General features: G+C 38.5%; 640 protein-coding genes, 5 tRNA genes, 1 other RNA gene, 10 pseudogenes and 1 riboswitch (1 of these 657 running past the window's edge). Of the genes and pseudogenes, 338 read left to right on the top strand and 318 right to left on the bottom strand.

Annotation, left to right across the window (positions count from 1 at the left end):
- Window positions 1–767, bottom strand: partial view of a dipeptidase gene (locus IPP32_06615; protein ID MBL0047752.1) — the 5' portion only. It extends 607 nt beyond the left edge of the window; only the first 767 of its 1,374 coding nucleotides appear in the window; the start codon lies at window positions 765–767; its stop codon lies off the left edge, out of view.
- Between the two features lie 177 nt (window positions 768–944).
- Between IPP32_06615 and rnpA the strand changes: the two genes are divergently transcribed.
- The 7 genes from rnpA to IPP32_06580 all read left to right on the top strand — a co-directional run bounded on the left by rnpA (window position 945) and on the right by IPP32_06580 (window position 8,765).
- Entirely contained in the window at window positions 945–1,334 is a 390-nt protein-coding gene (gene rnpA, locus IPP32_06610; GenBank protein ID MBL0047751.1) for a ribonuclease P protein component, read from the top strand.
- On the top strand, window positions 1,318–1,539 hold the full coding sequence (gene yidD, locus IPP32_06605) for a membrane protein insertion efficiency factor YidD (GenBank protein ID MBL0047750.1): 222 nt from the start codon (window positions 1,318–1,320) through the stop codon (window positions 1,537–1,539). Before rnpA ends, yidD begins: the two co-directional genes overlap by 17 nt.
- Window positions 1,540–1,592: 53 nt before the next feature.
- The gene (locus IPP32_06600) at window positions 1,593–3,290 is read left to right on the top strand and encodes a S41 family peptidase (GenBank protein MBL0047749.1); all 1,698 of its coding nucleotides are present in this window, start codon (window positions 1,593–1,595) and stop codon (window positions 3,288–3,290) included.
- Between the two features lie 55 nt (window positions 3,291–3,345).
- Window positions 3,346–4,911, top strand: a complete 1,566-nt coding sequence (locus IPP32_06595; protein ID MBL0047748.1) for an O-antigen ligase family protein — start codon at window positions 3,346–3,348, stop codon at window positions 4,909–4,911.
- A 163-nt stretch (window positions 4,912–5,074) separates the two neighbouring features.
- A complete protein-coding gene (locus IPP32_06590; GenBank protein MBL0047747.1) occupies window positions 5,075–5,563 on the top strand; it encodes a T9SS type A sorting domain-containing protein in 489 nt (162 codons plus the stop codon).
- Window positions 5,564–5,566: 3 nt separating this feature from the next.
- Complete coding sequence (locus IPP32_06585; protein ID MBL0047746.1) at window positions 5,567–7,045, top strand: tail fiber domain-containing protein; 1,479 nt, start codon at window positions 5,567–5,569, stop codon at window positions 7,043–7,045.
- A 91-nt stretch (window positions 7,046–7,136) separates the two neighbouring features.
- Window positions 7,137–8,765 carry a tail fiber domain-containing protein gene (locus tag IPP32_06580; GenBank protein ID MBL0047745.1) on the top strand — a complete coding sequence of 543 codons (1,629 nt, stop codon included), beginning with the start codon at window positions 7,137–7,139 and terminating at the stop codon, window positions 8,763–8,765.
- Window positions 8,766–8,839: 74 nt separating this feature from the next.
- On the opposite strand, the gene IPP32_06575 is transcribed toward IPP32_06580, so the two are convergent.
- Entirely contained in the window at window positions 8,840–10,534 is a 1,695-nt protein-coding gene (locus IPP32_06575; GenBank protein MBL0047744.1) for a mucoidy inhibitor MuiA family protein, read from the bottom strand.
- Window positions 10,535–10,666: 132 nt separating this feature from the next.
- On the opposite strand from IPP32_06575, the gene IPP32_06570 reads away from it, so the two are divergent.
- Window positions 10,667–11,257: a sigma-70 family RNA polymerase sigma factor gene (locus tag IPP32_06570; protein MBL0047743.1), complete on the top strand. Its 591-nt coding sequence runs from the start codon at window positions 10,667–10,669 to the stop codon at window positions 11,255–11,257.
- Entirely contained in the window at window positions 11,244–12,434 is a 1,191-nt protein-coding gene (locus IPP32_06565) for a zf-HC2 domain-containing protein (GenBank protein MBL0047742.1), read from the top strand. Before IPP32_06570 ends, IPP32_06565 begins: the two co-directional genes overlap by 14 nt.
- A 139-nt stretch (window positions 12,435–12,573) precedes the next feature.
- On the opposite strand, the gene IPP32_06560 is transcribed toward IPP32_06565, so the two are convergent.
- The 5 genes from IPP32_06560 to ffs form a co-directional block, all read right to left on the bottom strand.
- Complete coding sequence (locus tag IPP32_06560; GenBank protein MBL0047741.1) at window positions 12,574–13,143, bottom strand: nicotinamide mononucleotide transporter; 570 nt, start codon at window positions 13,141–13,143, stop codon at window positions 12,574–12,576.
- Window positions 13,144–13,539 carry an SRPBCC domain-containing protein gene (locus IPP32_06555; protein MBL0047740.1) on the bottom strand — a complete coding sequence of 132 codons (396 nt, stop codon included), beginning with the start codon at window positions 13,537–13,539 and terminating at the stop codon, window positions 13,144–13,146.
- Window positions 13,539–14,027: a YkgJ family cysteine cluster protein gene (locus IPP32_06550; protein ID MBL0047739.1), complete on the bottom strand. Its 489-nt coding sequence runs from the start codon at window positions 14,025–14,027 to the stop codon at window positions 13,539–13,541. Before IPP32_06550 ends, IPP32_06555 begins: the two co-directional genes overlap by 1 nt.
- A gap of 3 nt (window positions 14,028–14,030) precedes the next feature.
- Window positions 14,031–14,726, bottom strand: coding sequence for a hypothetical protein (locus tag IPP32_06545; GenBank protein ID MBL0047738.1), 696 nt, complete (start codon window positions 14,724–14,726; stop codon window positions 14,031–14,033).
- A gap of 90 nt (window positions 14,727–14,816) precedes the next feature.
- Window positions 14,817–14,915: signal recognition particle sRNA small type (ffs, locus tag IPP32_06540), an RNA gene on the bottom strand.
- Between the two features lie 103 nt (window positions 14,916–15,018).
- Between ffs and IPP32_06535 the strand changes: the two genes are divergently transcribed.
- From IPP32_06535 to IPP32_06510, 6 genes are read left to right on the top strand one after another with little or no spacing between them, the layout of a single operon-like run.
- Window positions 15,019–15,573 carry a DUF4199 domain-containing protein gene (locus IPP32_06535; GenBank protein MBL0047737.1) on the top strand — a complete coding sequence of 185 codons (555 nt, stop codon included), beginning with the start codon at window positions 15,019–15,021 and terminating at the stop codon, window positions 15,571–15,573.
- Complete coding sequence (locus IPP32_06530) at window positions 15,573–16,526, top strand: glycosyltransferase (protein MBL0047736.1); 954 nt, start codon at window positions 15,573–15,575, stop codon at window positions 16,524–16,526. Before IPP32_06535 ends, IPP32_06530 begins: the two co-directional genes overlap by 1 nt.
- A 9-nt stretch (window positions 16,527–16,535) precedes the next feature.
- Window positions 16,536–17,669 carry a glycosyltransferase gene (locus IPP32_06525; GenBank protein ID MBL0047735.1) on the top strand — a complete coding sequence of 378 codons (1,134 nt, stop codon included), beginning with the start codon at window positions 16,536–16,538 and terminating at the stop codon, window positions 17,667–17,669.
- 6 nt (window positions 17,670–17,675) lie between these two features.
- The gene (locus IPP32_06520) at window positions 17,676–18,698 is read left to right on the top strand and encodes a dehydrogenase (GenBank protein MBL0047734.1); all 1,023 of its coding nucleotides are present in this window, start codon (window positions 17,676–17,678) and stop codon (window positions 18,696–18,698) included.
- Between the two features lie 60 nt (window positions 18,699–18,758).
- Entirely contained in the window at window positions 18,759–19,469 is a 711-nt protein-coding gene (locus IPP32_06515) for a nucleotidyltransferase family protein (protein MBL0047733.1), read from the top strand.
- Window positions 19,444–19,998 (top strand): HAD family hydrolase, encoded by a 555-nt coding sequence (locus IPP32_06510; protein ID MBL0047732.1) that lies wholly within the window; start codon window positions 19,444–19,446, stop codon window positions 19,996–19,998. Before IPP32_06515 ends, IPP32_06510 begins: the two co-directional genes overlap by 26 nt.
- Before the next feature lie 558 nt (window positions 19,999–20,556).
- On the opposite strand, the gene IPP32_06505 is transcribed toward IPP32_06510, so the two are convergent.
- From IPP32_06505 to IPP32_06495, 3 genes are all read right to left on the bottom strand, one after another.
- Window positions 20,557–21,171, bottom strand: a complete 615-nt coding sequence (locus IPP32_06505; GenBank protein MBL0047731.1) for a deoxynucleoside kinase — start codon at window positions 21,169–21,171, stop codon at window positions 20,557–20,559.
- A 272-nt stretch (window positions 21,172–21,443) separates the two neighbouring features.
- Complete coding sequence (locus IPP32_06500) at window positions 21,444–22,256, bottom strand: hypothetical protein (GenBank protein ID MBL0047730.1); 813 nt, start codon at window positions 22,254–22,256, stop codon at window positions 21,444–21,446.
- Between the two features lie 4 nt (window positions 22,257–22,260).
- On the bottom strand, window positions 22,261–23,784 hold the full coding sequence (locus IPP32_06495; protein ID MBL0047729.1) for a GH3 auxin-responsive promoter family protein: 1,524 nt from the start codon (window positions 23,782–23,784) through the stop codon (window positions 22,261–22,263).
- Between the two features lie 544 nt (window positions 23,785–24,328).
- Here IPP32_06495 and IPP32_06490 point away from each other — a divergent pair.
- On the top strand, window positions 24,329–25,300 hold the full coding sequence (locus IPP32_06490) for a T9SS type A sorting domain-containing protein (GenBank protein MBL0047728.1): 972 nt from the start codon (window positions 24,329–24,331) through the stop codon (window positions 25,298–25,300).
- Window positions 25,301–25,492: 192 nt separating this feature from the next.
- Here the strand turns inward: IPP32_06490 and IPP32_06485 are convergent, their stop codons facing one another.
- The 13 genes from IPP32_06485 to IPP32_06425 all read right to left on the bottom strand — a co-directional run bounded on the left by IPP32_06485 (window position 25,493) and on the right by IPP32_06425 (window position 33,675).
- On the bottom strand, window positions 25,493–26,602 hold the full coding sequence (locus IPP32_06485; protein MBL0047727.1) for a beta-lactamase family protein: 1,110 nt from the start codon (window positions 26,600–26,602) through the stop codon (window positions 25,493–25,495).
- Between the two features lie 3 nt (window positions 26,603–26,605).
- The gene (locus IPP32_06480) at window positions 26,606–27,055 is read right to left on the bottom strand and encodes a DinB family protein (protein ID MBL0047726.1); all 450 of its coding nucleotides are present in this window, start codon (window positions 27,053–27,055) and stop codon (window positions 26,606–26,608) included.
- A 131-nt stretch (window positions 27,056–27,186) separates the two neighbouring features.
- Entirely contained in the window at window positions 27,187–27,642 is a 456-nt protein-coding gene (locus IPP32_06475) for a GNAT family N-acetyltransferase (GenBank protein MBL0047725.1), read from the bottom strand.
- Window positions 27,643–27,645: 3 nt separating this feature from the next.
- A complete protein-coding gene (locus IPP32_06470) occupies window positions 27,646–28,182 on the bottom strand; it encodes a GNAT family N-acetyltransferase (protein MBL0047724.1) in 537 nt (178 codons plus the stop codon).
- A gap of 12 nt (window positions 28,183–28,194) precedes the next feature.
- Window positions 28,195–28,485, bottom strand: coding sequence for a superoxide dismutase (locus tag IPP32_06465; GenBank protein ID MBL0047723.1), 291 nt, complete (start codon window positions 28,483–28,485; stop codon window positions 28,195–28,197).
- A 1-nt stretch (window position 28,486) separates the two neighbouring features.
- Window positions 28,487–29,278, bottom strand: coding sequence for a PhzF family phenazine biosynthesis protein (locus IPP32_06460; protein ID MBL0047722.1), 792 nt, complete (start codon window positions 29,276–29,278; stop codon window positions 28,487–28,489).
- Between the two features lie 24 nt (window positions 29,279–29,302).
- A complete protein-coding gene (locus IPP32_06455) occupies window positions 29,303–30,073 on the bottom strand; it encodes a methyltransferase domain-containing protein (GenBank protein ID MBL0047721.1) in 771 nt (256 codons plus the stop codon).
- Between the two features lie 4 nt (window positions 30,074–30,077).
- Window positions 30,078–30,557 (bottom strand): GNAT family N-acetyltransferase, encoded by a 480-nt coding sequence (locus tag IPP32_06450; protein ID MBL0047720.1) that lies wholly within the window; start codon window positions 30,555–30,557, stop codon window positions 30,078–30,080.
- Between the two features lie 13 nt (window positions 30,558–30,570).
- Window positions 30,571–31,206: an HAD hydrolase-like protein gene (locus IPP32_06445; GenBank protein MBL0047719.1), complete on the bottom strand. Its 636-nt coding sequence runs from the start codon at window positions 31,204–31,206 to the stop codon at window positions 30,571–30,573.
- Between the two features lie 12 nt (window positions 31,207–31,218).
- Complete coding sequence (locus IPP32_06440) at window positions 31,219–31,725, bottom strand: GNAT family N-acetyltransferase (protein MBL0047718.1); 507 nt, start codon at window positions 31,723–31,725, stop codon at window positions 31,219–31,221.
- Window positions 31,722–32,435 carry an amino acid racemase gene (locus IPP32_06435; protein MBL0047717.1) on the bottom strand — a complete coding sequence of 238 codons (714 nt, stop codon included), beginning with the start codon at window positions 32,433–32,435 and terminating at the stop codon, window positions 31,722–31,724. Before IPP32_06435 ends, IPP32_06440 begins: the two co-directional genes overlap by 4 nt.
- Complete coding sequence (locus IPP32_06430) at window positions 32,432–33,034, bottom strand: GNAT family N-acetyltransferase (GenBank protein MBL0047716.1); 603 nt, start codon at window positions 33,032–33,034, stop codon at window positions 32,432–32,434. The genes IPP32_06435 and IPP32_06430 overlap by 4 nt, the downstream gene beginning before the upstream one ends.
- The gene (locus IPP32_06425; protein ID MBL0047715.1) at window positions 33,031–33,675 is read right to left on the bottom strand and encodes a pyridoxamine 5'-phosphate oxidase family protein; all 645 of its coding nucleotides are present in this window, start codon (window positions 33,673–33,675) and stop codon (window positions 33,031–33,033) included. Before IPP32_06425 ends, IPP32_06430 begins: the two co-directional genes overlap by 4 nt.
- A 116-nt stretch (window positions 33,676–33,791) precedes the next feature.
- Here IPP32_06425 and IPP32_06420 point away from each other — a divergent pair, with 116 nt between their 5' ends.
- Window positions 33,792–35,204, top strand: coding sequence for a PLP-dependent aminotransferase family protein (locus IPP32_06420; GenBank protein ID MBL0047714.1), 1,413 nt, complete (start codon window positions 33,792–33,794; stop codon window positions 35,202–35,204).
- A gap of 144 nt (window positions 35,205–35,348) precedes the next feature.
- On the opposite strand, the gene IPP32_06415 is transcribed toward IPP32_06420, so the two are convergent.
- Window positions 35,349–35,534 carry a hypothetical protein gene (locus IPP32_06415; protein ID MBL0047713.1) on the bottom strand — a complete coding sequence of 62 codons (186 nt, stop codon included), beginning with the start codon at window positions 35,532–35,534 and terminating at the stop codon, window positions 35,349–35,351.
- Window positions 35,535–35,999: 465 nt separating this feature from the next.
- Between IPP32_06415 and gatB the strand changes: the two genes are divergently transcribed.
- From gatB to IPP32_06395, 4 genes are read left to right on the top strand one after another with little or no spacing between them, the layout of a single operon-like run.
- On the top strand, window positions 36,000–37,448 hold the full coding sequence (gene gatB, locus IPP32_06410) for an Asp-tRNA(Asn)/Glu-tRNA(Gln) amidotransferase subunit GatB (protein ID MBL0047712.1): 1,449 nt from the start codon (window positions 36,000–36,002) through the stop codon (window positions 37,446–37,448).
- A gap of 54 nt (window positions 37,449–37,502) precedes the next feature.
- Window positions 37,503–38,609 carry an AhpC/TSA family protein gene (locus tag IPP32_06405; protein MBL0047711.1) on the top strand — a complete coding sequence of 369 codons (1,107 nt, stop codon included), beginning with the start codon at window positions 37,503–37,505 and terminating at the stop codon, window positions 38,607–38,609.
- 12 nt (window positions 38,610–38,621) lie between these two features.
- Entirely contained in the window at window positions 38,622–41,630 is a 3,009-nt protein-coding gene (locus IPP32_06400; protein MBL0047710.1) for a M1 family metallopeptidase, read from the top strand.
- The gene (locus IPP32_06395; GenBank protein ID MBL0047709.1) at window positions 41,627–42,391 is read left to right on the top strand and encodes a UDP-2,3-diacylglucosamine diphosphatase; all 765 of its coding nucleotides are present in this window, start codon (window positions 41,627–41,629) and stop codon (window positions 42,389–42,391) included. The genes IPP32_06400 and IPP32_06395 overlap by 4 nt, the downstream gene beginning before the upstream one ends.
- Before the next feature lie 55 nt (window positions 42,392–42,446).
- On the opposite strand, the gene IPP32_06390 is transcribed toward IPP32_06395, so the two are convergent.
- Window positions 42,447–49,214 carry a T9SS type A sorting domain-containing protein gene (locus tag IPP32_06390; GenBank protein MBL0047708.1) on the bottom strand — a complete coding sequence of 2,256 codons (6,768 nt, stop codon included), beginning with the start codon at window positions 49,212–49,214 and terminating at the stop codon, window positions 42,447–42,449.
- A 297-nt stretch (window positions 49,215–49,511) separates the two neighbouring features.
- On the opposite strand from IPP32_06390, the gene IPP32_06385 reads away from it, so the two are divergent.
- The 3 genes and pseudogenes from IPP32_06385 (at window position 49,512) to IPP32_06375 (ending at window position 52,477) form a co-directional block, all read left to right on the top strand.
- Window positions 49,512–51,050, top strand: coding sequence for a YifB family Mg chelatase-like AAA ATPase (locus tag IPP32_06385; protein ID MBL0047707.1), 1,539 nt, complete (start codon window positions 49,512–49,514; stop codon window positions 51,048–51,050).
- Between the two features lie 510 nt (window positions 51,051–51,560).
- The gene (locus IPP32_06380) at window positions 51,561–51,905 is read left to right on the top strand and encodes a four helix bundle protein (GenBank protein ID MBL0047706.1); all 345 of its coding nucleotides are present in this window, start codon (window positions 51,561–51,563) and stop codon (window positions 51,903–51,905) included.
- A 33-nt stretch (window positions 51,906–51,938) separates the two neighbouring features.
- Window positions 51,939–52,477: pseudogene (locus IPP32_06375) on the top strand (transposase).
- Between the two features lie 128 nt (window positions 52,478–52,605).
- On the opposite strand, the gene IPP32_06370 reads toward IPP32_06375, so the two are convergent.
- The 3 genes and pseudogenes from IPP32_06370 to alaS all read right to left on the bottom strand — a co-directional run bounded on the left by IPP32_06370 (window position 52,606) and on the right by alaS (window position 57,115).
- Window positions 52,606–53,616: a T9SS type A sorting domain-containing protein gene (locus IPP32_06370; protein MBL0047705.1), complete on the bottom strand. Its 1,011-nt coding sequence runs from the start codon at window positions 53,614–53,616 to the stop codon at window positions 52,606–52,608.
- A 246-nt stretch (window positions 53,617–53,862) separates the two neighbouring features.
- Window positions 53,863–54,417 (bottom strand): hypothetical protein, encoded by a 555-nt coding sequence (locus IPP32_06365; protein ID MBL0047704.1) that lies wholly within the window; start codon window positions 54,415–54,417, stop codon window positions 53,863–53,865.
- 65 nt (window positions 54,418–54,482) lie between these two features.
- A pseudogene (alaS, locus tag IPP32_06360) lies at window positions 54,483–57,115 on the bottom strand (alanine--tRNA ligase).
- Between the two features lie 137 nt (window positions 57,116–57,252).
- Here alaS and IPP32_06355 point away from each other — a divergent pair.
- Both IPP32_06355 and IPP32_06350 read left to right on the top strand, forming a co-directional pair.
- Window positions 57,253–58,224 (top strand): peptidoglycan DD-metalloendopeptidase family protein, encoded by a 972-nt coding sequence (locus IPP32_06355; GenBank protein MBL0047703.1) that lies wholly within the window; start codon window positions 57,253–57,255, stop codon window positions 58,222–58,224.
- A gap of 57 nt (window positions 58,225–58,281) precedes the next feature.
- Complete coding sequence (locus IPP32_06350; protein ID MBL0047702.1) at window positions 58,282–58,623, top strand: MerR family transcriptional regulator; 342 nt, start codon at window positions 58,282–58,284, stop codon at window positions 58,621–58,623.
- Between the two features lie 156 nt (window positions 58,624–58,779).
- On the opposite strand, the gene rfaD is transcribed toward IPP32_06350, so the two are convergent.
- From rfaD to mqnB, 5 genes are all read right to left on the bottom strand, one after another.
- A complete protein-coding gene (rfaD, locus tag IPP32_06345; protein MBL0047701.1) occupies window positions 58,780–59,745 on the bottom strand; it encodes an ADP-glyceromanno-heptose 6-epimerase in 966 nt (321 codons plus the stop codon).
- A gap of 14 nt (window positions 59,746–59,759) precedes the next feature.
- Entirely contained in the window at window positions 59,760–60,215 is a 456-nt protein-coding gene (locus IPP32_06340; protein ID MBL0047700.1) for a DUF3368 domain-containing protein, read from the bottom strand.
- Entirely contained in the window at window positions 60,193–60,435 is a 243-nt protein-coding gene (locus tag IPP32_06335; protein MBL0047699.1) for a UPF0175 family protein, read from the bottom strand. The genes IPP32_06340 and IPP32_06335 overlap by 23 nt, the downstream gene beginning before the upstream one ends.
- Before the next feature lie 26 nt (window positions 60,436–60,461).
- Window positions 60,462–61,319 (bottom strand): 1,4-dihydroxy-6-naphthoate synthase, encoded by an 858-nt coding sequence (locus IPP32_06330; protein ID MBL0047698.1) that lies wholly within the window; start codon window positions 61,317–61,319, stop codon window positions 60,462–60,464.
- Between the two features lie 93 nt (window positions 61,320–61,412).
- Window positions 61,413–62,126, bottom strand: a complete 714-nt coding sequence (gene mqnB / locus IPP32_06325; GenBank protein MBL0047697.1) for a futalosine hydrolase — start codon at window positions 62,124–62,126, stop codon at window positions 61,413–61,415.
- Between the two features lie 340 nt (window positions 62,127–62,466).
- On the opposite strand from mqnB, the gene IPP32_06320 reads away from it, so the two are divergent.
- The 6 genes and pseudogenes from IPP32_06320 to IPP32_06295 all read left to right on the top strand — a co-directional run bounded on the left by IPP32_06320 (window position 62,467) and on the right by IPP32_06295 (window position 68,262).
- Window positions 62,467–62,880 carry a 6-carboxytetrahydropterin synthase gene (locus IPP32_06320; GenBank protein ID MBL0047696.1) on the top strand — a complete coding sequence of 138 codons (414 nt, stop codon included), beginning with the start codon at window positions 62,467–62,469 and terminating at the stop codon, window positions 62,878–62,880.
- Window positions 62,881–62,983: 103 nt separating this feature from the next.
- Entirely contained in the window at window positions 62,984–63,583 is a 600-nt protein-coding gene (gene folE / locus IPP32_06315; GenBank protein MBL0047695.1) for a GTP cyclohydrolase I FolE, read from the top strand.
- Between the two features lie 25 nt (window positions 63,584–63,608).
- A pseudogene (locus IPP32_06310) lies at window positions 63,609–64,327 on the top strand (Bax inhibitor-1/YccA family protein).
- A gap of 262 nt (window positions 64,328–64,589) precedes the next feature.
- Window positions 64,590–65,990 (top strand): T9SS type A sorting domain-containing protein, encoded by a 1,401-nt coding sequence (locus IPP32_06305; GenBank protein MBL0047694.1) that lies wholly within the window; start codon window positions 64,590–64,592, stop codon window positions 65,988–65,990.
- Between the two features lie 198 nt (window positions 65,991–66,188).
- The gene (locus IPP32_06300; GenBank protein ID MBL0047693.1) at window positions 66,189–66,935 is read left to right on the top strand and encodes an enoyl-CoA hydratase/isomerase family protein; all 747 of its coding nucleotides are present in this window, start codon (window positions 66,189–66,191) and stop codon (window positions 66,933–66,935) included.
- Window positions 66,936–66,957: 22 nt separating this feature from the next.
- Window positions 66,958–68,262 carry an MFS transporter gene (locus tag IPP32_06295; GenBank protein MBL0047692.1) on the top strand — a complete coding sequence of 435 codons (1,305 nt, stop codon included), beginning with the start codon at window positions 66,958–66,960 and terminating at the stop codon, window positions 68,260–68,262.
- 3 nt (window positions 68,263–68,265) lie between these two features.
- On the opposite strand, the gene IPP32_06290 is transcribed toward IPP32_06295, so the two are convergent.
- The 6 genes from IPP32_06290 to IPP32_06265 all read right to left on the bottom strand — a co-directional run bounded on the left by IPP32_06290 (window position 68,266) and on the right by IPP32_06265 (window position 76,865).
- Window positions 68,266–69,030: a response regulator transcription factor gene (locus IPP32_06290; GenBank protein ID MBL0047691.1), complete on the bottom strand. Its 765-nt coding sequence runs from the start codon at window positions 69,028–69,030 to the stop codon at window positions 68,266–68,268.
- A gap of 5 nt (window positions 69,031–69,035) precedes the next feature.
- Window positions 69,036–71,954, bottom strand: a complete 2,919-nt coding sequence (locus IPP32_06285) for a histidine kinase (protein MBL0047690.1) — start codon at window positions 71,952–71,954, stop codon at window positions 69,036–69,038.
- A 1-nt stretch (window position 71,955) separates the two neighbouring features.
- On the bottom strand, window positions 71,956–72,516 hold the full coding sequence (locus IPP32_06280) for a YceI family protein (GenBank protein ID MBL0047689.1): 561 nt from the start codon (window positions 72,514–72,516) through the stop codon (window positions 71,956–71,958).
- Between the two features lie 6 nt (window positions 72,517–72,522).
- Entirely contained in the window at window positions 72,523–74,064 is a 1,542-nt protein-coding gene (locus IPP32_06275) for an acyl-CoA carboxylase subunit beta (protein ID MBL0047688.1), read from the bottom strand.
- Window positions 74,065–74,262: 198 nt separating this feature from the next.
- Window positions 74,263–75,729: a DUF2807 domain-containing protein gene (locus IPP32_06270; GenBank protein ID MBL0047687.1), complete on the bottom strand. Its 1,467-nt coding sequence runs from the start codon at window positions 75,727–75,729 to the stop codon at window positions 74,263–74,265.
- 131 nt (window positions 75,730–75,860) lie between these two features.
- Entirely contained in the window at window positions 75,861–76,865 is a 1,005-nt protein-coding gene (locus tag IPP32_06265; protein MBL0047686.1) for an alkane 1-monooxygenase, read from the bottom strand.
- 68 nt (window positions 76,866–76,933) lie between these two features.
- Between IPP32_06265 and IPP32_06260 the strand changes: the two genes are divergently transcribed.
- Entirely contained in the window at window positions 76,934–77,545 is a 612-nt protein-coding gene (locus IPP32_06260) for a fumarylacetoacetate hydrolase family protein (protein ID MBL0047685.1), read from the top strand.
- Between the two features lie 12 nt (window positions 77,546–77,557).
- Window positions 77,558–78,076, top strand: coding sequence for a GNAT family N-acetyltransferase (locus IPP32_06255; protein MBL0047684.1), 519 nt, complete (start codon window positions 77,558–77,560; stop codon window positions 78,074–78,076).
- A gap of 57 nt (window positions 78,077–78,133) precedes the next feature.
- Here IPP32_06255 and IPP32_06250 read toward each other — a convergent pair whose 3' ends face one another.
- From IPP32_06250 to IPP32_06240, 3 genes are all read right to left on the bottom strand, one after another.
- Window positions 78,134–80,353 (bottom strand): TonB-dependent receptor, encoded by a 2,220-nt coding sequence (locus IPP32_06250; GenBank protein ID MBL0047683.1) that lies wholly within the window; start codon window positions 80,351–80,353, stop codon window positions 78,134–78,136.
- Between the two features lie 65 nt (window positions 80,354–80,418).
- Window positions 80,419–80,934 carry a hypothetical protein gene (locus tag IPP32_06245; GenBank protein MBL0047682.1) on the bottom strand — a complete coding sequence of 172 codons (516 nt, stop codon included), beginning with the start codon at window positions 80,932–80,934 and terminating at the stop codon, window positions 80,419–80,421.
- A 157-nt stretch (window positions 80,935–81,091) separates the two neighbouring features.
- Window positions 81,092–81,820, bottom strand: coding sequence for an outer membrane beta-barrel protein (locus tag IPP32_06240; GenBank protein ID MBL0047681.1), 729 nt, complete (start codon window positions 81,818–81,820; stop codon window positions 81,092–81,094).
- Window positions 81,821–82,047: 227 nt separating this feature from the next.
- Between IPP32_06240 and IPP32_06235 the strand changes: the two genes are divergently transcribed.
- From IPP32_06235 to vanZ, 5 genes are all read left to right on the top strand, one after another.
- The gene (locus IPP32_06235; protein ID MBL0047680.1) at window positions 82,048–84,339 is read left to right on the top strand and encodes an NADP-dependent malic enzyme; all 2,292 of its coding nucleotides are present in this window, start codon (window positions 82,048–82,050) and stop codon (window positions 84,337–84,339) included.
- Window positions 84,323–84,913, top strand: a complete 591-nt coding sequence (gene ruvA, locus IPP32_06230) for a Holliday junction branch migration protein RuvA (protein MBL0047679.1) — start codon at window positions 84,323–84,325, stop codon at window positions 84,911–84,913. The genes IPP32_06235 and ruvA overlap by 17 nt, the downstream gene beginning before the upstream one ends.
- 26 nt (window positions 84,914–84,939) lie before the next feature.
- A complete protein-coding gene (sprA, locus tag IPP32_06225) occupies window positions 84,940–92,325 on the top strand; it encodes a cell surface protein SprA (GenBank protein MBL0047678.1) in 7,386 nt (2,461 codons plus the stop codon).
- Between the two features lie 243 nt (window positions 92,326–92,568).
- On the top strand, window positions 92,569–92,949 hold the full coding sequence (gcvH, locus tag IPP32_06220; protein ID MBL0047677.1) for a glycine cleavage system protein GcvH: 381 nt from the start codon (window positions 92,569–92,571) through the stop codon (window positions 92,947–92,949).
- Between the two features lie 67 nt (window positions 92,950–93,016).
- Window positions 93,017–93,409, top strand: a complete 393-nt coding sequence (gene vanZ / locus IPP32_06215) for a VanZ family protein (protein ID MBL0047676.1) — start codon at window positions 93,017–93,019, stop codon at window positions 93,407–93,409.
- 32 nt (window positions 93,410–93,441) lie between these two features.
- Here the strand turns inward: vanZ and IPP32_06210 are convergent, their stop codons facing one another.
- Window positions 93,442–94,635: a phosphoglycerate kinase gene (locus tag IPP32_06210; GenBank protein MBL0047675.1), complete on the bottom strand. Its 1,194-nt coding sequence runs from the start codon at window positions 94,633–94,635 to the stop codon at window positions 93,442–93,444.
- An 87-nt stretch (window positions 94,636–94,722) separates the two neighbouring features.
- On the opposite strand from IPP32_06210, the gene IPP32_06205 reads away from it, so the two are divergent.
- Window positions 94,723–96,180 (top strand): T9SS type A sorting domain-containing protein, encoded by a 1,458-nt coding sequence (locus IPP32_06205; GenBank protein ID MBL0047674.1) that lies wholly within the window; start codon window positions 94,723–94,725, stop codon window positions 96,178–96,180.
- A gap of 45 nt (window positions 96,181–96,225) precedes the next feature.
- Here IPP32_06205 and IPP32_06200 read toward each other — a convergent pair whose 3' ends face one another.
- The 5 genes from IPP32_06200 to IPP32_06180 form a co-directional block, all read right to left on the bottom strand.
- A complete protein-coding gene (locus tag IPP32_06200; protein MBL0047673.1) occupies window positions 96,226–98,463 on the bottom strand; it encodes a transglycosylase domain-containing protein in 2,238 nt (745 codons plus the stop codon).
- 88 nt (window positions 98,464–98,551) lie between these two features.
- Entirely contained in the window at window positions 98,552–99,034 is a 483-nt protein-coding gene (locus tag IPP32_06195) for a gliding motility lipoprotein GldH (GenBank protein ID MBL0047672.1), read from the bottom strand.
- A 21-nt stretch (window positions 99,035–99,055) separates the two neighbouring features.
- The gene (locus IPP32_06190) at window positions 99,056–100,480 is read right to left on the bottom strand and encodes a hypothetical protein (GenBank protein ID MBL0047671.1); all 1,425 of its coding nucleotides are present in this window, start codon (window positions 100,478–100,480) and stop codon (window positions 99,056–99,058) included.
- A 168-nt stretch (window positions 100,481–100,648) separates the two neighbouring features.
- Entirely contained in the window at window positions 100,649–101,782 is a 1,134-nt protein-coding gene (locus IPP32_06185; protein MBL0047670.1) for a DNA polymerase III subunit delta, read from the bottom strand.
- Window positions 101,783–101,788: 6 nt separating this feature from the next.
- Window positions 101,789–104,005, bottom strand: a complete 2,217-nt coding sequence (locus IPP32_06180; protein MBL0047669.1) for a T9SS type A sorting domain-containing protein — start codon at window positions 104,003–104,005, stop codon at window positions 101,789–101,791.
- Window positions 104,006–104,208: 203 nt separating this feature from the next.
- On the opposite strand from IPP32_06180, the gene IPP32_06175 reads away from it, so the two are divergent.
- The 7 genes from IPP32_06175 to IPP32_06145 all read left to right on the top strand — a co-directional run bounded on the left by IPP32_06175 (window position 104,209) and on the right by IPP32_06145 (window position 118,316).
- Window positions 104,209–105,354, top strand: a complete 1,146-nt coding sequence (locus IPP32_06175) for a hypothetical protein (GenBank protein ID MBL0047668.1) — start codon at window positions 104,209–104,211, stop codon at window positions 105,352–105,354.
- Window positions 105,341–105,712, top strand: coding sequence for a DUF1987 domain-containing protein (locus IPP32_06170; protein ID MBL0047667.1), 372 nt, complete (start codon window positions 105,341–105,343; stop codon window positions 105,710–105,712). The genes IPP32_06175 and IPP32_06170 overlap by 14 nt, the downstream gene beginning before the upstream one ends.
- A gap of 60 nt (window positions 105,713–105,772) precedes the next feature.
- Complete coding sequence (locus IPP32_06165) at window positions 105,773–106,741, top strand: ABC transporter substrate-binding protein (protein ID MBL0047666.1); 969 nt, start codon at window positions 105,773–105,775, stop codon at window positions 106,739–106,741.
- Between the two features lie 21 nt (window positions 106,742–106,762).
- Window positions 106,763–107,629: an ABC transporter permease gene (locus tag IPP32_06160; protein MBL0047665.1), complete on the top strand. Its 867-nt coding sequence runs from the start codon at window positions 106,763–106,765 to the stop codon at window positions 107,627–107,629.
- A gap of 123 nt (window positions 107,630–107,752) precedes the next feature.
- Window positions 107,753–110,863, top strand: coding sequence for a CotH kinase family protein (locus IPP32_06155; protein MBL0047664.1), 3,111 nt, complete (start codon window positions 107,753–107,755; stop codon window positions 110,861–110,863).
- A 15-nt stretch (window positions 110,864–110,878) separates the two neighbouring features.
- Complete coding sequence (locus IPP32_06150; GenBank protein MBL0047663.1) at window positions 110,879–111,628, top strand: ATP-binding cassette domain-containing protein; 750 nt, start codon at window positions 110,879–110,881, stop codon at window positions 111,626–111,628.
- Between the two features lie 277 nt (window positions 111,629–111,905).
- On the top strand, window positions 111,906–118,316 hold the full coding sequence (locus IPP32_06145) for a T9SS type A sorting domain-containing protein (GenBank protein MBL0047662.1): 6,411 nt from the start codon (window positions 111,906–111,908) through the stop codon (window positions 118,314–118,316).
- 265 nt (window positions 118,317–118,581) lie between these two features.
- Here IPP32_06145 and IPP32_06140 read toward each other — a convergent pair whose 3' ends face one another.
- From IPP32_06140 to IPP32_06115, 6 genes and pseudogenes are all read right to left on the bottom strand, one after another.
- Window positions 118,582–119,871: a nucleotide sugar dehydrogenase gene (locus IPP32_06140; protein ID MBL0047661.1), complete on the bottom strand. Its 1,290-nt coding sequence runs from the start codon at window positions 119,869–119,871 to the stop codon at window positions 118,582–118,584.
- Between the two features lie 97 nt (window positions 119,872–119,968).
- Entirely contained in the window at window positions 119,969–120,982 is a 1,014-nt protein-coding gene (locus tag IPP32_06135) for a Gfo/Idh/MocA family oxidoreductase (protein MBL0047660.1), read from the bottom strand.
- Between the two features lie 38 nt (window positions 120,983–121,020).
- Window positions 121,021–121,602 (bottom strand): N-acetyltransferase, encoded by a 582-nt coding sequence (locus IPP32_06130; GenBank protein ID MBL0047659.1) that lies wholly within the window; start codon window positions 121,600–121,602, stop codon window positions 121,021–121,023.
- A 3-nt stretch (window positions 121,603–121,605) separates the two neighbouring features.
- Entirely contained in the window at window positions 121,606–122,577 is a 972-nt protein-coding gene (locus tag IPP32_06125; GenBank protein MBL0047658.1) for an SDR family oxidoreductase, read from the bottom strand.
- A gap of 87 nt (window positions 122,578–122,664) precedes the next feature.
- Window positions 122,665–124,006, bottom strand: a pseudogene (locus IPP32_06120) (UDP-glucose/GDP-mannose dehydrogenase family protein).
- A 75-nt stretch (window positions 124,007–124,081) separates the two neighbouring features.
- Window positions 124,082–125,208 (bottom strand): annotated as a pseudogene (locus IPP32_06115) (DegT/DnrJ/EryC1/StrS family aminotransferase).
- A 126-nt stretch (window positions 125,209–125,334) separates the two neighbouring features.
- Between IPP32_06115 and IPP32_06110 the strand changes: the two are divergent.
- From IPP32_06110 to IPP32_06090, 5 genes are all read left to right on the top strand, one after another.
- Entirely contained in the window at window positions 125,335–125,532 is a 198-nt protein-coding gene (locus IPP32_06110; GenBank protein ID MBL0047657.1) for a hypothetical protein, read from the top strand.
- 71 nt (window positions 125,533–125,603) lie between these two features.
- Window positions 125,604–126,098: a hypothetical protein gene (locus tag IPP32_06105; GenBank protein MBL0047656.1), complete on the top strand. Its 495-nt coding sequence runs from the start codon at window positions 125,604–125,606 to the stop codon at window positions 126,096–126,098.
- A gap of 46 nt (window positions 126,099–126,144) precedes the next feature.
- Window positions 126,145–126,474, top strand: a complete 330-nt coding sequence (locus IPP32_06100; GenBank protein ID MBL0047655.1) for a hypothetical protein — start codon at window positions 126,145–126,147, stop codon at window positions 126,472–126,474.
- 24 nt (window positions 126,475–126,498) lie between these two features.
- Window positions 126,499–126,606, top strand: coding sequence for a hypothetical protein (locus IPP32_06095; GenBank protein MBL0047654.1), 108 nt, complete (start codon window positions 126,499–126,501; stop codon window positions 126,604–126,606).
- 104 nt (window positions 126,607–126,710) lie between these two features.
- On the top strand, window positions 126,711–127,388 hold the full coding sequence (locus IPP32_06090) for a hypothetical protein (GenBank protein ID MBL0047653.1): 678 nt from the start codon (window positions 126,711–126,713) through the stop codon (window positions 127,386–127,388).
- Between the two features lie 10 nt (window positions 127,389–127,398).
- Here IPP32_06090 and IPP32_06085 read toward each other — a convergent pair whose 3' ends face one another.
- The 5 genes from IPP32_06085 to IPP32_06065 all read right to left on the bottom strand — a co-directional run bounded on the left by IPP32_06085 (window position 127,399) and on the right by IPP32_06065 (window position 135,384).
- On the bottom strand, window positions 127,399–128,175 hold the full coding sequence (locus IPP32_06085) for a DUF5011 domain-containing protein (GenBank protein ID MBL0047652.1): 777 nt from the start codon (window positions 128,173–128,175) through the stop codon (window positions 127,399–127,401).
- Between the two features lie 28 nt (window positions 128,176–128,203).
- Window positions 128,204–129,913, bottom strand: coding sequence for a T9SS type A sorting domain-containing protein (locus IPP32_06080; GenBank protein ID MBL0047651.1), 1,710 nt, complete (start codon window positions 129,911–129,913; stop codon window positions 128,204–128,206).
- 373 nt (window positions 129,914–130,286) lie between these two features.
- Complete coding sequence (locus IPP32_06075) at window positions 130,287–133,079, bottom strand: TonB-dependent receptor (protein ID MBL0047650.1); 2,793 nt, start codon at window positions 133,077–133,079, stop codon at window positions 130,287–130,289.
- A gap of 72 nt (window positions 133,080–133,151) precedes the next feature.
- Window positions 133,152–134,174 carry a T9SS type A sorting domain-containing protein gene (locus IPP32_06070; protein ID MBL0047649.1) on the bottom strand — a complete coding sequence of 341 codons (1,023 nt, stop codon included), beginning with the start codon at window positions 134,172–134,174 and terminating at the stop codon, window positions 133,152–133,154.
- Between the two features lie 265 nt (window positions 134,175–134,439).
- Window positions 134,440–135,384, bottom strand: a complete 945-nt coding sequence (locus IPP32_06065; protein MBL0047648.1) for an NAD-dependent epimerase/dehydratase family protein — start codon at window positions 135,382–135,384, stop codon at window positions 134,440–134,442.
- A gap of 220 nt (window positions 135,385–135,604) precedes the next feature.
- Here IPP32_06065 and IPP32_06060 point away from each other — a divergent pair.
- From IPP32_06060 to IPP32_06050, 3 genes and pseudogenes are all read left to right on the top strand, one after another.
- A pseudogene (locus tag IPP32_06060) lies at window positions 135,605–136,679 on the top strand (rhodanese-related sulfurtransferase).
- 61 nt (window positions 136,680–136,740) lie between these two features.
- Complete coding sequence (locus IPP32_06055; GenBank protein ID MBL0047647.1) at window positions 136,741–136,941, top strand: hypothetical protein; 201 nt, start codon at window positions 136,741–136,743, stop codon at window positions 136,939–136,941.
- A complete protein-coding gene (locus tag IPP32_06050) occupies window positions 136,938–137,270 on the top strand; it encodes a type II toxin-antitoxin system RelE/ParE family toxin (protein ID MBL0047646.1) in 333 nt (110 codons plus the stop codon). Before IPP32_06055 ends, IPP32_06050 begins: the two co-directional genes overlap by 4 nt.
- A gap of 21 nt (window positions 137,271–137,291) precedes the next feature.
- On the opposite strand, the gene IPP32_06045 is transcribed toward IPP32_06050, so the two are convergent.
- From IPP32_06045 to IPP32_06020, 6 genes are all read right to left on the bottom strand, one after another.
- Entirely contained in the window at window positions 137,292–137,657 is a 366-nt protein-coding gene (locus tag IPP32_06045; GenBank protein MBL0047645.1) for a T9SS type A sorting domain-containing protein, read from the bottom strand.
- 46 nt (window positions 137,658–137,703) lie between these two features.
- Complete coding sequence (locus tag IPP32_06040) at window positions 137,704–137,922, bottom strand: DUF11 domain-containing protein (GenBank protein ID MBL0047644.1); 219 nt, start codon at window positions 137,920–137,922, stop codon at window positions 137,704–137,706.
- A gap of 183 nt (window positions 137,923–138,105) precedes the next feature.
- On the bottom strand, window positions 138,106–138,333 hold the full coding sequence (locus tag IPP32_06035) for a hypothetical protein (GenBank protein ID MBL0047643.1): 228 nt from the start codon (window positions 138,331–138,333) through the stop codon (window positions 138,106–138,108).
- Between the two features lie 210 nt (window positions 138,334–138,543).
- Window positions 138,544–138,828 carry a hypothetical protein gene (locus IPP32_06030; GenBank protein MBL0047642.1) on the bottom strand — a complete coding sequence of 95 codons (285 nt, stop codon included), beginning with the start codon at window positions 138,826–138,828 and terminating at the stop codon, window positions 138,544–138,546.
- A 469-nt stretch (window positions 138,829–139,297) separates the two neighbouring features.
- Window positions 139,298–139,645, bottom strand: a complete 348-nt coding sequence (locus IPP32_06025; GenBank protein MBL0047641.1) for a leucine-rich repeat domain-containing protein — start codon at window positions 139,643–139,645, stop codon at window positions 139,298–139,300.
- A gap of 270 nt (window positions 139,646–139,915) precedes the next feature.
- Complete coding sequence (locus IPP32_06020; protein ID MBL0047640.1) at window positions 139,916–140,179, bottom strand: hypothetical protein; 264 nt, start codon at window positions 140,177–140,179, stop codon at window positions 139,916–139,918.
- 329 nt (window positions 140,180–140,508) lie between these two features.
- Between IPP32_06020 and IPP32_06015 the strand changes: the two are divergent.
- The 3 genes and pseudogenes from IPP32_06015 to hppD all read left to right on the top strand — a co-directional run bounded on the left by IPP32_06015 (window position 140,509) and on the right by hppD (window position 143,450).
- Window positions 140,509–141,665, top strand: a pseudogene (locus IPP32_06015) (homogentisate 1,2-dioxygenase).
- Between the two features lie 171 nt (window positions 141,666–141,836).
- Entirely contained in the window at window positions 141,837–142,193 is a 357-nt protein-coding gene (locus IPP32_06010) for a four helix bundle protein (GenBank protein ID MBL0047639.1), read from the top strand.
- A 103-nt stretch (window positions 142,194–142,296) separates the two neighbouring features.
- Window positions 142,297–143,450, top strand: a pseudogene (hppD, locus tag IPP32_06005) (4-hydroxyphenylpyruvate dioxygenase).
- Between the two features lie 65 nt (window positions 143,451–143,515).
- Here hppD and IPP32_06000 read toward each other — a convergent pair.
- From IPP32_06000 to aspS, 4 genes are all read right to left on the bottom strand, one after another.
- Complete coding sequence (locus IPP32_06000) at window positions 143,516–143,932, bottom strand: phosphoheptose isomerase (protein ID MBL0047638.1); 417 nt, start codon at window positions 143,930–143,932, stop codon at window positions 143,516–143,518.
- 249 nt (window positions 143,933–144,181) lie between these two features.
- On the bottom strand, window positions 144,182–144,505 hold the full coding sequence (locus IPP32_05995) for a type II toxin-antitoxin system PemK/MazF family toxin (protein MBL0047637.1): 324 nt from the start codon (window positions 144,503–144,505) through the stop codon (window positions 144,182–144,184).
- Complete coding sequence (locus tag IPP32_05990) at window positions 144,496–144,741, bottom strand: AbrB/MazE/SpoVT family DNA-binding domain-containing protein (GenBank protein MBL0047636.1); 246 nt, start codon at window positions 144,739–144,741, stop codon at window positions 144,496–144,498. The genes IPP32_05995 and IPP32_05990 overlap by 10 nt, the downstream gene beginning before the upstream one ends.
- 144 nt (window positions 144,742–144,885) lie before the next feature.
- Window positions 144,886–146,628 (bottom strand): aspartate--tRNA ligase, encoded by a 1,743-nt coding sequence (aspS, locus tag IPP32_05985; GenBank protein MBL0047635.1) that lies wholly within the window; start codon window positions 146,626–146,628, stop codon window positions 144,886–144,888.
- A gap of 118 nt (window positions 146,629–146,746) precedes the next feature.
- Here aspS and IPP32_05980 point away from each other — a divergent pair, with 118 nt between their 5' ends.
- Window positions 146,747–147,196, top strand: a complete 450-nt coding sequence (locus IPP32_05980; GenBank protein ID MBL0047634.1) for a nucleoside deaminase — start codon at window positions 146,747–146,749, stop codon at window positions 147,194–147,196.
- 5 nt (window positions 147,197–147,201) lie between these two features.
- Here the strand turns inward: IPP32_05980 and IPP32_05975 are convergent, their stop codons facing one another.
- From IPP32_05975 to IPP32_05960, 4 genes are all read right to left on the bottom strand, one after another.
- On the bottom strand, window positions 147,202–147,630 hold the full coding sequence (locus IPP32_05975; GenBank protein ID MBL0047633.1) for a hypothetical protein: 429 nt from the start codon (window positions 147,628–147,630) through the stop codon (window positions 147,202–147,204).
- Between the two features lie 37 nt (window positions 147,631–147,667).
- Window positions 147,668–151,246, bottom strand: a complete 3,579-nt coding sequence (locus tag IPP32_05970) for an ABC transporter permease (protein ID MBL0047632.1) — start codon at window positions 151,244–151,246, stop codon at window positions 147,668–147,670.
- A gap of 21 nt (window positions 151,247–151,267) precedes the next feature.
- The gene (locus tag IPP32_05965) at window positions 151,268–152,134 is read right to left on the bottom strand and encodes an ABC transporter ATP-binding protein (protein MBL0047631.1); all 867 of its coding nucleotides are present in this window, start codon (window positions 152,132–152,134) and stop codon (window positions 151,268–151,270) included.
- A gap of 118 nt (window positions 152,135–152,252) precedes the next feature.
- The gene (locus tag IPP32_05960) at window positions 152,253–155,504 is read right to left on the bottom strand and encodes a T9SS type A sorting domain-containing protein (GenBank protein ID MBL0047630.1); all 3,252 of its coding nucleotides are present in this window, start codon (window positions 155,502–155,504) and stop codon (window positions 152,253–152,255) included.
- Between the two features lie 126 nt (window positions 155,505–155,630).
- On the opposite strand from IPP32_05960, the gene IPP32_05955 reads away from it, so the two are divergent.
- The 3 genes from IPP32_05955 (at window position 155,631) to IPP32_05945 (ending at window position 166,432) form a co-directional block, all read left to right on the top strand.
- On the top strand, window positions 155,631–159,851 hold the full coding sequence (locus IPP32_05955; protein ID MBL0047629.1) for a T9SS type A sorting domain-containing protein: 4,221 nt from the start codon (window positions 155,631–155,633) through the stop codon (window positions 159,849–159,851).
- A gap of 17 nt (window positions 159,852–159,868) precedes the next feature.
- Window positions 159,869–163,069 (top strand): SBBP repeat-containing protein, encoded by a 3,201-nt coding sequence (locus IPP32_05950; protein MBL0047628.1) that lies wholly within the window; start codon window positions 159,869–159,871, stop codon window positions 163,067–163,069.
- Window positions 163,070–163,249: 180 nt separating this feature from the next.
- Window positions 163,250–166,432, top strand: a complete 3,183-nt coding sequence (locus IPP32_05945; GenBank protein MBL0047627.1) for a SpoIIE family protein phosphatase — start codon at window positions 163,250–163,252, stop codon at window positions 166,430–166,432.
- A gap of 23 nt (window positions 166,433–166,455) precedes the next feature.
- On the opposite strand, the gene IPP32_05940 is transcribed toward IPP32_05945, so the two are convergent.
- The 6 genes from IPP32_05940 to IPP32_05915 form a co-directional block, all read right to left on the bottom strand.
- Window positions 166,456–166,851 carry an HIT family protein gene (locus IPP32_05940; protein MBL0047626.1) on the bottom strand — a complete coding sequence of 132 codons (396 nt, stop codon included), beginning with the start codon at window positions 166,849–166,851 and terminating at the stop codon, window positions 166,456–166,458.
- A gap of 2 nt (window positions 166,852–166,853) precedes the next feature.
- Window positions 166,854–167,330 (bottom strand): transcription elongation factor GreA, encoded by a 477-nt coding sequence (gene greA / locus IPP32_05935; GenBank protein ID MBL0047625.1) that lies wholly within the window; start codon window positions 167,328–167,330, stop codon window positions 166,854–166,856.
- A 96-nt stretch (window positions 167,331–167,426) separates the two neighbouring features.
- Window positions 167,427–168,485: a PorV/PorQ family protein gene (locus IPP32_05930; GenBank protein ID MBL0047624.1), complete on the bottom strand. Its 1,059-nt coding sequence runs from the start codon at window positions 168,483–168,485 to the stop codon at window positions 167,427–167,429.
- Window positions 168,486–168,521: 36 nt separating this feature from the next.
- Window positions 168,522–172,520 (bottom strand): T9SS C-terminal target domain-containing protein, encoded by a 3,999-nt coding sequence (locus IPP32_05925; protein MBL0047623.1) that lies wholly within the window; start codon window positions 172,518–172,520, stop codon window positions 168,522–168,524.
- Between the two features lie 54 nt (window positions 172,521–172,574).
- On the bottom strand, window positions 172,575–176,339 hold the full coding sequence (locus IPP32_05920) for a TonB-dependent receptor (protein ID MBL0047622.1): 3,765 nt from the start codon (window positions 176,337–176,339) through the stop codon (window positions 172,575–172,577).
- A 190-nt stretch (window positions 176,340–176,529) separates the two neighbouring features.
- Window positions 176,530–176,826, bottom strand: a complete 297-nt coding sequence (locus IPP32_05915) for a hypothetical protein (protein ID MBL0047621.1) — start codon at window positions 176,824–176,826, stop codon at window positions 176,530–176,532.
- A gap of 73 nt (window positions 176,827–176,899) precedes the next feature.
- Between IPP32_05915 and IPP32_05910 the strand changes: the two genes are divergently transcribed.
- Window positions 176,900–177,349 (top strand): hypothetical protein, encoded by a 450-nt coding sequence (locus IPP32_05910; GenBank protein ID MBL0047620.1) that lies wholly within the window; start codon window positions 176,900–176,902, stop codon window positions 177,347–177,349.
- 246 nt (window positions 177,350–177,595) lie between these two features.
- Here IPP32_05910 and IPP32_05905 read toward each other — a convergent pair whose 3' ends face one another.
- Together IPP32_05905 and IPP32_05900 are read right to left on the bottom strand one after the other, a co-directional pair.
- Window positions 177,596–179,119 (bottom strand): SUMF1/EgtB/PvdO family nonheme iron enzyme, encoded by a 1,524-nt coding sequence (locus IPP32_05905; GenBank protein MBL0047619.1) that lies wholly within the window; start codon window positions 179,117–179,119, stop codon window positions 177,596–177,598.
- Between the two features lie 53 nt (window positions 179,120–179,172).
- Window positions 179,173–180,135: a type IX secretion system membrane protein PorP/SprF gene (locus IPP32_05900; protein MBL0047618.1), complete on the bottom strand. Its 963-nt coding sequence runs from the start codon at window positions 180,133–180,135 to the stop codon at window positions 179,173–179,175.
- A gap of 221 nt (window positions 180,136–180,356) precedes the next feature.
- Between IPP32_05900 and porU the strand changes: the two genes are divergently transcribed.
- The 3 genes from porU to IPP32_05885 all read left to right on the top strand — a co-directional run bounded on the left by porU (window position 180,357) and on the right by IPP32_05885 (window position 186,061).
- On the top strand, window positions 180,357–184,205 hold the full coding sequence (gene porU / locus IPP32_05895) for a type IX secretion system sortase PorU (protein ID MBL0047617.1): 3,849 nt from the start codon (window positions 180,357–180,359) through the stop codon (window positions 184,203–184,205).
- A gap of 51 nt (window positions 184,206–184,256) precedes the next feature.
- Complete coding sequence (gene porV, locus IPP32_05890) at window positions 184,257–185,501, top strand: type IX secretion system outer membrane channel protein PorV (protein ID MBL0047616.1); 1,245 nt, start codon at window positions 184,257–184,259, stop codon at window positions 185,499–185,501.
- 80 nt (window positions 185,502–185,581) lie between these two features.
- Window positions 185,582–186,061, top strand: coding sequence for a 2-C-methyl-D-erythritol 2,4-cyclodiphosphate synthase (locus tag IPP32_05885; protein MBL0047615.1), 480 nt, complete (start codon window positions 185,582–185,584; stop codon window positions 186,059–186,061).
- A 139-nt stretch (window positions 186,062–186,200) separates the two neighbouring features.
- On the opposite strand, the gene IPP32_05880 is transcribed toward IPP32_05885, so the two are convergent.
- From IPP32_05880 to IPP32_05835, 10 genes are all read right to left on the bottom strand, one after another.
- Complete coding sequence (locus IPP32_05880) at window positions 186,201–186,905, bottom strand: DUF2490 domain-containing protein (GenBank protein MBL0047614.1); 705 nt, start codon at window positions 186,903–186,905, stop codon at window positions 186,201–186,203.
- 5 nt (window positions 186,906–186,910) lie between these two features.
- The gene (locus tag IPP32_05875) at window positions 186,911–187,537 is read right to left on the bottom strand and encodes a DUF4956 domain-containing protein (GenBank protein MBL0047613.1); all 627 of its coding nucleotides are present in this window, start codon (window positions 187,535–187,537) and stop codon (window positions 186,911–186,913) included.
- Window positions 187,515–188,081, bottom strand: coding sequence for a hypothetical protein (locus tag IPP32_05870; protein MBL0047612.1), 567 nt, complete (start codon window positions 188,079–188,081; stop codon window positions 187,515–187,517). The genes IPP32_05875 and IPP32_05870 overlap by 23 nt, the downstream gene beginning before the upstream one ends.
- Window positions 188,020–188,283 (bottom strand): hypothetical protein, encoded by a 264-nt coding sequence (locus IPP32_05865; GenBank protein ID MBL0047611.1) that lies wholly within the window; start codon window positions 188,281–188,283, stop codon window positions 188,020–188,022. Before IPP32_05865 ends, IPP32_05870 begins: the two co-directional genes overlap by 62 nt.
- Complete coding sequence (locus tag IPP32_05860; protein MBL0047610.1) at window positions 188,284–188,874, bottom strand: hypothetical protein; 591 nt, start codon at window positions 188,872–188,874, stop codon at window positions 188,284–188,286.
- Between the two features lie 3 nt (window positions 188,875–188,877).
- Window positions 188,878–189,306 carry a hypothetical protein gene (locus IPP32_05855; protein ID MBL0047609.1) on the bottom strand — a complete coding sequence of 143 codons (429 nt, stop codon included), beginning with the start codon at window positions 189,304–189,306 and terminating at the stop codon, window positions 188,878–188,880.
- 2 nt (window positions 189,307–189,308) lie between these two features.
- Window positions 189,309–192,230, bottom strand: a complete 2,922-nt coding sequence (locus IPP32_05850) for an SBBP repeat-containing protein (GenBank protein ID MBL0047608.1) — start codon at window positions 192,228–192,230, stop codon at window positions 189,309–189,311.
- 81 nt (window positions 192,231–192,311) lie between these two features.
- Window positions 192,312–194,585, bottom strand: coding sequence for a CotH kinase family protein (locus IPP32_05845; protein ID MBL0047607.1), 2,274 nt, complete (start codon window positions 194,583–194,585; stop codon window positions 192,312–192,314).
- A 64-nt stretch (window positions 194,586–194,649) separates the two neighbouring features.
- Window positions 194,650–195,639 carry a T9SS type A sorting domain-containing protein gene (locus tag IPP32_05840; GenBank protein ID MBL0047606.1) on the bottom strand — a complete coding sequence of 330 codons (990 nt, stop codon included), beginning with the start codon at window positions 195,637–195,639 and terminating at the stop codon, window positions 194,650–194,652.
- Between the two features lie 12 nt (window positions 195,640–195,651).
- Window positions 195,652–197,340, bottom strand: a complete 1,689-nt coding sequence (locus tag IPP32_05835; protein ID MBL0047605.1) for an aryl-sulfate sulfotransferase — start codon at window positions 197,338–197,340, stop codon at window positions 195,652–195,654.
- A 165-nt stretch (window positions 197,341–197,505) separates the two neighbouring features.
- Here IPP32_05835 and cdd point away from each other — a divergent pair, with 165 nt between their 5' ends.
- The 4 genes from cdd (at window position 197,506) to IPP32_05815 (ending at window position 201,369) form a co-directional block, all read left to right on the top strand.
- Window positions 197,506–197,991, top strand: a complete 486-nt coding sequence (gene cdd, locus IPP32_05830; GenBank protein ID MBL0047604.1) for a cytidine deaminase — start codon at window positions 197,506–197,508, stop codon at window positions 197,989–197,991.
- Window positions 197,992–197,997: 6 nt separating this feature from the next.
- Window positions 197,998–198,840, top strand: coding sequence for a hypothetical protein (locus IPP32_05825; protein ID MBL0047603.1), 843 nt, complete (start codon window positions 197,998–198,000; stop codon window positions 198,838–198,840).
- Between the two features lie 126 nt (window positions 198,841–198,966).
- Window positions 198,967–199,992 (top strand): pyruvate dehydrogenase (acetyl-transferring) E1 component subunit alpha, encoded by a 1,026-nt coding sequence (gene pdhA, locus IPP32_05820; GenBank protein ID MBL0047602.1) that lies wholly within the window; start codon window positions 198,967–198,969, stop codon window positions 199,990–199,992.
- Window positions 199,993–200,091: 99 nt separating this feature from the next.
- Window positions 200,092–201,369, top strand: a complete 1,278-nt coding sequence (locus tag IPP32_05815; GenBank protein ID MBL0047601.1) for a pyruvate dehydrogenase complex dihydrolipoamide acetyltransferase — start codon at window positions 200,092–200,094, stop codon at window positions 201,367–201,369.
- Between the two features lie 63 nt (window positions 201,370–201,432).
- Here IPP32_05815 and IPP32_05810 read toward each other — a convergent pair whose 3' ends face one another.
- The 3 genes from IPP32_05810 to IPP32_05800 all read right to left on the bottom strand — a co-directional run bounded on the left by IPP32_05810 (window position 201,433) and on the right by IPP32_05800 (window position 204,219).
- Window positions 201,433–201,804, bottom strand: coding sequence for a hypothetical protein (locus IPP32_05810; GenBank protein MBL0047600.1), 372 nt, complete (start codon window positions 201,802–201,804; stop codon window positions 201,433–201,435).
- 138 nt (window positions 201,805–201,942) lie between these two features.
- Window positions 201,943–203,004, bottom strand: coding sequence for a response regulator (locus IPP32_05805; GenBank protein MBL0047599.1), 1,062 nt, complete (start codon window positions 203,002–203,004; stop codon window positions 201,943–201,945).
- Between the two features lie 33 nt (window positions 203,005–203,037).
- Complete coding sequence (locus tag IPP32_05800) at window positions 203,038–204,219, bottom strand: PAS domain S-box protein (protein ID MBL0047598.1); 1,182 nt, start codon at window positions 204,217–204,219, stop codon at window positions 203,038–203,040.
- Between the two features lie 466 nt (window positions 204,220–204,685).
- Between IPP32_05800 and IPP32_05795 the strand changes: the two genes are divergently transcribed.
- From IPP32_05795 to IPP32_05785, 3 genes are read left to right on the top strand one after another with little or no spacing between them, the layout of a single operon-like run.
- The gene (locus IPP32_05795; GenBank protein ID MBL0047597.1) at window positions 204,686–205,240 is read left to right on the top strand and encodes a hemerythrin domain-containing protein; all 555 of its coding nucleotides are present in this window, start codon (window positions 204,686–204,688) and stop codon (window positions 205,238–205,240) included.
- A gap of 56 nt (window positions 205,241–205,296) precedes the next feature.
- Window positions 205,297–206,124: a universal stress protein gene (locus IPP32_05790; GenBank protein MBL0047596.1), complete on the top strand. Its 828-nt coding sequence runs from the start codon at window positions 205,297–205,299 to the stop codon at window positions 206,122–206,124.
- 12 nt (window positions 206,125–206,136) lie between these two features.
- Window positions 206,137–207,078 (top strand): J domain-containing protein, encoded by a 942-nt coding sequence (locus tag IPP32_05785; GenBank protein MBL0047595.1) that lies wholly within the window; start codon window positions 206,137–206,139, stop codon window positions 207,076–207,078.
- A 41-nt stretch (window positions 207,079–207,119) separates the two neighbouring features.
- Here the strand turns inward: IPP32_05785 and IPP32_05780 are convergent, their stop codons facing one another.
- Window positions 207,120–207,482 (bottom strand): DUF1801 domain-containing protein, encoded by a 363-nt coding sequence (locus tag IPP32_05780; GenBank protein ID MBL0047594.1) that lies wholly within the window; start codon window positions 207,480–207,482, stop codon window positions 207,120–207,122.
- Between the two features lie 331 nt (window positions 207,483–207,813).
- Here IPP32_05780 and IPP32_05775 point away from each other — a divergent pair, with 331 nt between their 5' ends.
- The 11 genes from IPP32_05775 to kbl all read left to right on the top strand — a co-directional run bounded on the left by IPP32_05775 (window position 207,814) and on the right by kbl (window position 220,763).
- Entirely contained in the window at window positions 207,814–208,014 is a 201-nt protein-coding gene (locus IPP32_05775; GenBank protein MBL0047593.1) for a DUF2892 domain-containing protein, read from the top strand.
- Window positions 208,015–208,101: 87 nt separating this feature from the next.
- Window positions 208,102–210,504, top strand: a complete 2,403-nt coding sequence (locus IPP32_05770; GenBank protein ID MBL0047592.1) for a heavy metal translocating P-type ATPase metal-binding domain-containing protein — start codon at window positions 208,102–208,104, stop codon at window positions 210,502–210,504.
- Between the two features lie 97 nt (window positions 210,505–210,601).
- Window positions 210,602–210,832 (top strand): cbb3-type cytochrome oxidase assembly protein CcoS, encoded by a 231-nt coding sequence (ccoS, locus tag IPP32_05765; GenBank protein MBL0047591.1) that lies wholly within the window; start codon window positions 210,602–210,604, stop codon window positions 210,830–210,832.
- 3 nt (window positions 210,833–210,835) lie between these two features.
- The gene (ccoN, locus tag IPP32_05760; GenBank protein MBL0047590.1) at window positions 210,836–212,968 is read left to right on the top strand and encodes a cytochrome-c oxidase, cbb3-type subunit I; all 2,133 of its coding nucleotides are present in this window, start codon (window positions 210,836–210,838) and stop codon (window positions 212,966–212,968) included.
- A gap of 565 nt (window positions 212,969–213,533) precedes the next feature.
- Complete coding sequence (locus tag IPP32_05755; protein MBL0047589.1) at window positions 213,534–214,364, top strand: c-type cytochrome; 831 nt, start codon at window positions 213,534–213,536, stop codon at window positions 214,362–214,364.
- 2 nt (window positions 214,365–214,366) lie between these two features.
- The gene (gene ccoG, locus IPP32_05750) at window positions 214,367–215,770 is read left to right on the top strand and encodes a cytochrome c oxidase accessory protein CcoG (protein MBL0047588.1); all 1,404 of its coding nucleotides are present in this window, start codon (window positions 214,367–214,369) and stop codon (window positions 215,768–215,770) included.
- Between the two features lie 15 nt (window positions 215,771–215,785).
- Window positions 215,786–216,223: a FixH family protein gene (locus IPP32_05745; GenBank protein MBL0047587.1), complete on the top strand. Its 438-nt coding sequence runs from the start codon at window positions 215,786–215,788 to the stop codon at window positions 216,221–216,223.
- 1 nt (window position 216,224) lies between these two features.
- Window positions 216,225–216,938, top strand: coding sequence for a sulfite exporter TauE/SafE family protein (locus IPP32_05740; protein MBL0047586.1), 714 nt, complete (start codon window positions 216,225–216,227; stop codon window positions 216,936–216,938).
- Between the two features lie 69 nt (window positions 216,939–217,007).
- Window positions 217,008–218,558, top strand: coding sequence for a SulP family inorganic anion transporter (locus IPP32_05735; protein ID MBL0047585.1), 1,551 nt, complete (start codon window positions 217,008–217,010; stop codon window positions 218,556–218,558).
- Between the two features lie 108 nt (window positions 218,559–218,666).
- Window positions 218,667–219,566 carry a hypothetical protein gene (locus tag IPP32_05730; GenBank protein ID MBL0047584.1) on the top strand — a complete coding sequence of 300 codons (900 nt, stop codon included), beginning with the start codon at window positions 218,667–218,669 and terminating at the stop codon, window positions 219,564–219,566.
- A gap of 6 nt (window positions 219,567–219,572) precedes the next feature.
- Window positions 219,573–220,763 carry a glycine C-acetyltransferase gene (gene kbl, locus IPP32_05725; GenBank protein MBL0047583.1) on the top strand — a complete coding sequence of 397 codons (1,191 nt, stop codon included), beginning with the start codon at window positions 219,573–219,575 and terminating at the stop codon, window positions 220,761–220,763.
- Here kbl and IPP32_05720 read toward each other — a convergent pair whose 3' ends face one another.
- From IPP32_05720 to IPP32_05710, 3 genes are read right to left on the bottom strand one after another with little or no spacing between them, the layout of a single operon-like run.
- On the bottom strand, window positions 220,764–222,809 hold the full coding sequence (locus IPP32_05720; protein ID MBL0047582.1) for a tetratricopeptide repeat protein: 2,046 nt from the start codon (window positions 222,807–222,809) through the stop codon (window positions 220,764–220,766). It abuts the gene before it with no gap.
- A 16-nt stretch (window positions 222,810–222,825) separates the two neighbouring features.
- Window positions 222,826–223,221: a DUF1987 domain-containing protein gene (locus IPP32_05715; GenBank protein ID MBL0047581.1), complete on the bottom strand. Its 396-nt coding sequence runs from the start codon at window positions 223,219–223,221 to the stop codon at window positions 222,826–222,828.
- A 3-nt stretch (window positions 223,222–223,224) separates the two neighbouring features.
- Window positions 223,225–223,782 carry a hypothetical protein gene (locus IPP32_05710; GenBank protein MBL0047580.1) on the bottom strand — a complete coding sequence of 186 codons (558 nt, stop codon included), beginning with the start codon at window positions 223,780–223,782 and terminating at the stop codon, window positions 223,225–223,227.
- Window positions 223,783–224,019: 237 nt separating this feature from the next.
- Between IPP32_05710 and IPP32_05705 the strand changes: the two genes are divergently transcribed.
- From IPP32_05705 to IPP32_05680, 6 genes are all read left to right on the top strand, one after another.
- Complete coding sequence (locus IPP32_05705; protein ID MBL0047579.1) at window positions 224,020–226,452, top strand: choice-of-anchor L domain-containing protein; 2,433 nt, start codon at window positions 224,020–224,022, stop codon at window positions 226,450–226,452.
- 48 nt (window positions 226,453–226,500) lie between these two features.
- Entirely contained in the window at window positions 226,501–227,742 is a 1,242-nt protein-coding gene (locus tag IPP32_05700; GenBank protein MBL0047578.1) for an ABC transporter permease, read from the top strand.
- 377 nt (window positions 227,743–228,119) lie between these two features.
- On the top strand, window positions 228,120–229,157 hold the full coding sequence (gene galE, locus IPP32_05695; protein ID MBL0047577.1) for a UDP-glucose 4-epimerase GalE: 1,038 nt from the start codon (window positions 228,120–228,122) through the stop codon (window positions 229,155–229,157).
- A gap of 19 nt (window positions 229,158–229,176) precedes the next feature.
- Window positions 229,177–230,241, top strand: a complete 1,065-nt coding sequence (rfbB, locus tag IPP32_05690) for a dTDP-glucose 4,6-dehydratase (GenBank protein MBL0047576.1) — start codon at window positions 229,177–229,179, stop codon at window positions 230,239–230,241.
- A gap of 66 nt (window positions 230,242–230,307) precedes the next feature.
- Complete coding sequence (locus tag IPP32_05685) at window positions 230,308–231,297, top strand: SDR family oxidoreductase (protein MBL0047575.1); 990 nt, start codon at window positions 230,308–230,310, stop codon at window positions 231,295–231,297.
- Window positions 231,298–231,421: 124 nt separating this feature from the next.
- The gene (locus IPP32_05680; protein MBL0047574.1) at window positions 231,422–232,108 is read left to right on the top strand and encodes a capsular biosynthesis protein; all 687 of its coding nucleotides are present in this window, start codon (window positions 231,422–231,424) and stop codon (window positions 232,106–232,108) included.
- Between the two features lie 745 nt (window positions 232,109–232,853).
- Here IPP32_05680 and IPP32_05675 read toward each other — a convergent pair.
- Window positions 232,854–233,501, bottom strand: coding sequence for an outer membrane beta-barrel protein (locus IPP32_05675; protein ID MBL0047573.1), 648 nt, complete (start codon window positions 233,499–233,501; stop codon window positions 232,854–232,856).
- Window positions 233,502–233,590: 89 nt separating this feature from the next.
- Between IPP32_05675 and IPP32_05670 the strand changes: the two genes are divergently transcribed.
- The 4 genes from IPP32_05670 (at window position 233,591) to IPP32_05655 (ending at window position 238,471) form a co-directional block, all read left to right on the top strand.
- Window positions 233,591–234,097, top strand: coding sequence for a hypothetical protein (locus IPP32_05670; GenBank protein MBL0047572.1), 507 nt, complete (start codon window positions 233,591–233,593; stop codon window positions 234,095–234,097).
- Window positions 234,098–234,167: 70 nt separating this feature from the next.
- The gene (polA, locus tag IPP32_05665; protein ID MBL0047571.1) at window positions 234,168–237,026 is read left to right on the top strand and encodes a DNA polymerase I; all 2,859 of its coding nucleotides are present in this window, start codon (window positions 234,168–234,170) and stop codon (window positions 237,024–237,026) included.
- Window positions 237,027–237,114: 88 nt separating this feature from the next.
- On the top strand, window positions 237,115–238,014 hold the full coding sequence (locus tag IPP32_05660; GenBank protein ID MBL0047570.1) for a hypothetical protein: 900 nt from the start codon (window positions 237,115–237,117) through the stop codon (window positions 238,012–238,014).
- Window positions 238,015–238,024: 10 nt separating this feature from the next.
- Entirely contained in the window at window positions 238,025–238,471 is a 447-nt protein-coding gene (locus tag IPP32_05655; protein MBL0047569.1) for a hypothetical protein, read from the top strand.
- Between the two features lie 296 nt (window positions 238,472–238,767).
- Here IPP32_05655 and IPP32_05650 read toward each other — a convergent pair whose 3' ends face one another.
- Entirely contained in the window at window positions 238,768–239,214 is a 447-nt protein-coding gene (locus IPP32_05650; protein ID MBL0047568.1) for a TM2 domain-containing protein, read from the bottom strand.
- 14 nt (window positions 239,215–239,228) lie between these two features.
- A complete protein-coding gene (locus IPP32_05645) occupies window positions 239,229–239,834 on the bottom strand; it encodes a superoxide dismutase (GenBank protein MBL0047567.1) in 606 nt (201 codons plus the stop codon).
- A 155-nt stretch (window positions 239,835–239,989) separates the two neighbouring features.
- On the opposite strand from IPP32_05645, the gene IPP32_05640 reads away from it, so the two are divergent.
- Window positions 239,990–240,199: a hypothetical protein gene (locus IPP32_05640; GenBank protein ID MBL0047566.1), complete on the top strand. Its 210-nt coding sequence runs from the start codon at window positions 239,990–239,992 to the stop codon at window positions 240,197–240,199.
- 55 nt (window positions 240,200–240,254) lie between these two features.
- Here IPP32_05640 and IPP32_05635 read toward each other — a convergent pair whose 3' ends face one another.
- From IPP32_05635 to IPP32_05595, 9 genes are all read right to left on the bottom strand, one after another.
- Entirely contained in the window at window positions 240,255–241,868 is a 1,614-nt protein-coding gene (locus tag IPP32_05635) for a S41 family peptidase (protein MBL0047565.1), read from the bottom strand.
- A gap of 81 nt (window positions 241,869–241,949) precedes the next feature.
- Window positions 241,950–242,909 (bottom strand): nucleotidyltransferase domain-containing protein, encoded by a 960-nt coding sequence (locus IPP32_05630; GenBank protein MBL0047564.1) that lies wholly within the window; start codon window positions 242,907–242,909, stop codon window positions 241,950–241,952.
- Window positions 242,910–243,011: 102 nt separating this feature from the next.
- Window positions 243,012–243,689 carry a methyltransferase gene (locus IPP32_05625; protein MBL0047563.1) on the bottom strand — a complete coding sequence of 226 codons (678 nt, stop codon included), beginning with the start codon at window positions 243,687–243,689 and terminating at the stop codon, window positions 243,012–243,014.
- A gap of 12 nt (window positions 243,690–243,701) precedes the next feature.
- Complete coding sequence (locus IPP32_05620; protein MBL0047562.1) at window positions 243,702–245,201, bottom strand: B12-binding domain-containing radical SAM protein; 1,500 nt, start codon at window positions 245,199–245,201, stop codon at window positions 243,702–243,704.
- A 516-nt stretch (window positions 245,202–245,717) separates the two neighbouring features.
- The gene (locus IPP32_05615; protein MBL0047561.1) at window positions 245,718–247,241 is read right to left on the bottom strand and encodes a 2,3-bisphosphoglycerate-independent phosphoglycerate mutase; all 1,524 of its coding nucleotides are present in this window, start codon (window positions 247,239–247,241) and stop codon (window positions 245,718–245,720) included.
- A gap of 96 nt (window positions 247,242–247,337) precedes the next feature.
- Window positions 247,338–248,105, bottom strand: coding sequence for a toxin-antitoxin system YwqK family antitoxin (locus tag IPP32_05610; GenBank protein MBL0047560.1), 768 nt, complete (start codon window positions 248,103–248,105; stop codon window positions 247,338–247,340).
- 116 nt (window positions 248,106–248,221) lie between these two features.
- Window positions 248,222–249,301 (bottom strand): magnesium/cobalt transporter CorA, encoded by a 1,080-nt coding sequence (corA, locus tag IPP32_05605; protein ID MBL0047559.1) that lies wholly within the window; start codon window positions 249,299–249,301, stop codon window positions 248,222–248,224.
- A complete protein-coding gene (gene rsmI, locus IPP32_05600) occupies window positions 249,288–249,977 on the bottom strand; it encodes a 16S rRNA (cytidine(1402)-2'-O)-methyltransferase (protein ID MBL0047558.1) in 690 nt (229 codons plus the stop codon). The genes corA and rsmI overlap by 14 nt, the downstream gene beginning before the upstream one ends.
- 15 nt (window positions 249,978–249,992) lie before the next feature.
- Window positions 249,993–250,652, bottom strand: coding sequence for a hypothetical protein (locus IPP32_05595; GenBank protein MBL0047557.1), 660 nt, complete (start codon window positions 250,650–250,652; stop codon window positions 249,993–249,995).
- A 98-nt stretch (window positions 250,653–250,750) separates the two neighbouring features.
- Between IPP32_05595 and IPP32_05590 the strand changes: the two genes are divergently transcribed.
- Both IPP32_05590 and IPP32_05585 read left to right on the top strand, forming a co-directional pair.
- Complete coding sequence (locus IPP32_05590) at window positions 250,751–251,347, top strand: thymidine kinase (GenBank protein ID MBL0047556.1); 597 nt, start codon at window positions 250,751–250,753, stop codon at window positions 251,345–251,347.
- A 13-nt stretch (window positions 251,348–251,360) separates the two neighbouring features.
- On the top strand, window positions 251,361–253,838 hold the full coding sequence (locus tag IPP32_05585) for a bifunctional UDP-N-acetylmuramoyl-tripeptide:D-alanyl-D-alanine ligase/alanine racemase (protein ID MBL0047555.1): 2,478 nt from the start codon (window positions 251,361–251,363) through the stop codon (window positions 253,836–253,838).
- 1 nt (window position 253,839) lies between these two features.
- On the opposite strand, the gene IPP32_05580 is transcribed toward IPP32_05585, so the two are convergent.
- Both IPP32_05580 and meaB read right to left on the bottom strand, forming a co-directional pair.
- Window positions 253,840–255,927: a CotH kinase family protein gene (locus IPP32_05580; protein ID MBL0047554.1), complete on the bottom strand. Its 2,088-nt coding sequence runs from the start codon at window positions 255,925–255,927 to the stop codon at window positions 253,840–253,842.
- Entirely contained in the window at window positions 255,924–256,847 is a 924-nt protein-coding gene (meaB, locus tag IPP32_05575) for a methylmalonyl Co-A mutase-associated GTPase MeaB (protein ID MBL0047553.1), read from the bottom strand. The genes IPP32_05580 and meaB overlap by 4 nt, the downstream gene beginning before the upstream one ends.
- Before the next feature lie 133 nt (window positions 256,848–256,980).
- On the opposite strand from meaB, the gene IPP32_05570 reads away from it, so the two are divergent.
- The 13 genes from IPP32_05570 to IPP32_05510 all read left to right on the top strand — a co-directional run bounded on the left by IPP32_05570 (window position 256,981) and on the right by IPP32_05510 (window position 269,562).
- The gene (locus tag IPP32_05570; protein MBL0047552.1) at window positions 256,981–257,739 is read left to right on the top strand and encodes a glycosyltransferase family 2 protein; all 759 of its coding nucleotides are present in this window, start codon (window positions 256,981–256,983) and stop codon (window positions 257,737–257,739) included.
- Between the two features lie 2 nt (window positions 257,740–257,741).
- Window positions 257,742–257,948 (top strand): hypothetical protein, encoded by a 207-nt coding sequence (locus IPP32_05565; protein ID MBL0047551.1) that lies wholly within the window; start codon window positions 257,742–257,744, stop codon window positions 257,946–257,948.
- A gap of 282 nt (window positions 257,949–258,230) precedes the next feature.
- Window positions 258,231–258,557 carry a glycosyltransferase family 4 protein gene (locus IPP32_05560; GenBank protein ID MBL0047550.1) on the top strand — a complete coding sequence of 109 codons (327 nt, stop codon included), beginning with the start codon at window positions 258,231–258,233 and terminating at the stop codon, window positions 258,555–258,557.
- Window positions 258,558–258,565: 8 nt separating this feature from the next.
- Window positions 258,566–258,721 carry a glycosyltransferase gene (locus IPP32_05555; protein ID MBL0047549.1) on the top strand — a complete coding sequence of 52 codons (156 nt, stop codon included), beginning with the start codon at window positions 258,566–258,568 and terminating at the stop codon, window positions 258,719–258,721.
- Between the two features lie 52 nt (window positions 258,722–258,773).
- Window positions 258,774–258,974, top strand: coding sequence for a hypothetical protein (locus IPP32_05550; protein ID MBL0047548.1), 201 nt, complete (start codon window positions 258,774–258,776; stop codon window positions 258,972–258,974).
- Window positions 258,975–258,976: 2 nt separating this feature from the next.
- The gene (locus tag IPP32_05545; GenBank protein MBL0047547.1) at window positions 258,977–259,495 is read left to right on the top strand and encodes a hypothetical protein; all 519 of its coding nucleotides are present in this window, start codon (window positions 258,977–258,979) and stop codon (window positions 259,493–259,495) included.
- On the top strand, window positions 259,468–260,064 hold the full coding sequence (locus IPP32_05540; GenBank protein ID MBL0047546.1) for a glycosyltransferase family 4 protein: 597 nt from the start codon (window positions 259,468–259,470) through the stop codon (window positions 260,062–260,064). Before IPP32_05545 ends, IPP32_05540 begins: the two co-directional genes overlap by 28 nt.
- A gap of 204 nt (window positions 260,065–260,268) precedes the next feature.
- On the top strand, window positions 260,269–261,291 hold the full coding sequence (locus tag IPP32_05535) for a rod shape-determining protein (protein ID MBL0047545.1): 1,023 nt from the start codon (window positions 260,269–260,271) through the stop codon (window positions 261,289–261,291).
- A gap of 38 nt (window positions 261,292–261,329) precedes the next feature.
- Complete coding sequence (gene mreC, locus IPP32_05530) at window positions 261,330–262,163, top strand: rod shape-determining protein MreC (protein MBL0047544.1); 834 nt, start codon at window positions 261,330–261,332, stop codon at window positions 262,161–262,163.
- Window positions 262,153–262,671, top strand: a complete 519-nt coding sequence (locus IPP32_05525) for a rod shape-determining protein MreD (protein ID MBL0047543.1) — start codon at window positions 262,153–262,155, stop codon at window positions 262,669–262,671. The genes mreC and IPP32_05525 overlap by 11 nt, the downstream gene beginning before the upstream one ends.
- Window positions 262,668–264,494 carry a penicillin-binding protein 2 gene (mrdA, locus tag IPP32_05520; protein MBL0047542.1) on the top strand — a complete coding sequence of 609 codons (1,827 nt, stop codon included), beginning with the start codon at window positions 262,668–262,670 and terminating at the stop codon, window positions 264,492–264,494. The genes IPP32_05525 and mrdA overlap by 4 nt, the downstream gene beginning before the upstream one ends.
- A complete protein-coding gene (gene rodA, locus IPP32_05515; protein ID MBL0047541.1) occupies window positions 264,494–265,753 on the top strand; it encodes a rod shape-determining protein RodA in 1,260 nt (419 codons plus the stop codon). Before mrdA ends, rodA begins: the two co-directional genes overlap by 1 nt.
- Before the next feature lie 53 nt (window positions 265,754–265,806).
- On the top strand, window positions 265,807–269,562 hold the full coding sequence (locus IPP32_05510; GenBank protein MBL0047540.1) for a gliding motility-associated C-terminal domain-containing protein: 3,756 nt from the start codon (window positions 265,807–265,809) through the stop codon (window positions 269,560–269,562).
- A 46-nt stretch (window positions 269,563–269,608) separates the two neighbouring features.
- Here IPP32_05510 and dprA read toward each other — a convergent pair whose 3' ends face one another.
- The 5 genes from dprA to trpS form a co-directional block, all read right to left on the bottom strand.
- Window positions 269,609–270,706 carry a DNA-protecting protein DprA gene (dprA, locus tag IPP32_05505; protein ID MBL0047539.1) on the bottom strand — a complete coding sequence of 366 codons (1,098 nt, stop codon included), beginning with the start codon at window positions 270,704–270,706 and terminating at the stop codon, window positions 269,609–269,611.
- 3 nt (window positions 270,707–270,709) lie between these two features.
- On the bottom strand, window positions 270,710–271,576 hold the full coding sequence (locus IPP32_05500; GenBank protein ID MBL0047538.1) for a DUF1571 domain-containing protein: 867 nt from the start codon (window positions 271,574–271,576) through the stop codon (window positions 270,710–270,712).
- A gap of 110 nt (window positions 271,577–271,686) precedes the next feature.
- Window positions 271,687–272,838, bottom strand: a complete 1,152-nt coding sequence (gene hflX / locus IPP32_05495) for a GTPase HflX (GenBank protein ID MBL0047537.1) — start codon at window positions 272,836–272,838, stop codon at window positions 271,687–271,689.
- Window positions 272,839–272,892: 54 nt separating this feature from the next.
- Window positions 272,893–273,510 (bottom strand): cytochrome c, encoded by a 618-nt coding sequence (locus IPP32_05490; GenBank protein ID MBL0047536.1) that lies wholly within the window; start codon window positions 273,508–273,510, stop codon window positions 272,893–272,895.
- Between the two features lie 98 nt (window positions 273,511–273,608).
- Window positions 273,609–274,580, bottom strand: coding sequence for a tryptophan--tRNA ligase (gene trpS / locus IPP32_05485; protein MBL0047535.1), 972 nt, complete (start codon window positions 274,578–274,580; stop codon window positions 273,609–273,611).
- A gap of 270 nt (window positions 274,581–274,850) precedes the next feature.
- Between trpS and IPP32_05480 the strand changes: the two genes are divergently transcribed.
- A complete protein-coding gene (locus tag IPP32_05480; protein ID MBL0047534.1) occupies window positions 274,851–275,513 on the top strand; it encodes a hypothetical protein in 663 nt (220 codons plus the stop codon).
- A gap of 193 nt (window positions 275,514–275,706) precedes the next feature.
- On the opposite strand, the gene IPP32_05475 is transcribed toward IPP32_05480, so the two are convergent.
- Window positions 275,707–276,699, bottom strand: a complete 993-nt coding sequence (locus IPP32_05475) for an alpha/beta hydrolase (protein MBL0047533.1) — start codon at window positions 276,697–276,699, stop codon at window positions 275,707–275,709.
- A gap of 101 nt (window positions 276,700–276,800) precedes the next feature.
- Between IPP32_05475 and IPP32_05470 the strand changes: the two genes are divergently transcribed.
- The 4 genes from IPP32_05470 (at window position 276,801) to IPP32_05455 (ending at window position 283,409) form a co-directional block, all read left to right on the top strand.
- A complete protein-coding gene (locus IPP32_05470; GenBank protein ID MBL0047532.1) occupies window positions 276,801–277,415 on the top strand; it encodes a TetR/AcrR family transcriptional regulator in 615 nt (204 codons plus the stop codon).
- 18 nt (window positions 277,416–277,433) lie between these two features.
- Window positions 277,434–278,786, top strand: a complete 1,353-nt coding sequence (locus tag IPP32_05465; GenBank protein MBL0047531.1) for a TolC family protein — start codon at window positions 277,434–277,436, stop codon at window positions 278,784–278,786.
- A gap of 55 nt (window positions 278,787–278,841) precedes the next feature.
- Window positions 278,842–279,957 carry an efflux RND transporter periplasmic adaptor subunit gene (locus IPP32_05460; GenBank protein MBL0047530.1) on the top strand — a complete coding sequence of 372 codons (1,116 nt, stop codon included), beginning with the start codon at window positions 278,842–278,844 and terminating at the stop codon, window positions 279,955–279,957.
- A gap of 74 nt (window positions 279,958–280,031) precedes the next feature.
- On the top strand, window positions 280,032–283,409 hold the full coding sequence (locus tag IPP32_05455; GenBank protein ID MBL0047529.1) for an efflux RND transporter permease subunit: 3,378 nt from the start codon (window positions 280,032–280,034) through the stop codon (window positions 283,407–283,409).
- 536 nt (window positions 283,410–283,945) lie between these two features.
- Here IPP32_05455 and IPP32_05450 read toward each other — a convergent pair.
- Window positions 283,946–285,226 (bottom strand): alkaline phosphatase family protein, encoded by a 1,281-nt coding sequence (locus tag IPP32_05450; protein ID MBL0047528.1) that lies wholly within the window; start codon window positions 285,224–285,226, stop codon window positions 283,946–283,948.
- Window positions 285,227–285,360: 134 nt separating this feature from the next.
- Between IPP32_05450 and dnaG the strand changes: the two genes are divergently transcribed.
- Genes dnaG through IPP32_05425 form a run of 5 tightly spaced genes read left to right on the top strand, consistent with a single transcriptional unit; the run spans window position 285,361 to window position 290,297 of the window.
- The gene (gene dnaG / locus IPP32_05445) at window positions 285,361–287,373 is read left to right on the top strand and encodes a DNA primase (protein ID MBL0047527.1); all 2,013 of its coding nucleotides are present in this window, start codon (window positions 285,361–285,363) and stop codon (window positions 287,371–287,373) included.
- A gap of 56 nt (window positions 287,374–287,429) precedes the next feature.
- Window positions 287,430–287,621, top strand: coding sequence for a hypothetical protein (locus IPP32_05440; GenBank protein MBL0047526.1), 192 nt, complete (start codon window positions 287,430–287,432; stop codon window positions 287,619–287,621).
- The gene (locus IPP32_05435; GenBank protein ID MBL0047525.1) at window positions 287,609–287,914 is read left to right on the top strand and encodes a type II toxin-antitoxin system RelE/ParE family toxin; all 306 of its coding nucleotides are present in this window, start codon (window positions 287,609–287,611) and stop codon (window positions 287,912–287,914) included. The genes IPP32_05440 and IPP32_05435 overlap by 13 nt, the downstream gene beginning before the upstream one ends.
- Window positions 287,915–287,946: 32 nt before the next feature.
- Entirely contained in the window at window positions 287,947–288,657 is a 711-nt protein-coding gene (locus IPP32_05430; protein ID MBL0047524.1) for a YebC/PmpR family DNA-binding transcriptional regulator, read from the top strand.
- 38 nt (window positions 288,658–288,695) lie between these two features.
- A complete protein-coding gene (locus IPP32_05425; protein ID MBL0047523.1) occupies window positions 288,696–290,297 on the top strand; it encodes a hypothetical protein in 1,602 nt (533 codons plus the stop codon).
- 83 nt (window positions 290,298–290,380) lie between these two features.
- Here the strand turns inward: IPP32_05425 and IPP32_05420 are convergent, their stop codons facing one another.
- Window positions 290,381–293,665 (bottom strand): glycosyl hydrolase, encoded by a 3,285-nt coding sequence (locus IPP32_05420; GenBank protein MBL0047522.1) that lies wholly within the window; start codon window positions 293,663–293,665, stop codon window positions 290,381–290,383.
- 343 nt (window positions 293,666–294,008) lie between these two features.
- Between IPP32_05420 and IPP32_05415 the strand changes: the two genes are divergently transcribed.
- The gene (locus tag IPP32_05415) at window positions 294,009–294,893 is read left to right on the top strand and encodes a T9SS type A sorting domain-containing protein (GenBank protein ID MBL0047521.1); all 885 of its coding nucleotides are present in this window, start codon (window positions 294,009–294,011) and stop codon (window positions 294,891–294,893) included.
- Window positions 294,894–295,104: 211 nt separating this feature from the next.
- Complete coding sequence (locus IPP32_05410; GenBank protein MBL0047520.1) at window positions 295,105–295,689, top strand: hypothetical protein; 585 nt, start codon at window positions 295,105–295,107, stop codon at window positions 295,687–295,689.
- A 545-nt stretch (window positions 295,690–296,234) separates the two neighbouring features.
- Here the strand turns inward: IPP32_05410 and IPP32_05405 are convergent.
- The 5 genes and pseudogenes from IPP32_05405 to IPP32_05385 form a co-directional block, all read right to left on the bottom strand.
- Complete coding sequence (locus IPP32_05405) at window positions 296,235–296,564, bottom strand: hypothetical protein (GenBank protein MBL0047519.1); 330 nt, start codon at window positions 296,562–296,564, stop codon at window positions 296,235–296,237.
- Window positions 296,565–296,571: 7 nt separating this feature from the next.
- Window positions 296,572–297,291: a hypothetical protein gene (locus IPP32_05400; protein MBL0047518.1), complete on the bottom strand. Its 720-nt coding sequence runs from the start codon at window positions 297,289–297,291 to the stop codon at window positions 296,572–296,574.
- A 21-nt stretch (window positions 297,292–297,312) separates the two neighbouring features.
- Entirely contained in the window at window positions 297,313–297,786 is a 474-nt protein-coding gene (locus tag IPP32_05395; protein ID MBL0047517.1) for a DUF4065 domain-containing protein, read from the bottom strand.
- 125 nt (window positions 297,787–297,911) lie between these two features.
- Window positions 297,912–298,139 (bottom strand): annotated as a pseudogene (locus tag IPP32_05390) (transposase).
- A 159-nt stretch (window positions 298,140–298,298) separates the two neighbouring features.
- Complete coding sequence (locus tag IPP32_05385; GenBank protein MBL0047516.1) at window positions 298,299–298,535, bottom strand: hypothetical protein; 237 nt, start codon at window positions 298,533–298,535, stop codon at window positions 298,299–298,301.
- Between the two features lie 285 nt (window positions 298,536–298,820).
- Here IPP32_05385 and IPP32_05380 point away from each other — a divergent pair, with 285 nt between their 5' ends.
- From IPP32_05380 to IPP32_05340, 9 genes are all read left to right on the top strand, one after another.
- On the top strand, window positions 298,821–299,036 hold the full coding sequence (locus tag IPP32_05380) for a hypothetical protein (protein MBL0047515.1): 216 nt from the start codon (window positions 298,821–298,823) through the stop codon (window positions 299,034–299,036).
- Window positions 299,037–299,122: 86 nt separating this feature from the next.
- Complete coding sequence (locus tag IPP32_05375; GenBank protein ID MBL0047514.1) at window positions 299,123–299,812, top strand: hypothetical protein; 690 nt, start codon at window positions 299,123–299,125, stop codon at window positions 299,810–299,812.
- Window positions 299,813–300,048: 236 nt separating this feature from the next.
- The gene (locus tag IPP32_05370; protein ID MBL0047513.1) at window positions 300,049–303,648 is read left to right on the top strand and encodes a DEAD/DEAH box helicase family protein; all 3,600 of its coding nucleotides are present in this window, start codon (window positions 300,049–300,051) and stop codon (window positions 303,646–303,648) included.
- Window positions 303,645–307,007 carry an Eco57I restriction-modification methylase domain-containing protein gene (locus IPP32_05365; protein ID MBL0047512.1) on the top strand — a complete coding sequence of 1,121 codons (3,363 nt, stop codon included), beginning with the start codon at window positions 303,645–303,647 and terminating at the stop codon, window positions 307,005–307,007. The genes IPP32_05370 and IPP32_05365 overlap by 4 nt, the downstream gene beginning before the upstream one ends.
- Window positions 307,007–308,311, top strand: coding sequence for an AAA family ATPase (locus IPP32_05360; GenBank protein ID MBL0047511.1), 1,305 nt, complete (start codon window positions 307,007–307,009; stop codon window positions 308,309–308,311). The genes IPP32_05365 and IPP32_05360 overlap by 1 nt, the downstream gene beginning before the upstream one ends.
- 188 nt (window positions 308,312–308,499) lie before the next feature.
- Window positions 308,500–308,958, top strand: a complete 459-nt coding sequence (locus IPP32_05355) for a hypothetical protein (protein MBL0047510.1) — start codon at window positions 308,500–308,502, stop codon at window positions 308,956–308,958.
- Window positions 308,959–308,997: 39 nt separating this feature from the next.
- Window positions 308,998–309,465: a GIY-YIG nuclease family protein gene (locus IPP32_05350; protein MBL0047509.1), complete on the top strand. Its 468-nt coding sequence runs from the start codon at window positions 308,998–309,000 to the stop codon at window positions 309,463–309,465.
- Window positions 309,466–309,500: 35 nt separating this feature from the next.
- Complete coding sequence (locus tag IPP32_05345; GenBank protein MBL0047508.1) at window positions 309,501–311,003, top strand: SMEK domain-containing protein; 1,503 nt, start codon at window positions 309,501–309,503, stop codon at window positions 311,001–311,003.
- Window positions 311,003–312,454 carry a hypothetical protein gene (locus IPP32_05340; GenBank protein MBL0047507.1) on the top strand — a complete coding sequence of 484 codons (1,452 nt, stop codon included), beginning with the start codon at window positions 311,003–311,005 and terminating at the stop codon, window positions 312,452–312,454. Before IPP32_05345 ends, IPP32_05340 begins: the two co-directional genes overlap by 1 nt.
- A 292-nt stretch (window positions 312,455–312,746) precedes the next feature.
- On the opposite strand, the gene IPP32_05335 is transcribed toward IPP32_05340, so the two are convergent.
- The 9 genes from IPP32_05335 to IPP32_05295 all read right to left on the bottom strand — a co-directional run bounded on the left by IPP32_05335 (window position 312,747) and on the right by IPP32_05295 (window position 320,986).
- The gene (locus IPP32_05335) at window positions 312,747–312,944 is read right to left on the bottom strand and encodes a hypothetical protein (GenBank protein MBL0047506.1); all 198 of its coding nucleotides are present in this window, start codon (window positions 312,942–312,944) and stop codon (window positions 312,747–312,749) included.
- Window positions 312,945–313,107: 163 nt separating this feature from the next.
- Window positions 313,108–313,587, bottom strand: a complete 480-nt coding sequence (locus tag IPP32_05330; protein ID MBL0047505.1) for a hypothetical protein — start codon at window positions 313,585–313,587, stop codon at window positions 313,108–313,110.
- A 117-nt stretch (window positions 313,588–313,704) separates the two neighbouring features.
- The gene (locus IPP32_05325; protein ID MBL0047504.1) at window positions 313,705–314,697 is read right to left on the bottom strand and encodes an AAA family ATPase; all 993 of its coding nucleotides are present in this window, start codon (window positions 314,695–314,697) and stop codon (window positions 313,705–313,707) included.
- Between the two features lie 56 nt (window positions 314,698–314,753).
- Window positions 314,754–315,113, bottom strand: coding sequence for a hypothetical protein (locus IPP32_05320; protein MBL0047503.1), 360 nt, complete (start codon window positions 315,111–315,113; stop codon window positions 314,754–314,756).
- Window positions 315,100–315,387, bottom strand: coding sequence for a helix-turn-helix domain-containing protein (locus tag IPP32_05315; protein ID MBL0047502.1), 288 nt, complete (start codon window positions 315,385–315,387; stop codon window positions 315,100–315,102). Before IPP32_05315 ends, IPP32_05320 begins: the two co-directional genes overlap by 14 nt.
- Before the next feature lie 108 nt (window positions 315,388–315,495).
- Window positions 315,496–316,188, bottom strand: coding sequence for a hypothetical protein (locus IPP32_05310; GenBank protein ID MBL0047501.1), 693 nt, complete (start codon window positions 316,186–316,188; stop codon window positions 315,496–315,498).
- Window positions 316,185–317,369, bottom strand: a complete 1,185-nt coding sequence (locus IPP32_05305) for a site-specific integrase (protein ID MBL0047500.1) — start codon at window positions 317,367–317,369, stop codon at window positions 316,185–316,187. Before IPP32_05305 ends, IPP32_05310 begins: the two co-directional genes overlap by 4 nt.
- A gap of 155 nt (window positions 317,370–317,524) precedes the next feature.
- Window positions 317,525–317,597 (bottom strand) — tRNA-Gln (locus tag IPP32_05300).
- 89 nt (window positions 317,598–317,686) lie between these two features.
- Complete coding sequence (locus IPP32_05295) at window positions 317,687–320,986, bottom strand: T9SS type A sorting domain-containing protein (GenBank protein MBL0047499.1); 3,300 nt, start codon at window positions 320,984–320,986, stop codon at window positions 317,687–317,689.
- 177 nt (window positions 320,987–321,163) lie between these two features.
- Between IPP32_05295 and IPP32_05290 the strand changes: the two genes are divergently transcribed.
- A complete protein-coding gene (locus IPP32_05290; protein MBL0047498.1) occupies window positions 321,164–321,649 on the top strand; it encodes a hypothetical protein in 486 nt (161 codons plus the stop codon).
- Between the two features lie 223 nt (window positions 321,650–321,872).
- Here the strand turns inward: IPP32_05290 and IPP32_05285 are convergent, their stop codons facing one another.
- The gene (locus tag IPP32_05285) at window positions 321,873–323,102 is read right to left on the bottom strand and encodes a hypothetical protein (GenBank protein ID MBL0047497.1); all 1,230 of its coding nucleotides are present in this window, start codon (window positions 323,100–323,102) and stop codon (window positions 321,873–321,875) included.
- 106 nt (window positions 323,103–323,208) lie between these two features.
- Window positions 323,209–323,799 (bottom strand): Crp/Fnr family transcriptional regulator, encoded by a 591-nt coding sequence (locus IPP32_05280; protein MBL0047496.1) that lies wholly within the window; start codon window positions 323,797–323,799, stop codon window positions 323,209–323,211.
- A gap of 275 nt (window positions 323,800–324,074) precedes the next feature.
- On the opposite strand from IPP32_05280, the gene IPP32_05275 reads away from it, so the two are divergent.
- From IPP32_05275 to IPP32_05240, 8 genes are all read left to right on the top strand, one after another.
- The gene (locus IPP32_05275) at window positions 324,075–324,557 is read left to right on the top strand and encodes a cytochrome c (protein MBL0047495.1); all 483 of its coding nucleotides are present in this window, start codon (window positions 324,075–324,077) and stop codon (window positions 324,555–324,557) included.
- Window positions 324,558–324,580: 23 nt separating this feature from the next.
- Complete coding sequence (nosZ, locus tag IPP32_05270; GenBank protein ID MBL0047494.1) at window positions 324,581–326,575, top strand: Sec-dependent nitrous-oxide reductase; 1,995 nt, start codon at window positions 324,581–324,583, stop codon at window positions 326,573–326,575.
- A gap of 116 nt (window positions 326,576–326,691) precedes the next feature.
- A complete protein-coding gene (locus tag IPP32_05265; protein ID MBL0047493.1) occupies window positions 326,692–327,279 on the top strand; it encodes a hypothetical protein in 588 nt (195 codons plus the stop codon).
- Between the two features lie 215 nt (window positions 327,280–327,494).
- The gene (locus IPP32_05260; GenBank protein ID MBL0047492.1) at window positions 327,495–327,926 is read left to right on the top strand and encodes a nitrous oxide reductase accessory protein NosL; all 432 of its coding nucleotides are present in this window, start codon (window positions 327,495–327,497) and stop codon (window positions 327,924–327,926) included.
- Between the two features lie 6 nt (window positions 327,927–327,932).
- Window positions 327,933–329,180, top strand: coding sequence for a nitrous oxide reductase family maturation protein NosD (locus IPP32_05255; protein ID MBL0047491.1), 1,248 nt, complete (start codon window positions 327,933–327,935; stop codon window positions 329,178–329,180).
- Window positions 329,177–329,890: an ABC transporter ATP-binding protein gene (locus IPP32_05250; GenBank protein ID MBL0047490.1), complete on the top strand. Its 714-nt coding sequence runs from the start codon at window positions 329,177–329,179 to the stop codon at window positions 329,888–329,890. Before IPP32_05255 ends, IPP32_05250 begins: the two co-directional genes overlap by 4 nt.
- Window positions 329,887–330,654, top strand: coding sequence for an ABC transporter permease subunit (locus IPP32_05245; protein ID MBL0047489.1), 768 nt, complete (start codon window positions 329,887–329,889; stop codon window positions 330,652–330,654). Before IPP32_05250 ends, IPP32_05245 begins: the two co-directional genes overlap by 4 nt.
- 18 nt (window positions 330,655–330,672) lie before the next feature.
- Window positions 330,673–331,059 (top strand): group III truncated hemoglobin, encoded by a 387-nt coding sequence (locus IPP32_05240; GenBank protein ID MBL0047488.1) that lies wholly within the window; start codon window positions 330,673–330,675, stop codon window positions 331,057–331,059.
- 285 nt (window positions 331,060–331,344) lie between these two features.
- On the opposite strand, the gene IPP32_05235 is transcribed toward IPP32_05240, so the two are convergent.
- Complete coding sequence (locus IPP32_05235) at window positions 331,345–331,917, bottom strand: fasciclin domain-containing protein (protein MBL0047487.1); 573 nt, start codon at window positions 331,915–331,917, stop codon at window positions 331,345–331,347.
- Window positions 331,918–332,167: 250 nt separating this feature from the next.
- Here IPP32_05235 and IPP32_05230 point away from each other — a divergent pair, with 250 nt between their 5' ends.
- The gene (locus tag IPP32_05230; GenBank protein MBL0047486.1) at window positions 332,168–335,254 is read left to right on the top strand and encodes a DUF2723 domain-containing protein; all 3,087 of its coding nucleotides are present in this window, start codon (window positions 332,168–332,170) and stop codon (window positions 335,252–335,254) included.
- Between the two features lie 305 nt (window positions 335,255–335,559).
- Here IPP32_05230 and IPP32_05225 read toward each other — a convergent pair whose 3' ends face one another.
- From IPP32_05225 to IPP32_05175, 11 genes are all read right to left on the bottom strand, one after another.
- Window positions 335,560–335,970: a GxxExxY protein gene (locus tag IPP32_05225; protein MBL0047485.1), complete on the bottom strand. Its 411-nt coding sequence runs from the start codon at window positions 335,968–335,970 to the stop codon at window positions 335,560–335,562.
- A 214-nt stretch (window positions 335,971–336,184) separates the two neighbouring features.
- Window positions 336,185–337,015: a glutamate racemase gene (murI, locus tag IPP32_05220; protein ID MBL0047484.1), complete on the bottom strand. Its 831-nt coding sequence runs from the start codon at window positions 337,013–337,015 to the stop codon at window positions 336,185–336,187.
- 789 nt (window positions 337,016–337,804) lie between these two features.
- Window positions 337,805–338,383 carry an OmpH family outer membrane protein gene (locus IPP32_05215; protein MBL0047483.1) on the bottom strand — a complete coding sequence of 193 codons (579 nt, stop codon included), beginning with the start codon at window positions 338,381–338,383 and terminating at the stop codon, window positions 337,805–337,807.
- 29 nt (window positions 338,384–338,412) lie between these two features.
- Window positions 338,413–339,009 (bottom strand): OmpH family outer membrane protein, encoded by a 597-nt coding sequence (locus IPP32_05210; GenBank protein MBL0047482.1) that lies wholly within the window; start codon window positions 339,007–339,009, stop codon window positions 338,413–338,415.
- Between the two features lie 46 nt (window positions 339,010–339,055).
- On the bottom strand, window positions 339,056–341,581 hold the full coding sequence (gene bamA / locus IPP32_05205; GenBank protein MBL0047481.1) for an outer membrane protein assembly factor BamA: 2,526 nt from the start codon (window positions 341,579–341,581) through the stop codon (window positions 339,056–339,058).
- Window positions 341,582–341,589: 8 nt separating this feature from the next.
- Complete coding sequence (locus IPP32_05200; GenBank protein MBL0047480.1) at window positions 341,590–342,336, bottom strand: isoprenyl transferase; 747 nt, start codon at window positions 342,334–342,336, stop codon at window positions 341,590–341,592.
- 57 nt (window positions 342,337–342,393) lie between these two features.
- Window positions 342,394–343,227 carry a hypothetical protein gene (locus tag IPP32_05195; protein MBL0047479.1) on the bottom strand — a complete coding sequence of 278 codons (834 nt, stop codon included), beginning with the start codon at window positions 343,225–343,227 and terminating at the stop codon, window positions 342,394–342,396.
- Window positions 343,228–343,462: 235 nt separating this feature from the next.
- Window positions 343,463–344,722 carry an HlyC/CorC family transporter gene (locus IPP32_05190; GenBank protein ID MBL0047478.1) on the bottom strand — a complete coding sequence of 420 codons (1,260 nt, stop codon included), beginning with the start codon at window positions 344,720–344,722 and terminating at the stop codon, window positions 343,463–343,465.
- Between the two features lie 70 nt (window positions 344,723–344,792).
- Complete coding sequence (locus tag IPP32_05185; GenBank protein MBL0047477.1) at window positions 344,793–345,743, bottom strand: alpha/beta fold hydrolase; 951 nt, start codon at window positions 345,741–345,743, stop codon at window positions 344,793–344,795.
- Between the two features lie 342 nt (window positions 345,744–346,085).
- Window positions 346,086–346,529: a 6-carboxytetrahydropterin synthase gene (locus tag IPP32_05180; GenBank protein MBL0047476.1), complete on the bottom strand. Its 444-nt coding sequence runs from the start codon at window positions 346,527–346,529 to the stop codon at window positions 346,086–346,088.
- 175 nt (window positions 346,530–346,704) lie between these two features.
- Window positions 346,705–347,979: a T9SS type A sorting domain-containing protein gene (locus IPP32_05175; GenBank protein MBL0047475.1), complete on the bottom strand. Its 1,275-nt coding sequence runs from the start codon at window positions 347,977–347,979 to the stop codon at window positions 346,705–346,707.
- 106 nt (window positions 347,980–348,085) lie between these two features.
- On the opposite strand from IPP32_05175, the gene IPP32_05170 reads away from it, so the two are divergent.
- Both IPP32_05170 and IPP32_05165 read left to right on the top strand, forming a co-directional pair.
- The gene (locus IPP32_05170; protein MBL0047474.1) at window positions 348,086–348,751 is read left to right on the top strand and encodes a 2-C-methyl-D-erythritol 4-phosphate cytidylyltransferase; all 666 of its coding nucleotides are present in this window, start codon (window positions 348,086–348,088) and stop codon (window positions 348,749–348,751) included.
- A gap of 209 nt (window positions 348,752–348,960) precedes the next feature.
- A complete protein-coding gene (locus tag IPP32_05165) occupies window positions 348,961–349,791 on the top strand; it encodes a T9SS type A sorting domain-containing protein (protein MBL0047473.1) in 831 nt (276 codons plus the stop codon).
- Between the two features lie 268 nt (window positions 349,792–350,059).
- Here the strand turns inward: IPP32_05165 and IPP32_05160 are convergent, their stop codons facing one another.
- From IPP32_05160 to IPP32_05150, 3 genes are all read right to left on the bottom strand, one after another.
- Entirely contained in the window at window positions 350,060–350,998 is a 939-nt protein-coding gene (locus tag IPP32_05160) for an alpha/beta hydrolase (protein ID MBL0047472.1), read from the bottom strand.
- 61 nt (window positions 350,999–351,059) lie between these two features.
- Window positions 351,060–351,755 carry a helix-turn-helix transcriptional regulator gene (locus IPP32_05155; protein ID MBL0047471.1) on the bottom strand — a complete coding sequence of 232 codons (696 nt, stop codon included), beginning with the start codon at window positions 351,753–351,755 and terminating at the stop codon, window positions 351,060–351,062.
- A gap of 208 nt (window positions 351,756–351,963) precedes the next feature.
- Window positions 351,964–354,708 (bottom strand): leucine-rich repeat domain-containing protein, encoded by a 2,745-nt coding sequence (locus IPP32_05150; protein ID MBL0047470.1) that lies wholly within the window; start codon window positions 354,706–354,708, stop codon window positions 351,964–351,966.
- A gap of 416 nt (window positions 354,709–355,124) precedes the next feature.
- On the opposite strand from IPP32_05150, the gene IPP32_05145 reads away from it, so the two are divergent.
- From IPP32_05145 to IPP32_05135, 3 genes are all read left to right on the top strand, one after another.
- On the top strand, window positions 355,125–359,126 hold the full coding sequence (locus tag IPP32_05145; GenBank protein MBL0047469.1) for a hypothetical protein: 4,002 nt from the start codon (window positions 355,125–355,127) through the stop codon (window positions 359,124–359,126).
- A gap of 6 nt (window positions 359,127–359,132) precedes the next feature.
- The gene (locus tag IPP32_05140; protein MBL0047468.1) at window positions 359,133–360,035 is read left to right on the top strand and encodes a hypothetical protein; all 903 of its coding nucleotides are present in this window, start codon (window positions 359,133–359,135) and stop codon (window positions 360,033–360,035) included.
- A gap of 235 nt (window positions 360,036–360,270) precedes the next feature.
- Entirely contained in the window at window positions 360,271–364,119 is a 3,849-nt protein-coding gene (locus IPP32_05135) for an SBBP repeat-containing protein (GenBank protein MBL0047467.1), read from the top strand.
- Window positions 364,120–364,489: 370 nt separating this feature from the next.
- Here IPP32_05135 and IPP32_05130 read toward each other — a convergent pair whose 3' ends face one another.
- From IPP32_05130 to IPP32_05120, 3 genes are all read right to left on the bottom strand, one after another.
- Window positions 364,490–370,867, bottom strand: coding sequence for a hypothetical protein (locus IPP32_05130; protein ID MBL0047466.1), 6,378 nt, complete (start codon window positions 370,865–370,867; stop codon window positions 364,490–364,492).
- Between the two features lie 21 nt (window positions 370,868–370,888).
- Window positions 370,889–372,490, bottom strand: coding sequence for a T9SS type A sorting domain-containing protein (locus IPP32_05125; protein ID MBL0047465.1), 1,602 nt, complete (start codon window positions 372,488–372,490; stop codon window positions 370,889–370,891).
- Between the two features lie 468 nt (window positions 372,491–372,958).
- Window positions 372,959–374,068 (bottom strand): hypothetical protein, encoded by a 1,110-nt coding sequence (locus IPP32_05120; GenBank protein MBL0047464.1) that lies wholly within the window; start codon window positions 374,066–374,068, stop codon window positions 372,959–372,961.
- Window positions 374,069–374,161: 93 nt separating this feature from the next.
- Here IPP32_05120 and IPP32_05115 point away from each other — a divergent pair, with 93 nt between their 5' ends.
- From IPP32_05115 to IPP32_05100, 4 genes and pseudogenes are all read left to right on the top strand, one after another.
- Entirely contained in the window at window positions 374,162–375,073 is a 912-nt protein-coding gene (locus tag IPP32_05115; protein ID MBL0047463.1) for a hypothetical protein, read from the top strand.
- Between the two features lie 120 nt (window positions 375,074–375,193).
- Window positions 375,194–375,367 (top strand): hypothetical protein, encoded by a 174-nt coding sequence (locus IPP32_05110; GenBank protein MBL0047462.1) that lies wholly within the window; start codon window positions 375,194–375,196, stop codon window positions 375,365–375,367.
- Window positions 375,364–375,822 (top strand): annotated as a pseudogene (locus IPP32_05105) (recombinase family protein). The gene IPP32_05110 and the pseudogene IPP32_05105 overlap by 4 nt, the downstream one beginning before the upstream one ends.
- A gap of 219 nt (window positions 375,823–376,041) precedes the next feature.
- Window positions 376,042–376,923 (top strand): recombinase zinc beta ribbon domain-containing protein, encoded by an 882-nt coding sequence (locus IPP32_05100; protein ID MBL0047461.1) that lies wholly within the window; start codon window positions 376,042–376,044, stop codon window positions 376,921–376,923.
- On the opposite strand, the gene IPP32_05095 is transcribed toward IPP32_05100, so the two are convergent.
- From IPP32_05095 to IPP32_05070, 6 genes are all read right to left on the bottom strand, one after another.
- Window positions 376,886–376,957: transfer RNA gene (locus IPP32_05095), tRNA-Arg, on the bottom strand. The two genes, IPP32_05100 and IPP32_05095, sit on opposite strands and share 38 nt — an antisense overlap.
- Window positions 376,931–377,191, bottom strand: a complete 261-nt coding sequence (locus IPP32_05090) for a GIY-YIG nuclease family protein (GenBank protein ID MBL0047460.1) — start codon at window positions 377,189–377,191, stop codon at window positions 376,931–376,933. The genes IPP32_05095 and IPP32_05090 overlap by 27 nt, the downstream gene beginning before the upstream one ends.
- A gap of 284 nt (window positions 377,192–377,475) precedes the next feature.
- Window positions 377,476–379,566: a methionine--tRNA ligase gene (gene metG / locus IPP32_05085; GenBank protein ID MBL0047459.1), complete on the bottom strand. Its 2,091-nt coding sequence runs from the start codon at window positions 379,564–379,566 to the stop codon at window positions 377,476–377,478.
- An 86-nt stretch (window positions 379,567–379,652) separates the two neighbouring features.
- A complete protein-coding gene (locus IPP32_05080; GenBank protein ID MBL0047458.1) occupies window positions 379,653–380,408 on the bottom strand; it encodes a response regulator transcription factor in 756 nt (251 codons plus the stop codon).
- Window positions 380,409–381,437, bottom strand: a complete 1,029-nt coding sequence (locus IPP32_05075) for a histidine kinase (protein ID MBL0047457.1) — start codon at window positions 381,435–381,437, stop codon at window positions 380,409–380,411.
- Between the two features lie 216 nt (window positions 381,438–381,653).
- Window positions 381,654–384,017: a TonB-dependent receptor gene (locus tag IPP32_05070; protein MBL0047456.1), complete on the bottom strand. Its 2,364-nt coding sequence runs from the start codon at window positions 384,015–384,017 to the stop codon at window positions 381,654–381,656.
- 173 nt (window positions 384,018–384,190) lie between these two features.
- On the opposite strand from IPP32_05070, the gene IPP32_05065 reads away from it, so the two are divergent.
- Entirely contained in the window at window positions 384,191–385,111 is a 921-nt protein-coding gene (locus tag IPP32_05065; GenBank protein MBL0047455.1) for an LD-carboxypeptidase, read from the top strand.
- Entirely contained in the window at window positions 385,098–385,460 is a 363-nt protein-coding gene (locus IPP32_05060; GenBank protein ID MBL0047454.1) for a YraN family protein, read from the top strand. The genes IPP32_05065 and IPP32_05060 overlap by 14 nt, the downstream gene beginning before the upstream one ends.
- Before the next feature lie 2 nt (window positions 385,461–385,462).
- On the opposite strand, the gene IPP32_05055 is transcribed toward IPP32_05060, so the two are convergent.
- From IPP32_05055 to mfd, 8 genes are all read right to left on the bottom strand, one after another.
- Window positions 385,463–387,490, bottom strand: a complete 2,028-nt coding sequence (locus IPP32_05055; protein MBL0047453.1) for a thioredoxin domain-containing protein — start codon at window positions 387,488–387,490, stop codon at window positions 385,463–385,465.
- A gap of 116 nt (window positions 387,491–387,606) precedes the next feature.
- The gene (locus IPP32_05050) at window positions 387,607–388,083 is read right to left on the bottom strand and encodes a hypothetical protein (GenBank protein ID MBL0047452.1); all 477 of its coding nucleotides are present in this window, start codon (window positions 388,081–388,083) and stop codon (window positions 387,607–387,609) included.
- Window positions 388,084–388,095: 12 nt separating this feature from the next.
- Window positions 388,096–388,551 carry a hypothetical protein gene (locus IPP32_05045; GenBank protein ID MBL0047451.1) on the bottom strand — a complete coding sequence of 152 codons (456 nt, stop codon included), beginning with the start codon at window positions 388,549–388,551 and terminating at the stop codon, window positions 388,096–388,098.
- A 2-nt stretch (window positions 388,552–388,553) separates the two neighbouring features.
- Window positions 388,554–389,504, bottom strand: coding sequence for a hypothetical protein (locus tag IPP32_05040; GenBank protein MBL0047450.1), 951 nt, complete (start codon window positions 389,502–389,504; stop codon window positions 388,554–388,556).
- Window positions 389,505–390,821 (bottom strand): alkaline phosphatase family protein, encoded by a 1,317-nt coding sequence (locus IPP32_05035; GenBank protein ID MBL0047449.1) that lies wholly within the window; start codon window positions 390,819–390,821, stop codon window positions 389,505–389,507. It abuts the gene before it with no gap.
- Window positions 390,822–390,830: 9 nt separating this feature from the next.
- Entirely contained in the window at window positions 390,831–391,328 is a 498-nt protein-coding gene (locus IPP32_05030; protein ID MBL0047448.1) for a hypothetical protein, read from the bottom strand.
- A 9-nt stretch (window positions 391,329–391,337) separates the two neighbouring features.
- Window positions 391,338–392,213 (bottom strand): hypothetical protein, encoded by an 876-nt coding sequence (locus IPP32_05025; GenBank protein MBL0047447.1) that lies wholly within the window; start codon window positions 392,211–392,213, stop codon window positions 391,338–391,340.
- Window positions 392,214–392,312: 99 nt separating this feature from the next.
- Window positions 392,313–395,711, bottom strand: a complete 3,399-nt coding sequence (gene mfd / locus IPP32_05020; GenBank protein MBL0047446.1) for a transcription-repair coupling factor — start codon at window positions 395,709–395,711, stop codon at window positions 392,313–392,315.
- 251 nt (window positions 395,712–395,962) lie between these two features.
- On the opposite strand from mfd, the gene IPP32_05015 reads away from it, so the two are divergent.
- The gene (locus IPP32_05015) at window positions 395,963–396,145 is read left to right on the top strand and encodes a hypothetical protein (GenBank protein ID MBL0047445.1); all 183 of its coding nucleotides are present in this window, start codon (window positions 395,963–395,965) and stop codon (window positions 396,143–396,145) included.
- A gap of 68 nt (window positions 396,146–396,213) precedes the next feature.
- Here IPP32_05015 and IPP32_05010 read toward each other — a convergent pair whose 3' ends face one another.
- Window positions 396,214–396,900: a hypothetical protein gene (locus IPP32_05010; GenBank protein ID MBL0047444.1), complete on the bottom strand. Its 687-nt coding sequence runs from the start codon at window positions 396,898–396,900 to the stop codon at window positions 396,214–396,216.
- Between the two features lie 141 nt (window positions 396,901–397,041).
- Here IPP32_05010 and IPP32_05005 point away from each other — a divergent pair, with 141 nt between their 5' ends.
- Window positions 397,042–398,400, top strand: a complete 1,359-nt coding sequence (locus IPP32_05005) for a T9SS type A sorting domain-containing protein (GenBank protein MBL0047443.1) — start codon at window positions 397,042–397,044, stop codon at window positions 398,398–398,400.
- A gap of 13 nt (window positions 398,401–398,413) precedes the next feature.
- Here IPP32_05005 and IPP32_05000 read toward each other — a convergent pair whose 3' ends face one another.
- The 3 genes from IPP32_05000 to fbp are packed head-to-tail and all read right to left on the bottom strand — an operon-like array spanning window position 398,414 to window position 400,348.
- Window positions 398,414–398,794, bottom strand: coding sequence for an SRPBCC domain-containing protein (locus IPP32_05000; protein ID MBL0047442.1), 381 nt, complete (start codon window positions 398,792–398,794; stop codon window positions 398,414–398,416).
- Window positions 398,791–399,318 carry a DinB family protein gene (locus tag IPP32_04995; GenBank protein MBL0047441.1) on the bottom strand — a complete coding sequence of 176 codons (528 nt, stop codon included), beginning with the start codon at window positions 399,316–399,318 and terminating at the stop codon, window positions 398,791–398,793. Before IPP32_04995 ends, IPP32_05000 begins: the two co-directional genes overlap by 4 nt.
- A gap of 4 nt (window positions 399,319–399,322) precedes the next feature.
- On the bottom strand, window positions 399,323–400,348 hold the full coding sequence (gene fbp / locus IPP32_04990) for a class 1 fructose-bisphosphatase (GenBank protein MBL0047440.1): 1,026 nt from the start codon (window positions 400,346–400,348) through the stop codon (window positions 399,323–399,325).
- Between the two features lie 222 nt (window positions 400,349–400,570).
- Here fbp and IPP32_04985 point away from each other — a divergent pair, with 222 nt between their 5' ends.
- The 4 genes from IPP32_04985 to IPP32_04970 all read left to right on the top strand — a co-directional run bounded on the left by IPP32_04985 (window position 400,571) and on the right by IPP32_04970 (window position 404,630).
- Window positions 400,571–400,801 (top strand): ferrous iron transport protein A, encoded by a 231-nt coding sequence (locus IPP32_04985; protein ID MBL0047439.1) that lies wholly within the window; start codon window positions 400,571–400,573, stop codon window positions 400,799–400,801.
- 125 nt (window positions 400,802–400,926) lie between these two features.
- Entirely contained in the window at window positions 400,927–403,041 is a 2,115-nt protein-coding gene (feoB, locus tag IPP32_04980) for a ferrous iron transport protein B (protein MBL0047438.1), read from the top strand.
- Window positions 403,042–403,076: 35 nt separating this feature from the next.
- Window positions 403,077–403,730 carry a sprT domain-containing protein gene (locus tag IPP32_04975; GenBank protein MBL0047437.1) on the top strand — a complete coding sequence of 218 codons (654 nt, stop codon included), beginning with the start codon at window positions 403,077–403,079 and terminating at the stop codon, window positions 403,728–403,730.
- Between the two features lie 84 nt (window positions 403,731–403,814).
- The gene (locus IPP32_04970) at window positions 403,815–404,630 is read left to right on the top strand and encodes a hypothetical protein (protein ID MBL0047436.1); all 816 of its coding nucleotides are present in this window, start codon (window positions 403,815–403,817) and stop codon (window positions 404,628–404,630) included.
- Window positions 404,631–404,685: 55 nt separating this feature from the next.
- Here IPP32_04970 and infB read toward each other — a convergent pair whose 3' ends face one another.
- The 3 genes from infB to rimP all read right to left on the bottom strand — a co-directional run bounded on the left by infB (window position 404,686) and on the right by rimP (window position 409,441).
- Window positions 404,686–407,643 carry a translation initiation factor IF-2 gene (gene infB, locus IPP32_04965; GenBank protein ID MBL0047435.1) on the bottom strand — a complete coding sequence of 986 codons (2,958 nt, stop codon included), beginning with the start codon at window positions 407,641–407,643 and terminating at the stop codon, window positions 404,686–404,688.
- 73 nt (window positions 407,644–407,716) lie between these two features.
- Complete coding sequence (nusA, locus tag IPP32_04960; GenBank protein ID MBL0047434.1) at window positions 407,717–408,967, bottom strand: transcription termination/antitermination protein NusA; 1,251 nt, start codon at window positions 408,965–408,967, stop codon at window positions 407,717–407,719.
- Window positions 408,968–408,979: 12 nt separating this feature from the next.
- Window positions 408,980–409,441, bottom strand: coding sequence for a ribosome assembly cofactor RimP (gene rimP / locus IPP32_04955; protein MBL0047433.1), 462 nt, complete (start codon window positions 409,439–409,441; stop codon window positions 408,980–408,982).
- 212 nt (window positions 409,442–409,653) lie between these two features.
- Between rimP and IPP32_04950 the strand changes: the two genes are divergently transcribed.
- On the top strand, window positions 409,654–409,992 hold the full coding sequence (locus tag IPP32_04950) for a hypothetical protein (GenBank protein MBL0047432.1): 339 nt from the start codon (window positions 409,654–409,656) through the stop codon (window positions 409,990–409,992).
- Window positions 409,993–409,995: 3 nt separating this feature from the next.
- Here the strand turns inward: IPP32_04950 and IPP32_04945 are convergent, their stop codons facing one another.
- Window positions 409,996–411,699: a toxin-antitoxin system YwqK family antitoxin gene (locus IPP32_04945; protein MBL0047431.1), complete on the bottom strand. Its 1,704-nt coding sequence runs from the start codon at window positions 411,697–411,699 to the stop codon at window positions 409,996–409,998.
- Window positions 411,700–411,904: 205 nt separating this feature from the next.
- Between IPP32_04945 and IPP32_04940 the strand changes: the two genes are divergently transcribed.
- From IPP32_04940 to rnhA, 7 genes are all read left to right on the top strand, one after another.
- Window positions 411,905–412,138: a DUF465 domain-containing protein gene (locus IPP32_04940; GenBank protein ID MBL0047430.1), complete on the top strand. Its 234-nt coding sequence runs from the start codon at window positions 411,905–411,907 to the stop codon at window positions 412,136–412,138.
- 274 nt (window positions 412,139–412,412) lie between these two features.
- The gene (locus IPP32_04935) at window positions 412,413–413,051 is read left to right on the top strand and encodes a hypothetical protein (GenBank protein ID MBL0047429.1); all 639 of its coding nucleotides are present in this window, start codon (window positions 412,413–412,415) and stop codon (window positions 413,049–413,051) included.
- A complete protein-coding gene (locus tag IPP32_04930) occupies window positions 413,048–413,347 on the top strand; it encodes a transcriptional regulator (GenBank protein MBL0047428.1) in 300 nt (99 codons plus the stop codon). Before IPP32_04935 ends, IPP32_04930 begins: the two co-directional genes overlap by 4 nt.
- A gap of 56 nt (window positions 413,348–413,403) precedes the next feature.
- Window positions 413,404–413,925 (top strand): hypothetical protein, encoded by a 522-nt coding sequence (locus tag IPP32_04925; protein ID MBL0047427.1) that lies wholly within the window; start codon window positions 413,404–413,406, stop codon window positions 413,923–413,925.
- A gap of 54 nt (window positions 413,926–413,979) precedes the next feature.
- On the top strand, window positions 413,980–414,708 hold the full coding sequence (locus IPP32_04920) for a ferritin-like domain-containing protein (protein MBL0047426.1): 729 nt from the start codon (window positions 413,980–413,982) through the stop codon (window positions 414,706–414,708).
- A 10-nt stretch (window positions 414,709–414,718) separates the two neighbouring features.
- Window positions 414,719–415,438: a hypothetical protein gene (locus IPP32_04915; protein MBL0047425.1), complete on the top strand. Its 720-nt coding sequence runs from the start codon at window positions 414,719–414,721 to the stop codon at window positions 415,436–415,438.
- Window positions 415,439–415,537: 99 nt separating this feature from the next.
- Window positions 415,538–415,996 (top strand): ribonuclease HI, encoded by a 459-nt coding sequence (gene rnhA / locus IPP32_04910; GenBank protein MBL0047424.1) that lies wholly within the window; start codon window positions 415,538–415,540, stop codon window positions 415,994–415,996.
- A gap of 232 nt (window positions 415,997–416,228) precedes the next feature.
- On the opposite strand, the gene pdxA is transcribed toward rnhA, so the two are convergent.
- Window positions 416,229–417,293 (bottom strand): 4-hydroxythreonine-4-phosphate dehydrogenase PdxA, encoded by a 1,065-nt coding sequence (gene pdxA / locus IPP32_04905; GenBank protein MBL0047423.1) that lies wholly within the window; start codon window positions 417,291–417,293, stop codon window positions 416,229–416,231.
- Window positions 417,294–417,383: 90 nt separating this feature from the next.
- Window positions 417,384–419,156: a signal peptide peptidase SppA gene (gene sppA, locus IPP32_04900; GenBank protein MBL0047422.1), complete on the bottom strand. Its 1,773-nt coding sequence runs from the start codon at window positions 419,154–419,156 to the stop codon at window positions 417,384–417,386.
- Between the two features lie 181 nt (window positions 419,157–419,337).
- Between sppA and IPP32_04895 the strand changes: the two genes are divergently transcribed.
- Window positions 419,338–419,411: transfer RNA gene (locus IPP32_04895), tRNA-Ala, on the top strand.
- Window positions 419,412–419,772: 361 nt separating this feature from the next.
- On the top strand, window positions 419,773–422,679 hold the full coding sequence (locus tag IPP32_04890; protein MBL0047421.1) for a PKD domain-containing protein: 2,907 nt from the start codon (window positions 419,773–419,775) through the stop codon (window positions 422,677–422,679).
- Window positions 422,680–422,681: 2 nt separating this feature from the next.
- On the opposite strand, the gene IPP32_04885 is transcribed toward IPP32_04890, so the two are convergent.
- Both IPP32_04885 and IPP32_04880 read right to left on the bottom strand, forming a co-directional pair.
- On the bottom strand, window positions 422,682–425,798 hold the full coding sequence (locus IPP32_04885) for a glycosyl hydrolase (protein MBL0047420.1): 3,117 nt from the start codon (window positions 425,796–425,798) through the stop codon (window positions 422,682–422,684).
- Between the two features lie 5 nt (window positions 425,799–425,803).
- Window positions 425,804–428,671, bottom strand: coding sequence for an insulinase family protein (locus IPP32_04880; protein MBL0047419.1), 2,868 nt, complete (start codon window positions 428,669–428,671; stop codon window positions 425,804–425,806).
- A 297-nt stretch (window positions 428,672–428,968) separates the two neighbouring features.
- Between IPP32_04880 and IPP32_04875 the strand changes: the two genes are divergently transcribed.
- The 10 genes from IPP32_04875 to IPP32_04830 all read left to right on the top strand — a co-directional run bounded on the left by IPP32_04875 (window position 428,969) and on the right by IPP32_04830 (window position 445,354).
- The gene (locus IPP32_04875) at window positions 428,969–430,471 is read left to right on the top strand and encodes a HAMP domain-containing histidine kinase (GenBank protein ID MBL0047418.1); all 1,503 of its coding nucleotides are present in this window, start codon (window positions 428,969–428,971) and stop codon (window positions 430,469–430,471) included.
- Window positions 430,472–430,614: 143 nt separating this feature from the next.
- Window positions 430,615–431,505: a hypothetical protein gene (locus IPP32_04870; GenBank protein MBL0047417.1), complete on the top strand. Its 891-nt coding sequence runs from the start codon at window positions 430,615–430,617 to the stop codon at window positions 431,503–431,505.
- Window positions 431,506–431,733: 228 nt separating this feature from the next.
- The gene (locus IPP32_04865; GenBank protein MBL0047416.1) at window positions 431,734–432,069 is read left to right on the top strand and encodes a GIY-YIG nuclease family protein; all 336 of its coding nucleotides are present in this window, start codon (window positions 431,734–431,736) and stop codon (window positions 432,067–432,069) included.
- Between the two features lie 275 nt (window positions 432,070–432,344).
- The gene (locus tag IPP32_04860) at window positions 432,345–435,689 is read left to right on the top strand and encodes a hypothetical protein (protein ID MBL0047415.1); all 3,345 of its coding nucleotides are present in this window, start codon (window positions 432,345–432,347) and stop codon (window positions 435,687–435,689) included.
- A gap of 2 nt (window positions 435,690–435,691) precedes the next feature.
- Window positions 435,692–436,807 carry a hypothetical protein gene (locus IPP32_04855; protein MBL0047414.1) on the top strand — a complete coding sequence of 372 codons (1,116 nt, stop codon included), beginning with the start codon at window positions 435,692–435,694 and terminating at the stop codon, window positions 436,805–436,807.
- Window positions 436,804–438,039 (top strand): hypothetical protein, encoded by a 1,236-nt coding sequence (locus IPP32_04850; protein ID MBL0047413.1) that lies wholly within the window; start codon window positions 436,804–436,806, stop codon window positions 438,037–438,039. Before IPP32_04855 ends, IPP32_04850 begins: the two co-directional genes overlap by 4 nt.
- Window positions 438,040–438,209: 170 nt before the next feature.
- Entirely contained in the window at window positions 438,210–439,097 is an 888-nt protein-coding gene (locus tag IPP32_04845) for a hypothetical protein (protein MBL0047412.1), read from the top strand.
- A gap of 4 nt (window positions 439,098–439,101) precedes the next feature.
- Entirely contained in the window at window positions 439,102–443,169 is a 4,068-nt protein-coding gene (locus IPP32_04840; protein MBL0047411.1) for a hypothetical protein, read from the top strand.
- A 14-nt stretch (window positions 443,170–443,183) separates the two neighbouring features.
- Complete coding sequence (locus IPP32_04835; GenBank protein MBL0047410.1) at window positions 443,184–444,158, top strand: hypothetical protein; 975 nt, start codon at window positions 443,184–443,186, stop codon at window positions 444,156–444,158.
- Window positions 444,155–445,354 carry a SpoIIE family protein phosphatase gene (locus IPP32_04830; protein MBL0047409.1) on the top strand — a complete coding sequence of 400 codons (1,200 nt, stop codon included), beginning with the start codon at window positions 444,155–444,157 and terminating at the stop codon, window positions 445,352–445,354. The genes IPP32_04835 and IPP32_04830 overlap by 4 nt, the downstream gene beginning before the upstream one ends.
- A 40-nt stretch (window positions 445,355–445,394) precedes the next feature.
- Here the strand turns inward: IPP32_04830 and IPP32_04825 are convergent, their stop codons facing one another.
- The 3 genes from IPP32_04825 to IPP32_04815 form a co-directional block, all read right to left on the bottom strand.
- The gene (locus IPP32_04825) at window positions 445,395–448,448 is read right to left on the bottom strand and encodes an ATP-binding cassette domain-containing protein (GenBank protein ID MBL0047408.1); all 3,054 of its coding nucleotides are present in this window, start codon (window positions 448,446–448,448) and stop codon (window positions 445,395–445,397) included.
- Window positions 448,449–448,517: 69 nt separating this feature from the next.
- Window positions 448,518–449,369, bottom strand: coding sequence for a hypothetical protein (locus tag IPP32_04820; protein ID MBL0047407.1), 852 nt, complete (start codon window positions 449,367–449,369; stop codon window positions 448,518–448,520).
- A gap of 19 nt (window positions 449,370–449,388) precedes the next feature.
- Entirely contained in the window at window positions 449,389–449,769 is a 381-nt protein-coding gene (locus tag IPP32_04815; GenBank protein ID MBL0047406.1) for a DUF1987 domain-containing protein, read from the bottom strand.
- Between the two features lie 221 nt (window positions 449,770–449,990).
- Between IPP32_04815 and hemW the strand changes: the two genes are divergently transcribed.
- Together hemW and IPP32_04805 are read left to right on the top strand one after the other, a co-directional pair.
- Window positions 449,991–451,133: a radical SAM family heme chaperone HemW gene (gene hemW / locus IPP32_04810; GenBank protein MBL0047405.1), complete on the top strand. Its 1,143-nt coding sequence runs from the start codon at window positions 449,991–449,993 to the stop codon at window positions 451,131–451,133.
- A 300-nt stretch (window positions 451,134–451,433) separates the two neighbouring features.
- Complete coding sequence (locus tag IPP32_04805) at window positions 451,434–451,793, top strand: MmcQ/YjbR family DNA-binding protein (GenBank protein MBL0047404.1); 360 nt, start codon at window positions 451,434–451,436, stop codon at window positions 451,791–451,793.
- Between the two features lie 51 nt (window positions 451,794–451,844).
- Here the strand turns inward: IPP32_04805 and IPP32_04800 are convergent, their stop codons facing one another.
- The 4 genes from IPP32_04800 to IPP32_04785 form a co-directional block, all read right to left on the bottom strand.
- Complete coding sequence (locus tag IPP32_04800) at window positions 451,845–452,399, bottom strand: hypothetical protein (protein MBL0047403.1); 555 nt, start codon at window positions 452,397–452,399, stop codon at window positions 451,845–451,847.
- Window positions 452,400–452,679: 280 nt separating this feature from the next.
- Window positions 452,680–453,138: a hypothetical protein gene (locus IPP32_04795; GenBank protein ID MBL0047402.1), complete on the bottom strand. Its 459-nt coding sequence runs from the start codon at window positions 453,136–453,138 to the stop codon at window positions 452,680–452,682.
- A gap of 23 nt (window positions 453,139–453,161) precedes the next feature.
- Window positions 453,162–453,566 (bottom strand): hypothetical protein, encoded by a 405-nt coding sequence (locus IPP32_04790; GenBank protein MBL0047401.1) that lies wholly within the window; start codon window positions 453,564–453,566, stop codon window positions 453,162–453,164.
- Window positions 453,567–453,778: 212 nt separating this feature from the next.
- Complete coding sequence (locus IPP32_04785; protein ID MBL0047400.1) at window positions 453,779–454,513, bottom strand: TIGR00730 family Rossman fold protein; 735 nt, start codon at window positions 454,511–454,513, stop codon at window positions 453,779–453,781.
- 150 nt (window positions 454,514–454,663) lie between these two features.
- Between IPP32_04785 and IPP32_04780 the strand changes: the two genes are divergently transcribed.
- The 6 genes from IPP32_04780 (at window position 454,664) to IPP32_04755 (ending at window position 459,012) form a co-directional block, all read left to right on the top strand.
- Window positions 454,664–455,299 (top strand): hypothetical protein, encoded by a 636-nt coding sequence (locus IPP32_04780; GenBank protein ID MBL0047399.1) that lies wholly within the window; start codon window positions 454,664–454,666, stop codon window positions 455,297–455,299.
- Between the two features lie 198 nt (window positions 455,300–455,497).
- A complete protein-coding gene (locus IPP32_04775; protein ID MBL0047398.1) occupies window positions 455,498–455,989 on the top strand; it encodes a DUF1905 domain-containing protein in 492 nt (163 codons plus the stop codon).
- Window positions 455,990–456,047: 58 nt separating this feature from the next.
- Window positions 456,048–456,620: a DUF502 domain-containing protein gene (locus IPP32_04770; protein ID MBL0047397.1), complete on the top strand. Its 573-nt coding sequence runs from the start codon at window positions 456,048–456,050 to the stop codon at window positions 456,618–456,620.
- Between the two features lie 150 nt (window positions 456,621–456,770).
- On the top strand, window positions 456,771–457,439 hold the full coding sequence (locus IPP32_04765) for a hypothetical protein (GenBank protein ID MBL0047396.1): 669 nt from the start codon (window positions 456,771–456,773) through the stop codon (window positions 457,437–457,439).
- Window positions 457,440–457,508: 69 nt separating this feature from the next.
- Complete coding sequence (locus IPP32_04760; GenBank protein MBL0047395.1) at window positions 457,509–458,051, top strand: fasciclin domain-containing protein; 543 nt, start codon at window positions 457,509–457,511, stop codon at window positions 458,049–458,051.
- A gap of 127 nt (window positions 458,052–458,178) precedes the next feature.
- The gene (locus IPP32_04755; protein ID MBL0047394.1) at window positions 458,179–459,012 is read left to right on the top strand and encodes a universal stress protein; all 834 of its coding nucleotides are present in this window, start codon (window positions 458,179–458,181) and stop codon (window positions 459,010–459,012) included.
- A 70-nt stretch (window positions 459,013–459,082) separates the two neighbouring features.
- Here IPP32_04755 and IPP32_04750 read toward each other — a convergent pair whose 3' ends face one another.
- On the bottom strand, window positions 459,083–460,606 hold the full coding sequence (locus IPP32_04750; GenBank protein MBL0047393.1) for an HD domain-containing protein: 1,524 nt from the start codon (window positions 460,604–460,606) through the stop codon (window positions 459,083–459,085).
- 193 nt (window positions 460,607–460,799) lie between these two features.
- On the opposite strand from IPP32_04750, the gene IPP32_04745 reads away from it, so the two are divergent.
- The 6 genes from IPP32_04745 (at window position 460,800) to IPP32_04720 (ending at window position 468,619) form a co-directional block, all read left to right on the top strand.
- On the top strand, window positions 460,800–462,755 hold the full coding sequence (locus tag IPP32_04745; protein MBL0047392.1) for a KUP/HAK/KT family potassium transporter: 1,956 nt from the start codon (window positions 460,800–460,802) through the stop codon (window positions 462,753–462,755).
- A 71-nt stretch (window positions 462,756–462,826) separates the two neighbouring features.
- Window positions 462,827–464,773 carry a KUP/HAK/KT family potassium transporter gene (locus tag IPP32_04740; GenBank protein ID MBL0047391.1) on the top strand — a complete coding sequence of 649 codons (1,947 nt, stop codon included), beginning with the start codon at window positions 462,827–462,829 and terminating at the stop codon, window positions 464,771–464,773.
- A 227-nt stretch (window positions 464,774–465,000) separates the two neighbouring features.
- On the top strand, window positions 465,001–465,522 hold the full coding sequence (locus IPP32_04735) for a YfiR family protein (protein MBL0047390.1): 522 nt from the start codon (window positions 465,001–465,003) through the stop codon (window positions 465,520–465,522).
- A gap of 5 nt (window positions 465,523–465,527) precedes the next feature.
- Window positions 465,528–466,424, top strand: a complete 897-nt coding sequence (locus IPP32_04730; GenBank protein MBL0047389.1) for a hypothetical protein — start codon at window positions 465,528–465,530, stop codon at window positions 466,422–466,424.
- 25 nt (window positions 466,425–466,449) lie between these two features.
- Entirely contained in the window at window positions 466,450–468,243 is a 1,794-nt protein-coding gene (locus tag IPP32_04725; GenBank protein MBL0047388.1) for a SpoIIE family protein phosphatase, read from the top strand.
- Between the two features lie 31 nt (window positions 468,244–468,274).
- On the top strand, window positions 468,275–468,619 hold the full coding sequence (locus IPP32_04720) for a hypothetical protein (GenBank protein ID MBL0047387.1): 345 nt from the start codon (window positions 468,275–468,277) through the stop codon (window positions 468,617–468,619).
- On the opposite strand, the gene IPP32_04715 is transcribed toward IPP32_04720, so the two are convergent.
- Window positions 468,616–468,969, bottom strand: coding sequence for a hypothetical protein (locus IPP32_04715; protein MBL0047386.1), 354 nt, complete (start codon window positions 468,967–468,969; stop codon window positions 468,616–468,618). The genes IPP32_04720 and IPP32_04715 overlap by 4 nt on opposite strands.
- Before the next feature lie 142 nt (window positions 468,970–469,111).
- Between IPP32_04715 and IPP32_04710 the strand changes: the two genes are divergently transcribed.
- The 20 genes from IPP32_04710 to asnS all read left to right on the top strand — a co-directional run bounded on the left by IPP32_04710 (window position 469,112) and on the right by asnS (window position 492,511).
- Window positions 469,112–469,975: a peptidylprolyl isomerase gene (locus tag IPP32_04710; protein ID MBL0047385.1), complete on the top strand. Its 864-nt coding sequence runs from the start codon at window positions 469,112–469,114 to the stop codon at window positions 469,973–469,975.
- A 21-nt stretch (window positions 469,976–469,996) separates the two neighbouring features.
- Window positions 469,997–472,111 carry a S9 family peptidase gene (locus IPP32_04705; protein MBL0047384.1) on the top strand — a complete coding sequence of 705 codons (2,115 nt, stop codon included), beginning with the start codon at window positions 469,997–469,999 and terminating at the stop codon, window positions 472,109–472,111.
- A gap of 78 nt (window positions 472,112–472,189) precedes the next feature.
- A complete protein-coding gene (locus IPP32_04700) occupies window positions 472,190–472,561 on the top strand; it encodes an NADH-quinone oxidoreductase subunit A (protein ID MBL0047383.1) in 372 nt (123 codons plus the stop codon).
- 73 nt (window positions 472,562–472,634) lie between these two features.
- Window positions 472,635–473,180, top strand: coding sequence for an NADH-quinone oxidoreductase subunit B (locus tag IPP32_04695; protein ID MBL0047382.1), 546 nt, complete (start codon window positions 472,635–472,637; stop codon window positions 473,178–473,180).
- A gap of 110 nt (window positions 473,181–473,290) precedes the next feature.
- Window positions 473,291–473,794 carry an NADH-quinone oxidoreductase subunit C gene (locus IPP32_04690; protein ID MBL0047381.1) on the top strand — a complete coding sequence of 168 codons (504 nt, stop codon included), beginning with the start codon at window positions 473,291–473,293 and terminating at the stop codon, window positions 473,792–473,794.
- An 11-nt stretch (window positions 473,795–473,805) separates the two neighbouring features.
- On the top strand, window positions 473,806–475,023 hold the full coding sequence (locus tag IPP32_04685; GenBank protein MBL0047380.1) for an NADH-quinone oxidoreductase subunit D: 1,218 nt from the start codon (window positions 473,806–473,808) through the stop codon (window positions 475,021–475,023).
- A gap of 37 nt (window positions 475,024–475,060) precedes the next feature.
- Complete coding sequence (locus IPP32_04680) at window positions 475,061–475,375, top strand: nucleotidyltransferase domain-containing protein (GenBank protein ID MBL0047379.1); 315 nt, start codon at window positions 475,061–475,063, stop codon at window positions 475,373–475,375.
- A complete protein-coding gene (locus IPP32_04675; GenBank protein ID MBL0047378.1) occupies window positions 475,365–475,757 on the top strand; it encodes a HEPN domain-containing protein in 393 nt (130 codons plus the stop codon). The genes IPP32_04680 and IPP32_04675 overlap by 11 nt, the downstream gene beginning before the upstream one ends.
- Entirely contained in the window at window positions 475,758–476,291 is a 534-nt protein-coding gene (nuoE, locus tag IPP32_04670; GenBank protein ID MBL0047377.1) for an NADH-quinone oxidoreductase subunit NuoE, read from the top strand.
- Window positions 476,292–476,329: 38 nt separating this feature from the next.
- On the top strand, window positions 476,330–477,679 hold the full coding sequence (nuoF, locus tag IPP32_04665) for an NADH-quinone oxidoreductase subunit NuoF (protein MBL0047376.1): 1,350 nt from the start codon (window positions 476,330–476,332) through the stop codon (window positions 477,677–477,679).
- Window positions 477,680–477,687: 8 nt separating this feature from the next.
- The gene (locus IPP32_04660) at window positions 477,688–478,773 is read left to right on the top strand and encodes a (2Fe-2S)-binding protein (GenBank protein MBL0047375.1); all 1,086 of its coding nucleotides are present in this window, start codon (window positions 477,688–477,690) and stop codon (window positions 478,771–478,773) included.
- A 6-nt stretch (window positions 478,774–478,779) separates the two neighbouring features.
- Window positions 478,780–479,805, top strand: coding sequence for an NADH-quinone oxidoreductase subunit NuoH (nuoH, locus tag IPP32_04655; protein ID MBL0047374.1), 1,026 nt, complete (start codon window positions 478,780–478,782; stop codon window positions 479,803–479,805).
- A gap of 81 nt (window positions 479,806–479,886) precedes the next feature.
- On the top strand, window positions 479,887–480,453 hold the full coding sequence (locus IPP32_04650; protein MBL0047373.1) for an NADH-quinone oxidoreductase subunit I: 567 nt from the start codon (window positions 479,887–479,889) through the stop codon (window positions 480,451–480,453).
- A 3-nt stretch (window positions 480,454–480,456) separates the two neighbouring features.
- A complete protein-coding gene (locus tag IPP32_04645; protein MBL0047372.1) occupies window positions 480,457–480,954 on the top strand; it encodes an NADH-quinone oxidoreductase subunit J in 498 nt (165 codons plus the stop codon).
- Between the two features lie 39 nt (window positions 480,955–480,993).
- Entirely contained in the window at window positions 480,994–481,311 is a 318-nt protein-coding gene (gene nuoK / locus IPP32_04640; GenBank protein MBL0047371.1) for an NADH-quinone oxidoreductase subunit NuoK, read from the top strand.
- Window positions 481,312–481,356: 45 nt separating this feature from the next.
- Window positions 481,357–483,267, top strand: coding sequence for an NADH-quinone oxidoreductase subunit L (nuoL, locus tag IPP32_04635; protein MBL0047370.1), 1,911 nt, complete (start codon window positions 481,357–481,359; stop codon window positions 483,265–483,267).
- Between the two features lie 94 nt (window positions 483,268–483,361).
- The gene (locus tag IPP32_04630; protein MBL0047369.1) at window positions 483,362–484,816 is read left to right on the top strand and encodes an NADH-quinone oxidoreductase subunit M; all 1,455 of its coding nucleotides are present in this window, start codon (window positions 483,362–483,364) and stop codon (window positions 484,814–484,816) included.
- A 50-nt stretch (window positions 484,817–484,866) separates the two neighbouring features.
- On the top strand, window positions 484,867–486,240 hold the full coding sequence (locus tag IPP32_04625) for an NADH-quinone oxidoreductase subunit N (protein ID MBL0047368.1): 1,374 nt from the start codon (window positions 484,867–484,869) through the stop codon (window positions 486,238–486,240).
- A gap of 132 nt (window positions 486,241–486,372) precedes the next feature.
- Window positions 486,373–491,028, top strand: coding sequence for a T9SS type A sorting domain-containing protein (locus IPP32_04620; protein ID MBL0047367.1), 4,656 nt, complete (start codon window positions 486,373–486,375; stop codon window positions 491,026–491,028).
- Window positions 491,029–491,122: 94 nt separating this feature from the next.
- A complete protein-coding gene (gene asnS, locus IPP32_04615) occupies window positions 491,123–492,511 on the top strand; it encodes an asparagine--tRNA ligase (protein MBL0047366.1) in 1,389 nt (462 codons plus the stop codon).
- A gap of 24 nt (window positions 492,512–492,535) precedes the next feature.
- On the opposite strand, the gene IPP32_04610 is transcribed toward asnS, so the two are convergent.
- From IPP32_04610 to IPP32_04590, 5 genes are all read right to left on the bottom strand, one after another.
- Window positions 492,536–493,132 (bottom strand): hypothetical protein, encoded by a 597-nt coding sequence (locus tag IPP32_04610; GenBank protein ID MBL0047365.1) that lies wholly within the window; start codon window positions 493,130–493,132, stop codon window positions 492,536–492,538.
- A 142-nt stretch (window positions 493,133–493,274) separates the two neighbouring features.
- Window positions 493,275–494,987 carry a hypothetical protein gene (locus IPP32_04605; GenBank protein MBL0047364.1) on the bottom strand — a complete coding sequence of 571 codons (1,713 nt, stop codon included), beginning with the start codon at window positions 494,985–494,987 and terminating at the stop codon, window positions 493,275–493,277.
- 199 nt (window positions 494,988–495,186) lie between these two features.
- Complete coding sequence (locus tag IPP32_04600) at window positions 495,187–495,819, bottom strand: deoxynucleoside kinase (protein MBL0047363.1); 633 nt, start codon at window positions 495,817–495,819, stop codon at window positions 495,187–495,189.
- A gap of 117 nt (window positions 495,820–495,936) precedes the next feature.
- A complete protein-coding gene (gene folK, locus IPP32_04595; GenBank protein MBL0047362.1) occupies window positions 495,937–496,455 on the bottom strand; it encodes a 2-amino-4-hydroxy-6-hydroxymethyldihydropteridine diphosphokinase in 519 nt (172 codons plus the stop codon).
- Between the two features lie 144 nt (window positions 496,456–496,599).
- Window positions 496,600–496,788 (bottom strand): RNA-binding protein, encoded by a 189-nt coding sequence (locus IPP32_04590; GenBank protein MBL0047361.1) that lies wholly within the window; start codon window positions 496,786–496,788, stop codon window positions 496,600–496,602.
- Between the two features lie 208 nt (window positions 496,789–496,996).
- On the opposite strand from IPP32_04590, the gene IPP32_04585 reads away from it, so the two are divergent.
- The 7 genes from IPP32_04585 to IPP32_04555 all read left to right on the top strand — a co-directional run bounded on the left by IPP32_04585 (window position 496,997) and on the right by IPP32_04555 (window position 502,855).
- The gene (locus IPP32_04585; protein MBL0047360.1) at window positions 496,997–498,319 is read left to right on the top strand and encodes an anthranilate synthase component I family protein; all 1,323 of its coding nucleotides are present in this window, start codon (window positions 496,997–496,999) and stop codon (window positions 498,317–498,319) included.
- A gap of 141 nt (window positions 498,320–498,460) precedes the next feature.
- On the top strand, window positions 498,461–499,798 hold the full coding sequence (gene tilS, locus IPP32_04580) for a tRNA lysidine(34) synthetase TilS (GenBank protein ID MBL0047359.1): 1,338 nt from the start codon (window positions 498,461–498,463) through the stop codon (window positions 499,796–499,798).
- Window positions 499,799–499,830: 32 nt separating this feature from the next.
- Window positions 499,831–500,334 (top strand): hypothetical protein, encoded by a 504-nt coding sequence (locus IPP32_04575; GenBank protein ID MBL0047358.1) that lies wholly within the window; start codon window positions 499,831–499,833, stop codon window positions 500,332–500,334.
- A gap of 64 nt (window positions 500,335–500,398) precedes the next feature.
- Window positions 500,399–500,989: a LemA family protein gene (locus IPP32_04570; protein MBL0047357.1), complete on the top strand. Its 591-nt coding sequence runs from the start codon at window positions 500,399–500,401 to the stop codon at window positions 500,987–500,989.
- Between the two features lie 48 nt (window positions 500,990–501,037).
- Window positions 501,038–501,469 carry a TPM domain-containing protein gene (locus IPP32_04565; protein ID MBL0047356.1) on the top strand — a complete coding sequence of 144 codons (432 nt, stop codon included), beginning with the start codon at window positions 501,038–501,040 and terminating at the stop codon, window positions 501,467–501,469.
- 1 nt (window position 501,470) lies between these two features.
- Entirely contained in the window at window positions 501,471–502,250 is a 780-nt protein-coding gene (locus IPP32_04560) for a TPM domain-containing protein (protein MBL0047355.1), read from the top strand.
- Window positions 502,251–502,267: 17 nt separating this feature from the next.
- Window positions 502,268–502,855, top strand: a complete 588-nt coding sequence (locus tag IPP32_04555; GenBank protein ID MBL0047354.1) for a hypothetical protein — start codon at window positions 502,268–502,270, stop codon at window positions 502,853–502,855.
- Window position 502,856: 1 nt separating this feature from the next.
- Here the strand turns inward: IPP32_04555 and IPP32_04550 are convergent, their stop codons facing one another.
- Genes IPP32_04550 through IPP32_04535 form a run of 4 tightly spaced genes read right to left on the bottom strand, consistent with a single transcriptional unit; the run spans window position 502,857 to window position 508,638 of the window.
- Entirely contained in the window at window positions 502,857–505,337 is a 2,481-nt protein-coding gene (locus IPP32_04550) for an OmpA family protein (protein MBL0047353.1), read from the bottom strand.
- A gap of 7 nt (window positions 505,338–505,344) precedes the next feature.
- Window positions 505,345–506,277: a type IX secretion system membrane protein PorP/SprF gene (locus tag IPP32_04545; protein MBL0047352.1), complete on the bottom strand. Its 933-nt coding sequence runs from the start codon at window positions 506,275–506,277 to the stop codon at window positions 505,345–505,347.
- Between the two features lie 6 nt (window positions 506,278–506,283).
- Window positions 506,284–507,033, bottom strand: coding sequence for a gliding motility-associated C-terminal domain-containing protein (locus tag IPP32_04540; GenBank protein ID MBL0047351.1), 750 nt, complete (start codon window positions 507,031–507,033; stop codon window positions 506,284–506,286).
- 18 nt (window positions 507,034–507,051) lie between these two features.
- Window positions 507,052–508,638, bottom strand: coding sequence for a collagen-like protein (locus IPP32_04535; protein ID MBL0047350.1), 1,587 nt, complete (start codon window positions 508,636–508,638; stop codon window positions 507,052–507,054).
- A gap of 202 nt (window positions 508,639–508,840) precedes the next feature.
- Between IPP32_04535 and IPP32_04530 the strand changes: the two genes are divergently transcribed.
- Window positions 508,841–510,082: a sensor histidine kinase gene (locus tag IPP32_04530; protein MBL0047349.1), complete on the top strand. Its 1,242-nt coding sequence runs from the start codon at window positions 508,841–508,843 to the stop codon at window positions 510,080–510,082.
- Window positions 510,083–510,139: 57 nt separating this feature from the next.
- Window positions 510,140–510,694, top strand: a complete 555-nt coding sequence (locus IPP32_04525) for a polyketide cyclase (GenBank protein MBL0047348.1) — start codon at window positions 510,140–510,142, stop codon at window positions 510,692–510,694.
- A 1-nt stretch (window position 510,695) separates the two neighbouring features.
- On the opposite strand, the gene IPP32_04520 is transcribed toward IPP32_04525, so the two are convergent.
- The 6 genes from IPP32_04520 to IPP32_04495 all read right to left on the bottom strand — a co-directional run bounded on the left by IPP32_04520 (window position 510,696) and on the right by IPP32_04495 (window position 522,280).
- A complete protein-coding gene (locus tag IPP32_04520) occupies window positions 510,696–511,538 on the bottom strand; it encodes a PstS family phosphate ABC transporter substrate-binding protein (protein MBL0047347.1) in 843 nt (280 codons plus the stop codon).
- A 24-nt stretch (window positions 511,539–511,562) separates the two neighbouring features.
- Window positions 511,563–518,474 carry a tandem-95 repeat protein gene (locus tag IPP32_04515; protein ID MBL0047346.1) on the bottom strand — a complete coding sequence of 2,304 codons (6,912 nt, stop codon included), beginning with the start codon at window positions 518,472–518,474 and terminating at the stop codon, window positions 511,563–511,565.
- Window positions 518,475–518,628: 154 nt separating this feature from the next.
- Window positions 518,629–519,351, bottom strand: coding sequence for a hypothetical protein (locus tag IPP32_04510; protein ID MBL0047345.1), 723 nt, complete (start codon window positions 519,349–519,351; stop codon window positions 518,629–518,631).
- A gap of 5 nt (window positions 519,352–519,356) precedes the next feature.
- Entirely contained in the window at window positions 519,357–520,193 is an 837-nt protein-coding gene (locus IPP32_04505) for an ABC transporter permease subunit (GenBank protein MBL0047344.1), read from the bottom strand.
- Between the two features lies 1 nt (window position 520,194).
- Window positions 520,195–521,100: an ABC transporter ATP-binding protein gene (locus tag IPP32_04500; GenBank protein MBL0047343.1), complete on the bottom strand. Its 906-nt coding sequence runs from the start codon at window positions 521,098–521,100 to the stop codon at window positions 520,195–520,197.
- A 109-nt stretch (window positions 521,101–521,209) separates the two neighbouring features.
- Window positions 521,210–522,280: an acyl-CoA desaturase gene (locus IPP32_04495; GenBank protein MBL0047342.1), complete on the bottom strand. Its 1,071-nt coding sequence runs from the start codon at window positions 522,278–522,280 to the stop codon at window positions 521,210–521,212.
- A 215-nt stretch (window positions 522,281–522,495) separates the two neighbouring features.
- Here IPP32_04495 and IPP32_04490 point away from each other — a divergent pair, with 215 nt between their 5' ends.
- Together IPP32_04490 and IPP32_04485 are read left to right on the top strand one after the other, a co-directional pair.
- Window positions 522,496–523,620, top strand: a complete 1,125-nt coding sequence (locus IPP32_04490) for a bifunctional 3-deoxy-7-phosphoheptulonate synthase/chorismate mutase type II (protein MBL0047341.1) — start codon at window positions 522,496–522,498, stop codon at window positions 523,618–523,620.
- 39 nt (window positions 523,621–523,659) lie between these two features.
- Window positions 523,660–524,175: a gamma carbonic anhydrase family protein gene (locus IPP32_04485; GenBank protein MBL0047340.1), complete on the top strand. Its 516-nt coding sequence runs from the start codon at window positions 523,660–523,662 to the stop codon at window positions 524,173–524,175.
- On the opposite strand, the gene IPP32_04480 is transcribed toward IPP32_04485, so the two are convergent.
- From IPP32_04480 to IPP32_04460, 5 genes are all read right to left on the bottom strand, one after another.
- A complete protein-coding gene (locus IPP32_04480) occupies window positions 524,176–525,186 on the bottom strand; it encodes a DUF288 domain-containing protein (GenBank protein ID MBL0047339.1) in 1,011 nt (336 codons plus the stop codon).
- A 3-nt stretch (window positions 525,187–525,189) separates the two neighbouring features.
- Complete coding sequence (locus tag IPP32_04475; GenBank protein MBL0047338.1) at window positions 525,190–525,888, bottom strand: glycosyltransferase; 699 nt, start codon at window positions 525,886–525,888, stop codon at window positions 525,190–525,192.
- 41 nt (window positions 525,889–525,929) lie between these two features.
- Complete coding sequence (locus IPP32_04470) at window positions 525,930–527,996, bottom strand: hypothetical protein (GenBank protein MBL0047337.1); 2,067 nt, start codon at window positions 527,994–527,996, stop codon at window positions 525,930–525,932.
- A gap of 17 nt (window positions 527,997–528,013) precedes the next feature.
- Window positions 528,014–528,433, bottom strand: a complete 420-nt coding sequence (locus IPP32_04465; GenBank protein MBL0047336.1) for a hypothetical protein — start codon at window positions 528,431–528,433, stop codon at window positions 528,014–528,016.
- A 153-nt stretch (window positions 528,434–528,586) separates the two neighbouring features.
- Complete coding sequence (locus IPP32_04460) at window positions 528,587–529,159, bottom strand: hypothetical protein (GenBank protein MBL0047335.1); 573 nt, start codon at window positions 529,157–529,159, stop codon at window positions 528,587–528,589.
- A 389-nt stretch (window positions 529,160–529,548) separates the two neighbouring features.
- Here IPP32_04460 and IPP32_04455 point away from each other — a divergent pair, with 389 nt between their 5' ends.
- From IPP32_04455 to IPP32_04400, 12 genes are all read left to right on the top strand, one after another.
- Complete coding sequence (locus IPP32_04455) at window positions 529,549–531,516, top strand: hypothetical protein (GenBank protein ID MBL0047334.1); 1,968 nt, start codon at window positions 529,549–529,551, stop codon at window positions 531,514–531,516.
- Window positions 531,517–531,597: 81 nt separating this feature from the next.
- The gene (locus tag IPP32_04450; GenBank protein ID MBL0047333.1) at window positions 531,598–533,025 is read left to right on the top strand and encodes an MBOAT family protein; all 1,428 of its coding nucleotides are present in this window, start codon (window positions 531,598–531,600) and stop codon (window positions 533,023–533,025) included.
- Window positions 533,026–533,029: 4 nt separating this feature from the next.
- A complete protein-coding gene (locus IPP32_04445) occupies window positions 533,030–534,652 on the top strand; it encodes a hypothetical protein (GenBank protein MBL0047332.1) in 1,623 nt (540 codons plus the stop codon).
- 11 nt (window positions 534,653–534,663) lie between these two features.
- On the top strand, window positions 534,664–536,091 hold the full coding sequence (locus IPP32_04440) for an MBOAT family protein (GenBank protein MBL0047331.1): 1,428 nt from the start codon (window positions 534,664–534,666) through the stop codon (window positions 536,089–536,091).
- A gap of 3 nt (window positions 536,092–536,094) precedes the next feature.
- Window positions 536,095–536,640 (top strand): hypothetical protein, encoded by a 546-nt coding sequence (locus IPP32_04435; protein MBL0047330.1) that lies wholly within the window; start codon window positions 536,095–536,097, stop codon window positions 536,638–536,640.
- 187 nt (window positions 536,641–536,827) lie between these two features.
- Window positions 536,828–537,229, top strand: coding sequence for a hypothetical protein (locus IPP32_04430; GenBank protein ID MBL0047329.1), 402 nt, complete (start codon window positions 536,828–536,830; stop codon window positions 537,227–537,229).
- Window positions 537,230–537,243: 14 nt separating this feature from the next.
- Complete coding sequence (locus tag IPP32_04425; GenBank protein ID MBL0047328.1) at window positions 537,244–538,515, top strand: hypothetical protein; 1,272 nt, start codon at window positions 537,244–537,246, stop codon at window positions 538,513–538,515.
- A gap of 108 nt (window positions 538,516–538,623) precedes the next feature.
- Window positions 538,624–539,367 (top strand): glycosyltransferase family 2 protein, encoded by a 744-nt coding sequence (locus IPP32_04420; GenBank protein ID MBL0047327.1) that lies wholly within the window; start codon window positions 538,624–538,626, stop codon window positions 539,365–539,367.
- 21 nt (window positions 539,368–539,388) lie between these two features.
- The gene (locus IPP32_04415) at window positions 539,389–539,889 is read left to right on the top strand and encodes a hypothetical protein (GenBank protein MBL0047326.1); all 501 of its coding nucleotides are present in this window, start codon (window positions 539,389–539,391) and stop codon (window positions 539,887–539,889) included.
- Window positions 539,890–539,986: 97 nt separating this feature from the next.
- Window positions 539,987–541,024: a hypothetical protein gene (locus IPP32_04410; GenBank protein MBL0047325.1), complete on the top strand. Its 1,038-nt coding sequence runs from the start codon at window positions 539,987–539,989 to the stop codon at window positions 541,022–541,024.
- 109 nt (window positions 541,025–541,133) lie between these two features.
- On the top strand, window positions 541,134–542,609 hold the full coding sequence (locus IPP32_04405) for a glycosyltransferase family 39 protein (protein ID MBL0047324.1): 1,476 nt from the start codon (window positions 541,134–541,136) through the stop codon (window positions 542,607–542,609).
- 22 nt (window positions 542,610–542,631) lie between these two features.
- A complete protein-coding gene (locus IPP32_04400) occupies window positions 542,632–543,198 on the top strand; it encodes a hypothetical protein (protein ID MBL0047323.1) in 567 nt (188 codons plus the stop codon).
- A gap of 19 nt (window positions 543,199–543,217) precedes the next feature.
- Here the strand turns inward: IPP32_04400 and IPP32_04395 are convergent, their stop codons facing one another.
- From IPP32_04395 to rsgA, 3 genes are read right to left on the bottom strand one after another with little or no spacing between them, the layout of a single operon-like run.
- On the bottom strand, window positions 543,218–543,544 hold the full coding sequence (locus IPP32_04395) for a nucleotide pyrophosphohydrolase (protein MBL0047322.1): 327 nt from the start codon (window positions 543,542–543,544) through the stop codon (window positions 543,218–543,220).
- 1 nt (window position 543,545) lies between these two features.
- Window positions 543,546–543,998 (bottom strand): D-tyrosyl-tRNA(Tyr) deacylase, encoded by a 453-nt coding sequence (locus IPP32_04390; protein ID MBL0047321.1) that lies wholly within the window; start codon window positions 543,996–543,998, stop codon window positions 543,546–543,548.
- 5 nt (window positions 543,999–544,003) lie between these two features.
- Window positions 544,004–544,933, bottom strand: coding sequence for a ribosome small subunit-dependent GTPase A (rsgA, locus tag IPP32_04385; GenBank protein MBL0047320.1), 930 nt, complete (start codon window positions 544,931–544,933; stop codon window positions 544,004–544,006).
- A 187-nt stretch (window positions 544,934–545,120) separates the two neighbouring features.
- Here rsgA and gldA point away from each other — a divergent pair, with 187 nt between their 5' ends.
- The gene (gene gldA / locus IPP32_04380) at window positions 545,121–546,029 is read left to right on the top strand and encodes a gliding motility-associated ABC transporter ATP-binding subunit GldA (protein MBL0047319.1); all 909 of its coding nucleotides are present in this window, start codon (window positions 545,121–545,123) and stop codon (window positions 546,027–546,029) included.
- A gap of 25 nt (window positions 546,030–546,054) precedes the next feature.
- On the opposite strand, the gene IPP32_04375 is transcribed toward gldA, so the two are convergent.
- Complete coding sequence (locus IPP32_04375; GenBank protein ID MBL0047318.1) at window positions 546,055–547,464, bottom strand: inorganic phosphate transporter; 1,410 nt, start codon at window positions 547,462–547,464, stop codon at window positions 546,055–546,057.
- 9 nt (window positions 547,465–547,473) lie between these two features.
- Complete coding sequence (locus IPP32_04370) at window positions 547,474–548,121, bottom strand: DUF47 domain-containing protein (protein ID MBL0047317.1); 648 nt, start codon at window positions 548,119–548,121, stop codon at window positions 547,474–547,476.
- Window positions 548,122–548,379: 258 nt separating this feature from the next.
- Here IPP32_04370 and mqnC point away from each other — a divergent pair, with 258 nt between their 5' ends.
- From mqnC to IPP32_04355, 3 genes are read left to right on the top strand one after another with little or no spacing between them, the layout of a single operon-like run.
- Window positions 548,380–549,504 carry a dehypoxanthine futalosine cyclase gene (gene mqnC / locus IPP32_04365; GenBank protein MBL0047316.1) on the top strand — a complete coding sequence of 375 codons (1,125 nt, stop codon included), beginning with the start codon at window positions 548,380–548,382 and terminating at the stop codon, window positions 549,502–549,504.
- A 53-nt stretch (window positions 549,505–549,557) separates the two neighbouring features.
- A complete protein-coding gene (locus tag IPP32_04360; protein ID MBL0047315.1) occupies window positions 549,558–552,221 on the top strand; it encodes a gliding motility-associated C-terminal domain-containing protein in 2,664 nt (887 codons plus the stop codon).
- An 8-nt stretch (window positions 552,222–552,229) separates the two neighbouring features.
- The gene (locus IPP32_04355; protein MBL0047314.1) at window positions 552,230–552,817 is read left to right on the top strand and encodes a riboflavin synthase; all 588 of its coding nucleotides are present in this window, start codon (window positions 552,230–552,232) and stop codon (window positions 552,815–552,817) included.
- Here IPP32_04355 and metF read toward each other — a convergent pair.
- The 3 genes from metF to IPP32_04340 all read right to left on the bottom strand — a co-directional run bounded on the left by metF (window position 552,814) and on the right by IPP32_04340 (window position 555,888).
- Window positions 552,814–553,767, bottom strand: coding sequence for a methylenetetrahydrofolate reductase [NAD(P)H] (gene metF / locus IPP32_04350; protein MBL0047313.1), 954 nt, complete (start codon window positions 553,765–553,767; stop codon window positions 552,814–552,816). The genes IPP32_04355 and metF overlap by 4 nt on opposite strands.
- A gap of 83 nt (window positions 553,768–553,850) precedes the next feature.
- A complete protein-coding gene (locus IPP32_04345; protein MBL0047312.1) occupies window positions 553,851–554,855 on the bottom strand; it encodes a tryptophan 2,3-dioxygenase in 1,005 nt (334 codons plus the stop codon).
- A 241-nt stretch (window positions 554,856–555,096) separates the two neighbouring features.
- Window positions 555,097–555,888, bottom strand: coding sequence for a DUF3108 domain-containing protein (locus IPP32_04340; GenBank protein ID MBL0047311.1), 792 nt, complete (start codon window positions 555,886–555,888; stop codon window positions 555,097–555,099).
- A gap of 399 nt (window positions 555,889–556,287) precedes the next feature.
- Here IPP32_04340 and IPP32_04335 point away from each other — a divergent pair, with 399 nt between their 5' ends.
- Window positions 556,288–558,018, top strand: a complete 1,731-nt coding sequence (locus IPP32_04335; GenBank protein ID MBL0047310.1) for a T9SS type A sorting domain-containing protein — start codon at window positions 556,288–556,290, stop codon at window positions 558,016–558,018.
- Between the two features lie 7 nt (window positions 558,019–558,025).
- Window positions 558,026–559,474, top strand: a complete 1,449-nt coding sequence (locus tag IPP32_04330; protein MBL0047309.1) for a T9SS type A sorting domain-containing protein — start codon at window positions 558,026–558,028, stop codon at window positions 559,472–559,474.
- A 237-nt stretch (window positions 559,475–559,711) separates the two neighbouring features.
- On the opposite strand, the gene IPP32_04325 is transcribed toward IPP32_04330, so the two are convergent.
- A complete protein-coding gene (locus IPP32_04325; protein MBL0047308.1) occupies window positions 559,712–562,552 on the bottom strand; it encodes a leucine--tRNA ligase in 2,841 nt (946 codons plus the stop codon).
- A gap of 241 nt (window positions 562,553–562,793) precedes the next feature.
- On the opposite strand from IPP32_04325, the gene IPP32_04320 reads away from it, so the two are divergent.
- From IPP32_04320 to IPP32_04305, 4 genes are all read left to right on the top strand, one after another.
- Window positions 562,794–563,672: an ABC transporter permease gene (locus tag IPP32_04320; GenBank protein MBL0047307.1), complete on the top strand. Its 879-nt coding sequence runs from the start codon at window positions 562,794–562,796 to the stop codon at window positions 563,670–563,672.
- 10 nt (window positions 563,673–563,682) lie between these two features.
- A complete protein-coding gene (locus IPP32_04315) occupies window positions 563,683–563,958 on the top strand; it encodes a DUF3098 domain-containing protein (protein ID MBL0047306.1) in 276 nt (91 codons plus the stop codon).
- Window positions 563,959–564,071: 113 nt separating this feature from the next.
- Window positions 564,072–564,866 (top strand): undecaprenyl-diphosphate phosphatase, encoded by a 795-nt coding sequence (locus IPP32_04310; protein MBL0047305.1) that lies wholly within the window; start codon window positions 564,072–564,074, stop codon window positions 564,864–564,866.
- Between the two features lie 22 nt (window positions 564,867–564,888).
- A complete protein-coding gene (locus IPP32_04305; protein ID MBL0047304.1) occupies window positions 564,889–565,419 on the top strand; it encodes a TrmH family RNA methyltransferase in 531 nt (176 codons plus the stop codon).
- Between the two features lie 6 nt (window positions 565,420–565,425).
- On the opposite strand, the gene IPP32_04300 is transcribed toward IPP32_04305, so the two are convergent.
- The 5 genes from IPP32_04300 to IPP32_04280 form a co-directional block, all read right to left on the bottom strand.
- Window positions 565,426–567,486, bottom strand: a complete 2,061-nt coding sequence (locus IPP32_04300) for an OmpA family protein (GenBank protein ID MBL0047303.1) — start codon at window positions 567,484–567,486, stop codon at window positions 565,426–565,428.
- Window positions 567,487–567,519: 33 nt separating this feature from the next.
- Window positions 567,520–568,530 carry a type IX secretion system membrane protein PorP/SprF gene (locus IPP32_04295; protein MBL0047302.1) on the bottom strand — a complete coding sequence of 337 codons (1,011 nt, stop codon included), beginning with the start codon at window positions 568,528–568,530 and terminating at the stop codon, window positions 567,520–567,522.
- A 33-nt stretch (window positions 568,531–568,563) separates the two neighbouring features.
- The gene (locus IPP32_04290) at window positions 568,564–591,618 is read right to left on the bottom strand and encodes a tandem-95 repeat protein (GenBank protein MBL0047301.1); all 23,055 of its coding nucleotides are present in this window, start codon (window positions 591,616–591,618) and stop codon (window positions 568,564–568,566) included.
- The gene (locus IPP32_04285) at window positions 591,524–611,191 is read right to left on the bottom strand and encodes a hypothetical protein (protein ID MBL0047300.1); all 19,668 of its coding nucleotides are present in this window, start codon (window positions 611,189–611,191) and stop codon (window positions 591,524–591,526) included. Before IPP32_04285 ends, IPP32_04290 begins: the two co-directional genes overlap by 95 nt.
- A 410-nt stretch (window positions 611,192–611,601) precedes the next feature.
- Window positions 611,602–614,322: a T9SS type A sorting domain-containing protein gene (locus IPP32_04280; GenBank protein ID MBL0047299.1), complete on the bottom strand. Its 2,721-nt coding sequence runs from the start codon at window positions 614,320–614,322 to the stop codon at window positions 611,602–611,604.
- A gap of 197 nt (window positions 614,323–614,519) precedes the next feature.
- Here IPP32_04280 and IPP32_04275 point away from each other — a divergent pair, with 197 nt between their 5' ends.
- The 3 genes from IPP32_04275 to IPP32_04265 all read left to right on the top strand — a co-directional run bounded on the left by IPP32_04275 (window position 614,520) and on the right by IPP32_04265 (window position 618,386).
- Window positions 614,520–615,533, top strand: coding sequence for a PorP/SprF family type IX secretion system membrane protein (locus IPP32_04275; protein MBL0047298.1), 1,014 nt, complete (start codon window positions 614,520–614,522; stop codon window positions 615,531–615,533).
- Between the two features lie 16 nt (window positions 615,534–615,549).
- Window positions 615,550–617,508, top strand: a complete 1,959-nt coding sequence (locus tag IPP32_04270; GenBank protein MBL0047297.1) for a PD40 domain-containing protein — start codon at window positions 615,550–615,552, stop codon at window positions 617,506–617,508.
- 161 nt (window positions 617,509–617,669) lie between these two features.
- Window positions 617,670–618,386 carry a DUF4476 domain-containing protein gene (locus IPP32_04265; GenBank protein MBL0047296.1) on the top strand — a complete coding sequence of 239 codons (717 nt, stop codon included), beginning with the start codon at window positions 617,670–617,672 and terminating at the stop codon, window positions 618,384–618,386.
- Between the two features lie 72 nt (window positions 618,387–618,458).
- Here IPP32_04265 and IPP32_04260 read toward each other — a convergent pair whose 3' ends face one another.
- The gene (locus tag IPP32_04260; GenBank protein ID MBL0047295.1) at window positions 618,459–619,079 is read right to left on the bottom strand and encodes a T9SS type A sorting domain-containing protein; all 621 of its coding nucleotides are present in this window, start codon (window positions 619,077–619,079) and stop codon (window positions 618,459–618,461) included.
- A gap of 97 nt (window positions 619,080–619,176) precedes the next feature.
- Window positions 619,177–619,542: a MerR family transcriptional regulator gene (locus IPP32_04255; protein MBL0047294.1), complete on the bottom strand. Its 366-nt coding sequence runs from the start codon at window positions 619,540–619,542 to the stop codon at window positions 619,177–619,179.
- A 106-nt stretch (window positions 619,543–619,648) separates the two neighbouring features.
- On the opposite strand from IPP32_04255, the gene IPP32_04250 reads away from it, so the two are divergent.
- The 16 genes from IPP32_04250 to IPP32_04175 all read left to right on the top strand — a co-directional run bounded on the left by IPP32_04250 (window position 619,649) and on the right by IPP32_04175 (window position 645,867).
- Window positions 619,649–620,629, top strand: a complete 981-nt coding sequence (locus tag IPP32_04250) for an NAD-dependent epimerase/dehydratase family protein (GenBank protein ID MBL0047293.1) — start codon at window positions 619,649–619,651, stop codon at window positions 620,627–620,629.
- Window positions 620,626–621,108, top strand: a complete 483-nt coding sequence (locus IPP32_04245; GenBank protein ID MBL0047292.1) for a hypothetical protein — start codon at window positions 620,626–620,628, stop codon at window positions 621,106–621,108. Before IPP32_04250 ends, IPP32_04245 begins: the two co-directional genes overlap by 4 nt.
- A 107-nt stretch (window positions 621,109–621,215) precedes the next feature.
- On the top strand, window positions 621,216–622,940 hold the full coding sequence (locus IPP32_04240; GenBank protein ID MBL0047291.1) for a T9SS type A sorting domain-containing protein: 1,725 nt from the start codon (window positions 621,216–621,218) through the stop codon (window positions 622,938–622,940).
- Window positions 622,941–622,959: 19 nt separating this feature from the next.
- Complete coding sequence (locus IPP32_04235; protein MBL0047290.1) at window positions 622,960–624,411, top strand: T9SS type A sorting domain-containing protein; 1,452 nt, start codon at window positions 622,960–622,962, stop codon at window positions 624,409–624,411.
- A gap of 146 nt (window positions 624,412–624,557) precedes the next feature.
- A complete protein-coding gene (locus IPP32_04230) occupies window positions 624,558–625,493 on the top strand; it encodes a histidine kinase (protein ID MBL0047289.1) in 936 nt (311 codons plus the stop codon).
- 12 nt (window positions 625,494–625,505) lie between these two features.
- Window positions 625,506–626,270, top strand: a complete 765-nt coding sequence (locus tag IPP32_04225; protein MBL0047288.1) for a response regulator transcription factor — start codon at window positions 625,506–625,508, stop codon at window positions 626,268–626,270.
- Between the two features lie 186 nt (window positions 626,271–626,456).
- On the top strand, window positions 626,457–627,779 hold the full coding sequence (locus IPP32_04220; GenBank protein ID MBL0047287.1) for a TolC family protein: 1,323 nt from the start codon (window positions 626,457–626,459) through the stop codon (window positions 627,777–627,779).
- Complete coding sequence (locus IPP32_04215; protein MBL0047286.1) at window positions 627,776–628,867, top strand: HlyD family efflux transporter periplasmic adaptor subunit; 1,092 nt, start codon at window positions 627,776–627,778, stop codon at window positions 628,865–628,867. The genes IPP32_04220 and IPP32_04215 overlap by 4 nt, the downstream gene beginning before the upstream one ends.
- 6 nt (window positions 628,868–628,873) lie before the next feature.
- Complete coding sequence (locus tag IPP32_04210) at window positions 628,874–630,115, top strand: ABC transporter permease (GenBank protein ID MBL0047285.1); 1,242 nt, start codon at window positions 628,874–628,876, stop codon at window positions 630,113–630,115.
- On the top strand, window positions 630,115–630,804 hold the full coding sequence (locus tag IPP32_04205; protein ID MBL0047284.1) for an ABC transporter ATP-binding protein: 690 nt from the start codon (window positions 630,115–630,117) through the stop codon (window positions 630,802–630,804). The genes IPP32_04210 and IPP32_04205 overlap by 1 nt, the downstream gene beginning before the upstream one ends.
- A 37-nt stretch (window positions 630,805–630,841) precedes the next feature.
- Window positions 630,842–631,237: a DUF1801 domain-containing protein gene (locus tag IPP32_04200; protein ID MBL0047283.1), complete on the top strand. Its 396-nt coding sequence runs from the start codon at window positions 630,842–630,844 to the stop codon at window positions 631,235–631,237.
- 103 nt (window positions 631,238–631,340) lie between these two features.
- Complete coding sequence (locus IPP32_04195; protein MBL0047282.1) at window positions 631,341–633,239, top strand: class II glutamine amidotransferase; 1,899 nt, start codon at window positions 631,341–631,343, stop codon at window positions 633,237–633,239.
- 147 nt (window positions 633,240–633,386) lie between these two features.
- Window positions 633,387–637,457: a T9SS type A sorting domain-containing protein gene (locus IPP32_04190; protein ID MBL0047281.1), complete on the top strand. Its 4,071-nt coding sequence runs from the start codon at window positions 633,387–633,389 to the stop codon at window positions 637,455–637,457.
- 117 nt (window positions 637,458–637,574) lie between these two features.
- Complete coding sequence (locus IPP32_04185; GenBank protein MBL0047280.1) at window positions 637,575–641,708, top strand: T9SS type A sorting domain-containing protein; 4,134 nt, start codon at window positions 637,575–637,577, stop codon at window positions 641,706–641,708.
- A 79-nt stretch (window positions 641,709–641,787) separates the two neighbouring features.
- The gene (locus IPP32_04180; GenBank protein MBL0047279.1) at window positions 641,788–643,401 is read left to right on the top strand and encodes a T9SS type A sorting domain-containing protein; all 1,614 of its coding nucleotides are present in this window, start codon (window positions 641,788–641,790) and stop codon (window positions 643,399–643,401) included.
- A 135-nt stretch (window positions 643,402–643,536) separates the two neighbouring features.
- Window positions 643,537–645,867 (top strand): T9SS type A sorting domain-containing protein, encoded by a 2,331-nt coding sequence (locus IPP32_04175; protein MBL0047278.1) that lies wholly within the window; start codon window positions 643,537–643,539, stop codon window positions 645,865–645,867.
- Window positions 645,868–645,937: 70 nt separating this feature from the next.
- Here the strand turns inward: IPP32_04175 and IPP32_04170 are convergent, their stop codons facing one another.
- From IPP32_04170 to IPP32_04155, 4 genes are all read right to left on the bottom strand, one after another.
- The gene (locus IPP32_04170) at window positions 645,938–651,745 is read right to left on the bottom strand and encodes a proprotein convertase P-domain-containing protein (GenBank protein MBL0047277.1); all 5,808 of its coding nucleotides are present in this window, start codon (window positions 651,743–651,745) and stop codon (window positions 645,938–645,940) included.
- A gap of 358 nt (window positions 651,746–652,103) precedes the next feature.
- Window positions 652,104–652,508, bottom strand: a complete 405-nt coding sequence (locus IPP32_04165) for a hypothetical protein (GenBank protein MBL0047276.1) — start codon at window positions 652,506–652,508, stop codon at window positions 652,104–652,106.
- 15 nt (window positions 652,509–652,523) lie between these two features.
- Window positions 652,524–653,675 carry a serine hydrolase gene (locus IPP32_04160; GenBank protein ID MBL0047275.1) on the bottom strand — a complete coding sequence of 384 codons (1,152 nt, stop codon included), beginning with the start codon at window positions 653,673–653,675 and terminating at the stop codon, window positions 652,524–652,526.
- Between the two features lie 210 nt (window positions 653,676–653,885).
- Window positions 653,886–654,860 carry an aspartate-semialdehyde dehydrogenase gene (locus IPP32_04155; GenBank protein MBL0047274.1) on the bottom strand — a complete coding sequence of 325 codons (975 nt, stop codon included), beginning with the start codon at window positions 654,858–654,860 and terminating at the stop codon, window positions 653,886–653,888.
- A 157-nt stretch (window positions 654,861–655,017) separates the two neighbouring features.
- On the opposite strand from IPP32_04155, the gene IPP32_04150 reads away from it, so the two are divergent.
- From IPP32_04150 to IPP32_04135, 4 genes are read left to right on the top strand one after another with little or no spacing between them, the layout of a single operon-like run.
- Window positions 655,018–660,900, top strand: coding sequence for a lamin tail domain-containing protein (locus IPP32_04150; protein ID MBL0047273.1), 5,883 nt, complete (start codon window positions 655,018–655,020; stop codon window positions 660,898–660,900).
- 14 nt (window positions 660,901–660,914) lie between these two features.
- Window positions 660,915–661,139, top strand: a complete 225-nt coding sequence (locus IPP32_04145; GenBank protein MBL0047272.1) for a hypothetical protein — start codon at window positions 660,915–660,917, stop codon at window positions 661,137–661,139.
- Between the two features lie 3 nt (window positions 661,140–661,142).
- Complete coding sequence (locus tag IPP32_04140) at window positions 661,143–662,006, top strand: DUF3473 domain-containing protein (protein ID MBL0047271.1); 864 nt, start codon at window positions 661,143–661,145, stop codon at window positions 662,004–662,006.
- A complete protein-coding gene (locus IPP32_04135; protein MBL0047270.1) occupies window positions 661,966–663,054 on the top strand; it encodes a GNAT family N-acetyltransferase in 1,089 nt (362 codons plus the stop codon). The genes IPP32_04140 and IPP32_04135 overlap by 41 nt, the downstream gene beginning before the upstream one ends.
- A gap of 1 nt (window position 663,055) precedes the next feature.
- Here IPP32_04135 and IPP32_04130 read toward each other — a convergent pair whose 3' ends face one another.
- Window positions 663,056–663,445: a septal ring lytic transglycosylase RlpA family protein gene (locus tag IPP32_04130; GenBank protein ID MBL0047269.1), complete on the bottom strand. Its 390-nt coding sequence runs from the start codon at window positions 663,443–663,445 to the stop codon at window positions 663,056–663,058.
- Window positions 663,446–663,559: 114 nt separating this feature from the next.
- Here IPP32_04130 and ruvB point away from each other — a divergent pair, with 114 nt between their 5' ends.
- The 4 genes from ruvB to plsX all read left to right on the top strand — a co-directional run bounded on the left by ruvB (window position 663,560) and on the right by plsX (window position 666,501).
- Window positions 663,560–664,594 carry a Holliday junction branch migration DNA helicase RuvB gene (gene ruvB / locus IPP32_04125; GenBank protein MBL0047268.1) on the top strand — a complete coding sequence of 345 codons (1,035 nt, stop codon included), beginning with the start codon at window positions 663,560–663,562 and terminating at the stop codon, window positions 664,592–664,594.
- 113 nt (window positions 664,595–664,707) lie between these two features.
- Window positions 664,708–665,271, top strand: a complete 564-nt coding sequence (locus IPP32_04120) for a DUF177 domain-containing protein (protein ID MBL0047267.1) — start codon at window positions 664,708–664,710, stop codon at window positions 665,269–665,271.
- A 29-nt stretch (window positions 665,272–665,300) separates the two neighbouring features.
- The gene (rpmF, locus tag IPP32_04115) at window positions 665,301–665,486 is read left to right on the top strand and encodes a 50S ribosomal protein L32 (protein ID MBL0047266.1); all 186 of its coding nucleotides are present in this window, start codon (window positions 665,301–665,303) and stop codon (window positions 665,484–665,486) included.
- A 73-nt stretch (window positions 665,487–665,559) separates the two neighbouring features.
- Entirely contained in the window at window positions 665,560–666,501 is a 942-nt protein-coding gene (gene plsX / locus IPP32_04110; protein MBL0047265.1) for a phosphate acyltransferase PlsX, read from the top strand.
- An 18-nt stretch (window positions 666,502–666,519) separates the two neighbouring features.
- Here the strand turns inward: plsX and thiL are convergent, their stop codons facing one another.
- The gene (thiL, locus tag IPP32_04105) at window positions 666,520–667,566 is read right to left on the bottom strand and encodes a thiamine-phosphate kinase (GenBank protein MBL0047264.1); all 1,047 of its coding nucleotides are present in this window, start codon (window positions 667,564–667,566) and stop codon (window positions 666,520–666,522) included.
- 217 nt (window positions 667,567–667,783) lie between these two features.
- On the opposite strand from thiL, the gene IPP32_04100 reads away from it, so the two are divergent.
- The 12 genes from IPP32_04100 to IPP32_04045 all read left to right on the top strand — a co-directional run bounded on the left by IPP32_04100 (window position 667,784) and on the right by IPP32_04045 (window position 675,733).
- Entirely contained in the window at window positions 667,784–668,110 is a 327-nt protein-coding gene (locus tag IPP32_04100) for an iron-sulfur cluster assembly accessory protein (GenBank protein MBL0047263.1), read from the top strand.
- Entirely contained in the window at window positions 668,067–668,321 is a 255-nt protein-coding gene (locus IPP32_04095; protein MBL0047262.1) for a hypothetical protein, read from the top strand. Before IPP32_04100 ends, IPP32_04095 begins: the two co-directional genes overlap by 44 nt.
- Window positions 668,318–668,794 carry a hypothetical protein gene (locus tag IPP32_04090; protein ID MBL0047261.1) on the top strand — a complete coding sequence of 159 codons (477 nt, stop codon included), beginning with the start codon at window positions 668,318–668,320 and terminating at the stop codon, window positions 668,792–668,794. Before IPP32_04095 ends, IPP32_04090 begins: the two co-directional genes overlap by 4 nt.
- A gap of 71 nt (window positions 668,795–668,865) precedes the next feature.
- Window positions 668,866–670,305, top strand: coding sequence for a Fe-S cluster assembly protein SufB (gene sufB / locus IPP32_04085; GenBank protein MBL0047260.1), 1,440 nt, complete (start codon window positions 668,866–668,868; stop codon window positions 670,303–670,305).
- A 35-nt stretch (window positions 670,306–670,340) separates the two neighbouring features.
- A complete protein-coding gene (sufC, locus tag IPP32_04080; protein MBL0047259.1) occupies window positions 670,341–671,105 on the top strand; it encodes a Fe-S cluster assembly ATPase SufC in 765 nt (254 codons plus the stop codon).
- A 12-nt stretch (window positions 671,106–671,117) separates the two neighbouring features.
- Window positions 671,118–671,315, top strand: coding sequence for a hypothetical protein (locus tag IPP32_04075; protein ID MBL0047258.1), 198 nt, complete (start codon window positions 671,118–671,120; stop codon window positions 671,313–671,315).
- A gap of 1 nt (window position 671,316) precedes the next feature.
- The gene (locus IPP32_04070; GenBank protein ID MBL0047257.1) at window positions 671,317–671,781 is read left to right on the top strand and encodes a hypothetical protein; all 465 of its coding nucleotides are present in this window, start codon (window positions 671,317–671,319) and stop codon (window positions 671,779–671,781) included.
- Window positions 671,782–671,788: 7 nt separating this feature from the next.
- On the top strand, window positions 671,789–673,111 hold the full coding sequence (sufD, locus tag IPP32_04065) for a Fe-S cluster assembly protein SufD (protein MBL0047256.1): 1,323 nt from the start codon (window positions 671,789–671,791) through the stop codon (window positions 673,109–673,111).
- Window positions 673,112–673,123: 12 nt separating this feature from the next.
- On the top strand, window positions 673,124–674,371 hold the full coding sequence (locus IPP32_04060) for a cysteine desulfurase (protein MBL0047255.1): 1,248 nt from the start codon (window positions 673,124–673,126) through the stop codon (window positions 674,369–674,371).
- Complete coding sequence (locus IPP32_04055; protein ID MBL0047254.1) at window positions 674,368–674,787, top strand: SufE family protein; 420 nt, start codon at window positions 674,368–674,370, stop codon at window positions 674,785–674,787. Before IPP32_04060 ends, IPP32_04055 begins: the two co-directional genes overlap by 4 nt.
- Before the next feature lie 2 nt (window positions 674,788–674,789).
- On the top strand, window positions 674,790–675,119 hold the full coding sequence (locus tag IPP32_04050; protein ID MBL0047253.1) for a DUF59 domain-containing protein: 330 nt from the start codon (window positions 674,790–674,792) through the stop codon (window positions 675,117–675,119).
- A gap of 110 nt (window positions 675,120–675,229) precedes the next feature.
- Window positions 675,230–675,733, top strand: a complete 504-nt coding sequence (locus tag IPP32_04045) for a DUF2480 family protein (GenBank protein ID MBL0047252.1) — start codon at window positions 675,230–675,232, stop codon at window positions 675,731–675,733.
- A 4-nt stretch (window positions 675,734–675,737) separates the two neighbouring features.
- On the opposite strand, the gene IPP32_04040 is transcribed toward IPP32_04045, so the two are convergent.
- The 4 genes from IPP32_04040 to IPP32_04025 all read right to left on the bottom strand — a co-directional run bounded on the left by IPP32_04040 (window position 675,738) and on the right by IPP32_04025 (window position 680,083).
- Window positions 675,738–676,553 carry a hypothetical protein gene (locus tag IPP32_04040; protein ID MBL0047251.1) on the bottom strand — a complete coding sequence of 272 codons (816 nt, stop codon included), beginning with the start codon at window positions 676,551–676,553 and terminating at the stop codon, window positions 675,738–675,740.
- 58 nt (window positions 676,554–676,611) lie between these two features.
- Window positions 676,612–677,931 (bottom strand): RIP metalloprotease RseP, encoded by a 1,320-nt coding sequence (rseP, locus tag IPP32_04035; GenBank protein ID MBL0047250.1) that lies wholly within the window; start codon window positions 677,929–677,931, stop codon window positions 676,612–676,614.
- 102 nt (window positions 677,932–678,033) lie between these two features.
- Window positions 678,034–679,188 (bottom strand): 1-deoxy-D-xylulose-5-phosphate reductoisomerase, encoded by a 1,155-nt coding sequence (locus IPP32_04030; GenBank protein MBL0047249.1) that lies wholly within the window; start codon window positions 679,186–679,188, stop codon window positions 678,034–678,036.
- A 10-nt stretch (window positions 679,189–679,198) separates the two neighbouring features.
- Entirely contained in the window at window positions 679,199–680,083 is an 885-nt protein-coding gene (locus IPP32_04025) for a M23 family metallopeptidase (GenBank protein MBL0047248.1), read from the bottom strand.
- A 211-nt stretch (window positions 680,084–680,294) separates the two neighbouring features.
- Here IPP32_04025 and IPP32_04020 point away from each other — a divergent pair, with 211 nt between their 5' ends.
- The 5 genes from IPP32_04020 (at window position 680,295) to IPP32_04000 (ending at window position 686,832) form a co-directional block, all read left to right on the top strand.
- Window positions 680,295–682,979: a hypothetical protein gene (locus tag IPP32_04020; GenBank protein ID MBL0047247.1), complete on the top strand. Its 2,685-nt coding sequence runs from the start codon at window positions 680,295–680,297 to the stop codon at window positions 682,977–682,979.
- Window positions 682,980–683,038: 59 nt separating this feature from the next.
- A complete protein-coding gene (locus IPP32_04015; protein MBL0047246.1) occupies window positions 683,039–685,711 on the top strand; it encodes a T9SS type A sorting domain-containing protein in 2,673 nt (890 codons plus the stop codon).
- Window positions 685,712–685,835: 124 nt separating this feature from the next.
- Window positions 685,836–686,261, top strand: a complete 426-nt coding sequence (locus IPP32_04010; protein ID MBL0047245.1) for a polymer-forming cytoskeletal protein — start codon at window positions 685,836–685,838, stop codon at window positions 686,259–686,261.
- A complete protein-coding gene (locus IPP32_04005) occupies window positions 686,254–686,445 on the top strand; it encodes an AtpZ/AtpI family protein (GenBank protein MBL0047244.1) in 192 nt (63 codons plus the stop codon). Before IPP32_04010 ends, IPP32_04005 begins: the two co-directional genes overlap by 8 nt.
- 18 nt (window positions 686,446–686,463) lie before the next feature.
- A complete protein-coding gene (locus tag IPP32_04000; protein ID MBL0047243.1) occupies window positions 686,464–686,832 on the top strand; it encodes a hypothetical protein in 369 nt (122 codons plus the stop codon).
- A 2-nt stretch (window positions 686,833–686,834) separates the two neighbouring features.
- Here IPP32_04000 and IPP32_03995 read toward each other — a convergent pair whose 3' ends face one another.
- Window positions 686,835–687,896, bottom strand: a complete 1,062-nt coding sequence (locus IPP32_03995) for an FAD-dependent oxidoreductase (protein ID MBL0047242.1) — start codon at window positions 687,894–687,896, stop codon at window positions 686,835–686,837.
- A gap of 63 nt (window positions 687,897–687,959) precedes the next feature.
- Between IPP32_03995 and IPP32_03990 the strand changes: the two genes are divergently transcribed.
- Both IPP32_03990 and purH read left to right on the top strand, forming a co-directional pair.
- Window positions 687,960–689,636: an endonuclease gene (locus IPP32_03990; GenBank protein MBL0047241.1), complete on the top strand. Its 1,677-nt coding sequence runs from the start codon at window positions 687,960–687,962 to the stop codon at window positions 689,634–689,636.
- 51 nt (window positions 689,637–689,687) lie between these two features.
- A complete protein-coding gene (gene purH, locus IPP32_03985; protein MBL0047240.1) occupies window positions 689,688–691,211 on the top strand; it encodes a bifunctional phosphoribosylaminoimidazolecarboxamide formyltransferase/IMP cyclohydrolase in 1,524 nt (507 codons plus the stop codon).
- A 1-nt stretch (window position 691,212) separates the two neighbouring features.
- On the opposite strand, the gene IPP32_03980 is transcribed toward purH, so the two are convergent.
- A complete protein-coding gene (locus tag IPP32_03980) occupies window positions 691,213–693,321 on the bottom strand; it encodes a SpoIIE family protein phosphatase (GenBank protein ID MBL0047239.1) in 2,109 nt (702 codons plus the stop codon).
- A 177-nt stretch (window positions 693,322–693,498) separates the two neighbouring features.
- Between IPP32_03980 and IPP32_03975 the strand changes: the two genes are divergently transcribed.
- The gene (locus IPP32_03975; GenBank protein ID MBL0047238.1) at window positions 693,499–694,047 is read left to right on the top strand and encodes a DUF1003 domain-containing protein; all 549 of its coding nucleotides are present in this window, start codon (window positions 693,499–693,501) and stop codon (window positions 694,045–694,047) included.
- Between the two features lie 30 nt (window positions 694,048–694,077).
- Here IPP32_03975 and IPP32_03970 read toward each other — a convergent pair whose 3' ends face one another.
- Window positions 694,078–695,049, bottom strand: a complete 972-nt coding sequence (locus IPP32_03970; protein ID MBL0047237.1) for a polyprenyl synthetase family protein — start codon at window positions 695,047–695,049, stop codon at window positions 694,078–694,080.
- 187 nt (window positions 695,050–695,236) lie between these two features.
- Here IPP32_03970 and IPP32_03965 point away from each other — a divergent pair, with 187 nt between their 5' ends.
- Window positions 695,237–696,406, top strand: coding sequence for an amidohydrolase family protein (locus IPP32_03965; GenBank protein MBL0047236.1), 1,170 nt, complete (start codon window positions 695,237–695,239; stop codon window positions 696,404–696,406).
- Here IPP32_03965 and IPP32_03960 read toward each other — a convergent pair.
- From IPP32_03960 to IPP32_03950, 3 genes are all read right to left on the bottom strand, one after another.
- Window positions 696,403–696,897: an N-acetyltransferase gene (locus IPP32_03960; GenBank protein MBL0047235.1), complete on the bottom strand. Its 495-nt coding sequence runs from the start codon at window positions 696,895–696,897 to the stop codon at window positions 696,403–696,405. The two genes, IPP32_03965 and IPP32_03960, sit on opposite strands and share 4 nt — an antisense overlap.
- Window positions 696,898–696,901: 4 nt before the next feature.
- Window positions 696,902–697,306: a methylmalonyl-CoA epimerase gene (mce, locus tag IPP32_03955; protein ID MBL0047234.1), complete on the bottom strand. Its 405-nt coding sequence runs from the start codon at window positions 697,304–697,306 to the stop codon at window positions 696,902–696,904.
- A 63-nt stretch (window positions 697,307–697,369) separates the two neighbouring features.
- Window positions 697,370–698,164, bottom strand: a complete 795-nt coding sequence (locus IPP32_03950) for a hypothetical protein (protein ID MBL0047233.1) — start codon at window positions 698,162–698,164, stop codon at window positions 697,370–697,372.
- Between the two features lie 253 nt (window positions 698,165–698,417).
- Between IPP32_03950 and typA the strand changes: the two genes are divergently transcribed.
- Window positions 698,418–700,214: a translational GTPase TypA gene (typA, locus tag IPP32_03945; protein MBL0047232.1), complete on the top strand. Its 1,797-nt coding sequence runs from the start codon at window positions 698,418–698,420 to the stop codon at window positions 700,212–700,214.
- The gene (locus IPP32_03940; GenBank protein MBL0047231.1) at window positions 700,214–700,684 is read left to right on the top strand and encodes a redoxin domain-containing protein; all 471 of its coding nucleotides are present in this window, start codon (window positions 700,214–700,216) and stop codon (window positions 700,682–700,684) included. Before typA ends, IPP32_03940 begins: the two co-directional genes overlap by 1 nt.
- 10 nt (window positions 700,685–700,694) lie before the next feature.
- Here the strand turns inward: IPP32_03940 and IPP32_03935 are convergent, their stop codons facing one another.
- The 3 genes from IPP32_03935 to IPP32_03925 all read right to left on the bottom strand — a co-directional run bounded on the left by IPP32_03935 (window position 700,695) and on the right by IPP32_03925 (window position 705,788).
- Complete coding sequence (locus tag IPP32_03935) at window positions 700,695–701,882, bottom strand: hypothetical protein (GenBank protein ID MBL0047230.1); 1,188 nt, start codon at window positions 701,880–701,882, stop codon at window positions 700,695–700,697.
- A 191-nt stretch (window positions 701,883–702,073) separates the two neighbouring features.
- Window positions 702,074–702,832: a response regulator transcription factor gene (locus IPP32_03930; GenBank protein MBL0047229.1), complete on the bottom strand. Its 759-nt coding sequence runs from the start codon at window positions 702,830–702,832 to the stop codon at window positions 702,074–702,076.
- Window positions 702,819–705,788 carry a histidine kinase gene (locus IPP32_03925; protein MBL0047228.1) on the bottom strand — a complete coding sequence of 990 codons (2,970 nt, stop codon included), beginning with the start codon at window positions 705,786–705,788 and terminating at the stop codon, window positions 702,819–702,821. The genes IPP32_03930 and IPP32_03925 overlap by 14 nt, the downstream gene beginning before the upstream one ends.
- Before the next feature lie 131 nt (window positions 705,789–705,919).
- On the opposite strand from IPP32_03925, the gene IPP32_03920 reads away from it, so the two are divergent.
- From IPP32_03920 to IPP32_03905, 4 genes are all read left to right on the top strand, one after another.
- Entirely contained in the window at window positions 705,920–707,782 is a 1,863-nt protein-coding gene (locus tag IPP32_03920) for a T9SS type A sorting domain-containing protein (protein MBL0047227.1), read from the top strand.
- A gap of 17 nt (window positions 707,783–707,799) precedes the next feature.
- Entirely contained in the window at window positions 707,800–709,467 is a 1,668-nt protein-coding gene (locus IPP32_03915; GenBank protein ID MBL0047226.1) for a T9SS type A sorting domain-containing protein, read from the top strand.
- 5 nt (window positions 709,468–709,472) lie between these two features.
- Window positions 709,473–710,297: a T9SS type A sorting domain-containing protein gene (locus IPP32_03910; protein MBL0047225.1), complete on the top strand. Its 825-nt coding sequence runs from the start codon at window positions 709,473–709,475 to the stop codon at window positions 710,295–710,297.
- 387 nt (window positions 710,298–710,684) lie between these two features.
- Window positions 710,685–712,232, top strand: a complete 1,548-nt coding sequence (locus IPP32_03905; GenBank protein ID MBL0047224.1) for a glycine--tRNA ligase — start codon at window positions 710,685–710,687, stop codon at window positions 712,230–712,232.
- Window positions 712,233–712,322: 90 nt separating this feature from the next.
- On the opposite strand, the gene IPP32_03900 is transcribed toward IPP32_03905, so the two are convergent.
- Window positions 712,323–713,867 carry a hypothetical protein gene (locus tag IPP32_03900; GenBank protein MBL0047223.1) on the bottom strand — a complete coding sequence of 515 codons (1,545 nt, stop codon included), beginning with the start codon at window positions 713,865–713,867 and terminating at the stop codon, window positions 712,323–712,325.
- A gap of 385 nt (window positions 713,868–714,252) precedes the next feature.
- On the opposite strand from IPP32_03900, the gene IPP32_03895 reads away from it, so the two are divergent.
- A complete protein-coding gene (locus IPP32_03895; protein MBL0047222.1) occupies window positions 714,253–718,290 on the top strand; it encodes a T9SS C-terminal target domain-containing protein in 4,038 nt (1,345 codons plus the stop codon).
- Window positions 718,291–718,355: 65 nt separating this feature from the next.
- On the opposite strand, the gene IPP32_03890 is transcribed toward IPP32_03895, so the two are convergent.
- Window positions 718,356–719,357 carry an NAD-dependent epimerase/dehydratase family protein gene (locus IPP32_03890; protein MBL0047221.1) on the bottom strand — a complete coding sequence of 334 codons (1,002 nt, stop codon included), beginning with the start codon at window positions 719,355–719,357 and terminating at the stop codon, window positions 718,356–718,358.
- Window positions 719,358–719,443: 86 nt separating this feature from the next.
- Here IPP32_03890 and IPP32_03885 point away from each other — a divergent pair, with 86 nt between their 5' ends.
- The gene (locus IPP32_03885) at window positions 719,444–720,727 is read left to right on the top strand and encodes a tyrosine--tRNA ligase (GenBank protein ID MBL0047220.1); all 1,284 of its coding nucleotides are present in this window, start codon (window positions 719,444–719,446) and stop codon (window positions 720,725–720,727) included.
- Here IPP32_03885 and IPP32_03880 read toward each other — a convergent pair.
- The 10 genes from IPP32_03880 to IPP32_03835 form a co-directional block, all read right to left on the bottom strand.
- Window positions 720,720–721,154 (bottom strand): VOC family protein, encoded by a 435-nt coding sequence (locus tag IPP32_03880; protein ID MBL0047219.1) that lies wholly within the window; start codon window positions 721,152–721,154, stop codon window positions 720,720–720,722. The two genes, IPP32_03885 and IPP32_03880, sit on opposite strands and share 8 nt — an antisense overlap.
- Before the next feature lie 11 nt (window positions 721,155–721,165).
- Complete coding sequence (gene lipB / locus IPP32_03875) at window positions 721,166–721,867, bottom strand: lipoyl(octanoyl) transferase LipB (GenBank protein ID MBL0047218.1); 702 nt, start codon at window positions 721,865–721,867, stop codon at window positions 721,166–721,168.
- Between the two features lie 109 nt (window positions 721,868–721,976).
- Window positions 721,977–722,966, bottom strand: coding sequence for a bifunctional phosphoglucose/phosphomannose isomerase (locus IPP32_03870; GenBank protein MBL0047217.1), 990 nt, complete (start codon window positions 722,964–722,966; stop codon window positions 721,977–721,979).
- A 385-nt stretch (window positions 722,967–723,351) separates the two neighbouring features.
- The gene (locus IPP32_03865) at window positions 723,352–724,884 is read right to left on the bottom strand and encodes a PAS domain S-box protein (GenBank protein ID MBL0047216.1); all 1,533 of its coding nucleotides are present in this window, start codon (window positions 724,882–724,884) and stop codon (window positions 723,352–723,354) included.
- Window positions 724,885–724,979: 95 nt separating this feature from the next.
- Window positions 724,980–725,450, bottom strand: a complete 471-nt coding sequence (locus IPP32_03860; GenBank protein ID MBL0047215.1) for a WG repeat-containing protein — start codon at window positions 725,448–725,450, stop codon at window positions 724,980–724,982.
- 52 nt (window positions 725,451–725,502) lie between these two features.
- Window positions 725,503–726,171 carry a DUF2807 domain-containing protein gene (locus IPP32_03855; GenBank protein ID MBL0047214.1) on the bottom strand — a complete coding sequence of 223 codons (669 nt, stop codon included), beginning with the start codon at window positions 726,169–726,171 and terminating at the stop codon, window positions 725,503–725,505.
- A gap of 147 nt (window positions 726,172–726,318) precedes the next feature.
- Entirely contained in the window at window positions 726,319–727,005 is a 687-nt protein-coding gene (locus IPP32_03850; protein ID MBL0047213.1) for a lipoprotein signal peptidase, read from the bottom strand.
- A gap of 82 nt (window positions 727,006–727,087) precedes the next feature.
- Window positions 727,088–727,504, bottom strand: coding sequence for a TraR/DksA family transcriptional regulator (locus tag IPP32_03845; protein ID MBL0047212.1), 417 nt, complete (start codon window positions 727,502–727,504; stop codon window positions 727,088–727,090).
- Window positions 727,505–728,059: 555 nt separating this feature from the next.
- Entirely contained in the window at window positions 728,060–731,461 is a 3,402-nt protein-coding gene (locus IPP32_03840) for an isoleucine--tRNA ligase (protein MBL0047211.1), read from the bottom strand.
- A gap of 55 nt (window positions 731,462–731,516) precedes the next feature.
- Entirely contained in the window at window positions 731,517–731,933 is a 417-nt protein-coding gene (locus IPP32_03835; GenBank protein ID MBL0047210.1) for a RidA family protein, read from the bottom strand.
- 168 nt (window positions 731,934–732,101) lie between these two features.
- Here IPP32_03835 and IPP32_03830 point away from each other — a divergent pair, with 168 nt between their 5' ends.
- The 3 genes from IPP32_03830 to IPP32_03820 all read left to right on the top strand — a co-directional run bounded on the left by IPP32_03830 (window position 732,102) and on the right by IPP32_03820 (window position 733,839).
- Complete coding sequence (locus tag IPP32_03830; protein MBL0047209.1) at window positions 732,102–732,659, top strand: hypothetical protein; 558 nt, start codon at window positions 732,102–732,104, stop codon at window positions 732,657–732,659.
- Window positions 732,660–732,678: 19 nt separating this feature from the next.
- The gene (locus tag IPP32_03825) at window positions 732,679–733,338 is read left to right on the top strand and encodes a DUF2461 domain-containing protein (protein ID MBL0047208.1); all 660 of its coding nucleotides are present in this window, start codon (window positions 732,679–732,681) and stop codon (window positions 733,336–733,338) included.
- A gap of 69 nt (window positions 733,339–733,407) precedes the next feature.
- Complete coding sequence (locus IPP32_03820; GenBank protein ID MBL0047207.1) at window positions 733,408–733,839, top strand: hypothetical protein; 432 nt, start codon at window positions 733,408–733,410, stop codon at window positions 733,837–733,839.
- A 62-nt stretch (window positions 733,840–733,901) separates the two neighbouring features.
- Here IPP32_03820 and atpC read toward each other — a convergent pair whose 3' ends face one another.
- Window positions 733,902–734,138 carry an ATP synthase F1 subunit epsilon gene (gene atpC, locus IPP32_03815; protein ID MBL0047206.1) on the bottom strand — a complete coding sequence of 79 codons (237 nt, stop codon included), beginning with the start codon at window positions 734,136–734,138 and terminating at the stop codon, window positions 733,902–733,904.
- A gap of 75 nt (window positions 734,139–734,213) precedes the next feature.
- Window positions 734,214–735,731 carry a F0F1 ATP synthase subunit beta gene (locus tag IPP32_03810; GenBank protein ID MBL0047205.1) on the bottom strand — a complete coding sequence of 506 codons (1,518 nt, stop codon included), beginning with the start codon at window positions 735,729–735,731 and terminating at the stop codon, window positions 734,214–734,216.
- A 345-nt stretch (window positions 735,732–736,076) separates the two neighbouring features.
- Window positions 736,077–736,190, top strand: a riboswitch (SAM riboswitch).
- Between the two features lie 88 nt (window positions 736,191–736,278).
- Between IPP32_03810 and metH the strand changes: the two genes are divergently transcribed.
- Entirely contained in the window at window positions 736,279–739,920 is a 3,642-nt protein-coding gene (metH, locus tag IPP32_03805; protein MBL0047204.1) for a methionine synthase, read from the top strand.
- A gap of 121 nt (window positions 739,921–740,041) precedes the next feature.
- The gene (locus IPP32_03800; GenBank protein MBL0047203.1) at window positions 740,042–741,475 is read left to right on the top strand and encodes a spore maturation protein; all 1,434 of its coding nucleotides are present in this window, start codon (window positions 740,042–740,044) and stop codon (window positions 741,473–741,475) included.
- Window positions 741,476–741,480: 5 nt separating this feature from the next.
- On the opposite strand, the gene IPP32_03795 is transcribed toward IPP32_03800, so the two are convergent.
- Together IPP32_03795 and recQ are read right to left on the bottom strand one after the other, a co-directional pair.
- On the bottom strand, window positions 741,481–742,107 hold the full coding sequence (locus IPP32_03795; GenBank protein MBL0047202.1) for a YdeI/OmpD-associated family protein: 627 nt from the start codon (window positions 742,105–742,107) through the stop codon (window positions 741,481–741,483).
- 68 nt (window positions 742,108–742,175) lie between these two features.
- Window positions 742,176–744,557 carry a DNA helicase RecQ gene (gene recQ / locus IPP32_03790; protein MBL0047201.1) on the bottom strand — a complete coding sequence of 794 codons (2,382 nt, stop codon included), beginning with the start codon at window positions 744,555–744,557 and terminating at the stop codon, window positions 742,176–742,178.
- 253 nt (window positions 744,558–744,810) lie between these two features.
- Here recQ and IPP32_03785 point away from each other — a divergent pair, with 253 nt between their 5' ends.
- The 5 genes from IPP32_03785 to IPP32_03765 are packed head-to-tail and all read left to right on the top strand — an operon-like array spanning window position 744,811 to window position 749,049.
- Window positions 744,811–746,028, top strand: a complete 1,218-nt coding sequence (locus IPP32_03785) for a hypothetical protein (protein ID MBL0047200.1) — start codon at window positions 744,811–744,813, stop codon at window positions 746,026–746,028.
- Window positions 746,029–746,071: 43 nt separating this feature from the next.
- On the top strand, window positions 746,072–746,608 hold the full coding sequence (locus IPP32_03780) for a hypothetical protein (GenBank protein ID MBL0047199.1): 537 nt from the start codon (window positions 746,072–746,074) through the stop codon (window positions 746,606–746,608).
- Window positions 746,609–746,610: 2 nt separating this feature from the next.
- Window positions 746,611–747,111, top strand: a complete 501-nt coding sequence (locus IPP32_03775) for a hypothetical protein (GenBank protein MBL0047198.1) — start codon at window positions 746,611–746,613, stop codon at window positions 747,109–747,111.
- An 11-nt stretch (window positions 747,112–747,122) separates the two neighbouring features.
- Window positions 747,123–748,070, top strand: coding sequence for a hypothetical protein (locus IPP32_03770; protein ID MBL0047197.1), 948 nt, complete (start codon window positions 747,123–747,125; stop codon window positions 748,068–748,070).
- Between the two features lie 16 nt (window positions 748,071–748,086).
- Window positions 748,087–749,049, top strand: coding sequence for a hypothetical protein (locus tag IPP32_03765; protein MBL0047196.1), 963 nt, complete (start codon window positions 748,087–748,089; stop codon window positions 749,047–749,049).
- An 85-nt stretch (window positions 749,050–749,134) separates the two neighbouring features.
- On the opposite strand, the gene IPP32_03760 is transcribed toward IPP32_03765, so the two are convergent.
- From IPP32_03760 to IPP32_03715, 10 genes are all read right to left on the bottom strand, one after another.
- Complete coding sequence (locus IPP32_03760) at window positions 749,135–751,183, bottom strand: OmpA family protein (protein ID MBL0047195.1); 2,049 nt, start codon at window positions 751,181–751,183, stop codon at window positions 749,135–749,137.
- Between the two features lie 193 nt (window positions 751,184–751,376).
- A complete protein-coding gene (locus tag IPP32_03755; GenBank protein MBL0047194.1) occupies window positions 751,377–752,432 on the bottom strand; it encodes a tetratricopeptide repeat protein in 1,056 nt (351 codons plus the stop codon).
- 137 nt (window positions 752,433–752,569) lie between these two features.
- On the bottom strand, window positions 752,570–765,259 hold the full coding sequence (locus IPP32_03750) for a T9SS type A sorting domain-containing protein (GenBank protein MBL0047193.1): 12,690 nt from the start codon (window positions 765,257–765,259) through the stop codon (window positions 752,570–752,572).
- A gap of 385 nt (window positions 765,260–765,644) precedes the next feature.
- Entirely contained in the window at window positions 765,645–766,601 is a 957-nt protein-coding gene (locus IPP32_03745) for a succinylglutamate desuccinylase/aspartoacylase family protein (GenBank protein ID MBL0047192.1), read from the bottom strand.
- Window positions 766,598–767,497: a 30S ribosomal protein S6--L-glutamate ligase gene (gene rimK / locus IPP32_03740; protein ID MBL0047191.1), complete on the bottom strand. Its 900-nt coding sequence runs from the start codon at window positions 767,495–767,497 to the stop codon at window positions 766,598–766,600. Before rimK ends, IPP32_03745 begins: the two co-directional genes overlap by 4 nt.
- A 120-nt stretch (window positions 767,498–767,617) precedes the next feature.
- Window positions 767,618–768,067, bottom strand: a complete 450-nt coding sequence (locus tag IPP32_03735) for an ATP-dependent zinc protease (GenBank protein ID MBL0047190.1) — start codon at window positions 768,065–768,067, stop codon at window positions 767,618–767,620.
- A gap of 145 nt (window positions 768,068–768,212) precedes the next feature.
- Window positions 768,213–770,114, bottom strand: coding sequence for an OmpA family protein (locus IPP32_03730; protein MBL0047189.1), 1,902 nt, complete (start codon window positions 770,112–770,114; stop codon window positions 768,213–768,215).
- Between the two features lie 12 nt (window positions 770,115–770,126).
- Window positions 770,127–771,095, bottom strand: coding sequence for a type IX secretion system membrane protein PorP/SprF (locus IPP32_03725; protein ID MBL0047188.1), 969 nt, complete (start codon window positions 771,093–771,095; stop codon window positions 770,127–770,129).
- Between the two features lie 40 nt (window positions 771,096–771,135).
- On the bottom strand, window positions 771,136–780,930 hold the full coding sequence (locus tag IPP32_03720; protein MBL0047187.1) for a choice-of-anchor L domain-containing protein: 9,795 nt from the start codon (window positions 780,928–780,930) through the stop codon (window positions 771,136–771,138).
- Window positions 780,931–781,259: 329 nt separating this feature from the next.
- Complete coding sequence (locus tag IPP32_03715; GenBank protein MBL0047186.1) at window positions 781,260–789,284, bottom strand: PKD domain-containing protein; 8,025 nt, start codon at window positions 789,282–789,284, stop codon at window positions 781,260–781,262.
- Window positions 789,285–789,629: 345 nt separating this feature from the next.
- Between IPP32_03715 and IPP32_03710 the strand changes: the two genes are divergently transcribed.
- Window positions 789,630–790,256, top strand: coding sequence for a response regulator transcription factor (locus IPP32_03710; protein ID MBL0047185.1), 627 nt, complete (start codon window positions 789,630–789,632; stop codon window positions 790,254–790,256).
- A gap of 2 nt (window positions 790,257–790,258) precedes the next feature.
- Window positions 790,259–793,330, top strand: coding sequence for a hypothetical protein (locus tag IPP32_03705; protein ID MBL0047184.1), 3,072 nt, complete (start codon window positions 790,259–790,261; stop codon window positions 793,328–793,330).
- Here the strand turns inward: IPP32_03705 and IPP32_03700 are convergent.
- From IPP32_03700 to IPP32_03685, 4 genes are all read right to left on the bottom strand, one after another.
- Window positions 793,308–794,099, bottom strand: coding sequence for a hypothetical protein (locus IPP32_03700; GenBank protein MBL0047183.1), 792 nt, complete (start codon window positions 794,097–794,099; stop codon window positions 793,308–793,310). The two genes, IPP32_03705 and IPP32_03700, sit on opposite strands and share 23 nt — an antisense overlap.
- Window positions 794,100–794,180: 81 nt before the next feature.
- The gene (locus tag IPP32_03695; protein MBL0047182.1) at window positions 794,181–794,774 is read right to left on the bottom strand and encodes a hypothetical protein; all 594 of its coding nucleotides are present in this window, start codon (window positions 794,772–794,774) and stop codon (window positions 794,181–794,183) included.
- A 55-nt stretch (window positions 794,775–794,829) separates the two neighbouring features.
- Window positions 794,830–796,158, bottom strand: a complete 1,329-nt coding sequence (locus IPP32_03690) for a deoxyribodipyrimidine photo-lyase (protein MBL0047181.1) — start codon at window positions 796,156–796,158, stop codon at window positions 794,830–794,832.
- Window positions 796,159–796,209: 51 nt separating this feature from the next.
- Complete coding sequence (locus IPP32_03685; GenBank protein MBL0047180.1) at window positions 796,210–797,685, bottom strand: hypothetical protein; 1,476 nt, start codon at window positions 797,683–797,685, stop codon at window positions 796,210–796,212.
- An 86-nt stretch (window positions 797,686–797,771) separates the two neighbouring features.
- Here IPP32_03685 and IPP32_03680 point away from each other — a divergent pair, with 86 nt between their 5' ends.
- Together IPP32_03680 and IPP32_03675 are read left to right on the top strand one after the other, a co-directional pair.
- Window positions 797,772–798,461 (top strand): T9SS type A sorting domain-containing protein, encoded by a 690-nt coding sequence (locus IPP32_03680; GenBank protein ID MBL0047179.1) that lies wholly within the window; start codon window positions 797,772–797,774, stop codon window positions 798,459–798,461.
- 31 nt (window positions 798,462–798,492) lie between these two features.
- The gene (locus tag IPP32_03675) at window positions 798,493–799,188 is read left to right on the top strand and encodes a T9SS type A sorting domain-containing protein (GenBank protein ID MBL0047178.1); all 696 of its coding nucleotides are present in this window, start codon (window positions 798,493–798,495) and stop codon (window positions 799,186–799,188) included.
- 2 nt (window positions 799,189–799,190) lie between these two features.
- On the opposite strand, the gene IPP32_03670 is transcribed toward IPP32_03675, so the two are convergent.
- The 4 genes from IPP32_03670 to IPP32_03655 all read right to left on the bottom strand — a co-directional run bounded on the left by IPP32_03670 (window position 799,191) and on the right by IPP32_03655 (window position 803,074).
- Window positions 799,191–800,027 carry a squalene/phytoene synthase family protein gene (locus IPP32_03670; protein MBL0047177.1) on the bottom strand — a complete coding sequence of 279 codons (837 nt, stop codon included), beginning with the start codon at window positions 800,025–800,027 and terminating at the stop codon, window positions 799,191–799,193.
- A complete protein-coding gene (crtI, locus tag IPP32_03665; protein ID MBL0047176.1) occupies window positions 800,020–801,519 on the bottom strand; it encodes a phytoene desaturase in 1,500 nt (499 codons plus the stop codon). Before crtI ends, IPP32_03670 begins: the two co-directional genes overlap by 8 nt.
- A gap of 34 nt (window positions 801,520–801,553) precedes the next feature.
- Window positions 801,554–802,057: an RNA polymerase sigma factor gene (locus tag IPP32_03660; GenBank protein ID MBL0047175.1), complete on the bottom strand. Its 504-nt coding sequence runs from the start codon at window positions 802,055–802,057 to the stop codon at window positions 801,554–801,556.
- A 135-nt stretch (window positions 802,058–802,192) separates the two neighbouring features.
- The gene (locus tag IPP32_03655) at window positions 802,193–803,074 is read right to left on the bottom strand and encodes a MerR family transcriptional regulator (GenBank protein MBL0047174.1); all 882 of its coding nucleotides are present in this window, start codon (window positions 803,072–803,074) and stop codon (window positions 802,193–802,195) included.
- Window positions 803,075–803,241: 167 nt separating this feature from the next.
- Between IPP32_03655 and IPP32_03650 the strand changes: the two genes are divergently transcribed.
- The 4 genes from IPP32_03650 (at window position 803,242) to rnr (ending at window position 814,889) form a co-directional block, all read left to right on the top strand.
- Window positions 803,242–808,332 (top strand): T9SS type A sorting domain-containing protein, encoded by a 5,091-nt coding sequence (locus IPP32_03650; protein ID MBL0047173.1) that lies wholly within the window; start codon window positions 803,242–803,244, stop codon window positions 808,330–808,332.
- A gap of 199 nt (window positions 808,333–808,531) precedes the next feature.
- The gene (locus IPP32_03645) at window positions 808,532–811,474 is read left to right on the top strand and encodes a T9SS type A sorting domain-containing protein (protein MBL0047172.1); all 2,943 of its coding nucleotides are present in this window, start codon (window positions 808,532–808,534) and stop codon (window positions 811,472–811,474) included.
- 238 nt (window positions 811,475–811,712) lie between these two features.
- A complete protein-coding gene (locus tag IPP32_03640; GenBank protein ID MBL0047171.1) occupies window positions 811,713–812,504 on the top strand; it encodes a hypothetical protein in 792 nt (263 codons plus the stop codon).
- A 168-nt stretch (window positions 812,505–812,672) separates the two neighbouring features.
- Window positions 812,673–814,889 carry a ribonuclease R gene (rnr, locus tag IPP32_03635; GenBank protein ID MBL0047170.1) on the top strand — a complete coding sequence of 739 codons (2,217 nt, stop codon included), beginning with the start codon at window positions 812,673–812,675 and terminating at the stop codon, window positions 814,887–814,889.
- A gap of 5 nt (window positions 814,890–814,894) precedes the next feature.
- On the opposite strand, the gene IPP32_03630 is transcribed toward rnr, so the two are convergent.
- The 4 genes from IPP32_03630 to nadA form a co-directional block, all read right to left on the bottom strand.
- Entirely contained in the window at window positions 814,895–815,650 is a 756-nt protein-coding gene (locus tag IPP32_03630; GenBank protein MBL0047169.1) for a response regulator, read from the bottom strand.
- On the bottom strand, window positions 815,637–819,539 hold the full coding sequence (locus tag IPP32_03625) for a PAS domain S-box protein (GenBank protein MBL0047168.1): 3,903 nt from the start codon (window positions 819,537–819,539) through the stop codon (window positions 815,637–815,639). Before IPP32_03625 ends, IPP32_03630 begins: the two co-directional genes overlap by 14 nt.
- Before the next feature lie 86 nt (window positions 819,540–819,625).
- Window positions 819,626–821,227, bottom strand: coding sequence for a toxin-antitoxin system YwqK family antitoxin (locus IPP32_03620; protein MBL0047167.1), 1,602 nt, complete (start codon window positions 821,225–821,227; stop codon window positions 819,626–819,628).
- 45 nt (window positions 821,228–821,272) lie between these two features.
- A complete protein-coding gene (nadA, locus tag IPP32_03615; protein MBL0047166.1) occupies window positions 821,273–822,262 on the bottom strand; it encodes a quinolinate synthase NadA in 990 nt (329 codons plus the stop codon).
- Window positions 822,263–822,818: 556 nt separating this feature from the next.
- On the opposite strand from nadA, the gene rpiB reads away from it, so the two are divergent.
- Together rpiB and IPP32_03605 are read left to right on the top strand one after the other, a co-directional pair.
- Window positions 822,819–823,256: a ribose 5-phosphate isomerase B gene (gene rpiB / locus IPP32_03610; protein ID MBL0047165.1), complete on the top strand. Its 438-nt coding sequence runs from the start codon at window positions 822,819–822,821 to the stop codon at window positions 823,254–823,256.
- Between the two features lie 10 nt (window positions 823,257–823,266).
- Window positions 823,267–824,646: a lactate utilization protein gene (locus tag IPP32_03605; GenBank protein ID MBL0047164.1), complete on the top strand. Its 1,380-nt coding sequence runs from the start codon at window positions 823,267–823,269 to the stop codon at window positions 824,644–824,646.
- A 111-nt stretch (window positions 824,647–824,757) separates the two neighbouring features.
- Here IPP32_03605 and IPP32_03600 read toward each other — a convergent pair.
- The 3 genes from IPP32_03600 to IPP32_03590 all read right to left on the bottom strand — a co-directional run bounded on the left by IPP32_03600 (window position 824,758) and on the right by IPP32_03590 (window position 826,816).
- Window positions 824,758–824,828 (bottom strand) — tRNA-Cys (locus tag IPP32_03600).
- 88 nt (window positions 824,829–824,916) lie between these two features.
- Window positions 824,917–825,267 carry a dihydroneopterin aldolase gene (gene folB / locus IPP32_03595; GenBank protein ID MBL0047163.1) on the bottom strand — a complete coding sequence of 117 codons (351 nt, stop codon included), beginning with the start codon at window positions 825,265–825,267 and terminating at the stop codon, window positions 824,917–824,919.
- Window position 825,268: 1 nt separating this feature from the next.
- The gene (locus IPP32_03590) at window positions 825,269–826,816 is read right to left on the bottom strand and encodes a glutamate--tRNA ligase (GenBank protein ID MBL0047162.1); all 1,548 of its coding nucleotides are present in this window, start codon (window positions 826,814–826,816) and stop codon (window positions 825,269–825,271) included.
- Between the two features lie 155 nt (window positions 826,817–826,971).
- Here IPP32_03590 and IPP32_03585 point away from each other — a divergent pair, with 155 nt between their 5' ends.
- From IPP32_03585 to IPP32_03555, 7 genes are all read left to right on the top strand, one after another.
- Window positions 826,972–827,868, top strand: a complete 897-nt coding sequence (locus tag IPP32_03585) for a class I SAM-dependent methyltransferase (GenBank protein MBL0047161.1) — start codon at window positions 826,972–826,974, stop codon at window positions 827,866–827,868.
- A 135-nt stretch (window positions 827,869–828,003) separates the two neighbouring features.
- Entirely contained in the window at window positions 828,004–831,387 is a 3,384-nt protein-coding gene (locus IPP32_03580) for a DUF4175 domain-containing protein (GenBank protein MBL0047160.1), read from the top strand.
- Window positions 831,388–831,400: 13 nt separating this feature from the next.
- On the top strand, window positions 831,401–831,814 hold the full coding sequence (locus IPP32_03575; GenBank protein ID MBL0047159.1) for an ATP-binding protein: 414 nt from the start codon (window positions 831,401–831,403) through the stop codon (window positions 831,812–831,814).
- An 11-nt stretch (window positions 831,815–831,825) separates the two neighbouring features.
- A complete protein-coding gene (gene ybeY / locus IPP32_03570) occupies window positions 831,826–832,284 on the top strand; it encodes an rRNA maturation RNase YbeY (GenBank protein MBL0047158.1) in 459 nt (152 codons plus the stop codon).
- Window positions 832,285–832,418: 134 nt separating this feature from the next.
- Complete coding sequence (locus tag IPP32_03565) at window positions 832,419–834,773, top strand: TonB-dependent receptor (GenBank protein MBL0047157.1); 2,355 nt, start codon at window positions 832,419–832,421, stop codon at window positions 834,771–834,773.
- Between the two features lie 4 nt (window positions 834,774–834,777).
- The gene (locus IPP32_03560) at window positions 834,778–835,653 is read left to right on the top strand and encodes a DUF4249 domain-containing protein (GenBank protein ID MBL0047156.1); all 876 of its coding nucleotides are present in this window, start codon (window positions 834,778–834,780) and stop codon (window positions 835,651–835,653) included.
- A 229-nt stretch (window positions 835,654–835,882) separates the two neighbouring features.
- The gene (locus IPP32_03555; protein ID MBL0047155.1) at window positions 835,883–836,845 is read left to right on the top strand and encodes a hypothetical protein; all 963 of its coding nucleotides are present in this window, start codon (window positions 835,883–835,885) and stop codon (window positions 836,843–836,845) included.
- A 150-nt stretch (window positions 836,846–836,995) separates the two neighbouring features.
- Here the strand turns inward: IPP32_03555 and IPP32_03550 are convergent, their stop codons facing one another.
- From IPP32_03550 to IPP32_03535, 4 genes are all read right to left on the bottom strand, one after another.
- Complete coding sequence (locus IPP32_03550; protein MBL0047154.1) at window positions 836,996–837,886, bottom strand: class I SAM-dependent methyltransferase; 891 nt, start codon at window positions 837,884–837,886, stop codon at window positions 836,996–836,998.
- 67 nt (window positions 837,887–837,953) lie between these two features.
- Window positions 837,954–839,846 (bottom strand): tRNA uridine-5-carboxymethylaminomethyl(34) synthesis enzyme MnmG, encoded by a 1,893-nt coding sequence (gene mnmG / locus IPP32_03545; protein MBL0047153.1) that lies wholly within the window; start codon window positions 839,844–839,846, stop codon window positions 837,954–837,956.
- A 178-nt stretch (window positions 839,847–840,024) separates the two neighbouring features.
- Window positions 840,025–840,747 carry a PorT family protein gene (locus IPP32_03540; protein MBL0047152.1) on the bottom strand — a complete coding sequence of 241 codons (723 nt, stop codon included), beginning with the start codon at window positions 840,745–840,747 and terminating at the stop codon, window positions 840,025–840,027.
- A 64-nt stretch (window positions 840,748–840,811) separates the two neighbouring features.
- Window positions 840,812–843,358 carry a T9SS type A sorting domain-containing protein gene (locus tag IPP32_03535; GenBank protein ID MBL0047151.1) on the bottom strand — a complete coding sequence of 849 codons (2,547 nt, stop codon included), beginning with the start codon at window positions 843,356–843,358 and terminating at the stop codon, window positions 840,812–840,814.
- A 327-nt stretch (window positions 843,359–843,685) separates the two neighbouring features.
- On the opposite strand from IPP32_03535, the gene IPP32_03530 reads away from it, so the two are divergent.
- Window positions 843,686–856,594 carry a T9SS type A sorting domain-containing protein gene (locus IPP32_03530; protein MBL0047150.1) on the top strand — a complete coding sequence of 4,303 codons (12,909 nt, stop codon included), beginning with the start codon at window positions 843,686–843,688 and terminating at the stop codon, window positions 856,592–856,594.
- 230 nt (window positions 856,595–856,824) lie between these two features.
- Complete coding sequence (locus IPP32_03525) at window positions 856,825–858,741, top strand: tetratricopeptide repeat protein (GenBank protein ID MBL0047149.1); 1,917 nt, start codon at window positions 856,825–856,827, stop codon at window positions 858,739–858,741.
- Between the two features lie 6 nt (window positions 858,742–858,747).
- Here the strand turns inward: IPP32_03525 and IPP32_03520 are convergent, their stop codons facing one another.
- The 16 genes from IPP32_03520 to IPP32_03445 form a co-directional block, all read right to left on the bottom strand.
- Complete coding sequence (locus IPP32_03520) at window positions 858,748–861,168, bottom strand: PKD domain-containing protein (protein ID MBL0047148.1); 2,421 nt, start codon at window positions 861,166–861,168, stop codon at window positions 858,748–858,750.
- A gap of 33 nt (window positions 861,169–861,201) precedes the next feature.
- Window positions 861,202–862,140: a T9SS type A sorting domain-containing protein gene (locus IPP32_03515; GenBank protein ID MBL0047147.1), complete on the bottom strand. Its 939-nt coding sequence runs from the start codon at window positions 862,138–862,140 to the stop codon at window positions 861,202–861,204.
- Between the two features lie 11 nt (window positions 862,141–862,151).
- Window positions 862,152–862,835, bottom strand: a complete 684-nt coding sequence (locus IPP32_03510) for a methyltransferase domain-containing protein (protein ID MBL0047146.1) — start codon at window positions 862,833–862,835, stop codon at window positions 862,152–862,154.
- A 123-nt stretch (window positions 862,836–862,958) separates the two neighbouring features.
- Window positions 862,959–865,334 (bottom strand): PKD domain-containing protein, encoded by a 2,376-nt coding sequence (locus IPP32_03505; protein ID MBL0047145.1) that lies wholly within the window; start codon window positions 865,332–865,334, stop codon window positions 862,959–862,961.
- 1 nt (window position 865,335) lies between these two features.
- Window positions 865,336–866,223 (bottom strand): type IX secretion system membrane protein PorP/SprF, encoded by an 888-nt coding sequence (locus IPP32_03500; GenBank protein MBL0047144.1) that lies wholly within the window; start codon window positions 866,221–866,223, stop codon window positions 865,336–865,338.
- Window positions 866,220–879,344 (bottom strand): HYR domain-containing protein, encoded by a 13,125-nt coding sequence (locus IPP32_03495; GenBank protein MBL0047143.1) that lies wholly within the window; start codon window positions 879,342–879,344, stop codon window positions 866,220–866,222. Before IPP32_03495 ends, IPP32_03500 begins: the two co-directional genes overlap by 4 nt.
- Entirely contained in the window at window positions 879,319–881,529 is a 2,211-nt protein-coding gene (locus IPP32_03490; protein ID MBL0047142.1) for a DUF2341 domain-containing protein, read from the bottom strand. Before IPP32_03490 ends, IPP32_03495 begins: the two co-directional genes overlap by 26 nt.
- 82 nt (window positions 881,530–881,611) lie before the next feature.
- Entirely contained in the window at window positions 881,612–882,328 is a 717-nt protein-coding gene (locus tag IPP32_03485; GenBank protein ID MBL0047141.1) for a YdcF family protein, read from the bottom strand.
- A 10-nt stretch (window positions 882,329–882,338) separates the two neighbouring features.
- Window positions 882,339–883,412 carry a hypothetical protein gene (locus IPP32_03480; protein MBL0047140.1) on the bottom strand — a complete coding sequence of 358 codons (1,074 nt, stop codon included), beginning with the start codon at window positions 883,410–883,412 and terminating at the stop codon, window positions 882,339–882,341.
- 395 nt (window positions 883,413–883,807) lie between these two features.
- A tRNA-Arg gene (locus IPP32_03475) sits at window positions 883,808–883,881 on the bottom strand.
- A gap of 64 nt (window positions 883,882–883,945) precedes the next feature.
- Window positions 883,946–884,413 (bottom strand): DUF962 domain-containing protein, encoded by a 468-nt coding sequence (locus IPP32_03470; GenBank protein ID MBL0047139.1) that lies wholly within the window; start codon window positions 884,411–884,413, stop codon window positions 883,946–883,948.
- A 355-nt stretch (window positions 884,414–884,768) separates the two neighbouring features.
- A complete protein-coding gene (locus IPP32_03465; GenBank protein ID MBL0047138.1) occupies window positions 884,769–885,746 on the bottom strand; it encodes a hypothetical protein in 978 nt (325 codons plus the stop codon).
- Window positions 885,743–889,525: a hypothetical protein gene (locus IPP32_03460; GenBank protein ID MBL0047137.1), complete on the bottom strand. Its 3,783-nt coding sequence runs from the start codon at window positions 889,523–889,525 to the stop codon at window positions 885,743–885,745. The genes IPP32_03465 and IPP32_03460 overlap by 4 nt, the downstream gene beginning before the upstream one ends.
- A 345-nt stretch (window positions 889,526–889,870) precedes the next feature.
- Window positions 889,871–891,799 carry a 1-deoxy-D-xylulose-5-phosphate synthase gene (locus IPP32_03455; protein ID MBL0047136.1) on the bottom strand — a complete coding sequence of 643 codons (1,929 nt, stop codon included), beginning with the start codon at window positions 891,797–891,799 and terminating at the stop codon, window positions 889,871–889,873.
- A gap of 86 nt (window positions 891,800–891,885) precedes the next feature.
- On the bottom strand, window positions 891,886–892,398 hold the full coding sequence (locus IPP32_03450; GenBank protein ID MBL0047135.1) for an FKBP-type peptidyl-prolyl cis-trans isomerase: 513 nt from the start codon (window positions 892,396–892,398) through the stop codon (window positions 891,886–891,888).
- 148 nt (window positions 892,399–892,546) lie between these two features.
- Entirely contained in the window at window positions 892,547–895,930 is a 3,384-nt protein-coding gene (locus tag IPP32_03445) for a hypothetical protein (protein ID MBL0047134.1), read from the bottom strand.
- A gap of 177 nt (window positions 895,931–896,107) precedes the next feature.
- Here IPP32_03445 and IPP32_03440 point away from each other — a divergent pair, with 177 nt between their 5' ends.
- A complete protein-coding gene (locus IPP32_03440) occupies window positions 896,108–896,254 on the top strand; it encodes a hypothetical protein (GenBank protein ID MBL0047133.1) in 147 nt (48 codons plus the stop codon).
- On the opposite strand, the gene IPP32_03435 is transcribed toward IPP32_03440, so the two are convergent.
- Window positions 896,222–896,722 carry a hypothetical protein gene (locus IPP32_03435; GenBank protein MBL0047132.1) on the bottom strand — a complete coding sequence of 167 codons (501 nt, stop codon included), beginning with the start codon at window positions 896,720–896,722 and terminating at the stop codon, window positions 896,222–896,224. The genes IPP32_03440 and IPP32_03435 overlap by 33 nt on opposite strands.
- A gap of 76 nt (window positions 896,723–896,798) precedes the next feature.
- Here IPP32_03435 and IPP32_03430 point away from each other — a divergent pair, with 76 nt between their 5' ends.
- Entirely contained in the window at window positions 896,799–897,773 is a 975-nt protein-coding gene (locus tag IPP32_03430; protein ID MBL0047131.1) for a deoxyhypusine synthase family protein, read from the top strand.
- Here IPP32_03430 and IPP32_03425 read toward each other — a convergent pair.
- On the bottom strand, window positions 897,762–898,781 hold the full coding sequence (locus IPP32_03425; GenBank protein MBL0047130.1) for an amidohydrolase: 1,020 nt from the start codon (window positions 898,779–898,781) through the stop codon (window positions 897,762–897,764). The genes IPP32_03430 and IPP32_03425 overlap by 12 nt on opposite strands.
- 83 nt (window positions 898,782–898,864) lie before the next feature.
- Entirely contained in the window at window positions 898,865–899,392 is a 528-nt protein-coding gene (locus IPP32_03420) for a 3-hydroxyanthranilate 3,4-dioxygenase (protein ID MBL0047129.1), read from the bottom strand.
- A gap of 76 nt (window positions 899,393–899,468) precedes the next feature.
- Here IPP32_03420 and IPP32_03415 point away from each other — a divergent pair, with 76 nt between their 5' ends.
- Entirely contained in the window at window positions 899,469–900,260 is a 792-nt protein-coding gene (locus IPP32_03415) for an SDR family oxidoreductase (protein ID MBL0047128.1), read from the top strand.
- Between the two features lie 4 nt (window positions 900,261–900,264).
- On the opposite strand, the gene IPP32_03410 is transcribed toward IPP32_03415, so the two are convergent.
- From IPP32_03410 to IPP32_03395, 4 genes are read right to left on the bottom strand one after another with little or no spacing between them, the layout of a single operon-like run.
- Window positions 900,265–901,086: an anti-sigma factor gene (locus IPP32_03410; GenBank protein MBL0047127.1), complete on the bottom strand. Its 822-nt coding sequence runs from the start codon at window positions 901,084–901,086 to the stop codon at window positions 900,265–900,267.
- Window positions 901,083–901,646, bottom strand: coding sequence for a sigma-70 family RNA polymerase sigma factor (locus tag IPP32_03405; protein MBL0047126.1), 564 nt, complete (start codon window positions 901,644–901,646; stop codon window positions 901,083–901,085). The genes IPP32_03410 and IPP32_03405 overlap by 4 nt, the downstream gene beginning before the upstream one ends.
- A gap of 60 nt (window positions 901,647–901,706) precedes the next feature.
- Window positions 901,707–903,113, bottom strand: coding sequence for a radical SAM protein (locus IPP32_03400; protein MBL0047125.1), 1,407 nt, complete (start codon window positions 903,111–903,113; stop codon window positions 901,707–901,709).
- Between the two features lie 18 nt (window positions 903,114–903,131).
- A complete protein-coding gene (locus IPP32_03395; GenBank protein ID MBL0047124.1) occupies window positions 903,132–903,953 on the bottom strand; it encodes a methyltransferase domain-containing protein in 822 nt (273 codons plus the stop codon).
- Window positions 903,954–904,350: 397 nt separating this feature from the next.
- On the opposite strand from IPP32_03395, the gene secA reads away from it, so the two are divergent.
- The 3 genes from secA to IPP32_03380 all read left to right on the top strand — a co-directional run bounded on the left by secA (window position 904,351) and on the right by IPP32_03380 (window position 912,224).
- Window positions 904,351–907,674, top strand: a complete 3,324-nt coding sequence (gene secA / locus IPP32_03390) for a preprotein translocase subunit SecA (GenBank protein ID MBL0047123.1) — start codon at window positions 904,351–904,353, stop codon at window positions 907,672–907,674.
- Between the two features lie 138 nt (window positions 907,675–907,812).
- Window positions 907,813–910,605 (top strand): TonB-dependent receptor, encoded by a 2,793-nt coding sequence (locus IPP32_03385; protein MBL0047122.1) that lies wholly within the window; start codon window positions 907,813–907,815, stop codon window positions 910,603–910,605.
- 104 nt (window positions 910,606–910,709) lie between these two features.
- The gene (locus IPP32_03380) at window positions 910,710–912,224 is read left to right on the top strand and encodes a T9SS type A sorting domain-containing protein (protein ID MBL0047121.1); all 1,515 of its coding nucleotides are present in this window, start codon (window positions 910,710–910,712) and stop codon (window positions 912,222–912,224) included.
- A gap of 59 nt (window positions 912,225–912,283) precedes the next feature.
- On the opposite strand, the gene IPP32_03375 is transcribed toward IPP32_03380, so the two are convergent.
- Window positions 912,284–913,204 (bottom strand): sensor histidine kinase, encoded by a 921-nt coding sequence (locus tag IPP32_03375; protein MBL0047120.1) that lies wholly within the window; start codon window positions 913,202–913,204, stop codon window positions 912,284–912,286.
- Window positions 913,205–913,327: 123 nt separating this feature from the next.
- Window positions 913,328–914,008 (bottom strand): response regulator transcription factor, encoded by a 681-nt coding sequence (locus IPP32_03370; protein ID MBL0047119.1) that lies wholly within the window; start codon window positions 914,006–914,008, stop codon window positions 913,328–913,330.
- Between the two features lie 201 nt (window positions 914,009–914,209).
- On the opposite strand from IPP32_03370, the gene IPP32_03365 reads away from it, so the two are divergent.
- On the top strand, window positions 914,210–916,591 hold the full coding sequence (locus IPP32_03365; GenBank protein MBL0047118.1) for a T9SS type A sorting domain-containing protein: 2,382 nt from the start codon (window positions 914,210–914,212) through the stop codon (window positions 916,589–916,591).
- Between the two features lie 12 nt (window positions 916,592–916,603).
- A complete protein-coding gene (gene recO, locus IPP32_03360) occupies window positions 916,604–917,305 on the top strand; it encodes a DNA repair protein RecO (GenBank protein ID MBL0047117.1) in 702 nt (233 codons plus the stop codon).
- Window positions 917,306–917,329: 24 nt separating this feature from the next.
- Here recO and IPP32_03355 read toward each other — a convergent pair whose 3' ends face one another.
- The 4 genes from IPP32_03355 to IPP32_03340 form a co-directional block, all read right to left on the bottom strand.
- On the bottom strand, window positions 917,330–919,423 hold the full coding sequence (locus IPP32_03355; protein ID MBL0047116.1) for a T9SS type A sorting domain-containing protein: 2,094 nt from the start codon (window positions 919,421–919,423) through the stop codon (window positions 917,330–917,332).
- A 55-nt stretch (window positions 919,424–919,478) separates the two neighbouring features.
- Window positions 919,479–919,847, bottom strand: coding sequence for a heavy-metal-associated domain-containing protein (locus tag IPP32_03350; GenBank protein ID MBL0047115.1), 369 nt, complete (start codon window positions 919,845–919,847; stop codon window positions 919,479–919,481).
- A 15-nt stretch (window positions 919,848–919,862) separates the two neighbouring features.
- The gene (locus tag IPP32_03345; protein MBL0047114.1) at window positions 919,863–922,091 is read right to left on the bottom strand and encodes a TonB-dependent receptor; all 2,229 of its coding nucleotides are present in this window, start codon (window positions 922,089–922,091) and stop codon (window positions 919,863–919,865) included.
- Between the two features lie 135 nt (window positions 922,092–922,226).
- A complete protein-coding gene (locus IPP32_03340) occupies window positions 922,227–922,625 on the bottom strand; it encodes a hypothetical protein (protein MBL0047113.1) in 399 nt (132 codons plus the stop codon).
- Window positions 922,626–922,746 lie beyond the last annotated feature (121 nt).

The following is a 922,746-nucleotide window of genomic DNA, read 5'->3' as shown; positions in this document are numbered from 1 at the left end:
TCTGTACTTAATTCTTCTACATCATCATAAAAACCGGGAATAGTAATGTGTCCATTTGCATCAATCAATGATGAAATCATATCGCATAAAATATTAATAGGATTAGCTACTGCTCCACCGTAGAGGCCCGAATGTAAATCACGACCGGGGCCGGTAACTTCTACTTCATTGTAACTTAATCCGCGCAAGCCTACACAAATGCTAGGTGTATCATTAGCCAATATTCCGGTATCTGAAACTAAAACCACATCTGCTTTAAGCTTAGCTTTATTTGCAGTTAAAAACGGACCCAAATTAGTTGAGCCCACTTCCTCCTCCCCTTCAATCATAAACTTTACATTGCAGGCAAGGGTATTGGTTTTCATCATGAGTTCAAATGCTTTCACGTGCATGAACATTTGTCCCTTATCATCGCAAGCACCTCGTGCATAAATTTTTTCATCCTTTATTACCGGCTCAAAGGGTGGTGAAGTCCATAATTCCAATGGATCGGGAGGTTGCACATCATAATGTCCGTAAACTAATACAGTAGGTAATTTGGGGTCAATGATTTTTTCGCCATACACAATAGGATTACCGGCAGTTGAACATACCTCCACATTTTCGGCACCCGCAGCAATCAAACTTTGTTTTACCGATTCAGCCGTTTTTATAACATCCGCTTTATACTTGGGATCGGCGCTAATTGAGGGGATGCGCAAGAGGTCAAATAATTCGCTTAAAAATCGGTCTTTATTTGAATTGATATAGGTTTTTATTTGTTCCATTGTATTGATTTTTGCGAGCGAATTTACAATTTTGCTTGAGGAATAAAAGCGATTTGTGTGGTATTTGTTTTAATCTTTTTGAAACGATTGAAATTACTTCTCACATTATTTAACAAAAGCATATACCAATGAATTTTTTGTTTTAGTAGCTTTGAACAAAATACTTGAATTAGGAAGTTGAAATTAACATTTAAAAAGGAAGAAAGGCTTAGTAGTAGGAAGTTAATAGCCAGCTTGTATGAAAGCGGAAAATCTTTTAACAGTAAATGCTTCCGGCTTACCTGGATGCACTTTGAAGGCTTGGAAAAATTCCCAGCACAAGTTTTGATTTCAGTTTCGAAACGTAATTTTAAACGAGCTGTAGACAGGAATCGCATAAAACGTATGATACGTGAAGCCTATCGAAAAAATAAATTTGACACCTACACGTATTTAAATTCAAAAAACAAAAAAATTGTGTTTTCCTTGACTTATTTGGAAAAACAAGAATTGGCTTACGCCGAAATAGAAAACAAAATTATAGTAACTTTACAACGATTACAGGCAGAGCTTGAAAAAAATACTTAGTGCCCCTTTTATTTTTCTAATTTCAATTTATCAATATGCCATATCGCCGCTTTTGCCCAATGCATGCAGGTACTCACCAACCTGCTCGGAATATGGAAAAGAAGCAATCTTAAAATATGGAATTATGAAAGGTGGTTACTTAACTTTAAAACGAGTTCTCTCCTGCAACCCTTGGGGTGGCCATGGACATGACCCGGTTCCATAGTGAGTAACCAATTTTTATCTATTCATCAAATCAATAATTAAAATCCTAATTAAATGAAACCTGTGTTAAAAAAAATCAGAAATTATTTCTTTGTTCTTCTCTTTGCAGCAAGCATATTTGGCTCCTTCAGTTTTGTAGACAATTACTTTGAAGTATCTAAAAACCTGGACATTTTTGCTACACTTTTCCGTGAAGTAAATATGTATTACGTGGATGAAACCAAGCCCGGTGATTTAATGAAAAAAGGGATGGATGCGATGTTGGAATCATTGGATCCGTATACCAATTACATTCCTGAATCGGAAATTGAAGATTATCGTTTTATGACCACCGGACAGTACGGTGGGATTGGGTCTTTGATTAGAAAGCGAAAAGATCAAATTGTAATTTCTGAGCCATATGAAGGCTACCCTGCTTATAAAGCTGATTTGCGTGCAGGTGACATAATTTTAGAAATTGACGGAAAATCCATCAAAGGAAAAAACCAAGATGACATCAGCAAAGTATTGAAAGGGCAGCCCAATACAAGCGTTAAACTTTTGATACAGCGCGATGGTGAAAAAGCTCCTATTGAAAAAGTACTCACCCGCGAAGAAATTAAAGTAAAAAGTGTACCGTACTTTGGAATGGTAGACGATAATGTAGGATACATGCGCCTCACCAGCTTTACAGATGATGCATCGGCTGAAGTGAAAAAAGCATTTACAGAATTGAAAGATAAAAATCCGAGCTTAAAAGGAATTATTTTCGATTTGCGCGGGAACCCGGGTGGTTTGCTTAATGAAGCCATAAATATTTCGAATTTATTTGTGGATAAAGGGCAAGATATTGTAAGCACAAAAGGAAAAGTACAAGAGTGGAACAAATTGTATAAAGCTGTAAATAATCCTGTGGATGTAAATTTGCCGATCACACTTTTGGTAAATAGTGGCTCGGCGTCCGCCTCCGAAATTGTTTCGGGTGCATTGCAGGATTTAGACAGAGCGGTAATTGTTGGACAACGCACTTTTGGAAAAGGATTGGTGCAGGCCACGCATACACTAAGTTATAATGCCGCCTTAAAAGTTACTACAGCAAAATATTACATCCCTAGCGGACGCTGTATTCAGGCATTGGATTATTCCAATCGCAACGAAGATGGAAGTGTTGGAAAAGTTCCTGATTCGCTCATTACACTTTTCAAAACCAAAGGTGGCAGACCCGTATATGACGGAGGAGGAATTAAGCCTGACATCGCGATTACTCCAAAAAACTACAGTAAAATTGCCATCAGCTTAGAGAATAAAGCGCTCATTTTTGATTATGCCACCAAGTATCGAAGAGAGCATGCAAGCATTGCCCCTGCTAAGGTTTTTAGATTAACTGAAGCGGAATATGAAGAATTTATGGCCTTTATTTCTGATAAAGATTACGATTACACTACCCGCAGCGAAAAGCTTATAAAAGAGTTGAAAGAAACTGCAACGGAAGAGAAGTATTTTGATGTTGCGGAAAAAGAATTTGATGCATTAAAAGCAAAAATGATGCACCACAAAACCGAAGATTTAATGAATTTTAAAGCGGAGATAAAAGAGCTAATCGAAAATGAAATTGTTTCAAGGTACTATTTTCAAAAAGGAAAAATAGAAGCGAGTTTGGCAAATGATGAGGAAGTAAAAAAAGCTATTGAGGTAATAAAAGACCAAACGCTTTATGTTTCGGTATTAGCCGGGAAATACAAAGACCCTGAAATCACCAAGGAAAAAAAATAATTCGTCCGTGCAAGCTACTTCTTATTTAAAAGCAATAAGATTGATTTCATAAGGTATGAAGTTTTTAAAGAAGCATGCATTTTCGCTGTATTACTTTGGTTTAATTTTGATGGCGGTAGGTTTACCGCTTTCAAAATTTTTGACTGGTCTTTCTCTTTTTTTTATTGTGGGAGCTTGGATTGTTGGGGGTGATTTTAAACAAAAATTTCAACTTTTTTTCGACAATAAAATTGCACTGCTCTGGAGCTCTGTTTATGTATTGCATCTTCTTGGACTTTTCTATACCAGCGATTTTCAGTATGCCTTTAACGATTTGCGAATCAAGCTTCCGTTGCTTTTGTTTCCATTAATTTTTAGCAGCAGTAAACCCTTAAGTCAAACACAATTATTTACTTTATTAAAAATATTTGTTGCAGCTGTAATTCTTTCTACACTTGTTAGCTGTGCTGTTTTGCTTGGATTTATTCATCGTCCGGTAACCCAAACTCGCGACATCTCCATCCTTATTTCACACATTCGTTTAGCACTCTTAATATGCCTTTCGGTGTTTACACTCTTGTATTTTATAAAAAATGAAGGAGCTAAATTTTTTGTAAAAGGTATTCAGGTGTTGGCAATGGTTTGGTTGGTAATATTCCTTTTTATATTGGAATCGTTTACCGGAATTGTAGTGCTTTTTAGTTTAACATTTCTTTATTTTTCGTATCAACTTTTTCAAAAAGGAAATTATCTCATTCGGTTCATTTATGCTGCCTTACTCCTTGTTAGCGGCATTGCATTAAGTATTTTTTTGATTCAAAACTACATGGAGGTTACACAGGCAAAACCCATTGATTTAACACATCTTGAAAATCATACTTCGCTTGGGAATCCATATTTGCACCTACTTGATGACAAGGCCATGGAAAATGGGAATTATGTGTTTTTATATCTCTGCACAAGAGAATTAGACAGCGTATGGAATAAAAGAAGCAGCTTGGATATTGCAGGTTTAGATTTAAAAAAACAACCCTTACGTGTAACCGTGTTTCGTTTTCTAACTTCAAAAAATTTAAGGAAAGACGCGGCAGGTGTGAATGCATTGACTGAAGCTGAAATAAAGTCGATAGAAAATGGGATTCCCAATGTAAATTACCAAAACCTTTTGAGTGTAAAGGCGCGTGTGCAACAAATTTTTTGGGAACTGCATACCTATCGCAATTCCGGAAATCCAACAGGACACTCTGTCACGATGCGTTATGAATATTTAAAAACGGGATTACGCATTTATAAAGACCATCCAATAATTGGAGTTGGTACCGGAGATGTAAATCAGGTTTTTTTAAAAAAATACGAGGAAACCCAATCGCCAATTGCACTAAACTGGAGACTTAGAGCCCATAATCAATACCTCACATTTGCAGTAACCTTTGGCACAATTGGACTTATTTGGTTTTTGATTTCCATCTTTTATCCGTTAATGCGGGGTCTCAAAAGTTTAGATTATTTCTACTACATTTTTTTAGCCATTGCCTTACTTTCGATGCTAAACGATGACACACTTGAATCGCAAGCAGGTGTTACTTTTTATGCTTTTTTTAACGCATTGTTTTGGTTTAACAGGAAAGAGCCTTCCAACTAAACCATAAAAGTACTTTTCATTCGAATCAGTTGATCTCCTCTTAAAATCTGCTTAGTTTAGATTATTAGCACCTTTGTCTAACTTTTCATGACTTTCATCTTTATTTTGATTTGGTAATTAAAATTTAATTCACTTATTTTGAGATAAACTTAAACTACCTCATATGAAAAAATTAAAACGAGTCAATTTAATTTTATTGCTTTTGTTCAGCACCCTGCTAACAAAAGTTCAAGCGCAACAAGCAGCAACTGCTGCAGGAGGCACCGCAGCCGGAACGGGTGGCAGTGCAACGTATACCGCAGGCCAAGTGGCATATTCATTTTTGAGTAATGCAAACGGATCGGTAGGACAAGGAGTACAGCATGCTTATGAGTACTTAATTGGGGTAGATGAAATTCACCAAATAAGTGTATCGATGCAAGTATTTCCTAATCCGGTGAGTTCCATTTTAAATGTAAAAATCGAAAATGAAAACTGGAAAGATATGAGCTATGTATTGCTCGACATGACCGGCAGAGTGGTTCAGCAAAAAAGCATTAGCGGACCACTTACTTCCATTTCGATGGAAAACCTTGACAATGCGGATTACTTTTTAACTATTCGCACGAACAAAGAAAAAATTAAAACCTTTAAAATCATTAAAAACAATTAATCCATGAAAAATAGCTACCACACTTTAAAAACCGGCCTTACTCTATTAATAGCGCTAAGCCTTACTGCTTCCTCCCTTTTTGCACAAGCACCGCAAAAAATGAATTATCAATCAGTAGTGCGAAACAGCTCGGGTGTTTTAATCTCGAATGCAAATGTTGGCGTGCGAATTTCAATTCTTCAAAATTCCGCATCCGGCAGCGCAGTTTATGTTGAAACTCAAACTCAACCCACTAACACCAATGGCTTAATAACCTTGGAAATTGGAGCAGGAACAGTTGTATCGGGTTCTTTTTCAGGTATCAATTGGGAAACCGGCACTTATTACATTAAAACGCAAATTGATCCCACAGGCGGAACAAATTATAGCATTACCGGAACCAGTCAATTGTTGAGTGTTCCCTATGCCTTAAGTTCAGCAAATTCATTTTGGAAAAAGAATGGAAATGATATCAGTTTTTCGGGGGGCAATGTTGGTATTGGTACCACTACACCTGGACAAAATCTTACAGTTAATGGGGGTATGAATGTGGATGGTGCTGGATTAAACGATGGGACCTTGGGACAAACTGCTGCTAGTGCAGGCTTATCATTTGGACTCGCTTCAGGAGAAGGGATAGCCAGCAAACGTACTTCCAATGGCAATTTATTTGGGCTTGATTTTTACACCGCCTTTGTGAACCGAATGAGCATTACAAATACAGGGAATGTTGGGATTGCAAACTCCACCCCCCATGCATTATTACAATTTGACAATAGCTTAGCAAATCGCAAACTAGTTTTGTATGAAAGTGTTGATAACGATAATGAATTTTATGGCTTCGGAATAAATCCTAGCACATTGAGGTATCAAACATCTTCTCCTTCAAGCGACCATGTATTTTTTGCAGCTACGGGTGCAGGTGCCTCCAATGAATTAATGCGCATTAAAGGAAATGGCCTAGTATCAATCGGAAATGCTTCAGCTGTTTCCGATCTTCATATAAAACAATCCGGCGGAAGCGCTGCCAATCAGCAAACTGGAGGAATAAATTTAGAAAACAGTGGGAAACATTGGAGAATTTATAACAGCAATGATTTTATTCGCTTTAACTATTCAACGGATGGTGTTTCATATACTGCAAAATCATACATTTCCTCTACTGATGGAAGCTATAATGTTGTTTCTGATGCTCGATTAAAACGCGACTTCGAATCATTTGAGACTGTACTACCTAAAGTTTTGGCTTTAAAACCATTGAAATACCATTATCTCGACAACAAAGAAAATGCGATAAAAACAATGGGATTTCTTGCTCAAGACGTACAAAAAATATTTCCTGAAATTGTTTCACATGAGGAGGGAGAAGATTTGCTTGCTATTGATTACAGCAAATTTGCAATAGTTTCGATTAAAGCAATTCAAGAGCAACAAGCACAGATTGAAGCCTTGAAAAAGCAAGTAGCTGATTTGAGTGCAGCAGTGCAAAAACTAACTAAATAACAAATTAATTTTCCCAAAACGGAAAGCCTGAGAAATTATTTTTTCAGGCTTTTCATTTTTCTAATTTACTTAAAACTAAAATAAAAAACGCATGAAAACTACTCATACAAAATTCAAAATAGTAACACTTATTTGCCTTATTTTCTGTAACTCACTAAAATTAACCTTTGCAGAAGCACCTCAAAAAATGAACTATCAAACTGTTGTGCGTAATAGCGCCGGGGTGTTACTTTCAAATGCTTCCATTGGAATTCGTATCAGCATACTTCAGGGTTCAACAAGCGGAACAGCGGTGTATGTCGAAACACAAACCGCATCAACTAACACCAATGGATTGGCTACTATTGAAATTGGTGGAGGGAATGCTGTTACCGGAACCTTTGACGGAATTGACTGGTCGACAGGAACCTATTTTATAGAAACCGCCATTGATCCTACAGGCGGTTCAAATTATAGTATACTTGGTATTAGTCAATTGTTAAGTGTGCCATATGCGTTACATAGCACCTTATCGAGCTACGCCTTTCTTGCAGATACGGCCATTCTTGCTCAAAGCGCTGCATTTGCGAATAGTGCTATAATGGCAGATACCGCCCTTATTTCGAAAGATAATTATTGGAAAGCGAATGGAAATAATATCTACAAATCTGTATCAGGAAATGTTGGAATTGGAACTTCTACGCCTACATCATTCCTCCACCTCTCGCAAGCAGGAGGTATGAATTTCCAAATGGACAATACAGTAAATGGAGCTTCTGTCTTTTTATCTACCCCTTCCGGAAATGCAACCGGAGGAATTGGTACAGGTGGAAATTTCGATTTTCCTATTTTTACAAATGGCGGCGACCGCCTTACGGTTAAAGCAGATGGTAAAGTTGGAATTGGAACCACCACTCCAGGCGCATTATTAGACGTTATTGAAGATATTCGTATTCATGGATTGACAGCAGGGACAGGACTTAATACTAATCCTAATTGCACTGCATTTGGGAATATTGCCTTGGCTGCTAATGCAGGAAATACAAACTCCGCCTTTGGACATAAAACGCTTACACTAAACACCAGTGGTTATGATAATTCAGCTTTTGGTGCATTGGCATTACAAAGCAATACCACCGGAGCTGCCAATACCGGATTTGGCGCTGCAGCGCTTTCAACAAACATAAGCGGTTCGGGAAATACTGCAATTGGATATGGTGCAAGCACATCAAGTGCGAATTTGAGTAATGCAATAGCTATTGGAAACCTTTGTACATCCGATGCAAGCAACAAAGCACGTATTGGAAACTCATCCATTTCAAGTATTGGTGGACAAGTTTCCTGGACTAATTTTAGCGATGCCCGAATAAAAGATAACATTGAAGAGAATGTGATTGGGCTTGCTTTCATTAAAGCACTTCGTCCGGTTACCTATCACCTCAATGTGGACAAAGAAAACAAATTGTTAGAAGTAGAAAATTCGTTGAATTGGGATGGCAAATATGATATTGAAAAAATAAGCTTCAGTGGGTTTATTGCACAGGAGGTGGAACAAGCAGCTCAAAAATCAGGTTATGATTTTAGCGGTATAGATAAGTCCGGAAAGCTCTTGGGATTAAGGTATTCTGAATTTACTGTTCCATTGGTAAAAGCAGTTCAAGAACAGCAAGCACAAATTGAAAAGTTAGAACAAGTCATTCAACAAATGCAAGCTCGCTTAAATGTGCTTGAGAAAAACTAAAATTTAAAATTCATTTCATAAAAAATCCCGAACAGGAATAATAACTGTTCGGGATTTTTTTATTTCTATCGTTCTTACAATCCGGCAAGTTGTTTGTTTTTCGGATATTTCACCTCATAGGTAAACGAAAGTTTACGCACTTCTTTCGGTTTCAAATTTATATTCCATTTTAATTTTCCAGTGGCTTCATCCAACTCTGCATGCGTTGATTCGAGCAATGCCACATTTATTTCTTCATTTTGAGATACCGGAATTTGGTCTTCTATTTCTAATTTAATGCTTGCACTTTTTGTATTTCGCAAAGTTATTTCGTAGGTATAGGTAAGTACGCGGTCATTATTAAATGTTTTCTCTTTGCTTTTATCTTTCAGTTTTTTTCGCTCCATTAAGGTGCTTTTATCGCGCCCCATATTCAATTGCAAGGTATCCTCCATTTCTTGCGGATTGATGCTGGTTTCGCCAATATAGCCGCCGTCAAAATAAATACGCGCAGCGCCGGGTATCAAATTCATACTTTCCCAATCCGTTACTTTTGCGACTAAAAAAGCATTTGGGTCAAGCTTTGGAATGGCTGAATAAACGAACGAAGAGGGAACTTCCTTACTTTGCACCACCACCATGTGCGTTTTGCTATCGGACGGAATCGAGTATTTTAATTTTATCTCATAGTCTACACGAATGGGATTTTCTACTACAACTGTGTAGTCTGCTGTCGTTTTAGATTGCACCTCTTCACGATCGAGATATTTTGCATCGGCAGTCGATTTTATCGACATGGTATTCATTGAGGGTGCAGCGGTTGCTCCTGAATACGAATAGCTTCTTGCCACATAATAATTCAAGTAATTTGTATTCAACTCAGGCTTAGTATTTCCCTGATTGGGTGTTCCGGTCGATAGCGTGAGTGCTGCGTCGTTCCAATCGATTCCTGAATTTTGATACACACTTGCTTTGTGATCCAATTTTAAATTGGTGTTGGCCGATGTAGCACGCAAATCATAACTGGGTGTCCATCCTGCATTGCGCACAAAATAATTGATGTCGATGTTAACCGCCGCTGCAAATAAAGAGCTCACTGTAACTATAACTTGGTTTATGGCTCCCTTTTTTTGTTCGGGATTTTGTTCACCACTGCGTTGGTTTTCTGCATTCAATTCGGCAAGTCTTTCTTCGGTGCGAAGCTTGGCCGCTGTAACTTTAAATTCCTCACGTTTTAATTTTTGTAACTCTGTGTTGATATTATTTAATCGAAACCGCAAATATTCCAGTGCTTCTTTCAATAAAGCCAGCGAATCACGTTTTGTTTCCCCTTTAATTAATCGGTTGTTGAGTAAGGTATTCTTCTCGGTTGTTAAGGCCGTACGTTTATCCAACATATCTTCCAAGGTCCAACTAAATTCCTGAATGGAATCTTCCATCGCTTTTAGGATTCGGAAATTTTTAGGTTTTATTTTTTCATCCACTGCAATAACTTCCGGATACTTAATGTTGTGACGCACATCCAAAATAATAATATTTCCTGTGCCAATTGCTTGCAGGGTTTGTGCTTCAATAAATGGAGAAACTCCTTCAAATATTAAATCGCTTGTTCCCACACCAACATTAAAATCGGCAGAGCTAAAAAGTTGTGCTCCTTGCAAAAACACAATTGCCTTTTCGATTTTTGCGTTCACTTTTTTTTCAGTGGCGGCATTCACCAGATAGGAGTTAAAGACAACAAATACGATAAAGAGCATGTTAGTTTTAGAAATGATTTTTTTTGTGTTCATAATTTTGAGTTTTATTCTGCTGGAGGCAGATGGTTTATTTTGTTATTTGAGGATTAGATGCATGTGTTTTGAATTTTCCATAAACGATTAAAAAATAATTCAGGATTAAGCTTATTTTTGTAAAAAAACGATTTGAATTCCGCACAACCTTTCTTAAAAACCTTATCTGACCTTGAGTTGGTAGCACGTTATGCGCAAACCGATGAAAAAGCATGTGTAGGTGTTTTATTTGAAAGATATACCACTCTGGTGTATGCGGTGTGTTTAAAATACTTTCAAAACCGCGATGAAAGCAAGGATGCCGCCATGCAGGTTTTTGAAAAACTGTTGGTTGATTTAAAAAAGCATAGTATTACAAACTTTAAAAGTTGGTTGCACAGCGTGGCAAAAAATTATTGCCTCATGCAGCTGCGCAAAAACAAGCATTTTACCGAAATTGGTGGAGAGGCAGCAGAGTTGATTACACCGCTTATGGAATACCGCGATTTTTTGCATCAAGAAGAAGAAAATCAAAAAGAAATAAAACTCAGCGAGCTCGAAAATGCACTGCTTGAATTAAGCCAAGAACAAAAACTTTGCATTGAATTATTCTACCTGAAAGAGAAAAGTTACCAGGAAATTACGGATCTAACAGGCTTAAGCCTTAACAATGTGAAGAGCTTTATTCAGAACGGAAAACGAAATTTAAAAAATATACTAATTCAAAAAAATGTCACACCCTAGCACTGTTAGCAAAATGTTTAGTGCAAGTGTTTGTCCAAGCGACGAGCAATTGTGGGGCTATGTGCAGCAAAAGCTGAGCAAGGAGGAAATGCGCGCGATAGAATTACATTTGGCCGATTGTGAGTTGTGTAACGATATGGTGGAAGCCTACCGTATTGCAGGAACTCCGCAATCATTTACGCAAGATGTAACGGAAATTAACACGCGTATAGAAAAAAGAATTTCCCAACCTGAAACTGTTATTTTTTCAATTACCCGAAGGAACTATTTTGCTATTGCAGCAAGTATTCTTGTATTAGTAGGAGTAGGATTCCTATTCAATTATTTTGCAGGAGAATCAAAGAAAGATGCAGTAAGTGTGCTTGAAAAACCCAAAGAAAATGCGGAACCGCTAGCTCCAGCCGAAAGCAGTAATGAAGTAGCCCCTGAAAATAAAGACTTATCCGTTGCAGCGCATAAATCTGAAAAACAGGAAATAAAAAATATTCCTACAGAATTTTCGAGTAAATCCAACCCTATAACCACAACACAACCAAGCATTGAACCCAATTTAAATTCAGAATCGATAAAAAGCACAGATGCCAACCTAAGCTCCGGGAAAGCTGTTTTTGAAGCACCTGTGACTGCTGTTGAGGAAACACAAACCGTCGCTTTGGATGCTGCTAAAGATATGGAAGACGATGCAAAAACACGAAGTGAATCTGACGAAAAAGCCGGGACAACCTTTAGCGGAACAACAGCTCCGGCAGCCGCACAAGTTCAAAGCAGGGCATTAAGCAAAGAAAGTTCTGCAAAAAAGAGTGCATACACGATAAACACTAACTCAATTAATTTATTGGCAGATGCGAAAGCTGATTTTATGAGCGGAAATTATGCTGCTTCAAAAATAAAACTGCAAGAGGTATTAAAAGCGGAAGCAAAAAATGAAGAGGCCTTATTTTTTCTTGGGAAAACGGAACGCATGCTAAAGCAATACAAAGCTTCTAATGCCCAATTAAATTTAATTTTAAAACAAGCTAAATCACCTTACTACGAAGAAGCGGAATGGTTGAAAGCATTAAATTTAAAAGATGCAAACAATAAATCAGATGCGCTAAAACTGTTTTCAAAAATTGCTAAAGGAAAAGGAAAATATGCTTATCCGGCTGCGGAAATGAGAGATGAGTTAGGTGAATAAAATAGTTGAGAAGCGCTTTATAAATGAGTACAGACATTCCTTTCTAGTGGAAAAAGAATGTTATTGGATTTTAACTGTGATATTTTATTTTAACCGCAGAGGGCGCGGAGGAGGCGCAGAGGGCGCAGAGCTGATTTTTTTAAGAACTCTTTTTTACCTTGTAGGATTTCTTCCATTCCATAAATCCAAGAATGGCCAAACCGAGAAAAATAAAATATAAAATGGATGTTGCATAAAGTCCTTTGTAAAAATACATCCCCACATAAATTACATCTGCAATAATCCACAAAATCCAATTCTCAATAATTTTTTTTGTCATAAGCCATTGTGCAATTACACTCATGGCAGCAGTTGTTGCATCAATGTAAGGCAAGTCGGCATCGGTATATTTTTTCATTAACCATCCGAGAATCCCCGAAAAAAGAATCACTGAAATGCACCAAAAAACAATTTCCTTTTGCGATAAATATTTTACGACTAAAGTTTCATTATCGCGCTTTCCTTTTTGCCAATAATACCAACCATACACTTGCATTACAGCAAAAAATACTTGCAAGAGCATATCGGAATACAAGCGGGCTTCGTAAAAAATGTAGATATACATCAACACCATTACAATTCCTGTAGGCCAGCACCACATATTTTGTTTGGTAAGGAGCCAAACACTTGTCAGTCCCAACAAGCTCGCGATGATTTCGAAGTAAGACATTTATTCCTTTAAATAGGCTTTCATCGGCTCCCAATAATGTTCCACCCATCCCTTGTTGAAATCGCTTTTTACAGCATGGGGAATATCCTTATGGGTAAACTGTAATTCCGTTCTTTTTTCATTTTCAATAAATATAAATTCAATAATTGAATTCTCACCATCGGGCCACTCCTCCTCCATTGCACGCCAGGTTTGCACAATTTTTTTCCCTGGAATCAATTCGATGTTTTCACCTTCAATGTAACCATCATAGGCACTGTATTTTCCTCCAATTTGTTGACTAATTATTGCTTCCGCTCCGGTAAAAGCGCTGTGCTTTATGGGGTTCATGATCAAGTCATAAAGCACTTTGGGCTTTGCTTTAAATTGAATGCTGTGAAAAATATCTTTAGCCATTACATTACTTTTTTAAGTTTTTCAACTATGGCATAAGCAGCCGGACATACAGCAGTATTTCTTAAAGTAATATCCAGCACCTGATAAAAACGTTTTCTATCGGTATGCGGATATTCGCGGCAAGCGTTGGGACGGTGGTCGTAAACAGTACAATAATTATCCTCTCCTAAAAACGCACAAGGTGCCGAATTGAGCACATAATCGTTGTCTTCGTCCATGTGCAAATACTCTTGAATAAATTTTGCAGGACGCACTCGAAACAATTTGGATAAGCGCTCTATATCTTTTTGATAAAATATTGGACTGGTGGTTTTGCAGCAGTTGGCGCATTTGAGGCAATCGGTTGTGGCAAATACTTCCTCGTGAATGGCTTCAACAGTTGAATCCAACAATTTAGGCTGATTCTTTCTCAACTTATTAAAGAACTTTTCTGTATTGGTTTTGGCGTTTTTAGCCAGTTTCGGTAAATCTTCGAGTTTGGGTATCATGATTTATTTTTTCAATACACTATGCACCACCGGAAAAATGAGTGCTTCCCAGAGCGCATACTCTGCAGCTGAAGGATGCAATTCGTCGGAAGAAATTAATCTTGGATCATTTTTCATCAATTGAGTGGTGGGATAAATATCTACCACTTTTAAGTTTCTCTTTTTTGCTTCCTTTTCGATTATGGAATTAAAATCCGCAATACCTTTGGAAATATCACGCCCACCACTGTATTGGGCGCCTTTGGGTGTTACCCCAAAATCAGGGATGTTAATCAAAACCAAATTAGTTTTCACAGCAAGTTTAGCCTGCATTCTATCCAAAATCAACACCAGATTTTTATGAAACTGCTCTTCCGGAACTTTTTGAACCCAATCATTAACGCCAATAAGCAATGTCGCAAAATCAGGATTTGATTCGTCATACACAGGCAATTCCTTGTCAATTAAATCTTGTGTAGTCCAACCGGTAACCGAAGGATTTGCAATCAATGTAGTCGGAACCTGTGTTTCATTTAGGTGCTTGGTTAAGATAAAAGGCCAGGATTGTTCCCAATCCGCACCTTCACAAATAGTATAGGAATCGCCTAAAGCAACAAATCGGATCTTATTTTCAGCTGGATTCATGTATTTTTTTGTTAATGCAATCGCAAATAAAGTAACTGTACAAAGTAAAACAAAAAGGATGATTTTTAGTTTCATGGAGGAAAGGTAAGGAAACCCTTACAAATATGCTAAGGCACCGAAATTCAAGAGTTTGCGTCACATGAATTCAAAATAAAGTGCACAAAAAAAGGGTAAGCTACTCTTATCGCACCGCTCAACCATTTACCCTTGCTTTCTTCCGAACCTGGGGGAGTTCAACAGGAGCTGGTCGTAAGAGACTTACCCGGGCGCAAAAGTATAGTTTTTGGCGACATCCTACAATAAAACTGCAATAATTTTGTTTTATTAATTTCTATATTTGCCAACTGATAAGGGTTTACACCGAATTATGAGCGAAACAAAACTTAGTATTTCACGCAGTGCCATGAATTATGGCGGTATGACAGGTATAATGCTTTTTCTGGTTTTTATACTTTCGAGCATTTTAGGAACAAAATTTTCGGGGCTGATGCAAGTTATGGGCTATGCAGCGCTCGGTTTGGGTATTTTTATTGGATCCAAAAACTACCGCGATAAAGAATTAAATGGTGTGATTTCTTATGGGACTGCCTTTTATTCCGGCTTTTTGATTTCCTTTTTTGCCAGTGTAATTATTGCTTTCACGATATTTCTGTACATCAAATTTGTGGATTCAAGCATTATCGAAAAAATAATGGAGCAAACGGAGCAAAACATGCTGGATTCAGGGCGTTCGGATGAAGAAATAGAAAAGGCAATGGAAGCTTCACAATATTTTATGAATCCCACATCAATGGCATTCTTTTCAATTTTAGGTTATACTTTTGTAGGCACCATAATTTCGCTGGTAACAGCCGCTTTTATTAAGAAGGAGCATCCTAATTCAGGTGATTCTTTCAATAGTTTTATCCAACAAAATCAATAATGGATCTTTCTTTAGTAATTCCCCTTCTCAACGAAGAAGAATCGTTGCCAGAGCTAACCGATTGGATAGTGCGCGTTATGCTACTAAACGCTTACAGCTACGAAATTATTTATGTGGATGATGGAAGTAAAGACGGTAGTTGGAAAAAAATAGAGGAATTGATTGCTAAAAATCCCAATATTAAAGGCATTAAATTTCGCCGAAACTACGGCAAAAGTGCCGCATTAAATGTAGGATTTGAAGCGGCTCAAGGTAAAGTAGTCATTACCATGGATGCGGATTTGCAAGACAGCCCGGATGAAATTCCGGAATTGCGTAAAATGATTTTACAGGATGGCTATGATTTGGTTTCGGGATGGAAGAAAAAACGTTATGACCCGCTTACCAAAACCATTCCAACCAAATTATTTAATTATGCTACCCGAAAAATGAGTGGCATTAGTTTGCATGATTTTAATTGTGGATTAAAAGCATATAAAGCGGATGTAGTTAAGAGTATTGAGGTTTACGGTGAAATGCACCGCTATATTCCGGTAATTGCAAAATGGGCAGGATTCTCAAAAATTGGCGAAAAAGAAGTGCAACATCAGGAGCGCAAATACGGTTCCACTAAATTCGGATTGGAGCGTTTTATTAATGGGTTTCTGGATTTACTTTCCATTTCATTTGTTTCTAAATTTGGCAAGCGCCCCATGCATTTGTTCGGCTTCTTAGGAACCATAATGTTTTTGATTGGCTTTTGTGTGGCCTTTTATTTAGGCGCTAACAAGCTATACATGGTTTATTTGAATGAACCCGAAATATTAATTACACAGCGTCCCTCCTTTTACATTGCTTTAACTACAATGGTTTTAGGCACAATGCTTTTTCTCGCAGGATTTTTAGGGGAATTAATTTCTCGCAATTCCCCTACCCGTAATAGTTACCTAATTGAAAAAAAATCAGGTTTGTAAGTCCCAACTTTGAAAGTAACAATAATTGGTTCGGCGCATCCTTTAAGGGGTGGAGGTATATCCACCTTCAACGAGCGCCTCTGTTTAGCCTTTACGGAAAACGGGGATGATGCCGAAATTGTTACCTTTAGTTTACAATACCCCAATTTTTTATTTCCAGGGAAAACCCAGTTGAGCGACGAACCTGCACCGCTCGGAATAAAAATTTCGGTAGCCATAAATTCTATCAATCCATTTAATTGGATAAAGGTGGGACTGCGTATTCGAAAGCAAAAACCGGATCTTGTTGTAATTCGCTATTGGCTGCCATTTATGGCTCCTTGCTTAGGCACCATCGCACGCATCATTCGCGGAAATAGGCATACAAAAATCATCTCCATTACCGACAATATTATCCCACATGAAAAAAGATTTGCGGATCGCCTCTTGTCTTCCTATTATGTAAAATCGGTTGATGCGTTTATTACTATGTCGCAATCTGTGTTGAAAGATTTGGAATTGTTTGATTTAAAAAAACCAAAATTATATAGCCCGCATCCGCTCTACGACAATTTCGGAAAAGCCATTTCCAAAGACCTCGCATTGCAACGCCTTGAATTGAAACCAGACTTTTCTTACATCCTCTTTTTTGGATTTATTCGAGATTACAAGGGATTGGATTTATTGTTGGAAGCGATTTCGGACAAGCGATTTCAAGAATTAAATGTAAAATTAATTATTGCGGGAGAGTATTATTCTGATCCCAAACCTTATCGAGAAATCATTCAAAAACACAATTTAAAAAAGTGGGTGATTGAGAAAACAACATTTATTCCGAATACAGAAGTGGTGAATTATTTTTGTGCGGCCGATATTGTGGTACAACCTTACAAAAGTGCTACACAAAGCGGCGTTACCCAAATTGCCTATCATTTCGGAAAAGCTATGTTGGTGACCAATGTTGGCGGTTTACCCGAAATGATACCCGATGGTAAGGTGGGATATGTGGTAGCTCCCGACAGTAAAGCAATCGCTGCTGCCTTAGTGGATTTTTATGAAAACAAAAAAGAAAACTTCTTTGCTGCAAATGTGGAAGAAGAAAAGAAAAAATATTCGTGGCAACACTTGATTGATAGCATTAATAAATTAATTTCGGAGCTTTAAACAGCTATGATAATTAGAAGCAAAGCCCCTCTTCGACTAGGTTTGGCAGGTGGCGGAACAGATGTAAGTCCCTATTGCGATTTATTTGGCGGTGCCATTTTAAATGCAACCATAAATTTATATGCTTATGCATCCATAGAACCCTTGAACGATGGAAGCATTCAATTTGAATCCATTGATCGCAAAATAAATTTGCATTACCCGAGTGCTACTGAACTTCCACAAGATGGCAAATTAGATTTGATAAAGGAAGTGTACAATAAGGTAGTGAAGAAATTCACCAACAAAGCACTTTCGTTTCGTTTAAGCACTTTTTTGGATGCCCCCGCAGGTTCAGGACTGGGCGCATCTTCCACCTTAGTGGTAGCAGTATTAGGTGCCTTTACCGAATGGCTCAAATTGCCTTTAGGGGAATACGATATTGCACATTTAGCATACGAAATAGAGCGATTGGATTTAAAGATGGCGGGCGGGCGACAAGATCAATATTCGGCCACTTTTGGAGGTGTAAATTTTATGGAGTTTTATAAAGACGATAAAGTAATTGTAAACCCACTTAAAATTAAAGAACAGTATTTGGAGGAATTGGCACACAATTTAATTTTATATTATACCGAAACAAGTCGATTCAGTAGCGATATCATTGAATCGCAAATGAAAAACGTCCTCGACAAAAATCAACAATCCATTGAAGCTTCTCATCATTTAAAAGAACAAGCCGAAATGATGAAAGAAATACTGCTTCGTGGCGATATTAATGAAGTGGGAAGAATTTTGGATTTCGGCTGGCAAAATAAAAAACAACTGACACAAGGAATTACCAATCCGCTAATCGATGATATCTATCGTGTGGCCATTGAAAATGGAGCTACCGGCGGAAAAATATCGGGTGCCGGTGGAGGAGGATTTATGGTATTTTATTGTCCGGATAATACCCGTTACAAAGTATTGGATGCCCTCACCCATTTTGGTGGCTACGAAAAAAAATATTCTTTCACCAAAGAAGGCTTAACAAGTTGGACGATTTAACAAAACAAATCAAAGCGAAAGAACCAAGTATTTTATACATTCGCACTTCCATACAAGCAAATGATAAGAGAAGCGATAATATTAGCCGGAGGTTTTGGAACACGCTTGCAGCCTGCAATTGGCACTAATACAAAGCCAATGGCTGAAGTAAATGGGAAACCATTTCTTCATTATTTATTTAAGTATTTACGTTTTTATAATATTCCAAAGGTTGTTCTTTCCGTTTCACCACTTTCGCGCAGTATTGAGGAATATTTTGGTGCCGAGTACGAAGGAATGCAGTTGCTTTACGCCTACGAAAATGAGCCGCTTGGCACCGGAGGCGGGATTGTGAATGCTATGCAATTATGCAGCTCCGAAAATGTATTGGTGCTAAATGGTGATACCCTTTTTAGTGTGGATCTTTTTCAATTGAATGAATTTCACAAAAAAAATGCTGCCCAAATTACTTTAGCTTTAAAATACTACGATGAAGTAGGGAGGTTTGGAACAGTGAGTATCGACAACCGTTTTAGAATTACCGGTTTTGAAGAAAAAAAAGAAGATGGGCACAAAGATGGATGCATAAGCGGTGGTGTTTATTTATTTAACCGCGCACTTTTTACCTCCATTAACTTTCCAAAAACTTTTAGCATCGAAAAAGATTTTTTTGAGAAATACATCGAACACATCAATTTCAGCGGCTTTGTAAGCAATAAATATTTTATTGATATTGGTATTCCCGAAGATTACCTTCGTGCGCAACATGAATTTAAGTCCTACCACTTTTGATGCTTCTTGGACTTTGTTTCTGGATAGAGACGGAGTTATTAATCGTAAAATCGAGAACGATTACGTAAAAAAAACCGATAACTTTCATTTTATTGATGGGGTGACTGAGGCTATTAAATTATTCGCAAAAAAGTTTAATAGAATCGTAATTGTAACCAATCAACAAGGCATTGGAAAAGGTTTATTTACCGAGGCACAACTTGCTTCGGTGCATCAATACATGCTAACAGCAATAATGAATAATGGCGGCAGAATTGATCGCATTTATTTTTGTCCGGCTTTAGCTTCCGACAATTCTGATTTCAGAAAACCCAACACAGGCATGGCCTTGCAAGCTAAAAGAGATTTTCCGGAAATTGATTTTACAAAATCTCTGATGGTGGGCGACTCGATTTCAGATATGGAATTCGGAAAAAAATTAGGCATGAAAACTGTTTTTATATCAGCTGCAAAAACTAAAAACTCACAATCAAATATTATCGATTGGGAGTTAAAAAGTTTGGCTGAATTAGCTGCGCTTATTTCTTAAACCTTGTTGATTATTTACAAGTCTTCGTTTTAGATTTGCTTCTTTGCTGAAGTGATTTGCAATACATTCAATCGAAGTTAATCACCATCGCGAGATAAGAATTAAGAAATTACAAAGGGAATAATAAATCAACAAAAAATTATCTGAATATTCTAGAGCTTAATTAAAAAAGTGATGCTAGCTATATGCTATTAAGAACAGAAGATTTACACATAGCCCAACCCATGTAAAACCTATGTTTCCTATGATCCTATGTGTTTCAAAAAAAAATACCCTCATAAAATAAACCACATAGTCACATAGGCCAATCCTATACGAATCCTATGTTTCCTATGATCCTATGTGGTTCAAAAAAATACCCTTATAAAATAAACCACATAGTCACATAGTCACATAGCACACTCCTATATGAAAGCTATGTTTCCTATGATCCTATGTGTTTCAAAAAAAATACCGCGTAAAATAAACCGCATTATTGCATTACTGAAAAGAAAAACTCCCAACCTAACGAATAGATTGGGAGTTATAAAGTTTGTATAAACTGGCTCAGCTTATGGCTTAAAACAAGCCATTTATCTCAGCATCTATCTTGTTAAAAATAGTTCCTAAATCTTCCGGGTTTTCGGCAAAATTAATATTGTCGACTTCAATGATTAATAATTTTCCTTGATCATAAGTGCTAATCCATGCTTCGTAACGTTCATTCAATCTTTTTAAATAATCGATACGAATGGCATTTTCGTAATCGCGTCCACGTTTTTGAATTTGGTTTACAAGTGTGGGAACTGATGCCCTCAGGTAAATCATCAAATCAGGCGCCTTAATAAAGGTATTCATCAAATTAAACAGCGAAATGTAATTCTCAAAATCTCGTGTCGTCATTAATCCCATGGCGTGCAAGTTGGGCGCAAAAATGTAAGCATCTTCAAAAATGGTTCGGTCTTGAATAACCGTTTTACCGCTTTTGCGAATCTCCATAATTTGATTGAAACGACTGTTCAAAAAGTATATCTGAAGGTTAAAAGACCAGCGTTGCATGTCTTCATAAAAATCGTTCAAATACGGATTATCATCTGCATCCTCGAAGTGCGCCTTCCAACTGTAATGTTTTGATAAGAGTGTGGTGAGTGTAGTTTTTCCTGAGCCTATATTACCGGCAATTGCTATGTGCATAATTCAAGTCGAGATTAAATAGTGGTTACACAAAAGTATTTTTTTTTAATCAAAAAGCAAGTTTATTTAAGTGTAGGTTTTGGGAATTCTTACTGCTTTTATATAAGCCTGCATTTCAAGCTATTCACAATAAAAAAAACACCTATTTTCCTTATTTGTGCAAAACATTTCATTGCTACAACGCATATTTTGGATAGTTAATATCCTTTAGGCTTTTAGCTTCCTATGCCTGTTTGCAAATCCAAGCCTTTTCCAATTCATTATTCTATTTATTATTCCGTCTTCAACATATCAATTAACTCATCATTTTTAGCGTATATCATTCCCCTTTCAATTCTGATTTCCTTGTACTTTATATCAATTAAGGGCAATTCATTTTGCTCAGTTGTTTTAAGTGTGTAAGACATTGCTTTTGAATCGAGCGAATAAATGATGGCATCATTGTTCACCTGAAATTTTGTTAGGTTTTGCAATGGAATTGTTTTCACATAAGTACCAAAAATATCAAACACCAATATTCCTGTGGAAGGGTTATTTAAATACACTGAATTGTTGTATTCACACATAAAATTGGGGTTAATTTCGATGCCCAATAATTGATTTAAATTGCTGGTAGTTTGTGCCACAGCAAGCTTACTATCCAAGCGTACTAAAGCAAATTTTTGCTGGTCGTAAAACCAAATTCCATCGCTGTGCGACGCACACACTAATTTACTTTGCGTTAAATTTAATTCTTCCAAATCAATGGGATTTCCATTTAAACTCAAGGTATTATCCAAGTAAACCAATTTTGAAAAGTCTTTATAAAACACCATAATTTTCATGGGGTTTGTAGCATCCATACTCTCAATTGTACCAAATGCTTTTATGCTAAATTTATTAAAAACAGTTCCATTTCCGTCATACTTGGTAATCTCATCCTTATCCACCAAATAGCAATTCCCCAAATTATCGGTGGTAAAAAAATTGCCTTGTATGTATATGCGTTTATGTAAAATTAATTTATCGCCTTTAAAGGAAAAGATAAACATCAGCAACAAAAAAAGACAGCCGCCTTTTAAAAAATTGGGGATTAATTTTTTCATGTGCTTAGGATTTTAAAAGCGGGTTTAAGGCATAAAGTTCGTCAATATATTTTCGATCGTTGCTTAATCGCGGCACTTTATTTTGTCCGCCCAATTTATTTTTTGATTTCAACCAATGGTAAAAAGTAAAGGTGGGTACCGATTTAATTAACGGCTCTCGCAACAACATATTGTGGTAACGCTTTGCCTCATAATCGCTGTTGATGGCTTTTAGCGCATTATCAAAAAAATCGCTGAACACATTTAAATCGGTAGGCTCCTTCTCAAATTCAATTAACCATTCGTGTGCGCCATTTTTTGTTTCAGTAAAAAACACAGGCGCTGCGGTATATTCTTTAATTACCGAATTTGTTTTTTCGCAGGCAATAGCGAGCGCCTGTTCAGCATTCTCAATAATTAACTCTTCGCCAAATGCATTAATAAAATGGCGTGTACGACCACTTATGCGAATACGGTATGGCGCAAGCGAAGTAAATTTTATAGTATCCCCAATTTTATAACGCCACAATCCTCCATTGGTTGAAATGATTAAGGCATAATTCACATCTGTTTTTACTTCATCCAAACTCAATGTTCTGGGATTCTCCAGCAAAATATCTTCCATCGGTAAAAACTCATAATACACCCCGTAATCCAACATCAGCAGCAGCTCATCACTATTTGATTGATCTTGCATGCCAAAAAATCCTTCGCTCGCATTATAAGTTTCAAAATAATTCATGCGCGCACTCGGTATCAATTCCTTAAACTGCTCTCGGTAAGGCGTAAAACTCACCCCGCCGTGAAAAAACAGCTCGAGGTTGGGCCACACTTCCAGTAAATTTTGTTTGTTCGCTATTTTCAGAATGTGTTTCAACAACAACAAAGTCCATGAGGGCACGCCCGCCAAGCTGGTTACATTTTCATCCACTGTTGCGCGCGCCATCATTTCTATTTTACTTTCCCAATCGTCCATGAGCGCAATCGATAAATTTGGCGTGGTAACAAACTGTGCCCAAAAAGGTAAATTTTGCATTAAAATGGCCGACAAATCTCCTTGAAAGGAATTATTATTGAGCTGACCTATTTGATGACTCCCTCCTACTGTTAAGGATTTACCGCTGAAAAGTTGGCTGCTGGGATTATTGTTGCAGTATATCGAAAGCATGTCCTTACCCGCTTTAAAATGGCATTCTTCGAGCGACTCTTCACTCACCGGAATAAATTTGCTTTTACCTGCGGTAGTGCCACTCGATTTTGCAAACCACACAATGGGAGTATTCCAAAGTACATTTTGCTCACCGCTGCGCACTCGGTCAATAAAGGGTTTCAGACTATCGTAATTGCGAATTGGAACCCGCTCCTTAAATTGATTAACGGAACTTATACTTCCAAAATCATACAAACGGCCATATTCGGTATCTTTGGCACTAGCCACCAATTTACGAAACCAATCCTGCTGCACTTCATTGGGGTACTTCATAAAAAGTTCAATTTGATGAATCCGTTGCTTCATCACCCAACTCATTATCGAATGCAGAATGGCCATTACTTAAACTAATTTTATGCTTGGTGAATTTAAAAAGTTTTAAGTGTAAAACGGAATAATTTTTTTCAACCAACAAAGCGGGAGCCGGTTAAAATGTTTTGGGCATTCCCCTTCTGCGGCGGGTCGGGCTTTTGCCACTCGCTTTTTTTAGCACTCGCCCTTTGCTCGTGCCAAAAAAGAGCTCACACAATGGCGCAATCCCTAATGCAGCATAGCGTTTCATACATCACCCCAAAAATAATTTCGAAATTAACCTGCTCTTCACATCGTATTCACCTAAAGCTAGTCATTGCTACTCGGCTAAAAACAACATTTCAATCGCAAATTTTTTATACAGTGGTCCGACCACTATCTTTCTCCAAAATATCCAAATCAAAAAAAACAGTCAATTTTAATCAATTGAAGCGCAACAACAATGCTTACATTCACATGCAAAACCATTTTCAATAGCCACTCCTAGTGGTTTTTACTCCCTATTTTTTTGGGTTTACTATCTGCAAAAAAAAAAACAAATTTGCAACATAAACTCTTTCCCAAAAAAGCAATGAAAACAAAAAATCTACTACTCCTTACATCCATTTTGTCAATCACCATTTGCGTGACAACTTTTGCACAAGTACCAAGCTATGTTCCCACCAGTGGGCTCGATGCTTGGTTTGGATTTAACGGTGACGCAAACGATTTAAGTGGCAATGCCAACAATGCCACCAACAGCGGAGCAACATTTACCTCCGACAGAAATGGGAATGCCAATGCAGCAGCTAGCTTTAATGGCACTACCACCAACTACATGACCATTCCAACACCTAGCTTTACACACACGCCTAGCGGAGCATTCACCTATTCGTTTTGGATGAACAAGCAAACACAAACAACTGCAGCCGGAATTGTAATGATGAGTGGTACCGGTACATCGGGCGTATTTATTACTTTAATACAAGGAGCGTCCAATTTTACATTTGGTACTAACAAGCAACAATCAAGTTGGTTTTTTCTATCGTGTGCGCACACCCTCAATGTTTGGGACCATTACGTTACCACCTATAATGCCGGTATCATGAAAATTTACAAAAACGGAGTGGTACAAGGCACAATGACCTACACGCACACCGGTGCCACAAGCGCCAACATCCCATTTTATATCGGTAAAGGCATCGCATCAGGAAATAATTTCAAAGGCACATTAGACGATATCGGAATTTGGAACCGCGAGTTAAGTCAAACCGAAATCACCGCGTTGTTTACCGGCATCACCGGAGTAAAAGAAGTTAATGCATCAACCGAATTAACTGTGTATCCTAATCCTGCTGGCGATTATATTCAGTTCACTGTAAATCCGAATGCAGTAGGAACAAATTTCAGAATGCTTAATACCCAAGGAAAAATTATAGCCGAAGGAAAAATTAGCACCCTCACCACTCGTCTCGACATTCGTGGATTTGCAGCCGGATTGTATTTTATTGAACAAGGAGAGCGATACGAAAACCAATACAAATTTATAAAGCGCGAAGAATAGTTTTTTTCAGGTTGATTGTTTAGCCGGACTCTTAAGGAGTTCGGCTTTTTTGTTTTTGCCGATTATGCTAACGATTCCGCCAACTATTTATGACGCAAGTATTTCATAATTTAATCGCTGATGCAATTAATTCTACCCAATTTAAGCAAAATAAAAAGTGCTTCTACTCCACTTAATTATTAGGAGTGCCATTTAATCAAGCAGTTGAAGCATCCTGTTTCGCAATGATTTTAAATTTGATGTTTCGGAATTCGATAAAAAAATAAAAGTAATGTGCTTATCCAACAAGCGATACATTACATGGGAGTTCCCTGGATGTCCGCCACTGTGATAAACTAATTTTCCGGACGGAGTATTTTTCATAAACCAACCAAAGCCATAACTGATGTTAGGGTTTGTTCTTGCATAAATTGTTTTACCGTTAAAAGTGGGTTCGGTGATAGATTCGTTTTGAATTTCGCAGGGCAATAGTTTACATTCGTCAAGGGCTTTGTCCCAAATTGCTAAATCATTGGCAGTGCTTACTACAGAACCATCACCATAAAAATCGCCTAAGTACGAAACGAAATTATATTTCGATTCCAAGTGAGCATAAGAAAACTTTCCATTCTCAAATGTATGTCCGATGGCTAAGTTTTTGTTTTCAATTCTGCGAATGTCTGTAACCATGTATGCAAAAGTGCTTTTCATTTTTAATGGTTTAAAAATGTTTTGGTACATAAATTCTTGATAACTCAAACCCGAAATGTTCTCGATAATGCCGGCCAAAAAATCATACCCAATATCTGCATACTGAAATTTTGTGCCTGCTTCAAATTGCAAAGGAAGTTGCTGTTGAATTAAATATTCCAAAACTTCTTTGTTACCGTTTGATTTAGCAGTGTCCAGATTGGGTCTGATGCCCTCCCAAAAATTTGGCAGCCCTGATGTATGGGTTAGCAAGTGCCTTACTGTAATATTTTTGTATGGAAATGTTGGAATGTATTTGCAAACCAAACTATCGTAATCCAAAAAACCTTGGCGCTTCAAAATCATTATTCCGTAAGCAGTAAATTGTTTTGAAATGGATGCAACTTGAAATGAATTTTCTTTTGTCAATGGTATTTTATTTAGCGCATCAGCAAAACCGTAACTTTTTTCAAAAAGGATTTTGTTGTTTTTGGTGATTAAAACATTCCCAAAGAATGGCGAACTCGCATAAGTGCTGTCAAGAATATAACGAATACTGTCAATGTTTTGGGCATTGGAAATGGTCGCACCAAAAGCAACTGCCAACCAAAAAAAGATGACTTGCTTTTTCATTACTTAAAATTTGTAATCGACAATCTGTTTCAAATGATGTTCCAAATGGAGTAAATAATCATCCATCAAAAATTGAAGTGTTACATTAATTTCGTTGCCAACATTCAATTCCATACACAAGTTTTCTTCCGGTATTCTTTTCAATATTTCAAGTAAATGCTGATTGTAAATTGTCCAAAGCTGAATGATGTGTTTGCTTTCTAATTGCTGATAATGATTCAATTCATTCCATTTGTTTTGATCATATTTAATTGTCGGAATATTTTCAAACTGCCCACGTATAAAACGTTGATGGTTGTTTGCAGCACTGTCAATCAAGTGCCCAAGTATTTCTTTCTTACTCCATTTAGATGAATTTATTTTTATTGAAAATAAATCTTCAGAAATCTCTAACAGTAGTGTAGGAATGTTTTCGAGTAACACTTTTAATCGGTTTACAGAATTGCTATTCATTATAATTTGCAAATAGGATTACATTTCACTTCAAAATTTAATGTGTTGGAGGATTGCTGAAAATTCATTTGATGAAATTAATTCCTCCAATTTCCTTACTGTTGGTGGATTCGGTTTGTGGTCGTTCAACTTCAAATTAATCTCCATTTAATTTTTACCGCGCGTATCATTTCAGTTTCTAATCTCTCGCTAGCTAAAATTTCAAATCCATGTTTCAGATAGAAGGGCATGGGTGTTTGATAATATTCTCCATTATTCTTTAAATCATCATTATGGTCTATTACCCATCCATAAAACAACTCGTTTTCCGATTTTAATTTGTTTACTAATAAACTACCCCAACCCTTTCCTTTATAGTTCGAATGCACAATAATTGAAAACCGAATTTCATTCTCCTTTTCAAAATCAACTGCCCAAGCTATTATATTTTGTTCAGAATCTTCCATAATATAATGATGGTAATTTTCCACACCTTCCAATAAAATTGGAAATCTGTCTTTCAATTTTATTGGGTATTCATCATTCCACAATTTATTTATTTGTGAAAATTGCTCAGGTGTTAGCTTTCTTGTTTTGATGATTTGCATAATCTATCTATTAAACCATTCCTCCTTTGTGATCTTCAGCCAATCGCATTTAATATCTTTCCACATAAATTGTTCAACGAATTTTAATCCGCATTTTTCTAAAGCTTTCCTTGAAGCAATGTTTTCTTCGTTTGCCGTGCCAATTATTTCTTCTGCCTTCAATGTATTAAAGCCATATTCCAAAGCAGCCTTGGCAGCTTCGGTTGCATACCCTTTGCCCCAATATTTTGGCAGTAAACGATACCCTACATCATAAAAATTGATGTGATTGTTTTCGTATTCCTTAATAAATTTCAATCCACTCCAACCCATAAAATTGCCGGATGCCTTTTCAATCGTTGCCCATCTCCCTATGCCATTATTTATATATTGCTGACGGAGGATTTCAATAACTTTTCTTGCTTGTTCAATTGTTTTAATAGGATTATTCCCTAGGTATTTATGCACTTCATGATTTGAATCCAATTCGAACATTGCTTTGTCATCGCTTGCACGCATCTCTCTCAAAATTAATCTTTCCGTTTCGATGTAGAATTTCATAAAAATATTTTCTCAAAGTTGGTGCATTATTCTCTCCAATCCTGTATAAGGCTTTAACTCCAGTATCTCAAATTTAATCATTCCGGCCTTTACCAAAGGCAAGGAACTAAGTATTTTTAACGCTTCTTTCTTATCCTTTGTCTCCAAAATCAATAGTGCATTTTTGTGTTCAGTAAAATATATTTCTCTTATTTTATCTGCCAGATATAAATCATAAACATGTCGCACTTCTTCCTTTAATAATTCTCCTAAACTATTCCATATTACACCTTCCGTTTCCTTTTCGATGGCAAGTATTTTCATATCAATTTAATTCAATTTCTCCGGTTAAATACAGTTTGGATTGTCCACTTATCTCTACCCTGTCGTTCATATACTTACATTTTAAATATCCCTTCCTTTCAGAAAGTTGTATTGCTGTCAATTCGGCTTTATGAAGTTCTTTTGCCCAAAAAGGAGTCAATGTTGTATGAGCAGAACCGGTTACAGGGTCTTCCATTATTCCCACTTGCGGGGCAAAAAACCTAGATACAAAATCCACCTGATTTCCTTTGGCTGATATAATTACTCCACGACTATTCAATTTTGCAATTTTATTAAAATCCGGCTTCATGTTGGCGATATCAGCTTCGCTTTCATAGATAAAAAGATAATCTGTCTTTCCTTTGAAAGCCAACTTGGGCCGGAGGTCAAAGCAATTAAAAATTTCACTAGTCAATCTTACGGGTTCAAAAGTGTCGGTCGGGAAATTTAACGTTAAACGATCTCCGCTTTTAGTTACAGTTAGTTCTCCACTTCTTGGCGAAAAAAAATGAAGGATATTAGCAGCAGATTTTTCAAGATTGAACAAAACGAAAGCGGCTGCCAATGTAGCATGTCCGCAAAGGTCAACTTCCACTTTTGGAGTAAACCACCTTATCTGGATTTTGTAATCTGAAATTACAAAAAAAGCAGTTTCAGAAAGGTTATTTTCCGTTGCTATTTTTTGCAAGATGTCATCCTGTAACCATTTTTGAAGAGGGCAAACAGCTGCAGGGTTTCCTGAAAAAACCTCGTCGGTAAATGCATCAATATGATATATTTTTATTCTTTGCATTCCTGCGTTTTGTGTGAATGATTTTTATTGGCGTTTTTTTAAGTACTTAATCCAATTAGCAAAATGTACAATTTCTCGTTTATCTTCATTAGCGAAAAAGATAGAAAGTTCCTTATTAAGCCAAATATCCGCTTCAGTATAGCTAACTTGTTTCTTTTCAACTGCGGAAATAATATTGCTTTGCGTGGTGAAATAGAGACCCAACTCCTTTTTATTAAAAGAAATGGCATTGTTAAATTTTTGTTCATTCACAATGTCAAAATTCATTCGGTTTAACTTATCATTTGCCCAATTGTATTTGTCATTTCTTGCTGGTGCCGGAAACTCATTTAGATAAACGGCATTATACCAATTTTTAAATTCAGGATACCCGTCCATTTCACCAAGAAATAAATTATCGTAGAGCACCACAAATGAATTACTTTTCAGCAAGCGATTCGCTTCTAATAAAAATTTATCAATATCAAACCAATGAACACCTGAACATACGGTAATTAAATCAAAAAAATGGTCTGCAAAAGGCTGTTTTTCTGCTTGTGCTTCTTGGTAATTTATATTCTCCTTTTGCAATGCAACATCTAACATAACTTTAGAATTATCAGTGCCATAAACGTGGGTTGCTATGCTTAACAATGCTCGAGTTGAAAGCCCGGTTCCGCATGCAATGTCTAAAGCTGAATCGAATTTATTTTCAATTAATAAGTATTCCTTAATTCGATTTATGGTATTGGGATGGAAGTTGGGCCTTGCTTTTGAATACCTTTCGGCTGCCGTGTATTGCGTAAAATAATTCATACGTTTAACTATTTGAATTTATCCATTTCCTTAAGGTAGGTTCGTTGTGATAAATAAACCCTTCCTGTGTATAAACTTTTTCTCCCTCCTTCGTTGCATGTAACTCAAAAGCTGTTACTCCGCATTTCTTTCCTTCTTCCACTAATAGAGTTAGAATGCTTTTGCAAATACTCTTTCTTCTATATTGAGGGACAGTATACATATTCATTATGTAGCCCCATTTGCCGGATGGATTCTTAAAATTACCGGGCATGTCTCTTATGTGAACTGAACCTATTCCTGCAACAATTCCATTGCTTTTTGCTAGGATGGAAATGCAACTATTATCAGCCGTTGCTTTTGAAAAATAGGTGGTCATTTGACTTTTCAAATCTACTATTTTCTCCTGTGGCTGTTCGCCTCCTAATTCAAGCGCAAATAAAATTCTATTATCAACTAATGTTTGAATATCTGCTAGTGTGGCTCTATTGTAGGTTATATTCATTTTTCATTAGGCTTTAAATATTTATTAATGAACTTAGTTCTTCAAACGAATGGATAAAGTGTTTTGCATTATTCCCTCTTGTTACTCCGTTTCTAAGAATTTGAATGGTTATCATATTCAACTTGTTCCCTGCTGCTATTTCTGATGCTGAATTATCGCCAATTACAATAGTCTTTTCGGGTATCAGGTTATACTCATCCATCAACTCTTTGAAAATATCCAATTTTGTTTTGGCTTGTATGAATGTATCGTTAATTACAATTTTCTCAAAATCGTTTTCAATATTCAATGCTCTAATTTTAGCCTTTTGAAGGGAGGTTAGACTCGTTGTAACCAGAAATTTTGTTATGGAAAGTTCCTTAATAAATTGATAATCGGGATAGGTTGATATAGTTAATTTCAAGTCCAAATTATCAAGAACATCAATGGAACTAATGATAATCTCTTTGGGTATATTATACTTACTTATAACAAAATCCCATGCAGAGCTCCACAAATCATTAATAATGGCATCAATAGTCACTTGATTAAATTGCGATGACAAATTGAGGGATAGATGCTCAAAAAAATCGTTAAATACGTTTGCATCCATTGACTTAGTTTGGAAAATAGTATCGTCTAAATCTAAAATAATTGCTCTACATTTCATAAGCAAGCGATCCTATTTTAATTGTAAAGTATATAAATAATATTTTTTGCCAAAAATCAAGTCAAGATCTTTAATCTTAATAAAACCAAAGCTTTCGTAAATATGTCTTGCTGCATTATGGAATTCCGAAGTATGCAAGGTAATTACATTTTCACCCGTTTCAATTGCCCTTTCAATACATAATTGTGTTAGCTTTTTTCCTATTCCATTTCCTTCGTATTTTGGATGAACAGCTACCAACCTTATGAAGGAACATTCAGCATCAAACCACTTATAAGGATTCCCATGGGGAACCAAAAATGCAGAGCCTATAATGCTACTTTTATTCTCGCATACAAAACAGGTAGCGGTTTTGAAAAGTTCCGTGTAAGTATTTACACTGCCCAGGTTTTTATCCATTGCATCGACGTTCTCTTTTGTAAGCACATTTTGAAATTGCATGTAAGCAATTAAGGTTAAATCCTTAATCTGATTTAAGTCGTTTAAGTTTCCAATCCGGAATGTAAATTTTTCTGTCATTGATAAAGTTTTTGTCTTTGGATTTGAGTGGCAAAGTCAACCGCTGCTGAAACATGAATCTTAGTTGTATCAAATATTTTTAGATCACAATCGGATGGCGTTATAAAGATTCCAATCTCAGTACAACCAAATACTACCGCTTGAGCCCCCACTCCTTTTAAATTTTGAATGGCCAATAGAAGCAGTTCCTTCGACCGATTCGATAACACACCTTTTGACATCTCATCAAGAATAATGTCATGTATGTAGGATTGCTCCATGGTGTTTGGGATAATGGTTTCTATTCCTTCTTTAGAAAGCGCATCCATAAAAAATGGATTTTCCAGTATAAACTTAGTTCCAATTAATCCCACTTTATTATATTTTTTTCGTACAATTTCCCTTGCAGTTTCATTTGCAATATGCAGAAATGGAATATTAATTTTTTGGGATAGTTCTATAGCAATTAAATGTGCCGTATTGCAACAAAGCAGGATACAATCAGCACCTGCTTTCTCAAGGGTTATTGCAATTCTACTCAACATACTTTCAATTCCATTCCAATCATTTTTTGATTGAAGTGCTTTAAAGTCAGCATAATTTAAGGAATACAACATTATTTTTGCTGCTTGATTACCTCCTAATTTTTGATTCATTTGTTGATTAATTAAGTTGTAATAAACTGCAGTAGAATGATAACTTATACCACCTATTAGTCCTAACGTTTTCATGCTTTCATTTTATTTTGAACGAGCCCTTTTAATTTTTTTTTCGCATTCTCCCACTCTGTATAAATGATGCTGAAATAAAAAGAGTTTCTAATTGTTCCGTTATATCTTATCCAATCGTTCCGCAATATTCCTTCAAATTGCCCACCAATTTTTTTAATTGCTTTTTGCGAACGAATATTATTTTCATCCGTTTTTAATTGCACTCGAATGGCTTTTAATTCTTCAAAACAAAACGTCAGCAAGAGTAATTTACATTCCAAATTCACAGCTGTTGCCCAATAATCGGGGTGAAGCCATGTCCAGCCAATTTCCATTTTTTTATGTGCCGGATATATTTCCATTAGCCTTGTACTGCCAATTATTTTCTTCTCTTGCTTATTCCATATCACAAATGGAAGTTGAGTTCCCTTTTCTTTTTCAAGCATTGCAGTTGCAAAAGTTTGCAAACACTTTTCCTTGGTGCTCATATCAATTGGAATGAATTCCCAAATTCTCATTTCTCTTGCGATATGTTCTAATTCTACAAAGTGATTCTTTTTCAAAGGAATGAGTTCAACTAAATCTCCTTTTAAAATTGTATCTGAGTTAATCCAATTCATGATTGCTTATTCTTCTCATAATACATTTTAACACTATCACTCATTTCTAATGCAAGCCCAAACTTATTGTCTTGTATAGGCTGCAGAGCTTTCATGGCTATGGGAATGTGCCCACTCCATACTTCTTCTTTAATTTCATCATCCCCCAATGGACCTTCGTTTCTAATCTTTGCTGATGCCCTTTCAATTCTAAACTTGATTACCATGGTTGCTTTCAATTGTGATTCATTTCCCAACTCCACTTCATCCCATCTTCCTGGAACAATATTTTCTGTAATGATTTTCATTCCTTGGATTCTCTCGTTTTCATCTTCTAGCAAAAACGCTTTACCAAACAAAACAACAGAACGATAATTCACAGAAGTATGAAATAATGATTTTGCTAAAACAATTCCATCTAGGTGGGTAACCGAAATGCAAATGGTTTGTCCATCTACTATTTGATTTAGCATAAAGTTCTTTGTTGAGCCATGTAAATACAAACAATCTTCTTCTCTGCCATAAGCAGTAGGAATCATCATAGTTTGCCCTTGATGTTGAAATGCTACATGACACAAAAAACCAGCGTCTAAAATTGCATGAACACTTGTTACATCATTCATTGCTCTTTTTTCACCTCTTACGACTTTATTAAATTCCATTTGCTTTAATTTTTACTATTAAAATACTGAACAATCGAATGCAAAAATCAGTCAACAAATTCAATTAGTACAGATACAAATTTGTTTATTTTTACCAGTACAGTTACTTTTGGTGAATGAATAAAAAGGAACTTCTGTATTTACAGCTTGCAAACCATGTGGAGCATCAGATCAAGAGCGATGTACTTAAAGTTGGTGATAAATTGCCTTCTTTAAGAACACTATCAATAGAAAAGGGTGTTAGCATTACAACTGTTCAGCAATCCTATTTTGAATTGGAATGCCGCGGTTTAATTGAATCACGTCCGCAGTCGGGCTATTATGTTTCGTATGCCCACAAGTATTTTAAAAATGTGCCGCAAACCAGTCAGCCAATTATTGCCAAAATAGAAGATGATACGGAAGAAACGATTTTTACTGTTTCGCAAAACATAAGTAAAGCCAAAATAGAGTTATCAGCAGGCGTACCTTCGATTGAATTGCTTCCAGTTGCAAAAATGAATAAAGCAATAGTGAATGCTACCCGTGCATTACATGGTGGTGGATTAAACTATGACAAGTATGGCAATCAAAATTTAAAAAAGCAAATTGCGGTACGGTCATTAATGTGGGGCGGACAATTGAATGCAGAAGATATTATAACTACATCAGGAAGTATTGATGCTATTTCTTTTTGCATGCTCACTTTAGCGCAAAGAGGCGACACAATTGCTGTCGAAAGCCCTGTATATTTTGGTATTTTGCATTTAGCAAAAAATCTTGGTTTGAATGTTTTAGAGTTACCCACCAATCCATTTACTGGAATTGAAGTAGATGCTTTGAAAAAAGCATTGGAAAGAAAAAAAGTAAAATTGTGTTTATTGGTAAGTAACTTCAGCAATCCATTAGGAAGCTGTATGCCCGATGAAAATAAAAAAGCGGTTGTGGAACTTATGGAGAAACACAACGTTCCGCTAATTGAGGATGATATATTTGGCGATTTGTATTTTGGAAAACAGCGTCCTATTTGTTGCAAAACTTATGATGAAAGTGGTATTGTTTTATTATGCTGTTCATTCTCAAAAACATTAGCACCCGGTTATCGTGTGGGCTGGATGGCTCCGGGAAAGTTCAAAGAAAAAGTTGCCCGAACAAAATATTACCATTCGCTGTATACAACTTCCATTACTCATGAAGCAGTTGGAAAATTTTTGGAAAATGACAGATATGAAAATCATTTACGAAAACTTAGACATACCCTACATAGAAACTCACTGCAGTTTTTGCGTTGCATTAGTAAATATTTTCCTGATGATGCAAAAGTAACTATACCGCAAGGCGGTTTGCATTTGTGGGTTGAACTAAACAAAAAAACTGATACTCTTGAACTTTATAATACAGCAATGGCAAACAAAATAAGTATTGCTCCGGGCAGAATGTTTACCCTTCAAAATCAATACAATAATTGCTTAAAATTGAATTATGGATTGGTTTGGAATGAGCAAGTGGAAGGTGCTTTGAAACTACTTGGAAAGCTCGCTGCAAAATAAAAGTGAGGGAATAATTCTTACCTTCTTTCTAATTTTTTTAATCCATTTAAATTTATTGGATGCACCTTTATTAATTGATTAAGCGTTTGCGAAAGCAACCCTTCGACTTTGTTTTTAATTTGATTTTGCGCGTCTTTCAAGCTTTTAAATATTTTTATAAACATCGTTAAATGGTATTCTCATTCTGTCTCCCCAAACGCCTTTCTCAGCTCTTATTCCGCAAGAAATAACCATATTAATTTCAGCACCAAAAGGTAATTTTAAAATACGTTTTACTTTTCTACTATCAAATCCTTCCATCGGGCAAGTATCATATTTTTCATTGGCCATTGCTAACAAGTATTAAATTCCTTCCTGCAAAAAGAATATTGTCTTCTCTCATGGATAAAACTAAATGTTAATGAAAAGGATAGCTTGACTTTCCATTTTCTGCTTATAGACCTGCTTCAATAAAAAAAAAATGTCGCCTTGCAACTAATTCTGCTGAATGACTGAGAATGCGCTTCATTTTCCTGTCCCGCGTTAAGGATTACTCACAAATAGTTAATTTTTCGGGGTTCGTGATGCGCAAGGCTTAATTGCAGCGAAAATCCTTTGGCGCACTTTTTCGGTGCGGCAAAGATTGCAGCGGAAAGCCTGACCCGACGCAGGAGGGAAACGCCCAAAATGGTTGGATAAACAGAATGCTTTATATTGTGAATATGCCCTTTAAAACCGCGGTTGAGGCTGTTAGTTGAGCTAAACTCATTTTTTCTTACCTTTACGCTTCAAAATTTTTAAGCACATTTATTTCCTGTGGAAAAATACGAAGCTGTTATTGGATTAGAAGTTCACATTCAATTGCTCACGAAAAGTAAGGCTTATGCCAGCGACTCTACCGAGTATGGTACTTTGCCCAATACCAATGTGAGTGTGATTACTCTAGGGCATCCCGGAACTTTGCCTAAATCGAACAAAAAAGTAATTGAATTTGCGGTGAAGCTGGGATTGGCTTGCAAATGCGACATACAGGAAGAAAATCAGTATGCGCGCAAAAATTATTTTTATGCGGATTTACCCAAGGGCTATCAAATAACCCAAGATAAAACTCCTATTTGTACCAAGGGTTATATTACCATAAAGATGAAAGATGGTGGTACAAAACAAATTAACCTCACACGCATTCACATGGAGGAAGATGCCGGAAAAAGCATGCACGACCAAGATGCCTTTGATTCGCTTATTGATTTGAATAGAGCGGGCGTTGCGCTTTTGGAAATGGTGAGTGAACCGGAGTTGCGTTCGGGCGAAGAAGCTTATGCCTACCTCACCGAAGTGCGTAAACTCGTGCGTTACCTCGAAATTTGCGACGGAAATATGGAAGAAGGAAGTATGCGTTGCGATGCCAATATTTCGGTACGATTAAAAGGCGATTCAAAATTTGGCAAACGCGTGGAAGTAAAAAACATGAACTCCATTCGCAATGTGCAACGTGCTATCGAATTTGAAATTCAACGCCAAATTGCAGAAGTGGAAGTCGGCAATGAAATCAGTCAGGACACCCGCAGTTTTGAAGCCGAAAGCGGAACAACTTTTATACTTCGAAGTAAAGAAATGGCTAACGATTACCGTTACTTTCCTGAGCCGGATTTACAACCGGTTATTGTTTCGAAAGCCTATATTGAAGAAGTGCGCAAAATATTGCCACCTCTGCCAAATGATTTACATAAAAAATATGTTGCCGAATTTGGACTTTCGGAATACGATGCAACTGTGATCACCGATACGAAAGAAACAGCATTGTATTTTGAGGAGCTAACGGCTTCTACTAAAAACTACAAGGCGGCAGCGAATTGGTTGATGGGCCCCATTCGTTCGTACATCAACGAAAACGCATTTCATTTAAATCAGTTTCCGATTTCAGCTAAGCGCATTTGTGACCTCATTGAATTGATAGATTCAGGAAAAGTGAGTCATACTTTGGCCTTGCAGCAAGTGTTTCCTAAACTAATCGAAAACCCAAATAAATCGCCACTTTCGATTGCAGAAGAAAACAATTTGGTTTCGGTGAGCGATGAGAATTCCTTGACTGAATTTGTGAAATTAGCCATAGCAAAATATCCCGAAAAGGTAAAAGAATACAAAGCCGGAAAAGTAAATTTGGCGGCACTATTTATGGGCGAAGTAATGAAGCTTTCGAAAGGAAAGGCAGACCCGAAACTAGCCAGCAGCTTGGTAAGCAAAATGCTGGACGAAACGAATTAATGATACATACAAGCATTTACAAATTAAAATACCTAACTCATATACATACCTAAAATGAAAAAAATTTGCTTTCCTCTTTTTCTCCTTTCTATAATTTTTATTTCTTGCTCCAACACGCCACAAGGTGAAAACATTGTGGGTAAAATGAGTAACAGTAGCGGCGAAAAAATATTTATCGATGAACTTACTCCAATTAGCATTAACCCAAGAGATAGTGCAATTGTTGCTGCTGACGGCTCCTTTTCGTTTAAAATAAAAATTCCTGAATTGGGTTTTTATCGTTTACGCCTCGATAACAGCAATTTTGCATTACTGCTTTTGGATAGTAACGACCATATTGATTTTACAGCAGATGCGAAAAAATTTGCCGGCAGTTATCAAGTAAAAGGCTCTGCGAACAGCGAAAAAATTGCAACCGTAAACTATGTATTGCAACGCAATTTTTATATTGGTGATTCCCTTAAAAAAGTCTACGCCACGTATCAAGGAAGCCCTAAAATAGACAGTGTGGGTCGAGCTTTGGATATGCAATATAATCAGGTAAAAATGAATGAGTCGGTATTCCTTAAAAAGTTTATCAACGAAAATAGTTCATCCCTTGCATCGCTTGCTGTTATTGACCGCCTGAGTGCCGAGACAGATGTGGAATATTTTGTAAAATTGGATCAAGGATTGATGGCAAAATATCCCAACTCTACTTATGCCAAACTTTTTCATACACGTGTATCGGAGATGAATAAATTGGGTATTGGAAGTGTTGCACCCGATATTAAATTGGAAACACCCGAAGGGCAAACGGTTGCGCTTTCTTCTTACAAAGGAAAAGTGGTTTTGGTTGATTTTTGGGCTTCGTGGTGCAGGCCTTGTAGAGCAGAAAACCCAAATGTTGTAAAAGCGTATAAAGCTTTTCATGCAAAGGGTTTTGATGTGCTTGGCGTTTCCTTGGATAAAGATAAAGCTGCTTGGCAAAAAGCAATTGCCGATGATCATTTAACCTGGACACACATCAGTGATTTAGGCATGTGGAGTTCTTCGGTTGTTAAACTTTATAACATAAGTGGAATACCATTTAGTGTATTATTAGATAAAGAAGGAAAAATTGTTGCAAAGGGCTTGCGTGGTGAAGAATTAGAAAACGCCATTCGCAAACTGCTTCCATAATCACCATTTGGAATGATTCACGAAAGCCGGAGTGAGTCCGCACCCAGTAAACAAACAAGCTTTACAAAAGGAGTAGTATTCAGTTTAACTTTTGCTTTCCTTCTTTGCTTTCAATTGTGCTGTTTTTCACTTGCAGCGAAAACTTATTTTCAACAAGATGTTACGTATCGCATTCATGTTACTTTAAATGATGTAACCCATGAACTGAGCGCCGATGAGGAGATTGAGTACCGTAACAATTCAAACCAAACACTTCAGGAAATTTATATTCACCTTTGGCCAAATGCCTATAAAGATGATCAAACTGCGCTGGCTAAGCAATTGCTGGAGAATGGTGAAACTACTTTTTATTACTCGAAACCCGAATCACGTGGATACATTAATGGACTAAATTTTAAAGTAGATAACGAATCAGTTGAATTTATTTATGATTCCGTGCACCAAGATGAGGGAAGAATTGTATTAAAAAAAGCACTTGCTTCGGGCGAAAAAATTACCATCAGCACCACCTTTCATATTAAGTTACCAAGTGCTTCCATTTCGCGCTTGGGACATATAGGGCAGCAATATATGATATCGCAATGGTTCCCCAAACCGGCAGTTTTTGATGCCCAAGGATGGCATGCCTTTCCTTATCTTGATCAAGGTGAATTTTACAGTGAGTTTGGAAATTTTGATGTTTCAATAACCCTCCCTAAAAATTATGTTGTAGGCGCAAGCGGTGTATTGCAAGATTCAAGTGAAATTAGCTGGATGAATGAAAAGGCGAAAGAAGAATTTGTTGAATCCGATGATTTAAGTTTCCCCAATTCAGACACTGCGCTAAAAACCCTGCATTTCAAAGCCGAAAAGGTGCATGATTTTGCTTGGTTTGCCGATAAAAGGTATCATGTGTTGAATGCAGAAATTGAGTTGCCTGAATCCAAACGAAAAATTAGCACCTGGATGCTTTTTACAAATTCACAAAGCGCCTATTGGAAGCACTGTTCAGATTATGTGAAAGAAACGCTTGTAAATTATTCCAACTGGTTGGGTGACTATCCTTACTCACAAATTACGCTGGTTGATGGCACAATAGCTGCTGGAGGAGGAATGGAATATCCGATGATTGCAGTGTTGGGCGAAGCAATTACTTTAAAAGATTTTGAATATACTGTGGTGCATGAAGTGGGGCACAATTGGTTTTATGGAATACTTGGAAACAATGAACGCAATAATCCCTGGATGGATGAAGGGCTAAATACCTATTATAATTTACGGCTCATGGAACAGCTCTATCCAAAAGCTAGTTTTGTAGATGCATATATAAGTGAAAGTTATGTTCGTTTTGCGCACCTTGCGCAGTATTCTTCTAAAACACAATATGTGTTAGCTTATTTAAGCGCTGCCCGAAAAAATGTGGATCAAACAATTACGCTCCCTGCCACAAGCTTTACCGATGCAAACTATGGAAGCAGCGTGTATTCTAAAAGCGGTTTTATTTTTAATTACCTCGCCAACTATTTAGGTGAAACCCTTTTTGATTCCTTGATGCACAATTATTATGAAACATGGAAATTTAAGCATCCACAACCAAACGACTTGCGCGAAATATTTGAAAAAGGGAGCAGTAAAAATTTAGATTGGTTTTTTGCTGATTTACTTTCAAGCAAAAAAAAATTGGATTATAAAATTTCGGTCATCCATAAAACAGATTCCAATTTTGTGGTGAAAATAAAAAACAAAGCGGCGATTTCAGGCCCCTTTGCGCTAAGTGCAATTAAAATTAAAGAAGTTGTAAAAACAGTCTGGCTGGATGGTTTTGAAGGCACAAAACAAGTTGCTTTTCCAATAGGAGATTATTCCTTTTTAGAAATAGACAAGGCTTGGAACATGCCTGAAATAAGGCGTTCAAACAATGTAATTCGTACCCGTGGCATTTTTAAAAAGATAGAGCCTTTGCAATTGCAATTCATTGGGAGTATCGAAAACACTGAAAAAACAACAATTAATTATTTTCCGGTAGTGGGATATAATCAGTATAATAATTTTATGGCAGGCATGGCACTCTACAATCATGCCCTGATTCAGAAACGTTTTGAATATTTAGTTATGCCAATGTATGCTGTTGGCAGCAATGATTTAAATGGTTCGATTCAATTAACTTACCATTGGAACCCCAATGGTATTTTGCAAGCCATTGAACCACATGTAGTGTTTAAAAAATATAGTTATCGCAATCGTCCGGTGCAATTGGGATTTGTGCATGCCGCTGCCGGAATAGATTTCAATTTTAGAAAAAAAAATGTGCGTAGCCCTTTGTTTCAAAAAATAAAAATCAGAAACGCTAACATCTGGGAAGATACCGCACCATACAATTATGCTGAAAAACAGTACAAAAAAGATTCCTATGCAAACAACTATTTCATTAACAGCTTATTTTATTCACTCAAAAACAAGCGAACAATAAATCCATTTGAAATAGGAATAGGAATCGAGCAAGGCAATAATTATGCGAAATCCACGCTTGAAGCACTGTATCATTTTAGTTATGAGCATCGGCGCAAAGCGGCTGAAATTAGAGTATTTGGTGGAAAATTTATTTATGAAGCGAATGCAAGCGCACAATTTGGATTTACCATGAATGGAAATAACGATTATGCGTACGACAATATTTATTTGGGAAGAAATGATGTGGAGGGTATTTTTAATCAGCAATTTTATATGAAAGATGCCGGTTTTAAAAATCTGACCTTAACTCCAAATTCAATGGATTGGATGCTAGCCGCGAATATTTTTATACCGGCACCGGGTAAAATTCCATTCGCCTTTTACAGCGATATCGGAAAAGCGGCAAGTTCCGATAAGCTTGATTATGATTGGGGTGTAGCACTAGTAATTTACCGAAATATTTTTGAGATATATGCACCGATTCAACAATCAAGTGATTTAAATCAATTGAACTATTTTGAAAAAATTAGATTTGTACTTCATTTGAATGCTTTGAATCCAATAGAACAACTAAAAAATTATTTCAATTGAAATTAGCACAAGGAAAGAAAATTTATTTCGCATCCGATTTTCATTTAGGCGCACCCGATGCTGCCACAAGTTTGCAGCGCGAAAAACTTTTGGTAGAGTGGTTGGATGAAATAAAAAAAGATGCACAAGAGCTTTTCTTAGTAGGCGATGTGTTCGATTTTTGGTTTGAATATAAAACTGCTGTGCCAAAAGGTTTTGTGAGACTCCTCGGCAAATTAGCCGAAATTTCCGATTCAGGAATTCCTATTCACTATTTTACCGGAAACCATGATATGTGGGTGTTTGATTACTTGCCAAAAGAAATAGGACTGACTATTTACCGCGGCAATTTAGAACGTGAATTCAATGGAAAAAAGTTTTTAATTGGGCATGGTGATGGATTGGGACCCGGAGACCGTGGCTACAAATTCATAAAAAAAGTTTTTGCCAATCCGGTTTGTCAATGGCTATTTGCAAGGCTGCATCCCAATTTTGGAATTCGATTGGCGAATTTTTGGAGCGGTAAAAGCCGCATGCATACAGGCTCCAGCGATGAGCAATTTTTAGGAAACGATAAAGAATGGCTTGTTATTTATTGTCAAGAAATTTTACAAAAACAATCTTTCGATTACTTTATTTTTGGCCACCGTCATTTGCCATTGGATATTCAATTGAATAAAAATAGCAGGTATATCAATCTCGGTGAATGGATGAATTATCGCTCTTATGGTGTATTTAACGGCGAGGATATGGAACTGAAGTATTTCAAAAAAAATAACTAAAAATAAAAACCCCGCCATTTACTTTGACGGGGTTTTTAATTCTGGTGAACTTAATTTATTTCACCACAAATTTTACTCTATAAATAGTTCCATTGAGTTGAGCCTCGGCCATGTAAACCCCTGCAGCTAATTGCATTTCTGGTTTAATAGTTAAGGTTGCTTCCTCTTTGGTGATTATGTCAGCTCTGTAAACTCTGTCGCCAATCATGTTGTAAATAGCTACTTGAACTTTTTCATTAGCGGCTGTGATACCTTGTAACTCTAATGAATACTGCTCATTTATAGTTGCAGGATTTGGATACACACTTAAATTAAGTGCTCCTTCAGCTGCTTCTACACCTTCGCTAGCAAATGGTGAGTAACGAGGTACTGTTGCTCCTGTGGTGAAAGTACATGCAGGACCATAAGCACTCCATACACCCGCGTAGTATGCCACTTCAATGGTGTATGTTGCATTTGGTAACAAGTTTTGTTGGCCGCAACAAACCAAAGTACGAGATAAACTAAAGCTGGTGTTAGCATTGTAGTTGTATATTACTTTTGAGTATGCCACGCCACCCACATTGGTAATTCTATAAGAATACAAGCTGGCTCCCGGTACCGCAGTACAATTGATGATACTGCTAAATTGACCCGGAGAAAGAGTTGAACCACAGAATCCAACAGTTGAGATAGAAGTTGTTGGAGCAGCCGGTGTGGTTACTGTACAAGGTGCACCGTAACTTAACCAAACTCCACCTACATAAGCTTTCACACGAACAGTGTAAGTTGTTGCATAACGTGCACCTCCCGGTACAGATGGAGTAGTTGGAATCCAAATTAATCGGTAATCATTATTACCACTTCCACGATACACAACAGCAGTATATCCAGGTGCAGTAAATTCATACTCATAATTTGTAGCGCCCGTAACTGGAGTGGTAAAAATTTGATCGTTCAGTGAGCTTAAAGTAATACTACAGTTGGTTAAGGAGGTTGTTGGAGAAGTTGCAGATAAATCTAACTTACAAGTTGCTCCATATGGACCCCATTCTCCCGGACGGCTACCAAAAGCAACTCCGGTTTTACCAACTAAAGCACGTGTTTGAACATCGTAGCTATAACCAAATCGAACACGGTCAATTAGCGGAGATGATTGGTAAGCCCAAACTAAACGGAAGTCAAGGTTACCACTTTGACGTTGCCAAGTATGGTCATAATCATACGCGCCACCCGGTACATCTTCTACGATTTTGTACATGTAATCGTTCGCTCCTGATAATGAATCGGTCAAGATACGATCGTTTAAGTCAGAAATTACATAGTCGCAAGGACCAGCTACAGTTGCAGGATTGTTACGCAATTTGATAGCTGGGAATGCACCTAAAGAAACAGGGCATGTTGGTCCGTAAGGACTCCAAATACCATTTTTGTAATAGGCCACTTGCACGTTATACGTATATCCATAAATCACACCCGGAGCCCATTTTAAGCGATAATCGGGATTTGAATTGTTACGGTAGTGTTCGAAATTATAAGTTGATTGAGCACCGGTTCCCACAATTTTAAAGCGGTAGTTTGAAGCACCGGGAATAGGTTGCACAAAAATTTGATCGTACATACTTGGAATAGTAGTGCAGTAAGCAGGATTAATGGCAGTTACCGTTACCTCTTTCACTTTTATATCATCAATATAAAGGCTTGCCTGATTAGCAGCACTATTCGCATGAAATCCAAAATAATAGGTGGCAGAAAATGCAGGAATAAAATTCGATGCAGAATCAAGTATATAGGCTACATTTTGGATGTTATTATTGCTGTACATTGCAGCTCCAAAAAGCATTGTTGCAGCATCGGGCGACAAGCCTGAATAAACTTCAAGTTGCTCCGTTTTAGCTGCATTACTTCCTCGGTAGTTAAACAGAATTCGATACATTTTACCGGCTTGCAAATTTACCGGTGCAGTATAAAACCAATCGTCTTTTGCTGTTGTTCCATCCGCATTGGCATCTATTACCATGTGCTTAGTACCAGAGTTAGGCGCTAGTGTTGAAGTATGCCATTGCTCCAAATCAACCGGATTATTTTCATCTCCGATTACCATTCCACAAAATAAAGCTGGAGGAGTTGCATTTTCAAATCCATACAAATAAGACGCAGCAGCAGTAACATTAAACGGTGTGAGTGTTGCAGGCGTTACCGAAACTACAGTTGGGACAGATGTTGAACTACATGTGTTAGCTCCCGTAACCTCAACCGAATAACTATCTGAAGAAACAACAGCTATGGTTTGAGTAGTTTCGCCATTGGGTAACCACAAGTAACTTACACCCGCGGAAGCGGTTAACGTTAACAGACCTCCTTCACAAAAAGTGGTAGGCCCGTTTGCTGTAATGGTGGGGGTTGGAAAGGAATTCACTGTAATGTTTGCATTCCCTGTTTTATCCGCTACACCGGCTGTACAAAGCGCATCGGATAAAGTTGCGATAGTATAATTAAAACTAGAGCCAGGGCTAACAGAAACAGTAATTGGACTTGAACTTCCACTAAATGGCGTTGCTCCAATATCTGATAAAGTTCCACTCCATGGTCCTGTGCCGGTAACTGCTATACTTAAATTCGTACTGTTTCCAACACAAATGGTATTGTCACCACTGATTGCTCCGGTTGGTTTTGCATTAAATGTAACAACTACAGGTTTTACATCAAAGCATCCTGCAGCATTGGTTCCTTTAATATAATAAGTATTGGCAACCGAAATAGCAGCGGCGGCAAGATTGCTAATTGGGTTTGTGCTTGCTCCTGCATCTTCCCAATACGTAAAGGTAAGTCCTGCATCTGAACCAAGTGTTACCGCAGCAGCAGTTAAATCAATTGTTCCGGGTACGCATACAGCAGCCGGATTGGTTATAACAACCGTTGGAGTCAAGCATTCAGCAAGCGCAAATTCACTAAAAGAAGTGATGCCTGTACCTTGAGCGCTTGTGCCGGTAATTGTTCCCAAAGCAGGATACGACCATGTTCCATCATACTTTGCCACTTTTAAATTGGCAGCACTTGAACCGCCATCTAAATCGCCACCTACATAAGTAAAGGTCGCATCATACGTAGTAAAACTTGTACCTGTATTGGTAAGTGTCCAATAGCGGTTTACCGATTTAGCTGGATTCAAAAGTGAAGATCCTAATTGCCCTTGATCAGGTGTTGAAACAAATCCAATTACATCGCCCGCAATAGAAACAGATGCAAAATCTAAAGTTACCGGTGTATAGTTGCTAGCATCACCAATATCAAAAGTGCGTGAAACATTTGTACCGGTTGCAATATTTCTTTGTTCATTTCCATTGATATATGCACTACCTGTGCGCACCACTGAACCAGTGCTGCTAATGTTTACACGGTTAGCGCCGGTTGTAAGGTTCACCGTATTCGTACCGGTAAAAGTAAGACTTTGATTTACTGTCATATTATTGGCAAGGGTAAAACTTCCACCTGTTTTATCAATAAGCACGTAATCAAATCCGGTTGGTCCGGTCATGACTTGCGCATTTGAACCTTGAAAAAACACTGCTCGACTGTTTGGTGTAAACGTTCCGGTGCGTGTCCAGTTACCTTTTATAACGATATCCCCACCAACAGCACCAGAAGCGGCAAGACTACCATTTAGAACAAGTTCATTGTTAATGATTAGAGGAACTGTCATATTGTGTGCACTATAATCCATATATAATGCAGAATTAGCATCAATAGTTAAATTGTTTGCAACATTTAAGACAACAGCTGTTCTAAGCGTTCCTCCCGGATCAACCGTTGTAGCATTTGCAATTTGAACATTGTAAGGATAGCCGGCGCCACTTGCGCTTGCCCATTCAATACCTCTTACATAAGGTGTTGTTGCAGAATTGTATTTGAGCAATGAACCGCTGCCATAAATCGGAGCATTTACTGTAACAAATCCTCCGGCTGAAATTTGAAGAGTACCATTAATTGTTGTCAAACCACTTCCGCAATCTAATCCGGCTGTAAGGTCTACCAGCACATTTGCACCGGTTGACAAGGATCCACCTGATGCTGAGGTTACAAATTTATTGCCTTGAATGGAAAGCGTTCCGCTACCGGTTATACTTCGCGCTCCACCCGAAGTTTTTATATTTCCGCCATTTCCGCCCGATAAATACAAGGTGCGTCCGTTAAGGTTTAAGGCACCTGCGTTTAATAACTGAAGCGGATCACCTGTAATTCCATTAACCGCAACATCTGTTGAGGTGCCCAAACTTAAATTTCCGGAACTATTGTTCACCAATAGGTAATTAAATACTTCGGTACCTCCACCACTAATGGTAATTGTTTGTGCTGCTCCTCCGGAGAACCAAACTGCACGACCGTTGGGCGTAAAAGTTGCGCCTGCATTGGCACGCGTCCAGTTGCCATTTACGATTATATCGCCTCCTGACGAAGCTCCCAAGGTAAGTGTTCCGTTGATGTTCACATTCCCATTTACAGTCAAGGAACTTGCTGAAGGGCCATTTAAGGTAGAGCCATTATCGATAGTTAAATTACCTGCGCAATTAAAGGTATTATTTGGAAGAGTGAGTGTAGTATTTCCGCTCACTTGAACATTAGCCGGTCGCGCTAATCCAACCACACCAACCGTTCCGCCACTATTCCAAATCGAACTTGAAATTGTAAATGAAGTTCCTGTGTTTAATTTCAATGTTGATGCGGCGCCAAAGGTTACAACTTGATTTCCATACAATCCTCCCAAATCAAGTTGTAAAGTTCCATTCACAGTGTAAGTTCCACCGCCATTCACAAACAATTGTGCAGTATTTACAGCACTTCCAGCCACTCTAAAAGTTCCATCCACCGTGCGCGAAATACCGGCATTCATTTGAATAGAGTTACCGTTATTCACCGCTTGAAGGGTAACATTAAAAGGGCGAGAACCTGCAGCACTTGGCCAAAATATATTTGCACCTGCATCCAAATTATAGGTTGCATTGGAATTAAATAATAGTGTTCCTGTAGTTTGAGAATAAGTCCAGGTTCCAGTACCTGTAGCAACCGGTGAACCACCACCATTTAAGGTTCCTCCAATTCTAAATGTTCCGTTAATATTCACATTTCCATTGGTCACAAAAGCAGAAGTAGCTGCCAATGTTCCACCCAAATCCACCAAAGTTGTGGTACCCGCATTTCGGGTAATGCTGCTCGAAATAGTAATGGTTGCACCACTAACAATTTGCACATCGCTGGCTGCTGTTGGAGCAATGCCACCTACCCAAGATCCACCAACCGCCCAATCGCCACCTGTAGCTGTTGATACGATAGGTGTAAGTGTTACTGCGGTTATTACATTCGAATTTCCGGAACTTGTGTTTGTTCCAATTGCACGAACACGATAATAGTATGTTGTGCCCACCGACAAACCGGTAACAGATTGACTCACCGTGGCTCCCCCACTAACTAAAAGATCTTGATACCCGGGTAAAAAACTGCCAAATAAATTATCGGTACTCACATCCAAACGATAGGCCACTGCACCGGGAGCTTGTGACCAATTGGCGACAATACTTGTTGCACCTAATGTAGCAGCATTTGCTGTAGGTGCCGCAACTGCAGTTGTAGATTGACTTCCCGATAAGGGTGAAGTCATAAAATAAAGCGTACCAGCCCCACTTCCATTATAGCTATATATTTTTAAATTATATTGAGTGTTATCAATCAAATTAGAAAGTGCGGAGGTGGTGAGCGCTGTTCCCTGATAAGCAACTGTTGCATTTCCAATGGTGTTGCCAATGGAATAAAAAGTACCGTTTGATGGATCAGTATTGGGGGGAGTTGCGCCACTTGTTCGCAGCACAATATACCCGGTAGGAGCCGGTGACGCAGCTGTCCAATTTACAATCATACTACCTGCTGTAACACTTGCAAACTGAATATTGGTAGGTTGTGCTGTTGGAGCAACCGCAGCTACTGTGTAACTCCATATACTACCTGTTTCGCCCGATTGCGTTTGTATGCGTAGGGCTAAATAATCTGCATCAGCAGCAGCAGGTGCTGCAATCGTTGTGGTAAAAACATAATAAGAAACTGTAACTCCGGCTGTATTGAAAGCTCCGGGAATTGTTGCTGTTCCTATTCCCCCGGAAAATCCGGTAGCTTCCACCACATTAAAATTGGCTGCAAAATTATCGCTCGAATAACGCACAAAGACCCTTTCACCCGATTGAGGATTAGCAGAAAGTGTAACTGTTACAACCACATTATTCCCTGCATTAACAGAAGCGGCAACCGGCGATTGTGTTGGCAAAGCAGCAAAAGTAGTTGGATTAAAAGTTGTTTCTAAAATAGCAATGTTATTGGATGCGGCAATATTGTTACCAATCACAAATGTGTAGTAGTTTAATTGGGTTACAGCAAACTGAATATCACTCCCTCCATTAAGGATAGCTCCATTTGTAATTTTTACGTTTTTAGTAAACAAGGTCCCATTACTTGCCGTCCATTTGGGGTTATAATTAAACGTTGCATTGTTAAATAATAATGCTTTTTGAATGTTAGTACCCACCCCGGAATTCGTTTGATCACGATACATCAAAGTATTTCCCCTTCGAACTGACATAGTACCTAAATTGTTTACATAAAATCCCGTCTTCCATGCACCTTCCATACGAGAAGGTTGTGCTTTTGAAGTGTGTAATCCTGATAAAACAAAAATTAAAACAAGCGCAAAAAACTTCTTAAGCGACTGCAATTTTGGATGCAGAAAAACGAATTGAACTGTTTTTTGTGTAAGCAAAGTGCTTGCCCCTTCTGAACAAATTGGTACATTTTTTTTCATGATTAAGTGGATTTAGATTTAAAATTTAAGATGAAAAGATGATGGATAACATGCTATAAAATTCGTGATGAGCGATTTTCCTGTAAATTTAATTTTAATTTTTCACTTTTCAAATAATTTAAGGCGTCTATTTTATTGATTCATCTAAAAGTGAAAGTCCCTTTGTTCTGTTCGAACAATTTTCATAAATCATATTTATACTCCTTTTGGACGATTCAGATTTCGTCTCTTTTAAGTATTTACAAATTAATTTTTTGACAATACGTTTGAGCATCAATAATTAAGGCTTTAACAAAAATGCTAATCAAAACATTTGGAAGTGCCGTTTATGGGGTTAATGCCACCACTATAACTGTAGAAGTAAATACCAGCAAAGGCTTTAAGTTTTATTTGGTTGGATTACCGGACAATGCCGTGAAAGAAAGTCATCAGCGCATTGATGCCGCTTTAAAAAATACAGGTTACCGTTGGCCGGGATTTCGGATTATTGTGAATATGGCACCTGCTGATATTCGCAAGGAAGGATCGAGTTATGACTTAACCATCGCCATGGGAATACTAGCAGCCTCGCGACAAATTGATTGTATTGCATTTGATAAATATATCATAATGGGCGAGCTTTCGCTAGATGGAAGCGTACTTCCCATAAAAGGTGCATTGCCCATCGCCATTCAGGCACGTAAAGAGGGATTTAAGGGATTTATTTTACCCAAACAAAATGCACGGGAAGCCGCAATCGTAAGCGATTTAGAAGTTTATGGAGTGGAGAGTATTAAAGAAGTGATAGATTTTTTTGAAGGTAATGCAAATTTGACCCCAACACTTGTTAATACTAGAGATGAGTTTTATGCACAGTTGAATAATACAGAATATGATTTTAGCGATGTGAAGGGACAGGAAAATATAAAACGTGCTATGGAAATAGCTGCAGCGGGCGGCCACAATGTTATACTCATTGGTCCGCCCGGTGCGGGAAAAACCATGTTGGCAAAACGCTTGCCCACAATTCTTCCCCCTCTTACTATTCACGAAGCCTTAGAGACAACAAAAATTCACTCTGTTGCAGGAAAATTAGGAAAGAACACTTCTTTGGTTTCCATACGACCCTTTCGCTCTCCGCATCACACCATAAGCGATGTGGCACTTGTTGGCGGAGGCGGAATCCCACAACCCGGTGAAATTTCGTTAGCTCATAATGGCGTACTCTTTTTAGATGAGTTACCAGAATTTAAACGCACCGTTTTAGAAGTCATGCGACAACCCTTAGAAGATAGAACGATTACTGTTTCGCGCGCAAGATTTTCAGTGCAATATCCTGCCAGTTTTATGTTGGTAGCCTCTATGAACCCCTGCCCTTGCGGCTATTACAATCATCCCGAAAAGGAATGCGTATGCGGCCCGGGGGTGGTGCAAAAATATTTAAACAAAGTTTCAGGTCCTTTACTTGACCGTATTGATATTCACGTAGAAGTTACCCCTGTTGCTTTTTCGGAACTAACCGCTAAACGCATTTCCGAAAAAAGTGAACTGGTTCGAAATCGAGTTGTTAATGCGCGTGACATACAATTAAAAAGATTTGAAGAAATTGAAGAAGTGCATTGCAATGCGCAAATGTCGCCCAAAATGTTGCAACGTATTTGTACCATTAATGAAGCCGGCAGCACACTGCTCAAAAGGGCGATGGAGCGATTGGGATTATCGGCACGAGCTTATGACAGAATATTAAAAGTAGCAAGAACCATTGCTGATTTAGCCGGCAGTGAATCCATCGAAACAGAACATCTTGCGGAAGCAATACAATATAGAAGTTTGGATAGGGAGGGATGGGCTGGGTGATGAATCAGAGTGACAAACTGAATGAGAGCGAAGGTTTTTGCAGAGCGAGAAACAGAATGAGAGCGAAGGTTTTTGCAGAGTGAGAAACAGAAGCAGAGCGAGGGGATTTGCAGAGCGAGAAACAGCATGTGAGCGAAGGTTTTTGCAGAGTGAGAAACAGAATGAGAGCGAAGGTTTTTGCAGAGTGAGAAACAGAAGCAGAGCGAGGGGATTTGCAGAGCGAGAAACAGCATGTGAGCGAAGGTTTTTGCAGAGTGAGAAACAGAATGAGAGCGAAGGTTTTTGCAGAGTGAGAAACAGAAGCAGAGCGAGGGGATTTGCAGAGCGAGAAACAGCATGTGAGCGAAGGTTTTTGCAGAGCTAGAAACAGCAAGTGAGCGAGGGATTCTGTAGAGCGAGAAACAGAATGTTAGCGAAGGTTTTTCTAATTTGTTTTTTTCCTCATTCTCATTCTGTTTCTCTTTCTGAATTTATTCTCTTTCAGAATTTATTTATACACAACTGATCTATATGTTCGATTTCCAAAAACTTGAAGTCTATAAAAAAGCCAAATTGTTTCATCGTGCTTGTAAAAAGTTGATTTTGAAAAACAAAGTAGATAATTATGTGAAAGACCAATTAGGAAGAGCCTCCTTCAGCATTGTACTAAATATTGCAGAAGGATCCGGGAAATTTTCTAAAGCGGATAGAAGAAATTATTTTGTAATCTCGAGAGCATCATTGTTTGAATGCGTCAGCGCACTTGATGTTTTGCACGATGAAGAAATTGTAACTATTGAAGATTTTGAAAACTTTTTACAAATGGCGGATGAACTTTCAAGAATTTTATACGCGATGATTAAAAATTTGTCTTAAAGATTTTTAAATATGACTTCATACAAAATTTAAATGGGAAAAAGCTATCAAATAAGAAATCCACAAGGTTTGTATTTTCTAACATTCCAAGTAGTCGGATGGGCTGATATTTTGCAAGAAAAATATATACTGACCTCCTTATTGAAAGTCTTGTTTTTTGTCGAAAAAAGAAGGGATTGAAACTTCATGCTTATGTCATTATGAGCAATCATGTACATTGTATTTTAAGCACCGAAAATAATCTTTCTGATATAGTACGTGATTTTAAGAAACACACCTCCAAAACAATTTTAAAACAAATCGAAAATCCTAAAGAAAGCAGAAGGCAATGGCTAAAATTGGTTTTTAGATACCATGCAAAATTTAATTCATGAGTGAGATTAGTTCAGTTTTGGACGCACGAAAATCATGCAGTTGCGCTAAGTACAAATGAAATGATTGATAGCCGCTTAAATTACATTCATAAAAATCCTGTAAAAGCAGGAATAGTTGAAAATGAATTTGATTATTTGTATTCCAGCGCTAGGAACTTTACAGAACTTTTCTCAATGCTTGAAATTGATGAATTATAAATTGGATTTTTAAAAATAAAAAATCCAATTAGCTTAGTTACAAATTAATCTAATTATTTATTCTTTCCCGCTAACGAAAATTGGAACAGGTTAAAGGAATACTAAACAAAAGATGAACGTAAGTTCCGCTATTCTATAACAATCCTTCTTGTAGTAGATAAATCTCCGCAACTTACGAGTACCAGGTAAATACCTTTAGAATATTTTTCCACGTTAATGGTAATTTCATTTCTACTTCCGGGCTGCGTTGGTGACACAATTTCGGCTAATTTTTCACCCAGCACATTCATCAAACTAATACGAAGTGGTTCTTGCGTTTCTACCATTTGTTCAACAGTTAATAATGATGTTGCAGGATTCGGAAAAATGTTAAGATTGCTTTCGAATGCATTGGTTTCATCAATTCCAATTGTTGAAGTTATTAGATAGCTGCCACTAGTGGATGGGGTGCCGTTATTGACAAATGTAAATGTTGAAGCAAGAGGGTAATGGAATCCGTCTTTATACCAAAGAAATTCATCATTTGTATAATCTATAATATAGGGGCTTCCGCCTAAGTTTGTAGAGTCCTGATAATCTTGAAATATGCGCACACGCAATACGTTTGTAAATGTACCTGCCGGAGTGGTTAAAGTTCCTGAAGCGTCTGCTGTAACAGTTGTGGTGCCCCGTCTTGTATAAGAATAACCTCCGCTAGTAAAATTGGCCACAAAATTATCCACATAGGAATTCCCTAACGAGAATGGGAAATGCAACATTTCTTCCGGATTTGAATACACGATTTGTGTAGTAGAAACAGCATAGCCTCTGGTTTGCTGCGCAGAAGCTGAATTTGAATAATACAAATAGGCGGTCCCACTCCCTTGTTTTTCGGCAATGGTTGCACTTGGATAATAAGAAGCATAAGGCGTAGAAGCTACACTCACGGCAGTTAATTGCTGAGTAGTTCCTGTAAGGCTTGGATAGTTCCATACTTGGCCTGAACCGGACGAGCCTTCGTTAAAATGGGCAGTGGTTTTATAATTAAAAACATCTCCAATCACAGGGTTGATACCTCCCGCAGTAATTGTTTGCGAGAACGATTGTTGTGATAGAATTAAAAAAAAGATGGCAATCGAATTCACGTAATGTTTTTTCATATTGGAGATGTTGATTATGTATTGAGAGCTAATATAGATTAATTATTTTCAACAAAAAAAAATCGGTTAAAAGTTTGAATCATACCATCCATAATCACAATTAAGTAGCAATTCTTCTGATTTGAAACTAACTTGAAACGGAAATATTATGTAAAGGAGAACAACCTATTGAGTAAAAAGTCCACCAAAAAAAAAGCGCAGTCAAAAACCACGCTTTTCTATTAAAATACTATTCAAACCAAATTACTACAAAGGATCAATCTTAGCCTTTATACTAAAAATCAGTTTTACGTTTAGGGTGTCACGTTCTAAATTTGGTCCAGTGGTTACACCGCTTACTCTAAAGTTTACTTCCGACTTTTTCAAATATTCCACCAAATCAGCATTGTCTGAATTTAAGGTAATTTGCGTTACGTTTGAAGGAACCGGATCTAAATAAGCCACACGCGTTTCAGCAAGTCCGGTGGCCGACATGTAACCATACAATTTAGTAATGATATTAAAGTTTTGTGCTCCCGGATTTAGCATAGTGAGTTCAGCACTTCTCAAGGAAATAGACTCAATGTCATCCATGTTTGCATTGTTGTCATCCAAGGTTTTTTGCAGGTTGGATTGAAAGGTAGTGGTAGCCAAATTAACATTTCCAAATTGCGAAATGGTATCAATATACATCTTAGCGCTGGGCAAATTAAGATCAAATGATACATCCACTTTAACTTTATCTTTTGCTTTATCACAAGAACTTAACAAGAGTGCAGATCCAATTGTAATTGTAACCAAAATATGTTTTAATGTTTTCATTGTTTTTTTTATTTGTTATTCGAAAATAAGTAAAATTTTATTATTTCAATAATTTTATTCCTATTCTAATTCAAAAATTTCTTAACCATTTCTAGCGCGTCATTAATTCCTGAATTATTTGTACCACCGGCTGTTGCAAAATGCGGTTGACCACCACCACCTCCATTAATTTCTTTCGCAATTTCACGTATCATTACACTCGCATTAAGACCCTTTTCTTTCACTAAATTTTCAGCAATGCTAATGGTGAGCGTTGCTTTTCCATTTACTTCTGCACCAATTACCACCAGCAAGTTTTCACTTGATTTTTGTAAGTCAAATACTAAATCCTTTATCGCTTCCGCAGAATTGAGTTCAATTTTTTGAGCTAAATAATTTATCCCATTTACAGCCGTAATTTTGTGGACTAAATCCGCTTTAATTAAATTGGCTTTATCTTTCAGCATACTTTCCACTTGCTTGGATAAGGCACTATTCTCATCCAACACTTGTTGCACACTTTTGTGGAGGTCTTTGGGATTTTTCAACAATGCTTTTACTTCGTGCAAAAGTTTATTTTGACTTGTAAAAAATTCTTCCGCCTTAAGCGCTGTGATGGCTTCAATTCTTCTAACTCCTGCTGCAACTGCACTTTCAGAAATTATTTTAAACATTCCAATTTGCCCTGTAGCTGCCACGTGTGTACCTCCGCAAAGTTCTACCGAATAATTTTTATCAAATGTTACTACTCTAACTACATCGCCATATTTTTCTCCAAACAAAGCCATAGCGCCTAGCTTTCGCGCTTCATCAATAGGAAGCAACTGCGTATTCAAACGAATATTTTCTCTGATTTTTTGATTTACTAATTTTTCAATCGCAGCAATTTCTTCCTCGCTCACTTTTGCAAAGTGCGAAAAGTCAAATCGCATATAATCCGCATTAACCAACGAACCCTTTTGCTCTACATGTGTACCTAAAATAGCACGCAATGCAGCATGCATCAAGTGCGTGCCGGAGTGATTATTCTCAGTGAGTTTTCTTTTTTCAACATTTATTTTCGCCTGTACTTCTCCTTCAGGTTGTTTGGGTAATTTATCCGCAAAATGAATGATAATTCCATTTTCCTTTTTGGTATCGGTAATTGAAATTTTTTCACCTTCCACTTCCAACATTCCTGTATCCCCCACCTGTCCACCGCTCTCTGCATAAAATGGTGTTTTATCCAATACCAATTGATATTGCTCTTTGCCCTTAGCCTTTACTTTGCGGTATTGCGTAATTTCAGTTGTAATTTCACTCAAATCATATCCCACAAAAACATCCTCTTGCACTTTGGTTTGATTTGCATTCGAAGCATTTAAATACACCCAATCCTCAGTGTCCACAGCAGCAGCAGCACGGGAGCGATTTTTTTGCTCGGCCATGCAAGCATTAAATTCCTCCATATCTACCATCAGATTCTTTTCACGCGCCAACAATTGCGTAAGGTCAATTGGAAAACCATAGGTATCAAATAACTCAAATGCAAAATCTCCCTTTATCGTTTTTGATGTAAGGTTCTTACATTGATTCTCGAAACGCGTAATCCCATTCCCCAAAGTCTTTAAGAAGGAAGTTTCTTCTTCTTTTATCACTTTTTCAATGAGTGATTGTTGAGTTTTAATTTCGGGAAATGTATCACTCATCTGGGCAACCAGTACCTCCACCAAATTATACATAAAGGGTTGCTGAAAATTGAGGAAGGTATAACCATAACGCACCGCTCTGCGCAAAATTCTACGAATTACATAACCCGCCTTGTTGTTGCTTGGCAACTGACCATCTGCAATCGCAAAAGCAATGGTGCGGATATGATCGGCAATAACACGCAAGGCAATATCAGTTTTCTCATCAACCTTGTACTTCTTTCCTGATTCACGTTCTAAAAATTGAATTAAGGGTTGAAAAACATCTGTGTCGTAATTCGATTTTTTTCCTTGCAAGGCCATGCACAAACGCTCAAATCCCATTCCGGTATCCACATGTTGTTTCGGCAATTTTACAAGACTGCCATCCGCTTTGCGCTCAAATTCCATGAACACATTGTTCCAAATTTCAACTACTTGTGGATGGTCGTTATTGACTAATGTTTTACCATCTACTTTCTTCCTTTCGGCATCATCTCTTAAATCCACGTGAATTTCGGTACAAGGTCCACAAGGCCCGGTATCTCCCATCTCCCAAAAATTATCTTTTTTATTTCCTCTTAGGATTCGGTCTTCGGGGATTAGTTTTTTCCAGCAATCATATGCATCTTGATCAAAGGCTAATTTTTCTGCCGGGCTGCCTTCAAATACCGTCACATACATCCTGTCCGCATCCAGCTTATATACATCGTGCAATAATTCCCAAGCCCAGGCAATGGCTTCCTTTTTAAAATAATCGCCAAAGCTCCAATTGCCAAGCATTTCGAACATTGTATGGTGATATGTATCCACTCCAACTTCTTCTAGGTCATTGTGCTTTCCACTTACACGCAAACATTTTTGTGTATCCGCAATACGTGGAAATTTAATGGGTGCATTTCCTAAAAATAAATCCTTAAAAGGTGCCATACCGCTATTGTTGAACATTAAGGTAGGATCATTTTCACCACCATGGGCGCGCTGGGCACAATTTCGTGACCTTTTGACTTAAAGAAATCTAAAAATGTTTTTCTAATTTGATTTGCGTTCATGCTCTTCTATTAATTTCTATGCAAAGCCTCTGCATACTTGTATTTTTTACAATTTTTGGTGCTAAAGCCTCTTTTTTGCGTTGCAAATTTACTTTAATTAGCTAATTTCGCATACCTCCGTAAAAAAATTGAGGAACATGAGTAAGGTAAAGTTTTATTTTAATACCAAATCGTTAAAGTACGAGCGTGTGCAGCTTAAGGTATGGGATCGCCTCAAACGGTTTCTATCTTATGTTGCCTCAGGTTTAGTATTTGCTACAGTTACGATTTGGATTGCTTATACTTATTTTGATTCTCCTAAAGAAAAACAACTTAAGCGTGAGATTGTACAATTGCGCGACCAATACGACAATCTTGGTGAGCGCATGAGTCAGATGAATGCGGTATTGGAAGATATTCAAAACCGAGATGACAATATTTACCGTGTAATTTTTGAAGCAGAACCTATTCCCGACAATATTCGAAAAGCAGGATTTGGCGGGGTCGACCGTTACAAGCAATTGGAAGGATTCAACAATTCTGACTTGCTTATTGAAACCACAAAAAAGTTAGATTTTCTTGCTAAGCGGATGTATATTCAATCCAAGTCATTTGACGATGTCGCCAATTTGGCGAAAAACAAAGCTGTGCTATTGGCGTCAATACCTGCAATACAACCCATTGCAAATAAGGATCTCAGACGGATGGCTTCAGGATATGGTTTCCGCACCCATCCAATTTATAAAACCGAACATTTTCATACCGGAATTGATTTTAGTGCCAACATTGGTACCGAAATTTACGCAACAGGTGATGGTGTGGTTGAGCGTGCCGATGATCTTGCACAAGGTTATGGCAATCATGTGGTAATTAATCACGGGTATGGATACGAAACCTTATATGGCCACATGAGCAAGATTATTGCCCGCGTTGGTCAAAAAGTGAAACGAGGGGATGTAATTGGATTGGTGGGCAGCAGCGGAATGAGCACAGCTCCACACCTGCATTATGAGGTGATTAAAAATCAAGGTAAAATAAATCCGATTAACTTTTTCTTTAATGATTTAAGTGCTGCAGAATATGCTCAAATGCTTGATTTATCGAGCAAATCCAATCAGTCGTTTGACTGATTTCATTTTCCTACATCACTACGCAATAAATTTAATTCTTATCAACTGCCCGAAACAATGGCTTACAAGGAAACAGAAACAACTAAATTATACTACACCATGGGTGAAGTGTCTAAAATGTTTGATGTAAATCCTTCGCTGATTCGTTTTTGGGAAAAAGAATTTGACATCATCCAACCAAAGAAAAACAAAAAAGGGAATCGCTTATTTACCACCGAAGACCTTGAAAATTTCAGAACTATTTATTCACTTGTCAAACAAAAAGGATTTACCCTTCAAGGCGCTAAGGCAACTCTAAAAAAGGAAAGTACTATTGCTGTTGAACTCGATAAGGAACTGCTTTTGAGTAAACTCAAAAAAATTAAATCAGAACTATTACTTATACAGGAAGAGTTGTAGTTTATATTGAATTGTCTGCTCACTCAATAATCTTGAAATGGAACGCGGATAACGCGGATGCTGTTGATTTTCGCAGATTATTTTCCGACCATTTGTAATTTGGTTATTTGAGGAATAATTTTCTCTTTTTCCTTTGAATTTTATTCGGAATTAGAATTAATAATACTTCTTTCCGATTAAATAATTCTGAACGTAGTCTGTTACACCCTCTTCTAAAGTATAGAAATCTTGAGTGTATCCTATGGCTTTTAATTTCTCCATTTTAGCTTCCGTAAAATATTGGTACTTGTCGCGAATGTCTATCGGAGTATCAATATATTCAATATTCACCCCCTTGCCCATTGCCGAAAAAGTACTTTTTGCAAGGTCTAAAAAAGTTCGTGCGATGCCTGTTCCTAAATTATAAATGCCGGAATTTTTTTGATGCTGCATTAAATACACACACACATTCACTACATCTTTCACATACACGAAATCGCGCAATTGCCCACCATCTGTATATTCAGGCTTGTGCGAACGAAACAATTTCATGCCACCTTTCTCGCTAATTTGATTAAAGGCATGAAAAATAACGGATGCCATTCTTGCCTTATGGTATTCATTAGGACCGTAAACATTAAAGAACTTGAGTCCTGCCCAAAATGGGGGAGTTTGTGTTTGTTGGAGCACCCATTTATCAAAATCATTCTTCGAATCTCCGTAAGGATTTAAAGGTTTTAAATGTTCCACCACTTCATGGCTATCCTCATATCCCAATTCACCCAAACCGTATGTTGCGGCAGAGGAAGCATACACCAAAGGAATTCCAAAATCGGTGCAAGCCTTACACATTTCTTTGCTGTAATTCACATTTAGCTCATCAAATATCTTTACATCAAACTCTGTGGTATCGGTTCTTGCGCCCAAGTGAAAAACAAATTTCACTTGTGATTTATTTTCACGAAACCATTCAAAAAATAGAGCTCGCTCAACTTTAGCTTTGAAGTGTTTCCCTTGCAGATTAGGTACTTTTTCAAGTATGGAAAAATCATCCACAACAATGAGGTCGTTAATTCCTTCGCTGTTTAGTTTGCTCACCAAGCAACTTCCTATAAAACCTGCTGCACCTGTTATGACTATCATTTTAAAAAAATATTTTATTCGCCTGATTTTTCAATTATTTCTGCTTCTAATTCTTCGCTTAAATGAAAATTTGTGCGTTTAATTTTGGTTAGGATAGGCTTAATTGACTTGATGCATCCACTTTGTTTTGCCTCAATGAGTACGCCAATTGTTCCTGTATAATTCAATTTTAAACTAGTTGCCAATTTTCTTGCCTTTCTATCATCAAGAATTAGGAGAGAATCTGCCTTTTCAACTGCTAATGCTATTGCACTTGCTTCGCCATCGTCAACGTATTTAAGCAATAATTTTTGATAGCTTTTATTCTTTGGATTCTGAATTTTTATCCATTCAGGAATCGGCTGATTAAACTCCACTGCAATATTCCGAGTGATGTAAACTTTTCCAAAAAGAAGTTTAAGAATATTCAGCTCTTTTATTTTATCAAGCAGAATGAGACAACTTGTATCAGCTATGATGATTTTTTGCATGAGCTATATCGTGCGCTAAATCTTCGACAGGATAATTAAACACCGAAACACCAAAATTAGCCAGCGATTCCATGAATTTTCTTTTCGAAAGTCCTGCCAAATCAGCAGCCTGACCTAAGGATAGTTTACCAATATCATAAAGTTGAGCAGCTAAAGCATTTACAATTTCCTTTTCATCCATATCAAATGTGTCCGGAAAATTAAGAGTTAACTTTTTCATAGCTTAAAATTACAAATTAAAATCGCCTAATTCAAAAATATATCTTCGTCCAAATTTTTAATTACACCCACTTGCATTGCCATATCAAATAGCAATTTAACTGCCATACGTCCCTTATTACCCAAGTCGATCGAATACTCATTCACATACAAATTTATGTGTTTATTTCTTACTTCTAAACTCATTTCTTGTGCATGCTGTGCAACAAACTCCTCGCTCGAATCAGGGTTTTCGAAAGCAAATTCTACACTTTTACGAACTAAACGGTTCACTTTTTGTTTCAGTGCTTCAGGTAAATTTCGTTGAATCACAATGCCTCCAAGTGGTATAGGAAGTTGGGTTTGTGTTTCCCAATATTCCCCCAAATCCATTATTTTCTTTAAGCCTTTTGCTTCGTATGTAAAACGGTTTTCATGTATTATTAAACCGGCATTAAATTCCGAATTTAAAACAGCGTCTTCAATGGCTGAAAAAACCAGTTCCGTTTTATTCAAGGCTTTTGGAAAGGCCAATGAAAGCAAAAAGTTGGCGGTTGTATATTTTCCGGGAATCGCAATTTTCAGTGCGTCAACATCCGTGGCAGCGTAATTTTTTTTGGAAACAAGTAATGGACCACAATTATTACCCAAAGCACTACCTGCATCCAACAAAACATAGGGCTTTGTGAGATAGGCATAAGAATGATAGCTCAGTTTGGTAATGTGCAGCAAGGAGTTTTCCTTCTCGCTTAAAGCGGAAAAAGCCTTACGGTTCAAGCTTTCAACATCCTCCATTAGCACCTCAAATGTTAAGCCTTCTGTATCAATCTTGTGATGTATTAAGGCATCAAAAATGAAGCAATCGTTTGGGCAGGGTGAGAAACCTAGTTGCAGCGTTGTATTCAAAACTGTTTTCTAAATGAAACTTATTTTTAATTAGCTGATTAGCTAATTAGCTGATTAGCTAATTAAAATCAGTATCAGAAGGTGCACTATACCTTAGTTCTCATCTGCGTAAGAACTCATCACTTCCAGCACTTTCTCACAGCTATTCTTTATTGCAATATCCAACTTCCACGTATCGGTGTTTCTTTTTTCTACATAATTGGATATGGCACGCAACTGCACACATGGCACTTTTTCTTGAATACAAGCAAATAGAAATGCAGCTCCTTCCATGCTTTCGGTTACAACCGGCTTGCCATGCAGTGAATGGTAAAGCGCCATATCGCGATGTATACTTGCAGTATTTCCATGCACTTTATTCACGGTAATTCCATTTACCTTTTTAATGTTTGCCAGCGCCGGATTTTCGAAATCATAGGTGCTTTTAACTCCCAATGCGGTGTATGGAAAATCCTTTGCGTCGATGAGTTGCATGGCATCCAAAGAAATAAATTGAGCATCGTTTTCCGCTCCCATTTCAATTAAGTAATCCTCTGTAATATTCACTACTTCGCCCAAAGTGAGCGCATTGCTGAAACTTCCGGCAACCCCGCAATTTATGGCAAAATCGTAATTCCCATTACTCAAAATTTTTCCTAACCAAAAGGAACTGGGTAAAATGCCAACCCCGGTAATCAACACATCTACCGAATGATTTAAAAAATTATAACGCGTCAAGCGCGAAGGGATTATTTGTTGCTCCAAATTCATTCTCGCTACCACCGGCTCAATCTCTTTTCGGGTAGCACTCACTACTAATATATACATTGTTCAAATTTTTTGCAAAGATATTTTCTTTTATGACGTGAAGGTCGTTTTTACAAGAAACATTAATTTGATTAGCTGATTAGCCGATTAGCTGATTAGCCGATTAGCCGATTTGCTGATTAGCAGATTAGCCGATTAGTTGATTAGTTGATTTGCCGATTAGCTGATTTGTTAGAAAATTAACGAAATGTCCTCCTGAGCGGAGTCGAAGGATGGATTTGATGGATTGACTATTTTTGGGTTTGACTAATGATTGTTTCATAATTAGAGATGAGTCAATAAATGGGCTAAGTTACTTGCCAACAATTAACTTTATATTTGCAGTCTCAAATAGTAAGATATGGTATATATAACGCGAAAAGAGCACTTTAATGCAGCCCACAAATTGTGGAAGGCCGACTGGAGCGATGAAAAAAATTTGGAAGTGTTTGGAAAATGCGCCAATCCTAATTGGCATGGACATAATTACAATTTATATGTCACCGTGAAAGGCAATCCGAATCCTGACACCGGTTTTGTGGTGGATTTAAAAGCCCTAAGCACACTAATAAAAACATGCATCGTGGATCAACTCGACCATAAAAACATGAACCTTGATGTGCCATTTATGTCAGGAAAAATGGCCTCAACCGAAATTTTGACAGTAGAAATTTGGAAACAATTAGAATACAAAATCAGCGGCTTAGGCTGTAAACTCCACTCGATACGCGTGTTTGAGACCGAAAACAATTCGGCAGAGTATTTTGGGGAATAAGATTTGCAAGCGATACGACACATGCGATTTTTAGCCTTGACTAAACAACAAAAACAAATTCGTGTTTCGTTGGTTGGATAAGACAAACGAAACAAAAACGAACATGGCAGGATACAAAAAGATTGAAACATACGATGAAAAAACAACCAGCAGCCTAGCTAGCAGCTATAAGTTGGTACTTTCCGAAATTGGTGAAAATCCCAATCGTGAAGGCTTGCTTAAAACACCCGAAAGAGTGGCAAAAGCAATGCAATACCTCACACAAGGATACGAGCAAAATCCGGAAGAAATATTGCGCTCAGCCATGTTTGCAGAGCCTTATGACCAAATGGTGTTGGTAAAAGACATTGAAGTGTACAGCATGTGCGAACACCATCTTTTACCATTTTTTGGCAAAGCACATATCGCCTACATTCCTAGCGGACACATTGTAGGTTTAAGTAAATTACCGCGTGTAGTGGATGCTTTTGCACGCAGACTACAGGTTCAAGAACGATTAACAACCGAAATAAGGGATTGCATTCAGGATACTTTGAAACCAAAGGGTGTTGCAGTTGTAATAGAATGTTCGCACCTTTGTATGCAAATGCGCGGAATTCAAAAGCAAAATTCCATTACCACCACTTCAGCATTTACCGGTGAGTTTCTGGAAGCCCGCACCCGTTCTGAGTTTATGAAATTAATTACATCCAGTTTAACATAAAAAACAAAAACCAAAATCAATAAAAATGGAAAACAACAATTTTAATTTTGCGCAACAAAACACTTCTCAATCGGGAAGCATGGTGAAATCATTTATGGCAAATGTTTTTCATGGATGTTTGCAGGATTAGCCATTACCACAGTTGCAGCGTATTATTTTGCAAGCGACATGTCGCTTATGAGCACTCTTGCAAATGAAAAAGGACTTACAATTTTAGGATATGTAGTAATGTTTGCTCCTTTAATTTTTGTGCTTTTGATTGGCGCAGGTATGAATCGATTCTCTTATTCGGTAGTGCTTACTTTGTTTTTAGCGTTCGCCACGATAATGGGAATTAGTTTGAGCTTTGTGCTCTTGGCTTACACAGCCACTTCTATTTATACCACTTTTGCTTCGGCAGCAGTAATGTTTGGAGTGATGGCAGTTATGGGATATACTACATCAACCGATTTAACGCGAATGGGCAACATTTTAATGATGGCTCTAATAGGTATTGTTGTAGCAAGTTTGATTAACTTCTTTATGCAAAGCAGCACCATGAGTTATATCATTAGCTTTATTGGTGTAATAGTATTTACAGGGCTTACTGCATACGATGTTCAAAAACTAAAACGCATTGGCGAAGGTGCTGAATACGGTGCTGAATCCACTAAAAAATTAGTGATTATGGGCGCTTTAAATTTGTACCTTGATTTTATAAATCTTTTCCTTTCGCTCTTGCGTATTTTTGGAGATAGAAGATAAGCTCTAATTTTATAAAATTAAAAAGGCTGTTGCGTTAGTGTGGCAGCCTTTTTTGTTGCTTATAACTTTGATTAGCTAAATTTTTAACCACAAAGGACACAAAGGTTGCACAAAGGGCACAATCGTTTTTTTATTGTAAACACAGTGCCTTTCTTGTGTTGTTTCATTAAATAAAAAGTATCCCATAAAAACGCAAAACAAGGTTTTTATGAAAGTCCAACTACAAATCAATAAATTAGTACCTTTGAAAGTAGCTAACAGCATGAAAAGAATTTACTTCTGCTTTTTTCTTTTTTCTTTGATTTTAAGTTCCGCCCGGAGCCAAGGTGTTTCGAGTGGGTATATGATTGATTCGGTTGTCACAAAGGTTTATTATGATTGGATAAACGCCCCAACTTCATACAACCATTATACAACCATTGATTCATTCGATTTGAATGGACTCTTAATTTCATCCTATATATTTTATTCAGACAATCCTACCTATGACATTACAACTAATAAATATTCGCCAACTAAGAAAATACTTTCATCAGCCAACATCAACTTTAATCTAAATAAACTGAGAAAGAATTACGAAGAACTGTATTACTATGATACCCTCGATAGATTAATTAAACATTCTCGTGGAAGCTTTCACTATTCATCAAATTCAATAATTGACACACCAACTACATCAAACTTTGATAATTATTTTTATCAATATACGCCAAATGGGTTACAATCAATTCAGGAATATAATTACACCAGCAATGGAATTATTAAGTATGGTGGAAGGCAACGAATAGCTTATGATTCTGAGGGTAAAAAAACAGAAATAATTTACGAGCAGCTAAAGCAGGATTTATCATATAGCTTATATGAAACGACTGCATTTGAATATTATCCTAATGATTCTTTAAAAACAATATTTAAAAAAAACGTTGCCAATGTTAGTATAACTAACAAGAAAACCGAATACTTCTATGATTCAACTGCCTATTTAGAGCATACTGTTTTATCATTACTTGACACTTTAAACCAAACCTTTTTTGTATATCCATCTACTAATTATTTCCATGATTCGCTCCATTACAGGACTAAAATAGAGGTGCCCTTCGAATCAAGGAGAGTCTTTATTTTTGATTCAGAAAGAAATTTAGTTTATAATTTAAGCTATCAATATGATGAAGAAGATAGTATCTGGTATCATGGGGATTCCAGCTATTTCAATTACAATTCACAAAATCAACTAATCTATAAGTATTTTCTTCATTCTGGTGGTGGCGGTGGTTATCTATTATATAAATATGATTCAGCCGGTTTCAATTATTATATTGAAACGCAACATGATAATTCGATGGGCGACAATAGCGAGTACAAAGTATACATTTCTTACAAAAAACTCCTCCACCCCGATGCCATACCGGATGAAAATTCGTTTACACTTTTTCCGAATCCCAATGATGGTAATTTTAACCTTATTTATTTTTCCAGCATAGATGAACCCATAACTATAAAGGTTCACAATGCGCTTGGGCAAATGGTATTTCAAGAAACAGAAAACAAAACGGCCGGCTATTTTAGGATGAGTTTTACTTTGGAGAAAATCTCAAATGGAATTTATTTTCTAGAATTTACAAGCACTTCAAAGCGTACAACCAAGAAATTTTTGGTTAATTAATTTTATAAATAACTCATTATTTTACCTCAAAGTGCACAAGGAACACACAAAGTGCACAAGGAAAATTGGGGTAGTTCTTTCCAAGATATTTATTTCTAAACAATTTATTCAAAAGTATATCTTTGAAAGCAAAATCAAGATTTTGTTTATGTCTGATATCCCCGGGGCCATTCACCACTAACTAAAACGCCAAATAAGATTCTATTAAAAATCACCTTAAACCGTCCGGATAAATTCAACAGCTTTAATCGCGGGATGGCTTTGAGTTTGCAAGCTGCACTCGATGCAGCGGCCTTAGATAAAAATATCAGAGGAATTTTAATCACCGGCGAAGGCAAAGCATTTTGCGCCGGTCAGGATTTGAGCGAAGCCATCGACCCAAGTGGACCTGGCATTAAAAATATTGTAGAAGAACATTATAATCCTATCATCCAAAAAATCAGAAGCATCGAAAAACCCATTGTTTGCGCAGTGAATGGCGTGGCAGCCGGTGCAGGAGCAAATATTGCACTTTCCTGCGATGTGGTTATTGCAGCAAACAGTGCTTCCTTCTTACAAGCTTTTAGTAAAATAGCACTCATCCCGGATAGTGGAGGGACCTTTTTCTTACCACGCTTAATTGGTTTTGGAAAAGCCAGCGCACTCATGATGCTAGGCGATAAAGTGCCTGCTGCAGAAGCCGAGAAAATGGGCATGATTTATAAAGTATGTGACGATGCAAATCTGCAAATAGAAGCAATGACATTAGCCACAACACTTGCTGCGATGCCCACTGTAGGATTGGGACTTACCAAAAGATTGCTCAACCAATCCATGACAAATAACTTAACTCAACAACTAACTGCCGAAGGCAAAGAACAAGTAGTTGCTGCCTCCACCGCAGATTACAAGGAAGGCGTGAGTGCCTTTTTAGAAAAAAGAAAACCCATTTTTAAAGGCGAGTAAATTAAACCCCTAATCACTTCTCATGGAAAAAGGAAATAAAAAAGTAATCACCGCCTGGACATTTTATGACTGGGCCAATTCGGTGTATAACTTGGTTATTACGGCTACTATTCTGCCAATTTATTACAAAGCAGTAACCGTAACCAAAGATGTAGATGGAAAAGAAATAAGCGATGTTGTTACTTTTTTAGGAATGCAATTTAAGAACACCACCCTCTATGATTATTCCTTAGCCTTTGCTAATTTGGTGGTAGCGGCTGTAATTCCATTACTCTCAGGAATTGCCGATTATGGCGGAAGTAAAAAAAGATTTATGCAGTTTTTTTGTTACCTCGGTGCCATCTCCTGCAGCCTCATGTATTTTTTTACCCGCGACCATCTTGGATTAGGAATTATTTTAGTGGTTTTTGCCTGTATTGGTTTTTGGGGTAGTTTGGTTTTTTACAATGCCTTTTTACCCGAAATAGCTGAACCCAAGGATCAGGATAAAGTGAGTGCAAGAGGCTTTGCGATGGGCTATGTGGGAAGTTCGATATTGCTTATTTTTAATTTAATGCTGGTGCAAAAACCCGATTGGTTTGGCATTGCCGATGCAGGTATGGCCACACGTATTTCATTTCTTACCGTGGGCATTTGGTGGGTAGGCTTTGCTCAGATACCTTTTTATTATTTACCCGGCAGAACGCATCCTAAAAAAGCAAACGATAATTATTTTTTCAAAGGCTATCAAGAATTAAAAAAAGTGTGGGCAGATATGAAACATAACATTGTGCTGAAAAGATTTCTCATCGCATTTTTTGTATACAACATGGGTGTTCAAACGGTAATGCTAGTTGCTACATTATTTGGTGCAGCCGAAATTAAAATGGAAACCGGCCAACTCATTACCACCATTCTCATCATCCAATTTGTGGCCTTGTTTGGTGCCTATTTGTTTTCGTTCGTTTCCCGAAAAATTGGAAATATCAACACTTTAATGGTGGCGGTGTGTGTGTGGATTGGCGCTTGTGTTGGAACCTATTTTTTCTGCTATACGCCTACCGATTTTTTTATAGTGGCTGGATTTGTTGGGCTGGTGATGGGTGGCATTCAGTCGCTCTCACGCTCTACTTACAGTAAAATGCTTCCCGAAACAGAGGACCATGCCAGCTATTTCAGCTTTTATGATGTGACCGAAAAAGTATGCATTGTATTAGGAATGGCCACTTTTGGTATCATTAACGAAATGAGCACCAGCATGCGAAAGCCAATCATTATGCTAATTGTGTTTTTTGTTATTGGCCTATTATTGCTGATGCGCATTCCGAAAAAAAATGGGCACGCTTAGTACTTATTGCCCTGTAAGCCAATCTTTAAAATAAGAAGAGCGCTCTGTACTCACAATCGTTTCTATTTCGCAAGGTGGGTTAAGGGTTAGCTTAACGCGAGATTTAGAAACGGTAACCATTTTATCTATCGCTTTTATGTTGACGATAAATTGTCGGTTAATTCGAAAATATTCCTTTGGATTTAATATTTGTTCTAACTCATCCAAATTATGGTCAACAGAGAAGCGTTGGTTTTTGAAGGTGTACAAAAAGTTAATTTTTGATTCCGTGTAGAAGTAGGCAATATCAGCAATTTCAACCGTTTTAATAATTTCACCGTAGCGAATTACAATGCGTTTTTGAAACTCACCTTTGTTTTTATTCAAAGCGCTAAGCAGCACCGAATAATCAATTTCGGTTGATTTTTTTTCAGTGAAAAGTTTTTGATATTTATCCAATGCACTTTTCAACTCTTCGCTTTTTACCGGCTTGAGCAGGTAATCCACGCTATTCACTTTAAATGCTTGCAAGGCATATTGGTCGTATGCTGTGGTAAATATTACCGGACATTTTATTTCCACTTCATTAAAAATATCAAAACTCACCCCATCCGATAATTGTATGTCCATTATTATTAAATCGGGTTGATGATGCTGCGAGAGCCATTCAATAGCCGATTTTACACTCACTATGGTTTCTAAAATTTGGATTTCGGGATGCACGGCGTTCAATAATTTTTTTAAACGGGTAGATGCCGGTTCTTCGTCTTCAATCAGTAGTACATTCATGTTATTTAAATTAAAGGTATGGATACTATAAATTCATCTAAATTATTTTCAATGGTAACTTCTTCCTTGCTCAATAATTTGTAACGGTTCACAATATTAAGTAAACCGGTGCCCGTGCCCGGTTCTTGAGTTCTACGTTTGTTGATTTTATTTTTAACATATAAGCGTGATGAGGTAGAGTCTGAATAAATACTGACATTCAATGGTGTTTCAGCTGATACTGCGTTATGTTTTACGGCATTTTCAAGCAGGAGTTGCAAAACTAGGGGTGGAACCTTTGAATCCATGCTCTCTTCATTTACATCGATTTTGAGTGTAAAGTTTCTTCCGTATCTTTTCTTCTGTAAAAAGAAATAGGTGGAGGCTAACTCTAATTCCTTCCGCAAAGAAATTGTATCCTTATCCCGATACGTAACAATGTTACGAAAGAAATCCGAGAGCTTTTCAACATACTCAATTGCAACTTCCTTATCCTCTTCGATAATGGCTATCAAGGTATTAAAACTATTAAACAAAAAATGTGGATTCACCTGATTTTTCAAAGTCTCAAATTGAAACCCAATTTTTTCTTTTTCCAATCGCTCGAGGTTACGCACCCGCTCAAATCGCACTCTTAAAATCACTGCCGATACCAAAATCAAAGCAATAATAAAAACAATTCTAAACCACCACTGCTGGTACCATGGACGCTTTATTGTAAAACTAAAACTCGCTTCCGAGGCATTTTTAAAATTATTGTTTATAGAGGAACGCACCTTAAAAACATACTTTCCCGGAATAAGGTTAGGGAATATCAACTTTCTGTCTTTTGTATTTATCCATTGGTGTGTGTATCCCTGAAGCATGTACTGATAGCGGATTCTATCCGGATTGGTATACCACACACTAAAAAAATCGAAAGATATATTGTTTTGATCCGCTTGAAATAAGGGCAAATTGGTATTGGTTTCCTCATCGGTAAACAACAAGGGTTTATTTAAAATAGTTTTAGGTTTATTGGTGTAGTGATTGGCATCGTTATAAAAACGAATTATTCCCAGTTCAGTTCCCAACCAAATGTTTCCATCTTTATCTTTTGTGATAGAATTTAAATCAGAATTAATGTCCGATAAACCAACTTCACTTCCATAATAAAAAAACTTTCCTGTTTTGGTATCCAACACATCAATTCCCTGCTTGTGCATTATAATAATACTGCCACGACCATCCGAAATAATACTGCTGATCCCAAGGTTTCGGATGCCGTTTTTAATCGAATAATTTACAAACGTTTTTCCATCAAACTTGTAAATACCTGCATTCAAAGTACTAAACCAAATGTTACCCTTTTCATCCTCGGTAATAGAATAAATTACATCGCTCTTTAATCCTGATTTTGCATTGTAATTGGTGAAGTTTTCACCCTCTAAACAAGAAATCCCCTTACCATCGGTACCAAACCAAACCCGCTTTTTTGAGTCTACAAAAATGGAATACACATAATCATTGTTGATTACATTTTGTCCGCTGTAGTTTTTAAATACAACTTCCAAATTATCAGTATTTATATTTCGGGGCAATTCCATTTTAATTAAGCCGCTCAATGTTGCCAACCAAATGTTTTTTTGATATCCTCCAATAGCAATAACACTTGCCGAATTAAGTTGTGCATTTCCTGTAATTTTTTGCACCGCTCCTGAATTGGGATTCACCCTGAATAGCCCCTTCCCCATTGTTCCCACCCAAATATATCCCTCTCTGTCTTCAAATAAAGAAACAATATCAATAAGTTGAGAAGGAGGTGTAATGCTAATTTTTTTGTACTGTGAAAAAACGGTATCGTTTAAATTAATAGCAACCAATTCCTGATCCGGAGTAAACCAGAGTTTGTTCTTTTTATCACAAAGAATGCTGTGCACATAAGTTATTTTGAGATTCTTTATTTTATCCAACATCATAACATGATTTCCCATGCTTTGATAAATGGTAGAGTTAGCAATCATCCACACGTTGTTTTCATTGTCGGCACATACATTGCTTACGCGCACAAAATCTAGGTTGTTGAACTTTTTATAAATCTTTAAAAACGAATTGGGTTTCTCGTCGTAAAAAATAATCCCGCTCTCATCTGTTGCAATCCACCAACCCGATTTCTCTTTAGAAAGTGCATTAATTTGACCCAAACTCCAATTTTCAAATTGCTTGGGAACTGTAAACGTGCCATTGCTTAAGCTATATTTACAAATACCCCTGTCCTGCATCCCAATCCATAAAAACCCACTGTTGTCGTCGGTTATATTGCGCACAATTTTATCGGTGAGTCCGTTGCGGGAATCGAGGCGAGCGATAGAAACTTTTTCGTTTTGAAGGGTACATACTGCAATTCCATCATCCGTTCCTACATATATTTTTGTATCGCTGCAGTAGGTTACACAATAAGCATAGTCATTGTTCAATCCATCCTTAGCTCCGATATGATGCAGCTGATTATTGTTGTAATAAAACACTCCTTCACCGGCTGTACTGAACCAAACATTATGAGCAGAATCCTCTGCAATTCCGGTAATAGGATTTTTAGGAAAAGGACTATCTGTTATAATTAATTTTAATTCACGGTCGCGTACAGTTGCGATTCTTCCGTTTTTGAATCCCACCCAAATAGTGCCGGATACATCCATATAGATAGCCGAAACATTGTTGTCGAAATGCTTAATATCGATTAGGTAAGGCGTAGATTCAAGGCCATCAAATGCGTAAACTCCTTCGGTGGTACCAAACCAAAGCAATCCTTTGGTATCCTTATAAATGGTATTGATTTTTAAATTTGTATTCTCTTTATTAAGGTATATCTTTTTAAAAAAGGGAGTTTGAGAAGAGGCTGATACAAGGCCTATTCCAAGCAGAAAATAAAAGAGTAAAATAGATTTTACTACAAAATTTTTCATTTTACTTTTTTACTAAATCCAAGTTAACATGAATAACAATTTCGGGTGATATTTTCCCGTGTACAATACGTGGAATTCTTATTTCGTAATCGCTCAACAAAATCGAAAAAGTACTTTGAACACTAATACTATTGCCCTTTTTTTGGAGTGTAACTTTAATGATCCGCTCTTGTTCCTCACCATGAATTTTTAAAATTCCTTTAGCACGAACGGTTGCGGTACCATCCTTACTAAAATCAAAATCATCAATCAATTTTCCTTGAAAAGTAGCATTTGGAAAGTGCTCACTTTCGAGGTAATTTTCATTAAAGTGATCCTTTTGTAAGGTTGAATTGAATCCCTTAAATGAAACAATTCGCACAACAAAAGCAAAATTTGAATTGTTAGGGTTTAGAATTCCCTTTAGCTCGTCTGAACTTGCCTGTATTGTCTCGAGAGTACTTTCAGATTCAAAAAGAACCTTGCCCGTTGCTGTATGAAAGGAGAGTTCAATTTGTGAGAAAGAGCTAACTTCTATTCCGATAAGGAGTGTAACAAAAGCTAATATGTATTTATAATTCATTCCAAATTAGAGTGGAATATTTCCATGCTTTTTTCGAGGAAGTTTATCCACTTTGTTTTCTAACATTTTAAATGCTTTAATTAATTTTTCTCGGGTGTCCTCCGGTTTTATTACTTCATCCACATATCCCCTTTCGGCGGCACGATATGGGTTTGCAAAATGATTGATGTATTCCGCTTCTTTTTCTTTTAGCTTTTCAGCCGGATCTGCTGCTGCTGCAATTTCAGCTTTAAAAATAATTTCGGCAGCTCCTTTTGCTCCCATTACCGCTATTTCGGCACTTGGCCAGGCATAATTCATATCTGCACCAATGTGCTTGCTGTTCATAACATCATAGGCTCCACCATAGGCCTTTCTGGTTATTACGGTAATACGTGGAACAGTGGCTTCACTAAATGCATACAACAATTTTGCACCATTGGTGATAATCCCATTCCATTCCTGATCGGTACCTGGTAAAAAACCGGGAACATCTTCAAATACTAATAAGGGAATATTAAATGCATCACAAAAACGTACAAATCGTGCTGCTTTTGTAGAGCTGTTTATATCCAACACACCTGCTAAAAATGCCGGTTGGTTGGCCACAATACCAAGGCTTTTACCTGCGAGACGCGCAAATCCTACTACAATATTTTCGGCAAAGTTTTTATGCACTTCTAAAAAACTAGCTGCATCAATTACTCCGCTTATTACTTCTCTAATATCGTAAGGTTGGTTAGGATTAGCAGGAATAATAGTGTTTAATTCGGGACGCTTTTCATTTCCTTTTTCGTACTCCAATGAAGGCGCATCGTCTTCGCAATTTTGAGGCATGTAGCCGAGCAATGCTTTTATATTTTGAATACACTCAATTTCGTTTGCACAAGAAAAATGTGTTACTCCCGATTTGCTGGAGTGTGTAGAGGCCCCACCCAACTCCTCCGAGGTAACCTCTTCGTGTGTTACTGTTTTTACCACATTGGGACCTGTCACAAACATGTAGGAAGTATTCTCAACCATCATTATAAAATCGGTAATGGCAGGAGAATACACTGCACCCCCTGCACAAGGACCCATGATAGCCGAGAGTTGTGGAATTACTCCAGACGCTCTCACATTGCGGTAAAAAATATCGGCATATCCGCCCAGCGAAACTACACCCTCTTGAATACGTGCTCCACCACTATCGTTTAAGCCAATTAAGGGTGCGCCATTTTGCACGGCCAAATCCATAATTCTACAAATTTTTTCAGCATGTGTTTCCGAAAGTGAGCCCCCAAACACAGTGAAGTCTTGTGAAAAAACATAAATCAATCTGCCATTCACAGTACCAAAACCGGTTATTACTCCATCACCCAGGTATTTTTCACGCTCCAAACCAAACTCACTTGAGCGGTGGGTTACAAACATTCCAATTTCTTCGAAAGATCCCTCATCCAATAAAAAATGTAAGCGTTCGCGCGCGGTTAATTTTCCCTTTTTATGCTGCGAATCAATTCTTTTTTGCCCTCCACCCAATTGAGCTTCGGCAATCATGTTACTTAAATTATCCAGTTTGTTTTGCATACTATAATTGTACTTCTAGTGGAACTGTTAAAAAACAAAGTTAAACCCATTTTAGTCATTTTGAAATATTTTATGCTGAATTGGAAATAATGCACCTTTTTCCGGTGAAATTGGGGTCTGACAATTATTCCCAAAATCAAAATGCCCCATTCAGCAGTGCTAAATGAGGCATTTTTTTACTAAAACTAAACCAACAAACTAATCGAAGTGCACCAGGGTAACTCCCACTGTAAATGCTGTTAAATCGGGTGCAGCAGCTTTTTTCTGAAAGAAAGGCGTTAAACCATAGGTTGCAAATACATTAAATCGTCCATAGCCCGCACGAACAGTGGCTGCCAGTTTAAATGGATTCATATTGTAATCGTCTTTCACTTTATTTTTATATGTTTTATTATTTAACTCATACACCTGTTTTACTTTGGTAGCTAAATTATATCCACCAACTAAGCCGGCCGCTATGTGAAACGATTTTTTTTCCTTTGCATTGGTATTGAACTCCAGTAATAAAGGTACTGTAACATAACTTGCTTTGAGGCAATTTTTACGAAAATCGATACCACTTACATAACCGGATACAGTATCATTTAAGGGTTGCAAGGTGCTGTTGTTATCGAAAAAGTAACGATTAAACTCTAAGCCGGCACCGGTAGTTAAAGCGATATAATTTTTATACAGCTTAAAATTTTGCTCCCAAAAATTTACATTAATGCAGATTGATTTCTTGTAATTTAATTCTAAGAAATTATACTTTTTGGGGAAATCGGATGAGCCACCTGGAGTCAAATATCCATTCACTCCCACTTCAAAACCGGTCCAAATACTTTTTACCTTATCGGCTTTCTTTGTGGTGTCCTTTTTATTATCGTCTTCAAAAATCATAATTCTTGTGTCTCCCAATTTCAGACGGGTGGTATCGCCATCACTATGATTAATTCTTAAACTTTCGTTGATTTCCACTTCGTTTTCACCTTTGGCTTGTCTTACCGAACCTGCACCACTGATATCTACATTCCGGTTGGCGGGTTCACCTTTATAAATAACATTTCCTGCCCCCGAAACCTGCACATCGATTGACTTTACTGCATTAATCTTAGCATTTCCGGAACCCGAAACAACAAGCTTAACCGAATCACAATTCAAATTATATGCTTTTAATTCTCCGGCACCCGAAATGCGAGAAGTCATGGAATTGGCGCTACCGCTTAAGTTCACATTACCCGCTCCACTTACTTCAGCATCTATGCTATTTGCTTTCATTTTTAAATGGGCATTACCTGCGCCGGATGCTTGTACTTCGAGCTTATCGAGATTCATTTCTTCTTCCATTCTAACATCGCTTGCACCGCTCATTTCAAGGCTTTTTAAATCCTTAACCCGTACTTTAACTTTTAACTTATCGCCATCTTTCAAATTTCCTTTGGTTGCAATAACTAATACTCCATTTTCTAAACTGAGTTTGATTTTTGAGGTGTCTGAATCCTTGCCTTCTATACTAACATTGCAGGATTCACCTTGACTAATTTGTACGTTGGCAGCTCCACCCACGCGCACTGAAGTAAATTCACCAAAGTTGCGATCTTGTGCCTTAGTTATAGTATGCGCTAGAAATAATAATCCAAGAGCACCTGCGATTTTTCCGTATTGTAAAAATTTTGATTGTTTCATGTTTAAACTTTTTGCTTGTTTTATCATAGGACGCCGCATCACTTTTAAAAGTTACACCGCATTCAAAAAAAAATAAAACTTGGAAGAAGGTGCAGAAAAATTTGCAATAATCGCGGGAGAAAATTAAAACCTTAATGCATCTCATCCAGCAAAGGATGCACTCTTTTATACCACAGGGAGGGGATTAATACTATATAAAAAACTCCAAAATAACCCGAAGGCAGCACCGGACTTGAGGCGTGTGTGGCTAGTGTTTGATACGGTTTTGATGCTTTTAGATGATGATCGCTGTGGCGGGATAATTCAAATAAAGAAAAACGACTGATTACAATATCGGATTGCCAGGCGTGTGTGGCTTTGTATTTTTCGTTTTCATTTCTAACCAATCCATAATGTTCGATATAGTTCACATATTCGAGCAGCAGTACAGCAATTAAACTTTGGAATAAATACACCATCAGGATCTTTAGCCCAAATAAAAGTCCGATGCTTGCACACAGCAGCAGTTGTAAAACTGTTATGCGCACTACAAAATTACCCCAGCCCCTTTTATTTTTCCCTTCCTTTTGCAAGCGTTCACATTCTATTTTATAGGCACTTTTAAATTGTCCGGGAATGGTGCGCCACACAAATGCATAAATGGATTCACCTCTCAAAGCTGTTGCCGGATCCTTAATAGTTCCCACCCATTTGTGATGCCCCTTAATATGTTCAATAAAAAAATGTCCATAATTTACCCACACCAAATTCCAAATACCTATAATCCTCCAAATTGCTTGCTTTCGATGAATCATTTCGTGTGCGGATATAATGCCTGAGATACCTGAATTAATGGCGGTAGATAAAACAGCAACTGCAATAAAACCGCCGCTAATGATTCCTGAATACACACCATATAATAAAGTGAATACCGATATACTATGTACTAAAAAAGATAAGACCAAAATAAAATCCGGAACAAAATCACCCTCTTTACCTTGGGGAGTCTCCTTATTTTCTTTCGTAAGCCAATCCAATACCACCAAGCCAAACATGACATAAATAATATTCATCCAAACATAATAGCCACCAAGCAAATTGCCGACAATGGCCAGCATGCCGGGAAGTAAGGAAAGAAAATACCTGAAATTTTTCATTGTAAAATATCGGCTAAATTACAAAAGTGGATTCATTCAATTCTTTCTATTTTTGACAAAAAAAAGAAATGAAAATTATTTGCATAGGCAGAAATTACAGTGAGCATGCCAAGGAACTTAAAAATGATGTTCCCACTGAGCCGGTTTTCTTTATGAAACCGGATACGGCATTGCTAAAAAACGGTCAAGCATTTTACTTACCCGACTTTAGTAATGATATACACCATGAAGTTGAATTGGTTATTCAAATACAAAAAAACGGAAAGAATATTGCTGAAAAATTTGCCCCTTCTTATTATGATAAAATTGGTATAGGCATTGATTTTACTGCGCGTGACTTACAACAAAAATGCAAAGAAAAAGGCTTGCCTTGGGAAAAAGCAAAAGCATTCGATAACTCTGCGCCCTTGGGTGAATTTGAATTAAAATCCAGTTTTAAAAACATCGCTGACATTGATTTCCATTTAAACATCAACGGAGAGCTTCGTCAAAAAGGGAATTCGGCAGAGATGCTTTTTAGTTTTGATAAAATTATTGCCTATGTATCACAATACATTACATTAAAAACCGGAGACCTGATTTTTACAGGAACCCCATCCGGTGTAGGTGCAGTAAAGATTGGCGATAAACTGGATGCCTATATTGGAGAGAAGAAATTACTCAGTTTTGAGGTAAAATAAAATCAATTTAACATGATTGATTTTAAGATTGTTATTGCTGAACCCCATCATGCATCCGAATTGCGCGAAGTGTGCATGCGCTCCTTTTTCGATACCTTTAACGGTACATGCACTGAAAGTGATATGGAAATTTATTTAACAAAAACATTTCCACTGACACATATTCATCATGAAATTAGTTCGACCGATTGTATTATCTATCTGATTTTGCTCGAAGATAAAATTTGTGGTTATGCTAAATTGGCCTGGCAGCTCATTCCTGAGATGCAGCAGCGCCAAGCCATAGAGCTGGAACGCTTGTATGTTTTAAAGGAGTTTATCGGGAAAGGATTGGGAAATCGTTTGATGAAAAAATGCTTAGATACAGCAGCCGAAAAAAAAGCTGAAGTAATTTATTTGGGAGTATGGGAACACAATTACCGCGCACAAAAATTTTACAAAAACTATGGTTTTGAAATCTTTGGTGAACATCCCTTTCCAATAGAATCCACGCCCCAAACAGACTTGTGGATGAAGAAGGAATTGATGTAAGTAGGTAAAACTAATTCCCATTTCACTTACTAAAAATGGGAATTAGTTTTGTTTTCATTAATAATTAAAACGCAAGGCTCCAAATACATTTCTTCCGGGAGCGTTAATTCCGCTCGAAAAAGTGCGGTATTGGGTATCAAAAATATTATCCACCCCTGCCTGTACGGTGATGTATTTCCAAACTTTATAGGAAACCCTAAAATTGGCCGTAAACCAAGCCGGCATGCCATCAGCAGTTGCATATTGCTCATTGTCCTCACCATTCAAATAATAGTCCTTAATTCTTTTCCATCCATTGTAATTTACAAAAAAGGTGGAAGTGAATTTATTGTTTTCATAATTAAGCCCTACACGTGCCATCAGCGGTGGAATGTGATCAAGTGGCGCATCACTGCTGTCGGTTTTTATTCTTCCGTAAGTGTAATTTAACGAAGCATCGGTACTAAAATGCTCGGTACATTGTTTGCGCAAAATACTGCTAAAGCCATAAATATATGCCTTGCGCTTATTTTGGTTTGCTAACACTCTGCTTAAATTCCCATTGTAATTTACAGAATCCTTTCCATTGTATGTAAAATCATCCGTTACAATTGCATCCATAAATTGAGTGTAATAAACAGTGTTTTGCCAAGTGGTAGATGTACCATAATACTTAGTTATTCCAAGTTCAGTACTTACAGTTTTTTCCGGTTTTAAATCATTGTTTGGAACAATTACATTGCCCGCTGTAGATTCAAATACTTTTGCCAAATCATCCACATTGGGAGCACGATAGCCGGTTGAGAGCAGTAGCGAAAATCTTAAATCATCGCTTGGAGTATTAATTAAACCAATGCTACCCGAGTAAACCGGATTTGTTTGATTGGCATCTTTAAACGGCAAGGGGAAAAAAGTTGTGTCTTTAAAAGTTGATTTAAGCGACACAAAACCAGCTCGAATGGCATCATTCAGCACCAATTTATCGGTTAACTGCCACGTGTGTGAAATATAAACTCCCATGTTCATCATATTATTTGTACCATCCGGATAACGCGTATCCAATTTACTTGTAGTATCCGCAACAATGTCTTTTCTATTTGCCGTCGATTTTAAATCATTGTACTGGAAGTCAACACCAATGCGCACTTCATGTTTACCTGAGGTTCTTTGCGCATCAAAATTGGCACCCATTACCGAAACATTTTCAATGCGACTATCCAAATATTTATTATTGAATCGACGCGTTACTCGGCTCTCTTCAATATTTTGATAATTCAAATTAAGATGCATCAATTGAAAAAAGGAAACATCGTTTTTATGTGTGAGATCATAAGCAGTAAGGAGTCTTTGCTGAGGTCCATAATACCATTCCGCAAATCGAAGCCCTGTACCTGCAGGATCTGTGAGTCGATCATAGCGCGGAATATCTGATGAACTTGAATATTGCACGTTTAATTGATGCGATAGGTGTTCATTTTGTTGAAACAATATTTTTTCCAAAAAGTCGTACTGTGTGTATGCACTTTGCTTTTGCATGTATCGGTCGGCATTTTTTACCAATGAATCCTTTCCATTAAAACGTTCCACAAAATAAGGCCGTTCTCCGTAGGTTCCTTTATAAAAAGGGTTTTGGTTAGTACCACCTCTCAAATCTCCAAACTGCGAAAAAGTAAAAGAGGTGAGGGAAGCAATTTTTTTACCTCCAATATTAAAATCAACATGTCCAGCACTTTCGTTGTTTACATCGCCATAGCGATAAAAGGCATTCACTCCAATTTTTGTTTTTTCATCCACTGCGGCCAATTGGGGTTTTCGCGTGTAAAAACAAATGGCGCCTCCCAATGCATCGCTTCCATATATCGTAGAAGCCGGACCAAAAAGAATTTCAGCTCGGTCTAAAATAGCATTATCTAGGGTAATGATATTTTGTAAATGACCACCTCTGTAAATAATATTATTCATGCGTACCCCGTCTACCATCATCACAATGCGATTGGCTTCAAAACCTCTAATAACAGGGCTTCCGCCACCTTGTTGACTTTTTTGAACAGAAAGCAAACCGGTATTCGCCATTAAATCGGCTGTTGTTTGGGATTGTGAACTGGCAATTTGCTTAGCGCCTAACACTTCTATTTGCTGCGCAACATTTTTTCTTTTTTGTTCTACTTTGTTTGCAGATATAGTTACTTCATTCAACAAATAAGAAGTATCTGCATTGTTTTCTATAGTTTGAGATTTTACTAGCTTGCTACAAATTAAGCATAGCACTAGTAGCTTGAAATTGTTTTTTGTTTTCATATAAGAGATTTAGAATAATAACTAAGTAGACCACATTTGCAGTCTATCCATGTACTCGTAAAAATTTATGAAAACATTTTGGGAGGAGGAGCGCTTATTTCTTTTCGAAAAGTTTTGCTTACAAAACAATACAGGCTATTCACTGTTTCAGTTGTTGGGTGAACAGTAGAATGCTCGAAAGAACTGGGTTGCAAGTAAATTAAGGCTAACAATTGCGAAGCCATTGATGGTGCTTCCTTTTGTTTACGATTGCAGTTTTTGATAAATTTTGCCAACAAATAAAGTACTTGTTCTTCTTTAGTATCATTATACACCAGCAATCTTAATTGACTGTTTTCGGTTGTTTTTGAAATAACATCATATAGTTTTCCTTTCCAGCGGATTTCCTTTCCGTTTTCTAAAACAGCATCAGCATACTCTGAATAACTTAGATGAAGTACTTCAGCAGGTAGTTCTGTTTTATGCAGTTGTTCAGCAACTTCATACTGCACGTGAAATTGGCGCAGCTTAAGCCACCAAATCATTCCACCGGATTGAAGCAGCAATAGACTTAAAAAAACAAAAACTAAAATCCTTTTCATTTTGGGTAGTAAAAATATCAATTAAATTCGCAAAAAAACAAAAACCGACTTGCGACGGTTTTTGCATAATTCTTTGTTAAAGAAATTAGAACAGGAAAATTAACGTGACGGAGGGCGTTTGGGTTATACGCTTGCCACTTTTGGACAAAGAATTAATTTATTTTAAAAGTTCATTTAGGTTAAAACTTAAACTTATAGTATGTACCCAGTTTTTAACTATTAAACTAGTTGTATTCACACTTTTGGTTAAATCATAATCAGTTAAGACAGCAATCGAAATTTTATTATCTATTGTTAAACCGGCTCCGGCAATCAATCCGAGTGCAAGTCGATTAAAATTTTTATAGTCATAAAATTGATTTCCTTTGGTATGAAAAAGATCAGAACTTCCCATTCGTTTAGTCATTAAATAATTAATTCGAAGTCCAACCGCTGCATAAGGAACAACTAGCTTTTTACCCAAATTGTACTTCACCAAAGCATCAGTAGTGATATAATGAAATTTATTTTTAGACGCTGCAAAACTTGTTACAGGGCTATCAATCTTATTTCCGCTTTTGTAATTCAATACGGTTCCATCCGGTTGTAGAAATCCCTTTTGCTGATATCCCAATTTACCAACTAAAAATACGCGTTTGCCTTTTTGAAATTCAAGGTATGAATTCACACCCCAGCATTTTAAATAATCCCAGTTGTAGCTTTCGTTTACAATGTTCCTTGGATTGTATGCAATTTGATTCGCAAAATTTACATTCGCTTCAAGACCATAATTCCATACTGTTTTTTTTGCAAAAACAGCCGATATGCATAAAAAAATGAGTAGTAAAATTATTCCCTTTCTAAAGTGGAAAATTTTGGTGTGGAGTTCAAGGACGATTGTTCTCATGGTTTCAAATTTTTAGATTAATAATTTGTCTCATTTTGGGTAGTTTAACTACACAAAACAAATTGGGTTCGGCGAAACATTCTGAATGGGAATTTTCAAAAACTGAATTGGAATTCGATCGATTTGATTGATTCTCATACCAAATAAAAAACCTTTGCTAAATGCGAATTTGGAGCTAGGAATTCAATACCTAAAAATGCTATCTTCGCAGGTCGAAATAAAAAAAGATGGCTACAATAAAAAAACAGGATGCGCTTGACTATCACGCACAAGGACGTCCGGGAAAAATAGAAGTTATACCCACCAAACCATATCATTCACAGCGCGACCTTTCTTTGGCCTACTCGCCGGGAGTTGCCGAACCCTGTTTAGAAATAGCAAAAAACCCTGAAGACGTTTATAAATATACCGCCAAAGGAAACTTGGTTGCTGTAATTTCAAATGGAACCGCTGTGCTTGGGCTAGGAAACATTGGTGCCGAAGCATCTAAACCCGTAATGGAGGGTAAGGGATTGCTCTTTAAAATATTTGCGGACATTGATGTATTTGATATTGAAATTGATGCTACCGACATTGATGTATTTGTTCAAACCGTAAAAGCCATTGCTCCCACTTTCGGTGGAATTAATTTGGAAGACATTAAATCGCCTGAATGTTTTGAAATTGAGAGACGATTGAAAGCGGAACTCACTATACCACTCATGCATGACGATCAGCATGGGACAGCAATAATTTCTGGAGCAGCGCTCATCAACGCTTTGGAAATTGCAGGGAAGAAAATTGGTGAAGTACAAATTGTAGTGAATGGCGCCGGTGCTTCTGCTATTTCATGTTCTAAAATATACCTGGCTTTAGGTGCCAAACGCGAAAACCTAACCATGCTCGATAGCACGGGTGTATTGAGTTTAGACCGTAACGACCTCGATGAGAATAAAAAGCAATTTGCTAGAGATACAATGCTTAAAACCCTTGCAGAAGCTATAAAAGGGGCAGATGTTTTTGTTGGTTTGAGCAAAGGGAATGTGGTAAATCAAGATATGATTCGCAGTATGGCCGCCGATCCTATTGTGTTTGCTCTGGCCAATCCCAATCCCGAAATCTCCTACGAAGATGCAATTGCTGCACGTGAGGATATTATTATTGCTACCGGACGAAGCGATCATCCTAATCAGGTGAACAATGTACTTGGTTTCCCTTTTATTTTTAGAGGAGCTTTGGATGTGCGTGCAACCTGCATCAACGAAGAAATGAAATTGGCAGCCATTTATGCTTTAGCAGCCCTTGCTAAAGAACCGGTGCCGGAAGCGGTTAACTTGGCTTACAACGCACGCAACATCACATTTGGTAAAACATATATCATTCCTAAACCGGTTGATTCTCGCCTAATTTATACCGTTGCTCCTGCTGTTGCAAAAGCAGCCATTCAAAGTGGTGTGGCTAAAAATCCGATTAGCGATTGGGAAGCATATAGTCAGTCGTTGATTCACCGAATGGGCCTTGACCATAAATTAATGAAAAACATTACCCTTCGCGCCAAGCAAGACCCGCAGCGTGTTTTGTTTGCAGAAGCTGATCATTACAAAATTTTAAAAGCAGCCCAACAAGCCAGAGACGAAGGGGTTTGCACACCCGTATTCTTGGGCGATAGAGAAAAAATTAAAGCACTCATACTCGAAAATAACTTGGATCTCGAAAATGAAGAGATTATTGACCCAAGAAGTCCACAGGAAGATGCACGCCGAAAATATTTTGGGGATTTATTTTTTGAAAACCGCCAACGAAAAGGATTTACACTTTTTGAAGCCCGCAAAGTGATGCGCGAACGAAATCATTTTGGCGCCATGATGCTGCAAACCGGAGAAGTTGATGCATTGATATCAGGGCTTACCCGAAAATATCCCGATACCATTCGACCTGGATTACAAATTATTGGAACGCTTCCCGGCATCAACCGCGTGGCTGGAATGTACATCATCGTAAATAAAAAAGGTCCTTTCTTTTTTGCCGATACTACCATCAATATCAATCCTACGGCTGAAGAATTAGTCGACATTACATTACTTACAGCCAATGCCGTGAAAAAATTCGGGATCGTTCCTCGTGTTGCCATGCTCTCCTATTCCAACTTTGGCTCAAGCGATGGCGAAGAATCTAAAAAAATGAGAAAAGCAGTTTCTATTTTACATGAAAATTATCCCGATTTGGTGGTAGATGGAGAGATGCAGGCCAACTTTGCTTTAAATACGGAATTAATTGGGGAGCAATTTCCATTTTCTGAATTAGGCAAAACCTCTGCAAATACATTGATTTTTCCGAATTTATCTTCCGGCAATATTGCCTATAAACTCATGCAGGAAATGGGAGGTTCGGAGGCCATAGGGCCGGTATTATTAGGTTTAAATAAATCCATGCACATTTTGCAAATCGGTAGCAGTGTGCGCGAAATTATTAATATGATTGCCATTTCGGTGGTGGACGCTCAATCTAAAAAACAAGCAAGTTATGATTACGCACATTGATGGAAAATTGATTGAAAAAACACCTACCTACGCCATTATTGATTGTGGCGGTGTAGGCTATATGTTAAATATTTCGTTAACCACCTTTTCACAAATTGGGACTCAAGAACGTTGCAAACTCTTTGCACACACCACTGTGAACATGATGGACGGAACCCAAACCATGTATGGCTTTGCCGAAGAAAGTGAACGCACGATGTTTCGACTACTCATTTCCGTATCGGGAGTGGGCGCCGGAGCAGGTCGATTGCTTTTAAGCTCGTTTGGCCCAGCAGAATTGCAACAGGTAATTATTAACGGAAATATAACCGCGTTGCGCAGTGTAAAAGGAATTGGCGAAAAAACTGCCCAGCGCATAGTGCTCGACTTAAAAGACAAAGTGATGAAAGAGGAAATGCAGTCATCCATTTCTTTTGTCCCACACAATAATATCAAAGATGAGGCGTTAGCCGCTCTGGTAATGCTTGGATTTGTGCGTCATACTGCTGAAAAAGCAATCGACAAAGCGATAAAAGCAAACCCTGAGCAAATGACCGTAGAACAAACTATTAAACAGGCATTAAAGTTTTTGTAAATTCACGCCTCAATTTTTTTTGAATCTTGACTAAGAAACTACCAAGTATATCTTCCGCGCTCGCAATTTGTGGAATTATGATGGCTGCCTGGGGTACCAAAGCATTGGTAAGTCCCGCTAGATCTAAATTTACTGCTGCTGCGGATACTGCTATTTCATTATCTGATACAACAGAGCCCTTACCCTTTCCCTTTACCGATCAAAGTTTTGACCCAACGGATAAAGATGGAGTTGGCGGATTACATTTAAATAATCCTTCCAACGTTTCTGATTCGGTGAAATTTAATCCACGCACCAATGAGTATGAGTTTCATCAAACCATTGGAAAGCAAGATTACCGTTACCCATCCACCATGACGCTGGAGGAATACATGGATTACGACATGGAGAAAACCTTGCGTAAAAATTGGAAAGCGAGAAGTACCGCCGACAGTAAGAACAAGGTGGAAGATTTGAATAAACCTACTCCTAAATTACATTTTAAAGCAAAAGGTGAAATTTTTAACCGCATTTTTGGTGGTGATGCAGTGGATATCCGACCTCAAGGCTCCGCTGAATTAATTTTTGGATGGAATACCAACAAGAATAAAAATCCGAATATTTCGGTCGATAATCAAAAGAATTCTTACTTCGACTTTAGTCAAAAAATTCAACTGAATTTGTTAGGTAAAATTGGGGATAAAATGAAAATCACCACCAATTACAATACTGAGGCTACTTTCGATTTTGAGAACCAGGTAAAATTGGAATATACCGGTTACGAAGACGAAATCATTAAAAAAATTGAAGCGGGTAACGTAAGCCTTCCCTTAACCGGAACTTTAATTACCGGAAGTCAGAGTTTATTCGGAGTTAAAACCCAATTGCAATTTGGAAAACTTACCGCCACTGCAATTTTCTCCCAACAAAAAGGACAAAAGAAAGAAATCACCAGCAAAGGCGGGGCACAAACTACACCTTTCGAAATTAATGGCGATAACTACGAAGCGAACAAACACTTTTTCCTTTCGCAATATTTCCGCGATCAGTATGATATTGCGTTGGCTTCGCTTCCCTTAATTAATTCTAACATCAACATCACCCAAATTGAAGTTTGGGTTACCAATACCACCGGAAATTACGACCAGGCCCGCGATATTGTTGCTTTCGCAGATTTAGGTGAATCCAATAGAGCGGTTGGTGATAACAAAACCTGGTATGCACAAAGCTTTATACAAGGTCCCAATCCCGCTAACGCTTCGGGCGATTATCCCGACAATAGAGGATCAAATAACTTGTATGAAAAAGTTACAGCATTAAGTCAGTTACGTTCAATTGCTACTGCTTTAAATGCTTTGGCACCCTTTAATAATGGTGTAACAAAATATGCTCCGGTTCAAGATTATGAGAAGATAAACAATGCACGTAAATTATCGCCAAACGATTATACCTTCAACCCAAGATTGGGATACATTTCCTTGAATCAACCGCTTACAAACGGCGAAGTGCTTGGGGTTTCGTATCAATACACCATTGGAACAAAGACATATACCGTGGGTGAATTTTCGAATGAAGTATCCCGCCCTTCTACACTTTTTCTTAAAATGTTGAAAGCTTCTAACGTTCGTGTGAAGCTGCCTATTTGGGATTTGATGATGAAAAACGTTTACAGCATTGGAGGCTATGGCATTTCCCAAACCGATTTCAAACTCGATATCACCCACTCCAATTTAGAACGTGGTGTGGATTTAAATTTTATTCCGGAAGGCGCTGTGAACGGAAAAATTTTGTTGCAGGTAGTAGGTTTGGATAAAATTGACAATCAAAGTTTCCTGAATCCTGACGGTATTTTTGACTTTGTGCCCGACATCACCATTAGTGCTAAAAACGGAAGAATTTATTTTCCGGTTATTGAACCATTTGGGAAATACCTGCGCAAGCAATTTACTTTCGACCAACAAGGCATTGCCGATAAATATGTGTTTCAAGAATTGTACGATAGCACGAAAACCCAAGCACAGCAAATCCCAACCAAAAATCGATTTAAATTAAAAGGCTCTTACAAATCTACCTCCGGCTCCGAAATTTCGTTGAACTCGGTTAACATTCCTCAAGGTTCGGTTACTGTTACTGCCAACGGTGTGCCTTTGACCGAAAATGTGGATTATACCGTGGATTATGTGAGTGGTAAAGTAAAAGTAATAAACGATGCCTTACTTGTTTCGCAAACGCCTATTAAAGCATCCTTCGAAACCAATCAGTTGTTTAGTATTCAAACCAAATCCCTTTTTGGTACCCACCTCGAATATAAAGTGAATAAAGATTTTGTTTTGGGTGGAACCTTATTGCATTTAAAGGAACGTCCTATTACGCAAAAAATTAACGTGGGCGATGAACCTATCTCCAATACCATTTTTGGGTTTGATGGAACCTATCGTACCGAAGTTCCTTTTTTAACCCGTATGGTGGATCGTATCCCGCTCATCAATACCAAAGAAAAATCAAGCATTGCCATTGCCGGAGAATATGCTCAAATAGTGCCCGGACATTCCAAAGCCATTGGTAAAACCGGAACCTCTTATGTGGATGATTTTGAAGGAAGTCAGTCGGCGCTGGATTTTAAGAGTGTTTCGGCATGGAGCATCGCCAGCACCCCTCAAGGGCAAACCGAGACAGGTGCTTTTCCGGAAGGCGAAACGGTAGATTCTTCACTCAATGGTATTAATCGCGCCAAGCTGAGCTTTTATGTAATTGATCCCTTGTTTTTCCGCGACAGTCAGTTTACTCCCGCACACATTAAAAACAATCCTGGAGAACGCTCTGACCATCGGGTGCGCGAAGTGTTAGAAACTGAGATTTTTCCGAATAAGCAACCTATTAATAACCAAATTGTAAACCTACCTTTACTCGATTTGGCCTATTATCCAACGGAACGCGGGCCCTATAATTACGATGCGTCAAACACTACAGTTTCGGCCGGTTTAAATGCAGATGGCAGTCTAAAATCGCCTGAATCGCGCTGGGCGGGGATGATGCGTAAAATTGATAACAATGATTTTGAAAGTTCTAACATCGAGTTCATCCAATTTTGGATGATGGATCCTTTTAACGACGACAATACCACTCCAAATAGCACAGGTGATTTATATTTTAACTTAGGGGATATATCGGAAGACATTTTGCACGATGGTCAAAAAAGTTTTGAAAATGGTTTGCCTGCTGATGGAATCATTAATCCTTTGTTGATTGACAGTACCAGATTAGCCTTAGTTCCTTCACCAAGCAATCCTTCGGTTGTGAATGCATTCGATAATAATCCTACGGCTCGTGTGTTTCAGGATGTAGGATTGGATGGCTTAGGGGATATCGATGAACGCGGATTCTTTAGCAATTATTTGAATAAGGTTTCTACTTTATTTGGAGCTAGTTCCGGTGCTTTTATAAATGCCAATAATGACCCCTCAGCTGATGATTACAGTTATTTTAGAGGTCCTAATTTAGATGCCAATTCCACACCTATTTTGGAGCGTTACAAATTTTACAATGGATTGGAAGGCAACTCTACACTCACAACTTTAGATAATGGACCTACTTCTTCTACCAGCTTGCCCAACATCGAAGACATAAACCGTGACAACAACTTAATTCAGTTCGAAAATTATTTTCAATATCGCGTTAAGCTTACCCCAAGCAGCATGAATGTGGGACAAAACTACATTACCGATATGCGCACCTCTACGGTTACCACTAAAAACGGACTTTCCCGTTCGGTGAAATGGTATCAATTTAAAGTTCCGGTGCGTTCGCCAGAGCGTGTTATCGGTGAGCCGGATATTCGCAATATTCGCAGTGTGCGTATGTTTTTGAAAGGTTTTGATAAACCCATAGTGTGTCGTTTTGCTCGATTAGAATTCCTACGTGGCGATTGGAGAAAATACGATTTAGGAAAACTCTCAGGTGAATACGAACCGATAGATAATGGAAATGCACTCTTCAATATTTCTTCCGTTAACGTGGAAGAGAACAGTAATCGAATTCCAATTAATTACAAAATACCGCCTACCATTCAACGCGAAACGGATGTTACCACTACCAACAACCGTCAGTTAAATGAGCAATCATTGGTGCTGGATGTGTGTAACCTCGAAGACGGTAACTCTAAAGCTGCCTACAAAAATGTGGATTTGGATGTGCGTCAATACAAAAAAATGAAATTGTTTTTGCACGAAGAAGCCGGAAATTCATTTGAAGCATTAAACTATGGTGATTTGCATTTCTTTATTCGGTTAGGAACCGATTTTAACGATAACTATTATGAGTACGATGTGCCTATGACACCCACCGGTTGGGGCGATAACGATGAATACAACATCTGGCAAACCAGCAGTGATTTAAATGGGCCCAATGATGTTAACATTGATTTTTCAGCGCTTCAGGATGCAAAAAAATCTCGAAATTCGCTTATCAATTCGGGACAACTTGATCCATCTCTCAGCAAAATATTTTTTAGTACGGATGGGAACCGAACCATCTCCATTAAAGGAAATCCAAATTTAAGTGCGGTAAAAGTGATTATGATTGGTATCCGCAATCCCAAACATCAAACCCAAAATGATGGGGATGACGGACTGGCCAAGTGTGCTGAAATATGGGTAAACGAATTGCGCTTAACCGACTTTAACGAAAAAGGCGGCTGGGCTGCCAATGCACGCGTTACGGCTAAGCTTGCTGATTTTGCAAACGTTTCTGTAGCAGCCAGTAGGATGACAGAAGGTTTCGGAAATATTGAACAAAAACTAAATGAGCGCAGCCGCGAAAATACTTTTCAATACGATGCTTCCGCAGAAGTAAAACTCGATAAATTCATTCCTGAAAAAGTAGGATTAAGCATTCCAATGTATGTGGGCTATTCTCAAGCATTTATCAATCCGCAATACAATCCATTGGATCCGGATATTAAATTTAATGAATCGCTCGATACTTATCCAAAGGGCGATAAACGTGACTCAGTTAAGGAAATTACACGAGATTACACCCAACGCAGAAGTTTGAATTTTGCCAACATTAAAAAAGAACGCAAAGGCGGTGGAAAAGGCGGAAAACCTAAGAAACCAATGCCTTATGACATCGAAAATATTTCCTTGCGCTATTCTTATAACGATCAATTTAAAAGCGATATTCGAACGGAGAAAAATTTTAGCAGAAGCACCAATGGTGGTTTAACCTATGTGTATACCACCCAGCCCAAAAGCATTAAACCTTTTGCAAAATCCAATGCATTAAAATCAGATTATTTTAAATTGATAAAAGACTTTAATTTCAACTTAATTCCAAGCAGTTTTCAATTTACTACCGATTTAAAAAGAGATTATACCGAACAAAAATTAAGGGCTGTAAATCAGGCGTATGCTGCATTACCGGCTACTTATTTCAAAAAGTTTGGGTTCAATAGAGTGTACGCTTTAAAGTATGATTTGAGTAAATCAATCAGTATTGATTATTTGGCAAATAATATTGCACGGGTAGATGAACTTCCGGGACAAGCCTACAAAGAATACAACAAAGATACGGAACAGGCACAACGTGATTCCATTCGTAAACCTATTTTGGATAACTTAAAAAAATTAGGAACTACTACCAACTACAATCAAACTACAAAAGTAACTTGGCAGGTACCCATTAATAAATTTCCATTGCTCAATTGGACCACCGTTACGGCATCTTATACCGGTAATTACGATTGGATGATTGCACCTCCTTTTGCGAACGATACCTTAAACATTGGTAATACCATTAGCAATTCCAATCAAATTCAGATTAATGCAGATGCAAATATGGTAACGCTTTACAACAAGGTGCCGTATTTTAAAAAGATAAATAGCCCGCCGCCTAAAAAGGATAAAAAGAAAGAAGTGAAGCGCGAAAAGCCCGATGAAAAGGCGAAAGAAGCGCCCAAAGAAGGTGAAAAGGGTGCAACGCCAGATGCCGGAAACCAAGCGTCTGCTGATTCCAGTAAAAAGGAAAAAGGCCAATCGTTCGACCTCTTAAAAGCAGTTGCTAAAGTGGTGATGATGGTGAAAAAAGTATCGGGAACATACACCCAAACCAACGGAACCTTATTGCCCGGATATTTACCCAAAACTACTTTATTCGGATTGAGTGATCAATCGGAGTTTGGCTCCTATGAAGCGCCGGGAGTGGGATTTGTATTTGGTTTGCAAGACCCGAATTATGCCCTTAAAGCAGCCGATAAAGGTTGGTTGAGTAAATCGAAATACCTCAACTCCAACTATACACGCACCTATTCTGAAGTAATTAATTTTACTTCCAATGTGGAGCCTTTCAAAGACTTTAGAATTGTGTTAAATGCTACCCGAAACATTACGCGTTCCAATACAGCTATCGTGAAGTATGACTCCAGTTTGGTGAGCACTCAATCAAGTGGATTTTACCAGCAAAGTCCGCTTGAAACCGGAACCTTTAGTATATCCGTAAATAGTTTTGGAACGGCCTTTATAAAGAATAGAGCGAATTACAGTTCTCCGGTTTTTGATGAATTTTTGGCGAGCCGTAAGGAGTATTCCCAATCCGTAGCTCAGGGAACTTTTAGCAATGGAACTAATTCTGATGGCTATGCCGATGGTTACGGACAATACTCACAAGATGTGTTGATTCCGGCTTTTGTGCAAGCTTATACCAATTCAAATGCAAAAAATACCAACAAAGTATTTAAAGCAATTCCGCGTTTAAACTGGCGCGTGAATTACGATGGTCTATCAAAACTAGAAGTGGTGAAAAAATATTTCAAAACACTTTCACTCGGCCATACTTACCGCTCCACTTTAAATATTGGTTCATATACTTGGAATCCCTTGTTTTTGGATGAGGACGGCTTGGGGCACACCTCTGTGCGTAATATAGATGGTGACTTCCGTTCGCGTAAAGAAATTAATTCGATTACACTAAGCGAACAATTTAGTCCCTTAATTAGTGTGGATATGACTTGGAACAACAGCTTACTCACCAAAGCCGAAATTAAAAAAGACCGTTTGGTAACACTTACCATTAGCACCAAGCAAGTAACCGAAGTGAATGGAAATGAGTATATTTTTGGACTCGGCTATCGATTTAAAAATGTTGCCATTAACCTCAAGCAATTTAACATGAAATTTAAAAGCGATTTGGCTTTGCGCAGCGATGTTTCGTATCGTCGCAATCAAACTGCTTTGCGCTATGTGGATACCGGAGCAAGTATTTTAACCAGTGGACAAAAAGTGTGGTCGATTAAGAACAGTGCAGATTACATCATAAATGAAAAACTGAACATCCGATTTTTCTATGATCAAACCATCAATCGCCCTGTTGTTTCCACCTCCTTCCCTACTAGTAACCGCCAAATTGGGATTAGTTTAAGATTAACGATTGCGAATTGATTGGCATAAATTTAAACACATAGGCATATAGTGAACATAGGATTCACATAGGAGTTTGCTAAGTGCCTTTTATTGAGACTAATTTTTAAATCGCAAATTAAAATAGTTACCATTGGCACAGGGCTATGTGCCTATGTGTTAAAAAAAAATATTCCAATAAAGATTAATTTAAATACTTTCGTTCTCGCAGTAATTAAATAAATTTGCAGACAAGCATATTACATTTACACAAAAAAAAAGACAATGAATTTTCCTGAAAACTTAAAGTACACAAAAGACCACGAATGGATTAAATTAGAAGGTACGCTTGCTACAGTTGGTATTACCGAATTTGCACAAAGTGAATTGGGCGATATCGTATACGTAGAAATTGAAACCGAAGGCGAAACCCTTGCAAAAGAAGAAATTTTTGGAACCGTAGAAGCAGTTAAAACAGTATCGGATTTATTTATGCCGGTATCCGGTAAAGTGGTGGAATTTAACAAAGCCTTAGAAGCTGCTCCCGATAAAGTAAATACCGATCCTTATGGCGACGGTTGGATGATTAAAATTGAATTGAGTAATGCCGCTGAAGCAAGTGAATTGCTGGATGCTGCTGCATATAAACAATTAATAGGGCACTAATTTTTGTGCCGTGTAAAATGTTATTATTCCATTTTGCGCGGCTCTCTGAAGTTAAGCTGATACACAATTGACCTCCCTTTTCTCGTTTGTAAAGCGCTACATATATCCTCTAGCTTGGGCGCTGTTTATTGGAATCTTGTGTGGATTTCCCGGTAAGGACATACCCCATGTTTCCATTTTAGAACTGCTCGAATTTGATAAATGGATACATGCCGGAGTGTTTTTTATTTTGGTGTTTCTCCTTTCGCGCGCCTATCTAACCTCGCCCGTTGAGCTCTTTCGGCATCATGCCATTCTAATTGCTTTTTGCATCGCAGTTACCTATGGCGGATTACTCGAAATTTTACAAGCCACACTCTTTATAGACCGAAGCGCTGATGTTTATGATTTTATAGCCAATTCGTTCGGGGCGCTGGTGGCTGTGGGTTGGATAAAAAAAATCGGTCTTAAAAAATCATAAGCCTCCTAAATAATCAGCGTTCTATATTTCTATTAGCTATTAATAGCATCAATCCCCGGCAAGGATTTACCTTCGAAATATTCGAGCAGCGCACCACCTCCTGTAGAAACATAACTTACCTTATCCACCATATTAAACTTGGCCACCGCAGCAGCCGAATCGCCTCCACCGATTAATGAAAAAGCTCCGTGAGATGTAGCTTCGGCAATGGCTTCTGCTACTTTTTTTGTACCGTTTTCAAAATTTGGCATCTCGAAAACGCCCATCGGTCCGTTCCACAAAATGGTTTTGGATTGTTTTAAAATTTCACTGTAAACTTTCACTGCTTCCGGCCCAATATCTAAACCCATCCAACCTTCAGCAATCTCTGTACTTTTAGCAGTGGCAATTTTAGCATCGTTACTAAATGCATCTGCAGTAACCGAATCGGGTGGTAAATGCAATTTTACACCGCTTGTTTTTGCGCGTTCAATTATTTCTTTTGCTAAGTCAATCTTATCTTCTTCGCACAAAGAGGAGCCTATATTTCCCCCCATCGCTTTAATAAACGTATAGGTCATTCCCCCGCCTATAATAAGGTGGTCGACCTTTTTCATCAATTGTTCGATGATTAAAATTTTATCCGATACTTTGGCACCACCCATCACTGCTGTAAATGGACGTTCAGCTTTTAGCATCACCTTATCCGCATTCGCAATTTCGTTAGCCATTACATAACCAAAACATTTGGCATCGGGAAAAAATTTGGCAATTACTGCGGTGCTGGCATGCGCGCGATGTGCCGTTCCAAAGGCATCGTTTACATAAAAATTTCCCAGATCTGCCAACTTATGCGCAAATGCTTCATCTCCCTTTTCCTCTTCCTTGTAAAAACGCAAATTTTCTAGCAATAAAATTTCTCCACTTTTTAATTCTGATGCCAGCTTGCGGGCACTTTCACCGACGCAATCATCGGCAAACTTTACCGATGCTCCTGCCAGTTTACTAAGGGTTTCGAGCGTATGCTTCAAAGAATATTTATCTGCAGGACCTTCTTTAGGCCGCCCCAAATGCGACATTAAAACAACACTTCCGCCATCTTTCAGTATTTTTTTAATGGTAGGTATCGCAGCTCTTATGCGTGTATCATCCGTTACCGCAAGTGTTGCTTTATCCAAAGGAACATTAAAATCCACACGCACCAAAGCGCGCTTTCCAGAAAAATTATAGTTGTCGACTGTTTTCATTTTAATTCGTTTTACAGCACAAACTTAATTAATGTATTTGAAACAAATAGCAGTAAACAAGCATGCATTGAAATAATAAATACCTTTATGTCCATCAAATTACAAGATGTGAGACAAATCATTTTAATAGTGCTGAGTTGCTTATTTACCAATAGCTATGCACAATTTACGCTGAAACAATATGGCTTTAGTGTGGATAGTAATGTGGTGTACTCCACAGATACCAATTACTTGGGATATCCTGAAACCTGCTATTTACACCTCTATAAACCAAAGGCAGATGCGAATACCAAAAGGCCAATTTTAATATATGTGCATGGTGGTTCCTGGCTCGGTGGCTCTCCCAACGATTATTATCCCGCTCAAATTTGCAAAGAGTTTGTACAACGCGGATATGTTGTGGCCAGCATTCAATACCGAATGGGCATGCATACCAATCCTGCTATCATTCCCGGAATAAATTGTCCGCTTATTAGCGGTGCTGCACAGTGTGCCTATGTTTCGGATACCTCCGAAGTACTTCGCGCTGCATTTAGAGCCATGCAGGATACTAAATCGGCCATTCGATTTATGAAGGCCCGAAGCATCCTCGATTCGAGCTGTGCAGATGCGGTATTTTTGGCCGGAGAAAGTGCCGGAGCAATTACTGCACTGGGTGCCGCATTTATGGACCAAGCATCGGAACGCTTTAATGACTGCGGACCATTGCCAAATGCCCCTGCTACCAATGCCAACCTGAGTTTTTGTCAAAGTTTATTAAATCATTTACCGCAAGGACAATTGCCCAATTACACTCGACCCGATTTAGGAAGCATTGAAGGGAATAAAAATTTAAATGGGTATACTTCGCGGGTAAGGGCTGTGGCAGCATTTTACGGAGCCTTTTTCACAGAAGCACTTTCAAAAAACTGGTTGAATGGGGTGGATACTCCGGCAGTATATCTGTTTCATCAAGGCAATGATTTGGTGGTTGGCTGCGGAGCGGCACGCCCTATCATGGCTATTAATCAGTGTATACCCTTTGTAAATTTAGGATTTAACGATTGTGTGGGGTATAGCAATGTTCCTTGGGCCTATGGCTCCTGTGCCATCTCAAGCTATTTCCAAGCGCTGAATTTTACTTCTTACAAATTTGATTTTGTGAACAATTGGACCGGTAATGCCTTAGTAGATTGCGCCAATACCGCTCAAGCCGGACAAGGTCACAATATCGACAACATAGCTTTACGTTGTGACTCGGTGGCAAAAATGTTTTCACCGCTTGCACTAAACTCCATTCAAAATTGTATGTTTAATTCGACGCTTGAACACAAGCAAAACAACTTGCTTTTTTATCCCAATCCAACTAAGGAAAACCTCACTATTTTACTTGAAGATAATTCTACCATTCAAAAATTAACGGTTCGAAATAGTTTAGGTCAGGTGCAACATTCGGTGCTTTTTGCTACCCCTATTTTACATCTTAACGGACTTTCGAAAGGGGCGTATTTGCTAGAAGTGCAAACAAAAAACAACTGCTATATCAAGAAATTTATGGTGTTTTAGTTAAGTACTTAAAAAGACCATAAATACAAAGACGAATTAAATATTCTATTTAAACTCATCCCCAAACTCAATCGTTTCCTCCTCATCGTCCTTTTCATTGTATTTGGAACAATCGGTTTCCACTTTTAATTCCACTCCTTTCGGCTTTTCGAAATCGCCTTGCGAAATTTTAAGTGTTTTATCAGCATATACCTTTTGCATGTATAAGCCAAAAATAGGCAATGCCATGGATGCTCCCTGACCTAAATCGGTACTGCGAAAATGCACACTGCGGTCTTCGGCTCCCACCCATACGCCACTAACTAAATCGGGTGTAATACCCATAAACCAACCATCGGAATTATTTTGCGTGGTGCCTGTTTTTCCTGCAATAGGATTGCGCAAGCCATAGCGGAAACGCAAACGTGTACCGGTTCCAAAATCACACACCCCTTTCATTAAATTTAAAGTAAGGTAAGCGGTTTCCTGACTCAATGCTTCTACATGTTTAGGAATAAATTCTTGCAACACATTCCCGTTTTTATCTTCAATGCGGGTAATAAACATGGGCTCTATCCACTCACCTTGATTTGCGAAAGTGGCATTGGCACCCACCATTTCATACAAGGAAATATCACAGGTTCCCAAACAAAGGGAGGGCACTGCATCGAGGTGACTTTGTATGCCCATTTTATGCGCTAAATCTACGACTGCTTGAGGACCAAATTGTTTCATCACATAAGCTGTTATACTGTTGGTGGAAGTCGCTAATCCTTTGGTAAGCGTCATCATTCCTCCATATTTTCCATCGGAGTTTTTGGGGCTCCAGGTTCCGCCTTCCGGCAGATCGAAGGTTACCGGGATATTGGGCACTTGATAGCAAGGACTCCACCCTTCTTGCATGGCCAAAGCATACACAAACGGTTTAAACGTGGAACCTACCTGACGTTTACCCATTTTCACATGGTCGTATTTAAAGTGTGAATAATTGATTCCTCCCACCCAAGCCTTTATGTATCCCGTATGTGGGTCCATACTCATAAAACCGGATTGCAAAAAGTATTTGTAATAACGCATCGAATCCATTGGACTCATCACCGTATCAAACTCTCCCTTGTATGAAAAAACAGTCATTTCAATCGGCTTTTTAAACGCAAGCAAAATAGAATCTTCGCTGATGCCTTCTTTCTGCATCACGCGATAGCGTTCTGATCGACGCATCGAAGTAAGCATCAAATGATCAATATCTTTTTGATTCATGCGGTAAAAGGGCGCATTCTTTACCCCTTTCCAGTGCTTAAAAAATTTCTCCTGCAAATCCTTACCCAACCAATCGTTCACACTTTGCTCTGCATATTCCTGCATGCGCGAATTAATGGTGGTGTAAATTTTTAGACCGTCTTTGTATAAGTTATAACTGCTGCCATCCGGCTTCTTATTGGCTTTGCACCAATCCTTCATGTAATCACGCAAAAACTCGCGAAAATAGGTAGCCATTCCTTGGTTTTGATCCTCCGGATGGTAATTGATTTTGAGTTTTAGAACTTTTAAAGAATCATATTGTGTGCGCGTCAAGAAATCATTCTTATACATTTTATACAACACTTGATTGCGTCGTTCCAATGCATTCTTCGGCTTTCGAAGGGGATTAAACAAGGTTGGATTTTGCACCATTCCTACCAGTAAAGCCGCTTGCTCCAATTTTAGTGAGTCGGGTGTGGTGTTGAAATAGATGCGCGTGGCAGATTTTATTCCAACCGCATTATTGATGAAATCAAATTTGTTGAGGTACATCGCAATAATTTCATCTTTGGTATAGTTGCGTTCTAAGCGCACCGCAATAATCCACTCCTTAAACTTTCTGAAAATAGTTGCAATCAAACTTCTTTTCTCGCGCGGAAAAAGCATTTTGGCCAATTGCTGTGTGAGAGTACTTCCCCCTCCTGTTCCTTCTTTCATGGTAATAACTCCTGAAATGGAACGCGCCAATGCCTTTAAATCCACCCCGGAATGCTTGTAAAAACGAATGTCTTCGGAAGCCAATAATGAATTTACCAAGTTGGGCGATAAATTCTCAAAACTCACATTGGTACGGTTTTCGATATAGTATTTACCCATCACTTTTTGATCGGAAGAAATGATTTCAGAAGCCAAATTACTTTTTGGATTTTCCAATTCCTCCAGCGATGGTAAATCGGCAAACACGCTCAGGTAAATAAAAAATACTGCAACCGCTACCAATGGCATCAATGCCGCTATCCATAAGTACTTTACGTATTTTCCTGTATCCGTTTTTTTTGCCATTTTTTGTATGCTTCGCTGCTGCTGCTTATTTAAATTTTTTTGTGTCCCAACAAGAATGTATCTAGGACTTTCTCTGTGTTAGCTGCTTTTATTGCTTTTCGATGCGCATGCCCACATCCATAATCATGGGCAAATTTTGCACCCGCATAGCTTGTTCCATGGTAAATACATATTTACCCGCTTTGCGAAACCGAACTCCTTTTTTAAATAATATTTGATTGTCCCAAATGTCGCCACTTCCACTACCTAACCAACGTCCCGAATTATCGGCAAGAATGCATTCGATGGTATCGCGGGCATATACCTTATCGGGAAATTCGGTTTCTAAAAACAAATAAATATTGCTGTAAGGATATCCTCCGGCATTTCGCACATTGATGTAGAAGTTATGAGGCGTTAGGGTATCTGCAATCTGCACTTCAAAACGTGCTTTGTTTTTTGTGTTCCACACCCCATTGGGAATTTCAATATTTTGTTCATAAATACGTTTGGAATCACAACTTGCCAGTAACATGACCAAGAGCAGCAGCACTAAATAATTTTTAACAAGAGAGCGGATAAGGTGAAACATCAATGCTAAGTATTAAACGATTTAGTTTTCTGCTTTTGGCGGTTGAGTAGATGCCGGTCGCGGTGGACGACGCTTATTCCGATTACGGTTTTGACCTTGCGGTTTTGCTTCATTTCCGGCTGCTCCGGTATTTTGCTTCACTTGTGGGGCACCTGTTTGCTTTGCCGGAGCTGAATTGCCTTGCTTTGCTTGTGGTGGACGCGGATTTGATTTCGCAGGACGCGGATTGGCAGCTAGTACAAGCCTATTGGCAGATGTATTTGCAGCTGCATTTGGCTCAGCTCCTGCATTTGTTGGCGATGCAGTACCTGCCGCTTTTGGCTTTTTACGCTTGTTGCGATTGTTTGATTTTTTCTTTTGATCAAAACGGGTTAAGCTATCCTGCCCCACCACATTCTCGTAATCGGGTTTTTTCTCTACTACCGGAATGTCTTTAAATTCAACCAATTCATCCGGCTTCTCCTCGCGCTTGTTCATTTCCAGAATATGCTTTACGCGATCAACTGTCATCAATATAAAATTGCCGGGATCTTCGGTGTACGAATACCACATGCGGCGACTAAAAATATCGGTTTTTTGATGAAAAGCTTTTCCTCTTTTTGTTTCGAGTTTACTGGTTGTTTCCGGAAAATCCTTGATGGCATCCATGTAACTGTCTAACTCATAGTTGAGACAGCATTTTAATTTGCCGCATTGCCCGGCTAATTTTAAAGGATTTAAGGAAAGCTGCTGGTAACGGGCTGCACTGGTGCTTACCGAACGAAAATCGGTTAACCAAGTGGAGCAACACAATTCGCGACCGCAAGAACCAATTCCGCCTAAACGACCAGCCTCTTGACGTGCTCCAATTTGTTTCATTTCTACCCGCACGCGAAATTCATCGGCCATAACTTTTATCAGTTCACGAAAGTCAACGCGTTCCTCGGCAGTGTAATAAAATATAGCTTTTGTTTTATCGCCTTGATATTCCACATCGCTGATTTTCATCTTGAGTTTTAGCTCTAAGGCGATGGTACGGGCGCGGTACATGGTTGTGTTTTCGAGCTTTTGAGCTGCATGCCACTTTTCAATATCTGTCGGTTTTGCCTTTCGATAAATTTTACGAATTTCGGGTGAATCCATGCGCACGTTGCGCTTTTTCATTTGCAGTCGCACCAATTCACCTGTAAGGGAAACCACGCCAATGTCGTGCCCTGGTGACGCTTCAGTAGCAACGATATCGCCCGAAAAATATTCCTCGTTCGCTTCCTTTTTGAAGAACTCCTTGCGGCCATTCTTAAAGCGGACTTCCAATATATCAAAGGGAATTGAACCTTTGGGTAATTCCATGTTGGCCAACCAATCGAAAACAGTAAGTTTTCCACATCCTCCAACGCCACATGCCCCGTTATTTTTGCACCCGCCCGGTAATCCATTGGCACCGGTGCCACAACTTCCACAAGCCATTCTACAATCTATATTTTAAAGAAACCACGCTATTCGGTTTCTGTTGTGTGAAACAATAATTTTATGTCGCGCTGAAGCGAATTTTCAAAGGTACAAATTTATTTTTTGATGTGAGAATGCTGGAGGGAGTGGTCGGACCACTAGTGTCCGACCACTCCCTCTAAAAAATCAAGCCACCGCCCTTACCAATCCATACAAACGAAACGACAAATCCAAAAACAAAATTTTGGGCGCTGCGTTGCGCTCTATTTCGGCGTAAGCCTTATTTAATTCCTCAAACAGTTGAGCAGTATTTTGCGGATGGGTAAACTTCGAAAAATTGGAAACAAATTTTTGCTCTTCGGCTGTTAATTTTACCAAGGAAGTACTTCCTAAATTAGTGAGCAAACTTTCGCGGATGATGCGCAAGGAATAGCTTAAGAACTTTTTTTGTACTTCCCGCCCTAGTGGAACCATTGTATCCACCCACTTAATGGTATCGTTTAATTTACGGCCATAACACAATAACATCCAGGTGCGAAAGGTTTCGATGTAAAAACTATCGCTTTCGTCGGCGTGAATTAATTTTAGTGCCTCGTTGTAATTGCCATCTGCCAAGTGCGCTGTTTGCTTGGCCATGCTTTCGCTCAAGCCATGCTTCTCCATTAAGTGCCGGGTTAAATCGGCATCGTTAATTTTTTTCAACTTCACCAACTGGGTGCGCGACAAAACGGTGCGCAACAAGGCATCCTGACTTTCGGCAACTAAAATAAAAAGTGTTTTTTCAGGCGGTTCTTCCAAAATTTTCAAGAGCTTATTTGCAGCCGGACCATTCATTTTTTCAGGCATCCAAATAATCATCACCTTGTAATCGGCTTCGTAGGACTTTAAACTTAACTTTTTTAAAATCTCCGCACTTTCATCTACACTAATATTACCCTGCTTATTCTCGACTCCTAGTACCTGCAAAAAATCGAATAAATTCAGGAAAGGATTCGCAATTACCTCGGAGCGAAACTCGGTAATAAAATCATGGCTGAGTGCTTTGGAGGTAACGGTTTTAGTGGTTGCTACTGGAAACACATAATGCACATCGGGATGCGCCATTTTATTGTTTTTAACACAACTCGGACAAACGCCACAAGCATCCCCCTCAACTTTATTTACACACAAAATATATTGTGCATAAGCAAGCGCCATGGCCAATCCGCCACAACCTTCGGGACCTAAAAATAATTGCGCATGACTAATACGCCCATCGTTAGCGGTCGATACCAAACGCTCCTTTACTTCTTGTTGTCCTATTATATCCTTAAAAAGCATGCTTCCTTATTCCTTTACAAACAATAAATTGTGTTGCACGCCGCTTTTAGCTTGGTAGTTAAAGAGGTAAGTTCCAGAAGTCAAGCCATGAATATCCAAATTAATTTCATTTTCATTTATGGCTTGCCGCATCACTTCTCGTCCATCCACACTATAAATACGTACACTACCAAGTGCATCAGTTCCGGTTGCTAAGCGCACATGTAAGTTATTCTTAGCAGGATTAGGAAATAACTTAACTGCACTATTAGTGACATGTTCCTTTATACCCACAGAAATATCAACTGAGACATCCGTCATATTTGTTTCGAGTGGCGAATAATTATCAAAATACAAGGAAGCACTGTTTAAAACATGCGCTTGCTGCCCGGCCAAAGAAGTAGGTACATCCAAACTGTATTTCACATATCCGCGACTACCCAACTCATTCACTGAACTACTTGGAAGCGCGAGGGATGGGAAATAAAATTTTAGCACCCTAGTGCTGTCAATGCTGGTGATACAGCTGGCAGAAGATGCTAGGAAATGAAAGGTAGAAATATCCACATTGGGCGACAAGGTATCTACAATAGTTAAATAATAAGCAGTATCTGCTGTGGTGTTTTTAAAATTTATAGTGTAATAAATTGTATTGTCTATATCCACTAGCAGAGTACTTCCTACATTTCCCCAAGCATCGGCTGCGAATTTTTTAGTATCGTCGAACAAGGGAGCACCCACCGTAAGATTTAAAGTAGCTGTGTTATTTGCCATATTAATATCCGAACCGACATTTGATAGAATTGCAAAACTTTGCCAATAAGCTCCAACAGTTGCGCTCGGAGAGAGGGTAAAATTAATTTCAATAGCATTGGTAGCAGTAGTCGGATTAATGGCTCCCAAATTCCACATCAGCACAGCTGCACCAATGGAGTCGGGAGTTATACTCGCATTTTGAAATGAAACAGACGAACTAAAGTTATAATAGAGTTTGGCATTTGCCGATGGAGCCGAACCTAAATTGCTATACTCAACTTCTACCGAAAAATTTGATCCAGGGGTAAAAGCACCGGTGCCGGCTTGCACATACACTGCCGCATCGTTATCGGTAGTTGGTGCATGCGCAAAATTTACAGTTTCGGTTGCGTTTATATATGTCAACGAAAATGGGTTTACCGCACTCGCAGGACAAGTTTGAGTTGCCGGTGGATTCATCCATTCAATAGTATAACTTCCAAATGGTAGGGTTAAGGAATACGCACCGCTAGCATCACTCACCACATAATTGGAACCCGGCATTACTTTTAAAACCTGGTTGGCGATACCGCGTTCCATAACATCCGGAATACAATCAGTATTGCCATCTTCAAACACCATCCCTTTCACAGTAGCACAATTGTCGCCCAAATCGGGGATGTCGAATTCGAGTGTGTCGTCTTCACAATTAATATAAGCAGAAGAATAATAGCGGTCGAGGTAATAATGTCCGGCAGGTAAACCACCTGCTTCATACACGCCACTTAATGCAGTGGGCTGCAATTGCGTGAATCCGGTACTAGGTGAAAATACTTCATAACTCAAATTGCCGCTAAATCCGCCTGTTTCGTTTGGAATGCGAAATACGGCTGAGCCATACACACCATTGTTGCAGGCACCTTGCACACTAAGCACACGCATTTCGGGGCGCTGCGGACCATACAGCGGTTGCGAAAATAATCCTTGACAACCATTGGCATCAGAAATAGTAACCACAATGGTATCGCCGGTGCAATGTCCTAAAAAAGCAATTCCGTTTCCATTGGGCAACACTTGCTGTGTGCCCGTTGCAGCGGTGAAGGTATAGGGAGCTGTTCCATTCAATAAACTTTCAACCGCACGATACCCGCCATTGCACACACTGCGGCAGGAATAATAAAAATTTGTATTCGGATCAAAATCTAAAAAACCAAAAGAAGGATCAATAAAAGGATCGTTAAATACGCCAATGGGTAAAGAAGCCGTATCGCCAATGGCATCGCTTATAAAAACCTTATACACCCCTGCACTCAAATTCGAATTAATTGCCGTTGTGGCACCATTTGTCCATGAATAGGTATAGGGTGAAGTACCTCCGCCAACAAATAATTCAATGCTTCCGCCGGAATTTCCGCAGGCAGAATTTTTCACGATTGGAAAAATAAAAATTTGCGCTTCAGCAGCTAAAATGCACAAACTGAAACAACAGAGTAAGACAATTTTTTTCATTTTATTAAAATTATATAGGGGGCTAATTTACACTTCTTGCTGCCCTAAAGCAATAGTATATTTTGATTTTATGGTTACACACCTAAAAAGTTAATTCACAGCAATGCGTGTATCCATAAAACGGTAATCACTATTTTGATAAGGCTTCCGCTAAGCAACAGCAGATTACAATTATTTATATATTTGTGAATCTTCGCCCCAATATGCTAAAAGCTAGGAATACTGTTTTTTTTAACGAACTTTTCGGAAAACTGAATCAGCATCAATTGTGTTATGCCTATAGTGGAAATTTTACTGAAGACCTTACGCAGCATATATTATCACTTGCCGAAACAGGTTTAGAAGCAGAAAGCGAATCGGTTCAAACCAAAAAGAAAGTGTATTTTATTATGGTGGAATCGCTGCAAAATATTACCCAACACCAAGGCGATGCAAATGAGCGTTTGAAAGATGGATTTTTTTGCATCGATAAATATAAAGGAGGATATCAGGTAACCTCCGGAAACATTGTTGATGATTTACACATTGCCGAATTGCGTTTTAAACTGGATAAGGTAAACTCCTTGGATGGTGTGCAATTAAAAGCCTATTGCCAAGAAATATTAAGTGAAGGAAGTTTTTCAGATAAAGGTGGTGCGGGTCTCGGTTTAATTGAGATTGCCCGAAAATCAGGAAATAAACTCGTGTATGATTTTGTTCCCTTGAGTAAAGGCTTTTCCTATTTTTATTTTCAAAGCAATATTGCAGATAAAAATGCGCCACAACCCTTGGATTTATTGCTCGACTCAGCCGCAAATCTAGCCATAGCTAAGGATATACACACCGCCATAAGCGAAAACAATTTAAAGTTATTTTACCACGGTTTGTTTGGCCACGAAAACCTGAAAAGCTTATTAAAAATGACTGCCGGAAGCACTTTTGAAAACGAAAATGTTACCTTTAAAAAAACTTCCATGGCCTTGATGATTGAATTGCTTCAAAATATTTGCTTTCATGGGGTTTCAAAAAACAATAATTCGGATGAAAAACCGGGTATTTTTATGGTTGCAGATTCAGCTGAAAACTGTTCTTTACTTTCCGGAAACTATATTAAAAATTCCTGCGTCGAAAAAATTTCCAATCGCATTCAAGAGTTGAATGCAATGGGTTTAAAAGAACTCAACCGTCTTTTTTTAGATGTACTTTTAAAAGAAACACAAGAAAATACGCGCGGCGCCGGATTAGGTTTTATTGATGTGAGATTAAAAACCGGAAACCCAATTGAAATGGACATTACACCCTATTCGGAGGAACTTTCCTTTTTACTAATAAAAACGACAATTAATTACCAAAACAATGAAACAAATTAATCTGGTTCAAACAGAAGATACGCCCAAAGTTGTATTTGATGCACAAAATGGAGTATTTGAAATCTCTGGACGTTCCATGCCTGAAGATACCGCAAAATTTTACCTGCCGCTTATTGAATGGTTGATGGAATATAGCAAAGCTCCCTTAGAAATAAGTCATTTTAGTTTTCATTTCGAATTTATGAGCACCTCTACCACCAAGCAAATGATGAAAATATTTTTTGCGATTGAACAAATATCAAAAAACAAAAAAGTGGAGGTCATTTGGAACTACGATAAAGGAGATATTAATATGAAACGAAGCGGGGAACTGTTGCAAAAACTAGTGACTTTTAAAGTCGAATACAAAGCCGTTTAAACAAATCATTCTAATTTTAGTTTGATGTTTTTAGACACGCAAACTTTTATTTTGAATTTTATGAAAAAAAGCAAACTTTGGTTCTTTCTTCTTGTAAGCTACCTTACTGTTTTTCTGAGTTGCAATTCGGAGCACGCTAAAAACAAGGTAATTACAATTGGTTTTTTAGACGCATTTCAGGATGAAACACTTGCACAAGCTAAACAAGGATTTTTTGATGCCTTAAACGAAAACGGTTTTAGCGAGGAAAAAAAGAACATTAAAATTATTTACCGAAACGCTCAAGGCGATATTCCAACACTCACCCAAGCTTGCGATTACTTTGTTTCTGAACAGGTGGATTTAATTGCTACCAATACTACCATTAGCACCATCACCGCAGTGCAAAAAACCAAAAATATTCCCATTTGTATGATGGTGGCCCCTAGTCCCGAATTAGCAGGACTTTTAGACAAGCAAGGCAAGGCTCCAAAAAATCTTTTTGGCGTGTATGAAACGTTAAATTACATCGACACTTCCGTTGCGATAATTAAATTACTTTTTCAGCAAACACATAAACTCGGTTTAATATACAACCAGGCCGAACCCCAATCAGTATCCGCCTACGAGCATATTTTACAAGAGTGCAAACGCAACGGAATAGCACTGGAAGCGCAAGCTGTGAGTAATTCTTCCGAAACCCAATTAGTAGTGCAATCGCTTATAGCTAAAGGAATAGATGCATTTTTTGCCATGCCCGATAATACCGTTTTTGCTTCCTTCGAAACAATTGCAAAGACCTGTGCAGAGGCAAAAATTCCGGTTTTTACCAGTGAGGCGGGATTGGTAGCAAGAGGTGCAATTGCTGCGTTTGGAGCGGATATGTATCAATGGGGCCATCAAGCAGGGGTGCAAGCAACAATGTTTTTAAAAAACAAATCCGCCGCTCTGCCGCTTCCCGAACTCGTGACACTGCGCAAACGAATGCTGAATAAAAAAGTTGCTGAAAGCTTTTTCATTAAAGCAGATAGCTCATTCACACAAAATTAAATTTAGCCATTCCCTTTCGGTATGAACTTTTATGTTGCCGCATTATTATTGGGACTCTGCCTGGTAACACTTGGCTATGGCATATTTATATCGATGCGCATTTTTGCGATTCCGGATATTACTACTGATGGTTCCTACACATTAGGTGCTGCTATTACAGCACTTTTTATTACAAATCACATTTCACTTGCACTAACCTTACCTGCAGTTTTAGTGGCAGGAGCTTTGGCCGGAGCCTGCACAGGATTTATACATACGCGTTTAAAAGTAAATTCGCTCTTATCCGGAATTTTAGTGATGACCGCTTTGTATTCAGTTAACCTTATGATTATGGGCAGATCCAACATTCCCTTGATGGATGTGGATACGCTATTTACGCTAGTTGCCATTCCAGAACAAGAGCAACTTTCGCAGCTTGTTATTCTTTTGATTTTTGTAATCCTTTTTACGGTGTTATTAATCTGGCTTCTGAAAACCGATTTTGGAATTGCCATGCGCGCTACTGGCAATAATGAAACAATGGTGCGCGCGCAAGGTGTGAACTCCGAACGAATGAAAATTATTGGTTTGGCAATTTCTAATGCTTTGGTTGCCCTTAGCGGATTTTTGGTGGCGCAATTGCAGGGATTTGCGGATATTAACATGGGCATAGGAATCGTAATTCTGGGCTTAGGTGCGGTTATGATTGGTGATACCTTCATGAATTGGCTGGGCAAAAACTCCATTGCCTGGCGTATTATTGGTGTAATTGCCGGAACTATTTTGTTTCGGCTTATACTTGCCGGAAGTCTATCGCTAGGGCTAAATCCTAACTTATTAAAATTAATTACGGCGCTTTTTGTATTGGCTGTAGTTGCCTTGCCGGGACTTAAAAAGCAAAATCAATAATGTACTTGGTTTCGCCTCGCTATTTGTTCAAATTCTAACAATTTGTTTGTTCAAATTTTAACAAAGCAATTAGAGGATTCCCCAATAAATAAGGCTATTTTTGCAGTACTTAACACCACTCCAATGAAGTTTAAATTAATCGCTATTTTCTTTTTTCTTCAGCTTGCCACCCATGCACAATCCTTATTCATAAATGAGGCGCTGACTTTAAACACCTTTAGTGTCACCGATGAGGACAATGACTATAATGATTGGATAGAAATTTACAACAATGGTACCTCCGCTGTGCAACTTCAAGGAATGGCCTTGAGCAACGATTCCTTAAATTTAATGAAATGGACTTTTCCAAATCAAGTGCTCGATGCCAAATCCTTTCTGCTGGTATTTGCATCGGGTAAAAACCGCAAAATGGGACACTATTTGCACACCAATTTTGCGCTTAATGCAGCCGGAGCAAAAATATTTTTATCAGATCCTTCTGGAAACAAATTAGATAAATTTTACACTCCCTATCTTACACCCAACGTTTCGTATGGCCGCAAAAATGATGCTTCAACAGGGGTTGGCTATTTTGCCATACCTACGCCCGGAAAGACAAATAACAGCTCTAAATATTATGCACTCAATTTAGAAACACCTGATTTTTCAGCATCTGCAGGCTTTTATCCCGATACCGTTGAGTTGGTAATTTCACATCCCCTTTCGGGAGTAAGCATTCACTACACCTTGGATGGCTCAGAACCCACCCTTGCTTCGCCCGTTTACACCTCTTCATTAAAATTAAGCACACGTGCTAACGATCCCAATGGAATTTCTTTAATTCCTACCAATCCCGGATTAAATTTTCCCTATTATACTTTCGATACTTCAAAAGCAGATTCACGCGGATGGTTGCCTCCATATGGAAATGTGCAAAAAGTAAATGTTGTGCGGGCTAAGGCTTTCGCCGGAAATGCCATCCCCAGCGAAACTAAAACGAGGACTTATATAATTGATTCGCTTTTAAATGAACGCTATAAATTTCCCGTATTATCAATTAGCACCGATAAGGAAAATTTATTTAGTGAAGATTCCGGAATATATGTATACGGAAAACCGCGGCCTAATGATCCTTTGTTTGATGGTGATTACTCCTATTCCGGACCGGAATGGACAATTCCACTTTACCTCGAATTTTTTAATGAAGACGGTTCACTTGGATTTTCGCGCTATTCAAATGGCGAATTGAATGGCAATGGAGGAAGGCATGCTCCACAAAAATCCTTTCGCTTTTACAAAACAGGACAAAACGAAGTAGCTAATTTTAATTATAAATTTTTTGATGAAAAGGAAATCAGCGTTTTCGAAAAAATTCTGTTGCGCAATGGTGGTCACCGCCCCGATTGCTTTCCACGCGATAATATGGCCGACAAAATTTGTGATGGTTTGAATATGGAAGTTCCCAATTACAAAATGGTTGTAGTATTTATTAATGGCGAATATTGGGGCTTACAGTGCATTAAGGAGCGCTTCGACAATGCCTATTTTCAGCACAACTTCAACATAAAAAATGAAGATTTTACCATGCTCCAACTCAAAGGCGAACTTACCGAAGGAGTGGAAGGAGATGAACAGCATTACCTTAACCTCATTGATTTTGTAAGCAACAACGACCTTTCCATTACCGAAAATTACAACTATGTCAATACACAAATGGACATCGAAAACTACATCACTTTTCAGGTAAGTGAAATGTATATTGGAAATGGAGATTGGCCCAATAACAACACCCGCTTCTGGCGCAAAAAAACTGCCGACTACGAACCGGGTGCTGCCTATGGATTAGACGGACGATGGCGCTGGGTTTTTTACGATTTAGATGGAGGCTTTGGTGGTTCATGCCCTAATGTTACACCCACATTCAACAGCATTAAGAGAGCTACCAATGACGAGCCGCTATATGTAAACTATACCATACTCCTGCGGGCACTTTTAAAGAACAATGGATTTAAAAATGATTTATTAAGCCGTTATGCGGATTTGCTTAATAGCAATTATTCCTCTAAGGTAGTTTCCAAAAAAATTACTGCCGAAAAAAATTTGCTGGCTACCGACATCTTAGAACATGTGAATCGCTGGCGTTACCCATCGCTTGCTACAACACTTGTTGCGCGTAATACAGAAGTTCCGGGCTTAACACAATGGGATAATATTTTTAATAACCTTCTGGGCTTTGCATCCGAGCGTCCTGTAAATGACCGCAGGCGATTGATGGAATATTTTGGACTACAGGATACGCTTAAAATTACTTTGGATGTAAATGATAAAGCGCAAGGAGAAATAAAAATCAATACCATTCAGGTAAATTATAAATTACCCGGTGTTAAAACAAGTGTATATCCCTGGTCAGGAACTTACTTTAAAGGGGTTCCAGTAAATTTAACCGCTATTCCTAAACCGGGTTACAAGTTTTTATATTGGGCTGGCAGTAATACCAGCTCAAACGCAAAAATCACGGCAAGTCCTTTGGGAAATGCCTCCTACACTGCAGTGTTTGGCCCAGACCCTTCCTTTACTTATGTAAATTCTATTTTGATTAACGAAATAAATGCCACCAATAAAAACATTATCAAAGACCCTTATAACGAAAATGACGATTGGATTGAGTTATATAATCCATCAGATAATGCAGTAGATGTAGAAGGCTATTTTCTTTCGGATGATATTTCAAATCTAACAAAATATAAATTTCCAAAAGGAACGCCCGAAACAATTATTCCTCCCAAAGGATTTTTATTGATTTGGGCAGATCATCAAGAGGGACAAGGAAAGCTCCATACACCATTTAAATTAAGGGCTTCGGGAGAACGAATTGAACTAACAGCACCCGATAGCGTAACTATTATCGATTCGCTTTCATTTGGAAATATTGAAGCAGATAATTCTTATGGGCGCTATCCTAATGGCGCAAAAAATTTGGTTATTTTTAGTCAACCCACTCCCAGCGGATCTAATGCTTTAGATAAAATTTTCGAACCTAAAATTGTGTTGCACAATTTTGTTTTGTATCCCAATCCCGTTACCAATACAATGGTTCAGTTTACACGCATTGCAGATGTTAAAATTTATAATGCACAAGGTCAAATTGTGAAGGAAGCCATTGCGGTGAAGCAGTTGGATGTTTCGGATTTAACGCATGGAATCTATTATTTGCGCACCCTCGAAGGCCAAACAGCAAAATTGGTTAAACTTTAATTTACACGGCTGCGCATGATCCAAATTGTGAATGCTACTAAAAAGTTTAACCGTGGTACAGCAAATGAATTTACGGCATTAAATAACATTAATTTAAAAATAGCGGACGGCGAATTTGCAGTACTAATTGGTGCCAATGGAAGCGGAAAATCGAGCTTGTTAAATGCAGTAGCAGGCAGCCTATTTTTAGATACAGGTGAGATTTATATTGATTCGGAAAAGGTAAGTACCTGGAAAGATTTTGAAAGAAGTAAATACATTTCACGCATTTTTCAAAATCCCTTAAGCGGCACTGCTCCGGATTTGAGCATACTCGACAATTTTCGTTTAGCCGCATTGCGCACACAACCCAAATTGCTAAAACGTGGAATTAATGAAGCCTTTCGCGAAACTGTTAAAAGCAAAATTTCCTTTCTTGGAATGGGGCTCGAACATAAACTGGATCAAGCCATGGGTTTGCTGTCGGGAGGACAGCGCCAAGCACTCACCTTACTGATGGCGGTGATGGATACTACCAAAGTTATTTTATTGGATGAACCCACTGCTGCATTGGATCCTAAATCGAGCGAATTGGTAATTGAAAAAGCGAAAGAATTAGTGAATGCGTATAAATTAAGCGCCATCTTAGTAACGCATGAAATTAAGTATGCTCAACGCTATGGTTCCCGTGTAATTCAGCTTGCCGAAGGAGCTGTAATACGCGACAAAATCGGAGCCGAAAAGCAAGCGCTCTCTGTCCCTGAGCTTTTTGAATGGTTTGCTTGAGTTATGGCAATCTTAACGAATTGCTTGGCTGAAAACCCACAATCAATAATTAAATTCCATTCAACAAAAAGCGCTGTTAGCAAAAAGTGGATAACTTTTGCCGTTTAAAGCCACATCCTTGCCGATTAATTCGACTAGTTGCATTTGCATTATTCAATTATAAAATTATCTTTATAGAAATTTTGTTAATGATTTCTTAAAACGCATTACTACCTAATATCACATTAAAACATTCCTTTTGCACACAAACCACATACTAAAAATTAATACTTAAAACATGATGAAAAATCAACTCAAAAAATCGAATCGATTTCAGTATTCGGAATCATTAATCGCTCGAAGCAAAAAGCTATGGATTGCTATGCTACCCTTGCTACTATTTTTGGTAAGCAACATTTCATCAGCACAAACACCGGTTCCAATGTCATCTCAAATTGGATTAACTTATACTGAGAATTTTAATGACATTGCCTCTTGGACAAGTATTACCGGGCCAGTTGTAACACCAGGCAGATGGAACTCCTATCCAATTACTCCGGGGGGTTCAGCCAATGATGGTAAAAGAACTACTAAGTCTTCTGTTGCTTTTACAACAACAACCGGAGGTGGCGTGCAAAAAGGCACTAACAATTTGGTGTTTTTATCAACAGGCAGTGGGGCCACATCAGAGGCTGTGGCAGTTGATTTATTATTGGATTTTACCGGTGTAAATGCAGGAACATTAAGTTACAATTGGGCTGCAGTTGATAATTCATCCGGCACTCGACCAACCTCCTTGCGCATTTTTTGGAGTACCGACAACGTGACTTTCACTGAAATTGCAGCTGCACAAGTCTTAGATGTTCAAACTGTAAATTCAGGTTCCATTACTGCGGTGGCCTTACCAAGTGCTTTTAATAATGTTTCAACAGCTCGTCTTCGGTTTTACAACCATGCTGGAACTGTTACCGGTGCTGGAAGTAGAGATAAAATTTCGATTGATGACGTAACTGTTACGGCTACTGCCATGGTTGTAAATCCTACCAAACTTGCCATCACTTCCATCTCACCTGCCTCACCAACTGAGAATGCTAATTTTAGTGTTACCGTTCAAGCACAAGATGCAGGAAGTGTAGCCCGAAATGTTGTTGCATCAACCGATTTCACACTTTCTGTTGCAAGCGGAACAGGTGCTATTGGCGGAACTTTTTCAGGTACAATAGCTATAGGAACCAGTAGCATAACCTTAAACTCCGTAACATACAACACCGCTGAAGCTGGGGTAAGTCTTACCGCTACTCGAACTGCAGGCGATGTACTTACTTCTGGAACTAGTTCAACATTCACGGTAGCTGCTGCTGCAGCTCCCTTAATCACTATAACCGGCTCTCTAACACCTTTCTCTACTGTTGTAGGAACACCTAGCGCGGTGCAAAGTTATCAAGTAAGCGGTATTAACTTAGCCACTGATATTGTTATTGACCCACCAGCCGATTTTGAAATTCGAACCGGCGTAAATGCATTTTCTACAAGCAATATTAATTTGGCTGGTACTACTGTTCCTTTAACAACTATTGATGTTCGCTACAATCCCGCAAGTGCAGGTAGCATTGGCCCAGTAGACATAACTCACACTACTACAGGCGACCTTAAAAACCAATCTGTTTCGGGATCCTCAATTGCTACTGAACCTACCTCCTCTAGTGTAGTAACTTTTGGAACCATTACTTCATCTTCTATCCAAATTAATTTAACCGGTGGGAATGGTGCTAGAAGATTTGTAATAATAAAACCAAATAGTGCTGTAATTGTTTTTCCATCGGATGGAGGAACGCTTCCGGGAGGTATAGATGCAAGTTATACAACTGCAGCCGACCTGGGCTCTGGAGAAAAAATTATTTACGACGGAACTGGAACTACTGTAACAGTTACAGATCTTTCGGCTTTTACAACATATCATGTAGCAGTTTATGAATACAATGGAAATGGAGCTACTTCTAATTATAATACTACAACGCAAGGCATTAACAATACTAAAACACTACTTAATAATGCTGTTCCTGTTTCAATGGCAAGTTTATCCTATTCCGAAAACTTTGCCAATGTAGCTACTTGGTCAGCAAACTTTGCTTCAGGGGCAGGTGCTAGCCCATGGTCTTCTTATCCAATAACTCCAGGAGGCTCGTCCAATGATGGAATCAGAACAACAAAATCTTCCACTGCTTTTTCAACCAGCTTTTCAGGTGGTGTTCAAATTGGCACCGGAAACTTGGTGTTTTTATCAACAGGTAGCGGCGCCGTTCAAGAAGCAGTTGCCGTTGATTTTTTAATGGACTTTACAGGGGTAAATGCAGGTAACCTAAGTTTTGATTGGGCTGCCATCGACAACAGCTCAGGAACACGACCAACAACTTTACGCGTATATTGGAGTACCGACAATGTTACTTTTACAGAAATACCGGCTGCTCTAATTTTAGATGTTCAAAATACAAGTCCAATTAATTCAGGAACCATTTCAGTTCCATTACCAACTAACTTCACAAATTCACCTACAGCAAGATTAAGATTTTACAACCATGCGGGAGCAATTGTTGGTGGAGGAAACCGAGATAAAATTTCTATTGATAATTTATTGGTTACAGCAACCCTACCTACCAAATTGGCCGTTGTAAGCACTACCCCTGCCAACCCAATTCAAAATGCCAATTTTAGTGTAACGGTGCAAGCACAAGATGCAACTAACACTCCTCAAAATGTGTTAACGGCTACCGATTTCACAATATCGCTTGCAAGCGGAACCGGTGCACTTGGTGGCACATTAACAGGTCAGATTGCTGCAGGATCTAATCAGGCAACAATTACCGGCGTTACTTATAACGTAATTGAAACAATTACTATTACCGCAACCCGAACCGCCGGTGATGTTTTAACAGCCGGAACAAGTGGCAATATTACTATTGATGCTCCTGCTACACCTACCATTACCTTAAGTGGTTCACTTACATCCTTTTTGACTGGTGTTGGAACGCAAAGTACTCCATCACAAACTTATACTGTTGAAGGATCTGATTTAACTGCTGATTTGCAAATTGCTCCTCCTGTTAATTTTGAAGTTTCTTTAGATGAAATAACATGGGTGGCCAATCCAAATACTTTGGATATTACCCCAGTAGGTGTAACTGTAGCACCTACAACTATTTTTGTTCGATACGCGCCAGGTACACCTGGACCGCATAGCGCTAATATTGCACATACTAGTACCGGTGCAGTTACTAAAAATGAAGCTGTTTCAGGTACTACTTCCGCTGCTGAACCTACCATTTCGTCTGTTGTTAGCATTGCCAACCTTACTACCAGCACTGCAATAGTGAATTTTCTGGCGGGCAATGGTGCCAATAGAATTGTTGTGGCTCGTGAAGGTGCTGCTGTTTCATTTGTACCAACTGATGGTACAGCACCAAGTGGTGTGGACAGCGATTTTGGAAATGCTGTTGATCAAGGAAGTGGCAATAAGATAGTTTATGATGGCTCTGGTACAACTGTTACGGTTACCAACCTTACCAGCGGATCTACCTATCATTTTGCAGTTTACGAATACAATGGAACTGCCGGAACAGTTAATTACAGAGCAACTCCAGGAATCGCGAATGCAACCATTCCCGCTCCTATTCCATACAGTGGAGGTACCTATACTCAAAACTTTAATAGTTTACCTTTAGCTGGTTCAGCTGACTATACCGGAAAAGGCGTTGGTCCGTTTTTTACAGTTGCTCCTCCTTTAAGTGCAGGCTCAACCAACGGATGGCAGTTTGCTAAAGCCAATGGCGCCGGTTTAGATGCTAAATTTGCAATCGATAATGGAATTGGAACAACCGCCTCTGCTTATAGTTATGGAACTACCGCTTCTAACGATAGAGCACTCGGCTCATTAGCAGGTGGTCAGGTTATTTCTCGTTTAGGTGCTATTATTACAAATACTTCTGGTGGACCATTATCTGAAATTACAATTTCTTATACAGGCGAACAATGGAGAGACGGTGGAAGTACAAACCAAAATACCCTATCGTTCAGTTATCAAGTAGGAGGAACTGATATTTCGACCGGCTCCTTTACTGCAGTATCTGACCTTAATTTTAGTAATTTAGTTCATGGAGGTTTAGGAGCATCACTTGATGGAAATCAAGCTGCAAATCGTTCTGCAAAAACTGCTACTTTTTGTGTTGGTACCTGGGCTCCCGGCCAAACACTAGTTATTCGTTGGGACGATGCAGATGAGGTGGGAAGTGACGACGGTTTAGCTATTGATGATTTCTCTTTCTCTGCAGCGGGTGGTTTAGCACCTTCTTGTGTTACAGTTACTCCCAATAACACTGCATGTATCACGGCTACATCACTTTCTTGGAATACAGCCGGACCTTGTGCATCTTATAAAGTATATGTTGCCAAAGATAATCCAATGACGGATTTCATTGTATATGAGCCGGCAATTGGAAGCGCTTTAAGTTACACCTTGCCAACTTTGGACCCAAATATTCCATATTACTATCAGGTAATACCTTTTAATGATTTTGGCGATGCTGTTGGATGTACTATTGGTACATTTAATTCAGGACCATCACAATCGGTTACACCGGTGGTAGCTACAAATGTATTACCAGCGGTTACTTACACTTTGGGTGGCGAAGGAGTTATTGCTCCAGCTTTACCATGTGGTGTTACCGTTGAGAATGGTGATCAATTAGGAACAAGTCTTTGGTATACTTCAACTGCTGCACCAAGAACAGGTGCAAACCACATGCGCATTGATAAAAATCCTGACAATACCAATCCATTAGATGATTATTTCTTTACTGTTCCAATTAATGTAACAATTGGTAAAGTTTATCGCGCCAGCTGGTACGACAGAACTGCAACAGGTGCATTTACCGAGACTTATGAAATGCGCATTGCAACTTTACCGGATGCTTCTACTATGAGTGGTTCTTCTGCCGATTTGTTTTCTACCAACAGTATGGTGTATACTCAAAAAACCGGAACAGATTATCTTGCCCCTTTTACCGGTGTAATTTATTTTGGTTTCCGTGCAACTAGTCAGCCTAATCAAGGAAGTTTGTATATTGATGATGTTACTATCAGTGAGGTACCCGTACCACAAATTAATCCTGTATATTGTACTACTATACCAAGTATGTATGATCAAATTTTTGTTACTCCAATTGCAGGTGCTACCAATTACCGTTTTAAAATTGTAGGAACTGGCGGTCAAGCCGGATACAATTTCGAACACTATCGTAATAACTCAAACCCTGACTACCGCTTAAAATGGGCTCCGGGTGTGATTTATGGATACACTTATAATGTGCAAGTTGCTTCCTTCAAAAATGGTGTTTGGAGTCCTTATGGTCCTTCATGCCCGGTATCATTAGGTGCTTTCCCTACAATTAAATTACGTAACAATCCTGCAACTGTTGCAGGTCCTTGCGATTATGTAATCTCCGACCTTAATGATCGTATCTTAACAGATTCATTATCGGGTGCTAATGATTATATGTATCGCATTGTGGAAGATGTGCCGGGTGGTGCATATGACTATGATCACACTTGGCAACGTTCAAGTGGTAACCTCGACTTCCGTTTAGTTTGGGCATACCAATCATCGCCACTAGTTGACCGCGTACGTTTTGGATTCAGTTACGATGTTCAAACACGTGCTTTAGTTGGAAAAACTGGTGTTACTTATGGAAATCGTCCGGGAGAATGGGGTCCTTATGGTACTACTTGTAAGCTCGATTTAACCGCTGCAACTCCAACTACTACATTGACCAACTGTAACGTTTCTTTATCATCGCTCAACGATCAGTTTTTCATTGGCGGAGTTACCGGTGCTACGAATTATCAATATGAATTTAGTGCTCCAGGATTTACTACTGCTACTGTATATCGTGGCAATGGAAACCTCGATTTCAGAATGATTTGGCTTGCAGGCGTTAAATATGGTACTACTTTTTCAGTGCGTGTTAAAGCTTATGTAGGTGGAGTTTGGTTAAATTATGGAACTCCTTGTACTGTAATCACACCGGCTGCTCCATCAACCTCAGTGCTTGGCATCTGTGGAACTACGCTTAGTCCTGGGCAATTTAGCAGCACCATTTTCTGTACTGCAGTACCGGGAGCAAGTTTGTATTCCTACCGCATTACAAATGTAGGTGGAGTGCCTTACTCAAAAGTAGTATACAACTATAACTCAAACAACTCGTTCAGCTTATCACGTACTTTAGTGTGCTGTGGATATCAAAACATGTTGCCTAATGCAACTTATACTATCGAAGTAGCATACTATGCAGGAGAATGGAGTGCATACGGACCAGTTTGTACCTTTACAACAGGGGCAACTGTGCCACGTTACTCACCATTTGCCAGCGAAGGAGTTGAAGCTGTTGAAGGGGCACTTAATTTAAGTGTATATCCAAATCCTGCAACTGTAAATCAACAATTTGCCCTCGAATTACAAGGAATTACAGCTGCCAACGAAAAAGTTCAAGTAAGAATTTTCAACATGATTGGCGACAAAGTTTACAGTGCTGACGTTATCACCAAAGAAGAAGCTATCTTAACCATTAAACCTGAAATGCAATTAGCAGCAGGAGTTTACATGGCCGAAGCGCAAATCAATGGAAACGTTTACCGCGTGAAATTTGTAGTGAAATAAGGTAAAGTCATTTGTTTTAAAAAGAGTCTGTCTCCAATGAGACAGACTCTTTTTTTATGTATTAAATACCGAATTAATAATTTCTTGAAAACAGCAAGTCTCATAGTCGTTACATGCGATCCTACCACTTTTTGAACAAGAATTTGGTAGCAGGAAATACATTGAACAACATTAAAAATCGTTGTTGAACATTATAGTTAATGCAAAATAAAAAGCCGACTCAGAAAATCAATTCTGAGTCGGCTTTTAGATAAGTATTTATCTATTACAAGCTCCAGTAAGGAATGTTTTTAATTTTATTACGATACATCCCTTTGATGTCAACCAGCACCCCTCCATCAGATAAAATGGATTTGAAATAATTTTCATCATGCTTTTCATAATCTTTATGATTTACGGCAACTACAACTGCGTCATAGCCCTTGCCAATCTTCTCTTCTAAGCCAAAGCCATATTCGTGCTGAAGATCTTTTGAAGCTGCATAAGGATCAACCACCTCAACAGTTACACCAAATGATTTAAACTCCTTAATCACATCAGCAACTTTAGAGTTACGAATATCACTTACATTTTCTTTAAATGTAGCGCCCATTACCAATACAACTGATTTTGTAAGATCTTTACGCGCAGCAATAATTTTTTTAACGGTTGATTTAGCAATGTAAGCACCCATTGAATCGTTTACATAACGACCACTGTTAATAATGCGTGCGTGGTAACCCAATGCTTCTGCTTTATGCGTTAAGTAATACGGGTCCACACCAATACAATGGCCACCTACCAAGCCCGGCGAAAATTTTAAGAAATTCCATTTGGTTCCTGCTGCTTCCAATACCTCATAGGTATTGATTCCCATGCGGCTAAAAATGATTGAAAGCTCATTCATAAAAGCAATATTTAAATCGCGCTGAGAGTTTTCAATAATCTTTGCAGCTTCAGCCACTTTCATCGAAGAAGCACGGTGAACACCCGGCTCAATTATACTTTCGTAAACTTTAGAAACCTGATCCAATGATTCTTCATCACAACCAGATACTACTTTTAAAATTTTTGTAATGGTATGTTCCTTATCGCCCGGATTAATTCGCTCCGGAGAGTAACCTACTTTGAAATCGGTTTTAAATTTCAATCCCGAAAGTTGTTCCAACACAGGAATACAATCTTCTTCGGTACAACCCGGATACACAGTTGATTCATACACTACATAATCACCTTTCTTTAACACTTTTCCAACTGTTGTGGATGCGCCAATTAAGGGTTTCAAATCCGGCAAATTAGCGTCATCAATAGGAGTAGGCACAGCAACAATAAAAAAATTAGCTTGCTTTAAAACATCCAAAGAGGAGGTAAATTCAATATCACAACCTTCAAATGCTTCTGCCGGCAATTCTTCGCTTGGGTCAACTTTGTTTTTCATCATTTGAACTCGCGATTCATTGATGTCAAAACCGATTACTTTAAATTTTTTCGCAAATGCCAGAGCAATTGGCAATCCAACATAACCTAAACCAATTAATGCAAGTTTAGCTTCTTTTTTTACTAGTTTTTCGTGTATCATAATAGTGTTTAGAATTGAGATTTAATTGTGTTTGTTCTTTTTAATCGAGGTACTTTAACTGTGTTTTTTAGCAGAGGTTTCAAAAATATCAAAATTAATTACGCAAAGCATAAATTCTTTCTATTATATCAACCACTTTTAAACCTTCTAATGCATTGGTAGTGATGGTGGTTCTATCTTTTAAAGTGTCTACCACATTCTCAATAATAAAATGGTGATTCGCAGCCGAACCCTTATAAGTTCCATAATCGTTGGCCGGATTTGAAGGCGGAAGTTCCGGCATTGTATAGTCTTTGATGTGACAATACTCCACTTCATTCATATATTGCCCGCCAATTTTCACACTTCCGTTTTTTCCGATTACGGTCATACTGCTTTCCAAGTTAATATCCCAAATAGCGGTCGAATAACTAATGCTTCCCATGCCTCCATTCACAAAATTAAAATTCACCAAACCCGAATCTTCAAAATCAGTAGAATGCTTGTGTGTAAAATCATTGAATTTTGCTTGAATGTCTTTTATATCGCCAAACAGCCAATACATGATGTCGATAAAATGCGAAAACTGTGTAAACAAAGTTCCCCCATCAAGTTCATTATTCCCTTTCCAATTGCCGGCTTTGTAATAGCGATCATCGCGGTTCCAAAAACAATTTAGCTGCACCATAAACACTTCACCCAGTATGTTATTTTCAATTATTTCTTTAATCCAAACAGAGGGTGGTGAATACCTGTTTTGCATCACACAAAACAAATTTTTGTGCATTTGAAGCGCCTTGTAAATTAAGGCTTCACAATCGGATTTGTGCAATGCCATTGGCTTTTCACACACTACATGCATTTTATTTTCCAAGGCAAGCAATGAATGTTTCGCATGTAAGCCATTGGGAGTGCATACACTAATCACATCTATTTCGTGTCCGGCTGCTATCAAATCTTCAATTGAAGCATAAAAAGGAACCTCCAAATTAGCGAGCCCAAGGCTTTCTTTTGGAGCGGTGTCACAAACTGCAATTAATTGAGCTTCGGGATTTCTACGCACCATTTCAGCATGTCGTTTCCCAATGTGACCTTGCCCAACAATTGCAAATTTTATTTTTTTATCCACTATTAAATTTTCGCTAAAGAAATTTTATTTATTTGATTTCAATCTTCAGCCTTCGTAACGGCTTTATTTGAAAATACATATTTTTGCTTGGATTCCGGGCATACAGCAAATCCGGCGGCATCAAACTTTAAGCGATGCCCATATTCACTTATCCAACCCAATTGCTTTGCAGGGTTACCCACCCATAACGAAAAAGCAGGAACATGCTTGGTTACTACAGCACCGGCACCAATAAAAGCATACGCGCCAATGTTATGCCCACACACAATCGTTGCATTTGCCCCAATTGAAGCACCTCTTCCAACATGCGTTTTAGCATATTCACTCTTGCGGTTGATTGCACTGCGCGGATTAATCACATTGGTAAATACCATAGAAGGTCCTAGAAAAACATCATCCTCACAAGTAACGCCGGTATAAATGGAAACATTATTTTGAACCTTCACATTTTTGCCCAGCACCACTCCGGGTGAGATCACAACATTTTGTCCAATGTTACAATTTTCACCCAACACACAATTCGACATGATATGCGAAAAATGCCAAATTTTTGTTCCCCTTCCGATTCGGCAACCTTCGTCCACATAAGCAGATTCGTGCACTGAATACTCTTTTTCCATGGCTTAGTTAAAACTGCGGTGTTCTGTTTTGAATAATTCTTCTTTTGATAGGGATTTAAAATAATCGTAAGTAATTTTCAGGCCTTCTGCCCGACTTACCTTTGGCTCCCATCCTAAAATTTCGCGGGCTTTGCTAATATCCGGTTTACGCTGTTTTGGATCATCTTGCGGAAGTGGTTTGGATATCAGCTTTTGAGAAGTCCCTGTAAGCTTAATGATTTCTTCACCAAATTCTTTAATGGTGATTTCAGCAGGATTACCAATGTTTACGGGATAAACATAATCGCTTAACAACAATCGGTAAATGCCTTCTACCAAATCATCCACATAACAAAACGAGCGGGTTTGACTGCCATCGCCAAACATGGTTAAATCTTCACCACGCAAGGCTTGACCTATAAAAGCCGGTAACACACGTCCATCGTTTAAACGCATACGTGGACCATATGTATTGAAAATACGTACAATGCGTGTTTCCACTTTATGATAGGTGTGATATGCCATTGTAATGGCTTCTTGAAAGCGTTTTGCCTCATCGTATACACCGCGCGGACCTATTGGGTTAACATTGCCCCAATAATCTTCCGTTTGCGGATGAACCATGGGGTCTCCATACACTTCGCTGGTGGAAGCAATTAACATCCTCGCTCCTTTTGCTTTTGCTAAGCCCAACAAATTGTGTGTACCAAGTGAACCAACTTTTAAGGTTTGAATTGGGATTTTTAAATAATCGATAGGACTTGCCGGTGATGCAAAATGTAGGATATAGTGTAAATCACCGGGTACATGCACAAATTTTGAAACATCGTGATGATAGAACTCAAAGTTGGCAAGCTTAAACAAGTGCTCGATATTTCGCAAATCACCGGTTATCAAGTTATCCATGCCCACCACACTGTACCCTTCCTTTATAAATCGATCACACAAATGCGATCCTAAAAAACCTGCTGCTCCTGTAATTAATACTCTTTTCATAATTCTTATTTTAAATTCCAAATATGCATCGCGGATGGGCTTAACATTAAATTACTCTAAAATGTTATTCTTTCCTCACCCCTTTAACTAATTCACCAAAGCTCTTCCTACACTACAATAGTAATATCCCATTTCGCGCATTTGTGATAGACTGTATAAATTTCTACCATCAAAAATAACTTTTGATTTTAGCAGCTTATCCAATTGTTCAAAATCCGGAGTTCTAAAAATATTCCATTCGGTAGCAATCAATAAAGCATCTGCATTTTCTAATGCTTTGTAAGGGTCTTCTGCATACAAAATTTTATCTCCGATAAGGTTTTTTACATTGTTCATTGCCTCAGGGTCATAAGCAACAACACTTGCTCCTGCTTTAATTAACTCTTCAATCAGGTACAATGCAGGTGCTTCACGAATATCATCTGTATCCGGCTTAAAAGCCAAGCCCCCACAGCGCAATACGCTTGCCCTTTAAATCGTTCTTAAAATACTGCATCATTTTGGGAATGATGCTCGTTTTTTGACGCTCATTCACGTCCATTACGGCATTCAATATTTTAAAATCATATTTGCTGTCTTGCGCCGATTTTTCCAAAGCTTGCACATCTTTCGGAAAGCAACTTCCTCCGTATCCGATACCGGGAAATAAAAAGCGCTTGCCAATTCTGTCGTCTGAGCCAATACCAATTCGAACTGCATCCACATCTGCACCCAATTTTTCGCAGAGGTTAGCAATTTCATTCATGAAAGTAATCTTGGTTGCCAGAAATGCATTTGCGGCATATTTAGTCAACTCTGCTGATTTCTCGTCCATAAAAATAATGGGGTTTCCTTGTCGCACATAGGGTTTATACAAATCCTCCATCATGCGTTTTGCTTTCTCAGAGCCGGTGCCAATCACCACTCTATCCGGTTTCATAAAATCATCCACAGCAAAACCTTCACGCAAAAATTCGGGGTTCGAAACAATATCAAAAGATCCATCCCAAGCAGCACCAACATGCGTTGTAGTTTTAAGTGTAGATAAAACTGCTTCACGCACCTTATCCGCTGTACCCACCGGCACTGTACTTTTATCCACAATAATTTTATACTCTTGAATTAATTTACCTAAGTCTTTTGCAACGCCTAGAATATAACTTAAATCCGCACTGCCATCTTCTCCCGGAGGTGTTGGCAAGGCAAGAAATATAATTTTGGCTTTATCAATAGCCTCTTTTAAATTGGTTGTAAAATGCAGTCGCCCCTGTTTAATATTCCGTTCAAATAATGCATCCAAATGTGGCTCATAAATGGGAATTTCGCCTGCTTGCATTTTTTTTACTTTCACTTCATTAATGTCTACACAGGTAACATTGTTTCCTGTTTCGGCGAGGCAGGTGCCTGTCACTAAACCTACATATCCTGTTCCTACTACTGCTATATTCATGTTTGGGCTGTTTTTTATTGATTAGAGGTTTTGCGCATCTGAAGCTGCACTCAATTATTGGGTAAATGAATTTCCTTATTTTACAAATTCCAAAACAGTATCGCAGATATACTTTAAAGTTTCAACATCCAATTCAGTATGCATGGGCAGAGAGATAACACTCGCACAAAGTTTTTCGGTAACAGGAAAATCTCCGGTTTTGTAACGTGTATCGGTATAAGCCTTTTGCAAATGCAGGGGAACCGGATAATAAATCATAGCAGGTATATCTTTGCTTGCCAAATAATCCCTCAGTGCCATTCTATCAACACCGCTTAATTGCAGTGTGTATTGATGAAACACATGGTTTGAATTTTTGCTCTTGCGGGCGTTTTTAGTTTGGGATGATTTGCAAAAGCCTTGTCATAATAAGCGGCAGCAGCGTTTCGCGCCTTCGCATAATTGTCGAGTTCACGCAATTTAATTCTTAATACCGCCGCTTGAATGCTATCCAACCTGGAATTCACGCCAATACTATCGTGGTAATACAATACCGATTGCCCGTGATTGGCAATCATGCGAATAGATTTTGCCAAAGCATCATCATTGGTATAAATGGCACCACCATCCCCATAACAACCTAAATTCTTAGATGGAAAAAAGGAGGTACAGCCTACAGTTCCTATTGTTCCAGCTTTCTTTTTATCGCCATTCGCAAAAGTAAACTCTGCTCCTATCGCCTGCGCGGTATCTTCTATAACATACAAGTTGTGTTTTTTAGCCAATGTCATCAAACCCTCCATATCGGCACATTGTCCAAAGAGGTGAACCGGAACAATTGCTTTTGTTTTTGGGGTAATTGCTTTTTCCACCGCTTTTAAATCAATATCGAAAGTATCTGGCACCACATCTACTAAAACCGGTGTTAAACCAAGCAATGCAATAACTTCGGCTGTTGCAACATAGGTAAAATCAGCGGTAATTACTTCGTCGCCGGGTTTTAAACCTAGTGCCATCATTGCAATTTGCAAGGCATCGGTACCATTGGCACATGGGATTACATGTTTTACACTTAAATACGTTTCCAACTCTGCTTGAAACGCCTTCACCTCAGGACCGTTAATAAATGCTGTATTTTCCAACACATTCATGATGGCTGCATCAACTTCTGTTTTAATTTTTAAATATTGACTTTTGAGGTCAACCATTTGTATTTTTTTCATCACCTTTTCCATAACAATAGTTCTTTTAAAAGAGCTGCGAAGGTAAATAAATTTCATCTAACTGGGAAGGACTGAATTCATCGCAATTACCCATATAAAAGCTATATTCGCAGCAATTTTTATACAATGAAAATCAGTTTGATTTGTTCCGGGTTGATCCTGTTGTTTTTGACTCAATCCTCTTCGGTTAAAGCGCAAGCGCACGTAAAAGATTCACTCCTGCTGGCCCCATTGGTGGGAGTTAGCTACAGTTACCAGCTTTCGGGAGGCGATTTAAAAAACGATTCGGAAATAATTCAAATGTTGGGGCCATCTTTTACTTAAAAACTAAATCCAATTGGCTGGTAGGGGCAGATTACTCTTACCTTTTCGGATCGAAATTAAAAGAAACAGGAATGCTCGATAGCATTAAAACCACCACTGGTTATGTGATTGATGCAAACGGACAGTATGCCGAAACACGTATGTTTGAACTCGGATACACAGCATCCGTAAAATTTGGAAAATTGTTTCCCTACCTTTCTCCAAATAAAAATTCAGGCTTTTTTTGTGTGGCAAGCGTGGGTATGTTGCAACATAAAATTCGTATCGAAGATATTGGTAACCGCTCTCCTCAACTCACTAAAGAATACCGCAAAGGCTACGACCGCCTTACTAATGGAATGTCGATTGGTGAATTTGTTGGGTATTTGTATTTAAGTAATAATCGCTTAATTAATCTTTATGGAGGATTTGAGTTCACTCAAGCATTTACTCAAAATCGCCGCTCCTATAATTTTGATACGATGGAACGGGATACCAAAAAGAGGAATGATTATTTATCCGGTTTTCGATTAGGTATAATTCTACCTTTATACAAGCGGGGTCCAATGGATTTTTATTACGATTAAGCAATTTAAAATTCGTTTATAGCCCTATAGCGACACTCAAATCACTATGCGAATCATTTATTCCTTTTTTATATTTTGCTATAACCTCAGTATACGGATTGCTGCTTTGGGGAATTCAAAAGCAAAGCGCTGGGTGGATGGAAGAGAAAACATTTTCGAATTGCTGGATGCTGCATTTAAAAACACCTCTCCTCTTACAAAAATTATTTGGATGCATTGTGCATCACTTGGTGAATTTGAGCAGGGCCGTCCTGTGCTAGAAAGGTTTAAAAAACATGAACCTGACACTAAAATATTTCTCACTTTTTTTCTCCTTCCGGTTACGAAATCCGAAAAACTATGCCGGAGCCGATTGGGTTTTTTACCTTCCCATTGATTCGAGAAAAATGCTAAACGCTTTATCGAGCTTGTTAATCCAACTATAGCCATATTTGTAAAATATGAGTTTTGGTACAATTATCTGGAGGAATTGTATCAAAAAAATCCCTTGCTATTTCATTTCCGTTAACATTCGTGGTGACCATTATTTTTTGAAATGGTATGGAAGCTGGGCACTCAATCAATTAAAAAAGTAACCCATTTTTTGTTCAAAACCAAAGCTCGGTTAACCTAATGGCAAATGCGGGAATTAAGCACTGCACCCTTGCCGGAGATACCCGATTTGACCGTGTGATAGAAATTTCAAAGCAAGCAAAAACATATCCCGAAATAGCCCAATTTTGCGCAAACAAAATCGTGTTAGTAGCAGGAAGCACTTGGCCCGAAGATGAAAAATTAATTGCAGCATGCCTACAAGCCCAACTCACAAAAAACACCTCCTTAAGATTAATAATTGCACCACACGAAATTGACGAAAGCAGCCTTCGCGCTACTGAATCCCTTTTTAAGCACTTAAAACTTGCGCGTTATTCTAACTTGAAAAATGTAGCATCTGAAAATTTAGAAGTGCTGCTAATCGATAACATTGGCATGCTTTCATCGCTTTATAACTATTCGAACATTTGTTATATCGGTGGCGGCTTTGGGCATGGGATACACAATATTTTAGAAGCTGCAGTTTTTGGGAAGCCCATTCTCTTTGGCCCACATTTTCAAAAGTTTGAAGAAGCCATTGAACTCATAAAGCGAGGTGGTGCCACCAGTATTTCAACTTTTGATGAACTAAATTCCCATTTAGCAGAATTACTAAGCAATGAAAACAAATATCGCGAACAATGCTTGATTTCTCAAGAATTTGTTCGCGATAATGCGGGAGCGGTGGAGCGGATTGTTAGTTTTCTATCCGCTTAAAAATATACCTTTATTTCATTAAGGTTAATCGGTAATGCTTTTCCGTATACGTTATGGTTGTATCCTTAAAAATTGCAGTAGCTGTTGGCTTATATTGGTACTGATTTACTATCGAATCCTTAACGTTAATAAAACACTTATTGTTAGCATCAATGCTACCCTTACCATTAAAATAATGCCTTACTTGAATTCTATTGAAATTGTCTATTACAACTACTTCCAATCCAAATTTTTCAACAGATGCCGGGCTTTTAACAACACTAACTGTTCCATTTAATTTGTTAATATATGCTGACATTATATATTTAGTTTTATTTAGGTAATTATTTTTCAACCAAAAATTGCCAAATATCAAATTCCAATTGTAGATAGTTGATGCAGTCATTGTTTGCGTATAATCAAGGGAATCAATTCCATTACCTAATGAGTCGAGATTTACTTGATGCAATTGATATAAACCTGCCAAGCTTTTAGAAAAATTGTTCACCTTCACTTTTCTTATTATCGATGCTCTATTACCGGCATTATCATAAGCAGTATACTTTACTTCGTTGGAACCAACTTTAGTTAAGTAAATTGAATTGGTTATTAAAGGCACCAATTCACCATCTTCTTCATCATAAGCAGTAGCCCCAAATTCAACATAATAAGTTGAATCAAGTGTTATTAAAGAATCACCTATGAGGCTAAGAACGGGATCAATTCTGTCCTCCTTCTTTTTACATGATTGAAACATAAACAGTCCAATAATGAGAGCCGAAAGTACAATGATGTGCAATTTTTTCATTTTACGCTGTATAGGAAAATACAAATATTTATTCAATAACAAGTTTTTGATTTCTAACAACATTTCCTGCAGTAAGTTTTATAAAATAAATTCCCTTTGCAAGATTTGCTCCTTCAACTGTAAAATTATTAATACCAGATTTCCCTTTTGTGAAAGTTGAATAAACTTCCTTTCCAGCCAAATCAAAAAGTTGAATGTTGCAATCTGAATTATTATCCAAAGCATATAATAATTGAAATGAGCCGTTGCTTGGATTAGGATAAGCATTAAAAGGGATGGATGTGTTAGTAGCATTATTTATTGCAAGGATTAAACCGCCGTTCAAATTAAAACGCTTAACAAATTCTTGAAAATACAAATTCGCAATATTGGCATCATGCACGATTACAGTATTCTCATCATTTTTTTGATCGGCGCCATTGCTCCAGTTATGTGATCCCGTTAATACCAAAGGATCTGAGGCTAAATTTGATTGATCCACAATGGCATATTTACTGTGCATAATACCACCTTGATTGTATTTTTTAGCTTTTACACCAATGGCACCACGTACAATTTGCCATGATACATTTGGTTGGCCAGCGCTGCCAGTATCATTCGTAAGAAAATAACATCCAACACCGGCTTGATTTGCATTCGAAATTGCATACGCCAAATCGTTTCGTGTCATGATCATAATTTCCACTTCAATATCACTACTTGCAGAATTTAATGTTTTAATAATTTGAGAATTAGTTCCATCCGTTGGACTAAAATACTGCTCAACACGTTTACCTCCAATTAAAAACTCATGCACTGTATTGTCTGATTTAAAGGGTCCAAACTTAGCTGCACTTAAATTCGGTTGTAAACCTGTATCTCCAAACATTTCATTAAACTCTATTTTGTAAGAACGACAAAGTGTTTGATCTTGGAAGATGATAATATTTTGATTATCGGTATTAATTTGACCATCGGTCCAATTGCATGAACCAGTCCATAAGATACAATCATTCGGGTCAGCTGAATTACCATCAATAATCATAAATTTATTATGCATAATACCATAAGCTGAAGAGGTTGGACTAGAAATACGGCCAATGGCAGCATTAAGGTTATTAAATCCAAAATTATCTGCAGTTCCATCATAAATTCCACGAATCCTTACCCCTCTGTTGTAAGCGTTATTTAACGCAGTAGAAATATTTGAAATTCCATTATTGTTAAAGTTATAAATGGTGAAATCAATGGTGTATTTAGCTCTATCAATGTAAGCGATTAAGGTATCATCTGTCAAATTTGCTAATTGAATTGCATGATTCGTTGATGAATTTGCTTGCAAAGTGTCAACACTTCTATTAAAATATACTTTAATATCTCCTGTTGAATTTGATACGGTTCCAAATAATCGAATACCTGAATAGGCAGTATCAGTACCGTTTAAAGAAAAAGCTTGTGCATAATAGATCGTTCCTGGAGTAAGTCCAGTGGCAATAACAGTGTTTGCTGTACCGGCAAAAGTTCCAGAAATTGTTCCTAATTCAAGAGCACTGGTTAATCCATATTTAATATAGGATTGTGTTGGAGTAACATTGCTTGACCAATCAATTTGAAATCCACTAGTTGAGAGGTTGGAGGCACTTAACTGAGTTGTTACACTAATCCCATTGGCTGCTATTAAATCATTAAGATCACGCGGCAATAACTGATAACCTGTCAAGCATCCACTTGAAGTTATTGGAGGACAAAATTGCGACATTATACCTCTAATAGAAACAATTCCAGCAGGAATAAGTGTTCCTACTAATGGATTTCCTGTACCAACTCGAATAGCTCCCGTTTGACCACCGCTTGAATAGGTATAATTTGTATTACCCGCAAAAGAGGTTCCACCTGCAGCAAATGATGCATTGTCAATTTGGACTAACTCGCCTTCATAGGCTTCCGAAACTTGGCTAGGATTAATTATTGTTCATTAAGGACTCTTCCTGTAATTGTAACTGTACTACCAACTGGTGCAGTACGTGCAACAGAAATTTGTGCGAAAGTAACAGGTGCTGAACAAAGTAGTAAAGCCAAGCCTAAGATAATTTTTTTCATGTTGTATATATTAATTATTATTTATTTTAAAGTTAGAAAGACAATTTAATGGATGCCACATATTTTCGGCCTACGCCAAAAAACACTAATGCAGAATTGGCGTCGTACCCTAATCCATTTTGTGCATCACTAATATATTTTGTGTTCAAAACATTTGTTACACCTAAAGAAAACGAATAACGTATTGATTTTTGACCTTTAACTTCATAGCCAGTAAATGCATCAAATAAGCCATAATTTGGCATTTTCCAGGATTCCATATTAGCATGTGCTTCATCCAGCAAATCAGGTCTAAAGCTTGCATAATTTTTTCCAAAGAATGTAAATCGAGCTTTAACATACAAATCCTTAAAAAGTTGATATTTCAAACTTGTAGAATATTGAAGTTGCGCGGCATTTCCAACATGAACATTTTTTGAATAATAATAAATTGTTCTTAGTGCTCTTCCGGTGACTTCATCATAAATTGTCACGGAATCGTCTGATTTATAACGCCAATCACCAAGTGAGAATGCATTTTCCCAATCTAGTTTTTGAGGTATTATTTTAAAATTAGTTTCAAGTTCAATCCCTTTATGTAGTGCATTAATTTTATTCAATCGGTAATTAATCGTTTCCTCATCACTAATTGGAATTTGAACTGAAGCATCTGCCGGTTTATTCTTCCATTGTGTGCGATAGATATTTAAGATAGCCGAAAAGCTATTGTATTTTATTCCATATCCTAACTCAATACCTAAAACCTTTTGATCATCGGTGTTGTAAGCTATTCGATTGCCCGATGTTTCAAATACATTGTTAAATCGTGGCGCAATATTTAAATACCCCACATTTAAATACGCATTTTGGTGATCATTGAGATTATAATTCGCTCCCCCTTTAACAGTGTAATTATAAAATGTTTTTTCAGGTGTTTCAGAATACCTTGCTTCAGGTGAATCGATTGTATATGATTTTGCGCCTACAATATAGCTATCAGATAACCCAATAAAGGGAATATTATTTGTAATGTAGGTTGTATCATTTGAAGTGCGAATAATTGCTCCTTCTGTTGCTTTGGTGGATAATTCGCCGTTGTAAAAAAATGTTTCTCCATAACCAACCATTGTTGGAAATATCTGACCATCTATCACCAAATCTTTTCTTAAAAATTTATCTACTCTTTTGAATTTCGATTGTGAGCCAGATAGCGTAATAAATACTGATAATTTGTCTAATTTATATTCTACTTGTCCAAAAATTCCTTTCCATTTAACATGCCCTTCGTAATTGAAAGCTATTTTATCACCAACTACTTTTTGGTTATTCGCAATTGATTGATTCTGATCTGCACCATCAATAAAATAATTACCGCCAATTAAGTCATAAACCTTACGATAGTGGTAGCCTGTATAGTTTCTTAAGTCTATACCTAACATAATATTAATCTTGTCGTTGAGCTGGTAATTGGCAGTTGACAATAACCCATACCAATTGTGATTATTTGTATTGCTACCTAGTATTACCTTTGATTCCTTATTCAAATTTGAATTATAAATGGATTGAAAATTAATTTCACCATTAGGGGCATCATTGGTAATTCCACCCACATTAGAAGTTCCCCCACCTTTTCCAATAGATAAATAAGCGACAGTAGTAATATACAATCTTCGATTAACATTCCAAGAATCATTAATACTCATTAAGGGTTTGTGAAAATAATTTACACGCTCATTTTTAACTACATGGTTTAAATCCACATCATCATATTCGCCCCAATGTTGGTTGTATCTTAACCCTCTAGGAAATTTACCTAAGCTAGTTGGACTGTAAAATGAGTCAACATTACAGTTGAGCTTTTCAGCCGTTTCCTTATCATATTCTGCGATTGATAGTTTAAAGGAGCGCTGACCATGCTTTTGTGGAGCTCCGTTAATTCCTGCAGAAACCAAGTGCTTTCCTAGGCGCACCTGTCCTTTAAAAAAATAGCTATATGCTTCCGTCCAAGTTCCATCCACCCAACCATCTCCTTGCTTGGAAGATAATGCGAGCGTAAAACCAAATCTATTGTTAATTAATCCTGAATTGTAAGATAAAGCAGTCTTTCGGTAATTGTTGTTACCAAATTCCTGACGAAGGCTACCTTGCATTTTACCATCAATACCTCTTGTAATGGTATTCATTGTGCCACCCACTGAGGCTACAGCTAATTTTGATGCCCCCAATCCGCGCTGAACCTGAACACTTCTAGTGATATCACCTAAGCCATCCCAGTTGCTCCAAAAGACAGCCCCATTTTCCATATCATTTACCGGCACACCATCAACCAAAACAGCCATGTTTTCCTGACTGAATCCCCTTAGTGTTATCCTAGAATCACCACTACCCCCACCTTGTTCTGTGGCATACACACCTGGGGTTGAATTCAAAATCATCGGCAAATCTCTTGAACCTAACTCTTCCTGAAGTTTTATTGGATTAATTGTCGAAAATGCTACTGGCGTTTCGCGTGTTCGGGCTACATCTGCTTGTATTACAACCTCTTTTAGCACTCTTGTTTCCAAAGACGCATTTACTACAACTGAATTTCCTGCAATTTTTACTTTAAATTTTTGAGATTCAAAACCCACATAAGAGATTGTAACGGTATACTCTCCATCTTCAACACTTAGCGTATACTTTCCGTCTAAATCCGTTGTTACCCCTTTTCCTTCTCCAACCATAACACTCGCTCCAATAACTGTTTCACCGGTAGTGTTATCTTTTACAACACCTTTAATTGTTCCTTGAGCAAAAAGTTGTAAGGAAAAAAAAGTCAATAAAATGGAAAGAAAGTGCTTATTCATATAATTAGGTTCAAATAAAAATGCTAATGGGGCTTAGTAAGTCCATTAGCATTTCTAATTTTTATTAAATGATTATTGTATAGTTATTTTTTTCATTGATTTTGTGCCGTCTTTCATTCTCACAGCAACAAAATAAAGTCCTTTAGGATATGAAGAAGTATTAAGTGTAAATGTTTTATTCAAATCATTTCCAGCAAATTCAGCCACTTTTTTTCCTAATTCATTAAATAATTCTATTGTACTTATTGACTCCTTTGCTCTAATATATACTATTGAGTTTGTTGAAGGATTAGGATAAATACTAACAGAAGTATTTCCTTTTTTCATTTCATTTAATCCTAAAGTACAAAGGCAACTATGATGACCCAAACTATCGAAAGTGTTTTTTGGTAAAGTATCCCATTCAGCTAAAGCATAAAAAGTAGCAGTATCAGGATTAACAGAAACGCCTGATTGCACTCCGTAACTTCTTGTAAGCGTGCGATCCTTAGTTAGATAAGTACCAACTCCTGTATAATATGGTGGGGTATCAGTCCATGCTCCAGAACCTGCAATTCCATTACCATCCAAAGGACGTTCACCTCTACATCCAAAAATATCTACATCCTCCCAAACTCCTCCTGCACCGCTTTTCTGAAGAGATAATGCATCATCTCCATTAAAACTTACACATTTGGAACCTTGCACCGCTGCGTTATAAACTGGACTGTAAAATCCACCTTGACCCATAGTTTGTAAATTATTTGCAATTGTCAGTAAATTTGCAAAAAGAATGGTATCCACAGCTGGAGCACCAACTACTCTTCTATCTAAAAACACAGTGTAGGTTTCACCGGAAGCAATTGTTCCCGTAAGTGGTTGCACATAATCTCCGGTTGCAGGAACAACATCACTATTGGTTGAACCATTGCTCCATCTCACAATTCTATAATTACCGGTTAAAGTAATAGTACTTGGTGTTGGATTAAAAATTTCAAGAGCTTTATTATTGTAAGTTCCTTCTACATATTCAGAAAAGAACAACTCACTGCATTGCGCATTCGCTAGCGTTGCAAAAGCTCCAATTGTAAAAATTGTAAGTAAAAATTTTTTCATTTTTTTTTAATTTAGATATTTTATTTTGTTTGACTTTCTTGCTGAAAAAGCGGTTTTAAGATGCTAGGTAAACAGAATTAATTTACATAGTCTTTTAGGGTAATCACTTTCTTGATGTGTGCAAATGTATAATATTTTATACCTAAAACAAGCCATTCGGCTTTTTAACAATTTGTTCTTAGTTTAGAAACATTTTCCTTACAAATTGGCTGTTATAGCTCATTTTGATAAGCTAAATTTAACACTAAATGTGGACTTGCTGCATTTAAATATTATCCACCATTTCCTTCACCATTTTTGGCAAATCAAATTTTGGTGCCCAATTCCAATCCTTTCTAGCATAAGCATCGTCAATGCTTCCCGGCCAGCTATCTGCAATTGCCTGACGAAAATCCGGTGCATAATCAATGCTGAATTGAGGATAGTAATTCTTAAGCTCCGCTGCGATTTCCTTGGGTGTAAAATCCACACCACTAATGTTATAGCTTGAACGAATCTTAACCTTATCTGCATCTGCCAGCATAATATTTACAGTAGCATCAATGGCATCGGGCATATACATCATGGGCAATCGGGTTTCTTCCGAAAGAAAACAGGTGTACTTCCCTGCCTTTTTCGCTTCGTGAAAAATATGCACAGCATAATCTGTCGTACCTCCGCCCGGTGCGCTTTTCCAACCAATTAATCCCGGATAACGCAAACTGCGCACATCTACTCCATATTTTTGAAAATAATATTCGCACCAACGTTCTCCGGTTTGTTTGCTTATTCCATATACTGTATTCGGTTCCATTACAGTATATTGCGGGGTATTGAGCTTCGGGGTTGTTGGTCCAAATACAGCTATAGAACTTGGCCAATACACTTTTGAAATGTGCTTTTCCTTTGCTAAGTCTAAAACATTAAAAAGCCCGTTCATGTTAAGATCCCAGGCAAATTTTATGTTTTTTTCGGCAGTAGCGCTCAAGAGCGCGGCAAGTAAATATATTTGTGTGATTTTATATTGCTGCACCACTTCGAAGATGCGCTTGGCATTCAGTACATTCAGGGTTTCATAAGGTCCAAATTGACGTAAGGTTTCTTTGTCGGCATCTTTTATATCGGCTGCTATTACATTGCTGTGGCCATATATTTCGCGCAAGCGCATCACTAATTCCGTTCCGATTTGCCCGTTTGAGCCAATCACTAAAATTCTTTCCGTATCTGCCATTTGGGTTACTAAATTTTTGTCAAAAATATAAAAATTGAGCATCCCGAATTATTTATTCTTTAGCACACTGCCTTCAAACCTGGTTGCACAGAATAGCCCAATTGAGCCATTTTTAAATGGAGTGCCTTACCTTAAGAATGCGCCATTCCACGCTGACAAAATCATTTTTTCAAAAAGTTGAAAGCCCTATCTTTGCGCGCTAAACCAAGACGCATTCCAAATGATTTTGCACAACCGTGTAAATAAAAAAGAACTTAAAGAGCGCTTAATGAAGGAAACTATTAAGCGCATTACACTTTCCTTTTATCGCTATGTAAAGATTGAAAACCCTGAATTGCTTCGGGATGAAATGTTTAAACAATGGTCGGAATTAAAGGTGTTTGGTAGAATTTATTTTGCACACGAGGGGGTGAACGCTCAACTGAGCGTGCCGGAAAGCAATTTCGAGCAATTTAAAACACAGCTGTATGCCGATAAACGTTTTGAAAATGCTCCCTTTAAAATTGCGGTAGAAGACGACGGAAAATCTTTTACAAATTATCCGTAAAAGTACGCGAAAAATTGTTGCTGATGGTTTAAAAGACGATACGTTTGATGTGAGCAATGTAGGAAAACACCTCACTGCTAAAGAATTTAACGAAGCGCTCGAATTGCCCGAAACCATTGTGGTAGACATGCGCAACCACTACGAAAGTGAAATCGGCCATTTTGAAAAAGCCATTTGTCCGGATGTAGATACTTTTAGAGAAGAACTTCCCTTGGTGTTGGATATGTTGAAAGGAAAGGAAGACAAAAAATTATTACTGTATTGCACCGGTGGCATACGTTGTGAAAAAGCCAGTGCATTTTTTAAGCACCATGGTTTTGAGGATGTGAACCAATTGCACGGAGGTATTATAGATTATGCCCGACAAGTAAAAGCCGAAAACCTGGAAACCAAATTCCGTGGTAAAAATTTTGTGTTTGACGAACGCATGGGCGAAAAAATTGGCACCGAAATTATTTCCCACTGCCACCAGTGTGAAGCACTCTGCGATACACATGTAAATTGCGCTAACGACGATTGCCATTTACTTTTTTTACAATGCCCCGAATGTGCTAAAAAAATGAAAGGATGTTGCTCTGAAGCCTGCATGAAAATCATTGAACTCTCAGAAGAAGAACAGCGAAAAATCCGCAAAGGCCGTAAAAAAGAAGATTCTCTTTCAGTGTATAAAAGTCGATTACGTCCTAATTTAAAAGAGATGCTGAGTAATGGGAATGTTACTTATTTGCATAATTCGGATAGGCTATAAGTTCAGGAGGAATTGCTTATTTTTACAATCAACTTATAACCTATTACTGAAAAAGATAAATATGAGAGTTTTATTAGATATAAAAGACAATAAAGCAATGCATTTATTAGAAGTGCTTAAGGGCTTACCTTATGTAAAAACCACAACTATCAGTGAGGAAAAGGGGTTATTAATGGACGAGATAAAAGAAGCTGTCGAAAATCTGAAATTGGTTCGACAAGGAAAACTCAAAAGCAAGGCCTGCAAAAGATTTGCTGAATGACTTATAATATTTTTGCTTTACCTCCCTTTGAAAAGCAATTAAAACGCTTAGTTAAGAAGTATCCATCCTTAAAAAAAGAATACGCTGAACTCCTTGTCTCATTGGAAAAATCTCCGGAGCAAGGTACCAAATTGGGAAACAACTGCTATAAAATTAGAATTGCAATTGCTTCAAAAGGGCGTGGTAAATCTGGTGGAGCAAGGTTAATAACAACTCTTGTTATCAAAGACAAAATTGTGTATTTACTTGCCCTTTATGATAAATCGGAAATAGCAAGTATCAGTGATAGCGAGTTAAAAGCACTATTGAGTTTTATTCCAAAACAATGAGTTATAGCAATTGAAAGTTTGCTAAAGACATAAAACTACTGTTTCACAATTTTTCCTGCCAATTTTCTCCTTAAAAAGATATACCCCATCCGGCAATGATTCCACTTGCCAATCAAAAGTAGCACTAGAAATAGTTTTTGAATCAATAAGTTTCCCGTCTGAATTGAACAATTCAATTCTACCCAGCGGTTTTGCATTGCTACTTTTCAGTTGTACTGTTTGATGCACAGGATTAGGATACAGTTGCATTTTTTCATTTGCATGGATAGCATTAACTCCAACTGGAGTTACCGTTAAGATTACTGTATTGGTAACCACGGCAGTATTGTAATCGAAGTAAATATTCGCTGTATTAGATATTTGACTAAACATTATTAGATTGGGCATTTTGGCTTTATCTTGAATTTTACAAAACCATGTGAAGCCGCCTCATTCACATTGCTGTCGGGCAAAAGAATGTTGGCAAAATACCATTTAGCAATGCCATGTTCCACCCAAAAATTGCTGTATGGGAGGATGAAACTAATTGAATGCTTGCCACATCCAAGTCATTAGAAAGTGTATCTGTAACTAAAACCGAAAAAGCAGTATCTGTTCCTGTATTTTGAAAGCGAATTACATATTCTAAATATTCATTTTGGGTGGGAGCAATAAATTCCGGGACTTACTGATTTGTCGTTGGGATCGCCGGAACCCTCACAATTTCGTAAGAGATGCAATGATTATTTTGTGGAGTGGAATCTCCTACAAGTGGCATTATCCATGCTTCCGGATTTACAATTGTTCCACTATGGCCGTTGCTGAAACAGAATCTAAAACTGAAATAAAACCTCCCTCAAAAAGGGTTTAAAGTTCCGATATTCCAAAATAAGGTATCGCCATTTGTTCCGGTTGAAGCAGGAGTGGAAGTCAAATTTGATAATGAAGCAGGTTTCAGATATTTTATAATAACATTCGATAGCGTTTGTGTTCCAACATTTTCATAATGAATTGTGCTTGCGACTTTGAAACCTGAACGAAAACGATTATGGGGTGTGATATCGATTTTTAAATCCTTTGACATACAATTGGATTGAAGGCCAAAAAATATTGTATCCACATGATTAATCGTTATATGTGATGTTTGCTGAGATGGGGTAGTTGTGGAAAAATACTCGGGATGCTTACCTGAAATGTGACATTTCCTGTATCACATAAAGCTGTAAAAAACCATTACCATCACATTGTGCTGAGAAATTTTCAGAATATTTTATCTTAAGATTCATTCCCCTTTCTACACTATCCTTAATTCCATTTGCATTATTATCATTAAAAACAAAGCCCTGCATATATAAGGAAAATTACATGTTGTAAAGGATGAAGAGCAAGGTGGAATATTAAACGGAATGAAAGTGAGGTCCACCGGTATGTTAGGTAGACAAGTAACTAAAGTGTTTTTAAAAATAAAAGTGTTCATGTGTGCATCTGGCAGCAAAGGAAGGCAAGATATAGGATTATCAGAACAATCTAAAGTCCATAAATACATGGAGGAGGAAAGAGTTGGCAAACTTGTAATCATATTATGGTGACAATAAATCTCATTTGCGTATTGATTTAATGGAGGTAGTGATGTGATTGAATTATAATTGCAACTCAAGTATTCTAAATTTAGAGGAAAAGCAGGAATTGTTGAAAGTTGATTATTATCGCAAGCGAGAATATAAAGGCCGCTGGATAATGCGGGAAGGCTTGACAAATTATTATTCATGCAATATAAAGATCCTAAAGAATTAGGAAGCGAGGGTAAAACTGTAAGTTGATTAAAAGAACACTCTAGGCCATCCAATTTTTGTGGTAGATTGGGTAACCATGTCAGTTGGTTATATGCAAATGAGCAAATTCGCAATGAATCTGGAAGTGCTGGTAGTGAAATAAGTTGATTATTATCCGCAATAATAGTCCTTAAGAAATTTGGAAAGGGTGGAAATCCGTTAAGATTATTTCCGGTGCAATTAGGTAAATGAGTGAGTCTGGAAGCGCAGGTAAATTTAATAAATTGTTATTCGTACAATACAATTTTTTAGAGAATTAGGGAGGACTGGTAAATAAGTTAATTGATTTCTGCTACAGTTCAATTCCGTTAATGAACTTGGTAGAGGAGGCAGATATAATAACGAATCATTCTTACAAATTAGTTTTAACAATGAACTTGGCAATACAGGAAGATTCGCTAATGTATTGTTACTACAATCCATAATATTCAAAAAACCTGGTAATGCTGGAAGATTCGTAATTTGATTGCTTTGGCACCATAATTCTTTTAATGAATTTGGTAATGAAGGTAAACTGGTCAATTGATTACCACCACAATATATGATGGCTAATGAATTTGACAATGTTGAAAGGCTCGTTAAATGATTAGCTTCACAATATAGTTTTGTAAGTGAATTGGGTAATTGTGGAAGGATGGATAACGAATTGCTGCTGCAATTACACAACTAGTGAACTTGGAAATGTAATAGTTGTGAGTTGGGTATTTCTGCAATCAAGGTACTTTAATGAATCTGGAAGGTTGTTGATAGTTACTAATGGATTGTTCCTACAATCTAAATATTGCAATGAACTCGGAAGGAATGAAAGATCTGTCAAGGAATTATTCACGCAAATCAATCTTTTAAACTATCGGTTATTCCAAAGTAGTTTGTTATTGGGTTTCCGCTTATATTTAAGGTCCCAAGCGATTTAGCAAACTCAATTCCACTAATATCTTGGATATTTCGGTTGGAAATATCCAATGAAGTGTCGTACATCATCTGAATACATTGAGAACTTAAAGAATCGCCGGATTGAAAACAAAAGGGATAAAGCTGTTTTAATCTTACTCTAAAATTCGCATCCGGTACCCAAAAATTCTGAGCAATCAAATTCACTTAGCAAACAAAAAATAAATAGGGGAAGGATGGTTTTATTTTTCATGGGCTGCATTTGCACTAAAATTAGTCATTTAAATTATAACCCCTTAAAACACTTTTAGCAACCAAAAAAAGGCAAGTCAGTCTGAGCGGAGTCGAAGACCAAGTACTATGCATTTTCACATCGCGTATGGTCGCCCTTCGACTACGCTCAGGGTGACCGAACGAACATTCAGATTGACCGAATGTGTAATTCAGTGGATCTAAATTAGGATAATAAATCCCCAAATTTCATTGTTGCATCAAGCTATACAAAATTGTAACTTCGTGGCTTCAAACCACAGCCCATGCCAATCTATCACAAACTCGGAAATATTCCGCAAAGCGGCACACTCAATTTAAGAAAGCCGATGGAGGCTATTATTACGAACAACTTTTTGGTACCGAAGGGTTTAATGGGCACTCCTCCCTCCTGTATCAGGTGCATCGCCCCACGCAGGTAAAAGAAATTCTTAAATCGGTGAATGTTGCTCCTAAGATTGCCATCGATAAAAATATAAAAGCCTTACTTTTAAAAGGCTTTGATGTAAAACCAAAGGAAGATTTTTTAGACAGCCGCAAAGCCATGCTCGTGAATGCTGATTGCATTATAGGTTTGGCTGCACCTCAAAAATCTATGACTTCGTATTTTTATAAAAATGCAGATGCGGATGAACTGATTTTTGTGCACAAAGGAAAAGGAACGCTGCGTACTTTTATGGGGAATATTCCTTTTGAATATGGCGACTACCTTATCATTCCGCGCGGCATGATTTATCAAATGGAATTTGAAACAAGTGAAAATCGTTTATTTTATGTGGAGTCCCATGCGCCCTTTTATACGCCCAAACGTTACAAGAGCAGCTCCGGTCAATTGTTAGAACATTCTCCCTTTTGTGAGCGCGATTTTAAATTACCGCTGCAACTCGAGACATACAATCAAAAAGGTGACTTTTTAATTAAGATTAAAAAGGAAAATATGTTGCACGAAGTGGTGTATGCTACGCATCCCTTTGATGTGGTAGGTTGGGATGGCTATAATTTTCCTTTCGGTTTCAGCATACATAATTTTGAACCCTTAACTGGACGTGTTCACCTGCCGCCACCGGTGCATCAAACATTTGAAACTTCTACCTTTGTGGTATGTTCGTTTTGTCCGCGTTTGTATGATTATCATCCGCTAAGTGTTCCCGCACCTTACAACCACAGCAATATTGATAGCGATGAGGTATTATATTATGTGGATGGTGATTTTATGAGCCGCAACAACATTGAGCAAGGACATATTACCTTACATCCAAAAGGAATTCCCCACGGTCCGGCACCCGGCGCAATGGAAAGAAGTATTGGTCAAAAAGAAACGCAGGAGTTAGCAGTAATGGTAGATACTTTCAGACCTTTAATGGTAACGGAAGAAGCAATGGGAATTGATGACGGGAAATACTACAAATCCTGGCTGGAATGATTGGTTGATAAGCTGATTAGCCGATTAGCCGATGGGTGGATTTGTGGATTAGCTGATTGGCCGATGTTGGGATAAGTTGATTATTGGATATGATTATTGGATGATTTTGCGATTTTGATTGTAGTTGATTTGGGGGTTTTATTTTTATTTGAAAAAAAAATTGTCCTCAAAATGTCAGAGAATCCAAAATACAAGAACAATCTAATTGTTAAACTAACTTTTGATTTTTCAATTAACATAATTAGTTTTACTGAATACTTAGAAAATCTCAAAAAGTACAATTTAAGTAATCAACTTTTCAGATCAGGAACAAGTATCGGAGCAAATGTTAAAGAGGCGCAAAATGCTGAGAGCAAAGCAGATTTTATTCATAAATTAAAAATAGCAGCGAAAGAAGCTGATGAAACAGAATATTGGCTATTACTTTGCGAACATTCAAAATCATATCCTGATTCAGTAGAATTACAAGAGCAGTTAACGATTATCAGAAAAGTGTTAAATAAAATAATAGGATCATCAAAAAAATAAAATCATTAAGAATTAATACCGGCTAACAAATCAACAAACTAATTTTTCAACAAATTGGCTAATTGGCTAATAGGCTAATAGGCTAATCAACTAATCAAAAAACATGGAAATAAAAAATGTAGAATACGGTTTAGAAAAAATATTTGAAGGAGCACAAGATTTTCTTCCCTTATTAGGAACCGATTATGTGGAGTTTTATGTAGGAAATGCAAAGCAAGCAGCGCATTTTTACAAAACCGCTTTTGGCTTTCAATCCTTCGCATATAAAGGTTTGGAAACAGGAAGTAAAGAGTATGCTTCTTATGTGTTGGCACAAGATAAAATCCGCATTGTGCTTACTACTCCGCTTAATTCCAAGTCGCCCATTAATGCACATCTTGCCAAGCATGGCGATGGTGTGAAAGTAATTGCACTTTGGGTGGAAGATGCTACTAAATCATTTGAGGAAACCGTAAAGCGTGGAGCTAAACCCTTTATGGAACCAACTGTTGAAATGGATGAACACGGTGAAGTAGTACGTTCCGGAATTTACACCTATGGCGAAACCGTTCACATGTTTGTAGAACGTAAAAATTACAAGGGAGCTTTTCTTCCCGGATTTCAACCTTGGAAATCGGATTATAATCCTACTTCGGTTGGCCTAAAATTTATTGATCACATGGTTGGAAATGTAGGCTGGGGCGAGATGAACCAATGGGTTAAATGGTATGAAGAAGTAATGGGTTTTGTGAATTTTTTATCGTTCGACGACAAACAAATCACCACCGAATATTCCGCGTTGATGAGTAAGGTAATGAGCAATGGAAATGGCAGAATTAAGTTTCCTATAAATGAGCCGGCCAAAGGAAAAAAGAAATCGCAAATTGAAGAATACATCGATTTTTACGAAGGCCCTGGCGTGCAGCACATGGCTATTGCAACCGATGACATCATCAAAACTGTGATGGAATTAAGAGCACGTGGAGTTGAGTTTTTATCCGCTCCGCCACATGCCTATTACGAGGAAATTCAAAAAGATTAGGTAAGCACATGGACATGATGAAAGAAGATATGACCGTTATTGAAAAACTGGCTATTCTCGTAGATGCCGATGAAGACGGATATTTACTTCAAATTTTTACCAAGCCTCTGGAAGATAGACCTACCGTATTTTTTGAGATTATTCAGAGAATGGGAGCCAAAGGATTTGGTGCCGGAAATTTTAAAGCGCTATTTGAATCCATCGAAAGAGAGCAAGAAAAACGAGGAACTTTATAAAAGTTTTATCCACAAAAAAAGCCCGCAACGTATATACGTAGCGGGCTTTTTTTATATCTATTTGATTAATCCTCAAATACCCAAATCATTTTTTCTTTCTCTACCAGCTCAGTAAACTTTCCAAAGAAACGGGTAGCTTTCACACTGCGATCGTCAATCCAATGGTAGTTACCACCTCTTGGTTTTCCAAACATAATTCCATGGTATTTAAAACCATTGTCTTTTAACCATTGTTCAGTGTAGGCACGATGCGCTTCTAAACGCGAAGTAAAAAAAGTAATGATGTGGCCTTCGTTGTACCATTTATTAATTAATTCTTTTGCATCCGGGTAAACCGCTGCAGTAAGCATACGCTCCGGTTCTTCATTGGGGATATCGTCGCAAATAGTGCCGTCGATATCAATCAAATAATTCTTAACATTCTCGGGTAGCGTTGGACTAATTTTTTTACCGTCCTTGTCGAATGAGTCTTTTAATAGCATGTTGGTTTTTTGAAAAAAATAAGCTGCGAAGATACGAAAAAAAGAGTTTAAAATAAGGATTTATTAAACCTTCGGAACAGATATAATTTTAGCCATTTTGTACTTCATTAAATCTGTTGGAGTGAATGAAACACTTGGCAAGAGGTATTACATGCCATGAACCTTTTTTTACATAGCTCTGGTAGATTTAAAGAAAATAAAACTCCAATTCTAAAAGCAAAAGCCAAACACACAGACTTCGTGTATCAATTAATCAACATAAGTTTCTTTAATTACAGCTTTTATTTTTGAAATTTCCTTTTCCGTTAAGCTGTCATAGGTTTTTACAATTCTTATTCTGTCAACACCTCTAATTTGGTCTAAAACAACCCAACCTTTTGTCTTGTTATGTTTTACTTCTACTCGAGTTGGATAGGGTCGTGAACTGGTTGTCATTGGTGCCACAACAATTGTCTGCAAATACTTATTCATTTCGTTTGGAGAAATGATTACACAAGGTCGAGTTTTTTTCATTTCACTCCCTTGTGTTGGGTCTAAATTGATCAAAACAATTTGATATTGTCTTAATTCCATTCTTCAAGATTTTCGTCTTCAAAAATGTCGGCCATTAAAAGTTTGTCCTCTCCATTTTCGTGCATTTTTTTGAATGCTTTATCCCAACCCTTTCGTGGTGAACTTGTCGGTTTTATTATTATGTACCCTTTTTCTAAGATTAACTCAACTGCATCTTTGATATTATACTTTTCAAGTATTGCTTTGCCAAGCCTAATTCCTTTTGAGTTCCCAATTGGTATTACTGCTATATTCATTGTGTTTATAATGTAATTACAAAGTAAGCACATTAATTTTAGTTTTCCAAATTTTATTTCTATAATTCTAATTGTCTTGGACTGCTAAAATTATTATAAAAAATCACACAGGGTGGTTTTGCCGCTATCCAAGTGAAGTGAATACTATGCTAACTTTATGCTTAACTCCTTCAACTGCTCCTGAGCAATCACCGAAGGAGAATCAATCATCACATCACGCCCTGAATTATTTTTTGGGAAAGCAATAAAATCGCGAATGGAATCAGAACCTCCGAAAAGTGAGCAAAGACGGTCGAAACCGAAAGCTACTCCCCCATGTGGAGGCGCACCAAATTCAAATGCATTCATTAAGAAACCAAATTGTGCTTGCGCATCTTCCTTTGTAAAACCAAGCACTTCAAACATTTTGGCCTGTAATTCTTTGTTGTGAATGCGTATGGAGCCCCCTCCTACTTCTACTCCATTAATTACCATATCGTAAGCATTGGCGCGTACTTCCCCGGGATTATTTGCTAACATTTCAATATCTTCGGGCTTAGGTGAGGTAAAGGGATGGTGCATAGCATGCCAGCGTTTTGTATCTTCAGCCCACTCCAGCAATGGAAAATCAAGCACCCACAAGCAACGGTATTCATCCGTTTTACGCAGACCTAAGCGATTTCCCATTTCAAGTCGAAGTTCACTCATGGCCTTGCGGGTTTTATTTTTTTCACCTGCCAAAAGCAACATCAAATCACCGGGTTGTGCATCAAATGCAGTGACCCAATTTTTTAATTCTGCTTCAGAATAAAATTTATCTACCGATGATTTTACTGTTCCATCTGGATTGCAGCGCGCATAAATGAGTCCTGTTGCTCCAATTTGCGGGCGCTTTACAAATTCGGTTAATTCATCCAATTGCTTTCGAGTATACTCAGCAGCTCCTTTCGCACAAATTCCAACTATCGTCTCAGCATCATCAAACACTTTAAAATTCTTACCTTTTACAATTTCATTCAACTCCAAAAAGCGCATGTCAAAACGAATATCCGGCTTATCGTTGCCATAGTATTTCATCGCATCGGCATAGGTCATGCGCGGCATATCCGGAATATCAATTCCTTTTACAGATTTGAATAAATGCTTTACCATTCCTTCAAAAGTATTCAGAATATCTTCCTGTTCCACAAAGCTCATTTCACAATCAATTTGCGTAAATTCAGGTTGACGATCTGCGCGCAAATCCTCATCTCTAAAACATTTCACAATTTGATAATAGCGATCAAATCCACCCACCATTAAAAGCTGTTTAAAGGTTTGCGGGCTTTGCGGAAGTGCATAAAACTCACCCGGGTTCATGCGCGATGGTACTACAAAATCACGCGCTCCTTCAGGTGTCGATTTAATTAATACCGGTGTTTCCACTTCCAAAAAATTTTGTTTGTCTAAATACAAACGCGTTTCAATTGCCATACGGTGGCGGAGTTCCAAGTTTTTTCGAACTGCTTCCCTGCGCAAATCCAAGTAACGGTATTTCATGCGCAACTCATCTCCCCCGTCTGTATTTTCTTCGATGGTAAAGGGTGGAGTTTGAGAAGTTGTAAGAATGGTTAACTGCTCCACGATGATTTCAATTTCACCGGTATTCATCTTTAGATTTTTGTTGCTGCGTTCAGCAACTTTCCCAATTGCTTTTACCACAAACTCTCTGCCTAACTTACGTGCAGCCATACACAAGTCGGAATTGGTTTCAAGGTTAAACACCAACTGGGTGATTCCATATCTGTCGCGCAAATCCACAAAAGTCATTCCTCCTAAGTCACGCGATTTTTGCACCCATCCGCATAGGGTAACGGATTGATTAATATTGGCTGAAGTTAATTCCCCGCAAGTATGTGTTCGTAGCATTTTATTTATTGGAATTGTGTTATTTTGATTTTTTTATTCAAATCGCGAAAGTAATGAATTAGCTGATTACTTGTTTCGCTGATTTATTGAAATTATTGATAGTACCTTTACAAAAATTATGGAATTAGCTGTATTTTCAGACGAAGCTTTTATGAAGGAAGCGCTTAAAGAAGCCCGTAAAGCTTTTGAATTGAATGAAGTACCCATAGGTGCCGTCATTGTGAGTAACAATCAAATCATTGCCCGTGGGCATAACCTTACCGAGCGCTTAAACGATGTAACAGCACATGCCGAAATGCAGGCCTTTACCTCAGCGGCCAACTACATCAATGGGAAATATTTAAAAGACTGCACCTTGTATGTAACAGTAGAACCCTGTGTAATGTGCGCCGGTGCTGCATACTGGACTCAGATTACAAAAATTGTGTATGGGGCCAGTGATGAAAAAAGAGGCTATTCGAAGTTAAAATCCTCGGTATTACATCCCAAAACTATTGTAAAATCAGGCGTTATGGCCGATGAATGTGTTAAATTGATGCAGGATTTCTTTTCCTCCAAAAGAGACTGATAAAATTAATTTTTTACGGTTTTCACTAATTTACCGTCCTCATCATAGTATTTCCAGTCCCTTATTTTTTTTCCTTCTTTGTATAAGCCTTCATAACGCACTTTTCCACTTTCAAAATACGTTACGGATTTACCATCATTAATACCTTTGCTGTACTCTGCCTCACTCCACAAATTTCCGTTTTCATACCAGGCTTGCCACAATCCTTCGCGCTTTCCATCTTTTATGGTACCTTTCATTTTTTCTTTCCCATTTTCGTAATAATCCGTATTCACTCCTTCATCATTCATAGCAGCAGGCTGCTTGGTAGTGAGGGTTAATTTTATAACAGAGTCCTTTTTCTCCACAGTAATTTCCTTTTTATCTGTTTTTGCTTTACAAGAAAAAAGAAGATAAAAAACGGGACATACCAACAGAAGGAATAATTTTTTCATACATAAATTTTTAGGTCGACGAAAATAAGCAAAATACCTAGTCCACTTTTTTCAAATTATCATCCGTATCTCTATCAATAAGTTTGTTCATAGGATCAATCCCTGCCTTGGCGGGTTTTTGTGCAAGTGTAAACTCGAAGTCCATAGGTGATTTAGTAATCCTTACCCGTTTCGAATAAATTAATTTATCGTTTTCATCCACAGCGCCAATATCCACCCAATCGTTCATCTTCACCTTAGTTTCATTGCCCACACTATCCGCATAAAACTTTTGAGCCGTAACGGTAATCTTCACTTTGTAATCCTTAGCAGGCCCGCTCGAAACAGTTGCAGCAGTACATTCATTGCTGTAAAGTGTAATTTTCTTAAACAAATCATTTACAAAAGATTTTAAACTATCCGGCGTTTCGCGTTCAATAAATCCATAAAAATCAAGCGCTGTTGGGTAAGGAGGACCCTGAAATTTATATTTTTCAATGAATTTTTTCATGGCGGTATTCACATTTTTTTCGCCGATATAATCTTGTAGCGCATACATCACCACACTTCCTTTGCGGTAATGCAAATACTGTTGGTTTTGATTAAAAAGAAGTGGTTGCTCTTTTTCCTTTTCTCTTCCGCGAGAGCGCAAATAGTTACTGAGCTCATATTTTAAAAAGCGTTTCATCTCAGCCTTTCCATATTCTTTTTCCATCACCAAAAGGGCAGAATATTGCGCCATCGATTCACTGAAAGTTGTCATTCCATCCACCGGACAACCTACCACCTGATGGCCCCACCACTGATGCGCCATTTCGTGTGAAGTTACATAATACACCATATCGATTGCTTTTTCTTCGTCAATTTTCAAAATAAATCCAATTCCTTCGCTGTATGGAATAGTGTTGGGAAAAGATTGTGCAAAAGTTGCATACCTCGGAAATTCAATGATGCGTGCTTGTTTATGCTGATAAGGTCCAAAATTCTCTGTAAAATAATCCAGTGATTTTTTGATTGCCTTAACCATCACATCCAAATTATATTCATGTCCTTTGTGGTAATATATTTCAATATTCACTGGCTCTTGTTGCTGTTTTGGATCTTTCCATACATCGCGTTTTACTTCATAACGTGCGGATAAATAAGAATAAAAATTTACAATTTTAGAATCCATTTTATAATGGAAATAATTCCTACCCTGCTCTCTCCACTGTCTTTGAAGATACCCGGGAGCAATTGCCAATTGGTCGCCCGAAGTACTAACTGTTGTTTCAAAGGTGACAAAATCAGCGTCGTTATTGATATAATTATTGTTGTATTTGGTGCTATCGTAAATCGAATAGGAACGAGGTCGTTTAGGCAAATTATTTTTCTTACGATCATCCACATCGCTTATCTCGCCTTCCGGCTGATATCCAATCATTGGGAAAACAGCACTGTTGATAAAACTTCCATTTTCAACGATTCCGGTCCCGGAGTTGTCATTGGCAAAACCATGAAAAGCGATGCTGTATTCAAAACGCATGAGCATGCTATCGCCCGGTAGCATTGGTTTTTCTAATTTGCAAAGATAAAACCCCATGCTGTCATCACTCAAAATATTTTTAACCGGAACTGAAAATGAAATTTTTTTGTTTTCAATATGTCCTTGTTCGGTTAAATTATAGATGATTGTATCCACCGCTATTTTATTGATGTTGTGCATCCAATAGCTTCCATTAATAGTTACTTTTCGTTCCACAGGAAAAATATCCACATTATTGTTTATAGCATAAATCCTGGGCTGTGGTGTATTGCTATAGCGTTTGTATTTGCGCTCGGCATTGGCCTGCATTTTAAGCATCTCCTTAGGTCCAATAAAATGATTAAGCCTACTTGTATTGTAATAAATAAATCCACCGCAAAGGAAAAACAACAGCAAACAGGTGCTAATAAGCAATTTATTTTGAGCATTAAATCGGTTGCCTGCAATTTTAAATCTCGCTTTCCAACTACTCTCACTGCCACGAATCCACAATATGCTAGCGAATACAAGCAAAATACAGGCAAAGAAAAACCAGTAAATCGAAAACCATTTTACTGAAGTTAAGAAATGACCAAATCCATTCATATCGCTTAAAGTAAAACTTGGCGTGCGGTTAAAATAATAGAGGTTATTGGTAAAGCCATTCGCCTCCAAAGCAATATTGATGATGTAATATAAAATCACGAGCGCATGCCCCATAAATTTATTATTCACCAAGGTGTGCACAAAAAATGCAAGCATCACCAATAATATATATCCTTGGAAATTCACCACAAAAAGGTATTTCAAGTAGAGGGGAATTTCGAAATGTGTATAGCCCTTTATCACCTGCACCAACATGCTCGATAACATTACTACACAACTAATAATAACAAGCACCAGCAGCATTGCAATAAATTTACCAAACAGCAAGGTGTAGTTACCTATTGGCAAGCTGTCTGCAATTTGTTCCATTTTATTTCCACGCTCTCTCCACACCAATTCACCCACATAAAAAGTGATAATGATGATATAAAACAGAGCAAAGCTTTGCGTCGCTGCTTCGACCATTATACTGGTAACCGGGTATTGTGAAGTTCCCGGCAACTCATATTGATTGAGTAAATTACCGATCAAATTAAATACTCCAAAAATCATAATTACTAGAAAAGGAGCCGACTTTAAAATGAGCTTGCTTTCAAAACGGGCAATGCTGCGAAGCTGAGCCCATGCAGTTGCAAAAGTAAATTCGGGTTTAATGAGCGGAACAACGATTTTACCTGTCTTTAGACTTGTTTCTTCATTTGCTTTTTTTCGCTTAAAAAATGAAATCGGCTGTGCACTAAACGAAAACAATTTATATCCGATGGCAAAAATTATTGCACCGATACTTGACCATAAAATTCGATTGTAAAAAAGCGCTCCACTTAGCGGAACCATTAATGTGTTTTTCTCAGCCGGGGTCCAAAATTTAGTTAGGTCACGAGATGCTCCTACACCCATTGGGTCAATTAAAGCAGCAAGCATTTGATTATCGATATCCTTTGTAAAAGTTTGCGAGATTACCCACAAAATCAAAAACAAAATTCCCTGTACATAAATGGCAAATAAATTTCGGGTTAAAGAACCGATGCTAAAAAATATAGCGCCTGTAAATAGAATATTGGGAATGGAGATAGTGAGCAAGGGTTGCAAATAACTCATCAACTGAAATTTTGCAATTTGATCGGGCTCTTGAAAAGGCATTATGGAACCAATAAATATTCCCCACAACATTCCCGAAAACACAAACACTGTAATGATAAAGGATCCTACAAAACGCCCAAATAAATAATCGGATTTTTTTATAGGCGTTGTAAAATAAATCTCATGAAACTTATTATCAAAATCCCTGAAAACAGGAACCCCCATTAGTGCAGAACAAATCATAGTGGAAAATACACCTAGAATTAATACCGCTTGATTTATGGTAAAAGGTGAATTTCGAAATACATTTCCATTTCCTCCACCAATTTGCACTACATCGGTTGTAAGAAATAAAAACGCCATAAAAAACAAGATGGCAAAATAGATGTAAGTTGCCGGCCGCTTAAAGCGATACCGTAATTCAAATTTTAAGATTGTAAAAAACATAGTAGCTGGTTTTAAAATGAATTACCCGTTAATTTTCGAAAAATACACATCCTCCAATTGCGGTTCGCATAGCTCGAAACCATTGCCCGGAGCGGCATTGTTAAGAATGTGAATTTCCACTTTTCCGGCGGTAAGTTTGTTGGATATTACTTTATACTGTGCTACATTTTCTTCTAATTCTTCCTTACGGATAATTTTTTTCCAGATAGTATTTTTAAGTTCCTTAATTGCGGTTTCGGGATTTCCTTTGCTTATTACTTCGCCCTTATTGATGATGGCCATATTGTGGCATAGCTCCTTTACATCATCCACGATATGGGTAGAAAAAATAATTACAACTTGCTCACTTATCTCACTCAATAAATTTAAAAAACGGTTTCGCTCCGCTGGGTCAAGACCTGCTGTTGGTTCATCCACGATAATTACTTTTGGGCTTCCTATAAGAGCCTGAGCAATACCAAATCGCTGCTTCATCCCGCCGGAATATCCACCCACATTTTTCTTTCGCACATCATATAAGTTAGTTTGCGAGAGCAAGGCTTTTACCAATTCTGAACGTTCTGATTTTTTTGTAATTCCTTTCAATAAAGCCAAATGATCCAGCAAACTTTCGGCAGAAATATTGGGGTACACACCAAACTCCTGCGGCAAATAACCCAAGTGTTTTCGCATTTCATCTTTGTTTTCTAACACATTCAAATCATCTAAAAAAATGGTTCCTGTATCTGCATCCTGCAAGGTTGCAATGGTGCGCATGAGCGATGATTTTCCAGCACCATTTGGGCCAAGTAAACCAAATAAACCGGTTGGAATTTCGAGCGAAACATTTTTTAATGCTTGTGTTCCATTAGGGTATGTTTTTGAAAGATTTTTAATTGTCAGTTGCATGTGCTGAGATTTAGTTTTTATTGTGACGGATGAATACCTTAATTAGTTACTGGCAAAAATAAAAAGGGAGTGTATTTAATTTTCTACACTCCCCTTTTAACGTTTTAAATACTTTATTTTAACGTGTAATTACTATTTTTTTATTGATGCTACTATGCTCGGCAGTGCCTCTTAAATAATATACTCCTGGTTGAAGTTGTTCGTTAAATTCAGTTACTTTATTTTTTTCTAATTCAATACCTGCAACCAATTGATTCATTGAATTAAAAATAAGCACATGCGTTTTTTCAGGTGAAACTATTTTGAATGCGCCTTTACTTGGATTCGGGAATACTTCAACACTAAAATTTGCTTGAATTGAATTCACTCCAACTCCGAAAAGTGCAATATTCGTATTGCTTATCGTACATCCATTTGCATCTGTGACAACAACCCCATAAACTCCTGGCGCAAGATTAGAAACATCTTCACTCACAGCACCATTGCTCCAGCTATAGGCATAAGGAGAAACACCACCGCTTACACTTATATTTATTGTTCCATTATTTAATCCGCTGTTTGCACTGGTTACAACTGTATCCAGCTGTAACGCAAGGGGCTGAATTATTGTGACAGCGGTTGTGTAGCTGCAGGAGTTCGTATCGCTTAAATATAAATCGTATGTACCTGCCTGCAGGTTTAATGTGCTTGGGGTCAAATCACCGTTAGACCAAGAAAAAATATAAGACCCAACACCACCGGAAGCAATTGCTGTAATAAAACCATCAGCCAAACCATTACAACTTACATTTGTTTGATTTATTTGCGCAGTTAGAGCGGGCGGTTCTGATACGGTTACAGAATCTACTTTAGTGCACAAATTCGCATCGGTAACGGTAACCGAATAGGTTGAAGCACTAAGGTTAAAAATTGAAAATGAAGTACCAGCTCCATTTGACCAAACATAGGATAAAGCACCGGTACCGCCCGTCGTAATTGCCGCAGCAGAACCATCGGCTCCACCATTACAAGTTACATCTGTATGCACAAAAGAAATACTTATGGCATTAGGCTCCGCAATAGCAAATGGGCTGGAATAAGTACAAAGCGCTGCATCCGAAACTGTTAATAGATAGCTACCTGGACTTAAATTTGCATGAAAAGAGTTAGTACCTCCACCCGATGACCAAGCGTATGCATAAGGTGGGGTACCACCAAAAGTGTTTGCAGTTGCAGTACCGTCGTTACTACCATTGCACGTAACATCCGATGTTACCAAATTGCCGTTTAATATTGAAGGTTCATTAATAACTGTTTCATCGAAGAGGGTACATAAACTATCATCCGTAACGATAAGTGAATAGATTCCTGAACCTAAATTGGAATTACTTGCACTCGAACTTGCATTAGACCAAAGATAAGTATAACTACCTGAACCTCCTGATGCAGTTGCAATTGCGCTACCATTTGACTCTCCAAAACACTTTACATCTAAGCTCGATATAGAAAGTGAAAGTGCTAAGGGTTCAATGATGGTTGCACTAATTGTGTCTTTGCAGGTTTTCGAATCCGTTAAGATGAGTTGATAAGTACCTGCTGCAAGATTACTTAATGAAGTTGCGGTGGATGAGTTTGACCATGCATAACTGTATGGTGCAGTTCCGCTTGTTATATCCACATCAATACTTCCCGAATTATCGTTATTGCATTTTAAATTTCGAGCAGCAGTTACCGTTAAAGCCGGTTTAGGATTCACAACAACAAGCTTACCTACTGCAGCAGAATCAGAGCAACCATTAGTATTTGTTTTAGTCATATTATAAAGACCGGGAGAACTAACTGTTATGGTAGAAGTTGTTTGACCAACTATCGCAACCCCGTTTTTATACCATTGACTGGTACCTCCGCCACTGCCAGTTAATACAATACTGGAACCTGAACAAAATGAATTGGCCCCGGAGATTACTACTGAAGGCAATGCTTTTTCTTGAACGGTTAATGAAGCAGGCAAAGAATCTGTTCCACATAAATCACTAAACATGCAGTTGTAATTTCCGGGACTTGTAACTGTAATACTTGTATTTGTTTGTCCAGGCAATAAAACACCATCCTTATACCATTGGTAAGAAGAAGCACCGGGAGTAGCACTTAACACAGTAGAACTGCCGGCACAAAAACTTAAGTTACCAATAATGTTCCGAGTGCAGCTTAAAAATTCCATCCCTTTGAAGGCCTGCCCAATTATTTGCTTTAAAGTAAAAACTCCGTTAGTATCCACATAATAAGCATAGTTTGTACTGTTTTTATAACTGGATGCAATAAAGTTCTTACCTCCAATAAATAGCATGCTAAAAGTTTCCCCATCAAGTCCATTACTTGCTTGAGAAACCGGGAATACATCAAAATTAACTGTATCTATATATTCAAATACTTGGGTTCCTATTCCGGAACGATGGTATATTCTTCCATTCAAAGGACAATAACCTATAGATTCACCGCCACTGCCATTACCAAGTGCGCGAATAAATGTTGTTGCTCCGGAAGTGATATCAATCTCAAACAATGATTCAGGCGAAAAGGCACCTTCACCTGTTACACCAAACATTCTACCAGAAGGAAGAAAAACAATATTGGCAAACCGATCATTTAAATTTCCGATAACACTTACTGCGCCTGAATTAGGGTCAACTGTTGCTAACACACGATTTTCCAATGTTTGAAATCGAAGGATAACATAATACTTTCCGTTTGACGGATGACGTGTAAAACCTGTTGCACCAATAATTGCTGAATCTGCTATCATTTTCACTGCGCTTATATTTGCAAAATTGGATGAATCAATTACTTTCAAGGTGTCGTTCACATGTCCAACTACTAAATAACGGGCAACTGTTGAAGTTGCAGAAAAAAAGTTAGTTGCATTGGTAACGGTAACTCCACCAAAAATGCTTCCATCACTGTTATGTGCAGTGGGACTCGCACCCGACAAGTCAATAAAAATATCGGAATTATTCACATCCTTTCCTTCTAAGGTTCCCGTTTCATTTCGGAAAACTAAACCAATGCGCTTAATTGATGCACCAAGTACAGGACCATTAGTTGCCTGACTATAATAAGCTTTTGGATCGATACTAATACTCCAACGGTTGTTTCCTAAACTTTGCATCTTACCAATTCCGTCCTGCTGACCCCAATTTCCAACTACATATTTCCAACAAGATCCATCAAGAGTACCGGTAACATCATTTCCACCTGAATGCAGATATACTTGTGATGCACCTGCCAAGCCTGATACTCCCTGAGTGGCATCATAGGTTATGGTAATAACTGCTGCGTGTGTAATGGGCATCGAGCCCAGCAAAATCAAAAAAATGAGTAGATTCTTTTTCATAAGGTTTGGTTTAATTGTTTAAAACTTGGGGTAACCTTTAATTTAAATTGAAGTAAAAATAAAAATTATTATGAATAAACCTTACCAATACCACTTTTTTTGTAGTTTAGTATAAAAATTATTTCGATGAAAAAAATCTACCTAGCTAAAAGTAATCTTCTTCTTCTCACCCTTATTTGTTGCCTGTTTTACAGCAAACAATCCAAAGGAGCAACCGAAAAACCTACACTTTTTATGGAGAATAAAGGCCAAGTTATGGATGTTTCCGAAAAAAAACGGAGTGATATAAAATTCACTTATTGCGCAAATGGCACTAAATTGTTTATTGCCAACGACGGTATTTACTACCAATTTATGAATGCTAAAACAGCTCAATCAATAGATTTGCATCGCATTGACATGAAACTTGTAGGAGCATCCATTCCGTCAGAAGTAGTTAAAGGGCAAAAAAGTGAATACTTCGAAAATTATTATTTAGCAGGCAATGCAGCACTGAATGTGCATGGGTATGGAAAACTTACTTTTAAAAATATTTATCCTAAAATCGATTGGGTAATCTATACCAAAGAAGGTGTTTTGGAATATGATTTCATTGTGCATCCTGGAGGAAATCCCAATGTTATTAAAATCAATTATTCCTATGCCGATAAAATTGAATTAACAGCTAATGGAGAATTAGCCATAACTTCACGCCTAGGTAAATTAATTGAAGGCAAACCGCATTCCTTTTCAGCTTCAAGCAATGATGCTGTGCGTTCAAATTTTGTTTTACAACATAATACACTTTCCTTTGAACTGGGCGACTATGATAAAACACAATCCTTGGTAATTGACCCCACCTTGGTTTGGAGTCGTTATGCCGGTGGAAATCTTGCCGAATCAGTGAATAAAGTTACTGACAACATGGCTTTTGGTTCCACTTTAAGCACCTTTGGAATAGCCACAAATGGAGGGTTTCAAACCATTTTTGGTGGTGTTATGGATGCATTTTACAGCTATTTTGATAACAGTGGAACGATCACTTATTCAACCTATTTTGGAGGTAGTGGCTCCGATGAAGCATTATCCGGCTTGTTTGTTTCGGATGGAGCTACTTCTAAAGCTGTAATGGTTGGACAAACAACTAGTTTTTCCGGAATCGCACAAGCTGGATTAGTTTCTTACGCGAATTTAAATGGGACATCGGATGGTTTTGTGGCAGTTTTTTTAGAGAATGGGACTCTACAATTTAGCTCTTATTTTGGTGGAAATAGTGATGATTATATTAGCGATGTAAAGCAAATTGGTGCTCCTAATGATTATACAAAATTAATTATTAGTGGTGCAAGTTCAAGTTCCATAGGCTTTAATGCAACTAATTTTCATCAAGGAGGAACGGACGCTTTTATTGCAAAACTGGATATTACCGGAGGAAATATTGCAAATACGGGATTTACTTATCTCGGTGGAACTGCAAATGAAAATTCAAATACCTTAAGTTTAGGAAAAAACAATACTTATTTTCTATCCGGAAATACCGAAAGCAGCTCCGGCATTGCAACAGCTGGTGCCTTTGATGCAACATTGGGCGGTACAGATGATGATTTTATTGCACGATTTGATGCTAATTTAGCACTTAATTGGGCGAGTTATTATGGAGGAAATGCCAGTGAAAAAACAGGTTCAGGCACTAATGGTTCTTACTGTGCTGTTGATACTTCCGGATATGTATATCTGCTTGGAAATTCAACTTCAGGCGGTTTAAATACTCCCGGAGCATACGATAACAGTATTAACGGATTAGAAGATTTTTTTCTGGTTAAATTCGACTCATTAGGTAATCGTATATGGGCTACCTATTATGGCGGATTCTTAAGTGATATTGCCACATCCATTGCAATCAATAACAACAATCTAATTATACTTGGTGGCTATAGCAACAGCCCTTTCATGGATATTGACGGAATTAAATTCGTAGCTGCCAATCATAACAATAACGATATTGATGCACTTATTGTTGAGTTCAATACAAGTGGGCAATTCTTTTGGTCGTCACCTCTTGGAACATCGCAAGGGAACGAAGTTTTTAATTCACTCGCCTTCTCAAGCAACAATATTATTGCCGGTGGAAGCACAAACAGCGCTTTTGGAATTGCATACAATTCATCGAGCTCTTACTCCGGCGGCGTCGATGGATTAATTGCGCGCATCAACGATAGAGCCATTATCACAAATGCAATATCCAATTCCTCATTATGTCCGGGAGATAGTGTGATGGTTTCTTTCTCAACAATTGGAAACTTTCCGGCCAATACTATTTTCAGGGCTGAACTGTATACTAATTTTTCTACTACTAACCCTGTAATTCTTGGCACAAAATCAAATGGAAGTGGCACAATTCACGGGTATATACCAATTGCTACCGGAGCTGCATTTTCGGGAAATACAATTAAAGTAGTTACAAATTTACCCGCTAATCCTCCCATCGCATCCACAAGTCAAACCGTTGGTGCAATAGGCTCATTGCCCAATGCACATATTTATCCTTTAACCTCCACCACCATTTGTGATGGCAATTCGGTTGTATTAAAATCTCCATCTAATACAAATATTGTGTTTCGTCAGTGGCAGCAATTTAAAAATAGTGCTTGGGTAAATATTGCTGGTGCTAACTCCATTAGTTTTGCTGCTGATTCGGCAGGTGCTTATCGCGTTATCACAACCAGTGTTACAGGATGCGATTCAACGAGTAACAGCATAAATGTTATTGTTCAAGGAATACCCGCCGCGACTATCTCAAGTCCCGGTCAGCTCTTTTGCCTTGGAAACAAATTAGTTCTGAGTGCCAATACGGGCGCAGGATTAACGTATCTATGGTATAAAAACAATTTGCTTTTAAATGGCAGAACAAGCGATACATTAGAAGCTTCTGAAAGCGGAACATATAGTGTTAAAGTTACCAATGGTGCAGGATGTAGCACCACTAGTGCTGGATTTATTGTAACCGGATTAATTAAACCGCCGGCACATATCGCTGCGATTGGAAACACCGCAATATGCATAGGTCAAAATGTGGTGCTTAGTGCCAATAATTCTCCGGGCGTGAGTTATCAATGGTTCCGTAACGACACGCTTATTTCAGGTGCAACTTTGAGAACTTTTGCAGTAGTAACCACTGGCAATTATTTTGTAAAAGAACTGAATACTAATAATTGTGATAGTACGAGTAATACCCTTCATGTGGATGTTTATCCATACCCCAATGCACAAATTTCTTACAATGGAATTCCTTATACCTGCTTGGGTAACCAAATTGAACTTTCCTCTTTATCCAATGCAAATTACTCGTACCAATGGCTATTTAATGGCGCAGTGATTGCCGGAGCAATTGACACAAATTATTCTGCCGGTAATAGCGGTGATTATGCTTTAATCATTACCAATCATGGTGTGTGTAGCGATACAAGTGCTCCCACATCCATTAATCCGAATCCGATTGCTACTGATTTATGTTATGCATCTATTGATACCGCTTACGGTGGCAAAACAGTTGTAAAAGTATTTTGGCAAAAGCCGGCACAACCATATGTGAAAGGCTATATAGTATATCGAGAAAAATCTGGGCAGGGCTTCGTTGCTATCGATACTATTTCAAATGCTTTATACAGTTCCTATATCGACTCCTCAGCGCGTCCCGAAAGCACAGTGGAACGCTATAAAATTGCAACACTTGACAGTTGCGGAAACACGAGTGATATAAGTAATGGCACTATTCATCAAACCATGCTATTGCAAGGTGCGCTTGATCCAACAAATACATACATAGGTTGGGATTGGCAACCTTACTTGGGAATTTCAGATGCCGGTCGCTATTATCGTATTATGCGCGATAACAATGGAACAGGTGTGTGGGATTCTGTTAAAGCTACTCCTTGGTCGGTTACGACTTGGAACGATACTGCTATCGGCTATCCAAATGCAAGGTATGCAGTAGATTTGGTGTGGCCAAACAACAATACTTGCAACCCATCACAACGCATAATGGCAGGTTTAGTAAATACCCGTTCAAACATTAAGAACCGCGCAAATATTGGAGTTGGAATACGTTCACCAAAACAGGATGTAGCGATGAAACTTTTGCCCAACCCGGCTGAAAAGTTTGTACAAATAGAATTTATTGGAAACGGTTCGAATACCACCTTAAATATTTATGACAAATTAGGAAGATGCCAGTTAAATCAAGTATTTGAAAATGTTTCAGGTAAGAAAACGATTCAAATAGATTTAGAGGCATTTACTTCCGGTATTTATTCAGTTAATTTGAATAATAGTTTAAAAATTGAAACACAAAAACTTATCGTCAGATAAATACTTAAAACTTTCAGATGAAAAATTTTTTTAAGACTAAATTTTTTTATTTACTGCTTCTTCCATTTTACTCATTATTTGCCCGAAACGAAGAGCAAGCATTTCAATTTATTGAAAACAAGGGACAGGTAGCCGATTTCTCAGGGAAAGTAAATTCCGAAATTAAGTTTACTGCTAAGGACAAGAACACAAAACTTTTTTTTGGTTCAGATGGAATTCAATATCAGTTCGAAAAAAGTATTGAATCAGTTCAAAACACCATTGGTCCCAATCAACTTGCTGCTTCAATCACTGCCGCATCAAATGCCAAGCGAGAAATTACACGATTGGACATGAAATTGATTGGTGCCAATTCAAAGGCAATAATTAAAAAAGAGGGGAAAACTAATTATTATGAAAATTACTATCTCGCTCATTGCCCGCAAGGAATAACAGAAATTCATGCCTATACAAAAATTACATATGAAGAAATTTATCCTGGAATTGATTGGGTAATTTACAGTAAAGACAATCAGTTGGAATATGATTTTATCGTTCATCCCGGCGCCAACCCCGCATGCATAAAAATGCAATACCTATTTGCCAAAGAAGTTAAGCTTGAGCTAAATGGATCGGCAAACATCAGTACTAAACTTGGAGAGGTATTGGAAGCTGCACCGGTTTGTTTTATTTCAGAAACAGATAAAAAAGTTCAATCACATTTTACTTTGAAAAATAATTGTCTTGCTTTTAATATTGAAAACTACGACAAATCTCAAACACTAATTATTGATCCTGTGCTCTTGTGGAGTAGCTATTATGGTGGATCTTCAATTGATAAAATTTACTCTTGCAATGTGGATACTTCCGGGAATGTTGTTGTTGCCGGCATAACTGAAAGCAGCACAGGAATTGCATCCGTAGGAGGATTTCAAACTATTAAAGGAGGCTTAAACGACGGTTTTATTAGTAAGTTTGATGCTGCTGGAAATAGGTTGTGGGCCACTTATTTTGGTGCAGCAGATGATGATTTTATTCTTTCCACCGCATGCGATAAAGCCGGAAATATTTTTGCCGGTGGAATCACTAACAGCATTGCCGGAATTTCCTCAAACGGATTCCAAGCAAATTTTGGTGGAGGTGCTTACGATGGGTTCGTTGCAAAATTTAACCCGAACGGTACAAGAAATTGGTCAACTTTTTACGGTGGTCCTGATGATGATGCAGTATATGGTTGTGCCGTTGATGCAACTGGAAATTTTTACTTCACCGGTACCTCTTTAAGTAATACAGGTATTGCCTCTTCCGGTGTTGGAATTAATTCAATAAACGCTGGTGGTTATACCACCTTTTTAGCCAAATTTACAACTTCCGGCACGCGCACCTGGGCTACCTATTTTGGCGATGGGGGTGATGAATATGGTACCAGCTGTTCAATAGACAAGCTGGGAAATATCTATGTGGCAGGATATTGTTTTGGATCAATGTTTATGGGTATTGGCGGCTTTCAAGGTAGTTCGGGAGGGTCATTCGATGCTATTCTGGTGAAATTTAACAGTACAGGGCAGGTTTTATGGGCCACTTATTATGGCAACTTTGACAGTGAAGTGGGCCTTGCTTGTACTACCGATAATGCCAACAATATATACCTCGCCGGTCGCACAAGCAGCAGTTCCTCTATTGCCTCGGGTGGTGCGCAAAACACCTATGGCGGTGGTTTATCAGACGGCTTTTTGGTTAAATTTGATGAAAATGGAGGCCGAATATGGGCTACTTATGCTGGCAACTCTGGAGAGGATTTACTACAAGGTGTTGCAACCGACCGTTACAACAACGTTGTTGTTTGTGGTACAACTTCAGGAAACACTGGGATAGCTCTCAATGCTTTTCAGTCAATTTATGGAGGTGGCACACAAGATGGCTTTGTAATAAGTTATGGTGCTAACGGTACCAAAATATTTGGTTCATTTCTAGGAGGTTCATCCGAAGAATATGCCAACGCTTGCACTATTGACAAATCGAGTAACATATATATTGGCGGAGAAACAACCAGCAGCAATTTTCTTGTTGCAGGAAACATTCATCAAACCAGTATTGGCGGAACCAATGACGGCTTTTTAACAAAAATCGAAAATCCTTGTCTCAGTACAAATGCATCTTTTAGCTATACCGGAACCCCTTACGCATGTGCTACAAATAACTTGGTTTTAAATGCAACTACAGGATTAGGTTACAATTACCAATGGCTTTTTAATGGTGCTCCAATAAGCAATGCAACTACTGCATCATTTGCCGCATCAAATGGCGGCTACTATGCTGTTGTTGTCAATCAAAATGGTCTTTGTCAGGATACTAGTGCTGCACTGTTTGTCGACTCGCTTCCTCCTCAAGTTCCCATTTGCCTAGTTACAGTCGATAGTTTGTCGAAATTTAACCAGCTAATTTGGGAAAAACCAGTCTCTTCTATTATCGATAGTTTTAGAATCTACCGTGAAGATATTACTAATCTTTATAGCTATATAAAATCGATAAGTTACAATGCATATAGCGTGTTTGTCGATTCCAATTTACTCTACGCCAATCCAAATGTAACTTCAAAATTTTACAAAATTTCAACCGTTGATATTTGTGGAAATGAGGGTCTAAAAAGTGCATTTCACCATAGTATTAAATTAAACGATCAAGCGAACGGTAATTTTGATTGGAACTTTTATGAAGTGGAAGGCCAAACAACTCCGGTGCTACAATATTTGTTGCTTCGCGACAGTGCTTCATTAGGTATCTGGACAACAATTGCCATAACTTCCGGCAATGTAAATCAAGTAAGTGACCCTGATTATGGATTGTATCCGAATTCGCGTTACCGGGTTATAACTAATATGGGAGGGTTAAACTGTAATCCTACACAGCGAACTGCTGCAGGTATTGTGAATACACGTAGCAATATAAAAAACAAAAACATAAGTAGTGCTATTCTGGCAAATGATTATGATGCTGCCTCAATTCAGTTATCACCCAATCCGAGCAGCAAAAGCATTACACTAATTAACTCAAAATCTATCCCTGTGCAGGCAATAAAAATAATTGATTGCAGTGGTCGATTGATACGATACTACCCCATATCAAATGAAAATAAAAGAAGCCTAACCTTCGATATTTCTGATCTCGAACCAGCTATATACCAAGTAATCATTGAAGCGGGTGAATTTAGCAGTATTAAAAAACTAATGAAATTCTAAGCACTTTTATAATTTATTTACCGTTTAGATGCTCGGATTAATAGAATGCTGCTTGTTTCAATTGCCATCGCGCTCTTGGAGTTTCTTTGAATTTTGAAAGCCTTCTCCTAGACAATCGACTAGTTGAAACATCTGTTTCATGTGAAAGAATTTACATAGATTTGAAATTCCTTAATTCACATGAGTTTTATTCGTACAATTTTATTTTATTTTATTTTGCTATGGCAATTGCCATTGGTATATGCTCAGCATTTTAATTTCAAAAATTTTACCACCAAAAACGGTTTAGCAAATTCAATTGTTTTAAAAATTACACAAGACAATGAAGGCTATATTTGGTTGGCCACACAAGGTGGTTTGAGTCGTTTTGATGGAAAGAACTTCAAAAACTACAATTCGGTTAATGGTCTCCCTTCAAGTGACATTAGCTGTATACTCCAAGATTCCAAAGGAATTATTTGGATAGGTACAACAAAAGGATTATGCAAATTTAATGGTGTCAACTTCGAAAAGGTTAATACTCCGGAATTAAATACACTCATCTATTCCATTGTTGAAGATAAACAAAACCGGCTATGGATTGCGACTTGGGGTAAGGGATTAATCTGTATTAAGGATAATAAAATTATCCAATTTCAAAAAAAGGATGGCTTAGCAACTGATACACTTTTATCCGTTTACCTTGATAGTCATAATCAACTTTGGGTGGGGACTTACCATTTTGGTGCTTGCAAAATAAATCTCGATAATACACAGGAACGGCTTTCAACTCCTACCTATTACACCACTGCAAATGGGCTAAGCTCAAACAATATTTTTTGCTTTCTCGAAATTAATGAAACACAAACATGGATTGGGACTACTAATGGAGGAATTACTAGTATTGAGAAAAATCGAATTCACCAAATAGAAGTACCTGGTACCGAAAAAACCGATTACATATCCTCACTATACAAAGACAGTCGAGGAAACATATGGATTGGTACGTTAGAGCATGGATTGGTTAAATACGATCAAAAAAATTTCCTGGCTTATACCGAAAAAAATGGTCTTCTTTCTCATTTTATAAATTCCGTATTCGAAGACAATGAAGGCAATATATGGATAGGAACCGACTTGGGTGTTAATCAATTTCGCAACGATGCATTTATTGGTATCCGAGAATCCGATGGTTTACCTTCTAAGGTAGTTCAATGCTTTGCGCAACTTCCGAATGGTAATATCCTTTGTGGCACCGGTGCAGGAATTTGCCTGTGGAACGGTAAAAAAGTTCAACAATTAGAGGACGTGCCTGAGCTCAAATCTGCATCTATTCTTGCTATTGCATTGGATTCAGTCGGAAATTTTTGGATAGGTACCTTAGATGGAATTTACATCTGTACCTATGGCACCAAATTAAAACTTCAGAAAAAAATCACCGAATCGAATGGAAATTTTACTTTTCCTGTCACCAGTATTGTGCATACAAAAAACAAAAAAACTTTTGTTTCCACATTTGGATATGGGCTTTTTGAGTTCAATAATAAATCCATTATTCATTATGGGCAACAAGAAGGATTGTTAAACACAAGTATCAACTCAATTATTGAAGACAAAAACGGAAACATATGGCTGGCTACTTTACAAGGTGGAGCTTATAAATTTGACGGTAAAAATTTCCTCCAATTTACATCCCAAAACGGACTTCCAGACAACACAATTAACAGCATCGCCCAAGACCGTTATGGAAACCTCTTTTTTGCAACTGCCGAAGGTGGTTTGGGATGTTTTAATGGCAAAATTTTTTACACACTAAACGAGAATTTTGGCATTCTATCGAATATGATTTTTTGTATTAAAGTGGATGCCAAAAACAACTTATGGCTTGGAACAAACAAAGGCCTAAATAAACTTACGCTCACGGATCGTTTCGAACTTGAACACAACAAAACCTATAACGATCAAAATGGACTAGAAGGAAATGAATTTGGAACTAATTCATTGTTCATTGATTCAAAAGGAACTATCTGGGCCGGCACTACACAAGGTTTTTCAAAATTTAATGTAGACCTCGACTTTTCTATTTCCATGCCTCCTCGACTTGTATTGCAAGAAATAAGATTGGCATATCAAAAGGTAAATTGGAAAAATTACAATGCGCAGGTCGATCCAAAAACACTACTTCCGATAGATCTTAGCTTATCATACAAAAACAATCACCTCACTTTCGGATTTCAAGCGTTAACCACCGACAACAATGTAAAATACCGGTTCATGCTAGAAGGCCTCGAAAAAAACTGGTCTCCTACCACCGCTTCTACCGAAGCCATTTATGCCAATATCCCTGCCGGACGTGACTATATTTTTAGAGTGCAAGCTGTTAACAGTGATGGTGTTTGGAGTACAAAAAATATTGAATACCATTTCACCATTGAATCGCCGATTTGGCAACGTTGGTGGTTTTTATTATTAGTAGTTGCGGCAGTGGTAAGCGGATTATTTTTATTCATCAGTTACCGCACAAAACGACTTGCTCAAGAAAAGAAAATACTCGAAGATAAAGTGGAGGCGCGTACCGTGGAACTAAAAGACACCAATTCAAAGCTAAATGGGGCCTTTACTGACATCAAAGACAGCATTAACTATGCGCAACGCATTCAACACGCAATTCTGCCCGTAGAATCAAAAATAAAGGATGTGTTGCCTGAGTCCTTCATCCTCTTTAAACCGCGGGATGTGGTAAGTGGAGATTTTTATTGGTTTGGCTCGGTCGAAAAAAACAAAGAAACCCTTCATATTCTTGCTGCTGCTGATTGCACAGGCCATGGTGTCCCAGGCGCATTCATGAGCATGATTGGGAATACGATTTTGAATGAAATTGTGGTAACCAAAGAAATTACCGATCCATCCATCATTCTTTCCCAATTGCACAATGGTGTGCGCACTGCTTTAAAGCAAAATCAAAACTCAAGTCGAGATGGGATGGATATTTGCCTGTGTTGCATTAATTCGAATACCCGAGAAATAACCTATGCAGGTGCATTTAACCCGCTTTGGATTTTAAGAAACAACCGAACCGTTGAAGTCATCAAAGCCACTAAATCTGCCATCGGTGGCTTTACCGGCGAAAAACAACTATTTGAGTCACACAAAATTCAGCTGCAAAAAGGAGAATCGATCTATCTCTTTACGGATGGTTATGCCGATCAATTTGGAGGCGCTGATGGGAAAAAATTGACCACTAAAAAATTCCGAGATACAATTGTCGACTTGTACGACAAATCCATGAAGGAACAAGGTTTTTACCTCAATAACTTTATAGAAATTTGGAAGGGTGAAGAATTTCAGGTAGATGATATTCTTGTTATTGGTGTAAGACTTTAATTCGCTTTAAGAAGTAAATTAACCTAATCAAAAGCTTTCGAAATCAATAGCGCCATATCTTCCAGTTCTTTGGCCGGAATTTGCATCTTCGCTTTCGAGAAATTTATATCCCCAACCGTATTTATTGGCACCAAATGAACATGTGCGTGCGGCACCTCCAAACCAATTACCGCTACGCCAACTTTTTGACAAGGCACCACTTTTTTAATTGCAATGGCTACCCTCTGTGCAAATTCCATTAAGCCCAAATACAAGGGTGTTTCCATATCAAAAAGATAATCAATCTCCTTCTTTGGAACAACTAATACATGTCCTTTAGCCAATGGAAAAACATCCAAAAAAGCCAAATAATCGGCCGTCTCAGCCACCCGGTAACAAGGTATTTCTCCTGCTATTATTTTTGAAAAAATACTTGGCATTCTTACCTGGATATTTCTACAATTTCGAATTTCATTACGGCTCCTGAGGGTACAGTTATCTCGGCTACTTCTCCAAATTTTTTACCTAGTAATCCTTTTCCTATTGGAGAGTCTACAGAAATTTTACCGGACTTTAAATCAGCCTCATTTTCAGGTACCAAAGTATAGGTCATTAATGCATTATTAGCCTTATTCTTAAGCTTCACCTTTGAGAGGATTAACACTTTTGAACTATCTAATTTGCTTTCGTCAATGATACGTGCATTGGAAACAATTTCTTCGAGCTTCGAAATCTTTAACTCCAGTAAACCTTGCGCATCTTTTGCTGCATCATATTCTGCATTTTCAGATAAATCTCCTTTATCGCGCGCTTCAGCAATTTGATTTGATATAAAAGGTCGCTCAATTGTAGTTAGATGATGCAATTCGTCCTTTAGTTTTTTTAATCCTTCCTCCGTAAAATAACTTGTTTGTGCCATTGTGCTTTATAGTGTTATTCAATAATTAGATTTCCACAAAATCAAAGAATCCCGCTATTTGCGGGACTCTTTGATTAAATTTTAAGAGTTTATTTGCTATAGGTTGATTCTGAAACCTAAACTATGTGATCCTTGAAAAGGGTTGGAAGCTCGATAAGAATAATCAATTCCGAATGTTGAACCATTTTTATTTAAAGGAACTTCAAAAGTCACACCTGCAGTAGGGCCTGTAAGCGCTGTTGTTCTGAGTTTATCGTCAAGCAAATCTTGTTCATACACATAACCGCCCCGAAGCATAAACATTTTTCTAAAACTATACTCCAATCCAATACAATGTTGGTTGGAAGTAAAAGAGTTAGAAACAAAGGAATAAGCTAAGGTAATTTTATTTACTGAATCACTAGGAGCAGTATAAAAATCATAAGCTCCGGATACAATAATTAAAGATGGCATTTCAAATTTTGCAGCACGTTGTTCAACAGTATAAACATAACTTCCTGCATTATTTTTAACTGCAAATCCATCTCCCGAATATTTTAAGGGAGCACCAACATTTTTCAAAGATATACCAAAATGTACATTGTCTCTTTTTCCTGTTACATATTGAATACCAGCGTCAAATGCAACACCTGTGGCTTTTAAATCGGCAATTGATTCGGAAATAATTTTTACATTAATACCACCGTATATGCTATGTGAAAACTCTTTCGCATAAGACAAGCCAAGGTTTAAAAATCGTGGTGAAAAATTACCAATTTTCCCTTCAGGTTGTTCGGTAGTTGTAATTGGAATATCACCTAAGCTGGTTGCAACAACTCCTAAACCCATCACACCCGATTCACCTACGCGTTGTGTTAACCCAAAAGAATTAATACTAACTCCAGATCCTTTCAACCAATTGGTATGCGAAAAAAGCACTTCGGTCTTTTTGGTAAAGGCAGTCCCTGCAATATTTAAATAGGAAGCCTCCAAACCTCTAACCGATGAAGCATTCGCATTCCCAAATCCGGATGATCTTGACCATGGATTAATCAGCAGCTCAGATGCTCCAGCTTGACCCTTTCTATCTGGATTTCCCGCAAAACCATCCTCCACCGAAGTTAGGAATGAAATAAGAATAAAGCTGGAACAAATTAATTTAAAACTATTTCTCATATCCGTTTATGTTAATTGTGCTTAGGTTTTTTGATTTTAATAATTGTCCAAATCTAATGGTCGCAATGCTCCAAACCATTTTATTATTTTTTCGCCCACATTTGGTACGTCCACATGTATTATGTAAGCGCCACTGGCAATGGGAATACCAACCTGATTTTTCAAATCCCAGTTTAGGGAAGTTAACGTTTCATCCTTCGAAAACTCACGAATTAAAGTACCATTTAAGGTATATATTTTTATCGTACATTTTTGAGGTAAATTGGTAATTTTAATCTCATTATCTACACGATTTTGCTCATAGTTTGAAAAACCATAATACGGGTTTGGAACAACATTTATTAAATTAAGTGCATTCTCAGCTGTTGTCTTATCGTAAGTTTTAGGTGCAAAAGTAAATGTGTTAAAACTATACATCGGATAGTTATTGTTCTGAGCCGGATTTGCTCTTGGACCATCTGTGTTTATTGTCTTATCAATTCGATAACCATTGGCAGCATAATTATTTTCAAACGGTTTGGTTACTCTCAATTTAATACGCACATCACTTGACATAAATTGCTGATTAGGCGCAAGTAATGGAATTCCAGCCCACATAATATCTTTAAATACAGCACGTTTGGACGGCTCGTTTGGATGGAAATTGGTTGAACTCATTTTACCATACACAAATTTACAGGAATCATAAGCCGGAACATTGGTTTGATCCTCGCTTGTTCCAGTTTCAAATTGGGTAGTATTATGATTAAATATGTATACATAATGTCTACCTCCAAAAGCCGGATTAGGTACTGTTGAAAAAGCTCCTTGCAAATCTGCATTCGCAGTAGGATTCCAAATCATATCCGCTCCATTTTCGTTGGTCAATGAATTAACACCATCAAAATGAGAATCCTCACCAAAAGCCATATTTAAGCGTTCTCCGGTTTCGATGTTAATGGCATAGCCAGGAAACCAACTCATACCACGTGTACCGCTTGCATCCGGCAAACCATCTTTCCCAACAGATTGCGCATCACGTAAGTCGAATTTGCGGGTTGGCGCTTGCGATGGAAATTTAGTTGTATCGTCATTGGTTTCAAAAACAACGCAGCGTGTCCATTTGGATTGATCGCTGGTAATAACTACATCAACACTTGCAATCTTTTCAAAATTGGTAACATTACCCATTACCAATGAACCTTTCCATGCCACACCGGCAAATCCTCCACTCACAGTTGAACCAGGAACGCTTGCCAATTGAGTTGTGGCACAAAGTTGATACGGTGCCCAAGTTCCTCCTGAGCCATAACCAATATTTGCAGGGATGAGACTTTCATAAACAGAACCTTCATCTAATCCTGCATAATCATCATTCACTATATCTTGTGGTGTGTTCGAAACCGTTCCTGCTCTAATCCAATTTACAGGAAAAGGAAAATCTGCATCCGGAACTCCCGACAACCATCTTTTTGTATTATTGGAAAACGTAATAGAGCTTGAAATAAGGCCATTATTTATAGCATTGTCATCTCCCGGATTTACAGCTTGTTGCAGACTAACTGAAATACCCCAATCTGTAATTACCTCGGAACCAATATTAATTCCATTATCAGAATATGCCTTTTCACCTGTTTTATCATTAATTAGCACCCAAGTTGCCTTGTCTATTCCTTCCGGAGTATAAGCAACAGGAGTCAATTTTAAAGTAAAAGATGTAGGTTGAATACGCAAAGGATCAATAACTTTCACATTTATTGGACCTGCACCTGCTTGATAAGTAACCGTTTTAAAATTCGGGTTACCAATGATTGCGTTTTCTGAAGCTTCTGTAAGTTCCAAATAATTGCCCCCATTTCCTTGACCTTCAATTCGAGTTACCTCGGGTTGCATCCCATACTCAGAATTAGCATAAGTACCGCTGTTCTCTGGAGCAATTATATGTGGTATTACTGTATAAGGTTTACCTCCAACACCAACATTATTACGCCCTGCTTTGTAGGGGGCCTTTTGTCCATCAAACGAATTTGGATTTCCTTGATCGTATGTTTTGTAATTGTTATATGCATAAGCAAGCGCAAAATAATAATACGATTTATGGTTCACCATTCGCTTATCACCTGTGGCAAACATGTCCTGAGTTAATCGGAACGACTTTGTAATTCCATTATCTGCACCAACAACTTCAATTTGCGGTACATTCGCATTAATGCTTGCATCAAACTTAAAATTAGTGAGCTGCGTAACACCATCCTTAATATCGCATTGAGCCACCAATCGAGCCAAATCAGGGAAATAAATGTCGGCAATGGAAGATTCAGGATATCTCATTTGAAAAATTTGATAGCCTTGAAAACGATAATATGGATCATAAGGTGGAATTAAGCCGGGAGGTGAAGTAATTGTTGGATCAACTTCTAAATATTTATCTTGCGCATTATTTGAATTCGGCTTATTTTTAATGTAAACAATTATCTCTCGATCCAACTCTCTAAAGCTTAAATCTGGCGCATCCGGTCCATCCAAAACTTTAAAGCAATTGTCAAACAAACGTTGTGCCTTATCATCCGCTGCTTTCATTAAGTTAACAGATTCCATTGGTCCCCCGGAACTTGTTCTTGCCCAAACAGCACCAACAGTTACCAAATTCACAGCACCCGGCTGTAAGGTAAAAGGACCGGAAGAGTGCATAAAACGCCCATCATAAGCTGTTCCTGTTTGAAACCACGGTGTGCTATTATTTGGGTCGGTGTCGCCTGGATACATAAAATCACATAAAATTGTACTGCTTAAGTGTCCCGTTCCACCATAAGTTATAGGGTTATTGTCCTTCCATTTCCCTTGCAAGTAATTATAGTAGTGGATTTGTTGAGAAGGATTCCCCTCCAAAGAAAAGTCATTTCTGTAAAACATAAATTTCTCCATCCCCAAACGCTCATTATCCACTATGCCGTCTCCGTAACCTGTTCCGTTAAATGTAGAATCCGCAGGATTGTCAAGTTGATCAAAATCGGCAAGCGGCCCTTGAAAATAATCTACCCCAATAGCAGGAGGGTTCAAACCATAACTGTTTTCACCGTTACCATCATCATCGGCATCGCCATTATAACAGTATCCTAATCCTCTGGCAACATCGCAGCCAATAAAATCATCATTGGGGTTACCTAAATCCGGGTCAACCCACATTCCTAAGTAGCATTCTTGTAAATTATCGGTTGAACGATTGAATACTTGATACTGATAAAAGGTCATGTTGTTAATCTCATCATTGGTTTGGAAGGCAAATGCTTGAGCGTGTATTTCCAACCCGATTTGTGGTGTTTCTGATTCAGAATGCACATTTCCCTTATCGTTAAAAACCCACCACAAGGTACGGTCACCAAAAAGTTGCGCTTCGGTTTTACAATTTCCCATTTCATTGTTTAAGCTATATCCAGGGTAATCGCCACCATCGGAAGGATTGTACTCCCCGTTTTGATCCTTATCGTAAAAAGGAGCAAGAGGTTGAGTAATTCCGGCATTATTAAATCGATCAAATGCAGGCCATCCTTCAATTGAAGCGGGAACTCCAACGCCTGGCGACCAATTGCTAACAAATTCTTGCACTTCCTTTCGTGTAATCACAAAATGCTTATCGTATTGAGCACAAACCGTAGCGTCAACAGATGCAGTTCCATCCAAAGGTCCCGGCCAAAAATCATTTCCACTTTGACGGTACGTCATAGCAGCCACCTTAAGGTTACCATTCGTATATCCTCCAATCCATAGCGACCCGGCGAATAAAGAGTGCTTTTTTGAGTCTTTGGGTATTTCATATTTCACATCCTTTAAATCCCACCACATATCGCCACCACCCAATATCTTAGTGCGCACGTTATTCAAATCCAAATCGATTCGAGAACCACTTTGGGAACAAACAGTAGCCAACTTCATGGAGTTTTGTTGGGTAACTGATGTTTGCTTTGGAATTTGACCAACATTCTCTTTCGATTGAACAGTGTTGGTTACAAAATAAAAAGCAGTTGCTGCTAAAATTAACTTATTGATTCTTTTCATTGTCATATTCTTTCTATGTTCAAATAACTAAGTTCAAATCTCTTGATTTTTTAACTAAAAGGACAATTCAATACCCAATCGTATTCTACGTGGAATACTGTAATTACCCGGGTCATTTACCTTTAGCGTATACAAATCTCTGTATGCTTGCTCACTGGTTTGAGCAGCAATTGCTGTTTGTCCTTGAGGTGAGGTTAAGAATCCATCATCATCAGGATTACCGGTAGCTTTGTAAACACGGATAATATTTTTAGTGTTCAACAAATTGAGTACTTGCACATAAACGTTCAACACCGCATTTTTCTTGTTCTCGTCCTCGCCTTTACCAAATTTCACATTTACGTTTCTATCAAGTCTCAAATCCATTCTGTACTGCCATGGTAATCTGGAACCATTAATTGAACCCCTTAAGAAAGATGTTTGAGAAATACCAATACCCACATTTTGCAAATCGGCATCACCTTGTGTTATGTTTGATTGTTGACTATATGGTACACCTGAACCTGCACGGAAAGTTAAGTTTGCGCCGGTATTTGCGAAAATTTCTTTACCGAACCATCTTGGGCCATTGTATGCTGTTCCGGAACCGTAACGATAATCAAAATTAGTAACAATAGTATGTCTTTGATCAAAATCCAAAGGAATAGTTGTTCTTAAATTTGGTAAACCAGCACTCGTTAAATTGTTTGCCCCGGTTGCACTGGAACCAGTTCCATCTGCAAATTGCAAAGTATAACTTGCATTAATTTGTACGTTTCCAGTTCTTCTTAACTCGTAAATCATACTCAATCCTTTTACTGTTCCAAAATCCACATTTCCAAAAGTAGTGTAGGTTCTAGGAAAGGCCTTATTTACATTTATCTGTTGGATCATGTTTTTCATTTCTCGGTAAAAAGCAGAAATGGTAATGGCGGAGTTTCTGTTTTCATTTAATTCCTGACTGTATCCAAATTCATAATCAGTAGTTTTTTCAGGCTTCAAATTAGGGTTATTTGATACGGTTTGTCCAGAGGCTTCCATAAAGAAATAATCCAATGGATCCATTCTTAATCGAGCAGGCGGACGTTGTGTTAACACATCATAATGTGCAAAGAATTTTGCCACATCACTAATTGGAAACGAAAAGGCGATACGCGGCATAGCGGTAATTTGCGGCTCATAATCTTTGAAACTCTTATTGGGATCAAAAGATGCACTTTTAATTGCGTTTGATTCCCCTTCTTCAGGATTTACCAAATAAGGAGCAACACGACCACCCCCTGCATTTTCTAAAACTGTTGGATCTGGTTGCTCGGTTCCATCGGCATTAAACCAATCATCACCGTTTCTGTAACCAACAATTCGGGTAGGCGCTTTAATATTATCAACATACACCACGTAATCGTTACCAATATTATCCGGATGCGAAATAGCTTTTCCTTTAATTTCAGTTACATCACCAGCTTTACGGGTTTCAAAAAACACATAAGGATCCTTTAATACTGATTGATTGGCATCAAAACGGTCAATACGTAATCCCACGTTAAATTTTAAATCCTTAAAATCGAACTTATCCTGAATATATCCTGCCATATAAATGGGTTGAAATGAACCGATGTCTCGATTATAGTTTTCATCATTATCCTTTTGTCCGTTACCGTTTTTGTCGGTGAACTTGGTAAAGAAGTCCTTTAAACTTGTTTTATTCTTTAACTTATTTCCTTTGTAATCATAACCGTAATAGGTAACAAACAGTGATCCGTCATTTAATACTTCATCGGCGCTGAACATGTCGATTGAATAAAGACTTGGATCATACGAATCAATGTTAATCCAATCTCTACTGTCCTTTGCCATTCCTAATTTTTCTCTTAGGTTTCTGTCAAAGTTAGATTGCTCCGATTCTATATAAAGTACCGGGTGTCCATTATTACCATCGTCATTAATAATATTTGAATCCAAGTCAATTTGAAGAATATGTTTATTTGTTAAGTTTCGCATGTGCGTCCATAAACCCATTGGTACAACGCTGTAATAACTTTCGTTTCGTTGTTCATATTCAAAACCCAATTGGATGGAATGGTTCTTAACATCTGCGCTGAAATCCGCATTTAATCTAAACTGACGGTTATCTAACTTCTGGTATTGAGTAGATTGTCTACCGGTATTATGCCAAAGAGAATAAACATTATTAGGCAATGCTCCGTTCAATAATCCTCCACCGGCAGCAATGTTACCTAGTCCAATATTTTGGTCGGCGTTAATTCCCTTTAAATCTTTATATTGCGATGTATAATTCGCACCAATTGGGTTGCTCGATTCACTTGCATCAAAATCAGTTGTAAAATAGCTAAAACCGGTTTGTGACAAACCACCACTTTGGTCGGTCACATAAAATGGTGTTCTGTTAATTGTAAAATTACCGATATGTCCATAATCAAATAAGTTATCGCCATGGTCATCGTCTTCGGTTATGCGACCAAATTTTGAATACCCTGCTTGAATGGTATAATAGGCGTTTTTAATTAGAGCATTATCTTCTTTAGCATCCTTCGTTTCATTGTTTCCAAATTTTTGAGTAATTCTTCCCCACAATCTCCATGTATTGGTGGTGGTGCGGGCATTATTAGATGAGTTAAACAAGGAACCAACATAGCTGTAATCGAAGCCACGGTTGTAATCGTATGACCCACCCAATTTTACACCAAAGTTTTTGGTTGGTTGGTATTCGATTTTACCATTCGCAACGGCTCTTTTTTGTTGCACATTTTGACGGAATTTAGTTTTTTCTAAATCATTAAATGTGATAAACTCAGCATTTTGTATAGTACCAGCAGCACTATTTGGGTTTTCACGAATTGGATTTTGTTCCAAATCCTTTAACACGTCATCCTTCACCTTCCAAGCTCCCACAGCAGATGGATTAGCATCTTTTTCGGAGGTAAGTTCTCCACCAATACTAAATCCAAGTACAGAAGATTTTTGTTTAGCTGAATCTGTTTTCATGAGCAATGGACCACCTAAGGTTAAACCAATAAAGTTAAAACCATAAGCATCCGTTAATTGTGAACTAGATGCTTCAACACCACCATAATATTCACTGCGTGGACCGCGTGTTGTAATGTTGATAACACCAGCAGTTGCATCGCCATATTGAGCAGGAATACCGCCAATAAGTACCGAAATTTGTTCCACCTGATTTGTTGGCACGTTAGCCGAACCGATTACACGTTGACCATCAATAAAAACCTTAGTACTATTTTCTGTAGGTGTACCGTTTGCTCCACCACGCGCATCGTTATTATTTTTATCGGCTGATGACCTGCTTCCTCTCACACTCACAGCTCTTCCTTCATCTTGCTGATACACCCCTGCAGCTTGAGCTGCAACAGAGTTCACATTTCGGGTAGCCATTTGCTTGTAGGAGTCACGGTCAACCGTTTTTCCAATTGTAGTATTTGGGTCAATCAAAGGAACCACATATTCTACTTTGGTAAACTCCTTAATCTCTGTAATGGAAGACTCCATATTTACAGTAACATATTCTGTTTTATTGTCATTAATAATAACATTAGAAATCTGCATCGGACGGTATCCAACATAAGAAGCCTTCACGTTTGCTTTTCCCAATGGTAAAGGCTTTATCATCACTTCACCATCGAAATTCGTTTGCCCTGAACCTAAAATAGCTCCCGCGGCCTCCACAACCACACTGGCAAATGGAATTGCTTCTCCTGATTTGGAATCCTTCACGGTAATCTTTAAAGCTCCGGTTTGTGCGAAACTTACTGCACATCCAACAAGAAAAAGACTAATTGTAAGTTGTAATTTCTTTAACATATTTTATATTTTTAAAATAGAAACAAATAATATTTCTTACCAAAGTGGGTAAATTTATAAATAAAAAAAAATTAAAACCTAATTTGTGTTAACTAAAATTAACACAAAGTTAATTTTCAGCGAATTAATCTTCATTTGCCGCTTCATTTTCATGTCTGAAACATTGATTTATTCTGCTTGTTTGTCCGAATTAGTTCTTTTTGAAAATACGAAATAAAAAAAACGTTTCCTTGTGTTCATTATTCTTTCTGGCTTTTCTTCTTGACTGTTTCATCCGCTTTCGCACCTCCTTTGTTTGAATTTCCCGATAATGTTTCTTAGCGCGTTCTTCTGCTTTGTGTGCTTCTTTTAGTTCCTTTTCCTCTTTTTTTATTCGTTCCTTCTCAGCCTTGCTTATCTTTTTAGGCTGTGGTGCACTTGATTCTTGTGCAAATAAAAAAACCGGCAAACAAAAAGCCAACGCGAAAACTATACGTTTTAAATTCATTAAATAATGGTTGTAATATCAAGCGCAAATGAAACAATTAAATATTACAATATAAAATTACGATTTTTGTTGAATGAAATTTCAAAAAAAATTACGCCTGCTTTTCTTTGGATTAATCACATTAACTGTATTGACACTTTCTATTTCTTGCAAAAAGAAAAAAAACAGTGAATCCTTTGTACCTTATGTGTATGTTGATTTTTATATAACATTATCCAACCCTCAATTTATTAATTTAAGCGCAGTGGGTGGCTCGGTTTATGTTACCGGAGGCTCGCGTGGAATTATAATTTACAGAAAATCTAATGATGAGTTCCAAGCCTATGATAGACATTGCCCTTATAAACCTGAAAATTCATGCGGGTTATTAAGTGTATCAGGCTCTAGCACCACAGCCATAGATACTTGCTGTGGTTCCGAATTTTTGCTGGTGGATGGTTCTGTATTAAAGCAACCCTCCTCCTATCCAATGCTTCGCTATCAAACTATTTTCGACGGCAACCAAATTCATGTTTTTAATTGAGATACTTCAATTAATATTCGATATCAAAGCAATGAAATGCAGAAAAAAGACCTTACGCAATTTAAACCGAGGAGCTCGTTAAGAAGGTGCAAAGGGCGCACAACATATCTATTTAAAAAAGCTTAAAGGATTACTTTGATAAAAGGAGTTTAATTGATTTAAAAAAATACTCCCATTCTCAATTTTTACACAAAAAAAAGGCGTGCTACCTAATTGCAGCACGCCTTTTATAACTTGTTTGAGTATTTAAAATCCAACCGGACTTCCCACTCTTGTCATAGCACATCTAAAGCCAATAAAATCGGTAGATTGACGCTCATCCAAAAATCTTCTTGTTCCGGGATTCATCCAATAAACACGATCTTTCCAAGAGCCACCTTTGTATACATGACTTTTATCGTTAATCATAGAGGTTGCTGAAAACTCATACATACCTAAACTCTCCGCTCTTGATGAATCCTGTGGTTCAGACCAGTTAGCAAGTTGCGATTCGATATCCCCATCCAAAAAGTTAATGTTATCGGATCTACGGTAATTTCTTCGTTCTGCTAAATTATCCTTATCCAATTCTACGTTTCTGTATTTGATTTGACCGGGTAATCCATTGATGTTACCATTTGCATCCTTCACCACCGAATCCAGTTTGGTATCGGGTGTTCCACCAGTTTCACTGGAAGGGTCAAGTACTTTTGTTTTGAAAACATTTCCGCGGAAAGCTCTAAAATCTTGCTCATCTTCATTGGTCAATGGGCGATATACGTCCATTACCCACTCGCTAACATTGCCGGCCATATTAAACAAACCATAATCATTAGGCCAGTAAGAATACACTGGTGCTGTAATATCTGCATTATCGTTTAAAGCACCGGAAGTACCCATATTATCACCACGGCCGCGTTTAAAGTTAGCCATCATTTGACCCTTGTATTCTTCTTGGTCATTTCTTACGTAGTGACCATTCCAAGGATACAATTTACGGCTATTGATTCGCTCCATGTCGGTATTTCCAATAAGCGCATAGGCTGAAAATTCCCATTCTGCTTCAGTTGGGAGTCGGTAACGGGGAAGCAAAATTCCATCTTCCATGCGCACTTTACGCTCGCCTGTGCCTCTTGGGTTTGGATCCGGCAAGTTTACACGGATTTGACCTTCATACTGTCCGGCAAGGTATGCGTCGGTATTAAAATAGTTATCGTTTAACCAATTGGTAGGGTCGAATTCAAGTAAGCCTTCTCTAACCATAATATATTCGTTTACACGATCGGTTCTCCAAGAACAATAATCTGTAGCTTGAAGCCAGTTAACACCTACAACAGGATAATCCTGGTAAGCCGGGTGGCGCAAGTAATATTCCACATAAGGTTCATTGTAAGCAAGTTTTTCTCTCCAAACAAGGGTATCGGGCAATGCCTTTTTCAACACTTCTGGATAATCCTGACTAAATACGTTGCGGGTCCAATTTAAATATTCGAGGTAATCGATGTTTTTAATTTCAGTTTCATCCATATAAAAGGAGGAAACAGTTACTCTTCTTGGCACGTTATTCCAATCGTAGGTCACATCTTGTTCCGCTCTTCCCATGGTAAAGGTACCGCCTTCCACCAACACCAAGCCTGGACCTGTTTCTTGTTCCACATAGTCTATTTTTTCAAATCCGCCATTCTTCGGGTCATTATAATTCCACCCGGTAGTACTGCTCGATTCGCTGGTACAGGAGGATAACAATGCTGAAAAAACTATCAACGTTAGTACGGAGATTGAATTCTTCATGTGCTTCATTTTTGCTTTATTTAGTTAGACAAATGTAATTTTTTTACAAACAACTAGAAAACCGGACAACTTATTGTACGGAATTTTTTCTTTTTAGGTTTACAATCCAAGGTAATTGCCATTGAAATTTCATGCGAACCACCTGTTGAATTATTCAATTTTGAGATGGTAACATCGTAGCTATACCCGAATTTAAAAAACTTAGTTTGGATTCCTGCGAGGGCAATGAAAGCATCTTTATTTCGATACCAAAAGCCCACCACAAAAACACTTTTCTTTAAATATACCCCCAAATTTAATTGTTGAAAATTGGCTTGTTGCTGAAACATAATATTTGGGGATACCGACATTTCGCCATCTTCATTCAATGGAATAACAGCACCGGCATGGCCTGTAAATTTAATTGGAAGTTTGCTTGGACCTTTCACAAAAGCTTCATCAGGCTGATTTATATGATGCGCTGCAAAACCAAAAAAATATTTTTTGCTATATCCTAAAACACCTGCTGAAAAATCTACGCCACTGCGTTTTGTTTTGTCGGCTTGTTCTTGAGTAGGGTAAATAAATCCACTTCTATCGTTAATTTGATCCCCGAAGCGCAAATTACCGAATACTAAATTCTTTTGAAAATAAGTTGCTTGTAAAGCTGCTTTTAAAGAAAAGTGACGATTTACATTTAGCTGATAGGAGTAAATCCCACTGAAATTTGTTGTATTTAAGGTTCCATCCCCCGCCTGATCGCGCGTAATAAGCAATCCAAGTCCACCCGAAATGGGAGCAACATGTTGGTCATAGGATGCGCTGTATGAAACAAAAGCTTTGTTTAAAGCAGGCCATTCGTTTCGGTAATTTAAATTAAAACGAGGGCATTTAGCCGTTCCTGCAAAGGCAGGGTTTAAGTAAAGTGGATTGGCGTAGAACTGTGAAAATGTAATATCCTGGGCTTGCAGTATACCGAGCGAGCCGAATAAAAAAGAGAGTAAAACAATTGCCTTAAAAAAATAGTTTCTTTTCATAGACTTTACAAACACTTGGGTTAAAGAATTGTCAATCAATCTTTGCAATCAAAATCAAAAAACATTCGCGCACAATAATTGTTTTTGTTTTGAGTTATCGATTCAGATTTTAGATTTTTTATGACAATACATTCTTGCAAAAATAGTATTTTTTTTAAAATCTATAACTCAAACTCTTTAATTCAGTAATTTTTAATATTTTTGATAGCGTTAAAATCCTCATGAAAACAAAAATAATTGCTGCCATAGCCATTTGCTTTTTTACCAATTCATTAATCGCACAAAACTTGTATAATCGCAAGCTTATATGGGAAAGCAACAAATCAGAGCAGATTGGAACCAATGACCATGTATCGTTTATGTCCTTTGTTGGTGCCCAGTATACCGGTGATTTATTGCCCCAATTCAGCGAAATAGTTGATTTACCAAATGGAAGCACTTCGGTTAGTGTTGAATTATTGAATGCACAATTCGAAGCAATAGATGCATCCAACTTAAGCGATTTTAAAAATCTAGGCAAATTAGAGCCACAAGTTAAACTGGAGTACAGTATTGAATATGAGAAGAAATTGCCAAAAGCTGTTATTTCTTTGGTTCCGCTGCGACTTAATCCCGAAAATGGTCAAATTGAGCGATTAGTTTCGTTTACGCTTTCAGTTAGCCCTTTGTCAAGCAATTCCTCTTCAAAAAAGACAAGCTTTAGTTATGCTGCGAATTCGGTATTGGCAAGTGGTAATTGGTTTAAGTTTGGACTCACCCAAGACGGAGTTTATAAATTAAGCTATAGTTTCTTAAAGCAGCTGGGATTGCCAATTGATTCTATAAATCCTAAAAACATTCGTGTTTACGGAAATGGTGGCAAAATGCTTTCCTATTCCAATGCAGCATTTAGGTATGATGATTTGCAAGAAAATGCGGTTGAAGTAATTGGAGATTCAGATAACAGAATGGATACTGCTGATTATATTTTACTTTATGGACAAGGTACTTCACGCTGGAATTATACAGCTGCCGATCAGAAGTATCATCACCAATTGCATTTATTTTCGGATACCAATTACTACTTTATAACCTACGGCAATACTAGCGGCAAACGAATTCAAGTTCAACCCTCTGATCAGGCTCAAGCAACCGGAACAAGTGCATCCTTTGATGATTATGCTTTTCATGAAATTGAATCCGTGAACTTCATTAAAACAGGTCGAAATTGGTACGGTGAGAATTTTGGAATCGTAAATTATTATTCTTTTAATTTTTCGTTTCCGAATATTGATTTATCTAGCAATGTTTATTTGAAAGCGGATGTAATGGCCAAATCCGCCCCAGCCTCGAGTTTCAGTATTAATTGCCAAAATGGAAGCATTTTTTTACAACCGGCTGCAGAGATTCCTACTTGTTATTATTGCGACTATGCATTACCGGCAAGTGGAAGTACGGTATTTCAGCCCAATTCTGCCAACTTTGATGTGGGAGTTACTTTTAATAAATCGGCTGCTGCTTTATCTGCAAGTGGTTGGTTGAATTACCTTGAATTAAACGCAAGAAGATTTTTAACGATGACTGGAAACCAAATGCAGTTTAGGGATATGCAATCGGTGGGACCAGGAAAGGTTACTGATTTTACCTTGAGTAGTGCACCGTCAAATTTCAAGATATGGGATGTTAGCGATATAATTAATGTGAAACAACAGCAAACACTGGTGAGTGGTAATAATCAGACATTTAGATTGGAAACAGATGTCTTGAGAGAATTCATTGCCTTTAATGAATCATCCTTTCTCACACCAAGTGCCTTTGGAAAAATTGAGAATCAAAATTTGCATAATTTAAGTGCAGCCGATTTAATCATTATTACGCATCCATTGTTCCTGCCTGAAGCACAACAATTAGCTGATTTCCATAAAAATCATGATACGCTTTCCACTGTAGTGGTAACCCCGCAAGAAATTTACAATGAGTTTTCGAGTGGAATGCAGGACATTTCGGCATTAAAACATTTTGTAAAGATGTTTTATGATAAAGCTACTTCAGCAGTTGATATGCCGCAGTATTTATTGCTTTTTGGAGATGGATCTTATGATAACCGAACGCGTAATACTGTAACCAATACAAATTTTATCCCTACGTATGAATCAGATAATTCTACGGATCAAACAAAATCCTATGTATCGGATGACTTTTATGGCTTGTTGGATGATACAGAGAGTGATGGTTTGGCGCAGCTGATGGATGTTGGAATTGGCAGATTGCCTGCAAAAACGCGAGCAGAAGCTCAAGCCATGCTTAACAAAATAATAAACTATGAAAACGGAGCACCTACAAACTCCGAAGTCTCTACAAGTAATACAAATGCAGATTGGAAAAACGTGGTGTGTTTTGTTGCAGATGATGAAGATGGAAATACACATTTATCAGATGCTGAAACAATTTCCACTTATGTGGATACCAATTATCGAAATATTAATATTGATAAGATTTATTTTGACGCTTACAAACAGGTTTCAACTGCAGGTGGAGAGCGTTATCCGGAAGTAACTGCCGCTATAAATCAGCGGGTAGAAAGCGGTGCTTTAATTTTAAATTATACCGGTCATGGCGGAGAAACGGGTTGGGCACATGAACGTGTGCTTGACGTTTCAACAATAAATGCCTGGGACAATACTACTCGATTACCTTTATTTGTAACTGCTACTTGCGAATTCAGTCGTTTCGATGATCCTGCAAGAACTTCTGCCGGAGAGGATGTTTTATTGAATCCGGTTGGGGGTGGAATTGGATTGCTTACAACCACTCGATTGGTGTATTCGAATCCAAATTTTGTTTTAAACTACAATTTTTACAAAACGGTATTTAAGCCCGTTGCAGGAAAAATGCCCCATTTAGGTGATGTCATCAAAACAACTAAAAATTTAAGTGTTTCTGCAGCAAGTTCAAACCACAGAAATTTTACTTTGCTTGGCGATCCAGCTTTGCGGTTATCCTATCCGCATCAAAGTATTAAAACATCCACTTTAAATACTCAAACCATATCAGTAACTGCCGATACCATGAAAGCTTTATCAAAAGTTACCATAACCGGGCAAATGCAGGATAAATTGGGAAATAAATTGAGTAATTATAATGGTGTAATTTATCCTACTGTATTTGATAAATCTCGCGCCATTACTACACAATCAAACAACACTACGAGTCCAAAGAAAACTTTTTATTTACAGAAAAGTGTTGTTTACAAAGGAAAAGTAAGTGTTATTAACGGAGATTTTTCGTTTACATTTATTGTTCCCAAAGATATTGCATTTAATTATGGCCGTGGTCGTTTGAGCTATTATGCCGATAATGGAGTAACGGATGCCAGTGGGTATAACGAAGATTTTATAATAGGTGGAAATGCTTCAAATATTGAACCCGATAATGAAGGTCCGGCTGTTAGTTTGTTTATGAATAATGAGAAATTTGTATACGGTGGCATCACCAATGAAAATCCATTGCTTTTTGCTAAAGTGGAAGACAAGAACGGAATCAATACAGTTGGAAATGGTATAGGACATGATATTGTTTCGGTGCTGGATGAAAGCACAGACAAAGCAATTGTGTTGAACGATTATTATCAATCGGAGCTGGATAGCTACCAGAAAGGAACAGTGCGGTATCAGCTCAGTAATTTGGGTGAAGGCAATCACACGTTAACACTTAAGGTGTGGGATGTGTACAATAATTCATCTCTATCACGCACAGAGTTTACTGTTGCTAAATCAGCTAAATTAGCCCTTGAAAGGGTTTTCAATTATCCCAATCCATTTACAACCAGTACCAATTTTTATTTTCAGCACAATCAGGCAGATAATGGTATGAATGTTCAAATTCAAATTTTTACCGTTAGTGGCAAATGCATTAAAACAATTGAGCAATTTGTGCGCACCGAAGGGTTTTCCTCTGAGTCGATTCATTGGGATGGTTTAGATGATTTTGGTGACAAAATCGGGAAAGGAGTATATATTTATCGATTGAAAGCAATTGACTCCACAGGAGGGAAGGCCGACAAGTTCGAAAAGCTGGTAATTCTGAACTAAACGGTTTAGCTAAAAAACATATATTTGCACTCTTAATTTTTTTTACAAAAAATGAAACATCAAAAGATAACCGGGATTGTTTTATTGCTTAGCATGTGTTCGGGATTGAACTTGCTGGCGCAAAGCAATAAAATTAGCACAGATGAGCTTTCGGGAAAAGTCAATACAGTTACAACAGCCGTTCCATTTTTAATGATTGGTCCTGATTCGAGGGCAGGTGCTATGGGTGATGCAGGGGTGGCTACTTCACCAGATGCAAACTCAATACATTGGAATCCTTCCAAACTTGCATTTGTGGACAAAAAAATGGGACTTAGCTTATCCTATACACCATGGTTAAGGAATTTGGTTGGGGATATTAACTTAGCCTATTTAGCCGGTTATTATAAAGTAGGTAAAGATGCAACACTTGCTGCCTCATTAAAGTATTTTTCATTGGGAGACATTACCTTTACCGATATTGTTGGTGAAACCATAGGGAATTTCAAACCTCATGAATCCGCATTTGATTTAGCATACGCGCGAAAACTCTCTGATAATTTTTCAGGGGGCTTGGCCATTCGTTATATCTCTTCGGATTTAACCAACGGGATTACTTTAGCAAGCGGTGGATCAACAAAAGTGGGAAGAACTGTTGCTGCTGATATTTCGGGGTATTACAACAATGATAAAATTAAAATTGGTGAGAAAAAAGGAGTAGTGAATGTTGGGTTAAATATTTCGAACATCGGAGGAAAGATTTCATATACAGAAACGGCACAACGGGATTTTATTCCAATTAACATGCGACTTGGAGCCGGATTAAAAATTATTGCTGACGAATATAATACCATTGCATTTACCGTTGAAGCAGGCAAATTACTGACCCCAACCGCACCACTTTATGCGTATGATAGTACAGGTGCTTATATTTATGATTCGGATGGGAATAAAACCATTGAAAAGGGGCAAGATCCTAATCGACCAATTGTATCGGGAATGCTTGGTTCCTTTAATGATGCACCGGGTGGAGGAAAAGAAGAGTTAAAAGAAGTTACGCTTGCCGGTGGTTTAGAATACTGGTATGACAATTTGTTGGCAATTCGTGCGGGTTATTTTAATGAAGCTGCCACCAAAGGAAACCGTAAGTATTTCACCTTAGGTGTAGGTGTTAAATACAGTGCATTTGGGCTCGATTTTTCTTACTTAATTCCTACTGTTCAAAACAATCCGCTGCAAAACACATTACGTTTTACACTGCTATTCAACTTTGATAAAAAAGCAGTTAAGGATGTTCCTACAGAAGAAAGCAATTAATTTAATAAACATAAAATGGCAAAGCATATCCCGGATTTATTCGGGATTTTGTTTTTATACAAACAATAAAATTTAAGGAATTGAAGACAAGAGTAGGATTTGGATTTGATGTGCATCAATTGCGCGATGGACACGATTTTTGGTTGGGTGGAATTAAAATTGACCACAGCAAAGGTGCATTTGGACATTCGGATGCGGATGTGCTCATTCATGTAATTTGTGATGCACTTTTGGGGGCTGCCAACTTGCGTGATATTGGCTTCCATTTTCCGGACACATCAAAAGATTATAAAGGAATTGACAGTAAACTATTATTAAAAAAAGTGGTTGAACTTATTCGGGAAAAGGGATTTGAAATTGGGAATATTGACTCCACCATTTGTTTGCAACTTCCTAAGATAAATCCATTTATTCCGGAAATGAAAAAGGTTCTTGCCGGGGTAATGCAAGTGGAGGAAGACTGCCTCTCTATAAAAGCTACAACTACTGAGAAGCTTGGATATGTGGGTCGCGAAGAAGGGGTGAGTGCTTATGCGGTGGTATTAATTGAAAAACATTGATTTTATTAATTTGTTTTTAATTTTAATTGCGCCTAGTAGTTGGATGTGATTAAGCGCAATGGTTGGTGAAGAAGCTTAAAGTGCGCAAGAGAATTCGGCTTTAATTGCATATCTAAACTATAAAAATCAAGGCTTGTTCTTAAAATGAATAGGCATATTCCACACCAACAATGTAATTCCGTTCCGGATTATTTACGTTGAATTCCCGCTGGTGCATAAAGAAAAAATCGAAGGTTTTTGTTTCACTGTACTGATACTGAAAACCCACATAGTAGCGTCCACGATTGAATTTATTGTTCGCACTTTTGTTCCTATCATTTTTAAACTGATACCTAAATTCGGCAGCTAGGTAAGGACTAATAGCCTTATTTAATTCATAGCGCAAATCAAATTTATTTCGCCAGTAACGCTCCGGGATTTTACCGTCATAGCTGGTATAAAAATCTCGAACTTGGCTCTGTAAGCGAGCTCGGTAAATAAATGTGAAAGGATAGTACTTTTGTTTGAATTGCGCATCCACATAGAATCGATGCCGCCAACTTATGTAATTTTCATCGCGGTATTTTTGTAAAAAACGATATACTAGCGAAAATTTAACAGCCCTAGTAAGCTTATAACTTAAACCCACATTTGTGTAGGATAAATTATAGCGTTGCGCATTTTGAAATAATCGAAATTCTTCGGTAAGGTTTGCTGAAAATTTTCCGTTAATTTTTTTATCCAAACTAATTGTAGTCCATACCCCAAAATCATTTACTTGAGCAAACGACTTTACAGCTAACGCAGTTAGCATCAAAAAGCTAAGCGCATAAACACGAAATGGAGAAAAAGCTATGCTTGTCACCTGATTTAAGAAAGGTCGTAATAATAAACGGTAAGCTCAGCAGTATCCTTTAAAAAATCGATGTAGTTGATGCTTACTTTATGCACATTCAAGCCGGTTCTGGTTTTTAAATCGGCAATTAATTCCGCTTCTTTCTGAGGTTGAATTAAATCAATTTTTTCATATTGAATGAGTTGAGATTTTTCGTTTTTCACTAAGATGTTTCCATCTAAAAAATAGGCAAATAATATGATAATCACATTGATTATTATAGTTTCGAAATAGGTTCCCTTATTAACAGATGTGATTAATCCAACAGCAATGACTGTAAATAAATAAGTCATGTCTTTTGCCGAAATATTTTCGGTACGGTAACGTAACAATGAAAAAACTGCAAAAAGTCCAAATGCTGCCCCCATGGATAAATCCACTTTATTGAGCAAATAGGTAAGAATAAAAATTACGATGTTGAATAAAAAGAACGTAAAGAAGAAATCCTTTTTCTTATAAATTGGAAAGTAAACCATTCTTACCAATGCTGTTACTGAAAGCACATTGATAAGCAATCGAATAAAAAACTTTGGCCCCAATTTGTCAAAAAATTCGAAGGCCGATTTTGCGTCTGTTTCGTTAATTACTTGTTGTAGCAGCATTTATGATTTTATTTAAAGTTAGGATTTTGGGTTTAAAATTATTCTTTTTTACCTCAGGAAAAAGTTGCGTAACTCCAAAGCAATATTTACTCATTGAACTGGAGCGAAAGCGGTAGTGTTTCATTAATTTGTAAAAAGGGGAACGCACATTTACTTTGTTTTGCTTTAATTCAGCGATGACAAGTGGTTCATAATTTAACTCGCTTCCATTTCGAGTGAATTGTAGTTTAACATCTAACGTTAAACGCTCTTCCATTTGAGTATTTACAAGTGTTGCGCGTGAGCAGTTCACGAATAAAATCGGTTTTAATTCAGCAGCTTTGAATCCGGTAATACTCTCTAAAAGTTGTTGGGCATTATTTTTTATTTCTGTTTCAATTCGAGCTTCCTTTATTCTTTTTTTGATGGTGCGGCCCTTATTATTTTTGAATTTAATTTCAAAAAAATGCAGGTTGGAATTCACGTATTTTCGGTAGCGGATTTTATAACGATTTAATTTTTGATTGTGATGACGGATATATAATTCTAAGTCCAGGAGTATCATAATATAAAGTTTCATAAGGGCTCCAGCGTGTACCTTCCACTTCCAATGCTCGGTAATGTTTTGAAATATCAGAAAGCACTGCATCCAAATCCTGCACATGAAAAACGAATTTGGTATCGGTACGGTCCATCAATTTCACACTGTCCATTTCGGCAAGTGTAATGGGTTGGAAGGCGGATATGATTTGGTCGAGGGTTCTCAATTAATAGGTGTATTCGTATTTTTTGGTACTCTCCAGCACATTCTCAGCATTATAGTTTTTACGCTCCGATTTCAATCCTTTTGAATCGTAAGTATAAATCGATTTTTTGAGCACCTTTCCACTTGCATCCATTGTTACCTCAGCGCTTTTATCACCATTTCGATTGTAGGTGAACACCGTTCTGCGAAGGAGCTTTCCGTCTCCGTCATAAACGCTTTCTTCTGTTTTATCATTGGTAGCGTTGTATTTATATGTAACCTTTTTTGAATTAGATTCTTTACTCTCCTTTTCGCCTTTGTTTTCAAAACTGGATTCCTCGAGCAAATTGCCTTTAGCGTCGTACTTTGCTGTTTCTTTCTTTTTTACAGAACCATCCTTGTTATACTCTATTTTTTCGATTGTATTCCCGTCTTTATCAAAAGCAGTATATGTGTCTTTGCGTGGTTCGGGCTTATCCTCTCCGGTATTTATGGTTATCCACTCAGTTGTTGATTTAATTCTAAAGTTCTTAACCTTTTTACTACTTTGAGCTTGAGCCGAAAATATAAAAAGTGAAAAGACCAGACATACTAAAATTGTGTTTTTTTTCATATTTTATTTAAAAATATGGATATCCTCCACATTTAATTTTTGCTTTCGTTCAGTAATGCTTATTGATTTTATGACCGCTATATCCGGATTATATAAATAGTTGGAATTACCATTGGCTTGATCAACAGCTCTCCCGGTTGAATCTTTTGAATACACGAATATTTTATAGTCGCCTTTTTGAAGGTATTTAAATTCATAGGTACCGTCGTAGCTCGCTTTAATTCTATTTCCATAGGAAACATTATCGCCATAGATGATGTAAACATCTACATCGGGAGCATAACCGGAATCACCTTTAATGGTATAGGTTTTATCCCAGTATTCAGCATATACCTTACCTGTAATAGTTGCTCTTCCTCCCTCTCCTGCTTCTTTTTTGCAAGATGAAAATAGTACTGCAATGAGCAGCACAAACACCATGTTACTTTTCATTTTTATTGAATTGCTATTTTTCCGTAATCAATTGAAATACCATCTTGAAGTATTTGAAAGGAATAAATTCCAGCTTGGAAGTTATCGATTTGAATGCTTTGTTTTGCTTGGTCTTTGATTTCTATTCTTTTTACTTCTTCACCCAGTTGATTAAACAGTACAAAGAAAGTATTTTTTTTACTGAATGAAGCTTGCTTGGCACTTAGTACGAAAGAACCTGATGCAGGGTTTGGAAAAACGGTAAATCGTGTGCTCTTGTTTGATACTTGCTTTGTGCCCAAAGTAAAATCATCGTATTTTAAAAGAATCAAATCCTTTTGTGCTGAAGCATTTGAAAAGCTTTCGCCGCAAACAAATACATTGTCGTTTTTAATTGTTATGGAATTAGGTGAATCTTTACCATTACCGGTTCCATTGTAGGCGGCAGTGACCAAAGACAAGCCGGTAAAATCATATTTAATTGTAAAAACATCTAGGTTGGGAACTGAAGCCGTTCCATTATTAACTTCTCCTGTTATGTAGCTGGTTCCAACATTGTCAACTGCAATTGCTTTTGCGGCATCATTTAAATTGCTTGCACCATTGTAGATTCTTGTCCACAGTGAATCTCCATTAGAATTGTAGGCTATTGTAGCAAAATTAGCACTCTGGTTTAAGCCAATTGGATCGTCGTCACTCACACCTGTAACAAACACATTGGCGCTTTGGTCGATTGCTATTCCATTTGCTTCATCGTTAAGGTTATTTGGACCATTGTAGCGTTTCACCCAAAGAAGTGTTCCATTTGAATTAAATTTAGCAGTCGCATAATCCGAATAGAGGTTTCCGAGAGAGGAAGCACTTTTGCCTGTTATATAAACATTCTCAGCAGCATCGATAACCATCCCTGAAGGCACATCATCCCCAAAGGCACCATCGTAAACACCGCCACTTAAAGGGCTTCCACTAAGAGAATAGCTGCGAAATCCATAATCAAAATTAGTTCCGTTCCACACCTTCCCGCACACAAACACAAAATTTTGGCTTACCTTAATGGCAGTAGCCCGGTCTTCGCCATTACCGGTGCCGTTGTATTTTAATGCCCATTGTTGTATGCCGCTGGGGTCGTATTTAATCGTAAGAAAATCATCGGAAAGCGTGCCATTTGTAGTTTCGCTGTAGCCTGTTACATATACATTTCCAGAAGCATCTATATCTAATGCATTTGCTTTGTCGGAACCATTTACCAAAGCATTGTTGTATCTTTTTACCCACACAGAATCTCCTACTGAATTGTATTTAATGGTAACAAAATCATTGCTAGATCCTGCATTTTTAGCAGATCCGGTAACGAATACATTTCCTGCAGCATCTGATTTAATATCATTTGCCGCGTCAATACTAATGGATGATGTGCCATTATAATTGCGAACCCACTGTGTATCGCCCAATGCATTAACTTTAAGAGTGGTCATATTTCTATCTGTTTCTTCTGAGATAGAATAGCCTGCCAAATAAGAGTTCTCGGCTGCATCCACAAAAACCTTGTAAGCATTATCCGAATTATCACCGGATCCGGAATAGGAATTGTTCCAAAGTTCAACTCCAGCAGCATCGTAACAAATAGCAAAGGCATCCTTTTGAGTCAAAGTATTTTCAGAGCTTCCCACCACAACGGCAAACCCGGAATTATTCAGCATTAGCGCTTCAGCTCCTCCGGTTGACACCGCATTTCCTGAGAAGGTTTTAACCCATTGTTGTGTACCGCCACTGTTGTACTTCAAGGTTGTAAAAACATAATTCGTATTAATTGAATTTGGGTCCACATCACTTTGTCCAGCCACAAACACATCTCCCGCGGTATTCACACAAACTCCAATAGGAATATCAGGATTAGTAGCACTACTGTTATAGGTTCGCACCCATTGCTGCGTAGAGTTGGATGCATATTTCACGGTAACAAAATTCCAGTTTCTATTTACCGATGCATCGGCATCACTTTCGCCGGTAACATACACATTGGCACTTGCATCCACTGTAATCGCAATGCCTCGATCATCGTCCACATTGTTGTATACTTTTGTCCAAGCTAGTGTTCCTGCAGCAACCCCATATTTTAAGGTAACCATATCGTCATTGCTTCCATTATCACTTCTTCCGGTAACATAAACAAAGGCAAAAGCAGAGTCAATTGCCATATCAGCAGCTCTGTCACTACTACCGCCATCATAGGTTTTGAGCCATTGTTGAACCCCGGCAGCGGTATATTTTATTGTTGCAAAGTTATCGTCAATTCCGTTATAGATTCTCCCTGTTACATAACAGTTTCCTGCTCGGTCGCATACCACTTTTACCGCCTTATCGGTTCCGGTAATACCATATCTATTGGCCCAGAGCTGATTTCCGTTTGCATCGTATTTTAAGGTGATGTAATCAAAATTATCAATATTGGAGGCATTTCCATCACTTTCGCCACACACAAAAACATTCCCGGAAGTATCTACTGCAATTGAATTTCCGTTATCATCATCTTTGGCAGTATGGTTGTAAAACCTCTTCCATAAGGTATCTCCATTGGTGTTGAGCTTAATGGTTAAAATATCGTTTCCGGTTCCTTTGCCGTTTGCAAAACCGGTTACATATACATTGGCATTTTTATCTACCGCAATTGCTTTTACTTCATCTCCTGAATTATCGGTACCTCTAAAAATTCTAGTCCATAGGGTATCGCCAAACAAATTGAGTTTTGCAACCAAGTAATCTCGATTATTATCAATCGTAACAGTATAACCACCCACATAAAGATTACCGGATAAATCCTTAGCTACACAAGTATACTTGGCCGAATAATCGCCATAAGATGAATACTTTCTTGCCCATTGCTCGGTGATTTGCGCAAACGAAAATAAATGGAGGAACAGAAAGGGTAGAATTAATTTATTCATAAAAGGTGGCGATTTAACGGGATTTAATATTGGGTTAACATTAAGCTTACAAATGTAGCCATTTGAAAAAAAAGAATCGCATTACTTCTGGACGATAATTTTTTGCGCTTTTGAGCCGCATTTCAAGATGTAAATCCCGTTCTGCCAGGTTGAAACATCTATCAAAGCACTTGATTTAATTGGAATTGATAAAATGAGTTGACCAACAATTGTTTCAATTTTTAAAGTTTCCTCTTCTGACGGGTCTGACACTAAAATTGTTAATTCTTTTGATGCCGGGTTCGGAAATACAAGAACTTGCAAGGAATTTTCTTCAATCGTTTTATTGCCTAGTGTACAATTAGATGCATTAAAAGTGGTAGTATTAAGTGCAGAAAATGGTCCAAAACCATTAGGACAGCGGGCCATAGAAACATCCGCAAGTTGTGCACCAAAAGTAATACTATCGAGCACAAGTGAATCCTGATTGCTAAGCACTATTCTTTCTCCGTTTTGTGATAATTTAAAATTACAATGAAGTGCTGAAGTTCCTAATTTGTCGTCGGCCCAAATAATTAAATAGTCATTTGGATAAATTAATGTATTTAATGGAAAAGCAAATTTTTGAGGATTAGAATAACTGTCGGAAAGATACAATCCTGCTAATCCTAACGTATCGCCCGTGGTATTATACAATTCAATCCAATCGGAATGGTTACCGTTATCATCGACGGTATCTGATACATTATTGGCTAAAAATTCATTTAATCTAATTTGACCTAAGGCAGGCGTTTGCACTTGTGCTTGCAAGCTGTAGAACTCATGCTCTGCTCGTTCGGGCGAAAAAACACCAGCAGTTGCATTCTCCGCATAAATATAATATTGAAGTGAAACATTGGTCATTGTAAGCGCTGCTCCAAAAATGTTATCAGCAGCCACCCCGTCATTGTGCAAGCCATCGTCGAACATTTGCATTTGGCTGAATTTATCTGCATTGCTAAATCGATATCCGAGTAATACAGATGAGGCTAGTGCGTTTGTAACATTTGCAGAAATCCCAACCACTCCATTCAAATTTGGTGCGTTCGTATTGGATACAACTGCTGTGATACTTGGCGGAGTAGCCATAAATTCAGGAGTAGCTTGAAGGTAATTCACACGAGCTGTCATTAAATTACTAATCCCGGGAACGGTATAGCTTCCTACTGTATAGTTAGTAGTTAATCCATTTTGAAACTGTGTGTAACTATAAAATCCATTTGTATCGTTAAGTACTGCCGTATCAATACTTGCATGTAAATTGGCTGCAAGTGTTTGATACAGATTATTCGCAAATTGTTCGTTCACAAGAGTGCGCATGTGGGCTACATACATTTTTTTGTAGCTAGCACTTCCAACAATCGCATTAATCAGCGGCCAATAAGGGTCGGTGGCGTGCAAGGTTAAAGGCATTTGCTGCATATTTGTAACGGTGAGACCTGCAGTTCCAGTAGCTCCGGATCCGGCAAATGGAAAACCTCCAAACGACATGTTTAAATCCCAAACAATTGGATTGAAGTGTTGCGTATTGTCTTTATAGAGGTAGTAGTTTTGGCAAAAAACACCCGAATAGCTATCGAGGTTAACCAGCACATTGTTGAACGCCAGCATCCAAATAAATCTATCCACATCCAAAATAGAGCGAATGTTTGATGCATGATTTGTAAGCGAATCGCACAAGGCAACCAAATCATTCCAACCGAAATCAGATTTTACCTCATAAAAATTAAAATAAGCGGAACTATCTGCACCTGTTTTAAACTTTAGGTTGCTTTTGGTAGTTGGCCCGGGGAGCACAATTGGATTGCATTTTAAAAAGGTATTTGAGGAAGAATAAAAATGTTCGGAGCAAAAATCTTTATTAATATTTTCATCGTTAGAATACAATCCATGATACACCCCATTGATATACAATTGTGCAAAATTGGAACGTGGGCAATCCATATAGTTATTTAGAATTTGGTAGGAAAGCACCTCGCGAATTTGAGAAGGATCAGCATAGCCATTTCCTAATTTAATATCCGTGAATCCTTGATAGGCTTGGCCTTTAAATTCATCCAAAGCGATGTGAATTGGATTTTTTGTATAGGTAGAGTCATAGGAGCTGTTGCCTTTGTATTTCACACCCACACTATCATAGGTACTTCCATTAATACTTACAGTTGCCGCCATAATATAGCCTTCAGCACCCGCTTTGGCAGTATCCATCTGGTAGTCCCAGTTGCTTTGGGTAAAATTAATTTCAATTTGCTGAATGGTATTCAGGTCGTACAGTGCTGTTTGCGCGTAAATTAAATTGCAGATTAGTAACAAAACAAATGGTAACCTGTACTTCATTTTGCAGGAAGTGCGTAAACAGATAAACCCTAATTTAATTTGAATTTTCAAAATTGTAAAAATGTTACTGTAGTATTATTTTTTTTGCTGTTTTTTTCCCATCCCCATCTTGCAAAACAACAAAATAAATACCTGATGGAATATCATTTCTGTTGATTTGGATATTGGATTCAGGAGCAAACTTAAGCACTATGCGACCTGCTAAATCGGTTAGCTGAATGCTTTTTAAATTGCTGCTTTTGTAAAGATTAACTCGAATAAAATCCTTGGCCGGATTTGGAAAAATGCTAAATTCACTTTGGGCACTGACAACATGAACAGCAGTTGGATTGCAAACGGTACAACTTCCAAAACAAAAAGCTGAAAGCACAGTATCCTTAGCTACTGTAATGGAACGATTGCCATTAACATTGCAAGCCGATGGGATGGATTCATCAAAACCCCAAGCATTTCCATTCACAAATTTATATTGGTAGGTGCCACTGTCGACGTACGAAATTATTTCGAAAATGCTATCTCCAAAGCTATACAGACTTGTAGTCGCAGGATTCCAGTTTTGAAAATTACCGGCCACATGGGGGCGATTTGAAATCGCAGTTTGATTATTTAAATCGACCAAATAGCGCACTAAGTTTAAGCCAGCCGGAGCGTTGCCTGCAAATTTTATAGCCCCTACAAATGTTGTGTCGTTAGCAATTGAATCAACCCAAAGCCAACGATTATCATCAAAATCATAACCCACACGAGATTCAACAGGAACAAATTCCACTTCATAAAACTGATCCCCATTCACGAATTTATATTCATACTTCGCAAAGGCAGGAAGTTCAACAATTACACTATAAATAGTTGTTGAACCTTCTTGAATGCAAACGGTTTCATTGGAAGTCCAATCTCCACCAGGATAACCTGCAATGGCTTGAAAGTCGCCCGTAACATGAATTCCATTAGGGCTGATGGCAAAAGTATCCATGTCGACAGCAAATTTTACTTTTTTAGCAAAGCCATTTGTCACAGCTAACAGCAGGAAAGCTACAAAAACTAGTTTTTTCATTTTTTTTATGGATTACTTAATTAGTACAATTCGTTTATTAATTAGTCTCTTATTCTGTCTTTTTAAAGATAGATTATAAAGCCCACTTTCGAAATTTGAAAGATCAAGGAGCTTTGCATTGTTTTCCTGCAATAGGATGTTTCCCTGGGCGTCATAAAGTGAAACTTCAATTGATTCATTTTGGTAGTTACTCATATCGATGGTAATTAATCCGGAAGTAGGGTTAGGGAAAACTGTAAAAGCAGAATTTCGAGGCTGATCAAAAATTCCGGTAGCAACAAAATTAAATGAAAGGGAAGTGTCGGATTCGCACCCATTACTGTTTTTAATTCTTACCTGATACCAGCCATTTTGGGTAGGTTGAAAGGATTGTGCTGTTGCACCCAAAATTGCCTGACCAGCAAAATACCATTGGTAGCTTGATTCCAAACTAGCAAAAAGTGTATCCCCATTTTGAGTGATAGTAGGTGTAGCAGGTGGGCCGGTTATAAAACATTGTGCGTAGCGATGCGCCTGCGGTACAGAGCCTAAAATAGTTTTTGACCAAATTGTTACTCCCGAAGGATTTGTTTCATAAATCAATCCCGAGAGTGCCACACAAATAAGTGAATTTCCGTTAGGCAATTGATTAGAACTACCCATATTGCTTGTATAGCCATTACCCACTATACGGGAAGTATAGCTGGATGGTGAAAAAGCTGCTCCGGGATTGATAGTATAACTGTATCCATTGTAGGGTAAATCAATTTGATCGATACAGGATTTTTGATTAGGACTAGTTTGTCCTCCATTGTTAAAGCATGCCAGGCGTCCGGCATTTGGACTTCCTTTTGGAATCCAGTGTGCATCGTGCACTACCTTCAAAATTTGGGTTCCGGCTACACCATAGGCTTGTGGATTTCCCCATCGGTAAAGTAGGTCGCCGCCTTTGCCTGAATTTCCTCCACTGTGACTGGCGGCTTCAGCTGTGGTGGTACTGTGATCGATGATATACACTTCATTTAAATTATGGCAGCTAAATGCAATTTGATCAAGACTATCGTTATAATCGAGTCCGTTCATGTGCATCCAATCTTGTTTTGGGGTAAAATTGATGTTGAGTAGTTCGGGATGATTTACAATTGATGTTTGATAATTCGCAGCAGATGCATTCACATTTTGCACCAAATGATCCCAAGCGTGCCACTCCCACACAACTGTTCCGGTGGTTGCACCCGTAGGTTGAATTTCGACAATTTTATCGGGCCACATTTCTCCGGCAAATCCTGTGCACCCTGCGGCTGCGACTTGCGCGGCTGTTTTGCGTTCGTAGGCGATTACCAAAACATTTCCATTTGGCATAGGACAAATATCATGGTGGGTGCAGTAGTTAGTGGTAGAATATACATAATCCCAAAGCACATTTCCATTCCAATCCACTTTTTGAACTTCCCCACAAATAGGGCCACCGGAAAAAGAATTGCCGGCTCTTGAAATGGAGCGAAGAAGCACACCGCCTTCGAGCATGTAGGAAGAATAGCCTGTTTTTTTAGTCGTAGAAAAGGACCATGTTTTATAAATGGTTCCGTTAGTATCAATCAAATTTGCTGTTGTTCCACCCATGGTTGCGTACAAGGTGTATCCTGCGTATTGTTGAGCGTGCAAGCGATTGCTGCATAAAAAAAGGAGGATAAAAAATCCTTTTAAAATTTGGTTTTTCATTTTTATTTATTCTTGTGGTTACGTTTATGGGTTCAAAGAAAGGACATATTTTAACATCAATTTAACATTAAACTTACAAAAAGGGTGAAAGTTTAATTTTAGTAGGTGAAAGTTTGAAGCAACCGGAATTATTAAGGTAAAAGTTTTATTTCCTATTTTTAGCTCATGAAAACATTCAAAGTAGAAACAGAGGTGAAGGTTTATCCTTCAATAAAAGAGCTGAGTGCAGAAGATCAAAATTTAGTTCAGCAGGCACGAGAGGCCGCAAAAGGGGCTTATGCACCCTATTCGCATTTTAATGTTGGAGCAGCAGTATTGCTTGAGAATGGAGTAATTATTAAAGGCAATAATCAGGAGAATGCAGCTTATCCTTCGGGAATTTGTGCTGAACGAGTGGCAGTATTTGCAGCAGGTGCAAATTATCCTGGAGTAAAAATAAAAACAATGGCAGTTACCGCATTTTCTTTAAATGCAAGGATTGATTCGCCTATAACACCTTGTGGATCCTGTCGACAGGTAATGAGTGAATACGAAACAAAATCCAATTCCGACATCCGTTTAATTTTATGTGCGGATTGTGAGGAGATTTGGGTATTGGAAAGTGTGAAATCAACTCTTCCTTTGCTTTTTAGCTCCAAATCATTAAAATAAATTTCAATGGCACAGGCTACCAAAACAACCTTTGTTTTATTTTTTTTTGTATTCCTAAATGGTCTGAAAGGGCAAGAGGTTATTGCAGAAAAAAAATGGTCATGGTCAATTAGTGCAGGATATTTGAGCACAAAAATTAAGAACGAGAACTACGAAAAAGACGAAGCTTTAAAAACAAAGAATGAGTCGAATATTTGCGGAGAACTGCATGTTTTGTACCCTTTAAGCTCATCGGTTTATTTCTTAACAGGAATTAGTTACCTAAAGTATTCCACTTTATCGGAAAGCAATGGCTTTTTTAAGGCACTTTCGATGAAACAAGACATTGATGGCTATTCTTACTTTCCATTAGTGGAGAGCAAATTTAAAGACCATCGAAAAATCACCACTATTTCGGTGCCTATAGCTCTGCGAAAAAATTTTTCGCGTTCCATTGAACAGGGATGCTTCTCAGAGTTTGGTTTATTAGCGAATTATGTAGCTATTGCAGAAATTAAGGGAGAGGGCTCTTATGAAACCAAAGGAATGTATCCGGACGACAATTATTCAAATGTATATATCATTTTAGAAGATATTCCGCGTTTGGATTATAAGGAAATTAGAAAAGATAAAACTACCTATATCTCGACCAACCATATCACATTCAATTATTTTTTATCTTTAGGCTACTATATAATGGCAACGGATAATACTGAACTTTCGTTTAAGGGTTATTATACTGCAAGCATTTTTGATATTACAGAGAAAGCTGACAAGAAAAAAGATTATATTGAAATTGCCGGGGATTCAGACCCTTATAAAAAAACAACATTATCGGGCTTAGGAATTATATTAGGATTGAAATTTTAGATTCAAAGAAAATAAAACAATGCTTTAATAAATTTGGGATTAGACTAGCCGAATCATTTGCTTCCCTTATGTTATTTGATTTTATATTAAATTCGCACTCTTGTTATTCCGATAAAAAAGATAGAAATGGAAAAAACGATTACCAAAAAGACACCAAAAACAGTAGAAAAATACGGACGGGAGACTTACCTGATGTGGTATGAGAATATGCAACTTATGCGTAAATTCGAAGAAAAGGCAAGTCAACTATATATTCAGCAAAAGATAAAGGGATTTTGCCATTTGTACATTGGCCAAGAAGCGATTTTAGCCGGAGCGATGGCAATTATTAAGAAAGATGATAATATGATATCGGCCTACCGTGATCATGCGCATCCATTGGCAAAAGGAATGCATCCTAAATATGTGATGGCTGAATTAATGGCAAAAGCAACCGGTTGCAGTAAAGGCAAAGGTGGAAGCATGCACATGTTTAGTAAGGAGTTTCGCTTTTTTGGAGGACATGGTATTGTGGGGGGGCAAATTCCATTAGGTGCCGGGATTGCATTCGCAGAAAAATTTAATGGAACCAAAAATGTTACCTTGTGTTATATGGGCGATGGAGCCATTCGTCAAGGGGCTTTGCATGAAGCTTTCAACATGGCTATGTTGTGGAAATTGCCGGTAATTTTTGTGATTGAGAATAACCAATATGCCATGGGAACCTCTGTTGAACGTACCAGCAATGTGCATGATTTATATAAAATTGGTGCCGGCTATGAAATGCCTTCTTTTCCGGTAGATGGAATGAGTTGTGAAGCGGTTGCTGATGCTACTAAAGAAGCTTATGACCGTGCTGTTCGCGGAGATGGTCCAACTTTATTGGAAATGAAAACTTATCGCTATAAAGGTCATTCCATGAGTGATCCGGCTAATTATCGTTCGAAAGAAGAAGTTGAAGAATATAAATCGAAAGACCCAATTGAACAGGTGTTAGCTACAATTCAAAAAAATAAATGGGCAAGCGAATCCGAAATTGGAGCAATAGATGCTAAAATAAAGGGGCTTGTTGACGAATCAGTTCAGTTTGGAGAAGATTCACCTTATCCGGATATTTCTGAGCTGTATAAGGATGTTTATACCCAAGAAGATTATCCTTACATTATAGAATAAATACACCACTAAATAAGATATACGTTTTTATAGACTTTTCCGCACATATTTTTGTTGCCGGAATTTCTAAAATCAAAAATTAAAATTCCAAAATTAAAAATGGCTGAAGTAGTAAAGATGCCCAAATTGAGTGATACCATGACAGAGGGCGTGGTGAGCAAGTGGCACAAGAAAGTTGGTGATGTAGTAAAATCAGGTCAGTTGTTGGCAGATATTGAAACAGATAAAGCTACCATGGAATTTGAATCTTTTCAGGATGGTGTATTGCTTTATATTGGCGTGGAAGAAGGTAAAGGCGCACCGGTAGATTCTATTCTTGCCATCCTCGGTGAAAAAGGAGAAGATATAAAGGCATTGTTGGCAGGAGCACAAACAGCAGCACCTGCGGCAGAAAAAAGCACTGAAAAAATTGTTGAAAAAGTCGCACCAGCAAAAGCAACAGAAGTTACCAAACCTGAACCGGTTAAACCTTTAGCAGCAGCCGTTATTACAAAAACAACAGTTTCGGATGCGGCGGATGGTAGAACAAAAGTTTCTCCGCTTGCAAAAAAATTAGCGGAAGAAAAAGGGATTGATATTATGGGGGTGCGCGGAAGCGGTGACGAAGGAAGAATCGTGAAACGAGACATAGAGAATTACAATCCCGCATTAAATTATACCGGATCTTCAAATTCTAGTTCAGGATTTGTTGGTGTTGAAAGCTTTACAGAAGAAGCTGTATCCCAAATGCGAAAAACCATTGCGCGCAGATTGGCAGAAAGTAAATTTAGCGCACCGCATTTTTACCTCACCATGGAAATCAACATGGACAAAGCCATTGAGGCACGAAATGATATTAACGAAAGCTCTCCGGTAAAAATTTCTTTTAATGATTTTGTGATTAAAGCGGCAGCGCTGGCATTGCGGAAACATCCAAAAATAAATTCCTCTTGGCTGGGCGATAAAATTCGTTTTAATCAGCACATTCATATTGGAGTAGCGGTTGCGGTAGAAGATGGCTTGCTTGTTCCGGTTGTGCGCTTTGCAGATGGTATATCTTTGGCTCAACTCTCCGTGGAAGTAAAATCCTTGGGTCAAAAAGCAAAAGAAAAAAAGCTTCAGCCTGCGGAATGGGAAGGAAATACCTTTACGATTTCCAACTTAGGAATGTTTGGAATTGATGAATTTACAGCGATTATTAATCCACCAGACGCATGTATACTTGCAGTTGGTGGGATAAAACAAGGGGCAGTTGTGAAGAATGGGCAATTGGCTGTTGGAAACTTGATGAAAGTAACCTTAAGTTGTGATCACCGTGTTGTAGATGGTGCCAGTGGAGCTGCTTTTTTACAAACTTTAAAATCGTATTTAGAAAAGCCTATCAACCTGTTACTATAAAAAGTGCTTATGCTTTCGCCATGATTTTCTGTCAAAGTAAATCAAGCGAATTTCTCACTGCATTTAGGATTTCACGCTACTTAATTCTTCACCTTGACGATTTTGTTCTTCAAGGGTCCATCCATCTGTGACCGTTGTTTCCAGCCAAATTTTTCCGGATTTACGAAACACTTGAACGCCAAGCCCATAAATAGTATTAAAGCTCTGTTCCAAATCTGTAACAGTCATGTCAGGTGTAATCACAATTCGTCCTTTATTATGCAGCGTTCTGCACTCACCAAGGGTTTTGCTATTGTGACGCACAGTACGCTTTGGAGATGCTCCACCGGGTTTGTGTGGTTTCTCAAAAAACTCAAGTTTCAGGTAAGGAAAAGCAGCATTAAATTCTTCCTGAATTGCAGAAATTTTCCTGCTGTCGTTAATAGTTACCTTCATAATAATCGCGGGTTGATAGAGCAAAATAGTGAGCCTTTAGTTGAAACAATAATATGTATTAATGGTTCAAAATTAGCGTCAACACGCAGGTAATCAAATGACAGCTATCAGAAAGTAATATGACTTAAGTCAGTATAATTAGTTTTTCATTCGAGTGAGCTTTTCATAGTTCAAGATGGTAATTGAACCACCTTTAATATCGATTAAGCTTTCATCTTTAAAATCGCTCAAGGTTCGAATTACGGTTTCAGTAGCGGTACCCACTAAGTTTGCTAAATCTTCGCGAGAAACATTCATGCTAAACTTTTGGTCCATTTCCTTTTTATACTTATCGGAGAGTTTCACCAATGCCTCAGCCACTCTTTTACGAACTGAATTATAGGCAAGCTTGACTAATTCCTTTTCGTTTTCGAGTAAATTATTGGATAGAATTTCAATAAACTTTCGAGCAACCTCTGCATTTTTATAAAGCAGTGAAAAAAAGTCGTCTTTGGGAATAATAAATATTTCTGATTCTTCTAACGCAGTAGCGGTACTGGTGTATTTTTCATTTTGAAGCAGTGAAAGGTACCCGAAAAAATCACCCTCTTTGTGTAACTCTGTTATTAGTTCCTTTCCGGCTTCATTTGCCCTGTGTATTTTTATTTTTCCCTTATTCACAAAGTACACACCTTTAGGAAAGGTACCTTCCATGTAAATATCGTCCTTCTTTTTATACACTCTGATATCGCGCTCTTCAGAAAGTTTTTTGAGCGATTCAATACCTTTGGCTTCATTTATAAAATCGCTTAAACCGTCAATATTTTTAGTAAATTCCTTACGAAGAATATTGTTTTTTTTGAGTCGGCTTTCAATTGCATTTAGCAATTCCACATCGTCAAAAGGTTTGGTTAGGTAATCATCGGCACCTAATTCCATTCCTTTGCGAAGGTCGGTTCGTTCGGCCTTTGCGCTTAAAAATATGAAGGGGATGCTCGCTGTTTTTTCGTTTTTAGATAGCATGTGCAAGACACCATATCCATCGAGCACAGGCATCATGATGTCGCAAATAATTAAATCAGGTTGTTCTTTTTGGACCATTTCAACGCCTTCTTTTCCGTTTTTTGCGGTGTATACCTGATACTGTGCCAGTCCAAGAATTTCGGCCGTATTTTCGCGCACATCCTCATTATCTTCAATTAGGAGAATTTTTTTATTCATAGGTCAATTTTGATTGGGGATGATTGATTAATTTTATTGGGGAATTATTATAGTGAAGGTTGTTCCTTTATTTTCTTTGCTTTCAAAATCTATAGAGCCATTCATGAGTTCAGTATATTTAGTCACAATGTTTAATCCTAAACCGGTGCCTTGAATATGCGTTGCGTTGTGTCCTCTAAAAAAACGTTCAAACAAATGCTTTTGATCTTCTTTTGAAATACCTATTCCACTATCTTTCACACTAACTTTTATAGTTGAACTGTGCACGTGTGAGCTCACTTCAATAAGCCCACCATCGGGTGAGAATTTAATGGCATTTGAAATCAAATTAAACAAAATATTTTTCAATAATTTTTTATCAACTATCGCTTCTTCTTTTCCATTGTGCTTGTATTCCAATTTTTGCCCTTCGGTAACCATGAACTGCATTTCCGAAAGAATATCGCTTATGACATTTTTTAGGTTTATTGTTTCGGGAAGGTTTTCTAATTTTCCTTCTTCTAATTTACTTACCGATAAAAAATCATTCAAAATATCGGTAAGGTTATTTACCGATTTTTTAATGCGTGAAACGTGACGCATTTGATTATCCTTATCATTTTGCTCTCCATATTTGGTAACCAGCGAAAGGGATGATATAATTGCGGTTAAAGGGGTACGGAATTCGTGAGAAGCCATCGAGACAAAGCGTGATTTCAATTCGTTTAAATCCTTTTCCTTTTCTAAGGCATTTCGCAAATCTATCTTTGTTTTTTCGAGCTCTTCAATTGCTTCTTCTAAAATAAGTGTTCGGTTTTTAACTTGCTTTTCGAGTTCTGTAGAATAATTTTTCATTTTATCCTCCGCTTGCTTTCTGACAGTGATATCCACAATAAAGGCAATAACATAGTTACCGGTTGCACTCTTAAATGGACTCAAACTTATTTCAAGCGGGAACTCAGTACCATCTTTTCTCAACCCGAATAACTCCATACCGGAGCCCATGGAACGTGCGTGCGGATGATGGCTATAGTGATCGCGTTGGCCCACATGTTTGGCAGAAAGTCGCTTTGGGATAAGCGTTTCAATTTTTTTCTTTAATAACTCATCCTTTGCATAGCCAAATAGCTTTTCGGCGCTTGGATTGATACGAATAATCTCACCTCCTTCATTAACAACCAAAATCCCTTCCGTTGCAAATAGAAAAAGTGCACCAGAGCCCTCTTTGCTTTCCATTCTTTTTATTTCGCTATGTTCCACGGTCTTGTCGCTACTGTTTTAACCGGCGAAATTAATTTCTATCTAAATAAAAAAATATGACTTAGATCAGTTCTTTAATTTCGACTAAACTAGTGAGACAAGCGCATGCTAAAATAGGCAATGTTTCCGAACAAAAGGAAAGTAATTTATAGTACACTTTCTAATCCTGTTTTTTGGATATAATTTTTAGTCATCCAAGCCAAATAGACGGCATTCCTAGCATTAGAAATAAAATCCAATTAAATACTTAAAAGGGTGTTTTGATTTTACCTTTTGGGGAATTGGAATTTGGGAAATGCATGAATACACTCGTACCTTACCATTGGAAACATTCCGCATAACAATCTGAATGTCAAGTATGATGGTAATCATATAATTTATTGACTCGCATCATATTCAGTTTCTTGTGGTGGGCTTAATTTTGTGAAAAACAAATTTCACTATGGCAAACTATCCCCTCCTTATTTTTGATGAATTACAAGCCGATGAATTATGCGATTACATACAAAAAAAGCATCATTCCTTCGCACGTCATTCGATGGAAACGATCCATCAATATTTTGTTCAGATGCTTCATGAAGCAGGCAGTGAAACAAGTTTGGAAAACGAAATGCACTCCCATTTTTTAAATCTTCAAAACCACCTTGAACAACATTTGAAAAAAGAGGAAACGGTTCTCTTTCCTTTTATTCGGAAAATGATTCACTTAAAAAATGGAGATGGGCAAGGTTGCTTTCCACTTGGTGTACGCGTGGATAATCCGTTAAGAATAATGAGTCATGAACACGAGAAAATGATTCATGATTTGGAAAAGCTAAATATAGCTTGTTCAACTTTTGTGGCTACAAAGCTACATACCATCACTGCTAAACTTTGTTATGTGGAGCTTGTGGATTTAGAGGAAGATTTGAGAAAACATTTTTCATTAGAGGAGGAGATATTGCATCCCAAATTAATAGAATTGGGTAAACTGATTCAGGAAAATTTGGCGCATTAAAAATTGCGGAAATAGATTCAGCAAGAAAAAAAAGAGTACCTTTAATAAAACATGCAATGAAAACAATACTAATTCCAACCGACTTTAGCCTAGCCTCTATGGGAGCTGCGGTTTATGGTGCTGAACTGGCAAAGCTTTCTTCAGCCAATATTCTTTTGTTTCATGCGTACCATCCTCCACTCCCTACTGCCGCAAATGAGTTTATAGCCATGCCTGAATGGGATTTAGACCGAGAGAATTTGGTACTCTTAGAAAATTTTGCACGTGAGCTACGACAAAAAGTAGTCGGTAGTTATGAAATAACTTGTCGGGTTAAATTAGGATTTGCGGTAGAAGAAATAATTTGGGCTGGTGAGGATAATAATGTTGACCTAATCGTAATGGGGATCAGCGGAAGCGGACGTTTAAGTGAATTTTTGATGGGAAGTAATACTACCGGAGTAATTCAAAAAACAAACATTCCGGTGTTGATTATCCCGCCCAAGGCAAGCTTTAAAAAGATGAGCGATTTTGTTTTTGCTTATGATTACAAATCCGAAATAGCAAAAAATGTACTTCTTCAACTCAAGAAATTTATTCATGATTTTAAGGCAAATCTTAACATTTTGAATCTTGAAAAACCGGAAGAAGGAATTGGATTTGAAAAAGCAGTAAATGGAATGCTCTTAGAAAATGCATTAAGTGATGTTGTGCATACACTTCATTTTTTACCAAAAATTGCCGACATCGCTACCGAAATGAATGATTTTGTGGATACCCATGAATCGGATATTTTGATTGTGGTGCCGCATCGATACAATATTTTAAAAGGTATTTTTCACCAGAGTGTCACCAAGCACCTCGCTTTTCACTCGCATATTCCAATACTTGCCTTACACGACTAATTTTAAAATTGGATGGAGTATAAGGATTACTATAAAATTTTGGGTGTTTCAAAAAGCGCTAAAGCCGATGAAATAAAGAAGGCATTTCGCAAGCTTGCAGTAAAATTCCATCCCGATAAAAATCCCGGAAATAAAGCGGCTGAAGAAAAATTCAAGGAAGCCAATGAGGCAAATGAAGTATTGAGCGATCCAGAAAAAAGAAAGAAATACGATGAACTTGGAGAGTATTGGAACAAGCAGGCTCAAAGTAGAAATGGCAAAGAAGGATTTGATTGGAGCAAATGGCAAACACATGGCGATTCAAATTCATATGGTTATTCGGGAAACCAAGATTTTCAGGATAGCCATGCTAGTCAAACTGATTTTTCGGATTTTTTTGAATCGGTATTTGGGGGTAGGGCGTATGGAAGTCGCAGCGGAAACAGGCCTGTGAAAGGCGAAGATTATGCTGCAGAATCAACACTTTCGCTCGAAGAAGCTTATCTGGGTACAACCCGACAATTACAGCTTAACTCAAGTGTTTTTGAAATAAAAATAAAGCCTGGCGTGCGCGATGCACAAACGCTTCGTATGAAAGGAAAAGGAGGAAAAGGCAGAAATGGCGCAGCGGATGGCGATATTATAATAACCCTACACATCCCTGAACATCCTCATTTCAAAATCAAAGACAGTGATTTATATGCCGAAACTTTTGTAAACCTGTATACATTATTACTCGGTGGAAAAGCAATTGTTCGTACCTTAAAAGGAAGCATGAAAATTGACATACCCAAGGAAACCGAAAACGGTAAAACACTGCGCTTAAAAGGGCTGGGTATGCCTTTATTTGGTAAGGCAAATGAATTTGGAAACCTGTATTTAAAAGTGAATGCATTGTTACCCAAAAATTTGAGTGAAAAAGAAATCGCCTTACTCCAAGAATTGGAGGAAGTGCGAAAAGTGAATTTGGTTTAATCTTATTGAATCACTTATCAGTGCTACTACACAACTCTTTTCTACTTCGCTTTTAACTTTATTTTGGTGAGCGAAATTGCTTCCATTAATATTTCCCTGATTGCTTGAATGGGTATATCAGTATTGGGATTTACCAATAGAATTTTCATGCGTGATCTATTTTCTATTTTTAATTCGGGATGGTTAATGTGCTTCCCTTCCACAACTCCCAAATAAGGCATTTTAAGCTTTTTATGCAGCCAAATATAGCAGAGCATTTTATCCTTGTAACAGAAGAAAGGCATTCCGTATTTCCACTGAGCTTGAATATTATTGTCGAGCGATAAAACGATTTCCCTTAAAGCTAACATGCAACTTTGAACGGGTTCCTCTTGTTTTAAATAAAAGGTGTCTATTTCACTCATTAAACAAAACTAAAAAATATTAAACAATGGACTTAAAATCGGGATTGCTGAAATAGAACGCGTGCTAAACTATATTCCAAAAAATTTATACCCCATTCCTTTAACTTCAATCCCAATCATTTAATTCTGCATAATTCGCTAACTCAATGGCATTGTACTTCCCATTTATTGTAAACCCTGTACAAACAATTTTGAGAAAAAAAAGGAGGTAGTAAAAAATCCTGACAAAGGTCAGTTCAATTCGTGATAGCGGTCATGAAATTTCCCTTTTTACGCCTGTAATTTTGAGCCGTTAAACAAAAAATGATTCTTCCATAAACCACATATTAACATGAGAGAAAATTTAGGAAATACAGATAAAATTGTACGCATATTTTTGGGGCTTATCATTGTGCTAGCAGGCGTCGAATACGGAAGTTGGTGGGGCTTATTAGGCTTTATTTTTCCAATCACAGCTGTGATTAATTGGTGTCCAATTTATGCCTTTTTTGGGTTCAGATCAAATCACGGAGAACAAAAAAAAGTTCTTTAATCATAAAGAAAAAAAGCGCTTAGGCTCAGCATTCGAAAGGGGTGGTTTAATTTCATGTTGAGTCGGCGCTTTTATTATTCCCCCTAAATGGAACAAGTAAAAAATTCACTGAAGCTTTCCTGTTATCATTGTGGTGAAAACTGCAACGATACTTCTATTCATATTGCAGAAAAAGCATTTTGTTGCTCAGGTTGCAAAATGGTATATGAGATTTTAAACAAGAACGATTTATGCACCTATTACGATTTGTCTCAAAATCCGGGCATTACCCAAAAGACAAAAGTTCGTGCAAATAAATTTTCATTTTTGGAAGATGCACAAGTATTTGCCAAGTTAATTCAGTTTACCGATGGCAAGCAAACACGGGTAACATTTTATCTTCCACAAATGCACTGCAGTTCCTGCATTTGGCTCTTAGAAAACTTACACAAACTGAATCCCGAAATTATTGGCTCGTCTGTTGATTTTCCTAAAAAAGAAATCACAGTTGTGTACAACGAAACAAAATGTAAGTTAAGAGATGTTGCCGAATTACTTACCGCTATTGGTTATGAGCCACACATAAACTTAAGTGATATGGACGAAAAAGTGGTAAAAACAACCACCAAGGGTCGCCTATTTAAGTTAGGAATTGCGGGCTTTTGTTTCGGAAACATTATGATGCTAAGCTTTCCGGAATATTTTTCCTCCGGGATTTATTATGAAAAAGGAATGCGCGAATTATTTTCCTTTCTCATCCTTGCCTTATCCCTACCTGTTTTCTTTTATAGTGCATCTGAGTTTTATATCTCAGCTTGGAAAGGGCTCAAGCAAAAATTCTTGAACATTGATGCGCCTATTGTACTTGCTATTGTAATAACCTTTGGGCGCAGTGTGTATGAGATACTGACATCGAGTGGTTCCGGATATCTCGACTCGATGTCGGGTATTGTGTTCTTTATGCTTGCCGGGCGCATGTTTCAAGATAGGGTTTACAATTCTATTTCCTTTGAACGCGATTACAAATCCTATTTTCCGGTTGCTGTTGCTGTAAAAAAAGACAACAACGAGGAAAACATCCCTGTATCGAAGTTAAAAGTTGGAGATCGAATTGTGATTCGAAACAATGAATTAATCCCGGCTGATTCGATTTTATTTTATGGAAAGGCCAATATTGACTATAGTTTTGTTACAGGCGAATCGCTTCCAGTGGAGAAAGGAATTGGCGAAATTGTATACGCCGGTGGAAAACAAATTGGTGGTGCCATTGAGATGGAAGTAGTGAAAGAAGTTTCACAAAGTTACCTTACTCAATTGTGGAATAATGACGCTTTCTCACAAAGTGATGAAAAAGAAACTTCATTCATACATAAACTGAGCAGGCATTTCACCATTCTTTTGTTTTCAATAGCAACAATGGCAGGAGTTTATTGGGGGATTGTAGACAGTTCCAAACTATTAAATGCTTTAACGGCCGTTTTAATTGTTGCATGCCCATGCTCCCTGCTGCTTTCGGCCACATTTACAAATGGAAATATCATTCGGATATTCTCAAAAAACAAACTCTTTATTAAAAATGCCACAGTGATTGAATCTATGGCAAGTGTTACTCATATTGTGTTTGACAAAACCGGAACCCTTACACAAAATGAAAATGCCAAATTAATTTTTGATGGAGAAGCACTCAGTGACTTTGAACAACAATTGATTCGCACACTCGCAGCACAATCCTCCCATCCTTTAAGCAAGCATATTTATAATTTTTACCCTCAACATCAATTGTTGCAATGTGAATCTTTTGCTGAAAAAATAGGTCAAGGGATTGAAGGCAGCATTCTTGGAATTCAAATCCGCTTAGGCGCTGCACAATACATTTTAAACCGACTAGTTAAAGCTGAAAATGGGAGTAAAGTTTATGTAGAAATAAATGGATCTGAGAAAGGATCTTTTGTATTAAAAAACAACTACAGAGCAGGATTTGAAACACTCGTTCAACAGCTAAAAAAGGATTATACAGTTTCGCTTTTATCAGGCGATAATGATTCGGAAAAAAATTACTTGAGGAGTGTACTGGGAGAAAATGCAGAATTATTGTTCCACCAGTCGCCGGCAGAAAAACTCAACTATATAGCCACATTGCAAGCCAAAAACAAAAAAGTGTTAATGCTTGGTGATGGGTTAAATGATGCAGGAGCATTAAAGAAGAGCGATATAGGAATTGCGGTTAGCGACAGCATCAATAATTTTTCTCCAGCCTGCGATGCTGTGCTGGCAGGAAGCGAATTTAAGCTTTTAAAGAAATTGCTCGATTTTGCAAAAACCGGTAAAAACATCATTCTTGGAAGTTTTGTATTATCAATACTCTATAATATTGTTGGGATAGGTTTTGCCGTTCAAGGTACTTTATCTCCCATGATTGCAGCCATTCTGATGCCTGCCAGTTCACTTTCCATACTCCTTTTTACAGTTGGTTTAAGTAGTTTGATTGCGAAACGAAGAAATTTAATTTAAAAATGAACGCATGATTAAAGTCATCATTTTATCTGATTAGCATCATTCATCCGCTTTATCAGTCAAAGTAATTTTGAAACCTAAATAAACACCAAAAATGAGCGCAATCTTTATACTTATTGGAGCCAGTCTAGTAGTAGCAGTGGGCTTTTTGATTGCCTTCATTTGGTCGGTGAAAGATGGTCAATTTGAAGATGATTATACGCCAGCCATTCGCATGTTATTTGAAAATGGAATTGCACAAAAAAAAGACGCACCTGAAATTAGAAGTACCTTTGAAATAAAAAAAGTGAATACAAACAAACCAATAGTAAAAAAACAGAATTAGACTATGCAACTAGAAAAGTTTTCATACGACAACAAAATTGTAAAAATGTTTGCGTATGCCACCATGCTATGGGCGCTTGTTGGCATGCTGGCCGGGCTTTGGATAGCCTTCGCATTGGCATATCCTTCCTTAAATTTAGGAATACCCTACACTTCCTTTGGGCGATTACGGCCCTTGCACACGAATGCTGTAATTTTTGCATTTGTTGGAAACGGCATTTTTATGGGGGTGTATTATTCGCTCCAACGCTTGTGCAAAGCGAGGATGTTTAGCGATGCGCTAAGCAAAATTCACTTTTGGGGATGGCAATTAATTATTGTTTCGGCAGCGCTTACGCTTCCGTTCGGAATTACAACCGGAAAAGAATATGCCGAATTAGAGTGGCCTATTGATATTGCCATTGCTTTAATATGGGTAGTCTTTGGTTGGAATATGTTTGGAACCATTATCAAACGTAGAGAGCGCCATTTATACGTGGCCATTTGGTTTTACATCGCCACCTTTGTAACGGTAGCCATGTTGCACATTGTTAACTCTTTTGAACTTCCAATTTCTTTCTTAAAAAGTTACAGTTGGTATGCGGGTGTTCAGGATGCCCTGGTACAATGGTGGTATGGACACAATGCGGTTGCATTCTTTTTAACTACTCCTTATTTAGGTTTGATGTATTACTTTATTCCCAAAGTTGCTCAACGACCTGTTTATTCTTATCGACTTTCTATCATTCACTTTTGGGCACTTATCTTTTTATACATCTGGGCCGGGCCACACCACTTACTGTATACGGCTTTACCGGATTGGGCGCAATCTTTAGGAGTTGCATTTTCGGTAATGTTAATTGCTCCATCGTGGGGAGGTATGATAAACGGATTGCTCACCTTGCGCGGTGCATGGGATAAAGTACGTGAGGATGTAGTGTTGAAATTTATGGTAGTAGCTGTAACTGCTTACGGTATGGCAACCTTTGAAGGTCCAATGCTATCGTTGAAAAGTGTTAACGCAATTGCGCATTTTACCGATTGGATAGTAGCGCACGTTCACGTTGGCGCCTTAGGATGGAATGGATTCCTCACTTTCGGAATTTTATATTGGCTCATCCCCAAAATGTTTAGAACAGAATTGTTTTCTAAGAAAATGGCAAACTGGCATTTCTGGATTGGAACCTTAGGTATAGTATTTTATGCAGTGCCTATGTATTGGGCCGGATTTGAACAAAGTAAAATGTGGAAACAATTTACTCCGGAAGGTCAATTGCAATACCAGTTTTTAGAAACGGTTACTTACATGAAACCATTCTACATCATGCGTTCAATTGGAGGTACGTTGTATTTGCTTGGAGCGATAATTATGGTTTACAACTTAATTAAGACTATTAAAGCAGGTTCATTCCTCGCTAATGAAGAAGCAGAAGCTCCGGCTTTGGAGAAAGTATACACCAAACACAGTAGTGATCACTGGCACCGCATCATCGAACGTAAGCCTATTCAAATGCTTTTGGTGAGTTTAATTGTAGTGGTTATAGGCGGTGTAATTGAAATGGTACCTACATTTTTGGTTCAGTCCAATATCCCTACTATTTCTAGTGTGAAACCCTATACACCCTTAGAATTACAGGGAAGGGACATTTATATTCGGGAAGGATGTTATACCTGTCACTCTCAAATGGTACGCCCCTTCCGTTCAGAAACAGCACGCTACGGTGAGTATTCAAAAGCAGGTGAATTTGTGTATGATCATCCGTTCCAATGGGGTTCAAAACGAACCGGTCCGGATTTGGCGCGCATTGGCGGAAAATATCCAGACTCATGGCATTATAACCACATGCTGGATCCGAGATCAATGGAGCAACAATCGATTATGCCAAGCTATGAATGGATGCTGGATAATGAATTAGATACGAGTACAACAGGTGCAAAAATTAGAGCCATGATAACGCTAGGGGTTCCCTATGCAAATGGTTATGATAAGATTGCCAACCAAGATTTAATTAATCAGGAAAATAGCATCGTGGAGGGTTTGAAAAAAGACAAAATCGAAACACTTCCTAACAAGGAAATAGTTGCAATGATTGCTTATTTGCAACGCATCGGAAAGGATATTAAAGCACAACCCATAACTCCAACAAACGCAAAATGAAATTTATCAATTATCTCCAATCCATCGCAGGAGTAGAAATATTTCCAATGATATCGTTGATTATATTTTTTATCTTCTTTGTTGTACTTGCAGTGCTAGTATTCCGAATGCCTAAGCATCAAATTACAACATTCGAGAATATTCCTTTTGACAAAACAGATTCAACCCCTTCACTATAAATGCAATTTATATGAAAAATATTAAAAAATCAAACTTAAAAAAACCAAACGTGACTAAAAAACTCGCGCTGCTAGCAGCATTGCTACTAACAAATAGTGCTATTTTTTCACAAACAGCTGCACCTGCGGTAGGAGGAGAATCAACCAGCTTTTCGAATCCCCTTTTTATTGTGTTTTCGATTGTTATTATTTTCCTTATGATAATAATTATTATTCTGTCGGACGTGGTAAAGGGTTCTGCCAAAATAATGCTGGATAAACAGAAAGAAAAAAAGAACAAAGTAGGAATGGGAATTCTGGCTTTACTTTTGGTTTCCTCTTATTCTGTGTCTGCACAAGCTGTAGTTGCTGATGTTCCAACAAATTACGGAGGCTTAAGTGCCGGAATGTTTTACACACTTGCAACCGTAATTGTGTTTGAAGTTATCATCATTGCAGCTCTTATTTCTTTTATCAGAAGCTTCCTAGGAATAAATGAGATGAAGAAAGAAGAAGCTGCAAAAAGAGTTGAATCTAAAGTATACCAACCTTCCATCATGGAAAAACTCAATGCTTCCGTTCCACTCGAAAAAGAAGCCGATGTTTTGTTGGATCACAATTATGATGGTATTCAAGAATTAGATAACAATTTACCCCCTTGGTGGAAATATGGATTTTATTTAACCATTGTTTTTGCGGTTATTTATTTAGTGAATTACCATGTGCTTAAAACCGGCGATTTACAAGGAGCAGAATACACTAAAGAAGTAGCACAAGCAGCAATAGATATTGCTGAATTCCAAAAGAAATCTGCACTATCAGTTGACGAAAACACAGTGAAATTGCTAACAGATAACGAAAGCATAGCGAAAGGAAAAGAAATTTATATTGCCAATTGTGTTGCCTGTCATGGTAAATTTGGAGAAGGACAAGTTGGACCTAATTTTACAGATGATTATTGGATCCATGGCGGAAAAATCAATGATTTGTTTAAAACCATAAAATACGGGTTTCCGGAAAAAGGAATGAAATCCTGGAAAGAGGATTTATCCCCATCGCAAATTAGCTTTGTTGCTTCTTACATCAAAACATTACGTGGAACAAATCCACCAAATCAAAAAGAAAAACAAGGAGAACTTTACATTGAAGAAATTGCAAAAGACAGCAGTGCAACAGCAAAAATTAGTGCTGATACTACCAAAGCTGTAATCGATTCATTGGCGATGACGAAAAAATAAAAATGGAAAAAAAAACACCGGAGCACGATGAATCATTTCGTGATTCCATAGCCACCATAGGCAAAGACGGAAAGCGGGTTTGGATTTATGCTCAAAAGCCAAAAGGTAAATTATACAACTTACGCACCTATGCGAGTATTTTTTACTTGATTGTATTCTTTTCATTGCCCTTCATAAAAATTAACGGAGTTCCCCTCTTCATGTTCAATATCCTGGAGGGGAAATTCGTGCTCTTCACCATGATATTTTGGCCACACGATTTTTTCCTCTTTGGCTTGGGGATGATGATTTTTATTCTTTTTGTTGCCCTGTTTACTGTGGTTTTCGGAAGGGTATTTTGCGGCTGGGCTTGTCCGCAAACAGTTTTCATGGAAATGGTTTTTCGTAAAGTGGAATATTGGATTGAGGGAGATGCCAGCCATCAAAAAAGCCTAAACCATGGTCCTTGGACTCGCGAAAAAATCATAAAGAAAACGACAAAGAATATTGCCTTTTTTATCATCTCATTTATAATTGCCAATACATTTTTGTCCTATTTAATTGGGGTAGATAAGTTGTTTGAAATAATGAACGAGCCACTGCAAAAGCATTTTGGTGGCTTTATGTCTATACTCATTTTTACAGGTGTGTTTTACGGTGTGTATGTGCGCTTTCGCGAGCAAGTTTGTTTAGTTGTTTGCCCTTACGGAAGATTGCAAAGTGTTTTGTTAGATAAGGATTCCGTAGTGGTTGCTTATGATTATGTGCGTGGTGAACAAAGAGAAAAATTCCATAAAAATGAAGTCCGAAAAGCGGGCGATTGCATCGATTGTCATCAATGTGTAAAAGTTTGTCCAACCGGCATCGATATCCGCAACGGCACTCAACTCGAATGTGTTAACTGCACTGCTTGTATTGATGTGTGCAACCACATGATGGACAGTGTAGGTTTGCCCAAAGATTTGATTCGTTATTCATCTGAAAACGGTATCGCAAAAAATCAAAAACTTCGCTTAACCGGCAGAATGATTGCCTACTCAATTGTACTAACTGTCTTGATTGGGATAGAAGTGTTTTTGTTGGCAAGCAGAAGCGATGTAGATGCCACCATAATTAGAGCAAGAGGCATGTTGTATCAGGAACAACCCAACAATCAAATTAGTAACCTTTACAACATCGAATTGGAAAATAAAACCTACCGAGACATTCCTATTAATTTAAAATTAGAAGACACAAAGGGTGAAATAAAATTGATTGGAAAGGATCTTATGGTGAATGCTGAAGCGCAATCGGCTGGGGCATTTTTTATTTACTTAGATAAATCAACTATTTCACACCGCAAGACAGATATTAAAGTTGGACTTTATTCAAACGGTAAGAAAATTAAGACCATTAAAGTAAGTTTTTTAAGTCCTGTTTCACGTTAATAAAACCATAACAAAATGAATTGGGGAAAAAGAATAGCCATATTATACATCGGTTTTGTGCTGATGATTGTTTTTCTGGTACTAAAATCAAATCATGAAAACACCGATTTGGTTAGTGCTGATTATTATGCCCAAGAATTAAAATTTCAGGATAAAATTGATGGTCAGAACAATATGAATGCATTAAGTGGCCAGGTGCAATGTGAAGCCAGGAACAAAACAGTAAATCTTACTTTCCCGCAGGAAATGATTGGAAACAATGCCAGCGGCGAAATTCTCTTTTACCGCCCATCAGATGCAAGCCTTGATCTTTCCAACAAACTTGATATTGATGCGCAGGGCAATCAAGTCATTCACAACGAAAATTTTAAACGAGGAATTTATCGCATGCAGTTAAAATGTATGGTGAACAATAAGTCGTATTACTACGAACAACAAATTTTTATGAATTAAAATGGAACTGTTCCTTGCAGCCATATCGCTGGGATTTTTGGGAAGCTTTCACTGTGTTGGAATGTGCGGGCCCATTGCGCTTGCTTTACCATTAAACAAAAGCTCAAAATCCGCAAGGTTAGCCGGAGGTTTAATTTATAACCTCGGTAGAATTATTACCTATTCCTTATTGGGTGGATTGTTTGGGCTATTGGGAAAATCATTTATGATTGCCGGTTATCAGCAATCGCTTTCGATAGCATTGGGAATCTTAATTTTAATTATGGTATTCCTTCCCGAAAGTGCTATGAATCGCTTTCGCATTAGCTCCGAAATTTATTCCCTGATTGGAAAACTTAAATCAAAATTCACCGCCTTGTTTCAGAAAAAAAATTACAGTTCTCTTTTTTTTATCGGCTTATTAAATGGATTGTTACCTTGTGGTTTGGTGTATCTCGGAATTGTTGGTGCCATTGCCACCGGTGATGTTTTAAATGGAGCACTTTTTATGGCCTTCTTTGGTTTGGGAACTGCACCGGCAATGCTTAGTTTATCGCTAATCAGCAACAGCATTTCATTAAATTTTAGAAACAAAATTCGCAAAGCAGTCCCTGTTTTTGTAGTAACAATGGCACTTCTGTTAATTGTTCGCGGATTGAATTTAGGAATACCCTACCTTAGCCCACAAATGAGTAAAACAGATTGTACACAACACAGTTGCTGTCATAAAAAGTAAGCTGAAACCATTTCAGAAATCTTCTCATTCATCTTATCGAATCTTATATTTGTTTTTAAAAATTAACCAATGAAGCGTACCCTAAAATATTACCGACTCATTTGGTTAAAACACGATCTACCTGCAGGATTATCGGTTTTTTTGGTTGCCCTGCCGCTTTGTTTAGGAATTGCACTTGCATCGGGAGCTCCCTTAAATGCAGGACTTTTATCCGGAATAATTGGGGGCGTGGTAGTATCCCTAATTAGTAAATCTCAATTGGCCGTGTCGGGCCCCGCTGCCGGATTAACAACTTTAGTAGGTGCATCTATAATATCCTTAGGAGATTTCCGAATTTTTCTTTTGGCAGTCATGATTGCTGGTGCTTTCCAAGTGCTGCTTGGAGTGCTTAAATTAGGAGCAATTGCCAATTACTTTCCCAGTGCGGTAATAAAGGGCATGCTTGCGGCAATCGGCATTATTTTAATCTCAAAACAAATACCCTTAGCATTGGGTTATGACCAACCTGATTTTTGGACCAGTGGATTTATGCAGTTATTTTATTCAAAAAACTTTCTTGGAAATTTTCGCGATTTTAATCATCACATCACCAGAGGAGCTATTTTCATTACAGTTTTTTCACTGCTTATTCTGATAGCACTTCAACAAACTTTTGCAAAAAAGCTTAAAGTAATACCCGCGCCGCTATTAGTAGTACTGATTGGAATATTTGCAAACTTCTTTTTCACGCATGCACTCTCCTCTTACTCCTTGCGCCAAACGCAATTGGTTAATATACCGGCCAACATTTTTGGCACCATCTCCTTTCCTGATTTCTCCAAAATATTTAGTTCAATTGAAATTTGGAAAGACGGAATAATTATTGGCATGTTGGCTACTTTGGAAACCTTGCTTTGTATTGAAGCAGTTGATAAATTAGATAAACGCAATCGAATTACGCCTATGAACAGGGAACTCATTGCACAGGGCGTAGGAAATATTAGTTGTGGCCTCTTAGGAGCCATTCCGGTAACCGCAGTAGTGGTGAGGGGTGCAGCAAACGTAGATGCAGGGGCCAAAACCAAAATGTCGGCATTTACACATGGGCTTTTTTTATTGCTTGCCGTTTTGCTTATTCCCTCCTTTTTAAATAAAATACCTTATGCCTCGCTTGCATCAATATTACTGGTAACGGGTTATAACCTCACAAAACCAAAACTTTACAAAAACATGTTAAGCTTAGGTTGGAAACAATTTCTTCCCTTCCTTATTACTATAGTCGTAATCCTTACAACCGATTTACTAATTGGAGTGAGCATTGGGCTTTTGATATCGCTCTATTTTATTGTGCAAAACAATTTTAAAGCTGAGTATAAAATCACGAAGTCGATGAACCATGAAACAGAATTTTTTGAAATCAAATTGAACAGCAACGTAAGTTTCCTCAACAAAGTAAATCTCAGAAAAGCGCTCGACAGCATTCCCGAATACAGTGTACTTTCGATTGATGGAAGTGCATGTAATTTTATCGATTACGACATTTTAGAAATCATCAGTGAGTTTCAGAACAAAGCGCATGATCGACATATTGAATTGCATTTGAAAGAAATTCAAAAAGTTAATGTAACTGCCATACATTAATTTAATCAATACTCATAGGGTATTTAACTGTTAATACAAATGTTGGTATTTAAATTTTGATTTGAATGGAGAAGCTTCCAAAATCCTAATTTTGCAGGCAAATCTTTTATGCAGCGTTATCTCTTCCTGGTTATACTCCTACTAGCTACAAGCAGCAAAGCCCAGTTTTATAAACAAACAACTGCTATTTCACATCTCTATTCTGTTTCGGTTAACCCGGATTATGTGCGTGAGCAAAAAATTAAATCGCTACGCATTACTTATGCTTGGAAAGAAGATGGACAAAGAATTCAATCTAAAAATACTTCCAAGAAAATATACTTTAATACAAACGGCCTGCCCTTCCATGAACTAGATGTAGTGGAAAGCGACAGCAGCGAAACTTTTTATTACTATCACGGTGATACACTTGCCATAAAACGAAAATTCACGCTTAAGGAAATCCTGGCTGTTTATGTATCGTTTGGTGCGCAACATCAGCCAAGCCGTGAAGTGCGCTGTAAAGAATTCCCGGCCAATCCGGAGGAGAAATTTTTTAGCCGAGAATTTTTCAAACTCGGAAAACAAGAAGTGATTTGGACCGAAAGCTATTCCTACGAAAGCCTAAGTAAAAATCAAACCCGAAAAAAAACCTATAACGACAAAGAAATCGTATATAAAGAAGGGATTGTTTATACGGATGAGCACAATTTAACCAACAGCGAAATCTCACGTTTTACAGCCACTGGTGTGAGTGAAAACAACAGTTATATATACGATACAAAAAACCAACTGCTCGAAAAAACATTCTACACAGATGTAGCCGGAATATTAGAAGAAAAAACTATTTTTACTTACGATGCAAATGGGAATGTGAGTACCGAAAAGTTTTACCGAAACAGCATTTTACAAAAAGAGTTGATTTATTTTTATAGTACAAACGGTAAATATCCGGAAGCAATTCTCACAAAATATCCCAACCGCAAAACCATTGACATGCAAACGATACAAGTTGAATTTTATCCCTAATTTATCATGCAAAATAATTTTATCACTCACCTGCAAGCGGAACTTCAAGCTATTCAAGAAGCTGGATTATTTAAGAACGAACGCATTATTGTTAGCCCTCAAGGGGCAGATATAAAAGTTAACTCAGGAGCCGAAGTAATTAATTTTTGCGCCAACAACTACCTCGGCCTCTCTTCACATCCAAAAGTGATTGATGCTGCAAAAAAAGCATTGGATTCGCATGGGTTTGGGATGAGCAGTGTACGCTTTATATGCGGAACCCAAGACATCCACAAAACACTCGAACAAAAAATCTCCTCTTTTTTAGGAACAGAAGATACCATTCTATACGCAGCAGCTTTTGATGCAAACGGCGGCGTTTTTGAACCGCTTTTTGGAGAAGAAGATGCCATCATTTCGGATGCCCTTAATCATGCTTCCATTATTGATGGAGTGCGCTTGTGCAAAGCCAAACGTTACCGCTACGCAAACAGCGATATGCAAGACTTGGAAACACAATTAAAATTAGCGCAAGCACAACGTTTTCGCATCATTGTAACGGATGGTGTATTTAGTATGGATGGCTACATTGCAAAATTGGATGAAATTTGTGTATTGGCCGAAAAGTATAACGCCTTGGTTATGGTGGATGAATGCCATGCCTCCGGATTTATTGGTAAAACCGGAAGAGGTACCCATGAGCACAACAATGTAATGGGCAAAATTGATATTATTACCGGCACACTGGGAAAAGCACTGGGTGGTGCTATGGGTGGTTTTACTTCCGGTAAAAAAGAAGTCATTGCACTTTTGCGCCAACGCTCCCGACCTTATTTATTTTCAAATTCTTTAGCCCCGGCAATCGTAGGTGCATCTATTGCGGTGATGGATTTGCTAAGCGAAACAACTGCATTGCGCGATAAAGTAATGAGCAACGCTTTGTATTTTCGTGAGGGTATGACCAAAGCCGGTTTTGACATAAAACCCGGTATTCATCCCATTACTCCGGTAATGCTATACGATGCAAAATTAGCGCAAACATTTGCCGAAAAATTATTGGCCGAAGGAATTTATGTTATTGGATTTTTCTATCCTGTGGTTCCAAAAGATTTGGCGCGCATACGCGTTCAAATATCGGCAGCACATGAACTGCATCATCTCGATAAAGCGATTGCCGCATTTACAAAAGTGGGCAAAGAACTTGGCGTGCTAAAATAACTAAAGGCGAATACCCATAATCAACACATCATCCGTTTGATCTCGTGTTCCCTTCCATGCATGTAAAGTACTTTCTAAATAGGTTTTTTGCTGTTGCATGGGCAGTCCGGCAATTTTCAACAACAATTCCTTGAAGGGGCCATAGTAATACTTTTTTCGTTCCATTCCACCAATTTGATCCGGATATCCATCTGTAAATAAAAACAGAATATCGTCTTTTTGATAAAACACTTGATGGGTTGTAAATTCCTTTTCAGCTCCCGTGTATAAGGTACCCAAGGAAAATCTATCGCCTTTGTATTCGAGCAGTTCCCCTTTGCGCACCAGATACATGGGATGATGCGCACCTGAAAACAAAATTTCTCTACGCTTAGTATCAATCGAAATCAAAGAAACATCCATCCCATATTTTGAATTTTGATTTTCATTCTTTAAGGATACCGTGCTGAATATCTCATTATTCAAAGCTTTTAATACCAATCCAGGACTCATAATTTTTTGACTCTTTACCACATTCTCAAATAAATTGTATCCCAAAAAACTCATCATTGCACCCGGTATACCATGGCCGGTGCAATCGATTACTGCTATTAAAAGTTGATCCTGATCCTGATGCAACCAATAAAAATCTCCGCTCACGATGGACTTTGGTAAATAACTTACAAACGAATCGGGGAAAATTTTTTGAATTTCTCTTTCGCTCGGTAAAATCAAGCTTTGCACATTCTTTGCATAGTCAATGCTATCCGTTAAATCTCTGTTTTTTTGCTCAATAATATCTTTTTGCTTTCGCAATTCGCTTCGATTTTGGTCTATTAATTTATTTTTTTGAGTAAGCAGATTATTCGCTCTTTCCTTTACAAAATAACGGTTCAGCATAAAGCCCGATAAAATAATGGTAAAAAGAATTCCGCTAATAATAATGAGTCGTTGATTCTTCTCACGAGAGGCTGCAATTGCAGCATCCTTATTTAACAATGCAATTTCCTTTTCCTTTTTTTCAGCCTCGTATTTGGTGTGCATTTCGGTTTCATTTAAGGCAATGCTTTCGTTAAGCAATGAATCCTTCATAAGTGTAAACTCCTTATAATAAGCATATGCTTGCGCATTATCGCCTTTCAAATGATGCATCGCGGCAAGCGATTCGCAACACACTTTTATTATTTCCTTTAAGCGCAATTCGCGGGCAATAGCAAGACTTTTATCATAATAAGCAATAGCCTTGTCTATATCCATGTTGTTTTTGTTAGCCGCGCCTCTTTTAGCATACACATCACCAATGTTGTCGTAAGATGCAGCCATCCCATTTAAATCATTCAGTTCTTGTTTAATAGCTAACGATTGAAAAAGATAGTCTAATGATTTGTTTAAATTATTTTGCTCTGCATACACAATCGCCATATTATTAAGCGATTGAGCCGTACCAATTTTATCATTAAGAGATTTGCGTAGGCGCAATGAGTTTTCATAATTGACTAAGGCAAGTGAATCATTTCCTAAATCTTGATACGCGTTGCCCATGCTGTTGTATGAAATCGCCAAGCCTTTTTTATCGTTTAACGCGAGGCGCAATGCCAATGATTTTTGGTAATACTGCAATGCCAAACCCATTTGTTTTTGAATAGCATACACAATTCCAATATTTCCCAAAGAAGAAGCGATAGCCGACCTTTCACCAAGCACTTCACGAATTTTAAGCGCCTTTAGTCCATATTGAAGCGCCGCATCGTAATTTCCCAAACTATAATTTGCTAAACAACAATTGCTGCACGCTGTTGCAATTGCTTGTTGAATGCTGAGCTTTTGCGCCAATGCCAGTTCCTGATTGGCAATTTCCAAAGCGCGTTTCGGATTACTTCCCTTTACGGCAAGATATAAAGCATTGTATAAATTTAGTTTAATTGAGTCGTTTTTCTCTTCCGCGAGTTGATGTTGCAAGCTATCGGTGAGATATGATTCGGTTGAGGCATGCACCAAATGAGAACAAATCAAACCTAAAAACAAAAATAGAATCGACTGTAAATAGTGCCTAAAATTAAAAGTCATTCCAAATTGTTAAAAATTACAGTGTAACAAACTCGAAAGGCAAATCTACCAAGTGCGAAAATTCTTCACCCGATTCTCTCATGTCCTCATCGCGTGCATCATAATACCAACGTATACCAATTTTTAAATCCGAAATTAAGTGCACTAATTCATTTAGCTTTTGCAAAAAATCAAGAATAAATTTTGCGGAGGTGGAATTAAAATAGTCAAATCGAAACTCAAATATAAAATGCTTGGCTGGAGGGTTTGCACTTAAATCCATTTTCCATTGTTCTACCCAATGTATTAATTGTGCATAAAATTTCGAGGTATTTTCCGGACGTGATTCTCCTCTTATTTCGAATTTATTTTCAGTTGGATTAAAATAAATTTTAGGCGAGAATTCTGTGGCTTCTATGAGTAAGGCATCCATAAATTAATTCATGTTAACTTTAACGATTAATGTAAAGAAAGTAATACCTGCACTTGCTTCCCTAAATTGATATTCCAACTTATTCTCCGATTTTAATGCCATATCTATCAAGCCAATTCCGGCTACATTTTGTTGCATCCCATTTTCATCTACACTTTGTAAAAGCGCCGAACGGTATTTTTTGCGCATGTTTTCTTTGTCTAACGAATTCAGTTCATCAATGGTTTCCTTTATTCTATAGCCGGTTTCGTTGTAGACATAATTTCCCGAAATAATGTAATAATGCTCCGCATGTGCGCCAAAAAGAAATATGGAAGGGGCCGCTATCTTTTCCTTTACATCAAAATGCTTGTAAATATTTTCAAGCGACTCTACAATGATGTTGTAAATTTTCTTCTTAATGTGCACTTTCTCGTTGTACGGATTTTGCTCATTCTTTACCGATTTCAACACCGAATTGGTTAAATCGGGTGTCACTTCTCCTAGATAAGAAAGCAATACCTTTTCTCGTGAGAGTGTTTGGTAAATATCAAAAAGGTAATTTGTAGTTTGTTCAAGCATTTTTTTGGGGTTATTTAAGTGCTTTATGAAAAGAGCTTCAAATGTATAAGCATTTGTTATACAATTCCTACGTTTTACCGAAAAGATACTTAAAATTAGCCCAACATGGCTATTGCCAAGATTTACACTAATTTGCAAGCAACGAAAGTGGTAAATCTTACGCTTTATCGAATAGCTCTTAATTCACCCTTTTAGTTCTGCCTAGAATTCTTATTTTTGCTTCTCTTCAATTAACCCATGAAGCATTTTTACAGCGTTTCTGTATTTTTTCTACTTTCTGTCCTTGCAGGATTTGATGCCGCTGCACAATTAATTACGCAAAAGAAAACGCCCTACGACCTGGTTAAGAATACACTCTTAGGCACCGGAATCACTATCTCCAATGTAAAATTTAATGGCGTTAATTCCACCCAAACTTCCACCTTAAAATTCGATAACATTGGCTTTTTTAAAGGCACCACTAATTTGGGAATTGATAGCGGGATTATTATGACAACCGGAACTATTTTAAACACCAGTTCGGGTGGACTTCCGGAAGGCCCGCATGGTCCAAATAACTCTTCTAATGCGGGAGTTGACAATGGTCTACCCGGCGATAATGACCTCAATGCAATTGCAAGTTCTCCCGGGAATCCGCTTGCTACTTTTAATCGTGCCGTGCTTGAATTTGATTTTGTTCCCTCCTATGATACGGTTAAATTTCGCTATGTTTTTGGCTCCGAAGAATGGCCCGAAAATTCTGGCGGAAATGTGAACGATGCATTTGGATTCTTTATTCGTGGGCCGGGTATTAGTGGTTCCTTTTCTCTCAACTCTAAAAATATTGCACTTATTCCGAATACAAATGCATACATTACCATTAACACCGTAAATAATGGTCCTACCAACAATGGGCCTTGTCTCAATTGCGCATATTATGTCGATAATCAAAGCATTCCTGGTACTACTATTCAATATGATGCCTTTACTACTGTATTAACTGCAATAAGCCATGTTCAATGCGGGCAGACCTATCATCTAAAAATTGCGATTGCCGATGTGAACGATGGCATTTATGATTCAGGTGTATTTTTAGAAGCGCTTAGTTTTAGCAGTCCCGTAGTAACCATAAGCAGCGCCGTAGCGCTAGGTGGAGCAGGCCATAGCGGTGCTGCCGGTGATACAGTTTTGCTTGAGGGTTGTGGAAATGCAGTTCTTAATTTTCAACGTGGTGGAAATACTGCGGTGGCAGATACTATACATTTCACCGTAGCCGGCACAGCAGCCATGGGAGCCGATTTTTTAAACATCCCCGACAGTATTATTTTTCCAGCCGGTCAAAACCATGCCTTGCTCACTGTACAAGCAATTGAAGACAACCTAGTAGAAGGATTTGAAACGCTTATTTTTACACCTATTTCCAACAACCCGAGTTCCTGTGTGAGCAGTGGTGCTAAGCCTTTTAAACTTTATATTTCTGATGTAGTTCCGCTTACTGTTACCGCCAGTCCCGACTCCGCTATTATTTGTCCCAACCAACAATCTACTATTGATGCAACGGTTAGCGGCGGTTTGCCCGGATATGTGTATTCTTGGAATAATGGTATTGGTTTGGGTAAAAGACATAAGGTTGCTCCTGCTGTAACCACCACTTATACCGTGTTTGTAACAGATACTTGTGGCACACATTTCGGTCAAGACAGTGTAACCATTACAGTTAAAACCTATAGTCCGGTAGTAGCGCTTGCTTCAGCAGATGTGGATATTTATTGCCCGCTAACCAGCGCTTTTATTTCAGCGCAAGCCAGCGGTGGTGCAGGATACTATCATTACTTTTGGAATAACAATGCTGGAACAACCGCTGCCGTTACCGTTGCACCTACCACAACTACACCTTATTTTGTAACCATTACCGATACCTGTGGCAACAGCGCCCAGGATGGGGTTATCGTTAATTTAATTAATTATCCTCCCTTGTACATTAATGTTTTAAACGACACTACCGTTTGCAAAGGTGAACCGGTTACACTTGTTGCTGCCGGAGTTGGTGGACATGGGCCTTATAGCTATTCCTGGAGTAATGGTTCATGGCTCGATAGTGTATATGTTGTTCGTTCCAATTTTAATAAAAGCTATATCGTAAGTGTTACTGATCAATGTAATTATACCGTAAAAGATACTTCTGCGGTTTACATTTCAATTCCTGAGGCTAATTTTGGGTATCGTTTTGATTCCAATTTTTTGGTGCAATTGCTCGATAGCTCAGTTAAAAACATTGTGAGCTATGCATGGAAGTTTGGCGATAACAGCACCTCTACTGCTTATAATCCGCTACATGAATACAGCGAATTTGGTGCGCATGATGTGAGCTTAGTAGTTACCAATGATTTGGGATGCAAGGATTCCATTACACGCTCCATTTTTCCTCCCGTTGAAATTTACATTCCAACAGCTTTTACACCTAATGGAGATGGCAAAAACGAAAGTATTGAAGCCATTGGATTGGGTGTTGCTTCATTTGAACTTTTAATTTTTAACCGCTGGGGGCAGCTGGTTTATAAATCTACCGACATTCATCAAAAATGGAATGCAAGCGGATTGCCTGAAGGTGTGTATGTGTATCAAGTAAGAGCAAGAGGTATTGACTACAAAACAATTTCAAAAACAGGTACCATAACTCTTCTGCGCTAGGTGCTTTATTTTTAGCTAATTTTAGGCAGCCGTTTTGTGCAGGATAGTATGCTTTGGAAAAAAATAATTCTAGAAAGTTTTCGTTTCGCTTACCATGCATTGGTGAGCAATAAACTACGCACTTTCCTGTCCCTGCTGGGCATTACCATTGGAATTTTTGCCATCATTTCGGTGTTTACTGTTGTGGATTCTTTGGAAGCTAACGTGCGTAAAAGTGTGGCTTCACTGGGTAGCAATGTGGTGTTTGTGCAAAAATGGCCTTGGGCTTTTGGTGGCGATTATCCTTGGTGGAAATACCTCAACCGTCCCACTCCTCAATTAGATGAAGTGCCCGAAATACAGCACCGTAGCGACATGGCAGCTGCTGTTTGCTTTATTGTGAATGCGAACAAAACCGTTAAATACCACAACAACAGTGTCGAAAATGCTGATATCACAGGGGTTTCGCATGAGTATTATCAGGTTCAAAGTTTTGAACTGAGCGAAGGCAGGTACTTTACCGAAGCCGAAAGCAACAGCGGAAAACCTTATGCCCTTATTGGCGTAACATTGGCCGAAAGCCTTTTTGGTGAAAGCAATGCTCTGGGTAAACGCATAAAACTTTTTGGCCGAGAAGCCACTATTATTGGCCTATTTAAAAAAGAAGGCGAAAGCATGATGGGCAATTCTACCGATAACATGGTGCTCCTTCCCGTTCGCTACCTCAGCAATTTTGTGGACTTGCGCAGCGACCGGCTCGACCCCTTTATTATGGTAAAAGCAAAAGAGGGCATTGCTGTGGATGAACTTAAATTTGAATTAACCGGCATCATGCGTTCTATCCGAAAATTGAAGCCATTGGCGGATGATGATTTTGCGTTGAATGAAATCAGTTTACTCTCTTCCGGTTTTGATTCCATTTTTGCCGTAATCGGGATGGCGGGATGGATAATAGGTGGCTTTTCTATTATTGTTGGTGGCTTTGGAATTGCCAATATTATGTTTGTTTCGGTAAAAGAACGCACCAATTTAATTGGGATACAAAAATCGCTAGGCGCAAAAAATTATTTTATTTTGATACAATTTTTAATCGAAAGCGTGGTGCTTTGCCTCATTGGCGGAATTATTGGTTTATTGATTATATACGGTGGTACCTTACTTGTAAATAATTTAGCCGATATGGAAGTAGCGCTTACACGCTCCAATATTGTTTTAGGGCTAACCATTAGCGTGTTAATTGGAATAATATCCGGATTTATTCCGGCTTACTCTGCCTCACAGTTAGATCCTGTGGAGGCAATGCGTTCGTAATATTTTTAGGCTATTCTTAGTTTACGAATTGGATTTTGTTACTTGTTTTAAGTTTAGGGATTTACCTCTCCCTTGCCCTCTCCTGAGAGGGATAATTTTTGTATCCGGAATTTTTGTACCCTGCAATCCCGCCAAGTTGCGCTTTGTACAGCATTGATTTGCAACCTTTAATATGGAATATTTTATTCAATTATAAGTTATTATTAGCATTTTAAATTTCAATACCTATTTACACCAACAATTGGCATTTGGAACACTTTTCCAACAAAAGGTTACGGCTAGATTCCCATCGTCAATCATTTAGCATTTCTTATCGACCAGCTGCAAAAATAACAGCTGAAATACGCTATATTTGCGGCCGTTTTTGACACAACAAAATGACAGTTTTAGTAACAGGGGGTACAGGTTATATTGGTTCGCATACCGTGGTGGAATTGCAACAAAAAGGTTACGAGGTAATCATAATCGATAACTTAAGTAACTCCACCTTGGAAATGCTCGACGGCATTGAAAAAATAACGGGGATAAAACCACTTTACATAAACCTCGATTTATGTGATGCAGAAGGCGTATCCCGATTTTTTGAAACGCATAAAAACATCTCAGCCATTATTCATTTTGCTGCTTTTAAAGCAGTTGGTGAGTCGGTTGCTTTTCCGCTTAAATACTATTCTAATAATTTATTATCGCTTGTAAATGTGCTGCAAGGCGCCATGCAAGCCGGAGTGAATTTAAAAGGATTTGTATTCTCATCTTCCTGCACCGTATATGGTAGCCCTGATAGCTTGCCTGTTTCGGAAGCAGCACCCCTAAAACCAGCATCATCGCCTTACGGAAATACGAAACGCATTTGCGAAGAAATACTGCAAGACACTGTAAACCAAGCTAACTTTAAAGCTATAAGCTTGCGTTATTTTAATCCGGTGGGTGCTCACGACAGCGCAATTATTGGCGAATTACCCTTAGGAACACCCAATAATTTGGTTCCAATTATTACACAAACAGCCATCGGCAAAAGAAAAAAATCGGTCGAAATTTTTGGCAGCGATTACGCCACTCCCGACGGCACTTGTGTGCGCGATTACATACATGTTGTTGATTTGGCTCAAGCACATGTGATAGCCATTGAACGCATCTTAAATGGAAAATCAAAAAGCAATTGTGAAGTCTTTAACATCGGCACCGGAATCGGTTATTCGGTGTTGGAGATGGTACTTTTGTTTGAAAAAATATCCGGTTTAAAACTCGATTATAAAATGGCCAACCGCAGACCCGGCGACATCGAATCCATTTATGCCGACGTGAGCCTATCCAGCAAAGAATTGGGTTGGAAAGCGCAACGCAACCTCGAAAACATGCTTGCTACTTCTTGGAATTGGGAAAAAAAGTTGGCCCTTCAAAATCAAAAAACCTAACGATTAAATGCAAAACAACATGCAAACTAAAAAAATATTAATCACCGGAGGAGCCGGATTTATTGGCTCACACGTAGTGCGACTTTTTGTTACAAAATATCCGCATTACCACATCGTTAATTTGGATAAGCTCACCTATGCCGGAAATTTGGATAACCTTCGAGACATCGAAAACAAGCCTAACTATACTTTTGTGAAAGGTGACATTGTTGATATCGCTTTTGTGAACCAACTTTTTGCCGAATACCAATTTGAAGGCGTGGTTCATCTTGCTGCCGAAAGCCATGTAGACCGCAGCATAACCAATCCCACCGAATTTGTTATGACTAACGTGGTAGGTACGGTAAACCTTCTGAATGCAGCTAAAAACATCTGGGTAAACCAAGCCGACTATGCTAAAAAATTATTTTATCATGTGAGTACCGATGAAGTTTATGGCTCTTTAGGCGAGACCGGTTTTTTTACTGAAGAAACGGCTTATGACCCACACAGTCCTTACTCTGCCTCAAAAGCTAGCAGTGATCATTTTGTGCGTGCGTATTTTGATACTTATAAAATGCCGGTGGTGGTGAGCAATTGCTCCAACAATTACGGATCGTTTCATTTTCCCGAAAAATTAATTCCGCTTAGCATCAACAACATTAAAAACAACAAAGCTATTCCCATTTATGGAAAAGGCGAAAACGTGCGCGATTGGCTATTTGTAGAAGATCATGCACGCGCCATTGACGTGATTTTTCATACCGGAAAAGTGGGTGATACCTATAACATTGGCGGACACAATGAATGGACCAATATAGATTTGATAAAATTGTTGTGTCGCATCATGGACAAAAAATTAAATCGCCCGGAAGGGGAATCTGCTAAATTAATAACCTACGTGAAGGACCGCGCCGGCCACGATTTGCGCTATGCGATCGACTCTTCCAAATTACAAAAAGAATTAGGTTGGACACCCTCGCTTCAATTTGAAGAAGGCTTAGAAAAAACTGTGGATTGGTATTTAAGCCATGAAGACTGGCTGAAAAATGTGACTTCCGGAGAATACCAACACTTTTATGATAAACAATATGTAAAAAGATAAGGATATTTCTTTGGGACTACACTTCTACACTGTCCGAGAATAATGCCTTTGATTGATATTTTAACTATGTATACAACTACCTTTCACAACACCGATATTTCAAAACTTAATTTTTTAGTAACCGGTGGTGCCGGATTTATTGGCTCTAATTTGGTTGAATATTTATTAAAATTTAATGCCGGAAAAGTACGTGTGCTCGATAATTTAGCGACCGGGTTTGAACAAAATATTGAGGGCTTTAAAGCACTTAATAACTTTGAATTTCAACTGGGCGACATCTGCAACATTGCCGATTGTCATAAAGCAATGCACGGAATTGATTATGTATTTCACCAGGCTGCCTTGGGTTCGGTTCCGCGTTCGATCGAAAATCCCATTGCTACCAATAATGCTAATGTAAATGGCTTTTTAAATATTTTGATAGCAGCGCGTGATGCCAAAGTTAAACGTTTGGTATATGCCAGCTCGTCTTCGGTGTATGGCGATAGTCAAGCACTTCCCAAGGTAGAAGAAGTTATTGGCAAACCGCTTTCACCCTATGCAGTAAGCAAATTGGTGAATGAGCAATATGCCGATATTTTTGCGAAGACTTACGGAATGGAGATTGTGGGCTTGCGTTACTTTAATATTTTTGGACCTAAGCAAAATCCTAAAGGTGCGTATGCTGCTGCGATACCCTTGTTTATGGATGCTTTAATGAAAAATGTTTCACCTTTTATTAATGGCGATGGTGAGCAAACACGCGATTTTACCTTTGTGGAAAATGCTGTTCAAGCCAATGTGAAAGCCATGTTTTGCGAAGATAAATCGGTGAGTCCAGAGGTATTTAACATTGCAGTGGGTGAGCGGGTTTCGGTAAAACAACTGTATGAAATTTTGCGCCACATTGCCGGTTCTACCATTGCCGCAACACATCGGGAAGACCGTGCAGGTGATGTAAAAAATTCGCTTGCAGATATTAGCAAAGCGATTACAAAACTAAATTTTCAACCCACTGTTAAATGTGAGGCAGGATTAAAAATTACCTTTGAATGGTTTAAAAATAACATGAAATAAGCAGGTGAATCTGCTCTATATAGAAATGGGTTTTAGCAATTAAAAATATTTTAAACGTACCATGAGTTTTTTTTCACAATTTTTTCGCAAATCTACCCGTATCGATAAGAGTGCCGACCTCTCTATGATTGGGGTAGACATGCACTCCCACTTTATTCCGGGCATTGATGATGGAGCTCAAACACTAGAGGATTCGATAAATTTATTGCGCTGCATGAGTGAGTTTGGGTATCGTAAAGCCATTACCACCCCGCACATCATGAGCGACTTTTATCAGAACACTCCTGAAATAATTTTAGGTGGACTTGAAAAAGTGCGTGAAGCCATTAAAAAAGAAGGCATTCCAATTGAAGTAGCTGCTGCTGCCGAATATTATTTGGATTTTGATTTGGAAGCAAAAATTGACAAAGGCAACTTACTCACTTTTGGAAATAATTATTTGCTTTTTGAAGTGTCGTATATGAATCCGCCCGACATTATGAACCAGGTAATTTTTAAAATGGTTACGAGCGGCTATCGCCCTATTTTGGCACATCCCGAAAGGTATCCTTTTTGGCACGATGACTTTGAAAAATACGAAGAAATAAAAGATAAGGGAGCTTTGTTACAAGTTAATATCAATTCCTTAACGGGATATTATGGAGGTGGCGCGAAGAAAATTGCCGAGCGCTTAATCGAAAAAAATATGATTGATTTTATTGGTACTGATTGTCATCGTATGGATCATGTGCAGGTAATAAAAGATTGCTTGCGCGAAAAATACTTGCATCAATTAATTGATTCGGGAATGCTCAAAAACCAGAGTCTTTAAAATTACGTCCTCCTTCTGTTTTTTCCTTTTATAAAAACGGCAACTAAAAGCGAGAACCAGCCCGTTTCTCAAGATGTTCTTTGACTTTTTGCTTGATCAAAAAGTCAGCAAAAAATCAAGGCTGATGAGCAATTGACTAAAATTTAAATTCATTTTAGCACGCAACCCAAGCGCTCGATATGTTTGCGTTAATGAAAAAATTTAGTTTCTCGCTCGAGGATTGCTTACACAGGGCCCGCGCATAAAAATGAATTCAAATTTCTTAACGCCAATTTCTCATAGGCCGGTCCTTTTCGGTTTTTATTGATGTTATTTTGGGGTTTCGTTTTTTTGTATTTCAATAATTTATTCGAGTCTTCATGAATGTTCTCTGACCTTTTGCTTGATCAAAAAGTCAGCAAAAAATCAAGGCTGCTGATAAATTGGCTAAAATTCGAATTCATTTTTGCCGCGCAACCCAAGCGCTCGAAAGTGGTCAGTGCTAAGTAAAAAAATGTTTTCTCGCTCGAGGATTGCTTATACAGGCCCGCGCATAAAAATGACTTCAAATTTCTTAACGCCAATTTCTCATAGGCCGGTCCTTTTCGGTTTTTATTTAACAATAAATCTTCCTTGAGCATGGCTTCAGAATTAGAACAGGTTAAGAAATAATGGGGTAATCTATTCTCTTAATCCGAAAAGATTGCAATCGAGTAATATACATGAATCACTTAATTGATTCGGGTATGCTCAAAAACCAGAGACTTTAAAAGTTCCTTCCACCGCTGGGGCGCGGACAATCGGCCTTTCGCTTACGTTCATATTTAACACCCACTCTGATTTCCCAAGCATTTTGACGAATGCTAAAATCGGTAATTCTTAATGCCTTCATTGCATCGGGGTTGTATTGTATTTCTCCAAAAATAATCCAAGGTCGGGTGTATAAAAATTCCATTCCTATGCCGGCAGAAGCGGTTAAGTGAACCGTTCGCATGCTTGGGACATTGCTGTTTAGTAAGAATTCGAGCCGTGGTCCCGCTAAGGCATAAGGGGTAACATCGTATAACTCTTGACGGATTTTGAAAAAATTATTGAAGGATAAATAGTTTGCTTTGTATTTAAATCCCTTAAGTGTATCGATGGATTCGCGAGCCCCTTTCATGTTGAATTGGAGCTCAGATATCATGCGGTAATATTTGTGGTCGATGTATTCTACAAAAAGACTTCCATTGCCTCCGGCTTTGTATTTTTTCTTGGATAAAAAATCAGGATTGCTTCCCTCCCACTTCTGTTTGCTGAAAGTAGCACCCCCGGTAGCTCCAAAACCCTTTATAAATTGTGCTGAAGCGCTATCTGCCGCTAAGGATAAAAAAATAATTACTAAAATAGAGGCTATATAAGTTTTAAAATTCAATTGCATGTCTTATTACTTGATACAGGTGTTTTAAAAACTAACGCAAAATAAGCGTTTTAATTACCTTCGTTTGTGGATTTAAATAAAAGATGTTAACTTTAAAAAGTGGAAATACTCGTGCAAGCGGCACAGTTATTGAGTTTAGCATAAACAAAACATACAGCATGAAAAATCAAATACAAAAAATAGGTTCTATAAGCATACTACTTCTAATGCTTTTTATTGCATCTTGTACCACCAACGATTCTGATTTGCCAAGCCCAACTGATGCTCGTGATAAATATATTGGCACCTGGAGCTGTGCCGAAAATTCTTCAAAAAGTGGTGCTTCTACTTTTGATGTTGTACTCCGCAAAAATGTAAATGACGACAACCAAATTCTTATCGATAACTTTTACTTATTAGGTTCTACTCATTACGCGGTGGTTACCAAATCGGGAAACAGTTTAACCCTTAGCACCCAATCTATTTCAGGCAATACGGTTCAAGGTTCGGGAAGCATTGCGGGTGACACCAAAATAAATTTAAGTTACAGTGTGAATGATGGCAGTGGTGCTGCGGCTGATAATTGCACGGCAATACTTACCAAAAGGTAATTTTTATTCGGCTTACTTTTCTCCACAGTTTCTCCTTCAAATCAATACATTTGTTCCTCAATTTTTTAAAATGGAACAAGTAAAAAAGTTATTTCTATTAGATGCCTTTGCGCTCATTTACCGTGCGTATTTTGCTTTTGCAAATAACCAACGAGTTAATTCAAAGGGGCTAAACACCTCGGCTGTATTAGGTTTTACCAATACATTACTCGAGGTGATGAAAAAAGAAAAACCTACTCACCTCGCTGTGGTGTTTGATACTGCTGCTGCCACCACACGACATGAAGAGTTTAGTGAATACAAAGCCCATCGCGAAGAAATGCCGGCCGATTTGAGTTTAGCTATTCCCTATATTTATAAAGTAGTGGAAGCATTTAATATTCCGTCGCTTTTTTTGGATGGATATGAAGCCGATGATTTAATTGGGACACTTGCTAAGAAGGCCGAAAAGGAAGGATTTGTAACTTATATGATGACACCCGATAAAGATTATGGGCAATTGGTTTCCGAAAATATTTTCATGTTTAAACCCGCACGCTTAGGCAATGGCGCAGAAGTGTTGGGTATTGCTGAAATATGCAAACGCTGGGAAATAGAGCGCGTAGATCAAGTAATTGACATATTGGGTTTGATGGGTGATAAAGTGGATAATATTCCAGGTATCCCCGGAGTGGGTGAAAAGACCGCAATGCAATTAGTAAAAGATTTTGGAACCGTTGAAAATTTATTGCAAAACACAGATAAACTCAAGGGGAAATTAAAAGAAAAAGTGGAGGGCAATAAAGACAAGGCCATCTTGTCCAAAAAATTGGCCACTATTATTTGCGATGCACCAATTGAATTTGATGCGGCACAACTCTTACTGAAAGAGCCCAATAAAGAGGCTTTGCGCGAATTATTTACCGAACTGGAATTTAGAAGACTTGCCGAGCAAATATTGGGCGAAAAAATTGCGGCCGAGCCAAGTGAATCGCAAAAAAATAATACTGCTACTTCACAAGAGAAAAAAGCAAAAGCAGCCGGACAAACCAATATGTTTGCAGCAGATGAATCGGACGCTGAACAGGCTTCAACGCTATTTGCATCCAGCGAAAGCGATGCGGGTACAAAAAATTATGCAACACTCACTACAGTTGACCACACCTACAATTTAGCCGATACACCTGAAAAGCGAGCCGCTCTCATTCAATTGTTAGGTAACCAAAAGAGCTTTTGCTTTGATAGTGAAACTACTGGCTTAGATGTTTTTAATGTAGAAATTGTAGGTCTTTCTTTTTCAATTAAAAAAGGCGAAGCTTGGTATGTGCCGGTTGCGGCCGATCAAAAGGAAGCTCAAAACATTTTGAACGAATTTAAGGAGTTATTTGCAAATGCTGCGATAGAGAAAGTTGGGCAAAATATGAAATACGATATGTCAGTGCTCCGCAATTATGGTATTGCGGTGAATGGACCAAAATTCGATACTATGATTGCGCATTACATCCTTCAACCCGATATGCGCCACAGTATGGATGTGTTGGCAGAAACGTATTTGAATTATAGTCCGGTTTCGATTGAAACGCTTATTGGCCCTAAAGGCAAAAACCAGCAAAGTATGCGGGATGTAGCAGTGGAAGCAATAAAAGAATATGCTGCCGAAGATGCTGATGTAACTTTTCAATTGCGCACCGTTTTTGAACCTATGTTGGAAAAAGACAACACCAAAAAAATATTCGAAACCATTGAAATGCCTTTGATGCCGGTACTTGCAGACATGGAAGCGGAAGGAATAAATTTGGATACCGCTGCGCTAGGCATTTTCTCGCAGGAGTTAAAAGAAGAATTAATTAAAGTGCAAGAAGAAATTTATAAGCAAGCCGGAACTACTTTCAATATTGCCTCTCCAAAACAATTGGGAGAAATATTATTTGATCATTTAAAAATATCCGACAAGGCAAAGAAGACTAAAACCGGGCAATATGCCACGGGCGAAGACATACTCGAAAAGCTTGCTCCGGCCAATCCAATTGTAGAGCAAATTTTAATTTTTAGAGAATTGCAAAAATTAAAAAACACCTATGTAGATCCATTGCCTACCATGATAAATCCGCGTACCGGAAAAATTCATACCTCCTACAACCAAGTGGTGGCGGCTACCGGGCGCTTAAGTTCGGATAAACCCAATTTGCAAAACATACCCATCCGCACCGAAAAAGGAAGAGAAGTGCGCAAAGCATTTATTGCACGGAGCGAAGAGTTTTTAATTCTATCAGCCGATTACTCCCAAATTGAATTGCGCATTATTGCAGAATTGAGCAAGGATACCGGGATGTTTGAAGCATTTAAAAATGGAGTGGATATACATTCAGCAACAGCGTCAAAAGTTTTTGGAGTGAGCTTGGAGGCGGTCGATAAGGAAATGCGCAGAAAAGCCAAGGCTGTGAACTTTGGAATATCCTATGGCCAAACCGCATTTGGACTTTCGCAAACTTTAAACATTCCACGTAAGGAAGCCGCTGAAATTATTGATAATTATTTTGCCCAATATCCCAGCATTCGCGATTTGATGGATAGCAATATTGAGTTTGCGCGAAGCAATGGATACGTTGAAACCATGATGGGACGCAGAAGATACCTCCGCGACATCAACGATAAAAATCAGACAGTTCGTGCACAGGCCGAAAGAAACGCAATTAATGCGCCGATACAAGGCTCAGCTGCCGACATGATAAAAATTGCCATGATTAGCATTGACAAGGCTTTCAAGGAAAACAATTTTAAAAGCAAAATGTTACTTCAGGTACACGATGAATTGGTATTTGATGTATTTAAGCCGGAATTGGAAACGGTAAAGCCTGTAATTGCTGCCCACATGAAAAATGCAATAGCAATGCAGGTACCTATTGAAGTTGAAATAGGCACTGGAATCAACTGGTTGGCAGCGCATTAAATAAATTTCAAAAAATTTGGCTGAATAATTTGATTTTTCTTTTTATTCTATAACTTTGACTTCAATTATTTTTAAACCAACAAGTGATATGATAAAAACAGCATCAACTACAAAATTATTTCTCAGTATAGCAATGGCTACCCTATTTGCGTCCTGCGGTGGTGATGGAGCTGAAGGTGGAAGTAGTGCAAATCCTCAAGACTCTGCTGCTCAGAGCGAGATGACAAAAAAGGCAAAAAAAGTTTTTTATGCCATTCCATCTCCGGTAGAAACGGCTAACATGATTAAACAGAGTGGTGCCAATTACAATAAAGATTTGCTGAATCCAAAAGAAAATGTATCTAAATATACTACCAATACCAGCATGGCGCTAAACCTTGGGATATACGGTGCTGATTTGAGTTATACCAGTATTTTTGATCAAACACAACCCAGCATGCAATACATGGCTTGTTCAAAAAAACTAGCTGATGCCCTTGGAATTACAGGTGCTTTTACTCCTGAAACAGTTGACCGTTTAGAAAAAAATGTAAACAATAAAGATTCCTTGTTGCAAATTGTTTCGGATGCATACCTTACTACGGATGCTTATTTGAAAGAAAATGAAAGAGCGAGTACCTCTGCTTTAATTATTGCAGGTGGTTGGATTGAAGGACTTTATATTGCTACCAAAATTGCCGGTAAAGAAGCTAAAAACAACACGATTGTTACTCGAATTGCTGAACAAAAATCAGTATTAGAAAATTTAGTTTCGTTAATTGAATCGTATCCAAATGATCCTAGCTTAGCCGATGTATTAAATCAATTAAAAAGTTTGAACGATGTATATGCAAGTTTAGGTGGTGCAGCTACAAAAACAGATGCAACTACTGATGATGCTGCAAAACAAACCACTATTGGTAACGATGGAAATGCTTCCCTCACTCCTGAGCAGCTTGCAACAATTTCAGCAAAAGTAGACGCCATCCGAACCAGCATAATTAAATAATTATAGAGCGATGAGAAAAACAGTTTTGAAGTATTCTGTAGTGTTGTTGATGGTGGCTGTAGCATTTACAGTTACTAATGTTTCGGCGCAATGCAAAAATTTTACCATGAAAAAATGCATGCCGGGATTAGCTCCTTTCTTGCACAATGGCCAATTAAATAGCACCACGCTTTCACCCGGTGAATCAGCAGAAATGCAAATGACATTTTATTCGGGACAAGAATATCGCTTATTGATTTGCGGACAAGAAATACTTGGTACCATTTCTTTTAAAGTAACGGATATGGATAAAAAACCACTGTTTGATAGCCGTGAGCACAACAACGCTACTTCTTGGGATTTTAAAATGACAAGCACCCAGCAAATTGTAATAGAAGTAATTGTACCCAATGCAAAAAGCACAAACGATTTAAATCAAAGTGCTTGTGTTTCGATGCTGGTGGGATATAAAAAATAAACTTACCTATAACACAAAAAAAACTCACTGACAAACAGTGAGTTTTTTTTGTTTTTTATATTCTTGCAGTCGTTGCCATTTTTCTAGAATTTTGGAGCATTAAGTGCGCTTACATTTCTTGATTTTCAGCGATGGCAATCATAGAACCTTGATAAAAAAGGCTATGCCCTTTTCAGAGGATGGGGCACCCTTTTAGGGCTGGTTATAATTACATGTCGATGAAATTTATTTGCATTAAGGATATTGGGAGCATCGATAAGATTTAGTCGGGATGAGAAAAAATATTGGGCCTTCTGTTACTTCACCCACATCAGCACCTTATCGTTGTGCTCATACTGGCTGATATCTTTGCAAAACAAAATGACACCCAAATCAATAAGTGGAAGTATTAGAAACCCCCCTCCAAAGGTTAACAAATAAACGGCAGGTATCCATGGTTTGGTGCCTAAGTATAATCGATGCACACCTAACATTCCTAAAGCAAAGGTAAGCATGGCTGCTGTTAATCTCTTGTTTTCGTGAAACGCGGCTGCGTATTTTAATGCGAGTTTAGAATTTTTATGCAATTGCAAGTTATCGTCAAGAGCCAATTGCTCCTGCGACACTAATTCTTCAATTTCAAGATTTGAATTGGTGGAGTAATAAAAAGCGGAATCATTTTCAAGTTGTAAAAATGATTCCGCCTTAAGAGTGAATTTAAATCCGAGAAGTAGTAAAATCAGTACAAAAGATTTTGCGTTCATTCGGGATTTAAAAATTATTTTGCAGCAGCAAATCTACGCGAAACTTCAGTCCAATTTACTAAATTCCAAAATGCCGTAATATAATCGGGACGGCGGTTTTGGTAATGCAAGTAATACGCATGTTCCCATACATCCAACGCTAAAATAGGTGTTCCTTTTACTTCTGCAATATCCATTAAAGTATTGTCTTGATTGGGAGTTGATGTCACCACCAATTTTCCATCGTGTACAATTAGCCATGCCCATCCACTTCCAAAACGAGTGGTAGCGGCTTTATTAAATTCTTCCTTTAACTTGTCGAAAGAACCAAATGCCGTATTGATTGCAGTTGCCAAATCGCCACTTGGTGCGCCACCAGCGTTAGGAGCAAGTATAGTCCAAAATAAACTGTGGTTAAAATGTCCGCCACCGTTGTTACGCACAGGCATTGGATATTTTGAAATGGAAGCAATGAGTTGGTCCAATGTCATTTTTTCAGCATCGGTACCGGCTATAGCATTGTTCAAATTTGTAACGTAAGCATTGTGGTGCTTGGAATGGTGAATTTCCATTGTTTTCGCATCAATATGCGGTTCCAATGCATCGTATGCATAGGGTAATTTAGGGAGTTCGAATGCCATGTTTTTATTTTTTAGTTTGAGAGTTAAAGGTAGAAGAAGTTCAAAAGTAGGAATTATTCACAAATAGTTGTTACTAAATAATTGAAAAAAATAGAGTCTGTTTTTATAATTCGTTTACTTTTACGCCATTATAAACAAAATAAACTTAACCAAAAATGAAAAAAATCTCTTTACTTCTTTTAGCTGCAACTGTGGTTGTATTAGCTTCTTGTGGTGGCGGTGCTGCTGACAAAGCTAAAGCTGAAGCTGATTCTTTGGCTGCTGCTGCTGCTGCTGATTCAGTAATGAAAGCTGCTGAAGCTGCTTCTGCTGCTGCTGCACCTGTTGATTCTGCTGCAATGCCAGCTGACACAGCTGCTCACTAAGCTTAACCGCTTGTGCAATGATTTAAAAGAGAATTCTTAACAGGTTCTCTTTTTTTTATTTTCCTACCTCCTTCAATGCTACTTCAATTGATTTGTCGTTCGCATTCATAACTGAATAATAGCCTTCGTTTCGCCACATATTTCGGGCAATCAACGCTTTTAATTGTTCGTTTATGATTTTGCGAGAAACTAGAAGATCTCTTGCCGTTGCAGTTTTAATACTGTCCTTTTCAGCATATTTTAGAAACCTATTAAACATGGCTTCATTTACTTGAAAGCGTGCATTAAAATCCGAATAGGAACTATAAGTTTTTAGCTTGCTTCGTTCATCATCCGAATAGGAAATAGCAAATTGGCCAATTGTTCCTTTTACAATCAAATCGGTTAAAAAACGCGAACGCACACTTGTATCCAAGGGCACAAAAATATCGGGCATGATGCCGCCGCCGCCATACACAACCTTTCCCATGGGAGTAATAAATTTAAGTGAATCTGCAAAATGAATACTGTCGGCATTTACTAATTCTCCATGTTTATACCGTGTATATTCTTCATTGTAGTAATCTTCCGGATCCCCTTTCACATAAGGCTTTTGAATGCATCTTCCGGTAGGTGTGTAATAGCGTGCAATGGTTAGTCGAAGAGCAGAACCATCCTGAAAATCGCTTTGCTGCTGTACTAAGCCCTTCCCGAAAGAACGCCTTCCAATGATAGTCCCTCGATCGTTGTCTTGAATCGCTCCACTAACAATTTCGCTCGCACTGGCAGATCCTTCATCAATTAAAACAGCTAGCTTAATTTTTTCGAGGCTACCTGAAGATGTGGCTGTGTAATCTTCACGAGGATGGGACTTTCCTTTGGTGTACACAATTTTTTTTCCACTCGAAAGAAACTCATCACAAATACTTATGGCGGTGTTTAAGTACCCACCGGGGTTGCCGCGCAAATCTAACACAAGACTAAGCATTCCTTTATCGAGCAAATCATCAGAAGCTTTTAAAAACTCGTCATAAGTGGTTGCTGCAAATCGACTAACTTTAATATACCCTGTTGTGTTGTTTAACATATATGCAGCATCCACACTGTAAATTGGAATTTTACCCCGGGTAATGGTATAGTCCATTAGTTTTGCTATACCTCTGCGCTTAATGCTTATTTTAACTTTTGTACCACCCTCGCCCCGCAAGCGTTTGAGCACATCGTTATTTTTAATTTTGATTCCACCCACATTTTCAGCTTCTATTTTCACAATTCTGTCACCTGCTTTAATTCCAAGTGCTTCAGAAGGGCCACCCGCTAAGGCTGCAACCACAATTATGGTATCGTTAAGAATATTAAACTCGATACCAATTCCTTCAAAATTTCCCTGCATAGGCTCATTCATTGCCTGCACTTCACTAGCCGGTATATATGCCGAGTGTGGATCCAAGTTTTGCAGTAATGAAGTTATTGCTTCATCAGTTAAACGCGCTTTGCTAATGGTATCCACATACTCCTGCTCGATGTAATTCAAAACTTGATTTACTTTACCGGAACCGGAATTTTTCATACCGGGAATCAACATTCCGAGGTTAGAGGATTGATTTATTTTATACCCTAGAAATACACCTAGTGCTAACACGAGCGCATAAAAGAAAGGTTGAAAAGGAGAATGCTTTTTAGGGTCCATGCAAGAATCAGAAATGAATTTTTAATTGAGGAGCAAAGCTATTAAGAAATAAGAGAGAAAAGTGCAATTGCAACTCACAAATTAATGCAGTTTAACATTAAATCGCAGTTCGAAATCGCGAATTTTTTCCTGAAATGATTCCAGTACTATTTTTTGATAGCCGCGTGGATGATGCTTTGAAACATTTTTACGGGATCGAAGATTTAAATCAAATTCTTCGGTATTAAAATGCGGGAATTTTTTCTTCCAACGATTTAATGTCATTTTGAAAAAAAAGCTGTCTAGTTTCTCACCTAAATAACCAGCCAACAACTTTTCCAAAACCTTCTTCATTAAACCATTTTTGGAATTTATTAGCTCACTATTCTCAACTGTTGCTTTATTCGGATAGTAGCAAGCACACCAGTCATTACTTGCTCTAAATTTTTTAAACAACTCTAGATTAAAAGTGGGTTTTAAAAAAACTATTTCTGTGGCGGTAAAAATATTTCTATCGGGAATCTCAAGGTTTTCACTATCGAGGTAATAATTAATGCAAAAATGTTTTCGTGAATTGAATAGTACAATCTTTTTGAATGCCACCAAAATTCCTCTGCAAAGCCACAAACGATGCGGGGTGGTGATGATAAAAAAATCAATATCGGATTCCTTGTCCATGTAGTTTTTGGAAAGCGAACCCGAAATGCTAACGGATTGTACAAAGGGAAATTTTGAGATAAAATCCGACATGTACTGCGCCACTTTCATTTTTTTTTCAGCTTCAGCATTTCCGTTTTTTCTCCGCTCAATTAATGCTTCTCTATCGGAAAGAAAATAAAATTCACCCTGTTTAATGATGTAGTTCTTTTGTGTTAATACCTCTAAAGATTTTGCCATTTCGCAGGCATCAATCGTATCACCTTGGCAATATTCAAGCAATTCGGAAGATGTCAAAGGGTAATTAAAAATATCGAAATAAAGCAATGTTTTCAACAATGCAGCAGCCTGTGTGCTGAGTTTTGTGCTAGTTGAAGTGCTGCTTTCCTTTAGGGCAATTTCCATTTTTTAAAGATAGAAAATAAAATTAAACACTTATTTAGTCGATAAAGTTAGACGAGTCAATTTTACATGCGTCGTCATTCAATGACTTTAAGCCCCCTTTAATTATTGCATATTGGATTTTACTTGAAAAATATAATTTTCTTCCATCCAAATGCGCTTTCGTTTAATTTCCTTTAGGGTAAAATTATTTTTTGCAGCAATTGATTTTATTTCAATCACATCGCAATCTTCTGAAAGCACCATCAAAACAGCTGATTCACTTAAAATATAATCGCGCAAGGATTGAAACAAGTTGTAAAAATAATCTAAGCCTTCTCCGCAATACCATGCATATTGAGCTTCCGTTTTAGGATTCCTTTTATAATACGGGGGGTTAATTACAATAATGTCGAATTTTTGTGCTGGGATATCCTTAAATAAATTAGAATGAATAAGCCGGAACTTTTGCTGATTCACTAGCTGATTGAATGTTATATTGGAAAGCACCGTTTCACTTATATCGCTTGCTGTAACTTGTGCACCTTGTGCATTGGCATAAAACGATAACAATGCACTTCCTGCGCCTAATTCCAAAAATGATTTTTCGTGTAAGTTTAGCGCTTTGAGGTGATCCAATAAGAATGTTGTACTAAAAAAAAATCCGGGATGAAATACTCCAGGAGCAATGCGCAATTTCAGATCTTGATAGGAATAATTTCGTGGGCTATCCAAATAACGTTTTAATATAGGCTGTAGGCTGATGGATAAAATTTTGCGAAAAATCTTTCTAATGATGTTCATTGCCCTTCCTTTCTAAAACCCTTGAATCTCCGGTTGGCGATACTTCCAAAGCTTTTGTAAAGCTTTAATTTCAATTGGATACTGGTGAAACCCTGTTTGGTAGCGGATTTTTGAAAGGGTACTTATAATTTTTCGTTTAGCCGGACTAAGTCGAACATCGGAAACAGTTGGAAAGTAACCATTCAACACGGTTTCAAAATTCTTTATTTTGTCAATCATTTCTGCGTTAAGCCATGGGGTTAAAGGATTTTTGCGCAAATCAAATTTTTCCCAAGCTGGGCTTAACCAATCTTCGAGGTGCTCCGGAAAACGAAACCCACTTTTTAAAACTTGTTCATACATCTCTGAGCCTTCGGTTGGAACAGGGCTATAGAGGTAAATAATAATTTCAGTATCCGGATTTATTTCCTTTATACGTTTAATAAAAGCGATGTCTTCATCAATTTGTGCCATCACTTGTTCGGGTGAATCACCTGGCAGACCGAGCACAAAAGAATATTCAGGAATTATATCCACCTTTTTCATTCGAGCTGCAAAATCCATGATTTGCTGACCGGTTTGTGTGCCGCCCTTATCCATCCGCTTTAAAACTGCATCGTTCCCGGTTTCAGCCCCAAAAAAAATCATTTTACAACCCGAATCGCGCATAATTTTTAAAGATTCATCGGAGTATTTATGAATGGTATCAATTCTTCCTTCACCCCACCAAACCAGACCTTCAGGGTGAATTAATTTAGCAAATTCCACTGTTCTTTTTTCGGAAACAAAAAAATTATTGTCGTGAAACTCTATGGCATTTCCTCCAAAATTAGTCTTCAGGTATTTAATATCGGTGTAGATACCTTGAGCCGATTTGCCCTTCCATCGTGCATTATAGATGGGCACCACGGCGCAAAACGAGCAAGTAAAAGGGCATCCGAAACTGGAATGATATGCAATTGTTTTAGTTCCCAAATACGTTCTTCCTAAGTACTTATGGAGTGGGTAAAATGAATTGAGTTTTTGGTAAGGCAATGGATTTAAGGTATCCATATCATACAATTCATCTTTTTTAGTTTTAATAAAACTATCTCCTTTTTTAAAAATCAAATTGGGTATTTGTTCCAAGTCCTCATTTCTCTCCATAGCCTTTATCAATGCAGGAAAAGCCTTATCACCTGGGCCATTAATTACGACATCTACCCAGGATGAATTTAAAACAGATTTGTATTGATTGCTGGCAAAATAACCGCCCCAAAATATTTTAAGCGCTGGGAATTCTGCTCTGATAATTTTGGTGAATGGAATTGCTTCCTTTAATTGCGGACCTGGCATACATGTTACTCCAAAATACTTAAAAGTACCTGATCGGAGGTAAGTCATAATTTTTTGAAGTGGGGCATCCTCTAAGTTTCCATCTACGATTACATACTCATAAGTACCCTCAATACTCGCGGCAACCGAAAGAATGGAATTAGGGATACGAGGCTTAGAATTGGCGGCCCTTGGATTAAATAATAAAATGTGGTTCACAACAATCTTTTTTCAAAGATATAAAAAGCAAGAGTAGAAAATAAAACGGAGTGGGTTGAAATAGCAAAGGCGCGGAAACCGCGCCTTTGCATGTTAAATAATTAACCCCTTAAAAATTTAACTTTATGAAAATCAATACTAATCAGCTTTCTTATTAGATGAGACCTATGAGCTCCGGTAGATTTAGGTTTTCACGGTGATGAATAGTTTAAAAATGTCTTTTTAAAATCCACCGGAGTCATAAGCTTCTCAATCCTAGAAAAAACACTTGACTCTTTAACTTAAAAAAGAAGTACAAGGTTTCAGTTTTTTATATTTTTTTTTCAGAGAACTCTCTTTTCCGAATTAAGTTCTTGCGCTCCCGGCAATTTTGTATTCACGGTGGTGAATGCAATTAAATGTTTTGTCAAAATATGCCGGAAAGCGCAAGAATCTCAATCCTAGAAAAAACACAACTCTTATACCTCTGCCGAGAAGCAAAGGTTACACAAATCAGAAAATTTTTTAAGAATTGTTCTACACCAAAGAAATACCGGTCATTTCGGAAGGTTGTGGAATCTGCATCAACTTTAAAATAGTAGGTGCAACATCTGCCAGCTTGCCCTTATTTATAAGTTTAAATTGAGCATCAATTAAAATACAAGGAACCGGATTTGTTGTGTGAGCAGTATTTGGACTGCCATCCGCATTAATTTCGAAGTCGGCATTTCCGTGATCGGCAATAATAATAAAGGAGTATCCATTTGCAACACCTGTCTGCACAACTTGCTTTACACAACTATCAACAGTTTCGACAGCCTTTTGAACGGCAGCATAAACACCGGTATGTCCAACCATATCTGCATTAGCGAAATTTAAGCACACAAAATCAACAGCTTTGTTTTTAAGTTCGGTACAAATCGCATCGGCAATTCCGTGTGCGCTCATTTCGGGTTGCAAATCATAAGTTGCCACTTTTGGTGACTGAATAAGCAAGCGGGTTTCGCCTTCAAAAACGGCTTCTCTTCCACCGGAGAAAAAGAAGGTAACGTGCGGATATTTTTCAGTTTCAGCTATCCGAATTTGTTTTTTACCGGCTTTACTCATTACTTCTCCTAAGGTCATATTCAAATTATCCTTATCAAATACCGGTTTCACATTCAAAAAAGTATCGTCGTAATTTGTCATGGTCACATAAAACAGTTCTTTGCGCTTCATATCAAATTCGGGAAAATCCTTTTGGCTCAGCACTTCAGTAATCTCACGACAGCGATCTGTTCTAAAATTAAAACATATTACCACATCCTTATCCGCAATAGTAGCTAGCGGTTCATTGTTAGAGTTGGTTATTACAATGGGTTTAATAAATTCATCTGTAATGTTGTTAGCATAAGCTTCCTGAATAGCTTTTAGCGGATCCTGTGCTTTATCACCTTCACCCTTCACTAATAAATTGTATGCGAGTTTTACGCGCTCCCAGCGTTTGTCGCGGTCCATTGCATAATACCTGCCGCATATACTTGCTATCTTAACAGTAGTAGTACTTAGATGTTGCTGCAATTTTGAAATAAATCCGAGTCCGCTTTTTGGATCAGTATCACGCCCATCGGTAAAGCAATGCACAAAAACATTTTGAAGCTGATGTTCTTGGGCCATACTACACAGTTTGTGCAAGTGCTCTTGTGATGAATGCACTCCGCCATTGGAAACCAAGCCCATCAAATGAATTTTGACCTTATTTTTCTTAGCATATTCAAATGCTTCCATTAAAATTGGATTAGTATCAATTGTTTTTTCCTTGATGGCTTTATTAATCATAACCAAATCTTGGTACACAATACGTCCTGCACCAATATTGAGATGACCCACTTCTGAGTTGCCCATTTGTCCATCCGGCAAGCCTACGTGCTCTCCAGAAGTCAACAACCATGAATGCGGATAATTTTTGTAGAGGCTGTCTACAAAAGGTGTGTTTGAATTGGCAATAACATCCGATTTTGAACCATCGCCAATACCCCAGCCATCCATAATTACGAGCACTACTTTTTTCGATTCAGCCATATTTTCGATATTTTTTTACAAAGTTACGAAATACACAGAAATGAAAAAGCCTTTAAATAGCTTGTATTTAAAGGCTTTCCAATTCATTACTACCCATTATTTAACCAATTCATCGTTTTTATACTTTTCTGTTTTAAGCAGTTTTCCTTCCTTATCAAACTCTTTCCAAGTACCTTCCTTTTTATCAGCTACATAGCTTCCTGCGATTTTTAAGATTTTACCATCTTCAAAGTATTCCTTGTAATCGCCTTGCATTTGGTTGCTTTTGTACATGGTTTCGGAGTTCAGATTTCCATTTTTGTAAAAAGACTTTTGAATGCCTTCTAAGCTTCCCTTTACATAGTTATACTCAATCGACACCTTTCCATCGTCGTAATACCATTTAGTAAGACCATCTCTTTTATCGTCAACATAAAAACTCTCTTCTTGCAGGGTTGCGTTTTGGTAGTAAACTTTTTTAGGGCCATTCAATTTACCATTTTTATAATTCGATTCGAGTTCGGCACGACCGCTGGTACTAAATAACTTGTAAGTTCCTTCTAATATATCGTTCTTGTAGTAGCATTCTTTTCGCAGGTACCCGTTATTTTTAATTTCCAAACTTATTCCGTTGCGTTTATCATCCTTGTATTCGTCGATGTTACCAATCATACCATCCGGATAGTAGGTTTTCCAGGCGCCATCCTTTTTATTGTTTTGATAGGTTCCTACCATGTTCATATTTCCGGCTTTTTCTTTCCACAAACCCTGTTTTAACTTATTGGCATCTGTTTTATTTATTTCTGTTTCATTCCCCAAACCCGGAGTTTGAGCAATTGCGTTCATTGTAATTAAAAATGCGATGAGTGTAGTTAATTTTTTCATTGTTCTAAATTTTTAAAATGCTTGTGCGTCAAAATTCTTTATTTGCAATTTTTCGAACAAGAATGGGATTGTTAATCTTTGTTAAGCATGGGAGATGCTTCCTTTGTTACTCCGCTTTACAGCCATTTTTTTCGCTTAAAATAAACACCTAGTGTAATCATAATTGCGAGCATCAACATCCAAACTCCGGCATAACCCCAACGAGAATGCAATTCGGGCATAAAATCAAAGTTCATTCCGTACACCCCTGCTATAAAGGTAACCGGAATGAAAATGGTACTAATAATGGTCAACACTTTCATTACTTCGTTCATTCGGTTACTTAAGCTGGAAAGATAAATATCCATCATACCGGAAATTAAATCACGGTAACTCTCCACAGTTTCAATAACACGAATGGTATGGTCATGCACGTCTCTTAAATACACCGATGTAGACTCTTTAAATAATTTAGATTCACTTCGTTCGATGTTGTTTATTAAATCCCGTAAAGGCCACACGGATTTTCTAAGAAAAATCATTTCCAACTTCATGTTGTGCAATTTGCGCAAGGATTCCGGTTTGGGGTCGGTCATGATTTCTTCATCCAGCGCTTCCAGTTTATCTCCAATTTTTTCGAGAATGGTAAAATAAGAATCCACAATCGAATCGATGAGTGCATAAGCCAAATAATCGGCGCCACATTTTCGGATACGCCCTTTAGCCGATTTAATGCGCTCGCGAATAGGGTCAAATGCATCGCCACCATGTATTTCCTGAAAAGAAATTACGAGGTTATCGAGCAAAATAATCGACAATTGTTCTGCATGCAAATCGGTGTCGTAATAGAGCATTTTCATCATGGCCACATCGTAAAATTCATAGTCTTCGAATTTTGGACGCTGATCTGTATTCACAATGTCTTCTAAGGTTAGGGGATGTATGTTAAAAGCCTTGCCAATTTGTTCCACAACCGACGTATTGTGAATGCCATCCACATTGATCCATTTTACGGTTTTATTGTCTTTACAATCGAGAATGTCTTGAAAAGAAGTTATGCGTTTCTCGGTGAAACTATTTTCATTGAATTCGATAAGGGTAATGATGACCTCTTCCTTTTCTTGAATGCCGACAACTTCCAGGGTTCCGGGAGGCAATCCGGATTTTTCGACACGTTGAAGGGTAATGAATTCAGGTTTCCTTTTATTCTTTCCCATGTTCTTCTTTATATCCTTCCACAACAATAACGATTTCTCCTTTAATGGTTTTATCTTTATAAAAAGCAATTATTTCAGGAATTGTACCGCGTTGTGTTTCTTCGTAAATTTTACTGATTTCGCGTGATACAGATGCTTTTCTTGTTGCGCCGAAATGCAACTGAAATTCTTCAAGCGCCTTTATTAAACGATGGGGTGACTCGTAAAACACCATGGTACGTTCCTCGGTTTTTAATGAAAGCAATTTTGTGAGCCGGCCTTTTTTTTGCGGTAAAAAGCCTTCAAAACAAAATCGATCATTGGGCAAACCCGAATTTACAAGTGCCGGCACAAATGCTGTGGCGCCGGGAAGTGTAATAATTTGAATGCCCTCCTTCACTGCTTCACGCACGAGTAGAAATCCGGGATCAGAAATTGCGGGGGTACCGGCATCTGTAACAATTGCAGCATTCTCGCCTCCTGCAATGCGCGATACTATTGAAGCAACGGTTTTGTGTTCATTGTGCAAATGATGCGAATACATTTTGGTCTGGATTTCATAATGGCGCAGCAACAAGCCTGTTTTTCGCGTATCTTCTGCTAAAATAAAATCCACTTCTTTTAGGGTACGGATGGCGCGAAGGGTAATGTCCTCCAAGTTTCCAATTGGGGTAGGGACAATGTACAGTAGTGCCATTCAGACGATAATAATTTATTTGTAACGCTTTTCCAGAATTTGGAGCAAGCGCACAAATGCGTAGCTTTCCGTATTCCAATTGTTTTGCCGTGCTAAACCTTGTACATAGTTTTCTGATTCTGAAAAGGTGCGAAGGGTACTTAACTGTTCGATTGCTAATTTATAATTGCCATCGTTTCGGGCAAAAAGATTATTGATGAGTAAAAATTTATCGTTAATACCAATCAGCATTTTTAAATCTTTTATCACTTTTTCTGAAGAAGTGCTCTTGGTTGTTTTAGAAGCCTCTTCTACTTTGGGAGTTGACATAACTTCCTCTGCTGTTGGATGAGCTTGTGGCTGCTCAGCAACAATTTGAGGAGTTGGAGGAGTCATAGTTTCTTGCTTTTCAACAAGAGGGCTTTCTGTGACTTTGGGCACAAAAGTGACCGGTTTATTTCTTTCAAAGTTAGCTCGGTCATGAAAACGGCGCGAACGTTCCTGCGACATATACGACTCGTCGTTGGAGTGCAAATAATTATTAATGATTGATTTTTCGTACAGTTTACGAATCTTTGAGGTGATTAACTCTAACTCAATGAGTGGAATCCGGTCTTCCTCCTCCACAAAGGTATAATGTGTTTTAATGCTTCGAATCAGCTCTTTAATCTCTTTTCCTATTTGCTCTTTTGTCATGTGGCTTAAAAAAAAAATTACTTTTGCAGGCAATCTTTCTATCGGCTAAATTAATTATTCTGATTAATTACCGTGGATAAAAAGAAAAAAAATATCCTATGTCTGTTTTTCACGAAAATAATATTTCTCAAAGTCCTCGAAAAGGCTCAATTGAAGTGGTTTGTGGCTCTATGTTTTCAGGAAAAACAGAGGAGTTGATACGTCGCCTTAAGCGCGCAAAATTTGCCAAGCAAAAAGTTGAAATTTACAAGCCATCGGTTGATACACGATACGACGAAGAAAAAGTAGTTTCGCATGATTCAAATTTTATAATGAGCACTCCGGTGGAGTCCTCCTCCAACATTTTGCTCCTTTCGGGAGATGTAGACGTAGTTGGAATTGATGAAGCGCAATTTTTTGATGAGGAACTTGTGAACGTATGTAACACCCTAGCCAACAATGGTACACGTGTGATTGTTGCAGGTTTGGACACCGATTTCTTAGGAAAGCCATTTGGGCCTATGCCTGCACTCATGGCAATTGCAGAAGACGTAACGAAAGTGCATGCCATTTGTGTGCATTGCGGAAATTTGGCGAATCATTCACACCGCACTACCAACGAGAAATCGTTGGTGCTTTTAGGCGAAACACAAAACTACGAGCCGCTTTGCAGACTTTGCTACAACAAAGCACGAACAGCACAAGAATCTATTTAACGAACCCAAAAAAATGCCCCTTTCTGCTTACACGATTTCCGGAATTTCCAAACTCATGGATGCCGAATTAATAAAGCTCTCATCAGATTGTGAAATTAAATTTTTGTTGCTTGACAGCAGACGACTCTCCTCGCCCGACAACTCCTTGTTTTTTGCCATAAAAGGCGCGCGCAACGATGGCCATAAATTTATTGCCGATTTATATCAAAAAGGGATACGAAATTTTGTGGTATCGGAAGTGCCTGAAATTTTTTCGCAACTCAGGGATTGCACTATTTTAAAGGTTCCAGATACACTTTTAGCCTTGCAAAAATTGGCGGAATATCATCGTAATCAATTTCAAATACCTGTGCTGGGAATAACCGGAAGCAATGGTAAAACAATTGTGAAAGAGTGGCTGTTTCAATTGCTGCGAGAGGATAAAAATATAGTGCGCAGTCCTAAAAGCTACAATTCGCAAGTGGGCGTTCCGTTGTCGGTTTGGGAAATGCAGTCGGAGCACGAATTAGCTATTTTCGAAGCCGGAATCTCACAACCCAATGAAATGCACTTTTTGCATCAGATTATCCGCCCCACACTTGGCTTATTGACAAATATTGGACAAGCACACAGTGAAAATTTTACATCTGAAATTCACAAAGTACAAGAAAAATTAAAATTATTTGAAGGTTGTGAATCACTTATTTATTGCAAGGATTACACCGTTATTCATGAGCAAATTACCCACTCTGAACTATTTTCACAAACACGCTTGTTTTCTTGGTCACGCAAGTCAAAGGCCGACTTACAAATTGGCAGAATTGAAAAGCTCAGCACCGAGACAAAAATTCAAGGAATTTATAACAACGATTTTCTAAGTATTACGATTCCATTTATGGATGATGCCTATATTGAAAATGCTATTCAATGTTGGGCTTTTATGCTTTTGTTGGGATACAACAACAGGGTTATTGAAGCCCGCATGCACTTGCTGAGCCCGGTAGCGATGCGTTTGGAGTTAAAGGAAGGCATGAACAATTGCTCCATTATTAACGACAGTTACAATTCGGATTTAGGATCATTATCCATTGCACTTGATTTTTTGAATCAACAAAAACAGCACAACAAACGAACGGTGATTCTTTCCGATATATTACAAAGCGGCAAAGATGAAGCCTCGCTGTATAAAGAAGTTGCCGATTTATTGCAAAAGAAAAAAGTACATCGTTTAATCGGAATCGGTGAAGCCATATCGCGCCAAGCAAAATTATTTTCGGGCGAAAAAAGTTTTTACTTCTCTACATCCGAATTTTTGAATCGATACAATACTTCCTTTTTTAGAGATGAAACAATTTTGCTGAAAGGTGCGCGTGCGTTTGGCTTTGAACAAATCAGCAAACTTTTGCAGCAAAAAGCACATGAAACGGTTCTTGAAATTAATTTAAATGCATTTGTACATAACCTGAATTATTACCGCAGCATTATCGATAAAAAAACCAAACTAATGGCCATGGTAAAGGCTTTTTCTTACGGTAGCGGCAGCTTCGAAATTGCGAACATACTTCAATTTCACCGTATTGATTATTTAGCGGTGGCTTATGCCGATGAAGGAATTGAATTGAGAAAAGCCGGAATCACTACCCCAATAATGGTAATGAATCCCGAAGAGCAAAGCTTTGATGCAATGTTGAATTATGAATTGGAGCCCGAAATTTACAGTTTTCGAATGCTCGGAATTTTTAGTGACGTCGTAAAACGTATCGGAAAACCAACTGCCATTCACATTAAGCTCGACACAGGTATGCATCGCTTGGGATTTGAAGAAAAAGATGTTCCTGAGCTTATTGTAAGAATCAAAAACAATAAATATTTACTTATAAAATCTGTCTTTTCGCATCTCGCCGCAAGCGATGAAAAGGAGCATGATACATTTACCCGAAATCAAATTGATTCCTTTACTCAAATGAGTGCGCAATTTCAAAAACATTTTGAGTATCCAATCTTGCGACACATTTTAAATTCAAGCGGCATTGCCCGTTTTGGAGGTGCTCAATTCGAAATGGTGCGTTTGGGTATTGGGATGTATGGTATCTCGGCAAACGATTACGAACAAATGAATTTGCAAAATGTGAGTACTTTAAAAACAATAGTTTCGCAAATTAAATTGGTTTCACCTCCCGACACCGTTGGTTATAGCCGGAAAGGGGTGCTCTCGAAACCTACCCGAATTGCTACTGTCCCCATTGGTTATGCCGATGGATATAACCGAAAATTAGGCAATGGTGTAGGTAAAATGATTGTGGGTGGACAAGTAGCACCCACTGTTGGGAGTATTTGTATGGATATGTGTATGCTGGATGTTACCGACCTTAATGTGAACGAAGGAGATGAAGTGATTGTTTTTGGCGACGCCTATTCGATTGCCCAAATGGCAAAGGATATGGGTACAATTCCCTACGAAGTCCTCACTAATGTATCAAGGCGTGTTAAGCGCATTTACTATCAGGAGTAAGCTATTTTTGAATACAGATTTTTTTACTGAAGTGACTGTCTTTTGAATCCATTCGAAGCTCATAAATGCCGGACACGATTGACGTATTCGATAGATTTATTTCCACATTTTGATAGCCTATTCGTTTCGCTTCCATCGCATCTTCAAGAAGCAATTGCCCTTGGGCTGAATACATTCTTAGTTGAAAGGGAGATGTAGATGCCGCATAGAAGCGCATTGTCATTTTATCTAAAACCGGATTTGGAAATACCGAAAATTCATCATTTGATTGCCCGCTTTCTTTCTGCGCTAGTGCACAGACTCCCGGCATGGCAATATCCAACCAGTTAATTCTTGCATTTAAATAATTCTTTAATGCAGTAATTTCGCCGGCATAAGTGCTAGGTATTGGGTTTGGATTGGGCCATACATATACACCTAATATTGGCCAGGTATCATAATGCCGCACACGTGCTTCTGTTGTTAAGCTTACTATTGAATCGATATAAGTATTCAAGAAAGAGGTATTCAACAAGGATGCACGAAGCGCCAACCATCGGCATTTTAACTCGCTTGTAAAATAGGGATCTTGCATAAATTTTTCCCACCAAAAGGGTATTTGATTAGGGTCAGTTCCACATACAGCACCAAAATCATAAGCCCATCCTGAAGTTACATTCGCACCACAATAATTTGCATTTTTATAAGCAATATTAAAATCCCACACCGGGCCAGCTTTCAATTTACCCCCTTTGCTATCCTTATTCTTAAAGAGATAGGTACTAAGACGATAACCATCCACATTCTTGCTTAATTCATTGAGCAGAAAAAAATCGATAAACGAATTTACATCTGCAAAATGGCGGTACCCATTCACCGAATCCGCTAAACTAATATTGGTTAAGGCATATTCAAAACTATCGACATAGCTCTGTATATAAGCCTCCTGCTGAACCAAAATTTCACTTGGGTCGGGATATTCATATTGATAATAAATACTTTGATTATTGGGATGTGTTGCTGCTAAATAGTTTGAATTCCATCCCGCGCCGCCACTTCCGGTAAGTTTATCAATTTTAATTATATAGCCGCCTGTTAAATCATCCCCGAAAATATCATTCGAATCTAGATTGGAAATATTTATCCGGTGGTCATCTCGTTTCAACTTTTCCATCAGCACATAAATGCCTTGGTAATTACCATTTACAACCAATTCGCAGAATTTAGTTCTTGCAGCATAATGCCCCATCCGTCTTGATAAATCGTAGGTAAGCACATTCCGGACCAAGCTTTTATCGTTGTAAGGCGGATATAAAATCCAATCGTGTTCCTTGGGCATTCCCAGTAAAGCAGTATCTAATTGGTCGCCAAAAGCATCACGAGTCTCAATGCCATAAGGCTTTTGCGGAAATCCTTGAGAAGTGGAACCACGAAATTCTATTCCAATTTTATTGTTGTAATTGTTGTATGGATCGGTAACATAATTGCGTACACCCGGACCATTATAAATAATGCCCATATCGGCGGTAATTTTTGGCTCATCCAAAATAGTTTGTCCATGTGTATTGATGAAAACAATTGGTAAATCAGATGAAGTAAAAGGCGTTGCGATGGCAGGATTGGTGCCAAAAACAATGCGCCAATTAATTACATATCCGACATCCGGAGTAGAGGTATCGAGTATGCGCAATTTCCAAAGCCCATTTGAAGCTTGACCATTATTTACAAATCCCAATGGACTTTGAGGTTTATAAGTGGAGCTGTAGGGTGGGTTACCATTCACAATAGAATTTGTTGCATTGCCGGAAAAACAAGTGTTTGTGTAATTATTTCCACTGCCACCGTTGCCAATCGACAAATCAACCAAGGTGCCGTCCGGTGCTTCAAGGCGAATATTTAAGTCGCTCACATAATGGTGATACACATTAATACAAACACTTTCAACACCAAAAGTTGAATCCAAACTGCTTGGAGAAAGCCCATTTACATTTATGGTAAAAGTAGCTTCCGGGCCGCCATCGGGTATGGCGCCACCGCCCCCGTTATAGGTTTGAGAAAAGCAAAATATATCGGCGCTGCTAAGTAATAATAGTAAGAAAAATTTTTTCATTCAGGTGTATGGATGGTTTTTTCGAATTCGTTCACTATTCGATAGAGGTTGAACTCGGTTTGAGCTAATTTTGTTTCAATAAATTTTGCAAGCTGCATTTTATTTAAATCTTTCATTCTTCTGCTTTGAATGATTTGATAAGCTTTTTCGGTGTAGAGCAGCGATTTTGTTGAATCTTTAAGTTGAGCAATATGAAGTTTAATTGCTTCAAAAAGAGTATCCACGCCTACCTTTTCGGTAGCAATAACTTTTATAATCTTGGGAATCCATTTGCTGGCATCCGCACTGTGTGTAAGCTCATGGAGGTTCTTTAAAAATAATTCCGAACCGGGGCGATCCGATTTGTTCACCACAAAAATATCAGCAATTTCCATGATGCCTGATTTTAAACTTTGCACCTCATCGCCGGCTTCAGGCACAAGCACAAGCACTGTTGTATCAGCCAATCCCACGATTTCTACTTCTGATTGCCCCACACCTACTGTTTCAACAAAAATATAGTCGAATCCAAAGGCTTTCATAACATCCGTTATTTCAATAATCTTTGCGGTTAATCCTCCAAGTGAACCTCTCGTTGCCAAAGAACGGATGAATATCTTTTCATTTAAAAAATGATCTGCCATGCGCACCCTATCGCCCAACAGTGAGCCAAAATTGAATGGAGAGGTGGGATCGATGGCAACAATTCCGATTTTTAAATTTTGAGCACTCAAGTGAGCTACGAGCGCATTTATAAGCGTGCTTTTCCCAGCTCCGGGAGGACCTGTGAAACCCAGTATTGGCGTCTTTTTTGAAATCGTTAAGTCCGCTAAAAGTTCTTCAAATCCGGGCAAATCATTTTCCACAACCGTGATGCAGCGTGCCAATGCACGTACATCTCCCCTATGTAATTTTTCTACTAATTCTTTTGTTGTATCCATGCTGCGGAAAGCAAATATAAACGGATTTCCTGAACGATTTTGCTTTCTGTAAAAGGAATTCAGAAATTAGGGATGAAAAGTAACTCATGTAAATTGGTATTTTTGCGACGCATACTAAAATCAATTTTTTTGCATGACTCCACTTTCGGTTGTAATAATTACTTTTAACGAAGAGCGCAACCTTGCTCGTTGCTTGGCTTCTGTGAAAGAAATAGCCGACGATATAGTAGTTGTGGATTCCTTTTCGACAGATAAAACCGAAACTATTTGTAAGCAATATGATGTTCGATTTGTGCAACATTCTTTTGAAGGCCACATTGAGCAAAAAAATTGGGCTATCACGCAAGCAAAATACCCACATGTTTTATCCTTGGATGCAGATGAGGCGTTGGATGAAACTTTAAAAAAATCAATACTTGTAGCCAAGAATAGGTGGGAGTTTGATGGATATACCATGAATCGACTTACAAATTATTGTGGTAAATTTATTCATCATTCGGGCTGGTATCCCGATACAAAACTGCGCTTATGGGACAGCCGTAAAGGAAAGTGGGGCGGCACAAATCCTCACGATAAATACGAATTAATAGCTGCCAACGCCAAAACAGGTCATTTAAAAGGGGATATTTTGCATTTTAGTTTTTACAGCATTGAAGAGCACTACAAGCAAGTAAATTATTTTACCGACATCATGAGCAAAGCGCTTTACAAAGAAGGAAAAAGAGCTAGTTGGATAGCCATATACCTTAATCCTATTGCCAAATTCCTGAGTGCCTTTTTTGTTCGCTTAGGATTTTTGGACGGATATTATGGCTTTATGGTATGCAAAATATCGGCCTTTGCTACCTACCTTAAGTATTCCAAATTAAAAGCACTCGAAAAAGCCTCCTAACTATGCAGCTTTTACACATTAGCACAGCATTATCCTGGAGAGGTGGGGAGCAGCAGTTGGCTTATCTTATTGACGGGCTGCGCCATAAAAATCTTTCACAATACGTATACTGCTTTAGGCATTCCGAAATTGAGAAGTATTGCCAAAAGCAAGAAATAGCATGCATTACACATGCACGCGCATCGGCTTTAATCCCTTTTGATTTTTGATATTGCTCAAAAATGCCGTCGATTAAACATTGGTATCATACATGCACACGATGCGCATGCACATACCCTTGCAGTTCTATCCTGTGCATTGTTTGGCAATAAGGTACAAATTGTACTCAGCAGAAAGGTAGATTTTCCAATTAAAATAATTTCTTTTCGCGCTATAAATACAATCATCCCGCAATAAAAAAAATCATTTGTGTTTCGGCTAAAATTGCTGAAATCCTTGCTCCTGAAATTCACAACAAAAAAGTATTTTGCACCATATACGATGGAATTGATTTGTCTCGCTTCCAACATAAATCAATAGGATTACTGCGGAATGAGTATTCCATTCCAGCAGGAGAGCTGATTATTGGAAACATAGCAGCTATTGCGGCACACAAGGATTATTTCACTTTTGTGGATGTTGCAGAAATAGTGCTTTCAAAAAATATAGCAGCCACTTTTTTCATTGTTGGAGATGGTCCGGATAGAAAAGAAATTGAGCAGTATGTGCATGCTAAAAAATTAGGGCACAAAATTCTTTTTACCGGATTCCGAAATGATGTTCCCCAAATTTTACCGGAGTTCGACATCTTGCTTTTACTTCAAAAACAGAAGGGTTAGGCTCTTCCATTTTAGATGCTTATGCATGTAAAGTTGCAGTGGTAGCAACACAAGCCGGTGGTATTCCCGAAATTGTGTCTCATCTTGAAACCGGACTTTTATCGCCCATACAACAGGCAACACAACTTGCAGCCAATATTGAGTACCTTCTTGCCCCATTTTAGTTTTTACAGCATTGAAGAGCACTACAGGCAAGTAAATTATTTTACCGACATCATGAGCAAAGCGCTTTACAAAGAAGGAAAAAGAGCTAGTTGGATAGCCATATACCTTAATCCTATTGCCAAATTCCTGAGTGCCTTTTTTGTTCGCTTAGGATTTTTGGACGGATATTATGGCTTTATGGTATGCAAAATATCGGCCTTTGCTACCTACCTTAAGTATTCCAAATTAAAAGCACTCGAAAAAGCCTCCTAACTATGCAGCTTTTACACATTAGCACAGCATTATCCTGGAGAGGTGGGGAGCAGCAGTTGGCTTATCTTATTGACGGGCTGCGCCATAAAAATCTTTCACAATACGTATACTGCTTTAGGCATTCCGAAATTGAGAAGTATTGCCAAAAGCAAGAAATAGCATGCATTACACATGCACGCGCATCGGCTTTTAATCCCTTTTTGATTTTTGATATTGCTCAAAAATGCCGTCGATTAAACATTGGTATCATACATGCACACGATGCGCATGCACATACCCTTGCAGTTCTATCCTGTGCATTGTTTGGCAATAAGGTACAAATTGTACTCAGCAGAAAGGTAGATTTTCCAATTAAAAATAATTTCTTTTCGCGCTATAAATACAATCATCCCGCAATAAAAAAATCATTTGTGTTTCGGCTAAAATTGCTGAAATCCTTGCTCCTGAAATTCACAACAAAAAAGTACTTTGCACCATATACGATGGAATTGATTTGTCTCGCTTCCAACATAAATCAATAGGATTACTGCGGAATGAGTATTCCATTCCAGCAGGAGAGCTGATTATTGGAAACATAGCAGCTATTGCGTCACACAAAGATTATTTCACTTTTGTGGATGTTGCAGAAATAGTGCTTTCAAAAAATATAGCAGCCACTTTTTTCATTGTTGGAGATGGTCCGGATAGAAAAGAAATTGAGCAGTATGTGCATGCTAAAAAATTAGGGCACAAAATTCTTTTTACCGGATTCCGAAATGATGTTCCCCAAATTTTACCGGAGTTCGACATCTTGCTTTTTACTTCAAAAACAGAAGGGTTAGGCTCTTCCATTTTAGATGCTTATGCATGTAAAGTTGCAGTGGTAGCAACACAAGCCGGTGGTATTCCCGAAATTGTGTCTCATCTTGAAACCGGACTTTTATCGCCCATACAACAGGCAACACAACTTGCAGCCAATATTGAGTACCTTCTTGCCCACCCCATCGAGAAAAAAAGAATGGTCGAAAATGCATTTCATTTTGTGCAGCATTTTTCGAAAGAAAAAATGGTGGATGAAAGTTTCAAAACCTATATGGAATTGGATAGTTGATCATTCAGACGACTATTTTGCTCATTCAAAATAAAATCAAAACGAAAGCCAAATTTGAACCGTTCAAAACTTAAGAGCTTAATTAACAACCCCATTCTGATAAATAATTTTGAGTTGTGCTGTTAAAGCCATTTTATTCACTTAGTTTTGTTACAGTTTTGAGAGCTGAAACACTAAAATTACAAACAGTTAATCCATAAAAATATGGGCTTATTTGATTTTCTAACCCAGGAAATAGCCATCGACTTGGGGACGGCAAACACCTTGATTATTCACAACGACAAAGTGGTGGTGGATGAGCCAAGTATTGTTGCCATTGATCGAACCACAGGCAGGGTGATTGCTGTTGGAAAAAAAGCCATGCAAATGCATGGAAAAACACACGAAAATATAAAAACCATTCGCCCCTTGAAAGATGGGGTTATTGCGGATTTTGATGCGGCAGAGCACATGATTCGAGGAATGATTAAAATGATAAATCCAGGTAAACGTTTGTTTACACCATCGCTAAAAATGGTAATTTGTATTCCTTCCGGAATTACAGAGGTGGAGAAACGTGCGGTACGCGACAGTGCTGAACATGCCGGGGGTAAAGAAGTTTACTTGATACACGAGCCAATGGCAGCAGCCATTGGAATTGGGATTGATGTGGAAGAACCGATGGGCAATATGATTATTGACATTGGTGGTGGAACAAGCGAAATTGCGGTTATAGCCTTGGGTGGGATTGTATGCGATAAATCGATACGCATTGCGGGTGATGATTTTACTGCAAACATTGAAGAATACATGCGCCGCCAGCACAACATCCTAATTGGAGAAAGAAGCGCTGAGCGTGTGAAAATTGAAGTAGGTGCGGCGACCACAGATATTGATAATCCACCACCGGATTATGCAGTGCACGGAAGAGATTTAATGACCGGAATACCTAAAGAAATTAGCGTTTCCTATGTGGAGATTGCGCATGCACTTGACAAATCCATTTCGAAGGTAGAGGAAGCCATCTTGAATGCTTTGGAGATGACACCCCCTGAGCTATCTGCCGATATTTATCGTACCGGAATTTATCTTGCAGGCGGTGGGTCGATGTTGCGTGGCTTAGATAAACGTATTTCGCTTAAAACAAAATTGCCGGTTCACATTGCCGATGACCCATTAAGAGCAGTAGCAAGGGGAACAGGTATCGCATTGAAAAATGTAGGAAAATTCCAGTTTCTTATCCGATAAAAAGCAAAAATATCATCGCACAAAAGCAGAAAAATTGAATGCTGAACCTTATCCGCTTTATTTGGAAATATTCTTCTTTTTTTCTGTTTCTCATTCTCGAATCCATTTGCTTTTATTTAATTTTTCAAAATAGCTTTTATCAAAAAGCGCAGTTTATTAGTTCCTCCAATAGCATTGCAGGCAATGTATTCACCACTGTTAACAGTACCCGTGAATACTTCAATTTAAAGGAAACCAATGAGATGTTGGCGCGCGAAAATGCCATTTTGCACACTGCAAGTAAAGCGGCCTTTGTAAGAACTAAAACAACCGAAACCACTGTTAACGATACACTCCTTAAACAACAATATATTTTTGTGAATGCGCGTGTAGTAAATAATTCCGTAAATAAACGCAACAATTACCTCACCTTAAACATTGGAAGCAATCGAGGAATAAAGCCCGAAATGGCAGTAATTTCGAGCAATGGAATTGTAGGTATCACCAAAGCAGTATCCGAAAATTTTACCTCTGTGTTATCCGTTTTGAACAAGGATGCAAAGATCAGCGCAAAAATCAAAAAGAATAATTATTTCGGATCACTGAGTTGGGAAGTCGGTGATTATAAATTAGGAACCCTTACCGATATTCCTACACACGTAAAGATTTTAAAAGGTGATACCATTGTTACAAATGCTTTTTCTGCGATATTCCCGGAGAATATTATGATTGGATTTATAGAAAGCTATGAAATAAAACCGGGTGATAATTTTTACACTATTTCTGTTCGCTTTAGCACAAACTTTAAAAATGTGGCGCACGTATTTGTGGTTAAAAATTTAATGAAGGAAGAACAAAATAAACTAGAGCAGGAAACACAAAATGATAAATGAGATTATAAAACAACTCTTCCGTTTTATTTTTTTGCTACTGCTTCAAGTGTTGGTGCTCAACAACATTCAGTTTAGCGGCTATATCAATCCTTACCTGTATGTGCTTTTTATACTGATGATGCCTTTTGACACCCCATCGTGGGTTGTACTGTCGGGCGGGTTTTTAATGGGATTGAGTGTGGATACATTTATGAATACTGCCGGCACGCATGCAGCAGCAACAGTTGCTATGGCATTTGTAAGAAGCTCAGTACTCAAAATTTTTGCTCCACGCGAGGGTTATGAATTTGGTACTGAACCTACCTTGCGGTACATGGGCCCAGCCTGGTATCTCTCCTATTCAACCATTTTAGTTTCGATTCACCACTTGGTGTTTTTTTATATTGAAGTATTTCGTTTTAGTGAATTTTTCTCTACCCTTTTACGCATTGTGTTGAGTATTCTTTTCACTATGATATTAGTGATGCTCAGCCAGTTTTTGATTTACAAACCGAGGGATAGAAAATGAATCGTTTTTCCGATCGTAAGTTTGTTATCGCTGCTATCTTTATTTCAATCGGCATCATTTTTCTTTTACGTCTTTTTTATATTCAGGTGTTGAATGATGAATACCGCTTATCCGCAAACAACAATGTTTTGCGCTATGTAACTCAATATCCGGCGCGGGGATTGGTGTATGACCGTGATGGCGAATTGCTGGTATACAATGAAGCGGCTTATGATTTAATGGTTACACCGCGACAGGTAAAAGATTTGGATACACTAAATTTTTGCAATACGCTGGGAATTACCAAAGAAGTATTTATTAAAAAAATGAAAGTGGCGCGGAATTATTCTCCCTACAAAGAATCAATTTTCGAGAAACAACTTTCGGCCGAGACCTATGCCACGCTTCAAGAGAAACTGTATTCCTTTCATGGATTTTATGTGCAATCGCGCACCCTTCGTAAATACCCGGGCTTAATTGCAGCACATACACTTGGCTACGTTGGCGAGGTTAACGACAAGTTAACACAAGAAAATCCGTACTATCGATCAGGCGATTATATTGGCATTAGCGGTGTAGAAAAATCGTACGAAAAAGAATTGCGGGGTAAGAAAGGATTATCGGTAATGATGGTGGATGTATTTAATCGACCCAAAGGAAAGTTTAATAACGGAGAATACGATACGCTTGCCATTACCGGCGCGAATTTAATTACAGCACTCAGTGCAAAATTGCAACGCTACGGTGAGCAATTGATGCAAGGAAAAACCGGAGGTATTGTTGCTATCGAGCCTTCTACCGGAGAAGTACTAGCAGTGGTAAGTGCTCCTTCTTATGATCCCAATTTATTGGTGGGCAGGGAACGTTCAAAAAACTATGGCATGCTGCTCCAGGCCGAGGGATTACCTTTGTTTAATCGTGCCTTGATGGCCTATTATCCACCCGGTTCAACCTTTAAACTTATTAACGACTTAATTGCGCAGCAGGAAGGAGTGCTGATTCCAACTACGAGTTATTATTGCGACGGCGGATACCACATGGGAAGTCAAACCGTTAAATGCGATGCGCGTCATGGAAGTATTCAATTGCGCGCAGCAGTGCAACATTCGTGTAATACCTACCATTGCTATGTTTTTAGAAGTATTATCGACAATAAAAAATATAAAACTACCGAAGAAGGCTATGAAGCTTGGAGAAATCATGTGCTCACTTTTGGGATTGGAAAACGCTTGTACAGTGATTTACCGCAAGAATTAAAAGGGATGGTTCCTTCGGTTAAATATTACGATAAATACTTTGGAAAAGGGCGGTGGCGTTCCTCTACGGTGGTATCGCTTTCAATCGGCCAGGGTGAACTAGGAATTACTCCTTTGCAAATGGCCAATACCATGTGCATCATTGCCAATAGAGGATTTTACTATACCCCACACATCATAAAAAAAGTTGGAAAAGAAGATTTACACCAGAGTAAATTCAAGGAAAAACAGTATACGGATATTGATCCCCACTATTACGATGTGATGATTGATGGTATGCAGGATGTGGTAGAACAGGGAACAGCTGCAGGTTCAAAAATAAAAGGAATTACCATTTGTGGAAAAACCGGAACCGCGCAAAATCCCCACGGCAAAGATCACTCACTCTTTGTTGCATTTGCACCACGTGAAAACCCAAAAATTGCAATTGGAATAATGGTCGAAAATGGTGGTTGGGGTGCCAGCTGGGCTGCTCCAATTGCTTCCTTAATGATTGAAAAATATTTAAACGATTCGATTGCTACTCCGGCGCGCCGTGCGTTAGAGAAAAGAATGTTAGAAGGTAAAATTATAATGCCCAAAAAATAATGAGAGAACAAGGCGGCATATTTAAAAACTTAGATCCCATTTTGGTTACACTTTATTTAATTATGGTGTTGATGGGATGGTTAAATATTTACGCATCCGTTTACAATGAAGAACATCAAAGCATCGTAGACTTTACTCAAAAATATGGAAAGCAATTAATTTGGATTGCAACTGCGCTTTTACTTGCTATTATTATCCTGATTTTGGACGGAAATTTTTATGCTGCCTTCTCCTATCCCATTTATGGAATAAGTATTATTTCATTAATTCTTGTCTTGTTTATTGGTAAAGAAATTTCAGGAAGTAAGTCTTGGTTTCGCTTGGGAGAATTCGGCATTCAACCGGCAGAGTTTGCCAAATTTGCTACCAATATGGCACTTGCTAAATTCCTTAGCAACATCAACATTAAAATGACTGATGCACGCACGAAAGTTATTTCGGCGGCCTTAATTATACTTCCAATATTACTCATACTTGTAGAAAATGAAACCGGTTGTGCACTTGTTTTCTTTGCCTTTATTTTGGTGCTTTATCGCGAAGGATTGTCGGGCAATATCTTGTTGCTGGGCTCTGCTGCAGCCATTCTCTTTGTATTGGCGTTACTCATAAATAAGTTTATTTTAATTGGAATTATAGCCGGAGTTGCTTTATTATTAATTCTTGTCGTTCGCCGAAATCGCTCTAACCTGCTCATCATCATGGGTTCCTTAATTTTTGCATCGGCAACAATCTATAGTGTGGATTATGCATTCAACCATTTGGAACCACATCAAAAAAAACGCATCAATGTTTTTCTTGGAAAAGAGACCGACAAGAAAAAAGCCGGCTACAATGTGAATCAATCGCTCATTGCTATTGGCTCTGGTGGGTTTACCGGAAAAGGATATTTACAAGGGACTCAAACAAAATATGATTTTGTTCCGGAACAAAGCACCGATTTTATTTTTTGTACAGTCGGCGAAGAATGGGGATTTATTGGAACATTTGTAGTTATCACCCTATTCATCGTACTACTCTTACGCATTATTTTTATTGCTGAACGGCAACGCTCCCCCTACACCCGGATTTATGGATATGGAGTAGCCTCAATTCTGTTTTTTCACGTATTGGTTAATGTTGGAATGACTATCGGATTGGCTCCGGTAATTGGCATTCCCTTGCCTTTTTTTAGCTATGGTGGTTCCTCCTTGTGGTCGTTTACTGTGCTCCTTTTTATATTTATAAAAATGGATGCATATCGCTTACAAGTGCTTCGGTAAGAAGCATCTAATAAAAAATTCCTACCTTAGTGTGAAATTCATTTTAATGAAGAATGAAAAAGAGGTTGCACCATTTTTTTTTCCTTTTCACCTTGTGGCAACTTTGTTTTCCATCCACACTATTTTCCCAACAAAAATTAGATGCAGATAGTCCGGAATATGAACAAGCCAAACAAGCTAAAATAGCTCTCTTTCGGCAACAGCATCTGTTTGAAACTCATCCAACTGATACAGAAGCAAAGCTGGATTCCACCACCGATTTTTTCAGGTCTTGTAAGGAACTCATTGCTGTTGACTCCAGTTTTTTAATTGTTCCATTTGATACTTCCTCTTTTGTGCATGCCCCGCAATATCGCAATGACGATAAATCCACACAGGCTATTCCGCTTCCTTTTAATTTTTGCTTTTATGGACAAGATTACGATTCGGTATTTATTAATAACAATGGAAGTATCTCCTTCGACTATCCAACAGCTACTTTTATTCCGGATTCATTTCCTACCAATTATTACAAAATGATTGCGCCCTTTTGGGCAGATGTGGATACACGGAATTTGCAAAGCGGCTTAGTGTATTACAAAATTACTCCTACACACCTGATTGTTACGTGGGACCATGTGGGCTATTATGCATCACATGCCGATAAAAAAAACACCTTTCAACTTATCATCACCGATGGGATGGATACCCTGCTTCGACCCGGTAAAAATGTTTCCTTTCGCTACGATGAAATGGAGTGGTCGACCGGTGATATTGGTGGAATTGGAGGTTTCACAGACCCTGCAGCAACTATTGGTGCAAACTTTGGGGATTCCATTAAATTTATTCAGTTTGGCAGGTTTGCACAACCCGGTAGTTTTTATGACGGTCCTTATGGCTCCTGGGATGGTATTTCTTGGTTGAATGGAAGAGTATTTGAATTTAGTGTATGCGCTTCCGACAACATTGAACCGATTGTAAATAATTTTAATTATTGCGATACGCTCTATTCCTGCGTGGGCGATACCATCAACTTAGATTTATCCTTTTTATCTCCAGAGTTTGATCAAATTACTTCCTGCAATATCGTGGCAAGCAATCCTTCCGGATTAACTGTTACTGAAAATTCTGCCGGAGCTGTAAATACGATTAAAGCAAAATACATTGGAAATTTTTCCAACGTGGGCATTCAAAATATTGTTTTTACTGCCACCGACAATGGTAGTCCACCCGCATTTATCCAATTAAAAATAAACCTAAAAATAAACCCCTTTTATGATTCCATTTCGGTGATGGGAGCTGTTCAAAATATTTGCCCAAATACCACCGCATTACTCACGGCAACTTCGGGATTCGACAAATACAAATGGTCAAATAATTTTACAACTGCTTCCATAAATGCTCCTCCCGGCGATTATTATGTAATTGGAAAAAGAGGCAATTGTTATATCAGTTCCGATACAGTAAGCATTGGTGCTTATCAAACCACCATTCCCATTATTTCGGGTAATGATACTACTGTTATTTGCAAAGCCGACAGTACACTCTTTCAGGTAATCGGCAATTATCCACACTATTTGTGGAGCAATGGCGATACCACGCAAGCAGCCTTCCTGCAGCCGGGATTTGTGCAAGTTCAAACTACTGATTCGAACGGTTGCAAGGTAAAAAGCGCCGGCACTAACATTCCAGGTTTACCAAGCTATCCCGTAAGCATTTCGGGCATAAAAGTAATTTGCCCTGAGGATAGTATAACGCTTCATGCTGATCCCGGATTTTTAAGCTATGTGTGGAGCACCGGTAGCATCGATACCAGCATTACTGTTCCTATTGGAAACTATTTTTTAATTGGCCTTGATTCAAACAATTGTAAAAATTATTCGCCACTACTTACTGTTCCATTTTATGCGGTGAATGTGCCTGTTGTAAATGGATTCCAGCACTATTGCACCGGTGATAGTGTGGAACTCAGTTTTGCACCCGCTGCATCCAATTTTTATTGGAATACAAGCGATACGCTAAGCTCTATCTATGTAAAAAACGGAGATTATTTTGTAACAATTATCGATAGCAATCAATGTGCTGTTCCAAGTTTGAGCCTGCATGTGGAAGCCTTTCCAATACAACCCTTACTCATTAACGGTAGCTTGGGCTATTGTCCTGGTGACAGTAGTTTATTAACTGCCTCTGCAGGGTTCACAAATTACATGTGGTCTTTTGGAGATAGCCTTCCATCTGTTTATGTTCAGGCTGGAAATTATAGCATTACTGCAATTGATTCAAATGCATGTTTAAGCTCCAGTGCCCTTGTTCAAATTGCACCTTATTTGGTGAGTGCTCCTAGCATTTTAGGCAATTTAATGGTATGTCCTTCTGATTCCACCCTCCTGCAAGCAAGTGCCGGATTCAGCTCCTATTCCTGGTCCACAGGAGATAGCTCAATCTCCATTAATGTTCCGCAAGGAGTTTATACTGTTTTGGTGAGGGATAGTAATTCCTGTGTCACACAAAGTAACCCCGTATCTGTTCAGAATTATGCAGTGCAGCAGCCAATCATTAGCGGCAACACATTTTGTTGTTATAACGACAGCAGCTTACTCAGTGCGAGTCCTGGTTTTGTGCACTATAGTTGGAGCTCAGGCGATACAACAATGAGTGCGATGCAAACTCCGGGAATCTATTTCGTTGAAGTGCTTGATTCAAACAATTGTAAAACTGCGAGTTTAAATGGATTTGTGTTAAGTTCCTTCCCAATGAATTGGCCAACTATTTACGGATATGATTATTATTGCAAAGGCGATAGTGTGAAACTTTTTGTGAATTACACGTATCCACATTATTTATGGAGCAATGGTGCCGTCGATTCCATCACTTATGTTCAAACCGGAAACTATTCGGCACTAGTTACTGATGTGCATAATTGTGTTTACCAAAGTAACAGTGTGTTAATTCAGCAGTTTCCGGAGCATGTTCCGCAAATAAGTGGCAAGCATTTTTATTGTGAAGGAGATAGTATTTTGTTGCAAGCTGAACCCGGCTTTTCGCAAGTAATGTGGAGCAATGGTGTAGCTGCAAATGCAATTTATGCGCAAAGCGGAACTTATTCGTTAACCGCTAACGATTCCAACAACTGCTTAAGTTATGCATTGCCACATTCGGTAGCACCCAGTATTCCAAAAGCCGAGATTTTGGGTGAACAATACATTTGTGACAGTGATAGTGTTTATTTGCAAGTTAGTAATTCTTTTGCTCACTATGCCTGGAGCAATGGCTCGCAATTGCCGGCAATTTATGCTTTAAACGGTGCGTACTCCGTGCAAATTAGGGATAGCATTGGTTGTCAAGATGAGGATTCCCTATTTATATCCGCATATCCCTTGCCGAAGGCGCATTTTTCGTTTAGTCCATTGGAAGTGGAAGCAAATGAAAATGTACAATTTATAAATAACTCTGCTGCCGGAAGTTCCAATTTAATTGGGCACAGTTGGAGCATTAAGAACACAACAATTTTTTCGACGCAAAATAACCCCCAATATGTTTTTCCTGATTCCGGCTATTTTGAAATAGAGCTTCATGTTAAAGATGCCAATGGATGTAGTGATAGTTATTCCGAAATAATTCATGTAATCAAATCCATTAAAATTCCGAATATAATTACACCCAATGGAGATGGAGAAAATGATGTTTTTGAAATTGTGAATTTGAATTTAGCAAGTCCAACTGTTTTCGCGGTGTATGATAGATGGGGAAACAAATCTATTCGAGTAATCAGTATCAAAATGATTGGAAAGCTGATAATGCGGATGACGGAGTATATTATTTTGCATTAAAACTATTGGGCCAACCCGAAATAAAAGGCACATTAACGGTGCTGCGTTAATTCAATTGATACACCTTTCCCGGCAAGGATTTAACCACTCCATTAAATTCCAGATTCAATAAAATTCCGGCCACTTTACTCATTGGAAATTCTGAAAGCAAGGTTAAATCATCGATAGCAATATTGCCCTTTTCTTTCATTACCTCCACCACAATTTCCTCTTCGGGGTTTAACTCTACAAACAATTTTCGTTGCACCTGAACAGCAGCTGCTTCTCGGTTCCAATTAAGTAAATACGCTATATCCTTTGCCGATTCGATGAGGGCAGCTTTATTTGTTTTTATTAATCGGTTACAGCCTTCCGAATAAACATCACCCAATTTTCCGGGTACTGCAAACACATCGCGGTTGTAGGTATTTGCAATATCGGCTGTAATAAGTGCACCTCCCGAAAGTGCTGCTTCTATCACTACCACAGCATCCGACATGCCTGCCACAATGCGGTTACGCTTGGGGAAATTTTCTCGGTCGGGATTGGTTTCACTCATAAATTCAGTTAAGATTCCGCCCTGTTCAAGCATTCTTTCGGCCGTAACTTTATGCGCAGGTGGATAAATCCGATCTAACCCGTGTGCTAATACCGCCACTGTTGGAAGCCCTTGCTGCAAAGCGGCTTTATGCGCATAAATATCAATTCCGTAAGCCAAGCCACTTACAATTGTTGCCTGATGTTCACGCAATTCTTCCACTAAATGTTGAGTTATTTTTTTGCCGTATTCAGTCGCATTTCGTGTGCCTACAATGCTTATCATTTTTTCGGCATTCAAATTGGCCTTACCTTTAAAGTAAAGCACAATTGGGTTATCGTTACAATGTTTTAAGCGTTTAGGATAGCTTTCATCCAAATAAAAAAGCACTTCAATACTATGCTTCATTGTAAACTCCAATTCCTTTTCCGCACGCGAAAGAGCGGATTGATTTAGCAATGCATTGGCTGTAGATTCGCCCATACCGGGGATTTTTAGCAAGTGCGGCTTTTTTGCTTTAAAAACTTCTTCAGGACTGCCGCAATAGGCAATTAATTTTTTGGCTGCCACATCTCCAATTCCGGGAATTAAGGTTAAGGCAATGGCGTGAAGCAGTGAATGAGCCATGTACTAGAATTTATAGCCCTTGTAGTCTTTGGAAAACTCATCGGCGTCAAAACCGCCATTTACAATTAAGTTATGGTATTCATAGCCCTCATAAAAACCGAGGTCGTCATACACTTTTAAAAAAACCGGTAGGTTGCTTTTCTTATTGATATATAAAATTGTTTTGTTGGAATAATTGTTCGGAATCAAAATCTGCTTGCCTTCGATGTTGGTCGTATAATCCGATATCCAGGCATTTTTTTCTAATATCCGGTATTCGCCACAGTTAAATTCGGCAGCAATACTGGCAATGGTTTCGCCTTTCTCCACTTTGTAATTGATGTATTTAAAATCGGGATAACTTGCGAACAGTTTGTAACATTCGGTATTGTCCCAATTGATATCACCTATGTATGTAAATATTTTTTCGAGCGGAACACCTGCTTTAAAAATAGAACTGCGGGTAGTTTTAGCAATGTACCCAAATCCCAAATCGTGTATGGTATGGTGTTGGTTTTTGCGCATAATATCGCCCATTGGACTCAAACTTAAGGTGGCATAAGGAAAGCCGTTCGGATACACCCAGCACTCCCCTTTATTTTCGCCTTGCACCCACAATATTTCGGTTCCCTTTTTGGGATTTTTTAAGTACAGCTTTCGGGGCGAAGTATTTAGCTTTATTTCGGAAACTGCATTATGTGTTTCACCTTTCACGCGTTCGGCAATTAGCAAAGTGTAACGCACATTTTTTACTCCTTGAATGGCTTCAAACATTTTTTCTAAAATTTGTGCGCTGCCCTGTACCGGCTCTTTCGAGAAAACCGGAAGGCATATCAACACTACCGCAGTGGCTAAAAGTTTAAAAAAGAAAGCAGGATTAAAAATCTTCATTTAACGCAGATGAAGTACAAATATATTAATTGCTAAGGCGAATCGAAAACACAAAAAAGATGAATTTTGAATGATGCGCCAAGTCCGAAAAAATCCGTACTTAAATTTCTCTAGTACAATAGATTGTTATACGGATAACGTATCACATGCAAGGCTTTTACCTTGTCGTAAATGGTTTTACGAAACTCTTCCACATTCTCCTTTTCGGTTGCCGAGATAAATATACAAGGTGTGTTCAACTTAGCCATCCAGCTGCGTTTGAGGGTTTCGAGGTTCAAGTTTTCACGGTGTATTGGGGTCAAATCATCCTCGTCCTTTTCCACAAAAGTAAATCGGTCGATTTTATTAAACACCAATATAGTGGGCTTATCCAGCGCTTTTATATCGCGAAGTGTTTCGTTCACCACCTGAATATGTGCTTCAAAATTGTGGTGCGAAATATCCACTACATGCAATATTAAATCCGCTTCACGCACCTCATCCAAAGTTGATTTAAACGATTCAATCAAGTGCGTAGGAAGCTTACGAATAAAGCCAACTGTATCCGAAAGTAAAAAGGGCAAATTGTCAATCACAACTTTTCGAACCGTGGTATCCAAGGTGGCAAACAATTTATTTTCAGCAAAAACTTCACTCTTGCTCAATAAATTCATAATGGTGCTTTTGCCCACATTGGTATATCCGACTAAGGCCACACGAATCAACTCCCCCCTGCTTTTGCGTTGGGTAGCCATTTGCTTGTCGATGAGTTTTAATTGCTCCTTTAACTGGGATATTTTATCACGCACAATACGTCTGTCGGTCTCAATTTCCTTTTCACCTGCTCCACCCCTCGTACCTGTTCCACCGCGCTGGCGTTCCAAGTGCGTCCACAAACCTGTTAAGCGCGGAAGCATGTATTCGTAATAAGCCAATTGGGTTTGGGTTTTGGCATGTGCTGTTTGGGCGCGTGCTGCAAAAATATCTAGGATGAGGTTATTGCGGTCAATGATTTTTCGCTTCAATACCTTCTCAATATTACGCAATTGCGATGGACTTAATTCATCGTCAAACACCACCCAATCCACTTCATGTGTTTCCACATACACGCGCAATTCTTCCAATTTACCGGAACCAATAAAAGAGCGCGGGTCGGGGTTAGCAAGGCGTTGCGTAAATCGTTTGCCCGGTATGGCTCCAGCTGTTTCAATAAGAAACTGTAATTCATCGAGGTATTCAGTAATCAGCTGTTCATCTTGTTGCTGATTGATAATTCCCACCATAATAGCAGTGGCTTGCTTTAAACCGGTTTCGTGCAAAGTATTGGAGTGTAAAAATTATTTCTTAAGGGTTTGAATGTAATCCGTAACAGCTTGAATCTGCTCTTCACTCAATACTCCGCTGTAAGGTGTCATTGCCTTTCTACCATTGCTAATCACGTTTACCATAGCCGCTCTATCTAAGGTGGATACCGACAAATCAAAAGCACCCATAAAAGCTTTTTTTCCATCTTCACCGTGGCAGTTTAAGCAATATGAGGTATACACGGCTTTGCCCATTACTGCAACATCCTTTGAATTTAAAGCATTGTCGTCGCTTCCCAATGCTTTCTGTTTTTTACTCATTTCGGCAAGGCCGTAAGACATGATTATCATAAACAAGGATAGCACAGCGAGCGCTTTATTTGATTTTTTATAGGCTATAACAGCCACCGGAATAGAAGCCAGCACCAGCATAATTTTTATGAGCTGGAACATTTTCACACTTCCAATTTCAATCATCATCCATACCCCTGTAATTAAAAATGCTGCGCTCACAATCATCTCCAGCACCTTGGTCATTTTTTTAAACTTCTCTAAATTCTCTGTCTGGTTGGCAAGTAATAAAATTGTTTTAACAAGGTAAATCAATAAGAAAAGAATTACCGAAATTTTGTGGATGCTTAATAGTGTCATGTTTATTTTATTTGATTGTGGTTTATAATTTTATTCAATGCTGTTGTGAAACCTATGCTTCCTATGCTCCTATGTGGTTAAAAACTTTCTTCCAAATATTAAACATAACCCAGTTTTTCCCGAACGCGCATAAGCGTTTCGCGCGCAATGGCCTTTGCTTTCTCCTCCCCTGCTTTTAATTTATTTTCGAGCTCCTCCGTATGATTCATATAATATTCAAATCGCTCGCGAGCTGTTTTAAACTCCCGCAAGATACAATTCAAAAGTTCGGTTTTTGCATGCCCGTAACCATATCCTCCGCTAAGGTAATTTTGGCGCATGGTTTCCGTTTCTTCGGGACGAGCAATTAATTTATACAAATTATACACATTGTCGGTATCCGGATTTTTCGCATCTTCCAATGCTTTGCTATCGGTAACAATGCTCATTACTACTTTTTTTAATTCCTTTTCGGGAAGAAAAATATTGATGAAATTATTGTAGCTCTTGCTCATTTTTTGACCATCGATTCCCGGCACAATCATAACGCGTTCATCTGTTAAAGGCTCCGGAACTACAAGTGTTTCGCCACATCGATTATTGAATTTTTCGGCAATGTCGCGTGTCATCTCTAAATGCTGCAACTGATCCTTCCCTACCGGCACAAACTGTGCATCGTACAACAAAATATCGGCTGCCATCAATACCGGATAGGTAAATAAACCGGCATTTACATCCGCCAAACGCTCCGATTTATCCTTAAAAGAATGTGCGTTAGCCAGCATGGGATAAGGCGTGAAACAATTCAAAAACCAAGTAAGTTCGCACACTTCGGTAACTTTACTTTGTCGGTAAAAAATATTCTTTTCTGTATCAAAACCAAAAGCCAACCAAGCAGCTGCTGTGCTCAAGGTATTATTTTTTATCGCTGCACCATCTTTCACAGTGGTGAGTGTATGCAAATCGGCAATAAAAAACAGCGATAAATTTTCCGACTTTTTCGATAGTTCAATCGCAGGCAAAATAGCCCCCAATATATTCCCCAAATGCGGAACACCTGTGCTTTGAATACCTGTTAGGATGCGTGACATAAATTTTTTTATTGGGTAGCAAAAGTAAAACAATTCCCGAAACAATTCGGTATCACTAATCGTACTTAACAGCTTACGAAAATCCATCCTTGTGAAGTGAACCATTGTTTACCTAAACTTGGTTGGTAGATACCTTATACTCAAGCAACTGAATCAAATAGGGTTGTTTTATTTATTCGATAAAAATCCTTTCTTTGTAGAGCAACTATTTATTTTAGTTGTACAACTGTTAAGTATTAACCTATACAAATCACATTAAATTCTATTACCATGCTACCCAAAAGAAGATTATTCCACTACTTATTGAGTTTACTATGCATCATCGGTATAACTAATACTAAGGCGCAAAAGCAAGAAAAACTACCACCGGTTATCAGCAAAACAAATACAGCCTTGTATAATTTTGGCGTGCGTGTTTCTGATATGGACTTAACTAACTATTACGCCATTGATAAAAAAATAATGGATGATTTTTTTAAATCCATAACAAGCAGCTTGTCAAGCACAAATGGCATGACTTTAAAACCATTAAAATTTTTAGCCAGTTATATTGATTACGATCAGTATGGCTATCCGGTTAGCAGAGGCAAAAAGGCAGTAGCAACCAATACAGCCGACAATTATATGAACATTTCAGTAAGTGTTTCCGGAGCAGGAATGAAAGCACCTGCTAATGAAAGTAATCCCAATGATTGTGTGCTCTCAGAGAAGGTTGCTGTAAGATTGGAAATAACCGTTTTTGACAAAGCAGGAGAAAAAATATTTGATGAAACGGCTACTGCAAAATCAAAAGACAAAGTTGATTTTCATTATTCAAAATTTTCGATTGGAAAACTAAATGGAACTAAGCCGCAGCCTGCTGATACTAAGCTTTTGTATGAATTGCTTGCACAAGCTATTGAAGAAATGTCGTCGCAAAAATTTCCAAAGTGAGCAAGAACGTAAACTTGCAATCTGAAAGTTATTGATTAAAGCGCTGTATCCTTGAATCCGTTTTCTATTTGGTTGATTTATTTTAGGCTTATTAGGATGCTAAATAAAGCTTATATTCAATTTATTTTGAGCCCTATTCATGCTAATTTGAGCTTCAAATAACCAATTAATGAGGATTAGACTTCAACAGATATTATAAAGCAATCACTTCCTTCAAAAACTTTTCCGTTTCCAACCTCACCCCTTCCACATCTTTTGAACGAATAGGAGAAGCCAATACATGATCTCCTGCATTGGGCATGGCTACTGCGCGCTTTTTATCGGGCGATGTGCCCAATTGTTCCATCATGGTTTTGACAGCACTCACCTTTACTACCGGATCTTGATGGATTTCATCTTTATAATAGTATAAACTTAAACAGGGTTGATGAATGGCACTAAATGTTGCCAGACTCATGGTACTTTCTAATAACTCTTCCAAAGCCACTGCAGCTTCCAAGCGATAAGGGCTGTTCCAGTATTGTTTGTAAATTGGCCTTGGGTCGGGCGGGGTTAAATATTTTCCACCTTTTACCAAACGCGCTATTTGCAAGCCCCAAGGATTATTTACCAATGGCGCTGCCGGGTCGTTGATGGCGATGTTGGGGGAATATAAAACCAAGCCGGCCACATCCTCCGGAAAATCGGCCGCTAATTGCAATGCAAGCGTGCAGCCTGTAGAGGTGCCCATGAGAATAACTTTTTTGCCCAATTGTTTTCCGATTACAAGGGCCAATTTGGCGCTTTCCCATAGGTTATCCGCTGTTAGGTTTAGTAATTGTTCGGTGGTATCAATGCCGTGTTCGGCTAAGCGACTTAAATACAGGTTACAGCCAAACTCCTTCGCAATGGCTCGATGCACCGGATTTCCTTCTTCCTGGCTGGCACTGAACCCGTGGAGATAAACAATGGCATATTCTGTTATAGTTTTTAAACTATCGTTTGCCCATACGATACGTGCCTCGTTATTTGGTTTTAACTGATGCCGGGCTTCCATATCTTTAATATACATTTCCAAACCTGTCGCATCGGCCGGCACTTGTGGCAATTTTTTACTCAATTGGGGATGCTCCGGCGCTGGCCCAATGAGGTAAAGTAATGTTAACAGACACACCAACAGCAATAAAATACGTAATCCCTTTTTCATAATTCAGCTTTTTTTCAAAGATAGGTAGGATTTTAAAAAATAAATGACGGAAACTTTGGAAATTAAAATTGTTTCCATAGTTTTGTGCCCGATTTAAAAAAATGGAGACGCAAGAAAGAATAGAATTAGCCGCACACGAGTTGTTTTACCGCTTCGGAATAAAGAGTGTAACCATGGACGATATTGCCAAACACTTGAGCATATCAAAAAAAACCATTTACTCTTTTTTTGAAGATAAGGACCAAATTGTAAGCACACTTTGCAATAAAGATTTGCATGACCGCGAATGTAAGTTTGAACAAATTGCCCGCGAATCGAAAAATGCCATTGATGAAATTTTAATGTTGATGAAGTTTATGGGCGAAATGTTTAGCGGCATGAATCCCAATTTATTTTACGACATGCAAAAGTATCATCCAGAGGCATGGAAAAGCTTCAAAACTTTTAAGGAAGAGAAGATCCTGAAAATGGTGGTCGAAAATCTGCAAAAAGGCATGGAGCAAGGACTCTACCGCAAGGATATGGATATCCGAATCATCGCAAAATTACGCGTGGAGCAAGTGGAAATGGCTTTCAATCCCAACATTTTTCCTTCCGATAAATTTAAACCGGTACAGGTACAAATGCAATTGCTCGACCATTTTATGCACGGCATTTCCACGATTAAAGGACATAAATTAATAAATAAATACAAACATCTGATTGAAGAAGAATAATAAACCACACCAAATTTTATGACAAAAAAAATATCCTTAGTACTCAGTCTCTTTGCCGCTTTGTTTCTATCCCATAGAAGTTGGGCACAAGCAGATGCAACCAAAAGTTTTACGCTGAAAGAAGCGCAAGACTACGCCCTCAAAAACAATGTGAACAACCTAAACGCCACATTGGATGACCTCATTGCTAAAAATTACAACAAAGAAATTCGCGGCATTGGATTTCCTCAAATTAATGGAAGTTTTGATGTGAAAGATTTTGTTGAAATTCCAACATCCTTAATTCCTGCTGAATTTTTTGGTGGTGCGCCCGGATCTTATGCACCGGTTAAATTTGGAACAAGATACAATGCCACTGCCGGAATTTCGGCCAGTCAAATCATTTTTAGCAGCGATTATTTCTTAGCGTTAAAAGCATCTAAAGCATTGTTAGAATTATCTTACAAGAGCAACGACCGCACTAAAATTGAAACACAAATTGCTGTTGCTAAAGCATATTACGGTGTATTGGTATACCGCCAGCGTCTTAAATTAATGTACGCCAACGTGGATCGCGTGCGCCAATTGAAGGACGATACCAAAGCCTTATTTGATAATGGCATTGTTGAGAGTATCGACAACGATAGAGTAGAACTTACCTATAATAACTTATTGGTAGAAAAAGAAAAAGTGGAACGCTTGGTTGCTTTAACTGAATATGCGCTAAAATTTCAAATGGGAATGGAGATTACAACACCCATTACTTTAACCGATTCTCTTAATTTAAATGCTCCGATTAATACCGAAATTAATTTCAATAATAAGCCCACTTATGCCAACCGAATCGAATATCAATTGTTGCAAAATCAAGAAAAACTTAACCGATTAGAGTTAAAACGGTATCGGTTGAATTACTTGCCAAGTATTGCCGCTTATGGTAGCGTAAGTGCGGCTGCCCAACGTTCAGAGTTTGATATTTTTGACACCAATAAAGGATGGTATCCTACCGGAGTAATTGGTGCCACTTTAAACCTTCCCATTTTTGATGGCTTTCAAAAGCACTTCAAATCGCAACAAGCCAAATTAAAAATCCAAAAAACTCAAAATAGTTTAAAGAGTTTTGAAAGTGCCATGGATTTGGATGTAGCCTCAGCATCAGCAAATTTTCAAAATGCGCAATCTTCTTTAGGCACCCAAAAGAAAAATATGGCACTTGCCGAAAATGTGTACAATGTTTCTAAAATAAAATATACCGAAGGTGTTGGAACCAACACTGATGTAGTAACTGCCGAAACAGCTTTAAAAGAAGCTCAAACCAATTATTACAGTGCCCTTTACGACTACTTGATTTCGAAAGTTGATTGGGACAGAGCCAACGGAAACATTAAATAACATTTCAAAATCAAAAATGACTACTACAATTCTATCACACCCTAATAAAAACTATATGAAAAATTCAATATTAATCCTTGGAATAACCGCTTTGCTTGCAGCGTGCTCATCCGGTAAATCAGGCGACAAAGCAGCAGAACTGGAAAAATTAAAACAGCAAGAAAGCGAAATTGCTACTAAAATTAAAGCACTTGAAAAAGAACTGAGCGCTAACGATACCAGCGTAGTCGGCAAAATAAAAGATGTGGCCTTTACTACCGTGCAAGCCCAATCCTTTAAGCATTATGTAGACATACAAGGAAAAGTAGATGCTGAAGAAAATGTGAACATCAATGCGCAAATGCCGGGAGTAGTATCAACTATTTTGGTTAAACCGGGCGACCGAGTAAGCAAAGGACAATTGCTTGCAGAATTGGATTACTCTAATTATGTAGCTCAGCGCGAAGCTTTAAAACCCAGCTTAAACATGTCCATTACTGCATTCGAAAAACAAGAACGCTTGTGGAAACAAAAAATTGGTTCAGAAATGCAATTTCTTCAAGCCAAAACGCAAAAAGAATCGCTTGAAAAACAATTGAGCAGCATCAACGAAATGATTGACATGATGCGTGTAAAATCACCCATCGATGGGACTGTGGATGATGTGAGCTTACGACTTGGTCAAGCAGCTGCTCCCGGTGCTCCCGGAATTCGTGTGGTAAATTTCTCCAAACTAAAAGCCAAAGCAGATGTGGCCGAAAGCTATGCATCTAAAATAAATGTGGGAAATGATGTGGAATTAGTTTTTCCGGATATAGATAAAAAAGTGAACGCTAAAATTACCTTCAAAGGTAGAGTGATCAATACCCTTACTCGCACTTTTGGTGTGGAAGCTTCACTTCAAACTCAAGAAGATTATCACCCTAACATGTTGGCCGTTTTAAAAATTGTTGACTACGCCAACGACAAAGCAAATGTAATACCTATCAATACCATTCAAAATTCGGATGAAGGGCAATATGTGATGATTGTTAAAACAGAAAACGGAAAAAATACCGCTAAAAAAGTTAAGGTTACTGTTGGCAAGCAATATGGTGGAATGGCCGAAATTACTAGTGGATTAGCAAGTGGTGATAAATTAATCACTACCGGTTACCAAGATTTAAATGAGGGAGATAATATCAAATTTTAAAAATATTCGGGTTAACTTATTGAAAGAAAAAGTTCATTCAACAAACCTTAACTCAACCAATCAACACCTATTTTATGAAAGACTTAGAAAAAGAATTTAAACCCACAACCTGGTCAATAAACAACAAGACCAGCATATTTGTGATGACGATAATCATCACCTTGGCGGGGATCATGTCGTATAATACCTTGCCCAAGGAAAAATTTCCTGACATTGTTATACCTACCATTTATGTGAGCACCATCAATTTTGGAACCTCTCCAAAAGACATGGAGAACCTGATAACCAAGCCGCTTGAAAAGCAAATTAAAGCCATAAGCGGAGTAAAAAAATTAACCAGTAACTCCATTCAGGATTTCTCGAATGTGATTGTGGAATTTAATACCGATGTATCCGTACCTATTGCCAAGCAAAAAGTAAAAGATGCGGTAGATAAGGCACGTACCGATTTACCTACTGTGCTTACGAAAGAACCCAACGTGATTGAGGTAGATTTTAGTGAAATGCCCATCATGTATGTGAACATATCCGGTGATTTTGATTTGAATAAACTCAAAAATTTTGCTGACGATGCCAAAGATAAAATTGAAGGCATGCGCGAAATTACCCGCGTGGATGTTGTAGGTGCACTCGACCGCGAAATCCAAATTAATGTAGATAAGTTTAAAATGGAAGCAGCCGATGTGACCATGCGCGACATTGAAACGGCTGTGAAATATGAAAATATGACCATGAGTGCCGGCCAAATTAAAATGGATGCCATGAAGCGCAGCATCAGTATTTTGGGCGAATTTAAAGAACCACGCATGTTGAACGATATCATCATTCGCTCTGCTTCCGGCGCTACCGTTTATTTAAAAGATATTGCCGAAATCCGTGATGGCTTTAAAGAAAAAGAAAGTTATGCCCGCCTAGCGCATAAAAATGTAATTACCCTAAACATCATCAAACGCAGTGGTGAAAACCTTATTGAAGCATCTGATAAGGTGCGTGCAATTATTACTGATTTGCAAAAAGATAAATTTCCGAAAGATTTAAAAATCACCATCACCGGCGACCAATCTACCTCTACACGTGTAACCTTGCACGATTTGATTAATACCATTATTATTGGTTTCATTTTAGTTACCATTATTTTGATGTTTTTTATGGGTGCTACTAATGCACTGTTTGTGGCAATGTCGGTGCCGCTCTCCTGTTTCCTTGCCTTTTTGGTTTTCCCAAGCATAGGATTTAACTTAAACATGATTGTATTGTTTGCCTTCTTACTTGCATTGGGTATTGTGGTGGATGATGCCATTGTGGTTATTGAAAACACGCACCGTATTTTCGACAATGGGAAAGTTCCAATTAAACAGGCAGCAAAAATTGCGGCAGGTGAAATTTTCCTACCTGTACTTTCCGGAACCCTCACAACACTTGCACCCTTTATTCCGCTTGCATTTTGGAAAGGAATTATTGGTAAGTTTATGTTTTTCCTTCCGGTGACATTAATTGTAACCTTACTGGCGTCGCTGGTTGTAGCGTATATCATAAACCCGGTATTTGCGGTTCAGTTTATGAAACCGCATCAGGATGATAATGACCCTGCAGTGCGTGCTAAAAAGAATAAAGGCTTAAAAATCGCATCCGTTGTTTTTGGAGCCATAGCACTTATATTTTATCTCGGCGGTAATTTTGGAATGGGCAATTTTATTTTGTTTCTGTTACTTCTTGTGATTTTGAATCGTTTTGTATTTACCAAAGTGATCGAAAAATTCCAGAATAAAACATGGCCTTCCATTCAAGACAGTTATGCCAGATTGCTCAAGCGGGCTTTAAAAGGAAACCGACCAACATGGTTGCTTTTAGGAACTTTTGGCTTGCTGATTTTTAGTTTTGTGTTGACCGGAATTGTAAAACCAAAAGTGGTTTTCTTTCCTTCAAGTGATCCTAATTTTGTGTATACCTACATTAATTTACCGGTAGGAACCAATGTGGAATACACCGATTCTATTACCCGCATTGTGGAAGAGCGTGTTTACAAAGTAATGGAGCCGGATGGTAAACCCAATCCGATTGTAGAATCCATAATTTCGAACGTTGCAGTAGGTGCCACCGACCCGAGCGATGGCGATAGAAGTACATCTCCCAACAAAGGAAAGGTTGCTGTTGCTTTTGTTGAATTTGCACATCGAAACGGTGCTTCTACCAGCATTTATTTGGATAAAATTCGGGAAGCTGTGAAAGGAATTCCGGGTGCTGAAATTACTGTGGATAAAGAAGCTGCAGGACCTCCCGTAGGAAAACCGGTGAGCATCGAAATTACAGGGGATGATTTAACCGATTTGATACAAACTGCAAAGCACTTGAAATTGGATTTAGATTCGATGCAAATTCCGGGTGTGGAAGAATTAAAATCCGACATACAAAATAACAAACCTGAAATTGTAATTGACATTGATCGCGAACGTGCCAACCGCGAAGGCATTAGTACTGCGCAAATTGGTGGTGAAATTAGAAATGCCGTATTTGGTGCAGAAGTAAGTAAGTTTCGCGATGCAAACGATGAGTATCCAATACAATTGCGTTACAAAGAAGATCAACGCAACAACATTGATGTGTTGATGAATTTAAAAATTACGTATCGTGATATGAATATGGGTGGATTAATTCGTCAGGTGCCATTGGCATCGGTTGCCAATATTCATTACGACAATACCTTTGGCGGGATAAAACGAAAAAATCAAAAACGAATTGTAACGTTATCGAGCAACGTTTTAAGCAATGCCAATGCGAATGAAGTTGTTGCAAAAGTGCAGGAAGCAGTTGCTAAGTTTCCGCTTCCGGCAGGCATCAGTATCGACATGACCGGTGAGCAAGAACAACAAAAAGAAACCGGAGCGTTTTTAGGAACAGCTTTGATGATTTCTTTGGGATTAATCTTCTTGATTTTGGTTACTCAATTTAACTCCATTAGTCGCCCTTTAATTATTTTGAGTGAAATTTTATTCAGTGTTATCGGGGTGTTGCTTGGGCTTTCGATTTTCGATATGCAAATTTCGATTGTAATGACCGGAATCGGAATTGTTGCATTAGCGGGAATAGTAGTACGGAATGGAATTTTGTTGGTGGAATTTACCGACTTGTTGATTGAGCAAGGCTACGAATTAAATGCTGCCATTATTGAAGCCGGCCGTACGCGTATGACTCCTGTAATTCTTACCGCATCGGCAACTATTTTAGGTTTGATTCCATTAGCCGTAGGATTGAATATTGATTTTGTGACCTTGTTCACGGAATTTAATCCGCATATTTTCTTTGGTGGGGATAGTGTTGCCTTTTGGGGTCCTTTGAGTTGGACGATGATTTTTGGATTGAGTTTCGCTACTTTCTTAACTTTGATTTTAGTACCTGCGATGTATTTAATAGCGATGAATATTAAGAAAAGAGTTGGTTTGATAAAGGCTTAAGTTTGTTTAAAGATGGTTTAGTGATAAAAGGCGTTCCTCATGTTGGAGCGCCTTTTATTTTTGGATTTTTTTTGTGATGACCGATCTTTAGTTTAATTGATATCTTGCGATTGTAAGTCTTTCCATCATTGGGATTTTCTTACTTTTTGCTTGATCAAAAAGTAAGCAAAAAATCAAGGCTGATGAGCAATTGACTAAAATTTGAATTCATTTTTTACTCATGTGGTGTTTAATTTCAATGGTATTCGTGATTCGGCTTCGCCTTAATTTCACGCAACCCAAGCGCTCGATAATGTTTTGTTGAAAGTAAGTATTTTCAGTTCTCGCTCGAGGATTGCTTATACAGGGCCCGCGCCTAAAAATGAATTCAAATTTCTTAACGCCAATTTCTCATAGGCCGGTCCTTTTCGTTTTTCGATTTAGTATTTGAGAAGACCAGTATTTAGCATAAATACGAGTAAACGATCCCCTTAATTATTCATGACATTCGCCTAAAAAATGATTTAGTCGGCTTAAAATTCATTCCATTAAGCGAATTAACGCAGCAGGGTAATGCGTTTAGTTGTGGATTGTTTACCAATACTCACTTTTGAAAGATAGGTCCCATTGGTTAAATCGCTCAAATCTAGTTTAAGCTTGTTGCTCCCTTTACTAGCTTCCATCTGTTTCACACATCTGCCGCTAAGGTCATACACTTGCACCTGAACCGATTCTCCAAGAGGATTTTCTACTATTAAGTTTATCTCACCTCCGCTTGGATTTGGATAAATATTGATATGATTTTGCTCCGTCAATTCTTCCATGCCAATGGTATTCGCTAACCACGATTTACCATCCAATTGCCAAGCGGTGTAGGTTTCGGGATTTATACCGGTATCATAAATTAAATGATGTAGCGCAGTAACCGCTATATCTGCTAATACAGGCGATTGTTTCATGAGCGTTTTGTTTACACCCAAAGAATTAAATATCCCGGTGCCCAAAAAGTTATAGGTACCCGGATCACCTTTAATAATTTGTGCTGATTCCACTGCACTTCCGGAAGCAATCCACCACACATGGCGCTCCGACCAAGAATTGCCACCGTGCAAAATGCCCGTTCCTCCATGATCAGTAACCAATAAAACCAACCAATCCTCATGTGCATAGTGTGGACGAGTTTTGAGTTTGTTCATTAAAATACCAACTTGATCATCCACATACTCGATAGATGAAATATAGTTGGAATTGTTTGGACTAAATCCTGTTGCATGACCGGCTCGGTCTACCGCTTCATAATATGCAAACAGGCAATCCAAATTGCTGTCGTTTAATTGCCTTAGCGCTTCAGCAGTAGTGGAATCTCCGCCATCATCGGTTTGAATTTTTAAATCCATTCCATCGTTATACACCTCCGTGCTAAGCGGCCCCCACTCCGCAATTTGCACACAATGGAGATTCGGCTTTAATTCTTTGGCACGTTTTGTAAAATAGGGATAGCTGTTAAAATTACTGTTGGCATAACTATTTCCTTTAACCCCATGTTTGTTCCACCAAGTGCCTGTCATGATGGTTGACCAGGACGGACCCGAAATAGTTATTCCCAAATGCCAGGAATCGTAACTGTATAATCCTGCATTAGCCAAAGAGTCAATGTGTGGCGCATTCGCTTGCTGAAGGGCATCGGAGCGGCATCCGTCAATGCCAATGATGAGCACTTTCCGGCTTTGAGACGCATACAGTGCTACCTGAACAAAAAGTAAAAAGAAAGCCAAAATAATTGAGCGAGACGTAAGCGTTTTACGAATAACGCTGCTTGGATTCTCAATAGTCGACATCAACCTTAATATAAAATGATTCTCAATGATGTATTGTTGTGCTTAAAAATACAAAATAAATTCAGCATTTCTAACTTGAATTTCCATAAGCATTCCAGCTATTTTGCGTACTTTAGCCTTCCTTTTTCAGGATTGTGATACCAAAAGAAACGATAGATAAAATTTTTGAAACGGCTCGTGTAGAGGAGGTCGTAGGCGATTTCGTAACGCTCAAACGCAGAGGAGTGAATTTGTTGGGGAATTGTCCGTTTCACAACGAGAAAACACCTTCGTTTACGGTTTCTCCCACCAAAGGAATTTACAAATGCTTTGGTTGTGGAAAAGGTGGTAATTCTGTGAATTTTATCATGGAGCATGAAACGCTCTCTTACCCGGATGCCTTGCGCTACCTTGCAAAAAAGTATAACATCGAAATTTTAGAGGAGCAAGCCAGTGCCGAACAAATTGAAATTGATAACGAGCGCGAGAGTATTTTTTTAGTATCGGCTTTTGCACAAAAATATTTTACTGAGCAATTACACCGTTCGCCGGAAGGCAAAGCAATTGGCTTGAGTTACTTTAAAGAACGTGGATTTCGAGAAGATATCATTGAAAAATTTCAGTTGGGCTATTCTCACGACAAGTGGCGCAACTTTACGGATGCCGCCATTGAAGCGGGTTACAAAGTGGATTACTTGGTGCGCTCCGGTTTAACCATAAAAAGCGAAAAGCAGCAACAGGTTGATTTATCTGCAGATGCAAATGCAGTTCCAAGTGAGCTCGCTGCAGCAAAATATTTTGACCGTTTTTCAGGTCGCGTCATGTTTCCGGTGCATAACATTTCGGGAAGGGTGATAGCTTTTGGAGGCAGAATTCTTGGCTCGGATAAAAAAGTGGCGAAATACATCAATTCGCCCGAGACCGAGATCTATCATAAGAGCAACGTATTGTATGGTTTGTATTTTGCAAAAAAATCCATCATAGCCAAAGAGAATTGCTTTTTGGTGGAAGGCTATACCGATGTGATTTCTTTGTTTCAGGCCGGTGTTGAAAATGTGGTTGCCTCTTCTGGAACTTCGCTTACAGTTGAGCAAATACGGCTCATTCATCGCTATACAAAAAACATTACCATACTTTACGATGGTGATAATGCAGGGATAAAAGCTTCTTTTCGCGGAATAAATTTGATTTTGGAGGAAGGCATGAACGTAAAAGTATTGCTATTCCCGGATGGTGAAGATCCCGATTCCTATTCCAAAAAAGTGAGCAGTGAGGAACTGGAAGCCTTTATTCAGAAAAATTCATTGGATTTTATTCGGTTTAAAACAGGTTTGCTTTATAAGGAAACAGAGAATGATCCGATTAAAAAAGCGGAGCTCATTCACAATATTGTCGAAACCATTGCACTAATTCCAGATGCCATTTCACGTTCAGTGTATGTGAAAGAATGCAGCCGCATCATGGATATGGGCGAGCAAATTTTGCTCACGGAATTAAATAAGCTGCGTCGAAAAAAAATTGGTGAACAGAGCGAAAAATCAGGATTTGAAACGGGAAGCACTTCACCTTCATCTCAGGAATATGAAGAAGCTGAAAAGGAGTTTGTTGTTGAAGATGCAATCGAATATCAGGAAAGAGATATCATTCGAATTTTGGTGAATTTTGGGAATCGTGAAATTCATTTTGAAGTAATGGACGAAGAGCAAAACATGCAAACAGTTACTACGACTGTTGCAGAGCGCATTCATTTCGAAATTACACACGATAACTTACTGTTTGAAAATAAAAACTACCAACTCATTTTTACTGAAGTAGCACAACATTTAGCGGATGAAAAAGTGCCGGATGTGGCTTACTTTACGCAGCATCACGATCCGGTGATTCAACAATTGGCAATTGATTTGGTGAGCAATAAATATGAATTGAGCCAACATTGGGAGCGGCATCACATCAATGTGCAAACGGAGGAAATGGTGCTAAAACAATCGGTTTACAGTGCTTTGTTTTCGCTTAAGAATACCAAAATAATGAAACTTATTAATGAAAATCAGTTACAGTTAAAAGAATCAACCGACGAAAACATGCAAGGTTTAATTGAGCAATTGCAAGCCCTATTGGAAGCCAAAAAGCATTTTTCGGCACAATTGGGGAGGATAATTTTGAAGTGATTAATCCTTTCTTTTATAGTTGATAAGTTATAAATTTGTTGAAAATAGTAGTTCAAATGACAGCGTTAAAAATTAAAGCATCTTTACTGGAGATAGCTGGGAGAATTAAGCCAAATACTACATTAGAGGAGGTGTATGAGCAATTAGCTCTTTTAGCGGATATTGAAAAGTCGGAGGAGCAGGAAAAGGAGGGCAATATCTTTACCCAGCGTGAAGTAGAAAAAAAGGCAAAGAAATGGTTGAAGTAGTTTGGACAAAATTAGCAATAGAACAACTTGAACGAGCTGCAAAATATATTCAATCTGAACAAGGAACATTTTATGCTAAATTAGTCCTCAATAAGATTCTTGAAGCATCTAGCAAATTAATTGATTACCCTCAACTTGGCCCAATAGAACCACTGCTAAAACATAAAAAAAACGAATACCGCTTTTTGGTAGTTTGGAGCTATAAAATTATTTACAAGGCCACAAAAAACAAAGTTGTTGTGTCAAGAGTTTTCCATACCTCACAAAAGCCAAGCAAGATTTTCAAAAAATAAATTTATTTAGATTAAAAAGTAATAGAAATAATATGGGAAGAGTATTTGAAAAGCGTAAGTACAAGATGTTTGCCCGCTATGATAAAATGGCGAAAGGCTTTACCCGTGCCGGTAAAGAAATTGCAATTGCAGTAAAGCAAGGTGGACCGGATCCGAATATGAATCCGCGTTTGCGCATGGCCATGCAAAATGCAAAAGGAATCAACATGCCCAAAGACCGTATTGAAGCGGCCATTAAGCGTGCCTCTTCAAAAGAAGAAAAAGATTTTGAAGAAATGGTGTACGAAGGCTATGGACCTTATGGTATTGGAATTTTAGTGGAATGTGCTACCGATAATCCAACCCGAACTGTTGCCAACATCCGCATGTATTTTAACCGTGGAAATGGAACGCTTGGCAAAACCGGTTCACTTGATTTTTTATTTGAGCGAAAAGGGGTTTTTAAACTAAAGTCGGATGGCTTACAAGTAGATGAACTTGAATTGGAACTGATTGATTTTGGTGCACAAGATGTATACCTGAACGATGAAAATGAAATTATTGTGGAAACTGCTTTTCACGATTTTGGTATGATGCATAAAGCCTTGGAAGAAAAAAAATTCAATGTTATTAGTTCTGAAAATATGCGTGTGCCGCATACCCAAACAGAATTAACGGATGCCCAAAGCGAAGAAATTATGCTGCTCATTGAAAAATTTGAAGCCGATGATGATGTGCAAAATGTATATCATAATTTGAAATAAATTTCAACTAGTGGTTGGACCACGATACCCAAAATAAAGTGAACACGCTACACTTTTCGCACAAAAGAGGCAGCATTTCAGAATTAGTTCTGAGTTACTGCCTCTTTTTATGCCTGCTTCTTCAACCTCATATAGTTTTATCTCAAGTTGCAAAAATGCAATGGGGGCCTGATATTGAAGCGGAACGCAAGTTATATCCCAACCGATTTGTGGGCAAAGATGATCGTGCTATTTATTTTATAAAAGATACCTACAATCCCTTTTGCCCAAGCTGCCCAAAAGACCATTACCTCGAAAAATTTGATGCCGAAAGCATGTCTTTTATTTTTTCGAAAGAATTAAAAATGCCCGAAATAGAGGGGAATAGACATGTTCAGTTTGAGGAACTTTTTTATTTAAACGGACAATTAATTTTATTTACTTCTTTTTACAATAAGGAAACAAAACTCAGCCAAGCCTTTGCACAACACATTAATGCATCGGGCGAAATAGAAAATGACCGACAGCTCATCGATCAAATTGAGTTAACTGACAAAGGTGAAAGAAGTGATTTCAGTTTTGTGCTGTCGAGTGATAGCTCGATGATTTTGGAGTTTAAAAATGACTATTCCAAGCGCGGGAAGAACCTCAACTTCGCCTTTAAAGTAATTGATAATTCGTTGAATGCCTTATTTGGCAATGCACGCGTGATGCTCCCTTTTTCGAATCCCAATTTTACTATACACGATTACATCCTCGACAAAAGTGGTAATTTATATATGCTTACTGAACTGGAAGGAGAGAAAGGCAATTGGTTTAAGGACCGTCCGAGCTACCTCTACAAAATTCTTTTAATTGAGGCACATAGCGATGTAGTTAAAGAATTTGATGTGCAATTGGAAGGAAAAACCATATCGGATATGAGTTTTCGAGTGAACCAAAATCAAGACCTCATTGCTGCTGGATTTTTCTCTAACAGAGGCCGTTATTCGGATGAAATTGCGGGTACATTTTATTTATCCTTAGATGGCAAAACCAAAGAAGTTAAAAACAGCGGATTGAAAGAATTTGACAAATCGTTTTTACTCAATTTTATGTCGGACCGTAAAGCGAAACGTGGGGATGAACTGCGCGAATTTAAAATTGATCAGATTATAGAACGTAAGGATGGCGGGGCATACATGGTTGCTGAACAAAGGTATATTCAAACCATTACCAGCTATAATGGGCGGTATGTAACCACCGATTATTACTATAATTTTAATGATTTGATTGTGGCTTCCATCAATGTGGATGGCAGAATAAATTGGGTAAAAACGGTACCAAAAACTCAAGTTACTGTAAACGACAAAGGCCCTTACAGCAGCTATTCGATGGGTATTTCAGAAAACACTATCAATTTTATTTTCAACGACAATACCCGCAATTTAAAAATTCCCAACCCACGCGATTACCGCACGTTTAGCGGACCTAAAAAATCGACTTGTGTGCTGGTAACGCTCGACGAGAACGGAGATATGAAAAAACGTCCGCTCTTTGCTGAACGCGATAAAAAAATATTTGCCCGGCCCAAAATATACCTGCAAACTTCACCAAAGGAGTTGCTGATGTATACCGACCGGGGAAGAGTTTTTAAATTGTTGAAGGTTGGATTTGAGTGACGCTATCCAATTAAAATTATTCCAGTCTTACCAAACTGCTATTGGATTAAATTCAAAACAACGAAACCTTATTTATACAATTTTTATCGCTTCCACTCTATCTCTCTTCCGGGAGTATAAGGCGCTCCATCCTTTTCCAATTGCTGCTCTATTTTTTTGAGTCCTGCATCCAGTGCTTTCAATTCGGCAGGAATACTTTCGAATTGTTTCACTGCCAAGGCATACGATTGCTTATTGGTTTCAGTAGGCGCCTGAGAGCTACGCCAAAGGCTGTATTCAATGTTTCCGATGCGGGAATTGATTCCGGGTAATACTTCAAATTCCCTTTTGGATATTGAGGCATCTCCATTCAATTTAATATTAATGTCCTTCAAAGAATTTTCAATTTTCTTTATATCTCCCTGCAGTTCCAGTGGGCTTTTAGGAGATTCGAGCAAAGCTACCTTAATGTATTTTATTCTGCTCGTCAATTCATCCTTGTAAGAATCGGCTGCACTCACAACACGCGCCAACTCTGATACCTTGTCGTAAAAATATTCCAGGGCCATTGGATCCGGTGCAGGAAAGGAGACATTGTTCAGCTTAACGCAATTAAAGGGAACAGGAGCTGCTAATTGAGAAACAATGTTATTTTCTATCTTAGAAACGGAAACGAAATATTTTCCCGGCCGCACCAGGTGACCTATGTTTGGCTCATCGTAGAGATTATCTTCATCACGTGTACGAAAACTTACAGGTTCAGGAGCCGGAAAGCGCATATCCCAAACGAGACGATGCAATCCCTTTTTCGCAGGCTCTCTCAGTCTTCGGATCACATTGTTCTCTTCATCCGTAATCGTAAAAATCAAAACCGGTTCCTCTTCCCTATCTTCCAAACGTAGAGAGTCGAGTGAAGGGTAATAAACGTTTTCTCCTTTTTTGATTTTCTCTTTCTCGCGCTCTTTGCGCTTTAGTTTTGCACTTTTAAAATCTGCCGCGAGGTGATAGGTAAATACAGCTCCCATTGGTGGATTAGCGGCTGCATATAAGGCCTCTCCTCTAAATCCCTTTCCCTTATGGCCAAGCGGCAATGCTTCAATGTACATTAATGCATCTTTAATCGGAAATATAACAGCAGGTTTTTCGAGCTCTTCCTTCTTCACATTGCGTAACATCGAATAATCATCCAACACATAAAATCCTCTGCCAAATGAGGCAAGTACCAAATCGTTTTCACGTTTCTGAATGGCAATATCGCGCACTGCAATGGTGGGTAATCCTCCATTGAGTTGTATCCATTTTTGACCACCATCCGGTGAAAAATAAATTCCAAATTCTGTTCCTGCAAAAAGCAAATTCGCATTCACATGGTCTTCTGCAATACTATATACAGAACCGCGTACAGGAAGGTTGGAAGAAATACTCAACCATGTTTTTCCGCCATCCATAGATTTTAAAACATAAGGCTTAAAATCTCCGTTGCGGTGATTGTTAAAAGCTGCATACACCGTATTTTCGGCATGTTGTGAAGCCAGCAAAGCACTCACCGGGCTGCGCTCCGGAACGCCTGCAAAGACGGCCATTTTTGTCCATGTTTTTCCTCCGTCTGTGCTTGCTTGAATCAAACCATCATCCGTACCCACATACAAACTGTTTTCATTTTTTGGCGACTCGCTAAATGAAATTATATTGCCATAAATAGAAGTAGATGCATTTTTTGCGATGGCATCTACACTCCATACTTTGCCCATAACCGGCAATTTATTTCTATCCAATTGTCTTGTCAAATCAGGGCTCACAGCATTCCATGTATTTCCTCGATCGTCGCTGCGGAATAATTTATTGGCTGCAAAATACAAGCGGGTATTGCTGAAATTACTAATAAATAAAGGTGCATCCCAGTTCCAGCGGTAAGCAGGCTCTCCCTCCTTTTCAACGGGTTTTATATCTACCGTTTCACCACTTTTTTTATCAAAACGCACCAAGCCGCCATATTGCGATTCGGAATATACTGTGTTGGGATCGGTTGGATCCACACGTGAAAAAAATCCGTCACCACCTGTAGTAACAAACCAATCGGAATTTAAGATTCCACTGGCGCTAATGGTGCGTGACGGCCCACCCATGCTAAAATTATCTTGCGTTCCACCATATATATTGTAAAAAGGATAATCATTATCTGTACACACGCGGTAAAATTGCGTGATGGGCAAATTGTCTTTGAATTGCCATAATTTTGCACCATCATAACTTTCATACACCCCGCCATCACAGCCTGAAAGCAGGTGATTCGGATTTTCATCATCCACCCAAAAAGCGTGATTGTCGACATGCTTATTTTTTTCACCAATTGGAGTAAAATTCTTACCTCCATCATTTGATACCATAATATTAAAATCCATGGCATAGACTTTATCCGCATTTTTAGGATCGCAAATTAATTCTTGATAATAATTTCCAGCAGTGCTAAAATTTCCACGCTTCTCCCAATTAGCACCTTTATCAGTGCTGCGGTAAAGCCCTTTTGATTTTTCAGTACCTTCGATTATAATGTACACATAATCCGAATTCACAGGTGAAACGGCTAAACCAATTCTACCCTTATCGTCTTCAGGAATACCGCCTGCCAGCTTGTTCCACGTTTCGCCTCCGTCCACACTTTTGTATACAGCTGATTCGGGCCCGCCGCTGATGTAGGTCCATTCGTGGCGCCTGCGTTGGTGTGCTGTTGCGTATAAAATGTTTGAATTCTTTGGGTCGATGGCTACTTCATTGCAACCGGTATTTTCGCTAATTGCTAATGTGTTTTTCCAAGTTTTACCCCCATCGGTACTTTTGTAAATGCCACGTTCGCCACCCGCACTCCACAGCGGTCCGTAGGCTGCCACAAATACTGTATTTGAATTTTTAGGGTCGATGCAAATTCTTCCGATGTGCTCGGATGTTTTTAAGCCCATGTTTTTCCAGCTTTTTCCGCCGTCCTCCGACTTGTACACACCATCGCCATAGCCGGCTACTCGCTGGTTATTGTTTTCGCCGGTGCCCACCCATACCACATTGCTATTGTTGGGATCGATTACCACACAGGAAATCGAAAAGGATGCTTCTTTATCGAACACAGGGAAATAGGATATACCTGAATTCACCGTTTTCCATACTCCACCGGATGCAGCTGCGATATAATATTCGCTGTGGTTCTTTGGATTCACAGCTAAGTCTACTACCCTGCCGGATGTCATTGCAGGGCCTATACTGCGAAACTGAAGGGCGCTGAACACCTCCGCATTTAAGGGATCTTTGGGTGTATTGTTTGCTGCAGGTTTAGGCTGTGCGTGTGCCAATATATTAAAACTTAGAAGGAGGGCAAAACAAAGTCGTAGCTGTTTCATAGAGTAGAATTTGGAATTAAAAATAGAAAAAAAAATAGAGCACACAATTGCTCCCCAACGAATAACAGTTAATTGCTGCCGGAATTAATGAAACGTGCATAGTATTGCGTTCCCATGCACTACTAAATTCGAAAGATTCGCCTATTGGATTTTTGAACTGTAGCTTCAAATCATTTCACTTGTAAAACTTATTATCGTTGCATTCCGGCCTGTTTCAAAAAAACATTTTAAGATAGAATATTCATAAAGTAGCCATACGTTTTATTCCATAAATTGATGCAAATGCAAGCTCTAATAATAATTATGAATAAGCAATTTATTTATACATTTGAATAAAAAAAACATGAAAAAACTTCTTTACACCCTAAGCATTTTTATAAGCAGCATTCTGGCAACTTCTGCTCAAACCTTTACCATTGGCACCGGAACTGCCAATAATTTATACGGTCCCATTTATATTTTTAGCAGTGGCAGCACCAATACACACAGTTGGAACTTGAGTATTTACACCCAAACTGAATTAGCGGCAAGTGGTGCCGGAACCGGAACCATCAACAGCATTGGATGGTACAAAAACGATGCGGGCGGCTACCTTGGAAACGATGCAACGTTTGAAATTTATATTAAACCCACCACACTTTCCGATTTTAGTGGAGGTGCCGGAAATTTTGATTTAGAATCTGTAGGTGCTACACTTGTTTATAATAGCTCAACAGTTGGATTGCCCGCAAGTATTGGCTGGGTAGATTTTGCTTTAACTACACCTTATTTTTGGAATGGAAGCGATAATTTAATGATACTCACTCGCTGGGTGCGTCAAGGAGCCGGAACAGCGGGAGTTAATTGGGCAGGTACTGCCGGATTTTCCCCTGCTGTAGTTTCCCATTCTTTTAGTGCAAGCGCAACTATGGGTTCTTTATACACTACAGCCAATCGAGCAAATATTCATTTCGATCTTACTCCACTAACTGTAAATGAACTAGATGCTTCTGAAAGCTTGCAAGTTTATCCGAATCCTGCCAAAGCTCAATTGAATGTAAGTATTAATGCGGCTGCTGTAAAAGCTACATTAAATATAATGAATGCATATGGCCAAGAAGTTTATACTGAAAACATGAATCAAAACAACAAACAAATTGACCTAAGTAATTTTGCTCCGGGGATTTATACTTTACAAGTCAAAACTGCAAATTCGGTGGCGATTAAGAAGTTTATTAAAACGGAATAGCTGGGATTTTCTTAGTGAAACTTCGTTCTTTTTAAGATTCACTTTTCAAATGTTTTTTTTTGAAACACATAGGATCATAGATTTCATAGGGTTCACATAGGGTTTTGAAGACGTAATTTCAAAATCAACTTTATAACACTCTACAGGTTCTATGATGCTATTCTGTTTAGTATATTAGCACTGTTAAATCCTAATTAAGACTTAAAACGCAATGAAAAAAACTACTCTTATTTCGCTAATCCTTTTGTGCTTTGTTGTCAATGGAAATTCAGCCTTTTCGCAATGCAAATCGGCTAAACCGGAATCGCTGAACAAGCTCATGAAATTTCATTTTGATATTCCTCAGCCACAAAACATTACTTTCAACACCCGCCCCAGCAGTATTTATGAAATTATGCTCACTTATTATGGTTACTGCTCCTTTGTGAAAGCAGATGGTGTACCTTATTTTTACTTATGGACATCAAATAAAAAACACAAAGAGCATGGTCCACATGATAACCTTAAAGATGATCCCATTTATTTTTACTTAAAAGGGAACAAGGTTATAGAATCGAAATGCCTTATGGATTATATCGGAATAGAAGACCAAGCCATCAGTTTTTACCCCCTGCAAGTGTCGGACCTCGAATTGCTTGCAAGCACTCCGATTGACTCCATAAAAGTGTATTGTCACCCTCAAATTGTGGCAAAAAACAAAAAGAATATAAAGCCGGATACAAACACGCTCAAATTCTCAAAGCATATCTCCGAAAAAATGATGGGCTGGGCTACCTGTTTGAAAGGTGAATTCTAAAAGACCGGCAGAACAGGTTTAACAGCTCAGATCTCACTTGGTTTTGTATTCCTGAAATTGCACCATTAAGTCTGTCCGTAATTGCGGAAACAGAAATAAAAACCCCCTGTATGTTTTAAATTTACAGGGGTTTTTGTTGTTTAGTGGTTGTCCGACTAGGACTTTTTTCATTTTTAGATGTGCTGTATTTAAAGGATTTCTGGCAATATTTTGCTAATAGAGGTATCACAGGAGTATCACACTTTTTTATTTTTTTTGTTGTCTCGTTGGGTATGGAACCGGACTCGAACCTGAAAAAGAAATAATTTTTTTCGAAATAAAAATAAGTAATTTTTATCAATTTGAAAAAGGCATAATTTCCGGAATCAACATACAACCAAGACCAAGAGAAGGTAAGTGGTTTAAAGTCAGGGGGAAAGGTTTTAGGCGAGGAAAAGACACAAAAAATATTTGAGTGTTTAAAATCAGCTCCTTTTAGAAAAGATAATTTAAGATGGATGGGGTTGAGTGAAGAACAGGCAATCGAACTAAGATTATCTAAAGAATCACAATCTGCGCTCTATAAAGTGGCTTCCCGAATCGTTTGTGAACTCTAATTTTTTACCGTCAATCTTTTTAAATGTATATTCTTTGTCTTCATAAAAGAAAATTATCCCTTTTTCTGTTTCCTGAAAGCATACAAATATACTCCCGTTGGGGCTGGAAATAAAGTTCCCGTCCTTTTCAATTCCCTCAAACCACTCAAAAAAGAATTTACTATTGTCGTTTGGTCTGTCTTTATAAGTAACTCTTAACCCTGATGTTAAAAATAATTTTCCATCAAAATAAAGCAATCCGTAAAGGAAATTATTTAAAAAAAAGTCTACTACCTTCATAATGGTTTTAACTACTTAATAAACCCATTTCTAATAGCTCTGTAAGGCTTTTATCCTTACACCTGCCAATAAAGTCTTCATAATAACTATCGTCTTCAATAAGGCAATATACAAAATTTCCTCTGTTAAGTTTTGTTGGAAGTTTTCCTAGCTCTAACTTACAAGCGCAATTTGCATCTGAACAACTCATTTTTTTTAATCTATCTAAGTCCAGTATAAGAGATGTATAATCACAGGCAATTTCAGAAGTGTCATCAACTTTGTATTGGTATCTTTTTGAAGGCTGCAAATTATGCTTGGTGTCCAGTAAAATTATATTAAACTTTTCCTGTCCAACATCCCAAAATCCAACCACTCTCCCCATAGCTAAAGATACTTGGAATTGAAAAAATGGAAACTCAACATCATTTTCAAGTATTTCTTTTTTTAGCCATTTAAAATCTGCCCGTTTGTAGGGAATGTTTTCTGCATCCCAATCTATTTTGTGGTATCTATTAGACTTCTTTCTAGCATAATTATTTTCAATTTCTCTAATTTCCTCTTTTGATAGCTCTTTTAACTTTTCAAGTAAGGACACAAACCACCCTGAGGGAGTTTCTCCCAGTCCAAAATAATCTAAATCATGCTTGAAGTATTCAAAAGAAAAAGTCCATTTTTTGGACTGTTGTAAATTTGCGGGGATTATAGGCTGCCTTGAAACAAAGCTTTCTTTTACAACAGGTTTCACGTAAGAAAATATATATTACGATTACTTGAGCCTTGCAGAATAGTAAGACTGCATTGTCTTTTCGTTAATTATCTGTTCGCATCTTGCGTATGGAGAGTAGCCCTTTCTTGCCTCAATCCACGGAAGTTCGTTGTGGGTCATATACTCAAGCTGAGTCGCTGTAAATGGGGCGTAAACATCTAAAATAGTATTGAGGTGATTTTGATATTGAGGGGCTAATAATGAAACGGCTGCTAGGTTGGTAATATCTTCAACCATCATTTCACTATACAGATATTTTTTTTCCTTATAAAGGTCGTAAATCTCTCTGTTTACAGGTCCATGAATCCAAGCCTGAAATTCACCTTCAAATAACTTTTCACCCTCAAAAAATGCTAAGTGCCAAGCTTGAGCATAGTATAGAAGTTTTTGATGTTTTAAGGTGCTTAAATCTAAAGCCCCTTCAGACTTTAATTTAAAAATAATGTAGTCGGATATTTCAGAAATTTTGACCATTTTATCGGAAACTTGCTATCTTTTACTCTTGAGTAAAGATATGCAATTTTACAAAATTTTTTCACATAACCTACATTATTTTTAACCACTATTTGTTAAAAAACAAAAATACAGGTCTGAAAAAATTATTTTTCTACCTTCTTAATTAAATTAGCATAAGTTAAGCGTCCTTTAGATTGGCGTATAGCGATATCAAATCTTTCAACCTCTTTACACTTCCTAGTATTATATCGGAAACTAAACTCATTACAATACTTTTCAAGGTGTTTTTGGCTTGTTTGGTGGTATATGCCTATAATGCCTCTTTTTAGGTGGCTAAAAAGCCCTTCTACGGTGTTTGTGTTTAAATCTCCCTTTGTCTACTCTCCGATTGAATGATTAACGTTCTTATTAGAAACACCTATTGTTATAAATTTAGATAAATTACTCGAAGCAGAAGGATATGAACGTGTTGTGCCATTCAAAGCAGAATTTCACAACAAAAATGAAGCAGATGTTTTAATTGTTATCTCTTAATCGTAATACGGTTTAATTAACTGAATATCGTACCACTCTTGATAAGTTTCGGGCTTATCTTTTACACACGGACTATGTACTGAAAACTTAAACTCTTGCTCAGGGCTAAGCCCTGCAATATATTTTCTTAAATACCCGGGAACTAAAACACCGGAACTATTTATTGTTAGTTTAGTATATGGTGCATACTGATTTAACTCTCTCTTTCCCCCTTGATCGCTGTTGTATGTCATTGCCTAATTTCCCGGGTAGTGTGCAGGAAATCCAGATAAAGTACAAGTTTCAACAAGTTATGAAGAACGTAAAAATTTAACAATACGAATGCACATGAGACGGTTTGCAAGACTTACTAACTCTTTTAGCAAGAAATTAGAGAATCATTACTACGCTATTGCTTTGCATTTTGTATATTACAACTTCTGCAAAATTCACAAAACTTTGCGTGCAACTCCTGCAATGGAGGTCGGACTAACTCAGGATATAATGGAGATTCAAGATATTGTTAAATTAGCAGATAAATGAATTTAGATATTGTTAAAACCCTTTTAGAATCCTCCGAAGAGGATAATCAAAAGATTGCATATAATATGATTAAGGGGTTTATTAAAAACCCTAAAGACTTAACGACCGTTAGTGATTTATGGAATATCGTAGAAGAGTATAATACTAAAAAGCATAGTGGGTATAAAAGAAAAAGTTATTTAATGGTAGAGAAAGCTCTTTATAAAAATTAAAATTCAAACTGAGCCACTACCGAAAGTTTGCATCCTTCTTTCGAGTACCTGTTTTGTTTGTAAATTTAAAAAAATGAACCAACTCTTTGAATTTATTTTCACATATTAAAATTACTTTTGGTGAAATAAATAATGAAGCTATGAATGATATGTACAGCCGTTTTATAATTTTAACAGACCCAAACTCTCTTAGCAAAGAGGAAAGATTGAAATTCCTTAGAGAGTTATTTTTCGAACTTGGCCGAAGAGAGATTGTCAAATTTACATACAATGGACAGATTTTTGAATATCTAATACCTATCTTCAAGAGATATGGTTTAATAATAAGTAGTCAATCAACAATGCTGCAAAGGATACTTGGAGCAAGTGACTATTTTGATAAACTGAGGGGCAAAAATGTATTACCCGAAGAAATGCGAGAATTCTTCTATCACATTCATGAACTTGTTGAAAAATACAGTGACGAAATTGAAGCCATTCCTTATCCAATATTACCTGATATTATTGAGTACAACATTAAGCTTCACAGTTACAAATTAAGCTATTGGATAACGATTCCTTCAGGTGCCAAAAGCATTAGTATGTCAGCTATGGAATCTAATAAATACAACATTCTATTTACTTTGAAAGGAAATGAGAAAACATGCTCATTTAATTTTGAACCAACAAAAACAAGAGTACCTTTTGACGATATTCAACTTTATCATACCCTAGATTTAAGACTTTTAGAGCCTTTAGATTCTACAACCACTTTGAATATTCGATTTGCAAAGTGATTGTATCAAAATATTCTTATATTCTTTTACTTAATAAGAATCTACGATGAGAAGACTTTTTTTTCTTTAAAAAATCCACTCTCATAGAAAGTTTTGAATCATTTACTTCTTTTGAATAAACTTTTGCAACTCTTGTTTTTGTGTCATATTTTTCTAATTACATTTGGACAACTATTGATAAATCAATTAAATCAATTTGAGTTTGATTGTTAACTACAAAAAATAATTTTATAGCTGTGAAACAAAGAATAAAACTTATAGATAATTCTATAAGCGAATATCAGTTAGGAAGCATCCTAAAAGAATTGCTTGCTGACAATTCCTATTCACAAATATCAATAGCCACAGGTTATTGGGATTTACCCGGTATGGTTGAAATATTTGCCGAACTTGAAAAGTACTTAGACCGAGAAAATATCACATTCCGTTTGTTGCTTGGCGAGGAACCTTCCATTAAATCTTATCAGGTCAAAAATCCTGAAACTGTTGACCCGAATTTTCCACAGAAATATTTAAAAAAGGATTTAGAAGATTTGGAGTTGAAACCAGAGTTTCAGAAGGTCATAGACTTACTCACAAAGTTTTTAGAGAAAACAGCAAGCGGTTTTTCTAAACTGCAAATCAAAGTTTACAAGCAGAATTTTCTACACGCTAAGTGTTACATCTTTGGTTCTGAAACCGAAAATGCTGTTGGCATTATTGGTAGTTCCAATTTCACTAAGCAGGGGTTGTCGGGCAATCTTGAATTGAACGCTTTGGAAGATGATGGAAGAATTGTGAACTACCAGCGCTTGAACAACATGCAGCATCCATCACACCGCAGTTGGTTTGAAAACATTTGGAACGAAAGCGAAGATTGGAATTTACAATTCAATCAAGAGATTTTAGGACTAAGCCAATTTGGAAAACTCTCCTACTCTCCTTATGAAGTTTACATACGATTGCTTTACGAATTGTACGGTGATGATATTGAGTTGGAAGAAAAAATAAAATTGGAAGATGGTTTTGAGAAAAAAAATACGCTTACAACATTTCAACAGGAAAGTGTTCGCAAAGCTATAAACCGATTAAACGACAAGCGAATAGGAATGTGTTTGGTTGGCGACAGTGTAGGTTTGGGTAAGTCATACATCGCTCGCGACATTATTGAACGATACGGTTATTTTGAACGCAAAAATGTTGTAATCATTTGTCCAGCCTCTTTGCGGAATGACTGGCTCAATCACATGAGAGAAATTACAGTGAACGCCTCTGTTTATTCAATTACAGAATTTGCAATTGAAAGTAGTTTTGAATCTATCAAACATGATTTGATTATTCGCAAAAGAAGTTCAATCAACAACACTGCAATTGATTTATTGGTGATTGATGAAAGCCACAACTTGAAAACACAAGGCAGCAAATCCTTTCAAAACATTCTTGCAATTCTCACTGACAAAACTTATTGCAAAGAACTTCCAAAAGTGCTTATGCTTTCTGCAACACCAGTGAACAACGGTGTGAAAGATTTGGCAAACCAAATTTTATTGGCAAAAGGTGGTGATGAAAAATTCTTTACTACATACGGAATAGACAATTTGATGGGCTTATTTGCCAACACTCAAAAGCTTTTCAAGAAATTAAACAACGAAGAAGTGTTTAGTGAATTGTACCCGATACTGAATAAAATAATGGTGAAGCGGACAAAGCACCAAGTAAAAAAAGATTTCCCCGATGCCACACTAAATGGGAAGCCAATTATTTTTCCTGATGAAGTTTTGCAAAATGAATTGTATGAATTGGACAACAAACAAATCAGAAAAACAATAAGCGAAAGTTTAAAGGAATTAAAGAAAAATAATGCTCCGTTGTATGATGCCTTCACAAAGGACTTGACAGAGAAACAAGAGGATGAATTAGAAATTCAAGGCGTTTTGGATTTCTTCCATAACTTGGAAACTGATAAAGTGAAAACAAAAAATGAAACTGAGTTTCAATCTGTTTTTCATTTCATGGACCGAGCAATTAATAATCTGAAGTTAGTTCCATACAGCTATTTGAGTGAGAAGCTTGAGAAAACAGAATTTGAAGAAGTTCAGGCAAACGCAAGAAAGAATTTGACAGGTGTAATGAAAGTAACCATGTTCAAATCTTTTGACTCTTCAATTTTCACATTCAAAAAACGAATTGAGAAATACAAAACCTATCTCTTAAACTTTGAAGAATTATTTTTTCAGCAAAGCAAAGTAGTAAAACCAGTTATCATTCAAAAGGCAATTGCCAAACATGAAACCGAAGAATACAACGACACAGATGTTATTGAATTAATAGCTGATGAAATAGAAATTTTCAACGCAAGAGAGATTGAGAAAAAGGAAAAAGACACGAAGTATAAAATCCAATCGGCTGTAATGACTATTGAGCATGAGGACTACAACATTGAAAGATTGAAGGCTGCCATTGCACAAGACAAAGAAATTATTCAACTCATTCTTCATGTTTTGACAAACATTAAACCCGATGCCAAGTTGAATAAACTTAAAGCACTGGTGAAAGAGTTGAAAGGGAATAAAATTTTAATCTTTTCATACTTTGCTACCACGGTTGATTATTTGAAAGAAGCATTCACCGAAGATTTTTTAACCGAATTAGATTTATCAAAAGACCAAGTTGCATTTTTGAAAAGCAAAAACGGAAAAGATAAATCTTCATTCGTTCAACGCTTTTCACCCGTAGCACAAAAGCAAGAAGTAATTAACGGAAAAGTAAACGGCAGAGAGCAATTGCAAATTTTAGTTTCAACAGATGTGTTGAGTGAAGGACAAAACTTGCAAGATTGCGGCATCATTATCAATTACGATTTACATTGGAATCCAGTAAAAATGATTCAACGCAATGGTCGTATTAATCGTTTAGGCTCTGCTTTCAACATCGTAAAGATTCACAACTTCTTGCCCGAAGGTCAGTTGGAACAGTTTTTAAAATTAATTCAACGATTGCAAGACAAAATAAAAATCATTGGTGGAAGTGTGGGGATTGACAGCAGTATTTTAGGTGAAACAATTACAGACCGCCAGTTTGGTTTAATGACAGACATTTATTCAGCCGACAGCAGCAAACAAAAGGATGCAATGGAAAAATTAGAAAGGGAAAACGATTTGGCTTTTGATGAAGTATTTGAAAATGACCTTCGTGATTTTATGCGCAAGGCAACTGATATAGAGAAGGAATATATCTTGAATATGAATTTGCATAAATGGGTTGAGTTGCCAAGCATTGATGAAAACGGAAAAATTATGGCATTTAATATTGACAAAGGTGTTTTTGAATTTATAAAAACCGATGGGAAAAAAGTTGAGAAAGAACCGAACCAACTGAAAGTATTAAACCAGTTGAGAAGTTTTGACAAAGAACGCCAAAGCGAAAAAATAAAATCGGAACAGAAAAATGAGTTGGTGCAAAAAGGAATGAAAGTGTTTGAAGCAGAGAGAGCATTTCAAACTACATTGGAAGGAACAGACCTTTCGGAATTTATGGGAGTGAAAAGCACAGCAGGTGGTAGCAGTTTGAAACCAGCGAAAGAAGAGTTGCTGAAATTGCTTAATGAAAACACAGAACGCTATTCAACTGACAATATAAACCGATTACAAAAGCTAATAACTTCAAGAAACCTAGCATTTGAAAATCGTTTGCGGTCATTTTTGAAAACAAATGAAGGACAGGTTAGTGTAGATTTATTAGACACACTTGCAATCCAAAGTGTGCATTTAGTAAAAGATGAATCTACCGTGCCACAACCCGAGCCAGTGATGTGGTATGGCTTTTATGCAAACGACAAAACCAATATTGAGCAATGACATTAAAAGAATTAATAGAAAATAAATCCACACTTGACTATCAGCAAATTTGCACTTCGCTAATACAAACTTTTCGTGTAGATGAAAAAGTAAATTGGGAAAGTGTGCTGCCTGCGCAGCAACAACAAGAATATTTTGGTGGCGAATCGTTGCGTTTAATTGCAGAGCATCCTATTCTTTCAAAACAAAAAGACATACGACCAATTGCCTTGAAAAAAGGAAGCATTTCACAAATGCTTTTCTTTTATGTATGCCTCAATGATTCTTCATTACCGAAAAAACAAATCCAAGATGTAACTAAAAAGTTTATCAGTGGTGGCGATGCAAACAGATACATTATATGGTTTTTTGGCAATAAAGAAAAAACACAACTAAAAGTTGTACTGAGTTCCAAAGAAGGAAAAAAAGTTGTTTTAAAGACTTTGCCATTTGGTATTGACCAACCTTATTACAAAACTTATAATTTTATTTTGAATGAGGTTAACCAAAAAGTGAATCAGCTTTTTGTTGAGCCTACTGATTTATGGAAAGCCCTTTGGAATGCTTTTGATATTTCCATCATTAACCGTAATTTCTATGATGAAATTAAAGGTGCCTTTACTGATTTACTCCAGCAACTAAACAAAAAGGGAACGCCATTTAACAATGAAGAAGATAAAGTTCAATTTGCCATTCGATTGATTGGTAGAATTATTTTTTGTTGGTTCTTAAAAAGAAAAGAGGTATTGCATGATGCAGCCATTTCTTCGGAAGCAGTAAAAGCACACTCACAAAACAATTATTATCACGATTTATTAGAGCCCCTTTTCTTTGATGTGCTGAACACACCCGACAAAGAACGCAAAGGTGGTTTGCCAAAAATTATTGCACATTATCCTTTCTTGAATGGTGGTTTGTTTGAAGCACAGGAAACAGACTACAAGCAACATTTGCTTTTGAATATTGATAACGATTGGTTTCACAATCTTTTTTCAAAAACTTTGGAACGCTACAATTTTACAGTGGACGAAAACAGCAGCAGCAATGCTGAAATTGCCATTGACCCCGAAATGTTGGGAAGGATATTTGAAAATTTATTGGCAGAACAAAACCCCGAAACAGGCGACAGTGCAAGAAAGGCAACAGGTTCGTTTTATACACCACGTGAAATTGTGGACTACATGGTGGAACAAAGTGTTGCAGAGTTTTTAAAAACAGCTTTGGCGTTGGATGAAAAAATAAATGCAGAGATTGAGGACTTTGTGCACACACAAGTATTGCCCGATGCACTTGCGAAACACGAAGAAAAAATTAGTGAGGAGTTAAGCAAAATAAAAGTGCTTGACCCAGCTTGTGGTTCGGGTGCGTTTCCTATTGGCATTCTGCAAAAAATTGTTGCACTCAAACAGCAGTTGCACCCCAAGGCAAAAAACTACAAACTGAAATTAGATACCATACAAAATTCTATTTATGGTGTGGACATACAACCAATGGCAGTAGAATTAAGCCGTTTGCGTTGTTGGTTGAGTTTGGTGGTTGATGAAGACCCAAAGGATATTAAAGCTTTACCCAATTTGGATTTCAAATTTGTGTGTGCTGATAGTTTGGTTGAAGTGCCTTTGATTACAGGATACACAACCGATGCGTTGGAAAAAAGTTTGGCTGCATTAGAAGAAAATGTAGAACAATATTTTTCTCCCGATTACAAAAACAAAAAAAATATTAAGCGGAATATTGAAACAAGTTTAGCAGGAATCAGCAAATTTTATCACACTATAATTGCAAGTTTCATTACAAAGATTAGACAGGAAGAAAAAACTGCAAGCCCAACCCGATTGAAACAACTGAAAGAAACAATGATGAATTACTTTCAGATGGATGCTAAGTGGAACAGCTACGAAAATATTTTTAAGAATAAGAAAGTGGAATTTTTTAATCCCAATTTCTTTTTCCCTTCTGCTAAAAATGGTTTTGATATTGTGATTGGAAATCCACCATACATAGGAGCAAATGCACAAGACACTGAACACAGGGAGTTGTTAGGCAATTCAACCAACTACACAACACTTTATCAGAAGTGGGATATTTATGTTGCCTTTATTGAAAGAGGAATACGACTTTCAAAAAAAGAATTGACTTGTATGATTATTCCTTATCCAATAACCAACCAAACTTATGCTAAGAAGCTAAGAGAGTTTATACATACCGAAAATGATTTGGTGGAGATAACAAACTTATCAGGCCATAAAATATTTGATGAGGCAACAGTTACCAACTGTATTCTTTTTGTAAAGAATGGAGAAAGTGAAAACCAAAAAATCAGAGTATCAAAATTGAATGACAATTCTATTTCTGTTGTTGATAGCGTTCTGAAAACTGATTTGGTTAGAGATGAAAAAACTTTTGTTTGGGATTTGTCAAATAAAAAATCTCTGTTGTTCAGCGGTGAAGGATTTATCAATCTTGGAGATTACTGCTTTATAAGCAAGGGCATGGTATTAAATGCTGATGAAGTTCAATCAAAAGGGCTATTCGTAAAGAGTGATTTGGTAAGTGAGACAAAAACAAAAACTAATTGCAAAGATTATACAGAAGCAAAATTTATTGAGAAGTATAAAATAAATAAAATCTTTTTTTTAGAGTGGGGAACTAAAAGAGTGCCCGATTTAATAAGCAGACCAACCTTTCCTGAATTGTATGAGAGACCAAAGATTATGGTTACAAAAATTGGGAAGATTAAAGCAACAGTTGACTACACAAATATTTATTGCGACCAAACAATAAGAGTTTTGGTATTGTGGAATGACTTGAAAGGTGTAAAAAATAAAAGCATTGACAACAGTGTAAAACGCTATCAGACCAATAGCAGAAAAGTTCTTGAAGAAATTTCTTCACAGGTTTCATTAAAATATTTATTGGCAATTATCAATTCTAAATTAGCTGACACACTCCTTGACCAAATAAGAGGCAAAGGAAATATTGACATCAATCCAGAATATCTTAAAAATATTCCCATTGCAAAAGTTTCAATTGAAAAACAAAAAGTGTTTGAAGCAATAATTGATTTCATTTTGTTTCTCAAAGAAAATGAAACTCCATTTCATCAATCCATCTCAAATAATTTACTCGTAAAACAATTTGAAGAAATAATTGACGGAATGGTTTTAGAACTCTACTTCGGAGAGGAAATGAAAACAAAAAAAGTTAGCGTTGTTGAATTGGTAGAAAAAGAATTGGAGAAAGCAAAAGGCAAAGAGACAACAGAAAGCATTTACAGTTTTTACAAATCAGTATCGCACCCCGATAGCGAAATACGCAATCGTATTTTATCATTCGCCATTGTAAGCCCCGAAATTTTAAAACCAATTTTGCAAGGGTAATGAGCAAGACAGTTGAGAAAATAGTTTTAAAGAATTTCAAAGCATTCCGACAGGAGCAGCCAATTGATTTCAAAAATAAGAATGTTCTTATTTATGGAAACAATGGTGCAGGTAAGTCATCTATCTTTTGGGCTTTGTACACTTTCTTACAAAGCAGTATCAAAAGCAGAGAAGGTGTTGAGAAATATTTCAAAGTGTTTGAGGTAAACAACCCTTCTACACATCAATCATTGAGAAATGTTTTTGAAGGTGAGGATGCAACTGCTTACATTGAACTATTTGTAAGAGATGGTGAAGATTTAATTCCTTATCGCATCCCTGCCATAGAAGCAGAACCAGTTGCAGTTGCGGCAGCAGAAATGATTCCAGCGGAAATTGAAGAAGTTGCACCCGAAAATATTGCGGCTGCTGTTGTTGAAGAATTGAAATCCGAAGATGTTTCTGATGCAGTTTTAGAAGAAGTAAGAGCAGAAAATATTTCTGATGCTATTGTTGTTGAAGTGCCCGTAGATTTAAGTCCGATAACACCAGTGGTTCCCGAAGCAGTTGAAGAAGAAGCAACAGACACAAACATAAAGTTGCTGAACACCACAAGCGATTTCATCAATTACAAATTGCTAAGTGGTTTTTATCGTGATTCACACAAGTATGATGTAAATCTTTGGAGTGTATTTGAACGGGATATTTTTCCTTTCATTACTGACAATGTGAATGACAAAACATTTTTGGAAAAACTTAAAATTGATACGAAAGATGTAGAACGATATGATTCTGGGTACAAATTGAGAGAAGGTTGGCGAAAGGATGAATACATTGCTTGGTTGGATTCGGAAGTAAACGGAAAAATCGATGTCTTGCTTGGAAGCATTGAGCAATATGCAAATAATTTTATCAAAGAACATTTTTACCACAATCAAGATGTGCTGAAAGTAAAACTGACTTTTGAGAAGCGTTTCACTTTTGAGTTGATTGAACAGCATGTTTGGGAAGATGGAAACAAACACATTCGTGAAAACGATTTGCAAATTAAATTAGTTGTGTCGCAATACGACATAGCAAATGCAAAATGGATTCCCTTGCATAGAGTTCAATCGTTTTTGAATGAAGCACAACTCACACGAATTGCAATAGGCATTCGTATAGGTGCATTGCGAATAAGATTGCAGACAACCGAGTTCAAACTTTTGGTTTTGGACGATATGCTTATAAGTTTGGATTTAAGTAACCGAATGGAAGTGATAAAAATTATTTTGAATCATAACAACAAACAGTCACTTCGTTTCTTTGACAGTTTTCAAAAATAATTCTTACACACGATAAAGGTTTTTACAACATTCTTAAAAACTATACAAATGCAAACCATTGGGAGTATTACAAACTCACAAAAGACGAAAATTCAAATGATGCACCGTATCTGAAAAAAGATAAAACACACATTGAAAAAGCTGCAAAGTTTTTTGCAGATGGTGAATATGATGCAGTTGGAAATGAGTTGAGAAAAGAAGTTGAGTTTACTATCAAAAAATATTTGAACCGAGGATTGAATACAGAAAATGAGGAGTTCAAAACTTTATCATCAATGATAAAGTCCGCTTACGAAAAATATACTTTAAATGAAAGAAGAGCATTTGAAAAAGTTTTTGTAGACAAAACATTTCCTGTTGACTTTATTAAAAAAGTAGAAACTGATTTTGAAAACGATGGTTCTTTGAATAATACCGAAAAATTAAGTTTGAGAATTATTAAGAAGGACTTGCACAAATATTTGTACAAGCAGTATGAAGTGAGAGATGAAAAGGACAAACTATTCGATGAGTTGAATGTAATTCTACAGCGTATTATGAATCCAGCTTCTCATGCTTCGGGAGAATCCATGTATGACTCGGAATTGAAAAATGCTATTGATAAAATTCACGAGTTAAACGAATGTTTAGAAAGAAGTAGAACGTGAATATTTATATGTAACTCATATTAAGATGAAATTGTCCAGATGAAAGAGCTAATTGGGTATAATCTTATTGAAGAGTATTTTACTGAGATATTAAAGGAACTGCTTCTAGAAAAAAACAAGAAGAAGATTCTTTTAACAAGATCATGGGCAAGGGAATTTCCAAATAGGGCTGGTGTATACTTGGTGTTTGAAAATAATAATATAAAATACGTCGGTGAAACAGGGAATATCAGAGGAAGAATTGCTGATATGTTAAACACAAAGAATCACACATTAAGACGTTCATTTGGAGAAGCAAATTTTTCAAATAGCATTGGTTATGAAAAAGCAAATTCAGTTAAATCATATAATCATAAAATTGAATTGGAATTGAATGAATTAATTCAAGAGAAATTAACAATTTCCTGCTTACCGCTTGAAATTGGGAGAAAGGAATTTGAAGAGTGGGTCATGGAAAAGGAATCAAATATTCTTTACAACAAAAGAAAGAAAAGAAAAATGCGTTAGCCTTCTGCTAAAATATTCAATTTTGAAAATTTAATATGAACCGAATAGATTTTATAAATAAAATTACGACTTACTCTGCCCGGTTCGTTTTGGAAGTTGAAGGATTTAATGCCGTAAATATGTATGACATTAATATTCATGCTGAAAGCTTTCTTATTCCTGTTTTGAATGAAACCTTTGGGTTGAACCTTGAAAATTTAAATTCAACGCAAAAGAAGAACTTTCCAGCAATTGACTTAGCCGACTTTAAAAACAGAGTTGCTTTTCAGGTAACAGCAACAAATAATTTTTCTAAAATTGAAGAGACTCTTCAAAAATTCTTTAACAATCAGCTAAACAAACACTTTGATGTTCTTTATTTTTACATCATTACTCAAAAGAAGGAGAAATACAAAGACAGTAAATTAGCGAAGCAAATTCCTTCCGGTTTTTCCTTCAATGCCAAAGACCATATAATCGACAGAGAAATACTTCTGCAAAAAATTAACAGTATAAGCTCATCACTGAAACTTGAAGCTCTTTCAAAGATTTTTCAACAAGAATTTTCGGATATACAAATTGAATTAAGGAAAAAAGAGTATGTCGGTGGATATTTGAACAACGAGCCAGAAAATTTATCTCCGAATTTATTATCTATTGCTTTCCCTGATATATTTTATAAGGCAGAACTTGATATTGACAAAGATGAAATCTTAGCTGACCTTAATCGCTTCCTGCTATCGAAGGGTAAAAGCCCTATTAAGAAAATGCGAGAAGCTAAACTCATAAAGCAAGCATTGAGAAAAACTGATTGTAAATTCTCAGATTGGCTGCTTCATGAAAACTGTATTTACACTTTTAGAAACTTGAATGACGAAGCAGAACCTTACAGAAAAATAGTAGACAAGGGGACAATAACAACTTTAGAATGCAAAGACTTTTACGAAAGAAACGAGGATAATAAAAGTGTATTTAAGCACTTACTTCGCAATACACTGACGCAGTTTTGTAAAATTAAAGAAATTGAATGGTATGGTAAAAATGAAATTTTCCGTTTTGCGAATAATCCAATAGTACCAAATCAGAAACAGGTAAAGTGGAAAGGGAAAAACGAATCGACAAAATCGGTAATTTTTGAAATGCACAATAAAAAAGAAGGGCATATCATTTGCTTTAGGCACCTTGCGTTTAGATGCTCCTTTTTAAATATTTCAAATGATTGGTTCCTTGTCCTAAACCCAACTTGGAGCTTTACAAATCCTGGCGGGTATCATATAAGCAGATTTGAGCCTGCTTACCTATCTGGACTTAAACGCTTAGAAAACAATAATGCAGTCTTTAACTATTTCCGTTTTTTTGGCTATTATTTTTCTCATGTCGATTTATTTACTGTTGAATATCCTTATTTTAAAATTAGCCCGCACACCTTGATTCCCTTATCTCCTAAACTGGAAGAGAAAACCTGGAAACCAGTTAAAATTCTTGAAGAAAAAATTGATGCTCCTCAAACAGAATTGAAAGATGATAAGGAACTTAATGACATATCCCTTTTTGACTAATGAAACTAAGATATATAGAAGAACCTTCCTTACAATTTGGCCAAGACCAACATATTTGTCCCAAATCAGGTATTTTTAACTTCAGCCCTTTTGACATAAATCAAGTAAGGCCTGAAAAAATTACAGTTGGAATAATTGGAAAAGGGGAAAGTATTGATAAAGTTTTAGAATGGATTGAATCATGCAAAACGCATATTTCAGGTAAGGAAACTAAGAATCCGCATCCAAATTTACATCTTAATTTTTGTGGTTTTAATAAGGATATAGGTTTCAAAAGTGAAATTGTTTATGATGATACTTATCTACGGAGATTAAATAATTCGGATTTTGACGATATTATTAAAAAGACTGATAACTTGGAAGACCGTATCAATGATATTGCTGAGCTTATTCTTGGTGAGATCAAATTTCTTTCAAAGAACAAAAAGCCCGATGTTATTCTATGTGTTTTAAGTGAAAACTTCATTACTTATATTCAAGAAGAGGAGAAGTCAACTGAAGAAGATGATGAAGAACAAGAAAAGGAAGTCCCTGAAAAGGATTTTGATGAGGATGAAGTTTCTAAAAAAGAGCAAAACTTCAGAAGATATTTGAAAGCGAAAGCAATGCAATACAATATTCCAATTCAAATAGTAAGAGATAGAATTGTTAAACCGACCGGAGAAATGCAAGATCCAGCAACAATTGCTTGGAATTTTTTTACTGCATTATATTATAAAGCTTCTGGAACACCTTGGGCTATGATAAGAAAGGATAGTGCAGAAACAACTTGCTATGCGGGCATTAGTTTTTTCATGAGTAGAGACAAAAAGACAACTCAAACAAGTATTGCCCAAATTTTCAACGAACTTGGGAAAGGAGTTATTCTTCGAGGAGAAGAAATTACTTTAAAGAAAAGCGACAGGACTCCACATCTTTCACAAGATCAGGCTTACAATCTTCTTTCGCTATCATTGAAGGAATACTATGATGCTGTTAAGATATTTCCCAAACGACTTGTCATGCACAAGACATCAAACTTTAATGCAGATGAAGTATATGGATTCAGTCAAGCCGCAAAAGAATTGTACATCAATCAAGTCGATTTGGTTTCTGTTCAAAAATCGGATGTTCGTTTATACCGCAATGGAATCTACCCACCAATGAGGGGAACTCAATTAACATTAGCAGACAACCATCATATACTATATACACGAGGTTCAGTCCCCTATTATGAAACTTATCCTGGAAAATACATTCCAAGTCCGCTTGAAATCAAGCTTGCAAGATACGATGAATCACCAAATTTAATTTGCGAAGAAATTTTAGCTCTGACAAAAATGAATTGGAACAATACACAATTCGACAGAAAGTTTCCGATAACAATTGAGTGCGCCAGAAATGTTGGAGAAATTTTAAAATATTTAGATCCTGTCGATAAGATGCAATTGAAATATAGCTTTTATATGTAAGGCTCATTAAAAAAATGGACTAGTTTAAATGAGTATGCTAATTATATCAATGAGAAGAAGCAACATTATCAAAATAAACACAGTCTATTACCCAAAGCAGAAAGCTGACCCTATCAAAACCATTAATATTGGAAATGAACAGAAATTGTAAAAAAGTATTTATATCCAATCTCTTATATATAGAAAATGGCATTTTTCTAAATATATTATAAACTATATGTATAGATTTCTCACAATCGACAATATTTCATACCCTAATTGATTAATAGTCAATAAGCTGAAATCACTGAAACTAGCTATCCTTTTTTTGTTGGTAGTAATTATTAGCTCCTTTCTCATACGCATCATTCTCATGATGCTGCTTATCTGTATTGAAAAGTCCAAAAAGGACATCGTGTGGACGATGTACATCTCCTTTACTGGCATCCTGTTCACCCTTGTTGTGATAATGCTCCAAGTTGCTGCTTGATTTGCTGCTTTTGTCTGACATGATTTCTAGGTTTTAAATTAGCATACTCTTTATGGTTTTCTGCTTCCCCGTGCTTCAAATTTAATAAGTAAAAGATTCGTTGATGACAAAATAAACTGAAATTCGATGAATAACAGAGTGTTGCGGATGAGCTAAACCAAATAAGTCCATTTTAGTGTAAGGTTCAATTTGTTTGTTTCTCCACTTTAATATAAAAAACATCATCAACTTCTTCCTTAGAAATTTTGTCAAGAAAAAAATCATGTTCTTCATCTTTCAATTTGCCGTAAAAACAAATAAGAGCTTCTATTAGGTTAAAACTTAAATCATTTTCTCCTGTCATAAAATCTCCAAACATTTTTTCAAAGGTTTCCCTTTCCTCTTTGGTTACATCTAAAACAATGTGATGTTCCGGTGTTCGCTCCGAATTTTTATAAAAGTCGAGTTTAACCTTCATAAGTTTTACTTCCTTTTCCAAATCCGAGATTTTCCTTTTCTGAGTTAAGACCGTATTTTCATCCATTAAGGACTTCAGTCTACAATATTCCGAGATGTTCAGGTCCAAATCTCCTGCTGATTCTTCAATAGTTTGACGCTCGTCTTGCGTAAGTTTGAAGGTAATTTGAGTGGTTTCACTTGTGTTGTTCTTGATTTCTGCTTCCATTGTTTGTTGGTTTTACATTGATATTATTAAAAAATTACTCTTGTTATACGGCATTAATACTTCGATTTATTGTCCCAACTGTCCCATACTTTTCTGTGGGACAGTTGGGACAATTGGTTAGAGTTCTTCATTCCGATTGTGCTTTTTTACCCACCTGTCAATACTCGATTTTGGTATTCCGGTTCTCTCCTGAATATCTCTAAGTGATATTTTTTGATTAGTGTACATATCAACCGCAGCAAGTTTTTCTTGATGAGAATACTTCTGTGATGGAGTATCTTTATACATATAATCAGCTTCTTCCACGTCGGTTTGTTTCAACTCAAACCATATTTTATTATTCTCATCGTCTCCTATAATTTCTATTAGGTTGGTGGATGATTCTCCTTCTCTATTGAACCTGTTCTTGTCTGGTACAATTATTCTTTGATTAGGCTCATTGGTTTTTCGCATCAGAGTGGTCTGATCTGCGTAATCCATGACCGCACTAGCCCCATACATAAGGTCAGAGTGGCTGCGCTGTCCCTTGGTTCCCTTATTGGTGTGGTTGGTTAATAGAATTGTTGTGTTGTAATCTTTGCGCCATCGGTCAAAGTAATCATACATTAGCATGGCATTGGAGTTGTCAATTTCTTTAATTCCCTTCTCACGCTGAAGCATCGATGCAAAAGCTTTATAACCGTCTACAATAACCAAGAGTGGTTTTATGTTGAAGATTGCTTCATCTATGTCCTTTAAGGTTAAATCTCGGTGTGACTTAAAGCTAATTGAATGAAGGTTATATTTTTTTTTATAATTTGCTTTGAAATAATTCTCAATAGGCTCAACAAATAATTTGAATTCAGGCTCAGCCATTTCAAAATTTAGAAATAGTACGTCACCATGTTCATTAATAGTATAACCCAAGTATCCAATTAGGGCATACACTATCGCAAATGCAATGCTTAATGAAATTCTGGTCTTACCCGTGCCACGTTCTGCGCCGAAAAGGTTTGTTCCATATTGGAATATAAGTGGAAATACTATAAATTTCACTTTGTGATGTTTATATTTTTCTGTTAGCTCCTCACTTGAAAGTGTGGCATTTAAAACTTTACTACTTTTGTCCATAGATAAAATTTATTAAGATTTAGCAGAGCCGGTGTTGACGCATCGGCTCTGCTTTTTTAGTTATATAGTTCGGGCCATTCGTTTCTTTTCTGAAGCTCCCATGACGAGCGATAAGCTTCTTTATCAAATAATTTAATTGGTAGACCACCTGCGGCATTTTCCCTTTCCATCTTTCGACCTGCTTGAACGCCTTTGATGTAGTCAGCTTTTTCATTTTCTGCTATCTCTACAAGTAAAGATTTCAATGCATCTTCAGTGAACTCCACGTAATTTCTTAACCGATTAAATAGCAATAAATTTTCCGCCCTTTTTTCCGAAGAAATTTTAGGGTTGTCAATTTTAGCCCGCATTTTTTTTAATGCGGCTTTCGCCTCACTTCTCAAAATGTTAAGTTTATCTTGATTAAATGCTTGCATCGAAATTTCCTCCTTCCTGAATCCAATTTAAGAGCGCCTTGCGGGAAAAGAAAAGCTTGCGGGAGCCTTCTCGTTTAATGAAAGGAATTTTCCGGTCATATACTTTCCCATAGAGAGTTTGACGAGCAAGGTTGGTAATTTTCATAGCTTCCTCAATTGGAACAAGGTCTTGTTGTTCAGATTGTGGTTGATTGTTCTCTGCGAAAACTTTTCGTATAGAAGTTTGAACTATCTCAGAAAGCTCTTCTTTTGTAATTACAATTATTGTTGACATACCGTTGTATATTTTGAACGGTATAAAGGGAAGAAGAAAGTAAATTAATATAAAGTATTTTAGAAGGACAAAACCAATTTGTCCGAGACAAAAGACAAATTGTCCAAATTATTTAATGGCTCGCATGAGTGTTTTCTCACTAATAGCAAACTCTAGGCAGATTTTTTTTACAACCGCTGCATGCCTAGATTTTGGGTTCTTTGAGAGTTCAAGGTATCGGTTTTTGTAATTGGAATGTCTCAAAATTGTGTTTGGTGATTTTCCTTTTGCATTTCCCATTTGCTCTCCTTTCACGTTCATACTGGAAACAGGTTTATCAAGCAATAAACCGAGTTCACTGTGTAGATGATTGGAAATTAAACGGAGGAGATGAGAAAATTCCTTTTGGTTTAGAATTTGAAACTCTAAGCTCCCCATAGCGTTAATTTCATCGGTTGTATAAAAGAAATTATCTGAATTACCCATAGCCTTTGTAAGTGAGCAATGGTCATCAAAATATTCAAGCAACTTTAATCTATGCCCTAATGCAAATTTTTCTCGTAATTTTTTTCTTAATTCTGAATAGTACTTCTTATAGATTTTATCCCAAGGCAACTGTTGTGACGCCATTTCATCTAACTCAATAAATACTTCTATAATATGAATTCTATCTTCATCATTTAAGGAAGTATCAGATAATGCATGTGTTAATTGCTCAGAAAATTTCTTAATCAAAAAATAAGTCAGATGTCCTCTGGGCTTTTGGTTAATCAACGATTGAATATTTTTTTTCTCAGTAGAGACAATTTTTCCCTTTTTCATTTCCAGTCAACTTTAAGTAATCCTTGTTTAACCATTTCTTGATTTGTATTTACGTAAACCATAGTTGTTTTAATATCCGAATGCTGCATCAAATACATAAGCTGCGGCAATGGAATTTTAGATGCCATATAAGTTCCAAAACTGTGCCTTCCAGAGTGAAAAGTGAGCTTAAAAGGAATATTTGCCAAGGTTGCAATAACTTTTAAGTGCCGATTAATAAACTGCTCTGTTAATCTTGGAAAAAGGAAATCTGCATTTTTATTGTAATATTTCTCGAGTATTATCTCAGGGGCAGATAGTTTCTCACCTTCTACTTTAAACATGCTATGTAAAGGAATTTCAGCCTGCTTATTAACCTTTATGGTTACAAAATCCAACTCATATCCTTCCTTTGTGTGTTTAATGTAATCAGTTCTCAAATTTGTAACATCAGATATTCGTAATCCGGTATAACAGGAAAACAGAAATAAATCACGAACATTATTTACCTTTTCTTCCAACTTACTTAAATCCACCTTTTCAATCGCTCGAATTTCTTCGATGGTAAGCACATCTCTCTTTTTTTGCTCTGTTTTAACGATAAGTTTTTTGCAAGGATTTGGCTCGTCGTAATATTCCTTATTTATAGCAAGTTCAATATATTTTTTAAAGTTCTTGTGTTGCTTATGGATAGTATTGACGGCCTTTTTCTTTTCACGCAGGTAGTTTAAGAATTTATCTAGGAAAGCGTAGTTTATATCTTCAAATTTAATGTCAGATTGCTTGGTAAACTTGAGTAAGTGATTTAATGTGTTGCTGTGGCTTAATTTAGTTTTAGGTGTCAGAAGTTTATTCGCTTTAATCTCATGACTCATAAATTCAGAAAATGAGCCATTGTGCGATATTGTCTTTTTGTTGCCTACTGACTTTATAGAAAAACTTTTATCTTTTAAAGATTGTGCTACTTGTGCTTTTTCGTATTTATGAATTAAATCACCAATTTGAAAGTTCAGAAGGCCTGCATCAGGATGCTTCTTGTTTACTTCTTGATTTTTTGAATCCCAGTGTTCCGGTTTTATTAATATCCCTGTTGAGATGAATCTTCGAGTACGATTCTGGTACATTCTAATTTCAACTAATGCCTTTTCGTTTGCATTTAGCTTTTTCTTTCTATTGAAAACTGGAGTGAAGGTTGCTTTCATTTTGTGATACCTCCCTGACTGAGGTATCACAGAGGTATCACAAATGTACCCAAATTGATGAAAATAGCAAAAAATGAAAGTAAGAACCAAAACGACAGAAGCCCCTAAATTAGGGGCTCCTGTTTACTTTTGTTTGGGTTTGTTTTTCCCTTGGGTTGTCCGACTAGGTTTCGAACCTAGACTCTTCTGAACCAAAATCAGACGTGTTGCCAGTTACACCATCGGACAATTTTGTGTTTATCGGGCTGCAAAAGTAAAAATTTATTTAGAAAACAGGTAGTCCTCTGCAATTTTTTTAGGAAATCACTCTAAAATCGCTAGTTGTGGAGGATAACAAACTTAAGCTCTCCCTGTTTTGCTCCATTGCTGCGAATAAAATACGTTCCATTGGCATATTTTGATGTATCTACTTGCACCTGCCTTTTCCCGGCTGGCACTTGGAGCTTTTGCTCTAATTTTCCATTGCTTTGGTAAATGCTGTAAATTTCGCTGTTAGCAGTTTCCTTTCGCTCAATAAGCAAACGGTTGTTGGCGGGATTGGGATGAATGCCAAATTGTGTAGCCCTTATTTCAGGAACCGCAATAGCTAAATCAACCTCTACTTGCAACCAAACTGTGTCGGAAGAACAGCCTGTTGCGTTGGTTTCAATAATTCCAATAGCAGCCGTAGTAGTAGAGTCGGCCCATTTCACCTCTAAAGAATCGTTGTTGCTGAGTAGGGTTCCACCTCTTACAAACCATTGGATGCTGTTTCCGGGTGCTGGTGTGTAAGCATAGGCTGCTGTATCGCCGATAGTTACCGCTGTATCGCCTGCTATTAAAGTTGTAGCCGGGGCTTCATAGGCATAGGCTATTACAGGTGTTCGTGTGCTTTCGCATTGGTAATTAAAATTGCTTACATAAAAGGTATCGGTGGCTTGTAAATTTGGGATGTAATAAGTAGCAGCAGTTTTTAAAAGCGTGCCGTTTAACGAATCGGTATACCAGTAACTATAGCTGCCATAAGCCGAAACTAAAAATACGCTGGAGCCCGCACAAACGCTGTCGCCGGTAACGGTGGGTGCCGGATAAGGATTAGTTACATAAACGTCAATAAGTACCCTGGCACTCTCACAACTATCATTATATGCTGCCACATAAAATGAGTCGCGTGTGGTAATTATTGGCGTCGTGTAGCTTGCTGATGAACTTAAAATGGTGGTAGATGTATCGCTGTCGTACCAATGATAATTCGCCGCACCACTTGCACTTAGTGTGGTAGATGAACTGTCACAAATAATAACATAGGGACTTGCCAGTGTGGGCTGAGCCAAAAAGCCACCGGGACAGGAGTTTAACGTGAGCACATCTTGCGCATAGGAACAGCAGCCATACTGCACCCTAACGGTATATTTTCCACTAAGTGTTGGCACATAATAATAGGTGTTTGCCCCTGTAATCAAAGTAAAATCGCGCCACCATTGGTACACATATTTGGAATTATAAGCCGTGAAAAGCGTATCGTTTCGAATGCTTATGGCTGCTTCAGGATCATCGTAAACGGTCATGTTGGTAGTGAGTGAACTTTTCACAGGGCTCATGTTGGTGGCTCTTACCCGGGTTTTATAGGTTCCTGGTTTAAGCGAATACGGAATGGTATAATTCCAATATCCTGTGGATACCGTATCCGGAAAAGCACCCAGAAAAAGAGCATCCGAAAAATCGTCTCCGGTAGTATCCATTTCCATAATAAAATTATTGCCGGGTTGTATGGTTATTCCCGGAATCAATTTCCCAACAAAGCTGTTGTTGCTGCCTTTACATACTCGGGAGTAACCATTAAACACTTTAAAAGGATCATAATACAAGTGATTGCTATATGGTCCAACCGCATAGCCATAGTACTGGTTTCTAAACGTCATGGCTTTAATTGTAAAATTGTTATTGATATACTTCCATGTGGTACCCCCATCGTTGGTTTCATAAAGAATTTGGTTATCGCCCGATATAAAACCATGAAGCGAATCGCGAAAAGCAATGCTATAAAAGTTAGAGCTTAATCCAAACTGTGAATTGGTCCAGGTGGCCCCGCCATCCAGCGTTTTCAGTAAGGTGCCTCCTTCGCCACAAACAAATCCTTTAAGCGGCGTTAAGAAATAGATAGAAAGCAAGAATTTTGTTACTCCACTCACTTGGTTAGTGAAAGTTGCCCCACCATCCACCGTTTTACGCAGTGTTCCCATAGAACCGCAAATCCATCCAACTTGATTGTTAATAAAAAACACATCGTAATAAGAGTAGGTATTGGAACTATAAGAATTGGTGGTAGTCCAGGTTTGTCCGCCATTATTGGTACGCGAAATCATATAGTCGGACCCCACTGCAATTCCTTTATTTTTAGTGAAGAAATGCATGCCAAAATAATAGGCATTCGCGGGAGCATTCGTAGTTTGCTGTGTATAGGTGTTTCCCCCGTCAAGCGTTTTCATGATTTTACCACTCGTACCACAAATGTAGCCGGTATCCTGACTTGGGAATGCGCAATCGTACCAATGAATGGAGTTAATTGGATGACTAACTTTCCAATTCAAACCCCCATCGGTTGATTTACTTACATTGTCGTCCCCAACAGCAAAAAGGATAGTATCATTCACATAGCGCACAGATTCAAGGGTTCCACCCACAATGTGCCAGTTTATTCCTCCATCGGTAGTTTTATAAAAATCAAAATTGCTTAACAAATAGCCCACCTGCTTGTTTTTAAATTTAATGTCCATCAATGGGTAGAAAGTTGAAAAAGGCAGGCTTGTCCAGCTTTGGCCACCATCAATGGTTCGTTTAACCACTCCGGCATCACCGGCAATCATCCCTACCAATCCGCTCACAAAATCCAATGCAGCAATGTTTGACGTAACTCCTGTTGCCACGCTGTTCCAGGTTAATCCACCATCAGTTGTATTCAGCATCAGTCCTGCTCTTCCTACCGCATAACCTGTATCGCTTCCAACAAAATCAATATCATTCAAGAGTGTTGTAACACCACTGGTTTGTGGAGTCCAGGTCAAACCACGGTCGTTCGATTTTAAAATGGTGCCATTTCCGCCGCAAGCGATGAGACTACTGTCGGAAATAATTTGCAAGTTGCGCAAAGAAGCTGTAGTTCCGCTGGAAATAATGCTCCATTGCTTGCCATTGTTGGTGGTGCGCAATATCCTTCCATTTTGTCCCACACATACCCCATTTTGAATATCAAAAAATTTAATGCTGTAAAGGGTATCTGAAATCCCACTCACCTGATCGCTCCAGCTTCCAAATATTTCGCAATCGCTGTTCTTGCGGATAAGTCCGCCTTTTCCCACCACAAAAGTATTGGCAAGGGAGGGTGAACAACCGCCCATAATGTATAGCGGAGTGTAACAGTAGCCATTCCAACTCACTTCATTGTTGATGGTTCCGCGCACGCTGCATTGCCCAACTTGATATACTTCGCCGGTATCGCCAAAAAAGACTTCGCGTGGAAAATAGGCGTTGGTACCATAACTGATAATGGTAAAATTATTTTGTGCACTTAGCGCAAGGCTTTGAATGCTTAGGGCTATAAAAAGCAATCCCTTCGTAATTTTTGGTGTATGAAACAAGGGCTTTATTTTTAGGGTTATTTGATAAAGTTGCAAAGGTAAGCATCACAAGTTAAATTGCTTTTATAGCCTCGTCTTTTTTGCCTACCGCAGAATAGGTTTTTAGCACATTTAAGGAATTTCAGGCAGGGTAGCTTTATATAGTCGTACCTTTGCAAAAATTATAAAACCCAAATCATGAAAAAAAGTTTAAAAACACTGGTGTTGCTTCTTGCAAGCGCAACACTTGTTATGAGTTCTTGCAAAAAAGACGATGATACTAAAACCGAAGAAACCAGCACTGCACGCGAAGCCAGCTTTAAAATAGGAGCCAATTCATTTAGTGTGACCAAGCCTTATATAGGGGTTTTCAACGATAATGGTACTATTAAAAATACCATGACTTTAACTGCTACCGATGGTTCGAAAGTGGAATTTTATTTTGTGGGCAGCGCTCCCGCCACCTATCAATTGATGTCGTTTAGCAACGGATATTACAAAAATGCTTCCGGCAAACAATACAATTCCACTAGCGGTGAATTGATTGTTACCAGCTATACCGTGGATGGTTCAACCTACAAAGCAACGGGTACTTTTCACTTTAAAGCTAAAACTTTTACTTCGCCTATCGATTCACTTGAAATCACAGGTGGTATATTTACCAATGCTTCTAACGAATTGTAATAACAAACTGAAGTCCTCAAAATGCCTTCATTCCAACAAAGGGATGGCAGGCATTTTTTTATTCCAAATTTCTATTAAAAGTGTTGAGATTCTGCGGAGGTGATTGCTAAATTGATGAGTTAGCGTTTGGCTTTTAAGAAATGGTTGTATGGATTAAAATTCGTAGTCATAAATCCCGGCGGGATTTAGTGCGCACTGAATCTAGGCTTTAAAAAGCAGTGCATCAATTTGGTAAGGTAGTTTTCACATTTTTTTGACTTACAAACAAAAGGAAAGCTCCGCTAAACAGAATAAACGCTGCACCCAACAGCATTTCGTTATTAAAAGGAATGCTGATAAGCTCCATGGCTGCAGTGCCCTGAAACAAGAGCAAAATTTCGTTGATAATGATGCCTGAAGCAAAAATAATTGCTCCATTTACCATCCTGCTGTTGTATTGGATTACATGAATTCCAGTGGCATAAGCCAAAATAAATAAGGTAATAAATCCTAACAACACCAAATGCAAATAGCCAATAACTATTGGCCTAAACCCATAGGCCAATTGATTGAGCGCAGGAATGGTGGAGAGCAATTGAAGCACTATTTTAATAGTGAATGCAACAAGTGACAATGCAAATAAATTGCTGCCGATTTTTAAAGATGTTGACTTTACGTGTGGAATATTTCTCTTTATTTCCTTCACTAATAAATAAAGGGCAATTACTTGTAGTATTGCAGACAATACAATAATTAAATACACTACCAAATTCATTTTTAACCAAAGCACACATAAAAAATAAGTGGGGATACAGGCAAAAGCAAATAAGGCAAAAATTAATTTTTCATTTGTAAAATACAAGTTCATCTTTCGTAATTTCGCAAACCACAAACCTCCACAAGCAAAGAAAAACCAACCGTTGTATTGAAAATGCAGAAAAAAATAAATGGCTGCTAAGTACCAATTTTGATGAATGATTTTATTGGCCATCATAAACGAGAGTGCGAAGGCTCCCAAGGAAGAAAGCGCATTAAAAAACAAGGCTGCCTTAAACCATAGGCCAGCAGTTTCGGTTATTTTATTACGATTTAAATCTTTCCAGAAAAACAGCGTAAACAAATATGCTGTTAAAATAGAGAGGGTCGAAAAGGTGATACTAAATAAACCATATCCCTGAAAAGGAAAACAGAGTAACATTCCATAAGCTGAAACTAAATTTAACACCAATAGCCAATGGTATTTTTTAAAGGCCTTTTCTAATCCTTTTTCCGAGAGAAAAGAAACCATTAAAGCCATTAATGCATGTGAAATCCAACCCGAAAATGCAAAGTGCGAATGAGCTTGAAGCAAATGCTTTTGATCCACGAAAGGCAGGGAAAATGCGATTTTATAACGCAGTACAAAACCGATGAAAGCAATAAGAGCTAAATTAAAAAGTGCTATTCTAATCCATTTTTGAATGCTGTACTGCATAATTTTTTTCTTGCAAAATAGCTCAGAAAATAGCAAAAGTGCTTATGACTCAAATCATAATCAACTTGGAATTACAGCAGTACGTTAAAGCTAAAAGAATATGTTCTTAGACATACACCTTACCATGTTCAATACTCACAGCATGACATTTATCGAGTTTCTTAATTTCACGAATCACTGTTTCAACGCGAAGTCCGGTCATATTAGCTATTTGTTGCCGCGTAAGTTTTACCTCCATTTTATGCTTTGAACATTCGCATTCCTTTTTTAAATGATTGAGGAGGGTTGCAATACGAGCCTGTGGATTTTCGGATGCTATTGTTTTAAGAATTAAGAATTTGTAACGCAAGCGCTGCGCAAGTAGGCGAGAAAATTTAAAATGCAAATCCGGACATTCATCCAGCAGTTGCAAAAAATAAGCTTTAGGTAAACGAATAATTACTGAATCTTTTTCGGCTATACAGGAAGCTGCATAAGGTCCATCATCAAACAATGGCAGTTCGCCAAAACTTTCGCCGGGTTCAATAATATTTTGAATAAATTCCTTGCCTGCGTCATTAATGTTAATCCACTTTACCCTTCCACTTACCAGCTGATAATAATAAACACATGACCCTCCTTCTTCAAATATCACTTCCTCCCTGGCTACTTTTTTGTAAGTGGCTCCGGTAGCTAATAAAAGATCAATATCTATCATATGCAAAAGGGGTTTATGATTCAACGAAGTTAATAGTAACTGCTTTTTCAAAAGATGATTTTTAACAAGTAAGGATATGATTAAAATCACTTTTAGACTTTGACACTCCTCCTAATCCTTTGCAAAGGCAATAATCGCAACAATTAGAGCAAGTAGGAAAATGGCTGCTCTGTTTTCATGGAGCAGGAATATAAAAATGTTATGACTGTACGCATAAGCGAGCAGGAAGCAGCTTCCTAGTTTTGCTGCAACAAAAACAAATAATACTTATCTCTATGAAAAAAATAACAGTACTTGGAATGCTTGCATTTTTTGTAATTGCCTGCGGAAATCAAGAAACACCATCAAGCAATAACGGGCCTATATCCAATGCCCCTGAAAATTCAACTACCGAAAACGGAAACCCATCCTATGATCCCAACCGCGGAGAGGGAAAATTTAGTGATGTAAAATTGGATGCCGCACTAAATGAAGCATTGGCAACTTCAGGCAATAAAATTTTTGATGTAAAATGTTCCTCATGTCATAAGCTTACTGATGAAAAATTAGTAGGTCCAGGCTGGAAAGGAGTTACTACGCGCAATTCTCCGGCTTGGATTCTGAATTTTATTACCAATACCGATGCGATGTTAAATAAAGATCCTAAAGCGCAAGCCCAATTGGAAATTTGCTTAGTACGCATGCCCAACCAAAGTTTGAGCGACGACGAAGCGCTCAGCTTATTAGAGTATATGCGTAAAAACGATGGAATAAAATAAATAAGATTCATAAAACACAACACATGAAAACAAAAAAAATAATTTTTACTTCACTTATTGCAAGCATGGTTGCAATGGGATGGACAGGATGCAAACCCAAAAATGTTGGAAACGCAGTGAGTTCTGATGCCTCATCAAAGGCTTATGTTGCACCGGGAAAATACGATGAATTTTACAACTTTGTAAGTGGTGGATTTAGCGGACAAATGAGCGTATATGGATTGCCATCTGGTCGCTTGTTAAGAGTAATTCCTGTTTTTTCAGTTGACCCGGAAAAAGGTTGGGGCTATTCAGAAGAAACGAAACCCATGTTGAATACCTCCCATGGTATAGTGCCTTGGGATGATTTACACCATACTCAATTAAGTAAAACAAGTGGTGAAATTGATGGGCGTTGGTGCTTTGCAAATGCCAATAATACACCACGCGTTGCACGAATAGATTTAACCACTTTCCGCACCGCAGAAATTATTGAGTTACCCAATAGCGGCGGAAATCACTCTTCTCCTTTTATTACAGAAAATACCGAGTACGTTGTTGCCGGAACCCGTTTTAGCGTTCCGCCGGATGATGCGAATGGAGATGTGCCTATTAATACTTACAAGCAAAACTTTAAAGGAACACTTAGTTTTATTAGCGTTGGCAAGGAGGATGGAAATATGGACATTGCATTTCAAATTCAATGCCCAGGTGTTAATTTCGATTTGAGTCGTGCCGGTAAAGGCGTTTCACATGGTTGGTTTTTCTTTTCTTGCTACAATACCGAACAAGCAAATTCGCTCTTAGAAGTAAACGCTTCACAAAGAGACAAAGACTTTATTATGGCAGTGAATTGGAAAAAAGCCGAAGAATATTTAAAGGCCGGCAAAGGGCGTAAACAAGCTGTGAAATATGCACACAACAGCTATAGCGATTTTACACATAGTGCCACTTCGGAAATTAAAACTGAAGTAATTGTTTTGGATTCTAAAGAGTTGAAAGATCTTTGCTACTTTATTCCTTGCCCTAAATCTCCGCATGGATGCGATGTAGATCCAACCGGACAATACATTGTGGGAAGTGGAAAGTTGGCTGCGTTAATTCCAGTGTTTAGTTACGATAAAATAATAGCCGCAATTGCCGCGAAAGAATTCACGGGTGATTACGATGGAATTCCGGTAATTAAATATGAAAGTGCGCTTTATGGCGAGGTTAAAAAACCAGGTTTAGGGCCGCTTCATACCGAATTTGATGGCAAAGGAAATGCTTATACTTCCTTCTTTGTTTCATCGGAAGTTGTTAAATGGAATATTAAAGATTTGAAGGTATTGGATAGGGTTCCAACCTATTATTCCGTTGGCCACTTGTGTATCCCCGGCGGAGATAGCAAAACACCAAATGCTAAATACTTAATTGCTTACGACAAAATTACCAAAGATCGTTACTTACCTACCGGTCCTGAATTATCACAAAGTGCGCAATTGTATGATATTAGCGGAGACAAAATGCAATTGATTTTGGATTTCCCCACTATTGGTGAACCACACTATGCTCAAGCTTGTGCAGCGGATATTATAAAAAATAAATCTCGAAAAATTTTCAAAATTGAAGAGAACAAACATGCTTATAGGAGCATGGGTGAAAAAGAGGCAAAAGTTATTCGTGAAGGAAACAAAGTGCATGTTTACATGACGGCAATTCGTTCGCATTTTACTCCTGATAATATTGAAGGTGTTCGCATGGGCGACGAAGTATATTTTCATGTTACCAACCTGGAACAAGATTGGGATGTGCCGCATGGATTTGCTGTAAAGGGTGCTATCAATGGCGAGTTACTGATTATGCCGGGAGAAACTCAAACCTTGAAATGGATACCCGAGCGCGTTGGAATTTCACCCATGTATTGCACGGATTTTTGTAGTGCGCTACATCAAGAAATGCAAGGTTATGTGCGCGTTTCGCCTGCAGGAAGCAATGTGCCATTAACTTTTAGTACCGGAAAAAATCAACCTGCTGCGGCAGCCGGTGAAACAAAATAATTAACCTGGAAAGGTGAGTTCTGCTTGGAAAAAAAATTGCAATCATTTTTTTGTTTTTGTGTTAAGTTTTGATTGAAATTTTAAGCAGTTCTCACTTTTCCTATTTAAGATTACCTGTGAAAAAAGATACGTTGAATTGGATGATGCGGGCCTTACTTGGCTTGTGTGGGATTGCCTTAATTGCTGTACTTTTCGTGCCCATGTGGCGAATTGATTTGGATGCGCCACAATATCCCGAAGGCCTCAACCTGTTGATTTATGCCAATAAATTGGGAGGCAACGTAGATATCATTAATGGCTTAAACCATTACATTGGCATGAAAACATTGCATACTGAAGATTTTATTGAATTTACACTACTACCCTACCTCATTCTTTTTTTTAGTCTTAGCCTTTGGGTCGTGGCTGCAATAGGTAAAAGGAAATGGATGAATGTAGTGTTTGTTTTATTCGTATCGTTCGGAATTATAGCTATGGCTGATTTCTGGAAATGGGAATACAACTATGGACATAACCTCAACCCGGAAGCTGCCATTGTCGTTCCGGGCATGTCTTATCAACCACCCTTAATTGGATTCAAACAACTCTTAAATTTTGGCGCTTATTCTGTACCTGATGTTGGAGGATGGATATTTGTAGGGGTTGGATTGTTACTTTTACTACTTGTATTTTTGGGTTGGAGGCAAGCTAAAAAATTAAACTAATTTGTTCCGATAGGTTAGCTGTGTGGAAAAAACATCGAGCCCACAAAAAAACACAAAGAGCACATGAATATTTATTGAATATATATCATTTGTGAACTGCGTGAAACCTTTTTGCACTTAGTTTTAAAATTTAATTTTTAAGAACAATTCAAGTTCTAATTTCCTTTAAGCCTGGTAAGTTTATTTTTATCATAAGCATAGTAACAAACAAATAAATGTCACGATTTAGCAGTATTCTTGGACTTTTTTTCATTCTTCTTTTTGCGGCATGCAGTAATTTGCCTGAGCCTATTCGTGTTGGCAAAGACAATTGTTCCTTTTGCAAAATGACTATTAGCGATGTGCGATTTGGTGTTGAACTAGTAACACAAAAAGGAAAGGTGATTAAATACGATGAAATTCATTGTATGCTTGAAGCCTTAAATTCGGGCGAAATGCAAATGGAGATGATTCGTGAAATTTACTTTACCGACTTCTGCGGAAAGCATCTGCTAATACCATCCAAAAATGCATTTTTGCTTTCAAGTGATGCGCTAAAAAGTCCAATGGGTGGAAATATCGCCGTTTTTTCATCCAACGACAGTTTACTAATTACCCTTCAAAAAGTGAAAGGCAAACAAGTGCTTTGGGAAGACATTTTCCACTAAGTAGCCATGAGAACATACCTGCGTTTCGTTGTCGCTTTATTTATTTATTCCACTTGCTTGCATAAAGCAGAAGGGCACCAATTACAGGTTGGAACAAATTTGGCGTACAAAAGTATTCACAATGCTATTAGTGCCGCTAAAACAGGTGATTCCGTAATTGTACATGCAGGAGTTTATCATGAAAAAAATATTATAATCAATAAATCCATTTCAGTAATCGGAATTAATTATCCTATTCTCGATGGAGATTATCACAGCGAAATTGTTTCAATAAAAGCAAATCATGTATTAGTTAGAGGCTTTAAAATTCAGCATACCGGCAATGGAACCTTAGATGATCCGGCAGGAATAAAAATTTACGACAGCAAATATGTTACCATTAGCGACAACAATTTAGAGGATACCTTTTTCGGCATTTACGTGCAATATGGCACAAGTTGTATCATCAAAAACAATCAATTAAAATCTTCCGGCATTGAAGAACAAGAAATTGGTAACGGTATTCATTGTTGGAAAAGCGACAGCATACAAATTATCGGAAATTCAGTTAGCGGGCATCGTGATGGAATTTATTTTGAGTTTGTAACCAATTCCTTAATCTGGCTCAATGTATCCAAACAGAATTTGCGTTATGGCTTACACTTTATGTTTTCGAATAACGACAGTTACATCGGAAATATATTTAAAAATAACGGTGCAGGCGTAGCGGTAATGTTTACCAATCACGTAAAAATGTTTAACAATGTGTTTGAAGAAAATTGGGGCGATGCAGCCTATGGCCTCTTGCTGAAAGAAATTTCCGACAGTTATATTAACGGAAATACTTTTTCGAAAAACACTGTGGGAATTTTAATGGAAGGTACCAGTAGAATTGAAGCCCAAAAGAACAACTTTGAGCACAACGGCTGGGCCATGAAAATTCAGGCAAGCTGCATGGATATTGCCTTTACCAAAAATAATTTTATTGCCAATACCTTTGATGTGGCCACCAATGGCTCTTTAGTTTTAAATACGTTTAATGGTAATTATTGGGATAAATACGAAGGCTATGATTTAAATAAAGATAAGGTTGGAGACATTCCCTATCGCCCTATTAGTATGTTTTCTATGATTATTGAAAACAACCCTCCGGCCATGATGTTGTTTAGAAGTATTATGGTTTCAATTCTTGACAAAACTGAAAAAATTTTACCTTCGCTTACCCCTGAAAATTTAAAAGACAATACCCCATTAATGAAAGCACTGCGCTTATGATTATTGCCACCAATTTAACAAAAAAGTTTGGAAAACTTACCGCGCTCGACCAGGTAAACATCAGCTTTAATAAAGGTGAGTGTGTTGCCTTTTTAGGTCCAAACGGTAGTGGTAAAACTACTTTTATTAAGTGCATCTTAGGCATGGTAGTACCTAGTTCCGGAACCATTTTATTCAATAGCAAGAATATTGATAAAGATTGTGCCTACCGCAAATACATCGGTTACATGCCACAAATCGGAAACTACCCTGAAAACATGACGATCGGGCAAATCATCAGTATGATGAAAGACATTCGACAGGCCTACAACGCAGAATTAGATGAAGAGTTAATCGAACGATTTGAATTAGGTAAAATAATGGACAAGCGCATGCGCACCCTTTCTGGAGGAACGAGACAAAAAGTTAGTGCCTGCTTAGCCTTTTTATTTAACGCACCCGTCTTAATATTAGATGAACCAACTGCAGGGCTAGATCCCCTCTCATCAGAAATTTTAAAGAAAAAAATTATCAGCGAAAAAGAAAAAGGGAAATTAATAATTATCACTTCTCATGTGCTTAGTGAACTGGATGATTTAGTAACACAAGTTGCCTATATGGTGGAAGGAAAATTAAAAGTACACAAGCAACTCGAAACCTTGAAATCAGAAACCGGAGAACGCAAATTGTCAAAAGCAATTGCTAGCCTTATGCTACAAAATCAATTATGAATAAAATAATAAAATATGCTATTGTAGATATACTACGAAGTAAGCTGGTATTGTTTTACACACTCTTTTTGTTTTTAATTTCAATGGGCGTTTTTGAGCTCGACGACAATGTTTCGAAAGGACTTCTAAGTCTTCTTAATCTGATTTTATTTATTGTTCCATTGGTTTCGATCATCTTTACCACTATTTACCTTTACAACAGCAACGAATTTATTGAGCTCTTGGTGAGCCAACCCATAAAACGCAGAACCATCTGGCTGAGCTTGTTTCTTGGAATTAGCGGTTCACTTATTTTTTCTTTTTTGGTTGGAGCCGGAATTCCCATTTTAGTTTACAACCAAAATCCTACTGGCTACACGATGGTGCTTGCGGGATGCTTGCTTACTGTAGGATTTGTGAGTATGGCATTTTTAGCTGCTGTGCTTACTCGAGATAAAGCAAAAGGAATTGGCATTGCAATATTCTTGTGGCTTTATTTTGCGGTATTGTTTGATGGACTTGTGCTCTTTCTACTTTTTCAATTTGCCGATTATCCGCTTGAAAAAGCCATGGTGATTGTAAGTTCAATTAACCCTATAGATTTGAGTAGGATTTTAATTTTATTGCAGATGGACATCTCTGCATTGATGGGCTATACCGGCGCTGTTTTTAAAGTTTTTTTTGGCACTCCCATAGGCTTGCTAGTTGCATTTTTGTTATTGACTTTATGGTCAATAATTCCTTTTGTTATCTCTCTAAAAAAATTTCGACACAAGGATTTATAACAGTTTAAAAAATATAAAATGAAAAAGGACATTGAAAACCGTGATGATATAGTACTCTTGGTGAATCGATTTTATGAAAAGGTAAAGGCTGATGAATTAATAAGCTACCTATTTAGCGAAGTTATTCCCGTAAATTGGGAAAAGCATTTACCCACCATGTATAATTTCTGGGAGAATATTTTATTCTTTACCGGTGCATATACAGGTCAACCCATGAGTTTGCACCAACATTTGCATCATATATCCTCGCTGAAATTAGAGCATTTTGAACGCTGGAATAAACTCTTTGACGATTCGGTGGATGAATTATTTGAGGGGCATCAAGCAACTACTGCAAAAGCCAAAGCGCACAGTATTTCTACTGTGATGCAAATAAAAATTTTAAATGTTCACAATCCCATCTAGAGATTTGCTTCATAAAAACTGAATGTTATTCGGGTATATACTTAGTCAATAAATTCCTTTGGCCGATTTGACTTTGCGAAATAGTATACCTGTGAACGCTTTAATGGAACTGCAAATTCAATAAAACTATTCCTGTGCAGTCATGCTGAGCTTTCCCGAAGCAGTTCACAGAGAAGGAAAATGCTCAATTACTTGTTAAGTACTTAAACGGATTGACATTATTTCAAAAAATAAAAAAGGCCAGAATGAAATTTCAATCTGACCCTTTTTGAAATCAACCAAAAATTAGTTCTTAGGAGGCAGAAGTACCTCGTCAATTACGTGAATTACACCATTACTCGCTTTTATTGAAGCTACAATTGTTGCCTTACCATTAATCATCACCTTTCCATCTTTCACAGAAAGCGAAATATTTCCACCATTAACTTGTCCGATTACCTGCCCGTCAGTAAATTGATCCACATTGTAAACTGCTACACTCACATGGTATTGTAAAATATCTTGGAGTGCTTCCTTGGACTCTGGTTTTAACAAACCTTCCACCGTACCTGCTGGTAATTTATCGAAAGCCGCGTTAACCGGTGCAAACACGGTAAATGGTCCCGCATTACTTAAAACATCTACAAGCTCAGCAGCTTTTACAGCAGTAACCAATGTGGTATGATCCTTACTTCCTACGGCAATTTGCACCACATTTTTTTGAGAAACATCGTCCTGAACTCCGGATTGTCCTGTTAGTGGTGCTGCAGATTCAGCTGTCGTTTCGCTTGATGCAACGGGTGTTTCAGTTCCGGAATTGCAAGCCACAAACAAAGCTAACGTGCAACATCCAACAATAAGTTTAGATTTAGTTTTCATAGAATTTCAGATTGAGATGAGTTTTAAATTATGCTCCGAAAGTAACGCCAAGTGCATTTTTCGCTTATGATTGCAATCATAATAATAGCATAATTTAAACATGATTTTCCGCATGTTTTTCGGACTTGCTCCTTTTTCTTTAACCTCCATCACCTTTCATAAAATTCCCTAAAAAGCAAGCCCTATTTACCGACCTGCAATTATTTTCCTAAATTCGCCTGTTCATGTAAAAAAAATTTAGCATTCACTTATGAAGAATTATCAAAAATTAAATAATGTTGTTGGCTGGGCAACCTTTCTGGTAGCGGCTTTCGTATATTTGAGCACCATGGAACCCACCGCCAGTTTTTGGGACTGCGGGGAGTACATCGCTACCTCTTTTAAATTAGAAGTGGGTCACCCTCCCGGTGCGCCGTTATTTAACCTTTTAGGAAGATTTTTCACTTTGTTTGCCAGCGATATCAGCGGCAAAGCAATGATGGTGAACAGTATGTCGGCTTTAGCCAGTGCCTTTACTATTTTATTTTTGTTTTGGAGCATTACCGCTTTCGCGAAGAAGATTGCCTTACGCAGCGGCGAAATGACACAAGGCAAATTGATTGCCATTATGGGAAGCGGTTTAGTGGGTGCTTTAGCCTATACTTTTTCTGATTCCTTTTGGTTTTCGGCTGTAGAAGGTGAGGTTTATGCTTCTTCTTCTTTCTTTACTGCTATTGTGTTTTGGGCCATTTTAAAATGGGAAAGTGTTGCCGATGAGCCTCATTCCGAGCGTTGGATTGTATTGATTGCCTATTTAATGGGTTTAAGTATTGGTGTCCATTTGTTGAACTTGCTTGCCATTCCTGCCATTACCTTCGTGTACTATTATAAAAAATTCACTCCATCCCGCAAGGGTTTTATCCTTACCGGGATTCTTTCGGTGATCATTTTAGTTATTATTCAAAACGGTATTGTTCCTAAAGTAGTAAGCTTTTCGGCTAAAACCGAATTGCTCTTTGTGAACACCTTTGGGATGCCATTTAACAGTGGAACCATTTTCTTTTTTGCGGTGTTGATTGGTGGAATTATTTGGGGCTTAAACTACACCAGTAAAAAGAACAAACCCGTTGCCAATACAGTTATTCTTTGCTTTAGTGTGATATTAATCGGATACTCTTCCTTCTTCACTTTGATTATCCGCTCACAAGCAAATACTCCAATGGATGAAAACAATCCTGAAAACGCCGTAACCTTGCTTGCTTACCTCAACCGCGAGCAATACGGCGATTGGCCAATTGGCTACGGACAATATTTTAATGCACCACTTGATCCTGCGAATCCTTACAGCGATGGAAATCCGGTGTATACCAAAGATGAAGCTAAAGGAGAATATATAATTACAGACGACCGTAAAAGTTCTGTTCCCAACTACGACCCTGCATTTTGCACTGTTTTTCCGCGTATGTGGAGCAGTCAAAGCAATCACGTTTCGGGCTATAAAGACTGGACCGATTTTAAAGGTACTCCTGTACGTACCACCAACAACCGCGGGGAACCTGAAACGATTATGAAGCCTACTTTTGGTGAAAACATGAAGTACTTCTTTAACTACCAAATTGGGCACATGTTTGTGCGCTATTTCATGTGGAATTTTAGTGGCCGTCAAAACGATGTTCAAGGGCATGGCAGCATTTTAAAAGGAAACTGGATGAGTGGTATTCCGTTTATCGACAATGGCCGTATTGGCTCACAAACCAAGGTTTCGGAGTCTTTCAAAAATAATAAAGCACGCAATACGTTTTACATGTTACCCTTTTTATTAGGTGCCATAGGTTTGATTTTTCACATCCGCAAAGACACGCAAGATGCGCTGATTGTTGGGCTTTTATTTTTCTTTACCGGATTGGCTATTGTGATTTATTTGAATCAATCGCCTTACCAGCCGCGTGAACGGGATTATGCCTATGTGGGCGCATTTTATGCCTTTGCCATTTGGATTGGATTAGGGGCTTATGCGATATTTGATTTCTTAAGTAAAAAGATTTCGCCTCAAGGTGCTGCGGTTGCTGCTACAGCGCTTGGTTTACTAGCTGCACCGGTATTGATGGCAAAGGATGGTTGGAACGATCACAGCCGTGCGCACCGTTATACTGCACGCGATTTTGCTTTCAATTATTTGAACTCTTGTGCACCCAATGCTATCTTATTTACCAACGGCGATAACGATACTTTCCCTTTGTGGTATGCACAAGAAGTGGAAGGAATGCGTACGGATGTGCGTGTGGTGAACTTAAGTCTGGCACAAACCGATTGGTATATTGATCAGATGCGCCGTAAAGCTTACGACTCAGAACCTGTACCCTTAACACTTACTGCCAACCAAGTAAGACAAGGAACACGTGATTATGTGCCCATCTACAAAAATCCAAACATGGGCATTGATACCGGAAAATATTACAACATACAAGATTTGATAAAATTCGTGGCGAGCGAAAACCCGGACGATAAAGTGGAAATGCAATCGGGACAATTGTTTAGTTATTTGCCCACCAATAAAGTTTTTATTCCGGTTGATTCGGCACAAGTGGTAAACGATGGTACAGTTCCCAAAGAGCTTGCTGCCAACGTTTCTAAAGGAATTACCTGGAACATTAAAAAGAATTATATCCTTAAAAACGACTTGGTAATTTTTGATATTCTCGCTTCCAATAACTGGAAACGCCCTATTTATTTTGCAGTAACGGTTGGGGACGATGCTTACATGAACTTGGAGCCTTATTTTCAATTGGAAGGCTTGGCTTATCGCCTGATACCGGCTCGTTTTCCGCAACCTATGGATGGACAATCGGGTCGTGTAAATACCGACTTGATGTACAAAAATGTGATGGAAAAATTTGTGTGGGGTGGGATGGATAAAAGTGACATTTACATGGATGAAAACAACATCCGCATGACCATGAACTTACGCAACAATTTTGCTCGTTTGGCGGATCAGTTGATGGCAGAAGGCAAGAAAGATAAGGCTATTAAAGCTTTGGATAAATGCATGGAAGTGATGCCTGAAAAAATTATTGCCTATAACTTTTTTATGATGCCTGTAGCTGAAGCTTACTACAAAGCAGGAGAATTCGAAAAAGGAAATAAATTGGTGAAACGTTTAGCCGAAATTTATAAAGGTGACTTGGAATATTATTTCTCTTTGCGTCCGGCTTTATCTGCTACCATCGATACCGAAAAACAACAAGCTATGAGTGTTATTTCTCGCTTGATGATGATGAGTAAAAACTACAAACAAGATGCCTTATCTAAGGAGCTTGAGAAGGACTTTACTAAATTACAAAGTCAGTACGGTAGTTAATTCGAATAGATCTATTAAAAAGAAAGGCGGCTTCAAAAGAGTCGCCTTTTTTTATGTGAGTATTTTTTGAAACACATAGGAACATAGGAACATAGGATTGGGCTATGTGGCTATGTGCCTATGTGTTTTTTTTAGAGTTTTTTTTTAAACACATAGGAACATAGGGACATAGGGTTTATAAAGTGATGGGCTATGTGCCTATGTGCCTATGTGTTTTTTTTAGAGTTTTTTTTTGAGTTTTTTTTTGAAACACATAGGAACATAGGGACATAGGGTTTATAGAGGGATGTGTTTTAGTCACATTTTTAGTGTGGAGGGAGGGTTCTAAAATGAGCGTTTACAAGTGTCTTTTGGCCCTCTTTAAATATATTTACGCAATTAAAATTAACGAGTAGGCCTTTGGGCTTTTCTAACAATTTCATATAGGTTAATAATTGAGCTTCATGAATTGGTGCCATGGCTTCCGCTGCTTTTATTTCAACTACAAGGACATCCTCTACCAAAAAATCACATCGCAAATCCGCACTCAGTTCGATTCCTCTATAATTAATTGGAATTGCTAGTTCGGAAGTAAATTCTAACCTTCTGGATCTTAATTCATGCTTTAAACATTTGTGATAAACGCTTTCAAGTAAACCTGGACCAAGTTCTTTGTGCACCTCCATAGCTGCTCCTAAAACAGTGTATGTAAGTTCATCTAATTGTTGTTTTGTCATTTGATTTCATTTTTTTACAAAACTAGTGTGCTGTCCATAAATATCCTTTTCGTTTTTGGATGATATTAGGGTGATTTTTTTTTGAAACACATAGGAACATAGCGCACATAGGAATCAAAATGGTTGGGCTATGTGTCTATGTGCCTATGTGTTTTTTTTTGAGTTTTTTTTGAAACACATAGGAGCATAGAGCACATAGCCATATAGGGTTGGGCTATGTGCCTATGTGTTTTGATTTTACTTCATTTCCAAAAAATACACTGGCTGCGGCATCAAAATTTTCGGGGGCATCGGTGGTGTAGAATTCGCGGCTGGAGCCTTTGCTGCACAGGATTTCCATTTCGGGATGGCGCTGCAAATAGTCGGCTAATCCATCGGCTACAATTTCGCCTTGAGAGAGTAATGTTATGGAGGCGGGCAAATGTTGTTTTATTTTATTAATGAGTAGTGGATAATGTGTACAGCCTAAAATGATAGTATCAATTTGATTATCCTTTGCCAAAATGCTTCTTATGTGTTTTTCAATAAAATAATCTGCGCCAGCACTTTCAAATTCATTGTTCTCGACAAGTGGGACCCACATGGGGCAAGCTTCCTGGCTAACTGCCAACTGAGGAAAGAATTTTTCAATTTCGATTGGATAGGAATTTGATGTAACCGTACCACTTGTTCCCAATACTCCCACATGGCCGGTTTTGCTGTAGTTTCCAACAATCTCGGTAGTAGGCCGAATCACGCCAAGCACGCGCTTTTCGCTACCTAAGCCTGCTAAGTCCTTTTGTTGTATAGTGCGCAAAGCCTTTGCTGATGCTGTGTTGCACGCAAGTATAACCAGTTTACAATTGAGTTCAAATAATTTTTTTACACATTGTAAAGTGTATTCATACACTGTTTCAAAGGAACGGGTGCCATAAGGTGCACGTGCGTTATCACCCAAATACAGATAATCGTATTGCGGGAGTTGACGCACAATCTCTTTCAAAACGGTAAGTCCACCGTAGCCAGAATCGAATACTCCAATGGGGTTTTTAGTGTTTGTTTTCAATCCGGTGAAGATAAAAAATAAACTTGGTGAAATTAAAATTGAGGTTTTTTGTGTTGCTCATAATCTTGTATTTCATTTTTGTAAGCGTCTTATTATGGTGTTTTTCTCACTTCTTGCTTGATCAAAAAGTAAGCAAAAAATCAAGGCTGATGAGCAATTGACTAAAATTTAAATTCATTTTTACTCATATTGTGTTAATTTTTTAAGGTATTCGTGATTCGGCTTCGCCTTAATTATCACGCAACCCAAGCGCTCGATTTTGTTCAGTAATTGGGAAATATTTTTGTTACTCGCTCGAGGGTTGCTTACACGGGCCCGCGCTAAAAAATGAATTCAAATTTCTTAACGCCAATTTCTCATAGGCCGGTCTTTTTCGGTTTTTTATTGATGATTTTTTTGGCGATTGGTTATTAATTGAATTTCATTTTTGTGAGCGTCTTTTCATGGTGTTTCCTCACTTTTTGCTTGATCAAAAAGTAAGCAAAAAATCAAGGCTGATGAGCAATTGGCTAAAATTTAAATTAATTTTATCGCGCAACCCAAGCGCTTGATTTTGTTCAGTAATTGGGAAATATTTTTGTTACTCGCTCGAGGGTTGCTTACACGGGCCAGCGCTAAAAAATGAATTCAAATTTCTTAACGCCAATTTCTCATAGGCCGGTCTTTTTCGGTTTTTTATTGATATTGTTCCTTTAATTTTTTATAAGGCATTATTTCTCAATTGGGTGAAATAAAAAAATCCTTCCGATGAAGCGGAAGGATTTTAAGTTTATTAAAGTTGGTAAGGAACTATTTTCCTGATTTTTTTTCTGGAGTTTTTGTTTCCTCTTTTTTATCTGTTGCCGGTGATGAAGCACCGTCGCTTAGGTTCAATTTTTTCTTAACTAATGCCAAGATATCATCTGCAGGATCACTGTATAAAAGTACACCGGCACTGCTGTCGATGCAATTTTTATAACCGTTCTCTTTGGCTACTTCTTCAATTGCTTTTTTAGCAGTAGCAATCATAGGCTCCAACAAATCATTTTGTTTCTTTTGAAGACTTTCTTGTGCGGTTTGTTGAAAGGCTTTAATGCGGTCTTCCAAATCACCAATTTCTTTTTGTTTATCGGCTTTAATTGGTTCGGTCATCATGGATTCCTTTGCTTGATAATCCGCAATTTTTGAATCGTATTCATTGCTCATGGTTTTTAATTGGCCATCCAATTGTTTTGCATATTCCTGAATATCAGCTTCTGCTTTTTTGCGCTCAGGTAATAGCAACAATAAATCATTCAAATTAATGTGCGCTACTTTTTGTGCACTTACTGTACTTGCTGTTGCTACAATTAATAAAAAAACAGCTGCTAATTTTACAATTTTCTTCATTCTTTTGTTAGGTTTAGTTAATGGTTTACTTACTTTTTATCGGTTGCCGGGGTAGAGGGTTTAGGAGCGGGTGCTTTTACCGGCTTTTTAGCTGCATCAGCTGCTTTATATCCCTTTTTCAAACCCATTGCATCCAATACATCATCGCTTTTATCGTATTTAGGATTTGCATACAACATGCTTAAATCGCTCGATTTGTCGAAAATAACTGCATAAGTTCCCTTTTCGGCAATTGCTTTTACGGCGTTGTATATTTTATCTTGGATGGGTTTAACCAATTCTTGGCGCTTTTTAAACAAATCGCCATCCACTCCAAAATGCTGTTTTTGCAAATCCTTTGCTTCCTTTTCTTTGGCTACAATTTCGTTTTCACGCTTCTTTTTCATTTCATCTGTAAGCAATACTTCTTCTGCCTGAAATGCTTTGTAAAGCTTGTCAATTTCGGCATACTTGGCTTCTACTTCTTTTTGCCATTGTATGGATAAATTGTCTATTTGAGTTTGTGCGGATTTATATTCGGGCGTATTGGCCAAAATATAATCACTGTCGATGTACGCGTATTTCTGTGCTTTGCTAAATTGCGCAGTTGCCAATAAAAGGCCTACTGCTAGAATTACTTTTTTCATTTGTTTAAAATTTTAAAAGTGTGCGAAAATACTAAATTAACTGATATTATAAGTCTCCCAGGTTCGCACCAATGGTGAAGTTAAATCGCCCTTTTCCACCGCCTGTATCGCTGCGACCGGGAATATCATCGAAGCCCCAGCCATAATCTAATCCAAGCAATCCAAACATCGGCAAAAAGATACGAACCCCAGCTCCTGCCTGACGTTTGACTTCAAAGGGTTTAAACTGTTTAATGCTCCCCCAGGAATTTCCGGCTTCGGCAAATACCAGACCATAAATAGTGGCACTCGGGTTTAGTGAAACGGGATACCTTAATTCCATAGTATACTTGGCAATTGCACTGGCTCCGGTGGAAGGCGAAACTGCCCCGTCATCGTATCCGCGCAAAGCAATGATTTCTCGACCATCGAATTGCGAAAATCCACTTAATCCGCTACCTCCTAAATAAAAACGCTCAAAAGGAGAAGTACCGATTTTACTGTTAAACATGCCTAAGAAACCGAATCCTGCTTTGGTGTTAAGCACCAATTTTTGATCCTTATCCAAAGGGGTAAACCAAGATGCTGTAAATTTCCATTTATGGTACTCGATAAAACGATAACGCTCTTGCTCACTGGCAGTAGCATAATCAATTTCGTTTCCATCCTTATCTTTTTTTCGCATCAAGGAATAAGGAGGTGTAATTTGTAAGGAAGCGGTAAGTTGTGAGCCTTTGCGGGGATAAATAGGCGCATCAATTGAATTACGTGATAAATTTGCTCTATAACTTAAATTATTAAAGAACCCGTTTGCCACCGAAAAAACACCAATGTTATAATTGTTTAACACATAGTATTGATAATTGATTTCGTTATAAAAAGTAAAATAATCATCCGGTACTTGCAAACGCTTTCCTAAACCCATGCTGAGGTTGTAAATATTGAGCGACCTGCGTTCCGGATCGCTGCGCTTAAGTGCGTTCGACAAAACAGAATAATAGGCAGAAACACTGAATGAGTTTGGCTTTTTACCTCCTAACCAAGGCTCCACAAAAGAGAGGTTGTAGCTTTGGTACTGCAATCCATTTGATTGCGCACGAATACTAAGGGTTTGACCATCGCCGGCAGGCAAAGGTCGCCAAGTATTTTTCTTTAAAAAATTGCGGGTCGAAAAGTTATTGAAAGAAACACCGAGCGTTCCTACAACCGTTTTATTTCCCCAACCTCCCGAAAGCTCAATTTGATCGCTTGGCTTTTCTTCAACTACATACTCTATATCAACAGTCCCATCTACCGGATTGGGCTTAGGGTTAACACCCAATTTTTCAGCATCAAAATAGCTCAATTGCGCCAACTCCCGTTGTGAACGGATAATATCGGCACGACTAAATAATTGTCCCGGTTTGGTGCGAATTTCACGCATAATTACGCGGTCGTTTGTTTTGGTATTTCCGATAACTGTTACTTTGTTGATAGTGGCCTGCTTCCCTTCATAAATGCGCATCTCGAAATCGATGGAATCATTTTCTACTAATATTTCAATTGGGGTAACAGAGAAGAATAAATAACCATCATCCATATACAAGGAGGAAACATCTCTCCCTTCCTGATTCATTTGTAAACGCTGATCGAGCAGTGATTGATCAAACACATCGCCACGTTTAATGCCCAGGATAGAACTTAATTCCTTAGTGGTATGCTTTGAATTTCCAATCCATGTAATATTGCGGAAATAGTATTTTTTCCCTTCCTCTATTTTGATTTTGATATCGAGTCGATTTTTGGAATGCTTGTAAACAGTATCTTCAATAATTTTTGCATCTCTAAATCCTTCACTGTTGTACTTATCAATCACGTGCGCTTTGTCCTTTTCATACGTTTCGGCAATGTATTTTGAAGTATTGTAAAATGTATACCATTTTTTGCGCTTTGTATCCTTCATGGCTTTGCGCAATTTTCGGGAAATGATGGAAGTATTTCCTTCAAAAATAATGTCGTGAATTTTTACCTTTTTTCCTTTGCGAACATTGATGTAGAGTATAACACTGTTGGCTTGTGTGGTATCATTTTTTTGTTCAACAGTAACGGTAGTATTCAAGAACCCTTTATCGATAAAATATTCCTTCACTTTGTTACGGGTGGTAACGATAAGGTTTTCGTTTACAATTTTTCCTTTAATTAATTTAATTTTTTCGCGGATATCGTCCGCATCCGATTTTTTTAATCCGCTAAATGAAAACCTAGCCAATCGTGGAAGTTCCGTTACATCAATCGTAAGAAATACGGTTCCATTTTGAATTTTATCGATAGAGACAGAAATATCTGAAAACAGGTTTTGATCCCATAAATTTTTGATGGCTTTGGTAATTTTTTCGCCCGGCACTTCAATTTTATCACCAATTACCAGTCCCGAAAGGTTGATTAGGACATTGTTATCGAGAAACTGTGTGCCATTTACAGTTACTCCACCTAATTCGTAACTGCGCGAAAGGCTTGGATTAAACACATCGTCTGTATTTCCTATACTTTGTTGGGCGTTTGCTACAAATGAAAACAGGGTTAAAAAAGTAAAAAGGAGGAATTTATGAAACATAGAATTGCTTACTGTATAGAAATTTGTTCACTGGTTTTGCCAAATCTGCGTTCGCGGTTTTGGTAATCAAGAATTGCATCAACCAGGTCTTGCTTGCGGAAATCGGGCCATAGCTTATCGGTAAAATAAAACTCAGCATAAGCAATCTGCCAAAGCAAAAAATTACTAATCCGATGCTCGCCGCTGGTGCGGATTAATAATTCGGGGTCAGGAATATTTAGGGTGCAAAGCATCGATTCAATAAGGCTTTCATTTACATCAGTAGCGCTTAGTTCATGCTTTTCGATTTTACTTGCAATTTGTTTGAGGGCATTGGTTATTTCCCACTTTGAGCTATAACTTAACGCCAATACTAGAGTCATACGGGTGTTTTTGGAAGTAACTTCAATAGCTTCCATTAGTTCGTTATAGCAATCGCCGGGTAAGCTTTTTAAATCACCAATTGCCTGTAGGCGGATGTTGTTTTTGGTTAGCGTAGCTGTTTCCTTGCTGATGGTGCTAATTAAAAGCGACATCAATGCATCCACTTCATTTTGAGGACGGTTCCAGTTTTCGGTACTGAAAGCATAAAGTGTTAAAAACTTAATCCCAATTTCAGCTGCTCCTTCCACCGTATCTTTTACTGCAACCACACCATTTTGATGTCCAAAAACCCGCTCTTCTCCCTGCTTTTTAGCCCATCGGCCATTGCCATCCATAATTACGGCAATGTGTTGCGGCAGTTTATCTTTTACTAATTTATCCAGGTTATTCATTTTTACTCAATTCACACGTAGTGTGACGTTTTAAAAGTGCGCGAAGTTACAATAATATCAATAAAGATAAGCAGGACATTCAGGTGGCTTTTTTCGCAGGTAATAGGTGATCATAATTCCTGAAAAAGAGTACCAATCTTTGTTCTGAGAATTCCCACGTTGCCGGAAATTATTATTGATGTCTTGATTTAAGCCGGGATCCGAATACAGCACAGCAATTGGCCCTTTTGCGATTCCTAAGGCAGTTTGATCAGGATAAGTGCCGCCTACATCATCCAAATAATCCGTAAAGGTGCGGCGCAAGCCTACTTCCATCGAAAATGCAAAATTATCGCCCAGGTTAGCTTTTAAACCCAATCCAAAAGGAAAGGAAAGCTGGGTACGCATATAATTCCGTTTACCCGGTATAACTCCTTGACCTTCTGTTGATAATGGTCTCAATTCACGCCAAGTGCCGTCTTGATTGCCTTTGGGATTAAAGTAAAAACCGGAAAGTCCACAAAAAATATAGGGAGTCCAAGGTAGTTCGGGGTTTCCGAGTTCATAAGGCAAAAAATTGAACTCAAATTGTCCGGACACTTCCAGCAAAATGGATTTAAAATTTAAGTTACGATTTTTTTGAAAGGCATTGTTGGCTTGTGCATCGTCGCCCTTAATGCTTCCGTAGAGCAATGAACTTTTAAAAGCATACCTGCGGTTCAGTGCTTTACGAAAAACCAATCCCCCGGCAGGGCGCATTAATTTACTAAATTGATTATAGGGATTTAACTCGCCCGCATAGCCCGATGCGCCAAGCATAATACCTAATTCTTTCGTCTTTACATCCTTTGGCTGTGCAAACGCGTGAAAACAGGTAAAAAGCAATAAAAAACTTGCGGCTATTCTTTTCATTTCAGATTAACACAAAGTAAGCAGAATTATTGCTAATTCTAAAACTTTTTGATTTCGAGCAAAATTAGGATAATGTGAAAGATGCAGGGGTGGTTGTTATAGAATTAACAACTATTAACGCTGATGGGCAATGGTGGTTTGCGGTAGATTGGCAAGATGCCAAGGGATAGCTGACACGCGCTGGAAGCGAGTGACAGTTTTTGTGGAAGCAAGCGAAGTTTAAGCATTAATGGAACTAATCATCTATAACCTTTAATTTGACTTGCTCGACCATACGGCCATTTACGGCAAGGATTACGAAATTAAAGCCTTCCATGCTTATTTCTTCGTTTAGTTCGGGGATGCTTTCGTGCTGGTTAAGAATTAGTCCGCCAAGGGTTTCATAATCTTCACTTTCGGGCAAATGCAACTTGTATTCTTTGTTGAGGTAATCGATTTCGAGGCGTGCCGAAAATATGTACTCTGATTCGCTGATTACTTTTTCGACGGATTCTTCTTTGTCGTGCTCGTCTTCAATCTCCCCAAAAATTTCTTCCATGATATCTTCAATGGTAAGCATTCCTGAAGTCCCACCAAATTCATCGACCACTACTGCCATGCTTTTGCGCTGTTTTATGAGCTGTGATAAAATTACATTGGCTGTCATGGATTCGGGGGCAATGATTACAGGAAGCAAAACAGCGCGGATACTTTCCGGTTTCTTAAATAATTCATACGAATGCACATAACCAATTAAATGGTCGATGCTTGTATCGTAGATTAAAATTTTGGAGAGGTGCGTTTCCACAAATTTTTGACGCAAGGTTTCAATCGATTCGTTGACATCAAGTGCCACAATTTCGGTACGCGGAACCATGCATTCGCGCACTTTTACCGCCGAAAAATCGAGTGCATTCTGAAAAATTTGTATTTCATGATCCAGCTCCTCGTTTTCTTCATTGCTGGAGGTAACCTGACGCACATAATTATCTAAGTCGACGCGACCAAAAACAAAGGTATCATTGTCTAGCTTGACTTTAAATAACTTCTTCAACAAAAATTCCGATAAACCAATCGAAAGCAGCACAACCGGATAAAGTATCCAATAAATCACCAGAAATGGGATGGCAAATAAATTTAAGGTACGGTTAGGATTAATACGAAATAAGGCTTTGGGCAGAAACTCTGCTGTGAGCAGCACGATAGCAGTAGAAATAATAGTTTGCACAATAAGCAAACCAGCATGAGAAGTTAAATAGGGATGTATTACCGGTTCTAGAATCATGGCCATGTATAATCCATAAATCACCAGCGAAATATTATTTCCTACCAGGCAGGTTGCAATAAATTGAGCAGGCTTTTTTAAAAAAAAGGAAAGTGCGCGAGCCGGCAAATAGTTTTGTTTATTCTCTAATTCTATACGTAATTTATTGGACGTGAGGAAGGCTATTTCCATTCCTGAAAAAAAGGCGCAACATAAAAGAGAAATGAGAATAATTATCCACTCAGAGGACATAGAAAATGCTTAAAACGCTTCCAAAATTAACAAAAGAAATAAGATTGGAACCCTAGAATGATTTCACCATTTAGTTCCGCAAAAAAGCGCGCAACAATTTAAAATAGGCATCTGGCTCTTCCACTTGTGGATTATGCCCTGAATGTTCGAACATTACAAATTTAGCTTGGGGGCAATATTTTTTGTATTGTACTGCAAAAATTGGCACCGAAACTCTGTCGTATCTTCCGGCAGCCACAAAGACCGGCATTTTCAAGTCTCTTAATTTTGTACGTACATCAAAATTTCCAACATCCCCACCAATAATAAAATCACCATCATCGCCAACCATTTGGTAGTATAATTTGGTGTTCAGCTGATTGGGGTAATCGGGATCCAAACTGGTTCGAAATTTTTCGGGATTATACGCGTATAAGAAACCATAGGGCACTTCGCTATATATTTTTTGATGTTCTTTACTACTGGAATGTGCGCCATTGGCTCTCACTTTCATAAGACGTTCCCACACTTCGGGATAATTTTCCTTTATTTCATGGTTGCTGTTATTGTCGTTTTCTTGCCACATTTCACCACTAAAAAAACCATTAGCAATAATTAAATGTTTGAGGCGATCCGGAAAATCCACGGCATATTGTTGTGCCACAATGCTTCCATAAGAATGACCAAGAATATTAATTTTATCGTAATGCAAAGCGATGCGTAAGCCTTCGATATCGCTTACATCGCGCGCTAAGCTGTATTCACTTACCACTTTAGCTGTATCCGATTTACCTCGGCCAAAATTATCGATATATACCAATGTTGCCGAATCTTGCATGGGATCAAAATTATGCATCCCTGAATGTGCGCCACCCGGACCACCGCTGATAATAAAAAGCGGGTCCCCTTTTCCCAACAATTCAACCCATAAATTGGAACCATTTATTTTATAGAATTTTCCTTCGGGATGTTTAAAAGCCTGACTAAAAGCTTGGTGGGAAAGTAATAAGCCAATGAATAAATAAAGTATTCGATTTCTCATGAATTGCATTAAAATTGAGGTTAATTTTTGCTTAGCCGACTAAGTTAATAATTCTGCTAAAACAGCGTGTAATGATTCTTGTACGATTCTGAATCTTTAGATGATTAACACTTTTGTAGCATCAGAGAATTGAGGGTTTGGCAAGATGCCATTGAATAGCTAACACTCGCTGGAAGCGAGCGACTGAGTGAACTCGCTGGAAGCGAGCGATGGAGATTGAGTTGGGAAGATGCTTTGGAGTTGGGTAAATTGGCAAGATGCCTGAGGATAGCTGACACTCGCTGGAAGCGAGCGATTGCGTGTTTTGTGTAAAAACAATAATAGGTTCCTTTATACAAATTTTTAATTGTCGTCGGCAAACCACTCTGCGTATGAACTTGGTGTTTCTTGAAGGAGCAGGTGATGCAATGTGATGTGCTCCGGCAACTGGCCTTTGATGCGGTGTGCAATATCCAACAACAAATTTTCGCAAGTAGGCTGATAAGGCAATAACACCAATTTTTGAAACAATAAATTATTAAGAGAAAGGTCTTTATGTGGTGAATTTGCATTCAACGCAGTAGCATGGTCGAGCTCATCCACTATGGGCTTTACGATATTTTTTAGGTCTTTAAAGTCCATAATCATTCCCAATTTAGGGTGATTGGGATTTGAAATAACCTTGCCCTTTACTGTTACGTGAAGACGATACGAATGACCATGCACATTTTTGCACGGTCCGTCATACCCATACAGGGCATGTGCCATTTCAAAATAAAATCGTTTGGTAATTCGAATGTATCCCATGATGTAATTTATTTCAGAGCAGGCAAAGTAAGATAGAAAATGCAGTTAAAAGAATGATATGTGTCAGTCTGATAGCCGCTTTTTGATGAAAGCTGCAGTCCTGCTGACCACCCCCTGCCCCCGCCGGCGGGGGATAGTAATGGGTGGACAAAACTTTTTGAAAAAATTTAGCGCTTTATTCTATTACTAGTTTACCGGTAGCTATGGAATGTCTATCGGTGCTTATTTGATAAAAATAAATTCCGCTTTTAATTCCGCTTCGGTTAAAGACGATACTTCCTTTGCTTTCGGAATTCAACACTGCCACTTCATTTCCAAGCATGTCCATTATTTTAACTGTTGTAGCATCTGCCATTGGAAAAGTGATGATGGCTTTATCTTTCACAGGATTGGGTGAAATGGAAACACTTTTTTTAGCATCAATATTGGAAATACCAACAGTACCTACCCATAAATTTAAAACGGCAGTATCAGCACAGGCTCCATTGGACTCAATTAACGTAATGCTACCCGCTCCTGAAGATCCCCAAAGGATAGTAACTCCACTGGTATTTTGCCCGGCAGAAACAGCTCCATTGGTTACCAACCAATTGTAAGAACTCCCCACATGCGTGCTCACTGCATAATTGGTGCTTGTTCCAGGTGCAACGGATGAAGGTCCAGAAATTGCGCTAGATACTACAGCTGTGTTAAATGGAACAGCATTATCCCACACGCCTCCAGTTATTGTACCCAAATTGTTGCCGCTGCCTAAATCAGCTGTGGTGCTTCCACTTCCTTCGTTAAATCTCCAATATCCGCGTAATCTACTTTGGCCGGCGGGGTTAATTTGATCGTTCAAATTTGCAACTAATTCGGATGCGCTTAATGCGCGCTCCCAAATGCGTACTTCATCAATATATCCATTAAAGAAACGGGTTTGAGATGCACCTTGATTATCGGCCAAACGGCCTACACGGGTAATGTATTGCGCATTTTTATCAATTGTACCGGAATAGGCCAAAGAACCAACTTGAACGCCGTTTACAAAGCATTTTATGGTAGTGCCGTCAAAGGTACCGGCCACATGCGACCAGGTGTTTAAAGGCAATGCAGCTGCAGGTGAAACAGCTTCTTTCCAGCTATTGGAAACGCCTGCAAAACTTTTTCCGGCAATGTTAAAAGATAATATTCCATTTCCGCCACATCGCAGCACAAATCCACCTTCGCCGGCACTCCAGCCATCCTTGCTAACAATCGTATTTTGAAAGGAACTCACTGCAAACACACTTGGTTTAATCCAAGCTTCAACAGTAATAGCTGAATCGGGAGCTAAATTAGCGGCAGTACCTAAGTCAATTACGGTGGATGTTCCATCAAATTTTATTGACTTAGTGTTGGGAGTACATGGTTGAGCAAAAAGGGTAGTGCTTGCCAATGCAATAATTATAAGTGTAGCTATTTTTTTCATACTAATCGATTTTAATTTTTGAATTTCAAATATAATAAAACTTAGAAATATTTTATTGGCTAAGAATATAATTTCCATTTGTAGCTTTACCTTCCAATTTTACAACATGAAAAAGTTTGCCGTAATTGTTGCCGGTGGGAGCGGAACTCGCATGAAATCAGTAATACCAAAGCAATTTATGCTCTTAGCAGGTACGCCGGTATTGATGCATACCTTGCAAAAGTTTCACGATTTTGATGCAACTATTGAACTAATTGTGGTTTTGCCGAAAGTGCAATTGGACGAGTGGCAAGTACTTTGTTCGGTGCATTCTTTTCGAATCCCGCACCGCACTGCTGTCGGCGGAGAAACGCGTTTTCATTCGGTTCAAAAAGGATTGGAATGTATTGAGGAGGCAGGAATAGTAGCCATCCACGATGGAGTTCGACCTTTGGTAAATAAGTCTACTTTATTAAGTGCTTATAGCGGCGCGCTTGCGCATGGAAATGCTGTACCAAGTATTCCGCTGAGTGATTCCATTCGGAAAATAATTGGAACTAAAAATGAAGCTCAGGTGCGGGAACATTTCCGGATGATTCAGACACCACAGTGTTTTCAAGTGGATGTGATAAAAAAAGCTTACTCCCTCCCCTTTCAGGCATCGTTTACTGATTGTGCATCGGTGTTGGAAGCTGCCGGTGGTGCAATTAATTTGGTGGAAGGGAATGTGGAGAATATTAAAATTACGAATCCGGCGGATTTGATTTTTGCGGAACAGTTGATTACTAAGTAAAAGTCAATCTCTTAATTTAGGATGGCATTATATTTTGCATATTTTATCTTGATTTTTTTTATTTGATTAAGTTGATTGAATATTGGGAATCTATGCTAGGCTTTCCTTTCAATGGGGGTTTTCTTACTTTTTGCTTGATCAAAAAGTAAGAAAAAAATCAAGGCTGATGAGTAATTGACTAAAATTTTAATTAATTTTTTACTCATGTTGTGTTTAATTTCAAAGGTATTCGTGGTATCTATAAATTAGCTTATTGGGGGTATAACCAAACTTGTTATTATACCTCTGCAGACTCTATTGACCTTAACTGTACAATAAAAACCTCTCAAACAAACATACCTTGTTATGGAAACCAGAACGGTAAAATCATTGTTACTGCCACTGGCTTTCCCCCGTTTACCTATTACTATGATGGCATAGTAAGCTTATTGAATCAAAAAAATAATTTTGCAGCAGGGACTCATGCAGTTAAAGTTATGGATGCAATGGGAGGCATTGATTCCCTGATTGTAACTAATACTTCTCCTTCTCCCATCCTTAGCAGTCATCAAATTCAAAATACTTTTTGCGTTGCCTGTGCTAATGGAAGTATAACAATAAACGCAGGCGGTGGAGTTCCTCCCTACACATATACACGCTTTCCCCTTTATGGAACAATTGATGCAAACACTATTTCAAATTTACCATCCTGTATTTTATACGTTTGTGTAGCCGATTCTAATAATTGTTCAATATGTATACATGATACTATTCTGGAGAATCCATTATCAATACTAGGCAAGGATAGAGAATTACTTGATGTGGAGGTTTTTCCAAATCTCTTTTCTGAATATACCATGATTTATGTTGATCAAAAAATTGTAAATGCAAAATCAACTTTTGTTTTAACCGATGCTTTGGGAAAAATGGTAAAGGAACTTTCAATAGACAAAACTGAAACAATTTTTTTAAGAAAGGATTTAGCTGTCGGAACCTATTTTTATAAGATAATAAGTAACGGTGAATTCGTGAAGACTGGATTGCTCGTTGTTGAAAATTAAAATTAAATCACCCAGATCTGAGCTTAGATTATAAAAGAAAAGGGACTAAACGTAAATAGGAATGATTCCGTAAAATCTAAATTCCACAATGCGAATAGGAATCTAGAGCGAGGAACAGGATGAGAAGAAAAAAAAGCAGAAAGAGAACGATCGCTCTTCGCTCTCTTTCTCTTTCTGCTTTTGTGGAGTCTACCGACCGAATGTCGAACCGGCAGATTCATGATCTACAAACTTTACTTGACTTAGGTTTATATTCTGATTTTTGAATTTAATCAGCCTTAGCAGATAAGAATTCTGCAATCGCTTTAGCATGTTGCAAAGGCTGATCAAGCCAGGGTAAGTGGCCGCTATTTGCAAACAGTTTCAAATTTGCAACCGGAAACGCTGTTGTAAATTTTTGTGCTACCGCATCACCTCCGAATGGATCATCTGTTCCCCAAAGGACAAGTGTTTCATTTCGTATACCTTTTAATTTTTCATTCGAGATAATAAATGAGGGCGCTATTTTTCCTTTACCGCCCGTGTATACAGCTCCTGAATAAGCAAAGTCATTAATTATGGTTCGCGTAGAATTCGCAAGCGTAACATACCACTCGAAATAATTTTGAGTTATTTTATTATTGTTGACAGAATAGCTGTGTCCTATCTGTTTCAGTATTGATTTGGTCATAAAAACACTGGAGGGCAAACGCGGAATCATCCACAACATCAGCTTGCTGTCCATCATCTTCATAGAGGGGACTAGTAACATGTCTTCAATGAATCCGGGGCAGCCTTCATGTATCATCTTCATAACTCTTTCAGGCTTATGCAGTGCAAATAATAAAGTCCAGTCGCTCCCGTTCGAACTTCCAAGCAGGTTCACAGACCTCAATTTGAAATAATCGAGTACCGCCTCAATGGTATTTACTACAATCTTTGTATGCGTTTCTGTACCCAGATTTTTATAGCTGATCTCATCACTCAGTCCACAACCCGGCCGGTCAAGGAGCAGGCATCTGAAATTTTTCAACTCGCTTACGAGGGGTAACCAGGTGAGCCCTGCATTTGGATTACCATGAATGCAAAGCAAAGCCGGACCCGATCCCATTTCGAGCACCCTCACTTTTTTGCCTGTTTCTGATATTGAAATAAAATGCTCATTAGTTGTTAGCCCGTAACTGCTAATGAATTCCATTTCCTTTTGTTGATACCTGTTTTTGTTCATACTTTTTTCAGGCAAATATATTGAAGCGTAAGACCGGTAAAATTGTATAAATGCGACAAGCCTATGCCGGTCGTGAAGAAATCAGTTCCGCTCCTGCAATCTTACCTGAAAAGTATTGGTTGGGGCGCAGCCCGTAAAACTGCTTGAAATCACGGATAAAATGTGACTGATCAAAATAACCACAGTTGTATGCGATATCGCTGAGCTTTTCTTCGGCTTGGAGTAAACTCTTTTTAAAACGTGCGATGCGCGAAAATAATATAGGCGACATCCCAGTGCTGGTCTTGAACCTCCGTTCGAATTGCCTGGGAGAAAGGTGCAAAGACGAAGCAAGCACAGCCAGGTTTGCACACCATGGGTTTTCCTCAAGAAGGCTGGCACTTGTCAAAAATGTATCGTCTTTATTCAAAAGACTTTGTTGTTGCAAAACAAAGTCTGATAAAAGTTGTATCCGCTCACCCGTGTCTACTGCATTCGCGATCTTTCCGTCAATTTCTTTACCCCGCTTTCCAAATATTTCCTGAGGATCCTGACATTTATTATTAAAAAGATAGCCAGGTATTCCTGTAAGGCGGTAAAGCGCTCCTGGTTGAAAGACTATACCGATCATACCTACCCCGCCATCAATATGAAAATGACGGGTTGTCGAAGATTGTCCAATAAGGACAGAAGAAGCATTTCCCTTAAAGCTGAAGATTAGTTCAGGACAGGTATCTGCTGTGCCGACATATTCAAATAAAGCGTTCGTTTCGAGCACCCAGAACCACTTTACTAAATGGTTAATCTCGAGGGGGCTTGTGATACGTCTAAAATACATAATACAAACATAATAATATAAAAAAAACAAAAGCCCAACTTTTCAGTTGAGCTTCAATTGTGGAGTCTACCGACCGAATGTCGAACCAAAGCCATCAAGACATTGAAATGCTTCTTAGTTTGAAGAAAACCAATTTTGATTAATTCAACTATTGAATAACAATTTTCTTATTCAAAAACCGCTTGCCCTCCTCCTCCATTCTCAAAACATAAACACCCTTTGGTTGATTTGATAAATCAATTAAAGCGGCTTTGTTTTTTTGCAGTTGCATCTGATAAACCACTTCGCCCAGCACGTTGGATATTTTTAGATTAGCATCCTTCACACTTTTGCTTGAAACAGTAAACATTCCATTGCCGGGATTGGGATAAATGCTTATTTCGTTTTCTTGCAATTCGTTTATAGAGTTGGGCAAGACAAAAGAGTTGATGGTAGTATTGGTGGCAACAGCCGGATTAAAATCAAAGAAAATATGAGCAGTGTTTTTGATATGTGTTCCGTTAAGCTGATTGGACAATGGTTTTATGCGGTATTGAAAATAACCATGTGACGCAGCCTCGTTTGAAGTGCTATCGGCAAGATTTATATTTTCAAAATTTGCCGTAAGAATATTTCTTGCTATTGAAATTTCACAGGCATGGCTGTAACTTAATAATTCAAAGGTGTTCAAATCTAAATTAGCTGCTAGCGTGTCGATAACTTTTATATTAAATGCCTGCGCCGTTCCGGTATTCTGGAAATTTACTTTGTAGGTAAAGTAATTGTTGTAGCCAGGAAGCACAGTTATTGGATAGCTTTCCTTTGTGTTAGGATCATAGGAGTTTCTTACAGCATAACACAAATGCATTGTATTGTTAGATGTATTTGCTTCTGCTCCTGAAGAAGGTGTTATGCTAGCGCTTATACAAACAGAATCACCAATAACTGCATTCGTGCTGGTGTTCAGTAAAACTGCAAAGGCTGTGGAATTATTTATCGTTCCAAAATCAGGGATATAATAAGTAAGTGTATTTCCTGAAACAACAGGAACCAAAGCCCCCGCTTCCGGACCCACATAAGCAACAGGGCCACCAATTGTAATCATAACAGTTCCTCCAATTCCCGAAGAGCAGTTCAAATTATTCCATTGCGAAGCATCTCCTGCATTTATATTCAGGATATGCTGTTGACCTGGAAAAACCCAATTAGTGTTAGTGATTGAATGAACATTTAAATCAATTCCTGATTTGCAAATCACATCAAAATTAATTGTATCGCCAAATGAAGTGATAATTGTGGTGTCGATACCTGGTTGTGCACATTGAAAAGTGTAAAATCCTGTTGTATCCAAAACTACTTTATAACTTCCAATGGGAACATTAAACTGATAAAAACCGGATGCTTTATTATAGATTTGTTGAACCAACACATTCGTGCTATCATAAAGTTTTAAAAGCACATTAGCAACCGGGCTATCCCATGAATCATAGAAACAATTAGAGTCTGTGTCTTTAAATATATACCCCTTGATTGGCTCAACCCCAGAGCAATTTGAAGAAAACACAGTAAAGGTATCAACCATATTTGAAAAATGATTGCGCATAAAGTTTACGCTATCCACTTCAATACATGACAGGTTTGGGTTATTGGTTGTTCTAAAATTAAATAATCCAATATTGTGTCCATTTTTAATTTTTAAATTACTTAGGTTATTATTATCACAATGGAAGGTACTTAGAGCTCTATTGAATGACAGGTCAAGACTTGTTAGTTGATTATGTTCGCAATACAAAGTTGTGATTGCAGTATCAGTTGACAAATCTAAACTTGTAATTTGATTGTAACTGCAAACCAGGGTAGTAAGAGCACTATTGACGTTTAAATCCAGACTGTCCAGTTGGTTCTGACTGCAAAACAATTTCGTAATTGCAATATTAGTTGACAAATCTAAACTTGTCAGTTGGTTATGTGCGCACTCCAAGTTATCGATTAAAGTGTTGTCTGATAGGTTTAGATCAGTTAAATGGTTGGAGAAACAATTCAAATACACTAATGCGGTATTGGCAGACAAGTCCAAATTTGATATTTGATTGACAGCACAAGAAATGTATGTAATTGCAGTGTTAGCAGACAAATCTAAATTTAATAACGAGTTGCCATCACAAAACAATTGTGTCAGGAATGTATTGGAAGACAAATCCAAACTGGTGAGGTGATTATGGTCGCAAAACAATTGTGTTATGGCTATATTAGTTGATACATTCAAAACCGTGAGCAGGTTTCTACTACAACTTAAATGGGTAATGGAATTATTGGCTGACAAATCCAAACTTGTCAGTTGATTATGGCCACAATGTAATTCAGCAATTGCAGAATTGTTAGACATATCTATACTTGTAAGTTGATTGTGTCCACAATTCAAAACTGTAATAGCTGTATTGGCAGACAAATCCAAACTTGTAAGTTGATTGTGACCACAATTCAAAACTGTAATAGCAGTATTAGCAGACAAATCCAAACTTGTGAGTTGATTGGAATCACAATACAATTCAACTATCGAAGCACTTGCTGGCAAATACAAACTAGTTAGCTGATTATAGCTACAATACAATTTTGTAAGGGTCGTATTGACAGACAAATCTAAACTTGTCAACATATTGAAGCTGCAATCCAAATAACTCAATTGCGTAAAAGCCTCAATTCCTGTTAAATCGTTAATCCCTGCAGAGCCAATTTCTAAAATACCTGCAAAAGCCACTGCTTCTGAAAGTTGAATCTCAGTATCACCGTTTGTATTAATTGCTGAATTGTTTACCAAGACAGATTTAAAAATACTATCTGGAATTAAAACATTTTGAGCTGAAACCATCTGAGTAAATAAAAAAAGCAGAAGAGTCCCTAATTTTTTCATCATGATAATCATGTGTTCAACAAAGTAACAAAAAAACTGACAAAGTTGAAGCCCCCCTTACCCGTAAAGCGCTGCTTCGTTCGTTTTTTAATTGGTAGCGCTATGCTTGGCATCATTGCACCTCTATTTTTATAGGGCTGTCAGCATTGACTCAACTTCAACTCAAAGGCTTCTTTTCAATGCTTGTTTCTATCGGATTGTTAAGTATATAATCTACTTTTGGACCTATCATTTCATTGCTGTTTAATATATCAGTTTTACATTAACTTATTATATTCATTAAATATATTCATTATTCTTAAATTGTAGATATTTAAACATATGACCACCTACATCCTTCATTTGGGAGAATCTGAAAATGAGTTGAGATTTCTTAACAATTGTAATTCATTAATAAATTTGCAAGGACTTCAAACATTATGAGTACATATATCCTACCAACTTTAATAAAGTATAAAGATTTTGATGAATTAAAGAATGACAAGCTTTCTGAAGACTTTGAATACCCAGTTTATGATAAAAACAAACTCTTCTCAATAGACGATTTTTTTAATGATAGTAAAAGATACTTTGTTCTTGGAGAGCCAGGCGTAGGGAAATCTAGATTATTAAAGGCAATCCAAGTAAAAGGGCGTAAGCGTAAAATTGCCGCTTTAGTTGTTGACCTCCCCCAAATTAATCATACTAAAATTTCAGAAATTGTTTCGCAATTTATTAAGAAAGAATCTCTGAAAGACAAGTTTGTCGCAAAAGAAGGTTGCACAATCTATTTCGATGCGCTTGATGAAGTTAATTCAGATAAATTCGAGGAAACGCTAAACTCAATCCTTCGCTTAGGAGAAACTAAAAAAGATTTGAGACTTGTTGTAGCATGCCGAAGTCACTATCTCAAAAAAATCTTGGATTTAAACAATCGAAGTAAACACTTTAGTTTTATTCTAATCAAACCATTTTCCGATATACAAATCAATAACTATCTCCAACAAAACATAAAGAATGTTTCGGGGACGAAACTTAATTCTCTTTATAAATTAACGACCTACAATAGGAATAGCAGTGTTATTAGAATAGCTAGGTATCTCGAAGTAATTATTTCACTTGCATATAAAACCGATTTTTTTTCAGGAATAAAACATTTAAAACGAACTGATTTGTTTGAAATGTTCATATATAAAAAATTAGAGGAAAAATCGATAAAGCAATCAAGAGCTGAAATAACAAAACGTGTTACTGAAAAATTAGCACTCATTATGGAAATTTTTCAAGTAAATTCCATTTCCAGAGATGATTTATTGACTTTTCTAGATGAAGCAAATTCCAATATTAACCTTATATTTTTAAATGATCTTGATCTTAAGGATTTTATAAAAAGGGTATTGAAAGAAAAGGATTTTAATGAAATTGCTTTTGATAATACCGAGTTTCAGGAATATCTTGCCGCTAAGGAATTGCTTAGACTAGGAAATAAAACCCAGGTTCTTTATGATTTGATTATAGAGCCTAATTTCAAACACATTTATACGAACTGGTTTGATGTGCTCAAGTATGTTATTGAGATTGATGGAAAGCAATTATTAACAATTATCGACTATCTATTTCAATCAACAGATAGATTAATTGCAGATGAGCTGTTTTCTTTATTTGCTGTTGCTGATATAACTCAATTTAGCAATGTTGAGAAGTCTAAAATATTTGAAACAACATTCAACTATTTCCAAGAGAATAATATCTATTTAAGTTCTAAAGCTTATTCCTTGCCTGAATATTATACTCCTATTAACAACGATTTACTTCAAAGTATTACTTTTAGTGATGAAGAAAGGATACGTACATCAAATAAGCTCTTTTTAATCGCAGAGGGTATCAAAAGCAAAAGATATGAAAAGTCAACAGATTTAATAATAACTATAAAAAAAGGGTTCCCATATTTATTCAGAAATTATAATAGAAATACTGATACAGTAATCTCCTGCCTTATTATTTTGGGTCAAGATAAAACTCTAAAGGATATTAAAGCAGTCAAAAAATATTTCACTCGCAAAGGTGAGCAAGCTTTTAAATTATATGCGCTTTACACTTTAATTGCCAACCCTGATAATGACTTTTCTGTTGAAATCATTATTGAAGGAATTAAAAGTAAAAATGAGGATTCGGTCAATTGGTTAAATAGGCTAAATGAGCCAAAAATTATCAACCTATTTTTAAAGAAATTAGTTCAAAATGATGAGTTATTAATTAACCTAATTTCAATTCGAGATTACGGGTACACCAATGCGACCATTATGCCTATTTTTAGGAGGATAAAAGATAATTGGAATCCGGAATTTCTTCAAATTCTTAGAGTTGTGTTTAAGTCATTAATAAAAAACTGCCATTATTATGATCTTAATAGATCTTCTTTTTTTATAAACCTCTTAAAAACTCTTTTGGGAAAAAATAATCAAGATCTAAAAGCGTTCTTTGACTTAAAGTTAATTAGTTTTTATTATGCTTTTATCCCTGAAATTGCAACTGTTCTTACTGTTAAGAATTTAAGTTCCTTTAGAGGTTTAACACAACAACCGTTGGGCAATAATCTATTTGCTTCAATTTTGGCGAAAGTACAAGTTATAAATCCTAAAACTTATACTTCCATATTAAATGGAATAAGACAAATTTATCCTGACTTTTACAAGGATTTCCAGAAAAAAACAAAAGATATTACTCAAGAATCAGATGCGAGTGAATTCGTGCTTAAAGAATTCCGTAATGAAATGGGAAATGATTTATTTAAAGCCTGCTTTTATTTTATTAATAATGATGAAATTTTGTTTAACCGTGCAAATTCAAAAGATCTGAATAGGCTGAGAAAATATATTCTTAAATGCTTTTCAAAATCTGACCTTTCGAAGGTTAAAATAAAAATTGACTATGTATCTGACAAACAGTATTTGATAGAAAACGGATATTTTGTTCATTATCCTAAATTGCTGAAAGCGGCATTACTGCTCGGAATGAAAAATGACATTTTAATATTTCGCAATTTTTTTATCTCATTAATACCCATTTTGTATGATAAAGATGATGATTTTAATTTTCTTAATAATATTAAAGATGCATTCGGTAGTATAACTGATGCAGAATATAATGTAATATCAGATCAATACTTAAAAAGAGAAGATGACCTTTTGAGGCTCGTTCCTGGAAATTTAATTGAGTTTATTAAAGAAAACAAAAGGGTGGAGATGTTGCCCATTGCTAAGTCGTTTCTTAAAAAAATAATTGATCCTCGAATTGATATCAATGTAAAACAGCAATCTCTAATCTGTATAGCTGAGTTAGAAAATAATTCTCAATATCTTGAATTGATATTCGATAAATCAATAGATGATTTAAATAACTACTCGTTAGCTGAAATTGCTAACGAATATTTAATAGCAAAGTATTCCAATCATAAAGCTTTTAATTGGCGAATGGAAGAAATTAAAAAAAGAAAATTTCCATTAATTCGAAATTATCTTTCCAATGGTCCAAGGCCTTACCCAGAAAAGGAGCAAGAATTGGATAGAATGACTTTTGCCAAGTGTATTATGGAAAAAAGCGAATTAACTTTTAAGGATGCTATTAATGATTTGCTTGATTTTTCATTTCAAATTAGAAATGAGGAGAAATATTTCGAATACAGTCATTATTTGCAGAAAATAGTTTACAATTATTATTTAGGGCTGAAACGATTAAAAGATATATCTGTTTTGAAATCACTAACAGATTATATTTCCAAATCAAATCGAAGTCAAAAAAATTCCTTCAGGCAGAATTTAAGAAACCTCGAAATCGAATACTCAAATGATTTTCTTAAACCTCGAAGCTTCTTGGATTCAATCAAAAAATACAATGAAATTAAATCCAAAAATTATTTGCCTGTTTATAATGAAAATGATTTATTAAATCTTCTAAAAGCTTCTATCCAAGAAGACATAGTGAACTTCATTCAGCATGAAGGTTACTTTGATCCATTTAATAAGCCAACTAATAAAATAACAGATTTTAATGAAGATTTTGTACAAAAAGCACTAAAGATTCAAATTGAAAATTCGCTTCTAAAAAGAGGATTAAGAAAAAGCGATATTTATAGAGAGCCGCAAACTGCTAGTAATCTTAGACCAGATTTTATTATCTCCTATAGTTTTATCGGACCAATTGTTCTTGAGCTGAAATTTATAACCAATGAGCAAATAAAAAACGAATCTAAAAGAATTAAGTATAAGAAAACTCTTGAAAACTCCTATCGCAAAGGATTTAACTGCAAATATGGGATATATTGTATTTTAATTAAGTCCCATAAAGACAACAAAAGTCTACTGCGGGAGAAAATAATTAACGATTATAAGGAATTGAAACACTGGCATATTCACTTTTTAGAGTGTTATAAACTTAATTAAGAAACAATGAACAAAGCAAATTTTATTATTGAAGAAGTCAGCCAAGAAATAAATATCATTCCTAAACATATAGAAGGCTTCTCGGATGAGCTTTCAAGTTTTCTAATAGTACCTGTAAATTTCATTTTTAGGCAAATTAGCCTAACTGCATTTGATGTAAGTTCTATAAAGTTCTCTTTAAGCTTGAATAATACGGCAGTATCTGAAACAGTTGAATTTACTGGTTTTTCTGTTGATGAGAAGCAACCCAAAAAAGAACACAAAGAATCAAAAACTATTATGTTACCCCTTAGTGAGAAAGAAATAAGTTTTATTGAGAAAAACCGAAAAGGTGATTTAGTTTTTAGGTTAAGATTTACTGGCCTAGTAACAAACAGAAAAAATTCACCCATAAAAACCTCTCCCGTTCAGTTAATTAAGGTTGATTATGACGCGCCATTTTGTTCTATTTTTGAATCATATATAGATTTTGAAATTCCTCAATCGCAATGGGTGAAGAGCGTTTTACCGAAATTGAATTATAATAATTTCAAACTGATTGAAGTCCCTTTACACCATCAACATCTAAAAGAAATATATTCAGGAATTTTTTTAGAGTTCGAAAAGGCAGATGAGTATTTTAAGAATCATAACTACAATGACTGTATTGGAGCTTGCAGAAAGACTCATGATAAGATACATGAAGAACTTAAAAATATTGCAAAAAATATTGTTTCAAGATCTAACTCAAAGTGGTTCAAGGAGACCAATGAGGGTATTCTTGAATTAATTACTAAGCTAGAAAATTCTACTTATCAATTATCCTCCAAAAGTCATCACACAGGAATGAAACGCGATTTTACCCGACATGAGGCAGAATCAATCTACCTTGTTACACTTGGACTAGTAAATTTTGTTGCCTACCATTAGAATATAATACATAAACTAGCCTCTTCCAATTCGATTCAAGCTTCTTTGTATACTTAAAATAGTGGTTACAATATTTCAATATGTTTTTATCCTTATATGAAATAAAAGTCCCAAGCCCAGTTTTATAATGAACCTAATCGATTTCCACCACTAAAAGATATCATTTCTCTCCAAATTTTTATTCTTAATTTTACACAACACTGTGATTTTGTAAATCACAAAAACCCCATTTTAATTGAAAAACACCTATTTACTGCTTTTTATTTTATTTTTTAAAGCGCATTCCTCATTTGCACTTGACCCCACCTACCAATGGGCCAAAGAGTATAAATCTAGAGTTTCCCCTGCTGCGGTTGCTACTGATGCAGTAGGAAATATTTATGTAACCGGTGGGTTTTCGGATACCACTGATATGGATCCTGGTCCGGGTGTTTTTTCCTTAATTTCAGCAGGGAGTATTGATTTTTATGTAATGAAGTTAGATCCGAGTGGAAATTTGATTTGGGCAAAATCATTGGGAGGCTCCGGTTATGACCTCGGAACCGGAATAGCTTTAGATAATAACGGTAATATATACTTAACAGGTGGATTTATAGGTACTATTGATTTCGACTTTGGGCCTGTTACATTTAATTTAACTTCAGTTGGAGACCGGGATATTTTTATTTCCAAATTGGATCAAAATGGAAACTTCATTTGGGCTAAAGGTATGGGGGGAGCTTATGATGATTTTGGCTCTGGACTTACTTTGGGCACGAATGGCGATATAATTATAACTGGCATATTCAAAGACACAGTTGATTTTAATCCAGGCGCTGCAATAAATAACCTAATTGGCGCAGGCATTATTACTTCTGATATTTTTATTTCAAGTTTTGATGCCTCCGGAAATTTTTTGTGGGCTAAAAAAATAGGTTCAAATAGTAATGAATATAGCAGGTCAATTGAAGTGGATTATGTGGGAAATATTTATTTGACAGGTCATTTTTTCGGAACTGCTGATTTCGATCCGGGAGCTCCAGTGTACAATTTAACTGCTACTGGAAATTGGCAAGATATTTTTATTTTAAAATTGACTTCTACAGGTAACTTTATCTGGGCAAAAAGAATCGGTGCTTCCAATACAGATATTGGTACAGATATAAAAACGGATAGATTGGGTAACATATTTATAACCGGCATATTTTTCTTAACAGTAGACTTTGATCCAAATGCAGGTATATATAATTTAACTTCAGCCGGCAATGAAGATGCTTTTGTTTGTAAATTAGATTCCAGTGGAAATTTTATTTGGGCTAGGCAATTTGGAGGAACTGCTCCCGATGGTGCATCTGCAATAGCATTGGATGTTGGCGGAAATGTTTACACAATTGGTCATTTTAGGACTACGGCAGACTTCGATCCTGGTGTTGGAACTTATATTCTTTCAAATGCCGGCCAAGCTGATGCCTTTTTGTGCAAATTAAATAGCAATGGAGATTTTGTGTGGGCTCATAAAATAAGTGGAACAGACGAAGATATTGGAAGTTGTATTAATGTGGATCCTTTCGGGAGTGTAGTTGTTTCAGGTAACTTTGAAGGAACAACAAATTTCAACTTTCCTTCTACTGCAAATCTAACCACGGATTTATATGGAAGCATGTTTATGGCCAAATACAGTCAATGTGCCAATGCAAGCATACAAAGCGTTAGTGCCTGTAACTATTTTACTTGGATAGATGGCAATACATATACTTCGAACAATAATACTGCCATCTATACCCTAACAAATTCCGCTAGTTGCGATAGCACAATTCGATTAAATTTAACTGTTTCGAGTAATAGTGTTGGAACAGATGTTATTACAAGCTGCAACAGCTATACCTGGATTGATGGAATCACCTACCCTTCAAGTAATACTACCGCAACATTTACATTGCCCAATGCCGCCGGCTGTGATAGTATTATTGCCTTGCAGCTTACAATAGCGAATAACTCTTCCACTCAAACTGTTTTTGCCTGCAATAGTTTTAATTGGATAAATGGTATTACCTATACAAGTAGCACAAACAGTGCATCTTACACCCTTATCAATGCTGCCGGATGCGATAGCGTGGTAAGTTTAAATCTAACAATTGGGAATAATGCTTCGGTGCAAACTGTTGCTGCCTGCAGTAGTTTTACATGGATTGATGGAATCACTTATACCAGCAGTAACAATTCTGCAACCCACACGCTTACGAATGCTGCCGGCTGTGATAGTGTGGTTACTTTAAATTTGAGCATCAACAATAATTCCTCAATTCAAACTGTTAGTGCATGCAGCAGTTATACATGGATTGATGGAATTACTTATACCGCAAATAATACTAGCACTACCTTTACACTCACCAATGCTGCCGGGTGCGACAGTGTAGTTACTTTACACCTAACTATTAATACATTTTCTTCTACACAAACAGTTAACGCATGCAACAGCTTTACTTGGATTAATGGAGTAACTTACACCAATAGCAACAATACAGCAACTTATCTGCTCAGCACCGCAGGAGGCTGTGATAGTTTGGTAACTTTAAATCTTAGCATCAACAGTTCTGCATCCACACAAACTGTTACTGCCTGTGATACTTATACTTGGTTGGATGGAAATATTTATACATCCAGCAATGTGGCAAACTATACCCTTACAAATGCTGCAGGCTGTGATAGTGTGATAACTCTAAATCTAACGATAAATCAAAGCAGTTCAATCAATGATATTATTACAGCATGTGAGCAATATACTTGGATAAATGGCTTAACCTATACCAGCAGCAATTTTAGTGCTATAACTACTTTAACCACCTCTTCGGGCTGCGATAGCATTATCCATTTGAATTTAACAATTCACTATAACACAAATGCTATTGATGCAATCACAGCATGCGATAGTATTGTTTGGTTGGATGGAAATACGTATTCGGCAAGCAACAATACAGCCACCTTCAACCTTCCTAATGCAGTTGGATGCGACAGTATTATTAGTTTAGCATTAACCATTAATAGCAATTCATCTATTCAAACCGTAAATGCGTGCAGCAGCTATACCTGGATTGATGGGATAACTTATACGACAAGTAATTCAAGTGCAACTTATACGTATACCAATTCAGCAGGATGCGACAGCACTGTTACACTTCACCTCACCATTAATAATAATTCATCCACACAAAATGTAATTGCTTGTGATAGCTATACTTGGATTAACGGGGTTATATATGACGGCAATACAACAGCAACTCAAACCCTCACCAACTCTGCGGGTTGCGACAGTGTGGTAACACTTGTATTAACTATTTATAAAAGTACAACCGGATCTTCAATTGTAAATGCATGTGACAGTTATACCTGGATAGACGGAAACACTTATACCAGCAGCAGCAGCAATGCAACCTATTTATATAGTACAGCAGCCGGATGCGATAGTTTGGTGACGCTTATTCTTACTATTAATAAAAGTAGCTCAGGTATCGATTCAGTTACTTCATGTAACAGTTATACCTGGATTGATGGCACTACATATACTGCAAGTAATTCAACAGCTGAATACACGCTTACAAATTCGATGGGTTGCGATAGTTTGATAAGGTTGAATCTTACCATAAATACTGCTGATGCAACGTTTACACAAATTGAAAACAGTTTAACAGCCAACGCTCTGAATGAAGAATATCAATGGCTCACCTGCAACAATGGCTTTGCAGCAATCACTGGTGAAACCGCCTCAACATATTTGGTTACTGCCAATGGTGATTATGCATTAGCAGTAAACAACAATGGTTGCAGAGATACATCGGATTGCAGCTATGCCTCCGCGAATAGTCTCGGAAATAGTTTCTTGATTTATCCCAATCCAAGCAAAGGAAAATTTTTAATACTTGTGGGCGATAAAATTCCACTTCCAGCAACAGCTAGAATTTATGATGAATTAGGAAAGAAAATAAAAGAACTTGAAATTACCGACAGCAAAACTGAAGTTGAAATTGTTGCTGCAAATGCGCTTTACTTTTTTAGCCTCAAAAATGGCAAGGATTGGCTTAATCAGAAGATTGAGATACAGAAGTAATTTGTTAAATTAGAATAACTCTTAAGTTAAACATGTGTTTTGCTTCAAGGTATTCCATTTCCTAATTCAGTTTCGTTCTTAAATTAATTTGCGAAGGATTAAATTTCATCACTCATCAAAATGATTCCCATAAATGGATCGTGCATGAAATGTGTAATCAGTATTCAGTATAATCTTTAACCATCCATTTATAATCTTGAACCCGTTATTTGAATTATAAAAAGCCCTCCTTTGCTCTAAACAAGAACTTCGGAGGGCGAATGTAGAGTCAATCGAACAAATGCCAATCCAACGTGATATTAATATCCTATTAGGTATAAAATCTTCTTCTATTATTCAAGAATGAGTAAATTATTAAAAGAGGTTAAAATCACTCCACCACAAACTTCTTCTGAAGCCGCACACCATTTACATCGCTTAAAACAATATAAACCCCGGGGGCTAAATCAACTTGAGGTTTGATGACAATCCTGTTTTCTTCTTTCGATACAATAGCTGCACGATATACACTGGCTCCTTCTGAATTAAAAATGAACAAATCTACCTTTTGATTTTTTTCTTTTATTCCGTTAAGTTCAACTGAAAATTCACTATGGTATGGATTAGGATTCGGGTAAACATTCATAGATAACATCGAAAGGTTTGGGCTTTCAGCTTCAAGTGAATCAATATACCTTGAGTAGTTGGAATTGGTTGTGATGCTACATGAATCGCCATAAGCTTCCCATTGTCCTGCATAATATTTAACCTGCACATAGTAAGTTTGGTTAGCCAAAATTGTACTGCCTGTTTGATTTGCCCATGAAAGTATGAAGAAGTTGTTAGAGCTATTCCTGTATATCTCGCGTGTGCGATAGCCGTTACTGAAAGTTCCTGAAACTTTATACTGATAATTTGAAGCACCATAAATTGCATCCCAATATAAAAAAGTTGATCCTGAGCTGATTGAAGTATTGCATTGTGAAGTCTGCAATTTAGTTAGGGGTGCGGTTGGTGTGGTAAGGGTGCAAGTGCTTCCATAAGGCAGCCACGCACCTCCAACAGCAGCAGCAGCTTCAATTGAATAGGTTGTGCCATATTTTACACCTCCGGGAGAAACTGCTGGATTAATAGAAGTAAATCTGAAAAAGCTGTTTGAATTGGAGGTTTCTATTGTATTGTCATATCCGCTTGCCGTAATGTGATAGCGATATTGCGATGCCGAACTAATTGGCGTCACATAAAATATATCGTTTAACGTTGTCTGATTTGTATTGCAATAAGTTGATGTTAAAGAAGTAGTTGGAAGACCTGAAACATTCACCACGCAAGTTGGGCCAAATGTTCCCCATTCACCCGGTCTGCTGCCATATGTTGAATTAGTACTTCCAACAAGCGCGCGTACTTTTACGTTGTAATAATATCCATACCTTACCTTAGGAGTTATTGCAGCCATATCAAGACGTAACTCATCAACAGAATTAAAGGTAGTGCTAGTTGTATCATACACATAAGAATTAGTGGTGTCGTTCTCCACAATTTTATACTGATACTTGGAAGCTCCTGTAATGGGAGAAACATTAATTAACTCATGCTGGTCTGTTACAATATAATCGCACAATCCAGGTGTTGAGGGATTATCAACCAATTTGTTTTGCGGAAAAGCAGATAGTGTTACAGGACAAGAAGCACCATAAGGACTCCAGATATTATTCTTTTTATACGAAACAGAAACATTGTAAATATATCCATAAATAACCCCGGGAGCCTGTGTTATTGGGTAAAAACTGGTGTTTGAGTTAGAAGTTCCATGTTCAAAATTATAACCCGACTGCCCACCTGTACCGACAAACTTATATTTATAATTACTGACACCTGAAACACTGTATGCATAAATTAAATTAGTTGAGCTCAAAGTGGTATTGCAATAGGTAGTATCAACCCTTGTCACTTGTATTTCTTTTATTTGAATGTCATCAAGATAAAGGCTTCCTTGATTGGCAGCACTGGTTGCCTGAAATCCGAAATATATTTGACCAGTAGCAGTTGCCAAATAATCATTGGCAGAATCTTTATGATAGCTTGTACTGCTGCTCGATCCATTAAAGAGGAGATGACTACCAATCAGCGTTGAAGCATCAGGGCTTGATCCAAAATAGACTTTAAAAGTTTCGGCTGCACTGCCACTTGCAATTCTATCGTACCAACTCACACGGTAAACATGACCGGCGGTAACGTTAATGGGTGGTGAAAAGAACCAATCTTCAAGGGCTGTTGTATTATCCGGATTTTTATCAATACGCATGTGATTGCTTCCAGTTCGCGGTGCTGTAGTACTTGTATACCAACTGCTTGAGCCTAGTCCGTCATAATTTTCAATAAGCATACCGCAAGGAATGGTAGGAGCGGTCGCACTTTCTGCACCAAGTGTAATTGTGGTACTAAGGGTTGGTGAAACTGCCTGTGAAGCCCCCGATGTAAATGAACCTGTGGAGCATCCATGTGTCAATGAATCCCTTAAATCAAAAGGAACTACTTTATAATAATAAGTTGTTGATGGATTAAGCGGAGACAGTGAATAGGAAGTATCAGTACCAACATCCTCATGATAAACAAGATAGTTAGGTGTACCGCTCCCGCTCCATATAGTAAGGTCATATCCTTTCAAACAACTGCTTGCCGCTGTCCAAGTGAGTTTAGTTGCTGTGATACAGCTTGTATTTACTGGTGTAACAGTAACACAGCTTGGCCCCGAACTTGAATCAGGTGTTGCTACTGTTATGTTAATCACTTTAGTACAAAGGCTGTCATCAGTTATTGTAACAGTATGATTGCCTGCTGTAAGACCATTAACAGTTGCTGTATTTGCACCTGTGCTCCACGAATAAGTATAAGGAGCAGTACCATAAATTGGGCTAACTGTTGCAGTTCCAAAGTTTGGACTCAAACAAACATTATCTGTTGGAGTTACACTACCATCCAATTTACCTGTAATTGCAACTATTTGTGTATCTACATAAGAAGTATTTCCTCTGGTTATTGTGTGCGTAATCGTAAAAGTATAATTGCCGTTCGCTCGGCTTTGTGTGGCGCTAGTATTATCCGTATAGTCGGCAAAATAATCCCAAGTAAAAGTTGCTGGTGCACCCCTTTCCGGAGTTCTTCTCACATCGCCAAAATCCCAGCTATGAATAACATTGGCTGAGTCTTCATCAGCGGTAACAGTAATTTCACCGGGTTTTGAACAACCTGTTCTCGTTATCCTAAACGATGCATCAAATGTATTGGGAATATCAGTGCAATTATGGAGGTAAACTGACGAAGCCTGTGTGTAAAAATTAAACACATCGCCTGCTGGAGGCGTAGTTGTAGTAATAACTGTGTTATAATCTTTGTCAAAAAGTTGAAACTGGTTCATTCCTCCGGGTGCTCCATTATTTTTAAATTTCAAACAAAAAAATTCATTGGGGCCTGTTGGATAAGTGGTATTCACCACAGGAGAAAACACAACTCTAATTGGAACTTCCATATAACTTACACCCCCAACTGAAGGACTAGCCATTGGTGGGTAGATATAAGATCCTGAAGCAATAGTACCTGCACTCCATGAAAAGTTAGCTGCTGTTAATGCACCCGTTGTTGGTGGTTCTAAAAAAGCAGGATATACGAGAGAAAGATCAATGGATTGAACGTCATTTATTGATTTATGCACACCAAGGCAAACATCAACAATGCTCTCTTCAGCGCAATCTCCATTAGCGTAGGTTATTAAGGGGCAAGTAGCTAAAACACGCACGCATTCTTCTCCTGCATCAATTGGGGTATTTGCCCCTTCTTGCATTGAAACATAATTCGTATGACTTGCAGGAGGTGTAGAAGGACAAAAATTATTTACTAATGTAAAATAACCTTCTATTACAAACGTCTCACAATAGGGGCCTGGTGGTAAAGTAACTGTAAGTGGAGTGGATAATGGATTATTAATCACATGAAAACTGGATGATGGAGGTATACCATCAGTTATTACGACAGTATGAGAAAAGGCGGAATTATTACAAACCTCAACTGTAAATTTAACTGGGTAACCTGCATAGGTTACAGTCGGCACTGCGGCTTGCTTTATAGTTAAGCACTCTGTTGCAACAATAACTGTAGCTGTAGCTGAATAATCACAACCACTAGCTGTACTCGTTCCTGTTGCAGTAACAGAATAAACCGTTGTTGTTGTAGGACTTGGTGAATAATTATACGAAGTAACTCCACTTACCGCTGTACCGTTGGCAAACCACTGGTAATTTTGAAAACCAGTTTGTGGTGCTTCCAAATGTACAGTAGAACCTGGATTGCAATTAGCAAGTGGATCTGAACTTGTAATGTTAAAAGCATCCGAGTTAAGATATGTCAAAGTGTAAGAAGTTTCCAAATTACAACCGTTTGCATCTGTGGTAAAAATCGAATACTGACCTTCTGCAATAACATTTATTTCAACGGTAGTTTCTCCTGTGCTCCAAAAGAATGAAGGGGCTGCACCTTGATTATCAGGATTCAGATTGACAATTGTACCCGGACAGACAGGTCCTGATGGATCAGCCGTAATTGTTGGGGTCGCACCACCATATATATTGGCAAGCATTGCGGAAGATACATTTTTTGAAATAGTTTGAGTACAACCATTGGCGGTTAAGATTGTTACAGTATAAAGTTGCTCAGTGGCATTGGTAATTGTGGGAATGTTTGCTCCGGTTGTATTCCAGGAATATGTTTCATTGCCTGTATTTGCAGGGACAATACTTAAATTCACAAAGTGAGACCCAATGGGAGGAGAATTTTGACCGCAAGTTGCCACAATACTTCTGAAAGGATTATCAAATACAGAAACAGTAATAGCGTTGCTTGTACCTGAGCAACTTGTACTTGAAATAGTACAATGGTAAACCCCGCTTTGTACAGCGGTATAATTATAATTTGTTGCATCAGCAATGGCAGCACCGTTTAAAAACCATTGATATGTTGCTCCTGTAATATTCCAATTGGCTTGCAGAAAAATAGGCGTGCCACTACAAACGGTTGCCGGCACCAATGGGTTTGAACTCAATGCTTGAATATTAAAATTATCGCTTATAATTATTTCTTGTTCATAAACATAAAAGCAACCTGTCGAATAAGTTAATGTTAAAGAAACATGATAAGTTCCTGCTCCAAGAGTATAATGAACTGGTTGTAATCCTGTTCGAACCCCTAGTGGATTCCCTGCATAAAATGGAGTTGACCCACTAGAAGGTGTTGTACCTGCCACAGTTTGCAAAACTCCCAAGTTGCTCGAAACAATATAGTTATAACCAATACCAGCTTCAATTGGCCCTTGATAAACCAAGCTTAAATCTGTGTAACCACTTGCCGGGCAAGCATCAGTAAAAGCTAAAAATGTAATTGGGTGGTTTAAAGGTTCAACCATGTAATTTTGAGCATACCATTGGCACGCACCTGGTGCAACCCTATTGCCAAGTGTTAGATTTTTTACGTTGTGAAAAGAATCATCTACATAATCGTCATAAAAATCTCGCTCTACAGTGAAGATATTTACATCACTTGCAGACTGCAGGTGATCACCTAAAAAATTAGAAGCAGGGGCTGCTCCAAGTCTTGTACTATTAGCTGCAAAAATTGGGTGATAATCTGTATTTGGAATTGTTCCAGTTGGACCGACACATGAAGATGGTTGTTTAAGCAGGGGATTTACTGCTGGAGCAGGATTGGGGCCTGCATCAATTGATTCAGAAAATCTTAAAAACCGATCAATATATTTGTCTGTTATCCGTGCCATATTATAAACTGGATCGGAAAGTCTATTGTAGTAATCAGCCAATATTCTGTCTACCTTTCTATTTGAAGAAGATGGAGACTCTGTGTCGTCAATTAGCTCGGCTATTTGACAGGGATTCAATAGGGTCACATCATTTGGATTTTCTAATGTGCCCAAATAAGTTTCTACATAACTAATTGTTGGGCTATTGTTGCGTATATCATCCATATCAAAAAGTAAATCCAAATAATCATTATGATCAGGAGGATCAATTCCATCAGTAAAAAGAAGATTACTATTAGGATTCCAAAATTCATATTCTGTGGTCAATATGTCGATATGTATATTGCTATTTCGGCATACACTGCCACCGCCAAAATAAATAGGGTTGTTCATGTTAAGCAATCTCAATGCAAGCTTAACATTCTCTGCTACTTGAAATCTAGGGTCATCATCAGCAATTTCCTCTTCTATATATTTTAAGTGATCGTAAAAATCGGTTTCATAAGCAGATGAATCAAAAATAAATGGGCTGCTTACACGTAAGTTTCCAATATGATTGATATCAAGTTTATCAAAAGCTCCTGAACTTCCAACAAGCTGGATGCAATAATCATTTTTTGCTTTGCAAATAAATTCTTCCAGAGCCTCTATTTTATCATCTTGTTGACCGGAAGTACCGTAAAATATATTTCTTAATCCATATAGAGAAATATAGGTAAAGTGATTTTCCATGCAATATTGTAGTAATGCATCCTCTTTTACATTATCATCCAAAATACTATTTGCAGGGTCAATATCATCTGATCCATCAAGAGCAATAAAACGGTTTACATATAGTCCCCTTTGCTCCCCTGGTACCTGAGAAAAAGCAAGAAAGTTTATAAAAGTTAGCAGGAGCGCAAAAAAGATCTTTACCTTTTCAACGCTCTTAAAAGTCAAAAGAATCTCTATTCCTGTTTTCATTTTATGATGGTTTAGTAATGATTATAATTTTATTATTTTTCTGCTGAATATTTCTGTTCCGATATCGATTTCTATCCAGTAAATGCCAGAAGAAAGAGTAGATATATCGAATTTCACATTGGGTGTTAAGAATGAAGCTGAAATTACTTTCTGGCCCAATGAATTAAACATTCTAATATTAACTTTCTGATTAATTTTATTATCTAATATGACATTCAAAACATTCGATGCGGGATTCGGGAACAAGGTCACAAAAGAGTTTAAAGCTACCTTTCGAACTGATAAACCCGTATTGTAATTGAGCTTAATCGTAAAAAGCGAATCTTCAACAATAGAGTTTGGATCTCTAACAAAACCTGTGTAATATGATGAATTATTAAAATATTCAAAATCGTAAAAATTTCCATAAAAAGGTGTTCCTAGTTGCCAGTTAACAAAGCCGCTAGTGTCTATGGAAAGTGTGACCGCATTGCCACCATTTGAAAGATAACCACCACTAGCGCCAAGAATAATCGTTGAATCGTTTAAATATTTAGCCTTCAAGGTTAGATACCAATATCCACCCGTTGTGTCCTTCCCAAGTAACTTCCACTTCTGATTACCATTAATATCATATTTAACTATAAATCCCCTATTGAAGCCATTTCCTACTGATATTCCGTATGTATAAGTATTGAAACTTTTATCAATCAAAATACCTTTAGGAATATCTTGAATGTTACTGTTTGTGTCACTATAAAAAGGTATCATCCATTTAAGAATACCACTACTGTCAATCTTTAAAGTTCCGCAATCAAAACCGGTAGTGGTAGAAAGTCCTTCGATAGATGCGCCAATATATACATTCGCTGAATCATCAATTATAGTTGTATTTGGAACTCCATACTGATAAGCAGAATCTTGAATAACTGTCTCCCAAATTTTGTTTCCTAATGAATCATACTTTTCTATAAAGGTATCTGAACCGGGAGGACAACAGGTAGTTGAACCTACTAAATAAATATTCCCCAAACCATCAACTTCTGCACATATCCCCTCCTTGTAATCGGTCGATGAATCCATGGTGAACCAAAGCAAATTTCCAAAACTGTCATATTTAACTAGAACACTCTTTCTTACACCATTACCACTCAAGGAATCCATTTTTCCGGCTATGTATATAAATTGGTCATTATAAACTGTCATTGCATTAAACTCTCCCACTAACCCTTGTGCGTCTCCAAAATATCTGAGCCATTGGAAGTTTCCCTGACTGTTGTATTTAATAATGAAACCTTGCGCTGATTGAGAAAAAGATCCTGATCGGCCCATAACATATATGTTATCATAAGAATCGATCCACATATCCTTAGGACGAAATAAGAAGCCAACATTATCGCTATAAATTTGAGTCCATAGCGAATTCCCGATAGTGTCGTGCTTTTCAATATATAAATTCACATAAGAACCAAATATGTTAGTTCCCTGCCTTCCCACCGTTATAATAGTATTTTGGCTATCGTGCTGAATAAACGTACCAGTTGCAATGGGATCTTTGTCCGCCCAATCTAAACTAAGTGTAGGCTGAGAATACAATGCACCTGAAAAAAGTAGAATCAAAATCAATAAATGTTTTTTATTCATAAAATTGAAACTAAAAGCAGAACAAGGCATTTTTAAAAAGATTTAAATTGATAAGAAAAATTTCAAAAACGAATTAATAAGTTAAACAACGACACAAAAAAAGAAGAAAAAATATTTTGTCGCTATTATTTCAGAGTTCGTAGTACGAATTAAGTCATTTATTTTTAATTTACAATATTAAATCGCACTTAATTTTAGTTTTTTTTAGCAAGCAATCATCCCTATTTATTCTTCCTCTTTTCCCAATACAGCAATTCATTAGTTAGCAAGTCTCTATAATTCTGGAGTAGTAATGGTGAGCCACATGAAATAATTCATGCGAAATATCTAATTCTATATTGGCTACTGGGTCTTTATTTGTTCAGAGTAGAGATAGTTCTTCCTAAAGGTGGCAAATCGCGCATCTTTTGCTAATTTCAAGAACAAAAATTCCGGTTAGTTCCACTTTGGATTTCCGGAAACTGAGAATTATTCATTTGATTTAAAAACCTGATAAATCAAAGTGCCTGCAACAAATATTCCTGTCCCTATTAAAAGGCCTTTATAATTAAATTCTTTATCAGATTTATTTTTCATAATTCTATTAATTTTTGAAAAATCCTGTTCTACAGTTTCCGGAAATGCCTCCGCAAAAGGTTTCAAAATTCTACTCTTTGGAGCCTTTTTAATTTTAAATCGATCTAAGCCCCAATTGAATTCCTCGATTTTTTTCTTATTCTTCTCATAAAGCGGTTTCTCAAAAATATTGACCTCGGAAGCTGGGCTAAATCGGCCTTCTTGATACGCAATGCCATCCACCACCTTTATTATGAAATCGCAGTTGTGCGTTAAAGACTGGTCGCCCTTAAAATTACCCGATTTTGTTGCTTGTGTTATGGCCACAAAAGATTTGCTAGTGTTTTCATTTTTTAATAGTTCTAAAAACTCGCTCTCAATTCCGGCAACATTAATACTATCAATAAATACAAAATCAAATGTGCTCTTCGATAGAAAGCTCTTAATTTCATCCTTATCTCTTGTTTCAAGTATTTTCATTTTACTTCCACCAATATCTTTAATTTTTTGTTGAAGGGTCACACTCTCGCCTTCTTCCGCAGCAATGTATAAGACTCTGCCAAAATATTCTTCTAAGTAATCAGCCAAACGAATTGCTAAATTGCTTTTTCCTCCTTTGGGTAATCCCCAAATTACCGCAGAAAAGAACTTTTCAGGCTTGCCGATAAGCTCAAGGAATTTACCCTCAAATTCAAGGCATTGAAATTTCTTTTTTACCAATTCATCACCGGTAAATACTTTACTTGCTTTGGGCTTAATCACCTGTTCTATTTCCTGCTTCTTTTGCTGGGGTTCACTCATGCTTTGGCCTTCAATTGGCGCGTTCGGATTTCGTTCCGAACGCCCTGTGAAACCCAGTTCGGAACCGTTCGGAACGGGGTCAGAAAAACTCATACCCTTTTTCAGCATCATCTCCTTAACATGGTTATAAACTGTGGTTTTTCCAATGCCAAGTTGGGTTGCTATTTGCTTAAAACTTTTACCTTCCATGCGTAGTTTGAAGCATAATTCTTTAATGTCCATTTTAAATTTTATTAATTAATTTCAAACAAATATAAACATATTACAATTATGTCATATATTTGCCTATATTTTATTACTCTAATACAGTTAGAAATGAATGAATCAAAATTCAATGTCAATGATATAAAACTCTCCAACAATCTTTACGATTTGAACAAGGAGATTTTCACAAAAGCCTTTACATTAAAAGACTTGGGTATTAGCTCAAGAGTTCTCAAGTATTGGTCTTTAATGGGGATTCTGCGCGAAGAAAACAGAGCGGTGGATGAGAATCACAAACTCAATTTCACCGAATACATCTGGCTGAAAATCATTGTTGAATTAAGAGCATTTGGCTATCCAATAGAATGTATTAAAAAGGCTAAAGAGATTTTACTAAAAAAAGAATCTATTGCCGAATCTTTAAAGTTACATACAGACGAAGCCCTAATTGAGTTTTTAAGGGGGATGATAAAAGCAACATCGAATAAGGATATTCCGGTTAGTGCATTTCTTAATAGTCCTAGCTCTTGGCAAAAATACAAAACGGTTAAGCGTTCTCTCCTTGATAATACAATATTGATTCTTCTAGCAAGAAAAGAAAATATTGATTGGGTCTTTTTTAATGAGGGAGGTGCAGTGTATGTTCATGAGGATGCCGCCAAAAATTCGGAGCAAGTAATTACTTATCTAAAAAACAATTCTCACTTGCGAATTCCACTCTTGAATTTAATAATTCAATTTATTGAGGATACAAGTAAATTGGAATATGTAGAAAAATATGTGCTATTAAGTCCAAAAGAGATGGAAATTCTAAAGCATATTAGAAAGGGAGATTTTGAGTCTATTACTATTCATTTAAGGAACAACGAGCCTATAAGAATTGATGGTACACGAAAGATTAAAATTCCTAACACAGCTAGAATATCTGAAATTCTTGCTAAGAGATCTTATGAAAAAATTGAATTGGTTACACAGGAAGGAACCATTACTTACGCTACTAAAACTGTAAAAACAAAACTGTGAAAACAATCCCTGCTAATGCACTTAAAAAAGAAGGGTTAAAAGTTCCGCCAGTGCCGGACAAATAATAGTAAAGCTAACTTATTGATTTAATCAAAAGGACAAGCATGTTTATTGGATAACATGCTCTCATTAAATGAATGCAGAAAAATAATTGAAGAATACAATATATCAATCACCGATGAAGAGTTAACAGCTGTTCGAGATTGGCTTTACCATACAGCTGATAATGCCATTGAGATTGTGGAGCAAAGAGAAGCTAGCACTAAACAAAACCTCAAAAACAATTACTCATGAAAAAAAGAGCAATAATCTATACAAGGGTATCGACAGATGAGCAAAACAATGGCTACAGCCCAGCGGACCAGAAAGATAAACTCTATCGGTATTGCGAAAACAATGACCTAGATGTTGTTGGATTTTATCATGATGATGAAAGCGCTAAAACATTTAACCGCCCCGAGTGGATTAAGGTTATGAAGATTATTAAAATGAATAAGGGCTTTGTGGATTATATTTATTTTTTGAAATGGGACAGGTTCTCCCGCAATGTTGCTGAAGCTTTTATTGAAATTAAGGAATTAAGAAAACTTGGTGTTGAGCCTAGGGCTATTGAACAGCCACTTGATTTTAAAATCCCTGAAAGTAAAATTATGCTCTCAATTTACCTTGCTGCTCCAGAAGTGGATAATGATCGCAGGGCTCTAAATGTGTTTCATGGCATTAGAAGAGGTAAAAAAGAAGGGCGTTGGCTAGGTACATGTATCAAGGGTTATAAGAACGCAAGGGATGAAAACAATAAACCTATAATTATTCCTGAAGGTGGTCAAAAAGAAGAATTGGTAAAGAAAGCCTTTGCCGAATTTGCTACAGGTTTATATAACATTGAACAGTTGCGTGGAAAGCTAAATAAAGAAGGTTTTAAAGCAAATCGAAATTCCTTTTGGGCTATGCTTCGTAATAAAGGTTATATCGGAAAAGTACTTGTTCCTGCCTATGAAAATGAAAAGGAAGAATGGGTGCAAGGAAAACATAAGCCCTTAATTGATGAACAAACATTTTATACCGTTCAGGATATCCTCGCTGGGCGAAAAAAGAATATCCCCAATAAGTTTAGAACACAAAGAGATGAATTGCCATTGAGGGGTTTTCTTTTATGTCCACAATGCGGAAAGAGGCTAACAGGCTCAGCATCTACCGGACGCAAAGGAGATAAATTTTTCTACTACCATTGTTCCAAGGGCTGTAAAGAAAGGCAGGTAGCTGAAATTGCTAATCACGAATTTGAAAACATACTTTCTAAATTTAAATCGAATGAGCTTGCTATTAAGTTACAAGGAGCTGTTTTAAAAGATAGATTGCAGAAAAAAAATAATGATGGCAAGGCTGAATTGGAAAGAGTAGGAAAAGAAATTGCGAAACAGAAAGTAAGAATACAAAATGCGAAGGAGTTAATGTTAGATGGTGAATTTTCTGCCACCGATTACAAGAACATGAAATTGGAGATTGAGGAAAAGATTGATTCTTTAACAAGAGAAGAAGCAAATCTAAGGGTAGGAAGCGAAAATCAGTCAGCAAAGGTTCAACAATGCTTAGAGATACTTGTAAACCTCCATCAATACTACGTTTCAGGAGATACTTCCAAAAAACAGAGTATTATTGGTTCGATATTTCCCGAAAAGCTGACTTTTGAAAATCAAAAGTATCGAACCACAAAAGTGAATTGGGTTGTCGCAATGCTTTGCAGCAATATCAAGGATTTTAAAGACAATAAAAAAGGGAAAGGTTTGTTTTCTAACAACCTTTCCCTTAGAGTGGCCCCAGCGGGAATCGAACCCACATCAAAAGTTTAGGAAACTTCTATTCTATCCGTTGAACTATGGCGCCAAGTATTCTCTTCAATTTTTCTTTTCCAGATCCTGATTTATAATATTTTTCATACTCTCTTGCTTCAATTCTTGTTGCAAATGCCCTTGTGAAAAATAACTCCCAAGGAACAAATCCCTTTGTTGATTGTGTCTTCCCTGAATTATGCTCTACTAATCGACTTGATGGATCTTCACTTATGCCAACATAAATCCTTCTATCAACTTTACTCACTAATGCGTATACAAAGTACATATAAATTTTCAAAAGTTTAGGAAACTTCTATTCCCTGCCTGCCGTCGCATTGGCCTGTGTTACGGTAGGCAGGTATCCGTTGAACTATGGCGCCTATTTAGTAGTGAGATTTGAGTATTGAGATTTGAGATTTGAGTATTAAGTACAAAGACTATTTGTTGGTTTTTAAATCTTCCCTTTCTTTAGCAAAACACTTGAAACCAAAAACCTGAAACCATTCACTTGTAACTTTAAACCAAAAACCTGAAACCATTATCCTGAAACTTTAAACCAAAAACCTGAAACTATTTTATGGAAGAACCATTATTCATCTGCTCTTTCGATGGTGCTACAAAATCCAATTCTCCGGCAGCATTCTCAGCCATCAAAATCATTCCTCTCGATTCAATTCCCTTTATTTTTCTTGGAGCTAAATTCACTAAGATGCTTACTTTTTTTCCAATAATATTTTCTGGATTAAAACTAGCAGCAATGCCCGAAACAACTGTTCTTTTATCAATTCCGGTATCTATTAAAAGCTTCAATAACTTATCTGTTTTAGGAACACGCTCTGCTTCTAAAATAGTTCCAACCCGTATATCCATTTTACAAAACTCATCAAAACTCGTTTCAGGTTTACTGTTTACAGTTTCAGGTTTTACTGTTTGATTGCTAACGTCCAATTGCTCATTGCTAACGCTGGCAGGTGCATGAAGCTTTGCTACTTGTGCTTCTACGGCTGCATCTTCTATCTTCTCAAACAATAATTTTACTTCTCCCAATGGATGTCCGGGTTTTAAAAGTTGGCCTTGCAAATCAGTCTTCCAATTCAAAGATTCCATAGCGAGCATCGAATAAATTTTTTCGGAAGTATGCGGTAAGAAAGGCTCACTTAAAGCTGCTAAATACGCAGTGATTTCAAGACCCAGATACATAATTGTTTTTACTCTTTCTTCATCCGTTTTAATAAGCTTCCAAGGTTCTGTGTCAGCTAAATATTTATTTCCGTTGCGGGCCAGATTAATCAAATCACTTAAGGCATCACGCAATTTAAATTTCGAAATATTTTCCTTTATAGATTCCTTTGCTTGATTTATGGATGCAATAACTTGCTTATCCATTTCAGTAAAATCGCCCGCTTGAGGCACTACTCCATTGTAATATTTTTGAGTGAGCACCAATACACGGTTTACAAAATTGGCATAAATGGCCACCAACTCATTGTTTACCCGTGCTTGAAAATCTTTCCAGGTAAACTCACTGTCTTTAGTTTCCGGAGCGATAGAGGTTAAAACAAAACGCAATTCATCCTGCTTGTTTGGAAATTCTTTTAAGTATTCATGTAACCACACCGCCCAATTTCGTGAAGTAGAAAGCTTATCCCCTTCTAAATTCAAAAATTCATTGGCAGGCACATTATCCGGCAAAATATAATCTCCGTGTGCTTTTAAAATGGCCGGAAAAATAATGCAGTGAAACACAATATTATCCTTTCCAATAAAATGAATCAGGCGCGAATCGCTGCTTTGCCAGTATTTTTTCCAATCCTCTTCTTGTCCCTTTTTGGTAGCAAAATATTCCTTTGTTGCTGATACATATCCAATAGGCGCATCAAACCACACATACAATACTTTTCCTTCTGAATCTGGCAGTGGCACCGGCACGCCCCAATCCAAATCACGTGTCATTGCTCGCGGTTGCAATCCATCTCCACTGTCAATCCACGATTTGCATTGCCCTAGCACATTGCTCTTCCAATCGTTGGCATGCTCTTCTAAAATCCATTTGCGCAACTCGGAAGCATACTCATTCAAAGGCAAGAACCAATGTTTTGTTTCCTTTAATATGGGCTTATTTCCACTCAATTTTGATTTAGGATTTATTAAATCCAGCGGACTTAAAGATGTCCCACAACGTTCGCATTGATCCCCATAAGCATGCTCATTGCCGCACTTGGGGCAGGTTCCTTCAATATAGCGATCGGCCAAAAATTGATTTTGTTCTTCGTCAAAATATTGCTTGGTAACTTGCTCGGTAAATTTTCCTTTGTTGTAAAGTGTAGTAAAAAACTCCGCTGCGGTTTCATGATGCACTTTTGCGGAGGTGCGGGAATAATGATCAAATGAGATTCCAAATTCGGAAAAGGCATCCTTCATAATGCCATGGTATTTATCCACCACTTGCTGGGGTGTAATACCAAGCGCCTTTGCTTTGATAGTAATGGGAACTCCATGCTCATCGCTTCCACAAATAAACAACACATCCTCCCCTATCAAACGGAGGTAACGCACATACACATCGGCCGGTAAATAACATCCCGCAAGGTGCCCAATGTGCACCGGCCCATTCGCGTAAGGAAGGGCAGCCGTAACCATATTTCTTTTAAAATCGCTCATAACTGAATCTCGTTTTCTCAAACGGAGGGCAAAGATAATAATTAGGCGGGCTTTAACGAATTGCTGTGTGGCTAAAAAGTAGGAAATCAGGCTTTTCCCAACCAAGATTTAAAAGCTTGTGCCTTCTCACGCGAAATGATGATTTCTTCCTCAGAATCAGGATTTACCAAGGCTTTCAACTTCCCATTAAAACTGTTTTTTACCTGTGTTACCGCATCAATGGAAATTAAAAACTGACGGTTAGCACGATAAAAAAGATCCGGATTTAAAGTACTTTCAAGTGTATCCAACGTAAATTCTAAAAGGTAACGTTGGTTGGATTTTGTTTTGGCAAATACAACTTTCTCCTCCGCATAAAAATAAGCGATATCACTGGTCAATAAAGGAAAATAAGCATCTCCCTTTTTTACTAAAAAACGTTCTCTAAAAGTGGTTCTTCCTTTTAATAATTGCGACAATATTCCCTTTAAATCGTTTGAAACAGCCGGGTTTCCTTGTTTAAATTTAGTGAGCGCACGCTCCAAGTTATCCTTTTCTATGGGCTTAAGCAGGTAATCAATACTATTTACTGAAAATGCTTTGATGGCATACTCATCAAAAGCCGTGGTAAAAATTATAGGCGTTTGAATATCCACCTGTTCTACAATTTCGAAACTCAATCCATCAGCCAGTTGAATATCCATAAAAAACAAATCGGGAGCGGGATTTTGCATGCACCATTTTACAGCACTCTCCACACTATCGAGCAACGCAAGCACTTCCACGTTTGGCTCCAACTCTGTGACCAACTTTTGCAAGCGGCGTGCAGCTACTGCTTCATCTTCAATAATTACAACTCTCATTTACAATAAGGGCAACGAAACTTTAAATTCAAATTCATTTTGTTCAATCTTCACTTCCTTCTCCGAAAGTATGGAATAGCGTTTACAAATATTGGGCAATCCCAAGCCATGATTTTGTTCCGAAAAATTCTTTTTCTGCAATCTATTCTTCACATAAATATACTCCTTTTCATCCAACCCAATTTCAATCAGTAAAGGCTTTTCAGCTGATACTATATTGTGTTTGATGGCATTCTCAATCAACATTTGCAAGCAAAGAGGCGCAATTTTTTTGCTCAAGTATTTTTCATCAATTACCAGATTTATTTGCAAATTTTTCTCAAATCTGTTTTGCAATAAAAATATATACGACTGCGTGAATTCCAATTCCGTTTTTAAATCAGTGAGCTCCTTTTCGCGGCTTTGCAGCACGTAACGATACACTTGCGAAAGTTGTCCCACAAAACGCACCGCAATACTCGGATTTTCTTCAATTAATGCAGTAAGTGTATTTAAACTATTGAATAAAAAGTGTGGATTTACCTGGCTTTTCAACGTCTCAAATTGAGCAATAATACTTTCTCTTTTCAGCTCCTCGGCATGCACTAAGGCCTCCTTCCATTTCCCTAAAAAATAACTGCTTTCGTAAATGGCAATAATGAGAAACGTAATAATTAAACTCAATTGCGACATGTATATGCGATCGGCATTACACAAGGGAGCACCGGGGAACATCCGCATAAGCGAAAGAAAAATAATATTACTGGCAAGTAATGAAAATCCGGTACACAGCGCCAATTGCCAGAGTAAGCGTTTGCCAACTTGTCTGTAATCTTGATATTGATTGCGTAATAATATAACAATGTAGCGATTGCCTTCCCAAAGAATAAGTGTAGAGAAAATGGAAATAAAAATATTTATATAAATAAAGTTTTCAGGCACAGATGAGCCTTGCTTCCCAAATAAGAGTGTAGTTAAAAAACCAACAAGCGGGATAAATACTATCCGCGCCCATCGATCTTTTGGTTTTTCTATTTTCTTTTTATCCATTTTCTTAAAATTCACATCCAAAGTCTATCCCATCAATTAATCAAAGTCAGTCTGAGCGTAGTCGAAGACCCCCTTCGACTAAGCTCAGGAGGACATACGTTTATTTTCTTCAATTCAAAACTATTTCAAATCCCAATTCAAAAAAATCAACTACTAAATGTCAGTCTGAGCGTAGTCGAAGACCCCTTCGACTATGCTCAAGAGGACAAATTATTTTTAAAACAAAATTCTATATTGTGGAATTACAAATAAACCAATTTGATACTCCGTACGCAAATCCTGTTTTTGTGGGTCATAGGTACGTTGAAAAATATTTTTATTGCCGCTTACATTCTGTATGTCCACTGAAAACTCTTGCGTAATTCTTCTACCATTTCTTTTGTAACTCAACTTTACATCGCTTCTAAAATAATCTTTTAGCTTGGTTTCATATGCATCACTTTCGATATATACAACACTTCCCTTCAAGTTTGAAGCCTCTAAATCAATAGGTACTTCGCGTTTCCCACCGGCATAGGTAACTTTAACATCAATAGAGATAAGTGATTTTTTATTTATAGTAAATTCCTTTCCAGCCAAAGCATTGTATGTGTAATTTCCGTTAAATGCTGTATTGCGCTCAACCCCATCACTACCTTTGTATTTGCTATCAAACAGCGAGGCAGTAATCAAGAAATAATAACCCTTGCTATAAAACTTCTCCAACGTTAATTCCACTCCGAAGTTTGTTCCTGTACCTTTATTCACAAGACTATCGATGGAAGGATTATTAAAATCGGCACCGGCATTTACTGCTGAATAGTAACTTTTACGCTGGGTTACCGGAATATCATACAAGTATTGATAATAGGCTTCTGCCTTTAGGCGCATACTCTTTGTAAAAGCATTATCATAGCCTAACACCAACTGATTGCTGCGCGAAAAATCTAAGTTTTTATTGGTTAGAATTCGTTCCCCGGTGGATGGAATATAACTCTCGTCAAAATAGGTAAAAATACTTTGCATTTGACTATGCATTCCTGCGCCTATATTGATAGATTGACCTTCTTTAAATTCCCATTTAATACCTACTCGCGGTTCCACGGCGTAAGAATTATTGATGGCCAATTGCTGATAATGTACACCCAAATTGCTAGTAATTTTATCGGTAAATTTATGTTGCCATTGCACATAGGCTTGGTATAAAAAACTATTGCCACTGCTGTTGCGCAAGCGCTGATAAACAGGAGCATCAAACACACTATCCTTTAATGAATACATAATGTCATCCACAAAGAAACCGGTCTTCAAAGTGTTTTTAGCATTGAATTTTTTCACCAGCACATAGTTTGCGCTAAGCTTGGTATTAGAAGAGGTATTACCGTAATAAGCAATTGGAGTTCTATCAAAAGTGCTTAACGAATCTTGTTGAATTTTGGTTGAAAAGCCCGAAGCCGACAAACTTAATTTCCCAAAAGTACTGCTGTTAAAGGAATACACATGTTGCAATCCAACAACCCCCATATTGGAACCAAAATAAGTATCGGTTCCGGAAGTACTGTAAAAATCCTTTGCGGTACTGTCCTTTTTACTGTCTAAAAATTCTATGTAGCTAATTCCACCCACTCCAAACAAGCTGAATTTTCCAGCTTTTTCGGTAGGCAAATCCACTTTAAAAGATAAATCCTGATACTGGGGAACAGCACTACCGGTTCCAAAATTTGCGCCCATGGCCTGAAACACCGCAAGTGACGAATAACGGTAATTCACCAAATAAGAAGCTTTGCTCTTTTTTGAAAAGGGTCCTTCTATTCCGCCTTCAAAACCTGTAAACCCAAGCTGAAACATGTGTTCATGCTTTTCATTATTTCCGGAACGCATCCGCAAATCAAATACCCCAGCCAAAGCATTGCCATATTCCGATGGAAACGCACCTGTCAAGAAATCGGAATTATCGAGCACATTATTGTTTAAAATTCCTACCGGACCACCTGTAGATCCAAGCGAACCAAAATGATTGGGATTAGGAATGTCCATGCCATTTAAACGCCACAAAACGCCTTGAGGAGAGTTACCTCGAATTATAATATCGTTGCGCGAATCGTTGGCGCCGCTCACACCTGCATAATTTGCTGCCATGCGCGCCGGGTCATTGCGACTACCGGCATAACGGCTCGTTTCTTCAATCGTGAAAGAACGGGCACTCACAGTTGCCATCTCGTTTATAGCTTTAGTTTTTTCACGCTCCGCAGAAATCACCACTTCTTTTCCTTGTACTACCGATTCTTCCATCTCAATGGTAATAATGGTTTCCTTACCGCTAGTAACAATCACTTGTATCACCCTTTCGCGATAACCAACATACGTTGCTTTTAAGGTTTGACGGCCAACAGGAACCTTTTCCAAACGAAAATTACCATCCAAATCACTTGCATTGCCGGTAAAGCTTTCGCTTGTGAGCAACACCACACTTACACCTACTAAAGGTGTTTTAGATTGATTGTCAATTACCACGCCTCGTATGGTTTGAGTGGGTTCTTGGGCAAATAAACTACTTGCCAATAATAAAATTAAAAAGGTTAAAATGGCTTCCTTAATCATTTTCTGAAAGGATGTGTACGGCTGCGTATTCATGTGTGCTGTTTTTTTTTGACAAAGATGTACTATGCTTCTCCAACATTAAAGCACTTTCTGACGAAGCGTATTTTTTTGCAACTGAAGTGTAATTTTGTTGTAGCGCTGATAAAAATAATCTGCACATTTGTGAAACGCTTATGAAAACTATACTCCCTCCAAAATTACAAAAAGGCGACAAAGTTGCGCTCATTTCAAGTGCCCGAAAAGTGGCTCCCGAAGAAATTCAGAAAGCAATTGACACCCTAACACAATGGGGTTTAGAAGTAATACTTGGTAAAAATTTATTTGCCCAACAAAATCAATTTGCAGGGAGTGATGCACAGAGAGCTTCCGATTTGCAGGAAGCTTTGGATGATGAAAAGATACATGCGGTGCTTTTCGCTCGGGGCGGATATGGCACGGTGCGCATCATTGACAAAATTGATTTTAGCCGATTTGTGAAAAGTCCTAAATGGATAATTGGATACAGCGACATAAGCGTATTGCACGCACACCTTGAAGCCAACTTCGCCATAGCAAGTTTACATTCCCCTATGGCTTTCAGCTTCCAAAAAGCAGGAAGGGAAGAAATTGAAAAAATAAAATCCGCTTTGTTCACGGGAACTCAATCCTACGAAATACCGGCACATCCTTTCAACAGAAAGGGACAAGCAACTGGAAAAATAATAGGTGGAAATTTATCGATACTCTATTCACTTTTGGCTTCTGCGAGCGACGTGGATACCAAAGGAAAAATTCTTTTTTTAGAAGACTTGGATGAATACCTCTATCATATTGACCGAATGATGATGGCCCTGAAAAGAAGCGGAAAATTAGCACATTTGGCAGGTCTGGTAATTGGAGGCATGAGCGATATGAAAGACAATACAATTCCCTTCGGAAAAACAGCAGAAGAAATAATTTGTGATGCCGTAAAAGAATTCGATTATCCGGTTTGTTTTGGTTTTCCTTCCGGACATATTCCTGCAAATTTTCCTCTTATTTTGGGTGATACAATTGAATTAAATAGTGCGGATAAGGTGGAATTGAAATCCGTTTCGTTAAATGGCACAACATAATGATTTAGGAATTAAAGGCGAAGCTGCAGCGCGCGATTACCTCATTTTAAAGGGATACAAAATACTTGATATCAACTGGAGGTTTGAGAAATGTGAATTGGATATCGTTTGCGAAGTAGACAAGCTAATTGTATTTGTTGAGGTTAAAACTCGCTCCAATACTGATTTTGGCTCACCTGCTGAATTTGTTGGCCCTGCAAAACAAGCTAAATTAATTGAAGGTGCCGAAGCCTATTTAGAACAAAAAAACAGTGAGAAAGAAATCCGATTTGATATAATTGAAGTCCTTTACCAAAACAATAAGTTTAAAATTGTGCACATGGAAGATGCCATTCGTGATGGCATATAAATTTAATGCAGTTGATTTAAAGCCTCTTTCACGCTGGAAACAGGTCGCTGACAAGTTTTGTTTTTGCACACATAAATCAAGGTTTTACCGGCAATATATTTCCCTTCCAATAGCGGCAATTTACTTTCAGCCCTAGTGCCAAGAAGCAACTTATTTGGAATAAAATGTTGTTCCAATTCCTTACGAATTTTTTCAGCATCTTCACCAACAACTGCAATCTCATAATAAGGGCCAACAAAATTTTGCAGCAACATGGCCCAATTCGAATAGCCGGCACCATAGCCCTGCATGAGGGGTTTTACATTTTGCAACATTTGTTTTGCTTTCTCGATATACTCTTCTTTATCCAGATAGTGCCCCAACAGATAAAGAACTTTAGCCATAACTGAATTCGATGCAGGAATTACATTGTCGGATGTTTCCATTTTGCGGGCAATTAAAGCAACATCCTTGGTAGAAGTAAAAAAGAAAAACCCACTCTCTTCATCATAAAAATGAGCAATGCTATATGCTGTTAATTGTTGCGCTATTGTCAAATATTTTTCATCGAAGCTCGCTTCGTACAAGGCAATAAAAGCTTCGGCACAAAAAGCATAATCTTCCAAAAAACCATTAATGCTTGCTTTTCCATTCTTATAGCTATGAAACATACAACTGTCATCCAACATCATTTTTTCGCAAATAAAATTAGCAGTCCGCACTGCTTGTTCTAAATATTTGGGTTCATTAAAAACTTTGTAAGCATCCACATAGCCCTTTATCATCAATGCATTCCATGAACACAAAATTTTATCGTCCAATCCGGGATGCACTCTTTTTTCTCTTTCTGCAGCTAATACTTTTTTACATCGGTCAAGCCTAGCTATTAATTCACTTACAGGAATTTTTAATTGATTTGCAATTTCCTCGTCTTGTTTTTTTCGCAGTAAAATGTAATTGCCATGCTCCCAAAATCCAATTTCATTGATATTGAAATAGGCTGCAAACAATGTAAAATCTGCTCCAAGGAGCTGCTCCAATTCTGTCTTCTTCCAAACGTAATATTTTCCTTCTTCCCCTTCACTATCTGCATCCAAAGCCGAATAAAAAGCACCTTCTGCAGAAGTCAATTCCCGCTGCACAAATTCCAGTGTTTCTTCCACCACTTGTTTATACAAAGGGTCCTTGCTGTATTGAAAGGCTTCACTGTAAAGACTTACCAACTGAGCGTTATCATAACCCATTTTTTCGAAATGCGGAACTTTCCATAAATAATCAGTTGAATAGCGCGAAAATCCTCCACCCAACTGATCGTAAATTCCACCAAAGGCCATTTTTGCTAAAGTTAATTTTACATGCGCTAAAGCCTCGGGATGGGCATTCAAAACTGCATAGCGCAATAAAAATTGATAATTGTTTGGCAATGGAAATTTTGGTGCTCGATTCGGCCCTCCCTCCACTTTGTCAAAGCGTTTCGACCATTCCTCATATATTTTAGTTAAGTCTTCCGAATCGAATACTTCTTGGCTTTCATTGCGTTTAATTAATTCGCTTTGCTTAATTCCGTCTGTTAATTTTGCTGCATATTCGAATACTTTGTTGGGTTCGTTTTTAAATAAATCTGCAATATTCAACAATACATTTTTCCATTTTTCAGTGGGGAAATAAGTGCCCCCATAAACTGGGCGCCCATCCGGCAATGCAAAACAATTAAGTGGCCAACCTCCACTGCCGGTCATTAATTGCACTGCATTCATATATACCTGATCAATATCCGGCCGTTCCTCCCGATCCACTTTAATGCAGATATAATGTTCGTTCATGATCTTTGCAACCTCTTCGTTTTCAAAACTCTCATGCTCCATCACATGACACCAATGGCAAGCGGAATAACCAATGCTTATGAGCAGCATTTTATTTTCCGCCTTTGCCTTCGCCAAAGTACTGTCGTTCCATGGATACCAGTCCACAGGATTGTGCGCATGTTGCAGCAAATACGGACTGCTTTCGTGAATAAGATGATTTGTGAACTTGTGGTGTTTTGTATCCATTGTGTTTTTTGTTGAAGGAGTTCTTTGACAAGAACAGATTATCAAAATTACGCATGCAAATAGGTAAATTAAAATCCATCCACAGCAAAAAGGCTTGTGTAGCACTTTATTGAAAACTAATATGAAAAGGGAATTTTGGTAGTCTCATCCACCGGAAAGCTCCTCGAAATGCCCAAGGATCGTGCTCTAATCGTTCCCTTCATGCTAATGGTGGCTTGGTTGCTTTTAAATAGGGAAAGCAAGGAAGCAAAGCCTCCCAACAGCGCATTTGAAACGCCCACATGAATAATAAATTTTTGACTTACTTCGGAGTGGCCCGCTATGGTTACTTTATTTTTCAAAGCGGCTTTACCCATGTCCACTTTATTCAACACAATATTGATGTCTGCCTCCGTAATCGTAAATTTTAAAAAATTGGGATTGGCAATCACCATGTTCACTTCCATGTCCACGCCATCGGTAGAGGAATTTAGGATTTTTACAGATTCCACTTTCTTCAATTCAATTGGCTTTAATCCCGAACAGGAAATACAGGCAGCAATCGAAAATATTAGCAAAGGCAAAACAACATAAATCCATTTTGAAAATTTCATGGCTGTATTAAATTACTTGATAACGCTTAGGCCGGAAGTAGTAATGGTATTGCTTGAATTACCAGCCCTATCTTTCAAATAAAGCGAGTATTCAACCGCTTGAGAAGAGCTCCCATCCAAAATTGCAGCATTATTTAACTCTACCATTAAATTGCCTTCAATTGGAATTCCGGCACCGCTTGGAGCCAATTGTTTAACGCGAAACTGATAGGTAATTTGGTTGCGTGAATCCGTTACAAAAAGATTTTTTATACCATCGGCATTTTCGCCAATGTCGCCATCTCCATCTTTGTAATATACATTAAAAACGACCTTGTCTTTGTATTCTCTAATTTGAGTTGGACTTACTTCTACCAGTTTTATTTCGGGCACATTGCTAATTTCTACCTTATCCTTTTTGCAGGAAAAAATTAAAGAAATTGCACTTGCCAATGCGAACAGAAATAATTTATTTTTTACGTGTTGCATCCTCAAGGTTTTATATAAAATGCCCAATACGATTTATAATAAAATACCGATTCATTTAATGGAAATTCTGTATTGTTAGGATGATCTCCATCGTTGGCGTAAAAGCGCATATACACAATTGTATCGGTTGGGAATGCAGCGGCACTAATGGTGGTGCGCCATGTCTTAAATGTTTCATTAGGTGTAGGAACTTCAAAATACGTGCACGGAAAGGAAAGCGCTCCTGCAAAATTATCCTTCTGCAAAGAAAGTTTTAAAGTGCAGTTTTGAAAAGCCGAAACTTCAGTACTATCATCGCTCGCTACCGTGAGTATCTGAATCACATCTGATGATGAAACGATGAAAGGATTGTATGATAAGCTATCTACCCGATTCACGTCTTTTGAAAACTCAAATGTAAAAGTTGGGTCAAAAGCACCATAAGCAATAATTTTGGGTTCCTGATTGGGATAGCTGGGCACTTGGCCATGGATGTCTCTTGCCCCATTCATTATCCAAGTACTGATATTATTTAATTCTGAAGTGGATAAAGCATCCTTATACAATGGCATTCTTCCACCCGAAGTATCGCCATTGCTTATAATCCGCTCATGAATAACACGCTGCCACAACCAACTCTTTGCCGTATCAAATGGAATAACCCGAAATGGCCAAGGGTCCAATTGCTTAATTACGGGATGATACACCAAGGTGTTGTACGACGACTCCACACTGCGGTAATCAGGTTCAAAACTCCCATCGTGACAACTCGGATTAGCACACTTCACGGCAAGAATATTTTTATGAATCCCCAAAAAAGAATTCGGATTCACCGTATCAGAAGGCATGGTTGGTGCTTCGTTTAAAGCCGCAAATGGATTTTCAGGTGCTGCGCTGTCCTTTTCTTTACAGCCGTTCCACAAAACCAATCCCACTAAACTAAAAATAAGTGCAATCCTTTTAAACCCCATCATCTATATAAAAGCTTGAGTTAGTGGACTTCCCATACGGCTTCGGTAGCTCATGGGTATATCGTTATAAAATCCAAGTACATCCGCAATTGTTGGAACAATATCAATGCTCTCTCCTATACCGGATGGATTGGCAAAAACCGTATTCGTTTTCACCTTACCGGGAGGACCCAACACAAGGCAAAATATTTCTCGTGAAGTTTGATCATTCGTGTGATCTAGCGCATAGCGACCGAAATTATCTACAATGGAATTGTGTGTTAAATTTCTTCCGTGTTCCGGAGCAACAATTAATACAGTATCGTTAGCCATGCCCGGCGTGCTTTGAATAGTATTCCACAAATGGGTTAAGGCATAATCTGCTTTCCGCATATTATTGCAATACTCTGTAAAATTAGAATGCGCAATATCAACGTCTTGCATGTTCACTACCATCAACTCGGGCTTGAATTGCTGCATAATTTTTTCAGCAAAAAAGATATTGTACATATCGTTATTCATGCTGGCACCTAGGTTCCATGGATTGTTATAGAGCCCTGATGCCGCATCAACAAATGATTGCTGAATAAACGTTTCAATTTTTACTGCATCACTTTCGCCATTTGTAACCCCTGCATCGGCTGCTTTAGTTTGATTGGCAAAATTGTTATCCAAAAAGCTACGCATCGATTTCGCTGCCGATGCTTGCGCAGATGAAAATACTTTTGGATGGCCCAATGCATCATAACCCGAACCAATGATGGCGGCAGGTTGAATGTGATTTCCTCCATACAATGCACCATAATTACTGTCCTTACTAAAATTTAACGCCGGATAAGGTCCCAATGCATTGCTAATCCACCATGCGTTTAAAGCCGTTTGTGAGGGTGAATTATGCTTGCGGTAATACTCAAAAACGGTAGGATACTGCGGATTGGTTTTGATATCTAAATCATTATCCGTGTATACGCCTGTAATGGCCGTGGTATGCCCATTAAAATGTCCGGTAGGTCCGCTTTTGTATCTAAAATCTTTAAATAAAGTTCCACTGAGTTGTAATGGATTCCCAATAGGTGCCGGTAAAGGACTCATCCCGGCAAGGATATCAGAAGAAATTGCTTCAGTTCCTGAAAGGGTATACGGCATTAAATTTCCTTCTGCCTTTTGAATGGTTTCTAAATTTCTAACACCGCCCGCAAATAAGCAAAATACCACGTGATTGGCCCTTCGTATTCCGGTGGCAGCAAACAATCTGCCGGAAGGCAAAATATAAGGAGCCACAAACGCACCGGCCGACAAGAGTCCAGCCTTTTTTATAAAACTTCTACGCGAGTCCTTCATGTTAGTATTTTAATAATGTCTGTATTCATTCGAAGTAAGCATACCGTAATAAATTAATTCAGGTGTGATGCTTGTATCGGCTTGCACCAAACTTTTGGTGCCGTACAATTCAAATTCATTTGGACTACGGTTCAAAAATTTGGTATAGGTATTTTTTAAAAATGTTTCCAGATCCGCATTCATCTGAGTCTTTGTTGGAATGGCTAATCCGGGAGCATTCAGAAAGTTTTTAATAATCATATTTTCCATCAATTTCTTGTCTCCAAAAGCGGAGTACAAAAGCGACAATTCAGTTAACTCATTTCCTGCTATGGTAGTACCAAACACATCTGCATAAGCGATTGAAATAAACTCTGTGGTGGTTTTTACCGAGGGTTTGTTTGCACCCTCTTGCTTCACACTAACGTCGTTCACCCCGTATACATAGGTTTTTTCTTTCTTACACTGCCAACTCGAAATCAACAGCATAAAAAACACCAATCGTAAGAATTGCTTTTTTTTATTCATACTTAATTTTTAGATGCCTACATATTCATCAAGTGCCAAAATACCTTTCTGCAACGCCTTATAATCGTGGTTTGCTTTATACTTTATTGCAAATGAAGTCATTTCTGCAGAGTTGGGTTGACGAAATAAATAGCGTAAAAACAATGCCCGCACTTGTCCTTCAAAATAATTATCGGAAGTAAAAAAAATATCCATAAAATCCTGCTTCGAATTGCCGGTCTGAAAAAAGAGTGCTGCATTAAATCCATCCACCATATTTATTCCATTGCTTAATTCAGCATCGGTTGGATAGCGGTATAAAAAATTTTGAAAGGTGGCCGTCACAAAATTGGAGGTCCCCATATTTATTTGATCATAAAAGTAATTGAACACACAGCGCCTATGCATCCCTATAATATCGAGCGAATCTCCTTCTAATGCACCCGGCACAGCGTAAAGGCTTCGTAGCTTTTGCCTTTCCACTTCAATAGCAGGCCATAAATTCTGATAGGTAGAATTTCCGAGTAATGCGGTGTATATTAATATAAATTGATGCACATCAGCTGTATCTGTACCATTCAACAATTCATTGCTGGCAATAATCCAGTTTCGAAAAGCATAGCCCGGCTTATTTAACACATTATCTAAAAAGAGATTTCTCTTTTCTGCCGAAAAATTTCCTGAATTCAATATGCTTAAATCGGTTGCAAGCTCAGTAGTATTTGGCTCTCTACCCAAAATAGATATATACACCTTATTGATGTAACTCCTTTTGGTTAACTCAGAAATGGTATTGTCGGTAGGTGATGTATTGTTAGGTACAGTTACTTCTTCAGATTTTTTGCACGAAGCAAATCCTCCTACTAAAAAGGCAAAAAGAAAAAAGTATTGTACTAGCCTGCTCAATATCATGTAGTAAAAATAGGAAATAGATTCTTATCCTAACGGTGGTGAATGTTAAATTATTGTTTCAACTTTCGGAATCTCCATAAAAACTAAAATTACTTAGCTCACCAATTCTAATTGCTGAATGGGCTTTAATGCACGAATCGCCTCATTCACCGATTTTATTCCTTCAAACGATAGCGATAATTTTTCTTTATTCTCCCGCATTTTGCACAGTCGAGGATTATGTTGTACATATTTTAAAACACGTGTAAATGCTTCGCTTTGATAATAGCCCGAATTTTGATTTAGGATAAAATACCCAATCAATTTATTGCTTTTCAACACCAATTTTTCCAATCCAATTTCTTTGGCCAACCAGCGCAAACGAATGGTATTTATCAACTCTTTTACCTGCGATGGCACCAATCCAAAACGATCGCGGAGGTTGCTTTCGTAACGCATTAAATCTTCTTCTTTTTCAATATCATCCAACTCCTTATACAAAGCCAATCGCTCTCCAATATTCACCACATATTCATCCGGAATTAATATTTCCATGTCGGTATCAATTTGGCAATCGCGCACAAAATGCTGCGTATTTATGGTTTCAAAATTCGAATTAATGGTGGAAGCCAAGTTCGTGTTTTCACGAAATTGCTCGTTCTCTTCTCTCAATTCTTGAATGGCTTCGTCCAATATTTTCATATACATTTCAAAACCAATTTCACTAATGAAACCGCTTTGCTCACCGCCCAATAAATTTCCTGCACCACGTATATCCAAATCACGCATGGCAATACTGAAGCCACTTCCAAGATCCGCAAACTCTTCTATGGCTTTTAATCTTTTGCGCGCTTCATTGGTAAGTGTAGAAATGGGAGGTGCCAATAAATAACAAAATGCCTTTTTATTCGAACGGCCAACACGACCGCGCATCTGATGCAAATCGCTCAAACCAAACAAATGTGCCTGATTAATTAAGATGGTGTTTGCATTCGGAATATCTAAGCCGCTTTCTATAATTGTAGTTGCCACCAGCACGTCAAATTCACCGTTAATAAAGTTGAGCATTACCTCTTCCAACTTATCCCCATCCAATTGCCCATGTCCTACCACTGTTCGCACTCTAGGGCATAGTCGTTGAATCATTCCGGCAACTTCATTAATATTTTGAACACGGTTGTGAATAAAAAATACTTGTCCCCCGCGCGAAACTTCAAAACTTATAGCATCCCGAATTATTTCTTCATGAAAACTGTGCAGCTCGGTTTGCACCGGATAACGATTGGGTGGCGGAGTGGTAATCACAGATAAATCGCGTGCTCCCATCATGGAAAATTGTAAGGTGCGCGGAATAGGAGTAGCTGTGAGAGTAAGCGTATCCACATTGCTCTTCAACGCTTTTAATTTATCTTTTGTACCCACACCAAACTTCTGCTCTTCATCAATAATCAACAAACCCAAATCTTTAAAAACTACATCCTTTCCTACAATGCGATGCGTTCCAATTAAAATATCTACCGCTCCATTTTTTAATTTTTCGAGTGTTTGCTTTTGTTCTTTAGCAGATTTAAATCGATTGATATAATCCACCTTACAAGGAAAATCCTTTAAGCGTTCACTAAAAGTTTTGTAGTGTTGAAGCGCAAGTATAGTTGTTGGAACAAGCACCGCTACTTGCTTGCTATCTCCCACAGCTTTAAATGCTGCACGAATCGCAACTTCCGTTTTCCCAAAACCTACATCGCCACAAATTAATCTATCCATTGGAAATTTCGACTCCATATCCTTTTTCACCGCAGCTGTTGATTTTTCCTGATCCGGAGTGTCTTCATAAATAAAACTTGCTTCCAGTTCGGTTTGCAAATAGGTATCGGGAGCAAACTCAAATCCCTTTTGCGTGCGCCGTTTGGCGTAGAGTTTAATTAAGTCGAATGCAATTTGCTTGACTTTTGTTTTAGTTTTTTGCTTAAGCGTTGCCCATGCATTTGAGCCGAGCTTATTAATCTTGGGGATGGTTCCTTCCTGTCCCGAAAATTTAGAAATACGGTGCAATGAATGTATGCTGATGTACAAAATATCATTGTCCTTATACACTAACCTTATGGCCTCTTGCGGCTTTCCATTTACATCGATTTTCTCCAATCCCGCAAATCTCCCCACCCCATGGTCAATATGGGTAATGTAATCGCCCGGTTGCAAGGATTGCAGCTCTTTAAGCGTTATAGCCTGCTTGTTATTATTGTTGCTTTTTAATTTGTATCGGTGGTAACGATCAAATATCTGATGGTCGGTATAACAAGCAATTCCTAAATCGCGATCAATAAATCCTTCATGAATCGACAACAATATAGGGCGCACCTCTTCTGCCGGAAACTTATGACCCTTGCTCACATTTAAGTCCTCGAGTATCGCATAAATGCGCTCTGTTTGTTTTGCCGTATCAGCAAATAAAATATTCTTAATTTTTTGAGCCGCATTATCTTTCAAAGAACTGATAAGCAAATCAAAGTTTTTATTGAAATTGGGTTGCGGTGTGAGTTTATAGTGCAGGTTTACATCCGCCGGATAAGAGCTAGTATTGCCAATTTCAATTACTGCAACATTTTTACATTGGTTGAAAAAATCATCCCCCGAAATAAATAATTCGCGCGGCGAAAGCTGTTCAATCAATGCAGTATTTTTTTCGTATGCCGCTTCTGCCGCTAAAAATTCCTTTTCAATCCGCTCTCGACAAAACGCAAAATTCTTAGTCCAAACTACCAAGCCATCCGATAAAAATTCAAGAAACGATTCACGGTTTTCTTGCAAAATCCGATCCTGTACGTTGGGAACAATATTTATTTTTCCAAACTTTGTAATCGATAATTGTGTCACCACATCAAAGCTGCGAATGCTTTCTACTTCATTGCCCAAAAACTCAATGCGAAATGGATGTTCATTTGAAAAGGAAAACACATCTACAATTCCACCTCGAATAGAATATTGCCCCGGTTCTATTACATAATCTACACGTTCAAATCCAAACTCCTGCAACAAATCCATAATAAAATCCATGTTCAACTGCTCCCCTTCTTTGAGCTCCATGGTATTTTTTGTAAGGTGCTTTTTGGTCACTACCTTTTCGGCGAGTGCTTCCGGGTAGCTAATGATAATGCACTGTTTATTGCTCTTGTTAATTTTATTGAGCACCTCCGCGCGAAGCAAAATATTCGCATTTTCTACCGCCTCCGGTTCATAAGGTTTTTTGTACGATGGTGGAAAAAAGAGGCAATTCTTATCGCCATTCAAATTCTCAATATCGTTCAAAAAATAAGCTGCTTCCTCTTTATCACTCAATATAAAAAGATGTGTTTTAGGAACACAATCCACCACAGCACTCGCAATAAATGCAGCCGACGAACCCACCAAGCCTTTCAATTGTACCTTAGAGGTTACATTGCTATTAATTGCAGTTGCAAGCGCTTTTGTATTGTCACTTTTTGAGTAAGCTGCCAGTATTTCGTTAATCGTCATTCGTTCACCAATAGAAATAAGCAAGCGCTCATATGCGCCTGCTATGATTTTTTTGAAGCTGTAAATTTACACAACAGCAAGCAAGGTGGAAAGTTTAAATTAAGATAAAGGGCAATATAAAATTCTTGCAAGCAACTATTTGTTATACAGCCAGAAGCGCTGCCACCTATTAATTATGTATATCTTTTAAAAAATTTTGTAAGCATCTACCTCCCTATTCAATTGAACTTTGTGCAGTTAAACACAAAAATATGAAAGCCACAAAATCCCAAACCCAAAAAAAGGAAGAAGTAATTCAACGAATTGATAAACTCGATCCTAATAACAACAAAAACCAACCGGATAAGCCCATGGTAAAAAAACAAGGCGATTTAAAACACGACGATGCTTTTGAACATCGTACCAGCGAAGAACTGAATCCTTTACTTCCATAGCTAAAGATTATATAAACACAAAAGCAGCTCCCTAAGAAGCTGCTTTTGCAATACTTGTAAACCGAAACTTACTGTTTCAAAGTAAAAGAAACAGAACCTGTTTCCCTATCAACATTTGTTGGACTAGTTGAAGAATTATCAATCTTCATCTCTGCTTTTAGCTCTTTATTCTTCAATTGGGTAAGTTTCCAAATCTCTACACTCTCGTTTTCACCAAAAGTATCAGTTTGGGTACTTTCACCTGTTGATGTTCCCACTATAGGATTCTCAACCTTAGTGGTTGTTCTTGTAATTTCTAAGGTTTTAGAAACAGACATATTTTCCTTGTTCTTTGCTTCTCCTATTTTCCCTAAAAAATTCCATATACCTGAACTCTCAACATGTTTTGTAGTTGTAGTAGTTGTAGCTGAACCCCCACTTCCGCTGGTATTCACAGTGGTTAGTTCATAAACTGAATTCCATTTTCCATCCTTTTCAAAAGTATAGGTAAATGCTCCTATAGTTCCTTTTGTAGTGGAGGAAAATGTTCCATTTGAAGTTCTGGTATAATCTGAACCATTAATGGTAATAGTGGTGGTAGACCCGGTTGTTAAGTCGGTACGAGTATCTATTTTTGACTCCACTGTCCAATCACCTGCTACTCTACCTTTTCTTGAACGCAAAGATAAAAACGGATCGTCTTCACCTTTTTTACAAGAAGGCATAACAGCTGCCACAGTTAAACAAACCAATAGGATTTTTTGATATTTTTTCATGTTGTTTTTTTTAATTCGTGCAAAAGTAACTAAAACCCTTAGACTTCAAGCATTTATCTTCACATTTGTGACAAAAACCTAGCTAATGGTTAGTTTCGATGCTTAATAAAGAGTAATTTCACAGCACTATTTTACACCTTTATGACAAAAAGCACAATTCTCCTAAGTTTTCTTTTCTTGTTTCGGCTGTCGACATTTGCTCAATGCTGGAAAATAGCCGATGGCGGAGGCAACCACTCGGCAGCCGTTTCTGATAATGGCCAAATGCTTACTACCGGTTACAATGGCTATGGGCAAATCGGCGATGGTACAAATACAGCTAGAAATGTTTTTACAATTATTGGATATGATACAACATGGGCAAGTGTGTCTGCCGGCGGAAATCACACCTTGGCGTTAAAAGAAGACGGTTCCTTATGGGCATGGGGCAGAAATGCACAAGGTGAGCTCGGAATTGGTACTCCCGGTAATAAAAATGTTCCTACTCAAATTGGCACAGCTTACGATTGGAGTAAAGTGTATGCAAGCAGTTTTGGTGGATTTGCACAAAAAACAAACGGAGCACTCTGGGCATGGGGATTAAACTTTTTTGGTCAGCTCGGAAGCCCTACTGCCGGAGGATATACACCTGTTCAAATTGGAACAGATACAGACTGGGTAGCTATTTATCCAGGCAGTAACCATACTCTTGCACTAAAAGCCGATAGTAGTTTGTGGGCCTGGGGAAGCAATGCTGATGGACAATTGGGTAACACTAATTATGCGGGTGTTCCCATTCGTGTCGACACTTTATCTAAATGGATTGAGGTTGGTGTGGGTGATAATCATTCCCTCGCAATTAAAAAAAATGGCACACTGTGGGCATGGGGAAGAAACAACAAAGGGCAATTGGGCGATAGCACCCAAATAACAAAAATTGCTCCTATCCAAATTGGAAGCGACAGCAATTGGATTCAAGTAGCTGCAGGATATGAACACACAGTTGCTTTAAAATCCGACAGCACCTTATGGGCTTGGGGCGATGGTGGCTATGCACAATTAGGTGTGGGTAATGGATTTGATATCTATTTCCCTACACAGGTTGGCACAGTGCACGATTGGGTAGCAATTGACGTTGATGAGAACCATAATTTTGCGGTAAAAAGCGATGGTACACTTTGGTCCTGGGGAGAAAACACTTATGGTCAACTTGGAAGAGCCAATGGCCTTGGAAGCGGACCCCAAAAAGTAAATTGTAATATTAGTTTAATGCAGGAGGAACTTGCCAAGAAAACAACCTTACAAGTGTTTCCTAATCCCGTTAAATCTCGACTAGCGTTTCAAAATTCAATTCATTTGCCACATGCAACGCTGCACATTTTTAACCCCCAGGGGAAGATAATGCTTCAAACTGCATATACAGGAAGTGCTATTGATGTAAGCAATCTGCCACAAGGCTTGTATTTCATCTCGCTAAAAAATGGAGATTCAGTACTGCATGCTAAATTTTTGAAAGAGTAGTTTTACCGGATAATTATTCTTTAAAAAATTCCAACAATCCTGCAAAATAGCTGTTGTTCCAGCCTTCAACAATGTCGCTATAATCGGCATCCGGAATGTTGGTGTGCTCCACTTCCATGGAGGTTTCATTTCCCTTTTCATGGAGCTTTATAGTCACAATAGAATCTTCAGAAGCCTCTCCGAAATACCACTGCTGAACTATTTTTTTATTGGTTACAAACTCCAAATTTTTCCCCACAATACTTCCATCCCAAAGCGAAAACTCCGAACCGGGTTCTTCACTCATCTCTGCCCAATCGCCGCTCCACAGCATAATGCTTTTGGGATTGGTAAGCGCCAAATAAACCTCTTCAGCAGGTGCCGGCAAGGAAAAATACTTTTTAAATGTCTTCATTTTTGAGCGACTATAATTCTTTTGATTTGCTGCGCATGCCTGCGCACATGCTCCTGCATAAAAGCTAAACCACCGTGAAGGTTCATTTTACCCGCAACAGGATGTTTAAAAATATACTTGTTTAACATGCTTTGTGGAATAGATTCAAGAAGTTCATTGAGCTGCCTTCGACTCTGTTCCCATTTTTGATACAGCTCCTCTAATGCCAAATTTTCGGGAATTTTACTCACTGCCACCGGAGCCTTAAATTTAACTGAACTGCGCAAAAAAACTTTTAACAGCAAGGTACGCACATGCGTCATCATTCCCGCCGATTCAAATTTTCCAGTGAGTAATTTTGCTTTTATAGATTTTTGTGAAAGCTCCTCTGCCAAAATCAAATGTTGAATAATTTGATTGATGCTCCATTTATCGGCTTGAGGATTTTTATTTAAAAGTTCAATCGGGCAATCCGAAACTTCACGCAGTAATTGCAAACGCTGCTTTTCAAGCGCATCAAACTGTTTTTGAAGGGAGGAATTCAATGCCTTAAACTTTTTCAGCCGAAAATTCCAGCATAAAATCTTCAGCCTTTTTTACCATTTCGCACGAACCAATAAAAAGTGGTACGCGTTGATGCAGACTTTCGGGCTGTACCTCCAAGACACGTTTAAATCCATTGGTAGCGCGCCCCCCAGCTTGCTCCACAATAAATGCAAGTGGATTACACTCATAAACTAAACGCAATTTTCCTTTGGGATTGCTGCTGGTGGTTGGATAAATAAATATTCCACCCTTAATTAAATTGCGGTGAATGTCGGCAACAGCCGAGCCAATATAGCGTGAGGAATAAGGACGATTGCTTGGAGTATCTTCTTCTTGACAATACTTGATGTATTTTTTTACTCCATCCGGAAAGTGCACATAATAGCCTTCGTTAATGGAATAGGTTTTACCGTTTTCAGGAATTTTAAAATCCGGATGCGAGAGACAAAACTCTCCAATACTTGGATCTAGTGTAAATCCATTCACTCCCTTACCGGTGGTATAAACCAACATGGTGGAAGAACCATAAATAACATAGCCTGAAGCTACTTGCTCTGTTCCCTTTTGTAAAAAATCTTCCAGCATGGCCGGCCCCGACAAAGACTTTCTGCGGTAAATCGAAAAAATTGTTCCTACTGAAACATTCACATCAATATTGGAAGAACCATCCAGTGGATCTAATGCAACCACATATTTAGCATTTTCTGAAACGGCATTTTCTACCAAAATAATATCTTCATTTTCTTCTGAAGCAATGGCGCAACACTCTCCACCTGAACTAAGAGCCGATATAAATTGCTCATTGGCAAAAATATCCAACTTCTTCACTTCCTCCCCTTGCACATTGGTACTTCCTGCATTTCCTAAAATATCCACCAATCCGGCTTTGTTTACTTCACGATGCACAATTTTTGAAGCGATGCCAATATCGCGCAACAAACGGGAAAGCTCCCCTTTAGAAAATGGAAAATCGGCCTGTTTTTCAATGATGAATTGTCCTAATGTTTTGACACCTTTTTTCTTATTCATAACAAATGGGTTTTGTACAAATATCTTAAAAATACTGAATCCAAAATATTTATAACCATACAAATTCGGTATTCATCGCCTGCTTTTTTATTTTAATCCATTTTACCACTCCCTATTAGTAGGTAATTTCATTTCCTTACCTCTGCAATCCATTTTTAATTTCTATTTTCGTAAACTAAATATTTAGAATAATTCTAAATAAGTTAAAGCCTACTGTTGTCAATGCATTTAGCAGAATTATTGCCCGGCGATTCAGCTGTTATTCTTTCCTTTACCGACTTAGAGATGTCGTTAAAATTTTTAGAGATGGGCTGCATTCCCGGTGAATTGGTGCGTTTAGAAAGAACTGCACCCTTGGGCGATCCTATTGCCATTTCGGTTGCCGGTTATTTACTTAGCATGCGCAAGGCCGAAGCGGCAACCATTTTAGTTGAAAAAGTAAATCGAAACTAATTTGTGTTATGAATTGTTATTGTAAAAATATCCTAAATGAATTTGCTTTAAAAGGCAGCAATACCGCTTTCTCAATTTAATACAACTTTCCACAAAGCTTGGCCAAAGTAGATTCAAATAATGCAATACATGTAGCACTCGTTGGAAATCCCAATTGTGGGAAAACTACGCTCTTTAACGTTCTCACGGGACTTAATCAAAAGATTGGAAATTTTCCGGGCGTTACCGTCGATAAAAAAACAGGCGAAATTGAATTGGGCGGCTCTGGTTCTAAACAAAAAGCAACGCTAATCGATTTACCGGGAACCTACAGCCTATATCCAAAATCAATGGACGAAGAAGTGGCCTTTCAAGCACTCTGCGACCCCGAAAACGAACACTTTCCGGATGTTACCATTTTGGTAGCAGATGCCACTAATTTAAAACGTAGTCTCTTCTTGTGCTCGCAAGTAATTGACCTAAAAATTCCTGTTGTGTTTGCGCTCAACATGATGGATTTGGCGGAAAGGCACAACATCAAAATAGATATAAAAAAACTGAGCGAACGCTTAGGTGTGCCTGTTATAAAACTGAATGCCCGAAAAAAAGAAGGCATCGAAGAATTAAAACAAGCCATTGCGCATACCACTGCACAACCCAGTCGAAAAGACCTTATTCAAATAAATAAAATTGCGCCGGAAACCATTGAGGAAATGAAAAAAATCGTGAATGTAAATTGCGATTTTTCAGCCTTTATTTTGGCCAACAATTTAAATATTATTTCGCTGGTTAACCTCAATTCTACTAAGAAAGCCGCACTTCAAAAATTACTCGACCACCATAACTTCGAACCTAAAAAACTACAAGCGCTTGAATCAATTGAACGCTACAAAGTAATTTCCGAAATTATGGAAAGCACTGTTGTGGAGGGCAAAGAAAAAACCACCAACAAACACACCGCCCAACTCGATAGCATCCTCACACATCGCATCTGGGGCTACCTGATTTTTTTATTCATTTTGTTTATCGTTTTTCAGTCCATCTTCACCTTTGCCAAGTTCCCAATGGACTTGATTGAGGCGCTCTTTATTCAACTTTCGAGCTTCACTGCCCAGCATTTACCCAAAGGTGTGCTCAACGATTTGTTGGTGAATGGAATCATTGCAGGCCTTAGCGGGATAGCGGTTTTTATTCCGCAGATAGCCTTGTTATTTGCATTTATAGCCATACTGGAAGATACCGGATACATGAGTCGCGTAAGTTTTATTATGGATAAACTCATGCGTAAATTTGGCTTAAATGGCAAGTCTGTAATTCCACTCATCAGCGGTGTAGCCTGTGCGGTGCCGGCCATTATGAGTGCCCGCAACATTGGCAATTGGAAAGAGCGCATCATCACCATTATGGTAACACCATTGATGAGCTGTTCCGCTCGCTTGCCGGTTTACACCTTGCTTATTTCTCTAGTAATTCCTTCGGACGCGCGCTATTATTTTTTTAACCTGCAGGGATTGGTCTTGATGGGCTTGTACTTAATTGGTTTCTTGGCAGCCATCTTCTCCGCTTGGATTATGAAATTTATTTTGCAGTCAAAAGAAAAAAGCTATTTCATCATGGAGCTCCCGGTTTATCGTGTACCGCGTTGGAAAAATGTGGGCTATACCATGGTCGAAAAGGTAAAGGTGTTTTTATTTGATGCCGGTAAAGTAATCATCGCCATAAGCGTTATTTTATGGGTGCTTTCTTCTTATGCGCCCGGAAAAAAGTTTCAGGAAATTGAAGCAAAATACACAAGTGCTGTTATCACGGCTCAACTAACACCCGCTGAAATTAACGCTCAAGAAGCATCCGAAAAACTAGAATCCAGCTATGCCGGAATACTCGGTAAAAAAATTGAGCCCTTCATTGCGCCCCTTGGATTTGATTGGAAAATCGGAATTTCGTTGGTTACCTCGCTCGCTGCACGCGAAGTGTTTGTAGGAACCATGAGCACCATTTACAGCGTGGGCGATGCAGAAAACACCAAATCGATACGCGAAAAAATGTTAGCAGAAATTAACCCCAAAACCGGCGAAAAGGTGTTTACCCCTGCAGTGGGGATCTCCCTCATGCTCTTTTACGTATTTGCCATGCAATGCATGAGCACCATCGCCGTGGTGTACCGCGAAACCAAACATTGGAAATGGCCTCTTATCCAATTTGTGTACATGGGGGCATTAGCCTATATCAGCAGCTTTATTGCATATTGGTTCTTAAAATAAGGAACAATTCTTAGTACATTCGTGTTGGATTAGAAATGATTGACCACAAAGCAAAATACAAAGAAATTCTTCGGCATTATATTCCTGAACCCGCAGTGGATACTATGGCGGATTGGATATTGCATTTTAATTTTAACCTTAAAATTACCGAAAACAGGGCTTCCAAACTCGGCGATTACCGCTCGCCCATGCACAAAAGCCGCCATCTCATTACCATCAATCACAACCTCAACAAGTTTTCATTTTTGATTACGCTTGTACACGAAATCGCACACCTCACTACTTACGAAAAATACAAGCAAGTATATCGTAAAGTGCTTCCACATGGTGTGGAATGGAAAACGGAATACAAAAATTTAATGCGTTACTTTTTACACCAAGAAATTTTTCCGGAAGATGTATTAAAAGCCTTGAGCGACTATATGACCAACCCTGCAGCATCCAGCTGTGCGGATGTGAATTTATTGCGTGTGCTGCGAAAGTACGACACTAAAAAAAGTGCTGTTTTGCACATCGAAGAAATCCCTTATGGCGCCAATTTTAAATACGGTAAAAACCGCTATTTTGTAAAAGGAGAGAAAATAAGAAAGCGATTTAAATGTGAAGAAGTGGGTTCCAAACGGGTTTATTTGTTTAGTCCCTTAGCCGAAGTAATCCTCATCACCCAGCCCCTTTTTCAAGAATCCTAACTACTGATAACTATCATGGCTATTTTACGCCTTTTCCATTCTTTTTAACAGCTATTAATTGAACACTATTTATACTTTTGCGGCATGAAAAAATCAGCCTTACTGCTACTACTTATTTTCTCTATTAATTCTCTGCTTGCGCAGGATGTTGAGCGCTGCAACTGCCCACAACAATCGCGTGTTGGAAAAGGAACTTTTTATATGAGCTGGGGCTACAACAAAGATTATTTCACTAAAAGCGATATCCATTTTAAAGATGAAGGTGCCGGAAATTATGATTTTACCTTATACGATTTAAAAGCAAAAGACCGTCCGGGATTTAAAGATATTTTTGGAACTACCTTAGCCGTGCCGCAATACGTTTACCGACTAGGGTATTATTTCAACAACAAAAAAGACCTTGGTATTGAAATCAATTTTGATCATGCAAAATATGTCATGGTGGATAATCAAGTAGCACATTTAAAGGGAACCATCCACGGCCAATACTACGATACCGATACACTCGTTACACCCTCTTTATTGAAATTTGAACATACAAATGGGGCTAATTTTTTGATGATTAACTTGCTGAAACGTCATAATTTGTTGGTTTCTACAAATAAAAAACACTGGCTCAGCGCCGTGGTTAAACCGGGCGTTGGAATTGTAATCCCCAAAACGGATGTAGCCATTTTAGGCAATCACCTCGATAATAAATTTCACATTGCGGGTTATATTGCAGGGGTGGAAGCCGGACTGCGATACGACTTATTTAAATACGCCTTTTTAGAATTTACCGGTAAGGGAACATTTGCCAATTACATGGATGTACTCGTTATTGGCACCGGAAAAGCAAAGCATCACTTCTTTACCGGCGAAGTAATCTTAACAGCCGGATTTCAATTTCCACTATTCTAGTTAAACTATTAATGGCGTACGCTTATAGCGCGTACCAAATGCTTCAAAAGTGATTTTACAATTTCACTTTTAATTCCACCATTTCGTATCCTTCAATAATATCCTTCGGTTGTATGTCGTTAAAATTATTGATGTTTAATCCACATTCGTAACCGGTGGTAACTTCTTTCACGTCGTCTTTAAAACGTTTCAATGAACCTAGTTCTCCGGTATGTATTACAATTCCATCGCGGATAATTCGAACCTTAGTATTTCGGGTAACTTTTCCATCCAACACCATACATCCTGCAATTGTTCCCACTTTGGTGATGTTAAACACTTCACGGATTTCGATGTTACACACAATTTTTTCTTCAAATTCAGGCGCCAACATTCCTTGCATCGCCGATTTAATTTCGTTAATAGCATCGTAAATGATGGAGTATAAACGAATATCAATTTGCTCTTGTTCTGCCAATTTACGTGCATTTCCCGAAGGACGCACCTGGAATCCAACGATAATGGCATTGGATGCCGAAGCCAACAATACATCCGATTCAGTAACCTGTCCAACCGATTTGTGAATCACATTTACCTGAATCTTATCTGTAGAAAGTTTTAGTAAGGAATCCGTTAATGCTTCAATTGAACCATCCACATCTCCTTTTACAATCACATTCAATTCCTTAAAATCACCAATCGCCAAACGTCTACCAATTTCATCAAGTGTAATGTGCTTTTGTGTACGATACCCTTGTTCACGTTGCAATTGCAACCGCTTAGTAGCAATTTCACGCGCTTCCCGCTCATCGTCCATCACTTTAAATTTATCCCCTGCAGTTGGTGCACCACTTAAACCAAGCAATAATGCAGGTGTAGATGGTCCAGCATCTTTTACATTTACACCGCGTTCGTTAAATAAAGCTTTCACTCTACCGCTGTAACATCCAGCCAACACAATATCACCCACTTTAATTTTACCGGATTGAACCAAAACAGTAGTGATATATCCTCTACCTTTATCTAAAGAAGATTCAATAACTGCACCCACTGCATTTTTATTTGGATTTGCTTTCAGGTCTAATATTTCTGCTTCCAACAGTACTTTTTCCAACAACAAATCAATGTTTGTACCTTTCTTAGCGCTTATTTCCTGACATTGATATTTTCCACCCCATTCTTCCACAAGAATATTCATTTGCGATAACTCTTCGCGAATTTTGTCCGGATTTGCTCCCGGCTTATCAATTTTATTGATGGCAATAATGATAGGTACGCCTGCAGCTTGCGCATGATTAATTGCTTCTTTCGTTTGAGGCATCACGTTATCGTCGGCAGCAACCACAACAATTACAATATCGGTTACTTGCGCTCCACGTGCACGCATCGCGGTAAACGCTTCGTGACCCGGTGTATCTAAGAATGCAATGCGTTTTCCATTGTCGAGTTGAACGCTGTATGCACCAATGTGTTGGGTAATACCTCCTGCTTCACCCGCAATTACATTCGCTTTACGAATATAATCCAGTAAGGATGTTTTACCATGATCCACGTGTCCCATCACGGTAACAATTGGAGAACGGTATTCTAATTCTTCGGGCTTATCTACATCGTCTTCAATGGCTACTTGCACATCTGCACTCACAAAATCAACAGTATATCCAAATTCTTCGGCAACAATGTTTATTGTTTCAGCATTTAAACGTTGGTTAATCGAAACAAAAATTCCAAGGCTCATGCAGGTGGAAATAATGTTGTTCACCGGCACACTCATCATGGAAGCTAATTCATTGGCCGAAACAAATTCAGTAACCTTAATTACTTTCTTTTCTGCCTCCTGCATCTCCATATCTTCGAGACGTTGCGCGGTTCCTTCTTCACGTTTTGTACGGCGGTGTTTCGATGCTTTTGATTTACCGGCTCCGCTCAAACGAGCTAACGTTTCTTTAATCTGCGCTTGAATTTCTTCAGGAGTAAGTTCTGCTTTTACAAATGGTTTACTGCGCTCGCGATTATCTTTTTTAAATCCACCGCCTCCGGTATTTCCACCAAACTGTGGACGTGGGTTAGCAGGCAACACAGGACGATTAGGGCCTGTATTCGGATCAAAACTATCGGTAGAAGAAGTTCCTCCCTTACGAATGCGCTTGCGTTTTTTCTTTGACTTATCTAAATCGAATCCGCTTGAAGAAGCAACCGGTTTTTTACGGTCCTCTTTCACAGGAAGTTCTATCTTACCAAGAATGGTAGGACCTTCCAGCTTTTCGTAATTTGTTTTGTGGTGTTCAATTTCAGGAACTGCAGGCTTTTCTTCAACAACCGCTGTTGGTGCTGGTGCTGGTGCAACTACTTCGGGAGTTGGAGGAGCTACTACTTCCGGCTCAGGGCTTGTTTTCTTAGCACTCTTTTTTGCATTCTTTTCTTCTTCTTCTTTCTCCTCTGCAGCTTTTCTTGAAGATTTTTTTGCCGCTTTTTTCTCTTCCTGTGCAGCGGCTTCTTCTTTTTCCTTTTGTGCTTTAGTTTTCTTGTCTGGCTTTGTTTTGCTGTTGATGGTCGACAAGTCTAATTTCCCTAACACTTTTGGGCCTTCTAATTTTTCCTCTGTTTTAGCAGGAATTACTTCCGGTTCTGGTTCTGGTTCAACTGCCTTTTTAGTAGTTTTTGCTTTCGGAGTTTCCTTAACTTTTTCTTCCACTGGTTCCACTTCCTTTGGAACAACAATTGGTTTAGGAACTTCTACCGGTGCTGGTTCTACTTTTTTGGCAATTACCGGAGCTTCAACAACTTTCGGTTTTTCTTCAATTACTTCTTTTTTTGGCTTTAAAATGGCATCAATTTTTTTAGAATCATCTTTTGCCTTTTTATCAGAAGCATACTCATTTAACAACAAAGCATACGCCTCTCCGGAAATTTTTGCATTCGGGTTCCTATCAATCTTTTGACCCTTAGTCGCTAAAAATGCGATGGCATGGTCGATACCAACATTAAATTCTTTTAGTGCTTTGGATAATCTTATTTCTCCGGTTTCAGACATATATTGCTTTACGCTTTGTAATAGGGTTTAAAATTCATCAAAAAAATGCAATCTTTTCAAAAAAATTGATTGCTTATTCAAACTCAGCTTGTAAAATTTCTTTTACTTCTTTAATTGTTTCTTCTTCCAAATCGGTGCGTTTAACCAAATCATCGGTAGTTAATTCCAACACACTTTTTGCGGTATCGCAACCAACTGCTTTTAATGCATCCAGCACCCAAGCATCTATTTCATCTGCAAATTCTTCCAAATCCACATCATCAGTATCCACGTCGCTATCGCGGTAAACATCAATTTCGTAACCGGTTAATTTTCCTGCCAACTTAATGTTGTGTCCACCTTTTCCAATAGCTAAGCTAACTTGATCGGGTTTTAAAAACACTTCTGCTCTTTTTGTCTCATCGTCAATTTTTACCGAAGTAATTTTTGCAGGACTTAAGGCACGTGTAATAAATAAACTAGCATTTGTAGTAAAATTAATTACATCGATATTTTCGTTTTTCAACTCGCGCACAATTCCGTGAATACGTGAGCCTTTCATACCTACACAAGCACCCACCGGATCAATACGATCGTCGTACGATTCTACTGCAACTTTAGCTCTTTCGCCCGGTTCACGTACAATTTTCTTAATAGTGATTAAACCGTCAAACACTTCGGGAACTTCCATCTCGAACAAGCGTTCCAAAAATACAGGAGAAACACGGGAAAGAACAATTACAGGCGAGTTGTTTTTCATTTCTACCTTCGAAACAACTGCGCGCACGGTATCTCCTTTTTTATAGAAATCGGAAGGAATTTGTTCTGTTTTAGGCAAAATCAATTCATTGCCTTCATCATCTAAAATTAAAATCTCGCGCTTCCAAATCTGATACACCTCACCGGTAATAATATCGCCCACACGCTCTTGGTATTTTTTGAAAATTCCATCCTTCTCCAAATCCATAATACGAGAAGCCAAATTTTGACGTACTGCCAATACAGCTCTTCTTCCAAAATCTTCTAATCGTACAGGTTGTGTAATCTCTTCGCCGATTTCGAAATCCGCATCAATCTTTTGCGCATCCGTTAAACTAATGTGTTTATTCTCATCAAAATCAAAACTGTCTTCTGCAAATTCATCGTCTACAATTTGTCGGTTGTGCCAAATTTCCAAGTCACCTTTATCAATATTAATAATGATATCGAAGTTTTCATCTGAACCATATTTTTTACCTAATGCGCTACGGAATACATCTTCCAAAATGCTCATCATGGTTGGTCTATCGATGTTCTTAAATTCTTTAAACTCCGAAAACGACTCAATTAAATTTATACTTTCCATTGTTTTTAATTTTTATTTAAAAGAAATAGTTGCTTTTGTTTGTTTGATTTGATTATAGTTAAATTTTTGTTTTTCAGTTGCTTTCACTTTTTTGTTTGCACCTTTAACAGGGACAATCATTTCGATTTCAAGACCTTCTTCATCCGATGAATATAACTTTCCATTACAGATCTTGCCCTCATTTGTAATCACTTCCACCATTCTGCCTTCATACTTTTTATATTGCTCCCGCACTTTAAACGGCGAATCGGCTCCGGGCGAAGAAACCAACAATTCAAAATCTTCCGCTTCTCTGTCGAGGCTAAACTCTACATGTCGACTCACTTTCACGCACTCATCCACAGAAAGTCCGTTTATTCCATCAATTAAAATCACAATTTTGTTTCCCGGTTTAACCGTAACATCCACAAGAAACAAGTTTGTACCTTCTATTTTCTCCTTTACTAAGTCGCGAATCTGGCTGTCTTGAATCATTTTTATCAAATAAAAGAGGGGACTACTCGTCCCCTCTTTTTATAATTTCTCCTTAAAATCGGGTGCAAATATACAAAATATTTTCAATTGAAGCATAAAATTTACCACTCATCGAACGGTTAGTTAATTTTATCTCCCTAATATTTGGAAAATTGTATTATTTTTGTATCATTGAAAGTTGAAAAAAATATTTTCAAACCAATCTCTTTTGTATGATTTATCGCAAGAATATGTACCTCGACCGAACAAAAACTACAAGTAAACTAACGATTATAACCTTACTCCTACTTGTTTTAACAATTTCTTTTAGTCCGGTTGCTTTTTCTCAAGCAGCTGATTCAAGTGCCGCCGCAACTACCACCGAAGTTCAAAAAACGGATACTGCTTTCACCAATAAAACAATGAAAAGTGTGTTCAAGGAATTGAAACACATCACAAAAACCGGAAACGCCACATTGAATTCCATTTTAATGATTTTGGGAGTTGTTTCGGTTGTTGCAATTGCGATGTGGTTGAGCTTTCGCTCTGATCCCGAAGAAGAAGGCGCTTAATTATTATTCCTCCTTTTCAATTTTTCCCCGCTTATAATATACGGTTGAGATAAGTTTCCCGTTTTTATCAAATGTTTGCCATTTGCCATCCATGCGGTCATTTATGAACTGACCTTTTTGCCAAATTCCACCGTAATTGTACCAAGTAGTCTTTTTACCTTCCTGAATTCCCTTTTTAAAATTTATTTCTGCAAATTTATTTCCGTTCTCATAATAAAAAGACCAAGTGCCTGTTTTACGATCGTTTTCATACGCACCAACTTCCTTTATTGTTCCATTGTCGAACCAGCGCGCGCAGGGCCCATTGAGTTTTCCTTTTAAATACGTTTCTTCCTTCACCTTTTGACCGTTTTCACTCCAATTGGCCCACAGTCCATCTTTACCATTATCTAAATAACTGCCGCTATAACTTTGTTTTCCATTGGGATACCACCCCATCCAGGCGCCATTCATCAAACCCACCTTAAAAGAACCTTCATCCTTTTTTTGTCCATTTTCATACCAAGCAGTCCATAATCCCTCCTCTTTATTATTGGAGTAATTTCCTTCCTGCAGCTTTTGGCCCTTTTCAAAATAAGTAGTCCAGGTTCCATTTTTTAAATCGTCTTTAAAAGGGCCATTCTTCCATAATTCTCCGGTGGCATAATAATAGGTCCAAATGCTGTCGTGCATGCCTTCCTTGTAATTTCCCTCAAATTCCTTTCTCCCGTTTTCAAAATAATAGGTCCAATGTCCGCTTTGCTTATCGGCAAGTAAAGCGCCTTCCATATCTTTGCTGCCATCCTTACGAAACCATTGCCAAATACCCGTTTTAAGATCGTTTTTAAAATTGCCTTGTTTGTTTATTTTTCCGTTATCAAAATAATAAATTCCATTTCCATCTTTCTTACCTGCTACATAATTTAGGCTGTATTCCACTTTACCGTCAGGGAGATAATATTTCCATTCTCCTTCTTCCTTACCGTTTTTATAATCGCCTTCTGATTTTTTAGCGCCGTTATCAAAATATAAAATATAATGTCCATTCCCATCTTTCACCCATTGTTTACCGCTTTCATCCCAATAATTCAAAAGGCTGTAATTTCCCCTAGTATAGTTGCCCTCTTCTTTCATTTTACCACTTGTAAAATACTTGGTCCATTTTCCATGCATGGTATCGTTTACAAAAGTTCCTTCTTTTTCAATATTGCCGTTTTCGTACCAAGCCGTGTATTTATCTTGTTGCAAGTTATTTTTAAAAAAGCCTTCATTTTGCTTCTTTCCACTTTCATAATAATACACCCATTTGCCTTCCTTCTTTTTCTTTTTATAAAACTCCTCGCTTTTTATGTTTCCGTTTTCGTACCAGCTTTTGCAAGTGCTATCGAGCCAATTGAATTTATAAAAACACTCTTGGGCTTTGGTTCCATTGTTATAGAAATACGTCCAAGCACCATTTTTATTTCCGAAAGTGTAATTCTCTATTCCTTTGGTTTTGCCATCCTCGTAGTAACGCGTTAGGGTTCCTTCTTCTTTACCGCCTTTGTAGTTTACCTCTTTAGCTAATTTTCCGGATTGATACCAATAAAGGGATTTGCCTTCTTGCATTCCATTTTTAAAGTTCTCTTCGCTTTTTTTATTTCCATTTTCCCAATTTTGGATTTGTGGTTGCGCCATAAGGCTAAACGCAGGAAACAGCAGGAAAAGTAAGTTGCTTAGTTTATTCATGTTTGATGTTAAGGCTTGCTAAAATGTGGAGCGAAAATAGTTTTATTTAAGAGAGAAATTAAATCGACTTTTCAACCGTGTCGAAGGCACATTGTTTACATCTTAATTTTTTTTTCCTTTTTTAAAATTACATACCTTAGGTTTATTAATGATTGTAGTCATTTTTTGGGTTTTGATAAGGGCTTAATTTTGCAAAAAAAGAGATATGGAAAAGCACGATATACTACATGAATTTCCGGAATGGAAAGAAAAAATTCACGAATTAAAAATAAGTGATCACCACTTTAGAAAATTGTTTGAAGACTATCACGAAAACGACCATGCGATTCACCGCATTGAAAGCGGCGCAGAAATTTCGAATGATGATTACTTGAACGAATTACGCAAAAAAAGAGTGATATTGAAAGATGAATTGTTCGCGTTTTTGAAAAAGAACTAAGTGATTTATTTAAGCCGTTAAAAAATAATTCATTCCTATTTAGGAGGCTTACAACCACCTTGCTTTTGTTTTGAAAACTAGGTGGTTTTTAGTATTTCATGAATTGAATTATGTATTCATTTATTGCTATTCGATCGCAATTATTCGAAAAAGTTTCTTACACATTTTGTTTTCCGTTCAATTTCATTTCACATCGAAAAATTTTGAAAAAATATTTTGCCGTTTAAAAATAATATCTAACTTTGTACCGCAAAGTACTTTTAATATCGACAAAATGAAAAATCAAAACGAGCATTTAGAAACACTTACTGAGATACGTTCGCTTATGGAGCGTTCTTCACGCTTTATATCGTTAAGCGGATTGTCGGGAGTATTTGCGGGTGTATTTGCCTTACTAGGCGCTTTCGCTGCCTATTTGCATTTGGATATGCATTTCACTTCCAGCAATTATTATGAATATGCCGTGGGCACGGATGGTAGTGTAAATAATGACTTTTTTACCTTCTTTTTTATGGATGCTATTTTGGTTTTGATAGCTTCTCTTACTTCAGGAATTTTATTGACACGAAGAAAGGCAAAACAAAAAAATCAATCCATTTGGGATGGTACAGCTAAGCGCATGCTAGTGAATTTATTTTTACCCTTAGGGAGTGGAGGCTTATTTTGTTTGGCCTTACTTTATCATGGTTTGGTGGGATTGGTTGCACCGGCAACACTTATTTTTTATGGACTGGCTTTGATAAACGCAAGTAAATATACCTTGAACGATATTCGCTATTTAGGTATTTTGGAAATTGCATTGGGCCTAATTGCTTCCTTTTTTATTGGATATGGACTTTTATTTTGGGCAGTGGGTTTTGGTTTGTTGCATATTGTTTATGGGATTGTGATGTACAACAAATACGAAAAATGAAAAACTACATTGACGATTTAAACAAAGCATTTGAAAGCCGGATTCGACTGGGCATTATGTCGATCTTGCTGGTGAATGATTCGGTAGATTTTGGGGAGATGAAAGAAATGCTCAACATAACTGATGGCAATTTGGCCAGTCATATTTCAGCTTTAGAAAAAATAGAGTACGTAAAAGTGAGCAAGCAATTTGTGGGTAAAAAACCGAATACCTCTTATGCCGCTACCAAAGTCGGGAAAAAGGCTTTTGGAGCGCATTTGGACGCACTTGAAAAATTATTAAAAAAGAGGAACTAAAATTTTTTTATCAACAAACTTTGAATTTCAAAGTACTTTCTAAATAAAATCAATAAATGAACATAAAAATTAACGAGCACAACTCACTAAAAATTAAGAGAATGGCAAATCAACAAAACAATGAACAAAGAACTGCAAAACTGTTGCAAAATGTAAATGTCACCATCGCAGTGCTGGCATTTTTACCCACCTTAGGATGCTTCCTATATACATTGGGTTCGTTATCCCCACAGGGGCATACTACTGATGGGTGGGGATCGCATTACTCCGATACCGATAAACTTCTTTCCGTATCCAGTTCAATTCTATTGACAGTGTTTTATGGGTATACTATTTTATGTCCCAAAGTATACTTATATGAACAATACAATACAGTAATCAGCCGAAACTATTGGATAACTGTAATTGTAGATAATGCTTTATCACTGCTGCTGTTTGCCAACTTTGGAGGGTTCAGGTTCTTTTTCGACAGTAGTTTCTTTTCTGTCATCGCATGGTTACCTGTGCTTCCATTGAGTATTGCCACCGAAGGGCTTTTACAGAATTTAAAATTAAAACAATTAATCTCCAAAAATTAAAACATGAAGCTAATCGCGCAATTAAGTAGTCTTAAAAATGCAGTCAATGAAAATATGACTTCCACAGTATTACCTGTTAAAACTTCCCTCGAATGGATGGAACATTTTAGCAATAATGCCAAACACCAGCGCATCGATTGGTCAATTCAGCCAAGCATCTCTGCAAGCGAAAAAAAACAATTGGTAAAATCCTTACAAGCTTGGCAGTTGGGCGAAACATCCGAAGGAAGCCATTTATTAAAGGCCGCAACAGCCTATTCAAAAAGAATACAGGATCCCTATTATCCCGAAGCTGTTAAACTTTTTATTAAAGAGGAACAAAAGCATGGAAATAATCTTGGAACCTATCTCGATTTAATTGCAGTTCCACGCCTAAAAAAGAATTGGGGAGATACCCTTTTTAGAAAAGTGCGGTATTTTAATTCCAGTATGGAGCTGTGGACAGTTGCCGTAATTATTGTAGAAAGCTGCGCTCAATTATTTTATAAATCCGTGAAAGATGGAACGCAATGTGAGCTACTGAAAAGCATTTGCACCGATATCTTACAAGATGAAGCACCTCATGTGGTGTTTCAAGCAGAACGTTTGATGCTAATTTTCCATGGCAAAAACCGCTTTGAAAAATTCATTTGCAAATATTTCTACTTCTTATCTTTCTATACCATCATCTTAACAGTATGGTTGGGCCATCATCATGCATTCCAGGCAGGGGGTAACGATTTTAAGTCCTACTGGAGAAGAATGAATTATAAGTTTAAAAAAATAATAACTCGATTAAACTAAAATTAAAAATATGAACTCCAACTCAAAAAACATTTTCTGGTTAAGCATCTTCAGTATTGCCATGGGCTTTTTGGAAACAGCAATTGTAATTTACCTGCGTAAATTATATTATCCCAATGGTTTTAATTTTCCATTGGTACCCATTCCATTTGATATTGCAGGGGTTGAATTGCTTAGAGAAGCCGCTACCATACTCATGCTGGCAGGAATTGGAATTGTTGCCGGGACTAACAAACTGCAACGTTTCGCTTTTTTTATTTATTGCTTTGCCATTTGGGATCTGTTTTATTATGTATTCCTAAAATTGTTTTTAGATTGGCCAGCCTCCCTTTTTACCTGGGATATTTTGTTTTTAATTCCTATGCCCTGGGTGGGTCCGGTGCTTGCGCCTTGCATTGTTTCAATAAGCTTAATTGCATTGGCTTGCGTCATAATTTATTTTCAAGAAAATCCAAAATTTGAAATACAAAAAAAAGAATGGCTTGCCCTGTTGCTAGGCTGTTTAGTAATTATCTTTTCATTTGTGCAGGATTACCTAAATGCAGTATTATTTGGAAGCAACGAAAAAACTTGGTCCTTGGCTAACAAAACACCTCTATTTTCGGACATTTCAACCTATATACCTTCACATTACAATTGGTGGATGTTTTGGATAGGGCAATTGCTGATTTGTTTTGTTATTATGCGCCTTTTAGTACGGGTGAAACCAGAGCGATTGAGCGTAGCGTAAAGCATGCATTTCCTTTTGCTTTAAAGCGGGAGCTAAAAAAGAGTTCCTGCAAACTATTCATTTGTTCGTTATCTTTCCGAAAAATTTACACCTCTTTTTATGCCACATATTACAATGTATACCGATGGTTCATCGCGCGGAAACCCCGGTCGCGGAGGATTTGGGGTAGTGCTCCTTTCGGGAAAACACCGCAAAGAAATTTCGCAAGGCTATAAATTCACAACCAATAACCGCATGGAATTACTGAGTGTAATTGTTGGTTTGGAGAGTTTAAAAAACGATGGGTGTGAGGTTACCATTTATTCCGACTCAAAATATGTGGTGGATTCCGTAGAGAAAAAATGGGTATTTGGCTGGCAAAAGAAAAATTTTTCGGGCAAAAAAAATCCGGATTTGTGGGCACGCTTTTTACGCATTTATCCCAAACATAAGGTAAAATTTATTTGGATAAAAGGTCACAATGAAAATCCTGAAAACGAGCGATGCGATGAATTAGCGGTGGCTGCAGCCGAAGGGAAAGGGCTTATTGAAGATTTTGGATATAAAAATGAAGGTTGATTTTCATTTTTGAAATTAGTTGTATTTAAATAGAACGCTGATTTATGAAGAGGATTATGATTTTTTTAAGATTTTATTCTGGTGCAGATTGGCAATAAAAAATAGAACGCTGATTTGTTAGGATGATTATGATTCCTTTATGATTTTTATAGAAGGATAGATGCTTAAATAGAACGCGGATGACGCGGGGTGGACGGATTTTTGCGGAATTGATTGGAAGAACGAATGCGACTTATCCTCTTTCTCTTCGTTGGTTTGTTATTTTTAACGGATTTGAAAGGAGGCCGGCATTCATTTGTCGCTTGGTAAAAATATCGCATGCCGCGTAAACTGCTTCTCGAAAGGATGATTCGGAAGCTAAATTCTTTCCGGCAATGTCGTAGCCTGTGCCATGATCGGGTGAAGTGCGCACTACCGGCAAACCGGCTGTAAAATTTACTCCTGTTTCAAAGGCCATCGATTTAAAAGGAATTAATCCCTGATCGTGATACATGGCCAATACGCCATCAAATTGTTTGTACACATTCGAACCAAAAAATCCATCCGCAGCATAAGGCCCTATCACCAATAATCCATCTGCCTTAAGCTTTTCGATTGCGGGTACAATTAATTTTGTTTCTTCATCGCCGAGCAATCCACCATCTCCGGCATGCGGATTTAAACCCAATACAGCAATTTTTGGTTTACGTATTCCAAAATCCCGCATCAGCGACTCGTTCATGATTTTAACTTTTGCGCAAATTTTTTCAATCGATAAAGCTGCCGGTACCTGACTTAGCGGAATATGTCCGGTAACGGTGCCAATGCGCAAATCGTCGCTTACTAAAAGCATGAGGTAATCTTTTGTATTAAAACTTTCGGCCAGGAATTCGGTATGTCCTGGAAATTTAAAGGTATCGCTTTGCACATTGTGTTTATTGATAGGAGCTGTAACAAGCACATCAATCTTTCCACTTTTCAAATCTGCCACAGCAAGCTCTAACGATTTAATTGATTTTTCGCCGGCAATGGGAGTGCTTGTGCCTAAATCCATTTTCAACTCTTCGTCCCAACAATTAATAAGGTTAGCCATTTTGGGATTTGCTGCACCTGCATCTTTAATAATATTAAAACTAAAATCGTTTATATTAAGTGCTTTGCGGTGAAAGGAAGCAATGCGTGATGACCCGTAAACAATGGGTGTGCAAACTTGCATCATGCGGTTGTCCATAAATGTTTTGATGATTACCTCCATTCCGATGCCATTAAAATCGCCAATCGAAATACCTACTTTTACTAAACCATCTGATTCTGTCATATACTTTTGAGCTTATTTTTTCAAACTGCTATTCAAAGATAGCAACTATTTTATGAACTAATTCTTGCTGCATCACTCCGATTTATCACATTAATAAATTTCGAGCGCATATTCCATCCTTGCTTGAATGGTGTGATTAGCGCGCGCTAGAGAACGCAACTGCTGAAGGTAATTGTAACTTTGTCCCAATTCTTTTTTCAACAATTTTGTTTCGGTACCACCTGTAAAATCATTCACGATTTGTTCGAGCGCATCCTTTTGTTTGGGCAAATTATAAATGCGGTATTCATCCATTTTAGCCAATTTTGCCGCTACAGCGATTGCTTTATCTAAGCCTCCAAATTCATCAATCAAACCTAAACGAAGCGCATCGGCACCACTCCAAACTCTACCTTGACCGAGGCTATCTACCTCTGCTTTTGTTTTGTGCCGGCCTTCTGCCACTTTTGTAATAAAATCATCGTAAACGCGCTCCACAGAATTTTGCAAAGTGGTGCGTTCTTCGGCACTAAGTGGACGAAAGGTAGAACCAAAGTCTGCATGGCTATTGGTATTCACCGTATCAATGGTAATTCCTAATTTGTTGTTCAGCAGCTTTTGTGCATTCAGCATCAGGCCAAAAACGCCAATTGAGCCGGTAATGGTGCTAGGACTGGCAATAATTTTATCGGCCACGCAGCTGATGTAATATCCGCCGGAAGCGGCCACATCGCCCATAGAAACTACAAATGGTTTCACTTTTTTTGCCAATACTGCTTCTCTCCAAATCACATCTGAAGCCAATGCACTTCCTCCCGGAGAATTCACACGCAGCACAATTGCTTTCACTTTTTTATCTAATCGTGCCTCTTGAATGGCTGCGGCAATCCTATCTGAGCCAATCGTTTTGTCATCTCCTTCACCGCTTTCAATATCGCCTTGAGCAAAAATTACGGCGATTTTATCCATGGCTAATTTATCGTGTTTGCTTCCCGAAACACGGTGGTATTTTTGAAGCGACACAAATGGCAATTTTTCATCTGTACTCACTCCTGCTCTTTTCTTTAGTTCATCGCTCACTTCATCGTAATATTTTTTGCTATCCACCAATCGGGCTGCTACCGCATCGTCGGCACTATTTATAGCCAGCGTATTTGCAAGTGTTCCCAATTCAGCTACTGTTATTTTTCGCTGTGCCGAAATCCCATCCAGCACATGGTTCCAAATAGAACCAATAAAAGTTTTGGTTTGTAGTCGGTTGGCATCGCTCATTTTATCTAAGATAAATGGCTCAATGGCACTTTTAAATTTTCCATGACGAATAATTTCAGGCTCCACTTCCAATTTTTCGAGCGTGCCTTTAAAAAATAATACTTGAGCACTTAGGCCTTTCCAGTCCATTCCACCTGCAGGATTAAGGTACACGGCATCGGCAACACTGGAGAGGTAGTAGGATTTTTGGGTGTAAAATTCACTATAACTCAAAATGAATTTTTTAGAACTTTTAAAATCCAATAAGGCATTTCGAATTTCCTCCACTGTAGCAATACCGGCCGGAATGGAAGATAAATCAAGGAAAATGCCCTTAATATTTACATCTTCTTTTGCTTTCTTAATGTCCTTTAGTAAATCGTTTAAGCCAATTTGCTGCTCTGTTTTAAAGGATGAAAAATTAAAATTATCAAAAGGGTTTTTGGAAGAGCGATCCAAAATTTCATCGTTGAGTTCAAGGCGCAAAATGGAATTCCCGGAAATCTCCACCACCTCATCGGCACTCGATTTTACTAGGGCTGATACTGCTGAAACAAGAATAACAATAACAATAAAAAGCGTAATTAAAAAGCCCAGCATAGAGGCAAACATAAACTTGAAAAACTGACGCATAAGAATAAAGTTTTGAGTAATTAGTTGAAATCGGATACAATGTTAGCTATTTTTAAGCCTGAGATTAAAAGATTTTGATATTTTCGCAGTCTCAAATTTTAAAGGGGAATTAGCTCATTTGGATAGAGTGTCTCTCAAAAGCGGAAAGGTGACCGTAACGAGAATTGAAAATAAATTTTTTGGGGAATTAGCTCATTTGGCTAGAGCGCTTGCCTGGCAGGCAAGAGGTGACCGGTTCGAATCCGGTATTCTCCACTAAAAGTCTTGCATTTTTGCGGGGCTTTTTTGTTTTATAGAATTCACGTTAAATACATCCCTTAACAGTAGGTTCTTTGCTTGTGCTAAATAGTTGTTTATTACTATAGCACCTACATCTGAATTATTGTGCGAGAGGCAATTTAACTACCGGCAAGATGCAAAAAAAATAAAACTCTCTCACAGGATGCGAGCGAGAAAGGGTGCGAGCGTTCGCCGCAGGAGGAAGGTGTCCGGTTCGAATCTGGTTTTCCTTACAGTTCATCTTGCATTTAAGTACTTTTTTGTTTTATCTCCATAATTTAAAAATCATTTTGCAAAAACTTCACAAAGCGCTATATTTACTCATCAAATAGGCAATATGCGTGGGGTTATTTTAAGATTTTTTAGTGTTGTTTTTCTTTTATGTTTTGCTTCAAAGGCTTACTCCTCGCATATTGTAGGAGGTGTGCTTACGTATAAGAACATAGGAAACGATACCTACGAAATTAGTCTCACCATTTTTCGTGATTGCTTTGGTAATCCGGGTGCAACTTTTGATGATCCCGCTCACATTGGTATTTTCGACATTAACGATGTTTTTATTGACAGCATTCAGTTGGCTTTGCCTCCATTTGATACCCTTGCTCCATCCATTAATAGTACCTGCTTTACACCACCTGCCAGCATTTGTTATCAGCGGGCGCAATATTTTGGAATTAAAGTTTTACCACCTATTCCCGGTGGCTATCAATTAGCGTATCAACGTTGTTGCCGAAACAATACCATTCAAAATATTACCACTCCCGGGCAAGTGGGAGCCACTTATTATGCCAGCATTCCAAGCAGTACAATAACTACTCAAAATTCGAATCCTGTATTTAAAAATTTGCCACCTTTGTTTTTGTGTTTGAATTACCCTTACACCTTTGATCATTCTGCACTTGATTTTGAGGGCGATTCGATGGTGTATAGCCTATACACTCCATTGGATGGTGCAAGTGCCAGCGCTCCTGTTCCCATTCCAACACTATCACCTCCCTATTTTCCTCTCACTTTTAATCCTCCTTACACCCTTGCCAATGTAATGGGAGGTGTTCCGCTATCAATTAATCCTCAAACGGGTTCATTAACCGTAACGCCTAATACACAAGGTCAATTTGTAGTGGGTGTACAAGTATCGGAATACCGAAATGGGGTGTATTTAGGAGCTACCAAACGCGATGTGCAATTTAATGTGGTGGCTTGCCCGAATTTTATTGTTTCTGAAATTGTAATTCCCATTCCTTCCCTTCAGGCGATTGTAGTGTGCGGTGGCAATACTGTTCAATTTAACAACAACAGTTTTGGAGCGGTAAATTACAAGTGGAATTTTGGCGACCCAAATACACAAGCTGATACATCCACAGTCTTTCAGCCCAGTTACACTTATCCGGGACCCGGTTCCTATCCTACTTACCTTGTAGCGTATAGCAACAATGCAGCGTGTAATGATACCTGCTTTGCAACGGTAAATATTTATCCTCAAATGACTGCAAACTTTACTACTCAAAATACGACTTGTAGCATGAGTGTAAACTTTTCTGATGGTTCGGTATTTCCCGGACATCCGATTAACAACTGGCTTTGGAATTTTGGAGACGGCACTACTTCTACTCAACAAAACCCATCACATACCTACACTACCGCAGGCACTTATACTGTAACCCTCTCTGCTTCATCTGTGCTGGGATGTTCGGCAACACATGCCCAAACCATTACTGTAGCTAGTGTTCCTGCTGTTACTGTAAGCGCTTCGGCTACCATTTGCCAATTTGATAGTACTCAGCTTTCGGCAAGTGGTGGAATAAGTTATACTTGGGCTCCGGCAGCGTCATTAAGCAATGCCAACAGTGCAACACCAACTGCATCGCCAACTTCCACCACTATTTACACGGTTACTGCAAAAGTTTTGAATAGTTTAGGCGACACCTGTCTGGTTTCAAAACTGGTAAGCGTTAATGTTACGCTTTTAGCAAAATCAGCCTTTCAGGCAAATCCGGTAATTTGTGGCACTAAAAATTTAAGTTTTATAAATACCTCTATCGGTGGTCAAAGTTATTTGTGGAACTTTGGAGATAACGGCTCTGCCGCGAATACTTCTGTTGCGGTGAATCCTGTTCACGTTTTTTCGGATACCGGCACTTTTCAAATTTCGCTCATTGCCTTTAATCAAGCCAATCAGAGTGGGTGCAAAGATACTTCCAGCTTGACTATTCATATTTATCCACCACTTATTGCGGGATTTGATTACGATGTGGAAAGTTGCAGCAATACAGTGAGTTTTCATGATTCAACAGCCGATGCTTTTACCGCTCCAAGCACCTGGCAGTGGAGCTTTGGGGATGGCCAAACATCGACTTTGAAAAACCCTGTGCATACTTATGCTTTTTTCGGGAACTTCACTGCTACCCTTATTGCCAGTACTTGGGCAGGTTGCAGCGATACGATAAGTTTACCGGTGAACCTCACCAAACTGGCCGCTGCGGTTGGACCAAATGATACTTCACTTTGTGACGCAAATCCCGTTCAAATTTTTGCTTTTGGAGGAGTTGCCTATAACTGGACCCCGGCAAACGGATTAAGTAGTGATACTGTTTCAAATCCAATTGTTACAATAGATAGCACTACCACCTATAACGTTGCTATTACTGCAATTGCAGCGGATGGCGACACATGTGTAATAACTAAAACCGTTACTGTGTTTGTACCTTATTCACAACTGCCCCAATTAGCAGCCAGCACGGATGAAGATACTTTATTTGCCGGGCAAAGCACACTCCTTCATGCTACTCCTGTTCAAAATGATTTTAATTATTTGTGGAGTCCATCCTCCTCTTTGAATTCGGCTATTATTGCGAATCCTACTGCCACACCTCCTGAAACAATTACCTATTTAGTTGTGATGACAGATTCGTTTGAATGTAAACGAGAGGCCAATGTAACGGTGCATGTAATTCAATTGAGTTGTGCCGAAAGCGAAGTATTTGTGCCCAATGCCTTTACTCCAAACAATGATGGCGACAACGATATTTTTTACGTTCGCGGGAATCAGATTAAGGAATTATATTTTATCGTTTACAACCGCTGGGGCGAGAAAGTATTTGAAAGCAATGATCCTAAATCAGGATGGAATGGATTTTACAAAGGTGCGATCGCAGAACCTGCTGTATATGCTTATTATGCACGTATTATTTGCCTCAATAACGATGAATTGATAAAACAAGGAAATGTTAGTTTGTTGCGGTAAGCTTATTTTAAATAAATAAACGGCACATCTTTCTCTTTTAAGAGTGCGTTTAATTTTTTCACATCTATTTCCTTAATCACTTTTAGCTTAGCTAACTCCGCATCAATTTGTGATGCAAGCACTTCATACACTTCTTGCACTTGCTTACTTGGTGCCATATACCCGCTGTTTGCGGCATCGTATACAGCCGATAATTTATCGTTTAAGCGTATGGGATAATTCAACACATCTTGACCACTTTTTACTTTTGTTTGATATAAGGTTTCTTCGATACGGGTTAATTTTTTAACGATGCTATCGCCGGTACTTTTTACTGCCTTAAGCGTAGAATCCTTAGCCAGTCTGGCGTTTAGCCCATTAATTTGTTGACGAAATTCGCGAATCTGTTTTATTCCCTTTTGCGTTTCCGAAAATTTATCGCGGGTCTTTAAGAGAAATTTAAATTGTGCTTCATACTCGCTTTGCGAAATTTTATAATTGGGATCCGCTACTACCGTAAAGTTAATACGCACGGAGTCGGTTCTACTTTTAATAACTGCAGAATAATTCCCGGGAGCCGCTTTTGGTCCACCTATTGAACCTGACCATAAAATCATATCCTCAATTTTTTCAGCAGGAGGATAGTACAAATCCCAAACAAAGCGATTCATCCCCTTTTTCGCTTCCATTTTTTCTTCCTTATCAGCTTTTGTATTAAAGCTTCGGATTAGTTTTGATTCCTTATCGTATAACGCAATTTTAAGAAAAGCAGTATCTGAAAAATCCTTCAAAAAATAATCCAGCACTAAACCGTTGGGTGGATTGATTCCGGCATTACCGGGGTTAGCATTTACATATCCATCCGTGCGATAAACAGCGCGCGGAGTGAATGCGAATATATTTTTAGCAGTTATTCCGCTTGACATTTGCTGTAAGGCACTCAAATCATCTAGTACCCAAAATGATCTTCCTTGTGTAGCCACTATCAGATCGTTTTCTTTTAGGGTTAAATCGGTGATGGAAACCAAGGGCAAATTTTGCTGAAAAGATTTCCATGTAGCGCCATCATCAAACGATATATACATTCCGAATTCAGTACCGCAATAAAGCAAACCACTACGCACGTTATCCGCTCTTAGCACTCTGGTAAAATGATTGGAAGCAATTCCGTTTGTTATTTTTTTCCAGCTCTTTCCGTAGTCTTCGGTTTTAAACAAATAAGGTGTGTAATCGTCTAATTTGTAGCGCGTCCCGACAAGGTAAGCTGCGCCTTTTTTATAAGGATCAATTTCAATGCTGTTCCACATCATCCAGGCAGGAATACCTTTTGGAGTAACATTTTCCCAATGTTGTCCAGCATCTTTTGAAACATTTACCAAACCGTCATCACTTCCCACCCAAAGTAAATCCTTTTCTAAATGTGATTCAGCCGCTGCAAAAAGAGTACAATAATATTCCACACTGGTATTGTCTTTAGTAATGATTCCCCCGCTCGCAGCTTGCTTACTTTTGTCGTTTGTAGTTAAGTCAGGGCTAATTGCTTCCCAACTGGCGCCTTCATTTTCGGATTTAAACAGCACATTGCCACAGGCATAAATTCGCTTTGGGTTGTGCGGCGAAAAGAAGATTGGAAAATTCCATTGAAAACGGTATTTAAGCGCATCGGCACCACTACCAATGGGGCTTTCGGGCCAAACACTCACGGTTCTGTTTTCGCCCGTTTTATGATCCAAACGAGAAATATAGCCGCCATAATTTCCACCATACACTACATCCGGATTAAGTGGGTCGGCAACTACAAAACCTGATTCAAATCCTGCTGTAGAGGACCAATCATTTTCGGTAATGGAACCCGCATAAGTTCGACTCATAATGCGCACGGTAGAATTATCTTGTTGTGCACCAAGAATTCGGTATGGGAAATGTGTATCGGTGCTTACTCTGTAAAATTGCGAGGTGGGTTGATTGTGATAAGTACTCCAGTAATTTCCACCATCAAAGCTAATTTGCGCACCCCCATCATCCGCAACAATCATGCGTTGGGAATCTTCAGGATCAATCCAAAAATCGTGGTGATCTCCATGGGGTGTATTGATTTGTGTAAATGTTTTACCGCCATCCTTAGAGCGATGAAAGCCTACGTTGCAGATGTATACAGTATTTTCATTTTTGGGATCACAAAATATTTTGCTGAAATACCAAGAACGTTGACGCACTTCGCTGCTTTCCGAAGTCTTTGTCCAAGTTTCGCCCCCATCCGCGGAAGCAAAAACACCACCTGTACGCGACTCTATAATGGCATATAATTTATCGGGATTTGATGGAGAAACTGTTATTCCAATAATTCCAATAGTATCTTTGGGAAGACCTTTGTTGCGAGAAATAACTTTCCAGTTTTCACCCCCGTCAATACTCTTCCAGAGCGCGCTACCTTCGCCACCACTTTCCAAACTGTAGGGTGTGCGCCGAACGCGCCAGGTGCTCGCATAAAGGATGGCAGGATTTGTTGGATCAGCAATCAAATCTATTGCACCGGCATTTTCGTTGCTAAACAACACGCGTCTCCATGTTTTTCCTCCATCCGTTGTTTTGTAAACACCTCTCTCTTGTGAAGGTCCAAAGAGATGCCCGGTGCAAGCTGCCCATACCATGTCTGGATTTTTAGGATGAATAACAATACGAGTAATGTGGCGCGAATCTTTTAACCCTATATTTTTCCAAGTTCTTCCGCCGTCCTCCGTCTTCCACATACCGTTGCCTTCGCTCACATTTCCACGCAAGGTGTTTTCACCGGTACCCACATATAAGATAGAAGCATCGCTAGGAGCAATGACAACACTACCTATGCTACCACCAAAATATTTATCACTGATATTTTTCCAGTTACTTCCACCATCCTGTGTTTTCCAAACACCACCGCCGGTAGCTCCAAAATAAAATACATTTTTGCGCTTAAAATCACCACACACTGCGGCGCTTCTTCCACCTCGAAAGGGGCCCACCAATCGGTATTTTAAATTTTCATACAATACCGAGTCGTAGGTATAGCGTGTATTTGCAGCGCTTGCATTTTTAGCGTTTTGTGCATGAGCAAACAACGAAACAAAACAAATTAAGGAAAGCAACAAGAATTTCTTCATGCTAATTACTTTTTATCGCCGGGATATAAGGGTTGATTGTTTTTATCGTTGAGCACTTTTCCATCGGCATCCATTTCAATGATTTCATATCCCAATTTAGATAAGCCATCGTACACCAATTTTTTGTCTCCCACCACAGTGATAACCATTTTCTCCATTGGAAGTTTATCTTTTGCAAGTCGGTTAATCTCATCTTTGCTAATGTCTTTCAGGATATTATTTTGCTTATCCACAAAGTCTGCACTTAAGTTATAATCGGAAATGCGTTTTAAAAACACTGCTTTTTGAGCAGGTGTTTCGTATTTTAATGCATCCGATAATCCAATTGAATTTTTGGTAAATGCTAATTCCTCATCGGTAATTCCGGCTGCTGAATAATTATTTATTTCCTTTATAAATTCCACCATGGAGCTGTCAGTTGCATCGGCCCTTACTCCTGCAGCTGCAATAAATGGCCCAGTGTATTTGCCGCCATTATAGCTTGAGCGTGCGCCATAGGTATAGCCTTTGTCCTCTCTTAAATTCATGTTGATACGACTGTTGAAAGCACCTCCTAATGTGAAATTCATAAGGTTAGATTTGTAAAAATCGCCAGTTGCATCATAAGGCATGCTCATGTATCCGATTCGTATTTCCGACTGTGCAGCTTTGTCTTTATTGATGAGGTAAATTTTTGTTTTATCAACTGTAGGAATTGGATCCTCCTTTGGCAAAACAACGTTTTTGGATTTCCAATTTTTTAGAAAATCCAATTTTTTAACCACTGCATCTTTACTAATATCACCCACTACAACCAGGCTGGAAATATTGGGTGAGAAATTTTTCTCGTAATACGCTTTTAAATCTTCGAGGCTAATGGAAGTAACCGATGCAGTTGTACCACCGGCCGGTATCGACATGATACTGTTATCACCATAAAGCAATTTATTAAATACATTGTTGGCCACTACAACCGGTTGGGTTACTTGATTGGCTATTGCTTGAAGCTTTTGCGTTTTCACCAAATCAAAATCTTCCTTGTCAAATTTTGGGCGGAATAAAATCTCTTCAGCGAGTTTTAACGTTTCATCCAAATTTTTGGTCAAGGAAGAAATGGTAACCGTTAATTCATTTGCGCCCGAAGCAATGTCAATGCTGCTTCCTAATTTTGCAAGCGCATCTTCCATTTGTTCGGCGGTATGATTTTGAGTAGACTCTTTCATAATATCACCCATAATTTGCGCAATACCTGATTTTGATTTTTCCTCCAAACGGTGCCCCGCTTCAATAGTTAACTGCAATGTTACAGAAGGAATTTCGTCACTTTGGCTGCCAATTATTTTAAGTCCATTGCCAAAGGTTTCTTGCCACAATTCAGGAACTTTTACAACCGGATTGTCTCCAGCAAGCGGCTTTTTGCTGCGGTCGAAAGTATCCACTGCTTTTTTATACACTAGACCTTTGTATTCTGCGTGATCAGCGTCATTGGGATTAATTACTGGCGGTGTAAAATTATCGGCATGTGCTTTCATATCGGCTTTCCCTTTTGGATATACACTTAATATTACAGCAGGTTTATTTTTTACATATTGTTTGTATACACGCATCACGTCCTCTTTAGTTACTTTAAGGTAACGCGCCATATCGTCTTTAATAAAATTAGGATTTCCGGTAAAGGTTTGGTAAAAGGCAAGCTGCGCACCCTTACCACGCACACTATTTAAGCCGTTAATGGTATTTGATTCATAGCTTGCTTTAAAGCGTTTTAAATCTTCGTCAGAAACGCCCTTCTTTTCGAATTCTTCCATAGAACTTCGAATTATTTTTTCGATATCTGCAAGTGAATTACCCGGCGAGGCCACTCCACTCACTTCAAAACTACCTGATAATTCGCGGCATCCATGTTCAGCACTTGATTGCACCGTTTTTTGCGTTTTTACAAGGTTTTGATAGATGACCGAATTTTTACTTTGTCCAAATACTTCTGCTAAAATATCCAATGCAGCTTCATCCGCATGACGCGCCGGAATGGTTGGATAGGCTAACACAATGAGTGGAAATTTAATATTATCCTCGTACGAAATGTATCTGTCTTTATCCAATTTTACCTCTACCGGAACTTGATTTTTTACAGCAGGGCATTGTGGTATACTACCAAAATATTTTTCGGCCAATTTCAACACTTCAGCCGGTTTAACATCCCCGGCAACGGTTAAGGTTGCATTGTTAGGGCCGTACCAGCGAAGGAAAAATTGCTTTAAATCGGTTACATCTACCCGATCCAAATCCGCTAAATAGCCAATGGTTGACCAGGAATAAGGATGTCCGTATGGATACATGGCTTGATACAGTTTTTCATTAACCAATCCATAGGGACGATTATCATAATTTTGCCCACGTTCGTTTTTAACAGTGGAGCGTTGAATTTCAAATTTCTTTTGTGTTACCGCATCCAGTAAAAAGCCCATTCGGTCGGCCTCCAACCATAATGCAATTTCGAGTTGATTGCTCGGCATGGTTTCGAAATAATTGGTGCGATCACTGTTTGTGGTTCCGTTCAAGTTACCACCTGCTTCCGATACAATTTTAAAATGTTGATCATCGCCCACGTGGTCGGAACCTTGAAACATCATGTGTTCGAAGAAATGCGCAAATCCGGAGCGACCAATTTCTTCGCGTGCTGAACCTACGTGATAGGTAACATCAACATATACTGCCGGGTCGGAATGGTCTTCGTGTAAAACAATGGTGAGCCCATTCGGCAAGACATATTTTTCATATGGAATAACAACTTCATTTCCTTGCTTGGAAACCCTTTCGATAAGTTTAGGTTGGGCAGTAAGAATGGATAAGGAGGCAATTAAGCAAGTGCCTAACAGGATTATTTTTTTCATAGTAGAAACAATTTATTTGAGGTTAATATTATAAAATAAATTTGAGAATGCTGCCTTCACACCCCTTTTAAAAAGACAAAAATTTGAAATTTTAGCAACTTTCTGTTCGTACAAAATTTCACTTTGGGTGCAATTATGTTGTTTCTATCCTGTACTGGGACATTTTATACATTCACCGTTTTATTTTGTAGGTCAATCAATCTTTTTTGTAAAATAAAAAGCAAAGAAGTACTTTAGTGAACGCTCACTGAAAAGAAATTCCGAATTCCCGGATACATGTTGGACTTAAATTAGCGTATGAGTATTTACCAGAGAAAGCAGAGTTGGAAAATTTGGTTGGTTGCTGTAGCCCTACTAATTGTAGTGGTTTCGTTGTGGTACACGAATATCTTAGCAAATAAAATAGCTTTAGAAGAGCGCACAAAAGTGAAGTTGTGGGCCGAAGCCATTCAAAAAAAAGCCAACTTAGTAAAGTATACCAATAGTTTATTTGACCGACTTAAAACTGAAGAACGCAAGAAGGTTGAATTATGGGCAGAGGGAAGTAAAAAATTGGCCAATCCTAATTTGGATGTAGGGGATTTGAGTTTTATTTTTGAGGTAATTAAAAACAACGAATCGGTGCCGGTAATACTAACCGATGAGCACAATAAAATTATTTCTTCCCGAAATTTAGATTCGGCGAAAGCCAATGATGAAAACTATTTGGCGGAACAAATAAAATTGATGAGTGCACTGCAGCCTCCAATCGAAATAAAACTTTCCGGAAATAAAAAAAACTATCTCTATTACAAGGACTCAAAGCTCTTTTCGGAATTAAAAATCGTATTGGATGATTTGATAAAATCGTTTATTTCAGAAGTGGTAATAAATTCAGCATCGGTTCCTGTGCTGTATACCGATCAAAAACAACAGCAAATAATTTACTACGGCAACATCGATACGAGTCAAATTAGCTCTCCCGAAAATGTAAAAAAACTAATAACTAACATGGCTGCAGCAAACACACCGCTTGCAGTAGAATTGGGAAATGGTGAAAAGAATTATATTTTTTACAAGGATTCTTTTTTGCTTACACAGTTAAAATATTATCCTTTTGTGCAATTTGGAATTATTGGTTTGTTTATGATTATTGCCTATACCCTTTTTAGCACCGCACGAAAAGCCGAGCAGAATCAGGTTTGGGTAGGAATGGCGAAAGAAACCGCACATCAGTTGGGCACTCCGCTATCCTCACTTATTGCTTGGATTGAATTATTAAAAGCGAGAGGCTTATCGGAAGAAAGTGTAGAAATTGAAAAAGATGTGCATCGCTTGGAAACCATTACCGAACGCTTTTCAAAAATAGGCTCACAACCGGTTTTGAAAAAAGAGAATTTAATCGACACCTTGCAGGAAAGCATGAACTATATGAAGACACGGACTTCAAAAAAAGTGATGTTTACACTCTCCGGATCAAAAGAAATTTATGCGCCAATTAGTGTACCGTTATTCGAATGGGTTATTGAAAACTTGTTGCGCAACGCAGTGGATGCAATGGAGGGCACAGGCGCAATAAACATTACGGTTTCAGATCAGGTGCAGTTTGCCTATATTGATATCAGTGATACCGGAAAAGGAATTCCAAAATCGCAATACAAAACCATTTTTGAACCCGGATTTACAACCAAGAAAAGAGGCTGGGGATTGGGCCTATCGCTTACGCAGCGCATCATCGAAAATTATCACGATGGGAAAATTTTTGTGAAGAGTTCAGAATTGGAACGGGGAACTACTTTTAGGATTGTGTTGAGGAAGTGATTTTTATTGATAAGATTAATTTAAGTTTAAGTTTTGCACAAAACTTCTAAATTATTCAATGTTAGCGACCTACTATTTTTAATACTGGGTTTAGCATTTTGATTTTCAAATCAAAATACTTAGTATTGAAATAATTTTACATCATGAGCGAAAAGATAATCTACCTTGCTTATTCCACTCCTGATCTCGAACAATTTCGCGAAGATTTGATGTTTACTTTATTTAAGGCCGGATTTAAAGTAATCCCACTTGGTAAAAGCCCTAAAGATGAAGCTGAATATAAATCGGAAGTGCAGCAATCCTTGGCAAAAGCACATTCCTCGATACACCTCATTGGAAATACATCGGGTGAAATATTAGTTTCCGAAAATCAAATCAGCAAACCTGAATTTGAGTATAAAAAGGCACAAGAGTTAACTTCCGGGAAAACCAATTTTAAAATTTTTGTTTGGCATCCGCTTAGTGCAGATGATGCCACATTGGATGAAAAACAAAATGAGTTCATAAACGATGTGCAGAATAATGTTGCCGCTAATATGACATACACTACCACACCTTCGGTAATTCAATTGGCTGACGACATACGTTCCATGATAGATGTGATTGACAAACCCAATTTACAACTAAATAAAGTGGATATATTTTTCATCAATAATATACTTGATGATTCAACTGCCGATGAAATTACAGATATGCTTAGTGATGTGACTCAAATAGAAAAATTGACCATTTCATCCAAAGAAGAAAAAGATTTTGCAGAAATTACCAGTCAACAAATTCCACTTAGTCGCTTAGCGGTAGTTTATTTTAAAGAATCGGCGGAATGGGCAATCCCTTTTGCCCAACAGATTTGGAAAAATGTAGGCGGAGCCGCCACTCAAACACCTATTTTGGTTATAGGAGATCAAAATCCTGAAACAAATAAAGAAAAAAGATTTAAAGCCCCACAAGTAATTAGCATGATTGTGCAAGGCGAATTAATACCACTTGAGATAAAAGTGCAGTTTGATAAAATTATTGAAATGAAAAACTAGGTCTTCGACTACGCTCAGTCTGACATTGATTGCGTTAGTAGAATGTCCTTTGAATACTAAAAAAAAACGTCAGGCTGAGCGGAGTCGAAGCCATTGGGAGTTGAAAATAAAATAAATGAATATTAGGCTGAGCGGAGTTGATGCCATTGAGGAGTTGAATTAAACTAAATTAAATAAAAACGCTTGTCAGGCTGAGCGGAGTCGAAGCCTGATAATGAAAAGTAGAGCATGTTAAAGTACTATTTTACATACATTTTGGAATGTGCGGATAAAAGCTACTATACTGGAATAACAAATGATATAGACAGAAGAATTGCTGAACATAATGAAGGTGAAAACCCTAGTGCATATACTTATTCGAGAAGGCCTGTAAAATTAGTATACTTAGAACAGTTTTTTGACCCTAGCACAGCCATTGAATTGGAAAAACAAATAAAAGGTTGGTCAAGAAAAAAGAAAGATGCATTAATTGCAAACAATTGGGATAAATTAAAAGAGCTTTCTGTTTGTAAGAATGAAACAAGTTATATGAATTATAAAAAAAATAAAAAAATGTCCTCCTGAGCGGAGTCGAAGGAGGATTGAAAATTGTGTGGTAGATAATGTTCACGTTTGGTCTTCGACTACGCTCAGACTGACAATGATTACGTAAGTAGAATGTTCTTTTAATACTAAAAAAAACGTCAGGCTGAGCGGAGTCGAAGCAATTGGGAGTTGAATTAAACTAAGTTAACCAAAAAACGCATGTCAGGCTGAGCGGAGTCGAAGCCATTAGGAGTTGAAAATAAAATAAATGACTGTCAGGCTGAGCGGAGTCGAAGCCAGTTCTAGAATATTAAATGCAAGAAAAAATTTGTCCATACCCGGGTTTGAGACCCTTTAATGAAGAGGAGAGTATCTTCTTTAAAGGGCGTGAGGTGCAGATAGAGCGCATCGCTAAACGGATTGGTGAGAAAAAATTTTTAATGATTAACGGCGCCAGCGGGGATGGAAAATCATCGCTTATGTACGCCGGTGTTATTCCGTATGCTAAAGCTGGCTTTTTTAAAGCGAAATTCGATAACTGGCTTGTAGTTAACTTCAGACCTGAACGTAAACCCTTAAGTAATTTTGCGGCCGCATTTTGTAAAGAATTACAATTACCCAACCAAACAGTTGTTGAGAAGGAATTCGGATATGGTTTTTCTGCGCTTTTGGATTTATACAAAGCATCTACTTACTACGTAGATGAAAGTTCGCCCAAGTGGCTAAATGCCGTCGATGCAGAAAAAAAAGCACAAAAGCGCAAAGCTGCAAACCTCCTTATTTTGGTGGATCAGTTTGAGGAATTTTTTACGAATTCGGATAATTTCCCCAATGGCATTCCTTCAGAGGGTAGCATTAAGACGGTTAATCTTATTCTTGAAACATATAAAATTTCTGTGAGTCAGGATTTACCTGTATATGTTGTATGTACCATGCGTAGCGATTATATAGGTCAATGTGCAGCCTTTCGAGGGCTCCCTGAAGCAATTGGGTATTCTCAATTTTTTGTTCCCCGATTGAAGCGTCAAGAACTCGAACAAGTAATTGAAGGCTCTGCACAATTAAGTGGTGGCACTGTGAGCAAAAGCTTGGTGCAATACTTATTAAATCATACAGGAGAGGGATTTGACCAATTACCCATTCTGCAACATGCATTGAATAAAATGTGGAAAATTGCTGACAATGGGAATCAAGAAATTGGAAAAATACACCTTGCCAAAGTTGGAGGAATTTCACCTAAATTACTTTCTATATCCGAAAAAAAAGAATACGAAGAGTGGTTCAATTCTCTACCGGCTTACAAAAAAAAATTATTCGAAAAACCCTCCCTAAATAATATATTAAATGCGCATGCAAACGAATTGCTGGAATTTTTACCTGAATATTATTATACTGCTACTCAAAAAAAAATTAGCCGAGAAACTGTTGACCATATTGTAAAAGTTTCCTTTCAATGTTTGACAGTTATAGACAAGGGGATTGCTGTTAGAAGAATTACAAATTTAGCTGAAATAACAAGCATTATTAACGATTATAATATACAAGAATCTGATGTTGATGTGGTGCTGAGCATTTTTAGATTGCAAGGAAATACGCTTATTGAGCCTTTTGTAAATGATGATCATACGAACTTAAAACTAAATGCAGATACTGTAATTGACATTACACACGAGAGTCTTATTCGGAACTGGGACGTACTTAGTGAATGGGCCACTGAAGAGTTTGATAATTATAATACATGGTTGGATATAGAAAAACAATTTCAACGCTGGTTAGTAAGCAAAGAATCGGAATCTTATTTATTAGCACAAGGCCCCCTCTCCTATTTTTATAACTGGAATGATTTGTTTAAACCCAATAAGTTTTGGTTGGCAACCTACGATGAAAGTAAAAAAGAACAGGAAGAAAAATTAGCCCTTGCCGAAACTAAAATTATCGGATTAAATCGCTTTCTTTCTCAAAGTAGAAGAGCCATTCGCCAAAAAAGAAATTTTACACGCTCCTTGGCTGCAGCTGCTTTTATAATTCTTAGCATGTTTACTTTTTGGTCATTAATAGAACGACAAAAAGCGCTTGCACAAGAAAAGCTTGCTAATCAAAAAACACTCGAAGCTGAAAAAAGCAAAGAAGTTGCCTTGGTGAACAAAAGAATTGCTGAATGGCAGCAGAATAAAGCTTTGCAATATGGGCAAGTTGCAGAAAAGGAAAAGAACAAGGCGCTAAGGGCTAAAGATGCTTCAGATAGAGCAAAACAAGAGGCGCTCATGGCAAAGATTGTAGCGGAACAAGAGAAGTTGCGTGCCGAACAACAAACAGTGCTTGCCACTCTGGAAGCCGAAAAAGCCGAAAAAAACAGAACGATTGCAATTGATTTATATGAAAAAGCTACCACAGCGGAGCAAAAAGCAAAACAACTCACCTTAGCTTCTCTGGCTCAAAATCTTGCTTTCAAATCTACGCAGGTGGAAAATGATAATGAATTGCAAGGGCTTCTCGCTTTGCAAGCTTATAATTTTACATTACAAAACAATCAGAATGTTCAGGACCCTGTTATTTATGAAGCTCTTAGAGCCTACTATACAAAGTTTCATCACCCCAAAGGAATTCTTTTTGGAAGTAAATACGGCTCTCATAGTTTTAGTTTTCGTGAACCAAAAAGTTTGGCGCTACTGAAAAATCAAGGAAGTACCAATTCTCCTAACCAAATTGTTTGCGCCGGGAGGTTAGATACAGCAGCATATTACTCTGAGGATGGGGAATTTATAATGAAAAAAGGTATTGCTGTACCGGCTGGAAAGGATAATTTAACAAAAATTTTTTTACTACTAAGTCCCGACGCAACAAAAATAATTAATGGATATCGTGATGGTACAATTTTGCTTTCTCAGCTATCCAATGCATCCAACCAAACATCCTTTACACAAGTCATTTCAACAAAATATGAAATGATTTCTGCGGCTTATAATTCTTCCGGTTCAGCACTTGTTTATGCAAAACAAGATAGCACAATCAATTATGGAGCATTTGAAAAAAATACGTTTAAAGAATTAGGACATTTTAAATCAATCGGCATAACTTCTGCTTTAGCGATATCTCCAAGTGGTTTAATAATTTATTATGGAACCACTTCAGGTGAAATTATTAAATACGACATAACGACCAATCAAGCACAAACAATATACAAGACTAAGATAGGTAATGCATTGTGCTTAGCTCCATTGAATAAAAAAAATGCATTGATAATTGGGTGCTCAAATGGTAAAATACTTTACATCGAGTTATCAACTAACATCACAACAACATTGCTGGATTTAGGAACTATTCCGATAGAAAATATTACCTTCAATCCTTCTGAAACGCTTTTAGCTGCCTCCATTGCCGATAAAAGTATTCGGGTTTTTGATTTAGTAAATAATTATGCAAAACCTATTGTATTAAAAAACCAGAATGATAAAGTACGTTGCTTATTGTTCATTAACGATTCGAAACTTATGGCCGGTGGTAGTGTAGGAAGAATGATTTGGGACTGGGAACTATCCTCTTCAAAACTAGCCGATAATTTATATTCAAATCTGAGCAGAAACTTAACCATAGATGAATGGGAAAAATATGTGGGAAAAGATATTGACTATCAAAAAACTCGTGAAATAGTTAAATGAAAATGAAGAAGCTGATTCAACTGGTCTTACTTTTTGTAATTTTAATCGAGACAGGCATTGCGCAAAATTTGGATACCATTGTGAGTGGTAAAAACTATATCGATGCCTTTAATTTTTATAATCAAGGTCGATATGAAGACGCCTTAAACATTCTCAATGGTCCCCATGCTATTTACAATGATGTTTATGATCAAAATTGGATAATTTTAAAGGGGCAAACCTTTTTAGAGATGAAAGACGCTCTAGCTGCAAATAAAGAATTTACTAAACTAATAAAATATTATCCGAATTATCAGCCGGCTCCACATGTATACCAAGAAGATTTATATACTAACATGCGCTACATTGCCGTGAGTCCTGGTACTTCTATTGGAGCAAAAGTAGCTCGGACATTTCCGATTTTTACAACAAAAAAAGTGTATTCAATATTTGACTCCACTAATTATGATGCCCCTTACAAAATGATAAAAGGCTATTGCTACGCATTTTATATTCAGGAAAACCTTAAAGGCAATTTTGCATTGGTCCTTGATTATGCCTATAATAAAGTTGGATATAATAGAAAGTTAACTCGCAAGGGAATTAACAACTTTGATCTAAAGTATTCTGAAATTATTTATAATAATGAATTAGGGCTTTCTTTAAAAAAGTATATTTTAAAAGATGACTCGAAATTATTGCTAGGACGTAATATTAGTCCAATTCTGCATAACGGTACGGGTCCCTATTTATCTATAGGTGGATATTATTCAAAAATGAGGCAAGCACAGGCTAATGTGGAATTAAACTATCAAAGCACAAACATACAAACCCAATTTATTGAGACAAAGAATTTAACCCGGAACAATATTGATGTAAAAGAAATGCGAAATAAAAAAATTTACGGGATAAGTGCTGCTGTTGGCTCCAGTCTTACAATCAAGCAGGTGGTGGTTTCATTGGAAGTAAAATATTTGTACGCAACTACCCATTTAACTAATTCTGAAAACAAATATGAAAATACTGAGTTGATTTACAATTACTACTATGTTGACAATGATGTAACCTATAGTCGAATTGATGTATCGCTCTCTTTGGCATTTATTCTACATTATAATGTAAAGTCAAAATTTAGATGAGATCAAGAACCCCATTATTACTTTGTGTTTTAATTGCATTTTTTGCAAGTTGCAAAAAGTCTGAAGATACTGTTGAAAATAACATTTCTAATTTTAAATTATTGGGCTTTTCATCCGATGCAATTATTAGTTCGCCCGATAAAAGTTTCTTGCTGGTGAATTACAATACCGGAAAAATTGAAAGTATTAACAACGAGGGGGATGCCTCTTGGGTCAAGGAAAACTGCTTTCATGGATTTAATCCTAACAAACTTTCCTATTTAAAAAACCCTGTGAAATTTGCTTTTAATGAGACTTCTGAGTTGTGTGTCTTTGAATCCATAAAGGATACAAATAACCCGACTGTCCCAAAGCACTTTATGGAACTATCCAAATATGACAAAAACGGAATGCTATTTTTAAAGAAGAAAGTTATGCTCCCCAATGATTTAGATTCCATTACTCTTTTTGATGTGATTTTTGTTGGACAACAAACTATTGTAGCGTTTCGTCAATTGAACGATCTTCATTTCCTAAATTTGAATAATACTGGCGTAGAAATATGGCATCAAGTTCTTTTTTTAAGTACAAACGGTGTTAGACTAGCACTTCTAAATGCCACATCATTTATTGTTTTAAGGGATCAAGTTCCCAATTTATTAATTGAAAATAGAAACCTAAGCGATGGAGCTCTAGCTTTTTCAACATCCTATTCTAGGCAAATTTTCAACGGGGATGGGTCTAACCCTTCAGAATCATTTGCATTATTAGATATCCAAAGCCAGCTGTTAATTGGTGAAAACTCAATTTCCTTTTGTGGAAATAGGGATCATAAAATTAATTCGAGTGAAATTTTCAGTCGAATTTTTATGACTCGAATTAATACACAATCAAATTCCATTAAATCCAATTACATGGAAGAGGGCTCTGATATTGAATGCTTGGGTGGTAACCTTGCAATCGGTGCCGATGGAAAAGAAAAACTTATTGGATTATTTGAAGAAAACAGCGCTTCTTTTTACCCTATTCAATTTAATTTGGAGGATGTGCAGGGTGCTGCTGGTTGTAAAATTACAAGTGCTAAAATTAAAGATCTAACAAACTGTTTTCCACTAGCATTAACTGTCAATGACGATGGAACATTAACCATAGTCGGAAAAAAAGGAACAATGCCTGAATATGTTCCGCTTCCTTACGTTCTTAAACCAAAATTTTATAGCCAACAAACTTTTCTAATCCGCATTAAATTATAATTGCCGTTTTCTATTATCATACTTTCCAAAATTGTTACTAGACACTCGCTACGAATATTTCTCACCCATTTTACCAAAATAAAAATAAGCCAGATTAAACTGGTATTTTTTCATTTTGCATTTCCCCTCAAATTTCTTATACTTGAAATTAATTTTTCGTTTGAACGGATATGACCACCAATGAAATTAATGTATTTCTGGCGCAATGTGGAACTGAACAATTAGCCGTTCGCAGCGAATTAGCTCAAGTGCTTAAAAGTGCAGGGATGACTGCTATTCCTGATGCTGCAATATTTGATGTCGGCGCGAATGCAAGTGAACTTACTTCGCAAATTGCACTTGCCCATTGTTCGGTACATATTTTATTTCCACAGTATGCTCCTGTGTTGAGTGATGGAGTTTCACTTGCAAAACTGCAATTGGAAGAAGCAAAAAAAGCATTGTCCAATAAACCTGATTTTCGACAATTTATTTGGCTTCCCCCTTCCACAAATATCCTAAATCTCGATAACCAGCAATTGGCATTTATTACCGAGGTACGCAACAACATCACCAAAAATATGATTTTCACCAATTCAGGATCCGCTATTCAATTGGTTGATGATATTCGTTCCATTATGGAAAAGAAGGAGGAGGTGGCTTACAACTTAAATCATACGGACATTTTCCTTGTTTCGAATGAACTCGATGAAAGCGAAGCCAAAGAAATTATGGATATGCTTAGTGACATTGTGCCGGTTGAAAATTTGAACATTATTCAAGATAGCGATATTGACTATTCAGAATTGTGTAAACAACAAATCTCAAAAAGTAAATTAGCGGTTATTTATTTTAAGGAAACAGCCGATTGGGCATTGCCTTTTGCTCAGCAAGTGTGGAAAAAAATTGGCGGGGCAACATCACACACACCTATTTTATTAATTGGGGATGAAGATCCCGACACGAATATGAATAAAACATTTAGAGCGCCAAAAGTGGTTTCTTTAATTGTTGCCGGTGAATTAATTCCGCTGGAGATTAAGGTGCAGTATGATAAGGTAATTAGCCTAACAGCATAGTTATATGGAAGAAGAAAGAATTTGTCCCTACCCCGGTCTCCGCCCATTTAACGATGATGAATCCATTTTCTTTCGAGGAAGGGAGCGCAATATTGAAACCATAATTGAGCTCTTCGAAAAGAAAAAATTTATGATGCTTACCGGTGCTTCCGGAGATGGTAAGTCATCGCTGGTGTATGCCGGAGTGGTTCCACAAGCAAAAGCAGGACTTTTTAAAGCGAAATATAACAGCTGGGCGGTAGCCGATTTTCGTCCGGAGCGCACACCTTTGGATAACCTTGCCCGTTCACTCAATAATTTTTTTAAATACGAAAGTGTTGATGAGTTAAAAAAAGAGTTGGGATTTGGATTTTCATCTTTAGTTAATCTTTATAAAAAATCTCAACTCTATATTCATCCTGAAGGTGATGCTTGGCTGCAAGCTGATGAAGCTAAAAAGAAGCAATTAAAACGCAAAGCCGCAAATCTTTTAATCATAGCAGATCAGTTTGAAGAATTTTTCACGAACAGTGAAAATTACAACAATGGTATGGCTTCGGTGGAATCGCAAGCTGTAATAAATATTTTACTTGAAACTGCAAAAACTGCGCTTGCCGAAGATCTTCCCATTTATATCATTTGTACGATGCGGTCCGATTATATCGGACAGTGTGCTGCGTTTAGAGGATTGCCGGAGTACATTGGATTTTCACAATTTTTTGTTCCCCGTTTAAAACGCAGTGAAATACAACAAGTAATTGAGGAACCGGCGCAATTAAACGGAGATTCAATTAGTAGCCGATTATCACAACGCTTGTTGTTTGATATTACTGAAGGCTATGATCAATTGCCGATTTTACAACATGCCTTAAATCAAATCTGGAAAATTGCAGGGAACGGAAAAGAGGAAATGGACTTACTTCATTATGCAATGGTAGGTGGATTGCCTTCTTCAGAATTGCCGAAAGAAGATAAGGGGAAATTCGATTCATGGTTCCAACAATTGCCGGTGTTTAAAAAACAACTTTTTTTAAAGCCCTCTCTCGAAAATATACTAAATGCGCATGCAGATGAATTGTTGGAAATTGCCTTTTCGAGATGCAAAGTCAAAAATCCAAGCATCGAAGAAAAAATTGATAGCGAAACCGCTAAACAAATTATCCAAAGCACATTTAAATGTTTAACTAAAATTGACGATGCAAGAGCCGTTCGGAACAGAATGACCTTGCAAGAAATAAGTGACATCATTAACAATCCCGCAATTGATGTAAAAATTGTTGGAAAAGTGCTTGATATTTTCCGAGAACAAGGCAACACATTTATTAAGCCCTTTATCACCGATGATCCGGATACGTTAAAAACACATAAGCACACCATACTTGATATTACCCACGAGAGCCTCATCAGAAACTGGGACATCCTTAAAATTTGGGCAAAGGAGGAACACGATAATTTATTAAACTTTCAGGATTTTAACAAGCAACTGCAACGCTGGATTAATAGCGATAAAGACGCCGGTTACCTGCTCCCAATTGGCTCCCTTACCTTTTTTGAAAACTGGTATATTTCCTGTAACTCCAATAAATACTGGCTTGCGCGATATAATGAACAAGATATTCCTTTTGAATTAAAACTAGCTCATGCGGAAGTGCTATTAGAGCAATCGAAAGAGTTCATTAAAAAAAGTGCCCGAAAATTATTTTTTACACGCACTGTAATAAAGTATGGGGCCAATAAACTAATCGCCTATTTTGGTTTATTGCTTTTAATTGCTGCTTGTACATTTTATTATTTTGATTTCAAAAGAAAACAAAATGACTATGTTATTCACGACGTCTCTGAGAAGGGATTGGCACTGCTTCATTCTAATCAAGTTAAGGAAATTGTAAAGGCCAAATTTCTTGTTAATTATGAGCGCCTTCATCCGGGAAGTGCCGAGCAAATATTAAATAATCTTAAGAATGACACCCTGGCTTTTGATGTAGCCAATGAAACATTTCTCCTCATTAATAATTTCAACATATCTGAAAAAAACGAAGCGAATCCACTCATTAAACGTATTGTCAGATACATGGACAGTGTGCTTACCAAAGAAGAAAATAAATCTAGAATACAAGCTTCTAAAATTGTATCACGAACAAATGTATTTTTAAAAATATGCACCTTCATTAATTACCAAAGTGCATCTGCATTTATTGATACGGTAATAAAGGGCCATGTTGAATTCCTAGAAAAATATATTTTTCAAACACTTGAACATCCATCAACAATCAATACAGAGCAATTCAATGAAAGCACCGAATTGCTCCTTACGTTATCGAATTGCAAACCTGAAACGATTGAAAAATTTTTAGACAAATTGTCTCCCTTTACAGAAAAAGGATTGAAAAATTTTAATGCCTTTTATCCAAAATCCGAAAAAATACAAGTAGTTTGGAATGGCTACCTTTCTCATAAAGGCGGTTATCAAATTCTTGCCAATTTTTATGCAAGCCTAGGAGATTACAACAATCTTAATAAATGTATTGATAGCCTCACAAAAAACAACAGTGAATATAAAAATTACTGGAATCAAAGCATCGGAAACATTATTTGTTACTTGGTTAAATATAACCAATTGACAGATTCTGGTTTTGATGGTTTTTTGACAAATTATTTTAACTATTCTGGATCTGATAAGGAACAATTTTTAGAATCTTTTTTGAATAACATTTTTTATGGCCCATTGGAAATTGATATTATACTTAACGAAAGATTTCCTTTTCAAATAAATTTAATACCACTTGTTACACAAAAATGCAATTTGGATTTTATCTGGAGTGCTGTTCTCAAAAATATTAAAAACTCAAAAGAAACATCGATTGACCAGCTGAATTTGAATTTAGCACTTCATTATAAGTTTTTGGGAATTGTCGCCTCAAATTATTCTAACGATTCCGTTAAAGCCAATGAATATTTTGATACCGCAATGAATTTTTACACTAAAATTAAACAAGAATTTTTAAATGAAGATTATAATTTTTACCAGGAATCCGGACAAAGGAATAAGAGTGCTGAGAAAATCACAAACTCAACCGCTTTTTTGTATCCAACTGTAATTCGTAAAAATGGATATAAACCACTTTATTATATTTATAGTGCTACTAAAAAAACTAAAATCTTTCCCTTTTTTGATTATCTCATTTCAAAGAATAAGACATCGCTTTATAAAAGTGAAGATGACTTAAAATCACTCGAAACGTTTATATATCAATACGCTAATTTAAACAAATACAATAATTATACATACCAGCAACCACAACTAAATTATAAATATTTTAATACAGTACTAAATGAAATTAATAAGAATATAACTGCTGACAATCTAATAAATAGGTATTTTGTTTATCTAATATGGATAGATAAAGCTTTTGAAGAGGGTGATACTTCACAAGCAATGAAAATTTACAATGAATCTAAGTTAGCTGATCGCCTATCAAAAGATTTTCAAAAACAAGAAGAACCGCGTGGAGAAGTGAACACTCAATTGGTTATAAAACTCGCAAAAAACCTTGCTATCCACAACCAAAAAGCCGCATCCTTTAAAATTACGCGATGTCTTGAAACTAGTTGGGATAAACGAAATGCCCTTATTGATATTTGCTTCGCCTTGCAGGAATCAAGCTCAGCAGAAAATACTTTTATTTACTTAGATACCTTATTTAAAGAAATTGTGCAGCGACCAAAATTTGGAATGAAACTTTTTAGGGCCTTGGGAGCTATTGGAGGGCAGCCGTTATATAATGTTTCCATGAATATTTATAAAGATATTGATGATAAGTTAAAACCCAGAGCACTTAATAACTTTATTCGTGGAATCGCAGCCAGCGGGTCATATTACAGGGCTTATTCCTATATTCCGGAATATGTTTCTAGAGTAAATGAATTAGATCTTTATAATGAAATTTTGCACGCTGAATTTGTAAGGCGATTAACTTTTGAAAAGAAAATAATGGAGCACTATTGGGATTTTTATGAAATGAGTAATTATGGTCCATATATCCCACAAAATTACGAGTTCGAAGTAGAGCATTTTGATAGATTCTCAGACTAATAATACCATAGAACATGAAAAGTCTAATTAAAATTCAAAATGGAATCATTCTTTTACTTTGCCTCTGCATCCTCGGCTTCTTTGCCAACTGGGCACACAATGATTATGGACTAAAACTAGTCGGGATTTCATTGCTTTTAATTAGTTGTTGTTTTGCCGGTATTGCATTTCTTTTTATCCGACACAAACCAATTTATAGAGAATGCTTTCTTATTTTATATTCCCTTTTGCTTTTGCTTGCCTTTTTTAATAAGGCTAATTTGCCGGAAGCGGTATTTGTTTTTACGGCACTTGCAGGGCTTTTCGGGCCTACTCTTTTCATACCCTTATGGATTACTGTTACTGAACGAAAACAAACTAACAAAACACCATTAATTGAATATTATTTCACCCTTTTTCTATCCTTTTTTTGCCTTGGTAATTTTTACAAAATATATCACTTATCAGGCGCTGCACAGCTTACGGTTTGTGGAGCACTTTTAATAATACCTGTACTAATTTACATTGTGAGAATGTTGCGTTTTGAAATCAAACAATTTCCCTATTCAACGTTGGCACGGCTATTTCTACATCTGTTTGTTTCCTTAAATATTTTAGGTTATCTTTTTTTAACACAACATTGGCCGGGAGGTAAGCTTTTGGTTTATGGTTCATTTACGATTCATATTTTTCTACTCACCTGCTTACTGTTTATGAAGTTTAAAAAACTAGCCCTTGCCGCTTGGTGGAAGAGTGTTTTTTGGTCAATTCGCATCAGTTTTGTTTGTCTTTCAATAACCTCCCTGCATTATATTTTACTTAAAAACAAAATTGCTCCCGGCATTTATTCTTCTGCTTATCCGCCGGCTTTGCAACACCTCTGGGAAAAATCCAACCAGATAACCAAACAAGGAATTGAGAACGACAAAAAAGCAGATGTGTATTACGACAATTATCTAAATTTCTTGAATAACCGAGAAGCGGCTCAGCAACAAAACAATCAGCCATGAGCGCACTTCTAAACCAATTTTTACCTCTTGTTTTACTTTTTTTGGTGATGGTGCTGCTCAACTATTTTCATTCCCAAAAAGCAAAAAAACAAAGCGAAAAACACAGTTCCGAAAAAGCTTCTCTCGAAACAAAAGTCACTGAACTTAGCGCAGTTGTTAGCTCCCACACCACCGAAAAACAACAACTCGAATCCGAAAAACAAAAACTGGAAGAAAAAAATAAAAAGTTTTTCGCCATGAGTGAAACCGTTTACAAAGAAAAAAAACGGGTAGACGAAGAGAATGAAAAACTACTTTTGGAAAAGGAAAAACTCGCTGCCGAAAAAGCGAAAGTAGATGAAAAAGTAAAAAAGTTGTGGAGCCAAAGTACCGCCATCCACAAGGAAAAGGAAAGAATTAATCAACTCAAGCTGGAGATTGAACAAAAGCATACCGAAATTATGGATAGCGTGAATTACGCACAGCGTATTCAAGAAGCCATACTCCCCGATAAAAAAGAAATTGTGTGGCACCTGCCCGATTCCTTCATTTTATTTCAACCCAGAAATATTGTTAGCGGCGATTTTTATTGGTTTACGCACAAAAATGGTAAAAGTATTATTGCCGCTGTAGATTGCACCGGTCACGGCGTTCCGGGTGCATTCATGAGCATGATTGGAAATACATTGCTCAATCAAATCGTAAACGAAAAAGGCGTCACTGAACCGGCAAGTATTTTAAATTTATTGAACGATGAAGTCAATACTTCACTTAAGCAAACTCAACAAGATTCGCAATCACGCGATGGAATGGATGTTGCTATTTGTAGCTTTTATCAAAAATCATCGAATGAGTTTTTAGTAGAATATGCAGGAGCAAACCGCCCACTTTATTTGATACAAAACAATAGTCTCCTCGAAACTAAGGCAAATAAATTTCCTATTGGCGGATTAAGTTATGAGGTAGAAAAAGTGTTTACCAATCATACTTTTTCCTTGGGAAAAAATAATTGTGTGTATATCGCCAGCGATGGGTATGCCGATCAGTTTAATGCACTTGGCAAAAAACTCATGACCAAAAAATTTAAAGAAGAATTACTCTCGATACACACCAAATCAATGGAGGATCAAGGCGCACACCTTCGCAATTTTATCGAAAATTGGCAAGAACAAACCGAGCAAACGGATGACATTCTTGTAATCGGAATCAAAATCTAAAATTCGATTCCAACCTCGCGACATACACTAGGCATTACGGTTAATCACTTTTTCGGACACCAAAAGGAATACTCGCAAACAGTTTCAGCAGCCGCTTAAACACATCAAAATAAAGTGTAAGCGCCAAACTCAGCGACATCAACCAAATAACTAAAATGTTTACCCAAAAAGTTGGATAATAGTTTCCAAAAATTGCCTTTTGCGGAGCATAAAACTGCGCACGAATAAAGCGATCGGAGGGACCATCTTTAAAAATAGGATCTCCTGTGGCAACTAACTCGCCGTCTTCAATTATAACTGGCTCTGCATCCGGATTTGAATTCTTAACAGCTTCCTCCAATTTCTTGTTTTGATAGGTGTTCAACAAGTGCTGGTATTCAGCCTTTCCAGCATCAGTTGTTTGAAAACTTCCAATCCATTCATCTTTCTCCTTTTGAGCCTTGTCATAAATACTTGCATAGTTTGATTTTATTTCATTCAAAACCATTTTTAATTTATGAGAATCAAAACCAACAAGGCTAGCAAACGATTTAGTATCCATGCTAAGCGTAGGCAGTAAGACTTTTTCTTTTGACAATTCATGTGTTACAATACTCAATTTTTCTTGTGCCTTAGCGGGATTACCTTGCTTTGCGCTTTCAATCTCGTCTATTAATTCATTCATTTTTGAATACCAATACACCTTTTTATACCCTGCAGAGCTAATCGCTTTTTCAAATTCAAACAATGGTTTTTCATACTTGTTGGCAGCAAACTGATTTACTGCAAGTCCTTCAAACGCCCAACGAGATGTCATTACTTCTCCCCAAAACGGAACAACCGACTGGCTCGAAATTTTAGGATTTAATTCTTCAAATTTTACAATCACACCACTAAGTAAAATCTGTGGAATCAACAAAAATGGGATTAAAATATAAATGGTTATGGCCGAATTAAATGTGGCTGAAATGTTTAATCCTAGCATGTTTGCAAAGCAGGAGGTACTAAATAAAATCAGCCAATAGTCCACATACATATCCTTAATTTCTAAAATATAATTGCCGATTAACACGAACAAAATCGTTTGAATTGCAGATAAGAAAAACAAAAAAGTAATCTTACTCAGCAAATAACTTCCTTTACTTAAGTTGAGAAATGATTCGCGTTTTAAAATTTTTCGGTCTCTTATAATTTCTTCTGCACTCACTGTAAGTCCTATAAACAAAGCAACCAGCACGCACATAAATAAATAAGCCGGCAAGTTTTTATTTTCGTAAAAAATATATTCGCCACTGCTTTTGTAATACTTTATTAAACTGGCAAGCAAGAGCGCAAGAAGCGGTGCTTCTAACAAGTTAATAAATAAATATTGTGTATTCGATACTTTTGAAAGTACATTCCGCAAACTAAATACTTGAAACTGTTTAAAGAAGCTGGGTTTCTGAAAATTATTCGCAATTTTTTGCTTCTTTGTTTGACCTGAATCAATACTCCCATCCAGTTTCGATTCCTTAAAATATTCGTTCCATTCTAAGGGCGAAATTCTTCGCTCGCGCGTTTGATTTCCGTTTTCATCCAACACCTTTGCCTCAATAATATTAAAAACCTGCTCCGGATTCACATTGCCGCAATACACACATTCACTTTCGTTGGCGTTGATGTGGTTCACAGTTGTTTTAAAATAAATCAACGATTCCACCGGGTTTCCATAGTAAATAGGATACCCGCCGGTGTCGAGCAACAAAAGCTTATCAAACATTTTAAAAATATCAGAAGAAGGTTGGTGTATAACAACAAATACCAATTTCCCCTTTAAGGCTAATTCCTTTAGCAAATCCATAATGTTTTCGCTGTCGCGGGATGATAAACCGGAAGTAGGCTCATCCACAAATAACACTGCCGGTTCTCGAATTAATTCTAATGCAATATTGAGTCGTTTGCGCTGACCTCCACTAATGGTTTTATCCAACGAATTTCCTACTTGCAAATCCTTCGTTTCAAGCAAACCCAAATCGCTCAATTTGTCGCACACCAATGCATCAATTTCAGCATCACTCCACCCTGCAAAACACAATTTCGAATTGTAAAATAAATTTTGATAAACACTCAATTCATCTATCAGCAAATCATCCTGAGGCACATAACCGATAATACCTTCCAATTCTTTTTTCTCCGTGTGCAAGTTAAAGCCGTTCACCAACACTTTTCCCTTCGAAGGAAAATTATTCCCATTCAAAATATTTAACAAAGTAGATTTGCCGGCACCACTTCCGCCCATGATTCCAATTAGCTTTCCCGAATGTTCCGAAAAACTCAAATCATGCAAACCCCGTTTTCCATTTCTAAAATTATATTCCAAATGTTGTGCTTCAAATTGAATACGGCTTTTGCCGGAAGCACTCAAAAAGCAACTTACTATATCGCTGTAATAAATGGGCAAAACCTTATGGCTCCGAATGGAAGAACCTGGTGATAAAATATAAATCTGACCCAACAGAATGGCCTGACCATTCAATAAAAGCTCCGCTTTTCCAAAATAACGTAACAGGTATATTCCTACACTCTTAACCTGTAAGACTGCAATTTCGCCCGGTATCGACTCTGAATAAATAAATTTTACATGCCCAAGTTGCGGGTGTGTTTGGCTAATCACCAACCAATCGGATGCATCATCCAACTCATATACACTGGGACGTGCAGCGAGTTGAAGAATCTGAGCCAACTCTTCATCCGGAATATTAAACGACGAAGATACAGTGCTCACAAACTCCATTTCTTGTTCAGAAATTGATTTGTTCGTGCTGACAAATTCCACCAGATTAATAAGCACAACTAACTTTTGCTTTTGCGTAAGAGCTTCGTTAATTTGATTACATATTACGATTACCTTAACAGAACTTACGGCCAGCCGCCGCTTTTTCTTTTCACCCTCCGCCCCATCATTCTGTTGTTTCAAGAAGGAGTCATACAAGGAAAGATATTCTTTAACCTGTTCCTTATTGAGCTGCTGCCTCAAAAAAGATTCAACCACTGTGCGTGATTGCTGAGAATCCTCTTCGCTTTGCGCTATAATAGCAAAGAGTTGCATCAAGGCTTTTAAAATCTTTTCGCTCATATAGGTATAAAAAAAAGCTTTGAAGCATTTACTTCAAAGCTTAAAAATAAGTGTTTTTGTGAATATTACTTAACTCACCATTTTAGCACGAATGGAGTTGAGTTTAGCTGAAATTTTTTCTATCGTTGCCTTATCAATATCAGCCGACTTAATTTCTTTATACATTCCTGCAAGTTCTTTAAACTCAGCAATCAGTCCTTTAAAATCCTTTTCTTTTTCAAATTCGCCAAGTAATTTAACTAAGCTTTCTGCATGAATATTTTGTTCATATACTTTCTGAAAAAGCGCTTCATTGGCTTTGTTTTTCTCGGCATTTTTTAATAAGCTAAGAGTGATGTATTGGCTTTCAATCCAGCTTCCTGTAAGAATTTGAGTAGCCGACAATAAACGCTCATTGCTGCGTAAATAATTATCCGTTTCTGCGTATACTGCATCCATTACATGATTAATGGAATCTTTGTTGTCGATGTTTTGCTCCATACGAGATCCTGCAATGCGGTTAAAACTATCCCCTGCATCTAATTTTTGCGCCAAATCCTTCGATACAATAAAGAATTTTTTCACATCAGAATATTGCTCATTACTCGACAAGTAAATTAAATCCACCACGTAAGCGCCATAATTTAAACCCCGTTTAGTGCTGGTTTGATATTTCGATAGGTTCTCACTTGGGTTAAGCAAACCTTTATCGAAAGTAAGCCCACTTTTAGGCAACATATCTATAATTTCAAAAGGTGATGGGATATTGGCAATAGCCATGTGAAATTTAAAATCGGCCAACTCATTTTCAGGCTGTGTGGTAGCTGCAGCTACTGTATCACTTTTAGCTTCGGTGCTTTCTGTTGCAGGCGCTGATTCTTTCGAACCTCCACATGAAGTAAGCGCAATCAGTGCCGAAATAAATAAAATTTTCTTAACCATAAGTTGTTTTTTGAATTGATTATTGAAATGAAATTATATTGAAGGGTACTTTAATAATTGATTTATAATCTTCGCCGGCTTCCTGCATGTCTTCGTCTTCTTCGTTGTGAAGCCAGTTTATCTCAACTTCTCCCTTTCCTGATTTATGAATGGATTCAAGCTTTTTAAAAAAATCGACCACACTTTTTGAGGAACTTGTATTAAAATAATCCATTTGAATGTTCAACACTGTTTTACCGGCCGGTTGTTCCATATATGCGTTTAGCCAATCAAACATTGCCTTGTAAAACACAGTTGAGTTTTCAGGTATTGATTTACCCTTCATTTCAAAAACTCCTGAATCGGGATTAAGATTCACTAAGGGCGTTCGCGGTGTTGATTCTAATCGAAAAGTATCCACAATTTTTCCGTTGATTTGATTTCAAAGATAATTTTTTGAATCAGAATAGCAAAAAGTCAAGGAAAAACACAAACAACTCACAAAACAAACAAACTTAATGCTTGTAATCTCTTATTGTAAGGCAAATAGCGGTGCACTTAAATACCTTCATTTTGGAGTTGTTTCGCTTAAAAAAATCAGCCCCATAAATTTTATGTTTCTTTGCAGTTGTTAACGCTACTATGTCCGGTATTTATATTCACATTCCTTTTTGCTTGCAGGCTTGCTCTTATTGCGATTTCCATTTCAGCACTTCTCTTCAAAACAAAGACTCGTTTTTAAAAGCACTCGAAAAAGAAATTAAACTGCGCTCAAATTACCTTAGCACTTCCGATACAATTGAAAGTATTTATTTTGGCGGAGGCACGCCATCCTTGCTTTCCGCAGAAGAATTGCTGCGCATTTTTGAACTCTTGCATACACATTTTACGATTTCCTCGGATGCTGAAATTACGTTGGAAGCAAATCCCGAAGATTTAAGCAACGAAAAAGTTCGTGACTTTAAAACAACTCCAATAAACCGATTCAGTATTGGTATACAATCCTTTTTTGAAGCCGATTTAAAATTTATGCATCGTGCACACTCCGCTGAACGAGGAATAAACGCTGTGAAAACAGCTCAAGTTGCCGGTTTCGAAAACATCAGCATCGACTTAATTTACGGCACACCCACCCTTAGTAATGATAATTGGAAAATAAATTTACAACAGGTATTTGATCTGCAGGTGAAGCACATTTCGGCATATTGCCTCACCATAGAGGAAAGAACAGCCTTACACAAACATATTGCTTCGGGTAAAGTGCAAAATGTGGAAGACGAAAAAAGTGCGCAACACTTTGAAATACTAACAGAAGCTATGCAGAAGAATGGTTTTATTCAATACGAAATCTCAAATTTTTGTACTGAAAATAATTACTCCCGACACAACAGCAACTATTGGAAACAAAAAAAATATATAGGGTTAGGACCCTCTGCGCACAGCTATGATGGTGCTTCTCGCCAATGGAATGTGCGCAACAATGCACTATACATTCGTAGCCTCGAAAAAAATGAATTGAACTTCGAAAGAGAAACATTAACTCGCGAGCAAAACTATAATGAATACATCATGACCAGTATTAGAACCATCTGGGGCTGCGATTTAGTATATATCCAAAAAGAATTCGGAACCGATTTACTTAACTTCCTTAAAAAAGAGGCAACAACGCACTTTACCTCAGGCAATATAATCGAAAAAGAAAATCAGATATTCCTCACCGAAAAAGGAAAACTCCTAGCAGACAAAATTGCCAGCGATTTATTTTTCACCGATAAGCTAGCTTAACACCCCCAAGCAAAAATCAATAAATTAAAAGTTTCAATTCTTTGAATCAGAAATAATCTGTTATCCGACCCATTCGTTAATCTGTAACCTACTCCTTTCGTAAATTCGTAACCTTTCGTTAATCCGTAACCATCACCTTTCGTAAATTCGTAACCTTTCGTTAATCCGTAACCATCACCTTTCGTAAATTCGCAACAATTCGTTAATCCGTAACCAACACCTTTCGTAAATTCGCAACAATTCGTTAATTCGTAACCATCACCTTTCGTAAATTCGTAACCAATTCGTTAATTCGTAACCATGAATATTGAAGATCTCCGTGACTATTGCCTAAGTAAAAAAGGAACCGAAGAAACCTTGCCTTTTGGACCGGATACACTTGTTTACAAGGTTATGGGGAAGGTCTATTTATTGGCGGCACTCGAAGCTAAGCCACTTCAGTTTAATGTAAAATGTGATCCCGAAAAAGCAATCGCTCTTCGTAACCAGTACACCTGTGTCCTGCCGGGTTATCACATGAATAAAGTACATTGGAACACCATACTTGTTGACGGCACACTTTCCCTTTCTCAGCTAAAAGAGCAAGTGGATCATTCCTATGATTTGATTGCTGGAACCTTAAGCAAAAAACTCAAAGAAGAATTAATAAAGTTAATGTGATCGCTAAACTTAAGTTTCATGCTACTATCTTTGCATGAGAAGAAACTTATATTATTTTGACGACGCCTCACCTTCTTCAAATTTTCTAAAATATTGCATACAAATAAATGCAACAATAATACTGGCTGCTGAACCTTCAAGTAAAATCACTATAGAGGGCATAGAACTGATAAAGTTTTGTGTGCTTTTCAAAAGCAAATCAGCCATTTCAGCATCGAACTTACTGTAGAAATAAGTGAAAATTGAAAACAATAAAAAGGAAAATAATCCGGTAAAAAATCGGTAATCAAAACATTCAAAAAAGAGAGATATGCATGCTGCCTCTTTATAAGGTGACTTATCTCGTAAAATCCAACCGTTGCAAAAATGAGATAATTTACCATTCGTAGCTCTGTAACATGCAGTAAGCCAAAAACCTTCATAAGCAGCAGAAAGGCTATGTAAAAAACGCAACAAATGGATCCATACTTTAAAATCGTATTTCTCAGCGTAATGGCTGAAATAGTTGCTTCTTGATTGTGATATGCTAACATAGGTGACATGGTTTAGGTGAATACTAAGGCAATTAATCTTTTCCAAATGTATAGGGTCAAATGGCTTATTCACTTACAACTTTTCTTAAATAAATTACAAAATTATCACCTTATCAATTCGCCGATATTGCGATTACTTTAAAAGCATTTCTTATAAAAACAATGCAATAGGTGTATCTGGTGTAAATAAAAAAACCTCTCTAAAGCTATGCATAGAGAGGTTTTTGCTCAATTAAACTGTCCTACCCAAACAATTTAACCTTGCGAAACAAAAGTGCAGTGCTGTCTTTACTTTTGCTTTATATAATTTCCTGAAAACTTTATGTAATTTCCACTTTTAATTGGTGCAAGCTTTATTTCTTGATTGTATCCACTTTTGCTTTAGTATCTTTCTTTGCACCTGCTCCGTAACCGATACCTGACCCAACGGCTCCACCAATTATTCCGCCCACAGCAGCGCCTTTACCTTTATCTTTACTAATAATTGCTCCGGCGGCAGCACCACTTAAAATTCCGGCACCAGCCCCAATCAAAGAACCTTTGGTGGTTTTACTCATGCGTTTCTTCTTGGTTTCACTACTCGATACAGTTGAATTTGTAACGGTGGCATTTTGTTCCGTTTCTTGCCTCGAAATATCGGCTGCTTTCACTTTGCTCATCGAATCAATAATATTTTGCTTCAATGCAGCTTCGCGATTCGCCTGATTTACCGAATCCATAAGCACCTTTTTTGCCAGCTCCACTTCTTTATTTGAGCTGCTACATGCCTGCATAATAAATAGGGTGCTTAGCCACATTAAAAAATAAACAATACCGGGTTTTCTTAAATTTTTCATTAATCAATAGTATTAATTTTGTGTTTGTTTTGTAAGGAAGTAGTATTTGTATAAGATGATTTGTTCCATATAACGCGTAAATGCCGCGTTCCGTTTTGGGTAAAATCGCAGGATCCCTTCTCATTAGTGAGAAGTAATCCGCTGTTTGAATTCTTGTTAGAAATATTCATTCTTCCGGGATTGAAACAAACCACATAGGTATTTCCATTTTCTTTCACAACATTACTTTTACTTAAAGGAAGCATTCCGGTAAACCCAAAAGATGCCCTTACAGGCAGCACGCCTAATGTGATTTGCTTTGCCCATATAACACTAAACAATCCGGCAAATAGTAGGAAAAATAAAACTAAAACCGCAAACGCTTTTTTATGGAGAGACGGTGCCTGATGCGAGTGATTAATCATTTTTTTAGATATTAAAATCGATTTTGTCCATTTGATAGGTAAACTTTTTACAATGCAAAGGTCAACTCCCCCCAAGGATTTTGATTTATATAATTCTAAAAAAAAGTTGCTTCTTTATATGGATGGGTGCACTTCTTTTAATACATCGGCATCTTGTAATACACATGCATGGCTCAATTTTCTTGAGTTATGCTATTTGAATTCTTCACTGTTTAGTGCTGCACAGCTTCTCCCAATATGCGCTTCGGCTGCAATTCTTGAACTTTTCTGAGATTAAATTTTTGTATGGCATTGGCCTCGATGTGCTCAATGGCTTCTCGAATGTCGTCTGTTAACAAAAATAATTTGCGATCCTCTTCTGTTATGGTCTTATCTTTTACCATCCCATCCAAATGTTCCATCAGTTTTGCATGGTAGGCTTTTCCCATCACCACTACCGGAAAATTTTTCATTTTATGGGTTTGAATGAGTGTAATGGATTCAAAAAATTCATCCAGTGTGCCGAATCCGCCCGGCATCACCACAAAAGCAAAGGAGTATTTATATAACAGCACCTTTCGAACAAAAAAATATTCCATTTTCACCCAACGGTCAAGATACGCATTGTGCTGCTGCTCCACAGGTAGAGTAATATTGCAGCCAACTGATTTTCCATTTACATCCTTTGCTCCTCTATTTGCTGCTTCCATTAATCCCGGTCCACCACCTGTCATTACAGTAAACCCAATGTGTGCTAATGCTTCTCCCATTTTTCGGGTCATATCGTAATAAGGATGACCTTCTTTAAATCGGGCTGAACCAAACACGGTTACACATGGGCCTAAAAAATGAAAGGTGCGAAATCCCTTAATAAATTCAACGAATACCTTAAAAGCAAAACCAAGCTCTTTTATCCTTGAGCGCGGCCCCTCTAAGAACAAATGCTCGTCAGTTTTTTTCTGTTTCATAGTTACTCCATTTTGCGGCAGATTACCTTTTTACAAAAGTGTGACTTTAGATTGAAACTTTTCATTATTCACAGTATTAAGTAAATGTATGATATTCATCACTTATGAAAGCCCGCATTGAACTTAGCTTTGTGACTCTTATACGAAAACATGAAGGCTAAAATAATTCGAATTCCAGTACTACTAGCTGTACTATTTTTATTTTCAACTTGTGCCTACAATACGATAGATCCAGGCATTTGCTTTCAGGAAAATGTTTTGCCCATCTTTGTATCCAGGTGCAGCATGAGTGGTTGCCACAACAGTAAAGACCACGAAGCGGGTTATGACTTATCCACCTACGAAGGTATTATGAAAGGTGTTAAAGCGAATCATCCTTTCCAAAGTGAAGTTTACACAACCATTCGTGGCAATAATCCATCCATGCCTCGTGGGCAAAAGCTTAGTTCTTTGGAGGTGGATTATATTAAAATTTGGATAAAATCAGGTGCACAAAATACTTCCAATTGCCTTAGTTGTGATACCATTGATTACAGCTACACTTCGCGGATTGAACCTTTGCTCACCAATTGGTGTAAAGGTTGCCACAATGCATCAACCGCCGGTGGAGGTTTCGATTTCTCTAGCTATTCAGGTGTTGCCGCAGCAGTAAACGGGAATAAACTAATGGGCTCTCTTAATCACCTCAGCGGATTTGCAGCTATGCCCCAAAATGCCGATAAAATGAACGATTGTTCCATAAGTACCATTCAAAAATGGGTAGACAATGGCTTTCCCAACAATTAACTAAAATTGCAACTAAGAGCTTGTTTATTATTCGGCATAAAAACTACACGTGTTATTGTCGCTGCCTTTCGGCCGAAGTCTTTACTTTTGAAGACTGCATTTCCACACTATTTTTACATATATAATTTTAATTTTGTCCTTCCAAATTTGATGCAACGTCTTTCTGAATCTGCCTAGACGAGCACAATTACTTAATTCATGGAAAAGGCTTTAGTCAATAAAAAATTCCTGCTCGAAAAATATCCCGGCAAGGGTGGATGGACATTCGCACGCATCAATGGAATTATAAAAACAGCAAAAACTCCATTTGGATGGAAAAAGGTGAAAGGTACTATTGACGGTTACGAAATTCGCAAATACCATTTGATGCCAATGGGCGACGGCAATTTTTTCCTTCCGGTGAAAGCAGAAATACGAAAAGCCATTCACAAAACAGAAGGAGATCGCGTGCACATTGTGCTATATCCAGATAATGAACCACTACATGTGCCTGAAGAAATGCTACAATGCCTGCAAGACGAACCACTTGCTTTGCACTTTTTTATGTCTCTTTCCGAAAGCGAAAAAAATTTTTATATCCAATGGATTTATTCTGCCAAGCAAGAACAAACAAAAATTAACCGAATGGCAAAATCCATCAACCGCCTTGCCAAAGGGCTAAAGCTGTATGCTCCCGAAATTAAAACATAAAAATATACTTAGCTATTGCCCAATGTCCTATCTTTGAACTTAAATTCTACACCATTAAATGAATCGCTTAATCCGATATTTTCTTCAAGGCTTACTTTTTACAGTACCTATTTTTATTACACTTTACGTGATTTATCAAATCATATCAAGTGTAGGAGGGGTAGTGCATTCTTTGGGAATTCATATCCATCCTGTAGTAGATCCATTTATTGGATTTTTCTCGGTAATCGTGTTGGTTATTATTATGGGGATGGTGGGCTCTTCCTTGATTTTACAACCCTTTTTTAAAATCATCGACCACAATATTGAGCGTGCACCGCTGGTGAAAACTATTTACTCCTCCGTTAAGGATTTATTGTCTGCTTTTGTAGGCAAAAAGAAACGCTTTAATAAACCGGTTCTAGTTATAACCAACCGTCATCCGGAAGTGCAGAAAATAGGTTTTGTTACCAATGAAGATTTAACCGAACTTAGCATCAATAAAGATAAAGTTGCCGTATACCTACCCTACTCTTATGCCTTTTCAGGGATGCTTATTATTGTTGATAAAGAAAATGTAAGTCCCATCCATGCCAGTTCGGCCGAGGTTATGAAGTTTATCATTTCGGGAGGGGTAACAGATCTAGAATGATATTTTTGATATTAATTGCCTTTGTTAAGCAGTGCTATGACATATAATTATTCTCCAATTTAAACTAAAATATCATCCCATAATATGTGATAATGCGAATAATCCGCCAAATATTTGTTCAATTTTATACTCATTAATTCGAAATAGATTATGAAAAAACTCAGCTCTCTCCTACTAATTTTAACAGTTTCCATTTTGGCCCATGCCCAACGTATAAAGGTCACCGAGGCCATCGAAAAAATTGGCGATGGGATACATCCTTCATTTGTAACATATGTATACGAATGCAGCTCCAATGACGTTGAAAAAGAGTGGAAATCCTACATGAAGGATTTTAAATCGGAAAAAGTTTCGGGTAAGGATGGCGTTTTTGCCGATAATATCGTAATTCCAACCATTACAGATGGTACTATGGATGTATATGCAAAGGCTGAAAAAATAAAAGATAACGAAACAAAATTGGTGGTTGCTTTTGATATGGGAGGAGCCTACATTTCATCCGGCATCAATAATCAAATTGCCTTCGATGCCGCATCGAAACTTGTGGAAGAGTTTGCTCGTAAAATGACTAAAAATGCAATCGCTGAGAAACTAAAAGATGCTACAAGAGCCTTCGAAAAACTCAAGGAACAACAAAAAGAATTGGAAGAAAAGAACGAGGATTTAAAAAAGGACATAGAAAACTATAAATCCAAGATTCAAAAAGCCGAGGAAGATATTTCTACCAACAAAAACGATCAGGAAAAAAAGAAAGCCGAAATAGATGCTCAGCGCAAAGTTGTGGACGAAATTGCCATAAAAGAAAAAAACATCAATTAATCGATAAACGGTTTTTTAGATTTCATTGATAAACAGTATATTCGTATCATTAAATTAATTTCATTACTCATGAAAAAATCAATTTTACTTGTTTCATTCGCCCTTGCATACACCATAGGTAATGTAAGCGCTCAAGAAGCCGCAAAAGCTATGTCGGCACGTAAAAACATTACTGAAAACGTAAGTAAAGACAAAGAGTTGACATCCTTAAACGATGGCTTGAAAGCTACTTCCATGGGAAAAAAACTGGAAGCCAAAGGGCAATTCACCTTCTTTGCCATTACAAATGGCGGATTCGACAAAACATTGCATGGTGGAACCCCAAAAATGATGTCTGAAGAGTACTTACCCATGCTCGATAAAATTTTGAATTATCATACCATCAATGGAGTCCTTACCATCCAAGACTTGAAAAACAGAGTCGAGATGGAAAAAGGAACAGCAATGCTCAAAACCATGAATGGTGAATCCTTAAAACTAACCATCGAAAATGGCCAACTAATGCTATCAGATGCAATTGGCAACAAAGCCACCATTGTGGAATCAGACTTGAAACAAAGTAATGGTATTGTGCACGTAATTGATACCATGCTATTGCCTCAGGGGATGTAATAAAATAACGAATAAAAAAAAGCGATGGGTTTTTAAAAAGCTCATCGCTTTTTTTGTGAAACAAATTTGCTGCATAAGCGTATTATATAATTTTTAATATCTTCGTTTGCCCAATTTTTAAAAATCTATGGAGAGTACTGAAAATTTGATATTAGTCCCTACGGATTATACTGAAGTTGCCGACTGTGCAATTAATCACGCACTTAAACTGGCTTCCATCCTACAGGGAAAAATCTCTTTGTTGCATGTGGTTGCTAAAGAAGATGAGGTGAAGCCAAACATGGATAAGCTTCAAAAAATTGCGGATGAATTGCAACGTGCTCACATAATTAAGGTTAACCCAATTGTAAAACTCGGAAATATTTTTGACGATATTGGCGGTGTAGCCAAAGAAATAAATGCCCGCTTAATTATTATGGGAACCCATGGTGTAAAAGGGTTTCAACACATTACCGGCTCCTACGCCATAAAAGTAATCACCAACTCAAGCACACCCTTTATTGTGGTGCAAAAACGCAAAATACGCGAAGGTTACGGCAAAATTGTATTGCCAATGGACATGACCAAAGAAACCAAGCAAAAAGTGGATCTTACCATAAAAATGGCACAGTATTTTAAATCAAAAGTGCACATTTACACTCCCCTAGAAACGGGAGAATTCGAATCCAATAAAGTAACCCGAAACATGTTTTTTGCCATTAAAGAAATGGAGAAAAATGGGATTGCTTACGATACCAAAGTAGCCGATAAAAGCGGTAATTTTGTAAAGCAAATGTTGGCCTATGCAAGCTCCGTAGATGCCGATTTAATTGCCATTGTCAACAACCAAGAAAAAGGAATTCCAGAATTTGTTGCCGGTTTAGACGAGCGCCAAATCATCACCAACGAAGCGCAAATACCTGTACTTTCTATAAATCCGGTGCAGTCTTCTATCAGCGGAAGTGTGCTGTTCTTTAAATAAATAATCTTCCCGATTATTTTTAAATTGTAGAATTGTTTTTTATTTACTTGCTCGCATTAGAGAAGCCAACTTAAGCATAGGTAGCATAGCGCTCCATAATTTCTTCTAAACGCTTTTGTTTCGAGGCATCACGTGAAGCCTTGGCGGTTGCAGTAAAATATTTATGTGCATTCAAAAACTTAATTTGAACTGCATCAAATTCCTTGTCATTTTTCACGATTCCTTGCGCCAAAAATTCCAACTTTAAGGCTTCCGAAATCGGATAAAAATCTTCCCTACCCAAATAATCCAAATCGGCATCACACATAATTTTTTCGAGCAAAGTCTGCGCTTCCATGGGTAATTTGGTTGCGTGAATGATGCCTTCAATAACTTTCAATTGCTGATCGCTATAGCCGTATTGAGGTAAAATTTGCTTGGCCAACTCCACACTTTTATCTTCATGATTCATGTATGTTACCGTAAATCCGGCATCGTGAATGAGTGCTGCGGTAAGCAACAAGAATAAGTCTTCACCACTCACCCCTTCGGCTTTAGCTATGCGTTGCGCCGCATCACACACATCAAAAGTATGGTGCAAACCATGGTAGTGTAATCCTTCGGGTAACTTTATTTTCAGCAACTTCACTATGTGTTGCTCTGCCTTTTTGTAATTAAATTTTCTATCCAAGTTCGATTGCAGTTTTTCGCGGAAAGCAGCGTTGGGAACTATCCCTTCTCCATTCTCCGACAATTCGGGTTTAATCCGATGAGCGAAATACATTTCGACTTCATCGGGGCTCTTTGTTTTTATTTTGCCCCGAAATGTACAATCAAAAAAATCTTTTACCAAATAATAGGTGTTTCCCGAAATATTTACCTCACCCGCTTTTCCATGATGTTCGAGCGCACTGGCAATATTTACGGTGTCTCCCCAAATATCATAGGCAAAGCGTCGGGTGCCAATTACACCGGCAATCAGCTCACCCGAATGTATTCCAATGCGTAAGTTCCAAGTATCTTCCTTCTCAAGACGCTTTTGAACATTTTGCTTTTCCACATAACGTAGGATTTCAAAGGCGGCTAATATTATGTCAATCGGATTGCTGCGATTACGAATCGGCAATCCACCGGCGCACATATAGCTATCGCCAATTGTTTTTATTTGCTCGATATTGTATTTGCTGGTAATTTCATCAAACTTTATAAAATACGCATCCAATGCTTCTACCAACTCATGTGGACGAAGATTTGACGAGATTTTTGTAAATCCCTGAAAATCGGTAAACATCACTGATGCCAAGCGAAAGTGACGGGCAGTTGCTTTTCCTTTGGTTTTCAGCTCCTCAATAGTGTCTTTCGGTAAAATATTGGAGAGTAACTTTTCTACTTTCTCCTTTTCTCCCGCCAAAAGCGCATTTTGTTTCTCTATCTCCGCCTTTTGCGCTTCAATCTCGGCAGTGCGCCTTCGCACCTCCAATTCCAATTCTGATTTTTGGGTGCTAATTCGATTGATACGCGTACGGTTCCAAACCAAAAAAATTATTCCCGCACCCGCAACACTAAATCCTAATGTCCACCAAACCCTTCCTGCTAATAAAAAAAATAGTATCAAAGCCTTAAAATAAAATCTTACTTAATCAATAAAAATAAGGCTGCAAAGGTAGTAAACTAAACAAGTTTGATAAAATGACACGACTTAAGCCACAAAGATTTTTAACTATTTTTCAAAAGCTATTCAATTTGTGACATATTGCTAAGCTTTATCCAATTGAATTAAATACTTTTGCGCTCTTATTATCAATTTTATGTCCTCAGAGAAGCACCACATTAACAAGGTTACATTAGCCGGGTTAATGGTTACACTCGGTATCATTTATGGCGATATCGGAACCTCTCCTTTATATGTACTAAAAGCCATAGTTGGCAATGATCCCATTAATAAAGATGTTGTGTTAGGAGCGGTTTCCTGTATATTTTGGACGCTCACCTTACAAACCACTATCAAATATGTTATTATCACACTGCGTGCAGATAATAAAGGTGAGGGCGGAATTTTTTCGCTGTATGCACTTGTACGACGCACCAAGCGAAAATGGCTTTTGGTGCCTGCCATTATTGGCGGAAGTACTTTGCTCGCCGATGGAATTATAACGCCACCTATCTCGGTTGCTTCTTCAATAGAGGGATTGCGCTTGTTTAGTGCTAATATACCTACAGTTCCAATAGTTATTTTAATTATTTCCGTATTGTTTTTTATTCAGCAATTTGGGACCAAAATGGTAGGTAAATTTTTTGGGCCGGTGATGCTTATTTGGTTTAGTATGCTAGCCATACTTGGTATTTCACAATTAGTTCATAATCCGGGTGTTCTAAAGGCATTAAATCCTTATTACGCGTATTATGTATTGTCTAATTATCCCAATGCCATGCTTTTATTGGGTGCTGTTTTTCTTTGCACAACAGGAGCTGAAGCATTGTATTCAGATTTGGGCCATTGTGGAAAGGAAAATATTCGCATGAGTTGGATTTTTGTAAAAACTTGTTTGGTGCTAAATTACTTTGGTCAAGCGGCCTGGTTAATTGCACATCACGATGAAAAACTTTCTGCTTTTGCCGGAGGAAATCCTTTTTTTTCCATAATGCCACAATGGTTTTATGGCACCGGAATCATAATTGCGGCTTCTGCAGCGATTGTAGCGAGTCAGGCTTTAATAAGCGGTTCGTTTACACTCATTAATGAGGCTATGCGATTAAACTTCTGGCCAAAAGTGCGCGTAGTTTATCCCACTAATTTACGCGGTCAAATCTACATCCCTTCGGTAAATTGGTTGCTCATGTGGGGATGTATTTTCGTGGTATTATTTTTTAAAGAATCATCCAACATGGAAGCTGCCTATGGTTTGGCCATTGTGCTTACAATGCTCATGACAACTACTTTGCTCACCTATTACATGATTTTAAAGCGTTACAATCCTGTTTATATTGTCTTAAGCTTAATCATCTACCTCGGTATCGAAATATCTTTTTTAATTGCCAACTTAAATAAGTTTGTACACGGTGGTTACGTTACTTTATTAATAGCAGCAATTTTAATCACTGTTATGGCTGTATGGTATCAAGCTAGAAAAATAAAAAACCGTTACGTTGAGTTTGTAAAACTGAAAGATTATCTCCCTTTATTGGCTGATTTATCTGCAGACCTTAGCATTCCCAAATATGCAACTCACTTGGTGTATTTGAGCAGCGCTGATAAACACGATGAGTTGGAATCAAAAGTAATTTATTCCATTATGCAAAAACAGCCCAAACGTGCTGATATTTATTGGTTTTTGCATGTGGATGTTGTAGATGAGCCTTATCGTTCGGAGTATAAAGTGCGTGAGTTGGCTAAAGATGATGTGTTTCGGGTGGATTTTAAATTAGGATTTAGGGTTGCTCCCCGAATTAATTTGCTTTTCCGCAAAGTGGTGCAAGATATGGTAAAGAACAAAGAAGTTGATATTACCAGTCGCTATGAATCACTCAATAAAAATAGTGTGATAGGAGATTTTCGTTTTGTAGTGATTGAAAAATTCTTGTCAAATGAGAATGAGCTACCCTTCTACGATAAAATTGTGCTGGACATTTATTTTGTTTTGAAACAATTAAGCCTTTCTGAGGAGAAAGCATTTGGTCTCGACACAAGTTCCGTTACTACTGAAAAAGTTCCTTTAATTGTAACGCCAACGCGCGATATCAATTTAGTGAGAATCCCCCTCTAAAACCAATTTATTTCGATTAACAGAATTTGGAATGCCAAAGTAATATTTACTTTCGCAGCTCTTAATCTTTTATGTCAGCGCATCACTCTGTTCACAAAGTTTCAGCAGCCGGGCTTCTTGTAACGCTAGGAATTATTTTTGGCGATATTGGTACCTCACCCTTGTATGTGCTAAAAGCAATCGTAGGAGAAGCTCCTATTAATGTTGAAACAGTAATGGGTGGAATTAGTTGTATATTCTGGACCCTTACACTTCAAACTACGATTAAATATGTAATCCTTACGCTCCGTGCCGATAATAAAGGAGAGGGAGGAATTTTCAGTTTGTATACCTTAGTCAAAAAAACCAAAATTAAGTGGTTGCTGTTTCCGGCTGTAATTGGTGGAAGCGCTATTTTAGCAGAAGGAATTATTACCCCCCCAATTTCTGTCTCCTCTGCCATTGAAGGTTTGGGAATGATTGAATCACTTCGCCACATTCCAACAGTTCCGATTGTAATCATTATCATATTCTTACTCTTTGCAATACAGCAATTCGGAACAAAATCCATTGGAAAACTCTTTGGTCCGGTGATGCTCATTTGGTTTACCACAATAGGAATTCTTGGTTTTTCGGAATTGATGCACAATTGGTCGGTACTTAAAGCTATCAATCCCTATTACGCCTATTTATTATTAGCCGAGCATCCCAATGGTTTTTGGCTTTTGGGAGCTGTTTTTTTGTGCACTACCGGAGCTGAAGCGCTTTATTCTGATCTTGGACATTGCGGCAAACAAAACATTCGTATTACTTGGAGTTTTGTAAAAGTTACTTTATTACTCAATTATTTTGGTCAAGCATCTTGGCTTATTTCCCAAGAAGGGAGTTGGCTGGGCGGGTCCAATCCTTTTTATGCAATTATGCCGCTTTGGTTTTTACCTTTTGGAATTATGTTGGCTACGGTCTCTACTGTGGTGGCAAGCCAAGCATTAATTAGCGGCTCATTTACCTTAATTAACGAGGCAATTCGTTTAAATTTTTGGCCCAAAGCCCGCATCAAATATCCCGGCGATATCAAAGGTCAGTTGTATATTCCATCGGTAAATTGGTTTTTGTGTATCGGCTGTATAATTGTTGTTCTTCATTTTCGTGAATCTTCTAAAATGGAGGCTGCTTATGGCCTAACCATTATTTTGGGGATGCTGATGTCTTCGCGTTTGCTCACTTATTTTATGAAAATTAAAAAATATTGGAAGCCATTTATCTGGATGTTTATTGTAGTTTATTTAATTGTGGAATTGTCTTTTTTTGTAGCGCAATTAGGGAAATTTACGAATGGCGGATGGATCAGTTTAATGATTGCCAGTTTCCTCTCATCCATTATGTTGATTTGGTTTTATGCCCGCAAAATCCGCAATCGCTATGTTGAATTTGTAAAGCTAGGCGACTATCTGCCTATACTCGAAGATTTAAGCCACGATTTAACCGTTCCCAAATATGCCACACATTTGGTTTACCTTACCAGTGCTGATAGCCGTGAAGAAATAGAATCTAAAATCATTTATTCCATCATGCAAAAGCAACCCAAACGAGCCGATATTTATTGGTTTGTGCATGTGGATGTAGTGGATGAACCTTATCGAATGGAATACAAGGTGAGCGAATTCATTCACGACGATGTTATCCGAATTGATTTTCGACTTGGATTCCGAATTGCACCCCGCATCAATTTAATGTTTCGCAAAGCAGTAGAAGATATGGTGCGTAACAATGAGGTTGATATAACAAGCCGCTATAAATCATTAAATAAAAACAACATCATTGGTGATTTTAGATTCATTGTTATCGAAAAATTTGTTTCCTACGAAAACGATCTGCCTTTTATTGAAAAAATTATTTTGGATGTTTATTCCGTTTTAAAACACCTCAGTTTATCGGAACCTAAAGCTTTTGGTTTAGACACCAGTTCCGTTACTGTGGAAACTGTGCCGCTCATTATTGCCCCTCCAAAAAACATTAACATGGTGCGAATTCCATAGTAGGCGAAGGGATTCAACAGCGCTCAACCACACAAAACACCTTACCTATTTAGTCTTTATTTTGTCAAAAGTCCGGTAATTTATTTCCATTCGTTTTCAACTTTATAGTGTCAACAAATTCAAAAACAAGCGTTGGTTAATCGTTTTCTTTTGAGTAGTTTTGATGATTGCAAATTGTGCCCTACTAATTTATAGCACAATACTTGCAATGCCCCGCTCGAAAAAAAATGAACAGGTTTTTTAAAATAGCTTTTGTAGGTTTGATAGGCTTCATGTCGCTTGGTATTCAAGCGGCAGATGATACGCCGTCAAAAATCAAGGCAACCTTCATTTACAACTTCACAAAATACATTGAGTGGCCGGCCAGCTATAAACAAGGAAATTTCATCATCGGAATTGTAGGCACTACCCCCTTGTTGAAAGATTTGAGCAACATGGCCGCAACTAAAAAAGCCGGCGCTCAACCTTTTGAAATACAAAGTTTCCCGAATGTAAATGCAATTGGCAAGTGCCATTTGCTATTTGTTGCTGCTGATAATGCCTCGAACATTAAAGAAATTTCTTCAAAAATGAAAGGCTTTAGCACACTTATCGTGGCTGAACGTCCGGGCTGTGCCAAACAAGGTGCCGCCATCAATTTTGTGATTATGGAAAACAAACAACGCTTCGAATTAAACAAGGCTAATGCCGAAAAATATAATTTAAAAATAGGTTCCAGCCTAGCCGGCTTGGCCATTTTAGTTGAATAAAGTATATGAAAAAGATTAAATTAATAGTGTTTTTGGTATGTTGCTCATTCCTAGGAATGGCGCAAGCGCAAGAGCATGACTTAATTTTTACCATTCAAAATTATTTGCAACAAAATGATTACATCAATGCCAAAATTACGAGTGACTCAGCCGTTGCAAGTAAAGCATTAAAAGATAGTCCAAGAGCCTGGTATTTGCGTGGATTCTCGTATAAAGAATATTATAAGAAATTTGAAACAGCAAACAAAGCACTTAGCTCTCGAGAAGAAGCTTACCGCTCCTTTGTGCGCTCCATACAATTAGATGCAAATAATGAATTAGTCGCTGAGAATCAAAAGAATTTAAAATCACTTTCTGCGCTTTACTACAACGATGTAAAAGCATTTTTGGACAGCTTCAATACAAATCAAGCTGAAAAATATTATGCACTTTATAAGCGAACAGCATTGGCTTCTGATTCCGCTTTTGATTTTTCAAAAAAAGAAATTGATGTGCATCTTGCGCTTGGATATGCTTATTTAAAACTTGCAGAAACTCCGGATTCTTCCCTTAGAAAACAATACATAGCCAAAGAAAGAGACGCTTTTAGCAAAGTATTGGCAATCGATCCAAATAACATTACAGCCAATTATAATATGGCGCTCCTGTATTATAATCAAGCCGTTAAGATTATTAATGCAATGGGTTATGATGAAGACATTGTTAGCTTAAACATGATAGTAGACAATTGCACCGGCTTATTTAAAGAATCTTTACCTTTTATGGAAAAAGCCTATCACTTAAATCCCAACAGAAGAGAAACTTTAGTAGGTTTGTCGGGAATATATTTTAGTTTAAATGAAGAGGAGAAACGTCAGTATATTGATTTACTTCTTCAAGATTTGGACCGAAATAAAAAATAATTTCCCATAACCCGAAACCGCTTTCATGAACTTTAGATTTACCATTGGTAGAAAAATAGGAACAGGCTTCGGGATATTAATTCTGTCTACCCTCATTGCCTTTCTTTTTACCAACACAACCTTAAAAGAAAGCCGTAAAATCAATGATAAAATCAACCAAGTTTACAATCCATCGCTCAAAGCTTTGGATGAACTAAACAAGGTAGTGCTCATCTCAAAACCTTTAATTAGTTATTGGGTAAACGTTCAAACCATCCCTGAAAATCCCGACAAACAAAAGCTTCGTGAAAATAACTTCAGAGAATACCCTGCACTAAAAGGCCGCATTAAAGGACTTTCACTGCGGTGGAGAAAAGATGACCGCGACTCCATTAACGATGTGTTTACCAAAATTGATGAACTGTTTGCGATTCACAAAGAAGTAATGGACTCCATCAATTCATTTGCTTCCTATAGCGACCCCCTTCTTATTTTTAATTATGGTCCTTTGGTGGAAACCGGTGGCGACATCGATTTAAAAACACAAGCTGTTCAACAAAAACTGTCGCGCATCATCGACCGCCAAAACAGAGATTCTAAGCGCATCAACAACGATATGCTACTTTCCTTCCGAACCCTCACTACCATTGTAACCGGGCTTGGAATTGCACTCTTAATAGGTGGTTTGTTAATTGCCATGTTTACCGTTAGGAGTATCGTGCGGCCTATTTCTTACCTAAAAAAGATACTGATTTCGATGGGAAAAGGAGTTTTACCGGATGAAAAAATACGTAACCGAAATGATGAAATTGGTGAAATGTCGCTTGCCTTAAATGACCTTGTTGATGGACTCAGAAGTACTACCCACTTTGCAAAAGAAGTGGGTTCGGGAAACTTTGCATCAGAATACAATCCTTTAAGTGATCAGGATACCCTTGGACATGCGCTCTTAAAGATGCGTAGTGAATTGGACGAAAACGAACGCTTCCTCGAAGCGAAGGTGGTGGAACGTACTGAGGAAGTGGTGAAACAAAAAGAGGAAATCGAAACTAAAAACGAAATCCTTGAAGTGCTTTACAAACAAGTAACCGATAGTATTCGTTACGCAAAGCGCATTCAAGAAGCCATTCTTCCTCCACAAAGTGTGTTGCGTATTATTCTTCCCAACTCCTTTATTTTATATAAACCCAAAGACATTGTTAGCGGTGACTTTTATTGGGTAGAACAAAAAAACGGTAAAACCCTTTTTTCTGCTGTAGATTGTACAGGTCATGGTGTGCCGGGTGCTTTTATGAGTATTGTGGCTTACAACATTTTAAAATATGTAGTAAATAACAACAATGAATCGCAACCCGCGCGTATACTCGATGCACTCAACATCGGCGTAAGTGAAACCTTGCATCAATCAAACAGCGAAACACAAAGCAAAGACGGAATGGACTTGGCGCTCTGTTCCATCGATTTTAAAAACAAAGAACTTCAATTTGCGGGAGCCTACAATCCTTTGTATTTAATCCGTGATGGACAGTTATTAGAATACAAAGCCGATAAATTTCCAATAGGTTACTATACAGGTTCTACTGCCAAGCCCTATAAGAACAATGTTATTGATTTAAAATCAGGAGATATGGTGTATGTATTTTCGGATGGATATGTGGATCAGTTTGGAGGTCCGGCCGGAAAAAAATTCATGGCCAATCGCTTCAGAAATTTACTTCTTGAAATTTATCAAAAACCGGTGGAGGAGCAGAAAAAAATTCTCGACAATCAACTCATAGATTGGCAAGGTGTGCATGAGCAAGTGGATGACATACTTGTTATGGGAATAAAAATAGTATAAGTACACCCAAATTTAGTAACTACACATTTTAATGGATCTAGAATTTGAAGCAAGCTGGAATACGCTTGTAAAAAAAATATCAGAACCTTATGGCGAAGCATTGGACGTGCAAGCCATTCTTTTTTTGATTGGAGTGCAAGAATTGGGACAAGGTTTTCGAAAATTTAGTAAAGACCAAAAACTTGATGTGATGCACATTGCAGTTTGCACCTTGCTTGGGCAATATGGTTACTATGAATATGAAGGAATGGATGGCGATGGATGGCCGCATTGGAAAGCAACCGAAAAGTTGCCGCACTTAAAACCTTTGCAACAAAATCATTTAATGCGTCAAGCGATTGTAGAATATTTTAAAAAAAAAGAAAGCGAAAACTAATGAACGGTAATCGCCAGTTCCACCTTTTTTCCTTCTTCTAGGCGAAGAATGCCGTATCCCGAAATTGTTTTTCCTCCCACTTGTTTTGATACTTCCACTTGTAAAATTGCTTCGTTCTCAAATGTGTGAAAAGTTTTTCCACGGTTATCAGAAATTTGAGTGTCTTCAATCGTTCCGGGAGGAGTATTGTTTTTTGAATTTACATAAACCTTGGCACCACCAAGAGCTTTACCAACTGAGTCAACTAAACTAATTTCGGCTTCTGTTGGTTTTTTCTTTTTACAAGAAGATTGTACTGCAACAAAAACAAGGAGCGATAAGGCTATTAATGGAACTAGTATTCTCTTCATTTGGGCTTGAGTTAATTTTTCAGAAACGGAATTGTGCAATCCCCTCTCTGATAATAAATATTTGTAATATTGTGAAATTGATATACAAAAGTAAAACAAAATTATGATTTCAAATAACCCTGTTTTTAAACCCTTCTAAAGAATGAAAAAAATAAGTTTATTCCTTACTGCGCTATGCCTGTTATGCACAACCGGCTTTGCACAAAAATCAAAAAAAACTGAAAAAGCTCCGGCAGTCGAAATCCTGCAAGACAGTGTGGTTCAAATTACAACCGACATGGGAATTATTAAAGTAAGGTTGTACAATGAAACTCCATTGCACCGCGACAATTTTTTAAAATTGGTGCGTGAAAAAACCTTAGACAGTACCTTGTTTCATAGGGTAATCAGTAATTTTATGATCCAAGGCGGCGATGTTACCAGCAAACGCGCTACACCTGAAGCCATGCTTGGAAACGGCGATGTAGGCTATACTATCCCTGCCGAGATTAATCCAAAGTTTTATCATAAAAAAGGTGCACTATCGGCTGCTCGACAAGGGGATAATGTGAATCCACTGAAAGCTTCAAGTGGTTGCCAGTTTTACATTGTGCAAGGAAATAAATTTGCCCCTAGCGATTTAGACGCAATGGAAGCCCGTGTGAATCAACAAAACAAGCAAAGTTTATTTCAGCAAATAATAACCCGTCCTGAAAATGAAGCCTTAAAAAATCGCTTTATTGCCAATCAGCCCACCCAAAACCCGGATAGCATGAATGTACTTAATGCCCTTGCCGAAGCTATGACCAATGCAGAAGCAGCGAAACTTGCACCTTTTAAATACAGCGAGGAACAACGAAAAACCTATAACACACTTGGTGGCACCCCGCATTTGGATGGCGGATATACAGTTTTTGGGGAAGTAATTGAAGGTTTGGATGTGATTGATAAAATAGCTGCTGTGGAAAAAGGCGCAAACGACCGACCAAAGCAAGACATTCGCATGTATTGCAAAATTATTCACTAAAAATTATTCGCATCTTAACTCATGCAAAAATTTATTCTTGGTACCGCTTCTTTATTTTTATTTACCATGGCAAGTGCTCAAAACACAGTGCGCTTAAAATATCCTCAAACTGCAAAAGTGGATCAGGTAGACGACTATTTTGGCACTCGTGTTGCGGATCCTTATAGATGGCTGGAAAACGATACCGCGGCTAAAGTTAAACAATGGGTAACAGAGCAAAATAAAGTAACACAAAATTACCTCGGGCAAATTCCCTTTCGCGAAAAAATCAAAAATCGAATTACCGATATCATTAATTTTCCAAAATATACTGCTCCTACTCGAGTGGGCGAATATTATATTTTTAGCAGAAATAACGGCTTACAAAACCAATCGGTGTATTATGTGCAAAAAGGACTCGATGGAACGCCGATGGAATTAATTGACCCCAATAAAATTTCAGCCGATGGAACTTCTGCTGTGGAATTGCGGGGTGCTTCCAAAGATGGTAAGTACATGGCTTTTTCGGTAGCGCAAGCGGGAGGCGACTGGGAAGAAATTTGGGTAATTGAACTGGCTACTCAAAAACTTATTTCGGATAAAATAAAATGGGTGAAATTTGCAAGCCCGGCCTGGTATGGAAATGGTTTTTTTTACAGTGGCTATGAACGCCCAAGCATGGTTAGCGCGTTTTCAATGAAAAATGAATTTCAAAAAATTTATTACCACAAATTAGGTGAACCTCAAGAAAAAGATGCCCTCATTTTTGAAGACACCAAACATGCTGAACGTTATGTACATGCCGAAACAACCGAAGATGAAAAATATTTAATTTTAACTATTCGGGATGTGGGTCAAGATGGAATGGAATTGCGCTATAAGAATTTATTAAAAGATAAAGATTTTAAATTGCTTTTCAGTGGATTTGAGTATGATTATTCGGTGATTGGACAAAGCGGAGATCTGCTTATTGTGAATACCAATGAAAATGCACCCAATCATAAAATTATTGCCGTAAATCCACTCAACCCAAAAAAGGAAAACTGGAAAACTCTGGTGGCAGAAAAGCCTGAATTAATAAAAGAATCTGTTACCATTGGAAACAAACTAATTATCAATTACCTCAAAGATGTAACAAGCCGCTTATATCAGTATGATTTAAGCGGAAATATGGAGCGCGAAATTACACTCCCGGGTTTGGGCACAACAAGCATTGTAGGCGGTGGTGCAAGCGATAAATATTTGTTTTATACCTATACTTCCTATACCTACCCGCCTTCTATTTTTCGGTATGAATTGTCAAGTGGGAAAACCGAAATTCAATATAAATCTGATGTAAAATTCAATATCGATGACTACGAAACCAAACAGGTTTTTTATACCAGTAAAGACGGAACAAAAATTCCTTTATTTATTGCCTGTAAAAAAGGCCTAAAATTAGATGGTTCCAATCCTACTATATTGTTTGCTTACGGAGGTTTTAACATAAGTAAATACCCGGAGTTTGATGCAACGTTAATGGTATTGCTGGAGCAGGGTGGCATTTATGCACTTGCCAATATTCGTGGCGGTGGGGAGTATGGCGAAAATTGGCACAAAGCCGGTATGCAGCTTAATAAACAAAATGTTTTTGATGATTATATTGCTGCCGCTGAATACCTCATTTCTGAACACTATACTTCTCCACAAAGATTAGCCGCATTGGGGCGCTCTAACGGCGGATTATTAATTGGTGCGGTGATTAACCAACGGCCCGATTTGTTTAAGGTGGCATTCCCAAAAGTTGGGGTAATGGACATGTTGCGCTTTCAAAAATTTACGGTAGGATGGGGATGGGTGAATGATTACGGCTCGAGCGATAGCTTACGTCATTTTCAAAATTTGTACGGCTACTCACCGCTTCATAACCTAAAGGAAAATGTGGAATACCCCGCAACGATGATTACCACTGCCGATCACGATGACCGCGTGGTGCCGGCACATTCTTTTAAATATGCTGCAACGTTTCAAGAAAAATACAAAGGCAATAATCCCATTCTCATCCGAATTGAGTCGAAAGCGGGACATGGAGCTACCGGAAAGCCGGTTGGAAAGTGGATTGATGAACAAACTGATATCTTCTCTTTCATGTTTTATAACATGGGACTTAAGTTTTAGCGAAAACAAAACAGAATTCTATTGCTTAGTCTTATATAATCTCTAAATTTGTTCGCGCAAATTTTGAAACCCTCATATATGAATGCACAAAGTGGCTTGATAGATTACCTGCCCATTGGCCTGATGGCAATTGTTGCAATTGGATTTGTATTAATGGTTATGGTGCTAACGCACTGGATGGGTCCAAAACGAAAATCTAAAATAAAACTCGAATCTTTTGAATGTGGCATCGAATCGCAAGGTAACGCGCGCATGCCTTTTAGCATCAAATATTTTTTAGTGGCTATTCTTTTTGTGTTGTTTGATGTGGAAGTAATTTTTATGTATCCCTGGGCAGTAAACTTTAAAGAACTTGGGATGTTAGGCTTTGCAGAAATGTTACTCTTTATTTCCTTTTTACTGGTGGGCTTTTATTACATCATTAAAAAGGGTGCTTTGAAATGGGAGTAAGGTGTATTTATTTTATTAACTAGAAAAATCCCCAACCTCTTCTCTCCTTTAGAGAGGCAGGCGGGTGAGGAAGATGGCAGTAGATATTAAATCAGATTATAAACCCGAAGGCCTGGAAGGTGCCGGCTTTTTTGCAACAAAACTAGACGATGTAGTTGGCCTCGCCCGTAAAAACTCCTTATGGCCTTTGCCTTTCGCCACCTCTTGTTGCGGAATCGAATTTATGGCAACCATGGCAAGTACTTATGATTTGGCTCGCTTTGGTTCCGAACGTTTAAGCTTCTCGCCGCGTCAAGCAGATTTATTAATGGTAATGGGAACCATTTCAAAAAAAATGGGACCTGTGTTGCGCCAAGTATATGAGCAAATGGCTGAGCCCAAATGGGTGTTAAGTATGGGTGCATGCGCTTGTACAGGTGGAATTTTTGATACCTATAGTGTTTTACAGGGTATCGATCGCATTATTCCTGTGGATGTGTACATCCCTGGCTGCCCACCGCGCCCTGAACAAGTTTTAGACGGGGTGATGAAAATTCAGGAATTGGTTCAAAATGAATCTCGTAGAAGGCGAGAAACCCCTGAATACAAAGCCATGCTTGCCGAATACGGAATACTATAACATCCGCTTAATGTATACAGAACTATAGAAATTGATGGTACAAGGATTAGGTTTTCAAATTTTTTCAGTGAATCAGTATTTGTACTTTATACTTACTACTTCTTACTAAAATGACACAAGAAACACAGCTTAGTATTGCAGAAACACTCAAAGCAAAATTTGGCGATGATATCCTCAGTACCGAAACTCCCTTTGATTTCCTAACCATCTATATTCGAAAAGAAAAGATTACCGAGATTATTCAATTTCTGCACGATGCCGAAAATTTACAATTCCGCTTTCTTACCGATTTGTGTGGTGTCCATTTTCCGGATGCCGGCGAAAAATTTATGGTGGTGTATCACCTGCATAGTTTGACGAACAATTACCGCATTCGATTAAAAGCTGCCGTTGGTGGGGAACATCCTGAAGTACAAAGTATAACCGGTATCTTTCCTTCTGCTAATTGGATGGAGCGCGAAACATTTGATTTTTATGGAATTCTTTTTAAAGGTCATCCCAACTTAAAGCGCATTTTAAATGTAGATGATATGTTGATATTTCCATTACGAAAAGAATTTCCGCTTGAAGATCAAGTGCGCCTAGATAAAAACGATGCACAATTTGGACGATAATACAAAAAGCGATGGCAGAACTTGTAAAAAATAATCAAAATCAAATTCTCGTTACTCCTGAAAAGGAATATTCAATATTAAATCTTGGCCCTACACATCCCGCTACTCATGGTATTTTTCAAAATGTGTTGAAAATGGATGGGGAAATTATTGTAGAAGCCGAACCAACAATTGGCTACATACACCGTGCTTTCGAAAAATTAGCCGAGCGCCGACCTTACAATCAAATTACACCCTTAACCGACCGCATGAATTACTGCTCCTCCCCTATTAACAATATGGGTTGGCACATGACGGTTGAAAAATTAATAAAAGCCGAAATTCCAAAACGTGTAGAATATCTCCGCGTAATTATTATGGAGCTTTCGCGCATTGCCGATCATTTGGTGTGCAACAGTGTAATAGGTGTGGATACAGGTGCCATGACCGGATTCTTACATGTATTTCAATACCGCGAAAAAATTTACGAAATTTTTGAAGAAATCTGTGGCGCTCGCCTTACCACAAACATTGGACGTATTGGTGGATTTGAAAGAGACTTCCCGGCTGCGGCTTGGGCAAAATTAGATGCCTTTTTAACCGAATTTCCAAAAGGTCTGGCGGAATGGGAGAAACTTATCATGCGCAACCGCATTTTCATGGATCGTACCATTAACTGTGGTCCCATATCTGCCGAAAGAGCTTTGGCCTATAGCTTTACCGGACCAAACTTGCGTGCTGCCGGTGTGGATTATGATGTGCGGGTGCATACTCCTTATTCTTCCTATCAGGATTTTGATTTTACCATTCCTGTAGGAACGCAAGGAGATACCTATGATCGATTTATGGTGCGTGAAGAAGAAATGTGGCAGAGCATCAGCATCATTAAACAAGCACTTCAAAAAATGCCTAAAGGGAATGCTTTTCATGGCGATGTACCTGATTTTTACCTTCCTCCAAAAGAAGAAGTGTATAACAATATGGAAGCACTCATTTATCATTTTAAAATTGTAATGGGCGAAACAGCCATTCCTGCCGGCGAAGTGTATCATTGTGTGGAAGGAGGAAATGGCGAGTTAGGATTTTATTTGATTAGTGATGGCGGAAGAACTCCATACCGCTTGCATTTCAGAAGGCCATGTTTTATTTATTATCAAGCTTATCCCGAAATGATTAAAGGAGCCATGTTGAGCGATGCAATCCTTACCATGAGTAGTATGAATGTAATTGCTGGTGAATTGGATGCTTAAAATGGATTTAGTGTTTGCTAAATAATTGAATTAGAAAGTGATTACAAATCAAAATATTGAAGATGTAAAAAACAGGATCGTAAATTTTATTCATCCTGAAAAAATAATTTTGTTTGGTTCATACGCCGATGGAAAGGCAACTGAGGATAGTGATTTAGATTTGTTGATAGTATATAAGACTGATTTACCCCGAAAAGAAAGAAGATTGCCAATAAGAAAAGCTTTACATGATTTTAAATTTCCAATGGATATAATAGTTTATACACCTGAAGAAATTGAATATTTTAAAGATTCTTCGATGGCTTTTATTACACAAGTTGTGGAGGAAGGAAAGGTAATATATGCTCGATAAAAAGCTTTTACATTTAGAGTGGATTAAGTTTGCCGAAACAGACTTAAGCGCAGCTCGTGAGCTCTTTAGTAAAGATGATTCATACCTAAACATTGTTGCTTTTTTGAGTCAGCAAGGATGTGAGAAGGCGATTAAAGCATGTCTTATTAAACTTGAAATTAAACACAGAAAGATTCATGATTTACATTCTTTATTAAGCTTGTTGGAAGGCCAACCATTTTTTTCCTCTAAATTGTATGATGCAATTGAAGCATTTGAAAAATTTAATGTTGAAATCCGATATCCTGATGCAGATATTTTTCCAACAAAAAAAGAAGCTGAAATTGCAATAGACGCATCTGAATTTATTATTAGTTTTATCAAGGAAAATATTAAAGATTAAATGACGAAACCAAAATTTTCAGAAGAAACACTAGCAGTAGCAAATAGCATTATTGCCCGCTATCCGGCCGACCGAAAAAAATCGGCGCTTATTCCGCTCCTTCATTTAGCTCAAGCTGAATTTGACGGGTGGCTGAGTGCCGAAAGCATGGATTATGTTGCGAGCTTGCTTGGTATTTTACCCATTGAAGTGTATGAAGTGGCATCCTTTTATAGTATGTTTAATTTAAAACCGGTGGGCAAATGCTTGTTGGAAGTATGTCGCACCGCACCTTGCTGGCTTAGAGGAGCTGATGATTTAGTGGATTACCTCGAGAAAAAATTAAAGATAAAAGTGGGTGAAACCACCCCCGATGGAATGTTTACTTTAAAAACAGTGGAATGCCTGGGTTCTTGCGGAACTGCGCCTATGTTGCAATGCGGTGCTGATTTTTACGAGAACCTTACTCAGGAAAAAACAGATAGTTTAATTGAAAAACTTAGTGCTGCCAACAAAAGAAGTGCCTATACAAAGTCAAACGAAATTACCATTTAATTACCTCTGATTTATTAATTCGAATACAAAGCAAGCGAATGGGAAGAAAATTATTATTAGAACACGATGGAGTTCCGGGTATTGAAACACTAGCGGTATATCGCTCAAAAGGCGGATATGCTTCAGTAGAAAAAGCCCTAAAAACTATGACTCCGGATGCAGTAACCGAAGAAGTAAAAAAATCGGGTTTGCGCGGAAGAGGTGGTGCCGGATTTCCGGCTGGGATGAAATGGAGTTTTTTAGACCGTAAATCCAATAAGCCCCGCTACTTAGTTTGCAATGCAGATGAAAGCGAACCTGGAACTTTCAAAGACCGTTATTTAATGGAAAAGCACCCTCATCTTTTTATTGAGGGAATGATTACTTCCAGCTATGCGCTGGGTGCCAACACTTCTTTTGTATACATAAGAGGCGAATATTATTACGTGATGCGGGTGTTAGAAAAAGCAATTGCGGAGGCTTATGCAGCAGGTTGGTTAGGGAAAAATATTTTAGGAACCGATTATTCACTCGATTTATATGTTCACATTGGTGCAGGCGCTTATATCTGTGGCGAAGAAACAGCACTTCTTGAATCACTCGAAGGAAAACGAGGAAACCCACGCATGAAACCGCCGTTTCCTGCGATTGCCGGTTTATACGCCAGTCCAACTGTTGTGAACAATGTAGAAACTATTGCATCGGTTGTCCCTATCATAAATATGGGCGGCGATGAATATGCTAAAATTGGCATTGGCCGAAGCACCGGAACAAAACTCATATCAGCTAGCGGAAACATTAATAGACGTGGCGTATATGAAATTGAGCTTGGTTTACCGGTTGAGGAGTTTATCTTTTCAGAAGAATACTGTGGTGGAATTCCGAACGGAAAAAAAATGAAGGCCTGTGTACCGGGTGGATCTTCTGTTCCCATTTTACCTACCGAATTAATTTTAAAAACCGCGGCAGGTGAGCCACGACTCATGAGCTACGAATCCTTAAGTGACGGTGGTTTTGTGAGCGGTTCAATGCTAGGCTCCGGAGGATTTATTGTGTACGATGAGGATGCTTCCATACCACATGGTTTATATACCTTCGCACGCTTTTACCATCACGAAAGTTGCGGACAATGCAGCCCTTGCAGGGAAGGAACAGGTTGGTTAGAAAAAGTATTGCACCGCATCATTCACGGTCACGGCAAAATGAGCGATATAGATTTACTGGTGGATGTAGCCAAAAAAATTGAAGGAAATACCATTTGTCCATTAGGAGATGCTGCTGCCTGGCCCATTGCAAGTGCGGTGCGCCACTTTAGAAGTGAATTTGAATGGTACATCAATAATCCCGATAAGGTGGTAAAAATGAAGCATGGATTTTACAGTGCTAAAAATAGTTTGGTGAATGCTTAATAAAAACTATGGCAAAAGTTACAATTGATAATGTGGAGATTGAAGTTCCGGACGGGACTACCATCTTAAATGCAGCACGTATGATTCCCCGTGAAGGGGTGAACCAAGCAGGTGAAATTGTTCCACCTGCCATGTGCTACTATAGTAAACTTAAAGGCAGTGGCGGTAAATGCCGCACTTGTTTAGTGAAGGTGGCACAAGGATCAGCAAAAGACCCGCGCCCAATGCCCAAATTGGTGGTGAGCTGCTCCACTACTGTTCAAGATGGAATGGTGGTTCAAAATATTACTTCTCCGGAAGTGTTGGAAGCACGCAAAGGAGTAGTTGAATTTTTACTGCTCAATCATCCACTCGATTGCCCAATTTGCGATCAAGCCGGAGAATGTGATTTGCAAAACTTAGGATACAAGCACGGTTTAGCAAAAACCCGCTACGAAGAAGAACGCCGAACTTTTGAAAAAATCGACATCGGAAATAAAATTCAACTTCACATGACGCGTTGCATCTTGTGTTACCGATGCACCTATGTGGCTGATCAATTAACCGATAAACGCGTACACGGCATTATTAACCGTGGTGATGCGGCCGAAATTAGTACCTACATTAAAAATGCAGTGGAGAATGATTTCTCCGGTAACATGATAGATGTATGTCCAGTTGGCGCTTTAACTGATAAAACCTATCGTTTTAAAAACCGTGTATGGTTTACCAAACCGGTAGATGCACACCGCGATTGCAAAAAATGCAGTGGCGAAGTTATGTTGTGGTGCAAAGGGCAAGAGGTAATTCGTGTTACTGCCCGAAAGGATAAAAACGGAGAAGCCGAGAAGTTTATTTGCAACGAATGCCGCTTCGATAAAAAGAATACTGCCGATTGGGTAATTGAAGGACCATCACACATTCGTAGAGATTCTGTTATTTCGCAAAATCATTACGAAGGAATTGACTTGACTAAATTACGCTTGGAAATTAACCGTCAAATTAAATTTCAAGGTGGTAAAAAAATTGATGAAAACTATACGCTGAATCAAATTGAAAAAGGCGAAAGAGAAAAATTGCTAAGCGAACAACTCAAATTAGGAGGAAGAAAATAAACAGATATGCTCTCATTACTCATCTACAAATTTATTTTAGTGCTGATAATTTTCGGCATTAGCTTGCTCATTGCCATGTACGCTACCTACGGCGAACGTAAAATAGCTGCCTTTATGCAAGACCGCATGGGACCAAGCAGAGCGGGACCTTGGGGATTGTTACAACCGGCTGCCGATGGACTTAAAATGTTTATGAAGGAGGAAATTATTCCGGATGTTTCAAATAAAGCCTTGTTTATTATCGGCCCTTGCATTGCCATGTTAACTGCTTGCATGACCGGAGTGGTAGTTCCTTGGGGCGGTTCCTTAGAAATTGGAGGGAAGCAATATCCATTACAAATTGCTGATATCAACATCGGAGTGCTTTATGTTTTTGGCGTTGTTTCAATAGGTGTTTATGGAATTATGATTGGCGGATGGGCAAGTAATAATAAATTTTCATTGCTCGGTGCCTTAAGAGCTTCGGCTCAAATGATTAGCTATGAAGTTGCAATGGGATTAGCCATAATTGCACTTATCATGACAACCGGAACGATCAGTTTAAAGGAAATTACAGAACAACAAAGTCATGGAATGTGGAACATTGTTTACCAACCACTGGGCTTCCTCATTTTTTTAATTTGTGCATTTGCCGAAACCAATCGCGCACCTTTTGATTTACCGGAGTGTGAAACCGAATTAGTTGGAGGTTATCACACGGAATATAGTTCTATGAAATTAGGATTTTACTTATTTTCAGAGTACATCAACATGTTTATTTCTTCGGCAATTATATCTACCCTTTATTTTGGTGGATATAACATTCCTTTTATTGATCATTTGCATCTTTCTCAAAATGCCGTAACTATACTTGGTGTAGTGTTTTTGTTCGCAAAAATTTTCTTCTTCATTTTCTTCTTCATGTGGATTCGCTGGACTGTTCCGCGTTTCCGTTACGATCAACTAATGAATTTAGGCTGGAAGATATTAATACCTTTGTCGCTAGCGAATATAGCGCTCACAGGGGGTGTGATGATGTTATTTAAAAATTAAAAGCATGCTTTTAAACAATTTGTTTTGCCAATTAATTCCTGTCAAGCAATTTGTTTATTGAGAATTGAAAACTGAATAAAAATGCAATTAACCAATCGCTCAAAAGTAGTTTCTAAAAAAGAAATGTCGCTTGCCGAAAGGCTTTACTTACCTGCAATTGTAGGTGGTATGGGAATTACGCTTAAACACATGTTTAAGAAAAAAGCGACGATTGATTATCCGAATGTTCACCGTGAATTTAGTCCGGTTTATCGTGGTCAGCATGTTTTAAAACGCGACGACAATGGGGCTGAACGTTGCACTGCTTGTGGCTTGTGTGCGGTGGCTTGTCCGGCCGAAGCTATTACAATGACGGCAGCAGAGCGCAAACCCGGAGAAGAAAAATTGTACCGTGAAGAAAAATACGCCAGCACTTACGAAATTAATATGCTGCGCTGTATCTTCTGCGGATTGTGCGAAGAAGCTTGCCCCAAAGAAGCCATTTTCTTAACCGATAAAACAGTGCCTTCTACTTTCGAACGGGATGAATTTTTATACGGAAAAGCCATTTTAGTTGAGCCACTTGATAAACGAGTAGATGTTAGCAAACGCCAAACAAATGCTGTTGCTGAATTCAAGAAAAACACAAAGTTTGCACACAATAAATAAGCTATGACCCAATATTTATTTTACTTTCTCTCCTTTGTTGCAGTGCTTTGTGCACTCCGAGTTGTTACCTCCAAAAATCCTGTGCACAGTGTATTGTACCTCATCATTACCTTCTTTGCCATTGGATGTCATTACTTGATTTTGAATGCACAATTTTTAGCGGCAGTGCATATCATTGTGTATGCTGGAGCGATCATGGTTTTGTTTCTGTATGTGATTATGATGCTGAACCTCAACAAAGAGTCAGAACCACATAAAAGCAATATTTTAAAATTTGCGGCAACCATTGCCGGTGGATTGCTTTTAGTAACCCTTGTAAGTGCTTTAAAAGGAACCGAAAGTATTAGTATTACCAATCCGGCAAACGACCAAATAGGATTAATAAAAAATTTAGGACAGGTTCTTTTTAAAGAGTATTTACTGCCTTTCGAAGTTTCTTCAGTCTTGTTTTTATCAGCAATGGTAGGAGCTGTGATGTTGGGCAAAAATGAAATAAAATAAAGTTTGTTAAGAAACCTGAAACAATAGAAACCAAAAAATATGTTAGCCTATAAAGGAATTCCATTAGAGCATTACTTGTTGCTGTGTGCAGCTTTGTTCACCATTGGTGTATTAGGAGTATTGTACCGTCGAAATGCCATCATAATTTTTATGAGTATTGAGTTGATGTTGAATGCTGTTAATTTACTACTCGTTGCATTTTCAACCTTTCGTTCCGATGCATCGGCTCAGGTTTTTGTATTTTTTATCATGGCCGTCGCAGCAGCTGAAGTTGCAGTTGGGCTTGCCATATTGATGATGATTTACAGAAATATCCGCACAACCGATATTGATGCTTTAAATAGATTGAAGTGGTAGAAAATTAGGAATACATTTTACACGATTAAAGAATTTTAAACTTATATGACCAATCTCGTTACACTCATTCCGCTTTTTCCATTGCTCGGATTTTTGATTCTGGGTTTATTCGGAAACAAATTATCCAAATCACTTGCCGGTGTTATTGCCAGTGGTGCCATATTTATTTCTTTTGCTATTTCTGTTTATCTATTTGCTGTTTTGCTGCAAGCACCCAAAGAAAATTCTTCATTTACTTACGATGTGCTGGATTGGATTATGGCCGGAAATTTTTCGGTATCCATCTCCTTTTTACTTGACCCACTCTCCTCTATATTTCTACTCATAATTACCGGTGTAGGGTTTTTGATCCACATTTACAGCACCGGTTACATGCATGAAGATGAAGGACACAACAAATTTTTCTCGTACCTCAACTTGTTTGTTTTTTTCATGTTGTTACTCGTGCTAGGCTCCAATTACCTGGTAATGTTTGTGGGTTGGGAAGGTGTTGGTTTGTGTTCTTATTTGCTCATCGGATTTTGGTTTAAAAACACCAATTATAACAATGCTGCTAAGAAAGCATTTGTCATGAATCGTATCGGAGACTTAGGTTTCCTGATGGGTATCATATTAATCTTTACCACATTTGGTAGCATCAATTATGCAACCGTTTTTGCAACCGCTAAAGGATTTATTTCGGATCATCATACCATCACCATCATCACCGCTTTACTCTTCATTGGGGCTATTGGTAAAAGTGCTCAAATACCATTGTACACTTGGCTTCCGGATGCCATGGCCGGTCCCACTCCTGTTTCTGCATTAATACATGCCGCCACCATGGTTACCGCTGGGATATACATGATTGCCCGAAGCAATATTTTATTTGCACTCTCTCCGATTACCATGGAAGTGATTGCTGTAATCGGTTTAGCTACCGCTTTGTTAGCAGCTACAATTGGTTTGGCTCAAAATGACATTAAAAAAGTACTCGCATATTCAACGGTAAGCCAATTGGGACTTATGTTTTTGGCCTTAGGTGTTGGCGCTTTTTCAAGCGGAGTATTTCATGTTATGACACATGCATTTTTTAAAGCCCTTTTATTCTTGGGCGCAGGAAGTGTGATTCACGCAATGAGCGGCGAGCAGGACATACGCAACATGGGCGGATTAAAGAAACATTTACCCATTACCTATCTCACTTTTCTTATTGGTACCATTGCCATTAGCGGAGTCCCACCCTTTGCCGGATTTTTTAGCAAGGATGAAATTTTAGCACATGTTTTTGCGCACAATAAAATCTTTTGGCTTTTGGGTGTAATTGTATCAATCATGACAGCTTTTTATATGTTTCGCTTATTCTTTCTAACCTTTTATGGGGAATTCAGAGGCACAAAAGAACAGCATCATCATTTACACGAATCCCCAAAATCCATCACAACTCCCCTAATAATTTTGGCGGTGCTTTCAGTAATTGGTGGTTTTGTAGGACTACCTGAAATATTCCATGTCCCTCACTTGTTGAAAAACTTTTTGGAGCCTGTGTTTGCCGATGCTGATATCCGAATGCTCCCGCACGAAGTTTCGCATGCTGCTGAATGGAGTTTGATGGGAGTAGCTATTTTATCTGCCGTAATTTCAATTTACGTTGCCTACAATAAATATGTAAAAAACAAAGAAATTCCGGTTGCCGAAACAAGTGTGTTGAAACCTGTTCACAAATTGGTTTACCACAAATATTTTGTTGATGAATTTTATAATAATCTCATTACACGTCCTTTGAATTGGACCTCTAAACAGTTTCATACTTTTATGGATATTCAGGTTATTGATGGCTTGGTCAATTTCATTGGCCGAGCAGTCGTTTGGAGCAGTGGTATCGTGAGGTACGCTCAAGCAGGAAACACCGGGTTTTATATTTTCGCAATGGTGTTGAGTATCGTATTAATGTTGGTTTTTAAATTGGTAATCTAAATCTTACTAAGCTCAATGGCTTAAAATACAGCGTTTAAAAAAATTATACACTGTAATAGTTGTCCTTGAGGTTGAAAAATAAATTAAAAAAATTATGATTAGCGGACTTTTACTTCTTTTACCACTTGTTTCATCCCTCCTCTTGCTTTTTATAAAAGGAGAAAACGCGAAAAAAGCGGCATTGGCATTTTCACTTGCTCAATTAATACCCACGTTAATCGTGTTAGCGCAATTTACACACGATGCAAGCACCCAATTTTTGCTCGACTTTTGGTGGATTCCTTCATTGGGAATCAGTTTTAAAGTAGGCATTGACGGAATAAGTATAGTATTAATATTACTCACAAACCTTTTGGTTCCATTTATTATACTCTCCTCTTTTCACAAAAAAAACTACGATAAACCACATGTATTTTATTCCTTGATTCTATTGATGCAAATGGCTCTTCTAGGCGTTTTTATGGCAATGGACGGCTTTCTTTTTTATATTTTCTGGGAGTTAGCGCTTATCCCAATCTATTTTATTTGTCTCATTTGGGGAGGCGAAAATCGTGCCCGCATCACATTTAAATTTTTTCTTTACACCCTTTTGGGAAGTTTGTTCATGTTGGTGGCGCTTATTTACATCTATTTGCAAACGCCCGGATCCCATAGCTTCGATATTCAAGCTTTATACACCGCGGGAAGGGCTTTACCTCTCGCGACACAAGGAATTTTGTTTTGGGGATTATTTGTAGCATTTGCCATAAAAATGCCCATTTTCCCTTTTCATACTTGGCAACCCGATACCTACACAGTAGCGCCAACTCAAGGAACTATGCTGCTTTCGGGAATTATGTTAAAAATGGGTATTTATGGCGTTATTCGTTGGTTGCTACCAATGGTTCCGGCCGGAGTGCACGAATGGAGTAGCTTTGCAATAACACTCTCGGTAATTGGAGTAGTTTATGCCTCCTGCATTGCTATTGTTCAAAAAGACTTCAAACGGCTTGTTGCCTACTCCTCTATTGCACACGTTGGATTAATTTCAGCTGGTGTATTTACCTTAACCATTCAGGGTTTACAAGGTGCGATGGTGCAAATGGTGAGTCATGGTATAAATGTGTTTGCCTTATTTTATATAATCGATGAAATTGAAGACCGCACCGGAACCCGCAATTTAAATGAGCTTGGTGGGGTAAGAAGTATTGCTCCAAAATTTGCAACAGCATTTATGATAATAATGTTAGGAAGTGTTGCGTTACCGCTAACAAACGGATTTATTGGAGAATTCTTACTCATTAATGGTTTGTATCAATACGGAGCTTGGACTGCAGCAGTTGCAGGACTATCTATCATTTTAGGTGCTATTTATATGTTAACTGCCTATCAAAAATCAATGTTAGGAGAACTCAAAGAAGCAACTTTTAAATTTCCGGATATGAATACCGAGGAAATGTCCATTTTAATTCCAGTAGTATTGATGGTTATTGCTTTTGGCTTGTATCCCAAACCCTTGCTCGAACTATCAGAACCGGCAATTACAAAATTATTGACATTAACAAAATAAGAATTATGCAGGCCTTAAAAGCCAAGCAATAAAAAATACGTATTAAGCATATGAAATCATTGTTACTTCTTTCCGGATTAGGTGTCTTGGCACTGCTTGCGGAGATTTTTAATTTAAAAAAGCGCTTGTATCCGGTTGTACTAATTGGGCTTCTTGTTACAATTGCTGCTGCTGTGAAAGATTGGAATACAAATATTCATTACTATTCCAACATGATGTTATTCGACAATTTTGCCATCACTTTTACCGTATTGATTTGTGTAGTGGCGTTGCTCTGGTTTGTAATGTCTCAAAGCTATTTTACCGAAGAAACGAATGTTACCGATCATTTTGCTTTAGTTTTGTTTTCATTGGTTGGTGCAGTTTGTATGGTAAGTTACAACAATATGGCCATGCTCTTTTTAGGTATAGAAATATTATCACTTTCCTTGTATGTGATGGCCGGAAGTAAAAAGAATGATTTACTCAGCAACGAAGCTGCACTTAAGTATTTCTTAATGGGTTCTTTTGCCACAGGTTTTTTGCTTTTTGGAATTGCACTTATTTATGGTGCAAGCGGTTCTTTTCATTTAAGTGCCATTGCTTACTATATTTCCGAAAACCAAGGACATTTGCCAACCTTCTTTTATGCAGGCGTTTTATTAATGTTGGTTGGAATGGCATTTAAAGTTTCAGCAGCACCTTTTCACTTTTGGGCACCTGATGTATATCAGGGTTCCCCAACAGTTGTTACCGCTTTTATGGCAACTATTGTGAAAACGGCCGCGTTTGCCGCTTTCTTCCGTTTGTTTGCGACCTGCTTCATGGGAGTGGCAGGAACATGGACAGATATTGTATCTGTGATGTGCATTCTTACTTTAATTGTGGGAAACATTACTGCCGTTTTTCAAGAAAGTACCAAACGTATGTTAGCATTTTCAAGTGTTGCACATGCTGGTTATATGTTGCTAGCTATTGTTTCGCTATCCGCGCATTCCGGTTCTAACATTTTATATTATACTGCAGCGTATTCAGTTGCTACAATTGCCTCTTTTACTGTGCTTTATAATGTAATGCAAGGTGCAGGTGATGCAATCGAAAGTTTTAATGGTCTTTCTAAACGAAATCCGTTTGCAGCTTTGGTAATGGCAGTTGCATTACTCTCACTTGCCGGAATTCCACCTATGGCTGGATTTTTTGGAAAATATTACTTGTTTACCTCCGCTTTAGAAGCACACCATATTTGGCTTGTCCTTGTAGCTGTATTTGCCTCATTGGTAGGTGTTTACTACTATTTTAAGATACTAATTGCCATGTATTTTAAGCCCGCTAAAAACGCTGCAGCACTTTCTCTCTCTGGTTCACATCAATTATTGCTAGTTATTTCGCTTTTATTGATGCTTTTGATGGGAGCTATGCCGGATTGGATAATTCGTTTGATATAATTGCCTAAAACCACCATTTTCTCCACCACAAATTTTCCTTCCAAAATTTTCCTGCTTTTTATCGAAGAGTAGGGGCTTTTTTATAGTTTTTTTACTATTATTACGCTCCAAAATATCTTAACCCTAAATGGTATGAAAAATTTATACACAAGCATTTATAAAAAATTCAATTGCAGCTTTTTGCTTATCTTACTTTTATTGACATCCTTACAAACCAAAGCCCAATACTGCAATACCGGTTTGGGTGGTGCAGGTTGTGGTGTAGATCAAATTACAGGTGTTGAAATTATTGGAACAACATTGGTCAACCCTAATGATACTTGTACAGGTACATTTACGAATACTTTAACCGTATTTCCAGATAGTGCAAATACCACAGCAAATTTAATGCAGGGAGTTACCTATACCTTAAGCATCACTACAGGTGCAAATAATATTATTTCTGTTTGGTTGGATTACAATCAAGATTTTACATTCGATGCTTCAGAATGGACGCAAGTGTGCACCACTTCAGTGGCTGGTGGAACTACAACCGTTCAAGTAACAATACCTTTCTCTGCTTTAGTTGGAACAACCGGTCTCCGCATCAGAAGCCGTGGAGTTAACAATACGAATGGAGCAACAGATGCTTGTTCAAACTTTGGGTCGGGAGAAACCGAAGATTATACCATCCATATCATTGCAGCGCCACCTTGCACCGGAACCCCTGTTGCCGGCACTGCAACCGCCGGTAGTGCTGTTTGCCCAAATGTTCCTTTTAATCTAACATTAACCGGCAGCACTCAGGCTGCTGGACTAACCTATCAATGGGAATTATCGCCTGATAGTATTGTTTGGACAGCTATTTCAGGTGCTGTTGCCAATTTTTATACTGCTACCCAAATGAACAATACTTATTATCATTGTATTGTAACTTGCGCCGGTCAAGCTGATACCTCTAGTGTTGTGCTGGTAACAACAAATTCATTTGTAAATTGCTATTGCACTTCTTTTCCAACCAATACAGTTGATGACGATATTGGAAATGTTACGTTTGCCGGATTAAATAATGGAGTTGGAACACCTGCCCTTAACAATTCTACTTCAGTAAATACCTACACTGATTTTACCTCATTGCCTCCCACTGTATTGTTACAAGGCTTAAGCTATCCTATAGAAGTAACTCAAATTAATAGTTCAGGAAATTTTTATGCTTGTTATTTAACCGTATACATCGATTACAATCACGATGGCGTTTTTGATATCACCAATGAACTTATTTTTGATGGCGAAACCAATTCAGCTGTTGGTGGAAATATCTTATCGGGAACCGTTACTATCCCGGTAGCCTCCACTCCGGGTATAACACGCATGCGTGTATTGTTACAAGAAGCAGGCAATGTTGGACAGCCATCTTGCGGGAGTTATGGCTACGGTGAAACAGAAGATTATTTGGTTAATATTCAAGCTGCAGTGCTATGTGTAGCGCCACCAACTGCTGGAACTGCGGTTGCTTCTACAGCAAATGTGTGCCCCGCAATTCCTTTTAATTTAAATTTAACAGGCAGCACAATTGCTTCCGGATTAACTTATCAATGGCAAAGTTCAGCAACTACCAGCAATTTTACAAATATAAGCGGGGCTACTTCCATTAATTACTCTACCACTCTAAACACTAATACCTACTACCGTTGTGTAGTTACGTGCAGTGGTGTTTCAGACACATCAACCAATGTGTTAGTAAATGTAAATTCCTTTGTGAATTGTTATTGTACATCAGCTGCAACCAGCACAGGTGATGACGATATTGGTAACGTAACTCTTGGCTCCATAAATAATGGAGTTGCTAGTCCGGCTACTTTAAATCCAACATCAATAAATACCTATACGAATTTTAGTAATTTACCGACACAAACATTTTTAAAAACAATTTCCTATCCCCTTTCAATCACCCAAATTAATTTAAATGGCTTCTATGCTTGTTCGGTTGTGGTGTTTATCGACTACGATCAAAATGGTGTATTTGACCCGCAAACAGAAGCTGTATTTAGCGGCAATACAAATGCCGCTGCCGGTGGAAATACCGTAACGGGAAGTGTTACAATTCCATCAACAGCTTTAAGTGGCAATACACTTATGCGTGTAGTACTTGTTGAAGGAACAACAACACCATCTCCCTGCGGAACTTACACTTGGGGTGAAACAGAAGACTATACCATAGATATTCAACCAGCTGTTCCTTGTGTTGCTCCTCCTACTGCTGGAACAGCTCTTTCATCCGTAACTAATATTTGCCCTGGTATTAACTTTAACCTTAATTTATCAGGAAGTACAATTGCTGCCGGATTAACTTACCAATGGCAAATTTCTTCCAACAATGTCAATTTTACTGATATTGCCGGAGCTACTTCAATAAATTACACCACGTCTCAAACCAGCAATAGCTATTACCGGTGTTTAATTTTTTGTACGGGCGTTTCAGACTCTTCTAGTTCGGTTTACGTAACTACTAATAGTTTTGTGGCTTGTTATTGTACATCTGCAGCAAACAGCACAGTAGATGATGATATCGGAAATTTTACATTGGGTTCCTTAAATAACGGTGTGGGCTCTCCGGCGCTGAGCAATGCTACATCTGTTAATACATATACTGATTTTTCATCTCTACCACCCACTATTCTGTTACAAGGTTTGAGCTACCCTATTTCCATGACTCAAATAAATAGTTCAGCAACCTTTTATAGCTGCTACTTAACCGTTTACATCGACTATAATCACGATGGAATTTTTGACATTAACAACGAATTAATTTTCGATGGTCAAACTGTTGCCGGACAAGGAGGTAATTTACTTGCCGGAAACGTTACTATTCCTTTGACTTCCTTAGCGGGAGTTACTACATTACGTGCGGTACTGCGTGAAAATGGTAGCATCACACAATCCCCATGTGGTGGATATGGATATGGTGAAACAGAGGACTATTTAGTTGATATTATTCCTGCGCCGCCTTGTGTTGCACCACCTGCTGCAGGAACTGCAATGGCTTCGGATTCAACAGTATGCCCAAATATTAATTTTAACTTAAGTTTGATGGGAAGTGCCTTAGCCTCAGGATTAAGCTACCAATGGGAATCATCAACAGATAATGTAAACTGGACTAGTATATCTGGAGCGACAACATTGTATTATCAAACCTCACAAACAGTAAGTACGTATTACCGATGCAATGTTTTTTGCACTGCTGTTTCAAGCACCTCAGCTTCATTATTTGTATCCCTTAATAGTTTTGTGGATTGCTATTGTACCTCCTTTGCAACAAGTGATCAAGGTGCGGATATAGGAAATCTTACTATTGGTCAAATCAACAATGGTGTAGCAGTACCGATTTCAAATAACCCGCTGGCTATAAACACTTATACTGATTTCTCTTACTTGGGTGCATATAATTTTACTAAAAACATTTATTATACAATTAAAGTTTCTCAAATCAATAGTGCAGGCTCAACCGCTTGCAGAATGGCAGCATTTATTGATTATGACCACGATGGAATTTTTGATCCTTCGAGTGAAATTGTATTCGGTGGTCAAACTCCAAATGGTGTACTAAACAATTTGGTAATTGATTCCATAAATATACCAAGCACTGCCTTAACCGGAGTAACAAAAATGAGATTAGTAATCGAACAAGGAACTAATATTCCGGATCCTTGTGGTTCTTATTTTAATGGAGAAACTGAGGATTATTTAATTAATATCTTAAATGATAATCCTTGTTCTATTCCATTTACGGTAGGACCAACTGCCAGCAGCGTTCCAAGTGTTTGTTCGGAAGATATTTTTGCATTATCGCTACCTTCACTTCTACCGGATACAGGCTATTCTTTCCAATGGCAATCTTCATCCAACAATAGTGTTTGGAATAACATTGCAGGAGCAACCAATCAGTTTTATAATGGTTCCGAAAATTTCCCAACATACTACCGTTGTATTGTTGCTTGCAGTGCCGGAACCGATAGTATTGCTTCTACTTCTATTTTTGTAGATAAAAAACCTTTGTCGGATTGCAGCTATTGCAACTCTATAATTAATGGTAATTGTGACATCAATTATTATATTGATTCAGTTGCCATTGGTGGAACTACTCTAAACAATTCTAACTCAGGTTGTGCTGCCAATTCTGGTTTTGCATTTTCAAAATATCCAGCCAATGGAAATACCACCTCCACTTTAGGACAAGGTAATTATTACGATATTTTTGTAAAAACTGCAGGTTCTTGTAATTTATCCGTATGGGTGGATTACGATCAAAGTGGCACATTTGATGCCAAGGAATGGATTCAAATTTCTGCCGCGACCGACTCTGCTGTAACAACAACTATTCCTTTGGTAATTCCTGATACGGTAACTTTAGGCCTAACCGGAATGCGCATCCGATCACGTAAAGCAGGAAATCAAAATTTAGCAATTGATGCATGTAGCACTTATGGTAGTGGCGAAACAGAAGATTACTATATAACCCTGGTAGCAGCTATCTCCACAGGAAAAGAACTTCAGAACGATAAAAACATAAAAATTTATCCAAATCCAAGTAATGGAATTGTAAGTATTGAATATCGCTCAGATGAAGCAAAATCATTACAGGTGCGGATTATGAATATGGAAGGTCGTGAAATCTACGCCCAAACAAGCGAGAAATTCAAAGGCGTTTATGCGCATAAATTAGATTTATCAAGTTATACTAAAGGAATTTATTTTGTGCAGTTTATTTCTGACAAAAATATCAGCACCAAAAAAATTGTACTTCACTAGGTAGTTATTCTTTACCAATAACAAGGGCTGGGGTTTAATATCTCAGCCCTTGTTTTATTTATTATTTTTGCACTCCATTTTTTACAACAAAACAATGATTCGAACTAAGATTTGTGATTTATTAAAATCAAGCGAGTACCAAAAAGAAGTAACTGTAAAAGGCTGGGTAAGAACCAAGCGTGGAAATAAAAATGTAGCATTTATTGCGGTTAACGACGGTTCAACGATTCATACTATTCAAGCTGTGGCAGATGTTGCTGCATTTGACGAAGAAACGTTAAAGCTGATAACAACCGGCTCATGTGTTAGCATTAGCGGATTATTAGTACAATCACAAGGTCAAGGGCAAAGTGTAGAAATTCAAGCCAACAAAATTGAAGTATATGGAACTGCAGATGCAGAAACATATCCTTTGCAAAAGAAGGGTCATACCTTAGAGTTTTTGCGTGAGATTGCCCACTTAAGACCCCGCACAAATACATTTGGTGCTGTTTTGCGCATACGTCATCACATGGCATTTGCCATCCATAATTATTTCAACACCAAAGGCTTCTTTTACCTTCATACTCCAATCATTACGGGCTCAGATGCTGAAGGAGCAGGTGAAATGTTTCATGTTACCAATTTTGACTTAAAAAATCCTCCCAAAAATGAGGATGGTAGTATAAATTATGCAGAAGATTTTTTCGGGAAAGAAACCAACCTTACTGTTTCCGGACAATTGGAAGGAGAACTGGGAGCTTTAGCACTTTCGCTGATTTACACTTTTGGCCCAACATTTAGAGCTGAGAATTCAAATACCGCTCGTCACTTGGCTGAGTTTTGGATGATTGAACCCGAAATGGCTTTTTATGAGCTCGAAGACAACATGAATTTGGTGGAGGATTTTCTAAAATACCTCATTCAATATTGCCTCGAACACTGTATGGACGATTTGGAATTTCTTACAAAAATGTATGATGCGAATTTAATTGAACGTTTAAAATCAGTTAGTTCCGCTCCATTCGAAAGACTTACCTATACTGCGGCTATAGAAATTCTTAAAAACTCAGGAAATAAATTTGAATACCCGGTTGATTGGGGAACTGATTTACAATCCGAGCACGAACGTTATCTAGTTGAAAAACATTTTAAAAAACCGGTTATTCTAACCAACTATCCTAAACACATTAAAGCCTTTTACATGAAACAGGATGCCGATGGCAAAACTGTTCGTGCCATGGATGTTTTATTTCCGGGAATTGGTGAAATTGTTGGTGGTTCGCAACGCGAAGAGAATTACGATAAGCTACTTGCACGCGTGCGTGAAATGGGCATTCCCGAAAAAGATATTTGGTGGTATTTAGAAACCCGAAAATTTGGAACCGCCCCACATAGCGGATTTGGACTAGGTTTTGAACGATTAATTTTATTTGTAACCGGTATGAGTAACATTCGAGATGTTATTCCTTTTCCAAGAACACCTAAAAACGCAGAGTTTTAAATTGGGTTTTCACTGTAGTCGAATTTACTTACTATTCATTTGCTTTTGCAAACGATAGTACTCCGAATACAATTTTTTTATGTTGTTGTTAATCTTTACGGTGTAGTTATAATCGTAATCAAAGGTTTTATTAAAATTATTAAAGGTGATTTTGGCGATAGGTTCACTCAACACGGCTACATCTAACCCATTTACTTCCTGAAACAAATCAATATCAAATGGAAATACACTCACAAAAGTATCGTAGCGAGGAACAATGGCATTTACTTCGATTATTTTTGAGACAAAACCTCTTTTTGAAAATTCAATGGTGTACTTTTTCCCCAAAGGAAGTTTAACAGCACATCTACCCTTTTTTGAATAACGTGTTGCCATCGTAAAATCGGTTTCATTTAAGATACGCACTACTACCGAATCTAATGCCTTTTGTTTCCCTTTTTCACTCACTGCCGATTGATAAATCATACCATCCAACAATAAATAATATTTGGGATTTAACATGAGCGAATCATTTCTTCGATCCTTGCTAACCGCATTGTCCTTTTGTGCAAAAGCATGCGTTGAAAATAAAGCGAAGCCTAACATTAAAATTCCAAAAATGCGGAGTTGATTCATTTTCATTTTATTGGGTTTTAAGTTACAAATCTATAAAATTTCTACTCCAGCAAATCTCCCCTTCAAAATGTATTCCAACAGGCATATTAACAAAAAAGCCCTGCTTCAAATTCATGGAGCAGGGCTTTTATTTTGATTACTTAATCGATTACATTACGGCAGCTTTGAAATCAGCATTGTCTTTAAATTTAAGAAACTCTCTGTCTTCAGCAGCTTTCGCTTTCAAAGAAGCATCTTTTTCGAAAGCACTTTTTAAATTGCTAACGGTTGCCGATGCATCATTTTTTCGTGAACTGATAATCGCTTTCAGGTAATAACCCATTCCGCTTGTATTGTCCTTACTTGCTTCCAATGCGCTCATTGCGCCTGCATTGTCGCCATTTAATAATTTGGCAAGGGCAGCATTAAAGGTGTTTTCGCTTCCATAATTGCTAACTGCAGCTGAATATTTACCTTTCATAATGTTGATAGCACCCATGTTATAGCTTGCTTCAGGCCCTGCACTTGATGCAGCAGCATAATGTGTTTCAGCCCCATTACGGTCACCCTTTTTAATTGAAATAATTCCAAGATTATTTTCAACCACCGGGTTGTTTGCGGAGGCAGCAGCGGCCTTATTGAAAGCCGTTTCGGCATCGCTCATTTTATTTTGCATTACATACACATAACCCATATTATTGTGTCCTCTCCAATCGTTTGGATAAATGCGGGCTGCGTTAGTGAAGATGTTCATCTTAGCTGTTAAATCGTTGCTCAGGGTTGCAGCATACAACAATTCTTCAATGCTTAAAGAATCCGGTGTAGCAGCCGACATTTGAGTTAACACCTCATCTGATTTCCCTAACATATTTGCATTTACGGTGATTTTGGCACGACGCAATTGCGGCAAAATTTCTTCTGCAATTTCGGTATATGCTTTAGATATATTTTTAATTTCTTGCTCTCTTTTATCTAAATCAGAATAGGTAGAAAGTATACGTAAGATCATGTCCTTATCCGGAACATTAGAAGCTTGCATTAAGGTTTGAAAACCAGCCCAATCTTCAGGAGTAGATGTTTTAGTATAAAAGGCCTCATCTAATCCGATAGTAGCCTTTTTCTTTTTCATTTGGGCCATAAAAAACTTAGCAGTTGTATTGGCACGGTCGCTTGCAAGATTTGCATTTTTATCTTGCTCTCCATCCGGTGATGCGTATGCTGAAATAGCAATTCCTTTAAAATCGAAGCCTTTAGCCATACCGTTAACAAAGAAATCATCAACGCCCTTCATATCGTCCTGCTTCAATTCAGCAGCGCGAATATCTGATTGGCTCATTGCAAAGTTAAGATCAGCTTCTTTAGAAACCGGAATATTTTTTTGGAAATTATCTTTTCCCATTATTGGTTTCTCATCGCTCATAACTAAGCGTGGAGTGATGATTGTTCCATCTGCCATTTTAGGAAGCGGGAAATCTTTAGATTTTGATTTTTTTGAGATAACAGCTTTACCACCTAACTCAGCCACTTTCATACCATCTTCGTAAGCAACTTTATCGGTTATAGTAAAGTCGTAACCCTTATCGCGAACCACTTTAACTCCTGTTCCTTCCTTCACTTTTTCGCCATCAAAGGTGATGGTTTTCAATGCTTTTTCGCCACCATTCCATTTAATAGTTGGCATGAGCACAACTGTGTTTTTTGGACCATACGCTTTTTCAGGTATATGTCCTTTCACAGTAATAGCAACGCTGTCGCCATGCATTTCCAATGGACTTGGAGTTACGGTGTAGGTAACCTTTGACCAATCGGTGCTTTTACATCCTACCAGAACCACAGATGCTGCCGCAACCAGTGAAAATCCTTTAAGTAGATTTTTTTTCATTTTGATTGTGAATTAATTAGAATTGAGTTTAGTGTTAACAAAAATATGCTGCGAAAGTAATTGTTATATTCTGAATATGAAAAACTTTTTTTGCGGGACGAATGAACGGGAATTATCTTTAAATGAACGGGAAATATCCACAGCTGAATAGTTTGTCGATTTGTTAATAAGTGCATCAAAGCCTATTAAAATTGGCACATTATAGAATTAATCGGTTAATTCCAAGCGGATAGTCCTTCTGAATGGCTGCCAAAACAGCTTCATAATCCTTAGTATTGGCCACAAAATCAATATTGTTTACATCAATAATTAATATCCGCTGTTGTTGTTGTTGACGAATATAATCGAAATAGTTTTGCTGCACCTTCTCAAGGTATTGAGGCGCAATGTTTTGTTCAAAATCACGCCCACGCTTTTTGATATTCGTTTTTAATCTATCGATGTCTAAATACAAATACACCAATAAATCGGGTTTAGGCAATTGTGCGTGAATAATGCTAAACAGTTTGTTATACAGTCCAAACTCATCCTCTTTTAAATTCGCTTTTGCAAAAATTAAACACTTATTAAAAAAGTAATCCGAAATGGTAAAACTGGCAAATAAATCGCGGTTGCTGAGATGGTTAGTTAATTGCTGATAGCGTTCGGCTAAAAAAGAAAGCTCAACAGTAAAGGCGTATTTATCGGGATTATCGTAAAACTTGCTTAGAAACAGGTTTTCCTCAAATTGTTCAAGAATAAGTTTGGCACCAAATTGCTCGGAGATTTTACTTGCCAACGAAGTTTTTCCGGCACCAATATTTCCTTCAATTGCAATAAAATCGTAACGCATAGTTTTTTATAGAACGCGGGTAAGGCGGATGTTGCGGTTTAACGCAGATTTAATTTTTTTTTTTTTGAAGGAATAAGTTGAGCTAGTGATTTTCATTATTCAATCCTCTTTAAAAAGCTAGTTGGATATAAAATCCATAAATAATTTTGCTTCCATTACTTTTTTTGCTTCCAATTTATCTTCGCAAGCGCTCAGGAGTTCGGAAATAGTTTTATGTAAAATTGGATGAACTAATTCAGGAGCAATTTCCTGCAGTGGCAACAGGGTAAACTTTCGCTTGTGAAGCAAGGGATGGGGAATTTTTAAATCGCCTTCGTCCAAAATCAGATTGTTGTAAAACAGAATGTCGATATCGATGAGGCGCTCCTGCCATTTGGCTTCGCTGCGCACACGACCAATTTGATTTTCGATGGATAAAACCTTTTCGAGCACTTCTCGAGCTGATTTATCGGTTTCGATTGCCAATACACAATTGTAAAACGGATTTTGATTTTCGTAACCCCAAGCAGCCGTTTCATAAATACCCGATTGCAGCACAATCTTACCAATTTGGCGGTCAATCTTGCGCATAGCATGAAACATTACTTCATCGCGCTTACCTATATTTCCGCCTAAAATCAGGAAAACTTTGTTCATTGAATTTTTTCTCAAACCTACAGCAAATTTTTAGAATTAAAAATGAGCTGTGGAGAAGTTTTTATTAACTAAAAATAAGAGAAAATGATTGCAACCACAGTTGCTTTATGGCGCGTGCATTGTGCACTTTTTGGACTAAACCGATTAGGGTATTTCTACATTCCTACCTAAGGTTTTAAATCGAAGGCCGCTTTTTTGTTCCACGGTTATCGTAATGTGTCCTGTTTTACTTGTATGGATATCGCGTACGATGCCCGATTTACCCACATGAGTTCCGCGAATAACCACACAAGGGTCTCCATCCTTTAGGATTTTAGCCTTTTTAATTGCCATGATTTGATGCCATTTATAGTTCGAATTAAAATCAGCTAAATTTATATCAATCCGTGTATTTATCAATTTACTAGATACAATGCGCTAAATAAAAAAATACACCTGAAGTCAAATTTAAAAAAATCCCATCAGCTATGAAATGAAATTAGCTACACTCGCTTTTCCAAAAAATTAAAGCTTTATATGTAGCTTCGCACAAAGCATTATAATGCGCAGCACCTTAGAATTCAATATTGAAAAACCTTTTCGCTTCTCAGCCCAGTTGTTGAATTGGTCGAATCAATTTAATGTGATTTGTTATTTGAATAGTAACACCGCTGCTCAACCCTCAGGTCAAAAAAATCAAAAAATTAACTACGATATTTTGCTTGGGGTTGACGCTGTTGCAGAAATTTGCGTTAATTCAGGTGCTGCCTTTACTACGCTCAAGCAATTTTACGAAACTAAAAGAGATTGGCTCTTTGGTTATTTGAGCTACGACTTAAAAAACGAAACCGAATTGCTAAGCTCTAATAATGTTGACAATCTTGGTTTTCCTGAGCTTCATTTTTTTCAAGCCCGCTATGTTTTTAGCTTGAAAGGGGACTGTTTACATGTACATTATTTGGATGAATTGGACACGAAAGCGAAAATCGCTAAATTAATTGAAGAAATAAAAAACTTCCCTTCGGATTTACAAGTCAAAGAAAATAAGCAGCTAAGCATTCATGCAAAGGTGAGTCGCGAACACTATTTGCAAACCGTTTTGGAAATTAAAAAGCACATTCAACGAGGTGATATTTATGAAATGAATTATTGTGTAGAGTTTTTTGCAACTCAAGCACGCTTACTTCCATTGACGGTATACGAATCCTTAAATGCGCTTTCGCAAACACCTTTTTCCTGCTTTTATAAAAACAATCAATACAACTTAATGTGCGCTAGTCCGGAACGGTTTTTAAAAAAAGAAGGCACAAAACTAATTTCACAACCCATTAAAGGCACCCGAAAAAGAGGCACAAACAAAGCAGAAGATGCAGCTTTAAAAGTAGAATTGGCAAATGACCCAAAAGAACAAAGCGAAAATGTGATGATTGTGGATTTAGTAAGGAATGATTTATCGCGAAGTGCACAACGTGGAACTGTGCAGGTGGATGAACTATTTGGAGTATACACTTTTAAGCAGGTGCATCAATTAATCTCCACCATCAGTTGTGGGCTAAAGCCGGAAATTCATTTTGTTGAGGCGCTTAATAATGCTTTCCCCATGGGTAGCATGACGGGTGCCCCCAAAGTGCGCGCCATGCAATTAATTGAAACATTTGAATCTACCAAAAGAGGGCTTTACTCCGGGGCTGTAGGATATATTTCTCCGCATGGGAATTTTGATTTTAATGTAGTGATTCGAAGTATTCTTTACAATTCAGAAAAGCAATATGTTTCATTTATGGTTGGTAGCGCCATTACTTCCAACTCTATTGCAGAGAAGGAATACGAAGAATGTTTATTAAAAGCGGAGGCCATGTTTCAAGTTTTGAATGGTGGAAGTTAGTAGATTGCAAAAAAAGGGAAGGTACGGTACATGTCTTATCTCAGCATTCGTGTTGCGAAGGCAATTTTTAGCGATAGAAAACGGATAATTTTACTTTGTCCCACAGTATAAGCAGTCAATTTTCTTAGTTTTGTTAAAGGGATGCAAAAACAATTTCTGAATTTTATTTATCAAAAAAAGCTTTTTAGTAAAAAGGATCTTATTTTACTTACACTCAGTGGAGGTATTGATTCTATTGTGCTTTTTGATTTATTGCTAAAACTAAAGATACGATTAACAGTGGCGCATTGTAATTTTGGAATGAGGGGGGCAGAATCAGATGAGGATGAAAAATTTGTAAAGCAATTGTGTTTAAGCAACAAGATAGTGTGTTATACCCAAAAATTCAATACCCCTGCGTTTGCTGAAAAAATGGGTATTTCTACTCAAATGGCAGCACGAGAATTGCGTTATGAATGGTTTGAAAAACTGCGAAAAGAATGTGGATTAGATTGGATTGCAACCGCACATCATCAAACCGATGTGGTAGAAACCATGCTTATTAATTTAATGCGCGGTACAGGTATTGCCGGCCTACATGGGATTTCGGCTAAGAATGGTAAAATTATTCGCCCGCTACTCTTTGCAAATAGGAATGAAATAAAAAGCTACGCCGCTCAAAACAAGCTCACATTTCGTGAAGATAGCAGCAATGCGAGTGACGATTATTTGCGCAATAAAATTAGGCATCACGTGCTTCCCGAATTAGAAAAAATTAACCCGCTTTATGAACAAAGTTTTTTCGATTCGGCCAACAAAATTGCACAAGCTGAAACTATTTTTAATTTAACTATAGCTGCTGAACGAAAAAGAATAGAAGAATTAACGGAGCGGGAGATACGCTTTTCCATATCAGAATTAAAAAAACTCAAACCTCGATCGCTTTACTTGTATGAATTTTTTAAACCTTTTAAGTTCACAGCTTCCATGTGTGCTGATATTGAATCTTGCCTTGACAGTGACCCCGGAAAACTATTCTATTCCACCACGCATCGCTTGCTAATTGACCGATACTATATACTTATTAGCAAACTTGAAAAAAAAAGCAAAAAGGAACATTTTTTTATTCCCAATAGTAGCACTTCTCTCATACAACCCTTTCGATTGCAGTTGTTGCAGTTAAAAATGTCGAGCGGATTCAGCTTCTCTAAACAAAAAAACTGCGCTCAAGTAGATGCCGCCAAACTCCACTTTCCGCTCGAAATTCGAAAATGGAGAAAGGGCGATACCTTTTACCCCTTGGGAATGAAAGGAAGCAAAAAGCTCAGTGATTTTTTTATTGATAACAAACTTTCTATTTTTGAAAAAGAGAAGGTGTGGTTAATTTGTTCTGAAAATAAAATCGTTTGGGTAGTGAATCACCGCTTGGATGATCGATTTAAAATTGGTCCGGAAACAAAAAGAATTGTAGCTTTTGAGTACTTTGAAAAACAACAATGACAGAATCGAATTTATTTGTTGAAAAACAATATATGGGATATAACAAATACTCCTTTTTAAGAAGGGGGATTTTGGCCCTATTTTGTTTTGTTGCTTATTACTGGAGCGAAAATCCAAAGCCGGTAGATGTATCGGGTGTTCGAATCGGTTCTTATCCGGTGCAGGATATTCCTAATTCGGGGTCCTTATTTTTTTTATTGGGGATGATTATCTTGATTATTTCGATAGGACTGTTTTTTGTGTTGCACATCAAAACCATTGTGAGTGAAAACAGCATTACACTCGATGGCATTTGGACCTCACGCAAGGTAAAAATAGATTTAGATAGCATTGTTGATGCAAAAAAAATACCTTATAGTTCCTATTATTTTAATGTTCCGGAGTACAATTTGCACCGCAAAGGCAAAATAAAATTTTACACTTTTGGCAACGAGGCGCTAGAACTTACGGACAAGGAAGGCCTCAAGTACATCATTGGCACACAAAAAGCCGGCGAATTTTTGGCAATTCTTCACAATCGAATTAACCACAAGTAGTGTTGATTTTTGCTACTTTTGTACCCGATTCTAATATTAAAAACACACAAATTAATTTCTAAAAATGAAAAAGAGTTACATTGTTATCGGAATAATTCTGGTGGTAGTATTTATTATTTACCGCTTTTTTGCCGGAACTTATAATACCTTAGTGGGCATGAATGAGCCAATAAATGGCGCATGGGCGCAAGTTGAAAATGCATATCAGTTGCGTGCCGATAAAACAAAAGTATTGGTAGAAACTGTAAAAGGTGCCGCCAATTTTGAAAAATCTACTTTAGAGGCAGTAATCCAAGCACGTGCGCAAGCTACCAGTGTGAAGATTGATCCTACTAATTTAACACCTGAAAAAGTTGCTGAATTTCAAAAAGCACAAGATGGACTTTCTTCGTCCTTATCGCGTTTGTTAGTAGTTGCAGAGCAATATCCTCAATTAAAAGCAACTCAAAATTTCAGCGATTTTCAGGCGCAATATGAAGGCATGGAAAACCGCATTGGTGTGGCGCGCAGAGATTTTAATGAGATCGTGCAAAACTACAACACTTATGTACGTAAGTTCCCCAATAATTTGTTAGCCGGGTTTTACGGCTTTCAGGTAAAGGGATATTTTCAGGCCCAAGCCGGATCTGACAAAGCTCCTGATGTTAAATTTTAACACCCGCATTTTCGGATAGTCCGAAATGCTAACCAATTTGCATACTACATGAACTCATTTTTTTCGTCGGAAGAGGAGCAAGCCATTATTGAAGCAATTTCCAAAGCTGAGCTTCGAACTTCTGGAGAAATAAAACTACATGTAGAATCACGTTGTTGGTTTAGTGCTATTTCGCGTGCAAAAAAAATCTTTGAATTGCTGGAAATGGATCGTACCGCTGAAAAAAACGGGGTCTTGATTTACATTGCTACAAGCTCCAAAAAATTTGCCATCATTGGGGATTCAGGAATTAACGAAAAGGTAGGAGACCATTTTTGGCAAAGCACCAAAGACATTATGCAAGCAGAGTTTAAGAAAGGGAATTTTTTTTCCGGTGCCATGAAAGGCATTGAGAGTGCCGGTGAGCAATTGCTGCATTATTTCCCCTACCAAAAAAACGACAGCAACGAATTGAGCAACGATATTTCTTATGGCAAGTAACATGGTAAAGAAAATTGTTTACTTGTTTTTGGGGTTCATTCTTTTTACATTTTCCAACACTTCCATCGCTGGAATTCCAGAAGCCCCTAATCCGCCTCATTTAGTAAATGATTTTGGTGGTTTTTTAAGCGGGGACGAAGTACAGCAATTAGAGCAAAAATTAGTTGCTTTTAACGACAGCACCTCTACACAAATAAGTATTGTAATTGTTGCCACATTAGACGGATACGATATTGCCGATTTCGCTTTTCAATTGGGCAAAAAATGGGGCATTGGCCAAAAAGGTGCGAATAACGGTGTGCTGCTTGTTGTTGCCAAGGAAGAGCGCAAAACCTTTATTGCAACAGGTTACGGAGTTGAAGAATTTTTACCCGATGCCATTTGCAACCGAATTGTGGACAACACCATAAATCCTGAATTTAAAAGTGGAAATTTTTACCAGGGTTTAGATGCGGGAACTACCGAAATGATAGGGTATTTAACCGGAAAATTTAAGGCTGATGCGCTTCCACAAAAACACAAAAAGCGTTCCCCAATAGCAACTATTATAATTGTATTTATTATTCTCTTCGTTCTAGTTCGATTATTTGGCGGCCGTGGTGGCGGAGGCGGGGGTTTAATGTCGACTTATGTTGCCGGAAGCATTTTAAGTAATGTTATGCGCGGTGGCGGAAGAAGCAGTGGGTTTGGTGGCGGATTTGGTGGCGGAAGCGGCGGAGGTGGTTTTGGCGGATTTGGTGGCGGTGGCTTTGGCGGTGGTGGTGCCGGAGGTAGTTGGTAATATGGAGTTGAGATACCATGAAAAAAAAAATCTTTATACCTGTATTTTTTATTCTTTTCTCACAGCTGCTCTTTGCGCAATCAGAGCTTGATACAGCTCGACTTTTTACCAGTTTGGAAGAGGCCTTGGTACAGCCTCAAAATGTGTATAAGCTACAATTGCATAAGCTTCCAAAACATATCCTTCCGGATACCGTTTTCACTTTTTCCAATTTACGATGGCTCGATATTTCCAAAAATAAATTACAAGAAATACCGGCAGGCATTGGCAAACTTGAGCAGCTCGAAACATTAATTGCCTCCAAAAACAGACTTACTTCTGTTCCCTATACGTTAGGCTTCCTAAAAAAACTCCGGGTGCTCATCCTTAATCAAAATGAAATTGAGACCTTGCCAAAAGAAATAGGAAATTTGGAAAGCTTGGAGAACTTAGATTTGTGGAGTAATGAAATTGATCAATTTCCGGAAAGCATCAGTCAGCTCAAAAACTTAAAACGCCTCGATATGCGTGTTATAAATATTAACGAGCCGGCACAACAGGAAATTAAGCGATTACTACCAAATACTGAAATCTTTTTTTCGGGCGGATGTAACTGCGGAAAGTAGCTTACAGCTGTGCTCTTTGGCGGGTTACCCGAATTTCGGTGCGGCGATTTTGACGGTGCTCCTCCTCACTACACGGCACAAAATCTTTACAACGATTGGTTAAATCGGTTTCTCCAAAACCTTGTCCAATGATACGTTCTGCATCGCCTCCTTTTGAAACAATATAAGCAACCGCAACATCAGCTCGTTTCTGCGATAGCTGGAGGTTAAAATTTGCATCTGCTCTCGAATCTGTATGAGAATTCAATTCAATTAAAATGGAAGGATAACTTTTAAGCAATGCTACAACCTTATCCAACTCTGCAGAGGCTTCAGCACGAAGCTCGTACTTACCTAAATCATAATACAAACTTTCAATAAACATACCTTCCTTAACGCTTGTTTTGTAATTGCTTTTTTCGGGATTAAATGCAGAGAGTTTATTAAAATCATAGGAGGCATTGTCAAATCTAAAATAGCCTTCTGTATCTGTTTTCATTGATTTTAGTACTGCTCCCCGAACACCACCCATACTTATGTTGCTTCCTACAACTGGTTCATTGTCCTTACCGTTTACCAAGATTTTACCATATACGCGATTTTGTGCCTGCAATGAAATGAGCGGATTGGTTTCATCAATGAGCAACACAAAATTTACATCCTTTGGTAGATTTTCAAAACGAAACATTCCATTTTCATTGGTAACAGCTCTGTTCATTGTGTTACCTTCGGCATCAGCAAGAATTACCTCGAGCCCTTGCACGGCTTCTTTAAAATTTTCGCCCACTTGCACTTTTCCGATAAGGCTTACTGACTTTCGCACGGAGAATAATACATCGGTTGCATCCATTTCGGTCATTCCAATTTGATCGGCTTCGAGGGTTTGAAAATCAAAGTAACCATGCGCATCGGCCGACATTTCCTGTACTACTTCTTGTTCCTTGTTTTTAACAATAATTTTTGCATTCGCAGCGGGGCTACCATCATTGTAAATTAATCTTCCGTAAGCTTCCGATGTTTTTGTAAGAAGATTTAAGTTATCGTCATCATTTACAAATTCCACCACATAATTCTCGTCGGGGTTTAAATGTTGAAAAACAAATCCGCCATAGGCATCGGTGGTAGTGGTATCTACCACTTCTCCCCTAGTATTTATTAGTTTTAGTTTTGCATTAGCAGCCGGGTCCAATTGATTGAGCATAATTTTACCCCATAGGCTTGTAATTTTTTCTTCACTTACTTTTGAGCGAAACTCATAAATATCATCATCGCCTTTACCTCCCTCTCTATTGCTAGATATATAACCCTTTTTATTGGAAACAGTGAACACCATACCAAAATCGTCTTTCGGCGAATTGATGGGCATTTGCATGTTGGAAACGGAAGTCCATTTTTTATTAATTTGACGGGTCGAAAAAATATCCAATCCTCCAAATCCTATTTGTCCATCGCTTGAAAAATACAGGGTTCCATCTTCTGAGGCATACGGAAATATTTCGTTTCCCGGAGTATTTACTTGGCCGCCTAAATTTTTAAAATTGCTCCAGGTATTTCCTTCTCGCTTGCACATGTACAAATCCATCCCACCAAAACCGCCGGGCATATCGCTCGAAAAAAACAAGTATTGGCCATCTGCAGATACGCTGGGATGCATAAAAGAGCAATTTTCACAATTCAGAAAAAAGGATTGAGGTTCGGTCCATTTTTCCTTTTCCAATTTCGAAAAATATATTTTCGGGCGGTTTACTTTTGCCTTAGTTTTGGGGTCATACACATTATCGATGCGTGTAAAGTACATTACATTTTGAGCAGGATTAAAAGAAACAGGACCATTGTGAAAGTCGGTATTTATTTTACTCGAAATAAGTTCAGGCGTTTTATAAAATGGCACTCCATCCTTGTTCTTTATTTGTGAGAAATAAATCGAAACATAGGGCTTATTAGTCCATCCAAAGGTATTGTCGTTTACAAAATCCTTCCTTCGTTCCGAAACAAAAACCAACCCATCGCGAAAGGGAACCGGACAAAAATCTGAAATTTCAGTGTTCAATGCTGCGGCATTATACACCACAAAAGTTTGCGGTTTCACAGTCCACAAGCGTGTCATGATTAAGGAATTCATTTCTTTTTGTGCCCGCTCATCTTTTGGTACTTTTTGTGAATAAACTGTGTATTGGTCCTTTGCTTCATTGGATTTATGATTGCTTTTAAGGATTTCGCCATAATACAAATGATTTACAGGGTTGATATTATTCATGGCAACCAACTTATTGTATTTTTCTTCCGCACTTTCGTAATTATTGGTCATGCGGTAACTGTTGGCCAATTTTTCAGCTACTTCTTTTTTATGGTGTTTTGTTTTCTCTTCAATACGCTCATACTTTGGAATAGCTTTGGCGTAACCATACGTTTTATAATACTCATTAGCTTGCTTTAATTGAGCAAACAGGCCGAGTGGAATGGCAAATAAACAAAGAAGAGAAATTAGTAAACGCCTTTTCACTATTCTTTTAATTGTATTTAAAAATTCGAGGAGATATCGTTTTTGCTTTAAAAAAGTCGATATCAAATCCTATAAAAAATTCGTGGCTACCTCTATTAGCTGATCGAATTAATCGGGTTGAAGCATCGTAAGAATAACCTACCCGCATTAATTTGGTGATATTATACTCCGCCATAATAACCACATCCTGATTGGAACGGAAACCTACACCTAACCAAATTTTTTCGTCCAATAACACACTTGCATTTACATCAAAATTAATCGGTGCATTAGCTGTATATCGGATAACAGCACTAGGTCGAATGGTGATCTCTTTATTAAGCTCAAATGCCTTACCTAGGTTTGCAACAACGTGCAATGCAGATCGATTCTGAAAATCGCTCAATTGTGTTGTTGCGGTATTCTTACTTAAGGCCAGATGCGAAATGGCAATGCCTGAATAAAAACTTCGATTGTAATAGTAAAGGCCAAAATCAAAATTTGGTTTAACATACTGTGTTATGGTCTGTGAATTAAACACATCCGCTTTATCTTTATACTCCACTTTGCTCCAGTCGTAGCGGTAAGTATAAAGTCCGGCGCGCAATCCGAAAGCAAGTTTACCTTGACCTAAACGAATGCGGTAAGCAAATGAGCCCATATATTGTGTAGTGGAAGAGGGCCCAATTTTATCGCTGATTACATGAAAGCCGAGTCCCATTTTTTTCTTTTTCAAGGGACTGTTAATACTTGCGGTGACGGTAAGCGGTGCACCATCCATATTTACCCATTGATTGCGGTATAACAAAACCGAGCTTAACACCTCACGACTGCCGGCATAAGCAGGATTAAGCACCAAGGGATTAAACATGTACTGCGAATACTGTGGATCTTGCTGAGAAAAGCTCAACTTGATTAAACACATAAAAAAGAAAAGTAAGAGGTGTATTTTCTGCTTCATTTCCATTTAGTGTGTTAATTCAACCCAGCCTTTGTATTTTTTACTATCAATGCTCACGATATAAAAATAGGTCCCATCGGGCAAGCGTTCATTTTTCATATTTGTTCCATCCCAAACCACATCGGTATTGTTGTAATTATTTTTTTCCCACACCTTATCGCCCCAGCGGTTAAATAAAAAAACATGGTTGCTTGGAAATTCGTTAATCCCGTCAATCACCCAAGTATCGTTATGATTGTCGCCATTGGGGGTAATGCCGCTGTAGATGTGCAAGCCGCACGCTCCTTCATAATCGAGTAGTACAGTTACCGTATCGGTTAAAGAAAATCCTCTTGCATCGGTCACGGTAACCGTATAGCTGCCCGGTTTAAGATTTTTAATAGAAGCTGTGTTTTCTGCTGTTGGAAGCCATTGATACTGAAACGGCCCCACGCCTGATTTAACAGCAACTTCGGCATATCCATTATCGGCATCGAAGCAACTGGAATTAAGGCTATTGGTAGTAAAGCTCAATGCATCGCTATTGGGTTGCTGAAAGCCTTGTGTGAGGTAATGACTTCCTGAAAAGAACGTATTGACAGTCATTTCACCTACAGATGAGGAAAGTAAAACACCTCCGCCACTGCTGTAATTTCCGCTCGCTCCAACAAGCTGTGAGCTAATAGTAACCTGTGCAAAAGATTCCAATGTGAACAGTAAAGAAAAAACGACTAATCCGAAAAAGCCTTTGGTAAAAATTGGATTGCTGAATTTCATTTTTTGAAATTGATGCAATTATGGTTTGTAAACAACGAAATTAAAATCCTTATCAACAGGCGTTCCTGCAGAGTTATAGGTTCTTATTTTAAATTTCCCGGGCGAGGATCCACTTATTGAACTGCTTGCTGAAATTTCACCCGGACCGGTTGCAAGGGTAGCTGTAACCGTAAAATTGATGGAGTTAAAGCCATCTGTAAAATCAATTTCATACACACCGGTACCCAATTTGAACAAAATAAAATTCCCAGAATTTGAAGTTAAAATATTTCCGCTTAAGTCGATTGAACCATAGGCAATTGGGAGTAAATCGGCATTGCTGGTATTGCTTCTGTTGACCTCATTTCCAAAACCACCACTCACATTAATGGTGCCTTTAACATCCAGTGTTTGTACAGGGATTTTTCCGATTCCAACGCGTCCGTTATTATCCACAATCATGCGGGTTTCGCTTGCGGTGCTATCGTCGCGTGTGGTTTTAAATTCGAGATAACTACCATTTCCAGATGCAGAAAAAGTTTGTGAGGCTCGACTTTGAATTGAAGCACCATTGCTATATCCCAACCCATTGTAGCCTGTAAAATTGAGTGAACCTAAAATATCACCTGCTTGAATTGCAGCGGGTGTAACTTGCAAGCCTCTAGCAAGACCAAGATCCACAGAACCACCTTTACCATAATTATTGTATGAAAATATGTTTGCGCTGGCAGTTGCAGCATGAATTGAAAACTTTGTTAATGGATTGCTAGTACCAATACCAATATTCCCATTTGAGAGTAAACGGAAGCCTTCCTGATTATTGGTTTTTATTACAAAATCTTGCGCATCGGTGGTTCCAATAAAATTGGTTCCTGCAACAGTTGAGGCATCCCCTGTGCGGCTCCATGCATCCATGCTTCCGGGTGTTCCAGCGGGGCCTTGCGGACCAATTGCACCAGTTGGTCCGGGTGCTCCTTGAGGACCTGCATTACCCTGCGGACCGGCTGGGCCTTGCGTTCCCGGAATTCCTTGCGGACCTGTCGGGCCCGGATCACCTTGAATTCCTTGCGGGCCTTGAATACCTTGCGGTCCCGTTGCACCTGGAATACCTTGCGGGCCTTGCAACCCCGGGTCGCCTTGAATGCCTTGTGCCCCTTGCGGACCAACAGCACCTTGAGGGCCTTGAGGTCCCGGCAAACCTTGTGGACCATTGCCGGATGTCTTAGCGTACAATGCGTAAGGAACAGACAGGAGCTGTGTTGCGCCCATTGAAATAAAATTGCTGGTTGCACCGCTTGGATCAATTAATATTTCCAGAAAATAAATTCCGGTTGACCAATTTATGGCAGCAAAATTCGTGGTATCTACCGAACCGATAACAAGGGTAAAAAGCCCAAATGGATTTGTATTTACGGAATGTATTTCGGAAAATACGCTTGTACCATTGGCCGAATTTTGATGAATCACCACCTGGACACCAATCGCTTGATTAACTAATTCAGCACCTGCCAAATTTCTGGCAACAGCCTGATAATTCAAGCCTTGAGGGGCTTGCGCAAAAAGGCTTGTACTAAAAATTAAAACGTAAATGAGGCTTACAATTCTTTTCATTCGCATTGTTTTCATGGCCTTTCCCGTAAAGGAAAGTGCAATTATCTCTAACTAAACAAAACTACGTGAATTGAAATCCTGAGTTAGGCCCTGATTATCAATTTAATTAACAGCCTATTGTTGGTATCGGCAAAAAAAATGCTTTAAAGAATAGCGTATTGCTGGCATTATCTAATTGCAATTTTAGTAAGTTTACAATTGTTTTAATTCTAAACACATGCTGGAGCTTTGGAATAAAATATCGAATATTGGTGTTCATCCAAGATATGATGCAAATTTTGTGCGTCGTATAAAACTAACCAACCAACTCACTTTTGTTACAGTAAGCGTTTATTTTTTAGCAGGATTTAATAATTTAAGTTTAGGGGAATACTTTTCCTTTTTTTTACTCGAAATTCTTAGCCTTGTTTTACTGCTTGGTTTTCTATTAAATCATTTAAAAAAACATACCCTTGCTACCCATTTTGTGCTGATTTTAAACAATCTTGCTATTACATTTTTTAATTTTTACACCCACATTACCGCCTCTGCTTTTATCTTTTACTTTCCCTTGATTTTGGCTGTTTCGTTTGTAATTGATTTTAAAAATAAACGGGCGATGTTGTTTCACTTTTTGTTGCCTATGACCATGATTACTTTGGTAATGACTGTGGATCATTCCATACTCGAAAACACGCATTTTACACCTGCCCAAAACAAGCAGCTATTTGCTTTTGATTTAATTGCAGGCGCTTTGAGTATTGGCTTTTTTATTTATGTCATTAACAAAGGAAATGAAGAGCAACATGAGCAATTGCTTTTTCAGTTGGAGGAAAAAAAACGCAATGAATTAAAAATTTCGCAAGCCCTGCAAGAGAAAGAAATTTTGTTGGCAGAAATTCATCACCGTGTAAAAAACAATTTGGCTATTATAACCAGCTTGCTGAATCTTCAGAGCGAAAAAATTGTTGATGAAACAGCCAAGTCGCTACTTACAGAAAGTAGAAATAGAGTCATGTCGATGGCGTTGATTCACGATAAACTTTATCGAAATGAAGTGTTAAGCAACATCAATTATGGGTTTTATTTAAATGAGTTGGTATATGAAATCCATCATTCTTATACTGCTTTAATTAAAAAACAGGTAGAAATTATTTTAAATTTATCGGAGGTTTATTTGAATGTGAATTATGCGATTCCCTGCGGTTTAATTATTAATGAAGTGCTGACCAATTGTTACAAGCATGCATTTAACGACATGCATTCCGGACAAATTAGTGTTCAATTAAAAAAGGAAAATGAGCTCATTACTATTGTTGTGGCGGATAATGGGAATGGTAAACTAAATCAGGAAATAAAGCCCGAATCGCTTGGGATGGAGGTGATAAAATCGTTGGTAAAGCAAATTGATGCTAGCTATTCATTTTCGACTCATTCCGGAACATGTTTTAAAATGAGTTTTGTGCAAAAGGAAAAATAATTTTATAAAATCATTCTTTCCTAAATCCAACTTTTATTGCTTTTCGTAGATGGAGCTATGGCAGCAAACGACTATCATTTTATTTCGAATTGGAAAGTGACGGGCACCCAAGAAGAGGTATGTGCCATATTAGAGGATGCAGTATCACTTGCGGTTTGGTGGCCCTCGGTTTACCTGGATGTGAAAGTGCTTGAGCCCGGAAATGAAAAGGGCCAAGGCAAGGTTGTGGAACTTTACACCAAAGGATTTTTACCCTATTCGTTGCGATGGAAATTTAAGGTAACTAGCTCAAATGCACCTTTCGGCTATACCATTGAAGCAATTGGGGATTTTAAAGGAAAAGGCATTTGGAGCTTTGTTCAAAAGGGCGAAGAGGTAGAAATAGAATACGACTGGAGAATAAGTGCCGAAAAAGGATTGTTAAAGAATTTATCCTTCTTGCTAAAACCCTTGTTTTCATGGAATCATCAATGGGCGATGAAAAAAGGTGAAGAAAGTTTGAAACTCGAGTTGCTTCGAAAAAATGCCAAATCAGTTGCTGCATTGAATGCTATCCCGGCACCTCCCCAACCTACTTTCCCGCATAACTTAATACGCACTAAAATTTTATAGCTTATTGTGGAGGGATAAAACCCATTTCACTAATATTTCTCTTCCCCAACAAGGATTGCGCATAATCGTTAAACAACTTCATCTCCGCTTCTTTAGATGCATCGGCAAAGAAATAAAGTGCTCTTGAAATAGGATAGCTTCGGTTTTGAAAATTAAATGCATTGGGAGCGATGTATGTTTTACTCGTGTCGAAAGAAACAGAAATATAATTCACTTTAGCACTTAGCTCTTGAATGTTTGCGTAGCCTATTGCTCCTTTGTTTGAAACAACTTTTTTAAGCATATCTTTTAGCTGATTTACTTGAGTGACACCTGAAAAATATTTCTTCTCACCCATTATTTTATCTCTAAAAAATTCGTCAATGCTATTGTTAGTATTTAATGAGTAAACATTAATCTTTTCCCGCATCCCTCCTATTTCCTTCCAATTTGTAATTTTTCCCTGATAGATGTCTTCCAATTGCTCGCGCGTAATTTTTTCGATTGTATTTTGTTTGTTCACAATAACTGCCAGTCCATCATAGGCGATTATGTAGGTAAGTATTTCACGTTTAAGGCTATCGATTAGGTATTTCTCGGCAGGCTTCAAATCACGTGACGTTGCTGCAACGTCAATGGAGCCTTTGATTAAATCGGCAATACCGGCAGTGGAGCCACCCCCTGCAACACTTAATTCGCAATTATTATTTTGTTGTTGAAACGAGGTTGCCATCAATTTAAACAAAGGATAAACAGTATCACTTCCCTTTATTTTTAGTTTGATTTTTTTTGAAGCTTTTTGGTCAGATGAGGAGCAGGAAAAAACCAACACCATTGAAAAAAGTAAAAAAATTCTCTTTGCCATAAGTAAATTTTTAATTTAAAATAATCACTTGCTTAGTACAATGTATCCGGTACGTGCATCGCTGCCATCCTTTTTATCGAAGATGTAAAAATAAGAACCGCTCGGCAATTTTTTTCCATTTTTATCCAAACCCGACCAGGTATTTTTATACCCTTTTACACTATAAACTAGTACCCCCATCTGATCAAAAACTAGAAATTCGTTTTCCGGATAGTTGTTTAGCCCGCCAATTTCAAACACATCGTTAATATTATCTCCATTAGGAGAAAAAGCATCCGGAATAGTTAATTCAATAGCTTGTTCGGCTACATATAGCGTAACGATTGCTGTATCGCATTTCACCGGAGTTCCATCGTCACATACTTCATAACTAAAATAATCAATACCACTAAAGCCGGGAGCAGCATCATAGCTAAAATCACCATTGGGAGAAAGTTGAACTGTTCCATGCTGAGGTAAATTCAGCACTGAAAAAACTAAATTTAACGATTCTACATCCACGTCATTAAGCAATAAATTGCCGGCTAGCACATATCCGCTTACTCCGTATACAGTATCATTCAAAGCATGTGGAGGGCTGTTAAGCACTTTAATTACCACTTTGGCGTTACTGCAAAGCGGGGAAGCAGCATTGTCGCATGTGGTATAAAAAAAGAAATCTGTACCGGTGTATTTGTTCACCGGCTGATACGTGAATGTTCCAGCTGGATTAAGCGTCAAAGTTCCATGTAGAACATTTAATACCGGAATGGTACTTAAGGTTAATACGCCATTTTCCGGATCAATATCATTGAGCAAACAATTGGCGGTGAGTAAGCTGGAGCTGGAAATTTCGAAGGTATCCGACACAGCCAGCGGAAGCCGATTTTGAATTGTAATATTGACCGTGGCTGTATCGCATAAATTGGGTGTACTTCCATCGCAAACTACATAACTAAATGAATCAAAGCCCGTAAAGTTTGCGTTGGGCGTATACACAAAAGTGCCGCTTGTATTAAGCGTTACAATTCCCGATTGAGGAGGCAAGATTGGACTGGTGATGATACTTAAACTTGGGCTATCAACATCATTATCATTTAAAATAACACTTGCATTTAAGGTGGTATTAGAAAGAATTGAGAATACATCGTTGGCTGCAACTGGAGCATCGTTCACAGCAGTTATAAAAATGGTAACGCTAGCCGTATCACAGAAATTAGGTGCCCCTCCATCGCATATCTGATATACAAAAGTGTCGCTGCCGGCGTAATTGGGTGCCGGAAAATAATCAAAGGTTCCATTTGCATAAAGCACAACTGACCCATGCTGTGGTTGGGCAATTGCAATAGTATTCATAAGTAAGGCGGAGCCATCCGGATCACTGTCGTTTGATATGAGCGAGGCAGCAGTAAGCGAACCATCCTCATTCATCGTAAATATATCGTCGACTGCCAGTGGTGGATTATTGGTGCCCACTTGAATAAAAACACTTGCAGTATCGCATAAATTAGGAGTTCCATTATCGCACACAACGTATTGAAACGAATCCTGCCCACTAAAACCAGGATTGGGGGTATATGTGAAAACGCCGCTGTTAGCAAGAAATAAGGTACCATTTATTGGACCGTTGAGTGGAGTGGAATTGGCAAGAAGTCCCGGACTATCCACATCCACATCATTACTAATTAAATTGCCGGAAAAAGCTAGACCCTGTGCAACCTGTATGGTATCATTTACAGCCTGAGGCGCATCGTTTATTGCCGCAACCACTATCGATACTAAAGCTGTATCGCACAAGGTAGGGACACCGTTATCGCAAACTTCGTAAACAAAAGTATCGGTACCATAAAAATTCAAATTCGGGAAATATAAAAATGTTCCATTGGTATTTAGTGTCAGTGTGCCGTTAAGAGGGCTACTAATGGGCACAGGAGATAAGACTAGGCTTCCGTTCTCCGGGTCTAAATCATTTTGCAACACGGAGGCTCCACTAACGGGGCTATCTTCATTGGTGCTATAAATATCGTGGGTTGCAAGGGGTGCAAGATTCCCATTAACCGTTACAATAACGAGGGCGGTATCACAAAAAACAGGAAGTCCTCCATCACATATTTCGTAAACTATAGTATCCTTTCCGGTAAATCCGGGATTAGGTGTGTAACTTATTTGCCCATCAAAAACATTAATTACAATTGAACCATTGTTAGGATTAACGAGTACATCAACAGAACCCTTATTCACATTTCCATCCACATCAAAATCATTAACTAAGACTGAAATAGTAATTCCATTGTTTTGTGAAGTGCTAGCAAAATCAGGCATTGCAGAGGGTGGGTTATTTGTTGCTCCCACATTAAAAACCAAAAGTCCCTGCACGCAAAGGGAAGGTAGCCCGGCATCACACACTGTATAAATTACGGTATCCAAACCAAAATAATTTGGATTTGGGGTATACGTTATTGCGTGCGAGTTAGTATCCAAAACAGCCATTCCATTATGGGGTTGACTTGCAATTGAAAGCGAGGAAGTATTTAAATTTCCATCTACATCGTAATCGTTATTGAGCACAAATACATTGGCTGTAAAATCAATTGGAATAATTAAAACATCCTTCACTGCCACCGGCGCATCGTTTTGCGGAGTAACAAACAGTGTTACATTGGCTGTACTACACAAAACAGGAAATCCATTATCACACACTTCGTAGGTAAAGAAATCGGTACCATTGAAATTTGGAAAAGGAGTGTAACTAAAATCTCCATTTGAAGTGAAACTCAAGGTGCCATTTTGAGGCAACGATATTGCTTGGGTAGAAATTGCTAATACATCACCTGCGTCCGCATCAAAATCAGAAGTCAAAAAGTTTCCAAAAAGTGCAAAATCCTCATCTGTTGTTAGCGTGTCGTTAATTGCTATTGGGGCGTCATTAACCGAAATCACTGTAATGATTACCCATGCGGTATCGCAATTGCTAATTGTTCCTACATCACAAACCACATAGCGCACTGTGTCATTTCCAAAGTAATTTAAAGCAGGAATATAATTTAGCAAACCGGCATTAAAATCAATTGAAGTGGAACCGTGCGTTGCATTTTGAATGAGCTGAATGGAGGTTTGATCGATGTTGTTGTTGGGATCGGCATCATTACTGAGAATATTAATGCTAGTGGGAGTATCCTCGTTGATGGTCACAATGTCATCTGCACACACAGGAGGAAGGTTCACATATCCCACTTCTATAATAAGCGTGGCGGAGGCACATAATACAGGAAATCCGCTGTCGCATACACTATACAATAGCGAATCAGTACCAAAATATCCGTTTTGAGGGGTGTACAAAATTGTCCCATCCGGGTTAACCTGCGCAACCCCATGTATGGCCTGAATGAGAATTGAAGTTGCCACTGGAGCAATGTTTCCATCCACATCCAAATCGTTTCCTAATACATTAGCTGTAATGGAACTATTAAGCGAAGTAACAACCGTATTATTAACAGCAACAGGTGCATCATTCACTTTGTGAACTGTTAAGAATACGGTGTCTTGTGCACACAATTGTGGCGTTCCATTATCGCAGGCTTCGTAAATAAAATAATCTGCACCATTAAAGTTTGTATTGGGAGTATAGCTATAGGTTCCGTTTGCGGCGAGAAGTAAACTTCCATTTTGCGTTTCCATCACAGCGGTGGTTGTTACCGTTAAACTATCTCCATCCAAATCGAAATCGTTACCTAATACCGATGTTGCATTTAAAACCGCATCTTCCGAAACGCTTGCGGTATCAGAATTTGAGAGAGGTGAATCATTCACCGGAAAAACCGTGATATACGTAATAGAAGTATCGCAATAAATTGGGAAACCTAAATCACACACTTCATACACAATGGTATCGTTTCCAAAATAATTTAGATGGGGTGTATAAATAATCTTATTTGAATTCATATCCACTACTACAGTTCCATGCGAAGGATTTCCGTTTGTCGGGATACTTAAACTTGCCGGATTTAAATTGCCATCCACATCCACATCGTTGCTCAGCACATTGAGCGCATTGGGAATATCTTCATAGGTAGTTTTGCGCCCAAAATTTGCTCGAGGGGGATCGTTCACAGGGCTCACCATAATTACTACTATTCCATTTCCACAAGTCGGAGGCAATCCGTTATCACATAAAGAATAAGTAAATTGATCCATCCCATTAAAATCCAATTCAGGAGAATAAGTATAACTACCATCTGCATGAATAATTACAGTGCCGTGTTGGGGAGGAATTGCTGCTACGGTATCCATGAAAATACTGTCGCCTTCAATGTCGAAGTCATTGCCTAAAACAAAGCCTGCAACAGCATTATCTTCGTTGGTGTTTGCAGTATCGGAGCCAGCAATTGGTGCATCGTTAACAGCTTGAATCAAGAGGTGCACACTTGCAGTATCACATGCATTTGCGGTATCGCAAATTTGATAGGTAAAAAAATCGCTCCCAAAATAATTTAAATCGGGCTGATAAGTAAAGGTTCCATTTGTATGAATTAAAACTGAACCATGCGCAGTTGGGATAAGAGGGATAAGCTGTATTGTTAAGGTATCGAGCGGATTTGCATCGGTATCGTTAAGTAATACACTTGTGCCATTTAACATTTGATCTTCGGCCAAATTAAAAAAATCATCTTGTGCGATTGGAGCCTTATTACAAGAACCTCCAATGGTAACCTGCATTGAATCTACAGCAAAACATTGCCCGACTGAGGGCTCTGTGTACCTTACGTAGAGCCAATGTTGCCCTAGGGCAAGAGTTGTTGCATCCAACACTGTTACAGTGTCTCCATCCACCAGAAAAACAGCATTTCCTCCTGTTGGGAAGGCGGTAAGCAGTGCCTCGTTTAAATTAATTGGCGGCGCTGTTGCACAGTAGCTGGTATCCACTTGGCTGAGAGTAACTCCAACAGGAATATAGTTGAGTGTTACAAAGCTTGAGGAAGATGGACAAACGCCATTTGTAATTTTCCAGCGGAGCGTGTTGCTTCCACTTTGCAGATTCACAACTGCAGAATTGGGATCATTGCCGGCAACAATGCTTCCGTTACCACTTGTAAAACTCCATGTTCCAACTCCAACCAAAGGATTATTTGCAAAAAGCAATGCAGCGTTAGTGCATACCACTTGATTTAATCCTGCATTCGAAACAGTTGGTGGCTCATTCAAATTAATTTTTACACTGTCTTGTATATTGCTGCATTCACCACGCAACGAAAGGTATAATCGAAATGAACTTCCCGACAATTCAGAAGCATCAGGAATATATTTTACAACGAGTTCACTATCGTTAGGCAAAAACGTTCCATCCCCTTGCCAGTGAAAAGAACCGTTATATAGAGCTCCTTGAGAAGCTGAAATTGTACCGTTTAGCGAAACGGTATCGCCCTTGCAAATTGTTTGAAGATTACCTGCGTTAAGAAGGAAATAATCAGGAATTTGAGCAGAAAAGGAGTGGCTTTGCAAGCTTGCAAAAAGATAGGTGTTCACCGTACTTTGATTTCCAAAATCGACAATTGAATTATTTCCATTGTAAGCTTCCCATTTATGGCAGGGACCATTGCAGCCGTTGAATTCCTGATAAGGATATTGTGCGCCGCTGGTTGGTAATTTATTGCTATTAAATGGTGGCGACAAATTGCTTAAAAGGAGGGTATCGTCATAAAACTGAAGGTGAGCTGCACTAGTTGCTGAAAGTGGTCTAACATTCGAAAACAGTACTCCACCTGTATCCACCTCTGCATCGTAAATTGGAAAATTGAATATGCCCTGAGCATACTTCACCACAAAATGTGCTGTTGAATTTATGGCAAGCAAATTACCCAATCCATCCACACCATCCCAAACAATAGCATTGTTGCCGGCCGTTACAAGTTTGCTAAAACGCTTGTCTGCAGTAGCAATATCGAAAATTCCATTTGTGTCTGAATCGTAAAAAATATCAACTAATCCTGCTTTTGTTACCTCCATATCGAACTTAAATTCATTGGCCTTGCAGCGACTGAAATGCAACGATGTTGTAACGAGCGCTCCAACCGAAGCACTTGGATGCAAACTTGAATCGGGAATATTTAAATAAACAGCGTATTCGGGAATCATTCGATCACCTGTATTGGAAAGTCTATCGGCAAGCACATTTCCGCTATTTTGGGTTCCAAAGGAATTAAAATTTAAACGAAAGTTTGCCGGTGCGAAGCCTCTGTTTTTGAAATCTGCTGACAGCACAAAGTTGTCGGTGCTGAGCACATATACTTTTCCGTCGAAGGTGGAGCTGTAATCGGCAATATTACCTGCATTAATATTCCATGATGCGCTACTTAGCCTTCCCGGCTTAGCTTGGAGGGTGGCAACATCCGCAACTGTTATGTCAAAAATTTTCAAGCCCACTTTGGCTGCTACCGGAGTAAGTGCAGGGCCTGTACTATTAAATTCGATGTAGTATTTTCCGTTGAGTCCGGCAGTGGGCGTAATTTCAATAGCAGAATAACCTCCGGCATTCAAGGTATCCGGACCACTAATTGCAGCTTGAAAATATGGAATAAATCCTCTGCCGGCAGCCGGAATAGCTGTTGGAGGAATCAGCTCAGTACCATTAGGGTCGAATACTCTGTAATATCCGGGACCACCCGAAACCACATTAAATCCCATAAAAATATGCTCCGAGTTAGCGTCTGCAATTTCGATGTTAATGCGTTGAAGTGCTGTTCCACCATAAGCTCCGCAAGTACCTGCACCCGTTCCACCAACGTTCAGAATCGCTTTTTTTAGGAGGGTATCTGTGGCTGCCGAAATGGGGAAAAGCTCTTTTGTTCCTTCCCCGAAAACGGTTTTCAGCGGCGCAAGAAAAACAATAAATAGCAGGGTAATCCAACGAATAACAAATAAGCACTTATGGTGTAAATGGCCTAAAATAGTCGGGTTCATAATTGCTTAATTAACGGAAATCAACATTTGCAATGTAAAGAAACACATTTAATACCCACAAAAAACAACACCTCAGTAGGAGTTGTCCCCTATGAATTGTGAATTATTTTTAAAGGTACCTATTTTTTTGAATTCGTGTGGAAAAGGGCTACAACTAGTCCTTCTTCTCTATAAAAAAAGAATCGGGAATGCCTTTATTGACTGAATAATTAGTGTAGTTTAAAATGATTTTGCCACGACTAGGACCCGCCTTTTTCTCCTTAGGCTTTTCAGTATTATAGTCTCCGCTGATGGCAGCCGGGATTTCCATTTTATTTACATCAAAATCGAAAGTAAGTGTTTGGGGTAAATCAAATGGATAGGCAACAATCGGATAATCAAAATGGATAGTAAAACTACCATTACTTTTGGTGGAGGCATCAATTCTCCGAATGACTTGTTTTGCCCTGTCAATCCAAACGGTTGCGAGCAAAATTTCTGAATTATCTTCTAAGGGCACTATTTTGACAACAAGTGTCTGAATTTTATTTAAGAGCTCCTTCTTGATATAGATGGCTTGATATTTTTTATTTAATAAATCACCACTCGAAAAATTTAATCCCCGTTTAGGCAACAAAGCAAAACCGGTTGATTTCATTTTAATTTTATCGGGCTGCTTAAAATATATTTTTGCTTCACGAATAGGTATCTTAATAAAATCAACATCCAATTTTATTTTAATATCGGCGCTGTAATCCTTTACTTTATTAATCTTTTGCTGAATACTATCGAGCAAAGGTTGAGGATTGATGTCTTGTGCAATTGCTTGAGATGCGCCAACAAGCAAAAGCAAGCTGGAGAGTAAAACGGCAAACTTAAAGGTGTACTTAATTTTCATTTGAGTTAGGTGAGAATGTCCTTTCGATTAAAATGAAAGGCTGTAATGCTAAAGAATAGTAAGATGTGAAACGACAGGACAAGGGATGCTCTTGTTATCTTGATAGAATTTAAAGGTTCTTCAAAAAATAATCGCCAAGCACCCAAGTAATTGGTAAACAAATAGGGCTTAATGGCTCTAAAAATACTTAAGTCGATAGAAGTAAAAATAAACAAGGCAATTATAACAGCCATAGTGCCAATGATGGGTCCAATGGAATTATCGGCAAAAGCCGAAAACAAAAATGCCAATGCCGCAACGGTTGTCATACTGAGAATTGAAAAAGCAAAAGCACTCGCAATGCGCCAGCCAACATCTTCTTGCGAAAAAATGTAGATGGTGTTTTGCACTACCATCAAATCACCTTTCCCAAATAGAAAAACTCCTAAACCAACACTTAAAACGGCCATAAACAAGATGAGCGATAGGGTATAAATTAATCCTGCTGTAAATTTGGCAAGCACTAATTGAAAGCGGGAAATGGGTCGGGTAAGCAATAATTTAAATGTTCCGGAAGCCGCTTCACCGGCTAATAAATCTCCCGCTACTAAAGCAATTAAAAACGGAATATGAATCCAAAGGCTATTTAAAATAATAAAGACTGCCAAGTAACCGTTCAGCAAATTTCCATCGAATGAAAAAGTGTCTTTTAGGTTTTGAACAGCCATGTCTAAAAAATGCTGTCCATCTAAATATAAGGCTAACTCAATCACCAACACAATTGCAGCAATGGCAATAAAACCAATGTAAGAGCGGCTTCGTTTAAATATTTTAAATACTTCTATTTGAATTAAGTGGAGCATATTAATCGGTTAACGATAAAAAATAATTTTCGAGTGAGCGCAAGGGTACAATAGATTGCACGGCAATTTGATGCGCTACAAAAAACGCATTCAATTCCGGTATTTGATTGGAAAACAAGGAAAAAACCAAGGAGCGTTCGGTGGATGAGATTAATTTTTGTTCCCATTTAGTCGCTGCAATACTTGCACTTGCCAGCGCTTGATTGTCAAATTCGAAGGTTACACTCATTTCACCGCTGTTGAGTAATTCTTGGACATTGCCTTCCACCACAGCCTTTCCCTTATTTAGTATAACCATTCTGTTGGCCATTAATTCCACTTCGTTTAGGATATGAGAAGAAATAAAAACCGTTTTATTTAAATCATGACTCAGATGCAAAATTAAATCGCGCATGTCTTTCATGCCTTGCGGGTCGAGACCGTTGGTGGGTTCGTCTAAAATAATTAACTCGGGATCGTGCAGTATAGCTTGAGCAAATCCTAGTCGCTGCTTCATTCCCTGAGAATAGGTTTTTACTTTACTGTTGTATCGCTCTTTTAAACCAACTAATTCCAAAACCTCCATTATGCGTTGTGAAGAAATGGACTTTCCTGCAATTTTTCCAAGTAATTCCAAATTTTTAAATGCAGTTAAATAGCCATAAAAGTCAGGCTTTTCAACAATTGCACCTAAGCGTGATAAGATTTCATTTCGGTGTTGATTTAATGCTTTATCAAATATTTTAATTTCGCCTGAGCTGGGATAAATTAAAGTAAGCAACATTCTAATGGTTGTACTTTTGCCGGCACCATTAGGTCCTAAAAAGCCATACACATCCCCTTTATAAACTGTTAAATTAAGTTCATTTACCGCTTTAAAATCCTTGTAACTTTTGTTGAGTGCGGAAACTTGAATTATGGGTTGCATACTAGGTGAATGAAAAAGAATTCAGGAAAGGAACAAGAAGTAGACTGATAAGTTTAACAGAACAATGATATAGTGCTAAAAAAACCTCCCGAAGGAGGTTCTTATGATTTTATGCTGCAACACCAATTTGCTTTAAGTGCGATAAGTGTGAGCGAAATGCCCCGAACATGGTAGGGAATTCGAGGTAATTTAAATTAAATTGTTCACAGGTTTCGCGCACAAATTTATTGATTTGAGGATAGTGCACATGACTAATTTTAGGGAATAAATGGTGCTCCACTTGAAAATTAAGTCCGCCTACATACCAGCATACCAATTTACTTTTGGTTGCAAAATTGGCGGTTGTTTCGATTTGATGCACCGCCCATTCATTTTCTATTTTATTGGTTTCGGGATTCGGTTTTGGAAAGCTAAGGTCTTCCACCACATGCGCCAATTGAAACACTACTGAAATTACTATTCCGGTAACTAAAACAATAATGCTATATCCTACCAAAGTCTCAACCAAGCCAACTTTAAAAATAGGCAGCACAATAAACAGTCCGGTATAAACAAGTTTGCTGAACCAAAAAATAAAATGCTCTTTGGCTTCCATTTTACGCATTTTATTGTCCGCGATTTTTCGGGTAAAATATTTCTTAAAATCTAAAAAATAAACCCACATAAAATAGGAAAGTCCGTAGAGGAAAATTCCATAAATATGTTGAAAACGGTGAATTTTCCATTTTGGTTGATCTGTGTTCACACGCATCCAAGGCTTAATGTCAATATCATCATCCATACCATCAATATTGGTATAGGTATGGTGAATAACGTTGTGCTTGATTTTCCAGAGATAAGAGCTGCCTCCCATTAAATTTAAGGAATAGGCCATTACCTCGTTCACCCATTTGCGTTTGCTAAAGCTACCATGCGCTCCATCGTGCATTACATTAAATCCGATAGCCGCTAAATTGAATCCCATTAAACAGCAAAGTACCACAGAAATCCAAACAGGTGGTGTAAAAAATACGAGCAGGGTATATAAAATAACTGCTGTGGAAACCAAAATTGCTGCTTTTGTAAACAACTTGTAATTTCCAACTTGCTTAATGTTGTTGGCGATGAAATACTCATCTACTTTTGCCTTCAGCGTATCAAAAAAGGGGCTATACTTATTGTTAAAGGTAACTTTTGCCATTTATATAAATTTTAAAATCGTGCAAATATAAGCATTTAAAAAAAGAGCAAAAACTGACCAAAGTTAGCTTTCAAGTATGTAAAAAAGTATTATGGGCATCTTTACCTGATTGGTGATTCCGATTCTCGCCTTTAGACGGTTAAAACCAGCAAAAAAGATTTTAGGAACTTATTTCATAAATAAACAAAAAATCTAGTTCTTTGTAGTACTATACGATGACACAAACAACATTGGCGCTGAAATCAGATTGGTTGGCAGCGCAAAAAAAACCGGTATTGGTATGCGGACCTTGCAGCGCCGAATCGGCCGAGCAGGTGCTGGAGACAGCAAAAGGAATCGCAGCCTTTTTTCCGAAGGCTATCTTTCGTGCAGGAATTTGGAAACCGCGCACCCGGCCTAACTCCTTTGAAGGTGTTGGAAGCACTGGTCTGAGTTGGCTCAAACAAGTAAAAGAAGTTACAGGTCTGCCTACCGCCACAGAAGTTGCCAATGCACAACATGTAGAAGAGTGCTTAAAAGCCGGCATTGATATGTTGTGGATTGGAGCGCGTACAACGGTAAATCCATTTTATGTACAGGAAATTGCCGACGCTTTAAAGGGTGTGGACATTCCTGTTTTTGTGAAAAATCCTATTCATCCGGATTTACAATTGTGGATGGGTGCTTTGGAGCGGTTAAACAGTTCAGGAATTGACCGATTGGTTGCAGTTCACCGCGGCTTTCACACTTATGATACTACACCCTTCCGCAATGCCCCAAAATGGGATATGGTGATTGAATTAAAATCTATTTTCCCGGATTTACCTATAATTTGCGATTGCAGTCACATTTGTGGAAATACCACTATGATACCTTATGTGGCTCAAAAGGCAATGGATTTGGATTTGAATGGTTTGATGATTGAAACGCATATTAATCCGAGTGTGGCGCTAAGTGATGCAAAGCAGCAGGTAACTCCTTTTCAATTGTTTGAGTTAATTCAAGCCTTGCATATACGCGAATCCTTTTCTGAAAATGAAGAGTTTAAAAATCAGTTAACTATACTACGCGATAAAATTAATCATGCGGATGATGAAGTGTTGCAATTGATGGCACAACGCATGAACATGGTGGGACAGATTGCGAGCTACAAGCGCGATAACAAAGTTACGATACTGCAAGTGGACCGTTGGAAAGAGATTTTAAAAAATCAAATGCAAAATGGCGAAACACTTGGACTTAGCGGGGAATTTGTAAAACAATTGTATTTGTTGGTGCACGACGAAAGTATTCGCATTCAGGCAGAAATTATGAATGTAGAAGCCGAAATTGGAAAATCGAAAAGTGAAATTTTGAAATAGTCCCGGTTCTTTTATCATTCCGCATTAAATCAAGTTAAAATGGCATTAATTAAACCCGTTAAGGGAGTACATCCAAGTTTTGGAGCCGATTGTTACCTAGCCGAAAATGCAACTGTGGTGGGCGATGTGGTAATGGGCGACAATTGCAGTGTGTGGTTTAATGCTGTGGTGCGTGGTGACGTTAATTCCATACGAATGGGGAATAAAGTAAATGTGCAGGATGGTGCAGTAATTCATTGCACCTATTTGAAAACAACAACCGAAATCGGGAACAACGTATCTATTGGACATAATGCGATTGTGCATGGATGTAAGGTGCACGATAATGTGTTAATAGGGATGGGCGCAATTGTAATGGACAACTGCGAAATTCAATCAAATTCGATTATTGCAGCAGGTGCAGTATTGCTCGAAAACACAATAGTGGAAGCCGGAAGTATTTATGCCGGTGTTCCGGCTAAAAAAGTCAAGGATATTTCTCAAGAATTAATTAATGGCGAAATCAATCGTATTGCCAATAATTATATCATGTATTCGGGTTGGTTTAAAGAATAATCAGCTCAACTTCGTTAAATCCTCAATCCACGCCTGAAGCAATGGCATTTCGGCTGCGCCTACAACATTAATATCGATTAAGGACTGGTAACAGGAAACCAAATTTTCGAAAATATGTTCTTTTCCTTTCCTTAACTTCAGATCACCAAGGGTTTTGCAAATTTTTGAATTGTTGAGATAGCCCGGAATCTCATCTTCAAAATCACGCATCAAATTATGTGTGTTTCGCTCTTGCCAAACCGTTGCTTCATCAAATAATACAAACCACTCATTTTCCCAACAAATGCGTTGCGCCACAAAGCTGCGCCAAATATCAGTCATCCGAAAACTACAATGAGAGGGTAAATAGAGCAAAGGAAAAGCATCGGAATAAAAGGTGGTGTTTTGACTGTTAAAGGGACACCAGGTTTTATCCCCTAATGCAACTTTTGCATTAATATCAAAACTATGTGGAAGTGGTTGCGTAAGTCGGAAAACTGCATCAATATCCGGATTCTCATCGGCTAAGCCTTGTTGAATAGGACAATACACTTCTTTTGGAGGGTTATCAATCAACAATGGAACTTCCTTTTGTATTTGTTCTAATGGATAGCCGCGAGGCCAAATATAACCGCTACTAAAATACTTGTATACATTTACCCAATCTTCATTTTGAAGGGCTGAAACTGTATGATTGGGCTGACGGCTATTCCAAAATTTTTCGCGTGGAAAATTATCGTCATCGGTTTCGATAATCATTTTGGCACCCCTTTTAATTGCTTGAAGATAACCAATATTCTTGCGGGAGTAATGCCGTTCCGGAACCAATTTAGCAAAACTAAAATCCAAGTTACGTTGAGCTTCTAATCCGTAAAAATCGCATCCTTCCAACTTAAAATTTATAGGTGATGGCTTATCACCAATAACAATAAAATCAACCTTGTGTTTAGGACAATCTTGAGCGAAGGTTTGCAATACTTTATTATCGGGAGTTGCAATGGAAGTTATGATAAGGGCACAGTTGGAGTTCATTCGTTAGAGCGCAATTGGTTTGGAAAAAAGGCGTTGAAAGAAATAATATTTCAAAACAGAAATTGAATTTGAAATAGCTTTTTGTGATACACTTGGAGAAGGGGCTTGATAATGTATGGGCACTTCGGCAAAGCGCTTTTTACGCATGAGGTAGCGCACTTCTGTTTGATAAAAATGTGCTTTGGACAATAATTGATAATTCAATAATTCACCAACTACCTTTGCATGAAATCCTTGAAAGCCGGAAGTCATGTCATATAGTTTTGTGCCCAACAAAATGTTAGACAAAACAGTTCCCATTTTAGAGAGGGTTCTGCGGGTAAAAGGTGAATCTCCCATGGAACCCCCGTTCATGAAGCGGCTTCCGAATGCACACTCGTTGCCTTCGTTCAACACCCTCAAAAACATAGGAATAGAATTTGGGTCGTGGCTCATTCCAGCATCCATTTCAATAATGAATTCGTGTTTGTTTTTATAGGCTTCACGATAGCCGCGTATGTATGCATCCACCACATTTTTATTTTCGGGAGCCCATACTGTTTCGAAGCGATTATCCTCACGCGAAAGATTCTGACACAATTGTAAGGTGCGGTCTTTTGAAGCATTATCAACCACTAAATAAGCTTTGCCGGATTGTAAGCGGTCGAAAACCTTTTTAAGTTCGGTGATAAAAACATCAAAATCCCTTTCTTCGTTGGCCATAGGAATTACCAATGCCCAATCATTATTGAAATACATTTAGTTTATTTTTTCTTATAAATATACGGTTCAACAATGGTAAACAAAAACCCTTTGGTTAGCGCATTCAACACAATTGAATTATAGGCAGCGCTTGAATCATAATTGAGCTCGATGGATTTGGTGTACTTTGAGTCCAAAGGATATTCTCCTATTGGCTCAATGGCTATCGTATCGGTAGAAACCAGTGTATTTCCCAACTGCCTTTTTATTTCTAAGCGATAGGGTAAGCTGTTGCGTTGAATTCCAAAATAAATTTTCTTAATGTAGGATAAGGAGTCAAGATTTATTTCTAGGGTATCGTCTTGATAGAGCACAATTCCTCCGTTGTAGGATGGCTTGGTACTTGCAACCATCGTGGAATCGATAGGCTTAAAAATACGCATTTCAGTAGTTTTCAATCGCTTTTTATAAAGGCACCATTGCGGAAAAGTATAGGCTGTAATGTCATAAAATAATCGAACCGGCTCATACCCATTTGCGGAAAGCAGCGCAGCATAGGGAACAGAATTGTGGCTGATGGCCCATTGCGGATGATACTTTTTAAAGAGTAGCTCGGGATCAATTTTAAAATCAGCTGCAAATTTTGAATTCAATCCGGACATATCAATTACGTATCCTTTCACATGCCGCACCGGCAATCCATGATTCGACATTATGGAATCCTTTGCTCCCACCATGTTTCCCACATATTTGCCAACTTCTAAACGTTCGCGTTCCACCACACCCAAGTAGTTTTCCATCCAATATTTTCCACCAATAACATCCACACCAATGTATCCGATATAAAAGAAAATTGCGCTGCTCGCCAAAACAATCCGCAACCAAGGAATCGCGATAAGTTGGATAAAAAATGCTGCACTTATCGCAATTTGCAGGAACATCAACAAATCGGGTAACACATAATACCAGGCCATTTGTTCCCCCGGATTATAGAAATAAAAGAGCAACATAACAGCAAAATAAGAAAAGCCAAAAACCAGGTTCTTAATTGAATGACTCATTTTGCTAAACAGCACAAAACATAAATGTGCAATAAGCAAAATAGCAAAAAGTAAAAAAATCAATTCGATTCTTCCTCCGGTAGCGTAGTATTTAAAGAATGGGAACCAGTAATCGCTCGGATGATAATGAAGAAAAATTTTGGAATAAGCCGACTGGGGCAATGGGCTACCAAATATAAGTGTGGCAATTATTATCCAAAGAATCATCGGAAGTACTGCAAAAAACAGAAGATCCTTAACAAAAATGTTATTTAAAGTTAGTGGGGTAAATTGTTTACGGTTAATCGCCAGAAATGTAATTCCTGCTACCATTACAAGTGGCACCGCATCTAATTTAGAAATAACCGAAAAGGCCAAAAACAACCACATCCATTTGGGTTTATTTTGTAAAAAAAACAATAATGCAGCAAGCACAATGGAAACGTGAAAGGAGGATTCCATCCCGGATTTGGCAACATTCAATAACATTTTGCTGCTGAAAATAACCACTATCCAGGATATTAAAATCAAGCGATTATCCGAAATAGTTTCGCGGAGTATTTTAAAACTCAAAAAACTAACCAGTATTAAGCCAATAAAGCCAGCCAGGTGAATGCTTTGCTCAGGACTAAGTAAATGAAGATAGCACCAAAGACCGGTAAAAATCCCAAACGAAAAACAGGAAATACCAAAAACAGGTGGGTCACTTTTGTTGTAATGATAAAAATAGCCGTCCCAAAAATTATCGAGGTAACGTAAGGTAAATGCGGAATCGTCAAACATGTAGGGAGAGTAATTCAAAAAAACATGATAGGCGAAATAAATGGATAATGCGAAATAAGTGAATTGATAGTTGGTTAAGCCCCAGTTTTTCATTTTGAGCATTACCTTACCATCAGTCAGATAGTCCCAAGATCCACTCAAAGTAAAAATGGCAACAATGGCGGCAATGGCCATTAAAAATGCATGAATATTGTCATCGCTGATTAGGTCTTGATTGTCGTAAATCCAATAGGAGACAAGGCTCGCAAAGAGCAGTGTAATTGGCTTACTAAAAAGTGAAAAATACTGCGAAAGGGTTGATGACACCGTTTAAATGAAATCTATTATTCTGTGAATACCAATTCAAAATCATCGGCGTAAACCGGAACAGATCCTTTGTTCCAAAGAAAAACTTTAACCTTATTTTCTGGCGTCAATGCATCTCTAGGTATGTCTGTTTCTATAATCACTTTTGTCCATTTACCTTCAGACTTTATAACTTCTTGAAATAATTTTGATTTCCATAATTTGTTTTCGCCGGCAGTATTCAAAATTTGAACACAAAACTCACCGTTACAATCTTTTAGTTTGCTATACATCCATACAGTTGCCCGAATTTTTTTTAATGGCTTTTTACTAATTTCCGACACCGTGCTTTCAAATCCAAAACTGTACTGAAATTCTGCATCTGTTCGGATCGAATAATTGCCTGAGTGTGCTTTTATACTATTGTCCAAAGACCCCATCCCAAACCAACCCTTCACGGCTTCAAAGTTTTGGTAATAATGTAGATTATCGGAATCGCCAAATCTATTACAAGCGATAATGACAGTGCAAAGTAGTATTATACTTGTGTATTTCCTTTTTTTAAACAGGTAAGTAAACATCCGGTTCATCTCTACAAAGCTTTTTGATAATTATTGAAAAATTTCTAATGAAAAATCATCCAAGAAGACTTTATCCTTCCCTGGATTCCAAACATAAAGTGCAATTTCGTTTTCAGGAGAATAAAGTGCCTTTGTGATTTCAGCAGTGATTTCCAGCTTTGTCCATTTTTGAGCCGTGGTAACCACATCTTTCGATTCAATAGCTGCCCATAACTTATATTCATTGGAGTCATTTTTAATTTGGAGGCATAATTTTGCGCCCGCCAAATCTGTTGAAGTATAACACCACACAGCGGCCTTCATTTTTTTTGGCATTTTAGTATCAATATCTTTAAACTTTATCTTTAGTGTGTTACTGTATGGGTAATTTTCGTCGGTATAAATGGAATAAATTCCGGAGTGTGGGATGATTGTTGTATTTAGCGTTGGAGGCGTTGGAAACCAACCATTGAGCTCTTCAAAGCTCTGATAATAATGATAACGATCAGGCTTTTGCTTTCTGGTGCAGGATGACAACAAAACAGTGACTAATAAAATAGGCATTGTCATAACTAGGCAGAAGAACTTAATTCGAAGCTTAAAATTTGTTTGGTGTGAATTCATTTACAAGTAATTTTCGTGCAAAAATAGAAAAAAGGAGGACGTAGCTAACTTACTGGTTGCTATTACTACATCCATCACTCGCAATGGACTCGGAAACCTAAATGATTTAGCATTCCAAAAATCTTGGATGGCAGGAGATAAAAGAGTACTAGAAAAAAAGTGAATACTTATAATTCCCTACAAAAACATACAGTTTTTGAGGCATAACATCTAATTCAGAGGGCAAGATGCATCTGGAAATAAATTATTGACAAAAGCTATCCAACTTTTATCTCTGCTTCGGCTTCAAGTCAAAATAAAACCTTGCCTTGTTCTAAAGTATTCCTTTTGCCTGTGCGATAAATTTTTAGATTTGCAAAAATTAACGATGGCCCAAAAAGACAGAATGAATGAGTAATCATATCGCAGCCCTTAAAAATAAGCTCATTTATTTTCTGCTTCCTGTTTTATTTTCTTCGTGCATTTCTTCTGACTCATTTGAACTGAGCGAGGTAAATTTTTTGAGCAATTATAAAGTCTATACCAACCAAGATACGCTTTCGATAACGTGTGATTTAACGGATGCAGTATTAAATGGAATTGAGATTCCAACTATTCGTCAAACCGATAATGGCTTTTTTAATTTTAGTTTTCGCTTAAAAAACACTTCCTCCTTCCCGCAACGTTTTTACTACAAAATATATTACCAAAACGAAAGCTATAAGTTTCCGGATAATCATACCTACTCGGATGAAAATTTTTATGGGAGTTGGCAAGATGCGGAACTAAATTTTATGCCCACTACAGAGCTCCTTCCGGGCGATGAAGAGTTGGTAGTAGATAGTTTTAAAATTAATGGAAATCCACGAAACGAAAGTTCCTGTTTTGGCAGTGACCCCAATAAATTTATTTTAAATACTCCATTTATCGAGAAAAAAAAGAACGACATCCGTCACATTCCTGAATGGATGGAACAAGTAAAAGAAAAAGCAAAAATTGCTAAAATTCCCTTGGAAGAAGAATTATATCAAAATGCTCTTTGGCTCATTAATGATGAGATGCAAAGAGAAAAAACGTACAATAACCGTTGGAAAAAAAATCCACGGATGGGCAATTATAAAATTATGCTGGTTATTACAAGCGGCAAAGATTTAGTAAAAATCCCCTATCCGGTTCAAAATATTGCATCAAAGAACGATTCAGGAAAATTTGTAAATCCCTTTTCATTTTATACCCCTAAGAACCTTGCAGCACTTACCGAAACAAAACTATTTTATGCGCCGATTATTCAAGTGAAAACAAAATTTAATTTAGCAAGTGGCGTTTATGAAGACGTTTTTAAAATGGGAAAATCCAACTACTCCAAGGAAAATTATTGCAGTACCTGTGGTGATGCAGATAGCCTCTATAAACAAGCTCAATTTGCACAGTATTTCCATTATGTAAATAAAGATTTTTTGCTAAGAAATATTCCGATTACCGCTGATGTGGTAGGCGACAATGTTTCGCGAAGTGATTATTTTAAATGGATGAAAGAATATGAAAACGGCTCCAATTTGGTCAAGAATTTTGTATGTACGAGCGATTATCCGTGCAAAACGGTTATCCCCGATAAGCTGAACAATAAACTAACTCTAATAAATCCCGCTACCCCTCCTGGTGAATTTAGAAAAGAACATGTTGGTGTAAATACCCGAATTGGTTTTACTTATGGAAAATTTATAGCCAAACTAAAATTTCCAAAACAACTCAGCAAAGATAATGTGTGGAATGGTTTGACAAATGCATTTTGGCTGTTGTTTCAAGGTGATGGAGAGTGGAATAAGAGACGAATTTGTGATGCAGATATTGGCTATTTGGAGAAGAGTTTACCTGATGTGGAAGCCTCCTTAAGCAAAAGCAAAAAATCAATTTGTTATTCTGAAATCGATTTTGAACTCTTGAAAGAAACACCTTATTGGCCCAAAACATCATATAACAATAGCAACACCACCTATAAAACGGAAGATGGTACCGCTAACCGAAACATCATGGTATGTTGCACCAATTGGGATATGGCCTGCCACATGCCAAAGAAATTTGACATAGGAGCCAAAAATTTTACGGTAGATAGCAATACTTATTTGTTTCATCGTTGGGATCATTTTTACAAAGCACTTACTGCAAAAATACCCGTTGACCACGATGAAATTTATGCGAACGATTATTATTACTTCGAAATTGAATGGCTCCCGGAACGCATCATATGGAAAATCGGTTCCGAAAAAAATAAATTGAAAACGATTTGTGTGATGACAGATGAGTTCAGCAGCATTCCTAACAATCAAATGGTAATGATTTTTACACAGGAGTGGCACAATCAAGAATGGTGGCCCTAGCGCCTTTTAAACAAAACTTTGTTCCCTATCCGAGCAAAGATATTGTAGGTGAAATATTATCTGTAGAAGTAGAATAAACGTATGGTATTTAGCAGTGTTATCTTCCTTCTTTATTTTTTGCCGGCATTTTTACTGGTGTATTTTATTACTCCAGCAAAACTGAAAAATCTTGTCATTCTCTTGGGGAGTATTGGCTTTTATGCATGGGGAGCTCCCCTCTTTATTTTTGCCATTTTAGGTACCACAACCGCCGATTTTTTTCTGGTAAAAATCATGCACAATGCTCAAACAGAAAAACGCAGACGTCTGTTTTTGGTATTGTCGCTTTGCCTGAACTTGGGCATGTTGTTTTATTTCAAATATTGTAACTTTTTTGTAGCCAATTTTAACCTAATACTACACTCGGTTGGGATTCATGAAGTGCGGTGGACGAATGTTTTATTACCTATTGGAATTTCCTTTTACACCTTCGAAAGTTTAACCTATGCCATTGATGTTTACCGAAGAGTGCACAAGCCGCTCAATAATTTTTGGAATTACCAAATGTACATTATTTTATTTCCAAAACTGATTGCCGGACCTATTGTGCGTTACCATGAAATTTCAGATCAAATAAGCGATCGTTCCGCCAATTACAATATCGATAACATGCTCACCGGTTTTTATCGCTTTTGTATCGGACTGGGTAAAAAAGTTTTTATTGCCAATGTTATGGCTGCAAAAGCCGATGCTATTTTTAATGCCGATGTCACCACGCTTACTGCCGGAACTGCATGGTTAGGAGCACTTGCCTATACCTTTCAAATATATTTCGATTTCTCGGGATATTCCGATATGGCAATAGGCTTGGGCAAAATTATGGGCTTTAAATTCCCCGAAAATTTTAACAATCCGTATACCTCACAAAGCATTACAGAATTTTGGCGCAGGTGGCACATGACACTTGGTAACTGGATGCGCAACTACCTTTACATACCACTAGGTGGAAGCAAGGTAGATTCCAAAAGTCGTTTGTACTTTAATTTATGGTTTGTGTTTTTAGCCTCCGGTTTTTGGCATGGTGCTGCTTGGACCTTTATAATTTGGGGCATTTATCATGGAATATGGCTGGTGTTGGAGCGTGCCTTTTTGTTAAAGTTTTATGCTAAAATCGGTAAAATTCCTGCTACTCTAATTTGCTTTATTGTAGTTGTTATTGGTTGGATATTTTTTAGAGCAAACTCCTTTAGTTTTGCGGTGGCGATGATAAAAAAATTAGTTGATTTTAACTTCTTTGTTGATGGTGCTTTACTCGATAATCAATTTTTATTTTTTGGTGCTTTGGCCATTTTGTTTTCATTCCTTACCAGTTTTAAATGGGGTGAAAAAATCCAGCAAGCCATCTACTATTCCTATTATGGAATTAAAGGAAACATAGTCATGACTGCTGCTGCCGTTATTGTATTTATGCTATCTGTGGCAGCCATTACTTCGAGTAATTTTAATCCCTTTATTTATTTCAGATTTTAAGGAAATGGAAAAAGCGATAAAATACCTGCTCTATTTTTCAATCCTTGGATGTCTTGTTTTTCCCTACCTCCAGAAGAAAAAAAACATCTTTACAGTTGCGCCTTTAAAAGGAACATTTGAAAATTTTGAAAAACCTAAATTAACTCTTGCTGCTTTAAAATCAGGAGAATACCAAGAACAATTCAATAAATATATTGACCATAATTTTGGTGCAAGAGCCTATCTGATTCGCCTCCTGAATAACTTGAAATTTCGACTTTTTCACCAAAGCGATGCGCCCGGTGTGGTGGTTGGAAAATACAACTATTTGTATCTCACCAGCTATACAAACAATTACATGGGACTCAATTTTATTGGGCAAGACAAGGTGGATGAAAATGTGCGCAAACTAAAGCAAATTCAGGATACATTGAAAAATCAGGGAGTTGATTTAATTGTAATTTTTGCTCCCGGTAAGGCATCTTTTTACAGTGAGTTTTTGCCGGAGTATATGAACAAGCAAAAAAAAGCTGAAACAAATCTTAGTGCTTACTCTGCAGCTTTTACAAAATCCGGTGTAAATTATTTGGATTTAAATTCCTGGTTTCTTTCATTAAAAAGAAAGACGCGCTATGCCTTATATCCCGAACTGGGTGTGCATTATACGCCACACGGGACCTATCTCACTACCGATACACTTGTACATTACATTGAACACTTACGAAATATTGATTTGCCGGACGTAACCTCATATAGAGTTTACCTCAGCGACAGCTTAAGAGAGCAAGAACACGATGCAGAAGAACTGATGAATTTACCTCACGCACTTTTCCACCAACCGGTTCCTTATTTTAAGCTGAGTACGCATAAATACGAAAAACAAGTTCGGCCGGATGTATTGGGCATTGGCGATAGCTATTGGTGGCAATTGACAGGACTTGAGCTTCCGGAAAAATTCTTTAAACGTGACGTTTATTGGTATTACAACAAAAGTATTTATGTGGAGAATAAAAAAAGAGAAGATGGTTTTGGAGGATTAAATTATGGTGATGAATTGCTCGAAAGGGATGTAATTGTTATCATGGCCTCAGAAGCAACCTATGACCTTTTTCCATTTGAGTTTATTGATAAAGCCTATCCGATTTTATGCATGACGAAACAAGAAAAAGTAGAGTGGCTCAAAGGAAATGTCAGCAAGGATTCCAACTGGCAGGCCGATATTAAACAAAAAGCAGCCAAAAATAATATCACTGAAAACGAGCAAATGCTGCGCGATATTGAATATGTTATTGATAATGATATGACTGCATATAAAGCTCCGAAGCATTTTATTGATTCAGTTGTGCATAGCTATCGGGGAAAAATTACCGGCAATCCGGAGTGGTTTGCAGCAGTAATGAAAAAAGCCGCAGAACGATATATTTCACTTGAAGAGCAAATTGATTTAGACGCAGCATTTGGATACGATATGGATTATGGGACGGAAGAAGCGATCCAAAGCATGAATCAAATTAAAAAGGAAATTCGCCAAAGCAAAGAACGCTTAACCGCAATTGAAGCTTCAGCCATGCAACACCACATTTCATTTAACGAAGCTATGGCTTGGGAAATAAAACGAGTGTTGGATGAAAAACGTTGGAAAAAATAGCCTAACAAAAAATGGTATTCAGCTCTGTTATTTTTTTACTTTATTTTTTACCGCTCTTTTTCATTTTCTATTATAGTATTCCTGCACGTTTCCGTAATTTTTTCATTCTGCTTTCAAGTATATTTTTTTACAGTTGGGGAGCACCCAAATTTATTTTTGTCATCATCGGCACCACGGTTTTGGATTTCTTCCTAGTTCGGAAGATGTATTACGCATCCAAAAAATGGCAGCAAAAACTCTTTCTCGTACTCTCTCTGAGCATGAATTTGGGCTTGCTTTTCTACTTTAAATATTGCAATTTTTTTGTTCAAAACATTAATGAAATGCTTTATTCTTTCGGCTTTGTGGAGTTGGAATGGACACAACTTCTCCTGCCCATTGGAATATCATTTTACACCTTCGAAACTGTAACATACGTGGTGGATGTGTACAGAAGGGTGCATGCTCCATTGAAAAATTTTTGGGATTATCAATTGTATATTATTCTGTTCCCTAAATTAATTGCCGGACCAATTATTCGTTTCCACGAAATTGCAGATCAAATAACCGATCGCTCTAAAAACGATACCATTCAATTTAAATTAAACGGATTTATACGCTTTGTGCTCGGTCTTTCTAAAAAAGTGTTGATTGCAAATGTAATGGGAGCGTATGCCGATAATTTATTAAACGGAAGTTTGAACGATCTTTCTACCCTTTCAGCCTGGCTAGGAATTTTAGCTTATACTTTCCAAATATATTTCGACTTTTCCGGCTATTCCGATATGGCACTTGGCTTGGGAATGATGATGGGCTTTGTGTTTCCCGAAAATTTCAATAATCCCTATACAGCGCAAAGTATAACCGATTTTTGGCGACGTTGGCACATCACCCTTGGTGCATGGATGCGCAATTACCTTTACATTCCATTAGGCGGAAATAAAGTTTCAAAAAGGCGCTTATATCTCAACCTTTGGCTAGTGTTTTTAGCTTCCGGATTTTGGCATGGCGCTTCGTGGAATTTTATTATTTGGGGAGCCTATCATGGTTTATTCCTCATTCTAGAACGTGGCTTTTTACTTGAGTGGTACAAGAAAATTCATCCACTCATTAAAACAGTCCTAACCTTTATTATAGTTATGATTGGATGGGTATTTTTTAGGTTGGAACATTTTGACGATGCTATTTTTTTTATTGAAAAACTATTTTCATTTAAAGGTACCCAAGTAAATTTAACGCTTCTCAGCCCCGAAACGATTAGCATTTTTGTGATAGGAACGCTATTTGCATTTTTCACATCCTTCAACAAAGGGCTGCAAATTCAAGAATGGTTGTATTCTAAAACGCATACGTTTAGAGCTCACCTTGTATTAAGCTTAGTTGCAATTTGCCTATTCACGCTCAGTATTGCCTCCATCACGGGCACCGGTTTTAATCCATTTATTTATTTTAGATTTTAAAAAATGGGAACTAAAAAAACGCGGTTACTTTTTGTATTTATGGGAATGTTAGTACTCCTTCCATTGCTGCAACAGCTTACCGGAATGGTAAAAGTTAAACCTTTGTTTGGTGCCATTACAGAAAGTCAAAAGCCACTTTTCGATTTCAGCCGATGGATGGAAGGGGATTACCAAAAAGAAATGGAATCCTATTTAAATGAAAAATTTGGGTTCAGAAATTATTTCATTCGACTGAATAATCAAGTGGCATATAGCCTCTATCGAAAGGCAAAAGCGAATGGTGTAATTATCGGGAAAGAAAATTATTTATATGAACTGAGCTACATCAATGCCTATTATGGGCGCGATTTTGTTGGTAAGGACAGCATCGATCATGTTTTAGCTAAAGTTCAATTTTTAACGACTGCACTTAAGAAAAAAAACATTGACCTAATTTTAGTATTTAATCCAGGCAAAGCATCTTATTATCCTGAATTTATTCCGGATAGTTTAAGAAGTGAAAAAGTATTACTAATTACGAATACTATGTTAAAACTGCCAAAGCTTTAAAGTTGAATGTGCTGGACTTTATGTCCTATTTTATCAAACAAAAGACAGCAGCCCCTATTTATTATTTTCAAAATGCGGAATTCATTGGACAACCTATTGCGAAATACTTGCAAAAGACAGTCTGCTAAAATACATCGGTAAGTTGCGAAACATAGCGCTTCCTGAATTGGTCATTGACTCAATTTCTATGGAGAATGGAATAAAATTCCGAGATGCAGACATCAAAAACGGAATGAATTTAGCCTTTGGACCGGAGTGTGATATTCTTGCTTATCCGCATTATCACATACTCGAAAAAGATAGAGTTAAAGTAAATTGCACCACCATAGCCGACAGTTTTTATTGGGGAATTTATGGCAATGCGGATATTAACCAACTTTTTAATAATTATCAATTTTGGTATTACAATATGGAACTGTATAACAAAGATTGGGAAGCAGCTAAAGCACCTCAAGACATTGATTTAAAAACAGAAATCGAGAAGCAACAAGTTGTTGTGATAATGGCGACTGAGGCTACTTTACCTAAATTTGGCTGGGGCTTTATCGAACAGGCTTATGCTGCCTACAAAAACGAGCAGGTTAACTAAAAACCATGCTTTTTATGGAAAAAACAGCACTTTATAAAGTTTTAGTATTTCATGTTTTGGTGCTGATTTCCCTATACGTTTTACTTTATAGTTGTGGCATTTTACAAGTCTTTCCTAATACATCCACTTTGCTTAAATGGGATTCAAATTGGTACAACTCCATTGTGCAAAATGGTTATTCGTATTCAGATAAAATCCAAAGTAATGCCGGCTTTTTTCCTTTGTTTCCACTGATGTGGAAAGCATTGAGCTTGAATGCCTTCGAAATAAGCATTTTCAATGCAGTTATCGCACTTATTTCAATTTCGCTATTAGCCCAAACATTCCTGATGAAGCGCGAATTAATCCTACTTTTTCTTTCACTTCCAAGTATATTTTTCTTATACGTACCCTATGCTGAAAGTTTGTTCTTTTTGGGAAGTACGCTTTTATTAATTGGATTAAAAAAGGAACAAAAAGCATTTAGCATAATAGGTCTATTAATAGCAACAATGGCCAAAGCAACAGCCTTGTTTTTTATTCCAGCAATTGTGTTTATGGTCCTTTTTGAGCGCTCGTTAAAGGACATTTCCCTTCCAGCTTTAATCAAAGAAAGCCTTTTACTTTTGCTTTGCGTTCTATTTGGTATGGGCTTGGTTGTGCTGATACAATATTATCAGACAGGTGCGTGGTTTGCCTATTTCAAAGCACAAAGTATGCATTGGAACCGCAAGTTCTCAATCCCGGTGTTTCCACTCACCACTTGGGATGCGGCACGATTAATAACTTTGGATGCATCGGCATTCTTAGTAGGATTGCTTTCCCTTGGTGCTTGTTTTAGAATCCTGCTAAATTGGTTAGCCAGTTTAAACATACACTCCAATAAGCAAGATAAAAGTTATTTGCTTTCATGTTCATTCCTATTTCTGGTGCTGTGCAGTATAGTTTTTTTTAATCCAATCGATGCAGCAACAAAAACTACTTCAATCCTGAGTATTAATCGATACATGTTTGCGACACCCTTCCTGATGGTGTTTATGTTGCACCATTATAAGCACACAAAACTATCAACGCAACAATTAATTGGGGCTGTTGTATTAATAGGGATGGTTTGGTTGGTTTTCCATGCATATTCAGGTTTTAAAATTGCAAGTTTGTTTATTTTGCTTACCATGTATCTTAGTGGATTCCTCGCTCTTTTATGGAAGGAAAAATTAAGTTTGCTTTGGATTCCTCTTTATATGATTAATTGTATCATTCAACTTATTTTATTCCATTCCTTCATGAATGGAAAGTGGGTGGGTTAGTTTAATTTTAAACAATGTGCAAAAACGATGCTCTGCAATTCGGTAAATTCCTATTTCTCAGTTAATTTTTGCATTTTTGCGCCCCATTAAATTCTTAACAATTAGCGTATGTTTAAAAATAAAAAAGTGGCCATCGTTTTACCCGCTTACAATGCTGCTTTAACACTCGAAAAAACCTATAAAGAAATTCCATTTAATTTGGTGGATGAAGTAATTCTTGTGGATGATAACAGCAAGGATAACACAGTAGAAGTTGCCTCAAAAATTGGAATTAAACACATTATCCGTCATCAAAAAAATACCGGCTACGGCGGAAATCAAAAATCCTGTTATACAAAAGCACTTGAGCTAAATGCAGATATTGTAGTGATGTTGCACCCCGATTATCAGTATACTCCTATGCTGTTAGAAGCCATGATATCGATTATTGGGAATGATTTGTATCCGGTGGTTTTTGGTTCAAGAATATTAGGAAAAGGAGCATTAAAAGGAGGTATGCCAATGTATAAATACATCGCAAACCGATTTCTAACTTTTACTCAAAATGTGCTGATGAACCAAAAGCTTTCTGAATACCATACGGGATATCGCGCTTTCTCAAAAGAAGTACTTCAAAAAATTAAGTTCCAACAAAACTCCGATGATTTTGTATTCGACAATGAAATGATTGCTCAAATTTTTTATGCCGGTTTCGAAATTGCTGAAGTAACTTGTCCTACGAAATATTTTGACGAAGCTTCCAGTATTAATTTTGCACGAAGTTCAAAATATGGTTTAGGGGTGCTGAGGGTATCCTTTTTGTATTTCTTCAAAAAAATGGGCATCTATAATTGGAAGTTACTGACTAAATAATTACAAAATCACTGCATCAAAATGGCAGCTATAGAATTTCACAAGGGCAGCGGAGAGTCTTTAGCTAAATTTATAAGTACTTTAAAATCGAAGTATTTGTTTTATGGAGTATTCCTTGCGAATATCATATTCCTTTTTTCAATTGAATTATACCCCTCTTCTGATGGTGCTGCTCACCTTTATAATTCTAATTTAATTTATCATCTCATCAAAGGTGACAGCGAAATAATAAACACCTTTTTTGTTTTTAACACAATACCGGTTCCTAATTGGATGGACCATTTTTTCTGGCTAGCTTACGCTTTGGGTTTTCAGCCCACCACGCTGAAAAAATTTTTCTACTCATCTACTTGGTCTCACTTACTCTATCCTTCCGTTTATTGGTGCGGCAAATCAATCCAACTGAATCAGGCCTTAGTATACTTATATTTCCATTTGTTTATTCCTACCTTTTCAGAATGGGTTTCTACAACAATACTTTTTCATTCGTATTTCTATTTTTCACCCTTTATTACTGGTTAAAACCAGAGCGCAAAACGGGCTGAAAAAGTATTTCTATTTCTGTTTACTCTTCTGCCTCACCTATTTTTCAAATGGGCTAACTTTTCTTTTTCTCGGATTGGTATTAGGACTATTTTCTGCCTCGGAATTTTTTTATAGCAAGCATCTTGCTAAGGAACAAAAGCGAACTACAAAAGATATATTCAAGGATTTGTTTGGACTTTTTATTTCGGCATTGCCGGCTTTGCTGTTGCTAATTTACTTCTCATTAAATACCACCTTAACTTCCTTTAAATACAGTCAAAGCACCCAAAGGAGTTTAGAAGAATTAATAGATTGGCTTATTGATGTTAAACCACTAGTTGCTTACATTCCACCAGAGGAGCACACGTACACCAGGCCATTTCTGTATATTCTAGTTGTTGTTGTTATTGCCACCATAACTGGTTTCTTTTTTTCAAAAAAAAACAGTAATGCCGCTGCGCCAACTCGGAACCATTATGGGTTTTTAATCCTATGTGCTATGTCCATAAGCTTAATGCTCTACTTTGTTATTCCGGATGGGCAAGGAGCTGGCATGATGTCAGACCGTTATTGCCTTTTCTTTTTCATGTTTTGCATCCTGTGGGCTTCTATTCAATCTGTTCCCAAATGGCTTGGCTCCTTCCTTATTATTGTTATTTTGTTTTGTCATTTTCAGTTGCTGTCTTATCAGTATAAAAAAGCGTTAATTCCCTTGAGTAAAGATGCCTCATGTATTAGCAAAGCTGCGGACCATATTAAAGACAATTCCTTGATTTTTACAATCGACCTATCCGGAAATTGGCTGCAAGGGCACTATGGCGACTATATTGCTATTCAAAAACCAGTTGTTGTGCTTGATAGTTATGAAGCTGCAATTGGTTGGTTTCCACTGAAATGGAACACAACACAACTCCCACAGGTACAATTGGCTGGCAAATCCTCTGTAGCTGGTATTTTCTGGCCAAGCAATAATACAGCTGCTGTGAAGCGGAATATTGATTATGTGCTCGTTTACGGGAATAATGATGTGCTCAAAGAAGTGCAATGGGCTGAAGTAAAAGAAGTGCTGACCAAAAACTTCAAGCTCATTTATGCTGCCGATAACTATGTATTTCTTTACCAGATGAACTAACTGTAGTTTGCTGCTAAAAACTATTCCTTACAGTTGATTTATTTTCCTATGGTTAAAATTATAGTTTTGCAAAAAGAATCAACCCGAATTTGGATTAAACCTTTTGCGTATGAATAAAGAACCTTACTTCCCCCAAAAATCGAAATGGATTTTTCTTTTTCTTCTTTTGGTGCTTTCATTAATATACAATTATCATCAAATCATTTTGCGTCCGCCGGGAATTGTGCACCAATGGCGCCAGTGCGATTGCCTGTCGTTAGCTGCCAATTACTATCATTTTGGAATGGACTTTTTTTCTCCTGCTGTATATTTTGCAAGCAACGATGGAACGGGTAAGACAGCAAGTGAGTTTCCGGCAATTTATTACTTCGTAGCCTTTCTTTGGAAAATTTTTGGTAAACACGAAATTATTTTCCGTTTGGTAAATCTTTCAATTGTTTATGCTGGTTTGTTTTTCCTGTTTCGATTTATTGAAGAAAAACTGCGCGATTCATTTTGGGCCATATTAATTGCATTATTGGTATTCACCTCTCCCATTTTAGTTTACTATTCTAATGGATTCATTATGGACCCACTAGGCCTCTCTTTTGCATTTATTGCATGGTATTATTTTGGCAAATTTTATAACTCAGGAAAAAATGCTCATCTGAATTTATCATTGCTTTTTTTTCTGATTGGGGGACTGCTAAAGGTTTCCTCCATGCTAAGCTATTTTTCAATTCTAGGTGTATTTTTGGTTGAAATATTGGGAGTAAATTTTAAAGACAACGGGAAAATTTTTACAGATAAAAAAAGACAAATTATCCCCTTCATTGTTGTAGCAATTGGTTTGTATTTATGGTATTCCTATGCCCAACGCTATAACGACGAACATGGCTCGGGTGTGTTTTTAGTTGGTATTATGCCTATTTGGGATTACAGTGCTGCTGATATTGAAAAACGCATCACCTTTTTTAAAGGTGCGATGACGCTTCATCAGTTCTTTAATTTTGAAACCTTAATGCTCCTATTTGCCTTTTTCTTTGCACAGGTGATTTTGTTCAAAAAAACGAATGGCTTCTTACTCTTTATTACCGTACAATTATTCTTTGCGGTTATTGCATTTCTAATTCTATGGTTCGGCGCTGTAACCGAAGGTCATGATTACTACCTTACCAATTTATTGGTGTTTGTTGCCTTTGCATTGATTTCCTTTTTCGCTTTCATGCAAAAATCATTTTCAAGTATTTTCTCAGCCGAATGGTTTAAAATGATATTCGCCCTTATTTTAGCCTATAATGTTTACTTAGCCAGTGCCAAAACTTCTATTCGCTATTTCAATACCCAAGAACGAAATTACCCCACTTGTTATTCAAAAAATGAAATCGCCTTACTTCAATGGGCAAAGTTTGATTTTCATCAACACACAGAGCAACTGCGTGAAATCTCACCCTATCTCAGATCCTTAGGAATCCAACCAAACGATTTAGTGATAAGTTTACCGGACTATAGTTTTGATATCAGTCTCTACTTTATGAATCAAAAAGGATGGACTCAGGCATCTGCACCCAACCCTTTGACGGAAAACTGGTTTGAGGAAAAATAAAAAAGGAGCCAAATTTTTAATAGTGAATAATCCCGACATGTATAATCAAAGTGCACTAGCTAGGTTTACTTCCGTGAAATTGGGATCGTATAAAAATATTGATGTTTTTGATTTAAGAAAATTGGGATCTCCCATTACTTTAAACCTCTCCTACGATATGGAGAATGCTAAAGACTATATGGATGCAACGGCAATTGGAAGCTCCTATTACAGTTCAGGAAAACACTCCTCCGAATTCCCTGCCGCTTTGGAATACGGGCTCACAATTGACAATAATCCCAAGCAATTGGATAGTCTTCAATATATGAATTCTCTTAGTGTTTCAGCCAATTATATGATACTTGACGAAACCTATAAAGGGGGCATAATTGTATTTCAAATTAAAAACCAAAAAGACAGTATTGTAGTTTGGAAAGCAATTGAAATTGACGCGAAAAAGAATAGTAACTGGCAAAACATTTCTTCCACCATTCGATTCGACAATTACAGAATAAAAGAAAATGATAAGGTAAATGTTTATGTTTGGAATTCACAAAAGAAAAACATCGCAATTGATGACATTAAATTGACCTATAACGGCTACAAATAAAGCTAGTTAAACTAGCTACTTATTTTAACTTCTCATTCCCTTTGTGCCGCTCCGCATCCCGAAGTGTTTTCTTTTCTAAATTTTTTTGTAGCGCTGCTGCTAGATCAATTCCGGTTTGATTGGCCAAACAAATTACCACAAATAACACATCTGCCAACTCATCCGCCAGTTCTTTATCCATATCCGAATTTTTGGAAGATTGTTCTCCGTAAGTGCGGGCAATAATGCGTGCTACCTCTCCTACTTCTTCGGTGAGTAAAGCCATATTGGTAAGCTCATTAAAATAGCGTACACCATGCGTCTTTATCCAAGTATCGACTTGCTCTTGTGCTTCGTTAAGTGTCATCCTATTCTTTGTTTTTAGTATCCATTAGGATAGTAACCGGTCCGTCATTTAATAATTCCACTTTCATGTCGGCACCAAACTCTCCTGTGGCTATCGATTTACCTAAATCTTGTTCCAGTTGCGCAATAAATTTTTCATATAGCGGAATGGCTATTTCCGGCCTTGCGGCTTTAATGTAAGAAGGCCGATTCCCCTTTTTAGTGCTTGCCATCAGGGTAAACTGACTTATCACCAAGGCCTCACCACCAATGTCTTTTACCGATAAGTTCATTTGCTGATTTGAGTCGTCAAAAATACGGAGGTTGCAAATTTTTGCACACAACCACGTTATGTCTTCCATGGAATCTGCATCTTCAATACCCACCAAAATCAAGATTCCTGAAGCAATAAAAGATTTTATTTTACCATCAATGCTTACCGAAGCTTTTGAAACGCGCTGAATAACTGCTTTCATTCCATTTAATTTTCTTCGCCATTAAAAATACTGCAATAGCTGTTATAACGGCTCAGTGCAATTTCACCGCTTTCAACATCCTGTTTCACCTTGCAACCGGGCTCGTGTATATGCAAACAATTATTGAATTTACATTGATTTACCCGTTCCCTAAATTCCGGAAAAAAACTCCACAACTCTTCTTTCTCAATATCCACAATCCCAATTTCTTTTATACCTGGAGTGTCAATAATAAAACCTCCACTCTTTAATTCATGCATTTCGGCAAAGGTGGTAGTATGCGTTCCTTTGCTGTGTGCATCCGAAATTTGCGCCGTTTTAATGCTCAAACTGCTATCTAATCCATTAATTAAAGTCGATTTTCCTACACCCGAATGCCCGCTTAGTAAATTTATTTTATCTTTCAATTGTCCTCTCAAATCAAACAAATCGCTTTCCTTAAAAGCCGAAACTTTGCAACAGGAGTAGCCCAATTTGGAATAAAGTGCACTTCTTTTTTCTACTTCTTCCAATTCCGAAGTATCACAAATATCCATTTTATTAAAAACGATGGTAACCGGTATATGATAGGCTTCTGCAGTTACTAAAAAGCGGTCCATAAAACCTACTGAGGTGCGGGGCGATGCAACGGTAACAATCAGAAAAGCCCTGTCAATATTTGCCGCCAGTATATGCGTTTGCCGCGATAGGTTTATAGATTTACGAATGATGTAATTTTTTCGAGGAGCAATTTTATTGATCACTCCCTTAGCTTCCACAGTACTATCATTGTCCTTTTCCAATTCAAAATCCACCTCATCCCCAACCGCTATTGGATTGGTACTTTTAATATCTTTTATTCTAAAATTTCCTTTGATGCGGCAGTCTACAATTCCTCCATCTACCTTGCGAACGGTATACCAACTTCCGGTAGATTTTATTACAAGTCCTGTCATGAAAGGGCTTTTGCGTTTTATGATTAATTTAGATTTCAAAATTAGAAAAAGAATTAGCTTTGCTCGCAGTAATTAGCAACAGATTGATGGTGGAAAGAACTTAATTTTTAGCTTTCTGAATCTATTAACGTTTAAAACAAAATACCATCTTTCGTAATTTCGCAAAAATTCGTTTATCCGCAACCACATGTCCATTAAAGTAAACAACATAACCAAAATTTACGGAAAACAAAAAGCGCTCGACAATGTATCTTTTGAAGTTTCCAATGGAGAAATAATTGGATTTCTTGGTCCGAATGGCGCCGGAAAATCCACGATGATGAAAATCATTACTTGCTTTATTCCTCAAACTTCCGGCAATGTTTCGGTTTGTGGCTTTGATGTGATTGAAAATTCAATTGAAGTAAGAAAATGTGTGGGCTACCTTCCGGAGAACAACCCGCTTTATTTGGATATGTATGTAAAGGAGTATCTCGAATTTATTGCAGGATTGCATCACCTTGGAAAAAAAACCTGGCCACGTGTAAACGAAATGATTGAAATTACCGGGCTGCAAGTGGAACAACATAAAAAGATAGGTGCGCTTTCAAAAGGATATCGCCAACGTGTGGGATTAGCGCAAGCACTTATCCACGATCCAAAAGTGCTGATATTAGATGAACCCACCACCGGACTTGACCCCAATCAATTAACCGAAATACGCGAATTAATTCGCAAAGTAGGTAAGGAAAAAACAGTGATGCTCAGCACACACATCATGCAAGAAGTGAAAGCAGTGTGCGACCGTGTTATCATTGTAAATAAAGGTTCGATTGTTGCAAACGACTCCACCGAATCGCTTCAACAACAAAAAGAAAATGAACAAGTAATACGGGTAGAATTCGATAAAGAAATCAGCAAAAGCGAATTGAAAAAAATTGAAGGAGTTACCGATGCCGTGCCTGTTTCACCCGGAATTTGGAAACTAAAATCAAGTGCTCAAAAAGACATTCGAGCAGCAATTTTTCAATTTGCAGTGACCAATAATCTGTCGGTATTAACACTTCAAAAAGAAGAACAAAGCTTGGAGGATGTATTTAAACAGCTTACTCAATAAGTTTTGTTACTACTCTGCTCAACCCCTAGTTTGGTGCAAGGTGAAAATAATGAATTACGCTATAAACTAATCCTGCAATCACAGCGCTCACCGGTATTGTTAGAATCCAAGCCCACATTAAATTAACCGTTACCCCCCAGCGCACTGCTGAAAGGCGTTTAGTTGCACCCACACCGATAATTGATCCGGTAATGGTATGTGTAGTACTTACAGGAATTCCCATTTGCTCGGTCATGAATAGCGTTAGCGCACCCGATGTTTCAGCACACACACCTTCGAGCGGAGTAACTTTGGTAATTTTTGAGCCCATTGTTTTCACAATTTTCCAACCTCCGCTTAACGTACCTAAACCAATAGCAGCATAACAAGCCAAAGGAACCCAGTCCGGCATTTGTTTAATGTCGGCAATATTTCCATTTGCAATCATGGCTGCCGAAATAATTCCCATTACCTTTTGCGCATCGTTACCACCATGACCAATGCTAAATGCTGCGGAGGATAATAGCTGTAAGCGCTTAAACATTTTTCCAATGCGGGATGCAGTTGGAGTCTTTATTTTTTCGGAATAGATGTAGGCGCAAATAAATATCAATATCGCCAACATCATGCAATTCACAATAAGTGAATTATCAGCCTTACCCAATTCCTTTTCGAGTTTTTTCTCATCTACTCTTGGGTCAATTGTATTCTTAACTTGAGCAGCTATCGAGGCTGAACCGGCCGTATTAAATTCGCCAAGAAGCGGTTTGGTTAAGGCAATGGCATAAATCGCTGAATCCAATTTAACTTGTAATTCAGGATGTTTCACTACATCTTTTGTAAGTTGTTCCACTTTGTAGAATTTCTTTACATTTTCCTCCAACTTATTTTGCTCCAAATGATCAAACAACACCCAGGTACATCCTGCTGTAATTAGAATTACGAGTATGCGCAGCCAGGTATTCCGCATCAGCGTGACCAGTGCAATGTACATGGATACAGCCATCCCGATAAGGGGAGCTAAAAAGATAAACAATACGGTTTTAAGAATTTTATCCATCTCCACCACCTCTGCGAATCCTACAAATCCGGTCGAAATATAGGCATGTGACAAGGCTGCTCCGGCAAATCCACCAATGAGTGTATGGGAGGAAGAAGAAGGTATTCCATACCACCAGGTAAGCAAATTCCAAACTATGGCTGCTATCAATCCTGAAAAAATAACGGTAAGTGTAATAAATTCTTTATGTACTGTTTTGGAAATGGTGTTGGCAACCGCATGATCTTTGAACAAAAAGAAAGCAACAAAGTTAAAAAGTGCCGCCCACAATACCGCCTGAAACGGGGTAAGTACCTTTGTTGAAACAACCGTTGCAATTGAGTTTGCTGCATCATGAAAGCCATTGATGTAATCAAAAACCAGTGCCAGAATAATAATAACTACGAGGAAAGTCATAAGCAGGTATTAAGCGTATTTAATCATAATGGATTCAATCACATTTGCTGCATCTTCGCATTTATCAGTAGCCGTTTCAAGGGTTTGAAGCACTTCTTTGGTTTTGATAATTTCGATGGCGTTTTTTTCATCTTCAAAAAGCTGTGCAACCGCCATGTCAAAAATATCATCGGCATGGTTCTCTATACTGTTGATGCGCACACAAGCCTCACGCATACTGCTCACATTTTTCATGTTACGCAATTCACAAACTGCCTTATGCAACTCTTCAGAGCCTTGTAAAATAAGCTCCGACAGCTTTTGCATGGCAGGTGATATCTTTTCAAACTTGTATAAAATAATACGTTTGGATGCCCCATGTATGTGATCCACAATGTCGTCGACCGCGGAGGTCAAAGAGTGAATATCTTCTCGGTCAAATGGAGTTATAAAAGTTGCTGCTAATTCACTGAAAATATCATGCGTTATTTGATCGCCAACATGTTCCAAATCATCTATAGCCTTCGCCAATTCCATTCTGCGCTCAGGTGACGAAGCGGTTGCCATTTCGCACAAAACCTTGGAGATAGATACCAAATTGGAAGTAGCCTTTTCAAACATCGAAAAAAACTTCTTGTCTTTGGGGATGAGTGCTTGTATTAAATTATCGAATTTCATTGTGTTGTGTGCTAAGTTTATTGATATTCCGTTAAACACTGCAAAGGAATGAAAAATAAGTCCCTTAAAATCGGATGTAACTTTTTGTTTTTGTTAAGCCAATGTTAAATTAATGTTAAGCCGCCGACTTTTCATATAAATCTCATAACGGTGATTAATCCTTACAATTCCCAATGATTTCATACTTTTACCTCAATTTTGATGCAGGATGAATGTTTGTATCCAAAAACATTCATCTTTTAAACTTGTTGACTTTAGATGAACACAGATAACTTATTAAAACGCGCTTTAAACTTTGAATTTCTTACGATTGAGGAAGGGAAATTTTTATTTGAAAAAGCCCCCCTTGCCGAACTCACTTTTGTAGCCAATGAATTGCGTAAAATTCAGAAGCCCGATAATAAAGTTACCTGGATTATCGACCGCAACGTGAACACTACCAACGTTTGCATCGCAAATTGTAAGTTTTGTAATTTTTATCGCATTCCCGGGCATGCCGAAGCCTACATCACCAGCATAGATCAATACAAAGAGAAAATTGAGGAAACCTTCAAATACGGAGGGGAGCAACTGCTGCTACAAGGTGGCCACCATCCCGATTTAGGGCTAAGCTTTTATGTGGATTTATTTAAAGAGCTTAAGCAACTTTATCCTACTTTAAAACTGCATTCACTTGGGCCACCCGAAATTGCGCACATCACAAAACTCGAAAAATCGACGCATACTGAAGTGTTGCAAAAATTAAAAGCTGCTGGGCTGGATTCCCTACCGGGCGCCGGTGCCGAAATTTTGAATGACCGCGTGCGAAGGCTTATTTCGAAAGGAAAATGTACGGGCCGAGAGTGGTTGGATGTAATGCGGGCTGCTCATACACTAGACATCACTACTTCAGCAACCATGATGTTTGGCCACATCGAAACGATTGAAGAACGATTTGAACATTTGGTATGGTTGCGGCAAGTACAAAGCGAAAAACCGGAACATGCAAAAGGATTTTTAGCATTTATTCCTTGGCCTTTTCAGGACGATGGAACGTTGCTGAAACGACATAAAGGAATCACAAATAATGTGAGTGGGGATGAATACATCCGTATGATTGCCATGAGCAGAATTATGTTGCCTAACGTTAAAAATATTCAGGCCTCTTGGCTAACAGTTGGAAAACAAGTGGCTCAGCTTTGTTTGCACGCTGGTGCCAATGATTTTGGTTCGATTATGATCGAAGAAAACGTTGTTTCCGTTGCCGGAGCACCGCATCGCTTCACCTCTCAAGGCATTCAAGATGCCATTCAAGAGGCCGGTTTTGACCCTCAACTTCGCACCCAACAATACGAATATCGCAGCCTGCCTAAAGAAATGGAGCAACAAGTAATCAAATATTAACATTTCAACAGCAAAATAATAGTTATCTTAGTAGTCCTTATTTGATTGTTTTTGTGAAAAAAATTGCGCTGCTTCTTTTCTTTATTGTGCTAATAGTACACACTGTTTTTGCAACCCACAATCGTGCCGGCGAGATTACTTACCGTAGAATTTACGATGCCAATAATCCCAACTCTTTTAAATACGAAGCCACTGTTACCACTTACACACGACTTCCGGCCAACCAAATTCCCGATAGATGTGAGTTAGAAATCATTTGGGGAGATGGCTCCAGAGATACTATCACGCGCACCAATGGAATTGCTTCCGGTTCATGCCCTCATCAAGGCGAACAGGTTGCGGGCGACATCAAAAAAAATGTTTACATCGGCGTACATACTTATGCAGGTGCTTCTTGCTTTTTAATTTCAGTTACCGATCCTAATCGAAATGCCAGTGTAATTAATATTCCCAACTCTACTAACGTTTCATTTTACATCGAAACTCAGTTGTGTATTAACCCTTTTTTAGGATTTAACAATACTTCTCCTGTACTTCTAAATCCGCCTATCGACAATGCTTGTACTTGTAAAAAATTTGTGCACAATCCCGGGGCTTTTGATTCGGATGGAGATAGTTTATCGTATGAATTGATTGATTGCAAAGGAGAATTTGGTACTCCCATTTTTGGCTACACCCTTCCTCCCGGAGTAACCATAAATTCCTCCACCGGCGATATGATTTGGAATTGCCCCAGCCCTATTGGTGAGTTCAATTTTGCAATCCTGATAAAGGAATGGCGTTTGGGAAATCTCATTGGCTCGGTAGAAAGAGATTTGCAAGTCACCGTTTCCGGGGGATGTCAAAACGACCCACCAGTAATTGCTGCGCTGAGAGATACCTGTGTTGTAGCTGGAACTTCTATCGCGTTTAATGTAAAAGCTACGGATCCCAATCAAGGCGATGTGGTTACACTAACCTCTACCGGAGGCGTATATTTACTCGGCTCCAATCCCGCCAATTTTCCTCAATCCATCAATGCTGTGCAAACCGTGACAGGCTTATTCAGTTGGAATACCAATTGTTCGCACGTGCGCTTGCAACCTTATCAAGTTTTATTCAAAGCCGAAGACAATGACCTCAGCACGCCTCTAGTGGATATTAAAACCATTAATATTCGCGTTATTGCTCCGGCACCTCAAAATCTTATTGCCACACCCACCGGATCGGCTATTAAACTCAATTGGAATCAAGAAATTTGCAGTGAAGCTACCGGCTATAAAATATACCGGCGCAACAGCCCTTCAGGATACATCCCGGGTGATTGTATTACCGGAATTCCGGCCTCTACCGGATATGTTGAAATTGCTACTGTTAGCGGTTTAAGTACTACTTCTTTTACCGATAACAACAATGGAAATGGTTTGGTGAACGGTCTCGACTATTGTTATATGATTTATGCCATTTTTGACGACGGCTCTAAAAGTTATGCCTCCAACGAATTTTGTGTTCAATTAAAAAAAGATTCTCCCATTATTACCAATGTGGATGTTGTTGAAACCAGCACTACTACCGGAAAAATAACAGTTGCTTGGTCTAAGCCAACGGAAATTGACACACAGGCTGTTCCCGGACCGTATCGGTATTTAATTTACAGGAGTGTTGGTTTTGGGAATGGAAATTTCCAATTGGTGGATTCAACTAACAGCATTAACGATACAATTTATCAAGATACACAAAACCTCAACACTAAAGAGAATCCATACTCCTATAGAATTGAGTTGTATACACTCTTACCCAATCATATATTTATTAGCAATTCCAGCAAAGCCTCATCTGTTTTTTTAAGTATAGTGCCGAACGATAATCAGCTGCAACTCAATTGGAATTTTAATGTGCCTTGGACCGATAGCCTCTTTATCATTTACAAGCAAAATGAATTTATCCCAACACAGTTCGACTCTATTGGAAAAACAACATTAAAAACCTTTACGGATACCGGTTTAATTAACGGTCGTACCTATTGTTATAAGATTAAGGAAATAGGAAAATATTCTGCTCCGGGAATAGTTTCCCCCATCATTAATCGCTCTCAAATTGCCTGTGCGGCTCCGCAAGATTTTACAGCGCCCTGTGCTCCAAAAAATTTCACCATTAAATCAGACTGCGACTTAATTCAAAATACGATAAGCTGGAGTAATCCCAATACCAGCTGTGCGGATGATGTAGTGGCATACAAGATTTATTATACGCCGGTTTTGGGAGAAGAACTTTACTTAATTAAACTCATCAACGACCAAAATGAACTCGTATTTAGCCATAACAACAATGGTAATTCAATTGCCGGATGTTATGCTGTTGCCGCAGTTGATTCCTTTGGAAACGAAGGTGCGATGAGCGATTCGGTTTGTGTGGATAACTGCCCGGTATATGAATTGCCTAATGTGATAACTGTGGATGGTGATGGGGCCAATGATTTATTTGTGCCTTTTCCCTACAAGTTTGTTGAAAGTATTGATTTGGTAATTTACAACCGTTGGGGTCAAGCAGTGTTTAAGAGCAACGATCCCAATATCCGCTGGGACGGCAAGAATCAATACAGCAAACAATTGGTACCGGATGGGGTGTATTATTATGTTTGTGAAGTGCATGAAATCCGCCTAAGCGGCATCGAAACTCGCGAATTAAAAGGTTTTGTGCATGTTTTTACAAGTCAACAAAAACCAGGGGGAAATTGATTTAGGATATGTTTACAGGAATTATTGAATGCCTTGGCAAAGTAGTGGAAATAAAAAATGAAAAAAATAATATTCATTTTTTTATTGATGCTCCCTTTACCTCCGAATTAAAAGTTGATCAAAGCGTTGCGCACAATGGGGTTTGTTTAACTGTTACAGAAATCAACAAATCCATCTATTCCGTTACCGCCATTCAGGAAACTTTACAAAAAACAAATTTAGGCCAGCTTAAAATTGGCGATAAAATAAACCTCGAACGCTGCATGCTCATGAATGGCCGATTAGACGGGCACATTGTGCAAGGGCATGTGGACCAAACAGGAATTTGTAAAGCGGTGGAAGAACAAAATGGCAGCTGGTTTTTTACTTTTGAATACGATTCAACCGCTAAAAATATAACTGTCGAAAAAGGTTCTATAACTGTAAACGGTGTTAGTTTAACTGTTGTGAATTCAGGGAAAAGTGAATTTTCAGTTGCTATCATCCCCTACACTTTTGAGCACACCAATTTCCATCAATTAAAAAAGGGAGATACGGTAAACCTTGAGTTTGATATTGTTGGAAAGTATGTAGCTAAACTGCTCCAAACAAATTAAAGCACCGCTTGCGCGATACGTCGCACCGCCTCTGATTTTCCCATTGTGTAATAATGCAAACAAGGCACACCAAATTTTATTAATTCCTTGGATTGAGCAATGCTCCATTCAATTCCGATTTCGCGTGTTTCCTCATCATTCTTGGCCTTTGCAAATGCATCCGCCAATTCAAATGGAATGTCGATACTGAATATTTTAGGGATGATGGATATTTGCTTTTTCAAGGTCATGGGTTTCAAACCCGGAATAATGGGAACAGTAATGCCAATTTCCCTTGCAGCTTTCACAAATGCCATAAATTTAGCATTGTCGTAAAATAATTGCGTGATGATATAATCGGCGCCGGCATCTACCTTGGCTTTTAGGTTTGCCATATCAAATTGCATATTGGGTGCTTCAAAGTGCTTTTCGGGGTAACCCGCAACACCGATGCAAAATTCGGTAGGACTGGCAGTGCCCATTTCTTCATCCAAATACTCGCCTTTGTTGAGCTCCACAATTTGTTTCACCAAATCCACAGCATACTTGTTTCCATCCGGTTCAGGGATAAATACTTGTTCGGTTTTGATGGGATCTCCGCGCAAAGCAAGCACATTATCTATTCCTAAATATTGTAAATCGATAAGCGCATTTTCGGTTTCTTCTTTGCTAAAACCACCACAAATTAAGTGCGGTAAGGCATCGGTTTTGTATTTGTTAATGATTGCAGCACATATCCCAACCGTTCCGGGACGTTTTCGAATAAATACTTTTTCGAGGTATCCACCGGCACGTTTCTTATACACGTATTCTTCGCGGTGATAGGTAACATTGATAAAACTGGGTTTGAACTCCATCAAAGGATCAATACTTTGATAGATAGATTCGATGCTTTTACCTTTTAAAGGTGGTAAAATTTCAAAAGAAAAAAGGGTTGATTTAGCCCGGCTAATGTGTTCGGTTACTTTCATGCTATTTTTTAGGAAGCGCGAATTTACTGCAATTCAACCTAAAATCAAAACCATGAAAATGTCCTATACTTAAGCCTTGAAGCTTATTTTTGTTCCCGAATAACCGATTCCACCCAAGCTTTTCCCCAATTTTCCTTCTCATCGTTCGACCAAAGTTCAGGATAAAAAATGCGTTTTTGAAAACGGGGAGGCAGGTATTTTTGCCAATTGGTTCCACCACTTGCAGGCACATCTTCCTTATCGGCCGAAAGGTAACGCACAGCACTTTTATAATGCACCAAAGGCCAATTTACATTCACGTTTACATCCAGTTGTCGCAGTGCATTAATTACTTCCGGAGCTTTTTGATCTTCCGCGGAAAGCGATTTAAATTTTTTCCAAATGTTTTTTTGCTCGTAGTTTTTTGCCAGTGCAATAAATTGTTCGGTATATTTTTTTTCGAATTGCTTTAAGGTAAGCGTCTTTTTGCCTGATGCAAGCTCGGTTGCTCCTTGTTTCCAATAAATGTGTTCAAACAATTCTTCGATGCTCGCATTTTTACCTTCAAAGGTGTGACGCACTTCCTTATCCACCAGAAAAAACAAATCGGTACAGCACATCTCAATCATGCGGTATTGTGCACTTTGAAAACCACTTGCGGGCAATAAGGCCATGCGGTAATTTAAAAATTGTTCCTTTTCCATTCCATCCACCATGATGGCAAAAGAAGTGGTAAGTGCTTCAAAGTAACGGTTCACACGGGTGACACGTGCAACGAAAAAATCTTTTTCCAACTTTTCTTTCCAACCTTGATCGTGGCCATTTTTTAAGATAATGCGGCCGTTGTTGGCGATTTGCTCTAATTCGTGCAACGATAGCTTAAAATAAAGTTCAGTAATTTGATGGTAGATGATAAAAATTAATTCATCCGGAAAATCCGTTTTGGGATTTTGTAAGGTGAGCAATTTATCCACATTGATGTAATCCCAATAGGTAACATAATTGCTTATGAGCAAGCCGTCGAGATAGGATTTCAGGTCCTGACCCATGGCTTGGTATTTTTCGTCGAGCAGCTTTATTTTTTCAATAATATCGGGACTAAGTTCCATTTTGATAGGTTTAGATTTTGCCAAAAATAGAAATATTTATTCCGCATGGAAAATGATTGTACGCATAAAAAAAAAGATGTAAATAAATAGAACGCGGATAACGCAGGTTTCGGCGGATTGAGGCGGATTTTGAGTACGTTTTTAAGTCAACAAAATAAACATTAAACCAATGCCTGCACACTGCATCCATAGCCAAAAAGTGCTCGAACTAAGAAAAATCTTCAAAAAAATTGCTTAAAACTTAATCGCTGATTTTCGATATGGGGCTGGCTAAACCGGAGTAGGATTCTAAATCCATTTTAATGGATCCTACTAAAATCTCCGCTTGCGCGCGCACAGGAATGTGGTTATCGTCGTCGGTAATCCACACATTAAGATCTTCTTCCTTTTTAAAAACCCTTCCTTTCTGCACCACCGGGCGAAACTTGATGCATTTAAAGACACCCAAATCGGTTTCAATAATTTCTCTTCCGATGAATTTAATTTTCATTTCAAAAATTTCATTGTCCACAAAACTGGGAATGGTGAAAATGTCGCCTTCCTTGGCTTTGCTGTAATCGATGCAGCGCGAATAATAAAAGGCGGATAACATATCTTGCACATTTTCGGGTGTTGCAAAGGAAGTTCCATCGGCATACACTATTTTTTTGTAGGGATTAAAAACGTAGTTCTGATTTATTTTATAGCCCCCTTCATCCACTCGCCTTAAAAAAACCCAAGGCACAATTGCTTCGGCATCAATAAAGGTTTCGTAGCGGTCGCGGACTTTAAAAAACCAATCGAAAGCCCCGCGGCTTCTTCCGGTTCCCACAATATGAAAAGCATCCCGGTCGCCGTATTTTTTTTCTTCGTCCATCACTTCCAAACGTGCTGTGCCGGCATCAATAAAACCATAATGCACACGGTAGGTAATAACTTCACCTTTTTTAAAGGCTTTGTTGTTGATGGATCGGAGTTGTTGGGCGGATGATAAAAGCGAAAGGAAAAAAAGTATTGAAAGGAGATATGAACGAAAAAGAATGTAGGTTTTCATAGAATAATTTCTTGCTTGTTCACAATTCAAAAAGCAAGCCAATTTTTACTTTTAGTTTTAAACAAGCTGTAAAGGTACGATTAAGATTTTTGAGTTATTTTAAGTCTTGCCTCTATCTAAATGATTCATCAAATACCCGCATCTGATAAGCTAAAAAATATGCGCATCTTCTTGATTTCAATACTAATATGTTGTTTCTGATTTACTTTGATTAGAATTGAAAAATAAGTATACTTGTATATAATAATTTGAATTCTCACCTCAAAATTTCTAAAAATGAAAGCACTCTTCTCACGGGTAACAGATTGGAAATTGTTTAATCTTACCCCCCCCCATCTAACAAAATCAATATCAGTTAGTTACGTCTTAGTTGTTCTATCCATTCTTCTAAATTGTAACATGGTATATTCCCAAAGTGCCCCACCACCTTTAAATTCAAATCATGATACCACTTTGCGTGGCATGTATGTGAGCTGTGGCGATGAGTTAATTTTGGAGCTTTTTAGGAATTCCAATCTTTACGATTCTACTGATTGCAGCAGAACTCCCAAATTATGTGGGCTGGTAAATTTTTGCAACAGCCGTTTTATTAATTATGTTGCAGTATATTCTTTGGGTAAAAGACATTCAGGCAATGATCCCAATCCTATTGTAGGCAACATGGTTTTTTTTAATGCTGTAAAACGATTTTTGCAAGTGATGCACGACAATAGTATTAAAGTGGGCATAGTAATCTCTAACAAGGAGTTTTTAGATACACTCGCTAGCTCAGGAACTTTTGTTACTTCCGATTTTTTTTGGGAGGAGCCCAACTTGCCTTGGGATGATAGTTGTATGAGTTTAGCCAAAGGTGTTCCAAACAATAGCATAGCTACTGCCTCATTTCCAGATTATGATTTGCTAAATCCGAGCCCAAGTTGCACCGAAGAGGAATGCCCAGCACAATATATACTTTCTGAAATGCTAAAGCAAGTAATGCGGGTGTACCAATATAGTTATTGGGTACGCGACTCAACAATTGCAAATGGTTGTGTGGGTTGCACGGCTCGTACATCCAGCACCATAGCGCCTGCCGACCCTAAATATTTGTTTGATTATATGAGTCTGGAATATGAGTATTGGGATGATGATACGTATGAAAAATCAGACACGGTTGGCCTTTATCCACCTAAGGGAGGCTGGAATGCGTTTTTTCACATATCACAGGCAATGCTTTATGTTTATGGGCACATGTGTACTTCTTTGAAAATGGAGTTAGAATGGAGACTAGCTCCAGCAAACCACATTAATGGATATACTGACCCGAGCAATCCTGGAGATTTGGTAGCCCAAAATATGCTTCCAACAAGTATGCAAGCGCAATATATCGCAAGAGCCTTTAACCGTGTGTTAATGAGTGATTACCGCATTTGGAGCGATGTTGCTTACCCCAAAATGATAAACAAAACAGGTAATATTCATACCCAATTAGCAGCTTGGCCAAATGATTTGAATGCTGGAGACAGGCATAAATTAATGCCCCTGTTTTCGGCGGCAACAGTGGGTGAATACAAACAATGTTTTGATACTGTTAAGTATACTGTTGACAATCCTTCGGTAATTGATACTTGGGACTTTAGTTACTTTGGACCCGGCTTGGCCGATACCATGACCATGTATGATTATGAAAACTTGTACATGCAGCAATTGGAGACTTCTATTTCCAATGATGAAAAATTTGTTAATAATTGGGAATATGTTAATTCCGGAATTACACTTGATACAATTGATACCTTACATCAAGATATTGCAGGCTTCATGTGGTATAATTACAGCACATTAAGAAATGTTTGGCGCGATACGGTTGAATATAATCGCCAATCGAATACTCAATTATTTGTAAACCAAACTTTACCGGCCATTTATTTTAATACAAATTCATCCGTACTAAACTTTAAAGGCAAAGAGAATGAAAGCAAAATGGAAGCTTTTTTGCAGGTAATAAATATGCAAGGCGAAGAAGTTTTCAAAATGAAAATTATTTCAGTCCATCAAAGTATTACACTTCAGCAAATCCCGTCCGGTATATACCTTTGCAAGTTAAGCGATGGGCAGAGCTATCGAAGCAAAAAAATAACCATTTTAAAGTAATTGCAGCATGAAAAAAATATTCATCACACTAGTACTAGTGTTGAATGTACATGTTGCATTCACACAAACTACCTTTGAAAAAACATATAAGCGATTAATACAAGACGAAGCTGCTCAAAGTGTAATTGAAGATGGTAACGGCGGCTTTGTTATTGCTACAGGCGGCAAAAGGGCTTCAACTACGAATACACGTGAATTTGGGTTGGCGCATATTAATGCTTTTGGAGATACAATTTGGTACACCGTATTTACAAGAAGCTTTCGACCAGCCTTAAGTATGGTGCGTAAATCAGCATCTGCTTACTACGTGGCTGGTGTTGCCGATGATTCATCAGCTACCGTTGATTTAATGCTATGGCTTTGTAAATTTGATTTAAACGGAAATGTTATTTGGAAAAAAAATATAATGGATTTTAATTTGCCATTAATGGATTGGGGTTTGTCATTTGACGTAGTTAAAGATGGCCTACTATTTACAAATGGATATAGTGGAGGATATTATAAATTAGATACCAATGCTAACATTGTCAATATTAATAATTACTATTTCTACCTTAATAATTCAGATTATTTCAGAAAATCAGATATGCAAAAAAAAGATTCTATTTATTACTATAATTCAGCCTACAGCAGTTCATTAACATCAGGACCATACAGACCAAAGTTTTTACTAATTGATGAAAATGGAGATAGCTTAAGTTCATTTTCTATAAATCTTGATTCAGCTTGGGGTTCGTCTTACACAAATATTTATCAAAGCAATTTTATAGTTTTCGCGTTTGTTCCTCCAATAATAGTCCCCAATGCCTACGGCTTTGTTATTTCAAAGTTAGACTCCTTGGGGAATAAAATATGGCGACGGCCAGTGCGAGGTATTAATCGTTCTAATTGTTATGTAACTGGGCATTGTATTTTACCCAATGGTAACTTTGTAATTAGTGGTTTCCCAGGAGGCTTATCAGCACCTGCCGGAAGGGCTTTTTTGTATTGCTTTGATACCAACGGGGATAGTTTATGGTTTAAAAAATTTAGCCCAAGCGATACCACCCTTAAAACTGATTTTTACGATGTAATAGCCACTAGCGATAGCGGATTGTTAGCATGCGGTCAAGCTATGCGACCCAATGGCAGTCGCGAAAGCTATATTGTTAAATTGGATGCCAATGGTGATTTGTTTAATCCACTAAGCATAATTGAGAAACGCAAGGAAAGTTATTTTCATCTTTATCCCAATCCTGCTAACAATGTGGTAAGTATGCACTATATGGGTTTTGATAAAAATGTAGTGCTGAATATTCACAATGCATTGGGGGAGGAAGTATTCACTCAAAAAATAAATGGCAACGATGAACGTCTACAGCTAAATACTACTAATTATCCTCCCGGAATTTATACGTGCAGCTTGCATTCAGATAATGGAATTATTGCTTTTAATAAAGTAATTGTTCTGAAATAGCCTGCTTAACTTTTTATTGACGTTTTTACATTAAGTATAAGAAAATCTTCAGGTTGTAGGTAAATTGCTATGTACAAAGAATCGTTATGTAATTTTGGGGTTTATGATTTTCATTGCTTCTTCCCCTTTTTTAACACATAGGAGCATAGAGAACATAGGCTTCACATAAGTTCAAAATGAACGTGTTGTTCAGATGATGAAAATTAAATCACTGTTAGTATTTGTTGTTCGACGCTATCACACCACCAAATTCACAATCTTACCCGGAACAATAATTACCTTTTTGGGTGATTTGCCTTCCAATAATTTTTGGGTTTGCTCTAATTTCAACACCTCCGTCTCCAATTCCTCCTTGCTTAAACTCAGCGCAAACTCCTGATTAAAGCGCGTTTTGCCATTTATGGAGATAGGGTAGCTAAATGAATTTTCGATTAAATATTCTTCTTGACAAATCGGAAAAGCAGCATAGCTGATGCTTTCATTGTGGCCCAACTTTAGCCATAATTCCTCGGCGATGTGCGGTGCGTAAGGTGAAATTAAAACAGCGAGCGGCGTCAAAATCTCGCGCTTGTTGCATTTTAATTCGGTGAGCTCGTTTACGCAAATCATAAAATTACTTACAGAAGTGTTGAACGAAAAGCGCTCAATATCCTCTGTAATTTTTTTAATGGTCTTGTGCAACACTTTTAATTCGGGCTTAGTTGCCGGCTCATCCGAAACTGAAAACACAAATTCCTTAGTATGAAACAAGCGCCACAATTTTCTTAAGAAATTTGACACCCCCGTAATTCCATTGGTATTCCATGGTTTGCTTAATTCGAGCGGACCTAAAAACATTTCGTACATGCGCAAACAATCTGCACCATAGTCCTCACACATCTTATCCGGGCTCACCACATTCCATTTGGATTTAGACATTTTTTCTACTTCGCTTCCGCAGATGTAGTCGCCGTTTTCTTCACAAATAAAAATAGCATCCTTATTCTCGGCGCGCCAATTCTTAAATGCCTCCTTATCCAAAATATTATTGGAAACAATATTCACATCTACATGCAAATCAATCCATTTATAATCAGCATTGGAAAGCCCTGTCAACTCAAGCTCTTTAGCACTTAAGGCGCTGCCTAATCTTTTAGCTGATATAAAAACATTTCTATCCGGAATTTTGTATACAAATGCACTTGTTCCTTGTATCATTCCTTGATTAATCAACTTCTTAGCAGGCTCTACTATCGAAATTTTTCCGAGGTCGTACAAAAATTTGGTCCAAAAACGCACATACAATAAATGTCCGGTAGCATGCTCACTGCCTCCGATGTATAAATCCACTTCCTTCCAGTAATTCAAGGCTTCTGCGGAAGCAAATTCAGTTTCATTGTGCGCATCCATGTAGCGCAAATAATACCAGCTGCTGCCTGCCCAACCCGGCATGGTGCTATGCTCGTAATCATAGGTGCCTTTGTATTTCCAATCTTTAGCGCGCGCCAAAGGTGGCTCGCCTGTTTCGGTAGGTAAGTATTTATCCACTTCAGGCAATATCAAGGGCAATTCATTTTCATTTAACACCTGAGGAATTCCCTCTTTGTAATATACCGGAATCGGTTCACCCCAATAGCGTTGGCGCCCGAAAATGGCATCCCGCAAACGGTAATTTGTTTTACCTTTTCCAATGTTCTTCTTTTCGATTTCCTCGATGGCTTTTTTAACAGCTACTTTTACATCTAAACCATTTAAAAAGTCGGAGTTAACCAATTTTCCTTCTTTGCCATCAAAAGAAGTATCGGTAAAATCCCAGTCCACTGGCGGTTGAATCACTACCGGCTTTTCTATACCAAAATGTGTGGCAAAGGCAAAATCGCGCGAATCGTGTGCGGGAACCGCCATTACAGCACCGGTACCATATCCTGCCAACACATAATCGCCAATCCAAACCGGAATTTTTACTCCTGAAAAAGGGTGTTCCACATAAGCTCCCGTAAATACTCCGGTAATTTTTTTTACTTCACTCATCCGGTCGCGTTCGCTGCGGTTGGTGGCATAGGTGACGTATTCTTCAACAGCCTTTCTTTGTTCGGCTGTAGTGAGTTGTGTTACCAATTCATGTTCGGGTGCAAGGGTTAAAAAAGATACCCCAAAAACGGTATCGGGACGTGTGGTAAAGACTTCGATTTGCGCATCCGAATTTGCCACTTTAAATTTCAAACTTGTTCCTTCCGATTTTCCAATCCAATTGCGTTGGGCTTCCTTAATGCTTTCGGTCCAATCAATTCCTTCTAAATCGTTCAACAAGCGCTCCGCATAAGCATTAATACGAAGGCTCCACTGACGCATTAATTTTCGCTCCACGGGATATCCGCCACGCTCACTCACACCGTCTTTCACTTCTTCGTTGGCCAGCACAGTGCCCAATTGCGGACACCAGTTTACCATGGTATCGCTTAAATACGCCAATCGAAATTGTTGCAATACTTGTTCCTTCGTTGCTTCCGAAAAATTATTCCATTCCTGCGCCGAAAAGCCTTCCTGATACACTTCAATATCTCCGGTAAGCACATCGTCGGAAGTACCTTTAAAACCTTGCTTTTCGAAAAGTTGGGTAAGCGTCTGAATGGACTCAGCTTTGTCGGTTTTTTTATTGTACCACGAATTAAACAGTTGTATAAAAATCCATTGTGTCCATTTATAATAATCGGCATTTGAAGTGCGCACTTCACGTTCCCAATCAAACGAAAAGCCTAATTTATCGAGTTGTTCGCGGTAGCGTGCAATATTTGTTTTGGTAGTAATTTCGGGGTGTTGTCCGGTTTGAATGGCATACTGCTCGGCCGGTAAGCCAAAAGAATCGTAGCCCATAGGATGCAACACATTAAATCCACGGTGGCGTTTGTAGCGCGAAAAAATATCGGAAGCGATATAACCCAATGGATGACCCACATGTAATCCAGCTCCACTTGGATAGGGAAACATATCCAACACATAAAACTTGGGTTTGGAGGATTTATTTTCAGCACGAAATGTTTTATGCTTTGCCCAGTAATCTTGCCATTTTTGTTCTACTTCTCTAAAATTGTATTCCATGATTAAATGCTGCTGTGTGTGATGTTGAATAAATCTATACTGTGAAAATGCTGCAGTATAAGCCGTATTGAATTTGAGTTAAAAATTGGACGACGAAAGTAATAAAAAAAGGCCTATTGCTGCTTTCAACTATGAATCTAACCTTCGCTTAGAGGAACTTAATCAGAAGAGGCTCCTAGGTGTAAGAAGCTATTTTTTTCATTACTTTAGCGCAACTTTTGAAAAAAAGCTTCCAGCATTCATGTCAAAGAACGAAGAAAAATACGCTTTACGTAAATTAAAATCCTCCTATCTCTCTACAGTGATAAGTGTTTCGCTGGTATTGTTTATGCTTGGCTTATTGGGATTGATTGTGTTACACACTAAAAAACTTTCGGATTACGTCAAAGAAAACATAGGTTTGACGGTAGTATTAAAAGACTCCATAAAGGAAACGGATATTTCACAATTTCAAAAGTCATTGGATGCTACATCCTACGTAAAATCTACCGAATACGTAAATAAGGAGCAGGCCGCAGCAACTTTGAAACAAGATTTGGGTGAGGATTTTATACAGTTTTTAGGCTACAATCCTTTATTGGCAAGCATCGACGTGCATTTGAAAGCTGATTTTGCCAATCCGGATAGTTTGGGTTGGATAGAAAAAGAAATCACAAAAAATGCTAATGTGAAGGAGGTTTACTACCAAAAATCATTGGTGAATTTGGTGAATGAAAACGTAAAAAAAATTGGTTTAATTATTTTGATATTTTCTTCCTTGTTATTGGTTATTGCCATTGCGTTAATCAACAACTCCATTCGGCTTTCGATTTACAGTAAGCGTTTTATTATTCGCACCATGCAATTGGTGGGTGCTACACAAGGCTTTATACGCCGACCCTTTGTGTTTCGCGGGGTGCGACATGGTATTTACGGTGCGCTTATAGCCATTGCATTATTAATGGGAATAATTTATTGGGCACAGTCTGAAATTCCGGAATTAATTGTTTTGCAAGATGTGGATTTGTTTGCTTCCTTATTTGCTTTGGTAATTTTCCTAGGCATTTTTATCACCTGGATTTGTACCTATCTTGCGGTGCGAAAATATTTGAGATTAAAAACAGACGATTTGTATTATTAAACTTTAAACGATGAGTAAAGATAAAAAAGCGGCTGCAGCTGCGGCACCTGTTCACAAAGGAAAAAAAGAAGGTTTTGCCTTTGGTCCTGAAAACTACAAGTTAATGATAATTGGATTAATTGTTCTTTTTAGCGGTTACCTCTTGATGGTTGGCGGTGGATCTGATGATCCGAAAGTTTTTAATCCTGAGATTTTTAGCTTTCGCAGAATTACACTTGCACCCATTGTAATTTTGATTGGTTTTGTGATAGAGATTTTTGCTATCATGAAAAAGTCGAAGGCATAATCTTATCTAAACCCTTTGGGGAGAAGCTGCACTATTCCCTTTTCGGAATACTTTATTGAAGGAAGCCGACTGGCTTTCCAACTGCTCCAATTGAGCAGATAATTTCATTTTTTATGACATACCTCCAATCCATTATTTTAGCTATTATTGAAGGCATTACCGAATTTTTACCGGTATCGTCAACAGGTCACATGATTGTGGCATCTTCGGTGATGGGCATTGCCGGTGATGAATTTACCAAGCTCTTTACTATTGCCATTCAGTTGGGAGCAATTCTTTCGGTGGTGGTTTTGTATTACAAAAAATTTGTTCAAAGTTTCGATTTTTATAAAAAGCTGCTCATCGCTTTTATTCCTGCAGCAGTAATTGGCAAATTGCTGAACGACTACATTGACGCCTTGTTGGAGAATGTGATTGTGGTGGCAATATCCTTGTTTTTGGGTGGAATAATTTTGCTTTTTGTGGACAAATGGTTTGCAAAATCGGAAGAGTCGGGAGAAGAAATACCGTCGGATGCGGGCGCACTTAAAATTGGATTGTTTCAATGCATTGCCATGATACCCGGAGTTTCGCGTTCGGCGGCAAGTATTATTGGTGGTCTCACACAAAAACTATCGCGCAAAGCAGCTGCTGAATTTTCGTTTTTTTTGGCGGTGCCAACCATGTTTGCAGCTACGGTTTACAAATTATATAAGTATTTTAAAACGGAGCCGGTATTAAGCAGTGAGCAATTGAATTTGTTTGTTTTAGGAAATGCAATAGCATTTATTGTAGCCATGCTTGCAATTAAAAGTTTTATTGGCTTCTTAAATAAAAATGGGTTTAAGCTGTTTGGATATTATCGTATTGCACTTGGCTTGATAATTCTTATTGTGCACTTTTTTGTGCATCCTTTGATGATTTTATAACGCATATCCCACTTCTCAATTTATGCGTAAAGTAAGCAATCCCGAACTCCAAAGAATTTCTGTCGAGGATTATAAGTCTGCTAAAAAAACACCAATCGTTTTAGTGCTGGATAATGTGCGCAGCTTAAATAATATAGGCTCAGCTTTTCGCACAGCGGATGCGTTTTTAATTGAAGCGGTTTATTTGTGTGGGATAACTGCTTGTCCGCCCAATGCCGAAATAAACAAAACCGCTTTAGGCGCACAAAATTCAGTAAGCTGGAAATACTTTGCCAGCAGCCTTGATGCCTTGAATTCCTTAAAGCAAAATAACTTTTCTGTATACGCCATTGAGCAAGCCGAACCGCGCGTGTATCTTCAACATTTCATCCCATCAAAAGATAAAAAATATGCCTTTATTTTTGGGAATGAAGTAAAAGGTGTTGATGCAGCGCTCATGAATATAGTGGATGGCTGTATCGAAATACCGCAATATGGCACCAAACACTCCCTCAATATATCGGTAAGTATTGGTGTGGTGCTTTGGGATGTTTGTACTAAACTGAGGGGTTAAAAACGATTAATACGACACAATTTTAAATTCGGTTCTTCGGTTTTGTTGCTGTTCTTCCTTAGTACATTTTACGTGATCTGCACATTTGTTTGTAAGCTGTTTCTCTCCATAAAAAGTGGATTTTATACGCTTGCGCGAAATCCCTTTTTGAACTAAATAGGATTTGGATGCCACTGCTCTTTTTTGAGATAGTTTATAGTTATAGCCTTTGCTACCGCGTGCATCTGTATGCGAAAACATTTCCACTTTCATATCAGGATATTGCTTCATGATATCTACCACATGGTCGAGTTGAAGCGCTGCGTCCTTGCGAATGGTAGACTTGTCAAAATTGTAGTAAATGGCTTGAATCACAAAATCCTTTTCCAATTTAAACTCTGTTTTCACGCCATTGCTGTCCACTTTTGAGGGTTCTACTTTTGCAATTACTTGCTCTTCTTTTTTCTTTGCATCCCTTTTCGATTTTTCCAATTTGGCGAGTGCTGATTCATTCAACGAATCCGCATTTAATGTGGCAATTGCTGAGTTAATGGAGTTTAACGGCTCCATTAACATGCGAATGGTATCGTTGTTTTTCATGCGCAAAATACTGTCGGCGGTAACTTCGATTTTACTTTGCTTAAAGCCATTTTTATTGGCCAATATTTCATATTCTTCATTGGGCATAAAGGTGAATTCAATTTTCCCTTTTTCATTGGTGCGTGTATCCATTGATTCGCCCGACTTAATATTTTTCACAGTTACACTTGCGCCTGATATTGGTTTACGTGTTGGATCCAACACTACGCTGCGAATAGTAATAATGCGGCTTATGGGAATAATGGTATTGAATTTATAGATATCATCATCGCCTAAATTGTTGAGTCGGTTACTGGAGTAATACCCTTCGGTTTCATCTTGATTGACTGTAATTCCGAAATCATCTTTTGTAGAACTAATGGGATAGCCAATATTTCTTGGCACTTCATACTTTCCATCGCGGTAACGTGAAAAGAAAATATCTAATCCGCCTAAACCTCCTCTCCCATCAGAAGAGAAGAACAAAGTGTTTTTATCGTCTACATAAGGAAACATTTCATTTCCTTCGGTATTCACTTCAAAACCTAAATTAACCGGCTTCGACCATTGATTATTGGCATCGAGTGTGCTTTTAAAAATATCTACGCCACCCTTTGTTCCCGGCATGTCGGAGGCAAAATAAATTGTTTTATTATCAGGTGATAAAGCGGGTTGCCCCAAAGAATACTGGTCATCGTTAAATGGAAATGAAGCGATATTTTGCCATTTACCTTCTTTGTTTACTGCCGAAAAGAGTTTTAATTTATTAATATTTTCATCACTCTTTTTATATTTCCCATTGTAATAGTTACTGCGTGTAAAATATATGGTGTCTTGCAATTTACTAAACACAGCAGAGCCTTCGTGGTATTTTGAATTTATTTCTTTGTTGAATTTGGAGATTTTTCCATCTGAATTATTTCTAAAATACAAATCCAAATAAGGGGTATTGTTCCAACCAAATACCCTATCAAAAACAGTATAGGTTTCACGATTTGAAACAAAGAGTAAGCCATCTTTATGATACAACGGACTAAACTCTGAATGATCGGTATTAAAATCAACCGGTTTAATGGTGAACAAGGTTGAATCTTCATAAAATGGATTAAGATTTTCGTAGGCATACACAAAAACCTCTCCTCTTGAATCGTTTGCGTTGAGTTTAGAAAAAGCTTTGTATCCATCTTTTGATTCATTGTATTTTCCGTTGCTGGCAAGTGCTTGCGCATAATACAATTGAAAATTTGAATTCTCCGGAAATTGCTTTACTAATTTGCCATACCATTTTTCCGAATTTTGTGTATCGTGTAACTTTCGATACGAATGCGCCAATTTTTCAACGGCTTCAAAATTGGTGCTATCCTCTGATAACAAATCTTCATACAATTCAGCGGCTTCAGCATAATGAAAATTATCGTAATTGGAATTTGCCAATTGAATTTTAAAATCCTGTGCATTAACTTCTGCGCAAAGCAATAACAGCAAGATAACCAGTGTGTGTTTTTTCATATAATAGTAGATAGTTCTTTTGGTGCTAATGCATTAAAAATAACGTGGTGTTAATAGTTTAGATTTTTGATAACTGAATTCGTAACGTACCATTATTTCGTGGCTGCCTGAATTGTATTTTCTTAGTTTGGTGTAAGAGTAATCATAAGAATACCCAAATCTCCATTGTTTATTTGCTTGCGCTTCGAGTAAAATGGCAATAGCATCGGCAGTTCTAACAGATAATCCTACCGCATATTTTTCATAAAACCAAAGGTTGGCATTCAGGTCGAGTTCAATAGGAGCGCCATAAACATATTTCACTAAAATGGATGGCTTCAGTTTCAAATACTTTTTAGGAAATTTCATTAAGTAGCCCATCGTAAAAAATGCGTGGCGAAATTGTCGAGCTTTTTCGCTATCGCTTAAAAAACCATAAGCGCTGTTGGCATCATCCTGCTTGCTTATAAGCTTACTGTTAATTAAATGTGGAATCGATAAGCCTGCATAAAATATTTTAGTGTAATAGTAAGCACCAAATCCAAAATTAGGATCCCAACGATTAATGTTGTTTTGAAAAGCTTCATCTTGTTGCAGCGCTAAATCGCGCGATAAATTAATGTCGGTAAAATTTGCTCTATACTGATAAATCCCAGCTTGCAAGCCTAAGGAAAGTGTTTTGTAACGGTTAATTTTTATACGGTATGCGTACACCAAATCCAGTGCAAGTGAATTGGTAACGCCAATTTTATCGTTAACGACATTCAAACCCAAGCCGGTTTTTCGTTTAGGAAGGGGAGCATCAATAGTAAAGGTTTCCGTTATTGGCGCACCTTCGATTTTCTTACCCGCCCACTGCCTGCGAAATAATCCTGTTGCACTAAGCACATTTCTACTTCCTGCATAGGCAGGATTGATGGCCAAACCGTTAAACATATACTGCGAATACATTGCATCTTGTTGCGCATACACGTCCGCACCGGAAAGCACTATAATCATCAGTAGAATGAGCTGTTTTAACTTAAATGCAAATGTGCATTCAAGTATTCCGATTAAATTTTTCATTTGATTTTTCATTGCATTTCCTTTTTAAATCAATTATCGTTTGATGGTTAATAAATGTATTTCAGGTTTTTTACCATCAAACAAATCAACAATGTACCAATAGGTTCCATCCGGCAAACCTTCGCCTATAACAACTCCCTTGTTCGCGCTTCCATTCCAAGTGTTTTTGTAGTTCAAGTCCTCAAATACTCTGTTGCCCCAACGGTTAAATACCGTTAATCCAACACGTAATGATTCTGCACCACTAATTACCAGGAAGTCGTTCACACCGTCGCCATTAGGTGAGAAACCACCCGGATAGAAGACAGGAGTGATGTGGATATGTAACGTGTAGTTTACACAGATTTTCGGGATTCCGTCATCACAAATAGTGAATACAAAGAAGTCATCTCCACTTGTAACATTGTATGGTGGAGTGTATGAATAGTTACCTAATGAATCAATTGTAATTGTACCACCCAAATCGGTAAGTGCATCTACAACCGGAGTTACAAATATATTGTCGCCATCCGGATCGGTAACACCAAACAATAGGTTTTCATCCGGCACATCATTGGTAATATTTACGTTAACCGAAGTTGTGTCGTAATGATCAATACCAATTGGAGCGCAATTAATAACAATAAATACAATTGCCGTATCGAAGTCACCATGCGTATCGGTTATTTTATAAATGAAATTATCCGTACCACAGAACCCATTTGCCGGCGTGTAAAGGAATGTTCCATTTGCGTTAATGAATAAGGCTCCATTTTTTGTGCTATCCACAAGGCCAATTGTAAATGGATCACCATTTAAATCACTGTCGTTTACAAATACTGTTGCCGCGCTAGTTGTTGTATTAAGTGCACCCACATAGGTATCTGTAATTGCTACAGGCGGTGCATTTAATACGTCAATGAAAACAATTGCAGTATCGCATAATACCGGATTTCCATTATCACATATTTGATAAATAAAGCTATCCGGACCGGTGAAAGCATTGTTGGGAGTGTAGGTAAATGTACCATTTGCATTCATTACCAAGGTTCCGTTAGTGGTAGTTGAAATTACTGTAATGGTTAACGGATCATTGTTTGCATCAAAGTCATTTACTAATACAGAGGTACCAGCTAATGCAATATTTGTTGGAGTTGAATAATGATCAACTGTTGCTACCGGAGCGATGTTGCCCACATAAATAAATACTATAGCTGTATCACAACCCGGAGGAGTTCGGTTGTCGCATAAATTGTAGATAAATGAATCCACACCTGCAAATCCATTGGTTGGTGTATACGTAAATGTTCCATTTGCATTGAGAACAAGTGTTCCATTGGTAGTTGTAGAAACTAAGGTCACTGTTAATGGATCATTATTCGGATCTGAATCATTTGTGATTACCGTATCTGAAATAGCCGTATTGAAAGGAGTTGCGAAATTGTCAACATTTGCAATAGGATTTCCATTTCCTACGGTAATTGTAACTGTAGCTGTATCGCAAGCATTGTTTGGATCACAAACGGAATAGCTAAATGTATCGGTTCCGCTAAATCCGGCATTTGGAGTGTAGGTAAATGTTCCATTCACATTCATGACTAAGGTTCCATTAGCAGTTGTAGTAACTACAGTTACTGATAGTGGGTCTCCATTTGGATCAGTATCATTTAACGCAACCGATGGAGCATTCAGCACTGTTTGGAAAGGTGTTGAATAGGTATCGTTCACTGCAACTGGAGTTGCATTTCCAACAGTAATGGTTGCAAGAGCAGTATCACAAGCACCGTTTGGATCACAGATCGTGTAAGTGAATGTATCGGTTCCTGTAAATCCGGTTGCAGGAGTGTAGGTAAATGTTCCATTAGCATTCATTACCAAAATTCCATTGGTAGTGTTTGCAATAACTGTAACTGTTAACGGATCACCGTTCGGATCAGTATCATTTGCCAAAACACTTGTTCCGTTTAATACCGTTTGGAACGGAGTGGAATAAGTATCGTTCACTGCGATTGGGAAGGCATTTCCTACTGTAATGGTAACCACCGCTGTATCGCATGCACCATTAGGGTCGCAAATCGAATAGGTAAATGTATCCACACCCGTAAATCCATTGTTTGGTGTGTAGGTAAAGGTTCCGTTCGCGTTCATTACCAGCGTACCGTTGGTGGTGTTATTGATAACAGCAACGGTTAAGGTATCACCATTTGGATCGCTATCGTTTGCCAACACGGTGCTTGCATTCAACACCGTTTGGAAAGGAGTTGTATAGGTATCGTTAACAGCAATTGGCGTTGCATTTCCTACCGTAATTGTAACAACTGCAGTATCGCAAGCGTTGTTAGGATCACAAATGGTGTAGCTAAATGTATCCACTCCTGCGAAGCCATTATTTGGTGTGTAGGTAAATGTTCCATTGGCATTCATAGTAAGCGTACCATTTGTTGTAGTAGCGATTACTGTCACTGTTAATGGATCACCATTTGGATCGCTATCATTAGCCAATACTGTTGCTGCATTCAATACAGTTTGGAATGGAGTAGAATACGTATCGTTAACCGCGATTGGGGTTGCATTACCAACACTTATCGTTACAACAGCTGTGTCGCAAGCATTGTTAGCATCACATATTACGTAGGTGAACGTATCATTACCGGAGAAACCGTTAGCCGGAGTATAGGTGAATGTTCCATCTGTGTTCATTGTGAGTACACCATTTGTAGTAGTTAAGAGCACACTAACGGTTAATGTATCACCGTTTGGATCGGTGTCATTTACCAATATTGTAGTGCCGTTTAATACTGTTTGGAATGGAGTTGAGTAATTATCGTCAACCGCAATTGGGCTTGCATTACCAACAATCAAGAATACGATTGCTGTATCGCAAAGCGGTGTAGCAGCATTATCACAGATTTGATAAATCAACGTATCGGTTCCACTGAAGCCTGCATTTGGCGTGTAAGTGAATGTGCCGTTCGGACTCATTGTGAACAAACCGTTTGAAGGTGTTTGCTGCACCGAAATACTTAGTGGATCACCGTTAACATCCACATCATTAACCAACACTGTAGTGCCGTTTAATACTGTTGCATAAGGAGTATTATAGGTATCGGTAACTGCAATTGGAGCTGCATTTTCAACCGTAATTACCGCAATACCGGTATCACAAAGTGCAGGAGCTCCGCCGTCGCAAACCACATACACAAGTGTATCATTTCCTACAAATCCAACAGTTGGGGTATAGGTGAATGTGCCATCTGAATTGAAAATTAAAACACCATTTGCGGTTGTAGTTAATAAGCTTGCTGTTAATGTTCCGCCATTGGCATCGGTATCATTCGCTAACACTGACGTTCCATTAAGTGTTGTACCGGATGGAGTAGTATAAGCATCATCCACCGCTACAGGTGCAACGTTATTGATGGTAATAACTACAATAGCCGAATCACACTCTGAAGGAATTCCATCGTCACACACGGCATAAGTAAATGTATCGATACCTGTAAATCCTGGGTTTGGCGTGTAGGTAAATGAACCATCGGCGTTCAACACAAGTGTTCCATTGCTCACATTGACAACTGGTGTAGTATTTACAATAAGTGAATCATTTTCGATATCGCTGTCGTTTGGCAATACATTACCGTTAACTGCTCCACCACTTCCGGAAACAACATCATCAAGTGCAATTGGTGCATCGTTTACAGGAGTAACCGTTATAATTACGCTTGCTGTATCAGTTCCTCCAAATCCATCACTTATCACATAAGTAAAGCTGTCTGAACCATTAAAATTGAGGAATGGCGTGTATGTGAAAGAACCATTTGCATTCACCACTACAGTTCCGCCATTCACGCTGATTGGATCAAAATTAACAACTGTCAAGGCGTTGTTATCTAAATCTGAATCATTGATTAGCACACCTGAAGCTGCAATGCTAAGCGTGTTGTCTTCAGCAACTGAGAACGTATCGTTAAGTGCAATAGGAGCGGTATTATTTCCAACTGTAATAAACACAGTTGCGTTGGCACACTCATCAGGTGTTCCGCCATCACAAACGGTATATACAAAACTATCGATGCCGCTAAATCCTGGATTTGGAATGTAGGTAAATGTTCCATTTGAATTTAAAGTAAGCACACCACTTACCGGATTAACAGCTGGAATGGTATTTACAGTTAATGTTATTCCATCAATATCAGAATCGTTCACAAGAACAGTTGTAGCGTTAAGTGTAACACCAAAGCCGGTGGAGTAATTATCGTCAACAGCAAGTGGTGCATCATTTACCGGAGTAACGGTAATGGTAACCACTGCAGTGTCGCATTCGCTTGGTGTTCCATTGTCGCACACTATATAAGTGAATGTATCGGAGCCGTTGAAATTTGCATTTGGAGTATAGGTGTAAGTACCATTTGCATTTAATACAAGTGTTCCATTAGTTACGTTTACAAGTGGAGTTGTGTTAACTGTAAGGATTCCATTTTCAGGATCCGAATCATTCGTTAATACCGTAGGTGAGTTTAAGACACCATCTTCAGGAACGCTTGCATTATCATCTAGTGCAACCGGAGCATCGTTAACCGGAGTAACCGTAATGAATACAGTTGCTTGAGAACATTGTGAAGGCACACCATCGTCACACACTGAGTAAACAAAGAAATCATTTCCAAAGAAATTTGGATTTGGTGTGTAAGTGAAAGTTCCATTGCTATTTAAGAGCAGTGTTCCGTTTAGCACATTAATTACCGGAGTGGTGTTAACCGTAAGATTATCGTTCTCCACGTCTGTATCATTTAACAATACCGAAGCTGCGTTAAGAATGTTATCTTCCACAACAGTAACTGTATCGTTCACTGCGAAAGGCGCATCGTTAATTGGAGTAACCGTAATTGTAACTACCGCAGTATCGCACAAGGATGGAATTCCATTGTCGCACACCACGTAAGTAAATGAATCAACACCAAAGAAATTTAAGTTTGGCGTATACGTATACGTACCGTTCGCATTTAATAAAAGTGTACCATTTGCTACGTTTATAAATGGAGTTGTGCTCACAGTCAATACATCATTTTCAGGATCTGAATCATTGAGTAAAACGCTTGTTCCGTTGAGCACGGCATCCTCTGTAATGGTTGCATTATCGTCAACAGCAAGAGGAGCATCGTTAACCGCACTTACTGTAATTGTTACAAGAGCCGAACTGCACTGAACCGGGCTTCCGTTATCGCAGACTGTGTAAACAAAACTATCACTTCCAACATAGTTGGCATTTGGCGTGTAGGTAAATGTTCCATCAACATTCAAAATCAATACACCATTTGCCACATTCACAACCGGGGTTGTATTAACAAATAAGGAATCATTTTCAGGATCCGAATCATTGGTTAATACATTTCCATTTAATACAATATCTTCCGGAGTTGTGTACACGTCGTTAACTGCAATTGGTGCATTGTTTACAGCACCGACAGCTATAGTAACAATGGCTGTGTCACAGATGCTTGGAACTCCATTGTCACACACCACATAAGTGAAGGTATCGAAACCATTGAACAGCGGATTTGGAATGTATGTATATGTTCCGTTGCCGTTTAATGTAAGTGTTCCATTGCTTACATTCACAAGAGGTGTTGTATTAACGGTAAGCACATCATTTTCAGGATCACTGTCATTTGCCAATACAGTAGTTCCATTTAAGGTTATACCCTCGAGTGTATTTGCATTATCGTCAATCGCAATTGGAGCATCGTTAACAGGCGTTACGGTAATGGTAACAGTTGCCTGGGTGCATTCGATAGGTACGCCATCATCACAAACTGTGTACACAAAGAAATCGACACCATTGAAATTTAAATTTGGCGTGTAGGTGAATGTTCCATCACTGTTGAGCACAAGGGTACCGTTGGTTACGTTTGTAATTGGCGTAGTGTTTACCGTGAGAACACCATTTTCAGGATCGGCATCGTTTGCCAGCACGGTTGAACCATTCAGCACATTGTCTTCAGCAATTGTATACACATCATCGCCTGCAACTGGCGTATCGTTCACCGGATTAACGGTAATAAATACGGTGGCTTGCGCGCACTGTGTTGGAATTCCATTATCACAAACTGAATACACAAAACTATCGGTACCATTAAAGTTTAGATTTGGAGTATAGGTGTAAGTGCCGTTTGCATTCAACACCAATATACCGCTAATTGGCGCAACTACCGGAGTGGTGTTAACGGTTAGTATTCCACCTTCAGGATCATTGTCATTCGCAAGTACAGTTGTACCATTTAATACAACATCTTCGGTTGTGCTTGCATTATCGTCAACAGCAATTGGTGCATCGTTTACTGGAGTTATTGTAATGAACACTGTTGCAGTAGAACATTCAACCGGAGTTCCGTTATCGCATACTTGATACACAAAGCTGTCTGACCCGTTAAAGTTTGCATTTGGAGTATAGGTGTAGGTTCCATTTGCATTCAATACTAGTACACCATTAACCGGAGCGATTACAGGAGTGGTTGTAACTGTAAGTGCATCGTTTTCTGGATCTGCATCATTTAGTAACACACTTGCACCGTTGAGCACAACGTCCTCAGGTGTTGTTGCATTGTCATCCACTGCAATTGGTGCATCGTTGATTGGATCAACATTGATCGTAACAGTTGCTTGACTGCATTGAGATGGGATACCATTGTCGCATACAGAATAAATGAAGAAATCGATTCCTGTGAAATTTGCATTTGGCGTATAGGTAAATGTACCGTTGGCATTTAAAATCAATGTTCCGTTCACCACATTAACAATTGGCGTTGTGTTTACGGTAAGGACATCGTTTTCGGGATCACTGTCATTTACCAGAATTGTTGAGCCATTTAACACCACATCCTCGTTTGTGGAATACACATCATCCACCGCAATTGGTGCATCATTAACCGGAGTAACTGTAATCGTTACAACAGCAGTATCGCATTCCGAAGGTGTGCCGTTATCGCACACTACGTAGGTAAATGAATCGATGCCTGTAAAGTTTGCGTTTGGTGTGTAGGTGTATGTTCCATTTGCATTTAGGATAAGTATACCGCTAAGTGGTGCTACAAATGGTGTGGTGTTTACTGTTAATACATCTCCTTCCGGATCAGAATCATTGAGTAAAACACTTGCTCCGTTTAATACGCCATCTTCGGCCACAGTAGCCACATCATCTATTGCAAGCGGATTGTCGTTAATAGGTGTAACTGTAATAGTAACTAAAGCAGAACTACATTGAACAGGTATTCCATTATCACATACCGAATACACAAAACTATCTGTACCATTAAAATTCGCATTTGGTGTATACGTAAAGGTTCCATCTGCGTTAAGCACCAATACCCCATTAGCTACATTCACCACCGGTGTTGTATTTACAGTTAGAATATCATTTTCGGGATCTGAATCGTTAAGCAATACACTGGTGCCGTTCAATACTACATCTTCGTTGGTTGTGTAAGTATCATTTACAGCAATTGGTGCATCGTTAACAGAGCCAACAGAAATCGTTACTACTGCAGTATCGCAAAGGCTTGGAATGCCATTGTCGCAAACCACATAAGTAAATGTATCGAAGCCGTTAAATAATGGATTAGGTGTGTAAATATAATTTCCATTACTGTTTAGCGTAAGTGTACCATTTGAAACGTTGACTAATGGAGATGTATTTACAGTTAATACATCTCCTTCCGGATCAGAATCATTCGCAAGTACTGTGGTTCCGTTTAAGGTAACACCTTCGAGTGTATTTGCATTGTCGTCGATGGCAACAGGGTTGTCGTTCACCGGAGTTACGGTTATTGTAACAGTAGCTTGGGTGCATTGAACCGGAGTACCATCATCGCACACATCGTAAACAAAGAAATCAATACCGTTAAAGTTTAGGTTTGGCGTGTAGGTAAATGTTCCATCACTATTCAATACCAATACACCATTCGTAACATTCGTTACAGGTGTTGTATTTACCGTTAGATTTCCATTTTCAGGATCTGTATCGTTTGTTAAAACAGATGCTCCATTTAAGATATTGTCTTCTGCAGTAGAATACACATCATCATTTGCAATCGGAACATCGTTTACAGGATTCACTGTAATAAATACTGTTGCTTGTGCGCAAAGACTTGGTATTCCATTATCGCAAACTGAATACACAAAACTATCGTTTCCATTAAAGTTCAAGTTTGGCGTATAGGTATACGTTCCATTTGCATTTAATACCAATACTCCACTCACAGGTGCTACTACCGGTGTGGTATTTACAGTAAGTGCATCGTTCTCGGGATCTGAATCATTTAATAATACGCTTGCACCATTCAGCACTACATCTTCGGTTGTAGATGCATTGTCATCCACGGCAAGTGGTGCATCATTAACTGGAGTAACTGTAATAAACACAGTTGCAAGTGAGCATTCAACCGGAGTTCCATCATCACACACTTGATACACAAAGCTATCGCTACCATTAAAGTTTGCATTTGGTGTGTAAGTGAATGTTCCATCTGAATTTAACACCAACACGCCACTCACCGGAGCAACTACAGGTGTTGTATTCACACTTAAATTATTGCCTTCAGGATCTGTATCATTAGCTAAAACACTCGTTCCGTTTAAAACATTGTCTTCCGGAATAATGTAGTTGTCATCAACGGCAATTGGTGCATCATTGGTTGGTGTAACGGTAATGGTTACAGTCGCGGAAGTACATTCAACCGGTGTTCCGTTATCGCATACTTGGTATACAAAGAAATCGATACCATTAAAATTAGGATTTGGAGTATATGTAAATGTACCGTTTGCATTTAGCACTAATACACCATTTGTTGTATTGGTCAGTGGTGTAGTGTTTACTGTTAAAATTCCTCCTTCGGGGTCGGTATCGTTAATTAAAACTGTTGTACCGTTTAGTGTTACATCTTCTGGTGTTGAATAAGAATCATCTAAAGCAAGAGGTGTATCGTTTACCGGAGTAACTGTAATAAATACAGTTGCGTTGGAGCATTCCACAGGGCTTCCATTGTCACACACTTGGTATACAAAACTATCTGTACCGTTGAAGTTTGGATTGGGTGTATAGGTAAATGTTCCATTACTATTCAACACCAAAATACCGCTCACAGGAGCAACGATTGGAGTTGTATTTACTGTAAGCGCATCTCCTTCCGGATCAGTATCATTGGCAAGAACTGTTGTTCCGTTCAGTACATTGTCTTCAGAAACCGAGTAGTTATCATCCACTGCAAGTGGCGCATCGTTAATGGCATTAACAGTTATTGTTACCGTAGCAATTGCGCATAAAACAGGTGTACCGTTATCACATACCGTGTATACAAAACTATCGATTCCGTTAAAGTTTGCATTTGGCGTGTAGGTAAAAGTTCCATCACTATTTAATATCAATACACCGTTGGTAACATTTACAAAAGGAGTGGTGTTTACGGTTAAGATTCCGGCTTCAGGATCAGAATCATTTACTAAAACAGTCGAACCATTTAATGTTACATCTTCATTTGTTGAATAGGCGTCGTCAATAGCTACAGGTGAATCATTCACAGGGTTAACTGTAATGGTTACTAATGCTGTATCACATTCTGATGGTATTCCGTTATCGCATACTTCGTAAGAGAAAGTATCTGTTCCATTAAAGTTTGCATTAGGAGTGTAGGTATAAGTTCCATTTGCATTTAGTACCAAAACACCATTTGTTGGAGCAGTAACCGGAGTTGTATTTACAGTTAATACATCACCTTCGATATCGCTATCGTTAATAAGTACAGTAGTTCCATTTAATATTCCATCTTCATTTACAGATGCAACATCATCCACCGCAAGGGGAGCATCGTTTACAGGTGTAACGGTAATGGTAACGGTAGCTTGCGAACATTGAACAGGTATTCCGTCATCACAAACAGTATACACAAAAGAATCAATACCGTTGAAGTTTGCATTTGGAGTGTACGTAAATGTTCCATCGCTATTTAATACTAACACCCCGTTTGTAACATTCACAAATGGTGTGGTATTTACCGTTAATGCATCATTTTCAGGATCAGAATCATTTAGCAACACACTTGTACCATTAAGTACGACATCCTCATTTGTTGAATAAGCATCATCAATTGCAATTGGAGCATTGTTAACAGCACCAACAGCAATGGTAACCACCGCTGTATCGCATAAACTCGGAACACCATCATCACATACAATATATGTGAAGGTATCGATACCGTTGAATAATGGATTTGGAATATAGGTATAAGTTCCATTGGCATTAAGAGTAAGCGAACCATTTGTAACGTTCACGAATGGAGTTGTGTTTACAGTTAAATTGTTTCCATCCGGATCGGTGTCGTTAATCAATACGGTGGTTCCGTTTAGTGTAACACCTTCTAATGTATTTGCATTGTCATCGATTGCAATTGGTCCATCGTTCACTGAATTAACAGTAATTGTAACAGTAGCATTACTGCATTGAACAGGAGTTCCGTCGTCACAAACAGAATAAACAAAGCTATCAATACCATTAAAGTTTAAATTAGGTGTATAGGTAAATGTTCCATCTGAGTTCAACACGAGCACGCCATTTGTAACATTGGTTACCGGTGTTGTATTCACAGTTAAAATTCCAGCTTCCGGATCAGTATCGTTAACTAAAACAGTAGAAGCATTAAGCACAACATCTTCGTTTGTGGAATATGCATCATCAAGTGCTATTGGCAAGTCATTAATTTGAGTTACCGTAATAGTTACGATTGCAGTATCGCATAAACTTGGAATTCCGTTATCACAAACAACGTAGGTGAAAGAATCAATACCATTAAAGTTTGTGTTTGGTGTATACGTGTAAGTACCGTTGCTGTTTAATACCAATACACCATTACTAACATTTACAAATGGTGTGGTATTAACCGTTAATACGTCGCCTTCCGGATCGCTATCGTTTACGAGCACAGTAGCACCATTTAACACCCCATCTTCGGCAACCGTTGCTACATCATCCACAGCAATTGGTGCATCGTTAACCGGTGTTACCGTAATTGTAACAGTTGCTTGAGCGCATTGTATTGGTGTTCCATCATCGCATACTTGATAAACAAAGCTATCGGTGCCGTTGAAATTTGCATTAGGTGTATAGGTAAAAGTACCATCACTATTTAATACCAACACTCCACTGCTCACATTCGTAATTGGTGTTGTATTAACCGTTAGAATTCCATTTTCTGGATCTGAATCATTCACCAACACTGTAGAGCCATTTACAGTAACATCTTCATTTGTGGTATAAGTATCATTTACAGCAAGTGGTAAATCATTAACTTGGGTAACTGTAATAGTTACAACGGCGGTATCACATAAGCTTGGTACACCATCATCACATACAATGTAGGTAAATGAATCAATGCCATTAAAGTTTGCATTTGGAGTATAGGTATAAGTTCCATTGCTATTTAAAACCAATACACCATTTGTAACATTCACGAATGGAGTAGTATTAACACTTAATAAATTTCCATCCGGATCGGTATCGTTAGCAAGAACGCTTGCACCAATTAAAACAGCATCTTCGGCAACAGTTGCATTATCATCGATAGCTATAGGTCCGTCGTTTACTGAATTTATTGTTATTACTACTGTAGCATTGTCGCATAAAACAGGAGTACCGTTATCACACACCTGATAAACAAAAGAATCTATTCCTACAAAATTCGGATTTGGCGTGTAAGTAAAGGTTCCGTCGCTGTTAAGGATTAGAATTCCATTTACTACATTGACTACAGGAGTTGTATTTACCGAAAGCACATCCCCTTCCGTATCAGTATCGTTTACTAAAACTGTGCTGCCGTTTAATACTACATCTTCGTTTGTTGAATACGCATCATCAATTGCAATCGGATTATCATTCACCGGAGTAACAGTAATGGTTACAATGGCTGAGCTGCATTCGATAGGCACTCCATTATCACAAACTTGGTAGGTGAAACTGTCGGTTCCATTAAAGTTTGGATTTGGGGTATAGGTATAGGTACCGTTGGCATTCAATACCAGAATACCGTTGCTTACGTTTACTAAAGGAACTGTGTTTACTGTAAGGATTCCGCCCTCTGGATCTGTATCATTGGAAAGAACTGTAGTTCCATTTAACACCACATCTTCCGGGGTAGTTGCATTATCATCCACTGCGAGTGGTGCATCGTTTATGGCGCTAACAGTAATTGTAACAACTGCATTGTCGCACAATACCGGAATTCCATTATCGCATACTTCATATGTAAATGTATCTATTCCTGTAAAATTTAAGTTGGGTGTATAAGTAAATGTACCATCTGAGTTCAACACCAGAATACCATTGGTCACATTAACTAAAGGAGTGGTGTTTACTGTCAATACATCTCCTTCCGGATCCGAATCATTTACTAAAACTGTGGAGCCATTTAGCACAACATCTTCGTTTGTGGAATAGGCATCGTCAATTGCAACAGGTGCATCATTAACAGCACCAACTGTAATGGTTACAGTAGCATTCGAACATAACACCGGAGTACCGTCATCGCAAATGGTATACACAAAGGTATCTACACCATTAAATCCGGCATTTGGTGTGTAGGTAAACGTTCCATTTGCATTTAAAAGGAGCGTACCATTTGTCACATTTGTAACAGGTGTTGTGTTCACTGTAAGTACGCCACCATCTGGATCTGAATCGTTTACTAGAACAGTTGATCCGTTTAAGATAACATCTTCATTTGTGTTGTAACTATCATCGATAGCAATTGGTGCACAATTACTATTAACGATTATTTGGTCGGATGTGGAAGAGCAAGGTAGATTATCAATTGTCCATTGATACACATTTACCCCAACTGCTATTCCCGAAATTGAAGTTGCCGGATCATTTGCGTTAGCAAAGATTGCGGATCCTGAAATTACTGTCCAAGTTCCTGTTCCAACTACCGCTGCAGTTGCGGCTAAAGTTGCGGTGCTACCACAAATATTTTGATCAATTCCTGCATTCGCAATACTTGTATTATCCAATATTGTAATTGCTATCGTATCAGCAGATGGTGTACAGGTACCATTGGTAATTGTCCAAACAAACTCATTTATTCCTAAAGACAATCCTGTCACACCAGAAGTTGGGGATGCTGCATTGCTTACATTTCCAGTTCCTGAGATTACTGTCCAAGCACCTGTTCCAAAAACAGCTGTATTAGCGGCAAGCACCGCATTTGTTGTGTTACATAACGTTTGGTCTACTCCGGCAATTGCTGTTGTTGGTAATTGGTCAACATTGATGGTGATAGCATCAGCACTTGGAGTACAAGTTCCGTTGGTAATAGTCCAAGTGAAAGTGTTTACTCCAGTTGTTAATCCTGTTACTCCTGAGTTTGGATCAAGCGGATCTGTTACTGTGGCTGTTCCTGCGGTTACTGTCCATGCTCCGGTTCCTACTGTTGGAGTGTTGGCTGCTAATGTTGCTGTTGGGCTACAGATAGTTTGATCGATTCCTGCATCCGCTACCGTCGGTAATTGGTCAACATTGATAGTAATCGCATCAGCACTTGGAGTACAAGTTCCGTTAGTAATGGTCCAAACAAATGTATTTACGCCTGTTGTTAATCCGGTTACTCCTGAGTTTGGATCAAGTGGATCTGTTACGGTTGCTGTTCCTGCAGTTACGGTCCATGCTCCGGTTCCTACTGTTGGAGTGTTCGCTGCTAATGTTGCTGTTGGACTACAGATCGTTTGATCGATACCTGCATCTGCTACTGTTGGTAATTGATCAACATTTATAGTAATCGCATCTGTGCTTGGAGTACAAGTTCCGTTTGTAATTGTCCAAACAAATGTATTTACACCTGTTGTTAATCCGGTTACTCCTGAGTTTGGATCTAGTGGATCAGTTACGGTTGCAGTTCCTGCAGTTACCGTCCATGCGCCGGTTCCTACTGTTGGAGTGTTTGCTGCTAATGTTGCTGTTGGTGAGCAGATAGTTTGATCGATTCCTGCATCCGCTACTGTTGGTAACTGATCAACATTGATAGTAATCGCATCTGTGCTTGGTGTACAAGTTCCGTTGGTAATGGTCCATGTGAAAGTATTTACGCCTGTTGTTAATCCTGTCACACCACTTGTGGGTGAACTCGGTGTAGTTACTACTCCTGTTCCTGCTGTTACGGTCCAAGCTCCGGTTCCTATTGTTGGAGTATTGGCGGCAAGTGTTGCTGTTGGGCTACAAATAGTTTGATCGATGCCTGCATCTGCTACTGTTGGTAACTGATCAACATTGATAGTGATCGCATCAGCACTTGGAGTACATGTTCCGTTTGTGATAGTCCATGTGAAAGTATTTACCCCTGTTGTTAAGCCTGTCACTCCTGAGTTTGGATCTAATGGATCAGTTACAGTTGCAGTTCCTGCGGTTACGGTCCAAGCTCCGGTTCCTATTGCTGGTGTGTTGGCTGCTAATGTTGCTGTTGGACTACAGATTGTTTGATCGATACCTGCATCCGCTACTGTTGGTAATTGGTCAACATTGATAGTAATCGCATCTGTGCTTGGAGTACAAGTTCCATTAGTAATGGTCCAAACAAATGTATTTACGCCTGTTGTTAATCCGGTTACTCCTGAGTTTGGATCTAGTGGATCAGTTACGGTTGCAGTTCCTGCAGTTACTGTCCATGCGCCGGTTCCTATGGCTGGTGTGTTCGCTGCTAATGTTGCTGTTGGTGAGCAGATAGTTTGATCGATGCCGGCATCTGCTACTGTTGGTAATTGATCAACATTTATAGTTATCGCATCTGTGCTTGGAGTACAAGTTCCGTTTGTAATTGTCCAAACAAATGTATTTACGCCTGTTGTTAAGCCTGTCACTCCTGAGTTCGGATCTAATGGATCAGTTACGGTTGCAGTTCCTGCAGTTACTGTCCATGCGCCGGCTCCTACTGCTGGTGTGTTGGCTGCCAATGTTGCTGTTGGTGAGCAGATAGTTTGATCGATGCCTGCATCCGCTACCGTCGGCAATTGATCAACATTGATAGTGATCGCATCAGCACTTGGAGTACATGTTCCGTTTGTGATAGTCCATGTGAAAGTGTTTACTCCTGTTGTTAATCCTGTCACTCCTGAGTTTGGATCTAATGGATCAGTTACAGTTGCAGTTCCTGCAGTTACCGTCCATGCGCCGGTTCCTACTGCTGGTGTGTTGGCTGCTAATGTTGCTGTTGGACTACAGATCGTTTGATCGATACCTGCATCTGCTACTGTTGGTAATTGATCAACATTTATAGTAATCGCATCTGTGCTTGGAGTACAAGTTCCGTTTGTAATTGTCCAAACAAATGTATTTACACCTGTTGTTAATCCGGTTACTCCTGAGTTTGGATCTAGTGGATCAGTTACGGTTGCAGTTCCTGCAGTTACCGTCCATGCGCCGGTTCCTATTGCTGGTGTGTTTGCTGCTAATGTTGCAGTTGGGCTGCAGATAGTTTGATCGATTCCTGCATCCGCTACTGTTGGTAATTGGTCAACATTGATAGTGATCGCATCTGTGCTTGGTGTACATGTTCCGTTGGTAATGGTCCATGTGAAAGTGTTTACTCCTGTTGTTAATCCTGTCACACCTGAGTTTGGATCTAATGGATCAGTTACAGTTGCAGTTCCTGCTGTTACGGTCCAAGCTCCGGTTCCTATTGCTGGTGTGTTGGCTGCTAATGTTGCTGTTGGTGAGCAGATAGTTTGATCGATTCCTGCATTGGATGTTGTTGGTAACTGATCAACATTGATAGTGATCGCATCTGTGCTTGGGGTACAAGTTCCGTTGGTAATCGTCCAAACAAGTGTATTTACACCTGTTGTTAAGCCTGTTACTCCTGAGTTTGGATCTAGTGGATCTGTTACAGTCGCTGTTCCTGCGGTTACTGTCCAAGCTCCGGTTCCTATGGCTGGTGTGTTCGCTGCTAATGTTGCTGTTGGTGAGCAGATAGTTTGATCGATGCCTGCATCCGCTACTGTTGGTAATTGATCAACATTGATAGTAATCGCATCTGTGCTTGGAGTACAAGTTCCATTAGTAATGGTCCAAACAAATGTATTTACACCTGTTGTTAAGCCGGTTACTCCTGAGTTTGGATCTAGTGGATCTGTTACAGTTGCTATTCCTGCGGTTACCGTCCATGCTCCTGTGCCGATTGCAGGTGTATTTGCAGCAAGTGTTGCGGTTGGGCTACAAATAGTTTGATCGATGCCTGCATCTGCTACTGTTGGTAATTGATCAACATTGATAGTGATCGCATCTGCACTTGGTGTACATGTTCCGTTGGTAATGGTCCAAGTGAAGGTATTTACGCCGGTTGTTAATCCTGTTACGCCTGAGTTAGGATCAAATGGATCTGTTACTGTTGCTGTTCCGGCGGTTACTGTCCATGCTCCTGTTCCAATTACCGGAGTGTTGGCTGCTAATGTTGCTGTTGGACTACAGATTGTTTGATCGATACCTGCATCCGCTACTGTTGGTAATTGGTCAACATTGATAGTAATCGCATCTGTGCTTGGAGTACAAGTTCCATTAGTAATGGTCCAAACAAATGTATTTACGCCTGTTGTTAAGCCTGTCACTCCTGAGTTCGGATCTAATGGATCAGTTACTGTTGCAGTTCCTGCGGTTACGGTCCATGCTCCGGTTCCTACTGCTGGTGTGTTGGCTGCTAATGTTGCTGTTGGTGAGCAGATAGTTTGATCGATACCTGCATCCGCTACTGTTGGTAATTGGTCAACATTGATAGTAATCGCATCTGTGCTTGGAGTACAAGTTCCATTAGTAATGGTCCAAACAAATGTATTTACGCCTGTTGTTAAGCCTGTCACTCCTGAGTTCGGATCTAATGGATCAGTTACTGTTGCAGTTCCTGCGGTTACGGTCCATGCTCCGGTTCCTACTGCTGGTGTGTTGGCTGCTAATGTTGCTGTTGGTGAGCAGATAGTTTGATCGATGCCTGCATCTGCTACTGTTGGTAACTGATCAACATTGATAGTGATCGCATCAGCACTTGGAGTACATGTTCCGTTTGTGATAGTCCATGTGAAAGTATTTACCCCAGTTGTTAAGCCTGTCACTCCTGAGTTTGGATCTAATGGATCAGTTACAGTTGCAGTTCCTGCTGTTACGGTCCAAGCTCCGGTTCCTATTGCTGGTGTGTTGGCTGCTAATGTTGCTGTTGGTGAGCAGATAGTTTGATCGATGCCGGCATCTGCTACTGTTGGTAACTGATCAACATTTATAGTAATCGCATCAGTACTTGGTGTACAAGTTCCATTAGTAATCGTCCAAACAAATGTGTTTACACCTGTTGTTAATCCGGTTACTCCTGAGTTTGGATCTAGTGGATCAGTTACGGTTGCAGTTCCTGCGGTTACGGTCCATGTTCCGGTTCCGATTACCGGAGTGTTGGCTGCAAGTGTTGCTGTTGGGCTACAAATCGTTTGATCGATGCCGGCATCTGCTACTGTTGGTAATTGATCAACATTTATAGTGATCGCATCAGCACTTGGAGTACATGTTCCGTTGGTAATAGTCCAAGTGAAAGTGTTTACACCTGTTGTTAATCCGGTTACTCCTGAGTTCGGATCAAGCGGATCTGTTACAGTTGCAGTTCCTGCTGTTACGGTCCAAGCTCCGGTTCCTATTGCTGGTGTGTTGGCTGCTAATGTTGCTGTTGGACTACAGATTGTTTGATCGATACCTGCATCCGCTACTGTTGGTAATTGATCAACATTGATAGTGATCGCATCAGCACTTGGAGTACATGTTCCGTTTGTGATAGTCCATGTGAAAGTATTTACCCCAGTTGTTAAGCCTGTCACTCCTGAGTTTGGATCTAATGGATCAGTTACAGTTGCAGTTCCTGCAGTTACCGTCCATGCGCCGGTTCCGATTACCGGAGTGTTGGCTGCAAGTGTTGCGGTTGGACTACAGATTGTTTGATCGATACCTGCATCCGCTACCGTCGGTAATTGGTCAACATTTATAGTTATCGCATCTGCACTTGGAGTACATGTTCCGTTGGTAATAGTCCAAGTGAAAGTGTTTACACCTGTTGTTAATCCGGTTACTCCTGAGTTCGGATCAAGCGGATCTGTTACTGTGGCTGTTCCTGCGGTTACTGTCCATGCTCCGGTTCCTACTGTTGGAGTGTTGGCTGCTAATGTTGCTGTTGGTGAGCAGATAGTTTGATCGATTCCTGCATCCGCTACCGTCGGTAATTGGTCAACATTGATAGTAATCGCATCTGTGCTTGGAGTACAAGTTCCATTAGTAATGGTCCAAACAAATGTATTTACGCCTGTTGTTAATCCGGTTACTCCTGAGTTTGGATCAAGTGGATCTGTTACGGTTGCTGTTCCTGCAGTTACGGTCCATGCTCCGGTTCCTACTGTTGGAGTGTTCGCTGCTAATGTTGCTGTTGGACTACAGATCGTTTGATCGATACCTGCATCTGCTACTGTTGGTAATTGATCAACATTGATAGTAATCGCATCTGTGCTTGGAGTACAAGTTCCATTAGTAATGGTCCAAACAAATGTATTTACGCCTGTTGTTAATCCGGTTACTCCTGAGTTTGGATCTAGTGGATCAGTTACGGTTGCAGTTCCTACAGTTACCGTCCATGCGCCGGTTCCTACTGCTGGTGTGTTCGCTGCTAATGTTGCTGTTGGTGAGCAGATAGTTTGATCGATGCCTGCATCTGCTACTGTTGGTAACTGATCAACATTGATAGTGATCGCATCAGCACTTGGAGTACATGTTCCGTTGGTAATTGTCCATGTGAAAGTATTTACCCCTGTTGTTAAGCCAGTTACTCCTGAGTTTGGATCTAATGGATCAGTTACAGTTGCAGTTCCTGCTGTTACGGTCCAAGCTCCGGTTCCTATTGCTGGTGTGTTGGCTGCTAATGTTGCTGTTGGTGAGCAGATAGTTTGATCGATGCCTGCATCTGCTACTGTTGGTAATTGATCAACATTGATAGTGATTGCATCTGTGCTTGGTGTACATGTTCCGTTGGTGATCGTCCAAACAAATGTATTTACACCAGTACTTAATCCGGTCACACCACTTGTTGGTGAACTTGGTGTAGTTACTACTCCTGTTCCAGCTGTTACTGTCCATGATCCGGTTCCAACTACTGGAGTGTTCGCTGCTAGTGTTGCAGTCGGGCTGCAGATCGTTTGATCAATACCTGCATTGGATGTAGTTGGTAATTGATCTACATTGATAGTGATCGCATCAGCACTTGGAGTACATGTTCCATTGGTAATGGTCCATGTGAAAGTATTTACTCCGGTACTTAATCCGGTCACACCGCTTGTCGGTGAACTCGGTGTAGTTACTACTCCTGTTCCTGCTGTTACGGTCCATGCTCCGGTTCCGATTGCTGGTGTATTTGCTGCTAGTGTTGCTGTTGGGCTACAAATCGTTTGATCGATTCCTGCATTGGATGTCGTTGGTAACTGATCAACATTGATAGTGATAGCATCTGTGCTTGGTGTACATGTTCCGTTGGTAATGGTCCATGTGAAAGTGTTTACTCCTGTTGTTAATCCTGTCACACCACTTGTGGGTGAACTCGGTGTAGTTACTACTCCTGTTCCTGCTGTTACGGTCCAAGCTCCGGTTCCTATTGTTGGAGTATTGGCGGCAAGTGTTGCTGTTGGGCTACAAATAGTTTGATCGATGCCTGCATTGGATGTAGTTGGTAATTGATCAACATTAATAGTAATCGCATCGGTACTTGGTGTACAAGTTCCGTTAGTAATGGTCCAAACAAATGTATTTACTCCTGTTGTTAAGCCTGTCACACCACTTGTTGGTGAACTTGGTGTAGATACTACTCCTGTTCCTGCTGTTACTGTCCAAGCTCCGGTTCCTACTGTTGGAGTATTGGCTGCTAATGTTGCTGTTGGTGAGCAGATAGTTTGATCGATTCCTGCATCTGCTACAGTTGGTAACTGATCAACATTTATAGTGATTGCATCTGTACTTGGTGTACAAGTTCCGTTGGTAATTGTCCAAACAAATGTGTTTACTCCTGTTGTTAATCCGGTTACTCCTGAGTTTGGATCTAATGGATCAGTTACAGTTGCAGTTCCTGCTGTTACGGTCCAAGCTCCGGTTCCTATTGCTGGTGTGTTGGCTGCTAATGTTGCTGTTGGACTACAGATTGTTTGATCGATTCCTGCATCCGCTACCGTCGGTAATTGGTCAACATTTATAGTTATCGCATCTGCACTTGGTGTACATGTTCCGTTGGTAATGGTCCAAACAAATGTATTTACGCCAGTACTTAATCCGGTCACACCACTTGTTGGTGAACTCGGTGCAGTTACTACTCCTGTTCCTGCAGTTACGGTCCAAGCTCCGATTCCTACGGTTGGTGTATTGGCTGCTAGTGTTGCTGTTGGTGAACAAATTGTTTGATCGATGCCTGCATTGGATGTCGTTGGTAATTGATCAACATTAATAGTAATCGCATCGGTACTTGGTGTACATGTTCCATTGGTAATTGTCCATGTGAAGGTATTTACCCCTGTTGTTAAGCCTGTTACTCCTGAGTTTGGATCTAATGGATCAGTTACGGTTGCAGTTCCTGCAGTTACTGTCCATGCGCCGGTTCCTACCGTTGGTGTGTTTGCTGCTAATGTTGCAGTTGGGCTGCAAATAGTTTGATCGATTCCTGCATTGGATGTCGTTGGTAACTGATCAACATTGATAGTGATCGCATCTGTGCTTGGTGTACAAGTTCCGTTAGTAATGGTCCAAACAAATGTATTTACTCCTGTTGTTAAGCCTGTCACACCACTTGTTGGTGAACTTGGTGTAGTTACTACTCCTGTTCCAGCTGTTACTGTCCAAGCTCCGGTTCCTACTGTTGGAGTATTGGCGGCAAGTGTTGCTGTTGGGCTACAAATAGTTTGATCGATGCCTGCATTGGATGTAGTTGGTAATTGATCAACATTAATAGTAATCGCATCGGTACTTGGTGTACATGTTCCATTGGTAATGGTCCATGTGAAAGTATTTACTCCGGTACTTAATCCGGTCACACCGCTTGTCGGTGAACTCGGTGTAGTTACTACTCCTGTTCCTGCTGTTACGGTCCATGCTCCGGTTCCGATTGCTGGTGTATTTGCTGCTAGTGTTGCTGTTGGGCTACAAATCGTTTGATCGATTCCTGCATTGGATGTCGTTGGTAACTGATCAACATTGATAGTGATAGCATCTGTGCTTGGTGTACATGTTCCGTTGGTAATGGTCCATGTGAAAGTATTTACCCCAGTTGTTAAGCCTGTCACTCCTGAGTTTGGATCTAATGGATCAGTTACAGTTGCAGTTCCTGCAGTTACCGTCCATGCGCCGGTTCCGATTACCGGAGTGTTTGCTGCTAATGTTGCTGTTGGGCTACAAATAGTTTGATCGATACCTGCATTGGATGCTGTTGGTAATTGATCAACATTAATAGTAATCGCATCGGTACTTGGTGTACAAGTTCCGTTAGTAATTGTCCAAACAAATGTATTTACACCTGTTGTTAATCCTGTCACACCACTTGTTGGTGAACTTGGTGTAGTTACTACTCCTGTTCCGGCTGTTACTGTCCATGCTCCCGTTCCTACTGTTGGAGTGTTTGCTGCTAATGTTGCTGTTGGGCTACAAATAGTTTGATCGATACCTGCATTGGATGCTGTTGGTAATTGATCAACATTAATAGTTATCGCATCTGTACTTGGTGTACAAGTTCCGTTAGTAATGGTCCAAACAAATGTATTTACTCCTGTTGTTAAGCCTGTCACACCACTTGTTGGTGAACTTGGTGTAGTTACTACTCCTGTTCCAGCTGTTACTGTCCAAGCTCCGGTTCCTACTGTTGGAGTATTGGCGGCAAGTGTTGCTGTTGGGCTACAAATCGTTTGATCGATGCCTGCATTGGATGTAGTTGGTAATTGATCAACATTAATAGTAATCGCATCGGTACTTGGTGTACATGTTCCATTGGTAATGGTCCATGTGAAAGTATTTACTCCGGTACTTAATCCGGTCACACCGCTTGTCGGTGAACTCGGTGTAGTTACTACTCCTGTTCCTGCTGTTACGGTCCATGCTCCGGTTCCGATTGTTGGAGTATTGGCGGCAAGTGTTGCTGTTGGGCTACAAATAGTTTGATCGATGCCTGCATTGGATGTCGTTGGTAATTGATCAACATTAATAGTAATCGCATCGGTACTTGGTGTACATGTTCCATTGGTAATTGTCCAAACAAATGTATTTACACCTGTTGTTAATCCTGTCACACCACTTGTTGGTGAACTTGGTGTAGTTACTACTCCTGTTCCGGCTGTTACTGTCCATGCTCCCGTTCCTACTGTTGGAGTGTTTGCTGCTAATGTTGCTGTTGGTGAGCAGATAGTTTGATCGATGCCTGCATCCGCTACCGTCGGCAATTGATCAACATTAATAGTAATCGCATCGGTACTTGGTGTACATGTTCCATTGGTAATTGTCCATGTGAAAGTATTTACCCCTGTTGTTAAGCCAGTTACTCCTGAGTTTGGATCTAATGGATCAGTTACGGTTGCAGTTCCTGCAGTTACTGTCCATGCGCCGGTTCCAATTGCTGGTGTGTTCGCTGCTAATGTTGCTGTTGGTGAGCAGATAGTTTGATCGATGCCGGCATCTGCTACTGTTGGTAACTGATCAACATTGATAGTGATTGCATCTGTGCTTGGTGTGCAAGTTCCGTTAGTAATTGTCCATGTGAAAGTATTTACCCCTGTTGTTAAGCCTGTTACTCCTGAGTTTGGATCTAATGGATCAGTTACGGTTGCAGTTCCTGCAGTTACTGTCCATGCGCCGGTTCCTATGGCTGGTGTGTTCGCTGCTAATGTTGCTGTTGGTGAGCAGATAGTTTGATCGATGCCGGCATCTGCTACTGTTGGTAATTGATCAACATTTATAGTTATCGCATCTGTGCTTGGAGTACAAGTTCCGTTTGTAATTGTCCAAACAAATGTATTTACGCCTGTTGTTAAGCCTGTCACTCCTGAGTTCCGGATCTAATGGATCAGTTACGGTTGCAGTTCCTGCAGTTACTGTCCATGCGCCGGCTCCTACTGCTGGTGTGTTGGCTGCCAATGTTGCTGTTGGTGAGCAGATAGTTTGATCGATGCCTGCATCCGCTACCGTCGGCAATTGATCAACATTGATAGTGATCGCATCAGCACTTGGAGTACATGTTCCGTTTGTGATAGTCCATGTGAAAGTGTTTACTCCTGTTGTTAATCCTGTCACACCACTTGTGGGTGAACTCGGTGTAGTTACTACTCCTGTTCCTGCTGTTACTGTCCAAGCTCCGGTTCCTATTGTTGGAGTATTGGCGGCAAGTGTTGCTGTTGGGCTACAAATAGTTTGATCGATGCCTGCATTGGATGTCGTTGGTAATTGATCAACATTAATAGTAATCGCATCGGTACTTGGTGTACATGTTCCATTGGTAATTGTCCATGTGAAAGTATTTACCCCTGTTGTTAAGCCAGTTACTCCTGAGTTTGGATCTAATGGATCAGTTACGGTTGCAGTTCCTGCGGTTACGGTCCAAGCTCCGGTTCCGATTGCTGGTGTATTTGCTGCTAGTGTTGCTGTTGGGCTACAAATCGTTTGATCGATTCCTGCATTGGATGTCGTTGGTAACTGATCAACATTGATAGTGATCGCATCTGTGCTTGGTGTACAAGTTCCGTTAGTAATGGTCCAAACAAATGTATTTACTCCTGTTGTTAAGCCTGTCACACCACTTGTTGGTGAACTTGGTGCAGTTACTACTCCTGTTCCGGCAGTTACGGTCCATGTTCCGGTTCCTACTGTTGGTGTATTCGCTGCAAGAGTTGCTGTTGGACTACAAATAGTTTGATCTATACCTGCATTGGATGTAGTTGGTAATTGATCAACATTGATAGTAATCGCATCGGTACTTGGTGTACATGTTCCGTTTGTGATAGTCCAAACAAATGTATTTACGCCTGTTGTTAAACCGGTTACGCCACTTGTCGGTGAACTCGGTGTAGTTACTACTCCTGTTCCGGCAGTTACGGTCCATGTTCCGGTTCCTACTGTTGGTGTATTCGCTGCAAGTGTTGCTGTTGGACTACAAATAGTTTGATCTATACCTGCATTGGATGTAGTTGGTAATTGGTCAACATTGATGGTGATTGCATCAGCACTTGGAGTACATGTTCCGTTGGTGATAGTCCATACAAATGTATTTACGCCTGTTGTTAAACCGGTTACGCCGCTTGTCGGTGAACTCGGTGTAGTTACTACTCCTGTTCCTGCTGTTACGGTCCAAGCTCCGGTTCCGATTGCTGGTGTATTTGCTGCTAGTGTTGCTGTTGGGCTACAAATCGTTTGATCGATTCCTGCATTGGATGTCGTTGGTAACTGATCAACATTGATAGTGATCGCATCTGTGCTTGGTGTACAAGTTCCGTTAGTAATGGTCCAAACAAATGTATTTACTCCTGTTGTTAAGCCTGTCACACCACTTGTTGGTGAACTTGGTGTAGTTACTACTCCTGTTCCTGCTGTTACGGTCCAAGCTCCGGTTCCTACTGTTGGAGTATTGGCGGCAAGTGTTGCTGTTGGGCTACAAATAGTTTGATCGATGCCTGCATTGGATGTAGTTGGTAATTGATCAACATTAATAGTAATCGCATCGGTACTTGGTGTACATGTTCCATTGGTAATGGTCCATGTGAAAGTATTTACTCCGGTACTTAATCCGGTCACACCGCTTGTCGGTGAACTCGGTGTAGTTACTACTCCTGTTCCTGCTGTTACTGTCCAAGCTCCGGTTCCTACTGTTGGAGTATTGGCGGCAAGTGTTGCTGTTGGGCTACAAATAGTTTGATCGATGCCTGCATTGGATGTAGTTGGTAATTGATCAACATTAATAGTAATCGCATCGGTACTTGGTGTACATGTTCCATTGGTAATGGTCCATGTGAAAGTATTTACTCCGGTACTTAATCCGGTCACACCGCTTGTCGGTGAACTCGGTGTAGTTACTACTCCTGTTCCTGCTGTTACGGTCCATGCTCCGGTTCCGATTGCTGGTGTATTTGCTGCTAGTGTTGCTGTTGGGCTACAAATCGTTTGATCGATTCCTGCATTGGATGTCGTTGGTAACTGATCAACATTGATAGTGATAGCATCTGTGCTTGGTGTACATGTTCCGTTGGTAATGGTCCATGTGAAAGTATTTACCCCAGTTGTTAAGCCTGTCACTCCTGAGTTTGGATCTAATGGATCAGTTACAGTTGCAGTTCCTGCAGTTACCGTCCATGCGCCGGTTCCGATTACCGGAGTGTTTGCTGCTAATGTTGCTGTTGGGCTACAAATAGTTTGATCGATACCTGCATTGGATGCTGTTGGTAATTGATCAACATTAATAGTAATCGCATCGGTACTTGGTGTACAAGTTCCGTTAGTAATTGTCCAAACAAATGTATTTACACCTGTTGTTAATCCTGTCACACCACTTGTCGGTGAACTCGGTGTAGTTACTACTCCTGTTCCGGCTGTTACTGTCCATGCTCCCGTTCCTACTGTTGGAGTGTTTGCTGCTAATGTTGCTGTTGGGCTACAAATAGTTTGATCGATACCTGCATTGGATGCTGTTGGTAATTGATCAACATTAATAGTAATCGCATCGGTACTTGGTGTACATGTTCCATTGGTAATGGTCCATGTGAAAGTATTTACTCCGGTACTTAATCCGGTCACACCGCTTGTCGGTGAACTCGGTGTAGTTACTACTCCTGTTCCTGCTGTTACGGTCCATGCTCCGGTTCCGATTGTTGGAGTATTGGCGGCAAGTGTTGCTGTTGGGCTACAAATAGTTTGATCGATGCCTGCATTGGATGTCGTTGGTAATTGATCAACATTAATAGTAATCGCATCGGTACTTGGTGTACATGTTCCATTGGTAATTGTCCAAACAAATGTATTTACACCTGTTGTTAATCCTGTCACACCACTTGTTGGTGAACTTGGTGTAGTTACTACTCCTGTTCCGGCTGTTACTGTCCATGCTCCCGTTCCTACTGTTGGTGTATTCGCTGCAAGTGTTGCTGTTGGACTACAAATAGTTTGATCTATACCTGCATTGGATGTAGTTGGTAATTGGTCAACATTGATGGTGATTGCATCAGCACTTGGAGTACATGTTCCGTTGGTGATAGTCCATACAAATGTATTTACGCCTGTTGTTAAACCGGTTACGCCGCTTGTCGGTGAACTCGGTGTAGTTACTACTCCTGTTCCTGCTGTTACGGTCCAAGCTCCGGTTCCGATTGCTGGTGTATTTGCTGCTAGTGTTGCTGTTGGGCTACAAATCGTTTGATCGATGCCTGCATTGGATGTCGTTGGTAATTGATCAACATTAATAGTAATCGCATCGGTACTTGGTGTACATGTTCCATTGGTAATGGTCCAAACAAATGTATTTACTCCTGTTGTTAAGCCTGTCACACCACTTGTTGGTGAACTTGGTGTAGTTACTACTCCTGTTCCAGCTGTTACTGTCCAAGCTCCGGTTCCTACTGTTGGAGTATTGGCGGCAAGTGTTGCTGTTGGGCTACAAATAGTTTGATCGATGCCTGCATTGGATGTAGTTGGTAATTGATCAACATTAATAGTAATCGCATCGGTACTTGGTGTACATGTTCCATTGGTAATGGTCCATGTGAAAGTATTTACTCCGGTACTTAATCCGGTCACACCGCTTGTCGGTGAACTCGGTGTAGTTACTACTCCTGTTCCTGCTGTTACGCTCCATGCTCCGGTTCCGATTGCTGGTGTATTTGCTGCTAGTGTTGCTGTTGGGCTACAAATCGTTTGATCGATTCCTGCATTGGATGTCGTTGGTAACTGATCAACATTGATAGTGATAGCATCTGTGCTTGGTGTACATGTTCCGTTGGTGATCGTCCAAACAAATGTATTTACACCAGTACTTAATCCGGTCACACCACTTGTTGGTGAACTTGGTGTAGTTACTACTCCTGTTCCGGCTGTTACTGTCCATGATCCGGTTCCAACTACTGGAGTGTTCGCTGCTAGTGTTGCAGTCGGGCTGCAGATCGTTTGATCAATACCTGCATTAGCTACTGTTGGATTTTCATTAAACGTGATTGTAACATCATCAAAACTATCTGAACATGGAGGATTACTAATTGTCCATCTCAAAACATACGTGATTCCAAGAGTTCCTGTAAATATTGCTGTTGGATCAGAATTCAAACTAAAACTGCCTCCTGCACCACTGACAATCGACCAAATCCCACTTCCAATCAAAGGCGTATTTCCTGTAAGGAAAGTTGAGTTGATTCCACAGAGATTGATTTGATCAGCACCCGCATTTGCTAATGCGGGTGTCGCTGTGACTGTAACTTCGATATCATCAAAACTATCTATGCAAGGAGCATTAGAAATTGTCCAGCGAAATGTGTTTACTCCTAGTGACAAACCACTTACAGATGATAACGGAGAATTAATCGCAGTAAATGCTCCTGTTCCAGTTATAACTGTCCACGTACCAATTCCTATTACTGCATTGTTAGCAGCCATAGTTGCTGAGTTTCCGCAAATTATTTGATCACTTCCTGCATTTGATGTGGTTGGATTATTATTAAATGTAATTGTTACATCATCTGTGCTGCTAGTACAAGGTGCATTGGCAATTGTCCATCTCAATACATAAGTAGTTCCGAGTGTGCCAGTGAAGGTTGTTGCAGGATCTGTATTAAGTGCAAAGCTTCCTCCCGCTCCTGATATGATTGACCAAGTTCCGGTTCCTACCGTAGGGGTATTTGCTGCAAGTGTGGTACTTGTTACACCACAAAGGTTCGTTTGATCTGCTCCAGCATTTGATGTGGTTGGATTATTATTAAACGTAATTGTTACATCATCCGTTGAGCTGGTACAAGGTGCATTAGCAATCGTCCATCTTAATACATAAGTTGTTCCAAGTGTTCCTGTGAAGGTAGCTGCCGGATTGGTGTTTAAACTAAATGAACCTCCAACGCCACTTATTATGGTCCATGTTCCTGTGCCTAAGGTTGGTGTGTTAGCTGCAAGTGTTGTACTGGTTACTCCACAAAGATTGGTTTGATCAGCTCCTGCATTGGCTGTTGTTGGATTATTATTGAAGGTAATCGTTACATCATCCGTACTGCTTGTACAAGGTGCATTCGCAATCGTCCATCTTAATACATAAGTAGTTCCGAGTGTTCCTGTGAAGGTGGTAGCTGGATCTGTGTTAAGCGCAAAACTTCCTCCCACTCCACTTATGATTGTCCATGTTCCTGTGCCATTTGTTGGTGCGTTTGCTGCAAGTGCGGTTGAGGTTACTCCACAAAGATTCGTTTGATCAGCTCCTGCATTTGAAGTTGTTGGGTTATTATTAAAAGTAATTGTTACATCATCTGTACTACTGGTACAAGGTGCATTGGCGATTGTCCATCTCAATACATATGTTGTTCCGAGTGTTCCGGTGAAGGTTGCTGCAGGATTGGTGTTTAAACTAAATGAACCTCCAACACCAGATATGATTGACCATGTTCCTGTTCCTATTGTTGGGGTATTTGCTGTTAAGGTAGTTGAGGTTACACCGCAAAGATTCGTTTGATCCGCTCCTGCATTTGACGTGGTTGGATTATTATTAAATGTAATTGTTACATCATCGGTACTACTTGTACAAGGTGCATTGGCGATTGTCCATCTCAATACATAAGTAGTTCCGAGCGTTCCTGTGAAAGTCGCTGCCGGATTGGTGTTTAAACTAAATGAACCTCCAACGCCACTTATAATAGTCCAGGTTCCTGTTCCTACGGTTGGTGTGTTGGCTGCAAGTGCGGTTGATGTTACTCCACAAAGATTGGTTTGATCAGCTCCTGCATTGGCGGTTGTTGGATTATTATTAAAGGTGATGGTTACATCATCAGTGCTGCTGGTACAAGGTGCATTGGCGATTGTCCATCTTAATACATATGTTGTCCCTAAAGTTCCGGTGAAAGTTGTTGTCGGATCTGTGTTAAGTGCAAAGCTTCCACCTGCTCCAGATATGATTGACCAAGTTCCTGTTCCTACAGTTGGGGTATTTGCTGCAAGTGTTGTACTTGTAACTCCACAAAGATTTACTTGATCCGCTCCTGCATTTGATGTGGTTGGATTATTATTAAAAGTAATTGTTACATCATCCGTTGAGCTGGTACAAGGTGCATTAGCAATCGTCCATCTCAATACATATGTTGTTCCTAAAGTTCCGGTGAAAGTTGTTGTCGGATCTGTATTAAGTGCAAAGCTTCCTCCCGCTCCAGATACGATTGACCAAGTTCCTGCTCCTACGGTTGGTGTGTTGGCTGTAAGTGCGGTTGAGGTTACTCCACAAAGATTGGTTTGGTCTGCGCCGGCATTGGCTGTTGTTGGATTATTATTAAAAGTAATTGTTACATCATCCGTTGAGCTGGTACAAGGTGCATTGGCTATTGTCCATCTTAATACATAAGTTGTTCCAAGTGTTCCGGTGAAGGTGGTAGCTGGATCTGTGTTAAGTACAAAACTTCCTCCCACTCCACTTATGATTGTCCAAGTTCCAGTTCCTACTGTTGGAGTGTTGGCTGCAAGTGTTGTTGAAGTTACTCCACAAAGATTTACTTGATCTGCTCCTGCATTTGAAGTGGTTGGATTATTATTAAAAGTAATGTTTACATCATCTGTACTACTTGTACAAGGTGCATTGGCAATCGTCCATCTCAATACATAAGTGGTTCCGAGTGTTCCTGTGAAGGTCGCTGCCGGATTGGTATTTAAACTAAATGAACCGCCAACTCCACTGATGATTGTCCATGTTCCTGTGCCATTTGTTGGAGCGTTTGCGGCAAGTGTTGTACTGGTTACGCCACAAAGATTTACTTGATCCGCTCCTGCATTGGCGGTAGTTGGATTATTATTAAAGGTAATTGTTACATCATCCGTTGAGCTGGTACAAGGTGCATTAGCAATCGTCCATCTTAATACATAAGTTGTTCCGAGTGTTCCGGTGAAGGTCGCTGCAGGATTGGTGTTTAAACTAAATGAACCGCCTACTCCACTAATGATTGTCCATGTTCCTGCTCCTACGGTTGGTGTGTTGGCTGCAAGTGTTGTTGATGTTACGCCACAAAGATTTACTTGATCTGCTCCTGCATTTGAAGTGGTTGGATTATTATTAAAAGTAATGGTTACATCATCTGTACTACTTGTACAAGGTGCATTAGCAATCGTCCATCTCAATACATAAGTGGTTCCGAGTGTTCCGGTGAAGGTGGTAGCTGGATCTGTGTTAAGTGCAAAACTTCCTCCCACTCCAGATACGATTGACCAAGTTCCTGCTCCTACGGTTGGTGTGTTGGCTGCAAGTGTTGTTGAAGCTACTCCACAAAGATTTACTTGATCTGCTCCGGCATTAGCTGTTGTTGGATTATTGTTGAAGGTGATGGTTACATCATCCGTTGAGCTGGTACATGGTGCATTGGCGATTGTCCATCTTAATACATATGTTGTCCCTAAAGTTCCGGTGAAAGTTGTTGTCGGATCTGTATTAAGTGCAAAGCTTCCTCCCACTCCGCTTATGATTGTCCAAGTTCCTATTCCATTGGTTGGAGCGTTTGCAGCAAGTATTGTACTGGTTACACCACAAAGATTGGTTTGATCAGCTCCTGCATTGGCGGTTGTTGGATTATTATTAAAAGTAATGGTTACATCATCTGTACTACTGGTACAAGGTGCATTGGCGATTGTCCATCTCAATACATAAGTTGTTCCGAGCGTTCCGGTGAAGGTGGTAGCTGGATCTGTGTTAAGTACAAAACTTCCTCCCACTCCACTTATGATTGTCCAAGTTCCAGTTCCTACTGTTGGAGTGTTGGCTGCAAGTGTTGTTGAAGTTACTCCACAAAGATTTACTTGATCTGCTCCTGCATTTGAAGTGGTTGGATTATTATTAAACGTAATGTTTACATCATCTGTACTACTTGTACAAGGTGCATTGGCAATCGTCCATCTTAATACATAAGTTGTTCCTAATGTTCCGGTGAAGGTCGCTGCAGGATTGGTATTTAAACTAAATGATCCTCCCACTCCGCTTATTATGGTCCAAGTTCCTATTCCATTGGTTGGTGCGTTTGCTGCAAGTGTTGTACTTGTTACACCACAAAGATTGGTTTGATCAGCTCCTGCATTGGCGGTTGTTGGATTATTATTAAAGGTAATTGTTACATCATCCGTTGAGCTGGTACAAGGTGCATTAGCAATCGTCCATCTTAATACATAAGTTGTTCCGAGTGTTCCGGTGAAGGTCGCTGCAGGATTGGTGTTTAAACTAAATGAACCGCCTACTCCACTAATGATTGTCCATGTTCCTGCTCCTACGGTTGGTGTGTTGGCTGCAAGTGTTGTTGAAGCTACTCCACAAAGATTTACTTGATCTGCTCCGGCATTAGCTGTTGTTGGATTATTGTTGAAGGTGATGGTTACATCATCCGTTGAGCTGGTACATGGTGCATTGGCGATTGTCCATCTTAATACATAAGTTGTTCCGAGTGTTCCGGTGAAGGTTGCTGCAGGATTGGTATTTAAACTAAATGAACCACCAACTCCGCTTATAATAGTCCATGTTCCTGTGCCATTTGTAGGTGCGTTTGCAGCAAGTGTTGTTGATGTTACACCACAAATGTTCGTTTGATCTGCCCCTGCATTGGATGTTGTTGGATTATTATTAAACGTAATCGTTACATCATCCGTTGAGCTGGTACAAGGTGCATTAGCAATCGTCCATCTTAATACATAAGTGGTTCCGAGTGTTCCTGTGAAGGTGGTAGCTGGATCTGTGTTAAGTGCAAAGCTTCCACCTGCTCCAGATATGATTGACCATGTTCCTGTTCCTATTGCCGGTGCATTTGCTGTTAAGGTAGTTGAGGTTACACCGCAAAGATTCGTTTGATCCGCTCCTGCATTTGATGTGGTTGGATTATTATTAAATGTAATTGTTACATCATCCGCACTACTTGTGCAAGGTGCATTGGCGATCGTCCATCTTAATACATAAGTGGTTCCGAGTGTTCCTGTGAAGGTGGTAGCTGGATCTGTGTTAAGTGCAAAGCTTCCACCTGCTCCAGATATGATTGACCATGTTCCTGTTCCTATTGCCGGTGCATTTGCTGTTAAGGTAGTTGAGGTTACACCGCAAAGATTCGTTTGATCCGCTCCTGCATTTGATGTGGTTGGATTATTATTAAATGTAATTGTTACATCATCCGCACTACTTGTGCAAGGTGCATTGGCGATCGTCCATCTTAATACATAAGTGGTTCCGAGTGTTCCTGTGAAAGTGGTAGCTGGATCTGTGTTAAGTGCAAAGCTTCCACCTGCTCCAGATATGATTGACCAAGTTCCTGTTCCTACTGTTGGGGTATTTGCTGCAAGTGCGGTACTTGTTACACCACAAAGGTTCGTTTGATCTGCTCCTGCATTTGCTGTGGTTGGATTATTATTAAATGTAATTGTTACATCATCGGTACTGCTGGTACAAGGTGCATTGGCAATTGTCCATCTCAAAACATAAGTAGTTCCGAGCGTTCCGGTGAAGGTGGTAGCTGGATCTGTGTTAAGTGCAAAACTTCCTCCCACTCCAGATACGATTGACCAAGTTCCTGCTCCTACGGTTGGTGTGTTGGCTGCAAGTGTTGTTGAAGCTACTCCACAAAGATTTACTTGGTCTGCTCCGGCATTAGCTGTTGTTGGATTATTGTTGAAGGTGATGGTTACATCATCCGTTGAGCTGGTACATGGTGCATTGGCGATTGTCCATCTTAATACATATGTTGTCCCTAAAGTTCCGGTGAAAGTTGTTGTCGGATCTGTATTAAGTGCAAAGCTTCCTCCCACTCCGCTTATGATTGTCCAAGTTCCTATTCCATTGGTTGGAGCGTTTGCAGCAAGTATTGTACTGGTTACACCACAAAGATTGGTTTGATCAGCTCCTGCATTGGCGGTTGTTGGATTATTATTAAAAGTAATGGTTACATCATCTGTACTACTGGTACAAGGTGCATTGGCAATTGTCCATCTCAATACATAAGTTGTTCCGAGTATTCCGGTGAAGGTCGCTGCAGGATTGGTGTTTAAACTAAATGAACCGCCAACTCCACTTATTATGGTCCATGTTCCTGTGCCATTTGTTGGTGCGTTTGCAGCAAGTGTTGTTGATGTTACACCACAAAGATTTACTTGATCTGCCCCTGCATTTGATGTGGTTGGATTATTATTGAAAGTAATCGTTACATCATCCGTACTACTTGTACAAGGTGCATTGGCAATCGTCCATCTTAATACATAAGTAGTTCCAAGTGTTCCTGTGAAAGTGGTAGCTGGATCTGTGTTAAGTGAAAAGCTTCCACCTGCTCCAGATATGATTGACCAAGTTCCTGTTCCTACTGTTGGGGTATTTGCTGCAAGTGTGGTACTTGTTACGCCACAAAGGTTCGTTTGATCTGCACCTGCGTTTGCTGTTGTTGGATTATTGTTGAAGGTGATGGTTACATCATCCGTTGAGCTGGTACAAGGTGCATTAGCAATCGTCCATCGCAATACATAAGTTGTTCCAAGTGTTCCTGTGAAGGTTGCTGCCGGATTGGTGTTCAAACTAAATGAACCCCCAACTCCAGATATGATTGTCCAAGTTCCAGTTCCTACTGTCGGTGTGTTGGCTGCAAGTGCGGTTGATGTTACTCCACAAAGGTTCGTTTGGTCTGCTCCTGCATTTGATGTGGTTGGATTATTATTAAACGTAATTGTTACATCATCCGTTGAGCTGGTACAAGGTGCATTAGCAATCGTCCATCTCAATACATAAGTTGTTCCTAATGTTCCGGTAAAGGTCGCTGCAGGATTGGTGTTTAAACTAAATGAACCGCCTACTCCACTAATGATTGTCCATGTTCCTGTGCCATTTGTTGGAGCGTTTGCCGCAAGTGTTGTGCTGGTTACGCCACAAAGATTTACTTGATCCGCTCCTGCATTTGATGTGGTTGGATTATTATTAAAAGTAATTGTTACATCATCTGTACTACTGGTACAAGGTGCATTGGCGATTGTCCATCTTAATACATAAGTTGTTCCGAGTATTCCGGTGAAGGTCGCTGCAGGATTGGTGTTTAAACTAAATGAACCACCAACTCCGCTTATAATTGTCCAAGTTCCGGTTCCTACTGTAGGTGAGTTAGCTGCAAGTGTTGTACTTGTTACTCCGCAAAGATTTAATTGATCCGCTCCTGCAATTGATGTGGTTGGATTATTATTAAAAGTAATTGTTACATCATCTGTACTACTGGTACAAGGTGCATTGGCGATTGTCCATCTCAATACATAAGTTGTTCCGAGTGTTCCGGTGAAGGTCGCTGCAGGATTGGTATTTAAACTAAATGAACCACCAACTCCGCTTATAATAGTCCATGTTCCTGTGCCATTTGTAGGTGCGTTTGCTGCAAGTGTTGTGCTGGTTACGCCACAAAGATTTACTTGATCTGCGCCTGCATTGGATGTTGTTGGATTATTATTAAATGTAATCGTTACATCATCCGTACTACTTGTACAAGGTGCATTGGCAATCGTCCATCTCAATACATATGTTGTTCCAAGTGTTCCTGTGAAGGTTGCTGCAGGATTGGTATTTAAACTAAATGAACCACCAACTCCACTTATTATGGTCCATGTTCCTGTGCCATTTGTTGGTGCGTTTGCAGCAAGTGTTGTTGATGTTACACCACAAAGATTTACTTGATCTGCCCCTGCATTTGATGTGGTTGGATTATTATTGAAAGTAATCGTTACATCATCCGTGCTGCTAGTACAAGGTGCATTGGCAATCGTCCATCTTAATACATAAGTGGTTCCAAGTGTTCCTGTGAAGGTTGCTGCAGGATTGGTATTTAAACTAAATGAACCACCAACTCCGCTTATTATGGTCCACGTTCCTGTGCCATTTGTTGGTGTATTTGCTGCAAGTGTTGTGCTGGTTACTCCGCAAAGATTTACTTGATCTGCGCCTGCATTTGATGTGGTTGGATTATTATTAAAAGTAATTGTTACATCATCTGTACTACTGGTACAAGGTGCATTGGCGATTGTCCATCTTAAAACATAAGTAGTTCCAAGTGTTCCTGTGAAAGTGGTAGCTGGATCTGTGTTAAGTGCAAAGCTTCCTCCCACTCCGCTTATTATGGTCCACGTTCCTGTGCCATTTGTTGGTGTATTCGCTGCAAGTGTTGTTGAGGTTACACCGCAAAGATTCGTTTGATCCGCTCCTGCATTTGATGTGGTTGGATTATTATTAAAAGTAATTGTTACATCATCTGTACTACTGGTGCAAGGTGCATTGGCGATTGTCCATCTTAAAACATAAGTAGTTCCAAGTGTTCCTGTGAAGGTAGCTGCCGGGTTGGTATTTAAACTAAATGAACCACCAACTCCGCTTATAATAGTCCATGTTCCTGTGCCATTTGTTGGAGCGTTTGCTGCAAGTGTTGTGCTGGTTACGCCACAAAGATTTACTTGATCTGCGCCTGCATTTGATGTGGTTGGATTATTATTAAAAGTAATTGTTACATCATCTGTACTACTGGTGCAAGGTGCATTCGCAATCGTCCATCTCAATACATATGTTGTTCCAAGTGTTCCTGTGAAGGTTGCTGCAGGATTGGTATTTAAACTAAATGAACCACCAACTCCGCTTATAATAGTCCATGTTCCTGTGCCATTTGTTGGTGCGTTTGCAGCAAGTGTTGTTGATGTTACACCACAAAGATTTACTTGATCTGCCCCTGCATTTGATGTGGTTGGATTATTATTGAAAGTAATCGTTACATCATCCGTGCCGCTAGCACAAGGTGCATTGGCAATCGTCCATCTTAATACATAAGTAGTTCCAAGTGTTCCTGTGAAAGTGGTAGCTGGATCTGTGTTAAGTGCAAAGCTTCCACCTGCTCCAGATATGATTGACCAAGTTCCTGTTCCTACTGTTGGGGTATTTGCTGCAAGTGTGGTACTTGTTACGCCACAAAGGTTCGTTTGATCTGCACCTGCGTTTGCTATTGTTGGATTATTGTTGAAGGTGATGGTTACATCATCCGTTGAGCTGGTACAAGGTGCATTAGCAATCGTCCATCGCAATACATAAGTTGTTCCAAGTGTTCCTGTGAAGGTTGCTGCCGGATTGGTGTTCAAACTAAATGAACCACCAACTCCAGATATGATTGTCCAAGTTCCAGTTCCTACTGTCGGTGTGTTGGCAGCAAGTGTTGTGCTTGTTACGCCACAAAGATTTATTTGATCTGCACCTGCGTTCGAGGTGGTTGGATTATTATTAAATGTAATAGTTACATCATCCGTACTATTTGTACAAGGTGCATTGGCAATCGTCCATCTTAATACATAAGTGGTTCCGAGTGTTCCGGTGAAGGTCGCTGCAGGATTGGTGTTTAAACTAAATGAACCTCCAACGCCACTTATAATAGTCCAGGTTCCTGTGCCATTTGTTGGAGCGTTTGCCGCAAGTGTTGTGCTGGTTACGCCACAAAGATTTACTTGATCTGCGCCTGCATTTGATGTGGTTGGATTATTATTAAAAGTAATTGTTACATCATCTGTACTACTGGTACAAGGTGCATTGGCGATTGTCCATCTTAAAACATAAGTAGTTCCAAGTGTTCCTGTGAAAGTGGTAGCTGGATCTGTGTTAAGTGCAAAGCTTCCTCCCACTCCGCTTATTATGGTCCACGTTCCTGTGCCATTTGTTGGTGTATTCGCTGCAAGTGTTGTTGAGGTTACACCGCAAAGATTTACTTGATCCGCTCCTGCATTTGATGTGGTTGGATTATTATTAAATGTAATCGTTACATCATCTGTGCTGTTGGTACAAGGTGCATTGGCGATTGTCCATCTCAATACATAAGTTGTTCCGAGTGTTCCTGTGAAGGTCGCTGCCGGATTGGTGTTTAAACTAAATGAACCTCCAACGCCACTTATAATAGTCCAGGTTCCTGTTCCTATGGTTGGTGTGTTTGCTGCAAGTGTTGTTGATGTTACTCCGCAAAGATTTACTTGATCCGCTCCTGCATTTGAAGTTGTTGGATTATTATTAAAAGTAATTGTTACATCATCCGTTGAACTGGTACAAGGTGCATTAGCAATCGTCCATCTCAATACATAAGTGGTTCCGAGTGTTCCTGTGAAGGTCGCTGCCGGATTGGTATTTAAACTAAATGAACCGCCAACTCCACTGATGATTGTCCATGTTCCTGTGCCATTTGTTGGAGCGTTTGCGGCAAGTGTTGTACTGGTTACGCCACAAAGATTTACTTGATCCGCTCCTGCATTCGCGGTAGTTGGATTATTGTTGAAGGTGATGGTTACATCATCGGTTGAGTTACCACAAGTTAAGGTAGAAATTGTCCAGCGCAAAACATAAGTTGTACCTGCTGTTCCACTAAAATTTGAGGTTGCGCTTGCGGTATTTGCAAATGACCCACCGGTGCCACTAATAATAGACCATGCTCCGGTACCAATTGTTGGAGTGTTGGCAGTTAAAGCCACAATTGTTAATCCACAAGTTGACAACCCTGTTTGATCTGCTCCAGCGTTGGCTGTTGTAGGATTCGCAGCCAAAGTAACATTTACATCATCGGAAGAGGTACATCCAGAAGAAGTTCGTGTTCTGGTCCATCTTAAAACATAGCTAACTCCACTTGTTCCTGTATAATTAGAGCTTGAGGAAGTTGCATTAGAAAAAGAACCTGCTGGTGAACCCGAAACAATAGTCCATAACCCGGTATGACCTCCTCCTGGACCATTGCCATTCAGAGCAGTGGTAACAGTACCACAAGCAGTTGTGATATCCGTGCCAGCATTTGCATTATTAGCAAGTTGAAGTATATTAATGGCAACATCATCTGTGCTCGTGCAACCACCGTTTGTAATTGTCCACCTTAAAACATAATTGGTATTTGAAGTTCCGGTAAAAGTTGTTGTTGGATTAGAGGCAAGGGCAAAACTGCCACCTGCACCTGATACAATACTCCATGCTCCTGTTCCTACCAAAGGAGTGTTGGCAGCTAAAACAACATTTAATAAACATACACTTTGGTCAGTGCCCGCATTTGAAGCTGTTGGGGCCGTATTAAAATTAATATCAACGTCATCTGTAACTGTTGGACAAGAAGGTGTGGTCACCGTCCATCTTAACGTATAAGATGTACCGGCTGCTCCTGTAAAAGTAGAAGAGGCACTGGATGCATTAGAAAAGGAACCACCAACACCGCTAATTACTGTCCAAGCACCAACAGAAGGAAGAGTTGGATTATTGGCGGCTAACGTTGTATTTGTTCCACAAATATTCTGGTCGGGCCCCGCGTTAGCAGTTATTCCTGTTGAAAGCGCGATGCTTACATCATCTGTACTTGCTGTACAGGGAGCGTTTGCAATGGTCCAACGTAAAACATAGGTAACACCCGCGGTTCCGGTAAAGGTAGCTGTTGGATTGGTGTTTAAGCTAAAGCTTCCACCCGCTCCACTAATTATACTCCAAGTACCTGTTCCAATTATGGGTGTATTCGCACCAAGCACAACACTTGTTAAACAACTTGATTGATCGCTTCCGGCATTAGACGTAGTAGGGTTTTGGTTAAATGTTATAAGCACATCATCTGTGCTGGAAGCACAGCCTGTTGAAATTGTCCAACGAAGTGTGTAAGCACTTCCGGCCGTACCCGAAAATGTCGTATTTCTTACTGCCGCATTTGCAAAAGAACCACCGGTTCCGGATACTATTGTCCAGGCTCCTACTCCGCTGGTTGGATTATTTGCCGCAAGTGTTACACTGGTGAGCCCGCAAGTTGCAGCTGCAGTTTGGTCTGGTCCGGCATTGGAAGTGGTTGGCGCAGTTGCAAACGATATTGCTACATCATCCTGAGAGTTAAAACAAGGACTGTTATTTATACTCCATCTTAAGGTGTAGGATGTTCCGGCTGTTCCAGTGAAGGTAGACGTTTCACTATTCACAGAAGTTACCGCACCTCCCGCACCGGCAATTATTGACCATGTTCCGGTTTTAGGTGAAGCACTGTTTGCAGCCAGAGTAGCTGATGTTCCACAAACACTCGCTTGGTCAGGTCCGGCGTTTGCCGTTATCTGTGCATTAAAAGTTATATTAACATCATCAGAGCTAGACCCACAAGCATTTGTTAAAGTCCATCTAACCACATAAGCAGTTCCCGACACTCCCGTGAGGGTTGTATTATAAGCAGTTGCATCCGCAAAAGAACCACCTGCCCCGCTTACAATTGTCCATAATCCGGTAGATCCCGAAGGAACGTTACCGGCCAAAGTCAATGTTGTTACTGTACAGGTTAATCCGTTTGTTTGATCGGGGCCTGCATTGGCAGTTGGAGTATTGGGTAGAATAATGGTAACATCATCAGTCGATGTACCACAGGTTGTACTGGTAATTGTCCATCTCAATACATAAGTTCTTCCTGCTGTTCCGGTAAACGTTGCACTTGGATTAGTAGCTAATGAAAAACTTCCGCCGGTCCCGGAAATTACGGACCATGCCCCTGTATTTGATCCTGTTGGACTATTTGCTGCAAGCGTTGCAGTAGTCGCATTGCATGGTCGTGTTTGGTCAGGACCTGCATTTGCTGTATTGGGTTGAGTTGGAAAGGTTACAACAACATCATCAGTTGAACTCGCACAGGGTGCATTAGAAATAGTCCACCTTAAGGTATATGCTGTTGCAGATGAACCGCTAAATGTTGATGTCGGCGAATTTAGTGATGCAATAGTACCTCCAGCTCCACTAATTATACTCCATGTCCCAGTGCCTATGGTTGGTGTATTTCCGGCAAGTGAAGCACTCAATCCACACAAAGTTGCTCCACTCTGATCTGGTCCTGCGTTTGCAGCTGGAGAAGGATTAGCAACTAAGTTAATTACAACATCGTCAGAAGAAGTACAACCGGAAGCAGTCCTTGTTAATGTCCATCTTAAAGTATAAGATACCCCTGCGGTTCCATTAAAGGTAGTATTGTTTGTTGTATTCGATACAAATGAACCTCCAACACCCGAAACAACTGTCCATAAACCGGTATGTCCAACTGATGTATTTCCTGCCAATGTAGCACTTGCAGCACATACACTTTGGTCGGGACCGGCATTTGAAGCTGTTGCGGCTGCTCCTAAACTGAAAGAAATTAAAACATCATCAAATGTGGTTCCGCACGGAACTCCAGCTGTTATGGTCCATCTAAGTGTATAGCTTGAACCTGCAACGCCTGTAAATGTTGAGGTAGGTGAACTTGGTGTGGTTACACTTCCGCCCACACCGGCAATAATCGTCCATAAACCAGCTCCTATTTGTGGATTATTTGCTGCTAAAGTGGCTGTAGTTCCACAAAGACCTAAAGTTTGGTCGGGGCCGGCAGCTGCACTATTACAAACCCTAACGTCTTCATTACTTGAGGAAGCAGAATTGTAATTCGATCCGCCAACGGTTCCACCAACTGAATAAGTTCCACCCGGACTTACTGTTGCACTACCTACAGTTCTGGTAGGGTCCGTAAACGAAACTGTTGCAGGATTTTGAAACAATCCATTGTTAACCAATGCTGAATATGCTGCTGTAAAAGTAAGTGTTACACTGGCCCCTCCGGGAATTGTGAATGAACCCCAAGCCGGAGCAGTTGAGCCAACTGTTGGATTTGTAGTACTTGGACGAGTGGCCGGTATGGTGCCCCCAAGAACAACTGAACTCGTTCCATTAAATGTTATGGTACCGGAAGTGGGGGTAGGTAAATTATCAGAAATTGTTACTCCTGCAGCAGCACCGGCTCCTGCGGCATTTGAAACCACTATTTCGTAGGTAGCATTTGCTAAAGGGTCAATTGGTCCGGGTGTTGATGTTGATTTTGTTACTGTAAGTACAGGCAAACATGCTGACCCACTTACACCATTAGGAATGTTATCATTTGATGCACTAAAATTGGCAAATCCAACTGTACTGGCTTGCGCACCATAAACGTTTCCAGAAAAAGTAACTCCATTTGTTCCTTGAGCAGTTGATGAGCCTGCTGAAATTGTACCGTTGGAATATATTACGCCGCCGCCACCGCCGCCGCCGGGACCATGATCGGCACCACCACCTGTATTAGAACCACCATCACCGCCACGCGCTGTCACCGTTATATTTGCTAATCCAGCAGTATTTGCCGCTGTAAAAATTACTGAACCTCCTGCACCGCCCCCACCACTTGCATCATTGCTGGGAGTCATACCTGGAGCTACTCCATCAGCATTTATATTTCCAGTTCCTGACACTGAACCTGTTCTCAACATAACAATCCCACCTCCGGCACCTCCGCTGGATGCAAACCCTGAACCTGGTGTACCTGTTCCATTATTTGAAGTGCCCGCTCCGGCACCTCCACCCATAACTAATCGGCTATTCGCTACAGATGCAAATGCTGCTCCGCCATCGCCACCCGGTATGGGTGCATTATTCCAAGCGTTACCCCCACGACCTCCAGCACTAAAATTTCCGCCACCACCACCACCGGAGTTTTGATCATTTGAGGTTGGATTACCATCTGTTCCGCCTCCACCGGCATTTCCGGGAGCGCCTCGGCCATAGCTACCCAATGGGTAACCTTCAACTGTGTTATCCAATAAAGCTCCTGCATTGTTTAAATACCTTGGCGTTCCAGCAATACCCTCCCCTTTAGAACCATTGGCATTTTGAGTTGCAAGGGTAATATAATCCGTATTAAAAGTTCCGGCAGCTCCTCCCAATTGTCTACCTCCCCCTCCTCTAAATCCTCTGCCTGCTACACTGATTGTAAAACCTGCAAAATTCATATTCCCCGAAACATCCATTGCAAATACTCCACCTTTGGCGCCATCCCAGGCCTGAGTTGTAATATTTCCGGTAAGTGTTACGCTTGAATATTGTGGTACGCGAATTACTTGAAATCTATAATTCCCATAATAGGGTGCTGAAGCTGTACTTGCATTTTTGCTTACATAATAATTGGTTAATGGGTTTTGCAAATTCAATGTTCCTCCGGCAGCGGTAACTGTATTTGTTGCAATTCCATATTCATATTTTCCTGCAATATAATCTGTACCTGAAGTAGAATTTCCAGCACCCGGAATACCCGCGACACCATCCCCATAGGAATTTAAATTTGAAGTATTAATCCTAACCCCTTGCATCTGGATAATTAACACCAAGTCACCTGCGGTAATAGAAGTTCCACTTGTTGCCCCCAATGCAATTGAGCTTGCTCCTGCAGCTACCGAATCGGGTACTGCCGAAGGGAAATATGTATTAACGCTAGCACTTGGCGTTGCCGGTCCATCAGACCCAGGCAAACCACATATTTGCGCTAAGGTTCTTGTGGATAAAAATAATAGGGTGCTGAAAAGTAGAAATGTTTTCGGTAGTAGACGTGTAATTTTCAAGCTCATATAAAATGTTTTGCGCGTAAGTATTTCCATTAAAACTTAAAAGAACTTCGAGTTTTAACTAATATTATTTTGTAAAATGGTAAGATTCACAAGTTTAAGTAATTTAAGCTTTTTTAACAAGGATAATTATCAAGTATTTTTATTTAATCGAATCTTCTTCGATGAAATGTCGAATTATTTGCTCCAATAACATTTCATTTCAAATGATTACGAAATCGAAAAATACTTAACAAGTTTAAGCATTATAAAAAAGTTAGATTTTACTCAAAAAATAACTTATGAAAATGCAACTGTTAATTTCCTTAACCGTTTACTTTAAAAAGGTGAGATGTATTAATTTTAAAGGGATGGAAGTGTTTGTGAAGAAATCAATTTAGACACATTATTTTATTAACAAAATCTAAAATAATTTATTCAATTACAAGCTTTTTGCTGATTGATTTATCGGAAAAATAACCAACCACGTAATAGACACCTTTGGGTAAATCAGCGTTCGGATTTATTGCCTTTGCAACCTGTCCATTATCACTTGTAATAACAACTTTTGAGTAAACCATATTCCCAAAAATATCTAATAATACAATTAAGAATTCTTCTCGATTTCCAGCCTTCACACTAACATTAATATTTCCTACATCGGTAGGATTGGGATAAACATTCATTTCCAAATTTCTCTCCTCTTCATTTTTCACTGCGGTAATATTAATGGAGGAAATAACAATATCATCAAGGTGTAAATCGTAATCGTTTGTATTATCAATACTTCCATCACATGCAACAAATGCAATCTTCACTTCTTGTCCGGAATACGCAGAGAGCGAAATCGTTTTTTGTGTAAGAATATTATTTAATCCCGACGAAGAAGTAAGCGTCATCAAGTTCGTCCAAGTCGCTCCACAATCAGTCGAAATTTTTACAAATAGGGCATCATCTGATCCCATAGTGTCGCTTTGATTTACGGAGTTGTAGTTTGTAACTGCAACTGAAAATTTCAAATTAGAGTTATTCTCAATATTCAAATTATCACTCATCATCCATTCGAATGCCGTGTTCGAAAATAAATTTACTCGAGCAGATACATTTCCAATTCCTCCTAAATTGTTTTGTGAAACCCAATTCGAAGAAGTACCTCCTGGAATTGCTCCTGTTGCCTCATGCCAAACAACTGCTGTATTTGACAAATTATTCCCTGAGTATCCACTAAAATTGACCGATTGCGGCAAACTTGCAGCAACAGTTGTACTGCGCTTTTGAGCTGGCATTGCATCGTTCTGGATATCCCCATCACCGGCAACAGAAGCACTTGCTAAAAAAGTGTAATTGCCGGTTGTTGACATGTTATATGAATTGCTAACCACAATATTCATACTCGTAAAGGGAGCCAGAGTACCTGAATTAACAAGCTTTGCCGGAAATATTATTGGATTAACGCCAACTACATTACTTGAAAGAGTTAACGGATTAGATGCAAAATTTAACGTGTTAGAACCAAAATTTTTAATCTTTACAACAACTTGTTCGGCACTACTAAAACAACTTCCTTGTTGAGGTGAAACCAACTCAACAGCTCCCACATTTATGGGAAGTGGTGCTACAATATTTACTAAATAGTCCTCTGTTTCGCCCCAGGAGTATGCGCTGCAAGGTGAATTATTAGCCGAACCCCCCTCAATTAAAACAACCCGCATACGGGTAAATCCTATACTTGAATTTAAAGGAATTTCAACAGCGCCGCTTACTGTATTATTTCCTGCACCGGCATCGGTTTGTGCATTAAAAGCACGCTCGCTATAGGCATCAAAAACACCATCACGATTGTAATCTATAAATACATTGACCCAACAAGGATAAAACGTTCCATAACTAATTTGTGATACCGAAAGTGGGTAATTGCTGCCTTGACTTACTGTAATTGCCGGAAGGTTTGTATAATCGGTGTACGTATGTGTTGCAGCCGGATTATTTGTTACCGGATTTGCACTTCCATTTGAATGAGAAGCAAAACTTACATTGCCAATATCATCATCATTCACATTTGTTGCGCCCGAATTGCAATAACAATTTATCCATTTTTTTAGCTTAATCTGTTTGGCTGCTGATACCGTCGAAGCTCCACCACAACTCAACTCACAACGATAATACATTTTGGTAGTTTGCGTGCTGGTAAGGGATGCATTAGTTGCTCCGTTAATTGCACTAAAGTTAATGTTATCTGCAGAGGATTGCCACTGATAGGTTTGTCCCATACCTGCAGTATTTCCAGTTAAGGTTAGATTGAATGCCTCCCCAAGGCAAACCGAATCGAGCAAGCATTGCGTTGTCCCTGCAACCGGAGGATTGGTGCAAGGAGTAAAAGATTGCGGTGTCCAAGTATACATTAATCCACTTTGAGGAAAACAAGTGGTTGAAATGCTGGATGTCGCCGCATTTGATGCACCAACTGAACTGCTATTCCAATCGCTTGAAACATTTCTGTTCGAAAAATCAGTATTGTCTGAACCCCTTAAACCAACTTCACACGTTCCCGGACTTGCACCACTCATTGTAAATGCTCCGTACACAAAAGAAATTGCGTTTGTTCCCTCTGTCAATTTAATTTGAAAGGTATACACCGGGTTAGCTCCCAGTGAGGTTCCTCTCCAATTTAAAAATTGAATGGTAAAAACCCTGCTTCCAACAGCTCCGGTTACTTCGGTACGCATTTCACCGCAAGGTGCAATTACCCTAGGTTTTAATGCACGCCCAAACGCTGAAGCCACACCATCAATTATTCCCGATCCGGAAAGATTTGTTCCGTGTGAAATAGGATTTGTTTCTGAAACCAAAGGTTGACCTGTGCCAAACCAAATAAATCCATTCGAGTTAATTCCAACAGAAGTATAGGTTGCACCTTTAAAAACAAAATTGAATCCAATTACTTGATTGAGATAGTTTTGATCGGATGCAGGCGGACATCCAACATTAGAACGCACCAAATTGCCCCCTGTGAGCGTTGTAAAAGTTCCAATCGATTGTGAAAAGGAATAGGAACTAACTTGCGCTTTAGTTGAAAATGGGTGAATCAGGAATAGCGATAACAGGAAGGACAGCGTCCTCATCCAATTAGCCATGCCTTCCCCCTGCGCTTTCATCGTTTCTATCTTTTGATTCAACTTTTACTTTTGACTTAACCTGTTTGTTCCTCTTACGAAAGAAATGGCAAATGGTTTTATGTTTTTATCAAACGCTTGTCCCATTCTGCGAATATAACTCTTAGGCTTAAATATTGGGAAAAATGAATAAACTTTTTCCGCCGAACGAAATTCAATTTTTCCATTAACTTTGTTTTATGTTGAAAAAAACAATCCTTCCTTTACTTTTGCTGCTGATAGCTAGGGTACATGCTCAGGACATACACTTTTCACAATTTTATAATTCCCCGCAAAATCTTAACCCTGCTTTAAGCGGATGTTTTGACGGAGATTACCGCATTGCTGCCAATCATAAAAACCAATGGCGTACCGTTCCTGTGGGGTATAAAACGTATAGCATTTCAGCGGATGCAAAATTGCCCCTGGGCTTAAAAAAGGACATTATTGGCGCCGGAATAATTCTCAACAACGACAAATCCGGCGATGCTGCTTTTATAACAAATCAATTAGGAGTTTCCCTCGCTTATATTAAAAGACTAAATGCCGATTCCACTTCCTTTTTATCCATTGGCGTTCAACCCAATTTTGTTTCTAAAAGTTTTAACCTCAACAAACTTACATTTGACAATCAATTTAGCGACGGAACTTACAATGCCAATATCGGTAGCAATGAAAATTTTACGACACGTAAAATAAATTATTTTGATTTGACCGCAGGTGTAAATTTTCTTCAAAAAATAGGCAAACACAGCAGTGCTAACTTTGGCTTTTCTTATGCCCATTTTAAAAAGCAAAATACGAGTTTTTATTCCGACAAATCAGTTGTTACAAATCCAAAATATACTGCACACGCCAGCTTAGTTTTAGGACTTAGTGATAATTTTGAGTTTATTCCTGTTGCGTTGTACCAGATACAAAATAAAAATAAAGAAATTGTTACCGGCACATTGGCTCGTTTTATTTTTGAAAGTAAGCCCGACAAATTAAGGGCTTTTTCTATAGGCGCTTTTATGCGTTTAAAGGATGCTTTTATTGTAGATGCGCAATTGGACTATAACCACTTTAAATTTGGATTAAGTTATGACATTACTACCTCTGATTTCAAGAAGGCCAATAGTGGACTTGGTGGATTTGAGCTCTCTTTGGTTTATGTTATGAAGCGATTCATTAAGGTTCATTCTAATAAAGTCATTTGTCCTGTTTTTTTATAAGATGCAACAGTTAAAAGTGTTTCGTATACTATCTTTACTGTTTATCTTGTTAATCTGCTCAAAAGTTAGTGCTCAAAATACACAACGCTATCTTCTCGAAGGGGATGAATACCTTGCCAAAGGCGATGTGTATAACGCTTCCCTCAATTATGGCAAATACCTTCAAGTAGATTCGCTCGATAAGGAAGCTCTTAATAAATATGCGGAGAGTTTACGACTGCTTTTAGATTACAAAAAGGCCAAAGTGGTTTACCTTAAATTATATAAACGCGACCGAGGAGTTACCTTCCCTGAAAGCATGTTTTGGTTAGCAATGGTTCACAAAAATCTTGGAGAATATGAAGAAGCAAAAATTCTTTTTGAAAAATACAACAAACGTTTTAAAAAGAAAGGAACTTATACTGCACTAAAATCTCAACTCGAAGCAGATGCTTGTACTTGGGCACAAAACGAAATCCGCAAAAACAAACAAGTACGCATTCAGCATCTCGACACTACTATTAATAGCTCTTTTAGTGAATTTGGGGCGCTCGAAAGAGACTCCAATTTGTATTTTGCCAGCTCAAAAGAAAATCTCAAACATGTAAAAAAATCAACTCCACACACCCAGGTCTTGTGTTGGGATTCCAAATTAAATCAACTAAAATCGGTTGACACTCTTTTTAATTTAGCTGCTGTAAATAATGGGAATCTAAGCTTTTCAGCTGATGGCAAAACATGTTATTTTACCCGTTGCCAAAACATTTCACCTACTGAAAACCGCTGTGCTATTTATGTCACCACAAAAAAAAATGGGAGCTGGAGTGTAGCTCAAAAATTAAATGATACGATTAATCAACCCGAATATACTAGCACACATCCCTGCATTGCAAAAGTTGACTCAGTAGGAACGGTACTTTATTATTCGAGTAACCGAAAAGGTGGAGAAGGTAACATGGATTTGTGGGCATGTAAAATAGCACCTAATGGAAAGTATGGAGTTCCTTATAATTTAGGAAAAACCATTAATTCAATGGACAACGAAATAACTCCCTATTTTAATGTATCCACACAAACACTTTATTTTAGTAGCGACTGGCACAAAGGTTTTGGAGGATTTGATATTTTTAAAACCTTTCGAAAAAATCGTGCATACACAACTCCTGAAAATTTAGGCTATCCGTTGAATTCATCTTATAATGACTTGTATTTTTCAACCAATTCATCCGAATCAAAATCCTATTTTTCATCCAATCGAGAAGGCTCTTATTTCGATAAATTTCAAAATTGTTGCAACGATATTTATGCTGTTACAGAGGTTAAAAAAGACAGTATAATTAAGGCTTTGCCAACACCCGTTATTGCGGTTGCCAAAAAAGATACCGTAATTAAAATAGTAAACGAATTAAAACTATTGGTTCCATTAACCTTGTATTTCGATAATGACGAACCCGACAACAAAACGCTGGCAATTACCACCAACAAAGATTACAATACTACATTTACAAGCTATATAAAAGAAATTGAAAACTACAAAACAAATTTTTCAAAAGGATTAAAAGGCGAAAAAAAATCGGATGCAGAAACTGAAATTGAGGCTGTATTTGGCGATTCTATTGAATTTGGAATGCAACAATTAGAAAAATTCTCAAAACTTTTATCAAAGATACTACCGGAAGGCGAGCATGTGAAAATTACCTTAAAAGGCTATTGCAGTGCATTAGCATCCACTGACTACAATAAAAATTTAGCCAAAAGACGTATCTCTTGTTTGCGCAATTATTTTGCAAACTACAACAATGGCGAGCTTCAACCTTACATACTTTCCTTCGAAAATAAAACAACAAACAAAGGAAGCATTGAATTTACAGAAGTTGAAATTGGAGAATTGAATGCCGGTGCGAACGACGATCTAACGAATAAACGACTCTCTGTTTACAGCCCTCAGGCAGCCTTAGAACGTAAGATTCAGATTATTGCTATATCCTCCAAATAAAAATAATATCCTGCTCAAATAGCGCGAGACATCATCCTAATCTACAATAAAAGCGGTTTTCATTTTTTACTTTTCAAGTAGGAATGAGTTTGGCATAGCCCTTGTATACCTTCAATCAAACTAACACCGCAACTGCGGAAAAAAGAAAGGAGAAACAAATTATGAAAAAACTTATCGCACTCAGCGCAATTTGCTTTCTAATAAGCACAAGCATCTTTGCTCAAGCATCATCCAGCCTTAATTTAAGAATGCTCAACCGAAGCCAATTTAGCTTCAACCTCGATGGCATGAATTACCCAATAGCACAAAGCCAACATCTCGAAAACCTAAGACCAGGAAAACATTTTTTATCTGTTTCCACTACGCAATGGCGTCACCACGGATTTGTGACCAAAGTAGTTTATCGCGGATCTGTTTACATAGAACCTTGCACCGAAACATTTATTAGTATAACAAATGGTGCTTTACTGGTAGATAATGTGGTGGCGCTTTATCCACAAAACAACCATTGGAATTCGAATGGCTTTGCTCATCAACAAAACCATAATTATCAAGGTCAATACGGAGCAAACACAAACCAATATGCTCCTTGTGAAATGAGCGATTACGAGTTCTCAAATTTATTAAGAAGCTTGAATAATGCCTCTTTTGAGAGTACCAAACTCAGTATAGCAAATACCGTTTTGCATAACAATTTTTTTACGACTAATCAGGTAAGACAAATCCTGGAACAATTTTCTTTTGAAAGCACTAAATTGGATTTCGCAAAATCAGCTTATTCGAAAACCATTGATAAAAATAATTACTACAGTTTAAGCGATTCCTTTTCTTTCAACAGCAGTACAATTGCACTGAACAACTTTATCGTTTCGAGGTAACCGTTAATGCAATTAAACAAAAAAGGCAGGAATAACCTGCCTTTTTTGTTTATCGATTTTACTCCATTTAAATTAGCGAATAATTTTAAATGTCACAGGATGCTTATCCACGAATGCAATTCCAACATAAACACCCGATGCTAAATCACTCAATCGAATAACGGAACTTGGTGATCTAAACTCATTATAATAAACCAAATTTCCAAACAAGTTGTATATTTTAATCTCATTAATCGTGCTTTGAGTTTCCTGAGTTTTAACTAAAAAATATCCCGGTTCATTGACAAGAGGTGTCACCGAAAATGTTAAAGCGTGCGCCGGCGAAAAAACACCAGTGTTTAAAGCTGTCCATGTGTAAGTAGTTAAGGTGTTTTTCCGATTCACACAATTGTCACTGGTCACCGAAAAAAACAAATTGTTTCCAGTTACACTATAGCTATAAAAACCTGTATCGGTGCAAAGTGCAGTTCCCGATAAATCATAAATATAAAAAGCACCATTTGCTCCCTGATAAACGCTTAATGGAGAATATGCCGACCCTCCAGTAGAATAACTAAGTGTATCCGCACCAAAACGAAACCATAAGTTAGGGCTGGATGGTTTTGTTCCAAGCCATGATGTAAAGCTTAAGTTTTGAGCCTTACCAAAAAGAGAAGCAAATAGAAGCGAGATAATTAGAAAAGCCCCTTTCATTCGATTTTTTTGTGATAAAACTACATCCGCTTTACTAAACCTCAAATGATTTAAATCATTGCTCTTCTACCTGTAAGCCAGAGTGCAGTATTGAACCCTAACAATCGTTAAGCTCAACCTCTGATTTCAGAACTGCTATTTGCTTCTTCACGTTCTTTAATTGCTTTATTTTTTCATCAATAGAACTAAGTTTCTCATCTAAAATCTTAAGCTTTCTTTCCTTATTGATGCGTTTGTTAAACCAGGCATCTATCAATTTTTTTATTTCTGACAAGGTAAAGCCAACCGATTTTGCATCGTTTATTAATTCAAGTTTATATACGATGTCTTCGTCGTAATAATTATAATTATTGCTTTTATTCTCCGGTTTTCTCTTCCCTTTGAACAGACCATACTTTTCATAAAAGCGTATGGTATGTATTGGGATACCTGTTTGCTTGGATAATTGATTTATGAGTAACAAGAAAACCAGATTAAATGTTGAAAACTATTTCTCAACTATAAAGTATACTTCATAGTTCACGGATACAAATATACTGTATATCTTTGCACAAAATGAAACGCAAGAAATGAAATATTTTATAACCGGGGCAACTGGATTTGTGGGGGGTGAATTAGCGAAACAACTGATTGCTAAAAAACACACATTAATTGCGTTAGTACGAAATCCCGAAAAGGCCGAAAACCTTAGGCAGCTTGGAGTAAGCGTTGTAAAAGGCGATGTGAGCGACAAGGAAAGTATGCGCATTCCAATGACGGGCTGCGATGGAGTTTTTCATGTTGCGGGCTGGTATAAAGTAGGTGCAAAAGACAAAACTCCGGGTCAAAAAATAAATATTGATGGAACTCGAAATGTGCTGGAATTAATGCAGGAGCTTAACATACCAAAAGGTGTTTATACCAGCACGCTTGCTATTAATTCGGATTCGCATGGAATTACTTATGATGAAACCTTTGAATTCAACGGAAAACACATTAGTGAATACGACCGCTCAAAAGCCAAAGCGCATGAAATTGCTCAACAGTTTATTAAGCAGGGATTGCCCTTAGTAATTTTAATGCCGGGTTTAATTTATGGCCCAAATGGAACAAGTATGAGCGATGATGCCCTGCGCCTTTATTTACAAAAGAAACTGCCCATTATTCCATCTAAAGCGGCATATAGTTGGGCACATGTTGAAGATATTGCACACGCACATATTTTAGCAATGGAGAAAGGCGCTAAAGGTGTTACTTATATGGTGAGTGGACCCAATCATACACTGGTAAATGCTTTTGACATTGCACAACAGATTACGGGCATAAAAAAGCCGATGGCGGTGCCGCCAATTTTGTTAAAAATTACAGCGGCTATTGTTCAATTAATTGAAGGCATTCTTCCTATACCTGAAATGTATTCCTCTGAAGCCCTCCGTGTGCAGGCCGGAGTCACTTACCTTGGGAACAATGCCAAGGCTAAAAAAGAACTTGGATATGAACCTCGCTCCTTAGAACAAGGATTAAAGCAAACATTAGAATATGAACTTGGTCAAATAACAAGAAAAAAATGACAGCAATAACTCATTACTTTATGTCGGAAAGGCAAGAAAGTTTGCTCTTTATACTCCTGGGTGCGCTAGCCATAGTGATTGCACTGTTATTTATAAGTTACATCCACAAACCGTTTTATTCCGGAATTGCATATGCCATAGCTGCAATTGCTTTGATACAACTAATAGTTGGAACTACAGTGTATATACGCAGCCCCAAAGACATAGCACGCGTTGAGAATTTTATTCAAAATGAACCTGCAAAAATCCAAAACATTGAAATTCCTCGAATGCACGCAGTGATGAAAAATTTTGAACTGTATAAGTATATTGAATTAGCGCTTATTTTAATTGGAATAGTTTGCTTTCTCTTCCTAAAAAACAATCTTATCCAAGGTATTGGATTAGGTCTGATTATCCAGTCAAGTATTATGCTTCTGCTTGATTTTGCTGCTGAAACCCGAGGAGCTACCTACCTTCTATTTTTACAAAATCTATAATCGCTCACAAAAAATTGTTTCTTAAAACCAACCTTTTTCTATAAGTCTACGTAGAATTTTGATATTTAGGTGAATAGACCTTACATTTAGGCTTAAATTATCAACTTATGAAACTACTACTCCACACATCTCTATCTTTCATGCTAGGATTAACAGCACTTTCTACGCATGCTCAATCCACAATCCTTTGGCACCGCAGTTACGATTCCGGAACAAGTGATGAAGGGAAACACGTATCGGTTAACAGTCAAGGCAGCGTTTTTGTGGCCGGATTAAATACTTTTGGAAACTCCCAAAATGTTTTATCACTTAAATACGACAGTACCGGAACACTTGTATTTGCTTATAAATGCAGTCCTGAATTACCCGGAAATTTGGTTAAAATAGAGCGTGCTGTGAATGCTAATATTTATGCCCTCTCATCGGTGGCATTAAGCGGTGGGGATAATGCCTATTCTATTTCTAAGTATACCCCAAGTGCAACATTTAGATTTCAGTATAATTCTGGAGACAGTATAAATTACCGCTTCCTTCCTGTAGATATTGCGGTTGATGTTGCCGAAAATGTTTTAGTTGCAGGAACCTTTGAAGAATATGTAAATCAAAGCAAATCAGGTTTTTTCATAAAACAAATTTCTTCCACCGGAACCGATAAATGGACAAAAACCTACACCGGCACAGGAATTACTCAATTAACGGATATGGTAATCGACAATAACAGCAATGTGTATGTATGTGGTGTACAAGGATTGACTGCATCGGCAGGCGATTTTGTATTGCAAAAATACAATGCAAACGGCGTGTTACAATGGACTAAAACATACAACGGCACAGCCAATTTGCTTGATAAATGCGAAAAAATTGCAGTCGATAAGGTAACCGGAAATGTGTATGTAAGCGGAACTACCAATTACAATGGTTCAGCTGCACAAAGTGACAATGCCTTAGTGAAATACAATTCGGCAGGAGTTCGGCAATGGCAAAAAATATATGGACACACCGGAAAAAATAGTGCTTTGGAAATTTTATTTGATGCAACAGGAAATGCCTACGTGGTAGGAAATGCGCTTGATGTAAATAATTCATCCGGAAGCCAACCCAACCGCATTTTCACGGTAAAGTTTTCCTCAGGAGGTACACAACAATGGATTAAAATTCACAACAACGGAAACTATATTCACGAATATGCAAAATCCGCAGTAAGCGATAATTCCGGAAATATTTATGTGGGTGCTGAAGTAAAAGACTCTGCTTCCTTTGTGAGCGATATGCTTGCCTACAAATTAAGCAATGCCGGGGTAAAGCGCTGGGAACAGCGTGGGGATGGACTTGCGGGTGAAAATGATTTTGTATCGGCAATCGTGAAAGACAATTTGAACAATGTATATGTAACCGGGAGAAATGGAAATGCCAGTTACGATGTGCGCACCACTCGAATAGCTGATAAATTGGTGACTTGTGGCGCTGGGTTTACTCAAATTTGTTATTTAAATAAAACCCGTTGTGTGGCAACTGCCGATTTAGCTACCTACACTTCAAAAGGCGCAACACTAGGTGCATGCATTGGCTTGAGAAAATCGGATGATGAACCTTCAACACTTTTTGAAAGCAGCGTTTATCCTAATCCTTCGGCATCAACCTTCACTTTGATTTTGGAGGAAAATTTGTCTGCTGAAATTTCTTTGATCGATTTAACCGGACGAGAACTGCTGCACGAAAAAAATGTGCCCGCTAAGTTTGTTTTCGGAAACGAATTAACTAAAGGAATTTATTTACTAAAAATCACTACTCCTTCTGAATCCAAAATTGTGAAATTAATAAAAAGTGAATAGCTTTTAATACCCCCATAACATGCCAAAAGTGCGTGGATTTTTGAAATTGCCTTTAGTGTTACTGTGCATGAATAGCGCAGCTGCTCAAACTTTTCAAAAACTTTACAGTCAAGCTGCGTATAACGATGGCAAAGTATTTTATGAATTGGCTGATTCCGGACATTATCTCTTAAATCTCAGCCAAACAAATACAGCAAATAATTTCAACATTCTAAAAACAAATCTTTTTGGTGACAGTATTAGTTCGAGTTCCTTCTCAATTCCAAAACATACGAGTTTGGTTTTTGGCTATTGCTACAATTCAAAAAATGAAATTTGCATTTCAGGTTGCAAGAATTGGTATCCAACTTATAATGTAAATATTGATACACTTCGGATTTATCGTTATAATTTTAATGGTTCATTAAAGTCGTCGTGGGTTTACCCTGACACTCTTGCCTTGCAAGGTCTTTCGATCTTAAAAACAAGAGATAATGGATTTATCATAGGATCGGGAATAGAAGGAACTTATGGTGCATTAAATAAAATTTTTCTTCTCAAGCTCGACTCTCTTGGAAATATACTTTGGAAAAAATTTATTTTACCCCATTCGGATATATTGATTATGAACGACATTGTTGAATCCGACAATGGCAGTTTCGTTGCAAAAATAAGTGAATATGGCGGGGGCAATTCACCTCGTGCCGGATTTAAATTAGTAAAGTTTGATGCTTTGGGAAATATAATCTGGTCAAGTAGTGTAGTTTATGGAATTTTAGGAATCAACATAAATCAAATTAAAGCTGTGAGCGGCGGCTTTTATATGTTGCTACAAGATGAAGATAGTCAAACCAGTTTGGATTTTACAGTCCTATATTTTATTGATTCGACCGGTGTGCTTCAATGGAGTAAATCCTTTAATAATCCGCACACTTTTTACTCGACTGTTGAAACAAATAAATACACCGGAGACATTTTTTTATGCGGAGGGACTAGGAACAGCCCAAACTCAAGCATTTCAACTGATATTTTAATTACAAAATTAAATCAAAACCATGATTCAATTACTTCCTTTATCTATGGTTTCACTGCAAGACATGATATAATTTCCTATAGTTCCCAGTTAAAAAATGGGAGTATCGGCATAATTGGCAGTAGCGGTGTCCCACCATTAATTGGGGATACAAAAGCGTTATTTATTGTAATTGATTCTCTTGGAAACATGCTTACTTCTACCAAAGCGAGGATTAATGAAAACATAAAACTTATTAGCGTTTATCCGAATCCAAGTAATGGAATTTTTACTTTACAGTCAATAGACACAGAGAATACCAGAATCCTTCTTACGGATATAAGAGGCCGAGAGATTGATACGTTTTATTCTGTTAAAGGCAGTTTTTCATTGGGTGCTCAGCTGAGCAGTGGAATATATTTCCTAACTATTTCAAGCCCTCAACAAACGCAAATAATAAAACTCATAAAGACAAATTAATCTTATTGTCTTCCTGCTCTTCACGTTGATCGAAACAGTAATAAACCTATTGCATATACTTTCCTGCTGAATAGTACTATTTTTGTTTCGTGGAAAAACACCTCGTCAAACAGTTATTCAAAACGGCATTTATAACAGCGCCGCTAATGGCCATCATTTACGCCACTCCACTTTATATTTTTAAAGTCATTCCATTTGCGCAAAATGTTCTTATTTATCCTTTGGTAACTATCCCCATTTTAATTGCATGGCTACTGAATATAGTTTTGCTTGTACTTGTGCCCGCACCTTGGACAAAATCTGTGCTGCGGGCTCTTGTTGTATGTTTGCTTATGTTCGCTGTTAGCGGCCTTGTTATTCATTTAATAAGTCCATTGGTATTGCTTTCAGAAGCTTCCATTTTAATGGTACGGGTTGTAAATATTATTTCGGTAAATGCAATTATTTATGTGTTGATAGATTTAACGCTTACAAAAGAAAATCAAAATAAAATTGAACTTGAAAATGCCAATTTAAAACTCGTTAAACTGGAGGCCGATTACAAATTATTGAAAGATCAAATTAACCCACATTTTTTGTTTAACGCACTTGCTACTGCAAAAGCACTCATCAAGCCTAAACCCGAACTTGCTGAGGAATATATTGTGCGCTTGTCGGAATTTCTAAGACTCAGCATCAACAATACAAAAAAAACGGTTCCTCTAGCAGAAGAATTACAGCTGTGTTTTGATTTTATAACCCTAAACCAAATACGTTTTGGTGCAGCTATTGTGCTTGAAAATAAAATTAGCGGCGACATTAACAATTACTTTGTGCCCTACTTTTCGCTCCTTACACTGATTGAAAATGCTATAAAACACAATACCCTTTCAATTGAAAACCCACTCCAAATTTTTTTAACAGCTGAGCAAGAAATGCTTGAATTGCGCAATACCAGAAATCCAAAATTTGTGCTGGATAAATCCACCAAAACTGGGCTCTTGAACTTAAATGAGCGGTACAAATTAATTACCAACAAAGAAATTGAGGTGGTGGAAACGGAAAATTACTTTTCAGTGAAGATTCCCATTTTAAAAAAATAAATAGGAAACGCGATGAAAATTATTATTATCGAAGACGAACTATACACTGCAAAAGACCTTGAGAATTGCATCCTTGAGCTGAGAAGTGATTTTGAAATACTTTGCATCTTACCTTCAGTAAAAGAAGCCCAAGCATTTTTAAAATCAACAAACAATTATAACCTAATTTTTTCTGATATTCAGCTGAATGATGGTCTTAGTTTCGAGATTTTTAAAAGCATACAAGTTAGCGCACCTGTTATATTTTGTACCGCTTACGACAATTATGCCATCGAAGCATTTAAAGCAAATGGTATTGATTATGTGCTAAAACCCATTAACAAAGCAAGTATTAAAGCTGCAATTGAAAAATATGAGCGTTTGGTAAAACCCGCGGGAGAAGTAAATGAAAACATGCATCACCTATTGCAATTACTTAATAACAACACTCCTCAAAAGTTGCAGAGCGCCCTGCTGGTACATTATAAAGACAAAATAATTCCACAAAAAATTGATGCCGTTTCTTTGTTTTATTTGCACAACGATTCCTGTCGCTTAATAAATTCAGACGGCCAGCAATTCAGCCTCCATGAATCCTTGGATAAAATAGAAGAGTTATGTGGAACCCAATTTTTTAGAGCCAATCGACAATTTTTAGTAAACCGAAATGCCGTTGCTGAAGTTGTTCAACATTTTTCGCGCAAGCATTTGCTAAAACTGAATTTTCCCTTCGATCAAGAAATTAGTGTCAGTAAAGAAAAAACACCCGCATTGTTAACTTGGCTTCAAGAAAAATAGCTGAGTATAATGCTCATCTTTTACACATTGTTCCATATCCTTATTAATTAATTCAAGATAGTGCATCTTGATGGAGGTTATTGTCCACTTCAACCTTTAATTTGTCCGTTTCCCCTTTTCTAAGTGTGTTGATGCATTTCTTTCCTGCTTCTTTGCGAGCGATTCTAAGAATTGGAAAAAATTTACATGCAAAAAAAGTATTTACTCCTAGTTGTTTTGATGCTGGTATTTAAAGCCAATTTAACCGCTCAAAGCAAGTTGCATTTTGGTTCAATTGATTCATTGTTTGCTTACGCAGAAAAAAATTCGGCAGTTATAAAATCAGGATCGGAACAGGCGCTTTTAGCAAAATGGACACGCCTTGCAGCGCTCGGCAACACTGTCAATTTAAGAAGTCCGATTTATGCAAATTATACCTACAACACCGAACTACCTGTAAATTATATTCCTGCTGAAGTATTTGGTGGCCCAGAAGGAACCGTAAAAGCGCTTTCATTTGGACAAACTTATGTTTCCGCATATGGATTTACACCTCAGATAGATATTATAAATCCATCCGCTTGGGCAAGGGTGAAAAGCGCTTCGGTTAACGAGAAGCTCACAGAGACAACAAATCTAATAAGCAAAAAAAATCTGCTCGAATCCATAGCAGCTGCATATTTTAATATAGCATCGCTTCAAAAACAATTAGACGTAGTGAAAGACAATTTAACTGCTGCAGATTCAATTTTCAAAATCACAGGCAATAAATTTAACGAAGGGATCATTCGTGAGCAAGATAAAAACAATGCAGAAATTAATTTCCTCACAGTGAAAGACAAAATGAATCAAGTAAACCTAAGTCTTCAACAACAATACAACGCCCTAAAATTGCTTTGTGAAATACCTGAATCAACAGTATTAAGCATAACAAATACTTCATCCGAAATAAAAGCAATTGGAACTGCCGGCTCAAAATCTGATTTATTAGAACGTCAGCAAAATTTACAAATGGCTTATTTAAAAAGTGAACTGAAGTCTAGCCGACTATTAAGTTTCGCACCAACTGTTTCCTTGCTTTTTAATCAGGCTTGGCAAGTAAATAGTAATACAAGTTTCTTCGATGCAAATTCAAATCGTTTTGGCACACAATATATCGGTTTAAAAGTTAGTGCTCCCTTTCCTTTTGATGTGAACCGACTCACTCAAAATTACACGACTAAAATAAATTACACGCTTGCTAAAATAAACAATGAGCATACGAAATTGCAAAACCAAACAAATAATGCACAACTCGATTTGGATTTTGAGAAAGCACAATCAGGGTATAACTCTGCTAAAAAAATTGCAGCGCTAAAGGAATTAAACTATCAAAAAAGTCTCAATCAATATGTGGCAGGAATATTAAGTACAGAAAATTTACTGCTTTCTTTCACTGACAATTTGAATTCCCGCTTAATCTTCTTAAGCGCAGAGGCGCTTTTGAATTTTACTCAATCAAAAATAAGCATCAATAATATAGTACAATGAGAAACAGAATAGCCATTTCCATCTTCGCTTTTGTATTTGCTTCCTGTGGGAATTCCATACCTGATATAAGACCTGAATACCGAGCAATTACAGAAACAGTTTTCGCCTCAGGAACACTTGAACCTGAAGAGAAATACAATCTTGTAGCGCAAAGTGAAGGCTACTTAATTGAATTGAATTTTAAAGAAGGTGATCTTGTGAAGAAAGGCACTGTATTGGCTGTTGTCGACAATCAACCCAATAGCATTAACGAATCGGCTGCCACAGAACTTACTGCAATAGCACAAAAAAATATTTCAGAAAATGCGCCCGCCTTAAAACAAACTGCTTTAAACATTGAATTGGCTTCCGAAAAAGTAAAGCAAGATGAAGCTCAATACAATCGTTTTAAAAATTTATTAGCGCTAAACAGTGTTTCAAAACTAGAATTTGAAAACATGCAATTGGCATTTGAAGCTTCCAAAACCAACCTCGAAACATTAAAGCAAAACTATCAACTCCAAAGGCAGCAAGCAGAGCAACAACTCATTAATCAAAGTGCCCAAAAAGAGGTGAATTCATTTCTTAAAGAAAACAACAAAATAAAAGCACTTGTCGCCGGTAAGGTTTACAAAAAAATGAAAGAGCTTGGAGATTATGTAAGAAAAGGCGATGTGCTTGCAAGCATTGGAAGTGCCGATGATTGTTATGCTCGCTTAAGTGTGGATGAAAGCAACATCTCAAAAATACAAATTGGTCAGGAAGCACTTGTGTTACTAAATACCAATAAGGAAAAGAGCATTAAGGGTAAAGTTACTGAATTGTTGCCGGCCTTTGAAGAATCAACACAATCCTTTATTTGTAAAGTTCGCTTTTTAGAAAGGCTTCCATTTACGATTTCAGGAACCCAATTGCAGGCAAACATAGTTATTGGCAAAAAAGATAAAGTCCTTGTAATTCCTCGAGCAATGTTAGATTTTGGAAACAATGTAAATGTGAAAGGAAAGCAAGAACCGGTAAAGGTTAAAACAGGTTTTATTTCCACCGAATGGGTTGAAATTACCGGTGGTTTGACTCCCTCAGACATTATTTTACCTATTTCAAAATAAGTCAGTATGAAATTTAAACATGCCATTAGTTCGGAAATTTCCTTGTCGTACATCGTTACAAAAAAGAAACTTACCTTAATAGCTGCATTAGGCGTCACAATTGGCTTAGCTGTATTTGTTTTCATGAATTCGATGATGAAAGGATTTGATCGAATCAGCGGTGAATCAATTTTTAAAAGTGTTGCTCACATTCGTCTTTATAAGGATGATGAAATTAGCAAGCCACTGCCTATAACCGAAAAAGATTCTGCCATTCGACTCATAATAAACCCGCGAATTGTTCCCGAAAACAATGTGCTGGTAAATCCGGAAGCATTACTTCTTTTTTTAGAAAAGCAGGAAAACGTGACTGTTGTGAGTCCTCAAACCAACCTTACTGTTTTTTACAACAATGGTAAATCACAAATTAATGGAACAGCATCGGGAATTAATATTGATGCCGCCGATCGAATGTTTAACATTCATTCCACAATGGTGGAAGGAAATTTGGGAGATTTAAAAAATGTGCAGAATGGGATTATTCTTGGGGTTGGAATTGCGGCAAAAATGAATGTAAAAACAGGCGACAACATCAGCATTAGCTCTTCCAAAAATGTAGTGAAAGTGTTGCGAGTAATTGGCTTATTTCGCACCAATAATTCCAATACCGATAAAAGTAAATCTTATATAAACATCGCTCTTGCACAACAACTCTTACTAAAAAGCAGTAGTTATATTACCGACATTAATGTAAACATTAAAGATTTTGAAAATGCAAAGTTTTATGCGGATAAATTTTCTTCCCTTACCGGATATAAAGCAGAAGATTGGAAATCGGCAAACGAAACCTTAATGGCAGCAGCGCGCATGCGCAAAATTATTATTACAGTTATTTCATTTTCAATTTTGATTGTTGCCGGATTTGGGATTTACAATATCCTAAATATGACCATCTCACAAAAACTAAACGACATTGCCATTCTTAAGGCAATGGGTTTTAAAGGGAAAGATGTTATTCGAATTTTTGTACAACAAGCACTCTTAATTGGAGTGATGGGAATTGCATTAGGGCTGACAGTAGCTACTATTTTGGTGAATGTTTTGCAACATGTTTATGTGGGTGGAGACATTGGCTATTTTCCAATTCGATTCGAACCAAGTATGTATGTAAGGGGAATTTTTCTGGGGTTAATTGTTACTTTTTTTGCAGGCTATATTCCGGCTAAAAAAGCGGCAAATGTTGATCCTGTTTCAATCTTTAGAAAGTAATGGAAAAGCAGGTCGTATTATCCACGCATGGTATTTATAAATATTTTTACGATCCGGTTAAATTTCAAGCTTTGAAAGATATTTCTATTGAAGCTTACAAGGGAGAGTTTTTAACCATTATCGGAAAAAGCGGATGTGGTAAATCAACGCTCTTGTATTTACTTTCAACTATGGATACGGATTATGATGGTGAAATATTGATTGATTCAACAAAAGTAACCGGAATGCATCAAAACAATTTAGCAGGCATTCGCAATGAAAAAATTGGATTTGTTTTTCAGTTTCACTATTTGCTCCCCGAATTTAGTTGCCTCAAAAATGTAATGATTCCCGCGCTGCGATTAGGAAACTATTCGCGAGCAGAAATTGAGGAACGTGCTTATCAAAAATTGGAAATACTTGGCTTAGGTGACCAAGCTTTAAAACCGGCAAGCAAACTATCGGGTGGGCAACAACAAAGAGTTGCCATTGCACGCGCACTAATAAATGACCCTAAGATAATTATGGGCGATGAACCAAGCGGAAACTTAGACAGCAAAAACACACAAATTGTATTTGATATTTTTAAGCAACTTACCATCGAGTTTGGGCAAACGATAATTGCAGTTACACACGATACCGATTTTGCCAAGGCATCTGACAGAACCATCGAAATGCAAGATGGCATAATTATAAGTCATGGTAAATAAAAAGCCCCTATTTTTACCTTAATATATACCTCACAGGGTGGCATTTCGTAATAAAATAAAATTTCATAGCTATCTGGAGTTTTGGGAACAGCTGAGTACCAATGAACGCCAAATAACTGATGTTTTACGGCAAATCATTACACAAAACATAGCCCAAACAAAAGAAAAACTGGCTTACAATGTGCCCTATTACTATGGAAAGCGGAGAATTTGCTTCATTTGGCCCGCATCGATTCCTTTTGGTGGTTTCAAAAATGGAGTAATGCTTGGGTTCTGCTACGGGAATCTACTTCCGGATATCCCAAAATACTTAATCCATGGAACGAACAAACAGGTTTATTATCGGATTTTTCATTCGGTAGAGGAAATAAATGAATCCGCAATAGTTTCCCTTTTGCAGGAAGCAATTCAGGTTGATCATAAGCATCACTAGCCTGCATCCTTACTACTTCCATTTAGTTTCACTTTTCTTCCCTTGATTTAGGTTTAAACTGCTATCTTTGCAGAAGCTTTTCACCCTAAATTAATTTACGCTAATGAGCGATATAATTAAGCATGAATGCGGCATTGCGTTGCTTCGTTTACGCAAACCCCTCCCTTTTTATACTGAGAAATACGGCACACCCCTATACGGCTTAAACAAGTTGTATTTGATGATGGAAAAACAGCACAACAGAGGGCAAGACGGTGCCGGTGTAGCTAACATAAAATTAGATACTGCTCCCGGAAGTCGCTACATAAGCCGATATAGAAGCAACGGAAGCAATGCCATCAAAGAAATTTTTGAAAAAATTAATTCCAAATTGGCAGAAGCAAAGAATGCCAACCCCACTAAATTTAATGATGCAGAATGGTTGAAAAAAAATGCAGCCTTTAGTGGTGAGCTTTTTTTAGGCCATCTCCGTTACGGAACCTTCGGAAAAAATAACATCGAAAATTGCCATCCCTTTTTACGCCAAAATAATTGGAAAACAAAAAATTTGGTAGTTGCCGGTAATTTTAATTTGACCAATGTGGACGAGCTGTTTGATCAATTGGTTGATTTAGGACAACATCCCAAAGAAAAAACGGATACGGTCACTGTAATGGAACGTATTGGCCACTTTTTGGATGTAGAAAATGAGCGCCTCTTTAAGGAATTCAAAAAGGAAGGCCATACCAATCAAGAAATTTCGGAGCTGATTGCACAACATATCGACATTCAAAAAATTCTTGTGGAATCAAGCCGCAAATGGGATGGGGGATATGCTATGGCAGGTCTGCTCGGTCATGGTGATGCGTTTGTGTTAAGGGATCCCAACGGAATCCGACCCGCTTATTTTTATGTTGACGAAGAGGTTGCGGTAGTGGCTTCAGAAAGGCCTGTTATTCAAACTGCCTTTAATGTTCCATTAGAAAAAATTAAAGAGATAAAACCGGGTCAAGCTTTTATTGTTCGTAAAAATGGTGACGTTGGCGAATTTGAAATTCGTAAACCGGAGATTCGTAAGGCTTGTTCTTTTGAGCGAATTTATTTTTCAAGGGGCAGCGACGCAGCTATTTATCAAGAAAGAAAAGCATTAGGCACTTCCTTATGTCCAGCAATTTTAAGTGCAATTGAGAACGATACGCGGAATACGGTTTTTTCATACATTCCCAATACAGCCGAAATTGCTTTTTATGGAATGGTGAAAGGGATTGAAGATTATCTCACGAAAGTGAAACAAAAGAAAATTTTGGAGCAAGCATCCGAACTTAACTCCGAAAAGCTCTCAAAAATTCTATCAATACATCCAAGGATTGAAAAGCTGGCAATTAAAGATGCCAAGCTACGCACCTTCATTACCGAAGACATTCACCGTGATGAAATGGTTGCACACGTGTATGATGTTACTTATGGCGTTGTTAAACCAACCGACACGCTTGTGGTTATTGACGACTCTATTGTGCGTGGAACTACCTTGAAGCAAAGCATTCTGAAAATGTTAGACCGCCTAAATCCAAAAAAAATAATTATTGTTTCCAGTGCACCACAAATCAGATACCCGGATTGTTATGGTATAGATATGGCCAAGTTAGGCGATTTTATTGCTTTTCAAGCTGCAATTCAATTGTTGAAAGATAATTTTAAGGAAAATATCATCGACGATTGTTACGAGAAAGCTAAAGCAATGGATGAACTTCCGAAAGATAAAATCAGCAATGTGGTAAAGGAAATTTATAAGCCCTTTACTCCAGAACAAATTTCAAAAAAAATTGCAGAACTGCTTACTCCCCAAAGCATCAATGCAGAGGTTGAAGTAATTTATCAATCGCTAGAAGGCTTACATACAGCCTGCCCCGAAAATTTAGGCGATTGGTATTTTTCGGGCGATTATCCCACACCTGGAGGAAATAAAGTGGTTAATAAATCCTTTATCAATTACATTGAGGGAAAAAACGTAAGGGCATACTAACCGAATAATTAACGCTCAACTCCGATTTTACAGCCTTCTGATTTTGCTTTTTAAAAAAAAGTAGTAATATTACTTGCAATAAATTTTTAACCCTATAATTTCTTGAAAATGAAAACAAATTTTTACAAAATCTTTTTTTGTGTAATCATGGCATTCTTACTCAAATCAACTTTTGAGGCCAATGCACAAATTTCAAATTATGTTTTTTCACAATCCAACGGAATTTATATTCCCATTACCGGCGGAATTTCTTTAGGTAATGCAACAAGCACAAATGATGAGTACTTTGTGGATGCTGCTAGCCCCCTTGGTGGAACAACTGTACTTGGTAATGGTTTGCCAATTGGTTTTTCATTTAATTACAATGGTGCACCCTACGATAAATTTGGTGTCAATGCCAATGGATGGATTGTTTTAGGGAATGGCTTTGTAAACTTTACGGGTGCAAATTTAAACGTTCCTATTAACGGAACCTTAAATAATGTTATAGCTGGGTTTGGCCGAGATTTACAAGCACAAACCGGTTGCTCCATCCGTTTTGAAACTATTGGTAATGCTCCTAACCGAATTTTGGTGGTGCAATGGGACAGGTATAAACGCGCAAATCAGGTTTCTACAGATAGTATCGGTTTTCAAATTCGCTTAAATGAAGCAGACGGTTCAGTGAACATAGTTTATGGAAAAGTACAAACTGCATCTCAAAATCAAAATCTTGAACAGGTGGGAATAAAAGGAACGGGGGCATTAGATGTGGCTTTGCGCACCAGTGCTAACAGTTGGATTGCAACATCCGCTTCTACTACTGCCACTGCAACTTGTAACTTTAACACAACCGTTTTTCCACCTAGTGGACTAACTTTCTCTTGGGTTATTCCATTGCCCTGCACTGTTCCACCGACTGCTGGAATTGCAACAGTATCAACCAGTTCATCTTGTGCAGCTTCTAAAATTGTTAGTTTAACAGGTAGTTCTACCGGCTCAGGAATCAGTTTGCAATGGTTGGTATCACCCGATGATTTGAATTGGACAGTTATCAATGGAGCCAATACGCTTAGTTATCAAGTAAGCCAATCCGCTTCAAATTATTATTCTTGCATCGTTACTTGTTCCGGAATTCCAGACACCAGTTCTTCTGTTTTGGTTACAGGAAGCTCCTCGGCTGTAACTTGCTATTGCAGTACCAACTTACACGGCCCTACATGTCAAGCCGGGAATATAAATAACCTGAGCATAAGTACCACCACTTTATCAAATCAGGGTAGCGGTTGTGCCAGCTTAAATGGCAACTCCTACACAAGTTATACTGATACAGGTAATTATACTGCAACCCTTTTAGCCGGTCTAAGTTATAGCTTTAATGTTACTTCCACTGGCAATGGTACTATTTCCTTGTGGATTGATTACAATCAGAATGGGGTTTTTGAAGCTTCTGAATGGACGCAGTTAGCTGCTGCTGCGGTTGCAAATGCAGCAAATGCTACAATTGTTAATATTCCTGTTACTGCGATAAGCGGTAAAACCGGTATGCGAATTAGATATCGCTTAACCGGCGGTGCCAATGCAGCAATTGATGCCTGTACTCAATTTGGTTCCGGCGAAACAGAAGATTATTTAATTACAATAGGCCAACAAGCCCCTTGCACAACACCAATAGCTGGTATAGCTAGCAGCAGTGCTTCCGGAATATGTCCTGGAGTAAATTACACGCTTCAATTAACTGGTAATTCAGTTGGCTCCGGTCTTACTTTCCAGTGGCAATCCTCTTCGGATAGTTTAGTTTGGACAAATATAAATGGTGCAAATAATGCCTTTCTTACTACCTCAGCAAGTCAAAAAACATATTACAGATGCTACCTCACCTGCGGTGCATTAAGCGACACAAGCAATGGTGTAGCTGTACTAATTAACCCTGCAACCCTTTGTTATTGTAGCACAACTTTGCATAACAATACAAACTGTAACCCTGCAGGTAGCATTAATGATGTAACTATTTCTGGCACTTCATTAAGCAATTTGGGAACAGCTTGTGCTTCCACAACTGCACAATCCTATTCAAGCTATGCTCCAATTGGAAGCAATACAGGCTCTTTGGATATTGGTGCTCCATATAATTTTAATGTAACCGTTACAAATGCGGGCAATACCATTTCGCTTTGGATTGACTTTAACCAAAATGGGCAATTTGAAGCCAGCGAATGGACACAAGTTTCTGCCGGTACACTAGCAAATGTGGCAAGTACCAAAGTAATAGTTATTCCTGTAAATGCACTCCCCGGACAAACCGGTATGCGCATTCGAACACGGCAGCAAGGAGGAGCAAATGCAGCAACTGATGCATGTACAGGCTTTGCCTCTGGTGAAACGGAAGATTATATTATAACTTTAGTTCAGCAATTGCCTTGTGTAGCACCTCCAACAGCCGGGCTTGCAATTTCAACAGATAGTACTGTTTGTGGTGGTGTTTCATTTACTGTTTCATTAAGTGGAGCCAGCTCCGGTGCAGGCTTAGGGTATGGATGGCAATCTTCAACAGATAATATAAATTGGGTAAATACAGGAAGTGTTGCGTATCCCTTTTTTACAACCACTCAAAATCAAAGTACCTATTATCGTTGTGTGCTTAATTGCAGCGGTATGGCTGATACCAGTTCAGTTGTGTTGATTCTCCAAAATCCATCAAATCAATGTTATTGTACTTCTTCCGCAAATCAAACCAGCGACACTGATATTGGGAATGTTACATTTGGGACTTTGAATAACGGCGTAGGAATTCCTGCAACACAAAATCCAACAGCTATCGGTAATTATTCTGATTTTACTTCATTGCCTCCTCAACCTTATACTCAAAATACCAGCTATCCTATTTCTCTTACACAAATAAATAGCGCCAATTTCTTTACAGCGCGAGCAGCTGTATTCATTGATTACAACCAAAACGGTAGTTTTACCGATTTAGGCGAAACAGTATTTACTGCTACAACCACCAATGTTGCTGGTGGAAATACTGTGAGCGGCACAGTCATAATTCCTGCTACAGCAGTGCCCGGAACAACAAGAATGCGCGTAATGATGATTGAGGGAAATACTAACCCCACCCCTTGTGCTGCCTATCAATGGGGCGAAACTGAAGACTATTTAATAAACATCATTCAACAATTACCATGTGTTGCTCCGCCAACCGCAGGACTTACTTCTGCAAGTGATAGCACAGTGTGTGCAGCAACATTTACTCTTTCGTTAATTGGTGCAAGTTCAGGTTCAGGAATGACCTACGTTTGGCAATCATCAAGCGACAGCATTCAATGGAATGTTATTAGTGCTGCAACTTCAACATTTTATTCTACCACGCAAAATCAAAGCACCTATTATCGATGTATTCTCACATGCAGTGGATTAAGCGATACAAGTACCGTGGTATACGTAACTCAAAACCCATTATCCGGCTGCTATTGTACTTCTTCTGCCAATAATGCGGCTGATACTGATATTGGAAATGTAACTTTTGGTGCTTTAAGTAATGGGCTAGCTACTCCTGTTGTGAGTAACCCTACAGGTACTGGCACATACACTGATTACACTGCACTTCCACCTCAAACCTTTAATCAAAATACAGCCTATGCAATTTCAGTATCCCAAATAACCTCCAATGCAAACTTTTTTGCAGCAAGGGTAACTGTTTTTATTGATTACAATCAAAATGGCGTGTTTACTGATGCAGGTGAGCGTGTATTAACAGGAACAACCTCTTCTGGTGTTGCTGGAATTGTTTCCACTGTTAGCGGCAATATTCTGATTCCTGCTACAGCAAGTTTAGGGCTTACCAGAATGCGTGTTATTTTAGCAGAAGGTGCCGGTCCCGGGATTCAAAACCCATGTGGCACTTTCGGATTTGGAGAAACAGAAGATTACATCATTAATATTGATCTGTTTAATGCTGTAAAAAATTACAATTCATCGAATTTAACATTCACGGTTTTCCCTAATCCATCAAATGGAAATACAACTTTCAACTATTCAATAATTGAAAAATCTTTGGTTACAATTGATTTGTTTAATGTGGTTGGAGAAAAAATAACATGTTTACTTAATGCGCAAATGCAAGCCGGCAATAACTCTTCAAGTTTTGACTTGAAACAATTAGGTGTGAAACCCGGTAGTTATTTTATTAAAATTACAAGTGGCAATGAAAGTAAGACTGCCCGCTTAACAATTTATTAAGCAGCATTATTTTGTTTTTTGAAAAATGCGGAAGTGGTAACTCCATTTCCGCATTTTTATTCTATTTCTTTTTTTTGTATCCTTACATTTCTAAACATTAACCCAAAATATCATCTCATGAAATTTACATTTTCATCTACAAAACAATTTGCTCTATTTTTAGCAATCACACTCTCTCTGCTTGTGCAATCTAATTCTTGGGCACAATATTGTCCAGGTATTAACCTTGGAGGAGGGGCCTGCAATGCAGGACAATTAATTAATTCGGTGAGCATTGCCGGTACAGGATTTAACAGTTCCGTTCCTTCTTGTGTAAATGGCACAAACGGTTCATTTACAACATTTCCGGCTTCCGGCAACACCACTGCTACTTTAGTGCAAGGTCAAACTTATATTTTTAGCGTCACTACCGATGCTGACAATATTATTTCTGTTTGGATTGATTATGACCATAACCTAGTTTATGATGCAAACGAATGGACACAAGTTTGCCTTACCTCTGTTGCATCAATTCCAAATAGTGTTTCAATAACAATTCCTTTCGGTTCTTATACGGGCGCCACTGGAATGCGTTTAAGGAGCAGACAAAACAATGTTAATAATGGTGCTGTGGATGCCTGTACTCAATTTGGTTCGGGCGAAACAGAGGAGTATACCATAACAATTGCAGCCGGTGCTCCATGCACTAATCCGCCAATTGCTGGTAATGCAGTAAGTTCTGTTACAAATGCCTGTTCGGGAGTACTTTTTAACTTAAGTTTAAATGGTAATTCTTTGGGTAGTGGGCTTACTTTTCAGTGGCAAACATCAACCGACAATATAAATTGGAACAATAGTATTGGTGCTAACATCAGTTCATTAAATACAAGTATTACTGTTCCTACCTATTTTCGTTGCAGATTAACTTGCTCTGGAATCACATCTACTTCCGGATCCGTTTATGTAGGAATTAATTCTATTACTCAATGTTATTGTTCTTCAGCTGCGACAAACAATGCAGACGATGATATTGGCAATGTTACTTTCGGTCAATTAAACAATGGAGTTGCCGGTGCAGCAACGAATAATGCAAATTCAATCAATTTGTATACAGACTTTACTGGTCTCTTTCCACAATCATTTTCTCCCGGCACAACCTATCCTATTTCAATTACCCAAATAAACATGGTAGGTTTTTATGCGTGTCAATTGGGAGTTTATATCGACTACAATCAAAATGGAATTTTTGAACCTTTAACAGAAACTGCTTTCACAGCCCTCAGCAATCCAAACCTCGGTGGAAACATTATGACAGGGAATGTGGCTATTCCATTTTCTGCAATTTCAGGAAACACTCGTATGCGCGTGGTGTTAATGGAAGGTACTACCACAACACTCACTCCTTGTGGCAATTATACTTGGGGTGAAACAGAAGATTATACTATTGCTATTCAAGTTGCACAGCCATGTATGGCACCTCCAACAGCAGGAACAGTAAGTGCTTCACAAACATCCATTTGTCCTGGCCTTCAAGTAAACTTTCAGTTAGCTGGAAATTCAATGGGACTAGGCCAAACATTTCAGTGGCAATCATCGTTAAATGGAACAAATTGGACTTCCATTCCTGGTGCAAATTCAATAACGTATGCTGCATTTCCTAATCAAAGTACTCATTATCGATGCTATACCATGTGCAGTGGCTCTAGCGATACAAGTAATGCACAATTGGTAAGCATATCACCTGTCGTTTCTTGTTATTGCACTTCCGGCGCTACAAATTTGGTTGATGACGATATCGGCAATGTTACCTTTGGAACCCTAAATAACGGAGTAGCCGGCGCTGCAATTAACAATCCTGCTTCCGTAAATACTTACACCGACTTTACCGGTTTGGCTCCTCAATCTTATGTTCAAACCTTTACTTATCCTTTTTCTGTAACTCAAATTAATAGCGGTGGGTATTACGCTTGTTGGGCAAATGCTTTTATTGATTTTAATCAAGATGGTGATTTTAATGATTTGGATGAACGTATATTTTCTGCGGCATCTACTGCTGCAATTGGTGGCAATGTGATAAGCGGAAATGTTAGTATCCCACTAACTGCATTACCCGGAAATACGAGAATGCGAATTGTTTTAGCTGAAAATAGTTCTGCTCAGCAATCACCATGTGGTGTATATGCATGGGGCGAAACGGAAGATTATATAATTACAATTATCCCAATTACTCCCTGCACCGCTCCTCCTGTTGCTGGAATAACGGTAGCTTCAGCTGCAGCTGTTTGTCCGCATGCAAATTTTAATTTATCGCTCACAGGAAATTCAATAGGTTTAGGCTTAAGCTATCAATGGCAAGCTTCACTAAACGGGCTATCCTGGAACAACATCACCGGTGCTACCAATGCAAATTTCAGTACTTCACAATTGACAGCTACTTATTACAGATGTGAAGTAACCTGCAGTGGTATCCCTGTTAATTCCGACAGCCTATTGGTGACGATGGAGGTAAATGCTTCAACCTTTTCAACTGCTACAGGTGGCCCAATTCCAGACAATAATACGACAGTGCTTTTTCCTATAAGCGTTTCAGGTATCCCAAGTCAAATAAATACAGTATATGGTTTAACCGAAGTGTGCATTGATATTCAGCATCCGGAAGTAGGTGAATTAAAAATCTTCCTAAAATCTCCTGCAGGAGATACGGTTTATCTTTCCGAAAACAATGGTGGGCTTTTTGCCAATTATAACAATACCTGTTTTGCTATGAATGGTGCAAATGGATATATTTATGCTGCTAATGCCCCTTTCACAGGGACATTTATTCCAAACCATTCCATAAATGGTTTTAACGATGGGCAAAATCCAAATGGTACCTGGTACCTTTGTGTAAAAGATGAGGCTCCTTCTGTAACTCTTCCCGGCCAATTATTAAGTGCCATGATTTCCTTTTGCTCTAACCCTCCGGTCGATCCAATTATCCCTGTTGGTGGTTGCAGCGAAAATAATGCATTCGGTTGTCAGTGCCCCGATGGAAGTCAAAATTGCGATTTATTACCCGACATGACAGCAAGCGGCTTAATCATTCAAAATGACCACCCCGAATCATTAGGAAATTTACGTTTGAGCAATGCAACGCCAAACATAGGTTGGGGTCCAATGGAAATTCACGGTTCAAACCAGTGTTTTTGTGATACCGTATCTGTTTCATGTGCCACCACACTTTGTCCGAATGGACAACCTGTTAAAGAATTGGTGAAGCAAACCATCTACCATAAAAACAATGGCATAATGACGTCTTACACACGCAATGCAGGTTATATGAGCTACCATCCAAGTCATGGACACGTGCATGTGGATGCTTGGGGTGCCTTTAGTTTGCGCATTCCAACCTCTAACCCAAATGCAACAACATGGCCTATAGTCGGCACGGGTGCTAAAGTGAGTTTTTGCTTAATAAACCTTGGAAATTGCACCAATAATTTAGGTTATTGTTTAGATAATACCGGCAATGTTTTAACGCAAGCGGATATTCCAAATTCTGGCTTTGGGAGCGTAACCGGATGTGGTTCTGACCAAGGAATTTTTACAGGAAGCTTGGATATTTATTCTTCCGGTTTAACCGGTATGCAAATTGATTTTCCGGGTACTTGTAATGGAAACTATTCTATTGTTTCGATAACTGACCCGAACAATAACTTTCTCGAACAAGATGAAACAAACAATTGGGTTCAAGTTCCGGTAACCCTTACGCAACAGTTTCCACCTTCAGGTGCCACATCATTTGCTTATTCTGCAGCCGGAAATACTGTTTCCTTTGTAAACACAACGCCACTAAGTTCAGGTTATTTATGGGATTTTGGTGACGGAACAACGGATACAACAACTAATCCTGTTCACGTGTATCCAACAAACAATTCCTATACAGTAAAGCTTATTGCCATAAACCAATGCTATACAGCAACCACTCAAACTATTTTGATTACAACTATCAAAGAGAATGAGAACTACGCCTTAGGATTTAGTGCAAACCCCAATCCTTCAAATGGTTCTGTTGCAATTTCATATTTCCTTCCGCAGAAAAATAACGTTTCAATTGAACTTTATAATTTAGTAGGAGAAAAACTTATGACGCTCGCAAATGAATCTCAAGAGAAAGGGAAACATCAGTTAGAAATTGATTTAAGAGCGAAAAATATTCAGGCAGGAGTTTATTTATTGAAAATGAATAATGCTTCAAGAACACAAACACTTCGCTTAGTAATTATCGATTAATTCATAAAAAGCTTATTTTAACATCTATAATAAAATCAATTCAGTAATTTAGTAGCATATTAACCTTAATAAATTCAATATGAAAAAAACAATCTTTTTTGGTGCACTTATGTTATGCATTTCATTAAAAACTCAACTTTTTGCCCAAGTGCTTCTCACAGAAAATTTTGGGTCAGGAAGTTTGCCAGCTAACTGGACTAACGATAGTTTAGGTCAGCCTGCTGCTAACTTATGGATATTTAACAATCAGTATAACCGAACTATCAGCGGTGCGGGATTTGATACTAATTTTGCCATTTTTGACAGCGACGAAGGAAGCACCAATGATGGTTTTGATGAAATGGCTTCTTTAACTACTCCGGCGGTGAATCTTGCAGGAGCAAGTGCTGTAATTGTTGAGTTTGATGAACAATACAGAGCGTTGGCAGGTCCTAATACACAAGGTTCTTCTCGAAAAATTGAAGCGAGTATTGACGGCGGTTTAACTTGGAATATATTGGCTTACGATTCAGTAAACGTGGGTTATCCGAACCCGGCTGCACACACTTCATTTAATGTTGGTTCTTTAGGAGCTGCCACAACTATTATGGTGCGTTTTACTTGGACAGGAACTTATGACTGGTGGTGGGCAATTGACAATGTGACTATTGTTGGTCTTTCTCCTTGCGTTGCGCCTCCAACAGCTGGAACAACTATTGCGTCATCATCAGCTGTTTGCGCCGGAAAAGTTGTTTATTTCTCTTTAACCGGAAATGCTCTTGGTGCGGGTTTAACTTACCAATGGGAAACATCGGCTGACAGTATTACTTGGGTCCCTTCAACAGGCGATACAATTCCAACTTTTTCTGATACTGTAAATGCTACTACTTTTTATCATTGCCTGGTAACCTGTTCAGGTCAAACCGCTGCCTCTACAGCTGCTTCTGTTACGATTAATCCAGCCATTCTTTGCTATTGCAGTACTGCCTTAGGTGGTGGAAATTGCGGAGTTGGAAACCTTATCAATGCAATTACCATTTCTGGAACTGGATTTAACAGTACAAGCGCTACTTGCACAAATACAAGTGATGGATCATACACAGCCTTTCCAAATATTGGAAGCTTAACCGCTAATCTAAATCAAGGTGAAACCTATCCAATAAATGTTACTACCGATGGTAGTCATATTATTTCTGTTTGGATTGATTTTGACAGAAATGGTACTTATGATGCAACTGAATGGAGTCAAGTAAGCCTTACCTCTGCAACAGGTGTAGCTAATACTGTTTCGGTAGCCATTCCGCTAACCTCTACTATTGGCTTAACCGGTATGCGCGTTAGAAGTCGTGGAGCAGGAAATACGAATGGGGCAACTGATGCTTGTTCAAACTTTGGAAGTGGAGAAACAGAAGATTACATTGTTTTTATAGACTACCCATTATCTATTAAAAACAACACACAAAATCAATCTTTAACTGTGCTTCCGAATCCAGCTTCCGAAAAAATTACCTTAGCATTTACGAATAATAATGCTGAAAATACTCAGGTAAAATTAACCAACCTGAATGGCCAAATAATTTTCTCAGAAGGCTTAAATAATTTCTCTGGAACATATTCAAAAACAATCGATGTATCTTCATTTGCTAAAGGAATTTACAACTTACAACTAATCACAACTAGTGGAATAACCAATAAAAAGGTGGTTATCGAATAAATTAAAAATTCTTTCCGCTTGCTGAATCCCATTTTGAGGGACTTTAGCGCTGATTTTCGCACACAGTTAATAAAAAAAGTCTCGGGTAGCCGGGACTTTTTTTATTTTTGCATGAATTAACCTCAAAATAACTTTATGATAAAAAATTACTTCTCTTTATTAGTTGGTATCATGTTAACATGTTACCAATCTACCAATGCCCAATACTGCGTAACAAATTTAGGCGGTGCAGGGTGTGGAACAGATCAAATTACGGATGTTGAAATTGTTGGAACAACATTAGTTAATACGGCAAATACTTGCACCGGCACCTTTGCAAACACACTTACAGTATTTCCTGCCTCTGGAAATACTACTGCAACTTTAACTCAGGGTAATACCTATGCAATTAACATCACTACAACCGCCAATAACATTATTTCAGTTTGGATTGATTATGACAATAATCAAGTTTATGATGCATCCGAGTGGTTTCAAGTTTGCTTAACTTCTGTTGCTGGTAATGTTAATTCAGCCGCTTTAACAATCCCTTTCGGAGCGTTTACCGGAAGCACCGGTATGAGGATCCGCAGCCGTGCTAACGGAAATAATAATGGTGCAACCGATGCCTGCACCAATTTTGGAAGTGGTGAAGCTGAGGATTATACAGTAACCATTGCTGCCGGTAGTCCATGTGTAGCACCTCCAACAGCCGGCACAACCTTTAGCCCTGCTGCAAGTGCTTGTTTATCTACCTCCATTACCCTATCACTAAATGGTAACAGCATTGGTTCAGGACAAACCTACCAGTGGCAATCATCACCTGATAACATTACTTGGTCAGATATTATTGGTGCTACTAATTCTTTTTATGTTGATTCGGTTACTGCTGCGATGTATTTCCAATGCATCGTAACCTGTAGTGCACAATCAGCAACTTCTACACCGTTTTTTATTGGTGTAAACCCAGCTAATCAATGTTATTGCGCCTCCTTTTCAAACAGTTCACTTGATGATGATATTGGAAATGTTACGCTTGCAAGCTTAAATAATGGGATAGGTAGCCCGGCGCTTGCAAACCCAACCTCCGTTAATACCTATACAGATTTTACTTCATTGCCTCCAACTGATTTACTCCAAGGATTAATATACCCTATATCAATTACTCAAATTAATTCCGGAACATTCTATTCTTGTTTCGCCACGGTACATATCGATTTTAATCAGGATGGGGTTTTTGATACCACGGAGGTGTCTGCAATCGGACAAACCAACAACGCAATAGGAGCAAACGTACTGAATGGAAATATTTCAATACCACTTACCGCTTTGAGTGGTAATACTCGAATGAGAATTGTTTTGAGAGAAAATGGTTCTGCTACCCAAAGTGCTTGCGGCTCTTATGGATATGGCGAAACAGAAGATTATATTGTGAACATTCTTAGTGCAACTCCATGTATTGCTCCCCCTACAGCTGGCATAACTTTAGCAAGTGCTATTTTGGTGTGTGATTCAAGTTCCATTAACTTATCCCTATCCGGAAACTCAATTGGTATTGGCCAAACTTACCAGTGGCAATCCTCGCCTGATAATGTAACGTGGACAAATATTGCTGGTGCAACAAATCAAAATGCAACAGTTCCTGTTATTGGAGCAACATCTTTCAGATGCGAAGTTACTTGCTCTGGAAACGCAGTTAACTCCACTCCGATTTCAATTGCATTAAAACCATTTTATCAATGTTATTGTGCCTCCTATCCAACCTCAGCTGCCGATGATGATTTAGGATGGTTTGAGTTTGGATCTTTATTAATTAGCGGAGATACTTCAGCCTTAAACAATCCAACTTCTAACAAAACATACACGGACTACACCGTTTTCGGTGCTTTTTCATATAGCCAAGGAGCAAGCTACCCAATTAAAGCAGTACAAATTAATAGTTCCGCTAATTTTTATATCTGCATACTAAAGGTATACCTCGATTATAATCAAGATGGCCTTTATGATTCAACTGAAGTTGTATTTACGGATACTACAAACAACGCTGCAGGTGGTAACTTAATGCAAGGCTTGGTAACAATTCCGGTGAATGCCCCAATTGGAAACACCGGACTAAGGGCTGTTTTAAGCGAAACCATGAATTCTTTTGGCCCATGTGGTACTTATGGATATGGCGAGACAGAAGACTACATTGCTTATATTGATTATCCATTATCAGTAAAATCAATTTCTCAAAACCTAAGTTTATCAGCAATTCCAAATCCTGCTAGTGATAAATTAACCCTTTCATTTATCAATCATGAGCCCGAAAACACACAGATTAAACTATTTAATTTGAACGGACAATTAGTTTTTGCTGAAAGCCTGAATCATTTTTCAGGCAAGTTTTCAAAAACTATTGATGTAAGTGCTTTTTCAAAAGGCATATATAACTTACAACTTATCTCAACAAATAGTATTACAAACAAAAAAGTTGTGATTAAATAACCTAGTGGTACCTAACAAAAAAGCCCTCATTAACAGAATCGTTAATGAGGGCTTTTTTATTTTATTTTAATTATTGTACTACGAACTTCACTCTATAAACTGAACCATTCGTTAGTGCTTCTGCCATATAAACTCCTGCAGTCAACACAACTTCCGGCTTTATAGTTAAGATTGCACCGTCTTGTGTATTCACATTAGAAGTAAATACTTTAGCTCCCACTATATTAATAATTGAAAACTCAACTTGTTCACCTGCTGTCTCAATGCCTTGCAATTCAATTGTCAATTGTTTATCAACAGCTGCAGGATTCGGGTAAACATTCAAATTAAGTACGCCCGTTGCTGTGCTTTCTCCTTCTGTCGAAAATGGTGAGTAGCGTGGTATTGTTGCTCCGGTTGTAAAGCTACATGCCGGGCCAAATGCACTCCATTCTCCTGCATAATATGCTACTTCGATAGTGTATTGTGAATTGGGCAACATGTTTTGTTGTCCACAGCATACCAAGGTACTCGCTAAACTAAAAGTTGTGTTGGAATTATAATTATAGAACACTTTCTGATAAGGAACTCCACCCACATTGGTAATTCTATATGAATACATGCTAGCACCCGGTACTGCAGTACAATTTAAGAAGGCGCCAAAGCGTCCTACCCCAAGTGTAGTGCCACAAATATCTAATATCGATGTTGATGGCGGCGCTGGAGTTGTAACGGAACAAGGAGCACCATAATTTAACCAAACACCTCCAACATACGGTTTTACACGCACCGAATAAGTAGTAGCATATTTTACTCCACCCGGTGTCATTGGAGAGGTTGGAATCCAGGTTAAACGAAAATCAGTATTCCCATTCGTTCTGTATGCCACAACAGTATATCCGGGAGCTGTAAATTCATACTCATAATTTGTTGCACCTGTAACAGGAGTTGTAAATATTTGATCATTTAACGAAGTCAAAGTGACATTGCAATTGGTTAATGAAGTTGTAGGAGAAACCTGAGTTAGGTCTAACTTACACGCAACACCAAATGGGCCCCATTCTCCTGGTCTGCTTCCAAAATTTTGGCCTGTTTTACCAACCAATGCCCTTGTCATTACATCATAACTATAGCCAAATCGAACACGATCAATAAGCGGGGAAGATTGATATGCCCATACTAAGCGAAAATCTAAATTTCCATTGCCTCTTCTCCAAGTATGATCATAATCAAATGTATTTCCGCCATCATTCTCTACAATTTTATATTCATAATCATTCGCTCCTGATACTGAATCAGTAAGAAATCTGTCATTCAAATCATCAATGGTATAATCACATGGACCTGCCACTGTTGCTGAATTATCGCGCAATTTAATTTGCGGAAACGCTCCTAACGTCACCGGGCAAGAAGCACCGTAAGGACTCCAAGAACCATTTTTATAATAAGCCACAGAAATATTGTATGTATTTCCATAAATAACCCCTGGTGCCCATTTCATACGGTAGTCAATGTTAGAATTGTTACGGTAATGTTCAAAACTATAACCTGACTGACCACCGGTTCCTACAATTTTATAGCGGTAATTTGTAGCCCCTAATACAGGTTGAACATAAATTTGGTTGTACATACTTGGAAGTGTGGTGCAAGAAGTTGGGATTAATGCAGGAACTGGAATTTCAAGTACTTGAATATCATCAATAAAAATACTTCCTTGACTAACTCCACCAGGACTTGTAGCACGGAAACCAAAATAAATTTGTCCGGTCCCGGTTGCTAGATAATCTGTAGCTGTTCTTTTAGTATAGGTAGTAGTGTTAACATTCCCAATATAACTAGGTGCTGAACCTTCCATTGTTGAGGCATCTCCTAAGTTGGAAATATAAACTTTATATGTTTCATTAACAGATCCATTGGCTATTCTATCATACCAAGATATGCGGTACACCTTTCCAACTGTAACATTAATTGCCGGTGAATAGAACCAATCATCCAACGATGTAGCATTATCTGAATTTTTATCAATACGCATATGATTGGTTCCACTTTGTGGCGCCGTAGTTGAAGTGTACCAAGAACTGGTACCCATTCCATCATAATTTTCTTTGGTTACACCACAAGGCAAATTCGGTACAGTTACACCCTCAGCCCCTAGTGTGTAGGAGTTAGGATTTTGAGTTGGAGTCACCGCCTGACTTATACCTGAAACAAACGAACTCGCAACACAGCTTGTGTTTTCTCCAATTGAATTGTATGGAGCAACTATATAATAATAGGTAGTATTGGCCTCCAACAAAGGGAGATTGAAGCTTAAATTATTCCCTACATCTTGCATGTAAATAATAAAATCGGTCATTGGGTCATCTTTTGCAACATAAATATAATACCCAGACGGATAGTTGGTGGCAGCCGTCCAACTTAAACTTGCCGAAGTAATACAGGCTGCACCATTAACTGTTGACGTAACACAATTTGGCGGTGTGGTTACTACATTCACAATCGCTGTTGCTGCTGCTGCTGAAGAACAACCTTGTGAAGAAATTGTGTTAATTGCGTAACTTGTTGTTGTGCTTGGTTGTGCGTATAACACATCGTAATTTCCTCCAGCATATGGGTTGCTTAGGCCTGCATCTGTAAATAATCCTGTTACCGGACTCCAATCGAATGAAACCGGCATACTATGTCCAATTACCATATTGGGTCTTCTGTTGCTTGTGCCGTTTGAGGTAAGTGCCAAAATTGGAGCATTTCCAGCACCTGCATTATCAGCTCTCGAATAATTTACACTTGTAAAACCAGCAGTTGTAGTATATTTTACGGCACAATTAGGATGTGCGGTTGTACCCAAATAATTATTATTAAACACTGTTTCAACAATAATATTTGAGGTTCCATTCCAAGTAAAAGGACTTGAAAACACAAAATCATTTACCCCATTTAAAGCTGTATAGGACACATTCGAATACACTTGTGTTAACCCATTCACAAAACTTGAAGTTAACGTATTAAGAGCAGTATTTCCAATGCTGATGGTATAATTCTGCATAGGGTCAGCATTGTTTGTGTTTGAGATATCAAATGAAAGGCTCTTTATTTGCTCTCCTGCAAGTATTCCTTGAGCACTTAATTCTGAAGCCAATATTAAGATTTGGTGTCTAGCTCCTCCATAATAGGTTCCTAAGCTTGCCGGAAAACTTGTTGAATTATTTGTTGAATTACCTGTGCCAAATGTTGCATTAGCTGAGCTCAATTGAGCGGTTAACGTTTCCATGCCACCCAGAAAAATTGTAGTACTGGTTGGAGTTACTGTTGGGCTATTCGGTAAACTGTTAACTGTAAGCTCAGCATTTGAAGAATTAAGTGAACAATTGGCATCACTAATAATCACGTTATAATCACTAGCAGCGTCTGATATTTGTGTATTTGAGATAGTCAGTGTATTACTTAATGCCCCTGAAAATCGGCCCCCATCTACTATTGGTGTAGTCCCCTTTCGCCATTGATACGTTAATCCTGTACCGTTTGCAAGAACCGAGAAGGTTGCTGTTTGATCAATGCAAACTGGATGACTTACCGGTTGGTCAATAATAGTGATTGATGGAGATATATTTACTGAAACGATGTTAGAAGTAGCCGAAACACAGCCCAAATAATCTGTTGTTGTGGCTGTATAATTATTCATTCCATTGAGTGGAGAAACTATTACTTTTGCTGTTGAAATTGAAGGATAGGACACAGCACCAATCGTAGCGGGGCCGTTAAATACAGTGGTATATCCGGAAGCATCACTAATAGAAAGCGACCAACTGTTTAAATCGCCTCCTCCATTATTTTCCTTGTCTTCAATTTGTAAAGTCCAAACTCCTGCAACGTTATTACATGGAAAAGTGAGCCCAGTAAAGGTTGCTTGATAAGTTCCGGTAGGCACATTTCCACCGCTTGATCCAGGAAACGTTGTTGAACTTGAAGAAGTGAATACATAATCGGCTGAATTTATTAAATTATCTTGGTTGGTAGTTCCGCCAGGACGATTAAAGATAACGGTTTGGCCACAAGATGGACTAATTAAAGTAGCAACCAAATTTCCAACTCTACTGTGATCAATGTTTAATGTTAGAGTTAGTTTTGATGCAGCACTCATTATTCCTGAAGGTAATGTAATAGTTCGGGTAATTGTAGGTGTTCCTGAACTGGAAATCGTTGCAGATGTAGAATTCGTTGCACTTACCGGACCCATTGTTCCGCCTGCATTAGTGGCAGTTAACTCTGCCTCATAACAACTTGGGTCTGCTGTTTTAGCCAAGCTAATTGTTGGATTTGGAACAGTAGTGATGGATACAGCACCATTCATAGTGGCGGTACATCCGGTGGAAACAAAAGTGGCTTGAACTGTATAATTACCCAACCCTGTTTGATTCCCAAACGAAATTGAACTACCGGTTCCGGCAAGAGGTGATCCCTCATTTACACCAGCCAACTTTAATTGATAATTTACACCCGATTGTGAATTACTTAATCCAACTAATTTTCCAGAAGTACCAACGCAATAAGCTCCGCCTCCGGTAACGTTATAGCTCGTTGGCAATGGATTAACAGTAATTGTTGCGGATGCTGAATTTGCGGTACAACCTGCACTTATGACAACAGCGCGGTACATTGTGGTTAACGTTATATTGGAGTAGTTTTGACTATTGCTGGTATTGCTTATATCGTTCCAATTTGAGCCGCCATTGGTGGAAGATTGCCATTTTTGCACAGTACCAGTATTGCCTGTAAGTGTTACGCTTCCGCTATTTGTTCCACTGCATACCGATGTACTTGAATTTACAACGCCCCCTGTTGGGCTTGCGTTAACCGTAAGTGTGGATGTATTGCTCGGTGTTGCACCTTCACTATTGGTGAATAATGCTCTGTATTGTCCTGCATCGCCACTAACAGGAGATGGTATTGTATAAGTAGATGAAGTAGCACCGGAGATATCGGTCCAAACACTACTAATGTTTTTTTGCCACTTAACAGTTGGTGTAGGTAAGCCACTTGCTGCTGCAGAAAAAGATACTGAATTTGCAACACAAGCTGTAACCGAGGCGCTAGGTTGTGTGGTAACAATTGGAATGAACTGTGTAATACTAATATTGTCCATAGTTATCGTGCCTGACGATCCTGAATAAACAAATTTTATATCTTCAATATTTCCATTATCATCCACTTGTTGTCCGCTAATGTAGCGTGTTGTACCTACCCAAAGATCTGTTCGATTGTTGGAAACTGTTTTAACAGTTCCATCAGGGGCATTATACGATAATGTATTTCCTGAATTATTCAATACCCATGTAACGGTTTTAACCGATCCACTTATATTGGAATATGTATCACCATTGGTAACATCATTAATTCTATAATTATTGCTGCTTCTAAAATCAATTGCAAATTGCGCATAACAATCGTTACTACTTTGAACACTATTAGAGGTGCTGAACCCATCCCCAACCTGCCATCTCGCAACCGTATTGGTTGAACTGTTATTCGATATAGTTAAGTCGAATTTGTAAATAATGCCTAATGGCACAGGACTAAAATTTGTTGTTCGGGCAAAGCTGGCTGTCCCTGCTCCACTGCGGACAAATTGCAGCGCATTAGCTGTTATGGTAGCAGTTGGTCCACCTGATACAGTTATAGCATTAAACTGCCCGTTGTTTGGACTGCCACTCACATAGTTCGAAAGTGTGCTCGAGCTGCTAAAATTTTGCGAAAACAATGGTGTTTGTGCATTCGCATTTTTTGCCATAATTGCGATAATTAGGCATAGCGCAAGATAGACTTTCTTAAAGGTTTCACTTGTTTTCATGGTTTTTTGTTTTTTAGCGTTTTGATTTTCAAAATACCTTAGTGTTTTCATTTTAGTTTGATTTAATTTATGGAATCGTAAAAAAAATGCTTAACTGCCTAACCCCTTTATTTAGAGGGCTTTTACAAACAATAAGTAGTTTATTTTTTAATTTTCCTGACCTATTTACGGTTTAAGCGACCAATAGGTTTCATTAATCGATAAAATGAGATTGCGAAGTTAGGTATTTCACACCCCTAACTTCTGTTTTATCGATAATTATATTAGTTTAATCGACGATTAAACTAATATAACATGATACTAAAATTATTTTTTGGATGTTTTTTACCTGTTAATCAGGCACTTACCATTATAGGGATGCCAACTTCATTAAAAATTGGGCTTGGGTGTTGAAAACTAATGGGTTGATTTACTTGATCATAACTCCCCTTTTGTTAATAACAGGGACATGAATTAAGTTTTCTTCGAGGATTGTTTCAGCAAGAAAAATAAATTTTTTATCGTAAAGATTTTTACCCAAATAAAAGCTTACCCAGTATTCATTGTTCAAACCGAATACATCCTCGATTATTGGCTCAATCTTTACAAATGATTTGGGTTCAACACTGTCTAAAAAATGACGAAGTGTGGAAGTATTTACTTTTTCATCATTCAAAAAACCATAACCGGTGCTAGTCACTAACACAGCGTCGAGCTTGTCGTTTTTAAGGTTAATTAAATAGGAGTTCCAAATTGTTTCTGCTAATTCATTCTCTTCTTTGACAATGGCCAAGGCCACATCTTCTACAATTAATTCAGGAATATCTTTTATCATAATTATTTAAAAAAACTACTTATCCATTTCAAATGCTGCATCCAAAAACACATACACATCTTTTGGATGATCATTCACCTTCTCGGTGTCGCGTTTGTGGCCCAAACGCACCACCACCATGTTTTTATCGGGAATAACAAATACATACTGCCCTAAAATTCCACGCATATAATAAATTATGTGATTCTTATACGTTAAAAGCCACCAACTGTAACCATACTTAATGTTCTTTTGACCATTATCGTCAATTAAACTCGCAGGAGTTACTGATTGACGCACATAATCCTTCGAAACCAATTGATTTCCTCTCCAGTTCCCTTCATGTAAATAAAGCGATCCAAAACGTGCAAAATCTCGTGCATTGCTATTAAAGCAGCAGTATCCTTTTTCGACTCCTCCTTCATGATCCAAACTCCAATAAGCCGGATGGCTTGCTCCCATTGGCTTCCAAAGTTTTTCGGAAGCATACACACTAAGGCTTTTTCCGGTGGCTTTTGCAACAATAAAAGACAGCAATTCCGTATTACCACTTAAATAATTCCAAACTTTACCGGGTTCTTCGGTTACATGATATTTGTATGTAAGCGCTTGCAAATCATCCCCATAGTATGCTGCTGCCGGATAGGCCAATGGGTTCACGTAGTTTTCATCAAAATTAATCCCCGAACTCATTGTTAGCAGATGCTTAATTGTGACTTTGGCATTCGCACCTTTTGCGTACTCGGGCAAAAAATCGCCAATAGGCTCATCTACACTTTTTATTTTATGCTCATCAATTGCAATTCCGGTAAGAATACTAACGATGCTTTTACCCATCGAAAACGAATTGGTATGCGATGTATCACTATATCCATCCCAATATTCCTCATATTTTACTGAGTCGTTTTTTACTACCAAGAATGCAATAGTTTTATATTTTTCGACCTCAGCCCTGTGTGCTGGCGATAATTTTTGTAGATTGTAATCTCGCGAAGGCACCCACTCTTGAGCTGAGTCAACCTCAACTTTGTGATTGCTGAATATTTTATACTCACTTATGGAAGGTCCTGAACGCCCCTTTAGGTAAGTATTTGCAACGGCTCTAAACAGGTAGCTTTTTCCGGTAATAACGATGAGTAAAGAAAGCAACACCAAGAGAATAACAATCCATTTTACAATCTTCCTAATCACTTTCATAGCGGATTTTTATTTCGAATTACGGATTTTTAATTGGGAATCGCAATAGTAATTTTTGAAATGGAAGTCACCTTTATTGCAAATCATCCATTCATTTAAAAGCACAAAAAAACAATGAATTGATCTAACAACCATCATCATAAAAGCATGCAATTGCATCATTTAATAAGTTAAGTTCAAGTATACTAAACCAAACCCTTGTTAACTCAAATATTCTGCAATTTGAACCGCATTGGTTGCCGCTCCTTTGCGCAAATTATCGCTTACAATCCACATGTTTAGCGACTTGGGTTGTGATTCATCGCGCCGCAAACGACCCACAAAAACTTCATCTTTATTATGTGCATCCTTGGGCATGGGATATTTTAATTGTGTAATATCATCCACCACAACTACTCCGGGAAACGCACTTAAAATTTGCTTCACTTCGCTAATATCAAACTCTTTATCAAATTCAACATTTACACTTTCCGAATGTCCTCCCATTACCGGAATACGCACAGTGGTGCTGGTAACGCGCAAGCTATCGTCTCTCAAAATTTTTCGCGTTTCGTTAACCATTTTCATTTCCTCTTTGGTATAACCGTTATCTAAAAACACATCTATTTGAGGGATAACATTTAAATCAATTTTATACGGATAGGCCATATCACCATCAATGCCTGCACGTTCATTCATGAGCTGCGTAACCGCCTTCACCCCTGTGCCTGTAACCGATTGATAGGTAGAAACCACAATACGATTAATGTGATATTTTTTATGCAAAGGTGCCAAAACCATTACCATTTGAATAGTGGAGCAGTTGGGATTGGCAATTATTTTATCGCCTTGCGTAAGTACTTCTGCATTAATTTCCGGCACCACCAGTTGCTTATTAGGATCCATGCGCCAAGCCGATGAGTTATCAATTACGGTTGTTCCTGCTTCAGCAAATTTTGGCGCCCACTGTAAAGAAGTATTACCACCTGCCGAAAAAAGTGCAATGTGCGGTTTCATCGCAATTGCCTCCTCCATGCCGACCACAGGATACATTTTCCCGTTAAAATTCAATTTCTTTCCAATACTCCTTTCAGATGCTACCGGAATAAATTCCGAGACAGGAAATTTTCTTTCCTCCAAAATTTTAATCATCATTGTCCCCACTAATCCGGTGGCCCCTACAACTGCAACTTTCATGTTCGATTATCTTTGATTTAGTTAATTAAATAGGCTGTACTTTTAAAATCATATCAAAAATTGTGGACACTTTAATGGAATAATTAATCCAAATTTTAATTCCCAAAAAAAATCTTTCACAAAAATACTATATTTACCCTTCAAGCAACAGCAAGCAATGAAACGAATTCTACTTTTTTTTATTATTCTTCATCCTATTTGGGCATATTGCCAATTTTCAGATGATTTCACAGATGGCGATTTTATTTCCAATCCCACATGGCTTGGAAATACAGCCGATTGGACTATAACAACTGGACAGCTCAACAGCAATGGACCCGGAGTAACACCAACTACCATTTACCTATCTACGTCATCTGCTTTAGCACAAAACGCACAATGGGAATTTTTTGCCAACCCAAAACTGGCAACTTCATCCGGAAATTTTATAGATGTTTTTTTAGCAGCCGATTCTGCAAGCCTATTAACTGCCCAAAACGGCTATTTTGTTAGGCTCGGAAACACAAGCGATGATGTTTGCTTATATCAATTAGTGAATGGAACCGCTACATTAATTATTGATGGCCCGAATACCACACTTGCCAGTTCATCAAACAATCCTACCAAAGTAAGAGTAACACGCAATGCAAGCAATCTCTGGACCTTGGAAGCTGACTTTACAGGAACCGGCAGTGCCTACGCCGTGCAAGGAACGGTAACTAATTCGGCGGTTTCAACAGCTGCTTTTTTTGGAGTAAAAATCACTTATTCTGCTGCAAATTTTAACAAATATTTTTTTGATGATTTTACGGTTACACCGGTGGCTGTAGTTGATACAACAGCGCCAGATTTGCTGAGCGCAACCGTAATATCCGGCACTCAAGTTGATCTTTTATTTAGCGAAGCGCTTGATCCCATTTCTGCCCAAAACACAACGCATTATGCGGTCAACAATGGTATTGGTAGTCCGGCAAGCGCTGTAAGAGATGCATCAAGTTTAGAAGTTGTTCACCTTAGTTTTTTGAGCAGTTTCCCCAATGGAATTTTAGACTCTATTGTGGTGGACAGTATCCAGGATTTATTTGCAAACACATTAATTGCCGATACAACAACCTTTACTTATACTGCTGTTTTTGTTGCAGGATTTAAAGATGTAATTGTGAATGAAATAATGGCCGATCCCACACCTTTAGTAGGTTTGCCAAATGCAGAGTTTCTAGAAATTTTTAACCGAAGTGCTAACCCAATTGATTTGAATCAATGGAGTTTTACAGACAATCCGGTTGCTGCACCTGCTAATCTTGGAGCCTATGTGCTTCAACCCGATTCCTTTTTAATAATTTGTTCCAGCACGAATTTGGCTTTGTTTTCGGCTTACAGTAATGTTATGGGAGTTGCTTCTTTTCCATCACTTGTAAACAGTGGCAATCAAATTTACTTGAAAAACAATCTTGGAAATTTTATTGACTCGGTTGATTATTCGGATTCTTGGTATCAAAATACAACAAAGGCACAAGGTGGTTGGACTTTGGAATTAATCAATCCGAATTTGAGTGTGAACTGTGCACCCTCAGGGAACTGGATTGCTTCAATCGATTTGACGGGTGGTACTCCTGGTGCACAAAATTCTGTTTTTTCAATTGCTCCTGATGTTACCGCACCTTCGGCAATTAGCAGTATTGCAACGGATTCACTTCATGTTACTATCTGTTTTAGTGAGGCAATTGATGCTAGTCAAATTGCAAATACAGCGAATTATAGTATCAATAATGGAGTCGGAAATCCGTTATCTGTTGCTGCTAATGCCTCTTTAACTTGCGTTGATTTAACCTTAGGAACTAATCTTATTTCTCAACAAACCAACTCGCTCAGCTTTAGTAATATTAGTGATTGTTCGGGTAATAACATCAATCCGAATACCAGCAACTTCACTTATTTTGCGCCTGTTCCGGTTGCTCCAAAAGATATAATTATTACCGAAATTTATTCCAGTCCAAATGCGACTTCCGGTTTGCCCAATGCCGAGTACATTGAATTATTTAACCGCAGCAATGCTCCCATAAACCTTAACAATTGGAGTTTTCATGATGCCTTGCTTACGCTTACTCCCAATATTGGAAATTATGTTTTACAACCCGATTCCTTTGTGGTACTTTGCAGCAGCACTTCAGTTGCGCTGTTTGCGGGATTTCAAAATGTGTTGGGTATAACTTCCTTTCCTACCTTGAATAATAGTGGTGACCATATTTATTTGCGAAACGATGTAAGTACCATAATTGATTCGGTTTCTTACACTACTTCTTGGTACCACGATGCAACAAAAGCAGCAGGGGGTTGGAGTTTGGAATTAATTAATCCCGATGCAAATGTAACTTGTGCACCCGATGGAAACTGGAGTGCTGCCATTGACATTTCCGGTGGTACTCCCGGTTCACAGAACTCCATTTATTCGAATGCTCCTGATATTACAGCACCTGCAGTGATTAGCATTCTTGCTTCCGATTCATTACATGTAAGCATTTGCTTTAGTGAAGCCATTGATGCAGCACAAATTGCTATCAGCAGCAATTACAGCATCAATAATGGTATTGGCACACCAACTGCTGTAAGCGCTTATAATTCATTTTCATGTATTGATTTAACCGTTGGAACTAATTTTGTTTCACAGCAAATTAACACACTTAGTTTTACTAATCTAAGTGATTGTTCAGGAAATTTGCTCAGTCCTAACAGCATCAATTTTAGCTATTTTGCGCCGGTTGTGGCTGTCGCAAAAGATATAATCATTTCAGAAATATACTCGAGCCCAAATGCTACCTCGGGTTTACCCAATGCCGAATACATTGAACTTTTTAACCGCAGCAGCAATCCCATTAATTTAAACAATTGGAGTTTTCACGACAACATAAATGTGGTAACGCCCAACATTAGCAACTATATTTTAAAACCCGATTCCTTTGTGGTATTATGCAGCACTGCAAATGTTCCGCTATTTGCCGGAATTTCGAATGTGCTTGGGGTAAGTTCCTTTCCTGCGCTTAATAATTCGGGAGATAACATTTATTTGCGCAGCGATTTAGTTACGATTATCGACTCCGTGCCATATACTGTTTCTTGGTACAGGGATGCTGTAAAAGCAGCCGGAGGTTGGAGTTTAGAGCTAATTAATCCCAATGTTTCATTGAATTGCGCTCCGGCAGCCAATTGGATTGCTTCCACTAATCCAACCGGAGGAACACCCGGCGTTCAAAACTCAGTTTACTCAACACTTCCGGATATAACCGCACCCACCTTGCTGAGTATTTTTGCCGATGATTCTGTTCACGTAAGTATTTGTTTTAGTGAAGCTATTGATGCGAATCAAATAGGAATTCTTAGCAATTATACCATCAACAATGGAATTGGAAATCCAATTACTGTAGTGCCCAACAGCGATCTTACCTGTGTTACTTTAACCTTAGCAACAAGTCTAACCAGTCAACAACTCAACACGCTAAGCTTTACTTCAATAGGCGATTGCTCAGGAAATTTACTTATCAGCAATACTGTAAATTTCACCTATTTTGCTCCGGTATTGGCGAATTACAAAGATGTTATTATTAGCGAAATTTATGCTAGCAATAATCCTAGTTCGGGTTTGCCTAACGCCGAATATATTGAGTTATTTAACCGCAGCAACCATCCCATAAATTTAAACAATTGGAGCTTTCATGACGATATTCTTTCGCTAACCCCCAATTTAACAAATTACGTATTACTTCCCGATTCATTCGTGGTTATATGCAGCACTACAAATGCGGCCTTATTTGTAGGAATAACTAATGTGCTAGGTATTTCATCCTTCCCTTCCTTGAACAACACCGGTGATCATTTGTATTTGAGAGATGGATTGATTTCAATAATTGACTCTGTTCCTTATTCAGATACCTGGTACCAAGATGCTGTTAAAGCTGCCGGTGGTTGGAGCTTAGAGTTAATTAATCCTAACCTAAATGCATCTTGTGCTCCTACAGCCAACTGGATTGCCTCAAATGCCATTTTAGGCGGAACTCCGGGCGCCCTGAACAGCGTTTACTCAACCGCTCCTGACGTAATTGCCCCACAAATAATCAGTGCTTTTGCACTTGATTCTTTGCACGTATCGCTTTGTTTTAGTGAAGCTATTGATGCTTCCCAAATTTCTATTGCAAGCAATTATATGATTAATGGCTCAATCGGCAATCCAATAAATGTTTTGGCCAACAGCGATTTTACCTGTGTAAACTTAACACTAGGAATCGCATTATCTTCACAACAAACCTATACCATTACCGTTCCCACCCTTTCCGATTGCTCAGGTAATTTAGTAAGTCCTGCTAGCATTAATTTTGTGTATTACACACCTTACATTGCCCATCAAAAAGATATCATTATTACGGAAATTTACAGCAGTCCTACCACAACTTCCGGATTGCCCAATGCTGAATATATCGAACTTTATAACCGAAGCAACGAGCCAATTAATATTGGCGGATGGAGCATTAAAGACGATACCACCGGAACCATAAATATTACCAACTATATTTTATTTCCCGATTCCTTTGTGGTGTTAACCAGCACTTCAAATGTATTACTGTTCCCTACCAACATAGCGGTGTTTGGATTAAGTTCTTTTCCTTCATTGAACAATACCGGCGATCACATTTTCCTCAAAAACAATTTAGGCTTTTTGGTAGATGAAGTAAATTATTCGGATACTTGGTACCGCAATAACACTAAGAAAGCTGGAGGTTGGAGCCTTGAACTTATTGATATGGACTTTCTTTGTTACAACAAATTAAACTGGATTGCTTCTACCAACCCTAAAGGTGGAACACCGGGAAAACCTAATTCAGTGCTCGGTACATTTACCGATACAGAAGCACCAAGCCTGCTAAGGGCAATTGTTACTTCAAACAGTAGTGTAAAATTATTTTTTGATGAACCTGTGAGCTATGCGGCCTTAGTAGATATTAACACCTATACGTTTGACAATGGAATTGTTTTACCTTTCGGTACAAGCTTTACTTTAGACTCAGACTCAACCTCTGTGAATATTGTTTTACCAATTGCGATGCAGTTAAAAACAATTTACACCGTAACGGTTAATACGAACATAAAAGATTGTTCGGGCAATTCAATAAGCAATTACAATTCCGCACGCTTTGGATTGTGGGAAGAAGCAGAATACAACGATGTGGTTATAAACGAAGTTTTATTTGACCCAATTAGTGGTGGTACCGATTTTATTGAACTTTACAATCGTTCCACAAAAGTACTTGATTTGTCGCAGTTGATTCTATCTTCAAAAGACACTGTTACAAACGAATTAAAAAGCCTATATACTATTGCTCCCGGAACAGAAACCTACATGTTGCTTCCCGGCGAGTATCTTGTGCTTTCCGAAAATTCTGAAATTATAACCTATCAATATTATACTCCCAACCCCCGAGGTTTCTGGCAAATGCCTGGTATTCCATCTTTAAATATTTCGGATGGAACAGTGGTATTAAGTACGCCGCAACAAAAAATTATTGACGATTTGCATTATTATGATTCATGGCAATTCCCGCTATTGGTTTCTACCAAAGGCGTTTCGCTCGAGCGAATTAATTTTGATAGAAGTACACAGGATGGCTTAAATTGGCATTCAGCCTCACAAAATGTGGGCTTTGCAACTCCCTCGTATAAAAATTCACAATACACCGAAAATGCCAGTAGTGCAAATGATCAAGTAAGTATTGAACCGGAAGTTTTTTCGCCTGATAACGATGGATACCAAGATGTAGTAAACATTTCCTACAAAACAGATATTCCGGGATATGCAGGCAGTATCAGTATTTTTGACGATAAAGGTCGCCTTATCAGAAGTCTGGTAAAAAATGAATTATGGGGTAATGCCGGAACCTATTCGTGGGATGGAATTACGAACGATCGAGATAAAGCCCGAATAGGAATTTATGTAATATTGGTTGAGGTTTTTGATTTAAACGGGAATTCGCGTCAATACAAAAAGACCTGTGTGTTAGGAGCAAAATTATAATCTTGATTTTTAGTATGAATTACTTTGCCATTGCAGTTCTCCTTCGTATGTTTCATGTGCCGCTCATGGTATTTATTCCTTTTTTTGTGGGATTGATATTTTTGCTTTTAGGGATAAAAGATTTCAGAGAAGACGATGAAAACAATAGAAAAACACGACTCAAAAGACTCTACAAAGAAATTGCTAAATCAATCCTTTTTATGCTCACTTCTGTTTTTGTTTGGTTAGTTTTTTATTGAGATATGACAGCAATAACAAATGCTTTTACAGTTGATTTCGAAGATTGGTACCACGGTATTGAGCTTCCATTCAGCGATTGGAGCAATTATGAAAGACGCATTGAGAAAGGATTTTATCCGGTTTTCAATGCTTTGCAAAAGCACCAGGTTAAAGGAACTTTTTTTACCCTAGGTTGGGTGGCAAAAGAATATCCCAAATTAATAAAGGAATTGGCTGCTGCCGGTCACGAGCTTGCTTCACACGGCTATTCACACGAAAAAGTTTACAACCTAAGTCCGGAACAATTCCGCAAAGAAATTCGCGACACCAAGCACATCCTCGAAGATTTAACTGCACAAGAGGTAACCTGTTATCGCGCTCCCTTCTTTTCCATCACTTCACAAAGTTTATGGGCTTTGGAAATTCTGGCCGAAGAAGGCTACAAAATCGATTGCTCCATATCGCCCATTAAAACTTGGCGCTATGGCATTGCAAGTTGTCCGGATGAAATCTTTAAAATTAAAGAAGCTAACATCTTGGAATTTCCGGTATCCACTTTTACATACTTGCGCAAACGTTGGGCAATTGGTGGTGCCTATTTTCGACTCTTTCCCTATTCCTTCACCAACAATGGAATAAAAAAGCGAACCAAGAATGAAAAATACAACATGTTTTACATTCATCCTTGGGAATACGATCCCACACATCCTAAAATAAAAATTGAACGAAAAGCTCAATTCACCCACTATACACGTCTAAGCAAAACACTGCCTTCCACCGAAAAACTGCTTACGCATTTCAAATTTGGAACCGTGAGCGAAGTGGTAAAAAATTATCAAAAAAAACATGACATCAAAAGCATTGGGCTTAACGTTTTGCAGAGCTGAAGAAAAGGATCGTGAAGCGTTAATTCGGTTGATGGCAAAGGTGCTGCGTGACGGAGATTCGCTTCATGCCGATAAATACGACCTGCAAAAATGGATGTGGAAGTATTACCTTTTGCCGCATGCTGCGCCCCAAATTTACCTCTGCAAAGAAGGAGCAGCTATTCTTGGTTACTACCATTGCCCTGTTTATGTGGCGCAGTTAAACGGTATTAAAAAGAAAATTGCCATGGTGCAAGATGTGGGTGTAAGTGAAGCTGCCAGAGGAAAAGGCGTGTTTCGAAAACTCGCCGAATATGCGACCGAACAACTCTTGAAAAGTGATGTAAACATGATTTACACCTTTCCGAATGGAAAAAGCATTCACACGTTTTTAAAGTACAACGGATACACTAAAATTGAAACTTTCAGCACTTTTATTTTACCTGTAAAAATAGAAAATATTATTGCGGCAAAAATCAATTTCCTCAACATCCATAGAGTTATTGGAGTAGTTTCGGATTTTTTTTACAGCAGCAAAGTTCCATCCTTACAAGCTGATTATAAAATTGAATTGAAAGAAAAATTAAATCCTGAAATGGTCGATCTTTTTCTGGCTTTTAATACGCAGTTTAAAAACGCTTTGCTTCGCGATTACGATTACCTCCATTGGCGATACGAGGAAAAACCACATGGCACACCGCATTTTTTTTCAGCCACTAAAGATGGGGTTATGGTTGCTGCTGCCATTATTTCGATAGAAGATTTATTAGGAAGTAAAGCCGCAGTTGTACTCGATTTTGCAGGCAAGTCTCCAATAGATTTTGCTCAACTTATGGCGCACTTACGCAAAAACTGCAGTGTTTATTTTAAAGAAAAACTCGGTATGTTTTACACCTCCACCTCCAACACAAACAATGAGCTGTTTTTAAAAAGCGGTTTTCTAAAAATCCCCGAAAAGTTTAATCCCAGGGCCTTGCACTTGCTAGGTAAGAATGTAACCGAAAACGAAGCTGAGGTGCTCGCAGCAGCAAATTGGAATTTTACTTTAAGCGATTGGGATGTGTTGTAGCTTATTTGGATACAATTTCGAGACTAACTTTTGCCAAGCCACTCTTAATCATATTTAATTCCTGTGCTGCCGCTTTTGAAAGATCTATTGTTCTCTTAGAATGTTGAGGGAGGCGGTCATTTACTTTTACCACCACACTTTTTCGGTTCTTTAAATTGGTCACCTTAACGTAGGTTCCCAAGGGTAGCGTTTTATGCGCAGCAGTTAACTTTTGTTGCGAAAAAATTTCCCCGCTGGATGTTTTTCTACCTGCAAATTTGTTGTGATAATAACTTGCGCGACCAAAGGAAATGGAATCTGATTGGGAGTCTGTTTGTGCTATGGATCGGCCATTGCTAAGCAATAACATCCCCAAAATTGCCCCCGCTAATAGTTGAAAAAATTTTGCCATCCAATTCGAAATATTTTTCAAGATAGTAAATAAATCGAAAACAGTATTCACTTGCTTTTTTAGCGATGCCCCGTTTAATTTCCTATTTTTGCTGAACTGATAGTACAAAGCCAAATGAACCCCAATTTAGATCCTAGTAGTGCTGAATTTTCGAGTACCGAAAAGGAAATCGAAAAAGTATTGCGCCCTTCTCAATTTGACGATTTTATGGGTCAATTTAAGGTGGTGGACAATTTGCGGATATTTGTGGAAGCTGCAAAACAACGCAATGAATCACTCGATCATGTATTGCTGCATGGACCTCCCGGATTAGGAAAAACCACCTTAGCCAATATTATTGCCAATGATTTAGGAGTTAATATAAAAACTACGAGCGGCCCTGTGCTCGATAAACCGGGCGATTTAGCCGGATTGCTTACCAATTTGGAGGCAAACGATGTGTTGTTTATTGATGAAATTCACCGTTTAAGTCCGGTGGTAGAAGAATACCTGTATTCGGCCATGGAAGATTACCGGATCGATATCATGATTGACTCCGGTCCTAACGCACGAAGTGTTCAAATTAATTTAAATCCCTTTACCTTAATTGGTGCCACCACGCGCTCAGGTTTATTAACGTCCCCGCTCAGGGCGCGATTCGGAATCAATTCGAGACTGGAATATTATGATTCTAAATTATTAACCGGAATTGTTCAACGCTCCTGTGAAATTTTAAAAGTGGAGATTGATGAAATTGCTGCCTACGAAATTGCACGCAGGAGCAGGGGAACACCGCGTATTGCCAATGCACTGCTGCGCCGTACCCGCGATTTTGCACAAATAAAAGGCAACGGAAAAATTGATATGCACATTGCACAAATTGCACTCAATGCCTTAAATGTGGATAAAAACGGCTTAGATGAGATGGATATCCGAATTCTTACCGCCATTGTAGATAAATTTAAAGGGGGACCGGTTGGCATTACCACCATTGCAACAGCAGTTGGTGAAGAAGGAGATACCATAGAAGAGGTATATGAGCCTTTCCTTATTCAAGAAGGTTACCTCAAACGCACTCCTCGCGGACGAGAAGCAACCGAACTGGCTTACAAGCACTTAGGCAAAATCCCAAGACAAGATAAAGGGAGTTTGTTTGATACTGCTGTGTAATTTAAATGGTGCATTGATATATCCCATATTTATTCTAAAGAATAGAAGTCTCTCAGTTTTTGTAGTTTAAAAAAAAATTCTACCTTTGCCGTCCTTTTTGAAATAAGGAAACGGTGGGTTATTTAAGTCAATTTAAGATTTCGTTTTCGGGTTTAAGCCAAGGGCTGCACGAATTCAACTATACGATTGACAGTAAGTTCTTTGAAGAACCCGCGTTTAGTGGGTCAGATATTAAGAAAGCCAAGATTGATTTAACGGTCGAATTGCTAAAACAATCCGGTATGTTGGCACTCAAATTTAAGTTTAACAGCCAGGTTCAAGTAGAATGTGACCGTTGTTTAAATGAGAACTTTATCCCTGTGAAAGGGGAACAACAGCTTATCGTTAAGTTTGGCGAAGAACGAGAACATGACCCTAAAAATGAAGATGAAGTAATTGTGCTTCCGCCTTCGGAAACGGAGTTAGATATTGCACAATACATATATGAATACATGAATTTGCTGATGCCGCTTCAAAAAATTCCTTGCGAAATTTTGAACGATACCAGCCTGTGTAATCAGGAGGTAATAAAAAAGCTGAATCAGTTTCAGCAAGCGGAAAAAGAGAAAGAACAGGCTACAGACCCCCGTTGGGATGCCTTAAAAAATATTAGTTTAAAAAGTAAAAAGAGTAAATAGAATATCCATAATTATTAAAATAACGTAACATGCCACATCCCAAACACAAAATATCGAAATCGCGCAGAGACAAGAGAAGAACGCACGACAATGCAGTTCCAAGCACTTTATTTGTAGACAAAGCTACAGGTGATGTTTCCTTGTATCACCGAGTAAATACCGAAACCGGTATGTACCGCGGTAAAAAGGTAATGAAGGGAAGTAAAGAAGCGTAATTGTTTCGATGCTTTCACTAAATTTTAAAGATGCTCCCGGGCATCTTTCATTTTTTAAAACTGTTTCAGTGCTATGCGAATAGGTATTGACGCAATGGGTGGCGATTTTGCCCCGAAAGCAACCATTAGCGGGGCTATCCTCGCTCAAAAAGAATTTAATTCAGCGGCTATCAAAATAGTATTGGTAGGCGATGAAGCAATCATTAAAAAAACACTCCTTGAAGAAGGCGGTAATGCTGCACTCTTTGATATTGTTCACGCTCCCGATGTTATTGGGATGGGCGAACACCCCACTAAAGCCTTAGCACAAAAACCCAATTCCAGCATTGCGGTGGGCTTTTCACTTTTAAAACAAGGTAAATTAGATTCATTTGCCAGCGCCGGCAATACCGGTTCTATGCTGGTAGGGTCTATGTTTAGTGTAAAATCTATTTCCGGAGTTATTCGCCCTTGCATTACTTCTGTTTTACCAAAAGAAGATGGTGGCGTAGGTTTAATTTTAGATGTGGGTACAAATGCCGATTGCAAGCCCGATGTATTATATCAGTTTGGGATGCTCGGAAATATTTTAGCAAAAAGTGTGTACAAAATTGACAATCCAAAAGTGGGCTTATTAAATATCGGCGAAGAAGCCGAAAAAGGAAATTTAGTAAGCCAAGCTGCGCATGCCTTAATGAAAGACTCCACTCATTTTAATTTTATTGGAAATGTGGAAGGGCGCGATCTTTTTAGCAGCGCAGTAGATGTTATTGTGTGCGATGGATTTACCGGCAATGTGGTGCTAAAAGAAGCGGAAGCCTTTTATACCTTAATCAAAAAACGCGGAAGAAGCGATGAATTTTTTGATCGTTTTAACTATGAAAACTACGGCGGAACCCCCATTTTAGGCGTGAATGCCAATGTGTTGATAGGACACGGAATATCTAATCCCATTGCGATTAAAAACATGTTGCTGCTCAGCAAAGATGTTATTAACGCCAAACTTCCTGAAAAAATTAAGGAGGCTTTTAATTAATTCGCTCCTCAATTTAGATTACTCCTTTTTCAGCAAAGCATCCCATCCCTGCGCGGTTATTGGATACAAAGCTCCATTGCGGGCAATTAAATTGGCTCCGGCCGATTGTGCTGTCATGTGGCCAATGATGGTAAAATTGGGATTCCCTTTCAGTTTGTCGTAGTCTTTTAAATCGATGGTAAAAAGCAATTCATAATCCTCGCCCCCACTAAGTGCACACACGGTTGGATCTAAATTAAATTCGCGTGCCATATTGATGGTGGTGGGATCGAGCGGAATTTTTTCTTCATACAAATTACAGCCAACTTTTGAGGATTCACAGAGGTGCAAAACTTCGGAAGATAAGCCATCCGATATATCAATCATGGAGGTGGGCAATACATCTAATTTTTTTAAGAGTTCGGGCACATCCATCCTGGCTTCTGGCTTTAGCTGCCGCTCCAAAATATAATCATTCCCCTCCAAATCGGGTTGAATTTTAGGATTTGCTTTATACACTTCCTTTTCTCGCTCCAGCAATTGCAAGCCCACATAAGCTCCACCCAAATCGCCAGAAACTACAAGTAAATCGCTTTCTTTTGCCGTATCTCTTCGAACAATATCTTTAGCATCCACCTCACCAATAGCTGTTACACTAATTACTAATCCTGAGGTCGAACTGGTAGTATCTCCACCTACCACATCCACATTGCATTTGGCACAGGCTAAATATATTCCTTCATATAATTCCTCCAATGCTTCTACCGAAAAACGATTCGACATGGCAATCGAAACCGTTATTTGTCGTGGCGTGGCATTCATGGCATACACATCCGAAAGGTTTACCATCACCGATTTGTAGCCCAAATGTTTTAGCGGCACATACATCAAATCAAAATGAACACCTTCTACCAGCATATCCGTAGTTACTACAGTTTGCTTGTTCTTGTAGTCAATAACTGCACAATCGTCGCCCACTCCCAAAATTGAGCTTTCATTTTTTAAAACAATATTTTTTGTCAGGTGTTTAATAATTCCAAATTCACCCAATTCACTTAACTCGGTTCTACTGTTATTTTCTGCCATGGCGCAAAAGTAATTTTTTTTAGTATCCCAAAAATCACAAAACTTTGTCAAATCAGTTATTTGATGCCTGTTTGATTTGCTGCTCTACCTTTTTTTAGGTATTTTTGTGGAGCATTTAGATTTAATCTAAATAAGGTAAGGGGCTTATGGGCATTGAAGGAGCGGATTTGAAACGTCCAAATGGCCTTTGTTTAGTACATTTTAACACGAAATGAACATGATAACAGTATCAGAAAATGCAAAACAACATGCATTAACATTAATGAAAAATGAAAACCGTCCCGAAGGAACATTTATTCGTGTAGGTGTGGAAGGCGGCGGTTGCTCCGGATTGTCATACAAATTAGAATTCGACAACCAAAAACGCGAAGGTGACCAGATTTTTGAGGATAAAGGAATTCAAATTACAGTCGATAAAAAAAGTTTCTTGTACTTGATAGGAACCGAATTGGACTATACCGGCGGTTTAAACGGAAAAGGATTTGTGTTTAATAATCCAAATGCCAGCAGAACCTGCGGATGTGGTGAAAGTTTTAGTGTTTAACTCAATTGAGCTAATTGTGCCGAAATTAATTATTCATCCATCTGCCAACCTTGCTTCCATTGAGGAAAGACGCTTAAACGAAAATCTTTTACTAAGTCCGAAGCAGCGAATTGAGAAACTATTTTTGCTGATTGAAACAGCTCAGGCATTTAGCAAAAAGCCGTTGAAACAACCACAAGCAAAAGGCCTGGTGTTACGTGTGAAAAGATGAATGTATTAAATGAAGAGCTTGCAACTTTTTTTTATTTGCTCAACAAGCATGAAGTAAAATATTTATTGGTTGGGGGTGTAGCCGTTAACTATTATGGTTACTCTCGAACAACAGGCGATGTGGATGTGTGGTTAGAAGATAGTATAGAGAATCGACAGCACTTAGTAAACGCACTTAAAAATTATGGTGTAGAAAGTGCAGAATTATTTCTTGAACATCCTTTATTGGCTGGTTTTTCGGAGATATTATTAGATAACGGAATTTATATTGATTTGATGAGCGACTTGCAATTTGTGCATCAAAGTGAATTTAAGCAGAGTTATGATTTGTGTGAGAAATATGAATTAACACACACTATTAAAGTAAATGTAATTCATATTAACACCTTGATTCGAGAGAAAGAACAATCGAAAAGAGCAAAGGATATAGAAGATACAGCACAACTAAAAAAGATTAAGGAACATTTAAATTAGCAATGGGCGGATCGCAAATAGTAATTACCTTATAACGAACTAAAAACCGCCCACTGCAAACTGATTAAAAAATGGCAAACGAACTATTTGAGGAAATTTCGCAAAGTGAGTACAAGTATGGCTTTGTGACAGATATAGAGGCCGACAATGCGCCCAAGGGTTTGAGCGAAGACATTGTTCGTTTTATCTCTAAAAAGAAAAATGAGCCGGAATTTATGTTGGAATACCGATTAAAGGCATTTCGACACTGGCAAAAAATGAAAGAGCCCACCTGGGCGCATGTGCATTATCCTGAAATTAATTTTCAAGAAATTATTTATTATTCAGCACCCAAGCAAAAAGTAAGCTTAAATAGTTTGGATGAAGTAGACCCCGAAATTCTTAAAACATTCGAAAAGCTTGGAATCTCGCTCGAAGAACAAAAAAGATTAAGCGGAGTGGCGGTGGATTTTGTAATGGATAGTGTTTCAGTTAAGACATCGTTTAAAGAAAAATTAGCGGAGTTGGGAATTATCTTTTGTTCTTTTGGTGAAGCCGTGCAAGAGCATCCCGAGCTGATTAAAAAATACATGGGAACGGTTGTGCCCTATACCGACAATTTTTACGCAGCACTTAATTCAGCTGTGTTTACCGATGGTTCATTTTGCTACATTCCCAAAGGGGTGCGTTGTCCGATGGAGCTTTCCACTTATTTTAGAATTAATTCTGCCGGAACTGGTCAGTTCGAAAGAACCTTGATTGTTGCTGATGAGGATGCTTATGTGAGTTACCTCGAAGGTTGCACCGCTCCTATGCGCGACGAAAATCAATTGCATGCAGCGGTTGTTGAAATCATATCGCACCGCAATGCAGAGGTGAAATATAGCACCGTTCAAAACTGGTATCCCGGCGATAAAAACGGGAAAGGTGGTATTTATAATTTTGTTACAAAACGTGGAATTTGCCTCGATACCAATTCAAAAATATCCTGGACACAGGTAGAAACCGGCTCAGCAATAACTTGGAAATACCCAAGTGTTATATTAAAAGGAGATAATTCGGTAGGAGAATTTTATTCGGTTGCCGTAACCAATAACTTTCAGCAAGCGGATACCGGAACAAAAATGATTCATCTGGGAAAAAATTCAAGAAGTACGATTATCAGCAAAGGTATTTCGTGTGGCAAGAGCAACAACAGTTACAGAGGCTTAGTTCGAATTGCTAAAGGTGCAGATAAAGCACGTAATTTTTCCCAATGCGATAGTTTACTGATGGGCGATAAATGTGGTGCGCATACTTTTCCCTATATCGAAATCAATAACAAAACCGCAATCGTAGAGCACGAAGCAACCACCTCGAAAGTGGGCGAAGACCAAATTTTTTATTGCAAGCAACGTGGAATTGACACAGAAAAAGCAATTGGATTAATTGTGAATGGGTATTGTAAAGATGTGTTTAATCAATTGCCCATGGAGTTTGCAGTAGAAGCACAAAAATTATTAAGTGTGAGTTTAGAAGGCAGTGTTGGATAAACCGGCATAGCATTAACAAATAGAATAAAAACAACATGTTATCAATTAAGAATTTACAAGCGAAAGTAGAGGGTAAGCAAATATTAAACGGAATAAACTTGGAAGTGAAAGCCGGTGAAGTGCATGCCATTATGGGCCCAAACGGTTCCGGCAAAAGCACCTTGGCAGCAGTATTGGCAGGGCGTTCCGAATATGAAGTAACCGGAGGTGAAGTTATTTTTAAAGGCAACAATTTATTGGAAATGGATCCTGAGATAAGGGCTAGAGAAGGCGTTTTTCTTGCCTTTCAGTATCCTGTTGAAATTCCGGGAGTGAGCAATATTAATTTTTTAAAAACTGCCATTAATTCCATTCGCGAGCACAAAGGCCTTGCTGCTATTGAAGCAAAAGAGTTTTTAAAAACGGTAAAAGAAAGACAAAAATTGGTTGAACTGGATGGAAAATTAGCAAATCGCAGCGTGAACGAAGGGTTTAGCGGTGGTGAAAAAAAACGCAACGAAATTTTTCAAATGGCCATGTTAGAGCCGAGTTTGGCTATTTTAGATGAAACGGATAGCGGTTTGGATATTGATGCCTTGCGCATTGTAGCAAATGGAGTAAACAAACTGAAAACAAATGAAAACGCGACCATTGTTGTAACCCATTACCAGCGCTTACTCGATTATATAATTCCTGATTTTGTGCATGTATTATACAAAGGAAAAATTGTGAAATCGGGAGGCAAAGAATTAGCGCTCGAGTTGGAGGAGAAGGGATATGACTGGATTAAAGAAGAACTAGGAGAAATTGCAAATGCATAATTTAACTTTATCATGATGCCCAAATCGAAAGCATTTTTAACCGGAAAAAAGATTTCTTCAAGAGAGGAATGGGAAACTAATTTCGAAGATTGGATGAGCAGAACAGAAGGAGAGAGATTAACTGCAATTGAAATATTAAGACAGCAATACCTCGAACTTTTCGGTAAATCGAAGCATGTTGATATGACTGTTTTTGGATTGAGGAAATAAAATGTTGACTAAGCACTTCAAAGAGTTTATAGAACTTCTCAATTTTCACAAAGTTGACTATTTAATAGTTGGAGGTTACGCAGTTGGTTTTCATGGACACCCAAGATATACAGGTGATTTAGACATTTGGATAAAAATTTCCGAACAAAATGCGGAACGAATGATGCTTGTTTTAAATGAATTTCCGGCACCGAAAAATTTGTTTGTGAAAGCCGATTTTTTATCTGAAACACCTTTGTCTGGTGGTTTTTTTGGAAATGAACCATTTCGAATTGATATTTTAAATTCAATCGATGGAGTCTTATTTGATGAGTGTTTTCCAAATGCTCAAAAGTTTAATTTTGAGGGTACTGATTTATATTTTATTCATTATAATGATTTAAAAAAAAATAAGTTAAGTACAAGTAGATTGAAGGATAAAGCAGATATTGAAGAGTTGGAAAAAAGAAGAAATAAAAGAAACTAATTAAGTTATGATACCCACATTGACAACAGCAAGTTTAACCAATACTATTAGCGCTGCTTTTGAAAATCATTTGGCAAAAATGCCTGCAAACTCTGCCATTCGCAACAAACGCGTGCTGGCGATGGAGCATTTTTTGAAGCTTGGAATACCGGATAAAAAGAACGAAGAATACAAATACTCGAATGCAAAATCATTTTTAAATGATAGTTTTAAATTAGAAGCGGTAGGAAAAGTAAACCTTCCCACCAAACGATTCAAAAAGCTTATTCCCTTAAAAAATGCCCATGTTATTGTGTTAATTAACGGCATTTTTTCAGCCGAACATTCTCAACTCATTCCAACCGACAGCAGTATTTTTATCAGCAATTTAGCCGCTATTTATGCTTCGCAAAAAGATGTAATCGAAACCCATTTTGCAAATTATGCCGATTCTTCCACTGATGCTTTTATTGCGCTCAACACTGCATTGGCAAAGGATGGAGCTTATATTCGAATTGCGCAAAATACAACTGTAAATGAACCGGTACACATCATTAATTTAATTTCAAGTACTGAGAACTACCTCGCGAATACACGCAATTTGATTATAGTTGAAAAAGGGGCAAAGGTGGATATTCTCGAAACCTTTGTGAGTTTAGATTCAAATTGCAATGAAAAATTATTTACCAATCACCTGAGTGAACTCATCATCGAAGAAAATGCCCAAGTCGGTTATTGCCGCATTCAGGCAGAAGAAAAAAATGCTTCACAAGTTAATACTACCCAAGTAATTCAGCTAAAAGGCAGTTTATTTAATACGTATACCTATTCCCTTAGCGGAGAATTCCTGCGCAACAACCTCAACATTGTTTTGGATGCTGAAAATTGCGAAACACACCTTTACGGCTTGTATTTACCGCGCCACAAGGAGCATTTCGACAACCATACTTTAGTGGACCACCGTAAGCCAAACTGCTTCAGCAATGAGTTGTATAAAGGAATTATGAGCGATGCATCAACTGCGGTTTTCAATGGAAAAATTTTTGTTCGTCCGGATGCGCAAAAAACAAATGCATTTCAATCCAATAAAAATATGTTATTGGGCAACGATGCCAGCATCAACACAAAACCTCAGCTCGAAATTTATGCCGATGATGTAAAATGCAGTCATGGCACCAGCACCGGCCGGATGGATGAAGAAGCCATGTTTTACCTTCGCTCACGTGGAATTGGTGAAGAAAGTGCAAAAAATTTGCTGATGCACGCTTTCGCGGAAGAAGTAGTAAATGCCATTCAGTTTGAGCCTTTAAGAACCTATATTGAATCTTTGATTGTTAACCGATTTGCATAAGCATTCGAATACATGTCTAAAACACTAGAGCAAACCATTCCGGTTTTTGATGTTTCCCGCATTCGTAAGGATTTTCCTTTGCTGGATGTTAAGGTACATGGAAAACCATTAGTGTATTTAGACAATGGCGCAACTGCTCAAAAACCGCAACAGGTAATTGATGCAATTACAACCTATTATGCTGCTCAAAATGCAAACGTGCACCGTGGTGTGCATACCCTGAGTCAGGAAGCAACTGTACTGTACGATGCGGCTCGAAATTGCGTTCAAAAACAGTTAAATGCTGCCTCGGCCCATGAAATTATATTTACCAAAGGCACTACCGACGGCATAAATTTATTGGCTGCCACTTTTGAAAATAATTTTATTCGCTCCGGTGATGAAGTAATCATTTCAGAAATGGAGCATCACTCCAATATTGTTCCTTGGCAAATCTTGTGTGAAAAAGTTGGGGCTGAACTTAAGGTGATTCCCATAAACGATGCCGGTGAACTAATTCAAGATGCTTATCAAACACTTTTTACTCCAAAAACCAAATTGGTTGCAATCACGCATGTTTCCAATACTTTGGGTTCTATAAACCCGGTGAAAGAAATGATTGCGTTTGCGCATGAACGTGGTGCTTTAGTTTGTTTAGATGGCGCACAAGCAGTTCCACACATGAAGGTGGATGTGCAAGACTTGGATTGCGATTTTTATGTTTACAGCGCGCACAAATTATTTGGACCCACAGGAATGGGTGTATTGTATGGAAAAGAAAAATGGTTAACGAAATTGCCTCCTTATCAAAGCGGCGGTGGAATGATAAAAACGGTTTCCTTTCAAAAAACCGAATATGCCGATTTACCCCACAAGTTTGAAGCAGGAACACCGCATATTGAGGGTGCCATTGGTTTAGCAGCGGCAATTCAGTATGTGGAGGAACTTGGATACGCAAATATTCAAAAACACGAACACGAATTGCTTGTATATGCAACTGAAAAACTGAGCGCAATTAATGCTGTTCGAATTATTGGAACCGCAGCGCATAAAGCAGCTGTTGTTTCATTTGTGGTAGAAGGCACACATCCATTTGATGTGGGCACCTTGCTCGATAAAATGGGAATTGCAGTGCGCACCGGACACCATTGCAATCAACCCTTGATGCAACGATTTGGGATACCCGGAACAGTGCGTGCTTCATTTGCTTTTTACAATTCAATAGAAGAAGTGGATGCATTAGTGGAGGGAGTTAAAAAAGCTATTAAAATGTTGTTATGAGTATTGAGGAAACGGAACAGGAAATAATTGAAGAGTTTGAGTTGTTTGAGGAGGATTGGGAAGGTAAATACGAGCATCTAATTGAGTTGGGTAAATCCTTGCCATTGATTGATGCGAAATACAAAACACCCGATAAATTAATAAAGGGTTGTCAATCACAAGTGTGGTTACACAGCGAAAATTTGGATAATAAAATTGAATACACTGCAGATAGTGACGCCATAATAACAAAGGGTTTAGTAGCACTAATGATTCGGGTTTTAGGTGGACATACTGCAGCAGAAATTGTGGCGGCAAAATTAGATTTTATTGATAAGATTGGATTAAAAGAGCACCTCTCCCCTACTCGAAGCAATGGCTTACTGAGTATGGTGAAACAAATGAAATTAGATGCCTTGGCATTGAATAAACAATAAGCATGGGAGCAATAATAAATACCGAAAACAAAGAACTTGCCGATAAGGTAATCGACACTTTAAAAACCATTTATGATCCTGAAATTCCGGTGGATATTTGGGAGCTTGGTTTGATTTATGAAGTGAATATTAATGCTGAAAATGAGGTGTTGGTAAAAATGACACTCACCTCTCCATCATGCCCGGTAGCAGAAACACTTCCTCCCGAAACAGAACAAAAAATTGCAGAAGTGGAAGGCGTGCGCAAATCAAAAGTTGAAATCACTTTTGAACCACCTTGGGAAAAAAGCATGATGAGCGAAGTAGCACAGTTAGAGTTAGGATTTATGTAAGAATAAATTTACAAATGAGCTATAAATTAATAACCAAGTATTCGCTTCATTTTAATTTGAAACAAAATTGTCTTTGTACTTTGTACTAACATCTTTGTACTAGCATAAAAATGGATATCACCAATAAAGTTAGCACAAGCGCTTTAGTAACAATAGATCTGGAGGAATTTTATCCGGCCGGAGAACGTGTTTTGTTAGATATAAAAGATCAACTTTACCAAGGTTTGATGTTGCGCGAAAAAGAGTTCAGAGAATTCATAAAAACTAGCGATTGGAGCACTTACCAAAATAAATACGTAGCCATACATTGCAGCGCCGATGCCATTATTCCCACTTGGGCTTTTATGCTGGTGGCAAGCGCGCTGGAGCCATTTGCAAAAAATTATGTGTTCGGAAATTTGGAGCAATTGGAAACAGTTTTGTATCATGACCTTTTGTCGAAACTCGATCTCAAGCCATATAAAGATGCCAGAATTGTAATAAAAGGATGTGGGAAATTACCGGTACCAACGGCTGCCTATGTTGAAATGATGCGCTTGCTGCGTCCGATTGCCAAGAGCATCATGTATGGTGAACCATGCTCTACCGTTCCGCTTTATAAGCAAGTAAAATAAAATCTCATTTTTTTGTTTTTACGAGACTTCCTTCATACGCTATAAGCGCATCGGCTATCTGCTTAGCGGCACAAGGAAAAGAAGTAGAAATAATTTTATTAATATTCACTATTGTATTGGCAAAGTGGCATTTGGCAATCCCCCCACATAGCTCCTCTCCCTTTTTGTTAAGTATAGAATAATGAATGCGCAATTCCCTTTCATACGTATCGTTTTGCAATTGCATCACATCCGTAAAACTATTTTTTAGCTCAAATTGATTTACAAACAAAAAGTTTTCCGCCCCAAAACGCTCATTTAATTTCTCTAATAGCGTGCTATCAACTAACACTGTCTTCATGTACCTTTCTATGGTGTCGCGCACCGTATACACTTCGCCATCTTTAATTCGTGCATCCTTTTGTGGAGCCTTTTTGGTGGGAACAACTGTGGAAAGAAGCTTGTCCTTTTTTGTTTGAGCTCTCTTGATAGGCGTATACAAAAATGTAATACCGGAATAAATGTTTACTAACTCATTCACTTGCGCGCTCGTTTCATCGTGCAAAACAGATTGTGTTTCATTTTTTAGTTGCACAGCATTCTCAAGTGTGCGGTCAAAATTGATTCTGAATTTTTCTACAATTTGCGGCTGACTCAATTGATTGACACGCCCAATTTCACGGTCCATGTCGCTCATGTACAAATCCGGTTCAAAGGGAATGATTAGGGTTTTTTTGTGTACAGAAGTATCCGCTTGTCCTATTCCAATAGTGCTATCTTGGGCTCTAAGCACCGTCGATAGTGCAAAACAAAGTGATAGAAAAAGAATAGACTTCTTCATAAACGGAATTTTTGCAAATCTAAATAAACAACAAATTAGTTAAGCTCAGGGTTTATCTTTATTGAAATAAGCGGATAATGTCGTTTCCGTTCGCGAAAAGCAACAAAGCAAATAATAAAATCATTCCTGCGGTTTGCGCGTATTCCATAAATTTTTCATTCGGTTTTCTTCTGGTAATTACTTCCCAAAGAAGAAACATTACGTGGCCTCCATCTAATGCCGGAATAGGCAACAAATTCATAATGGCTAATACTATCGATAGAAATGCTGTTAAATTCCAAAAGCGTTGCCAATCCCATACGGGTGAAAATATTTTACCCATGGTAATAAATCCACCCAATGATTTATAAGCTTTTGTTTCGGGTGAAAAGATGAGTTTAAATTGTTTAATGTAATCGTCGAACGTATGATATGCTTTACTGAATCCTGCAGGTACGGCATCTATCATGCTGTAATCAATTTTCTTAAATTCAAGATACGTATCGAAACTCTTGAGCGTAAAGCCAATTAAACCCTCTTCCGGAACAGCAACATTGGCAGTAGTTTCAACGCCATTACGTATTAATTTAACCGCAATGGTTTGGTTTTTATGTTTCTGTAATTCAGCACGGAACTGATCAAAATAGGGGGTTTGCAAGCTATCTATCCCAATAATCTTATCGCCTTTAAGCAATCCTGCTTTTAGTGCCGGCGAACCCGGTGCAAGTTCTTCAATTTCGATGGTTTGTCGTGGTGCAATAAAACTTCCTTGCGATTTTATTAAAACACTTGTAAATCCGGGAGGAATAATAATATCCAAATTTTTTCCTTCTCGTTCTACACTAACTGATTTAGCTTGATTAAAAATTATTTCGGCAGGTATTTTGGCAAAATTATCTACCACTTTATGATCAACCGCCAAAATTTTATCGCCATTTTGCAAGCCCATTTCAAATGCAGCTGAATCGCAAGCAATACCATATTTTAAATTTTGGGTAGGCAAGTATTCTTCGCCCCAATAAGCAAGGATGCAGATGTAAATAAATACACCCAATATTGCATTTACGGTAACACCGCCTAGCATAATAATTAAGCGTTGCCAGGCTGGTTTACTTCTAAATTCCCAAGGTTGAGGAGGCAAGGCCATTTGTTCCTTATCCATGCTCTCATCAATCATTCCCGAAATTTTCACATATCCACCTAAAGGCAACCATCCAATTCCATATTCTGTATCCCCCTTTTTTGTTTTGAAAAGCGAGAACCATGGATCAAAGAAAAGATAGAATTTTTCAACTCTTGTCTTAAAGAGTTTTGCGGGTATAAAATGTCCCAACTCATGCAGAACAACAAGTATAGAGAGACTTAATATTAACTGAGCAGCTTTAATCAGAATTTCCATTTCGTAAATTTAGTACGCGTATTTTTTTTGCAAGGCGCAAAGGTAAGTCTTTGTTCGCGAACTTTATGCCTCTTAAAAACTTTAACAAAGATTGGGCAATCCCTAAATTAGTTGTAAAGCCAAGGTGCGAGCCTCTTTGTCGCTGTTTACATAGTCTTCATAACTGGGCTTTGTTACAAAAGTTGCTTTTGCCATGCAGGTTTCAATGACATCCGACATTCCCAAAAATGAGATTTTATCTTTTAAAAACGCGTCAACCACCACCTCGTTTGCGGCATTAATAATACAGGGCATGTTGCCTCCTTTTTCCAATGCACTGTAGGCTAAGGCCAGGTTTTTAAAGGTTTTAGTATCTGCCTTTTCAAAGGTCAGACTGGGGTAGTTCATGAAATCAAATCGAGGGAAATCAGATTTCAATCGAGAAGGATAAGCCAAAGCATATTGAATGGGCAATTTCATATCCGGCAATCCCATTTGCGCTTTCATGCTGCCATCTTGAAATTGAACAATACTGTGCAGAATAGATTGAGGATGTACAATTACATCAATTTGTTCGGTCTTTAATCCAAATAACCATTTCGCTTCAATCACTTCCAAACCTTTGTTCATAAGACTTGCAGAATCGATTGTAATTTTTGTTCCCATATCCCAATTCGGATGCTTGAGTGCTTGCTCCTTTTTTACGGTAGCTAAAAAATCCTTGTCCTTTCCTCTAAACGGTCCTCCGGAAGCTGTTAAATAAATTTTTTCAAGTGGATTGTGAAATTCACCAACTAAACATTGAAATATTGCAGAATGCTCCGAATCAACCGGATAAATATTTACTGCATTTTCCTTTGCAAGGCTTGTTACCAAATCGCCGGCTACAACCAGTGTTTCCTTATTGGCCAAAGCAATTTGTTTTCCGGCCCTTATTGCTGCTAGAGTTGGTTTTAATCCGGCATAGCCAACGAGTGCGGTCAATACCATGTCGATGCTTTCCATTTGCACTACTTGAGCCAAGGCATCCAAACCTGAATACACTTTTATATCACGTTTTTGCAATGCATCCAAAACAAATTGTCTTTTGCTTTCGTCACCAATCACCACACAGTTTGGATTATATTCAATTGCTTGCTGAATCAGTAAATCAGCATTATTTTGGGCACTCAATACCTCAACTTCAAAGGATTGTGGATTGGCTTTAATTACATCCAATGCCTGTGTACCAATAGAACCGGTGCTGCCCAGAATCGCTACTTTCTTTTTCTCTTCCAAAATATCCGTTTTAATTAAAACTCATGTATTCCTGAGGGTCAACAGGTAGTCCATTGAACCAAAGTTCAAAATGCAAATGCGTACCGCTGGTTAGTTCTCCCGAATTTCCAATAATGGCAATGGCTTCACCGGCATTCACTTTGTCGCCCACTTTTTTCAAGAGCACAGAGTTGTGTTTATAAATACTCACTAAATTATTTTCATGCTGCACCTGAATCACGTATCCGGTTTCGGATGTCCAAGTGGCAAGAATCACAGTACCATCTAAGGTTGCTTTAATTGCTTCGTTTTCGGGAGCTGTTATATCCACACCATAGTGAGATATACCGGATTTGTAAGAATCTGTAACAACACCTTTCAAAGGAACAAAAAAGAAAAAATTTCGAATACCGCTTTTTGCTTTGCTTTCTTCTCCGAGCGCTAGGCTGTACTTGCTTTGGGATTCAATTTCAGCGCGCATCATAGAGTCTTCAAAAGAACCCGAGAGTGTTAGTTTTTCGTACTTCTTTGTACTGTCTTTTGCTGTTGGATTTATTTTGGGATTTTGCTTTTTATCGTTGAGGATATCCGCAAAATTTGAAATGTTCATTTCGCGATTTTGTAATTCTTGATCCAAGGAATCCACACGCAAAGCCAAGGTTTTAATGTTTTTACGCATGTTCACATCGGCATAACCCGGAATGTATTCTCTAAGTGAGGTAAAAGCAATGATGTAGGAAACAAGCACAATCAAAAATAAAGCAAGGGTACCTACAAAAACAAAAACATTCAAGGGCGACAGCACAAACGAGGCCTTCTCTTCGAAGGTTTCATCGTTCATGATAACCAGTCGAAATTTGTTTTTTATCCGGTAAAAAAAACGTTGTTCCTTTTTCTTTTTTTCTTGCTCTGCCATGCACTGCCTTTCAGGGAAGGCAAATATCTTAAAAAAAACAATCCCTGCTAGTGCTAGAATAGTTATGAAGCACAACTGGTCCAAAGCCTATTTTAAACCAAAACTATAGTAGAAGCCTTATTAAATGCACTTTCATGCGTGTTTTACCAAAAAATAAAATATTTTTGTAAAAAATAAGTTAGAAGTAAACCACGCTCAGGTAAATACAAATTTGTTAAAACGTTTTAATAATCCATTTTCCTTTACAATTTTGCTTGCACTAGTAATGCTCTTGGCTGCTTGTACCACCAAGAAAAATACTGTTGCGACGCGTTCGTACCATAACTTAACCTCCCGCTTTAACGGCTATTTTTACGCAAAAGAAAGTTTAAAAGAAGGTGTTGAAAAGCTCTACAAAACACATGTCGACCATTTTGATAAACTTATTCCTGTATTTAACTACACCGATTTAAAGGAATCGCAAACACTTACTGCCGAAATGGATAAAGCTTATAAAAAAGCTTCTTCGGTAATTGAGCGGCATTCGATTTTAATAAAAGGACAAGAGCATTGCAATTGGATTGATGACAGTTATTTAGTTATTGGCAAGTCGCATTTTTATCGACACAACTATATTGATGCGCTAGAGGTGTTTGATTTTATGCAAACCCAATATAAAAAATTGCCTTCACACTATGAAGCCATGCTGTGGTCGTTCCGTTGTCAAAATGAAGTGGGGACCTCTGCCGTGGCTGAAAGCATCATGGATGAAATTCGTTACGATAAAAAATTTCCTGAAAATTTAAAAGGTGAATACTATGCCGTTTGCGCTGATTATTATTGCAAGAAAGACGATTATTCCTTTGCCATCGAAAATCTCACAAAAGCTATTGCCCATACAAAAAGTAAGCGCGAAAGAACACGATACACTTTTGTTTTGGCACAACTCTATCAAAAACAAGGTCAGCTAAAAAAAGCTTCTCATTATTTTGGTTTGGTGGTAAAAATGAATCCTCCTTATGAGATGGCCTTTAGTGCAAAAATTAATGAAGCGCGCAGCTTTGATGTGAACAGCGGTAGCACAGTCGATTTAAAGAAACGCTTGAAAAAAATGTTGCGCGACGATAAAAATATCGAATATCAAGATCAAATTTATTACGCCTTAGCAGAAATTGCCGACAAAGAAAAACAACAAGAGCTTGCTATGGATTATTTGCATAAATCTATAAGCACCAGTACCAGCAATACTTACCAAAAAGGGATGTCGAGTTTAAAATTAGGGGATATTTATTTGCAATTTCCTGATTTTAAGAGTGCACAAGCATATTACGATACCGCAGTTAGTTTGCTGAATCCGGAGTTTCCTGATTACGATGACATTGTTACAAAATCAAAAAGTTTAACCGGTTTGGTGAAGGATATAAATACCGTTGAGCGGGAAGATAGTTTACAGGCCATATCTAAACTAGATGAATCGAGTAGAGCTACTTTATTGGAAAAATTAGAAGCAAACGCCAAAGCACAAGCGCAGGCTAAAAAAGAAAAAGAAGAAGAGGAAAAACTCAATCAAGAACAAGAGCAAAACACCAGAATGCCTCAAAATGCATCTAACAGTGGTCCGGGTGGAATGGGCTTTCCCGGCGGAACAGGTGAAAGAGGTTGGTATTTTTACAACCAACAAACCTTGAGTTTTGGTTTTAGCGAGTTTCAAAAAAAATGGGGCAATCGAAAGCTCGAAGACAATTGGCGAAGAAGCAATAAACAGCAACAAACCCCTGCCGATGATTTTGGATCAACTGCCACTACACAAGGCGATAATGCAAATGCCGGCGATGAAACAAGCGAAAAGTCGAAAGATGGTTTGGAATATCGCAACAAAGCAAGCATGTTAAAAGACATTCCGCTTACTGAAGCTGCCATAAAAAAATCAAACGATACCATTATCAATGCGCTTTATGATATGGCTTCAATTTATAAGGATCAACTTGGATTTAACCTCAAATCAATTGAGACCTATGAAGAGTTGTTGCGCCGTTTTCCGGAAAACCGCTATAAGCTAAGTTGCTATTTTCAATTGTACCAAGCCTACACGCAAGCCGAAGATGAACCCAATGCGTTGAAATATAAAAACATCTTGTTAAACGATTATCCGAATAGCGATTATGCCCTAATTATTCGTGACCCCAATTATGGTAAAAACAAGGCATTTAGCAAGAGCGAAGCTACAAAGTATTACGAGCAAACCTATCAACTCTTTTTGGATCAAAATTATGCCCAAGTGCTTGTAAATTGTGCCACCTCGGATACACTATTCCCCAATAGCAAATACAAGCCTAAATATGATTTTTTAAAGGCGCAGTGTATTGGCAAAACAGCACCCCTTGACGAATACATTAAATCGCTGCGCTTAGTTGTTGCCAAATATCCAAAGGATGATGTTAAAAAGCGTGCTTCGGATATGTTGGAGGTATTGCTAAAACTGCAAGCAGCTCAGCAAAAGCCCGAAATGAAAGCGCTTGCCGACACGAGTAAAAAAGTAGCGGCACTCTACAATTTTAGCCCGGATGGCGAGCATTTCTGCATCATTTTACTGCCCAGTGCCGGTCTTTCCATGCCCCAACAAAAAGCAGATTTATCCGACTTTAATGACGAAAATTTTAGTGGTAGCCAACTGCTTATTAGTGACCTAGTTTTTAGCACCGACCAACAAATGATTTCTGTTAAATCCTTTCCCAATAAGGCAAAAGCAATGGAATATTATGGTGTTTTAAAAAACAGTGAAACTCTTTTTAAAGGATTATCCAATCCCGAAAAATTTAAAATTCTTGTAATTTCAGCCGACAATTATCCCATCCTTTACAATAAAAAAGATGTTTCGGCTTATGAAACATTCTTTGGGCAGAAGTATTTGCAATAGGTTTATATACTGGGAATCAATACATTTACAAAAGTAAAGACCCACTTAGCTAATTGCCAATGACAAAACCATACCGCTTTTCAAAATTATTTTTCTTGTTTATTGCCCATTGCTTATTAATTTATCCAGCTTTTGCGCAAGAGGTTCTGTGGGAGGAATGGTCAGGATATGAAAATCAATATTTCTCTACCCTTGATGAAACGAAGGATGGCGGATTTATTCTTGGCGGGCCAACTTACATTTTGAATATGAGTCGAAATTTTTGGCTAATTAAAACTGATTCTTTAGGTCATAGAATCTGGCAAAGAAACTACGGGGGAATGGGTGATGATAATTTACATAATGTGCTGCAAACCAAGGATGGTGGATATCTCCTAGGAGGAAATTCAAACTCTCCTGCTTCTGGCAATAAATCTGAAAATAATATTGGTTTTTTCGATTTCTGGGTCGTCAAAACTGATTCACTTGGCAACATCCTTTGGGAAAATACTATTGGGGGAAGCGGGGACGATGTTCTTTATGATATGAAGGAAACAGATGACGGTGGTTGCATTCTTATTGGCAAATCAAAGTCTAATACTTCCGGTGATAAATCACAAAACAGCAGGGGAACGTATGACTTTTGGCTCGTAAAACTTGATACCTTGGGAATTGTGCAGTGGGAAAAAACAATTGGTGGAAATTTAAACGAAACTCCTGCTTCTGTTGTTCAAACAAAAGATAATGGCTTTTTGTTAGGCGGCTCCTCTGAATCCGGAATTTCCGGAGAAAAAACGAAAGCTAGTGTCGGGTTAACGGATTATTGGATAATAAAAGTAGATAGTCTCGGAGGTATTGAGTGGCAGAATACAATAGGCGGCGCTCAGTCAGACAATATGAGTGCATTAGATCTGGCTAACGATGGTGGTTTCGTTATTGTTGGGAATTCTCAATCAAGCGTTTCAGGCGATAAATCAGAAAACAATATTGGGATTATTGACTATTGGATTGTTAAGACAGATAGCATTGGTGCGATGCAATGGCAAAATACTATTGGAGGAACAAAAGAGGATCAGTCGCATAAAATTGTTGCAACCAAAGACGGTGGATATATAATTGCCGGAGAGTCACGATCTCCCATTTCCGGAGATAAAACTGAAGCCAATATGGATAGTGCAAATTATTTTCAAGGTTTTGTTCCTTGGATTGTAAGGCTTGACTCTGCTGGTAATATAAAATGGCAAAATACCCTCCAGAATAGCTACACAGGTATTTATGGATGGGATATGAATGTTTTAGATATTGTTGAAACAAGGAACCATGATTTTGTTACTGCTGAGTATTCGGAATTTTATGCAGTATGGACGACAGAGTATATCGAGGGCTTAATGCGAAGAATCACGGAGACTTTAAATACAATAAGCGGAACTATTTATGTGGATGCAAATTCAAATGGGGTGCAAAACATAGGTGAAAAAGTACTTTACAATCATAAGATTATAGATAATAATACAAATAGATTTGCTTTTTCTTTAATTGATGGAAGCTATAGTCTTGTGGTTTTAGATAGTGGTAATTTTACTGTTTCAACCCCTATACCCAACTTTTACACATCTGCTCCATTAACTAACACAGCCTACTTTAATGGTTTTCGTCAAATAGATTCACTTAACAATTTTGCTTTTCAACCTTTGGGGGTTGTTAACGATCTTTGGGTAATTGAAAATGGAACTTCCCGCCTTCGCCCTGGATTTAATGGCATGTATACTATCCAGTATGGAAATTCCGGAACTACTACTCTTTCTCCAAGCATTGTTTTATATCTCGACCCTTTATTGACTTATTCTTATTCCGACAGTATTCCTTTTCTTGTAACTGCCGATTCTATTGTTTGGAACTTAGCACCATTAGCACCATTCGAAAGCGGAACCATTAAGGTTGTATTTGGAATCCAAGCTTCAGCTCAGATTGGCACCTCTGCTCATTCCAGCATTCATATTTATCCTTTCATTAATGATACGATTCCAACCTCTAATTCGCACACTTGCCATGACCCCATTTCGGGCAGTTATGACCCGAATGATATTCTGGTAAATAAAGAACAACTAACAACAAATGAACTTGCCACCCAACCCTATTTAGATTACATCATCCGTTTTCAAAATACCGGAAATGATACTGCTTTCAACATTCGGATCAGCAATCCCATTGATATCAACTTCTTACAAATTTCAACCATAGAGTTTGTAAATGCATCTCACCCTGTAAATCTCAAGTGGTTGTATTGGGAAGGAAATATGGAATTTAAATTCCCTAACGTTTTGCTTCCCGACAGTGGAACCAACCAATTGCTTTCAAACGGGTATGTGCATTACCGTATAAAACCAAAAACAACTTTACAAGTGGGTGATACAATTCCAAATAACGCTTTCATTTATTTTGACTTCAACCTTCCTGTGGCCACAAACATCGCTCATACTGAAATTGTGCAACCAAACACAATCCCTTCATCAAAAAATCAGGAGAAAGAATCATTGGCAATATTCCCCAATCCCGCAAAGGATGAAATAAACATACTATTCAGCAGCCAGACAAAAGAAGAAACCCCCGTTTCAATCTTTGATGTATTCGGAAGAGAAGTCCTCTCAAAAAAAATTACCGCCACCGATCACAAAATTTTACTAACAAATCTCTCCCCGGGAGTTTATGTTCTGAAAGTAAATTCCCAAACCAGGAAGTTCGTAAAAAGGTAAAAGGGCGACAAAAAAGCCTTGTTTACTGTCCAAAATTGCCAATTAGGGTTAAAACGGTACTCTTTTAATTGAAAATACTATCTTTGAGCTTCTCAATTAGTTAAGAATTAAATTACTAGAAAAAATGTTTAACAAAAATCGTAACCTGATGGGAAAGAATAACGACCTCAATACCAGTTCCATCAACTTAATTGGAGCGGGTACCATTATTAATGGAGAAGTTATTTCTAACGGAGATATTCGTGTGGATGGCACTGTGATTGGATCGGTAAGCTCCAAAGGCAAAGTTGTAATTGGTAGTACCGGAAATATTGAGGGTGAAATTGTGTGTCAAAATGCCGATGTTTCCGGAAAAATTTCAGGAAATATCAGTGTGGCCGAAATTTTATCGTTAAAGGCTACTGCAAACCTCATTGGTGATATTATTGCCAGCAAATTATCTATCGAACCCGGAGCCAACTTTATGGGCTCATGTAGCATGGGCGGCATGGTAAAAAACATGTTAAATGCCGACAAACAAGAGCGAGAAAAAGCCGAAAAAATTGCCTGATTACGCAAAGTATTCCGGTATGGGTATTCAAATGCTTGCCATTATGTTGGCGGGCGTTTTTGGAGGCAAATACCTGGATAAATTACTGGCAACCCCATTTCCGGTTTTTACCTTAGTGCTAACATTGGTTGCTGTTGGAGGTGCCATTTGGTACTTTATAAAAGACTTTCTCAAGAAAAAATAATCCTTTCGAGCCTCTGTAATGCAAAAATTTTATATCCGACTTTTCCTGCTATCCTTTATTGTAGCAGCATTGCTTTTTGTTTGGAACAACTACGGGCCAGCTAATTTCAGGAATAATTTAACTTGGTATGCACTCGCATTTTTTATTGCCACCACCGCTGCGATTCATTATTTCTTAACCCAATCAGCTAAAAAAAGTCCACAAGTTTTTGTGCGCTCCTTTATGGCTATCACCACAATAAAACTATTAGCTTACCTGATGTTTATTGTCGTGTTTTTAATGAACCGTCCACCCGGAGGGAAAGTGTTTGTGCTCCATTTTTTAATGCTGTATTTTGTGTACACTTCCTTTGAAACCTACCAACTGTTTAAAAGTCAGGTAAAGTAGCTTCAGTCTTTCCATAAAGTTGCATAGCGCTTTATATCCACCTCGGGATGCAATTCGCAATTACCTTCTAAAAAAGCTACATATTGTTGCGCAAAATAAGGTGCAAGCAAAATTGCTTTGGTCCCCATTCCATTAAAAATTCCTATTTGTGCATGTTTTGGATGGATGCCTAAGAGCGGTCTTCGGTCTTTCACAGTTGGCCTTATACCGGCCTGGTGTTCCACAATTTCAAAAGGAATTTTCAATACATGCTGCAATTTAGAAAGTAAATCGCTTTTGCCTTTTTCGCTTGGAAATTCACTAAGGTCATTCCATTCGTAGGTGGCACCAACTTTATATAAATCGTTGCCCAATGGCATGATAAAAACACCCTTGTTCACCACATTTTCAGTGTTGTAATTTTTAATGCGAATAATTAACACTTCTCCTTTGGTGAGCAAAAAAGGCAGGTAGCTAAAATAGGGGTTCCTTGTGGCGTGATAGCCTTCACAAAAAATAATTTTTTGTGCCTCAATATCCTTCCAGGTTACGCTTTCAGAATTCAGCTTTAAATCATTAAAATCGAACTTTTCTTGCTTATAAGCACCTTTCCATATCAAGTATTCTTTCATCCCTTCCAGCATTACCGGTATATCTACATTCCCCGATTGCTTTACAAATGCACATGAAAAATTATTTTGAATTTCCTCCAACATGTACTGTGCATCTGTTGCATTCGTTAAGTAAGGAGCTAATTCGGGCTGAGTCGCTTTTGATAACCAGAAGGTTCGTTCCTCTTCAGAAACAAATAGCTTCACAATGGAGCGCTTGTGGTGAAATTTAAGCTTAAAAAGCTGTTCCATTTCAGCGTAAATTTGGTTTGTCGCCGGCAGCACTTCATCCACCATCCAACTTTTTACGATGCGCTTAAACACAATTGGATTGTATAATCCGGCTGCCACTTTTGATGCGGTAAACACTTTATTCTCGTCTATCACCAGCACCGTTTTTCCGCACTGCATCAATAAAAAAGAAAGCACCGACCCTGCAATTCCCTGCCCAACAATTATAAAATTTTTTTTCACCCCCCGAAGGTAATCATTATGGGCATTGCTGACGAGAATCCGTACATTTGTAAAAAAAACAACATGCGTTATAAATTCCTTTTGCTCCTCTCTTTTTGGGGCAACACCCTTTTTTCACAAATCCTAAACGTTTCACAAAATCAACTCACCTTTGGAAACACCTTCGAAAATGCTCCCGACAGTTTGTTGATTAGCGTTACAAACCCCGGTTCCACAGCTGTGGAGGTGAGCGGCATACGCTTTTACAAAGTATATGGCAGTATCCCTTTTTCGGTTCGCGACAGTGTATTTACTCTGGCTCCATTTGCATCCAAATCCATTTGGGTAAAATTTAGTCCGCTACATAACGTGGCACACAATGTTGAAATGGTATTGCTTAATAATTCACATAGAGGCAATGTTTCTGTAAATATTTTAGGCCAAGGGAAATACTCAAAAACCTATTACAGTCATACCGAAAACATTTCAGAACAAACCCTAAAAGATACTTTACAAGCCATTACAGGTAGAGGATACACGCAATTGGGTTACAATGGAGCGCGCGACAAAATGTTTATGAATATCGACAACAAAAAAGTGAATGGTCAAGGGGCTGCCTCCAATACACTTGAATGTGTGTATACCGGAAGAAATGCAGTTGGATACACCAGTCGCAGCAATTGCCAGAGCGCATTTAGTTTTAATACCGAGCATACTTATCCTCAAGGTTATTTTTCAAGTGCCGAACCTATGGTTTCCGATTTATTTCACTTGTATCCAACAGATGACAATGCAAACAATGTGCGCAATAGCTTTCGATTTGGGGATGTGGTAGATTCATTGGCAACATGGTCGGATGGAGGTTCTATGTTTAAAACACCTTTCTTTGAACCACGCGATTCACATAAAGGAGAAGTGGCGCGGGCCATGTTTTATTTTGTGGTAAGGTACCAAAATTATCAGGGTTTTTTAACCACCCAAGAATCGACCTTGCGTTATTGGCTGCATGCATTCCCTCCTACAACTATTGAACGCAAACGCAATACCGACATTCATTCATTCCAACACAATTACAATCCCTTTATTGATTACCCGCAATTGGTGGATAGAATTTCTTCCATTTCAAATACCTCTGTTGCGGCTGCAGTTGCTAGTATTGACCTAACCGACTCCATGATTGACTATGGATTTTTGACTCCGGCAACAAATTACTTATACAATTATGTAATTGTAAACAAAGGAAATACAACAGTTAATTTTACAAATTTAAATGTGACCAATCCTGCCATTTTGAATTTTGTAAACGGAACAGGTAGCAATGTCACACTGCTTCCCGGAGATGCTTTAAACATTAAAATTAATATCAATACACTTAATGCAGATTCGCTTTTTGAGTATTTAAATTTTGATACCGATATCGCAGGCCTTTCCACCGTTCAGGTGCCCATTTTTGCTAACTTTCATCAATTGCCATTGGGGGTTTTTCCTAACTCAAAAGGAGAAACAGCTTTAGGTACTGAAATGGAATTATTTCCAAATCCAACAAACGGATTAAGCACATTGAATTATCAGTTGGACGCAAGAGAATCCGGATTCATTTTGCTTTATGATCGATTGGGAAACATGGTTTATTCAAAGCAATTGTCAGCAGATGAAAACACAACTCAACTTGATTTATCGGGCTTAAGCCAAGGCATGTATATTTGCCGATTGATGGCCGGAAACAAAAGCAAATTCAAGAAATTGATTTTGATAAAGTAAGCACTCATTAACTCTAAGAAACAACGCTATCACACGATACTCATTAGTAAAATGGCCTCAGCTAAAAAAATCCAAAATGCATTAATTTCTGTCTTTTATAAAGATAATCTTGAACCAATAGTGCAAGCGTTGCACCAATTTGGTGTGCAATTGTACTCTACGGGAGGCACGCAAACCTTTATTGAAAAGCTTGGTATTCCGGTGGTACCGGTAGAAGACTTAACAACTTACCCTTCTATTTTAGGCGGAAGAGTGAAAACCTTACATCCAAAAATTTTTGGAGGGATTTTAGGCCGAAGAGAGTTAGATAGTGATGTGGCACAGATGGAGGAATACGAGATTCCAAGCATGGATCTGGTGATTGTGGATTTATATCCTTTTGAGGAAACCCTTGCCTCCGGTGCAAGCGAAGCAGAAATTATAGAGAAAATTGACATTGGTGGAATTTCACTTATTCGCGCTGCAGCAAAGAACTTTAACGATGTTTTAATTGTTTCTTCTAAACAGCAATATGCCACTTTGCTCGATATGCTTACCCTCAAAAAGGGAATTTCCGACATCGAAGAAAGAAGGTTATTGGCAACAGAGGCTTTTCAGGTTAGCTCACATTACGACAGTGCGATTTTTAATTATTTTAATGCCGGCAAAGTCACTGCCTTTAAACAAAGTGTTTCACCTGCCAAAGTACTTCGCTACGGCGAAAATCCGCATCAACAAGGTGTCTTTTATGGAAATTTGGATGCCCTTTTTAAACAATTGAGCGGCAAAGAACTTTCATATAATAATTTACTCGATGTAGACGCTGCCGTGAATTTAATGTCGGAATTTACAACGCCCACTTTTGCCATTTTAAAACACAACAATGCCTGTGGAATTGCCTCTCGCGAAAAACTTGTTGATGCCTGGAAAGCTGCTTTAGCGGGAGATCCGGTAAGTGCTTTTGGAGGAGTTTTGATTAGCAACCGTGAAGTAGACAAAGAAACCGCTGCGGAAATTAACAAGTTGTTTTTTGAAGTACTAATTGCTCCTGCATTTTCGGGGGAGAGTTTGGAAATATTGAAAGCCAAACCCAATAGAATTTTACTGCAAAAAAATGATATTTCGCTTCCCGAAAAATCATTCCGAACACTTTTAAATGGCGTAATTGAACAAGAGAAGGACCAAAGAACGGAAACGCCGGCGGATATGCAAACGATTACCAAAGTTGCTCCAACAGCCGAGGAGTTGTTAGACCTTGAGTTTGCGAATAAAATTGTAAAACACACTAAATCCAATACCATTGTTTTAGCTAAGGGAAAACAATTGTTAGCTAGTGGAGTAGGGCAAACCAGCCGTGTAGACGCCCTGCATCAGGCAATTGCTAAAGCCAAAGCTTTTGGTTTTGATTTAAAAGGAGCAGTAATGGCCAGCGATGCTTTTTTTCCGTTTCCGGATTGTGTTGAAATTGCAGATAGAGCAGGAATAAAAACAGTAATACAACCTGGGGGTTCAATTAAGGATAAGGAATCCATAAGCTATTGTGATGCGCACGGAATGGCAATGGTGATGACCGGTGTGCGTCATTTCAAACACTAGGTCACAGTCTGATTCCAATAACTAATATATCGTCAATTTGCTTGTTTTTACCCATCCAGGTGATAAGGTTATTATGTACTTTTTCCTTTTGTTCTTCCAAGGATAACTGCGCAATTTCCATAAACATTTGACGCAGATTTTTGGACATGAATTTTTTATTCTTCTCCCCGCCAAACTGATCGGCATAGCCATCCGAAAATACATACACCATATCATTAGGTAAATATTGAATGGAATCGTCTTCAAAAATTTTCTCTTTGCCTTCCAGGTAACCGCCAATAGAATAGGCAGAACCTTTGTATTCATACAGCTCTCTATTGCGCACCAAATAAAGCGGTCGGGATGCGCCTGAATAGAGTAGATTTTTTCTTTCAAAGTCGATGCAGCACACACTCATGTCCATACCGTCGCGGTTAGCACTTAATTCGCCGCGCTGTTTCAAGGCTTCCATAATATTCACATCCATTTGCTGCAAGATAGTTGAGGGAGATGTTTCGCCCATGTCGTTCACTACCTTATTGAGTAAAGTAGAACCTATCATACTCATAAATGCACCCGGAACACCATGTCCGGTACAATCAACCGCAGCTATTACAACTTTGTTGTGCTTTTCACTATACCAATAAAAATCGCCACTCACAATATCTCTGGGGCGAAAATAAATGAACATGTTTTGATTTCCGATGTGCACTGTGCCTTCACGTGGGAGAATAGCTTCTTGTATGCGCTTTGCGTAGTTTATACTATCTGTAATGTCTTTATTTTTATCGGCAATTATTTTATTTTGTTCTTCAATTTCGAGGGTACGTGTTTTTACCTTTTTTTCCAATTCAATATTTAATTCCATCTGCGATTTATTGTTTTCGCGCAATTGTTCCACGAGCAACTCCTGAACCAGTTGTTTTTCCTCTTTTAGTGTTTTAACCCGCTCTGCCAAAGCAAAAGAGAGAAAAATAATTTCGATGGAGGACCCTATTTGGATGCCGTATTCCGTAATAAAAACACGTGGAAAAAATCCAAAATTTTTCAAGAGCGCTGTCAACACCCCAAGAATTAATAAGGAAAATGCGATTAGAAAATAGCGCGCAGGTGGATACTCCTTTTTGTACACTAATATTGCTGTAATTAATACACTAGCATTTGCAATTAATGCCACAAAATTTAATGATTTTAAACTCAGTGAGTAAAATGGATTATCAATCAAACTCATAAAATGAAGTACCCCATCAATGGAGGCAATTGCCCAAAGTAGTTTATGCATCTTGGGCGCATACTTCTTTGTATACAGTAATTGTTGCGAAAATATGAGTAGGAAAAAAACTGCAAAAGAACCCGACATGGGAATAATGTGATTGGCTATCCATGGGCTATTGGGCCATAAATATTGGAAGGCTAATCCATCCAATGACAATTGAAAAATCCCAATTCCTAAGATGTAGAGCAAGTAGTAAAAATTTAATTTTTCTCGGAGCGATGTGCCTAAAAAGATGGATAGAAAAATAGCGAAGAGCAAAATGCCGTAATAAATTCCAAGTATAATTTGTTGCGTATAATCTCTTTTCGCTAACTCAAGGGTTTTTAAAATACTAATGGGAAAACTCGTTGCTTCGCCGTCGCAGACAATGTGTGCATAAATTGTTTTTTGTTCGTTTCCCCAGAATTCTATTTCAAATAAAAAATTCTTATGCATGATTTCCCTTTTCGAAAAAGGGAAATGATCACCTACCAGCATGTAATGGTATTCGCCTCTGTAATCCGGAACGTACAACTCCAGCCGGTTTAAAAATGGATATGGAATTTCAAGAATTATTTTGCGCGGCTTAAGGTTGTTTTTAACCTTAAGCTTAAACCAAAACGAGGAGTTCGTAAATCCCAAATTGGGTTCATCATTCCCTGCGTTTAAGCTAAATGCCAGTTTATTCACACTGTCGCTTGCTCCTTTAAAATCAAGTTCTCCGGACTTATCTTCATACCAATAAAGTGATTGGTATACAGTGTATTCATTGGTGCTATCGTTAAGCAGCACAACGTCCTTAGGAAGATCTTTGCTAAGGGCTTCACTAGTGAATACACTGAAAAGGAAGAAAATAAAAAACCAATTTTTAAGCATTTGGGTGGGGTGAATGAGGAAATTCAAACATACTAAAATAATACATTACTAAATACAAAAGTGCTGTTGGGGTTTTTAAAAAAACTTTACGACTTATTCTTTCCCTAGTTGTTAGGTAAGATTGTGCTGATAAGACACTTGTTTGTAATAACTTTGGATAAAATTAACGCAAACAAGATGAAAAACAACGACCGAAAATATTTAGATGAATTAGTGTTGACTCAAAACACGCAATTGGGCAAGTTGAATAAAATTGTGGCCGATTCAATACAGGAAGAGGAGTTGCTAGTACAAGATTTATCCACTCCTATTGAAGAAGAAATAAAGTTTGGTGAGCGGTTATCCGATCAAGTAGCTGCATTTGGCGGATCCTGGAAATTTATCATTATTTTTTCAGTGATACTCATTCTTTGGATCATACTAAATACAGTTATTTTAATGCATCGCGCCTTTGACCCCTATCCTTTTATTTTGATGAACCTTATTCTTTCGTCTATTGCTGCCCTGCAAGCTCCTATAATTATGATGAGTCAAAACCGTAAAGAGGAAAAAGACCGCAAACGCTCGGAGAATGATTATTTGATAAATTTAAAAGCTGAGATTGAAATACGCACCTTGCATCAAAAAATGAATTTATTGATGGAGGAAGAATTAGAAAATCTGTTTAAAATTCAAAAGCTTCAAACGGAGATTTTACAAAGGATTGAGGCAAAATTGCAGAGTTAATTTCCTTATTATTCGGATCGCAATTGAAAATTATTTTTTACGGTTTACTGTGTAAAGTACCAGCTGCTCCAACGATTCTCGCGAGGGCGAGGTAGGAAAGGTTTTAAGCAATGTCAATGCTTCCTCTTTTAGCTGGTGCATTTTGCTCTCGGCATATTCGATTCCTCCGCTTTTGATTACAAATTCAATTACCTCTGCAACCTTCTCGGGATTGTTGTTGTTGTTTTTAACGATATTAATGATGCGACGTTTTTCGAAAAAGGAGCTTTTCTGCAAAGCAAAAATCAAAGGTAGTGTCATTTTTTTTTCCTTGATGTCGATGCCGGTTGGCTTGCCAATATCAGCGCTACCATAGTCGAATAAATCATCCTTTATTTGAAAAGCCATACCAACCAATTCGCCAAATTTTCGCATCTTATCAACTTCTGCTGCAGCAGCTCCAACTGAATTGCTTCCACTCGCACAACATGAGGCAATTAGTGAGGCTGTTTTTTGGCGAATGATGTCAAAGTAAATTGTTTCTTCAATGTCGAGTTTGCGTGCCTTCTCAATTTGCAGCAATTCTCCTTCACTCATTTCACGCACGGCATTTGAAACAATTTTTAGCGTTTCAAAATCATTGTTATCCAACGAAAGCAACAAACCCTTAGACAATAAATAATCGCCCACCAACACCGCAATTTTATTTTTCCACAAGGCATTAATAGAAAAAAAACCTCTTCGCTCGTTGCTATCGTCCACCACATCATCGTGTACTAAGGTTGCGGTGTGTAGCAGTTCAATTAAAGAAGCGGCACGATACGTTGATTCATTTATTTCGCCACAAACACGTGCTGAGAGAAATACGAATAAGGGGCGAAGTTGTTTGCCCTTTCGTTTAACAATATAATGTGTGATTTTATCTAACAATGGAACAGAGCTTGCCATAAACGTTTTGAACTTTTGTTCAAAAACCTTCATTTCAGTTTCAACCGGTTGTTTAATCTGCTCGATGCTATACATAGATGAATTGGCGGGCTCCAAAAGTAGGTAAAATAATCTTTTACAGGACTTGAATTTAAACGTGGTCAAAATTTTTCTACCCATTGAACTTTGTGCATTAGCAGGGTCCATTGACAAATAAAGTTATTTGTTCTTTGAATCGGGATTATTGAATTATTAGATAGCTTTGCACATCTCCAAATTATGTATGCTAAAGTTTAGTGCCGATTGTATTTATACCGTTTCCGGTCCTTCCATAAATAATGGTATTGTAGTTACGGATGATGCCGGAACAATCATGGATGTCCTTTCGCCGGATCACCTCGAATACAAAGGCGCTCAAGATGGGGCAAAATATTTTAACGGAGCAATTTGTCCGGGTTTTGTAAATACGCATTGCCATTTGGAGCTTTCCTTTTTAAAGGGTCACATTCCTGCAAAAACTGGACTTAATGGTTTCATTCAAGCCCTTCAAAAATCAAGAACAACGTTCAACTCCGAACATATTGTAACTGCGATTCAAGTAGCAGAACAGGAAATGTTACAAAATGGAATTGTTGCAATTGGCGATATTTGTAATGGTTCAAACACCTTGCTGCAAAAGCAAAAAAGTAAGCTTTACTCTCATTCATTTATTGAATTATTTGGTTTTGATAGTTCGCGCGCATTGTCTTTTTTCTCAACAGGTTTAGAGCTACTGCAGCAGTTTGAAAATGCCGGGCTTAGCGCATCACTCACACCGCATGCACCTTATTCCACTTCATTTGAATTAATGGATTTAATTGCTGCAGCGAGTCGTAAAAAGGGAAGCATATTAAGCATTCACAACCAAGAAAGCGAAGAGGAAAATAAGCTCTTTCAAAATAAAAGTGGTAAAATGGCAGCTATGCTGGAGCAGTTTGGTTTGGATATTAGTACCTTAAAGGAGTACGGAAAAAACTCGCTACCTGTATATCTATCACATCTAAAAACAGAAGCAGCTATTTTACTTGTGCACAATACGTTCAGCGCGCAATCGGATATTGAATTTGCAGGTAGCAAAAATTTATATTGGTGCCTTTGTCCAAATGCAAATTTGTATATCGAGAATCGACTTCCTAATATTCCATTACTCATTCAATCAAAGGCTCAACTCACCTTAGGAACCGACAGCTTAGCCAGTAACACACAACTTTCTATTTGGGAGGAAATAAAGACAATTCAAAAGCACTATCCCGAAATTAGTATGGAGTTGTTGTTGGAGTGGGGAACATTGAATGGCGCGAATTATTTGGGTATTCAGGAGCAATATGGATCCCTTGAAAAAGGAAAAAAGCCCGGATTGGTGTTATTGGAAAATCTCCATTCAGAACACGCCAATTCAACGCGCATTATCTAACGCAGCATTTTTTGCATAAAGGTTACATCGTGTAATTTATCAAATTTTCTTCCTGCTTGTTTCATTATGCCCATTAGTTCAAAACCATTGAGTTTATGCAAATAAATACTATGAGCGTTGCCTTCGGTAATTCTTGCTATCAGGGAGTTTAACTCAGTTGCTTCTTGAGCATACGTCACACATTTCTCAAGCAATTGCTTCCCTATTCCTTGGGCCCGAAAATCTTTATGCACATACAGTGAAACTTCTGCCGTAATGTTATACGCTAGGCGTTCCGACCACTTATTTAAAGCGATATAACCGACAACACAATTAGACAAAACAGCTACAAAAACAGGAAAATTTTCATCGCGATCCAAAAACCAACTTCTTCTGTTTTCACTTGATTTTACTTCCGTGTCAAAAGTGGAAGTGCTAGTTAAAACGGCATCGTTATAAATTTCGCGAATGCGCTCCAGATCGTCTTCATTTGCCTTTCTAATATTTAGCATTGGCCTATTCTCTAATTTCCTGACAGAGTTCTACTAAAACACCATTAGCGCTCTTGGGATGCACAAAGCAAATTAGTTTATTGTCGGCACCCTTCTTAGGTGTTTCGTTCAACAGTGTAAAACCCAGTAGTTTCAAGCGCTCCATTTCCTTGTAAATATCCTCCACCTCAAACGCAATGTGGTGTATTCCTTCGCCCCTTTTTTCAATAAATTTAGCGATGGGGCTATCAGGGGAGGATGCTTGTAAAAGTTCTATTTTATTTTCTCCTACCTTAAAAAAAGAGGTTTCTACACCTTCGCTAGCAACCGCCTCCGATTTGTAGGAGCCGGCTCCTAATAGCTGTTCAAATAAGAGATTAGCTGTTTCGGTATTTTTCACAGCAATGCCGATGTGTTCGATTCGTATCATAGATTTAAAAAAAATAGCTCTTAGAATCTAAGAGCTATTATATAACTTAACAAAATGTGCTGTTTATTTTTTTACAAAACTATCGGTTTTGTTATCGTAATTAAGGTAATAGGTGCCCTTTTTAATAGCAGAGATGTCAATTTTAGAATCAACTCCCTTTTTCACGATGTTACCAAAGGAGTCAAACAATTCGAAAGCAGTGGAGGAAGAAAATTGGATTTGTTTATCCACTTTAGTTTTATCAAAGGTTACTTCCGGCAATACTGCACGGTATTTTAGCGGTTCTGAAACATTTGCTTTATCGCTAAAATCAGTTTGTTTTACACGGAATTTATTCTCACCAGAGTGAGGAGTTACTTTAATAGAGTATTCGTTTTCTTGCACAGTTCCTTTGCCCATCACATCACCACATTTCACCCATTTGTTCCACTTAAACTGCTCAACAGTATAAAGCATTTTACTGGTTTCATTAGTGGTAGCCCAGCTAAAGTTTCCTTCCTTGTCAACTTTCATTGAGCCGGGAACAACAGAAAAAGTACTTCTTGGTTTTAGCACTTCGGGATTAAGCACTTTTGGTTTGCAATCGTCTTTGTGTTTAATCTTAACAACCACTTTATCACCAAACTTAATTTGGTAAGCGGTAAAATCTACCTCAAAGGCGCTTGTGTTAATTTCGTCTGTTGTTGTTTGGTCATTCACAGTAACTTCAAAGGTACAAAAACCAACTCCAGAACCAGCATTGGGATTTTGGATATAAATATTTTTTCCTTGATAGTTGCCTTCTAGCACTATAACACCAGCTTTTGTAAAACTTAGAGTAGTTAGAACTAATAGCGTGGACAAGACAATTTTTTTCATAATCATGTAGAATTATTTTCTTTAATCGGTTGTTTTAGGAATGTTTCGTGATTTCACATTCAAAAGCCAAATATAAAACTTTTATTTTGGAATAAACAAATATTAAACCGCAATCCAAATAATAGCGTAAAAGTACTGATTTTCATAACTTTATTTGTCCTCCCCTTCAAAAATAAAACTGGTCGATGCCTTGAATCAGGATAAAAAAGACTACTTTTGCAGCCTCAAAAATAAAAAACGAGTACAAAAAAGTATGAAAAACCTTAGAAACATTGCCATTATCGCTCACGTTGACCACGGAAAAACAACACTGGTGGACAAAATTCTTCATCAGTCAAAGCTTTTTCGCGACAACCAAGAGTCTGGAGATTTAATTCTTGACAACAATGACTTGGAACGAGAGCGCGGCATTACTATTCTTTCGAAAAATGTTTCGGTAAACTATAACGGTGTTAAGATTAACATTATTGATACCCCCGGACACAGTGATTTTGGAGGAGAAGTAGAGCGCGTGTTAAACATGGCTGATGGAGTTATATTATTAGTAGATGCATTTGAAGGCCCGATGCCGCAAACTCGTTTTGTGTTGCAAAAAGCCTTGCAAATTGGATTAAAAGCAATTGTGGTAATTAACAAAGTGGATAAGCCAAATTGTCGTCCGGATGAGGTACATGATAATGTATTTGATTTGTTTTTTAATTTGGATGCAACAGAGGAACAATTAAACTTTCCAACCATATTTGGTTCTTCTAAACAAGGTTGGATGAGTACAGATTACAATAAACCTACTACTGATATAACCGCATTACTAGATTGCATTATTGAAAATATTCCTGAAGCTCCTGTTTTAGAAGGGACACCACAAATGCAAATTACCTCTCTTGATTTTTCATCTTTTGTGGGTCGTATTGCAGTAGGTCGTATTAAGCGAGGAGCTTTGCGTGAGAATATGCCGGTTTCATTAGTTAAAAGAGATGGTAGTGTGGTTAAATCACGCATAAAGGAATTATTTTCTTTTGAAGGATTAGGAAAAGCAAAAGTTACAGAGGTAGGTTGTGGAGATATTTGTGCACTTACCGGCATTGAAGGATTTGAAATTGGTGATACTATCGCAGATTTTGAAAGTCCGGAAGGATTGCCTCCTATCAGTATTGATGAGCCAACCATGAGTATGCTTTTTACCATAAACAACTCGCCGTTTTTTGGCAAGGAGGGAAAATTTGTAACTTCTCGTCACTTAAGGGATCGCTTGTTTAAAGAGATTGAAAAAAACTTAGCCTTGAGAGTGGAAGAAACCGACTCGGCAGATTCTTATTTGGTTTTTGGAAGAGGTATTTTGCACTTGTCAATTTTAATTGAAACCATGCGCAGAGAGGGATATGAATTGCAAGTTGGGCAACCGCAAGTATTGATAAAAGAAATAGACGGGGTTAAGTGTGAACCAATTGAGGTATTAACCGTTGACGTTCCCGAACCCGTTTCAGGAAAAGTAATTGAACTAGTAAGCCAACGGAAAGGCGATATGTTGATAATGGAACCCAAGGGCGATATGATTCACATGGAGTTTGCCATTCCTTCTCGCGGAATTATGGGATTACGTAATAAAGTGCTTACTGCAACTGCCGGAGAAGCGATAATGGCGCACCGCTTTAAAGCCTACGAACCTTGGAAAGGGGATATTAATGGTCGAATTTCCGGTTCATTGATATCGATGGAACAAGGCACTGCAATTGCTTATTCCATTGACAAATTGCAGGACAGAGGTTTCTTTTTTATCGATCCAACTGAGGAAATATATGCAGGTCAAGTGATTGGTGAACACACACGTCCGGATGATTTGGCGGTGAATATCACCAAAACCAAAAAGTTAACTAACATGCGCGCCAGTGGAACTGATGAGAAAATGAAAATAGCTCCTGCAGTGAAATTTTCTTTGGAAGAAGCCATGGAATATATTCAAGAAGACGAATATGTTGAATTAACTCCATCTTCCATTCGCATGCGAAAAATTATTTTAGATGAGAATGAACGCAAACGTAAATCAAAATAATGAGTTTAAAAGTAGGTGACAAAGCACCGTCCTTTTCTTTGTTTAGCAGTGAGAAAAAAGTAGTGAAACTGGAAGATTTTGAAGGCAAAAATATTGTTCTTTTGTTTTTCCCATTAGCGTTTACAAGTACCTGCACGGCGGAGCTTTGTTCGGTTAGAGATGAAATCTCGGACTATAACTCAATCGGTTCGGAGGTAATCGCAATTTCGGTGGATAGTTTATATACCCTTGCAAAATATAAGGAGGAACAAAAGCTAAACTTTATGTTGATTTCTGATTTCAACAAAGAAGTTTCGAGCGCTTACGGCTCTATCTATGAATTATTTAGCTCAGGAATGAAGGGTGTTTCAAAACGCTCGGCATTTGTTATCGACAAAATAGGCATTATTCGCTATGCTGAAGTGTTGGAGAATGCGAGCGAAATACCAAACTTATCCGCTGTAAAAACTGTTTTAACTCAATTGAGCTAAGTACCTTTTATTATTCATTGAGTTTTGATTTTATTTCTCGAAGTCTTTTTGCTTCCATTTTAAGCTGATTGTGCTCGCCCAATTCCTGAAGCGCACGAATTTTAAGTACTTGAACATCCTGCATAATTTGCAGATTTCTGGCAATTTCTTCAGACAATGATGCAATGCATGCGGTAAAATCTGATTTGTAAAAATGAAGCTTTGCTTGATTTAATTGATACAGTTCTTCCCTTATTTTTTTATCTGTAATTTGGCGTGTGTCTTCAATGAAATCTTTTACCCAATTTACCTCGCCGAGTTTCAATGCAATATCTATAATACTTTTTTGGGTTTCAAAGCTGAGCACTTGGTTGTTTAGCAAAGTTTCACTGGCTAATCCATGAAGGTATATTTCAAACAACTCTCGTTCAAATTCTTGCTTTTGTTGTACAAGCTTTTCTTTGCAATAATTGATGGCCAATGCAAATAATTCCTTCAAATCGTCTACTTCCATCTGGTGTGAATGCTTTGTCATGCATTCTTTAAACATTCTGTAATACTTCGTTTCATTGGGGTTTTGCATGGTTTTAAAGACCCAATAGTAGGTAGCAATTTCAGCATTGCTTAGTAGCTGATGTTGTTGGATTAGGTTTTCAATTTCAGGCAAAAGGTGCAAGGCTGTTGCATTCGTTTCTGTAGCGCTCGCAAATAGTTTTGCCGCATTTTTAAGTTTGGTCAATACAAAGAAAATTGTTACCTCTTCGTCTGCTTCAAACAAATTTGCTATTTCTTCCTTCCCAGGCTGTGCTTTGGTATCCAAAGCAAGCTCGTTTATTTTAAACTTGTATAAATGGCTTTGAATGCAACTTTTCTCTTTAGACCCTTTCTGCCTTTTATAGCCCAATAAATCATTTAAAAAATGCTTATCCAGTGCTCTCCTTTTATAAGCTTTGAGTAAATACAGCGGGTATAAGAGTTCGTTTGTGCTTTGCTCTATATGAACAAGGCAATCTTCGCAAACGCGCAATAAATAGGAAATCACGTGTCTCAGGCGCAAATCATCGTATTGAGATTTGGGAAATATGCGCGAAAAAACAGTTTTTTTGTCCAGGTTTGCTTCAGTATACCTTTCAAGCGTGTGTAAATATTCAAAAAGTGCTATGACATCCTTGTGCTGATTATAAACCGGTGAATAAATGAACTTTGAAAGTATTTTCATTTCTCGCTTATTCAGTGTTGAAATGATGTCAATTAATTTGGAATTTAGCATGTCGAAATGGATTGAAATGAACACAAAAATACTTCAATTATTTTCCGACAAAGCATGAGGGTGTTTATTAATATCACCTTTTATCAACAAATGGTTAAAAACATTTCGAAACTAAACCAATCCGACAATAATTGCAGATTTCATTTGTTTTTAAGTCGTTCTAGCACTTCGTTTCTTTTGCGTCGTGAGATTTCAAATTCTTTATTTTTTCCAACCACCAGGATATACGGTTCGGCCTTGCTATAAGAGGCAATTTTATTAATATTCACAATTACACTTTTGTTTACACGAATAAACTGAGTGATACCTTCCAGCATTTCCTCAAACTCTTTCAAATTTTTGGAAGAAATAAATTTTTCGCCCATTCCGGTTTCAATATTGGTATAATTGCCATCTGCTTCAAAAAAAATAATATCTCCAATACTTACGAAACGCACGTTGTTTGATGAATGTAATGGAATTTTTTTCTCTTGAGTCTCTTGCCTCAAATTTGCAAGAAGGTTAACCACTAATGGTGAGGAAAAGTGCTTTTCATTTATGCGGTTAACAGTTTTTTTTACGGCTGCTTTAAGATCGGCCACCTCTACCGGTTTGAGTAAATAATCGAGGGCATTGAATTTTATGGCTTCAATTGCAAATTGATCGAAGCTGGTAACAAAAACAATCTCGAAATCAATTTTTTCAAATTTCCGCAGAAGGGAGAATCCGTTTCCCGAAGGCATTTGAATATCCAGAAAGACAAGTTGGGGTTGGGTACTCAAAATAAGTTCATAGGCTATGTCACTGTTACTTGCCTCGCCACAAACCGTTATTTCAGGGCAAAATCGCATCAGTAATTGCTTAAGTACGTTTCGGCTTGATGCTTCATCGTCGATAATAAGTGCTTTAATATCTTTCATCGTTTGTGTTGGGAAGATTTATAACTATTCGTGTTCCTAGGGCTTGGTTTTTATCATCTGATAAATCGACAACTTCCATGTTTGCCTTTTGATTTCCATTAGATTCAATTAAGCCGAGTCTTTCGGCCACCAATTGCATTCCGAGTGATTTATGACTTCTTTCTGTTTTTGATTTTTCAGAGGCGACTCTTCCAACCCCATTATCTTCGATTGTAATTTGAAGATAATGCTCGTTTTGAGTAATTTTTAATTCTATTTTTCCTTTTCTTTTTTCTTGTAAAGGCATGATACCGTGCCATATTGCATTTTCAATAAATGGTTGCACAAGCATTACAGGAATAGATATTTCAGAAATATCATCAATGCTCTTATCCAGTGAAACAATGAAATCAAAACTATTTTTAAATCGAATTTGTTCCATTTGCACATACAATTGGAGGGTTTCGATTTCAGTTTCTAATTTAATTGTGTTTAACTTTGAATTGTTCAATACGAGTCGCACCAGTTTTGCGAATTTTGCCAAGTAATCATAGGCGTTTTGTGTATCGTTATTTAAAATAAAACTCTGTATAGAGTTTATGGCATTAAAAATAAAATGCGGATTCATTTGTGCCTGTAAGGCAGTCATACGTGATTCTGTAATGGCTGCATTCATTTCAGTTTTAATCCGTTCTTGTTTTCGCACTTTATTTATTCTCCAAATTACAATCAGATAAATTAGAAGTGCTGCCAATACGATTTCAAAAAAAATAAAACCCCCAGTTTTCCAAAATGGTGGGTTAATGGTAAAAGAAAAAACTGCCGCGGCCTTTGATTGCATACCATTATTGTTCACGCCTTTTACAATCAAAGAATATTCGCCCGGTTCCAAGTTTTGAAACTCAAGATTTTCCTTTTCAGATTTGCGAATACTGTCGGAGTATCCTTTTAGAACGTAGGTATAGCTTGGGCTAAACAAATTTTTAAAGGTGGGGCATTCGATAAAAAATGTAAGATTATTTTGATTGTAGGTCAAGACACAATGGTCTTGAATGATTTCGGATTTCTTACTCTCAATTGCCTTGCTAATAAATATGTTGGGGGGTATTAAATTAAGAAGATTTTGATTTAGATTTATCATGCATAATCCTTCTCTTGTGCCAACAAATAATTGATTTCCCCTTCTTGCCAGTGAGGAAATTTCGTTCGTTGGAAGCCCATTTGATATCGTTATGGTTTGAATTTTATTGGGAGTAGAGCTGTTAAAGAATGAAATTCCTTTATTCGTTGCAACCCAAACTGTATCTGCATCATCACAAAAAATAAAATTGCATATATCCGAGCTTAATCCATTTTCCTTTGTTACTGAAATCCATTTGTTACCTGCATTTATAAATAAACCTTTGTTTTTGGTGCCGACATATAATCGGTTAGCTTTATCACCTGCAATGCAATTCACTCTTTCGTTGCTCAGAATAACATTGTCTACAGGAACAAACTCTGTGTCGAGCAATTGATACAAGCCAATTAGGGTTCCTAAATACATTTCACCCGATCGGCTGCGAAAGAGTGAAGTGCCTCTAGAGGGCAACTTGATGGCTAATTCAACACGGTTGTTTTTGAATTCGTAATAACCGCCTTGTGCTACAAATACTAAATTGCCCTCCTCGTTTTTGCTGAAACATGTTCCAAAATAAGTGATGTTGTTTTTGTTTTGAGGATACACAAAATTGTTTTTTATGGTATCAAACAAGGCTAATTTATTTCCACCACAAACAAGTTTATTACCAAAGGGGAAAAAATTAATAACGGATGAAAGGTTTGTCTCTTTTGAAGCGGGCATCTTTAATAACTCTATATCATTAGATATTGCATAAATACTATTGCCAGTAGTACCTACATAAATTTTTGAGCCAAACAAACCCAATCCTGCAATGTTAGAGCTTAACTCTTCGTTTTGAGGGAAACAGAAATAATTGGCAGAAGGGGCATAAAATATGCCTTTTTCGAAGGTGCTTAACCACACGCCATTCTCCCTATCGAAATGGGTACTACTTATGGAGTAGTTTTCAAAATACACTTTTGGTATAGTGTTCAAATCGCCCTTTTTAAAGAAATACACCCCTCCTTTCGCAAGGCCCACCCAAAGATTTCCAGCAGGGTCTTCATTAATAGAAATAATTGTTTTAGGAAATTGAAGCTGTTTTTGCTTGTTACCTGCAAGTTGTTTAAAAAGGTAATTTCGATAGGTGTAAACAACTTTTTTATCCTTGCTGAATAGAGAACAAAATTTGGGATTAAAGGCTAGATTGGTCTTAAAAAGCACAGCCGTCAGATTGTTGTCATTTTTATTGATTTGAAAATAAATTTGCCCCCTGTCACTTAGTCCGGAAATTAATTGCACGGAATTGCGTGTGGTGGATTCAATTGTTTTGTCGTTGTCTAATACTTTTATTACACATTGAGAAGAATCGTAATGCGAATTGTACTTTTTAATCTCCGAATAATTCTTGGCAGCCGGCACGAAGTACAAGTTTACAGAGGTTCCAATCCAAAGTGACTGACTGCCATCTAGTTGAATAGAGGTAATAAGACTATTGGTTTCCTTTAGTATCTTTTTTAGTTCTTGTGAAGCAGCAATCGTGACAAATTTTTCATTTTCAAAATAGCACAAGGTGCCATTGTAGCAATTCATCCAAATTCTTCCTTTGGCATCTTCCACTAAATCAAAAACGGTATTGTCGGGAAGCCCATCTGCAGTGGTATAACATTTTATAGAATGCCCATTAAAACTGCAAACTCCGGCATCTGTGCTAAACCAAATAATACCCTTCTTGTCCTGTATAATTCTATATACTTCGCTGCTAGGCAAGCCTTGATTTATTCCTATGTTTCTAAAAACAGGTTCTTGTGCAGAAGTTGAATTGCCACACAACAAACCCAGTAACAAAATTAAAAAGCAGAGCAGTTTATTCATTCGCGGCAAAATTAAGTTTTACATTGAATGATAAGCCATTCCGATGAAAATGTGCTAAAAACCTATTTAACGGTAAGGACAAGGTATTTGGATGTTATATCTTTGATTTGAAGAAACTTAAACCTTGTGCAATGAAAAATCCTAACCTTACTTTAGTAACAAAGTTCTGCTTTGTTTTTTTTCTGACAGTAGTTTTATTCAGTTTAAAAGTCTCCGCACAATATAACATTGTGGTGAATGGACCGTCAGATATTTGCGGACCCAACAATACCTACCTTTCCGTAAATCCGGCACCCACGGGGCTCACGGTTAACTGGTACAAAAACAACATTAATTTGCCCGGCTTCCCATATGCAACAGGACCAATTTTGCAAAGTCCTGAAACCGGAAACTGGACCTGCGAAGTTATTACTTCCACTAGCCCATTTTTACAATCGGTATTCACTCAAACGGTGCGCATTAGAACCAATCAAATTTACATTGAATCTCCCTTTGGAACATCTTCCTGCAATACTTTAGGTATCGATGAAAATGCATCTTATGTTGCCAATCTTGCATTTTATGATTTTTATCAATGGAAAAAAAACGGCGTGAGTATTCCCGGAGCAAATAGTTACACCTATAGTGCAACAAGCACCGGCATTTATACCTGTCAAGCACTTTTAAGTTGTGGCAGCGGCACCTCCAATCCATTGAGTTTAACTTTTGAGAATCCTCCAACATTAAAAACCATCACCGCTAACGGGGCCTTAACTTTTTGTCAAGGGGGAAGTGTCGTATTATCCATTCCGCCCACAGCTGGACTAACTTATCAGTGGCGAAGAAATAGTATTGATATTCCAGGAGCAACCGGAACAAGCTATACAGCAACACAAAGTGGCACCTATAATTGCCGCGAAATTTCCGTTTCATGCGGATATATTAATTCCACCAGTAAAACTGTGGTTGTAAATCCTTTACCTACCGCAGCAGTAATCGCTGCTAATGGGCCAAGCACCTTTTGTGCCGGTTCAAATGTGATGCTAAGCGGAAACACAACGGGTGGCGTTTGGAATATCTCGGGCAGCACTGCACCATCGCTATTGGTTTCGTCATCTGGAGATTATTATGTAACCAATAGCAATTCCTGCGGAAGCGTGACATCCAACCATATTCTAGTTACTGTAAACGCTTTGCCAACAGTAAGTATGAGTGGTTTGTCCGCTGTTTATAATTGCATGAATGCACCTGTTGTTTTATCCGGAAGTCCAGCAGGTGGCACATTTTCAGGTGCCGGAATAAACGGAAATGTGTTTAATCCCAGAGTAGCTGGTGTGGGTGGGCCATATACAATTAGTTATAGCTACAGCAATTCTTCAGGGTGCAGTTCTAGTGCATCGGCCCAAACAACAATAAACTCAAACTATACCTGTGCAGTACCACAAAATGTAACCGTGAGTCAAATTGCGAAAAAAACAGCTGTTATTTCTTGGAATTCCTCTGCTGCACCATCTTTTAAAGTGCGTTATCGTAAAACTGGGAGCACTACTTATCTCTATCAAAATGTTGCCTGGAGCCCTTGCAATGCAACCACTGTTCAACTCACAGGATTAATAAGTAATACTAATTATACAGTAGATGTGAAAGCAGTTTGTGCGGGTGCTGTAACAACATATAGCACTCCCATTACATTTAAAACCTTAATCACAAACCCTGCTGTTGCGCAAGTTGAAAACAGAAATTTAAACGAAGAAAACACTCTTCTGAATAACAGTGCAAAACCTGAGCTATTTCCGAATCCATTTTCTAATGAATTGTATTTTAATTCAGGAGATTTGAGTAATGTTTCACGCCTCCTTATTATGGATTTCGAAGGAAGGGTGGTTTATGAATTAGAACAGCTTAGAGAAATTGAATCGCAAAAAATTAATACTTCTCAATGGCCCAGTGGAGTATATTTTGTGCGTTTGATTGGCGATGAGGGTCAAAAAAATTACAAAATCATTAAAAATTAAATTTAATGTTTGAAAAAATGCTCAATCGTAAATCTCTTTTATTAATACTGTTACTATCAATTAGCTTAAAACCTATTGCACAACCTACCTGTAATTGGGCATACATTCCAACGAGCACATCCTTTAGCCAAAATGCGATTTCTTGCGTTGCAACAGATAATAGCGGTAATATTATTGAAGTTGGAAAATTAACCGGTCGTGCGGATATGGATCCCGGCAACGGTCCTGCAGACACATCCTTTACAACCCGCTTTTACAATCACTACATTTCAAAAAGCTCTTCAAGCGGACAATTGCTTTGGATTCACTATTTTGAAGACAACTCACAACTTGTGTTTTTTGAATTTTCAGGCCTAAAAATAAATTCGAATAATGAAATTATTGTTGCCGGAAACTTTTATGGCAAAATTGATTTTGATTTATCGTCCGCAGAGGTGGATACTTTAAGGAGTCATTTTCCCACTTACCCGGATTATTTTATCGCAAAGTACGACTCTGCAGGAAACCACCAATGGGCCTTAAATATTGGAGAAGCGGCAGCTGTTGGAATAAGCTCAAAAGCAATTGCTGTTTTACCTTCAAATAATATTTTGGTTGTTGCCAACCCAAGTGCTGTTACAGATGTAGATCCAAGCAGTGCAATACATACAACAACCGGTTTTAATGCTAATTTAATTTGCTATGATACGGATGGAAATTATATTTGGAACAACAGTATTACTCTTCCTAATTCATACGGAATACCGAATGCCAGCTTAGACTATGATTCATTTGGGAACAGCTTTTTATTTTCAGTTGGATATTACGAGTTAACGCTAACTAAATTTGACAGTTCTGGCATTCTTTTGTGGAGCAAAACGATAGGTGATTTTTCCACCGGAGGGCGCGTTGATCCACAATCCGTATTGGTGGATAAAGCGAATGGAGATTTTTATGTTGCAGGAGCCTTTGAGGGCTCGGTAGATTTTGACCCAGGTGCTGCTAATATAATAAACACTTGCACTCAAGCTTTATATGCAGATGGGTTTATCGCCAAATATGATCAAAACATGAATCCGATTTGGGTGAACCCCTACTCCGGAAAAGTTGCTTTTGGAAACTATAGTTTGGTGTACAATGGTGCTGAGATTCTAGCTGTTGGGAACCTTGAAGGGACTATTGATTTTGGCAACGGAGTTAGTTTAAGTTCTACTGGCAATTACAATCCCTTTTATATAAAGATTAATGCTGCAGGCATGGCGCAAGAAGGTTATACACTCTCAGGTTACGGCATATACAATACTATAACACAGCTTAACAATTATGCGTTTGTTATGACGGGTTACATTGTTTCAGGCACCGATATGGATCCGTCATCTGCCTCGCTTGTTTTAAGTCCTCCTTCAACTAGTTTTTTTACTGCTGTTTATCAGATTCCAAATCCAACGGCTATAGCTGAAGTGGAGTCCAATACTAAAATGGATGAACTTGCTTTTCCAAATCCTTTTGAAAACAATTTAGCGCTTCGCACTACTGCTTTTGATGTGAATTCAGACTTTAAAATTCGGGATCTTAGCGGAAGAATTATATATGAAGCTCAAAATAAAGCACCACAAACCTCAGTAAATATAAATACTCTTAATTGGCAAAAAGGAATTTATTTTTTACAGATTAATGGGCAAAATTTTAAACTAGTTAAACAATAAGTAACATGAAAAAACTTACCCTATTATTCGCCCTAATTAATTTGATTATTATTCCTGCTTCAGCAACTGTATATTATCCTTTTCCTTCTACAAATGGGAGTTGGAATTACAGGTATTATGATGAAATGCATCTCCCAACACCAGCCTTCACAAATTATGTAATGGCTGGTGATACGCTTATTTCAGGAGTGAACTACCAAAAAATTACTAAAAACTATAGTTATACTGGTGCCCTGAGAGAAAACAACAAGGTTATTTATTTTGTACCCGACACAGCAAATCATGAATATGTATTATATGATTTTAACTTATCTGCCGGTGATACTGTTAAGAATCGATTTGGTGCCGCCGTTTGCTCCAATGGCATAGTTACAATTTTATATGTGGATTCGGTTCAATTGCAAAATGGATATCATAGAAGATTAAACCTAAGTACAAATGTGCAATGGGTTGAAGGGATTGGCAGTTTTAATTATTTGTTGGAACCCTCCCTATTTTATTGTGTTTCGGGTAACGATTATTTAGAATGTGAAGCTGGAGATACGGGAATTGAATATGCAACAAACACATCGCTATGCATTGTTGCGGTGAAAGAAGTAGTAAAATCAAAATACACTATTTCGGTTTTACCTAATCCTTTCACAGATGTTGTAACAGTGAAATCTGACAAATCTTTACAAGCCGCATCATATAAAATAAGCGACAAGTTAGGAAGGGTTTGTATACGTGGAAAGTTTGATGCAACATCAAAAATTGATTTGTCATCACTTTTAAATGGCGTTTATTTTTTGAGCGTGAATGAACAAACTTTTAAACTTATAAAACACTAGCATAGATCGTCGTAATTGGTTCTTAAAGGTGTTAAAAACCTCGGCATAAAAAGCTCAAATCGAAACTGTGAATCATTAATAATGTTCCATTTGATTTCACAAAAATAACTTGGAATTAGTATCGACAAATGTTAGCCAATCGATAGTTTTAGGTTAAAGAAGCAGTGATAAGGCGTTTAGTAACGCCTTTATATTCTATAAAAGAAGATCCTCTATTTAAACCAAAGCTAATTTCCAAATTCAGATATCAAGTGGCTCACCTCCTGATAAAAGCTAGCGGCAGATAAAGCTTATCGTGCGCTTGCTGTTGCAACACCATTTCTAAAATTTATTTAATTGCGCATATTGCACTATCAATAAACCCTCAAAATTTTTACTTTTGCGCCCATGGCAAACAATGACGATTTATTTAAGAATATTATTTCTCATTCGAAGGAATACGGATTTATTTTTCAAAGCAGTGAAATTTATGATGGGCTGAGTGCTGTTTATGATTATGGACAAAATGGTGCAGAGCTTAAAAAAAACATACGCGACTACTGGTGGCGGGCCATGGTGCAGCTTAATGAAAACATTGTAGGCATTGATGCTGCTATTTTTATGCACCCTACTACTTGGAAAGCATCTGGACATGTGGATGCATTTAATGACCCTTTGATTGATAATAAAGATTCGAAAAAAAGATATCGAGCGGATGTATTGATTGAAGAGCATGTCGCAAAAATTGAAGCAAAGATTCAAAAAGAGGTGGATAAGGCGAAAGAGCGATTTGGAGAATCTTTTAATGAAGAAACCTTTCGCAGCACAAATGCAAGAGTGTTAGAAAATCAAGCGAAAGCGGATAACATTTTGGCTCGTTTTAAAACTGCACTCAATGATAACAATCTTGATGAAGTGCGCCAAATAATTGTGGATTGCGAAATTGTGTGCCCTATTTCCGGTACAAAAAACTGGACAGAGGTGCGACAATTTAACTTGATGTTCAGCACTTCAATGGGTTCTGTAAGTGAGGAGGCCAGCACAATTTATCTTCGCCCGGAAACAGCTCAAGGCATATTTGTAAACTTTTTAAATGTGCAAAAAACCGGTAGAATGAAAATTCCATTTGGAATTGCCCAAACCGGAAAGGCATTTAGAAATGAGATAGTGGCGCGTCAGTTTATTTTCAGGATGCGCGAGTTTGAACAAATGGAAATGCAGTTTTTTGTGAAACCAGGAACCGAAATGGATTGGTATCATCACTGGAAAGAAACTCGAATGAAGTGGCATAAGTCACTCGGGTTCGCCGGCAACAAGCACCGTTTTCACGACCATATAAAACTGGCCCATTATGCCAATGCTGCTTGTGACATAGAGTTTGAATTTCCTTTTGGATTTAAAGAACTTGAAGGCATTCACTCTCGCACCGATTTTGATTTAAAAGCTCATGAGCAACATTCCGGAAAAAAACTTCAATATTTTGATCCGGAAATCAACCAAAGCTATGTGCCTTATGTAGTTGAAACCTCAATTGGATTAGACCGTATGTTCCTTGCCACGCTTTCACAGGCCTATGTGGAAGAGTCGCTGGAAGATGGCACATCTCGTGTGGTACTAAAAATTCCACCTTTTTTAGCGCCGATAAAAGTTGCGGTGATGCCGCTTACTAAAAAGGATGGGCTTCCCGAAAAGGCAGAAGAAATTATGGCCGCATTGAAATTTGACCATGCCATTACGTATGATGAGAAAGACAGCATTGGCAAGCGTTACCGCAGACAGGATGCCATCGGAACACCATTTTGCATCACTATTGATCATGAAAGCTTGCAAAACAATACTGTTACAATTCGTCATCGTGACACTATGCTGCAGGAACGTGTAGAGATTTCGAAACTGGCTGAAATTATTGATGAAAAGGTTAGCATGAAAGGCGCTTTGAAGAAGCTTTCAGCATAATTAATCCTCTGAATTTAATGCTTGAATAACAATTCCGATTCACAATTTGAAGTCTTTTAAGCATATTGTTTTGAAGCTATCGAACCTAACTCATTTTGCCTTTTCTTCCACAATGGCTTGAAAACTTTGATTTAAATACCTGCTTTCAGCCCAAGAAATAAAATCAAAATATTCAAATGCGGCTTTTTCGAATGGATCGTTTTGCAGTTTTTTCATGTCATCGCGCAGGCGCTTGTAATGCTTATATTGCTCCTCTCTGTTTTTGGTTTTCATGATTTTGCCGATAAATTCTAAAAACAAATTTTCAAATTTATATACGCGTTCTCTGGAGTTGAGATAACGCTGGGTTGACTTAAAAGCATAGGGTATTAAATCATCGTGTTTTAATTCAATGTGAATAATGAGATTTAAAAGTTGGGTAAAGCAGTAAATATCCTTGCTTTCATCTATTTCCGAATCATTCAAAAGTTTATTTGCCCAGCGTAACGCCAATGAATATTTCTCGGCCCCAAAACAAATAACTGCAATGTTGAAGTAAAAATAAGAGCGCCTCACTTTATTTATTTTTCCATCGTAACGATCTATGCCTTCTTCAATTTTGGGAATTAATTTTAGTGCTTTATCAAAATCACCGGTTTGGGCATAAAGCGTAAGTTCTAAACTGTAAGCACTCGAGAATAATTTTACCTCCAAATCTTCATTCTTATTGGTTTCAAGTGTGTGGGGTATGGCGCGCAACTTATCTAAATATTTGATTACTTCCGAATATTTTTTCAATTGACTCGCCACATAAATTAAATTGGTGAGAACCGAAAAATAGATATTTGGTTCTTCCTTAAAAATAAATGTGGTTGACTCAATAAGCGCCACATTTTTGTGCAAATATTTATAGCTGTTTTTGTAATCACCAATCCCAAAATAATAGGCTGAATAAATGTGGTTACTTAAATACTTTGTTGCAGTAGTTAATTCGGATTCAGGGATTTTTAAAAGTGTGGTATCAATTATTTTTTTAAACTTTTCAATCTCGTTTTGATTACGCGCTTTTCCTTGTTTGTTCAGCAATTGGAAGAAGCGGCTCTTAACACTCCAAAATTCTTTGTGCGTTTTAATCTTATTGATTACAATTTTATCTTGCTCCAGAATATCTTTTATATCCTGTTCCGATTTACCTGAATAATTATCCTTTTCAATAAGTTCCTTTTCCCACCGGTAAATATCGAGCAAGGCAATATGCTTTTCATATTTTGATGCTAATTTTTTTGCACTACTCAAAATGCGAATACACTGCTCATAAAGGGTTTTTTTAAACAAAATCTCTGCATGATGCAACATGTTCTTTAGCTGAGAATCCACAGAACTGTCGCTGTTGTATGCGTCGAGACTGCGCAGAATGCTGTCGTACAATCGGCTCTTTGCAATGCTGAACTGTTTAATGAAGATCTCCTTTTTAAACAGCTGCAACAATGCCCCTTCATTGTATTCTTTTTGCTTATCGATAGCATCAAAAAGTTTCACATAATTGTTTTGCTCCCCAATGATGTGTCGTGATGAATGCAGCTTAAAATAACGTTTCTCGGGTTTTGATAGAGAACGAATGAGCTGATGCAGGTTTTCGGAAACTTTAACAGACATGTAATTTATTTTATTTGTTGATATAAACAGTCGCCACTATTATCAATACTTATGGCGTTGCAAATGTAGAAGGAAGATTTTGATATGGAGCTTAGACCTGTATGTTTTTCACAAAGAATGAAAACGCACTAGACGTGTATAAAAATGTTGTTTTTTGAATCACAGTCAAAGGCACTAAAATCAAGCATTTTAACTAAAGGTGGTGATGCTTTGTGCTTTTTAGACCTGTATAGAATCTCGAAATATTGTTGATTTATATGCCTTTTTCAAAACTAACTTTACTTCTGAAGGAAAAAATAAATCGTGTTGAAACCCTTGTAAAATAAGAAATGTAAACCAAATCACAAATTTTAATCAACTCGTATTTAAAATTAATCTAGTAAAAATGAAATCAACTTTAACGGTTTTTAAACGGTCAACCAAAACAAAAGGAGTATTTAATCCAATTGTCCTACATGTTGCCTTCGTCTGCTCTTGCTTTTGGGCTGTTGGGAAAGAAAACACAGGAGTAAAGCCCAGGCAACAGAGCCAATCCCAAATTGCATCACTAAAACTTGCTACGGTATGCTCTCAAAGTGGTTCACGCATCGATTTAGATGTGAACAACGTACGCACAAAAATATTGGGAGGGGGTGATATGTGGTGGGATTTAAAGGATGTGAAATACGAAATTCCAAAGGACTCGAAAAAGCACTCGCTGTTTGCTGGATCACTGTGGATAGGAGGAATGGCACAAAGCAATTTGAAAGTTGCAGCTATGACTTATCGACAAACAGGAAATGATTTTTGGGCGGGACCGTTGGATGTAAGTAATGCATCAGTGGATGCTAGTGTGTGTGCGCAATACGACAGGCATTATGTTATTACCCGAAAAGAAGTAGAAGCTTTTGTTTCTGATTGGGCTCCTGATAAACCAGTTCCGGATGCCATACAAAACTGGCCGGCATTTGATATTTATAATAATGCAAATATCACACAACCACTTGCTCCTTTTTATGATGCGGATCAAAGTGGTGATTATAATCCCGGTGAAGGGGGCGATTATCCTGGATATAGTTTAAAGGGAGAAATGGGAAATTGTAAAAGTGAAGCCCAATTATTTGGGGACCGCACTATGTGGTGGGTTTTTAATGACAAGGGGAATATACATACAGAGTCGGATGGCTCACAAATTGGGCTTGAAATTCATGCACAAGCTTTTGCCTTTCAAACGAATGATGAAATAAATAACATGACTTTTTATCAATACCAGATCTTTAACCGTTCAACTGATAAATTAGATTCTTGTTATTTAGGAATGTGGGTTGATCCTGACCTTGGAAATCCGAATGATGATTTTATTGGATGCGATGTTAGCAGAGGCTTAGGTTATTGCTACAATGGAGATGCTGATGACGATGGAAACGGTGAAAATCATTACGGACTAAATCCTCCGGCAATTGGAATTGATTATTTTCAGGGACCACTTGCAGATGCCGATGGAATTGCAAATCCGTCAACCGATACATATAATGGAACTGGATATGGGGATGTCATCATAGATAATGAACGGCTCGGGATGGAAAAGTTCATGTTTTACAGAAATGACAATGGCTCATTGGAAGGTAACCCATCCAATACTGTTCATTATTACAATTACCTTCAAGGTAAATGGAAAGATAATAATCCAATAACCTATGGCGGAACAGGTCATTTAAGTAGCACTACGCTCTGCAATTTTATGTTTCCGGGAAATACCGACCCACAAAATCCTACTCCATGGTATCAAACCGGAACTTCTTATGATGGACGGTTTATACATTCTTCAGGTCCATTTACCCTAAAGGCAGGTGCGGTAAATATTGTAACTGTAGGAGCAGTTTGGGCTAGGGCAACTTCGGGGGGGCCTTTCGAATCCGTAAATTTATTAAAGGCTGCAGATGATAAAGCCCAACGCTTATTTGATAATTGTTTTCAAGTGCTCAATGGGCCGGATGCACCAGACTTAACGATTCGAGAACTAGATAGAGAGCTCATCCTCTATTTAAGCAATAAACCAAATTCAAACAATTACATGGATAAATACAATGAAGTTGACCCAAACATAGTAAGCCCATCTGGCCAAAGTCCACGCTATGATTCTATATATCATTTTCAAGGCTATCAGATTTTTCAGATGAAAAATGCTACTGCAAGTATTTCCGATATTCACAATCCTGATTTGGCAAGACAAATTGCCCAATGTGACATAAAAGACGGAGTAGCCCAATTGGTGAATTTTAAATTTGATCAAGCTATTAATGCTAATGTTCCAATACAAGAGGTTTACGGGGAAGATAAGGGTTTAATAAAATCATTTAGGGTTTTATCGGATGAATTTGCAACCGGTGATAAGCGATTAATAAATAACAAAAGCTATTATTTTTTAGCTGTTGCTTATGCCTACAACAATTATAAGACTTATGACCAACAGAATCCACTTTCTTTTGATGGTCAAAAACTCCCCTACAAACCCGGAAGAAATAATATTGGAATAAATGGTGTCCCATATGTTGGTATTCCTCATATTATTGTTGTTGCAAATGGTGGTTCAGTGCAACATGCAGTATATGGCCAGGAAATTAGTTTAACGCGTGCCGAAGGTCAAGGAAATGGCGGTCACCTGCTTGAGCTTACTGATGCCTCAGTGAATTCGATATTAGCCGACAGCACTTTTAAACAAATAACTTATGAAGCCGGTTTTGGCCCGGCTACTGTTAAAATAATAGACCCCTTAAATGTTCCGGCATCGAGTTTTACACTTCGAATTATTCCTTCCAATAGCTATCCCGAATCCATAAATACGTCACAATGGACTTTAACCAATAATCAAACCGGCGAAAAAATTAATTCCGAATCAAGCATTGCAATAAGTGCCGAACGTATTACCGACTGGGGTTTATCGGTAACCTTGGAACAGTGTGCGAATGTTGGCACAAGCAAAAGTGTAAACAATGGCTATATAGAAAGTTCGATTGAGTTTTCAGACAATACAAAACGTTGGCTTGGTGGAATTCCGGATTTTGATGGGCCTTTCCCAATTAATTGGATTCGTTCTGGTTCGGCCAAAACATTGCCGCCACCTGGCGATCCCTTAACAGATGATTATTTTGGCCTTGATAATGCTCAAATTTTTGAGGGTTTAATTTCTCAAAACATTGGTTATGGATTGGGAGGAACCTGGGCTCCTTACAGGCTCTGTTCTCAAGAGGTTGGCGGAGGTTCGGGACCAGCTTGGAAAAACTTTAATGTATCCGCAACCTACCCTTCCGAACTCCAATACAATGCATTAAATCAATTGGGAAATTTGGCAAGTGTTGATATTGTATTAACTGCCGACAAGAGTAAATGGACCCGTTGTCCGGTATTTGAACTATGCGATAACACTATTGGAGCCGCAGGAAATGCCCGCAAATTTGATTTGCGCAAAAAAGCATCTGTTAACAAAGAGGGCCAAGCTGATAATTCAGGCACATTTGGCATGAGTTGGTTTCCCGGATATGCCTTAAACATTGAAACAGGCGAAAGGCTTAATATGGCATTTGGCGAAGACTCCCATTTTGAGGGCGTGCAAAACGATACCGATTTGGTTTGGAACCCAACCGCTAATGTTGGTTTTAACGGGATTTTTAGTACAACTCCTGATCCTATTTTTGGTGGAAAACATTATGTATATGTGTTCGGTCATAACAATAGCAAGCAAGTAAATCAGGTACTTGGTGATACTACTAATGTACCGGCGTATGACAAAGGAAACTTTGTTTACAATAAATTAAGATATAGAGGAAACAATATGGATGTGCCAAAAGATGTTTTGAAAAAGGATGTATTTAAGGATATTATGTGGTGCGGCATACCAATGCTAGCAAGTAACCATAGCTTGTTGGAATGTGATGTTAAAATCAGGTTGCGTGTTACTAAACCGTATCAAAACAATTTTGCTGCAAATGGATTTGATACCCTTAGCGGGATGGTTAATTTAGATGGTCCAAGAGCAAATCCGGCATCAAATAATAATTACCCGATGTATAATTTTACAACCCATTTGTACGCAAGTGAAATAAACAATACACGTGTAGCACAAAATGCACTTCAACTAATAAATGTTGTGCCAAATCCGTATTATGGTTTCTCGGGTTACGAGGCAAATCAGGCCGATAATCAAATAAAAATAACCAATTTACCACAAAAATGTACCATCAAAATTTACACCCTCAACGGCACCTTGGTAAGAGAATTTAATAAAGATGAATTGCGCACTTCTTTAAATTGGGATTTAAAAAACCAAGTAGGAATACCTATTGCCAGCGGAGGTTACCTCATTCATGTGGACGCTCCAAATGTGGGAGAAAAAATAGTAAAATGGTTTGGCGCATTACGTCCGACCGATTTAGACTCGTATTAAATAGTTCGTTAGGTTTAGTTTGTTTGGTAAAACCTCCGACAGCGTAATCTGTTGGGGGTTTTATTTTAATATGCGAATCGTGCTGCTGTTTCCTTGATCGATTTCTCAATTGGAATAAATGAATATCCAAGTGTTTTACTGATTTTTTGATTGGAAAAAAAATTCTGCTGATGCGCTGCTCTTGTTGTTTCCTTTGTAATTAAAGGATTGGAGCCGGTGAAAAAGCTTCTTATTTTTTCGAGGCGCCACACGAGGTTACTTAAACCTAGAGAAGCGCGAATATGCGGCGGGGGGTTTTGAAAACAGGTATTGGCAATCTCAAAAAATTTGCGGTACGAAAAATTATCTGCGTTTAGCAAGTAACGTTCATTCGAAAGGGAACTTTCCATCAATTCAATCATGCAGTTAGCAACATCCCTAACATCTACAAACCCTGTTATTCCTCCGGTATAATATTTCATTCCTTGTTTTGCGGAGCGAAATAAATTTGAGCTCCCTTTTTCCCAATCACCCGGTCCTAATATTACTGTAGGATTAACTACAACAGCTGAGAGTCCTTCTTGCACACCGCGCCAAACTTCGCGCTCTGAGCTGTATTTACTAATCGAATAAACTGAATTTTCAGGAGAGGATTTCCAAAATGTAGTTTCGGTTACTTCTTCATTCAGTTGCGCTTTTCCTAGAGCCGCCACAGAACTTACATGACATAGTTTTTCAATTTTCATTTCCAGGCAGGCATTCACCACATTGGCTGTTCCTTCCACATTTACGCGTGTCATTAAATCAGCGTCTTTTGGAGCAAATGAAACCATTGCAGCACAATGATACACCTGTTTAACATCCGTCATGGCATCCGTCAAGGTGAATATATCCAACACATCCCCCTTCACAAATTCCAGCTTTTCAAATAAGGTTTGGCCGGTTGTAGAATAGGACAAAAACGTTTTTAACACAGCCGTTTTTCCTGCCTCACTACGATACAGCACTCGCACTGCATTCCCTTTTTGCGCAAGGTAAAACAATACATGCGAACCCAATAATCCTGTGCCTCCTGTAACGAGTATCATATTTTTCGTAGTAGTGTAATTTTTTATTGGCAAATGTAGATTTAAAATGCGTTTTTTATTTTATTAGTTTTGCGAAACTTATGGAGATGACTACAAATTTTATTGCGGAATTAAAATGGAGGGGCATGCTGCAAGACTGTATGCCGGGCACCGAAGAACAGCTTACAAAAGAAATGACTTGCGGATACATTGGATTTGACCCAACTGCCGATTCATTGGGAGTGGGGAATATGGTACAAATTATGACCCTGCTGCATTTTCAAAAAGCGGGACATAAACCATTTGCTTTAATAGGTGGAGCAACCGGCATGGTGGGCGACCCTTCCGGGAAATCGCAAGAACGTAATTTGCTATCGGAAGAAATTCTTCAACACAATATTCGTTGCCAACAAAAACAGTTAGAAAAATTTTTGGATTTTAATTGTGGTGCAAACGCTGCCGTTTTAGTGAATAATTACGATTGGTTTAAGCAGTTTAGTTTTCTTGATTTTATTCGTGATGTGGGGAAGCACATCACTGTGAATTATATGATGGCAAAGGATTCGGTTAAAAATCGTTTGGAAAACGGTATGTCCTTTACTGAGTTTAGCTATCAATTGGTGCAAGGGTATGATTTTTATTACTTAAAACAACACCATAATTGCAAGCTTCAAATGGGTGGTAGTGACCAATGGGGTAATATCGTGACAGGGACTGAACTTATTCGCCGTAAGGGTGCCGGAGAAGCTTTTGCTTTAACCACACCGCTTATTAAAAAAGCCGATGGAACCAAATTCGGGAAAACCGAAAGCGGGAATGTGTGGTTGGATGCGGCTAAAACATCTCCCTACCAATTCTATCAGTTTTGGTTGAATGCCTCCGATGGCGATGCTTCAACTTATATTCGAATTTTCACACTCCTAACACAATCCGAAATCGAAGCACTTGAAGCTGAACATGCTAAAGCGCCACATGTAAGGGTACTGCAAAAAGCATTGGCGAAAGATATTACGATTCGTGTTCACAGCACCGAAGATTACGAAATGGCTGTTGAAGCTTCTGAAATCCTTTTTGGAAAAGGAACTACTGAATCGTTAAAAAAACTCAGCGAACAAGATTTACTTGCGATTATGGAAGGGGTTCCTCAAATGGAAATTTCAAAAGATGATTTAAATTCTGGTATGGTAGCAGTTGATTTTCTGGCCGAAAAAACGTCTATCTTTCCCTCAAAAGGTGAGGCAAAAAAAATGATACAGGGTGGCGGAGTAAGCATTAATAAAGAAAAAGTTTCAGATATTTCCTTGACTGTTAACGCAAATCACTTGTTAAATGAGCGTTATCTATTAGTGCAAAAAGGGAAGAAAAATTATTTCTTGGTAAAGGTTATTTAAGTGCTCTTTCCTCAAAAACTAGTTCATATTTAATGCCATCCGGATCTTTAAAAAACACCGCATAATACTGTTCGCCGTGTTCCGGAAAATAAGCTGGACCGGCAACAATATTTACTTCCAATGCTTTTAATTTCAGCGCCATTTCATCAAGCTCAGCGCGGGATTCTGCCTTAAAAGCAAGATGGTGCAGGGCCCCGGGTTTTCTTCTATGAACGGTATCGCTTTTAAATTGTTCTCGCGGTGAATTAATTCCAAAAATTAAAAGGGGATGCTGGTATTCAATCACCTCAAACTCATGTTTAGCAACCTTTCCTTTAGCCTTTTTAGCTAAGTCAAATCCTAATATTGATAGAAAAGAATCATAGAAAACTTCAGCCTTTTGTATATCATTAACGGTGATTTGAATATGGTCGATTACTGGTTTCATAATTTGCAAATTTACTTTAAAACACAGTTAAAAAGCGCTGCAAAGTGTGCTTTAAATTTTTCTTTCAACTCGTCCATATTTATTTTTTTGCCTAGCTCCTTTTCCATAGAGGTAACTGCTTTATCATCAATACCACAAGGAATAATATTATTGAAATAATTAAGTTGGGTATTTACATTAAGCGCAAATCCATGCATGGTAACCCAACGACTGCAACGCACGCCCATAGCACAAATTTTTCGAGCTTTAGCCGGATTTGATGCATCTAACCATACACCGGTGTATCCATCATAGCGTTCTCCTTTCAAATCGTATTCAGCTAAAGTTAATATGATAGCTTCCTCCAAATAGCGCAGGTATTTATGAATGTCGGTAAAAAAATTATCCAAATCTAAAATGGGATAACCCACCAATTGGCCAGGACCATGAAAGGTAATATCTCCCCCACGGTTAATTGGAAAATAGCCAATATGCTGAACCTCCAACTCTTGTTTGCTGAGCAATAAATTTTTTTCTGAACCGCTTTTTCCAAGTGTATACACCGGAGAGTGCTCACAAAAAAGCAAATAACTTGTGGTGAGAGTTTGGGTTGATTTTTCAGCATCCCGGTTACGCATTTTTTGTGCAACCGTTTCAGCAAAAAGTTTTTCCTGATACTCCCAAGCTTCCTGATACTCCGTTAATCCCAGGTCCCGAAAAACAACTTGCTGCATGGCTGTACTGTACTAAGTAATCGAATAGAAAATAACCAACTGTAGCACTCTAATGGCGATCGACATGCCTTTGTAATACAGTTTACATCAAAACAAACAGTTTGCCTTATTAAACTTTCGACAATGCGTCTTTTAATTGATTGATTACATTTACTTCGGTGGCATCAATATTATTGATGTCGGCAATGTAACAGCTAATCCAATCGCCAATGTGAACATGATACATGGCACGCTCAATTTTTGAATCTCCTTTCGAATGAATTTCTAAGTAGTGCGGAGTATATTTGGCAAATACGGTTTTGTTCACCTCTAAGCGTTTTACGGTGCGATAATAATCTGTGCTATGGCGGAAAGCAACCACAATAAGGTTCTCGTTCTTATGCGTCCACCCTACCAATTCATTGTGATTCATCTCAGGAATTACATTGTGCCAACACAACATTTTTCCATTTTCATTTACTTGTTGCCTAAACCGAACAGCAATTGCTTCCGTCCCGCCAAGGGTATAAATAACCGGAATTTTACCAATGAATTTTTTTGCAATTTCCATTGCTTCCGTTTGGATGTTTTTTTCTTCAGCATCCAATAAATCTGCAGCTTTCTTTAATTCTGCTTTATAAGTATCTCCTATAATTCCATGAAAATTCAAAATTTTAAACAATTGAATACCACTATATCCTAAACTCGCGCGGGGTGGGCGACCTGCTGGAATACTAATACAGTCAATGTTGTTTGCCTTTGCCATTTCGCCAATTTTACCACCGGCTGTAACACATACAATTTTTGCTTTTTGCTTCAAAGCAAATTCCATAGCACTCACTGTTTCCTCGGTGTTTCCGCTATAGGAGCAAATAATGGCTAATGTATTTTGATTCACATAGGCCGGGATAAAATAATCCTTATTTACATTGATTGGCACAGTTGCTTCCTCCGAAACAATTTCGGCAACAATACTTCCGCCAATGCCCGAACCTCCCAGGCCGGATATAAATATATTATGGATGGGGTTTGCTGATTTTGATAAAACAGCATTCTCGCTAATCTCAATAGATTCTCTTATTTGTTGTGAAAATTCTTCCACCAATTTTTTCATGCTCATGTGTATCGTTTTTTTAAAGAGATGCGAAGGTAGTAAAAAATGAAATTAGAAGGATTGTCCATCGTGTGATACTAAAAAAAGCAGCCACACATTTCTGCGTGGCTGCCTTAGATACTGTCCTTTGTTTATTTATCGCTTACGTGATAAAACCAACAGCAACACTTATCTGCTGTTAGGCGCTAACACCTTTAAAGGTTTTAACACAAACTGTAATCGACAAATTTTTACTCGGGTAACTCATTACAAACCTCCTTTCTGTTAGTGAGACATAAGTTGTGTGGGTAGTTTCAAGAAAATTATGAAGTCCACAGCAACTGATTAGCATCCGCTATTCAAAAGCCAAACATACTAAAGCAAAAATTGTTTTGCAAAATCATCACTATAATTATGCTTCAGGATTAGGAAATGTGATTTGAAGCGTGCTGCCACCCTTGTTGGAATAACTGATTTGTGCACCTATTTGTTTGGCCAAATCCTGCACGATTGCAATGCCTAAGGAGTTTTCATTCGGTATAAAAGAAGCCATCCCAACACCATTATCCGAAATAGTTAATTGAACATAATCGGCCTTTTGTTGTATTGAAACACTAATTTGAGCATCCTTAGTATTTTTAAATGCATGCTTGTAACTGTTTGTTACAAGCTCATTCACAATCAATCCACAGGGTATTGCTTTGGCCATATCCAAGTATACATCATCAAATTTTTTAATCAATTTAACCGCGTCTTCCCTGTTCTCTTGAGACATGCTAATTAAATCAATTATTTTATTGAGGTATTCCTTAAAATTTATGTGTGAAAAGTTTTGCGACTCATAAAGCAACTGATGAATTTCGGCAATGGTATGTACCATGTTTTTACTTTCTGTAAAAAGTTGTGCATGAAATTCATCTTTAGCTTTTGCTGCTTGCAAATTAATAAGACTCGAAATGATTGTTAAATTATTTTTTACACGGTGATGAATTTCCGAGAGCAGGGTTTCCTTTTCACGCAAAGAGATTTCCAATTCTTGTTTAATGTGCTGTTTGGTATGTGTTTCAATTGCAAGCGAAATGAGTTGTGCCACAAACAAACCAAATTTTTGTTCTACCAAATCCCACTCATGAATTGTTTTACCTGTGTGTTCAAAACACAACACACCAATCATTTTCCCTTCAATACGTATGGGAATATCCATCATGGATACAATATGGTTTGTAGTGAGGTTATTCTCAACAAGCTCTTTGGAGCGCTTATCCTGAAAGGTATCATTTAAAACTATAATCTCTTCGCTTTCAAGAAGTTTAAAATAGGCCGGAAGGTCCTGTCGCATCAGTGTTTCCTTGGGGAGAAGCGACTGGGTAGTGCTGTTGAAATTCCCAATGCTCTCAATGCAGGTAAAGTTTTCGTCAATCAGCCATGCATTTACGCGCTCCACTTTTACTGATTTTGCAGAGTGTTCCAGAATTTCATAAATCGCTTCACTTAACTTACCGTCTCGAATAAAACGTGATTTGGTAAGCTGTTCAAGGGTGCTTATTTTTTGAGTTAGGCTTTCCCGAAAGGCCATTCTCTTATTTAGATCTGTAACAATAAGAAGAATCCCACCCGGATTTTTTTTTGCATCAAAAACATACATTAATTGCACTTGTCCCCAAAAGAAACTACCGTCTTTACGGGCTAGTTGCATTTCCTCAATTTGATCTTCTCTTTTATTGATAGCCTCTGAAAAAAGTTGGGGCTGTTTGGAAAACAATAAAAATGCTTCCTCTTGCGATTTTCCGATTAACTCGTTTGGGGCGAAACCAAAAAGTTTTTGAGTAATTACGTTTGTATAGCTTACCCTGCTATCAGACTGAATGAAAGTGATAGATTTTTGAGAATTTTGCAGAATCTGTTCTGCTACCTCCGGTGAATAAATGCTGAGAGCAGCTTTCATTCGTTTTTATGTATTGGTCAATTCAAAGGTACGAAAATGCAGATGCTAAAACAACTAATTTATTCAAATGCGATGCCTTCCGGAAATTCAGAAATTTACTTCGACGTTTTAAGAAGCACCTCTGTTCCGTTTTCGGTGGCGCGTATGAGTCCGCCCTTATCTATACGGAGTTTCTGATATTTTGGCTCAATCAATACCTTTCCATTAATATCCACTATACCCACTAAGTTATTTTTAGTTATGGTGGCTCTTCCATATTTAAAATTGCTGATTCGTTCATAAATCGGCTTAAGGATGAGCTTGCCATCTTTGGTTATCAGACCAACTAATCCATCTTTGTGTGCAAATCCAATTCCATCACTTCCAAAACCGCTAAGCTTATCCCACTCAGGTTTAATTACTTCTTTACCATTGCTATTTATAGCTCCTACTTTTCCGTTCAAGCGAACAAATGCAATTCCATTATAAAACTTTCCAATGTTATCGTATTTCCCAGAAACCTCCGTTTGCTGTGCACCAATATGCAAGCTGAACAAGGATAATAGTAAAAAAATAATGCGTTTCATTTTCCTTTTATTATGCTTTACAAAATTATAAAATCAATTAATATACTTTGCTTTATTCCATTTTTGAAATACGTCCGCTTCCATTCACATCGCTTTTAACTTTGTGTGGATTTCCGGAGTAGAGCACTTCGCCACTCCCATCAATACTGGCATCCAGTTCGCTACTCACGTTTACTTTTGCTGTACCGGAACCATTAATATCCAACTTACACTTATCCATAACACACTCCATTGCAAAGATATTTCCGGAGCCGGAAAGATCAAATTTTCCTTCTGCTATTTTACCTTTCAAATAGATATCTCCAGATCCGGATAAATCGCCTGTAAACTTTGAATTGTTCAACACTAAACTTATTTTCCCGCTTCCGGAAAGGTCTACACTTAATTTCTCGGAATTAAATTCGGTGGTACTCACAATACTTCCGGAACCGCTTAGCTCTATATTATCAATTGTTTTGGTGGTAATCCAAATTTGAACCGGCTCCGCAACAGAAATTGATTCAGCTGTTTTAATTTCAATTTTTCCTCCGCTAACTTCGGTCTTCAATACATCCAAAATATTTTGCTGGGCACTTATTACCACGCTTTGTGTATCGCCTTTTATTAAATATACATTGGCATTCATTTCGAGGTCAATTGCCGTTATTTCACTTACAGCTCGAGCTTCATTCACCATTGGCCCTGTCCCCTCAATTGAGCTGCACGAGTAAAGTGTAATCATAACTCCGAGGAGCAAATTGCTGCAAAAAAATAAGCGCGTGTTTTTCATGTGTAAAGCCTTAAAATTAATTTAACCGGATTCCATTACAAAGCTACTTAAAAAAGCAGTATACAACGGGTATACTTAATTGAAAGGCATGGCAAAAACTTATTCAGCTGCCGTTTCCTTTTTTTCTGCTTCAGGCGCCGGAGCGTCGTTTGCTTCTGCAGATTTATTGTTTTGGGTGGCAAGTGTAAAATTCGAATCGGTAAAAAACCGCTTTTGATTCAGCAAAATTATCCCCACACCAACTGAAATAGAAAAATCTGCCAGGTTAAAAACAGGTCTAAAGAAAATAAATTCCTCACTACCCCAAAGCGGAAACCAGGAAGGAAAGTGACCTTGAAGAATTGGGAAGTACAACATATCTACTACTTTTCCATGCAACAATCCGGAATAGCCGCCATTCTCAGGAAATAATTTAGCCACATCTCCATAGCTTTCTGTAAACATTCGACCATAAAATACACTGTCGATAATATTTCCAAATGCTCCTGCAAAAATCAAGGCAAAGCTCAGCACTAATCCACTTTTCGCCTTTTTCGTAGTAAGCCAGTAAATATAATATGCCAGAGCAAAAACAGCTATAATTCGAAACAGGCTTAAGAACAATTTACCATAATTACCAGCAAACTCCATCCCGAAAGCCATACCATTATTCTCCGTAAAATGAATGATGGCCCAGTTGCCGGCAAGGTGAATTTCCTCACCTAGGAGCAGATGTGTTTTTACCCAAATTTTAAGGCATTGATCTAAAAACAAAACAAGAAAAATAAGCAGAAGGGGCTTTTTCACAAAAAATAGAAATTTATTGAAAGGGGTAAAATAAAAATTGTCGGGACATTTTTAGCCCGACAATTTAAGGAATAGTTAAAAATTAGTTTTGTTGCAATTTTGCTTCAATACTTAAGGTTGCATGTGGAACACTTCTTAATCGCTCTTTAGAAATTAACTTACCCGTTTCACGACAAATTCCATAGGTTTTGTTCTCAATACGAATAAGCGCATTCTCTAAATTCTGAATGTATTTTTGTTGACGAGCAGCTAGTTGTGCTGTTTCTTCTTTTGATAACACATCCGAACCATCTTCTAATAATTTAAAAGTTGGTGAAGTATCGTCTGTTCCATTGTTGTCGCGGTGTGATAAGGTATCCTTCATCAATTCAAAATCCTTATTGGCTTGCGACAATTTATCTAAAAGCAAGTTTTTAAACTCAACCAATTCCTTGTCTGTGTAACGCTCTGTTGTAATAAACACAGGCTTTTTCACAGGCGGTGGAGTATAATAATCCATGTCGTCATTCTCTTCCTTTTTATTTTCCACTAAGGGTTTGGGTTTTTTAGTTGGTTTTATAGCTGATTGTTTTGGGATTATTTTAGAAGGAATTATAGCAATCGGCTTTTTGGCTTCTTCCTTTTTTGCAACCGCTTTAGCAATCGGTTTTGATATTGCTTTAGCAGGAACTTTTTTTATTGTTGCCTTCGCAATAGGCTTTTTTACGAGTTGCTTCTTTACCTGGGCTTTTACAATTTTCTTTGGAGCAACTTTTTTAGAAACCACCTTTTTAATTGCCTTTTTTACAAGTACCTTTTTAGCCGGAGCCGCCTTTTTTATAGGCTTTTTAGCTGCAATTTTTTTCGCTACTACTTTTTTGGCTGCAACTTTTTTAATCGGTTTAGTCACCTTCTTGGCGACAACCTTTTTAGGAGCTGCCTTTTTTACCGGTTTTGCAGCTTTCTTCGGAGCAGACTTTGAGGCTGCTGCTTTTTTTGCAACTACCTTTTTTGCAGGCTTAGCGGCTTTTTTAGCCGGTTTTGCTTTTTGAACTTTCTTTGCCATAATCACAATTTAATTTGTTTTACGTATGGAAATTGCTGTTTGTATATCCTCATCAATATCCACAAGGTTTGCATCGCTTTCATTTAAGTCCTTCTCCACCGTAAAATCCGATGCCAAAATTTCCGCGCAAATATAATCTAAATTATTGGTAATCGCGGTATTTATTTTGCTGTTTTCTTGTATCTTAACTCCAATTCTATCGGTCACATCCAAGCCTTTCTCCTTGCGCATATTTTGGATGCGATTAATGATTTCTCGAGCAATTCCTTCCTCTTTTAACAGGGCTGTGATGGTGATGTCGAGCGCAACAGTAACGGCTCCTTCATTGGCCACTTTCCAACCCGGTAAATCCACTGGTATAATTTCAACATCTTCAGCATCAAGTACTATTTTTTCGACGCCCAGCTCAAACGCATAATTCCCAATTAGTTCAATGCTGCGAATAATACTTTGACCGTTTTCGTTTGCATGCGCTTGTATGGACTTCATATGCTTCCCATATTTTTTACCAAGCGTTTTAAAATTCAGCTTCATGTTTTTCACCAGCTGAGAATCTGACTCCGTCACAAAATTCAACTGCTTCACATTTACCTCGCTTAATATTAACTCTTTAACCGCTTCTATTTTGCTTTGGTAACCTTCTTCCAAAATTGGAATTTGAATACGGTTTAAAGGTTGCCGCACTCGAATATTTTCTTTCTTGCGAATCGATAAAACCATACTCGATATCTTTTGGGCGAGTTCCATGCGCTCTTCCAAATTTTTATCCATGAGCTCATTTTTGTATGTGGGAAAATTCGACAAATGAACGGATTCCACTGCATGTCGGTTCGTGACTAAATTTAAATCGCGAAACAATTTGTCTGCGAAGAAAGGCGCAATTGGGCTCATCAATTGAGCAATACACTCGAGACAGGTATAGAGGGTTTGGTATGCCGATATTTTATCTTCAGTGTACTCTCCCTTCCAAAATCTTCTTCTGCACAAGCGCACGTACCAATTACTTAAATGTTCATCCACAAAATATTGGATAGCGCGTCCTGCTTTTGTAGGTTCATAATCGGTGTAACTTTCATCAACAAGTTTTATTAGGGTATTTAGCTCCGACAATATCCACCGGTCTATTTCTGGACGATTTGACAATTCCAAATCCTTTTCAGCATAGCTAAATCCATCAATGTTTGCATAAAGCACAAAAAACGAATACGTGTTGAATAAGGTGCCAAAAAATTTACGCTGAGCCTCTCCTATTCCTTCCACATCAAACTTTAAATTATCCCACGGCTGTGCGTTTGTAATCATATACCAGCGGGTAGCATCGGGTCCATATTTGCTTAAGGTTTCGAAAGGGTCAACAGCATTGCCCAATCGCTTACTCATTTTGTTGCCGTTTTTATCGAGCACCAATCCGTTACTGATTACATTTTTAAATGCAACCGAATCAAAACACATGGTGGCAATAGCATGCAGTGTAAAAAACCAACCCCGTGTTTGATCCACCCCTTCAGCAATATAATCGGCCGGGAAATACTTTCGTTCATCAATCAATTCTTTGTTTTCAAATGGATAGTGCAGTTGTGCATAGGGCATGGCTCCACTATCAAACCAAACATCAATTAAATCGGTTTCGCGAAACATTTTTTTGCCCGATGGGGATATCAGAATAATATCGTCAACATAAGGTCGGTGCAAGTCCATAGCAACGTCCAAACGAAATTTAGTTTTTTCACCAAAAATCTTTTCCGCTTTTGCGATTTCATTTTTTAGTTCTTCGATAGAGCCAATTATCAATTCTTCACTTGCATCTTCGCTTCGCCATATCGGCAAAGGAATACCCCAGTAGCGGGAACGCGATAAATTCCAATCGAGTAAATTCTCCAGCCAGTTTCCAAATCTTCCGGTACCGGTAGATTCGGGTTTCCAGTTAATGGTTTTGTTCAACTCAATCATCCTGTCTTTCATTGCAGTGGTTTTTACAAACCACGAGTCAAGAGGATAATACAAAACCGGCTTATCGGTGCGCCAGCAATGGGGATAGCTGTGCTCGTAAATTTCTTTTTTAAATAACTTTCCCTCTTCCTGAAGTTTCAAAACAATGCGTTCGTCCACACTCAGGTATGCCTTAAGTTCTTTTATTTTTCCATTTGCTTCCAGAATTTTCTTTTGCTTTTGAAATTCTGTTTCCTTCTCTTCATCCGATAAATAGGCTTCTTTTACATACTCATCGCCATACAAAAACACTCCGTCTTGCACTTCCGGCAAAAATTTTCCGCGCTTATCCACTAGTGTTAATGCACCTATTCCGTTTTGTTTTGCCACCCGAAAATCATCCGAACCAAAGCTTGGCGCTATGTGCACAATCCCCGTTCCGTCTTCGGTAGTTACAAAATCGCCTAGCACAACCCTGAAAGCAGCGCCATCTGTAGGTTGTGAGAAATTTAAAAGCTGCTCGTATTTTATACCTTCGAGTTCGCTGCCTTTGATTTCCTTTATGATTTGGAATGGATAATTTTTATCTCCACTTTTAAAATCTTCAAACCGGAGCGTACTATTTTTTTCAGGAAAATATTTGTGAAGCAAGTCCTTTGCTAGAATCACCACTATTTCTTCTTGATTCTTTGAAGTTGGATGAATCGTTTTTACGGCAACATAAACAATGTTCTTTCCTACAGCCAACGCTGTATTTGAGGGTAAAGTCCAAGGAGTGGTTGTCCATGCGAGAAAATAAGTTTCATAATCAGATTCAAATGCAAGCCTTGCTTTTTCAATTATCTTAAACATCGCCACAGCCGTCCTATCCTTCACATCCCGATAGCAACCGGGTTGATTCAATTCATGCGTAGAAAGCCCTGTTCCGGCTGCCGGTGAGTAAGGTTGAATGGTAAATCCTTTATACAATAACTCTTTATCATACAATTTTTTCAAAAGATGCCAAACACTTTCAATGTAGTTATTTTCATAAGTGATATAGGGATGTTCCATATCTACCCAATAACCCATTTTTTGAGTGAGGTCGTTCCAGATATCGGTATACTTCATCACCTCTGTGCGGCAGGCTTTGTTGTAATCGTCAATAGAGATTTTTTTACCAATATCTTCCTTGGTAATTCCCAACTTTTTCTCTACCGCAAGCTCAATGGGCAATCCGTGTGTATCCCATCCCGCCTTGCGTTTTACTTGTTTTCCTTTTAAGGTTTGATAGCGACAAAAAATATCTTTTATAGCACGCGCCATCACGTGATGAATACCGGGCAAGCCATTTGCACTAGGTGGGCCTTCATAAAACACAAAGGGAGTTTTTCCTTCACGGGTGCTTATGCTTTTTTTGAAAATTTTATTGGCTTCCCAATACGTTAATATTTCATCGGCAAGCTGAGGTAAATTAAGGGACTTATATTCGTTATATTTCATTTATGGAATAGAGATGTAAGTAGTGAGTTGTGAGATTAAGAAGCAATTATCAATTTTAAATTGTAGCAATTACTTTTAGCTCAATCGCAATGGGTGTGGGCAAGCAATTTATTTCTACTGTTGTGCGGCAAGGTAAATTATCTTTAAAATAGTCAGCATAAATTCGATTATACGTTTTAAAGTCTTCCTTCATGTTCGTGAGAAAAACGGTTACATCCACAATTTTATCCCAACCACTACCGGCATCTTCTAAAATGTATTTAATGTTTCGGAACACACTGTGGCATTGCGCTTCAATGTCGTAGGAAACAATTTTTCCATTTTCATCCAACTCCACACCGGGAATGTTTTTATTTCCTCTTTCTCTTGGACCCACACCTGAGAGGAAAAGCAGGTTTCCCACTTTTCGAGCATGTGGATAGAGCCCTACCGGCTCCGGTGCTTTGGAAGAATTTATTTTTTCGTCACTCATTTTTTTTCTTTTAAAAAAGGACAGCGAATATAGTTTTTTGAGTACAGAATAACAAGCATTTCGCCCTTTCCGTGGAATTCGCACTTATTTCCATTCTTTTGATTTAGGAATCTATAAGGGTTTGTAATTTCTTTGTAGTTTTACAGCAATCAAGTCAATAAAATTTTGATGAAACGTTTATTCCTGTTGTTTTTCCTAGGCATCCCCTGCATTTTATCGGCTCAAAATTATAACTCAAAACGCATTACCCGTTTGTACGCCACCCCTGTGCAACGCACGTATTATGTGAAGGAACGCTATTTCAAAGGAAATCTTTATGTTGAAGGTCAAGCCGTTCAAAAAATATACAGCAACAAAAACCGTATTGAACTAAAAAAAGGACCATGGAAATGGTACTATAAAAACGGTCAATTAAAAGACTCCATATTTTACAGCGATATGGGTTTGCCTAGTGGGATTGAAATTCGCTACCGAAAAAACGGAACTATTTCTCAACTGGTGGACTATGGAACCAGTACAAATTTTAAGGTAAAAGAGCGCAATTGGTTGCTTACAATTCCCCTTGATTACACGATTACTTATTATTTCGAAAAACCCAACATTCCGCAACGCGTTGAAGTATTCGTGAATCAAAAGAAGAGTGGAAAATGGCAAAAGTTCGACAAGAGTGGAAAACTCATTTCGGAGAAGAACTATGTAAAAGGAAAATTAATTTCACCTCCCTAAAATTAATTGTAATATGGTTATTATAGAAAAAAGCACCCGTGATTTTTTATCAAAACTAAAAGCAAACAACAACAGAGATTGGTTTTTAGAAAACAAAAGCAGTTACGAAAATGCAAAGGCCAATTTTATAGATTTTGTGCAAGAACTAATTGATGGTGTTTCAATTTTTGATAAAGGATTAAAAGGCTTAGAAGCAAAAAAATGCGTATTCAGGATTAACCGCGACATCCGGTTTTCTAATGACAAATCACCCTATAAAAGTAATTTCGGTGCCAGCTTTTCGGCTGCCGGTAAAAATGCCAATGAAGCAGGTTACTATATCCACATTGAAGGAAATAAGGGCTTTATTGCCGGCGGGCGGTGGATGCCTGAACCAGCTGATTTGGCTGCCATCCGGCAAGAAATTGATTACCACAGCAAAGACTTTAAAAAAATACTATCCGCAAAAGAGTTTGTAAATTATTTTGGTGGCCTTTCTGAAGAAGATAAATTAAAAACAGCACCCAAAGGATATCCAAAAGACCACCCTGAACTTGAACTCCTTAAACTGAAAAGTTTTATTGCAGTGCGCGACTTTAATCTAAAGGAACTTTCTGACAAGGATTTTTTGGCAAATTGTATTAAAGGTTGCAAACTTTTAATGCCCTTGAATTCCTTTTTAAATAAAGCAATAAGTTAAGTAACGAAGAAAAATCATTTTTCGTTTTGCTGAAGAAGTGTATTTTTGAAAAAATCTAAATCAAAAAACATGAAAAAATTAACATTCGCATTCCTAGCACTTTTAATGAGTGCAGCCTTACTTGTTCCTAAAACCTCAACTGCTCAAGAAAACAAAGCCAAATGGCCCGAAATGAAAGAATTTCACGGTGTTATGTCGGGAACTTTTCATCCTTCTGAAGATGGAAATCTCGAACCCATTAAAACACGCAGCGCCGAAATGCTTAAAAAAGCAGAATTGTGGCTGAAAAGCACGCCCCCTAAAGAGTTTGACAAACCAAATGTAAAGGAAACGCTTTCACTTTTAGTAGAAGAATGCAAACAAATGGATGTTTTGGTGCAGAAAAAAGCAAGCGATGAAGAGTTAAAGAAAGCTTTGTTTAATCTTCACGAGCGTTTTCATTCAGTTGTTGGCGCCTGTAATGCAGGTGATGAGAAACATTCAGATGGTGAAAAACATTAATAAAGTAGCATAAAAAAGCCCGGCAGAAAATTATCTGTCGGGCTTTTTTATGTTCGATAAAATTACTCAGCTAAAACAATTACTTTATTGTTCAGCACTTCAATAACCCCACCTTTTATATCAAAATTATGAACCACCTGTTTGTTGTCGGTTACTTTAACAACACCATTTTTCAATGAACTGATAAGTGGTGCGTGGCGATTCAAAATCCCCAAAGAACCATCGGTTCCCGGAACTGAAATTGCTTTCACTTCTCCACTGTACAACTTTTTATCGGGTGTAATTATTTCTAAATGCATGTTTCTTGTCATTGGTCATTCGTATTGGAAACATTGGATGTTACATCCACTTTCACAACAAAAAATGACGTGTTACTAATTTGCTTCGGCTAATAATTTTTTACCTTTTTCGATAGCATCTTCAATTGTTCCAACCAAGTTAAAGGCTGCTTCAGGATACTCATCTACTTCACCATCCATAATCATGTTGAATCCTTTGATAGTATCTTCAATTGAAACTAATACTCCCTTTAATCCTGTAAATTGTTCCGCAACGTGGAAAGGTTGTGATAAGAAACGTTGAACACGACGAGCACGCGATACAACCAATTTATCCTCTTCACTTAATTCATCCATACCCAAAATCGCAATAATATCCTGCAATTCTTTGTAACGTTGTAAAATCTCTTTCACACGTTGAGCGGTGTTGTAGTGTTTATCACCCAAAACGGTTGGGGTAAGAATTCGGGAAGTACTATCCAATGGATCCACCGCAGGATAAATACCTAACTCAGCAATCTTACGACTTAATACCGTTGTAGCATCCAAGTGGGCAAAAGTAGTTGCCGGTGCCGGATCGGTTAAGTCATCCGCAGGTACATAAACCGCCTGAACGGAAGTAATAGAACCTCGCTTAGTAGAAGTAATTCGTTCCTGCATCGCACCCATCTCTGTTGCCAAAGTTGGTTGGTATCCTACCGCAGATGGCATACGACCTAATAACGCCGAAACCTCTGAACCTGCTTGGGTAAATCGGAAAATGTTATCAATAAAGAATAGAATATCACGTCCACCGCCCGATTTATTGTCGGCATCTCCATCACGGAAATATTCAGCCATCGTTAAACCACTTAAGGCAACACGCGCACGTGCTCCGGGAGGCTCGTTCATCTGACCAAACACCAAAGTTGCTTTCGATTCAGTAAGCGCTTTCATATCTACCTTGCTCAAATCCCATCCTCCTTGTTCCATGGAATGCTTAAATGCATCGCCATATTTAATAACGTCTGATTCAATAAATTCTCTCAACAAATCGTTTCCTTCACGAGTTCTTTCACCCACTCCTGCAAACACGGATAATCCGGAATAGGCTTTGGCAATATTGTTTACCAACTCCATAATCAAAACCGTTTTCCCTACACCCGCTCCACCAAACAAACCAATTTTTCCTCCCTTAGCGTATGGCTCTAACAAGTCAATAACTTTAATACCGGTAAACAACACTTCGTTTGCTACCGATAATTCTTCAAATTTTGGCGGATCACGGTGAATAGGCATACCGTTAATGTTTGGAGTTGCTCCAATACCATCAATAGCCTCACCTACCACATTGTATAAGCGTCCTTTTACTTGCTCTCCAATGGGCATTTTTATGGGCATTCCGGTAGCAACCACATCCATCCCTCTGCGCAACCCATCACTACTGTCCATGGCAACCGTTCGGATAGTATCTTCACCGATGTGCTTTTGGCACTCCAAAATAATTTTTTGACCGTTCTCTTTGGTTATTTCGAGAGCGTCTAATATTTTAGGAAGCTGCATTGTAGTAGTATCAAAGGATACGTCAATTACAGGTCCGATAATCTGAGAAATTTTTCCTATTTGACTCGACATTATTTTTTGAGTTTAATGTTAACAATTTTGAAATCGAGCGCAAAAGTAAGTTTTTATTGGAGATAATAAAGTACCTATTCAATTTTTATTTTTAACGGGCAATTTTACTGTTTAATCTCCTTGCTGTAAGTGCATTAGAGGCTTCCTGTAACCAGCCTTAAAGCTTTTGATTTAATTCCAATCGTACGGTTCATAGACTTTGCTACAATTTTTTTAAGATTCATTTGCTGCTCTGTATGGGAGTTCAGCATTTTTTTTCTATTTTTGCACTTCGTTCTTTTAAAACTCCCGATTTATCGGGATTGTTTGGGTCGAATTTTTAGTTATAACTATTCGACGCAAGCAAACTTATCAAGAAAGGTGGAGGGACTGGCCCTGTGAAACCTTAGCAACCGTTTGGCTTATGCCGGAAAGGTGCTAACTCCAATTCCGATATTTTTTTCGGGAAATAGATAAGACGAATTAGATTTTGAAATAATTACTCATTATAAAATCTCTTCGGCTTATGCCGGAGAGATTTTTTTTTGTTTAAAATGAATTAGTTTATATGGCCGATATTAGAAAAGAATTAGAAAAAAGAATCCTCGTCATTGATGGGGCAATGGGTTCATTAATCCAGCAATATAAGCTGAGTGAAGAAGATTTCCGCGGAGAACGCTTTAAAAGCTTTCATAAGGATGTGAAAGGAAACAATGATTTACTGAGCATTACACGCCCCGATATTATTGAGGAAATTCATAAAAAATATTTGGAAGCAGGTGCCGATATTATTGAAACAAATAGTTTTAGCGGTACTAAAATTTCGATGGCGGATTACGAAATGCAAGAGTTTGTGTACGACATGAATCTAGCCGCAGCCAAAGTAGCCCGCAAAGCAGCCGATGATTACACTTTGTTAACTCCAAACAAACCGCGCTTTGTTGCCGGTGCCATGGGGCCTACTACCAAATTATTAAGCATGTCACCCGATGTAAATAATCCCGGTTTCCGCGCCATGCTGTTTGATGAATTAGTAGATTCTTATACCGAGCAAATTACTGCGTTAATGGATGGCGGTGTAGATTTAATTTTGATGGAAACGATTACCGATACCCTAAATGCAAAAGCTGGTTTGTTTGCAGCACAATCGGTGTTCGAAAAAAGAGGTGTTTCCTTACCGGTGATGATTTCCGGAACCATTACAGATGCCAGTGGCAGAACCCTTTCGGGTCAAACCGTTGAAGCTTTTTTAAATTCGGTTTCACATGTTGATCTGCTTAGCATTGGCTTGAACTGTGCCATGGGTGCCAAAGACATGCGCCCTTACCTGGAAGAACTTTCCGAAAAAGCGCCCTTTTTTATAAGTGCTTATCCCAATGCCGGTTTGCCCAATCAGTTTGGCGAATACGATGAGACCCCACAACAAATGTGTGTGCAAATTGAAGATTTTTTGCAAAGTGGATTTGTGAACATCGTGGGCGGATGCTGTGGAACCACACCGGAACACATTCGCCACATTGCAGAGCATGCTGCAAATCACGCCCCTAGAAAAATTCCAAGCATTGATAAATACCTACGCCTTTCAGGATTAGAAGCGCTTACCTATCGCCCCGATTCAAATTTTTTAAATGTTGGGGAACGGACAAATGTGACAGGCTCTAAAAAATTTCTTCGCTTAATTAAAGAAGATAAATACGATGAAGCACTAAGCGTTGCGCGCGACCAAGTAGAAGGAGGAGCGCAGGCTATCGATATAAACATGGATGAGGGGATGTTGGATGCAAGCTATGCCATGACTACTTATTTAAACCTTGTAGCTGCAGAACCCGATATTTCGAAAGTGCCCATCATGATTGATTCATCCAAATTTGAAGCGATCGAGGCCGGACTAAAATGTGCCCAAGGAAAGTGTATTGTAAATTCTATTTCCATGAAAGGAGGGGAAGCGGAATTTATTCGGCAGGCAAAGATTGTAAAAAAGTATGGTGCAGCTGTAATTGTAATGGCCTTTGACGAACAAGGTCAAGCAGATTCATTGGAACGTAGAATTGAAATCTGTAAAAGAGCTTACGACATCTTAGTTGATCAGGTTCACTTTGCCCCACAGGACATCATTTTTGACCCCAATATTTTTCCGGTTGCAACCGGCATGGAGGAACACCGTAAGAATGCACTCGACTTTTTTATGGCTACAAAATGGATAAAAGAAAACCTACCATATGCAAAAGTATCGGGCGGGGTAAGCAATGTTTCCTTTTCTTTTAGAGGGAATGACCACGTGCGTGAAGCCATACATGCGGCCTTTTTATACCATGCTATAAAACATGGAATGGATATGGGAATCGTAAATCCGGGTCAGCTTATCGTTTACGATGAAATAGAAAAAGAGCTTTTAGAACTGGTGGAGGATGTTTTACTTGATAGGCGTGAAGATGCAACCGAGCGATTGATAAACCATGCCGAAAAAGTAAAAGGATCCGGAAAAGAAAAAGATGTAAAAGATGAGGAGTGGCGAAAAGAATCGGTTGAAGAACGCATTTCACATTCCCTTGTAAAAGGAATAACCGACTTTATTGATATTGATATAGAAGAAGCCCGACAGAAATACGAAAAACCTTTGCACATTATAGAAGGCCCGCTCATGGCGGGAATGAATGTGGTAGGTGATTTATTTGGCGCCGGAAAAATGTTTTTGCCACAGGTGGTGAAAAGCGCACGAGTTATGAAAAAAGCAGTGGCCTATTTGCAACCCTATCTTGAAAAAGAAAAAGTAGTAGGTTCTAAAAATGGAAAAGTATTACTTGCTACTGTAAAAGGCGATGTGCACGACATCGGAAAAAATATTGTGGGTGTTGTAATGGCTTGCAATGGATACGATATTGTGGACATGGGTGTGATGGTTTCGGCCGATAAAATCCTAGCAAAAGCGAAAGAAGAACAAGTGGATATTATTGGTTTGAGTGGATTAATTACGCCATCACTAGATGAAATGGTTCACGTGGCCAAAGAAATGACACGTGAAGGTTTTACCATTCCCTTATTAATTGGTGGCGCCACCACGAGCAAAGTACATACGGCTGTTAAAATTGAGCCGCATTACGCACATCCTGTGGTGCATGTGAACGACGCTTCGCGCAGCGTTCCTGTGGTAAGTAATCTGCTATCAAAGGATTTAAGGGATAATTTTATTAAAGAAGTGCGCGCCGAAAATGAACGTACCCGTGGCTATCACAAAGCTGATAGAGCACAAGCAAAATATATTTCAATTGCCGATGCGCAAAAAAACAAGTTTAATTTAAATGGCGCAGTTGTTCCACCACCAAAGTTTCTTGGAGTAAAAGTTTTTTCTGATTTCGATTTAAGTGAAGTGGTAGATTATATTGATTGGACTCCGTTCTTTATAAGCTGGGAAATGAAAGGGAGCTATCCTAAAATTTTAAAAGATCCGGTGCGTGGCGCTGAAGCTACTAAGTTATTTGAGGATGCACAAAAAATGCTGAACCGAATTGTGGAAGAAAAATGGCTCACTGCAAAAGCTGTGGTCGGCATTTTTCCTGCTCATTCAAATGGTGATGACATAGAGGTGTACGATACTTCGAGAAAAAATAAAACAGCCAATTTTTATTCATTGCGCCAACAAAGTCAAAAACCAAATGATTTAAAAAATACAGCCCTGGCAGATTTCCTGAAGCCAGCTGATGATTACATAGGAACCTTTGCATTGAGTACCGGTTTCGGGATTGAAAAATGGATTGAGAAATTTGAGAAAGATCACGATGATTACTCCTCCATTATGCTCAAAGCCTTGGCCGATAGATTGGCAGAGGCCTTTGCAGAACTGATGCACAAAAAAGTGCGCACCGAAATATGGGGTTATGCAAGTGATGAAAAACTTTCGAGCGAAGAAATCATAAAAGAAAAATACCAAGGTATCCGCCCCGCTCCCGGATATCCGGCACAACCGGACCATACCGAGAAAATTACCTTATGGAAACTCTTGGAGGTGGAAAAAAACACCGGCATACAACTCACCGAAAGCTTGGCAATGTATCCAACAGCTGCGGTGAGCGGTTTGTATTTTGCACATCCTGATGCACATTATTTTGCGGTGGGCAAATTAGAAAAAGATCAAGTGCTCGATTATGCCAAACGTAAAAACATGAAAGTAGAAGAGGTTGAACGCTGGCTTGGAAGTGTACTAGCCTATTAGCAAAAATTGCCCATGAAAAAGGGCTCAGTTATTAATACTGGCAGGTTCACAAGTTATTTAGTACCCTTTCCTATTTATCTTTTCCGTTTATTTTCTTTGATGAAAAATAAATAGAACGCGAATGGCATTAAGTAGATTTTGGACAATTATTTTTGCAGGAAGCATCCTCTATATTTTTATTTTGCTTTTCACCGGTCGTACCTACACCATTAGCAACGTTGTTAATGGAGCACAAAACGACCCTGTGCTCGTTGGAGAATTGCTTCCGGCTAGCATACAACAAAACGACACTGCTCTATATTCCGCGCTGCTCATTAACAAAGAAAGCGGTTTTCAAAAAGGAGACTCACTATACAAACTCACGAATAAAAACAGTGTAGAAGTGTATTCTGGCAAGCAATCGGCCGACGGAATTTTTATGACATGCAAAAACACCATTTTGGATTTATGGCTTCCCTTAATTGGCTACCTCACCTTCTTTTGTGGATTGCTTCATCTGTTAAGCGATTCAGGAGCCATCAACAAATTTGCAAAAGTACTGACTCCCCTTTTTGTAAAAATTTTTCCTGAACTTCCTTCCGGTCACCCCGCTTACGGCTTTATGACGATGAATTTTGCTGCTAATTTTTTAGGTCTGGATAATGCTGCCACTCCCTTTGGTTTAAAAGCAATGGAGAGCATGCAAGAGGCAAATGAAAATAAATTCAGAGCCAGTAACAGTCAGATTATGTTTCTATGCCTACATGCCGCCGGACTAACCCTTATACCCACTTCCATTATTGGATATAGAGCAGCGCAGCACGCAACCAATCCGGCAGATATCATGTTGCCTTGTATCATTACCTCCTTTATTGGAACACTTGCCGCGCTAATTTTTGTAAGTATTCGTCAAAAAATAAATCTATTGAATTTGGCGGTAATTGCTTTTGTTACCGGAATTAGCGCAGTTATTGGTTTTCTGCTTTTTTACATCAACCAATTATCAGGCACACAAAAAATGCACTTTACCGGAAATCTCAGCAATGGCGTACTTTTGAGCATTATTTTTATGATAATTGTGTACTGTGTAATCAGCGAAAAAGTATTTAGTAAAAACCAAACTAACATCTTCGATTCCTTTGTTACCGGTGCAAAAGATGGGTTCACAACAGGGGTACGGGTGCTGCCTTACATGATTGCTATGCTCGTGGCACTTAGCGTATTCCGTAACTCCGGATTGATGAACACGGTTATGCTTGGTTTTACTGCTGTATTAAAATTATTTCAGGTAAAACAAGAAATCATAAATGCTATACCGGTTGCCCTAATGCGTCCCTTTAGCGCTGGCGGTTCGCGGGGTTTTATGCTCGATGCAATGAAAACCTATGGCCCCGACGGTTTAACCGGACAACTCTCTTGCTTGTTTCAAGGGGCTGCGGAGACTACCTTTTACGTGGTGGCGCTTTACTTTGGATCTGTTAATGTAAAAGAAACGCGTTACACACTTGGCGTGATGTTGCTGGTAGATTTGGTGTGTGTAATTTCTGCTATTGCTGTGTGCAGTATCTATTTTTAAAAAAATTACTTTTTAAATTCTTTCTGGTATTTCCACAGCCGAGGCTTTCCCTCTTCCAACCATGTTATGGCTTCGGCTAATCGCTTGTTGCGTGTGACTTCGGTTTTTGCTTCATTAATCCAATCCGCATATTCTCGTTTACCGGATACCGAGAAGCTTTCAAATGTTTGCTTTGCTTTTTTATTTTTAGCTAATGCGCTAGTTAATTCTTTCGGAACAATCAATTCTTTTTTCACGAGGGGTTTCTTAAGCACTTTAATTCCCTCCTCATTAAGCTTCATGTGTTGTTTTACAAAATCAATAAATACCTTGTCGGGAGGAAGATCCTTGAGTGAAGTCATTCTACCTAAATTTCCCATTGCTTCACCGCCCTGATTTTTCCGCTCGCCCAAAAAATTAGAGGGGTCATTTAGCAACTTCGATTTCCAAAAGCCGCCGACACAATGCTGCTTAAAGGCAGCAAAACTAAATAAGGGTCCCTGATATTCAAAGCTGGGCATGCCCCATTTTATAGTCTCCTTAACTTCCGGACAAGCGGTGTGAACTAACTTTCGCAAATGTGTCATTACCGGCTGTGCAAAAGGTTGTGCTTTTGCGATGTATGCATCAATCCTTGTATCTCGTGTTGCCATTCTTGTTGGTATTTAGCTTCTCAAAATTAGAAAACGAATAAATTCCTCCAAAGTTAATGCTTCAATTTTTACACACTAGTTTCTGACTTTGTGTTTCTTAAGCTGTTACTATACATTGCCTTAACACTGCCTTCGCTCCGCTGAAAAGTAAGCGCTAAAAAGGCTATGTCGTTGGTATGCTCAATCGCTGTGCGGTAAAAAATAATTTCCTTTTCGCTCCAAGGTTCGTGTGAGCGCGGGTAGGTTTTGCGGAGTTCTTGCACTGCTTCACTTAAACTTTCATTGGGCTTTTCAAGTGGTAAAGTACTTATTGCCAGTATCAGGTTTTTTTTCGATTGTTCACTCAGCCGATTATACACCGGTGCTTCAAAAAAATCATTCCGCTTATTTTCTATCTCTGCATAAAAATTCTTTTCAAAATAATTTCCCAAAATGGGTCGCAAGGCTGCATATTTTGTTAACCCCTCCATAACACCATAAAAGCTGAGAGCTTGTTCGTTTGCACTATACTTATCCTTTTCAGACGCGATTAATAATTTAGCCAAGGTGTGGTGCGACAAACGAATGCCATTTTTTTGCATCTCATCGGTATAAGCCTTAATCTTTTCATCACTTAAAAAATCGCTTGCTTGAACTGTTTTGTGAATCCCATTGGCACTGCAATACTCCGTAATGATTTTTAAAAAATCGCTGCCATAACGTAGCATTTTTGTTTGAGAAACACCGGTTAAATTTAAGAGCTCATTTTCGTTTTGAGGCAATCGCTCCACCATTGCTGTTAGCGTGGAGTCACCAAAAACAATAAAAGGAGGCATGCCCAAACTGTCGGCAATTTGTTTTCGTAGCACACGCAATTCCTCAAACAACGGATGAAGTTTTGATTCCTCTTTGTTTGCTGCTGAAATTCTTTTTTCCTTCACTTTTCGCTCCACTATTTCCGGTTGAACCAGATGTATTTTAGCTCTTCCATGAAGTACTTCTTTTCCAAAAGCGGTGGTTTTTAATGCATAGTTATCGTCATACGCCAGCTCAATTAATCCAAGTTGCAATAGTTGCATCAAGTAGGCTTGCCACTGCTCAAAACTCAAGTCGGCTCCCTGCCCATAGGTTTTTAATTTATCATATCCTTGTTCAAACACTGCTGCACTTTTTGAGCCACGTAATATATTTATAAGCATCGAAAATCCAATCTTTTCATCGGTCCGTATCATTGCCGATATGGCTTTTTGAGCGTATAAACTTCCATCAATAAACTGAGGCGGGTTTTTGCACACGTCGCAATTTCCACAATTTTCGGTCATGCTTTCGCTGAAATAATTCAACAAAATTTTTCTTCTGCAAATTCGTGCTTCTGCCAATTCCTGCATTTGACGAAGCTTCTCGAGGTTTAAATCCGGATTACCACTATCCGTTGCAAAACGCTTCAGTAAAATTAAATCGCCAACGGAGTAATACAAAACTGTTTCACTGTTTAATCCATCTCTACCGGCTCGGCCAATCTCCTGATAATAACTCTCAATGTTTTTGGGTAAATTAAAGTGAATCACATAACGCACATTCGATTTATCTATTCCCATTCCAAAAGCAACTGTCGCAACAATTACCCGAATATCATCCTTTGTAAAAGCTTCTTGTACTTCCGACCTATCCTCTGTGCTCATTCCGGCATGGTAATGGGCACACTTTATTCCCATTTCGGTAAGTTTCTCAACCACCTTTTCGGTATTCTTTCGTGAAAGGCAGTAGATAATTCCTGAATCATTTCGGTGCTTGTGTATGAGACTGGCTATTTCACTAATCTTTTTTGCTTCGTTGATGCCTCGCTTAACCGTTAGACTTAGATTTTTGCGGTCAAATGAAGAAATATAAATTTCGGGATTACGTAAGTTCATTTGCACAGCAATATCCCTGCGCGTTACTTTATCAGCTGTTGCGGTTAAGGCAATAAATGGAACGGAACTAAACTTCTCCCTTAAAAAACTAAGTTGAAGGTATTCGGGTCTGAAATCATGCCCCCAACTGCTGATGCAATGTGCCTCATCAATGGCCACCATCGAAACATTTATTTCATTTAAAAAGGTATCGCGCATCTGCTGAATGGTTTCAGGAGCCATATAGAGTAATTTAGTTTTACCATTGCGGCACTTTTCCTTAACCTCTAGTATGGCCTCATAGCTGAGTGATGAATTGATAAACTCTGCTTCTACTCCATTGGCACGCAAAGCTTGCACCTGATCTTTCATTAAGGCAATGAGTGGTGAAACGACCAGCGCTGTTCCTTCCTTCATCAATGCCGGCAATTGAAAACATATGGATTTACCCCCACCTGTTGGCATTAACATTAATACATCTTTATTCGCCAATAAGGCATTAATACAGGCTTCCTGCATAGGCCGAAAACTGTCGTACCCGTATTGCTTTTTTAATACTTCAAGAGCGCTTACATCCATTTCGTAAATGTACTATTCGATTTATATATTGATTTTACTTTTTCAAACCTAATAAATGAATTTTCTGAATCAGCTGATTTAGGCAAATATCATCCCTTAATGCGATAAAAATACAGACGGAGACACCATTTATTTCTATAAAGAAGTAATTCATTTTGTTTTTTTCAAAAAATACTGTTTATTTGGTCTACCAATTTTTTAGAATCAGTTATGAAACAGCCTAACCGCTTGTAAATTAATTAATCTACCCCTTATGAAACTAAAAATTACGCTCATCTTAACCTTATTTACAAGTGCTATATTCGCTCAAGTAAACCCCAAGGGTGTTAAGTATCGAAGAAGCTCACTTTACACATTAATGATTGATGACACCAGCCGAGCCCATTATTCGACTATTAAGTATGCATTTATGCATGCTCCTTTTCCGGATAAGTTTAACAACCACAATTTAATTTCTCGTTCAATTGTTTCAAATCCGGAAATTAAAAAACAAGAAAAAAATATCGACAGCTACCTGAATATAAATGAGGTGGCAAAAAAAGCGGTAGCAAAATGGTTTAACCGAAGTGCAAAAGGAGGATTTAACATGAATCTTATTTCCGAGAGAGGTTCTTACAACGCTAGCGAAATGGATGCGCGTACTGCACTGCTTAATAAACGTGGTTTAGCCTTATTGGCGGATGCAGGTGAAGAATTAATTGGAAATACATTTGTACTCATAAGTGAATTTAAATACACCAATAAGGAAGAAGTTGCAAGCAAGACCACCGGATTTTTAAACGATGCCCTAGCCGCCTCATTGGCTCAGGGAACAAGCGGAGACACGGCTAAAACTCGGCAACAAATTGATGCTGCCAATAAAGTAATTACCGAGTTGGGAAGCGGTTATGTAATTGTTACCACATCTTATCTCTATCGCTTAAACTGGACCGATTCCATATCATCCGTGTTTTACAACCAATATTGGACTGATGATGCAAACCTAGATACCAATAAAGTTAAGGCTTTCAATAAATCCAATATCTTTACCCTTACCTACATTGGCTCCGAAAAATCTTGGGCGGATGTCCAAGCGTTAAAAAGCATGAAAATTGATGAAGACACCTTAATTGCTCGTGCAACTGTAAAAGCCGCCGATAAAGTAATTGCAAAGCTTCAGCGCAACCACGAAGAATTTAGAACCAAATCACCCTTAATTAACATTAATCCAATTGCGGCCGAAGTAGGGCTGAAAGAAGGAGTTGAATTTGGCGATAAATTTCAGGTGCTGGAACAGGTTATGGATGAAAATGGCAAAACATCTTATAATAAAGTGGGTATGATTAAGGCATCACGTGAATTGGGTGTTTGGGATAATCGCTATATGGCCGGAGCTGAAGGAGATACCGCTCAGTCACATAAATACACCCAGTTTAAAAAGGTCAGTGGCGGTGAGTTTTATCCGGGAATGCTTATTCGTCAAAAAAATTAATAACCAACTAAACTACTCTATATACTAACTAAATCAAAAAACAATGACAACAAAAAACGGAATAAATTTGCTAAAATCAACAGCTGTTGCAATTGCGCTCTTGCTTGGAACAGCACTTAGCAACAAAGCGTCTGCTCAAGCAGCCCGCAAGGCGGATAAAGACACCAAAAACTGGGAATACGAAATTGAATGTGCCGGTGTGGGCACCGATGGAACCTACCTGGTAAAAGTTTGGAGCTACTCTAAAAAAGCAAATGTAGCGCTTGATCAAGCTAAAAAAAATGCAGTCCACGGAATTGTATTTAAAGGATTTGCCGGAGGGGCACAGGGCTGTACAGCTCAAAAACCTTTAGCGAGTAGCCCGGCAATTGAACAAGAAAAAGCTGATTTTTTTGATTTGTTTTTCGCCGATAACGGTAAATACATGAAATACGTAGGTAGCTCTGGCGACCAAGTTGGAGAGCGAGTTAAAGTGGGCAAGGAGTATAAAGTTGGCGTAATCGTATCTATTCAAAAGGATGCCTTGCGCAAAGATTTAGAAGCAGCAGGAATTATTAAAGGACTATCTTCAGGTTTTTAACTATGAGACAACTAACCAAACTATCACTTATAAGTGTGCTTATTGCAAGCATGCTATACTTTAGCGCTTGCCATCCTCAAAAAAAGATTGCAGGGAACTATACTTATGAAACCGAGTGCATGGGAACAGAAATGGACGGCTCTCAAACCCTAAAAGCATGGGGGTATGGTAAAAACAGAGTAGATGCTGTGGAGCAAGCTAAAAAAAATGCCGTGCGCGATGTACTCTTTAAAGGAATCCGAAATGGAAAAACCGAGTGCAATGTAAAGCCTGTTGTTTTTGATGTAAATGCGCAGGAAAAATATGAAGACTTTTTTAATAAGTTTTTTGCCGATGGCGGTGACTTTACGCAATATGTAAACCAAAAAGACGAGCCACTTATTCCTAAGGTTTTAAAAGATCGGAAAGCAGCCGATACGGGAGTAGAATATGGTGTTATTGTGCGCGTACTTCGTGCAGAATTAAAAAAGAGAATGATTGCTGAAAATATTGTTTTACCTTAAAAAAACTACCTATGAAAAAAATTTCTTTATTTCTTGTATGCCTTTTGTTTATGGCAAGTCAAAGCTTTGGACAAGCAAAAAAACCTACCATAATGGTGTTGCCAAGCGACGTGTGGTGCAATACGAACGGCTATATGATGGAATTCGATAATCAAGGAACCAAAGTTAAAGTTCCCAATTACAAAAAAGCTTTTCAGGAAAATGCAGACTTGCTAACAGTGATAAGTAAAATTAATGGCCTAATGGCAGATAGAGGCTTCCCTTTAAAAAATGCGGAATCGGCTCTTAAAACGCTAGAGTCTGAAAGTGCTGAAAATGCAATGCTAACCAGTAAAGGCGGTGCTGCTGTTGCGGAAAGCCCTGTTGATAAATTAAAGAAAACAGCTAAAGCTGACATTATTATGCAATTAACTTGGACGGTGAATACTACCGGCCCCAAAAAATCAATTACGTTTAACTTGCAAGGCTTGGATGCTTACACCGATAAGCAGGTTGCTACCGCAGTTGGAACCGGAGCTCCCTCCTTTTCTGCAGACTTACCGGTTTTGTTGGAAGAAGCTGTATTGGCGCATTTGGATAACTTTAATGCTTCCTTGCAAACCCACTTTGATGATATGTTTGCGAATGGGCGCGAAATCATTATACGTGTTAAGAAATTCGATTCTTGGGATGGTGATTTGGAAAAAGATTTTGGCGGAAAAGAATTGGGAGATGTGATTGAAGGCTGGTTGAAAGACAATACACAAAAAGGAAGATTCAGTACTACAGATGCAACCGAAAACATGATGTTGTTTGAGCAAGTGCGAATTCCTTTGTACGATGCCGGTGGTAAAGCAATTGATGCTAGAGGATTTTGTAAAGATTTGCAGAAGTTTTTGCAAGCTCCTCCTTATGGCATTACAAATAAGCTAATGACCAAAGGCCTTGGACAAGCTACCATTGTATTAGGCGACAAATAATTTTAAAAAAACTGAAATGAAAAAAGGAATTAAAAACATGTTTCTGCTGGGTGTAGCTTTCGCTCTTGCAAATTCAGGATACGCCCAAAGCAAAGAGGAATTGAACCGAATTGCAATCAGTTCCTATGTTTCCGATCAAATAGCGGCCTTTCCGGAGGCTGCAAAAGATCAGCTAAAAAACAAATTGAGCCAAGTAGTCACACAAAATGGTATGACTGGTGGTTTAATTGGTTCTCGATTTATTATCACCCCAAATATTAATGTACTTACAAAGGACATCATTGCCGGACCTCCTGCAATGAATGCGCTTACCCTGGAAGTTACTTTATTTGTTGGTGATGGGGTAGATGGAAAAAAATTCGCAAGTAAATCAGTAACTGTGAAAGGTGTTGGAACCAATGAAACCAAGGCTTACATAGAGGCTTTACGCATGATTAAACCAAACGATCCGGGAATCATGAGCATGTTGGAAGATGCACAAAAAAAGATTATCAATTATTACAACACCAGTTGTGATGCGATTGTAAAATCGGCCGAAGGAGCTGCATCTACCGGAAATTATGAGGCAGCCATTGCCCAACTTACCTCTATTCCAGATGTGTGTAAGGCTTGTTACGATAAGGGAATGGCTGCAGCTACTCCTATCTATAAAAAATACAACGATTTTAAATGCGGTACCAAACTTGCCGAAGCCCGCGCTGCCTGGAATGCAAATCAAAATGCACAAGGTGCAGGAAATGCCGGAGTAATTATGGCTTCAATCGACCCGAATGCAAGCTGTTATTCGGAAGTACTTGCCCTGAATAAGGAAATAAGTGCACGCATGACAGAGCTAGGAGATAAGGAATGGGACTATAAATTTGAAGAAAGACAAGGCGATGTGGAAATTGAAAAGGCGAGAATAAAGGCCTATCGAGACATCGGTGTTTCTTACTACAGCAAACCGGTAACCATTTACAATGTGCGTGGATGGTGGTAATTTTCAAAAAGAAAAGAACAACAAAAAGGGCTGTTTCAAAACGAAAACAGCCCTTTTTGTTGACATGATAAAATTATAGGAAAATTTATTTTCCTATAATTTTAAATTCCGTTCTTCTGTTTTGCTGACGTCCATCTTCAGTATCATTGCTGGCAATCGGTTGATCTTTTCCATAGCCAACATAGGTAAGCCTATCGCCTGTTATGCCTTTTCCAATGAGGTAATCTACCACTGCTTTGGCACGGCCATCACTTAGTTTTTTATTGAGCTCAGCACTTCCTTTACTATCTGTGTGTCCACTAATTTCAATTTTTAATGTGGGGTTATCATACAACAATTTTCCTAGTCGTTCCAATTCATTCGTGGATTCCGAGCGTAACGTTGCCTTTCCGTTATCGAAGAAAATATTTTTGAGTACGATGGAACTTCCAATATCAACACTTTTTAAACTGATATCCTTCACCACTTGCTGAAAGGCTGCGGAGGCTGGAATATCAAAGTTTTCGGACTGAAATAAATAGCCGTCCTTTTTAACGGCAATTCCATAGTTTTTTCCTGCAGGAAGGGATACCAAATATTTTCCACTTGCACTGTTGGATGTAAAAGAAGCAATGGAAATATTTTGTTTATTGTCCACAATTTCGATGGTCGCTTCCAATGGCTTCTTTGAGATTGCATCGCTAACTATACCTTTCAAGATGGTAAGTTGCGCTTCCTTTATTTCGAGTGTTGGTGCAAGCACAACTTCTTTAACCGGTGCGGCAATGCTGGCTAACAAATTATCTTCGTTATTCAGCACCATTGGTTTTTCGGCTCCCAAAAAGGTAACTAAAAAAATATCTTTTTCACCAATACCGTTATCACTATACGAACTGTAGTAGCCGTGCTTTCCGCTTGCCGAAATCACAAAAAAGATATCATTATCTGGTGTATTAACAGGATATCCCAAATTCTCAGGCTTCGACCATTTTCCGTTTTCATACACCGACTTAAAAATATCATATCCTCCCATCGTATTATGACCTTCAGAACTGAAGTACATGGTTTTTCCATCAGGATGAATAAATACTCCTTCTTCTCCATAAGGAGTATTTATGGTTGGCCCTAGATTTATTGCTTTTCCCCACTTTCCATTTTCGTCCTTCGTGGAAATGTAAATATCTCGATCGCCTATACTCGTTTCCGGATTATCCGAAACAAAATAAATCGATTTCCCATCCGGAGCGTAACATGCCGAAGATTCATGAGCGCTTGTGTTTATATTTCTTCCAAGTGGTTGTGGTTCACCCCATTTATCGCCAATTAAATTGGCTTCATACAAATCTCCATGTCCGGTTGCGTTGTAAACTAAGAACTTTTGCCCATCTGCACTTAGTCCTGAATTTGCATCATGATCATTTGTATTCACAGGAGGACCAAGATTAACCGCTTTTGACCATTTGTTGTTTTGCTTTGTAGAGATATAAATATCTTCCATATATTCATTAATTCCGGGATCCATTGCTCCTCCTGTTGTTCCATCTCGTCGAGAAGTAAATAGCATTACCGATTCGTCAGCAGAAATTACCGGTCCGTAATCTGAATACTTCGAGTTTACCTCAGGGCCTGCATTGTCAATAAAAACACGAATTGGTTTTTTAACAAGTTCGATACCTGTTTTGCACTCTTTTATTTGTTGTTGTGCTTCTGCTTGTAAATCTTTGAAATCTGTCCCGCTACCACTTGCTTGTGTAAACTTTGTAAATTGTATAATTGCCTTTTCAAACTGTAAATCCAATTGATAGGCCCATCCAAGGTAATAAGCCGATTGAAACTCTATCGCAGGATTTAGTTGAATGGCCTTTTCTAAATAGGTTATAGCCTTTTTTTTGGTGCTGGAAAACAAATAACATCTCCCAATTTTATAATTTAAATAAGCATTATTGGGGTTAAATGTATTAGCAAGCAAATAGGGATCTAGTGCCATTTTATAATAGGAGATTCCTTGACTAAAAAGCTCATCCCCTTTGTCTAGATTGTCCTTTGCTTGCTCTAGTCCTTCTCTGTTATCCGGAAAGTTACCCTTTGTAAAATCAACATTTTGAGCCCGGCTTACAGAAACAATCAAAACCAACAAATAAATTAATTTCTTCATAAAATTGTATTGCGTTTTATCCAAATTTATTCTGTCCTGTTTAGGTGTAATGAACACATCAACACATTCAACATCTCTTATGTGCCACGTATTAATGCTTTTTAGCTCATTCTGATTAGTTTCATTGCAAGAGCCCTGTTCATATACCATGCTTTAATTTCACCGCCGAAAATTGCTCCATTTTTCACTCGCTCTATTTACAATCACCGGCATAATTTTTTGCTGCATCAATGCCAAGTCCAATCGCTTTTTTCCAATCTTCACAAGCACCTTCCTCCTCGCGCAACATTTCACGGGCAATTCCTCTATTCAAATAGGCGTATCCATAGCTTTCATTTTGTTGAATTGCTTTTGTACAATCTTCTGCGCTGCCTCTGTAGTCTTTTAACTTATATTTTGCCGCTGCTCTATTGTTGTATGCAAAGGAATAGGCTGAATTGAGAGCAATTGCCTTACTAAAATCAACTATGGATCCCTCAAAGTCGCCAGAATCAAATTTGGCACTTCCTCTGTTGTTGAATGCTTCTGCATAATCCGGTTTTCGGGAAATGGCTTCCGAATAATCAGCAACAGCACCCGTTAAATCCCCTTTTTTGCGCTTGGCACTTGCTCGATTATTATACACAAATGGAATTTCAGGGTTTAGGCTAATTGCTTTGCTATAATCTTCAATTGCGCCATCAAAATTGCCTTGCATGCGTCTTGCACTTCCCCTGTCGTTATAAGCATACGCAAAATCAATTTTCCATTTTATCGCTTGGGTATAATCCTCTTCAGAGCCTTTGTAATCCTCCTTTTCAAATTTTATTCCGGCTCTGTAATAGTAGGCTTGGGTATAGTCTGTTTTTAATTCAATAGCTTTGTTATAATCCTGAAAAGCCTCCTCTTTCATCCCGGTGCTATATTTTGCTTGTCCTCTTTCAAAGTAGCTATCTGCAGCAGGTGCAATCGAAATTGCTTTATCAAAATCCATTATTGCACCCGTAAAATCTTTCATCACCGATTTGGTCGTGGCTCTGTTAAAAAGCGCACGTTCAAAGCCTTCGCGCAAGGCAATAGCTTGATTAAAATTAGCTAATGCAGCAGTATAGTTTTTTGCTGCAAAATCAGCAATTCCGCTGTTATAGAGTTTTTCGGCCGCCTGTGATCCATCGTCTAATATCTTGGCTTTAACAATACTGTCAATTTGTGCTGTTGTTGCAACGCTAATTGCCATTGCAAAGAAGAAAAGCAAATACACTCTTTTCATAAGGCTTATTTTTTGTAGCATAAAAGTACAATCATTTTTGATTCAGCAACTATTTTTCTTAGCAAGTCATTGGTGTCAAAAACAAAAGGGGCTGTTTCAAAAATGAAACAGCCCCTTTATGGTATTCAGTGGTTCAATTATTTCACCACAAATTTAACACGGTAAACATTTCCATTGAGTTGTGCTTCGGCCATGTAAACTCCTGCTGCCAATTGCATTTCAGGTTTAATGGTTAACGTTGCTTCCTCTTTGGTGATTACGTCAGCTCTGTAAACTCTGTCGCCAATCATGTTGTAAATAGCTACCTGTACTTTTTCGTTTGCAGCTGTGATACCTTGTAACTCTAATGAATACTGCTCATTTATAGTTGCAGGATTTGGATACACACTTAAGTTAAGTGCTCCTTCAGCTGCTTCTACACCTTCGCTAGCAAATGGTGAGTAACGAGGTACTGTTGCTCCTGTTGTGAAAGTACAAGTTGGTCCATAAGCGCTCCAAACACCTGCGTAGTATGCCACTTCAATGGTGTAGGTTGCATTTGGTAACAAGTTTTGTTGACCGCAGCAAACCAACGTACGTGATAAACTAAAGCTGGTGTTAGCATTGTAGTTGTATATTACTTTTGAGTAAGCTACGCCACCTACATTGGTAATACGGAAAGAATACATGCTCGCTCCCGGTACTGCTGTGCAATTTATAAAACTGCTAAACTGACCCGGAGAAAGTGTTGATCCGCAGAAACCAACAGTTGAGATAGTTGTTGTTGGCGCTGCCGGAGTAGTTACAGTACAAGGTGAACCATAGCTTAACCAAACTCCACCCACATAGGCTTTCACGCGCACAGTGTAAGTTGTTGCATAACGCGCACCTCCCGGAACAGACGGACTTGTTGGAATCCAAATCAATCGGTAGTCGGTATTACCACTTCCGCGGTAAACAACAGCAGTGTATCCAGGAGCAGTAAACTCGTACTCATAATTTGTAGCACCCGTAATCGGAGTGGTAAAAATTTGATCGTTCAGTGAGCTTAAAGTAATGCTACAGTTGGTTAAGGAGGTTGTTGGAGAAGTTGCCGATAAATCTAACTTACAAGTTACTCCATAAGGACCCCATTCACCCGGACGGCTACCAAAAGCAACTCCGGTTTTACCAACTAAAGCACGTGTTTGAACATCGTAGCTATAACCGAATCGAACACGATCAATTAGCGGAGAAGATTGGTAAGCCCAAACTAAACGGAAGTCAAGGTTACCACTTTGACGTTGCCAAGTATGGTCATAATCATAAGCGCCACCCGGTACATCTTCCACAATTTTGTACATGTAATCGTTCGCTCCTGATAATGAATCGGTCAAGATACGGTCGTTTAAGTCCGAGATCACATAGTCGCAAGGACCAGCAACTGTTGCAGGATTGTTACGCAACTTAATAGCTGGGAATGCACCTAATGTAACAGGGCAAGACGGTCCATAAGGACTCCATACTCCACTTTTGAATGATGCAACCTGAACATTGTACATGTAACCATAAATCACACCCGGAGCCCATTTCAAACGATAATCAGGGTTAGAGTTGTTACGATAGTGTTCGAAATTGTATCCTGCCTGACCACCTGTTCCAACAATTTTGAAACGGTAGTTCGTAGCTCCCGGAATTGGGGTTACAAAAATCTGATCATACATACTAGGAATAGTTGTACAGTATACAGGATTAATTTGCGGAACCGGAACTTCGCTCACAACGATATCATCAATATAGATACTTCCTTTGTTAGCTCCACTTGTTGCGCGGAATCCGAAATATACTACTCCGCTACCACCAACCGGAACTAGGTAATCGGTACCTTGTTTTTGAGCATAAGTTGTACTACTTGTTGAGAACAAATCAGGAGTTGAGCCTAACATGGTAGAAGCATCAGGCAAGGTTGCCATACGTACCTCATAGTTTTCAGTAAAGCTCGCTGAAGACGCTCTATCCCACCATGTAATTCGGTATACTTTTCCAGCTGATACATTGATTGGCACGGTAAAGAAATAGTCATCCAAAGGTGTTACGTTATCTGGATTTTTATCAATACGCATGTGCTTGGTCCCACTGTGCGGTGCAATGGTTGATGTGTACCATGCACTAGTACCAAGTTGATCGGCATTCTCTACGGTAACTCCGCATGGCAATGCAGGAACTGTAACTCCTTCAGCACCTAAGTTGTAATTAACTGCTGGAGTTGGAGGCGCTGCAAGCGCTACAGATGGAGTAACTGCCTGAGAAGGACCGGAAGTAAAGGTACCTGTAGTACAACCTGTTGCATTACCATTATCATTGTAAGCAATGATTTCATAATTGTAAACAGTTGCAGGTAACAATGGAGTTGCAATTGTGTAGTTTAACACATTGAATACATTAGTCTCAAACTCAATATAGTTTAGTAAATTGTCGTAAACGCTTAATTTGTATCCTTTAGGATAACCAGTTGCAGCAGTCCAGCTCATAGATGTTTGCGTAATACAAGCAGCATTTATTGTTGCCGATACAACACAGTTTGGAGGAGTAACAACAGCAACTAGATTAACATCGTAATCTTCTGTCTCTCCAGAACCAAATACTGAACATGCATCGGTTGCACCATTCGGGCTACCAGTTGCTCTAGAGCGAATGCGCATTTTTGTCATACCCGCAGTAGCTGTAATTGGAATTGAGAAGGTAACAGTACCTGTAGAGGCGCTTGTATAAAGTTGCACCCATTCAGTAGCTTCAAAGCCTCCGTTGTGGTCAAAATCAATCCATGCTGAAACAATACCAGCTGCTCCTAACGTTACCGAAATAGGGTAGTCATAGCCAATTGCAATATCAGTAGTTGCAGCCTCTGCAGAATAGAATGGAGTAACACATCCAACAGGAGTTGAGTTGTTTATACTTCCTATAGTAACATTAGTAATACAAGAACCTCCAGATTGAACAGGTACACAATATTGAGCAGTAATAGTAATATAATCTGTCAATACTTTAGTATCAGTACCATTACAGCCTGTTGCTACAAGTGTTACAGAGTACTGACCAGGGGCAGTAAACTGAACTTGTGGGTTTATAGAACTAGCTGTGGTTCCGCCAACATAAGTAACTGTAGCTGGGCTGAATGACCAAGCATAGGTATTAGACGCCAACAAAGTAGTACTATTCGTAAATACGTGAGTCGTAGAAACTCCTCCAGATGTTCCGTTAGTTAAATCAACATCGAAATCAGCAATAGGAGTTGCAGCAGTTACGTCTACAGCAACAATAGCCGGACTTGCACTGTTGGAGCAAGTTGTAATATTATCTGTAACTACTAAAGTATAGTTAACGATATTACCACCTGGTACTGTAGGTGCAGCAATTGCAGTTGAGCCGGTTGTAGACCCACTGATTTCTCCAGCAGGACCCCACAAGAAAGTATAGGTGTGTGGTGGTTCAAATTTCCATGCCTGTGGCGTTAAAATCTCATCCGCTACACCATTCCAATAATTGGGTGCTGGTGATATACAATTTGGAGCAGTAGCACCAATAGTTTGTGTACCATCTTGCAAACCAATAAATTTATTTCGGGTATCGTTGATGAATGTACCAGTGGTTGCAGTAGGATTTGAAGAATTAATTACGTGAATAGCCACTTCACCGATTGTTTCAGAAAAAACAGCTTCTACTGTATTGTACCCATCTGTTGCATTGGTAGAATACCAAGTAGTGCAACCAATGTATTGTACAATGAATTTTCTGTTAGGTGACACACCTTCGGTTGAATACTTGATGGTACCTGTTCCGAAACCAAAGCTACCTCCTGTAGCTCCTAATTGTAAGTCGCGTGCACAAACTGCAATTGTATTTGCAGGATTAGAAAGATTTGGGAATCCACCTGTGAAATTAAATTGTGTGGATCCACTGGCACCAAAAACGACTGTACCATTTGTACCGATATTCAGTGTAGTATAATCTACACCAAAATAACTAAATGTAAATCCGATAGGAATAGCATTCCAGAATCCATCATCCAAACTTCCACCGTTTAAAGCAACAACACTTGAACCTCCGGCACATAAGGTAACCGGGCTTGTTAAAGTTGTAAGTGACGGAGGAATCGGAGTCTTGCAAGATGCTGAAAAACTAAGCGAGCTTACATTTGAATTCAGCGTTGTTTGTGTTCCTGGGCAAATTACAGAAGCATCGGCAGTTGGAGTAACAACTGGGAAATCAAATTGACTAACTGCTGTTGATGCAGTTGTTGTACAAACTCCATCTGTTGCTGTAACAGTGTAGCCGGTTGTTTCTGTGATTGTTGCAGTAACAGGGCTTCCTGTGGTAGAACTTAAGGTTCCCGGTAATGATTGTGTCCAAGTATAGCTAGTATAAGAAGGTCCGGCATCTACCACTGTTAAGGTAGAAACACCTCCGCCGGTTCCGCAGATATTTGGATTGCTATTGATTATTGAAATTGGAGCTGGAGCTGTGTAGTTAACCGTAGCTGTAGCAGTGTTTGTACAAGTTCCCAATGTTCCGGTAACTGTATAAACCCTAACATAATTGGTTAAACCGGTTGGTGTTGCAACAACACTTGTGCCTGAAGCAGCACTTAAATCAGTTGTTGGAGACCATGTATAGGTTGTAGCCCCACTCGCTGTAAGTGTAATTGGTGCACTACCACATTGTGAAGTTGTTACCGGAGTAACTGCAACCGGCACACTTTGAACGGTAACTGTTACTGTTTGAGATGTTGAAGCTAAACAAGCATCTGTCACATATACGGTATATGTTGTGGTTGCTGTAGGCACCAAGGTTGGATTTGCAGCAGCTGGATCACTAATACCTGCCGTTGGAACCCATGAATAAACATATGGTGCTCCTCCTCCACTTGCATTGGCCGCTAATTGCCAAGTTGTATTTGGACACGGAGTTATAGATGGCGGTGTAAATGTATAAACAGTACCGGATGCTGGGTAAGCAGCAGCGGTAGTGGTTACAGAGTTATTTCCAGTAACAGCATTAAAGAAAGTGCTGCCGGTTGAAATGCCAATGGTACCGTTAGAGGCAGTAGAACCAATACTTGAACCGTAAATTATTTCAATTTTACCAGGGCTAGAACTTGCATTACCCCACAATACAATTTGCATGGTTATGTAAGCAGAAGAACTTGTTCCACCACCAGATCCACCTGAATTATTTGTAAATTGAAATACATATTTTCCACCTGTTGCAGCACCATGTGTTAAATTTCCACCATCTGAAACATTCATATTTGCATCTCTACCAAAAGCATAAATACCATTTGTTGCAATTGAAGTTAATGAAGAAGGAATGTTAGAAGGAGGTGTTGCACTTCCAAGTTTTAACCATCCATTTGTATTCGCAGAAAAATCTACATAGGATGCTCCGGCATAAGGGAAACTAAATGCCGGTGATGGTGTAATAGGATTTGAACCATCATCTAAACTACCAGCTGTTACAGTCGTTAACACAGTAGGTGAACTTATTGATAATAATGAAGCTCCTGTTCCAGAACTGAATGCATAGTTGGAAACTGATGCCGGCGGTGCAGGAGGAGTTGCAGTAGGTGCAACAACAACTGCTGAGCCTGTTGTAACAGTTACTGTTCCTTGCGATATACAACCAGAAGCTGCAACATCAACCGTATAGGTTGTTGTTGCGGTTACGCCTACTGCCATTGGATTGGCAATATTGGTAGCTGATAAAAAAGTAGCCGGTGACCAGCTATAAGTAACAGCTGCAACGGGAGGAGTAAACGTGTAAACTGTTCCACTTGGTAAATCCGTTGCTGTATTGATACCATTATTTGCAGTTACAGTTGAAGTTGTTGGAGTAACTGCTGGTGTTACACTAATAAACTGACCAACCGCTCCATTAATACCAATTGAAGCTGTGATACTGTTAGGAACAAGGTTACCATATATAAACTTAATTTCATTTGTTCCTTCAAACAATTGCACTTGGTATTGAGAAACAGGATTTAAGGTTGAACCGAATCCGGTTCCGTCATCTCCAATTGAAACGTTATTAAAATCAACCGTCAATACTCTGCTTCCAACTGAACCAGTTGTTAAGTAAGATATTGTTCCGGTGCTTCTGTTGTTGTCATCCCACATTGGAGCCAAAATATTAGAAGCAACTGTTGCAAGTGAGTTTGTCCACAAGGAACCGGCAACGGTAGCACCCAATTGCACTACACCATTGGTAGAGATACCGAATTGTGTAAATGTTGTTCCAGCGTATACAAAGTTAAACCCAATGCTAATGGCTGCTTGTGTACCATCATCACCTGTTGCTGTGCTGTTTGTTCCACCAACCAAAGCCGTGTAGGTTCCTGTTGAAGCTGCGAAAGTATAGCTTGCAGGCGTTACAGGTAAAGATGCCGTAACATTAAGTTGTGAATTCCCTCCAAAGCATATTGCAGGTGGAGTAGCTGTAGGTGTGCCAATTGTAGGTGCAACACCTGTGCTAATAACTGCAGTTGCTGTATTAACACAACCGTTACCATCGGTTCCTGTTACTGTATAAGTAGTAGCACTTGACGGACTTGCTGTTACAGAACTACCTGTAGTAGCACTTAATCCAGATGCTGGTCCCCATGCATAGGTTGATGCACCACTTGCTGCTAATGCAACCGGACTACCCGGTGTACAGTAGGTTGCTGTTCCCGGAGTAACACCTACAGTTGGTAATGCATTAACAACAACTGAAGCAGAAGAAACAACATTTCCACCACAACCATCGGTAATGGTGCAGCTAAAAGCATAAGTACCATTAGCTAAATTTGCTGTAATTGTCGCTGCGTTAGGGTAAATGCCTCCAACACCATCAGACCATGCATAATTAAAAGGTGCGCCTCCTCCTGTTGAGTTAGCTGTTACTGTAAAATTAGTACCAGCACAACGTGTGGCACTTGTTGTTGCAGGTAATGCCACCAATGGATTACCAATTGTTACGGTTACAGTATTGGAATTACTGCATCCATTTACGGTTGCTGTAGCAGTATAAGTTGTTGTAATAGTTGGTGTAGCCGTAACTGCAGCAGTATTAGTAACATCTAATGTTGCACCCGGAGCCCAACTCCATGTTGGGTTTGCTAATGAATTATATCCAAATACTACGTTTAATCGGGTAGTACTTAGGGTGGCAGAAGCTCCCTTACCATTGAAATCGGAATGGGCCACTGTATTTCCAGCTGTAGTTGTAAACCGGGTGGTTGAATTATTAGATAAATCGGCACCGTTCTGGGTTACTTGAACAATAATATTTGATGTACCGTTCCAAGTAAAATTGGTTGAGAATGGTATTGTTTGAAGACCTGTTGCAGAATGAGTATAGTTTTGAGTTGGGAATACTGTTGTAAATCCAACTGTTGAATCCTCAAATGCTGTTAAAGCAGATAATGAAGTATGCCCAATTTTCACAATCATATCATTGCTTGCTGCACTACCCAATGTAGTAATATCAAAAGCCATTGAAGTAAGGTTACTTCCAGCAGTTATTCCTTGACCACTTAATTCTGCAGCGGTAAATATTGTTTGCATACGATAAGACGGCCATCTATTACAAAAAGCTGTTGGTTGCGCTGTTGCGCCCGTTACACTAACCCCTGCTCCAATTGTCGCAGTTCCACTGCCACCTACAGTACCACCAGAAGCTGTTAACAAAATTGGTCCACTTGAACACAAGGATGGTGCAGGAGGGGTAATAGTTACTGCAGTTGGTATTAATCCAGATGTAATTGCAGCTGTAGCAGTATTCGTACAGTTATTAGCATCTGTTCCGGTTACAGTATAAGTTGTGTTTGAGCTTGGATTGGCAGATACATTTGTACCTGTTGTTGCAGATAAGCCAGATGCCGGAGCCCATGAATAAGTTACCGCCCCCGAAGCACCCAACGCAATTGGAGTTCCACCCGGATTACAAATTGATCCTGTAGTTGGTGTAACAGAAACTGAAGGTTGTGGATTTACCGTTAAGGTTAATTCGTTAGAATATACTGTTGTTGCAGTAAACGAACAAGTAACAGCTAAACGGTAATAATACATTCCAGTAGTTAAGGTACCAGTTGTGTAAGCAACTGTTGTAGCACCTGTGCCACCACTAACACTTGCAAAACCAACACCGCCACCCACTGCAGAAATTTCCCACTGATTAGAGATACCCAAGCCTGTAGTACTTCCAACGGAAGACATAGTATAGGTTCCGTTGTTACATGCACTAGCAGTTCCCGGGGTAATTGTTCCCCCAACCGGTGTAGAGCAGGTCACCAAAATAAATTCATCCGCTCCCATTTCCGGCGCAGCTGGTCGTGATTCACCGTCAATATCATCAGTTACAGTTGCTGATAAATTTGTTCCAAGTGAACTTAATGTAATATTATTTACCCCAACTAAGTGTAAATCAGTAGCAGAAGTAAATACGGGTACGATGTTAGTTGAGTTTGCATCCACACCTGAACCGGCCTGCCACAACGCTAAAGTTGCATAACTAACCCCATTAAAACGACCTGTATTATTGGTTGCACCTGTTCCTGCACAATTGAGTAAGTTATAATTTACTGTTGCACCTGTGAAGTTGGTTGCTTGGGTTGTATACGCCCAAACATTCCCACCAAGGGATGATCCGGTTAGGTTAAAAATATTATTTCTTACATCAATATTGTTACAAAACCCTCCAATATTTCCATCCCCATTTGCAAATGCAGCGGACAATCCTGAAGCTGAGTTATTCAATTGGCCCGACATGTCAATGGTATTGTGATAATATCTATCGCCATAACCAACACTAGCTAATATACCGGTTGAATTCCAAACACCGCTAGTTCCGTTTCCGTTAATAGCATAAACAAAATTATTTGCAATCAATGCCAATGAAGGGTTACCCACAGTGGTAAAAGATGAACTGCTAACAATTAGTCCGTAATACTTATTAGTTGAAGCCCCTGTGTATAATACATCGTGGATTTTGTTTTTGGTAAAAACTCCTGATTTAAAGTCTAGTAAACGAACGCCTGCAGGTGAACCAGTTCCAAAAATGTTTTGAAATTCGTTACCATTTACAAGCATTGTTTCTGATCGGTCAGAGTGCAAAGCCTCAATGCTAAATCCTTCACCAGCAACAGCAGTTCCAAAATTGTTATTTGTAATAACCAAATTTTGGTCACCACTTCCAGCCAAATAGCCAAAAGTTGTAATACCGTATTGAGCTTTACGGAACAAACAATTATTCACTGTATTGGTATTGTTTCGTTCAGTACCCGCAGACGTTAAACCAATCGTTGTATTACCACCAATATGAATACCGGTAAAAGTTGTTGTAGCGGCATTTCCTTCAATTATGCAATTCTTAATTGTGTTGTTGGTTGCTCCATTGCCAGAAGCAGGTGATGCCAACCACACAACAGCATTTCCGGAAGTTGTAGTTGTCGTGTTTATAATAGATAAACTTCTATCTGAACCGCCACTTGTACTTCCGTCAATTGTTACATAATCAGCTCCATTTAATTTAATGATGGCTCCGGTTGCAACTGATCCAGTTAGCACTGTTCCTGAGGCATTTGGCTTAATTGTTACTGTATAATTTGATGGGCTACAACCTAAATTTAGAGCTTGATTCAATGCATTAGCACCTGTTTCAGTAACACTTAAGTCTATAATGTTTGCAATTAAATTTCCAGATAAACCACTGGTATTAATTGCACTAAACAAACCGCCGGCACCTGTCAAACTTGTGTAAGTTCCGGCAGCGCCAATAGTAACCGTACCGCTTAAACCGGAAGGAATTAATGTATAGCTATTAATTGTTCCTGTTAAAGGAAAAGCAGCACTTGTTAATGCAACGCTAGAAGGAGCCGCAGCAAAAATACCGCTATTTAATCCCGTATTAGGGGTGCCAGCTAAATCTTGTGCTACCACAAAATATTGAATCACGTCTGTTAAAATTGGTGATCCTCCAAATAGCAAGGAGTAATTTGTTGTAAAAGAAAAAGGCGACGAGGCATTTGTTGCTTCTACATATTTCCATCCATCTGTACCATTTGTATTATCTACATAAGTATTTGCATTTGTTGATTTTTTGTAATACAAACGTGGTTTTGTTCCAAGTGTTGTATTAACTAAACTAGCATCTGAAATAGTTGCGGATAGCGTTCTGTCAGTAAAACAATCGGTATTCGCCAAAGTAGTATAGGTAATTACCGGAGCTGAAAAGTCAGCTAAAAGTCCGTTTAATTCCCAAGCTCCCATATCCGGAGTAGCTGTTGTTCCAGGGCATCCGCCACCAGGGCAACGCACTGTTGTTCCAGTGTAGTCGGTTGTAATACCAGTACCTAAGGCTCCACCTTGTTCAGCTTGAGTAGCAACCCCTGTGTTGTATTGCAAGAAATTTGTAATTGGGTTTGATCCGGTTGTAGAAGCCCAGTTTGGAACTTCTGAAACCGATGAACCTTCGCGGCCCGCAGCAGGAAGCGTGGTGCTGATGTAGGTTTTATAGTTAGCAATGGTTTGCTGTCCATTTGTAGGGGCAGCACTACTACCTTCGCAATAAATTACTCTGTTTGCGGCTGCAGCTCCTGCATAGTAAAAGTTATTGTTGTTTGCAATTGGGAAGTTAGTAGTTGTAGGTGCAATCGTGTAACGAATTGCAGCTGTAAATCCACCTGTTGGTCCAGGGTTTGAAGTATTCACAAATATATTGTTCTTCAAATTGTTTACAGGTGATGAACTGCTGAAATAAATTGCGCTAGAACCAAATGTAGTTGCACTGGAAGTAGTTGCAGCAAGATTTACAGTATTATGGTAAATATTATTGGTAGTACCACTGGAAACTAAGATTCCGCTAATTGCAATATTCCCTGTGGAGAATGGGGCTCTCAAATCACCGATAATGTTATTCCTAATATTATTTGTCCCTGTTGCAGCTACTGTTAAGCCTGTGATAACAGCATTGGTACTATTAGATGACAGATTATAAATGGCATTTCCACTAACGGTTGCAGCACCGGAGTGTGTAATACCGTTAATAGTACCGCCTGTACCGCCTGTAGTTCCAGTGCTGTTTATGGAATAAATAATATTATTGCTCAGGTCGCAAGTTGCGTTTGACCAGGTAATACCATTAGCACTAAAACCACCGGCACCACCGGCAGTTGTAGAGAAATTATAAATTTGATTGTTTTTACATTGAAAAGTTCCTCCTACCGTATTGTTTTGAATTCCGTTTAAGGTTCCCGTAGTTGGCGTTGAGAAATTTCGTATGATGTTTGAATTTACGTTTTGAAGTGTTGCGCTAGCCAAATTATAAATACCCGTGATGCTTCCTGTTGATGCTGCCAAGGTATAGCTTAGATTCTCAACTGTATTTCCTGTAACCGTGTATAAGCCGGTTGGGGTTGAAGCGGTAATAGCTCTAAGAGTTCCGGATGCGCCGGTCATAGTAAAGTTTGAAACGGTGTTATTTGTAATATTTAATGGTCCTCCAGGGCTACCACCTACAATTACAGCAATGGTACCCGTTGAAGGATAGTTTGTTGCAGGAACACCTTGTATATTATTGTTATTAATATTAACGGTGGCAGCTGTTGAGCTATTGGTTATGGCAGACATAACTCCGGAAGTCGCAGTAGTATAAGCCAAACGAATAGTGTTATTGTTGATGTTAATTGTGTTGGCTGCTGCCGTACTACCTATTGCATTTTCCAAAGCATTCATTGCACTGGTAGTTGCACCACTTTGAAGTGTAACAATGTTGTCACTTATTGTAGCGTTTCCTGATGCGCCGGCTTGAGTATAAATACCTCTAAAGGTAGTAGCATGGTTAACGCCAGAGCCATTATTATTGTTTACAGTATTAAAGCGAATATTAATGCTCCATTGTTGGTTGGCTCTAATACCTGCAGAAGGGTTAGCTGCAGCGCCTCCACCAAAATTTAAGATTGTGTTTCCTGTTCCTAAGGCTGTACCTCCCAAGTCATTTCCTAAGTCACCCAAAAAAGTTGCAGCATTTGGAGCAGGTCCAGTACCTGCTGAAGCAGCAAATCCACTTAAGGCAATACCGTAGTTTCCGGAATTAATTGTATTGGTATAAAATTTATTACCGGAGTTTGTTCCGTTGTTGGCTAATGTACCTCCATTAGTTGGAGTTAAAACCGTAGTAGCTGCAGTTGCAGTAGAGTTAATTACCAAAATACCAACAGCACCTTCCACCATTGGTGAAGTGCCTGTAGCATTGTTTATTCTTTGCATGTTAATAGTACAGTTCTGAATGGTATTGTTGTTACAACCGTCAGCTGCTCCTCCTTTAAAGAGGGCAATTCCAAATTCCATTGTTGCTGGGTTGGCTGCGTTACCATCTGTAAATGTTAAGCCATCAATGGTAACAAAATCTGCACCACGTAAACTAAACATACCGTCTGGTGTTGCACTTGTCGGAGTTACTGTTCCCACACCTGCATTAATGGTTACTGCACCACCTGAGGCAACAAGGGTAATTGTATTGGTTGCACTTAATAATGGATTTAAAGATGCACTTCCAATAAAAAAACCAGTAGCCGGAGCTGTTTCTGAATTTCCACCGGTACATGTCAAGATAATTGTTCCTGGTGTACTGTAAGAGTTAATTGCATTCACCGCCGAAAGAGCAGTTGCTAAATCTGTGTAACTACCCGACAACGCTGGGCTGGTTACTGCAGTTCCGCTTACTGTTACGGGAATCAAAGCATACGCATTCGTTGTCCAGAGTACCGTCAGTACCGCCAGACTCATGAGCCATCGTGTGACTGAGGCTCTCACTGATTTGTAGTGGTTGTTCATGTTTGTTAAGTTAAGTTAATATTAAGTTGAAAATGATTAAGGGATATACAATACCTAAAAATTGATGTGGGTAAAATTAGAAATCAATTTCACAAAAACAAATCGATTTTGTCGAATATGCCCTACAATTAATTTTTATTCGTTGAAATGCGTTTTATTTCGGCGAGTGGTGTTTTTTGTTCATAAGGCTGTTTTTTGTTAACAAGTCCGACAAGTACTTGTTTTGGGGTTACTTATGGTGTTTTATTTTTTTTTAAAAGATACTTTGGGATTGCATTTAATGTGGTTGCCTCCCCCAGCCCCCTCCGGAGGGGGATATATTTTTTGGAGGTGTTAGGTGCTTGCCTTCCCCTGCCCCCTCTCCAGAGGGGGATAAACTCATTTATTACTTTTCGATGCCTACATGGATGAGGGCATCACCTTCGTTTACTACAGGTTTGTTGTTGATGGCTATTAAGAACCCATCTGCCGGTGCTTTTAAGTCATATTCCTTTTCTCCGTAAGGGTCGGAAATGGTGCCTATGATTTCATCTTTTTCGATGTAAGAACCATACTTTTTTGTGGTGCGAAAAAGGCCTGCTTTTCGGGCTCGAATCCAGGAAGTACTGCTTAAAATAATGGTGTGGTCTACTTTTGGAACAGGAATGGAACAAACTCCTAAATGATTCAGCAAGCGAAGTGTTCCCTGCACGCCTTGTTCTACTGCGAGCTTCGTAAATCGGAGGGATTCACCGGCTTCATAAACCAAAATAGGTTTGTTGTTTTTTGCGGCTTCTCTGCGGAAAGATTTATCGCGATAAGGTGAGTTTAAAATAAAGGGAGGGTGAAACACTTTGGCGTATTCCAATGCAAGTGCATCTTCAAAACTGCAGCGCAACTGCGGGTAATTATTTATTTTTTCGCCACCGGTATGAAAATCAATACCCAGGTCAATTTGAGACAAAATTTCTTTGGTTAAACTGTAAGCGATTCTGCTGCCCAAGGATCCATTTTTACTTCCCGGAAAACAACGATTGAGGTCGCGCCCATCGGGCAGATCGCGTGTACCTGCGATGAAGCCTGCAATGTTTAAAATGGGAATGGCGATGATTGTCCCCATAATGGGATTTTTAATTCCGTGTCGACTTACCAATTGACGCACAATTTCAACTCCGTTGGTTTCATTGCCATGCATGCCGCCTTGCAAAAGCACAATGGGTCCGGGTTTTAAGGATCGGAACACATATACCGGTGTGTCTAACATATCGGAAATGGGAAGGCGATAACTGGTTAAATTAAAGTGAAGGCTCTCACCCGGTTGAATTACTTTTCCGCAAATTTCAAGTGCTTCCGTATCTTTCATAAAGGCTTTTCAGAATGATGAATATTTACATTTCGCTCTACGTATTCAATTATTTTTCCGGCGATGTCTGCTTTTGTTGCGCCTTCAATTCCTTCGAGTCCCGGCGAAGAGTTAACTTCCAACACCAGCGGGCCACGCTTGCTCTGCAGCATATCGACACCGGCAATGGAAAGGCCCAATTTTTTTACACATTTTAAAGCGGTACGCTTTTCCTCTTTGCTGAGTTTCACCAGTTGTGCCACTCCGCCGCGGTGTAAGTTACTCCTAAATTCATCGGATTTTCCTTGTCGTCGCATGGCTCCCACCACTTCTCCATCTACTATAAACACCCGTAAATCCGCACCATTTGCTTCTTTTATAAATTCCTGCACCAAAATATTTGCATCCAAATCCAGAAAAGCTTCAAACATTGATTTTGCAGAATTATACGTTTCTGCCAGCACCACACCAATACCTTGCGTTCCTTCCAAAAGCTTTATCACAACTGGCAAACCCCCAATTTCCTCTAATATTAAATCAATGTTTTTAGCAGAGGATGCGAAAGCTGTTTTAGGCATTCCTACTCCTGCACGAGCCAACAATTGCAAGCTGCGCAACTTATCACGACTACGCACTAAGGCTTGTGATTCGGTGGCTGTAAACACTTTCATCATTTCAAACTGCCGCACTACCGCTGCACCATAAAAAGTAACAGAAGCACCAATGCGAGGAATGATGGCATCGACACCAATAATTTCTTCGTTTTTGTAAAATACTTTTGCCTTTCCCTTTTCAATCACCAGCATGCATTTGAGGTGATCGATAACAAGCATTTCGTGCCCACGCAATTGTCCTGCTGCAACAATTCGTTTGGTAGAGTATAATTCTGCATTACGCGATAATATTGCTATTTTCATTAGCTGTATTTCTCTCTTTTAAAACTGAGCCGAATGTATGTTTAGATTTTTTGTATGACAACTCATTATCTCCATAAGGAATGCTCGATAAAATAACACAATCGATTTTACAAATAAAAATTATTTGATTTTTTTTTCAAGCCGGTTCAGTTGAGAAACATCTACAACAAATCGCTTATTCAGAAGCTTGCGGCCAATCAAAACAGGATATTTCATTCCTCCTCTATCGGTGAGCGAAATGCTGGCTTGAATTTTTTTTCTTCCGATTTTTATCGGTGTTTTAATTGTGAATCGACTTTCGAAAACACCACTTGAGTTTTTAATTTTTCGCTTTCCAAAAATTTCAAAACAATAGGTTCTTTGATTGTAATTAGGATGTGATTCGTCGAGCAGTTTGAAGCAAAGCAAAGTTCCCTTTTCATTTTCTTCGGTCCAAATTTTACTGCAATGCAAGGCAGCAGTATAGGCACCTGTATCTATTTTTGCGGTTACATCCTTAAGTTCTAACTCGGGAAATGAAATCTTTTCTCTTCTTCCAATTACTTGGATGGATTTTGTTGCCACATGAATTTATTTTCATGCAAAATAATAAAAAGAATTTAAGGTGTTTTCATTCCAAGCGTGCAGATGTTTTCATTCCAAGCGTTGACGCTTGAAACAACCTTGTTTTTGTTTCAAGCGTCAACGCTTGGAACTAGTATAATTTTTTGACCGATTATCCTGTAATTTTAAGAACCTTTATTTCAGTTCTGCGGTTCATTTGGTGTTCTTCATCGGTACAGGTAACTCCGTCGGCACACTTGTTTAGCAGCTTGGTTTCACCGTATCCCTTAGCTTTCAAACGAGCCGCTTCAATACCTTTACTAATTAGGTAATCGACAGCAGATTTTGCTCTTTTTTCCGAAAGGGTTAGGTTGTATTGATTTGAGGCGCGACAATCGGTATGAGAGCTTAATTCGATATTAATTTTAGCATTATCTTTTAGGAATTGCACCAGTTTATCGAGCTCTAATGCGGCTTCAGGACGGATGTCCCATTTTGCAACATCGTAGTAAATATTCTCAATTACAATTGGTTTGTCGATAATAATAGGCTCTAGAGCAAGGTCCTTTGTTATGCTTTCTCCTAGTTTTGATTTTGGCACAAACACTTTGTCCTTCTTAACAAAATACAGGTCCTTAGATGCTACAATATCGTAATGTGTATTTGGCTTGATGGTATATTTATATTTTCCGTTTTCATCGGCAATTACAAACTCTTCGGTTCCTTCGTCCATATTTTTAAATACCACTTTTGCTCCCGGTAACGGCTTTCCGGTTGCCTTATCTGTAATAACACCTTCTGTAGTGTAAACAGGCTCAACCGGTGGAATCGGTGCCCATTCATAAATTCTATCCTCTCCGCCTCTGTTGCTTGATAGGTAACCACCTTTTCCGTCTGATTTAATGGATAGTGCGAAATCGTCTTTTTGTGAGTTGAGGGGTGCTTTAATATTTTCGGGATTGCTCCAATGACTACCATCCCATTTGCATTTAAAAATATCTAAACCACCTAAACTCAAGTTTCCATCGGATGAAAAATAAAAAGAACTGTCTTCATCATGCACGTATGGAAAGGACTCTTTTCCAGAAGTATTTATTTCGGGTCCCATATTTTCAGGTTTGCTCCATTTAGCCCCCTCCCATTTACTAAAGTAAATATCTGAACTGCCTTTCCCACCAGGCATATCGCTTGTAAAATAAAGCGTTTTTCCATCGGCAGATAAGGAAGGGTGCCCAACAGAATATTCATCACTGTTAAATGGCATTTCTTCATTGCCTTCCCACTTACCGTTTACCAATTTGGCTTTAAATATTTTGAGGTTGTTTTCACTTTTGCTGCTTGCCTTCAATTTCTTTTTAAAGTAATTGCTTCTTGTAAAGTACATTTCATCACCAGTTTTGTTAAACGTAGCTGGGCCTTCATGATATATGCCATTTACATCTCCTTCAATTCCTTGTGGTTTACTCCAGGTAGTTCCTGATTTTTTGGATGTATAAATATCGTAGTAGGACTCGCCTGACCATTCATCTTTTTTTCCACCAATTCCTACCGAAGTTTGTCCTGAAAAAATTACTTCATCCTTTCTTTCTAATGCACCAAAACAGGAGGTAAGCCCATCAATGCTTGCCATATCAATTTTAAATAAACCCTCTTCAGATGTTATAGAAGCGGGATTGTTGTTGGCATCTCGCATTGCTTGTGCAGTTTTGTCATCTGGTTTTAAAGAAATATATTTATCCAACCACGGTTTTGCGGCGTCACGTTTTCCATTATTTATCAATGCTTTGGCGTAATACAAATAATTGATTGGATCCACTCCTTTAATTTTCACTACTTCTGCATACACTTCTTCTGCCTTGTCTGATTTATTTATTTGGCGATAGCTATCTGCAAGGCGAATTTGTGCTTCGTCCGTGACTTTCGATTTCAGTACTTTTTTGTAACCATCGATTGCCGAAACATAATTAAACGACTCGTATTCGCGGTTGGCTTTTTTAAGGTAGTAAGCAGTACATCCGCTCCATAATATAGCAATGAATAGGCAGGGAATTAGTAAGCTGAGTGTTTTCTTCATAGGAAATAATAATTAGAAATAGCGCGGGGTTTTCATTTTTATGATGTCTTCACCAAAGTCATAAGAGAGCATAATCTCGTGAGAGCCTGAGTTAAATTTACTCAGTTTAGAGGTGGTATAGTCGAAAGAGTAACCCACTCTGAAACGATTGTTAATTTGATATTCAACAATAGCCAAAATAGCGTCTCCGGTTCGGTAGGAGGCACCTATACAAAATATGTCATTTAAAAATACATTTACATTTATATCCCCTTCCAGAGGAGCAGCTTTTTGATATTTTAATAGCACAGAGGGCTTAATTTTTACTTGGTCATTAACTGAAAAAACGTATCCGGCATTGATAAAATAATGTCGTCTAACAAAGGAAGATTTTGTAACGTCCAAGTTGAAATTATTTTGAGAATCATACGCAAGCAAGGTGGGAATTGCAATGCCTGCATACAATTTTTGTGTGTAATAATATGCGCCGGCACCGAATTTAGGAAGCCATGCACTTTTTTTATTGTTGGCGAAAACTTTATCGTCTTGATCCCAAACAGTTAGGTCAGAAACAGTAGAGGTGTAGTTTGAAACTCCTCCTTTTGCACCGAAAGATAATTTTCCGGGACCCAACTTAATGTAGTAAGAATAGGTTGCTAATAAATCGGTTTGTTTGGTGACCCCAATTTTATCGTGGGCAATAATTCCCCCAATTCCCATGTGTCGGTCCTTAATTGGTCCATCCAATGAAACTATGCTTGTTTTTGGTGCCCCGCTAAAACCCTCCCATTGTCGACGGTGAATAAGACTTGCACTATAGTATTTATGGCTACCGGCATATCCGGGATTTACGAATAAGCCATTAAACATATATTGACTAATCATAATATCCTGCTGCGCTTTTGTTTCTGCTACTCCGCATAAGAGCAGGAGGGCTAGAAAAAGTTTTCTGCTCTGAAAAAGCAGCACAGTAAGCCGGTGTTGGTTAAGGATTGATTTCATCTTTTCTAGAGTTAATTTTTTACTTGTGCGTTCGTCAATTTTAATTTCTTCTTAAATCCACATACCCTTTCAGGATAATATCTGTGTTTTTAATTTTTAAAACAACATAGTAGGTACCATCAGGAAGCGATTCTCCATTGTTGCTGAGCCCAGTCCAATCACGATAGTAGTTATCTTTTGTATACACTTGATTTCCCCAACGGTTAAATACGATGATGTTGTTGTCCGGATAAATATCTAATCCGTGCACATAAAAATCATCGTTTAAACCATCTCCATTAGGTGAAAAGCCACTTGGCATTTGCAGTTCGAGCGGCTCACGTAATTCGATTGTATCGCTTAATACGCAATTGTACGCATCCGTAATTTTAAGGATGTACACACCTTTGGGTAAATTGTTTAGATTTTGGTTGGAGCTTGCAAAAGTACCTTCGGCATTCACCCAATAGTAATTGTAATTAGGAGTTCCGCCGCTCACAATGGATGTAATAACACCATCGCTAAATCCATAATTGCTTATGTTATAGTTTGCCGGAGGATAGGAGATTGTGCTTAAGTTGATTTTGATTGAATCCGGAATATAAATAGTAACCGGTGCCAAAGTTGCCACACAAGAATTTCCATCTGTAACTGTTACAGCATAGTTACCACTTAACAATCCACTAATATCTTGGCTAGTTTCTCCATTGCTCCAACTATATGTATAGGCAGGAGTTCCTCCACTTACAGTTAAATCAATTGAAGATGGAAGGTATGAACAATCAATTGGCGGGTGTATTTCAGAAAGTGTTAAAGTATTTGGCTCTGATAGCGTAATACACCTGGAGTTGCTTGCACATCCGTTTGTATCTTTAACAACCAGACAGTAGCTACCCGCCGGGATTCCACTGATGTTTTGTGATGTTGCACCGAAAGCATTTGGTCCAGTCCAAGCAAAAGTAAAACCAATTGTACCTCCTGTGTAGGTTGAACTTACTGCTCCATTGCTATGTCCTTTACATGTAATGTTGTAGCCTCCTGCATATACTTGCGCACTTAAAAGTGATGTAATCGTGTCTGGTTGAATCAAGGTATCAGAGTACGATTTAAAGCAATTTATGCTATCGGTAATGAGCACCGAGTAGATTGCCGCCGACAAACCAGAGACATCTTGAGTAACCGCACCGGTACTCCAGCTATACGTATATGGTGCCACACCTCCGGTAACACTTAAGTCGATTGCTCCATTGCTCGTACCATAGCAGGTAACATTATTACCACCTGGATATACAAATGGTGTCAAAATACCTTCGATTGGATTCCCTGGTTGCGTTAAGGTAATTGAATCCGTAAAAGCACAAGTGTTCGTATCAAGCATTACCACAGTATAGGTTCCTGCAAACAAATTGAGGAGGGTATCATTTGATGCTTGTGCAAAACTGGATGAGTCGGCAAAACCATTAGGACCTCTCCAATCAATAGTAAAACCAGGTGAACCACCTGAAAAAGTTAAGAAAATTGAGCCATCGTTTGCTCCGTTGCAGCTTACATTAAAACCGCCTGCCAGCAGAGGGGTAAGTAGGGACCCGGAAAGCGCCGAGGTCGGCTGAGTAAGTGTTTGGCATTGCGTAATAAAGCACCCGTTGGTATCGGTTACAGTAAGGCAATATTGGCCGGCAATTACACCAATTAGATCCTTGCTTGTTGCAGTAAATCCATTTGGTCCGGTCCATGAGAAGCTGTAGCCTTGAGTTCCGCCACTAATATTTGCTATAATAACACCAGAAGAGTCATTGAAGCAACGAATATTTAATCCATTTACATATACCGTTGGTACCAGAGCAAGAGCCAGGGCTGCCGGCTGAGTAAGCGTTATACTGTCTGATTTTGTGCACCCGTTTGCATCTGTAATTATCACATTATATGTTCCGGCAGCTAATCCTGTAAGTGTGTCATTTGCTGAAGTATAGCCGGCAGGACCCGACCAAGCATGAGCAAATGGGCCGGCGCCGCCCACTTCGCTAATGGTAATTGAGCCACTGTTATCGCCATTGCACTGCAAATTATTTCCACCAATAAATCCCGGTGCAACAATGCTATCGTTTAGTTCAAGTGGTTGAGTGAGCGTTACTGTAACAGTTGTATCGCATCCATTTGCATCCGCAACAAGAACAGTGTAGGTTCCGGCAAATAGGCTATCAATATTTGCTCCCGTATTAATTACAGTGCCAGAGCTGTCTGTCCATGAATAAGTATAGGGAGGTGTTCCACCGCCATCAATCAAGTTAATTGCACCTGTGTTTGTTCCCGTACAAGTTATATTAAATCCACCTGCAACCACCACCGGAACAACCTGAGTTGCAATAGGGGTGGGTTGTGTGAGGACAATATTTTTGGTGATGCTGCAGCCATTTGTGTCGTTCACAATAAGTTCATAAGTACCGGCAACAAGAGAGTCAATAGCGGTGCTGTGTAGGTTGTTCACATTGGGCCCTGTCCAAGTATAAGAATAAAGAGTTGTTCCCCCTGTAACAGTTGAGGTAATTGAGCCTGATGCCGTTCCAAAACATGAAATATTATTTCCGCCAATATATGTTGCACTAGCTAGATTTAGATCCAAGGCAACTGGCTCGATTAAGGTATCTGTTCTTACAATCACACACCCATTATCATCCGTTATGGTGGCAATATAAATTCCGGCTACCAGACCCGATAAATCTTCATTCGTGGAGGTGAAAGAATTGGGGCCTGTCCAACTATAGGTATAATTTGGAGTACCGCCTTGTACGTCCAAAGAATCGACTCCATCGCTATTTCCGAAGCAAGAGATATTCCAACCGCCAATAAATTCAGGACTTATAATGCTTGCTAAAAGTATTGGTGGTTCATACAAACTTATGCTGTCTCTGAATTCGCATCCATTGGGGTCGGTTACCAATACATTGTAACCACCAGCAGGCAGGTTAAAAATATCTTGAGTGGTGTCTCCATTGCTCCAGAAAAACTCATATCCGGAGGTACCTCCCGACACGGTTAACGAAATAAAACCTGTTGTGTCCCCGAGGCAACCTATGTTCCAACCGCCATTAAAAAACGAAGGAGCAAGACTTCCTGCTAAAGGATCCGGCTCGGTAAGTGTAACAGCTTTAAACACTTCACAACCATTTGCATCCGTTGCTGTTAAAATATATAAGCCTGCAAAAAGATTGCAAATATCTTCTGCTGTAGATGTATATCCATTAGGACCCGTCCAAGAGTAGGTATAAGGAGGAGTTCCTCCACTTACTGTTGCATCAATACAGCCATCTTGCGCACCATTACAGGATATATTGTTTCCTCCAATAAATGTTCGCTCAGTAGAGTTTAACACCAATAATGGTGGTTGTGTTAAGTTTATACTTGTTGTGGTCATACACCCTTTAGCATCCACAACAACAACTGTATATGTTTTGGCTTTTAATCCATTCAAGTTTTGAGTAAATGCCGGACCAAAACCAGACGCAGTCCAGGTAAATGTGTATGGTGCTGTACCTCCATTTACGACCAAAGAAATACTACCTGTACTTGCACCATTACAAGTTACATTGTATCCTCCATTTACTACCGGGCTAGAAGCTGTTGCACTTAAGTTGGCAACCGGTTGAGTAATGGAATCAACCCCTGAAACAGTACACCCGTTTGCATCGCTTACGGTTAAGTTATAAATACCGGCTGATAAGCCTGATAAGTTGGATGTGTTAGGGCAACCTATACACGCACCAGACCAGGTGTAATTGTAAGCTCCTGTTCCACCGCTCACACTTGCTGCAATTGAACCATTTACTCCGCCAAAGCAATTTACATTTGTAATGCCTGTGAAGTTTAAGTTAAGCGCGGTGGGTTGAGCTATTGTAAAATGAATTGGAGTTGTTCCACAATTGTTAGCATCCGTTATCACTACACTATAAGAGCCAGCTGCTAAACCTGAAGGATTTGAGATATTACCAATGGTGTTCGGAGTCCATGCAAAATTAAAAGGAGCCAAACCACCGTTTACATTAACTGTTATTGCCCCTGTTAAGGCACCATTACACAATACATTTGTTATTGTGGATGAAACCAAGGTTGAGTCTAATGCTGGCAACGTAGGAATTACCGCAGTTGCTTGCGCCGGGCAATTATTTGCATCACGCACAAAAGCAGTGTAGGTACCGCCAACTAAATTTATTGCAACTTGGCTTAACTGTGCAGGAATTGTGTTCCAGCTGTAGCTATATCCGCCCACTCCACCAGAGGCAATTGCCTTAATGCTACCTCCGGCAGCACCGTTACAGCCTGCAAGAGTAACAACTGAATCGTTCACAAAAACCGGTGTGGGTTGACTAAGTGTAAAACTGGTGTCGGAAGAAAAACATCCATTCGCATCACCAATTTGCACAGTATAGGTGCCTGCAACTAAATTATTAATCGTCGCAACGTTTCCAAATGGAGCACCGGGGCCAGACCAATTGTAAGAAAATGCACCCGTGCCACCTGTTACTAGTAAGCTAATGTTTCCAGTGTTTCCACCAAAGCAAGCAATGTTAAATCCGTTTGGATTGGGAATACTTGCAACAGGATGAATTGGGTCGGGTTGAGTGAGTGTAATACTTGTGGTTGCAGAACAAAAATTAGTATCATTTACAGTAACCGAATATAAGCCGGCTGCCACTCCAACTAAGTCTTGAGTGCTTGATGTGAACCCATTAGGGCCTGTCCATGTGAATGTATAGGGTGCTGAACCACCGGTAACAGCAAGGCTTATTGCTCCTGTGGGCAAACCATTACATAATATCGCTGTTTGAACACTTGCATTTGCTACAACAGTAGCAGGTTCTGTAACTACAATTTGATGCTCGGGATTAGGGTTAGAACAACCGCTTGCATCCGTAATGGTTACCGTATAATTTCCCGCCCCTATACTACAAATAGAACTTCCAGATGGGAATGGTGCCCCGGGACCCGACCAGGAATAATTGTATGGAGGAACACCGCCAGATGCAGAGGTACTTAAACAACCGGTTGTTGTTCCGCTGCAGGTAACCGTTGTTGAAACAGATAAGTTTGAGGTAATTGAATCCGGTTCTGTCATCACAATCAATTCGTTGTCGATACAACCATTTTGATCGGTAACTAAAAGCTCGTATGTACCAACTAATAAACTATTGATATTTGCTGTTGTTGCAGCTATTACTCCCGCAGGATTTGTTTTTGTCCATGTTCTGGAATAGGGTGGAGTACCTCCTGAGGTTGTTGTATTGATAAAGCCATTGCTTCCATTGTTGCACTGAATTTGAAAGCCTCCCGGATAGGTTGAATTCGTGTGATTCGTAACAAGCGAACTGGGTTGGCTTACGGTAATTGCTGTAGTATCTTTACAACCATTTGCATCCGTTATAATCACCGTATAGGATCCATTGTCCAATAAGCTCAAATCCTGAGTAGTAACATTCACAGTACTTGGACCATTCCAATTGTAGGTATAAGGTGAGACTCCTCCAAAAGGGGTGATATCAATAGCTCCTGTTTTAGATCCATTTGCGCACAAAGTTGCTGTCATTACAAAAGCTAATGAGTCATCACTGGGTTGAGTAAGTGTAATACTGGTTGAGGTTGAGCATCCTTTTGAGTCATTCACAATCACATCATAAAGGCCAGCTGCAACGCCATTCAAATCTTCTGTATTTGCCACGAATGTGCTTGGCCCACTCCAAGTGTATGTAAATGCTGGATTACCTCCGGTTACGGTTAAATTAATTGTTGTTGTGCCCCCATTACATCCAATGTTAAATCCATTGAAATTGGTAGACGATGCAACAGCAAATAAAGTGCCGGTAGGCTGCGTTATAGTTGCATTGCGGGTAATTGGTGTAGCACACCCATTATGGTCAAAAACTTGCACGGAATAGTTTCCGGCAACTAAATTTGCTGCAAGAGCATTGTTATTTACAAAAGGTCCACCGGGTCCTGTCCAAGAGTAATCATATACTCCACTTCCACCACTAGCTGTTACAACAATCTGACCATCGGTATTTCCAAAGCATGTCACAGCTGTAATGTCACTTGGATTTATTACTGCTGCCAATGCTGAGTTGGGTTGAGTAATGATAACAGAAAGTATGACTGTATTAGTACACCCATTATTATCACGGATAGTAACCGTGTATGTTCCAACCGCTAAGTTCGTAGCATTTGGACCGGTTTGTCCATTACTCCAGGTATAGTTGTAGGCTCCGCTTCCGCCACTTCCTTGTGCTGTTGCAGCTCCGGTGTTTCCTCCAAAACAAAGAATGTCGGTAGAAGAAGTTATTGAACCTCCAAGTGCAATGTTTGGTTCTGTTATGGTAATAGTTCTTATTTCCGGTGTGGGACAATTATTATTATCACGAACATAAACGGTGTAGGTTCCTGCGGTTAACCCGCTTATACTTGCTGTTGTTGCAGCGCCGGTAATCCAAGAGTAGTTATAAGAACCGCTTCCTCCGGATGCTAGTACTGTTGCCACCCCTGTTGATCCGCCTTTGCAAAAAACATTGGTTTGTGAAGTGGTTGCATTTAATGCCGATGCGGGCTGTGTAATTGTTGTAGATGCCTGAACTGTGGTGACACAACCATTTACATCCGTTACAAAAACGGTATAAGAACCACTGGCCAATCCAACCGCGGTCAAGCCGTTTTGAGAAGGGCTTGTATTCCATGAAATGGTATAGCTACCGCTGCCACCGGTTATTACAGCGGTAGCTGTTCCGGTAGCTCCGCCAAAACAAGTATTATCGGTATGTGTTGGAATACTAACTCCTAAGGTTCCACTTGGTTGCGTAACTGTTGCTTGAAGCGTGAAAGGAATAGTACACCCATTTCGGTCAAAAACTTGAACTGTATATGTTCCAGCAATTAGTCCGCTTGCGGTAGGGCTGTTGTTAATAAAGGAACCACCTGGTCCGCTCCAAGAATAATCAAAGATTCCACTACCACCGGTAGGCGAAACCGTAACCGTTCCATCGTTGCCACCAAAACATGAAATATTTGTGTTACTTATTGTTCCACCCATTGCAAATGTGGGTTCAGTAATTGACACATTAATAATAACTGGACTTGTGCAACCATTGGCATCTCGCACTGTTACTTGATAACTTCCCGCACATAGATTTGATGCAGTAGCGCCTGTTTGAACCGGTGTGGTTGTCCATGTATAAGTATAAACTCCACTTCCTCCACTCGCATTTATGGTTGCGGAACCTGTGCAAGCTCCCTTGCAAAACACATTTGTTTTTGTTCCTAAAACGGCATTAAAAACAACAGCGGGTTCAGTAATAGTTACTGATAAATTAACCGGTGTAGTACAACCATTGTTATCAAAAACATTAACCGAATAGGTTCCTGCAACTAAACCACTAGCTGTTGCGGTAAGCTGTCCGTTGCTCCATGAGTAGGTATAAGCGCCACTTCCTCCTGAACCAGCTGCTGTTGCAGAGCCGGTTGCCAAACCTTTACAAAGCACATTACTTTGCGAGGTAATGGAAGCTGATAAAGCACTTGTTGGTTGTGTTATTACCACAGGAACAGAAACCGCACAATTTCTAACATCACGTACTGTAACACTGTATGAACCTGCTGTTAATCCGGTTGCTGTGGCAGCATTTTGCCCATTGCTCCAAGTGAATGTGTAAGGGCTGGTACCTCCTACAGGGCTTACTGTTGCTGTGCCGGTTGCTCCTCCATTACAAAACACATTTGTTTGTGCTGAAATGGATGCTGTTAACGAAGCTGTTGGCTGAGTGATGGTAACCGTATTTGTTGCCACACAAGCATTCACATCACGAACCGTAATTGTATATGTGGCTGGAGGCAGGTTTGTTGCTGTTGCGGTATTTTGTACCGGCGATGAATTCCACGTGTAGGTGTAAGGTGTTGTACCTCCTGTAGGAGTAACTGTTGCTGTACCATTGGCCAAACCGAAACAGGAAACCGGGGCACTTGAACTCACCGTTGCGGTTAAATTTCCGGTAGGTTGTGTTAATGTAATGCATTGCCCTCCTAAGCCATTTGTACATCCATTTACATCACTTACCGTGACGCAATATGTACCTGCGCCTAATCCACTTGGGCTTTGTGCGTTTGATGTAAAGCCTCCCGGTCCGGTCCATGTAAATGTATAGGGAGCTGTACCTCCTGAAGGATTGCTTGTAATAGACCCGGTTGTAGACCCATTACATGCCACGTTAAATCCACCTGTAACCGTTGGGGATGTTAATCCTCCTGTGAGAGGCCCGGGTTGGGTTATCGTAAAATTTTGTGAAACTGAACAGCCTTTAGCATCGGTTACTGTTACACTGTAGGAACCGGGTCCTTTGTTCGTTTGATCTTTTGAAGAAACTGTTACTCCAGGCCCTGACCAGCTATATGAATAGGTTCCTAAACCACCCGTTGGATTCAATACAATGGACCCATTGTTTGCGCCATTACAAAGAACATTAGTAACAATAGGGTTTAGCACTATGTTACTAACTTTAATATTTGTTCTCCTTATATTACTGCAGGCGCCTGCTGTAGTGGTCAAAGTGTATGTCGTTGTTACTGTTGGTGAAGCTATTGGGTTTTTAATATTAGAGGCGCTTAAATTTGTTGTTGGGCTCCAGCTTGCTGTAAGTCCTGCGGTAGTTGCTGTTAACTGAACGGATTGTCCCGGACAAATTGAATCTTTTGGGGGGTTTATTGTTACATACAGAGAATCATGTATTTCAATTAAAAGACTATCTGTTGGAGGAACACCTGTACACAAAGGATTCCCTACATAAACTTTTACAGTTTCAATACCTTCTGTTATTCCATCATTAATAGGTGTAAGCACAAATGTAGCGGTTGCCACGTTTGCAGGAAAGGTAACAGTTGTTCCGGCATTGCTAACGGTATAATCCGTGTTCTTAATAGCAGTTCCTCCGAAAGAAAATGGTACATTAAGAATTTTATTGTTAACCGGTGTGCGTGTAAATGTTACAGTTGCAGGATTACAGCCTTCAATCATTTGAGGAATCAAGCTAGCTGTTACATAAGAAACATTCACATTATTGCTTTCAATTTTTTCAATAAACACACCTGAATCCCACTTTCTGTCGGATGCATCCGCGATTACTAATTTTAAGTGATACGTTTGACAAGGTGTTACAGCCGAAATTGCAACCAAGTTTTTTGTGAATCCATCGTATTGAATTGTTTGACCGGGAGGAGTTTCATTGTTGAAGTAATAAGCACAATTCGTACAAGGGCCGGTATTTGTTGTTCCGTTGTTTACTGTATTGATGGTACAAGGAGCGCCTCCTGGGATGATGGCAATGTTTTTTGTACCAACAATTCCGGGACCCGAAATGAAAAATCCAAACACATCGTTAAATTGCGAATTCACCCATTCCGCATATTCTTCTGAGGCAAACGTATATTTAAACTTCAAGGTATCGCCCTCCGGAATTACATCAAATTCAAATACACAAGCATCGAAGGTTGTTCTTCCAGACACTGAATTTAACAGCACATCACCAGGGGTTCCCACTTGCACCGATTTGTTGCCAACATTATTTGGACCTATTGCGTCAGTTGCCAAACCGGAGGTTAAAATAACACCGGCAGGAGAATTTAAATTGGTGGATGTTGAAGTGTAACTTCCGTATCCGTTAGCTCCGCAAACAACTGTGGGGTTTATAATTTTTACGCCATTACCCGCAATAGTTTGGGCCATCTGAAGCGGAGTTTGTGAAGTATTTACAATCAACTGTGCATGCAGTTTTCCTGTAAAAATAAGGAGCATAACTGCCGTGAATAAAAGAGATAGCTGTTTTTTCATAATTCCGCCTGTTTACAATGGTTATAGAGTACTGTACAATATGAGTGCTTTGATATACTTAGCTTTTAATAGAATGTTTCCAAAAATAGAAATGTAATGTGTATGTTTTTGTTCTCTCAATTCAAAAGTTTTAAACATTAATTCCTTTATAATATTTGCATACTGATTACGCGTTTCAAATATCTCTTGTTACTTTTTTCTTGTTAAATCTACTAATTATTCTGTGAAATGTATAATTGCGGGTACCGTTAACTGTTTTGGTGCTAGAAACAAAAAATGGGAAGCGGGCAAAAAGCCGGCTTCCCATTTTTTAGTGAGCACAAACTACTTTACCACTCCATTTTTCGGCTAACTTTTTTAGCGTCAAAAACCAACTCAATAGTATATATTCCTTTGGCTAATTCAGGCATTTCTATTCTTGATTTTCCTGCGTTTTGCGCCACAATAGTTTGAGTAATTCCAACTTGTTTTCCAAGGGCATCATACACATTCACTTTAATTTTTGTAGCATTTTTAAAGTTATAATTCGCGAGTAGTCCTTGTTCATTTTTTGTTAGGGTTACACTTTCGGCTGCAGCAACAGCATTTACCCCTGTTACATCATCTACCACAATTTGAACCGTACTGGTTTGTGGTGCGCTGCAACCGGCATTGTTGCTAACTGTAAGACTTACATTATAGGTTCCAACTGCACTAAAAGTATGGCTAGGGTTTTCAGTTGTTTCTATCGGGCTTCCATCTCCGAAATCCCAAGAATAGGTGCTTGCTCCGGTGCTGGTATTCGTAAAGTTCACAGTGGTGTTGCCGGGTAAGCTAACAGCATTGGTACTTGGTATCATGGATGCGAAAAGCGCATCTATACCAAAATGCAAAGTGAACCTTTCGTAACTTGAAGCTGTATCAATTGCTGAAGCAAAAGTATAACTGCTGTCCAAATGCAAATCAACAGTTGTGTTGGTTAATTTATCTTCAAAGGTAAGACAGCTTACATTTGCAAAATTTTGCAGCCCAACAAAGCTAATGGTATGAGTTCCTGCAGTATTTACCTTTACACGTATTGGTAAATCAAAGTTGCTGCTCAATTCATCCACGGAATTAATTGCATATTCCACGCCCAACAATTTGGATGAGATGTTTGACGCTGCCGCATTAAAGCTTATGAGCTTACGTGCATCATAATCTGCATCAAAATTACTTGTAGCTCCATCACCCGCCCTTAGCACTGTTTCATCAAAATAGGTTCCGTTTAGCGCATTTAATTTCAAACGCAATATACCAGTAGCTGTTGTGTTGCCTACTTTATAAAAGGTTGCATTGTTACCCACCTTGATATCTTCTTCGGCAGTTAATACCGGACTTGTTGCATTCGCGTGTATTAAAAAGGCTTGTGATGAGGCAATGATATTGGTTCCACCGTTTGTTCCAACTCCCGGAAGCATCCCAATTGGACCCACATAACTTGCATAATAGTCGTTGATTCTATCATACACATAAATGGCGTTGTCCACGTTTGTTTTCGTCCAAGATGGAGAGTCCCAATCTATCGCTGAACAATAAGGATTGTTTAATAAGTTCCATCCATCCTCAATAAGCCCGGCTGAAGCAGTGAAGGTGGGATTCAGAGGCTGCGTTCCCATGAGTGGTTCACCTTTTACATCTATCGTTTTACTGCCTATGTTTACGGCACTTACATCTAACCACACATAATAACCCTTTTTAGGATCAACGGTATTTGTAACATTGGTTGCCTGAATATAGGCATTCGGATTGTCAACAAGGCCCGGTATTGATTCGTCATAAGTATAAACAGAGTTGAAAATACCTGGTCCATAGGTCGAACCGGTATAGCCCGAAGTGGCAAAATCGTCTTGCCATTGAGCAAGGGTAGCATTGGTTACCGGCATGCCTATGGTTGACCAGTTAGTTCTTCCAGCAGGGATAAAACGCTGCATGACAACATCTCCCACAATCGTTCCTCCGGCAATAACATCAATTCTGGCTGTGTTTGTTGCGGTAGAAAGCAAGGTAAAGTTAAAGCCGGTTGTTGTAAATGCACCATCAGTTAAATAAAGTGCATCTATTAAATTAAGATCTGCATCCATCTCTGCTCCTGCAGGATTGTCAATTTCAATATCGTAGTATTTCGAGTCTGGCAGCAAGGCGGGAACTGTTTGTAATGCCGATCCATTAAACACAACGGTACTGTTGCTTACATCGTAATTGCTGGCTCCGGGAGTAAAATCACCTGAAACCCCAATGTTGTCGGAATTATCTAAAAGCCTATCTCCGCCGCCAGAGCTGCTTAAGTTGGCATAGTCATAAGCGGTAATTGTTTGACTCGATGCCGAAGTATAATCGATAGTAGAAGCAGCACCCGTTGTAAATGAAATTCCTGTGGCTATACCTGTTGTGGCACTGCCCGAAAATCCATCGGCAACACTTGTTCCGAATGTACCGTTAATTGTTACACTTCCTGAACCGGTTATTTGATTCGCTGCCATATTTAAAGTTGCTCCTGCATCAATTGTAACTGGTCCTGCAGTTGTAATTGGCCCGCTTGCTAAACTTCCTCCCGAGATAATTAATGAACCTCCGGAGCTTATTGATATAGAATTTGCAGCTTGCGCTCCACTGTATATCTTTGGATAGTTTGGTGCTCCGTTAGAAATAACAACATTGGTTATAGCTGTTGGAACCCCTCCACACCAATTGAGTGGGTTAGCCCAATCGTCGCTCACGCCTCCAATCCATGGGCCTGCGGTAACCAAAACGTTTAAGCTGGAGCTGGATGCGGTGCATGGGTTGTTGGAGATGGTCCATACCAAAACATAGGTTCCAATCCCTCCTGAAGGAGTAAAGGTAGCCGCAGGATCGGAAACACTGCTAAATTGCACAACGTTTGTGCTTGGACCACTTTGAATTGACCAAGCTCCTGTACCTATAGAGGGTGCATTGGCCGCAAGAGTTGTAAAACTGCCGTTGCAAAAAGTTTGATTGCTTCCGGCGACAGAACCAGTAGGATTTTGGTTAAAGGTAATAGTAACCTCATCAAAACTATCCGCACAAGGAGCGTTAGAAATAGTCCAGCGCAACACATAGCTTGTTCCTGCTGTACCGCTAAAAGTTGATGAGGGATCAGAATCCAAACTAAACGATCCACCAGCTCCCGATTGTATACTCCATGCTCCAATACCATCAGAAGGAACGTTTGCCGCTAAGGTTACACTGGTTAGTCCACAAGTTAAAATATCTATTTGATCGGGGCCAGCAGCAGCAGTAGTTGGGTTTTGGTTAAAGGTAATGCTTACTTCATCAAAACTATCTGTACATGGTGCATTAGAAATAGTCCAACGCAAAACATAACTTGTTCCTGCTGTTCCGCTAAAAGTTGCTAAGGGATCTGATGCCAAACTAAACGATCCGCCAGTTCCCGATTGTATGCTCCATGCTCCCGTTCCAACCGAAGGAGCATTTGCCGCTAAAGTTACGCTGGTTAGTCCACAAGTTAAGTTATCTATTTGATCAGGGCCTGCGGCTGCAGCTGTTGGGTTTTGATTAAATGTAATGGTTACTTCATCAAAATTATCAGTACAAGGTGCATTAGAAATAGTCCAACGCAACACATAGCTTATTCCAGCTGTTCCGCTAAAAGTTGCCAAGGGATCTGATGCCAAACTAAACGATCCGCCTGCTCCCGATTGTATGCTCCAAGCTCCCGTTCCTATGGAAGGAGCATTTGCCGCTAAGGTTGCACTGGTTAAGCCACATGTTAAATTACTAATTTGATCGGGGCCTGCGGCTGCAGCAGTTGGGTTTTGGTTAAAAGTAATGGATACTTCATCAAAACTATCGGCGCAAGGAGCGTTTGAAATGGTCCAACGCAATATATAACTTGTTCCTGCTGTTCCATTAAAATCCGTTGTTGGAGAGGTCGCATCAATAAAAGATCCACCGGATCCTGATTGGATGGTCCATGAACCCATTCCTACTAATGCTGTATTGGCTGCCAAGGTTACTGTTGTTAATCCACAGGTGTTGATATCTGTTTGGTCGGGACCAGCTAAAGCACCCGTTGGATTATCGTTTACAGTAATTGTTGTGGATGCGGTAGTGCTAAGCCCATTGCCATCTTTTGCAGTTACTGTATATATGGTTGTTGCGGTAGGTGCTGTAACAACCGGATTGGCAATTGTTGTGCTACTTAAAAAGGTTGCCGGACTCCAGCTATAAGTTGCAGTTGCGTCGCCGGTAAAGGAAGTTCCAAGATTTACATTTGTTCCGGTGCAAACCGTAACTCCTCCCCCTGTTATGCTAACACTTGGGTTGGCACCTGTAATTCCGCTAACTACTGTGGTTAATGCTGCCGAAATAGAAACGCTTGTTGTGGTGAGCGTGTTGCTTCCCAAAGCACTGTACTTCACCCAAGGGTTACTTGCTTGCACAAAGGTTCCTGTTAAACTTGCCCCCGAAATACTTGCTTCAGTACCAGCGATATCGGCCCCGATACCTGTGTAAGTAGCTGTTGCAATTACAGCACAAGAGGTAACACCTGCTTGAGTAATGCTCCAAAATCGGTTTAAAAAATTGGTTGTACTTTGGTTGTTAGGATGTTTGGTGTTGGTAACTTTTATTGCAAGGTAGGCATTGCTGTAAGGGCCTCCTGTAACAGCGAGTGTAATAGGAGAGTATTCGATGGTGCCCACATCGTCTCCAACCGGATACAGATAGGAACCGTTGGCGGTAAACGTTCTTCTTAACTCTCCCCCTCCACTCGCAATAATCATGTTGGAAGAATTTAGTGTTCCTGCAACCGCAGCTGCTCCCAAAGTTAAATTAAATGTGGAAAGGTTTAGCCTTCCCGAACTTAAGGTTAATGTACCTGCAATGCTTTGCGCAGCTCCTAAAACAGCTCCAAAACTATTGCTCAAAGTTAAATCATTAAACGTTGTACTTGCAGTACCACCAATGGTTTGAGAAGCACCCCCATTTAAGTTTACTGTTCCGCCGTTGCTTGTAAAGGTGTTTCCATTGGTCCAATTTCCTGCTACATTCATAGTGGCATTCAACGGCCCGGTTAGAGAAGAAGCGGCAGCAATGGTTAAATTATTGAAGGAGGTGGTGGAGGATCCACTCATTACACTTGTTCCGTTAAATGTTACTGTACCGGAGTTGTGGGTAAAGGTGCCATTGTTTACCCAGTTTGCTGCAACATTTATGTTGGCTGCAGCAGGGCCGCTTAGGGTTCCGGTAACCGTGAGGTTATTAAAAGAGTTGGTGGATGCTCCGCTTATCACACTTGTGCCATTAAAGTTGATGGTGGATGTTCCTGCTGTGAAAGCTCCGTTATTAATCCAGTTTCCTGCAATGTTGTGTGTAAAGGTACTTGCTGCAAAAATGGTTGTTGCTGTGGTATTTATCCTTAAATCGCCGGCAACGGTTAATGCCGCGCCGGCTGTTTTTGTTCCTGCTGTGCTAATGGTTAAGTTTCCGTAAGCGGGGGTGCCACTAATTGTTTGAGTTGCCCCGTAATACTCAACCGTGCTTGCTGCATTAAAAACACAACGCGAAGTAGTAAACAAGGTTGGAAAGTTTAAAGTAGTTCCGCCCGACATTCTAAAAGTGGCTCCACTGGCTATTGTAAATGTTTTTGCCGGAGTGGCATTTCCCACTATTTGAATTGCTGCCGCATCAAACACACCGTTGTCGATTGCAAGGTTTCCGTTTACTGTAGCTGCTCCGGTAAGTGTAACCTTATTTGCGTTAACAGCCCCTGTATTGGTTATTGTAAGGTCATTCATTGTGGTGGTAGCAAAAGCTGTGTTTTGATTTGCCGTTCCATTAAAGATGTAATTTGCTGCGTTGTTAAATGTTCTAGTATTAACAGAGGTAGAAATGCTACCGGTGGTCCCAGAAACAACACCATTTACGTTGGCTGTAACCAAGGTTCCACCCGATGCAAGCACAAAGGCACATCCGGTAGCAGCACCACCAGAAATTGCAGGAGCCAAAGCTCCGCAATCCAATTTTCCGTTTACTGTAAAGATTGAAACCGGATTGGTATTCGCGCCCAAAGGCAAATTTGTTAAGAGTTGTAGAACAGAGCCACTATTAACAGTAAAAGAAGTATATGGCTGAACAGTTGCTGAGGTAGAAAAAGTTTGAGTAACGCCCCCCCCATTAAAGAAAAACCCTCCATTAATTGGTGTTCCTGATGTATAACAAGCTCCAGTTCCGGTTTTAACATAATTGCCCGAAATCCGAAACTGGTTGCTTTTTGCAGTACCATTATTACCGAAGTCGACCAATCTGTTTGAGGTACTCGATGCAGTATAGTTGGTTGTTTGAAAAATTGACACATTGGCAACAGCAGCGCCCCCGTCATCCATCTTCAATGTGGCCGTTCCGCTAATTGTTGTGCCGGCAGCTCCGTTTACAGTTGTTGTTGCACCAAGTCCAGTACTCGTTTTTTGCATAAAAAATGAACTACTTCCCGAAAGTGTAAAGCCTCCTGTAACAATTAAACTGAATGCTGTAGCACCATTATTTTGGTTATAGGTACCTGCGCTTTGAAGAAAATCTCCACTCACTGTTGTGTTAATTCCTTGACTAATTGTACCTGTACATGTTAGGTTGGGAAAGCTCGTAGTTGCTGTTCCACCAATGGCACAGGTTCCACTTAAGGTAACTGTACCAGAGCCAGATACTGTTGACCCATTGTTTGTCCAATTGCCACTTACTCCCAAAGTACTATTCACAATAAGGGTGGTAGTGTTGTTTAGAGTAATGTTATTACAAACTGCCGCTGCACTTATGGTTGGTTGAAAAGTACCTGTACCAATAATAATATTATCGGAGGCGGTAGGCACTGTTAAGGTGTTCCAGTTTGATCCAGTTGCCCAGTCTATGCTGGTTCCTCCGGTCCAAGTAAAGGCTGCAGTTGTAACAGTAGCAGATGAGCCGGTAGTGTTATAGCACAGTGTTCCACTATTGTATTCGTACACAATAAATGTGTATCCGGTTAAAATAGCCAATCCAGTCACTGCTACCGAGGTTCCAGTGCCATTGTACACCACAAAATTACCTGCACCTGTAGTGTTACCCGAACCAAATACGCTATTGGCGGTGTAGCTTACTCCACCGGTTGGTGTAACATTTCCTGTTGCGGTTAACCTTGCCACAACAATAACTCCTCCTGTTCCATTTCCACGCGTCCAGTTTACAGTTGTTCCAACAGCAGTTGTGGCAGTAAATGCGCCGATAGTTGCTTGGGTGGTTGGGGCTGTAACCGTTACTGTTGCAGTATTGTTAACAGCAGTATTGGAATTACAATTATTAGGAGATGCATTTCCAGAAGCCAAATTTGTTACGGTTATAGTGGATGTTGCAGGAAGTGCTATAGTTGTAAAGCTTCCTGTTCCAGGAGCTCCAGCTGTAAACGACATGGTTGCTGTGTTGCCTGAAGTTGCAGGGTTGGTGGTGCTATACGTTACTGTGTACGTGCCGGTTGCCATTGATGAGGAGCGCAGTGTAACAACCGATGTTCCGTTGGGGCAAATTGGACCTGTAGCTGTTGCTGCTGAAGTAAGCGCATAAGCTGCCGGGCAGGTCCAGGTAATTATTACTCGGCCGTCGGCTCCATCGCCGCCAGATCGAGTGCCATCATCGCTACCACCACCACCACCACCGGGCACCGAACCGGGACTGCCATCTGTGCCATCACCCCCATTACCACCTTTTCCTCCATTGGTTGGAGCCGCAGCAGCGGTTATTGTTGACCAGGTACCTGGTCCTGAGGTTCCATTCGCGGCAGTGCCGGCAGAAGATCCTCCTGGTCCTCCTCTTCCGTTGTTGTTATTTATCCCCGTTCCGCCTGATCCTCCCACAAATCGTGTTGTTCCTGTTCCCAAAACTCCTCCAGCGCCACCAACTCCTCCATTGCCACCTGCCGGAGCAAAACCTCCTCCTCCGCCTTTTGCTGTTAACACTCCTGTGGCTGCACTAAACCAGGAGTCAAGTCCAGGACCTCCATTGCCAGTGCTGCCGGTACCACCCGTGCCCACTGTAACAGTATAAGAAGTTCCTGAAGTAACTGCAACTGTTGTAGATTTACTATACCCGCCGCCGCCGCCGCCGCCGCCGCCATCAGCATTAGTTGTATTTCCCCCACCAGCTCCACCGCCACCCCAAGCTTCAACCGTTATAGTGGATACCCCCGCAGGGCAAACCCATGCTCCGGTAGCCGAATAGGTTTGTGGTGACTGGCCAAATGCTTGTTGCAAGTGGATAAATGAAAAAGCAAAAGCTAAACTTAAGCAAATAAAAATCCTTTTAAAATGGTTGGTTATTGGTTTCATGATCGTGTGGTTTAATTAATTAGTGATACTAAAAGCCGCAATTGCTTTAAAAATTAAATGAACCATAAAATCAATCGCGGTGTTTGGGTAAAAATACTTCGTTAAAAATAAATAAAAATTAACTTATCGACAAAATTCTAACATTAAATAGTTTACAACTCTGTTCGGTCGTAAGGCAAACGAGATTTAGTGATTTAGGTTACACTTTTTCGACGAATTGTTAAGATTATTTGAAAGTTTGCCTCAATTATAAGATTAACAAATTCTGACAGAATAATAGTGACTAAAAATATTTTCAAATAAATAGCTAATTTAGCGAAGGTTAAAAAAAGGATTTCCCTTGCTATGAATGTATTAATTGCTGATGATCATGTGATTATCCGAAGGGGACTAAAGTTCTTACTAGACTCCCATTTTGGAAAGTTTACAATTTATGAAACCGAGTCCACTCAAGGTATACTCGATTTAATGACCGAAAAAACAATCAGTCATTTAATTCTTGACATGCAATTGCAAGATGGAAACGTGCTTGAAATTTTTCAAGTGCTCCGAAAAAAATATCCGGATGTTGCCATACTTATTTATACAATGAGTCCTGAAGATATCTTTGGCAAAAGAATGCTTCATTTGGGGGCCAATGGCTTTTTAAACAAACAAAGCCCAGAGCCAGAGGTCTTAAGAGCTTTAGAGCTTTTTTTCAACAACAAAAAATACATAAGCCCTGTTTTACAAGATTTAATCGCACAAGAACAATCCAAAAAGGGATTCTCACAAAATCCTTTTGAACAATTATCTGACCGCGAAACCGAAGTATTAAATTATTTACTTAAGGGAGCAGGAGTAAAAGAAATTGCAGAACAGCTTGATTTAAAGGCCAATACAGTTGCTACTTTTAAGGCTCGCCTGTTCGACAAGCTGGGTGTTTCAAATTTAATTGACTTGCAAAATCTTGCAAGAGTTTATCGGTATTAGCAATGTTTTTAAAAGCGAAAATTCACCTTCTTTTGCTTTTAATACTCGTTCTATCGAGCCCGTCCGTTTTTGCACAAAAAAAGTTTTTTATTAGCAATTTTACCACAAAAACGGGTCTTCCGGATAACGATTTAAAGAGCCTACAATTTGACAAAGACGGCTTTCTTTGGGCAACCTATACCAATGGTTTACTTCGTTTCGACGGTTATAATTTCAGGAATTTTGTTACCTCAAAGGTTCCCTATACTGCATTTTTGCTAAGTCGTACACTGGATGGGGAGATTTTAGCTTTAGATGCAAGCGGAACTGTTTTTGAAATTAAAAATCAAAAAATAGACACCCTTAGAAAAGGCGCTGTTAACTCTATTAATTATTACACATCGAAGGGCTTTCTTCCTAGTAAAAATTTTTATTTTAAAAGCACAACCCCTCATTTTAATGCAAAGCGTGATACCAATTGGTTTTTTCCACCACTTTACCTTTTCCCTCAGTCTCGCGAAGATTGCATTATTCGTACAAAAACAGGACTTGGATTGTATCATTTTACAACGCACAAAAAGGACCTCAATCTGGAACAATTTAACCCTCGTAACTTTATTTGCATCAACCGTGAGATTTATTTCTTTTCTGAACAAAACCAACTCTATTGGGTGAACCAAAAACAGTGGAGAGCTGAAATGTGTATGATTAAAGGAGATATATTAAAAGACCCCTATTTTAAGGCACTTCCAGAATTATTGAGCAGTACCGTGTGGGATTACAATAGTTCTGCTTCGTGCGTTTTAATTGAAAATAATTTATACGAATTTTCTGCCATTAAAAACAATCCTAAAATAATAGAAAGTTCTTTTATAACAAATGAACTTCCTCAAAATTGTATCATTAATGCACTCATTTATAAGCCACAGGATAACTTATTATTAGTAAGTACAGATACAAGAGGCTTATTTATATACCGGGAGCAAAAGTTTAAATTTCTCACTTACCCCAATCCCGAAAGGGGTACAAACAATGCGTATTATTGTCAACTAGAGTTAGATAGCAATCGCATCTTTACAGATTGGAATCGAGAGTTTTCAATAAAGGGGGGAACAAAAAGTTCGTTGAAAATTAAACGCAATTATTCCGACAATATTTTTAGGGATAGGAGTGGTTTTTTGTATTACTTGAGCGGAGAAGAACACTTAAAAAAACTTAATCCAAAAACAAATATCAGTACTCCTATTTATGACCCACGTAAAAGTTTTGTGTTGTGTTATTACCAAGAAGGGGATTCTATATGGGTAGGAACTACTAATAGCATTGGATACATTAAAAACGACACATTGCATACTGTTAAATTATTAGATAATAACAGTTCCAACTCGAATCTATTTCAAATAATGAGGTGGAAGGAAAATAAAATTTGGTTTTGCAATTATACCGGTGTTTTTAAATATGACCCGGTTCGCAACACTGTGGATACCTTGCAGGATCTTTATCAAAAATACCCTTATAATTTTACATTGTTTAAAGATTACTTAATCATTGGAACTTTTGGAAGAGGGTACTATTTCTATAAGGATGGCAAGGCTGTTCAAATGCCTTTAGACCGGAACCACTATTTACTTCAGGCTTATTTTTTTGTTAACGATACGCTAGGCTATACTTGGATTGGAACAAGCAACGGTATTTACAAAACGCGCTTTAATGATCTCGATCACTATTTTAAAGATACCAGCTTTAAGGTGTCGTACATGCACTATGGGGAAGAAGACGGAATATTAAGCCCGGAATTTAATGGGGGTTGTGTTCCCCCTGTTGTTAATCTTAAGAACGGATATACCTCTATGCCAAATGTTGAAGGCTTAGTTTGGTTCAAACCTTCGGAGATAAAAAACCCTGATTTCTTTAAGCCATTTTTTATAGATGGTGTTTTTGCGGATGATAGCTTGTTTTCTGTTGACAAACATTTGGTACTTGGGAAGGACTTCGGAACCCTAAGAATCGAATTTTCAACCCCCTACTGGGGAACGCCGGACAATTTGGACATTGAATATTGTCTTGAAGGTTATACAAAGAAATGGGTTCCTCTTAAAATTGCACAAAACAGTTTGGTGTTTTCCAATTTGCCCTCCGGAGAATACACATTTAGGTTGCGAAAACGTTCGGGTTTTGATGCGACCAATTATATCAGCACTGCGCTTCAAATAAGCATTCCAAAAAAGTTTTATGAAACGCTTTCGTTTTATATTATTTGCCTAATTGGAACACTTTTATTTTCATTTGTAGTGGCACGGCTATATGCACGAAATATTCAAAAAAGAAATATTGCCTTAGAGAAAAGTGTGCAACAACGCACGATGGAGCTTATTATGGCAAATGCCGAATTAAAAGAATCGGTAAGTGTTAAAGACAAACTCATCTCAATAATTTCGCATGATATAGTTACACCCCTTCGGTTTATTACCATGGTGGCACGAAAAGGATCGGAAAAGCATGCAAAAATTGATTCTGAAAAAATACAAGAGGCACTTATAGATATTAAGAACACATCCGAAAAATTGCATGACAACGCTCAAAATATATTGAATTGGATTAAACATCAAAACAAAAGGATAACGCTTAACAAGAGCAATGTAGCACTAAACGCCTTTTTGGAAGAGGTGGCTGATATGTTTAAAGAAATTGCCTCCAACAAGGGCACTGTAATCATAAATAAGATTTCTGATGATGATTTAATCAAAAGCGATAAGAGTATCCTTTTTATTGTCTTACATAATCTTATTTCAAACTCAACTAAGTTTACAAGCAATGGTTTAATTACAATTACGGGGTTGGCTCTTGAACACACCTATAGCATTGTAATTGAAGACAATGGTGTAGGAATGACACAAGAACAGTTGCAACGCATTCAAAACATACAAGAAAAAAAACCGGTAACTTCCAGCAATCCAACCATTGGAGATGGGGGAAATGGATTGGGATACATCATCATAAGCGAGTTAATAGAAATGCTGAGTGGTTCCATTCATGTTGCCAGCTCGGTAGGCAAAGGAACCCGTGTTGAAATTATTTTACCGTTACAAATCTAGTGTAGATAGACTGATTAGCGGCATAAATCTTATTTACACCCACAGCTATTGCATCAAAATTAAGGGGTGAAACCTGTATTAATCCCGAAACCCCATCAGATGCTCCAAGGGAACTAAGTTCCGTATTCGAAAATGCGCAATAAGAGGAGAGCCCCCCAATCGTTTTTTTAACAGATTTTTGTCCAACAGTTAGGCTAATAAATACCGAGTCTGCATCCTTTAAATTTGCGCCAAGTGGAATTTGAAAACCTAGGCTTCTGGTAATATCAGTTGGTATTGAGTTATTTGTAATGCCGTAATAAATAGGCATTGGTTTATCTGTCACAAATGTAAAGGCAACCAATCCAATTAATGGATTTCCCGCGGCATTCCAATCCACTCCGGTGGTGTCTTGAAAATTCATGCTTGCTGCCGCATTTCCATTTAATAAATAGGAGTCATTGGCTTGTTTAGGAACGTTTCGAAATTGGCAAAAAAGGGCGCCCATATCTGCAAAAGCAGTATCAAAGGGGGAGAGTTTGAAACTAGCAGTCGCTTCCGCTGAACTTGTAACTGAAATTCCATTCAAGGGGTCGTTCCAATAGGCAAAAGTGCGTTGAACTTTTAGCAAACCATTCGCGTCAAATCGAGAAAAAATATAACTAGGTGCAGTAACATCCGGAGGACTGGCAGGTTCGGAATCGGTGTTTGCTTCGTTTTTTTTACAAGCCGTACCTACCAAAAAGGGTAGGATTATTAAACTAAAAAATCGAACTGTTTTCTGTCTCATTGTTTGATGCAAGGTCGCAAAAATAGTTCTTTTTTGGAAGTGTACTCGCCTCTTTTTGGATTATTCGATTAACAAAGGAAATTAGTTAAGTAAAAAGTTGTTATTGAGTTTTTTTTCTTGCTCCTTAATTAACAAGAGAAATCGCATTTGGTGAATAAAAAAACTGTGTCGGGATCGGTTTGATTTTAAATCGACCAATTCATATTTCTGTTGGTTATTCAGATTTATCATTCTGGCCAAATCAAAGACTCTCAAATTGTCGATGTTTTCTATACTTATTTTTTTTTCATGAAAGGTTCGGTAAAAAGAAAGGAAAAAGTTCACCAATTGGCCATCCTCCGAGATAAGTGGATTTTCTACAAATGTAATGTTACCTCCGGAATACAGTTTACCAACAAATGGATCCTGAAAATCTAGTAGGTAAAACATTCGGCAACCTTCAATTTCAATATCCATTTCGCCATTTGCGTAACGGGTTATTAGTTTGGTAACTTTTACCTCGGATCCCGCATTCATCAAACTCGTGTTGAGTACAAATGGAATTCCAAAAGTGCTTTCATTGCTAATACATTCGTTAACTAATTGCTTGTAGCGCGGTTCAAATATATGCAGACGCATTTTTTCGCCAGGCAATATCATCACGTTAAGTGGAAAAAAAGCAGTTAGCCGCGGCATAAAAAAACAGGTAGTTTTTGAAATTTGCGGCAAATAAAGAAATTTAATTTGAAAATCACATCACTGTATCGCCATCTTTACTTAACCCTAACTTATAAGTTTTCAACACCCGCTCGCGAGCATACTTATGGTCTACAATTGGGGCAGGATAATCCAAGCTTTCTAGCTCCGGAATCCATTTACGGATATAGGTAAACTGGGAATCAAATTTTTTTGTTTGTTCCGAGGGGCTAAATACCCTAAAATAGGGCGCTGCATCGCAACCAGAGCTTGCTGCCCATTGCCAACCGCCATTGTTACTAGAAAGTTCAAAGTCGAGTAGTTTCTTGGCGAAGTATGCTTCTCCCCACTTCCAATCTATTAACAAGTGCTTCACCAAAAAGCTGGCAACAATCATACGTACCCGATTGTGCATAAATCCGGTAGCATTGAGTTCTCTCATACCTGCATCTACTATGGGATATCCGGTTTTTCCGTTACACCATGCATAAAATTCCGTTTCATTATTTCTCAATGGAATGGAATTGTATTGCTTTTTAAATGCCGAAGTAACCACATGTGGAAAATGAAATAAAATCATCATATAAAACTCACGCCATATCAATTCGTTCCACCACTTTTCATTTAATTTTATAGCATTTTGTGTTAACTCTCGAACGCTTACCGTTCCAAAGCGCAAATGCAAACTCATTCTGCTTGTGCCGTTTAATGCAGGAAAATCCCGTGTTTCCTGATAGTTTGAAATGCAATTTATGTTAAAAACCGGTGGTGGAAAAACGGTATCGGTTTGTTCAAATCCAAGTTCCTTTAGGGAGTAACCTGTTTTTGCTTTCCATTTCAAAAAATTGGAAAAATATTTATTTGTCGGATATGACTTTAAATAAAAATCCGTTAGCTCCGCTTTCCAGCGTTTCATATAGGGAGTGAATACTGTGTAAGGACTGCCGTCATCCTTAACAATCTCCTGTTTTTCGAATATAACCTGATCTTTAAACGAATGAAATGTGCACTGAATACTTTCTAAATAGTTTTTAACTTTTTGGTCTCGCTCAATTGCAGCGGGTTCGTAATCATGATTTAAAAAAATCTTTTTCAATGTATAGTGCTCATTCAGTTCTTTAAACACCTCAATCGAGTTGCCATGGGCCACCCACAAAGAACTTCCAATGGCTTCTAGTTCCGATTGTAGTGCTTCTATCGTTTTATGAATAAAATCAACTCTTCTGTCTGCCTTCTCCTCCAGCAAATCAAGAATTTCTTTATCAAATATAAAAAGGGGTAAAACCGCTTTTTCACTTTTCAAAGCATGGTACAATCCGGCATTGTCGCGTAGGCGTAAATCTCTTCGAAACCAAAATATAACTACCTCTTGCTTTGTGTTCATTTTTATGATTTAGTTTTTTAGAAAGCTAAAACACAGGCATTCCCCTTATGTTTATACCCTCAAATGAAATTGGTCATTATTTTGCTCATTTAACCAAGTGTTGTAATTAATAATATCGCTATCTTTGCTCGAGAGTTGAAGGTTTTGAAAAGCAAATATTTTGGCGCTCAGTAGTTTTTTTGATAATTTGTTGTCGGTATTAATTTTCATCTCCATTATTTTCAACAACTCCTTTTCGCGCTCGTAGATTTGTTCGCCCAAAAGACTTTTGAAATCCTTTTTTATTTGTTTGATGCGGTTTTCAATAAATTCGAAATCCCCCAATTCATATCTGATTTGCAATTCTGTTATCGAAATTTTTAACTGAAATGCGGTATCCAAACTTTTGAAATTTTCTTGAATGCTCATAAAAACCAGATGTTTCAATGCTGTTTTAAAGTTTCGTAATCCAAAGTTCAAAACCGATAGATTAAGGTAAATAAATACAATATAAAACGGTAATTCCTTTATCGCCTTTATTCCCTTTGCTTCTTCCAAAATTGCAATTGCACGCTCTTTATCACTGGCAGAGTAATTTATCATGAGTGAATTATAATAGTAAAACAAGTACTTATCATACAACATCCCGTTGTACTCGTCCATTGCCTCTTTTAGTTTCTGCGTAAACTCAAGAGATTGCGCTATTTTACCATTTTTAAAAAGCGAGTTAATCAAATAGGTAAGCATTTGCAATTTGGTTTCGTGATTTGTTTTTGTAAATAATTTTTCCTTTTGAAATGACTTGTATGTGTCTAACAAGTATACCTCCAGCGATTGGTAGTCGTGCCGCTGAAGCAATATGCGACTTAAGGATTGATATATTTTTAAGCGCAATTGAGTATTGTTTTTTAAATCCGATTTTCCGCTAAACTCATTAATTGTTTTTTGGAGTACATCTAAAATTTTTTGATTCCCTCTATCAAATCCTTGTGAAACTTTAATCCGATAAATAAGCACCGCCAACACATCATCAATCTCTTGAATTTTGTGTAACTTTTTACGGTTCTCTTTTCTAAGTGCGATATAATTTTCAGGGTTCACGGACATGGTTTCTTGTGAGAGTTTGATAAACTCCGCGTAAACCAAATCAAGCAATTCATAATTTTCAATACTTAAGCCCTTTTTTTCAGCTTTGCTTAAATAATAAAACGCAATTTCGAATTGCTGCTTGCGCTGGTAAATGCGCGACAATATAAAATAATGTAATAGAAGAACTGAATCGTCGAAGTCGAAGTATAACAAATTTGTGCTTCTGTTAATGTCTTCAAACAGCCTGTTTTTTAGTCGGTACAAGGAGTTTTTGCTTTCTGCACCATACTGTTTTTTGTGAAACTTATCTTCATCAAAAGCTTCGTAGTTTTTTCGAATCGAGTCAAAGAGCTGTATGTCTTTTCTTGCTCCGCTATCGTTCGTTTGATTGAGGTAGAGCTTAAAATGCCGCACTTCTTCTTTGCTCATTAATCCAATAACCTGATGTAAAATATTCATTTTGGGTGCGTAAGATTTCATCAAAAATAATTATTTTCTCTTAATTCCATTGATTACTTTTATTATCGGAAACAAATCTGGCTTCTATGAAACGATTTTTAACTGAGTTATGTCTCATTACTTTATGCTTATTGGGCTTAAATTTAAAGGCCCAAACTTCAATTGGTTTTGACTCTAGCTATGTAGTTAATTTTACTACTTCTGTTCACCAAAATGACACGGCCAGTTTTAATGTTCGTATTAAAAACTATGGTCCAATTCAGGCCGATTGTGTTTTTGTATATAGCGGATATAAAAATAGCCAAGGAGTAATAAGTGGCATTCAGCAGGAATTCTTATACCCTGCGGGTATTATTTCAAGTATTCCATCTTCCGGTTTAATTACCAAACGGCTTATAATTAATTATTCGGCAACTCGCTTTCCGGTAGGAATTGATGTGGTGGTTATTTGGCCAAAAGCAGCAAATGCAACCACTGCGGACACCTTAGAGTTTATGCCACTTGTTTTGCCCCCCTTAAGTGTTGCTCAGGTATTAAGAGATGAGGGGCTTGTTGTTTTCCCAAATCCATTTTCGAATAGTATTAATATTCATTCGAAACGGCAAATTGAGTCTATAACGATTTACGATTTTGACGGAAAAATAGTTTATTTTAGAGCTGCCGAAGAAACTATCGATCTAAGCCAAATCGCAGTAGCTTCATACATCTTAGAAATAAAGTACAACAGTGGCACAAGAAAAAGAATACAAGTGGTTAAACGGTCAAATGATAAATGAAAGTCCTTTGTTTTAATTAAACATATTTTCAATGAAAAGATTTATACCTATCGTGTCTATTCTACTTTTTGTAGGACTATTAAACTCAAGCCCTGTAAAAAGTCAAAGTCTCGGATTTGACACGCCTCCTGTTTTTCCACAATCAATTGCACTGGATGATTCCGTACCCACAATTGTTCCGATGGGCATTAAAAACTACGGTACGGTTGCTTTTGCAGGAAATACACCCATTTATATTGTAACAAAAGTAATGAGCTCCGGACTGCTTGTTTCTAGAGATTCTTCATTCAATGTTATTACTCAGGCTAATATTCCTCCCGGACAAACCTATGTTCACTCCTATTTTGAACCGTATAATACCGGTAGGTATGTGGTGGGAATTGATGTGGTTGTAATTTGGCCAAAAGCAGTTGGCTATCCAACTCACGACTCTATTACTTACTTAATTCAAATTACTCCTGCGGTTGGTGTGGCTGAGCTCTTGGCCGAAAACGGCTTTTCGGTATACCCGAACCCCTGCAGCGATCAACTCAACATCCTAAATTTGCAACCCTCCAACCCCATTGAACGCGTAAGAATTTACGACCTTTCCGGCAAGTCGATAATGGATAAATTGCGAGGTGAACTCCTTGATTTTTCAAATATCCCGGAGGCTGTTTATTTTGTGGAGGTAACTTACAAATCTGGAATGCGAAAGGTGATGAAAGTTCAAAAAGAAAACAAATAAGTCTAAATCAAATTCAGTTTGTGCTTTATATAACTGCTAAAAATGAGGGCATATTTTCGTGTGTCAGTAATTCTAATACGCTCCTCTAAGATGCGTGCCGGGGGCAGGTTTTTAATTTTCTTAAACAGATTATAGTAGTAAACAAACGAAACATATACTCCAAATCGAGCGCCAATTGGAAGGTTTCGTATGCCACGAAGTCCTTCTTGGAAATCGTTGTCGATTTCTGCCTCTATTTCACGTTTCGCCGCTTCATCAAAGTTTTCGATTTTTAATAATGGGAAATAAGCCCTCCCCAGACTAAAATAATCCGCTTTCATGTCGCGTAAAAAATTTATTTTTTGATAGGCAGCCCCCAAACGCATCGCTTGCGGTTTTAACCTTTGGTACTCAACATCATTTCCTTCACAAAACACACGCAAGCACATTAATCCAACCACTTCAGCAGAGCCAAGTATATAGGTTTCAAAGGTTATTCTATCATATAAATAAGGGTTCAAATCCATCTCCATGCTGTGCAAAAAGGAGTCGATTAATTCCATGTCAATATTATATTTGTTCACCGCTAGTTGAAAGCTGTGTAAAATTGGATTTAGACTGATTTTATTTCGAATTGCCTTATAGGTTTCTTCTCGAAACTCTTTTAATAAAGTGGTTTTATCGTGCTCGTGGAAGGTATCTACAATCTCATCAGCAAAGCGCACAAAACCATAAATAGAATAGATTGGCGCGTGGTATTTTTTAGCCAAAGAAAGTATTCCTAAACTAAAGGAGGTACTATAAGATTTTGTTGTAATCTCACTGCATTTTAGTGCCACACTGTCGTATAAATTATCCATGCTGTAAAATTAGCTTTCTGCTTTTAATCCGTTTCACAATTTGTTCGGTTACCAATTTCCCGGAAATAATTGCCGGGGGCACTCCCGGACCAGGAACAGTTAACTGGCCGGTATAAAACAAGTTTTTTACTTTTTTACTTTTTAATGCTGGTTTTAAATTTGCCGTTTGAAAGAGGGTATTCGCCAAGCCATATGCATTCCCTTTAAAAGCATTATAGTCTTTCATAAAGTTGGCATGGGCATAACTACGTTTAAATTCAACAAAAGGAGTTAGATCAAATCCGCAATACACTTCGAGTCGTTTCATTATTTGTTGAAAAAAACGCTCTCGTGTTGCCTCGTCATCATTTAAATCGGGGGCTACCGGGATAAGAATAAATACGTTTTCACAGTTTTCAGGTGCAACACTTTTGTCGGTTGCTGTAGTTCTACAAACGTAAAACAAGGGTTTTTCGGGCCACTTGTGATTAATATAAATGTCTTTACCATGAGGTCCAAAGGGCTCATCAAAAAACAAAGTATGATGCTGCAGTTGTGGAAGAGGTTTGTTTATACCAAGAAAAAACAACAACGATGACGGTGCCATGACTCTTTTATCCCAATATTTCTGGGTGTAAGTTCTAAATTCCTTCTTTAGTAAGGTTTGTTCTGTGTGTTGATAGTCTGATCCCGCCACCACCAAATCGGCCGCATAACGCGCTGTTTTGGTGGATACAGAAACGGCCTGCCCATTTTCCACATCAATAGATTCTACGGCTTCTCCAAATTTGAATTTCACACCCTGTGCTGTTGCAACTTTTACCATTCCTTCCACAATTTTATGCATTCCACCAATCGGATACCAAGTACCCAAAGCCATGTCGGCATAATTCATAAAACTATATAAAGCAGGTGTGTTTTCAGGCATGGTTCCTAAAAAAAGAATGGGGAACTCAAGGAGTTGAATTAGCTTGTCGTTCGTAAAATATTTCCGAATGTGCTTGTCGATGCTTTGAAATAAATCCAAACGGAAAAGCGCCGGAACAAATGACAAATCCATAAACTCTTTAATGGATTCACCCGGTCGACGCATCATTTTATCAACACCTACTCTGTACTTAAATTCTGCCTCCTTCAAAAATAGCCTTAACTTATCTCCTGCACCCTTCTCGTTGCTTTCAAATAATGCACATAGCTCCCCAAAGTCCGATGGAACAAGCATTTCTTCTCCCTTTCCAAAATAAACGGCATAGGAGGGAGATAATCTTTTTAGTTGATAATAATCTTTGACAGAGACACCAAAGTCATTAAAGAATTCTTCGAAAATTTCAGGCATCCAATACCAACTTGGACCCATATCAAAATTATATCCTTGTGTTTCAAACTTACGCGCCCTGCCGCCGGCGGTGTTGTTTTTTTCAAGTACTGTAACTTCAAAGCCTGATTTTGCAAGATAGCTTGCCGCCGAAAGAGAAGAAAATCCGGAACCAATAACAATAACCTTTTTTTGCATCTAATAAACACTAATTATCCCGACAAGGTTGAAACTACCTAAAATCCTTGAGCGAAACTATTAGTTTTTTTCGTGCTAAAAAAATGCGACTCTTTACTGTTCCAATTGGAATATTTAAATCTGTTGCAATCTCTTTGTATTTATAGCCTTCAAAATACCGAACAAAGGGAATCTTCAAATCATCTTCAAGTGAATCAATATGACCTTTTATATCCTTCTCCGAAATTTGCGATATGGGCGATACTGAAGCATTGCTTTGCGGAATATTCAGAAAGTACAAATCCTTTGTTTTATCAATAATTTGACGCGTTTTGGTGTTTCGTCTATAATTATTGATGAAAGTATTTTTCATTATTGTGTACAACCAAGCTTTTAAGTTAGTACTATCGGCATACTTATCCTTATACATGAGCGCTTTCAGCAGGGTGTCTTGTAAAAGGTCTGCCGCGTCGTCGTGGTCTGATGTGAGGCTAATTGCAAAGTATTTTAATGGGGCTGTAAAAGATAGCATTTGCTTGTTAAACTCTAGTGTTGACATGGGTTTAGTTGCGTTTGTTTTTACCAAATAATATTTTTGTTTAACAAAAGTATGAAAAGATTAAACAAAAACAAAACAAAAGCAATTTTTAACAAGAATTATTCTGGTCTTCCAAAATTTAATCTGCAGGCTATTTTAGATTTTCTTCAACAAAGAAGATAGGTTTGCTGGGTTCTTAAACAGAAAAATATTTGAAGGAATATGCAGTTGAGAAAAGGATTGTTCGTATCCCGAAAGAAATATCTTGGATTTACTAAAATCTTTTGAAAGCCTTTGTAAATGTTCTTGTGTGTTTAACTCCTCTTTGGGGCAGGTAATAATTGCTAATAAATAGTCGGGTTTTATTTGGGAATAGGCCTTTATAAGATCCTCGTAGGGTACGCTCTGTCCTAAATAAGTGGTGCGAAATCCGTGGTTTCTCAAAAAATAATTATAGTACAGCAGGGCAACTTCATGGTACTCGTTTTCGGGAAGATAAAGCAGGAATTTTTTTGTTGATTTATCGGTTACATTAGGGTGGTTGTTTATTGCTACTATTATTTTTTGACGTATTAAATTGATGACAAAATGCTCCTGACCGGGTGTGGCCATTCCTGCATGCCACATTACTCCTAATTTTTGTAAAAAAGGGTAAATCACATCTGTCATCGTTTTATCAAATCCTATTTTTTTACAGCACAACTCAACCGTTTTTTCAAAACTTTCCTCATCATAGGCAATCATGGCGGCAACGAGACTATCGATTTGAATGCTCGGAACAATTGAGCTTTCTGCAATTCCAAGCACCCGTGTATGAATTTCCTTAGCACTTAATTTTGCAATGTGTGAGATTTTAATGCCTTGATTGTTTAAAAAACTAACATTTAAGATATGTCTTAAATCCGCATTGCTGTAGGTCCTAATGTTGGTTTCTGTGCGGTGCGGTGATAAAAGATGGTACCGTTGCTCCCACATACGGAGCGTATGCGCTTTAATTCCCGAATAGCGTTCTAAATCTTTTATGGAATAATTAGACATTGTAGTTCTTTCAATTCCTTTCAAACAATAACTCTTGTGTAATGTTCTGCATTTCCCAAATAAATAAATTATTTACCCTTTTTATTGTGTGGATAACCAAAATTATGAATTTGAATTTTTTGTTAAAATTAACTATTTTTGGAGATTGACTATCTGCGAGTTAAGTTTTGAGAAAACCACTACTACTATTTTTTCTTCTTTTTATTAGTAGAGCTGAGGCTCAGCTAAACTATACCTTTTCTGGTTTGGCCGGTACATACACCGCGCTGAGTGGTGCAAGCACCTTGCATGGCAGCAATCAAGATGATGCATTATCCGCTGCTACCAATATTGGTTTTTCTTTTACTTTCGGAGGAGTTTCTTATACTCAATTTAAAGCATCCACCAACGGCTGGCTAACTTTTAATACTGCATTAACAGCATCAAATTCGTTTAACGATTTAACTTTTACAGTTGACCGGCCAATTATTGCACCTCTATGGGACGACCTTGCAACCAACGGTTCTGGTGCAGTAAGCTATAAGTTGTCTGGCACAAGCCCTAATCAAATTTTAACTGTGGAGTGGAAACAAATGTTGTGGACTTACAGCGCTGGCACGTATGCTATAAACTTTCAAGTTCGCTTATTTGAAACAACCAATGTTATTGAATTTGTATATCTCCGCAACGGTAATCAAACTGCAAATATTTCAGCTTCCGCAAGTGCTTCCATTGGCTTGGCAGGTCAATGCGATGGCGATTTTTATTCCCTTGCAGATAATTCGGCTTCCCCGGCAGTTTCTAAACTAACTGAAACTACCTCCATTAATAAAAAACCGGCAAACAATCAGGTGTATCGTTGGACACCCGCGGTGTTGCCTCTCTCCGGCGATTTGTGTGCCTCACCTATTGCGATTACATACGGTATAGGATCTTGTAATGCAAGTCTAGGGACAGTGGTTGGAGCTACATCCACCGGGTCGCCTGCGGCACCGGCCTGTTGGTCACCCTCCACCAGTTCAAACGATGTTTGGTATGCAGTTACCAAACCTGCCGGTCAAACAACCATGCAAGTATCAACCGATTTGTCGTCGAGTGCCTGTAATCCTTTTGGAACTGCAATTGCCGTTTATTCTGGAACTTGTGGAACTCCTGTTTTGGTTGGATGTGCCGATAATAATGGGATCCAAAATGCTAATAATGCAATTCTGGTGTTAACCGGTTTACCAAGTGCTGCAACAAGCTATTTGATTCGTGTAGAGGGTGACGCTGCAACGGTGGGTAATTTTCAAATTTGTGTTCGAGATGTTATTAACGATGATTGTGCAAACGCAACACCTTTAACACCGGGTGTCTCCTGTGTTACAACAGCAGGAAACGTTTCAGGGGCTACCGGCTCACTACCTGCCAGTGCTTGCAGCGGAACAGCTAACGACGATGTTTGGTATTCATTTGTTGCGAGCCAGGCAACACATGTGATAACTGTTGTGGGCTCTTCTAGTTTTGATGCAGTGGTTCAAGTTCTTTCGGGGCCTTGCGGTAGTATGACATCTCTTTTTTGTACCGACAATAGTTTCGCAGGAGGAACCGAAAGTATTACCGCAACGGGACTTACCGCTGGAACCACCTATTATGTGAGGGTTTATGATTACGACACGGGTATGCCATCCACTACCTCCTTTACCATTTGTGTCACAACCCCTGTAATGCCAACTTGCCCAACAGCCCTAGGCACAGGAGTGGTTAATGTTGCTAGCTTACCCTATACCTCCATAGGCCGCACTACTTGTGGAAAAGTAAATGATTTAACCGCTTCGAATGTTGTAGTTTGTGGTAGTTCAAGTTACTATACCGGAGAAGATGAGGTTTTTGTTTTTACACCCTCCTCTAGTGGAAATATCACCATAAGCCTTACCAGTAGTGGGTCTTGGACAGGTATGATGCTTTACGCTGCTTGCCCTTTTAGCGGAAGTTGTGTTGGTTTTGCACAAAGTTCTGTGGGAAATAAGTCTTTATGCACTACGGTAGCATCAGGAGTAACTTATTACTTAATAATCGACTCCTACGCAAGCCCTGCTTGCAATCCTTTTGACATTAGTATTACTGCCCCAACAACTGCAGTTGCAAACGACGAGCCTTGCTCTGCTATAGCGCTTCCTGTTGCGACAAGTTGCTCCTATGTGGCCTATACCAATGAGTGCACCTCTGCTAGTTCGGGAGTTCCAGCACCGGGTTGTGCAAATTATTTAGGTGCGGATGTTTGGTTTACTGCTGTTGTTCCAGCCTCAGGAAGTATTTCAATCGACACGAAAGAAGGAACAGTAACAGACGGAGGAATGGCCATTTATTCAGGAACCTGTTCTTCTTTGACACTCATTTCATGCGACGACAACAACAGCACCAATGGTTTGATGCCGCAACTATCTCAAACAGGTTTATCTCCAGGGAGTACAGTTTGGATACGGGTTTGGGAATATGGTAACGACAACAATGGAACCTTTTCTATTTGTGTAAGCGACCCTTGTCCCGGAGGAAGTGTGGCAAATGATCAACCCTGCAACGCAACCGCATTGGGACTTAATGTGAATCTATCAGGAGATAATACTTGTGCAAATGGAATCAATGACCCATTAACCCTGCCGAGTTGCTGGGTAAGCGGAAGTTCCAATACGGTTTGGTACAAAATTGTTTGTCCTGCATCCGGACAATTAAAAATACGCACCAGTCTTGGCTCGCTTTCCAACACTCAAATCGCTTTGTTTTCGGGTGCTTGCGGAGCGCTAACCTTGGTGACGGGGGCTTGTAACGATAATTCTCCCAGCTGCGGAACCTCTTCTTATACGAACTCCGAACTCTCTATTTCAAGCGGCTTAACGTCCGGTCAAACTTATTACCTTGCAATTGACGGCACTGCCGATTTAAAAGGCACCTTTGATGTTATGGCTGTAGATGGAAGTGTTGGTTTTCCGCTTGCTGCCGGTCAGGATTGTGGTTCATATAATCCGGTTTGCGGGCAAAGTATTTCGGTTGGAAATCCCGGATATCAGGCTTATGGAAACGCATGTAATTTTGCAGGGGGGGGAAGTAATTGTCTCGCTTCCGGAGAAAGAGGAACCGCTTGGTATTCAATTCCAATAAATGCTAACGGCAATCTAGCATTTGACATTGTTCCAAACGATTGGTTGGGAGCTCCAAGCACCACCTCCACAGATTATGATTTTGCTTTATGGAAAATAAGCGGAAGTGGCGCCACCACCTGTGCCGCAATTTCTGGCGGAGCTGCTCCCCTAAGGTGTAATTACGATGGTTATGGGGTTACCGGCTGCTTTGGTAATGTTACTAATACCGCTCCTGCTGCTTATCCGGGTTTTGGTCTTGCTTATGAAACACAGGTTTCGGTTGTTTCGGGAGAAGTATATGTTTTGGTTGTAAGTAATTTTACCAATAGCACTTCCGGTTTTACGCTTAACTTTAGTGCAAGCGCTCCTATTAATTATACATCGGCCGGAACAACTATTACCTGGTCGGGGGGTACCAATACTGCGTGGGCTTTAGCAAGTAACTGGGGCGGTTGTAACCCACCGAATTGCACCATTGACGCTTCAGTCGTACCTGGTTCAACGAGTCAACCTGTAATTTCCACAAATACTTCGGTAAAGAACTTAACTATTAACAACGGTGCCACTTTAACTATTAATTCGGGGGCAATTTTGCAAATATGCGGGGACTATGTGAACAACGGAAATCTATTGGCATCTCCCAATTCAACCATTTTGTTTAACAATGGAAGTGTCATTCAAAATATTGACGGGGCGCTTGTAAGTGCTGATAAATTTGGAAATTTAAGCATCAATAAAACCGGTGGCCAAGTAAACCTTTTGCAAAATATTGATATTGGAGGAAACTTCACCACATCCACAGCAACAAGCATTTTAAACACAAACGGAAAAAGTATTAAGCTGGCCGGAAACCTCAGTAATTTTGGTGGCAATAATACATTTAGCGGCATTGGCGCCTCCGGAGTGCTTGAGTTTAATGGGACATCCTCACAAAGCTACTTTCAAGGAAATGCCGTGCTTGATTTAAACTCAGTGATACTAAACCATAGTGGGACAGGAGTAAATTTGTTAAGCAACTTAATTGTTAAATCAACAAGTGGTTCGTTGACATTAAATAATGGAAAAATAATTACCGGGGCAAATGAAGTTGTGGTTGCCAATGTTAGTCCAGCCTCTGTTAATGCTGGTAATTCAGCGAGTTTTGTGTCCGGAAATTTGAGACGGTATTTGTCCACAACCGGTGCCTATAATTTTCCGCTTGGAGCTGCAAGCAAAGGATATCAGCTAGCCAACATTAATTTTACATCGGCAACAAGCATTGGCAATTTACTTGGCCGTTTCGATGCCTGGCCTTCAACCCCTCCTATAGTTGGGGGTAGTGATTGCAGCAATTTTTATTCGCTGGCTGCTGAAGACAATGGTTATTGGACTATAACCGCCGATGCCAATCCAACTTCCGGAACATACACCGCTGCTCTTTACCCCGGAAGCGCCGGAAATATCGCAGCAGCAAGCGCTTGGACCATAATGAAAGCCCCCAATCTAGCCGGTGTTTGGGGGTATGACGGAACCTGCGGCACAGGGACCTCAACCTTAGTTTCACGAACAGGAATGAAAGGTTTTTCTGTTTTTGCTGCAGCTCAAGGAATTTCAGGAAGTTTACCCATTAATCTTTTAGGGTTTGATGGTAAACGAGAGGGTTCACAAAACCACTTGTTTTGGACAACAGCTTCAGAAATAAACAATGCTTATTTTGTCGTTGAAAAATCTGAGAACGGTATAGATTTTTTGGCTTTTCAAATACTTAACGGAGCTGGCAACAGTAATGGCCTGTTGCACTATTTGTGTGTGGATGAGAAGCCTTTTGATAAAATTAGTTATTATCGATTAAAGCAAGTTGATTTTGATGGGGCATTTTCTTTTAGCCGAATTATTTCTATCGCTGGTGATTCGCAATTATTTCAAGTAATTGCCACCTATCCAAACCCTACAAACAATGAGATTTATCTTGACCTTAAAAGCAGCGCTATTCAATCAACAATAAAAATCCGAATTAGTGATGTATTTGGTAGGTTATTAGCACAACACAATGTGATTTTTTCAACGGAAACAATTCATTATGCATTGTTCCTTGGAGATTTTCCGGCAGGGATTTATTTTGTTCAACTTTTGGACTCAAATGAGATAGATCTTGGACATTTAACGGCAATTAAAAAATAATGCTAAATAGCCTACTTCCTTTTATTCGAACCTATATTAATTAAATGCAGTGGTTGTGAATGGCAATTTCATTATTTTAGTCTAACTATGCAACCTTATTATTGTTTTTTCGTTCACCTGTATTCAAAGTAATTTTGAAGATTTTTTTTGAGTACGAAACAGTTACAAGCATCTATCCACACATAAAGCCTGCTTTTATATGAATTTCTTGCGTTTCAAATTTTTTTTTCACTCTGTTTTTGCTCTAATTTTCATTTATTCTTCGAGCTGGGCTGCAACTAAAACATTTAGCATTGCCGGCAATTTTAGCACTCCTGCAAACTGGGGGGGTGCTCTTCCGGTTGCCGGAGATGCATTGGTTATTGCAGCAAATTGCACAGTAGATAACGCAACTGCCAATCTTGCCTATGGAAATTTAACCATAAATGCGGGAAGGTCTTTGAATTGGCCGATTGGAGGAACAGCCATCCTAGCTGTTGTGAATATGGCTTCGGGAGGAGCAACAGGTACTTTGAACATGACAAATGGAGGTAAGCTAATTATCTCCGGTACATGGTCATCAGCCAACCTTACGTTTACTTATGGAACAGGGACTATCGAAATTAAATCAACAATGACTTTGCCTGCTGCCTACACAAATTATTATAATTTAATTGTTAACGGTGCCGGAAAAACCGTCACATTGGGAGCTAACACTACAGTAAACAATAACTTAACAGTAACCCTCGGGGCTTTTACCATAGGGGCCTTTACTTTTTTAGAAAACGGGAGCACAACTATTACAAGTACTTTAAACATTAATAACTCAACCGGTTCAAAAACATTTATGCACCTTACCATTAATGGAACCTTTAACAACAGCGTAAATGAAGATGTAACCATTAAAGGGAATCTCATTAATAATGGGACTTTTACAATGGGAACAGGAGAAGTTATTTTTAGTGGTGCAACTTCCAATACAGTAAGTGGGTCTGCTGTGTCAACTGCATTTGGAGGTGGAATAACCGTAAACAAAGGTGTAAGTCAGTTAAATGTTATTGATATACAAAGTGTAATTACGATGGTAAACGGTGGGTTAACGCTTCAAAATGGGACCTTTAAATTATCAAGCGCATCTACGATAGTTCCCTTTACTTCCGATCCGAATATTCCTACAACTGCAAAACTTTGGTGTAATGGGGGAACTATGAATTCTACCGGCAGCTTTGATTGGAGCTTAGATGGATACCTCTTAGTGAGTGCCGGTACCGTTAATTTTGGTACCGCAATGAGCGATCGTATTATACCCACAACAACCGGAGCAAACACCGGAACTGTTGAAGTTACTGGTGGTAATTTAAACGCTACCGGGCGTATCTCCAATGGAACAAATGCTTGGACTTACATTCAAACAGGTGGAACTACCACTCTAGGGACAATCGGGAATAACGTTGCCGGCCGAGATGTTTTTAATATGGACAATACTGTAAGTTGTTCCTTCAGCATGTCGGGAGGAACCTTAATTATACAAAATAAAGGAGGCAGTGGGGGAGAAAATCTTGGTTACCACAATACTGCTGTTTTGGGATCCGGATTCACGGGAGGAACGCTTCAAATGGGAAATGCATCCACAGCGCCGGGTACTATTATGAGGGTGGAATCCAGTATTCCTATTTATAATTTGGTGGTAAACAGCGCCAATGTAACCGTTCAAATACAATCTCCGGCAGCTCCAGTTACAACCTCCTTGACAATTACAAACGATCTTACCATTTCTGCAGGAGTCCTGGATGTAAATGCCGGCTCACAAAACTTATCGATTGGAGGAGATTGGAGCAACGCAAGTGTTGCTGCTGATCCATTTACTCAGGGTTCAAAAACGGTTACTTTTAATGGATCAAGCGCGCAAACGATTTCAAATAGCGGGGATGCGGATGGTACTGTTTTTAATAACCTTACATTAAACAACTCTTCCATACCTCAGTCTGCTGCTCTTGTTTCTCTTAACACACCCGTAACCGTTAATGGGGCCTTAACTTTAACCGATGGTTATTTGGTAACCAGCTCAAGTAATATTCTTAATCTTATTGCCGGCTCGAGTGCAACAAGCGGCAGTGCAAATAGCTATGTGAATGGACCCATGACAAAAGCAGGAACCACGGCATTTGTTTTCCCATTAGGGTATGGAAATGGTTTGCGTTGGGCACGCATAGGAATTGGGGCTCCTTCGGCGTCTTCCACTTTTAAAGCACAATATTTTGCAGTTCCTTTTGCAAATACATCTACAATGGCTGTAAGCCCCTCTCCTGTGCTTAGCAATGTAAGTACACAGGAATATTGGCAGCTCGACCGCAGTGTTGGCGCAGGAAATGCAACTGTTACACTTTTTTGGGAAAACGCTAATTTTAGCGGGATTGATCAATGTAGCAACGCCGATTTAAGAGTGGGGTACTGGAATGGTGCGTCGTGGGAAAATAACAACAATGCTGTAAGCACCACCGGTACTTGTGTTGGCGTAACCGCCGGAACAGTTTCCACTACTGCCGTTGTGAGTTCATTCGGTACGCTCACGTTTGGTTCATTAACCAATTTGGTGAATCCTTTGCCCATTATGTTGATCTCCTTTTCAGTGAACAATTGCGAAAAAAATGTATGCATTGATTGGACTACCCAAACTGAAGCTAACAATGATTATTTTACAATTGACAAAACCAAAGATGATGTAAATTATGAGCTTGTTGCAAATGTTAAGGGTGCCGGAAATAGTACGGTGGTTAAACATTATTCCTTAATTGACAATAGCCCTTATGACGGTGTTTCCTACTACCGTTTAAAGCAAACTGATTTTAATGGCAATTTTACTTTTTACACGCTCAGAGAAGTTGACAGAAGTTTAAATACCGATTTTTCAATTTCTCTCTTCCCCAACCCCGGCAATGTGGGAGATGTTAACCTTGCCTTGAAATCCGAAAGAGGAAAAGAAGTGTTGGTGGTGGTGTATGATGTTACCGGTCGCGAAACCTACTCAAAAATATTGATTACCGAGCGCGACGGTCAAAATGTTTTTGCACTGGACCCATCCGGAAAACTCGAAAGCGGAATTTATTTTGTAACCGGAACATCCGACAGGAGTGTGGACAGTAAAAAGCTAGTTATTCGCTAGTTAAAGCATTTCGAAGTTAGGCTTCTTCCTAATAAATATTATCGTCTTGATACTTCTGCTCGTTTGATAGTATATTTTCACCAGGCAGAAGTTTACATGTGTTTCCCAAATGCTTCTCATCCAATTAATGGCACTATCGGTTTTTTGTATTGTTAGTTGATTTCAAATCAGTAAGAATCCCACAAAATAAGTAATTCCCGTGTTGTGGAATGCGCTAAATTTGTTCAAAAATCAACTCATGAAAACAAAAAAAACTTCTTTAAAGTATCTGGTTATCCTTCTAGTTATAATTGCTAGTGCATCGTGCAAAAAAGCAGAAGATGCTACTGAACTGCTCGAAGACGGCGGCAACACCACAGCTGTAACTCCCTCTTACAGCTATAAAGCCAATGATGCCGATGCTGTATTTGCAGCAGTAAACGCAGTTACCTATCAGAACATTCCTGTGATTGGGCTTCAAAAAATTGATGTAAACACCGCTGTTGCTGCTTTTTTTAGTACTACCGGAAACAAGCCATATACCAATGGCGGAACAGTGACCTGCGAAGGAAAAACACTCACGCAAGATACTAGTAAAGCATACCTTTTTGCGCCCAGTGGCTCTGAAACAATGACTTTTAGTGGCAATACGGATTGGACTATAGCCGGTAATTCTTCCAGCGGAATGCCATCTGTTAATTTTTCGAGCGCTAGCCCGGTTCCTACTTATAATGGAATTGCCAATGGTTCATTAACATCAAATGTTAACCGTGCTAACGATATTACGATTACAATTAACGGAACAATCACCAATGCCGATTCGGTTTTTGTAACCATATCCAGCGGAAGCGCTTACGTTCAAAAAGTGGTTGCTGCAAATAGCAATTGCACTTTTACAGCTGCTCAGTTGGCCGCACTCGGTGCTACAAATGGTTCTGCAAACGGAATAATTCAGATTGCTCCATTTAAAATCGAATCCAGCACCACAAGCGGGAAAAAATATTACTTCATTAACGAAGCTGCTTATACAAAATTTATTACCGTCGAGTAATTCCCCTTTACTTTTTTAACCAACACACCCCGCTATTTCAGAATAGCGGGGTGTGTTGGCATTATACACAACCGCCCTCTTTTAACAAGTCTGTTTATTACTAATTCCAAAAAGCGCATTGGATTTTGTTTTTAATACTTAGTTTTATCTTCACTAAAATCATATTTAATGAGACAACAAAAAGGCAAGGGCTCGCAGGGAAAGGGCAAACAACTGATTACAAAAGAACTACTTTCCGTTTTTCATCAACATCCCAAAAAGCCATTTAATCCGAAACAATTGGCAAGCATGTTGGATATTCGAAATCCACACGACAGAACCCTTATCAATACAATATTAGACGAACTTTGTGACCGCGATGCAATCCAAGAAATTGAGCGCGGAAAATTCAGATTAAACAGTGCCGCTCAAAATTATATTACCGGAATTGCACAACTCGTAACTTCGGGAGCTGCTTATGTTGTGAGCGAGGAAAGCGAACAAGATGTGTATATAAGCCAACGCGGGGCCATGAATGCCATGAATGGCGATAAGGTGAAAGTTTCGGTGTTTAAAAACTCCGGTCGTGGAAAAAACCCCGAAGGTGAAATTGTGGAAATTATTCAACGTGCCAAATCCGAATTTGTAGGAACCATCGAAATCTCTAAAAATTTCGCGTTTCTCTCCTCAAGTGGGCCAAGATCCGGTCCGGATATATTTATCCCCTTAAGCAAATTAAAAGGGGCTCGAAATGGCGATAAGGCAATAGCTAAGATAACCGACTGGCAGGCCGGTGAAAAAAATCCTACCGGTGAAATTATTAATGTACTCGGAAAGGCTGGTGAAAACAACACTGAAATGCATGCCATACTTGCTGAATATGGTTTGCCCTATGCATTTCCTCCCGAAGTGGAAGCAGATGCAAACCGCATTCCCACTGAAATAACAGCAGCCGAAATTGCCAAAAGAAAAGACTTCCGAAAAATTACAACTTTTACTATTGACCCTGTTGATGCAAAAGATTTTGACGACGCCTTGTCCATTCGTCTAGTCTCAAAAAAGGGAGAGCCCAATGTTTGGGAAATTGGTGTTCATATTGCCGATGTAAGCCATTACCTCTTGCCCAAAACCATTTTAGACAAAGAAGCTTTTGAGCGCGCAACTTCTGTTTACTTAGTTGACAGGGTGGTTCCTATGTTACCTGAAATTCTTTCAAACAATGTTTGTTCTCTTCGTCCAAACGAAGAAAAACTGTGCTTTTCGGCAGTATTTGAAATGGATGAAGAAGCTAATATCGTTAGTGAATGGTTTGGAAGAACGGTAATAAATTCAGACCGACGATTTTCTTATGAAGAAGCACAGCTGAGGCTGGAAACACAAGAAGGTGATTTTGTAAGCGAGTTGCTTACCTTAAATAAAATTGCAAAGAAGCTGCGCGAAATACGCTTCAAAAAAGGCTCAATCGGTTTTGACAAGGTTGAAGTAAAGTTTAATTTGGATAAAGACGGCGACCCCATTGGTGTTTTCTTTAAAGTTGCAAAAGACAGCAATATGTTAATAGAGGATTTTATGTTGTTGGCCAACCGCAAAGTTGCAGAGTTTGTAGGTCAAAACGGAGCTAAATACACCGCTGCTAAAAAAAGTTTTACCGTTGCTTCTTCCGCTCAATTACCTTTTGTTTATCGCATTCATGACGCCCCCGACAAGGATCGCCTTTCGGCATTTAGCGATTTGGTGAGTCGCTTCGGATACAAACTCAAAATAAATTCTCCCAAAGAAGTGGCCGACAGCATGAACAAATTGTTGAAAGAGGTTGTAGGAAAGCGAGAGGAGAGCATGGTAGAACAACTAGCCATCCGAACCATGGCAAAAGCTATTTATACGACCAAAAACATTGGACATTATGGTTTGGCTTTTGACTATTATACCCATTTTACATCGCCCATCCGCAGGTATCCGGATGTTATGGTTCATCGCTTGCTTCAACATTATTTAGATAAGCAAAGCGGTGCTGCAAATCCGGGGCTTGTTGAAAATTTGGAAGAAAAATGCAAGCACAGCAGCGACATGGAAAAACGTGCTGCAGAAGCGGAGCGTTCAAGTATTAAATACAAACAGGTGCAATTCATGCAAGACCATATTGGAGAGCTCTTTGAAGGTGTTATTTCTGGAGTTTCCGAATGGGGCCTATATGTGGAGATTGTAGAAAATCACTGTGAGGGAATGGTTCGGATGAAAGACCTAGAGGGTGATTTTTTTGTGTATGATGAGGAAAATTATTGCTATTGGGGCAAACGCACCAAAATAAAGTATCAGTTAGGTGACAAGGTAATGGTTAAAATAAAACGCGCCGACCTTGTTAAAAAACAATTGGACTTTGAAATGGTAAAAAAAACAGAACAGTGAATTGTTTAGAGCAGATTTAATCGGCTCATTAACTCCTCCTTGTGCGAGCCGCCAATTGGAATCGGCTTCTTTTCATGTTCAATAATTAGATACGGTTGCTCGATACTAATAATTTTATCAATGCGCACAATAAACGAGCGATGCACACGCACAAATTCCTTTTGAGGAAGTTTTGCTTCAATGTCTTTCATTGTGGAGTGAATGGTATAGCGTGCGTTGAGGGTATTAACTATTACATAATCCTTCAATGCTTCAACATAAAAAATATCAACCGTTTGCACCTTCACCAACTTGGAGTTGGATTTAATAAACAGAATATCCGGTGTGCTTTCCTGGCTTTCAACAAGAGAGAAAAGGAAGTCTCTTTCCTTTTTTAGTTCAATTGCCTTTTGGTGTTTGTAAAGCGCCATTTCGATATTTGAATGTAAATCAATTTCCTTAAAGGGCTTAATGATATACCCATAGGGTTCCGATATTTTTGCTTTACTTAAAGTACTTTCGTCTGCATAAGCGGTAAGAAAAATTACCGGAATGTTGTTTTTTTCATGAATAAAATTTGCTGCATCAATACCGCTCATTTCACCTTTTAGCATGATGTCCATTAAAACCAAATCGGGCTTCTTTTCGTCTGCTACTAACACAGCAGCCTCACCGCTGTTAACCGTATCAATAACATGATAACCCAGTTTTTTTAAGCTTTGGGCAATATCTTTTGCAACAATGCTTTCATCTTCTACAATCAGAATATTAGTTTTTGACATCACTTATTTTTTTGGTTAATTCAGACTCAAATGTGACTGTAAATTTAGTACCTATTTTGTTTTCACAAAATATTTCCCCGTTTATTTGTTCTACAAGACTTGTTACAAGTTGTAATCCAAGGGAGTCGGTGTTTCTAAAATCAAGTTTTTGGGGCAAGCCAACACCATTGTCGCTAATGGTGAGGGTAACACGGTTATCTATTTCTTTGAGGCGCACCCATACCTCTCCTCTTTTTCCTTCCGGGAAGGCATATTTTAGAGCGTTTGAGACCAATTCATTCACAATTAATCCACAAGGAATAGACGTGTCAAGGTTCAAAAAGATTTCATCTACATCATGGTGCAACTCCACTAAACCACTGTAAATTCGATAGGAATGAATTAAGTTTTTGGTGAGCGTTACAACATACTCTGAAAATTTAATACTTGAAAAAGCGGATGTTTGATACAAACTCTCATGAATAAAAGACATTGACTTTATTCTATTTTGCAATTCACGCAGCATTTCAAGCGTATATTTATCTTTAATGTAGCTCGATTGCAGGTTCATGATGCTGGATATAACCTGAAGGTTGTTTTTAACCCGATGGTGCACTTCTTTTAACAATACTTCCTTTTCTTGTAAGGACTCCTTCATTTGCTCTTCTGCCAGCTTTTTCTCCGTTATGTCGTGGGCTATTCCTGAAATCTCGTCTATTTCGTTGTCTCCTTTATAAATAGGGCTCAAAAAGATTTCGCGTACCACCAGGTTGTTGTTTTTATCGAATTGCCTTGTCTCAAATTGTTGCGGCTTCCCTTTAAAAGCTTCTGCATATTTCTTGTCCCAAAATTCATGGTATTCATCTGGAGCGAATTTTATTTTGGGTGCGTCCTTGTCCTGCGAAATTTCAGGTGTTATTCCATATAAGTTGAAAATCGCATCGGAATAATTTTTATTAAATGAGGTGAGGGCGATTTTTCTATCTACTGACCAAATTAGGTGAGTGCTGCTGTCAAAAATTGCATTGATTTTTGCTGCTTGGTCATTAATTTTTTCCTGCGTTTCCTTTTTTTCGGTGATGTCTTCACAAATACTAACTAAATAGTCCGGTTTCCCATTTGTGTCAGTTATAATAGAGGTTGTGAGGTTGCAGTAAAGGGTAGAGCCATCCTTGTGTTTATATTTCCGCTCGGTAGTAAAGTTTTTTATTTCTCCTGTCAAAAACTGTTTCATAATATCTTGAAGCAGTTCAATATCTTCGGTATTTGATACATCGTAAATTGACTTTTGAATCAACTCCTCCTCTGTATAACCCAACATTTTGCACATCTGTTGGTTGGCCTGAATATATCTTCCTGACAAATCAATTCGTGCTATTCCCAAAAAGGCCTGGTCGTAAATGGCGCGATATCTTTCTTCACTGAGCTTAATGGTTTGTTCGGCGCTTCTTCGTTCAGTAATGTCCCTAAAAATACCTCTTGTGGCAACAATTGCTCCTTCCTTGTTTTTCTTGGAGCTCAGGTTCCCTTCTACTAAAATTTTACGATTGTCTTTGGTTATAAATGCAAATTCAATATTGTCGATTTTCTGGCCCGAAAAAACCATATTCATAGCTTCCTTACAGTGTTCTATTGAGTCGGGATGAATAAAGTTTAATACATTTTCATTTTCAACATCCTCTACCTTGTAGCCTAGTGCTTCTCTCCACATGGTGTTCACATATTGAATCTTTCCTTGTGTATCAACACTTTGAATTATCTCAGTAGTATTTTCAAACAAATCGCGGTAAAGCTCTTCGCTTTGGCGTAATTTTTCTTGCGCTTTATAAATCTCCGTTACATCTCTTGAAACGCCCACATAGCCTATTAATTCGCCTTCTTCACCAAATATTTTAGAAGCCGTTAAAAAGCTGGTAAACTGCTCTCCATTTTTCTTTTTATTTACAATTTCTCCTGTAAATAATCCAATATCATTTATTTGTGCCGAAACTTTTTCAAACTCATCATAGTTTGCATACAAAAAATCGAAGGGCTTTCCTATAACTTCATAACTGTTGTATCCAAATGTTATTTGTGCTGCGCTATTAAACTCTGTTATTCTTCCAGAATCATCCGAAGCCATAATCATATCAAGCGATGAGTTAATGATGTTCTTAATGTACTTTTCAGATTCTTGCAGTTCACGTTGGGCTTTTATCCGCTCCGCAACCTCGCGATGAAGCACCACATTGCTTTCCTCTACAATTTGCGCGCGCAGCCGTTCTCGTTCAACTTGTTTTTTTTCTGATAAATTGTGTACAACCAACTGAACAGCTTGCTTGCCGCGATACAACATTGGAATCGACTTTGCCTCCAATTCTAGTCGCTTACCTTTCTTGTTAATTACTTCGTATTCTTCAAAATCGGCAACCTCTCCTGCCTTCACTCTTATCATCCTCGATTTTACTGCTTCATGATACTCTGGTAACAAAAAGCTAAAAAGTGTTTCGTGCTCGATTTCTGAAAGATCCGAAACGCCAAGCATTTCGAGTCCGGTTGGATTGGCAAAAATTATTCTTCCATCAAGGTGTATAAATACCCCGTCAGGTGAATTTTCAAACAAGGTTTTGTAGCCTTGTTCACTTTCTTCTAATTGCTTTTCGAGTCGCTTTCTTTCGGTTATATCTCTCGAGATACCTTCAACAGCAATCCACTCTCTTCGTTCGTTGTAAATAAACTTAACGATCGTTTCCATCCAAATTATGCGCCCATCCTTTCGTGTGATGCTTGTAACGGTGGGCATGTGTTCTAACTCTTGAATCAATTTAACCTGATTCTCAAAGTCGTTGGCTATTTTTAAAATTGTCTTTGTTGTGTCTGCGTTCAATAGTTTTAATACCAGCTGATTGTCCTCGTAAAATTCGAATGGAGTATATCCGGTTCTTTCGGTTACCACAGGACTTACATACGAAAAGTGAGGAATCCCCGCACGCTCAAAACGAAATACAATATCCGCAGCATTTTCGGCCAACATTCTAAAGCTCTCTTCGCTCTTTTTTAGGCTCTTTTCTACTCGTTTTTTGTCGGTGATGTCGTTAATTATCGAGAGGTTAAACTGGCTGTTATTAACTAGCATTTTCCCTCTGCTCACCTCCACATCAATGATGCTACCGTCTTTTCGAATATGTTTCCAAACGCCCGAAAAATACATGTTTGAAGAGGCAGAACTGTCCCCTTTGTTACTCAAAAAGTCAATCATTTCAACCTTATTTTCAACCGGTCGAATATCGAGCAACGACATTTTCAAAAACTCTTCTCTTGAATACCCATAATGCTTAATTGCGGCATTATTGACATTCACAAAACGGAGCGATTTTCGCTCCGAAATCCACATCGGTAAGGGATTGTTTTCGAAAAGCAATCGGTATTGCTCCTCGCTCTCTTTGAGTTTCGTTTCATTTTCGGTTCGTTCTGTAATATCCCGAATAATGGCCTGTACGATCTCGTCGTCATCAAAAATAAATCCCGAAAGGCTAACTTCAGCGTCAAAAAGTCCGCCTTGCTTTTTTTTATATTTCCAGTAAAATAATTGTGGTTCTCCTTGCAGGGCAGCACTTCTTTTTTCCTGTCCCTTTTCTTTTGAAACCCTTCCATCGGGCTGTGTTTCGGGCGAGAGACTAAACGTATCTTCTCCCATCACATCTTCTTCGTTGCACTCAAACAAGTCTAAAAATCGTTCGTTGATCTCAACCACAACGCCGTTTTTAATCAACATGATGGCGTCGTTGCTTTTTGAAAACAGCGATTTGTATTTTTCCTCTTCTAACTTCTGCTTTCGCTCTTTCAACCTGCGGTTGATAAGCAAAATAAAAATCAAAGCAAGGGTTATGATATTAAAACAAAAGAGAATTATCAATAAAAGACTGTCCATGCCCATCAATGTATCATGCGGAAAGTTACGAATTTTTTTAGAAAAGGGGATGCGTAAACCCCTTAATAAATATTGATTTGTTGCTGTTATTTTTCGTCCCCAACCACCATTTTAACACCATCTATTTTAAGCTCTTCATCGTTTTTATAACTAATGGTGGTTTCCAGCACTCCTTCGTAATCGTAGTATTTCCAATTATCCTCTTTTCTTCCCATGGCGTAACTTCCCTCTTCCTTCAGCCTTCCATTATCATGATAATGGGTGTGCTTACCGTCCGGTGTTCCGTCAACAAATTTGCCCTCAAAAGCAAGTTTGCCGCTTTTGTAATGTGTTTTCCAAAGTCCATCTTTTTGACCGTTTTTATAATTCCCCTCCTCTCTAACATCTCCATCTTCACTCATCCACAAACCTTCTTTTTCGCCATCAACATAGTCGCCCTTTGTGATTACACGACCGCTATCATTGTATTCGATCATTGTTCCTTCTTCTAAACCTGCTGTAAATTTTTCCTCGCGCAACAAATTTCCGCTCTCGTAATACCACACCCAATTTCCGCTCGGTTTTGCTCCCTTTAGGAACTTTCCTTTTTGTTCCAATTTTCCATTTTGATGGTAGAAAACCCAGTCGCCATTTCTGCGCCCATCAATGTATTCTCCTTCTGCCCGCAATTCTCCCGATGGATAATACTCTTTCCATTTGCCTTGCTGATAGCCCTTTTCATCGTAAACTCCTTCGCCAATTAACTCACCATCTTTATACACTTTTGAGTTAATAATTTTTCCTTCCTCACTGTAGTAACGTGTTACACCTTCGGCATTTCCTTCTTTAAATGTTCCGGATGATTTTATTTTTCCGCTTGGATAATAATCGTTTTGTACATCCAATTTTACCAGTTCCGCTACATTTTTTTTCAACACACCGTAATCGTATTTCTCGGTCTTAATTAAATTTCCATCAAGCCCGTATTCTTTAAAATATCCATCCAGCAAATCATCCGTATAGCGGCACTCTGTGTGGATTGTTGCATTGGGGTAAAAACTTTTCCAGTTGCCTTGTTTCTTTCCAAATTTGTCTTTTCTATTAATTTTTTCTTCTCGTGTTACATATCCGTTTTTGTAAACCGTAATGGTAAGAATTAAACTATCCTTTGAAAACTCCCTACCAATACCCTCTTCTTTACCATTTACAAAGGGAACTTCTTTGTATTTGTAATCCTCTTTATAAAAAAACGTATAGCCTTGTTTCACATCGTTTACAAAATTTTCTTCTGAAACTAGCTTTTGACTTTCGGAATTAAACAGTTTTTTGATACCGTTCTTTTTCCCTTCTCGGTAAAAGTACTCGCTAGTTAATACACCTTGTTCGTTATAAAACTTCCATGTGCTGTCTAATTGAAAATTTTTTCTATTGCCTTCCGATTTGAGCACTTCGTTTTCATAAAAAGTTTTCCAATATCCATCTGGTTTCCCGTTAACCATATTTCCTTCACTGGAAACTTTTCCATTGGGATAGTAAAATTTTATCGGTCCATTTTTCGGTATTTCGCCCCCGGTGTTGCTTTGTGCGTAGCACGCCGAAATTTTTAAAAAACCGCAACAAAAAATCACTAAAAATAAACTGCCTATCAACTGCTTATTAACATGTTTTCTGCGTCGATACAAATTCCTTTTGCTTTCTACTGGATTCATTTGAAAAACTAAAATCTTATTAACTTATTGTTAGCATTATTGTTCTTACAAGCCCAACTTTGCAGATATTTCAAGCATTTTTAAAATCGAACCTTCCGCTTTCTTTCTGAGGCTTTCCTCCATAAAAATTTCAGGTGTTTCGTATTTCAAACAAGTATACAGTTTTTCGAGTGTATTCAATTTCATATGTGGACAATCGTTGCAAGCACATGTATTATTAGGGGGTGCGGGTATAAATGTTTTGTGAGGAGATGACTTTTGCATTTGATGTATTATGCCCGATTCTGTAGCTACAATAAATTCATTGTCAGCACTTTTTATTGTATAATTCAATAAAGCAGTTGTACTCCCAATAAAATCTGATCGTTCAAGAATTGGTGTTTCGCATTCGGGATGTGCAATTAATTTAGCTGTTGGATGTTGCAGCTGCAATTTGGAAATTTTTTGCAATGAAAAAATTTCATGTACCATGCATGCTCCGTCCCAAAGCAACATATTTCTTCCTGTTTTTTTATTGATGTAGGTACCTAAATTTTTATCCGGAGCAAAAATAATTTTTTGGTCGGGTGCTAAACTTTCCACTATTTGAACAGCATTTGTGCTAGTGCATACAATATCGGTTAGGGCTTTAATTTCGGCCGAACAGTTTACATACGAAATTACCAGGTGGTCGGGATGTGCTTGCTTGAAAGCTGAAAATTTTTCGGCGGTGCATGAATCGGCTAAAGAGCAGCCGGCTTTTAAATCGGGCAATAATACTTTTTTTGTTGGCGATAAAATTTTTGCCGTTTCAGCCATAAAATGTACTCCGGCAAACACGATGATATCCGCTTTTGTTTTTGCTGCTTGTTGAGAAAGTCCTAAACTATCACCAATATAATCCGCTACATCCTGTATGTCAGGGTTTTGATAATAATGTGCAAGTATAACTGCATTTTTTTCCTTTTTGAGTTTTTCTATTTCTGCGAATAAATCCAAAGATACGTCTATTTCTACCTCCAGAAATCCTTTTTTTTCAACTTCACTTGTATTCATATTAATAAAAGAATTTTTTAAAATTTTAAATCTTATTAATGTTATTAGTCTGTTAGTACTGTTACTAATTTTAGTACAAATTCCTTGTTCAACTTAGTTCTTATTTTTTAATAACAATTTGTACACCGCCTAAGTTATTGGTTTTGATGTTTTGTATTGATTTTATACAGGATGTTAATAAACCTTTTACCTGATATATTTTTCTAAATATGTATTTTCATTTTGTTAATAGCTTGTCAGAAAATAGAAGGCAACTAAAAATTTGGATAGTGGTATTTATTGCTAAGTTTTCCTATACATGGATAGTTATGAACTACTCACATTTTAGTTTTACAAAGAAACAAACAGCAATATAAAATATGAACATAAAAGCTGTTAATTGTTTAGTTTTAAAATGTGCTTAAAATCAATGCCTTATTTTTTTCAAAAAGAACTATTTGTTAATATGTTTTTTATATACTCTGCGGGAGGAAAAAATACTGAACATAAAGTTTTATTTTTGTTGCTTTGAGCAGAATTCCAACATCCCATCCATTATTAGAATTGACATAAAGGTATGAATAAACTTAAAATAGCTATAGGTGCCGATCATGCAGGTTACCTTCTTAAAGAATCGTTGATACACTTTATAGCACAACTTAATTGTGAAATTGTGGATTTTGGAACGCATTCAGAAGAACGTGTTGATTATCCAGATTTTGCACATCCGGTTGCACTTGCCGTAGAAAGTAAAGTGGTAGATTTTGGTGTTTTGGTTTGCGGAAGTGGTAATGGGGTGAACATGGCTGCTAATAAGCACAATGGCATTCGTGCTGCATTGTGCTGGACAAAAGAAATTGCGGAGCTGGCACGACAGCACAACAATGCTAATATTATTTCATTGCCGGCTCGTTTTATTTCTGTTTCAGAGGCGCAAGAGATGGTGAAAATATTTTTAAACACAGCGTTTGAAGGCGGACGCCACGAAGATAGGGTTACAAAAATATCGTGTTAAGAAAGAAGGAATGAAACCCGAAGCAAAATTTTTTGAAGCGATAGATGCAATTGCATTTGATGCATCTCACCGTGAAATTATATACGAAAAGCTTTCTAATACCAGAACTTTAGTTGTTCAAGCAAAGAATTTTTACAGTGATTTGGAACTTGCTAAGACCAGAGCTGCTTTTATAAAAAATAAAACACTCGATAACCTTGATAAGTACCTTATTGAATTTGAAGCAAATTTTACCAAAAAGGGTGGTAAGGTAATTTGGGCGCAGGATAAAAATGAAGCAATTGCGGAGATAATAAAGATAAGTGAGAAAAGAACAGCAAAAAGCTTAGCTAAAAATCGTGCTCAAATTTTTGATGAGCTTGCTATTAATCAAAAATTATCCGAAAATAATATTAAAGTTATTGAAAGTGATTCCGGCAATTTTATTCAAAATTTAGCCGGTGAAGCGCCGTATCACCTGGTTTTTCCAACACTTCATCGTTCTGCCGAAAGTAGTTTTGAACTGCTAAAAAATAAGTTCAATTTAACTGACAATGCAACTGCCCATCAAATAGCAACTGCAATAAGCAATTCAATTGAAGAAGAATTAATCACCAATGAAATCTCTATACTCGCTCCAAATGTTTTAGTTGCTGATACCGGCTCTGCAGTAATTTTTGAGAATGAAGCAAATGCCGCTCAGTTATCCGCACAAGCAAAGACACAAATTATTCTGGTAGGCATTGAGGAAATAATTCCAAGCTTAAACGATTTAGATTTATTTTTACACTTATACGCTGTACATAGCATTGGCGGTCATACTACAGGTTATGCACATTTAATTTCAGGTCCAAAAATGAATGAGGAATCGGATGGACCGGAGGAAATGTATGTGATATTATTAGACAATGGTCGCAGCGATGTGCTAGCAAAAACTACTCAACGTCCTGCATTAGGATGTATTAAATGTGGGGCCTGTTTTAATGTATGCCCGGTTTATAAAAATATTGGAGGGCACGCTTATCAAACGGTTTATAACGGCCCTATTGGATCCATAATTAGTCCATTAATGCAAGGAATGGAGACCTATAAATATTTGAGTTTTGCTTCTCCCTCAGCAATGGAATGTGTATCGGAATGTCCTGTTAAAATAGATTTTCCTAAGCTGTTACAACAAAACCGCACCGATTCAATTAAAATATCACCACCCGGTAAAACCGAGAAATTGGCAATTTATTTTTGGAAAACTGCTATGTTAAAACGCAGCAGCATGGATAAAGGAGGTGCCAAACTGAAAAACTTCATGCTCCGTCAGTTCTTTAAAAAATCATGGGGCGAAAGACGTGAAATACCAACGGTTGCCCAAAAATCATTTAATCAATTGTGGAGAGAAAGAAAGGGTATTAAATAATAGATTTTCTGACATTATTTTAATGGATTGGTAGCCTAAAATTTAGTTTGTTCAAAATTCATTGCTCTTAAAAACAAAAACCCATCTTACTAATAAAGATGGGTTTTTTTGAGGTCTCGAGCGGATTTGAACCGCTGTACAAGGTTTTGCAGACCTCTGCCTAACCGCTCGGCCACGAGACCTTTTGTTTTTGAAGGTGCGAATTTAGGAATTTATATTAAACCCGCTGTCTTCCACTGCTATTTTTTTAAAATGAATGCCAGGCTTAGCTTACTTATCTACTGTTACCGTTACCCTGCTTACATTTCCATTCATGGGTGGGTTTATTTTTGATACCGAAACAGATAACTTTTGAATATTTTTATAAGCACCCATAATCTCGTCAAAAATGCGTTTTCCAACCTGTTCCAACAGATTTGAACGAATGGCCATTTGATTTTTCACAATCGCATATACCACCACATAATCAACTGTTTTATCGAGCAGATCACTCGATGAAGCAGCAGAAAAATCTACGTCTATAAAAACATTCACCTCATAGTGGGAACCAATTTTTGCTTCCTCTTCCAAGCAACCATGATATGCGTAGAGCTTTATTCCTTCGATGTTTATTTGACCCATTTTAGTTTGATAGCTTAACTAATGCAGTTTCTAACCTGAGCACAGCTTCTTTTTTTCCTAGTAATTCCACCATATCAAAAAGCACCGGCCCCCCTCCTACTCCACTCAAGCATACACGAAACAATTGCATTACAGATCCCGCTCCTATAGCAAGTTTTTCGGCGCTTTCTTTAAAAATGCGTTCTGTTTCTTGTGAGGAGAACGTTTCGAGCGATTGAAAAGCAGTGATTAATTCTTTAATAAAGCCTGCAGATTGCTCGTTCCAGCGCTTTTTAATCACTTCGGTATCGTAGCTTTCAGGTGCAATAAAAAAGTATTTACCCGATTCCCAAAACTCTGATACAAAATGCGATTTTTCTTTCACCAATTTGCACACACCCTGAATGTATTCATCAGTGAGCAGAGCGTATTGAGCGGGTTCCAGACTTTCTTTTAGGATGGGTTTAAATAATTCTGCTAATTCTGCATCTGATTTTTTTCTTAAATATTGTTGATTGTACCACTTCGTTTTTTCAGGATCAAACTTAGCACCCGATTTATTAACCCGCTCAAATGAAAAAGTTTCAATTAATTCCTCCATTGAAAAAATTTCCTGGGTTGTGCCCGGATTCCATCCCAACATGGCCAGCATATTCGCAAAAGCCTCCGGGAAGAAGCCACTTTCTCGATAACCCACATATTTTTCGCCGGTATTTTCATCGTGCCAATTCAGCGGAAACATGGGTAATCCTGATTTGTCGCGTTTTGATAATTTACCATTACCATCAGGTTTCAATATTAACGGAAGGTGCGCTAAAAGTGGCATTACAGCTTCCCATCCCAGATACCTATAAATTAAAATATGTGCAGGCGCCGAAGGCAACCATTCCTCGCCACGCACTGCATGCGAAATTTCCATTAAATAATCATCCACGATGTGCGCAAGGTGATAGGTTGGCATTCCGTCACTTTTAAGTAAAACCTTATCGTCCACCTGTGAAGAATTCACCACCACCCAACCGCGGATAATATCATGAAAACGTATTTCTTCGTTTCTGGGAACCTTTAATCGAATAACGAATGGTGTTCCGGCATCCATTAATTTTTTCACTTCATCTTCACTTAAAGTAAGCGAATTGCGCATGGTTTGACGCGAAACCGAATTGTATTGCGGTGCAGCCACTTTCGCAGCCTCAAGCCGCTTTCGCATGGCATCCAGTTCTTCGGAGGTATCAAATGCATAATAGGCATGTCCCGCTGCAACTAGTTGGTCGGCATATTTTTGGTAAATACCCTTATCCTTTCTCTCGCTTTGGCGATAAGGCTCATGCGGCCCTCCTTTGCTCACCCCTTCATCAATTTTGATTCCGGTCCATTCTAATGCTGCCACAATATATTCTTCGGCTCCTTTTACGTAGCGTGTTTGATCGGTGTCTTCGATACGCAATAAGAAATCGCCACCGTGTTTTTTTGCAAATAAATAATTAAACAATGCAGTGCGCACACCGCCCATGTGAAGCCCTCCTGTTGGGCTAGGGGCAAACCTTAATCTCACTCTTCTGTTTTCCATCGTTAAAAATTGAGGCGCAAAGATAGAAAGGAATGTAGAATTAGGAATTTACAACTCAGAATTAGTTTAATAATGCGCCGCCCAAACAAATAGAAAATTATATCAATACATTTGCAATTCAAGATTTGTAAGGTTCTAAAAATTGAAAACAAACTATGCAATTACTAACCCCAAGCGGCTGGAATGATTATGAGTTAATTGACTCCGGTGATTTTGAAAAACTGGAACGATTTGGAAAATACATCACCATCCGGCCTGAGCCACAAGCACTCTGGGACAAAGTGCTTTCAAAACAAGAATGGGAAAAACAAGCACATGTTCGCTTTGTGCCAAAATCGAGCTCTTCGGGCGAATGGAAAAAACTAAAAGATATGCCCGATCAATGGAAAATATCCTATTCTTTTGCCGGAAATTCACATTGGAAAAAAAATGAAGGTGCGCCCTTGGCCTTTCGGCTTGGTTTAACATCCTTTAAACACGTAGGTGTTTTTCCGGAACAAGCTGTTAATTGGGAATATATATACTCCAATATATCGGCAATGAAAACCATTAAACCCAAGTTTCTTAATTTATTTGCCTATACCGGAGGTGCATCATTGGCAGCAAAAGCCGCAGGTGCTGATGTAACCCATGTGGACTCTATTAAACAAGTGGTTACCTGGGCAAAAGAAAACATGGATTTATCGGAGTTAGATAACATTCGTTGGGTGGTGGAAGATGCCTTAAAGTTTGTTAAGCGTGAGGAGAAACGTGGAAACAAATACAATGGAATTATCTTAGATCCCCCCGCATTTGGCCATGGACCCAATGGTGAAAAATGGAAGTTGGAAGACAACATTAACGAGATGATAAAAGGGGTATTGAATTTATTGGATGAACAAGAGCATTTTTTAATTTTAAATGCCTATTCATTGGGCTTTTCAAGTGTCATTATCGAAAATTTACTGAAACAAAAAGCCGGTAAAAAATTAGAAACCGGTGAATTGTATTTACTTTCTAAGACGGCAAATAAATTGCCCCTGGGTGTGTTCGGACGTTTTAAGAACTTTTGATAAAATCTGAATCGTCAGCGTTTACTGTGCCCAACACAAATATGTTTTAACATTCTTTTTACAGATAGCAAGAACTATACGCTTAATCTTTAGTTATATTTGCACAACACGCCCATTACTGCGCAATAAAAAAGAATGAATAATTATCAACTCCTGATTAACAAGCTCGATGAGTTTATTCGAAAATATTATAAGAATGAACTTTTAAAGGGCTGCATTTACTTTGTTGGTCTTTTTGTGTTCGTTTATCTTTCGGTAGCCTTGTTTGAATACCTTGGAAATTTTGGAATTGGCGTTCGAACCTTCTTATATTATTTTCTGCTTATTTCAGGTCTTGCAATTTTAATCAGATGGATTATTATCCCTGTTTTGAAATTAAACCGACTGGGTAAAACTATTTCGCACCGGCAAGCTTCAGAAATTATTGGGAAGCATTTTACGGGGATTCAAGATAAATTGATCAATACGCTTCAGCTACACTCACTTCAAAGTACGGGCGAATCGGGTATTTCGGATGCACTTTTGGAAGCAAGCATTAATCAAAAAATTAAAGCACTTAGCCCGGTACCCTTTACTGCTGCGGTTGATTTTTCAAAAAACAAAAAGTACCTAAAATATGCGGCCGTTCCGGTATTTGCAGTTGTTGTAATATTGTTGTTTTCACCAAGTATTTTAACCGATGCGACCACACGCTTGGTTAAGCACGATGTTTATTTCGAGAAAAAGTCACCCTTTCAATTTGTTGTTTTAAATAAAAATTTATCAGCCATTCAGCAAAAAGATTTTGAATTGGAAGTAAAATTAAGCGGGAGCGAAATACCCGCAACGGTTTCAATTGAAATTGATAATGTGGAGTATCAGTTGAGCAAGCAAAACACAGTGCTCTTTTCCTACCTAATTAAGAACCTACAAAAATCTACTAAGTTTCGTTTGTATGCCGATGGTTTTTACTCACAAGAATACGAATTGAGAGCATTGCCCAATCCCATTGTTCTAAATTTTGATGTGGCCTTAAACTATCCGGCCTATGTGGGCAAAAAAAACGAAACCCTTCACAACACCGGCGACTTGGTAATCCCTTCAGGAACAAAAGTTACATGGCTTTTTACAACACAAAATACCAAGCAATTAAATTTAAGTTTTTCAGACACCAGCATTGCAGTGAAACAAGCGCAGGAAAATTCTTTTTCCTATAACAATCGATACTTTAGAAATAAAACGTATGCCATTGTAACTTCAAATGAATACCTCAAAAGCCGTGATAGCATTCTGTATTCAATAAATGTAATTCCGGATGTTTATCCTTCCATTGCAGTTAGCGAGCAGCCCGATTCCTTGTCCACAAAGCGAATTGGATTTAGAGGCGAAGTGAAGGATGATTATGGCTTTAGCAAACTGGAATTTAAATATAAGATTATTAGCCCCGAAGACAGTGCCATGGCTAAGTTTACACAGAACAATGAAAAGACTGTTTCATTAGCAGTGAATAAACTGCAAAATCAAGATAATTTTTTCCATTACTGGGATATCAGTCCTTTGGGAATTCTTCCGGGCGATCAGATTGAATATTATTTTGAAGTGTGGGATAACGATGGCGTGAGCGGTGCCAAATCTGCGCGTACGCAAAAAATGTTATTTAAAGCGCCTACACTGCAGCAATTATCGGAAGCTACAGAGAAAAACAACTCCAAAATAAAAGATGATTTGCAAGCCAGTTTAAAGAAAGCCAAGGATATTCAAAAGGATATGAATGATATCAGCAAACGCATGATTGAAAAAAAGGCGGTTGGTTTTGAAGAAAAGAAGAAAATACAAGAACTGTTGGATAAGCAAAAGGAGCTTCAAAAAACAGTAGAAGAAATTCAAAAGGAAAATACAAAAAACAACAACGAGCAAAACGAATACAAACAGCAGGATGAGCAGCTGGCAGAGAAGCAAGCCCAGTTGGAAAAACTTTTCAACGAGTTGATGAGTGATGAAATGAAAGAAAAAATCAAGGAACTGCAAAAGCTTTTAGAGAACTTTGATAAGGAAAAAACACAAGAGGCTTTGGAAAAAATGAAGCTTGATAATAAAGACCTGGAGAAGCAATTAGACAGGCAATTGGAGCTTTTCAAACAATTGGAAGTGGAGCAAAAGCTGAAAGACGCTCAAACAAAGTTGGAGGATTTGGCGAAAAAGCAAAATGATTTAGCTGAAAAATCAAAAGAGAAAGACGCGGACAGTAAGCAATTACAAGATAAGCAGGCGGAGCTAGACAAAAAGTTTGACGAAATAAAAAAGGATATTGCAGATGCTGAGAAAAAGAATAGTGAACTAGAAAAGCCTAACGATCTGCAAAAAACGGAACAAGAGCAAAAGGCTATCGACAAGGAGATGCAAGATGCAAAAGATCAATTGGGAGATAAGAAAAATAAAAAGGCATCCGAATCTCAAAAGAAGGCAGCTCAGCAACAAGAAGAACTGGCGCAGAAGTTAGACAACATGCAAAAGAAAATGGAGCAGGAGGAGAACGAGGAAGATATTGATGCCTTGCGCGAAATTCTTGAAAACCTTATTCAGCTTTCATTTGACCAAGAGGGTTTGATGAAACAATTAAATACCACGCAAATTAACAATCCACAATATGTAAAGATTGCCCAGGTTCAAAAGAAACTGAAAGACGATGCTAAAATTATTGAAGACTCTTTGTTTGCATTGAGTAAACGCCAGCCGAAAATCGAAAATATGGTGAACAAGGAAATTGCGGATATTAATGCCAACATGGATAAAAGCATTAAATTGCTTGCTGAGCGACAAAGCCCTGTTGCCGCTGCCCGACAACAATATGTTATGACTTCGGTGAACAATTTGGCGCTTTTATTAAGCGAGGCATTAGATCAAATGCAACAGCAACAGCAGCAATCTAAACCAGGGTCGGGAAGTTGTAAGAAACCCGGAAAGAATAGCAAGCCAAGTGCTGCTACCATGCAAAAACTTCAGAAAGAAATAAACGATCAAATTAAAAAGCTGAAAGAAGGAATGGACAACCCAAATGGAAAAAAGGACGGAAAAGGCAAAGACGGATTAACAGGTAAACCGCAAAACAGCGGGCAAAGTGAGCAGTTGAGTAAATTGGCAGCACAGCAAGAAGCCTTACGCCGAGAGTTACAAAAAATGGCAGGCCAGATGGATAAGGATGGAAAATCGGGAAATGGAGAGCTTAAAAAGATTGCCGACAATATGGAAAAAACGGAAACCGACCTAGTGAACAAGCGCATTTCGCAAGAAACATTAAACCGCCAACAAGAAATTATGACCCGCTTGCTTGAGGCCGAAAAGGCTGAAAGGGAAAGGGAGCAAGACGAAAAGCGACAAAGCAATGAAGCAAAAATTCAAGAGAATCGTAACCCTAATTCATTTTTAGAGTATAACCTGCTTAAACAAAAGGAAGCAGAGTTGCTGAAGACGGTTCCTCCCGCACTCAATTCTTTCTATAAAACGAAAGTCAATGAATATTTTAATACATTTGAAAAATAATTTTAGCACGGTTATGGAAAAATTCAGCATTAATATTGCTTCTCGATACGAAGATATGGCGCTAGTGGAAAAGCTGGTGCAAGACGTGTGTGATAAGTGGCAGCTGCATGAAGAGTCTTTTGGAAACATTCTTGTAGCAGTTACCGAAGCAGTAAACAACGCCATTCAACACGGCAATAAATCCAATCCCGATAAAAAGATTGACATCGAATTTAAGCCCGATAAAGACATCATTAATTGCTACATAAAAGACGAAGGCCAAGGGTTTGATTACTCCAATATACCTGACCCCACCGACCCTGAAAACATTGAAAAATTAAACGGAAGAGGGGTATTTCTAATGAAACACCTTGCCGATGCCGTTGCGTTTCACGAAAACGGTCGTGTGGTGCAATTGAGTTTTAATGCGCCACACATGGTGGCTTAATTCTTTTTTACTTGCATCGCATTCATTTTTTTGTTGAGCAAATAAAGTTTACACTCAAACACAAAGCAAAGCACCGTTCTTGGATTGTGCAAACTTTACAAGGGGAAAAAAAATCTCTGGGTGAAATAAATTATATCTTCTGTTCAGATGCCTTTTTGCTTGAGATAAATACATCCTATCTCCATCACAATACACTTACCGATATTATAACCTTTCCAATAGAGCACGCGCCAACTCCCATTTCCGGTAAGAAATTAAAAGCGCGCGTATCGGGTGAAATTTACATCAGCATTGAGCGCGTAATTGAAAATGCTGAAAAGTTTCAAAGCGGATTCGAAAGCGAGCTTAAGAGGGTTATGATTCACGGAGTGATGCACTTGTGTGGATACGGAGATAAAAGCGCGACTGAGGCCTCAAAAATGCGCAAGAAGGAAGCTTTTTATATGATGCGATTTCCTAAACATTCTTAAACGGAGTTAAGTTTATTGAAAGAAACGATTTGGAAACTTTGAAATCAAAAAATGTTTCCATAGTTTTGCGCGCCAAATAAATTTCATTACAACAAATTACTTAAAATTCTGTTCTTGTCCCCAAACCCATCCTTATGATATTTCGAAATGCTTTTGTTTTACTTGTTGTTTCGCTATTATTAACGTCAAGCACCCTATATGCCGAAGATAAATGTACGCTAAGTGGTTATGTGAAAAACGCTAAAAGCGGAGAGGAAATTATTGGTGCGGTGGTGTCTGTAAAAGGCACCAGCAATGGAGTTGCCAGTAACCCTTATGGTTTTTACTCACTTACTTTGCCCAAAGGAAAGTACACGATTTTGTATTCGCTTGTTGGTTTTGAAACGATTGAACGCGAAGTGGATTTAACCACGAATCGCATAGACAACATTGAGCTTTCGGAAAAGCAGCAACAACTCAAAGAAGTTGAAATTACGAGTGAGAGAGCTGATGGCAATGTGAAAAATGTAGAAATGAGTGTGAATAAATTGGATATTAAAACAATTAAGAAAATTCCTGCATTGTTAGGTGAAGTGGACATAATCAGAGGAATTCAGTTGTTGCCGGGTGTTACCACTGTGGGTGAAGGGGCACAAGGTTTTAATGTACGTGGCGGTGGTGTGGATCAAAACCTTGTGCTCTTGGATGAAGCGCCGGTATTTAACTCCTCTCACTTGTTTGGATTTTTTTCGGTGTTTAATCCGGATGCGGTAAAAGACGTGAAACTTATAAAAGGAGGTATTCCTGCACAGTATGGAGGCCGGCTATCCAGCATCTTAGATGTGCGGTTAAATGAGGGTAACAACAAGAAGTTAGCTGTTAATGGCGGAATAGGTTTAATATTTAGCCGTCTAACAATTGAAGCGCCGATAAAGAAAAACAAAAGTTCATTTATTATTGCCGGAAGACGCTCCTACATTGACTTTCTGGCCAAACCATTTTTGCGAAAGGAATTACGCAAATCAAAGTTTTTCTTTTATGATTTAACTGCAAAAGTGAATTATATAATTAACGATAAAAATAAAGTTTTTGTGTCGGGTTATCTTGGTAGGGATGTGTTTAGTTCCGGATTTAAATCGAATTGGGGAAATACCACCGCAACAGTGCGTTGGAATCACTTATTTAATGAAAAACTGTTTCTAAACACCACCTCATTTTACAGCAATTATGATTATGAATTGGTGTTTGGTCAGCCCAATGGAGACCAGTTTAGTTGGCGATCTAAAATTATCAATTACAGCTTTAAACCAGAGTTGACCTATTATTGGAATACAAAGAATACGATACATTTTGGGGGACAAGCAACACTCTATGATTTTCGTCCAGGACGGGCAAATTTTACTAGTGGCGACCAAAGCAGTGACATCAGTTTAAAGGATAAGTTTGGAGTTGAAAGCGCTATTTACATTGACAATGAGCAAAAAATTGGAGGGAGAATAACTACCCAATACGGAATTCGTTATTCGATGTGGCAATATATTGGACCTGGTAAAATTTATACCTACAGAGATACCACTCCAAATATTCCAAAGCCGCTGCAAGACACAAGCAATGCCGCGAGCGGTAAAGTGATTAAAAGCTATGGAAATCCGGAGCCACGCTTTTCAATAAAAGTGGATTTAACACCTAGTTCTTCTGTGAAAGCCAGTTATACCAGAATTTCTCAATACTTGCATTTAATTTCCAACACAACCGCAAGCACCCCGTTGGATGTATGGACGCCAACAACAAACAACATCAAGCCTCAAATATGCGATCAAGTGGCTTTGGGTTACTTTAGAAATTTTGGTGAAAATAATGACTATGAAACCTCTGTGGAGACCTATTATAAATTGATGAAAAACCAGGTTGATTATATTGACAATGCCAACCTATTGCTAAATGAATACATTGAAGGTGAGTTGTTGAATGGTAAAGGCAGAGCCTATGGATTAGAGTTTTTTGTCAAGAAAAATAATGGACCTTTTACCGGATGGATTAGTTATACTTTGGCCAGAACAGAGCGCCAAGTAAATGGTATTAACAAAAACAAGTGGTATCCCAACAGGTTTGATAAAGTGCATAATCTGAATATTGTAGCATTTTATACTTTCAATAAAAAGTGGGATGCTTCTGCAACTTTTGCATTTGCTACCGGAACACCGGCAACTTTCCCAACCAACAGGGTTGTGGTTCAGGGATACATTATTCCTATTAATGCGGAAGAAGAGCGCAATAACTATCGGATTCCTGCTTATCATCGTTTGGATTTATCTGTAACCAGACAAGGAAGGGTGCATAAAAAATGGGAAAGCTTTTGGGTCTTTTCAGTATATAATGTTTATGGCCGGCACAATGCTTTTAGTGTATATTTTCAGCAAGCATCAACCGGTGGAAATACCACCGAGGCTATTAGATACAGTATAATTGCCAGACCAATCCCATCCATTGCGTATAATTTTAAATTCTAAGTATATGAAGAAATTTGTAAAGTATTTTATAATGTTTTCATCTTCGATACTTCTCTTATCGTGTGAAGAAAAGATGGAAATTAAACTGGATCCGGGAACATCGCAAATAACTGTGGATGCTTGGATAAATGATAAGCGGGAACCACAAATAATAAAGTTGACACAAACAGCCGATTATTTCGAAAACGCACCCTCTCCTATTGTCTTGGGAGCCGATGTAAAAATTACAGATGATATCGGAAATACGTATTCATTTTTAGATTCAGATAATGACGGCAAGTATTTGTGGATTCCCGGCTCGCTAGATACTTTGGCAAGAATTGGCCATGTTTACAATTTAGTGGTGGATTACAATGGTCAACAATACGTTTCCTCAACTACTATGCAACCTTCTGTGGTGATTGATTCACTGACGCAATATAAAGAAGCAAATGGTTTAAGTGCCGATTCTGTGATAAGGGCTGAGTTTTGGGCAAGAGATAATGCTGGACGTCAAGATTTTTATTGGATTAGAACTTACAGAAATGGGTCATTTAACAATAAACCCAATGCCATTCTAACGGCCCAAGAAGCAGCTTTCGGCAACGGTGATGGGTTAATTTTTATCGTGCCTTATCGTCAAGGAATAAATGACTTTAACAGTCCATTTACACCCGGCGAAACAGTTAAAGTTGAAATGTATGGTATTAACCACGCCAGCTATGATTTTTTAAATCAAGCACAAAGCCAAATGATTAATGGTGGTTTGTTTGCAACACCCCCCTATAATGTGAAGAGCAACATTAAAAATGCAAATTCAAATGAAACTCAAACGCAGTTCATTCCGGTTGGTTGGTTTGAAGTAAGTGCGAGTTATTCGAAGCAAATCACCATAAAATAGTCATTTGCTCCTCTGTAATTATTGATTGTCTAGGGCGCTAGAGTGGCTGTTTTTTCGTGCGATTTAAGCGCTATTTGGAACTTTTTTATACATCAGTCCCATCGGGTGGCTTGTACGCTTAATCGAAGTGTAATAGCTTCGTTTTTGCAATTGTTAATTTTTGCCGCAATTGTTTTTTAGATTTGTTGAAATTGTAAGGGTTTTAATGGCATTTTGTGAATATTTTGATATGATCCGTTTAAAAGTTAGAGTTGTTAGAATTGTGTTTCTGAGTTTACTAATCTGTAACAATACTTATTCTCAAGCAACAAATGAAAAGCAAATTCTTTGGACAGCAGATTGGAGTCCTGACGGAAAATTTATTGCGGTTGGTGGCAATACTGATACACTAAAAATTTATAATGGAAATGAGTTAAAGGTTTATAAGGCTTTTTATATTGGTAATACCATAACACGCATAAAGTGGCATCCGGTGAAAAATTTATTAGCAGTTACAACACAAATGTCGGTAACACATTCAAGTATAATAGATTTAGAAACAAATGAGAAAATTGACTTATTAGGAGTTTCGGTGGATGGGGCTAGGGGTGTTGATTGGAATAGAACAGGTGAGTATTTGGCTGTTGCTGATAATGATGGACAGATATTAATCTTTAATTTAAAAGGTGATTTGATTAGAAAGTTTAACAGTGAAAACAGCAAATCCATAACCGCAATTGAATGGCATCCCAAATTGGATATACTTGCTTGCGTTGGTGATAAAATACGTTTTTATGACATGCAGGGTACTCTATTGAAGGTTATTAATCACAGGCCGGAAGATGTTTTAATTTTAAGCATAGCTTGGCATAGATCGGGCAAATTTTTTGTAACAGGAGATTATGGAGATGATACGGTAAAATCATTGTTACAGTTTTGGACTATGCAAGGCGAGCTAATTAAATCAATTGATATAAGTAAGGGAGAATACCGAAATTTAGCTTGGAATTCAAAGGGAAATCGATTGGCAACAGCAAGCGATAAATTGAGGATTTGGGATAGTCATGGGAAACTAATTTCAGAAGGCCAATCAACTGATAATTTGTGGGGAGTAACATGGAATAAGCGGGGAAGCAGGGTTCTTACTTCAAGTCTTGAACAGAATATTGTTATTTGGGATGAACGTGCAAAGCTTGTAACAAAAATAGAATGAAGCAATGAGTGATTTGTTTTTAATCTTAAGTAACTTTAATCGTCTTTTTGCGACACAACTCTTAGGGCACTTTGGAAGAGTTGGATATAGAAAAGAAGAGTTGGGGTTATAACACATTCTAGTAGCCTTTTTACAATATATAGACTGTAATTAGTTGGCTTTTTTAAAGATATATATTTGGCTTGAATAAGTATTTTCTTTACTACTCATTGCAAGATAATTTGATTTTAGGCCGGTGAGTATTGCTTTGAAATAATTGATTTTTCCTAGTTTATATTTTTCGCTAAGCATTGAGACATAAAAGGAGTCGAATTTCATGGGCTGTATTTCCTCCAAATTAAATCCGTGTTGAGTAAAGAGTTTCGAGATAGTTTTTGGTGTAAAATGATATAAATGTCTGGGCACATCATATGCCGCCCAATTTTCTTTATAATAACTTGCGTCATAGGAGGTGCAGTTTGGAACAGCAATAAATACAACACCATCTGACTTGATAATTCTGTTTAATTCTTTTACTCTTTTGTCTAATTCGTGCACGTGTTCAAGCACATGCCAAAGCGTGATTACATCAAAGGAATTGTTTTCGATTTCTGAGAGAGCATCCTCCGGCTTTACATCCAAATTGTAGTTACTTACTGCAAATTTTCGCGCCAAATCGCCAGGCTCAATGCCTCTAACTTCCCAGTTTTTGGAACGCATATGGTTTAAAAACTCACCCGTTCCACAACCGATATCGAGTAATGTTCCACGTGAAACAAATCGACTGATTAGTGACTTTTTTCCGGAAATGGTATAGTTTCGTATAACTTGGTATAGCTTATTAAAGATACCTTTGTTAGAATTTGAATGGGAAATATAGTCATCAGATTCATAGTATTTTCCGATTTCATTTGCCGCAGGTCGAGGATTTGTAAACCTAAAAGTGCAGCCCTTGCATTCAACAATTGTGTACACTTCATTAGTTACAGTATTATCTTTACATTTGATAAACTCATTAAATGTTTCGTTTTTGCAAATGGGACATGAGGCTATTTTTTCCATATATCGGACTGGGTTATTGTATACGTTTCACGTGAAACATTATTTGAGGTTTTATCAAGGAGCAGAACTATCGCCCCATAAAAATCATTAAAACGGAAATGTCAGCCGGCGAAATTCCTGAAATTCTTGAAGCTTGGCCAATCGTTTTTGGCTTTACCCTATTTAGTTTATCCTTTGCTTCAGCAGATAAGGATGGGATTGTTTTGTAGTCAAAAATATGGTGCAATTCTAAGTTTTCGAGTCGTAACTGTTTTTCAACCATCTCCTGTTCCTTTTCGATATAGCCCTCATATTTCAATAATATTTCAGCTTGCTCAATACATTCTTCATCATAATTTGCCATAAACCCACGCAGAGTTTCATCGTATTTTACAAGTTCATTTATAGAAACATTTGGACGAGAAAGCACATTGAAATACTTTATTTTTTGATTTATGCTAGCAGACTCAATTGACTCTAAATAGTTATTAATTAAATTTGGCTCAGCGCTAATTTGTTTAAAATACGCACTAATTTCTTTACTTGCTTTCATCTTCTCCCCTACTCTATCCATTCTTTCTTTAGATGCTAAACCTAATTCAAAAGAACGAGGCGTTAAACGAATATCAGCATTGTCTTGTCTGAGTAAAATACGATATTCTGCTCGTGAAGTAAACATGCGATAGGGTTCGTTCGTGCCCTTTGTAACCAGGTCGTCAATTAGTACGCCGATGTATGCTTCGGAGCGTTGCAAAATAAAAGGGTTTTTTCCTGCCACTTTTAAGTGTGCATTAATACCTGCCATCAATCCTTGACATGCCGCTTCTTCGTAGCCGGTTGTCCCATTTATTTGTCCGGCGAAAAACAGATTTGAAATTAGCTTTGTTTCTAAGCTTAGACTTAATTGATGCGGTGGAAAATAATCGTACTCAATTGCATAACCAGGTCGAAACATACGAACCTTTTCAAAGCCTGGAATTAGTTTCAATGCCTTGTATTGCACCTCTTCTGGCAAGGAAGTAGAAAACCCGTTTACATAAATCTCAACAGTATTCCATCCCTCCGGTTCAACAAAAATTTGATGTCGCTCTCTTTCTGCGAAGCGAGTTATTTTATCTTCGATAGATGGACAATACCTTGGACCAAGGCCTTTAATTCTGCCTTGAAACATTGGTGATTTTTCGAATCCGGTTCTTAAAATTTCATGAACCGCATCATTGGTATAAGTAATATGACAACTCTTTTGTTCCTTTTTTTCACCTGTTAGTGTTGAGGAGTAGAACGGTGAGGTGTTAGGTAAAAAGGAAAATTTACCCGGCAGCTCATCCCCTGTTTGTTCTTCCATTTTCGAATAGTCAAGTGAGCGACCATCGATTCTTGGCGGGGTTCCTGTTTTCATACGGCCCGATTCGAAGCCCAGTTCGATTAATTGTTCAGTAATCCCTTTTGATGCGCTTTCGGACGCCCTGCCACCACCAAATTGTTTTTCTCCAATATGTATGATACCATTTAAAAAAGTACCATTGGTTAATACGACCGAATTTGCATGAATGCGAATACCCATTCCGGTGACAATACCTTTAACGGTACCATTTTCAACAATCAATTCCTTAACCATGTCTTGCCAAAAATCAACATTTGGGGTTTGCTCTAATTGCAATCTCCACTCTTCTGCAAATCGTTGTCTATCGCTTTGCACGCGAGGACTCCACATAGCAGGACCCTTGCTTCGGTTAAGCAAACGAAACTGAATGGCAGTTTTATCCGAAACAATGCCGGAATAGCCACCAAGGGCGTCAATTTCTCTCACAATTTGTCCCTTTGCAATGCCCCCCATGGCTGGATTGCAGCTCATTTGAGCAATGGTTTGCATGTTCATGGTAACAAGCAGCACACTCGAGCCTAAATTGGCCGCTGCAGCAGCTGCTTCACATCCGGCGTGACCGGCACCAACAACAATAACATCATAATTTTTGAACATGGCGCAAAAGTACTGATTATTTATTATTTAGCGAGCGAGGAAGCAGAACACCGCTTCAGAAAGGAAGGGCATGTTCATGTTTTAAAAAGCAGGAATGCCATCAAGGAAAGGACAAAAGTGGTTCAAAAAAAAGACCCACAGAAAAAATCTGCAGGTCTTTTGGGTGACAGATGTAAAATTATTTACCAATTCTATATAAAACTCCAATTTGCAAACCACCGGTGGCGAGGGTAGTGCGCTTGTAATCCAAAACGCCATCAGACCCAACATTTGCTGCAGTTGTGCTCACCCCTGAATTACCAATAGTAGTAATATCATACTCTTTTGTTGCATCTGTTATTCCTCCGGAGAGGCGCAATCCGAGAGATATGGTTAATGCGTCCACCACATTAATTCTACCGCCAATGCCAACAACTCCTGAAATTACAGTAGCGTTAAAATCGTTTCTTACTCCAGTACCATTGTAACTCAAAGTTTGGAGGGAAGAATTATACTCCTCAGTTGCGTTTAAAACATAGCTTAATTTTGGCCCAATTTCAAAATAAAACCCGGACTTTCCCGACTTTAGTTTTAATAAAAGAGGTATATCAAAATAGGTTATTTTGGTTTTTGAATCATAATCAGAAGAGCCAATAACGCCTTTGTATTTTTGATTTACAATTGCATTGTTTAGCTCAATTCCAAGACCTACTTTCTCGGTAAAATATACGGTTGCGGCAATTCCATAGTTACCTCCAAGGGAAACAACAGGATCAAGATTGTCGCCATAATCGAACACATTTTTATTCATTAGCCAAGTTGTTCCAACTCCACCACTTAAGCCAACCTCTGCTTTTTGGGCACTTACGCCGAAGCTTATTGATAATAAAGCAATAATTACAATTGATTTTGCTAGTTTCATAGAAATGGTTTTTAGGTTTATTCCACAAATGTAAAATAAAAAGTAAGCACGATTAAGTAGGTGCTTAATTATTGATAATTAGTTTCTCAAACATACGTGTGCTTTTGCCTTTCATCTCAATAATGTAAAAGCCTTCAGCAAAACCGGTGTTAAATATTACCCCTTTTGTTGCTTGCTCAAGAGAATAGCTTGATTGAAATATAACTTTTCCACTTAGATCTGATATCGTAATTTGTGCATCCTCTTTAAGGTTGTCGGTTTTTAAGGTAAAAGTACCCTTTGTAGGGTTGGGAAAAATAGTTAAGCTAGGATTGATTTGCGAAAGTTCAATTTGCCCCACAGTACTATTTATGATCACCGAAGCAACATCGTCCGAACTTGCCGCATCATTAGCTATATCAACCAAAGCAGCAATGTGATACTCTATGCCGGAAACAAAATTTCCAGTAAGGGAAAAAGTGTACTCTATGCTATCTCCCGCTAGGAGCAATAAGTTAGGAACATCCTTGGTAAGCAAAGAGCCATTTACGAAACAATAAATATTAAACCCAGAAAGCGCAGTAGTTCCGTTGTTTTTTAACCACACTTTTATAGGGGTGGATGCTCCGAGTTGGGCATTGTTAATAGGGTAGGAGAGGCGTAAGGCAGAAGCATTGATAAGCGAATCTCCATCAATAAATACATTGGATTTTTCGACCAAAAATGAATGAATTTTATAATGTGGTTCAGTGTGGCTGCCTCCGTTGTAGCCAGTGTTTAATAAGTTTACATAAGGCTGAAGTGTATAATCCACAGTTAAGTTTTGGCCTGCACTAAATTGTGAATTTAAATTCACCCAATAGGGATCCACACCTTGACCCGGACACCAACCCGCGCGATCATATACCCATGTTCCGCTTTGATTGCTACAGGTATTTAAATCACAATCAGCTTTCCATAAATAATGATTGGCAACAGTGCTACCATTTACCTGAACAGTGTGTGTTTTAATGGAAAATTCGGCAGCGTTGTTTGTATTTGCTTGTCCATGCCCGGTATTTGTCATACGCATATCCACTGCTTGCGTTTGCGGGTTTATTGAAACTGTTTGCAAAGGTAAATCATAGCTTATGTTAGGATCTCCATAAACCCAGTTATCATTTTCCCATAGACGAGTAATTTTCTGATAGGGGAGAGGGCTTGTTGCCTCAATAAAATCAAGTGTTACCGTTAGCAACCAACCAGAGGCACCCCAAACTTGAATATAGGATTCGAAATCGCAGTTTCCTTGCAGCAAGGATTTGAAATCGGTAACATCAATTGTCCATGGACCGCAAGCTTTACCATAGGGTGTAATAAAGCGCGCCAATTCATATGTTTGACCATTTTTTACCAGCGAAATTTTAGCCGGTTGATCCCACGGATCGCAGCCACTTGAAGGGCAGGCGACACTTATTTTCATAATAATTTGGCTGAACCGCGTGTTGTTATCCGGCAAGGGCATAACTACATGTTGCGTTTGACCAAAAGCTCCAAAATTGTGTCGCACAGCAGTAAAAATTGGGAGTGTGTAAATACCATTACTTGGTTTTGTAAGCGTTAATCGTGTTGTATCGTTAAGTGCGTTATTATCAGCAGCAAGGGCTGTGAATACCTTTAAATTACTAGTATTTCCAACACTTTCAATTACATCGTGAAAAGCGTAATTTATTTCTTGATTGGGCAATAACGTTTGTGTGATACTTTCAACAACAGGAGTTCCATTATTTAAAATATACCCCACAGAAAAACCGGTTACTGTATCTAGTCCGGTGTTTTTAAAAGCAGCACGCACGCGAGAGGCTCCGGAATAATAGGTTATGACATCGGGCGACAAAACGGCACTGGCGCTAATATCTGTGCTGGGTGGCACGTAGCCGGTAGACCATGGATTAGCTGGAAAGTTTGTTAATGTGCCAATTGTATTAACTGTTGCAGAAATCTCATTTGGTGTGCTTGTCCCGCTAATTTGATTAAATTTGTAATAGGCCACCAAACCAGGTTCATTGTTCGGCAAGTCAACGGTCATATTTGCCAATATATCCGCCTGAGAGCGTGCTACGTTCCATATTCTAACTTCATCTAAATACCCTTTAAAGACACGACCGGCAAAACCCGGGCTTTCACCAATTAATAAACTAACCGTTGATGCCGTAATTGTAGAGGCAGTGTTGGTGCCCACCAAGTTACCATTTACGTAAATCTTTATTGCGCCATTGTCAAACACACCGGCCACATGTGTCCATACATTTGCCTGCATAATGCTGCCGCAAGTTGCTTCGGTCCACCCGCCGGGGCCGCCAATAACAAAGCTTAGTTTTCCATTAGCACCACATCGCAGCGCATATCCACTTGTATTGCTTCCGTCTTTTCCGACGATCGTTCCTTGATAAATTTGGGCTTTCCATTGCGTGGCATTTATCCATGCTTCGCAGGTTAGGCTATTGGCAGAATTAAAAGCGGTATTTGCCGGAACAACTACCTTGTCGTCGACACCATCAAACAGCAAGCTACCTTGTTGTGCAAAAGCAGGAAAACGAAACATTAAGAGTAAAAAAGCGACTAGTTTAAATGCGTGGTGTTTACTTTTCATAATTGGTTTGGTATTAAGGGTTAAATGAACAAATTCTTGAGCAAAGTTAATAATCTGATTCATCTGATGTTAACGATGCGTTATTTTCGACTAGAACCATAAAAATTGTTTGTTTCAAATGAAAGAAATACTATATTCGCTTACAAAAAAACAGTGTTCATCGATAGTATTAGTTTGTTAGGATGTAACCTTTTTTGTTGAGCTCCGTATGACCCGCATTTATCAACATGTTTTTAACATGTGGTAATAGGCAATATTATAAAGACAATTCCTAGAAAAAACGGTTTTTATAATCAAAACATAACAGGTATTTTTTAAAATTTTAGTATGAAAAAAATTCTCCTTTCGCTTGGGATTGCATTTTTAATTTCGTTGAACGCGCAAGCGCAACCCGGCGCCGCGCTTAAGTTTGACGGCATTAATGACTATGTTACTATACCGCCTGTGCTAAACGGCAGCAATGATTTTACACTAGAGTTTTGGATAAAATGCGATACCGCAATTGCAAATGTCGCCGTTTTTGATTTTTGGTCAATTCCAGGCACCTACATGCATTTTACCACCAATAATGGATTGGGGAAAGCTGCCTTTTCAATAAACAATGGAGGAATAGCACAAACGGTAGAAGGAACAAGCCCATTGTTTTTTTCTGGATGGAATCACATTGCAATTACACTGAGCGGAACAACTTGTACTTATTACAAAAATGGGGTGCAGGAAGGCATAAATAACTCCATGACACTAAATCCGGCCTCTTTGGGAGCACTAACCAATTATTGGATTGGGCGCTCAAATGTTCCGGGTGAACCCAATTTTAAGGGCAGTTTAGATGAATTTAGATTTTGGAACAGGGCTTTTTGTGCCGCAGAGGTGAACGCGTATAAAAACTGTGAAATTAACGCAACCCCGCCCGCATTACTGGCGAACTATCACTTTAACCAAGGTGTTTCCGGCTCTAATAATGCAGGAGCCAACACGCTTTTAGACGCTACCGGAAACGGAAACCTAGGAACGCTTTTTAACTTTGCATTAACCGGAAATCTCTCCAATTGGACGGCTCCCGGAGGGGTTGCTACTGGCACAAGTTGCAATTATGCCCCAAGTACCCTTTATTATGCGGATTTGGATGGGGACAATGTTGGGAATTTACTTAACCCTCTTGTGGTTTCAACCCTGTGTACCATACCTCCTGGCTACGTATTAACTTTCGGTGATTGCGATGATGGAAATGCCTCTGTGTTTCCGGGCGGATATGACTATCCGGGGAATGGAATTGATGACGATTGTGTAGGAGGCGATGCTCAACTTGCATCAGCGCTTAATTTTGATGGAATTAATGATAATGTTTCGGTGGCGACGGGGTTTCCGGCAACCGATGAGTTTACTTATGAGGCCTGGATTTTCCCTCAATCCATAAATGGACTTCCGGACACTTACAACACAATATTAGATCACGATAGTTGGGCACCGGGTTATGTTCATTTTCAATTTGGCGGCGGATCACTTCAACTGGCGATTAACGGAGCAACTGATTATTATTCCACTTTTTCTTTTGTTCCCAACAATTGGTACCATGTAGCCGCAACTTATTCTAAATCGAATGCTCAAATTAAATTTTATGTGAATGGGACCATAACGGATACTTATGTTGTTTTAAACCCTGTTTCGATTGCAGGAGGAGTTCCGTTTCATGTAGGCAGCTGGAATGGTAACGACCGATATTTTCATGGTTCGATGGATGAATTAAGGGTTTGGAATGTGGTGCGTACCCCTTCAGAAATTCTAACAAATAAAGATTGCGAATTACCGGGTGTAATGCCTGGCTTAGTTGCCTATTATAATTTTAATGAAGGAGGCGGAGAATCTAATAACTCGCCGGTTACCGGACTTGGTGATTCGAATGCAAATATTCATGTTGGGGTGCTGCATAACTTTGCTTTAAGCGGCAACACATCCAACTGGGTTTCGGTCGGTGGAGTCGTGCAGGGGAATACTTGCACACCATGCGTTTTACAAACCTATTTTCAGGATATTGATGGCGATGGATTTGGGTCATTTCTGTCTGACTCGATTGCCTGCTTCCAGCCTATGGGATATGTATTGATGTCGGGAGATTGCGATGATTTGATAGCGTCTATTTATCCCGGCGCCAACGAAATCCCCAACAATGGAATTGATGAAGATTGTAATGGAACAGATGCACAAGTTGGGTCGGCTTTAAACTTTGATGGATTTGACGATTATATTGTTGGTGAGCCCAATTTAATACCATTAAATGACAGTCCATATACGGTTTCTGTTTGGGCAAAAGCAAATGTAGTTGCGCCTGGGGAATTTCGTGAAATGGTATCTCAGAGTCACGTGTTTTATTTGGGATATGGAGGAAGCGGTGAAATACGTGCAGGAGATGCTTGGGGCAATGTGGGTGTTCAGTTTCCAACAGATGGGGCGTGGCACAATTACACCCTCGTGAGAACAACGATGGATACCTATTTTTATTTGGATGGTGTGCTTGCCTCAGCGGCCGGCTTCCCAATACCAAGCCCGGGTCCAACGCTAGACAATCCTGTTGCTAACTTTTATATAGGTTCGCAATTTTATGGAAATTCGGAAGTTTGGAATGGAGCTATTGATGAAGTAAGAATTTGGAATCGCGCATTGTGTGCGCAAGAAATTCAGAATGATTTAATCTGTGAAGTTGATCCGACAACCGTCGGACTTGTAGCTGGTTATCATTTCAATCAAGGAATTGCTGGGGCGGCGAATAACGGTGATACAATTTTAGTTGATGCAGGATCTGCGCACCACAACATGATACTGAAAAATTTTGCGCTTGAGGGTTCCAATTCAAACTGGACAGCTAATGGTGCGGTAACCAGCGGCGTATCGTGTAATCCCAGTGCATTATATACCACTTATTTTGCGGATGTTGATGCGGATGGATTCGGGAATATAAATGCTCCCTTTTTAGTATCAAACGTTTGTTCCGCCCCTGTGGGTTATGTGTTGGATAGTACAGATTGCAACGATACCAACCCCTCACTGCACCTTACAAATACTCCGATTTCTTTGATGGCATCTTCTACCACGGTTTGTTATGGTTCATCTATTTCGATTGGTGTTTTGGGTGGGCTAATGTTTGATAATCAACTGTGGCTAGGGCCCAATGGTTTTAACACTGAAAGTTCATCGTTTGAAGTAACCATTGAATCAGGAAGCGACGGCTATTACTATTTTACAGGAACATCGGGCCTTTGTTCAGTTAGCGACTCTTTGCTAATTACCGGAAACGCCAATCCAACAGTAGCAATATCAGCAAGCAGCAGTGTTGTTTGTACCGGAAATCCGGTTACTTTAACTGCTAGCGGTGCCACCACCTACTCATGGAGTACTGGTGAAACCTTATCATTCATAACAAACTACCCATTGTTTTCAAGTGAATTTAGTGTATATGGTACTGATGCAAATGGTTGTACGGGCTTTAGTAGCATCAATATTACGGTAATAGAACCACTTCAAAATACCCCCATCACTTCAACGGATATTACTTGTAATGGAGCAGCTGATGGAACAATAAGCATAGCGCTTGTTGCATCAAACCTTATCAACCAAAATAGCTATTTCAATTATTTTATTATCACACCCAACAACGATACACTTAATAGTACAAGTGAGTTTTTTACCGCGCTTGGTGCTGGTACTTATGTTGCCGGAGTGTACGAAAGCGGTATACCTTGCTATGGCTATCAGGATACTGTTGTTATTTCGGAACCATCTCCATTAGGTGTTGATGCAGGACAAGACGTTAGCGCGTGCTCGGGAAATTCCTTTGTTGGTTTATTTGCAAGTGGAGCTGAAACGTATTATTGGAGTACCGATGAATCGAGTGATTTTATTACCGTAAATCCAAGTAGCACCACCACCTATTATGTTACGGGAACAACAGGCGCCTGCTCACAAATTGATTCGGTTACGGTGTTTGTTAACACCCCACCAACAATTAGCTTTACAGCTGTGGGAACAGATGCAAATTGTGCTCAGTCAAGCAGTGGAATTATAACCATATCAAACGTTACAGGCGGTCTTCCGTATGCTAACGGATACAGTTATGTGTTGGGAGGAAACGACTTTTACGAGCAAAACAATACAGGTGTTTTTACCGGGTTATATCCAGGAAACTATGATGTGACAGTTAGTGACTCAAGTGGATGCGAAAGTGTGAATACCGCGAATGTTATTATTTCGAGCCCAAACCCAATTGTAATATCTATTACCCCCCCAGTGCTTGTTGTTTGTCAGGGAGGGTCAGGAAATGTTTCCTTGAGTGTAAGCGGAGGGGTTCCGGGTTATGTTATAACAGGTTCTGATTCGCTCAATCTTTCTGTGGGAGTTTATTCTTACACAGCCACAGATGCGAATGGTTGCGCAGCAACAGCAGAATTAACTGTTGTTGAGGAACTGTTGCCCTCTCCAACCATATTGGCAAGTGGCTCATTAGATGTATGCACCGGCTCATCTATTAATCTTTCAATACCAAACGGTGCTGGAAATGCGTTAAGTTTTGATGGAGTGGATGATTATGTTTCTGGAAACAATCCTTTATTACCGATGTTTAATGATTCCAGGACAGTTGAAGCATGGGTTAAATTAAATACGCTTCAAGATGGAAGTATTTTTAACTGGGGAAGTACAGCCAACCAATCCTTTGGAAATACCACCTTGTCAATCTTAAATGGTAAACTACATCTAAATGCCGGATTTACAGACTTAGATGGCAACACGCCAATCGTAGCAGGAGTTTGGATGCATGTAGCGTTAACATTTAATGGCTTCGAAATGAAACTATATTTAAATGGTGTTTTGGATGGCTTTACATACAGCTTTCTTCAAACCAATTCACAAGACTTTCAAATTGGAACCAATGTTAATGGCATGGCTGCTGTTGCAGGAAGTATTGATGAGTTAAGGGTTTGGAATTACTCTTTAAGTCAAGCTGAAATAGTTACAAAAATGAATAGCAGCATTGATTTTTATTCAAATGGGCTAGTTGGATATTATATGTTTGATGAGGGTGCTGATTCTGTGACAGTAAACTCCAGTTTGTACAATCCAAATCAGGTGGTTTCGAACCAATCATTAAATCCTCCGCCAACAAGTTATGATCCGGCACACGGTGATGGTTTATTGCTAAATGGAACTTCGTGGTTGGCATCCTCTGCTCCTGTAAATGAGTACAGTACAATACTTTGGTCGCCTTCTGGAGAGAGCAATGATACTATTTCGGCAAGTGCTGCCGGAAATTACAGTGTTACCGTTACCAATTCGAATGGATGTTCTGCAGCAGCAGCGGTTTTAGTGAACAATATATTTTGTATTACCCCTTACTACCCGCCTCCAACAGATGGAAAAGTAGATGATAAAATCGGGGCTGAACTATCTCAGCTTTATTATAACCCATCATCGGTAACAGATACAGCAACGATTAAAAACAACATCTTCCTTGTTCAAAGTGACAGTGTGTATATTGAGGTAATTGCGAATAGCGGTCAGTATGATGCATTGGTAGCATTGTTATTATCACCGGCATACGGCATGACCGACACCATAGATAATGGAATAAATCCATTTATCATTACCGGAAAATATCCGATAAATAATTTGAAAAAACTGGACAGCATACCCACTTTGGTGAACTACGTTCGACCTTATTACCCTCCGGTTACCAGCAGCGGATTGGCTTACACAAATGGTGATGTTTCGCTAAGAAGTAATTTAGCAAGAACTGCATTTGGGGTGAACGGACAAGGAATAAAAGTAGGGGTTATTTCAAATAGTTATAATACAATTACAGGTAAGGCCGCCATCGATGTTTCCAATGGAGATTTGCCTGGAGCAGGCGGCACAAGCCCCGTTCAGGTACTTTTAGATTATCCGTATGGTAAACAAAGCGACGAGGGAAGAGCTATGCTTCAAATTGTGCACGATGTGGCTCCCAAAGCAAGTCTTGCCTTCCGAACCGGATTTATCAGTGCAGGAGACTTTGCAGAAGGAATTAAGGAGTTACAACAAGCCAATTGCGATATTATTGTTGATGATGTAACTTATATAACAGAACCATTTTTTAAAGAAGGTTTAGTTTCTAAAGCAGTGGATTATGTTACCGCTCAAGGTGTTTCGTATTTTACTTCTGCCGGAAATTTTGGTAACAAATCTTATGAAGGAGTGTTTGCACCTACCGCTGCACCTGCAGGCTTTGTTGGTGTTGCTCACGATTTTGGTGCCGGCTCCGGTACTTCAGATATCAAGCAAGGAATCAGCTTAACTGCTGGAAGTTACACGGTTGTGCTTCAGTGGGAGGATTCGATTTATTCGTTGGGGCAGCTTCCGGGAGCAAGAAACGACTTGGATATTTACCTTGTGGATGATGCAGGTAATAAGCTTTTCGGGTTTAACCGAAAAAACAATTGGGGGGATCCAATTGAGGTATTGCCATTTACTGTTTCAGGAAGTGGACATGCGAACATAATGGTAACAAGAGCTTGGGGAACAGATAATGTAAGGTTTAAATACATTTTATTTAGAGGTGAGGGGACATTTGAAGAATATCCGGTTGGAACCTCAACGATTGTAGGCCAAGCCAATTCAGAAGGCGCAATGACAGTAGGTGCTGTGCTTTATAGCAATACACCAGCATACGGAGTAAATCCACCAACCATTGCATCCTTTTCATCAATAGGAGGAACTGCAGTTTATGGTGTTACACGAAACAAACCTGATTTTACAGCACCGAATGGTGTGAACACTACAGTAAATATGGGTGGCGTAAATATTGACGGGGATGCCTTTCCAAACTTTTTTGGAACATCAGCAGCAGCACCACACGCAGCAGCGGTTGCAGCCTTGTTGATACAGGGAAAGAGGAAATTTTTTAACAATACACAATTAAGCCCCGCAGATGTTCGAAGTATTTTGCAAAGTACAGCACAGGACATGGATGCAGGAGGCTTTGATTTTAGTACCGGATTTGGCTTTATTCAGGCAGACTCGGCATTGCAATCTTTTGCCACCCCAACTCCTGTTATTAACAGCTTAGACTTACCGGATCCTTTAATAACGGCAGGTTCAGTTCCGATGACAGTAACCATTTCGGGACTTTATTTAACGCATCAATCACAGGTTTATTTTAATGGGGCTGTTATTGCATCCAACTATGTAAGTGCTTCACAAATTACAGTTGATTTGCCTAGCTTTAGTGGAAATCCACCGGTTTGGGTAAATAACCCTCCGATTACTCCAAGTGGGAACGATGGAGGGAACTCCGACACCTTGTATTTCTTCAACAATTACAAGATAAAGGTGAAGGTTACCGCTGATAATAAGAACAAAAAATATGGGGAACAATTGCCAACTTTTAGTTCAACAGTTACTGTTGAGGGCGCACCACTTGCGGGTTCTGGTCTTACACTTCAAGATTTGGGACTTAGCACACTAAATTATAGCAGCTCAGCAGTTAATCAAAGCATTGTAGGTATTTATTTTATACGTCCAGCAATGAATACGTTTAATCTTTCGGACCCAGCGGATTTAGCAAGATCTCAAACGTATGAATATGAGTTTGTGGATGGATTGTTATCGATAGAGAAAATGCCTTTGGTAATTACCCCAAGAGATACCACGCTTACTTATGGAGACAAAATAACAGGCATTAAGTTCAACTATGTTTACGACCAAACGAATATAGCTTTAGCAGACCGAGGAGCGTTTTTAGATTCCATTAAAGCAGACCACAAAGACTTTTTAGTAGAGGATGGAATTGCATTGGTTAATGGGAAAGGGTTGGTTAATGGCAGAGGATTGGTAAATGCAGATATTTCCGGCCAAACCTATATGGTGAGTGGAAGGGGCTTGGTAAATGCTAAAGGATTAGTGAATGCAAAAGGTTTGGTTAATGGTGTTCAAACCTATGACACTACCAATATTGTTGAAATAGCATTAGCATCAATATTCAACTATCAAATTAATCCGGATACCACGGTGTTGGTAAGTGCTACTCCACAAACCAATGGCAGAGGTTTAGTGAATGCGAAAGGATTGGTGAACGGAAAGGGCTTAGTGAATGGAAAGGGTTTGGTGAATGCAAAAGGACTTGTGAACGGAAAGGGATTGGTGAATAGCTCTACGCTTGCGGATGGAACCAACGATGAAGTGGTTGTAATTATTGATGAAGATGATGTTAATGCTCCGGCTGGTGACTCACTTGTGCAGTTTTACTCCATTAATTTAATTACCGGAATTACTGCAGGGCTTAACTCTATTGTTCCGGGGGCATTGCCTTCTGATAACTTTGACGTAAGTTATGCACTAGGTAATTTGACAATTTTGCCGGCGCCATTGAATGTTCAGGCGAATGATTTAAGTCCATTATGTAATACTTTGCCAACATTGACATCAAACATAAGTGGGTTTAAATACAGTGATTCCACAGAAAATGTAATTGCAAGTGGGCCAATACACACTATTCTCGACAATTCAAATCAAGCAGTGGTGGGAACACCTGTTGGTGGAACGTTTCAAATTGAACCAAGCGGAATTCAACTAATTCAACTGTCTAACTATACGGTTAATTATTTGAATGGAACATTTACTCAGCCGCTTGAATTAATACTATCAGCTGTCGCCACTCAACCACTGTGTTTTGGACAGACCGGAAGCGTTAGTTTATCAGTAAGCGGCGGAACAGGCGTAATGTCTTATGGTGCTGAGCCAACAAGTAATTTAACTGCAGGTACGTATAATTATTCGGTAACAGATGAAAACGGATGTACCGCCAATGCTTCGGCAGTAATTGATGCAGCACCTTCCTTGTTAACCTTATCAGCAACAGCCACACAGCCATTGTGCTTTGGACAGACCGGAAGCGTTAATTTATCAGTTAGTGGCGGAACTGGATCAATGACCTATGGTTCAACCCCAACAAGTAATTTAACTGCAGGTACATATAATTATTCGGTAACAGATGAAAACGGATGTACCGCCAATGCTTCGGCAGTAATTGATGCAGCACCTTCCTTGTTAACCTTATCAGCAACAGCCACACAGCCATTGTGCTTTGGACAGACCGGAAGTGTAAGTTTATCGGTTAGCGGCGGAACAGGAGCAATGACCTATGGATCAACTCCAACAAGTAATTTAACAGCCGGAACATACAATTATTCGGTAACAGATGAAAACGGATGTTCAGCAAATGCTTCGGCAGTAATTGATGCAGCTCCTTCCTTGTTGACCTTAACAGCAACAGCCACACAGCCATCGTGTTCAGGTATAGCCGGAAGCGTTAGTTTATCAGTAAGCGGCGGAACAGGAGTACTGACCTATGGTTCAACTCCAACAAGTAATTTATCAGCCGGAACCTACAATTATTCGGTTATAGATGAAAACGGATGTACAGCAAATGCTTCGGCAGTAATTGATGCAGCTCCTTCCTTGTTGACCTTAACAGCAACAGCCACACAGCCATCGTGTTCAGGTATAGCCGGAAGCGTTAGTTTATCAGTAAGCGGCGGAACAGGAGCAATGACCTATGGTTCAACTCCAACAAGTAATTTATCAGCCGGAACCTATAATTATTCGGTTATAGATGAAAACGGATGTACAGCAAATGCTTCGGCAGTAATTGATGCAGCTCCTTCCTTGTTAACCTTATCAGCAACAGCCACACAGCCATTGTGCTTTGGACAGACCGGAAGCGTAAGTTTAACAGTAAGCGGCGGAACAGGAGCAATGACCTATGGTTCAACACCAACAAGTAATTTAACAGCCGGAACCTATAATTATTCGGCTATAGATGAAAACGGATGTACAGCAAATGCTTCGGCAGTAATTGATGCAGCTCCTTCCTTGTTAATCTTATCAGCAACAGCCACACAGCCATTGTGCTTTGGACAGACCGGAAGCGTAAGTTTATCGGTAAGCGGCGGAACGGGAGCAATGACCTATGGTTCAACTCCAACAAGTAATTTATCGGCCGGAACCTATAATTATTCGGTAACAGATGAAAACGGATGTACAGCAAATGCTTCGGCCGTTATTGATGGAGCTCCTTCCTTATTAACCTTATCAGCAACCGCTACACAGCCATTGTGCTTTGGACAGACCGGAAGCGTAAGTTTATCGGTAAGCGGCGGAACGGGAGCAATGACCTATGGTTCAACTCCAACAAGTAATTTATCGGCCGGAACCTATAATTATTCGGTAACAGATGAAAACGGATGTACAGCAAATGCTTCGGCCGTTATTGATGGAGCTCCTTCCTTATTAACCTTATCAGCAACCGCTACACAGCCTTTGTGCTTTGGACAAACAGGAAGCGTAAGTTTATCGGTAAGCGGCGGATCGGGAGCAATGACCTATGGTTCAACTCCAACAAGTAATTTATCGGCCGGAACATATAATTATTCGGTTATAGATGAAAACGGATGTACGGCAAATGCTTCGGCCGTTATTGATGCAGCTCCTTCCTTGTTAATCTTATCAGCAACAGCCACACAGCCATTGTGTTTTGGACAGACCGGAAGCGTAAGTTTATCGGTAAGCGGCGGAACGGGAGCAATGACCTATGGTTCAACAGCAACAAGTAATTTATCGGCCGGAACCTATAATTATTCGGTTATAGATGAAAACGGATGTACAGCAAATGCTTCGGCGATAATTGATGCAGCCCCTTCCTTGTTAAGCTTATCAGCAACAGCCACACAGCCATTGTGTTTTGGACAGACCGGAAGCGTAAGTTTATCGGTAAGCGGCGGATCAGGAGCAATGACCTATGGTTCAACTCCAACAAGTAATTTATCGGCCGGAACATATAATTATTCAGTTATAGATGAAAACGGATGTACGGCAAATGCTTCGGCCGTTATTGATGCAGCTCCTTCCTTGTTAATCTTATCAGCAACAGCCACACAGCCATTGTGTTTTGGACAGACCGGAAGCGTAAGTTTATCGGTTAGTGGCGGAACAGGCATAATGTCTTATGGTGCTGAGCCTACAAGTAATTTAATGGCAGGTACATATAATTATTCAGTGACGGATGGAAATGGTTGCGTTGCATTAACCACTTCAATTATTAATGTCGCACCTTCAAAGTTGGTGTTAACCGCCATGGCCAATCAACCAGCATGCTATGGACAAAAAGGTAGTGTAACATTAAATGCCGCAGGAGGTAGTGGGTCCTATACCTTTGGATCTGCAGCTACAACAAATTTAGGTGCCGGAACGTATTCTTATCTTGTAACCGATGGGAACGGATGTTCGGCAGAAGCTTCTGCAACAATACAAGTACCAACAGCAGTAACAGGACTTGCTAGCGCTACACCCACAGGATGTAGTGGAAATACAGGAACAGCAACAGTAATCCCATCGGGAGGAACAGCGGGATATAGCTTTACCTGGGCTCCAGGTGGCCAAACAACTCAAACCGCAAGTGGATTGGGAGCTGGTGTATATACAGTTACGATTAAAGATTCGAAAGGGTGTGTGGCAACTGCATCAACTACAGTGGGATCGTCTGGTACTTCGCCAATGGCTCCTGCTTCAATTCTTGGACCTGATGGGGTGTGCAGAAATCAAACAGGAGTTGTGTTTAGTGTGTTACCAGTTGTAGGCGCAACTTCTTACACCTGGACATTACCAAGCGGAGCAACCGGAAGCTCAATAGGCGCTTCGATTAGTGTGTCGTTTAGCAGCACATATAACACAGGTAACATAAGCGTGAAAGCAAATAACAATTGTGGCTCTAGTGCATCAATAAGCCGATCTGCTGCTAAATTAACGGCAGCACCTTCCAAACCGTTGGCGATTTTTGGAGCAACTAACATTTGCCAAGCTACGACCGTTGTTTATTCAATAGCGGCGATGCCTAAGGTATCAAGTTATACTTGGTCCCTAACCGGAACTGGCTTATCTATTCTATCAGGCCAAGGAACAACATCGATTACAGTTAGTGCTTCAGCAGGATTCACCAGTGGAACAATTAATGTTAAGTCTGTGAACTGCTATGGAACCAGCGGAACAACTTCGTTAAATGTGTATTCGGCGTTAACAACAGCTCCGGTGTTTGTTACCAATAGTGGTAATGATAACAAGGCAATTGGAGTTTGTGGCGGAGGAACTTATGATTACGAAATTGATGGTAAAACGGCCGCGCTATCATACACTTGGTCGGCTCCTGCAGGTTGTGTTATTAATGACCGTATGGGACACAGTGGTAATCCGCTTACAGTTGTTGGTAAGGAGCCAATTGGAGGAGAGTATGAAGTGGATATTACCTTTCCATCGGGCTTTGTATCGGGCTTTGTAACTGTATATGCCAATAACACCTGTGGTGTAAGCCCAACGGCTAGTTTTGCCGTACAATCGAAACCAAATGCACCGGGACCTATTACTGGAGACATATTTAACCTTTGTGGTAAAACAGGAAAAACTTATTCAGTTGCTGCTGTTGCGGGAGCCTCCTACACTTGGACTGTTCCAAGCGGAGTAAGTATTGTGAGCAACACCGGAAATGCGATTAAGGTAAATTTTGGAAGCAGCTTTAAAGGAACAGGGAATATTACTGTTAAAACAAGTAATTCTTGCGGCTCAAGTGTTGCAAGCAGTTTGGCAATAAGTGCTGCACCCACACAACCAATTGCGATTTCAGGACCAAGTTCTGTTTGCAAATCACAATCAGGCGTAAGCTATTCAATAGCAGCAGTTTCCGGGGCAAGTTCTTATTTTTGGTCTGTGACGAATGGTGCAGTAATTACAACAGTAACCACAGGAACTACTATAAAGCTTAAGTTTACAGGCGTAACAGCATCTACAGTTACATTAACTGCAAAAGCTAAAAACTCATGTGCCTCTTCTGTTGCGGTAACGTATACCATATCGGTTGGGTTGAACTGTCGCGAGGCAATTCTTCCCTCATCTCCAGAGCCTACTAAATTGATTGAGTTTGCAAGCTATCCTAATCCGGTTAACGATAAGTTAACGCTCGCATTTACAGCGGAAACGAGTGAAATTTATACGCTTCGCTTATTTGACGTTGTTGGTAAATTGCAGGTAAGTGAAATACTTACTTCAATTGAAGGAAACAATGTTAGGGAACTTGACTTAAGTGCTATACCAGCAGGCATTTATTTCTTAATTGTAGAAAGCTATGGTATGGAAACCAAGAAGATTAAGATTTTGAAAGAGTAGAATATCTTTCCACAACAAACAAAAGAGGCTGTCTTAAAAAAGGCGGCCTCTTTTGTTTTGAACACTCGCCATCGGACTACTCAAAAATCATTACCTCTTAGGTGCAAAGATTTGAACCTAAGATACATTTATACCTCTTGTTTTTTTGTCAGCTTTTTCAAGATTAAAGCTTGTTATAAAATCCCACAAAAGAATTTGTATTTTCACACACAAATATTATTTAATCCCAAGTGAAAAAAAGAATTTTCCTACTGCTTTTTACCTTCATTTCGCTTGCACTTTATGCTCAAGATAATGTCACGGATAGCCTTAAACGAGCTGTTGGTCAAGCAAAGGACGACAGCAACAAGGTTAACACGCAAATTTTGCTGAGTAAAAAATATTTTGGCACCGATCCCAATTTGGCAATTAAAATTGCAACAGAGGCGCGTGTTCTTTCTGAAAAAATTAACTTTCCTAAGGGGGTGGCTTATGCTTTAAAAAACATTGGTATCGCATATTACATGCAGGGGAAATATATTGAAACGCTTGATTATTGGCAGCAATCCGAAAAAGTGTTTCAATCGATGAATGATAAGGTGGGAGTAGCTAATATTCTCAGCAATATAGGAGTAATGTATTTTGATCAGGGAGATAATACAAAAGCCTTGGAACTTTATTTAAAAGGCTTAAAAATTGCTGAAGAAATTTCAGATACATTAAGGATAACCACACTCTGTATTAATATTGGCGCGGTATACTATGATAAACCTGCCACACACGATAAAGCAAGTGAGTATTATTTACGGGCACTGCCCTTAAGTGAAAAGCTTGGTGATAATGATGCCATCGGTACAGTATCTGTTAACTTGGGTGAAATTTGTTTGGAAAAAAACAAGGATGATTCCGCGTTGTATTATTTTGAAAAGTCGCTGAAGGCTTACGAGGGCTCACCCAACATACCCTATTCTTTAAATGCAATAGGCAAGGTGTATGCAAAAAAGGGCGACTATGAAAAGGCAATTAACTATCAAAAGCAAGCCTATGAAACAGCCAAAAAGCTCGAATCAAAAAATGATATAACCATTGCTTTAATTGGACTTGCACAAAGTCATGAAAAAAGAGGCGATTCGCAACAAGCACTAGAAGCTTATTTAGAAGCAGAAGGAACAGCAAAGGAAATTGGAGCGGCACTAAGGCTAAAAGAAATTTATGAAGGGCTTTCAAGCATTTATGCTGAACTGTCGGATTTTAGTAAAGCATTCAAATATCAAAACATGCTGATAGGCATTAAGGATACCATCTACAACATTGATGTGGACAAGAAGTTAGGAACACTTCAATTTGGTTTCGACATCCAAAAAAAGGAAGGAGAAATTAACCTGCTTACAAAAGACAAGGAGATAAAGGAGCAGGAAATTAAGCGACAAAAAATTGTTCGAAATGGCTTTATTGGAGGGTTTGCTGTCGTGCTTTTGTTTGCAGCGGTATTTTTACGACAACGAAACAGAATCTCCAAGGAAAAGCAACGCAGTGAAGAGTTGCTGCTAAACATTCTTCCGTCGGAAACAGCGGAAGAATTAAAAGCCACCGGTGCGGCAAAAGCGAAAAGCTTCGAGCATGTAACGGTTTTGTTCACGGATTTCAAAAACTTTACCCGTGCAAGCGAATTGCTGAGTGCAGAAGATTTGGTTCAGGAAATAAATTACTGCTATAGCGCTTTTGATAGGATAGTTACAAAGTATGGCATCGAAAAAATAAAAACAATTGGAGATGCTTACATGTGTGCGGGAGGCTTACCTGTTGCCAATACTACACACCCAATTGATGTTGTGAAAGCAGGACTGGAAATGGTTCAATTTATTGAAAACAATAAACAGGAAAGGCTTGCGAAGGGTCAGCCTTTTTTTGAATTGCGCCTAGGGATTCATACGGGACCGGTTGTTGCCGGAATTGTTGGAATTAAAAAGTTTGCCTACGATATTTGGGGCGACACCGTAAACACGGCTTCACGGATGGAGAGCAGCGGAGAAACAGGAAGGGTAAATGTTTCGGGAGCAACTTATGAGCTCATCAAAAACAGATTTACCTGCGAACACCGCGGAAAAATAAAAGCCAAGAACAAAGGCGAAATAGATATGTACTTTGTGAATGGAGAAATAGCTTAGAACAGGCTACCATAGAAGTTTGTGAAGCGTAATATGTTCGTCATCGCTTTTAAGTTTAAGCAAATAGCACCCCTGTACAAAAGAAGTTAAATTAAGATTCAACTCTGAGCTTGCTTCATAGCCATTTATCAGCACACGTCCACTAATATCCAACAAAGCAAAACTTCCTAAAGACCCTGCTTTAATTACTGTATACCCATTTTGTGTGCGACGTAAAGACTGCTCGGCAACTAATTCAGCAATTCCAACATTTGAAAGATTAACAATTTGGCAGAGGCTGTCTTGTCCGCAAGAGTTAAAGGCGTGCAAACATACATTATACAGTCCGTTTTGAAGATAGGTATGAGTAGGGTTTAGGAGATTTGAGGGAGCGCTCTGGTCGCCAAAACTCCAAGAAACGCTATCGGCATATAGGGAGGAACTTAGAAATGTAAGATTTAAAAGCGTTGATGAATAACTATAAGCTGCAAGCGGCAAGGGGCTAACAACCACCGCTAATGTATCGATTGAGCTACAGCCGGATTTGCTTACTTTATATTGTAAAACAGAACTTTGGTTTGAACTATAAGTGCTTTGTGCAGTGTTTGCACTGCTAACAACATTTGCAGGAATCCATTGATAGCTTGCGCCAAAAAGCACATTCCCGTTAAGGGTTAAAGGCTGTCCCGAACAAATACAGGTATCGTTTCCGGCAAATGCAGGCAGCGCATCTACAACAATTCGGATAGAATCGCTTGCCACGCAACCGTTGTAAAAAGCGGTGGCTATGTATAAGCTGTTCATTTTAGGACTGGCGTTGAGGTTAACAGTAAAATTGGGACTTGCAATGGAATCAAAATCGGCCCACCAAGTAATTCTTGGGCCATTTGATGGGACTAATGATGGTGTTAAAAAAGTACTGGTTCCGCATGTAATAGTATCGTTGCCGGAATTGGTTATGCTGATGGACAAGCCATTGCTCGAAGCTGAAGAGAACTTTACGACAAAGTATTGATTGTTGGCATTAATTGGAATTTGCAACGGTGCAATTTCGACGGTTCCACCACTTCCTGTACCACACACATAAGCTGTTCCGTTTTCGTTCAGGCAACCCATTCCAAAATAAGGGTTTGATGAGTTAACGGATTTAGCACCGCGCAGCCATTGAACGGTACCGTGTTTATCATAAACCACAGCATAAGCCTCCATAGAGCAACATTGCCCATATTGCTGAAATGTAAGTTGATTGGTGAAGGTTTGACCGGTTATGAGAAATTTACCCTGGTTTTCGTCCATGTAAATAGGGTAGGGGTAAAATGTGTCAATATTGCCAAGCTTCACAAATTCAGTTTGTCCATTCAGGTTGTATTTAGAGAAATAATTGTTTGTTGAAAAAAGCGAACGAATGGTGTCGCCATTAAAAATAGCCCAAGCGTCAAAATATCCGCTGGAATAAACATAGCCCGAATCATCAATTGCGGTGGCATAAGCGCCCACATCGGGCCCGGAAGGATAGTACACCTCAATTGGTGAAAGCCATACCGGCACGCCGCTTGAATCGAGTTTGCCCACAAATCCCTGCAAACCGTATTGGCTGTATTTAAAAGTATGTACAAGTTGACCGAAGTGAAAAACTGAATTGCTGCCATTTAAACCGCCGCAAACGGAGACCTCGCCCTTTGCGTTTACGTCAACATCATAAGCAGCATCGTCTTTGCCTGCGGTACCGCAGTTTCTAATCCAACGTGTATTGCCATTAGGATATAGGCTAACAATAAAAATATCCGAATAACTTACACTCGAGAACGAGGTTGTGCTATTGGCAGTGTCGTTATTCATTTGCAAATAGGATCCTTCACCGGAAACGGTAAAAATAATGTTTCCTTGAATATCGCTACAAATGGATTGAGCCCTGTCTTCAAACTTATAGTTGGTGTTCCATTGACGTGTGCCACATGATTTTAAAAGGTTGGTGTTTCCAAGCGTATCGCAACGGATTATAAATGCTTCCTGATAGGAATCGCTGATGATGGTATCGTTAAAATAGGAGAGGAGTGTGTCTTGTGTATAGCTTCCGCAGAAGTAAATATTTCCGCTTGCATCGGCATGCATGTCCCAAACCCGTGTATCGTTAAAAGCTCCACCAGTTTCGCTAAAGCCAATTACATTAAACACATGTATTGGACTAAGGTTACTATCGAGCACTGCTGCAAAAACGGTAAGCAGGTCACCACTTCGAGGCGTTAAGGTGAATGGAGGCATGGTCATATTTCCTTGACTTGCGGTATAATAAACGCCCCCAACAACGATACGGTTAGGACTCATGTATTTCATAAACTGGGTTGTACCTTTCCCACTTAGTAAATTACCCGGGGTTAAACAGTTTTGGCTAAAACCAGCTAAAGAAAGGGCAATTATTAAGACAAGGAAAAACAGGTTCTTTTTCATTTTCGAGAGTTGTAAATGCGGCTTGAGGGCAACTTACTTGTGCTGTATAATGATTTTTGTTGAATAAACCATTTCATCTGTCCGACAGGTCAAAAAGTAAAGCCCGTTCGCTAGACCTAGGGTAGAAAATTTAGTTGTTTGAGAAGGAATTAAGGGATTTAAAACCGGCTCACCGGCGCTGTTATATAAATTAAGTGATTGTAAATTCGGGAAGTCTAAAATACTTATGAAATCATCGGCCGGATTGGGGAAAAGTTGAAGAACTGATGGTGAATAGCTTGAAACACTAAGACCACTGTTGTCGCTTAAGCTAACATCATCAACATAATAAGCAATCGAGGAAAGGGAACCGGCTCCGGTAGTAACAACACTAAGCTGAGCATCGGGTTTAAAGCAACCTAAATAAAGATATGCCTCTCCGCCTTGCGCAATGAAGTTACCACTAAGTTGCACCCAATTGTTTTTATCGCTAATAACCGCTGCGGATTCAAGTTGAGGAGTGGCAATAAAAAAATCGTTTTGATTGAGGCTGGCCTGCGACGAAACTAAAGCACCGAGGTAATTACTTGCCTCTTGACAATTATCATACAAGCTAACAAAAAAACTTAAATGATAAGAGTGGCCAGCAACCAGCGGTTGAGTCAGTTGAACACTAATGTATTCTCTGAAATTAGTAATTGAGGAAGCATATACTCCAATACCGGCATAAGCAGAATCGCTATGAGCCGGTTGTGCTCCAAAGTAATTTGTTGGCACACCAAAAGAAGCGCTACAAGGATGAAAATAATCCGGTGTGTTTCCACTGTTTACCCAGGTGTTAACCACAGAAAAGGCATTCGTAAAGGACGCCGGACAACCGGAATTACTTTCGAAACTTGGGTTCGGAACAAGGTTAGGCTGCGCAACCAATTGCAGCGAAAGTATAAACTGCATCAGGAGTAAAAATGCCAACTGGTGTAAATTTTTGAGCATCGGGTGTTCTCTTATTTTTGTGCAATCACAATTATTTCCTCAGATAGGTGCGGATATATTTTTGTAATTAGATCCTGTTTCCAGTGACGAAAATTATTGCGGTATTTTGTTTCCTCGATTTTAAAATTTTCGCTTTTTAGCATTTCGGTTAATTCAGGGATGGTATATTCCTTAACATGCATCCAGTCGTCCCAAATCAAGTGTTTTCCGGAGGTATTCCATGACTTTGCAACATCCGCAAAACCTGGATCTGTTTTTTTGTTGACCTTTCCGGTGATTGATTGTCCTCTGAAAAGGCTCATCACATTTTGAAGCGAAGAAACATTCACGGTACTCAAATAGAAATAGCCTCCAGGGGGCAGTTTTTTGTAAATGTTTTCGAATAATATTTGAGGCGGGTGTCTGAAATGTGCAATGGAATGTGCTAAAATAAAGCAATCAACGGGTTCTTCAATGCAATCAAGCCCTTGCGTAAAAAACTCTGAAAAATAGAATTTTATATTTGCTTTATCGGCCCATTCCACGCCTCTTACTGAATCCCAAGGAGCATCAAGGGCAATCACATTCTTATTGTTTTCCTTGAGTGCGAGAGAAATATAACCGTTGTTCCCCGGACCTAAATCACAGTATTGTTTCGCATTAAGTTTTAGCAAGTCGTTTACGGTGTTAATGCCGCGGATTAAATCATTGTCCATAATTGTTTTTCAAAAAAGAGTTTAGGCAATTAAAGCCTTAAGCGTTAAGTATAGAAAGCAAAAATAGAAATTAATTTGGGTCGAATACCGTTACGGCATCATGAGTGCAAATTAATAGCTGCTTTAATTAATCAAAAAAACCTCGATTCTTCGAAGTAAGTCGGGTTCAAGTTTTTCGGTAGGATGAATAATGAATTCTGTTTTTATTTGTGATTTTCTAATACCTTTTGCAACTAGGTAGTTTATCATGTTATTGGTTCGCTGCGTATTTAAGTTCAAGTTATATGCCTCCCCTCCAAGGCCATCAAAATGTGTTATAAGCAATATTTTGCGATTTTCTTTATTCGATGATTTTGATACCAATGAGTCTAATTGCTGATTGTATTTTTTATCATAAGAGGCAACATTGTATTTGAAATATACTTTTACTGCCTGACTTTCTACGGAGGCGGAATCAAATAGAATTGCATGTAAGTTTTTAGCTTGACCTTTTGCAATGTTTTCTTTTAAAAAACCAACGACAGCTGCGTCTTTGAAGCCTTTTTGTTTTGCATTCTCATAATAGGGAATAACGGCAGCAAAGGTTTTCTCATTACCGGAGGTATAACGATATCTGTTTCCTTCAGAAGTTTCTTCGAGTTTTTTAATTCCCTCAAACACACTCGAGTTTTTATCCACCCGGGAATCGCTCCAGCCTAAATTTACCCGATAAGTGGTTTCATCGTTTTCTTTGGGAATGTAGAGGGTGTCAACAATAGGAGGTAGACCTGCGTTCTTAAGTCGCAGGAGTCTATTTTTTGACCGTAACGTTGTTTCATTTTCCTCCATGGTATCTAAGGATTTTCCATCCGCACCCAAGAGCTCAAATTTATGCGTAAGAAGCATTCGTTCTTTCTCGCTAAGTATAACATCTCCATCCTCTTCGCCGGTTAATTTAAATGCATCGGCACTGAGGTTGGTGTATCGAAAGGTTTTTGATTTTTTGATGGTATTTAGTGCAACATCCTCTTCTTCATTTTGATAGTAAAGAGAGTCTGCATCGGGCAATAGTTCGGCATACTTGAAATACCTCAAATTCTTCTCTATGTATTCTTTATCACCCACCAATATCTTTTTATCGATACAAAACTTTGAAACCTGTTTTGTTAACTTATTTTGCGCTTCCACACCCAATTCCACAAGATAAATTCCGTTTTTGAGATAGGTATGAGTTGTTTTTGGACCTTTCGCAAAAGAGCTGTCACTAAAAATCCAATTATAGCTCAATATAGTAAAGCCTTCGAGTTGAGAGTTGGATGCATCAAATTCAAGTGGTGTATTTATGAATAAGGTATCCTTAATATCAATCGCCAGTCCTTGAGGCCTTACGGCTATAGTGTAGGCCATTTCATTATAAACAATCTTAGCGGTGCTTTTTTCAATTACGTTTAACTTTACAGTATAGAAACCAGGGCTGGAATAGCAGTGTTTTACAGCTTTTGCTTTTGCTTTATTTCCATCGCCGAAGTCCCACTCATACTCCGTGTCGGTTGCCCCATCAGATAAAGAATATGTATCTTTCATAAAAGTAAAACAACTGCTTTTCTTCACAGGCAGGCACAAATTAAAATCAGGGATAATTTTTGAAAAATAGTAGATGTTGTCTCCTTCTTTCGGATTTCGGTTGGATGAGAAGTAGCCATTGGATGTGCCGCCATCGAAACAAATTCCAAAATCATCCGCGACAGAGTTAATTGGGGCAGGTAATAGGGAAGAAACAGCATTAAGTGAATCATTTATATTAAATGAATAGATGTCCAAATCACCCATACCGCCGCTCCTTTTAGAAGAAAAATAAAGTTGATTATCTACATTTATGTATGGAAAAATTTCATTTGCTGAGCTATTTACTTTTGGCCCAAGATTAACGGGGTTCGACCAATTTAAGTTTTCGAAATTTGAATAGTAAATATCCATTCCGCCATATCCGCCATCTTTATCGCAACAAAAAAACAAGGTGTTCCCGTTGTTTGTTAAAAAGGGATGACAATAGGAGTTTGAGTTTCGGCTAACCGGATGTTGTATCGGTTTATTCCATTTACCGGCTTCAAAAGTCGAATAATAGAGTTGGAGCTTCCCTTTGGAATTACTTGCTGAAAAAACCATATAATTACCCGTCGAATTTAGCATTGCCGGGCCATCGTCCATGGTAGAGTTAATTTCGGAAATGCTTTTGGGTTTAGAAAAACTAAGAGAATCAACTTTAGTACATTCAAAAATATCGGTGGTGTTAAGGCTGTTTGATGTATACGCAACCGCCATTTTTTCGCTTAGCGTACTAACAAAATAGAGTTTATTTGAGCTGTAAAATGGGGAGAATTCGGATTGGTCAGTATTAATATTAACAGGCACTACCATGAAACGATTGGTAAACACTTGTGGTGCAGGTTTTTTAACAGCCTTTTGTGCCTGTGTAATGAATACGCTAAAAATAAATAAAGCCAACAGTTTTATCTTCATACTAAAAATAACGAACGCTCTTGGAGTTTACAGTATACTTAAACAAATAGCGCAACATAATTTCATGGCTTCCGCTCGAATAATTTTTTAATTGACTGGTTGTAAAATCATACGCATATCCTAAATTAAACTGTTCGTTTATCTTTAAATCAAGAAAAGCATATACTGCATCGTTTGAACGATAACCAAACCCAACTCCAATTATTTTGTTCAGGTAAAAAGTACTTGTTACATCCCATTGCAGGGGAGAATTTTGTATGTATTTGATAAGTGCCGAGGGTTTTATTACTACGTCGTTTTTTAGGCGGAGCACAAAACCCGAATATAAATTAAAGGCAGATGAAGAGAAAGTGGTTTTTGAATCAATTTTATAAAGTGTTGGAAAGGCGATTCCTGCATAACCATTCTTGCCTGTAAAATAAACCCCAGCACCAAACTTAGGTATGGTTTTAGTTTCTGTTCTTGCAATAAAATTCGGGTCATTTTGGTCGGTTGTTTTAACCAGGCCCCAATCGTTTTTGGCGAAATCAGCCCCTGCTTGAAGCCCAAATGATAGGGTGTTTTTTTTCCATTTTATTCGATAAGCATAACAGAGGTTAGCATCGGTGATTGCTGTAATTCCAAATTTTTCATTGGAAATAATGAGGCCTAAGTTCACTTTTTTGTTTTTTAATGGACTGTGCAACCCGAGGCTAAAATTTTTTGGAGCACCGGTAAATCCAGTCCACTGGTTTCGATAGGATGCGGCAATACTTAGTGCGTCCTGACTACCTGCATAGGCTGGGTTAATGAGCAAACCGGAATAAATATATTGGCTGTAAAAAGTCTGATGCTGTGCAAACGTGCACTTGGCCATAATCAGCAATATCAATACGATTCCCTTTTTCATTTTTTAATTATTAAGTAACCCTTGTACTCAATGTTTGATGTGATTTGAAGAATGTAATAGTAAGTATCATCAAGTAATGCTTGCCCCGACTTATTTTCACCTTTAAACTCGTTTTGATAATTGTCGCTTTGATATTCTATAATTCCCCAACTGTTGTATAGCGTAAACTTAACACCGGAGTAAAATTCGAGTCCCGGAATTACAAAAGCATCGTTAAAACCATCGTTGTTAGGAGAAATCGCATTTGGAATTTGCAAATCTTCATAGTTAATGGTAACGTCATCAGAACTAGAAGGACATACCCCGTTTGTAACCGTCCATTGCAAAACACTAGCACCCGGAGATAAATTTGAAACAGAGGTATTGGGGGCAATTAAATCGGCAAAGGATGCTGTGCCCTGAACAACAGACCAAGCGCCCAAACCGATTGAAGGACTTGAGGCTTCTAAAAAAGAGCTAGGGCCAGGAACATTTTTATCTTCCCCTGCATAAGCAGGGCTCGGCAATTCATCCACTTTAATAACAACAGTGGATGCGCTGACGCACAAACCATTCTTTATGGTCCATTTAAATACCGATGAACCAACGCTCAACCCGCCAATAATTGGTGATACGCTGTTGGTGTCACTAATACTTCCGGTGCCACTAAGCAGCGACCATACCCCATTGCCTATAATGGGAGTGTTTGCATTTAAAGTTATGGTGGTTGTGTTTTCGCAAATGTTTTGGTTGCTTCCCGCAGATGAATTACTCGGCGACTCATTTAACACGATGAGCACTGTATCTCTTGATGCAGGACAAATGCCATTTGTAACCACCCACTCAAAACTCGATAATCCGGCAACAAGCCCGCTCACAAGGCTATTAGAATCGTTAGGTTGTAAGATTGTTCCTGTACCCAAAATAGGCAGCCATGTGGCGCTTCCGGTTATTATTGCATTTCCCTGCAGGCGAATTTGATTTGTTGTGTCGCAGAAGGTTAGATCCGGTCCGGCATGGGCAACGCTTGGAGCTTGGTCAATACTAATAATTACAGTATCCGTACTTGTAGGACAAACGCCGTTAATAGTTGTCCAAATAAAACTATTTTGTCCTATAGTCAGCCCAGTAGCGTTGCTGTTGGGCTGAGAAGGGTTAGCAATACCAACACCAGGAGTTGGGCTTGACCAGCTTCCGGTTCCAAACGAAACGGCACTTGCATTTAAACTTATAGAATTGCTTTCACAAAGAGTTTGATTGTTTCCAGCAAATGCAATTGGAGATAATGAATCAATCAAAACGAAACAGGTGTCTTGTGAAACAGGACAAGCACCATTCGAAATTTTCCATATATAAGCATTGGTTCCCAAGGAGAAGGTTACTGTACTTAATGGTGAATTTGGGTTTAATACCGATCCATTTCCTTGCCCAACAAACCATTGGCCTGTACCAATTGTTGGGGTGTTTGCTGAAATTGAGATTCCTGCTGCGCTTTCACAATACGTTTGATCTGATCCAGTTGCAGCAATATCAGGCAATTCATCCACTTGTATTTCTACAGTATCTTTTGTGTCGCCACACAATCCGTTTGAGATGGTCCATATAAAAGAATTAATTCCCGTGGAAAGATTGTTTACAAGGGTGCTGGGCTGTCCACCAGATACAATAATTCCTGTACCCGCCACAACCGACCATTGTCCTGAACCGTTTACCGGGATATTCGCAGAGAGATTTGCAGATGGATTGCTAATGCAAATTTGTTGGTTTATCCCTGCATTTGAAGCGGAGGGAGGGGCACTAACATTAATGGAAACGGTATCGGCCGAGGCGACACACACCCCATTTGCAATTGTCCATACAAATGTATTGGCTCCCATCGATAAGCCGCTTACATTGCTTACCGGAGCATTTGGGTTTGCTATCACACCACCTCCGGATAATTTTGACCATTGTCCAAACCCGATTAGCGCGTTATTTGCGTTTAGTACATAAAATGTATCACAGCTGCTTTGATCATTGCCTGCCAGTGCTTGGGTAGGTAATTGGTCGACCTCAATTTTGGTGGTATCAGAAGAGGATGGGCACACACCATTGTTAACCGTCCAAACAAAAGAGCTCAAGCCGGCCGCCAGGTTACTAACAGATGAGTTAGTGGCGGTAATGATATCAATAACAGCACTGCTTGTGGTTGACCAAACGCCATTTCCAGTGAGCGGCGAACTTGCATTTAAATTAACAGTTGTCAAATTGTTGTTGCAAAATGTTTGATCGCTTCCTGCATTTGCCGGGCTAGGCAGAGCATCCACAGCTATTTCGACGGTGTCAGAAGTAGCCGCACAAGCACCATTTGAAATGGACCAGATATACGAATTAATCCCGCTTGTGAAACCGGTAACGTTGCTTGATTCAGAGCTACTATTAGAGAAAGTTCCTGGCCCAGACCACAATCCAACTCCAACGGTTGGGGCATTTGCACTTAGATTTACTTGTGTTGTGCTTTCACAAATGTTTTGATTTATTCCTGCATTTGCCGTTGTCGGCAGCTCATCTACGGTGATTTTTACAATGTCTGAAGAAGTACAAATTCCATTCTTTATTACCCAAGCAAGAAGATTTACTCCTGCACCAAGTGCTTTAACACTGGTGTTAGCGTTTGTAGTGTCCGATATTGTTCCACTTCCCGAAACCAACCTCCAGCTTCCTGTTCCATTAAGGGCAATATTTGCTGCGAGATTTACAGAATCAACAGAAACACAAACCGTTTGATCCGGGCCTGCATCAGCGATAGTTGCGTTTTGACTTACAGTGACGTTAACAGTGTCCACAGAACTTGGACAAATACCATTTGAAACAGTCCAAATAAATGAATTAACCCCTATCGACATGGCGAGCACAGCAGTTGTGTCTGAATTCGGGTTTAAAATGTTTCCGGTAGCACCGGCAGCAAGCGTCCAAACCCCCACACCGATTAACGCTGTATCTGCTTTTAAGCGGGTAAATGGAGTACATATTGCTTTATCTGAGCCAGCATTTGCTGTTGTTGGGGGTGCGTCAACTGTTACCACCAAGGTATCTTTTGTAAAACAAGCGCCGTTTGAAATGGTCCATATTAAAATTTCCACACCAGCACTGATGCCATTCAGGCTTGTGGAATTTGACGTGGTATCGGCTATTGTTCCGGTACCGGAAAGGAGCTTCCAGTTACCTGTGCCAATTAATGGGGTGTTTGCCAATAAATTAACAACTCCAGAATTCTCACATACTTGCTGGTCTAAACCGGCGTTGGCTGCATCCGGCATACTATGAACAATAACACTTATGGTGTCGGAGCTAGCGGGGCAATTGCCATTAGAGATTGTCCAAACAAGTTGATTCTGGCCAGGGGAGAGGCCGCCAACCGAACTGTTTTCAGAAGTAATATCAAAGAAAATGGCAGTTCCTGAAATAACCGACCAGTTTCCGGTTCCTGAAACAGGGCTATTTGCTGCTAAAATTAAAGAGGGCACATTTTCGCAAATGGCCTGATCTGCACCGGCATTAGAAGGCGAGGCTAAAGCAGCTACCAACACAGCGGTAGTATCCATTGTGTTTGGGCACGTTCCATTTGATATTGTCCATACAAACAAATTACTGCCAATTAACAGAGCTGTTGCTGAGGTTGATGATGCAAGGGTGTCACTAATTTGAACAGCAGCGTTTAAGCTGCTCCAATATCCTGCACCGCTTACCGGGGCATTTGCTGTAAGATTAACACTAGCAGTGCTTTCGCAGATTTGTTGATCCGTTCCGGCACTTGCGGCACTTGGTAAGGCATCAACCTGCACACTCATGGTGTCTACAGAACTTCCACAGTTAACACTTGAGATGGTCCATGCGTAGGTGTTTAGGCCAAGAGAAAGTCCTGTTAGTAGTGCATTTTCAGTTGAATTGTTCGAAAAACTTCCGGACCCGCTAAGTACCGACCAGTTGCCAATTCCATTAAATGGGCTGTTGGCAGCAAGTTGAACGCTAACAGCACTTTCGCAGATTTGCTGATTTACACCGGCATTGGCAAGGTTTGCAAGTTGGTTAAAAGTGATGCTCATTGTATCTCTGCTAATCCCGCAAACAGTGCTGATAGACCATTCTAAAGTATAGGTGTTTCCGGAAATTCCACTAAAGGTTGCTGTGGGCGAATTTGATGAAACACTGCCACCACTGCCACTTACTATATTCCAAGCCCCCAAACCGGATCCCGGTGCATTTGCATTTAGGATTAAGCTGCTGATGCCACAGGTGGATGCATCGTTACGATCAACTCCTGCATTGGCCGTGCTTGGAGCTGAATTGAATCGAATCAGTACGTCATCAGCGCTTCCTGTGCAGCCCAGTGCGGTAATCGTCCAGCGCAATTCATAAGTGCTGTCAATCATACCGCTGAAGCTGGAGCTAGGAGAAAATACATCAGAAAAGCTACCTCCATTGCCACTAACAATCGACCACGAACCAAGAGCCTGATTATTGGTATCGGCTGCAAGGCTTGTGGTGTTCGTTCCACACAAATTAAGCTGGTCGGCTCCGGCATTAGCAGTAACCGGAATGGATGTAACAGTGATGAATACAGTATCAAAGCTATCCGCACAAGGAGGGTTTTGAATTCTCCATTCAAAGGCATTCACTCCCAAGCCCAAACCCGTTACGAGCGTAGATTCGGATTGTAAGTTTAGAATTGTACCTGAACCAGAAACAAGCGACCAGGTGCCAATACCATTGTTGCTTGCAACAGCAGAAAGTTGGATGCTGTTACCGCAAATTGTGCTATCAGGTCCGGCATTCGCTAAAGAGGTAGACGGTGTTACCGTAATGTTCACATCGGCACTGCTCGCCGCACAATTGCCATTTGAGATAGTCCATCTAAAAATAGAAGTTCCAACTGCAAGACCATTAATTTGGCTTATTTCCGAACTTGGATTTGCAATTATTCCATTCCCGGAAACCAAGGTCCATAAACCCGTTCCAATTAAAGGCACATTGGCAGCCAATTGCGATGTGTTTGCACAAATCAATTGATTGGGCCCTGCGTCTGCAATAGTTGGATGGTCGGTAACGGTTATATTTATTGTGTCAGACGAGACAGCACATGTGCCATTGTTAATTGCCCACACAAATGAATTAATACCGCTTGTTAAGCCGCTAACCGAAGTGAGCGGAGAAAGGTTGTTTGCGATGCTCGCTCCACCGCTTAGCCTAGACCAACTGCCGGAGCCAACTAAAGGAGTATTAGCGCTAAGCTGAAAAACGCCGGAGCAAATTATACTGTCACTTCCTGCTAATGCAGGAGTTGGTAACCCGTCAATTGAAACAATAACAGTATCAAAACTGCTTGGACACACGCCATTGCTAATACTCCATTCAAACACATTTTGTCCTAAGCTAAGCCCTGTTACCAATGTATTTGCTTGGCTGCTTGTAGCAATAGTTGCGTTTCCGGAAATTAGGGTCCATTGACCCAATCCGCTTAAGGGGTTAGTTCCGGATAGGTTTAAAAAATTAGATGATTCGCACAGTGTTTGATCGGTTCCGGCATTTGCCGTAGAGGGAACAGCATCAACAATCAGAAACACAGTATCAGAAGTGGAGCCACAAGCATTCGAGATAGTCCATAAATAGGAGTTGTTGCCTGTGGTGAAGCCAGTAACAGGGGTGTTAAAGGATGTGCTATTGCTAAAGCTGCCATTGCCGCTAAGAACTGACCAAAGCCCGGTGCCGTTTAATGGAGGGTTAGCATTTAAGGTAATTCCTATTGCATTTTCACAAATTGTTTGATTTAAGCCGGCATTTGCGGTCACCGGTAAACTCTTGAATTGAATTGTTACCTCATCAAAACTATCTGAGCAACCCACGCTACTAATTGTCCATCTTAAAACATAGGAAGAATCCGGTAATCCGGTAAATAATGAGTTAGAGGAAGTTGGTGTTTGAATTGACCCACCTGTTCCACTCACAATTGTCCACAATCCATTCGTTCCGATTGCAGCCGGGATAGCGGCCAAATTCGTAGCAGAGGTTCCGCAGAGGCTTAATTGATCTGGCCCTGCATCTGCAATTGCAGGAATGGTGTTGACAGTGATTGTAACATCATCCGTCTTATCCGCACAAGGCGGGTTGCTTATTGTCCACCTAAATACATTTTGCCCAATACTTAGGCCACTAACAAGCGTGTTTTCATTTGTTGGATTGGCAAAGCTTCCGCTCCCACTAATAACCGACCAATTTCCATTTCCAACAGTAGGACTATTTGCCGCAAGTGTTGTGGAATTGCCGCAAATGGTTTGGTCAATACCGGCAGAGGAATTGCTAGGGTCATCACTAACAAGGATTGTAACAGAAGATAAGGAAGGAGGACAAACACCATTAGAAACAGTCCATTGAAAAACACTTGAACCCGCTGTTAGCCCAGTAACAGGGGAATTAGTAGATAGGGGAAAAACAAGCGTTCCCGAACCGGAAATTTTTGACCAAACTCCGCTACCTACAATTGGAATATCAGCATTTAAGTTAGTTGTTCCGGCGCAAATCGTTTGGTTGCTTCCGGCTATTGCCGTACTTGGGTTTTCAGTCACAACAATACTAATATCGTCGTTGGAAAAGCTGCAGTTTGTGGTAGAAATGGTCCAACGGAAAACATTCAAGCCTACTGCTAATCCTGATACTGCTGTTGTTGGTGATAAGCTGTTGGCTATTTGTGCGGCTCCCGAAACAAGTGTCCAAATGCCTTGACCAGAAAGTGGAACATTTGCTGCTAAAGCTGCAGTTGAGGAACAAATTGTTTGATCAATTCCGGCATTGGCGAGGGTTGGATTAGTGTTAAATGAGATTTGGGTTTCATCAAAACTATCCAAACAGGGAGCATTGGTAATTGTCCAAACAAGTTGGTAGGTTTCGCCTGCAAGCCCCGAAAATGTTGCATTTGGGTCAGTTGCATCATTAAAGGAACCTCCAACACCTGAGTTTATTGTCCAAATTCCGGTTCCAACTGATGGTGAATTTGCTGCGAGCGCTGTGTTAGTAACATTACATAGAATTTGATCGAGTCCCGCACTTGCAATTGTTGGATTTGAAACAGCTTGTATGCTTACTTCAGAAAAACTGCTTCCGCAATTAGCCGTTGAAATAGTCCATCTAAGAACAGTTGCGCCGATTGCCAAGCCATTAACCGAACTAATTGGATCGGACGTATTGGACACATTGGCACTTCCACTAATTACAGACCAATTGCCACTACCACTAGTAGGAGGGTTTGCCGCCAATTGCGCAGAGGTTCCACAAACTGTTTGGTTTATACCCGCAAATGAAATACTAGGATTTTCGTTGAATGTTATGGAAACGTCATCAAAACTATCGATACACGGTGAGTTGCTGATAGTCCATCTTAATTGATATGCGGTTCCAAGAACACCGTTAAAAATTGCGTTCGGGTCATTTATGGCTGAAAAACCGCCTCCGGAACCACTTAGAATTGTCCAATTTCCCAACCCAATTAACGGTGTGTTTGCGGCTAAAACAATTGAAGAAACACCACAAAGCGAAACCTGATCAGGCCCGGCATTTGCATTTGTTGGTACACTATTGAAAACAATATCAACATCATCTGTGCTTGGTATGCAAGGAGGGTTGGCGATTGTCCAGCGCAAAGAATAGGAGGTTCCGTTGTTCCCATTGAATGTGGTGCTTGGGTTTTGAGGATCAGAAAAGGAACCGCCAAGGCCACTAACTATACTCCAACTTCCTATTCCTATTGTTGGAATAGATGCCGAAAGCGTTGTTGATGTAAGGTTACAAGTCGACACGCTGTTTTGATCGGGACCGGCATCTGCGATACTGGTTCCGGGAGGGAATGTAATGGTAACATCATCAGAAGAAGTGCAACCGTTAGCGATTCTAGTTAGCGTCCATCGCAATTGATATGAATTTCCTGAAACTCCGCTAAACAAGGAGGTGGGACTTGAGGCATTACTAAAGCTACCACCGGTACCAGATACAATTGTCCATAAACCACTGTGGTTCGCCGGAAGTATGGCGCTTAAAGAAGTGGACGAAGAACTGCAGTTTGTGGTTTGGTCAAGACCGGCATTTGCATTTGCTGCAAGTCGAGGGAATGTAATTTCAACCTGATCGTTATTGCTGTTACATGGTGCATTGCTTATTGTCCATTGAAGTGTATATGTAATCGCGGCTGTGTTTGTTGGTGTTCCAGTAAATACAGCTAATGGGTCCGTATTATTTGAGAAGGAGCCCCCAGCGCCAGCAAGAATTGACCAAGATCCAACACCACTAATTGGGTTGTTTGCAGTAAGAATAGTGGATATTTCATTGCAAGTCAAAGTAGCATCATTGCCGGCAAAAGCTGTAGATGGATTAAGATTTACTTTTATCGAAACGTCATCGGTACTTGTTCCACATGCTGTAGAAATGGTCCATCGTAAAATATAGGTAAGTCCTGGAGAGCCACTAAAAAACGAATTGTTTTGATTCACATTTGTAAATGAACCGCTCCCTCCCGACACTATTGACCAAGTGCCTGTTCCGCTAGTTGGGATATTCCCTGCAAGAGTTACACCGGTTAAGCCGCAAGTAGAAACTCCGGTTTGATCAGGCCCCGCATTGGCTGTTGTTGGATTATTGTTGAATGTGATCGTTACATCATCAGCACTGCTAGTGCACGGTGCATTTGCGATTGTCCATCTCAACACATAGGTGGTTCCAAGTGTTCCTGTAAATGTCGCGGCCGGATTGGTGTTTAAACTAAATGATCCTCCCACTCCACTTATAATAGTCCATGTTCCTGTTCCTACTGTTGGGGTGTTCGCTGCAAGTGTTGTGCTTGTAACTCCACAAAGATTGGTTTGGTCTGCTCCTGCGTTTGCTGTTGTTGGGTTATTGTTGAAGGAGATTGTTACATCATCGGTACTACTTGTACAAGGAGCATTGGCGATTGTCCATCTTAATACATAAGTGGTTCCAGGTGTTCCTGTAAAAGTGGCTGCAGGATTGGTGTTAAGTGAGAAACTTCCGCCCGCTCCTGATACAATTGACCAAGTTCCTGTTCCTACGGATGGTATGTTTGCAACAAGTCCGGTTGAAGTTACTCCACAAAGATTGGTTTGATCTGCTCCTGCATTAGCTGTTGTTGGATTATTGTTGAAGGTAATTGTTACATCATCTGAACTGCTAGTACAAGGTGCATTGGCTATTGTCCATCTCAATAAATAAGTGGTTCCAAGTGCTCCTGTGAAAGTGGCTGCCGGGTTGGTGTTGATTGAGAAGCTTCCACCTGCGCCAGATATGATTGACCAAGTTCCAGTTCCTGCGGATGGTGTGTTTGCAGCAAGTGCAGTTGAAGTTACTCCACAAAGATTGGTTTGATCTGCTCCTGCATCGGCAGCTGTTGGATTATTGTTGAATGTGATCGTTACATCATCGCTGCTGCTAGTACAAGGAGCATTGGCTATTGTCCATCTCAAGACATAGGTAGTTCCGAGTGTTCCTGTAAAGGCCGCTGCCGGATTGGTGTTTAAACTAAATGAACCTCCAACACCACTTATAATAGTCCAGGTTCCTGTTCCTTCGGTCGGTGTGTTGGCTGCAAGTGTTGTACTTGTTACACCGCAAAGACTGGTTTGGTCTGCTCCTGCATTAGCTGTAGTTGGATTATTGTTGAAGGTAATCGTTACATCATCAGTACTGCTAGTACAAGGTGCATTGGCTATTGTCCATCTTAATATATAAGTGGTTCCAAGTGTGCCCGTGAAAGTAGCTGCCGGGTTGGTGTTGATTGAGAAGCTTCCGCCTGCGCCAGATATGATTGACCAAGTTCCAGTTCCTACGGATGGTGTGTTTGCAGCAAGTGCGGTAGAAGTTACTCCACAAAGATTGGTTTGATCTGATCCTGCATTAGCTGTTGTTGGATTATTGTTGAAGGTAATCGTTACATCATCAGTACTGCTAGTACAAGGAGCATTGGCAAATGTCCATCTTAATACATAAGTGGTTCCAAGTGTGCCCGTGAAAGTAGCTACCGGATTAGTGTTGATTGAGAAGCTTCCGCCTGCGCCAGATATGATTGACCAAGTTCCAGTTCCTACGGATGGTGTGTTTGCAGCAAGTACGGTAGAAGTTACTCCACAAAGATTGGTTTGATCTGATCCTGCATTGGCAGTTGTTGGATTATTGTTGAAGGTAATTGTTACATCATCTGAACTGCTAGTACAAGGTGCATTGGCTATTGTCCATCTTAATATATAAGTGGTTCCAAGTGTGCCTGTGAAAGTAGCTACAGGATTGGTGTTGATTGAGAAGCTTCCTCCTGCTCCACTAATGATTGACCAAGTTCCAGTTCCTACGGATGGTGTGTTTGCTGCAAGTGCGGTAGAAGTTACTCCACAAAGATTGGTTTGATCTGCTCCTGCATTGGCAGTTGTTGGATTATTGTTGAAGGTAATTGTTACATCATCTGAACTGCTAGTACAAGGTGCATTCGCAATTGTCCATCTCAATAAATAAGTGGTTCCAAGTGTGCCCGTGAAAGTAGCTACCGGATTAGTGTTGATTGAGAAGCTTCCGCCTGCGCCAGATATGATTGACCAAGTTCCAGTTCCTACGGATGGTGTGTTTGCAGCAAGTACGGTAGAAGTTACTCCACAAAGATTGGTTTGATCTGATCCTGCATTGGCAGTTGTTGGATTATTGTTGAAGGTAATTGTTACATCATCTGAACTGCTAGTACAAGGTGCATTGGCTATTGTCCATCTTAATACATAAGTGGTTCCAAGTATGCCTGTGAAAGTAGCTACCGGATTGGTGTTGATTGAGAAGCTTCCGCCTGCGCCAGATATGATTGACCAAGTTCCAGTTCCTACGGATGGTGTGTTTGCAGCAAGTGCGGTAGAAGTTACTCCACAAAGATTGGTTTGATCTGCTCCTGCATTGGCAGTTGTTGGATTATTGTTGAAGGTAATTGTTACATCATCTGTACTACTTACACATGGTGCATTAGTAATTGTCCATCTCAAGACATAGGTAGTTCCGAGTGTTCCTGTAAAGGAGGAGCTTGGAATTGCCGGTGTTGCAACAACTCCTCCTGCACCCGACACAATGCTCCACCCCCCAGAACCAGCGGATGGTAAATTAGCCGCGAGAAAAGTTGAAGTTACACCACATAAATTTAATTGATCTGTACCAGCATTTGCAATTGTTGGATTATTATTGAAGGTAATCGTTACATCATCGCTGCTGCTGGTACATGGCGCATTGGCTATTGTCCATCTCAAGACATATGTAGTTCCGAGTGTTCCTGTAAAGGTCGCTGCCGGATTGGTGTTTAAGCTAAATGAACCTCCCACTCCACTTATAATAGTCCATGTTCCTGTTCCTACTGTTGGGGTGTTCGCTGCAAGTGTTGTGCTTGTAACTCCACAAAGATTGGTTTGGTCTGCTCCTGCGTTTGCTGTTGTTGGGTTATTGTTGAAGGAGATTGTTACATCATCGGTACTACTTGTACAAGGAGTATTGGCGATTGTCCATCTTAATACATAAGTGGTTCCTGGTGTTCCTGTAAAAGTGGCTGCAGGATTGGTGTTAAGTGAGAAACTTCCGCCCGCTCCTGATACAATTGACCAAGTTCCTGTTCCTACGGTTGGTGTGTTTGCAGCAAGTGCGGTTGAAGTTACTCCACAAAGATTGGTTTGATCTGATCCCGCAAAAGAAATACTAGGTGTGTTAATAGCTGTAATTGAAACATCGGATGATGAAAAAGTACAAGGAGAAGTAGAAATAGTCCATCTAAAGACTGCTGTACCAATGCTTAAACCGGTTATTTGAGTAGTGGGAGATGTTGGTGAAACAATGATTCCGTTGCCAGAAACAAGAGTCCATAATCCACTTCCCGAAGTTGGATTATTGGCCACCATACTTGTTGTGGTTGCACAAATTGTTTGATTCGGGCCGGCATCTGAGACACTGGGCACAGGAGGTGTTACAGTTACATTAAAGCTGCAAGTGGTGATGTTTCCAACGGCATCTTTTATGCTATAGGTTAAAAGACTTGTTCCCTGATTAAAAGTTGTACCACTTGCATCATTAATCCCAGTTGAAGTTGTTGCTCCACTAATTGTAAAAGTGATTGTGCTACCAGGACAATTATCTGATGCGCCTTGCGGAGCAATTCCAAAAACAGTGGCTGTGCAAACGCCCACATCATTTGGAACATTAACATTTCCCAGACATGTGATTTGTGGTTGTTCTGAATCAACTACAGTTACATTAAAGCTGCAAGTCGCAGAATTTCCGGATGCATCCAAAGCAAAATAACTAATTGGGGTTACACCCACAGGAAACACGGATCCACTTGGTGGGCCGGATATTTGCGACATGGTTGCACCACTGCAATTATCATTAATGGTCGGTGCAACCCATGCGACAACAGCATTACACTGACCGGGATCGTTATTTACTGAAACATTTGTTGGACAGTTTAAAAAAGCAGGGCTGGTATTATCTTCGACGGTTACCGTAAAGGTACACAAGGTGCTTAGGCCTGCAGCATCAATTGCCTTGTAACTGATGCTAGTGGTTCCTACCGGGAAAGCAGAACCACTTGCTAATCCGTCAACCTGACTTATACTTACGCCACCGCAATTATCAGAAGCATTCGGGCTGGTCCAAGTGGCCACAGCTGTGCAAAATCCAGGGTCACTTGGGATTGTTATGTTGTTTGGACAGTTTGAAATAACAGGCGATTCAATATCTAAAACTGTTATTGTAAAGATGCAGGTTGTTGAGTTTCCTGCAGCATCAGTGGCAACATACTTAATACTGTATATTCCAACCGGAAAACTTGACCCGCTTGGCAATCCACTTGCTTGTGTCACCACAACACCGGGGCAATTATCAACAGCTACAGGGTTGGGCCAAGTAACAATTGTTGAACACAGACCTGGACTTGCATTGACAGTCATATCTGCAGGACAAAAAGAAAAAGTGGGAGCTGTATTATCTGTAATTGTAATATTAAAATTACAGGCCGCGCTTCCTCCCGAAGCATCGGTAATGGTGTATCTTACCTGACTAGTGCCAACATTAAAAAGGGGTACCGCTGGCATCATTAATACCACTTGTATTGGTGGATCCTGTAATAAGATGAGTTATATTGAACCCGCCGCAGTTATCTGAAAAATTTAATGGAGTAATGCCGTTTACAATAGTGCCGCAAGTCCCCGGATCGCTAGGAAACGATAAGTTTCCGGAACAACTAATTTTAGGCAATTCATTGTCGATAACAATTACATCAAAACCACAACTCTCGGAATTGCCGTTGCCGTCGGTAACAATATATTTAATAGCGTTATTACCAACAGGAAAGGCTGACCCACTTGCCAATCCTGCGGTTTGCACAATGCTTGCTCCAGGGCAATTGTCGCTAAAAGTTGGCACCGCCCATGTTGCAAAACCGGAGCACAATCCAAGCGAGTTATTTACAACAATATTTGCCGGGCAAATAAGCGTTGGTTTTACCGTATCGGTGTATAATACAACAGTATCAAGTGACGCACTGCATGAGCCATTTCCAACCTTCCAAATAAAAGCATTTGGTCCATTATCCAAACCGGTTACAGTGGTCGCGGCAACACTAGGATTGGCTATAGACCCTGCACCACTCAGTAAAGACCAACTTCCAAATGCCGAGACAGGAATAGGAGTTGCACTTAAATTAGAAGCATTTCCACAAACTAATTGATCTGGACCTGCATTTACAGTAACTGGAGTTGGAGCAGTACAATCAAACTCTATAACAAAAAGTTGAGGGTTGTTTTTTTGATCATCCCATGAACCCAAAAGGCCAAATAAAGCATAATCAGAATTGCCTGAATTATCGGGTTGTAAAAGCGCCCAATTGCTATATGAAAAAGGCTCACCCGACGACCAAACAAAAGTCCCTTCGGTAATGCTGTCGTTAAGCCCTGTCCAGACATTGTTCAGTAAAGAAGTAAGCGTTAAAAAAGTGTTTTCTCCCAAACTAGTTATCGATACCAGATGACCGCCTCTGCTTCTCGCAATACTATCAGCATTTTGCCAATTTTCCTTTTGTGTTGAAACATAATACGTGTGAGAGTTAAAAGTACCTAAGGATGTAAAATCGCTCATATCGATGCTGCAAAAGCAAAAGCTCAATGGGCTTACAGAAGCTGTTGGCGAATAGCTAATAAATGAGGAGGCGGCTTTATAGTTGTTATATTCAGCTTGAATCCATTCGGGTGTACGAATACTGTTAGAAATTCTAACTTCATCAAAAACGGCATCAATTGTTCGCCCCGGATCCTGAAGGTTTTTGCCAATTAGGAAGGAATTGGAGGCACCACCGGAAGGTAAATTCGAAAAAGAAACGGCAGCGCCCAATTGGAGTCCATCAAAATAAAACCTTACCTGTTTTGCTGTTACATCTCGCACAACGGTTATATTATGCCAACCAACTGTAGTGTTGGTTATTGGAGCTGTGGAGCTGACTTGCTCATCGGAGTTGTTGCTATATTGCCATTTAAAAATAAGTGTTCCTGCGCTACCTCCTGAACCTGAAATACTTAAGCAATAGTTGATATTTGTAGCAGCAGCGCCGTTATTGGTTGAACTGCTTGAGAGCACAATATTTTCATTACTTCCTGAGATTAAAGAATTAGGAAGCATCCAAGCTTCCAAGGTAAAATCTCCGGTAATTTGCAATCCGGCGGTGGCTGCTCGACTAAGGTAATTTCCAGAACCTATTCTTTGTCCATCAGCTGCTAAGCCGGGTGAGTAATTGGTTGTTCCGGTATTGGTAAGATTTGAAGCATTAATTGTGCCATCTGCAACATCTGCATGAAGGTGATAAACGCCCTTGTAGTTAGCATCCCAAGTGCTTTTGCTACCTAGGTTTATTGTATTGTTTGCATTTCCAAAAAACAGGTAAAAATCAGTATTAACCGTGGCACTAATCGTTGGAATTTTTACCCAAGCAACAAGTGTTCCTGTTACTGCATCATAGCTTTCCATTTGAAATGGAATAAGCGTATTCATGTCGCTGGCGGTGTAAACAATATCGTAACCATTATTGCTTTGAACCCTTCCACCATTCGCGACCGATTTTAAATCAGCATCTGTTATGCGAACGAGGACAGGAAATCCGGATAAGCTATTGTTGTTAACAGTTATCTGACTTTCTTGAACGCTAAGCTTTTTATAAAATGAATAACCTGATGGCGCTGTGAATCCAGCTAATGAAGAAAAAAGAAAAGCAACAAAAAGCAGTAACCTCATAAAGCAAATCTACAAAACATAAATCGCGATGGTGGGGCATTTGGTCGAAAATCTTAACAGTAGATTCTTAATAACTACGTGCTTAAATCCATCCCTTTATTTTGTAGTAGGTTATGGCACAATACTCGCGGGCAACAAGTAGTTCGTAATTAAGATAACTCCATATATTGTAGCGCAAGTAGAGGTTTTTTATACGGGTATCAGAAGTTTTGAGCTTGTCTTTAATTCCGTTTTCTTCCACCGGTGTATCAAAAGCAGGGGCGGCGCCAACACTAGTAAATCCTGTTTTTTGAAATGTTCTTACGGCTCTAAATAAATGTTCAGGAGAACTCACAATCAGCAAGGCACTATTCTTTTTTTCTGCTCCTAACATGGTTAAAATGTTCTCGGCTTGAGAATGTGTATTGAACCCCATTGGTTCAAATAAAATTCGAAGCGAGTCAACTCCACGTATAATGAGCTCGTGTGCCATTAAGTGCAACTGCATCAAACTATCACCTGAAGTATAAGGATGAGCAAGAATGACTTTTGCTTGTTTATATTGAAGTGCATTCTGTGCGGCATAGTATGTTCTCATTAGCCCATCCGGACTCGGCATTCCGCTTCCTCCTAATACAACAATATACTCCGGGTCGCTGCTGAGTACTTGCTCTTCCATACTTAAGTTTCGAAAGGCGTAATAGGGGATATCAGTAAAACTAAGGATAATTGAAACAAAAGCTACAACGCCAAACGAAATAAAGCACCACTTGAGAACTGCTATACCACGCTGAAATATGTTATTTTTAAACTCAACCATGTTGCTTGGATTAGGGTTGAAAGCGTTTTAGCATTTCTTTCACACGGCTTTCATCCACTTCGTTTTCCCAATAATTATTTTTTTTGAGAGAAGTTCCTAAGATTATAAAATCGGCATATTTCTTATACATTTCAATATTCGAACCCGAACCGGTAACTATGGGAATGCTAATCTCAGTAGTATTTCCGGAAATATGTTTTACATTTTCATGGAGGTTGGAGATTGAATTTTTTGCCTCTCTTAAATCGTGTTCAGCTATATCAGAACCGGTTTCTGCACCAGTGAGCACAAGGCCTTCTATTTTCATAAAAAGAGCTGTATTCAGCCAGGTTTTTAAGCCGGTTAATTCCTCCTTAAACACCGTGTGCTTTTTTTGTACATCACACCAAACTTGTGGAGTTCTTCTGTTTTCGGGCATTTCCACACCCTGTGCCGCTTGCAAATAATTCCGAAGGTAAAAAAACTTAGCTAAATTTCCTCGATTGCTCGTCTCGCCCTCTGGCCTCAAACCCTTAAATAATGAAGCTTCTGAGCGCACAAAAAAGGCATCGCATGCTATTGCAATGGGCAAGGCTTCCAGTTCGCCACTGGATAAGACCTGAATACCCATTTTTAGTTCAGGATAATTTTTTCGAATGGCTTGAGCTACGGTGTGAAGTATTAATAAATCCTCTAATGGGATTTCGTTTCCAATAAAATAGGGTGCGCCAACATTTTCAATCTCAACGTAGTTTATTCCGTTTTTGTGATAGATTTCTACTTCATCAAGTGCGCGCTGAACCAAGGATTGCACAAATTGAAGAGAAGAGATTTTTTCTACCAACTCTGCGCTTTCCTTTTTCTTTAAAACAAAACTTGCATTGCGGCAATAGTTAAAAATGTTGTTCCCGGTTTCCTCAATAATATTTTGTGAAAGCTCCATCATTTTTTTTCGAATGGATGCTAGTAGTGTTAAATCAGCAGCTAAAAATGTAGGGGTTTTAAAAATGGAGTTATAGGCAGTATTGGTAAGTGCGTTGTTGCTGTGCACATGCACCATTGGGATTAATTGAGCTGTGCGAATCGTGGATTGGGAAACTTGCATTTTATGAAGTTCGGTTTTTGCAGAAAGTATAAGTTCGTTGCCCCGATTTGTATCGGCAAAAGAAATTAGTTAGTGTAACAAATTGTGTTTGCCTTTGCCATCCCTCCTCACACTTAGTCAAAATCAAAAACCAATAGCAGCGCAATTCATTTTGCAAACACGCTCCAAATTTTAAGCAAGCTTAAATTTGTTTCGTCTTTACAAAATGCGCAAAGCGGGTTTATGATTTATTCGTGACCCCGGAGGGATTAGCATTCGCTGCTCCCTCCTCACACTCAGTCAAAATCAAAAAGGAATTGCTTTGCAATTTATTTAGTGAACCTGCTCCAAAATTTAAGCAAGCTTAATTTTGAATCATGTCCACTAAATACGCTTTGCGCTTTTTGATTCATTCGTGACCCCGGAGGGATTCGAACCCCCAACCAACAGGGCCGAAACCTGTCATTCTATCCAATTGAACTACGGAGCCTTTTAAAGCGCAGCAAAATTAGAAAAATAGCCCAATGTAAAAAGAGAATAAATCAATCGCGCTGCTATAAGCGAATCCCAATTTTTTGGTAAATAAAGTGCATTAACCATGCTGGGCCAATAAGTAGAAATTGAATGTCTTTCAGAAATGAAGGTTTTTTGCCCTCTATTTTATGTCCATAAAACTGGCCAATCCAAGCGAACACAAAAATAAAAAGGCAAACTTGCAACAAAGAAATAGCAACATTTACCTCAATCCAATTACAGCAGTGTAAGCAAAACATTCCAAACAGCAACATTCCAATTGAAAGTCGCCACGAGAGCAATGCGTAATAAAAAAACACAAGCAACATAGCCACAAAGCCAACATTGAGCTGAATCGCATCATTTAATTGATAGGGGAGTTTGATGCTATATAAAAATCCGGTAACACTAAAAAAAATGAGTGGCACGCATATCCAGTGGATAAGTTTATTGGTTTTGTTTCTATGACTTTCGTCATACTCGCTGAGCCAGGTCCCGATTTGCTTCATATCTGTGCTTTTTTTGTGAAGGTAAAAAAAAATTAAAATGTGCGCTAAGTCACATTTTTTTTAATTCCCTGCAATTTATCTTTGTAAAAGTAAAAATGATTTATACAAGGGTGCTATTTAATACCCTTTTACGATAAAACCCTTTCGGAAGAAGGTGTCCTTTCATGGTGGTGGACATTGGGGTGCCGAAGGGGTTTTCCTTTTCCTTTTCCTTTTGTTGCTGCTTAAATAATTCCGTGTTTTGGATCAATGCTATTTTGTATTTTTATAGTGGTAATTTGATTTTTATCTTTGCTTAACATGGGATATATTAAAGGAAGATAAGTCAGAGTTATAAAATAGCCAATAAACCTTTTTACTTCAAGACAACAATTTTTCCACTCTCTCCTCCATAATGCCAATAATAAACCCCGTTGTCTATATCCTCAACCCCAATGTGTGTTATGGAGTTGAGGATTTTAATTTGCTTTTTTTCAATGCCAAATTTACTATAAAGCACAAAAGTGTTTGCTGGAATTAATGGTTTACTTAAATTAATTGTAAAATGCGATTTAGCCGGATTGGGATAAACCATCATACTCCCTCTTCCATCAACCTCCTCCACGCTTGCAGAAGAGTCAACCATAAGACTTACATCATCAATGTAGTAATATGCACCATTAAAATAGTTGTTGGGATTATTTATCACTCTTAAGGTATCCGTTAAACTATCCAATTGAAAATTGCCTAAGGTTAAAAAATGTTCACCTCCAGCGGCAATAAAAGAACCGCTTACTTTTGTCCAATTCATGGTGTCGCTTACAAAAGTTGTATTTTGAATCTGTGGCACTATACTGGAAATAACAAAAACGGTGCTGTCAAATAGGGAATCTGCAGTAAAGCAGGCATCTAACTGCTTGATAGCATATCGGCAATAGTCGGTGAGTGAGGCATAAAATTCCAATTTATATCGCTGTCCGGATACCAGCGGGTCAATTAACTTTACTTCGGCATATTCTCGATAATTAAGTCCGATAGATTCATAGTAACTAAATCCTATATAAGCATTGCCTGTTTTGGCATTTTGATAGCCAAAAGAACTATTGGGTGCATTTACAAAGCCAGAACCGCATGTATGAAAATACTCCGAACTACAGGCTTGATTTACTGAGGCAGTTGAGTTTTTCCTTGGTTGAAACCAGCTTGTGGCATGATAAAGTTGACCCGATCCAGAAGGGCAGATCGAATACGCTTCAAAACTTGGGTTAGGGACAAGGTTTTGAGCAATTAGATTATCATTATTATTAATAAACACTAATCCTAATAATATCAGTAGATTTTGTGGTTTTATCATTTACCAATTTTAATTAGTTTCTGTGAAAAAAGTACTTGATTTTCAAATAGCACACAAAAAGTATAATACCCGGAATTCAAGAATTCAACATTCGTATAGATCTCATTTTCCTTCTCGTTGAGGTTGGTTTTATATAGCTGATTTCCTAAAATATCTTTTATCACCAAGGTCGCCGGCTTTGCTAAAGTGTAGATAAATTTTAAATGGCCATTAGTAGGATTGGGGGCTAAAGAAAATTGCTCAACCGTGATATTGTTTGCTGCTTTTTCAAAAGCTGAAAAAGCACGCCTCTCATTGCTCTTCTCTACATTGCAATCTCTTTCAAAATTATACAACTCATGGCTCACAAAGCTTAACAAAGTGCGGGCAGAAACCACAGCGGGACCACCCTGATTTGGGCATTGAGCTGCAACGGGTATAAGTGCATCAATAAACATGGAAACTTTACTGCTATCATCCTGCAGGGTACTATCATTTAAAAATCGCAAATAGAGATCGAAAAATATTTTATAATTTTCTTCTATAGCATTAGATGGCACCATATTTTGTTGCAATACTTTTGCCATACTCATCATATTATGTTTTGTTAATTCCTGGATTTGATAAATATCATTTATAGTTTCATTCTTTAAACTGTCTTTAAACTCAGTGATGTTACTGTCATTACTATTACTTAAAAGGCTATCGCGCATAATTGCTTCATAGGCTTTTTGCTGGTCCATCCATTTGGCTTCGGCCTCTAAAACCTCATATTGATTAATGTTTTTTAAAATAGCTTCTAACTCATCAGTAGTAAGTGTGCCCGGTTCAATAAGCATTTCGGCAGGAAGCAGATTGTTATAATTACAAGAGACATCACAAACATCATTACTTGGCCAAAAATTTATTGCTGATGTGATTGGAGAATAAATTGCTAAAGAGGTTTTTCTTGCCCAGAATTTCGGGAATTGAGTATTAATATTAAAAGCGGGTAATGCAATACCTAATCCGCAATTTCCAATCCATCTATTATCACTTGCATGACTTAAAGTTCCTTGTTCGCCAATAACTGCATTGGTTTCAAGGCTTATACCTATTGAGGCCCCGCACATTGTATTATTACGAAAGCCGCCCGGGCTGCCAAGAATGCCCCCATACATCTCGCAAAACCCCATAAAACCAAAACATTTTCCAATGTAGGAAACTGTATTACAAGTTATTTTGCAATTCGTACTTGCATCCACAAAAATTCCATACATATTCCTGTTGGCGATTGATGAACTTGAAATATTATAATTCGATGCGATATTTGCAGCATGGCATTGTGTAAGCTTTATCCCGCTATAGATAATATTACTTTTAAATGGGTTATATTTTAGTTCAATTGCAATATTGTCTCTAATATTTATAGAATTGTTATCATAGTTGTTTTGCAATCCAATCGTAAATCCTTCAGCCAATATACCATTATCTACATTTGTAAGTGTATTGGCCATAACCTTAATATAGGAATTGCTGAACTTCATAGTATAAGGTAATGCTTTTAAGTCAATCGCTTTCGTGCAGGAAGTTAAAAAGAGAGGATTTGCTTTAATGATATTGTAGTTTATATCTGCATTTATTTCCGAACAACCAAGTTTATCCCAAAAAACACCTTCAGTATAGTTAGAAATTTGATTGAAACTGCAATTCAAATAAAGTTTCCAGGACATATATGCTTGATTCGTTCTAATAGAAATTCCAAATCTGCCATAATCAGCACCTGATATAGATGGATCTTTAGTATTTGTGAATATGTTTTTTTGTAAAATCGAATTTCGATAGCCAGAAATATCAATCCCCTCTCCTAAATCCTTAAATCGGTTAGACTCGTTGATTCCCATTCCGCCAATTTTAATATCTAGTAAAGTATTCATAGTAGCATTAATAGAATAAACACCTTTGCCTAAACTCGTAATGCTGCTTCGCATATTTTCAAAGAGGTTATTTTGTATCAGTAAATTGCATTTACTTGCATAGATACCTGCTCCAAGATTATCAAACACGTTCTCATGATCCTTCCCCAATAAGGGCTCTCCTATCTTTAAATTATAAGCGGGGGTTAGACCATTCGTATTAGTAGTGTAAACGTTAACGGCATGAATCCCATATTTGGTGTAAGAAGAGCTAGGAAGAGTCGACAAGTAATCAAAATCTCCAACAGGCGCTTTTAAAGAATTAACAGTTGTGCCATGTGGAATTACCCGGCTTGTAAAAATGGAATTAGAAATGTTGCACCCGTTATAATTTGGGGCAGCAGAGATATACATGTTTTCCGTATTCCTATTTAGAATTGTATTCTTAATTGAGTAGAACGAGCCACCTAGTACTTTTATTCCAATACCGGCACCTTCAATCAGTGTATTATTGTCCGTATAAATTTTCCCACCATTATTACAGATTACGCCAAGCCAAGTTCCCCCGCAACCTTGTAAATGAACATTATCAAGATGTAATTCTCCTGAAGGCCCCACAATATCAATTTTAGATCCCGGCTCAAAATAAATATGATAATTACTGAGGGTTACGTTGGAATTAACGGTAAGCGTAACACCTGTTTTTACTGCAATCTCTGAACCCAGAGGGCTTGAGAGTAATTGAGTTATGTTCTGTGTTAAAGGAATCTGGGGAGTTGTCATTGAAGGATTTATACAGCAAGGGCTGGGATTGGTAGTTCCAAAGAATAAATCATCTATTGCAAAGTCGCAAAGGCCCCAAGACCCTGAAGAGGCTTGAAGATTTGGGCTGGCGGCAATGCGGATATCAATAGTTGATGCCCCACCTATTGGGTGATGGTAATCGAAACAATATTCTGTCCAGTTATATTTATCCGGGTATATTGTTCCAATTAATGTTGAGCCATTTACGTAAATATTTACAGTTGAGTAATTGAACCAAGAGAGGTTTTGTTTATTCATGGTTCTCGCAAAGAATTTAAAAAAATAGGTTGTGCCAGGAACTACCGGAATTGCATTTTGCATCCAACAATTTTTCTCCCCCCATCCACTGTGAGGATCTACCATTAAAAAATACCCATTATGTGATGGAGCATTCAAGGGGGTGTGGTCTCCTATAAAGGTTCCAGCGGAAGTTGGTGAATTATTAAATGGCCATATTATATTATTGTGAATTGTATAGTGATCGCCCGAGAAGTTCCCATTGCACAAATGGGGAAGGCTTCCCGCCACCATTGTAGTTACATCTTTTTTATAAGTGCAGTTAAACCCAAATTGAGAGCTTTCAAAATCCGGATTCAATAATAAGTTAGGGGTTAAGCAGGTTGCAACGGAAGTACACAATATGTTGGAAATTGGTTGAAGGATTTGATACAATAGCTCTATCTTTGCATTAGCATTGGTTCCATATGTTTTAAAATTCACGAAATAATTACTGTTCAGTGTCAGGTGCTGAAAAGAAGTTGAGACGACCGAATCAGGAGCATTAGAAAATCCCTCAGTACTTAGCAAATGTAAGTTACTGCAGTTACCGTTATAAAGGTTCACTTCTTTCACCTTGAGTGAAGTGTTCGCGTCATAATTATTTAAGAAAAATATCAATGTGTCAATAGCTGTAAAGCTTATCCAAAAAGAGCTATCCGGATTACTAATTGCGCATATTGTTGTTTGCTGCAAACTAGGTGTTACAGGCAGTGGGTTGTTGCAGGATCCTCCCTGTGCAAAAATTCTGATAGTGAATAAATGAACCAAAAGTAAAGTAATAAAAACCTTTCTAAGGAATGAAATAATGCTTTTTGTTTTCATATGGAATGGTAAAAAACATAAATAGAAAAATAATCTCTAATGTCTGATAAAACACTTCAAAAAAAGAGGGATTTTCTTAAAAAGATTTCCCAAGTTAAATTATTTTGGTTTTTGCGGAATCAAAATAATTGACTAAAAGTAGCGATTTTTCCAATACTTTTATCTTGTCTTTGAGATAATGAAATAAGGTCCATTTATTCGAACTTACCCATTATGTAATTTACGCGCTTATAAAGATTATTTTCTCTGTATCACAGATCAATTATGAAAATGCCAAAATATCAAAATGAAAGAAATGTTTTTTACCAGCGATAAGAAAACTGCTAATTAGGTATTTCTTGCTTATCACCCCACCATACTCGCTCTTTTTTCAGCAAGCATCTCTTTAGCAGTAGCAGCAATTCCGGCAGCATCAAATCCACATTCGGCCCACAGTTCTTTTTGTTCGCCGTGGTGGATGTATCTATCGGGTATTCCGAGTCGTTTTACTTGTGCAGCATATCCATTTTCGGCCATAAATTCAACAACGGCACTGCCCATACCTCCAATTATGCAACCGTCTTCAACAGTAATAACGCGGTTAAATTTGGAGAACACTTCGTGCAACAATATTTCATCTATGGGTTTAGCAAAGCGCATGTCGTAATGTGCAGCCGTTATTCCATCGGCTTGCAAGTCTGCGCAAGCTTTAGCTACAAAATTTCCGGGATGACCAATGGTTAAAATTGCAATATCGTTTCCATTGCTGAGTTTGCGCCCTTTGCCTATTTGCAGCTCTCTTAAGGGTGTTTTCCATTCCGGCATCACACCATTTCCACGGGGGTAACGAATACTAAACGGACCTTTATTTTCAAGCTGTGCGGTAAACATCAGGTTGCGTAATTCTTCTTCGTTCATAGGAGATGAAACAACCATATTGGGTATGCAACGGAAATAAGCCAAATCATAAGCCCCATGATGTGTAGCCCCATCGGCACCGGCAAACCCACCTCTATCTAAACAAAATACAACATTTAAATTTTGAAGGGCCACATCGTGTACCACCTGATCGTAGGCCCTTTGCATAAAGCTGGAGTAAATATTGCAAAAAGGTACTAAGCCTTGTGTGGCTAATCCTGCCGAAAAAGTAACGGCATGTTGTTCTGCAATTCCCACGTCAAATGCACGATCGGGCATTGCCTTCATCATAATGTTTAGTGAACAGCCACTTGGCATAGCAGGAGTGATGCCCACAATTTTATTATTTTTCTCGGCCAATTCCACAATAGTGTGGCCAAAAACATCTTGGTATTTAGGGGGCTGAGGTGCAGTTGGAACCACTTTTACAATTTCGCCGGTATCCTTATTAAACAAGCCCGGAGCATGCCAGGTGGTTTGATTGCCCTCTTCGCTAAATTTATAGCCCTTGCCTTTAACGGTTAAAATGTGTAATATTTTTGGTCCCGGAATGTCTTTTAAATCGGCCAGTACTTTTGCCAAACGCTCCACATCGTGCCCATCAACCGGTCCGAAATAACGAAATTTTAAGGATTCAAACAGGTTACTTTGTCGGAGCAAAGTGGCTTTTATTCCGTTTTCGATTTTGGAAGCAATTTCTTGGGCATTTGGTCCAAACTTGCTGATTTTACCCAGTAATTTCCAAACCTCATCCTTAGCTTTGTTATAAGTATGTGAGGTAGTAATGTCGGTTAAATATTCTTTTAGGGCGCCCACATTTGGATCAATACTCATGCAGTTGTCGTTAAGCACCACCAACAAGTTGGAGTTTTCGACACCGGCATGATTTAATCCTTCAAAAGCCAATCCGGCTGTCATCGCACCATCACCAATAACAGCAATGTGCTGACGATCTTTTTCGCCTTTGTAATGAGATGCAACTGCCATCCCCAATGCTGCTGAAATAGAAGTAGAGGAGTGACCCACACCAAAAGTATCGTATTCGCTTTCGCTTCGTTTGGGAAATCCACTAATTCCTTTGTAGATGCGATTGGTGTGAAATACCTTTCTGCGGCCGGTTAAGATTTTGTGTCCATAGGCCTGGTGTCCTACATCCCACACCAATTGATCGTAAGGAGTATTAAACACATAATGCAAGGCAACTGAAAGTTCAACCACCCCCAAACTCGCCCCAAAGTGCCCACCTTTAACCGAAACCACATCAATAATAAACTGACGCAATTCATCACAAACTTGTTTCAACTGGCTTTCATCCAGTCTTTTCAAATCTGCAGGATACTCAATTGTTTCGAGAAGGGGTCCGGCTTTAATTTCCATTTATAAAGTGTTAAAAACGAAGAACAAACAACAAGTTCGAATGTTTATTGCCTTATGTTTTTAAAGTAAAAGGCTTTTAACTTTTTTTAATGATGGTGCCCATGTGGCCCATGCACGTGTCCGTGAGAAAGCTCTTCAGCGCTTGCTTCACGAATATCTAATACCGTTCCTTTAAAACGTAAGTCTTGTCCCGCAAGCGGATGATTAAAATCCATACGAATATGGGTTTCAGTAATTTCATCCACAACACCTTGCATGCGGTTTCCTTCATTGTCGGTCATTGGTAAGGTGTTTCCAACTTTAACCATATCCTCGTCAATGGAGCCATCTTCTGCTTGAAAAGCCTCAATGGGAATAGTCACAATGCTATCTTCATCCACTAATCCATAGCCGTTTTCAGCTTCAATGTTAAAATCAAAACTATCGCCTACTTTTTTGCCCTTTAAATTACTTTCAAAGGCTTCCAGCAGTCCACCAGCGCCATACAAAAACACAAAAGGATGTTCTGAATCAGTTTTTTCTACCAGCACTTCCTGGTTATTTTCCTTAACAGTTAAGTGGTAATTTACCGATACCACTTTTTTACTTTCTATTATCATACAGCCGTATTTATAAAAAATTGAGGCGTAAAAATAATGAATTTCCTCGATAAATGGCTTTTAGAGAAGGACTTGTTTTGGATAAACTTACGAATTGGAAAAAATTTCTTGACTGATTCAATCCTACATGTGTTGAAGGCGGGATAAACTAAAAGAAGGCCCTCACCTGCACATTCCCCACATGCACCATTTTATTACTACCGGATTTACGACCATCATAGCTTAAATTTAATTGAATATTATTGGCAAGTGTTTGCTGATATATCAAATTCCAAGTGTAATTTTTACCGGCCTGTAAACCTTCCAGCATTTCATAACTGACATTAGAATTAGCGGCTCCATTGTAATTAAAAAACACATAATTAAATTTTGCCGAAAGGCTACCCTTTTGTGCTTTGCTGTATTTTAATTCGGTTCCAATTTTTTGTCCTAATGCAAGCTCTTGTTCACGCAATGAATCTGTATCGTTTCGAACATTCTTTTTTTCGGAATATTGATAGGTAATACTAAGCCGAAAGGTGGTGGTGGGTTGAAAACTTATTGTGGGTTCGGTGCTTTTTATTAAAATTCGAAAATTACGCGAACTAAAAAATTGTACGGTATTTGTCTTCGTGCCCATTGTAGCATCGTTTGTTAATAGCCACTTACGCGTTATATTCCATCGTGCCTTTAAGATATTTGAAATGGTGGAACGTTGCTCAGTTCCATTTACTAAAAGCGATTTGTTTTTGTTTTGGAGGTAGGAATAATCAAAGCCAAATTTAGAGTTGAATCGGTTAAATATAAAGGTATTTCGAAAGGCCGAATTGAGTGTAACAATAGCGGCATCTTTTGTTTCATTCAGAAAGGGGTTCAAGTATTTTTCAGCGTCGTTGTTGCTTGTTTTTCGATCGATGCGGTAGGCAGTTTGATTACTCAACAAAGAAATGAATTTTCGTACACCTTTTTTGTTACTCCATATTCTGGACGGATTTAAATTAATAATCTCATTAAACTGATTATTGTAGGTCTTAACAAATTCGCTGGTAGGCGTAAAAACTTTAAGATACTCTGCTTTGTCCTTAAAAGTTGCCTCCACAAACTCATCCAGTCCTTGTATGGAATCGTTATTTAAATCGAGCCATTGATACACGCCTTGCCCGGGCTGCACCTTAATGAAGGAGTATTCTTTTTTTACTTCGAGTCCTGAACCTACTTCATAAAATGTGGAAGAAGAAATCACACCTTTAAATAATTTCAGGTCATACTCGATACGGCTTACCAATGAATTGTCGGGCTTTTGCGGACTGAGGGCTTTGTTTTTTATTTCAAGTGTACGATACGTTGCACTGATTCTTAACACACTGTTTTCATTTTTTGCAAAACCCAAACCCGCTTCAATGCTTTGACCACGGCTGGTCTTGTTAAAATCACCACTATTGCTTAACCAATCTATACGGTTTAAATATTTTAAGCCGAAAGAAGTTTTAGCAGTATCCGCACTTTTTGCAAAAGCCTGCCACTCTATAAAATGAAAACTATTTGCAAACAGAGAATCTTTTTTAGAAAAAAACTTACTTTCTTCCTGTTCAACACCCGCGCCGATTGTAACAATCGATATTTTTTTTGAAAGCAAAGCTTTGTATTTTAAATAAGATGTTTTGATGCTGTTTCCATTGTTTGAATTCAACAAACTTGCAGCGGAAGAAAAATTGTATCCTCGTTTAGTCGCGTCCGAGCTAATTCGATGCTGAATGCCCGAATAATTGCCGAGCTCCCTAAAACTGTTTAACTGATAAAAAGCATTTCCAGTGGATTTTTTTTCAATTCCAATTTTAGCACTAGCCAATGTTTGCGCATTGTTAATAGTGCTCGACCCCCTATTCCAATCTCGCTCAAATTCAACAGGTCGGTAGCGTTCTATAGGAGAAAAATAGTTCGAAATGAATTCAAGTGTTGCACCGCTTACAAAATGTAGTGTATCCCTTTCGGTGGATGAAAGGGGCGTTTTTTTAAGCAAACCTAGTCTAATTCCATAGCCCTCATCATCTTTAGAGGCTAGGCTGGAAAAAGTATTTTTGTCGTAATTGCTGTAAGCAAGCTCAAGGGTGGATGTAAAATTTCGGGAAATTTGATAATCGGCAGCTAGCGTAACGAGCTGCCTTTTCTTGGGGGTAATTAGTAACACTACAGGCTCATAGGCTCCTTGTTTTATACCGGCAACCGGAGCCACCCATTGATATACCTTTCCGTTTGCACTGGTGTTTACCGGATTGTAATTTCCATTTCCAACCCCCACATTCGTAAAGCTTAAGCGAAAAAAAGCATTTGACGAATCGGTGGAGTAAACATATACATTGACATAGCCAAGCGTGTCAACTACCTTGTATAAAACAGTGTTGGGCAGATATCCTGTGGTATCGATGCTGGGAACAACCGCATTTTGAAGACTATCGCCAATGGCGGCTAGCACTTGTTTTTCGCTTGTTTTTAGGTCTTGAAGCAAGGGTTTCTTCTTGTTATCCTGTTCCGAAAATACATGAAAGCGGAGGGCTAGCTTCTTGTTTTTGTATTCATTTCCGAGTTCATATAAGGACCGTGCATAATTTTTATCACTGTATTGAAACTCAGCGGTAATTCGCCTGTCCTTTGTGATTTTTCGTTTTGGAGTAAATGTTATTTCAGCAGTGTTGTAATCAATAACATAGTCATTTTCTTGACCACGTTCCAAAAGCTGCCCATCAATGAATATTTTTTCGGAACCGGAAAGGATTATGACATACGCTTCATTTTCGGCTCCGGTTAAGCGGTAGGGGCCTTGATTTCCCTCCACTCCCGGAATTAGATTTCGTGAAAATTTTCCTTTTGATACAGCAGCACTTAAGGAAACAGACATGCTGTTGCTTTTTTGTTTCTCGGTTGTTTTTCCAAGTCCAAACGTGCTTGAAAAGCTTGCCCCTTGCGACTTTTTGAAGTAATTCATAAAATAAGAATTGGGTCGGGTGAGCTGAAAATCTCCTGCAATGAGTTGTGATTTATCGTCTTTAAATTGAATATACACACGATCAAACTCTTGCAGTTGTTGCGTGTTTCCTTCGGGCTGAATTGGAATGTTATCATCTGCAATAGCAGCTAGAATCCCAATTTTATCCGTAAGCTTTCCGCTCAATTGTAGGTTTAGATTCGAGTTTACAACAACATCTTGGTTGTTTCCAAATGCCACACCCCTGGTTATGCTTCCACTTTTATTTAATCCTTCGGAGGCAAAAAAATCGCTGTTTTTCTTTTCGTCACCGGTGTAAATAAAGGGGTTTATTTTACCACTTTCGTTGGGCTTAAGCACTTTACCATCCTTGTGCTGATAACTTTTCGAAAACAAAAATGGAAATACAGTATAGGTGCTAGTAAGGGGGGTGCGCTTAAACAAAGTGTCCGCTAAAAGTTGTGGGGATAAAATTAGCATCCCGCTTTCAGGAAGTAAAGTATACTCTCCAGAAGGAATTACTAAACCTAAATCGTTTGTCAATACAACACTTCCGGGAACTATGCTCAAGGAGTCAAGCTGAATTGTGTCCTGGTTTATAGTAATTATTTTTGTTCGTCGATTTGAAAAAAGCTCTTGCGCGTCAATAGATGCGGTGTTTATCAAGCATAATAAGAACAGCCATTTTAATTTCATTCTGCAGTAGCTACAACAAGCACAACTAAATTCCCCAAAAAATCTATAGCTGTGATAAACAAGATAGACACGTTCGGCATAGTTACAAAAAACACCGATGGAATAAGCAAACGTGAAGCAGCCGGCTTTATTGCCATTACTCAAAAATTGAAAGCAGTAACCATGCTATACAACAAACAAATCAAGCAACATGCATAGTACAAAAAAAATACTGTGGTTTCTGATTTTTGGAATATAATAGGTGTTTCGGTGTTCAAACTTTTTCATCCCCCAATAAGAAAGTAGCACTACGAAAAGCGCTTGAACAGAAGCAAACTTAATAATGTAGTTGGATGCATCATAGTATTTTTTTTGTTCAGAATCGATCGCATTTTTGCTGATAAATTGCGCTTTTTCTTTTTTGACATCTTCCGGTTTGGTATAAATCCTTCCTTTTTTAAAGTTTATGTCGTACGACAAGTCGGTTTGCTTTAACTGGGTGGATGACATATCGGGAGTTAAAAAACCAATGAGGCGCACCACCACAAAAGCACCAATGAGTAGGATGAAAAACAAGGAGGGGACTTGCCCAAAACGTCGTGTTCTCGGACTCCCAAACACAGGAATACTATTTATCAAAACGAGGATAAACAAAATGATAAAATACGTGGAAAGCGTTAAAAGCATATGGGGTATATTTTTGGGTAAATTTATTTAAAATTTGATTCTTGTTTTAAATTTTACTTTTGCAAAAAAAAACAGCATGAACAAAGGACCAATTTCGCAATTTATTGAAAAGCATTATTTGCATTTTAACTCGGCAGCATTAGTGGATGCAGCAAAAGGGTATGAAGCACACATGACCGATGGTGGAAAAATGATGATAACCCTTGCGGGAGCCATGAGCACCGCGGAGTTGGGAAAATCGCTTGCAGAAATGATTCGGCAAAATAAAGTGGATATTATTTCCTGTACAGGTGCCAATTTGGAAGAGGATATCATGAATTTGGTTGCCCACTCACACTATAAACGCGTTCCCAACTACCGCGATTTAAGTCCTCAAGAAGAATGGGATTTATTGGAGAACCATTACAATAGAGTTACCGATACCTGCATTCCCGAAGAAGAAGCATTTAGAAGGTTGCAGAAGCACATTCATAAAATATGGAAAGATGCAGATGATAAGGGAGAGCGCTACTTTCCACATGAATTTATGTATAAAATGTTGCTTAGCGGAGTGCTTGAACAATATTATGAAATTGACCCCAATGATTCCTGGATGCTGGCTGCAGCAAAAAAGAACATTCCAATTGTGGTTCCCGGTTGGGAAGACTCTACGATGGGAAATATTTTTGCTTCCTACGTTATTAAAAAGGAACTGAATGCAAGTACCATGAAATCGGGAATTGAATATATGGCTTGGCTTGCCGGCTGGTATCGCGAAAATTGTGCTGGAAAAGGAATTGGCTTTTTTCAAATAGGAGGAGGAATTGCCGGTGATTTCCCAATTTGTGTTGTGCCTATGTTGTATCAGGATATGGAAATGCACGATGTTCCATTTTGGGCCTATTTTTGTCAGATTTCAGACTCTACCACGAGTTATGGTTCTTATTCCGGTGCTGTACCGAATGAAAAAATTACTTGGGGAAAACTGGATATACATACACCAAAATTCATTGTAGAAAGCGATGCAACAATAGTTGCCCCACTTATGTTTGCATGGATACTAGGCTGGTAGAAATAAATCTCGTTTTAAATTCAACCATTCCAGCGCTGAACCACTCAAGAGTAGTTCTTTAGTGGTTGAATCAAAATTCATATCGCGAATTAATTTGCCGGGCTCGTTTTCTCCAAGGGGAAAGGGATAGTCAGAGCCCAAAGCAATTCTGTTGGCGCCAAATAAGTCAACAATAAATTCTAACATTTTAGGCTCATGAACCAACGAGTCAATAAAAAACTTACCGATGTAGTTTCTTGGATTCACATTGTTATCAATAGCTACAAGGTCAGGCCGGCATGCAAAACCATGTTCGATTCTTCCAATTGTTGAAGGAAACGAACCGCCACCATGTGCAAATGCCACGCGTAAATTAGGCAAGCGTTCAAACACGCCCCCAAATATCATCGAGCAAATCGCGAGCGAGGTTTCAGCCGGCATACCCACCAGCCAAGGGAGCCAATAGCGTTGCATTTTTTCTTGTCCCATCATTTCCCAAGGATGCACAAATACAGCCATCCCTAATTCTTCACAGGCTTGAAATACGGGCAATAAATTTGGATCATTGAGGTTCCATTCGTTCACATGGGAACCGATTTGAACCCCTACTAAACCAATTTTTTTACAACGCTCTAATTCTTTAATCGCCAAATCCGGAGCCTGCAACGGAATAGTACCCAATCCAATAAATCGTTTTGGATAACGTTGAATAATCTCCGCAATGTGATCGTTTAAAAATTGAGATACATCCAAGCAATCTTGTGGTTTTGCCCAATAACTAAACATCACCGGAACAGTACTTAATACCTGCACATTTACATGATGATGATTGCATTCTTGTATTCTTTTTTCAGCACTCCAACAATTATCTTCCACTTCCCTAAAAAATTTATCATCTTGCATCATGCGCGCACAGCAAGGTTTATGGTGTTCGAGATGAATAAAGCCACCATAACCAAACTTCTTCTTCCAATTCGGAATGTGTTCGGGTAAAATATGCGTATGAATGTCGATGCTGAAATCAGCCATTTAATTTAAGTTATGAGGACTTTTGTTAGTGATAGAAAGAAGCTAAAAGACGCCAATGAAGTCACTTTACGATTGCAACTCAATTAAGCTAATTTTGCAGGAGGCTCCATCACTGTTCCGCATTTCTTGCAGGTTCTTAAATTCACATCGTTGTAAAAGGCATCAAAAACTTTTGGAAGCTGCACCACAATATCTTTCAAATGAAATTCTGCCTCATGCAATTTTTCTGCACAGTTTTCGCAAAACCAAAGGCAGGAATCAATTTCCTTTTCATCTCTGTTTCGCTCAATTACTAATCCAACAGTATTTGCGCCACGTTGCGGGGAATGGGGAATGTGAGGGGGCAGAAGAAACATTTCACCTTCCTTAATATGAACATCCACATTTTTACCGTCTTGAATTGTTTTTATAGTGATGTCGCCTTCGAGTTGGTAAAATAATTCTTCTCCATCTTCAAAGTGGTAATCCTTGCGGGAATTAGGGCCGCCAACCACCATCACAATAAAATCTTTATTCCCGGTATACACCATTTTGTTGCCAACAGGGGGTTTTAATAGGTGTCGATTGTCATCTACCCATTTTTGCAAATTGAAAGGTTGTGAAACTGCCATGAGATATTTTTTAAATTAGAATTACTTAGGTAAAGAAAATGTTTTATGTTTGAATGACAAAATTAAGGAATATAACATGGATTTAAATCTGATCGGAAAAAGAGCAATTGTTTGCGGGAGCACACAAGGAATTGGGAAAGCAGTAGCGTTAGAGCTTGCGCAAATGGGGGCATCAATCACACTCATTGCTAGAAATGAAGCGTCTTTAAAAGAAGTGGTTTTGGAATTGAAAGCAAGCAACAGCCAAGCACACGATTACCTTTGTGTGGATTTTTCACAACCCTTAGATTTAAAAAGAGCCATTGAGTCGCGCTTTCCGCTTGGCAAAGAAACAGCCCATATTTTAGTAAATAATACCGGAGGCCCTCAAGGCGGACCAATTGTTACAGCAAAAACCGATGAGTTTATTCAAACGTTTTACAACCATCTTGTTTGCAATCATATTTTAGTTCAGGCGGTGGTTGAGGGCATGAAAGTAGCGAACTATGGACGTATCATAAACATCATTTCAACCTCGGTAAAGCAACCGCTCAAAGGTTTAGGTGTTTCCAATACCATTCGCGGAGCAGTTGCCAACTGGGCCAAAACACTTTCTCTTGAACTTGGGGCTTTCGGAATAACAGTAAACAATGTGCTTCCGGGTGCTACCAATACAGCACGATTAGTAAATCTCAACAAAGCAAAAGCTGAAAAGACAGGAAAAAGTTTAGATGACCTAAAACGAGAAATGGTAGCAGAAATACCGGCAGGCCGATATGCTGAACCCTTTGAAATTGCCAATGCTGTTGCTTTTTTAGCTAGTCCGGCTGCTGCATATATTAACGGAATAAATGTTCCGGTGGATGGAGGAAGAACAGGAAGTTTGTAATTGCCTATACGTTACCTATAACGTACATGGCCGAAAGAGTAGGAGATACACTACCCCCGCGAGGCTCTAGTGTAACAGCAAAAGCTTGTGCTCCGGCAATCAATTTCATTTTCTGTAAGCCATTAACTGTGGCGCCCACTTCAAATACACCGGCATCAACGGGCTTTCCATCCAAGAGTGCCCACAACTGATATTGTTTATCCCCGGAAGGGACTGGCAAATTACTTATATCCACAAAAACTTCTTGTGTGTTTTTATTCCAATACACTTTGGCTAAAGCCGTAGAATCCATTGCAGGTATGCCTTTCATAACAATGGTATTAAACGCTGTATTTCTAAATACGGCAACATCACCTAAGGTGTGCTCATACGAATTTTTAACCGTATTGAATTGTTGAGCCAACTCTTCCTTATTGCTATTCAACACCGAAATTTCACTTTCTGCACGTTTTAATTTATTCCAAAAGGTATAGTTTCCTACGCCGCTAATTAAAATTAATGGTATGCAAGCAGCAGCAATGAATTTGTAGTAATTGGATGTGCTTTTTTGCGAATTAAGGTGAACCAAATTTTCCTTGTTTGAAGAAGTTGAATTACGTGCATCTTTTTCAACGCGATCTAAAATATTTGCGCGTAATTGTGGTCTTGGTGCCAATTCAAAAGCAGCCGCGTAATTGAGCAAGGTATTTTGCACACGAATAAATTCCTGCATGATTTCAGGACTCGATTGGGCATTTCTTTCCACTTCAAGCATCTCTTCCTTAGAAAGAGACCCCATCACATAGAGTTCAAGTAAGCCGGTTTCTATATATTCCTGTGCATTCATTTTGTGGTGTATTCAAAATGTTTTCTCAAATTCAAAAGTGCCATTCTTGCCCGCGTTTTTACCGTACCCAAAGGAATGCCGAGTTTCTCCGACACTTCTACTTGGGTAAATCCACCAAAGTATAGCAGGTCAATTAATTTTTTTTGCTCGGGATCAAGCGCTTCTACTAAAGTTTTCAAACCAATTAAGTCGGGGTTTTGACTGGTATTGGATTTGAAATCAACAAAACTTACGATAGGATCAATGGCTTGGTTTTTTGTGTTGTTGGAAAAATCTTTTGACCGAACTTTGTCAATAGCCAAATTACGTGTCAGATTTACCATCCAGGTAAATAGTTTGCCTTTACCGGAATCGTACTGAGAAAAGTTTTTCCAGATTTTTAAAAACGCTTCTTGTAAAACATCTTCTGCAATTTCTTGAGTGGTAACAATGCGTAAAATTATGCCATACAATGCAGCAGAATAATTGTCATACAATATTCCAAACGCCTTAGTGTTTTGTTGTTTCAACAATTCAACAAGGGTTTCTTCGGCTATAATATGTCGTTTGGTGTAGGTCAAAATGGGGTTGTTGTGTACAAAGAAAATAAAAAATAGGGAGTCAAAAAATTAATTAATAATTTAGCTCAGAGTTCTATGCCACAGCATTCCGCCTTTTGCAATTAAAGATTTTGCTTTGTGCATAAGCAATTTGGTAGTATAAGCTTTGTTTGCTTTTTCTTTATGAAAAGCTACTTCATTATACAATCTGCGTAAGGCAAAATCATAATACGCTCGCCGATAAGTTCGTTTAAAATCAATGTCTCTATCAGTGCTGCTCTGCCAATCGAGTTGCTCCACAAACTTAGCCTCTACATCTGAATAAAGCGGTGTTCCTTTTATAGGATAAGCAATTGTTATGGTATAAAAATCAGGGTCCGAAACTTTTAGGTGATGAATGGTTTCTTCAATGTCTGCCTCTGTTTCGCCCGGGTAACCCAACATGATAAATGTACCGGATTGTATCTTGTGTTTTTTCGAAAGCTGAATCATTTCTCTCACCTGCTCCACACTTACACGCCTGTCCATGGCATCAATAATTTTTTGAGAACCGCTTTCGGCTCCAATCCACACCCGGAAACAACCACTCTCTTTAAGCAGGCGCATGCTTTCCTCATTTAAGCGATCTGCGCGTGTAATGCATTCGTAGGCAAGATTAATCTTTCGTGTTACAATTTCATCCCGAAACTCTTTCAGCCATTTATGACTCACAGTAAATACATCGTCTACAAACCAAAGTGTATCCACTTCATAATTTTTTTGAATGTGTTCTATTTCATCCGCTACCAGCTTGGCGCTGCGTCTGCGGTAGCTTTGACCGTATACCGCGCGACTGCACCATTTGCAGGTGTAGGGGCAGCCCCGCATGGTGGAAACAGAAATTGCACTTTGCCCATGTTTGTTTTTCCAGGCATCAAAATATAATTGTAGGTTTATTTTTTTTCGGTTGGGAAAAGATAGCTCATCAATATTCTTCAATAAACTACGCGCTTCTGTATGTATTATTTTTTCGTGCTTGTTTTTAAAAGCAATGCTTTTTATTTCATTCAGGATATTGTTATTGTTCAACGATGTATAATTTTGAGCCAATGCTAACATCGTTTCCTCGCCCTCGCCAAGCACAATAATAGCTGCGCCGTAGTTCAAAAAATTGTCTACATGATTGCGTACTTCTGGTCCGCCTAAAACAATTTTTGTGTGATTTAAAGAGGATTGAGCTGTTACAAACGAAATAATTTTTAGCACATTTAATTTGGTCATTAAATTGGTGTAAATACCAATTAAATCGGGCTTTTCAGTTAGCAGTTGTGTGCAAAGTTTTTCGAAGGATGAAAACGTAGAATCGTGAATGGAATTGTCAAATCCATGCTGCTCAAGATATGCCGACAGATATAAAATGCCCAGTGGTGGATAAGGTTTCATAATTTCCTTTTCCTTTTCATCTTCGTTGAGAAAATATCCGTGGGTGAGTAAAATTTTGACTGACATGGTGGGGTAAAGATAGACTTATGTCGATTTATTCTCAGCCTTTTTTTCGAAATAAATCAAGTAGTGATCTGCATAATCTGAAAGCAAGGATATGCGGCTAAGCAATTTTTCTTTTGCATTAAGCAGTTTTAAAAGTACTTTCTTGGATTTAAAAAAGGGTTCTAAATAGGAGGGAGGGATTGAAATACCAATAGGTTTGCAAGTTTTGAAATGTATATTTTTCGGAATCATTTTTTTGATTTCAGTGGGTGAATAATAATAGGTAGCTTGCGTAACATCTTGCCCTATCTGTGCCGGAACAGCTGTTTTAGAACTTCGGCGAAAAGCACTTTGGTTTTTTCCTTTAAGCAAAAAGTAGAAACGCTCCCACAAACATTTTCTACCCATGATGACCAACACCAATTTACCATGGGGCTTCAGCATGTTGGAAAAATCATTCAATAAGTTTTTTAGCTCCAATTCCGATACACAGTTTAATCCTCCAAAATTGGAAAATAGGAAATCGAATTTTTTATGCTTGTATTTTGATTTTAGTTCTGAAAAAGCAGCTTGTTCAAAAGAAACGGAGCCCATGTTTAGAGCTGGAATTTTTTTTCTTGACACTTCAATCATGTTAGTTGACCCATCTGTAGCAATTACCTGATTTCCTTTATTGGCAAACCAAACAGCATCTTCACCGGTGCCGCAATTAATTTCTAAAATAGATAATGGGGAGTCGCTAAGAATGTTTTTCTCAAGGAATGAATAAACACAAGCACGCTGCATTTTGCCAATTTCGGAGTAGGTGAAATCGGTATCGTAGTTTATAGCCGCAGCATCAAACCGGGAATGAGATGGCATGTATCAGTAAATTTTTTGACAAGATAAAAATCTATTCTGTTATGCTTTATAGTTGAAAGGCTGTTGTAGGTGAAATCGGTTATAATTTAGAAAATGCAAACTAAATTAGTTTAAGGATAGCAGAAGGGATTTGCTGCCCCTATCTTGAGTTTGGTGATAAGCATCGAACGGCAATTACAGTGAATTGTAATTTAATATGATTTTCAACTTGTATTGTATGCCTTAGCCTTGTCAAAAGTGCTCATGGTTTCCATTTCCAAATCCAGCAAAATAACCCTACTTTTGCAGCCCTTTGTTTGATTTGCATGACAGCATTTCTTGTTATTTTGTAAAATCATGACAAATAGGACAAAGGCTTAATAATTGGAGAGAATCCTCAAACTTATATAGAGAGAACATGTTAGATTTCCTTACCAAATCGGTTTCCAAATTGTTTGGAAACAAGTCTGAACGCGACATACGTGATTTACAACCCATTGTAGACAAAATTCACAAAGCTTACGAAAGTATCAGCCAACTGAGCCACGATGGATTGCGCGCAAAGACACTTGAATTTAAAGCGCATATCCAAAAACATATTGCAGCTGAAAATGAGCAAATTAATGCACTGCGAGCTGCTATCGACACTAATCCGGATATGGATGTGACGGAGAAAGAAAAAAACTACGACACCATCGATCAGTTAAAGAAAACAGTTACTACAAAAATTGAAGAAGCTCTAAATGAAGTTTTGCCTGAAGCGTTTGCCGTTATGAAAGAAACCGCGAAACGCTTTAAGGAAAATACTGCTATTGAAGTTACAGCCACACAAATGGACCGCGACATGGCAGCCACGCGCGACAGTGTGGAAATTAAAGGCGATAAAGCTGTTTTTTCTAACTCCTGGATTGCTGCCGGAAATCGTGTTACCTGGGACATGGTACATTACGATGTGCAGTTGATAGGGGGTATTGTATTGCACCAAGGTAAAATTTCGGAGATGGGAACAGGAGAGGGAAAAACCCTTGTGGGGACCTTACCGGTTTATCTGAATGCCCTAAGTGGTATGGGTTTGCATCTTGTTACGGTTAACAATTATTTATCAAAACGTGACTCGGAATGGATGGGCCCTTTGTTTGAGTTTCATGGTTTGACGGTAGACTGTATTGACAAACATGAACCCAATTCGGAAGAGCGCAGAAAGGCTTATTTGGCCGATATTACCTATGGTACAAACAACGAATTTGGTTTTGATTATCTGCGCGATAATATGGCGCGCAACCCCGAAGATTTAGTGCAACGCCCTCACAATTATGCCATCGTGGATGAGGTGGACAGTGTATTGATTGATGATGCACGAACTCCTTTAATTATTTCGGGTCCCACACCCAAAGGCGATGTGCATGAGTTTTTTGAACTAAAACCCAAAATCGAAAAACTAGTAAATGCGCAGCGCAATTACGTGAATACGGTTCTGGCCGATGCAAAAAAAATACTGGCTCTCAACGACCCAAAGAAAAATGAAGAAGGTGGTTTTGCCTTGTTGCGTGCTTATCGCGGACTACCTAAAAACAAAGCCCTTATTAAGTTTTTAAGCGAGCCGGGAGTAAAAGCGCAATTGCAAAAAACGGAAAACTATTACATGCAGGACCATGGCAAAGAAATGCCAAAAGTGGATGCGGAATTATTTTTTGTAATTGATGAAAAAAACAACACCATCGAATTAACAGAAAAGGGAATCGAACTTATATCGGGTGCTACAGAAGATGCAAAGTTTTATGTGTTGCCCGATGTAGGAAGCGAGATTGCGGAAATTGAAAAATCTAATCTCAGCGAAAGCGATAAAAGAAACCGCAAGGATGAACTCATGCGCGACTTTGCCATTAAGAGTGAGCGCGTGCACACCATGAATCAATTGATGAAAGCTTACACCCTTTTTGAAATTGATGTGGAATACGTAATCATCGACAATAAGATTAAGATTGTGGATGAGCAAACCGGTCGTATCATGGAAGGCCGCCGTTACTCCGATGGATTGCATCAAGCCATTGAAGCAAAAGAAAATGTGAAAGTAGAAGCATCTACTCAAACCTACGCAACGATTACGCTTCAAAATTATTTCCGCATGTACAAGAAATTGGCAGGGATGACCGGAACAGCCGAAACAGAAGCAGGCGAGTTGTGGGATATTTATAAGTTGGATGTGGTGGTTATTCCAACAAACCGGCCAATTGCCCGCAAGGATAAAGAAGATTTGGTATACAAAACCAAGCGCGAAAAATACAATGCAGTAATAGAAAACATTGTGGAGGAAACGCAAAAAGGGCGTCCGGTATTGGTGGGTACCACTTCCGTGGAGATATCAGAATTACTCAGCCGCATGCTGAAATTAAAAAACATAAAGCACAATGTGTTGAATGCGAAAATGCACCAACGCGAAGCCGAAATTGTAGCAGAAGCAGGTAAGCCCGGAACGGTTACCATTGCAACAAATATGGCCGGTCGTGGAACGGATATTAAACTAGGTCCCGGTGTAAAAGAAGCCGGAGGATTGGCCATTGTGGGTACTGAGCGCCACGATTCACGAAGGGTAGACCGTCAGTTACGCGGTCGAGCCGGACGTCAGGGAGATCCGGGAACATCTCAGTTTTTTGTTTCATTGGAAGATGATTTGATGCGTTTATTTGGATCCGATCGAATAGCCAAGCTGATGGACCGCATGGGAATTGAAGAGGGGGAGGTAATTCAGCACAGCATGATTACCAAATCGATTGAACGCGCCCAGAAGAAAGTAGAAGAAAACAATTTTGGAACACGTAAGCGTTTGCTCGAATACGACGATGTGATGAACTCACAGCGCGAAGTGGTGTACAACAAGCGCCGACATGCCTTATTTGGTGAGCGTTTGGCGGTAGATATTGCCAATAGCATGTACGATGTGTGTGAGAGCATAGTGGCCGAATATCAAGAGCAAAAAGATTTTGAAGGATTTGATTTGGAATTGATTCGAGTGCTGTCAATTGAAAGTCCGGTAGCGGAAGCAGATTTTATGAAAACGGCACACGAAACTTTGGTAGAAATGCTTTACGAAAAAGCCTACAAGCACTATCAGGATAAAGCAAGTATGATTACCGAAAATGTTTTTCCTGTGGTAAAAAATGTTTACGAAAATTCTGCTCATATTTATGAAAACATAGTAATTCCTTTTACCGATGGAATTACAACGATGCAAGTAATTGCAAATCTTAAAAAGTCCTATGAATCCAAGGGGCGAGAATTGTTTAATGCCTTCGAAAAAAATGTTCCGCTCAACATTATCGACGATGCCTGGAAAGAACATTTGCGCGAATTGGATGAATTAAAAACATCGGTACAAAATGCAGTTTACGAACAAAAAGATCCCTTGTTGATTTACAAATTTGAATCGTTTGAGTTGTTTAAAACGATGATTACAAAAGTGAATAAGGAAATTGTCTCGTTCCTATCGAAAGCTGCTTTACCCGAAGAAAATAAAAATGCCGTAAAGGAAATAAAGGCACCCGAGCGCACCGATATGAGCAAGTTGCAGGTGAGCCGAACCGATGAAATTCCAAGAGTTTCAGGCGGAGGAGGAAATCCTGAAGCACCACAAGAAAAGCCTAAAATTCAACCGGTACGAGTTGAAAAAACAGTAGGCCGTAACGATCCTTGTCCTTGCGGAAGTGGCAAAAAATTTAAAAACTGTCACGGCGCAAACGCTTAAAAGCATTAGACCAGATTGCAATAGAAAGCAGTCTGGTCTTTTTTTCTTAAAAAATATTTTTCTCAAAAATTTGCTTCCCTAAAAGGAATTGATTTCATTTGCTTGACATACGTATAAGCAATCTGAATTTTTAGTATCATGCCGGAGAAAAAACCCCATTTCTGCTCATTAAAAATTTTATGTGCTCTTGTGCTCTTATTTTGCGGGAGAGCTGCTTTTGCCCAAGCAATTAAGGGTACTGTTAAAGATACCAAAAGTGGCGAGTTGTTGGTAGGGGTTAGTGTGGTTATTAAAGGAACTTCAATTGGTGCAATTAGCGACTTTGATGGTAACTTTCAATTCAACACAAGCGCTACTCCTCCCATTACCCTAGTTGCTTCTTATGTTGGTTACACTCCACAAGAACTCATTGTAACTGATTTATCAAAATCTGTAACAATAAAATTGGGTGTGAATGAGGTGCAACTCAAGAGTTTCGAAGTGAGTGATATCCGCATCAGCGAAAAGCAAAAGGAATCTCCTCTTACGGTTGAATCGATGGATATTATTGCCATTAAACAAACATCGGCGGCTAATTTTTATGAAGGATTGGGTCAGTTGAAAGGTGTTGATTTAACCTCTGCAAGTATTGGGTTTAAAGTAATTAATACACGTGGCTTTAATAGCACTTCTCCTGTTCGTTCGCTTCAAATTATTGACGGGGTGGATAATCAAGCACCCGGCTTAAATTTTTCGCTCGGAAATTTTTTGGGAGCCTGTGAATTGGATGTGCAAAAAGTGGATTTAGTAGTAGGAGCAAGCTCTGCCTTTTATGGACCGAATGCCTTTAATGGAGTAATTTCAATGAACACCAAAAGCCCATTTATTCATCAGGGTTTGAGTGTTTCTCTTAAAACGGGTGAACGGGATTTATTTGAAGGATCTATTCGCTTTGCCAAAGCATTTAAAAATAAAAAGGGCGAAGATAAGTTTGCCCTTAAAACCTGCTTTTTCTACATGCGTGCCAACGATTGGGAGGCAAACAACATGGATGCCACTCCACAATCACTTACCAGTGCCGATAACCCTGGGGGATATGATGCTGTGAACAGGTACGGAGATGAAGCCGATAGAGGCAATGTTGCCAAAACATTTACCTCGCCGGGCTTAAATCGATATAACCGCACAGGCTATTTGGAGAAGGATATTGTGGACTATAATACCAAGAATTTGAAAGCATCCTTGGCGCTACACTATAAAGTGAAACCGGAAGTTGAGGTGATTTATGCAAGCAGTTTTGGAAATGGTACCACGGTGTATCAAGGCGATAATCGATATAGTTTAAAAGACATTCTTTTTTTTCAAAACAGAATTGAACTTCGAAAAGAAAACAAATTTTTCATAAGGGCTTATGCTACTAATGAAAATGCCGGAAAATCCTATGATGCTGTGTTTACAGCGCTCTTACTTCAGGATTCAGTAAAACCCGACGATAAATGGTCGGTGGATTATCGTAATTTTTACAATACAAAAATGGTTCCTCGTGTAAAGAACCTCCCCGAATATCCACCCTTCACATTTCCTGTTCCGCCCGACTATGTAGATAACATAGAAGCTGTTTTAGCAAAGTATCCCGATTCCTTATTGCTCTATCATCAAAATGCCAGAGATTATGCCGATGGTATTGGAAATCCGGTTTTTGGTTATTTGGCGAGATTAGTGCCGGGTACCGAAGAATATAATAATGCGCTTAAAGAAATAACCTCTCGATCCAGCTATACAAAAGGCGGATCGCGCTTTTACGACAAATCAGCTTTGTATCATGTGCAAGGGGAATATAAATTTACACCAAGCATTCTAGATATTACAGTAGGAGGGAACTACCGTATGTATCGCCCCTATTCTAAAGGTACCATATTTAGTGATACTGCAGGAATCAAAATTACCAATCAAGAGTTTGGATTTTATGCTGGTATAGAGAAAAAGTTATTGTCTGAAAAGCTTAAAATTAACCTAACGACACGCTTGGATAAAAATCAGAATTTCAACTATGTTTTTTCACCCGCTGCATCAGTAGTTTATTCTTTTACTAAAAACTATACGCTTCGCGCCAACTTTTCATCGGCAATACGAAACCCAACGCTCACCGATCAGTATTTATATTACAATGTTGGGCGTGCTATTTTGCTTGGAAACATCAACGGGGTTGATTCGCTTGTTACCATTCCCTCGCTTTTTAATTTTTTAGATACCAGAAACTCGGATACCTTAAGCTATATTAATATCCAACCGATACGCCCGGAACAAGTGAAAACAATTGAGTTTGGCGCACGCGCTATAGTGTTTAACAATCTGTTTGCAGATGCTAGTTATTACTATAGTTTTTACAAGTATTTTATTGGTTATAAACTAGGTGCCGATGTTAATTACGACCAATCTACAAGCATTGTTACGAGCACGCAGGTGTATCGTGTGGCAGCCAATAGTGAGGAACAGGTTACCACGCAAGGTTTTTCCATTGGCCTTACTTATTTTTTCAAAAGGTATTATTCCATCGGTGGAAATTATTCTTGGAATGTTTTGAACCAAAAGGATTCTATCGATCCCATAATACCGGCATTTAATACGCCAGAACATAAGTACAATCTCACATTTAGTGGGAGAGATATCGACATGAATTTATTTGGCTTGCATCTTAGAAACTGGGGTTACAGTATCAATTATAAATGGATTCAAGGATTTCTATACGAGGGCTCTCCTCAATTTACCGGAGATGTCCCAACCTACGATTTGCTGGATGCTCAGTTAAATTATACTGTTCCTAAAATTTATTCTACATTTAAATTAGGCGCTTCTAATGTACTGAACAATAAGAAATTTCAAGTATATGGTGGCCCTAGAGTGGGACGTATGATCTATTTTTCGATACTCTTTGACCTTGGAAACTTGTAAGAATTACATGCGTCTATTTCATAAAAATCGATAAACGCACTTCTAAACTGATATAAAAAGGATATATTTGCTTCTACATAAACAATAAATTAAAAAAATAGCCTATGAAAAAAGTTATACTAATTACACTTGCATTTATTTCGATAGCAGCGGTGCAAAACACTTATGCACAACGTTATTTGAATGAAGTTTTTACCAATGTTACAAGAACTAATAACGTAAAATACGGACGAAATATTTCTGTTTTAACCGGTTCACCTGCAGCTCAGGATTTATTTATGGATGTGTATGAGCCAACCGGAGATACTGCCACAAAACGTCCGGTAATTATTTATTTGCATACAGGAAGCTTTCTTCCAAAATTAATTAATGGTTCTCCAACAGGTTCTCGCACAGACAGTACTGTTGTTGAAATGTGTACTCGTTTTGCAAAACGCGGATATGTTGCATGTGCGGTCTCTTACCGTTTGGGTTGGAATCCTCAAAGCAGCGATCAAGATGTACGTACCGGAACACTTTTGAATGCTGTTTACAGAGCCATTCAAGATGCTAAAACATCGGTTCGTTTCTTACGTGAAAACTTCTCTGTTGGTGGAAATACTTACAAAGTAGATACAAGCAAAGTTATTGTAGGTGGTCAGGGTTCAGGAGGATATGTTGCATTTGCTTATGCAAGTTTGGATAAGGTTTCGGAATTGAATCTTCAAAAGTTTATTAACAGTACTACCTTCCAGCCTTATGTTGCACAAGCACTTGCCGGAAATTTTAGCGGTACCGATTCCACTTTCTTAAACTCTCCATCACAAAATCACGTTGGATATTCTGATAAAATCAGCATGATTTTTAATGCGGGCGGTGCAATAGGCGATTCATCTTGGTTAGAAGCCGGAGATGTACCAATGGTTGCGTTTCATGTGCCAAGCGATCCATTTGCGCCTTTTACTTATGGTGCCGTAATCGTTCCTGTGTTGAATTATTTTGTGGTGAATGTTAGCGGTAGTCGTGATGTTGTAAGACGCGCAAATATGTTAACCAACAACGATGCAATAAACCAAGTTACCTATACTGATCCTTATACTACAGCAGCGAATGCCGTAAATGGAGGTGTTGGTGGATTAATGCCTTTTTACCTTCCCGGCCCACAATCAGGTCCATGGGAATGGTATGATTCTACTGCAACTGTAAACTATGCAATTGCAAGTGGATTACCTGCAGCTAATGGAACGCAAGCATATATGGGATCATTGCAAACCAATCCAAATATGAGTAAAGCAAAAGCATTGGCTTATATCGATACGATGCAAGGTTACTTAGCACCTAGAATGGCAAAAGTATTGAACTTGCCGGGAGCTCCAATTGGAATTAAGGCAATTGAAAGCAGCAAAAACTCAGTTTCTGTGTATCCAAACCCAGCAGTTGCAGACGTGAAAATTACCAGCAATGAAACAATTGCTACTGTATATGTTTACGATGCAATTGGAAATTTGGTGAAAGAAATTAGAAATGTAAATGCAACTCAGTATTCTTTGGAAAGAAAAGGATTAGAGACAGGTATATACTTGGTGAAAACAATGTCTGATAAAAACCACCAATCGATTCAAAAAATCGTACTACAGTAATTTTAAAAAGTAAAAAAAGCGAGCCGTCAATTAATTTTGACGGCTCGCTTTTTTTTGCGTTAACCTTTCTTTAAGGTAAAGGAAAAAACAGAACCCGCGCCTTCCGTGCTAATCACTTGTATGTTTTGCCCATGCGCTTCAATAATGTGCTTTACAATCGCTAAACCCAATCCGGTACCGCCTTGACTTCTGCTGCGCCCCTTATCTACCCTGTAAAAGCGCTCAAATACACGTTCGCTATCTTGTCGAGGTATACCAATTCCATTATCGGCTACTTCAATTAAATAGCTGTCGCCAATGTCGTTACACTTAACGGTGGTTTCACCATCGTCTTTCCCGTATTTTATGGAATTTACAATTAAGTTAGTGAGCACCTGGCGGATTCGGAATTTGTCGGCATATACAATGCTTTGCCGGGTATCAATAAACATTGCATTGAGCTTAATGCCTCGGGCGCTGGCGCGCATTTCCTGCGCTTCATACACTTCTTTTATCAACACATTAATATCAAACTTTTCCAATTCCAATTGCAGCTCGCCGCTTTCGAGTTGTGTAATTGCTTCCAAATCTTCCACAATCGAAATCATTCGTTCAACACTTTTTTCAGCACGTTGCAGGTAATTCCGGTTAATGTTAGGGTCTTCCAATCCACCGTCAAGTAAGGTAAGCACATATCCTTGAATATTAAAAATGGGTGTTTTTAATTCATGTGATACATTGCCCAGGTATTCTTTACGGTACACCTCGAGCTTTTTTAATCGCTCCGTTTCATCTCTTCGCTCTTGCGCCCACACCTCAACTTCGTGCTTTGTTTTTTCAAGAAAATCATCACTCACTTTTATTTCCATTGGCGCATCTTCTTTTTCATGCACATTAAAATGGTGAATGGTAAAAAAAATATCTTTTAGTTTTTTGTTGATATAGATTTGAAAGTAAAACCAAATGCCGCCAAAAAGCAAGAAAAAGCTCAGTGCCAGCATAACTGCCAAGTTGCTGATGTTGTTAGAATGAAAAAACAGCGACAATAAAAAAAACAGCAGCGTGCAGATAAGTGCCGTGAACAGCGAAAATTTTAAGGAAAGACCAATGCGCATGATACAAATTTAAAAATCAAATTTGTATCCCACACCTTTTACTGTTTTTATGTAAGTATCCCCTAGTTTTTCACGAAGCTTTCGGATGTGCACATCAATGGTGCGATCGCCTACCACTACGTCTTCTCCCCACACTTGCGAAAGTATATGTTCGCGGGTAAATACTTTTCCCGGTTTTGAAGACAGTAAGGAAAGCAATTCAAACTCTTTTTTGGGGAGATAAATTTTTTCACCGTCCTTTTCAATACAATATTGCTCCCTGTCGATCTTTATTCCTCCTACATTTACAGTTTCTTTTGGCGGCTCGGCCTCTCTTTGTCTTCGCAACAATGCTTTAATTCGGCTAACCAGCACGCGAGGTTTTATAGGTTTGCTGATATAATCGTCGGCACCCACTTCAAAACCGGCTATTTGAGAATAATCTTCGTTTCGGGCAGTTAAAAACGCAATTACCGCAGTTTTCAGTTCAGGGCTTTCACGCATTTGATTACAAGTTTCGATGCCATCCATGCCGGGCATCATTACATCAAGTAAGATTAGTTGAGGGCGCTCTTTTAGGGCAATTTCTATGGCCTGTTTTCCATTGTCACAGGTAAGCACAGTATATCCTTCCTTTCGGAGATTATAGCTCAGAAACTCGAGTATGTCTGACTCGTCATCTACTAAGAGAATTTTTTGGTTTTCTGTCATTACTAACTCCTTTTAATTTTGCATAAAATTCACGCCTTATTACTACCCATGTATTGCTTCAATGTTAAAAAAAGGTTAACAAAACAAAGGACAGAAAAAAACCCGAGAGAACAATTTATGTTTGATTGTTTGGTGCATGTCATTTCTTTGATGATAATTGCAAGTCAAGTATAAACAATAAAAGTCCTAAATCTAAGTTAGGTGAAGTATAAAAAAACGGATAAATTTGCTTCGATGAAAGAAATGCTTACTAAAGTGCTGCTTCTCCTGTCTTGTAATTGCCTTATGCTGACCGCTAAAGCACAAGTAGCAATTGGTGAATGGCGCGATCACCTGTCGTATAATAAAGCTACAAATGTGGTAGAAGCCGGAAATAAAATTTACTGTGTTGCAGATGGAAATTTATTTTATTTCGATAAGGAAGACGGCAGCAGCAATAGGGTGTCAAAGGTTAATGGATTATCGGACGTACGTATTAATCGAATTGGATTTGACCCAAAACGCAACATATTAATTATTGCTTATTCGAATGCTAACATTGATTTGATTGAAAATGGGAAAGTGATTAATGTTTCAGATATAAAACGAAGCACTATTTCCGGAAACAAAAACATAAACAATATACTGGTTGGCGCGGACTTTACCTACTTAAGTTGCGGATTTGGAATTGTGGTTTTGGATTTAAATAAAAGAGAAATTAAAGACACCTATTACCTTGCGGCAATTAATCAAAATGTGAACGATTTGCTTTTATACCGCGATACATTTTATGCGGCTACCGACCAAGGCTTGTACTTTGCACCTAAATCGAACCCCAATTTAAGTAATCCCAACAATTGGAAAAAGGATAATGGACTTCCTATTAAATCGTATAATTCACTGGTTGTTTATAACCACAAATTCATAATTAATAAACCAAGCAATCCCGGAAAAATATATCAGCGCGATGTGGATAGCACCGCTTGGTATGCTTACGACAATGAAGTGGCAGACCGATTGGGATTACGGGTTTTTGGGAACAACCTGTACATGATGTATTTTTATGGCACGAGTGTACGCGATGAGCAAAAAAACCAAGTTAATTTTTTGGGTGGTGCTTTTGGGTACCCCAATCGCTTCCCGTTTTTTGCAGGGCCAAATGATGTAATTGTCGATAAAGACAATATTATTTGGATTGCAGATATACGCAGTGGTTTGGTTGAAAATGATGTAAAATTCCATTTTGTATATCGTTCACCAAGTGGTCCATACAGCAACAATGTTTTCTCGATGCATTTTTCTGAGAACCGCCTATGGGTAGCTTCCGGAGGGATTGATGATGCTTGGTCAGGACTTAACCATACAGATGGACTATCGGCGTTTATGGACAATAATTGGACAAGCAAGGCATCCGCATTTGCACCAACAGATTCCACCACCGATTTTGCAAAAGACTTTTTATATGTGCAGGAAAGCCCTTTAAGTACCAATCGAATTTTTGCAAGTGCCTGGGGAAAGGGCCTTGTGGAGTATAGTTCCAAATCAGACCAACTCGTTAAGATTTATAACAACACAAACAGCACCTTGAAATATAGAGTTGAAAACCCCGGAGTTTGGGTGAGTGGATTGGACTTTGACAGTGAGGGAAATCTTTGGATGGTGAATGCTTTTACAAATTCTTTATTAAATGTATTAAAAAAGGATGGTACATGGAAAGCATTTAACACTACTATTAATTCTGAAATTACTGCACGTGATGCGAGTGCACTGCTTGTTACCCAGTCTAACAAAAAATGGATTCTGCTGCCCCGCGCAACAAACGATCCGGGAATTTTGGTTTATGACGATAATGGAACAATAGATTATACCCCAGACGACAGGGTGAAAAAACTAAAGTTTGAGCCGGGAAAAGGCGGTATGGTGGGTTCTGAAGTGTTCTCAATTGCCGAAGATAAAAACGGAGAGGTTTGGGTTGGAACCGATAAGGGTATTAGTGTATTTTACTCTCCGGATGCTGTTTTTTCGAACGAAAATTTTGATGCGCAGCAAATAAAAATTGAACAGGACGGTAATATTCAATACCTCTTGGAAACGGAAGTCGTAACGACTATTGTTGTGGACGGCGCCAATCGAAAATGGGTGGGTACAATGAACAGTGGCGTGTATTTTATGAGCAGCGACGGAACACAACAACTGGCGCATTTTACCATTGAAAACTCACCTCTTTTTTCAAACAACATTATTTCGCTTGCCATAAATCCCGACGACGGAGAAGTGTTTATTGGCACTGATTTAGGAATTATATCTTATAAAAGCACCGCTACCGAAGGACTCGAAACCTGCGATATATTTGCCTATCCAAATCCTGTGAAAGGAACCTATGGCGGAGTTATAGCCATTAATGGCTTAACAAAAGATGCCAGTGTAAAAATTACCGATGTCAGTGGTTCCTTAATTTATCAAACAAAGGCACTAGGTGGTCAAGCCATTTGGGATGGAAATAATTTAAAAGGTGAGAAGGCTGCATCGGGTGTTTATTTGGTTTTTAGCACCGATACAGAAGGTTCAAAATCCTGTTCTACCAAAATTTTGATTGTTAATTAAGAACAAGCACCAATGCTCAGCAGCACAAGGGCAATTGTTTTAAAAACAACCAAGTACTCCGAAAATAGTCTGATTGTAAAGCTATACACCGAAGCTTTTGGATTAAAATCATATATCGTTGGTGGCATACACGGCAAAAAATCGAAAGCGGCTTTGTTTATGCCGCTTAGCTTGCTCGAAGTAGTGGCCAATCACAGCGAAACATCCAAATTAATTCGCCCCAAAGAGATTAGAATTAGCGAACCCCTTCAAAGTGTTCATGCGCAAATTCAAAAGAGCGCCGTATTGCTCTTTTTAAATGAAGTCCTTTATAAATCAATAAAGGAAGAAGAAACCAACCCAGACCTCTTTTCGTTTATACATCATGCTTTATTAGTATTGGAATACAGCGAAACATCAATTGCAAATTTTCACCTTGGATTTATGCTGAAACTTACCCGTTTTTTGGGTTTTTATCCCGATGGAAGATTCAGTAACAGTAAGTGTTATTTTAATTTACAAGAAGGCAATTTTTCAAGTCAAAAAACGAATTATTCGCTCGATGAAAACAAAAGCCGCTTACTTGATTATTGCCTCAGCGATTCGTTTGAAAATATTCCCAACAGGGAAATTCGAAATGAATTAACCCAACAGCTAATACTTTTTTATGAACTGCATATTTCAGGATTCGGTAAAATTAAATCAGCAGATGTACTGCATGAAATAAATTCCTAGTTGAATTTATTCCATTCGCTAGTATTATTGAATAACCAATCTTCTAATATATTGTTTTTTGTCGGCTAAAACACGCAAACTATAAACTCCTTTTGCTAGCGAATGTGTATTTAATACGCTTTCTGTTCTCCCTTGAATTGCTCCCGTTTCTTGCTCCCATACAATACGCCCAAGAGGGTCTAAAATCTGTACTTTGGCAAAGGTTTTTAGTGCTGATGTAAACTCAACAGTAAATACTCCGGCAGAAGGATTAGGGTAAACGTGAAGGGACTTATCAAATAAATTGTATTTAGAAATGTCGGTTGATTGATCTACATAAGCCAACACCGGAATGCGTGCGCTTGGACATGAACTATTTGCCGTTGCAACTTTCCAATCGTAGAAATAATAATAATAAGAAGCGCCGGCAGAAGCCCCGGTAATTGTTACGATTCCGGGCACACCATAAGGATAACTCACATTTGCCGAATTGTTACGCATTAAATACACTCCGCCTCCACTGTAATTCAAACGATAATTGCTTCCGCCAAGAACTTGAAAATTAAGAATTACGCGGCTCATCCCAACTGGAACTGCTGAAGTAACTGTTTGCAAAATGGCACCTACGCTGCTGAGCAATTGAACCGTAATGTTTCCGGCATTTTGAGCATACACTTTTACAGATACCAAAGTAAAATCAACATCCGCATGAAAGAGCTCATATTGAGCAGAGTTAATATAAGCTGCCGAACCTAAAGCATTATCGTGCGGATAAGCATATGCTGTATCGGTATGCTGTGCAGTGTTTTCAGCAAAATAGATGGTTGAAGTGGAAATGGTGGGAGTAATGAATGTATCCCCACTGGCAACATAATTCCCGGCTGCATTATACCATTTTATGAGCCCACTACCCGAAGCCACTAATGTTGCATTTCCTGAAACATTAACAGTATCGCCCAAAGGAATTGGTATTGACGGGCTTGGAACTTCAGTTAAAGTATAGGATGCAGAGTCGGTTCCGCAATAGTTTGTGACATGCACGGTGTAAGTGGCGCTAGCTGATGGTACCTTAATAGTTTGTTTTGTTTCACCAGTAGACCACAATATAGAAGTGCCGGCAGTAGCTGTTAATTCAACACTGTCGCCTGCGCAAACGGTAGATGAGTTTTTGTTGGAGTGAATTTCAATTACCGGATTTCCGCTAGGGCTTTGCTGCGTTAATTGAATGGGCGATGCAAAAATATTGTTGCCCTCATTCGACTCTTGAAAAAAGTTATGCGGATCTACCTCAATTACCACATAGTACTGTCCGTTACAGGTTCCGGGTGCAATATAAATCCATTGTCCATCTAGTGTTTCCCAGTAAATATCGGTATAGCCAACAGTAATTCCTTGAAAGGCTAATCCACAGCTATAATTGCCGCCACCATGGCCATGATTCACTATTGTATTGTAGGTTAATATTGTGCCGGCTGAATCTCTGCAATGCCCATTTGCTGTGCTACAGTTTTGAAAATCTTCGATACAAAAACCAACTTTATTTCCGGTACCTACAACAGGCCATTTTAATGGATTGCTTTCGGTGCTGTCCTTAATGCGGATAGTCATTATCTCCCAATCGTCCACATGATAATGTCCGTGTGAAGGATGATAGGTCATACTTCCTGCAAAATGCTCTGTGAAAGTCATATTGATTCCACTTTTATGATACACGCGTTGCTTTAGCAGTTGATGTGGATTAGGATTGCCATTCGGGCATGTAAAGCTTGCTGAAGCATTAGGGTCAGTTATTGAAAAGGTATCTGTACCACACAAAAACCAGCGTTTGCCATTGCTGTCAACTGCTCTTACTTCCAGCGCACCGCTTCCGGTATTAGGGGTAGAAGCAGAGAGTCGAAAACGCCCATCATCAGGACCTTGAGCAGTTACACTTGCTCCGGCATTGGTTTGCGGATATTCATTGGGTCCTCCTTGATAGGTTTGGAACGCATATTCCGAAACGGTGATGTCAGGCAATAAATCACAATCGGTTGAAATTCCATCGGGACACAGGCAGCCGGTTCCATTGGTGGTACTGCATTGGCTGTAAGAAAACAAGGAAGTAAGGCACAATGCCGAGATAACTAAAAAATGCTTCATAGTGTATAAATTTGAAGCAAGTTAGAAATTTTATTATTCTGCGCAATGCTTGATGTTATTTATGATCTGTTCCTCCTTTTTTACAACATTCGGGCAACTTCTCATATTCCAGCGCGTCTGCTTTTAGCTCATCGGCATCATATCCCAATTGACTTATCGCTAAACGAATATTCGCGGGACTTGTTTTTTCGGGATTATAAGTAACCGTAAGTACTTTTGAAGGCACATCTAGTTTGCAAAACTTAACTCCTTTAGTATAAATCAAGTTGGATTCAAGTCTTTTTTTGCATTGCTCGCACTCTGCAGATGTTTTAATTTTGATGACTTCATTCTTTTTATTTTGTGCCAATACTCCTAATGAAAAGGAAAGCAGCACGAACAGGAAAATTCTCTTTAGCATAGTTTGATTTTTTAAAGGGTTCATAGTAAGTTTTTATTTTTATTTTTTTGAAGAAAAGGGTTTCCATCTAAACCCTATATACATTAATCGGCCCATTAATGGCCCCCACACAAGCGATGCATCGAAGCTGCTACTGAATGGACTTTCTGCATCGATAATAGGATTGTGCTGAGTGAAGTTTCCAATATTTTCGGCTCCTACATATACATCAAAACGCATTAAAAAATAACTCACTTGTGCAGCATAAAGCGAATACGGTTTTGAGCGCAACGGAATTTCATTTCCATGATGAATTATCCCACCCGAAGGAATACGACTGTATCCAAAAACTTTTGCAGTTGCATTCATGCTCCATTTTTTATTTTTCGTTTTGTATTCCACATTCAGCAAGCCCTTATCGCGTGGCACAAATGGTCGTTGCCGCAGCGTGCCCGAATAATTCGTAGCTGTTTCATTGTGTTTATAAGCAAGCAAGACCGTGAAATTTGGTATTGGCTCTGTTGTTATCTCACCTTGAACATAGTGTGCATAAGATTTTCCGTTGAGGTTATAAAAACGAATTTCGTGAATTTCCTCCATATCAAGTACCACTTGGTTTTCGAAAAAGGTATAGTAGTAATCCACATTAAAAACAGCTTCACGAGCAAATAATCTGAACTTGTGCGTGAAATTAATTCCGGAATTCCAAGCCACCTCAGGACGCAAATCCATAGCAGCATTTATCGTACGTGAAGAAGCAAAAGCCCCTGTGTTTTCGGCATACACACGTGCGGTGCGCCAGCCTCTTCCACCACTCAGGCGAAGGGAAGTAAGTTGAGTAAAATTATATTTAAGGTGAAGGCGTGGAGTAAGATAAAAACCAAAGGAATTGTGATAATCTTCTCGTACACCCGCAACCAGCGAAAACTGCTGCAAATCGTTGTAGGTATATTCGGCATAAGCCCCCGGAACAAGCTCTTGTGTGCGCAAAGGTAAGCCATTAATTTTTTCGAAATAGTTGTTGTAGTTAAAGCTGAGTCCGCCTCTAATGTAATGTCGGGTATCGCTTATTATGGTTTGGTAAATCGTATTGGCATAAAACGACTCTTGCCTTGCCGAATATGTTTTTAATCCAAAATAACTGTCTTGCAAATGCAGCCGTGTGGAGGTAATGAGCGCAAAACTTTTATAAGGTTTAGCCGCATTTATGGTTCCGGTTTTCGTGAATAATTCAATTAGTTTATTGTTGATTCCAACCCCGTAATTTGTTTGCTTTCCAAAGTCGTTAGAATAGTTAAAGCGGTTTTGCCCACCTTGTTTATCGTCATACAAAGCACGCAGCCCAACCTGTGCCTCGAGTTTATTGGGTATACCAAAATGCCAACGGTTGTATGCATTTAATTGTTGATAGAGTGGTTGATCTAAAAAGCCATCGCCGTTGTGGTCCACTTTTTTAACTTGCGTGCTCCCGTGCAACAAGAGTTCACCGCTGGTGTTTTTCTTAAAACGATTGGCCAGTTGAATGTTCAGCTCTTCGCGCCCTTCGTGATTTACATAGCCATTAATAAAAACAGCTTCTGCTGTTTGCGGTTTTTTAAGCTCAATATTGAGTTGCCCCGTGATGCCTTCATAGCCATTAATTACGGAACCCACGCCTTTGTTAATTTGAATGGATTCAATCCAAGGCCCGGGCGTAAAACCTAAGCCATAGGCTGCAGATAAACCACGAATCAAGGGCACGTTTTCACTTTGTATCTGCGTGTAAATTCCATCCAAGCCCAACATTTGAATTTGCTTTGCCCCGGTAACAGCATCGGTTTGATTAACATCCACCACCGGATTGGTTTCAAAACTTTCGGACAAATTACAACAAGCGGCTTTTAATAATTCGCCACTGGTAATGGTAGTAGTGTTGATCGGTGTGAGTGTGGAAATGGCGGTTGATTCAATGCGCCCTTCTACAATGGCCTCCTTTAACGTGATTGATTTTTTTAATTCAATATTCACTTGAGTGGCGGTGTGTTCCGTAATTTTGAAGGTGTCTCTGCTGTATCCCACATAACTTATAGCCAACCTTACAGGAAATTCTTGTGCAGTGTTTATTTCAAAACTACCGCTACTATCGCTAGTTGAACCTTCTGTAGTGCCCACTACAACAATGTTGACACCGGTAAGAAACTCTTTACTTTGCCCATTCATTTCGTACACGCTTCCGCGGATGGTGCTTAATGTTTGCGCCATTGCAATGGATGGTAATGCCATCGACAGGAATAAAATAAAACTTTTCATTTGATTTTTCGGGTGAATTAGTACAGCTGCCAATACGAAGGAAGGTGTATTCCAAAAGCAGCTAATGGAACAGCATTTTCAATTCGTGTGAGCACAAATAGAATCACATGTTGACCTGCGGGGTCAAGCCAAAAATCAAATTAAATAAGTAGCGTGCAGGCAAAGAATTTCTCGACCGGATTTTGGCGGCGATGTGTCGCTTGCTAGTATTATTGGAAGGGAATAACTGTGTACCTTATAAAAAACAGTGTGGCTAACAAAAAAAGTAACAGCACTTATAAAAGAAAATGGTTTGGAGGAGTCTTTATGAAGCAAGCTTAACTTAAATGTTTGCTTCGAAAAATCACAGCATTTCTTATTTATACTGTGGCAGGAAGGAGTGTTTTTTTTGCAGCAATTGGTAAACGCTTGCAGGGAAACAATTTCTTTACCGCTCTTACCACAAACCATTTTAAAAAAGGTAATTCCGGTAGAGGAAGCCACTATTGCAAGGGCAACAAATAGAATTAAAAAGGGTTTTATCCGTTTTTTCATTGCGCAGCAAAGGTAAGTGTAAAAAGGCTCATTTTCAAGCAAATGAAACAATTTTAAAAAGGGTAATGTTTTATTTTGTTAATGAAAATCCCTTAGCGCAAAAGCAGCGCCATCAGCCAAA

The sequence above is a fragment of the Bacteroidota bacterium genome, from assembly GCA_016721765.1.
Classification (GTDB): domain Bacteria; phylum Bacteroidota; class Bacteroidia; order UBA4408; family UBA4408; genus UBA4408.
This window is presented reverse-complemented; position numbering and strand designations above follow the sequence as displayed.

Coding starts and splice junctions, on each gene's coding strand:
- IPP32_05070 (MBL0047456.1), bottom strand. CDS start 384,017: ATGATTAAGGAAGCCATTTTAACCTTTTTAATTTTATTATTGGCAAGT.
- IPP32_04920 (MBL0047426.1), top strand. CDS start 413,980: ATGACTTCCACAGTATTACCTGTTAAAACTTCCCTCGAATGGATGGAA.
- IPP32_04830 (MBL0047409.1), top strand. CDS start 444,155: ATGAGCGCACTTCTAAACCAATTTTTACCTCTTGTTTTACTTTTTTTG.
- nadA (MBL0047166.1), bottom strand. CDS start 822,262: ATGAATACAAGTGAAGTTGAAAAAAAAGGATTTCTGGAGGTAGAAATA.
- IPP32_06340 (MBL0047700.1), bottom strand. CDS start 60,215: ATGCAAAAAATCATCATAGCTGATACAAGTTGTCTCATTCTGCTTGAT.
- IPP32_05120 (MBL0047464.1), bottom strand. CDS start 374,068: ATGGACATTAAAGAATTATGCTTCAAACTACGCATGGAAGGTAAAAGT.
- IPP32_04560 (MBL0047355.1), top strand. CDS start 501,471: ATGGTAAAGAAAATTGTTTACTTGTTTTTGGGGTTCATTCTTTTTACA.
- IPP32_05435 (MBL0047525.1), top strand. CDS start 287,609: ATGGTTGAAGTAGTTTGGACAAAATTAGCAATAGAACAACTTGAACGA.
- IPP32_05075 (MBL0047457.1), bottom strand. CDS start 381,437: ATGGATAAAAAGAAAATAGAAAAACCAAAAGATCGATGGGCGCGGATA.
- thiL (MBL0047264.1), bottom strand. CDS start 667,566: ATGGCAGAAAATAACAGTAGAACCGAGTTAAGTGAATTGGGTGAATTT.
- nuoE (MBL0047377.1), top strand. CDS start 475,758: ATGACGAAACCAAAATTTTCAGAAGAAACACTAGCAGTAGCAAATAGC.
- greA (MBL0047625.1), bottom strand. CDS start 167,330: ATGGCACAAACAAGTTATTTTACGGAGGAAGGATTAAAAAAACTAAAG.
- IPP32_05550 (MBL0047548.1), top strand. CDS start 258,774: ATGAGCAAAGCGCTTTACAAAGAAGGAAAAAGAGCTAGTTGGATAGCC.
- IPP32_06100 (MBL0047655.1), top strand. CDS start 126,145: ATGCGAATCATTTATTCCTTTTTTATATTTTGCTATAACCTCAGTATA.
- IPP32_05995 (MBL0047637.1), bottom strand. CDS start 144,505: ATGGAATTAAGACAATATCAAATTGTTTTGATCAATTTAGACCCAACA.
- IPP32_05815 (MBL0047601.1), top strand. CDS start 200,092: ATGGCTGAAGTAGTAAAGATGCCCAAATTGAGTGATACCATGACAGAG.
- IPP32_06590 (MBL0047747.1), top strand. CDS start 5,075: ATGAAAAAATTAAAACGAGTCAATTTAATTTTATTGCTTTTGTTCAGC.
- IPP32_05965 (MBL0047631.1), bottom strand. CDS start 152,134: ATGCAACTGACAATTAAAAATCTTTCAAAAACATACCCTAATGGAACA.
- IPP32_05795 (MBL0047597.1), top strand. CDS start 204,686: ATGGCAAACTATCCCCTCCTTATTTTTGATGAATTACAAGCCGATGAA.
- IPP32_03550 (MBL0047154.1), bottom strand. CDS start 837,886: ATGGAAAAAATAGCCTCATGTCCCATTTGCAAAAACGAAACATTTAAT.
- IPP32_05930 (MBL0047624.1), bottom strand. CDS start 168,485: ATGAGAAATAGTTTTAAATTAATTTGTTCCAGCTTTATTCTTATTTCA.
- IPP32_05290 (MBL0047498.1), top strand. CDS start 321,164: ATGAAAAAAAGTTTAAAAACACTGGTGTTGCTTCTTGCAAGCGCAACA.
- IPP32_06150 (MBL0047663.1), top strand. CDS start 110,879: ATGATCCAAATTGTGAATGCTACTAAAAAGTTTAACCGTGGTACAGCA.
- IPP32_04970 (MBL0047436.1), top strand. CDS start 403,815: ATGAAAAAATCAGCCTTACTGCTACTACTTATTTTCTCTATTAATTCT.
- IPP32_03915 (MBL0047226.1), top strand. CDS start 707,800: ATGCTCAATCGTAAATCTCTTTTATTAATACTGTTACTATCAATTAGC.
- IPP32_04790 (MBL0047401.1), bottom strand. CDS start 453,566: ATGATTAATCACTCGCATCAGGCACCGTCTCTCCATAAAAAAGCGTTT.
- mfd (MBL0047446.1), bottom strand. CDS start 395,711: ATGACGATTAACGAAATACTGGCAGCTTACTCAAAAAGTGACAATACA.
- IPP32_03465 (MBL0047138.1), bottom strand. CDS start 885,746: ATGATAAAACCACAAAATCTACTGATATTATTAGGATTAGTGTTTATT.
- IPP32_05955 (MBL0047629.1), top strand. CDS start 155,631: ATGAAAAAAATCTACCTAGCTAAAAGTAATCTTCTTCTTCTCACCCTT.
- IPP32_04660 (MBL0047375.1), top strand. CDS start 477,688: ATGGCAAAAGTTACAATTGATAATGTGGAGATTGAAGTTCCGGACGGG.
- IPP32_04100 (MBL0047263.1), top strand. CDS start 667,784: ATGATAACAGTATCAGAAAATGCAAAACAACATGCATTAACATTAATG.
- IPP32_04525 (MBL0047348.1), top strand. CDS start 510,140: ATGGCAGCAAACGACTATCATTTTATTTCGAATTGGAAAGTGACGGGC.
- IPP32_03870 (MBL0047217.1), bottom strand. CDS start 722,966: ATGAGCATGAAAAAATTGGTGGAAGAATTTTCACAACAAATAAGAGAA.
- IPP32_06295 (MBL0047692.1), top strand. CDS start 66,958: ATGGAAAAAGGAAATAAAAAAGTAATCACCGCCTGGACATTTTATGAC.
- IPP32_03980 (MBL0047239.1), bottom strand. CDS start 693,321: ATGCTTAAAAATTGGTTTTTTATTTTCTTCCTTTTCAGTGTATTCACT.
- IPP32_05570 (MBL0047552.1), top strand. CDS start 256,981: ATGACTCCACTTTCGGTTGTAATAATTACTTTTAACGAAGAGCGCAAC.
- IPP32_05645 (MBL0047567.1), bottom strand. CDS start 239,834: ATGGCATTCGAACTCCCTAAATTACCCTATGCATACGATGCATTGGAA.
- IPP32_03935 (MBL0047230.1), bottom strand. CDS start 701,882: ATGAAAATACTTTCAAAGTTCATTTATTCACCGGTTTATAATCAGCAC.
- IPP32_05800 (MBL0047598.1), bottom strand. CDS start 204,219: ATGGAAAGCAAAGAGGGCTCTGGTGCACTTTTTCTATTTGCAACGGAA.
- IPP32_04450 (MBL0047333.1), top strand. CDS start 531,598: ATGGTATTTAGCAGTGTTATCTTCCTTCTTTATTTTTTGCCGGCATTT.
- IPP32_04935 (MBL0047429.1), top strand. CDS start 412,413: ATGAAAAATCAAAACGAGCATTTAGAAACACTTACTGAGATACGTTCG.
- mqnC (MBL0047316.1), top strand. CDS start 548,380: ATGAACACAGATAACTTATTAAAACGCGCTTTAAACTTTGAATTTCTT.
- IPP32_04875 (MBL0047418.1), top strand. CDS start 428,969: ATGAGTATTTACCAGAGAAAGCAGAGTTGGAAAATTTGGTTGGTTGCT.
- IPP32_05875 (MBL0047613.1), bottom strand. CDS start 187,537: ATGCTGCTACAACAAGTAATTAACGAAACAGACGCAAAATCGGCCTTC.
- rfaD (MBL0047701.1), bottom strand. CDS start 59,745: ATGATAGTCATAACAGGTGCAGCAGGTTTTATAGGAAGTTGCTTGGTG.
- IPP32_05700 (MBL0047578.1), top strand. CDS start 226,501: ATGCTTTGGAAAAAAATAATTCTAGAAAGTTTTCGTTTCGCTTACCAT.
- IPP32_05635 (MBL0047565.1), bottom strand. CDS start 241,868: ATGGACCCTAAAAAGCATTCTCCTTTTCAACCTTTCTTTTATGCGCTC.
- IPP32_06450 (MBL0047720.1), bottom strand. CDS start 30,557: ATGAATATAACCTACAATAGAGCCACACTAGCAGATATTCAAACATTA.
- IPP32_03720 (MBL0047187.1), bottom strand. CDS start 780,930: ATGAAAAAACAGCTATCTCTTTTATTCACGGCAGTTATGCTCCTTATT.
- IPP32_03620 (MBL0047167.1), bottom strand. CDS start 821,227: ATGAATCCAGTAGAAAGCAAAAGGAATTTGTATCGACGCAGAAAACAT.
- IPP32_06070 (MBL0047649.1), bottom strand. CDS start 134,174: ATGAAAAAATTTTTACTTACAATTTTTACAATTGGAGCTTTTGCAACG.
- dprA (MBL0047539.1), bottom strand. CDS start 270,706: ATGGCTCATTCACTGCTTCACGCCATTGCCTTAACCTTAATTCCCGGA.
- galE (MBL0047577.1), top strand. CDS start 228,120: ATGACAGTTTTAGTAACAGGGGGTACAGGTTATATTGGTTCGCATACC.
- trpS (MBL0047535.1), bottom strand. CDS start 274,580: ATGTCACGCATCCTAACAGGTATTCAAAGCACAGGTGTTCCGCATTTG.
- IPP32_03890 (MBL0047221.1), bottom strand. CDS start 719,357: ATGATACTCGTTACAGGAGGCACAGGATTATTGGGTTCGCATGTATTG.
- IPP32_05805 (MBL0047599.1), bottom strand. CDS start 203,004: ATGAATAAAAAAATTCTCCTAATTGAAGATAATGAGGATGTGCGCGAA.
- IPP32_03795 (MBL0047202.1), bottom strand. CDS start 742,107: ATGGCAACACGAGATACAAGGATTGATGCATACATCGCAAAAGCACAA.
- IPP32_05395 (MBL0047517.1), bottom strand. CDS start 297,786: ATGGTCAAAATTTCTGAAATATCCGACTACATTATTTTTAAATTAAAG.
- rimP (MBL0047433.1), bottom strand. CDS start 409,441: ATGATTCAAGACAGCCAGATTCGCGACTTAGTAAAGGAGAAAATAGAA.
- IPP32_05305 (MBL0047500.1), bottom strand. CDS start 317,369: ATGAAAGCAACCTTCACTCCAGTTTTCAATAGAAAGAAAAAGCTAAAT.
- IPP32_06470 (MBL0047724.1), bottom strand. CDS start 28,182: ATGAAATTCTACATCGAAACGGAAAGATTAATTTTGAGAGAGATGCGT.
- ruvB (MBL0047268.1), top strand. CDS start 663,560: ATGAACCCCAATTTAGATCCTAGTAGTGCTGAATTTTCGAGTACCGAA.
- IPP32_06545 (MBL0047738.1), bottom strand. CDS start 14,726: ATGAAACTAAAAATCATCCTTTTTGTTTTACTTTGTACAGTTACTTTA.
- IPP32_04915 (MBL0047425.1), top strand. CDS start 414,719: ATGAACTCCAACTCAAAAAACATTTTCTGGTTAAGCATCTTCAGTATT.
- IPP32_04000 (MBL0047243.1), top strand. CDS start 686,464: ATGCAAAAATTTTATATCCGACTTTTCCTGCTATCCTTTATTGTAGCA.
- IPP32_04180 (MBL0047279.1), top strand. CDS start 641,788: ATGAAAAAAACAATCTTTTTTGGTGCACTTATGTTATGCATTTCATTA.
- IPP32_05855 (MBL0047609.1), bottom strand. CDS start 189,306: ATGAAAAGTAACATGGTGTTTGTGCTGCTCATTGCAGTACTATTTTCA.
- IPP32_05745 (MBL0047587.1), top strand. CDS start 215,786: ATGAATTGGGGAAAAAGAATAGCCATATTATACATCGGTTTTGTGCTG.
- porV (MBL0047616.1), top strand. CDS start 184,257: ATGAAACATCAAAAGATAACCGGGATTGTTTTATTGCTTAGCATGTGT.
- IPP32_04355 (MBL0047314.1), top strand. CDS start 552,230: ATGTTTACAGGAATTATTGAATGCCTTGGCAAAGTAGTGGAAATAAAA.
- sufD (MBL0047256.1), top strand. CDS start 671,789: ATGATACCCACATTGACAACAGCAAGTTTAACCAATACTATTAGCGCT.
- IPP32_06440 (MBL0047718.1), bottom strand. CDS start 31,725: ATGACAGAAAAATTTACATTCCGGATTGGAAACTTAAACGACTTAAAT.
- IPP32_05860 (MBL0047610.1), bottom strand. CDS start 188,874: ATGAAAAAAAACACAATTTTAGTATGTCTGGTCTTTTCACTTTTTATA.
- IPP32_03340 (MBL0047113.1), bottom strand. CDS start 922,625: ATGAAAAAACGGATAAAACCCTTTTTAATTCTATTTGTTGCCCTTGCA.
- IPP32_05910 (MBL0047620.1), top strand. CDS start 176,900: ATGAAATTTCAAAAAAAATTACGCCTGCTTTTCTTTGGATTAATCACA.
- IPP32_05940 (MBL0047626.1), bottom strand. CDS start 166,851: ATGCCAAGTATTTTTTCAAAAATAATAGCAGGAGAAATACCTTGTTAC.
- IPP32_04300 (MBL0047303.1), bottom strand. CDS start 567,486: ATGAAAAAACACACACTGGTTATCTTGCTGTTATTGCTTTGCGCAGAA.
- IPP32_05900 (MBL0047618.1), bottom strand. CDS start 180,135: ATGAAAAGAAACTATTTTTTTAAGGCAATTGTTTTACTCTCTTTTTTA.
- IPP32_04755 (MBL0047394.1), top strand. CDS start 458,179: ATGGAGAGTACTGAAAATTTGATATTAGTCCCTACGGATTATACTGAA.
- IPP32_04060 (MBL0047255.1), top strand. CDS start 673,124: ATGTCTAAAACACTAGAGCAAACCATTCCGGTTTTTGATGTTTCCCGC.
- ccoN (MBL0047590.1), top strand. CDS start 210,836: ATGCAACTAGAAAAGTTTTCATACGACAACAAAATTGTAAAAATGTTT.
- IPP32_03840 (MBL0047211.1), bottom strand. CDS start 731,461: ATGAAATATAACGAATATAAGTCCCTTAATTTACCTCAGCTTGCCGAT.
- IPP32_03400 (MBL0047125.1), bottom strand. CDS start 903,113: ATGTCAGTCAAAATTTTACTCACCCACGGATATTTTCTCAACGAAGAT.
- IPP32_05330 (MBL0047505.1), bottom strand. CDS start 313,587: ATGGAAGCAGAAATCAAGAACAACACAAGTGAAACCACTCAAATTACC.
- IPP32_04620 (MBL0047367.1), top strand. CDS start 486,373: ATGAAAAATTTATACACAAGCATTTATAAAAAATTCAATTGCAGCTTT.
- IPP32_05130 (MBL0047466.1), bottom strand. CDS start 370,867: ATGAAAACAGGAATAGAGATTCTTTTGACTTTTAAGAGCGTTGAAAAG.
- IPP32_04370 (MBL0047317.1), bottom strand. CDS start 548,121: ATGAAATTCGATAATTTAATACAAGCACTCATCCCCAAAGACAAGAAG.
- IPP32_04315 (MBL0047306.1), top strand. CDS start 563,683: ATGAGTAAAGATAAAAAAGCGGCTGCAGCTGCGGCACCTGTTCACAAA.
- IPP32_04130 (MBL0047269.1), bottom strand. CDS start 663,445: ATGGCAAAATTTTTTCAACTATTAGCGGGGGCAATTTTGGGGATGTTA.
- IPP32_03670 (MBL0047177.1), bottom strand. CDS start 800,027: ATGGATAATTTATACGACAGTGTGGCACTAAAATGCAGTGAGATTACA.
- porU (MBL0047617.1), top strand. CDS start 180,357: ATGAAAACAAAAATAATTGCTGCCATAGCCATTTGCTTTTTTACCAAT.
- IPP32_04535 (MBL0047350.1), bottom strand. CDS start 508,638: ATGAAAACAATGCGAATGAAAAGAATTGTAAGCCTCATTTACGTTTTA.
- IPP32_05775 (MBL0047593.1), top strand. CDS start 207,814: ATGAGAGAAAATTTAGGAAATACAGATAAAATTGTACGCATATTTTTG.
- IPP32_06575 (MBL0047744.1), bottom strand. CDS start 10,534: ATGAACACAAAAAAAATCATTTCTAAAACTAACATGCTCTTTATCGTA.
- IPP32_04010 (MBL0047245.1), top strand. CDS start 685,836: ATGTTTAACAAAAATCGTAACCTGATGGGAAAGAATAACGACCTCAAT.
- IPP32_05060 (MBL0047454.1), top strand. CDS start 385,098: ATGGCACAACATAATGATTTAGGAATTAAAGGCGAAGCTGCAGCGCGC.
- IPP32_06290 (MBL0047691.1), bottom strand. CDS start 69,030: ATGAATGTACTACTGATTGAAGACGAAGAACCGGCATCTACCCGTTTA.
- IPP32_03500 (MBL0047144.1), bottom strand. CDS start 866,223: ATGAAAAAGGGAATCGTATTGATATTGCTGATTATGGCCAAGTGCACG.
- IPP32_04445 (MBL0047332.1), top strand. CDS start 533,030: ATGGAAAAAGCGATAAAATACCTGCTCTATTTTTCAATCCTTGGATGT.
- IPP32_05660 (MBL0047570.1), top strand. CDS start 237,115: ATGATAAAAACAGCATCAACTACAAAATTATTTCTCAGTATAGCAATG.
- IPP32_06200 (MBL0047673.1), bottom strand. CDS start 98,463: ATGGCAAAAAAAACGGATACAGGAAAATACGTAAAGTACTTATGGATA.
- IPP32_04145 (MBL0047272.1), top strand. CDS start 660,915: ATGAATTACTTTGCCATTGCAGTTCTCCTTCGTATGTTTCATGTGCCG.
- IPP32_06195 (MBL0047672.1), bottom strand. CDS start 99,034: ATGTTTCACCTTATCCGCTCTCTTGTTAAAAATTATTTAGTGCTGCTG.
- IPP32_03480 (MBL0047140.1), bottom strand. CDS start 883,412: ATGCAAGTTTCCCAATCCACGATTCGCACAGCTCAATTAATCCCAATG.
- IPP32_04295 (MBL0047302.1), bottom strand. CDS start 568,530: ATGAAAAATTTAATCGGAATACTTGAATGCACATTTGCATTTAAGTTA.
- IPP32_03810 (MBL0047205.1), bottom strand. CDS start 735,731: ATGTCGAGTCAAATAGGAAAAATTTCTCAGATTATCGGACCTGTAATT.
- IPP32_05045 (MBL0047451.1), bottom strand. CDS start 388,551: ATGCAACACGTAAAAAATAAATTATTTCTGTTCGCATTGGCAAGTGCA.
- IPP32_03845 (MBL0047212.1), bottom strand. CDS start 727,504: ATGGATTATTATACTCCACCGCCTGTGAAAAAGCCTGTGTTTATTACA.
- IPP32_04865 (MBL0047416.1), top strand. CDS start 431,734: ATGTTAAAGTACTATTTTACATACATTTTGGAATGTGCGGATAAAAGC.
- IPP32_03760 (MBL0047195.1), bottom strand. CDS start 751,183: ATGAAGAAATTAATTTATTTGTTGGTTTTGATTGTTTCTGTAAGCCGG.
- IPP32_04785 (MBL0047400.1), bottom strand. CDS start 454,513: ATGAAACAGAAAAAAACTGACGAGCATTTGTTCTTAGAGGGGCCGCGC.
- IPP32_04835 (MBL0047410.1), top strand. CDS start 443,184: ATGAAAAGTCTAATTAAAATTCAAAATGGAATCATTCTTTTACTTTGC.
- IPP32_05500 (MBL0047538.1), bottom strand. CDS start 271,576: ATGAAGATTTTTAATCCTGCTTTCTTTTTTAAACTTTTAGCCACTGCG.
- lipB (MBL0047218.1), bottom strand. CDS start 721,867: ATGCAGCAAGTTGTTTTTCGGGACCTGGGATTAACGGAGTATCAGGAA.
- IPP32_06500 (MBL0047730.1), bottom strand. CDS start 22,256: ATGAAAAAATTAATCCCCAATTTTTTAAAAGGCGGCTGTCTTTTTTTG.
- IPP32_04735 (MBL0047390.1), top strand. CDS start 465,001: ATGAACAGGTTTTTTAAAATAGCTTTTGTAGGTTTGATAGGCTTCATG.
- IPP32_05770 (MBL0047592.1), top strand. CDS start 208,102: ATGGAACAAGTAAAAAATTCACTGAAGCTTTCCTGTTATCATTGTGGT.
- IPP32_04280 (MBL0047299.1), bottom strand. CDS start 614,322: ATGAAAGCGCAGGGGGAAGGCATGGCTAATTGGATGAGGACGCTGTCC.
- IPP32_05460 (MBL0047530.1), top strand. CDS start 278,842: ATGAAAAATTCAATATTAATCCTTGGAATAACCGCTTTGCTTGCAGCG.
- IPP32_06475 (MBL0047725.1), bottom strand. CDS start 27,642: ATGCAAATCATCAAAACAAGAAAGCTAACACCTGAGCAATTTTCACAA.
- IPP32_05490 (MBL0047536.1), bottom strand. CDS start 273,510: ATGACACTATTAAGCATCCACAAAATTTCGGTAATTCTTTTCTTATTG.
- IPP32_03895 (MBL0047222.1), top strand. CDS start 714,253: ATGAAATCAACTTTAACGGTTTTTAAACGGTCAACCAAAACAAAAGGA.
- IPP32_06460 (MBL0047722.1), bottom strand. CDS start 29,278: ATGCAAAGAATAAAAATATATCATATTGATGCATTTACCGACGAGGTT.
- IPP32_04140 (MBL0047271.1), top strand. CDS start 661,143: ATGACAGCAATAACAAATGCTTTTACAGTTGATTTCGAAGATTGGTAC.
- IPP32_04845 (MBL0047412.1), top strand. CDS start 438,210: ATGACCACCAATGAAATTAATGTATTTCTGGCGCAATGTGGAACTGAA.
- IPP32_04600 (MBL0047363.1), bottom strand. CDS start 495,819: ATGCGTTACGATTTTATTGCAATTGAAGGAAATATTGGTGCCGGAAAA.
- IPP32_03700 (MBL0047183.1), bottom strand. CDS start 794,099: ATGAGACAGAAAACAGTTCGATTTTTTAGTTTAATAATCCTACCCTTT.
- IPP32_04775 (MBL0047398.1), top strand. CDS start 455,498: ATGGAAAAGGCTTTAGTCAATAAAAAATTCCTGCTCGAAAAATATCCC.
- IPP32_03580 (MBL0047160.1), top strand. CDS start 828,004: ATGAATAATTATCAACTCCTGATTAACAAGCTCGATGAGTTTATTCGA.
- IPP32_04860 (MBL0047415.1), top strand. CDS start 432,345: ATGCAAGAAAAAATTTGTCCATACCCGGGTTTGAGACCCTTTAATGAA.
- IPP32_05730 (MBL0047584.1), top strand. CDS start 218,667: ATGCAGCGTTATCTCTTCCTGGTTATACTCCTACTAGCTACAAGCAGC.
- IPP32_05960 (MBL0047630.1), bottom strand. CDS start 155,504: ATGAAAAAGAATCTACTCATTTTTTTGATTTTGCTGGGCTCGATGCCC.
- aspS (MBL0047635.1), bottom strand. CDS start 146,628: ATGCTACGAACACATACTTGCGGGGAATTAACTTCAGCCAATATTAAT.
- IPP32_05115 (MBL0047463.1), top strand. CDS start 374,162: ATGAATGAATCAAAATTCAATGTCAATGATATAAAACTCTCCAACAAT.
- IPP32_04690 (MBL0047381.1), top strand. CDS start 473,291: ATGACACAAGAAACACAGCTTAGTATTGCAGAAACACTCAAAGCAAAA.
- IPP32_05145 (MBL0047469.1), top strand. CDS start 355,125: ATGAGTACATATATCCTACCAACTTTAATAAAGTATAAAGATTTTGAT.
- IPP32_04095 (MBL0047262.1), top strand. CDS start 668,067: ATGCCAGCAGAACCTGCGGATGTGGTGAAAGTTTTAGTGTTTAACTCA.
- IPP32_05835 (MBL0047605.1), bottom strand. CDS start 197,340: ATGAAAAACCAAATTTTAAAAGGATTTTTTATCCTCCTTTTTTTATGC.
- IPP32_05840 (MBL0047606.1), bottom strand. CDS start 195,639: ATGAAAAAACTAGTTTTTGTAGCTTTCCTGCTGTTAGCTGTGACAAAT.
- IPP32_05410 (MBL0047520.1), top strand. CDS start 295,105: ATGAAAAAAACTACTCTTATTTCGCTAATCCTTTTGTGCTTTGTTGTC.
- IPP32_05925 (MBL0047623.1), bottom strand. CDS start 172,520: ATGAAAAGAATCAATAAGTTAATTTTAGCAGCAACTGCTTTTTATTTT.
- IPP32_03420 (MBL0047129.1), bottom strand. CDS start 899,392: ATGGCAGTTTCACAACCTTTCAATTTGCAAAAATGGGTAGATGACAAT.
- IPP32_05350 (MBL0047509.1), top strand. CDS start 308,998: ATGAAAGAGCTAATTGGGTATAATCTTATTGAAGAGTATTTTACTGAG.
- IPP32_04340 (MBL0047311.1), bottom strand. CDS start 555,888: ATGAAAACCTACATTCTTTTTCGTTCATATCTCCTTTCAATACTTTTT.
- IPP32_03590 (MBL0047162.1), bottom strand. CDS start 826,816: ATGGAAAACAGAAGAGTGAGATTAAGGTTTGCCCCTAGCCCAACAGGA.
- IPP32_04885 (MBL0047420.1), bottom strand. CDS start 425,798: ATGAAGAAATTCTTGTTGCTTTCCTTAATTTGTTTTGTTTCGTTGTTT.
- metF (MBL0047313.1), bottom strand. CDS start 553,767: ATGAAAGTAACCGAACACATTAGCCGGGCTAAATCAACCCTTTTTTCT.
- IPP32_06595 (MBL0047748.1), top strand. CDS start 3,346: ATGAAGTTTTTAAAGAAGCATGCATTTTCGCTGTATTACTTTGGTTTA.
- IPP32_06105 (MBL0047656.1), top strand. CDS start 125,604: ATGCTCGATAGCATTAAAACCACCACTGGTTATGTGATTGATGCAAAC.
- IPP32_03605 (MBL0047164.1), top strand. CDS start 823,267: ATGAAACCCGAAGCAAAATTTTTTGAAGCGATAGATGCAATTGCATTT.
- IPP32_06155 (MBL0047664.1), top strand. CDS start 107,753: ATGAAGTTTAAATTAATCGCTATTTTCTTTTTTCTTCAGCTTGCCACC.
- ccoS (MBL0047591.1), top strand. CDS start 210,602: ATGAGCGCAATCTTTATACTTATTGGAGCCAGTCTAGTAGTAGCAGTG.
- IPP32_05870 (MBL0047612.1), bottom strand. CDS start 188,081: ATGATACTCCTGGACTTAGAATTATATATCCGTCATCACAATCAAAAA.
- IPP32_03855 (MBL0047214.1), bottom strand. CDS start 726,171: ATGATTACACTTTACTCGTGCAGCTCAATTGAGGGGACAGGGCCAATG.
- IPP32_05430 (MBL0047524.1), top strand. CDS start 287,947: ATGGGAAGAGTATTTGAAAAGCGTAAGTACAAGATGTTTGCCCGCTAT.
- IPP32_05180 (MBL0047476.1), bottom strand. CDS start 346,529: ATGGGATACATTCGAATTACCAAACGATTTTATTTTGAAATGGCACAT.
- IPP32_03975 (MBL0047238.1), top strand. CDS start 693,499: ATGAAAAACAACGACCGAAAATATTTAGATGAATTAGTGTTGACTCAA.
- IPP32_05625 (MBL0047563.1), bottom strand. CDS start 243,689: ATGAACATCATTAGAAAGATTTTTCGCAAAATTTTATCCATCAGCCTA.
- IPP32_04495 (MBL0047342.1), bottom strand. CDS start 522,280: ATGGCAAAAGTTACCTTTAACAATAAGTATAGCCCCTTTTTTGATACG.
- IPP32_05110 (MBL0047462.1), top strand. CDS start 375,194: ATGCTCTCATTAAATGAATGCAGAAAAATAATTGAAGAATACAATATA.
- IPP32_05010 (MBL0047444.1), bottom strand. CDS start 396,900: ATGAAAAAATATCAAAAAATCCTATTGGTTTGTTTAACTGTGGCAGCT.
- IPP32_06175 (MBL0047668.1), top strand. CDS start 104,209: ATGCTAAAAGCTAGGAATACTGTTTTTTTTAACGAACTTTTCGGAAAA.
- IPP32_04870 (MBL0047417.1), top strand. CDS start 430,615: ATGAGCGAAAAGATAATCTACCTTGCTTATTCCACTCCTGATCTCGAA.
- IPP32_04770 (MBL0047397.1), top strand. CDS start 456,048: ATGAATCGCTTAATCCGATATTTTCTTCAAGGCTTACTTTTTACAGTA.
- IPP32_05055 (MBL0047453.1), bottom strand. CDS start 387,490: ATGGATACAAAACACCACAAGTTCACAAATCATCTTATTCACGAAAGC.
- IPP32_05640 (MBL0047566.1), top strand. CDS start 239,990: ATGAAAAAAATCTCTTTACTTCTTTTAGCTGCAACTGTGGTTGTATTA.
- IPP32_03560 (MBL0047156.1), top strand. CDS start 834,778: ATGAAGAAATTTGTAAAGTATTTTATAATGTTTTCATCTTCGATACTT.
- IPP32_04395 (MBL0047322.1), bottom strand. CDS start 543,544: ATGACACTTAACGAAGCACAAGAGCAAGTCGATACTTGGATAAAGACG.
- IPP32_04985 (MBL0047439.1), top strand. CDS start 400,571: ATGCATTTAGCAGAATTATTGCCCGGCGATTCAGCTGTTATTCTTTCC.
- rseP (MBL0047250.1), bottom strand. CDS start 677,931: ATGGAAATTCTGATTAAAGCTGCTCAGTTAATATTAAGTCTCTCTATA.
- IPP32_06190 (MBL0047671.1), bottom strand. CDS start 100,480: ATGGCTTGTGGAAGTTGTGGCACCGGTGCCAATGGATTACCGGGCGGG.
- IPP32_04685 (MBL0047380.1), top strand. CDS start 473,806: ATGGCAGAACTTGTAAAAAATAATCAAAATCAAATTCTCGTTACTCCT.
- IPP32_03675 (MBL0047178.1), top strand. CDS start 798,493: ATGAAAAGATTTATACCTATCGTGTCTATTCTACTTTTTGTAGGACTA.
- IPP32_04135 (MBL0047270.1), top strand. CDS start 661,966: ATGACATCAAAAGCATTGGGCTTAACGTTTTGCAGAGCTGAAGAAAAG.
- IPP32_04430 (MBL0047329.1), top strand. CDS start 536,828: ATGGAGAATGGAATAAAATTCCGAGATGCAGACATCAAAAACGGAATG.
- bamA (MBL0047481.1), bottom strand. CDS start 341,581: ATGTTTCATAAATTCCTCCTTTTTACTTTTTTAACCCTGTTTTCATTT.
- IPP32_04825 (MBL0047408.1), bottom strand. CDS start 448,448: ATGAGCGAAAAGATTTTAAAAGCCTTGATGCAACTCTTTGCTATTATA.
- IPP32_04075 (MBL0047258.1), top strand. CDS start 671,118: ATGATGCCCAAATCGAAAGCATTTTTAACCGGAAAAAAGATTTCTTCA.
- IPP32_03660 (MBL0047175.1), bottom strand. CDS start 802,057: ATGTCAACACTAGAGTTTAACAAGCAAATGCTATCTTTTACAGCCCCA.
- IPP32_03865 (MBL0047216.1), bottom strand. CDS start 724,884: ATGAAAGCTGCTCTCAGCATTTATTCACCGGAGGTAGCAGAACAGATT.
- IPP32_03455 (MBL0047136.1), bottom strand. CDS start 891,799: ATGGAAATTAAAGCCGGACCCCTTCTCGAAACAATTGAGTATCCTGCA.
- IPP32_06285 (MBL0047690.1), bottom strand. CDS start 71,954: ATGAAAAATTTTGTAGTAAAATCTATTTTACTCTTTTATTTTCTGCTT.
- IPP32_06535 (MBL0047737.1), top strand. CDS start 15,019: ATGAGCGAAACAAAACTTAGTATTTCACGCAGTGCCATGAATTATGGC.
- IPP32_03415 (MBL0047128.1), top strand. CDS start 899,469: ATGGATTTAAATCTGATCGGAAAAAGAGCAATTGTTTGCGGGAGCACA.
- IPP32_04675 (MBL0047378.1), top strand. CDS start 475,365: ATGCTCGATAAAAAGCTTTTACATTTAGAGTGGATTAAGTTTGCCGAA.
- IPP32_03490 (MBL0047142.1), bottom strand. CDS start 881,529: ATGAGGTTACTGCTTTTTGTTGCTTTTCTTTTTTCTTCATTAGCTGGA.
- IPP32_03715 (MBL0047186.1), bottom strand. CDS start 789,284: ATGAAACCAATAACCAACCATTTTAAAAGGATTTTTATTTGCTTAAGT.
- IPP32_03640 (MBL0047171.1), top strand. CDS start 811,713: ATGAAAACAAAAAAAACTTCTTTAAAGTATCTGGTTATCCTTCTAGTT.
- IPP32_04335 (MBL0047310.1), top strand. CDS start 556,288: ATGGTATATTCCCAAAGTGCCCCACCACCTTTAAATTCAAATCATGAT.
- IPP32_05705 (MBL0047579.1), top strand. CDS start 224,020: ATGAAGCATTTTTACAGCGTTTCTGTATTTTTTCTACTTTCTGTCCTT.
- IPP32_05250 (MBL0047490.1), top strand. CDS start 329,177: ATGATTATTGCCACCAATTTAACAAAAAAGTTTGGAAAACTTACCGCG.
- IPP32_04090 (MBL0047261.1), top strand. CDS start 668,318: ATGAATGTATTAAATGAAGAGCTTGCAACTTTTTTTTATTTGCTCAAC.
- IPP32_04260 (MBL0047295.1), bottom strand. CDS start 619,079: ATGAAAGGGGCTTTTCTAATTATCTCGCTTCTATTTGCTTCTCTTTTT.
- IPP32_04375 (MBL0047318.1), bottom strand. CDS start 547,464: ATGACTTTCCTCGTAGTTATTATTATTCTGGCACTGGTTTTTGATTAC.
- IPP32_06530 (MBL0047736.1), top strand. CDS start 15,573: ATGGATCTTTCTTTAGTAATTCCCCTTCTCAACGAAGAAGAATCGTTG.
- sppA (MBL0047422.1), bottom strand. CDS start 419,156: ATGCGTCAGTTTTTCAAGTTTATGTTTGCCTCTATGCTGGGCTTTTTA.
- IPP32_05380 (MBL0047515.1), top strand. CDS start 298,821: ATGAATTTAGATATTGTTAAAACCCTTTTAGAATCCTCCGAAGAGGAT.
- IPP32_05345 (MBL0047508.1), top strand. CDS start 309,501: ATGAACCGAATAGATTTTATAAATAAAATTACGACTTACTCTGCCCGG.
- IPP32_04420 (MBL0047327.1), top strand. CDS start 538,624: ATGTTTAAAAATAAAAAAGTGGCCATCGTTTTACCCGCTTACAATGCT.
- IPP32_04710 (MBL0047385.1), top strand. CDS start 469,112: ATGAAAAAAATAAGTTTATTCCTTACTGCGCTATGCCTGTTATGCACA.
- IPP32_04650 (MBL0047373.1), top strand. CDS start 479,887: ATGCAATTAACCAATCGCTCAAAAGTAGTTTCTAAAAAAGAAATGTCG.
- IPP32_05915 (MBL0047621.1), bottom strand. CDS start 176,826: ATGAATTTAAAACGTATAGTTTTCGCGTTGGCTTTTTGTTTGCCGGTT.
- IPP32_06030 (MBL0047642.1), bottom strand. CDS start 138,828: ATGATTACAAGTTTGCCAACTCTTTCCTCCTCCATGTATTTATGGACT.
- IPP32_05150 (MBL0047470.1), bottom strand. CDS start 354,708: ATGATGAAAAAATTAGGGACTCTTCTGCTTTTTTTATTTACTCAGATG.
- IPP32_05315 (MBL0047502.1), bottom strand. CDS start 315,387: ATGTCAACAATAATTGTAATTACAAAAGAAGAGCTTTCTGAGATAGTT.
- kbl (MBL0047583.1), top strand. CDS start 219,573: ATGCAAAATAATTTTATCACTCACCTGCAAGCGGAACTTCAAGCTATT.
- IPP32_05630 (MBL0047564.1), bottom strand. CDS start 242,909: ATGGAAATTGCCCTAAAGGAAAGCAGCACTTCAACTAGCACAAAACTC.
- nuoL (MBL0047370.1), top strand. CDS start 481,357: ATGACCAATCTCGTTACACTCATTCCGCTTTTTCCATTGCTCGGATTT.
- recQ (MBL0047201.1), bottom strand. CDS start 744,557: ATGGATGTAAGCGCTCTTGAAGTATTAAAAAAGCAATACGGGTACGAC.
- IPP32_05170 (MBL0047474.1), top strand. CDS start 348,086: ATGAAAAAGTTTGCCGTAATTGTTGCCGGTGGGAGCGGAACTCGCATG.
- IPP32_04330 (MBL0047309.1), top strand. CDS start 558,026: ATGAAAAAAATATTCATCACACTAGTACTAGTGTTGAATGTACATGTT.
- IPP32_05210 (MBL0047482.1), bottom strand. CDS start 339,009: ATGAAAAAAGTAATTCTAGCAGTAGGCCTTTTATTGGCAACTGCGCAA.
- IPP32_04205 (MBL0047284.1), top strand. CDS start 630,115: ATGGAAAAGCAGGTCGTATTATCCACGCATGGTATTTATAAATATTTT.
- IPP32_06265 (MBL0047686.1), bottom strand. CDS start 76,865: ATGAAAAATTTCAGGTATTTTCTTTCCTTACTTCCCGGCATGCTGGCC.
- IPP32_06425 (MBL0047715.1), bottom strand. CDS start 33,675: ATGGAATTTAATAAAGTCGTAAGAGGTGAAAAAAGAGCAATGAATGAT.
- IPP32_06275 (MBL0047688.1), bottom strand. CDS start 74,064: ATGCAAAACAAACTGGATAATTTAAGTAACATGATTGCCGAAGCTCAA.
- polA (MBL0047571.1), top strand. CDS start 234,168: ATGGAACAAGTAAAAAAGTTATTTCTATTAGATGCCTTTGCGCTCATT.
- IPP32_04195 (MBL0047282.1), top strand. CDS start 631,341: ATGAGCGATATAATTAAGCATGAATGCGGCATTGCGTTGCTTCGTTTA.
- IPP32_05545 (MBL0047547.1), top strand. CDS start 258,977: ATGCAGCTTTTACACATTAGCACAGCATTATCCTGGAGAGGTGGGGAG.
- IPP32_06420 (MBL0047714.1), top strand. CDS start 33,792: ATGAATAAAAAGGAACTTCTGTATTTACAGCTTGCAAACCATGTGGAG.
- IPP32_04700 (MBL0047383.1), top strand. CDS start 472,190: ATGAATGCACAAAGTGGCTTGATAGATTACCTGCCCATTGGCCTGATG.
- IPP32_06055 (MBL0047647.1), top strand. CDS start 136,741: ATGAGAGTTTTATTAGATATAAAAGACAATAAAGCAATGCATTTATTA.
- IPP32_03430 (MBL0047131.1), top strand. CDS start 896,799: ATGAACAAAGGACCAATTTCGCAATTTATTGAAAAGCATTATTTGCAT.
- IPP32_05455 (MBL0047529.1), top strand. CDS start 280,032: ATGAAAGACTTAGAAAAAGAATTTAAACCCACAACCTGGTCAATAAAC.
- IPP32_03990 (MBL0047241.1), top strand. CDS start 687,960: ATGCGTTATAAATTCCTTTTGCTCCTCTCTTTTTGGGGCAACACCCTT.
- gcvH (MBL0047677.1), top strand. CDS start 92,569: ATGAATTTTCCTGAAAACTTAAAGTACACAAAAGACCACGAATGGATT.
- IPP32_04515 (MBL0047346.1), bottom strand. CDS start 518,474: ATGAACCCGACTATTTTAGGCCATTTACACCATAAGTGCTTATTTGTT.
- IPP32_06210 (MBL0047675.1), bottom strand. CDS start 94,635: ATGAAAACAGTCGACAACTATAATTTTTCTGGAAAGCGCGCTTTGGTG.
- IPP32_06160 (MBL0047665.1), top strand. CDS start 106,763: ATGAACTTTTATGTTGCCGCATTATTATTGGGACTCTGCCTGGTAACA.
- IPP32_04440 (MBL0047331.1), top strand. CDS start 534,664: ATGGTATTCAGCTCTGTTATTTTTTTACTTTATTTTTTACCGCTCTTT.
- IPP32_04930 (MBL0047428.1), top strand. CDS start 413,048: ATGAAAAACTACATTGACGATTTAAACAAAGCATTTGAAAGCCGGATT.
- IPP32_05525 (MBL0047543.1), top strand. CDS start 262,153: ATGATAAATGAGATTATAAAACAACTCTTCCGTTTTATTTTTTTGCTA.
- IPP32_03435 (MBL0047132.1), bottom strand. CDS start 896,722: ATGCTTTTAACGCTTTCCACGTATTTTATCATTTTGTTTATCCTCGTT.
- IPP32_05260 (MBL0047492.1), top strand. CDS start 327,495: ATGTCACGATTTAGCAGTATTCTTGGACTTTTTTTCATTCTTCTTTTT.
- IPP32_03375 (MBL0047120.1), bottom strand. CDS start 913,204: ATGCTGGCACTGAGCTTTTTCTTGCTTTTTGGCGGCATTTGGTTTTAC.
- IPP32_04265 (MBL0047296.1), top strand. CDS start 617,670: ATGAAAAAACTTATCGCACTCAGCGCAATTTGCTTTCTAATAAGCACA.
- IPP32_05310 (MBL0047501.1), bottom strand. CDS start 316,188: ATGAAAAAGGGAAAAATTGTCTCTACTGAGAAAAAAAATATTCAATCG.
- IPP32_03385 (MBL0047122.1), top strand. CDS start 907,813: ATGCCGGAGAAAAAACCCCATTTCTGCTCATTAAAAATTTTATGTGCT.
- mreC (MBL0047544.1), top strand. CDS start 261,330: ATGCTGAACCTTATCCGCTTTATTTGGAAATATTCTTCTTTTTTTCTG.
- IPP32_04555 (MBL0047354.1), top strand. CDS start 502,268: ATGAAAAAAAAAATCTTTATACCTGTATTTTTTATTCTTTTCTCACAG.
- IPP32_05175 (MBL0047475.1), bottom strand. CDS start 347,979: ATGAAAAAAATAGCTACACTTATAATTATTGCATTGGCAAGCACTACC.
- IPP32_03680 (MBL0047179.1), top strand. CDS start 797,772: ATGAAACGATTTTTAACTGAGTTATGTCTCATTACTTTATGCTTATTG.
- IPP32_06560 (MBL0047741.1), bottom strand. CDS start 13,143: ATGTCTTACTTCGAAATCATCGCGAGCTTGTTGGGACTGACAAGTGTT.
- IPP32_05850 (MBL0047608.1), bottom strand. CDS start 192,230: ATGAATAAATTAATTCTACCCTTTCTGTTCCTCCATTTATTTTCGTTT.
- IPP32_04780 (MBL0047399.1), top strand. CDS start 454,664: ATGAAGGCTAAAATAATTCGAATTCCAGTACTACTAGCTGTACTATTT.
- atpC (MBL0047206.1), bottom strand. CDS start 734,138: ATGCATTTAGAAATAATTACACCCGATAAAAAGTTGTACAGTGGAGAA.
- IPP32_06255 (MBL0047684.1), top strand. CDS start 77,558: ATGATTGATTTTAAGATTGTTATTGCTGAACCCCATCATGCATCCGAA.
- IPP32_05415 (MBL0047521.1), top strand. CDS start 294,009: ATGAAAAAACTTCTTTACACCCTAAGCATTTTTATAAGCAGCATTCTG.
- IPP32_04590 (MBL0047361.1), bottom strand. CDS start 496,788: ATGGCAATTAAAAAGGCTAAAATCCTAAAGGATGGAGACCCTTGTGTG.
- rsgA (MBL0047320.1), bottom strand. CDS start 544,933: ATGACAGGACTTGTAATAAAATCTACCGGAAGTTGGTATACCGTTCGC.
- IPP32_03575 (MBL0047159.1), top strand. CDS start 831,401: ATGGAAAAATTCAGCATTAATATTGCTTCTCGATACGAAGATATGGCG.
- IPP32_03785 (MBL0047200.1), top strand. CDS start 744,811: ATGAAACTAAAAATTACGCTCATCTTAACCTTATTTACAAGTGCTATA.
- IPP32_04460 (MBL0047335.1), bottom strand. CDS start 529,159: ATGAATTCACACCAAACAAATTTTAAGCTTCGAATTAAGTTCTTCTGC.
- asnS (MBL0047366.1), top strand. CDS start 491,123: ATGATTCGAACTAAGATTTGTGATTTATTAAAATCAAGCGAGTACCAA.
- IPP32_05245 (MBL0047489.1), top strand. CDS start 329,887: ATGAATAAAATAATAAAATATGCTATTGTAGATATACTACGAAGTAAG.
- IPP32_05320 (MBL0047503.1), bottom strand. CDS start 315,113: ATGCAAGCATTTAATCAAGATAAACTTAACATTTTGAGAAGTGAGGCG.
- IPP32_04230 (MBL0047289.1), top strand. CDS start 624,558: ATGGCCATCATTTACGCCACTCCACTTTATATTTTTAAAGTCATTCCA.
- IPP32_06555 (MBL0047740.1), bottom strand. CDS start 13,539: ATGGCTAAAGATATTTTTCACAGCATTCAATTTAAAGCAAAGCCCAAA.
- IPP32_05920 (MBL0047622.1), bottom strand. CDS start 176,339: ATGTTAAAGAAATTACAACTTACAATTAGTCTTTTTCTTGTTGGATGT.
- IPP32_04705 (MBL0047384.1), top strand. CDS start 469,997: ATGCAAAAATTTATTCTTGGTACCGCTTCTTTATTTTTATTTACCATG.
- IPP32_04610 (MBL0047365.1), bottom strand. CDS start 493,132: ATGAAAATGAATCAACTCCGCATTTTTGGAATTTTAATGTTAGGCTTC.
- IPP32_04390 (MBL0047321.1), bottom strand. CDS start 543,998: ATGAAAGCAGTTATTCAGCGCGTTTCAAAAGCTTCGGTAAGCATTGAT.
- IPP32_06445 (MBL0047719.1), bottom strand. CDS start 31,206: ATGAAATGTAGAGCAATTATTTTAGATTTAGACGATACTATTTTCCAA.
- IPP32_04435 (MBL0047330.1), top strand. CDS start 536,095: ATGGGAACTAAAAAAACGCGGTTACTTTTTGTATTTATGGGAATGTTA.
- IPP32_06235 (MBL0047680.1), top strand. CDS start 82,048: ATGGCTACAATAAAAAAACAGGATGCGCTTGACTATCACGCACAAGGA.
- IPP32_05325 (MBL0047504.1), bottom strand. CDS start 314,697: ATGGACAAAAGTAGTAAAGTTTTAAATGCCACACTTTCAAGTGAGGAG.
- IPP32_03585 (MBL0047161.1), top strand. CDS start 826,972: ATGCAATTACTAACCCCAAGCGGCTGGAATGATTATGAGTTAATTGAC.
- IPP32_06085 (MBL0047652.1), bottom strand. CDS start 128,175: ATGAAAAAATTGCACATCATTGTACTTTCGGCTCTCATTATTGGACTG.
- tilS (MBL0047359.1), top strand. CDS start 498,461: ATGCAAAAACAATTTCTGAATTTTATTTATCAAAAAAAGCTTTTTAGT.
- IPP32_03410 (MBL0047127.1), bottom strand. CDS start 901,086: ATGAATGCACAGGAATATATAGAAACCGGCTTACTTGAACTCTATGTG.
- IPP32_04050 (MBL0047253.1), top strand. CDS start 674,790: ATGGGAGCAATAATAAATACCGAAAACAAAGAACTTGCCGATAAGGTA.
- IPP32_04190 (MBL0047281.1), top strand. CDS start 633,387: ATGGCATTCTTACTCAAATCAACTTTTGAGGCCAATGCACAAATTTCA.
- IPP32_04480 (MBL0047339.1), bottom strand. CDS start 525,186: ATGAACTCCAACTGTGCCCTTATCATAACTTCCATTGCAACTCCCGAT.
- mqnB (MBL0047697.1), bottom strand. CDS start 62,126: ATGTATATATTAGTAGTGAGTGCTACCCGAAAAGAGATTGAGCCGGTG.
- typA (MBL0047232.1), top strand. CDS start 698,418: ATGAAAAACCTTAGAAACATTGCCATTATCGCTCACGTTGACCACGGA.
- IPP32_05255 (MBL0047491.1), top strand. CDS start 327,933: ATGAGAACATACCTGCGTTTCGTTGTCGCTTTATTTATTTATTCCACT.
- IPP32_06250 (MBL0047683.1), bottom strand. CDS start 80,353: ATGAAAACAAAAAACAATTTCAAGCTACTAGTGCTATGCTTAATTTGT.
- IPP32_05240 (MBL0047488.1), top strand. CDS start 330,673: ATGAAAAAGGACATTGAAAACCGTGATGATATAGTACTCTTGGTGAAT.
- IPP32_05735 (MBL0047585.1), top strand. CDS start 217,008: ATGAAGCGTACCCTAAAATATTACCGACTCATTTGGTTAAAACACGAT.
- IPP32_04170 (MBL0047277.1), bottom strand. CDS start 651,745: ATGAAAACACTAAGGTATTTTGAAAATCAAAACGCTAAAAAACAAAAA.
- IPP32_03460 (MBL0047137.1), bottom strand. CDS start 889,525: ATGAAAACAAAAAGCATTATTTCATTCCTTAGAAAGGTTTTTATTACT.
- IPP32_04165 (MBL0047276.1), bottom strand. CDS start 652,508: ATGATAAAAGATATTCCTGAATTAATTGTAGAAGATGTGGCCTTGGCC.
- IPP32_03835 (MBL0047210.1), bottom strand. CDS start 731,933: ATGAGTGACGAAAAAATAAATTCTTCCAAAGCACCGGAGCCGGTAGGG.
- IPP32_06125 (MBL0047658.1), bottom strand. CDS start 122,577: ATGAAAAGAGTATTAATTACAGGAGCAGCAGGTTTTTTAGGATCGCAT.
- IPP32_04585 (MBL0047360.1), top strand. CDS start 496,997: ATGCGCAGCACCTTAGAATTCAATATTGAAAAACCTTTTCGCTTCTCA.
- IPP32_05975 (MBL0047633.1), bottom strand. CDS start 147,630: ATGAAAAAATTATTCCTTCTGTTGGTATGTCCCGTTTTTTATCTTCTT.
- IPP32_05755 (MBL0047589.1), top strand. CDS start 213,534: ATGTTTTACACACTTGCAACCGTAATTGTGTTTGAAGTTATCATCATT.
- IPP32_06205 (MBL0047674.1), top strand. CDS start 94,723: ATGTCCATCAAATTACAAGATGTGAGACAAATCATTTTAATAGTGCTG.
- IPP32_04250 (MBL0047293.1), top strand. CDS start 619,649: ATGAAATATTTTATAACCGGGGCAACTGGATTTGTGGGGGGTGAATTA.
- IPP32_06365 (MBL0047704.1), bottom strand. CDS start 54,417: ATGAAAACATTAAAACATATTTTGGTTACAATTACAATTGGATCTGCA.
- rodA (MBL0047541.1), top strand. CDS start 264,494: ATGAGAGAACAAGGCGGCATATTTAAAAACTTAGATCCCATTTTGGTT.
- IPP32_06165 (MBL0047666.1), top strand. CDS start 105,773: ATGAAAAAAAGCAAACTTTGGTTCTTTCTTCTTGTAAGCTACCTTACT.
- mce (MBL0047234.1), bottom strand. CDS start 697,306: ATGATACGAATCGAACACATCGGCATTGCTGTGAAAAATACCGAAACA.
- IPP32_03350 (MBL0047115.1), bottom strand. CDS start 919,847: ATGAACCCTTTAAAAAATCAAACTATGCTAAAGAGAATTTTCCTGTTC.
- rpmF (MBL0047266.1), top strand. CDS start 665,301: ATGCCACATCCCAAACACAAAATATCGAAATCGCGCAGAGACAAGAGA.
- IPP32_06580 (MBL0047745.1), top strand. CDS start 7,137: ATGAAAACTACTCATACAAAATTCAAAATAGTAACACTTATTTGCCTT.
- IPP32_05405 (MBL0047519.1), bottom strand. CDS start 296,564: ATGAAGGTAGTAGACTTTTTTTTAAATAATTTCCTTTACGGATTGCTT.
- IPP32_05780 (MBL0047594.1), bottom strand. CDS start 207,482: ATGAGTGAAATAGACACCTTTTATTTAAAACAAGAGGAACCCGTTCAA.
- IPP32_06280 (MBL0047689.1), bottom strand. CDS start 72,516: ATGAATTATAAATACATATTAGCTTTTGTTACACTCCTTATCGGAATA.
- IPP32_04305 (MBL0047304.1), top strand. CDS start 564,889: ATGCGTAAAGTAAGCAATCCCGAACTCCAAAGAATTTCTGTCGAGGAT.
- IPP32_04625 (MBL0047368.1), top strand. CDS start 484,867: ATGAAATCATTGTTACTTCTTTCCGGATTAGGTGTCTTGGCACTGCTT.
- IPP32_03860 (MBL0047215.1), bottom strand. CDS start 725,450: ATGAAACGCATTATTTTTTTACTATTATCCTTGTTCAGCTTGCATATT.
- IPP32_04575 (MBL0047358.1), top strand. CDS start 499,831: ATGGGATATAACAAATACTCCTTTTTAAGAAGGGGGATTTTGGCCCTA.
- IPP32_03730 (MBL0047189.1), bottom strand. CDS start 770,114: ATGAAGAAAACACTCAGCTTACTAATTCCCTGCCTATTCATTGCTATA.
- IPP32_05970 (MBL0047632.1), bottom strand. CDS start 151,246: ATGTTTTTTACAATCTTAAAATTTGAATTACGGTATCGCTTTAAGCGG.
- IPP32_03470 (MBL0047139.1), bottom strand. CDS start 884,413: ATGAAGCAAATCGGGACCTGGCTCAGCGAGTATGACGAAAGTCATAGA.
- IPP32_04740 (MBL0047391.1), top strand. CDS start 462,827: ATGTCAGCGCATCACTCTGTTCACAAAGTTTCAGCAGCCGGGCTTCTT.
- IPP32_04490 (MBL0047341.1), top strand. CDS start 522,496: ATGACACAAACAACATTGGCGCTGAAATCAGATTGGTTGGCAGCGCAA.
- IPP32_05200 (MBL0047480.1), bottom strand. CDS start 342,336: ATGAATAACCTGGATAAATTAGTAAAAGATAAACTGCCGCAACACATT.
- purH (MBL0047240.1), top strand. CDS start 689,688: ATGGCCTCAGCTAAAAAAATCCAAAATGCATTAATTTCTGTCTTTTAT.
- IPP32_04500 (MBL0047343.1), bottom strand. CDS start 521,100: ATGCAACCCATAATTCAAGTTTCCGCACTCAACAAAAGTTACAAGGAT.
- IPP32_05365 (MBL0047512.1), top strand. CDS start 303,645: ATGACATTAAAAGAATTAATAGAAAATAAATCCACACTTGACTATCAG.
- IPP32_03520 (MBL0047148.1), bottom strand. CDS start 861,168: ATGAAAAAGAACCTGTTTTTCCTTGTCTTAATAATTGCCCTTTCTTTA.
- IPP32_05190 (MBL0047478.1), bottom strand. CDS start 344,722: ATGTCCTCTGAGTGGATAATTATTCTCATTTCTCTTTTATGTTGCGCC.
- IPP32_06480 (MBL0047726.1), bottom strand. CDS start 27,055: ATGAATAGCAATTCTGTAAACCGATTAAAAGTGTTACTCGAAAACATT.
- IPP32_03690 (MBL0047181.1), bottom strand. CDS start 796,158: ATGAACACAAAGCAAGAGGTAGTTATATTTTGGTTTCGAAGAGATTTA.
- IPP32_04055 (MBL0047254.1), top strand. CDS start 674,368: ATGAGTATTGAGGAAACGGAACAGGAAATAATTGAAGAGTTTGAGTTG.
- IPP32_04695 (MBL0047382.1), top strand. CDS start 472,635: ATGGCAGTAGATATTAAATCAGATTATAAACCCGAAGGCCTGGAAGGT.
- IPP32_05160 (MBL0047472.1), bottom strand. CDS start 350,998: ATGAACAAAAACAGGTATCAACAAAAGGAAATGGAATTCATTAGCAGT.
- nosZ (MBL0047494.1), top strand. CDS start 324,581: ATGAAAACAAAAAAAATAATTTTTACTTCACTTATTGCAAGCATGGTT.
- IPP32_03425 (MBL0047130.1), bottom strand. CDS start 898,781: ATGGCTGATTTCAGCATCGACATTCATACGCATATTTTACCCGAACAC.
- crtI (MBL0047176.1), bottom strand. CDS start 801,519: ATGCAAAAAAAGGTTATTGTTATTGGTTCCGGATTTTCTTCTCTTTCG.
- IPP32_05845 (MBL0047607.1), bottom strand. CDS start 194,585: ATGAAGTACAGGTTACCATTTGTTTTGTTACTAATCTGCAATTTAATT.
- mrdA (MBL0047542.1), top strand. CDS start 262,668: ATGAATCGTTTTTCCGATCGTAAGTTTGTTATCGCTGCTATCTTTATT.
- IPP32_05535 (MBL0047545.1), top strand. CDS start 260,269: ATGGGCTTATTTGATTTTCTAACCCAGGAAATAGCCATCGACTTGGGG.
- sufB (MBL0047260.1), top strand. CDS start 668,866: ATGGCAAACGAACTATTTGAGGAAATTTCGCAAAGTGAGTACAAGTAT.
- IPP32_04940 (MBL0047430.1), top strand. CDS start 411,905: ATGGAAAAGCACGATATACTACATGAATTTCCGGAATGGAAAGAAAAA.
- IPP32_03505 (MBL0047145.1), bottom strand. CDS start 865,334: ATGAAGATAAAACTGTTGGCTTTATTTATTTTTAGCGTATTCATTACA.
- IPP32_05950 (MBL0047628.1), top strand. CDS start 159,869: ATGAAAAATTTTTTTAAGACTAAATTTTTTTATTTACTGCTTCTTCCA.
- IPP32_06075 (MBL0047650.1), bottom strand. CDS start 133,079: ATGAATAAGCACTTTCTTTCCATTTTATTGACTTTTTTTTCCTTACAA.
- IPP32_05480 (MBL0047534.1), top strand. CDS start 274,851: ATGCTACCCAAAAGAAGATTATTCCACTACTTATTGAGTTTACTATGC.
- rimK (MBL0047191.1), bottom strand. CDS start 767,497: ATGAAAATAGCAATATTATCGCGTAATGCAGAATTATACTCTACCAAA.
- IPP32_03535 (MBL0047151.1), bottom strand. CDS start 843,358: ATGAAAAGTAAACACCACGCATTTAAACTAGTCGCTTTTTTACTCTTA.
- IPP32_05990 (MBL0047636.1), bottom strand. CDS start 144,741: ATGAATATAGCAGTAATACCAATTGGGAACTCAAAAGGAATTAGGCTT.
- IPP32_06515 (MBL0047733.1), top strand. CDS start 18,759: ATGATAAGAGAAGCGATAATATTAGCCGGAGGTTTTGGAACACGCTTG.
- IPP32_04220 (MBL0047287.1), top strand. CDS start 626,457: ATGCAAAAAAAGTATTTACTCCTAGTTGTTTTGATGCTGGTATTTAAA.
- IPP32_04025 (MBL0047248.1), bottom strand. CDS start 680,083: ATGGCAGAGCAAGAAAAAAAGAAAAAGGAACAACGTTTTTTTTACCGG.
- IPP32_03510 (MBL0047146.1), bottom strand. CDS start 862,835: ATGGACAATGATTTAATCCGCGGCATTAACACCGTAAACGACTTGCTA.
- IPP32_05065 (MBL0047455.1), top strand. CDS start 384,191: ATGAAAACTATACTCCCTCCAAAATTACAAAAAGGCGACAAAGTTGCG.
- IPP32_04510 (MBL0047345.1), bottom strand. CDS start 519,351: ATGAAAATTAAGTACACCTTTAAGTTTGCCGTTTTACTCTCCAGCTTG.
- IPP32_06600 (MBL0047749.1), top strand. CDS start 1,593: ATGAAACCTGTGTTAAAAAAAATCAGAAATTATTTCTTTGTTCTTCTC.
- IPP32_03495 (MBL0047143.1), bottom strand. CDS start 879,344: ATGATGCCAGCGGTACCCCTTTTTAATGTTGGCACTAGTCAGGTAAGA.
- cdd (MBL0047604.1), top strand. CDS start 197,506: ATGAAAACATTCAAAGTAGAAACAGAGGTGAAGGTTTATCCTTCAATA.
- IPP32_05340 (MBL0047507.1), top strand. CDS start 311,003: ATGAAACTAAGATATATAGAAGAACCTTCCTTACAATTTGGCCAAGAC.
- IPP32_05590 (MBL0047556.1), top strand. CDS start 250,751: ATGTCTGTTTTTCACGAAAATAATATTTCTCAAAGTCCTCGAAAAGGC.
- pdhA (MBL0047602.1), top strand. CDS start 198,967: ATGGAAAAAACGATTACCAAAAAGACACCAAAAACAGTAGAAAAATAC.
- IPP32_03925 (MBL0047228.1), bottom strand. CDS start 705,788: ATGAATAAACTGCTCTGCTTTTTAATTTTGTTACTGGGTTTGTTGTGT.
- IPP32_05715 (MBL0047581.1), bottom strand. CDS start 223,221: ATGGATGCCTTACTCATAGAAGCCACAGAATTCTCGCCTAAAATTTAT.
- IPP32_03780 (MBL0047199.1), top strand. CDS start 746,072: ATGACAACAAAAAACGGAATAAATTTGCTAAAATCAACAGCTGTTGCA.
- IPP32_04345 (MBL0047312.1), bottom strand. CDS start 554,855: ATGGAACTTAGTCCCGATATTATTGAAAAAATAAAGCTGCTCGACGAA.
- IPP32_04455 (MBL0047334.1), top strand. CDS start 529,549: ATGAGTAATCATATCGCAGCCCTTAAAAATAAGCTCATTTATTTTCTG.
- IPP32_03485 (MBL0047141.1), bottom strand. CDS start 882,328: ATGGTTGAGTTTAAAAATAACATATTTCAGCGTGGTATAGCAGTTCTC.
- mnmG (MBL0047153.1), bottom strand. CDS start 839,846: ATGTTCAAAAATTATGATGTTATTGTTGTTGGTGCCGGTCACGCCGGA.
- IPP32_06170 (MBL0047667.1), top strand. CDS start 105,341: ATGAAACAAATTAATCTGGTTCAAACAGAAGATACGCCCAAAGTTGTA.
- rfbB (MBL0047576.1), top strand. CDS start 229,177: ATGCAAACTAAAAAAATATTAATCACCGGAGGAGCCGGATTTATTGGC.
- IPP32_05580 (MBL0047554.1), bottom strand. CDS start 255,927: ATGAAAAAATTTTTCTTACTATTATTACTTAGCAGCGCCGATATATTT.
- plsX (MBL0047265.1), top strand. CDS start 665,560: ATGCGAATAGGTATTGACGCAATGGGTGGCGATTTTGCCCCGAAAGCA.
- IPP32_06045 (MBL0047645.1), bottom strand. CDS start 137,657: ATGCCCAATCTAATAATGTTTAGTCAAATATCTAATACAGCGAATATT.
- IPP32_05685 (MBL0047575.1), top strand. CDS start 230,308: ATGTATACAACTACCTTTCACAACACCGATATTTCAAAACTTAATTTT.
- meaB (MBL0047553.1), bottom strand. CDS start 256,847: ATGGATACAACAAAAGAATTAGTAGAAAAATTACATAGGGGAGATGTA.
- IPP32_03950 (MBL0047233.1), bottom strand. CDS start 698,164: ATGAAAAAAATTGTCTTGTCCACGCTATTAGTTCTAACTACTCTAAGT.
- IPP32_04475 (MBL0047338.1), bottom strand. CDS start 525,888: ATGGCCAACGAAGAAAGGGATTTTGATGTTTTTATCACCGAACTTAAA.
- IPP32_04325 (MBL0047308.1), bottom strand. CDS start 562,552: ATGGAATACAATTTTAGAGAAGTAGAACAAAAATGGCAAGATTACTGG.
- IPP32_06065 (MBL0047648.1), bottom strand. CDS start 135,384: ATGGCAGATACGGAAAGAATTTTAGTGATTGGCTCAAACGGGCAAATC.
- IPP32_05000 (MBL0047442.1), bottom strand. CDS start 398,794: ATGAAGACATTTAAAAAGTATTTTTCCTTGCCGGCACCTGCTGAAGAG.
- IPP32_04760 (MBL0047395.1), top strand. CDS start 457,509: ATGAAAAAATCAATTTTACTTGTTTCATTCGCCCTTGCATACACCATA.
- IPP32_05790 (MBL0047596.1), top strand. CDS start 205,297: ATGAAAACAATACTAATTCCAACCGACTTTAGCCTAGCCTCTATGGGA.
- IPP32_05195 (MBL0047479.1), bottom strand. CDS start 343,227: ATGAAAAGAATAGCCGCAAGTTTTTTATTGCTTTTTACCTGTTTTCAC.
- IPP32_03725 (MBL0047188.1), bottom strand. CDS start 771,095: ATGAAATCAATCCTTAACCAACACCGGCTTACTGTGCTGCTTTTTCAG.
- IPP32_04185 (MBL0047280.1), top strand. CDS start 637,575: ATGAAATTTACATTTTCATCTACAAAACAATTTGCTCTATTTTTAGCA.
- sufC (MBL0047259.1), top strand. CDS start 670,341: ATGTTATCAATTAAGAATTTACAAGCGAAAGTAGAGGGTAAGCAAATA.
- hflX (MBL0047537.1), bottom strand. CDS start 272,838: ATGGTGGGAATTATCAATCAGCAACAAGATGAACAGCTGATTACTGAA.
- IPP32_05385 (MBL0047516.1), bottom strand. CDS start 298,535: ATGACATACAACAGCGATCAAGGGGGAAAGAGAGAGTTAAATCAGTAT.
- IPP32_04505 (MBL0047344.1), bottom strand. CDS start 520,193: ATGCTCCACTTAATTCAAATAGAAGTATTTAAAATATTTAAACGAAGC.
- IPP32_04630 (MBL0047369.1), top strand. CDS start 483,362: ATGATTAGCGGACTTTTACTTCTTTTACCACTTGTTTCATCCCTCCTC.
- IPP32_04925 (MBL0047427.1), top strand. CDS start 413,404: ATGAACATAAAAATTAACGAGCACAACTCACTAAAAATTAAGAGAATG.
- IPP32_05595 (MBL0047557.1), bottom strand. CDS start 250,652: ATGACAAAAGAGCAAATAGGAAAAGAGATTAAAGAGCTGATTCGAAGC.
- IPP32_03970 (MBL0047237.1), bottom strand. CDS start 695,049: ATGTATAGCATCGAGCAGATTAAACAACCGGTTGAAACTGAAATGAAG.
- nusA (MBL0047434.1), bottom strand. CDS start 408,967: ATGGAAAGTATAAATTTAATTGAGTCGTTTTCGGAGTTTAAAGAATTT.
- IPP32_06080 (MBL0047651.1), bottom strand. CDS start 129,913: ATGTCGCAATTTTGTCCTCCAATAACTTCAAGTGGATGCTTGACAGGT.
- IPP32_05470 (MBL0047532.1), top strand. CDS start 276,801: ATGGAGACGCAAGAAAGAATAGAATTAGCCGCACACGAGTTGTTTTAC.
- IPP32_06505 (MBL0047731.1), bottom strand. CDS start 21,171: ATGCACATAGCAATTGCCGGTAATATAGGCTCAGGAAAAACTACACTC.
- IPP32_04730 (MBL0047389.1), top strand. CDS start 465,528: ATGAAAAAGATTAAATTAATAGTGTTTTTGGTATGTTGCTCATTCCTA.
- IPP32_06400 (MBL0047710.1), top strand. CDS start 38,622: ATGATTCACGAAAGCCGGAGTGAGTCCGCACCCAGTAAACAAACAAGC.
- IPP32_03800 (MBL0047203.1), top strand. CDS start 740,042: ATGGCATTAAGTAGATTTTGGACAATTATTTTTGCAGGAAGCATCCTC.
- IPP32_05655 (MBL0047569.1), top strand. CDS start 238,025: ATGAGAAAAACAGTTTTGAAGTATTCTGTAGTGTTGTTGATGGTGGCT.
- IPP32_04155 (MBL0047274.1), bottom strand. CDS start 654,860: ATGAAAGTTGCAGTTGTAGGGGCCACCGGATTAGTGGGGACAATGATG.
- secA (MBL0047123.1), top strand. CDS start 904,351: ATGTTAGATTTCCTTACCAAATCGGTTTCCAAATTGTTTGGAAACAAG.
- IPP32_04820 (MBL0047407.1), bottom strand. CDS start 449,369: ATGGTTAAGAAAATTTTATTTATTTCGGCACTGATTGCGCTTACTTCA.
- IPP32_03885 (MBL0047220.1), top strand. CDS start 719,444: ATGACTACAAATTTTATTGCGGAATTAAAATGGAGGGGCATGCTGCAA.
- IPP32_05420 (MBL0047522.1), bottom strand. CDS start 293,665: ATGAAACAGCTACGACTTTGTTTTGCCCTCCTTCTAAGTTTTAATATA.
- IPP32_04545 (MBL0047352.1), bottom strand. CDS start 506,277: ATGAAGCAGAAAATACACCTCTTACTTTTCTTTTTTATGTGTTTAATC.
- IPP32_03540 (MBL0047152.1), bottom strand. CDS start 840,747: ATGAAACTAGCAAAATCAATTGTAATTATTGCTTTATTATCAATAAGC.
- IPP32_06435 (MBL0047717.1), bottom strand. CDS start 32,435: ATGAAAACGTTAGGACTAATAGGTGGTATAAGTTATCATTCTACTGCA.
- IPP32_04070 (MBL0047257.1), top strand. CDS start 671,317: ATGTTGACTAAGCACTTCAAAGAGTTTATAGAACTTCTCAATTTTCAC.
- IPP32_03745 (MBL0047192.1), bottom strand. CDS start 766,601: ATGAAAGATACGGAAGCACTTGAAATTTGCGGAAAAGTAATTCAACCG.
- IPP32_05650 (MBL0047568.1), bottom strand. CDS start 239,214: ATGAACGCAAAATCTTTTGTACTGATTTTACTACTTCTCGGATTTAAA.
- IPP32_05335 (MBL0047506.1), bottom strand. CDS start 312,944: ATGTCAGACAAAAGCAGCAAATCAAGCAGCAACTTGGAGCATTATCAC.
- IPP32_04720 (MBL0047387.1), top strand. CDS start 468,275: ATGGATCTAGAATTTGAAGCAAGCTGGAATACGCTTGTAAAAAAAATA.
- IPP32_04150 (MBL0047273.1), top strand. CDS start 655,018: ATGAAACGAATTCTACTTTTTTTTATTATTCTTCATCCTATTTGGGCA.
- metH (MBL0047204.1), top strand. CDS start 736,279: ATGGCCGATATTAGAAAAGAATTAGAAAAAAGAATCCTCGTCATTGAT.
- IPP32_03765 (MBL0047196.1), top strand. CDS start 748,087: ATGAAAAAAGGAATTAAAAACATGTTTCTGCTGGGTGTAGCTTTCGCT.
- IPP32_05080 (MBL0047458.1), bottom strand. CDS start 380,408: ATGAGAGTTGTAATTATTGAAGATGAAGCAGTAGCTGCACGCCGCTTG.
- IPP32_06010 (MBL0047639.1), top strand. CDS start 141,837: ATGTCAGAGAATCCAAAATACAAGAACAATCTAATTGTTAAACTAACT.
- IPP32_05360 (MBL0047511.1), top strand. CDS start 307,007: ATGAGCAAGACAGTTGAGAAAATAGTTTTAAAGAATTTCAAAGCATTC.
- IPP32_04765 (MBL0047396.1), top strand. CDS start 456,771: ATGAAAAAACTCAGCTCTCTCCTACTAATTTTAACAGTTTCCATTTTG.
- IPP32_03645 (MBL0047172.1), top strand. CDS start 808,532: ATGAATTTCTTGCGTTTCAAATTTTTTTTTCACTCTGTTTTTGCTCTA.
- IPP32_05740 (MBL0047586.1), top strand. CDS start 216,225: ATGGAACTGTTCCTTGCAGCCATATCGCTGGGATTTTTGGGAAGCTTT.
- IPP32_03345 (MBL0047114.1), bottom strand. CDS start 922,091: ATGAAAAGTTTTATTTTATTCCTGTCGATGGCATTACCATCCATTGCA.
- IPP32_05440 (MBL0047526.1), top strand. CDS start 287,430: ATGACAGCGTTAAAAATTAAAGCATCTTTACTGGAGATAGCTGGGAGA.
- IPP32_04880 (MBL0047419.1), bottom strand. CDS start 428,671: ATGAAAAAAATAATCCTGTTAGGCACTTGCTTAATTGCCTCCTTATCC.
- IPP32_03515 (MBL0047147.1), bottom strand. CDS start 862,140: ATGCTCAAAAATTTACACCAGTTGGCATTTTTACTCCTGATGCAGTTT.
- IPP32_03355 (MBL0047116.1), bottom strand. CDS start 919,423: ATGAAGCATTTTTTAGTTATCTCGGCATTGTGCCTTACTTCCTTGTTT.
- rsmI (MBL0047558.1), bottom strand. CDS start 249,977: ATGGCACTACTGTACATTGTCCCTACCCCAATTGGAAACTTGGAGGAC.
- IPP32_03930 (MBL0047229.1), bottom strand. CDS start 702,832: ATGAAAGATATTAAAGCACTTATTATCGACGATGAAGCATCAAGCCGA.
- IPP32_03775 (MBL0047198.1), top strand. CDS start 746,611: ATGAGACAACTAACCAAACTATCACTTATAAGTGTGCTTATTGCAAGC.
- corA (MBL0047559.1), bottom strand. CDS start 249,301: ATGGGAAAGAATAAAAGGAAACCTGAATTCATTACCCTTCAACGTGTC.
- IPP32_06390 (MBL0047708.1), bottom strand. CDS start 49,214: ATGAAAAAAAATGTACCAATTTGTTCAGAAGGGGCAAGCACTTTGCTT.
- IPP32_05720 (MBL0047582.1), bottom strand. CDS start 222,809: ATGACTTTTAATTTTAGGCACTATTTACAGTCGATTCTATTTTTGTTT.
- IPP32_06565 (MBL0047742.1), top strand. CDS start 11,244: ATGTCACACCCTAGCACTGTTAGCAAAATGTTTAGTGCAAGTGTTTGT.
- IPP32_05185 (MBL0047477.1), bottom strand. CDS start 345,743: ATGAGAAATCGAATACTTTATTTATTCATTGGCTTATTACTTTCCCAC.
- IPP32_03380 (MBL0047121.1), top strand. CDS start 910,710: ATGAAAAAAGTTATACTAATTACACTTGCATTTATTTCGATAGCAGCG.
- IPP32_05235 (MBL0047487.1), bottom strand. CDS start 331,917: ATGAAAACTAAATCTAAACTTATTGTTGGATGTTGCACGTTAGCTTTG.
- IPP32_05615 (MBL0047561.1), bottom strand. CDS start 247,241: ATGGCTGAATCGAAAAAAGTAGTGCTCGTAATTATGGATGGCTGGGGT.
- IPP32_04855 (MBL0047414.1), top strand. CDS start 435,692: ATGAAGAAGCTGATTCAACTGGTCTTACTTTTTGTAATTTTAATCGAG.
- IPP32_06350 (MBL0047702.1), top strand. CDS start 58,282: ATGGCTTACAAGGAAACAGAAACAACTAAATTATACTACACCATGGGT.
- IPP32_04225 (MBL0047288.1), top strand. CDS start 625,506: ATGAAAATTATTATTATCGAAGACGAACTATACACTGCAAAAGACCTT.
- IPP32_04415 (MBL0047326.1), top strand. CDS start 539,389: ATGGCAGCTATAGAATTTCACAAGGGCAGCGGAGAGTCTTTAGCTAAA.
- IPP32_03940 (MBL0047231.1), top strand. CDS start 700,214: ATGAGTTTAAAAGTAGGTGACAAAGCACCGTCCTTTTCTTTGTTTAGC.
- IPP32_05275 (MBL0047495.1), top strand. CDS start 324,075: ATGAAAAAAATAACAGTACTTGGAATGCTTGCATTTTTTGTAATTGCC.
- IPP32_05450 (MBL0047528.1), bottom strand. CDS start 285,226: ATGTCGACTATTGAGAATCCAAGCAGCGTTATTCGTAAAACGCTTACG.
- IPP32_04210 (MBL0047285.1), top strand. CDS start 628,874: ATGAAATTTAAACATGCCATTAGTTCGGAAATTTCCTTGTCGTACATC.
- rnhA (MBL0047424.1), top strand. CDS start 415,538: ATGCCACATATTACAATGTATACCGATGGTTCATCGCGCGGAAACCCC.
- IPP32_06510 (MBL0047732.1), top strand. CDS start 19,444: ATGAATTTAAGTCCTACCACTTTTGATGCTTCTTGGACTTTGTTTCTG.
- IPP32_03820 (MBL0047207.1), top strand. CDS start 733,408: ATGAAAAAATTAACATTCGCATTCCTAGCACTTTTAATGAGTGCAGCC.
- IPP32_04945 (MBL0047431.1), bottom strand. CDS start 411,699: ATGAATAAACTAAGCAACTTACTTTTCCTGCTGTTTCCTGCGTTTAGC.
- IPP32_05475 (MBL0047533.1), bottom strand. CDS start 276,699: ATGAAAAAGGGATTACGTATTTTATTGCTGTTGGTGTGTCTGTTAACA.
- ruvA (MBL0047679.1), top strand. CDS start 84,323: ATGATTACGCACATTGATGGAAAATTGATTGAAAAAACACCTACCTAC.
- IPP32_03755 (MBL0047194.1), bottom strand. CDS start 752,432: ATGAAAAGAGTGTATTTGCTTTTCTTCTTTGCAATGGCAATTAGCGTT.
- IPP32_06270 (MBL0047687.1), bottom strand. CDS start 75,729: ATGAAACAATCAAAATTTTTACAATACGGAAAAATCGCAGGTGCTCTT.
- IPP32_03910 (MBL0047225.1), top strand. CDS start 709,473: ATGAAAAAACTTACCCTATTATTCGCCCTAATTAATTTGATTATTATT.
- IPP32_04605 (MBL0047364.1), bottom strand. CDS start 494,987: ATGAAAAAAAATCTACTTAAAGGATTTTCACTGGTTGCGGCAGCATCT.
- IPP32_03705 (MBL0047184.1), top strand. CDS start 790,259: ATGTTTTTAAAAGCGAAAATTCACCTTCTTTTGCTTTTAATACTCGTT.
- rpiB (MBL0047165.1), top strand. CDS start 822,819: ATGAATAAACTTAAAATAGCTATAGGTGCCGATCATGCAGGTTACCTT.
- IPP32_04485 (MBL0047340.1), top strand. CDS start 523,660: ATGGCATTAATTAAACCCGTTAAGGGAGTACATCCAAGTTTTGGAGCC.
- IPP32_05225 (MBL0047485.1), bottom strand. CDS start 335,970: ATGACAAAACAACAATTAGATGAACTTACATACACTGTTTTAGGAGCA.
- IPP32_06090 (MBL0047653.1), top strand. CDS start 126,711: ATGGCAAATGCGGGAATTAAGCACTGCACCCTTGCCGGAGATACCCGA.
- metG (MBL0047459.1), bottom strand. CDS start 379,566: ATGAGCGATTTTAAAAGAAATATGGTTACGGCTGCCCTTCCTTACGCG.
- IPP32_06110 (MBL0047657.1), top strand. CDS start 125,335: ATGAAAATCAGTTTGATTTGTTCCGGGTTGATCCTGTTGTTTTTGACT.
- IPP32_04805 (MBL0047404.1), top strand. CDS start 451,434: ATGAATATTGAAGATCTCCGTGACTATTGCCTAAGTAAAAAAGGAACC.
- IPP32_05810 (MBL0047600.1), bottom strand. CDS start 201,804: ATGAAGGTAACTATTAACGACAGCAGGAAAATTTCTGCAATTCAGGAA.
- IPP32_06305 (MBL0047694.1), top strand. CDS start 64,590: ATGAAAAGAATTTACTTCTGCTTTTTTCTTTTTTCTTTGATTTTAAGT.
- nuoF (MBL0047376.1), top strand. CDS start 476,330: ATGGGAAGAAAATTATTATTAGAACACGATGGAGTTCCGGGTATTGAA.
- IPP32_04310 (MBL0047305.1), top strand. CDS start 564,072: ATGACATACCTCCAATCCATTATTTTAGCTATTATTGAAGGCATTACC.
- IPP32_03450 (MBL0047135.1), bottom strand. CDS start 892,398: ATGATAATAGAAAGTAAAAAAGTGGTATCGGTAAATTACCACTTAACT.
- IPP32_06180 (MBL0047669.1), bottom strand. CDS start 104,005: ATGAAAAAAATTGTCTTACTCTGTTGTTTCAGTTTGTGCATTTTAGCT.
- IPP32_06355 (MBL0047703.1), top strand. CDS start 57,253: ATGAGTAAGGTAAAGTTTTATTTTAATACCAAATCGTTAAAGTACGAG.
- IPP32_05090 (MBL0047460.1), bottom strand. CDS start 377,191: ATGTACTTTGTATACGCATTAGTGAGTAAAGTTGATAGAAGGATTTAT.
- IPP32_06320 (MBL0047696.1), top strand. CDS start 62,467: ATGGTATATATAACGCGAAAAGAGCACTTTAATGCAGCCCACAAATTG.
- pdxA (MBL0047423.1), bottom strand. CDS start 417,293: ATGACAGAATCAGATGGTTTAGTAAAAGTAGGTATTTCGATTGGCGAT.
- IPP32_04425 (MBL0047328.1), top strand. CDS start 537,244: ATGGAAAAAACAGCACTTTATAAAGTTTTAGTATTTCATGTTTTGGTG.
- IPP32_05510 (MBL0047540.1), top strand. CDS start 265,807: ATGAAAAAGAGGTTGCACCATTTTTTTTTCCTTTTCACCTTGTGGCAA.
- infB (MBL0047435.1), bottom strand. CDS start 407,643: ATGTCTGAAACCGGAGAAATAAGATTATCCAAAGCACTAAAAGAATTT.
- IPP32_06370 (MBL0047705.1), bottom strand. CDS start 53,616: ATGAAAAAACATTACGTGAATTCGATTGCCATCTTTTTTTTAATTCTA.
- IPP32_06485 (MBL0047727.1), bottom strand. CDS start 26,602: ATGAAAAAGCAAGTCATCTTTTTTTGGTTGGCAGTTGCTTTTGGTGCG.
- IPP32_06335 (MBL0047699.1), bottom strand. CDS start 60,435: ATGAAAAAGTTAACTCTTAATTTTCCGGACACATTTGATATGGATGAA.
- IPP32_03710 (MBL0047185.1), top strand. CDS start 789,630: ATGAATGTATTAATTGCTGATGATCATGTGATTATCCGAAGGGGACTA.
- folB (MBL0047163.1), bottom strand. CDS start 825,267: ATGGGTCAAATAAACATCGAAGGAATAAAGCTCTACGCATATCATGGT.
- IPP32_04285 (MBL0047300.1), bottom strand. CDS start 611,191: ATGAGCTTGAAAATTACACGTCTACTACCGAAAACATTTCTACTTTTC.
- IPP32_04040 (MBL0047251.1), bottom strand. CDS start 676,553: ATGAAGAAGTCTATTCTTTTTCTATCACTTTGTTTTGCACTATCGACG.
- IPP32_03685 (MBL0047180.1), bottom strand. CDS start 797,685: ATGAATATTTTACATCAGGTTATTGGATTAATGAGCAAAGAAGAAGTG.
- IPP32_03630 (MBL0047169.1), bottom strand. CDS start 815,650: ATGTCAAAAACTAATATTCTGATTGTAGAAGATGAAAGCATTGTTGCA.
- IPP32_06000 (MBL0047638.1), bottom strand. CDS start 143,932: ATGCTATTAAAAGACTCATTCGACAAGGACGGTAAAAAAATTAGTCCA.
- IPP32_04975 (MBL0047437.1), top strand. CDS start 403,077: ATGATTGACCACAAAGCAAAATACAAAGAAATTCTTCGGCATTATATT.
- IPP32_05040 (MBL0047450.1), bottom strand. CDS start 389,504: ATGATGGGGTTTAAAAGGATTGCACTTATTTTTAGTTTAGTGGGATTG.
- IPP32_05050 (MBL0047452.1), bottom strand. CDS start 388,083: ATGAAATTTTCAAAATGGATTTATGTTGTTTTGCCTTTGCTAATATTT.
- IPP32_06495 (MBL0047729.1), bottom strand. CDS start 23,784: ATGGCCATTCTGCATTCGATAATGAGTTGGGTGATGAAGCAACGGATT.
- IPP32_03695 (MBL0047182.1), bottom strand. CDS start 794,774: ATGCCGCGGCTAACTGCTTTTTTTCCACTTAACGTGATGATATTGCCT.
- IPP32_04275 (MBL0047298.1), top strand. CDS start 614,520: ATGTTGAAAAAAACAATCCTTCCTTTACTTTTGCTGCTGATAGCTAGG.
- IPP32_04570 (MBL0047357.1), top strand. CDS start 500,399: ATGAAAAAGAGTTACATTGTTATCGGAATAATTCTGGTGGTAGTATTT.
- IPP32_05035 (MBL0047449.1), bottom strand. CDS start 390,821: ATGAAGGACTCGCGTAGAAGTTTTATAAAAAAGGCTGGACTCTTGTCG.
- IPP32_04405 (MBL0047324.1), top strand. CDS start 541,134: ATGAATAAAGAACCTTACTTCCCCCAAAAATCGAAATGGATTTTTCTT.
- IPP32_03960 (MBL0047235.1), bottom strand. CDS start 696,897: ATGCTAAATATTAGAAAGGCAAATGAAGACGATCTGGAGCGCATTCGC.
- IPP32_05785 (MBL0047595.1), top strand. CDS start 206,137: ATGGAGTATAAGGATTACTATAAAATTTTGGGTGTTTCAAAAAGCGCT.
- IPP32_05285 (MBL0047497.1), bottom strand. CDS start 323,102: ATGCAGTACAGCATTCAAAAATGGATTAGAATAGCACTTTTTAATTTA.
- IPP32_05230 (MBL0047486.1), top strand. CDS start 332,168: ATGAAGAATTATCAAAAATTAAATAATGTTGTTGGCTGGGCAACCTTT.
- IPP32_04530 (MBL0047349.1), top strand. CDS start 508,841: ATGCTGGAGCTTTGGAATAAAATATCGAATATTGGTGTTCATCCAAGA.
- IPP32_06240 (MBL0047681.1), bottom strand. CDS start 81,820: ATGAGAACAATCGTCCTTGAACTCCACACCAAAATTTTCCACTTTAGA.
- IPP32_05945 (MBL0047627.1), top strand. CDS start 163,250: ATGAGTTTTATTCGTACAATTTTATTTTATTTTATTTTGCTATGGCAA.
- nuoK (MBL0047371.1), top strand. CDS start 480,994: ATGTTAGCCTATAAAGGAATTCCATTAGAGCATTACTTGTTGCTGTGT.
- IPP32_03880 (MBL0047219.1), bottom strand. CDS start 721,154: ATGAAACCAGTAATCGACCATATTCAAATCACCGTTAATGATATACAA.
- IPP32_06260 (MBL0047685.1), top strand. CDS start 76,934: ATGAAAATTATTTGCATAGGCAGAAATTACAGTGAGCATGCCAAGGAA.
- IPP32_03965 (MBL0047236.1), top strand. CDS start 695,237: ATGCTAAAGTTTAGTGCCGATTGTATTTATACCGTTTCCGGTCCTTCC.
- IPP32_03555 (MBL0047155.1), top strand. CDS start 835,883: ATGATCCGTTTAAAAGTTAGAGTTGTTAGAATTGTGTTTCTGAGTTTA.
- IPP32_05015 (MBL0047445.1), top strand. CDS start 395,963: ATGAAAGCCACAAAATCCCAAACCCAAAAAAAGGAAGAAGTAATTCAA.
- IPP32_06035 (MBL0047643.1), bottom strand. CDS start 138,333: ATGTCAAAGGATTTAAAAATCGATATCACACCCCATAATCGTTTTCGT.
- IPP32_04725 (MBL0047388.1), top strand. CDS start 466,450: ATGAACTTTAGATTTACCATTGGTAGAAAAATAGGAACAGGCTTCGGG.
- IPP32_06520 (MBL0047734.1), top strand. CDS start 17,676: ATGATAATTAGAAGCAAAGCCCCTCTTCGACTAGGTTTGGCAGGTGGC.
- IPP32_04215 (MBL0047286.1), top strand. CDS start 627,776: ATGAGAAACAGAATAGCCATTTCCATCTTCGCTTTTGTATTTGCTTCC.
- IPP32_04235 (MBL0047290.1), top strand. CDS start 622,960: ATGCCAAAAGTGCGTGGATTTTTGAAATTGCCTTTAGTGTTACTGTGC.
- IPP32_03395 (MBL0047124.1), bottom strand. CDS start 903,953: ATGCCATCTCATTCCCGGTTTGATGCTGCGGCTATAAACTACGATACC.
- IPP32_04565 (MBL0047356.1), top strand. CDS start 501,038: ATGAACTCATTTTTTTCGTCGGAAGAGGAGCAAGCCATTATTGAAGCA.
- IPP32_04715 (MBL0047386.1), bottom strand. CDS start 468,969: ATGAAGAGAATACTAGTTCCATTAATAGCCTTATCGCTCCTTGTTTTT.
- IPP32_03920 (MBL0047227.1), top strand. CDS start 705,920: ATGAAAAATCCTAACCTTACTTTAGTAACAAAGTTCTGCTTTGTTTTT.
- IPP32_06145 (MBL0047662.1), top strand. CDS start 111,906: ATGATGAAAAATCAACTCAAAAAATCGAATCGATTTCAGTATTCGGAA.
- IPP32_05125 (MBL0047465.1), bottom strand. CDS start 372,490: ATGAATAAAAAACATTTATTGATTTTGATTCTACTTTTTTCAGGTGCA.
- IPP32_03625 (MBL0047168.1), bottom strand. CDS start 819,539: ATGGACAGTCTTTTATTGATAATTCTCTTTTGTTTTAATATCATAACC.
- IPP32_06050 (MBL0047646.1), top strand. CDS start 136,938: ATGACTTATAATATTTTTGCTTTACCTCCCTTTGAAAAGCAATTAAAA.
- IPP32_03530 (MBL0047150.1), top strand. CDS start 843,686: ATGAAAAAAATTCTCCTTTCGCTTGGGATTGCATTTTTAATTTCGTTG.
- IPP32_04840 (MBL0047411.1), top strand. CDS start 439,102: ATGGAAGAAGAAAGAATTTGTCCCTACCCCGGTCTCCGCCCATTTAAC.
- nuoH (MBL0047374.1), top strand. CDS start 478,780: ATGCTCTCATTACTCATCTACAAATTTATTTTAGTGCTGATAATTTTC.
- IPP32_03830 (MBL0047209.1), top strand. CDS start 732,102: ATGAAACGTTTATTCCTGTTGTTTTTCCTAGGCATCCCCTGCATTTTA.
- IPP32_06380 (MBL0047706.1), top strand. CDS start 51,561: ATGTTCGATTTCCAAAAACTTGAAGTCTATAAAAAAGCCAAATTGTTT.
- hemW (MBL0047405.1), top strand. CDS start 449,991: ATGTCCGGTATTTATATTCACATTCCTTTTTGCTTGCAGGCTTGCTCT.
- IPP32_06550 (MBL0047739.1), bottom strand. CDS start 14,027: ATGATACCCAAACTCGAAGATTTACCGAAACTGGCTAAAAACGCCAAA.
- IPP32_04950 (MBL0047432.1), top strand. CDS start 409,654: ATGATTTATCGCAAGAATATGTACCTCGACCGAACAAAAACTACAAGT.
- recO (MBL0047117.1), top strand. CDS start 916,604: ATGCTCAGCAGCACAAGGGCAATTGTTTTAAAAACAACCAAGTACTCC.
- IPP32_05670 (MBL0047572.1), top strand. CDS start 233,591: ATGTTAACTTTAAAAAGTGGAAATACTCGTGCAAGCGGCACAGTTATT.
- IPP32_05610 (MBL0047560.1), bottom strand. CDS start 248,105: ATGAAAAAATTAACTACACTCATCGCATTTTTAATTACAATGAACGCA.
- IPP32_04540 (MBL0047351.1), bottom strand. CDS start 507,033: ATGAAATTCAGCAATCCAATTTTTACCAAAGGCTTTTTCGGATTAGTC.
- IPP32_05905 (MBL0047619.1), bottom strand. CDS start 179,119: ATGAAGAATTCAATCTCCGTACTAACGTTGATAGTTTTTTCAGCATTG.
- IPP32_05465 (MBL0047531.1), top strand. CDS start 277,434: ATGACAAAAAAAATATCCTTAGTACTCAGTCTCTTTGCCGCTTTGTTT.
- IPP32_05825 (MBL0047603.1), top strand. CDS start 197,998: ATGGCACAGGCTACCAAAACAACCTTTGTTTTATTTTTTTTTGTATTC.
- IPP32_03370 (MBL0047119.1), bottom strand. CDS start 914,008: ATGACAGAAAACCAAAAAATTCTCTTAGTAGATGACGAGTCAGACATA.
- IPP32_04745 (MBL0047392.1), top strand. CDS start 460,800: ATGTCCTCAGAGAAGCACCACATTAACAAGGTTACATTAGCCGGGTTA.
- IPP32_05585 (MBL0047555.1), top strand. CDS start 251,361: ATGCCCCTTTCTGCTTACACGATTTCCGGAATTTCCAAACTCATGGAT.
- IPP32_04045 (MBL0047252.1), top strand. CDS start 675,230: ATGGATATCACCAATAAAGTTAGCACAAGCGCTTTAGTAACAATAGAT.
- folK (MBL0047362.1), bottom strand. CDS start 496,455: ATGAACAAAGTTTTCCTGATTTTAGGCGGAAATATAGGTAAGCGCGAT.
- IPP32_03770 (MBL0047197.1), top strand. CDS start 747,123: ATGAAAAAAATTTCTTTATTTCTTGTATGCCTTTTGTTTATGGCAAGT.
- IPP32_06455 (MBL0047721.1), bottom strand. CDS start 30,073: ATGAATTATTTTACGCAATACACGGCAGCCGAAAGGTATTCAAAAGCA.
- IPP32_04320 (MBL0047307.1), top strand. CDS start 562,794: ATGTCAAAGAACGAAGAAAAATACGCTTTACGTAAATTAAAATCCTCC.
- gldA (MBL0047319.1), top strand. CDS start 545,121: ATGTCCATTAAAGTAAACAACATAACCAAAATTTACGGAAAACAAAAA.
- IPP32_04240 (MBL0047291.1), top strand. CDS start 621,216: ATGAAACTACTACTCCACACATCTCTATCTTTCATGCTAGGATTAACA.
- IPP32_03900 (MBL0047223.1), bottom strand. CDS start 713,867: ATGTCTGTTAAAGTTTCCGAAAACCTGCATCAGCTCATTCGTTCTCTA.
- IPP32_05565 (MBL0047551.1), top strand. CDS start 257,742: ATGCAGCTTTTACACATTAGCACAGCATTATCCTGGAGAGGTGGGGAG.
- IPP32_06245 (MBL0047682.1), bottom strand. CDS start 80,934: ATGAAAAGGATTTTAGTTTTTGTTTTTTTAAGTCTATTGCTGCTTCAA.
- IPP32_06405 (MBL0047711.1), top strand. CDS start 37,503: ATGAAAAAAATTTGCTTTCCTCTTTTTCTCCTTTCTATAATTTTTATT.
- IPP32_06585 (MBL0047746.1), top strand. CDS start 5,567: ATGAAAAATAGCTACCACACTTTAAAAACCGGCCTTACTCTATTAATA.
- IPP32_05215 (MBL0047483.1), bottom strand. CDS start 338,383: ATGAAGAAAATTGTAAAATTAGCAGCTGTTTTTTTATTAATTGTAGCA.
- IPP32_05980 (MBL0047634.1), top strand. CDS start 146,747: ATGGAATTAGCTGTATTTTCAGACGAAGCTTTTATGAAGGAAGCGCTT.
- IPP32_06130 (MBL0047659.1), bottom strand. CDS start 121,602: ATGGAAAAAGAGTATTCAGTGCACGAATCTGCTTATGTGGACGAAGGT.
- IPP32_05030 (MBL0047448.1), bottom strand. CDS start 391,328: ATGAATAAAAAAAAGCAATTCTTACGATTGGTGTTTTTTATGCTGTTG.
- IPP32_05280 (MBL0047496.1), bottom strand. CDS start 323,799: ATGATAGATATTGATCTTTTATTAGCTACCGGAGCCACTTACAAAAAA.
- ccoG (MBL0047588.1), top strand. CDS start 214,367: ATGGAAAAAAAAACACCGGAGCACGATGAATCATTTCGTGATTCCATA.
- IPP32_06465 (MBL0047723.1), bottom strand. CDS start 28,485: ATGAAAATACTTGCCATCGAAAAGGAAACGGAAGGTGTAATATGGAAT.
- IPP32_05710 (MBL0047580.1), bottom strand. CDS start 223,782: ATGCTTGAACAAACTACAAATTACCTTTTTGATATTTACCAAACACTC.
- folE (MBL0047695.1), top strand. CDS start 62,984: ATGGCAGGATACAAAAAGATTGAAACATACGATGAAAAAACAACCAGC.
- IPP32_04890 (MBL0047421.1), top strand. CDS start 419,773: ATGCGTGGGGTTATTTTAAGATTTTTTAGTGTTGTTTTTCTTTTATGT.
- IPP32_04520 (MBL0047347.1), bottom strand. CDS start 511,538: ATGGCAAAGAGAATTTTTTTACTTTTTTCAATGGTGTTGGTTTTTTCC.
- IPP32_04015 (MBL0047246.1), top strand. CDS start 683,039: ATGACAAAACCATACCGCTTTTCAAAATTATTTTTCTTGTTTATTGCC.
- IPP32_06385 (MBL0047707.1), top strand. CDS start 49,512: ATGCTAATCAAAACATTTGGAAGTGCCGTTTATGGGGTTAATGCCACC.
- IPP32_04175 (MBL0047278.1), top strand. CDS start 643,537: ATGATAAAAAATTACTTCTCTTTATTAGTTGGTATCATGTTAACATGT.
- IPP32_04645 (MBL0047372.1), top strand. CDS start 480,457: ATGACCCAATATTTATTTTACTTTCTCTCCTTTGTTGCAGTGCTTTGT.
- IPP32_05680 (MBL0047574.1), top strand. CDS start 231,422: ATGATTGGGGTAGACATGCACTCCCACTTTATTCCGGGCATTGATGAT.
- rnr (MBL0047170.1), top strand. CDS start 812,673: ATGAGACAACAAAAAGGCAAGGGCTCGCAGGGAAAGGGCAAACAACTG.
- IPP32_06185 (MBL0047670.1), bottom strand. CDS start 101,782: ATGCTTTTTAAGGATATAATAGGACAACAAGAAGTAAAGGAGCGTTTG.
- IPP32_06415 (MBL0047713.1), bottom strand. CDS start 35,534: ATGGCCAATGAAAAATATGATACTTGCCCGATGGAAGGATTTGATAGT.
- IPP32_05140 (MBL0047468.1), top strand. CDS start 359,133: ATGAACAAAGCAAATTTTATTATTGAAGAAGTCAGCCAAGAAATAAAT.
- IPP32_03565 (MBL0047157.1), top strand. CDS start 832,419: ATGATATTTCGAAATGCTTTTGTTTTACTTGTTGTTTCGCTATTATTA.
- IPP32_05005 (MBL0047443.1), top strand. CDS start 397,042: ATGACAAAAAGCACAATTCTCCTAAGTTTTCTTTTCTTGTTTCGGCTG.
- IPP32_03750 (MBL0047193.1), bottom strand. CDS start 765,259: ATGAACAACCACTACAAATCAGTGAGAGCCTCAGTCACACGATGGCTC.
- IPP32_06490 (MBL0047728.1), top strand. CDS start 24,329: ATGAAAACAAAAAATCTACTACTCCTTACATCCATTTTGTCAATCACC.
- IPP32_04850 (MBL0047413.1), top strand. CDS start 436,804: ATGAGATCAAGAACCCCATTATTACTTTGTGTTTTAATTGCATTTTTT.
- IPP32_06430 (MBL0047716.1), bottom strand. CDS start 33,034: ATGAATTGGATTAACTCAGATACAATTTTAAAAGGAGATTTAGTTGAA.
- IPP32_04245 (MBL0047292.1), top strand. CDS start 620,626: ATGACAGCAATAACTCATTACTTTATGTCGGAAAGGCAAGAAAGTTTG.
- IPP32_03905 (MBL0047224.1), top strand. CDS start 710,685: ATGGCAAACAATGACGATTTATTTAAGAATATTATTTCTCATTCGAAG.
- fbp (MBL0047440.1), bottom strand. CDS start 400,348: ATGAATAAGAAAAAAGGTGTCAAAACATTAGGACAATTCATCATTGAA.
- IPP32_03655 (MBL0047174.1), bottom strand. CDS start 803,074: ATGTCTAATTATTCCATAAAAGATTTAGAACGCTATTCGGGAATTAAA.